Here is a 904256-nt window from a genome sequence, read left to right on the forward strand (position 1 = left end):
GGCGAACGGCATGCCCGCCTTCGGCCAGTACCGGCCGCGGGAGGACGGGCAGCCGGGCTGGACCCCGTGGGCGCTCCAGGTGCTGGAGGTGTCAGACGGGAAGATCACCGGGCTGAACGCCTTCCTGGACACCGCCCGGTGGTTCCCGCTCTTCGGGCTCCCCGAGCAGCTCGACGAGTCCTACGAGGTGCAGCAGGGCGCGTAGTGGGGGCGGGGCCCCGGTGACCCGGAAGGGGATGCCGAAGCGCCGGGCGGTCAGGGCTGCGCGAGCGAGGGCCTGGACGGTCGCGAGGGTGGGTGAGGCGACCGCGCCTGCGTCGCACACCACCCCGTCGGGCCCGTCCCGGCACAGTGTGCGCACGCACGCGCACAGCTCGGCGGCATCCGGCTCGGGCCCTTCCAGGGCCAAGGTTCTGATCTCCACATGAGGGCAGACCCCTGGCCTCGCCCGAACTCATCGGTAGGGCCGGAAGAAGCCCTTACGGCCGGGGCCAGGAGAAGGTGTCGAGGGTCAGGTTGATCGGCTCGGGCACATGGACGGCTTCGCCGAACTTGGCCGCCGACAGAACGCGGTACTTTCCGTCGCTGGGCTCGCCGTACAGGTGGATGGTGGGGATGCCGCTGGAGTGCGGGTCGATGAGGAGGTAAAGCGGGACACCTGCCGCCGCGTAACCCTTGAGTTTCGCGACGCGGTCGTTGGCCGCGTTCGACCTCGAGGTGATCTCGACGACGAGCTCTGCGACGGCTGCGGGGACGAAGTTCTCCCCCTTGGTAACCGCATCCCTCGGTACGACGGCAAGGTCCGGGATGTAGAGGCCGCTGCGGCTCGGAACCGCAAGGTTGAGGGTCTGGAAGACACCCCAGTCGGCTGGGATCACGGAGTACAGGCGGCTCTGCACCAGCTCCGCGATCAGGTTGTGATTGTTGACGGGCGGTGGTGCCACGGTGATGATCCCCTCGATGATCTCCACCTTGCAGCCCTCCGGTACGCCCATCTCCTCCCAGAGGTGGACGACCGAATCCCAGTCGTCACCGCTCGGAGGCTGGTGCTCGACTGCGAGTGCGCTCATGGTGTGCTCCTATCGCTTCGTCACCGATCCCAGCATGCAGAACGGGACCGGTGGTCGTCCACCGGTCCCGTTCAGCCGTACGAATGAGCGTGCAGGATTACGCGATGCGGTCCAGCACGATCGGCGTGGCCGAGAAGGCCGTGCCCGCCGCCGCGATGTCGAAGGTGCCCTCCAGGGACGCCAGCGCGTAGTCGAACTTCTCCGGGGTGTCCGTGTGCAGGGTCATCAGGGGCTGGCCCGCCGTGACCGTGTCGCCCGGCTTCGCGTGCATCTCGATGCCCGCGCCCGCCTGGACCGGGTCCTCCTTGCGCGCGCGGCCGGCGCCCAGGCGCCAGGCGCCCACGCCCACCCCGTACGCGTCCAGCCGCGTCAGCACGCCCGAGGACGGGGCCGTGACCACGTGCTGCTCGCGCGCGACGGGCAGCGCCGCGTCCGGGTCGCCGCCCTGGGCCGCGATCATCCGGCGCCACACGTCCATCGCGCGGCCGTCGGCCAGCGCCTTCGCCGGGTCGGCGTCCTTGATGCCCGCGGCGTCCAGCATTTCCCGGGCCAGGGCCAGGGTCAGCTCGACCACGTCCGAGGGGCCACCGCCCGCCAGGACCTCGACCGATTCGCGGATCTCCAGGGCATTGCCGGCGGTGAGGCCGAGCGGGGTGGACATGTCGGTGAGGAGAGCGACCGTCTTGACCCCGCTGTCCGTGCCCAGGCCGACCATCGTGCGGGCCAGCTCGCGCGCGTCCTCGATGTTCTTCATGAAGGCGCCGGTGCCGACCTTCACGTCGAGGACGAGGGAGCCGGTGCCCTCGGCGATCTTCTTGGACATGATCGAGGAGGCGATCAGCGGGATCGCCTCGACGGTGCCGGTCACGTCGCGCAGCGCGTAGAGCTTCTTGTCGGCCGGGGCCAGGCCGTCGCCGGCCGCGCAGATGACGGCGCCGGTGGTGTCCAGGACGTGCAGCATCTCCTCGTTGGAGAGCAGGGCGCGCCAGCCGGGGATGGACTCCAGCTTGTCCAGGGTGCCGCCGGTGTGGCCGAGGCCGCGGCCCGAGAGCTGCGGTACGGCCGCGCCGCAGGCGGCGACGAGCGGGGCCAGCGGCAGGGTGATCTTGTCGCCGACGCCGCCCGTGGAGTGCTTGTCCGCGGTCGGGCGGGAGAGGGAGTCGAAGTTCATCCGCTCGCCGCTGGCGATCATCGCGGCGGTCCAGCGGGCGATCTCGGTGCGGTTCATGCCGTTGAGCAGGATGGCCATCGCCAGCGCCGACATCTGCTCGTCGGCGACCACGCCGCGCGTGTACGCGTCGATGACCCAGTCGATCTGCTCGGGGCTCAGTTCACCGCGGTCGCGCTTGGTGCGGATGACGGAGATGACGTCCATGGAAGTGCTTCCTTCTACGCGCATAGAGAGAGGAGAGGGGATACCGGTCACCAAAGGATGGTGGAAGGACGGCGGCCCCCCGCCCGGCAGGGCGGAGGGCCGTCGCCGCGGCTATCTCAGGTGGTCCGGCCCGAAGGCCTGCGGCAGCATCGCGGAGAGCGGCAGGACCCCTTCCGGCGTCTCCACCTGGAGTTCGGCGCCGCCGAACTCGAAGAGGAGCTGGCGGCAGCGACCGCAGGGGACGAGGATCTCGCCCTTGCCGTCCACGCAGGTGAAGTGCGTCAGGCGGCCGCCGCCCGTGGCCTGGAGGGAGGAGACCAGCCCGCATTCGGCGCACAGGCCGAGCCCGTAGCTGGCGTTCTCCACGTTGCAGCCGACGACGGTGCGGCCGTCGTCGACCAGCGCCGCGACACCGACCGGGAAGCCGGAGTACGGGGCGTACGCCCGGGACATGGCGTCCCGGGCGGCCTCGCGCAGGGCCTCCCAGTCGGGAGCGGCCGTCACTTGCCCTGGCCCTTGCGGTACGGCATGCCGTCCGCCTTCGGCATGCGCAGGCGCTGCGCGGACAGCGCGAGCACCAGCAGCGTGGTCAGGTACGGGGCGGCGTCCACGAACTGGCTGGGCACCTGGTCGGTGAGTCCGTACCAGAGGAACAGCAGCACGGCGAAGACCGCCGAGATGCCGGCCGGGACGTAGCGCTTCTTGTAGAGCTGCCAGGCGACGACCAGGACGAGCAGGATCGCGATGAGCAGCAGCATCGCGTGGACGTTCTCGGCGCCGCCGCGCAGCTTGAGGCTGTCGGTGAAGCCGAACAGGCCGGCGCCCAGCGCCATGCCGCCCGGCATCCAGTTGCCGAAGATCATCGCGGCGAGGCCGATGTAGCCGCGGCCGCCGGTCTGGCCCTCCTGGTAGATCGGGCTGGCCACGATCGACAGGAACGCGCCGCCCAGGCCCGCGAGGGCGCCCGAGACGATCACGGCGATGTACTTGTACTTGTAGACGTTGACGCCGAGGGATTCGGCGGCGACGGGGTTCTCGCCGCAGGAGCGCAGCCGCAGGCCGAAGGTGGTGCGCCAGAGCACCCACCAGGTGCCGGGGATCAGCAGCAGCGCGACGACGGTCAGCAGCGACAGGCCGGTGACCAGACCGCCGACGACGCCCGCGACGTCGGAGACGAAGAACCAGTGCTTGCCCTGGAGGGTCGCCATCCAGTCCGACAACCCCGGCACGGTGATCTCGTAGATCGGCTCGACGCGCGGGGACTGCTTGGAGGAGCCGCCGGGCGCCTCGGCGAACGTGAAGTTCGACAGGTACTGGGTGAAGCCCAGGGCCAGGATGTTGATGGCCACACCGGAGACGATGTGGTTCACGTTGAAGGTGACCGTGATGATCGCGTGCAGCAGGCCGCCGATGGCGCCGCCGATCAGGCCGGCGATGACGCCGGTCCAGGGGCCCCACTGGTAGCCGGCCCAGGCACCGAACCAGGTGCCGAGGATCATCATGCCTTCGAGGCCGATGTTGACGACGCCCGCGCGCTCGGCCCACAGGCCGCCGAGGCCGGCGAGGCCGATCGGGACGGCGAGGGAGAGCGCTCCGGAGACCTGGCCGATGGAGGTCAGGTCGTCCGCGCCGCTGATCACGCGGACCAGCGAGACGAGCGCGAGGCCGCCCGCGATGATCAGCATGATCCACGGGAGGGTGAGCTTGGTGCGTCCGCTCGGCTTCTTGGGTGCGGCGCTGGTCGCGGAAACGGTGCTGGTGCTCACGCCGAGACCTCCTTCTCGGTCGTGATGGCGTGGCCTGCGGCCAGCTCCTCGCCGACCTTCTGCTGCTGGCGTCGGATCCCGTAACGGCGGACGAGCTCGTAGGAGACGACGACCGCGATCACGATCAGGCCCTTCATGATCGTGCCGATCTCCTTCGCGTATCCCTCCGTGTCGAGCGAGGCCGAGGCCTTGTCGATGAAGGCCATCAGGAACGCGGCGAAGAAGATGCCGACCGGGTGGTTGCGGCCGAGCAGCGCGATGGTGATGCCGGTGAAGCCGACACCGACCGGGAAGGACAGGCTGTACGTGTGGCTCTCGCCCAGCAGCACCGGCATGCCGGCGAGGCCGGCGACGGCGCCGGAGATGAGCATCGAGGTGATGATCATCTTCTTGGCGTCCACACCGGAGGCCTGCGCGGCGGACTCGCTGGCGCCGGTGGCGCGCAGGTCGAAGCCGAAGCGGGTGCGGCCCAGCACGAACCAGTAGACGATGCCCAGCGCGAAGGCGAGGAAGGTGAAGCCGTAGATCTCCAGGCCGTCACCGAGGGAGATCGCCGGGAACCAGCCCGACTTCGCGATCTCGCCGGTGGTGAGGTCGTTGGAGCCCGCGGGCTGGACGCCGAGGTTCTTCGGCAGGATCAGCCAGGCGATCAGGCTGGTGGCGATCGCGTTCAGCATGATCGTGGAGACGACCTCGCTGACTCCGCGCTTGGCCTTCAGGACGCCCGCGATGCCGGCCCAGAAGGCACCGACCAGCATGGCGACGATCACGATCAGCAGGATGTGCAGCGGGCCGGGCAGCGAGACCGCGGCGCCGACGACCGCCGACAGCATCGCCGCGAGACGGTACTGGCCGTCGACGCCGATGTTGAAGAGGTTCATCCGGAAGCCGACGGCCACGGCCAGGGCCGCCAGGTAGTACGTACCGGCCTGGTTGACGATGAGGACCTGGACGTCCTCGTAGCCCGCGTTCTCCACCATGAGCCGCAGCGGTTCGATCGGGTCCACACCCGTCGCCGCCAGCACGACCATGGTCAGCAGGAAGGCGGTGACCAGCGCGAGCGCGGGCCCGGCGAAGCCGAGGAGCAGCCGGTCCTTGTCGAGTTTCTTCATCGGGCCTCGTCCTCCGGGGAGTCGGTACGGGCATCCGTGCCGGCGTCGGAGCGGTTGTCGGTGGCTTCGGCGGCTTCTGCCGCCGCCTCTGCAGGTGCTTCGAGGTGCCCGGAAGCGGCGCCCGTCATGGCGGTGCCGAGCTCCTCCGGGGTCACGGTCGCGGGGTCGGCGTCCGCGACCAGGCGGCCGCGGTAGATGACGCGCAGGGTGTCGGACAGGCCGATGAGCTCGTCCAGGTCGGCGGAGATCAGCAGCACCGCCAGGCCTTCGCGGCGGGCCTCGCGGATCGCGTCCCAGATCTGCGCCTGCGCGCCGACGTCCACACCGCGGGTGGGGTGGGCGGCGATGAGGAACTTCGGGTTGTGGCTCATCTCGCGGCCGACGATCAGCTTCTGCTGGTTGCCGCCGGAGAGCGAGGCCGCGGTGACCTCGATGCCGGGCGTGCGGACGTCGTACTCGCGCACGATCCGCTCGGTGTCCTTGCGGGCGGCCTTCGGGTCGATGATGCCGCGCTTGGAGTTGGGGGCTTCGGTGACGTGGCCGAGGATGCGGTTCTCCCAGAGGGAGGACTCCAGCAGCAGACCGTGCCGGTGGCGGTCCTCGGGGATGTAGCCGATGCCGCCCTCGCGGCGCTTGCGCACCGGTGACTTGGTGATGTCCTTGCCGTCGAGGGTGATGACGCCCGCGTCGGGGGTCATCATGCCCATGAGGGCCTCGATCAGTTCGGTCTGGCCGTTGCCCTCGACGCCCGCGATGCCGAGGATCTCGCCCTTGTGGATCGTGAAGCTGATCCCGTCGAGCAGCAGGCGGCCGGCGACCGCGCTCTCGCGCAGGTTGGCGTCCGGCAGGCCCGGCGTGCGCGCGGTGTCCTCCGTGACGACGGGCACGCCGCCCTCGGCGACGGTCAGCCGCTCGACCTGGAGCATCGGGGTGGTGGTCACCGTGGACTCGCGGGTCTCCGGGGACGGCAGCTCGGAGCCGACCATCAGCTCGGCGAGCTGCTTGGTCGTGGTGGTCCGGGGGTCGGCGGTGCCGACCGTGGTGCCGCGCCGGATGACGGTGATGTCGTCGGCGACCTTCAGGACCTCGCCCAGCTTGTGCGAGATGAAGATGACGGTGAGGCCCTCGGCCTTGAGCTCGCGCAGGTTGTCGAAGAGCGCGTCGACCTCCTGCGGCACGAGCACGGCGGTCGGCTCGTCGAGGATGAGGATCTTCGCGCCGCGGTAGAGGACCTTGAGGATCTCCACGCGCTGGCGGTCGGCGACACCGAGGTCCTCGATCAGGACGTCGGGGCGCACGCCGAGGCCGTACGCGTCCGAGATCTCCTTGATCTTCTTGCGGGCCTTCGCGCCGATGCCGTAGAGCTTCTCGCCGCCGAGAACCACGTTCTCCAGGACGGTGAGGTTGTCGGCGAGCATGAAGTGCTGGTGCACCATGCCGATGCCGCGGGCGATGGCGTCGCCGGGGCTGCTGAAGGAGACCTGCTCCCCGTCGATGGCGATGGTGCCCTCGTCCGGCTTCTGCATGCCGTAGAGGATCTTCATCAGCGTCGACTTGCCGGCGCCGTTCTCGCCGACGAGGGCGTGGACCGTGCCCTTGCGGACGGTGATCGCGATGTCCTTGTTGGCGACGACGCCGGGGAAGCGCTTGGTGATGCCGTGCAGTTCTACGGCGGGGGGCGGGCTGGACGCGTTGATGACGCACTCTCCTTGGCGCGGAAGGAGCTGAAGACAGGGAGGGGACAGGGCGGGGGGAGAAAGTATCGCGTCCACGATGCTTCTACGCGCGTAGCACTGTCGAAAGTGAAAACTTGCGGCCAACCGGCCACAAGATCACATGAAACCACGGGACACGGGCCGGGGCCCGGGAGCGATGAGACCGCTTCCCGGACCCCGGGTATCACGTGTGCAGCGGGTCGGACCAGGCCTTACGGCGCGGTCTTGACCTCGATCTTCTTGGCGATGATGTCGGCCTTCGCCTTGTCGACCGCGGCGACGAGGTCGGTCATCTCCTTGTACTTCGGGTTGGAGTCGGCCAGGCCGACGCCGTCCTTGTCCAGGCCGTAGCGGACCTCACCGGACTGCGGCTTGCCGTCCTGGACCGACTTGATCAGGTTGTAGACCGAGTCGGAGACGTCCTTGGTGACCGAGGTCAGGATGAAGTCCTTGTACTTCGCCAGACCGGCCTGGTTGTACTGGTCCGAGTCGACGCCGATGGACCACTTGCCCTTGGCGGAGGCGGCCTCGATGGCACCGGAGCCGGCCAGACCGGCGGCCGAGTAGATCACGTCGGCGCCCTTGTCGAGCTGGCCCTCGGCCGCGGCCTTGCCCAGGTCGGGCTTGGCGAAGCCGTCGAAGTTCGGCGGCTGGGTCAGGTACTGGGTGAGCACCTTGGCGTTCGGGTTGGTGTCCTTGACGCCCTGGGCGAAGCCCGCCTCGAACTTCTTGATCAGCGGAACCTCGACACCGCCGATGAAGCCGACCGTGCCGGTCTTGGACGCCTTGGCGGCGGCGACGCCGGCCAGGTAGGAGCCCTGCTCCTCGTTGAAGACGAGGTTGGCGATGTTCTTCGCCTGCACCGAGGTGTCGTCGATGATGCCGAACGTGGTGTCCGGGAACTTCTCGGCGACCTTCTTGATGGCCGGCGCGTAGGCGAAGCCGACGCCGATGACCGGGTTGTTGCCCTTGCGGGCCAGCTCGGTGAGGCGCTGGACCTTGTCGGCCTCGCCCTCGCCGTCGGTGGGCTCCGCCTGGGCGCCCTTGATCTTGAGGTCCGTCTCGGCCTTGTGCAGACCCTCGTAGGCGGCATCGTTGAACGACTGGTCGCCGCGGCCACCGATGTCGTACGCGATGGCGGCGGACTTCTCCGCGGAGGAGGAGGAATCGGACGACGTGTCCGAGGACTTCTTACCGCCACAGGCGGTGGCCGAGAGGGCCAGCGCAGCGGACGCGATGCCCACGGTGGCGATCCTGGTGATCCGGCGCAAGGGGAGGCTCCTTCAAAACCTGACCGAAGCGCCACGACCGGCGCTGGTTTCGCCGAGATCGTAACGCGCGTAGATGTCAGTTAAAGGCCCGTTCATGAGTCGTTATCGGATCGTCGTGAACCAGACAGTGACCGATCAGTAACTGCCGACGCGTCCGGCCCATGTGTACCAAGGGCTGGACGCGTCCGCCGGATCAATCGCCGATTGTGTAAGAACTTCTACCCGGCCGACCCCGTGAGCCTGGCGCGTCGCCCGTCGAGAGGCGTGCCGTCGAGCAGCGCCGCGGCCGTGAAGAACTCCACGCCGACCCCGATCGCGTCCTCGTCCACGTCGAAGTCACCCCGGTGCAGATCCCGCTTCGCGGTGTCCCCGGGAGTACGGACGCCCAGGCGCGCCATGGCTCCGGGGACGTGCTCCAGGTACCAGGAGAAGTCCTCGCCGCCCAGGCTCTGCTCGGTGTCCTCGACCGAGTCGGCCCCGCGCCGGGCGCTCATCGCCTCGCGCAGCAGCTCGGTGACCACCGGATCGTTGACGACCGGGGGCACTCCGCGCACGTAGGTGATCTCCGACTTGGCCCGGTGCATCGAGGCGATCTCGTCGATGATCGCGTGGATCTGGTCGGGGGCCTCGTGCCAGGAAGCCAGGTCCAGGCACCGAACGGTTCCGGACAGTTCCGCGTGCATCGGGATGACGTTGCAGGCGTGCCCGGCCTCGATCCGGCCCCAGGTGACCGACATGCCCGAGCGGGCGTCCATCCGCTTGGTCAGCAGGGCCGGCAGGTCGAGGGCGAGCCGGGCGGCCGCCGTCACCAGGTCGGTGGTCAGGTGCGGACGGGCGGTGTGCCCGCCGGGACCCTCCAGGGTGACCTCCAGCCGGTCGCAGGCCGAGGTGATGGGCCCGGTGCGCAGGCCGATGCGGCCGGCGTCGACCCGGGGGTCGCAGTGCAGGGCGATGATCTTGCCCACGCCGTCCAGCACCCCGGAGTCGATGGCCTCGGTGGCGCCGCCGGGCAGCACCTCCTCGGCGGGCTGGAAGAGCAGCCGCACCGGCCGGGGCAGCTCGCCCCGGCGGTCGAGCTCGGCGAGGACCAGGCCGGCGCCGAGCACCACGGCGGTGTGCACGTCGTGGCCGCAGGCGTGGGCGCGGTCCGGGACGGTGGAGCGGTACGAGACGTGCGTCTTGGCATCCGGGATGGGCAGGGCGTCGATGTCCGCGCGCAGGGCCAGCATGGGACGTACCCCGTCCCAAGTGCCGACGTCACAGATGAGCCCGGTGCCCGACTTCAGCACCCGCGGGCGCAGGCCCGCTTTCTCCAGCCGGGCCTTGATCGCCGCCGTGGTGCGGAACTCCTGGTGTCCTAGCTCGGGATGCATGTGCAAGTCCCGGCGGAAGGCGATCAGTTCGGCACGCAGGTGGTCCGGAAGCTTGCCGGGCAGCTCGGGCCGGTCGGGCGTGCCGGGCAGGGCGGTCTGGGACTCGCGGGACATCAACTGGTTCACCCGTTTAAGGGTAGGCCCACCCATGGGTCAACTGGCTGGAGATCACCAAAAGTTCATGCCGTTAGGGGAAAGAAACCCGGCCTCTGGACGCATGACCGGATGGGGGCGCGGGTAAACTCGCGCGCTCACTCATGCACTCATCCGGCCGCCGGAGCCGTCTGAGCAGGAAGTCTGTGCACATCACGGGCGGTGTCGGTGACCCCGGCGAGGAAACCGCGGGCCCGCTCCGAAGCCGACGGGGTCAGCCAGCTCGGATCGACATCGCATACGGCCACGGTCACGCCGGTGCCGATCAGCGCGAACGGCAGGGTGTGGACGACCGTGGAAGGAAAGCTGACGATCGTCCGGCCGACCGGGCCCCGCCGGGCGATCAGCTCCAGCGGCAGGTCCGGACGGACGATTTCCAGCCCCGTCGCCTCGCTCAGGAGGCGCAGCTTCTCCGGGGATTCCCGGCGGTGGGCGAAGTAGCGGGTGGCGCCGTGTTCCAGGGTCAGGGCGCGCACCGCCTCCAGATAGCGGTCCGGGTCGACCACGCCGGTCTCCACCAGCGAGGTCCCGACCAGGTCGGTGCCCTTGGTCAGGCGGGGCGGGCCGAAACGGGCCCGGGTCCAGGCGAAGTCGTTGAGCCGGACGGTCATCCCGCCGTGGGCGGTCACCGGCATCGAGCTGAACACCTCGACCCGGCGGCGGCCGTCCTGCCCCGGGGTGAACCGGCGCCGGGCCGTCGCCGAGACCGGCGCGTACGCCAGCTCGCGCAGCCGGCCCGGCAGGCCCCCGCCGCCGACCCGGTGCCAGCGCACGAGGCGCTCGCCGCGGGCCGTCTGGGCGACGAACTCCATGGTCGCGGTGCCGTCGTCGACCACGACGAGCTCCTCGGCCCGGACGAGCGTGAGCAGGAGCTGCACGTAGCGGGAGAACGGATCCCCTATCACCACCCGTTCGGCCGCCCGCACCTCCCGCGCGAGCGCGGCGAAGGCCTTGAGCGGGGCGAACCGGCCGCCGCGGGCCTCCTGCCAGCGCACCTCGTGCCCCTCGTCCCGGGCCAGCCCCGCCATCCGGCGCAGCTGCCCCCGGGACATGGGGTCGGTGGGCGGGAGCACCACGATCCGCAGGCCCCCGGCGGCGGAGGCGGGCGCGGGCCGCGCTCCGGTCCCCCGGGCGGGCTGGCTCGGGACGGCCTTGAGCAGCCCGCCGCGCTGCGCGTGCGCCCATTCCAGGACGTTGAGGAGCTGGACCGGGCTCTCTACGAAAGCCAGGGTGCGGTCAGGGTCGGAGGGGGTCACCATGTACTCCTCGTCGATTCAGCCCCGCCCGGGGGCACCTCCCCGCGGTAGCCGGGGGAGTTCGAGGCGCGGGGTCCGGGGCGGAGCCCCAGGGGTCCGGGGGCCGGGGGCCAGAGGCCGGGGGCCAGGGGCCGGTGGGCGCTTATACGGTGGCGAGCTCGCCCTGGACGCGGCGGAGCTTCTTCATCGGGCCGAGCTCCGACTCGTACACCCGCTTCACCCCGTCCCCCAGCGCGGTCTCGATCGTGCGGATGTCGCGGACCAGGCGGGTCAGGCCGCCCGGCTCGACGGAGGCGGCCTGGTCGGAGCCCCACATCGCGCGGTCGAGGGTGATGTGGCGCTCGACGAAGGTGGCGCCGAGGGCGACGGCGGCCAGGGTGGTCTGCAGGCCCGTCTCGTGGCCGGAGTAGCCGATCGGGACGTTCGGGTACTCCTCCTGGAGGGTGTTGATCACCCGCAGGTTGAGCTCCTCGGCCTTGGCCGGGTACGTCGAAGTGGCGTGGCAGAGCAGGATGTTGGCGCTGCCGAGCACCTCCACCGCGTGCCGGATCTGCTTCGGGGTGGACATGCCGGTGGAGAGGACCACGGTGCGGCCGGTGGCGCGCAGCGCGCGCAGCAGCTCGTCGTCGGTGAGGGAGGCGGAGGCGACCTTGTGGGCGGGGACGTCGAACTTCTCCAGGAAGGCGACGGCCTCGGTGTCCCACGGGGAGGCGAACCAATCGATGCCGCGCTTGGCGCAGTGCTCGTCGATGGCGCGGTACTCGTCCTCGCCGAACTCCACGCGGTGGCGGTAGTCGATGTAGGTCATCCGGCCCCAGGGGGTGTCGCGCTCGATGTCCCACTGGTCGCGGGGGGTGCAGATCTCGGGGGTGCGCTTCTGGAACTTCACGGCGTCGCAGCCGGCTTCGGCGGCGGCGTCGATGAGGGCGAGGGCGTTGCCGAGGTCGCCGTTGTGGTTGATGCCGATCTCGCCGACGACGTAGACGGGGTGGCCCGGGCCTGCGGTGCGGGAGCCGAAGGTACGGAGGCGGGGGGCGGGGGTGACCGTCATGGCAGGGCTGTCCTTCGGAGCGTGGGGTGTGCGGGTACGAGGAGGTGCGGGCACGAGCGCCGGCACGGGGGTGTGCACTGCTGGGGTGTGGACTGCGGGGGTGTGGACTGCGGGGGTGTGGACCGAGGTGAGGAGGTGTGTGGGGGCCGGTGCGGCCAGGGGGGCGAGTACGGGGACGAGGGCGCGGGCGCGGGCCAGGTCGTGGGGGTCGTCGATCTCCAGCACCCGTGCGGGATCGGTGGCGACCGGGACGGTCCGCCCGAAGAAGCGGTGGCGGGCGGTCCGGAAGCCGGCGGCGTCCATGGCGTAGGCGGCGCCGGTCTCCAGGAGGTCCTGGGGGCGGTCCTGGCGGCGGGGGCGGTACGAGGTGTCGTGGTTGACCCCGGTCCCGGAGCCGTCGGGGGCCGCCCGCCAGAGGAAGCCGTGGAAGGGGGCCGCGGTGAGCGCGGAGTCGGCGGCGCCGGACGCGACGGCGGCGGCGACGGACTCCACGTCGGAGGCGGTGACGAAGGGGCTGGTGCACTGGACGAGGAGGACCACGTCGACGGTGACGGAGTGCAGCTCCTCGAAGGCGTCGAGCGCGTGCAGCACGGCGGCTTCGCTGGTGGCGGTGTCCCCGGAGATCCCGGCGGGCCGCCGCAGCACCACGGCCCCGGCCCCGCGGGCGGCGTCGCCGATGGCCACGGAGTCGGTGGACACCAGGACGTCGGTGACGGTCGCGGCCCCCAGGCAGGCCCGGACGGCCCGGACCACGAGCGGCATCCCGCCGACGTCGGCCAGGTTCTTCCCGGGCACCCCCTTGGACCCCCCGCGCGCGGGGATCACGGCGAGCACCCTGGGCACGGCGCGGGCCTCGCGGAGGGACCCCGCGGGGGCCGGGACGGTGGCGGCGGCGGGCGTAGCCGCGGCGCGTGACGCGGCAGCGCGGGTGGCGGCGGCACGGGTGGCGGCGGCGCGGGTGGCGGCGGCGCGGGTGGCGGCGGCGCGCGCAACGGCGGCGCGCGTAACGGCTCCGGCCGGGCGGGGGCTCACAGCTCCCCCAGGCGGCGGATCACGGGCGCGACGCGCTGGACGCCGTGCCGGTAGGCGCCCCGGGCGGCTTCGCGCAGGTGGGCGCGGAGCCGGCGGCGCAGCCGGGACCCCTCGGCGCCGGTCCGGGCCGCACCGGGCAGCGGGTGCCCGTCGGGGCCGAGATGGTGCCGGGCCAGGATCCCGGGCAGGTATCCCGGTGCGGTGTCCGGCGTGTAGTAGGGCGCCACGGGCGGGAGCGGGCCGGCGCCCAGCAGCTTCGCGAGGTGGGCCCGCGCGGCGGCGTAGGGGTCGGTGGAGGGGGCCGCGGAGGGGCTGCCCACGCCCTGGGCCGCGAGCCACTCCGGATCGGCCTCGGGGAGCAGGCCCGCGTCGAGCTGGGTCCAGGAGGCCAGGCAGCCGGAGCCCAGGAAGTGGTGGTTGCCGAGAGTCTCGCGGACGCCGAGGTCGGTCAGGACGGCCGTCGGGATGCCCCGGTGGAGGGATTCCAGGGCCGCCGTGGAGGAGACGGTGACCAGCAGGTCCGTGGTGTCGAGGACCTCGCCCATGTTCCCGTACACCAGACGGCAGTTGGAGGGGAGGCCGCCGGGGAGCTGCTCCGCGAGGCGCTGGTACGGGAGCTCCTCCAGGTGCGTGGTGTGCTCCCCCGGGCGGCTGCGCAGTTTGATCAGCACCTCGCGCCCGGGGTGCAGCCGGGCGTGTTCCGCGGCGCGGCGCAGCAGGTAGGTGCGGTCGGCGCGGGCGTCCGGCACGGACGGCTGGACGGCGAAGACCACCCGGTGCACGGTGCTGCCCACCGGGTCGTACGCGTGCGCGTCGGCCGGTGCCAGGAAGGGCAGGGCGGTCTCCACGACGGCCCCGGCGTCGGCGCCGACCCCCTCGTAGACCGTGCGGAACCGTCCGGCGTCGTGGCGGGAGTTGGCGAGGACCAGGTCGGCCCCGTGGCGCAGCAGCAGGCCGTCGGCGAGCTTCTCGTAGACGACTCCGACGTACCCGGTGACGAACGCGGGCCGTGCGGCCGGCTCCGGCCACAGCGCGCGGGCCCCGTGCAGGACGGCCTGGACGGCGCCGCCGACCAGGGCGAGGACGATCACGTCGTACGGCTCCGCCTCCGGCGCCGACAGTTCGGCGAGGAACCCCGCGCAGGTGACTTCGGTGAGCCGGTCCGCCCGGACCCCGACCTCGCCGAGCTGGCGCGCGGTGGGCGTGGCCCGGCCGCGGAGCAGGTATCCGGTCAGGTGGACGGAGTCCGGCTCCGGGGAAAGGCGGCGCGCGGTGAGCGCTCCCCATTTCCAGCGGGTGTCGGAATCGGCGAGTACGGCCACACGGAGGTCGGCCCGATGGGCCGCGCGGTTGCTTGCTGGCACCCGGCAGAAGTTATTCCGGCTTTTCGGTGATCGGCCCAACGAACGTACAACAGCGGGTTAACAACCCGACTACTCAATGCGAAAGCGTGCGGGTTAACACTCCCGCCGTGCGTCGTTCACATGGAATCCGCGTCCGGGCCACAGTCAATGACGAACGGCGCTCTAATGTCTCGCGAGTGCTCAAGCTCTCTGTTGTCGTGCCGTTCTTCAACGTGCAGACGTATGCGCCGGATGCCCTGAAAAGCCTCGAAGTCAACGCTCGGGACGATTTCGAGTTCCTGCTCGTCGACGACCGCTCGACGGACGGGACGCCCGCGCTCCTGGAACGGGCGGCCCGCGAGCTGCCCGGCGCCGTGCACCTCAGACACGAGCGCAACGGCGGCCTGGCGACGGCCCGCAACACCGGTCTGGACGCGGCCCGCGGGGAGTACATCGCCTTCCTGGACGGGGACGACTGGCTGGCGCCGGGCCATCTGGCCCGTACCCTGGCCGCCATCGAGGCCCTGAACTGCGATTTCGTCCGCACCGACCACGTCCAGTGCACGGGCAGGGCGCGCAGTGTCCAGCGCGTGCCCTACGGGCCGGAGTCGGTGGTGGCCGATCCGCGCACCGCGATCCTGCCCGTCGCCCGCGCGACCTCGGTGGACTATCCGTACGCCTGGGCGGGGATGTACCACCGGCGGCTGCTGGACCGCGGGCTGCTGCACTTCACGGACGGTCTGCGGACGGCGGAGGACCGGCCGTGGATCTGGCGGCTGCACCGGGAGGCGGAGTCCTTCGCCCCGGTCGGTCTGCCCGGAATCTTCTACCGTCGCGGGGTTTCCACCTCGCTGACACAAATCGGCGACGAGCGTCAGCTCGATTTCATTCGGGCATTCGATCAAGTTCTGTCGGAAACGGCCGCCGATCGGGAATCCGATCTCCTCCTCCCGAAGGCCGTCCGCACATATTGTGCAATTATCGCGCACCATGTCGGGTCCATCGAAAGGTTCGAACCACCCGTGGCCAGAAAACTCCGCTCGATGAGCGCGGCCGCACTCGGCAGAATGCCGCAGCAGGTCCTTGACCAGACCCTGGACGCGATGGACGCCGACCGCGCGGCCCTGCTCCGCCGGCTCCGCCGGCGCTCCACGGCCGGATCCGCCCCCGCTACCCCTGCGGCTCCCACGACCCCCGCGGCTCCCACCGCGTCCGCCGGGGTGACGGCGTGAACGTCACCCAGATCTTCCTGGCCTCCACCCTCTACGGCACGGCCACCCTCGCCGCCGCCCTCGACGCGGACCTCTTCCCGCCCGCCGGCCGCCGCCTCCTGCTGACCAGCAACCACTCCGTCACCGCCGAGATCACCCCCGGCCTGGCCGACGCGCCCGGCTTCTCCGCCCTGAGCACCCGCTTCGACGCGGTCCTCGACTGGAACGCCGTCATCGCCCCGCAGCACCCCAGCACCTGGAGCCCGCGCGCCGAGGACGTCCCGCTGTGGGAACGCCAGTTGCGCTCCTCCTGGGGCCTGGGCGCCGACCGCGTCGAGCTGATCGTGGAATCGCTCCAGGTGCCGCCCGCCCAGAGCCTGTGCCGGCTCTTCCCCGGGGCGGCCATAGAGGTCTACGCCGACGGGCTGATGAGCTACGGCCCCACCCGCTTCCGCCTCGACCCCGCGCTCGGGATGCGCGTACGGCGGGTGCTGCACCTGGACCTCGTGCCGGGCCTGGAGCCGCTGCTGCTGACCGAGTTCGGCGTACGGGCCGAGGCGATCCCGGCCGCCGCCTTCCTCAAGGTCATCGGCGAGCTCGACGCGGCGGTGGAGACGCCGGCGGAGCTGCCTCCGGCGCCGGCCGACCCGGGCTCCGGTGCCCCCGCGCTCCTGCTGGGCCAGTACCTCTCCGCCCTCGACCTGGTGCCGGCCGCCGAGGAGGAGGAACTGCACGTGGAGATGGTCCGGGGCGCGCACGCGCTGGGCCACCGCGAGCTGGTCTTCAAACCGCACCCCAGCGCCCCCGCCGCCTACTCCCGCCGGGCCGAGGAGGAGGCCGGACGGCTCGGCGTCCGGCTCACCGTGCTGAGCACCCCGGTGCTCGCCGAGACCCTCTACGAGCGGCTGCGCCCGGCCCTGGTCGTCGGCTGCTTCTCCACGGGACTGCTGACCGCCGCCACCCTGTACGGGCTCCCGGTGGCCCGGACCGGCACGGGGGCCGTCCTCGCGCGGCTGTCCCCGTACCCGAACAGCAACCGGATCCCGCTCGTGCTGGCCGACGCCCTGCTGCCCGACCTCGCGGACCCCGCGGCCGTACGCTCCTGGACCCCGCCGGGACCCGAACGGGTCGCGGCCGACCTGACGGGCCTGCTCGCGGCGGTGGGCTACACCATGCAGCCCAAGATCCTCACGGAGCACCGCGCGGAGGCCGAGCGCTGGCTGACCGCGCACCTGGCCCCGGACACCTGGCGCTACTTCACCCGCCGCCGGCTGACCACCCTGGGCCTGCCGGGCGGCATCCCGGCGCAGTTGTCCTTCCTGCCCCGCAGCCGGACCGCCCGCCGGCTGGCCCGGCTGCTGCGCAGGGCGGTCGGCTAGCCGCCGCGCCCAGCCGCCGCACCGCCCCGGGCGGCGCGGGCTACGGGGTGACCACGACCTCGTCCACGCGGCTCGCCGCCTGGAAGTGGGTCGCGTCGGCGGGTGCGTACCGCGCCGTCCAGAAGCCCGTCCGCTCGGCAGTGAACACGTGGGAGAAGGCCCCGTCGGCGTCGGTCCGCGAGGAGCCCATGAGCGTCCAGGCCGCCGCACCGGCCGGCCGGAAGTAGTACTGGACGCTCTGGCCGGCGAAGGGTTCCCAGGCCGGGTCCTGGCGGGTCAGCTTCCCGGCGACCGCGATCGGCCCGCCCTTCTCGACCGGCTCGGGCGCGGCGTTGAAGACCGGGACGGCCGTCGGGGTCCGCACGGCCCGGACGGCGGGCGTCGCGGAGCCGTGGACGTCCGGGGTGCCCGCGTACCGCATCCGCACGAAGCCCGGACCGGGATAGTGCAGCGTCGTCTCCACCCGGGCCGGGGCGTTGTCCCCGGGCCCGGTGGCGACGTCCACGCTCTGGCGGGTGGTCCAGTCGGTCGCGCCGTCGGCCGAGTACTGCACGTCCACCGTCATCGAGGTGACGCCGGCCGGGATCTCGCCGCGGTCGAACCGAGCCTTGACCTTCACGTTCTTGGCGGCGTCCGCCTCGGCCGTGAAGTCGACGAAGGCGGTGCCGGCCGTGGTGTCCACGGTGACGTTCATGTTGGTGGTGCTCAGCCAGGGCGTGTTGTCCCGGGTCTTCCACGTGGTGTCCCCGCGCAGCGGCTGGATCACGGTGAAGCGCCCGGCGTCGTCCGTCAGCGCGGACGCCCCGCCCGCGCTGATGGCGGCTCCGGCGGGCACCGGCCTCCAGGTTCCGTCGGCGGCTTCCCAGGTGGCGGTGCCGCTGACCCGGGCCTCCGTTCCGTAGGGGCCGGTCAGCGTCGGGGAGTCCAGGGCGATGCGCGCGCTCACGGCCCCCACGGGGACGGGTACGGACCGCTCGCCCCTGGCTCCGTCCTCCTCTGCGGCCAGGTGCAGATACGTCTTGTAGAAGTCCTCCCCGTCGCCGTTCTCGGCACCGGAGACCGTGACCATCGACTCGAAGCGCCCCCGCGCGTCGGTGGTGAGCCGGGTGATGACGGAGCCGGTCCTGGCCGTGAACGCGCCCGTGAACGGCTTGGTCGAGCCGGTGCGGGGGTCGTGGACCGTGATGTAGCCGGAGACCACCGTGCCCGGGTGGGCGAGGGAGACCACGTTCGCGGCCTCCACGTGGTCGAAGGAGAGGAACGCCTTCTCGTTCTGCGTGGCCTGGGCGGCCGCGGGCACGGTGAGCACGGCCGTGGCGGCCGTCGCGGCCGTCACCGCCGTCGCCGCACAGAGCAGTGCGCGGATGCGCTTCTTCATTGATCCCCCGAGATCGATTCTTTGATCAATCAAGGGACCGGCCACAGCACCGGATGGTTGTACGGCGAATCGGTCGAAACGGGCCGGGTCAGCTCACGGCGAGCTTCGCCGCGAAGCCCAGGAACAGCACGCCCGCCGCCGAGCTGGCCCCGGCGGCGAGCCGCTTGCGGCGCCGGAAGGCGGCCGCCAGGCGGTTCCCGCCGAAGATCAGCGTGGTCAGGTAGAGGAAGCTGCCGATCTGCATCAGGGTGCCGAGCAGCAGGAACGACAGCGCCGGGTAGGCGTAGGCCGTGTCCACGAACTGCACGAAGAAGGACATCAGGAAGAGGATGGCCTTCGGGTTGAACACGCTGATCAGCAGCGCCCGCCGGTAGGGCCGTTCCGTCTCGCCGGCCTTCACCCCGGCGGCCACCGCGGACGGCTCCGGGGCGTCCTCGGCGGCCCCGGCGCGCTCGCGGCGGGCGCGCCACATGGTCCACGCGCCCCGCAGCATGCCGATGGCGAGCCAGGTGAGGTACCCGGCGCCGAGCAGTTTGACGACGCCGAACACGATCGGGCTGGTCTGCAGCAGCGCCCCGGCGCCGACCGCGGCCAGGGTCATGAGCAGGGCGTCTCCCGTGAACACGCCAGCGGCGGCCCGGTACCCCTGGCGGACCCCGCCGCGCGCGGCGACGGAGAGCACGTAGAGCGAGTTCGGCCCCGGCAGCAAAATGATCAGCACCAGGCCGGCGAGATACGTCGGAAGATCTGTGACACCCAGCATGTGCAGGAGTGTCCCATGAGGACACACCTGTCGCGCCAGTCGATTTCACGGACTGGGACCACATCGCAATCAGCCATGGTCACCAGCCGGAATCAGCCGGCACGTACGTCCCCCACACCTCCCGCAGCGCCCCGCACACCTCCCCCACCGTGGCCCTGGCCCGCAGCGCCTCCCGCATCGGGTAGAGCACGTTCTCCGTGCCCGCCGCCGCCTCCCGGAGCGCCGCCAGCGCCTCGTCCACGGCCGCCCCGTCGCGCCCCGCCCGCAGGGTGGCCAGGGAGGCCCGCTGCCGGTCCTCGATCGCCGGGTCCACGCGCAGCGGCTCGTACGGCTCCTCCTCGTCCAGCGCGAAGCGGTTGACCCCGACCACCACGCGCTCGCCGCTCTCGGTCTCCCGGGCGATCCGGTAGGCGTTCCGCTCGATCTCCTCCTTCTGGAAGCCCGCCTCGATCGCGGCCACCGCCCCGCCCATCGCCTCGACCCGTGCCATCAGGTCGAGCGCCGCCGTCTCCACCTCGTCCGTCATCCGCTCCACCGCGTAGGACCCCGCGAAGGGGTCGACGGTGTACGGCACGTCCGTCTCGTACGCCAGCACCTGCTGGGTCCGCAGCGCGAGGCGGGCCGACTTCTCGGTGGGCAGCGCGATGGCCTCGTCGAAGGAGTTGGTGTGCAGCGACTGGGTGCCGCCCAGTACGGCGGCCAGGCCCTGCACGGCGACGCGCACCAGGTTGAGCTCGGGCTGCTGCGCCGTCAGCTGCACCCCGGCGGTCTGGGTGTGGAAGCGCAGCATCAGCGACTTCGGGTCCCGGGCCCCGAACTCCTCGCGCATGACGCGGGCCCAGATCCGGCGGGCCGCGCGGAACTTCGCGACCTCCTCCAGGAGGGTGGTGCGGGCGACGAAGAAGAACGACAGCCGGGGCGCGAACGCGTCGACCTCCATCCCGGCGGCCAGCGCGGTGCGTACGTAGGCGATCGCGTCGGCCAGCGTGAAGGCGATCTCCTGCGCGGGCGAGGCCCCCGCCTCGGCCATGTGGTACCCGGAGATGGAGATGGTGTTCCACCTGGGGAGCTCGGCCCGGCAGTAGCGGAAGACGTCGGCCGTCAACCTCAGGGAGGGGCCGGGCGGAAAGATGTAGGTCCCCCGTGCGATGTACTCCTTCAGCACGTCGTTCTGGACCGTGCCGGTCAGCAGGCCGGGCTCGATCCCCTGTTCCTCGGCGACCAGTTGGTAGAGCAGGAGCAGCAGCGCGGCCGGCGCGTTGATCGTCATCGACGTGGACACACGGTCCAGCGGGATCCCGTCGAACAGCACCCGCATGTCCTCGACCGAGTCGATCGCGACGCCCACCTTGCCGACCTCGCCGTGCGCGAGCGGGGCGTCGGAGTCGTGGCCCATCTGGGTGGGCAGGTCGAAGGCCACGGACAGCCCGGCGGCGCCGCCCGCGATGAGCTGCCGGTAGCGGGCGTTGGACTCGGCGGCGGTACCGAACCCGGCGTACTGACGCATCGTCCAGGGCCGCCCGGTGTACATGGTCGGGTAGACGCCCCGGGTGTACGGGTACTCCCCCGGCTCCCCCAGCCGGGTTCCGGGGTCCCAGCCGGCGAGGTCGTCCGGGCGGTAGACGGGCGCGATCGGGACCCCGCTCTCGGTGTGCCGCTCCATGTGACGCGCTCCTTCGTGGCTCCGAGGTGCCCGGGGCTGATAAAACGTCCCCGCGGCGGCCGCGCGGCGACCGCTGGTCACAATGGCGCAACATCGCGGCCGTCCCTGCAACTGACCACGCCCACGTGGCATCACCTAGATACACACGTAGAAATCGGGGGACTGCTATGCACCGCAAGAAGGTAATAATCCGAGCACTGGGACTGGCCACCGCCGTCGCGCTCGCCGCGACCGCCTGCGGACCGCAGAAGACGGATGCCACCGGCTCCGGTTCTTCCGCTCCCGCATCGCCCACGGCGGTCGCCTCTCCCGACGCCTCGCCGTCCACGGACGGAAAGCCGGGCGACGCCTCGCCGTCGGCGTCCCCGTCCACGTCGCCGTCGCCTTCCGCCTCCGCGTCCGCCTCGCCCTCGCCGACCGTGAAGCAGGTCATGGCGAACGGCGACGACAGCGAGCAGGTCCGCGAACTGCAGGCCCGGCTGCGCCAGCTCAAGCTGATGTCGGTCGCCCCGACCGGCTTCTACGGCTCGAAGACGACCGCCGCGGTCAAGTCCTTCCAGTCGAAGAACGGCCTGTCCGCCACCGGCGGCGTCGACGAGGCCACCTGGAAGAAGATCCAGAACGCCACGAAGAAGCCGACCGCCGACGAGCTGCGCCCGCCGACCGTCAACGAGCCGGACGCGCCCGACGCGCGCTGCATGACGGGCCGGGTGATGTGCATCAGCAAGGAGAGCCGCACCCTCGCCTGGATGATCGACGGCAAGGTCGTCTCCACGATGGACGTCCGCTTCGGCTCGGAGAACACCCCGACCCGCGAGGGCGTGTTCGACGTGGGCTGGAAGGCCAAGGACTGGACGTCGACGATCTACCACACGCCCATGCCGTACGCGATGTTCTTCAGCGGGGGCCAGGCCGTGCACTACTCGGCGGACTTCGCCGCCCGTGGCTACGCCGGCGCCTCGCACGGCTGCGTGAACGTCCGGGACAAGGCCAAGCTGGCGACGCTGTTCGACGCGGTGAAGGTCGGCGACAAGGTCGTCGTCTACTGGTGATCCGCGGGCGGCCGGGCGGGGGAACGCCCCGGCCGGGCGCGGAAGGTCGGAAGGTGAGGGCGCGGGCGGGATCGGGGGAACGAATCCCGCCCGCGCCGGTTGCGCAGAGCCCAGGGGTACGGGGGGAACCCCGGCTCATGCGCGGCCGATGACCAGTCGGCTCGTTATGTACTGCGCCGCCGGTTCGAAAAGTGTTACAGGCGGGGCGCGAACCGTTTCAGGCCAGTGTCCGGTACCCGGTCCTCAGCGGCGCTGGCCCGCGTCCGGGGCCTTCGGCTGAGCCGTCCCGGCAGGGACCAGCCCCAGCGAGCGCGACGGGGATTGCGGGCCCGCGGGCGAGCCCGGCGGCTCCCCGGCCGAACCGCCGCCGGTGGCCACGTCGAGCACCACCTTGCAGTAGCCCGGGACCCGGAGCAGCCCCTTGGCCAGGCGTACGAGCTTCTCGCGGCCGGCATCGTCGAGCCGCCCCGACCGGTAGTCCCGGCACAGCTCCACCGCTCCGGTGCGGCCGTCCCGGTCCCGGTCCGAGTCGTCGGCCGGGTCCGTCGCCATGCCGTCCACGCCGCCCGTCCGGGACCGGTCACGGCCGCCGTCCTTGCCCGCGGCCGAGCCGCTCGCGGACGGCTCCGTGCCGATTCCGGCGCTCGTCCCGGCGGCGTCGCCGGGTCCCGTCGTCGTAGGTCCGTCAGTGCCGGGGGTGGTCCCCGGGCCCGGGGAGGCGCTCTTGCCCTCGCCGCCGGGCGGCGCGGTGGTGCGGGACGGCGCGAGGGGCGCCGCGTAGCGTCCGTCCGCGGAGACGGCCGGGGAGGATCCGACCGTCACCGAGGCGGCCGGCAGCCCGCCGGCGGTGTCCCGGGAGTCCCGGTCGAGCAGCCCGGTGCCCGCGGCGGCCGCCAGGCCGCCCACGGCGACGCTCGCCACGGCGGCGGCGAGGGCGAAGCGGACCGGCCGTCCGCGGCGGGGTCCCGGTCGGGCCGGGCCCGCGGGCGGGCCGAGCTCGACCACCGTGTCCGCGGAGCCGAACAGCGCGGTGTCCGGAGCCTTCGTCTGCGCTTCCGCCCGGAGTACGGAGCCGCGCGCGCGGAACGCGGCCACCGCGGCGGCCTCTCCGCGCAGTTCCCCGGGCAGCCCGCCGGAGGCCACGGGTGGCGGCTCGGCGAGTGCGTCGAGGGCGGCGCGCAGCCGCTCGGCCCGGACGCGGGCGTGGTGCTCGGCGCCAGGTGCGGCCGGTTCTCCGCGCAGCAGTCTGTCCGCCGCGGCTTTGTCCAGCCACCTGTCGCGCTCGTCGGCCATCACATGTCCTTCTGCGTCCGCCAACGTGAATCCGTCACACCGGTTTGTTCTACGAGGCCCGCGGCGCGGGCCCGCTGCGCCGGTACGGCGTCGAGGTCCCGCCCGCCCCCGGCGCCCCGTGCGCGACTCCCGTCATTATCGCCGAGGCGGTGCCCCCGCCCGGCCCCGACGCCGACGGCCGATCCGATGCCGGTGCCGATACCGGAATCGGGGTCGGAATCCGGGTCGTAGTCCCCGTCGACGGCCTCGCCGAGCAGCTCGGCCAGCTTCTTCAGACCCCGGTGCGCGGCGGTGCGCACGGCGCCGGGGCGCTTGCCGAGGGTCTCGGCCGCGCTCTTGGCGTCCAGCCCGACGACCACCCGCAGGACGACGGCCTCGGCCTGGTCCTGCGGGAGCTGGGCTATGAGTTCCATCGTGCGGCAGGTGGAGAGGGACTCCATGGCCTCGCCGGCGGTGTCGGACTCGGCGGCGTGGCCCGTCAGCTCGGTCTCGTCCCCGCCGACGGCGGGCCGGCGCCCGCGCATCCGGATGTGGTCGAGGGCCCGGTTGCGGGCGATGCGGGCGGCCCAGCCGCGGAAGCGGTCGGCGTCGCCGGTGAAGGAGTCGAGGTCGCGGGCGATCTGCAGCCAGGCCTCGGAGGTGACGTCTTCCGCGTCGCCGTCGCCGACGAGCGTGCGGACGTATCCGAGCAGGCGCGGGTGCACGGCGCGGTACACAGAACGGAACGCGAGCTCGTCGCCGTCTTGTGCCGCGAGCACCGCGGTGGTCAGCTCCGCGTCGTCCCCCAGCAAAATCCCCAACCCGTTCACAGTCCCGTTTGTGTGGCGCAAATCAGCACGTTACGGCCTTCAAGCACCTTCGTCCACGAGTTGTACAACGCGCAACCATCCCTGCGCGGAGCGAGGTGTGACACAAAACGCACCGAAGACGCTGACAGGGGTGCGGGCTTGTCGCACGAGTCCGCGACGGATGGCGGCCGGGGCCTCTCCTGTGGGGGGTGGCGGCCTCGGTCGCCCTCCCCTTCCCGGCCTTCCCCACGGCCATCATGCCCCGGCCCCCCGCGGGGGACCCGAGCGGCCCCGCACCTGGTCCGACATGCGCTCCCGTCATCCTTTCGGCTCACTTCCGAGTGAAAACCCGGAATGGGTACGACACACCCGGCTCCGCGTCGATAGCGTGGCGGGACACCCGCGCCACGCCACGAGGAGCCCCCCGCTGTCCAGCCACCTTCCGGCACAGGCCCGCGGAGGCTCCGACCCTTCCCACGGCTCCCCCTCCCTCCACGACGCCGGCCCGTTCGACGGCGCCGGTCCGTTCGACGGCGCCGGTCCGTTCGACGAGGTCGGCCCCTTCCACGACACCGGGCTCGCACGGTTCAACGCGCTGTCCCCCGAGGCCGCCCACTCCGCCCTGCTGCACTGCTGCGGCAGCCGGCGCTGGGCCCACCGGGTGGCCGCCCACCGCCCTTACCCCGACTTCGGCGCGCTACTCGCCGCCGCGGACGAGGCTTCGTACGACCTCTCCCAGCCGGACCTCTCCGAGGCACTGGCCTGCGAGTACCCGCCGGAGCTGGAGCACGGGGCCGCGTACGCCGCGGTGCTCGCGCTCGACGCGGCGCACGGGGAGTACGAGCGGACCTTCGGGCACGCCTTCGTGATCTGCCTCGACGGGACCACCCCGGAGGAGCAGGCGGACCAGCTGCTGGCCGCGATCCGGCGGCGGATGGAGCTGGACGTGGACGAGGAACGCGCGATCTCCGCGGACGAGCTCCGTCGCGTCGCGCAGGTCCGACTCGCCGACCTGACACACTGGCTGACCTCGGCAGATGGGGTATCTGCTGCCGAATTCGGGCTATTCGCCCCTGTGGGATAGTCCGTCCGTGCCTGTTTGATCACACCGATGGCCCCCGCGCGAGGGAACCGACAAAGCGTCGCTACGATGTCCGGGGCCGGAGGACCGTACCCGGCCGGGCCCGACCGACAAAGAAGCCGGCTGGCCCCCGCCCCGCTTCCGGAGGGTTTTCCGTGCCGGCTGGAACGTTGTACCGCGGCCGGGAAGGAATGTGGTCCTGGGTGGCTCATCGAGTCACCGGCGTCCTCATTTTCTTCTTCCTGTTCGTACACGTCCTCGACACCGCACTCGTCCGCGTCTCCCCTGAGGCGTACGACGATGTCGTGGCTACCTACAAGACTCCGATCGTCGCGCTGCTGGAGTACGGCCTCGTCGCCGCAATCCTGTTCCACGCGCTCAACGGTCTCCGTGTCATCGCCGTGGACTTCTGGTCCAAGGGCCCCCGCTACCAGAAGCAGATGCTCTGGACCGTGGTGGGCATCTGGGTCGTGCTGATGGTCGGGGCCCTGTACCCCGTCCTCGGACACGCTTACCTCGAACTCTTCGGGAAGTGACACGCATGTCTTCTGACACTTCTTTCGAAAAGGGCATCGGTGACGTGGAGGGCGTGTCCCTCTACGACGTCGACAACCCGGCGCCGTACATCGAGGCCCCGCGCAAGCGCACCAGCAAGACCCCCCGCTCGACCCGCGGCAACTTCGAGATGGTCGCGTGGCTCTTCATGCGCCTCTCGGGCATCGTGCTCGTCGTCCTGGTCCTCGGCCACCTGCTGATCCAGCTCGTCCTCGACGGCGGCGTCTCCAAGATCGGCTTCGCCTTCGTGGCCGGCCGCTGGGCCTCCCCGTTCTGGCAGGGCTGGGACCTGCTGATGCTGTGGCTCGCGATGCTGCACGGCGCGAACGGTCTGCGTACCGTCATCAACGACTACGCGGAGCGCGCCAACACGCGTCTGTGGCTCAAGGGCCTGCTCTACACCGCCACGGTGTTCACCATTCTTCTGGGCACGCTGGTGATCTTCACCTTCGACCCGAACATCCGCTAGGCAACGGGGCTGAGGCGAAACCAATGAAGATCCACAAGTACGACACCGTCATCGTCGGGGCGGGCGGCGCAGGCATGCGCGCCGCCATCGAATCGACGAAGCGCAGCCGCACCGCCGTGCTGACCAAGCTCTACCCCACCCGCTCCCACACGGGCGCGGCGCAGGGCGGCATGGCCGCCGCGCTCGCCAACGTGGAAGAGGACAACTGGGAGTGGCACACCTTCGACACGGTCAAGGGTGGTGACTACCTGGTCGACCAGGACGCCGCCGAGATCCTGGCGAAGGAGGCCATCGACGCGGTCCTCGACCTCGAGAAGATGGGCCTGCCGTTCAACCGCACCCCGGACGGCACCATCGACCAGCGCCGCTTCGGCGGGCACTCCCGCAACCACGGTGAGGCGCCGGTCCGCCGGTCCTGCTACGCCGCGGACCGCACCGGTCACATGATCCTCCAGACGCTCTACCAGAACTGCGTCAAGGAGGGCGTGGAGTTCTTCAACGAGTTCTACGTCCTGGACCAGCTCCTGGTCGAGGAGGACGGCGTCAAGAAGTCGGCCGGCGTGGTCGCGTACGAGCTCGCCACCGGCGAGATCCACGTGTTCCAGGCGAAGTCCGTCATCTACGCCTCCGGCGGCACCGGCAAGTTCTTCAAGGTGACCTCCAACGCGCACACCCTCACGGGTGACGGCCAGGCGGCCTGCTACCGCCGCGGCCTGCCGCTGGAGGACATGGAGTTCTTCCAGTTCCACCCGACCGGCATCTGGCGCATGGGCATCCTGCTGACGGAGGGCGCCCGCGGTGAGGGCGGCATCCTCCGCAACAAGGACGGCGAGCGCTTCATGGAGAAGTACGCGCCGGTCATGAAGGACCTCGCGTCCCGTGACGTCGTCTCGCGCTCCATCTACACCGAGATCCGTGAGGGCCGCGGCTGCGGTCCCGCCGGTGACCACGTGTACCTGGACCTGACGCACCTGCCGCCGGAGCAGCTCGACGCGAAGCTCCCGGACATCACCGAGTTCGCGCGCACCTACCTGGGCATCGAGCCGTACACGGACCCGATCCCGATCCAGCCCACCGCGCACTACGCCATGGGCGGCATCCCGACGAACGTCGAGGGTGAGGTCCTCATGGACAACACCACCGTCGTCCCGGGCCTGTACGCGGCCGGCGAGGTCGCCTGCGTCTCCGTGCACGGCGCGAACCGCCTGGGCACCAACTCGCTGCTGGACATCAACGTCTTCGGCAAGCGCTCGGGCATCGCGGCCGCCGCGTACGCCCACGCCCACGACTACGTCGAGCTGCCCGAGAACCCGGCGCAGCAGGTCATCGACCAGGTCGAGCGGCTGCGCAACTCCACGGGCAACGAGCGGGTCGCGGAGCTGCGCCTGGAGCTCCAGGAGACGATGGACGCCTGCGTGATGGTGTTCCGCACCGAGCAGACGATCAAGACCGCGGTCGAGAAGATCGCGGAGCTGCGCGAGCGCTACCTGAACGTGTCCGTCCAGGACAAGGGCAAGCGCTTCAACACGGACCTGCTGGAAGCCATCGAGCTGGGCAACCTGCTCGACCTGGCCGAGGTCATGGCCGTGTCCGCGCTGGCGCGCAAGGAGTCCCGCGGCGGCCACTACCGCGAGGACTACCCGAACCGCGACGACGTCAACTTCATGCGCCACACCATGGCGTACCGCGAGGTCGGCGACGACGGCAAGGACTCCGTCCGGCTGGACTACAAGCCCGTCGTCGTCACCCGCTACCAGCCGATGGAGCGTAAGTACTGATGGGCACCCCGACCCTGAGCAAGACGGACCAGATGGAGGCGGCGGCCGCCGCCTCGCCGTTCATCACGGTCACGTTCCGGATCCGCCGGTTCAACCCGGAGATCTCGGACGAGTCGGTCTGGCAGGACTTCCAGATCGAGATCGACCCGAAGGAGCGCGTGCTCGACGGTCTCCACAAGATCAAGTGGGACCTCGACGGCACGCTGACCTTCCGCCGCTCGTGCGCGCACGGCATCTGCGGCTCCGACGCGATGCGGATCAACGGCAAGAACAGGCTCGCCTGCAAGACGCTGATCAAGGACATCAACCCGGAGAAGCCGATCACGGTCGAGGCCATCAAGGGCCTGACGGTGATGAAGGACCTCGTCGTCGACATGGAGCCCTTCTTCCAGGCGTACCGGGACGTCATGCCGTTCCTGGTCACCAAGGGCAACGAGCCGACGCGCGAGCGCCTGCAGTCCGCCGAGGACCGCGAGCGCTTCGACGACACCACCAAGTGCATCCTGTGCGCCGCCTGCACGTCCTCGTGCCCGGTGTTCTGGAACGACGGCCAGTACTTCGGCCCGGCGGCGATCGTCAACGCGCACCGCTTCATCTTCGACTCGCGCGACGAGGCGGGCGAGCAGCGCCTGGAGATCCTGAACGACAAGGACGGCGTGTGGCGCTGCCGCACCACCTTCAACTGCACCGACGCGTGCCCGCGCGGCATCGAGGTCACGAAGGCGATCCAGGAAGTGAAGCGTGCGCTGATCACGCGCCGCTTCTGATTCCGTCGTAGTCAGTCGTACGAAGGCTCCGCGCCCGGTGTTCGCACCGGGCGCGGAGCCTTCGGCGTTTCCGCCTGTCAGCCCCTGCCGATCTGGCTGGTGATCGTCGGGTCCGTGATGGCGGTGTCCGCGGCCAGCAGCATCGCCTTGCTCAGGATCACCGCCAGGGTGCGGTCCCCCTCGAAGGGCAGGTACCCGGTCTCCGGGGAACCGCCGCCCTTCGGCACGATGCACAGGTACTGGTCGTTCGGCTCCATCAGGATGTTGCCGGAGCCGAGGTGGATCTTGTACGTGCGCAGCTCGCCCCGGACGTGCAGGAACCGGCCCTCGATGCGGCAGCGGTCCGCGATCGCCAGCCTCGGCACCAGCCGTTCCAGCAGCGTCCGCCGCGTCTCGGCGCTCTGGCCGAGCTCGCCGAAGCCGTACGAGGTCCAGTACTCGCGGAACCTCCCCCCGGGGCCGCCGTCGGACCAGGTGGGGTCGTTGCCCACGCTGGCGACCCCGACGAAGAGGTCCACGTCGCGCAGCACCTCGCTGAGCACCAGCTCGGGTATCTCGGTGAGCGGGAGCGGGTCGACGGGATCCCGGCCGTCGCGCAGGTACATGGTGTATCCGCCGCCGTAGGTGCTGGCCTGGTTCTGCGGGGCGTCGAGGGGATAGAAGCGCACCTGATCGGTGCGCAGCCGCAGGTAGCTGCCGGAGTCGGTGGTGGTGTCGGCCTCGTAGTTCCCGTTCCCCTCCCCCTCGATCCAGTACTCCGCGCGCAGCCCCCACTGCGGGAGCTCGCGGACGGCGGGCGGCGCGCTGTCGTCGACGCAGAGCCGGAGCTTGTTGCGCCAGCCGCGCACGGCGGCCAGCGAGTGGAACTGGTGCTGGCGCAGGACGTGGCCGGCGAAACGGTTGGAGTACGTGCCGGTGGCGCGCTCGGCGTCGGTGAGCGGATACACCTCGCGGTGGGCCTGCTTGAACGGCTGGGTGATCGCGAGCTCTTCGAGGCGCTCGCGCACGGCGGCGACCTCGGCGGGCTCCCGGCCGACCGGGTGCCAGAGCCGGACCTCGGCGTGGGCGGCGACGCACAGCGGGTCGCCCGCGACCGTCCGGATGTCGTGGCCGTCGTACACCGCCGGAACGCCCGCGACCGTCCAGACCAGGCGGCGGGCGAGGGTGCCGACCAAGGGGTGGTCGAGGTACCGCTCGCGCCAGGCCCCGTAGGTCCAGGTGCGGCGGGCGAGGAACTGCCGGTCGAGGCGCTCCGCCTGGGCGGCCAGCATCTTGTCGATGTCCTTGACGGCCGCCTTGAGCTCCGTGAGCTCCTCGGCGTGCCCCTGGCGGACGGCGGCCGGGACGGTCTTGACCGCCTTGCCGGCCGCGTTGCTCCAGGACAGCAGCACCTTCGGCCCGCGCACCTCGAGCAGGGCGACGGCCGGCCCGAAGGGCAGCTCGGCGCGCCCGACGTCCGTCAGGCCGGCCCCGCCCAATCCATACGTGGGCACGGCGAGCTCCTCGATCTCCTCCCGGCCCAGACCGAGTGCCTCGGCGCGCGCCTCCAGGGCCGCGTCGATGACCTTGAGGGTGCCCTTGAAGGTCACCCGGGCTGCCAGCCGGGCCAGTTCGGCCAGGGCCGCCTCGCCCTCGGTCCGGGACAGGGCGGTGACCCCCGCGTTGGCCACCTTGGGATTGCGCGGGCCGAGGCCCGGGACCTTCTTCAGGCAGGTCTCCACGAGCCGGCCCAGGGCGCGCGGTATCTCGGGGTGCGCGGGCAGCAGCGCGAGCAGCCAGGCCAGGCCGCGCAGGGCGTTGGCGTTGTGGGCGTCCAGCTGGCCCTCGTACCAGGTGTGTTCCAGGGTCAGCGTGCGCGGCCGGTCCACGAGCGCGAGCCAGCCGATGACGGCCTCGCGCAGCGCGTCGGGGCCGGATCCGGTGTCCTCGATGAGAACGCGGGCGGTCTTCTCCCACTTGGGGGTCGGCCGGGCGGCCGTGGCGGTGGCGGCGTGGGCGAGCAGGGGATCCCAGCGGCCGTCGGCCAGTGCCTCGTCGGCCCACTGCTCGCCGACGTTGAGGGCGGGGTCGGTCAGCAGCCCGAGGGTGTCCCGCACGCCGTACCCGCTGTAGGTCATCAGGGCGCTGCGCCGCAGGGTGGCCACGGCGGCGGGCGGGACCGCGCGGCCCGCGGCCAGCTCGTCCTGCACGCGCGTGGACCAGATCCCGTCGTAGGTGTAGTGGGCCCGCCCGAGTTCCTCGAAGGACCACCGGGTCTCCGTGCCGGGACCGGCCGCCATGTCAGCCACCCACCAGTGCGACGAGCTTGAGGAAGGTGACCTCGGTGCCCGGCAGGAGGTCGATCTCCTGGTCCAGGTCCGTGATCTGACGGTCCCCCACCAGAACCAGGAACCCGTTGCGCCCGAAGGCGGCGAGCGCCGCCTCCACCTGCGCCTGCGGATCCACCGGGCCGTCCTCCTTCGCCTGGCGCACCAGACGGCTGCCGGTCGCCTCGGACCCGGCCACTTCCCGGAATATCCGCCTCCTGATCAACTCGCGCAGTACGAGTCGCTCCTCGGCGATTTCCATCCCCCAGCCGTCACAGCGGCCCCCGGCAGTCGTCTCGTCGACGAACATCACGCTTCCCATGCCCGGAGACTAGGGGCGGGCAGTGACAATCGCTCCACTGAGCCGATGGCGCCTGTGGAATCATCGGGCACATGAGTGAGCAGCAGCCGAACCCTTACGCGAGCGACGGCCAGGGCGACGAGTACAAGTGGGGGCCGAGCAACCCGAGTTACGGCTACCCGCAGCCCTACCCCCAGCCCCCGGCCTACCAGCCGACCATCGCCGGAGCGGGCATCCCCGCCCAGATGCCGCCGATGGCGCCCATGGGGTACCCGGCCGCCGGACTCTCCCTGGGCGACATCACGATCGCCGGGGACCAGATCATCACCCCGTCGGGCAACATGCCGCTCAGGGGCGCGATCTGGAACGCCACGGACTTCTCCCGGACGGAGGAGAAGATCCCGGCGCACGCGATCGTGCTGGCCGTCATCTTCTTCCTTTTCTGCCTGCTCGGCCTGCTCTTCCTCCTGATGAAGGAGCGCCGCACCACGGGCTACATCCAGATCACCGTGAACAGCGCCGGCCGCCACCACTCCACGATGATCCCCGCGGTGGACCCGGGCACCTACATGTGGGTCATGAGCCAGCTCAACCAGGCGCGCGCGCTGAGCATGTGAGTCCGGCCGGGCGGCCGGGCGGGAATCCGGTGGCGGATCGGGGGCCGGTCCCCGAAGATCACCGGATGACCATTTCTCATGATGTGGACGGTCCCGCCGACGCCCCGGCCGTCGTCCTGCTGCACTCCTCCGTGTGCGACCGTCGGATGTGGGAGCCGCAGTGGCGGCCGCTGCTCGACGCCGGGTTCCGGGTGGTCCGGCCGGACTTCCGGACCTGCGGCGACTCCCCCGCCGCCGAAGCCCCGTACAGCGACCACGGGGACGTACGGGAGCTGCTGGACCACCTCGGCATCCGGCGGGCCGCCTTCGTCGGAAGTTCCTACGGCGGGCGGGTCGCGCTGACGCTGGCCGCGCTGCGCCCGGAGCTGGTGAGCGCGCTCGCCCTGCTCTGCCCCGCCCGGCCCGCGCAGCGGCGCGGCCCCGCACTGCTCGCCTTCAACGCCGCCGAGGCCGCCCTGCTGGACGCCGGGGACCTGGAGGGCGCGGCCGCGCTCAACGCCCGCCAGTGGCTCGGCCCGGACGCCGACGAGGCCGCGCACACGCTCGTACGGGCCATGCAGCTCGGGAACCTGCGGGGCGCCCTGACCGCCGACGAGGACCACGAACTCCCCGAGCCCGCCTTCGAGCCGGCCGCCGTCACCGCCCCCGTCCTCGCCGTCGGCGGCGCGCACGACATCCCCGACTTCCGCGACGTCCCCGCCGAGCTCCCCTCCCTCGTACCCGGCGCCGTCCACGTCGAGCTGCCCTGGGCCGGACACCTCCCCTCCCTGGAACGCCCGGAGGAGATCACCCGGTTGCTGCTGCCCTTCCTCTTCGGGGCGGCCCTCCCGGAACGCTGACAGAGGCGTCCGCACATTCGCTTGAACCTGTTCAAAAATGGGTCTACAGTCAGCACTGTCAGCAGTTGAACACGTTCAAGGGGGCTGAGGGCAATGGACCTCACCGTGGTCGCGTACGTCATCTACCTGCTCATCAGCATCGGACTCACCGTCTGGGTGGCCCGCACGCTCAGCCGCAACGGCCGCGTCTTCATCGGCGACGTCCTCCAGGGGAACGAGAAGCTCGCGGACGCCGTCAACCAGCTCCTGGTGGTCGGCTTCTACCTCGTCAACATCGGCTTCGTGACCCTGTACCTGCGGTCGGCCGACGAGATCGTCGCGGCCCGCGGGCTCTTCGAAGCACTGTCGGTCAAGCTCGGAGTCGTGCTCCTGGTCCTCGGCGTCATGCACCTCGGCAACGTCTGGGTGCTGAACAAGATGCGCCGCCGGGGCATCATGGAGCGCCAGCAGACCCCGCCGGTCGCCCCCCAGGGGTGGACCGCGCCCCAGGGGTGGACCGCGCCCACCGGGGCCTGATCCCCGTGGCCACCGCGGCGACCCGGCACCTGACGGTGCTCTACGACGCGAACTGCCCGCTCTGCGTGCACATCCGGCACTGGCTGCTCGGCCAGCGCTGGCTGGTACCGCTCCGGCTCATCCCCGCGGCCTCCGTCGAGGCGCAGCGGCGGTACCCGCAGCTCGACCACGCCTCGACGCTGAAGGAGATCACCGTCATCGGCGACTCCGGACAGGTGTGGAGGGGGACGGACGCCTTCATCGTGTGCCTGTGGGCGCTGGCCGAGCACCGGCCGAAGGCGAACTGGCTGGCCACCCCGGCCGGCCGGCCCTTCGCCAAGGCGGCCATGTACACCGCCTCCACCTGGCGCGAGGCGTTGCGGGACGGTTCCCCGGCGAACGACGGGGAACCGGCCTGTGACGACCAGTGTTCCGCGCCCCGATAGGCTCGGGACCGTGACTGATCAGAAGGCTCCCAAGAGCGAGCAGACCCGCACGCTCATTCTCGAAACCGCGCTCCGCCTCTTCCAGGAGCGCGGTTTCGACAAGACGACGATGCGCGGGATCGCCAAGGAGGCCGGAGTCTCGGTCGGCAACGCCTACTACTACTTCGAGTCCAAGGAACACCTGGTCCAGGGGTTCTACGACCGGATCGGCGCCGCCCACCTGGCGGCGGTCCGGCCGATCCTGGACCAGGAGACCGATCTGCAGAAGCGGCTCGCGGGCGTCCTGACCAGCTGGCTGGACATCGCGGCGCCGTACCACGAGTTCGCCTCGCAGTTCTTCAAGAACGCGGCGGACCCCGAAAGCCCGCTCAGCCCGTTCTCCCCGGAGTCGGAGGCGGCCCGCAAGCAGGCGATCGACATGCACCGCGAGGTGCTCGCCGGGGCCAAGACCAAGGTGCCCGACGAGCTGGCCGACGTACTGCCGGAGCTGATGTGGCTCTCGCAGATGGGCCTGGTCCTCTACTGGGTCTTCGACCGCTCCCCGGACAGCGAGAAGACCCGCAAGCTCGCACAGCGCGGCGCGCAGCTCACGACGCGGGGCATCATCCTGGCCCGGTTCCGGGTGCTGCGGCCGCTGGTGCGGGAAGTGCACGAGCTGTTCACGGACTTCCTGCCGGGCATGGCCCAGTCGGCCGTGTCCCGGCCGGGCCGCAAGCGGGCCTCGGACCCGGACGCGGGCCCGGAGGAAGGCCCGGAAGTGGGCCCTACAGCCAGCTGAGCTCCCACAGCCGCCACACGCCGGTGCCGTCCGAGAGGTACTGGGCGCCCGCGACGGCCTCGCGCGACATCACGTAGTCCTTCTTCTGCCAGATCGGCAGCATCGGGACCTGCTGCGCGACCAGCTTCTGCAGGTCGCGGAAGTCGTTGGCGGCGGCGCCGCGGTCCGAGAAGGACTGGGTGCGGGTGATGAGGTCGTCGACGGCCTTGTCGGAGTAGCCGCTGTTCATGGAGTTGTCGGCTCCGACGAGCGGGGCGAGGAAGTTGTCCGCGTCCGGGAAGTCGGCGATCCAGCCGATGGTGTAGGCGTCGAACTCGCCCGCCGCGTAGGCCTTCTGGAAGTCGCTCCACTTCTCGACCGGCTTGATGGTCAGGCGGAAGAGCCCGGTGGACTCCAGCTGAGCCTTCAGCTCCTCGGCCTCGGAGACGCTCGCGCCGCGCACGTTGACCCCGAGGGTGACCGCGACCGGGGTGGCGATCCCGGCGTCCTTGAGCAGCTTCTTCGCGGTGAGCCCGTTCGGCGAGGGCCAGGCGTCGAAGAACGGCGTGCTGTGGGCGGCGATGCCCGCCGGGACGAGCGAGTAGAGCGGGGTGACGGTGCCCTTGTAGACCTCGGTCGCGACCTTGGCCCGGTCCACGACCGCGGCGACGGCCTGGCGGACGGCGGGCGGGGCCACCGGGGAGCCCGGGCGGAGGTTGAAGACCATGCTGCGGATCTCCGTACCGCCCGAGGCCTGGTAGCGGGTGTCCTCCAGGCCCGGGTTCAGGCCGGCCAGGACCGCCGGGGGCATGTCGCGGTGGGCGACCTCGATCCCGTGGTCGGTCCAGGCCTGCTCCAGCTGCGCGGAGTCCTTGAAGTACTTCACGGTGACCGCGCTCTTGGAGACCTTGCCCTGCCCCTTGTACGAGGTGTTGGGCTTGAGCTCGGCGCTCGCGCCGGCCGTGTAGCCGTCGAGGGTGAAGGGGCCGGAGCCGTCGACCTTCTCCCCCTCGCGCAGGGCCTTGGCCGGGTACTTGTCCTTGTCCACGATCGAGGCGGCGCCCGTCGCGATCTTGAACGGGAAGGTGGCGTCCCCGGCGGAGAGGCCGAAGGTGACGGTGCGGCCCTCGGCCTTGACCGACTCCAGGGTGTTGAACAGCGGCGCCGGGCCCTGGTCGGAGTTGATCGCCTTGATCCGGTCGAAGGAGAACTTGACGTCCTCGGCGGTGATCGCGCGGCCGGAGGAGAACTTCACGTCCGGGCGCAGCTCGCACTGGTACGTGGTGAGCTTGTCGCCGACGAAGTTGCAGGAGGAGGCCGCGTCGGGCACCGGGGTGTCCGCACCGGGCTTGATGGTCAGCAGCGACTGGTAGACGTTGCTGAACAGGGCCCAGGAGCCCGCGTCGTACGCCCCGGCGGGGTCGAGGGAGGAGACCACGTCGCTCGTGCCGACGCGGATCGGCTCCCCGCCACCGACGGCGGGCAGGAACTGCCAGGTGGCGACGCCCGCCACGCCGAGGACCAGCCCGGCCGCGATGACTTTCGAGCGGACAGACCGCAGCATCCTTGACTCCACCCCACGTGGGCGCACACCGAAGTCCGCGACCAGTTATCCGATTATCGGTCACATCCCATCATGGAATTTCGGCCTCGGGAAGGCCGATATGGCGCGTGGCGTCGGGGGTTCGGGCGGTTCAGGCCTGATATGAGCCGAGTTCGACGACTGTGATGTCCGACGGTGCGCCGACCCGGACCGGCGGCCCCCAGGCGCCCGCGCCGCGCGAGACGTACAGCTGGGTGTCCCCGTAGCGCTCCAGCCCGGCGACGGTGGGGTTGGCGAGCTCGGCGACGTACTCGCCCGGCCAGAGCTGCCCTCCGTGGGTGTGGCCGGAGAGCTGGAGGTCCGCCCCGTACCGGACGGCCTCGTCGATGACGATGGGCTGGTGGGCGAGGAGTACGGCGCTGCGGGCGCGGTCCCGGTCGCCCAGGGCCGCCTGGAAGTCCGGGCCGTGGCCCTCGCTCTCGCCCGCGATGTCGTTGACCCCGGCGAGGTCGAAGTACGGGAGCTCGCGGCGGGCGTTCTCCAGCGGGGTGAGGCCGAGTTCGCGGACGTGGTCGACCCACTGCTGGGCGCCGGAGAAGTACTCGTGGTTGCCGGTGACGAAGTACGAGCCGTGGCGCGAGCGGAGGCCGCGGAGCGGTTCGGCGGCGGGGCCGAGGTCTTCGACGCTGCCGTCGACCATGTCGCCCACGATGGCGATGAGGTCGGGCTGCGTGCGGTTGATGGTGTCGACGATGCGGGTGGTGTGGGCGTGGCCCAGGATCGGGCCGAGGTGGATGTCGCTGACGACGGCGATGCGGAAGCCGTGGGCCGCGCGGGGGAGCTTCGCCAGGGGGACCTGGACCCGCTTGACGCGGGGGCCGCGGAGGACGCCGTACGTGCCGTAGCCGACGGTGCCGGCCGTGGCGGCGGCTGCCGTGCCGGCGACGATCCGCGCGAAGCGGCGGCGGCTGACGCCGGACGGGGTGGGCTGCGCCGGCTGTACGGAGTCCGCCTCCGCGGGGCCGGTCGCCGCGGGGGCGGCCTCCGCCGGGTCGGCCGCCGTGGCGTGTTGCCCGGCCGGGGCCGTGGGGTCCTCGGTGGCTTCGAGGGTGGCCTGCGGCGCAGTTCCCCTCCCCGCCCCTTCCCGCTGCACCGGATTATGCGGCTCCGCCGCGCGGTGGGGCTCCGCCCCAGACCCCGTTGCGTCCGCGCCTGCGGCGGCGGGGCGGGGCTGCACCCCGGAGCCCGCCGGGTTCGCGCCTGCGGCGCCGCTTCGGGGCCCTGCCCCGGGCCCCGTTGCGGCCGCGGCTTCGGCGGCCGGGGCGCTGTGGGGCTGCGCCCCGGGGCCCGCCTGGGCGGTGGCCCCGTTCGACCGGCGGAGCCACACCGCTCGGACCGGCTCGGCGACGAGCATCGCCAGGGAGAGGTAGAGGAGGACGGCCAGCCAGAGGTAGCCCGGCCAGGCGACCGTGCGCTCCAGCCAGAAGGGGGCTCCCGCGCGGCCCGCGACGAGGGCGGCCACGGACAGGAGGGGGAGCGCGAAGGCCAGGGCGGTGCCCGTGCGGCGGACCGCGCCGCCGGGGGCGGTGGTGTCGCGGACCAGGCGGATCCAGAGCCAGCGGTGCACCAGGACCAGGAGGGTCAGGACCAGCAGGGCCACGGCCGCGATGATGACGATCTTCACGCGCCCGCCTCCGTACGTGATTCACGCCGCAGAGCCCGCACCCCGCGCAACCCGATCACTCCGACGGCCGTCCCCAGGAGAAAGGACGCCACCGCCAGGAGAAGGTGGACCCAGAAGTACCCGGTCGGGTCCCCCGCGTCGTCGAAGGCCAGACCGCTGCCGTCCTTCCACAGGTTCCGGACGAAAGACACCCAGATGAACCAGCTCCACACTCCGAAGGCGAGCAGGAACCAGGAAGCGGCGCGGCTGAGTCTCATGAACTCAGTATCGGTTTCGTCCCCAGGACGGACGCGCCGGGGTGGGCTGTCCCGGCGGTGGTTGCGGCGGGTTGGCCGGTCCGTGACGCTAAGCACAGGATCGGGATGTACTTTCACCTGCGTGTCTGCCAAGAAGACCGCGTTGACGGTCCTTTCCGCCGCGCTACCCGCCCTGCTGGTCCCGGCGCTGCTGGCCCCGCCCGCGTACGCCGCGCCGACGCCGACGCCGCCGGTGGACGGGAAGGGGCAGCCGCCCAAGGCGCCCGCGCCGCCCGCCTCGATGTCCACGGTCGGCGGCTCGGCGCTCGGGCAGCCCGGGACGCAGGTCAACCTGCTGCCCGGCGCGCCCGCGCTGCCCGCGAACCTGACGGGCCGTTCGTGGATCGTGGCCGACGCCGAGACGGGCGAGATCCTCGCCGCGCACAACGCGCACTGGCGGCTCCCCCCGGCCTCGACCATGAAGATGCTCTTCGCGGACACCGTGCTGCCGGGTCTGCCCAAGGACCAGGTCCACAAGGTCACCGACCAGGAGCTGGACGGGGTCGGTTCAGGCTCCAGCCTGGTGGGCATCAAGGAGGACGCCGAGTACAGCGTCCACGACCTGTGGCTCGGGGTGTTCCTGCGCTCCGGGAACGACGCCGTGCATGTACTTTCGGCCATGAACGGCGGCGTCGAGAAGACCGTCAAGGACATGCAGGCGCACGCCGAGGAGCTCCAGGCCCTGGACACGCACGTGGTGTCCCCCGACGGCTACGACGCTCCGGGCCAGGTCTCCAGCGCCTACGACCTCACCCTCATCGCCCGCTCCGGTCTGCAGAAGCAGGACTTCCGGGAGTACTGCGGCACGGCCAGCGCGAAGTTCCCCGGCCGGCAGGAGCCGGGCAAGCCGCGCGAGACCTTCGAGATCCAGAACACCAACCGGCTGATGACCGGAGCCGGCGGCCTCTCCCCCTACAAGGGGATCGCCGGGGTGAAGAACGGCAACACCACGATGGCCGGCTCCACCTTCACCGGCGCCGCCCAGCGCGGCGACAAGAAGCTGCTGGTCACGGTGATGAACCCGGGCACCGGGGGCGCCAACTCCGTGTACGAGGAGACCGCCGACCTGCTCGACTGGGGGTTCGCGGCGAGCGGGAAGGTCAAGCCGGTGGGCGAGCTGGTGCCGCCGAAGAGCGCGGACACCACCTCCCACGGCTCCCCGGCCCAGTCCCACGAGAACAACCCCTCGGCGTCCGGCGCGGGCTCCGGCGGCGGGGTCGGTACCGCCTTCGGCGTGGCGGGCGGGGTGCTGGCCGTGGTGGCCGGCGGGGCCTACGTGGTCAACCGGCGCTGGCCGCGGGGGCGCGGCCGCCGGGCTCGCGGCCAGGTGTAGCGGAGCCGGCGGGCCGCGGAGCGGTGTCCGGCTCCCGGGCGGGCTCGCGGGCCGGCTCCGGGTCCTCCGCGCCGTCCCCGTCGGCATCGTCGCGGCTCGCGGTCCACGCCGCGCAGAACAGCAGCAGCTTGGCCGTGAGGTTGATCCAGATCAGCAGCGCCACCGGCACGCCGAAGGCCCCGTACATGCTCTTCGTGGCGACCTCCCGCATGTAGCCGCTGAGCAGCAGCTTGAGCAGCTCGAAGCCGGCCGCGCCGAGGAGGGCCGCCTCGATCAGGCGGCGGCGGGGCGGTTCGACGCCCGGGAGCAGGGTCAGGACGTAGAGCAGGAGCAGGAAGGCGGCCACCACTCCGACGAGGAAGCCCCCGCCGCGCAGCAGCGTGCCGCCCGCGCCGTCGCGCGGTACGCCCAGCCAGTCCCCGGCCTTGCCGACCGCGCTGGAGCCGAAGATCGACGCGGCGGCCGAGCACAGGCCGACGCCGCCGAGGCCGATGAGGACGAGCGCGTCCTTGCCCTTGCGGACGAAGGGGTTGCCCTCGTCCTCGTCGTCCTTCTCCCACACCGCGCGCAGGCAGTCCCTCATGGAGGTGACCCAGCCGATGCCGGTGAAGAGCAGCACGGCCGCGGCGACCAGGCCGACCGTGCCGGCGTTGGCGACGAGGGCGTTGATGTCGAGCTGGTCGGAGATGCCGGGGACCTGCTCGGCGAGGTTCTTCTGGAGCCGGTCGAGCTGGTCCTGGGTGAGCAGTCCGGCGCCGATCGCGGCGGCCACGGTGATCAGCGGGAAGAGGGCCAGGAAGCTGATGAAGGTGATGGCCGCGGCGAGCCTGCTCCAGTGCACGCGGTCGAGCCGCTGGTACGAACGCCACAGGTGGGTCCGCATCAGGGCGGACGCCAGGGGCCCGATCAGCGGGAGTTTCGTCAGCCAGTCCATACGGTCACCGTAAATGAGCTGTCGTAAATAGCCGGGATTGCCGCTTTTGGGGACTACGGTCGTCGATTGTGACTTTTCGCCCGACGGCTCGGCCGTTCCATGCCCTGGTCCTGCGAAGGATCGGTTTCCGGTTCCGGTTCCTGCGTCAGGAACGGCGTACGGTCGCCTCGCCCGTGGCGGCCGCCGCACTGCTGTCCGTCGCCGAGCCGAGCTGCGCCGGTACGGCGCTCGCCCCACCGCTTGCCCCGTTGCCGAACGGATACTCCCGCAGCTTGCGCCAGACCCCGTCCGAGCCCTGCTCGTAGAGCGCGAACCCGGAGCAGACCCACTCCGCCGCGTAGTCGGCGAGGGTGTCGAACGCCAGGTCCATCGCCTCCTCGGAGATCCCGTGGGCGACCGTGACGTGCGGGTGGTACGGGAACGAGAGCTCCCGGCTGAGCGGCCCGTCCGGGTCGCGGACCTGGCCCTGGAGCCGGGTGCAGCCGGAGCCGCCCTCGACGACCTGGACGAAGACGACCGGCGAGAGGGGACGGAAGGTGCCCGTGCCGGCCAGCCGCATCACGAAGGGGCGGCCGGCGGCCGCGACCTCGGCCAGGTGGGCGCGGATCTCGGCGAGCCGGTCCGCGGCCACCTCCGTCGGCGGTACGAGGGTGACGTGCGTGGGAATGCCGTGCGCGGCGGCGTCCCCGAAGCCGGCTCGCAGCTCCTGAAGGCTGCTGCCATACGGCTCCGGGACCGCGATCGAAACGCCGAGCGTTACGGTCCCCACGTAGCTCTCCTCCGCCTGTAGTCCTGTGCGTGGTCTGTGCTCCGCGTGTGCGTCGCACGAGTGCTGCCGCCCCAGTGTGGCGGCAGCACCCCCCAGATCGCCAGGGCCCACTTTCTCCTGCGTGCCCGTCAGTGCTTCGCGGGCAGGAAACCGAGGTGGTCGTAGGCCTGCGCCAGGGTCTCGGCGGCGACCGCCCTGGCCTTCTCCGCGCCCTTGGCCAGCAGGGAATCCAGGGTCTCCGGGTCGTCCAGGTACTCCTGGGTGCGCTGCTTGAACGGTGTGACGAAATCGACCATCACGCCGGCCAGATCGGTCTTGAGCGCACCGTAGCCCTTGCCCTCGTACGCGGCCTCCAGCGCGGGGATCGACTCCCCCGTGAGAGTGGAGTAGATCGTGAGCAGGTTGCTGACGCCGGGCTTGTTCTCGGCGTCGAACCGGACCACGGCCTCGGTGTCGGTGACCGCGCTCTTGATCTTCTTCTCGGTGGCCTTGGGCTCGTCGAGGAGGTTGATCAGGCCCTTGGGCGAGGACGCCGACTTCGACATCTTGATCGCCGGGTCCTGGAGGTCGTAGATCTTCGCGACCTCCTTGACGATGTGCGCGGCGGGGAGGGTGAAGGTCTGCCCGAAGCGCTGGTTGAAGCGCTCGGCCAGGTCCCGGGTCAGCTCGATGTGCTGACGCTGGTCCTCGCCGACGGGGACGGCGTTCGCCTGGTAGAGCAGGATGTCGGCGACCTGGAGGATCGGGTACGTGAACAGGCCGACGGTGGCGTTGTTGGCGCCGTTCTTCGCGGACTTGTCCTTGAACTGGGTCATCCGGCTGGCCTCGCCGAAACCGGTGATGCAGTTCATGACCCAGCCGAGCTGCGCGTGCTCGGGCACGTGGCTCTGGATGAAGAGCGTGCAGCGCTCGGGGTCGAGACCGGCGGCGAGGAGCTGCGCGGCGGAGAGCCTGGTGTTCGCGCGGAGATCCTTCGGATCCTGCGGCATGGTGATCGCGTGCAGGTCGACGACCATGTAGAAGGCGTCGTGCGTCTCCTGCAGGGCGACGTACTGCCGGATGGCTCCGAGGTAGTTCCCGAGGTGGAACGAACCGGAGGTGGGCTGGATGCCGGAGAGCGCGCGAGGACGATCAGAAGCCATGGCCCCATTCTCTCAGGTGTGACACGGGGCTCGGCCCCGCCGCTGGCCGGAACCCGGCGGGTCGCGCCCCCGTTGCCCGGACCCGGCCCGGGTACCGACCGGTAGCGCCCCGTCCGGATCTTGCCTCGGCCGAGCGACCGCTTTCCGTCGCTCCCGCTGCGGGGGGCTTCGTGGGCGCCGCCCACACCCGCGCCTCAAACGCCGGCGGGGCGGATCCAGCCTCGCCGGCGTTTGAGGCGCGGGGTCTGGGGCGGAGCCCCAGGGGGGTCCGGGCGCAGCCCGGGGAACGGTGGAAGGGCGGGTAGGGGACTTCGCCCCGCAGGGAGCAGCCCCCCACCCGGGGGGGTCAGGCGACCGGGAGGCCCGGGGCCGGGAAGGCGGCCATCAGGTCGGCCACCGCGGAGCGGATCTTGCCGAGGGCCGCCTCGTCCCCGACGGCAGCCGCGGAGACCGCCTCCGAGATCCAGTCGGCGACCACCGGCATGTGCTCCACCGAGAGACCTCGGGAGGTCAGCGACGGCGTGCCGATCCGGATCCCCGACGGGTCGAACGGCTTGCGCGGATCGAACGGCACCGTGTTGTAGTTCACGACGATCCCGGCCCGGTCCAGCGCCTTCGCCGCGATCTTCCCGGACACCGACTTCCCCGTGAGGTCGATCAGGATCAGGTGGTTGTCCGTACCGCCCGAGACCAGGTCGAAGCCCCGCTCCAGCAGAGCCGCGGCCAGCGCCTTCGCGTTGGCCACGACCGCGTGCGCGTACGACACGAACGAGGGCTGCGCCGCCTCGTGGAGCGCCACCGCGATACCGGCCGTCGTCTGGTTGTGCGGGCCGCCCTGGAGGCCCGGGAAGACCGCCTTGTCGATGGCCTTCGCGTGCTCCTCGCGGCACATCAGCATCGCGCCGCGCGGACCGCGCAGGGTCTTGTGGGTGGTCGTCGAGATCACGTCCACGTGACCCGCCGGGGACGGATGGGCCCCGCCCGCGATCAGGCCGGCGATGTGCGCCACGTCGGCGACGAGCACCGAGCCCGCCTCCTTCGCGATCGACGCGAACGCCTCGAAGTCGATCGTGCGCGGGAGCGCCGTACCGCCGCAGAAGATCAGCTTGGGCCGTTCCGCCAGCGCGAGGTCCCGTACGGCGTCGTAGTCGATGAGACCATTCGTTTCAGGATCCGCAGTCGCCCGGACCCCGTACTGCACGCCGCGGAACCAGGAGCCCGTCGCCGAGACCCCCCAGCCGTGGGTCAGGTGTCCGCCCATCGGCAGCGCCATGCCCATGACCGTGTCGCCGGGCTTGGCGAAGGCGAGGTAGACCGCGAGGTTGGCGGGCGAGCCGGAGTACGGCTGCACGTTGGCGTGGTCGACTCCGAAGAGGCCCTTCGCCCGCTCCACGGCCAGCGCCTCGATGCGGTCGATGTTCTGCTGGCCCTCGTAGTACCGGCGGCCCGGGTAGCCCTCGCTGTACTTGTTCTGCAGCACCGTGCCGGAGGCCTCCAGCACGGCCGAGGACACGTAGTTCTCGCTCGGGATGAGGCGGAGGGTCTCCGCCTGGAGGGTTTCCTCGGCGGCGACGAAGGACGCCAGCTCGGGGTCGGTGGCGAGCAGGGCGGGGTGACGGTACGGGTGGTGGTTCGCGCTCATGGCGGCTCCTCCGGGGTCGATGTCAGATCTCGTCCCCGCGAGGCCCAGGCGAGCGGCCCTGTATGCGGTCGTGCGCGCACGGCTCCCCCGGAGTTGGTTCTCCGTGCGCCAGTCGCCGTGCGTGTCCGACACCTTAGCGGGCGCGCCACGAGAAAGGTTTCTCCGTCCGGTATTCGAGCGAGGATGTGGACAGTGACGCCACCCTCGTCACCGGCTTGACGGACGATCGGAGACCCCGTGTCGACAACTGCTGATGCCATCCGCTCCGCCGACGCGCACAGCGCGCACAACTACCACCCCCTGCCCGTCGTCGTCGCCACGGCGGAGGGCGCGTGGATGACCGACGTGGAGGGCCGCCGCTACCTCGACATGCTCGCGGGCTACTCCGCCCTGAACTTCGGCCACGGCAACCGCCGCCTCCTCGACGCCGCCCGCGCCCAGCTGGAGCGGGTCACCCTGACCTCCCGCGCCTTCCACCACGACCGCTTCGCGGACTTCTGTACCGAGCTCGCGGCGCTGTGCGGCAAGGAAGCCGTCCTGCCCATGAACACGGGAGCGGAGGCCGTGGAGACCGCGGTGAAGACCGCCCGCAAGTGGGGGTACGAGGTCAAGGGCGTACCGGACGGCCACGCCAAGATCGTGGTGGCGGCCGACAACTTCCACGGCCGCACCACGACCATCGTGTCGTTCTCCACCGACCACGACGCCCGCGACCACTTCGGCCCGTACACCCCCGGCTTCGAGATCGTCCCGTACGGGGACCTCACCGCGCTCGCCGCCGCCGTCACCTCCAACACCGTCGCCGTGCTCCTGGAGCCGATCCAGGGCGAGGCCGGCGTGCTCGTACCGCCCGCCGGATACCTGCGGGGCGTACGGGAACTGACGCGCGAGCGGAACGTGCTGTTCATGGCCGACGAGATCCAGTCGGGCCTGGGCCGCACCGGGAAGACCTTCGCGTGCGAGCACGAGGACGTCGTCCCCGACGTGTACATCCTCGGCAAGGCGCTGGGCGGCGGGGTCGTGCCCGTATCGGCGGTGGTGGCCGACCTCGACGTGCTCGGCGTGTTCAAGCCGGGCGAGCACGGCTCCACCTTCGGCGGCAACCCGCTGGCCTGCGCCGTCGCCCTGGAGGTCATCGCGATGCTGCGCACCGGCGAGTACCAGCAGCGTGCCACCGAGCTCGGCGACCACCTGCACCGGGAGCTGAACCTGATGGTCGGCGGCGGCGCGGTGACCGCCGTACGGGGCCGCGGGCTGTGGGCGGGCGTGGACATCGACCCGGCGCGCGGCACCGGCCGGGAGATCTCCGAGAAGCTGATGGGGCTCGGCGTCCTGGTCAAGGACACCCACGGGTCGACGATCCGGATCGCGCCGCCGCTGGTGATCTCCAAGGAGGACCTGGACTGGGGGCTGGACCAGCTCAGGTCGGTCCTCGGCGCCTGACGGCCCCAACCCGACGGCCGCTAGAGGATGACGTGGGGCAGGAAGCGGGCGTACTCGTCCGTGACCGGCCCCGCCGATTCCCGGATGCCGAGGCCCGCCGCCTCGTCCTCGACGACCCACGCGCCGAGCACCACCCGGTTGCCGTCGAAGTCGGGCAGCGGGGCGAGGCCCTGGAAGACGTACGTCTCGTCCTCCTGCGGTGCGAACGGCTCGCCGCCGACCGGGTGCAGGGTGACGCCCGCGCCCTCGCGGCCGAGCAGCGGCTTCGCCGCGTAGCCGGTGGTCGTGGCGAGTTCGCGCGGGCCGTCCAGGTAGGCGGGCAGCAGGTTCGGGTGCTCCGGGAAGAGCTCCCACAGGACCGCCAGCAGCGCCTTGTTGGAGAGCAGCATCTTCCACAGAGGCTCGATCCAGGCGGTGGTGCCGGAGCCGCCGCCGTGGTCGTACGTGCCGAGGACCTGCGGGGCGAACTCGTCGGTGGCCAGCCACTCCCAGGGGTAAAGCTTGAAGATCGCGCGGATGAAGCCGAGCTTCTCGTCCACGAACCGGCCGGACAGGGAGTCCCAGCCGATCCGCTCCACCGACAGCTCCCGCGTGTCGATGCCGGCCTGCTCGGCGGTCTCCTGGAGGTAGGCGACCGTCATGAGGTCCTCGCCGAGCTCGTCGGTCTCGGAGTGCGCGAAGTGCACCGGGCCGGCCGGCAGCAGCTCCGCCTGGCGGCGCCAGGCGTCGACGAGCCGCTCGTGGAGGGAGTTCCACTGGTCGGCGCCGGGGAAGCGCTCCTCCATCCAGAACCACTGCGGGCTGGCCGCCTCCACGAGGGAGGTGGGGGTGTCGGCGTTGTACTCCAGCATCTTGGCGGGGCTGCCGGTGCCGTCGTAGCGCAGGTCGAAGCGGCCGTAGAGCGAGGGCTGTTCGGCGCGGCGCCGCCAGGACTCGGCGATCAGCGCGGCGAGCTTCGGGTCGGTGATGCCGAGGTCGGCGAAGCGGTCGTGGTCGACTATGTGCTGGGCCGCCGCCAGGCACATGGCGTGCAGCTCCTCGACGACGTTCTCCAGCGCCTCGACCTCGGGAAGGGTGAAGGAGTAGTACGCGCTCTCGTCCCAGTAGGGGCGCAGCGAGTCGTCGGGGTAGCGGGTGAGGGGATAGATCAGCCCCTGCTCCTCGACGGTCTTCTGCCAGTCGGGGCGGGGCTCGATGGTGTGGCGCTTCACGCTGGATCAGCCGCCCGAGGAGCTCTTGTGGCTGCCGCCGATGCCGCCGCGGGTGACGGCCGACTTGTCGAAGCTGCCGCCGCTCACCTTGTTCTTCGCGACGGTGCCGCCGTAGTAGTACGCACCGCGGCCGCCGCTCTTGCACTCCTTGGAATTCAGCTTCTCCAGGGTGGCGCGATCCGCGCAGCGCTTGTCGGGCTCGTTGCTGCTGCCGCAGGCCACCAGGGCCGCGGCGAGCAGGCCCATGCCGCCGAGGGCGACGGTTCCGGAGCGCATGCGGCGCTTGGTGCGCGTGGTGTCGGTGCTGCTGCTGTCCATGGACTGTTCGCTCCCCCTGGGTGGCCGGCTGCGCACAGACTAGAACGGCCGCCCCGGCCGACGGAATCCGGCCGACGCGGGATCCGTGACCTAGAGTCGGTTCGTGCTCATTGGGATGATTTGCGCGCTCGGTGCGGCGGTCTGCTTCGGCACGGCGTCGGTCCTGCAGGCCGTGGCGACGCGGGCGACGGTGCCGGGGACGGGCTCCGGGGTCGACACCGCGCTCTTCCTGCGGGCGCTGCGCCAGTGGCGCTATCTCGCCGGACTCTGCCTGGACGGGATCGGCTTCGTCCTCCAGATCATCGCCCTGCGGCACATCCCGATCTACGCGGTGGGCGCGGCCCTCGCGGCCAGCCTCGCGGTGACCGCGGTGGTCGCGGCGCGGCTGCTGAAGGTGCGGCTGAGCGGGACGGAGTGGGGCGCGGTCGCGGTGGTGTGCGCGGGGCTGGTGATGCTCGGGCTGGCCTCCGGGGAAGAGGGCTCGGGGAAGGGCACGCTCGCGCTGAAGCTGGGGCTGCTGGCGGTGGCCGGGCTGGTGCTGGTGGTCGGGGCCGTGGCGGGCGGGCTGCCGGACCGCAGCCGGGCGCTGACGCTGGGTCTGGCCGCCGGGACGGGCTTCGGGGTGGTGGAGGTGGCGGTCCGGCTCATCGACGACATCTCGCTCTCCGCCCTGTCGAACCCGGCGTTCTACGCGCTGCTGCTCGGCGGCGGCTCCGCGTTCCTGCTGCTCACCTCGGCGCTCCAGCGCGGCTCGGTGACGGCGGCGACGGCCGGGCTGGTGCTGGGCGAGACGATCGGGCCGGCGGTGGTGGGCGTGGCCTGGCTGGGCGACCGCACCCGCGAGGGCCTGACCTGGCTGGCGGTCGCGGGCTTCGTGGTCGCCGTGGCCGGAGCCCTGGCCCTGGCCCGCTTCGGCGAACCCCCGGCGCAGCCGCTCCAGCCGCCCGCCGTTTGAGGACGGGGTCCGGGCCTATTCAGCCGTCCGGCGTTTGAGGACCGGGGTCCGGGGCGGAGCCCCAGGGGGTCCGGGCGCAGCCCGGTACCCCTCCCCAGCCCGTCCGGCGCTTGAGGACCGGGTCCGGGCGGAGCCCGGGGGCATCCCCCAGCCTCGCCGGCGTTTGAGGCGCGGGCCCGGGCAGAGCCCGGGGAACGGTGGAAGGGCGGGTAGGGGACAGCCCCCGCAGGGCCCCCTCACGGCAGGGCCGCGACCAGCGCCGCCAGGGTAGGGGCCCACGCACTCTGGGACGGAGTCCCGAAGCCGACGACCAGCGCCTCGCGCACCGGCATCGCCGCCCCCGGATGCCGGAAGAAGGACAGCGGCAGCAGCCCCAGGTCCTGCCAGGCGGCCGCCCGCAGGGCCGCCCGTTCGCCGCCCGGCGGCAGGTCCAGGACCGCGTGCAGGCCCGCGGCGATCCCGGAGACCGCCGCCCGGTCCCCCACCGCCGCCACCAGCTCGTCGCGCCGCCGCCGGTAGCGCAGCCGCATCTCCCGCACGTGCCGGTCGTACGCCCCCGACCGGATGAACTCCGCGAGCGTCAGCTGGTCCAGCGCGCTGGAGCTCCAGCCGGTCCGGTCCTTCAACGCCAGCACCTCCTCCATCAGCGGCCCCGGCACCACCATCCAGCCCATGCGCAGCCCCGGCGCCAGGGACTTGCTCGCCGTGCCGAGGTACACCACCCGGTCCGGGTCCAGTCCCTGGAGCGCGCCGACCGGCTGACGGTCGTAGCGGAACTCCCCGTCGTAGTCGTCCTCCAGGATCAGCCCGCCCGTGGACCGGGCCCAGTCCACCGCCGCCGCCCGCCGCCCGGGCGTCAGCGCGGCGCCCGTCGGGAACTGGTGCGCCGGCGTCAGCAGCACCGCCCCCGCGCCCGAACCGGCCAGCTCGGTGGTGCGCGCCCCCGCCCCGTCCACCGCCAGCGGCCGCGTCCGCAGCCCGGCGCCGGTCAGCAGCTCCCGGTGCACGTCCAGCCCGTACCCCTCCACCGCCATCTCCCGGATCCGGCGCGCCCGCAGCATCCTCGCGAGCAGCAGCAGGCCCTGGCCGAAGCCCGCGCACAGCACGATGCGTTCGGGGTCCGCGTACACCCCGCGGGCCCGCGCCAGGTACCCGGCGAGGGCCTCGCGCAGCTCCACCCGGCCGCGCGGGTCCGCGTACCCGAAGGCCTCGTTCGGGGCCTCGGTCAGCGCCCGCCGGGCCGCCGCCAGCCAGGCGGCGCGCGGGAAGCCGCCCAGGTCCGGGGAACCGGGCTTCAGGCTGTACGAGGTCTGCGCGCGCACGGGGCGCCGTACGGGCACGGCCGCCGCGGGGCGCCGGACCCCGGCGCCGGACCCGACCCGGGCCCGCTCCGCGACCCGGGTCCCGGAGCCGCGGCGCGCGGTCAGCCAGCCTTCGGCGACGAGCTCGGCGTAGGCCTCGGCGACGGTGTTGCGGGCGATCCCGAGGTCCGCCGCGAGCGACCGCGAGGACGGCAGCCTGGTCCCCGGGGCCAGCCGCCCGCTGCGCGCGGCCTCGCGCAGCGCCTCGGTCAGTCCGGCCCGGACACCGCGCCCGGGGACCGGTTCCAGATGCAGGTCGGCGCCGAAAGTGGCCCAGGATTCCGTCATGGATATGGACCATATAGGCGGGCCGCCTGGCTCCTAGGGTGATGCCATGACCCACACGGAGAAGGCACCCGAACACACCCCCCGCATGCAGCTCGCGAAGCTCGCTCCGGAGTTCTACAAGGCCGCCGTGGCCCTGGACGCGGCCGCGGCCAAGGGCCTGGACCCGGCCCTGGTCGAGCTCGTCAAGCTGCGCGCCTCCCAGATCAACCACTGCGCGTTCTGCATCGACATGCACTCCAAGGACGCCCTCGCGGCGGGCGAGGACGTGGAGCGGCTGCTGCTGCTCGGAGCCTGGGAGGAGTCGCGGCACTTCTACACGGAGAAGGAGCTCGCCGCGATCGAGCTGACGGAGGCCGTGACCGTCCTGACCGACGGTTTCGTTCCCGACGAGGTCTACGAGCGGGCCGCGCGGCACTTCGAGGAGAAGGAACTGGCGCAGGTGATCGCCCTGATCGCCGCGATCAACGTCTGGAACCGCATCGGTGTCACCACCCGCCTGACCCCGGGGCACTACACCCCGGGGATGTACAAGTAAGCCCTCCCGCAACCCCGTCCCGCGCGCGGTGTCAGCCGCCCGTGGGGCGGAAGGCGGTCAGGGCGGCCTTGTGGTGGGACTGGGTGAGCGTCCATTCGGGCGCCGGGCCGGCCGTCAGGACGGCCCACTTCTTGCCGTCCTCGGCGACGAAGACCCGTTCCACGCCGCGGCGCCGGCCGTGTGACTCCGCGCTGTCGTACTCGTACACCAGCTCCCCACCCTCGGGGGCGCCCGGGGCCGGGCCCACGCGGATCTCCTGGTAGCCGGTGGTCTGGGCGCGCAGGTAGGTGGAGGCGCCCTGGACGGCCGCGAGCGGGGTCAGTTCGGGCTCGCTGACCTGGAAGATCTGGACCAGGGCGGTGCGGTCGGGAGAGCGATAGAAGACCCCCGAGGCGGCCTCCTCCCGGAGCCACCCGGCGGGGACGGCGACGGTGAACCCCTTCGCGTCGCGCACGGTCTCGTGAGCGGGGTCGCTGCCGCTCGGGCTGGGCGTGGGGCTGGGGCTTCCGCTGCCCGTCGGCGACGGGGAGCGGGTGGCCGTCGCCGAGGGGGCCGACGAACCCTCCCCGCTCGGCGGGGCGCTGGACACCGCCGGCCCCGCCTGCGGGGGCTGCTCGCCGGTGTTCCGCGCCACGAACCACACGGTGGCCGCGCCGATGGCCAGCGCGGCCACCGCGACGGCCGCCGTGGTCGGCGTCAGCCACCGGCCACCGGTGCGCGGGGGCGGGGGCGGGACGGGGTACGCCGGCTGCACGGGCTGCTGAGGCGCATACGCGGGGTACGGGTACGGGTCCTGCGGCGCCGCCGCCCCCGGACCGTACCCACCCGGCCCCGAGGCCGGGGGGTAGCCGGGAGCGGGGACCGGAGCCGGGGTCGGAGCCGGGCCCGAGGCCGGGGCCTGACCCGGACCCGAGGCCGGGGTCGGGCCCGAGGCCGGGGCCGGGGGCGGAGCCGGATCGTGGCCGGGAGCGGGGGCCGGAGCCGGGCCGTGGCCCGGAGCCGGGCCCGCGGCAGGGTCGTGGCCCGGAGCGGGGGCCGGGGGCGGCCCCGGGACGGGGTCGTAGCCCGGAGCGGGCGTCGGCGGCGTCCCCGGGGCCGGGTCGTGGGCCGGGGGCGGCCCCGGGGCCGGGTCGTGGCCCGGGGGCGGGGGCGGCTGTTGGTCGGGGCCCTGGGCCGGGTGGGGGTCCGTGACCCAGCGTTGGGTCGCGGGGTCCCAGCGGGGGGTGTCCTGCGGGGGCACGGGTCAGCCTCCCAGGGTGGTCAGGAGGCCGGCCAGGGCGGTCGCGGCGCTGACCGAGTCGACGAGGGGAGCCCAGCGTTCCAGGGCTCCGCGGAGCCGGGGGACCAGGCCGGGCCGGATCTCCTCGGCCCCTTCCAGTCCCTCCGCGACCCCGTCCAGTTCGGCGTCGAGCGCCGCCCGGTCCGCACCCCGCGGCAGCCGTACGAGGGCCGCGCGCAGCTCCAGTACGGCGTCGAGGAGGACCTGCGGCCCGACGGTGTCCGCCCCCGCTCCGCCGTGGTGCACGGTGTTGGTGTTGTTGCTGCCACCGATGCTGAACGCGCTGCCGGTGACCCCGCCGATGCGGACCGCGGGCTCCTGCCCGGCCGCGGCCGCGCCCGTACCCGTCACGCCGTCCTCAGTTGCCACCGGTGCTCCTCTTGACCTTGGTGCTGTTGGTGTTGTTGCTGCCGCCGACGCTGAAGGCGCTGTGGTTCACCGACTGGATGAACACCCCGCCCTCGGCGACGTTGACCGCGCGCCGTGCGAACTCCTCGGTGTGCCAGCCCGCTTCGTGCAGCGCGAGGACGACGCCCCCGACGACCCGGTCCTGGATCGTCTTCAGGAACCGGTCGAGGTCCATCAGGTGGAACATCGAGCCGTTGTCCTCGGAGGCCAGCTCGCGCACCGACACCCGCGGCCCCTCCGGCCGGGCCCCGCCGTGGCCGCCGGTGACGATCCGCCACCAGCTCGCCAGGCCGCGGCCCAGCGTGACCGCGGAGCCCGCGAGGGAGCCGGGGGTGTGGCGCAGGGCCCAGACGGCCTTGCCGAAGCCGCTGTTGTTGCGGTAGCGCTGGGCGTCCGCGTCCGCGTTGTGGAAGCCGGTCCGGACGGGCAGCAGCACGTGCGGGGCCACCTCCAGCATCATCATCCCGCCCTGCGTGTGGACCCGTACGAAGACGGTGACGACGAGGTTCTCGTCCCAGCCGCCCACCCGCACGCGCAGGAAGTGCCGGCGGCGCTCGCCGCCCTCCTCGATGGCGGCGGCCCGCTGCTCGCCGAACTGCCCGTGCACGACCTGCGCGGTGTCCCGGTGCGGCAGCCCGCCCGCGGGCAGGAACACGCACTCGTCCAGGACCAGTTCGCGCATCCGGTCACCCACGGCGGCGGCCTGCTCCGGGGATCCGTGCGGGGAGGGCACCCGCAGGCGTTCCAGCAGCGGCACGATCCGCGCCAGGATGTGGGCGTTGGTGACCGCGACCGGCTTGCGGTCGGGGCCGAGGTCCTCGCGCGGGCGCAGTTCCACGGACAGCTGCCAGGGCCGGAAGGGATCACCCGCCCCGCAGAACGGGTCGTTGACGTCGTACATGATCATCGGCGTGTGCTGCTCGGCCCGGATGCGCTGGCGCACCCGCTGGAAGCGGGCCCCCTCGGCGGCTTCGGCCGGGTCGTTCGCGTGGTCGGCGTAGCGGCGCTCGGCGAGCTCGGTGGCGATGGTGCGGTAGACGTGTCCGCGCTGGAGCCCCACGACGGTGACCACCCCGGCGAAGACCACCGGCAGCCACCACAGGACGGCGGTGGCCGCGAAGTCCCCGCCCGTCGGGGCGAACGGCAGGCCGCTCCCTCCCACCTCGTCCAGGAGGCTGAACAGCGCGAACCCGCCGATGCCGAGGGCGAACAGGACGAAGAGCAGGAGCCACCAGGCGTAGATCCGCAGGACCACGGAGAGCACGCGCAGTGCCGGGACGTTCCGGGCGCGCAGCCAGTCGGCGAGGCTCAGCAGCAGGAAGGGCACGATCAGCGCGGCGAGGGCGCCGCCCGTGAGCAGGGCGCCGACGAACCAGGCTCCGAGGACTCCGGCGGCCCAGCCGAGTTCGGCGCGGCGGGCGCGCAGTGCGTGGGCGAGGACCCGGGAGGCGTCGTAGCCGTAGGAGGGGGCGACGATCCGTTCCTCGTGGACGTACAGCTCGTCGATGACCCGGTCGCGGTACCCGGCGTCGAGGTACGTCCCCGCACACAGGAAGCGGCCGGCCTCGCTCAGCGAGGGGTGCACCGGGGGGCGGCCGGCGGAGGGACCGGCCCAACTGCCGCCGGGCTGCTGGGGAATCGCGTTCTCGGTCACCGACCGACCCTAGGGTTCCCCTCCCTACGACGACAGAACGATTCACGCCAAACGCCCCGGCCAGGTTTGGCCGGGGCGTTTCGGTGTTCGTACCGCTCGTACGGGGGCCTGCGCGGCCGGGCCGTACGGAAACGATCAGATCAGGCCGAGCTCGCGCACCGCGTCGCGCTCCTCGACGAGCTCCGCCACGGACGCGTCGATGCGCGCACGGGAGAACTCGTTGATGTCCAGGCCCTGGACGATCTCGTAGCGGCCGTCCTTCGTGGTGACCGGGAAGGAGGAGATGATGCCCTCCGGGACGCCGTAGGAGCCGTCCGACGGGATGCCCATGGAGGTCCAGTCGCCCGCCGCGGTGCCGTTGACCCACGTGTGCACGTGGTCGATGGCGGCGTTGGCGGCCGAGGCGGCCGAGGACGCGCCGCGGGCCTCGATGATCGCCGCGCCGCGCTTGGCGACGGTCGGGATGAAGTCGTCCGACAGCCAGGCCTGGTCGTTGACCAGCTCTGCGGCGTTCTTGCCGCCGATCTCCGCGTGGAAGATGTCCGGGTACTGGGTCGCCGAGTGGTTGCCCCAGATGGTCAGGCGCTTGATGTCGGAGACGGCGGCGCCGGTCTTGGCTGCCAGCTGCGAGATCGCGCGGTTGTGGTCCAGGCGGGTCATCGCGGTGAAGCGCTCGGCCGGTACGTCCGGGGCGGCGGCCTGCGCGATGAGCGCGTTGGTGTTGGCCGGGTTGCCCACGACCAGGACCTTGATGTCGTCCGCGGCGTTCGCGTTGATCGCGGCGCCCTGCGGCTTGAAGATGCCGCCGTTGGCGGAGAGCAGGTCACCGCGCTCCATGCCCTTGGTGCGCGGGCGGGCGCCGACCAGCAGCGCGACGTTGGCACCCTCGAAGCCCTTGTTCGGGTCGTCGAAGATGTCGATGCCGGCGAGCAGCGGGAAGGCGCAGTCGTCGAGCTCCATGGCGGTGCCCTCGGCGGCCTTCATGCCCTGAGGGATCTCCAGAAGACGGAGCTTGACCGGCACGTCCGCGCCGAGCAGGTGGCCGGAGGCGATGCGGAAGAGCAGCGCGTAGCCGATCTGGCCGGCGGCGCCGGTGACGGTGACATTCACGGGAGTGCGGGTCATGGCCTTCTCCGTTAGACAGCTGGCGGTGGGGCGTCCCTGCCCCATGTGCTGGGAGGACGCCGCTCCGTGGCCCAGTAAATCTTGACGTGAAGAGACATCCGCCGTCAGGCTATCCGACCCTGGAGCACCCCAATCCCCCGCCCCGTGTGGCGCGGGGCACACGGGGCCCTCCCCGGGGACTCCCGAAGGCCTAACGGACCGTGAAACGGACCGCGGTCTCCAGGAAGGGAACGTCCAGCCACGGCTTGGGTTCCATCACCAGTGCGAGCAGCGTGATCGCCACGCCCAGCAGGCCGTACGTGACCATGTCCGTGAAGCGGGAACGCACCGCGAGCATGCCCACGGAGGGCAGCAGCCGGCGCATCACCGATCCCGCGATCATCGCGATCCCGATCAGCAGGCAGCCGCCACGCGGATGGCCCACCGCCGTGAGCAGCAGTCCGGCCGCCGTCGCGGCGAGGACGGCCAGCATCGGCCACTGCCGGGCCGGAGCCGGCGCGTCACCGGGCGCGGCCCGGCCGCCGCCCTCGGGACGCGCGGTGTCCAGGGTGACGGAGGGGAAGCGGCGCGACCTGGCCCCGTCCGCCTCCTCGGTGTCCTCGGGCCCGGGCACCGGGGTCCGCCCGGCGTCCGCGTCGCCCTTCCTGGCCCAGCTCGGAACCGGGCGCGGGGCCGCGGAGGCGGCTGAGGCGGCGGCCCTGGCGGGAGCCGGGGACGGGGCGGGTTCGGGGACGGCGCCGGGCTCCGGCTCACGCTCAGCCGGCACGGGGAACCGCCCGCTCGGCGGCCTCGACCACGTTGACGAGCAGCTGCGCCCGGGTCATCGGGCCGACGCCGCCCGGGTTCGGGGAGATCCAGCCGGCCACGTCCGCGACCCCGGGGTGCACGTCCCCGACGATCTTGCCGTTCTCGTCGCGGCTGACGCCGACGTCGAGCACGGCCGCGCCCGGCTTCACGTCCTCCGGCTTGACCAGGTGCGGCACGCCGGCCGCCGCGACGACGATGTCCGCCTGGCGCAGCAGTCCGGACAGGTCGCGGGTACCGGTGTGGCACAGGGTCACGGTCGCGTTCTCGGACTTGCGGGTGAGCAGCAGGCCGATGGACCGGCCGACGGTGATCCCGCGGCCGAGGACGACCACGTGCGCGCCGTTGATCTCGACGCCGTGGTGGCGCAGCAGCTGGACGATCCCGTACGGGGTGCACGGCAGCGGGCCCGGCTCGTTCAGGACCAGCCTGCCGAGTGACATCGGGTGCAGGCCGTCGGCGTCCTTCGCCGGGTCCATGAGCTCCAGGACGCGGTTCGTGTCGATGCCCTTGGGGAGCGGGAGTTGCACGATGTAGCCGGTGCACTCCGGGTTGGCGTTCAGCTCCCGAACGACCTCCTCGATGTCCTCCTGGGAGGCCGTCGCGGGCAGTTCGCGCTGGAGGGAGGCGATGCCGACCTCGGCGCAGTCCTTGTGCTTGCCGTTGACGTACCAGCGGCTGCCCGGGTCGTCGCCGACCAGCAGGGTGCCGAGGCCCGGGGTGATGCCCCGGGCCTTGAGCGCCGCCACGCGGGCGGTCAGTTCGGACTTGATCGCGGCTGCGGTGGCCTTGCCGTCGAGAATCTGGGCAGTCATGGACCCATCCTCCCGGATGGAGCGGCCGCGGATCCAGTCGCGTCCCGGCTTCGTGCCGTCTTCGTCCCGCCTTCGTTGCACTTGCACAACAAGTGCCGGGCGGACGGCGCCCCGGCTGGACAAGCCCGGTCCGGCCGGACGACGATGCGGGGAACGTAGTGCCGCGGGCAGTGCCGGGGGGCGGGCCGCACGAATTGCAGTGACTCCTCCGCGCGTGCCGTGCGTCCCCGCACTTCCACGGAGGAACACCCCAGATGAGCTTCGGCGACCCGAACAACCCGTACGGGCAGCAGCCGCAGGGCGGCCAGCCCGCCTACGGCTACCCCCCGCAGGCCCCCCAGGGCATCCCGGCCCAGGGCGGCTACGCCTACCCGCAGCAGGCCTACCCGGGCGTCCCCGGCTATCCGGGCTCGCAGATGCCGATGCCGGGCGGGGTCAAGGGGGCGCGGGTCATCCTCTGGATCCTCGGGATCCTCCAGGCCCTCGGCGGCGTGGCCGTCGCGATCATCGGTGCCGTGTTCGCCTCCGAGTTCACCGACTCCAGCTACTCGTCGAGCGACGCGGGCGCCGCCCTGAGCATCTTCTTCGTCATCATCGGCATCGTCCTCGTCGGCATCTCGCTGTGGCCGATCCTGACCGCCGCGAAGCTCGGCAAGGGCCGCGGCGGCGTGCGCGTCTCCGGCATTATCTTCGGGTCGCTCCAGACCTTCTTCGCCGTGGCCAGCCTGATCATCAACATCGTGACGCTCAGCGGCCTGCACGAGTCCGGCGGCGCCCCGCTGCTGCTCTCGATGATCCCCGCCCTGGTCTCGCTCGGCCTGGGCCTGTGGATCCTCATCGGCCTGGCCAACTCGGCCGCGGGCGAATACTTCCGCCGCCCCCAGTACTAATACGCAGTACTGATAGGCAGCACTAAGACGCAGGACACGGCGAAGGCCGCCCACCGCACTGCTGCGGTGGGCGGCCTTCGCCGTGTGCGGGTGAGTGCCGGACTCGGCGACTCGGTGACTCGGTGGCTCAGTGGAAGAAGTGCCGGGTCCCCGTGAGGTACATGGTCACGCCCGCCGCCTTCGCGGCCTCGATGACCAGCTCGTCGCGCATCGAACCGCCCGGCTGGACCACGGCCTTGATGCCGGCGGCCGTCAGGATCTCCAGGCCGTCCGCGAAGGGGAAGAAGGCGTCGGAGGCGGCGTACGAGCCCTGCGCGCGCTCGGCGCCCGCCCGCTCGACGGCCAGCTTCGCGGAGTCGACGCGGTTGACCTGGCCCATGCCGACGCCGACCGAGGCGCCGTCCTTGGCGAGCAGGATCGCGTTGGACTTCACGGCGCGGCAGGCCTTCCACGCGAAGGCGAGGTCGGCGAGCTCGTCGGCGGAGAGGGCCTCGCCGGTGGCGAGCGTCCAGTTGGCCGGGTCGTCGCCCTCGGCCTGGACGAGGTCGCTCTGCTGGAGCAGCACGCCGCCGGAGATCGGCTTCAGCTCGGCCGGCTGGTGCGGGGTGCCCGCCACCTTCAGCACGCGGATGTTCTTCTTCTTCGCCAGGACCTCGACGGCGCCCGGCTCGAAGTCGGGGGCGACGATGACCTCGGTGAAGATCTCCGCGACCTGCTCGGCGAGCTCGACGCTCACCGGGCGGTTGACGGCGATGACCCCGCCGAAGGCGGAGGCCGTGTCGCAGGCGTGCGCCTTGCGGTGGGCCTCGGCGACGTCCTTGCCCACGGCGATGCCGCACGGGTTGGCGTGCTTGATGATCGCGACGCAGGGCTCTTCGTGGTCGTAGGCGGCGCGGCGGGCCGCGTCGGTGTCCACGTAGTTGTTGTAGGACATCTCCTTGCCGTGCAGCTGCTCGGCGTTGGCGAGCCCGCCCGGCTGCCCGTCCGTGTACAGCGCGGCCGCCTGGTGCGGGTTCTCGCCGTAGCGGAGGGTGGACTTGCGCTCCCAGGCACCGGCCAGGAACTCGGGCAGCACGGCCTCCGGCTCGGGGGCGTACGCGTTCGTGAACCAGGAGGCCACGGCCACGTCGTACGCGGCGGTGTGCTGGAAGGCCTCGGCCGCGAGCCGCTTGCGGGCGGTGAGGTCGAAACCGCCGCCCTGGGCGGCGGCGATCACGGCGTCGTAGCGCGCCGGGCTGGTGACCACGGCCACCGAGGGGTGGTTCTTGGCGGCGGCGCGGACCATCGAGGGGCCGCCGATGTCGATCTGCTCCACGCACTCGTCCTCGGTCGCGCCCGACCGGACCGTCGCGAGGAAGGGGTAGAGGTTGACGATCACCAGGTCGAAGGGCTCGACGCCCAGCTCGGCGAGCTGGTTGCGGTGGTCCTCCAGGCGCAGGTCGGCGAGGATGCCGGCGTGCACGCGCGGGTGCAGGGTCTTGACCCGGCCGTCCAGGCACTCGGGGAAGCCGGTCAGCTCCTCGACCTTGGTGACGGGCACCCCGGCGGCGGCGATCTTCGAGGCGGTGGAACCGGTCGAGACGAGCGCGACACCCGCCTCGTGCAGACCGCGGGCCAGCTCTTCCAGTCCCGTCTTGTCGTACACGCTGATGAGCGCGCGCCGGATCGGGCGCTTCGACGCGGCGAGGTCCTCGCCCTCTGCGGTCACGGTCTCTACGGTCCCTGCGGCCTCTGCGGCGGTCACTGGATTGTTACCTTTCGTCCCTCGATGCGGTAGCCGTGCCGGGCCAGGCGCCCCACGACGTCGACGAGCAGCTCGCGCTCGACTTCCTTGATCCGCTCATGGAGAGCGGCTTCGTCCTCTTCGTCCCGGATCTCGACAACACCCTGGGCGATGATCGGACCGGTGTCCACGCCCGCGTCCACGAAGTGGACGGTGCAGCCGGTGACCTTCGCGCCGTAGGCGAGGGCGTCCCGTACGCCGTGGGCGCCCGGGAAGGCCGGGAGGAGGGCGGGGTGGGTGTTGACGAACCGGCCGCCGAAGCGGCCGATGAACTCCGGCCCGACGATCTTCATGAACCCGGCCGAGACCACGAGGTCCGGCGCGTGCGCGTCGGTGGCCTCCGTCAGGGCGGCGTCCCACTCCGCACGGCTCGCGTACGCCTTGACCGGGCACACGAAGGTGGGGATCCCGGCCTTCTCGGCGCGCTCCAGGCCGGCGATGTTCTCGCGGTCGGCTCCCACGGCGACGACTTCGGCGCCGAAGCCCTCGGGTCCGCCGGGGTGGGCGTCGATGGCGTCGAGCAGGGCCTGGAGGTTGGTGCCGGATCCGGAGACCAGCACGACCAGGCGGGAGGCGGCCATGGGAGGCCCTTTCTCGTCGAGCGGGGGCGCCTCCCGGCGTGAACCGGGGGCGCGTCGTTCGTCTTGTGCGATCGCATGAAACTTGGGGTCCCCGAGATACGGGGGACCATACGAAGCCACCGACCGCCTGCAACGATACCGGCACACCGGACGGCCCCCGAGGGACGGGGGGACGGGTGGGCGGTAGCGTCTGGCGTACACGCCGTAAACAGGCCTCGGACGTCCCAGCGGCGTCCACGACACAGGGGATGAAACACACCCGATGCCGGACCGCCCCCAGCCCGACCGCTCGACCGACGACAACCCCTTCGCGGCGCCCCCGGAAGGCCGGCCCGACCAGCTCTGGGAGCCGCGCGCCGGCGGTGACGGCGGCGACCCGCAGAAGCCCGGGTCGGGACCTGGCGCGGACCCCGGATCGGGACCGGCTCGCTGGGACCCCACGGACCCGATCCAGCGGCGGGCGCGGTACGCGCTGCTGGCCGGCATGTGGGGCTTCTTCTTCGGGGTCTTCGGCATCCCGTCGATGGGGCTGCTGCTGGGCGCGCTCGCCCTGTACTGGGGGATCAGCGCGCTGCGCGGGGTCCCGGCGAAGCCGTCCGGGGACGGGGCGCAGGACGCGCCGCGCACCACGGGCGCCTCGGCGGCGGACGTGGGTACGGGGACGGGCCGCGGTGCGGTCACCGACGCGCAGGCCGGTGCGGCTGCCGGCACGGCCCGGGGTGGACTGGCGGCGCTGGGCGCCGCCGCCCGGCCCCAGCGGACGGCGGCGGCGAGCGGGCTGGTGACCGCCTCGCTGGCGATCCTGCTCGCGCTGTCCTCGTACGCGGTGCAGCTCACGTACAAGGACTTCCACGTCTGCAAGCAGGACGCCCTCACCAAGCCGGCCGAGCTGCAGTGCAACGACCTGCTGCCGGACAACTTCATCGGCAAGATGCTCGAGGTCCAGCGGTAGCCGAGCGGTAGGAGCCGGCTAGTCGATCCGGGCGGCCTCCGGTTCGGTCCGTTCGGCCTCTTCGGCCTGGCCGGGGCCCGTTTCCGGTGCCGCTGCCGGTGCCGCTGCCGTTTCGACCGCCGGTCGCGTTTCGGGTCCCGCTTCCGTTTCCGGCTTCCGGCGGGTCAGTACGCGGACTCCGGTCACCGGCGGGGCGAGCGGGGTCGGGCTCGGGGGCTCCGGCAGCGGCGATCCGCCCGCCACGAGGGCCCCCGGCCCGGGTGCGGGCGTGAGCGTCCTCGCCGGTGGCGGCTCCGCGGGCAGCGCGGGGAGCGGGATCGGGGTCAGGTCCAGCTTGAGGCCCGGCATGACCAGCACGGGACGCTTCGGCGGTACGGACGCCGGCCGGGCCCCTTCCTCCGCGACCCGGGCCGGGGGCGGCCCGTCGCCCTCCTCCGGGGTGCCGGAGAAGTCGGGGATCAGGGTGCCCGCCGCACGGCGCAGGGCCGCCCAGCGGACCTCGCGCACGCCGCTGTCGTGCCAGCCGTCCTCGGAGCCCTCGCCGGCCAGGCCCTTCGCGGGCCTGTTCCGCCAGGCGTGCACGGTGACGGCCAGCGGGACCGCGAGCACCAGGGTCCAGCCCAGGGCCGCCCCGCCCGCCTGCCACCACGCGGGGCCGAAGGCGGCCAGCTCCCGGGATCCGAGCGGCCCCGCCGAAGCCGCGGCGAGAGCGGCCGTCGCCAGGGCGCACACCAGGGCGCCCAGCGCCGCCGTGAGCGCGGTCTCCCCGTACGAGACGTCGCGCGCCCGGCGTACCGCGAACCAGCCCACCGCCAGCCCGGCCACCACCGGCACCGCGCCGACGGCCCAGGTCAGCGGCGTGCCGGGGCCCTCCGCGGGAAGCCCCGCGAGCAGCGGGAAGCCCGGCAGCGCGGGCGAGCCGTCGAAGCCGAGCGGGCTCGCGGCGGCTCCGGTGCCCAGCGCGAAGCCGGGACCGAGGGCGTAGGAGGCGCCCCAGACGACGGCGTTCGGGATCAGCGCGAGGGCCAGCAGCAGCACCGCGAAGCGGCCCGACCAGACCCCGGTCAGCGCCGCGAAGGAGCCCTGCACCTCCGGCCCGTGCCAGGCCAGCGAGGCGCCGACCAGCAGGGCTCCGCCGCCGAGGAGCACCAGCACCCCGGCTGCGCCGGCCCGCAGCGCGAGGGCGTAGCGGGGCCGGGCGAACCGGCCGGGCAGCTGCCCGAGCGGTCTTCCCCGGGACTCCCAGACCCCGCCCGCGGCGGCGAGGGCGGCGACGGCCGGGAGGTGCCGGGCCGCGCTGAGCGGGTCGGCGGGCATCGGCCCGGCGGCGGCGTAGACGACGGCCAGGGCGCCGACCCCGAGGTAGCCGCAGAGCACGGCGGAGAACACCACGCCCGCGGGCAGCGGCTCCGCGCCCCGGTCCTCCTGCGCGGCGCTGCCCAGCCGGGCGGCCCGCCGGATGAGCAGCGCGGGCAGGGCCACCAGCAGCAACGGGGTCAGGCCGACGGGGGCGGGCACCCCGGAGAGGGTCTCGTAGCGGACGAGTTCGGTGCCGTGGGCGAGCAGCCAGAGGCCCGCGGCGAGGTGCAGGGCGCCGCCGGGGCCGCTGTCGGGGTAGGGGGAGCTGATCCACAGCACGATGACGAGCACGGCGAGGAAGCCGAGCCCCAGTACTGCGGCGACGGCGCCACCCACGACACACGCGGCGGCCGCCGGTGAACGGCGCCGTACGGGGGCCCTTGGGGGCGTGGGCAACGAGGTCCCGCGTTCGGTCACTTGGGTCACCCCGCCATGGTGCCAACGACACGCGCTATGGGCGGGTAACAGGCGAATGACCGTGGTGTCGCTCAATATACGTTTATGTACTTTTTCGGTCAGGGCGTCCGGGTCGCGGGGAGTCTGGCATGACACAAAGCGTCACGGAGCTGGGCCTCCCCACCCCGAAGGAACGCCGACGCCTGCGCGAAGCGGCCGATCTGACGCACGAAGAGGTCGCGGCGGCAGTGGGCGTCACCTCGAACACGGTCCGCTCCTGGGAGACCGGCCGCACCCACCCCCGGGGCCGCAAACTGGAGGCCTACTCCAAGCTCCTGACCCGGCTCTCGGCGGACGAATCCCCCGGCTCCGCCCCCTCGGGCCCCACGGCCCGGGCCGACGGCTCGGCCTCCCCGGACGGCCCGGGCCGGGGTTCCGGCGCCGTAGCCGCCGCAGCCCCCGCAGCGGGTCCGGACCGCGGCAAGGGCACGGCCGCGGGTTCCGCCGCGGCAGCCCCCGCGGGCGGCCCGGACCGCGCCGGCCGTCCGGACGGCACCGGCACGGCAGCGGTCGCCGACGGCACGCCCGCCCCGCCCATGCGGCCCGCCTGGGCCAACGGCACCGCCGCACGACAGGCCGGGGCGCCCGTCGCCGGCGCGTCGGCCCTCGGCGCGTCACCCCTCGGCGCCTCCCCCGCAACCGGCCCCGCCGGGGCGGACGCGGACGCCGCGTCAGCCCCGGGCACCGCACCCGGCAGCCGGGTCGACGGGGCCGCGCAGGACGCGGCGGAGGCCACTGGCGCAGCAACCGGCGCCACGCCCACGGACGCGGACGCGGCGTCAGCCGCCGACGCCCCCGAGGGCCGGTTCGGGCTGCGCATGATGCGCGGACTCGCCCGGCCCGTCGGCGCGCAGACCCGGCCCAAGGCCGCCGTCAAGCGCGCCGCGAAGCCCCCCGTCGGGATGCCCCGGCACGAGGCCAAGCCCACCGTCAAGGCCGGGGCCGCCGTGGGCGGCGGCCACGGCGGAGGCGGCCGCGCAGCCCTCCGGCCCGGCAGCCCCCTCCCCGCGGGCGCCGGTACGGACACGGGTACGGACACGGGTACGGACACCGGTACGGGCGCCGGGGCGCACTCCGCGTCACGCTCCGCAGGCAAGGCCGCCGCGCCGGGCACCACGCCGGGCACCGCGAACCCCGCCGGAGCGGGCGCCGAAGCCGCCACCCGGACGAGCACCACCGGGCCGGGCACCGGGCCGGGTGCCGGCTCGGACCCCGCGTCAGCAGCGGTGAAGGCCACCGGCCTTGACGCCGCGTCGGACGCGGCGCCGCAGGCCGCGCCGGACTCCGCACCGGCCGGCAAGGCCACCGGACCGGCCGACGCCGAGGCAGACCCCGGCGAGCCGGGCGGCCCGGCGGCGGAGGCCCGTACCGCCCCCGAGGACGCCTCCGGCGAGGACACCGCGCCGACGGCGTCGGCGATCTCCGCCTTCGACGCCCTCTACGACCGCACCGCCCCCGCCCTGGCCCGCCAGGCCTACCTCCTCACCGGCCGCCGGGCCCTCTCCTGCGAGGCCGTGGAACGCGCCTTCCAGCAGGCCTGGGACCGCTGGCCCGAGGTGGCCACCGACCCCGATCCGGTCGGGTGGGTGCGCGCGGCGGCGTACGAGTACGCGCTCTCCCCGTGGCACCGGTTCCGGCGGGCCCACCGGCACCCCGACGAGCCCCCGGCCGACCCCGCGGACCGCGTCCTCCTGGACGCGATGCTCGCGCTGCCTCCGGCCCACCGCCGCACCGTGCTGCTCTACGACGGCGTCGGGCTGGACCTCCCCGACACCGCCGCCGAGACCGAGGCGTCCACGCCGACCGCCGGCCGCCGGCTCGTCAACGCGCACGCCGACCTCGCCGACGAGCTCCCCGAACTGGACGGCGTGGCGCCCGCGAGGCAGTCCGCGGTGCTGCGCGAGCGGCTCGGCGCGCTGCGGCCCTCCGTCCTGCTGGAGCCGCGCGCGGCAGCCGCCGTACGGGTGGCCGGCGAGCACCGCAACCGGCTGTGGACGCGTGCCGTGGTCGGGGTGACGGCCGTCATCGCCGCGGCGACGGCCTACACCTGGGTGACCGCCCCGACCGAGTACGAGCCTCCGCGCGCCCCCGGCGCGAGCGTGTCGGGCGTCCCCCCGCACAGCGGCCCGCAGCAGCTCACGGACGAGGGCCGGCAGCTCCACGACAAGCTGCTGTCCGATCCGTCGGCCGGCCCCTCCCGAATCGCGCCGAGCCTCGAATAGCCGTACGGCGGGCGCCCGAGCGGACGAAAACGGGCGTGGCCCGCACCCCTCCCAGGGTGCGGGCCACGCCCGTCTGCACGCACAGCCGAAGCCGGCTGCTTACTACCTACTGCCTACTACTTACTGCTTACTGCGCGGCGTTCAGGATCTCGCGCGCCAGCTTCGCGGTCTCGGTCGGCGTCTTGCCGACCTTCACGCCCGCGGCCTCCAGGGCTTCCTTCTTGGCCTGTGCGGTGCCAGAAGAACCGGAGACGATCGCACCGGCGTGACCCATGGTCTTGCCCTCGGGGGCGGTGAAGCCCGCGACGTAGCCGACGACCGGCTTGGTGACGTTCTTCGCGATGAAGTCCGCCGCACGCTCCTCGGCGTCGCCGCCGATCTCGCCGATCATGACGATCAGGTCGGTGTCGGGGTCCGCCTCGAACGCCTCGAGGGCGTCGATGTGCGTGGTGCCGATGACCGGGTCGCCACCGATGCCGACGGCGGAGGAGAAGCCGATGTCACGGAGCTCGTACATCATCTGGTAGGTCAGCGTGCCCGACTTGGACACGAGACCGATGCGGCCGGGCTTGGTGATGTCGCCCGGGATGATGCCGGCGTTGGACTGGCCGGGGGTGATCAGACCCGGGCAGTTCGGGCCGATGATCCGCGTCTTGTTGCCCTTGCTGGACGCGTACGACCAGAAGGCGGCGGAGTCGTGCACCGCGATGCCCTCGGTGATGACGACGGCCAGCGGGATCTCGGCGTCGATCGCCTCGACCACGGCGGACTTGGCGAACGCCGGCGGGACGAAGAGGACGGAGACGTTGGCGCCCGTCTTCTCCATCGCCTCGGCGACGGAGCCGAAGACCGGGACCTCGGTGCCGTCGAAGTCGACGGTGGTGCCGGCCTTGCGCGGGTTCACGCCGCCGACGATGTTGGTGCCGTCAGCCAGCATCAGCTTGGTGTGCTTCATGCCCGTGGCACCGGTCATGCCCTGGACGATGACCTTGCTGTCCTTGTTGAGGAAGATAGCCATGTGAGTCTGTGACCTCTGCCCTTACTTCGCAGCCGCGAGCTCGGCGGCCTTGTCGGCCGCGCCGTCCATGGTGTCCACGCGCTGAACCAGCGGGTGGTTGGCGTCCGAGAGGATCTTGCGACCCAGCTCGGCGTTGTTGCCGTCGAGGCGGACGACCAGCGGCTTGGTGACCGCCTCGCCCTTGTCCTCGAGCAGCTGCAGCGCCTGGACGATGCCGTTGGCGACCTCGTCGCACGCGGTGATGCCACCGAAGACGTTGACGAAGACGGACTTGACGTCCGGGTCGCCGAGGATGATCTCGAGACCGTTGGCCATGACGGCGGCGGAGGCGCCACCGCCGATGTCCAGGAAGTTGGCGGGCTTGACCCCACCGTGGTTCTCGCCGGCGTACGCGACGACGTCGAGGGTGCTCATGACGAGACCCGCGCCGTTGCCGATGATGCCGACCTCGCCGTCGAGCTTCACGTAGTTGAGGTTCTTCGCCTTGGCGGCGGCCTCGAGCGGGTTCGCGGCAGCGTGGTCCACGAACTCCTCGTGGCCCGGCTGGCGGAACTCGGCGTTCTCGTCGAGCGAGACCTTGCCGTCGAGCGCGATGACGTCGCCGTTGGCGACCTTCGCGAGCGGGTTGACCTCGACGAGGAGCGCGTCCTCGGCGATGAAGGTCGCCCACAGGGTCACGAGGACCTCGGCGACCTTCTCGGCAACCTCGGCCGGGAACTGCGCCAGCGCGACGATCTCGCGGGCCTTCTCGATGGTCACGCCCTCGTTGGCGTTCACCGGGACCTTGGCGAGCTTCTCCGGGGTCTCCTCGGCGACCTGCTCGATGTCCATGCCGCCCGCGACCGAGGCCATGGCCAGGAAGGTGCGGTTGGTGCGGTCGAGGAGGTACGAAACGTAGTACTCCTCGAGAATCTCGGGAGCCGTCTCGGCGATCATCACCTTGTGGACCGTGTGGCCCTTGATGTCCATCCCGAGGATGTCCGTCGCCCGGGCGACTGCCTCGTCCGGGGTGGCGGCGAGCTTCACGCCGCCGGCCTTGCCGCGGCCGCCGACCTTCACCTGCGCCTTGACGACCGACTTGCCACCCATGCGCTCGGTGGCCTCGCGGGCTGCCTCAGGCGTGTCGATGACTTCACCGGCCAGCACCGGTACACCGTGCTTGGCGAAGAGGTCCCTCGCCTGGTACTCGAACAGGTCCACGCGCGTCCGTCCCTTGTCTTCAAAGATTCGCAGTGATTCGCGGTTGTCTGCTATCTGCGTGGGCGTGCCGCGGAGGGCAACGTGACGGCGCTGTCACAAGGAAGGCGCACACGGTGACCGTGGACGCGGCATGTCCGTCCCGCAGGTTATCCCCGTGGGACGTAGGTCCCTAAATCGCAGATCACACCTGAGCGGTGATACCTGTCACAGATCGCCTCACGGTTGAACTGCATCTTCGTGCGATCCGCCGATGTACCACCGCCGCGAAGGCTCTCCTACGGGGCTCCGCTCGGGCGGCGCGACGACGGTCCCCCGCGCTGCCCGCCGGGTCACGGGACGGGCAGGGGCCGCTTCTCCAGCGCCGCGGCCATCACCTCCGGGAACAGGTCGGGAGTGCAGGCGAAGGCCGGGGCGCCGAGTGCGGCGAGGGCGGCGGCGTGCTCCCGGTCGTAGGCGGGCGCACCCTCGTCGGACAGCGCGAGCAGCGCCACGAACTCCACCCCCGCCGCCTTCATGGCCGCGACCCGCTTCAGCATCTCGTCGCGTATGCCGCCCTCATAGAGATCACTGATGAGGACGACGACGGTGTCGGCGGGGCGGGCGATCTTCGACTGGCAGTAGGCGAGCGCACGGTTGATGTCGGTGCCGCCGCCGAGCTGGGTGCCGAAGAGCACGTCGACGGGATCGTCGAGCAGGTCCGTCAGATCGACCACCGCGGTGTCGAACACGACCAGCCGGGTCGCGAGGGACCGCATCGAGGCCAGCACCGCCCCGAAGACGGAGGCGTAGACGACGGAGGCCGCCATCGAACCCGACTGGTCGATGCACAGCACGACCTCCTTCTTCACCGCCCGCGCGGCGCGGCCGTACCCGACCAGCCGCTCGGGAACGACGGTCCGGTACTCGGGCAGATAGTTCTTCAGGTTCGCCCGGATGGTCCGGTCCCAGTCGATGTCCGCGTGCCGCGGCCGGCTGACCCGGGCGGACCGGTCGAGCGCGCCCGTCAGCGTGGCCCGCGTCCGGCTCGCGAGCCGCTTCTCCACCTGCTCGACCACCTTGCGCACGACGGCGCGGGCGGTCTCCCTCGTCGTCTCGGGCATGGCCTTGTTGAGGGAGAGCAGGGTGCCGACGAGGTGCACGTCCGGCTCCACCGCCTCCAGCATCTCGGGCTCCAGCAGCAACGCGGACAGGCCGAGGCGCTGGATCGCGTCCCGCTGCATGACCTGCACCACGGAGGTGGGGAAGTACGTCCGGATGTCCCCGAGCCAGCGCGCCACCTGGGGCGCGGACCCGCCGAGCCCGGCCGACCGCTCCCCGGCCCGCTTGGGTCTGCCCCCCTCGGCCCCGTAGAGCGCCCCGAGCGCGGCATCCATCCCGGCGTCCACCCCACTCAACGCCACCCCGGTCCCCTCCCCCTCTCCCCCACCCAGCACCATCCGCCACCGCCGCAACCGCTCGGCACCGCCGTCCCCCACCTCTGCCCCAACCATCTGCCAACCTCCCGCTCTCGACCCACTACCGCCCGCCCCCACCCACCGCTACCACCGCACGGGGCAACCTCCCCGCAGCACCCTTGCCGCTGCACGGGGCAGCCCGCCCGCGCCGGGCCCGGGACCCCGCCAGGGCCCCTCATCCAGGCGCCCCCGCCAGCAACAGGTGGACCAGGTCCACCACCGCATCCGCCCGCTCCACGTCCAGCTCCGCCCCGAAGCCGGCCACCACCACCCCGGCCCCCACCCCGGCCGGCCCCCGACCCGGCCCCCGCCGCACCAGCTCCCCCAGACTCCGCCGCACCCCCGCCTCGAACCCACCGAAGGTCCTCCGCAGGAGCGGCAGCACATCGACGAACGCCCGCTCCGGCACCGACACCAGCCAGCCGTCGATCAGCCCCAGCAGCCGCTCGTCGTGCACCAGCAGCGTCCCCCCGCCCGAGGCCCCGCCCGCGAACCCCTCGATCCAGCCCGCCGCGTCGGCCGGCGCGCACGCCGGGGACAGCGAGAGCCCCATCAGCCGCGCGGTCTCCTCGGGGGACAGCCGCCCGTCGTCGAGCAGCAGCCGTGCCGCCCGCCCGCGGATCAGCCCGGGGACGGTGTCCCGCCCGGCCAGGGTCCGCAGCACCGCCGCCCAGCGCTCCCGCAGCCCGTCGGAGTCCAGCCCCTCCAGCAGCCCGACGGCGCCGTGCACGCCGTCCACGTGCCCCCGCAGCTCCTCCGCCGCGTCGGCGTCCAGCCCCGCCGCGCAGGCGGGCGGCAGCGCCACGCATATCCGCTCCGCGAGCCCGGCCGCCACCGTCGCCAGCGCGGCCGCGTCGGTGCCCCGTACGTCCCCGTACCGCAGCGAACGGGCCAGCGCGGGCAGCGCCTTGGCCAGGCCCGCCACATCGGTGTCCAGCGCCGCCCGGTCGGCGAGGGCCCGCAGTACGGCGGGCAGCGCCCCGGAGAGCCCGGCGAGCAGGCACCGCTCCGCCAGGGCGGTGACCTCGCCCAGTTCCCCGGTGCCCGCCGCGTCGGCCTCGGCGCGGGCGGTGGCCGCCCCGAGGACGGTGGTCCCCCAGATGCCGGCTTCGGCCACCCGTACCGCGAGCTCCGGCTCCCAGCGGAGCCGCCAGGTCTCGCGGAAGGTGCCCGTGCTTCCCCGGGAGACCGTCGGGACGCCCCAGTCGATGCCGAGCAGCCGCAGCCGGTGCAGCAGTAGGGACTTGGCCGCGTCGGTGTCCTTGCGCAGGTCGAGCTCCAGCTCCCGGTCCTGCGCCTCGGGCTTGAGCCGCAGCGTGCGCTGCTGCCGGGTCAGGTCCCGCTGGAGCGGTACGACGGGCGCCGCGTCGGGGACTTCGCCGAGCACGTCCCCGACGACGAGCCGGTCCTCGATCAGCGCGAGCGGTATGTCGGAGCCGTCGCACATCACGGCCCGGACCGCTTCCAGGGTCTCCGTCAGTCCCGGCACGGGCCGGCCCCGCATCGCGGCCAGGGTGTCGGCGAGCCGGACCGCTTCGATGACGTGGGCCGGGGACACCTGCCGGTCCTCCTCGCGGAGCAGGCCCGCGACCTTGGTCAGCCAGCGCTCGACGGGGCGGTCCCGGGCCTCGAAGAGGTGTGCGTACCAGCCGGGCGAGGTGATGCCCGCGCCGTACCCTCCGGCCCGGGCGAGGCGCCGGTGGGTCCAGGGCACCCAGGTGGTCTCCACCTTGACCTTGGGGAGCCCGGTGAGGAGCGCCCTGTCCGCGGCCGCGGTGGTCTTCGCCCGCAGCGCCGGGACGTGCCAGGCCCCGCAGACCACGGCGTAGGCGTCGCCGAACTCCCGGCGTGCGGCCCGCATCCGCTGCCGCATGTACGCCTCGCGCACCAGGTCCCGGTGGTGGCCGCCCGCTCCGTACGCCTCGCGCAGGGCGCCCATGGCCTCCCCCAGCGCCTCGAACGCGGCCAGCGGGTCGGCGGCCGGTCCGGACCCGCCGCGGTGCTCGACCACGTCCTCCCACCACCGCTCGGGGTCCTCGTACCCGGCGGTCTCGGCCAGCACGGCCAGCGGGTCCAGCCGTACGGACCCGGGCGCCGCCTCCCCCGCGTCCTCATCGCCCTGGGCCTCCGCCGCGGCCAGCGAGTGCGCGGCCGGGAGGTCGATGAACCGCACCGGCACGTCCCGCTCCTGCGCCCACCGGATGGCGGACCATTCCGGGGAGAAGCCGGCCAGCGGCCAGAACGCGGCCCGGCCGGGGTCGTCGGCCGCGTGGGCGAGCAGGGCGACGGGGGGCCGCATCCCCGGGTCCGCGGCCAGCGTGAGCAGGGCGTCCCCCTCCGGCGGCCCCTCGATCAGCACCGCCGCGGGCCGGGCCGCGTCCAGGGCGGCCCGCACCGCACGGGCCGAGCCGGGCCCGTGGTGCCGTACGCCCAGCATCAGGGGTCCCGTGGCGTCCTTGCCGGCCGTCCCCGGGCTCATGCCGTCACCTCCCGGCAGGCCCGGTAGAAGTCCTTCCAGCCGTCGCGCTCGCGGACCACGGCCTCCAGGTACTCCTGCCAGACGACCTGGTCGGCGGCCGGGTCCCGGACGACGGCTCCGAGGATCCCCGCCGCCACGTCGGAGGGGCGCAGCACGCCGTCCCCGAAGTGGGCGGCCAGGGCGAGGCCGCCGGTGACCACGGAGATGGCCTCGGCCGTGGACAGGGTGCCGCTGGGCGACTTGACCTTCGTGCGCCCGTCGTCGGTGACTCCGGCGCGCAGCTCGCGGAAGACGGTGACCACCCGGCGGATCTCCTCCAGGCCCTCCGGGGCGGCGGGCAGGTCCAGGGCGCGGCCCATCTGGTCGACGCGGCGGGCGACGATGTCGACCTCGGCGTCGGCGGTGGCGGGCAGCGGCAGGACGACGGTGTTGAAGCGTCGGCGCAGCGCGCTGGAGAGTTCGTTGACCCCGCGGTCGCGGTCGTTGGCGGTGGCGATGAGGTTGAAGCCGCGCACGGCCTGCACCTCCTGGCCGAGTTCCGGTATCGGGAGCGTCTTCTCGGACAGGACGGTGATGAGGGTGTCCTGGACGTCGGCGGGGATCCGGGTGAGCTCCTCGACGCGGGCGGTCATGCCCTCGGCCATGGCCCGCATGACCGGGCTCGGTACGAGCGCTTCGCGGCTCGGGCCGTGGGCGAGGAGGCGGGCGTAGTTCCAGCCGTAGCGGATGGCCTCCTCCGGGGTGCCGGCGGTGCCCTGGACGAGGAGGGTGGAGTCTCCGCTGACGGCGGCGGCGAGGTGCTCGGACACCCAGGTCTTGGCGGTGCCGGGCACGCCGAGGAGCAGCAGCGCGCGGTCGGTGGCGAGGGTGGTGACGGCGACTTCGACGATCCGGCGCGGGCCGACGTACTTGGGTGTGATGACGGTGCCGTCCGCGAGCGTGCCGCCCTGCAGGTAGGTGGCCACGGCCCACGGAGAGAGTTTCCAGCGGGCCGGGCGGGGCCGGTCGTCGGCGGCCGCCAGGGCTTTCAGTTCGTGCGCGAAGGCGTCTTCGGCGTGCGGTCGCAGCGCCTCTGCGGTGGTCTCGTTCCCGGTCGTGGCCATGGTCCCCCTCCAATGCTCCGCAGCCGCTTGACGACTGCTGGAACCACGATGCACCCGACCACTGACAACGCCCCACAGGAGCTGCGTTGTTGCAGGTCAGAGCGATTGTCAGTGGGGGTCTCTACGGTGGAACACATGACTGAGCAGGGGGTCCGCTGGACAGCGGAACAGGTACTGGCTCTGGCTCCTGACGACGCCTCACGCAAGGCGGGGGCCAAGCTCGGCGCGGCGGGGCCGTGGTCACAAACCGGAGGTTCCGCTTCCGGTGCGGTGTGGGGGTTGTGCAAGGGCAGCGGCAGCACGCCGTACCGGACGGTCGTCGACCTGTCCGGGCCGGCGTACAAGTGCTCCTGCCCGAGCCGGAAGTTCCCGTGCAAGCACGCGCTGGGCCTGCTGCTGCTCTGGGCCGCGGAGGGGCTCGCCACCCCGGCCGGGGCTCCGGACTGGGCGGACGAGTGGCTCGCGGAGCGGGCGGCGAAGGCCGCGCGGCCCGCAGCCGACGGCTCCGGCCGGACCGGACCGGCCGACGCGGACGGAGCCCGCAAGCGGGCCGAGCGGCGGGCGGCCCGGATCGGCGCGGGCGTCACCGAGCTGGAACAGCGGCTCGCGGACCTGGTCCGCGGCGGCCTCGCCGGTCAGGAGCGGGCGGGATACGCGGCCTGGGAGGAGACCGCCGCCCGGATGGTCGACGCCCAGGCACCCGGACTGGCCACGCGGGTGCGGGAGTTGGGGACGATACCCAGTTGCGGCGCCGGCTGGCCCGCCCGGATGCTTGAGGAGGCCGCGCTGCTGCACCTGCTGGACCGGGCCTGGCTGGGCGTTTCCGGACTGCCGGAGCCGCTGGCCGCGACGGTCCGCAGCCGTCTGGGACTGCAGCCCCGGACGGAAGGCGAGGCCGTACGGGACCACTGGCTCGTGCTGGCCCAGTACGACACGGCGTCACCGGACGGCCGTCTCACCACCCGCCGGATATGGCTGCGCGGGCTGGCGAGCGGGCGGCCGGCCCTGGTCCTGGACTTCGGCCCGCCCGGGCGACCGCCGGGGCTGGCGCTGCCCGTCGGATTGGTGCTGGAGGCGGAAGCCCGCTTCCGGCCCGGCTCCGCGGGGCTGCGGGCGGACCTCGGGGAGAGGTTCGCACCGGCCGAGCCGTGCCGGACCGCGCCGACCGGCGTGAGCACGGGCGCGGCACTGGAGGCGTACGGCGCGGCCCTGCGCGAGGACCCCTGGCTGGAGTCCTGGCCGGTGGTGCTCGGCCCGGTGGTGCCGATACCGGGAGGACGACAAGGACGACACGGGGGACGACAGGAAGGAGCGCAGGGGGAAGGGCATGGCGACCAACAGGGCTCGACGGCCTGGCAATTGGCGGACGCAGAGGGGATGTCCGCCCTGCCCGTGCCCCTGACCGGGGGCGGGAGCCGGCCCGGGACCGGGTTGTGGCAGCTGGCCGCACTCTCGGGCGGCGGGCCGTTGACGGTGTTCGGCGAGTGCGGACACCGCGGATTCACCCCGCTGACGGCCTGGCAGCCGGGCTCCTCGGAGCCGGTGGTGCTGGACTGAGCGGGCGAGCAGGGGAAGGCGGCGGCGCGGGGGCGCCGACGTATTCGAGACGAGTGAGCCGGGGGGCTTTCGTGGACGACAACCACGCCAGTTGAGGCCGTAGGTGCGGCCGTGTGTGCCACAGGGAAATCGAGCTGCTCCGGTCCCGCGGAGGGGGCGGGACCGGAGCAGGCCACCTGCACACGGCACGACACGCGAAGGAAAGAGGGAGGGGAGCCGGTGAACACAACCGCGGACACGACCGCGAGCACGAGCACGAGCGGAACGACGGACACGACCACAGGCACGACGCCGGGCGGAACGCCCGGCGGAACGATCGACCCGGCCTACGGGGACGCGACCTGGCACGAGCTGGTGGGTGCCGCCCTACTGGGCACCGAGCGGCGCCGGGGCAGTCCCGAGGCCCTGCTCGGGGCCGCGGCCGTGCAGACCGTACGGCGCCGGGCCGGGCTGAGACCCGCCGAGGCGGGCCCCCTGCCCGAGCCCGCTCCGCGCGACCCGCGTCCGGAGCCTCCGGAGCCGGCCCGGCGGCGGCTCGCGCAGCTGCTGGCGGGCCGCGCCGGTGCGGGCAGCGGCAGCGGGCGGCGGGGGGCCGCCCCGGATCTGACGGAGCTGCTGCCGCAGTGGCTGGCCGCCGCCGGACACCACGGGTACCGGGCACCGGCTTCGCTCGTGCCCGCACTGCTGGACGTCGCCCGGGCCCGGAGCGACCTCAGGCCGCAGGCCCTGGCCCTGGCCGGGACGCGCGGGCTGTGGCTGGCCCGGCTCAATCCGGACTGGCGGTTCGCGCTGCGCGGGGGATCCGGGGGCGCCGGCGAACTGCCCGACCCGGCGGACCCGGTGGGGGTGGAGCGACTGTGGCAGGAGGGGTTGTTCGCGGAGCGGGTCGCACTGCTCGGCCTCGTACGGGCCCACGAGGCGGCTGCCGGGCCGCGGCTGCTGGAGACCACGTGGAGCACAGAGCGGGCCGAGGACCGGCTGATGTTCCTCGACTCCTTGCGGGTGGGGCTGTCGGCGGGCGACGAACCCTTCCTGGAAGCCGCGCTGGGCGACCGCAGCCGCAATGTCCGGGCGACCGCCGCCGAGCTGTTGTCCGCGCTGCCGACCTCGGCCCTGGCCGGGCGGATGGCGGAGCGGGCGCTGGCCTGCGTCGGCCCGGAGGGGGTGACGCCGCCGGCCGCATGCGATGCGGGGATGCTGCGCGACGGCGTGGTCAAGCGGCCGCCGGCCGGGCGCGGGGAGCGGGCCTGGTGGCTGGGGCAGTTGGTGGAGTCGGCACCGCTGTCGTGCTGGCGGGACCGGTTCGGGGGGCTCGGCCCGGCGGAGATCGTGGCGCTGCCGGTGGCCGAGGGCTGGGCGGAGGAACTGCACGCGGCCTGGTGCCGGGCCGCGGTGCGGCAGGGCGACCCGGCGTGGTCGCAGGCCCTGCTCGGCTCGGCGTCCGCGCCGCCCGCGGCGGGCCCGGCGACGGCGTCGCTGGCGGAGCGGGCGAAGCTCCTGTCGACCCTCGGGGATGAGGAACGGGCGGCGTGGGTCGCGGAGTTCATACGTGCGCACGGGCTGTCGGAGGCGTTCCAGCTGCTCGGGGTGTGCGTGGTGCCGTGGGCGGGGGCACTGGGGAGGGCGGTGATCGAGGCGCTGGACTCCGCGCGGGAGGCGGGCGGCTACCCGTGGAGCTTCAGCGGGGTGATGGGGCTGGCGGAGCGATGCCTTGATCCTGCGGAGGCGGGGCGGCTCGATGCGCTGGCGGCGGAGCCGGTGGAGGAGGGGGGTGCGGCGGCCTACTGGTCGGAGGCCTTCCAGCGGCTGGTCGCCACCCTGCGGCTGCGGGCCGCGCTCCACGCGGAACTGGCCCCGCCCCCCTGACCGCTGACGCGCCCCGACAGTGCCACCTGCCACCGCCGACGGCACGGGGGCAACCCTGCGGGGCAAAGTCCCCTACCCACCCTTCGCCCGTTCCCCGGAACTCCGCCCCGGACCCCGCGCCTCAAACGCCGGACGGCTGAGAGGGCCCCGAGCCGAAAGGGCGGCAGGCCAGTCCGAATAGTCGTACGGGCCGGCGCGGGCCAAAGTTCAGCCCACCGGACTGCACGTGCAGGCTGACGCCGGGCCAATCCAGCCCCTCCGGCGTTTGAGGAGCGAGGGGCCGGACCCCTGAGCGGCGCCGCTCCGGGGCTAGGCCGGCTGGCGGACGTGGGCGCGGACCCAGTCGACGATGGCGGTGGTGGTCGCGCCCGGGGTGAAGATCTCGGCCACGCCCTTCTCCTTTAGCGGAGCGATGTCCGCCTCCGGGATGATGCCGCCACCGAACACCTTGATGTCCGCCGCATCGCGCTCCGCGAGGAGTTCCAGCACGCGCGCGAACAGCGTGTTGTGCGCGCCCGACAGGATCGACAGACCGATCGCGTCGGCGTCCTCCTGGATCGCGGTGTCGACGATCTGTTCGGGGGTCTGGTGGAGGCCTGTGTAGATGACCTCCATGCCCGCGTCCCGAAGGGCCCGCGCGATCACCTTGGCGCCTCGGTCGTGGCCGTCGAGGCCCGGCTTGGCCACCACCACACGGATCGGACCGGTCACACCCATCGCACTGCCTCCCGAGTGAACGAACGTTAAGTACAGCATTGCGCACACCCCCGTTTCGCGGTCAACCACGAGGGGGAAATCACACGTGGGATGGCGTACCACCGCTCCGCGCCGACAGCCGCACGGCACGGGGCGGTCGGACGCCCCGGTCCCGAGTCGCCAGGACCTACGGGGGGGGCCGTCCATGGGGCTGACCATGTCCGGGGCCGCGCTGCGGGCCGGCGTACTGGAAGCGATCGTGCTCGGCGGGCACATCCTGCTGTATCCCACCGGAGTACTGCCGGAGCGACCCGCCGCCGCCACCCACGAGCGCCCGCCGGTGCTGCTGCTCCACGGGTTCACCGACAACCGCTCCGTCTTCGTCCTGCTGCGCCGCGCCCTCGGGGCCGGCGGCCGGCGGCAGGTGGAGGCGTACAACTACTCCCCCTTCACCCGCGACCTGCGCGTCACCGCCCGGCACCTGGCCCGCCGCGTCGAGGAGCTGTGCGAGCGCACGGGGCAGGACCGCGTGGACCTGGTGGGGCACAGCCTCGGCGGGCTGGTCGGGCGGTACTACGTCCAGCGCCTCGGCGGCGACGCGCGCGTCCGCACGCTCGTCACGCTCGGGACCCCGCATTCCGGCACCCGCGTGGCGCGCTTCATGGACGCGCACCCCCTGGTCCGGCAGATGCGCCCGGATTCCGAGGTGCTCGCCGAACTGCGCGCGCCCGCGCCCGGCTGCCGGACCCGATGCGTGGCGTTCTGGAGCGAGTTCGACGAGCTGATGGACCCGACCGAGACGGCCCGCATCGAGCACCCGGACCTGCTCGCGGAAAACGTGCAGGTCACCGGCATCGGACATCTGGCCCTGCCCGCGCACCCCACCGTCATCGCGGCGGTCCGGCGCGCGCTCGACGGCCCCAGGCCGATCGCCGTCCCGCACCCCGGGGCCGCTTCCGTCGCCTGACGGAGCGCGACCGGGCCCGACCAGCTCCGACCGGGCCCGGCCAGGCCCGGCCCCGAATCGGCTCACCGGCCGCCCCCCGTTTCGGCCTCGACCGCGGGAGCGAAAAGCGACTTCCACTCGAACGCTTTTCGAACTCAAGGCCAAGGGTGGGTCTTCAGCCGACCGAAAGGCGGCCGAATGCCCGGTTCCGCCGAGCACAAAAGCCTCCGAAGATTGTCGTTGCGTGTAACCGCCGGGTACAGTCACGCCACTGCTCTCCTCCGAGGACCCCACACTCCTCGGCCACCCAGGCCCCCCGCTGCCGAGGCGAAAGAGAAGTTGGTGAACGACCGCCCCCCGTCGGGCCAGTACCCCGATTTTGGGTACGACGGCCTTTCCACCACCACTTTCGCTGGCGATTCAGCGTTTACGTCCTATGAAACGCAGGGCCAGGGCTACAACTACGGCGCCGCCTACGGTTCCTACGACACCGGCTCGTACGACACCACGGCGTGGACCGCCCCCCAGAACGGCTACGCGCAGCCCTCCGCCGACGGATACGCCGGCTACGACGGCTACCTCTCGACCGTCCCCACCCAGGGCGGCGTCTCGATGGACTACCAGTCCACCGGCTTCGGCTACGAGACCTCCGCCGAGCAGACCGGCCACTGGTCGGTCCCCGGCTACGGGACCGAGACCGGCGCCTACGACGCCACCGCCTGGAACACGGCCTCCGAGCAGACCTACGGGTACACCGGTTACGAGCAGCCGCAGCAGCAGCCGCAGTCGCAGCACGTCCCGGAGCCGGCGCAGGCGCAGGCCCACGAGCAGCAGTACGCCTACGACTACGGGTACGAGGCCTACGCCGCGCCCGCGCCCTCGCCCGAGGGCGAGACGGCCTACACCGAGACCGCCGTCTTCACGTTCCTCCCCGCGGATGCGGAAGCCGATGACGCGTACGCCGACGCGGACGGGGACCTGGACGCCCGGGTGCACGATCTGCCCACCCAGGCCATGCCCGTCACCCCGGCCGCGCCCGCCGAGCCGCGCCCCTCGCGCCGCGCCGGCTCCAAGCCCGGCTCGAAGCCCGTCGCCAAGGCGAGTGCCGCCAAGGCCGGTGCCAGCAACCGCCGTCGTACCCCGGCCAAGCGTTCCGCGCTGCTGACCGTGGCCGTTCCCTCGGCCTGCGTGATGGGCGTCGCGGGTGTCGCCGCCGCCTCCGTGGGCGGGCTCACCGGTACGGAGAAGCCGTCCGAGGAGACCACCACCCTGGCCGCGCCCGACCCGGCCTCCATCAAGCCGGTCGCCGCGAACAGCAAGCTCGACACGCAGCTCACCGCCCTCAGCGCCGACGCCGGCGATTTCGCGGACCGTGCGAGCCGCACCCAGGAACGCATCGACCTGCGCCTGCGCCAGGACGAGGAGAAGAAGAAGAAGGCGGAGGAGGAGGCGGCCAAGGAAGCGGCCCGCCCCAAGTTCGCGCTCCCCGTCGCCCGGCACGGCCTCAGCGCCGGCTTCGGCCAGGCGGGCGTCAACTGGATGTCCGTGCACACCGGCATCGACTTCCCGGTGGGCTACGGGACTTCGGTCATGGCCGCCACCGACGGCACCGTGCGCAGCCAGTTCAACAGCGCCTACGGCAACATGGTGATACTCACCGCGCCCGACGGCACCGAGACCTGGTACTGCCACCTCAGCAGCGCCAAGATCCGCTCCGGCAAGGTCAAGGCCGGCGACGTGATCGCGTACTCCGGCGACACCGGCAACTCGACCGGTCCGCACCTCCACTTCGAGGTGAGGCCGGGCGGCGGCTCCCCGGTCGACCCCCAGGCATGGCTGCGCGCCAAGGGCCTGAACCCGAACTAGGACGCGGCACGCAACGCATGCGGAAGGGCCCGCCCCCCAAGGGGGGGCGGGCCCTTCCGCGTTGTCCCGTCCCGCGTCCCGCCGCTAGAGCTTCTGCACCGGCGCGTACCGCAGCAGGAGCCGCTTCGGCTTCTCGTCCCCGAAGTCGATGGTGGCCTGCGCGTCCGCGCCGGCTCCCCTGACCTCCATGACCGTGCCCAGTCCGAACTGGTCGTGCGTGACCCGGTCCCCGACCACCAGCGCGACGACCGGCTTGTCGGCGGCCCGCCGCGTCGCGAACCCCGACGGGCCCGACTTCGTGCGCGACGAGGACAGGAAGGACTCCGGCGAGGTGCCGAACGAGGCCTTCGACCCGCCCGAGCCCGAGGATCCGTACCCCGAGCTCCGCATCGGGCCCGCCGGCTTCTGCGTCGCGCCTGTCCGCTTCCACTGGAGGTACTCGGCCGGGATCTCTTCGAGGAACCGCGACGGCGGGTTGTAGGAGGGGGTGCCCCAGGCGCTGCGCATGCTCGACCGCGTCAGGTACAGCCGCTCGCGCGCCCGCGTGATGCCGACGTAGGCGAGGCGGCGCTCCTCCTCCAGTTCCTTGGTCTGGCCGAGCGCGCGCATGTGCGGGAAGACCCCGTCCTCCATGCCGGTCAGGAAGACCACCGGGAACTCGAGGCCCTTGGCGGTGTGCAGGGTCATGAGGGTGATGACGCCGTTGCCGTCGGTGTCCTCGTCCGGGATCTGGTCGGAGTCGGCGACCAGCGCGACCTGCTCCAGGAACTCCGAGAGCGTGCCGGGGCCCACCGGCGGGGCGCCGTTCTCGGCGGCCTCGGCCGCCGCCGCTTCCCGGGCCTGCTCGAATTCGAGTGCCACGGCGGCGAGTTCCTGAAGGTTCTCGATGCGCGTCTCGTCCTGCGGGTCGGTCGAGGCCTGGAGCTCGGCGAGGTAGCCCGTACGCTCCAGGACCGCTTCCAGGACCACCGCGGGGCCGGCGCCCGAGTCGACGATGGTGCGGAGCTCCTCCATCAGCACGTTGAAGCGCTTGACGGCATTGGTCGAGCGGGCGGCCATGCCGAAGGCCTCGTCGACCCGGCGCAGCGCCTGCGGGAAGGTGATCTTCTCGCGCATCGCGAGCGCGTCGATCATCGCCTCGGCGCGCTCGCCGATGCCGCGCTTGGGGACGTTCAGGATCCGGCGGAGCGGGACGTTGTCCTCGGGATTCGACAGGACGCGCAGGTACGCGAGGACGTCGCGGACCTCCTTGCGCTCGTAGAACCGGACGCCGCCGACGACCTTGTAGGGCAGTCCGACGCGGATGAAGATCTCCTCGAACACGCGGGACTGCGCATTGGTCCGGTAGAAGATCGCGACGTCGCCGGCCTTCGCGTCGCCCGCGTCCGTCAGCCGGTCGATCTCGTCGGCGATGAACTGCGCCTCGTCGTGCTCGGTGTCCGCGACGTAGCCGGTGATGACGGCGCCGCTGCCGGCCTCGGTCCACAGGTTCTTCGCGCGGCGGTTCTCGTTGCGCTCGATGACCGCGTTGGCGGCGGACAGGATCGTCTGGGTGGAGCGGTAGTTCTGCTCCAGCAGGATCGTGGTCGCGTCCGCGTAGTCCTCTTCGAACTGGAGGATGTTGCGGATGGTCGCGCCGCGGAAGGCGTAGATCGACTGGTCGGCGTCACCCACCACGCACAGCTCGGCGGGCGGCAGGTCCGGGTACCCGGTGCCGACCAGCTCGCGCACGAGCGTGTACTGGGCGTGGTTGGTGTCCTGGTACTCGTCGACCAGCACGTGCCGGAAGCGGCGCCGGTAGTGCTCCGCGACCTCCGGGAAGGCCTGGAGCAGGTGGACCGTGGTCATGATGATGTCGTCGAAGTCGAGGGCGTTGGCCTCGCGCAGCCGCCCCTGGTACATCGCGTACGCCTGGGCGAGGGTCTTCTCGAAACCGTCGGCGGCCTGTCCGGCGAAGGCGTCCTCGTCGATGAGCTCGTTCTTCAGGTTCGAGATCTTGGCGCTGAAGGCCTTCGGCGGGAACTTCTTCGGGTCCAGGTCCAGGTCGCGGCAGACGAGCGCCATCAGGCGCTTCGAGTCGGACGCGTCGTAGATCGAGAAGGAGGAGGTGAAACCGAGCCGCTTGGACTCGCGGCGCAGGATGCGCACGCACGCACTGTGGAAGGTGGAGACCCACATGGCGTTCGCGCGCGGGCCGACCAGGCCCTCGACGCGCTCCTTCATCTCACCGGCGGCCTTGTTGGTGAAGGTGATCGCCAGGATCTGGCCGGGGTGGACCCCGCGCGCGCCCAGCAGGTGGCCGATGCGGTGCGTCAGCACGCGCGTCTTGCCGGATCCGGCGCCGGCCACGATGAGCAGCGGGGAGCCCGCGTGCACCACGGCGGCGCGCTGCTCCGCGTTCAGCCCCTCCAGGAGCGCCGCGGGGTCGATGACGGGCCTGGGGGCGCCGTCGCGGTAGTACGCGTCCCCGCTGATGGGCGCGTCGAACCGGCCCCCGAAGAGATCGTCCGCGCCCGGCTCCGGGGCGGCGTGGTCTTCGGGCGGCGGCGGGACCTCGTCGGAGGGGGAGAGGTCGGTCAGGAAGCTGTCGTCAAAGAGGCTGCTCATCGCCTTCCGAGTTTAGGGGGCGGGACCGACAGCCGGTCCCGCCCCCGGGAAATCCGGTCGCACCCCCCGGGAAATCCGGTCGCACCCCCCTGGAAATCCGGTCCCGCACCCGGAAAATTCGGCGGCATATGCCCTGCGGGCCCCTCCCGCCCCCTTCCGGGTCGCCCCCTGCGGCGCTAGCGTGCTCCGCCAACCGGAAGGAGGTGCCGGCCCGTGTACACGTACGGATTCCCCTCGTCCCACCCCTCCCCCCACCACCGCAAGCCGCGCACCCGAAGACATCCGAACGCCCCCACCGCGGTCGTCACGACCGCGGCCCTGTCCTCCTTAGGCCTGCTCCTCCCCCACCAGGCCGCGGCGGCGCCGGCGCCCCGCCCCTCGGTGGAGGAGGTACGGACCCGCGTGGACGACCTGCACCGGCAGGCGGGCACGGCCACCCAGGCCTACGACGCGGCGGCCGGGCGGACCGAGGAGCAGCGGGCCCTGCTGTCGGCACTCATGGACCAGGTGGCCGGCACCACCCAGAAGCTGAACGAGGCCCGGCGGCTGCTCGGCAGCTACGCCGCCGACCGGTACCGCGGCGCCGGCGGCCTGGGCGGGACCGCGACCCTGCTGCTCAGCGACGATCCGCAGGCCTTCTTCGCGCAGACGCACCTGCTCAACCGGCTCGGCGGCCGCGAGGACGCCCTGCTCACCCAGTACACCCGGGCCAGGGCGGAGACGGCCGGCAAGCGCCGGGAGGCGGCCGTGGTGGTCACGGAGCTGGAGCGCGCGCAGGAGGACCTGCGCGGGCGCAAGCAGGAGGTGCAGGCCCGGCTCGCGGAGGCGAACACCCTGCTCGCGCAGCTCACCGCGCCGGAGCGGGCGCGGGCCCTGGCCCCCCGGGCCCCGGCGGCTCCGGGGCCGCTGCCCGCGGACGGCGCCGCGTCGGCGGCCGGCGCCAGGGCGGTGGCCTTCGCCCGGGCCCAGCTGGGAAAACCGTACGTCTGGGGCGCGACCGGCCCGCGCTCGTACGACTGCTCCGGCCTGACCCAGGCCGCCTGGCGGGCGGCGGGGGTCACGCTGCCGCGCACCACCTGGGACCAGGTGAAGGCGGCTCCGCGGATCGCGACGAAGCAGCTGCGCCCGGGGGACCTGGTCTTCTTCTACGCGGACATCAGCCACGTCGGGATCTACATCGGCGGCGGCCGCATGATCCACGCCCCGCGCCCTGGGGCGTCCGTCCGCGAGGACTCGGTGTACTACCAGCCCATCTACGGGAGCGTCCGGCCCGGGTGAACTCGGCAGCGCGGGCCTTTCCGTTGGCCGCCCCGTCGGCGTGTCCGTCGGCGTGTCCGTCGGCGTGTCCGTCGGCGTGTCCGTCACTCAGCGCCACCGTGCGCCGGGCCCTCCGGCGTGGCGCTCACCGTCCGTATCAGAGGAGTTGGCGGGGCGCCCGCCAACTCACTCTCTCCGTTGGTCCGTTCGTGCCGTTCGATTCGCAGGTTCCGCCAACCGGACCTAGCGTCGAGCACATCGAGGAGCATTTCCTGCCTTTTGCGGACAAATAGTTCGCGGCTGCGCCTCGGGGACCCGGAGGATTCACCATGCGTTCCATACGTGTCGCGTCCGTAGCCCTGCTGTCCACCGGCGCCTTCGCGCTGGCCGCGCCGATGGCGTCGGCCACTGACGGCGGGACCACGCCCAACGTCACGTCCTTCGGTTTCACCGTTTCCCCCACCACCGTCGCCGCGGGCGGCACCGTCACGCTGAACGCCACCGGTTGCCAGGAGCCGCTGGTCAAGGCCTCCTCCGGCATCTTCGACGCGGTCGAGCTCAACGAGGGCAAGCCCGCCACCGCCACGGTGGACGCGGACGCCAAGCCGGGTGCCCAGTACGAGGTCACCTTCGAGTGCAAAGGCGAGAAGGGCACGACCACCCTCACGGTCGCGGGCCACTCGACCGGCACCGGCACGCCCACGCCCTCCACGCCCGCCACTCCCTCCAAGGGCGTCAAGGCCGGTCTCGGCGGCGGCGCCGGAGGCCTGAACGGCACCGAGATCGCGGCCGGTTCCGCGCTGCTGGCCGGTGCGCTCGGCGGCGGCGTGTTCCTGATGCGCCGCCGGTCGGGCGACCACGCATGACGGCCGGCCCCCTGACCGCTGGTCTCCCGATCGGTGGTCCGACCGCTGCTCCCTGACAGCAGCCCCCTGACAGCCGGGCCCGTCCGACCCGCCCCTGGCGACCGGACGGGCCCGGTCCAGTACCCGCCCGGAACCCCCCGGCAGCACGGAAGGAGCGCGCATCATGCCCCGCCCCCAGGAGCGTACGAAGCCTCGCGGCGGCTGGGGCGTCGTTGCCGTGGTCGCCCTCAGCGGCACGTTCCTCCTCACCAACGGGCTCGAACTGAACGGCGGTCCGCCGCAGCCCGCGCAGGCCGCCTCCCTGGTCAGCGACCCCGCGCACGACGAGGCCGCCCGCCGCCTGCCGCCGTCCCCGCAGCCGCTGAAGCCCTCCCCGCCGACCCGGATCCGGATTCCCGCCGTACAGGTCGACGCCCCGGTCACCCGGGTCGGACTCGACTCCGAGGGCTGGGTGGACGCCCCGCCGCCGCAGGACCGGAACCTGGCCGGCTGGTACGAGGGCTCCCCCGCCCCGGGCACCCGGGGCACCACGGTGATCGACGGCCACGTGGACAACAACCAGGGTCCGGCCGTCTTCTACACGCTCGGCTCGCTCCAGCGGGGCCAGCACATCGAGGTGGACCGACAGGACGGCCGTACCGCCGTGTTCACGGTGTACGGCATCGAGGTCGTCGGCAAGAACGACTTTCCGGCGGCGCGGGTCTACGGCCCCAAGGGCGCTCCGGAGCTCCGCGTGATCACCTGCGGCGGCGGCTTCTCGAAGAAGGGGGGCTACGACGGCAACGTGGTCGTCTTCGCCCGCCTGACGGACATCCGTGGATAGCGGACGGCCATCGACGGGCACCCGACCCGCCAGGTCCGGTGACGTACCGCCACTTTCGATCATCTCGTCATCTGCCCGTTACCTTCGGGTCTAGCGTCCTCCCCCAAGCACCGATGGAGGAAGGACGTGAGGCCCTCGTGGCCAGTCATCGAAAGCCCAGGCAGCGCCCGCTCACCGGCGGCACGGCACGGAGCACCGTACGCACCACCGCCGCCACCCTCGCCCTCGCGGGCGCTGCCACCGCCACCGCCTTCGAAGGCACCTCCCACGCCGATCCGCAGCCGACGCCCTCGCAGGTCAAGGCGGAGATGGACCGGCTCTACGAGGAGGCCGAGGCCGCGACGGACCAGTACAACGGGGCGAAGGAGAAGGCCGAAGAGGCGCAGCGCGCGCTCGACGGGCTGCGGGACGAGACCGCCCGCAAGACCGACCAGCTCAACACGGCCCGCAGCACGCTCGGTTCGCTGGCCGCGACGCAGTACCGCAGCGGCACGCTGGGCGCCGCCGTGCAGCTGGCGATGGCCGACGATCCGCAGGAGTACCTGGACCGGGCCGCCCTCATCACCCGCGCCGGGAACCGCAACGCGGCCGGGATCTCGGCCGTGCGGAGGGGGCTCGACGAGGTCGGGAAGCTCAAGGACCAGGCCACCGGGCGCCTCGCCGAGCTGCGCGACCGGCAGCGCGAACTCGCGGGCCACAAGGCCGAGATCGAGGAGAAGCTGACCGCCGCGCAGCGGCTGCTGGCCAAGCTGACGGCCGAGGAGCGGGCGGCCTACGAGGCCCGCTCGGCCGGCCCCGCCCCGGCCGGTCCCGCCGCCCAGGCTCCGCCGCCCTCCGACGGCTCCCGCGCGGCCCGCGCGGTGGCGTTCGCGTACGGGGCGATCGGCAAGCCGTACGTGTGGGGCGCGACGGGCCCGGGCTCGTACGACTGCTCCGGCCTGACCCAGGCCGCCTGGCGCGCGGCCGGTGTCGCGCTGCCACGCACCACCTACACCCAGATCAACGCGGGCCGGCGGGTCTCCCGCGATGCGCTGGCCCCCGGTGACCTGGTGTTCTTCTACTCCGGCGTCACGCACGTCGGCATGTACATCGGCAACGGCCAGATGATCCACGCCCCGCGCCCCGGCTCCACGGTCCGCCTCGCCCCGGTGGACTCGATGCCCTGGGCCGGAGCTTCGCGCCCCGCCTGAGCTCTGGGAGGGACCGCCCCGGGCTCAGATCAGCCGGCGGGCCGTCGCCCAGCGGGTCAGCTCGTGGCGGTTGGAGAGCTGGAGCTTGCGCAGGACCGCCGAGACGTGGGATTCCACCGTCTTGACCGAGATGAACAGCTGCTTGGCGATCTCCTTGTACGCGTACCCGCGCGCGATCAGCCGCAGTACCTCGCGCTCGCGCTGGGTGAGGCGGTCCAGGTCCTCGTCGACCGGCGGGGCGTCCGTCGAGGCGAAGGCGTCGAGCACGAAGCCCGCGAGGCGCGGCGAGAACACCGCGTCCCCGTCCTGGACGCGGAAGACCGAGTCCACCAGGTCGGTGCCGGTGATCGTCTTGGTGACGTAGCCGCGGGCGCCGCCCCGGATGACGCCGATGACGTCCTCGGCGGCGTCCGACACCGACAGGGCCAGGAACCGCACCGGGTCCTCGACGGCGCCCATCAGCGGGGCGCAGCGGCGCAGCACCTCGACGCCGCCGCCACCGGGCAGGTGCACGTCGAGGAGCACCACCTCGGGGCGGGTGGCGGTGATGACGGTGACGGCCTGGTCCACGTCGGCGGCCTCGCCGACGACCTCGACCCCGGTCCGCTCGGTCTCGCCGATCTCGGCCTGCACCCCGGTGCGGAACATCCGGTGGTCGTCGACGAGCACCACCCGGACCCTCCTGGTCACGCCGCCGGTGCTCGCGCTGTCCTCGGTCATGCTGCCTTCGCCGCCCTCTCCATCTCCAGCTCGACTTCCGTGCCGCCGTCGGGCGCGGACCGCAGTCGCGCGGTCCCGCCGTTGCGCTGCATCCGGCCGATGATCGATTCTCGTACGCCCATGCGGTCGTCCGGTACCGCGTCGATGTCGAAGCCGGGTCCGCGGTCCCGTACGGACACGAACACCGTCTGGCCCTCCACTTCGGCGTACACCTGGACGGGGCCGCCGTCGCCACCGTACTTGGCGGCGTTGACCATCGCCTCGCGCGCGGCCTGCATCTGTGCGGCCAGCTTCTCGTCGAGGGGGCAGTCGCCGACGACGACCACCTCGATCTGCACCCCGTGGTGGTCCTCCACCTCGGCGGCGGTCTTCTTCACGGCCTCGGCCAGCGTCGTCGGCTCCTCGCCCTCGTCCTTGCCGGTGCCCTCGGGCTTGTACAGCCAGTTGCGCAGCTCCCGCTCCTGGGCCCGGGCGAGGCGGCGGACCTCCCCGACGTCCTCGGCGTTGCGCTGGATCAGGGTGAGGGTGTGCAGCACGGAGTCGTGGACGTGGGCGGCCACTTCGGCGCGCTCCTGGGCGCGGATGCGCATCAGGCGCTCCTCGGAGAGGTCCTGGGTCATCCGGATCAGCCAGGGTCCCGCCAGGAGGGCGACGCCGACGAGGACGGCGAGGGTGGCGGTCAGTACGTTGCCGAGCTGGGCGGCGGAGCCGCGGACCACGATGAAGACGGTCAGGCCCACGCCGACCAGGGCGACGCCGGCGAGTGCGCGGGCGGCCTGCAGCAGCCGGGCGTGCCGGCCGGCGGCGGCGTTCCAGTGGGCGCGGCGGGCGTTGTCGGCCTGGCGCCAGACGAGGACCACACCGGCTCCGACGAGCAGGGTCGGCCACACGTACCGTCCGGAGCTGCCGCCGACCTGGACCTGGGAGATGAACATGCCCGCGCCGACGCACAGCGCGATCAGCGCGAGGATCTGGCCCCGCTCGGGCTTGCGCAGCCGCCGGGTGCCGTCGGGGAGGGTGTCGAAGTAGGAGCGGTGGCCGCTGCGGCCGCCGACGCCGAGCGGTACGAAGACCCAGAACGCGGCATAGAGCAGCACGCCGAGGCCATCGCCCCACATGAACAGGCCGAGGAAGGTGAGCCGGACCCAGACGACGGGCAGGCCCAGGTGCCCGGCGAGGCCGCGCGCGACGCCGCCGAGCATCCGGCCGTCGGCGCTGCGGTACAGCTTGCGCTGCGGCGTCTCGTCGGAGTCCGGTGCGTACGGCGTGCGGGGGGCGGCTGCTACGGGCATGTCACCGATGGTCACACGCTCGCGGTGCCCGCGGCATCAGGGCAGCCCCCCAGTTCTCTCGGGGGGATATCAGGGTTGCGCCAGGGTAGATCCGGATGCCCGCGGCGTCGGCGGACCGTCACCATGTACGCATGACCGAAGTACACGATTCCCCGCCGCCGGACGCAGGAGCCGGCTCGGGCGCGACCGGCCCGGGCGCCGGCTCCGCTTCGCCGCTCGTCGAGCGTCCTGCGCTGCGCCGCGGCAAGCGCGACAAGGTGCTCGCGGGCGTGTGCGGCGGCCTGGGCCGGTACTTCGATCTCGACCCGGTGATATTCCGGATCGTGCTGGGCGTGCTCGCCGTCACCGGCGGCGTCGGTCTGATCTTCTACGGCTTCGCGTGGCTGCTGCTGCCCCAGGAGGGCGAGGAGGACAGCGAGGCGAAGAAGCTGCTGACCGGCCGGGTCGAGGGCTCGACGCTGGCGGCGGTCTTCGCCGCACTGGTGGGCTGCGCCCTGTTCCTGTCGATGCTGGACAACGGCGGGCTGGCGGTCTTCTCCGTCCTGGCCGTGCTGGCGCTGGGCGGAGCGGCGTACTGGTCGCAGCGCCGGCGGAGCGGGCCCGGCGCGGCTCCCGAGGAGAAGGCCGCCGCGGGCGTGGAGTTCGTGTACCCGGCGGCGACCCGCACCGGGCACCGCACCGCGCACAGTCCGGCGCCGCCCGAGACCCAGGCGCCGCCCGTGCCCGGCGGCCCGTCCTGGTGGCGGGATCCGCTGGTCAAGGACGGCACCACGGGGCCGGTCGGCTCGACGGGATACCTGTGGGGCCCCGAGGACTCGGCCGAGGTCATCACCGGCGGCGGCCCGGCGGCGGCTCCGCCGTCCGGGGAGCGCGTCCCCAGGGAGTCCCGTGACGGCATCGGGGGCCGGGTGTTCGTCCTGGCCGCGCTGGCCGGGAGCACCGCCACCGCCGCGGTCTGGGAGGGCAGCACCCTGAGCCACGCCCTTCAGGTCGGCTTCGCCGCCTGCCTCGCCGTCTTCGGCCTCGGGCTCGTGGTGAGTTCGTTCAAGGGCCGCACCGGCTTCGGCACCGTGCTGCTCTCGATGATCACGGCCGTCCTGCTGGCCGGGTCGGTCGCGCTGCCCAAGGACATCAGTACCGACTGGCGCGTCGTGGACTGGCATCCGACCGCGGTGGCCGAGGTGGCGCCGGTGTACGAGGCGGATACCGGGCTCGCCACCCTGGACCTCAGCCACGTGGACGTGCCCAAGGGCACCACCGTGCCCGTCCGCGCCTCCATCGACGCGGGCCGGCTGCGGGTGATCCTCCCGAGAGAGGTCACCGCGAAGACGGTGGCGACGATCAGGCTGGGCGACATCCAGATGCCGGGCGACACCGGCGAGGACGTGCGCATACAGAGCCGGGACGAGACCCGGAGGGCGACCCTGCCCCCCGAATCCGGCACCAAGGCCGGCGGCACGATCGAGCTGCACCTCAGCGCGGGTGTGGGACAGGTGGAGGTGACCCGTGCGGCGTCATGAGTTCCAGCCGGGACGGCTGATCGCGGGACTGGTCCTGATGGCGGCCGGGGTGCTCTATCTCCTCGGCGCGGCGGGCGAGGCCGATCCGCCCTGGTTCTTCGTCCTCATGATGACCGCGGGCGGTCTCGCCTTCGCCGCCGTCGCCGGGCTGGTGACCTACGCCGTGCGCCGCGACCGGCGCGACCGGATCGGGGAGACCCGCGAGTCCGGCGGGAGGTGATGTCACGCCCATCATGACAGGTCAGAGGGTGTTTTCGTAGGACGAAGGGCACAGCGGAACAGCCTTGTCCGGCTCCCTGCGCCGCGCCCAGACTCTCCGTCATGGATCACTCGCGGAAAGCCGATCAGGACGACATCGTGCGGGCACGCAATGTGCTGCTCTCGTCGGGGCACCTCTACCCGCGGGACAAGGTGGATGCCTACCGGGTACTCGCCCAGGTCAGCCCCGCCGCCTACCTGCCCCTCCTGGCCAGGGCCTTGCAGCAGCTGAGTTGCGAGGGCGGCAGAACGCATCCGGCCGCCCTCGCACTGTGCGAGGAGGCGGTGGCCGCGGCGCGGGCCATCGATCCGGCCGAACCCGCCCGTGCGGATGTCCTGTACGAGGCCCTCAACTCGTGCCAGCGCGAGCTGTACGGCGCGGGCCGGCGCGTCGAAGGACTCGCCATGCGCGCCGAAATGCTCGCCATCGGCCGTGCGCAGGACGAACTGGCCGGGGAACCCTGGGGCACGGGGCTGAGAACGTGGGCGGCCGGTCTTTCCGAGGAAGGCCGGTACACCGAGGCGGCCGATGCCATGACCGAGCTGGTCACGGTGGACCTGCCCGGCGGGCCCCGCAGCGGGGGTCTCGCCTGGTCGCTCCTGGAGTGGATCGCCGTTCTCCATGAAGCCGGCCGGTCCGGCGAAGCCCTCGACGCGTTCGAGACCCTCATCGGCGTGCAGGCCCCCGAGGCGGGAAACAACCGCGACCGGATGATCTGCCATCTCCACACGCTCATCGGGTACGCACGGATGCTCGACGTCCACGGACGAGGGGACCGGGCGGGCCTGGTCAGGCAAGAGGCACTCGCCTTGCTCACGGAGCTGGTCGGCGCCGGTGAGCGGTACTCCGCGGGCAGCTACGAGGTGGCGTTCTGGGCGGTGCTGCTGTCCTTCCCCGGCACCGGGGACGACCGGCCCGCGCCCGGTGAACCGCGTCCCCCTTCGGGCGCGGATCCCATGTACTGGTCGCGTGACACCAAGCAGCGCTACTTCGACAGCCGTCACGCCCTGCGCGACGAGGTGGACGCCCTCGCCGCTCGGGCCGCCGAGGACCCGGACCGGCACCTGGCCGACCTGGTCCGGCTGCACCGGGTCCTCACCGTCCGCTCCACCGTCTACTGGCGGTACGAGACCCATCTGTTCGCGGAGCGGGTGCGCGCCCTCTTCGACGAGGGAGTGGACCTGGCCCGCCGGCTGTCCCGGCACGACCCGGCGGCCGGAACGCGAACCCTGGCCGGCAACCTGATCGACCGGTCGAGCTTCCACATCGCCGTCGGCGAGCTGGGGCCCGCCCTCGACGACTTCCGCCAAGCACTCCGGCACCTGGGAGCGGCGCACTGATCGGACCGATCCCCCAGCTCGGACCGGTCCCCCAGCTCGGGCCGGTCCCCCAGCTCGGGCCGATCCCTCAGCCGGCCGCCCGCCGCCTGCGCCCGATCAGGGCGTCCAGCGACCACAGAGGTGCCCCGGCGAGGACCAGCGGGGTCCAGGCCATCAGGTAGATCAGGTCACTGGCGTACCGCTGTCATAGGGTGGCCTGCCATGAAGCCTGTGCGTGTACTGATCGCCCTCAGGATCAGCAACGAGACCGACGCGTCCACTTCGCTGGAGCGCCAGCTCCAGGACTGCATGGCCTACGTAGCCGAGAGGCAGCACCTCGGATGGCAGGTTGTGGGGGTAGCCAAGGACGCCCACATCTCCGCCACCAAGTCTCATCCATTCGAGAGACCAGAACTCGGTGAATGGCTCAACAATCGGGCACCTGAATTCGACCTACTGCTCTTCTGGAGGATGGACAGGTTCGTCCGCAAAGTCGTCGACATGCAAGACATGATCAAATGGGCGAACACTCACGGCGGCAAATTCTTGGTATCAGCCAAGGAACCAGCACTCGACATGGTCGGCCCCTTTCGGCACGTCATTATCGACCTGTTCGCGGCCATTGCCGAGACTGAAGCACAGAACATCTCGATGCGAGTCAAGTCCTTCCAGAGCTACGCCAAATCCAAGAACGTCTGGGCCAAGGGGAAGCCGCCCTACGGCTACGAATCCTTCCGCGACACCGACGGAGCCATGAGGCTCCGAGTTCGAGAGAATCAGAAGGAAGTCATTCGGGAGATGTACAGGCGGGTCGTCGAGGACGGAGAACCCTACTCGGCCGTCTGTGACGACTTCAACACCAGAGGGATTCCGTCTCCCGGAGGCGAGAGGATGTCCAATCGCCGGAAGAACAATGGTGATCCGCTGCCGATCTGGCGGAGCCGCACCGTCACAACCATTCTGAGGTCCGAATCCATCCTCGGCTGGAAGTGCGAGGAGGTGAAGGTTCCCGGAAAGAAGTACGGGACATCCCAACCGATCCTGACTTCTGAGGGGAAGATTCGGATGGCAGACCCGATTCTCACAGACGAAGAATGGACAAAGCTCCAGGATGAAATGAATGGGCGTCCCAGCGCCGGCCGTCGCTCCACAAAGAACACGACTGCTTATCGCGGCGTCGTCCTATGCGGCGGCTGCGGCGGGAACCTGTACCTCTTCAACCCGGAGAGGCAGCAGGGTAAGCCCGTCTACCGCTGCAACAAGTCAGCCAACCGGGAGTCCTGCGGCAAGGGCTACGCCTTCCGAGCCGAGAAGGTGAGGGAGATCGTAGAGAGCATGGTGCTGGGAGTCATCGGAGACTTCCCCATGCACGAACGTCACTACGTCAAGGGCTCAAATAACTCGCAGAGGCTCCAGGAAATCAAGGAGTACGTAACAGAACTCCAGAGGTCCATCCGCCCCGGAGGCAAGAACTCGTCCGGCTTCGCCAAGAAGTCCACCGAGGAGGAGGTTGCAGCCCTCTACGAGGAACATGACTCCCTGGCGGCCGAGGGGGACAAGCCGGATAGGTACGAGTACCGGGACACTGGGGAGACCTTCCGCTACATGTGGGAGCGGAACGAAGGCAACGACACCGAGAGGACACGTCACCTGCTCAAGGCGGGAATCAGCGTCCGGCTGAACCCACTCGTCAATGGAGTCTCCAATACCATCGACTTCGGCGCAGAGGTGGACCTAGGCAACCTGAGCCAGCCATTCACTATCCACTGACAACAGCTGGGCCCCGAAGGGGGCCCACTACTAGTAGATATAGAGAACCCCTCAAAATAGATGTACGTGTCCTGTGAGCGATTCCGGACGGAACTCAGGGGAACTGAGATCGGGATCACACCGCCAAGGCTTCACGTGGTTCATGAAGTAATCAGCACCAAGGCGCAAAGGCCAAGGCGGCCCAGGAAACCTGTACAGGATGAATGGAAGGCGCCCCGGCGGTCCGCAGGAAGGCATTCACCAAGTGTTACCCCGGGCAGATCGCAGCCAGAGGGGCCCGCCTGGCGGCCGTAGGGGCGGCGACTCGCTCTGCGTGTGGAAGCTGGACCGCTTTGCGCGGTCCCTCATCGACCTGGTGGCAATGGTGGACGGGCTCGCAGAACGAGGCATCGGCTTCAAGGTGCTGACTGGCGCACTGGCCAACATCGACCCGAACACTCCGGATGGCCGTCTGATGCTCCAAGTGATCGGAGCCATGGCGGAGTTCGAGCGTTCTCTCATCCGGGAGCGCACCAAGGCCGGGCTGGAAGCGGCCAAGGCCCAGGGACGAACTGGCGGACGCCCCACAGTCATCACTGACGACATGCTCACAGTGGCCAAGGCACGGAAGGGCAAAGGGGAAAGCGTCAGCGCCATCGCCAAGGCCCTTGGAGTCTCAAGGGCCACCCTGTACCGGTACCTCGGTGAGAGCACCTGAGGCAGGCTCGCAGGCGTCAACCCGCTCGACCGCCCTGGGAGGGGCCAGCCACTCACGGCCCCCATGCTCAGGCGCCAGAAAGGCCACAGACCGTTTGCGGCGCTCCTGCGGAGGTTCCGATGGGTCCTCATAGTCAGGGATGACGTCACGCAGGATTCCGATCCGTCCGGCCGCATCCTTCACTCTGGAGCCGATATCTCGCGCCGTGATCACGTCGAGCACTTCTCGTAGTGGCGATAGACCACGATGGGGGCGCCTGGCTGACGCTCCAAGCGGCCACGACGTACCCGCTCAAGGGGCTTGATCTGCTTCAAGCAAGCTGGGCATGTCTCGCCCCTGGGCGCATAGGTCACGTACTCCCACTGGCTTGCGTCTGTATCTGCTGCTACATGGATCACCACGTCCGGCCCTCTGCTCTCCCTCACTGAGAGGCTTCATGGTCCGGCCGGCAGCCAGGACGGGGGAACCTCGCACATTCCCCACTCTGGGACGTCCTGATGGGGGTAGAACGTCCCTATGGCTGGCAATGAGCGCCTGCGGGCAACGATGACTTCCAGGGGTTGGACACACTCGACTCTTGCTGAAGCCTCTGGAGTTGACCCCAAGAGTGTTGAGCGATGGGTGAACCTCGGGAGGGTGCCCCGGAGGGCAACCGCTATGAAGGCTGCCGAGGTCCTGGGAGAGGACATACACGCGCTGTGGCCCGCGTTGAGGCAGGCTCGGTCGGCACGGGCCGTGAGTCCCGAACTGGTGGCCCTCTACGAGCAGCGGGCAGACCTCCCCGTATCGGTGTTCGTCGACCTTCTGTCGTCAGCTCAAGAGCGGGTCGATGTCCTGGTCTATGCGGCCGTCTTCCTGCATGAGGCGTATCCCCGGCTCAATGACCTCCTCAGGGAGAGGGCGGAGGCCGGATGCCGAGTGCGCATCTGCCTGGGTGACGCCGACTCGCAAAACGTTCAGCTCCGGGGCCAGGAGGAGAGGTTCGGGCACGGCATTGAATCGCGGTGCCGGCTGGCGCTCCTTCACTACCGGTCGCTTGTCGACGTCTCCGGCGTGGAGATCAGGACCCATGGAACGACGCTCTACAACTCGATCTACAGGGCCGACGACCAAGCCCTGGTCAATGCCCATGTGTGGGGCGTGAACGCATACGGTGCGCCGGTGTGGCACCTGCGACGCACTGAGGGCGGGACCATGTTCGACACCTACGCCGAGAGCTTTGAGTCCGTGTGGTCGACGGCCCAGGAGGTCAGCTAGTGGCACGCACTGAGTATTTTGATGATCCGGACGCCCCAAAGCCGAACAGCATGGTTGTAGCGGCATCTGCCGTGGTGACCGACGACAAGGGCCGCATCCTGCTTCAGAGGCGCTCAGACAGCGGTCTGTGGGCTTTGCCTGGCGGAGGCATGGAGATGACCGACAGTCTGCCCGGAACGGCCGTCCGAGAGGTCAAGGAAGAGACCGGCCTGGACGTAGAGATCACTGGGCTCGTCGGGACGTACACCGACCCCCGGCACGTCATCGCGTACACCGACGGAGAAGTACGCCGACAGTTCAACGTGTGCTTCCGGTCCCGCATGGTGGGCGGGACCCTGGCCGTCTCGGATGAGTCTCTGGAGCTCCGCTGGGTGGACCCTGGAGCTCTCGGTTCCCTGGACATGCACCACACACAACGGCTGAGGCTGGCTCACTTCCTGGAGGACCGGGAGAGCCCCTACCTCGGGTAGCGCAGCCTTCAGCTGGTCGCCCTCCGCCTGCGCCTGATCAGGGCATCCAGTGACCAGTAGGGCGCCCCGGCCAGCACGAGCGGAACCCAGCAAAACATGTACGGGAGGTCGTTGCCGTAGTAGTAGGGGGTCACCGCCCAGGACACGGTGAGCCACAGGCTGAGCGAGATCAGGGCCCCGCCGACGGCCGCGATCCGGGTCAGCAGTCCGGCCAGGACCCCCAGGCCGACCAGGAGTTCCCCGATGGCCAGGGCCACGGCGAAGCCGACGGGAGCCTTCAGGGCGAGGTCCACCATGGCCGGGATCGCCGAGGTGTCGCGCACCCCGTGCATCAGCTCGCCGATGGAGCCGCTGCCGGTGGCGGAGAGGAAGGCGGAGTCGGTCAGCTTGTCCAGGCCGGCGTAGACGAAGGTCACGCCGAGGAAGATCCGCAGGGGCAGGAGCGCGTGGCGGGCGGCGAGCTCGCGCAGGCCGCGCAGGCCGCTCGCTCCGGTGGGAGCGTCAGGGGCGCCGGAGGGGACGTCAGTTCGGGTCACGCGCTATGTGTACCCGCTTCACTCCGCCACGTCGATGGTGCACCGGTTGGATTCCACCCCCGCGGCGGTGACGACCTGGATCTCGATCCGCCCCGGCTCCACTTCCGCCGGGACCGGCACGGTCAGCACGGCGTCGGACGGGTTGGTGAAGCCGCCCGCCACCGGGACCAGCGGTACGTGCACATGGACCGCACCCACCCGGACCACCAGCCGGGCCAGCATCTCCGGCGTCTGCGCCCCCGGCGGGACGAAGCCCACTCCGCGGATCTCGATGTCGTCCCCGGGGCGGATCGCCGCGTCCAGATCCCCGGGCTCGCGTCTGCGCACCACCGACAGGACCAGCGGGCGGCTGCCCTCGGCGTACTTCGCCGCCAGGTACACGGCCGCCGACAGCGCCACCAGCAGCGCCAGCGCCCACGGCAGCGCCGGCAGCCGGTCCGGGAACCGGGCCAGCGAGACCCCCGCGAAGCCCAGCACCACGGTGGAGACGAGTACGTACTGGGCGTCCGGGAAGGAGCCCCGGCCCGCGTCGTCCGTCAGCAGGTCCGCCCCGGACGGCCGGTCCGCCGGCAGCTTCTGCAACCGCTGCCCCATGATCCGTACGGAGACCACCCGGCGCACCAGCACCGCGACCCCCGAGGTCAGCCCGAGCACCGCCAGCAGCGGCAGCGCCCGGTCGAGCGCGAACCCCTCGTACAGCGCCTGACGCTCGGGTCCCGGCGAGGAGGCGGCCAGCCGCAGCGCGGGCAGCAGCGTGGCGAAGGCGGTGAGCACCAGCCAGGCGCTCGGCACCGCCTTCGAAGTGGACAGCCGGTTGTCCTCGCCGACCAGCGGGGCCAGCAGCCCGCCCCGGAGCGTCTGCGCGCGGGCCGCCACCGTCAGCAGGGCGGCCAGCACGAGCGCGGCCAGCAGCCCGGCGGTGCGCGCCGTGGACCAGCCGGTGCCGAGCGCGGTGCCGACCTGGACCAGGAGCAGCACCCCGGCGGCGATCCACACGGCGAGGACGGCCCGCCGGGAGAACAGGTAGAGCCAGGAGCTGCCCGCCTCCCGGCCCCGGTCGGCGACCGTCCGGGCCGACAGGGTCAGCTCGTCGGAGACCCACTGGCGGGAAGCTCCGAGGGAGTGGGCCACGGCGGCCGGTACCCCCTGCCCGGAGGCGAACTCGTCGCGCTTCGCCAGGAACGCTGCGACCGCGCGGCGGTGCCCCTCTCGTGTGCAGTCCTCGCAGGCGCAGGCCGCGGTATGGGTGCTTCTGGACATCTCTTGGACAGCCACGAACGTGCCGCCTCTCTGAACTTCGGTGCAATGCCAGCGAATTGTGCACCACTGCGGCAGTGTTCCGGATTGCGCACGATGTCAGAGCAGGTGATTAACCGTTCATGATGTTGACGGACCCGCTCCGGGGGTCTCCAGCAGCGGCTGGCAGTTCGCCCAGGCCGCCAGGTCCGACCCGAACCGCTCCCGGGTCGCGAGCGCACCGTGGTGGCTGATGAGCACCGCTTTCCCGGCCGCCCGCGCGATCAGCTGCACCTGCGCGGCCCGCTCCGCCGCGATGAACCACCACGCGGCGGCCTCCACCGAGTCGCCGACGGTCAGCAGCCCGAGGTTGCGCAGCACCAGCGCCTTGTAGGGGCCGAGCGCGGCTGCGATCCGCTCGGCGTCCGCGTCCCCACCGCCGGCGGCCCCGCCGCCCGAAAACTCGTCGAGCAGCGCGTGGTCCTCGTAGAAGGCGCAGGCCTCCTGGGTGACGGGGGCGAGGAGTTCGCCGAGCGCGGCGAGCGCCCTGCCGTACGGGGCCTGCGTGCGCACGACGGCCACCACGGCGGGCCGGGCCCGGTGGACGGCCGCGTGCACGGCGAAGGCCAGCTGGTTGACCCTGCGCTCCCCCTGGCGGACCCGGCCCCCGCCGTCGACCAGCAGCAGGTCGTCGGGGCCGATCCCGGCGAAGGCCCGGCCGAAGGGGTTCACCCAGTAGCAGTCCTCGAACTCCGGGTCCCGGGCGCTGACGTGCCCGCCCACCCCGTCCTCGTACCCGAGCCGCCCCAGCAGCCGCAGCACCCCGGCGAGCCGCTCCTTGCGGTGCGCGCGCTCCTGCCCGACGGTGGCGAACACCGGCGGCATCTCGAAGCCCAGCCGCTCGACGGGCACGGGTGCGGGTGCGAGTGCGGGTGCGGGTCGCTCGGTCATGGGCCCTCCTTCAAGGTCGCGGCGCAAAGTACCGGCGACCGGCCGAAGAGGCCATACACGCGGCGAGGCCGCCGCTCCCTGCGCGGGAGCGGCGGCCTCTTCACGCTTTTCCAGAGCCGCGACCGGCGGGGCGAGTGGGGTCCTACTCCCACTCGATGGTGCCCGGGGGCTTGCTCGTGCAGTCCAGGACCACGCGGTTCACGTCCGGCACCTCGTTGGTGATGCGGGTGGAGATCCGCGCGAGCACCTCGTACGGCATGCGCGTCCAGTCCGCGGTCATCGCGTCCTCGGAGGAGACGGGGCGCAGCACGATCGGGTGGCCGTACGTACGGCCGTCACCCTGGACGCCGACGCTGCGGACATCGGCCAGCAGGACGACCGGGCACTGCCAGATCTCGCGGTCCAGGCCGGCCGCCGTGAGCTCGTGGCGGGCGATGGCGTCGGCCTCGCGGAGCAGGTCCAGGCGCTCCTTGGTGACCTCGCCGACGATGCGGATGCCGAGGCCGGGGCCGGGGAACGGCTGGCGCTGGACGATCTCGGCGGGCAGGCCGAGCTCCTGACCGACCATCCGGACCTCGTCCTTGAACAGCTGGCGCAGCGGCTCGACGAGCTCGAACTCGATGTCCTCGGGGAGTCCGCCCACGTTGTGGTGGGACTTGATGTTGGCCGTGCCGGTGCCGCCGCCGGACTCGACGACGTCCGGGTACAGGGTGCCCTGGACCAGGAAGGCCACCGCCGGGCCGTCCTCCTGGAGGATCTCCAGCTGGGCCTGCTCGAAGACGCGGATGAACTCGCGGCCGATGATCTTGCGCTTGGTCTCCGGGTCGGAGACGCCGGCCAGCGCGTTCAGGAAGCGCTCCTGCGCGTCGACGACCTTCAGCTGCACACCGGTGGCGGCGACGAAGTCCTTCTCGACCTGCTCGGTCTCGCCCTTGCGCATCAGACCGTGGTCCACGTACACGCAGGTGAGCTGCGAGCCGATGGCCTTCTGCACGAGGGCCGCGGCGACCGCGGAGTCCACGCCGCCGGACAGGCCGCAGATGGCGCGCTTGTCGCCGACCTGCTCGCGGATGAGGGCGACCTGCTCCTCGACGATGTTGCCGGGGGTCCAGGTGGGCTGCAGGCCCGCACCGCGGTAGAGGAAGTGCTCCAGGATCTGCTGGCCGTGCGTGGAGTGCATCACCTCGGGGTGGTACTGCACGCCGTAGAGCTTCTTCTCGTCGTTCTCGAAGGCCGCGACCGGCACGACGTCGGTCGACGCGGTGACGGTGAAGCCCTCGGGAGCGGCGGAGCAGGCGTCGCCGTGGGACATCCACACCGACTGGTTCTCGGGGGTGCCCTCGAAGAGGGTGGATCCGGCCTTGGAGACGGCCAGCGGGGTGCGGCCGTACTCGCGCGAACCGGTGTTGTCGACGGTGCCGCCGAGGGTGACCGCCATGAGCTGGAAGCCGTAGCACATGCCGAAGACGGGGACGCCGGCCTCGAAGATCGCGCCGTCGAGCTGGGGGGCGCCCTCCTCGTACACGGAGGACGGGCCGCCGGACAGGATGATCGCCTTCGGGTTCTTGGCGAGCATCTCGGCCACGGGCATCGTGCTGGGCACGACCTCGGAGTAGACCCGTGCCTCGCGGACGCGGCGGGCGATCAGCTGCGCGTACTGGGCGCCGAAGTCGACGACGAGAACCGTGTCCGGGGCGCTGTCGTGGGTGGCGAAGGTGGCTTCTGGCACGGGGCAGGCCTTCCGGCGGAAAGAGGGGGTTGTTTTGTCGATTCTAACGGGGGACGGATGCCCCTCTTCGTCTCACCGTCCGAACCGGCTTGGCACGGAGCGGGACAGAGGGTCATAATCCCTCCATGCGCAAGCAGCTGAGCTTCCTCTTTACCTATGGCACCGGCCGGTCCGGTCGCCATGGGTCATCGTGATGCTCGCTTGAGCCACTGACTTCCCAGAGCGCCCCGGTCCGACAGGACCGGGGCGCTCCGCGTTTCCCGCTCCGGTCGGACCCTCCCTCCCCACCCACCCACACCACAGGAGACCGACCATGACCACGATGACCACGACCACCGCCACCGCCACCGCCACCGCCACCGCCACCGCCGACCAGCTGATCGCCGGTTCCCGCGAGCGGATCGACGCCATCGACGACCGGATCATCGGCCTGATCCAGGAACGGATGGCCGTCTCGACCGTCATCCAGGAGGCCCGGATCGGCTCGGGCGGGCGCCGGGTGCACCTGTCGCGGGAGATGGAGGTCCTGAACCACTGGAGCGACGCCCTCGGCAAGCCCGGTACCGCGCTCGCGATGACCTTGCTGGAGCTGTGCCGCGGCCGGGTCTGAGGCCCGCGGCGGCGGCCGTGACGCCTGTTCGTCACCCGTCCGGACCGTGACCGCCCCCACGGCCCTTCGTTGATGCGGATGACCGTGCCAGCCAGGTGCGGGACCGCAGCACCACGCGTGGCTCCGCTGGAGCGATGAGACGCACCCCCTGCGGGGGCGTGCGTCGTGGGACCTCGCTCCTTCATGTGACCGGACGGCAGGGGACAGCAGCCCGGTCACCACACAAAGGACGGCCGGCCCGGGGGACGCCCCGGACCGGCCGTTCTTCTGTTTCCCCCGTCGGTCCCCCGCCTACGCCGTTACGCGCGGCCCGTGGCCCGACGGCGGAAGGCCAGGAACACCGCGCCGCCGGCGGCCACGAGCGCCGCACCGGCGATCAGGAGCGGCCCGGTGGCGGCGCCGGTCTCGGCGAGGCCGCCGTTCGGCGTCTTGCCGTTGCCCGTACCGGCACCCGGGCTCGGAGCGGTGCTCGTACCCGGCGTGGCCGCCGGGGACGTGGGAGCCGTCGGCGTCGGGCCGGCGGTGGTCGGGGGCGCGGTCGGCGTGGGAGTGGTGTCCTTGCCGTTGATCACGAAGGCGGCCTTGTTGTTGGCGTGGTTCGGGTCCCAGGACTGCGGGGTGGTGCCCTCGTCGGACCACTGCCCGACCGAGACGGAACCGGTGGCGGACGCCACGACCTTCTCGATCTTCAGCTCGAACGGGAAGCCGAACTCCTGCTTCTCACCGATGACGTGCGAGGTCGTGCAGAAGTAGCGCGGGGCGCCCAGCTTCTCCTCGCGGTGATCGCCCTGCGCCGTGGCGGCACTGCAGTGCTCCGGCACCTTGGTGACCTTGGCCCCGGCCGGGATCACGATGTCCGTCAGGGCGACGTCCTCACCCGAGCGGAAGTGGGCGATCCACGCCGGACCCTCGTTGCGGAAGCCGAGCCGGGCCTTGACCGTCTCGCCCGCCTTGCCCTTCAGCGAGGTGTCGGTGGCCACCAGGTCGGCGGTGTTCTTCACCGAGAAGTCGAACTCGTGCCGGTTGTTCCACGGGTCCAGGTCCGCGGCGCGCGGCGCGGCCTTGGCCGCGCGCGTCTTGAGGCCCAGCTTCTTGCCCGTGCGGGGGGTGCTGAACTTCTGCGTGGACTTCGGCTGGGAGCCGGCCTCGTGCACCCCGTAGATCAGTCCTTCGATGAAGGCGTGCGGAGCGGCCTCCAGGGTCAGCGCGCCGGCGATCTCCCAAACCTCGCCCGGCTTGATCTCGTTGTCGAACGTGCACACCGTCGTGGACCAGCCCTTGTTCCAGGGCTTCCCGGTGGTGTCGTTCTCGCTGGTGGCGCAGTTGTCGTACTGCTCGACCAGCCCCATGCCGTGCGTCGTGTTGAGCTCCAGCGCCACGCCCTTGACCGACTCGGTCCCCGTGTTGCCGAAGACGATCGGGAGCGGCTGGGTCTCGCCCGGAGTCAGCGCCGCCTTGAGGGCGGCCTCCTCCATCACCAGGTCGGGACCGCCGATCCTGACCTTCGTGGTGGTGGGCTCGAAGGTCGCGCCCTCCGCCGCGCCGGTCATCGTCAGGTCGACGACCGTGCCGGGCTTGCTGCCCTTGGCGGCCGTGAGGTCCAGGGCCCCCACCCAGTCCTCGCCGGTCGAGATGCCCCAGGGGTCGTCACAGGTGACCGTCGTCACGGTGAGGGTGCAGCGGCTGGACTGGCCCTCGGCGAGCGCGACGTCCGCGACGCCCTTGAGCGGGGCGAGGTCGACCGTGAAGGTGCTCCGGCGCCGGAACTCGCTCCCGGTCGGGTTCTCGACCCGGAAGTCGACCGTGGCCTTCTGCGGCTCGCCGCCGTCCCCGGCGTGCGGGCGCAGGCCGATCTCCGCAGGGCTGGTGAGCGTGAACACCGGGTCCGCGGCGTTCGCGGGGGCGGCGGCCAGACCGACGGCCACCAGGCCGGCTGCCGCCAGCAGGGAGATGCGCTTTCTCATGCCGGTCCTGACCCTTGAGGGCCCTTCCTGGTTGTGCTCTTCACCGTGTGACGGACGCCACACCTCCATCGCCGGATTCCCCTACAACCATCCGGGCCGGGCGGATGTCTTGCATGTAGTTCGGCGGGTACCGCGCTCGGAGGGGGAGTGCGGTGCCCGCCGAAGTCATTCGGCGGGCACGCGGTGCCGCTGACTCCCCGGTCGCCGTACGGCGGCTGTTCGGCGGCTATTCGACGGGGGACGCCGAGCGCGGCGGGACCTGCGGTACCGCCAGGAACGGCAGGCGCAGCGCCCCGAAGGCCTCCTTCGGCACCGCCGGGCGGACCGGTTCCACGGCCGTCAGGCGGGTGTAGGCCGCCCCCTGCTCCGGGCGCGGATCGCGCTCGCCGTTGTTCGGCCAGTAGGACATCGCCCGTTCCGCCTGCGCGGTGATCGTCAGCGACGGGTTGACCCCGAGGTTCGCGGAGACCGCCGAGCCGTCCACCACCGAGATGCCCGGGTGCCCGTAGAGCCGGTGGTACGGGTCGACCACGCCCTCCTCGGGCGAGGCGCCGATCGGGCAGCCGCCGAGGAAGTGCGCCGTCAGCGGGGTGCCCATCAGCTCGCCGATGTTGCTGCCCGGGAATCCGTTGATCTCCTCGGCCAGCAGCGTCGCCGCCCGCGTGGCCTCGGCGATCTGTACGGGGTTGGGCGCTCCGTGGCCCTGCCGGGCGGTGAGCAGCCCTTTCCCTATGCCGCCGGGCTTGCGGTAGGTGGTCAGGGAGTTGTCCAGGGACTGCATGACCAGGCCGATGATGGTCCGCTCCGACCAGCGCCGGTTGGACAGCGAGCGCAGCAGTTGCACGGGGTGCCGGGCGGTGCGCCCGAACCAGGCGCGGACCCGGTGGCCGGAGTAGGGCACCTGGAGGATGGTCATGAACCCCATCGCGTTGGAGCCCTTGCCGTAGCGCACCGGCTCGATGTGCGTGTCGGCGTTGGGGTGCACCGAGGAGGTGATGGCCACGCCCCGCGTGAAGTCGGCCCGCTTGTCCTTGCCGTGCCGCTTGCGGTACCGGCGGTCATCCGTCTGAGCCCCTACGAGGCCTTCGGAGTTGGTCCGGGTCAGATCGCCGAGCCGGTCCGAGAGGCGGGGCAGCTCGCCGAGGTCCTTCATCGTGTGCAGGAGGGTCTGGGTGCCGTACGTGCCCGCCGCGACGACCACGTAGCGGGCGCGCAGCACCGTGGGCTCGGCGCTGCGGCGGCCCTCGGTGGGGACGGTGCGGACCCGGTAGCCGCCGTCGGGGTGGTCGGAGAGGGCGGTGACCGTGGTCATGGGGTGGATGACGGCGCCGGCCCGCTCCGCGAGGTGCAGGTAGTTCTCGTTCAGGGTGTTCTTCGCGCCGTGCCGGCAGCCGGTCATGCACTCCCCGCACTCGGTGCAGGCCTTGCGGGCGGGGCCGGCGCCGCCGAAGTACGGGTCGGCGACCTCGTCGCCGGGGCGGACCTTGCCCTGGCCCTCGGCATCGTCGCCGTCCCCGAAGAAGACGCCGACCGGGGCCATGTGGAAGGAGTCCGCGACGCCCATCTTGGCGGCGGCCGCCTTGAGGTGGACGTCGGAGGGGGTCGTCGTCGGGTTGAGCCGGACCCCCAGCATCCGCTTGGCCTGGTCGTAGTAGGGGGCGAGCTCGTCCTGCCAGTCCGTGATGGACGCCCACTGCCGGTCCTCGAAGAAGGCGGTGGGGGGCACGTAGAGGGTGTTGGCGTAGTTGAGGGAGCCGCCGCCGACCCCGGCGCCCGCGAGGACCATCACGTTGCCGAGGAGGTGGATGCGCTGGATCCCGTACAGGCCGAGGGCCGGGGCCCACAGGTAATTGCGCAGGTCCCAGCTGTTCTTCGGCAGGCTCTCGCGGGTGAACCGGCGCCCTGCCTCCAGGACGCCGACCCGGTACCCCTTCTCGGAGAGCCGCAGCGCCGAGACCGACCCTCCGAAACCCGATCCGATGACGATGACGTCGTAGTCGTACGACACTGCGGTGCCTCCCGAACGGAACGGACTGACGGAACGGACTGGGCCGTCTAGCGGAGCCGGAACGCCTTCATGACCTGGAGGCTGCGGGTCATGAACGCCGCGTACTTCTCGTCGTCCATCCCGAACGAGGGCCCCATCGGCAGCAGCCGCTGGTGGGCGACGGTCTGCGCCTCGGTGTACTTGAGGATGCCCTCGGAGCCGTGGCGGCGGCCGAGGCCGGATTCCTTCATGCCGCCCATGGGCGCCTGGGCGCTGCCGTAGGCCGGGGCGTACCCCTCGTTGATGTTGACGGTGCCGGTGCGCAGGCGGGCCGAGACGGCGTGGCCGCGGCGGGCGTCCTTCGTCCACACGCTGGAGTTCAGGCCGTAGGGGGTGCCGTTGGCCTCCTCGATGACCGCGTCCTCGTCGGTGAAGCGGTAGATGGAGACGACCGGGCCGAAGGTCTCCTCCCCGCACACCGCCATCGCGGTCTCGACGCCGTCGAGGATGGTCGGCTCGTAGAAGAGCGGGCCGATGTCGGGGCGGGCCACGCCGCCGGTGACGAGGGTGGCGCCCTTGGCGACGGCGTCGTCCACGTGCCGCTGTACGGCGGACAGCTGGCGTTCGCCGGCCAGGGAGCCCATGTCCGCGCCGTAGGCGAGGGAGGAGCCGAGGCGCATGGCCTTGGTCCGGGCGGCGAACCGGGCGACGAACTCGTCGGCGATCGAGGCGTGCACGTACAGCCGCTCGATGGAGATGCAGAGCTGGCCCGCGGAGGAGAAGCAGGCGCGGACGGCGCCGGCGGCGGCCTTCTCCACGTCGGCGTCGCGCAGGACGAGCATGGCGTTCTTGCCGCCGAGTTCGAGGGAGGCGCCGACCAGACGGGCGGCCGCGCCCTGGGCGACCTCGCGGCCGGTACGCGTGGAGCCGGTGAACGAAACGTAGTCGGCGTACCGGACCACCTCGGGGCCGACGACCGGGCCCTCGCCTATGACGATCTGGAACACCTCGGCCGGCAGGCCCGCCTCGATCATCAGGTCGCGGGCCCACAGGGCGGTGAGCGCGGTCTCGGTGTCGGGCTTCATCACGACGGCGTTGCCCGCGACGAAGGCGGGCAGGGCGTCGCCGATGGACAGTTCGAGGGGGTAGTTCCAGGGGGCGATCTGGCCGATGACCCCGCGCGGCTGGCGCAGCTCGGTGACCTTGGTGAGGGTGGGCATGGCGCCCGTGTGGCCCTTGGGGCGCAGGTACGAAGGCGCCTTGCGGCCGTAGTGCCGGGCCGCGATGGAGACGGCCTGGACCTCCTCGTGGGCGTGCAGGCGGGCCTTGCCGGTCTCCAGCTGGATCAGGTCGAGCACCTCGGCCTGCCGGGAGAGGACCAGGTCGTGGAAGCGCAGCAGCACGGCGGCCCGCGCGCGGACGGGCACGGCGGCCCAGGCGGGCTGCGCGGCGCGGGCGGCGGCGAAGGCCGCCTCCACGTCCTCGGGGGTGGACTCGGGGAGCTCCGCGAGGCGGTCCCCGGTGAAGGGGCTGTGGTTGGCGGTGCGGCCGGAGCCGGCCACGCCGCGGGTCAGCCGGGCGACCAGTTCGGGGGTCACCACGTCGGCGGCGCTCCGGGCGCCGGCCGGGGCGGGGGCGACCGGGTTGGTGGGCTGCGGGGCGCTGCGGAGGGGGGCCGGGGCCTGCGTGTCCGTCATGGCCGTGAGCGTATTCCGCCCGGGGGTGCTTTGGGTACCCGCCGGTAACCGGATTTTGCCATTTCTGCCAGTGATCACTGGCGGGATGGCGGAATCCGGGCCCCGCGGCGCGGTCTCAGCCGGGCCGGGTCGGGCGCCGGCGGGGCGGGGACTCGGCGGGGGCGGGGACTCGGCGGGGCGGGGACTCGGCGGGGCGGGGCCTCAGCGGGGCGGGGCCGGCGCCCAGCCGCTGAGCACCACGTCGAACTGCTCCCGGGTCGTGTCCCAGTCCGAGACCGGACCCGACATGTACACCGCGTACTCGGTGCCGTCCGGCGCGTAGTACATCTGCTCGATGGCCTGCCGGGGACCGGGGAACGCCCCGGTCTTCTCCGTCCAGACGAACTCCCACAGGGCGGACTTGACCTGCCCCCGGAAGGTGTTCGGGCGCAGGATCCGGCGCACGTAGTCGGAGCGCTTCTGGACCTGCTTCTCCAGGTCCAGCAGGTGTGCGTACGGGTCCTTGAACGTCGGCTCGCGGTCCACCGCGATCCGGATGAAGTGCTTGCCGCCGTCCTTGGTGTAGTCGATCTGCGAGCCGTCCTCCCTGCGCTTCCAGCCCTCCGGAACGAAGAGGGTGAAGCCCTCCTTGTCGACCACCTTCGTCCAGCCCGCCGGCGGAGCCTTCTCCGTCTGCCCCTTGGAGTCCACGCCGCCGGAGGCGGCACCGGCCGACGGGTCCGGCGAACCGGCCGTCCGGCCCGGGATCCCGCCGGCCGTTTCCGCGTCGCCGGTGTACTTCAGGATCCCGAACACCCCGCCGCCACCGAGCAGCGCCGCCACCACGGCGACGACCGCGGCGCGCCTGAACCGGCCGGGGGCCCCGGTGTCCCGCGGGCCCGGCCCGGCCGGCGCGCCCGGCCCGGCCGGCGCGCCCGGTCCGGCCTCGGACCGGGCGACGAGCACCGGCTCCTGCCTCGTCTCCGGGGCCCGGCCCTGCTCCTGCCCCTGCTCCTGCTCCGGCCCCTGGCTCTGGCTCTGGCCCCGACCCTGGCCCGGCTCTCCGTCGCCGGGCAGCGCGGTCGTGTCCCCCGCCTCGTTGCGGGCTGCGACCAGCTCCTCGGAGCCCATCGCGCGCGTGGGTACGTACGCCTGCGCCGCCCTCGGCTCGCGGCCCTCCATCGCCTGCAGCAGCATCTGCTCGGCCTCGTCGGCCGACGGCCGCTTCGCCGGGTCCTTGCGCAGCAGCGCCGTGATGACCGGGGCCAGCGCGCCCGCGTGGGTCGGGGCGGGCGGCTCCTCGTTCACCACGGCCTGGAGGCTGGAGATGGGCGAGGTGCGGCGGAAGGGCGAGCGGGCCTCGACGGCCGTGTACAGCGTCGCGCCGAGCGACCACAGGTCGGAGGCCGGGTCGGGGGACCCGCCGGTGACCCGTTCGGGGGCCAGGTAGTCGATGGAGCCGACGAGTTCGCCGGTGCGGGTGATGGAGGAGTCGCCCTCGATCGCGGCGATGCCGAAGTCGGCGAGCATCACCCGCCCGTCCTTGGCGAGCATCACGTTGCCCGGTTTCACGTCCCGGTGCAGGACGCCGACCGCGTGGGCGGCGCGCAGCGCACCGAGGACGTGCAGCCCGATCCGGGCCGCCTCACGGGGTTCGATCCGGCCGGCGGACTTCGCCGCGTCCGCGAGGGAGGGGCCGTCGATGTACTCCATGACGATCCAGGGCCGGTCGTCGTGTTCCAGTACGTCGTGGACCGTGACGACCGCCGGATGCTGGATCCGGGCCGCGGCCCGGGCCTCCTTCTGCGTCCGGGCGTGCAGGACGTCCCGGTCGGCCTGGGCGACGTACAGGCCCGCCGTCAGTTCCTTGACGGCGACCGTCCTGTGCAGCAGCTCATCGTGCGCGCGCCACACCTTGCCCATGCCGCCCCTGCCGATGGGCTCCACGAGCCGGTACCGGCCCGCGAGCACCGCACCCGCACCTGTCTGCTGTTCCACGAAACCCCGCCGCCGCTCTGTGCACTTCCGGTCAGACTACGGAGATCCCCGGCGGCGACGGAACCACTCGGCGGCGGTTGGGCCGCACTGTGACGCAATCGCCGTACTGATACCGCGTCAGCCGCCGCTCTTGTAGCTGGCCGTCGCCTGCTCGAAGGTTTCGGTGACCTTGCCCTCCTGGTCCTGGGGGCCGGTGACCATGACCACGTGGTAGGAACCTCCGAGCGCGACGACGAAGTTGCGGGCCACGACGGAGCGGCCGTTGCCGTCGATCCACGTGTACCGGCCGGTGACGCGGAGCTGGTTGCCGACCTTGGTGGACTTGATGTCGCTGACGCTGGACCAGGTGGAGGAGCGGTACGGAGCCAGCTCGGGCTCCTTGTCCTTCTGGTAGGTGGCCGGGTCGGGGTTGCCCTCGACCTTGTCCCGGCCGGGGACGACGGTCAGGACGAAGGCCCCGTCCGTGTAGCGGACCTGACCGGACTCGTTCATTCCGCGGCGTTCCCAGCCGTTCGGAACGTTGATCGAGAAGTGCTCGGCGTCCTGCTGGGCCGTGTACCCGGACGGAGCGGGGGCGTTGGTCTGCGGAGCCGGCTTGGACTCGGGCGGGTTCGCGGAGGGGCTCGGAGCCGGTGCGGACCCGCTCTGCTTCGGGCTGGGGCTGCGCCCCGGGCTCTGCGACTGGGTCGCGGCGGGCTGCTTCATGCCGGCGGCCTTCTGCCCGCCTTGCGGATCGGCGGAGCGGGGCATGAAGAACAGGGCGTAGGCCACGGCTCCCGAGAGCAGGACGAGGATCCCGAGTAACAGGGAACGCCCCAGCGAGCGCGGCTTGCGGGGGTGTTCGGCGCTGCGGTGCCGGCCGTGCAGGTCGGCGCGTCGCCGTACGACGGGCAGCCTGGCCGGATCCTCCACCACCGGGGGCAGCATCGCGAAGCCGCCGTCGGGCTCCGGAGCGGACCGCACGAGGGAGCGCAGCCAGCCGCGGAGCTCCTCGAAGTCGGGGCGCTCGGTCGGGTCCTGGCGCAGCAGGGATTCCACGATCGGGCGCAGCGGGCCGCACTCCTCGGCGAAGGCGGGGGGCTCGGCGCAGACCATCTCCACGAGCTCGGCGACGCTGTCCTCGGGGTACGGGGCATGGCCCTGTACGGCCCGGTACAGGAGCGCGCCGAGCCCCCAGAGGTCGGTGGCCGGCCCGACCGGCGCGGCCAACTGCCACGGCCCGTGCACGGCCTGCGCCTGCTCGGGAGCCCACCGCTCGGTGACGGCCCCGACCACGGCCATCCGCGTCTGCCGGGCCCGCTCGGCATCGAGCCCGCTCCGCGGCCCACTCCCCCACCCGCCAACCCCACCACCGGCCCGCCCACCACCCCCGGCCGGGTTCCGGACACCGCCCTGCGGACCGGTCTGGCCGGGGCCGCGGGGCGCGGAAGCCGCGTACCCGGTGCCGCCCTGCGGACCGCCCTGCCCGTGCTCCCGGGTCGCGGGAACCGCCGTGTACCCGGCACCGTTCTGTGGACCGGCCTGCCCGTACCCAGCAGCCCCGGCCGCCGCCCCGTATCCGGTGTCGCTCTGCGTACCGCCCGGCCCGAGCTGGGGCTGCCCGCCGTACCCGGCGGCGTCCCGCGCAACCGGCTGACCGAAGCCCGCCTGATCCTGATCCGGGCGGCCTGGACGCGGCGAAGGCTGCCCGTGGCCGGGGCCGGGCACCGCCCGGCCGCCCTCCGCCTGCCCGGGTGCCTGGCCGTCGCCGGGGGTGTCCGCCTGCTGGTAGCCCTGGGGGAGGGCGAGTTGCGCCGGCAGCACGGCGCGGGCCGGCGGCTCCGCCCCGGCCGGGGGCAGGGCCTGGCGGCGCGGGGTGGCACCGTGCCAGGTCGCGCCGCTGTCCGGACCGCCGTACGGGTACGAGTACCCCTGCGGCAGCTTCGACCCCTCCGGCCTCGGCTCCGCTTCCGACTCCGGCGCGGGCTCCGAACCGGCCTTGCGCTGCTCGGTGATCCGCGCGGCGGCCTGGGCCCCGGCCCGGTACGCGGCGATGGCCCCGGCCCGCGCGGCAGCCTTCAGATCGGGCCGATCCCCGGCGACACCCGGAGTCCCGGGGCCACCCTGAGTCCCTGGAGTCCCGAGGGCGCCCTGGTTCCCGGGAGTCCCCGGGGTACCGGAAGGGCCAAGAGTGCCGGATGCACCGTGAACGCCAGGCGCACCGGCAACGCCGGAGGCGCCAGAAGTCCCGGGCGCACCGGAACCGTCAGAAGCGCTGGCAACGCCGTGACCGCCGGGCGTACCGGCAACGCCGGAGGCACCGGGAGCACTCGCAGCGCCGGGGGTGCGGGAGGTGCCGGAGCCACCATGAACGCCGGGGGTACCAGGGGTACCGGAGGCACCGTGAACGCCGTGGGCACCGGGCCCGCTCGGAGCGCCTGGGCCGGCGTAACCGCCGGGAGCACTCGCAGCGCCGGGGGCGCCGGAAGTACCGGATACATCGGGACCGTTCGCGGTCCCGGGGCTTATGTGGTCCCGGTAGCGCGGCCCGGTGTCGTACCCCGGAGCCACGAGCGGCGCGTACTCCGCCGCGTTCCCGCCCCTCTGAGCGGCCGTACCCGTACCCGCCCCGCCGTCCCGCGCGGACCGCTCCGCGTCCCCGCCCCCGTACAGGTCGTCGTACCGATCGCCGGGCTCCCCGCCCCGCTGCCCGCCAACCGCACCGGGCCCGACCCCCTGTCCGTACCCGGCATCCACCGCCGTCCCGCCCCAAGCCCCGCCCGGGGAACCACCGCCGTACCCCGCGCCGCCACCCGGCCCAGCCGGGGCTGCGCCGCCATACCCCGCGCCCGCCACCGGCCCGGCCGAAGCGTCGCGGCCGTACCCGTCCACCTGCCCGCCGCCGTACCCGCCACCGCTCTCGGGCCGGCCCGCCCCGAACCCGGCGCCGGCAACCGGTTCCCCGCCCGGCCAAACCGCCGCCACCGCCGAGTGGCCCGTGCCGTCCTGCGGGGGAACCGGGTCGTACCCGCACAGGGCGTCTTCCGCCGCTCCCGCCGCCAGGCCCGTCAGGACGACCCGCCCGTCCTCGCAGATCAGCACCGTCCGCATGGTGATGTTCCGGTGCGTCCAGCCGTGCGCGTGCAGCACCCGCAGAGCGGTCAGCACGTCCGCCGCCACCTCCGCCGCCCGGTACGGGCTCAGCGGTTCGTCGGCGATCAGCGCCGCCAGCGGTCGGGCCGGGACGAGTTCGCTCACTATCCAGAGCGACCCGCCCTCCGCGAACACGTCGAAGACCTGATCCAGCCGTGGATGGTCCGGCACGGACGCCGCTGCCTGCGCCGCCTCGATCGCCCTGCGCACGGCGGGCAGTTCGGCGTGCGGGAGCCGCCGGCCGCCGGCGGCGGGCGGGCCGCCCCGCGTGCCGTCCAGCAGCTCCGCGTCGACGACCTCCGGCAACGGCACCTGCCGTACGAGGACTTCCTGACCGCTGCGCGTGTCGAAGGCCCGGGTCTCGATCAGTTCGTACGCATCGGACGGCGGCAACGGCAGACGGTAGCGCTCGGCCAGGATCCGGCCCGCGTAGTCCTCCACATCGCCTCCCCCGAGAGCTGCGGGCCCGTCCCCCAGGCCCCGCTGACACGATACGACGCCCGGGGCGCCCGCGTCCCGGCCCTGGCGAGGCTGACACGAGCTCGCCCGGAACCCGCGTCAGCCCAGCGGCTGGAAGGTGTCGAACGCCGTGGTGCGCAGCTGCCTACACTCCTCCGCGTCCCACTGGTCGGCGCGGCAGGTGATCATGATGGCGTAGCCGTGCTTCGCGTCCATCCTGAACCCGCGGTCGAGCACCCGGACCCGCTCGCCCCGCTGGTCCCGCTCGAACTCCCAGTCCGCGACGGTCGGGTACCCGCGGTACTCGACCTTCTCGAGGCGCAGCAGCTTGTAGTTGCTACTGCTGCCCGCCACGCTCGGAGCCAGTTCCAGCCAGGCGGCGCGGGCGTCGTCCTTCGGCGAACTGTTGAAGTCGATCTGCACGCGCGGGAAACCGCCGTCGCTGCTGTAGATGACGCCGTCGTTCTTCCCTATCACGCCGGTCTGCTTGAAGCTCGCGGGCAGACCCATCGCGAAGTGGAACCCGGGGTCGTTGACCTGCGCGTACCCGGGCGGGAGCCCGGGCAGGGCGCCACCGGGCGTGGCCCCCTGACCCTGGCCGGGGTTGGTGCCCGAACCGGGCGACTGGCCCGGGTCCGGGGACGCGGCCCCGCCGGAGCCCTCGCCGGTCTTCGGCGAGGGGGAGGGCGAAGGCGAGGGCGCGGGCGCCGACGGGGCCGACGAACCGGGCGCGGGGCTCGACGCGGCGGTCTTGCCGCCGCCCTTGCCGTCCTTCGGGGTACCGCCGTTCTCGTCGTCGCCGCTCACGGCGTACGCGACGATCGAGCCGATGACGGCGAGCGCCATGACCACGCCGGCTATCGCGAGCGCGATGGTGCGGCGCGGCACGACGTCGGTGAGCGGGGCGGCCACGGGCGCCGGGCGCGGCTTCGGGGACTCGGCCGCGGTCGCGGCCGTGGCGGCGGCCGCGGCGGCAGCGCTGGCGGCCGCCTCCTTGCGGGCCGACTTCAGCGCCGCGCGGGCGCGCTCGCGCTGCTCGCGCTCACGGCGCTCGCGTTCCTTCTTCTCCGCCTTCTCGGCGGCCTTGGCCGCCTTGTCGGCCGCCGCCTTCTCGGCGGCGTCCCGGGCCTCGGCGAGCGATATCTGCCGGGTCTCCTCGACGTCCGGGGCCGGTACGGGGGCCGGCGGCTCGGGTGCTTCGATCACGGCGGTGAGCAGCACCCGTGCGCGCTCGTCGTCGAGCCGGTGGGCGGGGTCCTTGACGAGGAGGCCGTAGATGACCTCGGTCAGCGGGCCCGCGTTCTTGGGCGGTTCGACGGGCTCGGTCATCACCGCGGTGAGCGTCGCGAGGGCCGACCCCTTGTCGTACGGGGGAACCCCCTCGACCGCGGCGTACAGCAGGCCGCCGAGCGACCACATGTCCGCCGGCGGGCCGGGGCGCTGGCCGCGGGCCCGCTCGGGCGAGATGTACGAGGGCGCGCCGACGAGCATGCCGGTGGAGGTGACGGAGGGGTCGCCCTCGACCTGGGCGATGCCGAAGTCGGTGAGGACCACGCGGCCGTTGCCGCGGTCCGCGAGGAGCACGTTGGAGGGCTTCACGTCCCGGTGCAGGATGCCCTGGCGGTGGGCGGCCCGGAGTACGTCGAGCACGGCGAGGCCGACTTCCGCGGCCCGGCGGGGGGTCAGCGGGCCGCTCTCGCGGATGAACTCCGCGAGCGAGGGGCCCTCGATGAGCTCCATGACGATCCACGGCCGGCCGTCTTCGTCGACGACGTCGTAGACGGTCACCGCGCCACCGCTGCGGATCCGGGCGATGGCCTTCGCCTCGCGGAGGGTGCGGGTGATCAGGCGGCGCTTCTCGTCCTCGTCGACGCCGCTGCCGAAACGGAGTTCCTTGACGGCGACGGTGCGGCCGAGGGTCTCGTCCTCGGCGCGCCAGACGGTACCCATGCCGCCCTTGCCGAGGACGTCCCCGAGCCGGTACCGGCCCGCGAGCAGCCGGCCCTCGTCGTGAGCGCCCTCTCCCGCCTTGGCCGCGGCGGCCTTGACGGCGGCGGCCACCTCGTCGGCCTTGCTCACCGCGACGGGCTTCGCGGCCTCGTCCCCACCGTCCGCGCGCACGACGGCAGCCTTGCGCAGCTCCGCCTTCACGCCGACGGGCTTCGCGTCTTCAGACCCGGCAGCCTTCACACCCTCGGACGCACCCGTCCCACGGACGGGCTCCGCCCCCTTGGCCTCGCCCTTCCCCTGAACAGGCTTCGCATCCTCGGGCTCGGCCTGCCCCTGGACAGGCTTCGCATCCTCAGGCTCGACACCCGCACCCGCAGCCTCGCCCGGCTTCGCATCCACAGGCTCGGCCTTCGCACCGGCAGGCTTCGCGTCCTCGGGCTCGGCCCCACGGGCAGCCTTCGCCGCAGCCGCCTTCCGCGGCGCAGCCTTCCGCGGCTCCGGCTCCGCCGCGGAAGCGCCCGGCTTCGCGGCGGCAGCCCGCTTCGCGGCTCCCGCCGCAGGCGGCTTCGCCGGAGACTTCGGTTCCGTCGGGGGTGACGCCGGAGGCACCGGCGATCCCGTCCCGACAGACGGCTCCGGCGACTCGGTGTGCTCCGGCTTCGACATGCGTCCCCTCTGCGTTCGTGCCGCCTGCTCCGGTTGCCCTGGCAGCGGCCGGGGTGCCCGGTAACCCGCCCCGGCAGAACCCTCATTGTCCCTTACTCCGCAACGGACGGGAGCCCCGGGTCCGCGGTTCCGCCCGCGAAGTGACGGAGTTACAACGGGACGATGTCCGGCGCCCCCAGCCTCGCCGCGTCCGCCGTCTGATCGTCCGGCTGACGCTGCGACTCCCGCTCCGCCTGCACCCTCTTCTCGTAGTGTTCCACTTCCTTCTCGATCTGCTGCTCGTCCCAGCCCAGGACCGGAGCCATCAACTCCGCACACTCGCGCGCCGATCGCGTCCCGCGGTCGAAGGTCTCGATCGAGATCCGCGTCCGCCGGGTCAGCACGTCGTCCAGGTGCCGCGCCCCCTCGTGCGAGGCCGCGTAGACCACCTCGGCGCGGAGGTAGTCGTCGGCGCCCGTCAGCGGCTCCCCGAGCGAGGGGTCTTCGGCGATCAGCGCCAGCAGTTCCTCCGTCAGCGAGCCGTACCGGTTCAAGAGGTGCTCCACCCGCACCACATGGAGCCCGGTCCGCGCGGCGATCCGCGCCCGGGCGTTCCACAGGGCCCGGTACCCCTCGGCCCCGACCAGCGGCACGTCCTCCGTCACGCACGGCGCGACCCGCTGGTCGAGGCCGTGCACCGCCTCGTCCACCGCGTCCTTGGCCATCACCCGGTACGTCGTGTACTTGCCGCCGGCGACCACCACCAGCCCCGGCACCGGGTGCGCCACCGTGTGCTCGCGCGAGAGCTTGCTCGTCGCGTCCGACTCCCCGGCCAGCAGCGGCCGCAGGCCGGCGTAGACCCCCTGGACGTCGTCCCGGGTGAGCGGGACCGCCAGCACCGAGTTCACGTGCTCCAGCAGGTAGTCGATGTCCGCGCTCGACGCCGCCGGGTGCGCCTTGTCCAGGTCCCAGTCGGTGTCCGTGGTGCCCACGATCCAGTGCCGGCCCCACGGGATGACGAAGAGCACCGACTTCTCGGTCCGCAGGATCAGCCCGGTCGAGGAGTGGATCCGGTCCTTGGGAACGACGAGGTGGATGCCCTTCGAGGCCCGTACGTGGAACTGGCCGCGCTCCCCGATCAGCGCCTGGGTGTCGTCCGTCCACACCCCCGTGGCGTTGACGATCTGCTTCGCCCGGATCTCGTACTCCCCGGCACTTCCCCGCCCCCCTTCCACATCCCGCACCCGCGCGCCGACGACCCGCTCGCCCTCCCGCAGGAAGCCGACGACCCTCGCCCGGTTGGCGCACTGCGCCCCGTACGCGGCGGCCGTCCGGACCAGGGTCGCCACGTAGCGCGCGTCGTCCATCTGGGCGTCGTAGTACTGCAGGGCGCCCACCAGGGCGTCCTTGCGCAGCGCCGGTGCGATCCGCAGGGCGCGCTTGCGCGAGAGGTGGCGGTGCGTCGGCAGCCCGCGCCCGTGGCCGCTGGAGAGCGACATGGCGTCGTACAGCGCGACGCCCGAACCGGCGTAGAACCGCTCCCACCCCTTGTGCTGCAACGGATAGAGGAACGGCACCGGCTTCACCAGGTGCGGGGCGAGCCGCCCCAGCAGCAGGCCGCGCTCCTTGAGCGCCTCCCGCACCAGGGCGAAGTCGAGCATCTCCAGATATCTGAGCCCGCCGTGGATGAGCTTGCTGGAGCGGCTGGAGGTGCCCGAAGCCCAGTCCCTCGCCTCCACCAGCCCGGTCGCCAGGCCCCTGGTCACGGCGTCGAGGGCGGTACCGGCTCCCACCACGCCGGCCCCGACCACCAGCACGTCCAGCTCCCGCTCGGCCATCCCGGCGAGCGCCTCGGCCCGCTGCACGGGCCCCAGCGAGGCCTGCCCGCCACCACCCCCCATCCCCGCACCCATCCCCATGCCCGTCGCCGCCCCCGACCCCTTACCTGCCGCTGCGCCCGTCCCTGCCCCTGTCCCAGTCCTCACGGCTGCCTGCCTCCCGTTGACGCGGGTCGCCCCGTCCGCCCTGTGCGGTCATCCCACCCGTTGTGGGTGATCCCGCTCACATCGCCCGTTCATGATTCTCACCGGCCGCACCCACATCAGCCACCGGCTGTGGATAACACGGCGGCGGCCAAGACCTCCGAATACGACATATCTGTCATATATACGCCTAGTCTGACATTGCGCCAGATTTCCTCCGCCACAGGACTTGCGCGCTCCGCCCCCTCATGCATGTCAGGGAAGGGAAGGGACGGCACCCCCATGCCCGCAGATCTCGCCGTCATCGGACTCGGCCATCTCGGCCTCCCGCTCGCCCAGGCAGCCGTGGCCGCCGGGATCGAGACGGTCGGCTACGACAGCGGTCCGGCTACGGACTCCACCCTCACCGCCGCAGAGATCCGCCGCATGTCGGCGGCCGGCTTCCGGGTCACCACCAACCCCGTCGAACTCGGCCGGGTCCGCACGGCCGTCATCTGCGCCCCCACCCAGCTCGGCGCCGACCGCGCACTCGACCTGTCCGCGGTCGGCGAGGCGGGCCGCACGCTCGCCGCCCGACTGCGCCCCCACACCACCGTCATCCTCGAATCGGCGGCCCACCCCGGCGTCACCGAGGACTACCTGCGCCCGATCCTCGAATCGGGATCCCGCCTGCGCGCCGGCCGGGACTTCCACCTGGCCTACTCCCCCAGCCGCCTGGACCCCGGCAACCGCACGCACGGCATCTCCAACACCCCCAAGGTCATCGGCGGCCTGACCCCCGCCTGCACGGAGTCCGCGCACGCCTTCTACGCCCGCCTCACCGAGAAGGTGGTCCGCGCCCGCGGCCTGCGCGAGGCCGAGACGGTCCAGCTCCTGGAAACCAACTACCGACACGTCAACATCGCCCTCATGAACGAGATGGCCGTGCTCTGCCACGACCTCGGCGTGGACCTGTGGGACGTCATCCGGTGCGCCGAGACCAAGCCGTACGGGTTCCAGGCCTTCCGCCCCGGCCCCGGAGTCGGCGGCCACGGAGTCCCCCTCGACCCCAACTACCTCCCCCACACCACCCGCACCCCGGGCCACCCGCTGCGCATGGTCGGTCTGGCGCAGGAGATCAACGACCGGATGCCGCAGTACGTCATCCAGCGCAGCGCCACCCTGCTCAACGAGCACGGCAAGTCCGCGCGCGGCGCCCGCGTCCTCCTCCTGGGCGTCACCTACAAGCCGGACCTCGCCGACCAGGAGGGCTCCCCGGCGCGCGAGATCGCCAGCCGCCTCCTCGACCTCGGCGCCCTGATCAGCTACCACGACCCGTACATCGCCGGGTGGCGCGTCAGGGACCAGCCCGTCCCCCGTGCCGAATCTTTGTACGAGGCCGCCGCCAACGCCGATCTGACGATCCTGCTCCAGCACCACCGCACCTACGACCTGCAAGGCCTGGCGGTCAAGGCCCAGTTGCTCCTGGACACCCGCGGCGCCAGCCCGGCGGGCGCCGCACACCGTCTCTAGCCCGTGCCCCGCAGGCACGGACCGCCCGCCCGAAACCCCTCCACGGATGTCACAGGCTGCTGCTAGCCTGCGGCGTCTTATCTCGTGCATACACCCCCACGTCAGCCGTGCGGGCCCCGTGTGCCCAAATCCCTGGGGGGGATTTCTCCATGAGCCAGCAGTTCCCGTCGCCCACGCCCGACTCCACCACTCCCGCGCCCGACGCCGCAGCGGCCGACTACCGCTACCCGGGCCCGTCCGGCGCCGACTTCCTCCAGGCCCAGGCTCCGGCCCCGGCGCGCCCCGCCAACGTGGGCCTCGGGATCGCCGCGGCCGTGGGCGCCGCCCTGGTCACCGCCGCCCTGTACGGAACGATCATCGGCCTGAGCGGATACCAGATCAGCTACGCGGCCGTCGGCGTCGGCGCCGCGGTCGGCTTCGCCGCCGGCAAGTTCGGTGGGGCCAACCCCCTCCTGCCGGTGTTCAGCGCCCTGCTGTCCCTGGCCGCCATCTTCGCGGGCCAGATCCTCGGCATCGCCATGTACAACGCGGACGACCTCGGTGTGAGCACCCTCGACGTGCTCAACCTCGGCACTTCCCTGCTCGTCGACGCCTGGAAGGAAGACTCGGGCCCGATGACGTACCTGTTCCTCGCCTTCGGCGGCTACACCGCCTTCCAGTCGGCCCGCAAGGCCGCCTGACCCCTCGGTTCCACACGGCCCGGCCCCGGACTCCGCCCAGGACTCCGGGGCCGTCCGCGTACCCGACCCCCGCGGCTCCGCGACTCCACGGCTCCGAGCAGGCAGGCCCTTGATCACGCGCGGCCGGAAACCTGTCTTCCGCACGCCCCCCGGCCCTATGATCCGCGCGTGTCCCCGAACCTCCCGAACACCCAGAACACCCAGAACACCCCGAGCCGCCCGAACACCTCGCGCCCCCCGCACCCCGCGCGCTCCGAACCCGCCGCCTGGTTCACCGTCCTGCTGTGGGTGCTCGGCCTCCCCGGGATGCTCGCCCTCGCGTGGGTGGTCCTGGCCGGCACGTTCATGGGCGACCGGCACGGCCAGCTCGCCCGGGACGACGCGTACTCCCTGGTGCCCTGGCTGCTCCTCGCGGCGGCTTTCCTCGTCCCGTGGGCCATCTGCGTGAACCGCCGGACCAAGGGCAAGAACTGACCGGCGCCCCGGCCGCACCCCCGGTACGCCTGAGGCCCGGCTCCCCAGAGGGGAAGCCGGGCCTCAGGCAGTGCGGGACGGGCCTCAGCGGCTGTGCTGCGAGTCCGCGATGGTGACCTCGACCCGCTGGAACTCCTTGAGCTCGCTGTAGCCGGTGGTGGCCATCGAGCGGCGCAGGGCGCCGAAGATGTTCATCGAGCCGTCCGGGGAGTGCGACGGGCCGGTGAGGATCTCCTCGGTGGTGCCGACCGTACCGAGGTCGACCTTCTTGCCGCGCGGCACGTCCTCGTGGACGGCCTCCATGCCCCAGTGGTTGCCCTTGCCGGGCGCGTCGGTGGCACGGGCCAGCGGGGAGCCCATCATCACGGCGTCGGCGCCGCAGGCGACGGCCTTCGGGATGTCGCCGGACCAGCCCACGCCGCCGTCGGCGATGACGTGCACGTAGCGGCCGCCGGACTCGTCCATGTAGTCGCGGCGGGCCGCGGCCACGTCGGCGACGGCGGTGGCCATCGGGACCTGGATGCCCAGCACGTTGCGCGTGGTGTGCGCGGCGCCGCCGCCGAAGCCGACCAGGACACCGGCGGCGCCGGTGCGCATCAGGTGCAGGGCCGCGGTGTAGGTGGCGCAGCCGCCCACGATGACCGGGACGTCGAGCTCGTAGATGAACTGCTTGAGGTTCAGCGGCTCGGCGGCGCCGGAGACGTGCTCCGCCGACACGGTGGTGCCGCGGATCACGAAGATGTCCACGCCCGCGTCGACGACGGCCTTGGAGAACTCGGCCGTGCGCTGCGGGGAGAGGGCCGCGGCGGTGACGACACCGGAGTCGCGCACCTCCTTGATCCGCTGCCGGATCAGGTCCGCCTGGATCGGAGCGGAGTAGATCTCCTGGAGACGGCGGGTGGCGGTCTCCTCGTCCAGCTCCGCGATCTCGTCGAGCAGCGGCTGCGGGTCCTCGTACCGGGTCCACAGGCCTTCGAGGTTCAGCACGCCGAGGCCGCCGAGCTCGCCGATGCGGATGGCGGTCTGCGGGGAGACGACCGAGTCCATGGGGGCGGCCAGGAACGGGAGCTCGAAGCGGTAGGCGTCGATCTGCCAGGCGATCGAGACCTCCTTCGGGTCCCGGGTACGGCGGCTGGGGACGATGGCGATGTCATCGAACGCGTACGCCCGGCGGCCGCGCTTGCCGCGCCCGATCTCGATCTCAGTCACGTGTGGTGGCCTTTCCTGTGGGTCTGCCCGTCCAGTATCCCCGAACCCCGGCGCGCCGCGTTCCGGTGACCGCTGTACGGACGCACGCACCGGGCACGCGGGAGGGGCGGGCCCGTCCGGGCCCGCCCCTCCTGAGATGGTCCGATCAGCCCTTGCGGCTGTAGTTCGGCGCCTCGACCGTCATCTGGATGTCGTGCGGGTGGCTCTCCTTGAGCCCCGCCGAGGTGATCCGGACGAACCGGCCGCGGTCCTGGAGCTCCGGCACCGTGCGGCCGCCGACGTAGAACATCGACTGGCGCAGGCCGCCGACGAGCTGGTGCACGACCGCGGAGAGCGGGCCGCGGTACGGGACCTGGCCCTCGATGCCCTCGGGGATGAGCTTGTCGTCGCCGCCCACGCCCTCCTGGAAGTAGCGGTCCTTGGAGAAGGACTTGCGGTCGCCGCGGGACTGCATCGCGCCGAGCGAGCCCATGCCGCGGTACGACTTGAACTGCTTGCCGTTGATGAACAGCAGCTCGCCCGGGGACTCCTCGCAGCCCGCGAGCAGCGAGCCGAGCATCACCGTGTCGGCTCCGGCGACGAGTGCCTTCGCGATGTCGCCGGAGTACTGCAGGCCGCCGTCGCCGATGACCGGCACGCCGGCCGCCTTGGCGGCGAGCGAGGCCTCGTAGATCGCGGTGACCTGCGGGACGCCGATGCCGGCGACGACGCGGGTGGTGCAGATGGAGCCGGGGCCGACGCCGACCTTGATGCCGTCGCAGCCGGCGTCGATGAGGGCCTGGGCGCCGTCGCGGGTGGCGATGTTGCCGCCGATGACGTCGACCGTCGAGTTCGACTTGATCTTGGAGACCATGTCGCCGACGAGGCGGGAGTGGCCGTGGGCGGTGTCGACGACGATGAAGTCGGCGCCCGCCTCGATCAGCGCCTGGGCCCGCTCGTACGCGTCGCCGGCGACACCGACGGCCGCGCCGACGAGCAGCCGGCCGTCCTTGTCCTTGGCGGCGTTCGGGTACTTCTCGGCCTTGACGAAGTCCTTGACCGTGATGAGGCCCTTGAGGAGGCCGGCCTCGTCGACGAGCGGCAGCTTCTCGATCTTGTGGCGGCGCAGCAGCTCCATGGCGTCCACGCCGGTGATGCCCACCTTGCCCGTGACCAGCGGCATCGGGGTCATGACCTCGCGCACCTGGCGGCTGCGGTCCGACTCGAAGGCCATGTCGCGGTTGGTGACGATGCCGAGCAGCTTGCCCGCCGGGTCGGTGACCGGGACGCCGGAGATGCGGAACTTGGCGCAGAGTTCGTCGGCCTCGCGCAGGGTCGCGTCGGGGTGCACCGTGATCGGGTCGGTGACCATGCCGGACTCGGAGCGCTTGACCAGGTCTACCTGGTTGGCCTGGTCGGCGATGGAGAGGTTGCGGTGCAGAACGCCGACGCCGCCCTGGCGGGCCATCGCGATGGCCATCCGGGCCTCGGTGACCTTGTCCATGGCGGCGGAGAGCAGCGGGACGTTCACACGGACGTTGCGGGAGATGAGCGAGGACGTGTCGATGGCGTCCGGGGACATGTCCGACGACCCGGGAAGCAGGAGCACGTCGTCATAAGTGAGGCCGAGCGTGGCGAATTTGTCGGGCACTCCGTCGGCGTTCACAGTCATGACACCTTCCAAGATGGTCTTGCTCAGCGCGGATGTCCATGCTAACGGGATCCCGACGCGTCTCATTCCACGACCAAGATCAAGGCCAAGGTTCGTAGCTTCCTACGGGAAAAACCCCGTACGGCCTACTGCTCGGCGAGCGCACGGAGCCGGCTCAGCGCCCGGTGCTGGGCGACGCGCACCGCCCCGGGAGACATTCCGAGCATCTGCCCGGTCTCTTCGGCGGTCAGCCCGACGGCCACGCGCAGCACGAGGAGCTCGCGCTGGTTCTCCGGAAGGTTGGCGAGCAGCTTCTTGGCCCAGGCGGCGTCGCTGCTGAGCAGTGCGCGCTCCTCCGGACCCAGGGAGTCGTCGGGCCGTTCCGGCATCTCGTCGGAGGGCACGGCCGTACTGCCCGGATGGCGCATCGCGGCCCGCTGGAGATCGGCGACCTTGTGCGCGGCGATGGCGAAGACGAAGGCCTCGAAGGGGCGCCCGGTGTCGCGGTAGCGCGGCAGGGCCATCAGGACGGCGACGCAGACCTCCTGCGCCAGGTCCTCCACGAAGTGACGAGCGTCACCCGGAAGTCGCGACAGGCGGGAGCGGCAGTAGCGGATGGCGAGGGGGTGCACGAAGGCGAGCAGATCGTGCGTGGCCTGCTCGTCGCCGTCCACCGCACGGCGTACGAGCGCGCTGACGGTACTGTCGCCGCTGTTTCGGGAGGCGCCGCTGCCGCCTGTGGTCGCGGGTGACCCCGGGGCCTCGTCGTCGCGCATCAATCCATGGTGCCTTGGCGCCGGAGTATTCGCGGCACCGCGGCCCGTGTTGTGCGTCGAAGCGTTATGCGTCGACGGGTTGTGCGGGGTGGGTGCACCGGAACTCATGCTCTGGCCCCTCCCCTCCCGCTCGGCCGAATCGTCCCCGCGGCGACATCTCCAGGATGCGCCACACCCTCAAGCATGCGGCATCGCGCCCGAAGCGACACGTCCCCCGGATTGTGCACCGTCAATCCCCGGTGCGCACCAGGGTGCGGCGGATCGGACCGCGGGAGATTCGGAGGGGTGCCCGGGACCACGGGAAACCCGGGCGGGCCGGCCCGCCCGCGGCACCGCCGGCCGGTGAGGGCCGGCGGTCGCACGGTCAGCGGACCAGGCCCCAGCGGAACCCGAGCGCCACGGCGTGCGCCCGGTCGGACGCACCGAGCTTCTTGAACAGCCGGCGGGCGTGCGTCTTGACCGTGTCCTCGGAGAGGAAGAGCTCGCGCCCGATCTCCGCATTGGACCGGCCGTGGCTCATGCCCTCCAGCACCTGGATCTCGCGCGCGGTGAGCGTGGGCGCGGCGCCCATCTCGGCCGAGCGGAGCCGGCGCGGGGCCAGCCTCCAGGTCGGGTCGGCGAGGGCCTGGGTGACCGTGGCCCGCAGTTCGGCGCGCGAGGCGTCCTTGTGCAGATAGCCCCGGGCGCCGGCGGCGACCGCGAGGGCCACGCCGTCCAGGTCCTCGGCGACCGTCAGCATGATGATGCGGGCGCCGGGGTCGGCCGAGAGCAGCCGGCGAACCGTCTCCACACCGCCGAGCCCGGGCATCCGGACATCCATCAGAATCAGGTCGGAACGGTCGGCACCCCAGCGGCGGAGGACTTCCTCGCCGTTGGCAGCCGTCGTCACTCGCTCGACGCCGGGCACGGTGGCAACCGCGCGACGGAGCGCCTCTCGGGCAAGCGGGGAGTCGTCGCAGACGAGGACGGATGTCATGACCGCCCTCCGCAGCTGCTGATGCGCGTCACCTTGAGCCTCCAGGCTGGTACGTATCGTCACCTGTGCGGTCGATGCTCCCGGACACATGTCCGAGAACTTCTTGGTTCAACCGCCTTCGCACTCTCAACGATGGTCACTCGAAAGAGTTACGGGTCGGACGGACACCTTCGGCACTCTACGTGAGGAAGCGAACACGAGGCAGGAGCCGCTCGCCGCGTGTCCTCCAGATGACGGTATGCCCTATTTGGCGGCTTTCCTTCCGTTTGGCGCATGTCTGAGGCTAGATTCCCAATGAGTCATATTTACATCTACTACGACAGTAGGTGTGGAGACATGGACCGTATCCGCCTCAGTACCGGCACCAAGAGGACTACCAATGGCAGATTTCTCCCGCCTCCCCGGACCGAACGCCGACCTCTGGGACTGGCAGCTGCTGGCCGCCTGCCGCGGGGTCGACAGCTCCCTCTTCTTCCACCCGGAAGGCGAGCGGGGCGCGGCCAGGAGCGCGCGCGAGACCTCGGCTAAAGAGGTCTGCATGCGATGCCCGGTGCGTTCTGAATGCGCCGCGCACGCACTCGCCGTCCGCGAGCCCTACGGGGTGTGGGGCGGCCTCACCGAGGACGAACGCGAAGAACTGATGGGCCGCGCCCGCCATCGCCTGATCCCGGCGACGAGCACGATCGGGCCGAGCGCACCGATCGCTCCGCACTGAGCGGGCTCCACACGAAACGACCGAAGGAACGTTTCCTCCAGCTCATTCGCCACACACAGCACCGGCACGCACGCACGGGCGTGCCGCGTACCGGACCGGGCTGCCACCCGACCGGCCGTACCGCCGTACGGTCCTTCGCGTGGCGCCCCGTCCGGCGCGGACGATCAGCGCCGGGCGGCCCGCTCCAGCTGGGTCAGGGTCGCGGCCACCGCCGGGACCCGCGCCAGGTCGGGCAGGGTCAGCGCGACGACCTCCCGCTCGACGGCCGGTTCCACGGCGAGGGTGCTCACGCCCTTGGCCCGTACGGACTCCACCGCGAGCTCCGGCAGCACCGCGACCCCGAGCCCGGCCCCGACCAGGCCGACCACGGCCGGGTAGTCGTCGGTGGCGAAGTCGATGCGCGGGGTGAAGCCGGCGGCCTCGCACACCTCCACCAGATGGCGGCGGCAGCGCGGACAGCCCGCGATCCAGGGCTCGTCGGCCAGCTCCGCCATGCCCACCCGCTCCGCTCCCGCCAGCCGGTGCCCCTCGGGGACCAGGCCGACGAGCCGGTCGGTCAGCAGCGGCCGGACCACGAGGTCCTCCCACTCGGCCGCCGATCCGGAGGCGCCTCCGTAGCGGAAGGCCAGCGCGAGATCACAGTCCCCCTCGCGCAGCATCTCCACCGAGCGCGGCGGCTCCGCCTCGACGAGCGAGATCCGGGTCCCGGGGTGCTCGGCGCGCATCGCCGCGAGCGCGGTCGGCACCAGCGTGGAACTGCCGCTGGGGAAGGAGACCAGCCGGACCCGGCCGGCGCGCAGCCCGGCGATCGCCGCGACCTCCTCCTCGGCCGCCGTCAGCCCGGCGAGGATCCCGGCGGCATGCCGGACCAGCGCCTCACCGGCCTGGGTGAGGCGCATTTCGCGCCCGGTGCGGATCAGCAGCGGGGTGCCGGCGGACTGTTCCAGCGCCTTCATCTGCTGGGAGACGGCCGGCTGGGTGCAGCCGAGCTCGCGGGCGGCGGCGGAGAAGGACCCGGTTCCGGCGACAGCGCGCAGAACTCGGAGATGACGTGCCTCGATCACCCTTCGAGCATAAGGGGCGCTTTGACCTCGGCGCGAATAATCCCCGGCTGCCTTTGAGGTGATTCGGCTAGCGTTGAGCCATGCATCTGATCTCCGTGAACCTGGGCCGCGCGACGGCCGTCGACTACACCGACGCCCCGGACGGGCTGACCGGTCACGGCAAGATTCCCGCGCCGGGCCCCGTACGGGTCTTCGCGCCGGGCCCCAAGGGCGTCGGCGCGAGCGGCGTCGAGGGGGACGACGTCTGCCACCTGCGCCATCACGGCGGGGACCACCAGGCCGTGTACGCGTACGCCCGCGAGGACCTGGACTGGTGGGAGGGCGAGCTCGGCCGCGAACTGCCCGGCGGGCTCTTCGGCGAGAACTTCACCACCTCCGGCCTCGACGTGAACGGCGCACTGCTCGGCGAGCGCTGGCGGGTCGGCCCGGACCTGCTCCTGGAAGTGGCCTCGGCCCGCATCCCGTGCCGGACCTTCCAGGGGATGCTCGGCGAGAAGGCGTGGGTCAAGCGGTTCACCCAGGAGGCCCGGCCGGGCGCCTACCTGCGGGTCCTGCGGGAGGGTTCGGTCTCACCCGGCGACACCATCGAGGTCGTGCACCGCCCGGACCACGAGGTGACGGTGGAGTTCTGGTTCCGCGCCTTCACCACCGAGCGGGAGCTGCTGCCGCGCACGCTGGTGGCGGGCGACGCCCTGGAGCCGGAGGCTCGGGACAAGGCGCTGGCCCATGTGGAGAAGTACGGGAAGCAGGGCGACTAGGTTGCGCCTATGACGACTGCGTTGATTACGGGATCCACGGCGGGCATCGGCGCCGCCTTCGCCCGGCGGCTCGCCGCCCAGGGCCACAACCTCGTCCTGGTGGCCCGGGACACCAAGCGGCTCGGCGAGCAGGCCACCGAGCTGCACGACCGGCACGGGATCGAGGCCGAGGTGCTGGCCGCCGACCTCTCCACCGAGGAGGGCATCACGGCGGTCGAGGAGCGCCTCGCCGACCCCAAGCACCCGGTGGACCTGCTGGTGAACAACGCGGGCTTCGGCAACAAGGGCCGCTACCTCGAGGTCTCCATGGCCGACGAGCTGACCATGCTGAAGGTCCACATCGAGGCCGTGCTGCGGCTGACCTCGGCGGCCGTGGACCCGATGCGCTCGCGCGGGCGCGGCGGCGTGATCAACGTGGCCTCGGTGGCCGCCTTCCTGCCGCGCGGCACCTACGGGGCGAGCAAGGCCTGGGTCGTGCAGTTCACCCAGGGCGCGGCCAAGGACCTGGCCGGCTCGGGCGTACGGATGATGGCGCTGTGCCCGGGCTTCGTGCGCACCGAGTTCCACGAGCGGGCCGGCATGGGCACGGACAACATCCCCGGCTGGATGTGGCTCGACGCCGACAAGCTGGTGGCGGCGGCCCTGGCCGATCTGGCGCGGGGCAGGACGGTGTCGATCCCGGATCCTCGGTACAAGGCGCTGATGGGCCTGGTGAAGGTGGCCCCGCGGGGGCTGCTGGGCGGGGTGTCCTCGCGTACGGGGCGCAAGTACGGCCCTCAGTAACCGGCGACCCACTCCGTGGTGACCTGTGAGTAAACGCGGCATATGGGTGAAATCTCCCTAGACTGGACGTGTCCCATCCAGCGCGGGAGGCGACGCGATGACATTCGTACAAGTGATCGACTACGAGACCAAGCGCTTCGACGAGATGAACAGTCTCATCGACCGCTATGCCGAGCAGACCGCCGGCAAGCGCACGGTCACCCACACACTCATCGGCAGGGACCGCGACTCCAAGACCCACTACATGGACCTCGTCGAATTCCCCTCGTACGAAGAGGCCATGAAGAACTCTCAGCTCCCGGAAACCGACCGGATGTTCCAGGAGATGGTGGCGCTCTGCGAAGGCATGCCGAAGTTCATGAACCTCGACGTGGTCCGCGACGAGTACCTCAACAAGCTCGTCGTGAACCGCTTCCTCGGGGAGGTCGTGGGCAAGGGCGACTTCGACGTCATCGAAGAGTGCATCGCGGCCGGCTACGTCACCCACGACATCATGGAGAGCACCGGCGAGGGCAACGGCCGCGAGGGCATCCGCAAGACCGTCGGCATGTGGCGGGGCGCCTTCGACATGACCTTCGACATGACGCGCCAGGTCGCCGAAGGCGACTGCGTCACGACCCTCTGGGACTGGAAGGGCACCCACAAGGGCGAGTTCATGGGGGTCGCGCCGACCGGCAAGGAATTCACGATGTCGGGCTGTACGACCTGCCGGATCGAGAACGGCCAGATCGCCGAGGACTGGTGGTACTACGACGCCCCGGGCCTGATGCGGCAGATGGGCATGATGCCCGGCTGACGCTCCACCCAGGGTCGGCGGCACACGGCAAAGCCCCGGTCACCACCGCTTGGCAGCGGTGACCGGGGCCTTGCCGTACTTACTTGCCGTGCTTACTTGCCGTACTTACCCGGCGTGCTTGCCGACGAGGTCAGTGGCTGTGGCCGTGGCCACCGTGGCCGTGACCGGCGTCGCCCTCGTCGTCGGCCGGCTTCTCGACGACCAGGGTCTCGGTCGTGAGCAGCAGGGACGCGATGGAAGCGGCGTTCTCCAGCGCGGAGCGGGTGACCTTGACCGGGTCGATGACGCCGGCCTTGACCAGGTCGCCGTACTCGCCGGTGGCGGCGTTGAAGCCCTGGCCCTTCTCGAGCTCGGCGACCTTCGCGGTGATGACGTAGCCCTCGAGGCCGGCGTTCTCCGCGATCCAGCGCAGCGGCTCGACGGCGGCGCGGCGCACGACCGCGACACCGGTGGCCTCGTCGCCCGACAGGCCGAGGTTGCCCTCGAGCACCTTCACGGCGTGGACGAGAGCGGAGCCACCGCCGGAGACGATGCCCTCCTCGACCGCGGCGCGGGTCGCCGAGATGGCGTCCTCGAGACGGTGCTTCTTCTCCTTGAGCTCCACCTCGGTGGCGGCGCCGACCTTGATGACGCAGACGCCGCCGGCGAGCTTCGCCAGGCGCTCCTGCAGCTTCTCGCGGTCCCAGTCCGAGTCGGTCGACTCGATCTCGGCCTTGATCTGGTTGACGCGGCCGAGGACCTCGTCGGAGGAGCCGCCACCGTCGACGATGGTGGTGCTGTCCTTGGAGATCGTGACGCGGCGGGCGGAGCCCAGTACGTCCAGACCGGCCTGGTCGAGCTTGAGGCCGACCTCCTCGGCGATGACGGTGGCACCGGTGAGGGTGGCCATGTCCTGAAGCATCGCCTTGCGGCGGTCACCGAAGCCGGGCGCCTTGACGGCGACGGCGTTGAAGGTGCCACGGATCTTGTTGACGACGAGGGTGGAGAGCGCCTCGCCCTCGACGTCCTCGGCGATGATCAGGAGCGGCTTGGAGGCGCCGGCCTGGATGACCTTCTCGAGCAGCGGCAGGAGGTCCTGGATGGAGGAGATCTTGCCCTGGTTGATCAGGATGTACGGGTCATCGAGGATGGCCTCCATACGCTCCTGGTCGGAGACCATGTACGGGGACAGGTAGCCCTTGTCGAAGGCCATGCCCTCGGTGAACTCGAGCTCCAGGCCGAAGGCGTTGGACTCCTCGACGGTGATGACACCGTCCTTGCCGACCTTGTCCATCGCCTCGGCGATGAGGTCACCGACCTGCTGGTCCTGCGCGGAGAGCGCGGCCACGGCGGCGATGTCGGACTTGTCCTCGATCGGACGGGCGGTCGCGAGGAGCTCGTCGGAGACGGCCTTGACCGCGGCGTCGATGCCCTTCTTCAGGGCGGCCGGGGAAGCACCCGCGGCGACGTTGCGCAGACCCTCGCGGACCAGCGCCTGCGCCAGGACGGTGGCGGTGGTGGTGCCGTCACCCGCGACGTCGTTGGTCTTGGTCGCGACCTCCTTGACGAGCTGCGCGCCAAGGTTCTCGTACGGGTCGTCGAGCTCGACCTCACGCGCGATGGTGACACCGTCGTTCGTGATGGTGGGAGCGCCGAACTTCTTGTCGATGACGACGTTGCGGCCCTTGGGACCGATCGTCACCTTCACGGTGTCGGCAAGCTTGTTGACGCCACGCTCAAGGGCGCGACGGGCGTCCTCGTCAAACTTGAGAATCTTCGGCATGGGAGCGGTTCAGCCCTCTCGTTGCTATCCCCGGCCGCTCACCGCGACCGCCTGTCAGACACGAACTACGCCCCTCGCCGCCCGGCATCAGCAGGGGTGACCAGGGGCGTAGCTCAAAGCAAAACTGGAGAAGTGATTACTTCTCGACGATCGCGAGCACGTCGCGGGCCGAGAGGACGAGGTACTCCTCGCCGTTGTACTTCACTTCGGTGCCGCCGTACTTCGAGTACAGGACGACGTCGCCGACGGTGACGTCCAGCGGGAGACGCTGGCCGTCCTCGAAGCGACCCGGACCCACGGCGAGGACGACGCCCTCCTGGGGCTTCTCCTTCGCGGTGTCCGGGATGACCAGGCCAGAGGCCGTGGTCTGCTCGGCGTCGAGCGGCTGGACCACAATGCGGTCCTCGAGCGGCTTGATGGCAACCTTGGAGCTGGTGGTCGTCACGATCTGACCTTCCGCTTCGGAGATCCGGGGTTAATTGTCTGAGGTGGCGACCAGGTCGATCCGTCGTCGCGGGTGCCGGATCCGCCTGTCGCCGTGTTGGCACTCACCAGGGGCGAGTGCCAGACGCGAGACTATTCCGGGGATTAGCACTCGGTCAAGCGGAGTGCCAATACGCGCCGCTGGTTTCGCGGCCGGGGCCGCCTGTGCGGGCCCCGGACCCCGCTCCCTCGGGGCACCCCCGAACCCCCGTTCCCCGCGCGCCGCCGCTGCCGGGGACCAGTCCCCGGACCCCTGCTCCCCAAACGCCGGAGGGGCTGAAATTGCCCTACGGGCAATCCAGCCCGCCAGGCTGCGCTGCGCGCACATCCGGGCCTACATCGGCCACACCCAGCCCCGCCGGCGTTTGAGGCGCGGGTCCGGGCAGCGCCCGGGGAACGGTGGAAGGGCGGGTAGGGGACTTCGCCCCGCCGGGCCGAGCCACCCGCACCCGCCCACCCGACCCCTCGCCGGGACGGCGGTGGCGGCAGCCCCGACCGGCCACCGCCGGACGGAGTCCGGCGCAGCGGCGCGAGCTCCGCGTCAGGAAGGTCTGCCCGGTATGTGAGGCTTGGGGCATGCGGATCCTGGTCGTCGAAGACGAAGTCAGCCTCGCCGACTCACTGCGGCGCGGCCTCTCCGCCGACGGCCACTGGGTCGATCTCGCCCACGACGGCCACCGCGGACTGGACCTGGCCCTCACCGGAGGCCCGTACGACGTGGTCCTCCTCGACCTGATGCTCCCGGGCCTCTCCGGCTACGAGATCTGCACCCGCATGCGGTCCCACGGCGTCGCCACCCCCGTGCTGATGCTGACCGCCAAGGACGGCGAGTACGACGAGGCCGAGGGCCTGGACTCGGGCGCGGACGACTACCTGACGAAACCGTTCTCCTTCGTCGTCCTCGCCGCCCGCCTCCGCGCGCTCACCCGCCGCACCGCCACCGCGGGCGCCGCCCGGCCCAGCGTGCTCCAGGCCGGCGACCTCGTGCTCGACGCCCAGGGCCGCCGCTGCCGCCGGGGCACGCACGAGATCGAGCTGACCGCCCGCGAGCTCGGCGTCCTGGGCTGCCTGATGGAGCAGCCCGGCCGGGCCGTCGCCAAACAGGACATCCTCGACGAGGTCTGGGACAGCCCGCACGGCATCGACCCGAACATCGTCGAGGTCTACGTCTCCTCGCTCCGCCGGAAGATCGACGCCCCCTTCGGCCGCCGCTCGATCCTCACGGTGCACGGCACCGGCTACCGGATGGCCCCGGACGGTGGCTGACCCCGGACCCCGGCCCGGACCGGGACCGGGACCGGGACCGGGACCGGCGCCCACCCCCCGCAGGCCCCGCCGCCTCGGCAGCCTCCGCGCACGCGCCGCCGCGGCCGCCGCCCTCGCGATGGCCGCCGTCCTGGCCGCCGGCGGGCTGTGGCTCTACACCCTGCTGCGCGCCAACCTCATCGAGAACACCACCGGCCGCACCGAGCTCGCCGCGCGCAAGGTGGCCGCCCAGTACGACACCGGGAGCCTCCCGGCCGGCGGCCGGCTGCCCGCGCCCGAGGGCGGGGTCGACCTGGTCCTCGTACGGAACGCGGCCGGCACGGTCGTGGCCACCAGCGGGGACCTGAAGGACACCCCGGAGCTCACCGAGCTGAGCCCCGCGCCCGGCCGGGACATGCGGTCGGCCGTCCTGCCGCCCGCGCGCCCCGGCGCACAGCGGCGCGTGGTGGTCGCCGTGGACGCGCCGGGTCCGCCGGGGGCGCACGACCCGCACACCGTCTACGCCGCGACCGTGCTCGGCGACGTGGACGACGCCAACCGGGCCGTCGCGCTCGGCCTGCTGGCCGGTGCGCCCCCGCTGATCGCCTTCTCGGCGCTGCTGGCCTGGTGGGTGACGGGCCACGCACTGCGCCCGGTCACCGCGATCCGCACCGGGCTGGCGGCGGTCACCGGGAGCGAGCTGGACCGGCGGGTCCCGGACCCGGGCGGCGCCGACGAGATCGCGCAGCTGGCCCGGACGGTCAACGAGACGCTCGACCGGCTGGAGCGCAGCGACGCCCGCCAGCGGCAGTTCACCGCCGACGCCTCGCACGAGCTGCGCAACCCCCTCGCGGCCGTCCGGTCCCGGCTGGAGGTGGCGCTGCGGGACCCCGACCGGGAGTCGGTGGCCGCCGCGCTGGCCGATACCGAGCGGCTGCAGGGCATCGCGGCCGATCTGCTCCTGCTGGCCCGCCTCGACGGCGGGCCCGCGCCGCGCACCGAGCCGGTGGACCTCGCTCTGCTGGCCGCCGAGGACGCGGCGCGGCGCCCGGAGCCCCGGGTTCCGCTACGGCTGGACGCGCGGGCTCCCGTACCGGCCGCCGGGGATCCGGCGCGGCTGGAGCGGGCGCTGGCCAACCTGGTGGACAACGCCCTGCGGTACGCCCGTACCGGGGTCGTGGTCCGGGCCTCGGCCGAGGACGGCTGGGCGCTGCTGGAGGTCACGGACGACGGGCCGGGCATCCCGGAGGCCGACCGGGACCGCGTCTTCGAGCGGTTCGTGCGCCTGGACGCGGACCGCAGCCGGGCCGGCGGCGGCACCGGGCTGGGGCTGGCCATCGCCCGGGAGATCGCCCGGGCGCACGGCGGTGAGGTCCACGCGCTCCCCGCGCCCGCCGGCGGCGCCCGGCTGATGCTGCGCGTGCCGGGGCGCCCGGGCTCCTGAGGGGCGTGGCCCGGCCACCCCTGAAGGCGCCTTCAGGACCCTCAGGATTCCTTCAGCACCGCTCCCCCAGCATCGACAGGCATGAGCGCCCACCGCAGGAAGACCCGGGAACAGAAGCCGCCGATGCCCGCGTCCCGCCGCCGCAGGCTCACCCGCACCCTGCTGGCGTCCGGCTGCGCCCTGGTGGTGCTCGCGGGGGCGACCGCTTGGTACCTGTACGACGACCTCGCCTCCAGCATCGGCAGCTCCAAGGCCCTGGAGGGCGCCGAGAAGTCGAAGCACGGCGACGTGAACATCCTGCTGATGGGCCTGGACAGCCGCCGGGACCAGAACGGCGAGGACCTCCCGCCGACGATCCTCGAAAAACTGCACGCCGGTGCGAGCTCCGACGTCGGCGGCTACAACACCAACACCCTGATCCTGCTGCACGTCCCCGCCGACGGGAGCAAGGCGAAGGCCTTCTCGGTGCCGCGCGACGACTTCGTCGAGCTGCACGGCGTGCCCGGGTTCACCGGCAAGGCCAAGATCAAGGAGGCGTACGGGCGGGCGAAGGCCAAGGTCGAGGACCAGCTCACGGCGAAGGGGGTCAAGGACCGGCGGCAGCTGGAGCGCGAGGGGCGCGAGGCGGGCCGCAAGGCCGAGCTCGAGACGGTGCGCAGCTTCCTGGGCGTGCCGATCGACCACTTCGCCGAGCTGAACCTGGCCGGTTTCTACCACCTCGCGGACGCGCTGGGCGGCGTACCGGTGTGTCTGAAGAAGCCGGCGAAGGACGGCTACTCGGGGGCCGACTTCCCGGCGGGCCGCCAGACGCTCGACGGGCAGCAGTCGCTGGCCTTCGTACGGCAGCGGCACGGCCTGACCATGGGCGACCTGGACCGGACGAAGCGGCAGCAGGCCTTCCTGGCGGGGGCCACGTACAAGCTGAACCAGGCCGGGACCTTCACCGATCCGCTGAAGCTGATGAAGCTGATCGACTCGGCGAAGCAGGACGTCGTCACCGATCAGGGATGGGACCTGCTGTCGTTCGTGAAGCAGGCGAAGAACCTGTCCGGGGGCAACGTGGAGTTTGTGACCCTTCCCATCGAGGGCTTCGACCGGAACCACGGCGCCGAGATAAACGTCGTAGATGATATGAAGATAAAGCGGTTCATAGCCGAGCGGATCGGGCCCGGGGCCTCTGCGAGCCCGAGCGCGCCTGGCGCCGCCCCCTCCTCACCGGGCACGCCCGCCCCGCAGGGCTCCGCCCCCGGCTCCACCCCGGGCACCGGCCGGGGCTCCGCGCCGGCCCCCGCGCCCGCACCGTCCCAGAGCAGCAGCGGAACCCCCGCCATCGACGGCGGCGGCGTCCCGTGCGTGGACTGAAACCCCTGACCTCGGCGGGCGCGCGCCGCCGCACGGAAGCACTGCTCCTCGTCCTCGTCCTCGCCGTGACCATTTCCGGCCACATCGCCGCGGGCCTCGCGATGAACGACGAGCTACCGGCCGGCCTCACCGGCTTCGTGGTCAGCATGACCCTGCTCGCGCTGGTGGGGCACCTGGCCGTGCGCCGGTTCGCGGCGTACGCGGATCCGCTGATCTTCCCGCTGGCCCTGCTGCTGACCGGGCTGGGGCTGGTGCTGCTGCACCGCCTCGACCAGGGCTACCTCGACCGGTACAACTCTCCGGCGGTGGCGCCCGGCCAGCTCATGTGGACGGTGATCGGCGTGGCGGCCTGCATCGCGGTGCTGGCACTCCTGCGCGACCACCGGCTCCTCCAGCGGTTCATCTACATCACGATGGTCGTGGCACTGGTGGCGCTGATCGCGCCCGCCTTCTTCGGCGCGGACACCTACGGGGCGAAGCGCTGGATCAAGTTCGGCGGGCTCTCGGTCCAGCCCGGCGAGTTCGTGAAGATCATGATCGCGGTCTTCTTCGCGGGCTACCTGGTGATCCACCGCGACGCGCTGGCCCTGTCGGGCCGCAAGTTCCTGGGCATGCGGCTGCCGCCGATGCGCCAGCTCGGCCCCCTCATCACGGTGTGGATCATCTCGCTGCTCGTGCTGGTCTTCGAGCGCGACCTCGGCACCTCGCTGCTCTTCTTCGGCGTCTTCGTGGTCATGCTCTACGTGGCCACCGAGCGCACCAGCTGGATCGTCTGCGGCCTGGTCCTCGCCTCGGCGGGCGCCTTCGTCGTGGGCACGACGGAGCCGCACGTCAAGGCCCGCGTGGCCGCCTGGCTGAACCCGCTGTCGTACTACTGGAAGGACCGGCCGCCGGGCGTCGTCTCGGACCAGTCGGCGCAGGCGCTGTTCAGCTTCGGCACGGGCGGCATCTCCGGTACGGGCCTCGGCATGGGCCACCCCGAGCTGATCAAGTTCGCGGGCCGCAGCGACTTCATCCTGACGACGGTCGGCGAGGAGCTCGGCCTGGCCGGGGTCATGGCCGTCCTGATCCTCTACGCGCTCCTCGTGCAGCGCGGGCTGCGGATGGCGCTGGGCGCCCGCGACCCGTTCGGCAAGCTGCTGGCGGTGGGCCTGTCGTCCGCCCTGGCCCTCCAGGTCTTCATCGTGGCGGGCGGCGTCACGGGGCTGATCCCGCTGACGGGCAAGGCCCTGCCCTTCCTGGCCGCGGGCGGCTCGTCCCTCCTGGCCAACTGGATCATGATCGCCCTGCTGCTGCGCATCTCCGACAGCACCGAACGACAACGCGAGGCGGACGCCCGGGGCCCGGCCGAAACGACGATCACGCCGGCGATGGCGGCAGCGGGCCCCTAGGCCGTCCGGGCATCCCCTAGAGGTAGTCCTCCAGCCGCCCTATCCGGTACCCCTGCTCCTGTATCCGCTGGAGCATCCGGGTCGTCATCTGGATCTCCGACGCGCCCTTGAGCTCCGCCGGACCGCGGAAGTGGGCCAGGATGATGTCACCCGGCTTGAGGGCGGAACCCTCGGCGTACTGGAAATTGTTGATCTGCATCGACACGCGCCACAGGAGGAGCTGGGATATCCCGCATTCGTGCGCGGCCCTGAGGGTGTCGTCGTTGTGATTGCCGTACGGCGGGCGGAAGAGCGTCGGCCGTTTGCCGAAGCGCTTCTCCAGGCGTTCCTGCTGCCCGCATATCTCCTTCTTCTGTCCCTCGAAGGACAGGGTCCGGAGATTCGGGTGCGTCAGGGTGTGGTTGTTTATCGTGCTCTCGGAGCCGTTGTCGCGGAGCTTTTCGAAGTGGCCGTAGTCCGACGAGGCGATGTTGTCCGTCAGGAACATGCCGATCGGCAGCTTCAGATCGGCGGCCATCTTCAGAAACTCGGGGTTCTTCTCCGCGCCGTCGTCGAACGTCAGGAAGACGACCTTGTCGTCCGCCGGGACGGGTATTCGGTCGATGACCTGGACCCGGCCCGCCGCGGCCGGCGGGATCTGGGGTTTCACGGCCGGCTTGGGCGCGTACTGGAGGGGGCCGCTGAGGCCCCACTTCTTGTACGCCTCGTCCGCCGCGGCCACCGATCCCTTGCCCGCGGCGGAGGGGGAGGCCGCCCCCGAGGGCGACGGAGTCGCCCTGGCCTCCGTCGTCTTGCGCCCCAGGCGTTCGATGGGGTCCACGCTGGCCCCGCACCCCGTCAGGGACAGCGCGAGCGCGCCGGCCGTCAGCGTTCCGGCTACGAACCGGCGCGCGTGCCTCACTTGTTTCCTCCCGGGACGCCCTGGCCTCCAGGCCGGGGAGGGACGGGTTCTTGGGGCGTGGAGCGCCGGAGGTCGGTTCGCATCTGGTCGGGCCCGCTCTTTCGATTGTTGTCAGTGGCCGGGGTGAGGTTGTCGGGATGGTGACGACAGCGTTGGCGGGGGATACCGGGCATGCCCGGTGGGCCTTCCGCGTGCGCGTGTCGTCCACCGCGCTCGCCGCCCTGATGGGTGAGTGGGACCGGTGCCGGTGGATCTGGAACGAGTGCTGCGCGAAGTCGAAGCAGACGCACCTGTGGAACACGAACCGGCCCGAGGGGACGGACAAGCGGACCTGCGGCCCTGCGCAGCTCGACAAGATGCTGACCGAAGCCCGAACCCGGAACGCCTGACTGCGGGAGGGGTCCTCGGTTGTGCAACAGCAGATGATCCGGGATTTCGGGAAGTCCCGCGCCAAGCCGCAGAAGGACATCAACGACCGGCTGCCGGTGCGGCGGCGGGCCGGCATGCCGAAGTGGAAGAGGAAGCGGGAAGCGCTGCCGTCCCTCAACTACACCAAGCGCGGTTTCCGCTTGAAGGATGATCGCCTGTACCTGGCGGGCGGGATCGCTCTGACGGTGGTGTGGTCGCGGAACCTTCCGGCCGATCCGTCCAGCGTGCGCGTGTACCAGGAGGCGGCGAAGAAGCAAGTCGCGAAGCTGCGCAAGAAGGTGGCCCGGCAACGCCAGGACACCGGCCGCAAGTGGGCCGAAGCTGTCGTCCGCGACCACGACGCCCTGGCCGTGGAGGACTTCCGCCCGACGTTCCTCGCCAAGTCCACCATGGCCCGCAAGGCTGCCGACGCGGCGATCGCCGCGACCAAGACGGCCCTTGTCCAGATGGGCCGCAAGCACGGCCGTGCCGTGTTCCTGGTACACCCCGCGCACACCACGATGGACTGCGCGCAGTGCGGAGCGAGAACCAAGCACGCACTACCTCTCTCGGAACGAACCTACGCCTGCACCGCGTGCGGAGCCGTGTCCCCCAGGGACAAGAACTCCGCCCGCGTGATGCTGGTCCGGGCTGGTCTCAACCCGGCCGGTGCTGAGGGCGCAAGACCACCTGAGGCGCTGCCTCAAGTGGCCGCCTGAGCCGGAAATCCCCGATCAGCCCTGGAGAGCGAGGGATCCCTCCCTCTCCAGGGAGGGGAGGATTCAAAAATAGTCCTCCAGGCGAGCCACGGCATAACCCTTGTCCGTGACGGTCTTCATGACGTGACGGATCATGTCAGTCATGCTGCCCTTCCAGTCTTCCTTGCCCCGGAAGTGGGTGAGGATGATGTCGCCGGGGTGCAGGTCCTTGTCCCACTCCCGCCAGTCCATCCGGTTCGGGAAGGCCTCTTCGTTCCACAGCGGAACGGCCTTGATCCCGCAGGACTTGGCCGCGCGCAGCGTGTCCTCGTTGTAGTTCCCGTACGGCGGCCGGAAGAGCGTCGGACGCTTGCCGAACGTCTTCTCGATCGTGTCCTGCTGTCCGCAGATCTCCTGGCGCTGCTTCTCGTACGAGAGCGCAGGCATGTAGCGGTGGTTGAGCGTGTGGTTGTTCAGGGTGACGCCCGCCGCCTGCATCTCCTTGAAGTACGGGTAGTTGTCCCGGACCAGGTAGTCGCTGAGGAAGGCGGTGTACGGGAGCTTCAGCTCCTGCATCATCTTCAGGAACTCGGGGTCCTTCTCGGCCCCGTCGTCGATCGTCAGGAAGACGACCTTCTCCTCCGTGGGGACGGTGGTGAAGACCGGGGGCAGCTCGTCCTGGCCCTCGACCTCGAAGCCGTCGCGGGTGGTGATCTCCGGCTTCTCCTTGGGCGCTTGCGGAGCGACGAGCGGCGGCTTGGCCAGCCCCCACTTCTTCGCGGCGACGATCCTCGCCTGCTGGAGGGCCTTGAGCTTCTCGGCGTAGGTGCCGAGCGCGCCGGCCGCTCCGGCCTGCTCGCCCGCGGCGCCCGCGGCGGCCTTCGCCTTCGCTGCCTTGTCCGGCGTCTCGGACCCACCGGCTCCGCACCCCGTGCCGAGTGCGGCGACGAGCAGTGCGGCCATCGCGGCCGTACCCAACCGGCCGCGCGCGACTGCCGCGATCCGGTGACCGTGTAGCGTCTTATGTTCCTTTTGTCGTACTAGCTGCATAGTTGGGGATCTTTACACCCTTCACGCACGCGCCGCGGGCGACACCGCGAGGGGAATCCGACCTTCCTCCGAGTGGCCCACCGTGGCCGACAATGGACCCGTGACCCCCGAAGACTTCGCCGCGCTCCTCGCCCCCGAGGGCCACGCCCTCCTCGACTCGCTCCGCGACTACGACCCCGCCCAGGAGCTCGCCGTCGCCACCCGGCTGCGCCGCGAGCACCCCGCCGCGCTGGTCTCCGCGGCCCTCGGACAGGCCCGGCTGCGCCAGCGCGCGGTCGCCAAGTTCGGGGCCGAGGACGCCCACCGGATGTACTTCACCCCCGGCGGCGGGGAGATGGCCACCCGCGCCTCGGTGGCCTCGTACCGCGCCGAGCGGCTCGCCGCCCTGGGCGTACGGAGCCTCGCGGACCTCTGCTGCGGGATCGGCGGCGACGCGCTGGCCCTGGCCCGGCTCGGCATCCGCGTCCTGGCGGTGGACCACGACCCGCTGACCGTCGCGGTCGCGCGGGCGAACGCCGAGGCGCTGGGGCTGGCGGACCTGATCGAGGTCCGGGAGGCCGATGTGACGGGGGTCGACACCGCGGGCTACGACGCCGTCTTCATCGACCCGGCCCGCAGGGGCGGGCGGGGCAGGATCTTCGACCCGGAGTCCTACTCGCCGCCGCTGTCCTGGGCGATCGCCACCGCCCGGGCCGCGAAGGTGGCCGCCATCAAGATCGCCCCCGGGATCCCGCACGAGGCGGTGCCCGCCGAGGCCCAGGCCGAGTGGATCTCCGACCAGGGGGACGTGAAGGAGGCCGTGCTGTGGTTCGGGACGGCCCCGGGCGAGATCCGCGCCACCCTGCTGCCCGGCCCGCGCGCGCTGGCGACCGCCGCTCCGCTGCCCGACCCCGAGGCCGGCCCCGTCGGCCGCTACCTCTACGAGCCCGACGGGGCCGTGATCCGCGCCCACCTCGTCGCCGAGGTCGCCGAGCAGCTGGGCGGCCGGCTGATCGACCCGACCATCGCGTACATCACCGCCGACGAGCTGCGCGAGACCCCGTACGCGACCTCGTACGAGATCACCGACGTGCTGCCGTTCGGACTGAAGAAGCTCAAGGCGCTGCTGCGCGAGCGCGGGGTCGGCATCCTCACGGTGAAGAAGCGGGGCTCCGCGATCGAGCCCGAGGAGCTGCGCAAGAAGGTCAAGCCGCAGGGGCCGAACTCCGCCACGGTGTTCCTGACCCGGGTCGCCGGGGCCCCCTCGATGCTGATCGGCTCACCGACCGCCAGGCCCTGACGGTCCGCCGGACCCGGGAACCTCGGCCCGGACCCCGCTCCGGACCCCGCCCGCGCCACCGCCCGCGCCTCCGAAGACCCGCAGCGCCCACCGGTAGTGCGCGCCCGCCTTGCCGAGGCCCAGCAGGGCGGTGATCCACAGGATCATGCCGAGGCCCATGGTGTAGGCGACCTCCCCGTAGGTGTCGGCTCCGGGCCGGGCCGAGGCCGCCGACCCGAAGGTCACCCAGAGTCCGAGCCCGCCCAGGGCGAAGGAGGCCAGCAGCCAGATCAGGCTGCGCCCGGGGGCGCGTACGGCGGAGTCCACGGACGGGTCCCGGTCCAGCTCCGCCCAGGCGCACAGCAGCCGGCGGACCTGCCGGTCCCGCTTGGCGCCCCAGGCGAACCAGAACCCGGCCGGTATCAGCACGCCCACGCCGAGCAGCGCGAAGATCAGGCCGAAGACGTACGCGAACGGATCGTGCGTCTCGATGGCCATCAGGGCCATCCCGACGAAGGACCAGCCCAGGGCGAAGACCGCCGAGACCGCCCAGAGGAGCATGAGCCGGCCGAAGCCCAGACTGCGCCGCCCGAGCTCCCCCAGGAACCGGGCGCGGTCGGCCCGTACGGCATGCGCGTCGAGCCAGGCGCGCAGGTGCTCGGGAGGGGGCGGCGGCGGCAGGTCACGGCGGGGCATGCGCATGACCATATCCGCACGCCACGGCACCCGCCGGGCCGCCGGGCGGGGCTCAGCCTCCGCCCGGCTCCCCGACCCCCACCGATTCGAAGCGCCAGCGGTGGACCGCCCGAGTGATCAAATCGTCTGCGGGCTCCGGCAGTTCGGGCAGGTCCGCGCCGATCCCCTCGGAGGTCTCCCACCAGGTGATGACGAGGACCCGGTCCTGCGGGGCGCTGAACACCTCGCGCCGCACCGGGTCTTGGGCCAGGATCCGCGAACGGGCCCATTCCAGCAGCTCGTTGGCCCGCCCGGGCACGGCCCGGGCCTCCCACATCAGCGCGATGGTGCTCACGAGTACAGGTTGTCCTTGCTCAGCTCGTGCACGTGGTCGTGGTCGTGCGCATGACCGTGTCCGTGGGCGTGTCCGTGGCCGTCGCCGTCCCCGCCGCCCTCCCCGTGGGAATGGCCGGGAACATGCGGGTCGGTCACCGGCAGCGAGGAGTCCGCCGACAGGTCCCAGTCCGAAGGGGCCCTGTTCCGCTTGACCATCTCCGCGCCCAGCGCCGCCACCATCGCGCCGTTGTCCGTGCACAGCCCCGGCCGCGGCACCCGCAGGATGATCCCCGCGGCGTCGCAGCGCTCCTGGGCGAGGATGCGCAGCCGGGAGTTGGCCGCGACCCCGCCGCCGATCATCAGGTGGTCGACGCCCTCGTCCTTGCACGCACGGATCGCCTTGCGCGTCAGCACGTCCACCACGGCCTCCTGGAAGGAGGCCGCCACGTCGCGCACCGGCACGTCCTCGCCCGCCTTGCGCTTCGCCTCGATCCAGCGGGCGACCGAGGTCTTGAGCCCGGAGAAGGAGAAGTCGTACGGGGCGTCGCGCGGCCCCGTCAGCCCGCGCGGGAAGGCGATCGCCTTCGGGTCGCCCTCGCGTGCGAGCCGGTCGATGACCGGACCGCCGGGGAAGCCCAGCTGCAGGACGCGCGCGATCTTGTCGAAGGCCTCGCCCGCGGCGTCGTCGATCGTCGCGCCGAGCGGCCGTACGTCGGAGGTGATGTCGGGGGCGAGCAGCAGCGAGGAGTGCCCGCCGGAGACCAGCAGCGCCATCGTCGGCTCGGGCAGCGGCCCGTGCTCCAGCTGGTCGACGCAGATGTGCGAGGCCAGGTGGTTCACCCCGTACAGCGGCTTGCCCAGCGCGTACGCGTAGGCCTTCGCGGCGGAGACGCCCACCAGCAGGGCCCCCGCGAGGCCGGGGCCGGCGGTGACGGCGATGCCGTCGAGGTCGCGGGCGCTGACCCCGGCCTCCTTCAGGGCGCGCTCGATGGTGGGGACCATCGCCTCCAGGTGCGCGCGGGAGGCCACCTCGGGCACGACTCCGCCGAAGCGGGCGTGCTCGTCGACGCTCGACGCGATGGCGTCCGCGAGCAGCGTGGTGCCGCGGACGACGCCGACGCCGGTCTCGTCGCAGGAGGTCTCGATGCCGAGGACGAGCGGTTCGTCAGCCATGGGTCGTCTCACCTTGCAGGGGTACGGAGTGTGCGGAGTCGGGGAGTGCGGGATCGGGGTCCGCGGGGGCCTCGTGATCGGCCGGGTCGGACATGCGGCGCATCACGAGGGCGTCCACGTTGCCGGGCTGGTAGTAGCCGCGTCTGAAGCCGATCGGCTCGAAGCCGAAGCGCGCGTAGAGCTTCTGGGCCCGGACGTTGTCGACCCGCACCTCCAGCAGCACCTCGGCGCACTCGAACGCGGTGGCGGCGCGCAGCAGCTCGGTCAGCAGCCGGGCGCCGAGCCCGGTGCCCCACTGGTCGCGGGCCGCGGCGATGGTCTGTACGTCGGCCAGGTCCCCGGCGGCGGCCAGCCCGGCGTAGCCGACCAGCCGGCCCGCTTCCTCCGCCACGAGGTACCGGCGCGTGGCGCCGGGGCCGCGGGCGTGGGCGAGCTCGGACCAGAACATCCCCGCGGACCAGGCGTCCTCGGGGAACAGCTCGTGCTCCAGCTCCAGCACCGGCTCGATGTCCCACCAGCGCATCTCGCGCAGGACGACTGCTGAGGTGGCCGTCACTGCGGGGTGACCACCTTGTAGTTCTTGGGCACCTCGGCGTCGGGCCGGCGCAGGTAGAGCGGGGTCGGCGGCCGGCCGTCGGCGTTCTCGAAGGCCTCCCCCGCCGCCAGCCGCCGTGCGGCCAGGGCGGCCAGCGCGGCCGCGCTCTGGTGCTCGGGGGCCCGGGCGTCGGTGAACACCTCCGGGTACAGCTGCGCTCCCTGTCCGACGGCGGGCAGTCCGGCGACGCGCTCGGCGATGTCGGCCGGCCGGTCCACCGCGGGCTCGCCGGCCCGGGTGCGGGGGTCCTCGTAGCGGGCCCAGTAGACCTCCTTGCGCCGGGCGTCGGTGGCCACGACGAAGGGGCCCTCGATCCCGGCCTCGCCGGCCGCGTAGGCCAGGCCGTCGAGGGTGCACAGCCCGTGGACGGGCACGCCGAGGACGGAGGCGAAGGTGGACGCGGTCACGAGCCCGACGCGCAGTCCCGTGTAGGGGCCGGGGCCGACCCCGACGACGATGCCGGTGACGGCTTCGAGCTTCACCCCCGCCTCGGCGAGGACCTTGTCCACGGAGGGCAGCAGGAGCTCCCCGTGGCGGCGGGCGTCGACCTGGTTCGACTCGGCGAGGACGGACTCGCCGTCGTGCAGGGCGACGGTGACGGCGGGCGTGGCGGTATCTACAGCGAGCAAGAGCACGCGAACAGCCTACGACTCCGGGGCCCCCGGCCCTTGCGGCCGGTCTGCGGGCACCCCTGCTGCTACCTTCGGACCAGGTGTCGGGTGGTGATCGTCCGCCTGGCATCCGACTGGCATCGACTGACCATGCGGAGAGGTGGAGCAAGGTGGCACGCAGCAGCTCGGGAATCGTGGCCGGGCTCACCGTCGCGGCGCTCGCCGTCGTCGGTTTCCTCGGCTACCAGGCCTCCGCCTCCGCTCCCGCGCTCCCGCCGAAGGCCGCCGCACAGACCCCGGCGCCCGCTCCGAGCGACTCCGGCCCCGCCAAGACGGACCCGGCGAAGCCGGTGGCCCTGCCGGCCGGATCCGGCACCGGCGTCCGTGTCGTGTACTCGCTGAGCGCCAAGCGCGTGTGGCTGGTGGGACCCTCCGGGGAGCCCAAGTCCTTCGCGGTCGTGCCGAGCACGGTGCACCCGGCGCCCGGCAGTTACACGGTGGGCGGCCGCACCGGCTCGGTGACCGGCTCGGACGGGGTGCCGATCGAGCACGTCGTCCGGTTCGCGAGTCCGCAGGGGGTCACGGTCGGCTTCAGCGCCCGCGTGGACAACACCCTGCCGGCGCCCGACCCGGCCAAGAAGACCGGCGGTGTCCGCATGCTGCGCGCGGACGGGGACGCGATGTGGGCCTTCGCGACGATCGGCTCGAAGGTCGTCGTCGTTCCCTGACCCGACCGGCCGAGAGGCCCGGCCGCGACACGCCACATTCACTCGTACGGGGACTCCGCCGTCAGGCCGGTCCCTCACTTCAGGCCTCCGCAGGCCGCTTCAGGCCGCTTCGGACTCCGGGGCGGCCTGTTCGCCGTCCTCCGCCGTCCGCGCCCCGTCCTCTGCGGGATCGGGCTCCGGGGCGTGCTCCCGCGCGGGCGGGGTGGACACGGCGCTGGCGGCGACGCCCGCGGCGAGCAGCGCCCCCATGGACACGGCGGACGGGCGGGGGAACCCGCCCGCTGCTCCTGTTGCCGACATGGCTGCCTCCTGGCCGGGGCCAGCCCGTACTTAGGTACGCCTAACCAGCCCTCTGTACCATGTGACCACGCGCCCTGCCGCCCGCGCAATATCTTCCCGACGACTTGTCGGAACGTTTCCCGCCGCGCCGCGCCACGCCTACTCCGGCGACAGCACGCCCGCGAGGCTCTCCAGACCCGCCCCGGCCGACCAGCGGGTACCGATCCCGCGGACCATGACCTCGCGCACGTCGTCCAGGACCTCCTCGTGGCCCACCGCCCGGCGGATCACCACATGGAGCCGGTCGTCGGACAGCTCCTCGACCTTGCCGTCGCCCCATTCCACGACGACGACGGACTCGGGCAGCGAGACGTCGAGGTCCAGGTCCTCCATCTCGTCCAGGCCGCCGCCCAGCCGGTACGCGTCCACGTGCACCAGCGCCGGACCGCCGGACAGCGAGGGGTGGACCCGGGCGATCACGAAGGTCGGCGAGGTCACGGCCCCGCGCACGCCCAGGCCCTCGCCGAGGCCGCGGGTCAGGGTGGTCTTCCCGGCGCCGAGCTCCCCGGTCAGCAGGACGAGGTCGCCGGGGCGCAGCAGTCCGGCGATCCGGCGCCCGAGGTCCTGCATGGCGTCGGGCGAGCCGACGGTGACGTGCGTTTCCGTGTCAGGTACTTCTTCCATGCCCGCCAACGTTAGCCGCTGCGGGCACCGCCCCGGTGCGCGCGAGGAGCTCGGCGAGCAGCCGGGTCACCGTGTCCGGGTGCTCCAGCATCATCAGGTGCCCGGCGCCTTCCAGGACGACCAGCTCCGCGGAGGGGACCGCCTCCTTGATGGCCCTGCTGTGATCGGGCGGGGTGACCATGTCGCCGTCCCCGGCGATGACGGTGACGGGGATGTCCGCGAACCGCTGGAGGGCGGCCGTCTTGTCGTGCGCCTGGAAGGCCGGGTAGAACTCGGCGACCACGTCGATGGGCGTGGCCTCGATGAGCCGCTCGGCGAAGCGGGCGACGGCCGGATCTACGTCGCGCGAGGCGAAGGAGTACATCTTCACCATGCCGGCGAACAGGTCGGCGGTGGCCCGCCGGCCCTTCTCCACCAGCTCCACCTGGGAGCCGAGCGCCTTGAGGACGCCGGGCAGCAGGCGTCGTACCGTCGAGAAGCCCAGGGCGGGCAGCCCGTACGTGACCTCGTCCAGGCGGCCGCTGGAGGTGCCGACCAGCGCCACCCCGGCCACCCGGTCCCGGATGAGGCCGGGGAACTCCTGGGCCAGTCCCATGATGGTCATCCCGCCCATCGAGTGACCGACCAGGACCAGCGGGCCCTCGGGGGCGGCGGCGTCGATGACGGCCTTCAGGTCGCGGCCGAGCTGTTCGAAGGTGACGGGCTCGCCGTCGGCCTGGGACAGGCCGCGCGCGCTGCGGCCGTGGCTGCGCTGGTCCCAGTAGACGGCACGGACCAGGCCGCGCAGGGCGGCACGCTGGAAGTGCCAGGAGTCCTGGGACAGGCAGTAGCCGTGGCAGAACACCACGGTCGGGCGGAGCGGAGCCTTGCGGCGCAGCCGGCGCCGCTTGCCCTCCTCGGGCAGCTCGTCGACCTCGTAGTACAGCGCGGTGCCGTCCTCGGCCCGTGCGGTGCCGGGGGCACCGCGCAGGGATCCGAAGTCGGCGGTCGCGTCGAGCGCGAGGCGCGCCTTCATGCGCATGCCCCGGCCGACGGTGATCCGTTCGACCGCCACCCCGGCCGCCGCTCCGGCGGCTATCACGCCGATGGCGGCGCCGGCCCAGCCCGCCTTGCGCCAGTTCTCACTCACGCCGCCGCCCCTCGCTCACTCAGACATTGAGGTACACGCGGGGGACCCGGCCCCCGATACGAGTGACGATCTCATAGGCGATCGTGTGCGCCGCTCGAGCCCAGTCCTCGGCGGTGGGTTCACCGCGCTCGGCGTCCCCGAAGAGGACGGCCTCGTCGCCGACGCGGACCTCGTCCCCGTCCCCGTCCAGGTCGACCACGAACTGGTCCATGGCGACGCGCCCGGCGACGGTGCGGACGCGGCCGCCGACGAGCACCGGGCCGAGCCCGGACGCGTGGCGCGGGACGCCGTCGGCGTAGCCCGCCGGGATCAGCGCGAGGCTGGTCTCCCGGTCGGTGACGTAGTGGTGCCCGTAGCTGACCCCGTGCCCGGCCGGCACCGTCTTGACCAGGGCCACGGAGGCCTTGAGCGCCATCGCGGGCCGCAGGCCGAGCTGGGCGGGGGTGCCGAGTTCGGGCGCGGGCGAGACCCCGTAGAGGGCCAGGCCGCAGCGCACCAGGTCGAAGTGGGATTCGGGGAGGGTGAGCGTGGCCGGCGAGTTGGCGATGTGCCGGACCTCGGGCTCGACGCCCTCCTTCTCCGCGTACGCGAGCATGTCGCGGAAGGCGGTCAGCTGGAGCTGGATGGACGGGTGTCCCGGTTCGTCGGCGCAGGCGAAGTGCGACCAGACGCCGGTGACGCGGACGGTCCCCTCGGACTGCGCGGCGACGGCCGCGGTCACCAGGGCCTCCCAGTCGGCGGGCTGGCAGCCGTTGCGGCCCAGGCCCGTGTCGGCCTTGAGCTGGATCCTGGCCGTCAGTCCGGTGGCGCGGGCGGCCTCCCGGACCTCGTCGAGGGCCCACAGGGCGCTGACGGCGACGTCGATACCGGCCTCGACGGCCTCCCGCCAGGGCCCGCCGGGGGTCCACAGCCAGCACAGGACGGGTCCTTCGATCCCGGCGGCGCGCAGCGCGAGGGCCTCCTCGGGCGTCGCGGTCCCGAGCCAGCTCGCGCCGGCCTCCTGCGCGGCCTTGGCGCAGGCCACGGCCCCGTGCCCGTAGGCGTTCGCCTTGACGACGGCCATCAGTGCGGAACGGGGCGCCCGCTCGCGCAGGGCCCGTACGTTCGCCCGGACGGCGTCAAGATCGATCTCGGCGTACACGCGCGCGGCTGTCTCGTTCATCGCCCCCAGTCTCTCAGAGCCCCACCCGACGGGCCGAACAGGCGGGGCCCGGTCACGCTGCCCGCGAGCGCGCTACCGGCACGTGCAGGCTCAAGCCGGCCAAAATCCTGCACGCTGTCCGCAAGCGCGCTACGGGCACACGCAGGCTCACACCGGCCGAAATCCAGCCCCGCCGGCGTTTGAGGCGCGGGGGCTCCGGGGGCGGCGCCCCCGGCAACGGCGCCGCACACCTGACCCGGGCGGAACCACCGGAGCCGGGCGGAACTAGCGGCGAGCGACCTCGCGCCAGGCCCGGGGCAGGGCTTCGGCCACCTGGTGGGCCAGGAGGGGGCCGCCGGTGAGGCGGGCCGCCAGGCCGTGGAGGTACGCCGCCACCGACCCGGCGTCCACGGCCGGCAGTCCGGCCGCCAGCAGGGACCCGGCCAGCCCGGACAGCACGTCCCCGCTCCCGGCGGTGGCCAGCCACGGGGTCCCGGTCGGGTTCACCCGCACGGGGCCGGGCCCGGCCGGGGCGATCAGGGTCGTGGACCCCTTGAGCAGGGTCACCGCCCCGTACCGCTCCGCGAGCCCCCGTACGGCCTCCAGCCGCCCCGCCTCGACCGTCTCCCGGGCGACCCCCAGCAGCGCCGCCGCCTCCCCCGCGTGCGGGGTGAGCAGGGTCGGGGCCGCCCGGGCCCGCAGCTCGCCGGGGTCCAGCCCGCGCAGCCCGTCCGCGTCCACCAGCACCGGTACCGGCTGCGCCAGCGCCTCCCGCACCTCCGCGCCGCCCTCGTCGCCCAGCCCGGGCCCGACCACCCAGGCCTGGACCCGGCCGGTCCCGATCAGCGTCTCCGGGTAGCGGGCCAGTACGGCGTCCGCCACGGCGGGCGGCCCCACGTAGCGCACCGCGCCCGCGCCGCCCCGCAGGGCCCCCGCCACGGCGAGCACCGCCGCGCCCGGGTAGCGCGCGGACCCGGCGACGATGCCGAGCACGCCGCGCCGGTACTTGTCGCTCGACGCCGTCGGCTCCGGCAGCAGCCCCGCCACGTCGGCGTGCTGGAGGGCCTCCACTTCGGGGGGCCCGAAGGACAGCCCGATGTCCACCAGGTGCAGCGCGCCCGTCCGCGAGGCCCCCGGGTCGATCAGCAGCCCCGGCTTGTACGCCCCGAAGGTCACCGTCACGTCCGCCGTCACGGCCGCTCCGGCCACCTCCCCGGTGTCGGCGTCCACCCCGCTCGGCAGGTCCACCGCGACCACCACCGCGCCCGCCGGGATCCGTTCCACCAGCGCGGCCGCGGCCGGCCGCAGGGCGCCCCGGCCGCCGATGCCGACCAGCCCGTCGAGCACCAGGTCGGCCCGCTCCGGCACGGCCCCGGCGAGGCGCCCGCCGGCGGCCCGCAGCGCGGCCAGGCCGCCCGCGTGCACCCGCTCCGGGTCCATCGCGACGGCCGTCACCCCGGCCCCGCGCCGGGCCAGCTTCGCGCCCGCGTAGAGGGTGTCGCCGCCGTTGTCCCCCGGGCCGACCAGCAGCAGCACGCGGGACCCGTACACGCGGGGCAGCAACCGCACGCAGACGGCGGCCAGTCCGGCCGCCGCCCGCCCCATCAGGGTGCCTTCGGGCAGCCGGGCCATCAGCTCGTGCTCGGCGGCCCGTACGGTCTCCACGCTGTAAGCAGTACGCATGACACCAGCCTGCCCGAAGGAGGCGCCGAGACGGCCTATCCCTCGGCGATCACCACGGCGGAGGCGATGCCCGCGTCGTGGCTGAGGGAGATGTGCCAGGACTTCACGCCCAGTGCCAGCGCCCGCGCCTCGACCGTCCCGGACACCCGCAGCCGCGGCTGCCCGCTGGCCTCCACGTACACCTCGGCGTCGGTCCACAGCAGTCCGGCGGGCGCGCCGAGCGCCTTGGCGAGCGCCTCCTTGGCGGCGAACCGGGCGGCGAGCGAGGCGGTCCCGCGCCGCTCGCCGCCCGGCAGGGTCAGCTCCGCGTCGAGGAACAACCGCCCGGCCAGGCCCGGCGTGCGCTCCAGCGCGGCACCGAACCGCTCGATCTCCGCCACATCGATCCCGACGCCGATAATCACAACAACAGCTCCAGCTAAGCCAACTACTCCACAGTCACCGACTTGGCGAGGTTACGCGGCTGGTCCACCTCGTTGCCGCGCGCCGTCGCCAGCTCGCACGCGAACACCTGCAGCGGCACGGTCGCCACGAGCGGCTGGAGCAGCGTCGGGGTGGCCGGGATGCGGATGAGGTGGTCGGCGTACGGGACCACCGCCTCGTCCCCCTCCTCGGCGATCACGATGGTCCGCGCCCCGCGCGCCCGGATCTCCTGGATGTTGGACACGATCTTGTCGTGCAGCACCGAGCGCCCGCGCGGCGACGGTACGACGATCACGACCGGCAGGTCCTTCTCGATGAGCGCGATCGGCCCGTGCTTGAGCTCGCCCGCCGCGAAGCCCTCGGCGTGCATGTACGCCAGCTCCTTGAGCTTGAGCGCGCCCTCCAGCGCCACCGGGTAGCCGACGTGCCGCCCCAGGAACAGCACGGTGTTCTTGTCGGCGAGCGACCGCGCCAGCTCCCGTACCGGTTCCATGGTCTCCAGTACGGTGTCCACCGCCGCGGCGATGTCCGACAGCTCCCGGATCACGGACCGGATCTCGTCGCCCCACTTCGTGCCCCGGACCTGCCCGAGGTAGAGGGCGACCAGGTAGCAGGCCACGAGCTGCGTCAGGAACGCCTTCGTCGAGGCGACGGCCACCTCGGGTCCGGCGTGCGTGTACAGCACGGCGTCCGACTCGCGCGGGATCGTCGAGCCGTTCGTATTGCAGACGGCCAGCACCTTGGCGCCCTGCTCGCGGGCGTGGCGCAGCGCCATCAGGGTGTCCATCGTCTCGCCGGACTGCGAGATCGCGATCACCAGCGTCCGCTGGTCCAGGATCGGGTCGCGGTAGCGGAACTCGCTGGCCAGCTCCGTCTCGCAGGGGATGCGCGTCCAGTGCTCGATGGCCAGCTTCGCGATCATGGCCGCGTGGTACGCCGTACCGCACGCCACGATCACGACCTTGTCGACCTCGCGCAGCACCGAGTCGGGGATGCGCACCTCGTCGAGGGTGAGCAGGCCGTTCGCGTCGATCCTGCCGAGGAGGGTGTCGGCGACGGCCTTGGGCTGCTCGGCGATCTCCTTGAGCATGAAGTAGTCGTAGCCCCCCTTCTCGGCCGCCGAGGCGTCCCAGTCCACGTGGTACGCCCGCACGTTCGCGGCCGTGCCGTCGAAGGTGGTCACCGTGACCCCGTCGCGGCGGAGCTCGACGACCTGGTCCTGCCCCAACTCGATCGCGGAGCGGGTGTGGGCGATGAAGGCGGCCACGTCGGAGGCGAGGAAGTTCTCGCCCTCTCCGACACCCACCACGAGCGGCGAGTTGCGGCGCGCGCCGACCACCACCTCGGGCTGGTCGGCGTGCACGGCGACCAGCGTGAAGGCCCCGTCGAGCCGGCGGCACACCTGCCGCATCGCCTCCGCCAGGTCCCCGCCCGCGCCCTCGAACCGCTCGGCCAGCAGGTGCGCCACGACCTCGGTGTCCGTCTCGGACTCCAGCCGGTGGCCGCGCTCGGCGAGCTCGGCCCGCAGCGCGGCGAAGTTCTCGATGATCCCGTTGTGCACGACGGCCACGCGCCCCGAATTGTCGAGGTGCGGGTGGGCGTTGACGTCGGTGGGCCCCCCATGGGTGGCCCACCGGGTGTGTCCGAGCCCCGTGGATCCGGCCGGCAGCGGGTGCCCGACCAGCTCCTTCTCCAGGTTGACCAGCTTGCCGGCCTTCTTGACGGCGGCGAGTTCCCCGTCGGCGAGCACGGCGACACCCGCCGAGTCGTAGCCGCGGTACTCCAGCCGCTTGAGTCCGGCAATGACCACATCGAGCGCCGACTGCGCTCCCACGTAACCCACGATTCCGCACATAAGCCGCAGGGTACGCCGTAGTTGGCTCCCTGCCCGGTACCTGAACCGGACGAAAAAACCGCCCCGGCGAATGTGCCGGGGCGGGGGTGACGCGTGTTCGAACGGGTCCGTCAGCCGAGCTTCTTGACCTGGGCCGCGACGGCGGACCTCGGCTGCTCGGCGGTGCCGGCGAGGCTCAGTGAGTAGAAGCTGGCCAGGGAGTTGCCCTTGCGGACCACCACGAGTTCCGTCAGGACGGTCTCGCCCTCCCCCTCCAGCTTGACGGTGTAAGCAACCGCTTCGTCCCCCGCGGCCATGGGGGAGCTGGGATCCACCTTGGTGACCTTGGCCGGCTCCTCGCCCTGCGTGGCGATCTCGTACCCACTCGCGCAGATCGCGGCCGCCTTCTTGAAGGTGGCGAAGGCTTCCTCGGCGCCCGCGCCGTCGTACGAAGCCAGGGCGACGGAGGTGACCGTCCCGCCGAGGGCGTCCATTGCGGCCTTCGCCTTCTCCTCGGCAGTCGCGTTCGGCCCCGCTTCCTTCCCCTTGGCGATGAACTTGACCCGCGCGACTCCGGCAGGTGCGCCGATCTCGGCCATGGACTGCGCTTGGGCCACCGGGAGGCAGGCGGGCTTGTCGGTCGTGACCTTGGCGCCCTCCTTGACCTCCTCCGGGGTGACGGGCTTGACGACGTGGTCCGGCAGGTCGGCCTGGGTCAGGATCAGGCCGGCGAGCTCCGTCTCCGACTTCCCCTTCGCAGCCGGAGCCGACGCTGAAGCGGAAGCCGACGGCTTGGCGTCCGCCTTCGCGTCCGCCTTGTCGGACGCCCCGCAGGCCGTCGCGAGCAGCGCCAGCGACACGGCCGAGGCGGACAGGACGGTACGGCGGACGAGTGCGGTGCGCATGGTGGTGTTCCCCCCACAGGAAAGGTCTACGGCAAGGCAGCACGCCCGACCGCCCCGACCTGGGGGCGGCGTCACGAGCTGCGGTGATCCACACCGTACGGGGCCCCACTGACGCTGCTCCGGAGTTGCCTGCACCCGGCACGCATCGCGACCCTGCTGGTGTCCCAGGGGCTCCCGATCGAGACCGCCGCCCGCACAACCCACCCACCCCGGGCCATAAGACCCCGCCCCACGTGACCGACCACACCACCCACGGCGGCCCGTGACCCGTGACAATGGCCGTGTGATCTCTTCGCCGCCACGAAGCACGCCGGACCGCGCAACGGAGCGCCCCGACGCATCGGAGCACCCTGCGCAGGCCCAGCAGCCGCCGCACCCCGAGCACGCCGCGCACCCCACGCGCCGCCGGGGCCACGAGGCCTCCCCCTACGTCGACCTCACCCGTGCCGAGTGGAGCGCCCTGCGCGAGCGCACCCCGCTCCCGCTGACGGCCGACGAGGTCGAGCGGCTGCGCGGACTGGGCGACGTCATCGACCTCGACGAGGTCCGCGACGTCTACCTGCCGCTCTCCCGCCTGCTGAACCTGTACGTCGGCGCGACCAGCAATCTGCGCGGCACCCTCAACACCTTCCTCGGCGACGCCGGCAACGGCCACGGCGCCCAGCAGGGCACCCCCTTCGTCATAGGGGTCGCCGGCTCCGTGGCCGTGGGCAAGTCCACCGTGGCCCGTCTCCTCCAGGCCCTGCTGGCCCGCTGGCCGGAGCACCCGCGCGTGGAGCTGGTCACCACCGACGGGTTCCTCTACCCGATGAAGGAGCTCGAGCGGCGCGGTCTGACCGCCCGCAAGGGCTTCCCCGAGTCCTACGACCGCCGCGCGCTGACCCGCTTCGTCGCCGACATCAAGGCGGGCAAGGACGAGGTCACGGCCCCGGTCTACTCCCACCTGATCTACGACATCGTCCCCGACGAGCGGCTCGTCGTCCGCCGCCCCGACATCCTGATCGTCGAGGGGCTCAACGTCCTGCAGCCCGCCATGCCGGGCAAGGACGGCCGCACCCGGGTCGGTCTCGCCGACTACTTCGACTTCAGCGTGTACGTGGACGCCCGCCCCGAGGACATCGAGCGCTGGTACCTCAACCGCTTCCGCAAGCTGCGCGAGACGGCGTTCCAGAACCCCTTCTCCTACTTCCGGAAGTACACGCAGGTCTCGGAGGAGGAGGCGCTGGAGTACGCGCAGACGATGTGGCGGACCATCAACAAGCCCAACCTGCTGGAGAACGTGGCCCCGACCCGCGGCCGCGCCACCCTCGTCGTCCGCAAGGGCCCGGACCACAAGGTGCAGAAGCTGAGTCTGCGCAAGCTCTGAGCGCCCCCTGAAACCAGGGGCAGCCGGAAGCTAGGGTTCGACCATGCTGCATCTACGGATGATCATTCCGTCGGACCGGACGGACGCCGTGGTCCGGATCGTCGAAGGGACGGTCGGCACCACCCATCTGGCCGTGCTGCCCGGCGCCGCCCGCATCCCACAGGGCGACATCGTGCTGTGCGACGTCGCGCGGGAGGCGGGCGACGAGCTCCTGAACGAGCTCCGGGAGCTCGGCATCGACAAGGACGGGTCGATCGCGGTCGAGAACATCGACCTCTCCCTCTCCGACCGCGCCGACCGGGCCGAGGAGGAGGCTCCGGGCGAGGCGGCCGACGCCGTCCTGTGGGAGCAGCTGAGCGAGGCGACCCACGAGGAGTCCACCCTCACCATCACCTACAGCGCCTTCATGATCGTCGCGACGATGATCGCGGCCTGCGGCGTGGTCCTCGACAACGCCATCCTCATCGTGGGCGCGATGGCGGTCGGCCCGGAGTTCGGCCCGCTGGCCGGCGTCTGCACCGCCGTGGTGCAGCGCGCACCCAAGCTCGCCGCCCGCTCGCTGATCGCCCTGCTGGTGGGCTTCGCCGCCGCGATGGTCGCGACCACCGTCTTCACCCTGGTCATGGACGCGCTCGGCCTGTTCCACTCGGGAATGCTGGACAAGCCCCGCCCCAACACCAGCTTCATCTGGCAGCCGGACCTGTTCTCGTTCGTCGTGGCCCTGCTCGCCGGCGTCGCCGGGGTGCTGTCCCTGACCTCGGCGAAGTCCGGCGCGCTGGTCGGCGTCGCGATCTCGGTGACCACGGTCCCGGCGGCCGCCAACGCGGCCGTGGCCCTCGGCTACGGGGAGTTCGGCCAGATGTGGGGCTCCATCCAGCAGCTCCTGCTGAACCTCTTCGGCATCATGCTGGCCGGCGTCCTGACCCTGCTCGCCCAGAAGCTCCTTTGGCACACCCAGCGCAACCACTGGCGGCGTACGCCGTCCAAGGCCTGAACCCCGGCAACCCCGGCAACCCCGGCAACCCCGGCAACGACAGCGGCCCCGCGCTACGAAGCTTCGTAGCGCGGGGCCGCTGTCACGACGGTCGGGCGGGCTCTAGCCGAGCGCCGACTTCACCACGTCCGCGAGGCGCCCCGCGACCGAGCGGGCCTGCTCGATGTCGGCGGCCTCCACCATCACGCGCACGAGGGGCTCCGTGCCCGACGAACGCAGCAGCACGCGCCCGGTCGTACCGAGCTCCCGCTCCGCCTCGGCGACGGCCGCGGCCAGCTCGCCCGAGGTGGTGACCCGCGACTTGTCCACGTCGGGGACGTTGACCAGCACCTGCGGCAGCCGCGTCATGACCCCGGTCAGCTCGGCCATGGACCGGCCGGTGGCCGCGATCCGGGCCGCCAGCATCAGGCCGGTCAGGGTGCCGTCGCCGGTGGTGGCGTGGTCGAGGATGATCACGTGGCCGGACTGCTCGCCGCCCAGCGCGTACCCGTGCTCCTTCATCGACTCCAGCACGTACCGGTCGCCGACGCCCGTCTGCACGACGTTGATGCCCTCGGACTCCATGGCCAGCTTGAAGCCCAGGTTCGACATCACGGTGGCGACGACGGTGTCCTCGCGCAGGTGCCCGGCCTCGCGCATCGCCAGCGCGAGCACCGCGAGGATCTGGTCCCCGTCGACCTCTTCGCCGTTCGCGTCCACGGCGAGGCAGCGGTCGGCGTCCCCGTCGTGCGCGATGCCGAGGTCGGCCCCGTGCTCGACGACGGCCTGCTTCAGCAGACCGAGGTGGGTGGAGCCGCAGCCGTCGTTGATGTTCAGGCCGTCGGGCTCGGCACCGATGGTGACGATCTCCGCGCCGGCCCGGGTGAAGGCCTCGGGCGAGACGTAGGCGGCCGCGCCGTGCGCCTCGTCCAGGACGACCTTGAGGCCGTCCAGACGGTTGGGCAGCACGCCCATGAGGTGGGCGACGTACTTGTCGAAGCCCTCGGTGTAGTCGGAGACGCGGCCGACACCGGCGCCCGTCGGGCGGTCCCACGGGGCGCCCGTGCGGTGGTCCTCGTAGACCGACTCGATCCGGTCCTCCAGCTCGTCGGCGAGCTTGTGGCCGCCGCGCGCGAAGAACTTGATGCCGTTGTCGGGCATGGCGTTGTGGCTGGCCGAGAGCATGACGCCGAGGTCGGCGCCCAGCGCACCGGTGAGATACGCCACCGCCGGGGTGGGCAGCACACCGACGCGCAGGACGTCCACGCCCGCGCTCGCGAGGCCGGCGACGACTGCGGCCTCCAGGAACTCGCCCGAGGCGCGGGGGTCCCGGCCGACCACCGCGGTGGCCCGATGCCCGGCGAAGGTGCCCGCCTCGGCCAGTACGTGCGCGGCCGCCACGGAGAGGCCGAGCGCGAGCTCGGCCGTCAGATCCGCGTTGGCGACGCCTCGTACACCGTCCGTCCCGAAGAGTCGTCCCACTGTTGTCCTCCCGAGTTCACACTTCACTATGAGCAGTTGTGCCAATTATTTGCCGCTTTTGGCGGTAAACGAACCGCCCCGGCAGCACACAGAGTGCTGCCGGGGCGGATTCGTGCTGAACAGCAGGCGAGATTAACGCTTGCTGTACTGCGGAGCCTTACGGGCCTTCTTGAGACCGGCCTTCTTGCGCTCGACCGCACGGTCGTCGCGGGAGAGGAAGCCGGCCTTCTTCAGCGCCGGGCGGTTGTTGTCCACGTCCGCCTCGTTCAGCGCACGGGCCACACCGAGGCGCAGGGCGCCGGCCTGGCCGGACACGCCGCCACCCGAGATGCGGGCGATGACGTCGTAGCGGTTGTCCAGCTCGAGCAGCTTGAACGGCTCGTTGACTTCCTGCTGGTGCACCTTGTTGGGGAAGTAGTCCTCAAGGGTGCGACCGTTGATCTTCCACTTGCCGGTGCCCGGAACGATCCGGACGCGGGCGATGGCGTTCTTGCGACGGCCCAGGCCGGCGGCCGGCTGGGGGTCGCCGAAGCGGCCGGCAAGGGACTCGGAGGTGTAGTCGCCCTCGACGACAACCTCGGACTCGCTGGTGTACTCCTCGACGTTGCCCTCGAACTCTTCGACGGGGGTCGTCTCGGCGGTGGTCTCGGCCACGATGCTCCTCAGAAGTTTCTTGTCTTAGGGGGTGTGGTGGCCGGAACTACTGCGCGACCTGGGTGATCTCGAACGGCACCGGCTGCTGAGCAGCGTGGGGGTGCACATCGCCCGAGTAGACCTTCAGCTTCGAGAGCATCTGACGGCCCAGGGTGTTCTTGGGGATCATGCCCTTGATGGCCTTCTCGACGGCCTTCTCCGGGTTGTTCGCCAGGAGGTCGTCGTAGCGGACCGAGCGGAGGCCACCCGGGAAACCGGAGTGGCGGTACGCCATCTTCTGGGTCGCCTTGTTGCCGGACAGGTGAACCTTGTCGGCGTTGATGATGATGACGAAGTCGCCCATGTCCATGTGGGGGGCGTAAGTCGGCTTGTGCTTACCCCGCAGGAGGGTAGCGGCCTGGGTCGCCAGACGGCCGAGGACAACGTCCTGGGCGTCGATGACGTGCCACTGGCGCGAGATGTCGCCGGGCTTGGGGCTGAACGTACGCACGCGTATGCCTTCGCTTCTTCAGTGGTGGGTCATCCCCGGGGGGTGAGCCCGAGGGACGGGTCCTGACATGGGTCACCACGGACGATCACGACAGCCCTGGTTCACATCGGAGACGCAACCCGTGTGTACCGCTGGTCATCGGCCCGGTGGACCGGCGCAAGGCAAATTCACGTGAGAATGAGAAAGCCAATACGCATAACGAACCAGCAGGGTACCCCTGAAGACCTGGAAGGGTCAAAACGCGGTCCGCGAACCCGTTTCGACGGGGGTCGCGGCGCACTCCGGTTCGGTCCTGGGTGGGGACCCCGTAGTTGTTACGGGTTCCAGAGTAACCCGGATCGGACGCAGTGCTCGACGCGCCAGCAGTCCGGCGAGCGAGCACAGGGTCACCATGTCCCTGAATGCCCGTCTCTTGGCCTCGAACTCCGAGGGCCACGGGATGCCCGCGGTCTGGGGCACCAGGGCCACCCAGAACCAGGGCGAGCGCGGCATCGAGCCCGCCCGCACCCCCGAGGCCAGCAGCAGCGGGAGCACCACGATCAGGTAGTGGTCGAAGGAGGGCCGCGACACCAGGAACGCGGCGAGCATCACCATGCAGGCCGTCTCCACCAGCCTCAGCTCGCCCGCGTCGCCGTCCGCCTCGACCGGCCGCCGCCACCGCCGCCAGGTCGCCCACAGCCCGCACGCGGCCCCCGCGAAGGCCAGCGCCACCGCCAGCGGGGCGGGCACCCCCAGCCGGGGCAGCGCGGCGATCGGCGAGGCGTCCCAGGGCAGTGCGTAGGAATCCTGCCCCTGGAGCAGGAACGGCAGGGTCTTGGTGAAGAACAGCATCGGGTGCGGCATCATCAGCGCCCCCGCCAGCGAGAGCCCCACCGGCACGCCCACCGCCAGGGCCAGTCCCCGCCACTGCCGCGCCAGGAGGAAGAGCAGCCCGATCGGCACCAGCATCGGCTTGCACGCGATGGCGAGGCCCACCACCAGCCCGGCCGCGGCCCAGTGCTTGCGGTGCGCCAGCAGCAGCGCCACCGGCAGGGCGGCGGCGGAGATGGCCGTCCAGTTCGCGATGAGCACGAGGTTGATGTACGGCTTGTAGGCCAGCGCGAACAGTGCGAAACCGCCGACGGCGAGCCGTGAGCGCACCGGTACCGAGAACAGCCGCAGCGAGGCCCACCAGCCGAGGCCGACGAGTCCGGTCATCCCCAGCGGCAGCACGACGCGCAGCAGCGCCGGCGGCAGCAGCGCCTCCGGGATCGCCATGATCACGGCACTGGGCAGGTAGAGGAACCGCTTGTCCTCGTACGGGGAGACCCCGGCGAGCAGGGCGTCCGCCGCCTTGACCACGAAGGCGTTGTCCGAGCCCCAGTTCACCCGCAGGCTCGCCGAGACCGACACGGACAGCAGGATCACCAGGCCCACGAACCGCCAGGACCGGGGGGCCGGCCGCAGCAGCCAGGCCACCCCCCGGTCCCAGGAGGACGGGCTGTCCCACTTCATGACCCAGACACTCGGCCGCAGCCCCACAACGAAGTCCCCTCGACCCAAGCCGGGGGCGGTCTCCCCCTAGCGCTTCCGCTCGACCCTACGTTCGTCCCAGACGGGCTCCGTAGTCTCCCGTACAACACCGTCTGAACCGAAGACCAGGTAACGGTCAAATGTCCGGGCGAACCACCGGTCGTGCGTGACGCACAGCACAGTGCCGTCGTACGCCTCCAGCCCGTCCTGCAGCGCTTCCGCCGATTCCAGGTCCAGGTTGTCCGTCGGCTCGTCCAGGAGCAGCGCCGTCGTACCCGCCAGCTCCAGCAGCAGGATCTGGAAACGCGCCTGCTGGCCGCCCGAGAGCCGCTCGAAGGGCTGCTCGCCCTGGCGCTCCAGCTCGTAGCGGCGCAGGGCGCCCATCGCCTGGCCGAGCGGCTTCGCCGCCTCCGTCCACAGGATGTCGACGAGCGTACGGCCGAACAGCTCGGGGTGGGCGTGGGTCTGCGCGAAGTGGCCGGGAACCACGCGGGCGCCGAGCTTCCACGTACCCGTGTGCTTGACGTCCTCCCCCGCCATCAGGCGCAGGAAGTGGGACTTCCCGGAGCCGTTCGAGCCCAGGACCGCGACCCGCTCCCCGTAGAAGACCTCCAGGGAGAAGGGCTTCATCAGCCCGGTGAGCTCCAGGTTCTCCACCGTGAGCGCGCGCACGCCCGTACGGCCGCCCTTGAGCCGCATCTTGATGTCCTGCTCGCGCGGCGGCTCGGGCGGCGGACCGGCCTCCTCGAACTTCTTGAAGCGGGTCTGCATCGCGTGGTACCGCGAGGCCATGTCCGGGCTGATCGCGGCCTGGCCGCGCAGACGCAGCACCAGGGCCTTCAGCCGGGCGTGCTCCTCGTCCCAGCGCCGCTTGAGCTCCTCGAAGCGCGCGAAGCGCTCCTTGCGGGCGTCGTGGAAGGTGGCGAAGCCCGCGCCGTGCACCCAGACGTCGGAGCCGTTCGGGCTCGCCTCCAGGCTGATGATCTTCTCGGCGGACTGGGTCAGCAGCTCCCGGTCGTGGCTGACGAAGAGCACCGTCTTGCGGGTGGCCTTGAGCTGCTCCTCCAGCCACCGCTTGCCCGGGACGTCGAGGTAGTTGTCCGGCTCGTCGAGCAGCAGCACCTCGTCCGGCCCGCGCAGCAGCGCCTCCAGGACCAGCCGCTTCTGCTCACCGCCCGAGAGCGTGCGCACCTCGCGGAACTGCGCCGAGTCGTACGGGATCGCCAGCGCGGCCATCGTGCAGACGTCCCACAGCGTCTCCGCCTCGTACCCCTGCACGTCGGCCCAGTCGCTCAGCGCCTGCGCGTAGGCCATCTGGGCGGGCTCGTCGTCCACCGTGAGGATCAGCTGCTCGGCACGGTCCACGGCCTTGGCGGCCTCCCGGATCCGCGGCTGGGCCACCGAGACCAGCAGGTCCCGTACGGTCGTCTCGTCGCGGACCGAGCCCACGAACTGCGACATCACGCCCAGCCCGCCGCTGACGGTCACGCCGCCGCCGTGCGGCTGGAGCTCCCCGGAGATCATCTTCAGCAGCGTGGTCTTGCCGGCCCCGTTCGCCCCGACCAGGGCGACGACCGACCCCTCCCCCACCCGGAAGGAGACGTCGGGGAGCAGAACCCGCCCGTCGGGAAGGTAGTACTCCAGGTGGCTGGCTTCGAGATGTCCCATGCGGGGCATTGTCCAGGTCCGGCCCCGATCCGCCCAAACGGATTAGGCCCGTCCTAGCAGCAGCCGGCCCCGGGCAGCGTCCGCAGGTTCCGTGCTTCCTTGCTGCGGGCGGCCAGCAGCTCGTCGGCCGGGTAGCCGACCTCCTCCAGGGTCAGCCCGTGCGGCTTGACCACGTGCACCGAGGAGTCCCGTACGGCCGCGGCCAGCACCTTGCCGGGCCAGTCGGTCGTCCGGTGGCCGTCGCCGACGTGCAGCAGGGCGCCGACCAGCGAGCGGACCATGTTGTGGCAGAAGGCGTCGGCGCGGACGGTCGCGGTGATGATCCCCTCCGCGTCCCGCTCCCAGCTGAGCTGCTGGAGGGTGCGGATGGTCGTGGCCCCCTCCCGCTTCTTGCAGTACGCGGCGAAGTCGTGCTCCCCGACCAGCGCGGCGGCGGCCTCGTTCATGGCGTCCACGTCGAGCGGCCACTGGTACCAGAGCACGTGCCCGCGGCGCAGCGGGTCCACGCCGGCCTGGTGGTCACCCACGCGGTAGGCGTAGCGGCGCCAGATCGCGGAGAACCGCGCGTTGAACCCGGCGGGGGCCTCGGAGGCCTTCCACACCCGTACGTCGTGCGGCAGCCGTCCGGCGAGGCGGCGCAGGAGCTTGTCCTGGTGCTCGGCCCACACCTCGTCCCGTACGTCGAACTGCGCGACCTGGCCGCGCGCGTGCACGCCCGCGTCGGTCCGGCCGGCCACGGTCAGCTCCACCGGGTCGGGCAGCCGCATCACGGTCTGCAGGGCCGACTCCAGCTCCCCCTGGACGGTCCGCAGCACGCGCTGCTTCGCCCAGCCGGAGAAGTCCTTGCCGTCGTAGCTCAGGTCCAGCCTGACCCGGGTGTGCCCGGGCTCCACCTCGTCACTCACGTGACAGATCCTCTCTCAGCCGCATCTCGTGCACCAAAGCAGAACGGGCCCGCCCCGGTAAGGGGGCGGGCCCGTTCAGAGCCGATCAAGCGAGCTCCGATCCCGAAGGATCAGGCCTCCTTGGTCTCCTCGGCGGGGGTCTCGACAGCCTCCGCCTCCTTGACCGCGCGCTTGGTGGCGGCCTCGGCCTCACCAGTGGCCTGCTGGGCGACCGTAAGGGCCTCGACCAGCTCGATCACGGCCATCGGGGCGTTGTCGCCACGACGGTTGCCGATCTTGGTGATGCGCGTGTAACCACCGGGGCGGTTCTCGTAGCGCGGGGCGATCTCGGTGAACAGCGTGTGCACGATGCTCTTGTCCGTGATCGTCTGCAGCACCAGGCGACGGTTGTGGATGTCGCCCTTCTTGGCCTTGGTCACCAGACGCTCGGCGTAGGGACGCAGGCGACGGGCCTTGGCCTCGGTGGTGGTGATGCGGCCGTGCTCGAAGAGCGCCTTCGCGAGGTTCGCGAGGAGGTGCTTCTCGTGCGCGGCGCTGCCGCCCAGACGGGCACCCTTTGCGGGACGCGGCATGGTCTTACTCCTTCATATCTGCACCGGCCGTGTCAGGTACCGGTGTCAGTTCCCCCGAGGCGGATGCCGCGGGAAAGTTCAGGTGGTGCTTAGTACTGCTCGGTCTCGACGAAACCGGCGTCCGCGTCGTCGTCGGCGCCGAAGGCGTCGGCCGCGGCGGTCGGGTCGAATCCGGGCGGGCTGTCCTTGAGGGCCAGGCCCATGCCGGCCAGCTTCGCCTTGACCTCGTCGATCGACTTCGCACCGAAGTTGCGGATGTCGAGCAGGTCGGCCTCGGAGCGGGCGACGAGCTCACCCACGGAGTGGATGCCCTCGCGCTTGAGGCAGTTGTACGACCGAACGGTGAGCTCGAGCTCCTCGATCGGCAGGGCGAGATCAGCGGCCAGGGCCGCGTCCGTCGGCGAGGGGCCCATGTCGATGCCCTCGGCGTCGATGTTGAGCTCGCGGGCCAGACCGAACAGCTCGACCAGGGTCTTGCCGGCGGACGCCATGGCGTCGCGCGGGCGCATGGCCTGCTTGGTCTCGACGTCGACGATGAGCTTGTCGAAGTCGGTGCGCTGCTCGACTCGGGTCGCCTCGACCTTGTAGGTGACCTTGAGGACCGGGCTGTAGATGGAGTCGATCGGGATGCGACCGATCTCCTGGCCCAGCTGCTTGTTCTGGACGGCGGAGACGTAGCCGCGACCGCGCTCGACGGTCAGCTCCATCTCCAGCTTGCCCTTGCCGTTGAGCGTGGCGAGGACCAGGTCCGGGTTGTGCACCTCGACACCGGCCGGGGGCGCGATGTCGGCAGCGGTGACCAGGCCGGGACCCTGCTTGCGCAGGTACATCACGACCGGCTCGTCGTGCTCCGAGGAGACGACCAGCTGCTTGATGTTGAGGATGATGTCGGTGACGTCTTCCTTGACACCGGGCACGGTGGTGAACTCGTGCAGGACGCCGTCCACGCGGATGCTGGTGACAGCGGCACCCGGGATCGAGGACAGGAGCGTGCGGCGGAGCGAGTTGCCGAGGGTGTAGCCGAAGCCCGGCTCGAGCGGCTCGATCACGAACCGCGAGCGGTACTCGTCTACGACCTCTTCGGTCAGCGAGGGGCGCTGAGCGATAAGCATGTGGATTCCTTCATTCGTGGACGCCCACTATTTGACGCCCGACGGATCGCGGCCCCGGAGGGCCACGGACTACAAGGGTACGGGCGGTACGTCCCCCGCGAGGGGTTCGTACCGCCCGAACACTCAAAGACGCACAGGTGCGAAGCCTGAGCGCGCCTCGTTTGCGCGGCGGCGCGGATCGCGCCGCCCCGGATCAGACGCGGCGACGCTTGGGCGGACGGCAGCCGTTGTGCGGGGTGGGGGTGACGTCCTGGATCGAGCCGACCTCGAGGCCGGTGGCCTGGAGGGAGCGGATCGCGGTCTCACGGCCGGAGCCGGGACCCTTGACGAAGACGTCGACCTTGCGCATGCCGTGCTCCTGCGCGCGACGGGCGGCCGACTCGGCGGCCATCTGTGCGGCGAAGGGGGTGGACTTGCGCGAGCCCTTGAAGCCGACGTGGCCGGCGGAGGCCCAAGAGATCACGTTGCCCGCGGGGTCCGTGATCGAAACGATGGTGTTGTTGAACGTGCTCTTGATGTGGGCGTGCCCATGAGCGACGTTCTTCTTTTCCTTGCGGCGCACCTTCTTGGCAGCGCCCTGACGACCCTTGGGGGGCATCTAAATCTCCTACGGGAGGTGGTCGGTCCTACAGCGCAAGACCGCTGAACAGGACTACTTCTTGCCCGGCTTCTTCTTACCGGCGATCGCGCGACGCGGACCCTTGCGGGTACGGGCGTTCGTGCTGGTGCGCTGACCGTGCACGGGCAGGCCACGACGGTGGCGAACACCCTGGTAGCACTGGATCTCGACCTTGCGGCGGATGTCGGCCTGGATCTCGCGGCGGAGGTCACCCTCGGTGCGGAGGTTGGCGTCCACGTACTCGCGGATCTTGACCAGGTCCTCTTCGGCCAGGTCACGAACGCGGGTGTCGGGGTTCACACCGGTGGCCGCAAGGATTTCCTTGGACCGGGTGCGACCGACACCGAAGACGTAGGTAAGTGCGATCTCCACACGCTTTTCGCGCGGGATGTCAACACCGGAAACGCGTGCCATTCAATGGCTCCTGTGTGTTCGGGGGTCTTCCGCAGAACCGAACCCCGACCGCCGACCACTCCTGATGGGTGGTGGTACGCCCGGGTCCCCGGCCCCCGCCGGAGGTGCCGCCGGCCCTGGTCAGGGCTGGGCGGGTTCTGCGTATGTACGTTTTCTTACGTCGCGCGAAGAACTGCGTAGTGCAGGTCGGTCGGCGTGCGTCAGCCCTGGCGCTGCTTGTGGCGCAGGTTGTCGCAGATGACCATGACCCGACCGTGACGGCGGATCACCTTGCACTTGTCGCAGATCTTCTTGACGCTCGGCTTGACCTTCATGTTGGTGAGGTTCTCCGGGTCAGTGCCACCACCCGCGTCGGGACAGGACGTCCGGACGGGAGTGAAGACAAGATCTACTTGTATCGGTAGACGATCCGGCCACGCGTCAGGTCGTACGGAGAGAGCTCCACGACGACCCGGTCATCAGGGAGGATGCGGATGTAGTGCATGCGCATCTTGCCGCTGATGTGCGCGAGGACCTTGTGACCGTTCTGGAGTTCCACCTTGAACATCGCGTTCGGGAGGGACTCGATCACGGTGCCCTCGATTTCGATGGCACCTTGCTTCTTGGCCACGCTTCGCCTTTCGAATCGGCTACCTTGATCAGCTCCCCGCCTTCGCATGAGGACATGCGGGTGCAAAGGAGCCGACGAGTCAGTCTACGTCAGGGCCCACTGAAAGACGAATCCGGAAAGTGTGCCCTACAGGATAGATCATCAATCCTGGTCATACCGGTTGGCCCAGCTGGGCCGACCCTGCTCAGCCCAGCGGGTCGGGCGCCGTCGTGACCCCGTACTCCGCCAGCTTCGCCTTGCCGCAGTCCGGGGAGGTGAGGACGATCGGCCCCTCCTCGGTCAGGGCGATGGAGTGCTCCCAGTGCGAGGACCAGGTGCCGTCCGTGGTGATGACCGTCCAGTCGTCCGCCAGGACCTCCGTCTGGGCGGTGCCCAGCGAGACCATCGGCTCGATCGCCAGGCACAGGCCGGGGACGAGCTTGATGCCCTTGCCCCGCTTGCGCGAGACGTAGTTCAGCAGGTGCGGGTCCATGTGCATCTCGGAACCGATGCCGTGGCCGCCGTAGTCCTCGATGATCCCGAACTTGCCGAGGCTGTGCTCACCCGTGGTCGGGCGCGGCTGCCGCTTGATGTAGGTCTCGATCGCCTTCGAGATGTCCACGAGGCGGTTACCGAGCTTCATGGCGGCGATACCGGCCCACATGGACTCCTCGGTCACCCGGGAGAGCTCCACGAGCTCAGGGGCGTGCCCAGAGCCCACGAAGGCGGTGTACGCGGCGTCGCCGTGCCAGCCGTCGACGATCGCGCCGGCGTCGATCGAGATGATGTCGCCGTCCTTGAGGACCGTCTTGTCGTCGGGGATGCCGTGGACCACGACCTCGTTGACCGAGGTGCAGATGGTCGCGGGGAACCCGCCGTAGCCGAGGAAGTTCGACGTGGCGCCGGCGTCCGCGATGACCTTGCGGGCCACCATGTCCAGATCCCGCGTCGTGGCGCCCGGCACGGCCGCCTCACGGGTCGCCGCGTGGATCGCAGCGACGACCAGCCCCGCCTCACGCATCTTCGCGATCTGCTCGGGGGTCTTGATCTGGACCATGACGTACCTGCCACCTTCGGAATCGGGTCTTTCAACAGTACGGCCGCGGCGTCCTGGGGACACCGCGGCCGGGGCTGCACTACAGGTGAACTGCTTCTGGCTACTTCTTCAGGGCGTCCAGCGCGCGCTGCGTGACGTCCTTGACCTCACCCAGGGCCGGGATCGTCGACACGAGGCCCTGGGCCTTGTAGTAGTCGATGATCGGCTCGGTCTGCGTGTGGTAGACCTCCAGCCGGTTGCGCACGGCTTCCTCGGTCTGGTCCTCACGCACGTACAGCTCGCCGCCGTCGATGTCGCAGACGCCGTCGACCTTCGCCGGGCGGTAGTCCACGTGGTAGATGTGCGAGCTGTCCTTGCGGCAGGTGCGCCGGCCGGCGAGGCGCTTGACGACCTCGTCCTCCTCGACCTCCAGGTCGAGGACGGCGTCGAGGTTCATGGCCCCGGCCTTCAGCATCACGTCGAGGGCTTCAGCCTGGGAGACGTTGCGCGGGAAACCGTCGAGCAGGAAACCGCCGGAGGCGTCCTCCTGCTCCATGCGGTCCTTGGCCATGCCGATGGTGATCTCGTCCGGGACGAGGTCACCCGCGTCCATGAACGCCTTCGCACGCCGGCCGAGCTCGGTGCCCTGGCTGATGTTGGCCCGGAACAGGTCGCCCGTGGAGATGTGCGGGATCGACAAGGTCTCGGCAAGGACAGTCGCCTGCGTTCCCTTGCCCGCACCCGGCGGGCCGACGAGGACGATTCGCATCAGCGGAGGAACCCTTCGTAATTACGCTGCTGGAGCTGGCTCTCGATCTGCTTCACGGTTTCCAGACCCACACCCACGATGATCAGGATGCTCGTCCCGCCGAACGGGAAGTTCTGGTTCGCTCCGAAGCCGGCCAACGCCATCGTCGGCACAAGAGCGATCAGACCCAGGTACAGCGACCCCGGCCAGGTGATCCGGTTGAGTACGTAGCTGAGGTACTCGGCGGTAGGCCGACCGGCGCGGATGCCCGGAATGAACCCACCATACTTCTTCATGTTGTCTGCAACTTCCTCGGGGTTGAACGAGATCGCCACGTAGAAGAACGCGAAGAAGACGATCAGGAGGAAGTAGACCGCAATGTAGTACGGGTGATCGCCCTTGACGAAGTGCTTCTGGATCCAGGTGGCCCAGCCGGCGGTGGAACCGCTGAACTGCACGACCAGTGCCGGGATGTAGAGCAGCGACGAGGCGAAGATGACGGGGATGATGCCCGCCTGGTTCACCTTGAGCGGGATGTACGTCGAGGTACCACCGTAGGCGCGCCGGCCGATCATGCGCTTCGCGTACTGGACCGGGATCCGCCGCTGCGCCTGTTCGACGAAGACCACCAGACCCACCATCGCGAGGCCGACCAGCATGACCACGCCGAACTCGACCCAGCCGTCCGCGATCTTGCCCTGCTCCTTGATGGCCCACAGGGATCCGACGAAGCCCGCGGCGATCGAGATGAACATCAGGATCGACATGCCGTTGCCGATGCCCCGGTCGGTGATGAGCTCACCGAGCCACATGACGAGGCAGGTACCGGCGGTCATGGTGATCACCATGACGACGGTGGTGAAGATCGACCGGTCCGGGACGATCTGGTCTTTGACCTGGCAGCCCTGGAAGAGGGCGCCGCTGCGGGCGGTGGCGACGAGGCCGGTGCCCTGCAGGATCGCGAGCGCGACCGTCAGATAGCGCGTGTACTGAGTGATCTTCGACGTGCCGGACTGGCCCTCTTTTTTGAGGGTCTCCAGCTTCGGGATGACCACGGTCAGCAGCTGCAGGATGATGCTCGCCGTGATGTACGGCATGATGCCGAGCGCGAAGATCGTGATCTGCAGCAGCGCACCGCCACTGAACATGTTGACGAGACCGAAGAGGCTGTTGTTGCCTGCCCCCATCTGGTCCACACAGATCTGAACGTTCTTGTAGCTCACGCCGGGTACCGGGATGTGGGATCCGAGTCGGTACAGCACGATCATGGCGAGCGTGAAAAGCAGCTTCTTGCGCAGGTCGGGCGTCTTGAACGCCCGGGCGAACGCGGTGAGCACGGTGCCTCCTGCGACCCCCGCGCTACTGCGTCAGAGGTGACGGTCTGAGGGATCGACGAATGTGTACAAGCAAAGGTGCAGGCCACCTTACCGGCGTCTGCACCTCCCATGGAACGACCAACCGGGGATGCCCCATATGTGAGGCACCCCCGGTCGGGTTTCTAGCTATTTGTCACTGAGTTCGTCTTAGACGAGCTCGGTCACAGAGCCACCAGCGGCGGCAATCTTCTCCTTGGCGGAGCCGGAAACGGCGTCAACCGAAACCTGCAGCGCCACGGAGATCTCGCCCTGGCCCAGGACCTTGACGAGGCTGTTCTTGCGAACCGCGCCCTTGGCGACCAGGTCGGCCACCGTGACCTCTCCACCCTCGGGGTAGAGAGCGCCGAGCTTGTCCAGGTTCACGACCTGGAACTCGGTGCGGAACGGGTTCTTGAAGCCCTTGAGCTTCGGCAGACGCATGTGGAGGGGCATCTGCCCACCCTCGAAGCGCTGCGGGATCTGGTAGCGGGCCTTCTGGCCCTTCGTACCACGACCGGCCGTCTTACCCTTCGACGCCTCACCACGACCGACACGGGTCTTCGCGGTCTTGGCGCCGGGGGCGGGACGGAGGTTGTGGGCCTTCAGCGGGCTGCTCTCAGCCATGTTAGTCAACCTCCTCAACCGTCACGAGGTGGCGGACGGTGTGAACCATTCCGCGGAACTCGGGGCGGTCCTCCTTGACGACGACGTCGTTCAGGCGCTTGAGCCCGAGCGAACGCAGCGTGTCGCGGTGGTTCTGCTTGCTGCCGATGTACGACTTGATCTGCGTGACCTTGAGGCGAGCCATTACGCACCCGCCCCAGCACGTGCACGGAGCAGAGCCGCGGGAGCGACGTCCTCGAGGGGCAGACCACGGCGAGCCGCGATCTCCTCGGGACGCTGCAGGCCCTTGAGGGCCGCCACGGTCGCGTGCACGATGTTGATCGCGTTGGAAGAACCGAGCGACTTCGACAGGATGTCGTGAACGCCGGCGCACTCCAGAACGGCGCGCACCGGGCCACCGGCGATAACACCGGTACCAGGGGCGGCCGGCTTCAGCAGCACGACGCCCGCGGCGCGCTCGCCCGTGATCGGGTGAGGAATGGTGCCCTGGATGCGCGGAACCTTGAAGAAGGACTTCTTGGCTTCCTCGACACCCTTGGCGATGGCCGCGGGAACTTCCTTGGCCTTGCCGTAACCGACACCTACAGTGCCGTCACCGTCGCCCACCACGACCAGCGCGGTGAAGCTGAAGCGGCGACCACCCTTGACAACCTTGGCGACGCGGTTGATCGCGACAACGCGCTCAACGTAAGCGGTCTTCTCGGCGGCAGGGCCACCGTCGCGACCCTTCCGGTCTCGCCGCTCGCCGCCACCGGCACCGCTTCCGCGGCGCTGGGGTCCAGCCATTGGATTACCTCTCTCTGTTACGTCCGTGAGTCCCGGAAAACGGGGCTTAGAACTTCAGCCCGGCTTCGCGGGCGGCGTCAGCCAGAGCGGCAATGCGCCCGGCGTATCGGTTGCCACCGCGGTCGAACACGACGGTCTCGACACCCGCGGCCTTGGCACGCTCGGCGACGAGTGCGCCGACGGCCTGGGCCTGCGAGCTCTTGTCGCCTTCGCCACCACGGATCGAAGCGTCCAGGGTCGACGCGGACGCCAGGGTGTGACCCTGGAGGTCGTCGATGACCTGAGCAACGATGTTGCGGTTGGAACGCGTCACGACGAGGCGCGGACGCTCCGCCGTACCCGAGACGTTCTTGCGGATGCGGATGTGACGGCGGGCCTTGGCGGCACGCTTGTACGCGTCGCCCTTGGCGATCTTTACACCGTAAGCCATGGCTACTTACCAGCCTTTCCGACCTTGCGGCGGATGACTTCGCCGGCGTACTTGACACCCTTGGCCTTGTACGGGTCGGGCTTCCGCAGCTTGCGGATGTTGGCGGCGACCTCGCCGACCTTCTGCTTGTCGATGCCCTCGACCGAGAACTTGGTGGGCGACTCGACCTTGAAGGAGATGCCCTCGGGCGCCTCGATCAGGATCGGGTGGCTGTAGCCAAGCTGGAACTCCAGGTTGGAGCCCTTCGCGGCGACGCGGTAACCGACACCGCTGATCTCAAGAGCCTTGACGTAACCCGTGGTCACGCCGGTGATCATGTTCGCCACCAGCGTGCGGGACAGGCCGTGCAGGGCCTTGTTCTGACGCTCGTCGTTGGGGCGGGTGACGTTCAGAACGCCGTCCTCACCCTTGACGATCTCGATCGGCGCCTTGACCGTGAGCGCGAGGGAACCCTTGGGGCCCTTCACAGCCACGGCCTGGCCGTCGATGGTGACGTCCACACCGGCGGGAACCTGGATGGGGAGCTTGCCGATTCGCGACATTGCTTTTCCTCCGTTCCCGACTACCAGACGTAGGCGAGGACTTCCCCACCTACGCCCTTCTTGCCTGCCTGCTGGCCGGTGAGCAGACCGTGGGACGTGGAGATGATCGCCACGCCCAGGCCGCCGAGCACCTTCGGCAGGTTGGTGGACTTTGCGTACACACGCAGACCGGGCTTCGAGATCCGCTTGATGCCCGCAATGGAGCGCTCGCGGTTCGGGCCGAACTTCAGCTCGAGGACGAGGTTCTTGCCGACCTCGGCGTCCTCGACCTTCCAGCCGGTGATGAAACCCTCCTGCTTGAGGATTTCTGCGATGTGCGACTTGATCTTGCTGTGCGGCATCACGACAGAGTCGTGGTACGCCGAGTTAGCGTTACGCAGACGCGTGAGCATGTCTGCGATCGGGTCAGTCATGGTCATGAAGTGGCCTTCGGCCTCTCTCGCCGGGGTTTCCTGTATGCGCCATCCCTCTCCCCACTCAGTGGCGGGACGGGTGCGGTGCGGGGACCTACGGCGTAGTAAGTCGTTATGGGCGGCGGACGCCCAACCACACAAGCCTAAGGCATGCGCGGCCGGGCATCCGCCGACCAGATGCTTACCGAGAGTGCCTGGTACTCCTCAAGTCCTTGCGGACGAGAGGGAATTACCAGGAGCTCTTGGTCACGCCCGGCAGCTCGCCACGGTGAGCCATCTCACGAAGGCAGACGCGGCACAGGCCGAACTTGCGGTACACGGAGTGGGGGCGACCGCAGCGCTGGCAGCGGGTGTACGCACGCACACCGAACTTGGGCTTGCGGGCAGCCTTCGCGATGAGAGCCTTCTTCGCCATCTCGCTTACGCCTCCTTGAAGGGGAAGCCGAGGTGACGAAGGAGCGCGCGGCCCTCAGCGTCGTTGGTCGCCGTGGTGACCACGGTGATGTCCATACCCCGGGTACGGTCGATCTTGTCCTGGTCGATCTCGTGGAACATGACCTGCTCCGTGAGACCGAAGGTGTAGTTGCCACGGCCGTCGAACTGCTTCGGCGACAGACCACGGAAGTCACGGATACGCGGCAGCGCGAGCGACAGCGTACGGTCCAGGAACTCCCACATGCGGTCACCACGGAGGGTGACGTGGCAGCCGATCGGCTGACCCTCGCGCAGCTTGAACTGCGCGATGGACTTGCGGGCCTTCGTGACGGCCGGCTTCTGACCGGTGATCGTCGTCAGGTCCTTGATGGCGCCGTCGATCAGCTTGGAGTCGCGGGCGGCGTCGCCCACACCCATGTTGACCACGATCTTCACGAGGCCGGGGATCTGCATGACGTTCTCGTAGGAGAACTCTTCACGCAGCTTGCCCGCGATGTCCTCGCGGTACTTCGTCTTGAGACGCGGAGTGGTAGCCATCAGATGTCCTCACCCGTCCGCTTGGCAACGCGGATCTTGTTGCCCTCGTCATCGAAGCGGAAACCGACGCGGGTAACGACCTTCTGGCCGTCCTTCTCCACAACCAGCTGAACGTTGCTGACGTGGATCGGCGCCTCGGTGATCACGATGCCACCGGTCTGCGAGCCACCAGCGGTCTGGCCGGCCTTGGTGTGCTTCTTGACCCGGTTGACACCCTCGACCAGGACGCGGTTCTCAGTAGGGATGGCCAGAATGACCTTGCCCTGCTTGCCCTTGTCCTTACCGGTGATGACCTGAACCAGGTCGCCCTTCTTGATCTTCATGCTTACAGCACCTCCGGCGCGAGCGAGATGATCTTCATGAACTTCTTCTCGCGCAGCTCACGGCCCACCGGGCCGAAGATACGGGTGCCGCGAGGGTCGCCGTCGTTCTTCAGAATGACGGCGGCGTTCTCGTCGAAGCGGATGTACGAGCCGTCCTGGCGGCGGCGTTCCTTCACGGTGCGAACGATGACCGCCTTGACGACGTCACCCTTCTTCACGTTGCCACCGGGGATCGCGTCCTTGACGGTGGCAACGATGACGTCACCGATGCCCGCGTAGCGGCGACCGGAACCACCGAGAACACGGATGCAAAGGATCTCCTTGGCACCAGTGTTGTCGGCGACACGCAGTCGCGACTCCTGCTGGATCACGTCTATCTCCTGTTTGTCTGCCGGTTCCCGGCGGGGGCATCACTCCGAAGAGCTACCGCCCCCACCGAGCCTGGCGGAACGAACCTGAGGGGCCCCTGGGCTTGCTGCCCAGGGCCTCAGATAATTACTTGGCCTTCTCGAGGATCTCGACGATGCGCCAGCGCTTGCTCGCCGACAGCGGACGCGTCTCCATGATGAGGACGCGGTCGCCGACGCCGGCAGCGTTCTGCTCGTCGTGCGCCTTGAGCTTGTTGGTACGGCGGATGACCTTGCCGTAGAGCGCGTGCTTCACGCGGTCCTCGACAGCGACGACGACGGTCTTGTCCATCTTGTCGCTGACGACAAGACCCTCACGGGTCTTGCGGAAGCCGCGGTCAGTCGTCTCAGTCACGTTCTTCTCGCTCATCAGGCGCTCTCCACCGTCTCGATACCGAGCTCACGCTCGTGCATCAGGGTGTAGATGCGAGCGATGTCCTTACGGACGGACTTGAGCCGGCCGTTGTTCTCCAGCTGACCCGTGGCCGCCTGGAAGCGCAGCTTGAACAGCTCTTCCTTGGCCTCGCGCAGCTTGCCAACGAGCTCCTCGTTACCGAGCTCACGCAGCTCGGACGCCTTGGTTCCCGTCGCCATCACGACTCACCTGCCTCGCGCCGAACAATCCGGCACTTCATCGGAAGCTTGTGAGCAGCGCGGGTGAGCGCCTCACGAGCAATCTTCTCGTTCGGGTAGGACAGCTCGAACATGACCCGGCCCGGGTGCACGTTCGCGATCCACCACTCGGGAGAACCCTTACCGGAACCCATGCGGGTCTCGGCAGGCTTCTTCGTCAGGGGACGGTCCGGGTAGATGTTGATCCAGACCTTGCCGCCACGCTTGATGTGGCGGGTCATCGCGATACGAGCCGCCTCGATCTGGCGGTTCGTCACGTAGGCGGGGGTAAGCGCCTGGATGCCGTACTCGCCGAACGAGACCTCAGTACCGCCCTTGGCCATACCGCGGCGCTTCGGGTGGTGCTGCTTGCGGTGCTTGACCCTACGAGGGATCAGCATGTCGGTCAGGCCTCCGTTCCGGTGCTCTCAGCCGGAGCGGCGGCGGGAGCGTCGGCCTTGGGGGCCTCGGCACCAACAGCCTGCTGCGGCTTGCGGCCACCACGGCCGCCGCGCTCGCCACCACGGCCACCACGGCCGGCGGGACGGTCGCCAGCGCCGGCGGCACCACGGGCCGGGCGGTTACCCGCACGGGCCGCAGCGTTCTCGGCGCGAACCTCGGCGATGTTCTTGACGTCGCCCTTGTAGATCCAGACCTTCACACCGATACGGCCGAAGGTGGTCTTGGCCTCGAAGAAGCCGTAGTCCACGTTCGCGCGGAGGGTGTGCAGCGGCACACGGCCTTCGCGGTAGAACTCGGAGCGGGACATCTCGGCGCCGCCGAGGCGACCGCCACACTGGATCTTGATGCCCTTGGCGCCGGCCTTCATCGTGCCCTGCATGCTCTTACGCATGGCGCGACGGAAGGAGACGCGGGAAGAGAGCTGCTCGGCAACGGCCTGCGCGACCAGCTGAGCGTCGACCTCGGGGTTCTTGACCTCGAGGATGTTCAGCTGGACCTGCTTGCCCGTGAGCTTCTCGAGGTCACCGCGGATGCGGTCGGCCTCGGCGCCACGACGGCCGATGACGATGCCCGGACGAGCGGTGTGGATGTCCACACGCACGCGGTCACGGGTGCGCTCGATCTCAACCTTCGAGATGCCGGCGCGCTCCATGCCGGACGTCATCATCCTGCGGATGGCGACGTCTTCCTTGACGTAGTCCTTGTACAGCTTGTCGGCGTACCAACGCGACTTGAAGTCGGTGGTGATGCCGAGCCGGAACCCGTGCGGGTTTACCTTCTGGCCCATTACCGGGAACCTTCCTTGCTGCTGACGACCACGGTGATGTGGCTGGTCCGCTTGCGGATCCGGTAGGCACGGCCCTGGGCACGCGGACGGAACCGCTTCAGGGTCGGGCCCTCGTCCACGTACGCCTCGCTGATGACCAGCGTGGAGGCGTCCGGGTGGTTGTAGTTGTGTGCGGCGTTGGCAATGGCGCTGTCGAGCACCTTGCCAACCGGCACGCTCGCGGCCTGCGGGGCGAAACGCAGGACCGCCTGAGCCTCCGTGGCATCCATGCCACGGATAAGGTCCACCACTCGGCGGGCCTTCATGGGCGTGACGCGGATGTACCGCGCCTGGGCCCTGGCTTCCATGGTTGTCCCTTCGGTGTAAGTCATAGTCGTAACCACCCCGCCTTTAGCGGCGCTTCGACTTCCGGTCGTCCTTGACGTGGCCGCGGAAGGTGCGAGTCGGCGAGAACTCGCCGAGCTTGTGGCCGACCATCGACTCGGTGACGAACACCGGGACGTGGATCTTGCCGTTGTGCACCGCGATGGTGTGACCCAGCATGGCCGGGATGATCATCGAGCGACGGGACCAGGTCTTGATGACGTTCTTGGTACCGGCTTCGTTCTGTACGTCCACCTTCTTGATGAGGTGTCCGTCGACGAAGGGTCCCTTCTTGAGACTGCGCGGCATCTAAACCCGCTCCTAGCGCTTCTTGTTCGTCTTGCGGCGGCGGACGATGTACTTGCTCGAAGCCTTCTTCGGCGAGCGAGTACGACCCTCCTTCTGACCCCACGGGGAGACCGGGTGACGACCACCGGAGGTCTTACCCTCACCACCACCGTGCGGGTGGTCGACCGGGTTCATCGCGACACCGCGGACGGAGGGGCGAACGCCCTTCCAGCGCATACGGCCGGCCTTGCCCCAGTTGATGTTCGACTGCTCGGCGTTGCCGACCTCACCGACGGTGGCGCGGCAGCGCGCGTCGACGAGACGGATCTCGCCGGACGGCATGCGGAGGTGGGCCATGACGCCCTCCTTCGCCAGCAGCTGCACGGAGGCACCAGCGGAGCGGGCGAACTTGGCGCCGCCACCGGGACGGAGCTCGATCGCGTGGATCGTGGTACCGACCGGGATGTTGCGGAGCGCCAGGTTGTTACCGGGCTTGATGTCGGCCGTGGGGCCGTTCTCAATCCGGTCGCCCTGCTTCAGGTTCTTCGGCGCAATGATGTAGCGCTTCTCACCGTCGGCGTAGTGCAGGAGCGCGATGCGCGCAGTGCGGTTGGGGTCGTACTCGATGTGCGCGACCTTGGCCGGCACGCCGTCCTTGTCGTGACGACGGAAGTCGATCACACGGTAGGCGCGCTTGTGGCCGCCACCCTGGTGTCGAACCGTGATCCGACCGGTGTTGTTACGGCCGCCCTTGCTGTGCAGGGGGCGGACCAGCGACTTCTCCGGCGTGGACCGCGTGATCTCGACAAAGTCGGCGACGCTGGAGCCACGACGGCCCGGGGTCGTCGGCTTGTACTTGCGGATACCCATTTCTCAGTCCTCGTCCGATTCCGGACGACTAGACCTCCGTTAGGAGGCCTGGCCGCCGAAGATGTCGATTCGGTCGCCCTCAGCGAGGGTCACGATGGCGCGCTTGGTGTCAGCGCGCTTGCCGAAACCGGTCTTGGTGCGCTTGCGCTTACCCTGACGGTTGATCGTGTTGACCCCGGTGACCTTGACCCCGAAGACCGCCTCGACGGCCTGCTTGATCTGGGTCTTGTTGGAGCCGGGCGCGACGATGAACGTGTACTTGTTCTCGTCCAGCAGCGCGTAGCTCTTCTCCGAGACAACCGGCTTGATCAGCAGGTCGCGCGGGTCAGTGAAGGTCTTGCTGGTAACGGTCGCCTCAGACATCAGGCGTCGCTCCCTTCGGTCTCATCGGCCTTGGGGCCAGACACGAAGGACTCGAAAGCGGCCTGAGTGAAGACCACGTCGTCAGAGACGATCACGTCGTACGTGTTCAGCTGGCCCGGCTCCAGGATGTGCACCTGGGGCAGGTTGCGGGCGGACAGCCACGCAGCCTCGTCGGCGCGCTCGACGACCAGGAGCAGGTTCTTGCGCTCCGAGATCTTGCCGAACAGCGTCTTGGCGGCCTTCGTGGAGGCGGCACCCTCGACCACGCCGGTGACGACGTGGATGCGGGAGTGACGCGCACGGTCCGAGAGGGCACCGCGGAGGGCGGCGGCCTTCATCTTCTTCGGGGTCCGCTGCGAGTAGTCACGCGGCTGCGGGCCGTGTACGACGCCACCTCCGACGAACTGCGGAGCGCGGGTGGAACCCTGGCGAGCGCGGCCGGTGCCCTTCTGGCGGTACGGCTTGCGGCCACCACCACGGACTTCGCCACGACGCTTGGTCTTGTGCGTGCCCTGACGGGCAGCAGCCAGCTGAGCGACGACGACCTGGTGGATCAGCGGAACGCTGGTCTTCGCGTCGAAGATCTCCGCGGGGAGCTCGACGGTACCGGCCTTGTCGCCTGCCGGCGAAAGGATGTCAATGGTGCTCATTAACTCAAGCCCCCTTAACCGCGGTACGGACCAGGACGAGGCCGCCGTTCGGACCGGGGACCGCACCCTTGATGAGGAGCAGACCCTTCTCCGCGTCAACCGCGTGGATGGTCAGGTTCTGGGTGGTGACGCGCTCGTTGCCCATGCGACCGGCCATGCGCATGCCCTTGAAGACACGCCCAGGGGTGGCACAGCCACCGATCGAACCGGGGGAGCGGTGCTTGCGCTGGACGCCGTGGCCGGCGCCGAGGCCCTTGAAGTTGTGACGCTTCATGACACCGGCGAAGCCCTTGCCCTTGCTGTTGCCCGTGACGTCAACCTTGACGCCGGACTCGAACACGGCAGCCGTGATCTCCTGGCCGAGCGTGTACTCGCTGGCGTCGGAGGTACGGAGCTCCACCAGGTGGCGGCGGGGGGTGACGTCAGCCTTGGCGAAGTGACCCTTGAGGGGCTTGTTCACCTTGCGAGGGTCGATCTCGCCGAAGGCGATCTGGACCGACTCGTAGCCGTCGACGTCGTTCGTACGGACCTGGGTAACAACGCAGGGCCCGGCCTTGACCACGGTCACCGGGACGACACGGTTGTTCTCGTCCCAGACCTGGGTCATGCCGAGCTTCTCGCCCAGGACGCCCTTGATCTGCTTTGCCATCTTCTCCGTGCCTCTCAGAGCTTGATCTCGATGTCAACGCCGGCCGGAAGGTCCAGGCGCATCAGCGAGTCAACGGTCTTGGGCGTCGGGTCGAGGATGTCGATCAGGCGCTTGTGAGTGCGCATCTCGAAGTGCTCGCGCGAGTCCTTGTACTTGTGCGGCGACTTGATGACGCAGTACACGTTCTTCTCAGTGGGCAGCGGCACCGGGCCCGCGACCGACGCACCAGTGCGCGTCACCGTCTCGACGATCTTCTTCGCCGACGAATCGATGACCTCGTGGTCGTAGGCCTTGAGCCGGATGCGGATCTTCTGTCCCGCCATGGCTACTCCGTAGTCCTGTCTGTTGTGGAAACGCTCTGGTTCTCGGTCGGCTGCGGATCGCTCCGCCGCTCTCCTCCGACCCACGCGGTCGGGCGTGTCGCGCTCCCTCTACAGAAAATTCCCATACGGAAATTCCCTCGTCCAAGGGGGCGCGGTCCCAAGACCGCAGATCGGGGGCAAACACCCACCGAGTACCTGGCAGGCACCGTGCTGACGCTTCCCAGAAGATTCCCGTACGTCCGCCCCATTGCTGCCCCGAGAGGCAGGTAAGGCGACGAGTACTGTGGGACTCGCTTCCGGTCCTCCCGGCGGGAGGCGCGCAGCATCGGCACACGGCCGAGCAACTTGAGTAGTCTGCCATACGAGACACGTACGGCGCCAATCGGGCGGAAGAGAATACCCCGCCACGCTGAGTGGTCAAACTGCACCACGCGGCGGGGGTCCCCGTCCCTGCTCCGGCGGCCGCTCAGGAGCGCGCGAGCGCGCCGCATCCCGCCTGCGGTCCGGCTTCCGGGCTCTTGCTGCGGTCGTACGGGTCGACCGGAGTGCCGGAGGGCGTCGGCCCGGTGGGGGCGTCCTCGTCGAAGGCGGGGTGCAGGAATCCGTCGTGGACGTCACACGCGCTGTTGGCCAGGTTCACGTCGACGTCGTCGAGCCAGAGCTTGCCTTCGGTGGCCCGCCACTTCCGCGGGTCCGCGATGGAGAAGGTGATCGTGCGCCGCACGATGGAGCGCTCGACCTGGTCCGCGCCCGGCTTCGCCTTCACGAACGGGTACACGAACGTGTAGTCGATCAGCACCTTGGCCTTGCCGGCCTTCTCGGCGGGCTCCACCCACATCCGGCCGCGGACCTTGACCACGTCGCCCACGGGCTTCAGCTCCTCCGGGCGGGTCCGGGTGAAGAAGTTCAGCGGGTCGTTCTCCTTGCTCGGGGCGGCCAGGTACCGCTCCAGGTCGAGCGCGCCCGCCGGCAGCGTGGAGAGCTTGGGGTCGAGCAGGTCCAGCGCCGCCCCGGGGCGCTCCCCGCGCAGGGTCGCCGGGTCCAGGTTGGCCGTGACCAGGAACTGCTTGACCTTCGTCAGCGCGTCGGCCACCTGCTCCTTGCTCATGCCGCCGACGGCCTGGGCCTCCGGGACCTCGATGCCGGCCGCCCCGTCGGCCCACTGGAGGGCCGGGGAGCCCCGGAAGGGCTCGGCGAGGGTCGGCCGGTCCGGGTCCACCGGGGTGGGCGCGGCGGTCGGGCGGGCCGTCTCGGCCGGCAGTTGCTGCCGGGCCTTCGCGTCCTGCGCGGCCTCGCCGGTGAACTTGTCGATGACCAGCTCCGGCCGGATGGCGATCAGCGCGAGCGCGGCGACGAAGACGATGGCCAGCGCCGCCTTGAGCCGGCGCCCGCCCCTCCCCCGCTCCCGCCGGGTGACGCCGGCCCGCCAGGCCGGCGGTTCGGCGGAGCCGCGCCGGGCGTCCTCCTCACGCAGCCGCGCGGCCACCATGCGCGCCCGCGCGGACGGCTCCTTGGGGGCCTCCCCCGCGCCCGCCCCGGCCTGTTCCAGGAACCGCGCCCACTCCTCGTCGGAGACGGCGGGTATGCCGTCGTCGTTCTTCCCCATGTCCCCCACCCCCGCCTGCGGAACCCCGTATCACTCGGCGAAGTAGCCGGTGACGTCCGCGATCAGATCGACCGTACCGTCGTTGTTGTAGAAACTGATCTTCCCGTCGACCACGGGGACGACCACCAGGTTCGGGATCGTCCGGCCGGCGGTGAAGTTCAGGTTCGAGGCGCTGGAGCGCACCGTCCCGCTCGGATACACCGACACGTAGCTCGCGGCCGTCGGGTTCGTCGCGGTGACGTTCAGGACCACCGCGGTGACGCCCTCCACCGGGATCCCGGCCGTGCCCGCCACCGGCAGCGTCACCACGCCCTGCGCGCCCACCTTCGCCTTCGGCACGCCCAGGCCCGCACGCGTGTCCATCAGCCGCTTCGGACCGGTGTTGACGTGCGCCGATCCCCCGTCCGCCTTGGCGAAGTAGCCGGTGACGTCCGCGATCAGGTCGATGCTGCCGTCGTTGTTGTAGAAGCTGACCTTGCCGTCCACCACCGGAACGACCACCAGGTTCGGGATCGTCTGCCCCGGCGTCACGTTCAGGTTGGAAGCGCTGGAGCGCACCGTCCCGCTCGGATACACCGACACGTAGCTCGCGGCCGTCGGGTTCGTCGCGGTGACGTTCAGAACGACCGCGGTGACGCCCTCCACCGGGATCCCCGCCGTGCCCGCCACCGGCAGCGTCACCACGCCCTGCGCGCCCACCTTCGCCTTCGGCACGCCCAGGCCCGCACGCGTGTCCATCAGCCGCTTCGGACCGGTGTTGACGTGCGCCGATCCCCCGTCCGCCTTGGCGAAGTAGCCGGTGACGTCCGCGATCAGGTCGATGCTGCCGTCGTTGTTGTAGAAGCTGACCTTGCCGTCCACCACCGGAACGACCACCAGGTTCGGGATCGTCTGCCCCGGCGTCACGTTCAGGTTCGAGGCGCTGGAGCGCACCGTCCCGCTCGGATACACCGACACGTAGCTCGCGGCCGTCGGGTTCGTCGCGGTGACGTTCAGGACCACCGCGGTGACGCCCTCCACCGGGATCCCGGCCGTGCCCGCCACCGGCAGCGTCACCACGCCCTGCGCGCCCACCTTCGCCTTCGGCACGCCCAGGCCCGCACGGGTGTCCATCAGCCGCTTCGGGGGGACCGGAACGAACGTGGCGGACTTCGGCACGGGGACGTCCGCGACGACGGTGACCGGCAGGCTCGTGGAGACCTTGCCGTTCAGCGCGGTGGCCTTGACCTGGACCGTGTGGGTGCCGCTGGTCAGCACCGCGTTCGCCGTACGGGCCGGGCCCGCGGTGGTCGCGGCCGGTGCGCCGTCCACCAGGAGCTCGAAGGAGCCCAGCAGGCCGCCCGCCGTGCTGGTGGTCCAGTCGACCTTCAGGGGGCCGGTGGACTTGAGGGTCGTGCCCGGCGCGGGGACCGTGCCGTTCACCGCGGAGATCTTCAGCCGCGCCGCCGGACCGCTGGTCCGGATCGCGCCGAGCTGGTCGTAGAGCCCGCCGCCCGGGCAGATGGTGTTGAAGCCGTCCCGGTGGCCCGACAGGGTCTTGAACGGGTACGACTGGCCCCCGGTGAACGAGGTGCCGAGGTAGTTCTTCTGGCTGCTGCCGGCCACCAGCGTGGTCGTACCGTTCAGGTCGCCGTCGTACTGGCCGAGCTTGTAGGCCGCGACCCGGGAGATCGAGTCCAGGGCGGCGGCCGGGGCTCCTGCGGTCTGGTGGTCGCCGAGGACGGCGATGCCCATCGACTCGGCGTTCCAGCCGAGGGTGTGCGCGCCCTGGACCGGCTGGTCGATGCCGCCCTTACGGCCCTCGAAGACCGTGCCGCACTTGTCGACCAGGAAGTTGTAGCCGAGGTCGCGCCACAGCTCGACCTTCACGTGGTACTCGTGGATGCCCCGCACGATGGCCGCGGACTGCGAGCAGTCGTACGGTTGCGCGCTCGCGGTGTGGTGGACGAAGGCGGCCTTGACGACGCCGCCGGGGAGGTAGCCGGGGGCCTCGTCGTTCAGGCTCTCGTCCGCCTGCCACTCGACCCGGGTGACCACGGCGGGCCGCGGGGCGGTGGACGGCGGTCCGGGCGGCAGCGCCTCCGTGGCGAAGGCGGACGGTTCGGCGGGCAGCTCGCCCTTCTTCGCGGCGGCGCCGGCGACGGCGGGGTCCACCAGGTTCAGGGTCAGGCCCGCCGGAAGGGCCGCGCCGCCCTTCACGCGCACCTCGGCGCCGTTCGACGGGCCGACCCACACCGGTTCGGTGGCGCCGGGTGCGCCGGGGCGCTTGCCGTCGAGCCCGGGCTGCACCGGGTCCAGGGTGATCCACCGGGACCACTTCCCGGTCTCCGAGCTGCGGGAACGGGCCTCGATGGCACCGTTCACCCTGGCCTCGGGGTCCGTCCAGGACACGCCGAGGAGGCCGAAGAGGTCCGTGTCCTGCTGGGCGAGCACGGCCTCGCCGGAGCCCTTGGGCTTCAGGGCGAGCCGGTCGACCCCGGTCTTCGCCCGGCCCGGCTGACCGGCGGCGGCGCTGTAGGTCTTCGCCTTGCCCGGCGCCTCACCCGACGCCTCACCCGGTGCCTTCGCCTCGGAGGCGCCCGGGCCGGATCCGCCCGCCACCCCCTGGAACCCGAGCACCGCGGCCACACCGAAGGCGGCGGCCAGCGCCGTACCGCGCACACGACCCAGTCTCAACTTGTCCCCGACCCCTGTTCCGAACGCCTCAGGTGACCCACCTGATCGCCCGGATGCTACTGGCAGGCGTGCTGGACGAGGCGGGCGGGGGCCGATCCGGTGAAGCACGGACCCCGGCCGCCACGAGGGGCGGACCGGGGTCGGGGTGTAGTGCCGCGGGCGGGCTGGGGCCTCAGCGGTGGCGCCAGAGCACCCATTCGTGCAGCGTGTTCACCTTGGCCACGTACCAGCCCCGGGGAGCGTTCGGCCAGGAGTCCTCCGGCTTGGCGTCCTTCGAGGTCAGCCGCAGTACGGCCGCGTCCGCCGCGGCCGGCGGCTGCTCGCCGTGCTCCAGCTTCCGCGTCCAGACCCGGCCGTCGTACACCTCGTACGCCTGGGCCATCCGCAGGCCCCAGTCGACGTCCTCGTCCATCACCAGGTTCTCGCCCGGCTTGAGGTCCGCGGACTGGGTGAAGCCCGTGGCCAGGTACTTGCGGGTCTTGCGGTGCGGCTCGGCCACGTTCGAGGTGACCGTGGTCGTCGCGTACGTGGCGAACAGGGCCAGCGACACCGCGACGGCCCACATCACCCGGCGTCCGCCGGCCAGCCGGAACATCACGCAGGCGGCGAGCACCAGCAGGGCTCCGGCGATGGTCCGCCACATGTGCAGCTTGTTCCACTCCGAGGCCAGGAACAGGGCGTCCGGCATGGCCCACGGGATGATCCAGCGCGCGTAGAGGCCCTTGCCGACCACCATGATCACGAACTCGGCGGTGACCACGGTGAACACCACCGCGCTCAGCACCAGCCGCAGCAGGGCTCCGGTCCGTGCCCGCCACAGCGCGGCGACGCCGACCACGAAGAACGCCGGCACGAGCACGGCCAGGTACCGGGCGTAGATCCAGTTGTCGATCCGCTTGTCCCCGGGCAGTCCGGCCGCCGCCGCGAGAGCGATCCCGCACAGCAGGGCGACCATGGCGAAGGAGACCACCCGCGAGGCCCGGGTGAAGCGGGAGCTGAACACCGCGAACACGCACAGGGCGAGGGCGATCGCTCCGAAGCCCCAGGAGGAGACCGAGAAGTACCAGAGCTGGCCGATCGTCCGGGTCACCGTGCGGCGCAGCAGCTCGGGCTCCACGAGGTTGTCCATCACCTGCGTGCCCACCGAGCTCGGCGGGGTGTCCTTGAACTGCGCCTCCAGCCAGCCCGCGAGGAGCTTGGCGCCCAGTACGGAGACGGCGAGGCCGCCCCAGGCGGCGAGCGTGGAGCGCAGCGGCGCCCACCTGAAGACCAGGGCGCCCAGGAACACCGCCGCCGTGATGGCCACGACCACGCCGCCGCGGTCGTGCACCGCCATGGAGTAGCCGGCCAGCAGTCCGGCCCCCGCTCCGTACCAGGTGCGGCGGCGCGGGTCGCCCTCGCTCAGCCAGCCGTGCAGGGTGATCAGCCAGCCGAGGAGGACCACCGGGAGCACGGTGTCGGACATCGCGAACTCGGAGTAGAAGACCACGGGCGGCATCAGCGCGGCCGCCGTGGCGATCAGGAACGAGAGCCCCCTGGGCAGGTCGAGCCTGCGCAGGGCCGCGTAGGCCAGGAGGAAGACCAGCGCGTTGAGCAGCGTGTTGATGCCCATGACCAGCTGGTACGCGGTGACCGGGTCGTCCGCGATCCGCAGGGCCGGGGAGAGCAGCAGCGGGTAGCCGCCGGGGATGACCGAGCCGACCGGCATCTCGGTCGTCGGCCGCCCCGCGAGCACCCGGGCGAGGACCAGGTACGAGGGCTCGTCCGCGTGGACCGAGGGGTAGCTGTTGCCCCACACCAGGGAGAGCCGGAACAGCACCTGCGTCAGGTACCCGGCGACCAGGGCCGCGGGCCAGAACCACCGCCGGCGCAGGGCCGAGTCCCGCAGGGCGAGCAGCCGCTCGGTCCCGGCGGGCTCGCCGCTGCGTTCAGGGGCGGACGCGTCCCTCGCTCCGGCCGCGTCCATCGTTTCGGTTCCCGACTGCACCCCTGTGCACTTCCTGTTCTGGTTGGACTGCTGGGCAGGCTCAGCTCTGCCCGGAGGTGAAGGCGTGCCGGGCCAGGTTCTTGGCACCCTCACGGTTCCCGCGGGCCAGCGCCCCGGGGAGCATCGTGATCGCGTGGAAGCGGGAGGCACTGTGGATGCGGGCGGCGCGGGCGGCCTTGGGCCAGCCGCGGGCCTCCATCCGCTCGGCGACCGCCTCGAAGTAGCGCGCCTGCTCGGTGAAGCGGGTGCCGGTGAAGGCCTGGACCGAGGACTCGCTGACGGCGTGCCGGCGGTACTGGAAGACGGTGGTCGAGGCGTCGATCACCATCGCCTCGCCGATTTCGAGCAGGTCGACCACGAGCGCGAGGTCCTGGACCACCGAGTACTCGGACTGGAAGTTCACCTTGCGCAGGGCTTCACCGCGCCAGGCGATGGACGGGAAGTACAGCCAGTTCCCGCGCAGCACGCTGACGGCCAGCTCCTCGCCCGCCATCGTGCGGTTGCCCTTGACCTGCGGGGCGTAGAGCCGGCGCTTGACGTTGTCGGCGAGACCGGCGGTGACCCGGCCCTCGCCGTCGATGACCTCGACGCCGGGCTGGATCATGCCGATGCCCGGCTGGGCCTCGGCCAGGCCCCGTACGGTCTTCAGGTAGTGCGGGTGGAGCACGTCGTCACAGCCCATGATGACGACGTAGTCGGCCTCGGAGAGGTGCACGCACTTCTTGAAGTTCTCGTTGATGCCGAGGTTCTGCTCGTTGCGGGTGTAGTGGACCCGCTCGTCGCCGAGCTCCGCGAACCAGCCGGGTACGTCCGGCTCCTTGCCGTCGTCGATCACGACGAGCCGGAAGTCCGGGTCGCTCTGCACCAGGATGCTGCGGACCGCGTCCTGCATCAGCTTGACGTCCCCGTAGTAGGGGAGCATGAAGTCGAAGGTCACCACGGTGATTCCTCAGGCCTTGACGGAGTCTGCGGGCTCGGCGGCCGGCGCCGCGGGCTCGGCCGGGGCGGCGGGTGCCGCGGGCTCGGCCGGGGCGGGCTGACGGACGGCGTCCGGGCCGAGGCGCTCGTCGTTGTGGCGCGCGCCCTCGCTGAGCGCCACCGTCCGGGCCAGGTCGGTGATCTTCTTCTCGAGCGAGCGGAAGCGCAGGAAGGTGTTGAGCGTGAGGAAGCCCATGGCCAGGACCATCACGTACAGCACCAGGTCGGTGCCGCGGCCGACGCCGAGCTGGTGGGCCAGCCAGGTCACGTCGGTGGGCCGCAGGACGGCGTACACGTTGACGAGGACGAACACCGAGAAGGCGATGCGCTTCCAGGCACGGGTCTTCGCCTGGTCCCAGTTGCGTATGAACATGAGGGCCAGCGACACGGAGCCCAGGATGAGCACCAGCTGGATCCAGAAGTACTTCATCGGCGGCCACGCTCCCGCAGGGTGATGTCGAAGAGGATGTTGACGCCGTTGATCAGGGACTGACCCTTGGCGCGCGAGTACTCGGTGTAGAGGATGTCCACGGGGACCTCGACGACGCGCAGTCCGGAGCCGGCCAGGTAGCCGACGATCTCGGAGGCGTGGGCCATGCCGTTGTGCGTGATCTGCAGCTTCTCCGCCGCCGCCCGGCCCAGCACCCGCAGGCCGTTGTGCGCGTCGGTGAGGTTGAGCTTGCGGGCGGTCGGGCTGACGGCCGCGGCCGTGCGCAGCACGACCCGCTTGATCCACGGCACCTGGCCGTTCTGCTCGATGAAGCGGGAGCCGAGCACCACGTCGGCCTCGCCGGAGCGCAGTACGGCGACCATCTTCTCGACGTCGTGGGTCTGGTGCTGGCCGTCCGCGTCGAAGGTGGCGAAGTAGCGGGCTCCCGGCTGGGAGAGGGCGTACTTCAGACCGGTCTGCAGGGCTGCGCCCTGGCCGAGGTTGACCGGGTGCTGCACCAGGTGGGCACCGGTGGAGGCGATGTGCTGCGCGGAGTCGTCCGAGCTGCCGTCGTCGACGACGACTATGTTCGGAAAGGTCTTGCGCGCTCCCTCGACGACATCGGCGATCACCTGGCCCTCGTTATAGGCCGGTATGACCAGCCAGACATCGTCGTATTGGGACACGGTAGCTCCAGCGGAATGTGGCACAAACGAGTGCTCGGGGATCTGTGGGACTTCGGAGGCGGGCACGGTCACTTCCCGGCTGCGCCGGCGCCCAGCGGGCTCGCGACGTCCGTAGGCCCGGGAGCGTCGCCGGCTCCCGGAACGGCTTCCGGGAACTTCAGTCTCAGCGCTGTCAGCATAGCGACGACGGTGGCGACGGAGCCGAGAGCATAGGCCAGGATCACACGCAGGGCCACGTCACCGGGGGCGAAGGTGACGCCCACCAGGACGGCGGTACCGATGGCCCAGCAGAGCAGCTGCAGGTTGTGTCGCTTGAATACCATCAGCGCCTGACCGAGCACCATCGCGAACATGTACGCCACGGTTCCGGCGGACAACAGGAAGAAGTCGAAGCAGCCCAGGGCCGGCTTGGCGCCGAAGAGGACGCCGATCAGCCAGGGGCCGAGCACGGTGGCGGGGATGCCGCCGAGCAGGCCGAGCGCTCCGACGACCATGCCGATCCGGCGCAGCATCGCCGAGAAGGCGGCCCGGTCGCCGGCCTGGAAGGCGGCGCTGAGCCCGTTGAGCAGCGAGGCCTGGAGCGAACCGAAGACGAAGAGCGGGACCCGGGCCAGGACCAGGGCGTTGAGCAGGGCCGCGATCAGCACGCTGTCCGTGGGCGCGAGCAGCTTGGTGCTCATCACGGAGGCGTTGACCACGACCTGGGACAGCAGGGTCGAGCAGATCAGCAGGCCCAGCCCGGAGGTCAGCTCGCGCCAGGCGATCTCCTCGCCGGGTTCCACGACGCGCAGCAGCGCGGGCAGCGTGACCAGGGCGGCGATGACGGGCGCCAGCGCCAGTACGAGGCTGAAGGCGAGCGCGGAGTCGGGCAGGGCCACGGCGCAGCCGAAGGCGAGCACGATCCGCAGCCCGCCGTCGATGGCGAGCTGGGTGCCGTACGCGCCGAACCGGCCGAGGCCCGCCAGGACCCCGCGGGTGAGGTAGCAGACGGCCATGCCGGTGAAGGCACCGCCGAGGGCCGCCACCAGGGCCCGGTCCCCGTGGAAGAGCAGGTCCGCGATGGGCCCGGCGGCTGCGGCGAGCACGAGCAGGGTCGTGCCGAGGATCGCCGCGGTGAGCAGGGTGGCCCGGCGCAGGACGGGGGCCGCTCCGTGCCCGTCGACCGCGCGGGCGGCGACGATCCGGGTGAGCTCCTGCTCGATGGGGAAGAAGATGCCGAGCCCGATCGCCATCACGATCGTCCACAGCACCGAGACGTTCGCCATGGCTTCCGTGGACAGGCTGTGCCCGGCCACGCCGAGGTGGACGTACGAGGCCGCCCCGAGCACGACGGTGCCGCCGGCCACCGCGACGGTGCCCGGCGGCAGGGCCGCGCTGATCTTGCTCAGCAGGTTCTTCATCCCGAGCTGACGTTCCTGTCCGCGCCCTCGGGCGCCGCGAAGGCGGGCAGGGCCAGGGCCGCCGCCAGCTGCTCGCGCCAGTCGGCGAGCGCGGGCAGGCCGGCCTCGGCCCAGCGGTCGTGCGCTAGCACGCTGAACGCCGGCCGGACGGCCGGGCGTACGAACGCGGAGGAGTCGGTGGGCCGGATCCGCTCGGGGTCCAGGCCGCTCAGCCGGTAGGTCTCGCGGGCCAGCCCGAACCAGGTGGTCCGGCCGCTCGCGGTGCCGTGGTAGACCCCGCCGGGGGCGCGGCCCGCCAGGGCGGCCTGCCCGAGCTCGACGAGGCGGCCGGCCAGCGCGTAGGACCACGTGGGCTGGCCGTGCTGGTCGTCGACCACGTCGAGGGTGTCCCGCTGGGCGGCGAGCTTGAGCATGGTGGCGACGAAGTTCGGGCCGTGCTCGCCGTACAGCCAGGCGGTGCGGACCACGTAGCCGTGCTGCGGCAGCAGTTCGGCCACGGCCTGCTCGCCGGCCAGCTTGGAGCGGCCGTACGCGTTGACCGGGCCGGTCGCGGAGTCCTCGGCGTACGGCTGCTCGGCGTCGCCGGGCAGCACGTAGTCGGTGGAGACGTGCAGGAGGCGGGCTCCGGCCGCGGCGCATGCCTCGGCCAGGACGCGTACGCCGGTGCCGTTGACGGCGGTGGCGGCCTCTTCGGCGCTTTCCGCGCCGTCGACGTCGGTCCAGGCGGCGCAGTTCACGACCACGGCGGCGCCCTCGACGGCGGCCCGGACGGCGGCCGGGTCGGTGATGTCGAGGTCGGTGCGGCGCAGGCCCGTGGCCGCGATTCCGGCGTCCTTGAGGACGGCCAGGACGTCCTGGCCGAGCATGCCGGCGGCGCCGGTGACGAGCCAGCGGGCGTCGGCGCTCTCGGCTGCGGTGGCGGTCTGACTCTGGCTCACGTCCGCGGCGGTCACTTCTGCAGCGCTGCCTTGGCCTTCAGGGGCTCCCACCAGGCGCGGTTCTCGCGGTACCAGGCGATGGTCGACGCGATGCCTTCCTCGAAGGTGACCTGCGGGGCGTAGCCGAGCTCCGAGCCGATCTTGCTGATGTCGATGGAGTAGCGCAGGTCGTGGCCCTTGCGGTCCTCGACGCGCTCGACCATCTCCCAGCCCAGGCCGGCGGCCTCCAGCAGGACGCCGGTGAGCTCCTTGTTGGTGAGCTCGACGCCGCCGCCGATGTTGTAGACCTCGCCGCCGCGGCCCTTGCGCATGGCCAGGTCGATGCCGCGGCAGTGGTCGGAGACGTGCAGCCAGTCGCGCACGTTGCCGCCGTTGCCGTACAGCGGGACCTTCTTGCCGTCCATCAGGTTGGAGACGAACAGCGGGATGACCTTCTCCGGGAACTGGTAGTGCCCGTAGTTGTTGGAGCAGCGCGTGACCACGACGTCCATGCCGTGGGTGCGGGCGTAGGCCAGCGCGAGCAGGTCGGAGGAGGCCTTCGAGGCGGAGTACGGGGAGTTGGGCACCAGCGGCCACTCCTCGGTCCAGGAGCCCTCGCTGATCGAGCCGTAGACCTCGTCGGTGGAGATGTGGACGAAGCGGCCGACGCCGTGCTTGCGGGCGGCGTCCAGGAGGACCTGGGTGCCCACCACGTTGGTCATCACGAAGGGGCCCGCGCCGGCGATCGAGCGGTCCACGTGGGACTCGGCTGCGAAGTGCACGACGACGTCGTGGCCGGGCATCACCTGGTCGACGGCCTCGGCGTCGCAGATGTCACCCTTGACGAACGAGTAGCCGGAGTGACCGGCGACCGGGGCGAGGTTGGCTTCGACGCCGGAATACGTCAGCTTGTCGAAGACGGTGATCTGGGCCGTGGGGTCCGAACCGAGCTGCTGGCGGACGAATTCTGAACCGATGAAGCCGGCGCCGCCGGTCACAAGGATGCGCATAATACAAACAGTCTAGCCGCTCGCCTACTCCTCCACGGCCGCCCGCCCGCTCCACCCCGGGCCCGGACGGCGCGCCTCCACCGGTCTCGCATAGGGTTGTGCCTATGCGTGGAATTCTCTTGGCCGGCGGCACCGGATCCCGACTCTGGCCGCTGACGCGGGCAGTGTCGAAGCAGCTGCTGCCCGTCTTCGACAAGCCGATGATCTACTACCCGCTCTCGACGCTGGTCATGGCCGGGATCAGCGAGATCCTCGTCATCACCACCCCGGAGGACCGCGACCAGTTCGAGCGCCTGCTCGGCGACGGGTCGCAGTTCGGCATCCGGCTGGAGTACGCCGTCCAGGAGCGCCCCGAGGGCATCGCCCAGGCCTTCGTGCTCGGCGCCGACTTCATCGGTGACGACTCCGTCGCCCTGATCCTCGGCGACAACATCTTCCACGGCAGCGGCCTCGGCACCCGCCTGGCGGAGCACACCGACTCCAAGGGCGGCCGGGTCTTCGCGTACCCGGTGGCGGACCCGACGGCGTACGGCGTGGTCGAGTTCGACGAGAACGGCCAGGCCATCTCCATCGAGGAGAAGCCGGCCCAGCCCAAGTCCCGGTACGCCGTGCCCGGCCTGTACTTCTACGACAACCAGGTCGTGGAGATCGCCCGCGGCCTGAAGCCCAGCGCCCGCGGCGAGCTGGAGATCACCGCCGTCAACGACGCGTACCTCCAGGCCGGTGAGCTGAATGTCACCATCCTCGACCGCGGTACCGCCTGGCTGGACACCGGCACCTTCGTCTCGATGGTGCAGGCCTCGGAGTTCGTGCGCGTGATCGAGGAGCGTCAGGGCTTCAAGATCGGCTGCATCGAGGAGGCCGCCTGGCGGGCGGGTCTGATCGACTCCGCGCAGCTGCGCGCCCTGGCCGAACCGCTGGTCAAGAGCGGTTACGGCGACTACCTGATCGGTCTGCTCGAAGAGGAGGCCGCACGATGAAGTTCCGCGAACTCTCCATCGAGGGCGTTTTCGAGATATCGCCCCAGCAGCACGGTGACCCGCGCGGCATGTTCATGGAGTGGTACCGCTTCGACCACCTCGCCGAGGTCGTCGGGCACCCGCTGAACCTGGCGCAGGCCAACCTCTCGGTCTCCCAGCGCGGTGTGGTCCGCGGCATCCACTTCGCCGACGTCCCGCGCGGCCAGGCCAAGTACGTCACCTGCGTGCGCGGCGCCGTGCTGGACGTCATCGTGGACATCCGGGTCGGCTCCCCGACCTTCGGCCGCTGGGAGGGCGTGCGGCTGGACGACGTGGACCGCCGCGCCGTCTACCTCCCCGAGGGCATGGGTCACGGCTTCTGCGCGCTGACCGATGACGCCACCCTGTCCTACCTCTGCTCGGAGACGTACAACCCGACGGGCGAGCACTCGGTCCACCCGCTCGACCCCGACCTGGGCATCGACTGGCCGGCCGACGTCCCGCTGCTGTCCGCCCGTGACGACGCGGCCCCTTCGCTGGCCGACGCCGTCGCGTCCGGCCTGCTGCCGGACTACGCCGCCTGCATGGAGTTCACGGAGTCCCTGCGGGTGAAGTAGCACCGCGCACGGAGCGACGTACGCGAAGAGGGCCGTACCCCCCGGGGTGCGGCCCTCTTCGCATGCCCGCCGGCGGCACGCGGGCGCGCATGCGACACGCGGGCCCCCACGACGAAGGGCCCCTCCCCCGTCGCGTGAACGACGGGGCAGGGGCCCTCCTGTCAAACATGGTGCCCGCGTCAGCGAGCTACCAGGTCAGAACACGAATTACTTCGTGATCTTGATGACCTGGCCGGCGCCCACGGTACGACCACCCTCACGGATGGCGAACTTGAGGCCCTCCTCCATGGCGACCGGCTGGATCAGCGCGACCGTCATCTCGGTGTTGTCGCCCGGCATGACCATCTCCGTGCCGGCCGGCAGGGTGACAACACCCGTGACGTCCGTGGTACGGAAGTAGAACTGCGGACGGTAGTTGTTGAAGAAGGGGGTGTGACGGCCACCCTCGTCCTTCGACAGGATGTAGGCCTGGGCCTCGAACTCGGTGTGCGGGGTGACCGAACCGGGCTTGATGATGACCTGGCCGCGCTCGACGTCCTCGCGCTTGATGCCACGGAGGAGCAGACCGACGTTCTCGCCCGCCTGGCCCTCGTCGAGCAGCTTGCGGAACATCTCGATACCGGTGACCGTGGTGGTGGTCTTGGTCTCCTTGATGCCGATGATGTCGACAGTCTCGTTGACCTTCAGGATGCCACGCTCGATACGGCCGGTGACGACGGTACCGCGACCGGTGATCGTGAAGACGTCCTCGACGGGCATGAGGAACGGCAGCTCGGTGTCACGCGGGGGGGTCGGGATGAAGTCGTCGACGGCGGACATGAGGCCGAGAAGCTTCTCGCCCCACTCCTTGTCGCCCTCGAGCGCCTTCAGCGCGGAGACGCGGACGACCGGCAGGTCGTCGCCCGGGAAGTCGTAGTCGGAGAGGAGCTCACGAACCTCGAGCTCGACGAGCTCCAGGATCTCCTCGTCGTCCACCATGTCGGCCTTGTTCAGGGCGACGACGATGGAGGGGACGCCGACCTGGCGGGCCAGGAGCACGTGCTCCTTGGTCTGCGGCATCGGGCCGTCGGTGGCGGCGACCACGAGGATCGCGCCGTCCATCTGCGCGGCACCGGTGATCATGTTCTTGATGTAGTCCGCGTGACCCGGGCAGTCGACGTGGGCGTAGTGACGCGCCTCGGTCTGGTACTCGACGTGCGCGATGGAGATGGTGATACCGCGCTGGCGCTCTTCGGGAGCCTTGTCGATCTGGTCGAAGGCCGAGGCCTCGTTCAGGTCCGGGTACGCGTCGTGCAGCACCTTGGTAATGGCGGCCGTGAGGGTCGTCTTACCGTGGTCAATGTGACCGATGGTGCCGATGTTGACGTGCGGCTTAGTCCGCTCGAACTTCGCCTTCGCCACGGGGTCCTCCTGGAGAGTGGTTCTGTACGCCTTGCTCATCGGCGCCAGGTGATCTTTGCTGGATAGCCGGTTCCCCCGGGGCAACGGAGGGTTACTCCTGTTGCCCCAGAGGCTCCGGTGACAAGCCTAAAGCGTGTACTCGGAAGAGTTACTCGCCCTTGGCCTTCGCGATGATCTCCTCAGCGACGTTCCGGGGAACCTCGGCGTAGGAGTCGAACTGCATCGAGTAGCTGGCGCGACCCGAGGTCTTGCTGCGGAGGTCTCCGACGTAGCCGAACATCTCCGAGAGGGGCACGAGGCCCTTCACGAGGCGAGCGCCGTGACGCTCCTCCATGGCCTGGATCTGGCCACGGCGGGAGTTGATGTCACCGATGACGTCACCCATGGACTCCTCCGGCGTGGTGACCTCGACGGCCATCATCGGCTCGAGGAGCACGGGAGAAGCCTTGCGCGCGGCCTCCTTGAAGGCCTGCGAACCGGCGATCTTGAAGGCGAGCTCGGAGGAGTCGACCTCGTGGTAGCCACCGTCGAGAAGGATGACGCGGACGCCAGTCATCTCGTAGCCGGCGAGGATGCCGAACTTCATGGCTTCCTGCGCACCCGCGTCGACCGAGGGGATGTACTCCCTCGGGATGCGGCCACCGGTGACCTTGTTCACGAACTCGTACGCCGGACCGTCGGCCTCGAGGATCGGCTCGATCGCGATCTGCACCTTGGCGAACTGACCGGTACCACCGGTCTGCTTCTTGTGGGTGTAGTCGTGACGCTCCACCGTCTGGCGGATCGTCTCGCGGTAAGCGACCTGCGGCTTGCCGACGTTGGCCTCGACCTTGAACTCGCGCTTCATACGGTCGACCAGCACCTCGAGGTGCAGCTCGCCCATACCGCCGAGGATGGTCTGGCCGGTCTCTTCGTCCGAGTGAACGTGGAAGGAGGGGTCCTCCTCCGCGAGAGACTGGATGGCGACACCCAGCTTCTCCTGGTCACCCTTGGACTTGGGCTCGATGGCGACCTGAATGACCGGGGCCGGGAAGTCCATGGACTCCAGGATGACCGGGTTCTTGTCGTCACACAGCGTCTCACCGGTGGTGGTCTGCTTCAGGCCCATGACGGCGACGATGTCACCGGCGCCCACCGCTTCGATCTCTTCACGCTTGTTCGCGTGCATGCGGTAGATCTTGCCGATGCGCTCCTTCTTGCCCTTGACGGAGTTCAGCACCGCAGTGCCGGCCTCCAGGCGGCCCGAGTAAACCCGGACGAAGGTGAGCTTGCCGAGGTGCGGGTCGCGCATGATCTTGAACGCGAGCGCCGCGAGGGGCTCCTCGTCAGACGGCTTGCGCTTCACGACGACCTCGGCGTCCCGGACGTCGTGGCCTTCGATGGCCTCGATGTCCAGGGGCGACGGGAGGTAGCGGACGACGGCGTCGAGCAGGGGCTGAACGCCCTTGTTCTTGAACGCCGTGCCACAGAACACCGCGGTGACGGTGGCACCCTTGTCGCCCTTGGAGCCGATGATGATGCGACGCACAGCGGCGTGCAGCTGCTCGACGGTGGGCTCGACGCCCTCGAGGAACAGCTCCATGATCTGGTCGTCGTTCTCGGCGACCGTCTCGACCAGCTTGGCGTGCCACTCTTCAGCGGCTTCCTTGTGGGTGTCCGGGATGTCGACGATGTCGTACATCTCGCCCTTGGTCGCCTCGGCGGACCAGACGAACGCCTTCATGGTGACCAGGTCGACAACGCCCTGGAAGTCCATCTCGGCACCGATGGGGAGCTGCATCACGATCGGAACCGCACCGAGGCGGTCCTTGATCATGTCGACGCAGCGGTGGAACTCGGCGCCGGTGCGGTCCAGCTTGTTGACGAAGCAGATGCGCGGGACGCCGTAGCGGTCCGCCTGACGCCAAACGGTCTCGGACTGCGGCTCCACACCGGCGACACCGTCGAACACGGTGACGGCACCGTCGAGGACGCGGAGCGAACGCTCCACCTCGACCGTGAAGTCAACGTGACCCGGGGTGTCGATGATGTTGATGGTGTGGTCGACGTCTTCGAGCGGCCAGTGGCAGGTCGTCGCGGCAGACGTGATCGTGATGCCGCGCTCCTGCTCCTGCTCCATCCAGTCCATCGTGGCAGCGCCGTCGTGGACTTCACCGATCTTGTACGACACACCGGTGTAGAACAGGATGCGCTCGGTGGTGGTCGTCTTGCCCGCGTCGATGTGAGCCATGATGCCGATGTTGCGCACCTTGGCCAGGTCAAGCGAAGTGGTAGCCATATCGGCTCAGTCTTCTCTCGGTCTCGATGTGGGTTGGGACTACCAGCGGTAGTGCGCGAAGGCCTTGTTGGACTCGGCCATCTTGTGCGTGTCCTCGCGCTTCTTGACGGCAGCGCCAAGACCGTTGGAGGCGTCGAGCAGCTCGTTCATGAGGCGCTCGGTCATCGTCTTCTCGCGGCGGGCGCGGGAGTAACCCACGAGCCAGCGCAGCGCGAGGGTCGACTGACGGCCCGGCTTGACCTCGATCGGCACCTGGTAGGTGGCGCCACCGACACGGCGGGACTTGACCTCGAGCGACGGCTTGACGTTCTCCAGCGCGCGCTTCAGCGTGATGACCGGGTCGTTGCCGGTCTTCTCGCGGAGGCCTTCCATGGCGCCGTAAACGATGCGCTCGGCGGTGGAGCGCTTGCCGTTCAGGAGGATCTTGTTGATGAGCGACGTCACCAGAGGAGATGCGTAGACCGGGTCGATGATGACCGGGCGCTTCGGGGCGGGGCCCTTACGAGGCATTTTTTACTTCTCCTTCTTGGCGCCGTAGCGGCTGCGGGCCTGCTTGCGGTTCTTGACAGCCTGGGTGTCAAGCGCACCGCGGATGATCTTGTAACGAACACCCGGCAGGTCCTTCACACGGCCACCACGCACGAGCACGATCGAGTGCTCCTGCAGGTTGTGTCCCTCACCCGGAATGTAAGCGGTGACCTCGATGCCAGAGGTCAGACGCACACGCGCGACCTTACGCAGCGCCGAGTTCGGCTTCTTCGGGGTGGTCGTGAACACTCGCGTGCAGACGCCGCGACGCTGGGGCGAAGCCTCGAGCGCGGGGGTCTTTGTCTTCTCGACCTTGTCCTGCCGGCCCTTACGGACCAGCTGCTGGATCGTAGGCACTACTTCTCCGGTTTCTGTGTGCCGTGTAGTGAAGCTAACCTGGAACATTTGCCGACCCACGCGGTCGGGTGTGTCGGATCCGGCGGACCTCCACGCAAGCGTGGAAACGCATGAATCGCGGTGGCTTGTACGGCTCCAGTGCGGTTGATGGACACGCACAGGAGCCCAGGCACACCCCAGGCACAAGGTCTGAGCGTACCCACCGCATCCACTCCGGTCAAAACAAAAGCCCCTGCCCCGGGAGCCCGAAGGGCCCTGTGGCCAGTCGCCACAAGGCCGAGGCCGGGATGCAGTCCCTCCGACGTGCGGCCGTGGTGCGCATGTGCTAAGCGGAAGCCGCCGCACCTCCTGGGGCGCGGCGGCTTCCGGTCGTGCGCGGGGTCGTTCCGCGGCGGCTCCCGGTCCTGTTCGGGGTCATTCCGCGGCGATTCCCGAGGTCATTCCCGCGCGGTGCGGCGGCCCTCGGCGGGCTGCTCGGGGGCGGTGGGCCCGGCCGGGGCCGCCGCCTCGCCCTCGGCGGGCTCCAGGAACTGGCTCACCACCTTGACGAAGACCGCGCGGCGCTCCTCCGGGACTCCGAGCCACCGCGCGAAGTCCTCGATCGCGGGCCGCTGCCCGTCGGCCGGCAGCGGGAGCGGCGCCAGTGGCAGCTCCTCCGGGCTGACCCGGCCGGAGCGGATCAGCATGTCCCGCACGGAGACCCCGAGGAACGGGGCCATGCGCCGCATCGTTTCGAGGTCGGGCATGCTCTGCCGCTGCAGCAGCCGGGTCACCGCCGCGCGGTGCACGCCCGCCTCGTCGGCGATCCGGGACTTGCCTCCGCCACGGGGGCTGTCGATGTCGTAGCCGCGCTGCCGCATCAGGTCTTCCACCCAGGCCGCGAACGCGTCCAATTCGCGAGTACTCATGTGTCGCTCCTCAGTCCACCCCATGGGGAACTCACCCTAGCGTGCTTGCGCGCACAGAATCAGACCTTACACAGGGCATACGGGATCCCCTCACAGGATTCTTAATTGCGCGCTCGCGCGCAACGTGTCAGAGTGGCGGCCACGCCCCACCCGCCACACCGATCACGCTTTCCCCGCGGTCACGGCAGCACCGAGCACCCGCACCCGTCACCGCCCAGCTCCTCAGTCATGGAGTCGCCATGCCCTTCCGCTCCCCGCCGCCCCGCCCCCACGCAGTCCCGTGGCAGTCCGCCGCCGCCTGCGCCGCCCTCCCCCCGGCCGTGGTCTTCGCCCGCCGGGCCAAAGACGCCGCGCCCGCCCTGCGCGCCTGCGCCGTCTGTACGGTCCACGCCGAGTGCGAGGAGGCCGTCGCCCCGGCCGAGAGCCGGTTCGACGGGGTCTGCGGCGGCCGGCTGTGGCGGGGCGGCATCCCCTCCGCCGTCCCCCAGCCCTCCGGGAGCCCCTCGTGACCGACCGCGCCGCCGATGACAGCGCCCTCTGGATCGCCGCACTGATCCGCCAGTTCCCGGAGCTCGCGCGGGAGCTGGCGCCCGGCCGCTCCGGCCCCCTCGCCCCGCACGCCTCGTACGGCGGGCGGCCCCCGGCGCCGCCCCGCCCGGCGGCCGAGGCGCGGATGCGCGAGGAGAAGCGGGAAGCCCTCCTGCTCCAGCAGCGCCACGGGCTGGCCGCGCCCGGGTACGGCGCCGCCCCCATCCGCCTGCACGTCTCCGACACGATCCGGGACATCACCGACGGCGTGGTCGAACTGGAGGAGGCGGCGTGCGCCCGGCTGGGGGTCCCCCGCCCGCGCGCCGCCGACGTGCCGGTACGGCTGCGCCGCATCGCCGCGCTGCTGGGGGAGATCGGGGCGCACCCCGTGCTGGCCCGGCACGTACGGGACGAGCTGCGCCGGATGGCCCGCCGCTGCGCCCGCGCCCTCGGGGACACCGAGCAGGTGGTCCGGGTGGCCGGCCGGTGCCCGTGGTGCGACTCCGTGTCCCTGCGCGCCTTCCCCGACCGGCGGGCGGTGCTCTGTGTGAACCCGGCCTGCCGCTGCACCGACGAGGAGTGCGGCTGTCGCGACGACCCCGCCTACCGCCACCTGTGGCCCGAGGGCGAATGGGCCCCGCTGGCCGCCGCCGCGGGCTGCCGTACGGACGAACTCGACGCCGCGATGGAAGGTACCGCCCCGTGACCCCAGCACCCACCGCCCCCGCACCCTCCGCCTCCGCCCCCTCCTCCCGGGTCCCCCTGCTCCCCGCGCTGGTCCCGGGGCCGCTGGCCGCCCGGGAGGCGGGGGTCGCCCCCGCCACGATCCGCAAGTGGGTCCAGCTCGGGCGGCTCGTGGCGGCGGGGCGGGCCGGGCGGGCACAGCTGTTCCGGCTGGAGGACGTGTTCGCCGCCGAACGGGCCGCCAGCCGCCGGCCCGCCTGACCCCGCCCGACCCGTGTGACCCTGCCCGACCTGTCCGCCCGCGCCGGTGCCCGGCCTCCTTCACGGAGGCCGGGCACCGGCGTTTCCGCGTGCGCGCGCCCGCTCCCCCGCCGGACGGCCGCTCGCTCAGCCCTTCCGCTGGTCGCCGCCAGCCGGTCCACCGTCGAGGTGTGCAGGCCCGCCGCCTGCTTCGCGAGCACCGCCCAGAGATTTCCCGAGTTAGTTGCGCGCGCGCACGCACCGTGTCACAGTTGGCGCAGCGGCAGAGCTGCGCCCGGCGGGAACGCCGGGAGGGCAGCCGCCGCTCCGCGTCGGGCGGTGTCCGCCCCCGCCCCCCGTCCGGGCACCGCCCGACAGCCCCCTTCCACCCATCAGCCCGAGGTGAATCGTCGTGACCACTCCCCCGAGTGCCTTCCCCGACGTCGAGGCCCTGGTCGTCGACGTCCTCCAAGCTGATCCCGCCCTGTCCACCGCCGTCGTCGCCGTCAGCCCGCCCGCCGGATTCGACGGCACCCAGCGGGCCGTCATGGTCAACCGGCGCGGCGGCGCCTGGACCGGCGACCTGCACGTGGACATGCCGCTGATCGAGTTCGAGGTGTACGGGCCCACCAAGGCCGCCGCGCACACGCTGGCCAACGCCGCCCGGCGGGCCCTGCTCGCCGCGCTCGGCAAGACGTACGGCTCGAACACCTTCACCGACGTCGTCGAGCACGACGGACCGCGCTGGCTCCCGGACTACCTCTACCGGGGCGCCAACCGCTACGTCTGCGTCATCGAGGTCTCCCTCAGCGTCTTCTGACGCACCGGCCGGCGGGCGCGCTCCCGCGCCCCGGCCCCCCATACGAAGGCCCTGCCGTCCGGCGGGGCCTTTGCCGTACCCGGACCCGGAGAGATCCGGGGTCCGGACCGGCAGACCCCTATATAAGGAGAAGCATCACCATGGCAGGAAACTCGTCCGAGATCCGCGTAGCCGGCAACGGTCGCCTCTTCGTCGCCGCTGCCGGCACCGCGCTGCCGACGGCCTTCACCGGCAAGCCGGACATCGACTGGGGCGCCAGCTGGAAGGACCTCGGCTTCACCACCGCCGACGGCGTCACCTTCTCCAAGAAGGACAAGCTGGAGCCGGTCGACTCGTGGCAGGCCGTCAGCCCGGTCCACTTCACCTACTCCGACCGGGACCTGAGCATCAAGTTCTCGATGCTCCAGTTCAACGAGCTGACGCTGCCGTTCTTCATGGGCGGCGGCGCGGTGGCCGACGAGGCGACCCCGTCCAACGGCATCTACCGCTACGACATCGCGGACTCCCCGAAGTCGGACGCCCGCGCCCTCGGCCTGGAGTTCACCGACACCAAGGCCTCCGACGGCTCGGTCGTGACCTACCGCTTCTACATCCCGCGCGGCCAGGTCACCGCCTCCGACGACATCAAGCTGGCCCGCAAGTCGGCTTCCACGCTGGGCATCACCTTCACCGCCCTGACCACGGGTGACGACAAGCCGCTGGCGAGCTTCGTCATGAAGGACAGCGCGTACTCGCTCGTCTGACCGGCCGACAGGCCCTGACGGGGGCGGGGCGGCCGTCAGGCCTCCCCGCCCCCACCCCCTCACGACTTCCCTTCACCCAGAGGAGAACCCATCACCATGGCAGGCTTCGACGTCAACGCGGCCCGCGCCCAGCGCCAGGAGGCCCTCGGCCGCACCTGGTCCTTCCAGCTGGACGAGGAGACGTACACCCTTCCCACCGAGCTCAGCCGGGCCGCGGCCAAGGGGCTGCGCAAGCTCGACGACAACGACGTGGACGGTCTGCTCCGGCTCCTCCTGGGCGACCAGCAGTTCACCCGCTTCGAGCAGCACGACATCACCATGCAGGACATCGCCGCGATCCTCGAGGCCTACGGCAAGGAGACGGGGCTCGGCCTGGGGGAAGGCTGAGCCTCGTCGAGTTCGTCGACGAACACGCCGAGGCCCTCGAAGCGGACCTGCTCCGCTACTACGGCAAGGACCTCCTGGACTGGCACCGGGGAGAACTCTCCTCCCGCCGGCTCCAGGTCCTGCTCAAGCACCTGCCGCGGGACAGCTCCGTCAACCGGGAGCTGTTCGGCGAGGCCGCCGACTGGTCGGTGACCGACCACCTGCTGGCGGCCACCGTGGACCACCTGGCGGCCGCCAACTGGATGTTCGCCTGCGTCAACGCGGCGGAGGACGGGGACGCCCCCGATGCTCCGGAGCCGGTGCCGCGGCCGGACGGCAAGCCGTACGCCGGCCCGGACGAGCCGCCGGATCCGGCGGACGGCCCCGGCGGGCCCGGCGGACCGGGGGAACCCGGTCAGGCCGGGGCCCCCGCGCCCGGGAGCATCGGGCTCAGCCCGGAGCGGCTCGTCGGCTTCTTCGGCTGACCGCGCCCCGCGGCCGGTACCCCGCGTCCTACTCCGGGTGCTCCGGGGACGGACCGCCCGTGCGGCGGACGTCCCCGGCGGGCTCGGGGCGGCCGACGCCGCCCCGCGTCTCCAGCTCCTGCGCCAGGGCCCGCGCCTTCTGCGCGAGGCTCCGGCGCCCGTCCGCCTCCGCCCGCTCCGGCCCGTCCGCCGGGGAATCGGCGGACGGCGCCTGCGCGCGGGGCTGTACGGGAATGGTCCTCAGCGGCGGCACGATGGGCCGGCCCCGGCGGCGTACGACCTTCCGGCCGGCCGGGACCGCACGCTTCTCCCGCACCTCCTGTGCGGAGGGCGGCGCGCCGGCTCCCGGCTGCTCGTGCGCGCGGGGTTCCTCGGCGGCGGGTTCCTCGGCGGCGGCCTGCTCGTGGTCCGCGTCGGGCTGCCGGTCACCGGCCCCCTGATCACCGGATCCTTGATCACCGGACTCCTGACCGCCGGACTCCTGATCACCGGACTGCCGGCCGACGGGCGGCCGCGACCTGCGGATGCGCTCCTCGGCCTCGGTGACCAGCGCGGGCGGGTCGAGGAGGAGGGCGAAGGGCAGGCGGATCACCTCGGCCCCTCCTGCGTGGCGCCCGGCCCCGTCCGTACCGGCGCTCGCACCGGTGCCCGTGTTCGCACCCCGCCGGGCGGTCGGGCCGCCGCGTCCCGCGTCTCCGCCCGCGGCGTAGGCATCGACGACGCGCTTCTCGTACTCGCGCCGGATCCGGGGCAGGTCCTCGGCCATCGCCTCGGCCCAGCCGGCCGTGAACGCGGCCGTCTCGCGGCGGTCGAGCTCGGACCGGGGTATCACCACGAGGTCGTCCGGCGCGTGGCCCTGCGCGTGAACGAGTTCGGAGAGCCGGGCGAACAGATGGGGCAGGTCGGGGGCCACTTCGAGCCAGTCAATGTCCTGCTCCCGACCTCGGCCGATCGCGTCCCTATGCATCTGTAAGCAACTGCCTTCCCGCCCCCGGGGTCCCCCCATGCCCCCGCCCGCACCACTTCTGGGGGCCCGGGGAACCAGTCTTCCAGCGTACCGGGTGTCCAAAACGGTCATGATCGGATGCGAATCAGCCCTGGGCGGACAGGCGCGATCCGGACTACGGCCTTACCAGCTCGACAAACATCGAACGCATGTTCCAAACTCTTGTTCGTACACTCGTTCGAGAACCGTTTCATCTCGTGATGCCCCTGCCCTGACTCGCGGCGCCATCACACGCAAGGGCCAGCAACCGGAAGGCAGGCGTCCATGACCCAGCAGGCCGAGGGATCACGACCGCAGATCACGCTCCACGACCGCCTCTGCCAGCTCCTGGACGGACCCGCCCCCTTCGACAAGAAGGCACTGCTCGCCACACTGCACGCCGAGATCACCCGTCGCGAGACGCGCGCTTACACGGACGGCTGGAACGACGCCCTCACCGAGCTGCGGCGTCCGGCGCAGCGGCCCGGCGGCCCCGTGGACCTGTAGCCCTTCGTACGACCCAGCCCCTGCCGGCACCACGCCGCGCGGGGGCTTTCGGCGTTCAGACGCCGCACCAGGCCAGAAGCGGAGGAAACCCCATGGCCGATCACACCAACGCGGAAATCCACACGCTGATCACCGAGCTGAAGAACAGCCTCGTCGCGCCGCTCAAGACGTACGTCATGCACAACCCGGCATCGAACCTCGTCACCGAGAGTTTCCTGCTCACCCAGCTGGCCCCGATCATCGCGGACATCAAGGAGATCAAGCAGGAGGTCGTGAACCCCCTCGCCGTCGAGCTGCTGCAGCAGGCCCGTCTCGACACCCTGGCCGCCGCCGTCAAGAAGGCCATCGAGGGCAACCCCCTGACCTGGGCGTACTTCGCCGCGGCTGCGGGCGGAATCCTCCTCACCATCGTCGCCGGCGGCATGCTGCTGCGCTTCGGCGCCTGGTTGACCAGCAAGCTCCCGGTCTTCCTCACCGGCGGCCCGCCCGGCGCCACCGCAGGGATGACCCCCGACGAGCTGGCGACGCTCCGCGGGGCGATCGCCCAGACGACCCCGGTCGTCAGGGCGTTCAACAAGGAGGCGCACAAGCTCCCGCGTTCCAGGGAGATGGCGGCCATGGCCAACGCCGTGGACAAGCTCCGCCTCGCTTTGGGACGGCTGGACAACACCGTGGTCGAAGCGGCCGCCGCTGCGATCAAGAGCCTCAAGACCGCCCTGCGGAACTTCGACTCCTCGAAGATCCCGAAGGATCACGCGGCGATGAGGAAGACCGCCGACGCCATCGGCAAGCTCGTCCTGGCCCTCGGCCGGGTGAACACCCAGACGGTGAAGGACGCGGCCGCGGCCATCCGGAACCTCAAGGGTGCGCTGAAGAACTTCTCGGCGGCCGACATCCCCAAGTCGGGCCCGATGAACCAGACCGCCCGGGCCGCGCGCGGACTCGACACCGCGACCCGCGGCCTCGCCACCCGACTGGGTGAACTCGGCACGGCCGCCACCCGGGCCGCCGGCGCCCTCGGCGGCTGACCACAGCCCCCCACCGCACAAGGAGGTGTGAACCATGAGTCTCGCCAGCGCAACCAAGCGCGCCTCGGACTCCCTGCGCAACCTCAAGACGCAGGCGTCCGGCGCCGCCGCCCCCGTGAAGCGCGTCGGTGACGCCGGAAACAAGGCGTCCGGGCAGCTCAAGACGCTCCGGACATCCGCCCAGGGCTCCACCGGCCAGCTCAAGAACCTCAAGACCGCCGCCGACCAGGCCGAACGCTCCCTGTCCAAGGCCGGCCAGACCGGCCAGCGCAGCGGAACGCAGCTGGGGAAGTTCAAGACCGGCGCCGACCGCGCCGCCTCGGGCCAGGACAAGCTCAACACGTCCATGAAGGGCAACTTCCTCGCCCGCCTGCTCGACCTGTTCATGCCGCTCATCGAGAAGATCGTCGAAATGGCGATGCGCTCGAAGACCATGCAGACGGTCCTGCGCACGGCGTTCACCGCCATCCGCACTGTGATCTCCGCGGTGATGAAGGCCATCGGCCCGATCATCAAGAGCGCCGGCACCCTGATCAAGTCGGTGTGGAACAGCGTCAAGAACGCCGTCATGCCGATCCTGAAGGCCATCGGCAGCGCCGTGAAGTCCGCCTTCAACGGCATCAAGTCGGCCATCAGCACCGTGATGAGCGCCGTCCGCTCGGTCATCAGCAGCGTGTGGAACGGCATCAAGGCCGTCATCATGCCGGTGGTCAACTGGATCAAGTCGGCCGTCCCGAACGCCTTCAACGCCGTCAAGGACCGGATGTCCAGCGCGTGGAACGGCCTCAAGGGCATCGCGTCCGGCGCGTTCGGCGCCATCGTCGGCGCGGTCAAATCCCCGATCAACTCCGTCATCGGCCTGATCAACTCGATGATCGGCCGGATCAACCGGATCCGGGTCAGCGTCCCCGGCTGGGTCCCCTTCGTCGGCGGCAAGAGCTTCGGCGTCAGCCTGCCCACGATCCCGATGCTCGCCGCCGGCGGCGTCGTCATGCCGCGCAGCGGCGGTGTCCCGGCGATCATCGCCGAGGCCGGTGAGGCCGAAGCCGTCCTGCCGCTGTCCAAGCTCGACCGCCTGCTGGCCCGTACGGCCGCCCGCGCCCGGATGACGGCCACCGGCGCCGGCAACGGCTCCGCGCTCCACATCGAGAACTACTACGCCCACCAGTCGAGCGACCCGCAGCGCACCGCCGACGCGCTGATGTACCTGGCCAAGGCGCGCGGATGAGCGGGGCCGCCGCACTGAACCCCCTCGGCGGCCTCACCAAGTCGCTCGGCGGCCTCGGCGGCCACGCACGGCGCGCCGGGCAGACGGCACGCCAGGTCAACTCCTCGCTCACACAGGTCACCTCCGCCGCCCGCAAGGCCGCGACCGACACGGCCCGGCTCGGGCCGGCGGCCGACCAGGCGGCCAAGGTGCTGTCCGGGCTGAAGACCCAGGCGGGCACGGCGGCCCGGTCCGCGGCCAACATCAGCCGGTCCGCCACCGGGGCGTCCACCGGCGTCAAGCGCACCGGAAGCGCGGCCAACGGGCCCCGCTCCGCTCTGCTCAAGGTCGGCAAGGGCTCCGGCCCCGTCACGGCGCTGCTCGGCCGCCTGCTCGATCTGAGCGGGATCGTCGGCACGCTGATGAGCGCCTTCGGCATCGCCATGACCGTCGGCGCCGTCGTCATGACCGCGACCAACGTGGCCATGCGCGCCAACCCGATCGGCTTCCTCATCGGGATCCTGGTCCCGGTGGCGGCCTGGCTGATCGAGCTCGCGCTGAACTCCGAGACCGGACAGCGGATCACGGAGCAGCTCTTCACGTACGTGGGGAAGGTGTTCGAGGAGCAGCTGAAGTTCCTCCTCCCGGTGCTGAAGATCATCGGAGAGGTGGTCGCCACCTACTTCACGGGGTACCTCGCGGTCGTCACCGGCGTCCTCGGCCTGCTGCGCGGCGATGTGAGCGGCCTCTCCCGCGTCGGCAGCTCGGTCGGCTCCGCCACCCGCGCCCTGCGTTCCATCGCCTCCGGCGCCTTCAACGCGATCATGGCCCCGATCCGGCCCGTGATCACCTTCCTGACCAGCGGCCTCCCCAGCGCCTTCGGCCGCGTGAGCGGCTCGCTGTCGGGCTCGCTCGGCGGCATCGGCCGCATGGTGACCACCGGTCTCCAGGCCGTACTGACCGTGGTCACCGGCCCCTTCAACGGCATGATCGCCTTCGCCAACTGGATCATCGACGGCCTCGAGGACCTCAGCTTCTCGATCCTCGGCAAGAAGTTCGGGGTCGATCTCGACAAGATCCCGATGCTCGCGGAGGGCGGCGTCGTCTGGCCGACGTCCATGGGCCAGGCCCCGCGCATCAACCCCGTGTCGGACCTCGACCACCGCCGCGTCCCGCCCGCCGGCCCGCGCACCCCGGGCCGGGCGCCGTACCGCGTCGAGGAGTTCCGGGAGGAGGCGGGCGCCGGCCCCCGGGCCGTCGCCGAGGACCTGCTGTTCCTCGCCGGCGCCCACGCATGACCGGTACGGAGCCCGTCCCCGCGCACGCCCCGTAGCGAGGCCGTCCCCGCGCACGCCCCGTAGCGAGGCCGTCCCCGCGCACGCCCCCGTACGGAGCCCGCCCCGCGCGCGCCCCGTACGGAGCCTCCGCACGCCCCCGTACGGCCCCTCCGCCCCCACCCGAGATGAGGTGACGGCCCCTCATGGCCGAGACCACGCACCCGTACACCGCCGATCTCGCACCCGGCTCGCTCATCACCCAGGACGGGCAGATGCAGTGGGCCGGGATGCTCTTCGGCCCCGGCACCCCCTACACCATCGAGAAGTCGGGGCTCAGCGGCTGGGAGGACCTGCCCGAGTTCGACAGCTCCGACGCCGAACGCCCCACCGGCCACGGCTCCTGGCCCGGCGCCCGCTACACCAAGTCCCGCAAGGTCGGCGGCACGCTGTGGATGGTCCCCGAGCAGGGCGCCTCCCTGGCCACCGTCCGGGCCCTGCGCCAGGCGCTGACCCTCGGCGACCAGGAGCGCTGGCTCGCGGTCCGGCTGCACGGCGAGGTCCTGGCCGTACGGGCCCGCGTCGCCCAGCGGGTCGTCCCGGCCGACCGGACGTACGCCACCCAGGGCGCGGCCAAGGCATCCGTCCAGTGGCTGGCCACCGACCCGCGCCGGTACCTCGTCGACGAGCAGTCGGCGCTCGTGTTCGCTCCGGAACCGGAGAGCGGCCTGACCTGGCCGCTGGGCTGGCCCCTGAAGTGGGGCACCGCCTCCAGGACGGGCGACGCCAGCGCCGACAACGACGGCTCCGCGCCCTGCCACCCGGTCATCACCTTCCGCGGCCCCTGCGGCACCCCCTCCGTCACGGAGCGGATCAGCCGCCGCCGGCTGCGGTACGCGATCGACCTGGCCGCCGGCGACGAGCTGGTCGTGGACACCGGCGCCGGCACGGTCACGCTCAACGGCAACGCCTCGCGGCGCCACACGGCCACCGCGGACAGCAGCCCGGAGGAGCTCTTCACCTTCGAACCGGGCCGCGCCGAGCTGTCCTTCCGCCCGGACACCGCCGCCCCCGGCGCCCTGATGTCCGTGCGCTGGCGCAGCGCGGAGTGGTAGCGGGAGCCCCCGCCCGCTGCCCTTCTTCTCCTCGCCTCCTTCCTCTCTGATTCCTCTCTGAACGGAGTTCCCCATGCCGCTCATCACCAGCTGGCTCTCCCCGACCGGCCAGACCCGCGAGAACACCCGGGTCAGCCAGATCGGCGCCACCACCCCGATCAACCCGCAGCAGGCCCGTTCGGGCATCCTGCCGGGCTCGTACGGCGGCGAGCACCGGGTCGCCGGGTTCTGGACGGACGGCACGTCCGCGATGACCGTCAACGTCAGCAACGGCCGGGCCGTCATCCAGGGCCTGCACTCCCAGGGCTACTACCAGGTGACCCTCGACGGCGGCGTCGCGCTCACCGTCGCCGACGGCGACGCCCAGTTCGGCCGCGTCGACCTGATCGTCCTGCGCGTCTACGACGCCTCGTACGACACCTCCGGCAAGTCCGAGGCCGCCGTCGAGATCATCCGCGGCACCCCCTCCGCCACCCCGGTCGCCCCGTCCGCCCCGGCCCTCTCCCTGCCCCTGTACGAGATCGCCGTCCCGGCCGGCGCCAGCGCGGGCAAGGGCGGCATCGTCTGGAACGGGGCCCTGAAGGACCTGCGCACCACGATCGTCGCGATCGGCGGCATCGTGCCCGCCTACGGCGAGACCGGCGCGGGCGCCTACCCGGGCCAGTACCAGGACGGGTACACCGCCCTGCAGCGCTGGGACGGCACCGCGTGGGTCCCGTACCCGGCGGCGATCGGCGGCATCGCCCCCAAGGGCGCCCTGTCCACGGCGAGCTACGTCGGCCAGTTCCGCGACACCCCGCAGCGGGTGCTCCAGCGGTGGAGCGGCAGCGCCTGGCTGCCGGCCGTCCCCCAGCCGAGCTTCGTACAGAGCTGGGACGCCGGCAACACGACCTCCCTCACGTACACCGCCGCCCTGGCGGGCACGAGCATCACCGCGCTGAGCACCACCTTCAACGCATCGCCCTCGGGCCAGGTCGCGCTGACCTTCGGCGCCCGGACCACGAACATCGGCAACAACAACGCCTACGGGTTCACCAGCGTGCGCGTGACCCAGGGCGCCACCGTCATCTGGGAACCGGACGACGAGCGCTCCGCCGTGCACCACGGCGACCGCGCCTCCTCGGTGTCGACCATGATCCGGCTGCCCTCCCTCACCCTCGACGCCCCGTACACGGTGACCGTGATGCACCGCACGAGCATGGCGGGCGTGACGAGCTACTTCGACAGCATCTTCCTCCGCGTCGACCACCTCGCCTGAGCCCGGTACCGAAGCACCGCTCCGAAGGAGAAAGTCCGTGAACGTGCGATCCGCCTGGCTCCCGGTCGTCGGCCAGACCCGGTCCGACACCCGTGTCACCTCGCTCGGCGCCCTCACCCCCACCTCCCCGGTCGCCGGCCGGTCCGGCATCCTGCCGGGGTCGAGCGACGGCAAGACCCGGCTCTCCGGCTTCTCCGTCGCCGGTACGACCGCCATGGGCGCGACCGTCTACCCGGGCCGGGGAGCCATCCAGGGCACCGACAACCAGGGCGCCTACCCCGTCGCCCTCACCCAGCCCGTGAACCTGGCCTTCGTCGACGGCCACGCCCAGTACGGCCGGATCGACCTCGTCGTGGTGCGCGTCCGGGACGACGAGTACGACGCCTCCGGCCTCACCGAGGCCACCGTCGAGATCGTCCGCGGCGTGCCGGCGGCGAGCCCGGCCGCCCCGGCGACCCCGCCGCTCTCCCTCCCCCTCTACACCGTCGCCGTGCCCGCCGGGACCAGCGCCGGCAACGGCGGCATCGCCTGGGCCACCGCCCTGGTCAGCCTGCGCACGGCCACCGTCGCCGTCGGCGGCATCCTCCCGGTCACCACCGACACCTCCCTCGGGGCCTACCCGGGCCAGTACCGCGACCTCGGCAACGGCCTCCAGCGCTGGGACGGCACCGCCTGGCTGCCGTACCCGCCCCAGCCCGCCTGGCAGGACTGGACCCCGGTGTGGACCACCGCCACCGGCGCCGCGCCGCCCGCCTTCGGGGACGCCCAGGTCAGCGGCCGGTGGATCCAGCAGGGCCCCACCGTCCACCTCAACTTCACCATCGCCTTCGGCGCCGGCACCACCTTCGGGGCCGCTGCCACCAGCGCCGACAACTGGCGCTTCACCCTGCCGGTGAAATCCGCGGCCCTGCCCCGCTGCATCGGCTTCGCCGAGCTGCAGGCCACCACCCGGGAGCGCGCCGTCGCCCGGATGCGGCTGACCTCCACCGCCTTCTTCGAGCTGGAACTGTCCAGCGGCATGCCCAGCGGGGACTCCGTCCTCGTCTCGGGCATCGCCGATTCCGTCACCCCGTGGACCTGGGCCGCCGGGCACACCATCGCGGGCGCAGCCACCTACGAGGCCAAATGAGCACCGACACCCCGTACCGCGCGATCTTCTGCGACGTACGGACCGACAGCACCATCGACATCCTCCCGCTGCGCGACGTCTCCATCGACGACTTCATCGGCAAGCCGGGCGCCCTCTCGGGCACCATCCCGGTCCCCGACTCCGCCCTCGCCGCCCGGGTCAGCCGCATCGAGGAGGGCCGTACGGCCGTCTACCTGGAGCGCGGCGGCGACCTGTGGTGGGGCGGGATCGTCTGGACGAGCACCCTGCAGAGCAGCGGGCGGGGCGTGGTCAGCCTCAGCATCCAGGCGGCCACCTTCGACTCCTACGCGGGTCGCCGCCGCATCCGCCAGACCTTCGCCGCCGCCACCCCCACCGACCAGCTCGAACTGGTCCGCGAGCTGTGGCGCCGGATGCAGTCCGGCGTGGGCGGCGACATCGGCGTCTCCTTCGGGACGGAAACCTCCGGCGTCCTGCGTACGGGGAGCTGGCGCGACGGGGACGAGACCCTGTACTCCGAGGCCATCGAAACCCTGGCCACCTCGGAGAACGGGTTCGAGCACCAGATCTCCGTGTTCCGCGACCCGGTCTCCGATGCCCGCACCCGGCTGCTGCGCCTGGGCAGCCCGCGCATCCACACCGGCTCCACCGACCTGGTGCTGGACCGGCCCGGCGCGATCCTCTCGTACTCCTTCCCGCGCGACGCGACCCGCGGCGGCACCACCGCCCGGGCCCGCGGCGCCTCGGCCAACAGCAACCAGGCCGAGGAATCGCGGCCGGTGTACTCGGACGAGCTGGTCGCCGGCGACCTGATCGCCGGCGGCTGGCCCCGCATCGACCTGTCCTCCGACCACAACACCGTCAGCGACAAGGCCGTCCTCACGGGGCTGGCGGCCGGCGAACTCGCCCGGGCCCGCGGGGCGGTCGTCATCCCGGAGATCACGGTCCGCCTCGGCAGCGAGATACCGCCGGCCCTGCTGGGCCGCAGCGTCCGCATCCGGATCACCGACGAATGGCATCCGCAGGGCCTGGACGCCCGCTTCCGCATCATCGGCGTCAAGGTCAGCCCGCCGGAGCGGGGCCGCCCGGACACCGCCGAGCTGTACCTAGAGGAGGCCTGATGCCCCAACTTCCCGAGGACATCATCGACCGGCTGACCGCCATGGAACGCCGGATCCAGCAGCTGTCCACCGCCGTCAACACCCGCCCCGCGCTCGACACCGTCACCGGCGGCGCGCTGACGATCAAGGACGGCGGCTCGCTGTCCGTGGAGGAGCCGAACGGCACCCGGATCCTGGGCGTCGGCTTCTGGTCCGCCACCGAGTACGGCCTGGAGATCAAGCGGCAGAGCGGCAAGACCGCCCTGAGCATCCGCAACGCCGTCACCGGCACCTACGACCAGGCCGTCCGCGTGTTCGACGCGTACGGCCACGAGATCCTCTCGGACGACGTGGTCACCGGCGGCCTGGCCCGCCCCTGGCTCGCCATGCTGCCCCCGCAGGACCTCGCGACCGCCCGCTGGCCGCAGACCAACGCCACCGCCTGGACCACCGTCGCCCGCTCCTTCAACCCGCTGTGGCAGCCCCGCCTGCGGCTGTACTGCAGCACCGCCGCGGCGGCCGGCGTCACCGGGCAGGTACGGATCCTCGTGGACGGCGTCCCGTGGGGCGACCCGGTCACCACCGGCACGGTCTTCGACCGCACCGCCGCGGTCACCGACGACTTCAACGCCCGCTTCGGCAGCCTGGTCAAGGTGGAGATCCAGGCGATGGTCACCAGCGGCACCGGGCTCGTCTACGCCCAGCCGCTCATGATGTACGGCACCCAGAGCTGAGGAGACCCTCCCCGTGAACATCGACCCGACCCAGCCCTGGGGCATCGCCCTCGACTACGCGGGCCGCGCCACCGTCACCGAGGCCGGCCACACCCTCCAGATCCGCGTCCACGACGCCGGCCTGGGCGACACCCTGGAACCGGACCCGGTCAGCGGCTACCCGGCGGTGTACGTCACCGCCCAGCTCACCGAGACGGGCGAGTCCGGCGCCCAGCTCCGCGGCACCGGCCAGACCGTCCTGAACCCCCCGCCGGAAGGCCCGGTCCTCCCGGACCCGTCGGCGATCCCCACCGCGGTGGCGGCGGCCCTGACGGACTTCGCCTCCCGCGTCACGGCCTACGCGGCCCTGTGCACCACCTGGCTCCCCACCGCCAGCGGCTGAGCCTGAACCTGAGCCGACCCTCCCGCCCCACCCCATCCCGCCCCGCCGCCGCTTGAGGCACGCGGCCCGGCGCCCGGGGCGGAGCCCCGGCACCACACCACCACCCACGCCCCGAGCCACCCCCGGCCCGGGGCTTTCGCATGTCCGAAGGAGCCCGACATGGCCACCCCCCTCACCGCCGACACCCTCCTCGCGGCCCTCCGCGCCGAAGGGGTGAACGTCATCGAGCACCCCGGCTGGCGCACGCACAACCGCAACCACAAGGGCGCCTGGGGCCCGGTCAACGGCATCGTGATCCACCACACCGTCAGCGCCGGCACCGCCTCCAGCGTCGCCCTCTGCCGCGACGGCTACGCCGGACTCCCCGGCCCCCTCTGCCACGGCGTGATCGACAAGGACGGTGGCGTCCACCTGATCGGCCACGGCCGCACCAACCACGCGGGCCTCGGCGACGGCGGTGTCCTGGACGCCGTCGCCGCCGAGACCACCCTCCCCGCCCCCCGCCGCAACGACACCGACGGCAACGCCCACTTCTACGGCTTCGAGTGCGTCAACCTCGGCGACGGCCGCGACCCGTGGCCCGCCGCCCAGCTCGATGCCATCGAGCGCGCCTCGGCCGCCCTGTGCCGGGCCCACGGCTGGAGCGCCCCGTCGGTCATCGGCCACAAGGAGTGGACGAACACCAAGGTCGACCCGCGCGGGTTCACCATGCAGGACCTGCGCGCCCGCATCGCGGCCCGCCTCGCCTCCGCCCCGGGCGGCCAGGGCGGCCGCCCCACCCCGCCGGCCGGCGGCACCGGTGGCCACCAGCCCTTCCCCGGCGCCGCCTTCTTCACCGCCGCCCCCCGCTCCCCGATCGTCACCGCCATGGGCAAGCGCCTGGTCGCCGAGGGCTGCTCCGCCTACGCGCAGGGCCCGGGCCCCCAGTGGACGGAGGCCGACCGCCTCTCGTACGCGAAGTGGCAGCGCAAGCTCGGCTTCACCGGCGCCGACGCCGACGGGTGGCCGGGCCGCACCTCCTGGAACGCCCTCAAGGTCCCGCACTCCGGCTGACGACCGGTCCCCCACCCCCGCGTCCCCCACCCCCGCCCCACCGAAAGAAGGCACCGCCCATGTCCGAAGCCGGCAAGCGCACCCTGCGCACCCTCGTCCAGACCGCCCTGGCGATAGCCGTCCTGCTGCCCGCCCTGGTGGACGCGTCCGGCATCCCCGCCGCACTGCCCTGGGTGGCCGCCGCCCTCACCGCCGCCGGCGCGCTGACCCGGGTGATGGCGCTGCCCGGCGTACAGGCCGTACTGCCCGGCTGGCTCCGTACCGAGTGGCCGTACGACCCCGACCGCACCCTGCTCGCCCTCATCGCCCGCGATGCCCACGACGCGCTCGGCGCCCACGACGCGCGCGACACCGACGGCCGCACCGCCTCCGACGCCGCCGCCCGGACCCCGCAGCCGGAGGACGAGCGCGCATGACCGAACCCCACATGCCGGACCCGCTCTCCGTCGCCGTCGAACTGGAACGCCTGCGCGGCACCATGGAGGCCGGGTTCGCACGGGTCGACGGATCGCTGGCCCTCCTGGTCCAGCGCAGCGACCAGACCGACCGCCAGCTCGCCGATCACGAATCCCGCTTGGACGCCCTGGAGCGGGCACGCTGGCCGCTCGCCAGCGTCACCGCCATGGCGGCGGTCTCCGCGATCGCCATGACCGCCTGGCAGATCACCGCCCGCTGACCGCGGACCGCGGGCGGCCCCCCGAAACCCCGGTGTCCGGAATCCCCCGAATCCCCGGAGCGCCGGCGGGCCCCCGCGGTCGACCTAGACTGGCACCCGACCAGCAGGGGAGCAGAACATTGGGGACCGTGGCCGTGGAGCCCACCGAGCACAGCAGTCCACCGCCCGGACCGGACCGGCCGGCGCCACGCCGCGCCTCCCGGTTCTACGGCCCGCTCCTCGCCTTCCTCATCGCCTCGGGCGCCTTCTGCGCGTCCTGGGCGGCCCGGGGCACCTTCCCCTTCGGCACCACCGGCCGGGCCGTCAACGACCAGGCCAACCAGTACGTCCCGTTCCACCGCGCCCTGTGGGACCTGGTCCACGGCCAGGCCGCCGGCGACCTCCTCTTCACCTGGCGCGGCGGCTTCGGCCAGCAGTTCCTGTCCGACTACTACACGTACCTCGGCAACCCCTTCTCCTGGCTGGCCGTCCTCGTCCCCCGTGCGCACGTGGACCTCGCGGTCTTCGCGATCACCCCGCTCACGATGGGCACCGCCGCCGCCCTGATGGCCGTCTACCTCGGCAAACTGCACCCCGGCCCGTGGTGGCAGCGGGGCGTGCTCGGAGCCGTCTACGGACTGTGCGGCTGGGCGCTCAGCGACGCCTCGTACATCCCCATGTGGATGTGGGGCCTGGTCGCGCTCCCGCTCCTGGGCATCGCCGTCGAGTGGTGCCTGGAGGAACGCCGCTGGCCGGGGGTGGCGCTGCTGGTCGCGCTCGCCTGGTTCGGGAACTTCTACACCGCGATGATGGCGACGATGGCCGCCTGCGTGCTGCTCGCCGTCCGCCTGATCGTCCTCGACCTGACCGGAGCCCAGCGGCTGCGCGCCGTGTGGCGGGCCGGGACGGCCGCCGCGACGGGCATCCTGCTCACGCTGCCCCTCCTGCTGCCCTCGTTCCTCTCCAGCGGAGCCGCCCAGCCCACCCGGGCGGCCGCCTTCGATCCCGTCCGGATCGAGGTGTTCCTGACCGGGATCCTCCCCGGCACCTACCTGTGGGGCGGCCGGCCGCGGCTGTACGTGGCCTCGCTCGGCCTGATCCTGGCGGGGTCCTTCCTCTTCAACACGGCCGTCGCCCGCAGGACCCGCCTGGTGTGGGCGGCGGCGACCCTGCTCGTCGTCCTCTCCTTCCAGTTCCCGCCCACCCAGTACGTGTGGCACGGACTGGCGGTGCCGAACGGCAACCCCTACCGCGAGGCCTTCGTCTTCAGCGGCATGGTGGTGGTCCTCGCCTGGCTCGCGCTGGCCAACCGGCCGCGCCCGCTGCACCTGGCGCTGAGCGCCGCCCTGCTGGTCACCGCGACCTTCGTGCTGCGCCACACCAACGACTTCGGCGGCACCACCTGGCCGGCCGTCCTGGGCGGCGGCGCGGTGTCGCTCCTCGCGCTGGTCCTGCTGGCGCTGGGCGAGAAGCGCCGGGTACTGATCCCCGTGGCCGCCGTCCTCATGGTCGGCGTGGTCTTCGCCGAATCCACCGCCGCCGCGGTCAACGCGGACTCCCGCCGCGCCCGCGAACGCTGGGCGAAGCCGATCGCCACCTCCAGCCAGTCGATCACGAACCACTTCGACGCCGTCCGCTCGGTCGACGGCTGGCCCGCGTACCGAACCGACTCGGGCGCCCCGCAGACCTCGTACAACGACGCGCTGTCGCTCCGGGCCGAGGGCCCGCAGTACTACAGCAGCTACCTCCCCGAGAGCACGTACCAGGCCCTCGAACCCCTCGGCTACGGCTACAAGAACGACGGCCGGACCTTCTTCGGCGCCGACAACCCCGTCCTGGACGCGATCTTCTCGATCGGCGCCCGCGCCGAACCGGGTCCGGAGAAGAACAGCTGGACGGCCCGAAAGTTCCCCGCCCCGCCCCTGGTCACCGTCCGCAGCACCGCGTACTCCTCCCCCAATCCGCCGGCCGGCGTCTACGCCCACCAGGAGCAGGTCCTCGGCGCCACCGTCTACCGGGTCCCGCCCGTCACCCGCGGCGGCAGCGCCACGCGGCAGACGTACGCCGCCCGCTGCGAGCCCGGCTCCGAGGCCTTCTGGTACTCCCCCCAGCTGTACGGAACCCTCACCTCCGGCGGCACCGCACGGCCCCTGGAAGACCGGATGACCGGGGTCATGCGCCTCGGCGAGGTCCCCGCGTCCGGCGCGGTCGACGTCACCGTGGACACCCGTACCCAGAACGCCACCGCCGGCGAGCACCCCATCGGCTGCCTGGACCGGCCCGCGCTCGCCAAGGCGGTCGACCACCTCACCGCCACGGGCGCCACCCAGGTCCGCACGGGCGGCCACACCATCGAGGCCACCCTCCCGAAGGGAGCCACCGGCACCGCCGTCATCGCCATGACCGACGTCCCCGGCTGGCAGTGCTCGGCCCCGGTGAAGAGCCACCACGGCCTGGTCTCCCTGGCCATCCCGCCGGGCACGACCAAGATCTCCTGCACCTTCACCCCCAAGGGCCTCACCCCCGGCCTCGCCGGCGCCACCCTCGCCCTCCTGGCCCTGACCTCGGTCACCGTGACAAGCCTGCGCCGCCGCCGCCGGGCCTGACCCACACGGGGCCCCACCGGGTCTGATCCACACCGGGCCCGACGCAGGACGCGAAGAAGCCCCCCGCCTCTCCTCTCGGAGCGGCGGGGGGCTTCTTCGTACTACCTACTGCGAACGAACTCAGCCGTTGTACGGGCCGTAGTCGTAGTCCTCCAGCGGGACGGCCTGGCCGGAGCCGGTGCCGAAGGGCGAGTAGTCGATGTCGTCGTAGCCGACGGCCGAGTACATCGCGGCCTTGGCTTCCTCGGTCGGCTCGACCCGGATGTTGCGGTAGCGGGCGAGGCCCGTACCGGCCGGGATGAGCTTACCGATGATGACGTTCTCCTTGAGGCCGATCAGGGAGTCGGACTTGGCGTTGATCGCCGCGTCCGTCAGAACCCTGGTCGTCTCCTGGAACGACGCCGCCGACAGCCAGGACTCGGTCGCGAGCGAGGCCTTGGTGATACCCATCAGCTGCGGACGGCCGGAGGCGGGGTGACCGCCCTCGGTGACCACACGACGGTTCTCGGTCTCGAACTTCGACCGCTCGACCAGCTCGCCCGGCAGGAGCTCCGCGTCGCCGGACTCGATGATCGTCACGCGGCGCAGCATCTGCCGGATGATGATCTCGATGTGCTTGTCGTGGATCGACACGCCCTGCGAGTTGTAGACCTTCTGGACTTCGCCGACCAGGTGGACCTGGACCGCACGCTGGCCGAGGATGCGCAGCACGTCGTGCGGGTTGGTGGCACCCATCGTCAGCTTCTGGCCGACCTCGACGTGGTCGCCCTCGCCGACGATGACCTTGGCGCGCTTGGAGATCGGGAAGGCCGTCTCCTCGCTGCCGTCGTCCGGAGTGATGACGATCTTCTTCGTCTTCTCCGTCTCCTCGATCCGCACGCGGCCGGCGGCCTCGGAGATCGGGGCGACACCCTTCGGGGTACGGGCCTCGAAGAGCTCGACGACACGCGGCAGACCCTGCGTGATGTCGTCACCGGCCACACCACCGGTGTGGAAGGTACGCATCGTCAGCTGGGTACCGGGCTCACCGATGGACTGGGCGGCGATGATGCCGACCGCCTCACCGATGTCGACCAGCTTGCCGGTGGCGAGCGAGCGTCCGTAGCAGAAGGCACAGGTGCCGACCGCGGACTCACAGGTCAGGACCGAGCGGGTCTTGACCTCCTCGACGCCGTTGGCGACCAGGGCGTCGATGAGGACGTCACCGAGGTCGACGTTGGCCGGCGCGATGACCTTGCCGTCGATGACGACGTCTTCGGCCAGCATGCGGGCGTAGATCGAGGTCTCGACGTCGTCGGCCTTGCGCAGCACGCCGTCCTCGCCGCGAACGGCGATCTTCAGCTTCAGGCCGCGCTCGGTGCCGCAGTCCTCCTCGCGGATGATGACGTCCTGCGAGACGTCCACCAGACGACGGGTGAGGTAACCCGAGTCGGCGGTACGCAGGGCGGTGTCCGCCAGACCCTTACGGGCACCGTGCGTGGAGATGAAGTACTCCAGAACGGTGAGGCCCTCACGGAAGGACGCCTTGATCGGACGCGGGATGGTCTCGTTCTTCGCGTTCGACACCAGACCACGCATACCGGCGATCTGTCGCATCTGCATCATGTTTCCTCGGGCACCCGAGTCAACCATCATGAAGATGGGGTTCGTCTTGGGGAAGTTCGCGTTCATCGCCTCGGCAACCTCGTTGGTCGCCTTGGTCCAGATCGCGATGAGCTCCTGCGTGCGCTCGTCCTTGGTGATCAGACCGCGCTCGTACTGCTTCTGGACCTTCTCGTCCAGCTCCTCGTAGCCCTTGACGATGGCCTTCTTGGCCTCGGGCACGACGACGTCGGAGATGGCCACGGTGACGCCCGAACGGGTCGCCCAGTGGAAGCCGGCCGCCTTCAGGTTGTCGAGCGTCGCCGCCACGATCACCTTGGGGTAGCGCTCCGCCAGGTCGTTGACGATCTCGGAGAGCTGCTTCTTGCCCACCGAGTAGTCGACGAACGGGTAGTCCTCGGGAAGCAGCTCGTTGAAGAGCGCGCGACCCAGGGTCGTCTTCAGACGGAAGCTGTCGCCCGGCTGGAACTCCTGCTCGCCCTCTTCGGCGATCGGCGCGACCCAGCCGCGCGGCGGGATGGTGCCCACCGGGAAGCGGATGTCGACGGCCGACTGGAGAGCCAGCTCACCGTTGTCGAACGCCATGGTCGCCTCGGCGGTCGAGCCGAACGCACGGCCCTCGCCCTTGACGTCACGGAGCTCGCCGTCGGTGGTGAGGAAGAACAGACCCAGCACCATGTCCTGGGTCGGCATGGTGACGGGACGACCGTCTGCCGGCTTCAGGATGTTGTTCGAGGACAGCATCAGGATGCGGGCCTCGGCCTGCGCCTCTGCCGAAAGCGGCAGGTGCACGGCCATCTGGTCACCGTCGAAGTCCGCGTTGAACGCGGTGCAGACGAGCGGGTGGATCTGGATGGCCTTGCCTTCGACCAGCTGGGGCTCGAAGGCCTGGATGCCGAGGCGGTGCAGCGTGGGCGCACGGTTCAGCAGAACCGGGTGCTCGGCGATGACCTCTTCGAGCACGTCGTAGACGACCGTGCGGCCGCGCTCGACCATGCGCTTCGCCGACTTGATGTTCTGCGCGTGGTTCAGGTCGACCAGGCGCTTCATCACGAACGGCTTGAAGAGCTCCAGCGCCATGGCCTTGGGCAGACCACACTGGTGCAGCTTCAGCTGGGGACCGACGACGATCACGGAACGCGCGGAGTAGTCCACGCGCTTGCCGAGGAGGTTCTGACGGAATCGACCCTGCTTGCCCTTCAGCATGTCGCTGAGGGACTTCAGGGGACGGTTACCGGGACCGGTGACCGGACGACCACGACGACCGTTGTCGAAGAGCGCGTCGACGGCCTCCTGAAGCATGCGCTTCTCGTTGTTCACGATGATCTCGGGGGCACCGAGGTCGAGGAGGCGCTTCAGGCGGTTGTTGCGGTTGATCACGCGGCGGTACAGGTCGTTCAGGTCGGAGGTCGCGAAGCGGCCACCGTCCAGCTGCACCATCGGACGCAGGTCCGGCGGGATCACCGGCACGCAGTCCAGAACCATGCCCTTGGGCTTGTTGCTGGTCTGCAGGAACGCGGAGACGACCTTGAGGCGCTTGAGCGCACGGGTCTTCTTCTGGCCCTTGCCGGTACGGATGATCTCGCGGAGGCGCTCGGCCTCTTCGTCGAGGTCGAAGGACTCCAGACGCTTCTGGAGCGCCGCGGCGCCCATGCAGCCGTCGAAGTACGTACCGAAGCGGTCGCGCAGCTCGCGGTAGAGCAGCTCGTCGCCCTCGAGGTCCTGGACCTTGAGGTTCTTGAAGCGGGCCCACACCTCGTCGAGGCGGTCGATCTCGCGCTGGGCGCGGTCACGGAGCTGCTTCATCTCGCGCTCGGCACCTTCGCGCACCTTGCGGCGTACGTCGGCCTTCGCGCCCTCGGCCTCGAGCTCGGCCAGGTCGGTCTCGAGCTTCTTGGCACGGCCTTCGAGGTCCGAGTCGCGTCGGTTCTCGATCTGCTGGCGCTCGACGGAGACGTGCGCCTCCAGGGACGGGAGGTCGCGGGTGCGGCGCTCGTCGTCCACGAACGTGATCATGTACGCGGCGAAGTAGATGACCTTTTCGAGGTCCTTCGGCGCGAGGTCCAGCAGGTAGCCAAGACGCGACGGAACGCCCTTGAAGTACCAGATGTGGGTGACGGGAGCGGCAAGCTCGATGTGGCCCATCCGCTCGCGACGCACCTTGGCGCGCGTGACTTCGACGCCACAACGCTCACAGATGATGCCCTTGAAGCGGACACGCTTGTACTTACCGCAGTAGCACTCCCAGTCCCGGGTCGGACCGAAGATCTTCTCGCAGAAGAGTCCGTCCTTCTCGGGCTTGAGGGTGCGGTAGTTGATGGTCTCCGGCTTCTTGACCTCGCCGTGGGACCAGGTTCGGATGTCGTCCGCGGTGGCAAGGCCGATCCGCAGCTCGTCGAAGAAGTTGACGTCGAGCACTGTGCGTCAATCCCTCTTTCGGGGTCGAGTCTCAATCATGGTCTGAACGGTCCCGGGGATGACGGGGGGCTCTTGAGCGAGCCCCCCGTCAGGCCCGTCAGACCTCTTCGACGCTGCTCGGCTCACGCCGGGACAGGTCGATACCGAGCTCCTCCGCCGCGCGGAAGACGTCCTCGTCGGTGTCGCGCATCTCGATGGACATGCCGTCCGAGGACAGCACCTCCACGTTGAGGCAGAGCGACTGCATTTCCTTGATGAGCACCTTGAAGGACTCGGGAATGCCCGGCTCGGGGATGTTCTCGCCCTTGACGATGGCCTCGTAGACCTTCACGCGGCCGGTCACGTCATCGGACTTGATGGTCAGGAGCTCCTGGAGGGCGTAAGCGGCGCCATAAGCCTCAAGCGCCCACACCTCCATCTCACCGAAGCGCTGGCCACCGAACTGCGCCTTACCACCCAGCGGCTGCTGCGTGATCATCGAGTACGGACCGGTCGACCGAGCGTGGAGCTTGTCGTCGACCAGGTGGTGGAGCTTCAGGATGTACATGTAGCCGACCGAGACCGGCTCCGGGAACGGCTCGCCGGAGCGGCCGTCGAACAGACGCGCCTTGCCGGACGGGAGGACCAGGCGGTCACCGTCGCGGTTCGGGATGGTGTGCTCGAAGAGGCCGGAGATCTCGTCCTCGCGGGCACCGTCGAACACCGGGGTGGCGACGTTGGTGCCGGGCTCGACGCGGTCGGCGCCGATGACCTTCAGCCGCTCGGCCCACTCCTCCGCGAGGCCGGAGACGTCCCAGCCGCGGCTGGCGAGCCAGCCGAGGTGGATCTCCAGGACCTGTCCCGGGTTCATTCGGGACGGGACACCCAGCGGGTTCAGGATGATGTCGACCGGCGTGCCGTCCTCAAGGAAGGGCATGTCCTCGATCGGAAGGATCTTGGAGATGACACCCTTGTTGCCGTGGCGGCCGGCGAGCTTGTCACCGTCGGTGATCTTGCGCTTCTGGGCGACGTAGACGCGGACCAGCTGGTTCACGCCCGGGGGAAGCTCGTCGCCCTCCTCGCGGTCGAAGACGCGGACACCGATGACCTTGCCGATCTCACCGTGAGGGACCTTGAGCGAGGTGTCACGCACCTCGCGGGCCTTCTCACCGAAGATCGCGCGGAGCAGGCGCTCTTCCGGGGTCAGCTCGGTCTCGCCCTTGGGCGTGACCTTGCCGACCAGGATGTCGCCGGCGACGACGTCCGCACCGATGCGGATGATGCCGCGCTCGTCGAGGTCCGCGAGGACCTCCTCGGAGACGTTCGGGATGTCCCGGGTGATCTCCTCGGGGCCCAGCTTGGTGTCACGGGCGTCGACCTCGTGCTCCTCGATGTGAATCGAGGAGAGGACGTCGTCCTGTACGAGGCGCTGCGACAGGATGATCGCGTCCTCGTAGTTGTGACCTTCCCAGGGCATGAACGCGACGAGCAGGTTCTTGCCGAGGGCCATTTCGCCCTCTTCGGTCGCAGGACCGTCGGCGAGGACCTGGGACTCGATGATCCGGTCACCCTCGTTGACGATGACCTTCTGGTTGACCGAGGTGCCCTGGTTCGAGCGGGAGAACTTGGCGACGCGGTACGTGGTGTACGTGCCGTCGTCGTTGGCGACGGTGATGTAGTCGGCCGAGACCTCCTGGACGACACCGTCCTTCTCCGCACGGATCGAGTCACCGGCGTCGACCGCACAGCGGTACTCCATGCCGGTGCCGACGAGCGGCGCCTCCGCCTTGATGAGCGGAACGGCCTGGCGCATCATGTTCGCGCCCATGAGGGCACGGTTGGCGTCGTCGTGCTCCAGGAAGGGGATCATCGCGGTCGCGACGGACACCATCTGGCGCGGGGAGACGTCCATGTAGTCGACGTCGTCGCCGGCGATGTAGTCGATCTCGCCGCCACGACGGCGAACCAGTACGCGGTTCTCCGTGAAGCGCATGTCGTCGGACAGGCCGGCGTTGGCCTGGGCGATGACGAAGCGGTCTTCCTCGTCGGCCGTCAGGTAGTCGACCTCGTCGGTGACGACACCCTCGATGACCTTGCGGTACGGGGTCTCGACGAAACCGAACGCGTTGACGCGGCCGTAGGACGCGAGCGAGCCGATCAGACCGATGTTCGGGCCTTCAGGGGTCTCGATCGGGCACATGCGGCCGTAGTGCGACGGGTGGACGTCTCGGACCTCGAAGCCGGCCCGCTCACGGGACAGACCACCCGGGCCAAGCGCCGACAGACGGCGCTTGTGGGTGAGACCCGACAGCGGGTTGTTCTGGTCCATGAACTGCGACAGCTGGCTGGTGCCGAAGAACTCCTTGATGGAGGCGACGACCGGCCGGATGTTGATCAGGGTCTGCGGCGTGATCGCCTCGACGTCCTGGGTCGTCATCCGCTCGCGGACGACGCGCTCCATACGAGCCAGACCCGTACGGACCTGGTTCTGGATGAGCTCGCCGACGTTGCGCAGACGACGGTTGCCGAAGTGGTCGATGTCGTCGGTCTCGACGACGATCGAACGACCCGACTCACCGACGGTCTCGGTCTCACCGGCGTGCAGCTTGACCAGGTACTTGATGGTCGCGATGACGTCGTCGGTGGTGAGCACGCCGGCGTCCAGCGGCTCATCGGCGCCGAGCTTCTTGTTCACCTTGTAGCGGCCGACCTTCGCGAGGTCGTAGCGCTTCGGGTTGAAGTAGAGGTTCTCGAGCAGCGTCTGAGCGGCTTCGCGGGTCGGCGGTTCGCCGGGACGCAGCTTGCGGTAGATGTCGAGCAGCGCGTCGTCCTGGCCCTGGGTGTGGTCCTTCTCCAGGGTGGCGCGCATGGACTCGTACTCGCCGAACTCCTCGAGGATCTGCTCGGTGGTCCAGCCGAGAGCCTTCAGGAGGACGGTGACGGACTGCTTGCGCTTGCGGTCGATGCGAACACCGACCATGTCGCGCTTGTCGATCTCCATCTCGAGCCAGGCACCCCGGGAAGGGATGATCTTGGCGGCGAAGATGTCCTTGTCGGACGTCTTGTCGATGGAGGAGTCGAAGTAGACACCGGGGGAACGGACGAGCTGCGACACGACGACACGCTCGGTGCCGTTGATGACGAAGGTGCCCTTGTTGGTCATGAGCGGGAAATCGCCCATGAAGACCGTCTGAGACTTGATCTCTCCGGTCTCGTTGTTCGTGAACTCGGCAGTGACGAAAAGCGGCGCCGCGTACGTGAAGTCGCGGTCCTTGCACTCGTCGACCGAGTTCTTCGCCGGCTCGAAACGGTGGTCGCGGAACGTCAGCGACATCGACCCGGAGAAGTCCTCGATCGGCGAGATCTCCTCGAAGATCTCTTCCAGACCGGACTTGGTGGGAACGTCCTGTCCGCTCTCAAGCGCCGACTCGACGCGAGACTTCCAGGCGGCGTTGCCGAGCAGCCAGTCAAAGCTCTCGGTCTGCAGCGCCAGGAGGTTCGGAACCTCGAGGGGCTCCTTGATCTTTGCAAAGGAGATGCGCAGCGGGGCGGTGCTGGCACCGTTGTTCGTATTGGTCGAGGCGTTGCGCGAGGCGGCCAAGAGGGGGTCCTTCCGAGGGCTCGGACTCACTACGCGCGTACCGGTCCCAGCTGACACAGAAGACAAGCGCCCCCCATCTGGTCAAAAGGACCAGCTCAGGGCCGTTCAATCAAGTGTGCTCATGCGTGGGCATGCCCCTGGCGACGGGCAGGGGGCAGCTAACAGGCAGCGCAAAGGGTCAGTGTAGCCACTAGGCTCACTGATGTCCAGACCAGGTTTCCGGAAACCGGCAACAGGCCTTCCCCATGTCGTTTCAACTGCGTCCAACGGTTCGGCTCTCGCATACAGAGCGCGTAACAGTACTGCCCTCTTCGTAGTCGATCCATGCCCGATACGGGCGCGATCCATGCCTCGGATCTCGGATCGAGTCTGCCGATCTCGCGACGGATCTGAGAATTGCGCGCCGCGTCCCGTTCGTCAAGGCCCCCTGCTCCGAGCGGATCATCGAAGGACCCTGCCGCAGAGCAACGAAGATCACCCTACTCCCCAACGAGACGGGGGCAAATCAGGCACTCCGGGTACGCCAAAGGGCGACCACCCTTACGGGTGATCGCCCTTGGTTGAGGCCTCAGAGAGGCCTCAGAGGTGTTACTTGACCTCGACGGACGCGCCGGCGGCCTTGAGGGTCTCGGCGGCCTTGTCAGCGGCCTCCTTGGCGACCTTCTCGAGGACGGGCTTCGGAGCGCCGTCGACGAGGTCCTTGGCCTCCTTCAGGCCGAGGGAGGTCAGCTCGCGGACGACCTTGATGACCTGGATCTTCTTGTCACCGGCGGCGGTGAGGATGACGTCGAACTCGTCCTGCTCCTCGACGGCCTCAACAGCGGCGCCGCCACCGGCGGGGCCGGCAACCGCGACGGCCGCAGCGGCGGTGACGTCGAACTTCTCCTCGAACGCCTTCACGAACTCGGAGAGCTCGATGAGGGTGAGCTCCTCGAACTGAGCGAGCAGGTCTTCCTGAGAGAGCTTCGCCATGATGGGCGATCCTTCCACTAAATCGGCAGGTGCCGGATGTATATAGAGGCGGGCGTAACGGCCCGCTTTGACCCGCGCACTAGGCGGCGCGGATCAGTGCGCGAGCCGAATTACTCGGCACCGCCCTGCTCGGCGAGCTTGACGCGAAGCGCTTCCGCAGTGCGGACGAACTTCGACGGCAGCGCCTGGAAGAGCGAGGCAGCCTGAGACTGCTTGCCCTTGAACGCGCCGGCCAGCTTGCTGAGCAGAACCTCGCGGGACTCGAGGTCCGCAAGCTTCTTGATCTCATCGGCGGTGAGCGCCTTACCATCAAGGACACCCGCCTTGATGATGAGGTTCGGGTTTTCCTTGGCGAAGTCACGCAGGCTCTTCGCCGACTCCACCGGGTCACCGGTGATGAAGGCGACCGCGGTGGGACCAGCGAAGTGCTCGTCCAGCGCGGTGATCCCGGCCTGGTTGGCCGCAATCTTGGTCAGCGTGTTCTTCACCACGGCGTACTGGGCGTTCTCACCGAGAGAGCGACGCAGCGTCTTGAGCTGCGCGACGGTGAGACCCCGGTACTCGGTCAGCACGGCGGCGTTCGAGTCGCGGAACTGGTCCGTGAGCTCGGCTACCGCGGCAGCCTTGTTGGGCGTCGGCATAGTGCGTCGGCCTCCTTCCGGGTGATGAGGACCGCTCAGAAGGGGCATAAACACGAAACGCCCCGGCGCAGGCGCCAGGGCGTAGCTCAACCGGAACGAGTCCGGGAACTTTCCTTGAACACCTGCGCAGGACGTCCGCAGTTAGCGGATCCTTCGGCCACCGCCCCCTTGCGGGCACGGCAACGACCAGCGGTCTTTGGCTTCTCCGGAAGAGTACGTGAACGTTCGCCGGTCAGGCAAATCGGTCAGCCCGGGGCCGACGACGGCCCGCCGGGGTCAGGCACCCGCGCCCGCCCCGCCCATCTCCTTGAGCATCCCGAAGAGGTCGAAGCTCTCGCTGTCGGCCGGGGTCTGCACGGTGGCCGCCGAGCCGTAGTCCGAGTAGTAGGCGTCCATGTCGATCTTTCCGCCGGTCATCTCCATGGAGACGCTCATGCGGACCGGGTAGCCCTCCTTGTTGACCCACAGGCTCGTGTCGTAGCCCTTGAGGCCGGCCTTCTTGACGTTCTCGACCAGCGCCGCGCGGTCGGCCTCGGAGAGCAGCTTGGAGGACTCGTTGGCGGCGAGCATCTCCTCGAAGCTCAGCGTGCCCTGGTAGCGCTCCGCGGCCACGCCCTCGACCTGCTCGGTACCGACGTGCTTGAGGTTCTTCGAGTCGAGCAGCAGCGCGATCTGCTGTGCCGGGTCCTGGTTCATGTTGCCCAGGCCGCCGAGACCGGCGGGGCCCGCTCCCCCGGCCTCCGCGGCGGCGTTCAGGTCCAGCTTCATCCAGCGCTTGCCGTCCAGCTGGGCGGCGTTCGCGGTGCCCATGTCCATGTACATGACGTTGTTCACGACCACCATGCGGATGGCGTCGGGGATCTCCCCGCCCCCGGCGCCGGCGAGCTCCTTGAACATCGAGCCCTTCATGGTGATGTCCATGACGGCCGGGTCCCACCCCTGGACCCCGGAAAGCTCCACCGTGCCGCCACCGGCCTTGCTGTCCGCCGGCAGCGACATCGTCATGCGGACCTTGGCCGACTTCGCCGCCGCCGTCTTCTTGTAGGCGGCCTGGATGGCCTCCGCGGGGCTCTGCTTCACCGCGGCCGGAGACTGGGCCGCGGGCTCGTCCGCGGCCTTCGTGGCGCCGTCCTGACATCCCGCGACGCCGGCCATCACCGTGACCGCTGCCAGCGAGACACCGGCACGCGTCCATACGGACTTCTTCTTCATTTCCCCACCCCTTGGTTACCGCTCTGCGGAACGATCGCAAACTGCCTGCACATCGCAGGCAGTTCACTGTGAACCACGTGTGGATCGCCTGTCGAGCAGGTTAGGGCGCGCGCCGGGGACGTCCACGGACAAAAAAATCCGGGCCCCCCGCCCCTTGGAGGGGGCGAAGGGCCCGGATTCGACCGTTCAGCGAGCCGTGAGGCTCAGAGCCCGAGGGCTCGGGGCTGATCAGACCGCGGCCGGGTCTTCCTCGACGAGGAGGTTCCGGGTGCGGTTGGAGTCCAGCAGGATGCCGGGACCCATCGTGGTGCTGAGGGCGGCCTTCTTGATGTAGCGGCCCTTCGCGGCGGACGGCTTCAGACGAAGGATCTCGTCGAGGGCCGCACCGTAGTTCTCGACCAGCTGCTCATCGGAGAAGGAGACCTTGCCGATGATGAAGTGCAGGTTCGAGTGCTTGTCGACGCGGAACTCGATCTTGCCACCCTTGATCTCGGTGACAGCCTTCGCGACGTCCATCGTGACGGTGCCGGTCTTCGGGTTCGGCATCAGGCCACGGGGACCGAGCACGCGGCCGAGGCGGCCGACCTTGCCCATGAGGTCCGGCGTGGCGACAACGGCGTCGAACTCGTTGAGGCGGTTGCCCTTGGCGATCTCGTTGATGAGCTCGTCGTCGCCGACAATGTCGGCGCCGGCGGCTTCCGCGGCCGCAGCACGGTCACCGGTCGCGAAGACCAGGACCCGGGCAGTCTTGCCGGTGCCGTGCGGGAGGTTCACGGTGCCGCGGACCATCTGGTCGGCCTTGCGCGGGTCTACACCCAGGCGGAAGGCGACCTCGACGGTGCTGTCGAACTTGGTCGCGGAGGTCTCCTTGGCGACACGGACGGCCTCGAGCGGGGCGTAGAGCTTCTCCCGGTCGACCTTGGCGTCCGCAGCGCGGAGAGTCTTGCTGCGCTTCACTTCTGCTCCTGTGTTGTGATCAGGCATGGAGTCGTGGTGCGGACCAGCGCTTGGCCCTACCACTGTGGTGCTGGGGGGTGGCTGAATCAGCCTTCGACCGTGACGCCCATCGAACGCGCGGTGCCGGCGATGATCTTCATCGCGGCGTCGACGTCGTTGGCGTTCAGGTCGGGCATCTTCAGCTCGGCGATCTCGCGGACCTGGGCGCCGGAAAGCTTGGCGACCTTGGTCTTGTGCGGCTCGCCGGAGCCCTTCTCGATGCCTGCGGCCTTCAGGATGAGGCGCGCGGCCGGCGGCGTCTTGGTGATGAAGGTGAAGGAGCGGTCGTCGTAGACCGTGATCTCCACCGGCACGACCATGCCGCGCTGCGACTCGGTCGCGGCGTTGTAGGCCTTGCAGAACTCCATGATGTTGACGCCGTGCTGACCGAGCGCGGGGCCGACCGGCGGAGCCGGGTTGGCCGCACCGGCCTTGATCTGGAGCTTGATAAGCCCCGTGATCTTCTTCTTCTTGGGAGGCATTGCTCTCTCCGGGTCCTAGTGAGAGTTTTCGCCGCCAATCCGGTCATCCGGATGGAGGCATACCGCACCACGATAACGGGTATCGGTGCGAGGCTGAAAACCGAGCAGGTCAGACCGCCCGCAAGGGGGCAATCTGACCTGTCCGGAAGCGTGTGCCAGAAGGCTGTGGATCAGTTCTTCTGGATCTGGTCGAAGCTGAGCTCGACCGGGGTCTCGCGGCCGAAGATCTCGACGAGACCCTTGACCTTCTTCGAGTCCGGGTTGATCTCGTTGATGGTCGCCTGCAGCGTCGCGAACGGGCCGTCGGTGACGGTGACCGAGTCGCCGACCTCGAAGTCCAGGACCTCGATGGCGCGCTTGACGGCGGGCGCCGGCAGACCGGCCTCTTCCGCTGCCAGCTTGGCGGCCTTCTCCTGCAGCTCCGGAGCGAGCATCTTGACGATCTCGTCCAGGGTCAGCGGGTACGGGTCGTACGCGTTGCCCACGAAGCCGGTGACGCCCGGGGTGTTGCGGACGACGCCCCAGGACTCGTTCGTCAGATCCATGCGGACGAGAACGTAACCGGGCAGCTTGTTCTGCCGGACGTTCTTGCGCTCGCCGTTCTTGATCTGGACGATCTCTTCCTCGGGCACCTCGGCCTGGTAGATGAAGTCCTCGACGTTGAGCGAGACGGCGCGCTGCTCCAGGTTGGCCTTCACGCGCTTCTCGTAGCCGGCGTAGGTGTGGATGACGTACCACTCGCCGGGCAGGAGGCGCAGCTCTTCGCGCAGGGCCTGGATGGGGTCGACGGGCTCGGCGGGCTCGGCGTCGGCGGCCTCTACGGCCTCCGCGTCGTCCTCAGCCTCGTCTTCCTCGGAGGACTCGTCTTCGTCGGAGGCCTCGTCGGAGACCTCTTCGTCGGCGTCGTCCTCGTCATCGGACTCGTCGTCGGCCTCTTCGGCCTCCGCGTCGTCCTCGGCTTCGGCGTCGACCTCACCCTCGACGTGCAGCGCGGCCTCTTCGGCGGCGACACCCGCCTCGGCGTCGGCGAGCTCGGCCTCGTCGGGGTCCACAGCGTCTGCAGCCTCGACGATGTCGAGCTCGTCCTCGACGGACTCGACGGAGTCGGGGCTCACGTTCAGGTTCGGGTCAGACACGGTGGCTGCTTCTTCCTGGATACAAAAGGTGGTCGAACATGCGAAAACGGGCGGCACCCATCAAGGCGCCGCCCTCCGCGGGGATCAGCCGAAGACGAACTTGATGGCTTCCTGGAACCCATAGTCAATCACGGTCACCAGACCGATCATGATGACGACGAAGACAATCACCACAGTGGTGTACGTCGTCAGCTGGTTGCGAGTGGGCCATACAACCTTGCGGAGTTCCGCGACGATCTGGCGGTAGAACAGCGCGAGACGACCCAGAGGGCCCTTCTTACCGCGCTTGCCGCCCTTGCGGGCCTTCTTCTCGCGAGTGTCATCCTCGGCGTCAGGCATGTCGATGGAGCCCAGGGCGTCCGTCACGTCTCTCACCTGAATCCGGGTCGTGGCCGTAGCCGCGCCCGGTTGCGCCGCACGGCACTGCATCTAAGTACGTACCTGCGCACACACGTCCGAGAAGGAGTGTGGAGCAGGGCCGGAGGGACTCGAACCCCCAACCGCTGGTTTTGGAGACCAGTGCTCTACCAATTGAGCTACGACCCTTTGCGTGCCCCAACCTACCGCATCCAGACGAGTGCACGGTGTGCTCACGCTCTGCAGCGGTTGACTTGGGCCAACGACGGTTGAGTGTACGTGGTCCGGGCCCTGACGTCGAACAGCACCGTCCGGAGAGCGGCCGTCCGGTAACTGAAACGGAGTGCGGCGCTCGTTTCCCGTCTGGGACGATTGGCCGCATGACCTCTGAAACGCCTTCCGCCGAGCGCCGCGTATCCGCCCGTATCGGTGCCATCTCCGAATCCGCCACCCTCGCCGTCGACGCCAAGGCCAAGGCCCTCAAGGCCGCCGGGCGTCCGGTGATCGGTTTCGGAGCGGGCGAGCCCGACTTCCCCACCCCGGACTACATCGTCGACGCCGCGGTCGAGGCCTGCCGCAACCCCAAGTACCACCGCTACACGCCGGCCGGCGGTCTGCCCGAGCTGAAGGCCGCCATCGCCGCGAAGACGCTGCGCGACTCCGGCTACGAGGTCGACGCGTCGCAGGTGCTGGTGACCAACGGCGGCAAGCAGGCGATCTACGAGGCGTTCGCGGCCATCCTGGACCCGGGTGACGAGGTCATCGTCCCGGCGCCGTACTGGACCACGTACCCGGAGTCGATCCGTCTCGCCGGCGGTGTCCCGGTCGAGGTCGTCGCCGACGAGACCACCGGTTACCGGGTCTCCGTCGAGCAGCTCGAAGCGGCCCGCACCGAGCGCACGAAGGTCGTCCTCTTCGTCTCCCCGTCGAACCCGACCGGCGCCGTCTACACCGAGGCCGACGCCGAGGCGATCGGCCGCTGGGCCGTCGAGAAGGGCCTGTGGGTCCTGACCGACGAGATCTACGAGCACCTGGTCTACGGCGACGCGAAGTTCGTCTCCCTCCCGGCGATCGTTCCCGAGCTGGCCGACAAGTGCATCATCGTCAACGGCGTCGCCAAGACGTACGCCATGACGGGCTGGCGCGTGGGCTGGGTCATCGGCCCGAAGGACGTGGTCAAGGCCGCGACCAACCTCCAGTCGCACGCCACCTCCAACGTCTCCAACGTGGCCCAGGTCGCGGCGCTGGCCGCCGTCTCCGGCAACCTGGACGCCGTCCACGAGATGCGCACCGCTTTCGACCGCCGCCGCCAGACGATGGTGCGGATGCTGAACGAGATCGACGGCGTCTTCTGCCCGACCCCCGAGGGCGCCTTCTACGTCTACCCGGCGGTCAAGGACGTCCTCGGCAAGGAGATCCGCGGCAAGCGCCCGCAGACCTCCGTCGAGCTCGCGGCCCTGATCCTGGACGAGGCCGAGGTCGCGGTCGTCCCGGGCGAGGCCTTCGGCACCCCCGGCTACCTCCGCCTCTCCTACGCCCTGGGCGACGAGGACCTGGTCGAGGGCGTCTCCCGCATCCAGAAGCTCCTCGCGGAGGCCAAGGCCTGAGCCTCCGGCGGCTCCGTAGCCACGCCTGAGCGGCGGTTCCCCTCCGGGGGAGCCGCCGCTCAGGCGTTCACCGGCCGGCTCCAGCCGTATCCAGCCCCTCCGGCGTTTGAGGAGCGGGGTCCGGGGTGGAGCCCCGGAGAACGGGCGAAGGGCGGGTAGGGGACAGCCCGCGCAGCGGCACCCCGGCGCCCCCGACCCCAGGATTTACGTTCGGGCAAGCCCCCGTTCAGGGAATCGGGCTGCAGGCCGAGGTGAATGTGCGGCAGGATCACCGGATGGAGCACGTACGCGATCTCACGCTTCTGCCGAAAGCCCACCTCCACCTGCACTTCACCGGCTCGATGCGCCCGTCGACCCTGCTGGAGCTCGCCGACAAGTACGGCGTCCGCCTCCCGGACGCCCTCACCTCCGGCGAGCCGCCGAAGCTCCGCGCCACGGACGAACGCGGCTGGTTCCGCTTCCAGCGGCTCTACGACGCCGCCCGCTCCTGCCTGCGCGAGCCCGACGACATCCGCCGCCTGGTCCGCGAGGCCGCGGAGGAGGACGTGCGCGACGGCAGCGGCTGGCTGGAGATCCAGGTGGATCCCACCTCCTACGCCCCCCTCCTCGGCGGGATGATCCCGGCCGTCGAGATCATCCTCGACGCCGTGGACGCCGCCTCCCGCGAGACCGGACTCGGCATGCGGGTCGTCATCGCGGCCAACCGCATGAAGCACCCCCTCGACGCCCGCACCCTGGCCCGGCTCGCCGTCCGCTACGCCGACCGCGGCATCGTCGGTTTCGGCCTCTCCAACGACGAGCGCCGCGGCATGGCCCGCGACTTCGACCGGGCCTTCGCCATCGCCCGTGAGGGCGGACTCCTCGCGGCCCCGCACGGCGGCGAGCTCACCGGCCCGTCCTCCGTCCGCGACTGCCTCGACGATCTGCACGCCGCCCGCATCGGGCACGGCGTACGGGCCGCCGAGGACCCCCGCCTGCTCAAACGGCTCGCCGACCGCCAGATCACCTGCGAGGTCTGCCCCGCGTCCAACGTTGCGCTCGGGGTCTACGAACGCCACGAGGACGTCCCGCTGCGCACCCTCTTCGAGGCCGGGGTCCCGATGGCCCTCGGCGCCGACGATCCGCTGCTCTTCGGGTCCCGGCTCGCGGCCCAGTACGAGATCGCCCGCCGGCACCACGCCTTCACGGACGCGGAGCTCGCCGAGCTGGCCCGCCAGTCGGTGCGCGGCAGCGCCGCGCCCTCCGACGTACAGGACAAGCTGCTGGCCGGGATCGACCACTGGATCACGACGTAAGGCCCCGGCGGTGCCTCAGCGCGTGAGCCGCAGGTCGCCCTCGTGGCAGTCGGCCCGCACCCGCGCGCCGTCCGGGAAGCCGATCTCCAGGTGGGTGCGCCCCTGCGCGGGCAGGGCGAACTCCGCGACCGATTCCACGGTGTCGCCGAGGTGGCGCAGGAAGGGGTGGTCTCCGAGGTCCTCGCCGACCTCGATGCGACCCCACTCCCCCATGTCGTAGGGCTCGTGCGGCGACTCGGACTCCACGATGAGGCAGGCGTCGGACCCGGTGGTGATCCGGGTGGACTCCCCGTCGCTGTCGAGGAGCCAGACGTCGAGGGGCGCCTCGGAGCGTTCGCCGTCGCTGATGTGCCAGGACGCGACGACCCTTCTGATCGTGCGTCCCACCAGCCGGGTGGGGTCCGTACCGGCCCCGTGCAGGGGACAGAGCATGGGCGGGCCGGGACTCCTCAGATGCTGACGCCGACCGTCACCGGCTCGTTGACCAGGGTGACGCCGAAGGCCGCGTGGACGCCCGCGACCACCTCGCGGGCCAGGGCGAGGAGGTCTTCGGTGGTGGCCTCGCCCCGGTTGGTGAGGGCGAGGGTGTGCTTGGTGGAGATGCGGGCGGGGCCGTCCCCGTAGCCCTTGGTGAAGCCGGCCTTGTCGATCAGCCAGGCCGCGCTGGTCTTCGTACGGCCCTCGCCGGCCGGGTACGCGGGCGGGGCCGTCTCGGGGCCGAGGCGCTCCTGGGCGCGGGCGAGGAAGGCGGCGTACGCCTCGTCGCCGAGGATCGGGTTGTGGAAGAAGGAGCCGGCCGACCAGGTGTCGTGGTCGGCGGGGTCGAGGACCATGCCCTTGCCGGCGCGCAGCCGCAGGACGGTCTCCCGGGCCTGCGCCGCGGGCACCCGGTCCCCGGCCTGCACGCCGAGGGCGCGGGCCGTCTCGGGGTACTTGACCGGCGCGGACAGGCCGCCCGCGTCCTCCAGGGCGAACCGGACGCGCAGGACGACGTACCGGTCGGGCCGGTGCTTGAAGAGGCTGTCGCGGTACGCGAACGCGCAGTCGGCGGCCGACAGCGTGACCGTTTCCCCGCGGGTGCGGTCGTAGGCGACGACCTCGGTGATCGTGTCGCAGACCTCCTGGCCGTACGCCCCGACGTTCTGGATCGGGGTGGCGCCGGCCGAGCCGGGGATCCCGGCGAGGCATTCGATGCCCGCGAGCCCGGCGTCGACCACGCGGGCGACGGCCTCGCTCCAGTTCTCGCCGGCCGCGAGCTCCAGCCGGGTCCCGTCGAGCGCGAACCCGGTGGTCGCGATCCGCAGGGCGGTGCCGTCGAAGCCCCGGTCGCCGATGACCAGGTTGCTGCCGCCGCCGATGACCAGGAGCGGGGTGCCGCTCTCGTCCGCGGCGCGCACGGTGGCGACGACCTCGGCGTCGGTGGTCGCGGTGACCAGCCGGGCGGCGGGGCCGCCGAGCCGGAAGGTGGTCAGCGGGGCGAGGGGGGCGTCGTGGAGTTCCTGCACGTGGACAAGAGTACGGTCCGCGTCCCCCCGAGCAGGCGGGGCCACGGACCGTACGCGTACCGCAGGGCCGTACGGGGCCGGAACGGCCCGCCTCACCCGCGCTCCGGCCCGCGCTCCTCCTCCTGTTTCCCCGCCTGCTCGGCGAGGCGGCGCTCCGCCTCGCCCCAGCTGACGGGGAGCTCGCTCGCCGGGACCGTCCAGACAGGGTCAGGAAGGTGCGGCGCAGGACCCGGGCCCGGGCATGACGGGCCTTTCCTCGCTGGTGACGTGTCGTACGGGACTGCGTGCGGCGCGGCGGCTGCGGTTCCCCCGCCGGCCGCCGCGCAGGCACCGGCCGGCGAGCGGGACCCGCTCAGACGGCCACCTTCTCGGGGACGCGCCCGCCGGCCGGGGCCGCGCCGTGGCCGTCCGCCGACGGGTCCTCCGATGCCCGCTCCGCCGTCGGCAGGGACGCCGCGGCCCGGGCCTTCTCCGCGGCCCGGCCGGGGAGCAGCAGGGCCAGGACGGCCGCCAGGGCGACGGCGGCGCCGCCGATCCACAGGGCGGGGACGGTGCCGTCGGTGAAGGACTGCCCGGACTGGTAGCCGCCCTGGGCGGAGAAGACGGAGGCGAGGACGGCGACGCCGAGGGCTCCGCCGACTTCGCGCAGGGCGCTGTTGGCGCCGGCGGCCTTGCCCTGGTCGGCGGGGGCGACGGTGGACATGAGGGCGTTGGAGGCGGGAGCGAAGAACAGGCCCATCCCGATGCCACTGATGATCATCGCGGGGAGCTGGGCGGCGTAGGAGACTTCGGTGCCCAGGATCACGGCGAACCAGCCGAGGCCGATGGCCTGGAGCGCCAGCCCGGCGACCACGACGGGGCGGCTGCCGATCCGGTCGGAGAGGATCCCGGAGATCGGGGCGGCGATCATGGGCATCGCGGTCCAGGGGAGCATGCGCAGCCCGGCTTCGGTGGGCGAGTAGCCGAGGACGCCCTGGAGGAACTGGCTCAGCAGGAAGATCGAGCCGAACATCCCGACGAACATCAGCAGGCTCGCCATGTTGATGCCGAAGAAGCCCCGGTCGCGGAAGAGCCGCATGGGCAGCACCGGGTTGGCGTTGCGGAAGCCGTGGTGGATGAACCCGCCCACGAGCGCGGCCCCCACCAGCAGCGCGCTGAGTACGGGAAGGCTGGTCCAGCCGTGCGCGTTGGCGTTGACCAGCCCGTAGACGATGCCGAAGAGCCCGCCGCTGATGAGCAGGGTGCCCGGGATGTCGAGCTTCGCCTGCGGGGCGGTGGACTCGCCGAGCCGCATCCGGGAGAGCGGCATGAGGGCCAGCCCGATCGGGACGTTCAGCCAGAAGATCCACTGCCAGGAGATGTGCTCGGTGAGGGTGCCGCCGATGAGCGGCCCACTGGCTACGGCGAGGCCGGTGAGGGCTCCGTAGATGCCGAGGGCCATGCCGCGCCGGGCGGCGGGGACGGCGACGGTCAGCAGCGTGAGCGAGAGGGGCATCATGATCGCCGCGCCGACTCCCTGGACGGCTCGGGCGGCGATGAGCTCGTCGATGCCGGGCGAGAGGGCCGCGGCGGCGGAGGCGACGGTGAAGACGGCCGTACCGGCGATGAAGAGCCGGCGGCGGCCGAACCGGTCACCGAGGGCCGCGCCGAACATGAGCAGGACGGCGAAGGTGAGCGTGTACGCGTTCACCGTCCACTCCAGGTCCTCCAGCTTCCCGCCGAGGTCCTCGCGGATGGACGGGAGCGCGGTGGTGACGACGAGGTTGTCGAGCGCGGCCATGAAGCTGGCGGCCCCGGTGATGACGAGGGCCCAGACGGCAGGCCCGCGAAGCTTGGTGTCTTGCACGATTCCCCCAAAACTAGTTATTGATCACTAACTTCAACGGACATGACCGAGCCCCGTACCGGCGGACCGGCAGGACACGACGGGAGGCGCGGGACGCGACGGCGAACGGACGGGCGGCAGGGCGGACGGACGGCAGGGGGCGGCGGGTATGAACACAGGGCCGTACTCGCCACCCGGGCCGCACTCGCTACTCGGGCCGCACTCGCTACTCGGGCCGGACGCCCGGATAGCAGCCGTCCCAGACCCGGTGCCCCGGAGGGAACCCCATGGCCGACAGGACGTTGATCAGCATTCCGTAGGCGAGGAAGCTGGCCGTCTCCTGCACGTCCGCCCCGAGCGGCACGTGCAGGGTGTCCCACAGCTCCATCCAGGCGGCCCGCACCATCTCACCGAACTCCGGCTCCCCGGCAGCCTCGGCCGCGGCGACGGTCACGTACGTCTGGAGCTGCATCTGCAGCTTCTCGGGCTGCTCGGCGATCAGCTGCATGTAGGCCGCGCTCATCGCCTGGACCGCATCCTCGCCCTGGAGACCCTCGCCGGCCCCCTCGAGGACGCGCCGGATGTCCTCCATGCAGCGGGCGGCGGCGGCCAGGAAGATGGCCTGCTTGTTCGGAAAGAGCCGGAAGAGGTACGGCTGCGATACCCCGACCCGCTTGGCGATCGCCTCGGTGGAGGTCCCGTAGTACCCACCCCGCGCGAACTCGCCCATCGCCGCCAGGATGACGCTCTCGCGCCGCTCTTCCGCACTCATCCTTGCCATGTTTCAAAGTTAGTACTCAATCACTAACTTGGCAAGACCGATCCCCGGGCACCCACCAAAAAGGCCCTGACCTGCGAGTTTCCTCGCCGGCCAGGGCCTTGTCGGTCATACAGGAACCACAGGAGCCCCAAGCGACTCCGGGGAGAGCCAGGGGGACGGGGATCCCTACGCGAGAGCAACCACCGCGCGCGACATCCCCAGCACCTTCTGCCCGGCGCTCGTGGCCGTCAGGTCGACCCGCACCCGGTTGTCGTCCAGCTTCGCCCCGACCTTGGCCGTGACCTCGATCAGCGCACCCTGCCCGTCGTTCGGGACGACGACCGGCTTCGTGAACCGCACGCCGTACTCGACGACCGCACCCGGGTCACCGACCCAGTCGGTCACCACGCGGATCGCCTCGGCCATGGTGAACATGCCGTGGGCGATCACGTCGGGCAGTCCGACCTCGGTGGCGAACTTCTCGTTCCAGTGGATCGGGTTGAAGTCACCCGACGCACCCGCGTACCGCACCAGCGTCGCCCGCGTGACGGGGAAGGACGCCGCCGGCAGCTCGGTGCCGACCTCGACTTCGTCGTACTGGATCTGGGCAGCCATCTCAGGCCTCCTCGGGGGCGGAACCGGCGGCGGGAGCGGCGGCGGGCTCGGGCGCCCGGGAGACGAGCTTCGTCCAGGCGGTCACCACGTGCTCGCCGGACTCGTCGTGGACCTCGCCGCGGATGTCGATGACGTCGTTGCCCGCGAGCGACTTGATGGCCTCGATGGTCGAGGTCACCGTCAGCCGGTCCCCGGCCCGCACGGGACGGGTGTACGCGAACTTCTGGTCGCCGTGCACGACGCGGCTGTAGTCCAGCCCCAGCTGCGGGTCGTCGACGACCTGGCCGGCCGCCACGAATGTGATGGCAAACACAAAGGTCGGCGGGGCGATCACGTCTTGGTGACCGAACGCCTTGGCTGCTTCGGGATCCGTGTACACCGGATTGGCGTCACCCACCGCGACCGCGAATTCGCGGATCTTCTCCCGGCCGACCTCGTACGGATCGGTGGGCGGGTAGCTCCGCCCCACGAAGGACTGGTCGAGCGCCATGACTCCCTACCTCCCTGTTGAAACGATCTGTCGAAACGACACAAGGCCGCCCCCCAATGAAGGGGACGACCTCATGACGGTATGACTGTGCCTGTTGTACGAGACTTCGCCAGTTGTTAGCGGGTCTCGCGGTGCGCGGTGTGCGAGTTGCAACGCGGGCAGTGCTTCTTCATCTCAAGACGGTCCGGGTTGTTACGCCGGTTCTTCTTGGTGATGTAGTTCCGCTCCTTGCACTCCACGCAGGCCAGCGTGATCTTCGGGCGGACGTCGGTGGCAGCCACGTGAGTGCTCCTTGACGGACAATTGGACGGATGAACGCATAAAAGAGTAGCCGATCGGGAGACCGACCCCGCAATCGGCTACTGTGTGTAGCGGCGACCGGACTTGAACCGGTGACACAGCGATTATGAGCCGCTTGCTCTACCGACTGAGCTACGCCGCTTTGATGAGATCCGCTCCCCACCCGAGGGTGGGGAACCTCTCTCACCAGAGCCCCAATGCGGAATCGAACCGCAGACCTTCTCCTTACCATGGAGACGCTCTACCGACTGAGCTATTGGGGCGAGCGAGGAAGACATTACACGGTCGCCCGCCGATCGCCCAAATCCTTTGCGGGGCCTGGCCTCCGAGCACCACCGCCGCCTTTCTTGATCCCCGAGAAACCCGCCTCCGGCCCCTCTCCGAGCACCTTTCCCCCCGAAAGGTGTCAGGCATCACACCCAAGATCCCCCGCCCCCACTCTGAGTCACCCCGAGCCCCACCCCCACCCCCGCTCCGCAGCCCCTCCGGGTCAGTCCCGGGGCGAACACACCCCCGGGACCGTGGGACAACCACGGGGCCGGGGGGCCGGGGCCAGGCACGGGTCCACGGCCGAGCACAGACCGGGCGGGACGCGGGCGAGCCCGGGCGGGACACGGAGACGGGACCAAGGCCGAGCCCGAACCGGCGGGGGCCAGACCCGGACCGGGCGCGGAGGTGGGGCCGGGCCCGGACCGGGCGGGACACGGGCCGAGCCCGGGCGGGACACGGAGACGGGACCAAGGCCGAGCCCGAACCGGCGGGGGCCAGACCCGGACCGGGCGCGGAGGTGGGGCCGGGCACCAGACGGGCGGGGGCGGGGGCGGGGCCGGCTCGAAGCCGCCCGGTGCGAAGGACGGGGTACGGGGTACGGGGTACGGGGTACGCAGGCACGGGCACGGACCCTGACGGGCTCGGACGCGGGGCTAATCACAGCGGCGGGCGGGGCCAGGCACGGGTCCACGGCACGCATGCGGCGAGGCCACAGCCGGCCCCAGGACGGCTACGGACCCGGGAGCGACTCCCCCACCACCACCGGAGCAGACCGTGGAGTCCGCGCCTGCCGGGGCCTCTGGCCAGGCCCCAGCAGGCCCCGGGCGCGCTGAGCCGGCCGCGGAGCCCTCAGCGGAGGCCAGAGCGGGCGCAGGCTCGCGCAGGCGGGCCAGTCGCAAGGCAGCAGCAACCCCCGCATGGCCGAGGCCACTGCAGGCCGGGCGGTGCCCACTCAGACCGGCACCGGAGCCGACCGCAGAGTCCCCACCGGAGGCGAGGCCCAGGGGCCCGGGGTCAGGGGCCCGGGGTCAGGGGTCAGGGGTCAGGGGTCAGGGGTCAGGGGTCAGGGACCCGGAGCCAGGGGCCCGGGGTCAGGGGTCAGGGACCCGGAGCCAGGGACCCGGAGCCAGGGGCAGGGGCCGAGGCCGAGGCCAGGGCCGGGGCCGAGGGCCGGGGCCGAGGGCCGAGGGCCGGGGGCCGAGGGCCGGGGGCCGGGGGCCAGGGGCCAGGGGCCAGGGGCCAGGGGCCAGGGGCCAGGGGCCAGGGGCCAGGGGCCAGGGGCCAGGGGCCAGGGGCCGGGGGCCAGGGGCCGGGGGCCGGGGGCCGGGGGCCGGGGCAGTACCCAGAGCCGGGACCTGAGGTCGGCACCCGGGGGGCGGCACCCTGGGGCGAGACGCAGAGCGGGACCCGGAGGCGACACCCGGAGGCGCGACGCAAAGCGGGGCCCTGGGGCGGCACCCGGGGCGTGCCCGCGAGGGGCGCCTAGGCGGGCGATCCACCCAGACGCACCGGTACGACTATTGCCCTCTTCCGCGAAGCGGGCACCCCTGCCCCCTAGGCTCTGAGCACGCTGCGTGATCTTGGGCCGCGGGCCGCGGCCACGGCCCCAGGAACCGCCCGAGCCACCGCAGGAGCGCGATGTCCGACAGCCCGCCGCAGCAGCCGTCCCACTCCCCGCGCAACCGCCCCGGCAGCGGCCAGGGGCAGGGGCAAGGACAGGGGCAGGGCCGCGGCCCCGAGGGCACTCAGGGAGACCCTGCCCCGGCGGCCCCCGAGTCCACCACCCTGCTGCTCACCGGCGCCCGCCTCACCGACGGCCGCACCGTCGACGTCCGCCTCGACGTCCGCCTCGGCGGCGGCCGGATCCAGGCCGTCGGCACGGCCGGCAGCCTGCCCGCCGCCGCGGGCGCCCGCGTCGACCTCACCGGCTACCTGCTGCTCCCCGCGCCCGCCGAGCCCCACTCCCACGGGGACACCGCCCTGACCGCGGACAGCGAAGGGCCCGTCTCGTACTCCCCCGACGAGGTGCAGCGCCGTGCCACCGAGGCGGCCCTGCTCCAGCTCGGGCACGGCGCCACGGCCGTCCGGTCCCACGTGCGCATCGGCGACGTACACGGCCTCGGCCCCCTGGAGGCCGTGCTGCAGGCCCGCCGCTCCCTGCGCGGGCTCACCGATCTCACCACCGTCGCCGTTCCCCGCCTGCTGACCGGGGTGGCCGGGGCCGACGGGCTCGCCATGCTGCGGGACGCCGTGAAGATGGGCGCCTCCGTCATCGGCGGCTGCCCCGACCTCGACCCCGACCCCACCGGCTTCCTCGAAGCCGTACTGGAACTCGCCTCCGAGCACGGCTGCCCCGTCGACCTGCACACCGACGGCGACGACCCCGCCCGCCTGTCCCGGCTCGCGGCGATGGCCGGCGGGCTGCGGCCCGGGGTCTCCATCGGGCCCTGCGGCGGTCTGTCCCGGCTCCCGCTGGACGTGGCGACCCGCGCCGCCGACCAGCTGGCGGCCGCCGGCGTACGGGTGACCTGCCTCCCCCAGGGCGACTGCGCGGCCCTGGAACGGCGGGGCCTGCGCACCGCCCCCGTACGGCTGCTGCGCGCCGCCGGGGTGCGTGTCGCGGCGGGCAGCGGGGCCTTGCGGGACGCGGGCAACCCGGTCGGACGCGGGGACCCGCTCGAAGCCGCGTACCTCCTGGCCTCCCAGGGCGGGCTCCGCGCCACCGAGGCCTACCACTCGGTCGCCGGCGCCGCCCGCGAGGCGATGGGCCTGCCGGAGGTGCGGGTGGAGGCCGGGTTCCCGGCGGAGCTGCTCGCCGTGCGCGGGGACCGGATCGCGAGCGTGCTGTCCCTCGCGTACAGCCGGATCGTGATCCACCGCGGGCGGGTGGTAGCCCGGACGAGTGCCGTACGGGAGTACTGCGACTCCGCCGTCGCGGTGGCCCTGGACCTGCCCCGGCAGGGCCGTATGGAGCCCGGCCCCTGAGCGTTCACCGCATGTTCCCGGGCGCGGTCGCCCGGCTCGTCGTACGGTCGTGGCATGCGCATCGTCATCGCGGGTGGACACGGTCAGATCGCGCTGCGGCTGGAGCGCCTGCTCGCCGCGCGCGGGTACGAGGTCGCGGGCATCATCCGCGATCCGGCGCAGGGCGACGACCTCAGGGAGGCGGGCGCCGAACCGGTGCTGTGCGACCTGGAATCGGCGTCGGTCGAGCACGTGGCGGGCATCCTGCAGGGCGCGGACGCCGCGGTGTTCGCCGCCGGCGCGGGTCCCGGCAGCGGGGCCGGGCGCAAGGACACCGTGGACCGGGGCGCGGCCGTGCTGTTCGCGGACGCCGCCGAACGGGCCCGGGTACGCCGCTTCCTGATGGTCTCCTCGATGGGCGCGGACACCCGCCGCGAGGGCGACGAGATCTTCGACGCCTACCTCCGCGCCAAGGGCGAGGCCGACGAGCACGTCCGCACCCGTCTGGGTCTGGAGTGGACGATCCTGCGCCCTGGCTCGCTGATCGACGACGCGGGTACGGGTCTGGTCCAGCTGGAGGCGCAGACGGGCCGCGGGCCGGTCACCCGCGACGACGTGGCGGCGGTCCTCGCCGAGCTGATCGAGACGCCCGCGACCGCGGGCCTCACCCTGGAACTGATCGCGGGCTCGACCCCGGTCCCGGTGGCGGTCAAGGACGTCGCGGGCAACTAGCCGCCGCCCCGCGGCCGGGAACGCGAACGGCCCCCCGGCCGGGCACGGACCCGACCGGTCAGCGGTCGGCCGCCGGACGTCAGAATTCGGCGGATCAGAAATCGGCGGTCAGGCGGTCGTCGGAGCGGCCGACCGAATCCTGCTGGAACCGCTGCTCGTACGCCTTCCGGATCCGCTCGATGCGCGTGCCGCGCTCGTCGGCCTCCTTCTCCGGGTACAGCAGCACCACCTCGTACGAGATCTCGTGGATGATCTTCCCGTCCCGCAGCCACTGGCCGCGGCCGTCCTGGAGGGTCAGCCCCTCGGGGAAGGCGGGGGTGATCTCCCGTTCGAGGAACCCCATGAACTCCCGCTCCCCGACCGGTGGACGGCCGTCCGGCCGCTCGGTGCCGAAGTAGAGCCGGGTCTCCTGGTAGGGATCCCCCACATGGCCGTTCAGCGCCGCTCCGACCAGAGCCGGGATCCCCGCTCCGAGCAGGGCGAGGAGCACCCCGCCGCCGACCTTTCCGCGCGTGTCAGAAGTCCATTTCACGCCGGATGAACGACCGGAGCCCCACATCGGTACGCCCGATCCGCCCGTTGGGCTCACCCCGCACCCCCGGCGGGGCGTACGGATCGTTGAGCGTCCGGGTATACGAGAAAACCCCCGCCCATCGCATTTCTGCAATGGGCGAGGGTTTCACTCGCGTGGCGGCGCCAGGGTTCGAACCTGGGTAGGCTGAGCCGGCAGATTTACAGTCTGCTCCCTTTGGCCACTCGGGCACACCGCCATGATCGCTGCCATCTTTCCGCCTTGCGGCGGCGCTCCGTGGCAACGACGTAAACGATACCCGATGACCGGGGGTGCTTCGCCACCGGATTGATCAGCACCGCACGTGGGCGCGGTGGCTAGGCTTTGCGGAGCGGTCCGGGGATGTCCGGCCGCGCCCTTCGGGGCCGTCACTACCGACTTCAAGGAGCCACAGCACATGGCCGACTCCAGTTTCGACATCGTCTCGAAGGTCGAGCGGCAGGAGGTCGACAACGCCCTCAACCAGTCCGCCAAGGAGCTCTCGCAGCGCTACGACTTCAAGGGCACCGGCGCCACGATCGCCTGGTCCGGCGAGAAGATCCTGATGGAGGCGAACTCCGAGGAGCGCGTCAAGGCCGTCCTGGACGTCTTCGAGACCAAGCTGGTCAAGCGCGGGATCTCCCTCAAGGCGCTCGACGCCGGTGAGCCGCAGCTGTCCGGCAAGGAGTACAAGATCTTCGCCACGATCGAGGAAGGCATCTCCCAGGAGAACGCCAAGAAGGTCGCGAAGATCATCCGGGACGAGGGCCCCAAGGGCGTCAAGGCCCAGGTCCAGGGCGAGGAGCTGCGCGTCAGCTCCAAGAGCCGCGACGACCTCCAGGAAGTCCAGGCCCTCCTCAAGGGCAAGGACCTGGACTTCGCGATCCAGTTCGTGAACTACCGCTGATCACCGGCTTCGGCCTCGGTTCAGCCCGCACGCCGGCCCGGCGGTCCTTCGAGGACCGCCGGGCCGCGGTCGTCGCGGCGGGCGCGGCAGCGCGCGGGCAGCGGGTTCGGGTGGCGGGCGCGGGCAGCGGGCGCGGGCCGTGGGCGCGGGCAGCAGGCGCGGGCCGTGGGCGCGGGCAGCAGGCGCGACAGCGCGCGAGCAGCGCGCGGGTGGCGGGCGCGGGCAGCGGGGTGGTTGTGGTCCGGCGTTGTGGCGGGGCGTCGTGGGCGGCGTCGCCGGACCGGCGCTCGGTGGGTGTGTGCCCGGCGTGAACGGCGTACGCGCCCGTGCCGTCCTCCGTGTGCACTTGGGCGGGCGGTAGTGCGCCCACCAGGGTGAGGGGTGTCCGTCACCGCCTCGACAGGGGGTTCCCGCATGCCTGGGGCCGGCACGTTACGTGAAGACTTCGGGGCGTCCGTGGTGGTCGCCCTGGTCGCGCTACCGCTCTGCGTCGGAGTGGCCGTCGCCTCCGGGGTGCCGGCCGAACTCGGGATCCTCACCGGGGTGGTGGGCGGGCTGGTCACCGGCTGGTTCCGGGGCAGTTCCCTCCAGGTGAGCGGCCCGGCCGCCGGGCTCACCGTGCTCGTCTACGAGGCCGTGCGCACGTACGGGCTGCCCGCGCTCGGTGCACTCGTCCTAGCCGCCGGCCTGGTGCAGCTGGGCATGGGCGTGCTGCGGCTCGGGCGGTGGTTCCGGGCGATCTCCGTGGCCGTCGTGCACGGGATGCTGGCCGGTATCGGGCTCGTGCTGATCGCCGGTCAGCTGTACGCCGTGGCCGGTGCGCAGGCCCCGGCCCGGACCCTGGAGAAGCTGGCCGGGGCGCTGGAGCTGGGCGGGCGCGCCGACTGGACGGCCGTGGCGCTCGGGGCCGGGACGGTCGCTGTCCTGGTGGCCTGGCGGCGGATGCCCGACCGGCTGCGGCTCGTGCCGGGTGCGCTCGTCGGGGTCGCGGCCGCGACCGCCGCGGCCGTGCTGTTGCGGCTGCCGGTGGAACGGGTCCGGGTCACCGGCGTCCTGTCGGCCGTGACCCCGCCCGGCTGGGACGACTTCGGGGTGCTCGCCTCCGTGGGGGCCGTCGGGACCGTGGTGGCGCTCGCTCTGATCGCCTCCGCCGAGACGCTGTTCAGTGCGGCGGCCGTGGACCGCATGCACGACGGCGACCGGACCGATTACGACCGCGAACTGGTCGCCCAAGGTGTCGGGAACACCCTCTGCGGGCTGCTCGGGGCCCTGCCGATGACCGCCGTCATCGTCCGCAGCGCCGCCAACGTCGAGGCCGGCGCCCGCACTCGGGCCTCCCGGATCCTGCACGGCGGCTGGCTGCTGCTGTTCGCCGTGGCCGTCCCCGGCCTCCTGGAGTCCGTCCCGCTCGCCGCGCTGGCCGGGGTGCTGCTGCACGCGGGCTGGAAGCTGCTCCCGGTGCGGGCGGTGGCCGCCCTGTGGAGGTCGCACCGGGGCGAGGCGGTCGTCCTGGTGGCGACGGCGGCGGCGATCGTGACCACGAACCTCTTCGAGGGGGTGCTCGCCGGGCTGGGGCTCGCCGTCGCCAAGGCGGCCTGGGAGACCTCCCACGTGCACCTCGAGGCGGTGTGGGAGGGCGACGAACTGCGCGTGCGGATCCTGGGGAACGCCAGCTTCCTGCGGCTGCCCAAACTGCTCGACGAGCTGGAAGCGCTCCCCCGCGGCGGTGTCGTCCGCCTCGACCTGAGCGGGCTGCGCCACCTCGACCACGCCTGCCTGACCGCGCTGGACGGCTGGGAGCGGAGCCGCACGCCGGTCCCCGGCCGGGAGGGCGTCACCTAGTCGCGTCATCCGGCCCGGATACCCTCCGCCCGTGAACGCCTTGAACAACGAGATGAAGCGCACCCTGGGCGTCTTCGACGCGGTCATCGTCGGGCTCGGCGCGATGATCGGCGCCGGGATCTTCGCCGCGCTGGCCCCGGCGGCACGCGCGGCCGGCGGGGCGCTCCTCGCCGCGCTCGCGCTCGCGGCCCTGGTGGCGTACTGCAACGCGCACTCCTCGGCGCGGCTGGCCGCCCGCTACCCCGCCTCGGGCGGCACCTACGTGTACGGGCGCGAACGGCTCGGTCCCTTCTGGGGATACCTGGCCGGCTGGGGCTTCGTCGTCGGCAAGACGGCCTCCTGCGCGGCGATGGCCCTCACGGTCGGGGCCTACGCGTGGCCCGGGCAGCAGCACGCGGTGGCCGTGGCGGCGGTGGTGGCACTGACCGCCGCGAGCTACGGGGGCGTGCAGAAGTCCGCCCGGATCGCCCGGGTGATCGTGGCGGTGGTCCTGGCCGTCCTGGCCGGGGTCGTCGTGGCGTGCCTGTCCTCCGACGCGGCCGACGCCGGCCGTCTCGGCGGCTCGGACTGGGCCGCCGCCGGGCTGCTCCAGGGCGCCGGGCTGCTGTTCTTCGCGTTCGCGGGCTATGCCCGGATCACCACCCTGGGCGAGGAGGTGCGCGACCCGGAGCGCACGATCCCGCGGGCGGTTCCCCTCGCCCTGGGGATCGCCCTGTTCGTCTACGCCGCGGTCTCGGTGGCGGCGCTGTCGGTGCTCGGAGCCGACGGTCTGGGGCGGTCGGCGGCCCCGCTGGCCGACGCCGTGCGCGCGGCCGGGTGGCCCGGACTGACTCCCGTCGTCCGGGTGGGCGCCGCCCTGGCGGCGCTGGGCTCGCTGCTGGCGCTCGTACTCGGGGTGTCGCGGACCACCCTGGCGATGGCGCGGGACGGCCATCTGCCGCGCGCGCTGGCCGCCGTACATCCGCGGCATCAGGTGCCGCACCACGCCGAGCTGGCGGTGGGCGCGGTGGTGGCCGTGCTCGCGGCCACCACCGATCTGCGGGGTGCGATCGGCTTTTCCTCCTTCGGCGTGCTCGCCTATTACGCGATCGCGAACGCCTCCGCGTGGACTCTCGATTCAGGTGTCAAGGACCGGGCCGTGGCAGCGGTGGGGCTGTCCGGCTGCGTGGTGCTGGCCTGCGCGCTGCCCGCCGCCTCGACGGTCGCGGGGGCATCCGTGCTGGCTCTGGGCGCGCTGGCCTACGGTGTGCGGCGGCGGCTCACACCCGGGCTCTGAAGCCCGCCCAGGGGGTCAGCTCCAGGTCCCAGTCCTCCCCCGCGCCCGATTCCTCGCTGAACCAGGCGCTGCCGTCGAGCCAGCCGCGCAGCCAGTCGGCGAGCGTGGGCGATTCGAGGAACCAGGCGAGGTCGGGCTCGCCCGAGTTCGGTTCGAACAGCAGGACTTGGGCGGTTTCCGAGCGGCAGTCCACGCAGGCGCGCAGGGCGCAGCCGAAGTCGGCTATGGGCAGGACGCCCTCGGGCCAGCGCCAGGCCGAGGCACGCATCGCGGCGTATTCGGCGACGGCGCGCTCCAGCGGCAGCAGCCCGTACTCGGGGCCGAAGCCGCCGTCCGCCACGCGGGTGTGGAGGGCCGCCAGGAGGGGCGGCAGGGCGAAGCCCAGGGCGGCCTCGGCCCGGCGCAGTTCCGCGGCGGACAGGGGCGCCGGAAGGGGCGCGGCGGGGGTGCCGGTGGCCGCGTACCGCCCCTGGTGGGAGCCGTGTGCGCGGCCGGCGACTTGCTTCAGCAACTGCTCGGTGTCATCCATGCACACAGAGTGACACCCCCCACTGACAATCACCCTGACCTGCGATTTCAGCCGCCGCGAGGGGGGCGGCGTCAGTCCGCTCGGCGCTCCGTGTTCCGCGCCGGGGCGTGCGAGTCGTACCCGACGAAGAAGGTGGGCCGGCGCTGCACCGCCGTGTAGATGCGGCCGATGTACTCGCCGAGCAGGCCGACGCAGATCAGCTGCACGCCGCCGAGGAACAGCATCACGATGAACAGCGAGGTCCAGCCGGGGACGGTCATGCCCTTCAGGTAGATCACCAGGGTGGCGCCCACCATCAGCAGGCAGCCGAAGAAGCTGGCCACGCCCAGCCAGGTCGCCAGGCGCAGCGGGGCGGCGGAGAAGTTGATGACGCTGTCGACGCCGAGCCGGAGCATCTTGCTCAGCGGGTACTTGGTCTCCCCCGCGACCCGCTCCTCGCGCTGGTAGGTGACCTGGCCGCTGGGGAAGCCGAGCCACGGGACGAGCAGGCGGTACACCTGGTGCTGGTCGGGCATGGCCTTGACCGCGTCGACCGCCGCGCGGCTCAGCAGCCGGAAGTCGCCCGCCTGCGCGGGCACCTGCTTGCCGACCAGGCGGCGCACCAGCCAGTAGTACGCGCCGGCCGTGTGCCGCTTGAACCCGGTGTCCGTGCTCCGGTCGGCCCGGACCCCGTAGACGATGTCGAGGCCGTCCGCGCGGGCCAGGTCGAGCATCTCCGGGATCTTCTCCGGCGGGTCCTGGAGGTCCGCGTCGATGCTGGCCACGTACGCGCCCGAGGCGCTGTGCAGGCCCGCGGTGAGGGCGGCCTGGTGGCCGGAGTTCCCGCGCAGCCGCACGATCCGCAGCTCGGGCCACTTGGTCTGGAACTCGGTGAGCAGCTCCGCGGTGCGGTCCTTGCTGCCGTCGTCGACGGCGACGACCTCGTAGCGGACGGCCATGGCGTCGAGTGCCGGGCGCAGTCTGCCGACCAGGGCCGGCAGCGCGTCCTCCTCGTTGTACATCGGCACGACCACCGAGAGGGTGGTGGAGGGCTCGGAGTGCTCGGAGAACTCGGAAGGCTCAGAGGGCTCAGAGGGCTCAGAGGGCTCAGTCGACATCGGTTCTTCCCTGCCCGTTGTGCGTGCCGCTCGTCCGCGTCACTCGTCCGCAACCCGGAACTTTAATACGAGTGGATGAACCGGATCCGGGCTCGGCGCGGCTCAGCGCGAGGCGAACGGAGCGTCCGTGGGGACGATCTCACGGCCCAGCGGGAGCAGGGAGAGCGGGACCATCTTGAAGTTGGCGATGCCGAACGGGATGCCGATGATCGTGATGCACAGCGCGATGCCGGTGACGATGTGGCCGAGGGCCAGCCACCAGCCGGCCAGGATCAGCCACAGCACGTTCCCGACGCAGGACGCGGCGCCCGCGTCACGCCGCTCGACGGCCGTGTACCCGAAGGGCCACAGGGCGTACACGGCGATGCGGAACGAGGCTATGCCGAAGGGGATTCCGATGATGGTGATGCAGAGGATCACACCCGCCAAGCAGTAGCCCAGGAAGAGCCAGACTCCGCTGAGGACGAGCCAAATGAGGTTCAGGATGGTCTTCACTGACTGCGGCCTGCCATCTGTTCGAGCCGGGCGATGCGCTCGGCCATCGGAGGGTGCGTGGAAAACATTTTGGACAATCCTTCGCCGGGACGGAAGGGATTGGCGATCATCATGTGGCTCGCGGTCTCCAGTCGCGGCTCGGCCGGCAGCGGGAGCTGCTTGGTGCCGGCGTCCAGCTTGCGCAGGGCACTGGCCAGGGCGAGGGGGTCCCCGGTGAGCTGGGCCCCGGAGGCGTCGGCCTCGTACTCGCGCGAGCGGCTGATGGCCAGCTGGATCACGGAGGCCGCCAGCGGGCCCAGGATCATGATCAGCAGCATGCCGAAGAGGCCCGGTCCCTCGTCGTCGTTGGAGCGGCCGATGGGGATCAGCCAGGCGAAGTTGACCAGGAACATGATCACGGAGGCGAGGGCGCCCGCGACGGACGAGATGAGGATGTCGCGGTTGTAGACGTGGCTGAGCTCGTGGCCGATGACCCCGCGCAGCTCGCGCTCGTCGAGTATGCGCAGGATGCCCTCGGTGCAGCAGACCGCGGCGTTGCGCGGGTTGCGGCCGGTGGCGAAGGCGTTGGGGGCCTCGGTCGGGGAGATGTAGAGCCGGGGCATGGGCTGGCGCGCGGACGTGGAGAGCTCGCGCACCATGCGGTAGAGCTCGGGTGCCTCGAACTCGCTGACGGGGCGGGCCCGCATCGCGCGCAGGGCCAGCTTGTCGCTGTTCCAGTACGCGTACGCGTTGGTGCCGAGGGCCACGAAGACGGCGACGATCAGGCCGCCCCGGCCGAAGAAGCTTCCGATGAGGATGATGAGGGCCGACAGACCACCGAGGAGTACGGCGGTCTTCAGCCCGTTGTGCCGGCGGTGCACGGTGCGCCCTCCAAGTGGTGCGGCAGGGGGACCCGTCCAGGATCTGGGGATCGGAGGGCCTACGGTCCAGTGGACCCTCCCTTCCTGGTCAACGCGAGGTGAGGGCGGCAGGTTCCCCGGGCGCACCCGTCCCCGCCGCCCCGGTGGACCGGGGGCGGGGCTGTGGTGGGGCCGCGGCGGGCGCCACGGGGATTAGGCCGTACGGGTTACGGGCGCGGGTCCGGGGCCGCTCCGGCCGGGCTCCGGCACGGTTCCGGCCTGGCTCCGGCAGCGCCCCCGCGCGGCCCTACAGCGGGAAGAGGCTGCCGGTGGCGAAGCGCAGGACGAGCTGCGGGGCACCCGAGAGGACCAGCGCGGTGGCGGCGGTGAGCACGATGGCCGCCGTGACCGGCCAGGGAGTCCCCGTACGGGGCTTCGCGCCCCCCTGTGCGCCCTCCTTTGCGCCTTCCTGCACGCCCTCCTGCTCCGTGTACCCGTCGGGTGTGCGGAAGAGCAGGGCGGTCCAGCGCAGGTAGTAGTACAGGGCGACGACGACGTTGACGGCCATGACCACGGCGAGCCAGCCCAGTCCCGCGTCGACCGCCGAGCGGAAGACGGTGACCTTCGCGAAGAGCCCGATGATGCCCGGCGGCAGACCGGCCAGGCAGAGCAGGAAGAAGGCCATCGCGAGGGCGGCGAGCGGGCTCTCGGCGTACAGGCCCCGGTAGTCGGCGAGCCGGTGCAGGGGCTTCGTACGGGCCACCAGGGCGGCCACGGAGAAGGCGCCGAGGTTCACGGCGGCGTACATGAGGGCGTAGGCGACGGTGGAGCCGATCTGGTCGCGGCCGGCGTAGGCGGCGGCCGCGATCGGGACCAGCAGGTAGCCGGCCTGGCCCACGGAGGACCAGGCGAGCAGCCGTACGGCGCCGCCCGGCCGGTCGGCGGACTGGCGCAGGGCCGCCGCGTTGCCGAGGGTCATGGTGAGCGCGGCGAGGACGGCGAGGGCCGGGCCCCAGACGTCGGAGTACGCGGGGAAGGCGATCACGGTGACGAGGATGAGGCCGGTGAAGCCGACGGCCTTGCCGATGACCGACAGGTATCCGGCGACGGGCAGCGGGGCGCCGACGTAGGTGTCCGGCACCCAGAAGTGGAAGGGGACGGCGGCCGTCTTGAAGGCGAAGCCGACCAGGGTGAGCGCGACGCCGGCCATGGCGAGGGTGTCGAGCTGTCCGGGGACGCTCCCGAGCCGGTCGGCGACCTGGGTGAGGTGCAGGGAGCCGGTGGCGGCGTAGACGAAGCTGACGCCCATCAGGGACACGGCGGTGGCGGTGACCGAGGACAGGAAGAACTTGAGGGCGGCCTCGGAGGAGAGCCGGTCGCCGCGGCGCATGCCGACGAGGGCGAAGGCGGGCAGCGAGGCGACTTCGAGGGCGACGATCAGGGTGGCGAGGTCGCGGGAGGCGGGCAGCAGGGCCGCGCCGGCGGCGGAGGAGAGCAGCAGGAACCAGTACTCGCCGGCCGGCATGCGCGCCTCGCGGACGGCGGTGACCGACAGCAGGGCGGTGACCAGGGCGCCGCCCAGGACGAGGAACTGCACGACGAGCGCGAAGTGGTCGGCGGCGTAGCTGCACGCGGCGGGGTCCGCCGTGCCGGGTCCGGTGAGGCAGAAGGTGCTGCGGTCGCCGGCGCGCAGCGGCAGCAGGGTGGCGGTCGCGGCGGCCAGTCCGGCGACGGAGATCCAGCCGAGCAGCGGCTTGCGGTGCTCCGGTACGAAGAGGTCGAGGACCAGGACGAGGAGGCCGACGGCGGCGGTGATGACGACCGGCGCGATGGCGAGCCAGTCGACGGACTGGACCAGGCTGGGGGCGTCGGCGTCGGCCGCGGCGATGACGAGCGGCTGGACGAACGGCTGGCCGAACGAGTGGCCGAGGGGCTGAAGGACCGTCATGAGTTCCCTCCCGCGAGGAGCTTCTGGACGGCCGGGTCGGTGAGGCCGAGGAGGACCGCGGGCCACAGGCCGGCGAGGAGGGTGAGGGCGACGAGCGGGGTCCAGGCGGCGTACTCGTAGCGCTGGATGTCCGCGAGGACCACCGGGGCGGCGGCCTCTTCGCGCGCGGCCTTCGGGTCGCCCATGCACACCCGCCGTACGACGATCAGAAGATAGGCGGCGGTGAGCAGGGTGCCGAACGCGCCGACGGCCATGTACGTGAGGAACGCCGGCCTCGACAGGCCCTCGGCGGGGTCGAACGCGCCGAAGAGGGCCAGCATCTCGCCCCAGAAACCGGCCAGGCCGGGGAGGCCGAGCGAGGCGATGGCGGCGAAGGCGAGGAGGGCTCCGAAGCGGGGGGCGCGGCCGTAGAGGGCCGCTCCGGTGGCTCCGGCGAGGGTGTCGAGATCGGCCGTGTTGTAACGGTCTTTGAGCGCGCCGACAAGAAAGAAGAGAAGGCCGGTGATCAGACCGTGCGCGACGTTGGCGAACAGCGCGCCGTTCACGCCGGTGGGGGTCATGGACGCGATGCCGAGGAGGACGAAGCCCATGTGGCCGACGGAGGAGTACGCGATGAGGCGCTTGAGGTCGCCCTTGTTGCCCTTGCGGGCGAGGGCGAGGCAGGCCAGGGACCCGTAGACGATGCCGACCGCGGCGAAGGCGCCCAGGTACGGGGCGAAGGTGGCCATGCCGTCGGGGGTGGCGGGCAGCAGGATCCGGACGAACCCGTAGGTGCCCATCTTCAGCAGGACGCCCGCGAGGAGGACGGAACCGACGGTGGGGGCGGCCGTGTGGGCGTCCGGCAGCCAGCTGTGCAGCGGCCACATCGGGGTCTTCACGGCGAGGCCGATCCCGATGGCGAGAACGGCCAGGACCTGGGTGGTGTGGGACAGTTCGCGGCCGTTGTCGGAGGCGAGTGCCACCATGTCGAAGGTGCCGCTGTTCAGGCCGATCAGTAGCAGGCCGAGCAGCATGACCACGGAGCCGAGGAGGGTGTACAGGATGAACTTCCAGGCGGCTGCCTGCCGCTGAGCACCGCCCCAGCGGGCGATGAGGAAGTACATCGGGATGAGGACCATCTCGAAGGCGAGGAAGAACAGCATCAGGTCGAGGACGGCGAAGGTGGCGAGGGTGCCGGACTCCAGGACCAGGAGCAGGGCGACGAAGGCCTTCGCGGAGGGGCCCGCGGGGAGCTTGAAGTAGCTGTAGAGCGCGCAGAGGAAGAACAGCAGCGCGGTCATCAGGAGGAGGGGGAGCGAGATGCCGTCGATGCCGAGGTGGATCCGGACGTTCAGGGCCTGGATCCAACTGATGTCCGTCGTCGCCTGGAAGCGGGACGGGGCGTCGTGGTCGAAGCCCACGGCGAGGACGATCGCCGCGGCGAGGATGGCGCCGGTCACGGTCACGCCGTGGCGCAGCACGGCCTGTTCGGGGCTCTTGCCCTTCAGTCCGGGCGGGGCCGGCAGGAGGGCGGCGACGGCGCCGACGAGCGGGCCGGCCACGACGAACGCCAGAAGGAACTGCATCACGGACGGGCTGATATCAATCACGGCTGACTCACGGCTCACGATCCGGCGTTGACGTTGGCGAGGACGGCGGTGGCGATCGCCAGGACCACGGCGCCGGCGAGCAGGGCACTCAGGTAGCTCTGCACGTTGCCGGTCTGGGTGCGGCGTACGAGGCCGCCGAGCAGCCGGGGGCCGAGGCCCGCGCCACGGACGTACGAGTCCACGACCTCGCGGTCGAGGAAGCGTACGAGGGCTGCGGCGGCTCGGACGGGGCGGACGAACAGGCGGTCGTAGACGGCGTCGAGGTGGAAGCCGACGGCGGCGTGCCGGTGCAGCGGGCCGAGGAGCGCGCGGCCGGGGTCGGCGGCGGGGGCCGTGGACACGACCGGGTGGTCGTGGGTGACCTCGGCGACTTCGGGGCTCTCGGCGGCGGACTCGGCGGCGACGACGGCCGCGGACACCGCGGTGGTGGCGGGCACCGCGGCAGTGGCACCGGCGGTGGCGGGCGATCCGGCGGCGGCTCCGGACGGGGCTGCCGGGGCCAGGGCCCGGGCGGCCTGGGCCTGGGCGCGCTGCCACAGGGCGTAGGTGAGCACCGCGCCGACGGCGGCGGCGCCCGTGCCGAGGACCGAGGTCGTCAGCGACGGGGTGAGCTCGCGGCCGTCGAAGAAGTCGGAGAGGGGCCCGGCCAGCAGGCCGAAGCCCACGGACGGGACGGCCAGCAGCCACAGCACGCCGGTCATGGCGAGGGGCTCCTTGCCGTGGTCGGGGGCGGCCGCGCCCCGGCCGCGGAAGGCCATCAGCCACAGCCGGGTGGCGTAGGCGGCGGTGAGCAGGGCGGTCAGCACGCCGGCGACGAGGACCACCCAGCCGGCCGCGCTCGGGGCGAGCTCCGAGTGGCCGCCGGCGGTGTGCTCGGCGGCGACGAGGACGGCTTCCTTGGAGAAGAAGCCGGCGAAGGGCGGGAAGGCGGCGAGCGCGAGCAGCGCGATCGTCATCGTCCAGAAGGCGTCGGGGATGCGCTTGGCCAGGCCGTCCATGCGGGACATGGCGGCGAGGGAGTTCGTCCCCGCGGCGTGGATGATCACGCCGGCGCCGAGGAACAGGAGCGCCTTGAAGGCGCCGTGGGACAGGAGGTGGAAGACGGCGGCCGCGCGGTCGCCGACGGCCAGGGCCCCGGTCATGTAGCCGAGCTGGCCGATCGTGGAGTAGGCGAGCACCCGCTTGATGTCGTCCTGGGCCAGGGCGGCGAGGGCGGATCCGACCATCGTGACGGCCGCCATGACGGCCAGGACCACCAGTGCGGCCCGGGACGCCGCGAAGACGGGGAGCAGGCGGGCGACGAAGTAGACGCCGGCGGCGACCATCGTGGCCGCGTGGATCAGTGCGGAGACCGGGGTGGGGCCCGCCATGGCGTCCGGAAGCCAGGTGTGCAGCGGGAACTGCGCGGACTTGCCCGCGACTCCGGCCAGCAGGAGGAGCGCGATGAGCGTCGGGTGGTCGAGCCCGCCTGCGGCGACGGTGCCCAGGATCTTGGTGATCCGGAAGGACCCGGCGTCGGTGGCGAGCGCGAACAGGCCGATGAGGAAGGGGACGTCGCCCAGCTTGGTGACGAGGAAGGCCTTCAGGGAGGCGGAGCGGGCCGCCTCGGTCTCCCAGTAGTGGCCGACCAGGAAGTACGAGCAGATGCCCATGATCTCCCAGCCGACCAGCAGCACCATCAGGTCGCCGGAGTAGACGACGAGCAGCATGGCGGAGGTGAACAGTGAGACCAGCGCGGCGTAGGAGGGGTAGCGCGGGTCCTCGCGCAGGTACGCCGTCGAGTAGATCTGCACGCAGGTGGCGACGAGGCCGACGAGGACGGCCACCATGACGGCGAAGCCGTCGAGGTGGAGCGAGAGCTCGATGGGCACCGAGCCGGTCGGGGTCAGCTCGGTCGCCGTGTCGATCGCCTTGCCGCCGCCCTGGCGGAAGGCGACCAGGACCGCGAGGACGGCGGCCGCCAGCGTCGGCAGGACGGCGAGCGGCTTGACGAAGCCGGGGGCGGTGCGGCCGAGCAGCAGTCCCGCCAGCGCGCCCAGGAAGGGCAGCAGGGGGACCAGTACGGCGAGGGTCGGGGTGCTCACGCGGCGGCTCCGGTCGCAGGGTTCGCGCTGTCCGGGTTCGCACCGGCCGGGTTCCAGCCGTCCGGCTCGTGGCCCTCGGTGGTGTCGCGCAGTCGGTCCACGTCCGCGGTGCCCCGGTTGCGGTAGACCATCAGCACGATCGCGAGGCCGATGCCGATCTCGGCGGCGGCGATGGCGATGGTGAAGAGGGTGAGGGCCTGGCCGGCGTGCAGGCTGTCGCGCAGCCAGACGTCGAAGGCCACCAGGTTGAGGTTGACGGCGTTGAGCATCAGCTCGACGGACATCAGGACCAGGATGGCGTTGCGGCGGGCGAGCACTCCGTACAGGCCCGTGCAGAAGAGGAGCGCCGCCAGCACGGCGGGGTAGGCGAGGTGCATCAGCGCTGCCCCTTCTTGTCGGTGCCGGGCGCGGTGTCGGGGGTGTCCTTGCGGGACAGCACGATGGCGCCGATCAGGGCCGCGAGGAGGAGGACGGAGAGCGCCTCGAACGGCAGCACCCAGTGCCGGAAGAGGATCTCTCCGGAGACCTTGGTGGAGCCCTGGGCGGGGCCGTCGAGGTCGATCCAGGTGGTGCGGAAGGCGTCGACGACCACCCAGACGAGCGCGGCGGCCGCGACGAGCGCGACGCCGAGCGCGACCGGGCGGTTGCCCGAGTCGGCGTCCGGCGAGCGGCCGATGGGGGCCTTGGTGAGCATCAGCCCGAAGAGGAGGAGGACGACCACGGAACCGAGGTAGATCAGTACCTGGACCCAGGCGATGAACTCGGCGGTCAGCAGGAGGTACTCGACGGCGATCCCGCCGAGGGCGACGACCAGCCACAGGGCGGCGTGCACGAGCTGCTTGGTGGTGACCGTGACGGCGGCCGCGCCGAGGGTGGCGAGGCCGACGAGGACGAAGGCGATCTCGACGCCGGTCGGGGAGAGGAAGCCGTTGCCTTGGGCGGCTGCGGTGATCACGCGTCTCCTTCCGGGGCCGGGTCCGGGTCCGGGGCCTGGCCCTGGGCCGTGGTGTCGGGGTTCGCCTCGGCCGCTGCTGCGGCGGCGGCCGCCGCGGCTGCGGTCTCCGCCTTCTCCACGGCCTTGCGGGCTGCCGCGATTTCCTTGGGCTCCTCGGCGGCCGGGTCCAGGGCGGGCGGGGCCGGGACGGTCCACATCCACTCGCGCAGCTTGTCGCGCTCGTGGGTCAGCTCGTGGATGTCGGTCTCGGCGTACTCGAACTCCGGCGACCAGAACAGTGCGTCGAAGGGGCACACCTCGATGCAGATGCCGCAGTACATGCAGAGGGAGAAGTCGATGGCGAAGCGGTCGAGGACGTTGCGGCTGCGCTCACGGCCACCGGGGACGGCGGCCGGCACCGTCTCCTTGTGGGAGTCGATGTAGATGCACCAGTCGGGGCACTCGCGCGCGCACAGCATGCAGACCGTGCAGTTCTCCTCGAACAGGCCGATGACCCCGCGCGAGCGCGGCGGGAGTTCGGGCTGTACCTCGGGGTACTGGGCGGTGTGCGAGCGCTTCGTCATCGTGCGCAGCGTGACGGCCAGGCCCTTGGCGAGGCCGGAGCCGGGGATGGGAGGCATTTACTGGATCGCCACCTTCACGATGCCGGTGAGCGCGATCTGGGCGAGCGCGAGCGGGATGAGTACGGTCCAGGCGAGCTTCTGCAGCTGGTCCTCGCGCAGCCGGGGGTAGCTCACGCGGAGCCAGATCACCACGAAGGAGAGCGCGGCGATCTTGAGCAGGGTCCAGGCCCAGCCGAAGTCGTCGCCGCCGAAGGGGCCGTGCCAGCCACCCAGGAAGAGGACGGTGGTCAGGGCGCACAGGACGACGATGCCGGCGTACTCGGCGAGCAGGAACAGCGCGAAGCGCAGGCCGGTGTACTCGGTGTACGCGCCGAAGATGATCTCGGAGTCGGCGACGGGCATGTCGAAGGGGGGCCGCTGGAGTTCGGCGAGGCCGGCGGTGAAGAAGACGAGCCCTCCGACGATCTGCCAGGGCAGCCACCACCACTCGAAGGCGCCGACGATGCCGGGGAGCGACACCGTGCCGGCGGCCATGGCGACCGAGGCCGCCGCGAGCAGCATGGGGAGCTCGTAGGCGAGCAGCTGGGCGGCGGTGCGGAGGCCTCCGAGGAGGGAGAACTTGTTCGCGGAGGCCCAGCCGGCCATGAGGGAGCCGAGCACTCCGATGCCCATGACGGCGAGCGCGAAGAAGAGCCCCGCGTCGATGACCTGGCCGACGGCGCCCTCGCCGGGGCCGATCGGGATGGCGAGGAGGACCAGGAGGTACGGGAGGAGCGCGACGGCGGGGGCGATCTGGAAGACACGGCGGTCGGCGTTGGCCGGGACGATGTCTTCCTTCTGCGCGAACTTGACTCCGTCGGCGACGAGCTGGGCCCAGCCGTGGAAGCCGCCGGCGTACATGGGGCCGAGGCGGCCCTGCATGTGGGCCATCACCTTGTGCTCGGCCTGCCCGACGACGAGCGGGAGCACGAGGAAGACGGCGAAGACGACGATCAGCCGCAGGGCGACGTCGAGGACGTCGTTCACGCGGCGCCTCCGGTGGGGTCGTTGGGGGTGGGGTCCGTCTCGGAGGGGTCCGGCTTGGGGGCGGACTCGGACCCGGACTCCTGCTCGGACTCGGGCTCGGCGGAGCCCGCCGGGTCGTCGACCGGAGCGGCCTGGTCCGCCGGAGCGGGCGGGGTCGTCGCCGGAGCGGCCGGTTCAGCCGGTTCAGCCGGTTCGGTCGTGGCCGGAGCGGCCGGTTCAGCCGTGGCCGGAGCCGCCGCAGGGGCCGGGGTCGCCGGAGTAGCCGGTTCGGCCGGAGGGGTGTCGAAGGCGGGCTTCGGGTTGTGCCAGGGGGCGTCCGCGCTGCCTCGTACCGGGCGCGTGGGGGCCTGGCGTTCCGCCGCGGGCGCGCCCTCGGCTTCGGCCGGAGTCGCGGCGGCCTGGCTCGCGGAGCCGTCCGCGACCGAGCGCGTACGGCGCACCGGGCGGACCGGGGCCTCCGAGGCTTCAGCCGGAGCCGGAGCCGGGGCCTCCGCCGGGGCCGGGGTGGCCGCAGGGGCCGGGATGGCTGCCGCCTGGCTTGCGGAGCCGTCCGTCACCGAGCGCGAGCGGCGGACCGGGCGGGCCGGGTCGGCTTCGGCCGGAGTGGCTGCCTCCGGAGTGGCCAAGGGTTCCGCCTGGCTTGCGGAGCCGTCCGTCACCGAGCGGGTGCGGCGGACCGGGCGGGGCGGGGCTGCTTCGGTTTCGGTTGCCGGGGCTTGCGCGCCGGGCTCGGTGGCTTCGCCGGCTGCCGCGCGGGGCGTGCGCGTGGGGCGGTCGCCGGGGGTTGCGGCCGCCGCGCGCGGGGTGCGGGCCGGGCGGTCGCCCGGGGCTGCGGCCGCAGCGCGCGGGGTGCGGGCGGGGCGGGTGGGGGCCGGGGGGAGCTGGCCCTTCATCGGGCCCCAGTCGTTGGGGTCCGGTACGCCCGGCGGGAGCATCTGGCGGCGCTTCGGGGCGTCCGGGTCGTGTGCCTCGCCCGGCTCCTTCGCGCCGGGCCAGGCCTTGGCGACGCGCGCCGCGAGGACGAAGTCCTTGCGCAGCGGGTGGCCCTCGAAGTTCTCGGGGAGGAGCAGCGGGACGAGGTTCGGGTGGTCCGTGAAGACGACCCCGAACATCTCGAAGGTCTCGCGCTCGTGCCATTCGGCGCCGGCGTAGACGGCGACGGCCGAGGGCAGGGAGGGCGCCGAGTGCGGGACGGTGGTCCGCAGCAGGAGGCGGCGTACGCGGTGGTTCTCCAGGGAGACGACGTGCGCGCAGATGCGGAAGCCCGTGCCCGGCTCGTCGACCGCGCTCAGCCAGTCGAAGTAGGTGCAGCCCAGCTTGTCGCGGGCGATCTCCAGTGCGGGGATCCAGCTCGCGGTGGGGACGTCGACCGTGAGGACGGAGTACGCGAAGGAGCCGACGGCTTCCTCGCCGAAGACCGTTCCCGCCGCGTCGGGGAGGGAGTCGTAGAGGTTCACGCGTCCGTCCCGGGAGCAGGAGGAGGGGACACCAGGCCGCTCGTGAGCTGCGCCGGGGACGGCGCGGGCGTGTTCGCGTAGCGCTCCGCCAGCGATTCGCGGGCGATCTTCTCCTGGAGCTTGAGGATGCCCTGGAGGAGGGCCTCGGGGCGGGGCGGGCAGCCGGGGACGTAGACGTCGACCGGGATGATCTGGTCGACGCCCTTGGTCACCGAGTACGAGTCCCAGTACGGGCCGCCGCAGTTGGAGCAGGCGCCGAAGGAGATGACGTACTTGGGCTCGGGCATCTGCTCGTACAGCCGCTTGACGGCCGGGGCCATCTTGTCCGTCACCGTGCCGGAGACGATCATGAGGTCCGCCTGGCGCGGGCCGGGCGCGAAGGGGATGACGCCGAGCCGGATGAAGTCGTGGCGGGCCATCGAGGCCGCGATGAACTCGATCGCGCAGCAGGCGAGGCCGAAGTTGAAGACCCACAGGCTGTAGCGGCGGCCCCAGTTGAGGACCACCTTCATGGGCTCGGGCGCGAGGCGGGACAGGACGCCCAGCCGCTTCGGCTCCGGGAGCAGCTGCGGCTCCGACGGCACGGCCGGGGTACCGGCCGGGGTCACAGCCATTCGAGGACGCCCTTCTTGTACGCATAGAGCAGGCCGACGGCCAGGAAGCCGAGGAAGATGAACATCTCCACCAGCGTCGTGGCGCCGTAACCGGCGGCGGCGAACACCGTCGCCCAGGGGAACAGGAAGATCGAGTCGACGGCGAAGACGACGTAGAGGAAGGCGTAGACGTAGTAGCGGACCTGGGTGTGCGCCCAGCCCTCGCCCACCGGATCCACGCCGCACTCGTAGGTCAGCAGCTTCTCGCGGGTCGGGACGGACGGGCTCAGCAGGCGGTTGGCGCCGAACGCCACCGCCACGAAGAGCACGCCGAGCGCGGCCAGGAGACCGACGACCGAATACGTTCGGAAGTAGTCCGCGGCGAGCACGGATACGGTCGATACCGTTGGTTCGGGCACGTCCGTTCCTCGTTCCTCGGCCACTGTCGACGATCAGGTTGATCTGGTACGGACGGGAGTCTAGGGCCTGGGCTCCACGGGGTGGGGTTATCCCCCGTTTACCTCGGCCCGGCTACCCCATGGCATCGGGCCCGAGCGCTTGACAGGGTGGGCGCATGACCGCGAGCAAGCACACCCCCGACGACGGCGTTCCTCCTCCCGTCCGCGCACCCTTCGATGCCGTGACGTGGAAGGAAATCGCTTACCTGTTGAGCAATTTGCCCGCCGCCCTCATCGGGTTCGTCTTCACGGTGGTGATGGTCGCGACCGCGGGCGGTCTGTCGGTGACCGCGATCGGTCTGCCGCTGTTCGCATGTGGTCTCTTCGTGTCTCGCCAATTGGGACGGCTGGAACGTGCGCGGGCGCGCGACCTCTTGGGCGTACGGGTCGACGAGCCGACGCCGATGCCGGGGCCGGGCCGGTCGGGCGGGTTCTTCCCCTGGCTGTGGGCGAGCCTCAAGGACCCGGTGGCGTGGCGGACCGTGCTGTTCGAGCTGATCCGGCTGCCGTGGGCGGTGGCCACCTTCACCGTGGCGCTGACCGGGCTGTTCGTGCTGTGGCCGGTGCTGCCGTGGGTGGTCCGCGGGCTCTCGAACGTGGACCGGGCGATGGTACGGGGCCTGCTGTCGCCCTCCGACGAGCTGGAGCGGCGCATCGCCGAGCTGGAATCCGATCGCGGTGTCGTGGTCGACACGGCGGCGGCGGACCTGCGGCGCATCGAACGGGACCTGCACGACGGGGCGCAGGCCCGGCTGGTGGCGCTGGCGATGGGGCTGGGCCTGGCGAAGGAGAAGCTGCTGGAGGACCCCGAGGGGGCGGCGGCGATGGTCGACGAGGCGCACGGAGAGGTGAAGATCGCCCTTCAGGAGCTGCGGGACCTGGCCCGTGGGATCCACCCGGCGGTGCTGACCGACCGGGGGCTGGACGCGGCGCTGTCCTCGGTGGCCTCCCGGTGCCTGGTTCCCGTGAAGGTGGCGGTGGACCTGCCGGCGCGGCCGGCGGAGGCGATCGAGGGGATCGCGTACTTCGTGGTCTCGGAGCTGCTGCAGAACGTGAGCAAGCACGCCGGGCCGGGGGCGCGGTGCGCGGAGGTCGAGGTGTGGCGCACGGGTGGCTCCGCCGACGGGCGGCTGCTGATCCGGGTGTCGGACGACGGACGGGGCGGGGCGAACGCCCTGGCCGGGTCGGGGCTGGCGGGGCTGGGCGAGCGGCTCGACGCGGTCGACGGCGTGCTGGTGGTGGAGTCCCCCGAGGGGGAGGGGACCGTGGTCACGGCGGAGCTGCCGTGGCGGGAGCGGGCCTCGCGGTAACGCGGGGCCGCCTTCGGTGGCGGCGGGTGTGGTGGGTGCGTGGTGCTGCGCGCCGTGGGTGGGTGCGGCGCCGCTCCCGGGGACCAGCCCCCGGACCCCCGCGCCTCAAACGCCGGCGGGGCTGGATTTTGGCCGGCGCAGCTGGATTCGCCTGGCTGGGTTGGAGGTGCCCGGCGGGGCCGGATTTGCCCGGTCGGGCCGGATTTACCCGGCACAGCTGGATTTCGGCCGGCGTCAGCCGGATGTGCGGGGCTGGATCGCCGTCAAGGCGATCCGGCCCCGTTGGCGTTCGGGGCGCGGGTCCGGGCGGAGCCCGGGGGGCGGGCGGAGCCCGGGGGGCGGGCGGAGGGCGGGGGGGCGGGCGGAGGGCGGGTAGGGGGCTCCGCCTCCGCGCAGCGTCCGACGGGTGCCGGGTACGGAGCCCGGGGTGGGGTTAACCCCCCGGGGGAGAGGCCGACCTGCCGGATGGTTGGGGGGTGGGGGTGCGCGGGAGGGTGGGGGGACACAGTGGAGGAAGGGCGGGGCGGCGACATGGGTAGCGGCGGCAGCGGTATCGGCAGTGTGGTGCGGGCTCCCTTCGAGGGGCGGACCTGGCGGGAGTTCGGGTACCTGATGCTCGGGCTGCCGCTCAGCACCCTGTACTTCTCGCTCGCCATCACCGGCGTCAGCCTCGGCGCGGGGCTGCTCGTCACCTTCCTCGGAGTCCCGGTGCTGGCCGGGGTGCTGGCCATGTGCCGCGGGTTCGGGCGCGTCGAGCGGGCCCGGGTGCGCGGCATGCTCCGCCACGACATCGCGGAGCCGGCGCCGATCCGCGCGAAGAAGGGCGGGGCGATCGCCCGGATGGGGGCACTGCTCAAGAGCGGGAGCGCCTGGCGGCACGTGCTGTACTCGGTCGTCCACTTCCCGTGGGCGGTGTTCGCCTTCTGCGTGGCCCTGACGTTCTGGGCCTACGGGTGGGCCATGCTGCTCTACCCGCTCTGGTTCTGGGTGTTCCCGGCCTTCACCGATCAGCCGGGGCTGCAGGTCTTCCAGAACGACGACTACTCCTTCTATCTGGACTCCCCGCTCGCGATCGCCGCGACCTGCGCGACCGGGCTCGCCCTCACCCTCGCCACCCCGTGGGTGGTCCGCGCCCTGACCACCGTCGACCGGGTCCTCGTCTGCGGGCTGCTCGGGCCCTCGCGGCTCGACGAGCGGGTCAGCGAACTGGAGTCCGACCGGGGTGTCGTGGTCGACACCGCCGCGGCGGACCTGCGGCGCATCGAGCGCGATCTGCACGACGGGGCGCAGGCCCGGCTGGTGGCGCTGGCCATGGACCTGGGCCTGGCGAAGGAGAAGCTGACGGAGGACCCGCGGGCCGCCGCCCGGATGGTGGACGAGGCGCACGGGGAAGTGAAGATCGCCCTTCAGGAGCTGCGGGACCTGGCCCGGGGGATCCACCCGGCGGTGCTGACCGACCGGGGGCTGGACGCGGCCCTGTCCTCGGTGGCCTCCCGGTGCGCGGTGCCGGTACGGGTGGCGGTGGATCTTCCCTCGCGGCCGGCGGCGGCGATCGAGGGGATCGCGTACTTCACGGTGTCGGAGCTGCTGCAGAACGTGAGCAAGCACGCGGAGGCCCGTACGGCCGGGGTCGACGTGTGGAAGTCCGGCGAGCGGCTGCTGATCCAGGTCGCCGACGACGGCGTGGGCGGGGCCGGCGCCCTGGCCGGTTCGGGTCTGGCGGGGCTGGCCGAGCGGCTCGACGCGGTGGACGGACTGCTGGTCGTGGACTCCCCCGCCGGGGGCGGTACGACCGTCACCGCGGAGCTCCCCTGGCGGGCCGTCTGAGGGACCGCTTCCCCTCCCCCGCCCCCTCCGCGAAGTCGATGTCAGCCACCGCACGGATACCCCGCACGGGTGTCCGTGCGGTGGCTGCCGTACGTCGCCCCTCGCCCTCGGCCATGCCTTACCGGGTGGCGTTCGGCCCGCCGGGTGCGGGGCCCAAAGCCCTGACTTTCGGGGGTGGGTGGCCCGGAGGGGCGTCCGGGGCCGAAAACAGCCGTTCCAGGGGTGCGCGTTGATCGCGCTCAGGCTTTATCCGGGCTCAAGGCTGGGATGCTTGGCTGAGTCAGGGAACACGGGGCTTGAGCAAACGCGGGAGCAGCGGAGTCGTGGAAGACAGGGTGCGGGTGGTCATCGCCGAGGATTCAGTGCTGCTGCGTGAGGGCCTGACCCGGTTGCTGACCGACCGGGGGCATGACGTCGTCGCAGGCGTCGGGGACGCGGAAGCCCTGATCAAGACGGTGGCGGAGCTGGCGGCCGAGAACGCGCTGCCGGACGTGGTGGTGGCCGATGTGCGGATGCCGCCGACGCACACCGACGAGGGCGTACGGGCGGCCGTACGGCTGCGGCGCGATCACCCCGGCATAGGTGTGCTCGTGCTGTCCCAGTACGTGGAGGAGCAGTACGCCACCGAGCTGCTGGCCGGCTCCAGTACCGGGGTGGGGTACCTGCTGAAGGACCGGGTGGCCGATGTGCGCGAGTTCCTCGACGCCGTCGTCCGCGTGGCGCGGGGCGGTACCGCCCTGGACCCGGAGGTCGTGGCGCAGCTGCTCGGCCGCAGCCGCAAGCAGGACGTGCTGGCGGGGCTGACCCCGCGCGAGCGCGAGGTGCTCGGGCTGATGGCCGAGGGGCGGACCAATTCCGCGGTGGCCAAGCAGCTGGTGGTGAGCGACGGCGCGGTGGAGAAGCACGTCAGCAACATCTTCATGAAGCTGGGCCTCTCCCCCAGTGACGGGGATCACCGGCGCGTGCTGGCCGTTCTCACCTACCTAAGATCTTGATCAACTGACACTCTGTCAGGTAAGGCCGGATTCGGACAGACCGCCGAAGGGGCGGTCCAGAAAATGAGCACCCCGGGAAGGAATCCCTGCGGACGTAGGGTTGACCTTGGGCAGTGCTCACGCCTCGAAGGAGGTCCAGTTCAGTGACCAGCCAGGTCAGTAGCCCAGCCGAACAGTCCGACGGGGCCGAAGGCGCAGTCGTCGGCGAGCAGCGCACACCCCCGGGCCCGGACGGCGAACCCGCCGACCACACGGTTCATGCGACTCACTCGGGCCCCGGCGGCCGCGGTGCGGACGCCGGGGGCGCGGGGACGAAGGAAGTACGCCGACTCGATCGGGTGATCATCCGCTTCGCGGGTGACTCCGGTGACGGCATGCAGCTCACCGGTGACCGTTTCACCTCGGAGACCGCCTCCTTCGGCAACGACCTCTCGACGCTGCCGAACTTCCCGGCCGAGATCAGGGCGCCCGCCGGCACCCTCCCCGGCGTGTCGTCCTTCCAGCTGCACTTCGCCGACCACGACATCCTGACGCCGGGCGACGCCCCGAACGTCCTGGTGGCGATGAACCCGGCGGCACTGAAGGCGAACATCGCGGACGTGCCGCGCGGCGCGGAGATCATCGTCAACACCGACGAGTTCACCAAGCGCCCGATGGCCAAGGTCGGCTACGAGACCTCCCCGCTGGAAGACGGCTCGCTGGACGCCTACAACGTCCACCCGGTGCCGCTGACCACCCTCACCGTCGAGGCGCTCAAGGACTTCGGGCTCTCCCGCAAGGAGGCCGAGCGCAGCAAGAACATGTTCGCGCTCGGGCTGCTGTCCTGGATGTACCACCGGCCCACCGAGGGTACCGAGACCTTCCTGCGGCAGAAGTTCGCGAAGAAGCCCCAGATCGCCGAGGCGAACGTCACCGCCTTCCGGGCCGGCTGGAACTTCGGCGAGACCACCGAGGACTTCGCCGTCTCCTACGAGGTGGCCCCGGCCACCCGCGCCTTCCCGACGGGCACCTACCGCAACATCTCCGGGAACCTGGCCCTGTCCTACGGCCTGATCGCAGCCGGGCAGCAGGCCGATCTGCCGCTCTACCTGGGCTCGTACCCGATCACCCCGGCCTCGGACATCCTGCACGAGCTGTCGAAGCACAAGAACTTCGGCGTGCGCACCTTCCAGGCCGAGGACGAGATCGCCGGCATCGGCGCGGCCCTGGGCGCGGCCTTCGGCGGCGCGCTCGCCGTGACCACCACCTCCGGCCCGGGCGTGGCCCTGAAGTCCGAGACGATCGGCCTCGCGGTCTCCCTGGAGCTGCCGCTGCTGATCGTGGACATCCAGCGCGGCGGCCCCTCCACCGGTCTGCCGACCAAGACGGAGCAGGCCGACCTGCTCCAAGCCATGTACGGGCGCAACGGCGAGGCCCCGGTGCCGATCGTGGCCCCGCGCACCCCGGCCGACTGCTTCGACGCCGCGCTCGACGCGGCCCGGATCGCGCTGACCTACCGGACCCCGGTGTTCCTGCTCTCCGACGGGTACCTCGCCAACGGCTCCGAGCCCTGGCGGATCCCGGACGTGGCGGACCTGCCGGACCTCAAGGTCCAGTTCGCCGCCGGACCGAACCACGAGCTCGCGGACGGCACCGAGGTCTTCTGGCCGTACAAGCGCGATCCGCAGACCCTGGCCCGCCCGTGGGCGGTCCCCGGCACGCCGGGGCTGGAGCACCGGATCGGCGGCATCGAGAAGCAGGACGGCACGGGCAACATCTCGTACGACCCGGCCAACCACGAGTTCATGGTCCGCACCCGCCAGGCCAAGATCGACGGCATCCGGGTCCCCGACCTGGAGGTCGACGACCCGGACGGCGCGCGGACCCTGGTGATCGGCTGGGGTTCGACGTACGGGCCGATCACGGCCGCCGTACGCCGGCTGCGGATCGCCGGACTCCCCATCGCGCAGGCCCACCTGCGCCACCTCAACCCCTTCCCGAGGAATCTGGGTGAGGTCCTGGAGCGTTACGACAAGGTAGTGGTGCCGGAGATGAACCTCGGGCAGCTCGCGACCCTCCTGAGGGCGAAGTACCTGGTCGACGCACAGTCGTACAACCAGGTGAACGGCATGCCGTTCAAGGCCGAGCAGCTCGCCAACCATCTCAAGGAGGCCATCAATGACTGAGGTGACCGACAGCCCCACCCTGCTCTCGCTGGTGCCCAAGGCGGCCGCCAAGCAGTCGATGAAGGACTTCAAGTCGGACCAGGAGGTCCGCTGGTGCCCCGGCTGCGGCGACTACGCGGTGCTCGCCGCCGTCCAGGGCTTCATGCCGGAGCTGGGGCTGGCGAAGGAGAACATCGTCTTCGTCTCGGGCATCGGCTGCTCCTCGCGCTTCCCGTACTACATGGACACATACGGGATGCACTCGATCCACGGCCGCGCCCCGGCCATCGCCACCGGGCTCGCGACCTCGCGCCGCGACCTGTCGGTCTGGGTGGTCACCGGTGACGGGGACGCGCTCTCCATCGGCGGAAACCACCTGATCCACGCCCTGCGGCGGAACGTCAACCTCAAGATCCTGCTGTTCAACAACCGGATCTACGGGCTGACCAAGGGGCAGTACTCCCCCACCTCCGAGGTCGGCAAGATCACCAAGTCGACCCCGATGGGCTCGCTCGACGCGCCCTTCAACCCGGTCTCGCTCGCGATCGGCGCGGAGGCCTCCTTCGTGGCCCGTACGGTCGACTCCGACCGCAAGCACCTCACCGAGGTGCTGCGCGCGGCCGCCGCCCACGAGGGCACGGCCCTGGTGGAGATCTACCAGAACTGCAACATCTTCAACGACGGCGCCTTCGAGGTCCTCAAGGACCACGAGCAGGCCCAGGAGGCCGTCATCCGCCTCGAACAGGGGCAGCCGATCCGCTTCGGCGTGGAGGGCGCCAAGGGCGTCGTGCGCAACGTGGCCACCGGCGATTTGGAGGTCGTGACCGTGACCCCCGAGAACGAGTCCCGGATCCTGGTCCACGACGCCTCCTCGGCCTCCCCGACCAACGCGTTCGCGCTGTCCCGGCTGGCCGACCCGGACACGCTGCACCAGACGCCCATCGGGGTGTTCCGCAACGTGCGCCGGCCCGTCTACGACACGCTCATGGCCGAACAGCTGGAGACGGCCGTGGACCGCAGCGGCAAGGGCGACCTGGGCGCGCTGCTGAGCGGGAACGACACCTGGACGGTCGTCGGCTGAGGCATCCGGCTGAGGCACCCGCCGAAGGCATTCGCCACAGCCCTTCGAAGCCCGGACCCGCAGGCAGGGTCCGGGCTTCGTCGCGTCCCGGCCGCCGGGCCGCCATCCAAGTGTCATGAGCATCTCGCCAGACGCTAATGACTTTCGGCGCGTGCGGCGCTACCGTCGTCAGGTTGGCTTGAAGTAGCTCTGGAGGTCCCGTGAAGGCACAGAACGACCAGCGCACGGGGTTGCTCTACGGATTCGCCTCGTACGGGATGTGGGGGATCGTCCCCCTCTTCTGGCCGCTCCTCCAGCCCGCCGGAGCGATCGAGATCCTCGCCCACCGCATGGTGTGGTCCCTGGCCGTGGTCGGCGTGGCGCTGCTGGCCCTGCGGCGCTGGGGATGGGTCTCGGAGCTGCTGCGCCAGCCGCGCAAGCTCGCCCTCACGGCGGTGGCCGCCGCCCTGGTCACCGTGAACTGGGGCGTGTACATCTGGGCGGTCAACAACGGCGCGGTCGTCGAGGCGAGCCTCGGCTACTTCATCAACCCCCTGGTCACCATCGCGCTCGGCGTCCTGGTCCTGGGCGAGCGGCTGCGCCGCACGCAGTGGGCGGCCGTCGGGATCGCCGTAGCCGCCGTGCTGGTCCTCGCCGTCGGGTACGGGCGGCCGCCGTGGATCTCGCTGATCCTGGCGTTCTCCTTCGCCCTGTACGGGCTGATCAAGAAGCAGCTCGGCATGGGCGGCCTGGAGTCGCTGACCGCCGAGACCGTGATCATGTTCCTGCCCGCCCTCGGCTACCTGCTGTGGCTCGGCTCGCAGGGCGAGTCCACCTTCACCGCGCAGGGCCCGGGGCACGCCGTCCTGCTGGCCTCGGCCGGGCTGGTCACCGCGATCCCGCTGATCTGCTTCGGCGCCGCCGCGATCCGGGTCCCGCTGTCCACCCTCGGACTGCTCCAGTACATGGCCCCGGTCTTCCAGTTCGGCCTCGGCGTCCTCTACTTCCACGAGGCCATGCCGCCCGCCCGCTGGGCCGGCTTCTCCCTGGTCTGGGTCGCCCTCTCGATCCTCACCTGGGACGCCCTGCGCACCGCTCGCCGCTCCCGGGCCCTGCGCCTGGAGGCCCTGTCGGCGCCCCTCCCGAGCACCCTGCCGAGCCCCATGCCGAGCAGCCTCCCGACCCCGGCGCGCGAGACCGCGTAACACCGCTCGGAGCGTCGACGGGCGCGTCTTCGGGCGCGCCCGTCCGCATGCCCGCCCGTCCGCATGCCCGCCCGTCCGCATGCCCGCCCGTCCGCATGCCCGCCCGGGCCTACCCCTCCATCGGCAGCCCCGTCGTGGCGAGCCGGAGGTCGTGCGGTGCGTGCGCGGCCACCAGGGCCACGGCCTCCCCGGCCGTGGCGACCTCGCCCACCTCCCCGGAGGGATCGCGCCGCACGACGCGGAACCGCCCGTCGGGCAGCGGGATCACGAAGGGGACCGCCACCTCGTAGGGGAAGCGGGTCGTGCTGCTGAAGTGCACGTGGCAATGGCTCGTGTACGGATACAGCTGCCGCAGGAGCGGGTGCGCGTGGGCCGCCTCCAGCACCGCGATGGTGCCGAGTCGCCAGACCTTGGGCCCGAGGCGCTCCAGGCCGTCCTCCCACGTCCGCCGCCGGTCGATCCACTGCGCCTCGACGACCGCCGCACGGATCTCTTCGTTCACGTTCATCCGCCTAGTGTGCTCTCGCAGCGGCCCCGCGGGCGGCTCCGTCCCCCACCCGCCCGCGAGCCGCCGGCGCGCCCGCACCGGTCCGCGCACCGGGGGCGCGGGATTCGACCAGCCTCCCCGTCGGGCGGAATCCAGGTTTCCCCTTATTTCTCGGCCGCCCCGCCTCCTCGGCCGCATCCCGCGGGCCGAGTTCCGAGACCGGTGATCGCCGCAGGTCGTTACGGCGTGGCCGATATTCCGCTTCCAGCCCGGGCCGGACCGGCTCCCCGCCCAGGCCGGACGGAATTGCACAGCAGCGACATAGGCATTTTTAGCCTCGTTGACAAGCCCGAGTTCCCGACGGTTATATGAAGTCATCGAAGGGGGGGATGGCGAATGAAGACCAACCCGAAAGCCCAATTCCGCAAGCGAATTGCATTAATCCGCCGCCATCTCCAATTGAGGAGATGAAATGAGCATACTCAAGCACACGCTTCCGCTCACCGCCGCCGCCATTGTGCTGACGGTCGCGAGCATCGCGGGGCCCGGTTTCATCCAGGCCAAGTCGGCGGCAGCGAGCACGTCCGCCGTCGCCGAGACTCCGGCGGCCTCGGAGGCTCCGGCAGCCCCCGAGGCTCCGGCGGCCACCGAGGCCCCGGCCGCACCCGAGGCCCAGACGGGCATCTTCAACCCGCGGCCGGTCGCGAGGACCCCCGAGCAGCTGCTCCAGCTCCTGGGCGAACGGATCAAGGCCAAGGACATCGACGGCATCATCGCCCTGCACGAGACCGAAGCGGCGATCGTCGACTGGGACCTCTCGGTCATCAGGGGCCACGCCGCCATCAGGGCCTTCTACGTCGGGTGGTTCGACCTGAACCCGGTGCTCACCGTCAACGCGCGCCAGACCGTGGCGACGGGCGGATGGCGCGGGTGGGACGGCGTGGTGCGCCAGCGCACGGCGTCCATCATGGGCGACTACAGCCTGGAGCAGGCAGGGCCCGACGGCACCCGCGTGAGCTTCACCGGCAACTTCTGCGACACCGTGGAAGAGCAGCTGGACGGTACGTGGCTGTACGTCCTGGACAACCCGTACCCGCCCCACGGCGGGGGCACGCCGGCGGCGGCTTCCCACCACTGATCCGGGCATCTCAGCGGTCTCGGCCTTTTCTGCTCAGCTCGTCGGCCGGTGAATTCTTCACGCGCATCGCGGGCTTTATTCACCGCGCCGAAAAGCAGCCGGGGCGAGGAAAATCCACCCACCCATGGGATCCGCTCGTCCCCATGGGTGGCCGGCCATCACTCAATCAACCCGAGGGGGAACCGTGCCGGGCATAGCCCCGATCTCGTCATACCCACTGCCGACGGCGGCCGAACTGCCCGCCAGCAAGGCCCCGTGGAAACCCGACCCCGACCGAGCGGCCCTGCTCGTGCACGATATGCAGCGCTACTTCCTCGCCCCGTTCCCCGCGGAGATCCGCGATCCGCTGGTACGCCACTGCGCGCTCCTGCGGGAGCGCTGCGCCGCCCTCGGGGTCCCGGTGTTCTACACCGCGCAGCCCGGTGGCATGACCGACGGGGAACGCGGACTGCTCAAGGACTTCTGGGGCCCGGGCATGAGGGTGGATCCGGTCGATCGCCAGATCGTCACGGAACTCGCGCCCCGGCCCGCGGACCAGGTGCTCACCAAGTGGCGCTACAGCGCGTTCTTCCGCTCGGACCTGCTGGCCCGGATGCGCGCCCAGGGCCGCGATCAGCTGATCGTCTGCGGGGTGTACGCACACGTCGGTGTGCTGGCGACCGTCCTGGAGGCGTTCACCAACGACATCCAGCCGTTCCTGGTCGCCGACGCCGTCGGTGACTTCTCCGCCGAGTACCACCAGCTGGCCCTCGACTACGCGGCCGCCCGCTGCTCGGTGGTCACCACCACCGAGGAGGTCTTCCGATGAACGCGACGCGGCTGCTCGAACAGGTGCTGGGCGCCGATCCGGGTGCCTTCGCCCTACTGCACCGCCCCGAGTCGCTGGGCGCGGACCGCGTGGAGATCCTGCTGGGCCAGGTCAGTACCCCGGCCCGGCTGGCCGACATCCCGCTCGCCGAGCCGAGCGGGCGGCCCGGCGGAGCCCGGCACGAGACGCTGGTCCTGGTACCCCACCAGCAGATCACCGAGCGCGGCTTCACCGCCGCCGCGGACGGCTCGCCGCTGATCGCGATGTCGGTGACCGACCAGGGGCAGATCGCCACCTCGGAGGCGCTGAGATCCCTGCCGGACGAGCCCATCACCCTGGACGGCGGGCACTTCGACACCGAGGACGAGGACTACGCCGACACGGTCCGCGCGGTCCTCGACAACGAGATAGGCACCGGCGAGGGCTCGAACTTCGTCATCAAGCGCTCGTTCGTCACCACCATCACCGGGTACTCGACGCGCAGCGCGCTCAGTCTGTTCCGCCGGCTGCTCACCCGGGAGAGCGGCGCCTACTGGACCTTCATCGTGCACACCGGCACCCGGACCTTCGTGGGCGCCACTCCGGAGCGCCACGTCAGCCTGCGGGACGGCGTCGCGGCGATGACCCCGATCAGCGGCACCTACCGCTACCCGCCCACCGGACCGGTCCGGTCGGAGGTCATGGAGTTCCTGACCGACGGCAAGGAGACCGACGAGCTGTACATGGTCCTGGACGAGGAACTCAAGATGATGGCCCGGGTCTGCCGGGGCGGCGGCCGGGTGAGGGGACCGTTCCTGCGGGAGATGTCCCGGCTCGCGCACACCGAGTACGTCATCGAGGGGTGCAGCGACCTCGACCCCCGGGACATCCTGCGGGAAACGATGTTCGCCCCGACGGTGACCGGCAGCCCGCTCGAGAACGCCTGCCGGGTGATAGCCCGCTACGAGCCGCGCGGCCGCGGGTACTACGGCGGCATCGCCGCCCTCATCGGCCGCGACGCCGACGGCGCGCAGACCCTGGACTCGGCCATCCTCATCCGCACCGCCGACATCCGTTCCTCGGACGTCGACGGCAGCGGCCACGTGGAGGTCGGGGTGGGCGCGACCCTGGTCCGGCACTCCGACGCCGACGCCGAGGTCGCGGAGACCCGTACCAAGGCCGCGGGCGTGCTCGCGGCACTGGGCGCCGCGCACCGGCTCGTCGAGGACCCGCTGATCCAGAAGGCCCTGGGGAGCCGCAACGAGACGATCGCGCGCTTCTGGCTCAGCGACGCCGCGTCGCGGGCACGGCCCCATCCGATGCTCGACGGCCGCCGGGTCCTGATCGTCGATGCCGAGGACACCTTCAGCTCGATGCTGGCCCACCAGCTGACCGCCATCGGGCTGACCGTCGAGATCGCCGGCTTCGACGCGGTCCACCGCTTCGACGACCACGACCTCGTCGTCATGGGTCCGGGACCCGGCGACCCGCGGGAGGCCGGCCACCGCAGGATGGCCCATCTCACCTCGGCGATCGAGGAGTTGCTCTCCCGGCGCATCCCCTTCCTGGCCGTGTGCCTGAGCCATCAGCTGCTGTCCCGGCACCTCGGGCTCGAACTGCGGCGCCGGGACGTCCCGAACCAGGGCACCCAGCGGGAGATCGACCTGTTCGGCTCGCGGGAGCGGGTCGGCTTCTACAACTCCTACGAGGCACGGTCGCGGGCCGAGCAGCTGGAGTGCCCCGGCGTCGGCGAGGTGAAGGTGAGCCTCGACCCCCGCACGGGAGAGGTGCACGCCCTGCGCGGGGCGCACTTCGGGTCCGTGCAGTTCCACCTCGAATCCGTGCTCACCCAGGACAGCGAGCGCGTCCTGACCGAGCTGCTCGTCCCCCTGATGGAAGCCGCGGAGGTAGTGAAGGTATGAAAGCCGCCATCTCCTGGTGGGACCTCGCCGGGTCCGATCAGACCATCGACTCCCTGCGCGTCTACCTGCGTGACGAGGGAGTGGATCCGTGGACCGGGATCCGCGGACTGCGACTGAAGTTCTGGATCTCCGATCGGGTCACCAACCGCTGGGGCGCGGTGATGCTGTGGGACTCCCACGCCGACCTGACGGCGCCGATGCCGCCGAACCGGGCCACCGAGCTCATCGGGTACCCGCCGACCGAGCGGATGATGACCGACGTCGAGGCGATCGTCGAAGGCCTCCATTCCGGCGAACCGGCCGAGCGCGGACTGGCCTTCGACACCGTGGGGAAGGCGTCGTGAGCGCGGCGCCCCGGCCCCTGGTCGCCGATGTCGCCGATGTCGCCGATGTCGCCGATGAGTTCACCGCCCCGCCCGCCGAGCCGATGGACCTGCTCCGGACCTGGTTCGACAGCGCCGTCGCGACCTCCGTACGCGAGCCGGGCGCGCTGGCCCTGGCCTCCGCCGATGCCCGCGGCCGCGCCTCCAACCGGATCGTGCAGGTGCTCGCGGTGCGCGGTACGGGGCTGGTGTTCGCCAGTCACTCCGACAGCCGCAAGGCCCGCGACCTGGGCGAGACGGGCTGGGCGTCGGGCGTCTTCTACTGGCGCGAGGCCGGCCGGCAGGTGAGCGTGAGCGGCCCGGCCCGCCCGCTGCCCGACGAGGAGTCCGACGCCCTGTGGGCCGCCCGGCCCGCCGCCGCGCACCCGATGTCGGTGGCCTCGTACCAGAGCGCACCGCTGCCGGACGAGGACGCGCTGCGCGAACGGGCCCGGGAACTGGCCCGGGGCGGCGCCGTGCTGACCCGCCCGGACCGCTGGCTCGGCTACCTGCTGGAGCCGGCGTCGGTCGAGTTCTGGCAGGCCGACCAGGAGGACCGGCTGCACCGGAGGCTGCGCTACGAGCGCGAGGGCTCCGGCTGGCGTACGGGCCGGCTCCAACCCTGACCGTGCCCCGAACCCCCTAGACCAAGTGAAAGAAAGGCAAGCCGATGTGTGGAATTACGGGCTGGATCTCGTTCGACCGCGATCTGGAGCAGCAGCGCACCCAACTGGACGCGATGACGCAGACCATGGCCTGCCGGGGACCGGACGCCGGTGGCGCCTGGATCGAGCGGCACGCGGCCTTCGGGCACCGGCGGCTGTCGGTCATCGACCTCGAGGGCGGCGCCCAGCCCATGGTCGTGCCCAGCGACGACGGACCGGTGTCGATCACCTACAGCGGTGAGGTCTACAACTTCAAGGAGCTGCGGGGCGAGTTGCTGCGCCGCGGCCACCGCTTCCGGACCGACAGCGACACCGAGGTGGTGCTCAACGGCTACATGGAGTGGGGCGAGGCCCTCGCCGACCGGCTCAACGGCATCTACGCCTTCGCCGTCTGGGACTCCCGCGTCGAGAAGCTCGTGCTGATCCGCGACCGGATGGGCGTCAAGCCCCTCTACTTCTACGAGACCGGCGACGGGGTGATGTTCGGCTCCGAGCCGAAGGCGATCCTCGCCAACCCGCTGGCGGACCGCGCGGTCGACCTCGCCGGGCTGCGCGAGCTGGTCAGCTTCACCCAGACGCCGGGGAGCTCGGTGTGGTGCGGGATGCGCGAGGTGGTCCCGGGCGGCATCGTCATCGTGGACCGCTCCGGGCTGCGCGAGCGCCGCTACTGGACGCTGCCCACCAAGCAGCACACCGATGACCTGAAGACCACCATCGGCAACGTGCGGGACCTGCTCGAGGACATCGTGGGCCGGCAGGTGGTCTCCGACGTACCCCGGTGCACCCTGCTCTCCGGCGGTCTGGACTCCAGTGTGATCACCGCACTGGCCGCCGCCAAGCTCGGCAAGTCCGGCGAGAAGGTGCGCAGCTTCGACGTGGACTTCGTCGGACGGGCGGACGACTTCGTCGCCGACGAGCTGCGCGGCACGACGGACGCCCCCTACGCCCGGGAGGTGGCCGCCCGCGTCGGAACGCAGCACCAGTCGATCGTGCTCGACCACGCCTCGATCGCCGACCCCGATGTGCGACGGGCCGTCATCACCGCGCGGGACAGCCCGCTCAGCCTCGGCGACATGGACACCTCGCTCTACCTGCTGTTCCAGGCCATCCGCAAGCACTCCACGGTCGCCCTGTCCGGGGAGTCCGCGGACGAGGTCTTCGGCGGGTACCGGTGGTTCCACCAGCCGGAGGTCCAGGCCGCGAAGACCTTCCCCTGGATGGCGGTCTTCGTCAGCGGCGCCAAGGCCCAGGTGTCCGACCGGTTCAACCCGGGCATCACCGCCGCCCTCGACCTGCCGACGTACATCGCCGACCGGTACTCCGAGGCGGTCGGAGAGGTCGAGCGGGCGGAGGGCGAGAGCGACCACGAGATGACGATGCGGGTGATGAGTCACCTGCACCTGACCCGCTTCGTCCGGATGCTCCTGGAGCGCAAGGACCGGATCAGCATGGCGGTGGGGCTGGAGGTCCGGGTCCCGTTCTGCGACCACCGGCTCGTGGAGTACGTCTACAACGCCCCGTGGTCGATGAAGACCTTCGACGGCCGGGAGAAGAGCCTGCTGCGCGCCGCGACCGCGGACCTGCTGCCCAAGTCGGTGCTGGAGCGGACGAAGGCCCCCTACCCGGCGACGCTGGACCCGCAGTACACGGGCGCGCTGCTGCAGCAGTCCAAGGAACTGCTCACGAGCGACGACCCGGTGTTCGACCTGGTCGACCGCAGCTGGCTGCAGGACATCGTCCAGCAGGACTCGGCCTCCATGCCGCTCGACGTCCGCAACGGCATGGAGCGCGTGCTCGACCTGAGCACCTGGCTGGACGTCTACCGCCCCGAACTGCGCCTCTGACGCGGGAATTGAGGAAATCGAGATGGGAACGAACCACGCTCAGCCCGAGGGGCTCGAAGCCGACGCCGACCTGCGTGCCCGGCACCGTGCCGTCGTAGCCGACTACATGAGCCGCAAGGGCGAGACCCGGAAGACGCGCTACCAGCTCTTCGCCGAGGACGGCAGCGCAGGCCTGTGGACCAGCGACACCGGCCGGCCGATCACCTCCCAGGGGCACGAGAAGCTCAAGGCGCACGGCGAGTGGTCGCTGCGCATGTTCCCCGACTGGGAATGGACGAACGTCGAGATCTTCGAGACGCAGGACCCGAACCGGTTCTGGGTCGAGTGCGACGGGGAGGGCCAGATCCTCTACCCGGAGTATCCGCCCGGGCACTACCGGAACCACTTCATCCACTCGTTCGAGCTCGAAGACGGAAAGATCAAGCAGAACCGCGAGTTCATGAACCCGCTCCAGCAGCTGCGCGCGCTGGGCATCGAGGTGCCGAAGGTCAACCGCGGCGGGATCCCCACCTAGGAAGCACCGCCTTCGGCTCCCTCGCCAGGTTCGGGCCGTCCACACTCACGACAAGGAGAATCCGGTGGGATCTCAGCTCAACCCCTACATCGCCTTCGACGGGAACGCCCGGCAGGCGCTGGAGTTCTACCACGAAGTCCTCGGCGGAAAGCTGGAGCTGGGCACGTTCGGCGACTTCGGCAACCCGGAGTCACCCGACGCCGACAAGATCATGCACGCCACGCTCAGCACCGCGGACGGTTTCACGGTGATGGCGTGGGACGTCCCGGAGCGCGTTCCCTTCAAGCCGGGCACCAACGTCGCGCTCTACCTCGGCGGCGACGACGCCCACCTGCGCGACTACTTCGAGAAGCTCTCCGCCGGCGGCACCGTGGCGATGCCCCTCAAGCAGCAGATCTGGGGCGACGAGGCGGGCACCCTCGTCGACAAGTTCGGGATCACCTGGATGTTCAACATCACCCAGGGCCGGTCCTGACCGGACCGCCGGGGTGCGGGGCGGGGCCGCCCGACGGCTCCGCCCCGCACCGGGAGCACACAGCGTTACGTCCTGCCGCGGAAGGCCGCGGCGCAGCGGTCCGGCCGGCAGCGGCCGGGAGCGGGGAAGGTGAGGGATCCATGACAGTCGACGTGCAGGCCACCCGGAACGTGGTCGACGTACAGGCCACCCGGAACGTGGTCGACCTGATCACCGGCGGATGGAGGGCGCAGGCGCTCTACACCGCGGTCAAACTCGAACTGCCCGACCACATAGCGGCCGGCCGTGACTCCGGCGCCGAGCTCGCGAAGGCGACCGGGGCGAACGAGCAGGGCATCCACCGCCTGATGCGCCTCCTGGTGGCCATGGGCGTGTTCGAGGGCAGCGAGTCCACCGGCTACCGCGGTACCCCGGTGAGCGCGGCCCTGCTCCACGGCCCGCAGTCCCTGCGCGACATGTGCCTGCTGTACGGCGAGGAGTTCTACTCCGCGTGGGGCCACGCCCACCACGCCATCAGCACGGAGAGCTCGGGATTCGAGGTCGCCTACGGCCGGCCGCTCTACGAGTACCTCGGTGAGGACGCGGCCACCGCCCGGCGGTTCCAGCACACCATGAACGCCGCGAGCATGTTCTTCCACCAGGTGCCCGAGGTCTTCGACTTCGGGGGCAAGACGGTCGTGGACGTGGGCGGCGGCGGCGGGCACCTGCTCGCCACGATCCTCGGCGCCGTACCGGACGCCCGGGGCGTGCTCTTCGACCGCGAGCACATGATGCCGAAGGCGCGCGAGCACCTGGCCGCCACCGTCGGCCCGGACCGCGCCGAGCTGGTCGGCGGCGACATGTTCGAGGACGTCCCGGCGGGCGGGGACGTCTACGTCCTGTGCCGCGTGCTGGCCGGCCACGACGACGAAGCCGTCGTCGGCCTCTTCGAGAGCATCCGCCGCGCCATGGCCGACTCCTCGTCGCGGCTGCTGATCCTCGACCGCTTCGTCGAGGACGAGGACTCCACCGTGCTGCCCGCCCTGTGGGACCTGCACCTCCTGGTGACGACGGGCGGCGAACACCGCACCCTCGACAGGATCACGCGGCTGCTGAACCGGGCCGGCCTGGAGATCGCCGGTACCGCCGAGCTGCCCAGTGAGACGACCGCCCTGATCATCGCGCCGCGCACCCCCTCGCACTCCTAGGGAAGGAGATCTCCGGTGCTCACCCTGGCAACGATCGGCGTCTACGGCTTCGACGCCGATTCCTACCTGCAACGACTCCAACAGGCCGGTGTGCGCCTGGTGCTCGACGTGCGCCAGCGCCGCGGCGTCCGCGGCCCGGACTACGCCTGGGCGAACTCACTGCGGCTGCAGGCGGCCCTCGCCGAGGCCGGGATCGCCTACGAGCACCACCGCGAGCTCGCTCCGACCACCGAGCTGCGCCACCTCCAGTACGCCGAGGACGACCGCCGGGGCGTCGGCAAGCGCTCCCGCCAGGAGCTCGCAGCCGAGTACACCCGTCGCTACACCAGCGAGATCCTCGACCCCGTCGACCTCGACCCGATCGTGTCGCGGTTGCCGGGCGACGGGACCGCGGCGCTGTTCTGCGTCGAGCGCGACGCGCAGGCCTGCCACCGGTCGCTGGTGGCACAGCGCCTGGCCGAGGAACACCACGTGACGATCGAACACCTGGGGCCGCTGTGATGGACGAGATGCTTCCGCGCGGCGCGCGGCGACCGCGGATCGCGGTGTTCGCCGGACCGACGGCGACGATCCTGAACACACCGGACCTGGTCACCTCGAACAAGGCACGGGTGCGCCACGGGCTGCCGCTGCTCCCCTCCCGGTTCGACCTGCTGCGTTCCCAGCGGCTCGCGGCGCCCGTGACCTTGTACGTCGAGGCGTTCAGCGCGCACCCGCTCGAACGGGAGTCGGCCGACCTGTACGCCCCGCCGGACGGCTGGCTCGACAAGGAGGGAACGTTCCACCAGGAGCAGCCGTTCGACGACGCCACCCCGGTGTACGTCGTCGAACTCGATCCGGCCGACGGTCTCTACCCCCTCCCCTACATGGCCAGGCAGGCGGACGGGTCCGCCTGGGAGGAGACCGCGGCGGCGCCCTTCGCGCCGGCGGCGGCCGCCCGGCAGACGTTCTACCCCGATGCCCGGCGCCTGTACGAGGAGATCGAGCGCTTCGGGCTCGCCGACCTCGGAACCACCGCCGAGCTCGGTTCGCTCGCCGACTTCGACTTCTTCCGCGCCGCTCCGTCGGGCGGGTACACCACGGGCCCCGATGCCGAACGCCTCGGGCAGGACTTCTTCGTCTACTACCCGTACCACCTCCAGAGCGAGCCGGGCCTGGCGCACCTGGCCGAGGCCACCAACCAGGTCCAGGCCGTCCTCGACACGGGAGGGTTCACCGGTCTCCAGTGGCTCGAGGGGAGCCCGACCGTCGACGAGACCCTGTACTGGCTCGGCCTGCTGGTCGACACGACGGTGCCGCTCGTCGGGCATGCGGCCCAGCGCCGCCACCAGTCCCTGAGCGCCGACGGCGACCGCAACGTGGTCGACGGCGTGAAGTTCATCGCTTCGGGCGTCGCCCTGGACGAAACGGGCGCGGACCGCCTCGGTGCCTGCGTGATCGTCGACGAACTCGTGTACTCGGCCCGCGACGTGACCAAGGTCGACGCCCGGCCCGGGGGGTACGAGGTCACCGGCGGGCACGGAGGAGTGGTCGCCGACATGGGCGGCTACGGTCCCCCGCAGCTCACCTACCTCCCGGCGCGCCGGCACACCCACCGCTCGGAGCTGCGCCTGACCGCGCTCCCCGACCGGGTGTCCGGCGTCACCGGGTCCCTGGACACCGGCGTGTCCCTGGTCGACGTGGAGACGAAGGACGCCGGCGGCGGGCTCGTGCCCGCCGCGATGCCGCACGTCTCGATCACCAAGTACAGCCGGTACGCGGCCACGGGCGCGGGCGCCGACCATCCGTCCCTCTCCGACGACGAGGTCGAGATCCTCGCCCGGATCGACGCCGGCCTCGCGGGCGCCCCGCTGACCGGATTCGTCTGTGAGGGCATGTCACCGTTCGGGATGGCCGACCCGGCGAAGAACGCGGCGCTGGGCGTCGCCGTCTTCGCCGGCATGCCGGTGGTCCGTACGGGGCGCGGCAACACCGGGGGCATGGCGTACCGGATGGATCCGGCGTTCATCTCGGGCAACAACCTCACGGCCACCAAGGCGCGCATGCTCCTGATGGCCGCGCTGCTCAAGCTCGGGGCCCTGCCCCCGGCTGCGGATCCGTCCCACCCGACTCCCGCCGAGTACGCGGCCACGGTGCGGGCGGTCGCCCGGTACCAGGCCCTGTTCGACACCCACTGACACCACTTCTGGGACGGAACGCATGGATACGTACGAGTACGTGGTGGCCGACGTCTTCACCAAGGTCCCGCTGGAAGGAAATCCGACCGCGGTCTTCCTGGACTCCTCCGGCCTGTCCGCCGAGCGCATGCAGCAGATCGCACAGGAGATGCACCTGTCCGAGACGGTCTTCGTCCTCCCCGCGGAGGACGACGGCGATGTGCGGGTCCGCATCTTCACCCCCGTCAACGAGCTGCCGTTCGCCGGGCATCCGACCCTGGGCACGGCCATCGTGCTCGGCGAGTCGCACGCCTCGAAGGAGCTCCTGATGGAGACCGCCATGGGCACCGTCGCGTTCGAACTCGAACGGGACGACGAAGGCCGGGCCGGCGCGGCCGGCATGTGGCAGCCCGTCCCGACGTGGGAGGAGTACGACCGCGCGGACGAACTGCTCGCCGCCCTCGACCTGACGGCCGCCGGCAGCACCCTGCCGGTCGAGGTCTACCACAACGGGCCGCGGCACGTGTTCGTCGGCCTGGACGGCGTGGCCGCGCTCTCCGCCCTGAAGCCCGACCACCGGAGCCTGGCGGGGCTGCCCGACATGGCCGCCAACTGCTTCGCCGGCTCGGGCACCCAGTGGAGACTGCGGATGTTCTCGCCCGCCTACGGCGTGGTGGAGGACGCGGCCACGGGCTCGGCCGCCGGGTCGCTCGCCGTACACTTGGCCCGGCACGGCCTGATCCCCTTCGGGGAGTGGATCAGCATCCGCCAGGGGGTCGAGATGGGCCGCCCGTCGACGATGCACGCCCGGGCCATGGGGACGCCGGAGCGGATCGATTCGGTCCATGTGGCGGGATCCGCCGTGGTCATCGCACGGGGAACGCTGTACGCGTAGCCGCCGGTCGGCTGCCGGTCGCCGCCGGCGCGAACGACGAGTGACCGATCCACAGAGGAAGGCCGCCGCACGTGTCCGATGGTGACGGGTTGTTCGAGTTACCGATGTCCGATGCCGCCCCGCCGCCCATCGAGACCACGGGGGCCGTGGGGGCCACCGCCCCGCTCGCGGCGCGGATGCGGCCGCGGACGCTCGCCGAGGTCGTCGGCCAGGCGCACCTGCTGGGTCCCGGCGCCCCGCTGCGGCGGCTGGCGGAGGGCGGCGAGGCCTCGTCCGTGCTGCTCTACGGTCCCCCCGGCACCGGGAAGACCACGCTCGCGCGGCTGCTCGCCGCCGTCGACACCCGCCATTTCGTGGCCTTGTCGGCGCTCTCCAGCGGGGTCAGGGAACTGCGCGAGGTGATGACCGAGGCGCGTCTTCGCCGGGACCGCCAGAACCGGCGGACCGTGCTGTTCATCGACGAGGTGCACCGCTTCTCCAAGACCCAGCAGGACGCCCTGCTCGGAGCCGTCGAGGACCGGCTCGTCCTGCTGGTCGCCGCCACCACGGAGAACCCGTCGTTCTCGGTGGTGACGCCGCTGCTCTCGCGGATGCTGGTGCTCCAGCTCCAGTCCCTGGACGAGGACGACCTGCGCGCGCTGGTGCGGCGGGCGGTGAAGGACGAGCGCGGTCTCGACGGTTCGGTCTCGCTGTCCCCCGAGGCCGAGGACGCCCTGGTGCGCCTCGCTGCGGGCGACGCCCGCAGCGCGCTGACCGCCCTGGAGGCGAGCGCCGACGGGGTGACCGACACCGGCGGCACGGTGATCGACGTGGATGCCGTGGAGCGTGCCATCGCCGGGACCACGGTGCGCTACGACCGGCAGGGCGATCAGCACTACGACGTCATCAGCGCGTTCATCAAGTCGATCCGCGGCTCGGACCCCGACGCCGCGCTGCACTACCTGGCCCGCATGCTCGTGGCCGGGGAGGATCCGCGGTTCATCGCGCGACGGCTGCTGGTGCACGCCAGTGAGGACGTCGGGCTGGCCGATCCCACCGCGCTGCAGGCGGCCGTCGCGGCGGCGCAGACGGTCCAGCTGATCGGAATGCCCGAAGCCCGCCTCGCCCTGGCGCAGGCCACCGTGCACCTGGCCACGGCGCCGAAGTCGAACGCGCTGATCACCGGGATCGACGAGGCCATGGCCGACGTCCGGGCGGGCGCCGTCGGCGAGATCCCCGCCCACCTGCGGTACGGCCGCTACGCGGGCGCCCGGGAGCTGGGCAACGCGATCGGCTACCGGTACCCGCACAAGGCCACGGACGGGGTCCAGGAGCAGCAGTACCCGCCGGACGAGCTCGTGGGGAAGGACTACTACCGCCCCACGCGGCACGGCGGGGAGCACATCCTGCACGAGCGCCTCGCCAAGCTCCGCCGTGTGGTCCGGGGGGACCGGGGGTAGCCCGTCCCGCCGCCCGTGCCGGTTCGACGGGCACGGGCGGCGGGACGGGTGAGCACCGGGACGGGCGCGGTCCCGTTACGCGACGGCGGTGCCCTCGAGCTCGACCAGCTGGCCGGGGATCGCCAGACGCGAGACCCCGAGCATCGTGGTGGTGGGCGCGACCTGGGCGGCGCCCAGCTTCCCCGCCAGCACGCCGTAGTGCTGGAAGAGCAGGTCGACGTCGGTCGTGTAGACGTTGAGCCGGACGAGGTTCGCGAGCGTCATGCCGGCCTCGGCGAGCACCGCTTCGATGTTGGCGATGCTCAGCGCCAGCTGCGCCGCCATGTCACCGTCGTGCTCGGGCTTGCCCTCGCTGCTCATCGCGGTCTGTCCCGAGATGTACAGGGTGCGCGAGTGTCCGGAGACGACCTCGCCCTGGTTGAAGCCCATCTCTACCGACCACGACACCGGGTTGACCGCAGTTCGTTCCATGTCGCACTAGCTCCATTCGATTCACGTGAATGTACGGACGCCCATCAGCTCGGCAGCCGCCCAGCTCTGACGTCGTGTGATCGAGCGTTGCAACTAAACACGACACCCTCGGTCATGTATTTCCGTTAAAATTTCTATGTGCGCGCCGACCGATTAGTCTCCTTAGTGCTACTTCTGCGCCAGCGCGGCCGGATGACGGCGGACGCCCTGGCCCGTGAGCTACGGGTGTCCACCCGTACGGTGCTGCGCGATGTGGAGGCACTGTCCGCGGCCGGCCTGCCGGTCTACGCCGAACGCGGTCGGCACGGCGGTTTCGCCTTGCTGCCCGATTTCCAGACGGCGCTCACCGGACTGAGTCACGACGAGGCGCTCGCCCTCGTGGTCGCCGGATCGCGGCGCGGATCCCAGCTGTTCGGCCTCGGCTCGGCGCTCGCCTCGGCCATGCTCAAACTGGTCGACGCGCTGCCCGAAGGCCTCCGGGACTCCGCGGCCGGCGCGGCGCAGCGGCTGCTCATCGACCCGGAGACCGACCTCCTCTCGCGCCGGGTGGACGCGGACGAGGTGTCCGACACGGTCGTGGCGGAGATCCGCCACGCGGTGTTCGCCGGACGCAAGCTGAACCTCAGTTACGCCACGGTGGACCAGATCCCCAAGTGGCGCACGGTGGACCCGATCGGCCTGGTCACCGTACGCGGGCAGGGCTATCTGATGGCCACGAGGTACGGCGCGGACCGCACGTACCGGCTGTCCCGGGTGCTGGCCGCCAAGGCGCTCGACGAACCCGCGCAGCGGCCGGACACCGTCGACCTGGACCGGGCCTGGCAGGAACGCAGCGTGCACCTGCGGACCGGGGGCGACCAGCTCACCGTGCTGGTCCGGGTGGACCCGGCGCGGCGGGACCACCTGGTGGACACCGCGCTGGCCGTCCTCGACGAAGAGGCGCACGCGGACGGCTGGCTGAGGATGAGCGTGGTGTTCCAGGACGCGCGGCACGCCGAATGGGCCCTGTGGCAGCACTCCACGTACGCGGAGGTCCTGGCCCCGCAGGGGCTGCGCACCTCCCTGCACCACCGCGCCGCCACGATCGCCATCCGTTACGGGGGCGGGCATTCCGCCGCCCCCCAGTAGCGCCTGTCCGGTTTTCGAACAGGGTTGACCGGATTACGTTCTTGACGGACAGTCACACTCTCGCCCAACATCAGGCTCGCACTGACGCACGACGCACTGCCGTACCCACGCAGTAGCGCCGATGCCCAGGCACGCTCACCCGCGCCACCCGCACGTTCCGCACACATCCCCAGTACGGAATCCCGGAGCCCCCACATGAGCCTGTCCGTCTCCCGGCGCCTGGCCGCCGTGACCGCCCTCGCGGTCGCCGGTCTGTTCGCCGCCACCGCCCCCGCCGCGCTCGCCTCGCCGACCTCGGTCGCCGCCGCGCCCACGCCGCCCGACATCCCGCTCGCCAACGTCAAGGCGCACCTGACGCAGCTGCAGTCGATAGCCACGGCCAACGGCGGCAACCGCGCCCACGGCCGGGCCGGCTACAAGGCCTCGATCGACTACGTGAAGGCCAAGCTGGACGCGGCCGGCTTCACGACCAGCCTGCAGACCTTCACCTCCGGCGGCGCCACCGGCTACAACCTGATCGCCGACTGGCCGGGCGGCGACCCCAACTCGGTCCTGATGTCCGGCGCGCACCTCGACTCGGTGACCTCTGGCGCGGGCATCAACGACAACGGCTCCGGCAGCGCGGCCGTCCTGGAGACCGCGCTCGCCGTCTCCCGGGCCGGCCTCACGCCCACGAAGCACCTGCGCTTCGGCTGGTGGGGCGCGGAGGAGCTGGGCCTGGTCGGGTCGAAGGCCTACGTCAACAGCCTGCCGACCGCGGAGCGCGCGAAGTTCGCCGGCTACCTGAACTTCGACATGATCGGCTCGCCGAACCCGGGCTACTTCGTCTACGACGACGACCCGACGATCGAGCAGACCTTCAAGAACTATTACGCGGGCCTCGGCGTCCCCACCGAGATCGAGACCGAGGGCGACGGCCGCTCGGACCACGCATCCTTCAAGAACGTCGGCATCCCCGTCGGCGGCCTGTTCACCGGCGCCAGCAACACCAAGACGGCGGCGCAGGCGACGAAGTGGGGCGGCACCTCCGGTCAGGCCTTCGACCGCTGCTACCACTCCTCCTGCGACAACACGTCGAACATCAACGACACCGCCCTGGACCGCAACTCCGACGCCATCGCCTACGCGATCTGGAACCTCGGGTTCGCCGTCCCGGTCCCGCCGGGCCCGTCCTTCGAGAACACCGCGGACGTCACGATCCCGGACTCCCCCGCCGCCGCGGTGAACTCGCCGATCACGGTCTCGGGCGTCACGGGCAACGCGCCGGCCACCACCAAGGTCGACGTGAACATCGTCCACACCTACATCGGTGACCTGGTGGTCGACCTGGTGGCCCCCGACGGCACTCTGTACAACCTGCACAACCGCACCGGCGGCAGCGCGGACAACATCGTCAAGTCCGTCACGGTCAACGCCTCCTCGGAGGTCGCCAACGGCGTGTGGAAGCTCCAGGTCAAGGACGTGGCCGCACAGGACGTCGGCTACATCAACAGTTGGAAGATCACCTTCTAGGCGCCAATCCGCAAATGGTCTAGTCCAATGAGGCTCCGGTGTGATCTGATCGGATCATGCCGGAGCTTCTTGCCGCCCTGTTCACCCTGCTCGCCCAGGCCGTCGCGGCCCTCAACCCCGCGCTGCTCGTGCGCAGACGCCGGCGGCTGGCGCGGCTGGCGGACCACGCACAGGGCCGCCCCGTCCTCGTTCCCTGCGATCTGCGCGACCGCGAGCTGACCGGGGGCGCCTGGTCCGAGGGCCTGTTGGAGCTGCCGCCCGGCGGGCCGGGCGGTCCGGTCCGCTGGCTCGCGAAGGGACGTGCGGCCACGGCCGCCGCGGACTTCCCGCCCCTGGAGGCCGTCTCCGCCGACGAGATCAGCGTCGCGTTCCGCTCGGCCGACGGGGCCACCGAGCTGCGGCTGCACCCGGACGAGGCCCCGATGGTGCTACGAGTCCTGCGCGCGGCCCCGTAGCGAGGCCGACAGCGGCTCCTGGATCCGGGCCCGCAGTTCCTCCGCGACCGCCTCGACATCGGCGTGCCCGAGCTTCGCGGCCTCCACCAGATCGCCGAGCTCCTCCGGCGACGGCAGCTGCTTGGCCCCGGCGACCCGCAGGTACGAGCGGGTGGCGGCGGCGGCGTAGAACTCGTTCATCGGGGATTCCAGCGCCGGGCACACCGCGAGCGTGTGCAGAAACGCCGCGGCCCGCCACGCGGTGTCCGGGGCGGGCTGTTCGGGGACCATGACGAGGTCGTTCTGGTGCCGGGCCACGGCGGCGGCCACTCCGGAGGGATCCCACACGGCGGGATCGGACGGGAGGTGGTGGGCCAGGGCTGTCCAGGCCCACTCCATGGTGATCTTCAATGCCCGAACCGCTCCTGGAAGTAGCCCCAGTGGTCGGCGAACTCCTCGATCCCGGACAGGAAGTTCTTCCGGTCCTCGTCGAGCTCGCGTTCCGTGACTTCGGTGATCAGCGCGGTGACCGTCGTGCCCAGGGCCGCCGCTCGCGCCTTCAGGCGTTCGTGGAACTCTTCTTCCAGGCGGATGGTGACGTGTCTCGACATGCTTTTCACGGTACAGCGGGGCTGCTGTACACAGGGCCGGAACGGCCCAAGGGTGGGCAGGGACACAGTCCCCGCCCACCCTCGGGTGCCGGTATCGCCTACTTGTTGGCGTCGGCCGCCTTCACCAGCTCGGCCTTGGTGACCGCGCCGACGTAGACCTTGCCGTCGTCCGTGATCAGCGCGTTGACCACGCGGGTCTTCAGGACGCGGCCCTCGCCGAACTTCCCGGAGACCTTCTCCCCGAGCGAGTCGAGGAACTGCGCGGCCCCCTTGGGCGCGTTCTTGTCCTTGGCCGCGTCGTCCATGCCCTTGAGGGTGTTGGTCGCGCCGGTCTCGATGCGGGCGATCGAGGTCCAGCCCTCGCCGAGGACCTTCGGCTCGCCCTGGGCGCCCTCGGCGCCGCCGGTCAGGCCGCCCAGGCCCGGGATGGACTCCAGCGCGCCCAGGCCCTTGTCCTTGGAGTCCTTGGAGTCCTTGCCGTGCTCGCCGGCCGCGCCCTCGGTCACCTTGGCGTCCTTGGGCGGGGTGAAGGCGAAGGTGTCGGCGGCGGGCTTGGAGAAGTCCACCTTGGTGAAGCCGGCGTCCACGATCGGCTTGCCGCCGTCGGTGGAGAGCACCTGCACGCGCAGCGGCACGCCGTTCTTCGCGTCCACCGCGATCTTCACCGAGGCGACCGTCGAACCGGTCCCCTTCGGCTTCAGGACCAGCTGGTAGGCGTCGCGGCCGGCCACCTGGGCCGTGTCGCCGACGCTGACGTCGGTGGTCGTGCCGGCGGCCTTCAGGACTTCCTGGGCGATCTCCTGCGGGGAGGCCGGGAGGCCGTCGGCCTTGCGGTCGGAGCCCTTGTCACCCTTGCCGGCGTCCGTCCTGTCGGTGGGCGCCTTCTCGTGGAAGACCTCCTTCGACTTGGAGTCGTATCCCCAGACGTCGTCGCCGTTGTGGACGAGGCTGTACTCGTCCTTGCCGTCCACGAAGGTGAGCTTCTGGCGGTCCGGGCCGTCGGCGGCCACGCGGAAGGTGTGGGTGCCGCTCACCAGCTGGGAGAGCTTGTCCTGCGGGTCCGCGGAGCCGCCGGTCACGCCGCCACCGCCGCCCAGCAGGCCGGCCGGGAGGCTCGGCAGGCCCAGGTCCGTGCTGATCTTGGCGCTGCCGGACAGCTGCTGCACGTCCGAGGCCGCGATCTTCTCGATGAGCTGCTGCGCCGTCACCTTCGGAAGATCCGGTCCGCCGGAGTTCGCGAAGGCCGGAACCATCGCGATCGTGCCGGCGACCACACCGAACACCGCGACCGGTACGGCGTACCGAGCGGCCTTGCGGGTCTTTGCGTTCGTTGCCATGTCTGTCTGCCCTACCTCTGTGTGTACGGCGGCGACTGCCCGTCTTGCATGTAGCCGACAGTGCGACCACGTCCACCCCTCGCCGCCACTCTCACCCGATCTGGTGGGGATGTGCCTCTATCTGACCAAAGAAGAGGGGGTCGGGGCGTCAGCCCCCGGAGCCAACTGTGCGTACGCCCCAGGGATGACATGACGAGGGCCCGGCCTCCCCCACCCGTAGGGGTTGCCGGGCCCTCGCCCGTGCCTTCGGTCCGTGTGCCCCGCGGTCAGCCCGCGCGGTGGACCACGGCGTCGCAGAGCTCCACCAGCGCCGACTTCGCGAAGCACTCGGGCAGCGGGGCCAGCGTGGCCCGCGCCTCCTCCGCGTACCGCACGGTGTCCTTGCGGGCCTGCTCCAGGGCCGGGTGGACCCGCAGCCGGGCGAGCACCTCGGCGTGCCGTGCGTCGTCCGTCAGGTCGCCGTCCAGGAGCCGTACGAGCTCCACGTCCTCGGGGTCGCCGCCCTGCGCCGCCATCTCCCGCAGCCGCAGGACCGGCAGCGTCGGGATGCCCTCGCGCAGGTCGGTGCCGGGGGTCTTGCCGGACTCGTGCGAGTCGGAGGCGATGTCGAGGACGTCGTCGGCGAGCTGGAAGGCGGTGCCGAGCCGCTCGCCGTACTGGGTCAGGATGTCGACGACCGACTCGTCGGCGCCGGACATCATCGCGCCGAAGCGGCCGGAGACCGCGATCAGCGAGCCGGTCTTGCCGGCGATGACGTCGAGGTAGTGCTCGACCGGGTCGCGGCCGTCGCGCGGGCCGGCCGTTTCCAGGATCTGGCCCGTCACCAGCCGCTCGAAGGCCTCGGCCTGGACCCGTACGGCCTCGGGGCCGAGGTCCGCCAGGATGTGCGAGGCGCGGGCGAACAAGAAGTCACCCGTCAGGACGGCCACGGAGTTGCCCCAGCGGGCGTTGGAGCTCTCCACGCCGCGGCGCACGTCCGCCTCGTCCATGACGTCGTCGTGGTAGAGCGTCGCCAGGTGGGTGAGCTCCACGACCACGGCCGAGGGGACGATCCCGGGCGCGTAGGGATCGCCGAACCGGGAGGCGAGCATCACCAGCAGCGGCCGGAACCGCTTGCCGCCGGCGCGGACCAGGTGCTGTGCGGCCTCGGTGATGAAGGGGACTTCGCTCTTGGTGGCTTCCAGCAGACCCGCCTCGACGGCGGCCAGTCCGGCCTGGACATCGGTCTCAAGAGCCTGGTCCCGCACGCTCAGTCCGAACGGCCCGACGACGGTCACGAGGGGTACTCCTGTCTGCTGACGATCACCTTGACGATCACACGGATTGTCGATGTGTCGCTGCCATCACTCAAGCCAGCGTATCCGGTCTGTTTTCGATCACCCAGGGCGCCCGTCCGGCCACGGGCACCCTACCGGCCGGGCGGTGCCCCATGCGCCCCGGTATGTTCTAGAGCAGCCGAAACAACCGGAGAATGCGTTTTGTCCAGAACTGCTACCGATGTAGACGACTCGTCCGACCCGGAGGCCGACCAGCCGCCGCCCGGCGACGACCACGCCTTCCTCGGGCACCCCCGGGGCCTGGCCACGCTCTCCGGGCTGGAGGTCTGGGAGCGCTTCTCGTTCCTGGGCATGCAGGCCATCCTCGTCCTCTACTTCGCGGACGCGGTGGCCAACGGCGGCCTGGGGATGGACCCGGGCACCGCGGCCTCCGTCTCGGCCGCCTACGGGACCATGGTCTACCTCGTCTCCGTCGCCGGCGGATGGCTCGCCGACCGGATCCTCGGTTCGTACCGCGCCGTGCTCTGGGGCGGCATCCTGATCGCCTGCGGCCACTACGCCATGGCCGTGCCGACCGCCGCCATGACCTGGGTGGGCCTCGGCCTGATCAGCGCGGGCACCGGCCTGCTGAAGCCGAACGTGGCCAGCATGGTGGGCAAGCTGTACAAGACGGACGACGACCGGCGCGACGCCGGCTTCGCCCTCTACTACATGGGCATCAACATCGGCGCCTTCGCCGGCCCCCTGATCACCGCCTGGCTCGGCGAGCACAAGGGCTGGCACTGGGGGTTCTCGGCCGCCGCCGTCGGCATGACCGCGGGCCTGATCCAGTACGTGGCCGGCCGCCGCCACCTGGCGGGCCGCAAGCACTCCGCCGAGTTCGCGCTGGCGCCCGACGCGATGCGCTCGGCCGTGGTGAAGATCATCGCCGGAATCCTCGCCTTCGCCGCGCTCGCCACCCTTCTGGCGGTACTGGGCTGGCTGACGATGGGCCGGTTCGTCGACCTGCTCACCCTGGTCTCGGTGATCGCACCGATCGTCTACTTCGCGATCATGTTCCGCAGCGACCGGGTGACGCCCGCCGAACGGGGCCGCCTGCGCCCGTACGTCGTCCTCTTCCTCGCCTCGGTGGCCTTCAACTTCATCCTCTTCCAGGCGTACTCGACGATGATGCTGCTCGCGTCGACGAACGCCCGGACCGAGATCCTCGGCTTCACCTTCCCGGCCGGCTGGTACGCCTCCGCGCTCGGCGCGTTCGAGGTGCTCCTGGCCCCGGTCGTGGCCGCGCTCTGGGTCCGGATGGGCCACAAGCAGCCGCACGCCTCCAACAAGATCGCCATCGGCGTGATCCTGGGCGGCCTGTCCTTCCTCCTGATGGTCATCCCGACCTCGGGACACAGCGGCGACACGTACAAGATGGCCGCCTGGTGGATCATCGGCTCCTACCTGCTGCTCGGACTCGGCGACATCCTCCTCGAAACCTCCGGCATGTCGGCCACCACGAAGCTCGCCCCCAAGGCCTTCGCCAGCCAGACCATGGCCCTGTGGTTCCTCTCCCTGGCCCTGGCCAACGGCATCCAGGCCCAAGTCGTCAAGCTCTACGGCCAGGTCTCCAACCCCGCCTACTTCGGCGTCAACGGCGCCATCGCGGTGGCGGTGGGACTCGCGGTGATCGCGGCCGCCCCGTGGCTCAAGCGCACGATGCACCCGGTCCACTGACCCCGGTTGTCCCCTGACCGTCCGTTGTCCGCTGACCCTCCGAGGAGATGGGCGAGAGGCCTTCGATGATCATCCGTACCGATTTCCCCTACGGGACCACCCACGAGGACGTCCGCATCCCCCTCCCGGACGGCACCCGCCTCTACGCCCGCATCTGGCGGCCGGTCACCGACGAGCCCGTCCCGGCGCTGCTGGAGTACCTCCCGTACCGCCTCACCGACTGGACCGCCCCGCGCGACTGGCAGCGCCACCCCTGGTACGCGGGCCACGGCTACGCCTCCGTACGGGTCGACGTGCGCGGCCACGGCAACAGCGGCGGCGATCCGGGCGACGAGTACGACGCCCGGGAACTCGCCGACGGGGTCGCGGTCGTCGAATGGCTGGCGGCCCAGCCCTGGTGCACGGGCTCGGTCGGCATGTTCGGCATCTCCTGGGGCGGCTTCAACAGCCTCCAGATCGCCGCCCTCGCCCCGGAGGCGTTGAAAGCCGTGGTCACCGTCTGCTCCACGGACGACCGCTTCGACAACGACGTGCACTACATGGGCGGCTCCCTGCTCGCCGTGGACATGCACGCGTGGGCGGCGACCATGCTCGCCTTCGCCTCCCGCCCGCCGGACCCGCTCTACGCGGGCGAGGGCTGGCGCGACCAGTGGCTGTCGCGCCTCGGCGCGGTGGAACCCCTCGTCCACACCTGGCTCTCCCACCAGACCCGCGACGCGTACTGGCGCCACGGCTCCGTCTGCGAGGACTACGCCGCGATCGGCGCGGCCGTCCTGGCCGTCGGCGGCTGGCACGACCCGTACCGCGACACCGTGCTCCGCCTGGTCTCGGCCCTGCCCGCCGACCGGGTCCGCGGCCTGATCGGCCCCTGGTCGCACCAGTACCCCGACCGGGGACTGCCCCCCGGCCCCGCGATCGGCTTCCTCCAGGAGACCCTGCGCTGGTGGGACCACTGGCTCAAGGGCAAGGACACGGGTGTCATGTCCGAACCCCTGCTCCGCTCCTGGATCTCCGAGTCCCACCCGCCGGCCACCACCTACCCGACCCTGCCGGGCCGCTGGGTGGGCGACCCGTCCTGGCCCTCCCCCAACGTCGACCCCGTCACCTACGCCTTCCAGGGCGCGCCGGTCGTCGTGGCCTCCCCGCAGCACACCGGCCTGGACGCGGGCCGCTTCTTCCCCTTCGGCAACGACGCCGACCTGCCTCCGGACCAGCGCGAGGAGGACGCGAAGTCGGCCTGCTTCGAGTTCCCCGTCGGCGACGGCTCCGGCCCGGTGGAGATCCTCGGCCGCCCGGTGGTCAGACTCCGGCTCCGCATGGACGTCCCGTACGGCCAGGTCGTGGCCCGCCTGTGCGACGTGGCCCCGGACGGCTCCTCGACGCTGGTCACGAGGGGCGCGCTGAACCTGTCCTCCCGACAGGGCCGGGACAAGGCGATCCCGTGGCCGGTGGGCTCGTACGAAGACGTGCACTTCGAGCTGAACGGCATCGGCCACTCCTTCCCACCGGGACACCGCATCCGCGTCGCCCTCTCCTCGGCCTACTGGCCGTGGATCTGGCCGCGGGCCGGCTCGGAGGCGGGCTGGACCCTGGACCCGGCGGGCAGCGCGGTGGAACTCCCGATCCGCGATGCCTCCGCCGAGGTGGACACGATCCTCTTCGAGGCCCCGGAACAGTCGGAGCCCCTGGGCGTCTCCTACCCGGCGACCCTGGACGCCCCCCGGCCGGAACGCCTGGTCGTACGGGACGTCGCGCGCGGCGTATGGCGCCTGGAGGTCGACCCCCGCTACGGCGGCACCCGCGTCTACCCCGACGGCCTGGAGTTCAGCGAGGACGCGCTGGAGATCTACGAGATCCAGGAGTCGGACCCCTTGTCGGCCCGCACCCACTCCACCTGGACGGTCCGCCTGCACCGCCCGGAGCTGGGCTGGGACGTGTCGGTGGTGACCCGCTCGGAAATCACCTGCGACGAGGGCGGCTTCCTGACCTCGAACGAGGTCGTCTGCCGAGAGGGCGACGAGGTCCTCTTCCACCGCACGTGGGAACGCCGCTTGCCGCGAGCGGCGGTCTAGCCGGCCCCGGGCCCCGGGCGACTGCCCGGGGCCCGGCGGCTGTCAGACGGCCTTGACGCCGTCGACGAAGGCCGCGAAGGCGGCGGCGGAAACGTCCAGCACCGGGCTGTCGGCCCACTTTGAGTCCCGGACGGGGACGACACCGCGCGAGGCGACGAGATTGGTGGCGACCTCGACGCACTGACCGCCGTTTTCGCTGTACGAGGACGTGAACCAGCGGGGGGATTCGGTTGTCACTGGATGCCCTTTCTCGAAGTCAGACGGCCTTGACGCCGCCGACGAAGGCCGCGAAGGCGGCGGCGGAGACGTCGAGCACGGGGCTGTCCGAGAGCTTGGAGTCCCTCACCGGGACGACACCGCACGAGGCGACGAGGTTCGTGGCGACCTCGACGCACTGACCGCCGTTGTCGCTGTAGGAGGAGGTGAACCAGCGGGGAGATTCGGTCGTCACGGGGAGCCCCTTCGTAGCTGATCGATCAAGGCCACAGATGCCGCCTGAGTGCATGCCTCGGCCTGGAGCTGATGGTAGGCCGTCAGCATGGGCACCACCGAGTTGATATCCCGCTCCAAATGGCCCCGTTGGGCGGATTCCGCGTAGGACATGATCGAGCGGTCCGGCAGCGTCAGCACGGTGACGGGCAGGTTGAACGGCCGTAGCTCCCCCATCTCAAACGGTGCGATCTGGAGCACGGTGTTCGGCAGTTCGGCGAATTCGAGCAGGCGCGTGAACTGGTCCCGCATGACGCCCGGTCCGCCGAGGGGTCGCCGGATGCAGCTCTCGTCGAGCACCGCGAGGATCAGCGGCGGAGGGGTCCGCACCAGCACGGCCTGCCGGTCCGCGACGATCGTGACGCGCTCGGCCGCCTGCTCGGGGGTGCTCGCGCCCCGCTTGACCCCGCTCTCGGCGAGGACCGTCGCGTACTCCGGGGTCTGGAGCAGTCCAGGTATGACGCCCACCTCGTAGAGCCGGATCTCCACGGCCCGGCTCTCGTAGCCGAGGAACTCGGGGAATCCCTCCAGCAGGACCCCGTGCCGGATCTCGCGCCACTGCCGCTCGAACGTGTCCTCGGTTCCCGCGATCCCGAACACCACGTCCGCACTGCGCGCGAAGCGCAGAGTCGAAATCTTGCGCCCGGTTTCCACCGCCGAGATGTGTGTGGCGGAGAAGCCCATCCGCTCCCCAAGACCTTCCTGCGTCCAGCCGCGCTCCTCCCGCGAGCTGCGCAGACGCGCCCCGAAGGCCGCTTCGGGACCTGCCTCGGGGTTCAACTCCTTGCGATTCACAGCCTCGTGACCAACTTTCCGTTCCGTACTGGCAAGTTGAACTGTCCCCACGGCCACGCCACGCTGAACTCACCGAGTAGTGAATCCACTACGGAGAGGAACGGCCATGTGTGGAATGCCCATTCCCCCTACTCCCGCCCCCGGAACCCTGGTGGTGGACACGAGCCGCGACGACCTGGTCGGGGAGTTCCGGGGGCTCGCCGGCCCGTACTGGGCACTGCGCCCCGTGCGCGGCGGGCCGGAGTGGGAGGCGGAGCCTCGAAACGTCCGCCCCGCGGACCCGATGGAACGGCTCCGCGCGGAAACGGCCCGGCGCAACGCCCGCAGCACCGAAGGTCTGCTGTGAGCGAGAGCCCGCTCGCGGAGCTGCGACGCATCGAGTCGGACCCCGTCTACCGGGCCCATTTCCGCGAGCTGCTGGACGCGGCGCTGGCACGGCGGGCCGCCGCGGACGCCGTACGGGCCCTGCGGGGGCTGCTGGCCTCCCGTACGGCCGACGAGGCCTCGGCCCTGGCCGTGACCCTCGGGGCGGTCGCCTGGACCGGCTGCCTGGCCTTCGCCGCGGCCCGGGGCGGCATCACGTGACCGGCGCGTGCGATGCCTCCGGCGTACTGTCCGCCGCACACCTGGACGCGCTGGCAGCGCACCCCCACACCCTCCGGGAGGTGCTCGACGCCGGACCGGAACTGCGGTGCTCCTTAGGTCAGCACACCGGTCCCCACATGGACGTCCTCCACGAGGGCCCCACCCCGGGGCACGCGATATGGGCCCGCTGGCCCGGGGACGCGACCCTCACCCTCCCCGACTGCCCGGCAACCGCCGCCGACGAGGGCTGCGGCCAGTACCTGTCCCACCCGGGCGGCCACACCTGGGAGCTCACGGACCCGGCGTGACCCCCGGAGCGGTGACGCCGGGTGGGACGTCACCGCGTGCGTACGGTCGACCGGCGAAGCCGATCACCCGGGTGTGGGGCCCATCGTGGAGCCGTCATCCGAACCGCGTCCAGTACCGGGCAGGACCCGCGCCGCGGCCTCACCGAGTGCGGCGAGGCGCGACGCCAGGGCGGGAACGAGCGGCTCGTCGAGGAGGAACAACCAGGCGTACGCGGTGCCGAGTACGGCGGCGTGCACCAGGGCGGGGTCTGCCGGCGCCGCCAGTTCGCCCCGCCGGTGGGCGCGTTCCAGCACCTCGGCGATCAGGACGCGCTCTTCGGCGATGAAGGTCTCCTGGAACCGTGCGGCGACGTCGGGCTGCTGCCGCAGGTCGGCGAGCAGCCCGGGGGTGGCTGCCGCGGTCACCGGATCGGAGAAGACCCCCAGGATCAGGCCGGCGAGCGCGGTGAGGTCGCCGGTGAGCGTTCCGGTGTCGGGGAGGGGTTGCGTTCTTCTCCCGCGGACGAGGACGGAGAAGACGAGTTCGCCGCGTGAGCGGTGGCGGCGGTAGATGGCCGCTTTGCCGATGCCCGCCTTGGCGGCGATGGCGTCCATGGTCAGACCGGTGTACCCCACGCGTGGCACCAACTCGCGTACCGCGTCGCGGATCGCGGCGTCCACGCGACTCTCGCGCGGTCGGCCGGTGGGTTGCTTCGGAGGCTGCATTGACCCACCATACGGAACTATGAGTATCGGAACTGATCGTATCGAAAGCTCTTCCGCAGGTGCCGGCACTCGCGCCCGCACCCTGACACTCTGGGCCGGCCGCAGTGCCGTGGCCATCGGCGTCCTCCACACCGCGCTCCTCGCCGTCGTGTCCCGCTCGCAATGGAGTGGCTGGCTGTCGGGCGAGTTGCGTGGCGCGGACCCCGCCACCCACGCCGAGTCGGCGAGCCTGTTCTGGGCGCTGCCGGGCGGCTTCGCGGTGCCGCTGATCCTGCTGGGCCTGCTGCTGTCGCGGATGGCCCGCACCGGCCAAGAGGTCCCGCGCTACGTGGGATGGGCCCTGGCGGGCTGGGTGGTACTGGCCGGGTGGATCTTGGGGCCGTCCGGGTTCCCGCTGGGCCTGATACCGGCCGTGCTGCTGATCGTCGCGTCCTGGCCGCGGCGGTCGTGAGCGCCGTCCCTGTGCCGTTCCCGTGCGTCCGGCCTGTCAGTGGAGTGCGCTTTCCTGTCCGCATGGGCGTACGGAGACCAGTGGATCGGCGCCGGGACTGGGTCGAGCGGCTCAAGGCCCCGACGTGCCGCCTCGGCGCGCTTACGCGGGGAAGATCCGCTCCAGGACCACCGCGATGCCGTCCTCCTCGTTCGAGAGCGTGACCTCGTCGGCGACGGCCAGCAGCTCCCGGTGAGCCCCCGCCATCGCGACCCCGTGCGCCGCCCACGCGAACATCGGGATGTCGTTCGGCATGTCGCCGAAGGCGATCGTCGACGACCCGGTGACGTCCAGCAGTGCCGCCGCCACCGCCAGACCGCTCGCCTTGTCGATGCCCGGGGGCTGGAGCTCGACCGTGTGCTCACCCGCCATCGTGACGTTGACCAGGTCCCCGACCACGCCCCGGGCGATCTCCGTCAGCTCGTCGTCCGACAGCCGCGGATGCTGGAGGAGCACCTTGTTGATCGGCGAGGCCCACAGGTCGGACCGCCGGGCCACCGCCACCGTCGGGAGGTGCGGGTGCCACATCCGGTAGCCCGGCCCTATCAGCATCTCCGCGTCGACGCCCTCCTGATTGACCGCGGCCCAGACCTCGCCGACCTCCGCCTCGATCTTCCCGAGGGCGACTTCCGCCAGCTCCCGGTCCAGGGACACGGAGTGCAGCATCCGCCCCGCCGCCGCGTCGTAGACCTGCGCTCCCTGCCCGCACACCGCGAGTCCCGTGTAGCCGAGGCCGTCCAGGACGTGGCGGACCTGCGGGACGGGGCGGCCTGTCACGATGATGTGCCGGGCGCCGGCCGCGCGGGCGGCGGCGAGAGCGGCGTAGGAGCGGGCCGAGACGGTGTCTCCGGCGCGCAGCAGAGTCCCGTCCAGGTCGGTGGCCACGAGTGCATAGGGGAGGGCGGAAGTCACGTGTCAAGGATACGGACCCCCTCGGACAAGTCCTACAAATAGTGCCCGAATCCGGCCTCCCACACGCCCCACCAGCCCCTTAACCTGTCAACCAGCCCCCGGGACACCCCCGGGCCGCGTCGAAAGCGAGGCAGCACCCCATGCCCCAGCAGAGCCCCCTCGACCTCCCCGAGGGCGACCCGTTCGGGCCGCACAACCTCCCCTACGGCGTGTTCTCCACCGCCGGGGACGAGCGGCGCCGGATCGGTGTCCGCATCGGCGGGTACGTGCTCGACGCCGGAGCGGCCGCGGCCGCACTCGGTTCCCCGTACGCCGGACTGCTCGGGCAGCCCTCCCTCAACCCGCTGCTCGCCGCGGGCCGCACCGCTTGGAAGGACGTGCGCCGCGCGCTGACCGCCTGGGTCACCGACCCCGGTCACCGGCCCTCCGTGGAACCGCACCTCCTGCCGCTCGAAGACGTCGCGCTGCACCTCCCGTACGAGGTCGCCGACTACGTCGACTTCTACGCGAGCGAGCACCACGCGACGAACGTCGGCAAGATCTTCCGGCCGGACGGGGACGCGCTGACCCCCAACTGGAAGCACCTGCCCATCGGTTACCACGGCCGGGCCGGAACCATCGTGGTCTCCGGCACCGACGTCGTGCGCCCCGGAGGCCAGCGCAAGGCGCCCGCCGACCCGGCGCCCGTCTTCGGGCCGTCCGTGAAGCTCGACATCGAGGCCGAGGTCGGCTTCGTCGTCGGCACCCCCTCGGAGCAGGGCCGCCCCGTGGCCCTCGGCGACTTCGAGGAGCACGTCTTCGGGCTGTTCCTGCTCAACGACTGGTCGGCGCGCGACATCCAGGCCTGGGAGTACGTGCCGCTGGGCCCCTTCCTCGGCAAGTCCTTCGCCACTTCCGTCTCCGCCTGGGTCACCCCGCTGGAGGCCCTGGACGCGGCCCGGGTCGCCCCGCCCGCCCGGGACTTCCCGCTCCTGCCCTACCTCGACGACTCCGCCGCCGACCGGCCCGGCGGCTTCGACCTGCGCATCACCGTCTCCATCAACGGGCAGGAGGTGGCGCAGCCGCCGTTCGCGTCGATGTACTGGACCGCCGCCCAGCAGCTCGCCCACATGACCGTCAACGGCGCCTCCCTGCGCACCGGCGACGTGTACGGCTCGGGCACCGTCAGCGGCCCCGAGACCGGCCAGCGCGGCTCGCTGCTGGAGCTCACCTGGAACGGCCGCGACGCCATCGAGCTCGCCGACGGCAAGCGCACCTTCCTGGAGGACGGGGACACCGTCACCCTCACCGCGTGGGCACCGGGCGCCGACGGCACCCGCGTGGGCCTCGGCGAGGTCTCCGGCCGCATCGTGGGCGCCCTCTAGTCCACATCGCGGGACGAGCACCGACGGCGGGGTGGCGGATCCTTCCGCCACCCCGCCGTCTGCTCAGGTCACGGCGGTGAGCTGCCGCCCGGGAACCACCCGTCCGGCCCCGGCCCCGCCCTCCGGGCCCCCCGTTCGGAGCCCTGCCGCGTGCAGCCCCGCCACCGCGCCGGGATGGTGGACGAAAGCCCCCGAACGGCAGGAGTCGTCCCCATGCCCCTCCGCCCCCGCAAGGCCTTCCTGACCTGCGCGGCCGCGATATCCCTCGGTTTGGCCGCCACCGCCACCGCCATACCGGCCCACGGTGTGGAGGGGCCCGCGCCCGATCCGAGGAACGCGCAGGCGATGCGCGACATGGCCACGGCGATCCGGGTGACGGCCAAGTACGTGGACGAGCGCGAGGCGCTCAAGGACGGCTACGTCCCGCACGGCACGGAGTGCATGACCAACCCGTTCGGGGTCGGCACCATGGGCTACCACTACGTGAAGCAGGCCAACTGGGGTTCGACGGACCCGAGCAAGCCGGCCGCCCTGCTCTACAGCACCGAGAAGGACGAGAACGGCCGCCGCAAGCTCCAGACGGTGGAGTGGATGTCCACCGACCGGGACCAGGACCTGAAGACCACCGATGACCGGCCGAGCATGTTCGGCCTGCCCTTCGACGGGCCGATGCCGGGCCACTGGACGGGCATGCCCAAGCACTACGACCTGCACATGTGGGCGTACGAGGACAACCCGGCGGGCCGCTTCCACAACTGGAACCCCGCCCTGACCTGCCCGAAGACCAGCACCCCCGCACCGCACCCGCACTGACTCCGGTACCGCGCACAGCGAAGGGCCCGGCCCCCCGAGAAGGGAAGCCGGGCCCCAGGCCGTACGGTCAGCGCACGAACGTGCTCGCGCTGCCCGCCAGGTCCAGGAAGTACTGCGGGGCCACGCCCAGCACCACCGTGACGGCGACGCCCACCGCGATCGTCGTCATCGTCAGCGGGGACGGGACGGCGACCGTGGGGCCGTCCGCCTTCGGCTCGCTGAAGAACATCAGGACGATCACCCGGATGTAGAAGAACGCGGCGATCGCGGACGAGATGACACCGACCACGACCAGCGCTCCCGCGCCGCCCTCCGCCGCCGCCTTGAACACGGCGAACTTGCCGGAGAAGCCGGAGGTCAGCGGGATGCCCGCGAAGGCGAGCAGGAAGACCGCGAAGACCGCCGCCGTGAGGGGCGAACGACGGCCCAGGCCCGCCCACTTGGACAGGTGCGTGGCCTCGCCGCCCGCGTCGCGCACCAGCGTGACCACCGCGAAGGCGCCGATCGTCACGAAGGAGTACGCGCCCAGGTAGAAGAGGACGGACTGGACGCCCTCCGCCGAGGTGGCGATCACACCGGCCAGGATGAAGCCGGCGTGCGCGATCGAGGAGTAGGCGAGGAGCCGCTTGACGTCGGTCTGGGTGACCGCGATGACGGCTCCCGCCAGCATCGTGACGATCGCGACGCCCCACATGACCGGCCGCCAGTCCCACCGCAGGCCGGGCAGCACCACGTACAGCAGGCGCAGGAGCGCGCCGAACGCCGCCACCTTCGTCGCCGCCGCCATGAAGCCGGTGACCGGGGTGGGGGCGCCCTGGTAGACGTCCGGGGTCCACATGTGGAAGGGGACCGCTCCGACCTTGAAGAGCAGGCCCATCAGGATCAGCGCGCCGCCGATCAGCAGCAGCGCGTCGTTGCCCATGGTGTCGGCGAGCGCCGGGTCGATGTTCGCCACGGTGCCGTCGACGACCTCGGCGATCGCCGCGTAGGAGACCGAGCCGGCGTACCCGTAGACGAGCGCGATGCCGAAGAGGAGGAAGGCGGAGGAGAAGGCGCCGAGCAGGAAGTACTTGACGGCCGCCTCCTGCGACATCAGCCGCTGGCGGCGGGCGAGGGCGCAGAGCAGGTACAGCGGGAGGGAGAAGACCTCCAGGGCCACGAACAGCGTCAGCAGGTCGTTGGCCGCGGGGAAGATCAGCATTCCGGCGACCGCGAACAGCGCGAGCGGGAAGACCTCGGTGGTGGTGAAGCCCGCCTTGACGGCTTCCTTCTCGCTCTCGCTGCCGGGTACGGACGCCGCCTGCGCGGCGAAGGAGTCCACCCGGTTGCCGTGGGCGGCCGGGTCCAGGCGCCGCTCGGCGAAGGTGAAGATCGCCACGACCGAGGCCAGGATGATGGTGCCCTGCAGGAAGAGCGCCGGTCCGTCGACGGCGATGGCGCCCATGGCCGCGATGTGCGCCTTGGAGCTGCCGTACCCGCCGGCGGCGAGTCCGACGACCGCCGCGAAGGCCGAGGCCAGCGCGGCGACGGCGAGGAACACCTGCGTGTAGTAACGGGCCTTGCGCGGTACGAAGGCCTCGACGAGGACTCCGATGATCGCCGCGCCCAGCACGATGAGCGTGGGCGACAGCTGGGCGTACTCGATCTGCGGGGCCGGGATCTTGTCGATCGGCGCCGCGGCCGCCAGGTTCGGCAGCAGGTTCTGGGCTGCGGCAGTCAGCGTGCTCACTTCGCCCCCTCGCTCTCGTTGGCGGGCTTCGCCTCGACAGCCACCTCGGGCTTCGGGTCCGTCTGCTTCACGTCCGACATGGTGTGCTTCACCGCCGGGTTGACGATGTCGGTCAGGACCTTCGGGTAGACGCCCAGTCCGATCAGCAGCGCGATCAGCGGGGCGACCACCAGGACCTCCCGCAGGCGCAGGTCCGGCATGGTGCGGACCTCCTCCTTGACCGGGCCGGTCATGGTGCGCTGGTAGAGGACCAGCGTGTAGAGCGCCGCCAGCACGATGCCGAAGGTGGCGATGATGCCGACGACCGGGTACCGGGCGAACGTGCCGACCAGGACCAGGAACTCGCTGACGAACGGGGCGAGGCCCGGCAGCGACAGGGTGGCGAGGCCACCGATGAGGAAGGTGCCGGCCAGGACCGGGGCCACCTTCTGCACGCCGCCGTAGTCGGCGATGAGCCGGGAGCCGCGCCGCGAGATCAGGAAGCCGGCGACCAGCATGAGCGCCGCCGTCGAGAGCCCGTGGTTGACCATGTACAGCGTCGCGCCCGACTGGCCCTGGGAGGTCATCGCGAAGATGCCCAGGATGATGAAGCCGAAGTGCGAGATGGAGGCGTACGCCACCAGCCGCTTGATGTCCCGCTGCCCGCAGGCGACCAGCGCGCCGTAGACGATGCTGATCAGGGCCAGGACCAGGATCACCGGCGTGGCCCACTTGCTGGCCTCGGGGAAGAGCCCGAGGCAGAAGCGCAGCATCGCGAAGGTGCCGACCTTGTCGACGACGGCGGTGATCAGGACGGCGACCGGGGCCGTGGCCTCGCCCATCGCGTTGGGCAGCCAGGTGTGCAGCGGCCACAGCGGGGCCTTCACCGCGAAGGCGAAGAAGAAGCCGAGGAACAGCATCCGCTCGGTGTTGGTCGCCATGTCGAGCGTGCCCGCGGCGCGGGCGGCGGTGATCTCCTGGAGCGAGAAGTTCCCGGCGACCACGTAGAGCCCGATGACGGCGGCCAGCATGATGAGGCCGCCGACCAGGTTGTAGAGGAGGAACTTGACCGCCGCGTACGAGCGCTGCGCGGCCGCGTTCTCGTCGGACCCGGAGTGTGCCCGGTCCCCGAAGCCGCCGATGAGGAAGTACATCGGGATGAGCATGGCTTCGAAGAAGATGTAGAAGAGGAAGACGTCGGTGGCCTCGAAGGAGATGATCACCATCGCCTCGACCAGCAGGATCAGGGCGAAGAAGCCCTGGGTCGGCCGCCAGCGCGAAGAGTTGGTCTCCAGAGGGTCGGCGTCGTGCCAGCCGGCCGCGATCACGAAGGGGATGAGCAGCGCGGTGAGTGCGATGAGCACCACCCCGATGCCGTCGACGCCCAGTTCGTAGCGGACGCCGAAGTCGGCGATCCAGGAGCGTGATTCGGTGAGCTGGTAGCGGTCGCCACCGGGCTCGAAGCGGACCGCGACGAGCACGGCCAGCGCCAGGGTCGCCAGCGAGAAGAGCAGGGCGAGCCATTTGGCGGCGGTCCGGCGGGCGGCCGGGACGGCCGCCGTCAGGATCGCACCGACCGCGGGGACCGCGGCCGTCACCGTCAGAAGCGGGAAACTCATCTCACACCGCCCTCATCAGCAGGGTCGCGGCGATCAGGATCGCCGTGCCCCCGAACATCGAGACCGCGTAGCTGCGGGCGTAGCCGTTCTGCAGCTTGCGCAGCCGGCCCGACAGCCCGCCGACTCCGGCGGCCGTGCCGTTGACCACGCCGTCGACCAGGCTGTGGTCGACGTAGACGAGGGAGCGGGTCAGGTGCTCCCCGCCGCGGACCAGGACCACGTGGTTGAAGTCGTCCTGGTAGAGGTCCCGTCGGGCCGCCCGGGTGAGGAGCGAGCCGAGCGGGGCGACGACCGGGACGGGCTTCCTGCCGTACATCACCCAGGCGATGGCCACGCCGATGACGAGGACCACCATGGTGGCCAGCGTGACCGTCAGCGCGCTGATCGGCGGGTGTCCGTGCTGGTGTCCGGTGACGGGCTCCAGCCAGTGCAGGAAGCGGTCGCCGATCCCGAAGAACCCGCCCGCGAAGACCGAGCCGAAGGCCAGGATGATCATCGGGATGGTCATGGACTTCGGGGACTCGTGCGGGTGCGGCGCGTGACCCTCTGCGTCGGGCTGCCAGCGCTTCTCGCCGAAGAAGGTGAGGAGCATGACGCGGGTCATGTAGAAGGCGGTGATCGCCGCGCCGAGCAGGGTGACCCCTCCGAGGATCCAGCCCTGGGTGCCGCCCTTGGCGAAGGCGGCCTCGATGATCATGTCCTTCGAGAAGAAGCCCGACAGGCCGGGGAAGCCGATGATGGCAAGGTAGCCGAGCCCGAAGGTCACGAAGGTGACCGGCATGTACTTCCGCAGGCCGCCGTACTTGCGCATGTCGACCTCGTCGTTCATCCCGTGCATCACGGAACCGGCGCCGAGGAAGAGGCCCGCCTTGAAGAACCCGTGCGTGACCAGGTGCATGATCGCGAACACGTACCCGATGGGGCCGAGGCCGGCCGCCAGGATCATGTAGCCGATCTGCGACATCGTCGAGCCGGCGAGGGCCTTCTTGATGTCGTCCTTCGCGCAACCGACGATCGCACCGAAGAGGAGCGTGACGGCGCCGACCACGACGACCGCGGTCTGCGCGTCCGGGGCCCCGTTGAAGATGGCGCCCGAGCGGACGATCAGGTAGACGCCGGCGGTGACCATGGTCGCGGCGTGGATGAGGGCCGAGACCGGGGTCGGGCCCTCCATCGCGTCGCCGAGCCAGGACTGCAGCGGCACCTGGGCCGACTTGCCGCACGCGGCGAGCAGCAGCATCAGGGCGATCGCCGTCAGCTTGCCCTCGCCGGCCTCGGACACCGAGCCGAGGACCGGGCCGAAGGCGAAGGTGCCGAAGGTGGTGAACATCAGCATGATGGCGATCGAAAGGCCCATGTCGCCGACCCGGTTGACCAGGAAGGCCTTCTTCGCGGCGGTGGCCGCGCTGGGCTTGTGCTGCCAGAAGCCGATGAGGAGGTACGAGGCGAGGCCCACGCCCTCCCAGCCGACGTACAGCAGGAGGTAGTTGTCGGCGATGACCAGGAGCAGCATCGCGGCGACGAAGAGGTTGAGGTAGCCGAAGAAGCGGCGGCGGCGCTCGTCGTGCTCCATGTATCCGATGGAGTACACGTGGATGAGCGTGCCCACCCCGGAGATCAGCAGGACGAAGGTCATCGACAGCTGGTCGAGCTGGAAGCCGATGTCGGCCTGGAATCCCTCCACCGGGATCCAGCTGAACAGCCGCTGGTGGAAGGTGCGGTCCTCGGCGCCCTTGCCGAGCATGTCGGCGAAGAGGGCGAGGCCGATGCCGAAGGAGACGGCGGCGAACAGCGTGCCGATCCAGTGGCCGGTCTTGTCGAGACGGCGGCCGCCGCAGAGCAGCACCACCGCTCCGAGCAGGGGCGCTGCTACCAGCAGCGCGATCATGTTCTCCACAGCGACCCCTTACAGCTTCATCAGGCTGGCGTCGTCGACCGAGGCCGAGTGGCGGGTACGGAACAGCGACACGATGATCGCGAGGCCCACCACGACCTCGGCGGCGGCGACGACCATCGTGAAGAACGCGATGATCTGGCCGTCGAGGTTGCCGTGCATCCGGGAGAAGGTGACGAAGGCGAGGTTGCAGGCGTTGAGCATGAGCTCCACGCACATGAACAGCACGATCGCGTTCTTCCGGATCAGGACGCCCGCCGCACCGATGGTGAACAGCAGCGCGGACAGGTACAGGTAGTTGACCGGGTTCACTTCGAGGCCTCCTCACGGCCGAGCCGCTCGGACGACCGCTGCTCCAGGGCCTTCAGGTCGTCCAGGGCCTGCCCGGAGACGTCCCTGATCTGGCCGCGGGCGCGCAGCGTCTGGTTGACGGTGAGCTCGGAGGGGGTGCCGTCCGGCAGCAGGCCCGCGACGTCCACGGCGTTGTGCCGGGCGTAGACGCCGGGTGCGGGCAGCGGCGGGAGCTGTACGCCCTCGCGTACGCGGCGCTCGGCGAGTTCGCGCTGGGTGGCGGCCCGCTCGGTGCGCTCGCGGTGGGTGAGCACCATCGCGCCGACGGCCGCCGTGATCAGCAGGGCGCCGGTGATCTCGAAGGCGAACACGTACTTGGTGAAGATCAGCGTGGCCAGGCCCTCGACGTGCCCGCCGGAGTTGATCCGGCCGAGTCCGTTGAAGTGGGTGAGCTTGGCGTTGCCGATGCCCGCGATGAGCAGGATGCCGAAGCCGAGTCCGCACAGGGCGGCCAGCCAGCGCTGCCCCTTGATGGTCTCGGTGAGCGAGTCCGCGGCGGTGACGCCGACGAGCATGACGACGAAGAGGAAGAGCATCATGATCGCGCCGGTGTAGACGACGACCTGGACGATTCCGAGGAAGTACGCCCCGTTGGCGAGGTAGAAGACCGCCAGGATGATCATCGTCCCGGCCAGGCTCAGCGCGCTGTGCACGGCCTTCTTCATCAGGATCGTGGCCAGTGCGCCGATGACGGCGACCGTGCCGAGGACCCAGAACTGCACCGCCTCACCGGAGGAGGTGAGGGTGGCGGCTGCGGCGAGGGTGCTCATGCCCCCACCCCCTCGGAAGCGTCTTCGGAGGCCGCGGTCTCGCCCTTGGAGACGGCCACCTGCCGGACCGTGCCGGGAGCCGCCCCGGTCACCAGCCCGCGGTAGTAGTCCGTGTCGTCGGTGCCGGGGAAGATCGAGTGCGGAGCCTCGACCATGCCCTCGGTGAGCCCGGAGAGCAGCTGCTCCTTGGTGTAGATGAGCGCTTCGCGGCTGGAGTCGGCCAGTTCGAACTCGTTCGTCATGGTCAGCGCCCTGGTCGGGCACGCCTCGACGCACAACCCGCACAGGATGCAGCGGGCGTAGTTGATCTGGTAGACCCGGCCGTACCGCTCACCCGGGGAGTAGCGCTCCTCCTCGGTGTTGTCCGCGCCCTCGACGTAGATCGCGTCGGCGGGACAGGCCCAGGCGCACAGCTCGCACCCGATGCACTTCTCCAGACCGTCCGGGTGGCGGTTGAGCTGGTGCCGCCCGTGGAAGCGGGGTGCCGTGGTCTTTTCCTGCTCCGGGTACTGCTCGGTGAGGCGCTTCTTGAACATGGCCTTGAAGGTCACGCCGAAGCCGGCCACCGGGTTCTGCCACTTCTCGCCCTGCTCGGCGTCAGACTTGTCAGACATTTTCAGCACCCTCCTCTCGGTCACTGTCAGTATTCGCCGCGCCACTGACAATGAGCTCCCGCTCACTGCGGGGCCGCCTGCGCGGTACGGGTGCCAGGTGCTGGCCGGGCTTGGGCGGTACGGGGAATCCGCCCGCCAGGGGGTCGAAGGGTTCGGCGGCGGCCGCCAGTTCGGCGTCCGCGAGGGCCGTCTTCTCCTTCTTGTCGCGGAACAGGTCCGCGACGAAGGACAGCAGCAGGAGCGCGATGACCCCGCCGCCGACGTAGAGCACGATCTCCTGGAAGTCGTAGTTCTCGTTGCGCAGCGCCCGGACGGTGGCGACCAGCATCAGCCACACCACGGAGACCGGGATGAGCACCTTCCAGCCGAGCTTCATCAGCTGGTCGTAGCGCACGCGCGGGAGCGTGCCGCGCAGCCAGATGAAGAAGAACAGCAGCAGCTGGACCTTGAGGACGAACCAGAGCATCGGCCACCAGCCGTGGTTCGCGCCCTCCCAGTACGTGGAGATCGGCGCCGGGGCCCGCCAGCCGCCCAGGAACAGGGTGACGGAGACCGCGGAGACGGTGACCATGTTGACGTACTCGGCGAGCATGAACAGCGCGAACTTGATCGAGGAGTACTCGGTGTTGAAGCCGCCGACCAGGTCGCCCTCGGACTCCGGCATGTCGAAGGGGGCGCGGTTCGTCTCGCCGACCATCGTGATGACGTAGATGATGAAGGAGACCGGCAGCAGGATGATGTACCAGCGGTCCGCCTGGGCTTCGACGATCGCCGAGGTCGACATCGACCCGGAGTAGAGGAAGACCGAGGCGAAGGCCGCGCCCATCGCGATCTCGTAGGAGATCATCTGCGCGCAGGAGCGCAGGCCGCCGAGGAGCGGGTACGTGGAGCCGGAGGACCAGCCGGCCAGCACGATGCCGTAGATGCCGACCGAGGCCACCGCGAGGATGTAGAGCATCGCGATGGGCAGGTCGGTCAGCTGCATCGTGGTGCGCTGGCCGAAGATGGAGACCTCGTTGCCCGAGGGGCCGAAGGGGATCACCGCGATGGCCATGAAGGCCGGGATCGCCGCGATGATCGGGGCCAGGACGTACACGACCTTGTCGGCCCGCTTGACGATCAGGTCTTCCTTGAGCATCAGCTTCACGCCGTCGGCGAGCGACTGGAGCATGCCCCAGGGGCCGTGCCGGTTGGGGCCGATGCGCAGCTGCATCCAGGCGACGACCTTGCGCTCCCACACGATGGAGAAGAGCACGGTCACCATCAGGAAGGCGAAGCAGAACACCGCCTTGACGACGACGAGCCACCAGACGTCCCTGCCGAACAGGGAGAGGTCTTCGGCGGCGATCTGAACGGTGTTCACGCGCCCACCTCCGCAGGGGAGTCGCTGGTGTCGGCGGGGGTGGCCGGGCCGATGCGGACCAGGGCCCCCGGGCGGGCTCCGGTGTCGGCGAGGACCCCGGAGCCGGTGGAGTTCATCGGGAGCCAGACCACCCGGTCGGGCATCTCGGTGATGCGCAGCGGCAGCTCCACGGAGCCGGCGGGGCCGGTCACCGCGAGGACGTCGCCGTTCTTGACGCCGGTCTCGGCGGCCGTGGCGGCCGACAGGCGGGCGCTAGCCTCGTGCCGGGTGCCGGCCAGGGCCTCGTCGCCGTCCTGGAGGAGCCCCTGGTCGAGGAGGAGCCGGTGGCCGGCGAGGACGGCTTCGCCCGCGCCGGGCCGGGGCAGCAGCTCCCGGTCTCCGGGCTGTCCGGCGGCGCGCTCCCCGGCCCACGGGCCGAGCCCGTCGAGCTCCCGGCGTACGGCGTGCACGTCGGGCAGCGCGATCGGCCGGTCGGCCGCGTCGGCCAGCATGTGCAGCACGCGGGAGTCGGCGGGGGCGAGCCGGCGGGTCATCTGCTCGGGCTTGAGCGCGGCCTCGAACGGCCGTACCCTGCCCTCCCAGTTGATGAACGCGCCCGGCTTCTCGGCGACGGCCGCGACCGGGAAGACCACGTCCGCGAGGTCGGTGACCGCTCCGGGCCGCAGTTCCAGGGAGACCACGAAGGCTTCCCGGAGCGCGGCCTCGGCGCGGGCCGGGTCCGGCAGGTCGTCGAGCTCGACGCCGGCGACCAGCAGGGCGGACAGCTCCCGGGTGGCGGCGGCCTCGATGATCTGGCCGGTGTCGCGGCCGTAGCGGTGCGGCAGCTCGTCCAGGCCCCAGGCGGCGGCGACCTCGTCGCGGGCCCGCGGGTCGGTGGCCGGGCGGGCGCCCGGCAGCAGGGACGGCAGCGCGCCCGCCTCGACGGCGGCCCGCTCTCCGGCCCGGCGCGGGATCCACACCAGGGTGGCGCCGGTCACGGCGGCGGCCCGGACGGCCGCGGTCAGCGCGCCGGGCACGCCCGCGAGGCGCTCCCCCACGACGATGACCGCTCCGGGCAGGCGCAGCGCGTCGGCGGCGGCGAGGTCGCCGTCCTCCAGTCCGGCGCCGGAGGCCAGGGCGTTCAGCCACTCGGGCTCGGTGCCGGGGGCGGCGGCCAGCAGGGTGCCGCCCGCCTTCTCCAGGCCGCGCGTGGCGAACGGGGCGAGGGCGAAGGTCCGCTGCTTGTGCTTGCGGTGGGCCTTGCGCAGCCGCAGGAAGACCCCGGGGGCCTCCTCCTCGGCCTCGATGCCGACGAGGAGCACGGCCGGGGCCGCCTCCAGCGAGGCGTTGGTGACCCCGCTGCCGTCGAGGTCCTTGCCGGTGCCGGCCACGGTGGAGGCCAGGAACTCGGTCTCCTCCGCGCTGTGCACCCGGGCCCGGAAGTCGATGTCGTTGGTGTCGAGGACGACCCGGGCGAACTTGGCGTACGCGTAGGCGTCCTCGACGGTGAGGCGTCCGCCGGTCAGCACTCCGGCCCGGCCGCGCGCGCCGGCCAGCCCGTTGGCCGCGGCCTCCAGGGCCTCGGGCCAGCTGGCCGGGGCCAGGACCCCGTCGCTGCCGCGCACCAGCGGGGTGGTGAGCCGGTCGGGGCGCTGCGCGTAGCGGAACCCGAAGCGGCCCTTGTCGCAGATCCACTCCTCGTTGACCTCGGGGTCCTCCGCGGCCAGCCGGCGCAGCACCTTGCCGCGGCGGTGGTCGGTGCGCGTCGCGCAGCCGCCCGCGCAGTGCTCGCACACGCTCGGGGAGGAGACCAGGTCGAAGGGGCGGGAGCGGAACCGGTAGGCGGCCGAGGTGAGGGCGCCGACCGGGCAGATCTGGATGGTGTTGCCGGAGAAGTACGACTCGAAGGGGTCGTCCTCGCCGGTGCCGACCTGCTGGAGCGCGCCGCGCTCCAGGAGTTCGATCATCGGGTCGCCGGCGATCTCGTTGGAGAAGCGGGTGCAGCGGGCGCAGAGCACGCACCGCTCGCGGTCGAGCAGCACCTGCGTGGAGATCGGTACCGGCTTCTCGTACGTCCGCTTCTTGCCCTCGAAACGCGATTCGGCGTTTCCGTGGGACATCGCCTGGTTCTGCAGCGGGCACTCGCCGCCCTTGTCGCAGACCGGGCAGTCCAGCGGGTGGTTGATGAGGAGGAGCTCCATCACCCCGCGCTGGGCCTTGTCGGCGACCGGGGAGGTCAGCTGGGTCTTGACGACCATGCCGTCGGTGCAGGTGATGGTGCAGGAGGCCATCGGCTTGCGCTGGCCCTCGACCTCGACGATGCACTGGCGGCAGGCGCCGGCCGGGGAGAGGAGGGGGTGGTCGCAGAACCGGGGGATCTCGATGCCGAGCTGTTCGGCGGCCCGGATGACCAGGGTTCCCTTGGGCACCGACAGTTCGATGCCGTCGATGGTCAGGGAGATCTGGTCCACGGGCGGGACCGCCGCTTCCCCGCCGCCGGAGGCTGCCGTAGTGGTCACGGTCATGCGGTCACCTCCGTGTCGGCCCAGAGGGTCGACTTCTTGGGGTCGAAGGGGCAGCCCTTGCCCGTGATGTGCTGCTCGTACTCCGCGCGGAAGTACTTGAGCGAGGAGAAGATGGGGCTCGCGGCGCCGTCGCCGAGCGCGCAGAACGACTTGCCGTTGATGTTGTCGGCGATGTCGTTCAGCTTCTCGAGGTCGGACATGACCCCCTTGCCCGCTTCGATGTCGCGGAGCAACTGGACCAGCCAGTACGTGCCTTCGCGGCAGGGCGTGCACTTGCCGCAGGACTCGTGGGCGTAGAACTCGGTCCAGCGGGTCACCGCCCGCACCACGCAGGTCGTCTCGTCGAAGCACTGCAGGGCCTTGGTGCCGAGCATGGAGCCGGCCGCGCCGACGCCCTCGTAGTCGAGGGGGACGTCGAGGTGCTCCTCGGTGAACATCGGGGTGGAGGAGCCGCCCGGGGTCCAGAACTTCAGCCGGTGCCCGGGGCGCATGCCGCCGCTCATGTCGAGGAGCTGGCGCAGCGTGATCCCGAGCGGGGCCTCGTACTGGCCGGGTCCGACGACGTGTCCGGAGAGCGAGTACAGGGTGAAACCGGGGGACTTCTCGGTCCCCATCGACTTGAACCAGTCCTTGCCCTTGTTCAGGATCGCGGGAACCGAGGCGATGGACTCCACGTTGTTCACGACGGTGGGGCAGGCGTAGAGGCCCTCGACCGCGGGGAAGGGCGGACGCAGCCGGGGCTGGCCGCGCCGTCCTTCGAGGGAGTCCAGGAGGGCCGTTTCCTCGCCGCAGATGTACGCGCCCGCGCCCGCGTGCACGGTGATGTCGAGCTTCAGCCCGCTCCCGAGGATGTTCTCCCCGAGGTAGCCGGCCTCGTACGCCTCGCGCACCGCCTCGTGCAGCCGCCGCAGCACCGGCACGGTCTCGCCGCGCACGTAGATGAAGGCGTGCTCCGAGCGGATCGCGTAGCAGGCGATGATCATTCCCTCGATGAGGGAGTGCGGGTTGGCGAAGAGGAGCGGGATGTCCTTGCAGGTTCCCGGCTCCGACTCGTCCGCGTTCACGACGAGGTAGTGCGGCTTGCCGTCGCCCTGCGGGATGAACTGCCACTTCATGCCGGTGGGGAAGCCCGCGCCGCCGCGACCGCGCAGGCCCGAGTCCTTCACGTAGGCGATGAGGTCGTCCGGGGTCATGGCGAGCGCCTTGCGCAGGCCCTCGTACCCCTCGTGCCGCCGGTAGGTCTCCAGCGTCCACGACCGCGGCTCGTCCCAGAACGCCGACAGGACGGGCGCGAGGAGCTTCTCCGGACTCGTGCCGTTCTTACTCAGTTCGGTCGACACGGTCATCACTCCCCTCCCTCGATGGTGGCCTCGCCGCGCGGGTGCACGATCGGGGTGTGCGGGGCTTCGCCGCGCGCGATGCGCAGGCCGATCAGGGACGCGTGACCCGCGCCGCCACTGGCCTCGACCGCGCCCTCGCGCTCGTCGGGGAAGCCCGCGAGGATCCGCGCGGTCTCCTTGTACGTGCACAGCGGCGCGCCCCGGGTCGGCTCGACGGGCCGGCCGGCCAGCAGGTCGTCGACCATGGCCTTGGCGGACTCGGGGGTCTGGTTGTCGAAGAACTCCCAGTTGACCATCACCACGGGGGCGTAGTCGCAGGCCGCGTTGCACTCGATGTGTTCGAGGGTGACCTTGCCGTCGGGGGTGGTCTCGTTGTTGCCGACCCCGAGGTGGTCCTTGAGCTCCTCGAAGATGGTGTCGCCGCCCATGACCGCGCACAGGGTGTTCGTGCACACGCCGACCTGGTAGTCCCCGGAGGGCTTGCGCCGGTACATCGTGTAGAAGGTGGCCACGGCCGTGACCTCGGCGGTCGTCAGGCCCAGCACCTCGGCGCAGAACCGGATGCCGGTGCGCGAGACGTAGCCCTCCTCCGACTGGATGAGGTGGAGCAGCGGCAGCAGCGCGGAGCGGCTGTCGGGGTAGCGGGCGATGACCTCCTTCGCATCCGCTTCCAGCCGGGCGCGCACGTCGGCCGGGAAGTCGGGTGCCGGAAGCTGGGGCATGCCCAGGCTCACCCCTGATACGGGCTGATTGGCTGTCATCGGTCGACGCCTCCCATCACGGGGTCGATGGAGGCGACGGCCACGATGACGTCGGCGATCTGGCCGCCCTCGCACATCGCCGCCATGGCCTGCAGGTTGGTGAAGGACGGGTCGCGGAAGTGGACCCGGTAGGGGCGGGTGCCGCCGTCGGAGACGACGTGCACGCCGAGCTCGCCCTTGGGCGACTCCACGGCCGCGTAGGCCTGGCCGGCCGGTACCCGGAAGCCCTCGGTCACCAGCTTGAAGTGGTGGATGAGGGACTCCATCGAAGTGCCCATGATCTGCTTGATGTGGTCGAGCGAGTTGCCGAGGCCGTCGGGGCCCATGGCGAGCTGCGCCGGCCAGGCGATCTTCTTGTCGGCGACCATGACCGGTCCCGGCTCCAGCCGGTCCAGGCACTGCTCGACGATCCGCAGGGACTGGCGCATCTCCTCCAGGCGGATCAGGAACCGCCCGTAGGAGTCGCAGGACTCGGTGGTCGGCACGTCGAACTCGTAGTTCTCGTAGCCGCAGTACGGGTCCGTCTTGCGCAGGTCGTGCGGGAGGCCGGCGGAGCGCAGGACCGGGCCGGTGGCGCCGAGCGCCATGCAGCCGGTGAGGTCGAGGTAGCCGACGTCCTGCATGCGGGCCTTGAAGATGGGGTTGCCGGTGGCGAGCTTGTCGTACTCCGGCAGGTTCTTCTTCATGGTCTTCACGAACTCGCGGACCTGGTCCACGGCGCCCGGGGGCAGGTCCTGCGCGAGGCCGCCGGGGCGGACGAACGCGTGGTTCATGCGCAGTCCGGTGATCAGCTCGAACACGTCGAGGATCAGCTCGCGGTCGCGGAACCCGTAGATCATGATCGTGGTCGCGCCCAGCTCCATGCCGCCGGTGGCGATGCACACCAGGTGGGAGGAGAGCCGGTTGAGCTCCATCAGCAGGACGCGGATGACGGAGGCGCGGTCCGGGATCTGGTCGGTGATGCCGAGCAGCTTCTCGACGCCCAGGCAGTACGCCGTCTCGTTGAAGAACGGCGTCAGGTAGTCCATGCGCGTGACGAAGGTGGTGCCCTGCGTCCAGTTCCGGTATTCGAGGTTCTTCTCGATGCCGGTGTGGAGGTAGCCGATGCCGCAGCGGGCCTCGGTGACCGTCTCGCCGTCGATCTCCAGGATCAGGCGGAGCACCCCGTGGGTGGAGGGGTGCTGGGGGCCCATGTTGACGACGATCCGCTCGTCGTCCGCGCGGGCCGCCGACTGGACGATCTCGTCCCAGTCCCCGCCGGTGACGGTGTAGACGGTGCCCTCGGTCGTCTCGCGCGCCGAGGCGTGGTCGGCGGAGGCGTGGTTCGAAGTGGACATCAGCTGTACGACCTCCGCTGGTCGGGAGCCGGGATCTGGGCGCCCTTGTACTCGATGGCGATGCCGCCGAGCGGGTAGTCCTTGCGCTGCGGGAAGCCCTGCCAGTCGTCCGGCATCATGATCCGGGTGAGGGCCGGGTGCCCGTCGAAGATCAGGCCGAAGAAGTCGTACGTCTCGCGCTCGTGCCAGTCGTTCGTCGGGTAGACGGAGACGATCGAGGGGACGTGCGGGTCGGCGTCCGGAGCGGTGACCTCCAGCCGCACGATCCGGCCGTGGGTGAGCGAGCGCAGGTGGTAGACGGCGTGCAGCTCGCGGCCCTTGTCATCCGGGAAGTGCACCCCGCTGACACCGGTGCAGAGCTCGAAGCGCAGGGCCGGGTCGTCGCGCAGGGTCTTCGCGACGAGGAGGAGGTGCTCGCGCGCGATGTGGAGGGTGAGCTCCGCCCGGTCGACGACGACCTTCTCGATCGCGTTCTCCGGGACGAGGTCCTGCTCCTCCAGCGCCCCTTCGAGCTCGTCGACGACCTCGTCGAAGTACGAGCCGTACGGGCGCGCGCTCGCGCCGGGCAGGGCCACGGTGCGCACGAGGCCGCCGTAGCCGCTGGTGTCGCCGCCGCCCGAGGCGCCGAACATGCCCTTGCGGACGCCGATCACCTCGGGGCCGGTGGCACCTCGGGGCGCGGGCACGTTGTCGCCGTTGCCGGCGTGGGGGCCGTTCTGCACGGCCGGGTCCTCGCTCACCGCAGGAGCCCCTTCATCTCAATGGTGGGGAGCGCCTTGAGGGCCGCCTCCTCCGCCTCTCGGGCCGCCTCTTCCCGGTTCACGCCGAGCTTGCCGCCCTGGATCTTCTGGTGGAGCTTGAGGATCGCGTCCAGCAGCATCTCGGGGCGGGGCGGGCAGCCGGGCAGGTAGATGTCCACGGGGACGATGTGGTCGACGCCCTGGACGATCGCGTAGTTGTTGAACATTCCGCCCGAAGACGCACAAACACCCATAGAGATGACCCACTTGGGAGCGGGCATCTGGTCGTACACCTGCCGCAGCACCGGCGCCATCTTCTGGCTGACCCGGCCGGCCACGATCATCAGGTCGGCCTGGCGCGGGGATCCGCGGAAGACCTCCATGCCGAAGCGGGCCAGGTCGTACCGGCCCGCTCCGGTGGTCATCATCTCGATGGCGCAGCAGGCCAGGCCGAAGGTGGCCGGGAAGACGGACGCCTTGCGCACCCATCCCGCGGCCTGTTCGACGGTGGTCAGCAGAAAGCCGCTCGGCAGCTTCTCTTCCAGTCCCATGGAAAATTCAGCCCCTCAGTCCCATTCCAGGCCGCCGCGGCGCCATACGTAGGCGTAGGCGACGAAGACGGTGAGCACGAAGAGGAGCATCTCGACGAGCCCGAAGATCCCCAGCGAGTCGAAGGTGACCGCCCAGGGGTAGAGGAAGACAACCTCGATGTCGAAGACGATGAAGAGCATCGCCGTCAGGTAGTACTTGATGGGGAAGCGACCGCCGCCGGCCGGCATGGGAGTGGGCTCGATGCCGCACTCGTACGCTTCAAGTTTTGCCCGGTTGTACCGTTTTGGACCGATCAGCGTGGCCATGACCACGGAGAAGATCGCAAACCCTGCGCCGAGGGCGCCGAGCACGAGGATGGGCGCGTACGCATTCACGCTCCTCGCTCCTTCCAGTCGTCCTTGACCGTTGGACCGCTGCCGGCGCCGCGCGCCCCGCCTCGCATGTGAGGCAGTTCACAAGCCGGACTGGTGCGCATCTTATGCCCGCCCATCTGTGATCTGCGACACGGGTTACAACAACGAGTTTGTGATCTCCACCACCTGACGAACGATCATGAAGCCCAATGAGTAGTGATCTTCATACGTGAAGCATCCACATGATCACCAAAGGTGACATCCGCACCTGTCGTTGCAGGTGGAAGGGGTGTTGCACTATCAAACCGTGGCCCTTGCACGCAAATTGGCGAGGTGGTGCGCGTGATGATAAAGGGATCGGCATCCCCCGGTCGGGGGACCTCGCGCGTACGGGAGTGGACGCGTGCATGCGTTCACGAAGTCGGGGCGGCAGCGCTCCCGAGGCCACGCCGCGGGCGACCTCGGGGTGAAGCCCGGAGCGATCTCGGAGCGAGCCCGGAGCGAGCCCGGAGCGAGCCGGCGGTCTCCTCGCGGTCGGCCGCGAGGTCACCCCGACCCGGTCGCGACCCGCTCCCGGCCCCCTCCCGACCCGGCCCCGACCCCCCGCCGACCCGGCGGCGCGTTCACGGTTCGGTCACAGGAGGGCCACAGCGTCCGCATCGCGTGACGCTTCTGTGACCTGCGCCACTCGGAATTCTCGGTACCGAAAGGGGGCTTGGCCATCTGTACAGGTGGATGGTAGGCCCGGGATCAATTCGGACTTATTGCGGAAACCCCATGATCACAGCCTTGTGAGCGGCTGTCCGATTCGCCCGTTACGGCGTCAATAAGAGCTCCGACGCGCCCGGTTAGCCCGCTTCGCGCACAACTGTGGCGCAGACCACGTTTCTTGAACGGAACCGCGAGGCCCTGATAGCGGTTGACCCATGTCCCTCACCGCTCACATACCCAGCCACCGGAAGCCCCGCCGCAGCGCCTCGAAGCTCGCGGTCCGCGCCGGAGTTGCCGGTGGCGTCCTCAGCACCCTGGCCATGGCCGGCACGGCGAGCGCCACCCCCTCCGCCGAGCCCGCGCACGAGACCACGCTCGAAATGCCGGTCCTCAACCTGGACCTGAGCGCCGAGGTGTCCTCGTCCGTGGCCAAGGCCGCGGAGAACACCCGCGCCGCCGCCGTCGACGGCGAGCTCAACGCCCTGGAGGAGACGGCCCGCACGGGCGCCGCCGCCGAGGCCAAGCAGCTGAAGGCCGACGCCCAGCAGAAGGCCGACGCCGAGACGAAGGCGAAGGCGGAGGCGGACCGCAAGGCCGAGGCCGAGCGCGCCAGCCGCAGCGCGGCCCGCGCCCCGATCCAGAGCAACTCCGGGTCCTCTTCGAACGGCTCCTCCGCGGGGTCCTCCTCGCAGGGCAAGGGCACCGTCACGGCCCCCGTGACCGGCTCCGCCGCCGCGATCGTCAGCTTCGCCCGCGCGCAGGTCGGCAAGGCGTACGTCATGGGCGGCACCGGTCCGTCCTCGTTCGACTGCTCGGGCCTCGTCCAGGCCGCGTACCGCCAGGCGAACATCAGCCTGCCGCGCATGTCGCAGGCGCAGTCCTCGGCCGGCACCTCGGTCTCCCTGAACGCCCTTCAGCCGGGCGACATCCTCTACTGGGGCTCCAAGGGCAGCGCGTACCACGTCGCCATCTACGTCGGCGGCGGCAAGTTCGTCGGCGCGCAGAACCCCAGCACCGGCATCGTCGAGCGCTCCCTGAGCTACGACAAGCCGACGGGCGCCGTCCGCGTCCTCTGACATCTCCCCGCAGTCCCGGGCCGCTCCCGGTGACGCACGAAAGGCCGGTACTCCCCCGCTCGGGGGTGGAGTACCGGCCTTTCGGCCGTCCTGGGGCTCCCGGCGTTCCCTGGGCCCCTGAGGTTCCCGGACGCTCCCGGAGCCTCTGGGGGGCGCCTGCGCGCCGTCCGGGCGCCACGGGGCAGCCGCGGAGGCGGCCCCGCGCCATGCCGTGCCGCGTCGCGCCGTGGCGGGTCGTGGCGGGTCGTGCCGCGCCGTGGCGGGTCGTGCCGCGCAGTGCCGGGTCGTGCCGCGCCGGGTCGTGTCGTTCCGTCAGTCGAGGAACGTGGCCGAGGTGATCTTGTTCTTGAAGTTGACGCTGGCGTTGCCCACGTAGCCCGGGGGGAGCGCGCCGACCAGACCGGCGAGGTTCGGGTCGGTGCCCACCTTCCACGTGTACGTGTCCCGGTTCCGGTAGGAAGCGGTGTCGTCGTTCGTCACCCGGTTCCGGCCGGCGCAGCCCTCCGGCCCGATGAAGAGGTCGTTGTAGAAGTTCCAGTCCGAGGCCATCAGGTCGAAGACACAACCACCTTGGTAGGAGTTGTAGTAAAGGCCGAACTCGCTGGTTTCCAGATAGCCGTCCTTCGGGGTGTTGGCGGCCGCCGGTCCGGCCGCCGCCAGGAGAACGGCGCCCACGGATACCGCGGCGGCGCAGCCGGCGGCGATTCTGTTAAGGGCCTTGCTCATGAGCCTTTTCTCCATCTTCAGGGAATTCATTCCGGCCGGGATTAAACCCTCCGGACTTCTCCGAGGCAAGGGTCTTCTCGGCTGATCAGGCCACAACCACCATGGCGCGTACCGGACTTGTCGGGACACTCGGCACCCGATTACGCTCTCCCGCGGCCTTCCGCCCCTCCCCCCACACGGACGCGCCCCTCCACTCCGCCGACCGCAAGGGAAACAACCTCGTGCGCGTACGCGAAATATCCTCGTCACTCCTTTTGTGCCTCGCACTGACCGGATGCGGAGGCGGAGCAGTTCCGGGGAAGAACTCCGGAGCGGGAACGCCCGGACTTACGCCCGGACCCACCGCCACGCCCTCGCTCGCGGCGGGTGACATCCCGTTCTACCGGTGCATGGAACAGCACGGAATGACCATCTCCTACGGGGAGAACGGGGCACCGCACTTCGTGGAGAAGGAGAGTCCGCAGTACCCCGAGGCACAGAAGGCCTGCCTGTCCCTGCTCCCCTCGCCCGCCGCCCCCGTCCAGGTGAGTCCGCAGGAACTCGCCGCCGCGCGCAAGGGCTCCGAGTGCATGCGGGAACAGGGCATCTCCTGGTATCCGGACCCGGATCCGGTCACCGGCGAGGCGGGCCAGAAGGAGGGTGGCACCTCCGAGCAGTGGCAGTCCCTCAAGAGGGACCGCCTCGACGCGTTCCGGACCTGCCTGCCCCGGCCCTCCTGAAAGGCCCGCGCCCGGCTCAGAGGAGCCCGGCCGCCAGCTTGTAACGGGCCTCGCGCTGCTTCTTGTAGAGCGCGAGGGTCTCGGCCTGTTCCTCCACCAGCCGCTTCTGGTACGCCGCCTCCACGGCCACCCAGATGCCCACGAGGTTCACCTCGCGCTTGCAGGCGACGTCGGCCTTGGCGGCCGTAACGGCTTTGGGGCCGCCCGGATCGGCCTCCAGGCCGAGCTTCTGGGCGACTTCGTAGGGGTCCTTCAGTCCGGTGTACCCCGATTTGCCCATGCACGCCGACCAGTTCTTCAGCACCTCGACCACCCGCGAGTCGCTCTTGGAGCGTTCGTGCGCCTCCGAGGCCAGCCCGAACGGGAACAGCAGGTCCACGCTGTCCTTCGTCGGCGCGTACAGCTTGCGGTAGGCCTCCCGGACGCATCCGCCGGGCGGCACCTTCTGCCCGCCGACGTCGATGCCGCTGTCCACCTGGGCGGCCTCCTCCTCGGTCGCGGCGTCCGGGGGCTGTGCGGCGCCCTGTTCCCCGCCCGGCCGTTCGCCGTGCATGACCAGCGCGGCGCTCTCGCTCAGCGGGGTGGCCGGGGGCTTGACCGGCCGCCCCTTGCCCGCGGTCGTGTCGTAGCCGTGGGCCGCCGCGAACACCGGATCGGCCGCCCCGAAGAGCGTCCGGTGCCGGCCCTCGGAGCCCTGGGCCCCGGCCGGATCGGACGGCCTGACCTCCTCGTACGGGAACCCGTACCGGGCCATGCAGCGGGAGAGCAGCCGCTGCTGCACCTGCCCCATGCGGACCGTCTCGGCATCGGTGTCCGTGTACGCGTCCAGGGGCAGCGAGAGCGAGGCGGTGGCCGGGGCGACGGCGACCTCTCCGAGTTCCGGCTCCCCGTGCGCGCCGGCGCCGTCCGGGTCCGACGAACAGCCGGCCAGGACGAGCACCAGCAGGACGGCGGCCGGGAGGGCGGGGTGGCGGAGCGGACGGGAGCGCGTCGCGGAAGACCTGTTCACTCTCGGGAATTGAACAGCCCGGGGTTACCCGGGACAAGGCCTTCTCACCTGCTGGTCAGCCAATCTTCTTGCCTGGAAACCAACTTGCCGCCCGTCCCGCCTGGCGGGCACCTCGTGCCGAACGGGCCGGGCCCTGAGAAGATGGGCCCGGGCGAGCGCGCCCGAGTCGCCCCAGGAAGTAGTGATCCGTGACGACCAGCCCGTCCGACGAAGTCCCCGACGCGGGCACCGGTGCCGTCCCGGCCGCCGCCGGGCTCGGCCTGCTCTCCCTCGGCGGCTGGCTGCTGACCACCACCCGCCCCTGGCAGAAGCCCGGATCCCCGCTCACGCTCACCCTGGACTGGACGGCCTCGGGCACCCTGATGGTCTGCGGCCTGGTCCTGCTGACCCGCTGCATCCGCCTGGTCCACGGCGCGTCCGAGCCCGGCCGGGAGGCGCCGTACGAGGCCCCGCCCGCGATCGCCTGCGAGCCCCCGCGCGAAGGCCCGTAGGAGCCCCCGCGCACGGCGCGCCCGGTCAGGGTCGGGGTCAGGCCTTGGGAGCGACCTTGGTTCCACTGAGGTAACCATCGGACGAGAAAATTCCTACCGGCGGTGTTACTTTTTGGGTATGAGCAGTCACGTAACACCCCAGGCCGTCGAGCGGGCCGGCAAGAGATCCGTGTCGCTCGCCCAGTCGTTGATCAAGGAGGTCGAGGAGCGCGCCGGCAAGAGCGGGTTCTCCTCCGTTGTGGCCGAAGCTCTGGAGGAATGGCTCGCCGCGCAGAAGCTCCGCGAGGTCGTGACCGCCGACCGCAAGGCGTTCGGCCCCGTCTCCGCCGAAGCGCGGCGGCAGGCGGAACAGGAGTGGTGAGCAAGCGCCTCAAGATCAAGGCCAAGAGCGAGGGCACGCTCGTCCTGGACGCCCAAGGGCTTTCACTGCACGTCGACGGTGACGAGGGGATGCGCGCGCGCATCGAGGTCGCTCAGCAGAGCGGCCGACGCGTGGCGCTGTCCGCACTGACGCCCTTGGAGGTGCGCCGAACAGGAGAAGCCGCCAAGCGACTCCAGTTCCTACTGTCCCGGTTCGACGTGAAACCGGTCAACGACGCGGTAACGGACGCCGCAGCGAAGCTGCTGGACGCCTCGGGCCTTGACGGGCACGAATGCCTCGTGGACGCACTCGTGGTGGCCACGGCCGCACTCTGCGCTCCCCCGGTGCTGCTCGTCACTTCTGACAAGTCGCACATCCCAGCACTTTGTAAGGCCGCCGAGGAACTTCCGGGCTCACCCAAGGTGAAGATCGTCAACGTCTGAAGGTCGAACGCGGAGAACCTGGCCGCGCAGCTCTCCACCGAGCGGCCAGGTCTTGAACGATCAGGCCTTGGGGGCGACCTTCGAAAGGCCGTTGATGACGCGGTCCATCGCGTCGCCGCCCGTCGGGTCGGTCAGGTTGGCCAGCATCTTCAGGGTGAACTTCATCAGCACCGGGTGGCTCAGCCCGCGCTGGGCGGCGATCTTCATGATCTTCGGGTTGCCGATGAGCTTCACGAAGGCGCGGCCCAGGGTGTAGTAGCCGCCGTAGGTCTCCTTCAGGACCTTCGGGTAGCTGTGCAGGGTCAGTTCGCGCAGGGCGGGGGTGGCGCGGGAGTGCGCCTGGACGATGACGTCGGCGGCGATCTGGCCCGACTCCATCGCATAGGCGATGCCCTCGCCGTTGAACGGGTTGACGAGCCCGCCCGCGTCACCGACGAGCAGCAGCCCCTTGGTGTAGTGCGGCTGCCGGTTGAAGGCCATCGGCAGGGCCGCGCCGCGGATGGGCTGCGTCATGTTCTCGGGGGTGTAGCCCCAGTCCTCCGGCATCGAGGCGCACCAGGCCTTGAGGACCTCGCGCCAGTCCAGCTCCTTGAAGGCGGAGGAGGAGTTGAGGATGCCGAGGCCGACGTTGGAGGTGCCGTCGCCCATGCCGAAGATCCAGCCGTAGCCGGGCAGCAGCCGGTCCTCGGCCCCGCGCCGGTCCCAGAGCTCCAGCCAGGACTCCAGGTAGTCGTCGTCGTGGCGCGGCGAGGTGAAGTACGTCCGCACGGCCACGCCCATCGGGCGGTCCTCGCGGCGGTGCAGGCCCATCGCCAGCGAGAGCCGGGAGGAGTTGCCGTCGGCCGCGACCACCAGCGGGGCGCTGAAGGTGACCGGGGTCTTCTCCTCGCCGAGCTTCGCCGTCACGCCGGTGATGTGGCCGGTACGGGGATCGCGTACGGGCTCGCCCACGTTGCAGCGCTCGTACAGCCGGGCGCCGGCCTTCTGCGCCTGGCGGGCCAGGGTCTCGTCGAAGTCGTCGCGCTTGCGGACGAGTCCGTAGTCGGGGAAGGAGGCCAGCTCGGGCCAGTCCAGCTGGAGCCGCTGGCCGCCGCCGATGATCCGCAGGCCCTTGTTGCGCAGCCAGCCGGCCTCTTCGGAGATGTCGATGCCCATCGACACCAGCTGCTTCGTGGCGCGCGGCGTCAGGCCGTCGCCGCAGACCTTCTCGCGCGGGAACGCGGTCTTCTCCAGGAGCAGGACGTCAAGTCCGGCCTTGGCCAGGTAATAAGCAGTGGTCGAGCCGGCGGGCCCGGCCCCGACGACGATCACGTCCGCGGAGTGCTCGGAGAGGGGCTCGGTCACGGCGGGTCTCCCGAAGGCTCGATAAAGGGTGCCCAACGGCACAAGACATGTGCAGTCTATGCAGCGAGAGAGATCGCGATCCGAAGGGCTGCCCCCTGTGACCACCTCGCCGACCCGGCCGCTCCCCGTCGTCCAGCTCCGTGTGCCCACGGACGAGGACGCGCACGCCTGGCACCGGGTCTTCCACGACCCCGATGTCATGGAGTTCCTCGGCGGCCCCGCCGAGCTCTCCTTCTACGAGGAAATCACCGCCCGACAGCGGATGCACGACGCCCGGCTCGGCTTCTGCCTGTGGACGCTGCTCGACGCGGACGGCGAGGTCCTCGGCTTCACCGGGGCGCAGCCGTGGCCCGAGTCGAAGGGGTGGGGGCCGGTCGGGGAGATCGAGATCGGCTGGCGGCTCGGTCGCTCCGCGTGGGGGCAGGGGTACGCGTATGCCGCTGCGCTGGCGACGCTGGAGCGGGTGCGGGGGGCTGGGGTGCCGGATGTGGTGGCGATGATCGACGACGCGAACGTCCGCTCGATCGCGGTGGCGGAGCGCCTGGGCATGACCCTGGCGGACCGCCTCCCCATCCCGGGCCGCCCCCGCCAAGCCCGCCGCTACACCCTCACCCTTCCCTGACCCCCGCTCCGCGGAGCCCCTACCCGCTCGGCGGGGCGTGCCGCTGCGCGGGGCGGAGTTCCCCTACCCGCCCTTCCACCGTTCCCCGGGCGCTGCCCGGACCCCGGTCCTCAAGCGCCGGAAGGGCTGGGGAGGGGTGCGACGCGTCGAGGAGGGGTGCGGCGCGTTAAAAGACGGAAAGGCCCGTCAGGGTCGTGAAGCGGTCCAGTGCGGCCACCGCGGCGACGGAGTTGCCCTGGGTGTCCAGGCCGGGACTCCACGCGGCCAGCGTGCACGCGCCGGGCACGACCGCGACGATGCCGCCGCCGACGCCGCTCTTGCCGGGCAGGCCCACCCGGTAGGCGAACTCCCCCGCCGCGTCGTACGTCCCACAGGTCAGCATCACCGCGTTGACCTGCTTCGCCTCGCTGCGGGTGAGGAGACGGGAGCCGTCCGCGCGCAGTCCGTGCCGGGCCAGGAAGCGGCCCGCCCGGGCCAGGTCGGCGCAGCTCATCTCGATGGAGCACTGCCAGAAGTAGTGCTCCAGCAGCGTCGGCACGGGGTTGTCGATGTTCCCGTAGGCGGCCATGAAGTGGGCCAGGGCCGCGTTGCGGTCGCCGTGTTCCTGTTCGGAGGCGGCGACCTCCGCGTCGAAGGCGACGTCCGGGTTCTGGCTCTCCTCCCGGAGGAAGCGCAGCAGTTCGCTGCTCGCGTCGCCCGTCAGCGTCTGGAGCCGGTCGGTGACGACGAGCGCGCCCGCGTTGATGAAGGGGTTGCGCGGGATGCCGTTCTCGTACTCCAGCTGCACGAGGGAGTTGAAGGGGTTGCCGGAGGGTTCCCGGCCCACCCGCTCCCACAGGCTGTCGCCGCCCTCGGCGAGCGCGAGGGCCAGCGCGAAGACCTTGGTGATGGATTGGGTGGAGAAGGGGGTCTCCCAGTCCCCCACCCCGAAGACGTTGCCGTCGAGGTCGGCGATGGCCATCCCGAACTGCCGCGGGTCCACCGACGCCAGCGCCGGGATGTACTCGGCGGTGGTGCCGCTGCCGATCAGCGGGGCGATGTCGGTGGCGACCTGCTCCAGCAGTGCCTGGTAGTCCATCGGAGGCGGCCCGGGTCCCGTGGCTACGCGTGCTTGGTGCCGCGGTGCAGGGCCACGATGCCGCCGCTGAGGTTGCGCCAGGCCACCTTGGACCAGCCGGCCTTCTGCAGCAGCGCGGCCAGCGCCGGCTGGTCGGGCCAGGCGCGGATGGAGTCGGCGAGGTAGACGTACGCGTCGGGGTTGGAGGAGACCGCGCGGGCCACCGGCGGCATCGCGCGCATCAGGTACTCGGTGTACACGGTCCGGAAGGGGGTCCAGGTGGGCTGCGAGAACTCGCAGATCACGACCTGGCCGCCGGGCTTCGTGACCCGGTACAGCTCGCGCAGGGCGGCGTCGGTGTCCTGGACGTTGCGCAGGCCGAAGGAGATGGTGACGGTGTCGAAGGCGTCGTCCTTGAAGGGGAGCTTCGTCGCGTCGCCGGCCGTCAGCGGGAGCCAGGGGTTGCGCTTCTTGCCCTCGCGGAGCATGCCGAGGGAGAAGTCGCAGGGCACGACGTAGGCGCCGGCGGCGGCGAAGGGCAGCGAGGACGTGGCCGTGCCGGCGGCCAGGTCGAGGACCAGCTGCCCGGGACGCGCGCCAACCGCCTTGGCGACCTCCTTGCGCCACAGACGGGCCTGCCCGAGGGAGAGGACGTCGTTGGTGAGGTCGTAGTTCGCCGCCACGCCGTCGAACATGGAGGCGACTTCGTGCGGCTGCTTGTCCAGGGAAGCGGATGTCACTGGCGTGGGCCCCTCGGGTGCGGTGCGAATGGTGCGGCGAACGGTTCGGCAGGGTCCTGGCCAACGGTTCGGCAGGGTCCTGCGGACCGCCCCGCCATTCTCGCAGGCCCCCCGCTTCCCGCACCGGCGGCCCGTACGGGTCCGCGCGGGGCGGCGGGCTCAGCGCCGGCGGTGGAGCAGCCTGCCGCCGATGACCGTGGCCACACAGGTGGTCGGGCCCTCCACCAGCAGCTCCGCCGGGCCGGGGACCGCGAAGACCGCGAACCGCGCCGGAGCTCCCGGCTCCAGGACTCCGTGGAAGGCCTCCTCGGCCGCGGTCCGGCCGGCGAGCGGGTCCAGGGAGGCCGGGCCCTCGTAGGGGGCGGGCGGGACGACGGTGAGCCCGGAGCGGACCACGGCCGTCCGGACGGCCGGGCTGGTGAAGCGGCCGGCCACCGCGACCACCCCGCGGGCGAGCAGCTTCTGCGTGCCGCGCCGCGCGCTGTTGCCCCAGCGCGGCTCGGTCATCTTCAGGTCCGCCAACGCCTCGGCGCCGCTGATCGGTTCGGCCCCGAGCTCGGTGATCTCGTACGGGTCGTCCGGGTAGTACGTGCGCTCCAGCAGCTCGTCACCGCCGCGCACCAGCAGCCCCGGGGTCAGCACCCCGGGCCAGCTGCGGGCGCGCGCGTGCGGGTAGGCCGCGGCGAGCTCCTCGTACGGGCCCACCCGGGCGATGCGGTCGCCCTCGACCAGGACCGCGCCGCCGGGCAGCGGCGCGGAACCGGTACCGGCGCCGGAACCGGTCGGTCCGGTGACGAGGAGTTCGGCGGTGTGGATCGTCAGCACGGGCGCGTCAGTTCGAGGAGATGAGCTTCAGCTCGGGGTGGGCCGTACCGCCCTCGATGGCGGTCGAGGAGATGTGCGAGACCACGCGGTCGTCGACCGGGTCGTTCGCCGGGTCCTCGTGCACGAGGAGGTGCTCGTACGTCGTGGCGCGCTGCGCGGGGACGCGGCCCGCCTTGCGGATGAGGTCGATGATCTCCATGCGGTTGGAGCGGTGCTTGGCACCGGCCGAGGAGACCACGTTCTCCTCCAGCATGATCGAACCGAGGTCGTCGGCGCCGTAGTGCAGGGAGAGCTGGCCCGCCTCCTTGCCCACGGTCAGCCAGGAGCCCTGGATGTGGGCGATGTTGTCGAGGAAGAGCCGCGCGATGGCGATCATGCGCAGGTACTCGAAGACGGTCGCCTGGGTCCGGCCCTTGAGGTGGTTGTTCTCGGGCTGGTAGGTGTACGGGATGAAGGCGCGGAAGCCGCCCGTACGGTCCTGCGTGTCGCGGATCATCGCGATGTGCTCGATGCGCTCGGCGTTGGTCTCGCCGGTGCCCATGAGCATGGTGGAGGTGGACTCCACGCCCAGCTTGTGGGCGATCTCCATGATCTCCAGCCAGCGCTCGCCGGACTCCTTGAGCGGGGCGATCGCCTTGCGCGGCCGCTCCGGGAGCAGCTCGGCGCCGGCGCCCGCGAAGGAGTCGAGGCCGGCGGCGTGGATGCGCTGGATGGCCTCCTCCGCCGACACCTTGGAGATCCGGGCCATGTGCTCGACCTCGGACGCGCCGAGGGAGTGGATGACCAGCTGCGGGAAGGCCTGCTTGATGGCGGAGAAGTGGTGCTCGTAGTACTCGACGCCGTAGTCCGGGTGGTGGCCGCCCTGGAACATGATCTGCGTGCCGCCCAGCTCGACGGTCTCCGCGCAGCGGCGCAGGATGTCGTCGAGGTCCCGGGACCAGCCCTTCTTCGCGTCCTTGGGGGCCGCGTAGAAGGCGCAGAACTTGCACGCCGTCACACACACGTTGGTGTAGTTGATGTTGCGCTCGATGATGTACGTCGCGATGTGCTCGGTACCGGCGTAGCGCAGCCGGCGGGCGGCGTCGGCGGCCTGGCCGAGGGCGTGCAGGGGCGCGTGGCGGTAGAGGTCGAGCGCCTCTTCCTGGGTGATCCGGCCCCCAGCGGCGGCTCGGTCGAGGACTGACTGGAGAGCGGCCTGGTCGGTCACCGGTGCGTCACCTTTCGGCTGTGTCGTTCGGCTGGCGCCCGGCTGCGGTCGAGATTCCCGGACCGATCCAGCCTACGCCAGCCCCTCCCGCTCCCGGCCTGGCCCCCTGCGGGATGTCCCGAAGGGCCCGGATCGCGGAACCGGCCTACGGGACCGGTCCGGCGCCCAGGACGGGGCCCGACCCCAGGTCGAGTCCCAGCCCCAGGCCCAGGCCCGCGTAGAGCACGCCCGCGAGGGCGCCGCCGGCCATGAACGGCCCGAAGGCGATCGAGGTCCCGGGCTCCACCCGGCGCAGGGCGGTCCGGGCGTACCCGTGCACGGCGGCCGCGGCGAACGCGGCGAAGCTGCCCGCGAACAGCACGAACCACCCGTACCAGCCCAGGACCTGCCCCACGGTCAGTGCCAGGGTGACGTCGCCGAAGCCCATGCCGGGCGGGTGGATCAGATGGAGGACGAGGTACACGGACCCGAGGGTGAGCCCCCCGAGCAGCGCGCGCGTCCAGGAGCCGCCGGTACCCGCGAACAGGGCGGCCACGCCGAGCGCGGCCGCGGTGGTGGCCGCCAGCGGGAGGGTCAGTACGTCGGGCAGCCGGTGCACGGCCTGGTCGACGAAGCAGAGCAGGACGGTGAACGGCGCCAGCAGCAGCCAGGCGCCCAGCTCGGGCCGCGCCCCGACCCCGGCGCCGAGCGTGAGGCACACCAGGACGGAGGCGAGCACGGCCCCGGCGACGGGCGCGTAGCCGCGGCCTCGCCACGGGGACCGGGCGGTTGTGGCGGGCGCGCACCGGGGGCAGACCGCCGGGCCCAGCCAGCCTCCGGCCGGGCCGGTCAGCGGATGCCCGGCCGGGCAGTCGGAGCGCCAGGGCAGGCCCACCTCGACGGAGAGGCGGTAGGCGGCCCGGGGCAGCAGAAGGCCCGCCAGCGCGCCCCAGAGCGTGACCCCGGCCACGAATCCCGCGATGCCCATGCCAGCTCTCGCCCCCGCCCCCGCCGCCCCGCCCGCGTCTTGGCGATGGACGGTAGCAGGGGCTGCGGGAGCCGGGGAGGTTGTCCCCAACCCGCCCTTCGCCCATCCCCGGACCCGGTCCGCACACGCCGGACGGGCCGAAGGATCCGCCGGGCCCGTCAGGCCGCCGCGCCGGCCGGTGCGAAGCCGGCCAGCATCTGTTCCAGGGCCTGCTGGTCCGGGCCCACGAAGGGGTCGAGCCCCGGGGCGAGGGCCACCGTGTCGATCATCCGGGCGATGAGCCCGACTCCGGCGGCCGGCGGCAGGTGGGTGGAGAGGACGAGCTCGGGGTCCATGTCCCTGAGCGGCCGGACCGTGGCGAGGAACTTCTCCCGGTCGGCGACGGACGCCCAGGGGCTGTCCACCGAAGCCCAGAACAGCTGGCCGGCCCGCAGCTCCTCGGGCCCGACCGCCCCGGCGTCGCCGCCGGCCGCGAGGTCGCCGTCCGGGACGGGGGAGCCGAAGCAGTCGGAGCTGAAGCAGGCCCGCGACCGGTCGTCGTAGAAGCCCACGGTGGCGGGGTTGTCGTAGAGGGGCGGCCGGAAGGCGGTGAGGGAGCGGTCTCCCACGTCGAGCCGCTGCCCGGGGTTGAGGAAGTGGACCCGGTCCATCGGCAGCGGCCGCTCCGTGGTCATCTCGCCCGCGCCGAGGAACGTGGTCACCACGCGGGCCCCGGGGGCCGCCTCCAGCAGGGCGAAGATCCCGCCGGTGTGGTCCTTGTCGGGGTGCGTCAGCCAGATCCACCGCACGTCGGCGGGGTCGATGGCCTCGGACAGGGTCTTCAGGAAGTCCCGGTCGGGCAGGCTGAGGCCGGTGTCGACGACCACGGGCTCCCGGGCGTGCAGGACGAAGGCGTTGACGGGCATGAAACCGATGCCGGGCACTTCGAGGGCGTCTCCGAGGACCGTGATGTCCCGGCCGACTGAGCGTGTGGTCATGGCAGAGCTCCGATGGCCCCCTGTGTGAGCACGCTCGCGACCGCCCCGGGCTTCCCCCTTCCCTTCCTCTCATCGTGTCCCCGGGCAGCCCCGGCCGCACGCCCGCGGGGGTGACGACAAGGGGCGGGGAAAGAGAGGAGGCATTCCCGGTAAACGGCGGGCATTCGCCTTCCGCCCCATTCCGCTCTGCGGAAAGGCGAATACCCTCATAAGCCGCGCTAATGCCCGGGCACGCCCACCGGCAGGAGCTCCACGTTCACATCGGGCGCATAGCCCGTCGTGAGTCCCGTCCGCCGCGCGAATTCACGTACGCCGGCCAGCTGGTCGGGGCCGAAGCGGAAGTCGAGCGTCGTGAAGTAGCGCTCCAGGAGTTCCGCGTCGAAGGCCTCCCAGCGGGCCGCCTGCTCGGCGACCTTGCCGACCTCCTCCAGGGACACGTCCCGGGAGGCGAGGAAGGCCTCGTGGACCTTGCGCACGACCTCCGGCTCGCGCTCCAGGTAGTCCTTGCGGGCGGCCCAGACGGCGAAGACGAACGGCAGTCCCGTCCACTCCTTCCACATCGCCCCCAGGTCGTGGACGGTGAGCCCGAGCCGGGGCGCGTCGTGCAGCGAGGCCCGCAGCGCGGCGTCGCCGATCAGCACCGCGGCGTCCGCCTCCTGCATCATCAGCCCCAGGTCGGGCGGGCAGGTGTAGTAGTCGGGCCGCACCTCGTACTTCTCCGCGAGCAGCAGCTGGGCCAGGCGTACGGACGTTCGCGAGGTGGATCCCAGAGCGACGCGGGCGCCGTCCAGCTGGTCCAGGGGGACCTGCGAAACGATCACGCAGGACATGACGGGACCGTCGCAGCCGACCGCCAGGTCGGGGAAGGCGACGAGCTCGTCCGCGTTGCGGAGGAACTCCACGAGGGTGATGGGACCGATGTCCAGGCCGCCCTGGACGAGGCTCGCGCTGAGCTTCTCCGGGGTGTCCTTGGTCAGCTCCAGGTCCAGCAGCGTGCCGGTTCTGGCCAGCCCCCAGTAGAGGGGCAGGCAGTTCAGGAACTGAATGTGGCCGACACGGGGCCGGCTGCGATAGACGTCCACATCGCGAGACTAGCCCCCGTGTCCCCGTCAGCCGTCTGGCGGGTCTCAAACGTCCGAGTGACGTGATCTTTCCCTCTGGTCTCGGCCGGGAGGTGCGTGCTAGGCTCGACGCAAGTTGCAGTTTGGTTTCCCTTGCAGTACGAGGCCTGCGGAGAATGTGACCCGCAGGCTTTTGTAGTTTTCAGACTTCTTAGCAGGTTCTGGAGCAGGGCGACCCTTTGGCCCATAGGAGGGCTCATGGCTACCGGAACCGTCAAGTGGTTCAACGCTGAAAAGGGCTTCGGCTTCATCGCCCAGGACGGCGGCGGCCCGGATGTCTTCGTCCACTACTCCGCGATCAACGCCGCCGGCTTCCGCTCCCTTGAGGAGAACCAGCTGGTGAACTTCGACGTCACCCAGGGTCCGAAGGGCCCGCAGGCGGAGAACGTCACCCCGGCCTAGTCGCCTGGGCCAACCAATCGCGGTTGGATATGCAGTACCCAAGGAGCCCTGTCTTCTCTGCGCGAGCAGAGTCGACGGGGCTCCTGCCTTTTGCGGCGCACCGGGCTTCTTGTGGTGCACCGGGCTTCTCGCGGCCGCGGATCCGCTCGGCCGGGTCAGGACTTCGGGTCAGGACTTCCGGGTCAGGACTTCCGGGTCAGATCTTCAGACCGGCCAGCAGTTCGGCGAAAGCTCCCGGGCGCAGGGCCATCCCCACCAGCTGCAGGACCATGACCAGGGAGAACGCGATGGTCATCGGCACGCCCAGTCGGCGCTGCCCCCGCCGGGAAAACGGCAGGGCGAGCCCCAGCCCGAGGGCCATGAGCGCGTAGCCCGGGATGCTGCTGGGCATCATCTGGGCGAGGTAGAAGCACACGAGAGACCCGAGCAGCCGCAGCCACCGCCGGGGCCTGCCCCCGGACGGGACCGCCCGCCCTGCCGGCGCCGGCGTCACGGGAGCTGGCGCGGGAGCGGGCGTCCGCACCGAAGCCGCCACAGGCACGGGCGCCGCCAACGGAACCGGAACCGGCGTGGCCGGCGGCGGCCCGGCCGGCCGCCTCGGGACGTTCAGGGCGGTCGGCGTCGGTGTGCTCGCCGGGGCCCGAAGGGCCGCCCTCATGGCGTGGGCGTCGGGATACCGCTCCCCCGCCTCCTTGGCCAGGGCGCGCGCGAGCACGGCCTCCAGCTGCGGCCGGCCGAAGACCCCGTACGAGGCCAGGGTGGGCGGCGGCTCCGTGACGTGGCGGTAGCCGATCACGTAGCCGTCGTCCCCGTCGAAGGGCACCCGGCCGGTCAGCATCTCGAAGAGCAGCACGCCCACCGCGTACAGGTCCGAGCGGCCGTCCACCGGCAGCCCGCGCACCTGCTCGGGCGACATGTACTGCGGGGTCCCGACCATCATCCGGGTCCCGGTCAGCGGTACGTCGTCACCCGCCATGGCCCGCACGATCCCGAAGTCCGCGACCTTCACGGTGCCCTCGGAGCCGGACAGCAGCACGTTGGCGGGTTTGATGTCCCGGTGCACCATGCCCCGCTCGTGGCTGACGGCCAGCGCCGCCAGCACCTGGTCCGCGATCCCGGCGGCTTCTGCCACCGGGAAGGCGCCCGTGGTGCGCAGCCGGTCGGCCAGCGAGCGCCCGGCGACCAGCTCCATGACGAAGTACGGCACCGGCGGCCCGTCGGGGCGCGGTTCCTCGCCGGTGTCGTGCACGGTGACCACGTTCGGGTGCGCGAGGGCGGCCATGGCCTGCGCCTCCCGCCGGAACCTCAGCGAGTACCCCGCGTCGAGTCCGAGCTCGGGCCGCATCGTCTTGACCGCGACGGCCCGGGACAGGCTCGTGTCCCACCCGTGGTAGACCAGGGCCATCCCGCCGCTGCCGAGCGTCCCGTCGATCCGGTACCGACCGCCCGCCAGGGTGTCGCCCGGTAAGAAGATCTCCCCCATGCGCGCAGGATAAGTGCCGCGCGGGACGGGGCGCAGGCGAATGCAGGCCAACCTGAGGACCTGTCAGGGCCTAGGCCGTCTCTTTCGGATCCTGCCTGGCCTGACCGGCAAGATCCGAAAGAGACGGCCTAGTCGCCCGTCGTGCCGTCGAGCATCTCGCGCAGGATGTCCAGGTGGCCGTTGTGGCGGGCCGTCTCCTCGGTGAGGTGGAGGAGGATCCAGCGCAGGTCGACACGGAGGCCGTCGCGGACGGTTCGCCGCGCCTGCTCGTCCAGGCCGTTCCCGGCGACCAGTTCGCGGTACCGGGCGCTCTGCTCGGCGTACTCGTCGAGCAGCTGCGGGAGCGGGAAGTCGACGGCGATGCGCATCTCGCGGTCGGGGTCCTCGTCGGTCCAGGGCCCCTGGTCCTCCTCGCCGAGGAAGACCACCTGGAACCAGTAGTACTCGACCCAGCGGAGATGGTTGATCAGCCCGCTCAGGGTCATCAGCGGTGAGCCCGGCAGGAGCGCCTTGCGGGCGTTCTCCGCCGAGGCGCCCTCGCACTTGGCGCGGGCGGTCTCACGGGCGTAGTCGAGAAACGTGGTGAGCTGGGTGCGCTCGTCCCACGCGGGCGGTGTGTCGTCGATTCTTGTCATCGCGCGAAGCGTCCCCGATCACCGCGCCCGATGTCGAGGCGTTTTCCTTGCTCAGGCCTGCTCCCCGGTGGTGAAGAAGCCGGTCAGGACGGGGGCGAGGAGCTCGGGGGCGATGGTGTGCTCTTCGCCGGGGAAGACGTGCAGGGCGAAGTTGCCGGCCAGTGCGGCGAGCTCGCGCGCACCGCGCAGCATGTGTGCCGGGCCCGCGTCCCCGCTGCCGACGAGGACGGGTACGGTCACGGACCGCCAGCGGTCGGCGGGCAGCGGCCGGCCGGACATGGTGTCGCCCATGACCCGTCCGTCGTAGGGCAGGGTGCGGGCGGTGGCCTCCATGCCGGCCCAGAAGGGAGCCTGTCGCATCCCGGCGACGGCCTCGGCGGGCATGCCGACGGCCGCGGTCATGAAGTAGGACACGGCATCGCCGTACGCCCCCTGCGCCACGAGCTCCGTCAGGTGGGCGACGTAGTCGGCGGGCAGCGGCGGGCGGCTGTCGTCGGTGATGAAGGGCGGCTCGTACACGGCCAGCCGGGAGACGGCGCTGCCCCGGTCCACGGCCTCCAGGGCCAGTACGGCACCGGAGGACATGCCGAAGACCATGGCCTCACCGCCCGCCTGCCCGATCAGCGCGTCCAGGTCCTCGACCTCGCGCTGCACCTCGTACGCCGCGCCGTCCCCGCTGTCGCCACGGCCCCGGCGGTCGTAGGTGATCACGGTGAAGCGATCGGCCAGCAGGGCGGCGAGGCCGGCGGAATCGCCGCGCGTCATGAAGGCACCGCCTACGAGCACCACGACGGGCCCCGCGCCCTGCTGCTCGTAGGCGATGGCCGTGCCGTCTGCGGAGAACACCTTGTCCATGGGAAGCCACTCCAAATGTCTGCGCGGTACGCGGTACGCGGGGCCGGAAGGCCCGCGCTTCGGAACTAGACCGTACAGTACCCACACGAGTACTGGTCAGTCCAGTACTCTTCTGCGAAGAAGGCGAGACGGATGGAGAGGGTGTCGGCGATGGACAGCCGTTCAGTACGCAAGCACGAGGCGATCCTGGAGGCCGCGACCAGCGTTTTCCTGGACAAGGGGTACTCGGGGACGAGCATGGACGACATCGCGAAGCTGGCCGCGGTGTCCAAGCAGACCGTCTACAAGCACTTCGCGGACAAGGAGAAGCTGTTCGCCGAGATCGTGCTGGCCACCACCGACCGGCTCGACACCACGATCGACCTGCTGGCCGACATCCCGACCGGCGCCGCCGACCTGGAGGAGAGCCTGACCCGGCTCGCCCGCCAGTTCCTGACCACCCTCACCCACCCCCAGGTCATCCAGCTGCGGCGGCTGATCATCGCCAACGCCGACGTCTTCCCCGACCTGGGCACCGAGTGGTACGAGCGGGGCTTCGAACGAGGGCTCGCCACGCTGGCGGCGACCTTCCAGCGCCTGGCGGACGAGGGGCTGCTCCGCATCGACGACGCCCTCCTGGCCGCCAACCACTTCTCCGGGCTGCTGCTGTGGATCCCGGTGAACAAGGCCATGTTCACCGGCCGGTCCCAGTACACCGAGGCCGACCTCGACCGCCACGCCGCCGCCGGCACCCGCGTCTTCCTCGCCGCCTACCGGTGACGCGCCCCGCAGGATCCCCGGGCCCCGGTCCCGGCCCCCGGCCCCGACCTGTCAAGAACTAGGGTCCCTAGCCTTGTGCCTAGTGATCCAAGTTGTAGCCTAAGGCCCCTAGGGACCACGGGGAGGATGTCATGGTGGGCGTACGGGTGGGGCTGACGGCGGAGAAGGTCACCGTCGTGGGGGCCGAGGTCGCGGATGACGTGGGGCTGCACCGGGTGACCATGGCGCAGGTCGCGCGGCGGCTCGGGGTGCAGGACGCGAGTCTCTACGCGCACGTCCGCAGCCTGGAAGACCTCCGCGGGCGGATCGCGCTGCTGGCGGCGGACGAGAAGACGCTGCTCATCGCGGAGGCGACCGCGGGGCTCGCGGGACGGGACGCGCTCGTCGCGTACGCCAACGCCTGGCGGGAGTACGCCCACAAGTTCCCCGGCCGCTACGCAGCGACGCAGGCCCCGATCAAGATCGACCCCGAGCTGGCCGCGAAGGCCCGCGGACCGCGCCGCGCGGTCGCGCTCACCTACGGCATGCTGCGCGGCTACGGGCTGGCCGAGCCCGATCTGACCGACGCGGCCCGGCTGCTGCGCAGCACGTTCCACGGGTTCGTCGCCCTGGAGGCCTCGGGCGGTTTCGCCCACGCGCGCACACCGCAGGCCTCCTGGGTCCGGTCCCTCGACGCCCTGCACGTCCTGCTGACGCACTGGCCGGCGCCCCGCGACGGAGGCTCCGCATGAGCACCCGGACCCCGGGCACCCCGGCCACCGGCACCCTGCGCGTGCCCGGCGCGACCCTGCACTACGAGGTGCGCGGCCGGGGCCCGCTCCTGCTGCTGATCCCCGGCGGGACCGGAGGCGCGGCCGCCTTCGACGGCGTCGCCGACGCCCTGGCGGCCGAGTACACCGTCGCGTCCTACGATCCGCGCGGCCTGTCCCGCAGCCCGCTGGACGAACCGGAGGCCGGCCAGAGCGTGGCCGAGCACGCCGAGGACGCGCTGCGGCTGCTGGATCTGCTGTCGCCCGCCGAGCCGGCCCGGGTCTTCGGCTCCAGCTCGGGCGCGATCGCGGCCCTGCACCTGCTGGCCGCCCGGCCCGAACGCCTCGTACGCCTCGTGGCGCACGAGCCCCCGGTGGTGGAGGTGCTGCCGGACGCCCCCGCGCACCGCGCGTTCCTCGCGCGCGTGCGGGACACCCTGGACGCGGAGGGGCTCATGCCGGCGATGGGCGTGTTCGCGGCGGGGCTGCAGAAGGAGAACGGGGCCGGTGGCGATGGGGGCGACGGCCGCGGCGACCGGGCCGTCGAGCCGCCCGCCCCTGCCGGGCTTCCGGCCGCCGCGGCCGCCCGGGTCGAGCGGACGATGGCCGATCTGCCCTACTTCCTCGGGCGCATCGTGCCGAGCTTCATGGCCTACTCCCCGGACCTGCGGCGGCTGGAGGCGGTCGCGGACCGGCTCGTGCTCGCCGGCGGCCGGGACTCCCGGGGCGAGCTGCCCTACCGTCCGGCCGCGTACCTCGCGGAGCGGTTCGGCAGGGAGCTGCTGCACTTCCCCGGCGGGCACACCGGCCTGAGCACGCACCCCGCCGAGTTCGGCGGGGTGCTGCGACAGGCGTTCCGGGACCCGGTCTCCGGGTACGGGGCCCTGCGGTCGTCCTAGGCCTTGCGGGCCGGCTGGTCGGTCACCGGGGGCTCCGTCGCGGGCGGCTCGGTGGCCGGGGGCTCGGTGGCGGGCGGCGCGGTGACGGTGATCTCCAGGAAGAGGACCACCTGGTCCGAGATCCGCACGCGGAGCGTGTACGCGCCCGCGGCGACGCCCGTGGTGGACAGTTCCGGCAGGGCGATCTTGCCGTCCGCCGCGGTCGCCGGCAGCGCCAGCTCCGTCAGCTTCTTGCCGTCCTTGTCCAGGAAGTACGGGGTCTCCCCCGCCTTGGCCGGGTCCGCCGGGACCCACACGCCGTCCTTGTCCTTGGTCCCGAGCCCGGCCGTGGCCTTGGCCCCGGCGACCGCCTTGCCCTTCGCCGTCGCCAGGAACTGCACGCCCTTGATTCCGGTCCCGGCCTCCGCCGTGAGCGGCGTGCCGGCGTTCGCGTCGCTGCGGACCAGCTGGTCCGCCTCCGGGACGGGAACCGGCTTGGCCGGGGTGACCTTGCCGCCGATCCGCAGGGAGACCTCGACCGAAACGGCGTAGCCCGTGGCGCGCAGGCTGAAGGAGCCGGCCTTGCCGCCCGCCTTCAGCTTCGGAACCCGGACCAGGCCCTTGGCGTTGGTGCGCACGACCGCGAAGTCCTTGCCGTCGGCCGCGAAGACGGTGCGGCCGGTGGTGTCGTCATCGACCGAGATCACGATCGCCTGGTCGACGGCCGGCATGCCGTCGCTCAGCACCGCCTTGATGAGCGGGGTGCGCGCGAACTCGGTCCCGGCCTCGGCCGTGAGCTCGGCGGTGCCGACCCGGATCAGCTTGTCCAGGGTCGGGGCCGGCGTCGGGGGGACCGGCGGCTTCGGGGTCGGCGTCGGCGGGGGAGTCGGCGTCGGCGTGGGGACCGGCGCGGGGGCCGGCGGGACCGGCGGCGTCGGCAGGTACGGCGGGTTCGGCGTCGGGTAGTTGCCGGAGGGCGGGTTCGGAACCGCGGTGGCGCCCTGGCCGGCCTGGTACTGCCGCATGTAGCCGAGCACCGTGTTCACGTACTCGCGCGACCTGTTGTAGCTGAGGACCGCCTTGTCGAGGTCGCCCGCGTCGGTCAGGTTGCGCTGGCCCGCGCAGAGGTAGAGGCCGGCGCCCAGCGCGGCGTCGTAGATGTTGTTCGGGTCGCGCTTGCCGTCGGCGTTGCCGTCGGCGCCCCAGGTGGACCAGGTGGAGGGGATGAACTGCATCGGGCCGACCGCGCGGTCGTAATCCGGGTCCGCGTCCCACTCGCCCTTGTCGGTGTCCCTGATCTCGGCGAAGCCGTTGCCGTCCAGGCGCGGCCCGCGGATCGGCTTCTCGGTGTACCCGTCCGCCTTGAGCCCGTAGCCGGAGGCGTGCACGGACTCCACCCGGCCTATGCCCGCGAGCAGTTGCCAGGGCAGGTGGCAGCCGGGGAGCGCGGCGCCCACCGAGATCTCGGCGCGCTTGTAGGCGTCGAGGGCGGTCGCGGGTATGCCCGCGGTGGCTCCGCCGGGGCTGGCGGCGCCGGGGGGCGCCGGCGGCGGGTCGGCGACCAGGTCGGGAAGGTCCAGCCGGGCGTCACCACGGTCGGTCGCCTGGGGACTGTCGGGGGTCGGTTCGGCTTCCCCCGCGCCCGCGATCGGTGTGTTGGTCACGACCGCGGCAGTGGTCAGGCTGGCCGCGAGGGCGGCCGTGCACATGACTTTGCGCGAGGTGTTGACGAGGTGACGGTGAAGTGGCTTCACAGTGCGGCGATCCCCCCAGAGCGGCGGCCGTCCCGGCCCCCGTAAAACGTAAAAAAGTCATATATCGCTCCGCGCGCCCCGACATCTTCGCGCGGACGGCCGATGGGGCCGTTGAGGTTAACTGTCTATCAGTTCTTCGCGCGCGACTCACCGCCGCCCCAGGAGATGTGCCCCACCATTCGCCTCATCTTCACGGACCCCTCGCCCGGATGCCGATCGGGGACTTAAGTCCCTGCCCGATTCGCACCAATGGCACCTACTTGAGCGCTCTACGATCTTTATCCTTGGGGAATGGCAACCAGCAAGAAGGACCAGCGGCGCGAGGCCCGCGAGCGCATGCGCGAGGAGCGCGAGGCCCGGGCCCGGCGCGAGAAGCTGCGCGGGCGCGTGCTGATCGGCGGCGCGCTGGTCGCCGTACTGGCCCTCGCGGTCGGCATCGGCCTGTACGCGGCGAACTCCTCGGACTCCGGTGACGAGGCCGCCGGCAAGCCCTTCGTCCAGCCGGCCAACACCACCGGCACGGACGGGATCGTGATCCCGTACGGCAAGGCCGACGCGAAGAACGTCCTCTCCGTCTGGCTCGACCCGCGCTGCCCCTACTGCGCGGGCGTCGAGATCGGCCTCGGGAAGACCATCAAGGAGCAGGCGGACGCGGGCACGTACCGCGTCGAGTACCACTTCGCCACGTTCCTGGACAAGGCGCTGGGCGGTGGCAAGGGCTCCAAGCGGGCGGTCAACGCCCTGGGCGCGGCGGCGAACGAGAGCCCCGAGAAGTTCATGGAGTACCTCCAGGTGCTCTACCAGAACCACCCGGAGAAGGAATCGGACGACAAGTTCGGCTCCACGGCCACCCTGCTGGACCTCGCGAACCAGGTCCCGGGGCTGCGCACGCCCGCCTTCAACCAGGCGGTCAAGGAACTCACCTACATGCCGTGGGTCGAGAAGGTCGGCCAGGCCTTCTACGACCAGAACATGCAGGGCACCCCGGACGTCTCCATCAACGGCAAGAAGCTCACGGTGAACTCGGGCAAGGGGATCGACTCGATCACCCCGGACGAGTTCAAGAAGCTGATCGGCGAGAACCTGAAGTAGCGGGGCGGGCGGCGCGGGCGGGTCAGGCCGGCTCGTCTGCCGCCTTGGCCGCCGCCTTCTCCTCCGCCTCCGCCTTCTCGTCGAGCTGGTCCCCGTACCCGCCGGCCGTCCAGACATGGTGGCGGAACCGCCGGATCTGGTCCTTGCCCCGCCGCACGTCGGCGACCGGGGCCTTGTCCCCGGTCCCGCAGCCGGGGCACGCCGCCGGACTGCCTTTCCCTTCCCCGTTGTTCGTCACGGGCTCCATGACGACGGGCCCCCGGGCATCTGCCTCAACGGCTACGACTTGGGCGAAGGGACCGTGCACACTGATCCGCGGAAGTACGTTCGGATGCGGCTCGTCAGGGGCCGCGTACGAAGGATCCGGGAACACGGGGGTGGGCGCGAAGTGCTGGCCGAGTCATTGGAAGCGTTGGCCGCGGCGGGGGGCGCCGCAGTGGTGCAGGCCGCGACGACGGACGCGTGGTCGGAAGTCCGCGACCGGGTCGCGCGGTGGTTCGGTCGGGGCGACGGCGAGCTGGAGCGGGTGCAGCTGGAGCGCCTGGACCGGAGCGCGGCCGAACTCGTGGCCGGGGGCGGGTCGCAGGAGACGCTCCAGGCGGCGGTGTGGCGGACTCGCATCGAGGACCTCCTCGAAGGTCTGGACGACGCGGAGCGCGAGCAGGCGGCCACCGAGCTGCGCGCCCTGCTGGAGGACACCGGGGAGGCTCGCGGGGTTTCGGCCGCGGCCGGCGGAGTGGCCGCCGGGCGGGACGTCAGCGTGAAGGCCGAGGGCGGCTCCATCGCGGCGGCCGTTCTCCACGGAGGCGCGCGCATCGGCCCCCCTCCGGTGCCGGATCCGTCCCAGGGCTGACCGGACCGGCGTTTCCAAGCCTCCCCACACCACCGGTCGGCGGTGTGCAGATCCACGCTGCGCAGGGCAGCCTGGCGGCGAACCACATCGGCCAGGTCTCGTACCAGGCCGCCGCGCGGCATGCCGTCTCCTGGCCGCACCAGGTCGGGGTGATCCCCCGCCGGGCCGGTTCGTTCCAGGACCGGGCCGAGGCGGAGGAGCTGCGCTCCGCCGTGGAGGGCGGGGGCACTGCGGTGCTCTGCCAGGTCCTGGCCGGGATGGGCGGCGTGGGCAAGACCCAGCTCGCGGCCGACCACGCCCGGCGTGCCTGGGCCGAGCGGCAGGTCGACCTCCTGGTCTGGGTCACCGCCGCCACCCGCCAGGCCGTCATCGACGCCTACGCCCAGGCCGCCGCCGACATCCTGCACACGGACCCCGCCGCCCCGGAGCGGGCCGCGCAGGCGTTCCTGGCCTGGCTCGAACCCGCGCCCGGCCGTCCCCGCTGGCTGATCGTCCTGGACGACGTCGCCGACCCGGGCGACCTGCGCGACCTGTGGCCGCCCGTCCATGACCGGGGACGGACCCTGATCACCACCCGGCGCCGCGAGGCCGCCCTCGCCTCCCACGGCCGCCTGGTCACGGTGGGCCTGTTCACCCCGGCCGAGGCCACGGCACACCTCCGACAGGCCTTGGCCGCCCACGGTCGATGCGAACCCGAAGCGGACCTCGCCGCCCTGACCGAGAACCTCGGTCACCTGCCGCTCGCCCTCTCCCAGGCCGCCGCCTACCTCATCGACACCCACCTGACGGCCGCCGAGTACCGCACCCGCCTCGCTGACCGCGCACGCCAACTGGCCGACCTGCTACCCGAGCCCGGCGCCCTGCCCGACGACCAGCCGACCCCTGCGGCGGCCGCCTGGGCCCTGTCCGTGGACCGCGCGGACGAGCTCCGCCCGGCGGGTCTGGCCCGTCCCATGCTCCAGCTCGCGGCGATGCTCGACCCGAACGGCATCCCCGACGAGGTCCTGACCGGGCACGCGACCCGGAGCTACCTCACGGCCCACCGAACTCTTCAGCACGGTGACAGCCCCGCCCCAGCACCCCCCGCGGTCACCGAGGAGGAGGTGACCGGCGCGCTGCGAGCTCTGCACCGCCTGAGCCTGATCGACCACTCCCCCACCGAAACCCACCAGGCCGTACGCATCCACCAGATCATCCAGCGGACCATCCGCGACCCTCTCGACCCTGAATACCGGGACCTGCTGGCGCTCGTTGCGGCCGACGCCCTGACCGGCGCCTGGCCCGACACCGAACGCGACGCCGGCCTGGCCAGTGCCCTGCGCGCGAACACCACCGCCCTGATCGCATGCGCCGAAGACGCCCTGTACGAGCCTGCCATCCACAGGGTGCTGTATCGCCTTGGTGAAAGCCTCGGACGGGCCGGCCAGTTGGCTGCCGCCATCGACCACGCCCAGCAGCTCACGAACACCGCCACCCGCCGCTTGGGGCCGGACCACCCCAGCACGCTCACCTGTCGGTCCGACCTCGCGGTCTGGCGCGGGGAGGCAGGGGACACCGCCGGCGCCGTGGAGGCAACCGTCCACCTGCTGGAGGAGGCCCTGCGGGTGCTGGGCCCTGACCACCACAACACCCTCACTGCCCGGTCCAACCTTGCCGGCTTGCAGGCCAGGGCGGGGGATCCGACCGGTGCCGCCGCCGCGTTCGGTGCCCTGCTCGAGGACCAATTGCGGCTCTTGGGCCCGGACCATGCGGGCACCCTCGCCACCCGGAACAACCTCGCCCTGTGGCTCGGAGAGGCTGGGGATACGGCCGGCGCTGCTGCCGCATTCGCCAACCTGTTGGAGGACTACGTGCGGGTCCTGGGCCCGGACCACCCCAACACACTCGCCACCCGGAGCAACTTGGCGACCTGGCGCGGGAACACCGGCGATCCGGCTGGGGCTGCTGCCGCGTTCGCCCACCTGTTGGAGGACTACCTGCGGGTCCTGGGCCCGGACCACCCCCACACCCTCACCACCCGGAACAACCTCGCCCACATGCGAGGCGAGGCCGGGGATCCGGCCGGATCCGCAGCCGCGTTCGCCACCCTGGTGGAGGACCACCTGCGCGTACTGGGCCCGGACCACCCCAACACACTCGCCACCCGGAACAACCTCGCCCACATGCGAGGCGAGGCAGGGGATCCGGCCGGAGCCGCAGCCGAAACCGCCACCCTGCTGAAGGACCAGCTGCGCGTGCTGGGTCCGGACCACCCCACCACACTCATCAGCCGGTCCAACCTCGCCGTCTGGCTCGGAAAGGCCGGGAACCCGAACGAGGCCGCTGCCTCACTCACCGCGACGCTGGAGGATCACCTGCGGGTCCTGGGCGCGGACCACCCCGACACCCTCGCCATCCGGTCCTGTCTCGCCCACTGGCGACGAGAGGCCGGGGAGCGATAGCCGCCTCCCGCACGAGGCGTAGATCAGCCCGACCGTGCGCACGCCTCGGCCACGACTCCGCTCCCCCAGTCACACGCACGCCCACACCGTCTTCCCCGGACCGCCCCGCTCCCTCGGGGGGGGGCACGGAAGCGTAGGAAAAGAAGGGGGCCACTGCCCGTGGCCCCCGCCTTCCGCTTCCCGGTCGGCCCGGCATCGCCTTGACCCCCTGTACTGATCGCCGGCCATCATCGACCGCCTCCCCTGGTGTCTCCCGAACCGCCGCGCCGGGCCTGCCCGGTGGCCCCGGCTCCGTACACCTTGAACTGGTCGCCCATCACCGCTTCCTTGATGCCACCGCGATGGCGCCGAGAACGATGCGGAGTGCCGTCCGGCCTAGGAATCCGCGCCAGGCCGCTCCTTTGTCCACCTAGTCGTGATCCATTCGGGATTCCGCTTGACACTCCGCACGTGGAATGCGGCCTTCCTCCTCTGCCTGACTCTGGCCGTGCGGCCCTTTCCGGCCCATCCTGTCCCCACGCGGACGAGGGAGGCGGGGATGGCCAGAGCACAGCGGTCCCGGTGGCGGTCCCGGTGGTGGGTCCTGGTGGTCGGCATCGCTCTGTTCGCGCTCTCGGTGGGCCTGGACGGGGCCACGCCGCCTCCTGAGTTTCGCCGGATCGAACTGACCGTCCTCAGCGAGCAGCCGGACGGACGCTGCGAGGTGCGCTGGCGCGACCCCTACACCGCGAGGGACCGCGAGGGCGCCTACCGGTGCCACACCGACCGGGGCGCCCTCCTCAAAGCCCCGGACTACGACCCGGCGACCGGCTTCGGCTGGGACCTCGGCTGGGTGCTCGCCGAGGGTGACCGCAAGGGGGACCTGTACTCGCCGGACGAGTACGAGGACATCGGGGGCGACATAGGCGACTACGTTTTCGGGGTGTCGGTGTTCGTGACGTACCTGGGGCTGATCGCCGCGGGCGTGCGGGTGCGGGTGCCGTCGCGGTGGCGGCGGCGGCGGTCGGGTGGCGGGGCGCCGGCCGAGGGGTGAAGTCGCCCCCGGGCCGGCGGTTCCCGGGGCTATGCGTAGGACGGCCAGTAGCCGGTCACGTGCTTCTCCAGGGCCTCCGTCCAGGTCTGCCGGTCCAGCTCCGCGTAGACGAAGGTGGCCGGCGGATACCCGCCCGGGTGGGCGTCGAGGGAGTCCTCGCGGGCGACGAAGACCGTCTCCAGCTCCTGCCGCCCCCGCTTCCAGGACTCCGGGTAGAAGAAGTCGATCTCCTGCCAGCACTTCTCCGTCTGCCGGGACTGCATGCGCGGTGCCAGCTTCGGGAGGAACCCGATCTTCACCTCGGCCTCGTGCAGTTCGAATCCCAGGTCCGTGTAGGCCTGGAGGATCGCGTCCTGGGCCGGGAGGGCGTGCACCTCGATCTCGTCGAAGTCCCCCTGGTCCACCGACTTGTCGACGGCCAGCTCGGTACGGACCGCGACCCGGCCGCCGGGGATGGGCGCGCCCATCCCGTGCGTGAGCGGGGTCTCCCACGGCAGCACGACCTCGCCGCGGACCGTCACCGTCTCACCGGCGGGCAGCCGGAAACCGTCGAGATCGACCGTCACCACGGTGTACGGGTGCTTCCAGGCGGTCTTGTCGCCGTTCAGTTCGAGGTCCTCGGCCCGGACGACCACCTCCAGCCGTACCCGCTCGATGTCCACGTCGGCGCCGCCGCCCACGGCGGTGACCACGCAGCGCAGGGTCCCGCCCGGGTGGACCTTCGGGTTCTCGACGACCGTCTCCACGCTGGGCGCGTTGACGCCGAGGGCGCTCAGAAACTTGCGGAATGCCATGACTCTCCCCCATTCACGGACCGGCTCCCCCGCCGGTCGATGTGATCATGGTAAACAGCCTTGCCCAGCACGGGTGTTGGGGCCGAACGGCCGGTCAGCCGACCGAGTCGGCCGGACCGGTCCCGCTCATGCGGATGATGTCCGGGTCGTTCGCCGGCGCTCCCGCGGCGGCCGCCGAGGTGTCGATGTCCGTGCGCACGGCCTCCTTCGCCAGCGGCCCGGTGCCCTCGGGGCGGGGCCGGGGGCCGTTCACCCCCGTGATCGAGGGGAGTCTGGCACGGGGGTGACGTCGAGGCGGCCCACGCGGTCCCATAAGTGCAGGTCGCCGCCTGGTTCACCGGGGCCAACCGCCGTGACAGTCCGGTGACATGGAACAGACACTTCACCTACACGCGCTCCGTAATTTTCTTCTTGCAGCCCCGCCCCGGCCTCGACAGTTCCGACTGGCAGAGAAGGCGCCCTGCGACCCCTCCGCCTTCCGCCACTGCCCTGCCACGGAGTTCCCCATGTCGATCCGCACCCGTTCCCGCCGCCAGACCTTCCTGCGCTCCGCCGTCGTCACCGCCGCCCTCGGGACGTCTACAACGAGGGCAGCAGCCAGCTCGGCCGGCTCAGCGTCGGCGGTCCGGGCGAGCAGGCGGAGGACGGCGGCCAGATCGCCGGCATGTGGGTCACCCTGAACGGCAAGGGCCAGGTCCAGTCGTGGAAGAACCCGGAGTCCGGGGCTTCGCGCAGGGCGGCAGCCGGACGCGGCAGGGCTGCACGGTGACGACCCGCTGACGCCGCAGCTCCAGGTGCGCGTCGCCGACGGCGTGATCCCGTGGCTGGGCGTCAGCTTCCCGGCCCCGCTCAAGGACTGCGGCGTCAAGCCCTCCACCCCGGCCAAGCCCTCCGCGACCCCGAAGCCCGCGATCTCCGCCCACGGCGGCGCGCAGACCGTCGTGGTCCCCAAGGGCGGCGTGGCGGCCGGCGCGGAGGTGGCCGACTCCACCAACAGCGCGTCCGCGTGGATCGCGGCCGGCGCGGGCTCCGCGGTCCTCGGAGCCGCCGGCTTCGTCCTGCTCCGCCGCCGCTCGGCCCAGCAGCACTGAGCCTCCCGCCCGGCGCGGCAGTGCCGGGCTCACCTACCGCCCCCGTAAGGCCCCCCGGCCTTACGGGGGCTTCCGGGGTGCTCCGGGGGCTTCCGGCGGCCTCGGCCGTCCGGAGGCCGGCTGGGAGGGATGCCACGGGGGTGCGACCCTCGCAGCCACCGGCCGAACCGGCCGGCCGGCGGTCCCCGGAGCGCCTCGTCCACCCCGCGCACCCCAAGCCCCCCCGCCCCGTCCTGCTCCTACCCGTACAGCTCCTCGATCTCGCGCGCGTACCGCTCCGCCACCGCCCTGCGGCGCAGCTTCAGCGTCGGGGTGAGGGTGCCCGCCTCCACCGTGAACTCCCCGGGCAGGACCCGGAAGGCGCGGACGCGGGCCGGGCGGGAGACCGTGGCGTTGGCCGCCTCGACCGCTTCCGCGACGAGGGCCCGTACGGCAGGGTGCTCGCCGGGGGCGGCGGGGTCCAGGGTCACCGACTCGCGGGTGGCCCAGGCGGCGATCTCCTCCGCGTCCAGGGTGATCAGGGCCACCGGGTGGGGGCGGCGGTCGCCGATCATGACGGCGCGGGAGACGTAGCGGGAGCGCTGGACGGCGAACTCCAGCTCGGTGGGGGTGATGTTCTTGCCGGCCGAGGTGATGATCAGCTCCTTCTTGCGGCCGGTGATGGAGAGGTAGCCGTCCGGGTCGACCTCGCCCAGGTCGCCGGTGTGCAGCCAGCCTTCCCCGTCCAGCGCCTCCGCCGTCGCCGTGTCGTTGGCGTGGTACCCGGGGAAGATCATCGGGCCCCGGGCCAGGACCTCCCCGTCCTCGGCGATGCGGACCTCGCACCCCGCGATCGGGCGGCCCACCGACCCGTAGCGGATCCCGTCCGGGTGGTTGAGGCTGATGACCCCGCCCGACTCCGTCATGCCGTAGCCCTCGAAGACGGCGATCCCGCAGGCCCGCAGGAAGTCCAGGGTGGCCGGGGCGATCGGGGCGCCGCCCGTCAGCGCCCATTTCAGGCGGCCCCCGAAGGCGCCCCTGACCAGGGAGTACAGGGATTTGTCGGCAGCCTCGTACGCTGCGCGGTCCACATCGGGGAGGCGCCCCTCGGAGGCCAGCACCCCGAGCCGGACCGCCTCCGCGAAGCGGTCCGTGCCGCCCTCCTGGGACTCCGCGAGGGAGAGGACCACGGAGTGCAGCTTCTCGAACAGGCGCGGCACGGACGGCAGATGGGTCGGCCGGGCCTCGGCGAGCTCGCCGATGACGTCCTCGATGCGGCCGCCGAAGTAGCAGAGCTCCCCGCCTTCCAGGAGGGTGGTGAACTGGATCAGCTGGGCCAGCAGGTGGGCAAGGGGGAGGTAGAGGTACGTGGAGTCCCCCGGGCCACCCTTGACCAGCGGGAGGGTGGCGTCCTGGATCGCGCCGAGGTTCGCGTGCGTGAGGCGGCATCCCTTGGGCAGGCCGGTGGTGCCCGAGGTGTAGACGATGGAGGCGTCGGCCGCGGGGTCCACCGCCGCGGCGCGGGCGAGGAGTTCGGCCTCCGGCGCCGGGTCGGGGAGGGCGCGCAGCCCGTCCATCTCCACCACCGCGCGCAGCGCCGGGAGCTTCGGGCGCAGCGCCTCCACCCGCGCCGCCTGCGCGGCGTCGTCGCAGACGACGACCACGGCCGCGGAGTCCGACAGCACCCAGGCGAGCTCCTCCTCCCCGGCCGTCGGGTACACCGGCACGAGGACGGCCCCCGCGGCCAGCACCCCGAAGTGGGTGTACGTCCACTCCGGGCGGGTCTCCGCGAGGACCGCGACGCGCTCGCCGGGGGCGACCCCGAGGCCGAGCAGGGCGCGGCCGGACTCCCTTACGCGGGCGCGCAGTTGGCCGTAGGTGACGGTGTCCCAGCCGCCGCCCCCTCCCTTCTTGTGGCGCAGGGCGGTCTCGGCCGCGTACCGCTCGCCCGTCCACTCCGTGAACACGGCCAGCGTGCGCGGCCGCGCGGCTCCCCCGGTCCGGCTCCCACTCACCGGGCTCATCGGGTCCATCGGATCCATCGGGCTCATCGGGTCCATCGGGCTCGCCTCCCCCTCGGGTCGTACCGATGACGCTAGGCACCGGGGAGGCGTCCGCGGCATGACCGGAAGCGTCACCCCCGCTGACCTCAGCGCTCATTGCGGCTACCGTCGGACCCATGGGGAGGCGGACGGTCACCGTGCACCACGTGCGTGCCGTGCTCGCGGGGGCGCGCGGCAGCGGGCTCGACACCGTGCCGCTGCTCCAGGAGGCGCAGATTCCGCCGCTGCTGCTGGGCGACGACCGGGCGCGGGTCACGCCCGCGCAGTTCGCGCGGCTGTTCCGGGCGCTGTACCGGGCCACGCAGGACGAGTTCCTGGGCCTGTCCACCGTGCCGAGCCGGCCCGGGACCTTCGCGATGATGTGCAGGGCCTCCCTGGGCTGCCCCGATCTCGGTGCGGCGGTGGAGCGCTCCGCGACCTTCTACGGGCTGTTCCCGGGCGGGCCGGAGCTGGCGCTCGAAGTCGAGGGCGGGCAGGCGTGGTTCATGGTGCGCAACGAGTTCGCGCGGGACGAGGAGCGTTTCCTCACCGAGTGCGTGCTCGCGATCTGGCACCGGCTGAGCAGCTGGCTGATCGGGCGGCGCATCCCCCTGGCCTACGCCTCCTTCGCGTATCCGGCGCCGCCGCACGAGGAGGAGTACGAGCTCCTCTTCGACTGTCCGGTGCGCTTCGGCGAGGCGCGCACGGGCGCGGCCGTGGCCTTCGACGCGCACTGGCTGACGGCTCCGCTCGTACGGGACGAGGCCGCGCTCGACGCGATGCTCCGGCGGGCCCCCTTCGACCTGCTGTCCCGGCCGGCGTACGGGACCACGGTCGCGGAGCAGGTCCGCCGGACCCTGACCCAGGCCCTGCGCGGCTCGCCGCGGCTGCCGGAGCTGGGCGAGGTGGCGGCGCGCCTGGCGGTCTCCCCGGCGACGCTGCGGCGGCGGCTCCAGCAGGAGGGCACGTCCTTCCAGCAGCTGAAGGACCACGTGCGGCGCGATGCGGCGATAGCCGGCCTGGCGGAGAGCCGCGAACCCATCGCGGAGCTGGCGGCCCGGCTGGGCTTCTCGGAGGACACGGCGTTCCACCGCGCCTTCCGCCGCTGGACGGGCACCACCCCGGGCGCGTACCGCATCGCGTCGGGCGGCTGAGGCGCGCGCCCGCTGCCAGCGGGTCGCGCCCGGTTGCTCTGCGGGCCGCGCCCGCCGCTAGCGGGTCGCCGCGCCGGGGACCCGGAGGGTGAACAGGCCGCAGTCGCAGCCTCCGTTGCCGGTGGCGCAGGAGCCCTTCGGGGTCGCGGCGGCGGCCGGGGCGGAGCAGCCCGTGGGGGCGGCTTCGGCGCAGGTGTTGCCCGCGCAGGAGCGGCAGGCGTTCATCTCGCAGCTGCGGCAGGCGGAGGCGGGGGCGTTGCAGCCGCGACAGGCGCCGACCGCACAGGTGGCGCAGGCCGCGCCGGCGACGTCGCAGGAGGTGCAGGCGTTCATCTCGCACGCGGTGCAGGCGGAGGCGGGGGCGGCCCCGGTGGATGACCCGACGCTTGGCCGTCTGTCGCACTGCCGCGTTCAGATCCATACCCCTGGCCGGACGCGGAGGGCGGCGCCCGTCAAGGCCGCCGGCGCCCCGGCACCGCCGCCGCCAGGGCGGCGAAGAGCACGACGGCCAGACCGAGCGCGGCCAGGCCCAGCGCCGCCAGGTGGACGATGGTGATCCACAGCGCCGGCTCGCCGTACGCCCGGTCGCCCAGGGCGCGGGCCTCGCCCTTGTACGCCAGCTTGCCCGAGCCGTCGCGGGCGATCTCGTCGGCGTACGAGTAGAGCGTGCCGGTACGGGCCTTCCCGTCGGCCGTCCACCCGGTGCCCTCGCACTTTCCGGTGCTCCGGCCCGAGCTGCCGCCGCGGCTCACGACGGTCTCCACCCCGCAGCTGCGCGGGAGTTGGACCGTGACCGGATCGGCGAAGGCGTAGGCCGCACCCCAGCCGGCGGGTTGCTGCGAGGCCATGCCGACGAAGAAGAACGCGGCGAGGCCGATCCCCGTGAGGACCAGGCCCAAGGTCGCCCGGTTCTTGAACTTCTGCGCGCGCGTCAGGACCGCCACAACTCCCCCAAATGATGTGTTCATGCCAAGCCCAATGGTCCGCAAGGCTGAATTCCGCCCTGCGTGTCGCGCGTTTGTACCGCACCCGCGGCCACCCCGACAAGGTGGGCGGACCGACCGAACGAACGGCGGACCGGCCGGATGGGCGGGCAGGGCGTGCGGCACGGCAGGGGTGCGGCCCCGGGTCAGGAAAGCTGAGCTGTGCGGTCAGCGACGTTCCTACCGGTCGGTCACTACCTTCTCCTCACCTACCACCCCCACCGGACCCTTGGGAGAGCCGCCCCATGCGCATCCGAAGCTCAGCACTCGCCGCAGTGGCCGCCCTGGCCCTCTCGGCCGCGATCCCCACCGCCTCCACCGCCAGCGCCGCCACCGCCCGGGCGGAGGAGGCCGCCGCCGCCCGCCCCGGCGACATCGTCAGCAGCGCCCCGTCCGCGTTCCACCCGCTCCCCGGCCAGCCCACCAACACCAAGGCCTGGAAGATCCACTACAACTCCACGACCGCCGACGGAGCCCCGAACGTCGTCTCCGGCACCGTCATCGTCCCCCAGGACGGCCGCACCTCCCCGCGCCCGCTGATCACCTACGCCGTCGGCACCGTCGGCATGGGCGACTCCTGCGCGCCGAGCAACAACCTCCCGTACGGCACCGCCATGGAGGCCAACCTCATCCAGCAGCTCACCCTGCGCGGCTGGGCCGTCGTCGTCACCGACTACGAGGGCCTCGGCACCCCCGGCGTGCACACCTACACCGTCGGCCCCTCCGCCGGCCACGCCGTCCTCGACGCCGCCCGCGCGGCCACCCGCCTCCCCGAGGCCGGGCTGTCGGCCACGACGCCCGTCGGCATCATGGGGTACTCCCAGGGCGGCCAGGCCAGCAGCTGGGCCGCCGAGCTGCAGGGCTCGTACGCACCGGAGTTGCAGGTCAAGGGCACCGCGACGGGCGGCGTCCCGGCCGACCTGCTGAAGGTGGCCGACTTCAACAACGGCTCCTACGGCTCCGGCCTCATCTTCATGGCCGCCGCCGGCCAGGACGCGGCCTTCCCGGAACTGAAGCTCGACTCCTACCTCAACCCGGCCGGAAAGCTCCTGGTCGGCGCCATGAAGGACAACTGCGTCGCGATCGACGCCATCGCCGGCTCCTTCAAGCGGATCTCCGACCTGACCACCCGCAACCCGCTCGCGCAGCCGGACTGGCAGGCCCGGTTGAACCAGAGCAAGCTCGGGCGCACCGCCCCGGCCGCGCCCGTGTTCCAGTACCACGCGCTCGCCGACGAGCTCATCCCGTACGCCGTCGGCAGCCGGCTGCGCTCCGACTGGTGCGCGCGGGGCGCGAACCTCGAATTCGACACCATCTGGATCGGCGAGCACGTCAGCGGCGTCATCACCCAGTCCCTGGCGGCGGGCAACTGGCTCGCGGACCGTTTCGCGGGCCGCTCGGCGCGCCCCAACTGCTGATCGGACACCTGCCGTTGCCGCTGCCCCGTCCGGGAGGGAGCCGCTTTCCGCGGTCTCACTCCCCGGCGGGGCAGGAACGCGTCCCGGAGGGCAGCCGGCCGTCGATCAGGAAGTGGTCCACGTACCCCTGCACGCAGCGCGAGGCGACGTACCCGGTGTGCCCGTCGCCCTTGTAGTCCACGACCACGGTGTTGCCGAGCCGCTTCGCCGTCTCCTCCGTCCACTCGTACGGGGTGGCCGGATCCCCGCGGGTCCCGACGAGCAGGATCCGCGGGATCCCGGCGGGGCGGTCGATCCTGCGGAGGAAATCGGTGCCGGCCGGGCGCCCGTAGCAGGCCAGCACCGTCATCAGCTGGCGCGGCCCGAAGATCGGCGAGGCGGCGAGGAAGACCGGCTGGAGCGCCTCCAGCTCCTGCGCGACGGCCGCCGGGGAGGCCTTGGCGTCGCCGCGGTCCGGGTCGTCGGCGCAGTTCACGGCGACGAGCGCGGCGGCCGCGTTGTCGGCGGGCACGGCGACGGCGCCGGCCGCCTCCTCCCGGGGCGGCGGCGGTTCCTCCGGACCGCCGAGCTGCATCAGCCCCACGGGGTCGCCGCCCCGCTCCACCAGGGCGAGCGCCTCCGCGAGGCCGGGCCACGACTTCTGCGAGTACAGGGCGGTCCCGATGGCGTCGGCCACGTCCTGCCCGGTGAACCGCAGTCCGCCCTCGCCGGTCAGCGGCGTTGCGTCCAAGCGGGTGACGAGGTCCTGGACCTTCTCCTTGGCGGTACGGGTGTTCGTGCCGTAGACGCAGTCCGTCTGGTGCGCGCACCAGACGAGGAAGTTGTCCAGCGCCCGCTGCTGGCCGACCGCCGACAGCAGGGCCTGCTCGCCGAGCGGCTCGGAGAGGGTGTCGACCCCGTCGAGGGCCATCCGGCCGGTGCGGCGCGGGAACAGCGCGGCGTACACCGCGCCGAGGCGCGTGCCGTAGGAGAACCCGAGGAAGTCGAGCTTGTCCTCCCCGAGGGCCTCGCGCAGCAGGTCCATGTCGCGGGCCACGCTGACGGTACCGACGTACGGGAGCACCGGGCCGGAGTCGAGCGCGCAGCGCTTGGCGACGGCCCGGAGGGCGGCGAGCTCGGCGGCGGGCCCCTCGGGGGCCGCCCCTCCCCCCTGGGTGCCTCCCCCGCAGGTGATGGGGGCGCTGCGGCCGACGCCGCGGGGGTCGAAGGCGACGAGGTCGTAGCGCTTGTTGAGCTCCGCGAAGGCGTTGGGGTCGGCGGCGAGGGTGGAGATGCCGGGGGCGCCGGGGCCGCCGAAGTTCAGCACGAGGGAGCCGAGCCGCTTGCCGCCGGGCGCGGTGGCGGGGAGCCGGGCGAGGGCGATCCGGACCGTCCCGCCGGCCTTGGCTTCGTAGTCGAGCGGCACGGTGAGGGTGCCGCAGCGCATGCCGGCGGGCACGGGCTTCTCGGGGCACGTGCCCCACTGGATCGCCGTACGGGCGGGTGTGCGCGGGGGTGCCGTGCCGGGCACGGCGGCGAGCAGGGCGCCGGCCAGGGCGGTGCCGACGACTCCGGCGCCTATCCGGGTACGCGCCCGCGGGGCCGAGCGGCAGCCGAGGCGGGAGCCGGAGCCGGAGCCCGACCGGGAACGGGAACGGGAACGGGAACGGGAACGGGAACGGTGCACTGCACCCTCCTGGAGCGGCCCCCCGGACCAGTGAGCCCACCATAAGCGCGCCCCCCGCACCCCGCTCCGCAAGCCCCTCACCCATCCGGCCGCTTGACGCACACAATCGGATCCGGGCGGGTACGGAGCACGGGCCGAGGAGCCGAGGGGGCGCGCGCATGCGGGAGCGGGACGTACTGGTCGAGCGGTACGAGCTGACCGGGTTACTGGGCCGGGGCGGCTTCGGCGAGGTGTGGCGGGCCTTCGACACCCGGGTGCGCCGGACGGTCGCGGTCAAGATCGGACATCCGCGGTCGGCGGAGGACCGGGAGCGGTTCGCCTCCGAAGCGCACCTCGCGGGCACCCTCGCGCACCCCTGCATCGCGGCCCTGTACGACTACGGCGAGGCGCAGTACGAGGGGCAGCCGCTCGTCTACCTGGTCATGGAACTCGTCGAGGGGGAGACCCTCGCCGCCATCGTGCGCCGCGGGGTGCCGCCCACGGCGTCCGCCCTCGTCTGGGCCCGGGACGTGTGCGAGGCGCTCGGGGCCGCACACGAGCGGAACGTGGTGCACCGGGACATCAAGGCCCTGAACGTGATGATCACCGGGCACGGCGGCGGGCCGGGCACGGGCCGCGCAAAGGTGCTCGACTTCGGCATCGCCAAGTACCTGCACCAGCCCGGCCTCACGGCCACGGGCTACGTCATCGGCTCCTTCGAGTACATGGCGCCGGAGCGCCTGCTCGGCGCCGCGTCCGTCGACGGGCGGGCCGACCTCTACGCCCTGGGCTGCCTCCTGATGCAGCTGCTGACGGGGCAGCTCCCCTTCCCCGCGCAAGAAGTCGGGGCGTTGTCGTACGCGCACGCCCACGCGGAGCCGCCGCTGCCCAGCTCGCTGCGGCCCGGGCTTCCGCCCGGGGCCGACCGGCTGGTGCTGGACCTGCTCGCCAAGGACCCGGCACACCGTCCGGCCGGAGCCGCCGAGGTGATCGACCGGCTGAACGCCCTGATCCGCGGGGACGAGGAACCGTCCGCCGCCCGTGACGCCGCCACCCGTGACGCCGTCGGCCGGACACCCGGCCGGACCTCCGGCCGGACGCCCACGGACCCTCGCAGGCCCCTCGACCGCACCCGCACCGACACGCGCCCGGCTGCTGGGCGTCCTGGGGCCCGAGGACCGCCGGACCATCGACGTGCAGGCGGTACTGGCCGGCTCGGCCGCCGCACGGGGGCAGGTCGACGGCCGGCCGTGGCTCTCCGTGCTCGGTGAGGTCATCGAACGCTCCACCCGTCTGCTGGGCGCCGACGACGAGATCACTCTGATCGCCCGGCTGGACCTCGCGGAGGCCCTGGACCGCGAATACGACGGGCACGCCCGGCCGTTGGCCGCCCCGCGGGAGCGCACCCCGGAGCAGGCCGCCCGCCGCCGGGACCTGCTCGCGCCGCTGCTGCCCGACCTGGTCCGGGGCCTGGGCCCCGACGACCCGCGGGTCCGCGACGTCACGCTGCGCCTGGCCCTGGACACCTACGGGCTCGGGGAACACGGCGCGGCCCTGCCGTACTACGAGCAGCTGCTGCCGAGCAGTCCCGCGGCCCTGGGAAGGACCCCCGTCGGCCTGCGGATCCAGCACGCCCACTGCGTCGCCGCGTCCGGGGACCCTCGGCGTGCGGTGGCCCTGCTCGACGCCGTGCTCCGGTTGCTGTACAGCAGGGGGGACGCCCAGTCCGTCCAGTGGGAGAAGCGGGCGCGCGCCCTGCGGTCGGACGCGAAGAAGAAGCAGCGGCGACAGGGGCCGGGCGGCGGCCTGCGGGGCCGGATCCGCGACTGACCCGTCGGCCGCCCGACCCGTACATTGCCCTCGCCGGCCCGGGCATTGCCCACGCAGGCCCGGGCCCTGCCCACGCAGGCCCATCCCGGCCCGTGCCGCCGCACCCCGACCGGCCCGTCAGGGCCGCCGGTACAGCGCCTCGATCTCCCGCGCGAAGTCCCGTGCGACCGCGCCCCTCTTCAGCTTCAGCGAGGGCGTCAAGTGCCCCCGCTCCTCCGTGAAGTCCCCCTCCAGCACCGCGAACCGCCGGATCGACTCCGCCCGCGACACCAGCCGGTTCGCCTCGTCGACCGCCCGCTGGATGTCGGCCCGCAGTTCCTCGTCGCCCACCAGCTCCCTGATCGGCACGCCCACCTTCTTGCGCATCTGCCGCCAGTGCTGGAGCCCTTCCGGTTCCAGGGTGATCAGCGCGGTGACGTAGGGCCGGTTGTCGCCGACCACCATGCACTGGCCCACCAGCGGGTGGGCCCGTAGCCAGTCCTCCAGGGGCGCCGGGGCCACGTTCTTGCCGCCGGAGGTGATGATCAGGTCCTTCTTCCGCCCGGTGATCGTCAGGTAGCCGTCCTCGTCGAGCTCCCCGATGTCCCCCGTGGACAGCCACTGTTCGCCGCCCACCGCCACGCCGCTGTTCCAGTACCCCGCGAACACGTGCGGCCCCCGCAACAGCACCTCCCCGTCGTCGGCGATCCGTACCGCCGTCCCGGGCAGCGGCCATCCCACCGTGCCCAGCCGGGGCCGCAGCGGCGGGGTGACGGTCGCGGCCGCGGTCGTCTCCGTGAGCCCGTAGCCCTCGAAGACCTCGATGCCCGCGCCCGTGTAGAAGGCGGCGAGGCGCCGGCCGAGCGGGGAGCCGCCGCTCAGGATGTACCGCACGCGCCCGCCCAGCGCCGCCCGGATCCGCCGGTACACGAGCGGTTCGTACAGCGCCCGGCCCAGCCGCAGCGCCAGCCCGGGCCGCTTGCCCTCGACCAGCTCGCCGAAGCTGCGCGCGATCCGCGCGGCCCGGTCGAAGGAGGAGGCCCGGCCCATCTTCTCGGCCGTCGCCCGGCCGGTGTTGTAGACCTTCTCCAGGACGTACGGGATCGCCAGCAGGAACGTCGGCCGGAAGCCGGCCAGGTCGGCCAGGAGGTCCTCGCTGCGGATGCTCGGCGCGTGGCCCAGCTTCACCCGCGCCCGCATGCAGCCGACGGCCACCATCCGTCCGAAGACGTGCGACAGGGGCAGGAAGAGCAGGGTGGAGGCCGGGTCCTTGCTGACCGACTTGAAGACGGGGTGCAGCAGCTCCACCGCGTTGTCGACCTCGGCGAAGAAGTTGGCGTGCGTCAGCACGCACCCCTTGGGCTGCCCGGTCGTCCCGGAGGTGTAGATCAGCGTCGCGACGGACTCCGGCGCGCACCCGGCCCGCCGGGCCGCCACGACCTCGTCGGGCACGTGCTCCCCGGCCTTGACCAGCCGGGCCACGGCGCCCGTGTCGAACTCCCAGAGGTGGCGCAGCCAGGGCAGGTTGGCCCGCTCCGAGCTGATGATCCGCGCCTGTGCGGTGTCTTCGACCGCGCAGGCGACGGCGCCCGAGTCCTGGATGATCCAGCGCGCCTGGATCGCGGAGGAGGTCGGGTACACCGGTACGGTGATCAGCCCGGCCGCCCAGCCCGCGAAGTCCAGCAGGGTCCACTCGTAGGTGGTCCTCGCCATGATGGCCAGCCGGTCGCCCGGCCGCAGCCCCTCGGCGATCAGCCCCTTCGCGACGGCGAGCACCTCGCCGGCGAACTCGGCGGCCGTGACGTCCCGCCAGGTCCCGTCCCGCTCCTTGCGGGCGAGTACGGCTTCCCCCGGCGCCTCCCGGGCATTGTCGAAGGGGATGTCCCCGAGGGACCCGCGGACCGGCACCGGTGCCAGCGGGGGCACCCACACCTGGCGGACCCGCCCCTCGATGACGGTCTTGACGGGTTCGACGGGCTTCGGGGAACTGACGACCCTCACCAGGCTCGATTCGGCGGTCACGGCGTGCCTCTCTGGCCGGACGGAGTGTTACCGCCGGTAATTTACTTAGCGGTAACCACCCCTGAACACCCCTGTGCCCGCCTTTTCACCGTTGCTCCACGCCGCGCCGCCCGCACCGCCACCTCGCCCACACCCCCGCCTCCCGCACGCATGCCGCGTAAAGCCGCACAAAGCCGATGACGGAAGATCATCCGCCCGGAAGACTGTCCCCATGACCTCCCCCGACCCGAAGAACCCCAAGGCCGAGCTCCTCTTCTACCTCCGGTCGGCCCGCGAGGCCCTCCTCTGGAAGCTCGACGGCCTCTCGGAGTACGACGCCCGCCGCCCGCTCACCCCCACCGGCACCAACCTCCTGGGCCTGGTGAAGCACGCGGCCACCACGGAGCTGGGCTACCTCGGCGACACCTTCGGCCGCCCCTCCGGCGAACCGCTGCCCTGGGTCGCGCGGGACGCCGAACCCAACGCGGACATGTGGGCCACCCCGGACCAGTCGCGCGCGGACGTCATCGGCCTCTACCACCGCGCGTGGGCGCACGCGGACGCGACGCTCGACGCACTCCCCCTGGACACGATCGGCACGGTCCCGTGGTGGCCGAGCCACGACAACGAGGTCTCCCTGCACCACGCCGTGGTCCGCGTCGTCTCCGACACCCACCGGCACGCCGGCCACGCCGACATCCTCCGCGAACTGCTCGACGGCGCGGTGGGCATGCAGCCGGCCAACCCCGGCGTCCCGCCGGGCGACACCACCTGGTGGAAGGCCCACCACGACCGCCTGGAGCGAGCGGCGCGGGACGCCGAGACGACCGGCCGGGGCGCACATCCCGCCTAGGGCCTGTCGCCGACCGCGGGAAGGCGCCCGCCAGTCGGCCGTCAGGCACCCGTCAGGCTGCCTTCCCGGCCTTCTTGATCAGGTCGACCTGAAGCTCGGCCATCTGCTTCGTACCGTCGTCGGCGTACAGACTCGCCTGGACGTACGCCACGACATTGCCGACGCGCAGGACGACCCGGGTCGCCTTCCCGCCCTTGCCGAACGCCTCGGTTTCATCCGCGCCGGCTTCGAGCCGCATCGGCTCCGGCGCGGACTCGCGGCTGCGTATCTTCGCCGCCAGGCCCTTCACCGCGGCGCTCGCGGCCTGTTGCGAGCCGAACGAGAAGAGGGTGAACTCGACCTCGTCGTCGTCCGCGTTCCCCCGCACCGCAGCCTCCTTGTGGCCCGCGGCCACCAGGCCGTCGCACGGCGTACCGGTCTCCTTGGTGCAAGGCTGTAGCGCCCGCTCCCCCTCGAGCACCGCCATGTCATCGCCGACCCAGACGTCACCCAGGGCCTCGTTGGTCGGGAGCGCCGACCAGACCTGCGGCACGGACAGCGTGCCGGAGGCCTTCTTGCCCTTCCCTTCACCACTCCCGATTCCGGGAGCACCCACGGCCGCGGCCGCATCCGCGTCCGCGCCACCCCCACAACCGGTCAGCGCCGCCACCAGCGCCACCGCACACACGGTCCCCCGCACAACGGACTTCACTCTGAACTCCCAGCATTCCTTGATCCCTTGAACCTCCCCACTTAACCACCCACCCCCCATCCCCCCTGCTCCGGGAGGGCGCGGGAGGGCGCGGACGCACGCGGACGGACCCATCGCGGCCGGCCCGGGCCGGGCGTACGTACGAGGCCACCGGGGCCTACACCTCCGGTATCAAGAGCCGGCGTTCAGCCCTCGCGGTACCTGCGCAGCCGAGGAGCACGTACGGCGGGCAGCCCGACCAGCGTGTCCTCGAAGGCGTGTTGGTGGGGTGTCAGCGGGTACCACGGGCCCGCAGGCGCGGGGTAGTCGTCGCGCAGGACGCCTTCCGGGAGCACCCCGGTCGCGGGCATCGGCGAGGTCTCGCCCGGGTGGGCGAGGTACGCCCAGACCCCGCTGTCCAGCGGTACCACGGCCCCGTCGTCTCCGGCCGGGCGCCAGGGCGTGCCCGTGAGGGGGTGGCGGGGGACCAGGAGGATGTCGGGACGGGGTCGGGGCATACGGATCCCCGGACCGGCCAGCCCCGCGGAACGGGCACCGGCACCGGACTCGGCGGGGAGGTACCGGCCGACGGCGTGGCCGAGCAGCTCGGCCACGGGGCCGGCGGGGAGGGTCACCGGGCGGCCCTCGGCGACCACCACGAGATGGGCCAGCGCGACTCCGACCGCCGCCTCCCAGCGGCGGCTCCACACCCCGTCGAGCTCGACGGGTGGGACCCGGTGCTCGGCGCGCTCCAGATCGTCCCAGTCGGGAGGTGGACCGGTGGGGAGCCCCGAGGAGCGAAGTGCGACCGCGTCGGGCTCCAGCCAGACCGTCTGCCACGATCCGCAGTCGTCCACGCGGGTCGCCACGGCCCGCCCGCACCCCTCGCACGCCAGATTGGGACCGGCCCTGCCGTCCACGCCCCGGCAGTAGCCCTCGCACTTCTCTGGCATCAGGGCCATGGACCTCGAGTCGCCGGGAGCGATGACGATCCGGTTCCGCGCGCCGAACGAGACGGAGTACACCGGCGCGTACACGCCCTGCCGGGCAGCCGCCTCCTCCCCGACTTCCTCCCACAACCGCCACGGCGGCCCGGTGGGCAGCGGGTCGACGGCGTACGTCGCGGGCTCCATGAGGGGAGGATGGAGCTCCTCCCACCCCCCGTGGTGGGTGTGGACGGGGAGAGCGACCCGGGACACCGGCGCCGTCAGCTCCGTACCGCATCCTGCGCACGCGAACACGTCCAAACCAGCTCCCCCTCGCCCCGATCACCCGCGGATTGTGTCCCGCCCGCGGCAGTGGATCCACCGGATTTCGCCACGGAGCTTCACACCCGGTCCATGTGGATCGCCCACGAGCCGGCCGGCACGTTCCCCACCCTGCGCACGAACGCCGATCGAATCTCCGGCGCAGCAACTACGCACCGGACGAGCGGGCGTGCAGCCGACCCAGGTGGTTCAGCCACCCGTCGCACGTGCCAAACCTCTGCGTACACCATCACTCAGACCAACTCCGACCTGCGCGAAGGCTTCAACGCCGCACTTCAGGGCCGCTGATCCGCGCCGGTGGCCCCGTATCGCCTTGCCCGGGAGGTGTGGGCCTCGCATGATCTCCGCATGGACGACATACCGAACCAACTCCCCGGCACGCTGCCCGCGTTGCGCGCCAGAGCGGCCGACGCGGGCTTCGCCCTCTCCTGCGAGGACCGTACGGGCAGCCTCCTGGCGGCGCTGGCCGCCGGCCGGCCCGCGGGCCGGATTCTGGAGCTCGGCACCGGTGCGGGCGAGGGGGCCGCCTGGCTCCTCAGCGGCATGGACCCCGCCGCCCACCTGACCACCGTCGAACTCGACGACTCCGTCCAGGCCATCGCCCGGGAAGAACTGGGTGCGGACCCGCGGGTGACCTTCGTGTCCGGGGACGGCGGTACGTGGCTGGAGGACTTCGACGGCGCCCCCTTCGACCTCGTCTTCGCGGACACCTGGCCGGGCAAGTTCACCCACCTCGACCGGGCCCTGGACCTCGTGGCTCCCGGCGGGACCTACCTGATCGACGACCTCCTCCCCCAGCCCGGCTGGCCGGACGGCCACAAGGCCTCCGTCGCACGCCTGCTGGCCGAGCTGGACGAACGCAAGGACTTCCGGTGCGTCCGCCTGACCTGGGCGAGCGGCCTGCTGATGGCGGTACGCACGGCCTGCCCGCGCCCTCAGGGCCGCCTCGATGTCCGGACCAAGCACTGACAGGCCACGCCGTAACCGCATCATCGGTATGTACGTTGAACAGTGCGCAGACGGTTCGTCCTGAACCCGGGGTGGGACATGGCCAAACCGAAGCGCGTGGGGATCTACGTCGGGATCAGCAAGGACCGGAAGGGTCTGGGGCTGGGCCTCAAGCGGCAGGAGACAGCTTGCCGCGAGCTGTGCGAGCAGCGGGGGTGGTCCGTACACAAGATCTACCCGGAAAACGACACGTCGGCATCGACAACGAGCCGGAAACAGCGGCCGCAGTACGCCGAGATGATGCGGGATGCCAAGGCTGGAGTCATCGACGCCATCGTCGTGTACTCGATCGACCGCCTCACGCGTCGTATCGCCGAGCTCACGACGATGGCGAGACCGAGCCGGCCTCTCAGGGCTCCGGCAAGCGGAAGCACCAAATCTGCCAGACGAGATCAAGAGACTGGAGGAGCGCGTCCGTCTCCTCAGGCTTCGTTGGAAAGAAGGCCACATGGCCGATGAGGACTACTTCGACTCGCTGACGCATCTCCGCCTAGGGCTCCAGCAGCTTCGAGCACGTGAGATCGCCGCTGTCGCTTCAGGAGCCCACGCCGAGACGGATGCGCTGGCGGTGTGGCGCGATGGGACCGAGGAGACCTTGGAGCTCCATCGGGCGCTCGTGGCAAGCGTGATCAAAGAGGTCGAGGTCTTCAGCCTGGGACGCGGGCGCAGGAAGCCTCCCGAGGCCGACTCCATCAGCATCACGCGCGCCGGTGCGGATTCGGGTGCTCCGCTGACAGAGACCACCTCCTCCGATCGGGTGTGAGACGCCGGAGCGCCCCGGATCAGTGGGATCCGAGGCGCTCCTTTCGCCGAACCGGGCCGACCTGCCTTACACGGGAACCGGCACGGCCACCGGGCGCTCGTCCAGGGCCTCCAGCGCCTCCGACTCGCCCTCGTGGGCATCGTCGTCCCCATCGATCGCCAACGACGTCACCGTGTTGTAGGCATCGCGGTCGAGAATGCCTTCGCGTGCGGCCACGATCAACGGCGCTACGACCTGGCCGGCCACGTTGGTGGCGGTGCGCATCATGTCCAGGATCGGGTCGATCGCCATCAGCAGGCCCACGCCCTCCAGCGGGAGGCCCAGCGTGGAGAGGGTCAGGGTCAGCATGACCGTGGCGCCCGTCAGGCCGGCCGTCGCGGCGGAGCCGATGACCGAGACGAAGGCGATGAGGAGGTAGTCGGTGATGCCGAGCTGCACACCGAAGATCTCCGCGATGAAGATCGCGGCGAGCGCCGGGTAGATCGCGGCGCAGCCGTCCATCTTGGTGGTCGCGCCGAACGGGACGGCGAAGGAGGCGTACTCCTTCGGGACGCCGAGGCGCTCGGTGACCTTCTGGGTGACCGGCATGGTGCCGACCGAGGAGCGGGAGACGAAGGCCAGCTGGATGGCCGGCCAGGCGCCCTTGAAGAACTGGAGCGGGTTGACCTTGGCGACGCTCCACAGGAGCAGCGGGTAGACGCCGAACATCACGAGCGCGGAGCCGACGTACACGTCCACCGTGAAGGTGGCGTACTTGCCGAGCAGGTCCCAGCCGTACGTGGCGATCGCGGTGCCGATCAGGCCGACGGTGCCGATCGGGGCGAGGCGGATGACCCACCACAGGGCCTTCTGGAGCAGCTCCAGCACGGACTCGGCGAGGTTCAGCACCGGCTGGGCCTTGCTGCCGAGCTGGAGGGCGGCGATACCGGCGACGGCGGCGAGGAAGACGATCTGCAGGACGTTCAGTTCGGTGAACGGCGTGATGATGTCGGTCGGCACGATGCCGGTCAGGAAGTCCAGCCAGGAACCTTCGCGCTTCGGCAGCTTGCCGTCCTGCGGGGTGAGGCCGGTGCCGGAGCCCGGGTTGGTGAGCAGTCCGATGGCGAGGCCGATGGCCACCGCGATCAGCGACGTGATCATGAACCAGAGCAGCGTGCGCGAGGCGAGCCGCGCGGCGTTGTTCACCTTCCGGAGGTTGGTGATCGACACCAGGATGGCGAAGAAGACGAGCGGGGCGACGGCCAGCTTCAGGAGCTGGACGAATATGTCGCCTATCTGCTCCAGGGTCGTACCGAGCCAGCTGATCTCCTGGCTGCGGGTGACCCAGCCGAGCAGAACGCCGAGCACGAGGCCGGTGACGATCTGGGCCCAGAAGGGGAACTTGAACGAGGACGGCTTCTTCGCCGGGGCGGGGGCCTCGGCGGCAGGGGTCTGCGGTGACGCGGACACGGACACTCTCCGGGTGGTTCTGCGGTTTCTGCGGTGGGGTGGTGGTGCGGTGCGGCAGCACCCGGAAACGCGAGGAGCCGGGCGGGCGGGACCGCTGCTGTGCCAGAGCTGGTCGCGGGACTCAGCGACAACAGCAACAGGCCGCGGACGCGCGGCGGCAGAGGTCGACGTGCAGGCGCGCCACGAGCGGAACGCTCGGGGTCATCTGGTGCGCGGCTGTCGTCAACATGTTGAACACGCTAACACTTCACCTTTGGGAATCTCAAAGTCTCCCTTTGGGTCAACTGGGCCGCCGCAGGCCGGAAACCCCGGCGAACCCCTGCGAAAACGCCGAATGCCCCGGCCTCACGGGTGGTGAACCCGGGCCGGGGCATTTCGGTGTGTGATGAAGCTAACTGCTCCGTACTAGCTGGCGCGCGCGGCCTCGTCGACCGCGTCGTCCTCCTGGCTGCGGTTCGCGGCGAGCTTGTCCTTCGCACCCGCGACGCGTCCGGAAATGGCCACGGACATCTCGTCGCGCTGCTTGCGCAGCAGCACGAAGGAGAGCGGAGCGGAGAGCACGAGGGCGAGCAGCACGACCCAGGCGGGGTTGGCGTCACCGAGACCGGAGGGCACCCAGCCCAGCCGGACCAGACCGGCGACGAGGACGAGGCACCCGACGAAGATCCCCAGGCGCATCGCGGTGTAACGGATCGTCGCGCTCGGCTTGAGGGACACGGTGACCCCTTCTCTCTTCGTCGTGGTCGTACGTCGGCGCGCAGGTCGGCTCGTACGTCGGCTCGTGCCCGTCCAGTGAAGCACGACGCGGTCATCCGCAGGGCTGGAGGGGGGCATCGACGGGCACGAGCCGCAGCGCGGACAGCGGAACCTTGAGCGCGGCCTTCTCGCGCGGGTCCCACAGAACGGCAGTTCCGCCCGCGTCGCCGAGCGAGAGGTAGGGACGTACGGGATCCAGCGTTCCGCCGTCCACGGGCACTTGGGCCACGTCCTTGACGGGGCGTACGCAGACCCACTCGGGCCTGATCCCGTAGTAGCGGCCCGGGGTCCGCCCCTCGGCGGCCGCGGCGACCGCCTCCTGCCCGGCGGTCGACGCGGACACGAACGCCAGGCCGAGCACCCCGGCCATCAGTGCGTAGACGCTCACGAACGCGACGGCGGTGTACCCGAACCAGCGGCTGGTGATCATGCGGTGGGTATGGCGCATGTATCCGAGGACGGCGGGGGCGATGAGCAGGACCAGCACCGCGGCCAGCAGTCTGAACGTCGCCAGCAGACGCATCGCCGCCGGGACTTCGACGTCCTCCATGTCGAGGTCGAAGGCGTCCAGGTAGAGGGTCGGCAGGGCCAGCCCGAGGCCGGGGAACAGGCCGGGCAGGAAAGCCAGGAACGCGGGCAGCAGCCAGGGCAGGGTCAGCGCCCACCGCGACTGCCGCACCCAGAGCCACACCCCGGTGAGCACCAGGTAGCCGAAGCCGATCCCGATCACCACGACCCCGAAGCCCAGCTGCCGGTCGGGGGCCGTCGCCACGGCCAAGCCGCCGAAGGCGGCCGCCAGCAGGGGTGCACTGCACCCGAGCGCCAGGAGCTTCGCACCGGAGAGCTCGGGGAACACCCAGCGGGCGATCATGAGCGCGGCCGCCATGGCGCCGAGGAGGAACGGCAGCGTGGGCACCACGGACCAGAGCGGCCCCGCGCCCCACAGCCCCGCCGTCCAGGCACCGCAGACGAGCCCGACCAGCGCCGGGAACCTCATCATGGCCATCCGCCGCGAGGGCGCGCGCCGCAGGGGCCAGACTGACGGCGGTGGCGGCGGCGTCACGTCCATGGAGCGCCGTACGGCCACATCGGCCTGCGGCACGGGCACCCCGGGCAGCGCACGCGACGCGAGGACCAGGGCCTCCTCCTCGCCGCCGGCCCGCACCTGACGGCCCGTGTCCCGGCTGCCCAGGGTGCGGGCGGCCCAGGCCGCCGCGCCCGCCCGCCACCGGCCCGCCCGGGTTGCCGCCGGCTGCTCCCCGGCCGGCAGGGAGCGGAAGACGTACCAGACGGGCAGGTCCACCGGATCCCGCTCGACGCACTGCACCGCCTCCACGACGAGGTCGAGCACCAGGCGGTCGGATATGACTTCGAGGTGCTCCCGGGCCGCGGTCGACGCCCGGATCGCCGATCCGGGGAACCTGACCTCGACCGTGTACTGGCAGTCGGCCTCCCCCCGGAGCCCGGAGACCTGTTCCTCGCGCCGGTTCAGCACCGGCCAGCCCCGCGCCTGCAGTTCGGCCTCGAACAGCGCGCAGTCCGTCGCCGTCCCCTTCAGCCGCGCCAGCGCCACGGCCCGCTGGTCCCAGCGATGCCCCGATCCCGTCACTCCCACTGCTGCCTCCCCCGCTCCCCCTCGGACCGGCGAAGCGTACTGGTCAGCCCAGCGGCAGAAGCATCGTGATGTCGTCCCGGTCGTCCCCCGGGGCCACCCGGATCGCACCGGGGACGCGGCCGACCTCCTTGTAGCCGCAGGCGGCGTAGAAGTGCTCCAGGCCCAGCCCGCCCCGGCAGCCGAGGCGGACCGCCTCGATGCCCTCCATCGTGCGGGCGGCGTCCGCGACGGCGTCCATCAGCGCGCGGCCGACGCCGCGGCCCTGGAGGGCGGGGTCGACCATGACCGTGTAGACCCAGACCCAGTGCTTCTGCAGCCGGTGCTGGTTGGGGGCGATGACGGCGGTGGCGCGCACCCGGCCGGTGGTGTCGTACCCGACGAGCAGGCGGCTGCGGCCCTCGGCTGCCGCGGCGAGGTGCTTGTCGACCTCGGGGCGGACGTCCTCGATGGCGACGGGCGGTACGAAGCCCACCGCGCCGCCGGCGTTGGACACGTCGGTCCACAGCGCGGCGAAGTCTTCGGCCAGGACGGAGCCGGAGCCGGGAGCGAGGTCCGGGGCGGGGTCGGGGCCGGGGTCGACGACCGGATCGAGGATGAAAGTAAGGGTCATATAGCTAGTTTAGCTATTACCGCATGGCGTGCACAAAGGGCCCCGGCCTCCCCACCGGGAGGCCGGGGCCCGAGCGTCAGGCAGCGGGGCCGGGCGTCAGACCCGCATCGCCTGCGGCGTCTCGCGGAGCTCCGCGTCCGGGCCGGGGTACTCGCGGATGATCTCGTAGCGCGTGTTGCGCTCGACCGGGCGGAAGCCCGCCTCGCGGATCAGTTCCAGCAGGTCTTCGCGGCCCAGCTTGTTCGGGGTGCCGTAGTTGTCCGCGTCGTGCGTGATCTTGTACTCGACGACCGAGCCGTCCATGTCGTCCGCACCGTGCTGGAGGGCGAGCTGCGCCGTCTGCACGCCGTGCATCACCCAGAAGACCTTCACGTGCGGGACGTTGTCGAAGAGCAGGCGGGAGACCGCGAAGGTCTTCAGCGCCTCGGCGCCCGTCGCCATCGTCGTGCGCGCCTGGAGCTTGTTGCGCACCTTGCCGTCCTTCATGTCCACGAAGTCGTGCTGGTAGCGCAGCGGGATGAAGACCTGGAAACCGCCGGTCTCGTCCTGCAGTTCGCGCAGCCGGAGCACGTGGTCCACGCGGTGGCGCGGCTCCTCGATGTGCCCGTAGAGCATCGTCGCCGGGGTCTTGAGGCCCTTGGAGTGCGCGAGGCGGTGGATGCGCGACCAGTCTTCCCAGTGGGTGTTGTGGTCGACGATGTGCTGGCGGACCTCCCAGTCGAAGATCTCCGCGCCGCCGCCGGTGAGGGACTCCAGGCCGGCCTCGATCAGCTCGTCCAGGATGTCGGAGGCCGACATGCCGGAGATCGTCTCGAAGTGGTGGATCTCGGTCGCCGTGAACGCCTTCAGCGAGACGTTCGGCAGCGCCTCCTTCAGCGCGGAGAGCGAGCGCGGGTAGTACCGCCACGGCAGGCTGGGGTGCAGGCCGTTGACGATGTGCAGCTCGGTGAGGTTCTCGCCCTCCATGGTCTTGGCCAGGCGGACGGCTTCCTCGATGCGCATCGTGTACGCGTCCTTCTCGCCCGGCTTGCGCTGGAACGAGCAGTACGCGCACGAGGCCGTGCACACGTTCGTCATGTTGAGGTGGCGGTTGACGTTGAAGTGGACGACGTCGCCGTTCTTGCGCATGCGCACCTCGTGGGCGAGACCACCGAGCCAGGCCAGGTCGTCCGACTCGTAGAGGGCGATGCCGTCCTCACGGGTCAGCCGCTCGCCGGAGCGAACCTTGTCCTCCAGCTCACGCTTGAACCCAGCGTCCATGCCGGTCCTCTCCTCTGTCCTCGTCCCCGTGCCCGCCCTGCGCGGTCCGCGGCGCGGTACGTGTGCCCCACAACCGCGCCCCAACCGTACTCTCAGCGCCCTCAGGCTTCCTCCGGCAGGCCCCCGACCCGGTTCTCCCACTTGGTGGAGAGCACGATCGTCGTGCGCGTGCGCGAGACGCCCTTGGTGCTGGAGAGCTTGCGGATGATCCGCTCCAGCCCGTCCACGTCGCCGGCCCGGACCTTGAGCATGTACGAGTCGTCGCCGGCGATGAACCAGCAGTCCTCGATCTCCGAGAGGTCGCGCAGCCGGCGGGCCACGTCCTCGTGGTCCGCGGCGTCGGAGAGCGAGATCCCGATCAGCGCCGTGACGCCGAGGCCGAGCGAGGCCGCGTCCACGGTCGCGCGGTACCCGGTGATGACTCCGGCCGTCTCCAGCCGGTTGATCCGGTCGGTGACGCTGGGGCCGGAGAGGCCCACGAGCCGGCCCAGCTCGGCGTACGAGGCGCGTCCGTTCTCACGAAGTGCCTGGATGAGCTGCTTGTCCACCGCGTCCATGTACCTGGAACCTTCCATTATTCGGCATTCCCTCAAGTTTACGTATAGAATCAAAGGCGCACAGGGTCGACACCCTGTGAATCTTTCAACAGATCAACGACGATCTGACAATTTTCAGGAGTGGTTCACCGTGTACACGATCGAGATGGCCTACGCGCACATGCGACAGCTCCAGGAGCTGGCCAACCGATCCCGCACCGACCAGCCCGTCGCCGCACACCGCGTCGACAAGATGCGCAAGCCGGGGCGCGCCAAGAAGCGCTAAAGCGCTAAGCGCCACCGCTTGCCTCCCGGTCCTGCCCGGGAGCGGGCAGGCGGGAGCCTCCGAGCTCCCCTTCCCACCGGCGGTACAACCCGTGCGGCACCCCTGCCGCGTCGAGCACCCGCCCCGCGACGAAGTCCACCAGATCCTGGATGTGCGTCGCACCCGCGTAGAACGCCGGAGAGGCGGGCAGCACCACTGCGCCCGCCTCGTCCAGGCTCACCAGATGCTTCAGCGTCTGCCCGCTCAGCGGGGTCTCCCGTACCGTCACCACCAGCCGGCGCCGCTCCTTGAGCGTCACGCTCGCGACCCGCTGGAGCAGGTCCTTCGACAGCCCGAGCGCCACCCCGGCCACGCAGGCCGTGGACGCGGGCACGATCAGCATCCCCTTGACGGGGTACGAGCCGCTGCTCGGTCCGGCCGCCAGATCCCCGGCCGCCCAGTGACGTACGCCGTCCAGGTCCGGGCGCGCGAAGGTACCGGGCTTGCCGTCGGCCCCCCGCTCCAGCCACTCCCCCAGATCGCCTTGCCAGTGCGCGTCGCGGAACGCGATCCCGGTCTCGTCCAGCAGGGTCAGCCTGGACGCCCGGCTCACCACCAGGTCCACGCTCTCGCCCGCCGCCAGCAGCCCGCGGATCACGGCGGCCGCGTACGGCGTCCCGGACGCACCGGAAACCCCGACCACCCACGGGGTGCGCTTGCCCTCAGTCATACCTCCGAGACTATCCGGCCACCGCCGACGGGCACTGGCTAAGGTGTCCGCACGTTCAAGGGGTGGACACGGTGGGAGGGTCGTCATGAGCGGAAGCGGAAGCGGAAGCAGCACACACCCGGGTGGTACGGGATCCTTCGCCTGGAGCCGGACCGGCCGGGCCGTGGCCGCCGCGAAGCTGATGCTGGGCTGGGTGGCACTGCTCTGGCTGATCGAGGCCGTCGACTACGCCACCGGGCACGCGCTGGACTCCTACGGGATCACCGCGCGGGAGGCCGACGGCCTGAGCGGGATTCCCCTGGCGCCCTTCCTGCACTTCGGCTTCGACCACGTGGCCTCCAACAGCGTCCCGCTGCTGGTCCTCGGCTTCGTCACCGCACTGAGCGGCATCGGCCGCTTCCTGGCCGTCTGCGCGGCCATCGTCCTGGCGGACGGCTTCGCGGTCTGGCTGATCTCCCCGCCCCACAGCATCACGGCGGGCGCCTCGGGCCTGATCTTCGGCCTCTTCGGCTACCTGCTGGTCCGCGGCTTCGTGGAACGCAGCCCGCTCGGCGTGGCGGTCGCCGTCGTCATCGCCGCCGTCTGGGGCACGACCTTCCTGGCCGGAGCCCTCCCCACCGACTCGGTGGTCAGCTGGCAGGCCCACCTCTTCGGCCTCCTGGCCGGCGCGGCGGTGGCCGCGGTGGCGCGGCCCCGGCCGGAGGTGGCGGCGCTCTAGGCTCCCGGGTCCACCGGGAGGGCCGACGTGTCCAAGGAGACCTGGCCGATGCCGGTCGCCACAATGACCTTCTCGCCGTACGGGAACACGTCGCGTCCCCGGTAGCCGTCGGGCCCCGGATTCCAGAGCGTCGTGCACTGAGCCTTGTACGGGTCGAAGATCAGGTAGTGCGGAATCCCGCGCCGGGCGTAGGCCCGGTCCTTGACCTCGTAGTCGTTGCGCACGCTGCTCGGGGAGACGACCTCGATGACGAGTTCCACAAGGTCCGGCGGGTAAGCGCTGAGGTTCTTGTCCGCCTCCACGCCAGGGATGACGGCGAGGTCGGGACAGAACTCGTTGTCGCCGTCGAAGGGGACGGCGACGTCGCTGATGAACCCCCACTCCGGCGGAATCTGGTCTTCCAGCGTGTTCCACAGCAACCGGATGGTCTTGGCGTGGTGCGGCTTCAGCGGACTCATCACGATGGCGCCCTCGACAATCTCCATCCGGTACCCGGGGAACATGTCCTCGAACCGGCTGAGCTGTGAGTGCAGGCGCTCGCTCTCCGAGACGGTCACGTCGGCCTCCCTGTCCATGCACTCGATGGTATGCCGCACGCTAGCCACCGGGGCAGGTCGCGAACCGCCGGTTCCGGCAGGGCACACACGATCGAGCTACAGCGACAGCCCCCGCACCACCAGGTCCAGCAGCGCGCACACGAACAGGGCCATGCCGATGAAACCGTTCACCGTGAAGAAGGCGCGGTTCAGGCGGGACAGGTCGTGCGGGGTGACGATCGTGTGCTCGTAGACGAAGGCGGCCACGACGATCAGCAGGCCCAGCCAGAACAGCCAGCCCGCGTCCGTCGCCACCGCGTACCAGGCCAGCAGGCCCGTGGTCACCACGTGCGCGCCGCGCGCGCCCCACAGGGCGGCGGGGATGCCGAAGCGGGCCGGGACGGACTTGACGCCCTCCGCGCGGTCCGCGGCCACGTCCTGGCAGGCGAAGATCAGGTCGAAGCCGCCGATCCACACGCCCACCGCGAGGCCGAGGATCACCGCGTCCCAGGACCACTCGCCGGTGATCGCGATCCAGGCCCCGACCGGGCCCATCGCCTGGGCGATGCCGAGGATGGCGTGCGGGAAGTTCGTGAACCGCTTCCCGTACGGGTACACCACCATCGGCACGACGGCGATCGGCGCCAGCATCAGGCAGAGCGGGTTCAGCAGCGCCGCCGAGCCGAGGAAGACGGCCAGGGCGATGCCGGCGCCGGTCCAGGCGGAGCGGACCGAGACGGCGCCCGTCACCAGCTCGCGCCCGGCGGTCCGCGGGTTCCGCGCGTCGATCTCCCGGTCGATGATTCGGTTGGCGGCCATCGCGAAGGTCCGCAGCCCCACCATGCAGACGGTGACGAGCAGCAGCTCGGTCCAGTGCATCCGCTCGTCGAGCGTGTACATGGCGGTGAGTGCGGCGATGTAGGCGAAGGGCAGTGCGAAGACCGAGTGCTCGATCATCACGAGCCGCAGGAACGCCTTCACCTTGCCGGTGGCCTGCGGCGCGGGCCCGGATCCGAGGACGCCCTCAGCGGCGGAAGTCATACGAGGTCCCTTCGGAACTGTTCGAGGTCGGCCCGCAGCCCGTCCGGTGGGACCGGCCCGATCTCCATGTCGAGGTGATTGGTCGTGTCGTGCCCCAGCGGGGTGAGCCGGGCCACGAAGGCGATGTCACCGTTACCCACAGGCACCACGGCCAGCCGCAGCGGGTTCGCGCGGCTTTCGCTGACCTCGGTCCAGAAGGCCGCGGGTTCGCCGGCGCGAGTGCCGGCCAGCAGGCGCTCCGCGAAGGCTGCGACCTCCTCGGCCTCCACGTGCGCCTCGAAGTCCGCGGTGAACTCGCCGCCCCAGTCGGCGGTGACGCGCCACCCGTCGGCGGACCGCTCGGGGGCGGTCAGCGCGACCCAGACCTCGTCGCCCCCGATCCGGAGTCTCGGGGTCACTCCAGACTCCGGCGGAAGTCTTCGAGGTCGGCCAGCAGGTCCGCCGTGTGGAGCGGGCCGAGCTCCAGGGTCCACGGGCCCGCGTCATGGCCCTCGGGCGGGGTGACGTGGGCGGTCAGCCGCCAGGTGACGGCGGCGGACGGGGTCGCCTCCAGGCGCAGGAAGTTCCCGGCCTCGGCGGTGAACGGCTCGGCGGACGCCAGGGCCCGCTGGAGCTGCTCCGCGAAGTCGTCCGCTTCGATGTCCCGCGCGCCGGGCAGCTCGAAGCCGTCGCCCTCGCCGTCCTCGTCGAGCATCAGCGCCCAGACGTTGCCGGGCCCCGCGAACTCCTCGGGCGAGACGCCCGCCTGCTCGGCGGCCTCGCGGACGCCCGGGTCGGCCGGGTCGAGTTCCGGGCGGACCAGGGCCACGTAGACCGTGTCGGTCCCGATGAAGAGGGCGGGGCCACCCGTCTCGATGTCGCTCACAGTCCGTATTCCTTCCAGCGACTGTCGACCAGGGCCGCGGTCGCGGGGTCGGACTCGACCATGTCAGGCCAGCCGCCGTCGCGGGTGTAGCCCTCCGTCGGCAGTTTCTTCGTGGCGTCGATGCCCGCCTTGCCTCCCCAGAACTGCTGGTAGGAGGCGTGGTCCAGGTGGTCCACCGGGCCCTCCACGACGGTGAGGTCGCGGGAGTAGTCCGTATTGCCGAGCGCCCGCCAGGAGACCTCGTGGAGGTCGTGGACGTCGCAGTCCTTGTCCACCACGATGATCAGCTTGGTCAGCGACATCATGTGCGCGCCCCAGATGGCGTGCATGACCTTCTGCGCGTGCTTCGGGTACTTCTTGTCGATCGAGACGATCGCGCAGTTGTGGAAGCCGCCCGACTCGGGGAGGTGGTAGTCCACGATGTCCGGGACGATGATCTTGAGGAGCGGCAGGAAGAAGCGTTCCGTCGCACGGCCCAGCGGACCGTCCTCCGTCGGCGGCCGGCCCACCACGATCGACTGGATCAGCGGACGCTTGCGCATCGTCACGCAGTCGATCTTCAGTGCGGGGAAGGGCTCCTGCGGGGTGTAGAAGCCGGTGTGGTCGCCGAAGGGGCCTTCGGGGAGGGTCTCCCCGGGCTCCAGCCAGCCCTCGATGACCACCTCGGCATGGGCCGGGACCTGGAGCGGGACCGTCTTGCAGTCCACCATCTCGATCCGCTTGCCCGCCACGAACCCGGCGAAGAGGTACTCGTCGATGTCGCCCGGCAGCGGCGCGGTCGACGCGTACGTCACGGCCGGCGGGCAGCCGAAGGCGATCGCGACGGGCAGCCGCTCACCGCGCGCCGCGGCCACCGCGTAGTGGTTGCGGCTGTCCTTGTGGATCTGCCAGTGCATGCCGATGGTGCGCTTGTCGTGGCGCTGGAGGCGGTACAGGCCGAGGTTGCGCACGCCCGTCTCCGGGTGCTTCGTGTGCGTGAGCCCGAGGTTGAAGAAGGACCCGCCGTCCTTGGGCCAGGTGAAGAGGGCCGGCAGCTGGTCCAGGTCCACGTCGTCGCCGGTGAGGACGACCTCCTGGACGGGCGCGGACTCGCCCTTCACCTTCTTCGGCGGCACGTGCACCATCGAGCCGAGCTTGCCGAAGGCCTCGCGGACGCCGATGAAGCCCTGCGGCAGCTCCGGCTTGAGCAGGCCGCCGATCTTCTCGCTGATCTCGGCGTACGACTTCAGGCCGAGGGCCTTCAGCAGTCGCCGGTCGGTCCCGAAGACGTTCATGGCCAGCGGCATCGCCGAGCCCTTGACGTTCTCGAAGAGCAGCGCGGGTCCGCCCGCCTTGTTCACTCTGTCGACGATCTCCCCGACCTCTAGGTACGGGTCCACTTCGGCCTTGATGCGCTTGAGGTCGCCCTCCCGCTCCAGAGCCCGGAGCAGCGAGCGGAGATCGTCGTAAGCCATGCGGGCAATTGTGGCATCCCCGCTCAGAGCCCGAACCGCGGCGGGGCCTCTACCCTGGAAGAGTCCACGGCGGACCTGCCCGGTCCGCACCGTTCTTCTGGGGGTCGGTCCCACACCGTGCTGCGCTATCTGCCGTTCCTGCTGATCATCGCGCTGACCATCTACACCTTCATCGACTGCCTGAACACGCCGGAAGAAGAGGTCAAGCACCTTCCGAAGGTCGTCTGGGTCATGATCATCCTGCTCTTCTCGATCATCGGTCCGGTGGTGTGGCTCTTCGCGGGCAAGAAGCGGGTGCCCGGCGGCGCCGGCGGCGGCCGGTCGCGCCCGGGCCGCCGCACGTGGGTGGCCCCCGACGACAACCCGGAGTTCCTGAAGTCCCTGCGCGAGGAGCGGGACGAGAAGGAGCGGGACGACAAGGAGAAGGACAAGGAGTAGGGCAAGGAGTAGGGCTGGGCCGGGGCCCACGGGGCTCCGGTCCTACGGGGCTCCGGCTCTACGGGGCTCCGGCTCTACGGGGCTTCCGCGCCCGTCCGGGCCGCCGCCCGCTGCGCCGCCTGCGCGAAGGCCCGTACGGCGCCGGTGTCCTCGCCCGCGCGCCAGACCAGCCCGTACCCGACCGGCTCCGCGTCGGTCACCGGAACGTGGGTGACACCGGGGCGGGCGTGGTAGGCCGCCGCGTGGGCCGAGGTCAGCAGGGCGCCCCGGCCCGCCGCGACCAGCATCAGCGCCTCCTGCAGGTTCGTCACCTCCGGGCCGCGCCGGATCGGCCGCCCGCCCGGGGTGCACGCCGGGGCCTGGTGCTCGCGCAGGTACGCGGGCAGGTCCCCGGCCACGGCCAGCAGCGCGACCCCCGCCAGCTCCTCCAGCGTCACGGAGTCCCGCGCGGCCAGCGGATGCCCGGTGGCCACGGCCAGCGCCCGCGTCTCGGTGAACAGGGTCGGCCCCTCCCCCAGATCGGGTTCGCGGACGGGGAACTCGGCGAAGGCCACGTCGAAGGCCCCGCCGCGCAGTTGCCCGTACGGGTCGGAGAGCGGGACCTCGCACACCTCGACGCTGAGGCCGGGGTGCGTGGTGCGCAGCGCCTGTGCGGCGCTCAGGACGAGTTCGCCGGCGGGCGGGGTGGTGAAGCCGACGTGCAGCACCCCGTCCGCGGCGCGGGCCGTCGCCGCGGCCCGGTCCAGGGCGGCGCCGATGCCGCGGTGGTGGGGTTCCAGGTCGGCGCGGAGCTGGGCGCCGAGCGAGGTGAGGGCGACGCTGCGGCTGGTGCGCAGGAAGAGCCTGGCTCCGACGCGCCGTTCGAGGCGCTGCACGAGCTGGCTCACGCGGGCCCGGGAGAGCAGCATGCGCTCGGCGGTGCGGCCGAAGTGCAGCTCCTCGGCCAGGATCAGGAAGCAGTCCAGCTCGTCGCGATCGGTAAGCATGGCTGAACGAACGTTGAGATCTTCGCCGTTGTTCCCGTGCGGGCGGCGGGCGAGGGTGGTTGAGCCGGCAACTTTCCGCTCTTCCTTCCCTTCCCTCCCTCGATCCTGCGAGGTCTTTCCGTGGACTCCAACCCTGCCATCCGCGGGCGCCGGCTCGGCGTCCTGCTCGTCCTGTGCGGCGCCATCTTCCTCGAAGGCATCGACGTCGCGATGCTGAACGTGGCCCTGCCGTCCATCCGCGCCGACCTCGGCCTCGAAACCGGCGTGCTCCAGTGGGTGATGAGCGCCTACGTGCTCGGCTACGGCGGCTTCATGCTGCTCGGCGGCCGCGCCGCCGACCTCTTCGGCCGCCGCCGGATGTTCATCGGCTGGCTGACGGTGTTCCTGCTCTTCTCCGGGCTCGGCGGGCTCGCCACCGAGGGCTGGCAGCTGATCGCCGCCCGCTTCGTGACCGGGGTCGCCGCCGCCTTCATGACCCCGGCGGGCCTGTCCATCATCACCACCGGCTTCGACGAGGGGCCCCAGCGCGAGAAGGCACTGCTCGTGTACTCGGGCACGGCCGCCGCCGGGTTCTCCGTCGGACTGGTCACGGGCGGGCTGCTCGCCTCGGTGGGCTGGCGCTGGGTGTTCTTCGCTCCCGTGGCCCTGGCCGCGCTGATCCTGGCGGGCGCCCTGGCCTTCGTACCCAAGCCTCCGAAGGAGCTGCCGGCCGCGCGCCGGGAGCGGGGCCGGATCGACGTGTGGGGCGGGGTGCTCGTGACCGCGGGCGTCGTGCTGCTCGTCCTCGGCGTCGAGGAGCTGGCGGCGCCGCCCGCGGTGGCGGGGCTGGCGCTGCTCGGGGCGTTCGCCCTCGTCGAGCGGCGCACGGCCGAACCCCTGGTCCGGCTGGGCATCCTGCGCTCCCCCGGGCTGCTGCGGGCCAACGCGGCGGCGCTGCTGTTCTCGGCCGCGTTCTTCGGCTTCCAGTTCCTCGTGGTGCTCTACCTCCAGGAACTGCGCGGCTGGTCCACCCTGCAGACCAGCCTCGCGATGCTGGTGATCGGGATCGACGCGGTCCTCTCGCCGACCGTGGTGCCCAAGCTGGTGGCGCGGTACGGGAACGGCCGGCTGATCTTCGGCGGACTGCTGCTGGCGGCGCTGGCGTACGGGCTGTTCCTGCCGCTGGGCACCGACTGGTCCTACCTGCTGATGCTGCCGAGCCTGATCCTGCTCGGCCTGGCCTTCGCCCTGGTCTACGGGCCGCTGACCATCGTCGCAACCGAGGGGGTCGCGGAGCAGGAGCAGGGCCTGGCGGGCGGTCTGCTGTACACGGCGTTCCAGTTCGGCGCGGCGCTCGGGCTGGCCGGTGTCACGGGGGTGGCGGCCGGCGCCGCCGATCCCCTGGAGGGGTACCGGGCGGCGCTGCTCGTCCCCTTCGCGGCCGTCCTGGTGGCCGCGGCCGTCAGCCTGCCGGGGCTCCGGCGGGGCTCACACCGCCCAGGGCAGGGGGCGGGCGCCCTCGGTGCCGGGGACGGAGACGAGGCCGTCGGCGCGCATGGCGACGTACACCTCGGTGTCCGCCAGGGCGTGGACGTGGCGCAGGACGTCCGGGGGTAGCACCACGGCCTCACCCGCGGCGACCTTCTCGGTGCGGCCGCCGCAGGTGACGTCCAGGGCGCCGACGGTGACGGTCCAGACCTGCTCGCGGCTGACGGAGTGCTCGGGGCCGGTGATCCCGGCGGGGATGGCCGCGTGCCAGGTGCTCAGCTCGGCGCTGCCCCGGCTGGGGGAGGCGTAGCCGGTCATGGTCGCGTTCGGGGTGGTGATGACCTGGTCGGGGGACGGGGTGATGACGCGCACGGCGGGTTCCTTCACTTCCGGGGCATATGAGTCAAGCTGCTTTACTCACCCGAGTAAAGCAGCTTGACTCACCTGTGTCACCATGTTTCCGTGACCACCCACCAGAGCGACGACGGCAGCGGCAGCAGCGGCGACCACGACGGCACCGAGCTGGCCTTCCTCCTCGGCCTCGGCTTCCAGCTCCTGCTCGGCGAGTTCACCCGCCGCCTCGACGAGGCCGGGTACGCCGACGGCCTGCGCCCCCTGCACGGCATGGCCTTCCAGGCCCTGGGGCCCTCCGGCGCCACCGCGACCGAACTCGCCGAACGGCTCGGGGTGACCAAGCAGGCCGCCGGACAGCTCGTGGACGACCTGGAGCGGCGCGGCTACCTGCGCCGCGCCCCGCACCCCGAGGGCGGCCGCCGCAAGCTGGTGGTCCTCACGGAGGCCGCGACGGCCCACCTGGGGGCCGCCGGACGGGTCCTGCACGAGCTGGAGGCCGAGCTCGGCCGCGGCAGCGTCGACCTCGGCGCCCTGCGCACCGAACTGGGCCGCCTGGTCCGCACCCTGAACGGGGACGGCCCCCTCCCGCCGCTGCGCCCCAACTGGTGACGGAAACGCCGGAGGGGCCGGGCCGCCTTTCGGCTGCCCGGCCCCTCCTGTGTTCCGTCGTGTTCCGTCCGACGGGTGCTAGACGCCCGCGTACGAGTGCTTGCCGCTCAGCAGGATGTTCACGCCGTAGTAGTTCCAGATCCAGCAGGCGAACGCGAAGAGCGCGAGGTACGCGGCCTTGCGGCCCTTCCAGCCGGCGGTGGCGCGGGCGTGCAGGTAGCAGGCGTACGCCACCCAGGTCACGAAGGACCAGACCTCCTTGGGGTCCCAGCCCCAGTAGCGGCCCCACGCGTCGCCGGCCCAGATCGCGCCCGCGATGATCGTGAAGGTCCACAGCGGGAAGACGGCCGCGTTGATGCGGTACGAGAACTTGTCGAGCGAGGCCGCCGACGGGAACCGCTCCATGACCGAGGTGGCGAACTTGCCGGGCTGACCGCCCCGCACGAGCTTCGCCTCGTAGGAGTCGCGGAAGAGGTACAGGACCGCGCCGGCCGCGCCGATGTAGAAGACCGCACCGCAGATGATCGCGGTGGAGACGTGGATCAGCAGCCAGTACGACTTCAGGGCCGGAACCAGCTGGTCGCTGTCGGTGTAGAGCACCGTGGTGGCGATGCCCAGGTCGAGCAGGACCGTGGTGACCAGGAACAGGCCGAGCCAGCGGACGTTCTTCTTCAGCGCGAGGAGCAGCAGGTACGCGCCGACGGCCACCGTGGAGAAGGTGATCGAGAACTCGTACATGTTGCCCCAGGGGGCCCGCTCCACCGACAGCGCGCGGGCGCCGACCCCGGCCGCCGCGAGGAGGAAGCCGAGGGCGGTCAGCGAGACCGCGATGCGCCCGTACAGGTCGCCCTGGACGGTGCCGCCGGCCGCGCCGGGGCCGTCGGGGACGTCACGGCTGCCGGCGGCGCTGCGCGTGACCACCTTGGGCTTGTCGAGGACGGCGGTGCCCCCGGTTTCGCCGGCTCCACCGGAGCTGCGCACCCCCTTCTGCCGCACCTGGACGGCGGGCGCGGCGGACGCGGTCCCGGAGTGGGTGAGCGCGGCGGCCGTACGGGCCACCTTGCTGCGGCTGCCGAAGATCCACTCGGCGATGTGGGCGAAGAAGGCGAGGGTGTAGACCGCCATGGACGCGTAGATCAGGTTGTTGCTGAGGTGAGCCAGACTCTCGTTGGCTGCGGCCGCGAGCTGCATCACGCGCGCTCCCCTTCGACTTCTTCGGCTTCTTCGGCAGGCTGGGCAGACTGGGCAGGTTCGGGTTCGGTATCGACGGCAGGGGGCGCGGGCGCCGCGCTCGGTGCCTGCTCGTGGAGCACGCCGGCCAGGACGGCCAGCTCCTCCGGGAGCTTGGCGGACTCGCTGCGGCCGAGGCCCGCCATCTCGACGACGGTCACGCCGTCCTTGCCGCGGACCGCGCGCACCCAGATCCGGCGGCGCTGGATGAACAGGGAGCCGGCGAGTCCGGCGATGGCGGCGATGGCGCCCGCGAGCGCGAGACCGCTGCCGGGCTGGTGGGTGATCGAGAAGGTCGCCCAGCGCTCGATGCCCTCGAACTTCACGGTGCCCTGACCGCCGGGCAGTTCCATGCTCTCGCCGGGCAGCATCCGCTTGGCGAGCGGCTGGCCGTCCTCGGCCTTGAACTGCTGCATCTTGGAGGTGTCCAGCTGGTACACGTTCTGCGGCAGGCCCGAGTCCACGCCGAGGCTGCCGTGCCACGCGTTCAGCGCGAGCGCCGGGAAGTCCAGCTCCGGGAACTGCGAGAACATCGTGCCCTGGCCGGCGCCCGCGAAGGTCGGCACGAACATCGCGGCGAAGCCGAGCTGCGTCGTCTTCCCGTCCTTGTCCTTGTAGCCGTCGGTGACCTTGATGGCGCCGGTGGAGGTGAGGTTGCCGTCCTGCGGCAGCATCGGCACGGCGTCCTTGTAGATCACCTTGCCGGTGGAGTCGGTCACCGAGATGACCGGCGCGTAGCCGTGGCCGAGCAGGTAGACCTTGGAGCCGTCCACCTCCAGCGGCTTGTTGACCTGGATCTCGCGCTTCTCCGGCTTGCCGTGCGCGCCGTTGTTGAAGGTGACGTACGCCTTGAAGTCGCGCGGGGTGCCCTTCTGCGGGCCCGTGCGCTCGAAGGTCGCGTCGAACTTGTCCAGGGTGAAGGAGAAGGGCGGCAGGTCGTCGGGGTCGAAGAGGCCGCCGGCCTTGAAGTCGTCGTACTGGGTGAGCGTGTTCGAGAAGCCCTTGCCGCGCAGGACGAGCTTGCCGCCCTCGGACTTGAAGTACTGGCCCCAGGCGAAGGCGATCAGCATGACGATCAGCGCCACGTGGAAGATCAGGTTCCCGGCCTCGCGCAGATAGCCCTTCTCGGCCGAGACGGACCCCGTGCCCGCCTCCGTACGGAAGCGGCGGCGGCCGAGCAGGCCGCGCGCGGAGGCGAGCACCTCGTCCGGGGCGGTGTCCGTGCGCCACGTCGTGTACGCGGGCATCCGGTCGAGCCGCTTGGGCGGGGCCGGCGGCCGGCCGGTGAGCTGGCCGACGAACTGCCAGGAGCGCGGCAGGATGCAGCCGATCAGCGAAATGAACAGCAGCAGGTAGATCGCGGAGAACCACACCGAGCTGTAGACGTCGAAGAGCTGGAGCTTCTCGGCGACGCCCACCCAGGAGGCGTGCTCCTTCTTCCAGGCGGCGACCTTCATCAGGTCGACCTGGTTCTGCGGGACCAGCGAGCCTGGGATCGAGGCCAGGGACAGCATGAAGAGCAGGATCAGCGCCACCCGCATGGAGGTGAGCTGCCGCCAGAACCAGCGGGCCCAGCCGAGCACCCCGATGCCCACGGGGCCGCCGGGGGCGTCCTCCAGGGGGGCGGTGGACAGCTGCGCGCCGGCGGCCGCCTCGGCCGAGGCTTCGGCCGAAGCGGCTTCGGCGGAAGCGGAATCCTCGGACTCCGGGGCATCGTGCGGCGCCTCGGTGGACGCCTTGTCGGTCGTACTCATGTCCGTGTAGTCCTCAGATCCCCACCGTGAAGCCGCTGGTCCAGCTCTGCATGTCGCTGACGATGCTGCTCCAGATTCCTGTGACGAGCAGCAGACCGGTCAGGATCAGCATGCCGCCGCCGATCCGCATCACCCACGCATAGTGCTTCTTCACCCAGCCGAACGCGCCGAGCGCCTTGCGGAAGGCGAGCGCGGTCGCGATGAACGGCAGGCCCAGTCCCAGGCAGAAGACCACGGTCAGCAGCGCGCCGCGGCCCGCGGTCGCCTGGTCGATGGACAGGGTGCCGACGGCCGCGAGGGTCGGGCCCATGCAGGGGGTCCAGCCGAGGCCGAACAGCACGCCGAGCAGGGGTGCACCGAGCAGGCCGACGGTCGGCTTCTTGTGGAAGCGGAACTCCCGCATCGTCAGACCGGGGATGGCGCCCATGAAGAACAGCCCGAGCAGGATGACCAGCCCGCCGAGGACCCGGGAGATGACTTCCTTGTTCGCGTCGAGGGTCTGTCCGAAGTAGCCGAACAGCGCGCCGGTCGAGACGAACACCGCGGTGAAGCCGAGCACGAACAGGCTCGCGCCGCCGAGCATCCGACCGCGCCGGGCCTCGGCGAGGTCGGCTCCGCCGACACCGGTCACGTAGGAGAGGTAGCCGGGGACGAGCGGCAGCACGCAGGGTGAGAAGAAGGAGACCAGCCCGGCGAGCAGGGCGATCGGCAGGGCGAGCAGCAGGGCGCCGTTGAGGACGGTCGTGTTCACGCCGGTCGGTTCGGCGGCGAGCACGGCCCCTGAGAGCGTGGAAAGCGCGGTGACCACGAGGTCACTGCTCCGCGAGGAGCGGGTCGATCATCGAGCGCAGCTGCGCCTCGTTGACCGCGGCCAGGGTGCGGGCGGCGATCTTGCCGTCCTTGTCGAGGATGATCGTGGAGGGGATGGCCTGCATGTTGAGCGTGCCCTTGGGGAACCGGAGCATCAGCCTGCCGTCCGGGTCGAAGAGGCTCGGGTAGGTGATCCCGTAGGTCTCTTCGAAGGAGGCCGCGTTCTGCTTGGTGTTGTCGCGGGTGTTGATGCCGACGAAGGCGACGGGCTGCCCGGCCGCCTCCAGTTCCTTGGAGACCTTCGCGAAGTACGGGGCCTCGGCCCGGCACGGCGGGCACCAGGAGCCCCAGACGTTGAGGACGACGACCTTGCCCTTGAGGGTGGTGGTGTCCAGCGTCTTGTCGTCCACGGTCTCGCCGTCGAGCTTGGGGGCGTCCGTGCGCTTGCCCTTGGCGACCGTGGAGATGCCGTTGGAGCCCATCACGTAGTTGCCTCCGGCGGAACCGGAGGGCTTGCTGCCGCCGTCCGCATCGGTGCACGCCGTGAGGGTGAGGGCGCTCGCGAGGGTCACCGCGGTCAGCAGGATGGCGCGGCCGCTGGTCGAGCGGCTGCGGCGGGGGGCGCGGCTAAGGCTCATGTGAAAAGTTTCGCATGAGCGGTTTGCGGATCTTCCGCGCCCCCCGGGCGTCTGCTAAGCCGCTGGTCAGGTGCTGACCGGCGGCGGGTCAGGCCGCGGTGAGATACGTGCCCCAGCCACCGGTCGGGGCCTGGCCGGGGCCGAGCGTGCGCAGCTTGGCCAGCACCTTGGGGTCCTGGACGTCCAGCCAGTCGGCGAACTGCCGGAAGGATACGAGGCGTACGTCCTTTTTGTCCGCCATGCCCTTGAGGGATTCCTCGACGGCGTCCATGTAGATGCCGCCGTTCCACTGCTCGAAGTGGTTGCCGATGAACAGGGGTGCGCGGTTGGTCTCGTAGGCCCGCTTGAAACCGCCCAGGTAGGCGGCGGTGGCCTGGGTGCGCCAGGCCGGGTAGTTGGACGGGACGCCCTTGGTGGTGTTCTTGGACTGGTTCGCGAGGATGTTGTAGTCCATCGACAGCACCTCGAAGGAGTGCCCGGGGAACGGGAGCGACTGCAGCGGCAGGTCCCACAGTCCGCCGCGCTTGACCGGCCACTGCTGGAGACCGCCGGGCGAGCTGGAGTCGTAGCGCCAGCCCAGCTTCTGGGCGGTGGGCAGCAGGTTGTCCTGGCCGAGCAGGCAGGGGGTGCGGGCGCCGGTCAACTCCTTGCGGTAGTCGAAGGGCAGCGGCTCGACGTCGGTCCAGCCGGTGTTGGTGCGCCAGTTGGTGACGAAGGACACGGCCTGGTCGATCTCGCTCTGCCAGTCCTCCGGGGTCCACTTGCCGACCGAGCCGGAGCCGCCGCAGAAGTGCCCGTTGAAGTGGGTGCCTATCTCGTGGCCGTCGAGCCAGGCCTCGCGCACGTACTTGAGGGTGTTGCGGACGTTCTCGTCCTTGAGGTACCCGATGTCGGAGGCGCCGACCGGGTTCTTCGGCGGCCGGTAGAGGTCCTTCTTCGACTCGGGCAGGAGGTAGATGCCGGAGAGGAAGAAGGTCATCGCCGCGCCGTGGTCCTTGGCGAGCTTGAGGAAGCGGGGGAAGAGCCCGTTGCCGATCTCGCCCGCGCCGTCCCAGCTGAACACCACGAACTGGGGCGGCGTCTCGCCCGGCTGGAGGGGTACGGGGGCGGCCGGCTGGTGCGGCTGCGGCCCGGTGTCGGCGGTGGATCCGTCACCTATGGGCTTGACCGCCGCGGCGGCCGAACCGCTCGGGGCGGCGGGCTGCGGGGCGCCCGACGGGTTGACCGGTCCGGGGTTGCCCGCACCGGACGGCCCGCCGACGCTGCACCCGGCGACACCGGCCGCGGCGGCGGCCCCAAGTCCGAGTCCGAGTACTCCTCTTCGGCTGAAGCCGCGCATATCGCTCATGAAATTCATACAATCGGACATTTCGGCGATGTCGAGGGGTGACACGGCCTCATCCGGCAACTTGTATGAAATTAGGCAGAGTCTTGACCAAACGGGCATCGACCGAGGGGTTGCGCTCGGCTGCCGCGACTCATGGATCCGGGCCCGGCCCCCCGAGGGGGCCGGGCCCGGACGTCCGTACCACTGCGCCGGGACTACGCCCCGAACGCCTTGGACTTGCCCTTCACCGGCTTCGCCCCCGCGAGGAGGTGCGCCGGGACCAGGTCCCGGGCCGGCTCGCTGTAGCCCACCGACACCAGCGTGTCGCCCTGGTACGTGAACGAGGTCAGCGAGGCCAGCGTGCACTGGCGGCGGCGCGGGTCGTGCCACAGCCGCCGCTTCTCCGCGAAGCTCCGTACGATCCAGATCGGGAGCTGGTGGCTGACCGCCACCGCCTCGTGGCCGCGGGCCGCGTCACGGGCGGTCTCGATCGCGCTCATCATCCGCACGACCTGCTCGACGTACGGCTCGCCCCAGGACGGCTTGAACGGGTTCGTCAGGTGCTTCCAGTTCTCGGGCCTGCGCAGCGCGCCGTCGCCGACCCCGAAGGTCTTGCCCTCGAAGACGTTGCCGGCCTCCAGGAGCCGGGCGTCGGTCGCCAGGTCCAGCCCGTGCGACTTGGCGATCGGCGCCGCCGTCTCCTGGGCCCGCTCCAGCGGGGAGGCCACGACGTAGGTCACGTCCCGGTTCTCCAGGTGCTCCGCCACCCGGTCCGCCATCTTGCGGCCCAGCTCCGAGAGGTGGTACCCGGCGCGGCGCCCGTAGAGGACCCCGTCCGGGTTGTGCACCTCGCCGTGGCGCACCACGTGGACGACGGTGATCTCGGCACTGCCCCGGTCGCTCATGCGGTGGCCTCCGCGGCGGCCCGGGCGGCGGCCGGCAGGGCGGCCGCGATGCGCTCGATCGCCTTGTCGTCGTGGGAGGTGGACACGAACCACGACTCGAACGCCGACGGCGGCAGGTAGACGCCCTGCGCCAGCATCGAGTGGAAGAAGCCGTTGAAGCGGAAGGCCTCCTGCTTCTTCGCGTCGTCGTAGTTGCGGACCTCGTCCTCGGTGAAGAACACGGAGAACATGTTGGAGGCGGTCTGCAGCCGGTGCGCGACGCCCTCCTTGGTGAGCGCCTCGGTGACCAGCCCCTGGATCTGGAGCGACACCGCGTCGACCTTCTCGTACGCCGCCCCGTCCAGCAGCCGCAGCTGCGCCAGACCGGCGGCCGTCGCGATCGGGTTGCCGGAGAGCGTGCCCGCCTGGTAGACGGGACCCGCGGGCGCGAGGTGGCCCATGACGTCCGCCCGGCCGCCGAACGCCGCGGCCGGGAAGCCGCCGCCCATGACCTTGCCGAAGGTCATCAGGTCGGGCTTCACCCCGTCCACGCCGTACCAGCCGGCGCGCGAGGTACGGAAGCCCGTCATGACCTCGTCGGAGATGTACAGGGCGCCGTTCGCCCGGCACAGGTCGGCGAGCCCCTGGTTGAAGCCCTCCCCCGGGGTCACGACGCCCATGTTGCCGGGCGCGGCCTCGGTGATCACACAGGCGATCTCGCCGGGGTGCGCGGCGAAGGCCGCCCGGACCGCTTCGAGGTCGTTGTAGGGGAGCACGATCGTGTCCCCGGCCTGCGCGCCCGTCACCCCGGGGGTGTCCGGCAGCGCGAACGTCGCGAGCCCGGAGCCGGCGGCGGCCAGCAGCGAGTCCACGTGACCGTGGTAGCAGCCGGCGAACTTCACGATCTTGGCGCGGCCGGTGAACCCGCGGGCGAGGCGGATCGCGGACATGGTCGCCTCGGTGCCCGAGGACACCAGGCGGACCTGCTCCACGGGCTCGATCCGCGCGACGATCTCCTCGGCGAGCGCGACCTCCCCCTCACCGGGGGTGCCGAAGGAGGTGCCGCGGACGACGGCGGCCTGGATGGCCTCCACCACGGCCGGGTGGGCGTGGCCGAGGATCATCGGCCCCCACGAGCAGACGAGGTCGACGTACTCGCGCCCGTCGGCATCGGTCAGGTACGGACCGGTACCGGACACCATGAACCTGGGCGTTCCGCCCACGGCGCGGAAGGCGCGCACGGGAGAGTTCACGCCGCCAGGCGTCACGAGGGACGCGCGGTCAAAGAGAGTCTGCGAGACTTTGGCTTCATACGGGTACGGGTAGCTCACACCAGCCATGGTCTCAGAGGCCGCGACTGACTTGCGGACGGGCGTTTCACCGCGCCGCCCCGGGGGAGGTCACTGCCATGATGATCAGGCTGCGTGGCGGGGGTCACGGGGCCGGGGCAGGCAAGACCAGTCGGGTGGAGATATGCAACGCGGTGGTGGACCGGGCGAGGGCACGGACGGCCTGGACCCGCAGCGCGCCCGGGAACGTCGCCGCGGCAAGCACCGCCGACGTGCCACGGACGCGGCAGAACCCGTACCGGGCCCCACACAGGACCCCGACGGCCTCCCCAGGGGCCGCGGCATGGGCGTGACCTACAAGTACTTCGGCGCCCCCGACGGGGCCACGGCCGCGCGCGTCCCGGTCACGATGCGGCCGGAGGAGCTGGGCGGCGACGAGCTCGGCATGGGCGGCATGTTCACCAAGATCAAGCCGGAGACCGTCGCGGCGATGGTCCTGACCGGCATCGAGGGCATACCCCTGCACAAGGTGCCCCCGCTGGAGCTGGTCGTCCTCCACCCCGACTACGCCGTCGTGAAACTCCCGATGACGGTCGTCGACCCGCTGCGCGGCATCGGCGAGGAGTCGGTCGGCGCCGCCGCCTTCATCTGGTCCACGGTCCCCGACCGCGGCGGCCCCCGCGACGCCTTCAACGTCTACCAGCTGCTCCACGAGTGGCAGGATTTCAGCCATCGCCTCCACGAGGCGGGGCACCAGCCGTACTGCCTGGTCTGGCCGTAGGCCGGGGCGCCCTTCCGACCCCGCGGCGCCCGTCCGACCGTGGCCCGGACCGCAGGCCCGGGCCTACGAGGTGACGGCTCAGGCCGTCAGGACGATGCGGCCGCGCGTGCCCGGGTCCGCGAGCTGGGCGTGGGCCTTGGGGGCCTCCGCCAGGGGGAAGGTGCGCGCCACCCTGAGCGCCAGCTCCCCCGCGTCGACCAGCGTCACCAGGCGGGCCAGGTGCGCACCGTCGGCCGCGACCTCCTGTTCCACCACGCGGACGCCCCGCTCCGCCGCCGGGGCCGCGCCGGGGATCAGGCCGACGTAGGAGCCGCCGTCGCGGACGAAGGCCAGGGCCGGCCCGCCGAGGACCGCCGTGTCCACGACCCCGTCCACGGCCTCGGCCGGGACCCCGCCGCGCGGGACGAAGCGGGCCGCACCCAGGGACCGTACGAGTTCCTCGTCATCGGCTCCCGCCAGGGCCGTCACCACGTAGCCGGCCCGCGCCGCCAGCTGCACCGCCAGCCCGCCGACCGCCCCCGCCGCGCCCGTCACCAGGACCGAAGCCCCCGGGGCCAGTTCCAGCAGGTCCACCGCACGGGCTGCGGTCAGGCCGCTCAGCGGCAGCGCCGCCGCCGTCACCTCGTCCACGCCCGCGGGGGCCGGCGCCAGCGCCGACGCGTCGAGCACCACGTACTCGGCGTGCGTACCGAGCGGCTTGACCATCCCGTAGTGCAGGCCGACCACCCGGTCGGCGACCGCCCAGCCGCCCACCTCCGCACCGAGCTCCTCGATCTCGCCCGCCACGTCCCACCCGAAGCCCAGCCGCTGCCCCGCGCCGCCGAAGACACCGGCCCGAACCGCGCCGTCGACCGGGTTCAGACCGGCCGCCCGGACCCGTACGCGGACCTGCCCGGCGCCCGGCCGCGGGACCGGCACCCGTACGACCTCGACCTGCCCGGGTCCGCCGAAGCCCTCGGCCACCGCCGCCAGCATCGTCGTCGGGCCGGTCGTCCGCTTGGTCTCGCTCATCGCCATCGCCTCTTCCGCAGGCTCGCACTCTCGGTTCCGGTGTTCCCGGTGAGAACTAACCTAAGGAGAGTTACTCTCGAATCGTAAGTACGTACCTCGGAGTGCGTACCCGACCCGGAAGTGGGGCACCCATGGCCACCCGTACCGCCGAGGCCCGCCGCGAAGAGGCCCGCGCCTCCTACGACGCCTTCCTCAAGGAGTGCCCCACCAGCCAGCTCCTGGCCCGCATCAGCGACAAGTGGGTCGGCCTCATCGTCAGCGCACTCGGCCAGGCCGAGGACCGGACCATGCGCTACAGCGAGCTCGGCCGCAAGATCCCCGGCGTCAGCCAGAAGATGCTGACCCAGACCCTGCGCTCCCTGGAGCGCGACGGCCTCGTCGTCCGCACCGTCACGCCCACCGTCCCCGTCCGCGTCGACTACCGGCTCACCGAACTCGGCGCCAACCTCGGCTGTCTGCTCAGCTCCGTGAAGGAATGGGCCGAGAACCACTTCGACGAGGTCAACACCCACCGCGAACTGCACGACGCGGCGGCCGCGGACGGCGACGCGGACACGGACGCGAGCGTGGGCGCGGGCAGGGACGCGAGCGTGGGCGCGGCCGCGTAAATCCGGCGCCGCACCCCACCCCTCGATGGCATGCTGGGCCCCGTGAACGGACCCGGCATTCAGCTCACCCTCGCCCCCGAACTGCACGTGTTCGCCGCGCCCGCGCGCCGCGGCGCCCGCGTACCGACCACCACCGACGGCGCCTCCAGCCTCGGCCACGTCGTCGAATCGGCCGGCGTCCCACTCACCGAGGTCGGCCGGATCCTCGTCGACGGCGTCGAGACGCCGCTCGCCCACGTGCCGCAGGCCGGCGAATCCGTGGAGGTCTTCGGCGTCGACCGCCCCCAGCACCTCCCCGGCGTCCCCGGAACCACACCGCTGCGCTTCCTCCTCGACGTCCACCTCGGCACCCTCGCCCGCCGCCTGCGGCTGCTGGGCGTGGACACCGCGTACGAGAACGAGGACATCGGCGACCCGGCCCTGGCCACCCGCTCCGCCGCCGAGCGGCGCGTCCTGCTCTCCCGCGACCGCGGACTGCTGCGCCGCCGCGAGCTGTTCGCCGGCGCGTACGTCTACAGCGACAACCCCGACGAGCAGGTCCGCGACATCCTGGGCCGGTTCGCCCCGGCCCTCGCACCGTGGACCCGCTGCACCGCGTGCAACGGAACCCTGCGCGAGGCCGACAAGGACAGCGTCGGCGACCGGCTGGAGAGCGGCACGCAGCGCTCGTACGAGGTCTTCGCCCAGTGCGCCGACTGCGAGCGCGTCTACTGGCGCGGCGCCCATCACGCCCGGCTGGAGCGCATCGTCGACGAGGCCGTCGCCGAGTTCGGCGGCGTGGGCACGCCGTAACGGCGCACGCGCCGGACGACGGCCGGACCCGGCCACGCACGGGCCGGACCACGCACGGGCCGGACCACGGACGGGCCCGGCCACGCACGACTCACACCACTCAGAACGCGTACGTGTCCCCCGTGTCCAGGGCCAGCACCACGTGCTCGTTGTTGGTGTGGTTCCGGTCGGTCGCCCCGCCGTTCCACCACGTGTCGACCCGCACCACCACCTCCGCGACGGGCTCCTTCAGCCGCAGCACCAGCCCGATGTGCCGCCCCCGCCCGTGCAGCGGCAGCTCCCCGGTCTCGCACACCACCTCGCGCAGCCCGGCCCGCGCGCAGCCCTCCGCCAGTTCCTGCCGGTTCGCGAGGTCGGCCGACAGGCGCAGCCGTACGGTCGCGTTCGGCAGGGCGGACGGACCCTCGTTCTCCGGGACCAGCAGGATCCGCAGCCGGCCCCCGTCCAGGGCGACCCGCCCGTGATAGGCCACGTCGGCCTCCGGCCCGGCGGCACCGGCGCGGGCGTTCCCCACACCGCTCCCCAGCCCTCCGAGCAGCACCAGCAGCCCGGTCATCACCACACTCCGTACGGCACCTCGGCGCACCGCGACCACCTCCACGCGCGGACGCTAGCCCTCCCGTCCCTCCGATGGTCGGACCATCACACGAACGAGGGCGAGCCCTCCTCCCCCGCTCGCTCATTCGCTCCGCATAGGGTTCCGGCCATGCTCATCGCCCGCTCCGCCGCCCTCTTCACCCTCGCCGCACTCCTGGAGATCGGCGGCGCCTGGCTCGTCTGGCAAGGCGTCCGCGAGCACAAGGGGTGGGCCTGGATCGGCGCCGGAGTCATCGCGCTCGGCCTCTACGGGTTCGTCGCCACCCTCCAGCCCACGGGCGACTTCGCCCGCGTCCTCGCCGCCTACGGCGGGGTCTTCGTCGCCGGATCCCTCCTCTGGGGCGTACTGGCCGACGGCTACCGGCCCGACCGGTGGGACATCGCCGGCGCCGCGATCTGCCTCGCCGGCATGGCAGTGATCATGTACGCCCCGCGCGCCCGGTGACCTGCACGGCGACCCGCCTATGCTGGCTAGGGCCTGTCGTCAAACTGCCGTCTGCCGCGCTTCGGGCGACGACGGCAGTTTGACGACAGGCCCTAGTACTCACCCGTACGAACGCACGAGGAGCCAGCATGAGCACGGCCACCCGAACCGCCGTAGTCACCGGCGCGAGCAGCGGCATCGGCGCGGCCACCGCCCGGCAGCTCGCCGCGGCCGGCTACCACGTCGTCCTCACCGCCCGCCGCAAGGACCGCATCGAGGCCCTCGCCGCCGAGATCACGGCCGCCGGCCACTCCGCGGCCGCCCACGCCCTCGACGTCACCGACCGCACCGCCGTCGACGCCCTCGCCGCCTCGCTCGAACGCTGCGACGTGCTCGTCAACAACGCCGGCGGCGCCATCGGAGCCGACCCCGTCGCCACCGGCGACCCCGCCGACTGGCGCACGATGTACGAGGTCAACGTCATCGGCACGCTCCACGTCACCCAGGCCCTGCTCCCGGCCCTGACCGCCTCGGGCGACGGCACGGTGGTCGTCCTCTCCTCCACCGCCGGCCACGCCACCTACGAGGGCGGCGCCGGCTACGTCGCCGCCAAGAACGGCGCCCGCGTCCTCGCCGAGACCCTCCGCCTGGAGATCGTCGGCCAGCCCGTCCGCGTCATCGAGATCGCCCCGGGCCTGGTCAAGACCGAGGAGTTCGCGAAGACCCGGTTCCGCGGCGACGCGGAGCGGGCGGAGAAGGTCTACGCCGGCGTGGCCGAGCCCCTCTCCGCCGACGACGTGGCCGACACCATCACCTGGGCGGTGACCCGTCCCAGCCACGTCAACATCGACCTCCTGGTGGTCCGCCCCCGCGCCCAGGCCTCGAACACGAAGCTCCACCGCGAGCTGTAGTACGCGCTGCGGCTACTGCACCAGAGTTACTGCACCAACCCGGCACTCTTCAGGTGCGGCATCAAGGCCGCCGGCTTCAGCCCGGCGGCCTTCGCCGCGTCCAGGGCCCGCTTCAGGTCCGCGCCCAGCGTCGGCGTGAAGTGCAGCAGCACGATGTCGCCGGCGTTCAGCTGCGGCGTGGCCGGCGTCTCGCCCCACGTCGTGAAGTCGTGCGTCCAGGTGATCAGCGCCTTGACCCCGCACGCCTTGGCGGCCAGCCGCACGTCGTCGTTGACGGTCCCGTACGGCGGCCGCAGCAGCTTCGGCTCCCGCCCGAAGGCCGCGGCGACCTGCTCCCCGGCCCCGCACACCTCGGCGTCCTTGCCGGCGGCGTCGAGCGACGTCAGATCGGGGTGATTGACGGTGTGGTTCTCGACGTTCACCGACCGCCCCTGCGCGACCAGCCCGGTGAAGTACTGGGCGTCGTACGAGAACGCCCCCGGCAGCAGGAACAGCGAAGCGGGCACCCGCTGGTCCACAAGCGTCTGCGCGACAGCAGGATCGTGCGCCCACCCGTCGTCAATGGTGATGAACACGACCTTCTCCGAGGTCGGCACGTGCGACACGACGGGCGGCAGCCCAACGGCCCGCGCCCCCGCGACGGCGGCCGGAGCAGCGGCCTCGGATCCAACGGCACCGGCGGCCTGAGCCCCGCCAACGGTGAGCGACAACGACGCGAACGCGGCAAGCACCGCACGAGATCTCCACATGCGGCACACCTTGGTCTAGACCAACTCCCAGCGTCAAGCCCCCGGACGACGACTTCCCCAGCCGAATCCACCTACGACTTAACGGAGTTGACGACTCCGGCTCCTTCGCCACCGTCCGGCTCGCCTTCCGGCCCGCTCCGTGCGAGGCCGAGTTGAAGGACTTCCTAGCCGCGAGTTCCTTCCGCGGAAAGCAGCTGCGAAGCAAGGGAGTTGGAGGCCACGACATCGGCCGGACCCTGCGCCGGAACCTCGAACACCACGGTCACCGCGTAACGCAGCTTCACATCGACCCAGTGCCGGCCCCCGCCACCCAGCATGTCGTCAGTGGGGCTGCCCTTCTTGAACGTGAACCAGTTCGTCCCCGCCTTGTTCGCCAGATGGTCCGTCTGCACGTACGTGCACGTCACCAAGGACGTGCCGTCCGCCAGCTTCACCACGGGCAACTCCACACCCGCGGCCCCGTATGCGAAACGGTGTCGCACGCCCCCGTCCACTCGATCGTCACGCGTGTTGAGCTCGTCGACCGCCTCACTCGTCAGCGGACCCGGCACGAAGTGCTCGTTCTCCCGCTCACCGCGCGGAGCCGTGAAGGTCATGTACTCCGCGTACCGCCCGCACACCTTCCGATCCTCCCCGGCGGTCACCGACAGCACCCCGCCACCGGCCTCCGGCTCGGCCCTCGGCGCCGCGATCCCCTTCTCCCGGGCCTTGAGGCCCAGCCGCTCGAACGGACTGCGGTCCGGGGCGCCCGCCACGGCCGGATCACCGTTCACCCAGGTCACGGCGGCCGCCAGCCACGGCCCGCCGGCCTCGCCCTGAGTGAAGTAGTGCACGGCGGTGGCCCGATCACGGGGCGCGTCCTCCCGCTTGCTGAAGACGGCGAACGAGCGGGGGTACCCCGGCTGCTCCGCCTCCGTCGGAATGACGAAGACGGACCGGGTGAAGGTGTCGCCGTCATTGTTGTACTGGGCCTTCGCGGTCCAGCGCGCGTAGCGAGCCTTGCTCTCCTCCAGCAACGTGGCGGTCTCGAGGGGCGCGAGCCTGGCGGCGTCCGCCGCCTTCTCGGCGACCGAGTGGGAGAACTCGTACGCGTTGAACACCTTCTCGGCGTCTTCCTTGCCGATCACCCGCGACACCACGGGAACAGCCACGACGGACGGCGCCGCCTCCACCGCCTTCGCGTCACCGCCCACCTTCGCGGGCGAGCACCCGGCTACCCCCGCCACCAAGGCCACGACGACCCCCAGGCCGACACCCCGCCCCCACCGCCGACCGACGACGCCATGCACCACGACAGATCCCCCCCACCCCTCGCGCCGAATTTCCGCAGATCAGATCGCACCCGCGAACACTTCGGCCGACCACACCGTCCACGAACTGGCATGTGACACCCCACCATGCGTTCGAGTGAAGCCACCCCAAGAGCCCCCGGACAGGCCGAATCCATCCCTAGGTTCGGCCACAACAGAAACGGCCCCCGCCCGGGATGGCAGTCCCGGGCGAGGGCCTCACCGACAAGGAAGAGACGACTTCCCCATGGCTGACTCGGACCCTAGCGCGCCCGCGCGCTTCATGGACCTCGAAGACCCCCGCTACGCCTACATGTTCGGCTTCCTCCAGGCCGACGGGCACTTGGCGCAGGGCAGGGGACAGAAGGGCAAACTCACCGTCGAGATCAACGCGCGCGACATCCACATCCTCCGCGAGTTTCAGCAGCTCACGCCCTACTACAGCTCCATCACCGAGCGAGTCCGGAGCACCAGTTTCTCCGAACGCCACCACTCGGCGACCTGGGCCGTCTGCTCACTCGAAGTCCGCACCATCGTCAACGAGCTCGGCATCCCGTACGGCAAGAAATCTCTGACCATCAAGCCTCCCCGCACAGACTTCTCCCGCCCGGACTACCTCCGCGGAATCATCGACGCGGACGGGTCCCTCGGCTGGACCGCACAGGGCTTCCCGTTCCTTTCCCTGACCTCGGCCAGCACGGCTATCGCCGCCTACCTGTGCCACTACGGCAAGAAGGTCACAGGGACGGAGCGCAGCAGCTCGCCGCGCACTTGTACTACGAGGGCTGCCTCGCCCTCGCCCACAAGAAGGCGAACGCGGAATCGATCCAAGGCTGGGTCCGTCCCGCCGACATGAGGATCGCTCCGCCACGACGCCGCTGGACCGTGCAGGACGACCAGCAACTGGTCCGCCTCAACGACCCGGCCGCAGCGGCCGCTGCCCTGGACCGGACCGAACAGAGCTGCGCGATGCGCCTCTGGCGGATCCGCAGCGGTCGCGTCGTCGCCCCACCTCAGTAGACACGGCAACGCGAGAGGGGCACCGCACATGCGGTGCCCCTCTCGCGTTCAGCCCTTGATGCAGACGACCTGCCGGAGCTTGGCCACGACCTCTACGAGGTCCCGCTGCTGCTCCATGACCTGCTCGATCGGCTTGTACGCCGCCGGGATCTCGTCCACGACGCCCGAGTCCTTGCGGCACTCCACGCCCTTGGTCTGGTCCACCAGATCCTGTGCCGTGTACCGCTTCTTGGCTGCCGTCCGGCTCATCCGCCGGCCCGCTCCGTGCGATGCCGAGTTGAAGGCGGCCTTGTTGCCGAGGCCCTTCACGATGTACGTGCCGGTGGCCATCGAGCCCGGGATGATCCCGTACTCGCCGCTTCCGGCGCGGATCGCACCCTTCCGCGTGACCAGCAGGTCCACTCCGTCGTACCGCTCCTCTGCCACATAGTTGTGGTGGCAGCTGATCTCCTGCTCGAACGAGACCTTCGCCTTCCGGAACTGCCGGCGGACGACCTCCTTCATGAGGCTCATCATCACCGCACGGTTGTACTTGGCGTACTCCTGAGCCCAGTAGAGATCGTGCCGGTACGCGGCCATCTCCGGCGTCGCCGACAGGAAGACCGCAAGGTCCCGGTCGATCAGCCCCCGGTTGTGGGACAGCCCTCGCGCGATGCCGATGTGGTGGTTGGCAAGCTCGTTGCCAATACCTCGGGATCCGGAGTGCAGGGTCAGCCACACAACCCCTTCCTGATCGATATTGACTTCTGAATGGTGATTTCCGGCTCCAAGTGTCCCCATTTGTCGCAATGCCCGCTCCCGCCGGAACTTCACCGCGTCGGCGACATAGTCGAACCGCTCCCACAGATCCCCGAACCCCCGGTCCGAGAACCCGTACAGCCGCCCCGGATCCACCGCCTCGCGGTGCATCCCCGCGCCCACCGGGATCGCCTTCTCGATCTGTGAGCGCAGGCCCGACAGGTCGCCCGGGAGGTCGTTCGCGGTCAGGGAGGTCTTCACGGCGGACATGCCGCAGCCGATGTCCACGCCGACCGCCGCCGGGCAGACCGCGTCCTTCATGGCGATGACCGAGCCGACCGTGGCGCCCTTGCCGTAGTGGACGTCCGGCATGACGGCGAGGCCCTTGATCCAGGGGAGGCCGGCGGTGTTCTGGAGCTGGCGCATCGCGCTGTCCTCGACCGACGCCGGGTCGGTCCACATCCGGATGGGAACCTTCGCCCCGGGCACTTCTACATATGACATTTCACCCTCAACACCCCGTCAACACCACAAAAGCCTGGAAACGCAAAAGCCTCGCTCATGGCCCCAAATGCGACAGGAGACCGGCGCCGGCACCAGCGTGTGCGATAGACATTGTGTCCATCCGCGTCCCAGCCGCGGCAAAGCATTTTCCCGAAGGGAGCCGGTGGAACGTGCAGCGCAAGACGGTACGAGTACGTGGAGTCCTGCCAGCCATCGCGATGCTCACCGCCCTCGCGGCCGGCCTCACCGCCTGCACCGACGGCGGCGGATCCGGCACCACCATCGACGCGAAGGCCGGTGCGAACGCCGGTACGGGCGCCCAGCCCGGCAAGTACCGCAGCCTGCCCATGCCCTGCAAGGCCGCCGACGCCAAGAAGGTCAAGGCGATGCTCCCGGCCCCCGACGCCCTCGCCCCCGAGGCCCGCGAGGCGCTCTACGCCGGGGTCGCGGACGCCTCGTACGACGCCGACCGGCGCGTCGGCTGCCGCTGGACCGCGCAGACGCCGACCGAGACCCGGCTGCTGTCGGTGGGCTTCGAGCGCGTGGTCTCCTACGACCGGGCCACCACGAGCGACGACGACAAGGCGCGGCAGGTCTACGGCCGCCAGCTCACCGCCGCCAACCTGCCCGCCCCGGTGCCGTCGGCGAGCCCGACGCCGTCCGGGTCCGGGGCGCCGACCCCCGGGGCCCCGATCCCCGGAGCGCCGACGCCGAGCACCAGCGCGAGCGGCAGCCCGGGCGCGAGCGGAAGTCCCGCGCCCGAGCTCGGCTCCCGCGTGCTCGAAGGGCTCGGCAACGAGGCCTTCCTCGACGACAAGCTCGCCGCCGCCGGCGCCACCGCCGCCCAGGCGCGCACCGTCCGCATTGTGTTCCGTACCTCGAATGTCATCGTCACCGTCGAGTACAGCGTGCAGCCCGCGCTGCCCGGAACGATCCCGCCGAGCGGTGAAACCCAGGACAGGGCAAGGCAGTTGGCGCAAGCTCTGGTGGAGCGGTTCAACGAATAGCCGGTCCCGTCCCAGGGGGGCGTGCGGGGCCGTCGTGACGGCGCGCACAGCAGCCGGGCGCCGGGTCGGGCTACCGTTGCTCGGGTTCCGCGCCCGTAAAGGGGCCCGGACGAACCCGAACGAAGACCGCACGACGACCGACACGACGACCGCACGACGACCGCACGAAGACCCACAACGTCTGAAGGAATCATGCACCGATCAGCCTCGCGCCTCACCCGCGTCCTCGCCTGCGCAGCCGTCCCGGTGATCCTCACGGTCGCCGGCTGCTCGTCCGACTCGGGCAAGAAGTCGGGCACCGACAGCGGCAAGAAGTCCGAAGCGTCCTCGTCCGCCCAGCCGAGCTCCAAGCCCTCCAAGGAGGCGCTGGAGAAGGCCGTGTACTCCACGCTGCCGGAGCCGTGCAAGGCGGTCGCCGCGAAGACCATCGAGACGATCGTCCCCAAGGCGAAGGACACCAACGGCACCGCCGCCAAGTCCAACGACCTCACCAGCCGCGCCACCTGCACCTGGAACGGCCTGGACGAGGCCGGTCTGAAGGGCTCGCAGTACCGCTGGCTCTCGATCTCCCTGGTCCGCTACGACTCCCTCGCCTCGGTCGGCACCGGCTCCAAGCGCGCCGAGGACGAGTACGCCAAGCAGGTCGAGAAGGCGAAGGCCGTCGAGGGCGCGGAGAACGTGAAGCCGGAGGAAGCGGGCGGCATCGGCGACCAGGCCACCTCCGTCACCTTCACCACCAAGAAGGACGGCGACTTCTTCAACACCTCGGTCATCGCCCGCACGCACAACGTCGTCGTCACCCTCGACTACAACGGCACGGCCTACGAGGGCGCGGCCGCTCCCGACCAGGCCAAGCTGCTCCAGGACGCCATCGCGGCGGCGAAGGAGACCGTGGCCTCGGTCGCGGCCGCCAACGAGGCGAAGCAGCCGGAGCAGTCGGCGCAGCCCGAGCAGCAGCCCTCGCCTTCGAACTCCTAGGGCCCCGGGGCGCACTGCGCCGTCGGCGGTCGGTACCGGTGCCCGTGGCCCCGGTTGCGGACCGCCGACGTCCCTTTCCCCGTACGCGCGTACGCTGTGCCCTGCCGTAGCTCGACAAGGGGAGGGGATCGCGGGTGGCCGCGATGCAGCTGACTCGTACGCACCGGATATTGATCGGTGTGGTGGTCGCCGGAGCCGTCGTCATCGCGGGGATCGGATTCGCCGGTTCGTACTCCGCCGTGCGCGCCCTGGCCCTGAAGAAGGGCTTCGGCTCCTTCTCGCTGGTCTTCCCGATCGGCATCGACATGGGCATCTGCGTCCTGCTGGCGCTGGACCTGCTCCTGACGTGGATCCGGATCCCGTTCCCGCTGCTGCGCCAGACGGCGTGGCTGCTGACGGCGGCGACGATCGCCTTCAACGGCGCGGCCGCCTGGCCCGACCCCCTCGGGGTCGGCATGCACGCGGTGATCCCGATCCTGTTCGTGGTGACCGTGGAGGCCGCCCGGCACGCGGTGGGCCGGATCGCGGACATCACCGCCGACCGGCACATGGAAGGCGTCCGCCTCACCCGCTGGCTCCTCTCGCCGATCCCCACCTTCAAGCTGTGGCGGCGGATGAAGCTGTGGGAGCTGCGCTCCTACGAGCAGGCCGTCGGCATGGAGCAGGACCGGCTGATCTACCAGGCCCGCCTCCAGGCCCGCTACGGCCGCGCCTGGCGCCGCAAGGCGCCCGTCGGGGCCCTGATGCCGCTGCGGCTGGCCCGCATAGGCGTCCCGCTCTCCCAGACGGCCCCCGAAGGCCTGGCGGCGGCGGGCATCGACCCGCTGCTCATCCCCCCGCCCCCGGCCGCGGACCCGACGGCTCCGGCGCTCCCGGCGGGCGCCGAAGGCGCGCAGCTGCCGGCCGCGGCGCCGGCCCTGGCCGCCTCCGCGCCGGCCCCCGCTCCGGCCGAGGCCTCCGCCGAGGCCTCCGCCGACGCCTCCGCCGACGCCTCCGGTGACGCCGCGCAGCAGCACCAGCTCGCCGGGCCCGGGCCGCAGTACGCGGAGGGCCCGGGCGGGGCGCAGGCTCCGCAGGGCCACCCCGACGCGCCCGCGTTCGTGGTGGATCCGACGGCCATGCCGGCCGCGCACAACAGCGCGTGGTTCGCGGCGCCCCGCGCGCCGCAGGCGGCGTACGAGGGCGGCTACAACCCGCAGTACGTCGAGGGTCTGGAGCCGACCCCGGTGATGCCCCCGACCGGCCCGGACGAGCAGCAGGAGCTGCCGATACCGGGTCCCCGCCAGGAGGAGGCCTTCCCGGAGGGCGAGCCGCCGAGCGACGACGACGTGAAGTTCGCGGAGGCGGCGTACGAGGTGTTCCGTTCCCATCTGGAGGAGAACGGCGAGGTCCTGACCGCGGAGCAGCTCGACATACTGCTGGCCGACCGGTACGGCGTGGTGCATCCGCGCAGTGCCTCGCTGATCCGCAAGATCTTCCCGCAGCTCAAGCAGCGCTACCAGACCGAGCTGGAGAACGAGCACATCGCGTAGCTCCGGACATGGACGTGGACACGGACGTGGACGTGGACGCGGACATGAGTGAGGGCCCGCACCCCCTGGGGGTGCGGGCCCTCATTCGCTTCCTCAGACGGCGAGCAGCTTGCGCACCCGCTCCGCCCCCACGGCGAGGAGCAGCGTGGGCAGGCGCGGTCCGGTCTCCCGGGTCACGAGCAGCCGGTAGAGCAGGGCGAAGAACGTGCGCTGCGCGACCTTGAGCTCCGGCGTGGGCTTGGCGTCCGGTTCCAGGCCGGCCATCACCTTCGGCACGCCGTAGACGAGCGTGGTGAGGCCGTCGAGGGACCAGTGCGAGTCGAGCCCGTCGACGAGGCGGCGCAGGGACTCGCGTCCCTCCTCGTCCAGGGAGGACAGGAGCTCTACGTCGGGCTCCTCGCGCACCAGCGTCCGCTGGTCGGCCGGGACCTGGGTGGTGATCCAGTTCTCGGCGCGGTCCAGGCGCGGGCGCACCTCGTCGAGCGAGGTCAGCGGCCGGTCCGGCTCCAGGTCGCTGAGGATGCGCAGGGTCTGCTCGTCGTGGCCGGCGGTGATGTCCACGACCGAGGCGAGCGTCCGGTAGGCCATCGGGCGCGGGGTGCGCGGCAGCTCGTGCGAGGCGACGCGTACGGCGCGTGCGTGGGCGGCGGCGTCGGCGGGGAGCACGGAGCCGTCGGCGACCTTGGCCTCCAGCTTGTCCCACTCGTCGTAGAGCCGCTGGATCTCCTGGTCGAAGGCGATCTTGAAGGACTGGTTGGGCTTGCGGCGGGCGTAGAGCCAGCGCAGCAGCTGCGGCTCCATGATCTTCAGCGCGTCGGCCGGGGTGGGGACCCCGCCCTTGCTGGAGGACATCTTGGCCATGCCGCTGATGCCGACGAAGGCGTACATCGGTCCGATCGGCTGCTCGCCGCCGAAGATGCCGACGATCTGCCCGCCGACCTGGAAGGAGGAGCCGGGCGAGGAGTGGTCGACGCCGGAGGGCTCGAAGATCACGCCCTCGTAGGCCCAGCGCATGGGCCAGTCGACCTTCCAGACCAGCTTGCCGCGGTTGAACTCGCTGAGCTTGACCGTCTCGGTGTACTGGTCCTCGGTGCAGACGTAGGTCAGCTCGGTGGTCTCGTCGTCGTAGGACGTCACCTTGGTGAAGTCCTTGCCGCACTCGGCGCAGTACGGCTTGTACGGGAAGTACTCCGTGCCCTCCGCGCTGCCGTCGTCCTCGGCGGCCGCGCCGGAGCCCTCGGCGGCTTCGAGCTCGGCCTCGTCGACCTGCTTCTGCTGGGGCTTCTTGCCGCCCGGCTTCTGCTTGGTGCGGTACTGGTCGAGGATCGCGTCGATGTCGCCGCGGTGCTTCATCGCGAACAGCACCTGCTCGCGGTAGGTGCCGGCGGTGTACTGCTCGGTCTGGCTGATCGGGTCGTACTCGACGCCCAGCTCGGCCAGCGCCTCGACCATGGCGGCCTTGAAGTGCTCGGCCCAGTTCGGGTACGCGGAACCCTCGGGCGCGGGCACGGCGGTCAGCGGGCGGCCGATGTGCTGGGCGTGGGATTCCTCGGTGACGCCGGGGATGCCCTTGGGGACCTTGCGGTACCGGTCGTAGTCGTCCCAGGAGATGAGGTGACGGACCTCGTGGCCCCGGCGGCGGATCTCGTCCGCGACCAGGTGCGGGGTCATGACCTCGCGGAGGTTGCCCAGGTGGATCGGGCCGGAGGGGGAGAGGCCGGACGCGACGACAATCGTTTTGCCCGGGGCTCGGCGCTCCGCCTCGGCGATGACCTCGTCCGCGAAACGGGAGACCCAGTCGGTCTCGGTGCTGCTCGGGGCGCTCTGAGCCACGACACGTCCTTCGTTCTCGAATGCTGGCTTCTCGCCATTCTCCCAGACGGAACAGAGCGCTCTGATGTTTGTCGGCGGGTTATCGGTGCCGCCCGGTCGCCCGTATATCCCGGGATGTGGACAGCCCTCGCGTGGGATACTCGGTCCTTGTCTGAAACCCCAATCGACACCCCCAGTGCACGCTCAGGCACGACCTCACAGGAACGGCAGCTCATGGCCTCGGTCCCTTCCCTCGCTTCCTCCGTCAACCAGCGCGTCGCCGACGCACTCGCCTCCGCCCTGCCGGATGCCGGTGCGAGCGACCCGCTGCTGCGACGAAGCGACCGGGCCGACTTCCAGGCCAACGGCATCCTGGCGCTCGCGAAGAAGGCCAAGGCCAACCCGCGCGAGCTGGCGACGACCGTGGTCGAGGGCATCGACACTGCGGGTCTGATCCAGGAGATCGAGGTCTCGGGCCCCGGCTTCCTCAACATCACGATCACCGACAGGGCGATCGTGGAGACCCTGGCGGCCCGTGCCGCGGACGACCGGCTCGGTGTGCCGCTCGCCGCGCAGCCGGGTACGACGGTGATCGACTACGCGCAGCCGAACGTGGCCAAGGAGATGCACGTAGGCCATCTGCGTTCCGCGGTGATCGGCGCGGCGATGGTGGAGATCCTCGAATTCACCGGTGAGAAGGTGGTCCGCCGCCACCACATCGGCGACTGGGGCACCCAGTTCGGCATGCTCATCCAGTACCTGATGGAGCACCCGCACGAGCTGGACCACAAGGGCGCCGGGGACGGCGACGACGCAGCGGAGGTCTCCGGCGAGGAGGCCATGTCCAACCTGAACCGCCTCTACAAGGCCTCGCGCGCGCTCTTCGACTCCGACGAGGAGTTCAAGACGCGGGCCCGGGCCCGGGTGGTGGACCTCCAGGCGGGCGAGCCGGAGACCCTTGCCCTGTGGCAGCGGTTCGTGGACGAGTCGAAGATCTACTTCTACTCCGTCTTCAACAAGCTGGACATGGACATCCAGGACCCGGACGTCATCGGCGAGTCCGGCTACAACGACATGCTGGTGGAGACCTGCAAGCTGCTGGAGGACTCGGGCGTGGCCGTCCGTTCCAACGGCGCGCTCTGCGTGTTCTTCGACGACGTCAAGGGTCCGGACGGCAACCCGACCCCGCTGATCGTCCAGAAGTCCGACGGCGGCTTCGGCTACGCCGCGACCGACCTCTCGGCGATCCGCGACCGGGTCGGCGGGCTGGGTGCGACCACCCTCATCTACGTGGTGGACGCGCGGCAGTCCCTGCACTTCAAGATGGTCTTCGAGACGGCCCGCCGGGCGGGCTGGCTGAACGAGGACACCAAGGCCGTGCAGCTGGCCTTCGGCACCGTGCTGGGCAAGGACGGCAAGCCGTTCAAGACCCGTGAGGGCGAGACGGTACGGCTGGTGGACCTGCTGGACGAGGCCGTCGAGCGGGCGACCGCCGTGGTCCGCGAGAAGGCGGAGAAGATCGGCCTGAGCGAGGCGGAGATCGTCGAGAACGGCCAGTACGTGGGCATCGGCGCCGTGAAGTACGCGGACCTGTCCACCTCGGCCGCGCGCGACTACAAGTTCGACCTGGACCAGATGGTCTCGCTGACCGGTGACACGTCCGTGTACCTGCAGTACGCCTACGCCCGGATCAAGTCGATCCTGCGCAAGGCGGGCGAGGCGGGCGACCGCAAGCCGGTCGCGCACCCGGAGCTGGAGCTGGCGCCGGCCGAGCGCGCGCTGGGCCTGCACCTGGACCACTTCGGCGAGCTCATCGCCGAGGCGGCCGCGGAGTACGCCCCGCACAAGGTGGCGGCGTACCTCTACCAGCTGTCCTCGCTGTTCGCGACGTTCTACGAGCAGTGCCCGGTCGTGAAGCCCGAGCCCGAGCTCGTCGTCGGCGAGAACCGTCTGTTCCTCTGCGACCTGACGGCCCGCACCCTCAGCAAGGGCATGTCCCTCCTCGGCATCCGCACCCCCGAGAAGCTCTGACCCGCGCCGAAGGGGCCCCGGGGAACGCGCTGAGCGTGTTCCCCGGGGCCCCTTCGGCGTGTCCCCGCTAGCTGATCGCGCGGATCGCGTTCCAGCCGCCGGCGCCGACCGTGGTGCGGTTCCCGTCCACCGGGTCGCCCGCGCCGTTGGCCTCGCCGGCGTAGAACATCAGCGTGCCGGTGCCCTCGTTCGTGGTCGCCCACAGGTCCGCGACCCCGTTGCCGTCGGCGTCGCCCGCGCCGGCCAGCAGCGGCCGGTTGCCGGTCCCGTAGCCGTGGCCGTACTCGGTGCGCTCGCCGAAGGTGCCGTCGCCGTGGCCCCGGTAGAGCCACAGCTTCTCGTCGTTCGCGTCGCGCGCGAACAGGTCGGCCTTGCCGTCGTGGTCGGCGTCACCGGCCGCGCTCAGGCTCATCGGGGACCAGCCGCGCAGGCCGATCTGCACGCCGGACTTCACCCCGGGGTTGGCGGCCGGGTCGCCCGCGTACAGCCACAGGGCGTCGCCGATGGTGGCGATCACGTCCGGGTAGCCGTCGCCGGTGGCGTCGCCGACACCGACCACCTTGGAGTCGGTGGGGAAGCCGGTGCCGATGCGGACCGGGGAGGCCAGGGAGCCGTCGCCGCGGTTCGGGTAGACGCGCAGTTCGCTGCCGACGCGGGCCACGATGTCCTCGGTGCCGTTGCCGGTCCAGTCACCGCGGTGGGAGACCGAGGCGCCGCTCCAGCCGCCGCTGCCGATGACGGCCGGGCTGCCGGTGACGGAGCCGTTGCCCTGGCCCGCGTAGAGGCGGAGCTTGCCCGCGTCGTCGACGGCGACCAGGTCGGACGTGCCGTCGCCGTCCATGTCTCCGGTCCGGGGGGCGCCGCGCAGCACGGCGGAGACGGGGGCGTGGTCGGAGAAGCCGCTGGGAGCACCGCTGTCCGGCTCGTTCGGGGTGGTGTCCATGCGCGCCGAGTCGATGGCGCAGGAGGCGAAGCGGCTCGCGCCGGCCGCCTTCGTGGTGAAGAGGTGGTCGAGCTCGTTCCAGGAGTGCCCGGCCGTGCCGATCGTGTCCCAGCCGTGGTACGTGTACCCGTCGATGCAGTTGTCGTAGGCGCTGGTCAGCGGTGCCATCTCGGCGGCGCCCGCGTTGCGGTTGAAGTCGCCGCCCAGGACGGAGCCGCCGGGGGCGTGCGCGTCCACGAACGCCTTGACGTTCTTGATCTGCTGGGCGGCGCGGCTCGCCTGCCCCGGGATGATGTGGGTGGTGCAGGGCGTGGTGCTCCAGCCCTCCACCGCCACGCACAGCACCGGGAGGGTCTGCTGGTCGTCCGGGGAGTCGGGCAGCGTGTTCTGGGACCAGGAGCCGGTGACGGTCCCCTTCACGGCCAGCAGGATGCCGAGTTCGCCGGTCAGCGCCGGGGGGCGGCAATCCGTGCGGCCGTCCTTGGGGCGCGCGCCCTTGGCGTGCCGGATGGACCACTCGGCGCCGAGGCTCTGCTGGAGCAGCGCCATGTGGCTGCCCGGGGCGCCGACGGGAGAGCCACCGCAGACCTCTTGCAGCATGACCACGTTGGCCCGCCGCTCGTCCACGACCTTCTTGACCTCGTCCATCTTCGCGGCGGGCTCGTTCCGGTACGGGCAGAAGCCCGCATCCCCGCGGTCGCCGCCCGCCTCTCCGCAGATGTTCCAGGACACGACCCGGATCTCGTTCTGCGCCGGTGCCGCGGCCGGTGCCGCGGCCGCAGCCCATGCCGGTGCCACGGCCGCAGCCAATGCCGGTGCCACGGCCGGTGCCGCCTGGGCGGCGGGCCCCGCGACCAGCGCGGTGCCCAGCGTCGTGCCCAGTGCCGCGACGGTCGCCGCCACGGACACGAGCATCCGTACGGATCTCTTCAATTCCCCACCCCACATGTCTTTCCCGCGTCCGGCGGATCTCCCACCGGGCGCCCCATGATCACGGATCGTCGGCCCCCGGCCCGCGGGCGGGGGCCGGGAGTTCCGGACCCGCCCACCCCTCCATCTCCCCCACCCACGCGCACCCGTTTTCACCCGAACAGCACGCTTGAGCCGGTATGACCCGGGTAGGGGACGGGCCGTCCATCCCCTACCCACCCCGACGGAGGGCCCCGTGCCCGACATGAACGGCCCCTACAAGTCCGGCACCCCCTGCTGGATCGACCTGATGGTTCCCGACCAGCAGGCGGCCATCGACTTCTACGCCGACCTCTTCGGCTGGCAGGGCGAGATCGGCCCGCCCGAGACCGGCGGGTACTCCGTCTGCACCCTCAAGGGCAAGCCGGTCGCCGGGATCATGAAGGCGATGAACCCGGACGGTACGGTCCCCGACCCGATGCCCCCGACGGTGTGGACCACGTATCTGGCCACGGACTCCCTCGACGCCACCCTGAAGTCCGTCACCGACGCCGGCGGCACGGTCATGATGGGCGCGATGGACGTCATGGACCTCGGGCGGATGGCCGTCGTCGTCGACCCGACCGGCGCCGTCGTCGGCCTGTGGCAGGCGGGCACCTTCGACGGGGCGGGCATCGTCAACGAGCACGGCGCGCTCATCTGGAACGAGCTGAGCACCGGCGACGTCCCCGCCGCGATCGCGTTCTACACCGCCGTCCTGCCCGTCACCACCGCCGAGTCCGCGATGCCGGGCGCCGACGGGTACACGGAGTTCCAGGTCGGCGGCCGCGCGGTCGGCGGGATGATGAACATGGACAAGCTTCCGCCGGGGGTTCCGCCGCACTGGATGCCGTACTTCCACGTCGATGACGTCGATGAGGTCCAGGCGGCCGCCGTCCGCGCCGGGGGCACGGTCCTCGCTCCCGCCTTCGACATGGTGGCGGGCCGGATGGCCGTCCTCGCCGACCCGCAGGGCGGCGGCTTCTCGATCATCACGGCGACCGCCCCGGAGCAGCCCGCCTGACCGGGCCACCGCTGACGTCCTGATGTGACGGGGCCCACAGGGAACGTTTCCCCTGTGAGCCCCCTCCTCGGTGTGCCGGAACGTTGCCGGAGCGTTCCACCACCGAGGGGGCAGACGATGAAGGACTCGACGCGCAGGCGCACCGGGCGGGCGCTCGCCGCGCTGCTCGCCGCCGACGGGCTGGTCCACCTGTACTGGGCCACCGGCCTGACCTGGCCGGCCCCCGACGAGCGGACCCTGTCGCTGGCCGTGCTCGGCTCCGAGGTGTCCTTCGGCCCGCCCGTCGTCCTGCCGCTCGCCGCGCTCACCCTCACCGGCGCCGCCGCCGTGCTCGCGCACGCGCACGGCCGGGGCGGGCTCCCCGCCCGCCTGGTGACGGCCGCCGTCGCCGCCGGGCTGGCCGTACGGGGCCTCGCGGGCCTGGGCTGGGCCGCCGGTCTCCTCGACAGCCCGGCGGACGGCCCCTTCCGCGCCCTCAACCTCGCCCTGTACACCCCCGCCTGCCTCGGCTTCGGCTGGGCCGCGGCGCGTCTGGCACGGGCCCGGTGAGACCGGTGAGCCCAGTGCCCGGCCGCCTGCGGGGCGGGCCGCGGGGTGGCCCCCTCACCCCCGCCGCCCGCGACCGCGGAGTCGCCCTCGCGCGCGCGGCCCGGGGCGGAGACACCCTCGCGCTGCACGACCTCCTCGACCACCTGACCCCGTACATCGCCCGGATCTGCCACCCGATCGCCCTCGCGGACGGCCCGGACGCCGCGCAGGAGGCCCTGCTCGCGGTCTTCCGCTCCCTGCGGACCCTGCGTGACCCGGAGACGCTGTACGGCTGGGTCCGGTCCATCGCGGTCCGCGAGGCCGTGCGCACCGCCCGGCGCGCGGGCCGCGACCGCCCGGCGGAACTGGCCGACGTACCCGGCCGGGACGATCCGCAGCTGGCCGCCGACATCGAGGACGTCCTGGCCCGCCTCTCGCCCGCCCACCGGGCCGTCCTCGTACTCCGTGACGTCGAAGGCCTCGACGAGGAGTCCGCCGCCGCCCTGCTCGGCGTCCCGCCGGGCACCGCCAAGTCCCGGCTGCACCGGGCCCGTACGAGCTTCCGGAAGGCGTGGTCCGCATGACGACCCACCCGAACGCACTGCACCCGGCCGATCCGGTCAACCCCGTCGACCCGGTCGCCCGCCTGCGCATCATGGCGGCCGGCGTCCCGGGAGCCCGGGTCGTCGAAGCGACCCTCCCGGCCCCCCTGGAGGCGGTCTGGCCGGTGATGTCGGACCTGGAGGGCGAGTTCGGCCGCTTCCAGCCGGACATGCGCAGCGTGCGCGTGCTCCGGGTCGCGGGCGACCGCGTGGAGGCACTGGCCCGGAGCAAGTACGGCCTGCGGGCCCACTTCCACGGCGTCCTGCGCCCGGGCTGGTGCTGGCTCCAGAGCCGCTTCCTGATCATCGGCATGGCCGCCGCCCCGACCCCCGACGGCACCACCCGCGTGGCCCTGACGGGCGGCGTACGCGTCCCGGGCCGTGCGGCGATCGTCCCGGTCGGCGCGGAGCGCGAACTCCGACGGGCGATGGCCCGGCTGGCGGAACGGGTCGCCCATGAGCCCCACTTCGCGTTCACAAATCCCATTCGGCCCCCTTCGTAACCAAAGGAGAACTGATCCTGGGGCGCGGCAATTCTTGGCGAACCTGTGATCTCTTTGCGGACCGGAACTTCCCCATTCCGCCCCTAGCCTGAGCACGTTCAAAAGGGGAGGGAACCCAACCATGCAGTTCAAGCGCATAGCCGCCGTGGCCGCCGCAGCAGTCGTCGGCCCGACGGCCCTCATCAGCACACCCGCGATGGCGGACGAGCAGCAGCAACCGGCCGTGTCCGTGCCGGATTCCGTACCGCAGACCGACCCGGCCCCGGCGGCACCTCCGGTGACGCCCCCGGCTGCCCAGCCCGGCACTCAGCCCGGCACTCAGCCCGCCACCCCGGAGGCCAAGCCGGCCGCGCCGCAGCCCGCGCCCGTCACCCCGGCCCCGGAGGCCGCCAAGCCGAGCCCGCCCGCCGCGGCCAAGGAAACCCCGCCGGACTCGATCCTCATGGGCCCCGACATCACGATCTCGGGCCTCCCGAAGGACGGCTTCAAGCCGGGCGGCGGCTGGACCCCGCTGACCGTGACCCTCGACAACACGGGCCACATCGAGGTCGCGAACCTCACCCCCCGCATCAGCGTCGACCGGGCCGAAGGCAAGCTCAAGGCCGAGCACTTCACGCTCCAGTACCGCGCCGAGGACGGCTCCTGGAAGGCTGCCGAGTGGCTCAACGCCGACGAGCCCTCCAGCATGAACAACTTCTCGATCGGCGCACCCCGCACCCTGCCCCGGGGCGGGAGCTCCACCGTTCAGGTGCGCATCAGCTTCACCGCCGACGCCCCCGTCATCGTCTTCGACATGACGTCCGACGGCCTGAGCATCCGGCCCGACGGCGGACGGGCCTGGGCCCCCACCAACTGGTACAAGGCGAAGATCGCCGGCGCCACGAGCATCCCCGAGGAACACGTGGGCCCGGCGCTGCGCGTCGACGGAATCCCCGAGAACCTGCACGTGGGCGGCTGGCAGGACCTCTCCGTCCACGTCGACAACTCCGGGAAGAAGGCGATCGACCGCTTCGACCTCTACTTCGGTGTCGCCCGCCCCGACTGGAGCAGGACCAAGCCCTCGGACTTCCAGGTCCAGTACTACGGCAAGGACGGCTGGAAGACCGGCGAACTGCAACTCGATGACGGCGCCTTCGTCATCAAGCAGCTCGGCGGGATACCGGTCGGCGCAGGTCAGAGCCTCGACGTCAAGATCCGCGTCCGCTTCGCCGCCGACGTCCGGCTCGGGGACATGATCTTCTACGTCATCGGCGACGGCCGGAGCGGCCCGGACGGATCGGACTGGGTGGGCAGCCGTACGGGCAACCTCCTGACCCGACTCGTCGCCCCCGCCCCGGTGACGAAGCCTCCCGTGACGCCGCCTCCGGTGACCCCGCCCCCGGCGAACACCCCGGGCCCCAACGGTGGTTCGACCCCGATCACCCCCGGAACGGGCACCCCGCCCGGCGGTGAACTCGCCACCACCGGCTCCTCCCCGGCCACGACCTGGGCACTCGGCGGAGCCGGCGTGGCCCTGGCCATGGGCGCGGCCCTCGTCGCCGGCACCGGCCGGCACCGGCGCCGCGACACCGCCGTCTGAGTCAGCGGCAGCGGAACTCGCACCAGACGACCTTGCCCGGCGCCCGGGGCAGCACGCCCCAGGCGTCGGCGAGGGCGTCCACGAGCACGAGCCCCCGCCCGGCCGTCCGCTCCCGAATCCGCGACAGCCCGGGCCCGCTGTCGTGCACCTCGACGCGGACGGTCCCGTCGTACGTGAGCAGTCGCAGCAGGTATCCCCGCCCGCGCGGGACCCCGTACCGCAGCGCGTTGGTCGCCAGCTCGCTCACGCAGAGCAATGTGTCGTCCCGCCGGGAGTCCCTGCCCCACACCTCCAAGGTGTCACGTGTGAAGTGGCGTGCGGCGCTGATGGTTTGGGGTGAGCGCAGGTAGAGGCGCTCCTGAACCAGGGCGGGTTGAGTATGCAGATTCACGTGCCGATCGTCGCGTTACGTGACTAGCGTGGAGCAGTACGGCAACCCGTACTCAGTGATGAGTACGGGTTGGCACGGGGTAGTGCAGCCGCGAGGGTGGGGAGTTCATCGTCATGCCACCGAGGAAACGCGCACGGCCGAACGCGACGACCATGAAGATGGTCGGCAAGCAGGTGGCCGCGGCCCGCATCGCCAAGAACCTGACGCAGACACAGCTCGGCGAGCTGGTCCACCTGGACGCGGAGACCATCGCCTCCATCGAGCAGGGGCGGCGGGCGCTGATGCCGAACGTCGCGGAGCTGATGGACCAGCATCTGGGGTTGCCGGGGACTCTGACAGTGGCGGCCCAAGAGATGCCCGCCGTGGACGCGACGCCGCCCTGGGCCGAGGAGTACATGGACCTGGAGTACAGCGCGATCGCCCTCTCCTGGTTCGACAACCAGGTCGTACCGGGCCTGCTCCAGACCGAGAACTACGCCCGGGCCGTCTTCACATGCCGTGTCCCGGCGCACCCTGAGGCGGAGATCGCCTCGCTGACCACCTCGCGCATCGCGCGCCAGCAGATCCTGCACCGTGACAGTCCGCCGACGCTCAGCTTCGTCGTCTGGGAAGCCGTCCTACGGGACCAACTGGGCGGAGATGAGGTGTACGCGGAGCAGCTGCGACACCTGCGCGCCTGCGCCGATCTGCCGGACGTGAGCCTCCAGGTGATGCCACTGGGCCGGACCTCTCACGCGGGCCTCAACGGGCCGTTCACCCTTCTGGAAACAGCAGACCACCAGCACCTCGGCTACACCGAAAGCCAGCGCGGCAGCCACCTGATCTCCGACCCCAATGAGGTCAGCATCCTCGCGCGCAAGTATGCAATGCTGCGGACCCAGGCCCTCAACGCCGAGCACACGCGGGGCCTGTTGGACCGCCTGCTAGGAGAGACATGAGCGCCACCACCGCACTGAAGTGGTTCAAGTCCAGCTACAGCGGCGACGAAGGCGGCGCCTGCCTGGAGGTGGCCGTCGCCTGGCGCAAGTCCACGTACAGCGGCGACGAAGGCGGCCAATGCGTAGAGGTCGCCACCTGCCCGGACTCCGTCCACGTCCGGGACTCCAAGGTCCAGAACGGCCCCGTGCTGGACCTGACTCCGGCCGCCTGGGCCGCCCTCACGGAGTGGACCGCTCGCTGATCAGCGCGGCCAGGCCGTCCAGGATGCGGTCCAGGCCGAAGCGGAACTGGAAATCCGGCTCGTCCGCACCCGAGAACGCGTCGGACTCCAGCAGGCGCGTCACTGCCGGGTGCGTGTCCGGGCCGGTCATCAGCCGCAGGGTGCGTACGTACTGACCCAGTACCTGGTCCGGTGAGACGCCGGACTTCACGATGGCGGCGATCATGTCCGCGACCATCGTCGCCTCGTTGCGGACCAGGCCGCCGATGAGGATGATCGCCGAGACCTTCTCGCCCTCCCTCAGGGCGGTCCCGGCCATCGCCGCGAGCCCGCGTTCCATCCAGGCGAGCTGGTTCGGGCTGACCGGTGCCCCGGTGAGCGGGATGCGCACGATCCAGGAGTTGGCCATCAGGACGGCCCGCTGCGCGTACGCCCACTCCGACAGCAGCTCCCGCCAGCCCGACGCCCCGGAGGAAACCGGCGGGGTGCCGACGCCGGCATCGGCCATCAGGATGTAGAGCTCTTCCTTCGCCGTGACGTACCGGTAGAGGGACATCGTCGAGACGCCCAGCTCCTTGGCCACCCGGCCCATGGAGACGGCGTCCATCCCCTCCGCGGCGGCCAGCGCCACCGCCGCGTCCACGATCCGCTGGAGGGTGAGGGTGGGGCGCGGGCCCTTGCCGGGGCGTTCGCGCAGACCCCAGGCCATGGCAAGGCTCGCCGGGAGCCCTGTCCCGTCGTCTTCCGCTTCGTTCGCCATAGCGCTCCCTCGTTGACGCACATCCTAGTTCTGTGTATTACTTACGCAATGGCGCGTAACCCATACGCAGAACGCAGATCGGAGTCCGATGTGGACGACCTCGGCATCCACGCCACCGCCCTGACCAAGTCCTACGGCGATCTCCGCGTGCTCGACGGCATCGACCTCGCCGTCCCGCGCGGCAGCGTCCTCGCCCTCCTCGGCCCCAACGGCGCCGGGAAGACCACCACCGTCCGGATCCTCGCCACCCTCACCGAGCCCGACTCCGGCACCGCGCGGGTCGCGGGCCACGACACCGCGTCCGAGCGGGCCCTGGTACGCCGCTCCATCAGCTTCACCGGGCAGTCCGCCGCCGTGGACGAACTCCAGACCGGCGCCGAGTGCCTGCGCATGCTGGGCCGGCTCCGCGGGCTGCGACCGCGCGCCGCCCGGGCCCGCGCCGACGAGCTCCTCGCCCGCTTCGGGCTCACCGAAGCCGCCGGACGCACGGCGAAGACCTACTCGGGCGGCATGCGCCGCCGCCTCGACCTCGCCGCGAGCCTGGTCGCCCGGCCCGAGGTGATCTTCCTGGACGAGCCGACCGCCGGGCTCGACCCGCGCAGCCGCCAGGACCTGTGGGAACTCGTACGGGAACTGCGCGCCGACGGCACGAGCGTGCTGCTCACCACCCAGTACCTGGAGGAGGCCGACCGGCTCGCGGACCGCGTGGCCGTCCTGGCCGGCGGACGGATCGCCGCCGAAGGCACCCCGGCGGAGCTCAAGTCCCGCGTGGCGGGCCACCGCCTGGACCTGACCCTCGCCAGCCGGGACGCCTACGACGCCCTGGCCCCGCGAGCGGCCCGCCTCGCGGCGGGCGAGGGCGCCCCCGCCGCGGAGGACCTCACCCTCGCCCCGGAGGAGCTCGGCCTCAGCCTGCCCACCGACGGCAGCGCCGCCCACGTCCGGTCCCTGCTCGACGCGCTCGACCCCGACCGCACGGCCGTGGACCGCTTCTCGGTCCGCGGCGCCACCCTCGACGACGTGTTCCTCACCCTGACGGGAGCCGCTCCGTGACCACTTCCACGACCACTTCCCTGACCGCGCCCCTGACCGCGCCCATGGCCACTTCCGCGGCGGCCCGCCCCGGCGTCATCGCGGCGGCCCACGCCCTCGCCGGGCGCAGCCTGCGCATCAGCAGCCGCCAACCGGACGTCCTGATCACGGCGTTGATGCTGCCGGTCATGCTGATGCTGATCTTCGTCTACTTCTTCGGTGGAGCCATCGACACCGGGACGACCTACGTGACCTACGTGGTCCCGGGAGCGATGCTGCTCTGCGCGGGCTTCGGCGCGGCGAGCACCGCCGTCAGCGTCGCCACCGACATGAAGGAAGGCGTGATCGACCGCTTCCGGTCCCTGGACATCGGCGGCGTCCCGATCCTGGCCGGGCACGTCGCGGCCTCGGTCCTGCGCAACCTCGTGTCCACCGGCCTGGTCCTGGCCGTCGCCCTCGCCATCGGCTTCCGGCCCCAGGCCTCGCCGCGCGGCTACCTGGCCGCGGCCGCGCTCCTGGTCGCGTACATCACCGCGATCTCCTGGCTGGCCGCGACGCTCGGGCTGCTCGCGAGCAGCCCGGAGGCGGCGGGTGGCTTCACCTTCCTGATGATGTTCCTGCCGTACCCGTCCAGCGCGTTCGTCCCCATCGACACCATGCCCGGCTGGCTCCACGGCTTCGCCGACCACCAGCCGCTGACCCCGGTGATCGAGTCCCTCCGGGCCCTGCTCCTGGCCCAGCCGGCGGGCGACGCCCCCTGGGTGGCCCTGGCCTGGTGCGCGGCCATCGGCGTGGTGTCCGTGGCCCTGGCGGCCGTCTTCTTCGAACGGCGGACGCGGTAGGCGACGACGAGGCCGCGGGCGGCGCGGGCGGGCGCGGTGCACCGACACGGCGCACCGCGCCCTCATCTCGACGCACGCGTCAGTGCAGCGGGTACGAGTGCCGGCCCGTCGCCGCGTCGATCTCCGTGTGGGCCTTCTGCAGCATCTGGGACGCGATGTCCATCAGCGCGCGAGCGCCCGCGATCTCTTCCCCGACCCGCAGCTGCTCCGGATCGGAGGGGTGACGCATGGCGTAGCCGTGCGCCCGTATCTCGGAGCCGTCCCCGAGTCTGACCAGGGCCGCCGCACTGGTTCGGTGGCCCTCCTCGGTGAATTCGAGCTCCACATGCCACCCGACGAGCGTGGTCATGGCGCATCACCTCCGGGTTCGGTGCACCCTGCCTCCAGGGTGCACCTGCGCGGGAGGCGATGCGAGTCGGTGCGCTCCGGCCTCCGGCTGCGCCCTACCGCTCAGCGCGCAGCCACTGCGCGACCTCGGTGGCCCAGTACGTCAGGATCGTGTCCGCGCCCGCCCGCTTGATGCCGAGCAGGGTCTCCAGGATCGCCCGGTCGCGCTCGATCCAGCCCTTCTCCGCCGCCGCCTCGATCATCGCGAACTCGCCGCTGATCTGGTACGCCGCCACCGGGACGTCCACCGCCTGCGCGACCCGGTAGAGGATGTCGAGGTAGGGCCCGGCCGGCTTGACCATCACCATGTCGGCGCCCTCCTCCAGGTCGAGGGCGAGCTCGCGCAGCGACTCCCGGGCGTTCGCCGGGTCCTGCTGGTAGCTCTTGCGGTCGCCCTGGAGCGAGGACGCGACGGCCTCGCGGAAGGGACCGTAGAAGGCGGAGGAGTACTTGGCCGTGTACGCGAGGATCGAGACGTCCTCGTGGCCCGTCTCGTCCAGCGCGTCGCGGATGACGCCGACCTGGCCGTCCATCATCCCGCTCGGACCCACCACGTGGACGCCCGCGTCGGCCTGCACCTGCGCCATCTCGGCGTAGCGCTCCAGCGTCGCGTCGTTGTCCACGCGGCCGTGCTCGTCCAGGACCCCGCAGTGGCCGTGGTCGGTGTACTCGTCCAGGCACAGGTCGGACATGATCACCAGATCGTCGCCCACCTCCGCCTTCACGTCGCGGATCGCGACCTGGAGGATCCCGTCCGGCTCGGTGCCCGCCGTACCCCGCGCGTCCTTGTTCTCGTCGGCCGGTACGCCGAAGAGCATGATCCCCGAGACTCCGGCCTCGACGGCCTCCACGGCGGCCTTCCGCAGCGTGTCCCGGGTGTGCTGGACCACGCCCGGCATCGCCGAGATGGCGAGCGGCTCGCTGATGCCCTCACGGACGAACGCCGGGAGGATCAGGTCCGAGGGGTGCAGCCGGTACTCCGCGACCATCCGCCGCATCGCCGGGGTGGTGCGCAGCCGGCGGGGCCGCGAGCCGGGGAAGGATCCGTACGTGCTCATCTTCTAGTCGCCTCTTCGAGCTTCGACAGCAGTCGGGACAAGCCTAGAGCCCGGCCCGCCCCGGCCCCGCCCCGCCGTCCGGGCCCGTCGGCCCGGCGGGGCGGTTGCGCTCCTCCCAGTCCCAGAGGCCGTTGTTGCCCCGGTGGTCGGACGGGTGGAAGGGTCCGAGTTCCTCCGCCTTCGCGTACGCCCAAGGGGTGTCCGGGTGATCCCGCAGGGCCAGTCCGTACGCGCCGAGCATCCTGGTCAGCGTGTCGTCCGCGTCCAGGAGGGACAGGAGCAGGTCCGTGGCATCGGCCGTGCGGTCGCCGGACTCCCCCAGCCGCTCCGCCGCCGCTAGCCGCATCGGGCTCCGCGGGTCACGGACCAGGTCACGGATCACGCCGTGCATGGCGTCCACGTCCTGCTGCGCCCACAGCAGGCTCAGGGCGGCCTCGTACCGCACCTCGTCGTCGGGGTCGCCCGCCAGGAGCCGCAGGGCCTCGTGCTCCGCGGCCTGGGCCGGCCCCTCGGACCGGCCCAGGCAGTCCACCGCCCGCAAGCGCACCCCGGAATCCGGGTGGACGGCGTACCTCAGGCCGAGGGACTCCAGCCTCGGGTGTCCCACGTCGTGCTCGGTGAGGGCCCACAGGACCACCGCGAGGACCGCGGGGTCCGGCTCCACGTCTGCCCAGGCGGCGAGGAGCTCCCGGTCCTCCTCGTCGTACGGGTACGCGTCGGCCCGCAGGCCCCACTGCCGGCTCAGCAGCCAGTCGGCGGCGAAGCGGCGATGGACGGGGGACGGGTGGTACCGCAGAGCCGTAACCACCTCCCGGCTGCCCTCGGCGAGGCGATCCTCGAGCCGGAACCCGGCCGCGGACCAGTCCACGTGCGAGGAGTCGGTGTGCCGGACGGCGCGGTCCACCAGCTCCTCCAGAGGGACCGGAACACCGAACACCGACTCCAGGGTGGTCAGGACGGCGCCGTGTCCCGCGCGCACCGTCAGCCCGCCGAGCGTGATCTGCTCGACCTCGCGCCACTCCTCCTCCACCGACGAGGTCTCCGCCGGACCGACCGCCCCCGTCAGCCGCCGCAACTCCGCCTCCGCGCCCGCCCCGTACCACCGCCGGGCCGCGTCCAGCAGCCGTACCCGCTCCGCCTCCGGCAGCCGCGCCCCCGGCTCCGGCAGGTCCCGGGACCACAGCAGCGCCCTCACCACCGCCGGGGAGCCGCTCTCGACGGCCCGCAGCAGCGGGGTCGTACCGTCCGGCAGCACCCGGTCCGGATCCGCGCCGGCCTCCACGAGCTCCTCGGCCGCCTCATGTTCGTACGCCGCCACCGCCGCGCACAGCGGCGCCACCGCGTCATCGGCGTCATCGGGTTCCGTGATCACGGCCCGAACATGCCACAGGGCCCGGGTGCGCATCGCACCCGGGCCCTGCCCACTAACACCGCTAAGGCGGACATCAGGTCGTACGGCGCCTGCGCGCCCCCGGCCGCCGCTCGCTCGGCCGGTACACGCTCTCCCCGGCCTCCTTCGCGGCCTCGCGGCGCGCGGCCCCGTACTCCGCCAGGGCCTCCGCCAGCTTGCCCACGCTCGGCTCCGGCGACAGCACGTCGACCCGGAGCCCGTGCTCCTCGGCCGTCTTGGCCGTGGCCGGGCCGATGCAGGCGATGACGGTGACGTTGTGCGGCTTGCCGGCGATGCCGACGAGGTTGCGCACGGTGGAGGACGACGTGAAGAGCACGGCGTCGAAGCCGCCGCCCTTGATCGCCTCGCGGGTGTCCTGCGGCGGCGGCGAGGCGCGCACGGTCCGGTAGGCGGTGACGTCGTCGACCTCCCACCCGAGCTCGATCAGCCCGGCGACCAGGGTCTCGGTGGCGATGTCGGCGCGCGGCAGGAAGACGCGGTCGATCGGGTCGAAGACCGGGTCGTACGGCGGCCAGTCCTCCAGCAGACCGGCGGCGGACTGCTCGCCGCTGGGCACGAGGTCGGGCTTGACGCCGAACTCCACCAGCGCGGCGGCGGTCTGCTCGCCGACGGCGGCGACCTTGATGCCGGCGAAGGCACGGGCGTCGAGCCCGTACTCCTCGAACTTCTCGCGCACGGCCTTGACCGCGTTCACCGAGGTGAAGGCGATCCACTCGTAGCGGCCCGTCACCAGGCCCTTGACCGCCCGCTCCATCTGCTGCGGGGTGCGCGGCGGCTCCACGGCGATGGTCGGCACCTCGTGGGGCACCGCGCCGTACGAACGGAGCTGGTCGGAGAGCGAGGCGGCCTGCTCCTTGGTGCGCGGGACGAGCACGCGCCAGCCGAACAGCGGCTTCGACTCGAACCAGGACAGTTCCTCGCGGCGCGCGACGGCACCGTGCTCCCCGACCACGGCTATGACCGAGCGCGCACCCTCGGGCGAGGGGAGGATCTTGCCCTGCTTGAACACCTGGGCGATGGTGCCCAGGGTCGCGCTCCACGTCCGCTGGCGGGTCGTCGTACCGGCCACGGTCACGGTGAGGGGGGTGTCGGGCTTGCGCCCGGCGCCGATCAGCTCGGCCGCCGCCGCCGAAACGGTCTCCAGCGTCGCGGAGACGACGAGGATGCCGTCGCTGGCGCCCACCTCGCTCCAGCAGCGCGGGGAGGCGTTCCGCGCGTTCACGAACCGCACGTCCGCACCCTGCTTGCCGGCCAGCGGGACACCGGCGTACGCGGGCACGCCGACGGCGGTCGCGACGCCGGGGACGACCTCGAAGGGGATGCCGCCGGTGGCGCAGGCGAGCATCTCCTCGGCCGCGTTCCCGTCGAGTCCGGGGTCACCGGTGACGGCACGGACGACCCGCCTGCCGGAGCGTGCGGCCTCCATGACAAGATTGGCGGCATCTCGGATGACCGGGACCCCGGCGGCTGCTGACTTCTCGTCAGCAACCGTCAGCTGTGGCGTGTCCACCCCCGCGCGCGCATGCGTACGTACGACTTCGAGCACCTCGGGCTCCGCGATCAGTACGTCCGCGGCGGCCAGGGCCTCCACGGCGCGAAGCGTCAGCAGTCCCGGGTCGCCCGGGCCGGCACCGAGGAAGGTGACGTGCCCCTGGACGGCGACGGACGCAAACGCGGAGGTGGTTGGGCTTGTGGGGTTCAAAGCGACCGCTCCCCCATCAGACCGGCCGCGCCCTTGGCCAGCATCTCGTCCGCGAGTTCGCGGCCGAGCGCCATGGCCTCGTCGTACGACTGGGGCACGGGACCGGTGGTGGACAGCTGCACCAGCGTGGAACCGTCGAGGGTTCCCACGACTCCCCGCAGGCGCATCTCATTGACAATCTGCCCGTCGGCCAGCAGGTCGGCGAGCGCGCCCACGGGGGCGCTGCAGCCGGCCTCCAGGGCGCCGAGCAGGGCGCGTTCGGCGGTCACGGCGGCCCGGGTGTACGGGTCGTCGAGCTCGGCGAGCGCGGAGATCAGGTCCGTGTCGGACGCCAGACACTCCACGGCCAGGGCACCCTGGCCGGGCGCGGGCAGCATGTTGTCCACGGAGATCAGGTCGGTGGCCTCGTCGCCGCGGCCGATCCGGTTGAGCCCGGCGGCGGCCAGCACGACGGCGTCGAGCTCACCGTCCCGCACGTACCCGATCCGGGTGTCGACGTTCCCGCGGATGGCGACGGTCTCGATGACCTTCCCCAGCGACTTCGCATAAGCGTGCAGCTGCGACCTGCGCCGCGGCGAGCCGGTGCCGATGCGCGCACCGTCGGGCAGCTGCTCGAAGGTCAGGCCGTCGCGGGCGACGAGCGCGTCGCGCGGGTCCTCGCGCTGCGGCATGGCCGCGATGACGAGGTCGTCGGGCTGCGTGGTGGGCAGGTCCTTCAGCGAGTGCACGGCGAAGTCGACTTCACCGCGTACGAGGGCCTCGCGCAGGGCGGTGACGAAGACGCCGGTGCCGCCGATCTGGGAGAGGCTCTCGCGGGACACGTCACCGTAGGTCGTGATCTCCACGAGCTCGACGGGCCGGCCGGTGATCGCCCGTACCGCCTCGGCGACATGCCCGGACTGGGACATGGCCAGCTTGCTGCGCCGCGTGCCGAGCCTCAGCGGCTGGTCGAGACGTGGATTCATGATGCCCGTCCTGAGTCGTGGTTCTTGTCAGCCTCGTCGGCCCGGCTGACGGAGGCCACCGTCTGCGGGTCGAGATCGAAGAGTTCGCGCAGCGCCTCGGCGTACCCGGCGCCGCCGGGCTCGCTCGCGAGCTGCTTGACGCGCACGGTCGGCGCGTGGAGGAGCTTGTCGACGACGCGGCGCACGGTCTGAGTCACTTCAGCCCGCTGCCGCTCGTCGAGATCGGGTACCCGTCCGTCGAGGCGCGCCACTTCCATGGCGACGACCTCCGCGGCCATGGCGCGCAGGGCGACCACGGTGGGCGTGATGTGCGCGGCCCGCTGGGCGGCACCGAAGGCGGCCACTTCCGCGGCCACTATGGCGCGTACGGCGTCGACGTCGGCGGCCATGGGCGCATCGGCGGACGCCTCGGCGAGCGACTCGATGTCGACGAGCCTGACTCCCGGAATCCGGTGCACGGCGCCGTCGATGTCGCGCGGCATGGCCAAATCCAGCAGCGCGAGCCGTACGGGCTGCGCGTCCACCTGGTTCCGTACGCCCTTGCGCGGCTGCTGCCGCTGCGCGGCGGCCTCGCCCTGGTCGGCCCAGGTCCCGTGCAGCTCCAGCGACCCGGCGTCCACCCCGGCGAGCGCGGCCCGCCCATCAGCGGTCCGCCCCGGATCGGAGGCAAGCGCCTCAAGCCCGACGGGACACCCGTCCCGCTCCTCGACGACGACCTTGCTCCGCACGGCCCCGGCATCGGCGATCCGCCGCCCCTCACCCGCGAGCACGGCGAGCCGCGCAACGAGCGCAGCGTCGGCCTCAGCCAAGTCCAGCCCCGCCGGTGTTTGAGGCGCGGGGGTCCGGGGGCTGGCCCCCGGCAACGGCGCCGCACCCGGCAACGGGTCCGGGGCGAAGCCCCGGGGAACGGAGGAAGGGCGGGTAGGGGACAGCCCCGCAGGGCGCTCCTCCATGGCCACGGCCACGTCATCCCCGGTCAGCACCAGCCCAGTGGCCCCCGTACAGGACACCACCACGTCGACCCGAGAAAGCTCACCCGCGACAGCGGACATCGGCACGGCGGAAGCCGTAACCCCGGTGCCCGAGGCAACCAGAATCTCGGCCAACCGCTCCGCCCGCTCGGCGGTCCGGTTCGCCACCACGACCTCGGCCACACCCACCCGCGCCAACGTCGCCGCGGCCAGCGAAGACATCGACCCGGCCCCGATGACGAGTGCCCGCTTCCCCGCGGCCCACTCCTCCACCGGCACCCGCACGGCGAGCTGCTCCAGCCCGAAGGTCACCAGCGACTGCCCGGCCCGGTCGATCCCGGTCTCGGAGTGCGCCCGCTTGCCGACGCGCAGCGCCTGCTGGAAAAGATCGTTGATCAGCCGCCCAGCGGTGTGGAGCTCCTGCCCCAGCGCCAGCGCGTCCTTGATCTGCCCGAGGATCTGCCCCTCGCCGACCACCATCGAGTCCAGCCCGCACGCCACCGAGAACAAATGGTGGACGGCCCGGTCCTCGTAGTGCACGTACAGATAAGGAGTGAGCTCCTCCAGCGCGACACCACTGTGCTGCGCCAGCAGCGTCGACAGCTCGGCGACGCCGGCGTGGAACTTGTCCACGTCCGCGTACAGCTCGATCCGGTTGCAGGTGGCGAGCACCGCCGCCTCCGCCGCCGGTTCCGCGGCGAGCGTGTCGTGCAGCAGCTTGGCCTTGGCATCGGCGGCCAGCGAAGCACGCTCCAGCACGCTCACGGGCGCGCTGCGATGACTCAGCCCAACGACGAGCAGACTCATGCCGGCATCACCGCCGGAACGTCCCCGTCGGGGCCGCCCTTGCGTGCGACGGCGGCTGCGCGGCCGGCGGGCGGCACGACGGCGGCGGCCGGAGCCGCCCCAGTGCCGGTGCCCGCGGCGGGGCCGCCGGCAGCGGCCTGGGCCGCGGCTTCCTCGCCGGCCTTGCGCTGCTCGTGGAAGGCCAGGATCTGGAGCTCGATCGACAGGTCGACCTTGCGCACGTCGACGCCCTCGGGCACGGACAGCACGGTCGGCGCGAAGTTCAGGATGGAGGTCACACCGGCGGCGATGAGCCGCTCGCTCACCTGCTGCGCGGCCCCCGCCGGAGTCGCGATGACCCCGATCGAGACGCCGTTCTCCTCGATGATCTTCTCCAGCTCATCGGTGTGCTGCACGGGCATGCCCGCCACCGGCTTGCCGGCCATGGCCGGATCGGCGTCGATGAGCGCGGCCACGCGGAAGCCGCGCGACGCGAAACCGCCGTAGTTGGCCAGCGCGGCGCCGAGGTTACCGATGCCGACGATGACGACCGGCCAGTCCTGGGTCAGCCCGAGCTCGCGGGAGATCTGGTAGACGAGGTACTCCACGTCGTAGCCGACGCCGCGGGTCCCGTAGGAGCCGAGGTAGGAGAAGTCCTTGCGGAGCTTCGCGGAGTTGACTCCGGCGGCCGCGGCCAGCTCCTCGGAGGACACCGTGGGCACCGATCGCTCGGAGAGCGCGGTGAGGGCGCGCAAGTACAGCGGAAGCCGGGCGACAGTGGCCTCGGGAATACCTCGGCTGCGGGTCGCCGGTCGGTGAGTTCGGCCAGTTGCCACGATGCTCCTGCGGGATGAGCGGGGCTGCAGGTGGCCACTTGTCCCAGGACCACCCCGTCGAATGCAGGCTATGTCTTTGTGAACGCGTGCACAAAGATTGTGTCCGCTTTGTCCGAGCAAAGTGACCGGGGTCACGCGCCTTGGGCGTATGGGCCGGGAACCAGCGACACGCCGAACCCGTTCAATTCCCGAAGGGGGCAAAACGGTACACACTCCTCACCAATACGCCCCCGAGACCCCATAAATCGCCCATGATGGTAACCGCCCGAAGGCTCAAGCCTGCAATGCCCGTCGGAGCCGGTCAGGGTTCACCCTCCAGAAGGTGTGCTGTTCACCGTCCACCAGCACGACCGGAATCTGCTCCCAGTGCAGGCGGTACAGCTCCTCGTCCTGCGAAATGTCCTTCTTCTCCCACTGTGCGCCCGTCTCGGCGCAGACCTTCTCGACCACTTCCTGGGCGTCGTCACAGAGATGACACCCCGGCTTCCCGATGAGCGTGACCAACCGCTCCTCCGGACGCTTCTTCGGGGCACGGCGCAGCAAAGGACTCATGCACCCATTCTCCCGCGCCCGCACGCCGACGACCCCGGGCCGTGCGCACCGAAGAGTTCACACCACCGATTCCCATCGGTTCGGGAACTCCCGAACACAGTGGCTATGCTCGCGTCATGGCCGCTCTGGGATGGCTCACCCCCCGTAGGCGCTCCGCCACCGCGCGGAGCGTGCTGGCAGGCGAGGCCTCGGCCGAGGCCGCCCGCAAGACCGCACTGGCCGACGAGCCGCTCGACGGCACGGACTTCCCCGGAACCGCCGAAGCGGAACGCGCGGCGGAAGCGGAGCCGGAGGCCCCGCAGGAGCCCGACGAGTCCGCCGGGTCCGCCCGGCCCGAGCCGGAGTTCCCCGTCGCCGGCGACGACCTGGCCGCCGCCTTCTTCGACCTCGACAACACCGTCATGCAGGGCGCCGCGATCTTCCATTTCGGCCGCGGCCTCTACAAGCGGGAGTTCTTCCGCCGCCGCGAGCTCGCCCGCTTCGCCTGGCAGCAGGCCTGGTTCCGGCTCGCCGGGGTCGAGGACCCCGAGCACATGCAGGACGCCCGCGACAGCGCGCTGTCCATCGTCAAGGGACACAAGGTCTCCGAACTGATGTCCATCGGCGAGGAGATCTACGACGAGTACATGGCGGTGCGGATCTGGCCGGGCACCCGCGCCCTGGCCCAGGCCCACCTCGACGCCGGCCAGAAGGTCTGGCTCGTCACGGCCGCCCCCGTGGAAACCGCCACGATCATCGCCCGCCGGCTCGGCCTGACCGGAGCCCTCGGCACCGTCGCCGAGTCCGTGGACGGCGTCTACACCGGCCGGCTGGTCGGCGAGCCCCTGCACGGCCCCGCCAAGGCGGAGGCGGTCCGCGCCCTGGCCGCCGCCGAGGGACTGGACCTCGCGCGCTGCGCGGCGTACAGCGATTCGCACAACGACATTCCGATGCTGTCCCTGGTCGGACATCCGTACGCGATCAATCCCGACACAAAACTGCGCAAGCATGCCCGCTCCAACGACTGGCGCCTGCGCGACTATCGGACCGGCCGCAAGGCCGTGAAGATCGGCGTCCCGGCCGCCGCGGGCGTCGGCGCGATCGCGGGCGGCACGGCCGCCGCCATCGCCCTGCACCGCCGCCGCAAGTAGCGACTACGGGGCCCTGCCCGGCCTCCCGCCCCACCACGCCCGGCGCCTTCCCCCGCCCGGGACATTCGCTCACCTCTACCCGCGCCTCCGGCGCGGCACTCCGCCCTGCCCTACTCGGTCGTGAGCCACCGTGGAAGCAGGCATTCCGCGCACCCAACTGATCAAGAATCGATCACCATCCGTGCCTGAATATGCCCTCGACACGCAACAGAAGTGTCGTAACCGGTGATTTGAGCAACTGGGTGTAGCGCCGCCTGTACGAAGCGTTATTCTCCTCAAACGCATGCCACCGCCATCTGTCGCTACGACGGGTGAACGGTCCCGCACTGCACGTGATGGAAGCTCTGCCTCTGGGAGTCCCGTGTACCCACCTGTCGGGGTTGACGCCTCGGGCCTGGCTACGCTGCGCGCAACGGTCCTCGACCAGCTGCGCGGCTTCGTCCCCACCGCGTACACCGTCCCCGCATTCGCCACCGCGGTCCCCGCCGGACTCGGCCCGGCCGGTCCTTGCTATGCCCTGACCGACGGCGGGGCAACGGTGGGCAGACGCGGTCGCGCCGGCGGCTCGTCCGCCGGGGGCGCAGCCGCCGGGACCACCGCGCCCGCCGCCCGCCGTCCCACCGCGGACAGCGACCAGGCCCGCATGATGGACCTGGTCGAACGCGCCCAGGCCGGCGAGGCCGACGCCTTCGGCCGCCTGTACGACCAGTACAGCGACACCGTCTACCGCTATATCTACTACCGCGTCGGCGGCAAGGCGACCGCGGAGGATCTCACCAGCGAGACCTTCCTGCGCGCGCTGCGCCGCATCTCCACCTTCACCTGGCAGGGCCGCGACTTCGGCGCCTGGCTCGTGACCATCGCCCGCAACCTGGTCGCCGACCACTTCAAGTCGAGCCGCTTCCGCCTGGAAGTCACCACCGGCGAAATGCTCGACGCCAACGAGGTGGAACGGTCCCCCGAAGACTCCGTCCTGGAGTCCCTCTCCAACGCGGCCCTGCTGGAAGCCGTACGGAAACTCAATCCGCAGCAGCAGGAGTGCGTGACCTTGCGCTTCCTGCAGGGCCTCTCGGTCGCCGAGACGGCCAGGGTGATGGGAAAGAACGAGGGTGCCATCAAGACCCTCCAGTACCGGGCGGTCCGCACCCTGGCCCGCCTGCTCCCCGACGACGCCCGCTGACTCCGCCCTCCTCTCACATTTCGGTACCCCTCCCTGATGACCTTGATGACACCGACGACAGTGACGACACTGCCGAATCCAACAACGCTGTGGTCCGATCATCTTTCGTCCGTAACCCAAGTGCCGCGCCGCTCGTTGTGGGGAATGCAGGCTCCCTGTGGACAAGCCCTGCCCGAAGCCGCTCACTCGAAAGGGTGGATGTGCTCAAGGAAGGCAACCTTCCGGACACCTTGGGGAGTCGATCGTCATGACGAGAGGAGGTGCCGCCAGTGATCGCGAACGTGACTCCGCACCGGCGGGCGAACGCCTTCGCCCAGGCCCTGGAGGAGCGGACCCCGTCCGACCTTTCGGAACCGGACCCGGCGGCCGAGCAGTCCGAGGCACCTGCCGAACCTGCCGACCACGACCGGTTGTTGGCCCTGGCGAGCGTGCTCGGCGAAAGAATGCCGCGCCCGGTGCTGGACCCCGAGGTCAAAGTGGTGCAACGAGCCCAGCTCATTGCCGCCATGGAAGCCAAGGTGATGGAAGAGAGGGCCGGAGGCGGCGTGGCCGCCGACCCTCAAGTGCCCGAACAGCGGACCGGCCGCGGCGCCCACCGGGCGACCTCGCTCCGGAAATTGCGGCCCCGCTCCCGCTGGTCCAAGGGCATTGCGGCAGGCGGTCTCACCGTGGGTGTGGCCGCAGGGGCCTTCAGCGGAGTGGCCGCTGCCAGCACGGACGCCCTGCCGGGTGACCACCTGTACCCCGTGAAGCGGGGCATGGAGGACATCAGGCTCGGGATGGCCGACGACGATTCGGACCGGGGCGAGCTCTATCTCGACCAGGCTTCGAGCCGTCTGTCGGAGGCCCGCCGGCTCATGGAGCGCGGCCGTCTCGGCGCACTCGACCACGAGTCCCTCGGCGAGATCCGCCGAGCCCTCGCGGGCATGAAGCACGATGCCTCGGAGGGCCACCGGCTGCTCCAGGCCGCCTACGAACGGGACGGCTCGCTCGGCCCGATCCAGGCGCTGTCCTCGTTCTCCCGCTCGCACCGGGACGCGTGGACCAAGCTCCGGGGCAATCTCCCCGCGCAGCTCACGGACGTGGGCGGTGAGGTGGAGTCGGTCTTCCAGGCCATAGACCAAGACGTGGCGCCGCTCCAGAATCTGCTTCCGAAGCCTCCGGAACAGACCCGCGGCTCCGGACCCTCCACGAAGCCGAGCGCACCGGCGAACAAGCAGCGGGCGACGCCCTCCTCGGGCGCACCGTCCGCGGCCCCCGCGCCGTCCGCCTCGGGTTCCCCGAAGACCCCGCCCCCGGGCGGCGGTCTCCTGGGCGGCACGGGCAACCTCCTGAACCCGCCCGCGGGCCAGGGCCAGTCCACCCCGTCCGAGCCCGGCGGCACGCCCACGCCCGCCCACCCGGACATCACCCTCCCGCCCCTCCTCCCCGGCCTGCTCCCAGGCCTGGGCATCAATGCGGAGGACGCCGACTAGCAGCGACTAACACCGCTGGCACCACGCGCCGAAGCGCCGGCGGGTCTGGGAAATCCAGCCCCGCCGGCGCTTCGGCGCGTCAGAAACCCTGCCGGAATCCTGCCTGTCAGAAACCCCGCCGGTCAGAAGAAGACGGACCTCCGCTGCACCAGCAGCTTGTACAGCGTGTGCTGGATCTGCTCCCGCACCTGATCCGTCAGGTTGAACATCAGCATCGGATCCTCGGCGGCCTCCGCCGCGTACCCGTCCGTCGGAATCGGTTCCCCGAACTGGATCGTCCACTTCGTCGGCAGCGGCACCGCGCCGAGCGGCCCCAGCAGCGGAAACGTCGGCGTGATCGGGAAGTACGGGATCCCCAGCAGCCGGGCCAGCGTCTTCGAGTTGCCGATCATGGGGTAGATCTCCTCCGCCCCGACGATCGAGCAGGGCACGATCGGCGTCCCCGCGCGCAGCGCGGTCGACACGAACCCGCCCCGCCCGAACCGCTGGAGCTTGTACCGGTCCCCGAACGGCTTCCCTATCCCCTTGAAGCCCTCGGGCATCACGCCCACCAGCTCCCCGGCCTCCAGCAGCCGCTGCGCGTCCTCCGCGCACGCCAGGGTGTGCCCGGCCTTGCGCGCCAGCTCGTTCACCACGGGGAGCATGAACACCAGGTCGGCCGCCAGCAGCCGCAGGTGCCGCTGCGCCGGATGCTGGTCGTGCACGGCGACCTGGAGCATCAGGCCGTCCAGCGGCAGCGTCCCGGAGTGGTTCGCCACGATCAGCGCGCCGCCCTCCTTCGGGATGTTCTCGATGCCCTTGACCTCGACCCGGAAGTACTTGTCGTACAGCGGCCGCATCAGGGACATCAGGACCTGGTCCGTCAGCTCCTTGTCGTAGCCGAAGTCGTCGACCTCGTACTCCCCGGTGATCCGGCGCCGCAGGAACGCGAGCCCGCCGGCGATCCGCCGGTCCCAGGAGTCCGCCGCGGCCGGCTCCGGCACGGCCTCCACCACCGGCTCCGGACCGGCCGGCTCCGCGACGGGCGTGAGCGGCGCCTCCGGCGCGACCCGGACCCGCCGGGCGGGCGAGGACCGCCGTCGCGGCCGGTCCTCGTCGAACGGAATGACCTTGGCGTCCGCCACTATCGCTTCGCTCCATCCATGTCCACGTCCAGCACCCCGGCCACCCGGTCCACGGCCCGCCCCACCCGGTCCGGTGGCAGCAGCCCGCCGCCCCGGCTCCGCGTGAAGTCGGCGAAGGTCTCGGCGGTCGTATACATCGGCTCAAAACCCAGCGCCTCCCGCATCTGCGTGGTCTGCACGACCCGCCCGTGCGTGAGGAGCCTTATCTGCTCGGGCGAGAAGTCCGTCGCCCCGACCGCCCGCAGCGCCGCGCCCACCCAGGTCACCGCGGGCAGCAGCAGCGGCACGGTCGGCCGTCCCAGCCGCCGCGCGCACTGCGACAGCAGCAGCACCCCGTCGCCGGCGATGTTGAAGGTCCCGCTGAGCCCGCCGGGCCCGCTGGTCTGCGAGGCCAGGCGCAGCACGTCCAGGACGTCGTCCTCGTGCACGAACTGCAACCGCGGGTCGTAGCCCAGCACGGTCGGGATCAGCGGCATCGAGAAGTACTCGGCGAGCGCCGAGTCGGCGAAGGGCCCGAGGATGTTGGCGAACCGCAGCACGCACACCGCGACGTCGGGCCGCCTGCGCGCGAAGCCGCGTACGTATCCCTCGACCTCGGTGGCGTCCTTGGCGAAGCCGGCGGCGGGCAGCGACTTGGGCTGCGTGGTCTCGGTGAAGACGGCCGGATCCCGCGAGGTGCCCCCGTACACACTGGTACTGGACTTCACCACGAGACGCCGTACCGTCGGGGACTTCTGGCAGGCTCCCAGGAGCTGCATCGTCCCGATGACGTTCGTTTCCTTGACGGTGCTGTACGAGCCTGAGCCCGCGCCCGCCGCCGCTCCCCCGGTGACCGCGAGATGGACCACCGTGTCGACGGCGTTCTCGGCCAGCACCCGGGCGATGGCCGACTGCCTGATGTCCGCACGGACGAACTCGGCCGAGCCGAGCCTGTGCGGCGGGGTCACGGCGTCGACCGCGATCACCCGCTCGACCTCGGGGTCCCGCTGGATCCGCCGCACGAAGCGGCCCCCCAGCTGCCGGGCAGCCCCGGTGACCAGCACGACCTTCCCCACGAGCTCAGCGCCTCCCTCGAAGAAGTCCCCCGGCTGCACCGCAGCCCCTCCACCAGAATGGTGGAGGGGCTGCGGTAAACACGTACAGCTGCCGTTTACTTCTTGTTACGGCGCTGGACGCGGGTGCGCTTGAGCAGCTTGCGGTGCTTCTTCTTAGCCATCCGCTTGCGCCGCTTCTTGATAACAGAGCCCACGACTACCCTCGCTCACTTCTCTTCATTCGGTGCGGGGCGTCGGGGCCCACACGACCTACGTCGGCCTAGCCTACCCGCCCGAGCTCTGAGCTTGTAATCCGCGTGCCCCCGAGGGGTCACCGCGGGCTCCCGACCCTTGCCCTCAGGCCGATTCCACCCCCACGAAGGACTCGCGGAGGTACTCGTGCACCGCATTTTCGGGGACCCGGAAGGACCGGCCCACCCGGATTGCGGGCAGATGTCCGTTGTGCACCAAGCGGTACACGGTCATCTTCGACACTCGCATCACCGAGGCGACCTCCGCCACGGTCAGGAACTGAACCTCACTGAGAGGCCTCTCGCCAGCAGCCATGACACACCTTGACCTTCCGCGCATGACGGGCACCGGCTTCCCCTCCGGTTACGCCCCGTCGTCGCACGCTCACTCCCCAGAGTAGGGGCGTGTGATACGAGTGGGGAAGAGGAGCTACGTCCACTCCTGCCGACCCGACAGACTCGCCCGATTGAGTACATAGCGAGTGAGCGGTCTGTAGTAGTCCGCGCGCACCGCGTCATCAAGTGGAACCGCCACCGACACCTGCCCCTCGGCTTCCCCCACGAACAGCGCGGGATCATCCGTATCGGCCAGCCCGATCGCCTCCACACCGAGCTGACCTGCACCGCAGACCCACCCGTGATCCCCCACCACCAGCTCCGGCAACGGCCCGCCGGCCTCCGCCAGCGCCCCGAGGGCGATCCGAACCGGCAGCGGCGAATGGGAGTGCGCGCCGGTGTCACTCCCGTCCGGCCGCGCGCCCTCTTCCCGCACCAGTGCGACCCCTCGTACGTAATCGATGCGGTGCGTGCGTACGCCGAACCGGGTCTGCATGTCGACGGGTGCCCCCCGCGCCGGAGTGAGGACATCACATCCCGCCGCCGACAGCGCCCCCGCCAAGGTGGCGTAGAACCCCAGGAGCCGGTGCGGGTGACCGGTCCCGAACAGCACCGGGGCCCGGGCCGCCACGGCCGCCCGCAGCCGCTCCGCGAAGGCCTCCAGCCCCGCCACCGTCAGCTCCGGATCGATCACGTCCGGCCCGCTGACGTGCGCGGGGTCCGCCGAGACCCCGCACTTCTGCGCCATCAGCCGCAGCAGGTCACCCTCGCCCCACCCCCACGCGGGATCGAGCCCCAGCAGCACCCGCGGATCCCGCGCCGCGAACAGCCGGTAACTGCGCAGGCTTTCCTCCCGCGAGGTAGCCACGGGCCCGGCCAGGCGGGCGGCCAGCAGATGCGCACGCAACGCGCCGGTACTCAACACCCTCCCGATGCTCCCGCACGAACCCTGACGGCTCGCCAGTTCCAGCCAATCCCGCACCCGTTGGCCCAACCAATACAGCCTCGCCGGCGTTTGAGGCGCGGGGTCTGGGGCGGAGCCCCAGGGAACGGTGGAAGGGCGGGTAGGGGACAGCCCCGCAGGGCTCAGGCCAGCAGCCCGCGCAGCGGGAACACCGCCCGCCGCGTGGCGAGCACGGCCTGGTCGATCCGATCCGCAGGGTCGTACCCACCCTCCCAGTCCCGCCAGACGGGCACCCGCCCATCCGTCATCCGCCCCGGCGCCAACTCCCGCGTCCGCGCATACACCGCATCCCGCCAAGACCCCGGCACAGCCGTCTCCGGCGGGATCGGCCGATGCCCGGCGATCGCCACCAGATGCGTCCAAGACCGCGGCACCACATCCACCACGGCGTACCCACCCCCACCGAGGGCCAGCCAACGCCCACCCGCCCCACAGGAGTGCGCCAACTCGTGAAAGCTCTCCATCACCGCCCGCTGCGCGTCCAGCGACACCGCCAAATGGGCCAGCGGGTCCTCGAAGTGGGTATCGGCCCCGTGCTGCGTCACCAGCACCTGCGGCCGGAAGTCCTCCAACAGCTCCGGCACCACCGCGTGGAAGGCCCTCAGCCATCCCTCGTCCCCGGTCCCGGCGGGCAGCGCGATGTTCACCGCCGACCCCTCCGCCCCCGGCCCGCCCGTCTCCTCCGGCCAGCCCGTCTGCGGGAACAGCGTCCGCGGATGCTCGTGCATCGAGATCGTCAGCACCCGGGGGTCGTCCCAGAACGCCTCCTGGACCCCGTCCCCGTGGTGCACGTCCACATCCACATAGGCGACCCGCTCGGCCCCCAGCTCCAGCAGCCGCGCGATCGCCAGCGCCGCGTCGTTGTAGATGCAGAACCCCGCCGCCCCACCCGGCATCGCGTGGTGCAGCCCGCCGGCGAAGTTCACGGCGTGCTCGGCCTCCCCGCGCCAGATCGCCTCGGCCGCCGCGACCGACTGCCCGGCGATCAGCGCGGACGCCTCGTGGATCCCGTGGAACGCCGGATCGTCCGCCGTCCCCAGACCGTACGAACCGTCGGCGGCCCCGGGGTCGGCGGACACCTCGCGCACGGCCGCCACGTAGTCCTCGCGGTGCACCAGCCGCAGCGTCGAGTCCCCGGCCGGCCGGCCCGCCCGTACCTCCAGCTCCCGGTCGAGCCCGAAGGCCCGTACCAGACCCATGGTCAGCTCAAGGCGCACCGGGTCCATCGGATGGCCCGGCCCGAAGTCATACTTCGTTACCGCCTCGTCCCACATCAACAGCCCGGTCACCGGTTCGCCGCTCATGCCGGACACCGTATCGGGCGGGCTCCGTACCGAACGAGCGGGCATAGAAAAGAGTGACGAGGACCAGCACCATCGGCACGAGCATCGCCCCCCGGTAGCTCCAGGCGTCCCCGATCCCGCCCACGAGCGGCGCCCCGATCAGGAATCCGACGTAGTTGAAGATGTTGAGCCGCGCGATGGCGGTGTCGGAGGAGTCCGGGAACAGCCGGCCCGCGGCGGCGAAGGTCTGCGGCACGATCACGCACAGCCCGAACCCCAGCAGGGTGAAGCCGAGCATCCCCACCCACGCCCCGGGCGCCGCCGCGACCACGGCGAACCCGCCCGCCGCGACGACCGTCCCGATCCGTACGACGGCCACGGCCCCGAAGCGCCGCACCCCGAGATCTCCCACGGCCCGCCCGAGCAGGGTGGTCACCATGTAGACGTTGTACGGAACGGTGGCGAGCTGCTCGGAGCTGCCCAGCACGTCCTGGAGGTACTTGGCGCTCCAGTTCGAGACCGTCGAGTCCCCGATGTACGCGCACGCCATCACCAGGCACAGCGGCAGCAGCAGCTTGAACCCGCCCGGCCCGAGCCCCTTGGCGGCGCCCGAAGCGGCGGCCTTGGCGTCCTGGTCCACGTAGAACCGGCTGGCGAGGAGCGCGAGCGGCAGCAGGACCACCACGGCGGGCAGATAGGAACTGAACAGCGACAGGTGCCAGTGCGCCCCCGCCCACGCGGCGGAAGCCCCCAGGATCCCGCCGAGGCTGTACGAGGCGTGGAAGCCGAGCATGATGCTGCGCCCGTACGCACCCTGCAGGCTCACCCCGAGCATGTTCATGGAGGCGTCGAGCGCCCCCACGAACAGCCCGAACGCCCCGAGCGCCAGCGCCACGTGCCACATCTCGCTGCCGGCGCCGACCCCCAGCAGGGCGAGCAGCACGAGCGGCTGCGCCCACCGCAGTACGGTGCTGGGCGCGACCCGCTTCACCAGGTGCTCGGTGACCACGCTGGAGACACCGGCGAGGATCGGCACGGCCGCCAGGAAGACGGGCAGCAGTGCGTCGGATATCCCGTACCGGTCCTGAATGGCGGGGATCCGCGTCACGAGCAGTGCGAAAGCCACGCCCTGCACGAAGAAACTGAACCCCAACGCCCCGCGCCCGCGGCGCAGCCGCACGTCTGCCGTCATGGCGGCTCAGCGTAGGCGGCGGTGCTACCGGTGGGTAGAGCGATCACATATCGATTGGGTCAGTGCGAGAACCCACCGCTGTAGCCGGTGTATCCGGAGCCCGCGCCCTCGGCCAGGCCCAGCAACCCGGCGAGCTGGTTCATGTCGCCGAAGTATCCGGTGGCGCCGGGCAGCCGGTCGGCGGGCATCATCGCCGTGTACCCGAGCACGTCCATCCCCGCGGCCAGCGCGGCCTGGACGCCCAGCGGGCTGTCCTCGACGACCACGCACCGCGCCGGGGCCACGCCCATCTGATCCGCGGCGTGCAGGAACAGATCGGGGGCGGGCTTCCCCTTCCCCACATCCTCCGAACTGAAGATCCACTCCTCCTCGAACCATTCGTCGAGCCCGGCCGCCCGGTGCCCGACCCGGATCCGCTCGTGGCTCCCGGAGGACGCGAGACAGTACGCGGTCCCGCTCTCGACCAGAGCCGCCAGCACCCCCTCGACCCCGGGCACGGGCTTGAGCTCCCGCTCGAAGGCGGCGAAGGTACGGGCGTGCAGCGTGCTGTCGAAGTCGGCCGGCAGCGCCTGCCCGGTCCGCTCCCGCACCAGGTCGTGGACCCGGTGGACCGCGGCCCCCATGTAGTCGCGGAGCGACTCCTCGTACGAGGTCGGGTGGCCCAGCTCGGTCAGGTACCCGGCGAGGATGCTGTTGGCGAGCGGCTCACTGTCCACCAGCACGCCGTCGTTGTCGAAGATGACGAGGTCGTAGCCCATGCGACAACCCTACGAGCCGTCAGCCCCAATCCATCCGGACCCCATGCCGGGCATCCGCAGGACATCCAAAGATCCTGGCCGGCTCCCGCTCACCCTCAGCTAGGTTTTGGCCCGAAACGCAGAAAAGCCCCGTACCGGTTACCCGGTACGGGGCTTTCTACAATGATTGTTCGGCGGCGTCCTACTCTCCCACAGGGTCCCCCCTGCAGTACCATCGGCGCTGAAAGGCTTAGCTTCCGGGTTCGGAATGTAAACCGGGCGTTTCCCTAACGCTATGACCACCGAAACACTATGAAGTTAACCAACCGGATATGAACACAGTTCGTTACTTCAGAACTAACACAGTGGACGCGAGCAACTGAGGACAAGCCCTCGGCCTATTAGTACCAGTCAGCTCCACCCGTTACCGGGCTTCCACATCTGGCCTATCAACCCAGTCGTCTACTGGGAGCCTTACCCTCTCAAGGAGGTGGGAATACTCATCTTGAAGCAGGCTTCCCGCTTAGATGCTTTCAGCGGTTATCCCTCCCGAACGTAGCCAACCAGCCATGCCCTTGGCAGGACAACTGGCACACCAGAGGTTCGTCCGTCCCGGTCCTCTCGTACTAGGGACAGCCCTTCTCAATATTCCTACGCGCACAGCGGATAGGGACCGAACTGTCTCACGACGTTCTAAACCCAGCTCGCGTACCGCTTTAATGGGCGAACAGCCCAACCCTTGGGACCGACTCCAGCCCCAGGATGCGACGAGCCGACATCGAGGTGCCAAACCATCCCGTCGATATGGACTCTTGGGGAAGATCAGCCTGTTATCCCCGGGGTACCTTTTATCCGTTGAGCGACGGCGCTTCCACAAGCCACCGCCGGATCACTAGTCCCGACTTTCGTCCCTGCTCGACCCGTCGGTCTCACAGTCAAGCTCCCTTGTGCACTTACACTCAACACCTGATTGCCAACCAGGCTGAGGGAACCTTTGGGCGCCTCCGTTACTTTTTGGGAGGCAACCGCCCCAGTTAAACTACCCATCAGACACTGTCCCTGATCCGGATCACGGACCGAGGTTAGACATCCAGCACGACCAGAGTGGTATTTCAACGACGACTCCACAACCACTGGCGTGGCTGCTTCAAAGTCTCCCACCTATCCTACACAAGCCGAACCGAACACCAATATCAAACTATAGTAAAGGTCCCGGGGTCTTTCCGTCCTGCTGCGCGAAACGAGCATCTTTACTCGTAGTGCAATTTCACCGGGCCTATGGTTGAGACAGTCGAGAAGTCGTTACGCCATTCGTGCAGGTCGGAACTTACCCGACAAGGAATTTCGCTACCTTAGGATGGTTATAGTTACCACCGCCGTTTACTGGCGCTTAAGTTCTCAGCTTCGCCACACCGAAATGTGACTAACCGGTCCCCTTAACGTTCCAGCACCGGGCAGGCGTCAGTCCGTATACATCGCCTTACGGCTTCGCACGGACCTGTGTTTTTAGTAAACAGTCGCTTCTCGCTGGTCTCTGCGGCCACCCCCAGCTCACGGAGTAAATCCGATCACCAGTGATGGCCCCCCTTCTCCCGAAGTTACGGGGGCATTTTGCCGAGTTCCTTAACCATAGTTCACCCGAACGCCTCGGTATTCTCTACCTGACCACCTGAGTCGGTTTAGGGTACGGGCCGCCATGAAACTCGCTAGAGGCTTTTCTCGACAGCATAGGATCATCCACTTCACCACAATCGGCTCGGCATCAGGTCTCAGCCTTATATGAGGGACGGATTTGCCTACCCCTCGGCCTACACCCTTACCCCGGGACTACCACCGCCCGGGCTGGACTACCTTCCTGCGTCACCCCATCGCTTACCTACTACAAGTCTGGTTCGCCGGCTCCACCACTTTCCTTTCCCCGAAGGGTCCGGAACGGCTTCACGGGCTTAGCATCGCCTGATTCGATATTGGGCGTTTCAAAGCGGGTACCGGAATATCAACCGGTTGTCCATCGACTACGCCTGTCGGCCTCGCCTTAGGTCCCGACTTACCCTGGGCAGATCAGCTTGACCCAGGAACCCTTAGTCAATCGGCGCACACGTTTCTCACGTGTGTATCGCTACTCATGCCTGCATTCTCACTCGTGAACCGTCCACAACTAGCTTCCGCTGCTGCTTCACCCGGCACACGACGCTCCCCTACCCATCACAGCGGGCGTTGGCCCTATTGCTGCAATGACACGACTTCGGCGGTACGCTTGAGCCCCGCTACATTGTCGGCGCGGAATCACTTGACCAGTGAGCTATTACGCACTCTTTCAAGGGTGGCTGCTTCTAAGCCAACCTCCTGGTTGTCTCTGCGACTCCACATCCTTTCCCACTTAGCGTACGCTTAGGGGCCTTAGTCGATGCTCTGGGCTGTTTCCCTCTCGACCATGGAGCTTATCCCCCACAGTCTCACTGCCACGCTCTCACTTACCGGCATTCGGAGTTTGGCTAAGGTCAGTAACCCGGTAGGGCCCATCGCCTATCCAGTGCTCTACCTCCGGCAAGAAACACGTGACGCTGCACCTAAATGCATTTCGGGGAGAACCAGCTATCACGGAGTTTGATTGGCCTTTCACCCCTAACCACAGGTCATCCCCCAGGTTTTCAACCCTGGTGGGTTCGGTCCTCCACGAAGTCTTACCTCCGCTTCAACCTGCCCATGGCTAGATCACTCCGCTTCGGGTCTAGAGCGTGCAACTCAATCGCCCTATTCGGACTCGCTTTCGCTACGGCTTCCCCACACGGGTTAACCTCGCTACACACCGCTAACTCGCAGGCTCATTCTTCAAAAGGCACGCAGTCACGACTGTATGTGCAAGCACATACAGCGACGCTCCCACGGCTTGTAGGCACACGGTTTCAGGTACTATTTCACTCCGCTCCCGCGGTACTTTTCACCATTCCCTCACGGTACTATCCGCTATCGGTCACCAGGGAATATTTAGGCTTAGCGGGTGGTCCCGCCAGATTCACACGGGATTTCTCGGGCCCCGTGCTACTTGGGAGATTCTTAAGCAAGCCGCTGATGTTTCGTCTACGGGGGTCTTACCCTCTACGCCGGACCTTTCGCATGTCCTTCGACTACATCAACGGTTTTTGACTCGCCGACCGGCCGGCAGACCGATCAAAAGAATTCCCACAACCCCGCATGCGCAACCCCTGCCGGGTATCACACGCATACGGTTTGGCCTCATCCGGTTTCGCTCGCCACTACTCCCGGAATCACGGTTGTTTTCTCTTCCTGCGGGTACTGAGATGTTTCACTTCCCCGCGTTCCCTCCACACTGCCTATGTGTTCAGCAGTGGGTGACAGCCCATGACGACTGCCGGGTTTCCCCATTCGGACACCCCCGGATCAAAGCTCAGTTGGCAGCTCCCCGGGGCCTATCGCGGCCTCTCACGTCCTTCATCGGTTCCTGGTGCCAAGGCATCCACCGTGCGCCCTTAAAAACTTGGCCTACAGATGCTCGCGTCCACTGTGTAGTTCTCAAGCAACGACCAGTCACCCATCACCCTCATCCGAAGACGAAGTTCACTGGGGCCGGCATCGCGAAGATAAAGCCTTTCGGCCGTACCCTCAGATACCCAACAACGTGCCAAGCACGATCCCCGCCACTCTTACTGTTTTCCACGCCGAAGCAGTACTCACAGAAGGTTTTGGAAACCGTGCCAACTAATCAACGTTCCACCCTGAGCTGACCGTGCAGAACGTTTGTCTGCAATCGGTACTGTGCTCCTTAGAAAGGAGGTGATCCAGCCGCACCTTCCGGTACGGCTACCTTGTTACGACTTCGTCCCAATCGCCAGTCCCACCTTCGACAGCTCCCTCCCTTACGGGTTGGGCCACCGGCTTCGGGTGTTACCGACTTTCGTGACGTGACGGGCGGTGTGTACAAGGCCCGGGAACGTATTCACCGCAGCAATGCTGATCTGCGATTACTAGCAACTCCGACTTCATGGGGTCGAGTTGCAGACCCCAATCCGAACTGAGACCGGCTTTTTGAGATTCGCTCCACCTCACGGTATCGCAGCTCATTGTACCGGCCATTGTAGCACGTGTGCAGCCCAAGACATAAGGGGCATGATGACTTGACGTCGTCCCCACCTTCCTCCGAGTTGACCCCGGCGGTCTCCTGTGAGTCCCCATCACCCCGAAGGGCATGCTGGCAACACAGGACAAGGGTTGCGCTCGTTGCGGGACTTAACCCAACATCTCACGACACGAGCTGACGACAGCCATGCACCACCTGTATACCGACCACAAGGGGGGCACTATCTCTAATGCTTTCCGGTATATGTCAAGCCTTGGTAAGGTTCTTCGCGTTGCGTCGAATTAAGCCACATGCTCCGCTGCTTGTGCGGGCCCCCGTCAATTCCTTTGAGTTTTAGCCTTGCGGCCGTACTCCCCAGGCGGGGAACTTAATGCGTTAGCTGCGGCACCGACGACGTGGAATGTCGCCAACACCTAGTTCCCAACGTTTACGGCGTGGACTACCAGGGTATCTAATCCTGTTCGCTCCCCACGCTTTCGCTCCTCAGCGTCAGTAATGGCCCAGAGATCCGCCTTCGCCACCGGTGTTCCTCCTGATATCTGCGCATTTCACCGCTACACCAGGAATTCCGATCTCCCCTACCACACTCTAGCTAGCCCGTATCGAATGCAGACCCGAGGTTAAGCCTCGGGCTTTCACATCCGACGTGACAAGCCGCCTACGAGCTCTTTACGCCCAATAATTCCGGACAACGCTTGCGCCCTACGTATTACCGCGGCTGCTGGCACGTAGTTAGCCGGCGCTTCTTCTGCAGGTACCGTCACTTTCGCTTCTTCCCTGCTGAAAGAGGTTTACAACCCGAAGGCCGTCATCCCTCACGCGGCGTCGCTGCATCAGGCTTTCGCCCATTGTGCAATATTCCCCACTGCTGCCTCCCGTAGGAGTCTGGGCCGTGTCTCAGTCCCAGTGTGGCCGGTCGCCCTCTCAGGCCGGCTACCCGTCGTCGCCTTGGTGGGCCATTACCCCACCAACAAGCTGATAGGCCGCGGGCTCATCCTTCACCGCCGGAGCTTTTAACCCCCGCCCATGCAGGCAGGAGTGTTATCCGGTATTAGACCCCGTTTCCAGGGCTTGTCCCAGAGTGAAGGGCAGATTGCCCACGTGTTACTCACCCGTTCGCCACTAATCCACCCCGAAGGGCTTCATCGTTCGACTTGCATGTGTTAAGCACGCCGCCAGCGTTCGTCCTGAGCCAGGATCAAACTCTCCATGAATGTTTACCGGTTATCCGGTGCACACGCACTTAGAGCGGGACAGTCATGTCGGAATAAGACCGACCGTCCACTGCGTCCTCGCTGTGTAATTGCCTGCAAGCGTCAGGGCCGAAGCCGCGACCTCACAGGTCTTTTTCAAAGGAACCTCATCCACCGAAATGGACGGGGTATCAACTTTTTGGCGTTGATTTTTGGCACGCTGTTGAGTTCTCAAGGAACGGACGCTTCCTTTGTACTCACCCTCTCGGGCTTTCCTCCGGGCTTTCGTTCTGTTCTGTTCTTGCGTTTCAGACTCTATCAGAGTCTGTCTCGCTTGTTTTCCGCCTTCCAGTTCTTCGCTTTCGCGTTTCCCTTTCCGGCGAGTTCGACTCTATCAGATCCTTTCGGGCCTGACTCCCAGTCAACGGGGTTTGTCGTTCGGACTGTTGGGCCCTTGCGACGAGTGAGACAGTAGCGGATTCCTTGCCCCCGAACCTAATCGGCGACTGCGTCCGTGGACGCGGATTCCTCATTCGCAAATACGCATGAAAACGGGACGACAAAGTGAGTCGTTCGTTCGAATGTGTAGTGCGGGATGGCTGTCCGGGGACCGACCGGGGTCGGCGCTCACTTCGGACAACTCGAAGAACCTTACGGATCCGGCACACGTGTGTCAACTCCAGGCTGACCCGCCCCGCGGAGCGCACAAACCTGACGCCCTCCTCACCCCTCAGGGTCTAGCCTCTCCCCCATGACTACGCGTGCGCTCACGCTCGACCTTCGCTGGTGGGCCGCCTGACGGCGGCCGACCATCCACGCGAGCACGCACGCGCTCGACGGCCGCCGATCACGGCGGCCGTTTCTGTTTCTCCCCTCCCGGGAGTGGCTCGGTCGCCCGACGCGGTGGCGTCGACGCCCACACCGACACGAGCAGGGAGCAGGGACATGACGAGGATCTTCAGCGGGGTCAAGCCGACGGGGCATCTGACGCTGGGGAACTACCTGGGGGCCGTACGGCAGTGGGTCGCCGCCGAGCAGGAGCCCGACGAGGCGCTGTTCTGCGTGGTCGACCTGCACGCCCTGACCGTCGAGCACGATCCGGCCCGGGTGCGCCGGCTCAGTCGGCAGGCGGCGACGCTGTTGCTCGCCGCCGGGCTGACTCCCGAGAAGTGCACGCTGTTCGTGCAGAGCCACGTGGACGAGCACGCCCGGCTCTCGTACCTGCTGGAGTGCACGGCTTCGGACGGGGAGCTGCGGCGGATGGTGCAGTACAAGGAGAAGGCCGCGAAGGCGCAGGCCTCGGGGGAAGGGGTGCGGCTGTCGCTGCTCACCTATCCCGTGCTGATGGCCGCCGACATCCTGGCGTACCGGACCGGGGAGGTGCCCGTAGGGGAGGACCAGCGGCAGCACGTCGAGCTGACCCGGGATCTGGCGGCGCGGTTCAACCAGCGGTACGGGTACACCTTCACCGTGCCCAAGGCCACGCATCCGGTGGTGGCGGCGCGGGTCATGGACCTGCAGGACCCGCGGTCGAAGATGGGGAAGTCGGGGGACGCGGGGCCCGGGGTGGTGTTCATCCTCGACGAGCCCGAGGCGGTGCGGAAGAAGGTGATGCGCGCCGTCACCGACAGCGGAGAGGGTGGGGACGGCGGGGTCGTCTACGACCCCGCCTCGCGGCCCGGGGTCGCGAACCTGCTGGACATCCTCGCCGCCTGCACCGGGGGTGAGCCGGCCGCGCTCGCCGACGGGTACACCGGGTACGGGGCGCTCAAGCGGGACGTGGCCGACGCCGTCGTGGAGCTGCTGCGGCCGGTCCGCGTACGGCACGCGGAGCTGGCGGCCGATCCGGGGACGGTGGAGGCGGTGCTGCGCGCGGGGGCCGGGCGGGCGCGGGCGATCGCGCGGCCCGTCGTCGACTCGGCGTACCGGGCCATCGGGCTGCTGGAGCCCTGAAGGGGTGGGGCGGGTCGGTACGGGGCTGCGCGCGCGGCCCCGTACCGAACCCGCGGGTGTCAGCTGTTGCCGGAGGCGAGTTCGCGGCTGCGGTCGCGGGCCGCTTCGAGGGCGGCGATCAGGGCCGCCCGTACGCCGTGCTTCTCCAGCTCCACGATCGCGTTGATGGTGGTGCCGGCCGGGGAGGTGACGGCTTCGCGGAGCTTGACCGGGTGCTCGCCGCTGTCGCGGAGCATGACGGCGGCGCCGACGGCGGCCTGGACGATGAGGTCGTGGGCCTGGGCGCGGGGCAGTCCGAGGAGGATGCCGGCGTCGGTCATGGCCTCGACGAGGTAGTAGAAGTACGCGGGGCCGGAGCCGGAGAGGGCGGTGGCCGCGTCCTGCTGGGATTCCGGGACGCGCAGGGTCTTGCCGACGCCGCCGAAGATCTCCTCGGTGTGCGCGAGGTGCGCGGCGGTGGCGTGGCTGCCGGCCGAGATGACGGACATGGCCTCGTCGACGAGGGCGGGGGTGTTCGTCATGACGCGGACGACGGGGGTGCCCTGGGCGAGGCGCTCCTCGAAGAAGGAGGTCGGGATGCCGGCCGCGCCGCTGATGACCAGGCGGTCGGCGGGGACGTGCGGGGCGAGCTCTTCGAGGAGCTTGCCCATGTCCTGCGGCTTCACGGTGAGGATGAGCGTGTCGGCGCGCTTGGCGGCCTCGGCGTTGGTGACGGCCTCGACGCCGTAGCGGGTGCGGAGCTCCTCGGCGCGTTCCGGGCGGCGGGCGGTGACGAGGAGCTTGGAGGCGGGCCAGCCGCCGCGGATCATCCCGCTGAGCAGGGCCTCGCCGATCTTGCCGGTACCGAGGACTGCGACTGTCTGGGTCATGCCCGATTCACCTCGCCGAACTGTTCGTGCACGCATGCATGGTTTGCGTCCTCATCCTTGCACTCGTGCACGGAACGGCGACGGGCTGTCCGGACTGCGGTCAGGCCCGTTCTTCCGGTCAGGGGGTGCGGCGGCGGAGGGTCGCGGCGCCGAGGGTGAGGACCAGGAGGGCGCATCCGGCGACGATGCCGACGTCGCGGACGAAGTCGGCGGTCATGTCGGTGTGGGTGAGGACCTGGTCCATGCCGTCGACGGCATAGGACATGGGCAGCACGTTCGAGATCGCTTCGAGGGCGGGCTGCATGGTGTCGCGGGCTGCGAAGAGGCCGCACAGCAGGAGCTGGGGGAAGATCACCGCCGGCATGAACTGGACGGCCTGGAACTCGGACGCGGCGAAGGCGGAGACGAAGAGGCCGAGTGCGGTGCCGAGCAGGGCGTCGAGGAGGGCGACGAGCAGGAGCAGCCACGGGGAGCCGACGACGTCGAGGCCGAGGACCCAGAGGGCGACGCCGGTGGCGAGCAGGGACTGGACGACCGCCATGGCGCCGAAGGCGAGGGCGTAGCCGGCGATGAGGTCGCCCTTGCCGAGCGGCATGGCGAGGAGGCGTTCGAGGGTGCCGGAGGTGCGTTCGCGCAGGGTCGCGATGGAGGTGATCAGGAACATCGTGATGAGGGGGAAGATCCCGAGGAGGGATGCGCCGATGCTGTTGAACGTCCGCGGGCTGCCGTCGAAGACGTAGCGGAGCAGGATCAGCATCAGTACGGGGACCAGCAGCATCAGCGCGATGGAGCGCGGGTCGTGGCGGAGCTGGCGCAGGACGCGGGCGGCGGTGGCGACGGTGCGGGCGGTGCTCATCGGGTGCTCCCGTGGGGGGCCGGGGTGGCGGCGGCGGCGGCTTCGGCGTTCGCGGCGTCGACGAGGTGGAGGAAGCCCTCTTCGACGGTGTCGGTGTGGGTACGGGTGCGCAGTGCCTCGGGGGTGTCCTGCGCGAGGATGCGGCCCTCGCGCATGAGGAGGAGGTCGTGGCAGCGCTCGGCTTCGTCCATGACGTGGGAGGAGACGAGGAGGGTGGCGCCGCGGGTGGCGGCGAGGTCGTGGAAGAGGTTCCACAGGTCGCGGCGCAGGACCGGGTCGAGCCCGACGGTCGGCTCGTCGAGGACGAGGAGCTCGGGGCTGCCGAGGAGGGCGACCGCGAGGGAGACCCTGCTGCGCTGGCCGCCGGAGAGGTTTCCGGCGAGGGCGGTGGTGTGGGTGGTGAGGTCTACGTCGGCGATGGCCCGGGTGACGGTCTCGCGGCGGCGCCCGGCGGCGGCGCGGCCGGGGTCGAGGATCGCGGCGAAGTAGTCGAGGTTCTGCCGGACGGTGAGGTCGTCGTAGACGGAGGGCGCCTGGGTGACGTAGCCGATGCGGGAGCGGAGTCCGGGGTGCCCGGCGGGGTGGCCGAGGACGTCGAGGGTGCCGGTGACGTGGGCCTGGGTGCCGACGACGGCGCGCATGAGGGTGGACTTTCCGCAGCCGGAGGGGCCGAGGAGGCCGGTGATGCGGCCGCGCGGGACGTCGAAGGAGAGGCCGTCGAGGACGGTGCGGGGGCTGCGGCCGGTGCCGCGGCGGACGGTGAGGCCGTCGGCATGGACGGCAGCGGCCGCTCGGTTATTCATCATGTGATGAATAATGCTCCCGGCGGTGCCCCGGCGCAAGGCTGGGGGCGGTGCCGGTCCGGCGCTACTTCTTGCGCTTGGTGCGGCGGGCGGCCGGGTTGCCGGTACGGGAACTGCGCCGGCGGGTGAATTCGGCCGAGGCGTGCTCGTACTCGGTGCGGCGCAGCTTCTCGCCGGGGGCCTCGACGAAGCAGCGCAGGAAGTACGCGATGAGGCTGCCGATGAAACCGATCGCCTTCAGGCCCTTGAGGGCGGTCTCGTCGGAGGACGGGGGCTGCCGGCGGCTGAAGGACTCCCAGGTCTTGGCAAAGGCGATGGAGCTGGCGATCGCGAAGAGGATGACGACCGAGATGCTGAGGAAGGCGCCGACGTTACCGATCTCCAGGCCCTCGTAGGAGAACCGGAGCAGGAAGGCGCTGACGACGGCGAGGACCAGCGCACCGGCGGCCGCGCCGACGCGGCGCGCACCGTAGCCGCCGTCGTGGTTCACCCAGGTGGTGCCGAAGAACCGGATCGGCTCGGGCTCGGGGCCGGTGGGCACGGCGGGCTGCGCCGGGGCCTCGGCGGCCGGCTCGGCGGGGGTCTGGTCTCGCTGGTCGTCGCTCACACCAGCGATTATCCCCCGCCGGGCGGGCGGGACCCGGGCTGTCTCACGGGTCGGGCCGGGTGGCGGACCCGCGGATGGGCCGGATGGACCTCAGCCGCAGCGGGTGGCGACGTAGCCGTCGCTGCCCGTCTTCACGTAGGCGTCGGAGACGAAGCGGCTGTTCCCGATGCAGTCCCAGATGGACGTCGTGCCGTACGGGCCGGTGATGGTCGTCCCCTCGCACTGGCAGCGGATCGACACGGAGGCGCCGGTCGGCAGGGTGTCGACGATCGAAAAGTTGGTGCCGGGACCGCTGCGGACGTTCACCCGGTAGCCGGGCGCGACGGGGAACGTCGGGAATCCCGACCCCGAGGTCAGGCTCTGGACTTGGCTTGAATCGCTCTCAACGGACATGCGAAATGACCCCCCTAGGGTGTGTTGCCCTGCGCAACTCGCGCAGGGTAGCAGGACCTTGGAGATTCGCACGGACCATCGACTAGGCTCCGGCGGGGGTGGTGAGCGGTGCGTTCAGCGCGGACGGACTACGCGGGATTTCCGGAGTACGCCGGGCAGTACCGGCTCGAGTCCGTGCTCGGTTCCGGCGGCATGGGCGTCGTCCACCTGGCCACCTCCGAGTCGGGGCTGAAACTCGCCGTCAAGATCGTGCATCCGCAGCACGCCGTGGACCCGGAGTTCCGGGCCCGGTTCCGGCAGGAGGTCGCGGCCGCCCGGCGGGTGAGCGGAGCGTTCACCGCGCCCGTCGTCGACGCCGATCCCGATGCCGAACGGCCGTGGATGGCCACGCTGTTCATCGATGCCCCGACCCTCTCCGAGCGGGTACGGGACCAGGTGCTGGAGGCCCGGGAACTGGCGCGGCTCGCCGCCGGACTGGCGGAGGCCCTACGGGACATCCACCGGGCGGGGGTCGTGCACCGGGACCTGAAGCCCAGCAACGTACTGATGGCCCCGGACGGGGTGCGGGTCATCGACTTCGGGATCTCGCGGCCGGCGGACAGCGATCTGCGCACCGAGACGGGCAAGCTGATCGGGACCCCGCCGTTCATGGCGCCGGAGCAGTTCCAGCGGCCGCGGGAGGTCGGGACCGCGGCCGATGTCTTCGCCCTGGGCGCGGTTCTCGTGTACGCGGCGACCGGGCGGGGGCCCTTCGACTCCGACAGCCATTACCTCGTGGCGTACCAGGTGGTGCACAGCGAGCCCGACCTGACCGGTCTGCCGGAGCGGCTCGCGCCGCTGGTGGCCCAGTGCCTGGCCAAGGATCCGGCGGAGCGGCCGAGCGCGGACGCGCTGATCGTGGCGCTGCGGGCGGTGGCGTACCCGACGGATCTCGATACGCAGGCCTTCATCCCGCGGCCGAGGCAGCCGGTGGTCGACGAGGAGGTCACGCACCGGCGGGAGCAGGCCCCCGCCCCCCGTCGCGACCGTGGCCGACGGGTCAAGCCCGCGGTGCTGGCGGCGGGGCTCGGGCTGCTGCTCGCCGTCGGGGCGGCCGGCGGGTACCTGGAGTTCGGGTCGGCCGGGGCGCCTGCCGAGCGGCTCGCCGCGAAGCAGACGGGGTCGCCGCCACCGGTGCCGAAGGCCGCCGACCCGTGGTCGGTGGCCCTGGGAGCGCGCTCGGCGTCCTGCTCCTGGGAATCCGCCGCCCTGTACTGCTCGGGGTCCGGTCTGACGGCCGCCCGGCTCTCCCCGGCGGACGGTTCCGTGCTGTGGACGGTCCGCCCTCCCGCGCAGGGCACGAAGACCGCGGTCGGCGGGCCCGTCCTCCATGCGGCGGGTTTGGTTCTCGCGGTGGCGCCGGGCAGCGAACTGCTCCAGGCGCTGGACGCCCGGACCGGCACGGAGCAGTGGAGGCGGAAGCTGCCGGGCGGCACGCAAGTAGTGGCCGCGGGCGGGCAGGTGCTGCTGGTCGAGGCGGCGGGGGGAAGCGTCACCGGTGTGGACACGGCCAGCGGCACCCCACGCTGGACGAAGCGGATCGGCGGGCCCGGATCCGTATGGTGGCACGGCTCGGAAGGGGCCGACCAGGCCGTGCTGTACGTGGCGACGCCCGACAGTGCTGCGGCCTCGACGGAGGTCTCGGCCGTGGACCCGGCGAACGGAACAGTGCGCTGGCAGGTCCGCACCACGGGACGGCTGCAGCCCGTCGGCACGGCGCGAGGCGGCCTGTACCTGCTGAACGACGACGAGCCGGCCAGGACGGCCGGAGTCGTACGGGTGGACCTGGCGACGCGCACCGTACGGCGCGTGCGGCTCACGTCGCCGCTCTACGACGCGCAGGCGACCGTCGGACCCGACGGGGGCGTGTACGTCTTCGGGGCCACCGGCGCGCTCGTCGCCCTGGGTGCCACGAAGGAGGAGTGGCGGCTGGAGACGGGGATCGCCCTGGCCTCCCGCCCCGTGTTCGCCGACGGCCGGGTCTACCTGAGCGCCTCCGACGGCCGGCTGCTCGCCGTCGACGCGCGTGTGGGAAAGCTGCTGGGGCAGACCAAGCCCCGGATGGGCTCCGGGAAGGACACCTTCGCGGCGAGTCTGCCCGCGCCCGTCGTCGGGGACGGGCGGGTGTACGCGTCGGCTCCGGACGGGAGCGTGTTCGCGGTGGCGGCGGGGGATCCCGCGGGGTGGTGACACCGGGGCGGCCGCGCCCGTAGGCGTGGAACGCGGACGGCCCCGCCCGAGGGTGTCGGACGGGGCCGGGGCCGGCGGGTGCGGGGTCAGCGCTCCAGGAGGCTGACGTCGCGGACCGCGCCCTTGTCGGCGCTGGTGGCCATCGCCGCGTAGGCGCGCAGGGCCGCGGAGACCTTGCGCTCGCGGTTCTTCGGGGCGTAGACCCCGCCCAGGGCCGCGTGGCGGGCGGCCAGCGTGGTCTCGTCGACGAGGAGCTCGATGGAGCGGTTCGGGATGTCGATGCGGATGCGGTCGCCGTCCTCCACGACCGCGATGGAGCCGCCCGAGGCCGCTTCCGGGGAGGCGTGGCCGATGGAGAGGCCCGAGGTGCCGCCGGAGAAGCGGCCGTCCGTGACCAGGGCGCAGACCTTGCCGAGGCCGCGGCCCTTGAGGAAGGACGTCGGGTAGAGCATCTCCTGCATGCCGGGACCGCCGCGCGGGCCCTCGTAGCGGATGACGACCACGTCGCCGGCCTTGATCTCCTTGCGGAGGATCTTGTCGACGGCCTCGTCCTGCGATTCGCAGACCACGGCCGGGCCCTCGAAGGTCCAGATCGACTCGTCGACGCCGGCGGTCTTCACGACGCAGCCGTCGAGCGCGATGTTGCCGCGCAGGACGGCGAGGCCGCCGTCCTTGGAGTACGCGTGCTGGACGGAGCGGATGCAGCCGCCCTCGGCGTCGAGGTCGAGGGTGTCCCAGCGCTCGGACTGGGAGAAGGCGGAGGCGGAACGCTGGCAGCCGGGGCCGGCGTGCCACAGCTCCATGACCTCGTCGGGGGCCGTGCCGGAGCGGGCGTCCCACTTCGCGAGCCAGTCCTCCAGGTTGGCGGAGTGGACCGTGGTGACGTCCTTGTTCAGCAGGCCGCCGCGGTGGAGCTCGCCGAGCAGGGCGGGGATGCCGCCGGCCCGGTGGATGTCCTCCATGTAGTACGTGCCGCCGGGCGCCACGTTCGGCGCGACCTTGGCGAGGCACGGGACCCGGCGGGAGATCTCGTCGATGTCCGTGAGGTCGTACTTCAGACCGGCTTCCTGCGCGGCGGCGAGGAGGTGCAGGATCGTGTTGGTGGAGCCGCCCATGGCGATGTCGAGGGCCATGGCGTTCTCGAAGGCCTGGCGGGTCGCGATGTTGCGGGGCAGGACCGACTCGTCGTCCTGCTCGTAGTAGCGCTTGGTGATCTCGACGATCGTGCGGCCGGCGTCCTCGTACAGGGCGCGGCGGGCGGTGTGCGTCGCGAGGACCGAACCGTTGCCGGGGAGGGCCAGGCCGATGGCCTCGGCGAGGCAGTTCATCGAGTTGGCGGTGAACATGCCGGAACAGCTGCCGCAGGTGGGACAGGCGTTCTCCTCGATGCGCAGCACGTCTTCGTCGGACACGCTGTCGTTGGAGGCGTCCACCATCGCGTCGATCAGGTCGAGCTTGCGGACGGTGCCGTCGACGAGGGTGGCCTGTCCGGCCTCCATCGGGCCGCCGGAGACGAAGACGACCGGGATGTTGAGGCGCATGGCGGCCATCAGCATGCCGGGGGTGATCTTGTCGCAGTTGGAGATGCAGATCAGCGCGTCGGCGCAGTGCGCCTCGACCATGTACTCGACCGAGTCCGCGATCAGGTCGCGGGAGGGCAGGGAGTACAGCATCCCGCCGTGGCCCATGGCGATGCCGTCGTCGACCGCGATGGTGTTGAACTCGCGGGGGACGGCGCCGGCGGCCAGGATCGCGTCGGAGACGATGCGGCCGACCGGGGCCAGGTGGGTGTGGCCGGGGACGAACTCGGTGAACGAGTTGGCGACCGCGATGATCGGCTTCCCGATGTCCGCGCTCGCTACGCCCGAGGCGCGCATCAGGGCACGTGCGCCTGCCATGTTGCGGCCGTGGGTGACGGTGCGGGACCTCAGCTCGGGCATCGGATCTCTCCCCATGTGTGCGGTGACGCGCGCGCCTGCCGCGACTGTGGATATGGCTCGGTTACGAGGCTACGCCCCCTGCCCGGGATCCGGACGCGCTGTCCGGATCCCGGGACGGGCGGCTCAGTAATTGGGCACGGTGCGGAGCCTACGGGGCTGCGCGCGCGGGCGCCGTCATTCCTCGGTGAGGTAGCGCTGGAGGGTGGGGGCGACCAGGCCGATGATGGTCTCCGGGTCCGCCGAGGCGAGGGGCTCGACCTGGACGACGTAGCGCAGGATCGCGATGCCGACCATGTGGGAGGCGGCGAGCTCGGCGCGGAAGGTCGGGTCGGGGACGTTGAGGTCGGCCGCGATCCGCTCCAGCAGGCGGTGCAGGATCAGCCGGCGGAGCACCTTCGCGGCGGCCTCGTGGGTGAGGGCCGAGCGGATCACCGCGAGCAGCGGGGTCCGGGTGACCGGGTTCTCCCAGACGCCGAGGAAGTAGCGGGCCAGGCGCTCGCCGATGCCGTCGGGACCCGGGCCGAGGATCGCGGGCAGCACGAGGGCGGGCTCCATGCTGAGCTCGATCGCGGTGGCGAAGAGCTCGTCCTTGCTGCCGAAGTAGTGGTGGACCAGGGCCGGGTCCACGCCGGCGGCCTTGGCGATCCCGCGCACGGAGGTCTTGTCGTAGCCGCGCGCGGCGAACTCGGCGCGGGCCGCGAGGCGGATGCGCTCCTGGGCGCCGGGGCCGTCGTCGGCCTCGTCCTGGCGGGGGCGGCCGGGGCCGCGGCGGGGCTTCGCCGGCGGGGTCGCCGGCTGGGGCTCGGTCACGGGTGCGGGGTCCTGGGTGCCGGGCCGGGGGCGGTCGCGAGGTGCAGGCGGGTGAAGGCCAGGGCCTCGGCGAGGTCGGCCTCGCGCTCGGCGGATGACATCGCGCGGCGGGTGTTGACCTCGATGACGACGTGCCCGTCGAAGGCGGTGGCGGCGAGCCGCTCCAGCAGTTCGGCGCAGGGCTGGCTGCCGCGGCCGGGGACGAGGTGCTCGTCCTTCGCGGAACCGTTTCCGTCGGCGAGGTGGATGTGGGCGAGGCGGTCGCCCATCCGGTCGATCATCGCGGTGGCGTCGGTGCGGGCGGTCGCGGTGTGCGAGAGGTCGACGGTGAAGTGGCGGTAGTCGTCCTTGGTGACGTCCCACTCGGGCGCGTAGGCGAGCATCTCGCGGTCGCGGTAGCGCCAGGGGTACATGTTCTCGACGGCGAAGCGGACGTCGGTCTCGCCCGCCATCCGCCAGATGCCGGTCACGAAGTCGCGGGAGTACTGGCGCTGCCAGCGGAACGGCGGATGCACCACGACCGTGCTCGCGCCGAGCTTCTCGGCTGCCGCCTGGGCGCGCTGGAGCTTGGTCCAGGGGTCGGTGGACCAGACGCGCTGCGTGATGAGGAGGCAGGGGGCGTGGATGGCCAGGATCGGGACCCGGTGGTGGTCGGAGAGACGGCGCAGGGCGTCGATGTCCTGGCTGACGGGGTCCGTCCAGACCATGACCTCGACGCCGTCGTAGCCGAGGCGCGCGGCGATCTCGAAGGCGGTCGCCGTTGACTCCGGGTACACGGAGGCGGTGGAGAGGGCGACTTTCGCGGTCGGGATCCGGACTGGTTCTGCCACGGGGACAGGGTATCGGGGTCACCGAGGCGCCGTCGGCGGCCACCCACGCAGCCCTGTCCTGGCGGAACGGGCCCCGGGGGACGGCCCTGCGGGGCTGTCCCCTACCCGCCCTTCCACCGTTCCCAGGGCTCTGCCCTGACCCGCGCCTCAAACGCCGGCGGGGCTGGGTGTGTCCCCGGGCTCGGCCCGGACCCGGTCCTCAAGCGCCGGACGGCTGAAAAGCCAAACCCCGGCCGGGGCCGGAGGTGGAGGGGTCGGGCCCGGCGGGGCGGGGTCGGGGACGGGGTGGGGTGTTGGCCTGGACGTAGAGCGTGATGTGTGGCGCGAGAACACCCCGCGCCCTGTCGGAGTCGAGCACAGGGCGCCTAAATCATGCAGTCCAGGCCAACACCCCACCCCGGCCCCGGCACCGACCCCCCGCAGCCCACCCCACCCACAGACGGACCCCGACCACAACACAGCCCCGCCGGCGTTTGAGGCGCAGGGGTCCGGGGGCCGGCCCCCGTGCAGCGGCGCCGCACCGTTCAGGCGCCGACCGGCGTGGACCTTCCGAGGTGGTCCAAGCGCCGCAGGATGACGCCTTCCCGGAGTGCCCAGGGGCAGATCTCCAAGGATTCGACCCCGAGAAGATCCATCGCGCCCTCCGCGACCAGCGCCCCCGCGAGGAGCTGGTTGGAGCGGCCCTCGGAGACGCCCGGCAGGGCCGAGCGCTGGGCGGTGGTCATCGCCGCCAGTCGCGGGACCCACTCCTCCAGGGACTTCCGGGTCAGGTCCCGCTGGATGTAGAGGCCGTCCGCGGAGCGGGCCGCGCCCGCGATCCGGGCCAGCTGCTTGAAGGTCTTCGAGGTGGCCACCACCCGGTCCGGCGCCCCGAAGCGGCTGAACTCGCCGACCGTGCGGGCGATCTGGGCCCGGACGTGCCGGCGCAGGGCCCGGATGTCCGCCTGGTCCGGCGGGTCGCCCGGGAGCCAGCCCGCCGTCAGGCGACCCGCGCCCAGCGGGAGCGAGACGGCCGCGTCGGGGTCCTCGTCGATGCCGTAGGCGATCTCCAGCGAGCCCCCGCCAATGTCGAGGAGCAGGAGCTTGCCCGCCGACCAGCCGAACCAGCGGCGCGCCGCGAGGAACGTCAGGCGGGCCTCGTCGTCGCCGCTGAGGACGGGGAGGTCCACGCCCGTCTCGGCCTTGACCCGGGCCAGGACCTCGTCGGCGTTCGTGGCTTCCCGTACCGCGCTCGTCGCGAAGGGGAGTACGTCCTCGCACCCCTTGTCCTCGGCGGCCTGCACCGCGTCCCCGATGACGGAAACCAGCCGCTCGACGCCGTCCGGCGTCACCGCGCCGTGTTCGTCGAGCAGCTCCGCCAGCCGCAGCTCCACCTTGTGCGAGTGCGCGGGCAGCGGGCGCGCACCGGGATGCGCATCCACCACCAGCAGATGGATCGTGTTCGAACCCACATCAAGGACACCGAGTCTCATGAGGGGAAACGCTACTGGTCCAAAGGCGTAGGGGTGGAGTAAGGGGCGCTTAGGCTGGGGTTTGTGCCAAATACGAAGAAGGCCAACAAGTCCAAGAACAAGGTCGGCAAGGCCGCCAAGGGTGCCAAGTCCGCCGGGGCGGACGAGAAGGGGCTCGACTTTCCGCGGGCCTGGGTGGAGTTCCCCGACCCCGCCGACGAGGAGCAGGTCTTCCGCTGTGACCTGACCTGGCTCACTTCCCGCTGGACCTGCATCTTCGGCAGTGGCTGCCAGGGCATTCAGGCCGGCCGCGCGGACGACGGCTGCTGCACGCTCGGCGCGCACTTCTCCGACGAGGACGACGAGAAGCGGGTGGCCGAGAACGTGGCGCGGCTGACGCCGGAGCTGTGGCAGTTCCACGACGTCGGCAGCGAGACCGGGTGGACGCAGCACGACGACGACGGCGAGAAGCAGACCCGCCGCTGGGACGGTGCCTGCATCTTCCTGAACCGGCCCGGTTTCCCCGCGGGGGCCGGCTGTTCCCTGCACATCCTGGCGGTGCGCGGCGGCCAGGAGCCGTTGGAGACCAAGCCGGACGTGTGCTGGCAGCTGCCCATCCGGCGGACCTACGAGTGGATCGACCGGCCCGACGACACCCGTGTCCTCCAGGTGTCGATCGGCGAGTACGACCGGCGCGGCTGGGGTCCGGGCGGCCACGACCTGCACTGGTGGTGCACCTCGGCCACCTCCGCGCACGGCGCCGGCAAGCCGGTGTACGTGTCGTACCGCGCCGAGCTGACGGAGCTGATGGGCAAGGAGGGGTACGAGGAGCTCGTACGGCTCTGCGAGGCCCGGCTCTCCTCGCTGCTGCCGATGGCCCCGCACCCGGCCGACCCCGACCCCCTGGCGTAAGCCCTACCGGGCTACCGGGCTACCGGGCTACCGGGCTACGGGGCCGGTGTCGGAGCCGGTCCTGACGTGGCTCCGTCCGAGGGGCTCGGGGTCGGCGTCGGGGTCGGCGTCGGGGTGGGCGTGGGCTCCGGGGTGGGAGTCGGCGTCGGCGTCGGCTCGGGAGGGCTGGGTGTGGGCGTCGGGGTCGGCGTCGGCGTGGGCTCCGGGTCGGGCGGAGTGGGTGCCGGGCGACCCCGGCCCCTAATGGAGATCACCGCGCCGCCCGGGTCCACCCCGACCCGCGCGCTCCAGGCCCCTACGGGCTGGGCCGCGGAGTCCACGGTGATCCGTAGGGTGACCGATTCTCCTGGCGCCAGCCGGCCCGAGGTCGTACTGGCGCGCAGCCACGGGGCGTCGGACCACAGCCGCCAGTCGACCGGGGCGCCGCCCGAGGCGGTGAGGGTGAGCAGGGTGGTCGCTCCGTGGGTGGAGGCGGCCGCGGTCAGCCGGCCCGGGGCCCCGGGTGCGGAGCTCGGCGGTGCGCCGCTGCTGATGACCTCGACGGAGACGTCGGGGGCCGCCTCGGGCGGGGCGAAGCCGGGTCCGTCGGTGGTGACGGCGGCGTTGCCGGCGTTCTCGTAGGCCGTCAGCGGGCGGCCGTCGGTCCGGGCCTGCGGGAGCTCCGCGTCGCTCGCCGAGATGCGCGTGGAGCCGTTGCCCACGGGTTCCCCGGTGCTCGGGGCGCCCCGGTACGCGGCCCACAGCGCCAGCACCGGGGCCGCGACGACGGTGGCGACGACCGTGGTGGTCACGGCGCGGGCACGCAGCCGGTCGCGGCGGGCGGCGCGGTCCTTGGGGTCCATCGGGAAGCCGGTGCGGTCGAAGCGCGGGCCGGTGCCGGCGCCGCGGCGGCCGCCGGAGCGGAGCATCGCGGCGTGCACGGCGGTGCGCGGGGCCGGGACCAGCGGGAGGGCGGCGGTGTTGATGCCGCCCGAGCCGGGCCAGGGGCCGCCGGCGCCCACGCGTTCGGCGACGCGGCGGCAGCGCGGGCAGTCGTCGACGTGGCGGACGAGCTCGGCGCGCAGGGAGGAGGAGAGGAGGAGGTTCCCGTCTCCCCCGCCCTCCCCGTCGTCGCCGGTGAGCCGGGACACGGTCGGGCAGTTGCCCGTCTCCACGACGGCGAGGGCGGCCCGGGTGCGCTCCACCTCGCAGGCGGCGCCGGAGAGCAGCTCGCGGGCGCTGGCGGGGGGCGTACCGAGGACGGCGGCGAGTTCGGGGACGCCGAGGCGGTGGCGGACGGCGAGTTCGAGTGCCTCGCGCTGCTCGGGGGTGGTCCCGGCTGCCTCCGGCCAGGCGAGGCGGGCGAGCTCGGTGCGGCGGTAGGCGTAGACGTCAAGACCACCGGGGTTGCCGTGGCCGGTGGGGCTGCCGTGGCCGACCGAGGACGGGTTCGCCGCCCCGCTCCCCGACACGTTCGCCGCCGCGTTCGCGTCGGCGCTCGCCGTCGCGGGATCCGGCGCACGGCCGACGTCCGTGTGCTCCGGTGCACGCCGGGCGGAATGCGCTCCCCCGTACCCGTAGTGGCGCGTGCGCCGTCGCTCGGCGAGCCTACGCAGGCAGGCCCAGCGCGCGAGGGCGTACAGCCAGGCCCGCCGGTCCCCCTCGTCGGGGCAGCGGCCGGGATGCCGGTCGGCGACGGCGAGGACGTCGCCGAGCACGTCGGTGGCGGTGTCGTGGTCGCACAGGACCGAGAGGCAGTACGTGAACAGTCCGTCCAGGTAGGGCTCGTACCGGAACGGTGGCGGCTGCTCCACCCTGGTCCCCTCGGGGGGCGTGCGCCCGTGCGCCCGGTGTGCGCCGGTGCGCGGTGCGGGGTGTCCCTGGTTGCTGCTGGTCACTCGGTGACCGTAGGCGGCGCGCCGGTGGCGCTCCGGAAGCCTTCACCAGTTTTAGCCCTTACGGGTGAATAGATCGGCGTTGCGCTGACGGGACCCCTGACGGTGCACGCCACGGCGTGCGCCCGGGGACGGCATCCGGACCGGCGCGGGACCGGCACAGGACCGCCGCGCGACCCCCGCGGGACCGCCCGGGCGGCCGTTCGGAGAGGGCTGTCGGTGGCGGCGGCTACCGTGGGCCGCATGGCAGCCCGTACATCTCGTTCATCCGCCAAGGACCGGCCGTCCTACCGCTGTACCGAGTGCGGGTACTCCACCGCCAAATGGCTCGGCCGGTGCCCCGAGTGCCAGGCCTGGGGCACGGTCGAGGAGCTCGGCGGCGCCCCCGCCGTGCGCACCACCGCGGCCGGCCGGGTCACGACGGCCGCCGTGCCGATCGGGCAGGTCGACGTCCGGACCGCGACCGCGCGCAGCACCGGCGTGGACGAGCTGGACCGGGTGCTGGGCGGCGGGCTGATCCCCGGGGCCGTCGTCCTGCTCGCGGGCGAGCCGGGCGTGGGCAAGTCGACGCTGCTGCTCGACGTCGCGGCGAAGGCGGCCTCCGACGAGCACCGCACCCTCTACGTCACCGGGGAGGAGTCGGCGAGCCAGGTGCGGCTGCGGGCCGAGCGGATCAACGCGCTCAGCGACCACCTCTACCTCGCCGCCGAGACCGACCTGTCGGCCGTGCTCGGGCACCTGGACGCGGTGAAGCCCTCGCTGCTGATCATGGACTCCGTGCAGACGGTCGCCTCCCCCGAGATCGACGGCGCGCCCGGCGGCATGGCGCAGGTCCGGGAGGTGGCCGGGGCGCTGATCCGGGCCTCCAAGGAGCGCGGGATGTCCACGCTCCTTGTCGGCCACGTCACCAAGGACGGGGCGATCGCCGGTCCCCGGCTGCTGGAACACCTCGTCGACGTGGTCCTGAGCTTCGAGGGCGACCGGCACGCGCGGCTGCGCCTCGTGCGCGGGGTGAAGAACCGGTACGGCGCCACGGACGAGGTCGGCTGCTTCGAACTGCACGACGAGGGCATCACCGGCCTCGCCGACCCGAGCGGGCTGTTCCTGACCCGCCGCACCGAGGCCGTCCCCGGCACCTGCCTGACGGTGACCCTGGAGGGCAAGCGGCCGCTGGTCGCGGAGGTGCAGGCGCTGACGGTGGACTCGCAGATCCCCTCGCCTCGCCGCACCACCTCCGGGCTGGAGACCTCGCGCGTCTCGATGATGCTGGCGGTGCTGGAGCAGCGCGGGCGGATCACGGCGCTCGGCAAGCGGGACATCTACACCGCGACCGTGGGCGGGGTGAAGCTGACCGAGCCGGCCGCCGACCTGGCCGTCGCGCTGGCGCTGGCCTCGGCGGCCAGCGACGTACCGCTCCCGAAGAACCTGGTCGCCATCGGTGAGGTCGGCCTCGCGGGCGAGGTCCGGCGCGTGACGGGCGTGCAGCGGCGGCTCGCGGAGGCGTTCCGGCTGGGCTTCACGCACGCGCTGGTGCCGGTGGACCCGGGGAAGGTGCCGCCGGGCATGAAGGTGACCGAGGTCGCCGACATGGGCGACGCCCTACGGGTCCTGCCGCGCGGGCGGTCGCGTACGCCGGCGAAGGAGCAGGACGCGAAGTAGGCGCGAAGCGGACGCGCAGGAGAGGGCCCGGGCGGCGGCCCCACGGGTCGCTCACGGGACGCTCACGGGACGCTCACGGGCCGCTCACGGCGCCGAACCGCAGGTCAGCGGGCCCGGACGGGGTGCTCCGCGGCCCGGCCGGGCCAAGGCACGGCGGGCGCCGGGGCCGCGCCGGTAGACTTCGGGATGGTCCGCCCGGCCGTACGCAGGCGGTACATCCCGCGACCGGAGGAGTGCAGTGGCAGCCAAGGACGGGGCAGCAGCATCCGGAAAGTCGGGCGCGAGCTCCAAGCAGGAGGCCATGATGCGCGCCTCGCTGAGCGCGGTCGCACCTGGTCAGCCCCTGCGTGACGGGCTCGAACGGATCGTTCGCGGCAACACCGGAGGGCTCATCGTCCTCGGCATGGACAAGTCCGTCGAGGCCATGTGCACGGGCGGTTTCGTCCTGGACGTGGAGTTCACCGCGACCCGGCTGCGCGAGCTGTGCAAGCTCGACGGCGCGCTGATCCTGGACAAGGACATCACCAAGATCCTGCGGGCGGGCGTCCAGCTGGTGCCCGACGCCTCGATCCACACCGAGGAGACGGGTACCCGGCACCGGACCGCGGACCGGGTCTCGAAGCAGTGCGGTTTCCCGGTGGTGTCGGTCTCGCAGTCGATGCGGCTGATCGCGCTGTACGTGGACGGCGAACGGCGCGTGCTGGAGGAGTCCGGGGCGATCCTGTCCCGGGCGAACCAGGCGCTGGCCACGCTGGAGCGGTACAAGCTCCGCCTGGACGAGGTCGCCGGGACGCTGTCCGCGCTGGAGATCGAGGACCTGGTGACGGTCCGCGACGTCACGGCGGTGGCGCAGCGGCTGGAGATGGTGCGGCGCATCGCGACGGAGATCGCGGAGTACGTGGTGGAGCTCGGCACGGACGGCCGGCTGCTCTCCCTCCAGCTCGACGAGCTGACGGTCGGGATCGAGCAGGAGCGGGAGCTCGTCATCCGGGACTACGTGCCCGAGCCGACGGCGAAGCGTTCCCGCACGGTGGAGGAGGCGCTGCCCGCGCTGGACGCGCTGACGCATCCGGAGCTGCTGGAGCTGGCGATCGTGGCGAAGGCCCTGGGGTACACGGGCTCGCCCGAGACCCTGGACTCGGCGGTGTCCCCGCGCGGGTACCGGCTGCTGGCGAAGGTGCCGCGGCTGCCGGGCGCCATCATCGAGCGGCTGGTGGAGCACTTCGGCGGGCTGCAGAAACTGCTCGCGGCGTCGGTGGACGACCTGCAGACGGTCGACGGGGTCGGCGAGGCGCGTGCGCGGAGCGTCCGCGAGGGCCTGTCCCGGCTGGCGGAGTCCTCCATCCTGGAGCGGTACGTCTAGTCATCGAACGACGGAGGGGCCGGACCGCCCGTAGGACGGTCCGGCCCCTCCTGCGTTCCTACTCCGGCTTCAGGACGAACGAGGTCCGTGCCACCGGCATGCCGGGGGACTTGACCTCGACCACGTAGGTGTCAGCCGCCGCCACCCCCGCCGGAGGCGACTGGCACTGGGTCGCCTCGCTGAAGTGGCGGTCCCACTCCAGGGCTTGCTTGGTCTCGCCCTGCGAGGGCACCCGGTAGAACACGTTGCCCGCGCCCGCCGGGCAGTCCGCCGAGGACCAGACCGGCTTGGCGTTGCTCGCCTGAGTGATCGTCAGCACCGCCTGCTTCGGGCCGAGATCGACCTTGCAGGTCGTGCCCGAGACATTGCGCGCGAGGAGTTCGAGGCGCGGCTTCTCGCTCGCCTCGTACTCGTTCTTCACGCTCTTGACCTCCCACTGCAGCGCACCGGGCGCGCACGTGGGCACCGGGGAGTCCGCCGGGACGACCTGGCCCGCGCCGGAGCCGCCGGAGCCGTCCGCCCCGCCCTGGCCGGCGGTGCCGGGCTCGGCACCCGGTTCGCCGTTCTTGCCCGTACCGGGGCTCGCGCCGGAGCCGGAGCCCGTGCCCGCTCCGCCGGAGCCGCCCGAGCCCGACTCGCCACGCCCGCCCGGGGCCTGACTGATCGCCGGACCGGAGCCCGAGGGTCCGGGGGTGATTTGGGTGACGGGACCGGAGCCGCCCTGGCCCTTGCCGTTGGTACTCGACTTGCCCGCACCGGAACTGACGGTCCATACGGCGAGCATCGCGAGGAGCGCGGCAACGGACGCCAGCACGGCCCTCCGTCGCCAGTAGATGGAGGAGGGGAGCGGCCCGACCGGATTGCGCAGAGATCCCACGGACGGAACCTTACGAGAGTTCGGGGCGCGATCAGTGCCCACATGCCGCGCGGGCGGCTTGTTTTGCCGATGATCATCCTGCGGGGTGATCCGGGGTGCGCGAAATCGGCCGGGAGACTGATGAGGACGTTATTCCGATTTAGGTACCTTCAGTCACCATGGACAGCTCCGGCCTCTACCTCGACGTCACCGATTTCGCCCACTCGACCCCCGCCTGGGTGCAATCGGCGTTCGAGTTCTGGACCGAGTACGGGCTGCTCGTCTTCGGCGCCCTCTTCATAGCCGTGTGGTGGCGTTCGCGCGGCGCCCGCGACCCCCGCGTGGTGGCGCTCGCGGTGCTCGCCCCCTTCGTCACCGCCCTGGCCTACGTCGCCTCCGAGCTGGTGAAGTCCAGCGTCGACGAGGAGCGCCCCTGCCGGGCCGTGGCCGGGGCGGCGGCCTCGCTGATCACGTGCCCGGCCACCGGCGACTGGTCCTTCCCCAGCAACCACTCCACCATCGCGGGAGCCGCGGCCGTGGCGCTGGTGATCGCCCTCCGCAAGCTCGCGCTGCTGACCCTTCCGCTGGCCCTGCTGATGGCCTTCTCCCGCGTGTTCGTCGGTGTCCACTACCCGCACGACGTGGCCATGGGCCTGCTGCTCGGCGCGAGCCTGGCCGCGCTCGCCGTCCTCGCGCTCGCCGGCCCCGCCACCAGGGTCGTCGCCGCCGTGCGGGCGAGCGGCGGCCGCACGGCCGTCCTGATCACCGGCCCGGACCCCGCCCCCTGAGACCCGCACCGGTCGCGGCGCCGGGGACCGGCACCACATCCCCGGGCCCGAAACGTGCCAGGATGCCGTCTGCCATGACTGCAACCATTCCCACCACCGCGCTGCACTCCCCCGTCATCGCGTGGTTCGAAGCACACGCCCGCGACCTGCCCTGGCGCCGCCCCGAGGCCGGCCCCTGGGGGGTGATGGTCAGCGAGTTCATGCTCCAGCAGACCCCCGTCAACCGGGTCCTGCCGGTCTACGAGCAGTGGCTCGCCCGCTGGCCCCGGCCCGCCGACCTCGCCGCCGACGCCCCGGGCGAGGCCGTCCGCGCCTGGGGCCGCCTCGGTTATCCGCGCCGGGCCCTGCGCCTGCACGGCGCGGCCGTCGCCATAACGGAGCGCCACGGGGGCGACGTACCCCGCGAGCACGCCCAGTTGCTGGCCCTGCCCGGGATCGGCGAGTACACGGCGGCCGCCGTGGCCTCCTTCGCGTACGGGCAGCGGCACGCGGTGCTCGACACGAACGTGCGCCGGGTCTTCGCGCGCACCACGACCGGGGTCGAGTACCCGCCGAACGCCACGACCGCCGCCGAGCGGCGCCTGGCGCGGGCCCTGCTGCCCGAGGACGAGGACACCGCGGCCCGCTGGGCGGCGGCCTCCATGGAGCTCGGGGCGCTGGTGTGCACGGCCAAGAGCCCGGACTGCGGGAGCTGTCCGGTGGCCGGGCTGTGCGCGTGGCGGCTGGCCGGGAAGCCCGCCCACGAGGGACCGCCGCGGCGCGGGCAGACGTACGCCGGGACGGACCGGCAGGTGCGCGGCCGGCTCCTCGCGGTGCTGCGCGAGGCGGTCGGCGCCGTGCCGCAGTCCCTCCTGGACACCGTCTGGGAGGAGCCCGTACAGCGGGCCCGCGCGCTCGACGGGCTGGTCTCGGACGGGCTCGTGGAGCCGCTGCCCGGGCTCATGTACCGCCTTCCGGCCGGGCCGGCGAAGGACGGCCCCGACACCACCTGAGACTGACTCAGGGATTCCGCTTGTCCGGGGAAACCGCAGCTCACGGGCGCTGTTACACAACCTATGGGTGTCCGTGCGTCCACCGAAGGCTGACCCGCACAGGGCCGTGACAACGCCTCCGTACCGTCGAATCCGTAAGGCAGCGGATGAGCGGTTGGTCGGAACGGAGGCGGTCTGAGATGGCGCACGGCGAGGTACTCGAATTCGAAGAGTACGTACGCACCCGGCAGGACGCGCTGCTGCGCAGTGCCCGTCGCCTGGTTCCGGACCCGACCGACGCACAGGACCTCCTGCAGACCGCGCTCGTCCGCACCTACGGCCGCTGGGACGGCATCGCCGACAAGTCCCTTGCCGACGCCTACCTGCGCCGTGTCATGATCAACACCCGCACCGAGTGGTGGCGGGCCCGCAAGCTCGAAGAGGTTCCCACCGAGCAGCTCCCCGACGCCTCCGTCGAGGACGGTTCGGACCAGCGTGCCGACCGCGCCCTGCTCATGGACATCCTCAAGGTGCTCGCGCCCAAGCAGCGCAGTGTGGTGGTGCTGCGACACTGGGAGCAGATGAGCACCGAGGAGACGGCCGCGGCGCTCGGCATGTCGGCGGGAACCGTGAAGAGCACTCTGCACCGCGCACTGGCCCGCCTCCGGCAGGAACTGGAGAGCCGGGACCTGGACATGCGTGCGCTGGAGCGCGGTGACCACACCATCCGGTACGAGGGGCGTGAGCGGTGCGCGGCCTGATTGGCCCAAGACTGAGCGGCAGGAGCTCGGTGGTACTGATGTCGGCGGGGACGATCGTCCTCGTCGGCACCGTGCTGTTCGCGGTCGGCTGCTCGACGGGGGGCACGGGGCTGCGGGACGGCGGCCCGGCCCGTACCGAGTCCGTGGCCAAGACCGGAGCCCCCTCCTCGGCGCCCTCCGAACACGACGCGGGCACCGCTGACCCCGTCGCCCCCCAGGCCTCCGGCAAGGCGGCCCCCAAGGTCGACCCGATCGCCCTGATCAAGGCGGACCCCAAGATCAGCGCCGACATCAAGCGGGACCTGAAGCCCTGCTCGGGCAAGGAGTACCCGGTCGACGTCAGCTACGGGAAGGTCACCGGCGGCCCGGAGGTCGACATCGTGGTCAACGTCCTGTCCTGCGCCGACGCGCTGGGCCGCGGTTCGTTCGTGTACCGCGCGGACGGGACCTCGTACGAGAATGTCTTCTCGGACGAGCAGCCGCCCGTCTACGCCGAGATCGACCGGGGCGACCTGATCGTCACCAAGCCGGTCTACGGGAAGAGCGACGCGCTCTCCTACCCCTCGGGCGAGGACCTGATCACGTACCGCTGGAACGGCGAACGGTTCACCGAGCAGGACCGGGTCCACACCGACTACAGCAACGTGGTCGACGGCGGGACGCTCCCCGCCCCGGCCGTCAGCCCGAAGAGCTGAGCAACCGAGCGACCTGGCGGCCTGGCAACCGCAGAAGCACCGCGGAAACACCGAAGCACCGAAACACCGAAGCACCGAGTACCGAGGCGAGGCGAGGCTCCCGATGGCCGAGACCCATGTGCTGTTCGTGGAGGACGACGACGTCATCCGTGAGGCCACGACCCTGGCGCTGGAACGCGACGGGTTCGTGGTCACGGCCATGCCCGACGGGCTGTCCGGCCTGGAGTCCTTCCGGGCGGACCGGCCCGACATCGCGCTGCTCGACGTGATGGTGCCCGGGATGGACGGCGTGAGCCTGTGCCGCCGCATCCGCGACGAGTCCACCGTCCCCGTCATCATGCTGTCGGCGCGCGCCGACTCCATCGACGTGGTCCTGGGCCTGGAGGCGGGTGCCGACGACTACGTCACCAAGCCCTTCGACGGCTCCGTCCTCGTCGCCCGCATCCGCGCGGTGCTCCGCCGCTTCGGCCACGCCGGCGGTCCGCAGGGCGGCGGGTCCGAGGAGGACGACTCCGGCGAGCGCGGGGTGCTGCTCTTCGGCGACCTGGAGGTCGACACGGAGGGCATGGAGGTGCGCAAGGCGGGCGTCTCGGTGGCGCTGACCCCCACCGAGATGCGGCTGCTGCTGGAGTTCTCCACCTCTCCGGGCACCGTGCTCTCGCGCGACCGGCTGCTGGAGCGGGTCTGGGACTACGACTGGGGCGGCGACACCCGCGTCGTGGACGTCCACGTCCAGCGGCTGCGCACCAAGATCGGGCAGGACCGGATCGAAACGGTCCGGGGATTCGGATACAAGCTCAAGGCCTGATGCCTTGAGAGGGACGAGCACGGGGGACGAGCGCGGGAATGAAACGACGAACGCAAGAATGAAAGCTGAATGAAGCGGTTCACCCTGCGGACCGGGATCCGCTGGAAGATCACGCTCGCCATCGCGTCCGTGGGCGCGCTGACCGCCATCGCCCTGAGCCTGGTGGTGCACAGCGCTGCCCGCGTCTCGATGCTGGAAAGCGCGCGCGAGGTGCAGCTCGACCGGGTGCAGTTCATCTCCCGCAACGCCGAGGCCGGCCGCAAGCCCCCCATGGGCGCCAAGCTCAACGACCCGGACCTGCCCGGTGAGCTGCGCGAGAAGGCCCGGTCCGGGCGGCGCGGCACCTACATCCAGGACAACCCGCACGGGCTCCCCGAGGTGTGGGCGGCCGTACCGCTCGGCAACGGGCAGGTGCTGTCGCTGCACACGCAGTTCCGGGAGAGCGCCAACATGGTGCGCGACCTGGACCGGGCCCTGGTCGTCGGCTCCCTGGCCGTGGTGGTCGGCGGGTCGGCGCTCGGCGTGCTGATCGGCGGCCAGATCTCGCGCCGGCTGCGCAAGGCCGCGGCCGCCGCGCAGCGGGTGGCGCACGGGGATCCCGAGGTACGGGTGCGGGACGCGGTCGGGGGCGTCGTACGCGACGAGACCGACGACCTCGCGCGGGCGGTCGACGCGATGGCGGACGCGCTCCAGCAGCGGCTGGAGGCGGAGCGGCGGGTGACCGCCGATATCGCGCACGAACTACGCACCCCGGTGACGGGCCTGCTCACGGCGGCGGAACTGCTGCCTCCGGGCCGGCCGACCGAGCTCGTACGGGACCGCGCTCAGGCACTGCGGGCGCTGGTCGAGGACGTGCTGGAGGTGGCCCGGCTGGACAGCGCGTCCGAGCGGGCGGAGCTCCAGGAGGTGGCGCTGGGCGAGTTCGTGAGCCGCCGGGTCACCTCGCTGATGCCCGAGGCGAGCGTACGGATCGTCGCGGACGAGATCGTCAGCACCGATCCGCGCCGCCTGGAGCGGATCCTCGGCAACCTCCTCGCGAATGCCGCGCGGTACGGGAAGGCGCCGGTCCAGGTCGATGTCGAAGGCCGGGTCGTACGGGTCCGGGACCACGGGCCGGGCTTCCCCGAGGCCCTGCTCCGCGAGGGCCCGAGCCGCTTCCGGACCGGGTCCACGGACCGGGCCGGGGTCGGGCACGGGCTGGGGCTGACCATCGCCGAGGGGCAGGCGCGGGTGCTGGGCGCCCGGCTGACGTTCCGCAACGTGGCGGCCCCCGGCGGCTTCGTCCAGGGCGGCGCGGCGGCGGGGGCGGTGGCGGTGCTGTGGCTGCCGGAGCACGCGCCGACGGCGACGGGGAGCTTCCCGATCCTCCGGCGGGAGGACTGAGCTTCAGTCGGGGGACCGGGCGGGCGGGATCGGTGTCGTATCGCGACCATCGGCTGTTCGCATGCAGACGCCGATGTTTTAGCATCCGAACCATGACTGACGGTACGGATCGCCCGCACAGCCCCCAGCCCGAGCCCGCCCCGGAGAGCGGCGGCTACGGGTTCCCGCCGGGCATACCCGCGCCGGGCGGTTACGGGTTCCCGCCCGGCCGGCCCGGACAGCACGAGCCGTACGAACAGTACGACCAGCAGGCGCAGTACGAGCAGCACGCGCAGCACGCGCCCGAAGGCGGCTACGGATACCCGCAGGGCCGGCCCGACCACACCGCGCCGGGCGAGGGCCACGGCTACGGATACCCGCAGGGCGGTGGCTACGGCTACCCGCCGGGCCCGCCCGCGGCCGGCACCTTCGGCCCCCCGATGCCCTTCCCCGAGGACTCCGGCCCGACCGGACCGGCCGGCCCTCCCGGACCCGGCCAGGGCCCGGCGGCCCCGTCCTTCGGCGAGCAGCCCGACTGGGAGGCGATGGCCGACCGGTCCGCGCGCGAGCGGCGCAAGAAGCGGCTGTGGATGGTGGGCGGAGCGGTGACCGTGCTCCTGCTGCTCGCCGGCGGCGGAACGTTCGTCCTGCTGAAGACCAACGAGCCGGGCGGGGGCGGCAAGAAGGACGTCGCCGACAACGCGCCCTCCGCGTCGCCCTCCGCCTCCGGATCCCCCGACCCCGGCGCGTCCCCGTCGAAGTCCTACTCCCCCACCGTGGCGAGCGACCCCGCCCTGTTGCGCGACAGCGTCGGCAAGATCAACCTCCGCATGGGCCCCGAGGCCACGGTGCCCAAGGTGGGCACGCACTACGAGCTCACCCTCAAGGGCAACGCGAACTCCTACGCCCAGGCCACCGAGGCGGCCGTGGACACGAGCAAGAGCTTCTCCCTCTCGGCGCGCGTCAGGAACACGTCGGCGGCGAAGGGTGCGCACATCATCATGAGCCAGGGCTCGGGCGAGACGTTCTCGTTCGAGCTGGGCTCCGACACGGTGAACAACAAGCAGGCCTGGGTGTTCCGCGTACGGACCAACGAGCAGGGCGCCGCCGCCACGATGGTGACCGTGGCCGCCGAGGGGCACAAGACGGTCAAGGCCTGGACCGTGCTGACGGCCGTCCACGACGCCGAGAAGAAGATGATCGTCCTCTACGTGGAGGGCAAGAAGATCGGCGAAGCGGCGGTCCCGGGGATCTGGCAGGGTTCGGGCCCCTTGCAGCTGGGCCGGGCCCGCCACCAGAACACGTGGGCCGGTGCCTGGACGGGCTCCATGAACTACATCCGGTTCTACGGAACGCCCTTCACCCCCGAGCAGGCCGCGGCCTACCGCAAGGGCGAACTGGACGCGGGCGCGCGCGGCAGCGGGACCCATTCCTGGGTGACCGGCTGACCGGCTGACCGGCTGACCGGACCGCAACCGAAAGCCGCCGCCCGACCGGGCGGCGGCTGATCAGACGGCGGCCGCGGCCTGGCGGACGGCGGCAGACCGGACTGCGGCGGATCAGATGGTGACGCCGACCGTCCGCAGGAAGGCCACCGGGTTCACGGCCGAGCCGTAGTTCGGGGTGGTCCGGATCTCGAAGTGGAGGTGCGGGCCGCTCGAGTTGCCGGTGTTGCCGGAGAGGGCGATCTGCTCGCCCTTGGAGACCTTCTCGCCGACGTTGACCTGGATCTTCGAGAGGTGCGCGTACTGGGAGTACGTGTTGTTCGCGTGCTTGATCACGATGGCGTTGCCGTAGGCCGGGCCGTCGCCGCCGCCGTTGGGGCCGGCCTTGACCACGGTGCCCGCGGAAACGGCGTCGACCGGGGTGCCGACCGGGACGGCGAAGTCCTGGCCGGAGTGCTTGTGCGACCACATGGTGCCGCCCTTGCCGAAGGTCGCGGAGAGCGTGTACTTCGACACCGGCTTCTCCCACAGGGGGGCGGCGGCCGGCTTCGCGGCGACGGCCGCGGCCTGGGCGGCGGCCTGCTCGGTGATCAGCTGGACCGTGCCGGTCAGCTCGGCCTGGGGCACCTCGTCGGCGAAGGCGGCGGTCGTCCCGGCCCCGAGTGCCAGGGCCGCGCCCAGGGCGGTGGCGCCGACGGCGATACGGGTACGACGGGTGCTGACGCGCTTCGCGGACATGAAGGAAACCTCCGGGGCCGGGGACGGGGAGAGTGCTGCGGCTCTGCGGGGCTGCGGGCCCCTGCGGAGTGCTGCGGAGTGCTGCGGGCAAGAAAGGACCCGGCACGCTGAGCAGGTGCCGGGCTTGCTTGCTCATCCTTGGTAACCCGGGCACCCCGGCTTCCCCAAACCTCCGCGTTACTACCCGGCCTCGTAGATGCGGAGGGGGCTGTCAGCCCTGTTGACCGCCCCACCACTGGGGCAACGGTGGGGCAAATCGGACGTGGATCTCTACGAATGCTCCTAGTAGGTCCGATTTGCCCTGTGCGGCTTGTCACCGGTTCGGGACCTCTGCCGATCCCCGCCGGGACCAAAGCCCTGCGACCCACGTCACGCCGGAGCTACGCTCCGGCTCGTGGACGCATCCGTGGTGGGGATCCGGCTGGCCTCGGGGGTCGTGACCCCCCTCGTGAAGAAGCTCTTCCGCGGAGAGGGCGCGGGCGCCGGCCTCGTGGACCGGCCCGTGCGGATCTCCTCGTACGTCTCCGTGCGCGAGCAGCGCGTGCTCTCCCGGGACGACCTGCGCCGGCTGGCCGACAAGCTCGTCGCGGAGGCCTTACGCGCCCCCGGTGAGCGGCCCCTGCCGCCCGGCGAAGAGGCGGGCGTCGCGGCCGCGCTGGCCGCCACCCTGCACTCCCTCGGGGACCTGGCCCTGGTGGACGCCCAGGCGGTCGAGATGGGCGCGCGCGCCTTCGCCGCCGAACTGCGCAGGGCGGCCCCGGCCACGGGCCTGGGCCGGGACGCCGAGCTGTTCCACGACCGGCTGCTGGACACCACCTGCCTGCACATCCTGCACTTCTTCACGACCCGCTCCACCTACATCCCGGCGGCCTTGGTCGAGCAGGCCCGCCGCCAGGCCGAGACGATCGCCAAGATCGACGCCCTGCTGGCCCGGATCCCCCGCCAGGACGGCCGGGACACGGAGTTCGAGGCCAGGTACCTGGAGTACCTCGCCCAACGGCACGGCACGCTGACGATCTTCGGGATCGACCTGCCGCCCGGCTCGGCGCGCTGGCCGCTGGACTCCGCGTACGTACGCCTGGAGATGGTCTCCCCGGCCCCGGGCGCCATGGCCCTCCGCCTGCCCGCGACCCCGCAGTGGTTGTACGCCCGCTCCCGCTTCTCGGACCCGAGGCAGCCCGACGGCTACCGCGTCCTCCTGCGCGGCGAGGCCGGGTCCGGCAAGACCACCCTGATCCAGCAGCTCGCCGTCTCCGCCGGCCGGAACGAAGCCGCGGCCGGCCTCGTCCCGTACGTCCTGCCCCTGCGGACCCTGACCCGGAACGGGAAGCCGCTGCCCGCCGCCAAGGACTTCCTGGCCGCCACCGCGCTCAAGGGACAGTCCCCGGAGGGCTGGGAGGACCGGGTCCTGCGCGCGGGGCGCGGGCTGGTCCTGATCGACGGCATCGACGAGATCCCGGAGGCCGAGCGGCCGCGCGCCCGCGACTGGCTCGTCGATCTCTTCGCCGCCTACCCCGACAACCGATGGCTGGTCACCTCCCGGCCCTCGGCGATCCGGCAGGACTGGCTCGCCGGCGAGGAGTTCACCGAGCTGGTCCTCGTCCCCATGAACCGGACCGCGGTATCGGCCTTCGTCACCCGCTGGCACGCGGCGGCCGAGGCGGGCGAGCACCTCCGCGACCAGCTGCTGGAGTCCCTGGCCACCAAGCCGGAGCTGGCCCGGCTCGCCACCAACCCGCTGCTGTGCGGACTGATCTGCGCCCTGCACCGCGAGCGCCGGGGCTTCCTGCCCTCGGGCCGCAAGGAGCTCTACGCGGCCGCCCTGGCGATGCTGCTGCACCGCCGCGACCGCGAGCGGGACCTGCGCCTGCCGGAACTCGCCGAGGAGCCACAGCTCCAGCTCCTCCAGCGGCTCGCGTACTGGCTCATCCGCAACGGCCGCACCGAGATCGGCCGGGACCGGGCCACGGCCCTGATCGCCGCCGCGCTGCCCGCCGTACCGGCCGCGCAGGCACTGGGCGACGCCCGGGCCGTCCTACGGCACCTCCTGGACCGGACCGGCCTCCTGCGGGCCCCCACGGAGGACACCCTGGAGTTCGCCCACCGCACCTTCCAGGACTTCCTCGGGGCCCGGGCGGCCCTGGACGAGGGCAGCCTCGGCGAACTGACCCGGCACGCCGAGGACGACCAGTGGGAGGACGTCATCCGCATGGCCGTCGCCCAGGGCCGCCCCCTGGAACGCGCGGCGATCATCGGAGACCTGCTGGTCCGGAACACCGACCGGGCGGTCCTGCTGGCCCTCGCCTCGCTGGAGTACGCGGCCGAGCTGGAACCGGAGCTCCGCGAGGACGTCCGGACGGCCGCCCGCCGTCTCGTTCCGCCCGCGGACAAGAACGCCGCCGAAGCGCTCGGCCGGGTCGGGCCGCTCATCCTGGACCTGCTGCCCCGCGGCGGGGACGCCCGGGGCGAGGACGCCCACCTTTCGGTGCGGGCGGCCATGGCGGCGGGATCCGAGGACGCCATCGGCTACCTGGCCGGATACTGCCGGCACCCCGACGAAAAAGTCCGGGAGCTGCTCGTCCGGGCATGGAACGCCTTCGACACCCGCCGGTACGCCGCCCAGGTGCTCGCGCACATGGAACCGCCGCCCACCACCGTCGTCGTCGACTCGGACGACAAGCTGGCGGCGCTGACCTCCTTCACCGGCCCGCCCGACCTGTACATCGACAGCGGGGTCAGCCGGAAGGCCCTGACCGCCTTCCTGGCCCGCCAGCCGGTGTCCGGGCTGACCTTCTGGTACTTCGGGGGCGGGACGGACCTGGAGTTCCTGCGCGGCCACACCTCACTGCGGCGCCTCGTCGTCAACGGCTGGTCCGAGCTGCGGGACCTGGGTCCGCTGCACGGACTGCCCCTGGAGGACGTGTCCCTCTACATCGGCACCGACCTCCCCCTCCGCCGGGCCATCGCGTCCTGGCCCCGGCTGCGCACGCTCACCCTGCACGCCGGGCCCGATGCGTGGTCCTTCACCGACGTCTCCCCCGAAGCCCCGCTGGAAGCGATCGAGCTGGACGGGGTGGACCCGGACCTGGCCGGCCTGGGCCGGCTCACGGGCCTGCGGCGGCTGGAGCTCGGCCGCACCTGGCGCCCCGGCGGGACGGCGGCGTGGGCGGAGCTCTCGGGCCTGAAGAACCTGCGGGAGATCGCCGTGTCCTGCGCCGTACTGGCCGGCCTCGCCGAGCACGCGGAGCTGCCCTCGCTGCGGACCGTGCTGTTCTACGACGACGACGAGCCGTGGGAGCAGGGGATCGAGGAGCGGCTGCTGCGCCGCTTCCCGCACGCGCGGCTGGAGATGGTGCCGCAGGTGTACGAGCAGTGACGCAGTGACCCCGGCCGCCCACGGCAAAGGGGCGGCCCCGGAACCTTTCGGTCCCGGGGCCGCCCCTTCGTACCGCTGTGAGCGGCTAGCGCTTACGCACCCTTGGTGAGGTCCGGGCCGGAGCCCGACGCCTCGATGGGGGGAAGGTCCGAGATCGGAGTCTTCTCCTCACCGCGGAAGGTGAACTTGGCTTCGTCGCCCTCACCCTCCTTGCCGACGACCACGATGTGACCGGGGCGCAGCTCGCCGAAGAGGATCTTCTCCGACAGGATGTCCTCGATCTCGCGCTGGATCGTGCGGCGCAGCGGGCGGGCACCCATGATCGGGTCGTAGCCGCGCTTGGCCAGCAGTGCCTTCGCTTCCGTGCTGAGCTCGATGCCCATGTCACGGTCCTTCAGGCGGTCATCGACCTTGGCGATCATCAGGTCGACGATCTGGACGATGTCTTCCTCGGTGAGCTGGTGGAAGACGACCGTGTCGTCGACACGGTTGAGGAACTCGGGCCGGAAGTGCTGCTTGAGCTCTTCGTTGACCTTCGCCTTCATCCGGTCGTATCCGGTCTTGGTGTCTCCCTGGGCCGCGAAGCCGAGGTTGAAGCCCTTCGAGATGTCCCGCGTACCCAGGTTGGTCGTCATGATGATGACCGTGTTCTTGAAGTCCACGACCCGGCCCTGGGAGTCGGTCAGGCGACCGTCTTCCAGGATCTGGAGAAGGGAATTGAAGATATCCGGGTGCGCCTTCTCGACCTCGTCGAAGAGGACGACGGAGAACGGCTTCCGGCGGACCTTCTCGGTCAGCTGGCCGCCCTCTTCGTAGCCCACGTAGCCGGGGGGCGAACCGAAGAGACGGGAAACCGTGTGCTTCTCGCTGAACTCCGACATGTCGAGGGAGATCAGCGCGTCCTCGTCACCGAAGAGGAATTCGGCGAGCGTCTTGGAGAGCTCCGTCTTACCGACACCGGACGGGCCGGCGAAGATGAACGAGCCACCGGGACGCTTCGGGTCCTTCAGACCCGCACGGGTACGGCGGATCGCCTGGGAGAGCGCCTTGATGGCGTCCTTCTGGCCGATGACGCGACGGTGGAGCTCGTCCTCCATGCGCAGGAGTCGCGAGGACTCCTCCTCGGTCAGCTTGAACACCGGAATGCCGGTCGCGGTCGCCAGGACTTCGGCGATGAGCTCGCCGTCGACCTCGGCGACGACGTCCATGTCGCCGGCCTTCCATTCCTTCTCGCGCTTGGCCTTCGCCGCCAGCAGCTGCTTCTCCGAATCACGGAGGGAAGCCGCCTTCTCGAAGTCCTGGGAGTCGATGGCCGACTCCTTGTCGCGACGCACGTTCGCGATCTTCTCGTCGAACTCGCGGAGGTCCGGCGGCGCGGTCATCCGGCGGATGCGCATCCGGGAGCCGGCCTCGTCGATCAGGTCGATCGCCTTGTCCGGGAGGAAGCGGTCCGAGATGTACCGGTCGGCCAGGGTGGCCGCCTGCACGAGGGCCTCGTCCGTGATGGAGACGCGGTGGTGGGCCTCGTAGCGGTCGCGCAGGCCCTTGAGGATCTCGATGGTGTGCTGGAGGGAAGGCTCCGCCACCTGGATCGGCTGGAAGCGTCGCTCGAGAGCGGCGTCCTTCTCAAGGTGCTTGCGGTACTCGTCCAGCGTCGTGGCACCGATGGTCTGGAGCTCACCACGGGCCAGCATGGGCTTCAGGATGCTGGCGGCGTCGATCGCGCCCTCGGCGGCGCCCGCACCCACGAGGGTGTGGAGCTCGTCGATGAACAGGATGATGTCGCCGCGGGTGCGGATCTCCTTGAGCACCTTCTTGAGGCGCTCTTCGAAGTCACCGCGGTAGCGGGAACCGGCGACCAGGGCACCCAGGTCAAGCGTGTAGAGGTGCTTGTCCTTGAGGGTCTCGGGGACCTCGCCCTTGACGATCGCCTGGGCCAGGCCCTCGACGACGGCGGTCTTGCCGACGCCGGGCTCGCCGATGAGGACCGGGTTGTTCTTGGTCCGGCGGGACAGCACCTGCATGACCCGCTCGATCTCCTTCTCGCGCCCGATGACCGGGTCGAGCTTGGATTCGCGAGCGGCCTGCGTGAGGTTGCGGCCGAACTGGTCCAGGACGAGCGAGGTCGAGGGCGTGCCCTCGGCCGGGCCGCCGGCCGTGGCCGACTCCTTGCCTCCGCCGGAGTAGCCGGAGAGCAGCTGGATGACCTGCTGCCGGACTCGGTTGAGATCGGCGCCCAGCTTCACCAGGACCTGGGCGGCGACGCCCTCGCCCTCGCGAATGAGGCCGAGCAGGATGTGCTCGGTGCCGATGTAGTTGTGGCCGAGCTGGAGGGCCTCTCGGAGCGAAAGCTCCAGGACCTTCTTCGCCCGCGGGGTGAAGGGGATGTGGCCGGAAGGGGCCTGCTGCCCCTGTCCGATGATCTCCTCAACCTGCTGGCGAACAGCCTCGAGCGAAATCCCGAGGCTCTCCAAGGCCTTAGCGGCGACACCCTCACCCTCGTGGATCAAGCCCAGGAGGATGTGCTCGGTGCCGATGTAGTTGTGGTTGAGCATCCGGGCTTCTTCCTGAGCCAGGACGACAACCCGCCGCGCGCGGTCGGTGAACCTCTCGAACATCGTTTATCGCTCCTCAGAGCGGTCGGGCAGTTCGGGGTCGGTCCCCGCCCTGTCCTTCCGCATGCTAGTCCCGCGGGGCGGGACAGCTCATTCCAACTGCCGACATCCGTCCGCGGCTCACCCTCACGTCCGTGGGAAAACCCGGCTGTAAGTGCCGACAACTGCTCCAACCCGATGGTGCGAGACGATGTTCCCGCAGGCCAGGCAGATACCCGTCACACGTGTACGCCGATGGCGAACGGAAGCCGGTCTCGAACCCTGCAAAACAGCGTGTCGCCCCGATCCACTAGGAATGTCTTACCCGTAAGAGCGGACAGTTCACGCTGGTGGACGACTGTTCCCTCCGCTACGGGCGAACACGCATCCGTCCCGAATGTGAGACTCCGGCTCCCCGGACGTTTACGTTCCGCATTGATGCGAGTGCCCTGCGTCACATCGGGCGTCCCCTCCCGCGTAACTCCGAAGCGTTTCCGCAGTTGCTCCGGACATGGCCCTCACCGCGCCGCCCGCCGCAGAAGCCGCCGAAGCCGCCGCGCTGGCGTCCTGGTACGAACACCTGCTCGGCTGGCCCGTGGCCGGCGGTCCGCCCGCGCAGCTGGTGACCGGGGTGCGGTTCGACGTACTGGAGCTGCCGGCCGATGCCGGCGCCGCCGTGCTGCGGAGGCCCGTGGTCACCGGTCCCGTGGCCCTGATGGGGCGCAGGATGCGATTCCTGGTGGCCCCGGGGAGCGCCGACGAGCTGGAAGGGCTGCTCGACTGGCTGGAGTGGGGCGGGGTGGCCCTGGATCTCGCCGCCCTGGGTACGGGTGGCCGGATCACCGCTCCGGTGCCGCCGGGACACCTGGTGGGGCCCGGGGAAAGCCCTCAGGGGGCCGCCGTGTGGCTGCGGCCCCCCGAGCAGGGGTGTGAGGCACTGCTGCCCGCCCTGCCCGTCGTGGGGCAGGGCTCCGGGCCCGGTCGTGGTGCGGACACCGCCGGGCCCGGTCTCGTACGCCTGGTCGCGGCGGCGGCGACGGAATGCCACCGGGCGCGGCTGCGACGGCGTACGGCCGCTGCGCATCGCATCGGCACCGTGGATCCGACCGGAGGTCAGCCGCGGTTCTCGTAAGCCTCGCGGATCTCCTGCGGAACGCGTCCGCGATCGTTGACGCTCATGCCCTGGGCCTTGGCCCAGGCGCGGATCTCGGCCGTGTCCGGGTTGCCGGACGTCGCGGCGGCGCGGCCGCCCTTGGTACGACCCGCCGCGGCACGGCCACCGGTGCGGCGACCGCCCTTGGTGAACGGGTCGAGGAGGCCGCGGAGCTTTTCAGCGTTGGCGGTGGTGAGGTCGATCTCGTAGGTCTTGCCATCCAGAGCGAACGTCACCGTCTCGTCCGCCTCGCCGCCGTCGAGGTCGTCGACAAGAAGGACCTGAACCTTCTGTGCCACCGGGATTTCCTTTCATCGAAAAGCAGTACGCGGAAAGGAAACCGCTTTTGCCTGGAAAACACAAACCCCCCGTCACGGGTTCGGGTCCGCAACGGGTCGGGAAACATGCGCGATTCGGACATAGGCCACGGACCCGTGGGCTCCCGTGAAATCCCCGTCGTGATCGGTCAGAGGTGCAGAAGCATCCGGCTGTTGCCCAAGGTGTTCGGCTTCACTCGTTCGAGACCGAGGAACTCGGCGACACCCTCGTCATAGGAACGCAGCAGCTCCATGTACACATCGGTCTCGACCGGGGTCTCGCCGATCTCGACGAAGCCGTGCTTCGCGAAGAAGTCCACTTCGAAGGTCAGGCAGAAAACCCGGCTGACACCTACCCTCCGGGCGGTCTCCAGCAACTTGGCGAGCACCAGATGTCCGACTCCCACGCCCTTCAAGTCGCGGTCGACGGCAAGAGTGCGGACTTCGGCCAGGTCTTCCCACATCACGTGGAGCGCACCGCAGCCGACCACCTGGCCATCGGAGTCGCGTTCCGCGACCCAGAACTCCTGGATGTCCTCATAAAGGACGACCGGCGCTTTGTCCAGCAGGATCCGCTGCTGTACGTACTGGTCGAGCAGGCGGCGCAGCGCGGGAACATCACCGGTGCGCGCTCGGCGGATCGTCACTGTTTTTGCATGTGCAGCGGAAAACTCACCCATGCCCGGACGTTATCGCCCCGGCTCGGTGCCCGGTGCCGCGGAGTCGCCTTCGGCATCGGGCGGCGGCGGCGGGGAGTCGGCGGACTCCGGGGAGCCTTCCGGTTCAGCCGGCTGCACGATGCGCACGGCGTCCCTGAGTGCCTCGCGCTGTTCCGCCGACATCATGCCGAAGAAGGCCACGAGGGCGGCTGCGGGGTTGTCGCTCGTCGACCAGGCTTCGTTCATCAGTGCGGCCGAGTAAGCGGCCCGGGTGGAGACCGCCGTATATCGATAGGCGCGGCCTTCCGCCTCGCGGCGGACCCAGCCCTTCTGATGAAGATTGTCCATAACGGTCATGACCGTGGTGTACGCGATGGACCGTTCCTGCTGCAGGTCTTCCAGGACCTCGCGAACGGTGACCGGGCGGTTCCACTGCCACACCCGCGTCATGACTGCGTCTTCGAGTTCTCCCAAGGGGCGAGGCACAGCAGCACGATAGTGCGGGTTGTGGTGAATTGCGCGGCTATCCGGGCGGCAAGGCGCAACAAAATCGGGCGCACGGCTGGAAGCCGTACGCCCGTCCCCGTGGAGGGGGGCCTACTTCTGGGGCTGGGACTGCTGAGCGGCCTCGGCGCGGGCGAGCACGGCGTCGACGGCCGCGTCCTCCTTGGCCTTGTTGGCACCGCCCTGGCTCTTCACGATCGTCACGACGAGCGCGATGAAGAACACGGCCATCACGAAGGGGGGCACGAGCGCGGAAACGTAGTCCATGCCCCCCAGCCTAGCTACCCCACCGCGCGCCCGGCCTCCGGGGGCGCGGTGGGCTTGCGGCGGGGCGGGAAGACCTCGCCCGGGGTCGGGATGGGGCGGCCCGGGCGGTCGTCGGGGCGCGGTTCGGGCTTCGGGCGAGCGGGGTCGCCCTCCTTGTCGGTGCCCTTGCCGGCGCCCTTGTCCGCGCCGCGCGCGTCCGTGCCGCCCGCGAGGGTCAGCAGCCGGGTGCGCGGCGCGGGCGCCGTGGACAGCCTGCGGCGCACGGAGCGCTCCGCGATGGTCTGGGCCCGCTCCAGCAGCGCGCCGGCGACCGGGTTGGCGCGCAGCGCCCGTAGGGCCGCGAGGTCGTCCGGCACCGGTTCGTAGCCGGCGGCCAGGGCGTCCTGCAGCAGCTCCAGGTAGCCGGAGAGGCTGCCGGGCAGCGCGGCTCTGTACCGCGCCAGGTCGGCGAGCAGGAACGCTCTGAGCCTCCCCGCCTCCTGGACCGCGTCGTCCACCGACGCCGCGAGGCGCAGGCAGTCCTGGACCTCGACGGCCGTCAGAGGGGCCGTCGAGGACTGAAGGGCGTGAGCGAGCGAGCGCCTGAGCACGTGAAGCTCATCGGCACCGAACGCCATGCCGCCGCGGGATCCGTAGGGCGTGGGCATGGGCCGAAGATACGCGCTAATCGGACAAAATCCCTTGAGTGGACACGTACAGGTCGCGTGTCGGAAAGGCGTCTAGTCCGACTGCTTGACCACGCGCAGGAAATCGGACCAGGCGGCCTGGGTGGTGGCGAGGACCAGATGGGCCGGGTCGGCGCGGTCCGCCACGCGGACCAGTGTGCCGGGGGCGGCACTGACGTACACGCAGTTGTCCCCCTCGCCGCAGAACGAGGACTTCTGCCAGGCGGGCCGAGCGGTCATGACGTCTCCTCCGGTCACAGGCGCTGTGGCGCCGGGGACGGGCTCCCGGAACATCTCGTGGGGCACGTTATCCCCGCGCTGGCCGTGCTCCGGCCATTTCCCGGGAAATTGTCATGGCGGGCGTCAGGACGCGGTAAGGACGCCGGAAGAGCGGGGAAGAGCGGGGAGAAGAGCCGGGAAGAGCGGAAAGGCACGGAAACGGCCCCCGGCCTCCTGAAGGAGGGCGGGGGCCGTCGGGGTGCTCCGGCGGCGGGACCGGGGTGGTCAGCCGAAGGTGGGGGCGTTGCGTTCGTAGACCAGGCGCAGGCCGATCAGGGTGAGCCAGGGCTCGTGGTCGTCGATGGCCTCGGCCTCGCCGAGGACGATCGGGGCCAGGCCGCCGGTGGCGATGACGCGGACGTCGTCGGGGACGCCGTTCGGGCCGGCCAGCTCCTTGGCCATGCGGCCCACGATCCCGTCGACCTGGCCGGCGAACCCGTAAACCACGCCCGACTGCATCGCCTCGACCGTGGACTTGCCGATGACGTTGCGCGGGCGGGCCAGCTCGATCTTGCGGAGCTGGGCGCCGCGTACGCCGAGGGCCTCCATGGAGATCTCGATGCCCGGGGAGATGACGCCGCCGACGTACTCGCCCTTGGCGGAGACCGCGTCGAAGGTGGTGGCCGTGCCGAAGTCGACGACGATCGCGGGGCCGCCGTAGAGCTCGGCGGCGGCGACCGCGTTGACGATGCGGTCCGCGCCGACCTCCTTCGGGTTGTCCATCAGGATCGGTACGCCCGTCTTGGTGCCGGGCTCCACGATCACCGCCGGAACGTCCCCGTAGTAGCGGCGGGTCACCTCGCGGAGCTCGTGCAGCACCGCCGGCACCGTCGAGCAGATCGCGATGCCGTGGATGCCGTCGCCCAGTTCGTTGCCGAGCATCGGGTGCATGCCCATCAGGCCCTGCATCAGCACGGCCATCTCGTCGGCCGTGCGGCGCGGGTCGGTCGAGACGCGCCAGTGCTCGACGATCTCGTCACCGTCGAACAGGCCAAGGACCGTATGGGAGTTGCCCACGTCGATGGTGAGGAGCATCGGTTACACCGCCTCGCGCAGATCGAGGCCGATGTCCAGGATCGGGGAGGAGTGGGTCAGCGCGCCGACCGCGAGGAAGTCGACGCCGGTCTCGGCGTAGGCGCGGGCGGTGTCCAGGGTCAGGCGGCCCGAGGACTCCAGAGTGGCGCGGCCGGCGACCAGGGCGACGGCCTCCGCGGTCTGCTCCACGGTGAAGTTGTCGAGCAGGATCAGGTCGGCCCCGGCCTCCAGGACCTCGCCGACCTGCTTCAGGGTGTCGACCTCGACCTCGATCGGGACCTCCGGGAAGGCCTCCCGCACGGCGGTGAAGGCCTGGACGACCCCGCCGGCCGCGACCACGTGGTTGTCCTTGACCAGCGCCGCGTCCGACAGCGACATGCGGTGGTTGACCCCGCCGCCGCAGCGCACCGCGTACTTCTCCAGGGAGCGCAGGCCCGGGGTGGTCTTGCGGGTGTCGCGGACCTTGGCGCCGGTGCCCTCCAGGACCTCGGCCCAGCGGCGGGTGGCCGTCGCGACGCCCGACAGGCGGCACACGATGTTGAGGGCGCTGCGCTCGGCGGTCAGCAGGTCCCGGGTGCGCGAGCGCACCGACAGGAGCACGTCGCCGGCCTTGACGCTGTCGCCGTCCTCCGCGTGCCGCTCGACCTCGAAGGACTCGGTGCACACGACCGAGAACACGGCCTCGGCGATGCGCAGGCCGGCCACGACGCCGTCCTCGCGGGCGACGAAGTCGGCGATGGCCTCGGCCTCTTCGGGGACCGTGGCGACGGTGGTGACGTCGACCCCGCCGTCCAGGTCCTCGGAGAGCGCCATGTGCGCGATGTCCTCGACCTCGATGGGGTCCAGGCCGGCTTCCTCGAGCAGTTCGGCGAGGGCCGGGTCGAGGCCGGACTCCTCGCCTTCGCCGCAGGCGCAGTCGTCGCCGCAGCCGCCGCCTTCGCTCTGGCCCACGAGGGGGAGCTCGGCGTGCTCGTGGTTGTGGTCGTGCTCGTGCGTGCTCACGGTTACGGCTCCAGGCTTTCGTTGCTGTGGGTGCCGGCCGTGGTGTCGGTGCCGGCTGTGGTGGCTGTGCTCAGGGGGATCCGTACGGACGGGAAGTCCGCCGAGTCCGTGGGGGTGACGACCAGGGCCCGCCGCTCGGTCTCCGACAGGCGGACGACCAGGTGGCGCCGCCAGTCGGTGTCGTCCCGGTCGGGGTGGTCCTCGCGCCAGTGGCAGCCGCGGGTCTCCGCGCGCCGCTGGGCGGCGGCGACCAGCACCCGGGCCACGCACAGGAGGTTGGTGGCCTCCCAGGTCTCGGTGCCGGGGACGGCCGTCTTGCCCCGGGTCTCCAGCTCCGTCAGCGCCGTCGCGTACAGGGCTTCGAGCGCGGCGGCGGCCCGGCGCAGCGACTCGGCGGAGCGGAGCACGCCCGCGCCGTCGGTCATGATGCGCTGGATCTCGTAGCGCGCCTCGGCGGGCTGGAGGGGGCCGGTGGCCGGGACGGGGATGCCGGGGCCGTTGCCCACGGGCGGGTTCCCGATGATGTCGTCGGCGATGCGCTCGGCGAAGACCAGGCCTTCGAGGAGGGAGTTGGAGGCCAGGCGGTTCGCGCCGTGCACCCCGGTGCAGGCGACCTCGCCGCAGGCGTACAGCCCGGGGACGGTGGTGCGGCCGTGCAGGTCGGTCCGTACGCCGCCGGAGGCGTAGTGCGCGGCCGGGGCGACCGGGATGGGCTCGGTGACCGGGTCGATGCCGTGCGAGCGGCAGGCGGCGAGGATGGTGGGGAAGCGCTGCTCCCACATCTCGGCGCCGAAGTGCCGGGCGTCCAGGTACATGTGCTGCGTGCCCTGCTCCTGCATGCGGCGCATGATGCCCTTGGCGACGATGTCGCGGGGGGCGAGCTCGGCGAGCTCGTGCTGGCCGGTCATGAAGCGGACCCCGCCGGCGTCGACGAGGTACGCGCCCTCGCCGCGGACGGCCTCCGACACCAGGGGCTGCTGGCCCTCGGCGTCGGCGCCGAGGAAGAGCACGGTGGGGTGGAACTGGACGAATTCGAGGTCGGAGACCTCGGCGCCGGCGCGCAGCGCGAGGGCCACGCCGTCGCCGGTGGAGACCGACGGGTTGGTGGTCGCGGAGAAGACCTGGCCCATGCCGCCGGTCGCCAGGATCACGGCGGGCGCGTGGACGGCGCCGACCCCGTCGTGCTGGCCCTCGCCCATGACGTGCAGGGTGACGCCCGCGGTACGGCCCTGCGCGTCCAGGAGCAGGTCCAGGACCAGGGCGTTCTCGACGGTCTCGATCCCGGCGGCCTGGACGGCCTCGACGAGCGCGCGGGAGATCTCGGCGCCGGTGGCGTCCCCGCCGGCGTGCGCGATGCGGCGGCGGTGGTGGCCGCCCTCGCGGGTCAGCTCGATCTCGCCGGTCTCGGCGGAGGTGTCGAAGACGGCGCCGGTCGCGATGAGGCGGCGTACGGCGTCGGGGCCCTCGGTGACCAGGAGCCGGACGGCGGCCTCGTCGCACAGGCCGGCGCCCGCGACGAGGGTGTCGTCGAGGTGCTGCTCGGGGGTGTCCCCGTCGCCGAGGGCGGCGGCGATGCCGCCCTGGGCCCAGCGGGTGGAACCGTCGTCGAGGCGGGCCTTGGTGACCACGACGGTACGGCGGCCCGCGGCCGCGCAGCGCAGTGCGGCGGTCAGTCCGGCGACTCCGGACCCGACGACCACGACATCGGCGTCTACGGACCAGCCGGGCGCCGGGGCGTGGAGCCGTATGCCGGTGCTGGTGCCCGCGGTTGCGGGGCCTCTGCCTGGGGTGCTCACGGTTGTGCTCCGAACTCCAATGGGATGTTGTCGATCAGCCGGGTCGCGCCCACCTTCGCGGCGACGGCCAGCACGGCCTGACCGGTGAAGCCGTGGCCGGCCTCGGTGAAGTCCTGGGGGTCCACCAGCGCCAGGTAGTCCAGGACGAGCGGCGGATCGTGGCGGCCCGCCTCCTCCAGGACGTGCCGCGCGGCGGCCCGTACGGCCTCCGGCAGCCCGGCGCCCGCCGCGGCGACGGCGTGCGCGTCGGCGGAGGCGCGGATCTCGCCGAGCCGGGCCAGGCCGGTGGCCCGCTCGTCTCCGGCCGGGGGCCCCTGCGCCTCGGCGCGGGCGCGCAGCGCGGCCTGCGCGGCGAGGCGGTCGCGGCCGGCGAACAGGGCGCGGGAGAGGGCCAGGGCCGTGCCGCGCTCCTTGGCGGAGAGGTAGCGGTTGCGGGAGGACAGCGCGAGCCCGTCCGGCTCGCGGACGGTCGGTACGCCGACCACCTCCACGGGGAAGTTCAGGTCGGTCACCATCCGCCGGATCAGCGCCAGTTGCTGCGCGTCCTTCTGGCCGAAGAAGGCCAGGTCGGGGCGGGTGAGGTGGAGCAGCTTGGCGACGACGGTCAGCATGCCGTCGAAGTGGCCGGGGCGGGTGGCGCCTTCGAGGCGGCCGCCCATCGGGCCGGCGGTGATCCGGACCTGGGGGTCGCCGCCGGGGTAGACCTCGTCGGCGGCCGGGGCGAACACGGCGTCGGCTCCGGCCTCTTCGGCGATGAGCAGGTCGGCGTCGAGGGTGCGGGGGTAGCGGTCGAGGTCCTCGTTCGCCCCGAACTGGAGGGGGTTGACGAAGACTGTGACCACGACCTGGCCGGTGGGGCCGACCTGTTCGCGGGCGGTGCGGACCAGGGTGGCGTGGCCCTCGTGGAGGGCGCCCATGGTCATGACGACGGCGCGGCGGCCGGCGGGGGCGGCGGCATCGGCATCGGCGTTGGCGGTAGTGGCGCGGGGCAGGCGGTGCAGTGCGTCCGCGGTGTCGAGGAGGATCACTGGTCGCCGCCGCCTTCGATTCCCTCGGGGCCGGAGATGGGACCGGGGCCTGGGCGGCCGGGGTCGATGCCGTTCGCGCCGTCGGCGAGTACGCCGAGGAGGTCCGCGGCGAGCTCGGGCTTGAGCAGACCGTGCGCGAGGGCGCGGTCCGCGGTCGTACGGGCCATCGCGAGGTATCCGGCGACGGTGCCCGGGGCGTGCTTGCGCAGCTCCGATACGTGCGCGGCGACGGTACCGGCGTCACCGCGGGCCACCGGGCCGGTCAGGGCCGCGTCACCGGAGCGCAGGGCGTTGTCGAGGGCCGCGCCGAGGAGCGGGCCGAGCATCCGGTTCGGGTGCTCGACGCCCGCCTTGGCCAGCAGCTCCATCGACTGGGCGACCAGGGTGACCAGGTGGTTCGCGCCGAGCGCGAGGGCCGCGTGGTAGAGCGGGCGGTTCACCTCGGCGATCCACTCCGGTTCCCCGCCCATCTCGATGACCAGGGCCTCGGCGGCGAGCCGCAGCTCGTCGGGGGCGGTCACCCCGAAGGAACAGCCCGCGAGGCGCTGCACGTCGACCTCGGTGCCGGTGAAGGTCATCGCGGGGTGCAGGGCCAGCGGGAGCGCGCCCGCGCGGCGCGCGGGGTCGAGCACGGAGACCCCGTACCGCCCGGAGGTGTGGACGAGGAGCTGTCCGGGGCGGACCGCGCCGGTCTCGGCGAGGCCCTCCACCAGGGACGGCAGGGCGTCGTCGGGGACGGTCAGGAGCACGAGGTCGGAGGCCTGGAGCACCTGTGCGGGAGAGACGACGGGCACACCGGGCAGCATCCGCTCGGCCCGGCGCCGGGAGGCGTCGGAGACGCCCGACACGGCGACGGGACGGTGCCCCGTCTGCTGCAGGGCGCAAGCCAGCGCGGGACCGACCCGGCCGGCTCCGACGACACCGACGGCAAGCCGGGCGGGGCGCTCCGCCTGGGGGGCTGTGTTCACGCGGGGGAGGCCTTCCGCTCCGTTCCGGTCCGCGGGGGGTACCGGACGATACGTCGCCATGCTAGCTGCTGGCGTGTGGGCCGGTCGGCGATGATCGGGGGATGAACCAGGACACGGAGCGGACGGTCACCACGGGTCCCGCGGCGGCCGCAGGGGCGGCGGAACGGGTCACGGGGGCGGAGCCGGGCCCGGGGGCGCCCCTGGGCGCGGAGCGGGGCGCGGGTGCGGAGCCGGAGCCGGGGCCGGAGCCGGGCTCGGAACCGAGCGCAGGATCGGAGCCGGGGGCCAGCGCGGGCCCAGGGTCCGACTCCGGCCGGGGGGATGGGCCGGGGCCGGGCAGGAACACGGGTGTGCAGCGGATCGCGGAACCGGACGCGGCAGCCGAACGGGCCGCAGGCGCGAAGCCGAGCCCGGAGCGGATCCCGGACGTGGCCGGGGAACGACCGGCCGGGCGGGTGACAGACCTCGAGGGGGAACCAACGGCCGGGCGGGTGACGAGCACGCAAGCGGAGCGGTGCTCGGAACCCGACGCGGACAAAATCGCGGCGCAGGGACCGGAATACGACGCCGAATACGACGCCGACGGCGTGGCCGCGCGGATGGTGGTTGCCGGGCGGGCGGCCCGGCGGAAGCTTTCGGACAGTTTGCGGGAGGCCACGGTCGGCGAACTGCTGGCGGAGTTGGGCGGGCTGGCCCCGGACTCCGACGAGCCGGGGGACATCTACGGCAGCGGCGTCGTGGAGCGGCTGGAGCGGCGGGTCGCGGAGCTGCTCGGCACCGAGGACGCGGCGTTCTTCCCGACCGGGACCATGGCCCAGCAGATCGCCCTGCGCTGCTGGGCCGGCCGGACCGGGAACCCGGTGGTCGCCCTGCACCCGATGAGCCATCCGGAGCGGTGGGAGGGAGGCGCGCTGTCGGTCCTCTCGGGGCTGCGGACCGTCCACCCGACGGGCGAACCGCGCCAGCCGACCGCGTCGGAGGTCGCCGAGCTGCCGGAGCCGTTCGGGACGCTGATGCTGGAGCTTCCGCTGCGGGACGCGGGCTTCCTGCTCCCGACCTGGGAGGAGCTGTCGGCCCTGGTGGACAGCGCCCGGGAACGGGACGCGGTGGTCCACTTCGACGGGGCCCGGCTGTGGGAGTCGACGGTCCACTTCGGCCGGTCGCTGCCGGAGATCGCGGCGCTGGCCGACTCCGTGTACGTCTCCTTCTACAAGTCCCTCGGGGGCCTCAGCGGGGCCGCCCTCGCCGGATCGGCGTCGCTCGTGGCGGAGTCGAAGGTCTGGCGGCACCGGTACGGGGGCCAGATCTTCCGCCAGTTCCCGGCCGCACTGTCCGCGCTGGCGGGGCTGGAACGGGAGCTGCCGGAGCTGCCCTCCTACGTGGCCAAGGCGCGGACGGTGGCGTCCGCCCTGTCCTCGGCGCTCGGCGCGGCTCCGGAGGTGCCGTGGTTCCGGGTCCACCCGGAGGTGCCGCACACGCATCAGTTCCAGGTGTGGCTCCCGTACGACGCGGACCGCCTCACGGAGGCGGGCGTCCGCCTGGCGGAGGAGACGGGCACGGTCCTGTTCCGCCGCTGGTCCCCCGACGGGCCGCCGGGCCTGTCCGTGACGGAGATCGAGGTCACCCGCCCGGGCCTGACCTGGACGGAAGCCGACGTCACCAAGGCGGTGGCGGACTTCGTGTCCCGCCTGTAGCCCGGGCGGGCGGGGCGCTGGGGCCACCCGCAGCCCGGACCAGCAGGGGGCTGGGCCACCGGTATCCCGGTCCGGCACAGCCGGGGCCACCTACAGCCCGGGACGGCCGGAACGGGGCCGCTCGCCGGGGCCCGATAGGGCAGGGGCTGCTTGCGTGGGGGGCTCGAAGGTCGGGCCGAGGTGCGAATGGTGGTCAGGTCAGGGGCCTGCGGGTCAGTAGGCGGCGGACGGACGCGCGCCAGGGGTGGTGGCCGGGGGCGCCGTCCAGGACGGCCCGGAACTGTTCGTAGGTGCGGGCCGCGCGCAGGACGGCCACGTCATCGCGGCCCGGCGGCGGGGGCATCGGGGTGCCCTGCTGCGAGGCCCGGTAGGTGTCGACGAGGTACTGCTCGATCGCGGTCATGTATCCACCCTGAACCTGCCTGGGGGCGCTGCGCGCGCTGGTTGACCAACGCCGTCAATCCGCCCCGCGGGGTCGGCTTCGCCGACTGGATCCCCGGGCCTGCGCCCTGGCCGGGCGGAGCCCGGGCCCCTGGGGCTCCGCCCCAGACCCCGGTCCTCAAACGCCGGACGGCTGCTTTGGCTGCGCGGCTGGAGTTGGCCGGGGAGGGTGGGGGCGGCCGGGGCGGGGTCGGGGACGGGGTGGGGTGTCGGCCTGGACGTAGAGCGTGATGTGTGGCGCAGGGAGCGGCTTGACTGTCGGAGTAGGGCACAGGGCGCCTAAATCATGCAGTCCAGGCCAACACCCCACCCCGGCCCCGGCACCGACCCCCCGCAGCCACCCGACACGACCCGCCACGTACAGGCCGATGCCGGCCACAACACAGCCCCGCCGGCGTTTGAGGCGCAGGGGTCCGGGGACTGGTCCCCGGGGCCGGGGATCCGCCGGGTGGGCGAAGGGGGCGTGGCCTGGCGCCCGGGCGGGCCTCGCGGCGGCAGAATGATCCGATGAGCGTCACCATCGACATCACCGGGCTCCCCGCGGAGCGGATCGGCTTCGCGCCGTCCCCGCTCGCAGAGCTCTGCATGGCGTTGCACGCGCTCTCCCAGCCCGGGCACCACCCCGGGCTCGCCTCCTGGACCTCCACCACCGCCGCCGCGCTCGATCCGGATCTCGCGGACCGGCTGCTGGAGGGCGATTTCATGTGGCGCAGCTCCTTCGCCGACCTGTTCATGGCCTTCGCCGGGATTCCCGGCGGGTCCGGGCTGCCCGCCGCAACCCTGGCCGCCGAGCTCGACGTGCTCGACCGGCTGGACGACGAGCGGTTCGTGACGGCCGCCCTGGAGCACTGCCGGCTGGCCCTCTACGGCGACGCCGCCGGGCCGTCCCCGCTCACGGATCCGCTCGCCCGGGCCAAGGCCCTGGAGACGGCCTCCGCGCGCGGGCCGCAGCAGTTGGCCTTCGCCGTGCGGGTGCTCGACGACACCGCCGGTGTCCGGGTCTGGCTGCGCCGGCTGATGGAGGACTGCGACGAGGCCTTCTTCGCGGAGACCTGGCGCCGGGTCGGGCCCCGCCAGAGCGCGGACGCCCGGCACAAGACGGAGGTGCTGCGGCGCAAGGGGCTGCCGGCCGTGCTGAAGGAGGTCTCCTCGGCGCTGAGCGTCGACGAGGGGCTGACCACGGTCACGGTGGACAAGATGGTCCACGGGTCCGCGACCGCGACCGATCCGCGAATAGGCGACGGCCTGCTGTTCGTGCCCACGAACTTCGGCTGGCCCCACCTGCTGGTGCTGCACGCCCCTGGCTGGCGTCCGGTGATCCACTACCCGCTCGGCTCTCCCGAACTGGCCTCCTCCCCGGGGTCGGTGGAGCTGTTGCAGCGGCGCATGGAGGCCCTGGCCCATCCGATGCGGATGATGCTGTGCCGCAATCTGGCGCGCGCCCCGTACACGACCGGCGAGTTGGCGGCCGCGCACGGGATCACCGCCCCGGAGGTGTCCCGCCACCTGTCGGTGATGAAGAAGGCCGGGCTGATCCAGACCCGCCGCCAAGGCCGGTACGTCCAGCACCAGCTGGATCTGGCGGCGGTCGCACGGATCGGATCCGACTTCATCGAGGGCATCCTGCGCTAGCTCTGCCCCGCCCCACCCTGCGGCAGCTTTGCGGCAGGACGGCGGCAGCTCGACGGGCCGGCCAGGCACGGAGAGCGGGCACTGGCCTGAATTCGACGGCTCAGATGCTCCGATATACGGATTTCACAAACCGGAATCAGTGAAAAGTCTGGCCATGGCCGCCACTTGGTGTCTAACGTGCGTCCACCGCTCCCCCCACCCGGCGCAACGCACCTGACCTGCGTCTGCATCCGCGTCCGCATCCGCATCCCCACACCCCGTACGCCGCACCCCCGCAGGCCGCACCCCCGCAGGCCGCACTCCCGCACCCCCGTACGCCTCACCGCGTACGCCCCATGCCATACGCCGAAACGCCTTACGCATGCGCTCGCGCATCTGCCGTGGAAGGACTTTCATGCCCTCACGTCGTATAGCCGCAGCCACCGCCGCCCTGGCGGCCGCGGCCCTCGTCTCCCCGCTGCTCCTCGCCGGACCGGCCGGAGCCACGGGCAGCCCGCAGAGCGACGCCGCCCGGGGTGACGCACTGGCCCGAAAGCTGGTCAAGGACTCCACCGGCAAGGGTGCCAACAACCACCTGAAGGTCTTCCAGGCCATCGCCGACTACAACAAGGGCACCCGCGTGGCGGGTTCCAAGGGCCACGTCCAGTCGGCCCAGTACGTCGAGCTCGTCATGCGCGCGGCCGGATACAAGGTCACCAAGAACGAGTTCGAGTTCGTGTACGTCGAGACGGTCGCCGAGACCCTGAAGGTCAACGGCCCGGCCGGCCGCGACGTCCCGATCAAGCTGATGACGTACACCGCCAGCGGCCCGGCGAACGGCGTGACGGCGCAGATCGCCGTCGCCCCGGTCGACGCCGACGGCACCAACGGCTGCGAGCCCGCCGACTTCGCCGCGGGCGCCTTCACGGGCAAGGTCGCGCTGATCAAGCGCGGCGGCTGCGCCTTCGCGGTCAAGCAGCAGAACGCGGCGACGGCCGGTGCGGTCGGAGCGGTGATCTACAACAACGCCGAGGGCGCCCTGAACGGCACCATAGGCTCCGCCGACGCGGGCAAGATCCCGACCGGTGGCGTCACGCTGGCCGAGGGCCAGCGGCTCGCCGCCGACGCGGCCGCGGGTCCGGTGGAGGTCACCCTCGACATCCGCGAGTTCCGGGAGAACCGCAAGACGTACAACGTCGTCGCGGAGACGCGGGGCGGCGACGAGAACAACACCGTCTTCCTCGGTGCGCACCTCGACTCCGTCGCGGCGGGCCCGGGCATCAACGACAACGGCTCCGGCTCGGCCGGCATCCTCCAGGTCGCGCAGAAGCTCGCGCACAGCCAGGGCAAGATCAAGAACAAGGTCAAGTTCGCCTGGTGGTCGGCGGAGGAGTTCGGCCTGCTCGGCTCCGAGGCGTACGTCGACGGGCTGACGGAGGAGCAGAAGAAGCAGATCAAGCTCTACTTGAACTTCGACATGATCGCCTCGCCGAACGCCGCGTACTTCGTCTACGACGGCGACGACTCGGACAAGGTCGGCTCGGGCCCCGGCCCCGAGGGCTCGGCGCAGCTGGAGAAGGGGATCAACGACTTCCTCGACTCCAAGAGCATCCCGCGCGAGGGCACCGACTTCTCGGGCCGCTCGGACTACGGCCCGTTCATCGCGGTCGGCATCCCCTCGGGCGGTACGTTCACGGGCGCCGAGGGCATCAAGACGCCGGAGCAGGCGGCGAAGTTCGGCGGGCAGGCCGGGGTCGCGTACGACGTGAACTACCACGGCAAGGGCGACACCCTGGCGAACATCGACCAGAAGGCGCTCGACATCAACGTCGACGTCATCGCGGACGCGGTGGGTCACTACGCGTACGACCTGGCGCCGCTGGGCCGGCCGGTCGTCTCCGAGCCGAGCAACGGCTCCGGCAGCGGGGGTGGCCTCCACGAGGGCCACGACCACGACTCGGAGTAGACGGTAAGGGGGGCGGGTAGGGAGCGTGCCTCTGCGCGGCGCAGAGTCCCCTACCCGCCCTTCGCCCGTTCCCCGGGCTCCGCCCCGGATCCGTTGCCGGGTGCGGCGCCGTTCCCGGGGACCAGTCCCCGGACCCCTGCACCTCAAACGCCGGAGGGGCCGGGTTTCCACGGCGCCACCCCGACCGGCTGGACCAGCCAGCCGAAGTCGCCGAGGCCACCCCGCGCGGTGAGTTCCGCGGCCTCGCCCGCCGCCGACAGGGCGCGGACGTACGCCGCCGGGTCGGTGGAGGCCAGGGCGAGCGGGGGCCGGGCCCCCGAGACGCCGAGGGCCGCCAGCGCGTCCCGTTGGGTCAGCAGCACCGCCCCCGGCCCCGCGCACGCGTCGAGCGCCACGTGCGCGGTGACGTCGCAGCTCCCGTCCGGCACGGGGGCGGTCTCCCGCCCGGCGCGGAATCCGGTCAGCGTCCCGAAGGGCGGCCGGGCCTCCCGGGTGTGGGCGTAGTCGACGGCGACCGCGAGGCCCCGCTCCACCGTCGCGACGGCTCCCGCCCAGGCCTCGTCGCGCGGCCGGCCGATCTCCGCCCGGCCCCCGCCCGACTCCGCCCGGCCCCCGTCGGTCTCCGCCCGGCCCCCGCCCGGCTGCGCCTGCGGCCACCACCGCTCCAGCCAGGCCCGGTCCGGGCCGTCCAGGGGGCCGCCCGGGTGCTCCGTACCGTCCCGCTCGACCTCCACGTAGCGCCCGTCCTCGGCGAGGTCCAGCGGTACGTTGTCGAGCCACTCATTGGCGAAGAGCAGCCCCCGGGTGCCCCGGGGCGCCTCGCCCACCCAGCGGATCCGCCCGTCGAGCCCGGCGGGCCGCTCCGCGCGCTCCACCCCGTACGGCCGCACCCGCGCGGCCGTCTCCGGCGGCAGCGCCGCCAGCACTCCGGCCAGCAGTTCCCCGCGCCCGGCCCCTACGTCGACCAGGTCCAGCTCCTCCGGGCGGCCGAGCTCCCCGTCCACCCACAGGAGCAGCCGGGCCACGGCCCGCGCGTAGAGCGGCGAGGCGTGCACGGAGGTGCGGAAATGCCCTGCGGGGCCGGGCCCGCCGGGGCGTACGTAGAAGCCGTCGGGGCCGTACAGGGCCCGCTCCATCGCCGTCCGCCAGCGGACCGGACCCGCCTGTGCCGTGGCTTCACCCTGAGTGCTCATCGCTGAAAGGTTATGGTCGCCTCCACCTCGGGTAGTACTCGCGCGTCGCACGGATCGCCCCTCTGGTTGACTCCAGCACCTATCGGCTGTCCCTACTCTGGGTTACGTGCAGCGCCTCTACGATTTCCTCCGCAGACACCCGACGGGCGTCGACAGCTTCTGGGCTGTCCTCTTCTTCGGGTTCTCGATGGCCGTCGTCGCCTCGATGCACCAGGGCACCGGCTCCGCGCTGCTCGCCACCCCTTGTGTGGTGGCGCTGAGCAGCGCCGTCGCGCTGCGCCGCAAGTGGACCGTCCCGGTCTTCTGGCTCACCGTCGCCACCGGCCTCTACCAGCTGGCCATCGGCGCGGAGGCGAACTTCTACGACTTCGCGATGCTCGTCGTGCTGTTCACGGTCGCCGCCTCCGACGTGCCGCGCTGGGTCTCGCGCACCGCCCTCGGCTGGGGGCTGCTCGCCTCCCCGCTGTACTTCCTGCGCGTCGGCGTGGACAAGAACGCCTCCACGACCGACAGCGTGCTCTTCGTCGTGTTCATGATGATCCCGTTCGCCCTCGCCTGGGTGATGGGCGACTCCCTGCGCACCCGCCGGGCCTATTACGCCCAGCTCGTCGAACGCAACCAGCGCCTGGAGCAGGAGCGCGCGGCCCAGGCCAAGGTGGCCGTCGCCGCCGAGCGGGCCCGGATCGCCCGCGAGCTGCACGACGTCGTCGCGCACAACGTGTCGGTGATGGTGGTCCAGGCCGACGGCGCCGCCTACGTGATGGACGCGGCCCCCGAGCAGGCCAAGGAGGCCCTGCAGACCATCTCCGGCACCGGGCGCCTGGCCCTCGCCGAGATGCGCCGGCTGCTGGGCGTGCTGCGCACCGGCGAGCCGCAGGAGTCCGAGGACTACGTGCCGCAGCCCGACGTGGAGCAGATCGAGGTGCTGGTCGAGCAGGTGCGGACGGCCGGGCTCGCGGTGGACTTCGAGGTCGAGGGCGCCCCGCGCAAGCTGCCCAGCGGCGTGGAGCTGACGGCGTACCGGATCGTCCAGGAAGCACTCACGAACACCCGCAAGCACGGCGGCCCCGACGCGAAGGCCAGCGTCCGGCTCGTCTACTTCGACGACGGGCTCGGTCTGCTCGTCGAGGACGACGGCCGGGGCGCGGCCCGCGAGCTGTACACGGACGGCGGCGCGGACGGCGCCGGACACGGGCTGATCGGCATGCGCGAACGCATCGGTATGGTCGGAGGCACCCTCGACGCGGGCCCCCGGCCCGGTGGCGGCTTCCGGATCAGCGCACTGCTCCCCCTGAAGAAAAGGTGACCATGTCCTTCCCCACCGGCCCCTCCATCCGCGTGATGCTGGTCGACGACCAAGTACTGCTGCGCACCGGTTTCCGGATGGTGCTCGCGGCGCAGCCCGACATGGAGGTCGTCGCCGAGGCCGGCGACGGCCTGGAGGCGCTGGAGGTGCTGCGGGCCACGAAGGTGGACGTGGTGCTGATGGACGTCCGCATGCCCCGCCTCGACGGGGTCGAGGCGACGCGCCGCATCTGCGAGCCCGAGGAACACCCCAAGGTCATCATCCTGACCACCTTCGACCTCGACGAGTACGCCTTCTCGGGCCTGAAGGCGGGCGCGAGCGGGTTCATGCTCAAGGACGTCCCGCCGGGCGAGCTGCTGGCCGCGATCCGCTCGGTGCACAGCGGCGACGCGGTGGTCGCCCCGTCCACGACGCGCCGGCTGCTGGACCGGTTCGCACCGATGCTTCCGTCGACCTCGGCGGAACCGCGGAACAAGGACGTCGAGCGGCTGACGGAGCGCGAGCGCGAGGTCATGCTGCTGGTCGCCCAGGGCCTGTCGAACGGCGAGATCGCCGCCCGCCTGGTCCTGTCGGAGGCCACGGTCAAGACCCACGTGGGCCGCATCCTGACCAAGCTGGACCTGCGCGACCGGGTGCAGGTCGTGGTCCTGGCGTACGAGACCGGGCTGGTCCGCGCGGGCGGCGGCGGGGCGGCGTAGTCCCGCCCCCGGCGGCGGAGCCGGCTCGCCCCACCGCCGCCCGGCTGGTCGGTCCGGAAGCGGCGCGGTCCAGAAGCGCTGCACGAACTCGCAGGTACCCGGGACGACGGCGTCGAGGGTGGCCGAGTCGGCCGGCAGCATGCCGAAGTCGCCGGTGTTCTCGCCGCAGTCGATCCGGTCGAATCCGCCGTTGCGCATCACGAACGCGGGGTCCGCCGACGCGGGGCCGGCGAAGGCCAGCGTCAGGGTGAGGGCGGCCAGGGCGGGGGCTGCGATGCGTGCGGTGCGGAGGATGTCCACGGGTCCTGCCGACCACACGCACGCACGCCCGGCGTCAGGTCATCCAGCGGTCCGGGCGGGCCGCCGCCCGGGAGGTGCGGGAGCGGGCCGCCTGGGCGTGGAGCAGTTCGGCGGCCTCCGCCGCGCCGCGCAGGCGGGCCGTGACCGTGCCGTTCGCCCCGGTGTCCACGTGGACGTCGGCCACCCCGCGGGCACGCTCCCAGGGGCCCTGGGACAGCCGCACGCTCTGCACCTTGGCGTGCGGGACGATCTCCGTTCGCCGGCACAGGCGGCCGTGGCGGGCCGCGAACACGTCCGCGGAGACGGCCAGGCCGTACCCCTTCCACCACACCGGCACCACCCAGCGCGATCCGCTGCGGGGCGAGGGCTCGAAGACGAGGCCCCCCAGGTCGACGCCGGGCAGCACCCGCGCGACGACGGCGTGGGCGGCGGCCCGGGTGGCCACCGGGACCAGGACGTCGTTCTTCGAGCCGGCCACCGCCAGCTCCACCCGGACCCAGCCGCGCCGGCGCCACAGCAGCGGCTCGACGATCCGTACGGTCTGCACGCGCCCCGGCGGCACCGTCTCGTGGGCGCGGTCGAGCATGCCGTGGTCGAGCCGGAGCCCGTCGGGGGACTCGGCGACCCGCCAGTCGTACTCGGTGAGGAAGCGGCCGGCGCTCCCCGCCCACATCGCGCCCAGCACCGGGAGCAGGGTGGCGATGGCCACCCACGGGCTGGAACTGAGCCACCACACGAGCGAGGGGCCGACGATCCCGCCGACGAGGATGGCCCAGGTGGTCAGGGTGAGCAGCAGCGATACCGCCAGATCGCGCGGCCCCACGCGCAGCAGCTCCCGCTCGGGGGCCTCGCCCAGGAGCGGGGCCTCGGCCGGGGTGAAACCGGCCGCGCGGGCCAGCAGCTCGGCGCGGAGCGAGACGGCGTCCTTCTCCGCGAGGAAGGCCAGCTCGTCCTTGGCCTCGGTGCCGATGACGTCGAGCCGCAGCTTGGCGACGCCCGCGAGGCGGGCCAGCAGGGGGCGGGTGACGTCGACGGCCTGGATCCGGTCGAGGCGGATGTGCGCGGTGCGGCGGAAGAGGAGCCCGCTGCGGATGCGCAGTTCGGTGGCGGTGACGGCGTAGTGCGTGAACCACCAGCTGAGGAAGCCGTACGCACCGAAGACGAGGACCAGCGCGAACAGCGCGAGGACCCGCAGGGCGGTGGAGACGTCCGTCACCCACTCGGCGAGGTTCTGGCCCTGCTGGGCGGCGATGCCGATGGTCGCGGCGATCGGCACCCAGGCCCGGCGCAGCGGCGTGAGGAAATGCAGCCGCCGCTCCTGCCCGGACGCCTCCCCCGCCTCCGCCGGCGGCGTCACAGCCCCGCCGACCTTGCCTCGCCGAGCTCCGTGAGGCGGTCGCGCAGCCGTTCCGCCTCCTCGGGCGCGAGGCCGGGGATCTTCGCGTCGGTGGCCGCGGCGGCCGTGTGGAGCTGTACGGAGGCCAGGCCGAAGCGGCGCTCCAGCGGGCCCGAGGTGACCTCCACCAGCTGCATCCGCCCGTACGGGACCACGGTCTGCTCCCGCCACATCACGCCCCGGCTGATCAGCAGGTCGTCCGCGCGCTCCGCGTACCGCCAGGACCGCCAGTTCCGTCCGAGCATCACCCAGCCCCAGGCCAGGACCGCGAGCCACAGCCCGCCGAGCGCCGCCCACCCCGGCCCGGCGGTCAGCCCCAGTACGACGGCCGTCACCACCGTGAAGAGGGACATCCACAGCGTCAGCAGCAGCCTGCGCAGCGTCAGCAGCCCGCCCGGCAGCCCCACCCACTCGGGCGGACCCGCCTCTCCCTCTGTCCCCGTGTCCATCCCCCCACCCTAGGGTGTGTCCCGCCTCCCGGACCGGGCGTGCGGAGCCCGTCGGCCACCGCTCCCCGATCCGCGATCCGGACCGAGCTACGAGCCGCCCCCGCAGGCTGAGACAATGCCGCCATGACGGAGACCACGGTCGGCATCGGCGGCGCGGCGGAGAGCACCGACATGGTGCTCAACATCGGCCCCCAGCACCCTTCCACGCACGGCGTGCTGCGCCTGCGCCTCGTCCTGGACGGCGAGCGCATCGTCAGTGCCGAGCCGGTGGTCGGCTACATGCACCGCGGCGCCGAGAAGCTCTTCGAGGCCCGCGACTACCGCCAGATCGTGATGCTCGCGAACCGCCACGACTGGCTGTCCGCGTTCTCCAACGAGCTGGGCGTGGTCATGGCCGTCGAGCGGATGCTCGGCATGGAGGTGCCCGAGCGGGCCGTGTGGATGCGGACCCTGCTCGCCGAGCTGAACCGGGTCCTGAACCACCTGATGTTCCTCGGCTCGTACCCCCTGGAGCTGGGCGGGATCACCCCGATCTTCCACGCGTTTCGCGAGCGCGAGGAGCTCCAGGCCGTCATGGAGGAGATCTCCGGCGGCCGCATGCACTACATGTTCAACCGCGTCGGCGGCCTCAAGGAGGACCTGCCCGCCGGCTGGCTGGGCCGGGCCCGCGCCGCCATCGCCGACGTGAACACGCGCATGCACGTCTACGACGACCTGGTCCGCGGCAACGAGATCTTCCGCGCCCGCACCCGCGGCGTCGGCGTCCTGTCCGCCGAGGCCGTGCACGCGTACGGGGTCTCCGGCCCGATCGCCCGCGCCTCCGGCGTCGACTTCGACCTGCGCCGCGACGAGCCGTACCTCGCCTACGGCGAGCTCCAGGACGTCCTGAAGGTCGTCACCCGCACCGAGGGCGACTGCCTGGCCCGCTTCGAGGTCCTGCTGGAGCAGACCCACAACGCGCTGGACATCGCGGTCGCCTGCCTGGACCGGATGGAACAGCTGGCGCCCGGACCGATCAACCAGCGGCTGCCGAAGGTCCTGAAGGCCCCCGAGGGCGAGACGTACGCGTGGACCGAGAACCCCCTCGGCATCAACGGCTACTACCTGGTCTCCAAGGGCGAGAAGACCCCGTACCGGCTCAAGCTGCGCTCGGCTTCGTACAACAACATCCAGGCGCTGGCGGTGCTGCTTCCCGGGCAGCTGGTCGCGGACATGGTCTCGATCCTCGGCTCACTGTTCTTCGTCGTCGGCGACATCGACAAGTAACCGGGCCCGCGCCGCTGTCCCCGCCACGTCTTAGGCTGCCCGCATGACCTCCGGCACAGCGGCAGACCCGCACGCGCACCCCGGCATATACGCCGCCTACCTGCGGCGGCTCGGCATCGAGGAGCCCGGCGCGCCGTCCGTGGCGGGGCTGTTCGCCCTCCAGCGGGCGCACCTGGAGCGCGTGCCGTACGAGAACGTCGACATCCAGCTCGGCCGGGCCCCCGGCATCGACCCCGAGCTGTCGGCACGCCGCTTCGCCGCCGGACGCGGCGGCTACTGCTTCCACCTCAACGGGGCCTTCGCCGCGCTCCTCGGCCACCTCGGCTACGAGGTCACCCGCCACGTGGGCGGCGTGTACAAGGAATCCCAGTCCGAAGACGCCCTGCGGGGCGTGAGCGGGGACCACCTGGCGCTCACCGTCCGCGTGCCGGGGGCGGCGGCCGACGGGGCCGGCACCTACTACGTGGACGCCGGACTCGGAGACGGCCCGCACGAGCCGCTGCCGCTGCGCGAAGGCCCGTACCGCCAGGGGGCCTTCGCCTACTCCCTGGAGCGGCTGCCCGGATCGGGCTGGCTCTACCGCCACCCGGGCAGCTCCGCCCCGCTCGTGAACTTCCGCGCGGAGCCCGCCGGGCCGGATGCGGCGGCCGGCTTCGAGGCCGAGCACGTCCGGCTGTCGACCTCCGCGGACTCCGGTTTCGTACGGACCTTCGCGGCCCTGCGGCGCGACGCGGACGGCATCGACGCCCTGCGGGGACGGGTGCTGAGCCGGATCGACCCGGTACGGGGGAACACGGAACGGGTGCTCGACGGCCCGGAGGAGTTCTACGCCGCGCTGGAGGGCGTCTTCGGCCGCGCGCTCGACGACCTCACCCCGACGGACCGCACGGCCCTGTGGACCCGGGTGGACCGGGCCCACGCGAGCTGGGCGGCCACCCGCGAGGGCTGACCCCGGGCGGCCGGGCGGGCCGATGTCGCAGCGGCAGGGCAGACTTGGGGGATGTCCCTCTCACCCCGCCGGGCCTGCCCCTCCTGCGGCCGCGACTGCGCCGTCACCGCCGGGCGGATCGCCCGCCACGACCCGCCCGCCGGGCGGGGCCGCGGGGACCTCGTCTCCTGCCCCGGCTCCCGCGCCCGCGTGACCCTCGGCGCCTCCGCCCCCACCCTGGACGGCTTCACCCTGTCCCCGCTCCCGGGCCAACTCCCGCTGTTCTAGCCGCCGGCGGGCCCCGTCACCGGTGGCGCGCCCGGGCACGCATCCGCTCCGCGGCGAGGATCAGCCCGTCCGGCGACCCGTCCAGGGTGTCCACCAGCAACTCCTCGATCAGCCGCTCCCCGTGGTGGACGAGGACCACGTCCTGGCCGGCCGTCAGGCGCAGGGAGCCCCACGGGTGGTTCCAGAGCTGCTCGGCCCGGTCCCAGAACTGGAGCCCCCGGGTGGTCACCCGCAGCTCGAAGCGTTCGGTGTCGAAGTACCCCGTGGGGCGGCCCTCCCACAGGAGCGGACGGACGGCGAAGGCGCTCAGCACGATCTCCCGCGGCTCCAGCGCCACTTCCCGGACCCCGTCCACCCGCCCCAGCCGGGTACCGGCCCACGCCCCGCCCGCCCCGAACACGACGGCGAGCAGCACGGTGACCTCCCAGGAGAACGCGGCGGCGAACGCCGCGACCGAGATCTTCGCGGCGAACAGCCCTCCCGTGGCGCAGGCCCCCACGATCACGGAACGGCGGATGCGCCGCCCCCGTACGACCGCCGCGTCCGCGGCCCCGGCGGGCTCGATGCCCGCGTGCTCGGCTTCCTCCATGGCGTATCCCCCCGGATCGTCGGCTGCCCGGCCTGCGCCCTCCATTCGACCACCCCGAAGATCCGGGGGAAAGGGACTTCGCCCGCGCGGCCCGGGACGGGGCCAGGCCGGGGGGTAGCACCACCAACCAAGGCGGGACAGCCGGATGTTGGGTGCGTGCCCGGATCCGTAGCTTCGGGGTATGACGATCCAGCAGAAGCAGAGCAACCGCCTCCGGCTCCGGCGCGGCGCCGCCGCCGCGGTCCTCGCGGCCGTCCTCGGCGGGGTCGCCGCGCCCGTGGCGCTCGCCGCCCCGGCGGGGAGTCCCGCGTCCGCCACGGCCGCACAGGGCGGCCGCGGGCACCTCATCTCCCTCACCCCGCTGGAGCGCCTCGCCCCCGCGGACGTCACCGCCCGCCTCGCCCCGCTCGGCTTCGACGCGTCCACCGTCCGGTACGGCGTCGCCGCCTACCGGCTCACCTACGCCACCGTCGACCCCCGGGGCCGCCCGACCACCGCGACCGGCCTGCTCGTGCTTCCCCGAGGGGGACCGCACCGGCTCGACCTGGTCTCCGACACCCACGGCACGGTCGCCACCCGCGACGACGCCCCGTCCGGGGACCCGGGCGACAACCGGCTCACCCCTTATCTGCACGCCTCCGCCGGCCGCGCCGTCGCCGCCCCGGACTACCTGGGCCTGGGCGGCGGGCCCGGCGCCCATCCGTACATGGACACCCGGTCCTCGGTCACCGCCTCCGTGGACATGCTGGGGGCCGCCCGGACCGCGGCCGAACGGCTCGGGCGCACGGTCACCCGGGACGTGTACGCCACCGGCTTCTCCCAGGGCGCCCAGGTGGCGATGGCCCTGGGCCGCGAACTGTCCCGCCCCGGCTCCGGCTTCCGGCTGCGCGCGCTGGCCCCGATCGCGGGGCCGTACGACCTGGACGGCTCCGAGCTGCCCGGCATCACCGACGGCCGGGTCGCACCGCGCACCGCCGTCTTCTACCTCACCTACTTCCTCACCGCCCAGAACCGGCTGCACCCGCTCTACGCGGACCCCGCCGAGGTGTTCCGCGCGCCTTATGCACAGGCTGTGGAAAGCCTGTTCGACGGGAACCACCGGGTGGAGGACATCGCGGCAGGGCTCCCCGCATCACCGGAGGAGCTGCTCACCCCGGAGTGGTACGAGAACATCCGCGCCCCGCGCGGGGCGCTGCGCACGGCCCTGAAGGTCAACGACGACGCCTGCGACTGGAAGCCCGCCGCGCCGGTCCGCCTCTACGGGGGCTCGGCCGATACCGACGTCCCCTTCGACAACACCCGTGCCTGCGCGGCCGATCTGGCCCGCCACGGGGTCCGGGCGAAGGTCGTCGACCAGGGGCCGGACGCCGATCACACCGTGTCGGCGATCCGCTCGGCCCCGCAGGCCGTCCGCTGGTTCGACTCGTTGAGCCGGGAGACCGGGCCGCGCTAGGAGATCGCGGTGCGCAGCTGGACGACGTCGATCGGTTCGGTCTCGTCGTGGGCGGTCAGGTCGATGACCTGGCCCGCGGCGCGGGTCTCGGCGGTGGCCGGCTTGGCGGCGGGGACGAGGGCCGCCGGCTGCGCAGCCCCGCCCCGGGCGGACTCCGCCTTGTGGAGGGCGAGGGCCTCCTCGCCGACGACATCGGCGAGGTCCTCGTTCTGCACGGACTCGATGACCGCGCGGGCCTGCGCCGCGGTCTTCGTACCGAAGAAGTCGAAGCCGCCCTCGACGCGCGAGGCGGGCCGGCGCTGGGCGGCGTACGGGGCCACCGCTGCCGCGAGCCGGCGCGCGGGGACGGCCGCCGCCGGGCCCGCGGGCACCGGGCCGGTGAGCGCGGGGCGGGCGTGCGCCTCCAGATCGGCGGGCTTCGCCGGGGCGGCGGGCTGCGCCGGAGCCGTGGACGCCGTCGGAGCCGTGGACGCCGTCGGGGCCGCGGGCAGGGCGGGAGCGGCGGGGGCCGCGGAGAGAGCCGGCGGGCCGGCCGGGGTCTGCGGGGCGGACGCGGCGGCCTTCGCCTGCTCGGCCACCTTGTCGGCCAGCGCCGCCAGCGCGGCGTGGGCGCGGGCGAAGCCCACCGAGGTGGCCGCACCGGCGCTGGTGCGCTCCTCGGACACCGCGGGAAGTTCCTTCGGAACCGGGGCGGCGGAGGCGGCCGGGGCCGCGGCCTCGATGGCCAGCAGCCGGCGGCCCTCCAGGGCGCTCGCCCGCTCGGTCTCGGCGGTGGCGTACCGGCGCAGCAGCGCGGCGTGCTCCCCGCGCAGGCCCGCGAGTTCGACCCGCTTGGCGCGCAGTTTGGCGTCGAGCTTGCCGCGCAGCACCCGGGCCTCTTCGAGGTCGGATTCGAGCTCGGCTATCCGCTCGTCGGTGCGCCATTCGTCCTTGACCCGCTCGCGCCCGAGCTCGGTGACCCGGCGGCCGGCCGCCAGGTCCCACGAGCGCATGACGACGGCGCCGGCCAGCCCTGCGGCCGCGGTGAGCGCCACGAGCAGGCGCAGCGCCATCGGTTCCGCGAGCAGCCAGGCGGCGCCGGCGCCGGCAACGGACACACCGGCGACGGCCGTCGGCGTGAGCAGCCGGTGAAGAGGTTCGGGATTGCGGTGGCGTCCACGGGGCATGGCCTGAAATTTACAGGGCGTGGACAGGGTGTGGGGTAGCCGCCCGGGAATCTGTTTCCGAGCAGTTACCGCACGTCCCGCACGAAAGGCGCAACTCCTACTTCTTCAGAAGGCCCTTGGACTCCAGATAGGCCTTCGCGACATCCGCCGGCTTGGCGCGCTCGGCGTCGACCTTGCGGTTCAGCTCGACCAGATCGGCCGTGGTGAGCGCCTTTGTGATCTTGTCGAGGGCGGCCGCGATCTCGGGGGCGCCGGCGTCCTTGGCGTTGACCACCGGGAGCACGTTGTCGGCGTTCTGGAGCTTCTTGTCGTCCTCCAGCAGGACCAGGCCGAAGCTGTCGAGGGTGGCGTCCGTGGTGGTGGTGAGGACGAGCTGGTCCGCGCCGTCCTTGACCGCCTGCTTGGCCTGCGGGGTTCCGACGCCCTTGGGGTCGATACCGGAAACGTCGATTCCGTATGTGGTCTTCAATCCGGGTGCGCAGAAGGGCCGCACCGCGCATTCGTCACCGGCCGCGATCTTCACCTTCAGACCGGACGTGCCCAGATCGGAAAGGGTCTTGAGATTGTTCTTCGTGGCGAATTCCTTGCTCACCGCGAAGGCGTTCTGGTCGACCGCCGAGCCCGCGGGCAGCGCCTTCAGACCCAGCGGGCCCGCCAGCTTCTCCAGGGCCGCCACCGTGGCCGTCACGTCGCTCGACGCGACCGGCTTCTCGGTCGGCGCCTTGGAACCGTTCACCTTGGCGTTGAGGAACTCCGCGAGGGTCGCCGCGTACTCCGGGACGACGTCGATCTCGCCCTTCTCCAGCGAGGGTTCGTACAGCTCGCGGTTGTTGACCGTGGTGATCGAGGTGTCGTAGCCCGCGTCCGCCAGGACCTGCGCGTACAGCTCGGCCAGCACGTTGGACTCGGTGAAGCCGGCGGCTCCGATCACCAGCTTGCCGCCCTTGCCGCCCTCGGACGACCCGGAGGCGGCGGCGGAGGAGCCCCCGTCCTTGGCCTTCTCCAGGCTGTCGCCGCCGCACGCGGCGAGCGATGCGGTCAGGGCGACGGCGCCCAGGGCCGCGCCGAGGGCGCGCGTGGACTTGCTCATCTCAATCTCCTTCGAGGGGTGGGCCAACAAGGGGTGGGCCGACGTGTCGGGGCCCGCTCAGCGGGTGGCCGCGCCCGGCAGCAGCCGGTCGGCCGCCACCAGCGCGCCCTCCACGAGCAGGGCCAGCGCGGCGACCAGCAGGGCGCCCGCGACGACCTGTGGGGTGTTGTACGTGTTGAAGCCGGCGGTGATGATCCGGCCGAGGCCGCCCTGGCCGACCATGGCGGCGATGGTGGCCGTGGCGATGACCTGGACGGCTCCCGAGCGCAGTCCCGTCATCACCAGTCCGCGCGCGAGCGGCAGTTCCACCCGCCAGAACAGCTGGCGGCCGGACATGCCCATGCCCCGGGCGGCCTCGACCACCGAGCGGTCGACCTCGCGCATGCCGACGTAGGCGTTGGTGAGCAGCGGCGGGACGGCGAAGAGCACCAGCGCGGCGATGGTGGGCACGTACCCGGCATTGCGCAGCGGGGAGACCATGAACAGCGCCAGCACCGCGAAGACCGGGACGGCCCGCCCGATGTTGGAGACGTTGACGGCGAGGCCGCCGCCCTTGCCGAGGTGGCCCAGCCACAGTCCGGCCGGGAGGGCGAGGGCGCAGGCCAGGGCCAGGGCGACGCCGCTGACGTACACGTGCTCGCCGAGCCGGTGCCAGACCCCGCTCTCCCCGGACCAGTTGGCCCCGTCGGCCAGCCAGTCCCAGGCCTGTCCCAGCACTCCCATCAGACGGCTCCCGCGCTGACGTCGGCGGCGCGAACGGCGCGCGTCCTACGGGGGGCCCGGGTCGCGCGGGTCCACGGCGTCAGCAGCCGCTGGAGGCCGAGCAGGGCCAGGTCGGCGACGAGCGCGAGGAGCACGCACAGCACCGAGGCGGTGAGCACCTGGGCCTTGAAGGAGCTGTTCACGGCGGGTGCGATGAGGTTGCCGAGGCCGCCCTTGCCCACGATGGAGCCCACGGTGGTCAGCGCGACCGTGGAGACGGTCGCGATCCGTACGCCGGCCAGCAGGGCGGGCAGCGCCAGCGGCAGCTCGACCTGCCACAGCAGCCGGCCCGGGCCGTACCCCATCCCGCGCGCGGCTTCCCGTACGTCCTCGGGCACGGCTTCGAGACCGGCCAGCACGTTGCGCACGAGGATGGTCAGCGAATACAGCACCAGCCCGGTCACCACGAGCGCCGCCGAGAGTCCGAAGACCGGCAGCAGCAGGGAGAACATGGCGAGCGAGGGGACCGTGTAGAGCAGGGTGGTGAGGCCCAGGACGGGTGCCGCCCAGTGCCGGCCGCGGCGGGCCAGCAGGGCGAGCGGGACGGACACGGCGATGCCGATCAGCACCGACACGCCCGTGATCCACACGTGTTCGAGGGTGGCGTCGGTGAGCTCCTGGGAGCGGGACGTGACGTACTCCCAGCAGATCCAGTCGTTCGCCACCAGGCAGCTCTGCCCGGCCATCGCTCCTCACCCCCCGTCACCGATCGTACGTAGGAGCGACCATAACCCCCGGCACGGACAATGGCCGGAATCCTTCGCACGGGGGCAACACGCCCTTCACAAACGGACCCCGGGGGTAGGGAAAGATGGCCGGGTGATCCGATTCGAGCAAGTGACCAAGCGCTACCCCGACGGGACCACGGCCACCCGGGACCTGTCCTTCGAGGTCGCCGAGGGCGAACTGGTCACCCTGGTGGGCCCGTCCGGCTGCGGCAAGACGACCACCATGAAGATGGTCAACCGGCTCATCGATCCGACCTCCGGCCGGATCCTGCTGAACGGCGAGGACATCGCCGCCGCCGACCCGGTCGAACTGCGGCGGCGCATCGGCTACGTCATCCAGCAGGTCGGGCTGTTCCCCCACAAGACGGTGCTGGAGAACACGGCCACCGTGCCCCAGCTCATCGGCACCCCGAAGGCCAAGGCCCGCGCACGGGCCGCGGAACTCCTCGACCTGGTCGGGCTGGACCCGTCCGTCTACGGCGGCCGCTACCCGGAGCAGCTCTCCGGCGGGCAGCGCCAGCGCGTCGGCGTGGCCCGGGCGCTGGCCGCGGACCCGCCGGTGCTGCTGATGGACGAGCCGTTCGGCGCGGTGGACCCGGTGGTCCGCGAGCGGCTGCAGAACGAGTTCCTGGCGCTCCAGCGGACCGTGCGCAAGACGATCCTGCTGGTCACGCACGATCTGGAGGAGGCCGTCCGGCTCGGGGACCGCATCGCGGTCTACGGGTCGGGCACCATCGAGCAGTTCGCCCGCCCGGCGCAGGTGCTGGGCGCCCCGGCGACCGAGTACGTGGCCGGCTTCGTCGGCGCCGACCGCGGGCTGAAGCGGCTCGCGGTCACCCCCGTCGCGGAGGCCGACCTCGCCGACCTCGCCGACCCCGCCGGCCCCGCCTCCGCCGACGGAAAGGCCCCCACCGCCGGAGTGGCGCTGGGGGCCAGTCTGCGCGAGGCGCTCGCGCTGCTGCTCCAGGAGGACTCGGGCCGGATCGGGGTCACGGACCCCGAATCCGGCGCGCTGATCGGCGTACTCACCCCGGAAGGGGTGCACCGGGCGCTGCGCCGGGCCCGGCTGCAGGAGGCCTGAGCCCGCCGCTCGGCGCTGGTTACGCCTGGATCCTGCCGCTCATCCACACCAGCATCGGCGGGATCTCGCGGCGCCAGGTGTTGAAGTTGTGGCCGCCGCTGTCGAGGATGATCGAGGAGACCCGGTCCGGGCCCTTGACCAGCTTGATGAACTTCTTCGTGCCGGCGAGGTTCGGCTCGCCCTTCTCGCTGCTGGTGACCAGGAACGACGTACCGGTCGGCTGCTTCGCCTTGATGGCCTCCAGCACGTTCGCACGCGCCTTCAGCTTGTCGTCCCCGTGGAAGAGGTCACCGGTCGTCGGGTCGTCCGCGGCCTCGTAGTACGCGGACAGCCCCGCGGCGGCGCCGAAGGTCTGCGGGTAGTGCGCGCCGATCTTCAGGGCGCAGTAACCGCCCGTGGAGTTGCCGATGAAGCCCATGTTCTCGGGCTTCTTGCCGACCCGGAAGGTGCTCTGGATGGCCTGCGGGAGGTCCTGGCCGTAGAAGGTCTCGGTCTGCGGGCCACCGGGTATGTCCACGCACTCGGTGTCGCGCGAACCCGGGGTCGGACGGAGCATGACCAGGATCATCGGCTTCATCTTGCCCGTCTTGGCCTGCCGGAAGGCCGTCATCGGGTAGTCCAGCCCCTTGATCAGGTTCTCCGCCATGCCCGGGTAACCCGTCAGGACGATGGAGGCCGGGAAGTTCTTGTCCTTGTGCTGCGGCTGGAAGTACTCCGGCGGCAGCCACACGAAGCCGGTCGTCGTTATCTTCGACTTCTGGCCCGTTATCGACACCTTCAGGATCTGCCCGCCGACGGGCGGCTTGGCTCCGCCGGGCACGTCGAGGTGCTGCTTGTCGACCACCTTGATGTCGTCGCTGCTCATCGAGTGGTCGACGACCTTGCCGATCGACGTCTCCTGGCCGAAGAGGTCGGCCCAGGAGCCGTAGAAGAGGAAGGACTTGTTCGCGGCGAGACCGATCGCCGCGAACAGCGCCACCTGCGTCGCCAGGAGGAGGCCGATCCGGCCGAGGACCGAGCGCCAGGAGCGGCCCGAGAGCTTCGGCCAGAACCACACCGTGGCCGCGAACAGCAGCACACCGGCAAGGATGGCCAGCGCCAGAACCGTATTACTGGTGAGACCCATGAGCAGTCAGTCGACTTTCTATGGCAGGACTAGTTTTTTTATCGGCGGAAGAGTGAACCCGCTCCCCCTCGATGTCGTCCTAGTGGACGCACCACCCAGCGAAGGGCCCCAGCGGCCTTCGGCCACATGATCTCTCGCGGAGCAACGGGAAGCGATGTCTAGCAGGATAGATGGCGATAAGTCGGGACAGGTTCCGAAGCCTGTCAGCCGAATCCTCCGAGGACCCCGACCGGAGTCCGTCCCCGGAGTCGTGGGCACCGCCGTCACGGTCGTCGGCCTGCTGGACATCGCCGCGGGAGTCTTCCCGCGCTTCCGGCACAGCCGCATCCACGCGGTCACCGAGGTGCTGCCCGGCTCCTTCGGCCCCTTCGCCGCCGCCCTGGCCCTCAGCGCCGGCGTCCTGCTCCTGCTGCTCGCCCACGGGCTCAAGCGCCGCAAGCGCCGCGCCTGGCGGGCCGCGGTGGTGCTGCTGCCGGCCGGCGCCGTCGCGCAGTTCACGTACCGCCACTCGGTCCTCGGCGTGGTCATCGCGGCGGTGCTCCTGGCACTCCTGCTGCGCCATCAGGGTGAATTCAAGGCGCTGCCCGACCCGCGCAGCCGCTGGAAGGCGCTCGCCAACTTCGTCCTGATGAGCGCGGGCTCCATCGGCCTCGGACTGGTCATCGTCAACTCGCACCCCGGCCGCGTTGTAGGCAATCCGGGTGTTTATGAACAGATCAGCCACGTCGTCTACGGGCTCTTCGGCTTCGAGGGCCCCGTCGACTACGCCGGCCGGGTGTCCTGGACCGTCGGCTACTCGCTGGGCGCCCTCGGCATGCTGACCGCCGTCACCACCATCTACCTGGCCTTCCGCCCCGAGCACCCGGCCGCCCGGCTCACCGCCGACGACGAGGTCAAGCTCCGCGAGCTGCTCGCCAAGCACGGCGGCCGCGACTCGCTGGGCCACTTCGCGCTCCGCCGCGACAAGGCCGTCGTCTTCTCCCCCAGCGGCAAGGCCGCCGTCACCTACCGCGTCGTCTCCGGCGTGATGCTCGCCTCCGGCGACCCGGTCGGCGACGTCGAGGCCTGGCCCGGCGCCATCGAACGGTTCATGGAGGAGGCCAAGACCCACTCCTGGACCCCCGCCGTCATGGGCTGCAGCGAGACCGGCGGCGAGGTCTGGACCCGCGAGACCGGCCTCGACGCCCTGGAGCTCGGGGACGAGGCGATCGTCGACGTCAAAGACTTCTCCCTCTCCGGCCGGGCGATGCGCAACGTCCGGCAGATGGTGAAGCGCATCGAGCGCAACGGCTACACCACCAAGGTCCGCCGGGTCAGCGAGCTGACCGAAGCCGAGCTGGAACGGGTGCGCGGCGCCGCCGAGGCCTGGCGCGGCACCGACACCGAACGCGGCTTCTCCATGGCGCTGGGCCGCGTCGGCGACCCGGGCGACGGCGACTGCTACATCGCCACGGCACACCGCGTAGAGGAGGGCGACACCTCCCCCTTCGGCGACCTCAAGGCCGTCCTGCACTTCGTCCCCTGGGGCAAGGACGGCATGTCGCTGGAGCTGATGCGCCGCGACCGCGCCGCCGACCCCGGCATGAACGAGCTGCTGATCGTCGCCTCCCTGGAGGCCGCCCCGGCGCTCGGCATCGAGAAGGTCTCCCTGAACTTCGCGATGTTCCGCTCGGCCCTGGCCCGCGGCGAGAAGATCGGCGCCGGCCCGGTCCTGCGGATGTGGCGCAGCCTGCTCGTGTTCCTCTCGCGCTGGTTCCAGATCGAGTCGCTGTACAAGTTCAACGCGAAGTTCCGCCCCCGCTGGGAGCCCCGCTTCGTGGTCTTCCGCACCACCCGGGACCTGCCCCGCATCGGCTTCGCCGCGATGCAGGCAGAGGGCTTCGTCACGCTCGCCCTGCCCCGGCTGTTCGCCGGCCGCCGGCGTCCCAAGCCGGTCCGCACCTGCGCCCACCACCATGTGCAGAGCGTCCCCGCCCAGGCGGAGCGCGAGGTCCGGGCCGCCTGAGCCATGGTCGTCCCGGGCGGGGCCCAACACGCGGGCCCTACCCTGGGAACCATGAACACGAACAGCGGTCCCGCCCCCCGGGGCCTGGTGACAGGCCTCCCCGACTGGGACCGCTGCGCGGTCATGGGCGTCGTCAACGTCACCCCCGACTCCTTCTCCGACGGGGGCCGCTGGTTCGACACCACCGCGGCCGTCAAGCGCGGGCTCGACCTCGTCGCCCAGGGCGCCGACCTCGTGGACGTCGGCGGCGAGTCCACCCGCCCCGGCGCCTCCCGCGTCGACGAGGAGGAGGAGCTGCGCCGGGTCGTCCCCGTCGTCCGCGGCCTCGCCTCCGAAGGCGTCGTCGTCTCCGTCGACACCATGCGCGCCTCCGTCGCCGCCCGGGCCGTCGCCGCCGGCGCCACCCTGGTCAACGACGTCAGCGGCGGCCTCGCCGACCCCGGCATGATCCCGGCCGTCGCCGCCGCCGAGGTGCCCTTCGTCGTCATGCACTGGCGCGGCTTCAGCGACGGCATGAACAGCCTCGCCGTCTACGAGGACGTCCTCGCCGAGGTCACCGCGGAACTGCGCACCCGCATCGACGCCGTCGTCACCGGCGGCATCGCCCCGGAACGGATCCTGGTCGACCCGGGCCTCGGCTTCGCCAAGAACGCCGAGCACGACCTCGCCCTGGTCGCCCACCTCCCCGAGCTGCGCGCGCTGGGCTTCCCGCTGCTCGTGGCCGCCTCGCGGAAGCGTTTCCTCGGCCGGGTGCTGGCCGGCGCCGACGGCGCCTCCCCGCCGCCCGCCCGCGAACGCGACGCCGCCACCGCCGCCGTCACCGCCATCGCCGCCGCCCGGGGCGCCTGGGCCGTACGGGTCCACGAGGTACGGGCGAGCGCCGACGCGGTTCGGGTGGCCCGCGCCGTGGAAGGGGCACTGGGTACGACCCGTAGCAACGAGGAAGGGGCACGGTGAGCCGTACCGACATCGAATCCGTCGAAGAGGTCAACACGGCCTTCTACGAGGCCATGGAGCGGGGGGACTTCGACGCACTGTCGGCGCTCTGGCTCGAAGACGAGATCTCCTGCGTGCACCCGGGCTGGCCGGTGCTGTCCGGACGCGGCGAAGTGCTGCGCTCCTACGCGCTGATCATGTCGCACACCGAGTACATCCAGTTCTTCCTGACCGACACCAAGGTCACCGTCATAGGCGACACCGCCCTGGTGACCTGCACCGAGAACATCCTCAGCGGCGGACCCGCCGAGGACGGCGGGGAACTGGGCCCGCTCGTCGGCCAGCTCGTCGTCGCGACGAATGTGTTCCGACGCACACCGGAGGGCTGGCGCCTCTGGTCGCACCACGGTTCTCCCGTCCTGACGGACTCCGACGAGGACGACGAGGAGGAGTCCTCCTAGCCCCTCGGTCAGGGTGCTGTCGGGGTCCGAGGTATTTCGCAGGTAAATTCGAAGATGGACGACGCCGACCGCACTCGGTTCCGGCCATGGATCCGGGGAGTCCCGGACCGGAAGCACCTACGAAAAGCAGGAGTGATTCGCGTGGATCGTGTCGCGCTGCGCGGCCTCAAGGCTCGCGGGCACCATGGCGTCTTCCCCCGGGAACGCGAAGAAGGCCAGACCTTCATCGTCGACCTGGTGCTCCACCTCGACACCCGCCCCGCGGCGGCGGGCGACGACCTGGCTAAGACGGTGCACTACGGGGTAGTCGCGGAAGAAGTCGTCGACGTGGTCCAGGGCGAGCCCGTGGACCTGATCGAGACCCTCGCCGAACGGATCGCCCAGCAGTGCCTCAAGCACGAGGCGGTCGCCCAGGTGGAGGTCGTCGTCCACAAGCCGGACGCGCCGATCACCGTCCCCTTCGACGACGTGACCATCACGATCACCCGGAGCCGCGCGTGAACAACGGAATGAACGCCCAGAGCGACCCCACCGTCCAGCCGGTACCCGCCTCCGTGGTCGAAGCCGTCGATGCGGCGGACGTGACCCTGTCCAACCCCAAGTGGGCCGTCGTCGCGCTCGGCGCGAACCTGGGCAACCGCCTGGAGACCCTCCAGGGCGCCATCGACGCCCTCGGCGACACCCCGGGCCTGCGGGTCAAGGCCGTCTCCCCCGTCTACGAGACGGAGCCGTGGGGCGTGGACGCGGGCTCGCAGCCCTCGTACCTGAACGCCGTCATCTCGGTGAAGACCACCCTGCCCCCCAGCTCCCTGCTGGAGCGCGGCCACGCCATCGAGGAAGCCTTCGACCGCGTCCGCGAGGAGCGCTGGGGGCCCCGCACGATCGACGTCGACATCATCGCCTACGCCGACGTGGTCTCCGCCGACCCCGTGCTCACCCTCCCGCACCCGCGCGCCCACCAGCGCGCCTTCGTGCTGGCCCCGTGGAACGACATCGACCCCGAGGCGCAGATCCCGGGCCACGGCCCCGTCGCCGCGCTCCTGGCGACTGTCGGCCTCTCCGGGCTCACCCGGCGCGAGGACCTGGAACTGCGCCTCCCCGAGTGAGCCGCGCCCGCGGGGCCGGGCCGTCGCACCCTTAGGATCACCGGATACGCACGCACGGACAGCGGGCGCTGCGGGAATGGCGGGAGAGGCGCACGTGAAGCAACTGAGGCCGGCGGTCCTGGCGGGCATTTTCGCGATCGCCGCGGTGCTGTCCTGGGCCGGAGCCCGGCTGTGGAACGCGTACGGCACGCTCCCCGGCGTCCCGGTGGCCGCGCCCATCGTGCTCGGTGCCATCGCCGTGGTCCTGCTGGCGACGGCCCTGTCGCTGCGCTCCCGCCTGAAGGCCCAGCGCGACCGGGTACCCGGAGCCAAGGGCGTGGAGCCCCTGATGGCGGCCCGCGCGGTCGTCTTCGGCCAGGCCAGCGCCCTGGTGGCGGCCCTGGTCGCGGGCGCCTACGGCGGCGTGGGCGTCTTCCTCCTGACCACCGCCATGGACGTCCCCGCCCGCCGCGACCAGACCTGGTACGCCGGCTTCTCGGTCCTGGCGGGCGCGGCGGTCGTGGCGGCGGCCCTCTTCCTGGAACACGTCCTGAAGCTCCCGGACGACGAGAACCCCACCCCCGAGGCCCCGGCCCGGGCCTGACCGGTCACCCGGGCGCCCGGACCAGGTGGCCGCTCACCAGGAAGCCGGGGTGGGGGGCGAGGTCCCACGCCCCAGGTTCTCGCCTGGGCCTGCCCGTCCACCCCGTTCACCATCTGCTTGCTCGGCAGCCCGCCCGTACCGCCCCCGATCAAGTGAAATCACCTGATCGACGACGTCATCGGGCGGGTCCGACAATCCGGCTAGCGGGCGATGATCAGGCTCATCGCCTCGTTGCGGGTCGCGGGGTCACGGAGCTGGCCGCGCACGGCCGAGGTGATGGTCTTCGCGCCGGGCTTGCGGACCCCGCGCATCGTCATGCACATGTGCTCGCACTCGACGACGACGATGACCCCGCGCGGCTCCAGGATCTCCATCAGGGAGTCCGCGATCTGCGTGGTCAGGCGCTCCTGGACCTGCGGGCGGCGGGCGAAGACGTCCACCAGCCGGGCCAGCTTCGACAGGCCGGTGATCTTGCCGTCAACGGACGGAATGTACCCAACATGGGCAACTCCGACGAATGGCACCAAATGATGCTCACACGAGCTCATGACCTCGATGTCCTTCACCAAGACCATCTCGTCGTGGCCAAGGTCGAACGTCGTGGTCAGCACCTCTTCGGGCTTCTGCCACAGACCCCCGAATATCTCCCGGTACGCCCGCGCCACCCGCGCCGGCGTCTCCAGGAGACCCTCGCGGTCCGGGTCCTCGCCGACCGCGATCAGGAGCTCTCGGACGGCCGCCTCGGCGCGCTTCTCGTCGAACTCGCCGATCGTGCCCTCGCCACCGGTCAGGGTCACTGGGTCGGTCATCTCTTCCTCGTTCCTGTCTGCGCATCGCGGGCATGTGAAAGTGCCGCGCCCCCCAGGCTAGAACCTGGGGGGCGCGGCATCCATTCCGGGAGGGTCAGGCCTCCGGCTGCGCCTCCGGGGAGGGCTCCGGGGTCTTCTCCACCGACACGGCGGCCGAGGCCGCCGACGTGCCGTTCGCCGCGTTCGTCAGCTGGAGCTCCTTGGGAGAGAGCACCGGCGGACGGGTGGACGGCGTGCGGTGCGAGGAGCCGGTCCACGCCGGGCGGGCCGGGCGCTTCACGATCGTCGAGAAGACCTCGGCGATCTGCTCCTTGTTGAGCGTCTCCTTCTCGAGGAGCGCGAGGACCAGGTTGTCGAGGACGTCGCGGTTCTCGACCAGGATCTCCCAGGCCTCGTTGTGCGCGGTCTCGATGAGCTTCTTGACCTCTTCGTCGACCAGCGCGGCAACCTCCTCCGAGTAGTCCCTCGGGTGCGACATCTCGCGGCCCAGGAACGGCTCGGTGTTGTCGCCGCCGAACTTGATCGCGCCGAGACGCTCGGTCATGCCGTACTGGGTGACCATCGCGCGGGCCGTTGCCGTGGCCTTCTCGATGTCGTTCGCGGCGCCCGTGGTCGGGTCGTGGAAGACCAGTTCCTCGGCCGCGCGCCCGCCCAGCATGTACGCGAGCTGGTCGAGCATCTCGTTGCGCGTGGTCGAGTACTTGTCCTCGTCGGGCAGGACCATGGTGTAACCCAGGGCCCGGCCGCGGGACAGGATCGTGATCTTGTGGACCGGGTCGGAGTTCGGGGAAGCCGCCGCGACCAGGGCGTGTCCGCCCTCGTGGTACGCGGTGATCTTCTTTTCCCGGTCCGACATGATCCGGGTCCGCTTCTGCGGGCCCGCCACGACGCGGTCGATCGCCTCGTCCAGCGCGTGGTTGTCGATCAGCTTCTGGTCCGAGCGGGCCGTGAGCAGCGCGGCCTCGTTCAGGACGTTGGCGAGATCGGCACCCGTGAAGCCGGGGGTGCGGCGGGCGACGGCGCCCAGGTCGACGTCCGGGGCGACCGGCTTGCCCTTCTGGTGGACCTTGAGGATCTCCAGACGGCCCTGCATGTCCGGACGGTCGACCGCGATCTGGCGGTCGAAGCGGCCGGGGCGCAGGAGGGCCGGGTCGAGGATGTCGGGACGGTTCGTGGCGGCGATCAGGATGACCCCGCCCTTCACGTCGAAGCCGTCCATCTCGACGAGCAGCTGGTTGAGGGTCTGCTCGCGCTCGTCGTGACCGCCGCCGAGGCCCGCACCGCGGTGCCGGCCGACGGCGTCGATCTCGTCGACGAAGACGATCGCCGGGGCGTTGGCCTTGGCCTGTTCGAACAGGTCGCGGACACGCGAGGCACCGACACCGACGAACATCTCGACGAAGTCGGATCCGGAGATCGAGTAGAAGGGGACACCGGCCTCGCCCGCGACGGCACGCGCGAGCAGGGTCTTTCCGGTGCCGGGCGGGCCGTAGAGCAGCACGCCCTTGGGGATCTTGGCGCCGACGGCCTGGAACTTCGCCGGCTCCTGGAGGAACTCCTTGATCTCGTGGAGTTCTTCGACGGCCTCGTCGGAGCCCGCGACATCGGCGAACGTCGTCTTCGGGGTGTCCTTGGTGATGAGCTTGGCCTTGGACTTCCCGAACTGCATGACCCGGGAACCACCGCCCTGCATCTGGTTCATCAGGAACAGGAAGACGACGACGATGAGGACGAACGGCAGCAGCGAGAGCAGCACGCTCAGGAACGGGCTGGTCTTGTCCGGCGTGACGGAGTATCCGTCAGGGATCTGACCGGCTTCGTACTTGGTCTGGAGGTTCTGGGCGAGCTGTACGCCCTGGTCCCCGATGTAGTTGGCCTGGAACTTGGTGCCGTCGTTGTCGCCGAGCTTCTGGTCCTTCTTCAGCTCGATCTTGATCATCTGGCTGTCACCGGTGGTGAGCTTGGCGCTGTCCACCTGGCCACTGTTGATCGCCTTGATGACCTCGCTGGTCTCCACCGACTTGTAGCCGCCGCCGGAGCCGACGACGTTCATCAACACGACCACGGCGAGGACGGCCAGCACGATCCACATAACCGGCCCACGGAAGTATCGCTTCACGTCCATCCATACGGGGCGCTAGGCACCCCGTCCCTCCTGCCCGTAGGTAAATGCTGCTGTGAGTAAAGACTGTTCTTCGGAATGTACCCCTGCATTGTCACCCGCGGCCTCATGGGACGGCTGACAGACCCGCCTTTCCATGCTCCAACGGCGGGAAACGCTCCAGGGTTCCCCTGTCGGGCGCTCGATCAGCCGCCGTAGACGTGGGGAGCGAGGGTGCCGACGAACGGCAGGTTGCGGTACTTCTCGGCGTAGTCGAGGCCGTAGCCGACGACGAACTCGTTCGGGATGTCGAAGCCGACCCACTTCACGTCGATCGCGACCTTGGCGGCGTCGGGCTTGCGCAGCAGCGTGACGACCTCCAGGGAGGCCGGCTGGCGGGAGCCGAGGTTCGACAGCAGCCACGACAGGGTCAGGCCCGAGTCGATGATGTCCTCGACGATCAGGACGTGCTTGTCCTTGATGTCGGTGTCCAGGTCCTTGAGGATCCGCACCACGCCCGAGGACTGGGTCCCGGCGCCGTACGAGGACACCGCCATCCAGTCCATGGTGAGCGGGGTGGACAAGGCGCGCGCCAGGTCCGCCATCACCATCACCGCGCCCTTGAGGACGCCGACGATGAGCAGGTCCTTGCCCGCGTACTCCGCGTCGATCTTCGCGGCCAGCTCGGCCAGCTTCGCGTCGATCTCTTCCTTGGTGATGAGCACCGACTGGAGGTCGTTGCCCATGTCCTTCTCGTCCACCCGCATCACTTTCGTTGTCGGCTGGGGCTCCGGGGGGTGACCCCGGAGGTCTCAGCCGTGTTTCAGCACCAATCAGCCCTGCCGGATGACCAGTCTGCCACCCTGCCGCTGGGCCTCCACCCGGCCGGGCAGGTTGATGGCTCCCTGACCGCGCCATCCGGTGATGAGCCGGTCGACTTCCTCGATGTGGCGGGCGAAGAGGGAGCCGGCGGGGGAACCGGCGGCGACGACCGCCCGGCGCAGTACGCGGCGGCGGACCGCGGGGGGCAGCGCGTACAGCTTGGCGCACTCCAGGCGGCCGTCTTCGTCGCGTACGCCGCTCTCGGCCTCGGCGGCCCAGGCGTCCAGGGCGTCGGCGTCGTCGCGGGAGAGCTGGGCGGTGCGGGCGAGCGCCTCCACGACCCCCTTGCCGAGCGCCTTCTCCAGGGCGGGCAGTCCCTCGTGGCGCAGCCGGGAGCGGGTGTAGGCGGGGTCGATGTTGTGCGGGTCGTCCCAGACGGCGAGGGACTGGACCATGCAGGCCTTGCGGGCGGTCTGCCGGTCGACCTGGAGGAAGGGCCGGCGGTAGCGGTGGCCGCGGGCCCGGGAGCCGGGGTCTCCGGGGCCTCCGGAGACTTCCGCCATGCCGGAGAGCGAGCGGGTGCCGGAGCCGCGGGCGAGGCCCAGCAGGACGGTTTCGGCTTGGTCGTCGCGGGTGTGGCCGAGCAGCACGGCGACGGCGCCCAGCCGGTCGGCGGCCTCGTCCAGGGCCGCGTAGCGGGCGTCGCGGGCGGCGGCTTCGGGGCCTCCCTCGCGGCCGACGCGCACGGCGACGGACAGGGCGGGGTCCAGGCGCAGCGCGGTCATGCGGGAGACGACCTCGGCGGCGCGCTGGGCGGAGCCGTCCTGGAGGCCGTGGTCGACGGTGATGCCGCCGGCCCTGATGCCGAGTTTGGGGGCCTCGAAGGCGAGGGCGGAGGCGAGCGCCATGGAGTCCGCGCCGCCGGAGCAGGCGACGAGGACGAGCGGAGCGGTGTCGGGGAGGGGGTCGTGGGGGGCGGCACCGGCCGAGGATCCGACGGTGCGGCCGGGGCGGCCGACCCGGGGTGCGGGGGCGGGAGCGGGCCGGCTGTGGTGATCGGTGAGGTCGGTGAGGACGTCGTGGAGTGCGCGGCGGACCGCCAGGCGTATCGCCGCGACCGCAGGATGGGGACCCATGTCCGGTGCCCTTCGGTGGAGTTCGGATGCCTCGGAGGCGCTGGGGAGGCGTTGGGGGTGGTGTGCCGGTGTGCTGCCCGGCTCCCCCCGCGGGCGGGGGGCTGTCACTCAGAGTGCGTCGATGGTGACAGAACCGAGCCGTTCCCCGAGCATCGCACGCCCTTCCACGCCCCACGGTCCCTCGGACGGGTGACGCTGCTTCCCCCAGAGGGACATCTTCACGCCTCCTGTGTCACACCTCTTCGCTCGCCTCGCTCTGCTCGCTCCCCTTGCGGTGGACGCGGGCCACCCAGTCCGCGGGCCGGGCGATCTCGGACTTGGTCGGCAGTGTGTTCGGGGAGGTCCAGACCCGGTTGAAGCCGTCCATGCCGACCTGGCCGACGACGGCGCGCACGAAACGTTCCCCGTCGCGGTACTGGCGCAGCTTGGCGTCGAGGCCGAGGAGTTTGCGCAGGGCGGCGTCGAGCCGGCCGGCGCCGCTGGCCCTGCGCTGCTGGAACTTCTCGCGGATCTCGGCGACCGAGGGCACGACCTCGGGGCCGACCCCGTCCATGACGAAGTCGGCGTGGCCCTCCAGGAGGGACATGACGGCGGTGAGCCGGGCCAGTACCTCGCGCTGCTCGGGGGTCTGGACGAGCTCGACGAGGGAGCGGCCCTCGTCTCCGCGTTCCGCGTCGGGGCGGGCTCCGGCGAAGGACTGGGCGGCCTCGCGCAGGCGCTCCAGCACGGTCATGGGGTCCACTTCGGTGGCTCCGAGGAACGTCTGGATTTCGCCCTCCAGGTGTTCGCGGAGCCACGGGACGGCCGTGAACTGGGTACGGTGCGTCTCCTCGTGCAGGCAGACCCAGAGCCGGAAGTCGTGCGGGTCCACCTCCAGCTCCCGCTCGACGTGGACGATGTTCGGTGCGACGAGCAGCAGCCGGCCGCCCGTGGCGGAGCCCGGGAGGTCGAGGCCCGCGGGCGCGAAGGTCTCGTACTGGCCGAGCACGCGGGAGGCCAGGAAGCTGAGCAGCATGCCGAGCTCGACGCCGGTGACCTTGCCGCCGACCGCGCCGAGGACGGCGCCGCCGGGGGTGCCGGCGCGGCGGTCCTGCATCTTGCCGAGGAGGGGGGACAGGAGCTCGCGGAAGCCCGCCACGTTGGCCTTGACCCAGCCGGCCCGGTCCACGACGAGGACGGGCGTGTCGGCGGGGGTCATGCCTTCGGGCATCATCCGCGTGAACTCGCGCACGTGCCGTTCGGAGGTCTTGGCGTGCCTGCGCAGTTCCGCCACGACGGCCCGCGCCTCGTCCCGGCTCACCTCCGGGCCGGGCCGCACGAGCCTGGTCGCGGTCGCCACCGCGAGGTTCCAGTCGACCATCTCCGCACCACCGAAGCTCGTCATGCGTCAACCGTACGTGGACCTGCGCGCGGGCGGGATCCCCAGGGACTGTCGTGACACTCCCGTCGTCGCCCGAAGGGCGGCCTCGCGGCGTCTGGTGCGTGCTCTCGGCGTGCCGGGCGGAAGCCCGCGTACTGGACGTACTTGGCTTTCGCCCGGTGCGGCGAGAGCGCGTGCCAGACGTCGCGAGGCAGACGGGAGTGTCACGACAGGCCCTAGCCCTAGGAAGCGTTGGCCACGGCCGCGGCGAGCTTGTCGAGGCCCTTCTCGGCGGGGCCGGGGTCCGGGGTGTTCGCGGTCAGGAACGCGAAGGCGAGCAGTCGGCCGGTGGGGTCGACGACGGTGCCGGCGAGGGAGTTCACGCCGCTCAGGGTGCCCGTCTTGGCCCGCAGCAGGCCGGCCGCCGGGGAGCCGCCGGAGTTGCGGCTGCGCAGGGTGCCGGTGAATCCGGCGACGGGCAGGCCGGTGAGGACGGGCCGCAGTTCGGGCCGCTGCGGATCGGCGGCCTTGGCGAGGAGGGCGGTGAGCAGCCCGGCGCTGACCTTGTCGGCGCGGTTGAGGCCGCTGCCGTCGGCGAAGCGGGAGCCGGCGGTGTCGACGCCGAGGGCGGCGAGCCGGGCGCCGGTGGCCTGGGCGACGCCGTCGAAGCTCGCGGGTGCTCCGGAGGCGAGGGCGGTCTGGCGGGCGAGGGCTTCGGCGATGTCGTTGTCGCTGTGGGTCAGCATCCGCTCGACGAGCCCGGCGAGCGGCGGCGAGAAGGTGGTGGCGAGCGGGACGGCCCCGGTGGCGGCCTTGGCCCGGGCGGGCGCGCCGGTGACCTTGACCCCGCGTTCCCCCAGCAGGGCGGCGAAGGCGCGGGCGGTGTCGCGGGAGGGGTCGAGGCTGCGCTTGACGGGGCCTGAGAAGGATTCGTCGGGGCGGCCTTCGTCGGCGGTCAGGGCCGTGACGGGCGCGAGGTTGGGGTTCTCGCCGATCGGGTGGACGGCGGGGCCGGTGTAGAGCGAGTCGTCGTAGCCGAGGGCCACGGAGTCGGTGCCGGCGGCCTTGAGGGTCTGGGCTGTGTCCGCGGCGAGGGCGACGAGGCTGCCGCCGGAGCCGGCGGGGGCCTTCTTCTTGGCGGTGAGCGAGGGGTCGCCGCCGCCGACCAGGATGATCTGGCCGGGGCCGGCGCCGGGGGTCACGGTGGTGCGGATCCGGTGGTCGGGACCGAGGGCCGCGAGGGAGGCCGCCGCGGTGGCGATCTTGACGGTGGAGGCGGGGGTCATGGCGTCCCGGGCCCCGGCTTCGAAGAGGACCTTCCCGGTGGCGGTGTCGATCACGGAGGCGCCGCGGGCGGTTCCGAGGGCGGGGTCGGCGAGCAGCGGCCGCAGGGCGGCGGCGAGGGACCCGGAGTCCGCGGCTCCGGCCTGGTCGCCGGAGCCGGAGCCGGAGCCGGAGCCGGCGGGGCGGACGCCGGCGAGCACGCCGGGGGCGCTGGGGGCTGCCTGCGGGAGCGCCGCGTCGGCGCCGGCACCGTGATCTGCGCCACCCGTACGGCCCCAGGAGGCGGCCTTGTCCCGCTCGGCCTTACGCTGGCCGGAGTCCCAGGGACCCGCGGCGGCCACCGTCGCGGCCGACAGGGCGAGGCCGGCAACGGCCGACACCGCGATGAGCTGCCAGGTCTTGACCAATGGCACCTCGGACCAGCCCCTTTCGCGATCACACATATGCGTGAGGGACACTTAACCATTGCGTCTTGCCGCGAGCATGGCACCCCACCCGGCAGGGCTGGGTCGGCCGCGCACGCAGGTGAATGCGCATCCCGAAGCAATGAAGCTGATCATGGAGGAGCAGGACGTGGAGTTCGACGTCACCATCGAGATCCCCAAGGGTTCGCGGAACAAGTACGAGGTGGACCACGAGACCGGCCGGATCCGCCTGGACCGTCGCCTCTTCACCTCGACCAGCTACCCGGCCGACTACGGCTTCGTCGAGAACACCCTCGGCGAGGACGGCGACCCGCTGGACGCGCTGGTCATCCTTGACGAGCCGACCTTCCCGGGCTGCCTGATCAAGTGCCGCGCGATCGGCATGTTCAACATGACGGACGAGGCGGGCGGCGACGCCAAGCTGCTGTGCGTGCCGGCGTCCGACCCGCGTGTGGAGCACCTGCGCGACATCCACCACGTGTCCGAGTTCGACCGCCTGGAGATCCAGCACTTCTTCGAGGTCTACAAGGACCTGGAGCCGGGCAAGTCGGTCGAGGGCGCGAACTGGGTCGGCCGCACCGAGGCCGAGGCCGAGATCGAGGCCTCGTACAAGCGCCTCGAGGCCCAGGGCGGCCAGCACTGAGCTCCGCTCGGTGACGGAGCGGGCCTGATGCCGCTCCAGCCCCTGTGACACCGCGGGCGGTACCCCTTGAACGGGGTGCCGCCCGTCGTCGTGTCCGGGGGCGGGTCCAGCGGTTCCGCGGGGGCTGCCGCTTTCGCCGTGGATCAATGCGTTCCGCATACTGATACGGGCCGGGCCGGGCCAGGGACTGGAGGACGCGTGGCGGAGGGCGAGGGATCCGGGTCAGAGGACCGGAAGCCGAAGTCGGACGAGGCGCGCAGCGCGTTCGCCGTGCCGCACGGGGTGGGGGTGGAGCCCGAGGTGGTCGAGGAGGACCAGCCGACTTCGGAGTTCGCCGTCCCCGACGGCCTCGCCTCGGTGCCCGTGGAACCGGAAGGGTCCGCGTTCGCCACGCCGCACACCTACAGCGCCGCGCACTCCCCGCCGGCCTACACCGGCCCTCCGGGCTTCCCCGTCACCCGGTTGAAGGAGTCCCCCTGGCAGGACCGCATGCGCACGGTGCTGCGCATGCCGGTCGACGTCCGGCCGGTGCCGGAGCCCTCGCAGCGGCTGGCCGCGGAGACCGGGCCCGCCGTGGGGCGCGTGCTCGACCTGACGCTGCGCATCGGCGAGCTGCTGCTCTCGGGCGGCGAGGGCGCCGAGGACGTGGAGGCCGCGATGTTCGCCGTGGCCCGCAGCTACGGCCTGGACCGCTGCGAGCCGACCGTCACCTTCACCCTGCTGTCGATCACCCACCAGCCCTCGCTGGTGGACGACCCCGTGTCGGCGAACCGCACCGTCCGCCGCCGCGGCACGGACTACACCCGGCTCTCGGCCGTGTTCGGCCTCGTCAACGACATCACCGCGCACGAGGTCGACATCTCGCTGGAGGACGCCTACCGCCGGCTCGCCGAGATCCGCCGCAACCGGCACCCGTACCCCGGCTGGGTGCTCACCGGCGCCGCCGGCCTGCTCGCCGGCGCGGCCTCCACGCTGGTCGGCGGTGGCGTGCTGGTGTTCTTCGCAGCCGCACTCGGGGCGGTGCTCGGCGACCGGCTGGCCTGGCTGTGTGCCGGGCGCGGGCTGCCGGAGTTCTACCAGTTCGTGGTCGCGGCGATGCCCCCGGCCGCGATGGGCGTGGCCCTGAAGATGACCGACATCGACCTGCGCTCCTCGGCCGTGATCACCGGCGGGCTGTTCGCCCTGCTGCCGGGGCGGGCCCTGGTCGCGGCCGTGCAGGACGGTCTGACCGGCTACTACATCACGGCCTCCGCCCGGCTGCTGGAGGTCATGTACCTCTTCATCGGCATCATCATGGGCGTGCTGGTGGTGCTCTCAGTCGGCGTCCAGTTCGGCTCCAATCCGCAGCCGGAGGACGTCCTCCAGATCGAGCAGCGGCCGCTGCTGCAGATCGTCGCCTCGATGGTTCTGGTGTTCACGTTCGCGATCCTGCTCCAGCAGGAACGTTCCACCGTGTGGTTCGTGACGCTGAACGGCGGGATCGCCTGGGTGATCTACGGGGCCCTGCACTACGCCGCCAAGATGCCGGCGGTGCCGTCCACCGCGATCGCCGCCGGGCTGGTCGGCCTCTTCGGGCAGCTCCTCGCCCGGCACCGGTTCTCCTCGGCCCTCCCCTTCGTCACGGCCGCCATCGGCCCGCTGCTGCCCGGCTCGGCCACGTACTACGGGCTCCTGCTGATCGCCGAGAACCGGCTGAACGAGGGGCTGGCCTCACTGACCAACGCCGCGGCCATCGCGCTGGCCATCGCGATCGGCGTCAACCTCGGCTCCGAGACCTCCCGCCTGTTCATGCGCATCCCCGGCGCGGCCAGTGCGGCCAAGCGCAGCGCGGCGAAGCGCACCCGCGGGTTCTAGGGGTGTCGTGCCGTGGAACGCCGATGCCCCGCCGACCGGGAATCCCGGTCGGCGGGGCATCGTACGAGGCTTCGAGCGGGCCCTAGCGCTTCGCGTGGCGGCCGCTGCGCTGCTGGCCCGGGGCCTGCGGGTCCTCACCGGCGGCGGACTCCGTGCCGCCGGCCTCCGCCGCCGCCTTCTTCTGCTTGCGGGACTTCAGCACCTCGAAGATCACCGGGATGACCGAGATCAGGACGATGCCGATGAAGATCGGCTCGACGTTGTTCTTGATGACCTCGAACTGGCCGAGCTGGTAGCCCAGGATCGTGACGCCCGCGCCCCACAGGACGCCGCCGATGATGTTGAACGTCAGGAAGGTGCGGTACTTCATCGCGGTGGCGCCCGCGACCATCGGCGCGAAGGTGCGGATGATCGGCACGAAGCGCGCGAGCACGATGGCCTTGGGGCCGTGCTTCTCCATGAACTCGTGCGCCGCGTCGAGGTTCTCGCGCTTGAAGAGCTTGGAGTTCGGCTTGTTGAAGAGCTTCGGGCCGAAGACCTTGCCGATCATGTATCCGACCTGGTCACCGAGGATCGCGGCGATCACGATCAGGGTGCACACCAGCCACAGCGGCTGGCTGACGGCGCCGCTCGCGACGAACAGGCCCATCGTGAAGAGCAAGGAGTCGCCGGGCAGGAAGGCGAAGAGCCCCGATTCGGCGAACACGATGATCAGGGTGCCGACCAGGCCGAATTGCCCGATCAGGTACTCCGGGGAGATCCACTCAGGACCGAGCGCAAGCGTGTTCACGGGTTCCGGGCTCTCCTGGATCAGGTGGTCGGGCGGGGTGGTGTCCGTCCAATTATGAACGCACACCACCCCCGCCTGGTTCCAGGGAGCGGCGGCTAGACCTTGCGGACGGCGTTGGCCAGGATCGCGTCGCGCACGAACACCGCCAGTCCGGGCCGGACGGCCTCGTAGTACGCCGTGAACCGCTCGTCCGCCACGTACATCTCACCGAGGCCGGTGTGGATCTCGTACGTGCAGAAGTAGTGGCTTCCGTTGATCCAGCCGCGGTGCTCCTCGGCCAGGTCCATGGCCTCCTCGGACTCCGCGGGCGTCCCGGCGTCCAGCAGGGCCGCGAACCGCCGGTTGATGTCCTCGGCCAGGGACTGGATCCGCAGCCAGTCCTCCTTGGTGTACGAGGCGGTCCGGCGGGCGGACTCCCGGTACGTGTCGCCCCAGCGGCGCTCGGCCTCCTCGGCGTGCTCCTCGGGATCGAAATCCCCGAAGACCTCGAACTTCTCCTCGGGGGTGAGGTTGATGCCCATCTTCTTCGCCTCCATGGCGTGCTCGACGGCCGCGGCCATCCGCTGGAGCCGGGCGATCCGGTCGGACAGGAGGGCGTGCTGCCGGCGCAGGTGCTCCTCCGGGTCCGATTCCGGGTCGTCCAGCAGGACCGCGACCTCGTCGAGCGGAAAGCCGAGCTCCCGGTAGAACAGGATCCGCTGCAGCCGGTCGAGATCGGCGTCGTCGTACCGCCGGTGTCCCGCCCCGCTGCGGCCGCTCGGGGAGAGCAGCCCGATCTCGTCGTAGTGGTGCAGCGTGCGCACCGTCACTCCGGCGAGTCCGGCGACCTGGCCCACGGAGTAGCCCATCGCTTTCCGCTCCTCTTCTCGGGTACGCGTCCCAGCCTGGTCCCTCACGCCGCGTGAGGTGCAAGCCCACGGGCTCCGCGGTTCAAGAGGACGGGGCGAGGACCCCGGCGAAGGCGTCGCCCGGGTCGTCGGCGAAGGAGTACGCGCCGCCCTCGATCCGGGCGACCAGGCCCCGGGTCCAGTCCGCCTCGGCGTCCGCCGAGTGGATCCAGCGGTGCATGATCTCGCCGATGTGGCCCAGCGGCTCGGGGCCCTCCGCGGGGACGTAGTGATCCGTGACGGTGGAGCGCCAGGCGGCCAGCCGGCCCAGCCGCTCGCGGAGCAGGGCCAGGGCCTCGGCGCGGGGCAGGTCGACCATGAAGCCGAGGGCCGAGGCCAGGACGTCGGCCTTCTGGTCGGCGGAGGACAGCGCCTCGCGGAGCAGCTTGAAGTACTCCGCGCGGCCCGCCTCCGTCAGCTCGTACTCGGTCCGCGGCGGGCCGCCCGCCGCGGACGGGGCCACCTCGTGGGCCAGCAGGACGCCCTGCCTCGCCATCTGCTTGAGCGCGTGGTAGATCGACCCGGGCTTGGTGTTCGACCACTCGTGGGCGCCCCAGAACTCCAGATCGGCCCGGACCTGGTAGCCGTGGGCCCGCCCGTGCCGGCGTACGGCGCCGAGGACGAGGAGGCGGATCGCTGACATGGGGCCAGGCTACTGACCCGGCCACGGCCTAGCCCATGGCGCGGGTGCCGTCGATGGTTTCGCGGATGATGTCCGCGTGGCCCGCGTGCCGGGCGAACTCCTCCACCAGGTGCAGGAGCATCCAGCGCATCGAGACCTTGGCGTCCTCGGGGAACCACGGGGCCGGGGGCAGCGGGAAGCTGTCGTCGAGGCTGGGTACGGCGGCGATGAAGGCCTCCGTCTCCTGCTTGATCCCGTCCCAGTAGGCCAGCACCGAAGGCATGGACTCGTCCCCGACCAGCCGGAAGCCGTCGGCCCAGTCGCCGCCCGGGTACTCGGTCACGCCCTGTGCCATCCGCAGCCAGCCGAGCTCGCAGTTGGCCGCGTGCTTGAGCAGTCCGGACACGGAGAGCTCGCTGACGCTGGGCCGGCTCGCCGCCTGCTCCTCGGTCAGCCCCTGCGCCGCCTCGCGCAGCGCCGTGCGCTGGGCCTCGACGAAGGCGAGGAGCGTGCCGCGCTCGTCACCGGGGACCTCCATGGAAATCTGAGCCATGACCTGACCGCCTTCTGTTCCGTGTCGTCCCGCGGGTGTCCCGCGCGGGTGTCCTGCGGGTCTCCCCTGCTGACAAGAACCACACTACGAAGGCTTGCGGTCAGATCCTGTCCGCAATCAGGACAATCCCCGGAATCACTGATCTTCCTGGCGGGCCGGCGGGAGTTCGGTCTGCGGCTTGGGGAGCAGGGCCTTCTTCAGGTCCTGGGCGCCCTTCTCGTCGAGGCCGTACATCGCCTCGTAGATCTTGCGGACGGCCGGTCCCGAGGCTCCGGAGCCGGTGCCGCCCTGGGAGATCGTCATCACGATCGCGTAGTCCTCGGTGTAGGACGCGAACCACGAGGTGGTCTGCTTGCCCTGGACCTCGGCCGTACCGGTCTTCGCGTGCATCGGGATCTGCTTCTGCGGCCAGCCGCCGAACCGCCAGGCCGCGCTGCCGGTGGTGGCCACGTCGGCGAGGGCCCCGTCGATGTCGTTGCGGAGCTTGGCGTTCATCGGGAGCTTGCCCTGCTCCTTCGGGGCGATCTCCTTGACCGAGGCGCCGTCGGCGCTGACCACGGCCTTGCCGATGCTGGGCTGGTGCAGGGTGCCGCCGTTGGCGATGGCCGCGTAGACGGAGGCCATCTGGATCGGGGTGACGAGGGTGTCGCCCTGGCCGATGGAGTAGTTGATCGCGTCGCCCTCGCGGAGCTGGTTGCCCTGGCGGCAGTTCTCGTAGGCGATCTTCTCGGCGTACGAGCCGTCCTTCTTGCCGTCGCGGCACCAGGCGGCCTTGTTCGCCTCGAAGAAGTCCTTCTTCCACTGGCGGTCGGGGACCCGGCCCGGGACCTCGCTGGGCAGGTCGATGCCGGTGCGCTTGCCGAGGCCGAATTCGTGGGCGGTCTTGAAGAACCAGTCGCCGGGCTGCGCCTTGGGCTTGATGCCGCCGTCCTTCTTCCACTCCTTGTCGGCGATGGCGTAGTAGACGGTGTCGCAGGAGACTTCGAGGGCCTTGCCGATGGTGATGTCGCCGTAGCCCTGGGATTCGAAGTTGGTGAAGACCTGGCTGCCGACCGAGTACGAGCTCGGGCAGCCGTAGAGCTTGTTGAACGGGTAGCCGGCGTTGACCGCGGCCGTCGAGGAGACCACCTTGAAGATCGAGCCGGGGGCGGCCTGGCCCTGGATGGCGCGGTTCAGCAGCGGGTAGTTCGATCCCTTGTCGGTGAGGGAGGCGTAGTCCTTCGCGGAGATCCCGCCGACCCAGGCGTTCGGGTCGTAGGTCGGGTTGGAGGCCATTGCGACGACCCGGCCGGTCTTGGCCTCCATGACCACGACGGCGCCCGAGTCGGCCTCGTAGTGGCGGCCCGTGTTGTTCTTGTCGATGCCCTTGCGGGCCTCGATCATCGCGTTGTTCAGCTCGCGCTCGGCCACGGCCTGCACGCGCGAGTCGATCGAGGTCACGATGTTCGCGCCGGCCTGCGGCTTGTCGCTCACGCCCTCGCCGATGATCCGGCCGAGGTTGTCCACCTCGTAGCGGGTGATGCCCGCCTTGCCGCGGAGCTCCTTGTCGTAGGTGCGCTCCAGGCCGCTGCGGCCCACCTGGTCGGAGCGCAGGTACGGGGAGTCGGAGCCCTTCGCCTTGGTGATCTCCTCGTCGGTGACCGGGGAGAGGTAGCCGAGCACCTGGGAGGTGTTGGCGCCGTCGGGGCCGGCGTAGCGGCGCAGGGCGGTGGGCTCGGCGGTGATGCCGGGGAACTGCTCGGCGTGCTCCCGTATCTCCAGGACCTGGTCGGTCGTCGCCTCGTCGGTGATGGGGATCGGCTGGTACGGGGAGCCGTTCCAGCAGGGCTTGGGGGTCTTGGCGTCGCACAGCCGGACGCCGTTGACCACGTCGTCGGGGTTCAGGCCCAGGACACCGGCGAGGTGGGTCAGGACGCCCTTGCCGCGGTCCTTCATCTTGGAGAGGTCGGTGCGGCTGGCGGAGACCACCATGCGGGTCTCGTTGTCGGCGAGCGGGATCCCGCGGGAATCGAGGATCGAGCCGCGCACGGCGGGCTGGACCACCTGCTGGGTGTTGTTGTTCTTCGCCTCGTCCGTGTACTCCTGGCCGTTGCGTATCTGGAGGTACCACAGACGCCCGCCGAGGGTCAGCAGCAGCGAGAACACCACGATCTGGATCATGACGAGCCGGTTCTGGACCCGGGGTGTGCGCCCGGTCTCCGGTATGTTGCTCAACTCGGCTCTCCCCCGGACTGGTCCTCGCCTGACCCGCCCGAGTCTAGATCCCCCACGCGGATAAGCCTTGATCCGTGATGCGAGTGTGTTCGATCTTGAGATCGAACACACCGGCGACGCGGACCAGGAGCCCGATGCCCACCTGTTGGGGCCGCAGCCATCCGGGACGGCCATCTGAGCCATTACGCCACATGCCGGACATCTGCGCATCTAGGCTGAACGGCGGGAGGTGACGGCGATGCAGGCTGCCGAGACGCGAAGGTTCCGAGGGAAGAACAAGGCCCCGAAGTGGACCAAGCCCGACGCTGGGACCGTGTCGGTGATGGTGCTGCCGCTGGCCGTCACCGAGCCTGCCGACCTGGCTCGGCTGGACAGCCTGTACGGGGCGATGTGGTCGCTCAAGCGCGCCGTCCAGCACGACGCCCGCGCCAAGGTGGACGCCTACTGGGCCGCGTGCCACGAACGGGAGCAGCAGGGGCGAAGGCCGTACGGCAGCGCCTCGGCCTGTCCCGCGAGGGCCTGGAACGCTGCGCGTACAAGCACCTGGAGGACTCCGGGCATCTCAAGCACCACGCCGGCAAAGCCCTGGCCATGCACATGGCCGATGAGGTGTGGCCCGGGGTGCAGCGACACCTCTAATTCGTTAGTAATTAGAGGTTCTGGATCTCTGAGGGGCCCGGGGCGGTTGTCCAGCCCGGGGCAGGACGTGTGTGGTCCGGTCGGTGCCGTGGTGACCCCTACGACACCTCCGACCGTGCGAGGTCTTTGCAAAGACTGGTGGCGCTGGGCGCCGGCCGGTCCTCGCACGTTCTGCCCCCGCGGGCCCGTCGGGTTCGGGATCCTCGAAGGATGAGCTGCCGCACGGTGACGCGTTTTCTCCTCACGAGCTCCGAGCTCTGGACACGGCGCGCGCCCGTGCGGCTTGCGGTGCCGCGCACGGCTGATGAGGTGGCGGGCCTTGGAGCCCTGGAATTAGTGCGCCGTGCGGCCCCGCGTGCTCGCCTTCGAGAACAGCACCGGAGAAGGGGCGGGATCCATGGACGTGTTCTGCGGGATCGACTGGGCGGAGGGCCACCACGACGTCGCGCTCGTCGACGACACCGGCAAGCTGCTGGCCAAGTGCCGGATCAACGACGACCTGGACGGCTACCGGCTGCTGCTCGACCTCCTGGCCGAGCACGGCGACACCGCCGAGACGCCGATCCCGGTGGCCATCGAGACCAGCCGCGGCCTACTGGTCGCCACACTGCGGCAGGGCCCCCGCAAGATTTACGTCGGACCCGGGTGACGCCCTGGTCCTGGCGAACATCATCCGCGCCGATGCGCCGATGCACCGCACTCTGCCTGCCGACACCGACCTGGCCCAGGCCGTCGCGGTCTTGGCCCGCGCGCAGCAGGACGCGGTCTGGAACCGGCAGCAGGTAGCCAATCAGCTGCGGTCCCTGCTCAGGGAGTACTTCCCGGCGATGATCGAGGCGTTCAGGGACAAGCCGGGAACCCTGACCCGCCCTGACGCCCGCCGCATCCTCGCCGTCGCACCCACGCCTGCCCTGGCCGCGAAGCTGCCGATGTGGAAGCTGACCGCCATGCTCCGGCGAGCCGGCCGACGCAGGGGCATTGAGACGGACGCTGAACGAATCCAGCAGCTCTTCCGGCGGGAGGCCCCGCAGCAGCTGCCCCTCGTCGAGGATGCCATGGGCACACAGGCACGGGCCCTCCTCCTGCAGCTCGATGCCGCCTGCGAGGCGGTCGATGACCTGGCGCGGGCCACCGAGGAGGCCTTTCGGACGCACCCGGACGCGGGGATCATGCTGAGCTTCCCCGGGATCGGTCCCCAGGTCGGTGCCCGCATTCTGGGCGAGATCGGCGATGACAGGAGCCGGTTCGCCTCCGCCGCAGGGTTGAAGGCGTACGCCGGATCGGCCCCGATCACGCGGGCTTCGGGCAAACGCCGCTACGTCGGACGCCGGTTCGTCAAGAACAACCGGCTCAACCACGTCGGCCATCTGTGGGCCTTCGCGTCCCTCGGCGGTTCAAGCGGTGCGGACTCCCACTACAGGCGCCGCCGGGCCGGAGGAGACTGGCACATGCAGGCTCTGCGGCACCTGTTCAACCGGATGCTCGGCCAGCTTCACCACTGCCTGCAGACCCGCACTCCCTTCGACGAGGCGGTGGCCTTTCCTCTCGGGGCAGTGCCGCTGCCCACCCAGGCGGTGGCGGACATCTGATCGACTACGCTGCTGGCGGTGACCAGTGAGTACCCGTACGCAGACCGCTTTCTCGGCGAGTTCAGGGAACTGAAGCATGGGAGTCCCCAAGGCCCCTCCCTGATTGCTGCCGTGCGCAGTGAAGGCGAGCCGCATGAGGAGGACCTTGTGCGATACCTGCGTGCCGGGAGCGTCATCGCCGCGACTGGGTCAGCCGTTTACGACTTCCTCAGTCCGACCAACGAGCTCATCGATCGTCTGCACCTCCTGACCGACGGTGAATGGTTCTGGCACACCGACCTTGCTCACTACGTCGAGCGGTACCACGTTCCCGTCGATGACCGATTCGTCGCTCACGCACGCCAGCGTGGATGGGTGCCTCCGCAGTTGAGTGACGACCAGCTCGTGCAGATCGCGGACACCTTCTTCCCTGAAGACGATGGATGACATGCCATCCGACGCCATCACGGCAGAGCCGAACTTGACGGCTTAGGTGCATGAGGTGTCTTCCCCGATGCCACCGGCCAACGCTCCGGCCGTCCGAAAGTCGGCAAGTGGCACGACTTCACCCGGATCCCCGGACGCGCCCGCTCCCACACGACCGAGAGCAAGTGGGAGACCTTCCGCCTGGTTGGCACCCTCCAGGGGCACTCCGCGTCCTACACCCCAGTCGGCCAGTACGCGCTGACGCAGCCTCGCCGGATACCCAAGCCCACCGTGACCAAAGTCCGTGTCGCCACCGGGAAGCTGACCACCGCGGGCAAGCCCGGCACCCGGAAGGCGACGTGGTGGGACCACTCCGGCCCCCTCGCCGTCGTCTTCACCGGAGGACCCGACAGCAGGCGCGGCGACCTCGTGCTCCCCGTACGCGTTCCGCAGCAGCCCGGTCAGTGGGCGCGGGTGCAGCACTTCCTCTCCCACCCCGGCCGCCGGCACAAGGTGGACCTGGTCCGCCGTCGCAAGGCAGGCGCGCCGGGCGGCTGGGTTCATGAAGCGCACCTGATGGTCCTCGGTCCCGGCCACAACGCCCCGGCGGTGCGGGCCATGCGTGACCAAGCGGCCCAGCTCGACCGTATCGGCGGGGTGGACGGCAACGTATCCAACCTCTCTATCGTCTCCTTCCCCGCCGGCCTCACCGGCGGCGTGCCGGAGTCCACCGAGATCACACTCACCGAAGCCGAGCAGCGGCTGTTGGAGAAGCAGGCGCAGAAGCGGCGAGGCCGGGCGCGGGCACTGGAACGCTCCCGCAGGGCCATGAACGCCGCGCAGTACGGGGTGTCGAAGCGGCAGGACAAACGAGCCGCCAGGCGTGACCGGAAGGGCCTACGGCCCAAGGCCGTGACCATTCCGGGCGGTGCCCGCGCCACACGGTCCGACGGGGTACCGCAGCAGGCTTTCCGCCGCGACCGGCTCTCGGCCGCCTACCGCGAGCAACGCGCTCGCCAGGCCGAACACGCCGCCGGAATCGCCGAACACCGGCGTCAGCGCGCCCGCCTGTTGGCCCGCGAGATCATCGCCGCCCACGGCCCCGTACTCGTCGTCGAGGACTGCGACATCCGGACGTGGTTCCGGCTGTGGGGCAAGCGGCTCTCGCAGACCACGCCCGGCGTACTGATCTCCGCGCTCAAGGCGGAGTGCGAGGCGACCGGCGGCCGGCTGGTCCGGGCCTCGACCTGGTCAACGGCCCTGTCGCAGCACTGCCTGTGCGGTGAACGTGTCTCCAAGACGCTGCGGGACCGTGAGCACAAGTGCACCGCGTGCGGCCTCACCGGCAGGCGGGACCTGGTCTCCGCCGCGCTGGCGACGTTCGTCCGCTTCAGCGACATGAACGACCCCAGGACCGCTTACCTGGACACCACCATGTCCCGGCACGCAACGCCGCGAGACCTCTGCTCCCCGAACCGCCGGACAGCGGCACCGAGCAACCCCGGATGAGTCACGCTCGCGTGGCCACGCCGGAAAGCCCGGTCCCCGCCCCGGCTGCAATGCGCAACTCGCCCTTGGGTGACGCACGGATCAAGTCTTAGAACGGGAACTGCGTCCGGCCGTGCTGGACCGAGATCCATTTCTGGGTGGTGAAGGCCTCGACGGTGGCCTCGCCGTTGAGGCGGCCCATGCCGGAGGCCTTCTCCCCGCCGAACGCCGCGAGCGGCTCGTCGCCGATGGTGGAGTCGTTGACGTGGATCATGCCGGTCTCGATGCGCCGGGCGAAGCGGACCCCGCGCTCCACGTCCCGCGTGTGGACGGCGCCGCTGAGTCCGTACGGGGTCGCGTTGGTGAGGCGGACCGCCTCGTCCTCGCCGTCGAAGACGACGAGGAGGGCGACGGGGCCGAAGATCTCCTGGCCGAGCAGCGGGGAGTCCTCGGGGAGCCCGGCGAGCACGGTGGGCTCGACCAGGTTGCCGCGCGTAGAGCCGCGTACGAGCGCCTGCGCGCCGGATTCGACGGCGCGGTCGACGAGCGCGGTGAGGGCGTCGGCCTGGAAGGAGTTGATCAGCGGGCCGATGTGGGTGTCGGCCTCGTGCGGGTCGCCGGTCTTCAGGGCGCGCACGCGGGCGGTGAACTTCGCGGTGAACTCCTCGGCGACCGAGGCGTCGACCAGGATCCGGTTGGCGGCCATGCAGACCTGGCCCTGGTAGACGAAGCGGCTGAAGACGGCCGCGTCCACCGCGTAGTCGAGGTCTGCGTCGTCGAGGACGACGAGCGCGCTGTTGCCGCTGAGCTCCAGGACGGTCCGCTTGAAGTGGCGGGCGGCGACCGCGCCGACGTGCCGGCCGACCCGGTCGGAGCCGGCGAAGGAGATGACCTTGGGGACGGGGTGGGTCAGGAGCGCGTCGCCTATCTCGGCGATGTCGGTGACCAGGACGTTGAGCAGGCCGGCCGGCAGGCCCGCCTCCTCGAAGATCTTGGCGATGACCCCGCCGCCGACGACGGGCGCGTTCTGGTTGGGCTTGATGACGACGGCGTTGCCGAGGGCCAGGGCCGGGGCGACCGACTTCAGGGTCACCAGGAAGGGGAAGTTGAAGGGGCTGATCACGGCGACGACCCCGACGGGCAGGCGCTGGACCCGGTTCTCCTTGCCCTCGACCGGCGAGGGCAGGATGCGGCCCTCGGGGCGGACGGCCAGCTGCATGGCCTCGCGGATGAACTCCTTCGCGAGGTGGACCTCGTACTCGGCCTTGGGACGGGTCCCGCCGAGTTCGTCGATCATCGCCTCGACGATCTCCTTCTCGCGCTCCTCGGTGATCCGCAGGGCGCGTTCCAGGACGGCTCGTCTGGTGTAGGGGCTGGTGGCGGCCCATTCCTTCTGGGCCCGCTCGGCGGCCCGGTAGGCCCGGTCGACCTGCTCGACGGTGGCCACGGTGATGGCCGCGAGCTTCTCCCCGTTGTACGGGTTCACGTCGATGATGTCCCACGACCCGGTCCCGGCCAGCCATTCGCCGTCGATGTACTGGTGAGCCAGGTCCTCGAATATGGACATGCCATCCCTTACGTCGAACGCGCGTCCTTGCGCTGCACCGGGTCCCCAGTTGCGATCTGGGTCATCTGGGTCATCGTCATGCCCTGATCAGGCGTCATAGTACGTGTGAATCAAGACAGTTGGAGCAGACCGCGCAAGAGATCGCGGGTCTGGCCGGGGTCGGGGCAATCGCTCTGGAGGCGCAGCATCGCCCGCTCGTACTGACCCACTTCCTCGTCTTTGTCGAGGTAGAGGGCGCTGGTGAGCTGTTCCAGATAGACGACGTCCTGGAGGTCGGACTCGGGGAAGCGCAGCAGGGTGAAGGCGCCGCTCTCGCCGGCGTGGCCGCCGAAGGAGAAGGGCATGACCTGGAGGTGCACGTTCGGCCGCTGGGAGATCTCGATGAGGTGCTCCAGCTGACCGCGCATCACGTCCCGGTCGCCGTACGGACGGCGCAGCGCGGCCTCGTCGAGGACGGCGTGGAAGACGGGGGCGTTCTCGGAGACCAGTACCTTCTGGCGCTCCAGGCGCAGGGCGACCCGGCGGTCGATCTCGGCGCGGCCGGCGCCGGGCATGCCGCGGCTGACGACGGCCTGGGCGTAGGCCTCGGTCTGCAACAGGCCGTGCACGAACTGCACTTCGTAGATGCGGATGAGGGAGGCGGCGCCTTCCAGGCCCACGTACGTCTGGAACCAGCCCGGCAGGACGTCGCCGTAGCTGTGCCACCAGCCGGCCACGTTGGCCTCGCGGACCAGCCCCAGGAGGGACTCCCGCTCCGCGCCGTCCGTGACTCCGTAGAGCGTGAGGAGGTCCTCGACGTCTCTGGCCTTGAAGCTCACCCTTCCCAACTCCAAGCGGCTGATCTTCGATTCGGATGCGCGGATCGAGTAACCGGCCGCCTCACGGGTGATGCCGCGGGATTCTCGGAGTCGCCTGAGCTGGGAGCCCAGGAGGATGCGGCGCACCACAGAACCACTGGCTTCTGCGGTCACGAGTCCTGCCCCTCCCCATGCGGTGGATGGATACGTACGGATACGCGTGTACGGCTGCGTCGCAGGGGCCCCCGTGCCCCTCAAGGCCCGCAGTCTGCCACCAAAACGCATCTGCCCGTACTCGTTCTGTAACGGATTTGGCCGCGCTGTAAAAGAAGTCCGTAAGTATGCGTAGGAAGAAATGAGCAAGAACCGTCACGGGACCGGACAGGTCCGGCGCGTGCACGTGCATCTGCCCTTGCATCCGGCTCCGGCATTCGGAACCATGGTCCCGCGCACCTGCGTGCCCCGCAGTTCTTTCGAATCCCGGGAGTGCCTCGCATGGGGACGAATGGATCGACCATGCTCGAGCCGTTACGGCAGGGGCTTCCCCCGGTCGACCCCACGGCTGTCTCCGGGTCCGCGTCCTGCGCCCTCCCCGCCCGCCTCGAAGCGGTGCGCGGTGCACGCACCTTCACTCGTTCCACCCTCGGCCAGTGGGGCCTCGACGACCGGTTCGACGACGTGTCACTGGTCGTCTCGGAACTCGTCACCAACGCGCTGCGCCATGCCCTCCCGGACGACTCCCGGCCGGCCGCGGGCGAGAGCGAGCCGCCGGTGCGCCTCCACCTGATGCGGTGGAGCACCCGGCTGGTGTGCGCGGTGCGGGACCCCAGCGAGGACCGGCCCGGCGGGTGCTTCGCGCCGGAGGCGACGGAGCGCAACAGCGACCTGGAGTCGGGACGCGGGCTCTTCCTCGTCGATGCCTACAGCGACAGCTGGGGCTGGCACCCGCTCGCGGGGCGGCTGACCGGCAAGGTGGTCTGGGCGCTGTTCACGCTCCAGGACTGAATCACCGCACGGCCACCGCGCGATCACCGCATATGCGACAAGCGGCCGGGATTGATCATGGCGATCAATCCCGGCCGCTGCACGTGCATGGCTGATCTTCGGCTGGTCTGCAGCCGGCCTTCAGCTGATCAGGTGGTCGAACTCGCCGTCCTTGACACCCAGCAGCAGCGCTTCTATCTCGGCCGGCGTGTACACGAGTGCCGGTCCGTCCGGAAACCGCGAGTTGCGCATGGCAACGTCGCCTCCGGGCAGTTTCGCGAACTCCACACAGGAACCTTGCGAGTTGCTGTGTCTGCTCTTCTGCCAGGTCACCCCGTCAAGCTCTGCAGCTGCCATCCCGTTGTACGCGTGGTCCACAGGAAGCCCCCGATAGTGCAGATGTCAACTGCACCGGATCATAGCTGTGTTCATGAACGCCTGCATGGGCAGATGCACGTGCACGAGCGGAGGGCAAGCCACCACTAAGGGTGACGACCGTCCCCGGCACCTTCCCCGGACCTGGGCCGGGGCGGGGTCCGCAGTGCCTCGGAGACCTCCTCCAGGGAGTCCAGCAGCTGCCGCGCCGCCCCGCGCAGCACGCCCGGGTCGGGGGTGCCACCGTCGGCCAGCGCCGCGCGGACCCCCTCCCAGTCGGGCACCCGCCGCTCCCGTACCGCCTTCGCGCCCGCCTCCGTCGCCTCGCGCAGCGCGCGGGCCAGCTCGGCCGCGCCCGGCACCGGGGGCCGGGAGCGGTCCGGGAAGTGCGCCTCCAGCAGCATCGCGTGGCGGCCCAGCGCGGCCAGCGCCCGGCCCGCGTCCTCGGCGGCCGCCCGGGAGATCCCGCGGTGGCGCACCGGCTCCCCGGCGGCCCGGTCCACCGCCTCCTGCCAGGCGACCCGGGCGTCGCGCACCGCCAGCAGGGCGACCCGCACCTCCTCGCGGCGTGCTCCGGCCGGGTCCGCGTACTGCCCGAGCACGGCCGCCGCGTACCGGCCGTTGGCCTCCACCCAGTCCGCCAGCCGGGTCCGCAGTCGCGGGGTCTCCCAGGCCGGGTAGACGGCGTAGGAGATCATCGCGAGGACCCCGCCGACCAGGGTGAGCATGACGCGGTCCGGCACGGTCTGGTCCCAGCGCAGGCCGCCCATGCCGAGCAGGAAGACGACGTAGGCGGAGACGAAGACCATCGAGACGGCGTACCCCGTCCGCATGAAGGTGTACATCAGGCCCGCGCTGACGACCGCGAGCAGCCCGGACACGTACATCCCCGGGTGCGCGAGCTGGACGACGGCCGTCGCGAGGGCGACCCCGACCAGGGTGCCGCCGAAGCGGGCGACGGCGCGGGTGTAGGTCTGCGTGAAATCGGGCCGCATGACCATGACGGAGGCCATCGGGGCCCAGTAGGCGTGGCCGAACGGCAGCGCGTGGCCGATGCCGTAGCCCGCGCAGGCGACGGCGGTGACCCGCACGGCGTGCCGCAGGATCGGCGACCCGGGACGCAGCTCCGCCCGTACGGCGGCCAGCACCATCGGCGCGAGCGCCGGCAGGGTGGGCCGCAGCATCGACTCCCCGGGATCGGCGGTGCGCCCGGAGCCCGGCTCGGCGGTGTCGAGTACGTCGGCCAACAGGGCGGCGAGCCGGCGCGCGGCGCGCAGCGCGGGGCCCTGGAACAGGTCGGCGGTGTCGGGGGCCTTGAGCACCGCGAGGGCCGGCGCGGGCAGCCGTACCGCTTCCCCGTGCCGGATCGCGGACGCGGCGGCGTCCAGCACCGACCCGGCCGCGGCGAGCAGTTCCCGGACCCGGTCCCGCGCCGGGCCCTCGGCCGGGGCCCCGACCGCCGGGTCGGCCAGCAGGGCCAGCACCGGCCGGATCCGCTCCGCGAGCCCCCGCGCACCGTGCAGCTCGGCGGGGCGGCGGCGGGCCTGGCGCACCGTCACGGTCGCGGCGTCGCGCGCCCTCATCAGCGGCTGCGGGTCGAAGGAGGCCACCGGGTCCTGGCGCAGACGGCGCGCGTAGTCGGCCTCGGCGGCGAGGGCGTCCGCCAGGGCGTCGCGCTGGGCGCCCCACCGGCGGATGGGGAAGAGCACGATCAGCAGGGCCTGCACCACCCCGCCGGCGGCGATCATCGCGGCGTGCCCGGCTGCCTGGGGCACGGAGGTCGGCAGGGTGACGGTGACCAGCATGATGGCGACGTTGCCGGAGGCGATGATGCCCGCGGTGGGGCCGGCCGCCCACATCAGGCCCGCCGCGAAGCTCCACACGGCGAGCAGCAGCATGAAGGCCAGGGTGTGCGAGGACCCGACGAGGTAGCCGATGAAGGTGGACACGGCCAGCGTCAGCCCGGAGGCGAGGGCGAGGACGGGCCGGGGACGCCAGCTCTTCTGGAAGCTGGCGACGGCCGCCATGTAGGCGCCGAAGGCGGAACTGGCGGCCGAGCCGGGCCCGAGGAAGGCGAGGCCCGCGCCGATCACGATGGCCAGGCCGACGGCGGCGCGGAGCGCGATGAGGGGTTGGAGCCGGGTCCGCTCGACCCTCAGCCCGGATCGGGCGGTGTCCTTCAGCGCCCGGACCCAGCTCATGGCCCCGAGCGTAGCCCCGGCCGGGCCGGAACCCGGGAGCCCGAGCGGGCGCGATCCCGCGCGTCGGGGGGGGCGACCCGGGGGGGCGTGCCGGCCGCTCCGCGGGGCGGAGTCCCCGCAGCGCCCTTGCCGCTGCGCGGGGCGAAGTTCCGCCAGCACCCTTTGCCGCTCCGCGGGGCGGAGTTCCCCTACCCGCCCTTCGCCCGTTCCCCGGGACTGTGCCCCGGACCCCCCTGGGGCTCCGCCCCAGACCCCGCGCCTCGAACGCCGGCGAGGCTGGATGCGGCCGACGTTTGAGGACCGGGTCCGGGCGGAGCCCGGGGAACGGACGAAGGGTGCGTAGGGGACGGCCCCGCAGGGCAGCCGGGGCGCGCGGCCCCGGCTTCAGGTGTTCTTCAGGCTTGGTGTGATCTATGGCGCCACCCCGCCGCCAGCGCCGATCATCGCCCGGACGGGCCGATTCCGGCACCGTCCCGGCAGGCTGCCGGCACCCACCGGAAGGCGGACACACGCATGCTCAGGAACGCCCTGGAACCCTGGCACGTCGCCATCATCGTGCTCGTCTGCCTGATGGTGTTCGGCTCGAAGAAGCTGCCCGAGATGGCCCGCGGGCTGGGCAGGTCCGCCCGCATCCTGAAGGCGGAGGCCCGTGCGCTGCGCGAGGAGGACCCGGCCGCCCCGGCCGCCCCGGCTCCCACCGACCGCTGATCCGGGCTCCAGGGCCTCCGGGGATCCGGGCCTGCGGGGATCCGGCCCCCGGGCCTGCGGGTCTCCGCGTCTCCGCGCCTGCGGACCTCCGGGCTCAGCCCCGCAGGGATCGGCGGGTGCCGTTTGCCATGTGGGCGCGGTCGGCCGCCGCCGTGCCGTCCTCCCAGCCCGCGAGGTCGGTCGCCCCGCGCAGCCGGGTCGTCGTGGTCCGGGGGAACATCTCCTCGGCCCGCGAGGTGACCGCCACGTCCCGGGCGACCAGGGCCGGCAGGTTGTCGGGGGCCTCTGCCACGGTGTCGGCCACCGTGTGCTCGGCCGTCTCGGCGAGGCGCTGGCCGAGCCGGCTCGCGTAGGCCAGGAGGAAGGACTGCCGGAAGGTCTTGGTGCGCTTGCGCCCGCCCGCCCGCTGCCCGGCCTCCGCTCGGGTCATCGCGGCGGTGCCCTGGACGAGCAGGGAGGTGTACAGCAGCTCCACCGCCTCCAGGTCGCTCGCGAAGCCGACGACGGTGGAGAACTCGTAGGCGCTGTTCCACACGGACCGGCACCGGTTCGCGCTCGCCACCGCGTCGAGGAGTACCGCCTTGGCCTCCTCGTACGGGGCCTCGACGCCGATCCGGCAGGCCCCGGGTATCTGCGTCGTGCCGGACTTCACCGCGAGCAGGGCCGCGTCCACGGTGTGGCGGGCCATGAGCTCCTGCGCCTTGGCGCTGAGCGCCTCCGCCTCCTCCGGGAAGGTGGTCGCCTCGGCCTTCGCGAGCAGCGCCCGGATCCGCCCGAGCATGCGGGGCTCGATGTGCGCGTGTTCGAGTACGTCGGCCGGGTCTCCCGGCAGTGGCCCGACCGGCTCGATGGACGGCAGCCGGATCAGCAGCCGGAACACCTCCAGGACGGTCCCGGCCAGGCTGAAGCGGTCGGTGCGCTCCCGCTCGACCAGCCGCTCCCCGTACCGGGTGTCGTCCCCCCACCACACCTCGGCGTCGGTCCACCGCTCGGGCAGCCGCGCGTAGCGCCGGGCCTCGGCGGCGATCAGGTCCTCGGCGATCCGCAGGTGCGGCTGCTCCAGGTCCCGGCGTACGAGCCGCAGCACGTCGGCCGGCCGCCATCCGCGCTCCCAGGCCTGGCGCAGGTACTCCTCCCCGCGCGCGAGCAACGCCTGCCCGACCCCGCCCCACCGGTCCCCCTCGGCGACGAGCACCGACGCCCCGGCGTCCAGCCCGGCGTCGTCCTGGTTGTACAGCGCGGCCTCGCAGGCCCGGTCGACGATGTCTCTCACCCGTTCAGCTTGGCACGCCCGCCTCCCGACTCCGTCCCGGGCCCATCCAGCCGTCCGGCGTTCGAGGACCGGGATCCGGGCACTCCAGCCTTCCGGCGTTCGAAGACCGGGGTCTGGGGCGGACCCCCAGGGGGCCCGGGCGCAGCCCGGTAATCCCTCCCCAGCCCGTCCGGCGCTTGAGGACCGGGGCAGGGCAGAGCCCTGGGAACGGAGGAAGGGCGAGTGGGGGAATTCTGCCCCGCGCAGCGGCAAAGGGTGCTGCGGGGACAGCCCCGCAGGGCCGCGCACCACCCGCACACCCGTACGAGCGCGCCGCGCACCGGCACTGTCGGACCCCGGTGGGACACTCGCACTCATGAGCGAGCACATCCCCCGGTGGGCCCTCGCCGAGGACGGCGACGGCCGGTGGCACGCCATGCCCCTGCCCGGCCCCGACGCGCCCGGCGGCCCCGGCGGCCCCACGGGCGGAGCCCGTGTCACCACCACCGACCCCGCCGAGGCGATCCGCGCGGCCCCGGCCGGCACCCGCTGGGTCTGGCGGTCCACCGCCGCCGTGTACCCCCGCCTGCTCGCCGCCGGCGCCCGCGTCGAGCGCTGCCACGACATCGAGGACGCCGAGCTGCTCCTGCTCGCCCACGAGGGCCGCCTCGGCGAACCCCGCTCGGCGGCCGCCGCCTGGGCCCGCCTGACGAACGCGCCCGTACCGCCCGATCCCCCGCAGCGCGCGGCGGAGCCCGGCAGCCAGCACTCGCTCTTCGACCCCCAGCCCGCCCCCGTCCCGCTCGACGCCCTCGTCGCCGTCCACGCCGACCAGGTGAAACGGCAGGGCGCCACCGCCCACCCCGAGCGGATGCGGCTGCTCGTGGCCTCCGAGTCGGCGGCCTTCCTCGTGGCGGCCGAGATGAACCGCGCGGGCCTGCCCTGGCGGGCCGACGTCCACCGGGCCCTGCTCACCGAGCTGCTCGGCGAGCGGTACGCGGGGCGCGGCCAGCCCCGCCGGCTCGCGGAGCTGGCCGACGAGGTCTCGGCGGCGTTCGGGCGGCGCGTACGGCCCGAGCTTGCCGCCGACGTCATCAAGGCCTTCGCGGAGGCCGGGATCAAGCTGAAGTCCACCCGGCGCTGGGAGATCCAGGACCTGGAACACCCGGCCGTGGAGCCCCTGCTCGCGTACAAGAAGCTGTACCGGATCTACACCGCCCACGGCTGGTCCTGGCTCGGGGACTGGGTGCACGACGGCCGTTTCCGCCCCGAGTTCATCCCCGGCGGCACGTACACCGGCCGCTGGGTCACCAACGGCGGCGGGGCCCTGCAGATCCCCAAGGTGATCCGCCGGGCCGTCGTCGCCGACCCGGGCTGGCGGCTCGTCGTGGCCGACGCCGACCAGATGGAGCCGCGGGTGCTCGCCGCGATCTCCCGCGACCCCGCCTTCATGGAGGTGGCCGGCCGCCCCGAGGACCTGTACACCTCCATCTCCCGCCAGGGCTTCTCCGGCGACCGCGACATGGCGAAGATCGCCGTGCTCGGCGCGGTGTACGGGCAGACCTCCGGGGACGGCCTGAAGAACCTGGCCGCGCTGCGCCGCCGCTTCCCCCGGGCCGTGGCCTACGTGGACGACGCGGCGAAGGCGGGCGAGGAGGGTCGGCTCGTACGGACCTGGCTGGGCCGGACCTGCCCGCCGGCGGCCGATCCGGAGGAGGGGGAGGAGGCCCCCGACGGCTGGGTGCCGAGCTACGCCTCGACCGATGCCCGGGCGCGCGGCCGCTTCACCCGCAACTTCGTCGTGCAGGGCAGCGCCGCGGACTGGGCGCTGCTCCTGCTCGCGGCCCTGCGCCGGTCCCTCGCGGAGGCGGGGATGCGGGCCGAGCTGGTCTTCTTCCAGCACGACGAGGTCATCGTCCACTGCCCCGAGGAGGAGGCGCCGGCCGTGGTCGAGGCGATCCGCGCGGCGGGCGACCTGGCCGGCCGCATCACCTTCGGCGAGACCCCGGTCCGCTTCCCGTTCACCACGGCCGTCGTGGAGTGCTACGCGGACGCGAAGTGACGCAGGAAGCGATGGAGGAAGGTTCGGAGGAAGGTACGGAGGAAGGTACGGAGAGGATGGTACGGAGGGGAGCGGTCGGCCTCCCGCTCCCTTCTACTGCCCGTACTCCGAGGCCCACTTCGGGCTGGTCACGAGCTCCTTCATCCGCTCCACGGTCAGCACCGGCTCCTTGCGGGTCACCGCCGACCCCTCGGTCTCGGCGTTGAACGAGGACAGGATCACCCGGGTCCCGTTCGGCCGCAGCGCCTGGGCGCTCCACCAGAGCATGCCCGGGACGCCCTTGTCCCCGTCCCCCTTCCGGGTCACGACCTTCGTTCCGTCCGGCAGCGTCTCGGCGCCCGTGAACTGGTCCGCCCATGTTCCGGGGGTCTTCGGGTCGTCCACCTGGATCTGGAGGCTGACCATCGACTTGCCCTTGCCCTCGTCGAGGACCAGGTAGCCCAGATCGGCCCCTTCCTGGTCCCGGCGCACGATCGGGATCCCGTCCGTGCGCAGCAGCTGCTCCAGGATGTCCACGGCCTTCGGCCCCCCGCGGCCGGCCGGACGCTCCTCCTCCTGGCCGGCGGCCGGCAGGTCGTTCAGGGCCGGATGCCACAGCGGGGACGTCACGAGCGCCTGGAGCTGCGCGAGCGTGAGCGGCGGCGTCGGCCGGCTGACGGGCGCCCCCTTCTCCTCCGCCGCGTTCTCCTCGTGGGCGTCCACCATGAACCCCTGGGGGGTCACCACGATGGCGCGCCAGGACTTCACGTCGGCCCGGTGGTCGGGGTACACGTAGCCCTTGAAGAGGTGCAGCCGCGAACCGTCCGCGAGCGTCTCCGAGGTGCAACTGTCGTACTTCGTCGTGGCCTTGGAGGGGCACTTGAGCATGTCCTCGGCCATCTCGCCCTTCGGGTCGATCCGGTAGAGGCCGAAGCCGAGGCTGCTCTTTCCTTCGCCGTCGTCGAAGACCGCGCTCACCATCGGGCCCAGTTCGTGGTCCGTGCCCCGTGCCACGACGGCGCTGAGCGTGCCCTGCGGCAGGAGCTGCTTGAGCACCCCGGTCAGCTGCTCGGCGGAGACGGCGCCGGTTCCGACGCGGCTGTTGCGCTGCTGCCCCTGTCGCACCAACGGCCCCAGCGCGGGCGGCTCCTTCGAGGACGCCACGTTCGCCCGGCCCCCGCCACCGCCGGACCCGAGCAGCCCGGTCGTGTAGGCCCCGGTGATGCCGATCAGTGCCAGCGCGAGCGCCGAGCCGCCGGCCATGGCGGCGCGGCGGCGGGCCACCATCCGCCGTCCGCGGCGCTCCCCGGCGTCCACGAGGCCGCGGCCTTCGGAGGTGAAGCCGTCACCCGTACGCCGGAGGGCCTCGCCGAGCTCATCTTCAAAGGGCATGCGGAATCAGACCTTCCGTCCAGAGGGATCATGGGATGAGAGAAGCGGAAACGGCGTGCACACCTACGGACGCGGAGCTCAGCGCCCCGCCAACTCAGCGAGTGAGCCGCCCAATTGCTCCCGCAGCCGGGTCAGCGCACGCGAGCTGCGGGTCCGTACGGCCGCCGAGCTGACGTTCATCGCGTCGGCGGTCTCCTCGACGCTGCGGTCCTCCCAGTACCGCAGCACCAGGACCGCCCGGTCCTTCGGCGCCAGCCGCCCCAACGCCTCCAGCAGCGTCAGCCGCAGCGCGGGATCACCGCCGGCCGGGGCGCCCGCGTCGGGGAACTCCCCGACCGGACGCTCCCCCGCCGACCGGCGGCGCTGGTGCGTCAGGAAGGCGCGCACCAGCACGGTTTGCGCGTACGCCGCCGGATTGTCGATCCGGGCGACGCGTGCCCAGAGCAGGTACATCCGCCCGAGGGTCTCCTGTACGAGATCCTCCGCGAGGTGGGTGTCGCCGCTCGTCAGCAGACAGGCCGACCGGTACAAGTGCGCCGATCTGCCCGTCGCGAACTCACGGAACCCATCTCTGCGCCCGTACCTCATCCGCTCCCCCTCGCGTCCGTCTCACCCCAATGACGCGACGGGGACCAGGAATGTTTCAGCCGAACTCAAACTGTTTCGGAAGCGGTCTGCGCGAGGTCGTGGAAGTACATGTGGAACTCCTCGCGGACGAACCCCTCCGCCTCGTACAGCCCCTGCGCGACGAGGTTGTCGTACGCCGTCTCCAGCTGCACGCCCGAGACCCCGGCCTCCCGCGCCCGGCGCAGCACCTCGCGCAGCAGCGCGCGGCCCGCGCCCGTACGGCGGCCGGCCGGGGCCACGTACAGGTCGCCCAGCAGCCACGCGGGCTTCATGGCCAGCGAGGAGAACATCGGGTAGACCTGCGTGAAGCCGACCGTGCCCGCACCCGGGACCTCGGCGAGCAGGATGAAGGAGTCCCCGCCCGCCAGCCGCTCCGCCAGGAAGGCGCGCGGGCGCTGCGGGTCCTCGACCTCCACCTCGTAGAACTCCAGGTAGCCGCGGAAGAGCTCGGCGGCGGTGTCCAGATCCGCCTCGCCCGCCTGCCGCAGGACCACCTTGGCCGGGGCCGCCGCCACCTGGGCTTCGTCCACCGTCTTCCGACCGTTCATATCGCTCTCCCTCGTCCACTCCCGCGCGCCGAATCCATTGTGCGCGGGGGGTCCCAATCCAGCGCCGTCGCCCTACGCTACGGCCGGGCCGGCAGGGAACCGGCCCCGCAACGGGGGCCACACATGACACCGCTCGGCATTCTCGTCATCGTCTGTGTCTTGACTGTCCTGATCGTCCTGCCGGTGCCGGTCTGGCTGACCGTCACCTACAACGGACTCGTCCGGCGCCGCAACCAGGTCGACAACGCCTGGGCCCAGGTCGACGTCCAGCTCAAGCGCCGCTACGACCTGATCCCCAACCTCGTCGAGACCGTCAAGGCCTACGCCGCCCACGAGCGCGGCACCTTCGAGGCCGTCGTCCGGGCCCGCGACGCGGCCGTCGCCGCGAGCGGCCCCGCCGACAAGGAGCGGGCCGAGGCCGTCCTGCGCACCGGCCTGACCGGGCTGCTCGCCCTCGCCGAGGCCTATCCGGCGCTGCGCGCGAACGGCAACTTCGACTCCCTCCAGCGGGAACTGGCGACCACCGAGGACCGCGCGGCGTACGCCCGGCAGTACTACAACGACGCCGTCCTGGCCTACAACACCTCCGTGGCCTCCGTCCCGACCCTGCTGGTCGCCGGGCCGCTGGGCTTCCGGGCCCGCGAGTTCTTCCGCGCGGCGGAGGGCGAAACCGGCCCGGTCCAGGTCCGGTTCTAGATGACCTGGACCTGGCTCGTCGGGGCGGCCGCCCTGGTGAGCGCCCTGCTGTGGCTGTCCGCCGTCGGCTGGGCGGTGGTCGCCCACCGGCCCGCGCCCGTGGCCGCCGACGGGCCGACGATGGAGCTGCGGCCCGAGCCGCCCGCGCTGGTGGAGTTCCTGACCGGCGGCTGGGAGGCCGGCCGCGGTGCCCCGCGCGCCACGCTCCTGGACCTGGCCGCGCGCGGGCTCCTCGCCCTGGAGCAGACCGGCCCCGATCCGCGCCACACCCTCGTCCGCGTCCGCCCGCCGGGGAAGGAGCCCTCCGGGGAGCTGCTCCCCTACGAGGCCCTGGTGCTGGCCCGGGTCACGGCCCTGGCCTCCGGCGGGGTGCTGCCCGTCGGCGCCCTGGCCCGCGGCACCGAGGACGAGGACCGGGGCTGGTGGCGGGCCTTCGGCCGGGCCGTGGCCGCCGACGCCCGGGCCCGCGGACTGGCCCGGGACCGGTATCCGGTGCGGCTGAAGGCCGGGCTGACGCTGGCCGCGGTCCTGCCGGCGGCCCTGGCGGCCCTCCTGTTCCTGTCGCTGGCCGGGGCGGGCGGCTGGTTCATGTCCCTGGGCGTCGGGCTGGTCGTCTGGTTCTTCGGGTCCCTGCTGGTCGCCCGCCTCACCGGGGAGCGCGAGACGCCCGCCGGTGTCGAGGCCTGCGCGCACTGGCTCGGCGTACGGGAATGGCTGGCCCGCGACGAGTCCTTCCCCGGGCTGCCCCCGGCGGCCGTGACCCTCTGGGACCGCTACCTCGCCTACGGCGCCGCCACCGGTGTGGCCCGCTCCGCGCTCGCCGTGCTCCCGCTCGGCCCGCGCGACGAGCGCCGCGCCTGGTCCACGTACGGCGGCGGCTGGCACGAGGTCCGGCTCCGCTACGCCCCCGCCCCGGCACGCACCCTGCGCCCGCCGCGGGAGAGCGTGCGGCTGGCCCTGCGGCGGATCGGGTCGGCCTCGATCGTGCTGCTGCTGGTGGCCTGGTGGCACACGCGTCCGCCGACCGTGATCCGGCTCCCGGTGCCGAGCACCGGGCTGCTGGCCGCGGAGGTGGTCCTGCTGATCGGCGTGCTCATGGGGTCCCGCTGGCTGTGGACCGGCCGGCGGCCCGTGATCCCGCTCGCGGCGTACGTGTACGGCGGCCTCTTCGCCTTCGTCGGCGCCACCTGGGGGCGCCAGTTCTCCGGGCAGTGGTCGGTGCCGCCGCAGGCGGTGTGGGCGCAGCTGCCTCCGGTGCTGATCGCCGCCCCGGCGCTGCTCGGCTACCTGTTCCTCCTGGCCACCGCCCTGCTGGACCTGTCCCGGCGGGCCTGGAGCGAGGGCGAGGTGGTCCGGCTGCGCACCGGGAAGCAGGTCCACCACCTGGCGCTCGACCCGGGCGGCCGGACCGCGGTCACGGCCTGGCCCGTGCGGCCCGGGCTGTACGGGGCCCTGCGCGAGGGGGCGGTCGTACGGGTGCTGCGGGGACCGGTGCTCGGGCACGTCTACGAGGTCGTGCTGGTGACCCCTTCGCCGCAGGGCGAGCTGTTCCCCGCGGGGTCCTCGCAGGACGAGTACGCAGACGCAGACGCCTACGCGGACGGGGACGGGGACGGGGACGCGGAGACGGTCGACGCAGCGCCCGAGGCCCCGTGGGCCGGGGTGGCCGCACTGTTCGCGCGGGGCGACCCGAAGGAGTTCCTCCCGCTCGCCGAGGCCGCCCGGATCCTCCGCACGGAGCTGCGCGAGTCGGACTACTCCCCCCAGCTCGGGATCCGGACCTACGACACCCCGGACGGGGAAGGGTTCCTGCTCATGCAGACGGCTTCGAAGGCCCTGGGCCGCCGGCTCCTCGCCACGCACAAGCGCCGGGCGACCCCGGTCGGCGCGGGAGCGGCCGACGAGGCGTACCTGCGGGGCCGGCGCATGGTGCTGCGCCGCGGGGAGCACGTCCTGATGCTGCAACTCCCGGCCGACGCCGACCATGCGGCGCTCCCGGCACTGGCGGAGGCGGCGGCCGGCCGGATGGTCAGTGGCTCTCGTCCCCGGTGACGGGCTGGGCCGGGAGGGTGTAGACGTGCTGCGGGGTCACGATCTTGGTGATCGCCTCGCCGAACAGCGTGCTCGGCTCCTCGCCCTCGGCGGAGATGTCGGTGTTGAGCAGCACGACCAGGGTGGCCTTGGACTGCGCGTCGTAGACGGCCAGGGTCTGGTAGCCCGGGATGGAGCCGTTGTGCCCGATCCACCCCTGGACGTTGAAGATCCCGAGCCCGTAGCCGGTGCCCGGCAGGGCCGGTACGACATCGAGGCGCTCGGCCTGGGTGGCGGGGGTGAGCAGCTCACCGGTGGCCAGCACCTTGGCCCACCGCCGCAGGTCCGGGAGGTCGGAGATCATCGCTCCGGCGGCCCAGCCCCAGGAGGGGTCCCAGTCGGCCGCGTCCTCGACCTTCCCCGTGGCCGTCTGGTCCGTGTAGCCCTGGGCGTGCGGGGCCGGGAACTCGGCGCCGGTCGGGAAGAGGGTGTTCTTCAGCCCGGCGGGCTCGATGACCTCCTCGGTGATGTAGTCGGCGAGCGACTGCCCGCTGATCTTCTCCACGACGAGCCCGATCAGGATCAGGTTGGTGTTGCAGTAGGAGAACTTCGCGTTCGGCTCGAAGAGCACCGGGTGCTTGAAGGAGTAGTCGAGCAGCTCCTGCGGGGTGAAGGGCCGATAGGGATCGCTGGTCAGCGCCTTGAAGAAGTCCTCGTCGGCCGAGTAGTTGAACAGTCCGCTGCGCATGCCCGCCAGCTCGCGCAGCGTGATGCGGTCGCCGTTGGGCACGCCCTCGATGTACTTGCCGATGGGGTCGTCCAGCCCGATCTTGCCCTCGTCGACCAGCTTGAGCATCGCGGTCACGGTGAAGGTCTTGGTCTCGCTGCCGATCCGCATGTTGAGGCCGTCGGTCATGGGCGCACCGGTGGCCTTGTCGGCCACCCCGAAGGCCCGTACGTACGCCCCCTTGCCCGGCGCCGACAGGGCCACTTGGACCCCGGGCACCTTGGCCTCGTCCATCACCTTCCGGATGGCGTCGTCCAACTGCCGCGCCACGGCGGGGGTGAGCTGCGGAAACTCGTCGGATGCGGCCGGACTGCTCGCCGCCGGTGGTGTCGGCACGTCCACGGCGTACCCGACACCGGCCCCCACGGGCACCATCAGGAGCCCCACTGCGGCCGCTCCCACAGCCGCCCTGCGCAACCGTGTCGTGCTCACCCGTCCAACGTAGCCCCGGCCCGGGGGCCGGGCGACCGGAAGGGGCCGGGGTACCCCAGTACGGTGTGCGGGCTCAACTGACCCGGTAGGCCCGGAGGAAGGCGGCTACGCCGCCTGCGATGAGGTGGTCGGTGCGGTCCTTGGGGAGGGGCAGGACTCCGTAGTGCGAGAGCTGCACGATGGAGTGCGAGGTCAGGGCCATGAAGTGGGCGCCCGCCAGCATCGCGTCGCCGCGTACGTCGATCAGCCCGGCGGCGTCGAGGCCCGCCATCGCGTCCGCGAGCGCGCGGGACACCGGGCCGGGGCCGGCGTTCGCCCAGGCCTCCATGACCTCCGGCGGCACGTGGTCGGCTTCGGCGTGGATGTGGCGGACCAGCGCGAAGTGGTCGGCGTAGTCGGTCATGAGCCCGATGACCCGGTGGGCGAAGGCGACCAGGTCCCGCTCCAGGTCCTCGGGGCGGGGCGGGCGTTCGGGGTTCAGGACGGCTTCGATCTGGGCGATCTGGGCGTCGCGCACCTGCCCCGAGGTCCAGGTGACGACGGTGGCGAAGAGCATCGCCTTGCCGCCCGGGAAGTGGTTGTAGAGCGTGCGGGTCGAGACGCCGGCCGCGGCGGCGAGTGCGTCGACCGAGGCGCGGGCGTAGCCCTCGCGGCCGAAGACCCCGCAGGACGCGCTCGCGATGGCGATCTGCTTCTCCAGCTTCTTGCCACTGACTCCGGTGCTCACTTCGCCTCCACACAAGAAGTACAACGACCGTTGCACTTTTTACAACGGTCGTTGTAGTTTACCGGAGGGGCAGCCGCACCGAGCGGCCGCCCCGCCGACGAGGGGAACCCGCCATGTCCGCCGCCCACACTTCCGCTCCCGCTCCCGCTGCCACCCCCCACGACGACGCGACGCCGCTGCGCGTCGCCGTCATCCTCGGCAGCGTCCGCGAGGGCCGTCAGGGTCCCGCCGTCGCCGACTGGTTCCTCGGCGCCGCGGGCGCCGTCGGCGGCCTGGACCTCGACCTCATCGACCTCGCCGACGTCGACCTCCCGCTGGCCATGCCCGGCTGGGGCGGTTCCCCCGGCCCGCAGGCGGCCGCCGCCCTCGCGGAGGTCAGCCCGCGGCTGGCCGCCGCCGAGGCCTTCGTCGTCGTCACCCCCGAGTACAACCACAGCTTCCCGGCCGTGCTGAAGAACCTCATCGACTGGCACCGCGAGGAGTGGCAGGCCAAGCCGGCCGGCTTCGTCTCCTACGGCGGCATCGGCGGCGGACTGCGCGCCGTCGAGCAGCTCCGGCTGGTCTTCGCCGAGCTGCACGCCGTGACCGTGCGCGACTCCGTCAGCCTGCACGGGCCGTGGTCCGGGCTCGGCCCGGACGGCGTTCCGCGCGACGCCGCCGTGGCCGAGGGTGCGGTCAAGGGCATGCTCGGCCAGCTGGCCTGGTGGGGACGCGCGCTGCGCGCCGCCCGCGCGAACCACCCGTACCAGGGCTGAGGGGCGGCACGAGGATGCGTACCGGCATGCGTACGGCACAGGAACCCGGCGGGTCCGGGCAGGCGGCGGCGCCCGCGGACCACGTGATCACCGCGGACCACGCCACCGGCTCCCCCGCCCCGGCATCCGCGGCGCTGCTCCGGCGCACCGCGGGCGTCGTCATCGTCGGCTCGGTCATGTCGGTGCTCGACATGACGATCGTCAACGTCGCCCTGCACCGCCTCTCCGAGGCCTTCCACGCCCCCCTGGCGACGATCCAGTGGGCCGCCAGCGCGTACACGCTCGCGCTCGCCGCCGTCATCCCGGCCTCGGCCTGGGCGATGGGCCGCTTCGGCGCCAAGCGCACCTACCTGGGCGCCCTCACCCTGTTCTCGCTCGGATCGCTGCTCGCCGCGTGCGCCTGGAGCGCCGGGAGCCTGATCGCCTTCCGCGCGGTACAGGGCCTCGGCGGCGGGCTGCTCATGCCCGTCGGCATGGCCATGGTGATGCGCACGGCGGACCCGGCCCGGCTCGGGCGGGTGATGGCCCTGCTCGGGCTGCCCATCATCGTCGGGCCGGTGGCCGGTCCGGTGCTGGGCGGCTGGCTGGTCGACTCGGCGTCCTGGCAGTGGATCTTCCTGGTCAACCTGCCCGTCGGGGCGGTGGCCCTGCTCCTCGCCGCGAAGCTGCTGCGCTCCGACGCGCCGGACGATCCGTCCGCCGCGCCCCGGCTGGACGTACCCGGCCTGCTGATGCTGTCCCCGGGCCTCGCCCTGCTCCTCTACGGCCTGGCCCGCGGCGGGGAGGGCGGCACCTTCACCGCACCCGACGCCCTGCTCCCCACCCTGGCCGGCGCCGCGCTCGTGGCCGCCTTCGCCCGAAGGGCCCTGACGGCCCGTGAGCCGCTCCTCGACCTGAAACTCCTCGGCGACCGCACCTTCCGGGCGGGCATCGTCACGCTCGCCCTCTTCACCTGCGGCTACTTCGGATCCATGCTGCTCGGACCGATGTACTGGCAACAGGGCCGCGGCATGACCGCGACGGCGGCCGGGCTGCTGGGCGCGCCGGCCGGACTCACCGTCGGGCTGGTCATGCAGATCGCCTCGCGCCGCGTGGACAAGGTCTCCCCGCGCCGGCTGATCCGGGCCGGGATCGCGGTGGGCGCCCTGGGCATGGCCCTGACCGCGCTCCAGGCCGGGTCCGCACAGGCGGCGCCCTGGCGGTTCGTCGCCGCTTCGATCGTCATGGGCATCGGCGCCGGGATGGTGCTGATGCCGACGATGACCACCGCGAGCCGGAACCTCCCGAGGGCCCGGATGACCGCGGCGAGCACCCTGCTGAGCATCAACTCCCAGATCGGCGCCTCGGTGGGCACGGCCCTCCTCTCCGTCACCCTGAGCGGAGCGGGCACGACCCCGACGGGCTTCCGCACCACGTACGCGATCGCGGCACTGCTCCTCGCGCTGGCCCTCGTACCGGCCTCCCGGCTCCCCGCCCCGCGCCCCTGACGGGCACCGGGCGGGAGGCCTCCCGGATGCGGGGTGCTCAGCTCTCGGCGGGCTCCGCCGTCAGAGCCGTGCCGTCGCCCGCACGGGCCGCGACGATCTCGGCCAGCTCGGCGGATCCGGCCGCGCCGACCGCCGTGCCCGGTGCCACGAAGGCGACGTGGGGCATGGCCAGGGCGCCGGCCAGCGCCTCGTCCCCCGGGGACAGCATCCGTACGGAAACCCCGTCCGGCAGCTCGACCGGAGCCGGCTCGCCGGCCTCGTCCGCGAGCACCATCAGCGGGTACTCGTGCACTTCCAGCCCGGACTCCTCGACCGCGGCCCGCAGTTCGGGCGCCGTCTCGGCGACCCACTCGAAGCTTTCCGGGATCCCGGGCTCGCGCTGCCCGGCCCGGACGGCGTCCACGTCCGGGAAGACCAGGTGAAGCCGTCGAGGCCGCGCACCGCGCTCTCCCCGTACGCCGCCGCGGACCGCCGCACGGGCTGCGGCCTGCGGCCAGTGGTTCAGGGCATGAAAAAGCCCCAGGTCACGGCGAGTGAGTCCTGGGGCTAATCCGAGCCGCCTTCGGGATTCGAACCCGAGACCTACGCATTACGAGTGCGTTGCTCTGGCCAGCTGAGCTAAGGCGGCACCGCTGGGAAGACAAGAATTTCCCTGGTGGGAGGCTCTCATCAGCAGCGGCGCCAAGTCTACAGGGTTAAACGGGGTGCCTCGGACCGGGGCTTCGGACGGCCCCGTCGGCCGGTGTCAGCACTTCTTTCCGTCCTTCGGAGCGGTGCCCTCCAGGAGGTACTGGTTGATCGCCGAGTCGATGCAGTCGCTGCCCCGGCCGTACGCCGTGTGGCCGTCGCCGTCGTAGGTCAGCAGGACGCCCGAGTCGAGCTGGCCCGCCAGGGCCTTGGCCCACTTGTACGGAGTCGCCGGGTCCCGGGTGGTGCCGACCACCACGATCGGCGCGGCGCCCTTCGCGTGCAGTGCCCCGGCCGTGCCGGTGGCCTTCGTCGGCCAGTACGTGCAGTTCAGCGAGGCCCAGGCCAGGCCCGCGCCGAAGACCGGGGAGGCCTTCTCGAAGGAGGGCAGCGCCTTCTCGACCGCGTCGGGCCCGGCGAAGGCCGGGGGCTGGTCGAGGCAGTTGACGGCGGCGTTCGCCGACATGAGGTTGGCGTACTTGCCGTCCTGCTCGCGCTCGTAGTAGCTGTCGGCGAGCGCCAGCAGCCCGTTGCCGTCGTCGCTGTTGATCGCGGCCCCGAGCGCCTCGCGCAGCTGCGGCCAGGCGTTCTCGTCGTACAGGGCGGCGATCACCCCGGTCGTCGCCAGCGACTCGCCGAGCGCGCTGCGCGCCCGGTCGGTCGTGGGGACCGGCTGGGCGTCGACCTTGCGGAAGAACTCCTTCAGGCGTTCCGCGATCTGCTCCGGGCTGCCCTGGCCGAGCGGGCAGTCGGTCTGCTTCGCGCAGTCCGCCGCGAAGGCCCGGAAGGCGGTCTCGAAGCCCTCCGTCTGGTCCCGGTTCAGATCGACCGCGGGCCGGGAGGGGTCCATCGCCCCGTCCAGCACCAGCCGGCCGGCCCGGCCCGGGAAGAGGTCGGCGTACGTCGCCCCGAGGAAGGTGCCGTACGAGGCTCCGACGTAGTTCAGCTTCTCGTCGCCCAGCACCGCGCGCAGGACGTCCATGTCGCGGGCGGCGTCGGCCGTGGACACGTGCGGCAGGACCCGCTGCGAGTGCGTCTGGCAGGCGGCCGCGAACTCCTTGAAGGCGGCCACCAGCAGGGCCTGCTCCGCGGGCGTGTCCGGCGTCTGGTCCACCTGGGTGTACTTGTCCATGGCCGGGCCGTTCAGGCACTCCACGGGGCTGCTGCGGTCCACGCCGCGCGGGTCGAAGGAGACCATGTCGTACGCGGCACGCACCGGGGCCGGGTATCCGATGCCCGCGTACGCCTGGAGGTAGCCGATGCCGGATCCGCCCGGGCCGCCCGGGTTCACCACCAGCGAGCCGAGCCGCTTGGAGGGGTCCGTGGCCTTGCGGCGGGACACCGCGATGTCGATGTCCCCGGCCCCGGGGTTCTCGTAGTCCAGCGGAGCCTTCATGGTGCTGCATTCGAAGCCGGGCACACCGCACTCGCGCCAGGTCAGCTTCTGGTCGTAGTACGGGCGCAGCGCGGCCGGGACGGCGGCCGGATCGGCCGCCGGCGCCTCGGAGGCCCCGCCGGACGACGCGGCGGCACGGGGTGTTCCCGAACCGCCCGAGGTGCACCCGGAGAGCAGTAGCCCCGCAGCGGCGATCACGGTCCCGGTGGTGCGCAGCAGGCGACTGGTGTCCATTCCCGGAGCCTACGGCCTGCGGGCACGCCCGGGGCGGTGGCGCCCGCGCCGGGCGGCGGGCGGCCGCCCGGGCGCGGGGCGCCGCCCCGCACGGACCGGGGGCGTCTGCGCCCCGCCACGCGGACCCCTCGAACGGGTGAGTCCGTCAACCGGAGTCGCAGCCCAAAACCGGCAGCCCGCAGCCCGCAGCAGAACCGCGTCAGCCCGCGCGCAGTGACATCGTCATCGCCTCGACGGCGAGCAGCGGGGCCACGTTGCGGTCCAGCGCCTGCCGGCACGCGATGATCGCCTCGATCCGCCGCAAGGTGCGCTCCGGACCGGACTCCCGGGCGATCCGGTCCAGGTCCTGCCGTATCTCCTCGTTCGCGATGGCCAGCGCGGAGCCGAGCTGGAGGGCCAGCACGTCCCGGTAGAAGCCGGTGAGGTCGGTCAGGGCCAGGTCCAGGCTGTCGCGCTGCGTACGCGTGCGCCGGCGCTTCTGCCGGTCCTCCAGCTCCTTCATCACGCCCGCCGTGCCGCGCGGCATCCGCCCGCCCGTGCCCGCTCCGGCGCCGAGCGCGGCCCGCAGCTCCTCGGTCTCCTTGGTGTCGACCTCTTCCGCGACCTGCTTGGCGTCCTCCCCGGCGGCGTCCACCAGCTCCTGCGCCGCCTTCAGGCAGTCGCCGACGTCGGCCACGCGCATCGGCAGCCGCAGCACGGTGGCGCGCCGCGAGCGGGCCGCCTCGTCGGTCGCGAGCCGGCGGGCCCGGCCGATGTGTCCCTGGGTCGCGCGGGCGGCGGCCTGCGCCACGGCCGGCTCGATGCCGTCGCGCCGCACGAGCACCTCGGCGACGGCGGCCACCGGCGGGGTGCGCAGCGAAAGGTGCCGGCAGCGCGAGCGGATGGTGGGCAGCACGTCCTCCAGCGAGGGGGCGCACAGCAGCCACACGGTCCGCGGAGCGGGCTCCTCCACGGCCTTGAGCAGGACGTTGCCCGCGCCTTCCGTCAGCCGGTCGGCGTCCTCCAGGACGATGACCTGCCAGCGTCCGACGGCCGGGGAGAGCTGCGCGCGGCGCACCAGGGCCCGGGTGTCCTTCACGCCGATGGAGAGCTGATCGGTGCGGACGATCTCCACATCGGCGTGCGTACCGATCACGGTGGTGTGGCAGCCGTCGCAGAACCCGCAGCCCGGCTCGCCGCCGAGGGCACGGTCCGGACTGGTGCACTGGAGCGCGGCCGCGAAGGCGCGGGCGGCGGTGGAGCGCCCCGAGCCGGGCGGCCCGGTGAACAGCCAGGCGTGCGTCATCTTGGAGGCGGCCGGCGGCGCGGTCCCCGATTCGATGGCGGTGACCAGGGCGTCGGCGTCGACCGCGGCGGCGGCCAGCTGGGTCTGGACCCGCTCCTGTCCCACCAGGTCGTCCCATACGGGCATCCCGCCCACCGCCTTCCCTCGCGTACCGTCCGTGCCGTCTGCTCACCCAGTGTGGCGGCTCCCACTGACAATCCCCGTCAGCCGGTCTCGACGACCACGGCCGCCGACGCCGCCCCTCGCCGTCACCGCCCCCATCAGCGGCGGCGCGGCCCCCGGCCCTGATCGTCCTCGTCGTCCCGGCGCGGTCCCAGCAGCTCGTCCGCCAGCGTCGGCAGATCGTCCAGCGGAGTCTCCTCCGCCCAGTCCGAGCGGGGCCTGCGCGGCCGGCCGTCCTCGGTGAGCTGCGGCAGTTCACGGGTCGCGTCGTTGCCCGAGTCGCGGAAGATGCCCGGCGGGACCCGGTCGGCCGGGTTCTCCTCGGGGCGCTGCGCCGTCGGCCGGGACGCGGAGTACGAGGCCCTGGGCGCCGCCGGCCGGGTGGCCGGAGCCTCGCCCGCGCCCGAGGGGCGTACGGGCGGCAGGACCGCGGTCTCGTCCGCCGGACCGGTCGCGCGTACGGGCGGCAGCACCGCCGTCTCGTCCGCCGGACCCGCCGCGGGGCGAGCCGCCGGGTCGGCCTGCGGGACCGGGACCGTCTGGGTGACGTCGTCCGGCTGCACGACCCGCTTCACGACCGGAGTCTCGATCGTGACGGCCTCGTCGTGGTGCGGTTCCCTGCGCAGATCGGCCTTGGGCGCGGAAGCGGGAGCGGGAGCAGCAGGTGCAGCCGGGGGAGCCGCAGGAGCCACGGGAGCCGCCGGCACGGACGCCGAAGCAGCCGCCACCGAGGCGGCGGCCGCCGCGGCCGCAGCGGACTTCGCCGCCGCCTCCGCCGCCGAGGCCTCGGCCAGCCGCCGCGCCTCCTCGGCCTTCAGCAGGGCCTCCTCGGCCCGCCGCTGCTTCTCCAGCCGGCGTTCCTCGGCCTCGGCGTGCAGCCGGGCCTCCTCCTCCGCCTGCCTGCGCAGCCGCTCCTGCTCCACCGCGCGGGCCTTCTCCTCGGCCTCCAGCCGCAGCCGCTCGGCCTCGGCCCGCTCGCGGGCCTCCTCCTCGGCGCGCAGCCGCTCCTCGCGTTCCTTGCGGGCGGCCTCGGCCTCGGCCGCGATCCGGGCCTCCTCGGCCTCGCGGGCCTTGCGGGCCTCCTCCTCGGCCAGCAGCCGGGCTTCCTCCGCCTTGCGGGCGGCCTCTTCCTCGGCCTTGCGCTCGGCCTCCTCGGCGACGAGCCTGCGGGCCTCCGCCTGGGCGGCCACCTCGGCCTCCGACAGCGGGAGCATCCGGTCCAGGCGGTGGCGCACCACGGTGCTGACCGACTCCGGGTCCTGGCCGGCGTCGACCACCAGGTAGCGCCCGGGGTCGGCCGCGGCCAGGGTCAGGAATCCGGCCCGCACCCGCTGGTGGAACTCCGCCGGCTCCGATTCCAGCCGGTCGGGCGCCTCCGTGAACCGCTCGCGGGCCGTCTCCGGCGACACGTCGAGCAGCACGGTCAGATTCGGTACGAGTCCGTCGGTGGCCCAGCGCGAGATACGGGCGATCTCGGTCGGGGAGAGGTCCCGGCCGGCTCCCTGGTAGGCCACCGAGGAGTCGACGTAGCGGTCGGTGATGACCACCGCGCCGCGCTCCAGGGCGGGCCGCACGACGGTGTCCACGTGCTCGGCGCGGTCGGCCGCGTACAGCAGGGCCTCGGCGCGGTTCGACAGGCCGGCGGAGGACACGTCGAGCAGGATCGACCGCAGCCGCTTGCCGACCGGGGTGGCCCCGGGCTCGCGCGTGACGACGACCTCGTGGCCCTTCGCCCGTATCCAGTCGGCCATCGCCTGCACCTGCGTGGACTTGCCGGCCCCGTCGCCGCCCTCCAGGGCGATGAAGAACCCGGCGTCGGACGCGGCCTGCACCGGCTCCCCGCCGCGCAGCGCCTCGCGCAGGTCGCGGCGCAGCGGTACGCCGCTGCGGTCGTCGGCCTTGGCCAGGACGATGACGGCGACCGGCAGCAGCAGGGCGCCGACCAGCATCAGCGTGAAGGCCGCGCCACCGTGGGCGAAGACGACCTCGCCCGCGGCCAGCCGGTGCGGTCCGATCAGGGCGGCCAGCAGCGGGGCGGCCACGGCACCGACGGCCACGGCGACCCGGACGACGGCCTGCAGGTGCTCGGTGACCCGGGCCCGGCGGAACTCCTCGGTCTCCTGGTCGAGCAGCGTGTGCCCGGTGTTCGCGGCGACGCCCGCGGCGGTGCCGGCGAGCAGCGAGAGGAACACCACCGTCGAGGTGTCCGGAACCAGCCCGGTCAGCAGCAGCGCCAGCCCGGCCACGCCGACGGCCAGTGCCAGCAGGCGGCGCCGCGACAGGGAGGGGAGGACCTTGCCGGCCTGGGTGGCGCGGATGCCGAGGGCGGTGCCGCCGAGCAGGGCCAGTACGAGCAGCGAGAACGCGGCCGCTCCGCCCCCCAGGTCGGTGGCGTGCAGGACGGCCACGGCGGCGGCTGCGGCGACGGCCCCGGCGACGGCGGCGCAGACGAGGACGAGCAGCGGGATGGCCCCGGTGCGCCCCTTCTCCGGCCGGTCCCCGGCCTTGGGGGCGCGCAGGCCCTCCAGCGGGGAGCGCGGACGCGGGGTCTTCGTCGCGGGCAGCAGCAGCGGGAGCAGCAGCGATACGGAGGCCGCGAAGAGACCGGATGCCACGTACGAGCCGAGGGCGGCCTGGTTCTCGGTGAACCAGCCGATGCCGAGGCCGAGGGCCTTGCCGATCAGCGTCGAGGCGAGCAGGGCCGCCGCGGCGATCGGCAGCGCGGCGAAGGCGGTGCGCAGGTTCAGCCGGCGCAGTGCGTCGAGGTGGTCGGGCAGCGGCCGTACGGTCGCCCCCTCCGGCGGCGGCGCCGGCAGCAGCCCGGGCGCGGCGCTGTCCTTGGCGAGCCCCCACATCCGCTCGGCGGCGCCGGAGACGAAGACGGTGGCGAGCAGGGCGATCGTTGCGTTCGGGCCGATCCAGTCGAGCCACAGCGGGGCCACGACGAAGAGGCCGAGCCGGAGCCCGTCGGCGCCGATCATCGTCCAGCGGCGGTCCAGCTTGCCGCCGGGGGCGGTGAGCTTGGCCAGGGGTCCGAGGAGGACCGCGCCGAAGAGGACGGTGGACACCACGCGGACGCCGAAGACGGCGGCCACGGCGAGGGCCCAGCCGGCGTAACCACCCCCGAAGGACTCCTGGTCCACGGCCGCCTGGAAGACCAGCAGCACCAGGACCAGCAGGGCGAGGGCATCGCCGATGCCGCTCACCAACTGCGCGCTCCACAGACGGCGCAGCCCGGGAGTGCGCAGCAAGGCGCGCACCGCGCGCTCGCGGGAGTCCGCGGCGAGGGCTTCGTCGTAGGTCGGGGCGGTGTCGGTGGTGGCGGTCACGACCGTTGGCTGCTCGGCTCGCGTCATCCGCCCAGCCTATCCGCTGTGCCTGGCGGGCGCGGAGCCCTGTGGACAAGGTCCGGTGTGACCCCGGACCCACCTGAAAAACAGGGCCCGTGCGCATCGCACGGGCCCTGTCTTCGACTACGCGGCGCCCACTCGGCGCCTACTGCTCAGCCACTGCTCGGCCACTGCTCGGCCACTGCTCAGCGCCTACTCGTCCGCCGCAGCGGCCGCCGCCTTCTTCGCGACCGTCTTCTTGGCCGTGGTCGCCTTCTTCGCGGTCGTCGTCTTCTTCGCCGCCGTCGTCTTCTTCGCGGCAGCGGTCTTCGTCGCCGTCGCCTTCTTCGCCGGGGCCTTCTTCGCGGGAGCCTTCTTGGCCGTCTTCTTCACCGGACCCTTGGCACGCTTCTCCGCGAGCAGCTCGTAGCCCCGCTCCGGCGTGATCGTCTCGACGTCGTCGTCCCGACGCAGCGTCGCGTTCGTCTCGCCGTCCGTCACGTACGGGCCGAACCGGCCGTCCTTGACGACCACCGGCTTCTCGCTGACCGGGTCCGTCCCCAGCTCCTTCAGCGGCGGCTTCGCGGCCGCGCGCCCCCGCTGCTTCGGCTGCGCGTAGATCGCGAGCGCCTGCTCCAGGGTGATGGCGAACAGCTGGTCCTCGGTCTCCAGCGACCGCGAGTCCGTGCCCTTCTTCAGGTACGGGCCGTAGCGGCCGTTCTGCGCGGTGATCTCCGCGCCCTCCGCGTCCACGCCGACGACCCGGGGAAGGGACATCAGACGCAGCGCGTCCTCGAGGGTGACCGTGTCCAGGCTCATCGACTGGAACAGCGAGGCCGTCCGCGGCTTGACCGCGTTCTTGCCCGTCTTCGGCGTGCCCTCGGGCAGGATCTCCGTCACGTACGGCCCGTAGCGACCGTCCTTCGCGACGATTTCGTTCCCGCTGATCGGGTCCTTGCCCAGCTCGAACTCGCCGCTCGGCTTCGCGAAGAGCTCCTCCGCGTACTCGACCGTCAGCTCGTCGGGGGCCAGCTCCTCCGGGACGTCCGCCCGCTGGTGGCCCTCGGCGTCCTTCTCACCGCGCTCCACGTACGGCCCGTAGCGGCCGACCCGCAGCACGATGCCTTCGCCGACGGGGAAGGAGGAGATCTCCCGGGCGTCGATCGCGCCCAGGTCGGTCACCAGCTCCTTCAGACCGCCGAGCGCGTCGCCGTCGGCCGGCACGACCTCGGTCGCGTCCTCCGCGCCGAAGTAGAAGCGCTTGAGCCACGGCACGGACTGGGCCTCGCCCCGCGCGATGCGGTCGAGGTCGTCCTCCATCTTGGCGGTGAAGTCGTAGTCGACGAGCCGCCCGAAGTGCGTTTCGAGCAGGTTGACCACGGCGAACGACAGGAAGGACGGCACGAGCGCCGTGCCCTTCTTGAAGACGTACCCGCGGTCCAGGATCGTGCCGATGATCGACGCGTACGTCGACGGGCGGCCGATCTCGCGCTCTTCCAGCTCCTTGACCAGCGAGGCCTCGGTGTAGCGGGCCGGCGGCTTGGTCGAGTGGCCGTCGACCGTGATCTCCTCGGCCGACAGCGCGTCGCCCTCGGCGACCTGCGGGAGACGCTTCTCACGGTCGTCGAGCTCGGCGTTCGGGTCGTCCGCGCCCTCGACGTAGGCCTTCATGAAGCCGTGGAAGGTGATCGTCTTGCCGGAGGCCGAGAACTCGGCGTCCCGGCCGTCGGCCGACCGGCCGCCGATCTTCACGGTCACCGAGTTGCCGACCGCGTCCTTCATCTGGGAGGCGACGGTCCGCTTCCAGATGAGCTCGTACAGGCGGAACTGGTCGCCGGTCAGACCGGTCTCGGCCGGGGTGCGGAAACGATCACCCGAAGGACGGATCGCCTCGTGCGCCTCCTGCGCGTTCTTGACCTTGCCGGCGTAGACGCGCGGCTTCTCCGGCAGGTACTCGGCGCCGTAGAGCTGCGTGACCTGCGCACGGGCCGCCGACACCGCGGTGTCGGAGAGCGTCGTGGAGTCGGTACGCATATAGGTGATGAAGCCGTTCTCGTACAGCTTCTGCGCCACCTGCATCGTCGCCTTCGCACCGAAGCCGAGCTTGCGCGAGGCCTCCTGCTGGAGCGTCGTCGTGCGGAACGGGGCGTACGGGGAGCGGCGGTACGGCTTGGACTCGACCGACCTGACGGCGAACGAGGTCTCCGCCAGCGCGGCGGCCAGCGCCCGTGCGTTCGCCTCGTCGAGGTGCAGCACCTCGCTCTTGAGCTGCCCGGTCGAACCGAAGTCGCGGCCCTGCGCCACGCGCTTGCCGTCCACCGTGTTCAGGCGGGCGACCAGCGTGGAGGGGTCGGAGGCGTCACCGGCGCGGCCGGTGGCGAAGGTGCCGGTCAGGTCCCAGTACTCGGCCGAGCGGAAGGCGATGCGCTCGCGCTCCTTCTCGACCACCATGCGGGTGGCCACCGACTGGACGCGGCCCGCCGACAGCTTCGGCATGACCTTCTTCCACAGGACCGGCGAGACCTCGTAGCCGTAGAGGCGGTCGAGGATGCGGCGGGTCTCCTGGGCGTCGACCATGCGCTGGTTGAGCTCGCGCGGATTGGCGACGGCGTCGCGGATCGCGTCCTTGGTGATCTCGTGGAAGACCATCCGGTGGACGGGGACCTTGGGCTTGAGGACTTCCTGCAGGTGCCACGCGATGGCTTCGCCCTCGCGGTCCTCATCGGTGGCGAGGAAGAGTTCGTCGGACTCGGCCAGCAGCTCCTTGAGCTTCCTGACCTGGGCCTTCTTATCGGCGTTGACGACGTAGATCGGCGCGAAGTCGTGCTCGACGTCCACACCGAGACGGCGGACCTCACCGGTGTACTTGTCGGGAACCTCGGCCGCGCCACTCGGGAGGTCGCGGATGTGCCCGACGCTCGCCTCGACGACGTATCCGGGGCCGAGATAGCCCTTGATCGTCTTCGCCTTGGCAGGGGACTCGACGATGACGAGTCGGCGGCCGCCCTTTGCGGTCTCGCTAGTCGGGGACAACTTGGCTCTTCTCTCCGGTCGGCACTCGGTCGCAGTACGGCGACGCTGCGGAGTGTGACGGTACAACCCGCCCCCGTGTCAAACGGCAGAAGCCCGCAACGGCCACTCGAACGGTAACCCGACAAGTGCCATTTCTGCCGCCCGGATGCCGCGCCGGGCCCTGCGCACTCACCGGGCAGAGTGGCCGAAGGGCCGTCTGGCCCCGCCTCCGGACCCCTCTTCACGTCGCTCTTTGCCCGTGAGTACGGTCCTGCGCGCATTCCGGACGACCGGGCGAAACCCGGCGCGCCGCCGGAGCCCGGGCGACATCCGGCCGATCCGCCGGGGCCACGAACCGGGAGCCGCGCCGCGGCCGGCCCGAAGCGGCCGCCAAGCCCGGGGCGACACCACCGGAGCGATACCGCCGGGGCATCACCGCCCCGGCGTCACACCCGTCCGAGGCACCAGACCCCGAGGGCCAGCGAAACCCCGCCGGCGAGCAGCACCAGTGGTACGGCCACGACGGGGCGCACACCCTCGGCCACCGGCGCACCGCGCGGGGCGCGCGCCCCCGTCCAAGCCAGCAGAGCGGCCCCGAACAGCAGGAACACGGCCGCCGCGAAGATCGCCGGACCGTGCTCCATGCCGTTCCCCTCATCCCCCGGGCCGCTCTCGGGATCCCCCCGGAACCCGCTGACGGGAGGATTTCAGCCGCGGGGAGACTGCAGGCGAACCTGGGGTTACATCCTGGCTCCGACTGCCGGCGGCCCGGCTGCGCGGCTGTCCGCCGACCCGGCAGCCCGGCAGCCCGGCAGCCCGGCTGTCCACAGGCCGGCTCCCCGGCTCGGCCCGGCTGCGCGGCCGCGCTACTCCCCGGCGGCTTCCGCGCCCGCGCCCGCTTCCGTTTGCGCCCCGGTCACCGGCTCCAGGAACCCCTGCTCCACCAGCATCCGGATCGCCTCAGGCGTCCGGTCCCGCAGGACCACCGGGTCCTCCTCCACCAGCTGGGCGATGGCGTCCAGAATCCGCCCCGCGCTCAGTGATCCGTCACACACCCCGGCGAAGCCGGCCCCGACGGTGTCGACCTTGGTGGCGCGCCGCATGCCCCGGTTCTGCCGGAGCACGACGTGTTCCGGATCTTCCGCGCCGGGCGCGCCGACCTGCTCCTGCACGACCTCCTCGGTCAGCCGGAAATAGCCCGCGAGCAGGGCCGCGTCATCGTGGTCGCGCAGGTAGTCCTGGCGCGCGAAGTGGGCCAGGACGGCTTCCCCGAGCGGCTGTTCCACCGAGTGCGGCCACTCCTCGACCACGATCGACGGCTCGGCCGCGTCGCTGCGCCGCAGCGTGATCCAGCCGAAGCCGACCGACTTGGTCTTGCGGGCTTCGAACTCGTCCAGCCAGTCCTCGTACCGCTGTTCGTACTCGGCGGGGTCGGTGCGGTGGTCGCCCGCGTCGCGCAGCCACAGCTCCGCGTACTGCGTCACGTCCTGCTCGTCGCGCTGCACGATCCAGGCGTCGCAGCCGCGCGGCACCCAGGCCCGTACCCGGTCGTGCCAGTCCTCGCCCTCCACGTGCTGCCAGTTGCCCAGGAACTGCGCGAATCCGCCCGGGTTGAGCCGGGCTCCGGCCTCCTGGACCAGGGTCCGGCACAGGTCGTCGCCGCCCATCCCGCCGTCCCGGTACGTCAGCCGGGCTCCCGGGGAGATCACGAACGGCGGATTCGACACGATCAGGTCGTACGTGGCCTCGCCGACCGGCTCGAACAGCGACCCGGCGAGCAGTTCCGCCTCGGGTGCCCCCGACAGCGCCAGCGTCAACCGGGTGAATTCCAGGGCCCGCGGGTTGACGTCGGTCGCCGTGACCCGGGTCGCGTGCTGGGCGGCGTGCAGCGCCTGGATGCCGGATCCGGTGCCGACGTCGAGGGCCGAGCCGACCGGCGTGCGGATGGTGATCCCGGCCAGCGTCGTGGAGGCGCCGCCGACACCGAGCACCACGCCCTCCTCGCGGCTGCCGATGCCGCCGGCCCCGCCGACGGCGCAGCCGAGGTCGGAGACGATGAACCAGTCCTCGCCGTCCGGACCGCCGTACGGGCGCACGTCCACGGTGGCGTGCACCGTGTCCTCGCCCGCGGCGGACCCCTCGCGCCGCAGCCAGCCGTCGGCCAGCGCCGCATCGACGGGCAGCGCCACCGCGGCGTGCACGTACGGCACCGGCTCGCGCAGCAGGAACAGCCGGGTCAGGCTCGCGAGCGGCCCGTCGCCGCGGCTCCGCGTGGCGCGCCGGGCGGGGACCGTCTCGCTGCGGGCCAGCGCGGCGTACGCCGGGGCGCCGAGCAGGTCGAGCAGCCCGTCGGCGGTGAAGCCCGCGGCGAGCAACGCGGCGCGCAGCTCGGCCGCGCGGGCCGACGAGGGGAGGCGGGCGGGCAGACCGGGGGGAAGGCTGGTGGTACTCACCCGCCCATTGTGGCCGCTGCCGCCGCCATTGCCCGCGCACACCACCATCGGCGCGGGCGGCCGTCGGCCCCGCGAGCTCCCGCCCGGGGGTCGCACCCCGGGACGGGCCCCGACCGGGCGCAGTCCCGTACGGCTGGACCCGTCCCCGGACATGCGCCGGGGCGGCCGGGGTCCCGAAGGATCCCGGCCGCCCCGGTGTGTGCGGGGGCCGCCGTCAAGGCGGCGGCTCCCGCGGGTACTTCTGGTGCTTCTAGGCCTTCTGGGCCGCCTAAGACTTCTAGGCCTTCGAGGCCTTCAGGACTTCGAGGCCGTTTAGGACTTCGCCGGCGACGGAGTCGTCACCTGGCAGCCCTTCTGACTGTTCATCGCCTTGTCGAGCCCGCCCGCCTTGAGCTGGTCGAGGGCTTCCTTGCCGCCCTTGGTCGCTTCCTCCAGGCCGCCCGCCACCTCCTTGAGGCCCTCGGCGAACTTGCCCTGGTCCTTGGCGTCGAGGGCGTCCATCTTCGTCTTCAGGGCGGTGTAACCCGCCGACGTCGACTCGAAGCCCATGACCGCGGCGGCCTGGGTCTTCTCACCGTCCTTGACGGGCGGAACTCCCGCGCCCGTAAGGGCCGTACCCATCGCCTTGTACGCCTCGGACATGGTCCCGAAGGCCGCCGAGTCGGTCGACTGGACCTCCTCGGGCTTACTGCTCTCGGTCGCCACCCGCTTGATGTCGGCGTTCGCCTGCTCGATCTTCGTGAGCTCGGGCTGCCAGCTGTCGCAGACCTTCTTGGCCCAGGCGTCGGTCTTCTTGTCGCCGTCGTCCCCGCCGCAGCCGGACAGGACGAGCATCAGCACCGCAGCGCCCGATACCGCGGCCGCAAGCTTCTTGTTCACCGGATTGGTCCCTTCGAAGGCTCTCGGCCCGGAAGATACACGTCCACCATCCGGGAAACGCAAAGGCGGACGGACGGCGCGTCAGTCCGCGCCCCCCGTCCGCCGTTCGGGCGTACGGTCGAGTCGGGCCGGGTCAGGCCCGCGAGAGCCGTTTCAGGCCCGCGAAGGCCCTCTCAGGAGGAGACCGCCGCGGCCGGGTCGCCCTGCTGGCCCACCCGCTCCGCGGTCGCGCCCTCGCCCGCCCCGTCGTCGCCCACCGCGATGCCGCGGCGCTTGGAGACGTACACCGCGCCGACGATGACGCCGATCGCGAGGATCGCGACGATCGCCCGTACGGTCGGGCTGGCGTCCGCGCCGTAGCTGAACTGCACGATCGCGGGGGCGATCAGCAGTGCCACCAGGTTCATGACCTTGAGCAGCGGGTTGATGGCGGGACCGGCGGTGTCCTTGAACGGGTCGCCGACGGTGTCGCCGATGACGACCGCCTCGTGGGCCGCACTGCCCTTGCCGCCGTGGTGCCCGTCCTCGACGAGCTTCTTCGCGTTGTCCCACGCGCCACCGGAGTTGGCGAGGAAGACCGCCATCAGGGTGCCGGTGCCGATCGCGCCGGCGAGGAAGGAACCGAGCGCCCCGACGCCGAGCGTGAACCCGACGGCGATCGGGGTGAGGACGGCGAGCAGCCCGGGCGTGGCGAGTTCGCGCAGGGCGTCCTTGGTGCAGATGTCCACGACGCGCCCGTACTCGGGCTTCTCGGTGTAGTCCATGATCCCGGGGTGCTCCCGGAACTGGCGGCGCACCTCGTAGACCACCGCGCCCGCCGAGCGGGACACGGCGTTGATGGCGAGGCCGGAGAACAGGAACACGACGGCCGCGCCCAGGATCAGCCCGACCAGGTTGTTGGGCTGCGCGATGTCCAGGCTGAGGTTCATCTCCCCGGCCGTCTTGGCGCCGACCTCCTTGACCGCGTTCGCGATGGCGTCGTTGTACGAGCCGAAGAGCGCGGCCGCGGCGAGCACGGCGGTGGCGATCGCGATGCCCTTGGTGATGGCCTTGGTGGTGTTGCCCACCGCGTCCAGGTCGGTCAGCACCTGCGCTCCGGCGCCCTCGACGTCGCCGGACATCTCCGCGATGCCCTGGGCGTTGTCGGAGACCGGGCCGAAGGTGTCCATGGCGACGATGACGCCGACGGTGGTGAGCAGACCGGTGCCGGCCAGTGCCACGGCGAAGAGCGCCAGCATGATCGAGGTGCCGCCGAGCAGGAACGCCCCGTACACGCCGAGGCCGATGAGCAGCGCCGTGTAGACGGCGGACTCCAGGCCGACCGAGATGCCGGCGAGCACGACCGTGGCGGCGCCCGTCAGGGAGGACTTGCCGATGTCCCGGACGGGACGGCGGTTGGTCTCGGTGAAGTAGCCGGTGAGCTGCTGGATCAGGGCCGCGAGCACGATGCCGATGGCGACGGCGACCAGCGCCAGGATCCGCGGGTCGCCGGAGTGCCCGGAGATCGCGGCGTCGTCGACGCCGACGAGCTCCTTGTAGGTGCCCGGCAGGTACGCGTAGACGGCGATCGCGACGAGGACCAGCGAGATGGCCGCGGAGATGAAGAAGCCGCGGTTGATGGCGGTCATTCCGCTGCGGTCGGTACGCCGCGGGGAGACCGCGAAGATGCCGATCATCGCGGTGACGACCCCGATGGCGGGGACGATCAGCGGGAAGGCCAGGCCCAGGTCGCCGAAGGCGGCCTTGCCGAGGATGAGGGCCGCCACGAGGGTGACGGCGTACGACTCGAAGAGGTCGGCGGCCATTCCCGCGCAGTCTCCGACGTTGTCGCCCACATTGTCGGCGATGGTCGCGGCATTGCGCGGGTCGTCCTCCGGAATGCCCTGCTCGACCTTGCCGACCAGGTCGGCGCCGACGTCGGCGGCCTTGGTGAAGATGCCGCCTCCGACACGCATGAACATCGCGATGAGCGCGGCGCCGAGGCCGAAGCCCTCCAGGACCTTGGGCGCGTCGGCGGCGTAGACGAGCACGACGCAGGACGCGCCGAGCAGGCCGAGGCCGACGGTGAACATGCCCACCACGCCGCCGGTGCGGAACGCGATCCGCATGGCCTTGTGGGAGACCTCAGTCAGGTCCTTGGCGGGCTCGCCCTCGGCGGGGGTGGCCTCGCGCGCGGCGGCGGCGACGCGGACGTTGGCACGGACCGCGAGGCGCATGCCGATGTAGCCGGTGGCGGCCGAGAAGATGGCGCCGACGAGGAAGAAGGCGGAACGTCCCGCCCGCTGCGTCCAGTCGTCCGCGGGGAGCAGGAACAGCAGGAAGAACACGACGACGGCGAAGACGCCGAGCGTGCGGAGCTGCCGGCCGAGGTAGGCGTTGGCGCCTTCCTGGACGGCGGCGGCGATCTCCTTCATGGAGTCGGTTCCCTCGTCGGCGGCGAGGACCTGGCGGACCAGGATCTGCGCGACGACGAGCGCGGCGATGGCCACGGCCGCAATGATGATCACGATGAGCCGATTGTCATCAGTGAGTACTGCGGATGCCAGGTCTGTGGTGCGACCCGGCGCGATAGGGGTGAAGAGCCCCGTCATTCGTCCTCCTTGACGTGATGAGCTCAAGATGTGGACGGATTGTAGGGAGCGGGACCCGATCAAAACAGTACGCAGGAAACGGAATTGGCCCGCACTTGCTCCTCACCAATAGATCTGGTCACTCCATTACCCTCGAAAGTGGTAACGGGGCAAAAGCATTGACGCTTGATCACCGATCCGGAAATCCACCGGAGAACGGCCGGAGAACGATCACGTAATTGATCTACGGGCTCACAAAAGGCCCTGCTCGGCAGGCCATTGAATAAGATCGGAAGATACGTCGGCACGCGCGGCGGAACATCATCGGTGCCCGCACCCGGCCGCCTCCGACGCCTTGCCGGCACCCGCCCGGTCCCCCGTCGCCAGGCGACCGGACTCCGAGAACGCCCCGCGGCGAAGCCGGACCGGGGCACGAAACAGACGGGGAAGCACCAAACCCACGGGACGGGACGAGAACCCGCCGGGCACCACGAGAACCCGCCAGCCCCACACGCCCCTGCCGGGCGGCACGAGCTCGGTCAGGGCCCGAAGGCACCCCCGGGCGGCACGCAGGCCATCCGCAGGGCAGCACGCAGGGCAGCACGAAAACCCGCCGGGCGGCACAGGGCCACCCGGCGGGCACGGAACGGTGGGGCAGCGAGCCGCCGGCTACGGAAGTTCGGAGGTCCCCGAGACGGGCCAGCTCATCCGGATGGTCCCGCCGGTCTCCCCGCTGATGACGTCGACGTCGTCGACCAGGCCGCTGATCACGGCCAGGCCCATCTCGTCCTCGCCGTCGATGTCGGGGTCCAGGACGGCGTCTATCCCGGGCACGGCGGCGGCCGGACCGCCGGCCGGTCCGGGTACTTCGTCGCTGACCTCGATGGAGAACACCTTCTCCTCGTCGGTCAGCACCACCCGGACGGGCGCGGTCAGCCCGTTGGTGCGATGCAGTCCGACGGCACGCGAACAGGCCTCGCCCACGGCGAGGCGGACCTCGTCGAGGACGGCTTCCTCCACACCGGCCCGCCGCGCCACGGCGGCCGCGACCAGGCGGGCCGTCCGGACGTGTTCGGGCTGGGCGCTGAAGCGCAGTTCAACGGTGGCCATGCGCGTCCCCCTCGGACTACGGGCGTGCCTTACAGGGGCCCGGACCGCTTGTGGCCCGGTACCCCCCGCTCCATCATCGGCCGTTTCGCCGCCGAGCGCCGTCAGTCGGTGGCGTTGACGGCGTCTTCCACCGAGTTGTGGATCGGAAACACCTTGGTCAGACCGGTGATTCGGAAGATCTTCAGGATGCGCTCCTGGTTGCACACCAGACGCAGCGAGCCCTCGTGCGCGCGGACGCGCTTGAGGCCTCCCACGAGCACACCAAGTCCGGTGGAGTCGAGGAAGTCCACTCGCTCCATGTCGACAACCAGGTGGTAGCTGCCGTCGTTCACCAACTCGACCAACTGCTCGCGCAGCTTGGGCGCGGTATACACATCAATCTCGCCACCGACCTCCACGACCGTACGGTCGCCGACAGTGCGAGTCGACAGGGACAGGTCCACGGATCCTCCAGCACCTTGCTATCGAGCGGCGCCCCCCAGGGGCCTCCCCACCCGGAGGTGGGAGAGGGATTGGCTGCCGCGATGGCATTCAATCACTTACCGGCAGGCGCGCACGACGCCTTCGGACCATTGTCCCGCACGCCGGTGACACACTCGGTTCCAATGGCCAACACTCACCGTCCCGGTCCGCCCACGGCACCCGAGGACGTCAGACCCACCCCCGGCACGGTCCTGGACCGGCTGTCACGGGGGCCTTCCCGGGCTGCGCGCATCACCCATACGGAGCACTTGCCCCCTCGGGAGGGTCGTCATGCGGTCTGGCCCGATCGCATCCGAACTGATGTCGTAGCCGCAATTCAGGCCGCCGGGATCGACCATCCGTGGGAACACCAGGCCGCGGCCGCCGAGCACGCCCTCGACGGGGAGTCCGTGGTCGTCGCCACGGGCACTGCCTCGGGCAAATCCCTGGCCTACCTCGCGCCCGTGCTCTCCGCCCTCGCCGACGGGGCCGAGGCGCCCAACGGGCGGGGCGCGACCGCCCTGTACCTGGCGCCGACCAAGGCCCTGGCCGCCGACCAGCGCCGTGCCGTACGGGAACTGGCCGGCCCCCTCGGCAACGCCGTCCGGCCCGCGGTCTACGACGGGGACACCCCCTTCGAGGAGCGCGAGTGGGTGCGCCAGTACGCCAATTACGTCCTCACCAACCCCGACATGCTGCACAGCGGGATCCTCCCGGCCCACCCTCGCTGGGCCTCCTTCCTGCGGGCCCTGCGCTACGTGGTCATCGACGAGTGCCACACCTACCGGGGCGTCTTCGGCTCCCATGTCGCCCAGGTCCTGCGACGGCTGCGCCGGCTGTGCGCCCGCTACGGCTCGGATCCCGTGTTCCTGCTGGCCTCCGCCACCGCGAGCGACCCGGCGACCGCCGCGTCCCGGCTGACGGGCCTGCCGGTGGTGGAGGTGTCCGACGACGCCTCCCCGCGCGGCGAGGTCGTCTTCGCCCTGTGGGAGCCGCCCCTGACCGACCTCAAGGGCGAGCGGGGCGCCCCCGTACGCCGTACGGCCACCGCGGAGACCGCCGATCTGCTCACCGACCTGGTCGTCCAGGGCGTCCGTACGGTCGCCTTCGTCCGCTCCCGGCGCGGCGCCGAGCTGATCGCGCTGATCGCCCAGGAGCGGCTCGCCGCCGTGGACCGCTCGCTGCCCCGGCGGGTCGCGGCCTACCGCGGCGGCTACCTGCCCGAGGAGCGCCGGGCCCTGGAGCGGGCCCTGCACTCCGGCGACCTCCTCGGCCTGGCCGCGACGACCGCCCTGGAGCTGGGCGTGGACGTCTCCGGCCTGGACGCCGTCCTGATCACCGGCTACCCGGGCACCCGCGCCTCCCTGTGGCAGCAGGCGGGGCGGGCCGGGCGCTCGGGCCAGGGCGCACTGGCCGTCCTGGTCGCCCGCGACGACCCGCTGGACACCTACCTGGTCCACCACCCCGAGGCCCTGTTCCGGCAGCCGGTGGAGGCCACGGTCCTGGACCCCGACAACCCGTACGTCCTGGCCCCGCACCTGTGCGCGGCCGCGGCCGAGCTCCCCCTCACCGAGCCCGACCTCGACCTCTTCGGCCCGGCGGCCCGCGACCTCCTCCCCCAGCTCGAAGCGGCGAAACTGCTGCGCCGCCGGGCCACGGCCTGGCACTGGACCCGCCGGGAACGGGCCTCGGACCTCACCGACATCCGGGGCGGAGGCGGACGCCCGGTCCAGATCGTCGAGGCCGCCACGGGCCGCCTGCTGGGCACGGTCGACGAAGAGGCCTCCCACGCCGCCGTCCACGACGGGGCGGTCCACCTCCACCAGGGCCGCACGTACCTGGTGAAGCACCTGGACCTGGAGGATTCGGTCGCGCTGGTCGAGCAAGCCGACCCGCCGTTCTCCACCACGGCCCGCGACACCACCGCCATCTCCATCCTGGAGACCGAAACGGAGATCGCCTGGGGCCGGGCCCGGCTGTGCTTCGGCTCCGTCGAGGTCACCCACCAGGTCGTCTCCTACCTGCGCCGCAAACTGATCACCGGCGAGGTGCTCGGCGAGGCCAAGCTGGACCTGCCGCCCCGCACCCTGCGCACCCGGGCCGTGTGGTGGACGGTCACCGAGGACCAGCTCGACGAGGCCCGGATCAACCCGGAGATCCTCGGCGGCGCCCTGCACGCCGCCGAGCACGCCTCCATCGGCCTGCTCCCGCTCTTCGCCACCTGCGACCGCTGGGACATCGGCGGGGTCTCCGTCCCGCTGCATCCCGACACCCTCCTCCCGACGGTCTTCGTCTACGACGGCCACCCGGGCGGAGCCGGCTTCGCCGAGCGCGCCTTCCACACGGCCCGCGCCTGGCTGACGGCAACCCGTGACGCGATCGCCGCCTGCGAATGCGAGGCCGGCTGCCCGTCCTGCATCCAGTCCCCCAAGTGCGGCAACGGCAACGACCCCCTCCACAAACGCGGAGCCATCCGCCTCCTCACCCACCTCCTCACAGAACCCCCACCCCCCAACCACTAACCCCCTGCCCCCTCCGAACCCCCGGGGTGCGAGGCCGGAGCCGAGGCCAGGGCCGGGGCCAGAGCTGGAGCCGAGGTTGGGGCTGGAGCCGAGGTTGGGGCTGGGGCGGGGCGGGGGCCGGGACCGAGGCTGGGGCTGGGGCTGGGGCTGGGGCTGGAGTCGAGGCCAAGGCCGGGGCCGCGGTTGGGGCCAAGGCCGGAGCCGGAGCCGGAGCCGAGGTTGGAGCCGGTGCCGGAGCCGGAGTCGAGGTTGGGGCCAAGGCCGGTGCCGGAACCGGAGCCGAGGCCGGAGCCGAGGCCGGAGCCGAGGCCGGAGCGGGAGCCGAGGTTGGAGCTGGGGTTGGGGTTGGAGCCGAGGTTGGGACTGGGGCCGGGGCCGAGGCCAGGGCCGGGGCCGAGGCCGAGGCCGAGGCCAGGGCCGGGGCCGGGGCCGAGGCCGGGGCCGGGGCCGAGGCCGAGGCCAGGGCTGGAGCCAGCCGAGGCCGGAGCCGGGGCCTGGTCGACGGGCCGACGGGCCGACGGGCGAACCGAGCCTTCACGGGTTCGCCGGCGATTGGCTGGATATCGCCCCTGCCGCCACCCAAACCGGGACAGCCGACCCGGAACCATGCCCGTACCTCCAGCCCCTCTCAGACGGCCCTCCCGGGCACCCTCAGCCCCTCCCAGACTTAGGCGGGCACATCCGCCCCTCCAAGACGGGAGTGGGCGTCCTCGCCCCTCCCAGACCCGGCTGATCACCCTCGCCCCTCCCAGACGCGGGCCGAGCATCGTCGGGCTTCCCCGACGGGGCCGAGCGCCATCGGGCCTTCCCCGACTGGGGCGGGCCCCTCAGCCCCTCCAGGGAGAGGGCAAGCAGTGTCGGCGCCTCCAGGACGGTGTCCGAGCACGTCGGCCCCTCCGGACACCGGACCGGGCACCACCAGCACCTCCGGACGGGCGGACCGGGCACCTTCGGACACCGAACCGAGCACCGTCAGCCCCTCCGGGCGGGCGGACCGGGCACCATCGGACACCGAACCGAGCACCGTCAGCCCCTCCGGGCGGGCGGACCGGGCACCATCAGCACCTCCGGACGGGCGGGCCGGACACCGTCCGTGCCTTCGGACACCCAACCGAGCACCATCAGCCCCTCTGGGCGGGCGGGCGGGCCGGGCACCGTCGGCACCTCTGGAGACCGGACCGGGCACTCTCAGCCCCTCCGGACGGCGCACCGAGCAGCGTCAGCACCTCCGGACACCGTCAGCGCCTCCCTAGTGGGCCGCCCGGGCGCCGTGGGTCCGCGCGGCTGCGGGTTTCGCACGGGCGCGGGTCCGGGGGCCGGGACCCGGGCCCGTGGAGGGGCCCTCATCGGGGCTCCTCGGGGAGGGGCGGGCCCGCGCGGGAGCGTAGCTCCGGTTCGAAGGGGCCCGTCGGGGCTCGGGCGGTGACCTCCGCGACCTCGCCCGTCACCACGCACTCGGTGACCCGCGCGCCCTGCGCCACCGCCACCCGTACCGCCGTGGCGCAGGCGGCCTCCGGGCCGTGGGCCCAGCTCGCGGCCGCGGCGAGGGCTGCCAGGTCGGCGGCGGCCGCGGCGCGGTGCCGGGAGACCACCGCCTGCCCGAGCAGGAGCACCCCGCCGAACACCGCCATCAGTACGGTCACCACCACGACCCCCCACACCGTGGCCGACCCCCGGTCCCGGTCCCGCAGGCGGCCCCACCACCCAGGACGGCCCGCGCTGTGCCTCACGGCGGCGGCCCCACGGTGTCCTCGGCCAGGGCTGCGGCCTGGGCGGTGAGGCGGACCGGCAGTGCGGCCGGGCCCGGGGCCGGAGCCGAGACGCGGACCCGCCACAGGTCACCCGTCCGCGAGAGCTCGACCCGGGCCCCGGGCGGGGCCGCCGCCTCGGCCGCGGCCACCGCCGTGCCCGCCGGCTCCGACCGGGCCGCCGCCCGGGCACCGGCCCGAGCGGCGTCCACACACCGGATCTGCGCGGCGGCCGCCATCAGCGCCCACACCAGCAGCCCTGCGAACAGCACCAGCGCCGGAATCACCAGGGCCGCCTCCGCCGTCACGAATCCGCTGTCAGAACGGCGCATCGAGTGCCTTCCCGATGGTCGACTGAAGTGCCGTCGAAACCAGTTCACTCGTCACCACCTTGTACAGAACGGCCGCGAACGCACACGCCGCGATCGTGCCCATGGCGTATTCGGATGTGGACATCCCCGCGTCGCCCCCACGGCCCTTCAGCCTCGCGAGTCCCACCAGTCCCGCCATTGCCGTCCGCACGCGAATCCAGATGATCGACATGACAACCTCCCGTTGATTCAGCTTTTTGACGTGATCTCAGATCTCAGATCTCGGATGTCAGATCCCGGATGTCAGATGGTCATTTCAGGTGGCCCTTTCAGTCGGCCATTCGGACGGATCTTCAGACGCCCTCTCAAGCAGTCCTCCACGCGGCCCTTCTCGTGGCCCTTCTCGCAGCCCTTCGCGCGGCCATTCACGGATCACAGAGCCCCCATGGCCCTTCAAGCGGCCTTCAGCTGCCGGAGAGGAGCCCGGAGGCCATTCCGATCACCACCGGTGCCACTCCCAGCGCGAGGAAGGCGGGGAGGAAGCACAGACCCACCGGGGCGGTGACGAGGACCGCCGCCCGCTGCGCCCGGGCCCCCGCCCGGCGCGCGCGGTCCGCCCGGAGGGTCGAGGCGAGCCGGGAGACCGGTTCCGCGGCGGGCGCACCCGTACGCGCGGAGCGCTCCAGGCATTCGGCCAGGGCGCGGGCTCCCGGTATCTCCGCCAACCTCCCCCACGCGGCGCCCGGTTCGCCGCCGAGCCGCAGCTCCGCCCCGGCCATCGCCAGCCGTTCGCCCACCGGGCCGCCCAGCGACTCCCCCACCGCCTCGGCGGCGTCCACCGGCCCGGCTCCGGCCGCGAGGCAGGCGGCCAACAGGTCGGCGGCGAAGGGAAGCTGGCGCTCGGCCTCCGCGAGGTCCACCCCCGCGGCCGGCCGTCGCCGCGCGAGCCACCTGCGGACCGCGAAGCCCGCCGCGCAACCGGCCGCCGCGCCCGCGATCCCGCCGATCAGCAGCCAGGCCGCCGCCAGCGCTCCGGCCGGCCCGGCCCAGGCCGTCAGCGCCGCCCGCAGCCGGGGCCCGGGCAGCGGTCGCCGGCGCGCGGCCTCCACCGCGAGCAGACGGGTGAGCCGGCGCCTGGCCGCCCGCGCCCTGATGCGCGCCGCCACCACCGACGCCGCGCACAGCGCCGCCGCCGCGAGGCACAGGGCCGTCCCCAGCCTGTGGATGGCGAAGCCGTCCATCACCGCTCCCCCACCCGGACGATCCGCCGGCACCACAGCAGCCCCAGCGCCTCCAGCACCGCGCCCGCCAGCAGGCAGCCCCATCCCACCGGCGTGTGCAGGAGCACGCGCAGCGGATCGGCCCCCAGCCCGGTGCCGATCAGCAGACCGACCGCCGGGAGCAGGGCCAGTACCGCCGTCGTGGATCTCGCTCCCGCGAGCTGGGCGCGCAGTGATTCCTCCCGGTCCCGCTCGGCCCGCAGGGCTCCTTCCAGCCGGTCCAGTCCGGCGGCCAGCCCGGCGCCGCCGTCCACCGAGACCCGCCAGCAGGCCGCCATCGCCGCCAGCCCCTCCGCGCCGGGCTCCCGTGCCGCCTGCCGCAGTGCCGCGGCGACGTCCCCGCCGAAGGCCGCGGCCGCCAGGACCCCGGCCTCCGCGGCTCCCGGCCCGCCGGGGCCCGACACCGTGCGGCGCATCGCCTCGGTCAGGGCCCGGCCCGGCTGCGCACCGGCGCGCAGTTCGCCCACCACCGCGCCGCACAGGGCCACCACTTCGGCGGCCCGAGCCGTCCGCGCCCGGGCCCGCTGCCGGGCCCGCAGCCACCGGCGCACCAGCGGTACCGCCGCCGCCCCCGCGAGCAGCGGGATCACCGACCCGCCCAGCAGCGCGAGCATCAGCCCGGCCCCGAGGCAGGCCCACTCCCGGCCGTGCGCGGCCCGGACCCGGAGTCCGGCCGCCAGCCGCTCCCACGGCGCCGGCCCCGCCGGTACCGGCCGCCCCGGCCCGGCCAGCACCGCCCTGGCCCGGCGGGACACCCCGTCGGCCCCGGCCACGGCCCAGGCCGCCGCCGCGGCGCACAGCACTCCGGCGAGGACCGGCAGCGGCGCCACCTCCCCGGCACTCACCGGGCACCTGCGAGCAGCGGGCGCAGCCGCTCCCAGCCCCGGTCCCGTACGAACCCGCGGGCGCCCCAGCGCAGCGCCGGCACGGTGACCACGAGCCCGGCGGGGTCCCGCTCCAGGACGTGCACCTCGGCGACCCGGCGCTGCCCGGCCCGGTCCCGTACGAGGTGGACCACCAGGGTGAGGGCCGCCGCCAACTGGCTGTGCAGGGCGGCCCGGTCGAGCCCGGCGGCCGTCCCGAGGGCCTCCAGCCGGGCCGGCACGTGGGCGGCCGCATTCGCGTGGACCGTTCCGCAACCGCCTTCGTGTCCCGTGTTGAGGGCGGCCAGCAGGTCCGCGACCTCGGCGCCCCGGACTTCGCCGACGACGAGCCGGTCCGGCCTCATCCGCAGCGCCTGGCGGACCAGGTCGGCGAGGGTGACCTGCCCGGCGCCCTCCTGGTTGGCGGGCCGGGTCTCCAGCCGGACCACGTGCGGATGGTCGGGCCGCAGCTCGGCCGAGTCCTCGGCGAGCACGATCCGCTCCCCGGGTCCGACCAGCCCGAGCAGGGCGCTGAGCAGCGTGGTCTTGCCGGTGCCGGTGCCTCCCGAGACCAGGAAGGACAGCCGGGCCCGCACCATGTCCCGCAGCAGCCGCTGCCCGCCGGGCGGCAGCGTCCCCGCCGTGACCAGCTCCTCCAGCGTGAAGGCGCGCGGCCGCACCACCCGCAGGGACAGGCACGCCGATCCGACGGCCACCGGGGGCAGTACGGCGTGCAAGCGGGTGCCGTCGGGCATCCGGGCGTCCACCCAGGGCCGGGCGTCGTCGAGGCGGCGCCCGGCGACGGCGGCGAGCCGCTGGGCGAGCCTGCGCACGGCGGCGGCGTCGGTGAAGGTGACCCCGGTCAGCTCCAGTCCGCCGCCGCGGTCCACCCACACCCGGTCGGGGGCCGCCACCAGGACGTCGGTGACCTCGGGGTCGGCGAGCAGTGCCTCCAGCGGGCCCGCACCGACCAGTTCGGACCTGAGCTCGGCGGCGACGCCGAGCACCTCCGCGTCGCCCAGCAGCCGGCCCTGGGCCCGCAGGGCCGCGGCCACCCGCGCCGGGGTGGGCTCCGCCCCGCTCTCGGCGAGCCGCTGGCGCACCGCGTCGAGGAGTACGGCGCTCATGCCGTCACCCCCTGGGCGGAGCCGAGCGCGCGCTGCCAGAAGCCGTCGCAGAAGCGGGCGAGGGCGCCCCGCCCGTGCGATCCCGGGGGCTCGCCCTCGGCCACCCGGCCCGGTAGCCCCACCTCGACCGGTACTTCGCCGGCCAGGGGCACCCCCAGCAGGCCGGCGACGGCTTCCGCGTCGAGTCCGCCGGGCGCGGGGCCCCGTACGACCACGCGGACGTCACGGGCCACCATCCGGACTCCGGCGGCGACCCGGCCGGCCGCGGCCACCGCGCGCAGCTCGCCCCGCACCACCAGGAGCACCAGGTCCAGCTGCGCGAGCACCTCGGCCACGGCTTCGTCGACCCGGCGCGGGAGGTCGACCACGACGACCCCGCCCCGGCGCCGCGCGGCCGCCACCACCGAGCGCATCGCGGCGGGCGGCACCACCACGCGGTCCCCGCGGTCCCAGCTGAGCACCCGCAGGGCGTGCAGTTCGGGCAGGGATTCCGCCAGGGCTCCGGCGCCGACGCGGCCGCGCGAGGCGGCGAAGTCGGGCCAGCGCAGTCCTTCGGCGGCCTCGCCCCCGAGGAGGACGTCCATGCCGCCGCCGAGGGGGTCGCCGTCGATGAGGATGGTCCGCTCTCCGGCCCGGGCCGCCCGCAGGGCCAGCGCACAGGCGAGGGTGGAGGCTCCGGCTCCGCCGCTGCCCCCGACCACCCCGACCGTGAGGGCGGGCCGTCCGGCCCCCTCCACGACATCGGCGATCCGGTCGACGAGCCGGCTCTCGGCGTCGGGGAGGGTCAGCACCTCCTCGGCGCCGATCTCCACCGCCCGCTGCCACACGTGGGGGTCGTCCAGGTCCCGGCCGACGAGGAAGACCCCGTCCCGCCGGGGTGCGCCGCGAACCCGCCGCGCGGCATCGTCGCCGACCAGGACGAGCGGTGCCGATTCCCAGCCGACCCCGGCGACCCCTCCGACCCCGGCGACCCCTGCGACGCCCGCGCCCCCGACGGCCCCCGTGCCGCCCCCGCCGCTCCCGTCGCCGCCCTCACGATCGGTTCCGCTTTGCTCGGGCACCGCATGGTGCACATGCGGCTCGGCCCCCGCGGCGGCGCACAGCCGCAGCAGGTCGTCGAGCAGCAGGGGGTCCTCGGTGATGATCAGCGGCCGTCCACCGGCGGCCACGGGCCCGCCGGCCCCGGGATTCGGCCTGTTCCCGCCCGCCATCGCGAGATCCCGGACTTCACACGACTTCGATCCAGCCACGATCTCCGCCTCCTTCTCCCAGCAAATCCAGCGCCGCGGACTTCGCGGCCGGAATCACCGTGACGGGATCGGGGAAAAGAAGTGGATCTTGCTCGAAAACCGTGGACAGCCCTCCCATTGTGAATAACTCACTCACCCCAACAGGTGAGTTCCGGAGCGCGCCGGAACGACTACACAGCGTGACGAGTTCGAGGGGGTGAGGGCCTTCGCCGCGCAGGCCCCTCGAAGACGAGGAAGCCTGAGGAGTGATCACTTGGGGTCGAAAGCAGGGACGCGAACCGCGTCCGGACATGCGACGACCCCCGCCGGGGGGGAGAGCGGGGGTCGTCCCCACGGTCCGACTCGGGGGGGGAGGAGCCAGACCGGGTTAGCACGGTCGCGAACGATCCGTGACTTCCATGGTGTACCCGAGAGGCTTCTCAGGCAAACCCACGCGCCGCACTTTACGCCGAATGGTGGGCGCATATGCTCGGGTCGTGGAAAATCAGCCCTTGCCGCACTCCTTGCCTCGCACCGCAGCCTTCTTCGACCTGGACAAGACGGTCATTGCGAAGTCGAGCACTCTGACGTTCAGCAAGTCCTTCTACCAGGGCGGCCTGATCAACCGAAGGGCCGTGCTGCGCACCGCCTACACCCAGTTCATCTATCTGGCCGGCGGCGCCGACCACGACCAGATGGAGCGGATGCGGGAGTACCTGTCCGCCCTCTGCAAGGGGTGGAACGTGCAGCAGGTCCGGGAGATCGTCGCCGAGACCCTGCACGACCTCATCGATCCGCTGATCTACGACGAGGCCGCCTCCCTCATCGAGGCCCACCACACCGCGGGCCGCGACGTGGTGATCGTGTCCACCTCCGGAGCCGAGGTCGTCGAGCCCATCGGCGAGATGCTGGGCGCCGACCGGGTCGTCGCGACCCGGATGGTCGTGGGCGAGGACGGCTGCTTCACCGGCGAGATCGAGTACTACGCCTACGGTCCGACCAAGGCGGAGGCCGTACGCGAACTCGCGGAGTCCGAGGGGTACGACCTCGCGCGCTGCTACGCGTACAGCGACTCGGCCACCGACATCCCGATGCTCGAGGCGGTCGGACACCCGCACGCGGTCAACCCCGACCGGGCCCTGCGCCGGGAGGCGGTGGCGCGCGAGTGGCCGGTACTGGTGTTCAACCGGCCGGTACGGCTGAAGCAGCGGCTGCCGGGACTCTCGATGCCCGCACGGCCGGCGCTGGTCGCCGCCGCCGCGGTGGGCGCGGCCGCGGCCACCGCGGGACTGGTCTGGTACGCGAGCCGGCGACGCGCCCTGGCCGCCGCAGCGCCCCGCTGACCTGCGAGAACACCGGATGTCCGATACATCCCGAATCGCACCGGAAAGCAAAGAAATACGGCTAGGGCTTTCGCTCCACTCCGAAGCGGAGTACAAATGAAGCAACGGCCCGCGAGACCAAAGAACATCCGAGAGGATCATCTTTAAAACGCAGTAAGGCCCACGGACCGAAGCATGAACGCCGAGCACCCACGCGACGTCGACCCGTCGATTACGGGCCAGCCGCACCAGGTGACGGGCAAAGCTCCCGACCTGATGGGCAATCATCGAGGACGCTTGGTAACTGGGCGTAAGTGCCAGCGGCGACACCAGAGCAGTACGGTGTCGCCGCAACCCATGTCCGGGCTCGATCAGGCCGCGCCGCGCTGCAGCGCCTCGCAGACCGCCGTCGACTCGCGCACCCCGAGCTCGATCGCGCGGCCGCAGTGCGCGATCCAGGCCGACATCCCCTCCGCGGTCCCGGAGACGTAGCCCTTGAAGGCCTCCACGTAAGCCTCCCGGCCCTGTTCCGCGTGGCCGACCTCCGCCGGACAGATCGCCTTCGGATCCAGGCCGCTGTTGATCAGTACGATCCGCTCCGCCGTCCGCGCCACCAGGCCGTTGTACGAACCGAACGGACGCAGCGCGAGCAGCTCGCCGTGCACCACGGCCGCCGTGATCAGCGCCGGCGCGGAGCCGCCCGCGATGATCAGGCGGGAGAGCCCGTCCAGCCGGCCCGCCACCTCCTGCGCGTCGGGCAGGGGCAGGTCGATCAGCGGCTCGTCCACCGGCTCACCGGCCAGACGGGGCCGGCCGACCACGTCGCCGTCGGCCGTGGAGCCCGAGGCCACCAGGTGGAGCCGGGCCAGGACCCGTAGCGGCGACTGGCGCCAGATGCTCAGCAGCTGGCCCGCCTCCGCCGTCAGGCGCAGGGCGGCACCCACCGTGCGCGCCTCGGGCTCCGAGCCGAAATCGCTCCGGCGGCGGACCTCCTCCAGCGCCCAGTCGGCCCCGGACAGCGCCGCGCTGCCGCGGGCCCCGCGCAGCGCGGCCTCGGAGGTGATCTCCCCGGCCCGGCGGCGCATGACGCGGTGGCCGTAGACCCGGTCCACGGCCTTGCGTACGGAATCCACGGACTCGGCGACGCCCGGCAGAGCGGCCAGCGGGGCGAGCGGATCGGCGGCGGCTCCGGAGGAGGCCGAAGGGGCGGCGGAAGCAGAGGCGCTACTCATAAGTAAGGAGCCTACGCACTGCTCCCCCATAGCACCGACCCCTCCTTGGAGTGGTCTTCTTCACTCAGGCATGCAACACAAAGCCACCGACCCGCTACCCTTCGTGAACATGAAGATCGCTTTCGTGGGGAAGGGCGGCAGCGGCAAGACCACGCTGTCCTCCCTTTTCATCCGCCACCTCGCCTCCAATGAAGCCCGTGTCGTCGCGGTGGACGCCGACATCAACCAGCACCTGGGCACCGCGCTCGGACTCAGCGAGGACGACGCGGCCTCGCTGCCCGCGCTGGGCGCGCACCTGCCCCTCATCAAGGACTACCTGCGGGGCTCCAACCCGCGCATCGCGTCCGCCGACACGATGATCAAGACCACTCCGCCCGGCACCGGCTCCCGGCTGCTGCGGGTCGACGAGGACAACCCCGTCTACGACGCCTGCGCGCGCACCCTGACGCTGGACGGCGAGCCCGTACGGCTGATGGCGACGGGGCCGTTCACCGAGTCCGACCTGGGCGTGGCCTGCTACCACTCCAAGGTCGGCGCCGTCGAGCTCTGCCTCAACCACCTCGCCGACGGCCCGGACGAGTACGTCGTCGTCGACATGACGGCCGGTTCGGACTCCTTCGCCTCCGGCATGTTCACCCGCTTCGACGTGACCTTCCTGGTCGCCGAACCGACCCGCAAGGGCGTCTCCGTCTACCGCCAGTACAAGGAGTACGCGCGGGACTTCGGGATCACGCTCAAGGTCGTCGGCAACAAGGTGCAGGGACCGGAGGACATCGAGTTCCTCCAGGACGAGGCCGGCGAGGACCTGCTGGTCACCGTCGGGCAATCGGACTGGGTACGGGCGATGGAGAAGGGCCGCCCGGCCGCCTTCGAGCTGCTGGAGGCCACCAACCGGCTGGCCCTGCAGGCGCTCCAGGACGCGGCGGACGACTCCTACGCGCACCGCGACTGGGAGCGGTACACGGAACAGATGGTCCACTTCCACCTGCGCAACGCGGAGAGCTGGGGCAACGCGAAGACCGGGATCGACCTGGCGGGCCAGGTCGATCCCGGTTTCGTCCTACGGGAGCTGCTCACTCCTCGTTCTGACTCGCTTCAGCCGGCTCCGCAGCCGGCTTGACCCCGGCGGGGGCGGCCGGCTTGGCCGGCGGCCCCGCCGTCAGGAAGGTGTTCCAGCCGGCCTTGGGCGCCTCGCCGACGTCGAGGGTGCGCATCCACTCCAGGGCCTTCGGGTCCTGGGCGTCCAGCCAGTCCACCAGCTCGCGGAACGGCACGCAGCGGACCTCCTTCTGGGTGCACATGGTCTTGATGGAGTCCTCGACGGCACGCATGTAGGTGCCGCCGTTCCAGGACTCGAAGTGGTTTCCGATGATCAGCGGCGCGCGGTTGCCCTGGTAGGTCCGCTCGAAGGCCTTGGCCAGGCCGTCGCGCATCTGCTCGCCCCAGTACGCGTGCTGGGAGGGATCGCCCTGCGTGGTCGTACCGGACTGGTTGACCAGGTAGTTGTAGTCCATGCTGAGCGTTTCGAAGGCGCGGCCCGGCATGGGGACCAGCTGGAGCGGGATGTCCCAGAGACCGTCCGTCTTCTTGGGCCAGATCTGCTTGCTGATGCCGCTGGAGTCGTAGCGGAAGCCGCCCATCTCCTTCGCCGCCAGCATGAAGTTCTTCTGGCCTTCGAGGCAGGGGGTCCGGGCCCCGATCATCTCCTTGTCGTAGTCGAACGGGAGCGCCTCCATGCCCTTGAGGGCAGGGGAGTTCGTCTTCCAGTTCTTGACGAACGACTTCGCCTGGTTGATCTCGCTCTTCCACTCCTCCACCGACCAGGTGCCGACGCCGCCCTCGGGTCCGCAGAAGTGGCCGTTGAAGTGGGTGCCGATCTCGTTGCCCTCCAGCCAGGCCCCGCGCACCTGCTCGGCGGTGTCCTTGATGCCCTGGGGATCGCCGAAGCCGATGTCGGAGCGGCCCGCGGAGTGCTGGGGCGCGGTGTAGAGGGAACGCTTCTCCTCGGGGAGCATGTACACGCCGCTGAGGAAGTACGTCATACGGGCGTTGTACTTCTTGCCCACCTCACGGAAATGCGAGAAGAGCTTCTGGCTGTCCTCGCCCGCCCCGTCCCACGAATAGACGACGAACTGCGGCGGCTTTTCGCCGGGCTTCAGCTTCTCCGCCTTCTGTACGTTCGGCTGCAGCCCCGTGTACGAGGTCGAGCCGTCCCCGATGAGCCGCTTGACGCTGCCCGGAGCCGGGCCTTCCGGCGCGGGCGCGCCCTTCTTGGCCGCCTGGCCTCCCGGGGCCGGACGGCCGGCGGGCTCCGAGGTGCTGCACCCGGCCACTCCCAGGACCAGCGCCGTGGCGACGAGACCGCCGGCGATCCTCTTCTTGGCGGCCTTCTTCGTGGCGGGCCTCTTCGTGGTGGCAGTCATCCGCCGCACCTCTTCCCTCGCAGTTCCGTCGCAGGACTTCCGCGCCGCAACGTCCCATGCGGTCCGTTTTTAGGAAGGTGTGACAAGCCGGACTAAATGCCTAATCACTCGTGAGCGCTAATTCCTAGGCCATTTGCCCGTATTACCTACCACTGGCCTTTACTCTCCATTACCGTTCGTTTACCGAGTGTTGAGAATCCCGCCGCTTCACCCCTCCCCCGAGGAGACGGGACCTATGACAAGCACCCCCACCACCACCCCCCCTCCGCCCGTCGGGAGAGCTTCCTCCTCCGACCTCTCCGCCGACCTCTCCGCCTCCATCGCCGTCTTCCTCATCGCCCTGCCGCTCTCCCTCGGCATCGCCCTGGCCACCGGAGCCCCGCTCCAGGCGGGGCTCGTCGCGGCGGCGGTCGGCGGGATCGTGGCCGGACGCCTCGGCGGAGCGCCCCTCCAGGTGAGCGGCCCCGCGGCCGGACTCACCGTCGTCACCGCCGAGTTGATCCAGCACTACGGCTGGCGCACCACCTGCGCGATCACGGTCCTTGCGGGCTGCTGCCAGCTCGGCCTCGCCGCACTGCGGACCGCCCGGTCCGCGCTGATGGTCAGCCCGGCCATCGTCCACGGCATGCTCGCGGGCATCGGCGTGACGATCGCCTTGGCGCAACTGCACATCGTGCTCGGCGGCACCCCACAGAGCTCCGCCGTGGCCAATGTCCAGGGGCTGCCCGCCCAGTTGGCCGACCTGCACCCCGTCGCGCTCGGGATCAGCGTGCTCACACTGGTCGTGCTGCTCGGCTGGCCCCGGCTTCCCGGCCGGGTCGGACGGGCCCTGCGCAAGGTGCCGGCCGCACTGGCCGCCGTAGCCACCGCGACGGCCTTCGCCGCCCTCGCCGGGCTCTCCCTGCCCCGCGTGGACCTGCCGTCCTGGCGCAGTCACGCACTGCCCGAGCTGCCCGAGGGTCCGGTGCTCGGCATCATCGCCGCGGTACTGACCATCACCCTGGTCGGCAGTGTGGAGTCACTGCTCTCTGCGGTGGCCACCGACAAACTGATCGCCGCCGAGCGGACGACGGGCAAGCGCCCCGCCCGGGCCGACCTCAACCGCGAACTGCGCGGCCAGGGTGCGGCGAACATCGTCTCGGGCGCCCTGGGCGGACTGCCCATCACGGGCGTCGCGGTCCGCAGCGTGGCCAACGTCAAGTCCGGCGCGGTGAGCCGCAGATCGTCCATGCTGCACGGCTTCTGGGTCCTGCTCGCCGCCGGACTGCTCGTGCCGGTCCTCGATCTGATCCCGCTCGCCGCTCTCGCCGCGCTCGTGATGGCGGTCGGCGTGCAGATGGTGAGCGCCACGCACCTGCGCACCGTCACCCGGCACCGCGAGTTCCTCGTCTACGCCACGACCATCGTGGCCGTGGTGCTCGGCGGGGTGCTGGAGGGCGTCGCCATCGGTATCGCGATGGCCGTCGCCCTGGCTCTGCACCGTCTCGCCCGGACCCGGATCACCGTCGAGCAGCTCGACAGCGGAGTCCACCGGGTGTGGGCACGGGGGCAGTTGACCTTCCTCGCCGTACCGCGGCTGAGTCGGGTGCTCAACCAGATCCCGGGCAACGGGCACGCCGTCATCGAACTGGACGGCTCGTTCATGGACCACGCCGCCTACGAGACCCTCCAGGACTGGCGGGACTCCCACCTGGCGCACGGGGGCTCACTGGAGGTCACCGGCCGGTCCGCGGCCAGGATCTCCGGGTCCGACCAGCCGGAACAGCCGGACCGGCCGGCGCGGGCCGAGTGGGCCCAGCTCGCGGAGCGGGCCCAGCGAGGTGCGCAGCGCGGGGACCACCAGTGCTGCCGGCCCTGGACCCCGTGGCAGAACCACTGCGACCACCGCGCCACGGGCTCCCGTACCGAACCGGAGGACGCCGCGAATACGGCCGCGCTCTCCTTGCCCCTCGAGCCCGCCGCACCGGTGGCGGCCCGCGGGCGCGGCGCCGGTCAACTGGCCAACGGGATCAGCGCCTTCCAGCGGGACACGGCTCCGCACGTGCGCGAGGAGCTGGCCCGGCTGGCCCGGGAGGGGCAGCGGCCCTCTCAGCTCTTCCTCACCTGTGCGGACTCCCGCCTGGTGACGAGCATGATCACGGCGAGCGGTCCCGGGGACCTGTTCACGGTCCGCAACGTCGGCAACCTCGTCCCGCTCCCGGGCGCCGAGTCCACGGACGATTCGGTCGCGGCGGCCATCGAGTACGCGGTGGACGTCCTCCAGGTGGACAGCATCACGGTGTGCGGGCATTCGGGGTGCGGGGCCATGCAGGCGCTGCTCAACTCCGCGCCCGGGGTGCCCATGACCCCGCTGCGGCGCTGGCTGCGGCACGGGCTGCCGAGCCTGGAGCGGATGGCCAGCCGCCATCACGCCTGGGCGCGGATCTCCGGGAGGCTGCCGGCGGACGCCGTGGAGCAGCTGTGCCTGACCAATGTGGTGCAGCAGCTGGAGCACCTGAAGGCCCACGAATCGGTGGCCCGGCGGCTCGCCGAGGGCACGCTGGAGCTGCACGGGATGTACTTCCACGTCGGCGAGGCGCAGGCCTACCTGCTGTCGGAGGGGAAGGACTTCTTCGACTGCCGGGTCTTCGACACCGTCGGAGCGGGCGCGGTGCGCGGCTGAACGGGTAGCAGCCGTCCGCGGGACCTTCCTCGGGATCTTCCGCGGGACCTTTGAACCGATACCCTCCCGTATCCGTGCCACTCAGTGGCCCCCTTCCGCACCCTGCAGCGGGAGGGGGCCACTCGTACGTGGGCCCGGCCGGGTAATAGGTCTACACCAATTCACGGCAACCTCTTGTCACCCGGGCCATTGACTGATGAGCTATGCCCGGGGACACAACCGGGGACACAACGGACACCCTGGGAAAGGGAGATGCGTCGTGAGCAATGAAAGCCTGGCCAATCTGCTCAAGGAGGAGCGGCGGTTCGCACCGCCCGCCGATCTGGCCGCCGCCGCCAATGTGACTGAGGCTGCGTACGCACAGGCCGACGCGGACCGGCTGGGCTTCTGGGCCGAGCAGGCGCGCCGCCTGAGCTGGGACACCGAGCCGACGGAGACGCTCGACTGGAGCAACCCGCCCTTCGCGAAGTGGTTCGCGGACGGCAAGCTGAACGTCGCGTACAACTGCGTGGACCGTCACGTCGAGGCCGGCAACGGCGACCGCGTGGCCATCCACTTCGAGGGCGAGCCCGGCGACAGCCGCTCGATCACCTACGCCGAGCTCAAGGACGAGGTCTCCAAGGCCGCGAACGCCCTGACCGAGCTGGGCGTACGGACCGGCGACCGGGTCGCCGTCTACCTGCCGATGATCCCCGAGGCGGTCGTCGCGATGCTCGCGTGCGCCCGCATCGGCGCCGCGCACTCCGTGGTCTTCGGCGGTTTCTCCGCCGACGCCGTCGCCTCCCGCATCCAGGACGCCGACGCGAAGCTGGTCATCACCTCCGACGGCGGCTACCGCCGCGGCAAGCCCTCCGCCCTGAAGCCCGCCATCGACGAGGCCGTCGCAAAGTGCCCGCAGGTCGAGCACGTCCTCGTGGTGCGCCGCACCGGCCAGGACACCGCCTTCACCGAGGGCCGGGACGTCTGGTGGCACGAGATCGTCGAGCGGCAGAGCACCGAGCACGCGCCGCAGGCCTTCGACGCCGAGCACCCGCTCTTCATCCTCTACACCTCGGGGACCACGGGTAAGCCCAAGGGCATCCTGCACACCTCCGGCGGCTACCTCACGCAGGCCTCGTACACCCACCACGCGGTGTTCGACCTGAAGCCGGAGAGCGACGTCTACTGGTGCACCGCCGACATCGGCTGGGTGACCGGACACTCGTACATCGTCTACGGGCCGCTCGCGAACGGCGCCACCCAGGTGATGTACGAGGGCACGCCGGACACCCCGCACCAGGGCCGGTTCTGGGAAGTCGTGCAGAAGTACGGCGTCACCATCCTCTACACCGCGCCGACCGCGATCCGTACGTTCATGAAGTGGGGCGACGACATCCCCGCGAAGTTCGACCTGTCGAGCCTGCGCGTCCTGGGCTCGGTCGGCGAGCCGATCAACCCCGAGGCCTGGATCTGGTACCGCAAGCACATCGGCGGCGACCGCTGCCCGATCGTGGACACGTGGTGGCAGACCGAGACCGGCGCGATGATGATCTCCCCGCTGCCCGGTGTCACCGAGACCAAGCCCGGTTCGGCGCAGCGCGCGCTGCCCGGCATCGCCGCCACCGTCGTGGACGACGAGGCGAACGAGGTCCCGAACGGTGGAGGCGGCTACCTCGTCCTCACCGAGCCGTGGCCCTCGATGCTGCGCACCATCTGGGGCGACGACCAGCGGTACATCGACACGTACTGGTCCCGCTTCGAGGGCAAGTACTTCGCGGGCGACGGCGCCAAGAAGGACGAGGACGGCGACATCTGGCTGCTCGGCCGGGTGGACGACGTGATGCTGGTCTCCGGCCACAACATCTCGACCACCGAGGTGGAGTCGGCGCTCGTCTCGCACCCCTCGGTCGCCGAGGCGGCGGTCGTCGGCGCGAACGACGAGACCACCGGCCAGGCCATCGTGGCCTTCGTCATCCTGCGCGGCAGCGCCTCCGAGACCGACACGCTGGTCGCGGAGCTGCGCAACCACGTCGGCGCCACGCTCGGCCCGATCGCCAAGCCCAAGCGGATCCTGCCGGTGCAGGAGCTGCCGAAGACCCGCTCGGGCAAGATCATGCGTCGCCTGCTGCGCGACGTGGCCGAGAACCGCGCGGTCGGTGACGTCACCACGCTCGCGGACTCCTCGGTCATGGACCTGATCCAGAGCAAGCTGCCGGCCGCCGGCAGCGAGGACTGACGGCCCCCGGCCCAGCCGTACGACACGGCGAAAGGGGCATCCGGCGCGCCGCGCCGGATGCCCCTTTCGCACATAAAGTGACGATCACCGGATACGCCCACGCGTACACCCTGTAAAGTATTAGACGGTTAAAGAATTACTCCACAGGGTGCGCCGGGAAGTCTGGTCGGCAACATGCTTCGCCATGCCGTCCAACCCACCCCGGAGGTGCCCCCCGTGGCCGCGCCCAGCCCCACCGACAACCAGAGCCGCAAGCTCCTCGGCCGCCTCTCGCTGCCCGAGCGCCGCTTCGTGGCCGACGCCCTGCGCGCCGAGACGGTCGGCGGCGTCCTCCTCCTCGTGGCCGCGATCGCCGCCCTCATCTGGGCGAACGTGCCCGCCATCTCGGCGAGCTACGACAGCGTCCGGTCCTTCCACATCGGCCCCGCCTCCCTCGGCCTGGACCTTTCGCTCCAGCACTGGGCGGCCGACGGCCTGCTCGCCATCTTCTTCTTCGTCGCCGGCATCGAGCTCAAGCGCGAGCTCGTCGCGGGCGACCTGCGCGACGCCAAGGCGGCCGCGCTCCCGGTGATCGCCGCGATCTGCGGCATGGCCGTGCCCGCGCTGGTCTACGTACTGACCAACGTGCTCGGCAACGGCTCGACGGACGGCTGGGCGGTCCCGACCGCCACCGACATCGCCTTCGCCCTGGCCGTCCTCGCGGTCATCGGCACCTCGCTGCCGTCCGCCCTGCGCGCGTTCCTGCTGACCCTGGCCGTCGTCGACGACCTGTTCGCCATCATGATCATCGCGGTGTTCTTCACCAGCGAGATCAACTTCCTGGCGCTCGGCGGGGCGGTCGCGGGCCTGGTCCTCTTCTGGTTCCTGCTCCGGGTGAACGTGCGCGGCTGGTACGTCTACGTCCCGCTCGCCCTGGTCATCTGGGGCCTGATGTACAACAGCGGCGTCCACGCCACCATCGCCGGTGTCGCCATGGGCCTGATGCTGCGCTGCCACCGCAAGGAGGGCGAGCAGCACTCCCCCGGCGAGCACATCGAGCACATGGTCCGGCCCCTCTCCGCCGGTCTGGCCGTCCCGCTCTTCGCCCTGTTCTCGGCCGGCGTCTCCCTCTCCGACGAGTCCATCGGGCAGGTCTTCACCCGGCCGGAGCCCCTCGGCGTGGTGCTCGGCCTCGTCGTCGGCAAGACGCTCGGCATCTTCGGCGGCACCTGGCTCGCCGCCCGCTTCACCAAGGCGGAGCTCAACGACGACCTCGCCTGGCCGGACGTGTTCGCCGTCGCCTCGCTCGCCGGCATCGGCTTCACCGTCTCGCTCCTGATCGGCGAGCTCGCCTTCACGGACGACCCCCTCCTCACCGACGAGATCAAGGCCGCCGTCCTGATCGGCTCGCTCATTGCCGCGGTGGTCGCCTGCGTCCTGCTGAAGCTGCGCAACCGCAAGTACAAGGCGCTCATCGAGGACGAGGAGCGCGACGACGACCTCGACGGCATCCCCGACATCTACGAGCAGGACAAGCCGGACTACCACCTGCGGATGGCGAAGATCTACGAGGCCAAGGCCGCGGAGCACCTGCGCAGGGCCGACGAGGTCGCGGCCGGTGCGCGGGAAGCAGCGGGCGAAGCCGCGGGCGGGTCCAGCGCCGACGGCGGCCGTCCGGCATGATCTGACCTGACGACAGGACAGCCGTCGCAGTCGGACGACAGAGGGAGAGAGCGATGAGCGCAGTGGACCAAGGGGCCCCAGGAGCCGAGCGCACACTCGGCCAGCTGGTCGCCTCGGCCACCGCCGAGATGTCCGCCCTGGTGCACGACGAGATCGCCCTCGCCAAGGTGGAGATCAAGCAGGACGTCAAGCGCGCGGGCATCGGCAGCGGCGCGGCGATCGTCGCGGGCGTGCTCCTCCTCTTCTCGCTTCCGGTGCTGAGCTTCGCGGCGGCGTACGGGATCCACAACCTCGGGCTCGGGCTGGCCTGGTCCTTCCTGATCGTCGGCGTGGCGTTCTGGCTGCTCGCGGGTGTGATCGGGCTGATCGCCATGGCGAAGTTCAAGAAGATCAAGCCGCCGGTGAAGACCATCGCCTCGGTCAAGGAGACGGCGGCCCTCGTCGGCACCGTCAAGCCCCACGCCCGGTCGGTCAGTGACAACGCCGTGGGTGTGGCACGCTCGTCTTCATGACCTCCCCCTCGTCGGATTCCGGCACGTCCGGTACGCCCCCCACGGCCGCCACGGCGGTCCGGATCGCCATCCCCGGCGGGCGAGAAGCAACACACCGGGACGTCGCGGCCAACGGGGCGCGGTTCCACGTCGCCGAGCTGGGTGACGGACCGCTGGTGCTGCTCCTGCACGGCTTCCCGCAGTTCTGGTGGACGTGGCGGCACCAGATGACCGCGCTGGCCGACGCGGGCTACCGGGCGGTCGCGATGGACCTGCGCGGGGTGGGCGGCAGCGACCGCACCCCGCGCGGCTACGACCCGGCCAACCTGGCGCTCGACATCACCGGGGTCGTACGGTCCCTCGGCGAGCCCGACGCCGCCCTCGTCGGGCACGACCTGGGCGGTTACCTCGCCTGGACGGCGGCGGTGATGCGGCCGAAGCTGGTGCGCCGGCTGGTGGTGTCCTCGATGCCGCACCCGCGCCGCTGGCGGTCCGCGATGCTGTCCGACTTCGGGCAGACCCGCGCCAGCTCGCACATCTGGGGCTTCCAGCGGCCGTTCGTGCCCGAGCGTCAGCTCGTCGCCGACGACGGGGCGCTCGTCGGAGAACTGATCCGGGACTGGTCGGGCCCGCGGCTCCCCGAGGAGGACGACATCGCGGTGTACCAGCGCGCGATGTGCATCCCCTCCACGGCGCACTGCTCGGTCGAGCCGTACCGCTGGATGATGCGGTCCATGGCCCGGCCCGACGGCCTGCAGTTCAACCGCCGCATGAAGCGGCCGGTGCGGGTGCCGACGCTGCACCTGCACGGCTCGCTCGATCCGGTGATGCGGACGCGGAGCGCGGCCGGGTCCGGGCAGTACGTCGAAGCCCCGTACCGCTGGCGGCTGTTCGACGGGCTCGGGCACTTCCCGCACGAGGAGGACCCGGCGGCGTTCTCGGCCGAGCTGGTCAACTGGCTGAAGGATCCCGAGCCCGACCGCTGAGCGGACTGCCGCTTATATGACAAGCATTCAATTGCCTGGCGCATAGGCCAATTGGCCGCCCCCAACGCGATTACCGACCTTGGGCCCCGGGCACAGCTCGGAGTATGGGCTGGACGCACGACTACGGTGACACCGCACACGAACGCCGCTCGACGGTCACGCCGGGCACGCACAGGGGGCAGGGCCGCGCAGGCCACGACGACCCCCGACTCGGAATTCCGCGCATCCTGCGCCGGCGGGCCCGCTGGGTCTCCGCCCGGCTCAGGCACCAGCGTACGTAGACAGGGGCCCGGCAGCGCTACGGGAGCCCCTCAAGGCTCCCGTAGGGCTCAGAGGGCGCAACCCTGACTGTCGACCCGCCGGTCCGCGGTCGCCCCGATGCGGATGTCCTCGCGGATCTCGTCCGTGGTCAGGGCGTAACCGGTGTTGGGGTCGTCGAGGGACTTCGCGAAGACGACCCCGTACACCTTGCCCTCGGGCGTCAGCAGCGGGCCGCCGGAGTTGCCCTGGCGGACCGTCGCGTACAGGGAGTAGACGTCCCGTCGCACGGTTCCGCGGTGGTAGATGTCCGGGCCGTTGGCGTTGATCCGGCCGCGGACGCGCGCCGAGCGGACGTCGTACGCGCCGTTCTCCGGGAAGCCGGCCACGATGGCGTCGCTGCCGCTCGCCGCGTCCTTGTCGGTGAACTCCAGCGCGGGCGCCTTCAGCTTGGGCACGTCCAGGACGGCGATGTCGCGCTCCCAGTCGTAGAGCACGACCTTGCCGTCGTAGAGCTTGCCCTCGCCGCCGACCTGCACGGTCGGCTCGCCGACCCCGCCGACGACGTGCGCGTTGGTCATCACCTTGCCCGGCGCGAAGACGAAGCCGGTGCCCTCCAGCACCTTGCTGCACGCGGGCGCCGTGCCGACGACCTTCACGATCGACTGCTTGGCGTACTCGGCCACGGGGCTGCGCGCGAGCAGCGGATCAGGCGGCTGGACCTCGGTGATCGGCTCGTTGGAGAACGGGCTGAAGACCTGCGGGAAGCCGTTGCGGGCCAGGGTGGAGCTGAAGTCCGAGAACCAGGTGTCCGCCTGCGACGGGAGCACCCGGGAGACACCGAGGAGCACCTTGGAGTTGCGGACTTCCTTGCCCAGCGTGGGAAGTGACGTACCGGCGAGCGCGGACCCGATCAACCACGCCACCAGCAGCATCGCGACCACGTTCACCAGGGCGCCGCCCGTCGCGTCGAGCGCGCGGGCCGGGGACCATGTGATGTGGCGCCGGAGCTTGTTGCCCAAGTGGGTGGTCAGCGCCTGGCCGATCGAGGCACAGATGATGATCACGACCACGGCGATGACGACGACCGTCGTGGACACCTGGGTGCCGTTGTCGGTGACCCGGTCCCAGATCAGGGGCAGCAGGGACACGGCGATGAGACCACCGCCGAGGAAGCCGATCACCGACAGGATGCCGACGACGAACCCCTGGCGGTAGCCGACGATCGCGAACCATACGGCGGCGAGCAGCAACAGGATGTCCAGCACGTTCACAGGGCTCACCGTCTCATGCGCGCCAGTCGAGCGGGACTTCCCGGGACCGGTCCCAGGGGCGCTCCCAGCCGGCGAAGTGCAGGATCCGGTCGATCACCCCGGCGGTGAAACCCCAGACCAGAGCCGATTCCACGGTGAAGGCCGGGCCCTGGAAGCCGCCGGGGTGGACGACGGTGACACGGTGCTCGGGGTCCGTGAGATCGGCCACGGGCACCGTGAAGACGCGGGCGGTCTCGGCCGGATCGACCACGCCGACCGGGCTGGGGGCGCGCCACCAGCCGAGCACCGGGGTCACGACGAACTCGCTGACCGGGATGTACAGCGGGGGCAGCACCCCGAAGAGCTGGACCCCGGCCGGATCCAGACCGGTCTCCTCCTCGGCCTCGCGCAGGGCGGCGCGCAGCGGGCCGGTGGTGCGCGGGTCGCCGTCCTCGGGGTCGAGGGCGCCGCCGGGGAAGGAGGGCTGGCCGGGGTGCGAGCGCAGGGTGCCGGCGCGTTCCATCAGCAGCAGCTCGGGGCCGCGGGGGCCCTCGCCGAAGAGGATCAGTACGGCGGACTGACGGCCGCGGCCGTCCTCCGGCGGCAGGAACCGGCTGAGCTGGGTGGGCCGGACCGTCCGGGCCGCCTCGACGACGGGGTCCAGCCAGTCGGGCAGGCCGTGGGGGCGGAGCTCGATGCTTCCGCGCCGGCCGCTCTGGGTTTCGTACGCGCCGCCGTACGGAGCTTCGTGCGCGGCGGTGCCCGCCTGGCGCTTCTGCGTGGCCTCTGTCATAGGCACCCCTGTCCGTGCTTCTGCGTTTCCCCACACCGCCAAACGCGGTTCGGGTAGCGATTCGTTCCTTGCAGGTGCGGGTTCGTTGCCGGGGGCCAGCCCCCGGACCCCCGCTCCTCAAACGCCGGAGGGGCTGGCTTCAGCCGGGGCGGGACAGGATGCGGCTGGGCTCGCTCACGGGGCGGAGGAGCCGCCCAGCGGGAGCGCCGGGAGGCCCGGGTAGTCCGGGGGCGGGCTCAGGCGCTGGCCGGGCTGGCCGCCCTTCTCGTACTTCAGGAGCTTCGCCGCCTTCTCCGGGTCGGTCTCGCCCTCCCCGTAGGCCGGGCAGAGCGGTGCGATCGGGCAGGCCCCGCAGGCGGGCTTGCGGGAGTGGCAGATCCGGCGGCCGTGGAAGACGACGCGGTGCGAGAGCATCGTCCACTCGCTCTTCGGGAAGATCGCGCAGATCTCCGCCTCGACCTTCTCCGGGTCCTCCTGCTCGGTCCACTTCCAGCGCCGCACCAGGCGCCCGAAGTGCGTGTCGACCGTGATCCCGGGGACGCCGAAGGCATTGCCGAGGACCACGTTGGCCGTCTTGCGGCCCACCCCGGGGAGCGTCACCAGGTCCTCGATCCGGCCCGGGACCTCACCGCCGAAGTTGTCGCGCAGCGCCTGCGAGAGGCCGAGCAGGGACTTGGCCTTGGCCCGGAAGAAGCCGGTCGGCCGGATGATCTCCTCCAGCGCCTCCGGATCGGCCCCGGCCATGTCCTCGGGGGTCGGGTACGCGGCGAAGAGCGCCGGGGTCGTCTGGTTCACGCGCAGGTCCGTGGTCTGCGCGGACAGGACGGTGGCGACCAGCAGCTCGAAGGGGTTGCGGAAGTCGAGCTCCGGGTGCGCGTACGGGTAGACCTCCGCCAGTTCACGGTTGATCCTGCGCGCCCGCCGCACCATCGCCAGATGGCTTTCCGGCTTCGCCCCGGCCTTCTTGACCTTGCTCTCTGCCATCCCCGAAGGCTACGCCGCAGAGCCCTCCGCCCGTGGCCGGACGTCATCTCCGCCCGGCCGGGGTTTCTTGGCCCAAGTTTTGCCCTGAAACGGGGGTGACTGCTCCGGGAGGGCTCCCACCGGGCCTTGTTCGCCCACGGCTGAATTCGGTAGGTGAGTCACTCCCCCGGACCCCTTGGCCTGTGCTCTCACCGGCCTGTTGGACACCCGGCACGTCCGGGACACGGCGGCGACGACACCCCCGGACCTCAGGTAACACCACCCCGATCGGCCTCTCGCCGCACAGCACACCCGTACGTCCGGCATCCTTGTGATGAACGTGATTGATCGCACTGTTTGAGCCGTCCGGCAAAATGGGGGAGCGATCCCCCGGCTGGTCGACATAGGAGAGAGACTCGTGGACGACGTACTGCGGCGTGCCCCGCTCTTCGCGGCGCTCGATGACGAGCAGGCCGCGGAGCTCCGCGCCTCCATGGGCGAGGTGACCCTCGCACGTGGTGACGCCCTGTTCCACGAGGGCGACCCCGGTGACCGGCTCTATGTCGTCACCGAGGGCAAGGTGAAGCTGCACCGCACCTCCCCGGACGGCCGCGAGAACATGCTGGCCGTCCTCGGCCCCGGAGAGCTGATCGGCGAGCTGTCGCTGTTCGACCCGGGCCCGCGCACCGCCACCGCCACCGCGCTGACCGAGGTCAAGCTGCTGGGTCTGGGTCACGGAGACCTCCAGCCCTGGCTGAACGCCCGGCCCGAGGTGGCGACCGCGCTGCTGCGCGCCGTCGCGCGGCGCCTGCGCAAGACCAACGACCAGATGTCCGACCTGGTCTTCTCCGACGTTCCGGGCCGCGTGGCCCGTGCGCTCCTCGACCTGTCGCGCCGCTTCGGCGTGCAGTCGGAGGAGGGCATCCACGTCGTGCACGACCTCACGCAGGAGGAGCTGGCCCAGCTCGTCGGCGCGTCGCGCGAGACCGTGAACAAGGCCCTGGCCGACTTCGCGGGACGCGGATGGCTCCGCCTTGAGGCTCGCGCGGTGATCCTGCTGGACGTGGAGCGGCTCGCGAAGCGCTCGCGCTGACGCTGGTCTTAGCTGGTTGAGGGGTCCTGCCCGGTCGGGCGGGGCCCCTTTTCGTGTACCTGCGGCGCCGTTCCGGGGGCTCTGCCCCCGTGCCCCCGCGCCTCAAACGCCGGCGAGGCTGATTTTGGCTGCGCAGGAGGCACAGTGGACCCATGGAGCACAGAGGCCTCGACGCGTACGGGTACTTCGAGCGCGAAGGGTCGCTCGGGCAGGTGCAGGACGGGTTCCGGGGGCTCGTCGCCGCCGCGCGGGAGCGGATCGGGGAGGCGTACGGGCGACGGCTGCACAGCGCCTACCTGTACGGGTCCGTGCCGCGCGGGACGGCCCGGCCCGGGCGGTCCGACCTCGACCTGCTGATCGCCCTGCACCACGCGCCCGGCGAGGAGGACCGCGACACCACCGAGGCACTGGCGCGCGGCCTCGACGAGGAGTTCGCGCAGATCGACGGGGTCGGGGTCCTGCTGTACGGCAAGGACCGGCTGCTGAGCGAGCAGGAACGTTACGACCTGGGCTGGTTCCTCGCCTGCCTGTGCACCCCGCTGCTCGGCGCGGACCTGGCCGAGCACCTCCCCCGCTACCGGCCGGACAGCCTGCTCGCCCGCGAGACCAACGGCGACCTGGCCGAGCTGCTGCCCCGGGTGCGCGAGCGGATCCGGGACGCGGCCTCCCCGGAGGAGTACCGCGCGCTGTGCCGGGGCGTCTCTCGGCACCTCGTGCGGACCGGGTTCACCCTCGTCATGCCGCGGTGGGGCGGCTGGACCAGCGACCTCACCGAGTCGGCGGAGGTGTTCGCGCAGTACTACCCCGAGCGCGCCGACCAGATGCGCGCCGCGGCCGCCGCCGCACTGGACCCGGTCGCCGACCCGGCCGTGCTGCGCGCCTACGTCGAGGACCTCGGGCCGTGGCTCGCGGACGAGTACACGGCCCGGCACGGGACGAAGACGGCCCGTCCGGCGGGCTAGGCCTGCCTGCTCACTCCGGGGCCCCGGGGATCAGCCCGTGCTCCTTCAGGTACTCCAGCTGCGCGCGTACGGACCATTCCGCGGCCGGCCACAGGGACCGGTCCACATCCGCGTAGACGTGGGCGACGACCGCCTCGGGGGTGGTCAGGCCGTTCTCCACCGCCGTCTCGATCTGCGCGAGCCGGTGCGCCCGGTGGGCGAGGTAGAACTCCACCGCGCCCTGTGCGTCGTCCAGGACCGGCCCGTGTCCCGGGAGCACCGTGTGGACCCCGTCGTCGACCGTCAGCGAGCGCAGCCGGCGCAGGGAGTCCAGGTAGTCGCCGAGCCGCCCGTCGGGGTGCGCGACCACGGTGGTGCCGCGCCCCAGGATCGTGTCACCGGTCAGCACCGCCCGGTCGGCCGGCAGGTGGAAGCAGAGCGAGTCCGCGGTGTGGCCGGGCGTCGGCACCACGCGCAGTTCCAGACCGCCCGTGCGGATGACGTCCCCGGCGGCCAGGCCCTCGTCGCCCAGGCGCAGGGCCGGGTCCAGGGCGCGGACCTTCGTCCGGGTCAGCTCGGCGAAGCGGGCCGCGCCCTCCGCGTGGTCGGGGTGTCCGTGGGTGAGGAGGGTGAGCGCGACCCGCTTGCCCTCCTTCTCGGCGGCGTCGATCACCGCGCGCAGGTGTACGTCGTCCAGCGGGCCGGGGTCGATCACCACGGCCAGGTCGGAGCCGGGCTCGGAGACCAGCCAGGTGTTGGTGCCGTCGAGGGTCATCGGGGAGGCGTTCGGGGCCAGGACGTTCACCGCGCGGGCGGTGGCGGGTCCGGAGGCGACCATCCCGCGGGGCTGGCCGGGCAGGGCGGCGGCATCGGTCATGCGGGGGCTCCTCCCGGGGTCGCGGGGCCCGGGGTCGCGGGGCCCGCGGTCGCGGGGCCCGCGGTCGCCGGGCCGGGCTCCGCGGGGCCGGGGCCCGTGATGCGGACCCGCTTGGTGAACTCGTCGTGGCCCGGCCAGCTGAGCACGAGCTCCCCGTCCTCCAGGGCGGCCCGGGCGAGGACCGGGGTCAGGTCCTGGGCCCCGGCCGCCGCGAGGGCCTCGACGGGGCTCCCGTACGGCTCCAGGGAGCGCAGGGTGGTGATGGTGGGCGGCATCATCAGCAGCTCGCCCTTGTCGTAGCCGGCGGCGGCGTCGGCGGGGCGGATCCAGACCGTGCGGTCGGCCTCGGTGGAGGCGTTGCGGGTGCGCTGCCCTTCGGGGAGGGCCGCGACGAAGAACCAGGTGTCGTACCGGCGCGGCTCGAACTCCGGGGTGATCCAGCGGGCCCACGCGCCGAGCAGGTCGGAGCGCAGGACGAGGCCCCGGCGGTCGAGGAACTCGGCGAAGGACAGCTCACGGGCGACCAGGGCCGCGCGGGCGGCCTCCCAGTCCTCGCCGGTGGTGTCGCCGACGACGGTGTCCGCGGACTCGCCCGCGAGCAGGACCCCGGCCTCCTCGAAGGTCTCGCGGACGGCTCCGCAGACGATCGCCTGGGCGGTGGCGGGGTCGGTGCCCATCCGCTCGGCCCACTCGGCACGGCTCGGGCCGGCCCAGCCGATGCGGTGGTCCTCGTCCCGGGGGTCCACGCCGCCGCCGGGGTACGCGTAGGCGCCTCCGGCGAAGGCCATCTCGACCCGGCGGCGCAGCATGTGCACGGCGGGGCCCTCGGGGGTGTCGCGCAGCAGCATCACGGTGGCGGCGCGCCTGGGTTCCGTCGGGATGAGGGCGCCGTCCGCGAGCGCGCGGATCCGGTCGGGCCACTCCGGCGGGTACCACTGACCTCCGGCGGAGGTCTCTTGCTGACCGTACTGACCATTCGGCATGGCGGGATGCTACGGCCATCCGGGCCGATGTTCGAGGGGTGTCCTCGCAGGCCCCGCCGCACGGGGGACGCTGCGCGGCTGCGGAGGTGCCGCTGCGCGGCTGCGGAGGTGCCGCTGCGCGGCTGCGGAGGTGCCGCTGCGCGGCTGCGGAGGTGCCGCTGCGCGGCTGCGGAGGTGCCGCTGCGCGGCTGCGGAGGTGCCGCTGCGCGGCTGCGGAGGTGCCGCTGCGACCCTTGCCGCTGCGCGGGGAGAAGTTCCCCTACCCGCCCTTCCACCGTTCCCCGGGCCGCGCCCGGACCCCTGGGGCTCCGCCCCGGACCCCGGTCCTCGAACGCCGGACGGCTGGAGAGACGCCGGAGGGGCTGGATCTGCCCTGCGGGCAAGATCCAGCCCCTCCGGGGCGAACGTGTCAGCCCCTCATGGGGCAGACGGCAGGGTCAGGCTCCCGGGACCAGTTCGACCTGGATCTCGATCTCGACCGGGGCGTCCAGCGGGAGGACCGCCACGCCGACCGCGCTGCGGGCGTGGACGCCCTTGTCGCCGAGGACGGCGCCCAGCAGCTCGCTCGCGCCGTTCAACACGCCCGGCTGGGCGGTGAAGTCGGGGGCGGAGGCGATGAAGCCCACCACCTTCACGACGCGCGCGATCTTGTCGAGGTCTCCGACGACGGACTTCACCGCGGCGAGCGCGTTCAGCGCGCAGGTCGCGGCCAGTTCCTTGGCCTGCTCCGCCGAGACCTCGGCGCCGACCTTGCCGGTGACCGGCAGGTTGCCCTTGACCATCGGGAGCTGGCCCGCGGTGTACACGTAGGCACCCGACCGCACGGCCGGCTGGTACGTGGCCAGCGGCGGGACGACCTCGGGCAGGGTCAGGCCGAGTTCGGCCAGCCTCGCCTCGACGACTCCGCTCATGCCGCCTTCTCCCGCTTCAGGTAGGCCACGAGCTGCTCGGGGTTGTTCGGGCCGGGGACGACCTGGACGAGCTCCCAGCCGTCCTCGCCCCAGGTGTCCAGGATCTGCTTGGTGGCGTGGACCAGCAGCGGGACGGTCGCGTATTCGAACTTCTTGGTCATGGGAGCGAGCGTAGTGCCTGCCGTGCGGGGCCCCGCCACCACCGCCGCCGCCCGGGAGGAATTAGGCTCGGGCCCTGTGAGCAGGCTCCAGGTGGTCAGCGGCAAGGGCGGCACCGGCAAGACCACGGTCGCCGCGGCACTCGCGCTCGCCCTCGCACGCGAGGGCAGGCGGACTCTTCTGGTGGAGGTCGAGGGCAGGCAGGGCCTCGCCCAGGTCTTCGGGGCGGAGGCGCTCCCCTACGAGGACCGGAAGATCGCCGTCGCCTCGGGCGGCGGGGAGGTCTACGCGCTCGCCATCGACGCGGAGCGGGCGCTCCTGGACTACCTCCAGATGTTCTACAAGCTCGGCTCGGCGGGCCGCGCCCTCAAGAAGCTCGGCGCCATCGACTTCGCGACGACCATCGCGCCGGGCCTGCGGGACGTGCTCCTGACGGGCAAGGCCTGCGAGGCGGTCCGGCGCAAGGACAAGGCCGGCCGGTTCGTCTACGACCACGTGATCATGGACGCTCCGCCGACCGGGCGGATCACCCGCTTCCTGAACGTCAACGACGAGGTGGCGGGCCTGGCCCGGTTCGGGCCCATCCACAACCAGGCGCAGGCCGTCATGAAGGTGCTCAAGTCCCCCGAGACGGCCGTGCACCTGGTCACCCTGCTGGAGGAGATGCCCGTCCAGGAGACCGCCGACGGGATCGCCGAACTCCGGCAGGCGGGCCTGCCGGTGGGGCGGGTCATCGTGAACATGGTCCGGCCGCACCACCTCGACGAGGACGCCCTGCGCGCCGCCGCCGGCGAGCGCCGCTCCGAGGTCTCCCGGGCGCTGTCCCGGGCCGGCCTCGGCAGCGCCCGGCGCGGCGGGCCGGCCGAACGGCTGGTGGAGCCGCTCCTCGCACAGGCCACGGAGCACGCGAGCCGGGTGGAGCTGGAAAGGGCCCAGCGCACCGCACTGGCGGGGCTGGACGTGCCGACGTACGAACTCCCCCTGCTCGGCGCGGGGATGGACCTGGCCGGGCTCTACGGGCTCGCCGCGGAGCTGCGGAAGCAGGTGGGCGAGGAATGAGCGAGGCCCCGACGACGGAGGCAACGATGGAGACGACGATGGACGCTCCCCTGCGGCTGGACGTCGACCGGCTGCTGGACGACCGGCAGACCCGGATCATCGTGTGCTGCGGGGCGGGCGGGGTCGGCAAGACCACCACCGCCGCGGCGCTCGGGGTACGGGCGGCCGAGCGCGGGCGCAAGGTGGTCGTCCTGACCATCGACCCGGCCCGCAGGCTGGCCCAGTCGATGGGGATCGACTCGCTCGACAACACCCCGCGCGAGGTGAAGGGCGTCCAGGGCCCCGGGGGCGGCGAACTGCACGCCATGATGCTCGACATGAAGCGGACCTTCGACGAGATCGTCGAGGGCCACTCCGACCCCGAGCGCGCGCAGGCCATCCTCGCCAATCCCTTCTACCAGTCCCTGTCGGCCGGCTTCGCGGGCACGCAGGAGTACATGGCGATGGAGAAGCTGGGGCAGCTGCGGGCCCGGGACGACTGGGACCTGATCGTGGTGGACACCCCGCCGAGCCGCTCCGCGCTGGACTTCCTGGACGCGCCGGGACGCCTGGGGTCCTTCCTGGACGGGAAGTTCATCCGGGTGCTGATGGCTCCGGCGAAGGTGGGCGGCCGGGCGGGGATGAAGTTCCTCAATGTCGGCATGTCGATGATGACGGGCACGCTGAGCAAGCTGATGGGCGCCTCGCTGCTGAAGGACGTACAGACCTTCGTGGCCGCCATGGACACGATGTTCGGCGGTTTCCGCACCCGCGCGGACGCGACCTTCCAGCTCCTCCAGGCGCCCGGTACGGCGTTCCTCGTGGTCTCCGCGCCCGAACCGGACGCGCTGCGCGAGGCCGCGTACTTCGTGGAGCGGCTGGCCGCCGAGCGGATGCCGCTGGCCGGGCTCGTACTGAACCGGGTGCACGGCAGTGACGCCGAACAGCTCTCCGCGGAGCGGGCGTTGGCCGCCGCGGAGAATCTTGAAGAAGGCGGCATTGTGGATCAGGAGTCCGGGAAAGCTGGACTTCGTGACTCCACGGAGACCGATACGGAGAACGGCACTGAGGACGGCCCGGAGGCCGACACCGACACCGTCGCCCGCACCGAGCGAGAGACCGGCGCCGACACCGTAGACGCCGGCGCGGACGCCGACGTGGACGTGATCACGGCAGGACTGCTGCGCCTGCACGCGGAGCGCATGCAGGTCATCGCGCGCGAACAGCGCACGCGTGACCGCTTCACCTCGCTGCACCCCGAGGTGGCGGTGGCCGAAGTGGCCGCCCTGCCCGGCGACGTACACGACCTCGCCGGGCTGCGGGCCATCGGAGAGCGACTCGCGGCCGGGGTTCCGGCCGGAGCGTAGGCGTTCCTACGACGTGGTGCCCGGGTGGTCTACCCGGCTGCCAGGTACGCCTCGTACGGAACGTCGATCTCCTCGTCGGCATCCATGGTGAGGATGCCCGTACTGCGCTCGTACTCCGTGCGGGCGGTTTCGAGCAAGCGCCGCCACGAGGTGACGGTGGGACGCCGGCGCAGCAGCGCACGTCGTTCCCGCTCGGTCATTCCGCCCCACACTCCGAACTCGACACGGTTGTCGAGCGCGTCGGCCAGGCACTCGGTCCGCACCGGACATCCGGTGCACACCGCCTTGGCCCTGTTCTGTGCCGCTCCTTGAACGAACAGTTCATCCGGATCGGTAGTGCGGCAGGCTGCCTGCGCACTCCAGTCGGTAACCCAGCCCATCCCGGCGCCGTCCTCTCCCGAATCGAGGCTCCCCCACGGCGGTAGCGGCATATTCACCGCTGCCAGTTGAGGACGTTACGGAAGGCGGGCACAGTGCAACACCCCCGACGGGCCCAATCTTGAATGGTCCGAACGGACTATGGGTAAGCGGCAGATCACCCGACGGAGTGATCCTGCGACATGCCCGACCATTCCGGCGATTTGGGTGAAATCGACGGGGCATGCTGATCACAGGAGGCGAGATTCGGACATGCGTCCACCCCATTCGGGAAGGGTGAAAAACAAGCCGAGGGGTTGATGTCCCACCGCACTGCTGTGACAGTTGAGGACAGCTTAGGCCAAGGCATTCGCGCGTGTCCGGCGAATGAGAACGTAGGCTGCCCTCTATGGGAAAGAAGCGCTCGGGCGGCGGGCTCACGGGGCCACAGCAGGCCGCCAAGTTCCTCGGTGTGTCCGTTCTCTCCGGAGTTGTACTCGCGGGCATCGCGATCCCGGGGGCCGGCGCCCTGGGGCTCGCGGCCAAGGGGACGGTCGAGGGGTTCGATGAGATCCCGGCCAATCTCAAGACTCCTCCGCTGAGCCAGCGCACCACGATTCTGGACTCAGAGGGTGGCCTGATCGCCACGGTCTATTCGCGTGACCGGCAGGTGGTCCCCATCACGGCCATCTCCCCGTACATGCAGAAGGCCATCGTCGCGATCGAGGACTCCCGTTTCTACGAGCACGGAGCGATCGACCTCAAGGGCATCCTGCGTGCGGTCAACCGCAACGCCCAGGAGGGCGGCGCGGCGCAGGGCGCGTCGACGCTGACGCAGCAGTACGTGAAGAACGTCTTCGTCGAAGAGGCCGGCGACGACGAGACGAAGGTGCGCGAGGCGCAGGAGAAGAGCCTCGGGCGCAAGATCCGCGAGCTGAAGTACTCGATCCAGGTCGAGGAGGAGCTCGGGAAGAAGAAGATCCTCGAGAACTACCTCAACATCACGTACTTCGGGCAGCAGGCGTACGGAATCGAATCCGCCGCCCAGCGCTACTTCAGCAAGCCCGCCAAGGACCTGACCCTGGACGAGTCGGCGATGCTGGCGGGCGTGGTGCAGTCGCCGAGCCGGTACGACCCGGTGAACGACTCGCAGGAGGCGACGAAGCGCCGCAACATCGTCCTCCAGCGCATGGCGGACATAAAGGATATTTCGCAGGCCGAGGCGGACGCGGCGAAGGCGAAGCCGCTCCAGCTGAAGGTGACCAAGCCGAAGAACGGCTGCATCACCGCCGTCAAGGGCGCCGGCTTCTTCTGTGACTTCGTGCGCAACACCTTCCTCGACGACACCGCCTTCGGAAAGACCCGCGAGGAGCGGGCGAAGGTCTGGAACCAGGGCGGCCTGACGGTCCGCACGACCCTGGACCCGCAGTCGCAGGACTCCGTCAACGAGTCCATCAAGGACCACGTGGACCAGGACGACAAGGTCGCGACGGCCGTCACCCTCGTCCAGCCCGGCACCGGGCGGGTCCTGGCCATGGGGCAGTCCAAGCCGTACGGCTTCGGCAAGAACGAGACCCAGATCAACTTCTCGGTGGACAAGAAGATGGGCGGCTCGAACTTCGGCTTCCCGACCGGCTCCACCTTCAAGGCGTTCGTCGCGGCCGCCGCCCTCGAAGGCGGACTGCCGCCGACGAAGATGTACCAGTCCCCGTACGACATGGACTACCCGAGCCCGGTGCGGACCTGCGGCGACAAGCCCTGGGTCAACACCGACGGCGCGAAGGTGGAGAACGAGACCGAGTCCGAGGTCGGCCCGTACGGGATGAAGGAGGCGATGGCCAAGTCGGTCAACACCTACTTCGTGGAGATGATCTCCGAGGTCGGCCTGTGCCCCGTCACCGAGATGACCACCAAGCTCGGCGTGATCCCGGCCAACGGCGCCAAGCTCCCCGAGGTCCCCGCCATCGCCCTCGGCAGTGAGGGCATGTCCCCGCTGACGATGGCCAACGCCTACGCCACCTTCGCCAACCGCGGCGTGTACTGCACCCCGGTCTCCATCGAGTCGATCACCGACGCGCACGGCAAGGCCCTGACGGTCCCGAAGTCCAAGTGCGGCCGCGCGATGACCGAGCGGACCGCCGACACCATCAACACGCTGCTGCTCGGCGTGGTCGACTCCGGTACGGGCCAGCAGTCGGGTCTGACCGACCGGCAGAGCGCGGGCAAGACGGGTACCACCGACAGCCGTTACAACGCCTGGTTCGTCGGCTACACCCCGAACATGTCCGGCGCGACCTGGGTCGGCTCCGGTGGCGCCAAGCAGGTGTCGATGGAGAACATCACCATCGGCGGCCAGTACTACGACAAGGTCTTCGGCGGCGGTCTGCCCGGCCCGATCTGGAAGCAGGCGGTCTCGGGCGCGCTCTCCGGCCGCGAGGCCCCGAGCTTCACCACGGTGAACATCCCCGACACCCCGAGCCCGGCCCCCGGCGGCAAGCCCAGCGGCAAGCCCACCAAGCCCGGCAAGCCGGGCCGCGACGGCAAGCCCGGTGACTCGCGGCCCGGCGGGAACACCGCCGCCGGCCCCACCGGCGGGAACACGGGCGGCACGGGCGGCACCGGCGGGGACGACCCGCTCGGCGGGATCACGATCCCGCCGGGGATCATCGGCGGCCGCGACTAGGCGCCGTAGGCCCCGTAAGCCCCGTAAGCCCCGCAGTGAAGAACGAGGGAGGGCCCCCACCAGATCCGCATCCGGATCGGTGGGGGCCCTCCCTGTCTCCCTGACGGGCCCGTGTACGCAAGCACGCGCGTACGTACATACATACGCGCGTACGTACATACGTCCTAGGACAGGTGCTTCTTGACGGCGGCGGCGACGCGCCCGCCCTCCGCCAGACCCGCGACCTTCGGGTTCACGATCTTCATCACGGCGCCCATGGCCCGCGGCCCCTCGGCGCCCGCCGCCTTGGCCTCCTCGACGGCCTGCGCCACGATCGCGTCGAGCTCGGCCTCGCCGAGCTGCTTGGGGAGGTAGGTGTCGAGGAACTCGCCCTCGGCGGTCTCCCGCGCGGCCTGCTCGGCACGGCCACCCTGCGCGAAGGCATCCGCGGCCTCGCGGCGCTTCTTCGCCTCCTTGGCGATCACCTTGAGGACTTCCTCGTCGGAGAGCACCCGGGCTTCCTTGCCCGCGACTTCCTGGTTGGTGATGGCGGAGAGGGTCAGGCGCAGCGTGGACGAGGCGAGCTCGTTGCGCGCGCGGATGGCGGAGGTGAGGTCTTCCTGGAGCTTGGCCTTGAGCGTGGTCATGCCCCGAGTCTGCCAGGTACGGGGGCTCCGGCGCCCGCCGGTTTCCCGGCGCGCTTGCCGGGTCTGCGAACATGAGGGCATGCGTGCGCGTTACGGAGTACCCCTGAAGGTCACCGCCGGTATCGCCGCGGCCGGGGCCGCCGGTCTGGCCTATGCCGCCGGTTTCGAAGCGCGGTCCTTCCGCCTGCGCCGGGTCACGGTCCCCGTGCTCCCGCATGGAATGCGCCCGTTGCGCGTCCTGCAGGTCTCGGACATCCACATGGTCGGCGGGCAGCGCAAGAAGCGCGCCTGGCTGCAGTCGCTCGCCGGGCTGCGCCCCGACTTCGTGGTGAACACGGGCGACAACCTCTCCGACACGGAGGGCGTGCCGGAAGTGCTCGACGCGCTCGGCCCCTTGATGGACTTCCCCGGCGTGTACGTCTTCGGGTCGAACGACTACTACGGCCCCCGGCTGCGCAATCCCGGCCGCTACCTGCTGGAGAAGACGCAGGGCAGGCACGGACTCAACGGCAACGCACCGGTCGTCGGGGCCGTCCACAACCCGTGGGAGGGGATGCGGGACGCCTTCGACGCGGCCGGCTGGGTCAACCTCACCAACACGCGCGGCCGGCTCAAGCTCGACGGGCTGGAGCTGGCCTTCACCGGCCTGGACGACCCGCACATCAAGCGCGACCGGTACGCGAAGGTCGCCGGCGGGCCGGAGGCGGACGCGGACTTCTCGATGGCGGTCGTCCACGCCCCGTACCTGCGCGTCCTCGAAGCCTTCACCGCCGACCGGTACCCGCTGATCCTGGCCGGCCACACGCACGGCGGGCAGCTGTGCATCCCCTTCTACGGGGCGCTCGTCACCAACTGCGACCTGGACACCAAGCGGGTGAAGGGCCTCTCGACGCACGAGACGCAGGGGCAGCGCGCGTACCTCCACGTATCGGCGGGCTGCGGGACCAACCGCTTCACCCCCGTGCGCTTCGCGTGCCCGCCCGAGGCGACACTGCTGACACTGACCCCGAAGGCCTAGCGCGGGCGGTGGCGCCGGGTACGTTGACAGGATGATCACACCCGGCGCACTCCGCCTCACGACCGTCGCCTTCCGCGCGCTGATCGCGGCCGCGGCCGTCACCGGCCTGGTCATCGAGTGCGTGTACGGCAGCGTGCCCGTCGTCCTGAGCTTCTTCACGATCTGGACGAACATCCTCGTCGCGGTGACCTTCGGGCTCTCGGCCTACCGCCTCCACCGCCGCGAGCCGGACGTGGCCCCCTTCTGGCGGGGCGGAGTCCTCCTCTTCATCCTGATCACCGGGCTGGTCTTCCACCTGGTCCTGGCCAACCCGTCGAGCCCTTTCAACGTGCTCGAGTCCCTGGACAAGCTGTCCGGCGCGAAATCCGTCGCCAACCAGCTCCTCCACACGGTCACCCCCATCGGCGCCGTCCTGGACTTCCTCCTCCTGACCGCCCCCCGCACCCTGCGCCCGCGCTACGCCGCGCAGTGGCTGGCGTACCCGCTGCTCTACGTGGTCTTCGCGCTGATCCGCGGCGCCCTGCTCTCCCCCGGCGTCCCGAGCCGGTACACGTACCCCTTCATCGACGCCGCCCAGTACGGCTACGCCAGGGTCGCGCTGAACGCGGTGGTCCTGGGCCTCGCCTTCTACGCCATCGGCCTGGCCCTGGTCGCGGCGGACCGCTACCGCCCGCCGCGCGAAAACCGGATTTCGTCTCCGGCCGAGGGTCCGCTAAAGTAATCGATGTCGCCAGGGCAGCAAGCGCTGCAAGGGTGGACATCGGGGTGTAGCGCAGCTTGGCAGCGCGCTTCGTTCGGGACGAAGAGGTCGTGGGTTCAAATCCCGCCACCCCGACGCTGAAGTACCAGGTGAGAGCCGGTGCAGAGAAATCTGCACCGGCTCTCCTTGTTTCTCCCCACCCTCTGGGGAGAATCCTGGGAGAAAGCTCCGCCGAAAGGGCTCTCCGCTCGCTCCTACGGGCGGCCCCTCAGCAGCGCGTCGAGGACGGCCACGGGCGACCCCGAAGCCATCTGCCGACGCGCGTCGAGCGCCTCCTCCCACATGCCGGTCAGGCCGGCCAGAAGTTCGCGGCGCATCTCCGCGGTGATGTGGGAGTAGCGGGCCTGGACCGAACCGTCCTCGTGCCCCATCCGCTCGTCCTTCAGCTTCGGCGGCGTCCGGAGCTCGTCCATCATCGTCTTGTGGCTATGCCGCAGCCCGTGCGGCGTGAGCCCACGCGCGATCGGAACCCAGGAGGCTTCCGCGCGGCCGGCGGCGCCCCGGCCGCGGGCGGGAACTCCCGGCCAGGGCTCCGCCCGCAGCGGCACCGGCCGGGCCTCCTGCGGCGCCTTCTTCGGGTACCAGCCGGTCGCCGCCGGGTGGAACAGCCACGTGGCGAAGCCGTTGCGCCGCCAGTGGGCAGCGTTCTCCCCCGACGACCAAAAGCGGACGAAGCCGAGATCGACCATGGCCTTCTCGACTCCGGCCCGTGTCGCGTCGGTGACCGCGCCGGGCCGGTTCAGCACGTTCGAGACCGTGCCGGTGGAGACTCCGGCGACGCGCGCCACGTCGACCAGCTTGGCGCCGGGCCGGCGGGCCGCTCCGTTGGCGGCGGAGTGCCCGCTGAACAGGTAGCGCAGTCCGTGGCAGCCGCACTGCTTCTCCCCCGCCCGCGCGACCTGGCCGGCAAGGAGCCGCGAGAGCCAGTCCGGCGTATCGATCGTCCGGTACGAGTCGTCCTTGGGCGGGCACAGGTGCATCTCCCCGGAGTCGAGCTCGTAGAGCTGGGACTCGACCCGTACGGATGCCGGCCGGACGAACTTCGTCTCCAGCCCGACGATCTCGCCCCACCGCATCCCGGTGTAGCCCTTGAGCACGACGGCGACGAACTCGTCGTCCCGGCCGGAGAGCAGAGCGGCCCGCTCGGCGATCAGCAGCACGCCGAGCGCGGACGTCACCACCTTCTCCGGTCCCCGGTTGCGGGACCGGCCGGCACGCTTGCCGCGGCCCCGGCGGCGGGTCGCGGGGTTGGAGTCGCGGAGTTCCTCGTCAACCGCGTCCGCGAGGATCAGGTGCAGGGTGCCGCGCCACGTCTTGATGCTGCTGGCCGCGTAGCCGCGGGCGCGCTCGCCGCGCTCCCAGGCGTCGATCTCCCCCTTGGTGATCTCGTCAACGACGGCGTCCTCGAACTCGGGGAGCAGGTGCTCCTCGATGTGCCGCCGGTAGTTCTGCATGGTGGACGCTGCCAGGTCCTGGGCCTCGTACCACCTGCTCGCGTACTCGCCGAAGGTGATGCGCTCCGCCTCCGACACCGGGGCCGCCTGGCTGGCGGCGAGCGCCTTCTCCTCCTCAACTGCCGCCGCCTTCTCGGCGGCCCGCTTCGTCCGGAAGCGGATCGTCTTGCCGTTGTCGTCCGTGACGGCGGGGTACTTGCCGGGAGCGGCCTTGTACCGGCCCCGCCAGTAGTCGCCGCGGTTCTCTGCGAATCCCAAGGTTCTCTCTCTGAAGGTCAAAGCCCCGCCCGGACTAGCCGGGCGGGGCTGGGCAGTTGCTACGCAGCGCTCTGCTGCTGGTCCGGCATAGCGATCCGGCGCGGGGGCCGGGCGCGCAGCCTCTGGGGAGCCGTGTTCTGTCGGACGGGCTTGGGCAGGACGGCCCCCTGTACGACGGGGGTACGGGCCCTCGTCGGCTGTACCCCCGCGTTGGTCGATGGCCGGGCTTCGAAGAGGCGGAGGATCTCCGCGAACTGCTCCCCCGTGAAGCGGTAGGCCCGGCCCGGCTGCGTGAACGGGATACACCGCTTCCGAGCCTGCTCCTTCACCCACCACTCGGACATGCCGAGCGCTTTGGCGATGTCCGACGGGGAATAGAGACGCGGCAGAGCGTCCGGCTTTGCGGTCACGTTCAGTCCTCTCGGTTGCCGCTGCGATGACTTGGTACCGCTGACCGCCACGTCTGCCGCTGGCCCTTCCTCGGGCCCTGGGGATCCGCAACATCCGCCACGCCGCAACGTTGCTGGTCAGCGGCTTGCGTTTGTGGCGGATCGGGATTCTGTGGCGGATAGGTGCCGCCACACGCGGGGTGTGGCGGCACCGGGTGGTCGCGGGAGCTAGCCGGCGACGGAGAAGAGCGGCGTGGCGGTTTCCGTGTGCGTGTGGCGGATGGCTGTGGCGGTATCCGCCACAGATTCACCCCCGCTGACCTGCGGTGTGGCGGCTGTGGCGGCTGTTGCGGACTTCTGGGGGTGCGGGGGGCAGTAGCGGGCCCAGGCGTCGGCCAGGTCTTCGGCGTAGTAGCCCTTGGGCGTCGCGGAGCCGACTCGGATCCCGCGGGGCTTGATGGGCTTGTTGGCCGAGGTGACGTACTGGCCGAGCATCTGGGACAGGACGCGGGAGGTGAGGGGCTTGCCGTCCATGTCGGCCCAGGGGGCGTCGTCCATGCGGAGGAGGCACTCGAGGATCGCTGCGGTCGGCATCCGTTCCTGGCCGTGGAAGACGTGGTCGCGTAGGTCGATCAGCAGGCGGATGCCGAGGGAGGAGGCGTCGTTCTCCTTGGCGGCGGAGACCAGTTCGAGGCAGGCGTCGCGGGCTCGGCTCGGCCAGTCGCCTCCCGCGGCTTCGGCGACGGAGAGGAGGGGTTCCCACACGTCCGCCGGCCGGTCGGAGACTCCGTCAGGCATGGTGGGCCAGGACCCGGTGACCTGCTCGCGGATGGATTCGGTCCAGGCGGCGAGCCGGTCGCGCAGGGCGTTCCCCTGCTTCTTGTGGATGCGTTCCCGCCAGGGCTCGCACTTCTCGTTGGGGGCCTTCTTACGCATCCGGATGATGACGGAGCGGGTGAAGACGGTGTCGGGTAGGGAGCCGAGTCCCGCGAGGGCGACGGCGCAATAGGCGGGGAAGCCCTCCACGGTCTGGTTGGTGCCCTCCCCGACGCACCGGTACATCTTCCGGCCCCGGGTGTGACCGGCGTTGAGGAACTTGCGCAGGTTCTCATCGCCCGCGGCCTTGGGGCCGAAGATGGTGTCGATCTCGTCGAAGAGGATCGTGGGCCGTTCCCCTTCGACTCCGGCGACGGACCGGAACAGCGCGGACTGCGAGGCGTCCACCGCTGCCATGGAGTTGGGCACGAGGGTCTCGATCACGTCCAGGGCGCGGCTCTTGCCGGAACCGGGCTCCGGGGAGAGGAACGCGATCCGCGGGGTGGCGTCGAAGGCGTCGAGCAGGTGCGCGTGCGCGTCCCACAGCGTCACGGCGACGTACGCGGCCTCGCGCGGGAAGATGTTGAACCGGCGGTGGAAGGCTTCCACCTCGTCGAGCAGGGCCGCCCCGTCGATGGGCGCGACCGTGGGCTTGTGGTCGCTCATCAGGCGGCCTTCCCTTCCTGGGATACGAGCTGGGGGCAGGCGGTGCGGTGGCGCACGTGGTCGTCGATCAGGGCGAGCGCGCGGGTCTGGCCGGCGGCGAACAGGTCCCGTCCGCACGAGCACCACGAGCGGGCGGAGGGGGTGACGCCTCGTCCGGGTGCGGTGATGTGGAGCCAGGCGACGGGGCGGCGCCCGTCGTCATGGCGCGGGTCAGGGAGAACAGATGAAGGGACGCCTTCGGCGACGACCTTCGGCGCGCCACTGCCGTCCGTGGTCCGGGCCGGTTCGGCGGAGCGGGGGCCGGTGGGCGCGAGGGTGGGGCCTTCCAAGGGGGGATGATGGCGGGCGCTCATGCCGCATCCCGGGCCCGGACCGTTCGGGCGGAGCTGTCCAGGGCGCTGCGGATCGTGGAGCGGCACTCGGCAGCGGTGAGTCCCCGCTCCTCCCCCGCCCCTTGGAAGGCCACCTCCACCTCATCTCGGGCCAGGTCGCCCCACGCGACAAAGCGCCCCACCTTGAAGGCGCTCCGGTTGAGCGTGTTGTTCGCCTGCCCTGCGGGGGCGGCGCGGACCACGTTGCACTCGGCGTCCAGCGCCGCGCGGGCCGCGCTGGTGCCACTGACGGCCGGAGCCAGCAGCCGCCGGGCCTGGACCGGGGCGGGCACCTCGAGTAGGGACAGCAGCCAGCCGGGGAGCTGCGCGACCGGCGCGGGGTCGGTCACCTCGTACATCCCCGCCGCGGTACTGCTGCCGGGCGCGACGACGTAGCCACCGTGGGCGCGGGTGTCGATGCGCGGGCCGAGCCTGCCCGCCGTGTTCCCCAGCCGGATCCCGGCCGGGGCGGTGAAGTACAGGTGCGCCCCACCGGAGGGGGTCCGGGTGCGGTAGGTAGTGGGGACGGCCTGCCCGGCGCGCTCGCAGAGCGCCAGGAAGGTCTCCGCGCCGCCAGGCGCATCCGGACTGCTGTTGGTCTTGGGCGTATCCAGGTCGATGACGATCAGTCCGGCGGGGCCGGTGGCCAGGCCGATGTTGTACGGCTTGTGCGTCCAGCAGCGGACGATCGTGTTCCCGTCAGTGGTCGCGCGCTGCTCCCACTTCAGGTGCCCGTCGGCGCAGCCGCCGGTGCGCGGGCAGCGGTCCTCTTTGTGGAGGGCGGGCTTCTTCGATCCGGGGTGGAGCGGGAAGACGGGCCAGCCTCGGGCGGCGAGGCTGAGGGCTTCGGCGAGCAGTCGTACTCGGCGGTCTCGCCGGATGGGGGCAGGTTGGGTCATGCTTGGGGTCTCCAGTTCTGAGGTTCTGGAAGAGGGCGGCCCCGCTTCATTGGCGTGAGAGGGGGCCGCCTTCGTCGTGTCAGTGGCAGGTGTGGTCGGTGGCGAAGTCGATCAGGCGCTTGGCCTCGTCGGTGGTGATCTGGCGGTACCGGATGTGGATACGGCAGCCGGGGTGGGGGCAGCGGATGGTGCGCTTGCCGTTGAGGAGGGCGAGCGCGTCAGAGACGCGCTCGGAGAGCGGCTGAGGGTCCTGCTGCATGGGGTGGCCTTTCAGCGCTGGTTGAGGGTTCCGGTGGCGCGGCCGAACATCCCGGACGCGGTGATGTTCTGGGTGACGTGCTGCACGGGCGCTGCACCCCCGCCCGACCTGCGTCCGGCGCGGAGGAGCATTGGTGCGATGACGCCGGCGGCAATGAGGGCGATGGCGGCCCAGAGGGCTTCGGTCATGGCGATCAGTCCCGGGGCGGCGTAGGAGATCCCGAACCCGGCCGCGGCGACCCCGCCGCCGACGGTCGGAGCGAGCAGGGCGGTGGTCTTGGCCCACGCCGGTACCGGCTGCGCGGGCGGTGCGGGCGTGTGGGGTTGGGGGTGGGTGTAGGCGAGGGTCCGGTAGCCGCCGGGGAGGGTGACCATCTCGACTCCGGGCGGGAGTTCGGCGAGCGGCATCGTGGGCTGCTGGATGGTGGTGGGGTAGTAGATCGGGTCGCCGTAGCGGGCGGGCGGGGTGGTGCTCGTGCGGGTCGGCTCATGCACAGCAGGCTCCTTGGCACGGGAGTGGTCAGGTTCCGGATATGGCCGTGAGGGCGGCGCTGATGAAGTCGTTGATGGGGGCGGCGGCGCCGGTCGCGGCGAGGAAGAACCCGAAACCGACGGCAACGAGCGCGCTGCCCGCGCCGAGGGTGCGGGTGCGGAGCAGGACGGCGAGGATCACGCCGAGCAGGACGACGAGGGAGATGGTCACGGGCATGCGGGAAGGTCCCCGTTCGGGGCGGGCAGGCGGCACCGCAGCGGGTGCCGCCCGCGGGCGGCAGGGTGGCTGTATGGGTGCGGGGTTACTGCCTACTGCCTACTGCCCAGTGGCTACTGCCTACTGCCCAATCCGCTGATGAGAGCGGGTTTCAGGGGGCGAGAGTGGACAGTAGGGGCCTGTTCTACTGCCCACGGGGCGGACGGTGGGCAGTAGGCAGTAGCGGGTTGGGTAGGGGTGTTCAGGCGTGGTCGGGGTGGACGTAGACCGAGTGCGGGCCCCGGTCGCGGTAGACGAGCTCACCGCGTTCGGCAGCGCCCTTGAGGGCCTTGCGGACCGACTCCCGGCCACGGCTGACCGCGTCGGCGATGGCGGCCGGCTTCATCCCGTCGGGTCCGGCGGCGTAGAGAGCGGCGATCGCTTCGGGCAGCCAGTCCGGGCCGGATTCCCCGTCGCGCAGCGCCGACAGGTTCAGCCCGGGGCGCTCCTTGCGGGATTCCGGTTCCTGCTCCGGCTGGGGGGTGTTGAACTCGACGGACATGAGCCGCTCGAACTCGGCATCCACCCCCGCCCCCTCCGAGACCGCCGGAGCCTGAACCTGCTCGCGGTGAGCGGACAGGTTCAGACCCCCACTTGCCCGCCCCGTCGCAACGGTGCCCGGGGGGCTGCCGTCGGGCTCCGGGACGCTGTGCTCGTGCTCGGTGATCCATGCGGTGCGGCCGTGGTCCCACCGGCGGGCGTAGTCCGCGCCAGCCGCCTTCGCCGAGACGGAGTCCAGTCGCGGGTGGCGGTCGCTCGTGGCGTGGACGATGTCGCGGATCTGGTTGGGCAGGATCCGCCACGTCCCGAACAGACCGGCCGGGGATTCGGGGGTACCCATGAAGCCGGTGCCCTTGTCCGGGGCCTGCTCGATCCGCAGCCCGTTCCCTCCGGGGAACAGCTTCGAGAGGTCCATGCCCTCGGTCGCCCCGCCGGTCAGCGCCACCCGCGTCTTGGCTTCCCGCCGGATCATGACGTTGCCCAGCACGGACCCGGTCGCGCCCAGGGCGGTGAGGACGGTGCGGATGCCCATGGCGCGGAGCATCCGGATCACTTCGAGGATCTTCTTCGCGAGTTTCCGGGTCTCCTGATCGTTGCTGGTGAGGATCTCGGCGCCCTCGTCGATGACCAGCATGATCTGCGGGATGTCGTGGCTGACCGGGAGGAGGTCGGTGTTGGCCTTGGCCATGAGGTCCTGGTAGGCGCGCTTGCGGTACAGGCCGATCCGCAGCGCGGCATCGAGCATGAGGAGTGCTTCTTCGTGGGAGGCGGCGAGCCAGTCGATCCCGGGCCGGACGGGCTGGCCGTTCCCGCTGCCGTCCATGGCGGGGCGGATCCACGGCAGGCCGGCCGATCCGGCGTTCAGGTCGATGACCCAGGTCAGGACATCGGTGGCGCGGGCGAACCCGGCCAGGATGACGTGAACCATGTTCGTCTTGCCCGACCCCGTCGGGCCGACGACCAGCGCGCACTGCTCGCGGAGGTAGGTGAGGATCGCCTCCGCGTTGGTGCGGTACCCCCACGGGATGCCGGTGTGGATCGAGAGGGCGCTGTAGTCGGAGGGGTAGGTGATCTCGGCGGCGAGGACGTTGGCGGTGGTGACGTCGATGAGGACGCGTCCCTGGTCGATGCCCGGGGAGGCGGCGGCGGTGCAGCCGTGCGGGAGGCGGGCATCGGCGGAGAGGCGGGCGTTCTCGCGGGCGATGCGGTCGTAGGTGGTGCCGCCGGCGGGGAGTTCGGCGTCGATGGTGAAGCCGGTGTTCGTCGGCCACATCTCCACCGCGACGATCCGCAGGGTGATCCCGCAGACCCGCTGGACCCGGTCGACCCACTCGGCGGCGATGGCCCGCCGGTCGGCGGACAGTTCGCGGGCGACCTGCCGCTCGGCGAGGGCGATGGCTTCGAGTTCGCGGGCCTCCTCGTAGAAGCCGACGGAGCGGGCTGCGGCCCCCATCCCGACACCGATCACCGCGAGGGAGCCGAGGGCGGTCCAGTTCAGTGGGCCGGTGGCGAGCGCCCATGTCGTCCAGCCGGAGCCGAGGAGCCAGGAGGCGGCGCGGGCGACGATGGTGCGGGCGGCGAGCCTCTGCCGCAGCCCCGACGAGGTGTGCCCGATCGCCCCGACGGTACCGACGGCCAGCGCCCAGCTCGGGGGCATGTGAGCGAGGGTCCCGACGGTGGCGACGGCGTAGGCACCGGTGGTGGCGGAGAGGGCGCCGGTGATGGGGCCGTGGCCGGCAGCCCAGTCCAGGGCAAGGCCCTCGTGCTTGATGGCGGAAGTGGTGGTCATCAGACGTTCCAGCCCTTCTCGGCCTCGGGCCCGTTGCGGGGGTCTTCGTGGCGGGCGATGTCGGCCTCGTGGGCCTTGCGGAAGGCCGGTCCGAGGTCTTCGGCGACGGCGGTCGCGGAGTTGAGGGCGCCGTAGATGTCGGCGAAGCCGTCCGCGACTTCCTTCTCCAGCGGGAACTCGGTGTCCGAGCGCTCCGCGAGGATCTGCATGACGTTCGCGATCGACGCCAGGGCCTCGGGCAGGCCCTCGATCATCGCGAGGATCTCCATCGCGCTCTCCGGCTCGTAGGCCTGCGCGGCCTGCTCCATTTCGGCGGCGAGCTCTTCGAACCTGAACCCGGATGCGTTGCTCACAGCTACTCCTTGGCTGGCGGGAGGTGCGGGAACGTGCGTGGTGGGACGAGCAGCCGTATCGCCGAGCAGGTCACCCTCGGCGTCCTGCTCGCGCTCGGCCTGCGCTTCCTGCTCGGCGGCGGCTTCGTCGTCTTCGAGCTGGGCGCGGATCTCCTCGTCGCGGGCTTCGCGCTCGGTGCGGGCCCGGCCGACGAGGAACTGGTAGAGGCGCCGGCCCGGGAACATCAACCAGTTCCAACGGAGCCTTCGGCCGATCGGGGTGGTCACCATGCCAAGGACACCGAGCGCGGCGCCGAGCACAGCCGCGGCGGCCCGGCGGGCCTGGAAGCGGGCTGCGGACCGGCGCAAGGCCCGTCGTGCGGCCCTCTGCGCGGGAGCCTGCAGCGCGGCAACCCGCCTGCGGTGCGCCGCCTCCTGCACGCCGGCCCGACCGGCAGCGACCGTCCGGCCCGCACTGCGGTCCCGTATCGAGCGGGCGGCGCCGACGGCTCGGTCGCGGACTCCGGCGGCCCTGCCCCTGGCCGTGGCGAGCGTGCGGGCCGCCGGGCCACGGCCGGTAGTACGTGCTCCTGCTGCACGCTCGTTGGCCCGTACGGCCCGCCGGGTGTCCGCGACCTGACGGCGGGCCTGCACCGCAGCCGTGCGGGCGGCGGACCGGGTCGGGGCCTGCGTCCTGGCCTGCGACCGCAGAGCCTGAACCTGTCCGGCCCGGCCACCGGCCAGACGGCCAGCCGCCTGCACGGCACGCTGCCGGGCCGACGGCTTACCCGCCTTACCGAAGGCGCCACCGGAGCGGCCACCGGACGGATTGCCCGCACGGTGCCGCGCCTTCCCAGCCCTACTGCGGGATCCGGCGCCGCCGCCACTGCTACCGGGTCGAGGGCTGGTGCGGGGCTGCGTCGGGATCCGCCCCAAACCACCACCGCCCGCCCGCCCGGCGGAGGCTCGAGTGCTGGCCGTGGTCGAGGTTGGCCTCGTCGCGGGCTTCTTCTTCCCGGCCTTGCTGCGCTGGTGGGCGGCGGCGGTGCCGAGGACGGCGGCGCCGGTCATGGCGATCGCGACGGCGAGCGGCCCGCTGGCCAGCGCGGCCGTGGCCAGGAGTCCGGCGGCGGTGTTCGCCCCGGACACGGACAGCGGCACCACGGGGTAGCCCCCGGCGGTGTGCTCCACATCCTTCGCGGGGGTGGACGTGCTGATCTCGGCCGGGGCAGGGGCGGTGGTGGCTTCTTGGGGAGGGGCCTGCGGTTCGACGGTCGTTTCGGTCATGCTGAACGTGCTCCTTCAGGGGAGAAGAGGGCCCGGCCGACGCTGTAGGAGGCTGGCGGCCGGGCCCTTGCTGAGTGGTTCAGGCGACGCACTGTTCGTCATCGGGGTAGGCGCACGGGACGCACATGCCGAGGGAGGCCGGGATCACGTATCCGGCATCGGTGCGGCAGGTGGGGCAGGTGCGGCGGGCGGTGTTCGCCTTCGCCAGAGCCGCGGCCTTGGCCGGGGTCATGGGGCGGACCGGGCGGGCTAGCTCTATCCGGTAGAGGAAGGCGACCAGCGGACCCCGCCGGTAGCGGGGCCGCTCGACCTGAGCCGCGACGTCCTGCCCGCCGGGGCGGAGGCCGGCGGCGCGGAGTTGGCGGCGGGTGGCCAGGCCGTCGGGGGCCAGGCGCCAGGTGTAGACGGGCAGGGTCGCTTCCGCGCTGAGCGGGGTCGGGCTCACGACGTGGCCCCTTCAAGGGCCTGGACGGTGGAGGTGTTGGCGTCGCGGAGTTCCTGGTAGCGGGCGGAGGCCCAGCCGACGGACCAGCCAGTCAGCTCAGCAGCCACCCGCACGGCCAGTCCCGCGTCGAACGCGGCCCGGACCGTGGCGCGGGCCTGGTCCTCCGCCAGCTTCTCGGCCGGCGGCCCGGCGGCAAGGAGAGCAGCGCGTTCACGCTCGATCCGCTCCTGTTCACGCTCGCGTTCACGGCGTTCACGCTCCGCCTGCTCGGCACGCGCCTGACGCTCACGCTCGGCCCTTTGCCGGGCCTCCAGCTCGCGCTGCTGCGCGGCCCGAAGCTCGGCCTGTTCACGCTCGGCCTGCGCCTGTTCACGCTCGCGTTCACGGCGTTCACGGGCCTCACGTTCAGCGGTCGCGGCGGCATAGGCACGTGCCTGCTCTTCGCGCCGGATCCGGTCCTGCCGCTCGGCTTCCTCGCGGACGAGTCGGGCTTCGTGTTCACGCTGTTCACGAGCGAGGGCCGCCTCATGGTCACGGCGTTCAAGCACCCGCACCTGGCGGGCTTCCTCCCGGTCCTCGACCGCCTTCCTACGGGCCTGCGCTTCGGCCCGCTGCTCGGCTTGCAGGGCCCGGACGGCGGTGGTGATGGCCCGCCGGTAGGCGAGACCAGCCTCCGCGGTGACGATGAGGAGGAGGGGCGCGACGGAGTGGATCGCGACGCCAACCAGGTCCCCGGCCAGCGCGGATGCCCCGACGTTCAGGGCCAGGGTCATGGCGCCGGTCATCCATCGCAGGGCGACGGGCCAGGGGCCGCCGTGGCCGCCGAGGCGGGCCAGGACGGAGTCGAGGCGGACCACGATGACCACCGCCGCATCGACCACGAGCGGCAGGATCGGTGCCGTCCACCGCCACTCAGGAGCGGTGTGCGCGGCCATCAGCGGGGTGACGGTGAGGACGGAGTAAAGCATCGCCCCGCCCACGATCAGCCACGTGCCAACGGCCAGCGCGCGTTCCGCTGAACCGACGTGAACGTCGTTCATGGCGCCCCGCCTTCCAGCGCCCGGACCTTCACCGAACCCAGCAGGAGGACCCACGACGGGTGGGCGTGGTAGGCGGGGCTGGTGATCTCCACCCACTCCCACTCGGCGCCCTCGGCGAGCGTGAACCCGAGGTACGCCAGCGCCGCCTTGCGCGCTTCGACGTTCGGGATCGCGGTGGACGTGGGCCAGGTGAAGGTGGGCCACTCGCTGACCAGACCGGTCATGGCCACGTAGAGCTGCCAGCACGGGCCGGCCGTCCGTTCCGGGGCGGTGGTGCCGCAGCAGCGCAGGGACAGCTGCGCGGCGAAGGTCTTCTTGCTCATGCCGCGTCCCCCGGCATGCTCGTGCCGGCGGTGCGGTTGGTCGCGTCCCGCCGGGCCGCCAGGACCCGGTTGCGGGCCCTGCGGATCCGGCGCGCGTTGAACTCGGACGCCGGCCGGTCCAGCTGGGAGATCAGCGCGTCGAGCAGGTCGACCTCCGCCAGGATCAGCGGCATCTCGACCTCGATCGCGTCCAGCTCCGAGTCCGACGGCTCCAAGCCGTCCGACCACGGGGTAACAACGTTGTGAAGTGCAGCGATGGACCTCATGGGTCTTGCTCCTTCTGTGGAGGAACGGGGCCCGAACAGCGGCCCCGGCGTTCCAGCGCCGGGGCCGCACATCGTTGGGTCGGCTACTCGAATCCACGAACAGCCACGGCCGCCGACACCCGGCGTGCGGGATCGGGTGTCGGCGACTGTGGGTATTGGTGCGGGTCGGACTGGGCTTCGCACGGCGCCGCTCGATCCGGGGGCGGTCCGAGTCCCCGGAGGTCGTGGCAGCCAAATATCTGGCCGTGCGGATCTTTAGAGCCGATGGCGTGCCACCCCTTCGGGGCGTAGGGACCGGTTGTGACGCGGGCCCGTTCTCAGTCGGCTGGTCTCCACTCGCCTCGGCCGGTGCGGTCACGGCCGTACTGCTGCGGTGGATCACGCTGTTGAGTTGTCGGCAGTGCATTGGTGCAGCTCAGAGCAGCCCAAAGAAGGCCCCTCATGAGTCGGTGATCAGCGACCGAACCGCCGTTTCCGGGGGCCCCGTTGCTTGCGACAAGCCTGTCCGCGCAGTGCTCAGGAATCGAATGACGGCTTGTCATATGAGGTCTGCCGCATGCTCGCTGCCCTCTGAACAACATGGTGCACCTAGTGCACCATGTTGGCAAGTGGCTTGGCCTTCGTCTCGGGAATGGATGCGGGGAGACTGGTGTACTAGGTACGACATCTGCGAGTGGAGGAACACCCCGATGACCGAGTTTCGAGGGCAGCCGGCATACCTTCAGCTGGCCGATGACCTGCGGGAACGCATTCGCAGCGGCGAGCTTCCCGATGGTGCCGCACTGCCTTCAGCGCAGGAGCTGATCAACAGCTCCGGCGCTTCCAGCACCGTGGTGAAGAACGCCGTGTCGCTGCTGCGAGCAGAGGGATACGTGGTCGGCCACCAGGGCAAGGGGGTCTTCGCTCAGTTTCCGCCGCGACTCGCGGACCACTCGCAGGGTGCGGCGGATTGGGCACTGCCGCTTCTGCTGGCAGGCCTGGAGGTCGAGGCAGCGCTACGCGAGTCACTGGGCGAGGACGGCACCGGCTCGACAAACAGCGAAGCGGCCCTTGAGCACTGGCGGAAGGCGTTCGACAACCTGCCGGAGAGCGTCAAGGGCCGCTTGGCCAAGCCTTAGTGACCGCTGGTGGAAACCACCGACCATGCGTCAGCGACCAGCTGTTCAAGGCCGGACCGTTCAGGCTTCCACCCCAGGTCAGTGGTGATCCTGGAGATGTCGGCGACCAGCCGCGGCGGCTCGGGCTGCGGGGGGCGGTGGACTACGGGCACCGCCCGTCCCGTCACCCGCTCAACCGTGGCCACGATCTCCCGCATGCTCGCCGCCGTGGCGCCGACGTTGTAGACCCGGTACGGGGCTGAGGTGCTGGCCTCCAGAGCCAGCACGTACGCGCGCGCCAAGTCATCGACGTGCACGAAGTCCCGGATCGCGTCGCCATCGCCGTTCATCTCAAGCTGTGGGTACCGGCCGGCCGCTACTGCCACCGCCTTCGGGATGATCCGGCTCTCGTCCGCATCCCCTACCCCCGACACCGCCCCCGAGATGTTGAAGCAGCGCAGGCTCACGGCCTCAACCGCACCCGCCTCTGCTCGAGCCCTGAGCACATCGTCTGCAGCAAGCTTCGAGACGCCGTAGGGATTGCTCGGCGCGGGCACGGTGTCCTCGCCGATGGGCTGTCGCTCGGGTGCCCCGTAGACCGCCGCCGTGGAGCCCAAGATGACCCTCGGGGCCCGCCCCGGGGAGACTGCAGCCAGCGCGTCGAGCAGTGCCTCCGTGCCTCCAGCGTTCACCGCTTGGTACTCCTCCGGCCGGTCGAAGGACTCGCGGACGCGCGTCAGAGCTGCGAGGTGGCACACGCCCTCGACACCGTCGAGGGCTCCTTCAAGAGCCTTCCCGTCCCGGATGTCACCGCGGAAGACCCGGGAGACCGGCAGCTCCGGGAGGGGAGCGTCTGCTGGCCGGTGCGTGAGCGCCACGACCTCGTGGCCTGCCTCGGCGAGCCGTCGTACGACCGCGTTTCCTACGAACCCGTAGGCCCCGGTCACAAGTACGCGCACTGATCTACCTCTCAGCCCAGGATGAGCCCGCGGTGCTGCCACGCCAGGTCGAGGCACGCGGCTGCAGCGGACGCCAGAGGTTCATTGTCCAGCAGGCGCCGGATGTTGGGCTCGGTGAACTCAATCCCGGCGCCGCCGCCACCGGCCCGGCCGGCCACGACGGTGCCCTCCGAGTTCCGCGACACCATGCCGGAGAAGACGGAGTCGTAGACCTCCGCGTCGATGACCACCACGCTCAGGATCTCGCCCGCCAACGTGAGCGGGTCCAGACCGATCCCGAAGCAGAACGGACGCACCTTGCCCTCCCGGCGTGCCTGGTTGAGCGTCCGGAACGGCTCCGTGCTGTCGTAGTCGATCGGCTCACCGCTGCTGCCGTCGGCTTCAGGATCGCCGAGGAACTCTTCCGCGTACTCGCGAAGGACGTTGCGCCAGAGGTTGAAGTCGTTGGACTGGTCCCAGGGCATCACCGAGGACGGCTGGAAAACCCCTGCTGGCATGACGTGGTAGTTCCCGCCGGCCAGCGCGACGTTGCTCGCCGACCGGTGGTGGAGCGGGAACGAAGCACCTTCCGGGCCCAGCCGAATGGTCAAGGTGTCGATCGACGGGAGCAGCGGCCGGTGAGCCAGGTCGAATGGGTCGCCGACGAGCGTCCGGAAGGGAAGCTCCGCCCAACTTGGATCACCGATCCACGCAGGGTCGCTTCCGGTCTTCAGCCAGGCACTCGCCAGCTCGTGCGCCACGCCCTCGCAGACGTCGGCCATATCGAAGTAGGTCGTGTACCCGAACGACAACTTCGGCCGGCCTTCCGTCCGGGAGACGTCGAGCAGGCGGAAACTCGGCCGGTTCACGAACAGGGAGGGGCGGTCGATCATCCGGATCGCCTGGGTGTAGCGATCGAACTTGGCCCCGTTCGCGGCGAGCGGCCGCACCTTCTCCGACGCCTTCTCCCGCCCGCTCACCTCAGGCGGGAGCGTCTGGGTGAGCCAGGACAGCTCGATGTCCGCGAAGTCGACCGGCTCGGGCCACATCCAGGACTCGCGTGTGAGGACCGGGCTGTTCCCTGCGCGGGACACCTCCGGATACAGCGCGGCGGCGGCCTTCGTGAGGTCGGCCCGGTGTCGGTTGAGTTCGCGGCGTGTCATGCGCCAGCGGCGCTGGTCGTCGATGGCGGCGAGCGGGTTCCGCCCGCCCGGGTCGCCGGCGGGCGCTCCGACCGTGACCGCGGCTTCGGCCGGCGGGAGTAGGCCGAGCTCATCCTCGGGTAGAGCCAACGCGTGAGCGAGCCTGCGCAGCTCGACCATGTCGCGGATGGTCCGCTTGCCGCGTTCGAGTAACGACACGTACGACTGGTCGTAGCCGAGCAGGTCAGCGAGGTCCTGCTGCTTGAGCTTGTGGAGTGCCCGATACGCCTTGAGCACGTCGGCCAGGTTCGATCCGTCGGGAGGGGTACTCCGCTCCGTGTCCGCGGCGAGCCAGTGCGGCGAGGTAGCAGCCGGAACCGCACGTGCCGGGCCACCAGAGGCGCCAGGGCCAGCAGTGCGGCGGCAGGGACTGCAGACAATGTCGGTGTTGCTCCGGCTCAGCTTCGTGCCGCACCTGGTGCAGAGGGACGACGGGAAGGGGGTAACGGCCATGGACTTCTGGTCCCTTCAACGGATGAGCGTAACTCCAACAAAAACGGCAAGCGAAACTCCACAATGGGAAAAGCCCACCAAAACTCAACCCAGCAACTCCACCCTTCCCCTTTCTAGGCGCGGTTAGACGTCAGACAATAGACCTCCCGGCTACCCTTCGCGCCGAGACCTAACCTGCCTCTGAATGAGGTCCTCAATCACGATGAGCCTATTCAAAGCCTCCTGCAAATAACCACCCGATATCACCTTGCGCCCATGGACGATATCATTCCGAATCAGCCGCAAGTTATGGAGTTCCGCCTTGGTCCCATCATCTACATTCGGTGCATAATCGAGCATGGCCATCAGAGGCATCCTCGAACTCTGCCCCCCGGGCGGAACAAAAGACCTGAGAGCCTCTTCCAACCTAACCCACGTCTCCAGGAATTCCACGATTCGCTCACTCCTCCCGGAATCCGCTCCACGCCCATTCATGCCGACTGGTTCTCGTGATTCAGAATTGAGCGAGTTGAAAACTTCATATCGAGTGGAGTCTTCGAGGAGCATCGCATCGATCACCTGTTCCGCGAGTGGACGCTTCTCCAGATTGCCGTGAAGCGATTCCAGATAGGGATCCAACTGCGCTGGTGTTGCAAGCTTCAGCCGCGTCAAGAGGTCAAACAGCAGGTCAACGCGACCAAGCCCCGAGCCCTCTACTGGACCTCCCAAGAAGTCGCTGGCGCGACCTAGCAGGTGAGCAGCCAGCTCATAGTGATTCAAGAACGAACGGCCCGTGCCAGCAACCCTGACCTCTCCTGCCTTTTGGAGCATTTGAAGGGCCATCTCTCCAGCAATAACCAGACCATTGAGCTGATCAAGGATAGAGATCTCCTGATCGGACAGGTCACCCTCCAGCGGCTTATAGATCAGATCATGCTCAACTTCCGACCAGGCATGCATTAGCACCGACGCAACTTGAATTTCCACACGGGCCGACGCGTATCGCCTATCCGATTCACTCAGATTCCCGCCATTCAAGCGGACTCTATAGTGCGCAGCAGAGTAGCCTGAGAAGCGCCTACCACTCCCACCTTGAGAGCTAGCCGGAAAATCCTTCCTTGGTTCGGTTAGCCGGAATAGCCGGTTGATTACCTTGTCTACCTGCTCTTGCTCTCCAGGGAAATATAGTGCGACGCGCACACCAGCTAGGTCCACAACATCCTGATAGATGTCATCGATGGATCCGTACCCCTTCTGTGATTCACGCTGGCGACATTTCTCCGCAAGGCGAGAAACATCTTTTGCTCGGTGGGTCACAATGCAGCGAATCCCTGAAGTACGCAGATCCCTTTCAAGCATCTGAGCGGTTAGGCGTGCAACCTGACTATAGAAGTCATACTCTCGGATGTAGCGCGATATGAAATCCTCAATCAGGCTCAAGGTTTCCCCTACCTTCGACTCGGTGCTTGCGAGCGGTAGCGACCAGGATGCCGCAGGGGCCAGCCCGTGACTCGCGAATCGATGAGGAACGGGAAGCCCGGATAGCGAGGCCGCCGACACGCCGGCCAGCAGCGGGCTCGGGCGCCTAGCAAGGGGCGTCTAGGCGGACAGTCGCCAACCCGGACATGGCGTCGAGAGATGAGGAAGGCCCTGGGAGAAGCCTGGGAGAAAATCCTGAGCAGGTATCCTCTTGGTACCCCTTCAAGCCAACGCTTACCAACGCTCTGACCTGCGGCTACTCCGGTTTCAGCAGGTCGAGTCTCGTCCCGTACCTCATTCGGGACGAAGAGGTCGTGGGTTCAAATCCCGCCACCCCGACTTCGTAAGACCAGGTCAAGGGCTTGATCCACTTAGTGGGTCAGGCCCTTCCTGTGTTTCTGGAGACTGTTCTCCGCGCACCCGCCCGTCGGTTCGGGTGTTCTCGCCGAACCTGAGGTCCGTGTCCGTGTCTTCCTCTCGTGCTCCCCTGTCCGTGTGGCCCGCGTGGGTGTCGCCCAAGGTGTTGCGGACCGAGGTGCTGGGTGGTCTGGTCGTTGCGCTGGCGCTGATCCCCGAGGCGATCTCCTTCTCGGTCATCGCCGGGGTGGATCCGGCGATCGGGCTGTTCTCCTCGTTCACGATGGCCGTGGTCATCGCGTGCGTCGGGGGGCGTCCGGCGATGATCTCCGCCGCTACGGGTGCCGTGGCGCTCGTGATCGCGCCGCTCAACCGTGAGCACGGGCTGGGGTACCTGGTCGCGGCGGTGATCCTCGGTGGTGTCTTCCAGATCGTGCTCGGGGCGCTCGGGGTGGCGAAGCTGATCCGGTTCGTGCCGCGTTCGGTGATGGTCGGCTTCGTCAACTCCCTCGCCATTCTGGTGTTCATGGCCCAGGTGCCCGAGATGCGGAACGTGCCGTGGGCGGTCTACCCGCTGCTCGCCGGCGGGCTCGGGCTGATGGTGTTCTTCCCGAAGGTCACCAAGGTGGTCCCGGCGCCGCTCGTGTCCATCGTCATCCTCACCGCCGTCACCGTGGCCGCGGGGATCGCGGTGCCGACCGTCGGGGACAAGGGCGCCCTGCCGTCCTCGCTGCCCGTGCCCGGTCTGCCGAACGTGCCGTTCACCCTGGACACGCTGACGCTCATCGCCCCGTACGCGCTGGCCATGGCGGTGGTCGGGCTGATGGAGTCGCTGATGACGGCGAAGCTGGTCGACGAGATCACCGACACCCGGTCGAGCAAGACGCGCGAGTCCGTGGGCCAGGGCGTCGCGAACATCGTCACCGGGTTCTTCGGCGGCATGGGCGGCTGCGCCATGATCGGCCAGACGATGATCAACGTGAAGGTGTCGGGGGCCCGGACGCGGCTGTCGACCTTCCTCGCCGGCGTGTTCCTGATGGTGCTGTGCATCGCCTTCGGGCCGGTGGTCTCCGAGATTCCGATGGCGGCGCTCGTCGCCGTCATGGTGATGGTCTGCTTCGCCACCTTCGACTGGCACTCCATCGCCCCGAAGACGCTGAAGCGGATGCCGGCCGGCGAGATCGCCGTCATGGTGATCACCGTGGCCTGCGTGGTCGCCACGCACAACCTCGCCGTCGGGGTCGTCGCCGGGTCGGTCAGCGCGATGGTCATCTTCGCCAAGCGGGTCGCGCACCTGGCGAACGTCACCTCCGTGACCGACCCCGACGGGGGCATGGTGGTGTACTCGGTCACCGGCGAACTCTTCTTCGCCTCGTCCAACGATCTGGTCGGGCAGTTCGACTATGCGGGCGACCCCGACAAGGTCGTCATCGACCTCTCCGGCGCGCACATCTGGGACGCGTCCTCCGTCGCTGCCCTCGACGCCATCGAGGAGAGGTACCGCCGGCGCGGCAAGAGCGTCGAGATCACGGGGCTGAACGAGCACAGCGCCCGGATGCACGGCAACCTCAGCGGCGAGCTGTCACCCGGGCACTGAGGAGGCCACGGGCGGTCAGACCACGGGCTGCCGCGTCCATGCGTCCGGGCCTGGGTCGCCGCCTTCGGCGTGGAGGGTCAGGCGGTCGATGTAGTGCTGCCAGGACTCCGCGTGGGCCTCGCAGGTCTCCGAGGTGGGCAGGCCGCTGTGGGTCAGGTGGAGCAGGGTGCCCGCGGGGGCGGGTTCCAGGGTGATCTCCACCCGGGTGGAGCCGGCCGCCACGGGCGTGCCGCCCTGCTCCCAGCCCCAGGTGAGGACGAGCCGCTCGGGCGGGTCGACCGTCAGGAAGCGGCCGGAGGCCACGTCTTCCCCGGTGATCCGGATGCGGTACGAGCCGCCGGGCTCGAAGGTGAACGTGCCGTCGGAGCCCATCCAGGACAGCCACTTCTCCCGGTCGGTGAAGAAGCCGAAGACGGTTTCCGGGCGGGCTGAGATGCGGCGCTCCAGCGTGACGGTGTCCATCGGGGTCGCGGGGGTCGTCATGAGGGCATTCTCCCGCTACGGGGCGGTGGGCGCCCGGCCGCGGCAGCGCCGGCGGGGCCTGCTGCTCGGCAGCGGGCCCCGCGATCAGAGTGCGGGTGCGGCTAGCCGGTGATCTCGATCTTGCCGTTGAGGGCGGGGGGCTCCGGGGCGGTGGTCGTCTTCGGGGCGGTGAGGCCCTTCAGGAGCTGGCCCAGGTCCACGCCGGTGGTGGAGCTCAGGAGCTCCATGCCCTGCGCGACGTTGTCGGTGACCGTACGGGAGAGCTTGCTCGCGCCGTCGGTGGAGATGACGGTCATCTTGTCGATGGCGGAGAGGGGTTCGGCGGCCTTGGCGACCACCTGCGGCAGGGCCTCGACCATCATCTGGATCATCGCCGCGTCGCCGTACGTCTCGAAGGCCTCCGCCTTCTTCCGCATCGCCTCCGCCTCGGCCGAACCCCTGGCCAGGATGGCCGCGGCTTCCGCGTCGCCCTCCAGGCGCACGGCCTCCGCGATCGCCGCACGGCGGGCCCGCTCGGCCTCGCCGCGCTTGACGCCCTCGATGGCCTCGGCCTCGGCCAGGGCGGAGCGGCGCTGCTTCTCGCCCTCACCCGTGAGCCGGGCACGCTCCGCCTCGCCCTGGGCGGCGGCGATGGCCGCGAGGCGCTCGGCCTCGGCCTGCTTGACGCGGGCCACCCGCTTGGCCTCCGCCTCCTGCTCGGCCTCGTAGCGGCGGGCGTCGGCGGGCTTGCGGACCTGGGTGTCGAGCTGGCGGTCGGTCAGAGCGGCCTGACGCTCGGCCACCTTCTCCTGCTCGCCGAGGATCTGCTGCTGGCGGTCGGCCTCGGCCAGCGGGCCGGCCGCGTTGGCCTGGGCGGCCGCCGCGTCGGTCTCGGCCTTGATCTCCGCCTGGCGCAGGTAGAGGGTGCGCTCGGCGACCGCGATCTCCTCCTCCGCCTTCAGGCGGGCCTGCTCGGCCGCCCGGCGGGAGTTGGCCTCGGCGATGTCCGCCTCCTGCTTGGCGCGGGCGGCTTCGGGGCGGCCGAGGTCTTCGAGGTAGGAGCCCTCGGTGGTGATGTCCTGGATCTGGAAGGCGTCCAGGACCAGGCCCTGGCCGGAGAGGCTGGCCTCGGCCTCCTCCGCGACCTGACCGGCGAAGGCGGCGCGGTCGCGGATGATGTCCTCCACCGACATGCGGCCCACTATGGCGCGCAGCGCGCCGGACAGGACCTCCTGGGTGAAGCCGACGATGCCGTCCTGCTGTTGGAGGAAACGCTGGGCCGCGGCCCGGATGGCGTCCTCGTTGCCGCCGACCTTGACGATCGCGACGCCTTCGAGGTTCGCCTTGATGCCGCGCAGGGTGACCGCGCCGCGCACGGCGATCGGGATGTGCCGGCTGGACAGGTCGAGGGTGTAGCGCTGCTGCACGAAGGGGACGACGAAGACCCCGCCGCCGACCACGACCTTCTGGCCGGTGGTGTCGGTGGATATCCGGCCGGTCTCCGGGTCGGTGGACCTCTTGCCGCGCCGGCCGGTGATGATGAACGCCTCGCTGGGCCCGGCGACCTTGTAGCGCGTGACGACGACCAGGGCGAGCAGGACGAGGAGTACGACGACTCCCACGACCGCGGTGACGACTGGACTCATGGCGGATCCCCCCTGCCTCCCCCGTGGGAGCAGATCGGTGATGGTGATGGTGATGGATGGTGGTCAGTGCTCGACGGGGCGGACGGTGACGGAGCTGGACGACGGAGTCGCCGTCACCCACACCTCCGCGCCGCGGGCCAGCGGGCCCTCGGCGGTCGCCGCGTACTTCACGGGCTGGCCGGCCAGGCGCAGGAGCACCTCGCCGTAGCCGGAGAGCGGGATCGCGGTGACCACGGTCCCGGTCGAGCCGACGAGGGAGTCGTGGCGCGGGGCGGCTCCGCTGCGGTCCCGCATCAGGGTGCGGCTCAGGCGGTACGTGGCCCAGCCCGCTCCGGCTCCCGCGAGGGCGCCCGCGGCGGTCGCCGGACCCGGCCCGAAGCCCGTGGTCCCGAGCACGATCGCTCCCGTGAACCCGAGCATCGACACGAAGCCCGCGAGCACCGGTAGGGACAGCCAGCCGTCGAACAGTCCGTCGAGCGCCCCGTCGAAAAGGCCTTCCAGCACGCCGTCGAGGGCCAGGGAGAGGGCCAGCAGCGCGATCCCCGTCATGCCGAGACCTAGAAACAAACCCATGAGACACCTCCCCGCCCGAGTGGCGTTCTTCGCCGGACACCGGCATCGTGTCACCGGAGGCGTGCTGCGCACATTGCCTGCCTTCGGCAATCTTTACGCCTCTTTAACGCACGGCTCCAGTGCCCGGTCCGGGTCAGGCGTCGCCGCCCGGCCAGCCCAGCAGGCGGGCGCCGATCACCGCGGTCTGCAGCGTGTAGCGGTTCAGCGGGTCGGCCGGGTCGGCGCGGGTGAGGGTGTGGATGCGCTCCAGCCGGTACGTCAGCGCGCGCACGCTGAGCGAGAGCCGCCGGGCCGCCTCGGTGGAGACGCAGCCGCTGTCGAAGTACGCGGTGAGCGTGTCGAGGAGCGGCTGCGCGCCGCCGCGGGACGCGCGCAGGGGGCCGAGGGTGCTCTCGACCAGGTCGGCCATGGCCTGCCGGTCCCGGGTCAGGACGGGGAAGACGAGCAGGTCGACCGCATGGAGCACCGGCCCGTCCAGGTCCATCCGCCGGGCCAGGTCGAGGGCGTTGAGGGCCTCCTCGTAGGAGTGGACGACCCCGCCCGGGCCCGGGTGCGAGCGGCCGATCCCGACCCGGCCGCCGTCGGTGGCCGCGTGCGCCCGCTTCGCGAAGTAGGCCAGGACCTCGGGCTGTTCCCCGGGGGCCACGCAGATCAGCCGCCCGTCCTTCGTGGTCAGCAGGACCTGCCGGCCCGGGAACCGGGCGAGGACCGCCGACTCGATCCCGCGCGCCACCGGGTAGCCGTCACCGTACGGTTCGGGGCCGGTGGCCACGGCGACGCCGTGCGACTGCGAGAGGCGCAGCCCGAAGCGCTCGGCGCGTTCCGCCAGCCGGCCCAGGTCGCTGCCGCCGTAGAGGAGGTCGTCGATGAACTCCCTGCGGGCCGCCTCCTCCTGACGGACGGCCTGCTGCTGGGCGCGTTCGTAGCCCTCGACGAAGGCGTCCACCGCCTGCTCGACGGCCGCCAGGAGCAGGCCGGATGCGGGGAGGGGCCGAACGAGCTGCGCCGCGGCCAGGTGGTCCCGGATCAGGGCGCGGAGCGGCTGCCCTGCTTCCGCCGCCCGCTCCCCCTCCGCACGGCGCGAGTCCAGCTCCGCGCGGGTCATGAGGCGTCCCGTGGCGCAGGCGTCCAGGAGCAGGTCGGCGTACCCCGAGAGGTGGTCCTCCGGTGCTTGCGGTCCCGCCACGCTCTTCCCCCGCCCTTCCCGCTCCTGCCGCGCCCGTCGCGCGTACTCGGTACGGGGACAAGGGTCACACGGCCGTGAGGGCCGCCGCGCCGAAGGAAACGTCGAAGCGGTCGCACCAGATGGTGATGCTGCCGTAGTCGGAGGGGTTCACGTCGGCGGGGACCGCGTAGTTCTGGTCGCCCTTGTTGCCCTTGAGCTTGCCCAGGCTGACGTACTTGCCGTCGTCGAAGACCCGCCAGCCCGCCGTGCCCTCCTTCACCGGAGCGTCCGTCAGCCAGACCCGCAGGTCCGGGCCGTTGCTGGTGTCGAGGTTCTCCAGGCGCAGGGTGAGGGAGCCGTCCGGGAGCCGGATGAGCTTCGCGGTGCCCGTGGTGGCGTGCTCGTGGCTGATCAGCGAGCCCTGGGCGAGGGTCTGCGGGGCGGCCGGGGCGGCCAGGGTGGCCGCGGTGCTCGGGGTGTTCGCGGTGCTCGGGGTGTTCGCGGTGCTCGGGGTGTTCGCAGCGGTGGGCGCGGGTGCGGCCGCGGAGGGGGCCGCCGCCGGGAGGGACTCGTGGACCGTCGCGTCCTGCCAGAGCTTCCACGGCTGGAACCAGTACAGGCCGAGGCCCAGCAGGAGGGCCGCCGGGAGGGCGAGGACGGCCAGGAGCCTGCGTACGCCCCGCTTCCTCGCCGGGTGCTGCGACCGGTCCTGCGCCTGGTCCTGTGCCGGGTCCTGCGGCTCGTCTCGCGCCGGGTTCTGCGTCACTCGTCGGGCCCTTCCTCTCGTCCGGCCGTTCGGCCGTCCGGCCGTTTCGGCCGTCATGGGCATTCAACGCGCGGGCGCGGGGTGGGACCAGGCCCGGCCGGATGACGAAAGGCTTACGTCATCCGGCCGGACGGGACTCAGAGGGTGCGGAGCTTGGTGGTGAAGACCTGGTTCGCGACCTTCTCGCCCAGGGCGAGGCCGTCCGTGGCGTCCCACGGGTAGTGGACGCCGAGCCAGATGCGGCTGTCGGCGTCCTCCTTGCCGGCCGCGCTGAAGCTGGTGAAGTGGCGGGTCTTGACCGGAGCCTGCGGTTCGTCGGTGGTGAGGTCGAAGGAGATGTTGTCGCTGCCGAAGTAGCGCTTCATGACCCCGGCCCAGGCGCCGCCGAAGGAGGCGTGGCCGGAGACGTACGCGGGGAAGCAGGGGCTGACGTTGACGCCCGTCGGGCTCTTCAGCAGCGGCTTCCACTGGGGGTCGAGGCCGCCCTCGCGGACCGCCGAGACGGGCCGCCACAGGTCGATGGGGGTGGAGAACTTGGCGTCGCGGACCGCGATCCCGGTGTCGGCCATGGCGAGGGAGACGAGGGCGAAGAGGCGGGCGTTGGCGTAGACCCCGAGGCCACGGGCCTTGGCGACCTCACGGGTGGCCTGGAGCATGTGGCCCGGCGGCTTGTAGGTGCCGTTGTTGTCGTTGGCCCAGAACCAGGCGGCCGCGAGCTGGTCGGGGGTCCGGTTGACCACCGGGGTGGCCGCCGTGGGCTTGTCGGCGCCGGCCGTACGGACCGCGTCGACCTGCCGCTTGTACTCCTCGCTCGCCACCAGGGCCTCGTACGAGCCGTACTGGGTCAGGGTGGTGGGGCGGAACTGCGAGCCGGAGGTCAGCGAGAACGGCTTGACCTGGCCGTAGAACGGGCTGACCGCGTCGCTGTCCTCGTCGCAGGAGGAGTCGGGCATGTCCGGGTAGCTCGTCGGCCGCCAGGCGCCCGGCCTGTTGTCCCCGACGTAGACCTGGGGGTTGTCGGAGCCGTCGCCGGTGCGGGCGTCGGTCATCTGCTTGACCATCGCGCCGACCACGGAGAGGTCGAGGAAGTCACCGGCGGTGGGCTCGGTGCCGAATCGCTCGCGGAAGCGGGCGTCGAGGTACTGCGTCTGGTCCGCGTAGCGGCTCTGCTTGTTGCCGTAGAGGCCGAGGAGGATGTTGTAGGCCGTCCGGCCGATGACGCGCTCCTCCTCGTCCGGGCCCTCGACCCAGCCCAGGTAGTTCTCCGCCTTGATGTACGGCTCCGAGGTGATCTTGCCCTTCCACTTCAGCTGGTACGAGGACTCCGCGTCGTAGATCGCGGCGTTCATCATCGCGGCGGAGCGGGCCATCGGGACGGGCCCGCCGCCGACCCGGCGGAAGACGTTCTGCAGCACGTCGTTCCAGTAGTGCACGGGGTCGGCTATCGACTGCGCGGGCAGCGCGGCCTGTGCGGGCTGCGGGGCGGCGGCGAGGACGGTTCCGGTCGCGGCCAGGACGACGGCGGCCGCCAGGGCGCGGCGGCCGAGGGGGCTGCGGCCGGTGGCGCTGCGCAGGGTGCGGCGAGGGGTGCGGCGAGGGGTGCGGACGTTCTCGGGCATGGCGCGACTCCCTTTGATCACATGCGTGTTGATCACCACGGGAGGTGGCGGCGCGATCCTGGCCCGGGCCGGTCCGGGACGCTTGTAGAAATCGGAACGCCCGTACGGAATGGCCGGTCCCGCCCGGCTGGACGGCGCGAACCCGCCACGACACGCCCCTCCTGCCGGCCCGCCACCGGCAGATCGCCGATCGCCGGAACTGCGGGCCCCTTCCGGCCGACCAACTCCACGCGGAGGGACGGCCGGTGACAGCGGAGGGGCGTGGGATGGGCGGGCTGGACGTGCGGATGGAGGGGGTGGGCTGCCGGCACGGGCGGGTCGAGGCCGTGGCCGGCGTCGACCTGGAGATCGCCGCCGGCGAGCGCGTCGCGCTGACCGGCACCAACGGATCGGGCAAGACCACCCTGCTGCGCGCCGTACTCGGACTGCACCCGCAGGTCAGCGGGAAGATCCTGGTCGGCGGCCGTACGGGCGACCCGGCCTGGCGGCGGCGGGCGTGCGCGTGGATCCCGCAGAAGCCCGCCGCCGGACGCTTCCCACTGCTGGGCGGCGAACTCCTCGCCAGCAGCGGGGAGCCCCGCGCGGCCGCCGAGGCCGCCGACCGGCTGGGGGTGGGGCCGCTGACCGGAAGGCCGCTGCACACCCTGTCCGGCGGGCAGTTGCAGCGCATGTACCTGGCCCGGGCGATCGGCTGCGTGGCCGCGGGGGCCGGCATCCTGCTCGCCGACGAGCCGACCGCCGCCCTGGACTTCGCCGGGCAGGACGAGGCCGCCGACGTACTGGCCGCGCTGCCCGTGACGCTCGTCGTCGTCACGCACGACCGGGCGCTCGCGGAACGCTGCGACCGGGTCCTGGAGATGGCCGCCGGACGACTGCGGGAGGTCCGGTGAGCGCCACCCTCGCGGCCGCCGACCTCGGCACCCTGCTGCAACTGGCCCCCGTACAGCGGGCGGGCTTCGCCCTGCTGCTGGCCGCCGTCGGGCTGCCCGTGATCGGTGTGGTCATCGTCGGGCTGGACATCATGCCGGTGCGTTTCGCGATGATGCACGTCGCCCTGCTGGGCATCGCCGTCGGACTGCTCACCGGACTGGATCCCATGCTGTGCGCGCTGGTGGCCTGCGCGCTGGCCGGAGCCGGGGTCGCGCCGCTGGCCCGGACCCCGGACGGGCTGTCCGGGGCGATGGGGCTGCTGATGAGCCTGGCGATCGCCGCCGCGCTGCTGCTCCTCGCGGTCTCCGGGGTGAACGCCTCGGGCGCGTTCGCGCTGCTGTGGGGCTCGATCCTGTCCGTCGGCGGCGCCGATCTCGTGGTGCTGGGCGTGCTGGCCGTCCTCGTGCCCGGCCTGTTCTGGTGGCGGCGGCGCGAGGTGGCGCTGCTGCTGTACGACCGTGAGCTCGCGCAGTGTTCCGGCGTGCCGGTGCGGGCGCTCACCACCGTCCTGCTCGTGCTCGTCGCCGTCGCGGTCGCCGGGGCCATCAAGCTCACCGGCGCCCTGCTGGTCGACGCGCTGACCCTGCTGCCCGCCCTGGCCGCGCGCCGGCTGGGCACCTCGCTGAAATCGATCACCGGGTGGGCGGTGGGCATCGGCGTCTTCGTGAACCTGACCGGTTTCCTCATCGCCCTCCGGCTGGACTGGCCCCCCGGGCCCGTCCTCGTCCTGACCGCGGGGGCGCTCGTCCTCGCGGTGCACCTCGTACCCGAACGGAGAATCCGCTCATGGCGCCCGGAACCCGCGTCCGCACCAGCTCGGCCCGCATCACCTTCCTCCTCGCACTGAGTTCGGCCCTGGCCCTGGTGGCCGGCTGCGGCACCGAGGACGGGAGCGGTGGCGGCGGCGCCTCCGCCTCCGCCGGGGGCGGCGCGCCGTCCCGGGTGAACGTCGTCGTGACGACCACCTGGGAGGGCGCCTTCGCCAAGGCGGCGGGCGCGCAGGACGTGAAGGTGATCGTGCCGCAGTCCGTGCACCACGCCCCGGACTACGACCCCAAGCCCTCCGACCTCGCCGCCGTCGCCGGGGCCGACTTCGTGCTCTACGCGCCGTTCGAACCGTACGCCGCGAAGATCAAGGAGGCCGCCGGGTCGAAGGCGAAGCTGGTGGAGGTGGACCTCGACAACGACGCCGACAAGGTCAAGGCCGAAGTCACCAGGCTGGGCGCGCTGTTCGGCACGCAGGCCGCCGCCGCGAAGTGGACGGCCGACTTCGACGCCGAGTACGGGCGGGTGGCGACGGAGGTCCGGGCCGCCTGGCCCGGTGGCACGAGCCCGTCGGTCGTGAGCCAGGTGTTCACCGGCTGGTCCGCGAAGCTGGCGGGCGCCACCACGGTGGGCACCTACGGCCCCGAGGCGGTGACCCCGGCGCAGCTGGCCGAGCTGTCGGCGAAGAAGCCGGCGCTGGTCCTGGACAACGCGCACATGTCGACCGGCACCGTCCTGCCCGACTCCGGCGCGCGCCAGGTGGAGATCGTCAACTACCCGGGGAACGACCTGGACCTGCTGCCGGTCTACCGCAACGCGGGGGCCGAGCTGAAGAAGGCCATGGCCAAAACGGCGTAGCCGCGGAGCAGGTCGGAGCAGGGCGGGGCGGTCCGCACAGGGCCGCCCCGCCCTCGTCTACGCGCCCACCCCGGCGGGCGTCCCGGCGGTGAGAGCGGCGGTCGCGGCGGCTCCGCGGGCCCGGGCGCGCAGCGCCGCACGGTCGGGTTTGCCGGCCGGGGTGAGCGGGAGCTCCGCCATCAGCAGCAGGTGCTCGGGGTGCTTGCGGCGCTCCAGGCCGCGCAGGGTGAGGTGTCCGGCCAGGGAGTCGAGGGTGGGGAGCTGCGCGCCGCGGGGGACGACGCAGGCGGCGAGGCGTTCGCCCATCACCTCGTCGGGGACTCCGACGCAGACGACGTCGCGGACGAGGGGGTCGCAGGAGAGCTCCCGTTCCACCTCGGCGGGGCTGATGTTGGCGCCGCCGCGGATGACGATGTCCTTGAGGCGGCCGACGACGTGCAGGACCCCGTCCTCGTCGATGAAGCCGAGGTCGCCGGTGCGGACCCAGCCCTCGGGCGTGCGGTACAGGGCGTCCAGGTCCGGGGAGGCGACGTAGCACATGGGGGTCATGGGGCCGCAGGCGATGATCTCCCCGATGGCGCCGTCGGGGAGCCGTTCGTGCGTCTCGGTGTCGGTGATCCGGATCTCGGCGACCCGGGGGTCGGGGCGGCCGGCGGCGATGCCCGTGCCCTCGGATTCCGGGGCCGATGCGCCCAGTCCGGTGTGGCAGTTGACCCCGTCGGCCGAGCCGTAGAGGTTGACGACCGGGCAGCCGAAGGCGCGGCTCGCGCTCTCGGCCGTGGTCTCGTCGAGGGGGGCGCCGCCGAGGATCAGCGCGGTGGGTGCCGGAAGCGGGACGGCTTCGCCCCCGGCCGCCTCGGCCCCTGCCGCCTCGGCCTCCAGGCGGTCGAGCATCATGCGGATCATCGTGGGCACCCCGAGGACGTGCGTGGGCCGGTGCTCGCGCACCGCCGCGAGGGCCGCCTCCGGGGTGAAGTGGTCGAGGACGATCAGGGTGCCGCCGTGCCGGGCGAGGGTGACCGCGGTGCCGCTGGAGCCGAAGGCGGACGCGAGCGGTACGAGGAACAGGCAGCGCGGCGGGGTCCCGTCGGGCATCAGCGAGGCGAGGAAGTTGCCGCGGCCGCCGGCGAGGGCGTTGTGGGAGTACGCGATCATCTTCGGCTCCGCTTCGGAACCGGAGGACACCAGGATGCGGGTGGCGCTGTCGGGGTCGGGCCGGGCGGGAACGAAGGCGGCGGGGTCGGAGCGCAGCAGCGCCGCGAGCCGAATCGTTCCTTCAGGCTCCGTGCCCGCCGCTCCGCCGGCCGCGATGACATGGCGCAGCGCGGGCAGTTCGGGGGCCAGGTCCCGCAGTTCGGCGGCGTGGTGGTGACCCCGGTGCTCCACGGCGGCGATCACCGCGACGGCCTCGGCACGGCGCAGCAGGGAGCGGGCCTCCTGGCCGCCCCGGCCCACGGGGAAGGGCAGGGCCACCGCTCCGAGGGCGGCCAGCGCCAGGTCCGCGATGACCGCGTTGCGGCCGTTGGGGAGCTGGACGCCGACCACGTCGCCGGGCCGTACGCCGAGCTCCGCGAGGCCGGTGGCCAGACATCGCACCTTGCGGTCGAGCGCGGTGTAGCAGAGCGTGCCCTTGGCATCGATGACCGCGGTGTGGTGCAGGTCGGCGATCTGGCGGGCCCGGAAGAGGCTGTAGAGGTCGAGGTCGGGGCAGGTTCCGTCGACCGCCCACGAGCGGCGCAGGCCCACGGGCAGCAGATCGTGCAGTGCGACGGTCATACGAAGCTCCAGGGGTCGGGAACGGCGGGGGCACCGTGCGCGTCCCGGCTGATCGAGCCGGCGAAGCGCGGGTCGTGGTGCAGGTGGGCAAGGTCGGTGGTGACGACGGTCGCGCCGAGTCCGCGCGCCCGCAGCGCGGTCAGGGCGTCCTCGGTGGACAGCTCCGCGAGCCCCTGACCGGCCGCCGCGCGGGCGTCCGCATCGGCCGGGGCGATCCAGCCGTCGGCGGTGCGCAGGGGCGTACGGAAACCCGCCGGCCGGCGGCCGCGCTCCCCGCGCCGGGCGCGGAGCAGGGCCGGGCCGGTGAGCAGGTCGGCGGCGCCGAGCAGCGAGGAGTCCACGCGGACCCCGCGTCCGGTGCGCTCGCGCAGCAGCAGCCCCGCGAGGACGGCCTCGGCGCCGAGCAGCCCGCCCAGCACGTCGAGCAGGGTCATCAGGGAGGGCGCGGGCACCTCGCCCTCGGGACGGGCGGCCTCGCCGACGCCGGTGCGGGCCTGGACCATGAAGTCCGTGCCCATCGGCGGATCGGCGATCCGGCCCGTGCCCCAGCCGCCGGTGTACGCGTACACGAGCACCGGGTTCGCCCGCGCCAGGTCGGCGGAGTCCAGGCCCAGCTCGGCGGCCTTCCCCGGGGCCCAGTTGTGCAGGAACACATCGGCTCCGGCAGCCAGCTCGGCCAGCCGGAGCCGGTCGCCGGGCGACTTGATGTCGATCTCCACGGCACGCTTGCCCCGGTTCAGGGCCAGCCAGCGGGCGGAGATCCCCGAACAGGCGGGCGGCATGCCGCGCAGCGGGTCGCCGCCCGGCGGCTCGATCCGGACGACCTCGGCGCCGAGCAGCCCCAGCAGATGGGCCGCGAGCGGCGCCTGGACGCGACGCCCGGCCTCCAGGACGGTCATCCCGGCGAGCGGACCCGGCGCGGAAGGCGCCGCCTTCCGGGCACCGCCACCGGGGCCGTACGGGGCCAGGGACCAGGGGGCGGCTCCGTCGTCCTCGGCGGCCCGCTCCTCCAGGCTCCGCAGCCGGCAGACCTCGGCCCCCGAAGCGGCCGCCGCCTCGCGGATCCGCTGCCAGCCGTGGGCCCGGGCGGTGGCGTGCAGTGCTTCGGGGAAGGGCGCGCACGCGGTGGCGTACCGGAACTGGAAGGGCCGCCAGCCGGCCCGTACCGCGTCGTCGGGGGCGTCCAGGGCCCGCCAGAACCCCGCCCAGGCACCCGGATCCAGGGTCTCCAGCTCGAAGAGCGTGCCGTCGGCCGCGGCGAAGGGCGGCCCCCCGGGAGCCAGTTCGGCGGCTTCGCCCTCGTCGGCGCCGCTCGCGGCGAGGTACTGGGACACGACCAGCAGCCCGGCCCGGTCCACGTACGTGTGCGGCTGCGCGGCGGCGCCCTCGCACCCCCTGGCCCGGGCCAGCAGGGCGGCGAGCAGCCCCTGCGTGGTGAGGACGGCCGTCGCAGCGGTGGCGTAGTCGACGGCGAGCCCCCGCGGCAGGCCGTCGCGGCGCCCGTGCACCGCCATGATCCCGGTCGCGGCCTGCGCGGTCGCCTCGTCGGTGACGCCCCCCAGGGCCGCTTCCGGCGAAGCCCAGGCGACGCTGGCGGCCGCGCGGAGGCCGGAGCCGGCGTCCGCCAGGGTGACGCGGGCCGCCCCGGGGTCGCCCCCCGCGTCGGGCCCGGCATCCCCGGCGACCGCTCCGAGCAGGCTCAGGTGCCCGGCCACGGGTCCGGCGAGCGCGGGCGGTCCCGAGGCGGTGAAACGCAGCCAGTCGAGCGGCCGAGCGGTCTGGGTGACGGCGGGTGACGCCATGCCTCTCCTCTTCTCCCGGCCCGGCGATCGGCCGGCGCCGCAGGTGATCCCGTACGCGGGAACCAAGGGGCGGGTCCGCCCGACCAGTTCCACGGGAAGGCAGTCGGACTGCCGTTCCCACGGGTTCCCGACGTGCCGGAGGAAAGTGATGGAGAACCAAGTGCCGCAGCACGAAGGAAGGGCGCCACACGCACCCCCCGAACCACCCCCCACCGACCAGAAGTTGAAGAAACAGATCACCGACTTCGTCCGGACGCAGGTCATGCCCCGCGAACCCGTCCTCGACGCGGGCGGCCCCGCCGCGGCGGCGGCCCTGCGGGAACTCCGGACCAGGGCCAAGGAAGAAGGCCTCTGGGCCCTCCCCCTCCCCAGGGAACTGGGCGGCCAGGGACTCGACTTGACCCGCTACGCGCTCCTCGCCGAAGCCGAAGGCGCGAGCGACCACGGCCCGGCCGCACTGGGGTCCGCGCCCCTGCTGGACGCGACGATGCTGTGGCGGCACGGCAGCGACCGGATACGCACCCTGTACCCGCACCGCCTCACGGCCGGCGACCTGCGCGCCTGCTACGCCATGACCGACCCGGAGACCCCGGGCACCGACCCGTACCTCACCGCCACGCGCGCGGTGGAACAGCCGGACGGCAGCTGGACCGTCAGCGGCCGCAAGTGGTTCACCTCGCACGCCGCCGAAGCCGACCTCGTCACCGTCCTGGCCCGCACCGACGGACAGCCGGGAGACCGCACGGGACTCTCCCTCCTCGTCGTGCCCACCTCATCGCCAGGATTCCGGGTGGTACGGGAACTGCCCGTACTGGGCGCGGCCGGCCAGTGGGAGATCGAGTTCGACCGGGTCCACGTGGACGCCGACCACCTCCTCGGCGAACGCGGCCAGGCCCTCGCCCTCGCCGCGGAACGCCTCCAACTGGGCCGCACCCTGCGCTGCCTGCGCTGGCTCGGCCAGGCACAGCGCGCCTTCGACCTCATGTGCGCACGCGTGAACTCCCGTACCGGATCGCGCGGTCCGCTCGGAAGCCACCAACTCGTACAGAGCCACGTCTTCGAATCGCTCCTGGCGCTGCGCACCACCCGGCCGCTCGTCCACGAGGCGGTGGCCCGGATCAGCGCCGGAGGGGACGCGCACGTGGAGGTGGGCCTGGCCAAGGTGGCCGCCGCCCGCATGCTCCAGCAGGTGACCGACGCGGCCATCCAGATCCACGGCGCGGCCGGCCTGGGCCCCGACACGCCCCTCCCCGCCCTCTACCGCTCGGGCCGCACGGCCCGGATCCTGGACGGCCCGGACGAACTGCACATCACGGGGGTGGCCCGCAGGGTGCTCAGCGCATACAAGACGTAGACGTGTCACATGAAGGGGGCGGCCACCATGAACACCCCCATGGCGAGGAACCCGAACGAGGAGAGCGAGCCGAAGAAGTACATCAACACCACCTCGGGGAGAGGCCGCCTGGAGACGTTGTCCGTGGGCCGCCGCGGATCGTAGACGACCTCCACGGCTTCCGCCGAGCGTCCGACCATGGGCTGGTGGAAGTACTCCGCCCCTCGACATCGGTGAACGCGTAGGAGCCGGCGACGAAGCCGATGCAGCCGGCCACGAAAACCAGGATCGGCCTTGATCACCGAGGGCTCCGCCCCCGTGGGAACCGCCCGCCGGGTTCCGCACCTCGGGCAGGGCTTCGTTGAGAGCGGCACAGAACGCTTCGGTGGCCGTCGCGTTGCCGCCGTCGAGCCGATGCACGGCTCCATCGGTGAGAACCACTCGGAGAACCGTGCCGCCGCCCGCACGGGCTTCCTGCACGGGCTTCCAGGGGAATCTCGCTACGCCGCTGACCCTGCTTGATGATCAGGCAGTCGGAGCCGAGGAGCGCGGAGGAGCTCCCCTTGCTGAGTACTTGGGAAGAGGCCATGCCCTGATCGACTTGCACCCCCGGCGGAGAGGTTGCACACAAGAGAATCACGAATACATCTCCATAATTCGTCACACAGCACGAAGGTCGACCAGCCCAACCACCCCACCCAACCCCAGCGCCAAGAAGAAGTCCCCCCACACCAGTTGATGCCTCGGAGCGATCCCCTTCTCCGCGTCATAACAACCGTCCAGCAGCCGTCCCCGAACAACGTGCCGCTCGACCAGGTGCTCCAGGATCTCGGCCGCACGCTGCGCGTACACCCCGCCCCGGGGCCCGGGAAGCAGGGACAACTTCAGCAGCGCGACGGCCATGACCGCCGCAGCCGACGTGTCCAACGGCCCGTCCACCCGCCCCGCACCCGGTACGAGGGGTGCCCCCGGCCCCGCCCACGCCTCCGCCAGCCCCTCCGCCAGCCCTCGCGGGTCCCCCGGCAAGCACGCGGCAACATCAGGCCGGTGCAGTGCGTCGGCCAGCGCGAGCAACAGCCAGGCCGCTCCCCGGCTCCACCCCCGCGCCGGCTCCGCACACGCCACCCAGCCCGCCTCCCCCTCGTAGGACCAGGCCGGTACGAGGTCACGGCCCGGGCAGACCTCCGCCCCGAGAAGGCACAGGTCCAGATGCCGCTGAAGATGCGAGGCCGCCGCCGCAGGACCGACGTCACCGAGCAGCGCGACCGTCCCCGGCAACCCGTCCACCCGGGCCACAAGCCGACTCCCCCCGAACGCCGCCCCCCAGGGCAACAGCCCCAGTTCCCCGTCCACCGCCGCGGAACAAGCCCCGGCCGCCCGCCCCCGCAACGCCTCCGCCCCGGCATCCTCGAAGGCCAGCGCGGTCCCGTACCAAAAGATCAGCCCGCGCGTCGAGGTGTCGGCATCCGCCCAGCCGCCCAGCCGCGCGGTACACGCGGAGGCAGCGGCCCAGTCACCATCGCCACCCGTATACCGGGCCCTCAACCACAACAACCCGGCCCAGAACCCACCGGCCCAGGACCCCCGCCCGGTCGTAGTCCACTCCCCGGTATCCGGATCCGCATAGAGCGGGAACCGCCCGCCCACATCGGCCCCCGTAACGCCCACCTGCTCAAGAACCTCCCCCAACGCCCGCTCCGCCCACCCACCCACCCGCGCACCACCAACTCCCCTGCCAACCAACGGATTTCCTCCCCCCAACCAGTCGCTCCCTCCCAGCCACGGACGGCCGGTAGCCGCCGAGCCAAGCGAGAGCACGTAGCGATCCGACGCGCCCACCCACACCGAGGCCCTCCCCCACAGCCCCGCCCCTCCCAGACCCTCCCCCCGGCCGTTCCCCGGGGGGATCCCGGAAGTCTTGTGGCGTTTCGGTGTGGGTCGGTCGGTCAAGGGTGGCCGAAGGCCATCGCGAAGCGACGCGACGCAGGAGCGCCCTTGAGGGACCGGCCCACACCGAAAGGACACTGGACTGCCGGGACGCCCCCCGGAACCGTCAACGCCCCTGCTTACTCCCGACTCCGCTCCCGCTCCACCACCCGCACCCGACCTACCACCCGCACCCGACCCACCACCCGACTCCGATCCGCCACCCGCTCCCGAACCACCCACACCACCCCCACCCCACAAGCCACCCCGAACTCGCCCGCCACCAGCAGCCAGCCCGTCCCGTAGCGGCCGGCGTTCGCGAGGGGGCCGAAGAGCAGGGGGCCGACGGCGAATCCGGTGAAGAAGCCGGCGGCCACGAGGGCCGAGTCCTGACCGGCCCGGCCGGGGGCGGAGCGCTGCATCACCAGGACCATCGAGACGGCGTTGGCCGATACCGCGAACACCCCGACGGCCACCGCGGCCACCCACACCAGCGGCACCGCGCCCGGCGCCGCGACCAGCAGGACGGCCGCCCCCACCGCGCCGGCCGCGAGGGCACCCGGCAGCCACTCGGCCCGCCCCGGCCGGGCCGCCTTGGACCAGCCGACCCGCCCGGCGATGCCCGCGGCGCCGAGCACCGCGACCAGCGCGCCGGCCGCGGTGGGACCCATGCCGAGCCGCTGCGCACCGAAGAGGGCCACGTACGTGTTGACCGAGGCGATCCCGCAGCCCAGGAACAGGGAGAACACCGCCAGCCAGGCGATGGCACCCCGCGGGACGAGCGAGGCGCGGGGCCCGGCCGGCCCCGACCGCGGGTCCGCTGGCAGGGCGCGCAGCGCCCACAACGCCGCCAGCGCGGCAGTGGCGGCGGCCGTCCACACCGCCCCGCGCCAGCCGAGCCCGCCGGCCAGTGCCGTGAGCGGCAGCCCGGCGGCGAAGGCGCCCAACTGGACACCGGACTGCTTCATGCCGGTCACCGGCCCCCGGCGGCCGGGCGGCACCGCAGCGAGGATCGCCTTGTTGGTGGCCGGATTGGCCAGGGCCTGGGGCAGTCCGCCCAGCGCGACGGCAGCGAGCAGGAACCCGGAGCCGGGCGCGGCACCGATCAGCGCGAGCGCCGCCGCGGACACCGACAGCAGGAGTACGAGGGAGCGGCGCGGCCCGATCCGGTCCACCAGCCTCCCGCCGAGCGGCGACAGCACGGCCGCCGTCCCGAACCCGACCGTGGTGGTCCAGCCGAGCACCGCGGGCGACACCCCCAACTCCCCCACCAGCCGCGGACCGAGCGCACCGAGCAGGAAGAGCTGGAGCATCGAGAAGGCCATGGCACCGGTGAGCAGCGCCGTGAGCCCACCCGTCGGCCCCTCGGCCACCGCTGCGACTCCGGGGACTCCGGGGACTCCGGGGACTCCGGGCACTCCGGGCGCCTTCGCCGACCCGCTCCGATCCACCACTGCTCGGCCACCCCGCACTCACTGCTCGCTTCTCGCCCTCGATCCGGGACAGGAGTCGGACCAGTGAACGCCCGGGTTCCCAGGGCTTGTTGTGGCGTGTGCCACACCCCACCAGTGCGCGATTTCCGGACGATGAGAAAACCTGATGCCCTCTGTCGCCCCCCGCCCGGCCGGTGCAACGATGGCTCGACCATGACACCCGGTCGATGTTGCCGAGCCGTACGGGCCGCGCTGTTCGCGGCCACCTGCGTGCTGCTCTCGTCCCTCGGGCACATCCTCATGTCGGGTACCTCCGTCACCTGGTGGGGGATGACCGCGGCGTTCGCCGGAACCTCGGCGACCGGCTGGATCCTCGCCGGGCGGGAGCGCGGCCTCGTGGCCGTGATCTCCGCGACCGTCGGCGTCCAGGCGGCCCTGCACGGCGGCTTCTCCCTAGCCCAGGCCGTGGCAGCACAGCCGCAGCAACCCGGCACCTCCTTAGCCTCCCTGGGCCGCCGCTGGACGCAGTACCTGCTCTGCGAGGCCCCATCCCCGCTCGGTCCGCAGGTCATGCGGAGCGACGCACACGGGATCTCCGCAACCCACGGGATGCACGGGATGCACGGCATGCACGGCATGGCCGACGCCTCCGCACCCACCGCGACGACCCTTTCCCTTCCGACCGCACACGCCATGGGTTCCATGTCCCCGACGGGCATGCTCGCGGGCCACCTCCTGGCCGCCCTGGTCTGCGGCCTCTGGCTCGCGCACGGCGAACGCGGCGCCTTCCGCGTCCTGCGCGCCGTCGCCGCCCGGTTCCTCGTACCGCTGCGCCTGCTCTTCCGGCTCCCCGCGCCCACACACCGGCCCCGCGTCCGCCGCGCCCGGAACCACCGGGTCCGGACGCCCCGCAGGCTGCTGCTCGCCGACGCCCTCACCTCACGGGGTCCACCTCACGGGATCGCTGTCGTCTGACAGCCGGCTCCCCGACGCGCCACGGGCGGATCACCCGTACCCGTACCGCGCCTCGGGCATCGGTCATGCCGTCCGGCAGGCCGTACCACCCGTTCCCCGGCCTCGCGATGCCGCGCTCCGGCTTTTCCGACGCAGACACGGTGCTGCAGTGCTGCAGTGCTGCCCACGGCCCGCGCTGCGGCATCGAATCCGGCCGGATTCCCAGAAGGACACCAGGCGATGACCACTGCCCTGCTCACCCGCCCGAGCACCTCCCCCACCGCCCCCACCGCCCCCACCACTCTCCCCACGCCCACTGCCCTCCCCACGCCCACCACGCTCCCCTCCCCCACCACGCTCCCCACCCCCACCCGCCGCACCGCCGGCCCCGACGAGGCCGTCACCCTCCTCGCGCTGGCCGCCCGCGACGGCGACCCCGTCGCGGTGGACCAGTTCGTACGCGCCCTGCACCGCGACGTACGCCGCTACGTCGCCTACCTCAGCGCCGACCCGCAGTCCGCCGAGGACCTGACCCAGGAGACCTTCCTGCGCGCCCTAGGCAGCCTGCACCGCTTCGAGGGCCGCTCCTCCGCCCGCACCTGGCTGCTCTCCATCGCGCGCCGCACGGTGGTGGACAGCCTGCGCCACAAGGCGGCCCGCCCCAAGATCGCCGACAGAGACGACTGGCAGACCGCGGCCGAGCAGAGCCAGCCCCGCGGCGTGCCCGGCTTCGAGGACGGTGTCGCGCTCGCGGAGCTGCTGGCGGCGATCCCCGCCGAACGCCGCGAGGTCTTCGTCCTCACCCAGCTCATGGGCCTCCCGTACGCCGAGGCCGCGCTCATGCTCGGCTGCCCGATAGGCACCGTCCGCTCCCGCGTGGCCCGGGCCCGCTCATCCCTGATCGACCTGCTGTCGGACACGGACCCGTCCACGGCCTGACCACCGCGGGCCCGCCCGCGCCCCGCCCCGCCCCGCCCCGGAACGCCGGAACGGGAGCCTGACCGCAAGATCGCGGCCGGGCTCCCGTTCACGTTCACGTTCACCGTTCGGCGGGCAGTGTGGACGGCCCTCAGGCCAGGAGCTTCTCCTTGGCCTTGTCGAACTCCTCCTGGGTCAGGTGGCCCTTCTCCTTGAGGGAGGAAAGCTTCGCGAGTTCCTCCGCCGGACTGCTGCGGGGGCCCGCGGCCTTCTGGACGTAGTCCTGGAAGGCCTTCTCGCTCGCCTGGGCCTGCTTCACGTCGCGCTGGCTCATGCTCCTGCCGCGAACGATCAGGTAGATGAGCACCCCGATGTAGGGCAGCAGGAGCACGAGGATCAGCCAGCCGGCCTTGCCCCAGCCGTGCAGCTCGTGGTCCCTGAAGATGTCAGTGATCACCTTGAACAGCAGGAAGAACCACATGACCCACAGGAAGAGCCACAGCATGGTCCAGAACAGGTTGAGCAGTGGATAGTCGTCCACGCGTCACTCCGATCACATAAGGGACAGATCAATTCATACCGTCTGATTACGGAATTCGCACGCGGAGTAGCGGCTCCGCCCCCACCGCGGGACCATCAGCCCATGGAGGAGCGCCCCCTCACCGGGATCAGCCCCCCTGGCCGGATCGCCGCCCCCGGGGAGGGCATCGGCCAGGACGAGCTGGCGCTCGCCGCACGCAACCACGGGCTCCCCCTGGAGGCCATGCGGTACGAGGTCACCCCGGCCGGCCTGCACTACGTACTCGTCCACTACGACATCCCGGACACGGGCGCGGGCACGGGCGCGGGCACGGACACCGGCGCAGACCCCGCCGCCACCCCCTGGCACCTCACCCTCCACGGCCACCTCCGAACCCCCCTCGACCTGACCCTCGACGACCTCCGAGCCCTCCCCTCCGTGACCCACCGGGTCACCATGGAGTGCGCAGGGAACGGGCGGGCCCGGCTGTCCCCTCGACCGGTCAGCCAGCCCTGGCTGGTGGAGGCGGTGGGGACGGCCGAGTGGACGGGGGTGCCGCTGCGCGCGGTGCTCGCGGAGGCCGGGGTGGCGCCGGACGCCGTGGAGGCGGTGTTCACGGGCGCCGACCACGGGGTGGAGCGGGGCGTCGAGCAGGACTACCGGCGCAGCCTGCCGCTGCCCGCCGGCGAGGACGTACTGCTCGCCCACACGATGAACGGCGGACCCCTGCCGCCGCAGCACGGGCATCCGCTGCGGCTGGTCGTCCCGGGCTGGTACGGCATGGCCCACGTGAAGTGGCTGCGCGACATCGAACTCGTCGACACGGCCTTCGGCGGGTACCAGCAGGCCACGGCCTACCGGTACAAGCAGAGCCCCGAGGAGCCCGGCGAGCCCGTCACCCGGATCGCCCCGCGCGCCCTGCTGATCCCGCCCGGATTCCCCGATTTCATGTCCCGCACCCGGGTCGTGGACCCCGGCCCGGTGCGGCTCGCCGGGCGCGCCTGGTCGGGCTACGGGCCGGTCGTGCGCGTGGAGTTGAGCACCGACGGGGGCGTCGGCTGGACCGACGCCGAGGTGCTGCCGCAGGGCCGCCACCCGTACGCCTGGCAGGGCTGGCACGCCGACTGGACGGCCGTGCCGGGCAGCCACACCCTCCTGGTCCGCGCCACCGACGCCTCGGGGCGCACGCAGCCGCTCCAACCGCCATGGAACCGCGGGGGCTTCGGCAACAACCAGACCCAGGCGGTCTCCGTCATGTGCACTCAGGGCACAGCCCGCTGAAGCCCGCCGTCCGCCAACCCCTTGCCACGACCCTCCCCTTCCCCCGAAACTGACACATCGTCAGATCATCGTGAGGGAACGAGGGAAGGAACCGGGGATGCAGACCATCTGGCTCGGCGGGCCCGAATGGGTCGCCGTTCTGCGGATCGGGCTCGGGCTGTGGTGGCTGGAGAGCTGGCGGCACAAGGACAAGAAGGACTGGTTCGGCGGAGGCGGCATCCGCTGGGCGGCCGGCGTGGCCGAGAAGCACCGCTGGGGGTTCGTCACGCGCGGCTTCGATGTCGTCGTGAAGCCCTACCCGCGCTTCATGGCCTACCTCGTCGCCTACGCCGAACTGGCCCTGGGCCTCGGCCTCATCGTCGGATTCCTGACCCCGATAGCCCTGCTCGCCGGGCTGCTGCTCAACCTGGTCTACCTGATCCTGATGATCCACGACTGGGGCGAGCAGGGGCAGAACCTCATGATGGCCCTGATCTCCGGAGTCGCCTTCTTCGCGATGGGCTGGCAGGCCTGGTCCCTGGACAACACCCTCGGGCTCTTCTAAGCCCCTGGCCCCTAGCCCCGCCGGTCCAGCGGGTTCGCCGCGATGCGCTCCTTCGCGCCGCTCGCCACATAGGCCGCCGCCGCGCACTGCGGCTTGCGCGCGGCCTGGTCGCTGACCAGCGCGAAGAAGGCGTCGCCGAAGCCGAGGCGCGGGTACTCCGTGAGCAGCGCGGCCGTGAAGACGGGGTCGGCGTCGCCGACGCCGACCCCGGAGACGTCCGCGGTCGTGCCGATCTGGAGCAGGTGGCTCTCCACGTCCTCGGTGGCCGTGACGTCCTCGCGCATGTGCCGCACGATGATCTCCTCGGCCCGCGCCCGCCGCCCCGCGGGCCAGCCCAGCCCCGCCGTGAGCACGCGCGCGACGTGGCCGCCCGCCTCCTCGAAGGGCAGGGTGTGGCTGTCGAAGGGCGCGGTCAGCCCGAGGTCGTGCACCAGGGCGCTGACGTAGAAGAGTTCGCGGTCGTACGAGAGCCCGTGCCGGTCCGCGTACTCGGCCCCGAAGGCGTACGACCGGACGGAGTGGTTCAGCAGCGCCCCGTCCGTGTACTCGGTGGCGATCTCCAGCGCGGCCCGGCCCGACGGAGTGTCAAGAGTCCATGTCACAAAGGTCATGGCAGGTCAGCGTAGGCGGGGACGGAAGTCCACCTCCGACGGCCCCTCCTCTCCCGGCCAGGCCAGCAGCCGGGGCGGAGCCGCCGGGGTCTCGGCGAGGACGGTGCCGCGCGAGACGACGTAGCGGGGGCGGACCTGGCGGCGGACGGCCTCGGTGGGCGATTCGGCCGGCAGCAGCACGAAGGAGGCCGGGTTGCCCTGGCGGACCCCGTACTCCGAGGGCGAGAGGCCGAGGACCCGCGCCGCGCGCTCCGTCACCATCTCGAAGGCCACCGGGATCTCGTCGGCTCCCGTGAGCTGGGCGGCGTAGATCCCGACGAGGGCGGTCTGCAGCGGGTTGCCGGTGCCGAGCGCGTTCCAGGGGTCCATCACGTCGTCGTGGCCGAAGGCCACGTTCACCCCCGCCGCCAGCATCTCCTTGACCTGGGTGAGGCCGCGGCGCTTCGGGTAGGCGTCGAAGCGGCCCTGGAGGTTCAGATTGGCGAAGGGGTTCGAGACCAGGTTGATCCCGGAGCGGGAGAGCAGCCGCTGGAGTTTGAAGCTGTACGCGCCGCCGTAGGAGCCCATCGCTGTCGTGTGCGAGGCCGTCACGTGCCCGCGCAGCCCCGAGCGCAGGGCGTGGGCGGCCAGTACCTCCACGAAACGGGACTGCTCGTCGTCGATCTCGTCGCAGTGGGCGTCCACCCGCAGCCCCTGCTCCTCGGCGAGCCGGAAGGCGACGGCCAGCGAGGCCACCCCGTCCTCCCGGGTGTCCTCGAAGTGCGGGATCGCTCCGACCACGTCGGCCCCGCGCCGGACGGCCTCGCGCAGCAGCTTCTCGCCTCCGGGGAAGGAGACGATGCCCTCCTGCGGGAAGGCGACGATCTGCAGGGTCATGACGTCCCGGACCCGGTCGCGCACCTCCAGCAGCGCGTCGAGCGCGATCAGCGCCGGGTCGGTGACGTCGCAGTGGGTGCGCACGTGCAGGACGCCCTGCGCCGCCTGCCAGCGGAGCACCTCGGTGGCCCGCGCGATCACGTCCTCGCGGGTCAGGGTCTTCTTGCGCTCGCTCCAGCAGGCGATGCCCTCCCAGAGGGTCCCGGAGACGTTGGGGCGCGGATCTCCGGCCGTCAGGGCCGTGTCGAGATGGATGTGCGGCTCGACGAAGGGCGCGCTGAGCAGGCCGCCGTGCGCCTCGATCAGCACCCCCGTCGCCGGCGGCTCCTTCTGGTCGTCGTACGGGAGCACGCGCGCGATCCGCCCGTCCTCCGCGACCTCGACGTCGTGCAGGCCTTCGCTGTGCAGCAGCCGGGCGCCCCGGACGATCATCCGCATCGCGTCAGCCTACGGCTCTCAACCCCGCTTGGCCTGGGCCTTCTGCTGCATGCCCCGGGTCTTCGCGGCGATCGAGTGCACATCGCGGACGGCGGCCTTCGCGCGCGCCTCGGCCGCGGTGTTCTTCGCCATCGCACGCTCTGAATCCTGGTGGGCCGGCTTGCCGGTACGCGCCTTCTTCGCCATGACCGCCATTCCTCTCCGCAGGTTCGCAGGGCTCTGCGCAGCCTCTTCACCCGGCTCTGCACAGCCTCGTACGCGGGACCGCGTACGCACACCACCCTGCGCCCGTTCGGCCCCGTCGGCATCTCGGGGGACGGGCCGCGGCCGATCCGGTTACATGGGGTGCATGACTGACGCCACCCCCGACACCGCCGCCACCCACGCCACCCCCGCCACCAACGAAGCCGCCACGAACGGCGCCGCCGTGCCCGACTGGGAGAAGCGCTTCCGGGCCCCGCGCGTGGGACTGCCCGAATGGGCCGAGGACGCGCCCGACCGCTCGCTCTTCGTCTCCAACGCCACCGGGACCTACGAGCTCTACGCCTGGGACCGTGCCACCGGCGCCCAGCGGCAGGCCACCGACCGGCCCAACGGGACCACCGACGGCACCCTCTCTCCCGACGGCGAGTGGGTCTGGTGGTTCTCCGACACCGACGGCGACGAGTTCGGCACCTGGGTCCGCCAGCCCTTCGCGGGCGGCCCCGACGAGCCGGCCACCCCCGGACTGGAGGCCTCGTACCCCGCCGGGCTGGCCATCGGGCGGGACGGGACGGCCGTCGTGGGGCGCTCCACCGACGAGGACGGGACCACGATCCACGTGGTCCGGCCCGACGGGACGGAGCCGGCCGTGGTCTACCGGCACCGCGAGTCGGCCGGCGTCGGCGACCTGTCCCGGGACGGGACCCTGCTCGCCGTCGAGCACACCGAGCACGGCGACGCGATGCACTCGTCCCTGCGCGTGATCACCCTGGACGGCGCCACCGTCGCCGAGCTGGACGACTCCAAGGGCGGCACCGAGGAGCTGGGCCTCACGGTGCTCGGCTTCGCACCCGTCGAGGGGGACACCCGGCTGCTGGTCGGCCACCAGCGGCGCGGCCGGTGGGAGCCGATGGTGTGGGACGTGGCCGCGGGCACCGAGGAGGGGCTGGCCGTCGACCTGCCGGGCGACGTCGGCGCCGAGTGGTACCCCGACGGGTCCGCGCTGCTGATCGAGCACGGCTACGAGGCACGCAGCGAGCTGTTCCGCTACGACCTGGCCGCGCGGGAACTGCTGCGGTTGGACACGCCGCCGGGCACCGTGTCGGGTGCGACGGCGCGGCCCGACGGGTCGGTGGAGTACCAGTGGTCCTCCGCTGCCGAGCCCTCCGTCATCCGGTCGACCGCGGGCGGGGTCGTGCTCGACCCGCCCGGTTTCCGGCCGCCGGGCTCCGTACCGGTCGAGGACGTGTGGGTCGAGGGCCCCGGCGGGCGGATCCACGCCCTCGCCCAGCGGCCCGTCGGCCACGGCGAGGGCCCCTTCCCCACCATCTTCGAGATCCACGGCGGGCCCACCTGGCACGACAGCGACGCCTTCGCCGCGACCCCGGCGGCCTGGCTCGACCACGGTTTCGCGGTCGTCCGCGTCAACTACCGCGGCTCGACCGGCTACGGACGCGAGTGGACCGACGCCCTCAAGCACCGGGTCGGCCTGATCGAGCTGGAGGACGTCGAAGCCGTACGGGAATGGGCGGTGGGCTCCGGCCTCGCGGACCCGGCGCGCCTGGTGCTGTCCGGCGGCTCCTGGGGCGGCTACCTGACACTGCTGGGCCTCGGCACCCACCCGGACGCCTGGGCGGTGGGGCTGGCGGCCGTACCGGTCGCCGACTACGTGACGGCGTACCACGACGAGATGGAGGCGCTGAAGTCCCTGGACCGCACCCTCTTCGGCGGTACCCCGGAGGAGGTCCCGGAGCGCTTCGAGGCCTCCTCGCCGCTGACGTACGTGGACGCGGTGAAGACGCCCGTGCACATCGCGGCGGGGCTCAACGACCCGCGCTGCCCCATCCAGCAGATCGAGAACTACGTGGACCGGCTGGCGGCCCGCGGGGCGGAGCACGAGGTGTACCGCTACGACGCCGGGCACGGCTCGCTCGTCGTGGAGGAGCGGATCAAGCAGGTCCGGATGGAGATCGACTTCGCGCTGAAGCACCTGCCGCGCTAGGCCGCCGGATCACCGGTGCCGGGCCCCGGCACCGGCCCCGGCACCGGTGGTCCGGTGCACCCCCCGTACGGTGGTGGGGTGCACCGGTTTCTCCTGACCCCGCGCTGGTGGGGGATCAACGTCTTCGTCGCGCTCGGCGTCCCCTTCTGCCTGTTCATGGGGACCTGGCAGCTCGGCCGGTTCGAGGACCGCGTCGACACCCACAAGGAGGCGACCAGCGCACGCCCCGCCGAACAGGGGGCCGCGCCGCTGGACTCGCTGCTCCCGGTGGACAAGCGGACCTCCGGACGGCTCGCCTCGGTCTCCGGGGAGTACGCCGACCAGCTGCTCGTACCCGAGCGGCGGCTCGACGGGAAGTCCGGCTTCTACGTCCTGACCCTGCTCAGGACCGACACCGGCAAGGCCGTACCCGTGGTCCGTGGCTGGCTCCCCGGAGCCGCCGACGCGGGCCGGGCCCCGGCCCCGCCGACCGGGCGGGTCGAGGTGACGGGGGCGCTCCAGGCCTCGGAGAACTCCACCAGCAAGGGCGTCTACTCCGCGGGCGGGCTGCCGGCCGGGCAGCTCGGCGTCATCGGAGCCGCCTCGCTCGTCAACATCGTGCCGTACGGCCTGTACGACGCCTGGCTGACCGTGCAGACGCCCGCCGACGGGATGACTCCGGTACCGGCGCGGGCTCCGGCCAACACCGGGCTGGATCTGAAGGCCTTCCAGAACCTCGGCTACACCGGCGAGTGGTTCGTCTTCGCCGCGTTCGTGCTCTTCATGTGGTTCCGGCTGTACCGGCGCGAGGTGGAGACCCTGCGCGACGCGGAGGCGGGCCTCCTCACCGAGACCCCGGCGGAGCGGGACCCGGCAGCGCCGGCCCCGGCCGGGGCCGGCTCCGCGTAACGTCCGGGACCACGTGACGTCCGGAACCACGTGACGTCCGGAACTACTTGAGCGGGATGACGCCCGTCCGGTAGACCGTTCCGCCGCACGCCTCCGCGATGGTCAGCTGCGTCGTCGGGCCGTCGGGACCGTCCGGATTGGGCGTGTGGGCCACCAGGGCACCGAGCGGCGGAACCGCCGACTGGCCCGCGTCGGTGCCCGTGCCGGCGTCCGCGCTGCCGGAGCCCGCCTCCGGCGGGTTGTCCCCACCGGAACCGTTCGCCGTGGGACAGCCGCCCTCCGGCGGCACCCACGCGAAGCGGACCTCGTACTGCGCGCTCGGCTGGAGCACCAGGCGCAGGGTCTCCACCGACGGGTCGGGCAGCAGCCCGGTCGCCGCGTCGCCCGTGACGTGGTTGACGACCGCCACCGGGGCACCGCCCTGGAACGCCGGGCCCGCCGCCAGCGACTCGGGGCCGCGGACCGTACAGCTGCTCGCCGACACGTTGGTGACCTTGAAGCTGCCGGAGACCTTGCCACCGGCCGACGGGGCCCGGGTACTGCCCGCCACCGAGATCTGGCTCTGGGCGCAGTTGGGCACGACCACGGAGGCCGGCGGGAGACCGCCGCCCACGGAGCCGGTGGTGCCGGGGATGGGCGAGGAGACGGGGGGCGGGGTGATGTTCGGCCCGCCGATGCTCGGGTAGCCACCGCCCGGCAGGGGCGGCAAGGTGCTGGCGTCGCCGTCCTGCGAGCCGTCCTTGTCGTCCTTGCCCTTGTCCTTGTCGGAGGTCTTCTTGGGCTTCGGACGGGAGCCGGAGCCGTTCTGGTGCAGGCCGGACCCGTCCTTCGAGTCCCCGCCCTTCTGGCCGTGACCCGCCATGGTGGAACGGTCGGAGCTCCCGCCCGTCGCGGAGGCCAGAAGCAGGCCCGTGGGGATCCCGCCGGCCAGCACCACCACGGCCGCCGCGGCGGCGACGAGGATCCGGTGGTTGCGGACCCGGCGCGCGGGGACCGCGTACCGCAGCCGCTCCAGCGCGTCGCCGGAGGGTTCGATCCCGCCGACGACCCCGCGCAGCAGATCGCGCAGCACGTCCTCCTCGGCCACCGGCTCCGAGACGGCGGGCTTGACGACGGAGAGCTTGGCGACGGCCGGCTCGGCAGCGGACTCGGTGCCGCCCTGCTCGGACCCGGCGGACTCCGCCGTATCCGGCGTGCTCGGCTCGTCCGTGCTCGGCGCTGCCGGCGTGCTCGCCGTGCCGAACACGAGCGCCCGCAGGGCCTCCGGGCCCCCGGATGCGGAGGCGCCGGACAGGCCGGGCAGCTCCCGGTCCTGGCCCTCGTTCTTCTTCCGGTCCTCACTCATGACTGCGCAGCCTCCATCGCCACCCGCAGCGCGGCAATGCCCCGCGATCCGTACGCCTTGACCGAACCGAGCGATATGCCGAGGGTCTCGGCGACCTGGCTTTCCGTCATGTCAGAGAAGTAGCGCAACGACAGCACCTCGCGCTGGCGTCGCTGGAGCCCGCGCATCGCCTTGATGAGATCGTCCCGTTCCAGCAGGTCGTACGCGCCTTCCTCGGCGCTCGCCATGTCCGGCATCGGCTTCGACAGAAGCTTCAGGCCGAGGATGCGGCGGCGCAGGGCGGAGCGCGAAAGGTTGACGACGGTCTGGCGCAGGTAGGCCAGGGTCTTTTCCCGGTCCCGGACCCTCTTGCGGGCCGAGTGGACGCGGATGAAGGCCTCCTGGACGACGTCCTCGCAGGAGGCGGTGTCGTCGAGGAGCAGCGCGGCGAGGCCCAGGAGCGAGCGGTAGTGGGCCTGGTAGGTCTCCGTCAGGTAGTCGACGGTGGTCCCCGCGACCACCTCGACGACCTCAGCCACCTCGAAGACCTCGACGACCTCGGCCGTCGCGGCCGCCTGTGTGCCTCCGGTGTCCTCCGTGCTGTCGCGCGGGCCGGGCACACGGCCGTCCTTGGCCGGTCCGGACGAGCGGACGCCGGGCGCGGCGGGCACCCCGGGCAGCAGGGGGGCTCCGGACGCCTTCGCGGCGGGCGGAACGGGAACGATCACCGGGAACCCACCGGGCGTGCGGGGTCGCAGGCGCAGCGGAAAGACCGGGGTCGTCCCGGTGCGCGCCGATATGACGGGGAGTTCGAGCAATGCTTCTGCCACGCCAGTTGGACTCGCGTCCCCCCGTGAGGGTTGTACGCGCACGGCAGATTCATCGGCGGGATTCTCATCGTCTTCTTGCGTAGCCGCTCACCCGGACGCGCGCCGTCGTACGACGACAGCCGTCGGGCCATCCACTCGATCAAGGGATTAACGATGATCCTACAAAGTGAAAGACCCAAAATCAGCCGCGATGAGCTCCGCAGTTTGTGTGGCATTGAGCGCAGCACCCTGGCGGAGGTTGTCCGCGCAGACGAAGAACTCCAGCGACCGCGGGTCGTCGAGCGAGCGCCGCACCCGTCCCACCCAGGCCGGATCCGTTCCCGCGGCGTCCGAAGGGGTCGGGAACTCCCCCGCGGCCGGGTCGTCCACGAGGACCACCCCGGGCGCCGATTCCAGGATCTCCCGGGCGTGCACCGCCTCGACGGCGCCCTCGAACCGGGCCCGTACGGTCAGCGAGTGCCCGGTCAGTACGGGTACCTGTACGCAGGTCACCGACACCGGCAGCTCCGCCAGGTCCAGGATCCGGCGTACTTGCGCCCGTACGGCCAGCTCGTGCGAGGACCAGCCGTCCTCGCACAGCTCACCGGACCACGGCACCACGTTGAGCGCGAGCGGACCCGCGAAGGGCCCGGTGTCCTCGCCCACGGCCCGGCGCACGTCCCCGGGATGCTCCCCCAGGGAGCTGCCGGCGACGAGCGACAGCTGGCGGCGCAGCGCCTCCGAGCCGGCCCGGCCGGCCGCGCTCGCGGCCTGGTAGGTGGAGACGGCCAGCTCGGCCAGCGCGTACTCGGCGTGCAGCGCGCCCAGCGCCGCGCTCATCGCGGCGGTCACGCAGTCGGGTCCGGCGACGATCCCGCGCGGCCGGATCCGGGCCGCGTGGCCGTTCACCTCGGGCACCACCAGCGGTACCTCGGGGTCCTTGCGGAAGGCCGCGGACTGGTCCACCACGACGGCCCCGCGGGCCGTGACGACGGGAGCCCACCGGGCGGAGACCTCGGCCGGGGTCAGGAAGATCACGATGTCGCCCGCACCGAGGCCGTCGAAGGCGTCTTCGGTGAGGGCGAGCACTTCCGCCTCCGTGCCACGGACGGTCAGCCTGCGGCCGGCCGAGCGCGAGGAGGCGATCAGGCGTACGTCGCCCCAGACGTCGGCCCGCTGGGACAGCATCTGGAGCAGGACGGAGCCGACGGCTCCGGTCGCCCCGACCACGGCGAGTGCCGGGGCGGGGGCGGACCGGGCCGCGGACGGGATCAACGTCCCGTGCCTCCGTAGACGACGGCTTCGTCGCCGCTGTCGTTGTCGAGTCCGAAGGCCGTGTGCACGGCGCGGACGGCCTCGTTGACGTCGTCCTGGCGGGTCACGACCGAGATGCGGATCTCCGAGGTGGAGATCAGCTCGATGTTGACGCCCGCGTCGGACAGCGCCTGGAAGAACGAGGCGGTGACCCCCGGGTTGGTCTTCATGCCCGCGCCGACCAGGGAGATCTTGCCGATCTGGTCGTCGTAGCGCAGGGACTCGAAGCCGATGGTGCCCTTCGCCTTCTCCAGGGCGTCGATGGCCTTGTGGCCCTCGGCCTTCGGGAGGGTGAAGGAGATGTCCGTCAGGCCCGTGGAGGCGGCGGACACGTTCTGCACGATCATGTCGATGTTGATCTCGGCGTCCGCGATGGCGCGGAAGATGGCCGCGGCCTCACCCGGCTTGTCCGGGACGCCGACGACCGTGATCTTGGCTTCGGAGACGTCGTGAGCGACTCCGGAGATGATGGCGTGCTCCACCGGCTCGTCCCCTTGCGGATTCTCGTTGCTGACCCAGGTGCCCGGCAGTCCCGAGAAGGACGAGCGGACGTGGATCGGGATGTTGTAGCGGCGCGCGTACTCGACGCAGCGGTGCAGCAGCACCTTGGAGCCGGAGGCCGCGAGCTCCAGCATGTCCTCGGAGTTGATCCAGTCGATCTTCTTGGCCTTCTTCACGACGCGGGGGTCCGCGGTGAAGACGCCGTCGACATCGGTGTAGATCTCGCAGACCTCGGCGTCCAGCGCCGCGGCGAGCGCGACGGCGGTCGTGTCCGAGCCGCCCCGGCCGAGGGTGGTGATGTCCTTGCTGTCCGCCGACACACCCTGGAAGCCGGCGACGATGGCGATGTTGCCCTCGTCCAGCGCGGTGCGGATTCGGCCCGGCGTGACATCGATGATGCGCGCTTTGTTGTGGACCGAGTCGGTGATGACGCCTGCCTGGCTACCGGTGAACGACTGGGCCTCGTGGCCCAGGTTTTTGATCGCCATGGCCAGCAGGGCCATGGAGATCCGCTCTCCGGCGGTCAGCAGCATGTCGAATTCGCGCCCGGCAGGCATCGGGGACACCTGCTCGGCGAGATCGATCAGCTCGTCCGTCGTGTCGCCCATCGCGGAAACCACGACGACCACTTGGTGGCCGTTCTTCTTGGCATCCACGATCCGCTTGGCAACACGCTTGATGCCTTCGGCATCGGCTACGGAGGAGCCTCCGTACTTCTGCACGACAAGGCCCACGTGCGCTCCTCGCTCAGTCCGTCTCATTGCTGGTGCAGTCTAACGAGCGGCCGGGATACGACCGCCTCGTACCACATCATGAGACGAAAAGATCAGAAGACGGGTTCCCCCGCCGATGGGATTTCGGTGATGTCGGGGTTCGGGCATGTCCGGGTTCGGGCATGTCGGGGTTCTCGGGGGACGTCACCGCCGGCCGAGCTGGCCGAGCTCCTCGGCCATGACCTGTCCGGCCTGCTCCGCGAGCTCGTCCTCGGCGAGGTCCTCGTCCGTGTCCAGCCCGTCTAGCGCGGCCAGCGGCTGGTCGAGGCGGACGTGCGCGATCAGCGACTGGAGGGCGCGCAACGTGGCCGAGGCCGTGGGGCCCCAGTTGGTGAAGTAGGAGAACTGCCACCACCACAGCGCCTCGGTGATCCGGCCCGCCTGGTGGTGGATGAGCCCGTGCCGCAGGTCGGCGACCACGTCGGCCAGGTCGTCGGAGATCCGGTGCGGGACCGGGGCCTTGCGCGGCTCGTAGGGGTCGAAGACCTCCGAGTAGACGTCGACCGGCTCCAGCATCACGGCGAACCGCTCGCGCAGGTCGTCCACGTCCGGCTCCGGGCCCAGGTCGGGCTCGTAGCGCTCGTCCGGCAGGACGTCCTGGTACGCGCCCAGCCGGCCGCCCGCCAGCAGCAGCTGGGACACCTCCAGGAGGAGGAAGGGCACGGCGCTGTCCGGGTCCTCGCCCTTGGCCACCTCGGTGACCGCGACGATGAAGGACTCGATCTGGTCCGCGATCGAAGCCGCGAAGTCGTCCGGATCCAGTCCCAGGGCGTGCAGCGTTGCGTCAGACATCGAGAAGTCGCCTTCCTTCAAAGGCCCGCCCGAGCGTGACCTCGTCCGCGTACTCCAGATCTCCCCCGACGGGGAGCCCGCTGGCCAGGCGGGTGACCTTCAGGCCCATGGGCTTCATCATGCGGGCGAGGTAGGTGGCGGTCGCCTCGCCTTCCAGATTCGGGTCGGTCGCGATGATCAGCTCGGTGACCGAGCCGTCCGCGAGCCGCGCCAGCAGCTCCCGGATGCGCAGATCGTCCGGGCCGACGCCCTCGATCGGGCTGATCGCGCCGCCGAGGACGTGGTACCGGCCCCGGAACTCGCGCGTCCGCTCGATCGCGACGACGTCCTTCGACTCCTCGACCACGCAGATGACCGTCAGATCGCGGCGCGGATCGCGGCAGATGTTGCACCGCTCCTCCTGCGCCACGTTCCCGCACACCGCACAGAACCGGACCTTGTCCTTGACCTCCAGCAGCGCGTGAGCGAGGCGGCGGACGTCGGTGGGCTCGGCCTGCAGGATGTGGAAGGCGATCCGCTGCGCGCTCTTGGGCCCGACGCCGGGCAGCCTGCCCAGTTCGTCGATCAGGTCCTGGACCACGCCTTCGTACAACGGACTGCCTTCTTTCGGTACGGGAGGAACGGGCGGTACGGGAGGGATACCGAGCCGGGGAGGCTCGGGGAGGTACTAGAACGGAAGGCCGGGGATGCCGCTGCCGCCGCCCAGTCCCTGCGCCAGCGGGCCCAGCTTCTGCTGCTGGAGCGCCTGCGCATTCTCGTTGGCCGCCTGGACCGCCGCGACCACCAGGTCCGCGAGCGTCTCGGTGTCCTCGGGGTCCACGGCCTTCGGGTCGATCACCAGCGCGCGCAGTTCACCGGAACCGGTGACGGTCGCCTTCACCAGGCCGCCGCCGGCCTGGCCCTCGACCTCGGTGCGCGCCAGCTCGTCCTGCGCCACGGCGAGGTCCTGCTGCATCTTCTGGGCCTGCTGGAGCAGCTGCTGCATGTCGGGCATGCCACCACCGGGAATCACAGGTCACTCACTCCGTAGCGTCGGGCCAAGCGCCGACGGCTTGGTCAATCCGAGCCTACGTGCTCCCCGGGCGCCGCGCCCTACGCCGTGAGGACCAACTCTTTCGAGTGAGAGACGGGGCGTGCGCGTACCTGATGACGCCCCCCTTGCGGGCGGAAATCCCGGGAATCGTTGCCCATCGCGTCTCATTCGAAGGTAGGAAGAGCATGCGCACCATTGCGCACACGCGCACCACCACACGTTCAGCGCAGGCAGAGGGAGTGCCCGGGTGAGTCAGCCGGAGATGCAGCCCGAGGGGCCACCCCGGGATCCCGCTGAGGACGGCGACCTTACCGGCCGGCCGTTCCCTCTCGGGGACTGGGGCGAGCCCGCGGAGCGGCTCGACGAGCTCTACCGACGGGTCGAGGCCGACGCGCTGCGCACCGCCGAGTGGTACCTGTCGGACCGGGCGTGGAAGCGCCGCGGGGCCCGGATCCTGCGGATCGGTGCCGCCGTCGGCGCGGTCACGGGCGCCTCGATGCCGCTGCTGGAGCTGACCGGCTCGGTCCCCGGAGCGGCCTCGTACGGCTATCTCGCGCTGCTTCTGGGCGCGGCCTGCCTGGCCTGCGACCGGTTCTTCGGCCTGACCTCGGGCTGGATGCGGGACGTGGCGACGGCGCAGGCCGTGCAGCGGCGACTGCAGACCCTGCAGTTCGACTGGGCCACGGAGAACGTGCGCGAGATCCTGGGCCCGACCGAGGGCACCGCCAGCGAGGCCGCGGAGCGATGTCTGACCGTGCTGCGCCGCTTCTCGGAGGACGTGACCGAGCTCGTGCGGTCCGAGACCGCGGAGTGGATGGTCGAGTTCAGCTCCGGCCCCGCCCCGCTGGTCATGCAGTCCCTGGGCGCGGGCGGATCCCGCTCGGAGGCGTACGTCCCGCCGGCCCGCTTCCCGCTCCCCCCGGGCACCCGCCCGAACATGCCCCGCCAGCGCCCGCCGGAGCAGCCGCGCTGAACGGGGCGGGACCGGCTCCGCCGCGCGGAACCGGCCCCGTCCGTCGGTACGCGCGTACCGACCGCGTCAGCTGAAGATGATCATCGAGCCCTGGCCGAGGCTCCGGGTCGCCGCCGCGTGCAGGCCCAGCCACACGTGCCGCTCCCGCGCGAAGGGGTTGTTGTCGTACGGGATCGGCCCGGCCGGCTCCTCCAGCGACGTCGGCCGCCCCGGTGGCGCCGGGGCCAGCGGCGGGTTCCGGGGGTCTATCCCGATCGCGGGAGCCACCAGGCCCAGCTCGCGCAGCAGGCCCTGCGCGGACCCCAGCGGCCCGCCCCCGGCCAGCAGCTCCTCGTTGGCCAGCGGGTACGCGAAGTCCACGGGGACGTAGGCCCCCGCGTGGTCGTAGTGCCACACCAGGTGCGACTGCTGCGCCGTCGGCTCGAACATCTCCAGCAGTTGCTCGTAGTCCCCGCCCAGCTCGTCCACCGGAGTCACCGGCAGCCCGCAGATCTGGAGCAGGTACGCCCGCCGCAGGAAGTGCAGGGCGTCGTAGTCGAAACCGGCCACCGGGGCGACGTCCCCGGAAAGCCCCGGCATGTACGCGAACACCGGCACGGACGGCAGTCCGGCCTCGTTCAGCGCCTTGTCGTACGAGGCGATCTCTTCCGCGAAGGGGTTGTCGGGGCTGTGGCACAGCACGTCGACAAGGGGGACCAGCCACAGGTCACAGGCCACTCGGCCTCCGATCAGTCGTTGTCGCCGATCGGGCCAGCGTAGTGCGCCGGACACGCTCAGCGAAGGGGTGAGCAGAACCTTGCGGGTACGGATCCGCGCCCGATCCGCGCGGATCCACGCCGGATCCGCACCCGATCACCGCCCGATCCGCGCTCACGGCTCCCCCGGGCCCACCCTCCAGACCCACACGTCGCGCACCTGCTCCGGATCCCGGCCCAGCAGCCCGGTGATCAGGTCCCGCAGCTCGGTGTCCCGGTCCTGGAAGGGCAGCACGACCGCGCCGGCCTTCCAGTACTCCAGGTCCTGGCGGGCCTGCAGCCGCCAGGAGGCGGTGACCTCGGGCGGCTGCGCGCCGTAGCGGACGTCGCGCAGGAGGTTCGAGAGGTGCCGCGGGGTGGCCCCGTAGATGCCGATCCGGTCGGGGCCCCACGGGCCGTTGAAGTAGCCGCCGGCCAGCCGGAAGCCGAAGTCCGCCTCCACCTGCCAGTGCAGCGCGTCCGCCTGGCCCGGGTCCGGCAGCGGTACCGGAACGAGTGCCTCCCCGTCCTTGACGTAGCCCTTCCAGTCCCCGGAGGTGATGAACGCGGGCACCGGCGCCCGGTCCCGTACGGTCAGCGGCAGCGGCAGGACCGGGATCAGCGCGGCCGCCGCGCCCAGCAGGCCCAGCGTGCGCAGCTCGCCCGCGGGCAGCCGCAGGATCCGGTCGAGCGCGAGGGCGAGCAGGATGCCCAGGACGGGGGCGCAGACCATCGCCACGCGCCCCTCGATCACCGACTCGAAGAGCGGCAGCTTGATCATCAGACGCCAGGGTCCCGGCAGCACGATCTCCGTGCGGGGTACGGGCACCCACGGCCCGAGGGACAGCAGGAGGGCGGCGAAGCCGGTGAGCGCCAGGGCCCGTACGGCCTTGCTCCGCCACAGCCACACGCACACGGCGACGCCGAAGGCGAGCAGGGGCCAGCCGTAGAAGGCGTTCTGCTCGGTGGTGTTCAGGGAGAGCTTGCCGGCCGTCTCGGGGTCGCCGAAGAGGGAGCGGGAGGCGAACTCGATCAGGGCGCGCGGGCTGTTCCCGGCGTTGTCCCCGTGCAGGACCGAGTGGTAGCTCTGCGGGCCGAAGAACTGCCAGTACAGCGGTACGGCCACCAGCGGCAGGCACACGCCGAGCGCGACGACCAGACCGGAGCCCAGCGGCCGCGCGGCCGCGAGGGCCCGGCGGCGGTCGACCAGGAGGTAGGCCAGGCAGAAGACCAGCATGCCGAGCGCGGCGATGAGCAGCGGCTCCTCGCCGATGAAGATCTGGTACGTCGCGAAGAGCCCGAGCAGGACCCCGTCACGCGTCACGCCGCGGCCTTCGCGGTGGCTCTCGCACAGGCGCAGGGTCCGGTCGACGATCAGCGGGATCATGAAGAGGACGACGAAGTTCGGGTGGCCGTTGGCGTGCGAGACCATCGGCGGCGCGAAGGCCGCGAGCGCCCCGCCCGCGGCGGCCGCCCAGCGGCTGCGCACGAACCGGCGGCGGATCAGCCAGTACCAGGTCCAGGCGCTGGCGGCCATGCCGAGCGTGAGGACCAGCGCGAAGGTGACGGTCTCGCCGAAGAGCAGCGTGACCGGGATCAGCGGGACGTTCAGGCCGAGCATCGTGGCGTTGGCCATCAGGTTCACGCCGTCGGGCATGCCCTGGGAGAAGGTGAAGAGCGGGTTGCGGAGGTGGGTGACGTTGTCGGTGGTGACGCCGACGAACCACTCCCACTGGTTCTGGTCCTGGAGCGCGTCCGCGAGGTAGGCGCCGTCGAGGTCCGTCCACAGGCCCTGGAAGACGTAGAAGGAGAGCGCCAGGAAGGCGACGGCCACGGCGAGGCCGCCGGCGTTGAGGCGGAACAGGTCGCCGAGGGCCCGGCGGCGGTCGGGGCGCGGGGCGCTCGCGCCGGCCGTCCCGGTGTGGCCGCGGTGCACGGGGAGCTCGACCTCCGCCACGGGCCAGCCCTGGCGGCGGACCCAGCGCAGGACCTCGGCGTCGATGGCCGGTCCGTCGAGGGTGGAGGCGCCGAAGGCGGCGCGGGCGCGGTCGCCGTCGAAGAGGGCGAAGGCACAGGTGTCCGCGCGGAATCCCGGTATGCCCGGGATGCCGAGGGTGCGGACCAGACGGTTGCGGGAGCGGCCGAGGACCACGGCGGGGGGTGCGTCGTCCGTGCCTTGGCGCGCGTCCCGGTCCAGGACTTCTTCGAGGCGGGCCAGCTCGTCGAGCGGGGTGCTGAGGGCGGCGTCCGTGAGCAGCACCCGGTCGCCCGTGGAGGCGAGCACTCCGGCGCGGAGGGCCGCGCCCTTGCCGTGGGTGCCGTGCTCTCCTTTGCCGTGGGTGCCGCTGTCCTCGGCAACGGCACCGCCGCCGGGACGGATCAGCCGGATCCGGGGTTCCGCGGCGGCCGCCGCCGGGGCGGCGGCGTCGTCGGTGACCACGATGAGTTCCCAGGCGCCGGGACCCGCGCCGCAGTGGGCGTCGAGGTGGTCGCGCAGGGCGGTGAGGGTCGGCTCCGGGACGGGCTCGGGGATGACCACGGACAGGCCGACGGCGCCGAGCCAGCGCGTACCGGGCTGGGTCTGGGCCTCGGGCTGGCTCTGGGCCTGGGCCTGGGCCTGGGCCTGGGCCTGGGTCTCCTGGTCCCCGCTCACGCGCCGGCCGCCTTCAAGCCGTCGGCCCAGTCGAGTCCGTGCTGGTTGTACGCGTGCACGAGGCGTCGTACCTCCTCGGCGTCCGCGCGGGTCACCGCGTCCATCAGTTCGTTGTGGCCGGCCCACAGGTCGGAGCGCAGATGCGGCTCCGCCTTCAGGTAGGGCACGGAAAACACCCAGCACTGCACCCGGATCCGGTGCAGGAACTCAGAGATGTAGATGTTGCCGACCAGCCCGCTCAGCTCCCTCCAGAAGCGCAGGTCGTAGCCGATCAGCACTTCGAGCGAGCCGTTCAGCGCCGCCCGCCGCGCCTCTTCCGCCCGGCGGCGCACCGAGACCAGCCGTTCCCCGGAGCCGGGGGCGGTGCCGCGTTCCACGAGCCTGCGGAAGATGCCTTCCACGATCAACGTACGAGCCTCGATCATGCCCCGGAAATCGTCCACGGAGAAGACTCGGACGCGGAAGCCGCGGTGCTGGATCGAGTCGAGCAGGCCCTGCGCGGAGAGATCGACGAGGGCCTCGCGGACGGGGGTCGCGGAGACTTCGTACTGCTCGGCGATCTGCTTGACGGTGAACTCGCTCCCGGCCGCCAGGCGCCCCGCGAGCACCTCGTCACGCAGCGCGTCCGCGATCTGCTGGCGAAGTGTGTTGCGGGTGACAGCGCCGCTGCCTGGCATAGGGGTCCGTCTCCATCTGTGGGCTTCGGACACCTTAGGCCAGGCAGCGCGGCCGAAACCGATCGGTCGGTGGCCGCTATGTGGATTTAGCGCCCGTTATACGGACGGCCCGTGACGCTCCTCTTGATCGTTCGACCCTGCGCGGGGCCCGGGCGGGGCACCCGCACAGGGTCGTCCTTGCTGCTCGGAGCCCGTTCGCGGCCCGTCCGGGGCTCACCCCCGGCCCTCGGCGCCGGGGGTGCCTCGCGGGCTCGGTGGAGCCCGGTCAGAGACCTACGCGACCTCCGTCAGGCCGAAACGTGCCGGTCGGCGACGGTCAGCGCGTCGTCCAGCAGGGCCAGGCCCTCCTTCGCGTCCGCTTCCGTGATGTTGCACGGAGGGACGACGTGGGTGCGGTTCATATTGACGAACGGCCACAGCCCGGACGCCTTGCAGGCCGCGGCGAACTCGGCCATCGGCGCGTTGTCGGCACCGGCCGCGTTGTAGGGAACGAGCGGCTCGCGCGTCTCCTTGTCCCGTACGAGCTCCAGGGCCCAGAAGGTGCCCAGACCGCGCACCTCGCCGACCGAGGGGTGGCGCTCCGCGAGCTCGGCGAGGGCCGGGCCGATCACGTTCTCGCCGAGGTGGGCGGAGTGCTCGACGATGCCCTCCTCCTCCATGGCGTTCATCGTCGCGACGGCGGCGGCGCAGGCGAGGGGGTGACCGGAGTAGGTCAGGCCGCCCGGGTAGGGGCGCGTGGCGAAGGTCTCGGCGATCGCGCCGGAGATCGCGACGCCGCCGAGCGGGACGTAGCCGCTGTTGACGCCCTTGGCGAAGGTGATCAGGTCGGGGGTGACGTCGAAGTGCTCGGCGGCGAACCACTTGCCGGTCCGGCCGAATCCCGACATGACCTCGTCCAGGATGAAGACGATGCCGTAGCGGTCGCAGAGCTCGCGCACGCCGGCCAGGTAGCCGGGGGGCGGGGTCATGATCCCGGCCGTGCCGGGGACCGACTCCAGGATGATCGCGGCGATCGTCGCCGGACCCTCGAAGGCGATGGTGTCGGCGAGGTGGGTGAGGGCGCGCGCGCACTCCTCGGCCTCGGTGGTCGCGTGGAAGGGCGAGCGGTAGAGGAACGGTCCCCAGAAGTGCACGACGCCGGCGGCGGCCGTGTCCGAGGGCCAGCGGCGCGGGTCGCCGGTCAGGTTGATCGCGGCGGAAGTGGCGCCGTGGTACGAGCGGTAGGTGGACATCACCTTCTGCCGGCCGGTGTGCAGCCGGGCCATGCGGACGGCGTTCTCCACGGCCTCGGCGCCGCCGTTGGTGAAGAAGATCTTGTCGAGGTCGCCGGGGGTCCGCTGCGCGATGAGGCGTGCGGCCTCGGAGCGGACGTCCACGGCGAAACCGGGGGCCAGGGTGCAGAGCCTGGCGGCCTGCTCCTGGATGGCGGCGACGACCTTGGGGTGCTGGTGACCGATGTTGGTGTTGACCAGCTGGGAGGCGAAGTCGAGGTAGCGCTTGCCGTCGTAGTCCCAGAAGTGCGACCCCTCGGCTTTGGCCACGGCCATCGGGTCGATCAGGGCCTGGGCGGACCAGGAGTGGAAGACGTGGGCGCGGTCGGCGGCCTTGACGGTGGCGCCCGAGGTGACGTGAGGGGTCATGGCCGCAACCGTAGAAGTGCGCAGGTGGGAAGGGATATCGGCGGTCTGTATGCGGGTGGGGTGCGGGTCTCGGCAGTCTGTCTGGGGAATGATTGACAGCACGCTGTCATCATGTCAGCATGCTGTCATAGAAGGTCAGCGGTGACGGCGACACTGGAGGCGAGCACGGTGAGCGAGACCCAGACGAAGACGCAGGCGGAAGTACGGGCAGAGGCGCAGGCAGAGGTACGGGCAGAGGCGCAGGCCCGGACCGGCGCGGAGGCGCAGCCCGCGGGCGCCGCGGTGCGCACGGTCCACGTGGCGGTGTACGACACCTACGCCGACTGGGAGACCGGCCACACCACCGCGCACCTGACCCAGCACGGCTACGAGGTCCGCACGGTCGGCGTCACCGCCGGGCGGCCCGTCACCACGATGGGCGGCCTCCGCATCCAGCCCGACCTGGCCCTGGCGGACCTGCGCCCCGAGGAGTCCGCGCTCCTCGTCCTGACCGGCGCCGGGCTGTGGGACGCGGGCGACGAGCTGGCTCCCTTCGCGGCGAAGGCCGAGGAGTTCCTCACGGCCGGCGTCCCGGTCGCAGCGATCTGCGGAGCCACGGCCGGCCTGGCCCGCGCCGGAGTCCTGGACGGACGTGCGCACACCAGCGCGGCCCCCTTCTACCTCGGCGGCCAGCCGGGCTACGCGGGCGCCGAGCGCTACGTCGAGGCCGACGCGGTCACCGACGGGGACCTGATCACGGCCGGCCCCACGGAACCGGTGGCGTTCGCCCGCGAGGTCTTCGCCCGCCTCGGGGTGTACGAGCCGCACGTGCTCGACGCCTGGTACCGCCTGTTCCACGACTCCGACGAGAGCGCGTACCCGGTCCTGATGGCGGCGTCGGGGATGGAGCAGGAGATGGAGCAAGGGCAGGAGCGGGAGCGGGAGCGGGAGCGGGAGCAGCAGCAGGAGCTGAAGCCGGAGCAGGGGCGGGAACCGAGCGATGCGTAACCAGCCCCCGCCGCGGCCCACCGCGCAGCCCTCCCCGGCGGCCCCGCCGCCGCCCGGAGCCGCTGCCTCCGCACCCCCTGCCGACCCGGTGTCCACCCGGAGCCCCGGACCCGGCGACACCACGGCACCGCAGGCGCCGCCTTCTGCCTCGGCGGCGCAGGGCTGGGCCGGGGCCGGGGCCGCCGCAGGCGGGGCCGGAGCCGGAGCCGCTGCTGCCGGGGCCACCGCGGACGGACCCGGTCGGCCGGTTCCGGCCGACGGCTCGGTAGCCCGCGCCGGGAGGTCCCGTACGCCGGGCTCCCCCGCAAGCGGGCACGCCGATGCGGGCGACGCTCCGGCCGGGGATGCGGTCCGGAACGCGGCGTCCCCGGGCGCCGCAGCCCGTACGCCCTCCGGCGCGGGCGGATCCGCGGACCCGGTCCCGTCCCGGGGCGGGGAGCTCCCCGAGGCCGTCGGCGCAGCTCCCGCGGCGCGCGGCAGGGGCCCGCGGGACCGCTCCCTGCGCACCCGGCAGGACCTCCTGAGCCGCACGGCCCTCGGGGTGTTCCGGCTCAACGGCCAGTTCCTCTCCGTCTCGGAGGAGCTGGCCCGCCCGGCGGGGCTGACCGCAGCCTCGTGGCAGGTGATCGGGGCCGTACTCCGCGAGCCGCTGCCCGTCGCCGGCATCGCCCGGGCCATGGGCATCACCCGTCAGAGCGTGCAGCGCATCGCGGACCTGCTCGCCGCCAAGGGCCTCGCCGAGTACGTCCCGAACCCGGCCCACCGCCGAGCGAAGCTGCTGCGCCCCACGGAGGCCGGCCGCGCCGCCGTCGCCAGGATCGGCCCGGGCCACGCGGCCCTGGCCACCCGGCTCGCGGAGGCCCTCGGCGAGGACGCCTTCGCCGAAACGGTCCGCGTCCTGGAACGCCTGTCGGCCGCCCTGGACACCCTCCCGGCCCCGCCCGACGCCCCGGCCCCGTAGGGCGAGCAGGACGGCCGGGCCTCCTCGTCCCCTCCTGTACGCCGGGGGCACGGGACCGGCCGGGACCGCGGGCGCCCGGCCCGGACTACGGGGCCGGGGCGTCGTGCGGGGGCCGCGGCCCGGCCCGCCTCTCGGTTCCCGCCAGGGCCTGCGGCAGCCCGGCTCGTTGCCGGGGCGGGCGGGCACGTCCGGTAGGCCGCCGGGGCGACAGCCGCCGCGCAGCCCCGTACCGGCGCCGGGTCCCAACACGCCCCGCCCGTACGCCTGGTGGGATCCGCGCCTCCGGTACGTCCCGGCTCCCGGCCGCCCCGCCCCGGCGCCAGGCCCGTACCAAGCCCACCCCCACAACCCGCAGCCCGCCCGGCCGCACTATTGTCGGGCTCCGGCGCGTCCCAGGGGGAGGACCACCTTTCATGGAACAACTGCACCCGCGCGATGCGGAGCACATCGGCCCGTACCGCCTGCTCGCCCGCCTCGGAACCGGCGGCATGGGCCAGGTCTATCTCGGCCGCGCCGAGGACCACGACCCCGCCGCGGCCAGTGCCAATGCCAGTGCCACGGGCACCGGAACCGGAGCCCCCACCGGTACCCGGACCCGTACGGGCACCCGCACCGCCGCCGTGAAGCTGATCCACCCCCACCTCGCCGCCCACCCCGACTTCCGCACCCGCTTCCGCCGCGAGGCCGACGCCGCCCGCCTCGTCGGCGGGGACTGGACCGTCGCCGTCCTCGACGCCGACCCCGACGCGGAGATCCCCTGGCTGGCCACCGCCTACATCGCCGGGCCGAGCCTGCGCCAGGCCGTCGGCCGCGACTTCGGCCCGCTGCCGGCCCGCTCCGTACGGATCCTGGGCGAGGGGCTCGCGTACGCCCTCCAGGACATCCACCGTGCCGGCCTGGTCCACCGGGACCTGAAGCCCGGCAACATCCTGCTCACCGCCGACGGGCCCCGCGTCATCGACTTCGGCATCGCCCGGGCCCTGGGCGCCACCGCCGACCCCGCCCTCACGCAGACCGGCGAACTCCTCGGCTCCCCCGGCTTCCTCGCCCCCGAGCAGATCAACGGCACTCCCGTGACCCCGGCCTGCGACGTGTTCGGCCTCGGCGCCGTGCTCGCCTACGCCGCCACCGGCCTGCTGCCCTTCGGCGACCCGGACCAGCCCGGAGGCATCGCCGCGCTCCTGCTGCGCGTCACCGAAGCGGAACCCGACCTGGCCGGCGTACCGGCCGGGCTGCGGGACGTCGTACGCGATTGCCTGCACAAGGACCCGGCCGCCCGGCCCACCCCCGCCGAGCTCCTCGAACGGCTCGCCGCCGACCGGGAGGACACCCCGGAGCCCTGGCTGCCCGCGCCCCTCGTCGCGCGGCTCGGGCAGCACGCCATAGCCCTGCTGGACCGGGTGGACGCCGGCCCGGACCGGCCCGAGCCCGTGACCGTGCCCGCCCAGCGCACGGCGGAGCAGTCGGTCGCGGCCCTGCCCGCGCCCGCTCCCGCGCCCGCTCCTGCGCCGACCCCTGCGCCCACGCTCGCCCCTGTGCCGGAGACCGGGTCCGGCTCCGGCTCCGGGTCCGGCTCGGGCGACGGCTCCGCTGCCGGCCCCTGGTCCGACTCCCGGCGCGGCACCCGCTCCCGGTCCGTCTCCACGGCCCTGCTCGTCGCCGTCGCCGCGGTCGTCGCCGTGGCGGCGGGCGGCACGGTGTACACCGTCATGAGCGGAACCGGCGACGGTTCGCCCCGCGCCGGCTCCGGCCCCTCCCCGTCCGGCTCCCCCTCCGGCGCGCAGACCACCGGGGACACGACCGCGTCCGTCGCCGTCGCCACTCCCTCCCCTTCCGCCCCTCCGGCCACGCTCCCCGAGGCCTACGCCGGCACCTGGCGCACCGTCTACGGCGGGCAGAGCTGGCAGCTCACCCTCAGCCCCGGCACGGCCGGTGCCAACGTCATGTCCCTGACCCTCCAGGCCCCCGGACTCAGCTGCGCCTGGACCGCGCCGCTGCGCTCCGCCACCGCCGAAAGCGTCGGGCTCGACCCCTCCACGGTGATCTCCGGTACGCCGCCCTCGTGTTCGCCGGGCGGCCGGAGCACGCTGCGGCTGCTCCCCAACGGGAACCTGGTGCGGGAGCTCGACGGCAGCACCGCCGCGCCGCTCACGTATCGCCGTCGCTGATTATTTCGAAGTCAATAAGCCTGCAAGCAAAGCTTGTTGCAATCACCGGTCCGCCCGCACACTGCGGCACATGGAGCCGTTGAAGGTAGTGGCACAACTGTGGGAGCGGATCGAGGCACGCGACTGGGACGCAGTGGCCCTGCTGATCGCCGAGGACGCGGTGATCGAGTGGCCCGTGAGCAGCGAACGCATCGTCGGTCGCGACAATTTCATCGCCGTCATCAGCGATGACGACTACGCGGACGAGAGATCCGTCGAGGTGCTCCGGATCCTCGCGGACGGCGATCTCGTCGTGACCGAGGTGGAGATACCCCAGGACCACGTGGTCTACCGCGCCGTCTCCCTGTGGACCGTACGGGACGGGCTGATCGCCGGGGCGCGGGAGTACTGGACCAGTCCGGGCCAGGACCCTGCCCCGCGCTGGCGCGCCGGTTTCGTCGAACCGCTCGCGGAGCCGCTCGCCGGATCCGTGGCGGCCGACTGAGCGGGTCCGGGCGCGCGGGTCCGGGCGCGCGGGTCCGGCGTGGGTCAACTCGCCTGGTCTGACCCCTGAGTAGCCCCTGTCATACCTGAGAGCTACTTGGGAAGTGGGCTCTCCAGTGGGACGCCGACGAGGGCTCCCGATTCCTAACTTCGTGACCAGAGAACAACGCAGCACCGCCCCTCTGGCACGAACGAAGGAACGGACCCATGAGCCGCCGACCCACCGCACGTCCCGACGGCCGCAGCAGCGGCCGTCTGCGCCGCACGCTGCTGGCCGGACTCGTCGCCGCGGCCGTGGTGCTGCCCGTTTCCGCCGCCGCTTCCCCGAACGTCCCCGCGCCCGCTCCGGCCGTCCTCGGCGAGAGCGCCGCCCTCCCCGACCGGTTCGCCGCCAATCTCGCCAACCTCTCCGAGGCGGCCCGTACGGCGGAGAACGCCGGCCGCACCGGTCGCGCGGCGAAGCTCCGGGCGATGGAGGCGGGCGGCGATGCCCGGTTCCTCGTCTTCGACGGGCGCGGCAAGGGCCGGGCGATAGAGGTGTTCGGCGATCTGGAGAGCGCCGACCGGGTCGCGGTCCTGGTCCCCGGGTCGGACACGACGCTCGACACCTACCAGAGGTTCCGCGCCGGAGCCGTCGCCCTCGAGCAGCGCCTCCGGGCCGAACACCCTCGCTCCGCCGTGGTCGCCTGGCTCGGGTACGACACCCCCGGCACGGTCAGCCCCTCCGTCCTGACCACGGGCCGCGCCGACGGGGCCGCCGCCGAACTGGGCTCCTTCCTTCCCCGGTTGGCCCGGCTGGCCGCCCCGCAGGCCCGACTGTCGCTGCTCTGCCACTCCTACGGGTCCGTCGTCTGCGCCCGGACCGGGACCGGCTCCGAGGTCACCGACATGGCGCTGTTCGGCAGTCCGGGCACGGGGGCCGGTTCCGCCGCGCACCTGCCGACCCGCGCCCGGGTCTGGGCCGGCCGGGGCGGCGCCGACTGGATCTCCGGCGTCCCGCACGTCCGTGTCGGCGGGATCGGGTTCGCCGCCGATCCCGTGGACCCCGCCTTCGGAGCCCTGCCCTTCGCGGCCGGCTCCGGCGGCCACAGCGACTACCTCAAGCCGGGCACCGAGTCCCTGAACAGCCTGGCCGGGATCGTGCTCGGCACCTCCCCGGAGGCGCGGACCGGCTCGGGTCCCGCTCCCGCTCCCGCCTCCACCGCTCCCGCTCCCGGCTCGGGCTCCGCCGTCACCGCATTTCTCGCCCCGTCCGCCCCCGCTGCCCCGGAGGTCTCCCGTGCGCGTGCGTGAACCGCTTGCCCGCTGGTCCGTTCTCGCGGACCGCATCGACGCCGGAACCCCCGCCCAGCGGGACCGGGCCGTGGACGCGCTCCGTGCCTTCGCCATCCTCGGTGTGGTGCTGGGCCACTGGCTGGTCACCGCCCTCACCAGTGCCGACGGCGGCCTCAGCACCACCAGTCCGCTGGCCCACATGAGCGGACTGGCCCCGGTCTCCTGGGTGTTCCAGACCCTGGCCGTCTTCTTCCTGGTCGGCGGCCACGTCGCCGCCCAGGGGTACGAGTCGGCGCGCGGCCGCGGAGTCCCGTACGGGCGGTGGGTCGGGCAGCGGCTCGGCAGGCTGTTCCGGCCGGTCGCCGCCGTGCTGGTCCTGTGGAGCGTGGCGTCCGTCGCCATGCTGCTCGGCGGCGTCGGGACGGACACGGTCCACACCCTGCTCAAGCTCGTCCTCTCTCCGCTGTGGTTCCTCCTCGTCTTCGCCGCGCTCACCGCCGCGACCCCGCTCGTCGCCCGGCTGAGCCCGTTGTGGCCTCTGGCCGTGGTGGCCTCCGTCGATGTCTGGCGCTTCGGGTTCGACGGGCCCGCGTGGATCGGCTGGGTCAATGTGGCCGCCGGCTGGCTGGTGCCGTACACCCTGGGCGCCGCCTGGTCCCGGGGCGCCTTCGCCCGGCGCACCCCGGCCGCCCTGTTGCTGGGCGGCGGGATCGCCGCCACGGCCGCGCTGATCCTCTGGGGCGGATACCCCGCTTCGATGGTGGGCGTCCCCGGAGCCGTGATCTCGAATCTGAACCCGCCGACGCTGGCCGCCGTCGCCTTCGGCCTGGCCCAGTGCGGGCTGGCGCTGCTGCTGCGGGAGCCGCTGTCCCGGGCGATGAGCCGGCCGCGGGCCTGGGCGAAGGTGGCCCTGGTGAACCTGTCCGCCATGACGATCTTCCTGTGGCACCAGACCGCGATGATGGCCGTCACCGCCGTGGGACTGCTGGTCTCCACCGATCTGCCCGGCCTGCACACCGTGCCCGCTTCCGCGGAGTGGATAGCCGTCCGACTGCTCTGGCTGCCCGTGTTCGCGGCCGCGCTGGCGGTCTGCTGGGCCGCCTTCCACACCTACGAGCAGGCCGGCGGGCGCCCCCGGGGCCGGTCCCGGCGCGGATCCTCCGGGACGCCCGCCACCCCCTCTCGGATCGTCGCCTCGTCCGCCCTGACCCGGGGGAACACCTCCTCCGTTGCCCGTACGGCCCCAACTCCGGTCGGCGAACGCGCAGTCACCGGCCCGGCGGCCCGCGTCAAGGAGACCCTCCGTGCCTAGGCTGGACGACGTGAACGAGCAGAGCGGGCCCCCGAGCCCGGCCCCGGCCCCCGTCCCGGCCCCGGCCCAGCACGCGGACGTGGCTGCGACCGCGGCTGCGGCCGGCGGGCGGCCGGATGGTTCTCCGGGCCGGGCTTCGGCTGTGGTGCGGAGCGTGGCCCTGGGGCTCCTGGACCTGAAGGCCGATCCGCTCCCCAGGATGTCGAAGCCGCGCTGGCTGGCCTGGCTGCCCCACATCGTGCTCCTCTACCTGGCGGTGGCCTTCTTCGCCGTGACCACGGAGCAGCTCGGCAACCACTACGGGGTCCACGGCTCCGTCCGGCAGTTGCTGGCGATCCTGGTCGGCGGGTCCATCCTGATCGCCATGCGGTGGCCGATGGCCGGGTACTGGCTCGGCCTGATCGGGGCGGTACTGATCGCCGCGCAGATCCACGGCCACGTGGGCCAGGGCCAGAGCTGGCCGTGGATGCCCGCGGGGATATTCGTCTTCGCCCCGGTGCTGCTGCTGGTGGCCCTGCGGGTGCCGCCCCGGGTGACCGTCGGGGCGGTGACCGTCGTCGTCGCCTGCACCGGCCTGGCCGAGGGCTTCTTCAAGCCCGAGCACAGCGGTACCAGCGCCCCCGGCGCCATCCTCCTGTTCGCCTTCACCGGCCTCCTCGGCTACGCCCTGCGTGCGACCCGGCTGGCCCGGACGCAGCTCGTCGAGCAGGAGACCCTCACCGAGGAGGAGCGCGCCCGGCGCACCCTGCTGGAGGAGCGCAGCCGGATCGCCCGCGAACTGCACGACGTCGTCGCGCACCACATGTCGGTGATCTCCATCCAGGCGCAGGTGGCCCCTTACCTCGTGGAGAACCCGTCGGAGGAGCTCAAGGAGAATCTGGCCGGGATCCGCGCGAATGCGGTGGAGGCCCTGACGGAGCTGCGCCGCGTCCTGGGGGTGCTGCGTTCCGAGCACCCGGGCGAGGATGCCGATCTGCACCATCCGCAGCCCACCCTGGCCGAGTTGGGCGGCCTCGTGGACAACGTGCGGGCGGCCGGGCTGGAGGTCACCACCGAGATCGCGGGCATCCGCCGGCCGCTGTCCCCGGGGGTGGAGCTCACGGCATACCGGATCGTGCAGGAGGCGCTGAGCAACTGCCTGCGGCACGCGCCCGGCTCCCGCGTGGAGGTCGGCATCGCCTACGGGCCCCGCGACGTGCACCTGTGCGTCGCCAACACGGCGCCCACCCGGCCGGCCCCGCCGACCATGGGAGCGGGGCACGGGCTGCTGGGGATGCGGGAGCGAGCGGGCATGCTGGGGGGCGAGCTGGCGGCCGGCCCCCGCCCCGAAGGGGGGTACGAGGTGAGCGCCGTGCTCCCGATGGATCCCGTGTCCCCGAGCGGCGTGACCTCTGCCGGCCCCGAGACGAAGAAGAAGGACTCATGACTGCTGCCCCGATCAGGGTGATGATCGCCGACGACCAGATGATGGTCCGCCAGGGCTTCACCGTGCTCCTCGACGCCCAGCCCGACATCGAGGTCGTCGGTCAGGCCGTGGACGGCGCCGAGGCCGTGGCCAAGGTCGCCGAACTGTCCCCGGACGTGGTGCTGATGGACATCCGGATGCCCGGGATGGGCGGCATCGAGGCCACCTCCCTCATCACCGGCGCCCCGGGCTCCGCGGTGAAGGTGCTGGTGCTGACCACCTTCGACCTGGACGAGTACGTGTACGAGGCGCTGCGCGCCGGCGCCTCGGGCTTCCTCCTCAAGGACGCCTCCGCCGATCAGCTGGCGGAGGCGGTCCGCGTGATCGCGGCCGGGGAGGCGCTCCTCGCTCCGAACATCACGAAGCGGCTGATCACCGAGTTCTCCCGGCTGGGGGCTCCGCGGGCGCCTTCGAGGGCACGCCTCGACGAGCTGACGGAGCGGGAGACGGAGGTGCTGTCGCTGATCGCCCAGGGCATGTCGAACGCGGAGATCGCCGGGCACCTGATCCTGGCCGAGCAGACGGTCAAGACGCACGTGGGCCGGATCCTGATGAAGCTGGGCCTGCGGGACCGCACACAGGCGGCGGTGTTCGCGTACGAGACGGGTCTGATCCGTCCGACGGGCTAGTCAACTTGACCCGGCCCTTAAAGGACCGTGGCTCGTGTACGCCGGATCGACGTACACCAGCGGCACCCCGGCCCGCTTCGCCTTGTAGGCGATGAACTGGCCGAGCTGGTGAAAGCTCCACGCATGCAGTGGTGCCCGCTGGTCCTTGCGGAGCCGTACCCGGTCGCGGATGCCCGTGAGGTCTTCCAGGGCGATCCCGCGTCCGGTGCGTTCAGCGGTGGTGACGATCTTCTTCGCGATGATGTGGTTGATGTTCGCCGCGCGCCGCGCCTCTTTGCGGCCGCGCTGCTTCAGACGCCGTTTGGTGGACCGGGTGCCCTTGGCCTGCAACTTGCGGCGAGTTCCGACTGCCGCTTGCGGTGCCTGTTCATACCCCGCCCGGCGGCCCGGTAGCCGGTGGACGTGGTGGCGATGTTGACGATGCCGAGGTCCACACCGATAAACCCGGACGGGTTCTCGTTGACCGGGGCCTCGGGGATCTCACAGACCGCGATCAGGTAGAACACGCCGTCGCGTTCGATCAGGTCCGACTCGCCCTTGCGGTACTGGCGGAGCAGCGTGAGCACGTTCGCGGAGCAGGCGAAGCGGACGCTCTTGAGCCGCCCCGCAGTGGTCCAGATCGCCTTCAGCGTGGTGTAGGCATCACGGGTCTTCTTGATCACATGCTGGGCTGCCTGCGCCCCGAGACCGGAGGCCTTCAGTTCGGCGTAGGTGTGCTTGCGCAGTTCGTACTCACGCGGCACACCATGCTCGAACGCCACGGCTGACACCCAGTTCGCCGCGTCGTTGACCATGCGCAGGCTCGCTGACAGCGCGGATGCCTGCACGGCATCCGGCATCAACTTCACCTGCGCAACAATCTTCACGCAGAACACGCTAAAAGGACCGGCCGAAGCGGAGCAACCTGAGGCCAGCACAGTTACACAGAGCACTCCGGCGCTCCACGCCTCTGGGTCAGGAATGCGACTCCTCCCGGGCGCAAACACCCGGGGCTCCTCCCGAGAGCCCGCTGAACCAGCCCCGGTAGTACTTGAGGGGGACCCCGCGAATCCCCTTCAGCGGCGACGCGGACCAGGCCGGGGCCCACCTACCGTGGAGAGCATGACCGAGACGATCCCCGGGGCGACCCCCCGGACCCCAGAGATCCGGCTGGCTTCGGGCTTCATCCAGAGCCTGCGCCAGGCTCTGATCACCGACGCCTTCGCCTACCGGCCGCTGCCTCCGATGCGCACGGACGGGCCGCTGATCCGGCGGCTCCCGCAGCGGATACGGGTGGAGGCCGCACACCTGCCGCACGCGGCCGTGTGCCTGGTGGCGTTCTTCGTGGTGGTCTTCACCTCGATCACCACCGGCCTCCCGCAGGCCGCGTCCCTGGTGATGGGGCTGCTGGCGGCCACCCCGATCGCCATGACCCTGGTGCGTCCGCTGGGGGCGTTCTGGGTCGCCGTGGCGGTCACCCTGGTCTTCTCGGTCGTCAGCGGCTCCGATCCCAACTGGCCCTGGATCCCGGCCACCTTCTTCTCGTACCTCGCGACGGTGACCCTGGTCGCGATGCGGACCACTCCCCGGACGGCCGGCTGGATGTGGGTGATCACGCTGGCGATCGGCATCGGTACCTCCATCGTGCTCGGCCACGGCCAGACCATCAACGTCGGCCCGATGGCCTTCGCCTCGGCGATCACCTTGCTGGCGGTGAGCATCCGCACCATCCGCAAGCAGGCGGAGCAGGAGGTCACCGCTCAACAGGAGGTCACCGCCGTCGAACGGGACCGGCGCACCCTGCTGGAGGAGCGCACCACGATCGCCCGGGAGCTCCACGACGTGGTCGCCCACCACATGTCGGTGGTGGCCATCCAGGCCGAGGCGGCGCCCTACCGGGTGAAGAACCCGCCGCCGGAGCTGGAGGCCGCCTTCGTCACCATCCGGGAGAACGCGGTGGCGGCCCTGACCGAGCTGCGCCGGGTGCTGGGAGTCGTCCGCTCCGCGGACTACGAGGCCCCGGACGCCCCACAGCCGACGCTGGCCTCGCTGGACGGGCTGCTGGCCAATGTGCGGGAGGCCGGGCTGAGCGTGGACAAGACCGTGACGGGCGCGGTGCGCGAACTGCCGCCGGGCGTGGAGCTGTCGGCCTACCGGATCATCCAGGAGGCCCTGAGCAACACCCTGCGGCACGCGCCGGGCGCCGGCGCCGCGGTCGAGGTCTCGTACGTGCTGGGCGGGCTGGGCCTGCGCATCGTCAACGAGCCCGGCACCGGGGACGTGCGGCCCTCGCCGGGGGCGGGGCAGGGGGTGACCGGGATGCGCGAGCGGGTGGCCATGCTGGAAGGGGAGATGACGGCCGGGGAGCTGGCCACCGGAGGGTTCGAGGTGGCGGTGTTCATACCCGTGGCCGGCATCCGTCCGGATCCCGTGAAGGATCCGGCATGACGATCAGAGTGCTCATCGTCGACGACCAGATGATGGTCCGTGAGGGGTTCTCCGTCCTGCTGAACGCGATGGACGGCATCGAAGTGGCCGGGGAGGCGGTGAACGGGCGGGAGGCCATCGCCCAGGTGGCGGCGCTGAAGCCGGATGTGGTGCTGATGGACATCCGGATGCCGGAGATGAACGGCCTGGAGGCGACACGGGAGATCGTGGCCGCCGACACGGACGCGAAGGTGCTGGTCCTGACGACCTTCGACCTCGACGAGTACGTGTACCAGGCGCTGCGGGCCGGTGCGTCCGGCTTCCTCCTCAAGGACGCCTCTGCCCGCCAACTGGCCGATGGGGTGCGGGTGGTGGCCGCAGGCGAGGCGCTGCTGGCGCCTTCCGTGACCAAGCGGCTGATCACGGAGTTCTCGAAGTTGTCGGAGACCCGGTCGCAAGTGGGCTCGGCGGCGGTCACGGAGCTGACGGAGCGGGAGACCGAGGTACTGGTGCTGATCGCGCAGGGGCTGTCCAACGCGGAGATAGCGGACCGGCTGATCATCGCCGAGTCCACCATCAAGACGCACGTGAGCCGGATCCTGGTCAAGCTGGGATTGCGGGACCGCACCCAGGCGGCGGTGTTCGCGTACGAGACCCGGCTGGTGACCCCCGCTTAGGCCGCCCCGAAAAGTTGTCCACAGCTGTGGACAACTTTTCGGACGGGCGCGGATCGAGGAGGGGCGGGGCTCAGGCCGCCAGGTCCCGGCGGCGCAGGGCGGTCAGGGCAGCGGCCAGGAGAGCCGCCGCCAATGCGGTCAGTATCAGCAGGGGAGCCCAGGTCAGGGCCTCGGAGCCGGGGATCCGGGGCAGGTGGGCGAAGGGGGACCCTCGGCCGGGCCCGGGCGGACCGCCAGGAAGCTCATGCCGAGGTCGCGGCGGCCGGCGAACAGGTAGGCCGCGGCCGTCTGGACGGCGAAGGCCGCCGCGAACAGGGGGAGCACCCACCAGCGTTCGGCCGCGAAGGCCCGTACGTGCTCCAGCCAGCCCAGCGGTGAGATCCAGGTCAGCACCGACGAACCGTCCGCGGAGCCCGCGTCGCCCGCGGCGCGCAGGACGAAGGCCGCGCCGAGCAGCGCCCCGGCGAGGCCCTTGGCGAGCCGCGCGCTCTCGGTGAGCTGCGCCGTGACGGCGGCCGCCGACGCGAAGAGCATCCCGGTGGCGCCGATCCCAAGTCCGAGGGCGAGTGCTCCGCCCGCGCCCCGCCCGGCGAGTCCGGCCGCGACGAGGAGGGCGACCAGCGCATTGGCGGACAGGGCCGCCAGCAGGGCTGCCGTCAGCGGGGCCCGGCGCCCCACCATCGCCGCCGACAACAGCTCCTGACGGCCCGTCTCCTCCTCCTCGCGGGTGTGCCGGATCACGATGATCAGGCTCATGCCCCCGGCGAGCAGCCCGGCGAAGACCCCGCCCCGCCAGGCGGTCAGCGCGCCGATCGAATCGCCGAAGGCGGGGCCGTAGAGGGCGCGGAGCGAACCGTTCGCGCTCATGGTGGAGAGCAGGCGGGCCCGTTCGGCCGGCGTCCCGTAGACCGATTCGAGGGAGGCGGGCAGGCTGAGCACCAGGCCGGTCACGGCCAGGATCCAGACCGGCACCATGACGCGGTCACGGCGCAGGGCGAGGCGCAGCAGGGCCGTGGTCCCGGCCAGTTGACGGTGCTTCATCGCAGCTCCTCCGCCCCCTCGGCGGACCGGGCGTAGTGCCGCAGGAAGAGCTCTTCGAGGGTCGGCGGGGTCGCGGTCAGGGACCGCACCCCCGAGGCGGCCAGCGACCGCAGTACGGCATCCAGCTTGTCCGTGTCGGCCTGGAGCCGGATCTTCCGCCCCCGCACCTGCACGTCGTGGACGCCCGGCAGGTGCGCGAGCCCGTTGGGCGGTGCGGCGAGCTCGGCGCTGATCGACGTACGGGTCAGGTGGCGCAGTTCGGCGAGGCTGCCGGTCTCGACCGTGCGGCCCTTGCGGATGATGCTGACCCGGTCGCAGAGGGTCTCGACCTCGCTGAGGACGTGCGAGCTGAGCAGGATGGTGCGGCCGGCGGCCCGGGCCTCGGCGACGCAGCCGCGGAAGACCTCCTCCATCAGCGGGTCGAGTCCGGAGGTGGGCTCGTCGAGGATGAGCAGTTCCACGTCGGCGGCGAAGGCGGCGACGAGGGCGACCTTCTGCCGGTTGCCCTTGGAGTAGGTACGCCCCTTCTTGGTCGGGTCGAGTTCGAACCGCTCGATCAGCTCGGCGCGGCGCGCCCGGTCGAGGCCGCGGCCGCCGCGCAGGCGCCCGTAGAGGTCGATGACCTCGCCGCCCGAGAGGTTGCGCCAGAGGGTGACATCGCCGGGCACGTAGGCGATGTGGCGGTGCAGTTCGACGGCGTCGGTCCACGGATCGCCGCCGAGCAGTTCGACGGCGCCGGAGTCGGCGCGCAGCAGACCGAGGCGGGGATGCAGCGGATGGCCGCGCGCGTCTTCGCCCGGCTGCTCGCGAGCGACGGCGGCGCGATGACCTCGGCCGAGTTGGGCGAGGCCCTGCGGATCAGCCCGGCGGCGGTATCGGGAGCCGTCTCCTACCTCTCCCAGGTCAACATGGTCAGCCGGGAGCGCGAGCCGGGTTCGCGGCGCGATCGCTACGTGCTGCACAACGAGCTCTGGTACGAGACCTTCACCCGCCGGGACCAGATCCTGACCCTCTGGGAGAAGACCCTCCGCGACGGCGCGGCCAGTCTCGGACCCGACTCCCCCGCGGGCGCCCGGATCGCCGAGACGGCGGCGTTCTTCGAGTTCATGCAGGCCGAACTCCTGGGCCTGATGGACCGCTGGCGCACCCACCGCGCCACCCTGAACCTGCCGTAGCCCGGGGCCCCGCCCACGGTTGCCGACGAGGTCCGGCGTCGGCGGTGGCGCCGTGGCGGCCCGCAGGCCACCCGCCTAGCGTGGGCCGGGGGGCCTCCAATCCGACCCGGCCCGACACGTCCCGACACGGGTCAAGGGAGTCGGGACCCGGGACACCGACACCGGACTCAGGAGCAGAACCTCATGGCCGACAGCCCCGTCCGCACCCCCGCGATCGTCCTCGTCCACGGCTTCTGGGGCGGCGCCGCCCACTGGGCCAAGGTCATCGGCGAGCTCCACCGCCGTGGATACACCGACCTGCACGCGGTCGAGAACCCGCTGACCTCCCTCGCCGACGACGCCGAGCGGACCCGCAAGATGGTCCGGCAGATCGACGGGCCGGTGCTGCTCGTCGGCCACTCGTACGGCGGAGCCGTCATCACCGAGGCCGGCGACCTGCCCAACGTCACCGGACTGGTCTACGTCGCCGCCTTCGCGCCCGACGCCGGGGAGAGCCCCGGCGGGATCAGCCAGGAGAATCCGCCCGCGGCGTTCGAGAACATCGCGCCCGACTCCGACGGCTATCTGTGGGTCAGGCAGGACAAGTTCCACGAGAGCTTCGCCCAGGACCTCACCCCCGAGGAAGCCCTGGTCATGGCCGTGACCCAGAAGGCCCCCCTCGCCTCCGCCTTCGGCGACGCCGTCACCGCGCCCGCCTGGCGTGCGAAGCCGTCCTGGTACCAGGTCTCCACCGCCGACCGCATGATCCACCCCGACAACGAGCGCCGCATGGCCGCCCGCATGAACCCCCGCAAGACGGTCGAGCTCGACGCGAGCCACGCCTCCCTCGCCTCCCTCCCCGGCCCCGTCTGCGACCTCATCGAGGCGGCCGCCTCCGACTGAGCGCGCCCCGCCGCCACAGCCTGCGCGCCCGGCCCAGCTCCCGGGCGCGCGGCGCCCACACGACGGCCCCCGGCCCCGGGTCCCCGGCCAGCCACACGAACCGCTCCAGCGGCGGATCCCCGGCCTCCGACTCCGACGGCGACGGAGGCAGGGCCGACTGCGGGAGGCCCGACTGCGGCAGGCCCGGATCCGTACGGGGCCACGCCCGCGGCGGCAGCACCCGCCGCCCCAGCGGCCCCAGGGTCAGCACCCACGGCCCGCGGCGGCCGCGGCCCCCGGAGCCGCCGCTCAGGACCAGCAGCGGCGGCAGCCCGCGCCCGCGCAGCACCCGGACGTCGTACGGGACCCAGCGCAGCTCCGGGTCCCGCAGGGTCCGGCGCACGCTCCACGTGACGTAGAGCTCCCGGAGGGCCACGAGCACGGGCACACACAGCAGCCCCAGCAGGACCGCCTCCAAGGCCGCGGGCCGGCTGACCAGCGCCCCGATCAGCGCGGGCCAGCACAGCACCGGCAGCAGGCCGATCAGCAGCGCGTCCTGCCGCCAGTCTGCGAGCGCGTCCCGCACGGCGGCTCCACCCGGCGGCCCGGGCACGGGCTCACCCGCCGGGTCAGCCCGCTCCCCGGCGTCCCCGGCATCCGCGGTATCCGCCGCGTCCCCGGCATCCGCCGCGCCCTCGGCATCCACGGTCACCGCACGAAGTTCCGGTAGATGCCGAAGACGACGCCACAGGCCACCACGACCACACCGAGGGCGCCGAGCGGGCCCGTCCAGCGCGCGCCCGGGCCGGATGCGCCGACCTCGTAGAGGCGGCCCCGCCAGGGCCGGTACGTCGCCACTTTCGCCTCCTCCGCCGAGCAGCGGAAACCGGCGGTCCGCTCCTTCTCCCCGAAGGCGCGGTCCCGCCAGGCCACCACGCAGGTCCGTTCGTCCGCGCTCCGGCCGACCACCCGCAAGGACACGGTCGGGTCGTCGTAGGCCGCACCGATCCCCGCCTGCACGGCGAGCCCGCACACGGCCGCCCCGGCGAGGGTCACCCACCGGAACACCCCGAGCCACCAGGGAACGTCCGCGATCCCGGTCCGGGCCATCGGCCCCCGCCCTCCCCACCCGCGTCGGCGTCAGCGTTGCAGCGGCAGTGTCAGCCCCCAGGCGCCCGGGTGCAAGGTCCACGTGCGGCGCCGGACCGGACCGGTGATCCCGACGTCCGACCGGTAGCGGAAATCCTCGCCGGACACGGTCACGGCCGACGCCCGCACCCGCACCACCCGGCCGGAGCCGGAGCCGGATCCGGGGCCATGGCCGGAGCCGGAAGCCGCTCCCGATCCGGACCCCGCTCCCGCTCCGGACCCCGCCCCGGAGCCCGGTACCGCGACCGCCCCCGCCATCCGGACCAGCACGTCCGCCAGCCCGTCGCCCTCCCGGGCCGACACGGCGACGTCCTCGACCATCCCGTCCACGTCCGCCAGGACCACCCCGTCGGCCTCCACGCGCAGCCGGTGTCCGCCGCCGGATCCGGTGGCGGAGCAGGCCCCGGCCGGCGGACGGCCGAACGTACGGACCAGCGAGCGGTACGCGTTCCACACCGACGGCCCGGCCGGCCGCGGCACGCCCCCGGCCCCGGACCGGGACCCCGGCCGGGACCCGGATCCGGCCCCCACGGGGGGCGGCGGGATGCCGATCCCGCCCAGCACCACCCCGTCGCTGTCGTCGACCAGCAGGTCCCGCATGCCGACGGCCCCGTCCAGGACCGCCCGCGCGGCCGACACGGCCGACAGCGGCACGCCGAGCTGCAGCGCCAGTACGAGCGACCCCGCCGGCCCCACCGGAATCAGCGAAACGGCCCCCTCGGACAGGGCCCGCTCACGGTGCAGCAGCCCGACGGCCCGGACCAGTGCGCGATCGTCGCCCACGATCACCGGCCGCCGATGACCCCGGCGGGCAAGGGCCCGCGCAAACTCCTCCTGTGAGTCCGGGAGGCAAATTTTCGCCGCCGCTCCCGCTGACAACACATCTTTCGCGATTCGCACGGACTCGCCGTCAAGACGGCGGGCGACCGGGTCGACGAGCACGAGCAGGCCGCCTACCGGCGCGCCCGCATGGCTCATGGTGGGCTCTGGAGCCGACACCTCGGTCCTTCCTCGGGTAGCATCTTTGTGCAAGAGGCCCTTGCGCTATTGCGCCAGGGCCTTCGTCTATTCCGGGGTACCGGTCCGACGGCTCAGCCTGCGGTGTACATCGTCGTACGCCCCCTGACCTTGGACATGCCCCATCCGGAAGAGGTGTACGCCTGTGCCCGCTCTTGTGCTGCTCGGAGCTCAGTGGGGTGACGAGGGCAAGGGAAAGGCCACCGACCTGCTCGGTGGATCCGTTGACTATGTAGTGCGTTACCAGGGCGGCAACAACGCCGGCCACACGGTCGTCGTAGGCGACCAGAAGTACGCACTGCACCTTCTCCCTTCCGGCATCCTCTCCCCCGGATGCACCCCGGTCATCGGCAACGGTGTCGTCATCGACCCGGCCGTCCTGCTCTCCGAGCTGCGCGGCCTGAACGAGCGCGGCATCGACACCTCCAAGCTGCTGGTCAGCGGCAACGCGCACGTGATCACGCCGTACAACGTCACCCTCGACAAGGTCGGCGAGCGCTTCCTCGGCAAGCGCAAGATCGGTACGACCGGCCGCGGCATCGGACCGACCTACGCGGACAAGATCAACCGCGTCGGCATCCGGATCCAGGACCTCTACGACGAGTCGATCCTCACCCAGAAGGTCGAAGCGGCGCTGGAGGGCAAGAACCAGCTCCTCACGAAGCTGTACAACCGCCGCGCGATCGAGTCGGCGCAGATCGTCGAAGAGCTGCTCGGCTACGCGGAGCAGATCAAGCAGTACGTCGCCGACACCACCCTGATCATCAACAAGGCGCTCGACCAGGACAAGGTCGTGCTCTTCGAGGGCGGCCAGGGCACCCTGCTCGACGTCGACCACGGCACGTACCCCTTCGTCACCTCCTCGAACCCGACCGCCGGTGGCGCCTGCACCGGTGCGGGCGTCGGCCCGACGAAGATCAGCCGCGTCATCGGCATCCTGAAGGCGTACACGACCCGCGTCGGCGCCGGCCCGTTCCCGACCGAGCTGTTCGACGCGGACGGCGAGGCCCTGCGCCGCATCGGCGGCGAGCGCGGTGTCACCACCGGCCGTGACCGCCGCTGCGGCTGGTTCGACGCCCCGATCGCCCGCTACGCGACCCGCGTCAACGGCCTGACGGACTTCTTCCTCACCAAGCTGGACGTGCTGACCGGCTGGGAAGAGATCCCGGTCTGCGTCGCGTACGAGATCGACGGCAAGCGCGTCGAGGAGCTCCCGTACTCGCAGACGGACTTCCACCACGCGAAGCCGATCTACGAAAACTTCCCCGGCTGGTCCGAGGACATCACCAAGGCCAAGACCTTCGCGGACCTCCCGAAGAACGCCCAGGCGTACGTCAAGGCCCTGGAAGAGATGTCGGGCGCCCCGATCTCCGCGATCGGCGTCGGCCCCGGCCGCACCGAGACGATCGAGATCAACTCGTTCCTCTAGCGACGCACGCGAGGGGCGGGGTGCCGGTACGGCGCCCCGCCCCTCGCGGTGTGTCAGGCTCCGGGAGTCTCGTAGAAGCCGGTCAGGTCGACGACCAGGTCGACGGACGACCAGCCCTGGTTCCAGAAGTCCACGATGCCGCCCTTGCCGCCGGGCGTCTGCACCAGATTCGGCACGGTCGCGCCCGCCGTCCAGTTCAGGGCCGAGGACACCGGCCGCTGCGGCTTCACGTTCTTGCCGCGCACGTAGTCGGACCAGAGGTTCGGGTCCGGGGCCACCGACAGGAATCCGTCACCGCGGGTGTTGGTGACCGTGGTGTTCAGGGCCCACGCGTCGACCTCGGCGGCCGGCGTGTCGCCTTCGAGGCCCAGCCACTCGTAGCTGCGGGGCGCCAGCGGGAACGCCGGGCGGTCGTTCCAGCTGCCGTTCTCGCGCGTGTCCAGGATCCGGAAGGGCACCGGGGGAACCACGAGGGCGGACCTGCTCTGCGGGGAGTAGTAGCCGACGACGTCCACGACCACGTCGGCGGGGTTCCAGCCGCCGTTGCGGACGGTGATCTTCCCGTCGGCGCCGACCGGCACGATCACCGCGTTGGCGACGGTCTGGCCCGCCGCGAAGTTCACGTTCGACGTGGTCGGCGCCGTCTTCCCCGCGGGGTAGGCCGTCAGGTGTCCGGCCGACCGCGGGTTGGTGACGGTCAGGTTCAGCGCGACCGCGGTGGCGCCGGCCGGCACGCCCGAGCGCCCGGCGATCCCGATGTCGAAGGACCCGTACCCGGGCACCTGGCCCTTCGCCGTGCCCTGGCCCTCCCGGGTGTCCACGATCCGGGTCGGGGCCAGCGCCCCGTAGCCGGCAGCCTTCGACGCGGTGAAGTAGCCGGTGACGTCGGCCAGCAGATCGACCGGCGCCCAGCCCGCGTTGAACAGGTGCACGTACCCGTCCTCGCCGACCGGCACGATCACCAGGTTCGGCACGGACTGGCCCGCGACGTAGTTCAGGACCGAGGTCTGGGCATTCTCCGCCAGCCCCTTTTCCTGGGCCGCCGAGACGTGGCCCGGCGCCGTGGTGTTGGTGACGGTGAGGTTGAGAACCACGGAGCGGACCCCGGCGGGCACCTTCCCGGCTCCCGCCACCTTCAGCGCGACCGAACTGCGCGCGCCGACCTTGGCCCGCGCGGCGCCGATGCCCTCACGGGTGTCCAGCAGCCGCTTCGGCTCGTGTGCGGTGAACTCGGTGCCCTCGGTGGCGACGGTCAGGCTGTTCTCCGCCTCACCACCCGTCGCGGAGTCCTTCACCGTGACCTTGATCTCGTACGAGCCGATCGCGGCGTACTGGTGCGTGGCGCGGTGCAGATGGAAGTCGCGCGGCATGACACTGGCGTTGTACGTATCCGTGGTGCCGTCGCCCCAGGCGATGACGACGTCGACGAGGGCGTACTCCTGGCTGGAGACGATGCTCTCCAGGTTGAACGAGTCCACGCCCTCGGCGAACGCGTTCACAGCGACCCTGAGCCGCTGGTCGGCCGCGGTGGCCGCGTCCGGCGCCTGCTGCACCCGGGCGCTCCCCTTGGCGGCGGCGCCCGAAGGTGCCGTCGTGACCGTGCGTTCGGCCGGGCTGCTGAAGGTCCTCCCCTTGGCCTTCCGCACCGCGTCCCGGTCGACCCCGGACGCCTTCGCACCGGACGTGGTGGCTCCGGACACGGACACCGCCGAGGCGGTCCCCGGTACGAGCCCCACGGCAGCCGCCACGATGGCGGCCGAAACTACGAGTCGGCGATTGCGCACCGGCCCCCCACTTCTGTTTGAACATGATCAGATTTGATCTCGCGAGCAGCGTACATAACCGCTTCTCAGCCGGGTCCGGCAAGGGGATATGCTCCGCCTGCCCGCGAATCCCGTGCTGATCACGGAAGCGGGCCTGCTTGAACTGGGGGGTTCATGAGTTTGCTGCCGCTTGGCAGAGGTATGTCCGCGACCAGGGGGAGAAGCCGTACGGCCCTCGCCTCCGGCGCCCTGCTGCTCGCCGTGCTGACGGCGTTCACCGGCCGGAGCGGGGTCGCCCTCGCGGCCCCGTCGCCCGGCACCACCACCACCGATCCGGCCACCGCAACTGCCGTCGCACCGCGGGCCGCAGGCCCGCGGGCCGCGCCGAAGCCGGACCCGAAGGCGGACCGCGAGGCCGCCGTCCGCTCGCTCGCAGAGGCCGACCCGTCGGGCCCCTGCCCGGCGGCGCTGAAGCCGCACGAGATCGTCGACTGCGCCGTCCCGTCGTCCACGACGGCCCGGATCGCGCTGACCCTGCCGCAGCAGAAGGACCTGGTCCTGATCCAGGCCGTCGCCGCCCAGGGGTCGCTCTATCCCCGGCTCCTCGCACCCGACGGTTCGGCCGTCGCCTGCGAGCCCGTACGCCCGTCCTCCGAAGGCGCCCTGCGCTGCCCCACCACCACCGCCGGCGCGTACACGCTGACGCTGATGAACAACAGCGGCAACGACACCGGCGCCTCCGTCGCGTACACCCCGCTGCTCTCCACCACCGCCTGCATCCCGGTCGGAGCCGCCGACTCCAAGCTCGGCGCCCCGACCGTGTTCCAGCGTTCGCTGCCCGCCGGCTCCGCCGGTGACTGCTACACGCTGGGGCTGGCCGCGAACGACCTCGTGCGCAGCCACGCCACCTCGTACCGGGTGCTGGAGAGCGTCTACGACGCCGCGGGCAAGGAAATCTGCTCCTCCCTGAACCGCGAGGGCGACGCGCTCGACTGCACGCTCACCGGCACCGCCCCGTACCGGGTGTCGGTGCTGCAGTCCTACGGCGCGGCCGAGCCCTACGCCTTCACCGCCGCCCGGTTCTCCAAGCCCGAGGGCTGCCCGGTCGTCGAGCCCCAGGCCTACGGAGCCTCCCCGGACCTGACCTCCACGGTGCGCTGCCGCGTGCTGCGCGTCCCGTCGGCGGGCCCGTACACCTACGCCCCGGTCTCCGCCGGCACCGCGCCCTACGGCCTGCTGTACACGGCCGCGGGCACCCAGGTCGCCGACTGCGCGACGGGCTGCACCCTGCCCGCCGGGGACTACACCTGGGCCGTCGACCCCCGCACCACCGACGCCGGCGCCTTCGGGATGGCCTTCCACTCCGCGAAGGAGGCCCGGGGCTGCACCGCGACCCGGGACGACGGCCTGGTGTCCGGCCCGGCCACCGGCACCTTCGGCGGACCCGGGCAGCAGCTCTGCCTGACCCTGTCGACCGCCACCGGCAAGGGCGTCTACCTCCTCAACCGGCCCCCGGCCGACGGGGACCACGCCGACACGGCCGTCTACGACGCCTCCGGCGCCCAGCAGTGCGAAGGCTCCCCGGAGGCCGTCTGCAAGCTGACCGGCACCGCCCCGTTCCGCGTGGTGCTGACCGGCGAGGCCTCCACGGCGTACGGCCTGGTGGTCCACCGCACCGGTGAGGCCGCCGGCTGCACGCCGTGGCCGCAGACCACCTTCGGCGCCTCCACCGGCGCCCGGGTCGGCCTGCCCGCCGACGTCCGCCAGGCGTGCCTGAGCCTGCCCGCCGACAAGCACGCGTCCGCCGAGCTGCTCGACTACACCAACAGCCAGAACAAGCTGAACGCCACGGTCCGGGTCGTCGACCCGCAGGGCAACGTGGCCTGCGAGACGAACTACTACAGCACCACCACCAGTTGCCCCCTGACTCCCGGCACCGCCTACACGGCCCTGCTGGCCGGCTGGGGCGGAGCCGACACGTACACGCTGGTGCGCCGCGACGTGTCGCCGACGGCGAACTGCGCCGCGCCCGCCTCGACGAAGGTGGGCGGTCCCTCCACCCCCTTCGACCTGACCTCGGCCCTGGACGCACGCTGCCTGCGCGTTCCCGCCGCCGCCGCGGACAAGATGTGGCTCAGCGCGCGGACGCTCGGGGGACGGTACGACCCCACCACCACGACGGCGGTCCTCGACCCCGCCGGCAAGATCCTCTGCTGGCAGCAGGGCGTCTCCTGCCAGGTGACCGGCTCGACCTCGTACGTGGTGGTGCTGATCGCCACCGGTTACGAGGACAAGCCGATCCACACCAACGTGGACACCTGGCGGGTGGGCACCGCCGCCGGATGGGCTGCGGAGTGCACGGCGAACCGGGTCTCCCCCGAGGGCTTCCCGGCCCGCAGCGGGGTGCTCACGGAATCCTCCACCGGCTACTGCGCCGTACTCGACATCAAGCCCGGTCAGGCCTTCAACGTCGTCGGCACCAGCAGTTCCACCAACGGCGACCACCCCTGGGTGGATCTGGACACCGCCGCCGACTGGAACGCCTCGTACAGCAAGTACGGCTGCATCGGCGCGATGGGCCGGTTCGGTGTGCGCTGCTCCAGCACCACCGACGCCCCTGCCGCTCAGGCGGTCCTGCTGGTGAGCGCCCGAAAGGCGCCCACGCCCGTCGAGTTCACGATGGAGGGCGTCTGCGACAACGGCTGCACTCCCCCGTCGGCCCAGCTCCCGACCGGCATCAGCCCCGCCGCCAGCCCCACCGGTACCCGTTCCCGGGCCGTCGTCAGCGGTACGGGCCTCACCCTGGGCACGAAGCTCAAGCTGGTGGGCGGCGGCCAGGAGCGGCCGCTCGTCCAGGTCTCCGTGAACGCCGCGGGCACCGCCCTCAACGTCCAGGTCGACACCACCGACCTGCCCCCGGGCACCTACGACCTGCTCCGCGAGGGCGTCGGCTACACCGGCGGCGTGCCCTCCCCGGGCTACCTCCCGAAGGCGTACACGGTCACGACCGCCTCGACTCCGGGCAAGTCCCGGTACGTGCCGCTCACCCCGTCCCGGTTCCTCGACACCCGCGACGGCACCGGCGCGAAGAAGCAGCGCGTCGGCGCGGGCGGTGTGGTCACCCTCCAGGTCGCGGGCGTCAAGGGCGTCCCGGCCACCGGAGTCACCGCCGTGGTCATGAACGTCACCGCCGTCCAGCCCACCCAGCCGGGCCACGTCACCGTCTACCCCAACAGCCGCCCGCTGCCCGGGGTATCGAACATCAACTACGCGGCCGGGCAGATCGTGCCCAACCTCGTGACGGTGCCGGTCGTCAACGGGAAGGTGGACCTGCGCAACAGCGCCGGCACCGTCGACCTGATCGCCGACGTCACCGGCTACTACACCGACAAGGCCGGGACCGGCTCCTCCTTCACCCCGATCACCCCGTCCCGGTTCCTCGACACCCGCGACGGCACCGGCGCGAAGAAGCAGCGCGTCGGTACGGGCGGTGTGGTCACCCTCCAGGTCGCGGGCGTCAAGGGCGTACCGGCCACCGGAGTCACCGCCGTGGTCATGAACGTCACCGCCGTCCAGCCCACCGAGGCGGGCCACGTCACGGTCTACCCGAACGGTCAGCCCGTGCCCGGGGTCTCGAACCTCAACTTCACGCCGGGGCAGATCGTGCCCAACCTCGTGGTCGTCCCGGTGGTCAACGGAAAGGTGGACCTGCGCAACAACTCCGGCTCGGTCGACCTGATCGCCGACGTCACCGGCTACTACGCGGCGACCGGCTCGACCTTCTCCTCGGGTGCGCCGGTCCGCCTCCTGGACACCCGCGACGGCACCGGCGCCCGCCCCGGGCCCGTGGGCTCCGGCGGACTGGTCAGCCTGCAGGTGTCCGGGGTGGAGGGCGTACCGGCGCAGGGGGTGACCGCGGTCGTCCTCAACGTCACGGTCACCAACCCCACGTCCGACAGCCACCTCATCGTCCACCCGCACGGGGCGGCCCGCCCCAACGTGTCGAACCTCAACTTCACGGCCGGCAAGACCGTCTCCAACCTGGTGGTGGTCCCGGTGGTGGACGGCCGGGTGACGTTCTTCAACAACTCCGGCTCGGTGGACGTGATCGCCGACCTGAACGGGTACTTCATGTAGTCCACACCCAACGCGAAGGACCCGTCCGCCGCCCCCTGGACCACCCGGGCCGCAGTGTCCGAGCCGGACGGGACGGTCATCGGCGACGCCGGGTTCCACGGCCCGCCGAGCGAGGACGGCGTGGTCGAGGTCGGCTACAGCGTGGTGTCCGCCTACCGCCGCCAGGGCTATGCCCGCGCCATGCTGACCGCCCTCCTGGCCCGGGCCGCCGAAGAGCCCGATGTCAGGACCGTCCGGGCCACGATCCGATCCGACAACACCGCTTCCCTGGCGACCATCGCGGGCTTCGGCTTCGCCCGCGTCGCCGAACGAGGAAACGAGACCGACGGAATCGAGCTCGTCTTCGAACTCCCGGCCACCCCTCCCCACGCCCCCGCAGGGGCCGAGGACTGATCGTCCGCCCCTCCGGGCCCAGGGGCGGCACGCCGTCGCGTGCCGCCCCTGGGGTGCTACTTGGTCTGGTAGACGCCGAAGACGTCGACGATCAGGTCGGCGTCCTTCCAGCCCTGGTTCCAGAAGTGGATGACGCCGTGCTCGCCGTCACTGGCCTGCACCAGGTTCGGGACGGTCTTGCCGGCCGTCCAGTTCAGGTTCGAGGAGACCGGGCGCGGCGGTACGGGCGCACCGGGCTGGTCGTTGATCAGCCACGGGAACGGGCCCGGGGCGACCGACAGGAATCCGGTGTCCGTGGTGTTGGTGACGGTCGTGTTCAGGACGTACGCCTCGATGCCCTCCGGGTCGTCGACCACCGAGAAGCCCTGGGCGATGTAGCCGCGGGCGGGGAACTTCCCGCCCCCGTACCAGCTGTCGGGCTTCCGGGTGTCGAGGAGGCGCAACCCCCCGCCCGCCACGTAGGCGGCCTTGCTGTCCTTGCTGTAGTAGCCGACCACGTCGATCACCACGTCGGTCGGGGCCCAGCCGCCGTTGAAGACGTTGACCATGCCGTCGGGACCGACCGGCACGATCACCGAGTTCGCCACCGTCTCGCCGGCCGCGAAGTTCAGGCTGGACGCGGTGGGGACCATGGCCCCGCTCGGGTACAGGGAGAGGTGGCCGGCGTCCTTCGGGTTGGTCGCCGTCACGTTCAGCGCCACCGCGGTGATGCCGCCGGGCACGGGGTTGACGCCGCCGACCCGGGTCTGGAACGAGGTCCGCGGGGGCACCTGGCCCTTGGCCGCGCCGAGGCCCTCACGGGTGTCCGCGAAGCGGGTCGGCTTCAGCGCCGTGTAGCCGCTGGCCGCCTTGTACGTGAAGTAGCCCGTGATGTCGACGACCAGGTCGACGGAGCTCCAGCCGCCGTTGAAGAGGTCGACGTAGCCGTCGCTGCCGACCTGCGCGATGACCGTGTTCGAGACGGACTGGCCGGACGCGTAGTTCAGGTTCGACGTCTCGGGGATCCCCGTGCCCTCGCCCTCCCACACCGTCACGTGCCCGGGGGCCACCGTGTTGGTGACCGTGACGTTGAGGGCCACCGCGTCGACGCCGTTCGCCGCGCCGGAGCCGGCCGCCGGAATGCCGCCGATGCCGGTCACCTTCACGCGGGTCTGGCCGCGCCCGGCGACCTTGCCCGCCTTCACGCCCGTGCCGTTGCGGGTGTCCAGCAGCCGGGTCGGGGCGTAGGGGTTGAACTCGGTGCCCGGGGTGAGGTGCGTGAGGCCGTTCTCGGCGCGGACACCGTTGGTGGCGTCGACGACCGTCACCTTCACCTGGTACTCGCCGACCTCGGTGTACGTGTGCGGGTGCCGCTGCTCGCCGGTCCCCTTCGTGGTGAACTCGGTCGTCTTGCCGTCGCCCCAGTCGATGGTGACGTCGAGTGCCACGTCCTCGCTCGTGATCTCGGTCTTGATCCCCAGCCCGAGCGCGGTGCTGCCGTAACCGCCCACACCGACGCGGAGGTCCTTGTTCCCGCCGGCCGCGGTCGTGCGACCGACCGTGGGCAGCGCCGTGCGGACCGTGCGGTCGGCAGGGCTGTGGTACGTCTTCTGCGCGACGGGCGCGACGGGCGCGACGGGCGCGACGGGCCCCGCAGGCGCGGCCGTGGCCGAGGCCATGCCCGGGATGAGCCCGAGTCCCGCGGCCATCAGGGCAGCGGACATTACGAGTCGGCGATTGCGCACCGGCCCCCCCATTTTTGCTGTTTCACACACTGACAGAGTCAAACCTGATCAGCGTATCCAGCGGAACTACCAGGCCAGTTGTGAGATTTCTTCGGCGACCACAGCACAACCATCCGCCGCCGGGTCGATCAGCGGGAAATGTCCGACTCCGTCCAGCAGGGTCAGTCCGACCATCTCCCCCGCCAGCGCGGCCGCCGCGACGTACGCCTCCGACACCGACTCCGGGACCACGATGTCGCCGCGCCCCTGGACCACCGCCGTCGCGATGCCGGTCGGGAGCAGCGCCGCCGGGTCCGCGTACGGGCGCCGCGCGGCGAAGGCCGCCGCTCCGCCCAGGAGTTGCGCCGAGGCACCCCCGCACACCCCGAGCTCCTCCGCGACGGTGAAGTCCGCGATCGGGGCCAGCGCCACCACTCCGCGCAGCAGCGGCGGCGAGGGCAGTCTCCAGCCGGCCGGGGCGTCCTGCGGGAGCACGTGCCGGGCCGCGGCCCACAGCGCGAGGTGGCCTCCGGCCGAGTGGCCGGTCAGCACCATGCGGCGGGGGTCGGCCTCCGGCAGGCAGCCGGCGGCGAGCTCCGGGAGGGCGTCCAGTGCGGCGGCCACGTCGTCGAAGGTGTCGGGCCAGCGGCCGGCCACCGGGCCCTCGGCGTCCTGGTGGGGCAGGGGCAGCGATGCCCGGGACTGCCCGCGCCGGTACTCGATGTTGGCGACGGCGAATCCCTGCCGGGCCAGGAAGTCCGCGAAGGGGGTGATGTGCTGCCGGTCGTACGGGGCGCGCCAGGCCCCGCCGTGCAGGACGACGACCAGCGGCGCGGAGCGCGGGACGCCCGGCTGCGCCCGTTCACCGCGGGGGGCGTGGAAGTCGACGATCTGGTCGGGGTGTTCTCCGTAGGCGGCCGTCGCGTCGGGGGCTACGGGCGGATGGGAGAAGGCCGAGGCGGCCTCGGCGGCGTCCCGTTCGACTGCGGGGTCCGTCATCGGCTCAACCTCCGGTAACGCGTGGGACGAGGGGGACTGGTGTTCCGGTGTTCCGGCAGAGCGGGACCGTATCAGGCCGGAACGGTCCCCTCCGTGGCGGACCGGGGAGATACCGGCGCGGGCGGGGCCGTAGCCCCGCCCGCGCGGTGATGTGACGTTTCGCTACCGGTTCACCCGAAAATGTGACCCAGTGCGCGCGCCGCACGCTCCGCGTCCGCGAAGCCGACGTACAGCGGAGTGAATCCGAACCGCAGGACGTCGGGGGCTCGGAAGTCCCCGATCACCCCCCGGGAGATGAGCTCGCGCATGACCCCGTCCGCGTTCTCCGTGCGCAGCGACACCTGGCTGGCGCGCTGGTCGTGCCCGGTCGGGGTGACCAGCTCGACCTTGCCCGCAGGGACGTACGCCGCCACGCAGTCGAGGAAGAAGTCGGTCAGCGCGAGGGACTTCGCACGGACGTCCTCGACCGCGACCCCGTCCCAGGCGTCCAGGGCGGCCTCCAGCGCGAGCATGGACAGGATGTCCGGGGTGCCGACGCGGGCCCGCGCCACGCCCTGCGCGGCCTCGTAGGAGGGGGTCATCGCGAACGGGTCCGCGTGGCCGTTCCAGCCCGGCAGCGGGGAATCGAAGGCGGACTGGTGGCGGGCGGCGACGTACAGGTACGCGGGGGCACCGGGGCCGCCGTTGAGGTACTTGTACGTGCAGCCGACCGCGAGGTCCACGGCGTGCGCGTCGAGGCCCACCGGCAGCGCCCCGGCGGTGTGGCACAGGTCCCAGACGACGAGCGCCCCGGCGGCGTGCGCGGCCGCGGTGAGGGCGGGGAGGTCGTGCAGGCGGCCGGTGCGGTAGTCGGCGTGGTTGAGGAGCACCACGGCGGTGTCCGGACCCATCGCCCCCGCGGCGGCGGCCGGGTCGACCGGGACGACGCGCAGGCCCGTCATCCGGGCCGCCGACTCGGCGATGTAGCCGTCGGTGGGGAAGGTGGCGGCGTCCACGAGCAGCTCGGTCCGGCCGGGCGCGGCCAGCCGGGCGGCGCCGACCAGGGCCTTGAAGAGGTTGACGCTGGTGGAGTCGCCGACGACCACCTGGCCGGCGGCGGCGCCGACCAGCGGGGCTATCCGGTCGCCGATGCGCTCGGGGGCGTTCCACCAGTTGGCTTCGCCCTCGGTCCAGGAGCGGATCAGGCGGGTGCCCCACTGCTCCGTGACGACCTCGGCGAGCCGGGCGGCCACCCCTGTGGGCAGGGCGCCGAGGCTGTTGCCGTCGAGGTAGACCACGCCCTCGGGGAGGGTGAAGCGGTCGCGGAGCTTGCCGAGGGGGTCGGCCGCGTCCAGGGCTTCGGCGCGGGCCGCCAGGTCCGGTCCCGCGGTCGGCTCAGACATGGCTGCGCGCCGTCCACAGCTCCGGGAAGACGTTCTTCTGGGCGCGCTTCTCCAGCCAGGTCACGCCGGCCGAACCGCCGGTTCCCGTCTTCGCGCCCATCGCGCGCCGGGTGGCGACCAGGTGGTCGTTGCGCCAGCGCCAGACCAGCTCGGCGACGTCGGTGAGGACCTCGCCGAGGCGGTGCAGGTCCAGGTGGGCGTCCGGGGTCGCGTACAGGGCCGTCCAGACGGCTTCGACCTCGGGCGAGGGCTCGTAGCGCTGCGAGAGGTCGCGGTCGAGGACGGACGGCGGGACCGGGAGGCCGCGGCGGGCGAGGAGGCGCAGCACCTCGTCGTAGAGGCTGGGCTCCTGGAGGGCCTTCTCCAGCTCCGCGTGGACGCGCGGGGCGCCGCGGTGCGGGACCAGCATGGAGGCGGCCTTGTCGCCGAGCAGGAACTCCATCCGGCGGTACATCGCCGACTGGAAGCCGGAGCCCTCGCCGAGGGCGGCGCGGTAGGCGTTGAACTGGCCCGGGGTCAGCTGGGCGAGGGGGCGCCAGGAGGCGTTGAGGGCCTCCAGCTCGCGGAGGGATCGTTTCAGCGCGTCCATCGCGACGGGCAGCTGGTCCTCGCGGAGCGCCTTCGCGGCGGTCTCCCACTCGTGGACGATGACCGTGAACCACAGCTCCATGACCTGGGTGGTGACCAGGAAGACCATCTCGCCCGGGTCGTCCGAGCGCAGGTGCTGGAGGTGGGTGAGGACGTCCGCCTGGACGTAGTCCTCGTAGGGGGTCGTGCCGGCGAAGTCGAGGTTCGGGGTGTCCGAACCGCCGTCTCCGGAGGCATCAAGGGCGTGCGACATCGCTGTCTCCTCGATACGTGCTTCCGGGTAGCGGTCCGCTCCTTCCGGTGAGGTGAGTGGAGCTCCGGTCCCCTGTCCGCATCATAAGACCGTCGTGCCGCAGGGCTTCAATAGTCAGTGGCGCACGTCACTTCCCGCGACCGGGCGGGCCCCCGGAGGGAACCCGCCCGGTTCCGGGCGTGCAAGGCCCTCGGGCCTCAGACCGCGAGGACGTCCGCGGCCGTCTCGGAGGAGTCGCGCAGGAAGGTCGAGCAGCGCGCGTACTCCTCCTTCTCGTCGATCGCGCCGGCCGCGCGGGCCAGGGCGTTCAGGGCGCGCAGGAAGCCGCGGTTGGGCTCGTGCTCCCACGGCACCGGGCCGTGGCCCTTCCAGCCCGCGCGGCGCAGCGCGTCCAGGCCGCGGTGGTAGCCCGTACGGGCGTAGGCGTACGACTCGACCGTGCGGCCGGCCGCGAAGGCCTCGTCGGCGAGGAGGGCCCAGGCGAGGGAGGAGGTCGGGTGCGCGGCGGCCACCTCGACGGCGGGGGTGCCCGCGGCGATGGCCGCGATGCCCGGCTCGTCGGGGAGGTGGGTGGGGGCGGGGCCCCCGAGGAGGTTCTGGTGAAGAGACATGGCCCCAGTCTGGGGGATGCGGGATGCGGACACGCGGGAAGGGCCCGGCCCCGCCGTCCCGAGACGGTGGAGCCGGGCCCTTCCGGGAAGCCGCTGCTACGCGAGCTGCCGCGTGAGCGCCGCGTGAGCCGCTGCTACTTGAGCTTCGTGCCCGTGGAACGCAGGTTCGCGCAGGCCTCGGTGACGCGCGCGGCCATGCCGGCCTCGGCGGCCTTGCCCCACGTGCGGGGGTCGTACTTCGACTTGGTGCCGACCTCGCCGTCGACCTTCAGGACCGCGTCGTAGTTGCGGAACATGTGGTCCACGACCGGACGGGTGAAGGCGTACTGGGTGTCGGTGTCGAGGTTCATCTTCACGACGCCGTTCTCCAGCGCGGTGGCGATCTCCTCGGCCGTGGAGCCCGAGCCGCCGTGGAAGACGAAGTCGAACGGGGAGGACTTGCCGTACTTCTCGCCGACGCCGGCCTGGAGGTCCTTGAGGAGCTCGGGGCGCAGGACGACGTTGCCCGGCTTGTAGACGCCGTGCACGTTGCCGAAGGAGGCGGCCAGCAGGTAGCGGCCCTTCTCGCCCAAGCCCAGGGCCTCGGCGGTGCGCAGCGCGTCGTCGACGGTGGTGTACAGCTCGTCGTTGATCTCGTGGCTGACGCCGTCTTCCTCGCCACCGGTCGGGGTGATCTCGACCTCAAGGATGATCTTCGCGGCGGCGGCCTTGGCGAGCAGCTCCTGGCCGATGGCCAGGTTGTCGGCCAGGGTCTCGGCGGAGCCGTCCCACATGTGCGACTGGAAGAGCGGGTTGAGGCCGCGGGCCACGCGCTCGGCCGAGATCTCGAGCAGCGGGCGGACGTAGCCGTCCAGCTTGTCCTTGGGGCAGTGGTCCGTGTGCAGCGCGACGGTGATGTCGTACTTCGCGGCCACGATGTGCGCGAACTCGGCCAGGGCGGCGGCGCCGGTGACCATGTCCTTGTTGTACTGGCCACCCAGGAACTCCGCACCACCGGTGGAGATCTGGATGATGCCGTCGCTCTCGGCCTCCGCGAAGCCGCGCAGTGCAGCGTGCAGGGTCTGGGTCGAGGTCACGTTGATCGCCGGGTAGGCAAACTTGCCTGCCTTCGCCCGGTCGAGCATCTCGTTGTAGACCTCGGGGGTTGCGATGGGCATCTGTCCGCTCCTTGGATGTGCGGGGAGTGTGCTTATTGCGGGCCCTGACCTGGGGGCGACGTTGCCGTCGTCCCCATCTTTCCAGACTCGCGCCCCACTCCACCTCCGCGACGGCGCCGCGCGGCCCGAACCGGGTGGAGTGTTTCACGTGAAACACTCCACCCGGCCGAAAAGACGCAGGTCAGGGCCTGCTTCCGGACTTTCGGGGACCTAAGTCACCAGTTGTGCGGAAGCACGACCCACCGTCCAAGGGTTAGGACAAACCGAGGTCGTCCAGCTGGTACCCCGTGAGATAAGGCAGCCCGGCGGCCGCGATGGCGTCGGCCGCGCCGCGGTCGACGATCGTCGCGACGGCGACGACCTCGCCGCCGGCCTCGCGGACCGCCTCGACGGCGGTCAGCGGGGAACCGCCGGTGGTCGAGGTGTCCTCGACCACCAGGCAGCGCTTGCCCTTCACGTCGGTGCCCTCGATGCGGCGCTGCATGCCGTGCGCCTTCTGCGCCTTGCGGACGACGAAGGCGTCCAGGCGCGCGCCGCGCGCGGCGGAGGCGTGCAGCATCGAGGTGGCGACCGGGTCGGCGCCCAGCGTCAGGCCGCCGACGCAGTCGAACTCCAGGTCGGCGGTGAGGTCGAGCATGACCTGGCCGACCAGCGGGGCGGCTTCGCCGTCCAGCGTGATGCGGCGGAGGTCGATGTAGTAGTCGGCCTCGCGGCCGGAGGAGAGGATCACCTTGCCGTGCACGACGGCCTTGTCCTTGATCTGCTGCAGAAGCGCATCGCGTACGTCACTCATGGCCCCGAGCTTAATTGGGCACTACCCGAGCCGCCGCCACGTCCACGTCGTGGAGATCTCCAGCGGGTCCACCGGGGTGACCAGCTGCGGGAGGCTGTTCAGGCCGTTCGGCGGGCCCGACTGCGGTTCCACGCAGACGGCCTCGGGCTCCTCGTCGTAGACGACCACCCATTCGGAGCGGCTGGTGACCTTCAGCTCCAGGGCGTCGGGCCAGGTGAGGGTGACGTCGACCCCGTACGGCATGCCGAAGCAGTCGTCCCAGGGGCCGGGCTTGGGGTCGATGCGGTTGCCGGTCGGCAGGTGGTCGGCTCCGCGCTCCTCCTGCCAGGCGGCCTCGAAGGCGATGGACACGTCGGACCCGTCCCCGCCGGCGCCGAGGTTGCGGCGGAACCAGGGGTGCCAGCCGGCCTGCGCGGGGAAGGAGTCCTGGTAGGTCTCGATGCCCATCGTCAGGGTCAGCGCGTTCTCGCCGAGCTCGAAGATCTGGGTGACCACGCCCTCGTAGGGCCACGGATCGGCGAGCGGGTACGTGAAGGCGGCCTCCGTACCGGTGGCGCGGGCGCGGCGCCAGGCGGCGTCGCGGCCGAAGCCGTGGATGGCGTGCGGCGGGTGGTTGAGCGGAAGCTGGTGCAGGGTCGCCCCGTCCTGGAACTGACCGTCCCTGGTCCGGCCGCACCACGGGACCATGGGGAAGGACCCGTAGTGGTCCCCCTGCCGCAGCAGCTCCGTCCCGTCGATGCGCAGACTGCTGATCCGGCAGCCGTTCTCCTGGTCGATGGTCACCTCGGCGCCGCCGGCGCGCAGTTGCGTACTCATGCCATGACCTTAGTCAGCCCGGCGGGGTGATCAGGTCCGCACGCGGAAGCGGGCGGGTTCCCGGGTCAGCGGCGGCGGCGCAGGGCGCGGCCCAGGAGGACCGCCGAGGCCACGGCCACGGCGGCGGCCGGGGCGATCCAGCGGAGGCCGGCGCCGGCCGAGGCGGAGGTGGGGGCCGGGACCGGGGCGTAGCGGCCGCGCGGGGGCGCGTGGTCGACCTCCTCGGCGCTGCGGCCGATCATCGTGCGGCGGGCGTGCGCTGCCTCGGCCGGCGGGCGCGGGGGTCCACCGAGGTCGCCGAGGTCGGCCATGCCCTCGAAGGTGCCCTCCAGGAACGGGTCCAGGGACGGGGGCGGGACCTCGGTGTCGAACACGGAGGCGGTGACCTCGGTGAACCCCGGGCCGGGGTCCTCCTCCTGGTCCGAGTCCGAGTCCGAGGCCCCGTCCACGTCCACGTCCACGTCCACGTCCACGTCCGCATCCGTGGCGGCATCCGCAGCCGCCTCGGCCGGCCCGGCGGGGCCGTCGACCGCGAGGGCCGCGAGGTGCCCGGCGGCCCGGTCCAGGAGGCGGTGCGCGGCCGTGGCGGCCGCGTCGGGGGCGAAGGCGGCGGCGCGGCCGTCGGCGGCGGACTCGGCGGTGAACTCCAGCAGGGTGCCGCCGTCCGCCCCGGTCAGGCGCACCGCGAGGGAGAGCTTCACGGTCCCGCTGCCCCGCACCTCGGCGCCCTCGCCGGCGAGGGTGAAGCGGTCCGGGTCCTGCTCGGTGACGGAGAGGGTGCCGCGGTAGGTGACGGTGTGTCCGCCGACCCGCACCTTCAGCCGGCCGGACAGCGGCCCGGCCTGCGTATCGGCGTCCTGCTGGAGCCCCGGCACGCATCGCGCCAGCCGGGCGGGGTCGCGCAGCACGGCGCGGACGTCGTCGGAGGGGACCGGTACGAACACCTGATGCTCCATGCGGACGAGCCTACCGACGCGGGCCCCCGGCCACGAGTACCTCGACTGCCACCGGGCCACGAGTACCCCGGCTACGAGTACCTCGGGTGCGGCAGCGTCGACGGCGGGAGGCCCGCCACCCGGGTGCGCTCCGTGTCCCGGGCCGCGTCGGCCAGGGACTGCGTGGACAGGGAGCGCAGGGCGGGCGTCTCCCGGTCCACCCGCAGCAGGGGTGCGCCCTCGCGGGCCGCCAGGACGAAGCCCCAGTCGTGCGGGAGCTTCGCGGCGGGGGCGGAAGCCGCGCCGAGCGCCCGGTCGGGGCCGGCGGCGAAGCCCGAGAGGCGGCCGCCCGCGCTGTAGGGGGCGGTGCGCAGGCCGGCCGCGCGCAGGGTGGCCTCGACGGTCCAGTAGGTACGGGGCCTGGTGCCGGGCGGCCCCGCGTGGACGGCGAGCCGCCCGCCGGGGCGCAGGGCCCGCGCGGCCAGCCCGTAGAACTCCTGCGAGTACAGCTTCGTGCTGGGGGTGATCCCGGGGTCGGGCAGGTCGGAGACGATGACGTCGAAGCGGGCCCGGGCGGCGGGTGCGCGCAGCCAGCGGAAGGCGTCCGCGGTGACGACGCCGAGGCGCGGGTCCTCGTACGCCCGCCCGTTCAGCTCGGAGAGCATCGGGTCGGTCCGGGCGAGCCGCACGACTCCGGGGTCGAGCTCGACGACGGTGACGGAGGCGACGTCGCGGTAGCGCAGCACCTCGCGGGCGGCGAGGCCGTCGCCGCCGCCGAGGACCAGGACGCGGGTGTGCGGGCCGGTCATCGCGGGGTGCACGAGGGCCTCGTGGTAGCGGTACTCGTCGTAGCCGCTGACCCTCAGGCGGCCGTCGAGGAAAAGATCGAGGGAGCGCGGTGAGCCGTTCGGGGGGCCGGTGAGGACGAGTTCCTGCACGCCGGTCTGGACGGCGACGCGCACCTCCCCGCCGTAGACGGCGCGGCGGGCGACGCGCTCGAAGTCGTCGGCGAGGACGGTGGCGCAGCCCAGGACGGTCAGGACGGTGACGTTGACGGCGACGAGCAGCCAGCGGGCGCGGCGGCTGAGGTCCCGGCGGAACAGCCACAGGACGAGGCCGCCGCCGGCGACGACGTTGACGGTGCCGGTGAGCATGGCGCCGGTGAGCTGGCCGAGGACGGGCAGCAGCAGGAAGGGGAAGGCGAGGCCGCCGACGAGGGCGCCCACGTAGTCGGCGGCGAACAGGTCGGCGACGGCGCCGCCCGCGTCCTGTCTGCGGATGCGCTGGATGAGGACCATCAGGAGCGGGATCTCGGCGCCGATGAGGACGCCGATGGTGAAGGCGAAGGCGACGAGCGCGGTCCGGGACTCCCCCAGCCAGGCGAAGCTGGCGTAGAGCGCTATGGCGGAGAGCCCGCCGAGCAGGGCGAGGCCCGCTTCCACGAGGGCGAACCCGAAGGCGGGCCGGGCGCGCAGGGCCTTGGCCAGCAGGGATCCGACGCCCATGGCGAAGACCATGACGGACAGCACGACCGACGCCTGGGTGACGGAGTCGCCGATGAGGTACGAGCCGAGGGCGAGCAGTTCCAGTTCGTATACGAGCCCGCAGGCGGCGCAGACGAACACGGTGGCCAGGACCAGGAGTCGGCCGGTCCTGGGCCGTACGGGCAGGGCGGCCGGGGCGCGGGCCACACCGCGCGACTCCGGAGCCGGGGGGCGGCGCCACCGGGTGCGAAGCACCCCGCGCGGGGTGGAACGGTCGATCATGAAGCGAACCGTACGTCACCGCCCGCTCGCATCCGGTCACCCACATGGGTGTAAGTGGCGCACTGGTTCGGACAGTTGGCGTAACCATCCGGCAACTCCGCGACCCCTGCGACCCCGGGGCTCCCGGATGCTCCCGGGCACCCCCGGGCGCCCCTAGATCAGCACCGGCGCCTCTGCGGCCGCCTGGGCGGCGCCCTGCGCGCCCGCGCCGGTTCCCGCGCCCGCCGCGGACGTCCGTACACCCACCCGGGTGCGCGTCGCCACCAACTGCCCTTCCTGCGGGTACGCGTGCCAGGTCCGCCACCGGACCTGGCCCTCGTAGCGCTGCGCGAGCATGGCGGTGAAGGCGTGCGGGCTGCCGGGGAAGGTGCCGGCGAGCCCGTTCGGATGGTCCGCGACCAGCGCGAGCAGTTCCTGCGCCCGCCCGGCGAAGGAGCCGCGCGAGAGGTTCTCGACCCGCGCGGCGAACTCGTACTCCCAGTCGCCGACGCGCTTGGCCACGCCGAGCGGAAGCGGGGTGCTGCTGCCGGGCATACAGGCGACGGTCTCGGAGCAGAGCACGTCGCCCTCCTCCAGGAGTACCTGGTGGGAGGCCCCGAGCAGGCGCAACTCCACTTTCGCGCCACCCAGTTCGAGGTTCAGTACGGCCAGGGCGGGCAGCCGCTCCCGACCCAGGGCCCAGGCGAGATCGGCGGCACGCGTGTCGGTATAGGTGGTCTGGAGGGTCGTGAGCATGAGTCGGCTCCGCAAACGCGCGAGGGAGATGGGCCGGGGCCCGCCAGCGGTAGTCAACGGGTGGGGGGACACCGGCACGGGTCCACAGGAAGTCCAGGGAGGTCCGAGGACTGGTCTACTCAACCGAGGGAATCATGAAAGGCACGGCACTCACAGCGTTTTTACCCAAGTTGCAGGGGTTTACATCCCCTCGGGGGCTACACAGTTCACGTGTTCAACGACATGCCGCCCGTACGCCGTAATGCGCGGCCGTGAAGTCCGAACAAGAAGACGCCCGACGGAAGTTGTGCCCGGCGGGCGTCTCACATATGCGGGACGCGGTACGAAGGTGGTCCGGCGACGAAGGCCATGGATCCATGCTGCCCCGTGTCAGCTGGAACCGCATCCTCCGCCGCCGCCGCAGGACGAGGAGGAGGAACAGCTGGACGAGGACGAACCACAGCTGGACGACGAGGAACCACACGAGGAGGAGTGGCCCGAGGAGCCGCTCCCGGCCCACCAGCCCGCACCGCCACCGGCGGCACTGCCGCCCCCGCGACCGCCCCCGCGGCCACCCCCGCCGGCCTTGACCGCCACCACGACGATCACCACGACCACCGCCACGAAGATCACTATTCCGAGGATCATCCCCCGACCCCTCTCTGCTCCCCCGGTTCCCCGGGGTGCGGGATCCCCTTCGTCCCGCGTGCTGGGGGGATGCCCGCGCCCTACGCGGCCCAAAGCACACTTGAGCAAGTCCAGAGCTTCCCCGCAGGATTGCGCCCATGAGCGATCCCGAGCAGCCCGTCCGCCCCGCCCGCCCCTTCCTCAACCGCAAGCTGGCGGCCTTCGGCACCACGATCTTCGCGGAGATGTCCGCCCTGGCCACCGCCACGGGAGCGATCAACCTCGGCCAGGGCTTCCCCGACACCGACGGCCCCGCCGAGATCGCCGAGGCGGCGGCGCGCGCGATCCGCGACGGCCGGGGCAACCAGTACCCGCCCGGCCCCGGTGTTCCGGAGCTGCGTACGGCGATCGCCGCCCACCAGCAGCGCTTCTACGGCCTGGACTACGACCCGGACACCGAGGTGCTCGTCACCGCCGGGGCCACCGAGGCCATCGCGGCCTCGCTCCTGGCCCTGCTGGAGCCGGGCGACGAGGTCATCGCCCTGGAGCCGTTCTACGACTCCTACGCCGCCTGCATCGCGATGGCCGGAGCCGTCCGGGTGCCCCTGACCCTGCGCGCCCCCGACTTCCGCCTCGACGTGGACGCACTGCGCGCGGCGGTCACCCCCCGCACCCGCCTCCTGCTCCTGAACACCCCGCACAATCCGACGGGCACCGTCCTGACCCCCGCCGAGCTGGCCGCGGTCGCGGAGCTGGCCGTCTCCCGCGACCTGCTGGTCATCACGGACGAGGTGTACGAGCACCTGGTCTTCGAGGGCGCCCACACCCCGCTGGCGAGCCTGCCGGGCATGCGCGAGCGCACCGTCACCATCTCCTCCGCCGGCAAGAGCTTCTCCTTCACGGGCTGGAAGGTCGGCTGGGTGACCGGGACCCAAGAACTCGTGACCGCCGTCCGGACGGCCAAGCAATACCTGACCTACGTGAGCGCGGGCCCGTTCCAGTACGCGATCGCCGAGGCGCTCCGCCTGCCGGACTCGTACTTCGACAGCTTCCGCTCCGACCTGCGGCGCAAGCGCGACCTGCTCGGCGACGGCCTGCGGGCGGCCGGGTTCAAGGTCTACCAGCCCCAGGGCACGTACTTCGTCACCACCGACATCAGCCCCTTCGGCGAGAAGGACGCCTACGCCTTCTGCCGCGCCCTCCCGGAACGCTGCGGTGTCGCCGCCATCCCCAACTCCGTTTTCTACGACGACCCCGACGTCGGCCGCAGCCAGGTCCGCTTCACCTTCTGCAAGGGGGACGACGTCCTCGCCGAGGCCGTCAGCCGCCTTCGACGCCTCACGTCCTGAACTCACCCCCGGCACCCCCGGCGCCGGGGGTGCCGCCCCTGGTCAGCGGCGCCGCTTGCGGCCGCTCTTGCCGGCAGGACGCCCATGGGCGCGGCCGACACGGGCGGCGGGTGCGCGCAGCGCCCGGGCCGCCAGCTGCCTGAGCTCTTCCAGACCGGCCCGGTCGGGATGGGAGGAGTCCGAGGCGGCGGCAATCGCGTCCCTGGCGTGAGGACCCTGGGCGCGCAGCGCTTCCTCGGCATGGTCCGAGCCGCCCGCCAGCTCCACGAGCTGGAGCAGATTCTCGGCGAGCACCAGCAGATGCTCGGCGTCGGTCATGTCCTCTGGAGACAGCAGCTCACGCTGCGCCAGCGCGTTCAACGCCAGCGGCGCCAGCTGGGTGTCGCTACGCAGGGTGTGCAGCAGCTGCTCGCCCTCACCGCCCGGCAGCGCCGTCGACAGCACGTCGAGCATTGCCTGCGCTCTCGTGCGGAAAGCCGCGGTCCGTACGGCGTCGGTCAGTTCCCGCGGTGCGTCCGCCCTCTCGCCGCGGGCCGTGATCCAGCCGGCCAGCTCCGCCTGGGCGGCCTCCGGGGGGTATTCCTCAGCCAGCACGCCCAGCAGGCCGGCAGCCGACGCCTGGGCCAGTTCACCGATCAGTGGCGCATCCCTGCCGACCGCCAGCAGCCGCTGCCGTACGGCCCGGGTACCGAGCTCGGTGAGACGGATGAGTTCGACCGGCCCGGCGGTCAGCTCCTCCCGCCGGGCATCGGCCCGCTCCCGCGCCGCCGGGTCCGGCGTTCCCCCCGCGACGCCCAGCAGCTCCGCGAGCTCCGGCGGCATGTCCGCGAGCAGCTCGGGTCCGGCATCGGAGAAGTCGACATCGAGGAACACTGGATCGGCCATCCCACGGTGGCGCTCGATTGCGCCCAGGTCGTCGAGCATGTCGAGCACCGTGCGCAGGTCCCGGTCGGCATGCTCGAACCACACCTGACGCTGGAGGTCCGACCGGTCGTCGAGCTGGAAGGAGGTCCGACAGGCCAGGCGCACCGTGTCACGCAGTCGCGGCCAGGGCATCGGGTACGGCAGGCTGTAGAGCGTGTTCAGCACATCCTGAAGGACGTCCTCGTAGACATCGAAGAGCATCGACTCGACGTGCCAGCCGCTGCGCGCTCCGATCAGGGCCTGCCGTACCTCGAAGCACGCGTCGAAAGCACTCAGCCACAGCCGCAGCGGGTCTGCCAGCACCGGGCGGGCCTTCGCCACAGCGCACAACCGCCCCTTGACCAGCCGGACCAGCCGCGCCTTCTTCGCCCACTCCACCAGCAGTCCCAGCCGAGGCAGGTCGGCCGAAGAGCGCACACCGTCGGTCTTGTCTCCGGTGCCGAGCAGGTCCGCCAACTCGCGGGCGTCTGACATCCGCAGCCGTCCCGTCGCCGTCATGGTGCGCCCGTCCTGCCCCACCCACTCGGTCAGTCCGCGCAACTGCGCCGCCGCCCTCGACGCCTCGGCCGGCTGGCACAGATCGCCATCCTGGGGCAGTGCGACGGGCAGTTGCGGCTCGGCGCGGGCCGAGCCGGACAGCGCGCGGCCGGTCAGCCGCCGTTCCATGATCGCGTCGAGGGCCTGCCCGTCGTAGGCGGCTTCTCCTCGACGCGCCCGGTCCGCGAAGTGCTGCAACGCCGCCCCGTCCAGGACGTCCACGCCCTGCTCGGCGGCCGTCATCGCCCAGAACTTCGCCAAACCCCAGCGAGTGCGGTCCGTCATCGCCGCCGGATATCGCTCCGCGACCCTGTCGACCGCGGCGAGGGAATCCTGGAGTGAGGGGCCGCGCGGGTCCGCCAACTGTGCGGCGTGCAGATAGCGCAGCAGCGTGCGCAGTGTGCCCGGGGCGTCGGAGCGTTCCTCTCCGGGAAGCTCTGTGACGTTCTGGGGCAGCCAGGAGAGCAGGAGCTCCTCCACGTGGCGCGACTCCCACAGCCCCAGTCGGCCGTCGGCCGTCGCCCGGTGCCGGTAGTCCAGCACCGCCTCGGCCGTGAACCCGTCCACCGGCACCCCCTGCTCCCCGGCCCACTGGACCAGGCGGTCGACGAGCAGTCCACGCGCCGCTTCGAACTCTTCCTCGGCCTCGGGTTCGAACCTCATCCGCATGTAACTCGTCCCACCTGTTCGCAGCAGTCCTTGCGGTGGCACGCTACCGCTGGTTCGCGGCCAGAACTCGACCGAGAATCAGCCGGCGTTCGCCTCGGGCTCAGGACGCGGGAGTTCGTCGAGGTCGAGGGTGAAAGTGCGGCCGTCGGCCAGGGGGATGGGGAGCTTGCCCGTTCCGTACTTGTGGGTGTGCGCCGCGATGTATCCGGTGTCGGTCGGCTGGGTGTGGAGGACGACCTCCTGGGCGTAGGGGTCCACCACCAGATAGATCGGGATGCCGTAGCGGCCGTACTTCGCGGTGCAGTCGTCGTAGTCCTTGCGTGCGGAGGAGGTCGAGACGACCTCGGAGATCAGCAGGACGTCTTCGAAGCTGTAGCGCTTGCCCTCCCGGCGGGCGTCCTCGCGAAGGATCGCCAGATCGGGGGCGGAGTTCTCGTCGGCGGGGAAGTCGATGTAGACGTCGGAGGTGACCTTCGCGTGACGACCGAGGGCGAGAGCGGAGTCGATCTGCATCGATCGGATGGTGCTGGAGTGCTCTTCGCTCTGCGGGGTCATGATCACCTTTCCGTCGGCCCCGAACAGGACCGTGTACCCCTTGGGGAACTCGGTGTGCACGATCGCGTCGACGCTCATGGACGGCTCCTTCCCGTGTGTGGTCAGCATACGACGGACAGTGCCGCGCCACGGAGCCCTGCGCTACGCCTGTGAGCTCGGTCCGGGCAGGTTCTGCGGCCGCCCCGGCTCGGGCTTGCCGCGCGGCACGCGAATAGGTGCACGAACGAGGAGTCGGCTGGGTGACGGGGACGCCCGAGCTGGTCACGGCGGTCCGCTCGGCGAAGCAGTTCCTGACGTACGTGTCCTCGGGCCCCTTCCAGTACGCGATCGCCGAGGCCCTCGCGCTGCCCGACGCGTACTACGACTCCTTCCGCGCGGACCTGGCCGCCAAGCGCGACCTCCTCTCCGACGGCCTCGCGGCGGCCGGCTTCGAGGTCTTCCGCCCGCAGGGCACCTACTTCGTCACCACCGACATCACCTCCCTCGGCGAGCGCGACGGCCTCGCCTTCTGCCGGGCCCTGCCGGAACGCTGCGGGGTGGTGGCCATCCCGAACCAGGTGTTCTACGACGACAAGGCCGCCGGGGCCAGCCACGTCCGCTGGGCCTTCTGCAAGCGAACGGATGTTTTGGAGGAGGCGGTGGACCGCCTCGGTCGACTGGCTCGCTGAGCAGCGAGCCAGATGGACGTGCGTGCATAGGGCCCGGCCTTTCAGCCGGAGCCCGTGCCGCACGGGAACTACGCGTTACTCGGTGTCCTTGGGGTGCCTCGTGGACGCATAGACCAGGATTACGGTCGATGTCTCGGGGCTGACCAGATAGCGCACGCGGCCGCCGCTCGTGACTTCGAACTCCCACTGCTCCAGCGCGGATCCCTTCCACTCCTTGGTGGCGAGCCTCCCGCGCAGCTGATGCTGACGGATCCAGTTGTCACGCGACAGCGGTTCGGTGCGCAGCGCCTCAAGGCAGCGGTGGGCACTGGTCAGCGCCGCGCGGCAGAGCTCCTCCCACCCCGTCACCGCCTCCGTCGTCCCGAAGACCACGTTCCACCCGCTCAGGGGTGGGACGCTGACACGATCGCCCTTCTTCGGGCTCACCCGCCCACCTCGACGGGACCCAGGTCGTCCCCGTCGAGCGGACGCAATGCCGCCTTGAGCTGCTCCGGATCGGCGTTGATACGTGCCGTCGCCCTCCAGGAGACGAGCGCGCGGTGTACGGCCTCCCGCGCACCCAGCTCCGCCGCATCGGAAAACGCTTCCAGGAGTTCCACGGTGAACGCGCGCATCTCTTCGTCGTCCAGGTGCCGCACCCACGGGAAGACTTCGGGCAGCGCCAGCAGGAGCGACCGTGCTCCATCATCGTGCTTCATGAGCGCGAGGAAGAGCCGGGACGCCGTCGTGAGGTTCTCCTCGGTGCGCTCCGCATGCACGGCAGTCGTCAGCACCATGTCGGGTGCGTCCCGATGAGTGACGCGCAGAGCGCCGAGGGCGGCAGCCCGGGCGGCTACGGCCTTCGGGTTTCTCGACAGATCCGTGAACGAAACCGACTCGGGCTCGGCTCCCAGGTAAGCAAGGCCCATGCTCTGACTGTACTCAGATCGTGTTCTGAGTGCCAGGGGTGCATGGGCGCTACATGCTCATGTCCTGCCCTTCTGCAAGCGCACCGACGTCCTGGAGGAGGCGGTGGAGCGACTGCGGCGGCTCTGAGCCGGGTGCGGGAGCCGGGCCGGGCGGCGGCGACGAGGCAGGCCCGGCTACGGCTGCTACGGCTACGGCTACGGCTACGGCTACGGCTACGGCAGGTCGTAGTCGAACCAGATGTGGTGGGTGCCGTCCTCCGTGATGCGCATGCCGCCGGAGCCGGTGATCCCCGCCAGGGCGGCCGTGCCGCTGCCGGGGACGATCGCGAAGTGTTCGGCGGCGCGGTCGGGGCCGCCGTCGGTGGCGGCCGAGTGGACGAAGTTGAAGGCGCCCTCCCGGCCGGCCAGCGCGCCCTCGAAGGACTCCATCGCCACGTAGCTGCCGATGCCCGCCTCCTGGTCGAAGGCGGCCGTGAAGAGGGTGGCCGAGCGGCCCGTGAGGGTCTCGCCCTCGTAGTGTTTCTCCATCGTGGCGACTCCGACCGGGAGGCCCGTTCGCACCGGGGGCTCCGGGGTGAGCGCCGTGGGGGTGAAGCTGAAGACCTTGAAGGTGCCGGAAGCTCTCATCATCGGATGAGCGTACGCACGCGAGACCAGGAAAGTCGGGATACATGGCGACGGAGCCGGAGACGGTGACGGACGGCAGCCGGACCGGCTCCCGCACCGATCCGCGCAGCAGCCCGCGCACCCGCCGCCCCGGCCGGGTCCCGGGCGCCGTCCTGGCGCTCGGGGTGTACGCGGCCGTGCGCGGGGCCGGGGTGCTGGCGGTCGCCGTGGCGGCCTGGTGGACCGGGCGCAGCCCCCTGCGGGTGCTCGGGGAGTCCTGGGACTCCGTCTGGTACCTGCGGATCGCCGAGCACGGCTACGGGCGGACCCAGATCTATCCCGGCATCGGATCCGTGCAGAGCGACTCCGCGTTCTTCCCGCTCTACCCGGTCCTGATCCGCTGCGCCTCCGCCGTGCTGCCCGGCCCGCTGACCGTCGCCGCGCTGGCCGTCGCCTGGATCGCGGCGGGCGCGGCCGCCGTGGGGGTGTACCGGGTCGGGGAGCACCTGCTCGGGGCCCGCGCCGGGATGCTGCTCGTCGCGCTGTGGGCCGCACTGCCGCACGCCCTCATGCTGACCCTGGCCTACACCGAGCCCCTGCTGGCCGCCTTCGCCGCCTGGGCCCTGTACGCCCTGCTGCGCGGTCGCTGGGGGTGGGCGGCGGGGCTGGCCGTGCTCGCGGGGCTGACCCGGCCCACCGGGATCGCGGTCGCCGCGGCCGTGACGGCGGCCGCAGCGTACGAGATCTGCCGGCGGCGGGGCCGCGCGCCCGCGGCGGTGTGGGCGGCCGGGCTGGCCGCTCCCGCGGGCTGGGCCTCGTACGTCCTGCTCGTCGGCGTGCGCCGGGGGGATCCGCTCGGCGGCTACTTCGCCGTCCAGAGCGGCTGGGGCTCGCGCTTCGACTTCGGCGCGGGGGCGCTGCGCTCCGCGCGGCACGCGCTGGGCTCGCCGGGGAGCGTGGAGCTCGCCACGATCGTGACGGTGGTCCTGCTGACGGCCGCGCTGGTGCTCGCCGGGCTGCTGGCGGCCGACCGCCGGATCCCGCCGGCGCTGCTCGTGTACACGGGCGTGCTGCTGGTGATGACCTACGGCGGTGCGGGCTTCTTCGAATCGAAGCCGCGCTTCCTGCTGCCCGCGTTCCCGCTGCTGCTGCCGGCGGCGGCCCTCATGGCGAAAGCCCGGCCGCGCACCGCGGTCGTGGTGACCGGGGTGCTGGCCGGGCTCTCGTACGCGTACGGGCCGTACCTGCTGCTCGCGTCCGGGGTGGCGCCGTGAGGCGGGCGCCGTGAGGGGCGAGACGGCGAGGCTCCTGACCGCGAAGACCTAGTTGGTCTCGCTGTCGCCGCCCTCTTCGTCGTCCTTCTTGTCGGCGGAGTCGACTTCCTTCTCCAGGCCGAACTGCTCGACGAGCCACTTGTCGAACTCGATCGACGCGCGGACCCAGCTGACCGTGGAGGACACGAAGTGCTCCAGGTTCACGCCGGTGCCGATCAGCATCTGCGCCTCGCCGATCAGACGGACGGAGCCGTCGTCGTGCGTGTGGCTGTAGACCTTGGGCCACAGCGTGCGCCGGTTCCAGTCGTCGATGGACTCGAGGAGCTGAGCCTTCTCTTCGATCTTGTGCGGGCGGTCGTAGAACGTCCGCACGGAGAAGACCTGCTGCTCGTCCTCGCCGCGGAACATGAAGTACGTGCGGAAGTCCTCCCACGGCGCCGCGAGGTCACCCTCGTCGTCGACGACGTACTTGAGCTCCATCTGCTCCAGGAGCTGCTTGACCAGATCCTGGTCGGGGACGACGGGGCCCGCCGGTCCAGTGGCCTGCGGGTCGGGCTGCTGCCCTCCGAAGTTCGGAATCGAGGCCGGGTCGATGCTCACCGTGTGACTTCCCTTCGTGCGGATGCGGCCATCCTCCCCCATCGCGCCCACCCCGTGTCCACCCCGGAAGGTCCTGATCCGCGCAGGGCGGACAGGAGTAGGGCCCGGGTAAGCCGGGCCCCGGGGATTCCGGGGCCCGGCTGAGGCGGTATTGCGCCGGATTGCAGCGCCTTGTTACTGCCGGGTTGCTACAGGGCCTTGCCGACCAGCAGGTCGTCGCCCGCCACGGAGACGCGGACGGTGTCGCCGTCGCGGACCTCGCCCGCGAGGATCTCCTTGGCCAGGCGGTCGCCGATGGCCGTCTGGATCAGGCGGCGCAGGGGGCGGGCGCCGTACGCCGGGTCGTTGCCCTTGTCCGCCAGCCAGGCCAGGGCTTCCGGCGTGACGTCCAGGATCAGGCGGCGTTCGGCGAGCCGCTTGGCCAGGCGGCCGATCTGGAGCTCGGCGATGTGGGCCAGCTCGGCGCCGCTCAGGGCGGAGAAGACCACCAGGTCGTCGAGGCGGTTGAGGAACTCCGGCTTGAAGGTGGCCCGCACCACGTCCAGGACCCGGGCCTTCTTCTCGTCCACAGCTGTGGACGGATCCATCAGGAACTGGCTGCCCAGGTTCGAGGTCAGGATCAGGATGGTGTTGCGGAAGTCCACGGTGCGGCCCTGGCCGTCCGTGAGGCGGCCGTCGTCGAGGACCTGGAGCAGGACGTCGAAGACCTCGGGGTGGGCCTTCTCCACCTCGTCCAGGAGCACGACGCTGTACGGGCGGCGCCGGACGGCCTCCGTCAGCTGGCCGCCCTCCTCGTAGCCCACGTAGCCGGGCGGGGCGCCGACGAGGCGGGCCACGCTGTGCTTCTCGCCGTACTCCGACATGTCGATGCGGATCATGGCCCGCTCGTCGTCGAAGAGGAAGTCCGCGAGGGCCTTGGCCAGCTCCGTCTTGCCCACGCCCGTCGGGCCGAGGAAGAGGAAGGAGCCCGTCGGGCGGTCCGGGTCCGCGATGCCCGCGCGGGTGCGGCGCACGGCGTCGGAGACGGCGCGCACGGCCTCGCCCTGGCCGATCAGGCGGCGGCCCAGTTCTTCCTCCATGCGGAGCAGCTTCTGGGTCTCGCCCTCCAGGAGGCGGCCGGCCGGGATGCCCGTCCAGGCGCCGACCACGTCCGCGATGTCGTCCGGGCCGACCTCGTCCTTGACCATCGTGTCCTTCGACACCTCGGCCTCGGCCTCGGTGGCCTCCGCGAGCTCGTGTTCCAGGGCCGGGATCTCTCCGTAGAGCAGCTTGGAGGCGGTGTCGAAGTCCCCGTCGCGCTGGGCGCGCTCTGCCTGGCCGCGCAGGTCGTCCAGGCGCTCCTTGAGCTCGCCGACCCGGTTGAGGGACTGCTTCTCCTTCTCCCAGCGGGCGGTGAGGCCCCGCAGGTCCTCCTCCTTGTCCGCGAGGTCCTTGCGGATCTTGTCGAGGCGCTCGCGTGAGGCCGGGTCGGACTCGTTGTTCAGGGCCAGCTCCTCCATGCGCAGCCGGTCGACCGAGCGCTGGAGCTCGTCGATCTCCAGCGGGGAGGAGTCGATCTCCATGCGGAGCCGGGACATGGACTCGTCGACGAGGTCGATGGCCTTGTCGGGCAGGAACCGGGAGGTGATGTAGCGGTCGGAGAGGGTGGCCGCGGCGACGAGCGCGCTGTCGTTGATGACGACCTTGTGGTGGGCCTCGTAGCGGCCCTTGAGCCCGCGCAGGATCGCGATGGTGTCCTCGACGCTCGGCTCCGCCACCAGCACCTGCTGGAAGCGCCGCTCCAGCGCCGGGTCCTTCTCGATCCGCTCGCGGTACTCGTCGAGGGTGGTCGCGCCGACCATGCGCAGCTCGCCGCGGGCCAGCATGGGCTTGAGCATGTTGCCCGCGTCCATGGAGGAATCCCCGCCGGCGCCCGCGCCGACGACGGTGTGCAGCTCGTCGATGAAGGTGATGATCTGGCCGTCGCTGGACTTGATCTCCGCGAGGACCGTCTTGAGGCGCTCCTCGAACTCGCCGCGGTACTTGGCACCGGCCACCATCGCGCCGAGGTCCAGGGAGACCAGCCGCTTGTTCTTCAGGGACTCGGGGACGTCACCCTTGATGATGCGCTGGGCCAGGCCCTCGACGACGGCGGTCTTGCCGACGCCGGGCTCGCCGATGAGCACCGGGTTGTTCTTCGTCCGGCGCGAGAGCACCTGGACGACGCGGCGGATCTCGTGGTCCCGGCCGATGACCGGGTCGAGCTTGCCCTCGCGGGCGGCGGCCGTGAAATCGGTGCCGAACTTCTCCAGGGCCTTGTACTGGCCCTCGGGGTCGGGGGTGGTCACCCGCCGCCCTCCTCTTGCTTTTTCGAAGGCCTCGCGCAGCTTCTTGGCGGTCGCGCCCTGTGCGGAAAGGAGCTCACCGGCCGCGCCACCCTTGGCGGCGACGGCGATGAGCAGGTGTTCGGTGGAGAGGTACTCGTCGCCGAGCTTCCCGGCCTGCGCGTCGGCCTCGGCCAGTACGGCGAGCAGCTCGCGGGAGGGCTGCGGGGGCGCGACCGTGGAGCCCGTGACGCTGGGCAGGGCGGCGAGCAGCCGGTCCGCTCCGGCGCGTACGGCGGCCTGGTCGGCGTCGGTCGCGGCGAGCAGGTCGGTGACGTTCTCGTTGTCCTCGCCGGCGAGGAGCGCCAGCAGCAGGTGTGCGGGCGTCAGGTCGGCGTGCCCGTCCTTGACGGCCCTGGTCGTGGCCGCGTTCAGCGCGTCCCGGCTCCTGTTGGTCAGCTCGGCATCCACGTGCGCCTTCTCCCTTCCTCTCCTGTGTGTGCTTTACATGAGTAACCTGCACAAAGTTGAGTCTATTCCACTCAAGGTGGCGCGACGTACCCTTCGCGCATGTCGACTCCCAGCCCGGCCGGCACGGCCCGACCGCCCCAAGACGTACTCAACCCGACGCCGGAGTACCTCGCCTTCTGGCGGGAGCGGCACATCTGCACGCTGACCACCCACCGCCCCGACGGCAGCCCGCACGTGGTCCCGGTGGGCGTGACCTATGACCCGGAGGCCGGACTGGCACGGGTGATCAGCAACAAGAACAGCAAGAAGGTCCGCAACGTGCTGGCGTCGCAGGGCGGCCCGCAGGGCGGGGCCCGGGTGGCGGTGTGCCAGCTGGAGGGGCGGCGCTGGGCGACCCTGGAGGGCCGCGCGGTGGTCCGTACGGACGAGGCCGCGGTCGCGGAGGCGGTCCGGCGCTACGCGGAGCGGTACGGGCGGATGCCCTCGCCGAACCCGGACCGGGTGGTCGTGGAGATCAGCCTGGACCGGGCCATGGGGCGCGCGTAGCCAGGCGGTGTCCGGTTCGGCCTCGTGCGGTTGTCTCGTTCAACCACTGGACACGGACATCACAGCGACGCCATCGTGGTCAGGTCCACGATGGCGTCGCTGTGTGGGGGTAGTGCCTGAGCGATCTGCGACGACAGGGGAATCGCTTCAGGCACTGCGGGGGGTGGCGGCGGATTCGGGCTCGAAAAGTTGGTGATCACGCTGGTCCAGATTGACGAAGACCATGCCGTACCGGATCTCGCAGCGGACGGGCTGCGGTGCGCCTCGGGGGCGGCGCAGACAGCGGTAGGCGCGGACGTCCTCGTCCTCTTCCCGCACCACGATGATCGGCTGGCCGAACAAGGTGACCTTCAACGAGTCACCGACGTAAGGAATGGCGCTGGTGAGATCGATGAACTGCCAGCCGGAGCGGTATGCCGATGCCATTTCACGGCGGAAGCCGTGATCGTCGGGCGTCATCAGTCCCAGCCGAGGTCGTCGGTCGACGCGGTGGTCGAGTCCCAGCCCAAGTCGTTGGGTGTCGAGTCCCAGCCCAGGTCGGTCTTGCCTATCGACACGGCGGGCGCGTCGGTGCCCCCCACGTCCCCACCGAAGGCGTTGACTGCCCCAATGACCGCAGCGGCGGAGAACCCAATGGCAAGTACCGAGCGAAGCATTCTCTTGTACATGGTCGGCTTCGTCCTCACTTGATGGAAATCTTCTCCCCCGCGTGTCAGACGATGGCTCATTCGGGCACGTCGCTGCCACAGGGACGATGCATCATGTTCTTGCATGTTCAGGACCCTGGGGGGTGGAGATTTGCCCAGAAACAACACAAAGCCGACACATCCCCACCCCGTCACGTCCATGTGCGCCGAGGGGACGCGTCTCTACACGGCGGCGCTGAGCACCGGCCGGGTGACCCGCAGCGAGGTCGAGAACGCCCCCTGCCTGCTCGAATTCGCTCTACTGCGGCCCGACCCCGATGACGCGAACCAGCTCCGCGCGGTTCCCCCGTCCGTCGCGCTCGCCCAACGGCTCCATCCACTGGAACGGGAGATTCAGGACCGGCGCCGGGACACCATAGATCTCACCGACGCATTCGAGCCGTTTCTGACCATCAGCGCCCAGAGCCCCTCGAACACCCACGCCATCACCGTGCTGGAGGGCTTCGACCAGATCCACACCGCCCTCGACCAGGCCACCGCGGAGTGCCGGACCGAAGTGCTGACCGTACAGCCGGGCGGCGCGCGGTCCACATCGGTCCTCACGGAGGCGCTGGAGCGCGCCGCACCCCTCGTCAACCGCGGGGTGCGCATACGGACGCTCTACCAGCACACCGTGCGGCACAGTCAGGGCACGCTCGCCTACGTGGACCGGATCTCCGCGGGGAAGGTCGAGATCCGCACGCTCGAAGAGCTCATGGAGCGTCTCATGATCTTCGACCGCACGGTGGCCTTCATCCCCACGAGCGACGACCGCAGGACGGCCCTGGAACTGCGCCACCCCGGGCTGGTCGACTACCTCATCAAGGTCTTCGAGCAGCTGTGGCACCGCGCGGTGCCGCTGTCGGCGGAGGTGACGTACCAGCACACCCCCGGCGGCATCTCCGGCGTGCAGCGCTCCATCGCCCAGCTCCTCATCGAGGGACACGTGGACGAGGCCATCGCGCGCCGGCTGGGGATGAACGTACGGACCTGCCGCGCCCACATCGCCAAGCTGGCGGCCTCCCTCGGCAGCGGCAGCCGGGCGCAGCTCGGATTCCTCATCGCCCGCTCGGGGATCCTGGAGGACCCGGAGCCCCGGCTCTGACGGCCGCCCAGAGGCCCTCAGGGGCCCTCAGCGGCTCTCAGGGCCGCCGGTGACGGACGGAGAAGGCCCCGCCCGGCAAACCCCGGGCGGGGCCTTCTCCACGCGTCCGTACGGGCGCGCTCAGTCCATCGGGCGCTTGGGCGCCGGCCGCCAGACGACCAGGGCACTGCCCGGCTTCGGAGGCTGGTACGGGACCAGGTCGCGCCGGTACGAGGCGTGCACCTGGGCCTCGCGCTGCTGGAGCACGGCGGCGGCACCGTCGACCGCGCTGGAGAGCTCGGCCACGCGCTGCTGGAGCGCGGCGACCTGGTTCTCCAGCTCGATGATCCGCTTGATGCCGGCCAGGTTGATGCCCTCTTCCTGGGACAGCGCCTGGACCGTGCGGAGCAGTTCGATGTCACGGGCCGAGTAGCGCCGGCCGCGCCCGGCCGTACGGCCCGGGGAGACCAGGCCGAGACGGTCGTACTGGCGCAGGGTCTGCGGATGCAGGCCCGAGAGCTGGGCGGCCACCGAGATCACGTAGACCGGGGTCTCATCGGTGAGCTGGTAGTGGCTCCTACGGCGGCCGTCCATGTCATGCTCCCTTCGCGGACTCGAACAGCGCGGAGCGCGGGTCCTCGGACTCCGTCGCCTCGCGGTACAGCTCCATGGCCTCGCGGGCCTTGTCGTTCAGCTCGGTCGGGACGGCTACCTCCACCGTCACGAGCAGGTCTCCGCGGGTACCGTCCTTGCGGATGGCCCCCTTGCCGCGAGCCCGCATCGTGCGGCCGCCCGGGGTGCCCGGGGGCAGCTTCAGCGTCACCGAGGGGCCGTTCAAGGTCGGGACCTTGATGTCGGCTCCGAGCGCCGCCTCCGCGAAGGTCACCGGAACGGTCACCGTGAGGTTGTCGTCCTTGCGGCCGAAGACCGGGTGCGCGTCCACGTGCACGACCACGTACAGGTCACCGGCCGGGCCGCCGCGCTCGCCCGGAGCTCCCTTGCCGCGCAGCCGGATCCGCTGGGAGTCGGAGACCCCCGCCGGGATCCGGACCTGCATGGTCCGGGAACTGCGGGCCCGACCGCTGCCCTTGCAGATGTCGCAGGGGGTCTCGGCGATGAGGCCGCGGCCCTTGCAGTCCGCGCAGGGGTCGGTCAGCGAGAAGCCGCCGCCGCTGCCGCGGGAGACCTGGCCGGTGCCGACGCAGGTCGGGCACACGCGGGGCGTGCCGTTCTTGTCACCGGTGCCCGAACAGGCCTTGCAGGGCGCCTGCGAGGACATCCGGAGCGGGACCGTGGCCCCGTCCACCGCCTCCGTGAAGGAGAGGGTGACCTCCGACTCGATGTCCTGGCCGCGGCGCGGCTGGGTACGGGTTCCCGCACCCGGGCCGGCGCCGCCGCGGTTGAACAGGCCGCCGAAGACGTCGCCCAGTCCGCCGCCGCCGAAGCCGCCGCCCGCGCCGCCCTGCTGCTGGCCTCCGAAGAGGTCACCGAGGTCGAAGTTGAACGAGCCGCCGCCCCCGCCGGGACCGGGGCGGCCCCCCTGATTGAACAACGTACCGCTCCCGAACAGGGCGCGGGCCTCGTCGTACTCCTTGCGCTTCTTCGGGTCGCCGAGGATGTCGTTCGCCTCGGAGATCTCCTTGAAGCGCTCCTCGGCCGAGGCGTCGCCCTTGTTGGCGTCCGGGTGGAACTCGCGGGCGAGCTTCCGGTACGCCTTCTTGATCTCGGCCTCGGTGGCGTCCTTCGGGACACCGAGGACCTTGTAGTAGTCCTTCTCGACGAAGTCCTTCGTGCTCATCCCCGGTGTCCCTCCTCTCGCGCTACTTCTTGTCCTGCGTGTCGTGCAAAGGGCGCCGCGACGTCAGCCCTTGTCGGGGGCATCCGCGTCCTTGCCCGATGCGTCCGACGATTCCGACGCGGAATCGGCCTCCGCCGCCTCGGACTTCGGCGCCGTGCCCGGCTGGGGCTCGGCCACCGCGACCCGCGCGGGACGGATCGTACGCTCGCCGATCCGGTAGCCCGGCTGCAGGATCGCCACGCAGGTGTCCTCGGTGACGTCCGGCGCGTACGAGTGCATCAGGGCCTCGTGGATCGTCGGGTCGAAGGGCTCGCCCTCCTTGCCGAACTGCTGCAGGCCCATCTTGGCCGCGGCGGTCTCCAGCGATTCGGCCACCGACTTGAAGCCGCCGACCAGCTCGCCATGTTCCCGCGCCCGGCCGATGTCGTCCAGGGTCGGGAGCAGCTCCGTCAGGAGGGACGCGACCGCGATCTCCTTGACGGCGATCCGGTCCCGCTCCACCCGGCGGCGGTAGTTCTGGTACTCCGCCTGGAGGCGCTGGAGGTCCGCGGTGCGCTCGCCGAGCGCGGTACGGGCCTGGTCCAGCTGGGCCAGGAGGGCTGTTTCCTGGCCGCTCTGTGCTGCTGCGGAGTCCCCGGCCGGGGCCGCGGCCTCCTCCTTGGAGGAAGCTGCGGCCTTCGGCTCGGCGGCGTCGTCAGGCGTGCCGTCGGCGGGGACTTCGGGCTTCTCGTCGAAGCCCGGGGTCTCCTCCGACATCAGGCAGCGCCACCCTTCGGCTTCTCGTCGTCGACGATCTCGGCGTCGACGACGTCGTCGTTGGCGTCGGCCTGGCCGGCGTCACCGGTCGGCGCGCCACCGGCGGCCTGGGCACCGGCGTCGGCGTAGATCGCCTGGCCGAGCTTCTGGCTGACGGCGCCGAGCTTCTCGGTCGCGGTGCGGATCTCGGCAGCGTCCTCGCCCTTGAGCTTTTCCTTCAGCTCGGCGATGGAGGCCTCGACCTCTTCCTTGACGTCGGCCGGGACCTTGTCCTCGTTGTCCTTGACGAACTTCTCCGTCTGGTAGACGAGGCTCTCGCCCTGGTTGCGGGACTCCGCGGCTTCCTTGCGGCGCAGGTCCTCGTCCGCGTACTGCTCCGCCTCCTGGCGCATGCGGTCGACCTCGTCCTTGCCGAGCGAAGAGCCGCCGGTGACGGTCATCTTCTGCTCCTTGCCCGTGCCGAGGTCCTTGGCCGTGACGTGCATGATGCCGTTCGCGTCGATGTCGAAGGAGACCTCGATCTGCGGGACGCCACGCGGAGCCGGCGGCAGGCCGGTCAGCTCGAACATGCCGAGCTTCTTGTTGTACGCCGCGATCTCGCGCTCGCCCTGGTAGACCTGGATCTGCACGGACGGCTGGTTGTCCTCGGCCGTCGTGAAGATCTCGGACCGCTTGGTCGGGATCGTGGTGTTGCGCTCGATGAGCTTGGTCATGATGCCGCCCTTGGTTTCGATACCCAGGGACAGCGGGGTCACGTCGAGGAGCAGGACGTCCTTGACCTCACCCTTGAGCACGCCCGCCTGGAGGGTCGCGCCGATGGCGACGACCTCGTCCGGGTTGACGCCCTTGTTGGCGTCCTGACCGCCGGTGAGCTCCTTGACGAGCTCCGCGACGGCCGGCATGCGGGTGGAGCCGCCGACCAGGACCACGTGGTCGATCTCGGACAGGTTGATGCCCGCGTCCTTGATGACGTTGTGGAACGGGGTCTTGCAGCGGTCGAGCAGGTCCGCGGTCAGCTGCTGGAACTGGGAGCGCGTGAGCTTCTCGTCCAGGTGCAGCGGGCCCTCGGCGGAAGCCGTGATGTAGGGCAGGTTGATCGAGGTCTCCGTGGAGGAGGACAGCTCGATCTTCGCCTTCTCGGCGGCCTCGCGCAGGCGCTGGAGCGCCATCTTGTCCTTGGCCAGGTCGACGCCGTGGCCGTTCTGGAACTGCTTCACCAGGTAGTCGACGACGCGCTGGTCCCAGTCGTCGCCACCGAGGTGGTTGTCACCGTTGGTGGCCTTCACCTCGACGACGCCGTCGCCGATCTCGAGGAGCGACACGTCGAAGGTGCCGCCACCGAGGTCGAAGACGAGAATGGTCTGGTCGTCCTTGTCGAGGCCGTAGGCCAGGGCGGCGGCCGTCGGCTCGTTGACAATACGCAGGACGTTCAGGCCCGCGATCTCGCCGGCCTCCTTCGTCGCCTGGCGCTCGGAGTCGTTGAAGTAGGCCGGGACGGTGATGACCGCGTCCGTGACCTTCTCGCCCAGGTACGCCTCGGCGTCGCGCTTCAGCTTCTGCAGGATGAAGGCGCTCATCTGCTGCGGGTTGAAGTCCTTGCCATCCAGGTTGATCTTCCAGTCAGTGCCCATGTGGCGCTTGACGGAGCGGATGGTCCGGTCCACGTTCGTGACCGCCTGGCGCTTGGCCACCTCGCCGACGAGGACCTCGCCGTTCTTGGCGAAGGCGACGACGGACGGCGTGGTCCTGGCGCCCTCGGCGTTGGTGATGACGGTGGGCTCGCCGCCTTCCAGAACGCTGACGACGGAGTTAGTGGTGCCCAGGTCGATGCCGACCGCACGTGCCATTTTGATTCCTCCAGCTGACTTGAGTGGAACAGACTCAAGAGTGCCCCACCGCTCCAAGTGTGTCAACAGAGGTGAGTCGAGGGGACTCAACCTTTAGGCCACCCTTACGCTCAGGAGCGCCATTCGGGGCACCACGGCCGCGCGGCGCCCGCACACCGTCACGGGCGTGCGGCACCGTGCTGGCATGCAGAAGCTGCTCTCGCTCCCCTCCTGGCCGACGGCTCTGCCGGAGCTCCCGGCCGGGCCGTCTGCCAAGCGGGTGCTCGACCTCGCCGGAGCGGTGCTCCTGCTCGGGGTGCTCCTCGTCCCCCTCCTCCTGGCCGCCGGGCTGCTGTACGCGACCCAGGGCGCGGGTGTCCTCGTACGGGAGCCGGCGGCGGGCCTGGCCGGGCGGCCCTACCGGGCGTGGCGGTTCCGCGTGGGCAAGGGCCGGGCCGGGGCGGCGCTGGAGCGGTGCGCGCTGGACGGGCTGCCGCAGCTGCTCAACGTGGTGCGGGGCGAGATGTCGCTGGTCGGGCCGCACCCCGGGAACGGCCTGTCGGACCGGCCCGAGCGGCTCCTCGTACGGCCCGGGATGACCGGGCTGTGGCAGGTGAGCGCACGTTCGGACCTGCCGTGGGAGGAGATGGACCTGCTGGACCGGCACTATGTGGAGAACCACTGGCTGGGGATGGACCTGGCGATCCTCGCGCAGACCCCGCGGGCGGCCTGGCGGCACGGGCGGCCCTGAGCCGGAGCCCGGGCGGGGCGAGGCGGGGCGAGGCGGGGGCGCGGCCCGTCGCGGCGGGGGCGAGCGACGCAGATCACCGCGCGCTCGGCTACATTGCGGCGTCGGGACTGGGTAACCTCAAGCCTTGACTGGATAAGTTACCGCTTAGTAAGTGCCGCCCGAGGAGCCCTCCCATGCAACTCGCCGCGATCATCGTGTCGCTGGTCCTGACCGTGGTCGGCGTCGCGCTGCTCGCCCGAGCCGTGGCGCAGATCTACCGCTTCGTGAAGCTCGGACAGCCCGTACCGGCCGGCAGCCGTACGGACGACCCGAAATCCCGAACGCTCACCCTTGCCCGGGAGTTCCTCGGTCACAGCCGGATGAACCGCTGGGGCCTCGTCGGCTTCGCGCACTGGTTCGTCGCGATCGGCTTCCTGACGCTGCCGCCCACGCTGGTGCAGGCGTACGGGCAGCTCTTCCAGGCCGACTGGGTGCTGCCGATCATCGGCGGCTTCCTGCCGTTCGAGCTCTACATCGAGTTCATCGGCCTGATGACGGTGGCCGGCATCCTCGTCCTGATGGGGATCCGCCTCGCGTCGCTGCCCTCGCGGGCCGGCCGCAAGTCGCGCTTCGCCGGCTCGAAGGCCTGGCAGGCGTACTTCGTCGAGTACATCATCCTGACCATCGGCCTCGCGATCCTGTGCCTGCGCGGCCTCGAAGGCGCGATCCACCACGTGGACTCGTACGAGCCGGCGTACTTCGTCTCGTACCCGCTGGTGCTGGCCTTCAAGGGCATGTCGCTCGGCGCGCTGCAGAACGCCATCTACTTCACCGCGATGATCAAGATCGGCACCTCGCTGATCTGGATGATCGTGGTCTCGCTCAACACCAACATGGGTGTCGCCTGGCACCGCTTCCTCGGCTTCCCGAACATCTGGTTCAAGCGGAACGCGGACGGTGCGGTCGCACTGGGCGCGCTCCAGCCCATGACCAGCGGCGGCAAGGTCATCGACTTCGAAGACCCGGGCGAGGACGACGTCTTCGGCGTCTCGCAGGTCGAGCAGTTCTCGTGGAAGGGCATCCTCGACTTCTCCACGTGCACCGAGTGCGGTCGCTGCCAGTCGCAGTGCCCGGCCTGGAACACGGGCAAGCCCCTCTCCCCCAAGCTCCTGATCATGTCGCTGCGCGACCACGCGCACGCCAAGGCCCCGTACCTGCTGGCCGGCGGCGGCAAGGACATGGAGGGCAACGAGAAGGCGACGCCGGAACAGCTCGCCAACGTCCCGGCCGCGGCCCTCGCCGAGGCCGAGCGCCCGCTGATCGGCACCGCCGAGGAGAACGGGGTCATCGACCCCGACGTCCTGTGGTCCTGCACCAGCTGCGGTGCGTGCGTCGAGCAGTGCCCGGTGGACATCGAGCACATCGACCACATCGTCGACATGCGGCGCTACCAGGTGATGATCGAGAGCGCGTTCCCGTCGGAGGCGGGCACGATGCTCAAGAACCTGGAGAAGAAGGGCAACCCCTGGGGCCTCGCGAAGAAGCAGCGCGTCGAGTGGACCAAGGAGGTGGACTTCGAGGTCCCGATCATCGGCAAGGACGCGGAGGACCTCTCCGAGTTCGACTACCTGTACTGGGTCGGCTGCGCGGGCGCCCTCGAGGACCGGGCGAAGAAGACCACGAAGGCCTTCGCCGAGCTGCTGAACATCGCGGGCGTCAAGTTCGCGATCATGGGCGGCGACGAGAAGTGCACGGGTGACTCCCCGCGCCGCCTGGGCAACGAGCCGCTCTTCCAGCAGCTCGCGCAGGAGAACGTCGCGATGCTGAACATGGCGTTCGGCGAGGACGACGAGGACCCGGAGACGAAGAAGCCGAAGTCGGCGAAGCGGATCGTCTCCACCTGCCCGCACTGCTTCAACACCATCGCGAACGAGTACCCGCAGCTCGGCGGCGAGTACGAGGTCATCCACCACACGCAGCTGCTCCAGCACCTGATCGACGAGGGCCGCCTCACGCCGGTGACCCCGGTCGACGGGCTGATCACGTACCACGACCCGTGCTACCTGGGCCGCCACAACAAGGTCTACACGCCGCCGCGCGAGATCATGTCGGCCGTGCCGGGCCTGCGCCAGCAGGAGATGCACCGCCACAAGGAGCGGGGCTTCTGCTGTGGCGCCGGTGGCGCGCGGATGTGGATGGAGGAGCGGATCGGCAAGCGCATCAACAACGAGCGCGTCGACGAAGCCCTGTCCCTGAACCCGGACATCGTCTCCACCGCCTGCCCCTTCTGCCTCGTCATGCTCACCGACTCGGTGAACGGCAAGAAGAACGACGGCCAGGCGAAGGAACACGTCACGGTGGTCGACGTGGCGCAGCTGCTGCTGGACTCGGTGAGGACGCCGGAGCCGGTGGCCGAGCCGGAGCCGGAGCCCGTTGTGGAGCCGGAGCCCGTCGTGGAGGCGAAGGCCGTCGTGGAGGCGAAGGCGGAAGCCCCGGCGAAGGCGGCGGCCGAGGCGCCTGCGAAGGCGGAGGCGGAGGCGAAGGCGGAGGCCCCGGCGAAGGCGGAGGCCGAGGCGCCTGCGGAGGCGAAGGCGGAGGCCAAGGCCGAGGCGGCCGAGCCGAAGGCGGCGGAAGCCCCGGCGGAGCCGGAGACCGACGCCGAGGCGAAGTAGCCCGCGCGCGCAGCACCGAACACCGGAACGGCCCGCCCCCTGTGGGGGCGGGCCGTTCCGGTGTTCGGTGTCCGGGTCCGGGTCCGGAGCCGGGGGTCAGGCCCGGTCGGACCGGCTGCGGCGCAGCATCGCGAAGCCGAGGCCCGCGGCGCCGACCGCCGCCATGCCCCCGCCGGCGGCGAGCAGCAGCGTGCCGTCGCCTTCGGCGGACACCGGCGCGACACCCTCCGCACCGGCCTTCACGCCGCCCTTCGGCACGATCCGCTCGACGGCCTTCTTCTCGACCGGCTTGGCGACGGGCTTGGCGTCCTTCGTACCGCCCTTGTCGCCCTTCTCCACCTCGTACTTCTCGATCAGCTTGCCGCTGGTGAAGTCGTAGACCCAGCTGTTCCCGCCGTTCTTGCCGTCGATGACGACGAACTTCACGCGCTTCCCGTCCTGGACGAGCTTGTACGTCCAGCCGTCGTTCGTCGTGGTCGGGTGCTTCAGGTCGATCGTCCCGAGGAGGTTCCCGTTCGGCATGGAGATCTCGACGCGCTTGCCGTTCGGGCCGTCGATCAGCCGCGCGTTGCGCCCGTCGGGCATGGCGACCTGAACGACGTTCTCCTTCTTCTCCACCGGCTTCGGCTTCTCGACCGGCTTCGGCTTCTCGACCGGCTTGGTCGCGCCCTCGATCCAGGAGGTGATGGTGCCGTTCGGCTGGAGGACGACGTGCAGCCCGTTGTTCTGGCCGGCGGCGGGCTTGCCGTCCTTGCTGACCAGGGTGTCGATCTTGACGCCACCGGCGAAGACGTCGGCCTCGAAGTGGCCCTCACCGATCTTGTAGACCTTGGCGACCGATCCGTCGGCCAGCTTCACGGTCGTGACGTAGGCCCGGACCGAAGGCTTCACGGGCGGGGTGGTCGGGGGCGTGGTCGGCGGCGTCGTGGGCGGGGTGGTCGGCGGCGTGGTGGGCGGGACGGTCGGGTCCACCTGCGGCTGCTGCGGGTCGACGGACGGCTGCTCGACGCCGGGCAGGACCTGGGCGTCCGGCACGGCGGGGGAATCCGCGAAGGCGGACCCCACCGGAAGGGCGAGGACGGCGGCCGCACCGGCCACGACGGCGGCGGTACGGAGGGTGGTACGACGGTGCGGACTGCGCATGACGGGGCTCTTCTCGTGCTCGTTCGTGCTTCGCGGCGGTGGCTACGTCTACGAAGCTACGGAGCCGGTATGTCCGTATTCCGTCGGAGATGTAACGGACATCGGCAGACTGCCGCGCAGCCACGTAACCCACCCCGCACCCACCCCGAGAAAGCCCCCCAGGTACCCCACAGGTACCCCCTAGGGGATGTCACAGCTCAGCCGCAAAGGGGGCTTCTTCCCCCGGCCCGGCCACTGGACCGCCCGGGAGCGGGTACTTTCGATCACGTGGCTGGATTCAGGATCGGACGCGGCCGGGACAACAACCGCACCCCGCAACAACCCCCGCGGCAGCAGCCGTACGGTTCGCAGCAGGCGCCCCAGGCGCCCGCACCGTACGGCCAGCAGCCCTACGCACCCCAGCAGTGGCCGCAGCAGGCCGCTCCCGGGGGCCACGGCGAGCCCGAATACTTCGACCCGCACGGCGGTCACGCCGGCCAGGGCCAAGGTCAGGGCCAGGGCCAGGGCCAGGGATACGGCTACGGCCATCCCCCCGCCCAGGGAGCCGGCGGCCCGAGCGACTCACCCGGGTACACCCAGGCCTTCGCCATCGGCGAGGACCCGTACCCGTACAGCCAGGGCGGGACCTACCAGGCGGGCGCGGCGCAGGCCGCCGCCCCCACCGGTCCGCGGCTGCCGTGGAAGGACCTGATCCGGGGCATCGTGACCCGCCCGGGCCCGACCTTCCTGCAGATGCGCGACTACGCCGTCTGGGGGCCGGCGCTGATCGTGACCTTCCTCTACGGGCTGCTCGCGGTCTTCGGCCTCGACGACACCCGCAACGACGTCATCAACGCCACCCTCTCCAAGGCCGTCCCGATCGTGCTCTCGGCGGGCGTGGCCTTCGTGATCTGCGGCCTGGTCCTCGGCGCCGTCACCCACACGCTGGCCCGCCAGCTGGGGGGCGACGGGTCCTGGCAGCCCACGGTGGGCCTGTCGATGCTGGTCATGAGCCTGACGGACGTCCCCCGCCTGCTGTTCGCCATGTTCCTGGGCGGCGACAACATGCTCGTCCAGATCCTCGGCTGGGCCACATGGGTGGCGGCCGGCGCGCTCTTCGCCTCCCTGATCAGCAAATCGCACGACCTGCCGTGGCCGAAGGCCCTGGGCGCGTCGGCGATCCAGCTGATCGCCCTGCTGTCGATCATCAAGCTGGGCACGATCTAGCGCACGCAGGCACATACGGAGAGGGGCCCCGCACGATGTTCGTGCGGGGCCCCTCTCCGTATGTGCCTGCACGCCTGTCAGGCGTCGAGGACCTGCCCCTCGCGCTTCACGACGGGCGGTTCGACCGACCAGGGGAAGTTGACCCACTCGTCGGTCTTCTTCCACACGTACTCGCACTTCACGAGCGAGTGGGACTTCTCGTAGATCACGGCGGACCGCACCTCGGCGACGTGCCCGAGGCAGAAGTCGTGCACGAGCTTGAGCGTCTTCCCCGTGTCCGCGACGTCGTCGGCGATCAGCACCTTCTTGTCGGTGAAGTCGATCGCCTCGGGCACGGGCGCCAGCATGACCGGCATCTCCAAGGTGGTGCCCACGCCGGTGTAGAACTCCACGTTCACCAGGTGGATGTTCTTGCAGTCGAGGGCGTACGCGAGGCCACCGGCGACGAAGACGCCGCCGCGGGCGATGCTCAGGATGATGTCCGGCTCGTAGCCGTCGTCGGCGATGGTCTGCGCCAGCTCGCGCACGGCCCGGCCGAAGCCCTCGTAGTCGAGGTTCTCGCGCACTCCGCCACTCACTCCGTCACTCATGCCTCGTGCCTCACCTGGGTCCGGTGGAAGTTCTGGAAGGACCGCGAGGCCGTCGGGCCGCGCTGGCCCTGGTACCGCGATCCGTACCGCTCGCTCCCGTACGGGAACTCCGCGGGCGAGCTGAGCCGGAACAGACACAGCTGTCCGATCTTCATACCCGGCCAGAGCTTGATCGGCAGCGTGGCGAGGTTCGACAGCTCCAGCGTCACGTGGCCCGAGAACCCGGGGTCGATGAAACCGGCGGTCGAATGCGTCACCAGCCCGAGCCGGCCAAGACTGGACTTCCCCTCCAGTCTGGAGGCGATGTCGTCCGGCAGCGAGATGACCTCGTAGGTCGAGGCGAGCACGAACTCACCCGGGTGAAGGATGAACGCCTCGTCACCGTCCGGCTCGACCATCCGGGTCAGATCGCTCTGCTCGGTGGCGGGGTCGATGTGGGCGTAGCGGTGATTCTCGAAGACCCGGAAGAACCGGTCGAGACGTACATCGATGCTGGAGGGCTGCACCATCGACTCGTCGAAGGGGTCGATGCGAACCCGTCCGCTGTCGATCTCGGCCCGGATGTCTTTATCAGAGAGAAGCACGTCCCGAGGATACGCAGAGCGCGCGGGCCGCCCCAATCGAGGCGGATGCCCGCGCGCCGGTGTCTACCGCTTCGGCGCCGCTCCCACGGGCACGGCATGCCGCAGCCGCGCACAGCGCGGACACCGAAGCAGCCGCCCCGGCCCGATCCGGCCGGCACCGAGGTGCTGCAGCGGGAACGAAGCGGTGCTGAACACGTGCCCTTCGGCACAACGGACGACGGTGTGCTCCATCGAGTCCCTTTCCCCAACCAGCCGTACTGCGATGAATCGCCACATTAGGGGATGAACAAGACCCACTCCAGCCGCCGCTCCGCACACACAAGGTACGCCCCAACTCCCGCCCCCACGACCCTCCATACACCCCGCACGCGACACCACTCCCGGGGCGAATTCACCAGGGGTCGATCATGGGGTAGGGTGAGAAACGATGGCGCTCCAGGCAACTGGACCACTGCGCGGATGTAGTTTAATGGTAGAACATGAGCTTCCCAAGCTTATAGCGCGGGTTCGATTCCCGTCATCCGCTCCACAGCAAAGCCCCAGGTCAGCGACCTGGGGCTTCGTCATTGTCTAGACCTATTCAGGAGTCCCGCACCACTTGCGCACCACCTTGGCGGCGACGAGGTCGCGGGCCTTCGGCTGTTCTCACGTCGTCGCAGGCGGAGACAAGAACCCGTACATGGCCCGGCCGTCCGCCCGGGCGCCCTCGTCGGCCAGTTGGCGCCAAGCTGCATGCTGCGGATCGCTCAAGGCCTTCGCGAACGCGAGCTTCTTACGGTCGCCCTTGTCGAGTTGGTCTCTGAGTTGCAGCGGATTGGCGGGCAACGAGAGCAAGAACGCCAGATCGCGATAGTGGCGCTCCGGCGAAGCAGTCTTGATGCTCACCGCTGCAGCCTTCGCCACGATCGCCCCCAACAGGCTGGGGCGTCGGATCCGGCCCGTCCTCGACCCCAGTCGCACTCTCACAGCCTCGGTTCTCTGCGCAGCCTGCCGTCCGCCCGGCACCTCCAGCGTGCGTCCGGGCGGCGTCGTGGTGAGGTCTGCACGGGGGCCGAGGTTGTCAGGCGCCAGCAGATCCACCACCAACCGCTGCGGCCCCACACCGCGCTGATAGCGGTGCAACAAGTTGCCCTGCGGCGACATGCCGGCTGGGGAGAATCCGAGCCGTTCCAGCGCCGCGACCAAACGACGCAAGCTCTGCTGGTCCGACTGCACGTCAGCCAGGACATCCAGGTCGGCGCTCGCCGCCGGTGGAGTCCGACCGTGCTCCAGGCCGTGCAGGAGCACCATCTGCCCACCGATCAGCGACCAGGCATCCGGCACCTGCTCCGAAAGATCGAACAGCACGCCCCACAACTCCACCAGCGGGCCGGTGAACAGGTCCGACTCCAGTCGTACATCGGACAGATCAGCCGCCATGATCACACCTTCCGAGGCTGCGCGTAGCGAATCAGCAGAGACTCGAGCAACCCAGTTGCGGCAGCGTCGGCTCGGCTCTCATGGAGGTCCAGCAAGTCGGCCGCCACCACTGAGGCGGGGACGTCATGGCCCTGCCCTGGGGCTTCAGACCTTGAGGTCAAGAACGGCCACATCTCCGACGGGGGGATTCGGACCGAGACATTGCCCCGCCCTTCATCACGGACCATGCCGAACGCGGCTTCCAGCTTTTCGACCCGGTCGGGGTGTACGTAGATCTCCGCAGGGCCGAGGGAGATGTAGTCCGCCCCTGTCTGCGCCGCAGCACTCGCTCCTCCCCGCACCACATCCTGAGCGGCGAGCAGAACTGGCAGTACGCCTGAATGAACGCGGTACGAACGAACCTCGGCACGGGCGGCAAGGAGTTCCTGGACCAGAGCTGGAGACAGTTGCCCGTGGGCAAGGAGGTTCCGCAACCGCGTCCTCACCCGGGACTTCTCTGCATCGGACAGGCCCACCGGCTGATGGCCGTCCAGCACCGCCAGAACGCCCCATGCGTTGCGGGCCGACAGAGGTCTCCGCGAACGGCGGCCCCGGTCCTTGCGATCCCGGACGCTGCCCCCGGCAACCAGCCAACGGCCACCGACCCGCTGCCCCTGCAGCTTTCCGTCATGCAGCAACTGACGGACGCGGGAATCATCCACCCCGAGCAGGGCCGCAGCCTCTTTCACCGACAGCAGTTCCATGACCATCTCCTTGCGCCTCCCCTCACGAAACCATGAGAGAACACGCAAGCAGTCTCCTACCCAGCTCCCCTTGCGTCAAGCCTCACGCAATCAGGAGCCAAGGCGCAACCGCCGAGGCAGGGGCGTGCCGCACGACCCAGGCCAACGGACACGTGCCCCATCCGTGCCCTTCCGAGCGGCAAACAGCGGTCAATACGGGTACGGGCGGACCCTCGAGGTAGCCCTTCCAGAAGGCTGTTTACGCAGGTCAGATGCCATATGAACACCCCAGGCAACATAGATTCCCAAGCCTATAGCGCGGGTTCGATTCCCGTCATCCGCTCCATAACAAAGCCCCAGGTCAATGACCTGGGGCTTGTTTGTTGCCTAGGCCTTTCGGGGCCCGCGTGCCCTTCGCGTGCCATAACCACCCCAGATGTACGTCAGGTTGGGCTGAGGGGTGTTCACGGCAGGTCCAGGAAGACGGTGGCTGCGGGGCGAACGGGAACCACCGCCACGCCTGGTTCCTCGTCCACGACTCCCACCTCCGGTCGACATACCGCCCCCCACTAGGGTGAACACCCGTACGTAGAGACAGGCGTACGAACGGTGCGACGGGCGGGGGCTCAGGATGCAGAACGCCGATCTGGGCGTCTCGGAGGACGGCCTCACCGGGCTGGCGAACGACCTCGACGAGATGCAGCGCTATCTGGAACAGCAGATCCGCAGCATGGACGGGGTCGTCGACAAGATCGCCGCAGGCTGGCAGGGGCCCACTGCCACCGCGTACCGCTCCCTTCACCGCGGCGTCGCAGAGGATGCCGTGCGCATCCGCAAGGTGGTGGTCCTCCTCGAAGCGGCCATGCGCGCCTCGCGCGACGGCTTCACCGAGCAGGAGCTCGAGGTCCTGGCCTCGTTCCGGCGGTCACAGCAGGGCGAGGACGTGTCCACCGCGGCCCGCGCGCTCACCGTGCCCGACCCGGCGCCCGCGCCGGACGCCGGCCGGCCGACGAGTCGCCTTCTGGACATCTGAACCACGGAGGGGGATCACCACCATGCCGGACGAAGACCGGATCACCGTCGACTTCGCCACCCTGCAACGCCTTTCGGGAGACCTGGAGGAGATCCTCCGCGTCCTCAACGACAAGCTCGACACGCTGTACGGGCGGGCCACCAAAGCCGTTCTGGGTTGGGACGGCGAGGCCCGGGAGACCTTCATCGACGAACTGGACAAGTGGAGCCGCTCCGCCGACGACCTCAAGGCCGCCCAGGCCTGGCTCCATGAAGTCGTGGTCAAGGGGCATCTCAACTACGCCGCGGCCAACAGGTCCGTGCTCGAAGGCTGGGGAGGCGGCGCCTGATGGCCGGCCCCTCGCCCTCCCCCACGCCGTCGCCGGGCGGAAGCGGCACCATCGACGTCAAGCCGAGCGACCTCTGGTCGGTCTCCGGACGGGTCGCCTCGCAGCAGGACCTCCTGGTGCGCGGTGCCAACAAGCTGCTGGACGAGCTGGGCCGGTACCCCGACGCCGGAGGCGCCGGCACCGAGGCCCAGAGGTTCGCCCAGGCGTACAAGAAGATCGGCGACCGCTGGCTGGAGGTCTGGGGCCGTTCCGTGCTCAGCGTCGGCGGCGTCGCCGTCGGCTTCACCGAGACGGCCAACGCCTACACCAAGGCGGACGCGGCGGCCCATCCGAAGCCGGGCATGACGGCCGAGCAGCGCCCGCGGCCCGCGGTCATCGACAGGGCTCCGAACTTCGACCCGCTGCCCGACATCAAATGGGGTGACGACGACGGCGGCGACGACATCCTGCGCGGCCTGATGGAAGCCGTCCCCGAAGTCGTCCGGGACCTCCTCCAGCCGCTGTGCAAGCACGTGTTCCGCGCCGGCAGGGTGGCGGACGTCCACCCCTTCCCGCAGCAGCACTACCTCAACGCGCTCTGCCACAGCTGGATGGACGTCTCCGTCACGGCGACGGTGGTGGCGGACCAGCTCACCCAATCCGTCGGCACCATCACCAACCACCAGCAGGCCGACTGGGAAGCCGCCATGCGGACCTTCTGCAGCGCCCTGTGGGGCGGCACGAACTGGGGCCGGTCGCGGTACGGCTACCAGTGGGCGCACACCACCGACTCCGGCCCCCGCACGCCCCGCTTCCCCACGAACAGCCAGCCCGTGCTGTCCGTGCTGAAGGACACCGCCGACAGCATGGCCACCATCCTGCGCGAGTACGCGGAAGCCGCCGTCGACCTGAACCGCGACGTCAATGACGAACTCGAACGCGCCATGCTGAAGGCCGCCAAGGAGATCGTCGAAGACCTGTCCAAGCCCAAGAACCCCAAGGACCTCCTCGGCACCGTCACCTCCGCCCTCGGCAAGGGGGTGGGCTTGATCCTCTCGTTCGACGTCAAGACCGTGCTGAACATCGACACGGCCAAGCTGAACCGGATCGTCGACACGTACACCGGCATCCTCGGGGGCCTGACCACCCGCATGGAGGCACTGAAGGTTCCGCTGGACGAGGCGTACCTGAGCGCCCCCAAGTTCGAGGCCGGCGTGGCCCGTGCGCACGGTTTCGGCATGCGGTCCCTGGAGGAGTTCAAGGACTCGCAGATCTGGCTGAAGATCGATTCGAACGGAAACTACGACCTGAACCTCGGCGCCAACGAGTACTCGTCGGGCGGCCACTCACTGGACAGGCACGTCGGCAAGACGGACGAGCAGCTGGCGCAGCGCCTGCGCGACCAGCAGGACCCGAACGCCGGCGCAGGACCGAGCTGGCCGCACGGCAGGCCGGGGATCGGCAGTTCTTCCGCTTTCCCGGACCACCGGCGGGCGGAGGATCTGACCGAGTACAACCTCAACCAGAACAAGGCTCGCATCGAGGCGTGGATCAAGGGCCCGCCACCGCCGGCCGACGGCGACGTCAAGCCGTTCTACGCAACGGCGCCCAGCGGTGAATCCAGCGGACGCAGTGTGAGCAAGCAGCCCGTGGATCCGAACGATCCGCTGTCCGGGTACAAGCAGGGCGGCCTGAACGCCCACGGAGTCGACGTGAACGGTATCGACACCCGCATCCGGTACGACAGCAGTCGCACCCCGCCGTTCACCGTCATGACGTCGATGCCCTACAAGCCGTAGCACTCCACAGGGAAAGGCCGCCACCACATGCCCGTCGACCAGCGATCCTGGGAAGTCGCGGTCCGCCGTCTCTTCGAAGACGCGAACCCCTACGACGCCACGGGCCCACGCCGCCACGAGGACTGGGTCCTCGATGTCGTCGCGCTGATGGACGGGGTCCCCGATCCGCGGGGCTGGGCCGCTCTCGACGATGCGGCGCAAGGCCGCTACGAGCGGTCCCCCTCGTCCCACTTCCCAGCGCACCCCCCGGAGTTCATCGCACCGCGTCTCCGGGAGATCGACCGGGCCAGTGCCGAGAACCTGCTCCTGGCCCTCACGGACGACGGCTGCACCCTGTCCAGCCTCAAGCGCTTCACGGAGAGCGAAGAAGAACTGCGGGCCATGGCACGCACGATCCTCGCGCGGTACGGGGACACGGCGACGTATCACACCAACGTCGACAGGCCCGGACGCGTCCCCGGCACCCTCGACTTCACGACGCCGAGCTGGGGCTACAGCCCGTTGAGCGTCTATTCCGAGGACTACGGCCTGATCGTCGTCACGGACACCGAAGTGGGCATGTTCTGGAACTTCGCCGACTACTGATCCGCCTGCCGATCCCTACGCGCGCAGCTCCTGACCAGGCGATTTGAGAGGATGCCCCCGTGCTCACCCGTTCCGCCTCCTATCCCGACCGCGAGACCGCCCAATGGGCCACCCAGCACGTGGTGACCGCCAACGAGCAGGTCATCCACCGTTGGCTCGCCCAGAACACCCGGGCCCGCCTCACCGTCGAGGCCGCCTGGCCCTCCCGCGAGGAGCCCGTGGGCAGGGTCCAGCTGGAAGCCGATCTGTTGGCCGGGCACGGGCCCGTCGACGTCCGCGCGGCGCGCGTCGTGCTGCGCCGCGAACCGTCGAGCCCGCACGGCTTCGTCGTCCGCACGACCGTCCCGTTCTACCTGTAGGGGCCGCACGCACATGTCCATGAAGCCCCTCGAACACGACCGCCGGTACGGCGAGCTGGACCGGGTGATGCGCGCCTACCTGGGCCAGCCCGCCGACGACACCCCGGAGCGGCGCAGCCGTGCGCTGGAGGCGTACCTCCGGCACACCTGGCACACCCGTCCCTCGGCCGTCGCGGAGGCGGAGCGCCAGCTGCGCGAGTACAGCCGCAACCCTCCGGGCCGGATCCGGCAGGGCCTGGGCGAGTTCTACGCGATCCCGGACACCGGGATGCCCCAGTCGGAGATCGGCGACTGGCTGATGGTGCTGGCCGACCACCTGAAGCAGAGCATCGAGGAAGGCGACGTACCGGAACCGTCGTCCCCGCAGACGCACTGGGAGTGGCACGCGCGCTTTCCGGAGACCGCGCAACTGCTCGGGGGCTGGTTCTCGCAGGACATCGTCGACGAGTTCCCCGATCACGACGCCGCCGTCGCCGACTACGCCGACACCACCCACCCCCAAGTGGTCGCGCGGCTCGTGGGTGAACTCCACGAGCTGCTCGCCCTCCCCTTGGACGAGGGGGACTACGCACTGGCAGCGGCCGAACTCGGCATGGAGGTGGGCCCGCCCGAGCCGTTCTCCCACGGCGCCTGGTTCCAGTCACTGGCGACAACGCTGTCCGGTACCTGATCCAACCCTGGCGGCCGGCCCCGCGGACTCGGCCCGCAGGACGCCGGCGTCGCACACGGGCTGCGCTTGTCCCGGTGCACGACCGCACCTAGCTCGCGAGCGCCGTGAACAGGCCGCGGATCTCTTCCGCGTCCGCGATCACCGGCAGGGTGTCGAAGGAGAGCTCCCACTCGCCCTTCGGGCCGATGCGCTCGACGATCCCGAAGGGGATGTCGGTGCCCTTGGGGTCGGTGCCGTCGGGGTCGGTCATCGTGCCGTGCCACTCGATGTAGGTGGTGGTGCGGCCGAAGGCGACCTGGCCCGCCTTGAACTCGACGTCGGCGTTCTCGAACAGCCGCCGCAGGTAGGCGGTCTTGCCCTCCTGGGTGGTCAGCGGCCGGTCCAGGCCGGGCCCGGCCAGCTTGGCGTTGCCGGTACGGGCGGCCAGCGCGGCAGCGTCCCCGCTGTTCCAGGCCGCGAGGCGGGCGGGGATTTCCTGGGCGTGGAACCGGTCGGGGCCCGCTCCGCGCGGGCCGGGGCCGGCCGGGTCGGCGATGCCGGCGAAGAGGGGGGCGGGCCGCTGAGACTCGGGCAGGACCCGGAACAGCTCGTAGCGGTCGTAGTAGCGGCGGGCCTGGATGGTCTTGCCGTCGTCGCCGAGGACGTTGCGGGCGATCTGCGGGTAGCTGACCTTGTGGCCCTTGAGGGTGACCGTGTTCTGCTGGCCGAACATCATCACGGCGCCGTCGGCGACCACGTTCGTGCCGCGGTAGCGGAGGTCCGGCACAAGGCGGAGTGAGTTGCTGATCGAGGCGCCGATCACCTCGTGGCCGCGCTGGGGCTTGCCGCCGGCCTCCCAGAGACTGGCCTCCTCGTCGAAGATGTCGAGGTAGGTCTGGAGGCTGGGGGCCTCGCCGAAGGCGATCTGCCGCTTCATGAAGGCGCAGGCGTTCGGGGTGATCCGCCCTTCGAGCCGGTCCACCTTCTCGCGGACCTCGGCGCACTCGCCGCCCTCGGCGGTGGCGGTGGCCGGCGCGGCACCGATGGTGAGGCCTGCGAGGAGAGTGGCCACCGCGAACACTCCGGTGCGCGTGTACCGCCGCATGTTCATGTCGTTCCCCGTTCGTGATCACTTGATCGCTTCGATGGATCAAGCTTCTTCGAGGGCGCCGGAGAAGACGATTACCTCAGGGGTAACGACGGGCAGTTGACAGCGCGGATGACAACCGACCACGGATGACAGGCACTGGCACGGAGCTCGGTCGTGGCGGCGAGACCCCCACCCGTCTTGGTAGGGGTCTCGTCCCGTAGCGGCGCGGGCGGAGGTGCCGCCCTTCGCGGGCTCAACTGCTCTTGTACATCGGGACCGTGAAGCTGACCTTCTTACCGTTGTGGTAGTCGGTGCTGTCCCACACCGAGATGTGAGACCTGTCCTGCATCCGCAGGTGCAGCACCTCATCGGCGTTGTTCCAGTTGTATCCGACGAACTGGAAGTTCGGCTCGGGACTGTCTCCCATTCTCCTGTTTCCCCAGCTGCAGATACGCGACGCGTCGTTCTTGCAGATGGACCAGGCCCTGGCGTACAGGTGGCAGTCCTCTCCCTGCCATACGTCGATACGCTTCAGCCTCGCGTCGGACGAGCGCCACGTTCCGTTGAACCGGTTGGCGGAGCACGAGGCGGCTGCTTCTTTCGTCGAGGTGACGGTGAGTACCACTGCGAGGGAGAGCGTCAGGGCGGCCGTCAAGAGCACAGCCATGATCTGGCGTAGTGGAATGCGGGCAGAAGAGACCTGTGTCATCGTGAACCTCCGATAGCGGGCCGCAGCGCGGGGCATCCCGTCGCCACACACGCGTCGTCCCCTACTCGCCTGAACGCCACCCGTTCGGGCCCAGATCCGGCCCTTTACCCCCTGCCTATTCCAGAGCAGCACTCCGCAATCCTGATCGCAAGTCGGCAGGGTTTTACATTTCGCGCACGATTCAATGATGAATGCGCTTCACAGTGGATCGGTCAACCGAGTGACAACCGGGGCGTACATCAGCGCAGTGCCATGGACGCCGCCCCACAGTCCGAGCACGAGCACGGGGATGAAGGGGCTCGTCGGGGTCACCCCGCGACGCAGGGTGGGCACGCCACGGTCCCGAACTTCAGCTCGGCCGAGTACCCGCGCTTTCGGAAAACACTGCACTCGGAGTGAATCAATATCTATCCCCGCCACCTGAGGGTTTAACGCGCACCGCAAGGAGAGTTATTACCGCAGCATGGGGGGTGTGTACATTCGACCCGTGCGGCCCGCTGTGGCGTGCTACTGTCCATCTCGGTTGCAGTTTTGGTACCCAAAAACTTAAAGCACCTCCAGTCGGCCTCCGCGCCGCATGGCAGTGCTTCATATTTCCGGTCAATTTCCGGGCGGGGCATCATCGCGGCGACACGGTCTCCGCACGGTGCGGAGGCTGGTGTACTGCCCCCCAAGGAGATCTGACATGGCTGCCGGCACCGTGAAGTGGTTCAACGCGGCAAAGGGTTTCGGCTTCATCGAGCAGGACGGTGGCGGCGACGACGTCTTCGCCCACTTCTCGAACATCGCCGCCCAGGGCTTCCGCGAGCTGACCGAAGGCCAGAAGGTCACCTTCGACATCGTGTCGGGCCAGAAGGGCCCGACGGCGGAGAACATCGTTCCCGCCTGACGCTGACTCGCGTTTCGCAGCTGGGGCCCGCATCCCTCGGGGTGCGGGCCCCAGCTGCACACAGCTCCCGCGGTGCGTCCACCCGCGGGAGCGAGCACGGGATGCCGCCCCGCCTCCTCCCGGCCGCGCCCGAGATCGTTTCTCCGGCTTCCGCGTCCTCATGACGCCACCCCCGTCGCAGCGCACGAACCCGCGCACATTTCTCGCGGCCGGGTCGCTTCCGTATTTCACTCGGCACATTCCGGCAATTCCTCGCGCCGCTCTTCCGCTGCGGGAATTCCTTGATGCGTGCCGTATCAAGGATGGTTTCGCATGAACCCCACACGTAAGAACGAGCGCTCGTCCCGTACCCGCAGCCGCACCGGTGGCCCCGCTTTCGGCTCGGGCTCCGGTGCAGAGCGAGGCAGCCGATTCGCCGCCCCGGCTCGGAGCCGTTCCGCAGGTCCGAGCCGCTCCGGCGGCTCCGGCCGCCGACCCGTCGCGGTCCAGGGCGAGTTCGCGCCGCCGAAGACGATCACGCCCGCGCTGCCCGCCGTGGAGGCCTTCGCCGATCTCGACATGCCGGCCGAGCTGCTGGCCGCCCTCGGCGCGCAGGGCGTGAGCGTGCCCTTCCCGATCCAGGGCGCCACCCTGCCCAACACCCTCGCGGGTCGTGACGTGCTGGGACGCGGCCGTACCGGCTCCGGCAAGACCCTGGCGTTCGGCCTCGCCCTGCTGGCCCGCACCGCCGGGCAGCGCGCCGAGCCCCACCAACCGCTCGCGCTGATCCTCGTACCCACCCGCGAACTGGCCCAGCAGGTGACCGACGCCCTCACCCCGTACGCCCGCGCGGTCAGGCTCCGCCTGGCCACGGTCGTCGGCGGCATGCCCATCGGCCGCCAGGCGGGCGCGCTGCGCGGCGGCGCCGAAGTGGTGGTGGCCACCCCGGGACGGCTGAAGGACCTCATCGACCGCGGCGACTGCCGGCTGAACCAGGTCGCGATCACCGTCCTGGACGAAGCCGACCAGATGGCGGACATGGGCTTCATGCCCCAGGTCACCGCGCTCCTGGACCAGGTTCGCCCCGAGGGCCAGCGGATGCTGTTCTCCGCGACCCTGGACCGCAACGTCGACTTGCTGGTGCGCCGCTACCTGACGGACCCGGTCGTGCACTCCGTCGATCCCTCGCAGGGCGCGGTGACCACGATGGAGCACCACGTCCTGCACGTCCACGGCGCCGACAAGCAGCGGACGACGACGGAGATCGCCGCCCGAGACGGCCGCGTGATCATGTTCCTCGACACCAAGCACGCAGTGGACCGCCTCACCCAGGAGCTCCTCGACAGCGGGGTCCGCGCCGCGGCCCTGCACGGCGGGAAGTCCCAGCCGCAGCGGACCCGGACCCTGGCCCAGTTCAAGACCGGACACGTCACCGTCCTGATCGCCACGAACGTGGCCGCCCGCGGCATCCACGTCGACAACCTCGACCTCGTCGTCAACGTGGACCCGCCGACCGACCCCAAGGACTACCTGCACCGCGGCGGCCGCACCGCCCGCGCCGGCGAGTCCGGCAGCGTCGTCACCCTGGTCACCCCCAACCAGCGCCGCGACATGACCCGCCTCATGCAGGCCGCCGGGATCGTCCCGCAGACCACCCAGGTCCGTTCCGGCGACGAGGCCCTCCACCGGATCACCGGTGCCCAGGCCCCCTCCGGCATCCCCGTCACCATCACCGCGCCGGTGTCCGAGCGGCCCAAGCGCAGCGGCTCCTCCCGCGGGCGGCGCGGGCCCACGTCAGCTGCCCGGCGCGCGAGCGCGCGGCAGTCCTCCTTCGACGCGGCGGCCTGACGATCCCGTGATCAGAAGACTGACCCATCTCTGCAGGAGGCACGTGGTGACACTGGTCCGGATGCAGCCCCGCTCCGCCAGAGCCAACCCGGCGTCCTCGCCGTCGCGCGCTGACCCGCCTCACCACGACAGAACCGTCCCCCTCTCCTTCTTCCTGTGAGGCACCATGCGCTGTGTCATCGCCCGCTTCCCGTTCGACCTGACCAAGAGCGGCGTCCTGGAATCGATGAAGGGCATCAAGCCCGAGGAGGTCCTCGGCGACTCCGTGATCATCGGCCGTCGCATCTACCCCGTGAAGCAGGTCGGCCAGGTCATCACCCGCCAGGACAGGCGTGACTTCAGCGTCGGCGAAGTCCTGCGGGCCATGACCCAGCTCGGCTTCACCTGCCGCGGACTCCCCCGGGCCGCCGCGCCCGCGGTCGCCCTCAGTCCGCTCCATCAGGCATCCGCGATGCTCGGCGTCCCGGTGGCGGTCTGACCGACACGACCGGCGCGAGCCGGCACCGGAACAGCGAGGAGGGCCCGACCGGCACGCCGGTCGGGCCCTCCCGCGTACGCACGGTTCCCTTACGTGGCCGCCCGGTCAGTGGTACCGATTACCTCCTTCTCGGCCGCATGAAAATCTATCGCGGCTGGAGTAGACATTGGATGGTGACGTGGCTATGGTTTCTCTCGTAGCCCAGAGAGACAGAAGGCCTGGCAGAGACGAACTGCCGGGCAGAGGTACCCGTAGTACGAGCAGTCGCAGTTCAGCAGGGCGGTGCGGTCGTGGAGTGTCGAAGCCATAGCGGTTGCATGACGGCGACGGGACTGACGACCGGACCGGGCGGCCCGCAGTGATCAGGGGCCGCCGAGAGCAGTACCGCAGTTACCGCAGTGGCAGTACCCGTGAATGCAGTGCGTAGTACCCAGCAGTGAGTCAGTGAGAGCAGCACCTCGGTGAAGGCGTCGGCTGCGGGCGCGCGCACCGGGAAGTTCGGCAGTGGGGTTCCAAGCCAGAGCAGACGCACGACGGGCAACGGGGCTGGCTGCCGGAGAGTGGCGCTTCCACAGGCCACCACGCAGTACGCGTCACCAGCAGTGCGCTTCACCAGCAGTACGCATCACCAGCAGTACGCAGTACCCAGAAGGCAAGCAGTTGATCACCGAGGGAAGAACGGAGGAGCCGAGCGCCATCAGGATCGCCCGGGGAGAAGTCTGGGCCCGGGTACCGCAGGACATCGATAGTGAGGTGGTCTCCGGTCAAGCAACCAGGATCCCCGCACTCCCGGCAGCATCCAGGCCGGGTCGGCGGAAACACAGGGTCGGCGCAGTATCAGGGCCGACAGATGGTGTAGTAGTTCCTTCGGGGCCCTGGTGCCATAGGCACCAGGGCCCCTCCACGCGTTCCACGAGAGAGGTGCAATGACAGCAGACGACTCGTTCGGCCGTCTCGACGACGACGACTACCCCGCCTACACCATGGGCCGGGCCGCCGAGATGCTCGGCACCACGCAGGGATTCCTCCGGGCACTCGGCGAAGCCCGTCTCATCACCCCGCTGCGCTCCGCCGGCGGACACCGCCGCTACTCCCGCTACCAGCTGCGCATCGCTGCCCGCGCCCGCGAACTCGTCGACCAGGGCACACCCATCGAGTCGGCCTGCCGCATCATCATCCTCGAAGACCAGCTCGAAGAGGCCCAGCGCATCAATGCCGAATATCGCCGCGCCACAGAATCGTCCACACCGTCGGACTCGGCCTGAGGCGAATGTGTCCGTCCGGGACGGTGGTCCCGCGACCGGAACACCCCGAGCCGGAACTCCGCCTCAGTGGCGCGTCCACCCGCACCGCTGAGGCGGTGGCGCTCAGCCCCGCAGCGGCCCGGGGCTTCGCCGTTGTCCGGGCCCCGCCGCTACGACTGCGGCTTCCAGAGCGTCACTTCGGTGAGGTAGGTCGGGATGTCGTACTGCTTGCTGGTCGAGGGCTCGATGCCGACGATCTTCACCATCGCGAGGTTGCCCTTGGACGTGACCGTGCAGAGCAGATCGCCCCGAACGATGGTGCTGTCCGCTCCGGTCAGGGCATCGCTGTTCAGCTTGTCGGGAATCGGGTTCGTGGCGGCTCCGGTCGCGCACTGCTCCGGGGCGGGGCCCAGGCTCTTGCCGAACGTCGTTCTGCTTTCGAGGGCTTCGTATCCCATCTGCAGCTCCCGGTTGCCGCTGGAGATCTCTCCGAACGGCGCCACCTTCGGGAAGTCGAGGTCCACGTCGTTGAACTTGCCGAATTCCCTGGGAGCCAGGAGCTTCAACGACTTGTCCTTGAACACCACCGTGTAAGCGGGAGCGGCGGGAGTCTGCGCTTGCGCGGACATCGATGCCTGGGGCTGCGACTCGGACGAAGCGGGCATCGGCTGGTCCGCCGCCTTGTCCCCGCCCTTGGCCTCGGTCCCGCCCTTGTCGTCGGCGCGCGTGAGGTACCAGGTGCCGCCCGCGGCCAGGACGACGGCCAGGACCCCCGCGCCGACGATCAGGGGCACCCGGCCGCGGCCACGGTTCGGGGGCGCGGGGTAGGGAGCGGGAGGAGCGTGGGGAGACGGGACGGGTACGGGAGCCGTGGCGGTGGCGGCGCCGTGTAGCGCGGCATGGGGGCCTGGTGTCCCCTGCATCGGATGGCCCTGCTGGATCGGACCGCCCGGCCCGGACGCCGCCTGCGTCGGCACGTAGGTTGGGTTGTACGAGGGCGGCGGCGGGGTCTGTGAGGGCGTCTGCGAGGGCATCTGCGGGGGCGACTGCGACAGCTGCTCCCGTCGTGCGATCTCCGCCGCGAGCCCGGCGGGCAGCCAGTCCTGGAGGTCGCGCAGGGGGCGGCCCGCCGCCCGCTGACACCACTCGGCCAGCTCCGCCGGCCCCGGCCGCTGGGCGGCATCGGCCGCCAGGCAGCGCTCCAGCAGCGGCCGTAGCCGATCCGGGTAGCCGCTCAGGTCCGGTGCCTGCTGCGGAGTGTTGGCGATCGAGGCGGCGATCGAGATTCCGGCGCCGTCGCCGTACGGGTGGCGCCCCGTGGCCGCGACCGCGGCGATCAGTCCCAGCGCGAAGATGTCGGTTGCCGGGGTGACCTGGCGGCCCAGCGCATGCTCGGGCGACATGTACTGCGGGGTACCTATGAACCCACCGCTGCGGGTGAGCTGGGTATCGCCCCCCCTCGGCACCGAGGGGACGGCCCGCCTTCCGGCGCCGCCGGATCGAGGACGGGCGTCACCCGTAGGTCACACCTCATGGTCGATATGATGCAGATTGTCACTATGCATGTCAGCGTGATTCGCGAGGAATCCCCATCCCACGGATCAAGAGGAGTCGCCGCCATGGGCGATACACAGGACAGGCACCAGGAACCGGGCAAGGGCCGCGAGGCGCAGGATCACCATCGCGCCGGGGACCCCGCACGGCCCCAGCCGGGCAAGGCTTCCCGCGAGCAAGGGCAGAAGCAGAAGCAGGAGCAGGAGCAAGGGCAGGAGCAGGGGCAGAAGGAGACCTCGCGCCGCCTCGAGGACGACCTGTTGCGCGAGGAAGACCTGCACGACGAGACGTTCTGACCGGAGCACCACTCACCCACACAACCGGAGCCCGGCCGCGGGAGCGTCAGGGATGGGATGGCCTGGTCGCGGGTTTCGACCAGGCCATCGATATCGATATCGATGGCCTGGTCGCGGGTTTCGACCAGGCCATCGATATCGATATCGATATCGAGGACCAGGTTGTCGCCCGGGTGCAGATCGAACATGGTGGCGCCCGCTCCATCGACCGCCGAAAAATGCCTGGTCACGCCGGTCAGAGTCCGCCGAACGGGCGTACAGTGGAAGGACTGGGAGTACTTCGCGCACCTGCTTTCACGCGGGTGTCATTCCTGGCGATCGCCTAAAATCCGGGCCGCCGACGGGCGGTCCGGGGGCAGGCCAGCATCATGATCACCACCCTCGACCGGACCTCGCCCCGCGATCCCGCCGCAGAGCTCCCGGCCCTCCCGGCCCGCTTGTCCCTCACCCCGAAGACCATGCTCGCCGGCCAGCTGGACGGGGCCTGGTGGCCCCGCTCCCGCGACCTCGCGATCGAGCTCCCCGCGCTGGCCGCCGCCCTGGAGGAACCCTAGGGCCGCATCACCCGCGTCACCGTGAACCCCACCCGCTGGCTCGCCGTACCGCACACGGTGCCCGCGGACGGGCGCACGCTGCACGTGGGCTGGTTCACCGAACAGGACCCCGACAAACTGATCCTGCTCTCCTACACCGTCGGCCGCTGGGACCTCCTCGTCATCCCGCCCGAGACCGAGCCCGCCGCCGCGGCCCGCCTGATGGCCGCCGCCGCCATCCCCGGCAGCGTCCTCACCGCGAGCGTCCTGATGGCCAACGAAGCCACCATCGGGCGCGGCATCCGCGACGCCCAGCGCCAGGAATCCGGCTGGGAGAGCGAAGGCGGAGCCTGCACGTCCCCCTTCGGAAACCCCGCGGATCGACGCATCCTGCCACTGCCCGGCAACGGCTGGAGGTGAGCTCCGTGGAGACACCAGTCGTCGAGCGGAGCCCCCACCCGCCCGCTCCTCGCCCACCACGAAGGGAACGCGCCCACGTGAAGTACATCGAGACCCAGACACTGCCGTCGCTCGGACACGCCGAGGTACGGATCATCGCGCACACGCCCGAAGCCGCCCGCGCGGTCGCAGAAGCACTGCGCGGCTGCTTCGCCGGCGCGGAACAGCGCAGCTATCCCGCCCTCGACGGCAACACCCGCCTCCACCTCACCGTGGACACGGCGACACCCGCCGGCCCCGCCCGCTCCTGGCTGGCCGCCAGCCGGACCCCCGTCGGCGCCGGCACCCACTCCGACGAGACCTGAAGGACGCGGTCATGGCCACACTGCGCGAACGCAGGACCTACCGCGATGAGGTACTCCGGGTCCTGTACGAAGCCGTCGAAGGCAACCGCCTCCTCGGCATCACCGGAGCACAGCTACGGCGCGACCTCCACGTACCGGAACAGGACTTGGCCGCCGCCTGCACCTACCTGGCGGGCGAAGCCCTGATCACCGTCGACTGGGAGCCGGGCAACACCCCCGCGATGGTCACCCTCACCCACGAAGGAATCCGGCGCATGGAGTCCGAGGAGGAAGAGCACGGATCCGGTGTCGAGATCGATTCAGCCCGTCCTCGACCGCAGTCTGCATGACGGCTCTCAGCAGCCGATAGGGCTTCGCCCCCTCGCGCCGGCCAACCGGCCGAGGCCAGAAGAACACGCACCATCCCAATCGGCAGCGCCGGTTCGCCGTCATCCCGGTGCGCGCCAAGACCTCGGCTGAGAGAGCCCTCGGACTTCCTCATCTGTGTACCGAGGCTGCCTTGTTGGAAGATGGTGCGGATCAGGGACCCGCGGGCTAGTTCCGCGCGCGGAGGCGGAGCACGGGAAGCAGGGGGCGGCTCGGATGGGCATAGCGATCTTCGATGCGATGGGGCTCGAGAAGAAGAACGGCAAGCGGCGCAAGGAGCTGATCCGGCGCCAAGAGCGGCTCACCGAGGGCCTCGTGGCCGAGGCGGAGGCGCAGGAGCGGGCCCGGCGCAGGGCCTACCGCAAGGCGCTGGTGCCGTTCGCCGAGGTGTTCTCCCGGCTGAAGAACGTGGACCTGCCCGAGCTGGCGGCCCTCGCCGAGCCGGCGGAGACCGAACTGCCGGATGTGGAAGTGCGGCGCATCCAGCTGGACGCGGTGAACGCGGTCCTCACCCTGGCGGGCGGTGTCGCCGTCGGGGCCGGTGCGGCCGCGGGGACGTTCGCCGCGGTGGGGGCCTTCGCCGCCGCGTCCACGGGAACGGCCATCTCCGCCCTGTCCGGGGCGGCCGCGACGAGCGCCACGCTCGCCTGGCTGGGCGGCGGATCGCTGGCGGCGGGCGGCGGCGGGGTGGCGGCGGGTACGGCGGTGCTCACGGGCATCGTGGCCCTGCCCGCGCTGCTGGCGGTGGGGGGCTTCATCGAGTGGAAGGGCCGCAAGGACCTGCGCGCGCAGCGTGCCGTCGCCGCCGAACTCAAGAAGCTCGCTGCCGAACTCCGCGCCGCGGAAGCCCGCGGCGCGGCCGCGGGCAAGCGCAGCCGCCAGGTGCGGCAGCTGCTGAACCGGCTCCGCAAGGAGATCAGGCGCCGGCTGCCCGCTTTCCGGGCCCTGGTGGACGGCCAGGAGGACTACGGCTCCTACGGGCCCGCGCAGCGGGCGGAGGTGGCCGTCCTCGTCGGTCTGGCCGGGGCTCTGGCCGCCGTCATGGGGACTCCGATCACCGACGAGGAGGGTCAGGTCACCGACCTGTCCGACCGCGTGGTGAAGGACAGCCGGGCCCGGCTCGGAGCCCTCGTGACCGCCCGGTGAGCGGGCGGGAAACGGGCGGGAAGCGGCCGGGCAATGAGCGGGAGGTGAGCGGGAGGTGAGTGACACCGAGACGGACCTGGAGACGGACGCGGGGATCCGGCCGGTGCCCGGTCGGGCGCTGCCCGGTGCCGTCGATGCCGCCGCCTGGGCGCTGGCGGACCGTGCGACCCGGCGGCTGGCCCTCGCCACCCTGGAGACGCTGCGGACCAGGAAGACGGCGCAGGCCCTGGCCACCCGCTACGTGAACATCGGCAACGAGCAGCGCGCGGGGCACCTCTTCGAGGTGATGCACGCGCTGTCCTTCAACCTGTCCGCCCTGGACCAGGGCGCTTCGGTGCGCGCCGTCGTCACCGAATGGGCTCCGGGCGGTTCGCGGACCGACCCGGCCGATCTGAACCTGCTCGATGCGGGCCGCCTCGTGGGGCGGGCTCAGGCGAAGCTCTACCAGCAACCGTCCACCACCGCCGAGCAGTTGGCCCGTCCGCACTACGACGGCATGCAGCGCCTGGTGGCCTCCGACCGGCTGGCGGCCGTGGAGAACCTCCTGGACAAGCGGCTCACCATGCCCGCGGAGGGGCTCCGGTACGAGAACTACCAGGATGCCCGCGCCCAGGTGACCGACCACCTCGAACACGGTGGCGTGCGCAGCGAGGGCATCACGCTCGACGAAGCGCACCGGGCGGCGCGCGACCCGCGCGGGTGGGCGGACCGGCAGTCCGCGCGCGCCGGGGCGCGGCAGATGGCGGGTGCCGCCGGGTCGGCGGCCGTGCTGGGCGGGATCACCGCCGGGGTGGGTGCGGCGGTGCGCGAGACGGCCCGGGTGCGGGCCGGCGAGACCTCGGCGTCCGTCGCCGCCTTCACCGCGGTCGGGTCCGCCGTGGGCGGGGCCGCCCGCTCCGGGTCCCTGGCCGTGCTCGGCGAAGCCGTGCGGATCTCCGCCGCCGCCGGTGTCCTGCCGGCCGCGCTGGGCGGCGGCTCGCTCCCCGGGGCCACCGCACAGGCCGCGTTCGCCGTGGCGGAGGCCGGGCTGGACCTCGCGCGGGGAAGGATCAACCCCGGGCAGTTCGCCGCGAGCGCGTCGACCGCGGTCGTGTCCACCGGCCTCGCCTGGGGCTGCGGTGTCGTCGGCCAGACGCTCCTGCCCGTTCCCGTCGTGGGCGCGCTGGTGGGCGGGGTGGTGGGTCAGGTGGCCGCCACCGTCCTCGTCCAGGGGCTCCAGATCGCCGTCGTCGCGGCCCGCGCGGACGCCGCGGCGGAGGCCCGGGTCCGGCTCCTGGAACAGGAGGCCGCCACGGCCGTCCTGCTGGCGGACGCCTTGCGTCGTGCGACGGAGCGGCTGGCCGGGGAGCGCAACGCCTACGTGGCCCGGGAGGTGCTGCCCCGGTTCGGCCGCGTGCAGTCGGCGCTGGCCGGCGACCGTCCCGCGCTGGCCCTCGCGGAACTCGCCGAGCTCACACGGCAGTTCGGCGGGCAGCCGGTCTACGGGACGCAGGAGGAGTTCGACGCGTGGATGCTCGACGGGTCGGCCTCGCTCCTCCTGAATCCCAACGGGTGACTCCCCCGGCGCGCGTCACCACTCGGTGATGAGCGACGTGTCCGTCCCGTGCTCCCGCCAGGCTCCGCTGAGGCGGGCAAGGCGGTTGGGGGCGGCGATGCCCCGCACGGTTGCGATCCTGTCGTCGACGAGGTCGAACGTCACGGAGCCCACGACCTGTTCGGCGAGCACGAAGAGCAGGGCGGGGGCGCCGTTGAGGACGGCGTAGTGGATGGCGGGCGTGCCGCCGATCAACCGCCGCTTCGCGGGGGTGGGCTTGAATCCGGCCCTTGCCATGGCGGCGATGCGCTCCGGGGTGTCGTACCGGATGAGCGTCTTGGCCAGGCCGGCGGCGTTGGAGTCGGAGATCGCGATGGCATTGTCGGTGAGCAGCGCCACCAGCCGTTCGGTGCGGCCCGAGGTGGCCGCCGCGAGGAACTCCTCGACGATCTTGCGGGCGGATGCCGGGTCGACTTCGCTGCCGCCGCGGCGCCGCTCGGCGGTGATGTGGCCCCGGGCGCGGTGCAGGTGCTGCTGGCTCGCCGTGCCCGCGAAGATCTCGGTGAGCTTCCGGGTCTCGATCTTCTGACCGGCCGCGAGCTGGTGCAGCCGCAGCCGCTCGACGAAGTCCGGCTCGGCGTTGATCACGGTGATCTCGGTGTCCGCCGGGGACAGCCGACGGGCCAGGTTCCCGGCCACGTAGGCCCCGGCGTAGCCGGCACCGAGGACGAGGATGCGGTGCTTCATGTGGTGCTCCTGTCGGTTCGCTGGGCTCTCGGTGACTGAGCGGGGCAGCGCGCCGATTCCTGACAGGAACCTCATGTGACGTGGGTCACGGGCGGGCGGGGGCCGCGGGGATCCGGGCCGCCAGGCCGTCCAGCAGCCTGCCAGGTCATGAGTGGCGCCGCCGGCAGCAAGTGCGGCACCACTCACGCCCTAGCAGTGGTGCCATTGATGTGCCATCATGGCACCACTGCGGCACGCCGTGCGGTTCACCATCGGAGGGGTTGGATCATGGAGACAGTGCAGAGCCGGAAGCAGACGGCATCCGGCGCCTTCACCGCCTTCTCCCGCTTCGTGCTCTGCGGCGGAGGGGTGGGCGTGGCCTCCAGCTTCGCCGTCGCGGCCCTCGCCTCCTGGATTCCCTGGATCCTGGCCAACGCCCTGATCACCGCGGGCTCCACGCTCCTGGCCACCGAACTGCACGCCCGCTTCACCTTCGGCGCGGGCGGGCGGGCAACCTGGCGCCAGCACGTGCAGTCGGCCGGATCCGCGGCGGCCGCGTACGCGGTGACCTGCGCGGCGATGCTCGTCCTGCGGCAGGTCGAGGCTTCGCCCGGCGCCGTGCGCGAACAGGTCGTCTACCTGTCCGCCTCCGCGCTCGCCGGTGTCGCGCGGTTCGCGGTGCTGCGCCTCGTCGTCTTCGCGCAGCACCGCTCGGGGACCGCGGCCGTGGCCGCCGTCGGTATCGCCCGCACCGCGGCCCCGGCCGGGGCCGCGGACCTCTGCCGCGCGGCCTGACGGCGCGACGGCCTCGGGGTCCGACGGCCCGACGGCCCGACGGCCTCAGGGCCTCAGGGCCTCAGGGCCTCAGGGCCTCAGGGCGTGACGATCGGGAACGCCGGGTCGGGCTTCGTCACGTAGGAGAACAGGCGGCTGAGGAGGGCCGGGGATCCCGAGGTGGAGATGGTGTCCGGGGCCTGGCCCGCGAGGACGGCCAGCAGCTGGGGCTTGGTCAGGGTGAGGGTCAGACCGGCCTCGGTGCGGGGATCGGTGACGGTGCGGTGGGTGAGGGCGCCGTTGTGGAGGGTGAGGCGGTGACGGGTGCCCTCGTCGGTGAGGACCAGGTCGATGGTGAGGTCCTCGTCCCAGGCCCGGGGGCCGTCGATCCGGACGGCGATCGAGTCGAGGAGCATGTCGGTGGTCAGGGCCATCGCCATCTCCGGGTTGGCGGTGTCGAGCAGGGCCGCGTTCTCGCCGTGGCGCAGTTCCATCGCGGAGGTGAGGTAGAAGTTGCGCCAGGGGCCGTTCTCCGCGCCGTGGCCGAGCTGGTCGTAGACGCCCGCGAGGGCCTCCTTGGCGTCCGTACGGCCGGGCTCGGCGAAGACCAGGTGGTTGAGGAGGGTGGCCGCGAAGCGCAGGTCCCCGGAGTCGGCGTAGGCGCGGGCCTTCGTCAGGGTCTGCTCGGGGCCGCCCATCGAGTCGACGTAGCGGCGGGCGAGTTCGACCGGCGGGTGCTCCCAGAGGGTCGCGACGTTGCCGTTGAACCAGCCGAGGTAACGCTGGTAGATCGCCTTCACGTTGTGGGAGAGGGAGCCGTAATAGCCGCGCACGTGCCAGGAGTTCTCCAGGGCGGGCGGCAGTCGCAGTTCCTCGGCTATCTCCGGTCCCGTGAGGCCCGCGTTGAGCAGGCGCAGCGTCTGGTCGTGCATGTACGCGTACAGGTCGCGCTGGGTGGAGAGGAACGCGACGACGTTCTCCCGGCCCCAGGTGGGCCAGTGGTGGCTGGCGAAGGCCACGTCGTAGTCGTCGCCGAAGTACTCGATCGCCTCGTCGAGGTAGCGCGACCAGATGCGGGAGTCGCGGACGACGGCGCCCCGCAGGGTCAGGATGTTGTGCATGTTGTGCGTGGCGTTCTCCGCCAGGCACAGCGCCCGCTTGTCCGGGAAGAGGAAGTTCATCTCGGCCGGCGCCTCGGTGCCGGGGGTGAGCTGGAAGACGATCCGTACGCCGTCGACCGTCTCCTCCTGCCCCGTGGAGGTGATGTCCACGGTGGGCGGGATGAGGGTGATGGTGCCGGTGGAGGTGGTCATGCCCAGACCGGCGCCGATCTGGCCGTCGGGGGCCTTGGGCAGCCGGTCCCCGTACATGAAGACGGCGCGGCGGGTCATGGCGTTGCCGGCGTAGACGTTCTCGCTGACCGCGTGCTCCAGGAAGCCCTCGGGGGCGAGGATCGGTACGCCCTCCTCGGCTCCGCGCGGGAGCACGCCGCGGGCGCCGCCGAAGTGGTCGCCGTGCGAGTGCGTGTAGATCATGCCGGTGACCGGGCGGTCCCCCCGGTGCTCGCGGTACAGCGCCAGTGCGGCGGCGGCGGTCTCGGCGGATATGAGCGGGTCGATGACGACGACCCCGCGGTCGCCCTCGACGAGGGTCATGTTCGACAGGTCGAGGCCCCGGACCTGGTAGATGCCGTCGGTGACCTCGTAGAGGCCCTGTTTGGAGGCCAGCTGCGCCTGCCTCCACAGGCTGGGGTTCGCGGTGTCGGGGCAGTCGGCCTCCAGGAAGGCGTAGGCGTCGTTGTCCCATACGGTGCGGCCTTCGGCGCCCTTGACCACGGCGGGCACGAGGGCGCCGACGAATCCGCGGTCGGCGTTCTCGAAGTCGGTCACGTCTTCAAAGGGGAGGGCCTCGAAGGGGAGGTTGGCCATCTCTCGCTCCATTCAGCGGGGGTCGACGCCGGACATCGCCTCATCTCAACATCAGACCCGGCCGGGTGCACTTTGGGATGGTTCATGGGGAAAAGCGGTTTACGGGGGCGGCGCGTCAGCCGGGCTGCGAGAACTGTTCGGTGCCGACGACGCGCAGCAGGTTCAGCCGGTCGGCCGTGTCCGTGCCGGGCGGGGGCGTCAGGAGCAGGAGGCGCTGGTCGCCCTCCGGGGCGAGGAGCACCTGGCAGTCGAGGTCCACGGGGCCGATGACCGGGTGGATCACCCGCATGCGACTGTGCCGGCGGACGGCGACCTCGTGCAGCTCCCAGAGGGCGGTGAACTCCTCGCTGGCCTCCCGCAGGCGCTCCACCAAGCGGGTGGCGGCCGGGTCCGAGGAGCGCCGGGCGACGGCCGCCCGCAGGTCCGCGACGTGGAGCCGGCTGTACTGCTCGTGTTCCCCGGCCGGGTACGCGTCGCGCGCGGCCGGGTCGGCGAACCAGCGCCAGACGACGTTGCGGCCGTGCTCGGACACCGTGCACACGCCGCCCAGGAGGGCGCGGGCCATCTCGTTCTGGGCCAGTACGTCGCCCAGGTCGCTGAGGACCTGCGCCGGAGTGCCGGGCAGCTGGTCCAGCAGGTGCAGCAGGCCCGCACCGACCCGGTCGCCGGCGACCCGCGCCGCGGGCGGGCGGTGCCCGGCGAGCAGGTGGAGGTGGTCGCGCTCGTCGTCGCCGAGCCGCAGGGCGCGGGCGAGGGCGGACAGCATCTGCGGTGAGGGCTGCGGGCCGCGGGCCTGCTCCAGCCGGATGTAGTAGTCGGCCGACATGCCCGCGAGCTGGGCCACTTCCTCGCGCCGCAACCCGGGTGTACGCCGCCGGGGCCCGGCGGTGAGGCCCACGTCCTGCGGGCGCAGGCGCTCGCGCGAACGGCGGAGGAAATCGGCGAGTTCGGGGCGGTCGATCGTCATACGAATCATCCTGCCGGACCGTCCGGCACGGCGTACCCCGACCCCGCGGTGTACCGGCGGTGTACCCCCGCATCCCGTCCCGCCGCCCATCCAGGGATCGGCGGTCCCAGGTTCGAGGGGTCTCTCCCGCCGCCGGCCGCGCGGCGGCAGTGTGGGCGGAGCCGGAGGGGAAGCGCCCCGGCGCCCCACGCACCAGGAGGAGCAGCCATGTCCACGACGCTGAGCACCGAGACCCCCGTGAACGCCACCGTGAGCGTCGCCGACGCCGAGGTCTCCTACGACCGCACCGGCACGGGCCCCGTGCTCGTCCTCGTCCACGGCACCGGCTCGGGCGGCTCCGCCGTGAACTGGGGGCAGACCCTGCCCCGTTTCACCGGCGACCACACGGTGATCACCCCCGACCTCTCCGGCAGCGACCGCACCACGGACGACGGGGGCCCGCTGACCGTGGAGGGGCTGGCCGCGCAGGTCATCGCCGTCATCGAGGACGCGGGCACCGGGCCGGTGGACCTGCTCGGCTTCTCCATGGGCGCACCGGTCTCCGCCGCCGTCGCCGCGCTCCGCCCCGACCTCGTGCGCCGGCTGATCCTGGTCGCCGGCTGGGCCCACACCGAGGGGGACGAGTACCTGCGCAACCTCTTCACCCTGTGGCAGCAGCTCGGCGCCTCCGACCCGGCCGCTTTCGGCCGCTCCGTGGCCATGACCGGCTTCAGCCGGGGCTTCCTCAACGCGATCGGGCGCGAGCAGGTGGAGCTCCTGATCCCGAACATGCCGCCCACCCCCGGCACCCTGCGCCACGTGGACCTCGACACCCGCATCGACATCCGCGGCCTGCTGCCGCTCATCGAGGCCGAGACGCTCGTCATCGGGGCCACCCTGGACATCACCATCCCGGTGGAGAACAGCCGCGAACTGCACGCCGCGATCGCGCACAGCGCGTACGCCGAGATCGAGGCCGGGCACGTCGCGTTCTTCGAGAAGGAGGACGAGTTCGTCGAGCTGGTCGACGGGTTCACCCTCGGCGGCCGGGCGTAGGACCGCGGTCAGCGGGCGGTGGTCAGCGGTCGGCGGTCAGCCGTCAGCCGTCAGCGGTCAGCCGTCAGCGCAGGTCGAGCCGCATCAGGACCCGGGGATGGCCGGCCAGCACCGAGGTGGTGTCGGCGGCGTGGGTGAACCCGGCGCGTTCGAAGTTCTTCCGGATCCCGGCGTACGCCATCGTCAGGTCGACCTTGGCGCCGCCGTTGTCGAGCGGGTACGCCTCGATCGCCGGTGCGCCGTGGGACCGGGCGAACTCGACCGCACCGGCGATGAGGGCGTGCGAGACGCCCTTCTTGCGGTGGCCGGGGCGCACCCGGATGCACCACAGCGACCAGACCGGCAGGTCGTCGACGTACGGGATCTTGCGGCTGCGGGCGAAGGAGGTGTCCGAGCGCGGCGCGACGGCGGCCCAGCCGACCGGCTCGCCGGCGTCGTAGGCGAGCACGCCCGGAGGCGTCCCGGCCCGGCACAGTCCGGCGACGTACTCACCGCGGGCCGGTCCGCGGAGCTCGTTGTTGAGCGTGGACGGGATCCGGTAGCTCAGGCACCAGCAGACGTTGGCCCCGGGCGACTTCGGGCCGATCAGGGTGCGGACGTCCTCGAAGACCGAAGCCGGGCGGATGTCGATGACCATGGGACCACGATGTCACGCCGGGGCGGCTCCCGTGAGGGTGTCGACCAGCGCCTGGGCGAGGACGGTCGCGGCGCCGATCCGCGTGTCCTCCCGCTCGTCGCCGGTGACCTTCCCGATCACCGCGTCGCGGACCGACTGCGAGGTGTCCAGGTCCCCGTACAGCTCGGGGAAGGACAGCGCCATCAGGCAGACGCCCACGTTCGCCGAGAGGATCGACCGGCCGGCCAGCGCCGGGGTCGTCCGCAGCCGGCCGGCGTCGCGGCAGCGGCCCACGGCCGTCAGGAGCAGGGCCTGCGCCTCCGCGATGGCCTGCGGCTTGGCCGCTCCGGCCGGTGTGAACATCAGCCGGTACAGGTGGGGGTTGCCGAGGGCGAAGGCGACGTGGCTGTCCCAGGCCGTGCGCAGGTCAGCCACCGGGTCGTCGGTCTGCGGATTGCGCCTCTTGTTGGCGAGGAACCGCTCGAAGCCGAGATCGGCCACCGCGGTGAGCAGCCCCTCCTTGTCGCCGAACTGGCGGTAGATCTCGGGCATGCCGACCTTGGCCCGGTCGCAGATGGCCCGGGTGGAGATCGCCGCGGCGTCCTTGGTGGCGAGCAGCTCCGCGGTGGCTTCCAGGATGCGCTCTCGGGCCGTTGACATGGCATCGATGGTAGCAGCGCTAACAGCTCCCACCTGGGGAGACGGGGTTCCATTCCCCTCCAGGTACAGGGCATCGCGAAGTTTCGTAATCATCGCTTACGACTCGCGTTAGCGTTGTACACATCTACTCGTGAGCGCCGGCTGGGAAGCACCCTCGGAGACGTCATGGAGAACCGTGGACACCGGATGGACCTCGATTCCGCGGAGTGCGCGCCCCTGGGGCCCGTCGCGCGCCTGATCGTGATCGTGCTCTTCGAGGGCGTCGACCTGCTGGACGTCACCGGGCCGCCGGAGGTGTTCTCCCTGGTCCCGCGGGAGACGCCGGACGCGGCCGGCTACCGGGTGGTCCTGGCCGCGCGGACGCTCGATCCCGTCACCACCTCGGCCGGGGTGCGCATCCTGCCCGACCTGACCTTCGGCGAGGCCGCCGCGCGGAGCATCCACACGCTCCTGGTGCCCGGCGCGGTCGAGCTGGACGCCGAGCGCCGGGTCCGTGCCCTCACCGACCCGGAGGTCGTCGACTGGGTCCGGACGCTCGCCGCGCACGCCCGCCGGGTCGCGTCCGTCTGCGTGGGGGCCCACCTCCTGGCCGCGGCCGGGCTGCTCGACGGCAAGCGGGCCACCACCCACTGGTCCACCGCGGACCAGCTCGCCGCCGACCACCCGGCGGTCGAGGTGGACGCCGACCCGATCTTCATCCGGGAGGGCGGGGTGTGGACCGGCGCCGGGATCAGCGCCTGCCTGGACCTCTCGCTCGCGCTGGTGGCCGAGGACTTCGGCGAGGGCGTGGCCCTGCGCGTGGCCCGGCAGCTCGTGATGTACCTGAAGCGGCCGAGCGGGCAGAGCCAGTTCAGCGTCCCGCTGGAGCCCGTCTCCGCGACCCGGCGCGGCGAGGACCTGCGCCATTTCATCGGGCGGCACCTCGGCGACCGGCTCAGCCTGGCCGACATCGCCGCGTACGCGCACGTCAGCGAGCGGCAGTTGGCCCGGATCTTCAAGTCCGAGCTGGGCATGACCCCGGCCGCCTACGTCGAGTCGGCCCGGGTGGAGCTGGCACGGGGCCGGCTCGAAACCACCGACGCCACGCTCGAACGGATCGCCTCCACCTGCGGGTTCGGCACCGCCGACACCCTCGTACGGGCGTTCCGCCGCACGCTCGGCATCACGCCGACGGAGTACCGGCTCCGCTTCCGGCCGGGCTGAGCGGCGCCGAGCCCCGAACCCCGACCCTGCTACGCGGCCTTGTGCGCGGCCGGGTCGAGGGAGTCCACGTCCTCCATGAAGCTGAGCATCCGGGCGTTGACCAGCTCGGGGTGGTCGATCTGCGGGCCGTGCCCGGTCGCGGAGACGATCTCGGCGCGGGCCCCCGGGATCACCCGCGGCACCCGCTCCAGCTGGCGCTTCGGGTGCACGAGCAGGCTCCGCTTGCCCATGATCAGGTAGAACGGCGTGCGGATCGTGCCCAGTTCCGCGTCCGACAGCGGCAGCGGCGCGGGGCGGCGGATCCGGAAGGCCCGGACGCCCGCCTGGATCCACGTCCGCAGTTCGGGGACGACCAGGACCGGCTGCTCCAGCCATTTCGCCAGGCGGGGGCGCAGCGCCTTGGGGGCGAAGGTCGCGAAGAGGCTGGCGAAGATCCACACGAAGAAGCGCAGGCCCACCTTCTCCAGGCCGCCGGGGTCCAGGGCGGTGACCGAGGCGAGCCGGCCGGGGCGCAGGTGCACCTGGTTGATGACCAGCCAGCCGCCGTAGGAGGAGCCGACCAGGTGGACCCGGTCCAGGCCCAGCGCGTCGAGGGCCTCGTCCATCCACTGGGCCGCACGCTCGGGCTGCCACATCGGCTCGCGCTGGACGCTGCGGCCCGGATCGCCGGGAGTGTCGAGCGCGTAGACGGGCCGGTCGGCGCTGAGGGCGGCGGTGTTGGGGTACCACTGGGCCGAGCAGCCGCCCGAGCCGTGGATCAGGACGACGGGCGTACGGGACTCCGCCGCCGGGTTCGTGGGGCCGTACCGGTAGACGTGCGTGGTCCCGAAGCTCGTCTCCACGTCCGTCTCGTAGCGGGCGGGCGCTCCCATCGCGTAGATCGCGTCGCAGGCGGCGAAGTAGCGGTCGCGCAGCTCGTCGCTCACGTAGCGGCCGATGTCGCGGCGCACACGGGGCTTGTTGTCGGGCACGGGGGCACCTCCTGGAGGACCGGGGATCCGTTCTTCGTGATACGACCGTACCATGATGTTGATACGGCGGTACCATGAAAACGAGCCGCGGGCTCATCACCCACGGACACCGACGGGCGGAGACACCAGACATGCCGAAACGCGTGGACCACGAGGAACGGCGCACCCAGATCGCCGAGGCACTCATCCGCGTCGCCGGACGGCGCGGGCTGCACGCGGTCGGCATGCGCGACGTGGCCGCCGAGGCCGGGGTCTCCCTGCGCCTGGTCCAGTACTACTTCCAGACCAAGGAGAAGCTGCTCTTCTACGGACTCCAGCACCTGACCGACCTCTTCACCGCGCGGGTGGGCTCCCGCCTCACCGCCGCCGGCCCCGCCCCCGGCCCGCGCGCGACGATCGACGCACTGCTGCTGGCCTCCCTGCCGACCGACGAGGAGAGCCGCACCTTCCACCTCCTCTACAGCTCCTACTCGATCCTGTCCGTGACCGACGAGGCCCTCGCCGCCCAGCCCTTCATCGACAACCCCGACGCCGCCGAGAACGCGGTGGCCGGGCTGATCGGCCAGGCCCAGGAGTCCGGCCTGGCCGACCCGGACGTCGACGCGCGCACGGAGGCGATCAGCCTGCTCGCCATGGCGGCGGCCATGGGCACCAGCATCCTGGTCGGCCAGCGGGGCCCCGAATCGGCCGTCGCGGTGCTGCGCCACCACCTGGACCGGATCTTCAGGACGCGCACACCGCGTCCCGCGCGGGACGCTTCCCCGTCGTGAGGTACGCGGTGACCGTGCGGTCGGAGCAGGCGTTGCCGTTGCCGAGGTAGACCCCGTGGCCGCCGTGGTCGACGGTGAGCAGCCGGGCGCGCGGGCCGAGGGCCTCGCGCATCTTCAGGGAGGCGGCGTACGGGGTCGCCGGGTCGCGGAGGTTCTGGACCATCAGGATGTTCGAGGGGCCCCGGCCGTCGATGCGGGTGGGGCGTTCGGCGGGGGCGTCCTTCCAGAACGCGCACGGGGTGATGTTCGCCGGCATCCCGGCCGTCAGGGGGTGTGCGGCCCGGTCCGCGGCCACCGCCCGCTCGTACCCGGCGAGGTCCTTCGGCCAGGCCACGTCGTTGCAGATGACCCCCACCATCAGCGCCGCGTCGGAGTCGGGCAGCACCGCGGCGAGCTCCCTGGGCAGCTCCGGTACCGCCTCGGGGTCCTGGGCCTGGCGGACGAGACGGGCGAAGGCGGGGAACTGGGCGTCGCCGTAGAGGGCGGTCTGCAGGGCCTGGCGCAGCATCGTGCCCGTCAGCGGCAGGCCGGGTACGGTCGAGGGCTTCGGGGAACGGTCCAGTTCCGCGGCGAGGGCCAGGAACAACGGGCGTACGCCCTCCGGGTGTTCGGCGAGCCGCAGCCCCTCCCCCGCCCGCGCCGGGTCCGCCGCCCAGGCGGCGAAGTCGGGGAAGCGGTCGTCGGCGCCCTGCGCCATGTTCGCGAGCCAGCCGCGGGCGACCCGCTCCGGGTCGGGGTCCCCGCTGCTGTCCAGCACCAGGCGGTCGGTGCGCCGCGGGAACTTCCGCGCGTACACCGCCGTCACGTAGGTCCCGTAGGAGACGGCCCAGACCGAGAGCTTGCGCTCGCCGAGGGCCTCCCGGAAGCGGTCCATGTCGCGCGCCTGATTGGCGGTGGTGAAACTGCGCAGCTCCGCGCCGCCGTTCGCGGCGCAGGCCTCGGCCACCCGGCGGGAGCGGTCGGCGTTCTCCGCGATCCCTCCGTCGGCGCCGGGCCAGGACCGCAGGGTCGTCAGCCGCCGGTCGGCGGCGTCCAGGCCGCACGCGGCGGTGACGCTGCCGCCGACGCCGCGCGGGTCGAGGGCGACGATGTCGTACGCGCCGGCCAGCTGCCCCGCCAGCGCGGCCCCCTTCTGCGAGAGCCGCTGCACGCCCGATCCGCCCGGCCCGCCGGGGACCACGGCCAGCGTTCCGCGCCGGGCGGCGGGACGGGTGCTGGGCAGCCGGGACACGGCGAGGTCGACCTGGGGGCCGGCCGGGTCGGCGTAGTCGAGGGGGACGGACAGCTTCGCGCACTGCTGACCGTCGAGGCGGCCCTCGTGGGTGCACGCCGCCCAGGCCAGGGTGGGCGCGGCCGCGCGGGTGGCAGCCGTGGCCGTGGCCCCGGCGGTGGCGGTCAGCGTGGCCGCCACGGCCGTGGCACAGAGGGCGACGAGTGCGGTCTTGCCGCGGTAAGTGGTCATGGAACGAGGATGGTTGAGCATCCTCGGCCGCCACATCCGGTAGCCGGGAAGGTCGTTCGGGGGGCTAGCCCCCCGGCCGGCCCCTCGTCAGACCACCACGAGCGTCACCGTCGCCGCGCCCATCAGCACGGCGGCGGAGTGGATGGCCGCATGACCGTAGTCGCCCGACCAGAGGTGGCGGGCCAGGCCGCCGATGGCGGTCAGGCCCGCGATGATGCCGACCTGCGCGAGCAGGGTGACGGCGGTGAAGGGCGTCAGCAGCAGGATCACCGCGTTCAGCCAGAACGGGGCGGCGCCCGTCCAGCCCCGCCACTCCCGCACGTCCCGCCACTGCTGCCGGTTCGGCAGCTGGGGCAGGTGCGGGCGGCGCGGCCCCTCCCGGCGGTCTTTGGGTCTTCGGTGGTCCCGCGTCTCCCGGATCGCCGTCGTCACCGCGCCGTCACCAGCCTTTCAGTTACTTGCACGCAAGACGTCAACTCGCAGGCTGTACAGCCTCCTTGGGAGTTCCGGCGGGGACAAGGGCCCGTTCGGCAAGAAATCCGAAAGCCAGGCCGAAAGTGCCCCACATCGCAGCCTGGATGGCGAGCGAGGCGAGCCGGAACTGCCAGACGAGCGCCGCCGGGAAGTCCGCCGGCACCTCGTTGACGCCGGGCAGGAACGCGTAGGCGATGCCGACGGCCACCACGAAGGCGAGCGAGGCGGCGACCGAGGCGTTCCAGTTGCCCAGGCTCGGCGCGAGGCGCCGGCCCAGGATCAGCGCGGCCGCCGCGAGCAGCAGGCCGAGCGCGAGCATCAGGACGTAGAGGGTGGTCCGCTGGACCGTGGTCTCGGGGTCTCCGACGGCCGGCGGGTTGGCGGGGTACTTGAAGAACGGCACCAGGCTGACGGTGACGAACAGGCCGCCGGAGACCAGCAGCGCCGTGGCCCGGGGGCCGAAGCGGCCGATCCGGCCCAGGGCGTAGCAGTAGACGAGCGCGGCGATGCCGCCGAGCGCGATCCCGTAGAGCAGGGTTCCGGTGCCCAGCCCGGCCGTGGCCTGGAGGGCCCGGCTGACCGGGGCCGCCTCGCCGTGGTGTTCGTGGGCTCCGGCTTCCTCGATGGCGATCGCCGCGTCGACCTGGGATTCACCGAGGAAGTACGCGACGAGGAAGGCGGCGACTCCGGCCAGCAGGCCGGCGAGCATGCCCCGGACGAGGAGCACGCGGGGGGAAATGGGGTTCATGAAGTTTTCGGTCCCTTGCGGATCGGTGGATCAGTGGCAGGGGAAGCCGAGGAGGTGGCGGCCGTCGTGCATCCACTCGTGCACGGTGTCGCCTTCGAAGATCGCGGTGGCGCCCTGCTCGGCGCCGACGAGGTAGAGCAGGACCAGCATCAGGACGCCGACGAACAGCGCCCACGGGGCCAGAGCGGTGAGGGAGATGGGTGCGACGGCCAGGGGGGTGGCAGTCGTGGGCACGGCGGAGTTGGCCATGGCAGGAGCCTCCAGAGGGAACACGCGTCCCGGTCAGTGGTGCTTTCGACGACGGTGGCGGGTCTGACTTCCCTCCCCCTCCGGGAGGATTCACAGTGGCGCGACCGTGCCGGATTCTCAACCGGACTTCCGTCATACCGTCGTCTTGTCGTCCGCTACGGTACCGCTCTTTATCGCGGCCTTACAGCGTCCTTGCAGGAGGGCTCCGTCTCACCCGTCGTCCCGCCACCGGCCGATGACATCAGCCGATGGCGTCGACCACCTCGCCGAGGTCGACGAACTTGAAGCCGGTCGCCTCGCGGTCGCCGTCGCCGGGGGTTTCCCGGCCGTCCTGGACGACGAGCAGGCCGCGGGGATAGCGCGTGCCGAGGGGGGCGTTGAGGGCGGCGGCGCCGTCGCAGACCTCGGAGCCGTCGAGGGTGGCGGAGGCCGCGGTGATGCGGAAGGCGCCCTCGAACTCGTTGCGGTCCTCGCGCTCGCGGTCATAGGCGACGAAGGTGTCGTCGCCCTGGCTGGAGGCGAGCAGGTAGCCGTCGCCGTCGGCTTCGGTGACCAGGGTCAGGCCCTCGACGTCGGCCTTCAGGCGCTTGCCGCCGTAGCCGGGATCGGCGCCGGGCGCGCACTCCTCGGTCTCCTCGTCGTAGGTGCCGGGGACGCCGTACTCGCGCACCTTGTCGATCAGCTTCGGCGTGCCGGTGAGGCCCGCGTCGATGCGCCAGATGCCGACGTCCTCCTGCCCCGCGTACAGGGTGCCGTCCGCGGGGTCGACGACCATGCCCTCGATCTGCGGCAGTTCGCCCGGTTCGGCGCAGGGCGTCCAGGCGGCGCCGTTCGGCAGGCGGAAGGAGGACGGCAGGTCGAGCGTGCGCACCTGGCGGTAGTCGACGGTGCCCGCGGGGGTGGCGACCAGCTCCAGCAGGGCGATCCGGGTGCGGTTGCGCTGGCTGACCGCCGCGTAGGACCGGCCGGTCTTCCGGTCCGTCCACGTGGCCAGGCCGTACGCGGTCTTCTGCTCGTTGATCTCGGCCTGGTCGGCGGAGAAGACCGGGCGCGCGGCCGGGTCGGTGACGTCGGTGAGCGGGCCGCCGGGCCTGTTCCGGTCGATCCGGTAGATCCGCAGGCGGTCGTTGCCCCGGTCGCTGACCACCGCGACATCGGCGCGCCGGCCGCCCAGCCGCAGGCCGTTGACCAGGTCGACGTTGTTGAAGCGGCCGGGAGCGTCGTCGGCGCCCGGTCCGGCCGGGGCGGGCAGTGACTGCACCTGCCGGGCCTCCAGGTCGTAGACCCGCAGACCGCCCTGCTTGGCGGTCGCGATCACCAGGCTGCGGCCCGGGTCGGCGGCGTTGCGCCAGATCGACGGGTCGTCCGCGTTGGCGTCGCCGCCGGCCTCGTCGTCGTACAGCGGCGCGGTCTCGGCCTTGGGCCGGACGGTGCCGATCGAGGAGGCTTCCGCCGGGAGCGCGACGGAGACGGCGAGGGCCGTGCAGAGCAGGAGGGCGGAGGCGCGGGCGGAGGCGCGGGCGGCCGAACGTGTGGTCAATGTTCTTCCTTCATAAGGGTTTTGCCCTGAGGGGAAGACGCTCGCCGGGGTGGTTGTCATGTCCGCGCTGGACAGGTGGCCGGCGGTTGAACGCGACGCGAAACCCCGGGAGAATCGGACGGTGCACCCCACCCTCGTACGCGTCCGGCTCGTGAGCCCCCCCTTGGACGAGGCGGGGCGGCTGCACCGCTTCCCGTACGGGGATCCGTGCCCGGGACACGAAGGACTGCGCGGCCAGGACCACGGGGCCTGGGCCGGGCGGAGCATGGACGACGTGGCCGGCGAGGATCCCGGCGGGCTGCGCCGGTGGATGACCGACACCTCGTACGCGCCCCCGGGCGGCGGGGAGTCGGTGGAGGCGCTGATCGCGCGGGTCGGCGTCCACCTGGGCGCGCTGGAGCCGGGGACGCACCGGGCGGTGGCCGGGCAGGGCGTCGTACGGGCGGCCGTGGTGTGGGCCCTGGAGCTGCCCGCGGCGGCCTTCTGGCGGCTCGACGTACGGCCGGGGTCGGTGACGACGCTGACGGGGCGCTCCGGGCGCTGGAACCTGCTCGTGGGGCAGCCGCAGGAGCGGGCCGAGGAACCCTAGGACGCGCAGCGGCCCGGACCCCGCGACGCGGTCCGGGCCGAACTGCCGTGGGTGCGGAGCGGGCGTTACGCCACGATCCAGTCGCTCGTCGCGATCACCGGCTGCACGCCGTCGCGGTGCACGGTGCCCTCGATGAGGCCGTACATGCGGTCGGCCGCGAAGTAGACCTCGTTGTCGTTCTTGAGGCCGAAGGGCTCCAGGTCGACGAGGAAGTGGTGCTTGTTGGGGAGGTTGAGGCGCACCTCGTTGACCTTGGGGCAGTTGTCGAGCACGCGCTCGGCCATCTGGTTCAGGGTCTGCTGCAGGGAGTACGAGTAGGTCTCCGCGAAGGCTTCCAGCATGTTCTTGCGGACCTTCTTGTACGACTGGTCCCAGTCGTACTCGGCGTCGTCGGCGGCGAGCGCCGAGTGCGCCCAGCGCGCGGTGACCTTGGTCGCCAGGATGCGGTCGTACGCCTCCTGCAGCGTCGTGTACTTGTCCTTGATGAAGCCGTGGAACTCGGAGTTGGTCGAGTTCATCACGGTCAGGTCCTTCAGACCCGAGATCACCTGGAGACCGGTGGTCTCGCTGTACGTGATCTGCGCGGTGCGCACCTCGGTGCCCTTGAGGGCGAACGAGTGCTGCTCCTTGCGCGTCGGGACCGGGATCCGCTCCCAGGCGTACTCCTCGACGCGGATCTGCGCCTCGCGGATCGGGGCCTGGGAGGAGACGAAGTGCTTGGCGAGCAGGATGCCGAAGGCCTCGGGGGAGGCGACGCCGTGCTCCTTGGAGAAGGCGTACACCGTGTTCTTGGTGGTGTCGGTGGGCAGGCAGTTGGCGTTGTCACCGGTGAGGTGGACATCGCGGAACTCACCGCGAAGCGCGACGGAGACGTTGAGGTCGCGGATCTCGTGCCAGGAACCGTCGCTGCCCTTGCGGGTGACCTTGACGATGCGGTTCTCGGCCTTGCCGTACTGGTTCTGGGCGAGGATGTGCTTGCTCATGCGCTGTCTTCCTTCGGGTACTCGGGAACACGGAGTCCGGTCGTCTGGATCCCGTACGCCCGGCGTCCGGCGGACGCGCAGCGCCGCCCCCCGCCGTTCGGTCACGCCGATTCCTCGCGTGGACCGCCCCGGGACTGACGTGCATCCCGGTCCGTAGGTGCCTGTTGATTCCAGCACGTTCACATGTCGTTCGTAAGGGAGCGAATCCTCCGAGAACAGGCACCCACGGCTTGGGTATCCGCACGATCTGCCCAGGTCAGACCGTGTGCGCGTCGGCCACCGTCAGGGCCTCGTCGATGATCCGCAGCCCCTTCTCCACATCCTCGGCGGACACGTTGCAGGGCGGCGCGACGTGGATGCGGTTCCCGGCGAGCAGCGGCCACAGGCCGGCCTTCTTCAGGGCCGCCCCGAACTCGGCCATCGGCGCGTTGTCGGCCCCGGCGGCGTTGTACGGGACCAGCGGCTCGCGCGTCTCCTTGTTCCGTACGAGTTCCAGGGCCCAGAAGGTGCCGAGACCCCGCACCTCCCCGACGGACGGGTGGCGCTCCGCGAGGGCGGCGAGGCCCGGTCCGAGCAGCTCCGCGCCGGTGCGGGCGGACTGCTCGACGATGCCCTCCTCCTCCATGACGTTGATCGTCGCGACGGCGGCGGCGCAGGCCAGCACGTGCCCGGAGTACGTCAGCCCGCCCGGGTAGGGCCGGCGGGCGAAGGTCTCGGCGATGGCGGCCGAGATGGCGACCCCGCCGAGGGGGATGTATCCGCTGGTCACGCCCTTGGCGAAGCAGATGAGGTCGGGGGTGACGTCCCAGTGCTCGGAGGCGAACCACTTACCCGTACGGCCGAAGCCGACCATGATCTCGTCGAGGATGAAGACGATGCCGAAGCGGTCGCAGAGCGCGCGGACCCCGGCCAGGTAGCCGTCGGGGTGCACGAGCACGCCGGGAGCGCCGCCGACGGTCTCCAGGATGATCGCGGCGATGGACTGCGGGCCCTCGAAGACGATGGTGTCTTCCAGGTGGCGCAGCGCGCGCTCGCACTCCTCGGCGGGGGTGGCCGCGTAGAAGGGCGAGCGGTAGGCGAAGGGGCCCCAGAAGTGCACGACGCCCGCGGTGGCGGTGTCGTTGCCGAAGCGGCGCGCGTCCCCGGTGAGGTTGATCGCGGTGGAGGTGGCGCCGTGGTACGAGCGGTACGCGGACAGCACCTTGGGGCGGCCGGTGTGCACGCGGGCCATGCGGACGGCGTTCTCGACGGCCTCGGCGCCCGCGTTGGTGAAGAAGATCTTGTCGAGGTCGCCCGGGGTGCGCTCGGCGATCAGCCGGGCGGCCTCGGAGCGCACGTCGACGGCGAAGCCGGGCGCGACGGTGCAGAGCTTGCCGGCCTGCTCGGCGATGGCCGCGGCCACCTTCGGGTGCTGGTAGCCGATGTTCGTGTAGACGAGGGCGCTGGAGAAGTCGAGGAAGCGGTTGCCGTCGTAGTCCCAGAAGTAGGAACCCTCGGCGCCGGCCACGGCGAGCGGGTCGATGAGCTCTTGGGCCGACCAGGAGTGGAAGACGTGACTGCGGTCGTTGTCCTTCACCGTGGCCTTGGCGGAGGTGGCCAGTGCGGCGGCGTCGCGTGCGTCGGCTTCTGCGTTCATATTCCGAGGGTAGTTGTCCACGATGTGGAATCCGGTGGGGATGGCGCGGGTGCGGTGCCGGGGCGGGGCCGGGGCGGCCTCAGACGACGTGCCGGCCGCCGTCGACGGTGAGCACGTCGCCGGTCGTGTAGGCGGCGTCGACCAGGTAGAGCGCGGCCTCGGCCACGTCCTCGGGGGTGCCCACGCGGCGCAGCGGGGTGTTCTGCGTGATCCACTCCCGCGAGCCCTCCCACACCTGGTCCTCGCCCTCGTACCAGGGGGTGTCGATCAGGCCGGGCGCGATCGCGTTCACCCGGACGGCGGGTCCGAGCTGGGAGGCCAGCAGCCGGGTCATGTGGTTGACCGCCGACTTGCTGACGGCGTAGGGGATGGAGCTGCCCAGCGCGCGGGTCGCGGAGACCGAGGAGATGTTGATGATCGCGCCCGCGCCGGAGCCCCGGAGGTGGGGGGTGGCGGCGGCGATCATCTGCCAGGTGCCGATGACGTTGACCTCGAAGATCTCGCGCCAGGCGTCGGCGTCGGCCGCTTCCAGGTCGTCCAGGGGGATGAACCGGGTGATGCCCGCGTTGTTGACCAGGATGTCGAGCCGTCCGTACGCGTCGATCGCCGCCTTGACGATCCGCCGTGCGTCGTCGGCGTCCGCGACGTCGCCCCGCACGTAGACCGCGTTGGGCAGTTCGGCGGCGAGCGCCTTGCCCGCGCTCTCGCTGCGCGCCGAATTCAGGACCACGCGGATGCCGGCCGCGGCCAGCCTGCGGGCGATGCCGGCGCCGATGCCGGAGGAGGACCCGGTGATCAGGGCGACACGACTCTCGGGCATGGCATTTCCTCCTGGCAGGGCCGGCTTTCCGCGTGCGGACGCCCGGAGCATAACGCGAATACCGCATCCCGGAAAAGAATTTCCAATATACGGAATGCAGCCACCCACCCCTAGCGGCGATATCGCCACACACCAGGCATATCAACACACATCCACTTACTCTGGGCGAACGTCACGTCCACCCGCGTTAGGGACCCGTCAAGGCCGCGCCAGCGGGCGTATGGGCCCCGTCAAGGAAGCCTGTGAGGACCCGAAAAGGCGTTCCACTCAGAGGTGTCCGAAAAACGCCCGCCCTCGAACCCTCCGGGAGCTCACGATGGCCGATCTGGCCTTCGTCGTCACCACGATCGCGGTCTTCGCGCTGGTGGTCCTCGTCGCCAAGGGGGTGGCCAAGCTGTGAACGCCGAAAACGTTGTCGGCCTGCTGGTCGCCGTCGCGCTGTTGGGTTACCTCGTCTTCCCGGAGAGGTTCTAGCGCCGATGAGTCCCGTCCTCGCCGGGGTGCTCCAGCTGCTCGCGCTCGTCGCGGCCCTGGCCCTCGCCTATCGCCCCCTGGGCGATTACATGGCCCGCGTCTACTCCTCGAAGAAGCACTACGCCCCCGAGAAGTGGATCTACAAGGCGGTCGGCGCCAATCCGAACGCCGAGATGCGCTGGCCGGCGTACCTGCGCTCGGTCCTCGCCTTCTCCGCGGTGAGCGTCCTCTTCCTCTACCTGCTCCAGCGCCTGCAGGGCCACCTGCCCGGCTCGCTCGGCTTCGTCTCCATCAAGCCGGACCAGGCCTTCAACACCGCCGCCTCCTTCGTGTCGAACACGAACTGGCAGTCGTACGCCGGTGAGCAGGCCATGGGCCCGCTCGTGCAGACCGGCGGCCTCGCGGTGCAGAACTTCCTCTCCGCCGCCGTGGGCATGGCCGTGGCGGTGGCCCTCGTACGGGGCTTCGCGCGCTCCCGCACCGGCGAACTCGGCAACTTCTGGTCCGACCTGGTGCGCGGCACCGTCCGCATCCTGCTCCCGCTGGCGGCGATCGCCGCGGTCGTGCTGGTGGCCTGCGGGGTCATCCAGAACTTCTCCGGCATCCACGAGGTCGGGCAGTTCATGGGCGGTTCGCAGCAGTGGAACGGCGGGGCGGTCGCCTCGCAGGAGGCCATCAAGGAACTCGGAACGAACGGCGGCGGCTACTTCAACGCCAACTCCGCCCACCCCTTCGAGAACCCGACCCCCTTCTCGAACCTCTTCGAGATCTTCCTGATCCTCCTCATCCCCTTCTCCCTCACCCGCACCTTCGGGCGCATGATCGGCTCGGTCCGCCAGGGCTACGCGATCCTCGCCACGATGGTCACCATCTGGCTCGGCTTCACCGCCCTGATGATGTGGACGGAGTTCGGCCACCACGGCCCGGCGCTCCAGGCCGCGGGCGGTGCGATGGAGGGCAAGGAGGCCCGCTTCGGGATCGGCGCCTCCGCGATCTTCTCGGTCGCGACCACGCTCACCTCGACCGGCTCCGTCAACTCCTTCCACTCCTCCTACACCGGCCTCGGCGGCGGCATCCAGCTGCTGGGCATGCAGCTCGGCGAGATCGCGCCCGGCGGCGTCGGCTCCGGGCTCTACGGCATGCTGATCATGGCGATCATCGCGGTGTTCATCGCCGGCCTGATGGTCGGCCGCACCCCCGAGTACCTGGGCAAGAAGATCGGCACCCGCCAGATCAAGTTCGCGGCCTGCTACATCCTCATCACCCCGGCCGTGGTGCTCGGCTTCACCGCCCTGGCGATGGCCCTGCCCACCCCCGGACACTCGATGTCCAACGGCGGCGCGCACGGCTTCTCCGAAGTCCTCTACGCCTACACCTCGGCCGGCAACAACAACGGCTCGGCCTTCGCGGGCCTGAACGCCAACACCCAGTGGTTCAACACGACCACCGGTCTGGCCATGCTGCTCGGCCGCTTCCTGCCGATGGTCTTCGTCCTGGCCCTGGCCGGCTCGCTCGCCGAACAGCAGCCGGTCCCGGCCACCGCGGGCACCCTGCGCACCGAGAAGCCGCTGTTCACCTTCCTGCTCGTCGGCACGATCATCATCGTCACGGGCCTCACCTACTTCCCGGCCCTGGCGCTGGGCCCGCTCGCCGAAGGGCTCGCCTCATGAGCACCGTCACCCCCACCCGCGCCCCGCACGGGGACCTGCCCAGCGGTCACAAGCCCGAGAAGGCCAAGATCGGCGGCGGCATCTTCGACCCGAAGCAGCTGCTGAAGTCCTTCCCGGACGCGGTGAAGAAGCTCGACCCCCGGGTGATGGTCAAGTCGCCGGTCATGTTCGTGGTGCTGATCGGCTCCGTACTGACCACCGCGCTGGCGATCTCCGACCCGGGCAACCTCTTCGGCTGGGCGATCACCGTCTGGCTGTGGCTGACCACGATCTTCGCCAACCTCGCCGAAGCGGTGGCCGAGGGCCGCGGGAAGGCCCAGGCCGACACCCTGCGCAAGGCCAAGACCGACACCGTCGCGCGCCGCCTGAACGGCGCCGTCGAGGAGCAGGTGCCGGGCACGGACCTGCGCATCGGCGACCTCGTGGTCTGCGAGGCCGGCGACATCATCCCCGGCGACGGTGACGTCGTCGAAGGCGTGGCCTCGGTCGACGAGTCCGCCATCACCGGCGAATCGGCCCCGGTCATCCGGGAGTCCGGCGGCGACCGCTCCGCCGTGACCGGCGGCACCAAGGTGCTCTCCGACCGGATCGTCATCAAGATCACGACGAAGCCCGGCGAGACCTTCATCGACCGCATGATCAACCTGGTCGAGGGCGCGGCCCGGCAGAAGACGCCCAACGAGATCGCGCTCAACATCCTGCTCGCCTCGCTCACCATCGTCTTCCTGCTCGCCGTCGTCACCCTCCAGCCCTTCGCGATGTACGCGCACGCCAAGCAGTCGATGATCGTGCTGACCGCACTGCTGGTCTGCCTCATCCCGACCACCATCGGCGCCCTGCTCTCCGCCATCGGCATCGCGGGCATGGACCGCCTGGTCCAGCGCAACGTCCTGGCCATGTCGGGGCGCGCGGTCGAGGCCGCCGGCGACGTCTCCACCCTGCTGCTCGACAAGACCGGCACCATCACCCTCGGCAACCGCCAGGCCTCCGAGTTCGTCCCCGTCACCGGCGCCATCGCCGCCGAACTGGCCGACGCCGCACAGCTCTCCTCGCTGGCCGACGAGACCCCCGAGGGCCGCTCGATCGTGGTCCTCGCGAAGGAGAAGTACGGCCTGCGCGAACGCCACCAGGGCGAACTGGTGGGCGCCGAATGGATCCCCTTCACCGCGCAGACCCGCATGTCGGGCGTCGACGTGGACGGCCGCAAGGTCCGCAAGGGCGCGGCCGGTTCGATCATCGCCTGGGTCGGCGAACAGGGCGGTACGGTCGCCCCGGACGCGCGGGCCAAGGTGGACGAGATCTCCGGCGCCGGCGGCACCCCGCTGCTCGTCGCGCTGGAGGACGAGAAGGGCGCCCGGGTCCTCGGTGTCATCCACCTCAAGGACGTGGTCAAGGAGGGCATGCGCGAACGCTTCGACGAGCTGCGGCGCATGGGCATCAAGACCATCATGATCACCGGCGACAACCCGCTGACCGCCAAGGCCATCGCCGAGGAGGCGGGCGTCGACGACTTCCTCGCCGAGGCCACCCCCGAGGACAAGATGGCCCTCATCAAGCGGGAACAGGCCGGCGGAAAGCTCGTCGCCATGACCGGCGACGGCACCAACGACGCCCCGGCCCTCGCCCAGGCCGACGTCGGCGTCGCGATGAACACCGGAACCTCGGCCGCCAAAGAGGCCGGGAACATGGTGGACCTCGACTCCAACCCCACCAAGCTCATCGAAATCGTGGAGATCGGCAAGCAGTTGCTGATCACCCGCGGCGCCCTGACCACCTTCTCCATCGCCAACGACGTCGCCAAGTACTTCGCGATCATCCCCGCCATGTTCGCGGCGGTCTACCCGGGCCTGGACAAGCTCAACATCATGGGCCTGCACTCCCCCGACTCCGCGATCCTGTCCGCCGTCATCTTCAACGCGCTGGTCATCATCGCCCTGGTCCCGCTCGCCCTGAAGGGCGTCCAGTACCGGCCCACCAGCGCCGACAAGATGCTCCGCCGCAACCTCACCCTCTACGGACTCGGCGGCCTGGTCGCCCCGTTCATCGGCATCAAGCTCATCGACATGGTCGTCTCCCTCATCCCCGGCCTGCGCTGAACCGGCTCTGCTGACTTAGGGCTCCGCTCACTTAGGAACGTAGTGACCTCATGAACAACTCCGTAGGCAACACCGCCCGCCTGCTCGGCGCCGGGCTGCGCGCCCTCCTCGTCCTCACCGTGCTGTGCGGGGTCCTCTACCCGCTCGCGATCACCGGCATCGCCCAGGCCGCCTTCGGCCGCAAGGCCAACGGCTCCGAGATCGAGGACGCGAGCGGCAAGGTCGTCGGCTCCTCCCTGATCGGCCAGTCGTACGGGGACGACCTGCGCTGGTTCCAGGGCCGCCCGGCGGCCGGACTCGCCAAGAACACCGTCAACACCCAGTACGACCTGCTGGTCTCCGGCGCCACCAACAAGGCGGCGGACAGCCCGGAGCTGCTGAAGTCGGTGCAGGAGGCCAAGGCCAAGGTCCTGCTCGACAACACCGTCCCGGGCTACGCCCCGCGCCTGGCCCAGATCCCGGCGGACGCGGTGACCTCCTCGGGCTCCGGCCTGGACCCGGACATCTCCCCGGCCTACGCGGAGATCCAGACGGCCCGTGTCGCGCAGCGCAACGGCCTCCCGGTCGAGGAGGTGGCGAAGCTGGTGAAGGCCCACACCGAGGGCCGCACCCTCGGCTTCATGGGCGAGCCGCGCGTCAACGTCCTGGAGCTGAACACGGCCCTGCGGGACCTCAAGCGGTGACGGTGACCGGCCGGCCGTAGGCATCGAGGGTGCCCGTGGTGGAGGTGACCAGGACGAGGTAGCGGCCCGGGGCGAGGTCGGGGACCGTCACGGTGACGCCGGTGTGGTGGGTCGCGATGCCGGTCGCGAGGACGGCTTCCGTGCGGGACCGGGCGCCGTCCATCGTGACCAGCTCGACGTCCACCACGTCGCCGGCCGGGCCCACCACGTACCAGGCGACGGCCTGCCTGCTGCCCCGGGGCCAGACCACACCGGGGCCGGGGGTGTGCACGAGGAGGTTCTCCGACTCCAGGAGCACCGCGACCGCGGGGCGGTTCAGGCCGCGCACGACGCGCCGGGCGAGGGACTTCAGGGCGGGGAGGGCGGCGGACATGGTGCTCCTTCGCGGGGTGCGGGGCGGGTGCGGGGTGCGGGGTGCGTCCGGTTCGGGGTGCGTCCGGTTCGGGGTCTTTAGGCCCCCTTGAAGAATGACCGGCAGGACCCTGGTCCCGCCTCGTCCTTTCGGCCGGTCCGCGCTCGCTCCGGACGGCCCTGAAATCCCGGTGCTGGGTGCCGACACGTGCTGGCACACTCCCCCGCATGGACGCCACCACCGCGGGTGACACCCGCCTTCGCGTACGCGAGATGACCGAGCCCGACATCGACGCCGTCGCCGCCGTGCGCACCAGCGCGTGGCGCTACGCCTACGCCGGGCTGATGCCGCAGTCCTACCTGGACGGGATGAGCGTCACCGCGCAGGCCGAGCAGCGGCGCGCGGCCTTCGCCGATCCGGCGAGCGTCGTGACCAACCTCGTGGCCGAGGGCCCCGACGGGCAGGTCCTCGGGTGGGCCGCCTACGGCCCCGCCACGACCACGGATCCCGAGGGCACCGCGCCGGACGAGGGCGAGCTGTACGCCCTGTACGCGCGGCCCGACGTCATCGGCACCGGCGTCGGCCGCGCCCTGCTGACCGAGGTGCTGCGCCGGGCGCCCTACCCCGCGGTGCGGCTGTGGGTGGTCGAAGGCAACGACCGGGCACGCCGGTTCTACGAGCGCGCCGGCTTCGGCCCCGACGGCGGCGAACTCGTCGAGTACGCGGACGGCTCCCCGGTTCCCGAACTCCGCTACCGCCGGGCCGCCGCCGCGGCGAGTTGAGCGGCTGCCGCGGGGAACGGGCTGCCGCCGGGCGGCCGCCGCGGCGAGCTGAGCGGCTGCCGCGGGGAACGGGCGGCCGCGGGGAACGGGCGGCGTCGGGGAGCGTGTGCCGTCGGGGAGCGAGCGCCGCCGGGGAACGGGCCGCGGCGGGGAACGGCTTGCTGCCGCCCGGTGTCCCGCCGCCGGTGAGCCGGCCGCCGTGGTCACGGCAGGCGTTCCGCCAGGGCCCGGGCCATCGCGACGGTCGGGACCGCCTCCCGCATCCGCCGGTACGGGGTCAGGTCGCGCAGCAGCCGGCCGAGTGCCTCCCGTACCGCACGCGACTGCACCGCCGGGGCGGCCGTGAGGAACGCCCGCCAGTGCTCGCACGCCCGGGTGAGGTGTCCGAGGCGCAGCAGCGTTTCGGCGAGCGCGGCGTGCGTGAGCGCGGTGGCCCGGTGCTGGCCGGCCGCGCGGCCGCGCAGGGAGCGTTCCAGTGCGTCGGCCGCGGCCGGGAACTCCCCGAGGGCGAGGTGGGTGCGGGCCCGGGCGAAATCGAGGTCGGCCCGGCCGTACGAGTCGAAGGGCCCGTCGGGCGGCTTCAGCGCGTGCCGCCCGTGCAACCGGTCGGCGGCGGCCAGGTCCGCGGTGGCGGCCGCCCGTTGCCCGGCGTGGGCGTGCGCGGCCGCACGCTGGACCAGGAGGAACGCCAGCGTGCCGGGCTCCCCGTCGGCGGGCGCGGTGTCCACCGCCGTCCGGGCGAGCCGTACCGCGTGCGCGGGCTGCCCGAGCCGGCCGGCGTGCGCGCTCATCGCGCGCAGGGTGATGGCGTACATCCGCCGGTCCCCGGCCTGCCGGGCCAGCCCGAGGGCGATGGCGTGGTACTCCTGCGCGAGCCCGTGGTATCCGGCGTCGGCCGTCATCTCCCCGAGCAGGTGCGCGAGTTGGGCGTACCCCCGCCACACGTCCGCCGCCCCGCACCCCGGTCCGGACACCGCCCGGCCGCGTGCGGCGGGCCCCGGGCCGTCCGTGTGGCGGGCGGCGAAGGCGCCCGCGTCCTGGGCCAGCCAGGCCGCCAGGGCCGCGCGGGTGTGGACGCCGCCGTGGGTGAGGTAGAGGCCCGAGAAGCTCACCGCGAGGGCCCGCAACTGCTCGGCGTGCGCCGCGAGATGCCGCCGGGCGGCGAGCTCCGGGAGGCCGGCGCCCGTACCGGCGCTGGTACGCGGGCCCGCGCCGCCCTCCGCCGGAGCCGGAGCCGGAGCCCGATCCGGGTCCGGGTCCCACTCCGCGGCGGGCACCGGCACCGGCTGGTACGGGCTGCGCAGCAGCGGCGGCCTGCTCTGCGGGTCCACGTCCGCCCGGGCCTGGAGCGCGAGCCGGAGCAGCCCCTCGCCCCCGGCCCCGGCCGGCGCCGGGCCCCCGCCCGCGTCCGCGCCGGGCCGTACGCCGGGTCCCGCCGAGCCCGCGCCGAGCCCCGACTCCGCGACGGTGACCAGCCGCCCGCACCGCTCCGTCAGCGCCGCCGCTATCAGCTCGGGCACGGGCCGGCGGGGCCGGGTGCCCGACAGCCAGTGCGCGACGGCGGTCCGGTCGTAGCGCAGGGCCAGCCCGTGCAGGGTCCCGAGGGCGTTGACGGCCCGCGCCAGCTCCGCCCCGCTCCAGCCGGCCTCGGCCAGCAGGTCCCCGAGCCGGGCGTTGGCCACCCGACGCCCGCTCACCACGCCCGCCCCGGGAGGGACCGGGATCCCGTATTCAACGCTTTCACCACTGCACCCTCCGCATTCCCTTCTCCCCGTCCGCCCGCTGGTGTTCGCTGGAGCCGTCCCCATCGGATTCCACGGACCGGAGAAGCATGTCTGCCTCGGAAACGGCCAGTCCCCCCGCCCCCGCCGCGTACGCGTACCCGTTCCCCTATCGGATTTCCGGTGTCGGTGCCCAGATCGGCGAGGTCATCTCCGTCGAGGAATGGGCCCGGCTCGCGCACATCCCGCACCGCAAGCGGGCCGGAAAGGAAATCAGCGGCGCCGATGTCGAGCGCATACTCGGGGTCACCTCCAAGAGCTGGGACCGGGAGCGCTTCGCCTCGCTCGACACCGTCGTCGACGTCGCCCGCGCCGCGCTGCGGTCCGCCCTCGCCGAGCCCGGGGACATCGACGCCGTCTTCGTCGCCACGTGCACCCCGTACGAGATCATGCTCGACCAGGACGCCTTCAACCTGCTGCGGCGCCTGCGCATCCCGGACAGCGTGCCCCCCTTCCAGCTCGGCGCCGGCTGCGGCGGGCTCTCCCGCGTCGCCGCGCACCTGGCCCGGACGGGGGCCCGGCGCGCGCTGGTGATCTCGTACAACGCCGCGAGCCCCATCGGAATCGACGAGAACGGCATCATTTCCCAGTACAGCGGTGCAGACGGGGAGCATCCCTTCGCGCACACCCTGTGGTGTTCCGGGGCGCTGTTCTCCGATGCCGCGACCGCCCTGGTATTCGAGCGGGACGAAAGCTTCGAGGCCGGGCTCGGCTTCTATTCGCGCGATTCCCTCGATTTCGGGGGCGAGCCCGGATTCAGCGATCCCCTCATCCATTACCCCGGCGGCGGCGCCGCCCACCCGCCGGGCTTTCCCGGCTCCGCCGAGCTGTCCGCATTCGGGCTCAACGGACCGGAGCTTGCCCGCTATTACTCCCGCGGCATGATGATGAACCAGGAGACCATGGACGCCCACCGCCCCGGTTTCGTGGACGAGGTCCGGCGGATCTACACGCACCAGGCCGGCCCGGCCCTGGTCGAGAACTACCACCAGCTCGCCGGCCTGGACGCCCGCAAGGCCCCCGCGCACGCCCGTGAGCTCGGCAATCTCGTCACCTCGGCGACCCCGGTGCTCTTCTACACCGACGTGGTGAACGGCCTGGTCGGGACGGGCGACTCCGTCTGCTTCTCCGTCATCGGCGCCGGTCCCGAACGCGGGGCCTTCCTCGTCCGGGTGGGGATCCCCGGCGAGGTCACCGTCACCGCACCCCTGCCGCCCGCCCCGGTCGCCGCCGAGGCCGCCTCGGCACCCGTAGCCCCCCGGAACACCGCCACCGCGTAGCCGCACGCGCCCCACCTCCTTCGAAACGAGTCCGCCGTGCACATCGCCCTCGCCGGGGCGGCCAGCCCCACCGGCATCCGGCTCGCCGCCGAGCTGCTCGGCCGCGGCCACCACCTGACCCTGCTCACCTCCACCGACGTACGGCAGAGCAGGCTCCTGCTGGCCCGTCAGCTCGCGCTGATCGGGCTGTATCCCGAGTACGTGGACCTCCTCGCGGCACGGCTCGACGCGCGCCGGGGCGCCGAGGTCCTGGCCGGTGCCGCACCCGTCCCGCCGGCTTCCACAGACCCGTCCGCCCCGTCCGCCCGGTCCGCCCCGTCCGCCCGGTCCGCCCGGGCCACCGCACCCGGAGGCCGCTTCGACGCCGTCTGGTGCGTGGAGCAGCCCGCCGCCACCGCGGCCGCGCTGCTGCCCCTCGCCTCCGGAGGGGGGAGGCGTACGGCATTCCACCTGGTCACCGTCGGAGACGCGGGTCCGGCCGGGCGTACGGTCGCCGCCGCGGCCGTACGGGACGGGTTCCCCGCCGGGGTGCACTGCCTGGCCCCGACCGTCAGCGACCTGGCCGACCACGCGGAGCTGCCCCGGCCGGCCTTCACCCGGCTCGCGGTCGCCGAGTCCGTCCGGCCCGCTCCGGCTCCCGCCCCGGCTCCGGTGGAGGCCCCGGAGCCGGGGACTCCCGCGACGGTCAGGCTGCTGCCCCTGGCCCCCGCCGCCCGGGCCCTGGCGGAGGCCGCCGAGGAGCCGGGCTGGTCGGGGCTGCGCCACATCGGCTGGGTGCACGCGCACCCCACCGAGGCCTCGGCACTGGTCCGCGCGGTCGGCCCGGAGCTGGCCCCCGGACTGCTGCGGCGGCTGTCGGGGCTCCAGCCCGCGGCCGCCACGACCGAGCTGGACGGCCCGCCGCTCGGCGCCGGGTACCTCACCCGGGCTGCGGCGCCCGTCCTGCCTCCCGTCCGGCGCCCCGCCCGGATCCCGGAGCGGGTGTGAGCGCGGCGGAGCGCCCCTGGCGGGAGCGGAGCGTGGTGAACGGCCTGGCGGAGGCACTGCGAGAGGCGGCCTCTGAACGCTTCCCGGGCAACGGCCGGACACCGGCGAAGGCGGCATCCGCGCCCGCGGGGGAATCCGGGACGGGCCGGGCCGGGAAGGTCGGGAGGGCCGGAGAGTAATGGGGCCCCATCACGAGGGCATATGCGTATGGATCATTCATGATCCAAGGACAAGCCGCCCGACCTCACCCCGCAACTCCAGCCGACGGCCCGTCACATCATCCGGCTTGACAGGTTTTCGCATGTGGCAGAACGTGCCGCCGATCCGACACGCCCAAGGTTCGCCCTTGACGTTCTCACCCGTTCGGGCGCACGCCCCCCGCACCCGGTCCGGCCCCGGCCCACCGGTCGCCAGCTGCGAAGACGTGCCCGCGGGAAGGCGCCGTGGCGATGACGTGACGTCAGTTCGCCGTGTTACGCGCACCGCCGGGGGGCAGGGAGGGGTCCACTGCTCTCGGGACCGGCCGCCCGAGCCGGACCAGGAGGGATTCCCATGCCCCGCGCCAAGTGGGTGGTCGGCGTACTGACGGTGGCTCTGCTGTGCACCGGCCTAGGGGTGTTGCGCACCACCGAAGGCGGCCGGCCGGCCGCCCCGACCGCGGGCGACGCCCTGCCCTCGCGGGTCCTGGGGCTGTCCGGCCCGCGCCGGCTGGCCCGGCAGCTGGAGCACTCCGGCGGACACACCACCGGCAAGGGCGCCCGGCGGCCCGGACGGTCGGGGGCCACGGCCCTGCAGGCCTCGCTGCCGCTGCGCCTGGTCATCCCGGCCCTCGGAACGGACGTACCGCTGACGGTCGGTACCCCGCCCGGCGGGACGGACGCGGGGCCCGGCGGGCCGTACGCCGAGGACCTCGAAGCCGGCGCCGCCGACGCCAAGCCCCACGTCCAGGAGAGCGCCGTGTGGGACTCCGCCGGCCCGGCCCCGGGCGCGGCCGGCACCGCCGTGGTCTCCGGAGACCTGCCGCGGCTCGGCGAACTGCGGCGCGGGCAGTCGATCGAGGTGGCGCGCGCCGACCGGCGTACGGCCGTGTTCACCGTGACCCGGGTCTCCCCCGGGATCGCCGGCTGGGGCGGGCCGTCCGGCCGGGCCCAACTCCGGCTGATCAGCGGCGAAACGGCCGTCCTGGCCCGCCTCACCGGCCACCGCCGCACCCTGCGTTGACCGGCGGCGGCCCCCGAAAGACGGACACCCCCTGCGGCCACCTGACGGCCGTGGGGGGTGTCTTCGTCCCCCGGTCGGGGGATGCTGCGGTCCCGGTGGAGAGTTCGCCCGCGTGTCGGGGCACACCCACCGCATGAGCGGGACGCGGCATGCACGAAAGGCACCGGACAGGGCCCTGATGACGGCCCTGACGGTGCTCTGCGTCGTGCTGCTGTGTCTGTTCGGCGTCGGCGGAGCCGGTCCGTCCACCGCGACGGCCGAAGGTTCCCGCTCCGCCCCCACCGCCCCGGCCGAACCCGCCGAGGCACCGGCCGATCCGGCCGGCGATCCCGAAGTGCGGGTGGCCGTACGGGTGCCCGCGCGCGGCGTCCCCGGCGTACGGGGCCTGCAGCGGCCCGTGTTTCACGTGAAACCTCCCCGGTCCGGCCCCCCGAAGGCGGTCCCGCACCCGGCGGGCGCCGGCGCACCGGCGGCTTCGCTGCGGGCGGTACGGAGTGTGGTCCTGCGCTGCTGACGGCGCCGAGCGTCCGAGCAGCAGCACCGCGCACCCGGCACCGGGCACCCCCGGCAGCTCACCCTGCTCCCCAAGCCCATGGGCGCGCGTCCCCCCACACCCCCGAAACACCGTGAGGTTCCGCCATGCCCTTCGACCCGTACCTCGCCCTGAACGCCATGCTCCGCGCCGAGGCCGCCCGCTTCTCCCCGCCCGCCCCGCCCGCACGCCAGCCCGAACCCGAGTCCGCCAAGACCGCCCAGGCCACCGCCGAGACCCCGGCCGGAGACGACACGGCCGCGTAGAACTCGCGTAGAGGCATCAGGACATGAGGAGGCACCGGTTCCCGCGCCCTCGGCAACGGAGAGTGGTCACGTGAGGTTCGACCACGGAGCACGGGAACCGGCGCCTCATTCAGTCTGAACCACCGGCCCACCCCATCACCTCGGCCTTTTGTCCGGATATGCCCGGCCGAAAGTACCGATCCCCGGGGGCACGCGGACTTCGTACAACCTTCCGACGGCATGAGCGGTCCCAGCAGTGACCGCTACACGCATCTCGTCGAAGGAAGTCACCCCGTTGCGCCCTAGCCGTGCGATGGTCCTGCTCACCGCGGGCCTGGTCACCCTCATCGGCATGCCGGCCGCCACCGCCGCCGATCTCCCGACCGACCTGTACGTGGAAAACACCATGCCCTGCGAGGACAGCGGGAGCGGGACAAAGGCCACCCCGTTCTGCACGTTCGCCGCGGGGGTCAAGGCGGCGAAGCCCGGGCAGACGGTGCACGTCAACATCCTTCCTTACCTGCAGGAGCCGGACCTCACGATCGACCGCTCGGGCGCGCCGGGCAAGCCGATCACCTACGCCTTCACGTACAGGGATCTGAACCCCGAAAGCCAGGCCGAGGTGCTGACCATCAGCGGAGCCTCTCACCTCGTGGTCAAGGGGCCGCTGGTGGGCAAGCGTGTGAGCGTCACCAGCTCCCACGACGTGACGCTGGAGGGCCTTGAGAAAACGAAGTGGGGCGGCGCTTCCCTCAACATCGGCGGGGGAAGCACGGACGTGCGCGTCAACCGCAGCTCGTTCGACAGGGCCGTGATCGGAGGCGGCGCCCAGCGCACCGTCCTCAGTCGCAACGTCCTGCGGAGCTCGGGGCCGATCTCCGTGGTGGACGCGCCCGGCACCGTCATCACCAACAACCACATCGACAACTTCACCGACGAGGACCAGGGCGTAGGGAGCTGCGATGAGACCGTCGCGATCCGTGGCGCCTCGACCGGCGCCTCGGTGTTCAACAACGTCCTCACGGCCTCTGGCAACACCACCTGCACCACCCCCCAGCTCTCCGTGGCGCAGAGCGCGACGTCCGGCACCCGCGCCGGCTACAACCTGATCGCAGGCGCAGAGGGTTACGCCACGGTCGCCTACCAGTGGGCCGGCACCACGTATCCCACCGCGGCGGCGTTCCTGGCCGCCAGCGGGCAGGGCGCGCGCGACATCCTGGTCCCCACGACCGCAAGCCTCTCCGGGGCCGACTCGCCGGCCATCGACTCCGCCGACGCGACGGCGCCGGGCGTCCTGCCCGTCGACAAGAACGGGATCGCCACCACGGACGACCCACGCGTGCCGAACACCGGCAAGGACGGCGGCCACCTGGACCGCGGCGCCACCGAGACCAACGACGGGTTCACCTCGGTCTGGACTTCGATCTACAACGATTGGGCGCCGACCGGCACCCCGGTGACGGTCAAGGCCGCTACTGACAGCAGGTGGCCCGCCACCATGACCTATGCGGTGGACTTCGGTGACGGGACGGCACCCGGCATCATCCGCCCGGGCGAGGCGGCCGAGGTCACGCACGTCTACGGCTCACCGTGCGCGTGCGTGGTCAAGACGACGGCGACCAACGGCGCCGGCAAGAAGGCCTCCGACGAAGAGACGATCCGGGTGACCACGCCCGGTGAACTGGCCACCGCCTTCACCGCCACGCCGGTCCTGCCGGGTCCGGGCCACGACGGATACCGGGTCATCCGACCGCTGACCCTCCGGGTCGACACCAGCACGACCGTCGCCCCGTGGCGGGTCGAGCGGGTGGACGTGGACTTCGGTGACGGCACCAACGAGGTCCGTTACGGCCTCCAGAGCGCCAGGCACACCTACAAGCAGCCCGGCACGTACGAGGTGAAGGTCACCGCGCACGACGTCAAGGGTGCGAAGTCCACGGCCACCCGGACCGTCCAGGTCGGCTATGCCCCGTCCGGGTACGCGAGCACCATCCCGTTCCGGCTGTTGGACACCCGTACCACCGGTCCCTCCATCAAGGCGGGGTCCCCCCGTTCCGTGCCGGTGCTGACGGACGCCTTCGTGTCGGGGCGGTTCCCGGCCGGGGGCGTGGCATCCGTCGTCCTGAACGTGACCGTCACCGGTGCCACCCAGGACACCCACCTCACCGTCTGGCCCTCGGGCCAGACACGGCCGGAGACCTCGAACGTGAACGTCCGCGCGGGCGGCACCTCGTCCAACACGGTCACCGTGCCGATCGGCCCCGACGGCGCGATCCAGGCGCAGCTGAACGCGGGCGAGGCCTCGCTCGTCGTGGACTTCGTCGGCTACTACCAGCCCAGCGCCGGCAACCGCTTCTCCCCCCTCGCCCCGACCCGCGTCCTGGACACCCGGACGACCGGCGGCGCGCTGGGCGGCGGCAAGCGCCGCACAGTCAAGGTCGCCGGCGTCAACGGCATCCCGGCGGACGCCGGCGCGGTCGCGCTGAACCTGACCGGTACGGGTGCGACGCAGGAGGCGTTCGTCAGCGTGTTCCAGGACCCGGCGAGGCGTCCGCACACGTCGAACCTGAACGTGGAGCCGGGCAAGGACAAGTCCAACCAGGCCATCGTCCCGGTCGGCCCCGACGGCACGATCACCCTCTACACCAACAGCGGCTCCACGCACCTCGTGCTGGACGTGGTGGGCCACTACGGCAAGGACGGCAAGGCGCTCTTCACCCCGGCCGTGCCCAAGCGCCTCGCCGACACCCGCACCACCGGCAAGGTCGCCCCGGGCGCCACCACCACCGTCTCCGGCCTCCCGGCGGGCGCCATCGGCGCGGTCCTGAACGTCACCGCGACCGACACCACCGGCCCCGGCTTCCTCACCGCGTACGCCTTCGGCGGCAAGCTCCCGGGCGCCAGCAGCCTCAACACCCTGCCGGGCCTCACGGTCCCGAACCACGTCACCACTCCGGTTGGCCCCGGCGGCAGGGTCAGCATCTTCAACAGCTACGGCGGCTCCAACCACGTGATCACCGACCTCCTCGGCTACTTCACGGCGAACTGACGCCCTCGCGGCACGTACGCCGAAGCCCCGGCCCCCGCGATGCGCGGGAGCCGGGGCTTCGGTCTTCTTCCTGCCCGCCTAGGTCGCGCTACGGCTGTGGTAACGGTAGAAGGCCGCCGCGCCGACGGCCGCGCCGACGAGCAGGCCGAGGCCCGAGCTCTTCAGGATGGACTCGCCGGCCAGGCTGTACAGGTAGCCGAAGGAGATGCCCGCGAAGATCCCGTACGCCGCCGCGTGCGGCTCCTGCGCCAGCCGCGGGCCGATCCGGGCCAGGGCCACCAGGCAGGCGGCGAAGATCGCGCCGCACAGGATCCCGTAGAAGACGTTGCCCGCGTCGACGGGCCCCATCTGACGCTTCATGAAGGCGGCGTAGACGCCGTAGACCAGGCCCATGAGCAGCGGTCGCGCGAGGGCCGCCCTGCTCGTGTGGGCCGCCGTACCGGACGCCTGCTGCCGGTGCCCCCGGGGGGCGGTGGGTGCCGCATGTGCCATGACGGGCTCCTCTCTCCCATCATCCAGGGCACACCCGCAACCCGTGACCGGCAACCGGAGCAGTCGGTGGCTAGGTGCCCCGGGGCGCCCGTACCGCCACCGCGTCGATCTCGAAGAGCATGTCCGGCAGGGCGAGCGCGGCCACGCCGATCAGCGTCTGGGCGGGCAGTTCGGTGCCCCAGGCGGCGTGCAGGTGCTTCAGCAGCACCTCCAGCTTCTCCTGGTCGTGCCCGACGACGTACGTCCCGATGCGGACCACGTCGCCGAGGCCCAGGCCCACGGCCTCCAGCGCGGTGCGGAGGTTGGCGAAGGCCTGCCCGACCTGGGCGTCGAAGGCGTCGGAGACCACGTGGCCGGTCGGGTCGGAGCCGTACTGGCCGGCTATGAAGACCTGCTCTCCGGGCGCGGAGACGACGTGGCTGTAGCCGTGGCCGGTGGGGTCGTGGAGTTCTGCCGGGTTGGTGATGCTGCGCGTCATTCCAAGCTCCTGGGCCTTTGTCCTAGCGGGCGGCGGCGAGCCAGGCGCGGAGCCGCTCGGGGGCCTCGGGGGCCTGCCGTTCGGCCTGCTGCCGGATCTCGTCGAGGGTCTGGGCGGCCAGCGCACGGCGCCAGGCCAGCTCGGCCCGGCCCATGGCGTGCGCGAAGGCGCAGTCGGCCGCGGGCGGCTCCTCGCCGCCGCCGGGGCCCTGCTGCCGGATCTCCGCGCACCGGAAGGCCTCGTCCGGGCCTTCGACGGCGGCGACCACGTCCATGAGCGAGATGGAGTCGAGCGGGCGGGCCAGGCGGAAGCCGCCCCGCGGGCCGGGGGTGGAGCTGACGATGCCCGCCCGCGCCAGGGCCTGGAGCTGCTTGTTGAGGTAGGCGGGAGGCAGCTCGTGCCAGGCCGCCAGCCGGGCCGCCGAGACCGCCCGGCCGTCACCGCTCCAGGCCAGGTTGAGGCAGCTGTGCAGGGCCCATTCGACACCCTCGCTCATTTTCATAACCTGGATATTAGATATCCAGGTTAGCCCTCCGCAAGCGGAACACGCCCGAGCCGCCCGGCCCGCACCACCCGCCCGCAGCAACCCGGCTCGCGCCGCGCGCCCGGCCCCCTTTCCCTGGTGACGTGCGGACCTTCCTCTCGGCGGTACTCATCACGCTCGTGGCCCTGCTGGTGCCCGCGAGCGCCGTCGCGTACTGGGCCGACCACGAGCTCGGCAGCGCCGACCGCTACACCGCGGCGATGTCCCCGCTCGCCTCGGATCCCGCCGTGCAGAACCTCGTCGTCACCCAGGCCGGCCGGGCCCTCTCCGGACAGATCGACGCCGGCCCCTTCCAGGGCGGGGTCGACGCCCTGCTCGGCGAGGCCCTGCGCTCCTTCGTCGGCACCCCGGCCTACCGAACCGCCTGGGACGCGGCGAACCGCGCCGCCCACGGGGCCTTCATCCACGCACTCACCACCGGCGACGGCAACGCCGTGACCATCGACCTCGCGCCCGTGATCGCCCGGGTCAAGGGCGACCTCGTCGAGAACGGGGTGCCCTTCGCCGACCGCATCCCCGAAACCCGCCTCTCGGTGAAGGTCATGGAGTACGACAACCTCGGCGCGCTCCGGAAGGGCTTCCGCATGCTGGAGATCGCCGGGGTCTGGCTCCCCGTGCTCACCGTGGTGCTGGCCGCGGTCGCCATCGCCGTCGCCGTCCGGCGCCGCCGGGCCGTGCTGGCCACCGGGCTGGGGCTGGCCGTCGGGGCCCTCCTGCTGTGGGCGGCCGTGGCGCTGTGCCGCCGCCTCACCCTGAACGACCTGCCGGCCGACATCGACCGGGCGGCCGCCGCAGCGGTGTACGACGCGCTCACCGCGTTCCTGCGCACCACCGTCTGGGTGGTGCTGGCCGTCGGACTGGCCGCCGCGCTGGCCGCCTGGCTGACGGGCCGACTGCGCCGCACCCCATAAGCTCGGAACGGGCGGATTGGCACGCAAATCCGTAGAAGAATCCTTAGAGCAGCGCAGAAGAACCGATTCACGAGCGGCGGCACGGAAGCGGGAATGAGCACCGAACGCACCGAAGACATACCGCCCGGACGGGCCGGACGGGCCGGACGGGCCGGACGGGCCGGACGGGCCGGAGCAACGGCAGCCGGACGGTTCGGGCCGCTGGCCCCGCCCGCCTGGCTGCTGAAGGGGCTGCGGCCGAGTTCCGCGCCGATCCCCTGGGCCGCCGCGCTGCGCGCGGCCGTCGCCCTGGCCCTGCCGCTGGCCGTCGGCTTCGCCGTCGACGAGCCCGAGTACGGCGCGCTCGTCTCGATGGGCGCCCTGTCCGGGGTCATCGGCGACACCGCGGACGCCTACCGGATGCGGATCCTGAACATCGCCGTGCCCCAGCTCTTCGGGGCCGTGGGCGTCGCCCTGGGCACCCTGGTCTTCGGGCACGGCTGGGTCGCGGTCGGCGTCCTCACCCTGATCGCCCTGGTCTCCGGGATGATCTCCTCCATCGGCACGGTCGCCTCCGTCTCCGGGCTGCTGCTCCTGCTCAACGCCGTGGTCGGCGCCGGCCTGCCGATGCCCAGTCCCTGGTGGACGGCCCCGCTGCTGTTGAGCGCCGGCGGACTGTTGGTCCTGCTGCTGACCCTGCTGGGCTGGCCCCTGCGCGGCCGGCAGCCGGAGCGGGCCGCCGTCGCCGCCGCCTACCGGGCCCTGGCCGACACCCTGGAGGCCGCGGGCGGACCGGGCCCCGCGTACGAGGCGCGCCGCCAGCAGGTCACGCAGTCCCTGAACCACGCCTACGACCTGGTGCTGGGCCGCCGGACCCGGGTGCACGGCCACAGTCCCTCGCTCGTGCGGATGCTGGCCCAGCTGAACGTGCTGATCCCGCTCGTCGAGGCCGCGCCCGCCGCGCACCTGCGCCGCAGACCCCTCTCCCCCGCGATCCCGGCGGCCGTACGGGACCTGGCGACGGCCGTCGAGGAGGGCCGCACGGACACCCCCGTACTGGACCTGCCCGCGCCCGACGGCCAGTCCGAGCGGGCCATCGACGCGGCCCTGCGGCACGCCGCGACCATCGTGCCGCTGGCCGAGCCGGACATGCACAACGTCGACGACCGGCTCGGCCGGCCCGCCGCGCTGCGGGTCCGGGCCCGCCGGGCGGTGCGCGACATGATGTTCTCCGAGGCCTCCTGGCGGTACGGGCTGCGGCTCGCGCTGTGCATCGGGCTGGCGCAGTCCCTCGTCTCGGTGGTGGAGATCGAGCGCTCCTACTGGGTCGCCCTCACGGTCACCTTCGTCCTCAAGCCCGACTTCGGCTCGGTGTTCTCCCGGGCCGTGCTGCGCGCGCTGGGCACCGCGGGCGGGCTCGTCGTGGCGGCCGCCGTGCTCTCGGAGGTGCCGCGGGGGTGGTGGGACGTACCGGTGATGGTGGTCCTGGCGGCCCTCATCCCCGTCTTCTCGGTCAAGGGCTACGCCTTCCAGACCGCGGCGATCACCCCGGTCATCCTGCTCCTGTCCGACCTGCTCAACCACCAAGGCTTCGACCTGGTCCGGCCCCGGCTGCTCGACAGCCTGATCGGCTGCGCCATCACCCTGATCGCCGGCTACCTGCTCTGGCCCGAGAGCTGGCACACCCGGCTCGGCGACCGGCTCGCCGACACGGTGGACGACGCCGCCCGGTACGTGGAACGCGCCTTCGGCTCCACCCCCGACACCGACGCGGGCCAACGGGCGGCCCGCACCGCCCGGCTCCAGGCCCGCCGCCGCATCTACCGGGAGCTGTCGGGCGTCCGCAGCGAGTTCCAGCGGGCGCTGACCGAACCGCCGCCGACCGGGGAACGGGCCGCCGCGTGGTGGCCGCTGGTGGTCGCCGTCGAGCGGATCGTCGATGCGACCACGGCCGCACGGGTCCGGGTCAACCACGGCGCGCAGCCCCCGGGCGCCCACGAGGTCGAGGCGATCGCCGCGGACCTCCGCGCCCTGGCCCTCGGCGTCCGCCGGGTCCAGACCCCCACCGAACTCCGCCCCGCCCCGGCCCCCGAGGTCGACGAAGCCTCCGTCCTCTCCCCGGTCCGCCAGGAACTCGCAGCAGCCCGAGCCATCGCGGACCCCACCCGCGACTAGGAATCCAGCCCCGCCGGCGCTTGAGGCGCGGGGGGCCGGGGGCGGAGCCCCTGGCAGCGGCGCCGCGCCGTCCCTCCAATGGCCCCGCCCCCGGGCCACCCCGCCCGAGGCGGGAGAGCATCAGCACATGAGGCCCTTCCTCCGGCGCAGCCGGGTCCTCCTCCTGGCGGCCACCCTGGCGGCGGCGACGGGCTGCGCAGACGTGGAGGGCCTCCAGAACGACGGCGACCTCGGCACGGCCCACGCCCCCCGCACCCTGTGGAAGGACATCCGTCCCGACCCCCCGGCCCCCGGCCAGCAGTCCGGTACGGCCACCGCCGTCCCCGGTCTCGCCAAGGTCCCCGACCTGTCCATGCGGGGCGTGAACGCCGTGGACGTCGTACGGGCCGACATCACCGCCGCCAACACCGCGGACGCCGGCACCGGCCGGCTCGTCGACCCCCGGGCGATCCAGCGCATCGCGCTCTGCACACAGGCTGTGGACGGCGGTCCCGACTGCCCGGTCCGGCCCGCGGTGCTGGCCGATGTGACGGGCAACGGCAGGGCGGAGCTGATCACCGCTCTGGACATCGACGGCCGGCTCAGCGAACTGCGCGTCTACACCGTCCGGGACGACGGGACGATCGCCCGCATCCTGTCCCGCCGCGGGGTCCTGGAGGGCGTGGAGGTGGCCGCCGAGCACCTGGCGGTGCGCGAGCCGACCTCGAACCCGAAGAAGGTCTCCATCTCCGACTACGTGTGGGACCCGGAGGCCGGGATCATGAACCTCGACCAGCTCACCCTCGACGAGTGCCCGACCCAGGGCGACGCCTCCCCCTGCCCGGCCGTGGGCACGAGCGCCGGCAGCGGCTGAGGAGGCCGGGTCCCCGATGCGTCGGACGAGCAGCCTGCGCTGGAAGATCGCCATGACCACCACGGCGGTCTGCTGCGCCGTCGCGGCCGCGCTCGGGATCCTCGTGCACAACGTGGTCGCCCACCAGCTCGTCGGCGAGGTCCGCAAGGACGTCGACCGGGAGCTGGACTGGGCCCTGAGCCAGTACGAGTACGGCACCGCGCACGGCGACGGGAACAGCGCCCTCGACCCGCCCGGACTCCCGGCCCCGCTGCGCGCGCTGGTCGCGCGCGGACTGACCGGCAGCATGACCGGCACCCACGACGGCAAACCCGTCATGTGGGCCGCCGGACCCGCCGACGGCAAGCCCCTCGCCGTCTGGGTCCCCTACGACAGCACCCGCACCCGGCTCCGGGAGATCGACACCGCCATCCTGGTCTCCGCCGTCCTCGCCGCCGGGGTGGTCGCCCTGGCCGGCATCTTCCTCGCGGGCCGCATCAGCCGCCGGCTCGCCACCACGGCCGCCGTGGCCCGCCGGATCAGCGCCGGGGACCTCGACGCACGCGTCGGCTTCCCGGCCGACGGGGAGGGACCGCGCCCGCGCTCCCGTGACGAGGTACGGGACGTGGCCCAGGCCCTCGACTCGATGGCGGCCTCGCTCCAGGCCCGGCTGGAGGCGGAGAAGCGGTTCACGGCGGACGTCGCGCACGAGCTGCGCACCCCGCTCACGGGTTCCCTGGCCGCGGCCGCGCTGCTGCCCGAGGGCCGGCCCAAGGAGATGATCAACGACCGGCTGGGGGCCCTGCACCTGCTCACCGAGGACCTGCTGGAGATCTCCCGGCTGGACTCGGGCGTCGAACGGGCCGACCTGGCCCGGGTGGAGCTCGGCCGCGCGGTGGAGCGGGCGGCGGCGAGCACCCGGCTGCCCGTCACGGTACGGATCGAGCGGGACGCGGTGGTGCTCACCGACCGGCGCCGGCTGGACCGGATCCTGGCCAACCTGCTGGTCAACGCCCACAAGCACGGGCGGCCGCCGGTCGAAGTGACCGTCACCGGCCCGCTGGTGACCGTACGCGACCACGGACCCGGCTATCCGGCCGAGCTGATCGAGCAGGGGCCGCGGCGCTTCCGCACCGGGGATCCGGGACGCGGACGGGGCCACGGACTCGGCCTGACCATCGCTGCCGGGCAGGCGGAGGTACTGGAGATCGAGCTGCGCTTCTCCAACGCCCCCGACGGGGGCGCGGTGACCACGCTCCTGCTGCCGGTCGGACGCCTGCCGGAAGGAAGTTGAGCGGGGGCGGTGGATGTTTCACGTGAAACACCCACCGCCCCCGCACGGGTCAACTCACCTCGGCTCAGACGTCAGACGTCAGACCCCGATGTTCTTGCCGTCCTTGCGCCAGACCGACACGACCGACGGGCGGACGATCTTGCCGGGACCGTCGGGCCACACCGACTGCGGCTTCTCGACGGAGGCGCCGTCGATCTCGCCCGGGTGCTGCACGGCGACCAGGACGCGCTTGTCCTGGATGATCGGACCACAGGTCTCGGCACCGCGCGGAACGGTCAGGAACTGCTTCAGCTCACCGCGGCGCTCACCGGCGGTCGCGACGCCGAACAGGCCGTCGTGCGAGCCGAGCTGGTTGCCGTCCGTGGAGATCCACAGGTTGCCGTGCGGGTCGAACGCGACGTTGTCCGGGCAGGAGATCGGGCTGACCTTGTCCTTCGGGAAGCCCGCGAAGTAGGTCGCCGGGTCGTTCGGGTCACCCGCGACCAGGAAGAGGCGCCAGGCGAACCCGTCGCCGGCCGCGTCGTCGAAGTTCTCGGCGAGCTCCAGGATCTGGCCGTGCTTGTTCAGGTTGCGCGGGTTGGCCTCGGTGGCGCCTTCCTTGCCGGGCTTGCCGCGGTCCGTGTTGTTCGTCAGCGCGATGTAGACGCGGCCGGTGCGCGGGGAGGGCTCGACGTCCTCGGGACGGTCCATCTTGGTCGCGCCGACCTTGTCACCGGCGAGGCGCGTGAAGACGGACACCTCTTCGGCGGTCATGCCCTCGACGTGCGAGACGTTCCCGTTGGGGGAAGAGGTGAGGATCTTGATCCAGACGCCCGAACCGTCGAACTCGCCGTCGGAGGGGAGCTTGCCGGTGCCGTCGATCTCCGCGGCCGGGGTGTCACCGGTGAGCTTGGCGACGTAGAGGGTGCCCTCGTCGAGCAGCGTGAGGTTGTGCTCCTTCGCCGCGCGCGAGTCGCCCTTCTTCATCTGCTTCGACGAGACGAACTTGTAGAAGTAGTCGAAGCGCTCGTCGTCGCCCATGTAGACGACCGGGCGGCCGTCCTCGGTCAGGCGGGGCTGCGCGGCCTCGTGCTTGAAGCGGCCGAGCGCGGTGCGCTTGCGCGGGACGGAGTTCACGTCGTACGGGTCCAGCTCGACGACCCAGCCGTGGCGGTGGGACTCGTTGGGCTCCTGCGCGACGTCGAAGCGCTTGTCGAACCGCTCCCACTTGCGCTCGGTGGCGCCGGCCGTCACGCCGTAGCGCTTCAGGCGGGCCGCCTGGGTGGGGTCGGTGACCAGGCCGGCGTTGCCGAAGTACTGGTTGAAGTTCTCCTCGCCGTGGAGGGTGGTGCCCCACGGGGTGGTGCCGCCGGCGCAGTTGTTGAGGGTGCCGAGCACCTTGGTGCCGGCGGTGTCGACCGAGGTCTTCACCAGCTCGGAGCCGGCGGCCGGACCGGTCAGCTTGAACTCGCTGGTGGCGGTCAGACGGCGGTTGAGGCGGTGGCGGCTGATCGCGGTCAGCTTGCCGCTGCGGTGGTCCTCCTGGACCGCGACCACGGACAGGCCGTGCGCGGCCCAGGCGATCTCGACCTGCTCGCGGGTCGGGTTGGCCGCGTCGTACGCCTTGAACATGAGCTGCTCGTCCGTGTACTCGTGGTTGGCCACGAGCAGCTGCTGGCGCTCGTAGTCGCCGCCGAGCGGGAGCAGGCTCAGGAAGTCGTTGTTGTAGCCGAACTGACCGGCCTGGGCGGCGGCGGTCTGCTTGTCCGGGTTGAAGCCCGGCGCGCCCTTGACGATCGGGTCGCCCCAGCGGATGACCACGTTCTGCTCGTGGCCCTCGGGGACCGTGACCTGGTCGGCGGTGTTCGGCGCGACGGGCTTGAAGCGCAGGCCGCGGGCACCCTCGGCGTTGACCCCGGCGGCGCCGGCGCGCTGCGCCTCGACCGTCGGGTCCGCGGAGGCGGAGGAGCCGTTGCCGCTCAGCGTGAGGGCGGTACCGGCGGCCGAGGCGACCGTGACGACCGCGGCGGAGCGGAGCATCGCGCGGCGCGAGTAGGCGCGGGCTATGACGTCGCCGGCGTACTCGTTGTCGCTGGTGTTCGGCACCTCGTGGAAGCAGGCGTCGCCGCAGCGGTAGCGGCAGGTGAGAGCGGAACGGCCGCCCCCGTGAGATGAGCCGATGAGCGGCAGGAGCTTGCGCACGAGTGTCCTCCGTTGATGCACGGTCCCCGACAACGTGTCGGAACAATCCGTCGGTGACGCTATGGGCGGGTTGCGCCGAAGCGGCGGCCGCTGGGTGAACGCCCGGTGAATCCGGCACGTCGGGGCGGCAGTTCGGGGGCGGATCGGGTGTGTTTGGGCCGTGGGCGCCACGAAAGGTGCCCCTCCCGAAGTTCCAGCCAAGGGGCCGATAACCTTACGTGTCCACTCTGGGCAGGGATCTACCGCGCAGCACGGACAAATGACGCACACACTCATGCGAAAGGCCTGGCCCATGGGTATTCGGAGCTTGTTGCGCAAGGTGTTCGGACGGACCTCTGAATCGGTTCCGGAGACGACCGGCACCACTTCGGCGGCCCTCCCGAGCCAGACCGAACGCACCCCCCTGGACGCCGCGGCCGAACTGGTCGCCGCCTCCTTCGACAACCCCACCGTTCCCCCGCAGTCCACCCCCCGGGACCTCGAACCGGGCACGGTCCTCACCGCCCCGGCCCCGGCGCCCAACCCGGACCCCACGGTCCCGGAGGCGCGCCGCTCCTCCACCGGGGGCTCGCCGGCCACCCCTGCGGCGCCGTCCACCCCGGCGGTCCCGGCCGCCGCCGAAGCGGAGCCCGTCGCCGCTGAAGCGGAACCGGTCGCCGAGGAGGAGGCCCCGGTCGCCGAGACCGTGGCCGAGACCGTGGCCGAAGAGGCCACCGAGGCAGCCCCGGAGCCCGCCACCGAGCCGGAGCCGCTCGCGGCCGAGGCGGACGTGCCGGCACCCGAGGCCGCAGCCGAGGCCGACGCGGCCACCCCCGAGGCGGAAGCCGAGCCGGTCGCCGCCGAAGCGGACACCGAGCCGCAGGCCGACGTAGCGGCCCCGGAAGCGGACACCGAGCCGGAGGCGGAGCCCGCCGCGGCCGAGCCCGTGGCGGCCGAGGCGGAGGTCATCACCGAGCCGGAGCCCGTCGCGGCCGAGGCGGAGCCGCAGCCCGAGCCGGAGCCCGCCCCGGCCGAGGCCGAGGTCACCGAGCCGGTGGCGGCCGAGCCCGAGCCCGTCGCGGCCGAGGCCGACGCAGAGGCCGCCCCGGCCCCGGCCGAGGCCGAGGCCGAGGAGGAGCTCCTCACCGCCGATGCCGCCGCAGGCGGCCCCGCGCACGCCCTCGCCGCGGTCAAGCGGCAGGCGCCCCCGCTGGCGGCCGCGTACAAGGCCGCCGGACAGGCCCTGCGCACCAAGGGCAAGGCCGGCGCCCGCGCCACCGTGTTCCTCGTGCTCGACCGGTCGGGCTCGATGCGCCCGTTCTACAAGGACGGCAGCGTCCAGCACCTCGCCGACCACGCCCTCGCCCTCGCCGCCCACCTCGACGAAGAGGCCACCGTCCGTACGGTGTTCTTCTCCACCGAACTGGACGGCGCGGCCGACCTGTCCCTCGACGCGTACGACGAGGGCTGGGTCGAGGCCCGCCACGCGGAGCTCGGCCGGATGGGCCGCACCAGCTACCACGTCGCCGTCGAGGCCGTCGTGGAGCGCTACCAGAAGGACGGCGGCGAGGGCCCGGCCCTGGTCGTGTTCCAGACGGACGGTGCGCCCGACAGCGTCCGCCCCGCCCGCGAGGCGATCGCCGAGGCGGCCACCACCGCCCCCGGCATCCACTGGCAGTTCGTCGCCTTCGGCGAGCACGAGGCCAAGGCCTTCGACTTCCTGCGCAAGCTGTCCGCCAAGAACGCCGAGAATGCCGACAACGCGGGCTTCTTCCACGCCGGCCCCGCGCCGGCCGAACTGACCTCGGCCGCCCTGCTCAAGGGCCTGGTCCAGGGACTCTGAAGGCCCGCCGCCCGCAGGCGGCCACGGCCGGAACGCCACCGCCCCCGACCGGATTCCCGGTCGGGGGCGGTGGCGCGTCACGGGCGGGGTACGGAGGCGGTGGCCCGCCGGCGGAGGATCAGAAGAGCAGTCCGCCGGCCGGGTAGCCGCTGCCCACCTTGGCCGGCGCCCCGAAGCCGTCACCCGTGCTGTTGCCCTTCAGCAGGAAGAGTCCGCCGGCGGTGTCCCGGGCCAGCAGGTCGGCCTTCCCGTCGGCGGTGATGTCGCCCGGCGAGAGCATCGCGTCGTAACCGGCCGTGCCCGAGCCGATCTTCAGCCGGGACGCGTACCCGCCCGCACCGTCGCCCTTGTACAGGTACAGGTCACCGGCGGGCTCGCGCCCGATCAGGTCGGCCCGGCCGTCACCGGAGAAGTCGCCGGGCGAGAACAGGTCGGCGTAGATGCTCCAGTTCGTGCCGATCTTCACCGGCGCCGCGTAGGCGGCGGCCGCCGTGCCCTTGTGGAGCCACAGTCCGCCGTCCGCGGCCCGGGTGATCAGGTCGGCCCGGCCGTCGCCGGAGAAGTCGCCGGGCGAGACCAGCTTGTCCCAGGCTCCCCAGCCGGTCCCCGCGGAGACCCGCGTCGATCCCGAGTAGGCACCGGTCGCATCGGCCGGGTAGTGCCACAGGGCGCCCGCGGCATCGACGGCCGCGAGGGTCGACGTACCGTTCAGGCGGACCACCCGCGCCATGTTCTGCCATCCGCTGCCGGTCTTGCAGGCGGCGGCCAGGCTGCTGCTCCCGCGGCCGGAGTAGCGGTACAGCGCGCCGGACTCGTCCCGGCTGAAGAGCGCACCGGCGGCCGGGGTGAAGGGCCCGCAGTCGGCCCAGGTGGCCGCACCCCGGACCATCTGGTGGTCCGAGACGGCGGGGTCGAGCGCAAGCACGTCGCCCTTCGGCGACTTGAAGTGCTTCGAGCTGAAGAAGACGTAGTCGAGCTTCTTGCCCTCACGGGTCGGTTCGCCGGAGCGGCAGCGCTGCTCCTGGCCCACCGTGCAGGCGGCCGGGTCGAAGAAATCGCCGTCGGTCTCGTCCGCCTCGATGAAGGTGCCGCGGGCGTTGTCGTTGATGCCCGTGTCGTAGAACGGGGTGAGCGAGGAGGTGCGGGGCGAGTGGTTGAAGTCGCCGCCCAGCACCACCGGTATGCCCTGGTCCTGCCAGGTCTTGGCCTGGGCCGCCAGCCGCTCCGCCTCCGGTGCGGCGAGCGTCCCGTTGTCCCAGTAAAGGTGCACCGAACAGGCCCAGTTGACCCGGTTCTGCACATGGTTCTTCACGCACGGCACCTTGATCGGCTCGCTCTCCCCGCCGACCGTCAGGTCCAGTTCCACCGACTCGGAGACCGGCCCCCTGACGAGTACCGCGTTGCCGTAGTCGTGACCGCCGCAGACCGAAGGGGTCCCGGTCCGGGTGGCGCTGTACGAGCCGCGGAACCCCTGGGGCGCCAGGCGCTTCAGGACCTCGTCGTACTGCGGGCGGCACACCTCCTGGAGGAAGATCTGGTCCGCGTTCCAGGTGGTGACGGCCGCCTGGGCGACGATGCTGTCGATCCGCTTCTGCTGGTCGTACGAGGCGCCGGAGCACATGTTGCCGCAGATGTTGTAGCTGACGAAGCGCAGGGGCGGGGCGGTGGAGGCGCTGACCGTGTCGGCCTGGGCCGGGACGGCGCCGACCGCGAGGGCGGCGAGAGCGAGGACCGCCGAGCCGGCGGCGGCCCAGAGGGCGGTGGGACGACGGGACATGCTGGGCTCCAGGAAGAGGTCGGGGAGGCGCGGGCGGGGAGCGCCGCGGGCCGGCGGCACCGCGTCGGCGGCGTGGCTCAGCCCGGGTGGCGGGCCGGTGCGGCGGGCCGGCGGGGCCGGGCCCGCGCACCGGCCCGCCGCGCACGCGGGTTTCCCGCGCGCCGCCGCGCTGCTACCAGTTGGTGCCGATCTGGGTGCGGGTACCGCCGGCGAAGGTCGGGCCGGTGTACCGGTAGAGGTTGCCGTTGGCCTTCTCGACGGCCACCAGATCGCCCTTGCCGTCGCCGGTCACGTCGCCGACACCGGCGAGCGAGCGCATCGTGTCCCAGTTGGAGCCGACCTTGACCATGGAAGAGCCGGCGTACGAGGGGCCGGAGTAGCGGTTCAGGTCGCCGGTCGTGGCGTCGACCGCCACGATGTCCGCCTTGCCGTCACCCGTCACGTCGCCGATTCCGGTGATCGAGGAGTAGATGTTCCAGCCCGTGCCGATCTTGACCGCGGAGCCGCCCGTGTAGGACGGGCCCGAGTAGCGGTACAGGTCTCCGGTGCTCTTCTCGACCGCGATGACGTCGCCCTTGCCGTCACCGGTCACGTCACCGACCGAGGTGATGTTCTGCATCGTGTCCCAGTTGGTGCCGACCTTGACCCGGGTGGAGCCGCCGAAGGTGGGACCCGCGTAGCGGTACAGGTCCCCGGTGGTCTTCTCCACGGCGAGGAGGTCGCCCTTGCCGTCACCCGTCACATCGCCGATGCCGACGATCTGACTCATGCTGTTCCAGCCGAAGCCGAGCTTGACCCGGGCGCCGGAGGCACCGCTGAAGTTCGGGCCCGCATACCGGTAGAGGTCTCCGCTGGCCGCCTCGACGGCGACCATGTCGCCCTTCCCGTCGCCGGTCAGGTCACCGACGCCGGTCAGGTGGGTCATCTGGCTCTGCGGGCCCTCGGGTTCGGACGGGTAGGGGTCGGCGTGGTCGGCGCCGAGGTTGGCGGCCGGGCCGCAGTGCGGCCAGGCGCCCTCCCCCTGCGTGGCGAGGACCTTCTCGGCTATGCGGATCTGCTCTTCCTTGGTGGCCTGGTGGGCGTACGCCGCGTACTTGGTGCCGCCGAAGGCCTCCCAGGTGGACTTGGAGAACTGGAGCCCTCCGTAGTAGCCGTTGCCGGTGTTGATGGCCCAGTTCCCGGTGCTCTCGCACTGAGCGACCTTGTCCCAGGTGGCGACGGACGCGGCCGCGGCCGGAGCGGCGGCCAGCAGGGGGAGGGTGAGGGCGGCGACGGGGCCGGCGACCAGGGCCAGCAGGACGGACTTCTTCTGGAAGAGCGGACGCATGACAGGCAGACCTCGGGGTTCTCGCGGGAGGGCGGGGCAGGGCGGCGGGGCCGGGCGGGGCGGCGGACGGCCGCCTGGCGGGGGGCACGGCGGGGCCGGGGCCGAGGTGGCCGGGGGCGGCCCCGCCGTGCGGGGAGGGTGGTCTTCAGGACCGGATCAGACCGGGCGGGCTACCACTTGGTGCCGATCTTCACCGCCGCGCCGCCGTTGAAGTCGGGGCCGGAGTAGCGGAAGAGGTACCCGGTGGACGCGTTGACCGCGAGGAGGTCCGGGACGCCGTCCTTGTTCAGGTCACCGGGACCGGTCAGGTTGACCATCTGGTTCCAGTTGGTGCCGATCTTGACCCGGCTGCCGCCGTTGAACGAGGGGCCGGAGTAGCGGTACAGATCGCCGGTCGCCGTCTCGACCGCGACGATGTCGCTCTTGCCGTCACCCGTGAGGTCGCCGACGCCGACGAGGGTGTCGTAGACGTTCCAGCCGGTGCCGATCTTGACGGCGGAGCCGCCCGTGAAGTTCGGGCCGGAGTAGCGGTACAGATCGCCGGTCCGCGACTCGACCGCGATGATGTCCCCCTTGCCGTCACCCGTGAGGTCGCCGACCGAGGCCATGCCGTGCATGGAGTCCCAGTTCGACCCGATCTTGGTCCGCGAGCCACCGGCGAACGAGGGGCCGTTGTAGCGGTAGAGGTCACCGGTCGAGGCCTCGGTGGCGATGATGTCGCCCACGCCGTCGCCGTTCTGGTCGCCCACACCCACCAGGTCGCCCATGGTGTCCCAGTTGGTGCCGATCTTGACCCGGGCGGTGCCGCCGGTGAAGTTGGGGCCGGAGTAGCGGAAGAGCTCGCCGGTCGTGGCGTCCACGGCGATCACGTCGCCGACGCCGTCCCCGGTGATGTCCCCGACCGACGTCACATCGGTCATGCCCTTGTCGGGAACCGCTACGGGGGACTCGACCACCTTGTTGTAGCGGTAGCCCTTCATGTTCTGACCGGCGATGTAGCTCTTGGTGTACTTGATGTGGCGGGCGTTGGTGCCCGGCCTGGCGTGCTCGTAGACCCACATTTCGGTCCGCGAGGAGTCGGTCCACTTGTCGAACAGCACGACGTGGGCATCGATGTTGTTGAGGGCGTCGCCGGGCTGGAGGTCGTCCAGGCTGGCGATCTTGGTGGAGTAGTTGGGCAGGGTCCAGGTGGTGGCGCCGATACCGGCGTTGAGGTGCCAGGCCATGGAGACCAGGCCCGAGCAGTCGGTGCGGTAGTTCCTGCCCTGCGGGTCCGGGTAGGTGGCCCCCTGGTTGTACGGGACCCCTGCGTCGACCCAGGTCTGGGCCCGCTGGAGCATCTCGGTCTGGGTGATCTGACCGCCCAGGGTCGAGGTGGCCAGCGTGACGGCGGAAGCCGCCGGGGCCGTGGCGGCCTGGGAGGGGAGCGTGCCACCGAGCGCCACCGCGGCGAGGGAGGTGGCCACCAGGGCGGTGCGAGTGGCGGTACGAACGGCGTTCTTGGACATGCGCATGACAGGAACTCCTGTGTGTGAAGACGTGGACGAGCTCAATGGGGTGCTGCGAAGGCTCTGGAGGCGCGCGACCGGGTCACGACGGCCGGAGGCGGTCGGTCGGGCGGCACGTGGATGCGACAGCGGGAAGGACACCGCGGAGGACCGCGGGCGCCGCGACGGGCAACCTCGTGACGGGCCGGGCCGGGCCGGGCGGGGTGGGGCGGGGTGGGAAACGATCAGGTGCGGCAGGGAACGTTCGGGTGCGTCGGGGAACGTTCGGGTGCGTCAAGGGCCGGTCAGGTGCGTCAGGGAACGTTCGAGTGCGTCAAGGGCCGGTCAGGTGCCGGTCAGGTGCGGCAGAGGGCGATCAAGTGCGTCAGGGGACGATCGGGCGGGGAGTCGCCGCGCGGCTGCGGAGTCCCCGGCGGCGGTCGCCGTCAGGCGAGCGGGGGCGCGGCCACCGCGTAGCCCTGGGCCGCCAGGGCGTCGCCGGCCCGGTCCAGGAGGGACCGTGCGCCGAGCAGGGCGCGGGTTTCGGATGCCCCACCCATCAGGGCGACTGCTTCCAAGCCGTCGCGGGCCGGGCGTACCCGGATGTGTTCGAGGTCCAGGTCGGGATCGGCGTGCGCCCACAGCAGGTCCTCCACCAGAGCCGTGCGCCCCGGTCTCTCGGAACCGTCGCCGACCAACAGGATGACGATCATGTGCATCCCTAGTCCCAGCCCATCCCGTTGGTGGCGGCGGCCGGGGAGGCGGCCGTGGTGGGGGCCGGGGCGTCCCAGCCCATCCCGTTCGTGCCGGCGGCCGGGGCGGCGACCGTGGTGGGGGCCGGGGCGTCCCAGCCCATCCCGCCGCCGATGCCGGATCCCGTCACGGTGAAGAGGACCGTGAGGGCGGCGGGGGCGAGGACGGCGGCGACGAGGCGGGCGGACCTGGACATCGAAAACTCCCTGAAGGATCGAGTGGACTCTGACGCGGTTCCCGGCAGCGGGTCCGGGGCCTTTCCCGCGGCCCCGCTCCCTTCCGGTGAACACCATCCTGTCCGCCCCCGAACGCCCCCGGAAGGGCTGTCGACTGGCACCAAGGTGCAGGCACCTTGGTGCCACCCCAGCTCATTTGATCTTGCAGATCCCCTTCCCCGGAAAGGACAATCGGTGCGGGGAGGAATCCCACCGCGCGGCATCGGAAGGATGGTGTCCCGCGGTGGCTTGTTTGGGGGGAATCGACATGTTGGAAACACTGGGTCTGGGTCGGTCCGTGGAAGCGGTCTACCGAGGGTTGCTGGAGGAACCGACCGCAGGAGTGGCCGAGTTGTGCCTCTTGCTGGGGCTCCCGGAGGCGGACGTACGCGCCGGCCTGGACCGGTTGATCGATCTGGAGCTGCTCCAGCCCTCCCGGGACGTACCGGGAGCGTTGCGTGCGGTCAGCCCGGACGTCGGCCTGGAGATGATCCTGCGCCGGCAGGAAGCCGAGGTGCTGCGCCGGCAGGAGGAACTGGTGCGCAGCAAGGAGGCCGTGGCGCGGCTGGTGGCCGGGCTCGAAGCGGCCCGGCCGGAGCGGGAGGTGGACGCTTTCGAGCGGCTCGTCGGACTGGACTCCGTCCAGGACCGGCTGCGCCAGCTGACCCGCGATCTCCGCGAGGAATGCCTGTCCATCATGCCGGGCGGTGCGCAGTCGCAGGCGGGCCTCGACGCGTCACGCCCGCTGGACGAGGCCCTGCTGGCCCGGGGGGTGGTGATGAGGACGCTCTACCAGGACAGTGCGCGCAACGATTCCGCCACCCACGCCTACGCGCGCTGGATGACGGATCTGGGCGGCGAGGTGCGCACCAGCCCGATCGTGCCGCCCCGGCTGCTCGTCGTCGACCGGACCACCGCTCTGGTCCCCGTGGACCCCGACAACAGCCGGGCGGGCGCCCTGTGCACCACCTCGCCCGGCATCGTGAGCTCGCTGGTCTCCTTGTTCGAGCGGGCCTGGCAGGCGGCCGTGCCGCTGGGAGCGGACACCCGGAGCCGCACCGACGACGAGGAACTCAACGCGACCGAGCGGGAACTGCTCAAACTGCTCGCCGGCGGGCTCACCGACGAGGCGGCCGGCAAGCGGCTGGGCCTCTCCCTGCGTACCGTCCGCCGGCAGATGGCGGGGCTGATGGAACGGCTGGGGGCGAGCAGCCGTTTCGAGGCCGGGCTGGAGGCGGGCCGGCGCGGCTGGCTCTGACCCGGCCCGGTCGGCTCCGACCGCCGGGACGGGTCTGACCCGGCCCGGTCGGCTCCGACCCCGCCCGGCCAGGGGCCTGTACACGCGAAGGGGCCCGGGATCCGTACGGATCCCGGGCCCCTTCGCGTTCAACGGCCTACTGGTGGGGCTTGACGGCCTTCTCGACCGGCTCCGAGCTCTTCGTCTCCACCGGCTTGCGCAGCGCGATGTTCAGCTCGCGCAGGCGGGACTCCTCCAGGATGGTGGGCGCGCCCATCATCAGGTCCTGCGCGTTGCCGTTGAGCGGGAAGGCGATGGTCTCGCGGATGTTCGGCTCGTCGGCGAGCAGCATCACGATGCGGTCCACGCCCGGGGCGATGCCGCCGTGCGGCGGGGCGCCGAGGCGGAAGGCGCGCAGCATGCCCGCGAACTCGCGCTCGACGGTCTCGGCCTCGTAACCGGCGATCTCGAAGGCCTTCAGCATGACCTCGGGCTCGTGGTTGCGGATGGCGCCGGAGGACAGCTCGATGCCGTTGCAGACGATGTCGTACTGCCACGCCAGGATGTCGAGCGGGTCCTTCTCCTCCAGGTCCTTCATGCCGCCCTGGGGCATGGAGAACGGGTTGTGGGAGAAGTCGATCTTGCCGGTCTCCTCGTCCGCCTCGAACATCGGGAAGTCGACGATCCAGCAGAAGCGGAAGACGTCCTCCTCGAACTGTCCGGCGCGCTTGGAGGCCTCGACGCGGACGCCCGCCATGATCTTGGAGACCTCGTCGAACTCGCCCGCGCCGAAGAACACGGCGTGCCCGGCGGCAAGGCCGAGGCGCTCGGTGAGGACCTTGACGTTCTCCTCGGTGAGGAACTTGGCGATCGGGCCGGTCAGGCCGCCGTCCTCGCCGACGCGGACCCAGGCCAGGCCCTTGGCGCCGAGCGAGATCGCGTACTCGCCGAGGCCGTCGAAGAACTTGCGCGGCTGGGCAGCGGTGTCCGGGACGGCCAGGGCGCGCACGTGCTTGCCGGCGAACGCCTTGAACTCCGAGCCCTCGAACACGTCGGTGATGTCGACGAGCTCCAGCTTGGAACGCAGGTCGGGCTTGTCGTTGCCGTACTTCATCATCGACTCGCGGAAGGGGATCCGCGGGAACGGCGAGGTGACCGGGCGGCCCTTGCCGAACTCGGTGAAGATCTCCGTCATCAGCCGCTCGATGGGCTGGAAGACGTCCTCCTGCTCGACGAAGGACATCTCGACGTCGAGCTGGTAGAACTCGCCCGGCGAACGGTCGGCTCGGGCGTCCTCGTCGCGGAAGCAGGGCGCGATCTGGAAGTACCGGTCGAAGCCGGAGATCATCAGCAGCTGCTTGAACTGCTGCGGCGCCTGCGGGAGCGCGTAGAACTTGCCCGGGTTCAGGCGGGACGGGACCACGAAGTCACGGGCGCCCTCGGGGGAGGTCGCGGTGAGGATCGGGGTCGCCATCTCGTTGAAGCCGAGGGCCACCATCTTGGAGCGGATGGAGGCGATGACGGCCGAGCGCAGCATGATGTTGCGGTGCATGCGCTCGCGGCGCAGGTCGAGGAAGCGGTACTCCAGACGGCGCTCCTCGTTCACCCCGTCGTCGGTGTTGATGGTGAAGGGCAGCGGGGCGGCGGCGCCGAGCACCTCGACCGCGGTGACCTCGACCTCGATGTCGCCGGTGGCGAGCTCGGGGTTGACGTTGTCCGCGCCGCGGGAGACGACCTTGCCGTCGATGCGGACGACGGTCTCCTTGGTGACGCTGCTCAGCGCCTCGTTCGCGGCGGTGCCGGGACGGGCGACGAGCTGCGTGATGCCGTAGTGGTCACGCAGATCGATGAAGAGGATGCCGCCCAGGTCTCGACGATTGTGCAGCCAGCCGCTCAGCCGGACGTCGGAGGCGACGTCGGAGGCACGAAGCTCGCCGCACGTGTGGGACCTGTACCGATGCATCAGTCATCCAGTTCTACGTGATACCAGGGTGGATTCAACCGTCCCAAGGTTACCGTCCGGGGCGGGAGCCCGTGCGGGGCCGCTCGCCGGGGGTCTCACCGGGGGTCTCACCGGGGGTCTCACCGGGGTGGTGAACAGGCACGTCAGGCGGATGACCTGTAAAGATGACCGGGTGCGCACAGAGGACGTCCTGGCCGCCATCGCGACCGGTTTGTGGCGATGGGACAACGCCTCCGGGACGGTCACCCTCGACAGCGAGGCCGCCCGGCTGCTCGGGCTGCCCGCCGAGCCCGTCGCGCTGCCCGAGGTCGCCGTGCGCTCGCGCTTCCACCCGGTGGACTGGAACGAGATCAACGGCATCGTGAACCTCGCGGTCGCCGAGGGCACCCTCGCCGAGGCCCGGCTGCGGATCATGGACGAGGACGGGCGCGTGCTGCGCACCGTACGGAGCCGCTCGAAGCCGCTGGAGAACCGGGGCGCGGACGGCCGCGTCGACTACGAGCTGATCGGCACCATCCAGGAGATAGCCGAGGCCCAGCCCGGCACCACGGCCGTGCACACCCCCATCACCGGCGACTGGCGCCGCTCCCGCGAGGCGTTCCTGCTGGACGCCGGGCGGGCGCTGGCCGAGGCCCGCTCCACCTCCGAGGTGCTGCGGGTGGCGGCCTCGCTCTCCATGCCCGGCTTCATCCCCGACGGACTGGCCGTCTTCGGGGTGTCCGGCGACCGGCTGTCGATCATCGGGCACCACGGGCACGATCCCGGGGACGAGGGCCCCTTCGCGGACATGCCGCTGCAGACCGACTACCCGGCCGCGGAGGTCGTCCGCACCGGGCGGGCGATCTACCTCCCGAGCCCGGACGACTACAAGCGCCGCTTTCCGGCCACCTGGCCGCTCGCCCAGCGCTTCGGGCGGATCTCCTGGGCCTTCCTGCCGCTGATCGTCGCGGGCCGCACCATGGGCGCCTGGATGGCCGCGTTCAAGCACCCGGTGTCCTTCTCCCCCGACGAGCGCTCCGTCCTGACGACGGTGGCCCGGATGCTCGCGCAGGCGCTCCAGCGCGCCGGAGTGGCCGAATCCGAGCGGGAGCTCACCACGGGCCTCCAGCGCTCGATGATGCCGCAGCTCGGCCCCGAGATCCCCGGGATGACCTTCGCCGCACGCTACGTACCGACCGGCGGCGGGCTCCAGGTCGGCGGCGACTGGTACGACATGATCCCGCTGCCGTCGGGACGGTTCGCACTGGTCATCGGCGACGTCCAGGGCCACGACGTCCGGGCGGCCGGCCTCATGGGCCAGCTCCGGATCGCGGTGCGCGCGTACGCCTCCGAGGGCCACCGGCCCGACGCGGTGCTCTCGCGCGCCTCCCGGTTCCTGGCGGGCCTGTGCTCGGAGCAGGAGCAGGACACCGCGTCGGACACGGGCCGCCCCGGCACGGGCGGGGGCGGCCGGGGCACGGGCGGCGGGGACTCCGATTTCCAGAGCCCGCGCTTCGCGACCTGCCTGTACGTGGAGTGCGATCCGCAGACCGGCCTGCTGGAGGTGGCCCGCGCCGGGCACCCCGACCCGGCGGTGCGGATGGCCGACGGCACGGTCCTGATGCGGCCCACGGCGGGCGGGCTGCCGCTCGGCATCGTGCCGGACACCGACTACCCGACGACCCGGTTCACCCTGGAACCCGGCGAGACGATGATGCTCTGCACCGACGGGCTGATCGAGACGGGCGGGCACGACCTCGACACGGGCTGGGCCCGGCTGCGCGCCATCCTCGAATCGCAGACCCCCTACGCCGCGCAGGACGCGGACCCGGAGCCGCGCCACCTGGAACGGCTGGCCGACCTGCTGGTCCAGGCGGTGCACGGCCCGTCCTCGCACCACACCACCGGCCCGCTGGCCGACCGGCGCGAGGACGACATCGCCGTCGTCCTGCTCTGCCGCGAGGGCGAGGGCTGCGGCTGCGAGACCCCGCTGCTGCACCCGTCGCGGCCGGCCCGGCGCACGATGACGACCGTCGCCCAGGCGGAGCCGGAGCGGGTCGCGGGGGTCCGCCAGCAGATCCGCGAGCTGCTGCACGACTGGGCGGACCCGGAGCAGGTCGACGCGGCGGTGCTGATGGTCTCCGAGATGCTGACGAACGTCCTGGTCCACACGGACGGGGACGCCCTGCTGATCGCCGAGGCGGTGGGCGAACTCGGCTCGCGCCGGCTGCGGGTGGAGGTGGCGGACGCCTCCGACGAGCTGCCGCACAAGCGCCACCCGGGAGAGATGGCGTCGAGCGGGCGGGGCGTCCTGCTGCTGGAGATGCTGGCGGACGACTGGGGCGTCGACCCGCGCGGCGAGGGCAAGTCCACGTGGTTCGTACTGAACGAACGTTCCAAACCCGAACCCGACCCGCTGGACTGACCGCCGGACGGCGGGCCCCGGCCGTGTTTGTATGAGCCGTGCCGACAACTCCCCTGCTGCCCGAGCCCGTACGCCGACTCGCCGCCTGGTGCGTCGTCGTTCTCCTCCTCACCGCCGTCCTCGCGCTCGTCGTGTGGCTGTGCACCGTCTTCCGGACGGTGGTGACGCCCGTTCTGCTCGCCGTGCTCGGCACGGCCCTGCTCGGGCCGATGCACCGGCGGCTGGTCGGCATGAAGGTCAACCGCTCGCTCGCGGCGGCCCTCACCTGCCTCACCGTGGCCGCGGTCGTCGGCGGGGCCGGCTACATCGTGGTCCTCGCGCTCATCGAGACCGGCGACCAGATCATCGACTCCCTGCGGAAGGCCGGCACGGACCTCGCGAAGCACTTCGGGGCGCTCGGCACCTCCCTGGAGGACGTGGCCAAGAACTCCAAGGACCTGCTCACCAAGTTCGGCGGAACGGCCGCCTCGGGCGTGGTCACCGGGCTCAGCGTGGTCGCGACGATGCTCGCGACGGCCCTGCTGGCCATGGTGCTGATCTTCTTCTTCCTCCGCGACTCCGACCGGGCCGTGGGCACCCTGCGCTCGATGGTGCCGACCCGCTCGGGCGACCTGATGGAGGCGATGGGGCGGCGCGCGTACGAGGCCGTCGAGGGCTTCATGCGCGGGACCACCTTCGTGGCCCTCGTCGACGCCGTGCTGATCGGCGCGGGTCTGCTGATCCTGCAGGTCCCGGGCGCCGTGGGGCTGGCCGCGCTGGTGTTCGTGACCGCCTACATCCCCTACCTCGGCGCCTTCCTCTCCGGCGCCGTGGCCGTCCTCGTCGCCCTCGCCGACCGCGGCTGGGTGATCGGCCTGTGGGCGCTGGGCGTGGTCCTCGCGGTCCAGATGATCGAGGGGTACATCCTCCAGCCCATGGTGCAGAGCCGCACCGTGCAGATGCACCCGGCGGTGGTGATGCTCTCGATCACGGCCGGGGCGAGCGTCGCCGGCATCCTCGGGATGCTGCTGGCCGTACCGCTGACCGCGGCCTTCTTCGGGGTGGTCTCGGAGCTGCGCTCCCGGTACGCGGCCGAGGTCTGAGCCTCAGTCCCCCGACCGCTCCCCCGCGGCCCGGGCCATCGCCGCTTCCGCCCGGGCCAGCTCCGCCCACCAGCCCGGCAGGGCCTCCCGGTGCCGCGGGTCGGTGCGCAGCCGCTCCAGCTCGGCCCGTACGCCGGCCAGCTCGTGGTGGATCCTGCGGCGCAGGGCGTGCGGGGCCTCGGCGCCCCCGTCCGCCTCGTACTCGGCGACGGCCTCCCGCAGCCCCGCCAGCCGGTGCGGAATCCGGGCGCGGGTGTCCTCGGGCCAGAGCAGGTGGCCCAGGACGAAGGCGAGCGCGCAGCCGATCAGCGTGTCCAGCAGCCGGGCCGCGGGCACCGCTGCGCCCGCCTGCCCGAGGGGGTCGGCGAGCAGCAGCATCACCGGGGTCAGGAGCAGGGTCTGCACGGCGTACGTGCGGCGGCCGTAGGCCTGGAGCAGGCCGGTCAGGACCACCAGGGCGGCGATCCGCCACCAGCCCGGGGGCAGCAGGGCCTGCGCTGCGAGCCCGATCAGGACCCCGGCGGTCGTACCGAGGGCGCGCGGCACGAGCCGGCCCGGCACGGTCCCCAGCCCGGGCCGCACCACCAGCGCGACGGTCAGCACCAGCCAGCCGGAACGCGGCAGACCACTGACCGAGGCGACCGCCTGGGCGGCGGCCATGCACCCCGCCAGCCGCAGGGCGCAGCGCCGGGCCGCCGGGTCGCGCAGCAGCCGGGCCGGCGCCCCGCCGACCCGGCGCCCGACGGGCGCGGGCACCGGAACCCGCCGGAGCCCGCCGTCGGCCGCCTCGGTGTACGGGGCGGCCAGATCGCCGACGGCGGCGTGCAGCGCCCGGGCGGCCGGAGCCGCCGGGACCGGGGACAGCGGGACCGGCGGCGGCTCCGCGCCCGCATCCGCGCCCGCCTCGACGGCGTCGGCGACCCGGCGCACGGCTGCGGCGTACTCCGCGGCCCGGGCGGCGGAAGGGGCGGAAGGCCCCCCGTCTCCGGGCCCGTCCCCGTCCCCGGGCGGTGGCACCGCGCCCGGACCCGGGGCCGCCGCGATGACGCCGACCAGCCGGTCCAGGCAGCTGGCCAGTCGGGCCGGGGCGCTGCCCGGGCGCGGGGCGGAGAGCCGCCGGGCCAGTACCGCGTCGTGGGCGGCGTCCATGGCCGAGGTCACCGCCCGGCGGCGCTCCGTCCACGTCCCGTCCGTGGCTTCGAGGAGGTCCGCGACGGCCCGCACGGCGGTGGCGACGGCCCGCCGTTCCGCGCGCCCGGGCCGGAACAACTCGCCGCCGACCGACAGGAGCATCAGCGGCAGCCCGCCGAGCAGGAACAGCAGCGGCACCTGCCACCAGGGCGGCCCGGCCGGCAGGCCGAGGCCCATGGCGGTGGCCAGGAGCAGCACCAGGGCGGCCATGTCGCTGACGCGGCCGATGCCCGACAGCAGTCCGGAGACCAGTGCGACGACGGCCACCAGCAGGATCTGCGCCCAGGCCTGCCCCTCCGTCGCCCGGCCCAGCGCGAGCCCGACCGCACCGCCGAGCTGGGGCAGGAGCAGGGTCAGGGCGCGGGTGCGCCAGGGTGCGGAGCTGTCGTCGACGGCCGCCCCGTACGCGCCGAGCCCCGCCGCGGCCCCGAGGTCGGGGCGGCCGGCCAGCATGCCCGCCGCCAGCGGGACGAACATGCCCAGGGCGCCCCGTACGACCAGGGGACGGTCCACCGGCACCGCCCGGACCCGGACGGTGTGCCGCAGCCAGTCCGGCACGCGCGGACCCCGGCTGCGCTCCATCAGGCCACGGTCCTCATCAGGAGAAGGTCCTCATCAGTAGAGGGTCCCCATCGCGGCGCGGACCTCGGCCAGGGTGGTCTCGGCGACCGCGTTCGCGCGCTCGTTGCCGCGCCGCAGCACGTCCCGTACGTGTCCGCGGTCGGCCGCGAGCTCCGTACGGCGGGCCCGCAGCGGGGCGAAGTGTTCGTTGACGGCCTCGGTGACGACCTTCTTCAGCTGGGCCGCGCCGCCGTCGCCGATCTCCTCCGCGATCGTCTGCGGGTCGCGGCCCTGGCACAGCGCGGCCAGCAGCACGAGGCTGGAGACCTCGGGGCGGTCGGCCGGGTCGTAGGTGATGCGGCGGACCGCATCGGTCTTGGCGCCCTTGAGGAGGCGGGCGGTCTCGTCGGCGGTCGCCGAAAGAGTGATCGCGTTGCCCCGGGACTTGCTCATCTTGGTGCCGTCCGTGCCGAGCAGCAGCGGCGCGGCGGACAGCAGGGCGTCGGGCTCGGGGAAGACCGGCCCGTTCGCCCCGTAGCGCTCGTTGAAGCGGCGGGCGATGGTGCGGGTGACCTCCAGGTGCGGGAGCTGGTCCTGGCCCACGGGCACCACGCCGGCCTTGCAGAAGAGGATGTCGGCGGCCTGGTGCACCGGATAGGTGAACATCAGCCCGCTCACCGAGGCCTGCCGGGAGTGGGCGATCTCGTCCTTGACGGTCGGGTTGCGGCGCAGTTCCGCGACCGACACCAGGGACAGGAACGGCAGCAGGAGCTGGTTGAGGGCGGGCAGCGCGCTGTGCGCGAAGACCGTGGAGCGTGCGGGGTCGATCCCGGCGGCCAGGTAGTCGAGGACGAGCTCCTCGACGTGCTCGCCGAGGCGTTCGGCCACGTCCCGGTCGGTGAGCACCTGGTAGTCGGCCACGATCACGAAGGTGTCCACGCCCAGGTCCTGGAGCCGTACCCGGCCCTGCAGCGTCCCGAAGTAGTGCCCGAGGTGCAGCCGCCCGGTCGGCCGGTCCCCCGTCAGCACCCTGAACCGCGCCGGATCGGCGCCGATCCGCTCCTCCAGCTCGGCGCTGCGCCGACGCGCCGCCGACAGGTCGTACGTACTCACGGGCTGCTCCTGCTCTCTTTGGGGGGTGGCTAGTGCGCTGCGTCTTCCTCGTCCCGTTCGCGGCCGGGGGTCTGGAGGTCGAACGTGGTGATGACGAAGCGGAAAACCGTGTAGTAGACGGCGGCGAAGCACGCGCCGATCGGGAGGATCAGCCACGGTTTGACCGCGAGCTTCCAGTTCAGGAGGTAGTCGATCAGGCCCGCGGAGAAGCCGAATCCGTCGTGCACTCCGAGGCCCCAGGTCACGGCCATCGAAACACCGGTGAGGACCGCGTGCACGGCGTAGAGCGCGGGGGCCAGGAAGAGGAACGTGAACTCGATCGGCTCCGTGACACCGGTGATGAACGAGGTGAGCGCGAGCGAGATCATCATGCCCATGACGGCCTTGCGGCGGTGCGGCTTGGCGCAGTGGGCGATGGCGATCGCGGCGGCGGGCAGGCCGAACATCATGATCGGGAAGAAGCCGGACATGAACTGGCCCGCGGTGGGGTCGCCCGCGAAGAAGCGGGGGATCTCGCCGTGCACGACCGAGCCGTCGAGCTTCGTGAAGGAGCCGACCTGCTGCTGGAAGAACGTGTTGAGGAACTGGTGCATGCCGACGGGTATCAGGCCCCGGTTGAACACCCCGTAGACCCCGGACCCCACCGCGCCGAGGCCGATCAGCCACTCGCTGAAGGAGCCCAGGGCCTTGCCGACCGGGCCCCAGGCCAGGCCGAAGAGCACGCCGAAGCAGGTGCCGGCGAAGGCCATGAGGATCGGGACGAGGCGGCGGCCGTTGAAGAAGCCGAGCCAGTCGACCAGCTTGGTCCGGTGGAAGCGCTGCCAGACGATCGCGCTGACCAGGCCGACGAGGATGCCGCCGAGGACCCCGGGGTCCTGCGGCGTGCCCTTGGGCAGCAGCTCGGTGACCGAGCCGTCGACGGGGAACGCGGTCAGCACGTTCTTGTAGACGAGGAAGCCGACCAGGGCCGCGAGCGCGGTCGAGCCGTCGGCCTTCTTCGCGTAGCCGATGGCGACGCCCACGCAGAAGAGCAGCGGGAGGTTGGCGAAGACGCCGTTCCCGGCGGTGGCGAAGACGTCGGCGAGCTTGCCCCAGTGCAGCCCGTCCTTGCCGAAGACGTCGTCCTGGCCGAGCCGCAGCAGGATCGCGGCAGCGGGCAGCACGGCGACCGGCAGCTGCAGGCTGCGCCCGACCTTCTGCATGCCCTGCATCAGGCCGGCGCCTCGCTTCTTCGCGGGCGGGGCAGCCGTGGTCGTACTCATCGCCGGTTCCTCCTGAAACACACGGGTGGGCTGCCTACACCAGATGCAGACCAGATGATTCAGGTATAGCGGACAAAAAAGGGCAGTTGCTTACACAACCGCCATAAAGGGAAGGTCGGCGGACGGATTGCCGACCAAAGACCCGGCCGCGCACAGGGGCGAACGCCAGGGCCGGGGGTCCCGCGCCCCGTCCCACGGGCTCCGGGTCCCGACCCCCCTCAGCCGAGGGTGAGCCGCACCTCGTAGCGGTCGGCCCGGTACGTCTCCCGGCTGTCGGCACACGGCAGGCCGGCGGAGTCGAGCGACAGCCGCCGCGTGTTCAGCACGGGCGAGGGGCCGGTCAGGTCGAGCAGCCGCTTCTGCCCGGCGTCGGCGAGGGCCGCGCGGGCCGTGTACCGGGCGCCGACGGGTACGTGACCCGCGGCGGCCAGCAGTCCGAAGAGGGACGCGGTGGTGAAGTCCGCCCCGGCGACGGCCGGGGCCACGGCGAGCGGGACGAGGTCGTGCGAGACGCACACCGGCAGGCCGTCCAGGAACCGCACCCGGCGCAGCTCGAACAGCTCGGTCCTGGTGGCGATCTGGAACCGCTCGGCCTCCTCGGAGGCGGCCGGGCGGGTACGGGCGCTGAGGACCCGGGCGGTGACGGCCCGCCCCAGGCTCCGGTTCAGGTCGGCAAAACCGACCAGGGCGGCCGTGTCCGGGGAGTGGCTGAAGCCCACCCGCTTCACCCGCCAGCCGCGCCGCTCGGAGGATTCGACCAGCCCCTCCTCGCCGAGCTCCTTCAGGGTCCGGCGCAGGGTGGAGCGGCTGATGCCGAGCCGCTCGCACAGGTACCGCTCGGAGGGCAGCCGCTGCTCCGGGGCGAGGGCGCCGGCCGCGATGGCGTGCGCCAGCGCCTGCTTGGCCAGGACGTACGGCGGCTGGGCGCCGTCGGGCGCCACGGGGCGGAACTCGGGCTCTACGGGCATGACTGCCTCCCACTCTGCCGGGACGCGCGGGGCCCGGGGCGGCACCACGCCGGGGGGTGGCACCGCGCCGGGGGGTGGGTTGGCACCGCGCCGGGGGGTGGCACCGCGCCGGGGGGTGGCACCATGCCGGGGCCGGCACCGCGCCGGGGCGCGCCTACGCCCTGGGGCGGCGGAACCAGGCCGCGCTCTCCTTCTTCAGGCAGCAGGACAGGACGACGGCGGTGAAGGCCAAGCTCGGCCCGGACGACCCGTCTCCGGAGACCAGCCCGAACAGGGCGTTCGCACCGATGAGTGCCGCGATCACGATGGCGGCGACACGGACGCCGTTCCCGCCCTTGCGGAACTTGAGGCCGATCACCAGGCAGGCGACGGCCGTGAGCAGGGTGACCAGACCGACGACCAGGAGGGCCCCGGCGGTGAGCCCCGCCTCGCCGGTCTCGTCCGCGATCGTCCCGGCAAAGGTGAGCACGAGGACGGAGAGCCCGATCACGATGTTCAGACCCGCCCCGGCGAACAGAGCGATCCGCGCGGCCTTCACCGCCTTCGGCATCTCCTGCGGGGCGTACGCGCCGCCGGCCCCCACGGGGTACGGGGCGGGGGCGGGGGCGGGGTGCGTCGCGGGGTGGGGCGGCGGCGGTTCGGTGTTCAACTCGGGCTCTTTCGCTGGTCTGATCGGTTGTGCGCGTATGCCACGGATAAGACAACAGGCTCCGGCCGCCGCCCTCGCCCGCCGAAGGTCCTGATGATCAGTCCGATCGCCCCTGCGCGGTTTCGGAGGCGTACGAGGAGACCAGGCGCGCGAGGTGCCGGCCCGCCAGGAGGAGCGGGGCCCGGTCCCGGGTGACCTGGGAGGTCATCTCGGCACCCTCCAGGGTGTTGATCACGGTGACCGCCAGCTCGCGCGCCTCCGCTTCCGGGTGGCCGCAGGCCAGGAGCTTCGCGGCGACGAGCTCCTGCCAGTTCGCGAAGGCCTGGGCGCAGGCCGCCTGGAGCTCCGGGAGGCGGCCGACCGACTCCAGGGCCGTGGTCGTCACGGGGCAGCCGTCGCGCCAGTCGGATGCTTCGAGCGCCTCGGCGAGCAGCTCCGTGACGACCTCCATGGCGCGCGCCGGGTCCGCGTGGACGGACAGCCCGGAGCGGAGCATCTCGGCGAACTCCTCGTCGCCGAAGTGGATCGCGGCGACCGCGAGCTCCTGCTTGCCTCCGGGGAAGAAGTGGTACAGCGAGCCGAGGGTGGCTTCCGCCTCGCGGACGAGCTGCTTGACCGGCGTGTTCTCGTACCCGCCGTGCTGGAGCAGGCGCGAGGCCGTGCGGACCAGCCGCTCCCGCGTCCCGAGCCCGTCCGCCGCCACTGCCGCCGTCTTCACCTCTGCTGCTGCCATGAACGGAACCCTACCCTCGGATCTAGATAGAGCGTTCGTTCTAGTGCGTGTTACGTTCATTCCGAGCGCTGGATAGAGCGTTCGTTCTAGAGAACCGCAGGCATCGACCCGAGGAGAGCTCTGCCATGAACCAGCTCACGAACCAGGCCCCCCAGCAGGTCACCGTCATCGGACTCGGCCCCATGGGCCGCGCCATGGCCGCCGCCTACCTGGACGCCGGGTACGAGGTCACCGTCTGGAACCGCAGCCCCGGCAAGGACACCGAGCTCGTGGCCCGCGGTGCGCGGCGGGCCGGCAGCGCCGCCGAGGCGGTCGCGGCGAGCGGGCTGACCGTGCTCAGCCTCATCGACGTGGACGCCATGTACACGGCCCTCGGCGACGCCGACCTGGGCGGCCGGGTCCTGGCCAACCTGTCCTCCGACGTACCCGACAAGGCCCGGGCGGCCGCCCGCTGGGCGCAGGGGCGCGGGGCCTCGTACCTCACGGGCGGGGTGAACGTACCGCCCACCGGCATCGGCCAGGAGGGGTCGTCGATGTTCGTCAGCGGACCCGAGGACGTCTACGCCGCCCACCGCGCGGCGCTCGACGTGCTCGCCGCCACCGACTACCGGGGCGCCGACGCCGGGTACGCGCAGCTCTACTACCAGCTCAACATGATCATGTTCTGGACCGCGTACACCGGCTGGTACCAGGCCCTCGCCGTGGCGCGGGCCAACGGGCTGACGGCCGCGGACATCGTGCCGTACGCCGGCTACACCGCCGACACCATGCGCGGCTTCTACGAGGGCGGCGCGCCTCTGATCGACGCGGACGCGCACGAGGGCACGTACGAGCGCCTCGCCATGTGCGCGGCGAGCGTGGAGCACATCCTCCACACCGCCGCCGACTCCGGCGTCGACACCGGGATCCTGACGGCGCACGCCGACCTGTACCGCCGCGGAGTCGCCGCGGGCTTCGGCGCCGACAGCAGCTCCCGGCTGATCCAGGTCCTGGGCGCCGGCGCCTGAGGGGCGGGCGGCTGAGGGGCCGGCGGCTGAGGGACTGCCGCCCGCCGTCCTAGCCTGCGGCTACCTGGAACTCGATGGTCTTGGTTCCCGTCTGACCCCATTCGGTGGTGATGTCGGCCTGCAACGTGTAGGTGCCGACTTCCCGGAGGCTGTCGTCGAAGTTGAAGAGGGTCACGCTCGGCGGCCGGCAACGGCCGCTGGTGTGGAGCTGGACCACCTCGCCACCGCGTTTGAGCGTCCACTGCACGTAGCAGTTGGTGTCCAGGCGACCCGTGGTGTCGTAGACCTCGGTGTTGGCGCCGGGCGTGGACCGGGTCCGCCAGACGTTCGGCCCGATCTTGCCGCTCGTCCCCATCACGATGCGTACGGTCAAGGGGCCGGTGTGCTGCGGGGAGGGACGCGGGGGAGGCGCGGAGGGCGAGTTCACCGGCTGCGAGTTCTTGGACCCGGACCCGGGCCGCCGCTCCGGCGCGGTGGTCTCGTCGGGCCCGGACGGTTCCGTCTCCCGCGCGGGAGGCGGCACGCGGGTGGCGCTGCCGGCGTCGGGCGACGCCGGGTCGCTCGGGCGCGACGAGGGCTGCGCCGGGGGCTGTGCGGAGGCCGGGGGCGGCGGGGTGTCCGGGGCCGTCAGCTCCTTGACGGCGACCAGTACGCCGAGAAGGGTGCCGATGAGGGCGACGATGACGACCAAGGGGTGATCAGCCAGACTCTTCTGTCCACCGCTCAACGAGATTCCCTCCCCTGACCCCGCTCCGTACCGCCGGGGTGACCTCGTGGGCTGCCGACCCTAGCGGCTCCCGGACCACCCCTGCGGGCGAATGCCGACGCTGCGCCGTGCCGGCTCAGGCGTCGGCGCGGCCCGGCGCGCTACGCCTCGCTTGCGGCAACAGCCATACCACAGTGAGGGGGTGCGAGTATCCCTTTGGGTAAAGCCAATTGGGGGGCTAATAGACCCTCCTACAGTCGCCCCATGAAAAGGCCGGGAGTGGTGACCGGCATGGACGTCCATGCCGGGGTCTACGGGCGTCAGTCCGCAGGGCGGGCCAACAAGTCCGAGGTCAGTACGGTCACGCAGCGCGCGGCGGGCGTCGCCGAGGCGAAGCGTCGCGGCGCCGTCAGCATCACCGAGTACGAGGACCTCGGCATATCCGCGTTCACGGGCGACGAGCGCCCGGGCTACAACCAGTTGATCAAAGACTGCCATGAGGGCCGGATAAATCTGATCACCGTCTACTACATCAGCCGTCTGTCACGGATGGATCCCCTGGACGCCATCCCCGTCGTCACAGAGCTGCTCAACCTCGGCGTAACGATCGTGAGTTTCACCGAGGGCGAGTTCCGCAAGGGCAATCTGATGGACCTGATCCATCTGATCCTGCGGCTCGACGCAGCCCACAGTGAGAGCAAGAACAAGAGCGACGCCGTACGGGCCGCCAAAAAGGCAGCAGCCGAACTCGGCGGCTACCTGGGCGGCAAACCACCGTACGGCTTCCGCATGGTCCCGGTCACACGCCTGACCTCCGAACGCAGGCCCATCGTCATTCAGGTGCTGGAGCACGATCCCGACGAGGTGCCGGTGATCCAGGACATGTGGGCGCGGATCAAGAAGCACAGGGACACGCCGTACATGCCGGGAGCCGGGCGTCGGCACCCGGGATCGCTGACGGGCATCTGCGCCCAGATGACCGCCGACGGGGTACCGACCAAGGGGCAGAAGGTCGGCAAGAAGACGAGGGAAAGCGTCTGGGACCCGAAGACGGCCATGCGCATCCTGCGCGACCCGCGCATCGCGGGCTACGCCGCGACCCCGGTCTACAAGCGGCACGAAGACGGCAGGCTGACGAGCACGATCGAGCGCTACCGCATCGAGCGTGACCCCGAGAGCATGGAGCCAGTCGCTGCTTACCCGCCGATCGTCCCGCCCCACGAGTGGCACGAACTCCAGGAGTGGCTCGGCAGCCGGGGCCAGGGCAAGGGCCTGTCACGCGGGCACGCCGTCCTCTCGGCCATGGACGTCCTGTTCTGCGACTGCGATTCCGCCATGACATCGCACCGAGCGACCGCCCCGGCCAAGGCCTCGTACCGGTGCCGCCGCAGGAAGGCCCTTCCGGGTCAGCACGAAGGCGAGTGCACCATCAGCATGAAGGCCCTGGACCTCTACGTGGCCCGCCGGATCTTTCATCTCCTCCAGAGTGCCGAGGACGACCCTGAGTCCGCGATCATCCTCGCCGAGGCCGCACGCCGGTACGCGTCACAGACGGAGCGGCCCGAGGTTCTGGGCGAACGCCGCAGCCTTGTCTCCGAGCGCGCCGAGGCCAAGCACGCGCTGGAGGAGCTGTACGACCGCGATGAGGCCGGTGACTACGACGACACGGTCGGCCGGCGGCGGTTCCGCGAGCACCGCGATCGGCTCCTGGGCCGCATGGAGCGGGCGGAGACGCGTCTCACCGAGCTGGGGGCGACGGCGACGCCCACGCTCCCGATCCATCTGTGGCTTCCGGCCGGTACGGAAGACGTGCACCCGGTAGGCGAAGGGTCGTGGTGGGAGGCCGCGACGACCCAGGAGCGCCGGAACTTCGTAAAGCTGTTCGTCCGCCGGATCACGGTCACCAAGGCTCTCGGCGCGGGAAGGTCCACTCCGGTCGAGCAGCGCGCGACGGTCGAGTTCGTACGCCTGCAGCAGACCGAGGAGGAAGCAATCGAAGTGATCGGTCGAACCCGATGACTGCGAACGCCTCATGCAGTTAGCACGTCACAAAGCACCACCCAACTCCCCTACCAGTCAAGGAAATCTGCGACCTCTGTCAGTGCCATGCGTCAGGATCTCTCCATGAACATCGACTGGGATCATGCAGCCGCCATTCAGCGGTCGGTGATCGGCGGTGCACTCCTGGCCGCGATTGTGGTGTCGATCTACCGAATCCTCGCGTGGATCGCCCGCCGGATCCGGCCGCTGCAGGTGCGGTGGGCGGCCTGGAACTCCAAAGTTGCGGAGAACGACCTGGCGTCGACAGTCGCGGCTCTCCAGCATCTTGGCCTGGGGAACCTACCGATTCAGTCGTTCCGTGAGACAGGTCAAAAGACCGCAGGAAGCGTCAAACTTCGCTACTGGCTACTGACTTTCCTGGTCGGTGTCGGTATCGGAGACCTCCTCATGGCAGTGATCAAGACGATTGAGACGCGGCAGGTGCAGCCGAGCCTGCAGCCCTCAGCACTCATACTCGCTGCCGTGACCCTGCCCTTGCTGATGTGGGCAGCCCGGCGCAACAAGGTCATCGCGGGATACAGGTTGATGCTCTCGATCATGGCTGCCATAGAGGCCTGTGACGCTGCGGCACGCTCGGACACGAGTGGCAGGCCCCAAGCCCTCCGGCATCTGGACGACACGTGCTCCACGGTGCGACGCTCGCTTCTGCGCGTCCACCAGATCACGAGCAGTGTCGGCCGCGGGTCCCCCCGACAGCGGAACGCGAAGAACCACGCCTCCCTCGTCGTAGCCAAACTACAGCTGGCCGAGGCACAAGTGGACGCGAAGGGCGACGGTGGGCTCAGCAGCCTGGCTGCACTTCTGGCGAAGATCGGAAACAGCTTCGCAGAGGGGAGAGTCACCACCCTCCTCCCTGAGCAGGACCTGCGCGACACCACCCCGGTGGCAAATCGGGAAGGGCTTCGGCTAGCAACTGTGGTCGTCGCTGCTGCGGGGGCATTGTGCGCTGGGGTGCTCTTGGGGCTTCCAGCGGGTGTCGATGTCGTCCTGGCCGGCACTGCCGCCGTGCTGGCCGCGATGCTGGCGTACGGGCCCCGGGCTGCCGTGGCCAAGGCAAGCGAAATCATGGGCATCCTGCGGCAGTAGCGACCCCCCTCACCTCGGCAGGCCAGCCGGCAGCGGAGCAACCGCCCCACCACCCGCGATCCCCTAACGCCAGGCCGTGGCCCCACAGCAAGCGGCACGAACCCTGGCCCGATCCGGGCAGGGCTCGTCCGCACGCATCTTCTGCGACTTCTACAGTCCGCCCTCGGACATCCCGTGCACGGCCGGGATCGTACCGAGCCGTCCCTTCTGGAAGTCCTCGAACGCCTGCTGAAGCTCTTCCTTGGTGTTCATGACGAACGGGCCGTAATGAGCCATCGGCTCACGGATCGGCTGCCCGCCGAGGAGGACGACCTCGAAGTCCGGCGTGTGGGAATCCTGCTTCTCGTCCGCGCGGACGGTAAGTGAACCTCCGGCACCGAAAACCGCGGTCTGCCCCAGCTGGATCGGACGGCGCTCTGCACCGACCGAGCCCTTGCCCGCCAGCACGTACGCCAGCCCGTTGAAGTCCTCCCGCCACGGCAGTGTGACCTCCGCACCCGCCGCCACCGTCGCGTGGATCATCGTGATCGGCGTATGGGTGACGCCGGGACCGGCGTGCCCGTCCAGTTCACCGGCGATCACGCGCAGCAGCGCGCCTCCGTCGGGCGTGGTCAGCAGTTGGACGTTGCCGCCGCGGATGTCCTGGTAACGCGGCGCCATCATCTTGTCCTTCGCCGGCAGGTTCACCCACAGCTGGAGACCGTGGAAGAGACCGCCGGACACGACGAGATGCTCCGGCGGCGCCTCGATGTGGAGAAGGCCCGAGCCGGCGGTCATCCACTGGGTGTCCCCGTTGGTGATGGTCCCGCCACCGCCATTGGAGTCCTGGTGGTCGAAGATCCCGTCGATGATGTATGTGACGGTCTCGAAGCCGCGGTGCGGGTGCCACGGGGTCCCTTTCGGCTCCCCCGGCTGATACTCCACCTCGCCCATCTGGTCCATCATGATGAACGGGTCGAGGTACTGGTAGTTGATCCCGGCGAACGCACGGCGCACCGGGAACCCCTCGCCCTCGAAGCCGCCCGGGGCGGTCGTGACGGCCAGCACCTTGCGGGCGGTCGTCTCCTGGGCCGGCTCCCCGACGCGCGGGAGCGTCAACGGGTTCTCCACAGTCACTGCAGGCATGGTCGGAACCTCCTTCTGGCGTCGAGTTTAGTTGAAACCCGAACTTTCTGCCACCCGACAGAACAGAGAAGACCCCGGGGGAATTCCCCCGGGGTCTCAGGCTCCCTCGACTACGCGCTCGGCGCGCGGCCCGTCAGTCGCAGGAGGGGTGGAACCGGCACCAGTGGGCCGGCGCCGCCTCGGCCGGCGCCGCGGCGAGGACGCCCACGCCCATGGTCAGGGCCACGGTCGCCATGACGGCGGCCGCCTTCGCACGAAGTCCGGCACGCGTGGCCGAAGTCTTACGGGTACGCATCATGACTGGCTCCTCAGGTCGAAGTCCGGATCGGGATCGGGATCGGGATTGAGATCGAGCGGGGTCGTGGGGGACCCCCCGTGCGTCCCCCACAGCACCGGTGTTCGGGAGTCGCGGCCGCCGGCCGCGATCCTTTCGAGCAGGGCCGAGGGCCGAGGGCCTACGGCTCGATCGAGACCGAGTTGTACGGGGTCATGTTCAGCACGACCCCCGGCCCCGGCCACACGCCGTCGCAGTCGGTGCCGTTGGTGTTGTGGCACAGCCAGATCTTCCAGTCGCGGGTCTGACTGTTCACGATCAGGTGGCGGCCCTCGTAGCCGTAGATCTTGTAGACGCCCTTGACCTTCCACATCTGGCGGATACCGGTGGACTCGGTCTCGCCCCAGTAGATGCAGGCGTAGTAGGTCGGGCAGCTGCTCGCCGCCTGCGCCGGCGATGCCGCCAGGACCCCCGTACCCAGCGCCATCACCCCCGTGGCCGCCACTGCCGCGAGCTTCGTGCGTAAGGACGTACGTGCCATCACAGTCCCCCTGTCGGTCGGTGCGGGTTTCCCCCCCGCAGCACTGATATTCGGGACTCGCGGCCGCCGCCGCGATCCTTTCGGGTACCGCCGAAACCTGGGGAGATTGGTCATGCCCGGGACAACCAGAGGCCCCGGACGGGCGTCTTCATGATCGACATCAACGATGCGTACGGACCGACGCACGCCGCACGCCGCACGCCGCACGACAGGAGCCCGATCAGTGACCACCCCGACGAACGAGGCCGACGGCGCGCAGGCCGGCGCGGTGGCGGGCACCGCGCCCGGGAACCCGCGGGCCGTGCTCACCGCACTGGGCTGGTCCGCCGCCGTCACGGCCACGGTCGTGGCCCTCGGGTACGCCTCCTACCGCTGGGCGGCCACCGTCAGCCCGCTGGAACCGCTCCCCGGCTCTCCGTGGCCCTACCTCGCCACCTGGGGCGTCCTCTGCCTGGCCTGCTGCCTGCTGCTGCGCTGGTCGACGGGGTTCGAGGGTGGACGGCGCCGCCCAGGCGGTCGGCGCCGTGGCCTTCGCGGGCATCCGCACCTCCCTGGCCCACCGCCCCGACCCCGCCCTCCTGTGGGCGTACGGCGCCCTTGCCGTCGCGCTGATCGCGGCGGCCGCGGTCTTCTGGCGGCTGCGCCACCGCTCCTGAAAGCTCAGCCGCCGCTGTGCAGGAGGTCCACGCCCAGCGCCGTCGCCGAGTGCAGGACCGCCTTGCCGTCGCGCGCCGTGGTGATCAGGCCGGCCGCGCGCAGGGTGCGGGTGTGCTCCGAGACCGACGGGAGGCTGATGTCGAGGTCGCGGGCCAGCTCGGAGGTGGTCCGCTGCTCGATCAGCAGCTGGAGGACGGCGGCCCGGGTCCGCCCCAGCAGCGCGTCCAGCGCGCCTTCCGCCCGGTCCGGGGACACCAGCGGCAGGGGGGTCAGCGCCGGGTAGAGGAGTACGTACGTCCCGTCGGGGTGGTCGTCCAGCAGCGGGCGGCCCGTCCAGAACGGCGAGGGCATCAGTACGAGTCCGCGCCCGCCGAGCCGGACCTCGTAGTCCGGCGGCCGGTCCACCTCGAAGACCAGGCCCGACCAGTCGGCCGCGGCGTGCGTGCTGGCCAGGCAGGCCTTGATCCCGTGCGCGGCCAGCAGCCGGGTCCGCCAGGCCACGTCCGCCTGGAAGGACTGCCGGATGCGCGGCCACTGCGGGGCGATGAGCACGTCGTACGAGGACCGGATCGCGGAGTCGAGCTGGTCCCAGGCCTCCCGGTCCTGCCCCCACAGGGCACGCAGCCAGGACGGGGACCCGGGCGCACGGGTGGCGGCGCGTGCCAGCCCCTCCGGCGTGAGGAAGGGGACCCGGTCCCGGATGACGCTGAGGCCCTCCTCCAGGCTCCGCGCGTACGGCTCCACGAAGTGGGGATTGTCGCCGTCGGGCCGGAGCAGGTCGAAAAGCGGCCGCACCCGCCCCGGCAGCTCCCGCGCGGCAAGGCTCCGCCAACGGCCGAAAACCGCCTGCTGATCCGTACGCTGCGCGGCGACGAGCGCGAGCGCCAGCTCCACCAGGGGCAGGGGCTCGCTCGCGAAGGTGACGTTGAGCAGGTCCTCGGCCTCGAAGTGCACGCGCAGCATGTGAACCCCCGGGCCTCGTGTGCCTAGCCGTACATGCGGCGCATGGCGAAGTCGACCATCTGCTCGACCGCCTTCGCGTCGAAGACCATCCGGTGGTCGCCCTCCATGTCGAGGACGAAGCCGTAGCCGGTGGGCAGCAGGTCGATCACCTCGGCGCCGGTGATCACGAAGTACTTGGACTCCTTGCCGGCGTACCGGCGCAGCTCCTTGAGCGTGGTGAACATGGGAATGACCGGCTGCTGCGTGTTGTGCAGCGCGAGGAAACCCGGGGTGTCGCCGCGCGGGCAGTAGACCTTCGAGGAGGCGAAGATCTGCTGGAAGTCCTCGGCGGACAGCGACCCGGTCGTGAAGGCGCGTACCGCGTCCGCGAGGGAGGGCGGCGAGGGCTCGGGGTACAGCGGCGGCTGTTGCTGCTGCGCGTAGCCCTGCTGGGGCTGGGCGTAGCCGCCCTGCTGCCCCGCGCTCACGTTCTGGTCGTAGCCGTACATGGCCCGAAGCCTACCGAGGCGGTGGCCCGCGGGTGCGTCTAGTTCCGGTCAGTGGGACTTCAGCCCGGTAACGAAGCCCGCCCACGCGGTGGCCCCGATCATGACCACGGGCCCGGAGCGCCACTTGGTGTCCCGAACGGGGACGAGCCCGATCACGCCGTCCGCGACCTCGACGCAGTCGCCCCCGTCACCGTTGGAATAGGTACTCGTCCTCCAGACGGCGTTACTCAAGTCAGTCCCGCTGTGTGCCATTTCGGAGGTCCTCGGCTGTCGATTCGATCAGGTCGAGGGACGCCTCGGACGGCAGTGCGGCGGCCCTGAGCCGATCGTATGCCTTCCGATATCGCTTCACGATGGCCGGATCATCGATGACTTGCCCGGAGTACGGGCCTTCGGTGTACATGATCGGCGGCTCGTCGTCGAACTCCATGAGCTTGATCGACTGCGCCATGAACGGGCTCACGGGTGCGTTCCACGGAAGGATCTGTGGAACGACCCGGCGGCGCCGGGCCAGTGCCGCCACGTGGTCCAACTGTTCGGCCATCTCCCGGGGCGGAAGCAACGGGCTACGGAGCAACGGCTCGTGCAGGATCACCCAGTACTCCGGCCGCTGAGGATCCTCGAAGAGCCGCCCCCGACTCAGTCGGTTCCGGACCCTCCTGTCCACCTCCTCCGGCAGGTCCAGCGGGTGCGTGGTGTTCGCGATCGCGCGGGTGTAGGGCCCTGTGTGCAGCAGTCCGGGGAGGATCGCATTGGCCCAGTCCTCGATGGACCGCGCCCGTTTCTCGGCTTCGGCGACCGGCGCGAAGTACTCGGCATGCCCATCCAGGCGGGCCTTGCGGACGTCCTCGCAGCTCCGCGAGAAGAAGCCGTCGGTCTTCAGGAACTGGTCCACGTGCCGTGCCAGGTCCTCCGGCATGCGCCGCTGCCCCCGCTCGATCTCGCTCAGGTAGCTGACGCCGTAGAACGACCCCTCAACCACCTGCTGGAGCGTGTACCCCGCCGCCTCCCGCTTCCAGCGCAGCTCCTTGCCATAAAAGGCCGGCACGCTCGCCGACCCGTCAATGTCCTTACGTGCGGCCACGACCCCCGCTTTCCACACATCGCGCTGTGGACTCGAAACGCTTCCCAAGCTACGCCGGACCGCGCCAGCCTGTGAGCAGTTCGTCACTCCCCGCTGCGAAAGGCCGGCTCCGTCATGAGCGACCACCCCCACGACCACGAGGCGACCCAGGCCCTGGACAACCTCCGCTCCGCGCTCTCCGCGCACGGGATCGTGCTCCCCTCCCTCGATCTCCACCTCCTCTCCTACGCCGGGCGGTACACGAGCCCACCCCTCATCGCCCTCGGCAACTGCAACCCCGCCACCGCCCAGCGCCTCGCCGACGCCCTGGCCACCCCATGAACAGCGACCTCACGCTGCGCCTCCTGGTCACCCCCGGTGCGATCCCCCTGGCCCGCCACGCCGTCCGGGAGCACCTGGGGGGCCACCCGGACGCCGAGCTCTGCGTCAGCGAGCTGCTCACCAACACCCTCGCCCACCTGGGCACCGGCACGGCCGTCACGCTGCGGGTCATCGGAAGGGCAGCCCGTACGCGGGTCGAGCTCACCGACCCCGACCCGCGCGCATGGCCCGTACGGCGGGAAGCAACGGGAGACGACGAATCCGGGCGGGGTCTAGCCCTGCTCGACGCGCTCGCGCTGCAATGGGGGGTCATCCAGGGGCCCGGGAGCAAGACCGTCTGGTGCGAGCTCGAACTTGACCCTGGTCACAGTCGCCACGGAAGGGTTGCTCTTATTACCGGTGGGTAGCATCATTACGTTACCGATTGGTATGCACGAGGAACCACTCTCACCGAGCCTTAACGGAGCCGTCGCCATGGGGCACTACAAGTCGAATCTCCGCGACATCGAGTTCAACCTCTTCGAGGTACTCGGCCGCGACAACGTGTACGGCACTGGCCCGTTCGGTGAGATGGACACCGAGACCGCCAAGACGATCCTCAGCGAGATCGCCAAGCTCTCGGAGAACGAGCTGGCCGCCTCCTTCGAGGACGCCGACCGCAACCCGCCGGTCTTCGACCCGGCGACGAACACCGCGCCCGTCCCGGCGTCCTTCAAGAAGAGCTACAAGGCCTTCATGGACTCCGAGTACTGGCGCCTGGGCCTGCCCGAGGAGATCGGCGGCACCACCTCGCCCCGCTCCCTGATCTGGGCCTTCGCCGAGACGATCCTGGGCGCGAACCCGGCCGTGTGGATGTACTCCTCCGGCCCGGCGTTCGCCGGCGTCCTCTTCGAAGAGGGCAACGAGGTCCAGAAGAAGATCGCCGCGCTCGCGGTCGAGAAGCGCTGGGGCTCCACCATGGTCCTCACCGAGCCGGACGCCGGCTCGGACGTCGGCGCGGGCCGCACCAAGGCGGTCCAGCAGGACGACGGCTCCTGGCACATCGAGGGCGTGAAGCGCTTCATCACCTCGGGCGAGCACGACATGGAGGAGAACATCCTCCACTACGTCCTCGCGCGCCCCGAGGGCCACGGCGCGGGCACGAAGGGGCTGTCCCTCTTCCTCGTCCCGAAGTTCCACTTCGACTGGGAGACCGGCGAGCTGGGCGAGCGCAACGGCGTCTACGCGACGAACGTCGAGCACAAGATGGGCCTCAAGGCCTCCAACACGTGCGAGATGACCTTCGGCGACCAGCACCCCGCCAAGGGCTGGCTGATCGGTGACAAGCACGACGGCATCCGCCAGATGTTCATGATCATCGAGTTCGCCCGGATGATGGTCGGCACGAAGGCCATCGCGACCCTGTCGACCGGCTACCTGAACGCCCTGGAGTACGCCAAGGAGCGCGTGCAGGGTCCGGACCTGGCCAACTTCATGGACAAGACGGCCCCCAAGGTCACCATCACGCACCACCCCGACGTGCGCCGCTCGCTCATGACGCAGAAGGCGTACGCCGAGGGCATGCGCGCGCTGGTGCTCTACACGGCCTCCGTGCAGGACGAGATCCAGGTCAAGCAGGCCGCCGGCGAGGACACCGCGTCCCTGGTCGGGCTGAACGACCTGCTGCTGCCGATCGTGAAGGGCTACGGCTCCGAGAAGTCCTACGAGCAGCTCGCGCAGTCGCTCCAGACCTTCGGCGGCTCGGGCTACCTGCAGGAATACCCGATCGAGCAGTACATCCGCGACGCCAAGATCGACACCCTCTACGAGGGCACCACGGCGATCCAGGGCCAGGACTTCTTCTTCCGGAAGATCGTCCGCGACCAGGGTGCCGCGCTGAACGTCCTCACCGAGACGATCAAGAAGTTCCTGGCCGAGGGCGACGGCGGCGAGGACCTGGCCCCGGCCCGCGACGCGCTCGCCAAGGCGGCCGTCGACCTGGAGGCCATCGTCGGCCAGATGGTCGTCGACCTCACCGCCACCGGCGAGGACGTCAAGAACATCTACAAGGTCGGCCAGAACACCACCCGCCTGCTGATGGCCTCCGGTGACGTGGTCGTCGGCTACCTGCTCCTCAAGGGCGCGGCCGTGGCCGCCGAGAAGCTGCCGGCCGCCTCCGCCAAGGACGTGCCGTTCTACACCGGCAAGATCGCGGCGGCGAAGTTCTTCGCCGGCGAGGTCCTCCCGGGCGTCGCGGTGGCCCGCGCGCTCGCCGAGGCCGTCGACAACACCCTGATGGAGCTCGACGAGGCCGCCTTCTAGGCCCGTAGCCCTCCCTCCCCAGCTGTACGCGGTGTACGTACGCGCAGTCGGCCGGGTCCTCCGCACGGGGGCCCGGCCGTCGGCGTGCGCGCGGAGGCGGCCTTCCCGCACGGCCCCCTCCAGAACCCCGCACCGCCTGTGGGCTGCGGGGTTCCCGGGATGTCGGTGGTTCGTGGGACGCTCGTGGGTATGAGTCCACAGGAGCAGCAGCGCGGCAGCAGGGGGTACTCGGTCCCGACCGGGCGCCCCTATGCCCTCAAGGAGCTGCAGTCCGCCGTGGGCAGCCTCGGAGACCACCTCAAGGAGCTCTACGAGGGCGCCCACCCCACCGAGTACGAATCGGTGGCCGACGCCCTCTACACCGCCTTCCAGACGGCCGCCGGGCTCGCCCCGGCCAAGAGCTACACCGGCTGTGCGGAGCACCCCAACGGCGCGCTGGACCCCGAGGCGCCCGACGGCTGGGGGCGCTGCCTGATCTGCAACGACCGGCGCCGCCTCGGACTGCGCGCGCAGGGCGCCCGGGCCGCGTCCGCCGCCACCCCGCCCGTCGGCGAGCAGCGGCGGCTCGGCTATCCCGTGCCCGACCCCCCGTACACGCTCCAGGCGCTGCAGACCCGCCTGCGCACGGTCGAGGAGCGGCGCTTCCACCTGAGCCTGTCCTCGCCCCCCGACGACTTCGTCGCGATGGCCGACGACCTGCACCGGGCCTTCATCGTGGCCCGCGAGCTGTCCCGGCCGCGCAACGCCTCCGGCTGCTCCGAGCACCCCGGCGCACCCATCGATCCCGACGCCCCTCCCGGTGAGGCCTGTATCTTCTGCGCCGGACGCAAGAGGCGCGCGCAGCGCTCCGCGCAGACCCCGGAGATGCTCCCGCGCATCCGCCGGGGCGAGCGCAGACAGCTGCAGCGCCGCTTCGACCGTCCGCCGGGCTGACAAGCCCGGGGGCCCGGGCCACACCCCCTCGGCCCCTTCTCCGGCTATCCGCCGCAGTCCGGCCATGACGAACACGACCGTCGTTAAGGTGACCCACATGAGCTCTCCCGCCGCCGCCCGCTTCGACCGCGGCCACACCGACGACCTGATGACCTTCCTGGCGGCGAGTCCGTCGCAGTACCACGCCGTGGCCAACGCGGCCGAGCGGCTGGAGAAGGCCGGATTCAGGCAGTTGGCCGAGACCGACGCGTGGGACGCGAGCACGGGCGGCAAGTTCGTACTCCGCGGGGGCGCGATCATCGCCTGGTACGTGCCCGAGGGCGCGGCCGCGCACACCCCCTTCCGGATCATCGGCGCGCACACCGACTCCCCCAACCTCCGGGTCAAGCCGCTGCCCGACACCGGCGCCCAGGGCTGGCGGCAGATCGCCGTGGAGATCTACGGCGGCACCCTGCTCAACACCTGGCTCGACCGCGACCTGGGCCTGGCCGGACGGTTGACCCTCCTCGACGGCACCGAACGGCTCGTCAACATCGACCGTGCGCTGATGCGCGTACCCCAACTCGCCGTGCACCTGGACCGGTCGGTGAACACCGACGGGCTCAAGCTGGACAAGCAGCGGCACATGCAGCCGATCTGGGGTCTCGGCGACGTCCACGAGGGCGACCTGATCGCGTTCCTGGAGGACGAGGAAGAACTGGAGCGCGGCTCCGTCGCCGGATGGGACCTGATGGTCCATTCGATCGAGCCCCCGGCCTACCTGGGCCGCGACCGCGAGCTCCTCGCGGGCCCGCGCATGGACAACCTGCTCTCCGTCCACGCGGGCGTCGCCGCCCTGGCGGCGGCCTCCACCGCCGCCAACCTCGACCACATCCCCGTCCTGGCCGCCTTCGACCACGAGGAGAACGGCTCGCAGTCGGACACCGGCGCGGACGGGCCCCTGCTGGGCAACGTGCTGGAACGTTCAGTCTTCTCGCGCGGCGGCTCCTACGAGGACCGCGCGCGGGCCTTCGCCGGCGCGATCTGCCTCTCCTCGGACACCGGCCACGCCGTGCACCCCAACTACGCGGAGCGGCACGACCCCTCGCACCACCCGCGCGCCAACGGCGGCCCGATCCTGAAGGTCAACGTCAACCAGCGCTACGCGACCGACGGCAGCGGCCGCGCGGTCTTCGTGAACGCCTGCGAACGCGCCGACGTCCCGTGGCAGACCTTCGTCTCCAACAACTCGATGCCCTGCGGCACCACGATCGGCCCGATCACCGCGGCCCGGCACGGCATCCAGACCGTCGACATCGGCGTGGCCATCCTGTCGATGCACAGCGCCCGCGAACTGTGCGGCGCGGACGACCCGTACCTCCTGGCCAACGTCATGCTGGCGTTCCTGGAGAACTGACGCTCCGACGGCAGGCAGTCGCGACCGTGCCCGCCGGGGGATCTCCCCCGGCGGGCACGGTCGCGTTTCCCCTACGGCTCAGTCGTCCATCCCCGCCAGCACCAGGGGCAGTCGGGTCGCGCCGCCCGCGGTGATGCTCAGCGGTACGCCCCAGTCCTGCTGGTGGACGTGGCAGGCCGGGTACTCGTTCTCGGGGTCGTCGTCGCAGGACGCGGCCATCGCGGAGACGTGCAGGACGCCCTCGGTCAGCTCCGGGTTCAGCGCGAGCTCCCGGAAGAGGTCCGTGCCGGCGCCGTCGCCCGCCGTCAGGAGCTCGGGCGGGGTCGAGGAGACCAGCAGCCGGGTCGAGGGGCCGTAGCGGGTGTCGAGCTTCTGGCCGCTCGGCGCCTGGAAGACGATGTCGAGCCGGAGCGTGCCGGGGGCCACCTCGGTGGCGGCCCGCCGGGTGCGGTGGGCAACCGCGTCGACCCGTACGGCCTCCTCCGGAAGCCGCAGCCGGGTCAGCCGGTGCCGGGCCGACTCCACCACCACGATGTCGTCACCGGCGAGCACCGCGTCGCTGGGCTCGCGCAGGTCGGTCGCCAGCGTGGTGACCTGCCCGGTGGACGGGTCGTAGCGGCGCAGGGCGTGGTTGTACGTGTCGCACACCGCGACCGACCCGTCGGGCAGCGCGGTGACGCCGAGCGGGTGCTGGAGCAGCGCCTGGGCGGCGTCGCCGTCCCGGTGGCCGAAGTCGAAGAGGCCGCTGCCGACGGCGGTACGGATGGCGTAGCCGCCCTCCCCGTCGGGCTCGACGTACCGCAGGGCGCTGGTCTCGGAGTCGGCGATCCACAGCCGGTCCTCCGTGGCCGCGAGCCCGGACGGCTGCGCGAACCAGGCCTCGGCGGCCGGGCCGTCGTGCAGCCCCTCGTTGGTCGTGCCGGCGGCGACCTCCACGGTGTCGCTCTCCGGGTCCCAGGTCCACAGCTGGTGGACGCCCGCCATCGCGATCCACACCCGGCCCTGCCACCAGGCCACGTCCCACGGCGAGGACAGGTCGACCTCCAGGGCCGGCCCGGAGGTCGGGGACCCCTGCCACCACTGCCGCCCGGTCCCGGCGACGGTCTCCACGGCCCCGGTCGCGGGGTCGAAGCGGCGCAGCGCGTGATTGACGGTGTCGGCGACGATGACGGACCCGTCGGGGAGGAGGGCCAGCCCCTGCGGCTCGCTGAAGGCGTCCGGCCCGAAGCCGCGCTCCCCGCCGCCGATGCGCCGTACGACGCCCTCCCCGTCGGGCTCCAGCTCCACCAGCTGGTGCCGGGTCGTGTCGGAGACGAGCAGGTTCCCGGACGGCAGCACGAGCGCCTTCCCGGGGAACCGCAGGTCACCCGCCACCGGCTCGGGCGCCACGTACGGCCCGTCCCCGCGCCGCAGCGTCCCCTTGGCCTCGTGCTCGGCCTCCAGCTCCTCCACGAGCTTGGCGATGGCGTGCGCGTGCCCCTCCCCGGCGTGCTGCGCGACGACGTACCCCTCGGGGTCGATCACCACGAGCGTGGGCCAGGCGCGGACGGCGTACTGCTTCCAGGTCGCGAGCTCGGGATCGTCGAGCACGGGGTGGTGCACCCCGTACCGCTCGACGGCGTCGACGACGGCGGAGTGCTCGGCCTCGTGCACGAACTTCGGCGAGTGCACCCCGACGATCACGACGGTGTCGCGGTGCTTCTCCTCCAGCTCGCGCAACTCGTCGAGCACGTGGAGGCAGTTCACACAGCAGAAGGTCCAAAAATCGAGGATCGTGACACGTCCTCGCAGGTCGGCGAGGGTGAGGTCCTTCCCGCCGGTGTTGAGCCAGCCTCCCTTGCCGATCAGCTCGGGGGCACGGACACGGGCACGTCGGCGGGGCGCGGGCGCGGGGGTGAGCGCCGGGGCGGCATCGTTCATGCTTCAAGCTTGCCATCCTGCGGAGACCGGGCTTCAGGGTGTGCTTCAGCGTGTGGGCGACGTCAGGGCTTCGTCAGGGCTTCGTCAGGGCGTCGTCAGGGCTTCGGTCGCGGTCTTCGCGGCTCGCTCTATGAGGGCGGTGCCGGTTTCGCGCGTGGGCTGGCCTTCGGTGAGGACGGCGATCAGCAGGCTGTGGCCTTCGTGCTCGACGAGGCCGATGCTGTTCACGGCCCATCGCGCGGGCGTGCCGACCGGGAGCCAGCCGTTCTTGAGCACGGGCCGGTCGCCGGGGGCTCCCGCTGCGCCGACGCCCCAGTTCTGGCCGGCTGCGATGTCGCCCATGAGGGTGCGGACGTACGCCCGGGATGCGGCGGTCAGCGGGGAGTTCTCGGTGAACACGGCCTTCAGGAGCGTGATTTGGTCGCCGACCGTGGTGCGGGTCAGTCCCCAGGGGACCCGCTGGCCCGCGTGGGCCGGGGTGAGGCCGAGGCGTGCGTTGGCCGCGTCCAGGCCCTGGCGCCGGCCGATGGCGGTCCAGAGCTCCTGGGCCGCGTCGTTGTCGCTGACGCGGATCATGTCGGAGGCCAGCCGTCGCTGGGCGGGGGTGAGGCTGCCGCCGCGGTCCTGGGTCCGGAGCAGCAGGGCGGCCAGGATGTCGACCTTGATGATGCTCGCGGAGACGAAGGCCTCGGTGGACGGGCCGTAGGCGGCCGCGCGGCCCGAGGTGAGGTCCTCGACGGCGAGCGCGTACCGGCCCTGGTGCGCTCCGAGCCCGTCGAGCGCGCGGCGCACGGCCTGCTCCGGGGTCGCCGTGCCCGTGGGGGCGGGGCCCGGCGGGGGCGGCGGCGTGCCGGGGGTGGGCGTGGCCGCCGGGGCCGTCGGGGCTACCGCCGTGGGCAGGGGGCGGGGCGGCGCGGCTTCGGCGAGACCCGGGGTCGGGATCAGGAGGTGGGCACCCAGGGCGGCGCCCATGAGGAGGGGGAGGAGCAAGGCGGTCCGGTGCTTCATTCGGGCACTCGCTTTCGGATGTCCGGGCACGCGGACATCGCCCCGCGGCGCGTCAGGGCGATCAGGGCATGCCGGAGCGAGCCGTGGCGTGTCGGGGTGTGCGGGGTGCGGCGGGGCCGGTCAGGGGCTCCGGACGCGCCGCCGTGCGGGCGCGGTCCGGTGTCGTCCCCTGCCGGCGGCCGCTACCGCCGGTGCGGCCGGCTCAGCGGCCGCCGGTCGTGCGGCTCATCCGCCGCAGGATCGGGCGATCTTCTCGTTCTCGTCGATCTCGATCGGGAAGCCGGAGGCGCCGCCGAGCTGCACGGTCCATCCGTGGGTGACGGTTCCGGACGAGGGGTTGTCGGCGAGCCAGAAGGGGGGTGTGGTGAAGGAGCAGGTGGCGGCGGACGGGCCCTGGCTGGATCGAAGGTGCGCGGTCACGAACTGCGTCCCGAGCGTCTCCAGCGCCGTGGAGTCACCGGACTTGGTCGCCGTCACCAGTCCGCCGTAGAAACCGGACACCGTCGGGTCGCCGCCCTTGCCGCCTCCGGTGTTCGTCGTGCAGGTCACGTCGACCACTTTCCCCGTGGTCGCGTCGAAGGTGAGGGAAGGGCTCCGGTCGAGCGGTTCGGTCCCCTGGTACAGCAGGGCCTGACCCGCCACCAGCACGCCGTCGACCGCGGCACCGCAGGTCACACCGAGCGAGTCGGTACCCCAAATGCGGTGGTACGTGGGCTCGTTGGCGAACAGTGCCGCCACCTCGGCCGGATCCACCTGGGAGCGGGTGGCCGGGTTTTGGTAGCGCAGCGCGGAGAGGAACAGGGTGTTCGTCGCCCGGGCCGGGTCGACCCGGGGCGGTTTGGCGGGCAGGGAGGGGGAGGGAGGCATCTCGGCCGTCGGCGCGGTCGCCGCCGGGGCGGGCCCCGAGGTGCGGTCCTGCCCCTCTTGGACGACGAAGCCGGCGCCGAGGGCCACCATCACCGCGGCCGCCGCCGCACCCGTCTGAAGGCGCCGCCGACTGCGCTTGCGCACCGACCCGATGAGGCCGTCCACGTCGTAGCTGCGCGGCGGTTCCTGTCCTGCCCGGTCGAGCATGGCCGCGGCCAGCTCCTCCTCCAGGTCGAAGTCCTTCATGCCGCCCCTTCCGAACCCGCGCGCAGCGCCTGTGTACCGACGGTCGACCGGAGCTTCGACAGCCCCCGGGCCACCTGGGACCGGACCGAGCCGGCCGAGATGTTCATCAAGCGGCCGATCTCCGCGTCGTCGAGGTCTTCGAAGTACCGCAGCACCAGCACGGTGCGCATGCCGACCGGCAGGGACTGCAGTTCGCGCATCAGCTCGTCGCGGACCACGAGCCCTTTGTACGGATCGACGTGCCCGCCCCCGATGCCGTCGTCCAGGGAGACCTCCGCACGGCCGCGCAGCTTGCGCCAGCGGTCGTTCGCGAGGTTCACCAGGATCCGGCGCGCGTAGGCCTCCGGTGCGTCGGCGGAGCGGACCTTGCGCCAGTGCCGGCACACCTGCTCCAGCGTGGACTGCACGAGGTCGTCGGCCACGTGCCGTTCTCCGGTGATCAGCAGGGCGGTCCTGAACAGTGCCGAGGACCGTGCCTGCACGAAGGCCGTGAAGGCAGGAACGTCAGCGGTTCGCATGGCCACCCGGCCCGTGCCTCTTGCGCATCTCCACCCCTCCCGAAGCCCCGTTGGGCTCCCCCGACCTACCTGACGGAGCCCGCCCCCCGACTGCTGCACGCGGCCCCCGACCGTGACCCAAGCGTTATCCGACGGGCCCCGCCAGTGCCGTGCGCACGCCCCGGCGCCCTCCGCCTGCACGGCTCTGACCAGGTACGCAGTGCGGCACAGGATGAGTAGGCGTACTCAGGTGGCGGGACCCGGCAGCTTCGAGACTGGCAACAGAGCGAACGAAGCGGAACGCAGAGCGCAGAACGGGAAACGGTGAACGTCATGGTGCGGCGCTGGTCGAAGGCTGAGATGTGGGTGCCCGGCACGTACCTGGCGCTGGTGGTCGCGATGCTGGTCTTCATTGCGGTCGGCAGCCGCACCGGGGACATCGGTTTCTTCGGGGTCTGGCCGATCATGGCCACGGCGCCGGTCAGCCTCATCCTGCTGATGTCCTTCGGACCCGGCGCGGACGCCCTGGAGGAGTCCGCCCCGGTCGTGGGGCCCACGTACAGCGGCTCGGAGCCGCCGCCCGAGCCGCTGCCCACGGAGCTCGTACCGGACGCCCCGCGCCCCTCCGACTGGGTGGCACCGGACACGTCCGTCGACCCCAAGCTCGACATCTGGCCCGAACTCGGCTTCTACGGCCTGATCCTCTTCAGCGCCCTCGTCAACGCCGCGGCGATCTGGGCCCTGCTCCGCTACGTGGCACGGCAGCGCACCGCCAGGGGTGCGCGGGGATAGGGCCTGACTTCAGGCTCCGAAGCTGTGGAGGGAGCGGACCAGGGCGGTGAGGAAGGTGTTCTGGACCTCGGGCGGGAGGAGGTCCAGGGAGAGGTACGGGTTGAGGTCCTCCAGCTCCACCAGGAGGAGCTCGCCCGAGGGGGCGCGGCAGGCGTCCACGCGCTGGATGCCGTGGGTGAGGGTGTTCCAGTCGATGAAGGTGCGGGCGAAGGACAGGTCCGCGGGGGTCGGGTCGTAGGGGACCAGCTCCCAGCGGCGGGCCGGGTCGGGGGCGTAGAGGGCGTACTGGAAGGCGTCGTCGACGAAGTAGAAGGACACCTCGTACGCGAAGTCGATGCGCGGCTGGATCAGGAACTCCCCCGGGGCGCGGTCCGGGTGCGGGGTGAAGGTCAGGCCTATCGAGTCCGCTCCTTGTTTCGGCTTCACCGCGTAGGTGGCGGACGCGGGGAGGAGAGACAGGTGCGCCGGGTCGTCGATCGTGGGGATGACCGGGTGACCGGAGGCCGTGAGGTCGACGAGGTACTGCTTGCCCGCCATGTCGCCGCGGCCCGTCAGGGGGTTGTAGACCCGGGTGCCGGCGGCGAGGGCGGCCGCGCGGAAGGAGTCGTAGGCCTCCTGGTGGTGGAGGACCGGGCCGCTGTTGCGGACGACCACGGTGTCGAAGGCCGGGAGGAGGGCCTCCGCGTCCAGGGGGTGGCACAGGGCGAGGGGGAAGTGCTCGCGCAGGCGTGCGGTGAGGAAGACGTCCTCGTCGCCGTAGCGGCGGCCGCGCGCCGGGTAGGCCAGGTCGGTCACGTAGAGGAGTGGCATGACCGGAACCTATCGCGGGCAGCGATGAGGGCGTGAAATACCTGGTACGGGACAAAATGCTGGCCATCGGGGACGACTACTGGATCGAGGACGAGGACGGCCGGCACGCCTTCCTCGTGGACGGGAAGGCCCTGCGGTTCCGGGACACCCTGGAGCTGAAGGATCCCGACGGGCGGATCCTCATCACGCTGCGGGAGAAGCTCTTCGCCCTGCGCGACGCGATGACGCTGGAGCGGGACGAGCGGCGGCTCGCGGTGATCCGGAAGAAGCGGCTCTCGCTGCTGCGCAACCACTATCTGGTCACGCTCAACGAGGGCACCGAGCTCGATGTCAGCGGGCGGATCCTGGACCGGGAGTTCAAGGTCGAGTACGACGGGGAGCTGCTCGCGCTGATCTCCCGGCAGTGGTACCGGGTCCGCGAGACGTACGCCGTGGACGTGATCCGCGAGGACGCCGACGCCTCGCTGCTGATCGCCGTCGCGGTGTGCGTGATCCGGATGGCGGAGAAGGAGCGGGAGGGCCCGGGCGAGGAGTCGTAGGCCCGCTCAGTCGCAGCCCCGCTCAGTCGCAGCCGAGCCGGCCGCAGGTCTTGACCGGGCCGGCGCCGGGGAGGCCGGAGAGGTACTCGCGCAGGGCGGCCCGTTCGGCCTCGCTGAGGTTCTCGTCGTACGTGACCTTCAAGGTCCTGGTCCTGGTCCTGGAGCCGGATTCGGCTTCGTACGACCCGATGCGGGTGACTCCGTACGGCCGGAGCTCCGGCATCCAATCACCGTCGACCTCGTCCGGAACGTCCACGGAGTAGCTGTGCGCGGGCTTGAAGAGGTCCTGGACCACCGGGATCGCCGCGTACGCCACGTACGCCACCCCGGCGATGGCGGCGCTGGTGATGGCGCCCGCGATGCCGGCGTGGACGCGGGCACGCACCGGGAGGCGGCGCGGGTCCGCGGACGCGGCCAGCAGGAGGATCACCGCGGAAGGGATCACCACGAACATGCCGAAGCAGGTCAGGAGGACGCCGAGCCCGGTCAGGACGGTGCCGACGCCCTTGCACGTGGCACGGAACGCCGCCCGGTCCCGGAGGAAGAGGGGCCAGGCGACGGCGATGAACGGGAAGAGGAGGAGCAGCCCCACCGGATTCACCAGGGCAAAGGCCACGGGGACGGCGGCGAGGAAGGCGGCGGCCCCGGCCATCGACCGCTGGAGCCAGTGGACGGGGTCCGGTTCTACTTCTACCGGTTCGACTGACCCGGCTGCTATGTTCCCGTTCTCCATGACCCGCGCTCACCCTTTACTTTATGCAGACTTCGCACAAGTAAACCCCATCAACCTCATCCGGTCAGCGACCGAGGCGGCGGTCCTTCAGGGCCGGGAACTGTTCGCGGGTCTCGGCGACCTTCTTCGGGTCGAGGTCCACGGTCAGGACCTCCTCCCCCGGGCCCGCCTCCGCGAGGACCTCGCCCCACGGGTCCACGACCAGGCTGTGGCCGGCCTGTTCCACGCCCCCGTTGGTGCCGGCCGTCCCGCACGCGAGGACGTACGACTGGTCTTCGACGGCGCGGGCCCGGTTCAGCAGCGTCCAGTGGCCCCGGCGGCGGGCCGGCCAGCCCGCGGAGACGACCAGCGTCGTCGCCCCGGCATCGACCAGGCCGCGGAACAGCTCCGGAAAGCGCAGGTCGTAGCAGGTGGCGAGGCCGAGGGTCTGCTCCGGCAGGGCGACCGTGGTCAGGGACTCGCCCGCGGACATCAGGACGGCCTCGCCCTGGTCGAAGCCGAAGCGGTGGATCTTGCGGTACGTGGCGGCGAGCTCGCCCGTCGGGGAGAGGACGAGCGCCGTGTTGTAGAGCGAGCCGTCGCCCGCACGTTCCACGAAGGACCCGGCGTGCAGCCAGACCCCGGCGTCGCGGGCGGCCGCGGCCATGGCCCCGTAGGTCGGGCCGTCCAGCGGCTCGGCCTCTGTCTCGAACTGCTCGTAGGCGAAGGCGCCCACGGTCCACAGCTCGGGCAGGACGACGAGGTCCGAGCCGGACTGTTCGCGCACGAGCTCAGCGGCACGGGAGCGGCGGGAAACCACCGACTCCCCCTCATTCACCGCGATTTGGATCAGGGAAGCGCGCACAGTACCACCGTCCTGGCTTTCAAGCCGTCAACTCGGGCCTACGATCGTCACACGAAAGCACTGCCGGGGTGCTCACCGGCAGCGTAGTTTTGAAGCCATTGCACAAGCTTCCAGAACGCGCCAATGCGCCAAACGCGCCAACAGGCCAATGATCAGCACGCGAGGGGTCCCGTTGACCGTCCATCCGCATCCCAGCCTTCAGCCCTATGCCGACGCGTGGACCCACTCCATCGAGGCGATATCCGAGCTGGTCCTTCCGCTGACGGAAGGCGAGTGGAGCCGGGCGACGCCCTGCCCCAACTGGTCCGTGCGCGATGTCGTGTCCCACGTCATCGGCATCGAGTGCGAGCAGTTGGGCGACCCGCGGCCGATCCATACCCTGCCGCGGGACCTGCGGCACGTGGTCGACGAGTTCTCCCGGTACATGGAAGTGCAGGTCGACGTGCGGCGCCACCACACCGCGCCCGAGATGACCTCCGAGCTGGAGTACACGATCATCCGCCGCTCCCGGCAGCTGCGGAACGAGAAGCGGGAACCGGACACGATGATCCGCGGCCCGCTGGGCGAGCCGGCCACCCTGGAGCACTCGCTCCGGCTGCGCGCGTTCGACGTGTGGATCCACGAGCAGGACCTGCGGGCGGCCCTGGGGCAGCCGGGGAACTGGGACTCGCCCGGGGCCTACGTGGCCAGGGACGTCCTGCTCTCCGGGCTGCCGAAGGTGGTCGCGAAGAAGGCGGGCGCGCCCGCGAACTCGGCCGTCGTCATCGACGTGCACGGCGCGCTGGAGTTCATGCGGACCGTACGGGTCGACGCGGAGGGCCGCGGCACCATCGACAAGGCCCCCTCGCTGGGGCCCGCGGTGACGCTGACCCTGGACTGGGAGACGTACGTACGCCTCGCGGCCGGCCGGGTGCGTCCGCACACCGTGGCCGACCGGGTGAAGGTGGAGGGTGACCCGGCGCTGGCCGAGGCCATCCTGGCCAACTTCTCCGTGACTCCCTGACTCCGTAGGTCGGAGAAGCCTTGGTGTGGTCGGTGATTTCGTCCGCTGCCGTACCGGCAGCGGACCGGTTCGACTGGTTCGCCGACGTGGTGGCGCAGCAGCTGGTGTCCACGTCGATCAGGAGTGAGCACGCGGGGGACTTCCAGGCGGAGGCCGCCGTGCTGGACCTGGGCTGCGTACAGGTCTCGCAGTTCGGCTACGCCCCGCTGCGCGCCCGGCGCACGGCGGCGCACGTCCGCAGCAGCGACCCCGAGCAGTACCAGTTGGGGCTGGTGACCGGCGGGTCCATGTGGATCGCGCAGAACCGGCACGAATCGGGGCCGTTCTCGGGGGACCTGGTGCTGTGGGACACCTCGCGGCCCTTCGAGTCGGCCGTCCCGGGCACGGAGCCGGTCCGGGCCGTGATCCTCTCGCTCCCCCGCGCCTCGATCCCGCTGCGGTCGGACCGGGTGGACCGGGTGCTCGCCGAGCGGATCCCCGCCGACCGGGGGATGGGGGCGATCCTCGCGCAGTACATGCGCTCCCTGGCCGCGCACGGGGAGGAGTGCGCGCCCGCCGAGCTGGAGCAGCTCGGATCCGTCGCCCTCGACCTGGCCGGTGCCTGCCTCGCCGGGCGGATCGGCGCCGAGGACGAGCTGTCCGAGGAGAGCCGGACCCGGGCGCTGCTGGCGCGGATCGACACCTTCATCGGGCACAACCTCGGCGATCCCGAGCTGAGCCCGTCCGTGGTCGCCGCGCGGCACAGCATGTCGCTGCGCCGGCTCCAGCAGCTCTTCCGGGAGCGCGGGGAGAGCGTGGCGGCCGCGATCCGCCGGCGCCGGCTGGAGCGCTGCCGCGAGGACCTCGCCGATCGCGGGCAGCTCGCCGTCCCCGTCCACACGGTGGCCCTGCGCTGGGGATTCACCAACGCCTCCGTGTTCAGCCGCCTGTTCCGCGAGACGTACGGGGCCAGCCCCAGCGAATTCCGCCGCACGGCGGTGGCGGAGGCGGAGGCGGAAGCCTAGGCCGCTCCCGCGCCCGTTGCGCGGATTGTCAACGGTCCCTGCGCGCAGTGCACACGCGGTCGCTCGGAGCCCTCATAGGCTCGGCACGCGTTGGCCGGAACCCGACTCCGCGGAGTCGACGGGCGGACAGGTGGGAAAGGACGGGGGTCTGTCCCACCCCGGCCCGTCCTCCTCGGTGCGGGGGCCTCCGCACAAGCCGGGCCGGCACCGGACGTCACCGGGCCGGCCGCGGGTCGGCAGGGGTGCCGACGGGGGTGCCGGCCCCGGCGGCCGCCACGGCGGTGGCGGCCGGAACCGGGGCCGGCGGCAGCGGCACGGACTACGAGGGAAGTGCCACCGGGGCCACCTGAGTGACCGGGGCGACCGGGGCGACCACTCCCGCGCCCACCCGCTCGCGTTCGCGTTCGCGGGCCAGGGCGCGGCCGCGCAGGCGCAGGATCTGGGCGATCCCGACGAGTTCCAGGACGAAGACCGACGAGAACGCGATGCGGTAGTTGTCTCCGGTGGCGTCGAGCAACAGGCCCACCACCAGCAGGGTCGTCATCGAGGCGATGAAACCGCCCATGTTGGTGATTCCGGAGGCGGTGCCCTGACGGTCCGCCGGGTTGGCGGGGCGGGCGAAGTCGAAGCCGATCATCGACGCCGGCCCGCACGTGCCCAGCACCAGGCAGAGCGCGATCAGCAGCCACATCGGCGCGTGGTCCCCCGGGTAGGCCAGGACCGAGCCCCACAGCAGCGCGGTCAGGGCGACCGTGCCCAGGGCGAGCGGGATCCGCGAGGACTGCCGGCGGCCGACGACCTGGCCGTAGACCAGGCCGAGCGCCATGTTCGAGGCGACCACCAGCGTGAGCAGCCCGCCCGCGGTGGTCCGCGAGAGCCCCTGGGCCTCGACGAGGAAGGGCATCCCCCACAGCAGCAGGAACACCATCGCCGGGAACTGCGTCGTGAAGTGCACCCACAGGCCGAGCTTGGTGCCCGGCTCCCGCCAGGAGTCGGCGATCTGGCGCCGTACGAAGCCCCCCGCGCCGGTGGCCGTGCGCGGCGCGGGCTCGTGGGCCGCGGCGTCGTCGGGGCTGTCGCGCAGGAACAGCACGAGCGGGACCAGGACGACCAGCCCCGCCACCGCGCTGCCCGCGAACGCCGGCACCCAGCCGACCCCGTGCAGCACGGGAGCCAGCACCAGCGTGGAGATCAGGTTGCCGGCCATCCCGACCAGGCCGGCCAGCTGCGCCATCAGCGGGCCCCGGCGGGCCGGGAACCAGCGGGTGCCGAGCCGCAGCACGGAGATGAAGGTCATGGCGTCCCCGCAGCCCAGCAGGGCGCGGGCGGCCAGGGCCATCCCGTAGGAGGGGGAGAGCGCGAAGCCGATCTGGCCGGCGGTGAAGAGCACGGCGCCGAGGGTGAGCACCTTCTTGGTGCCGAGCCGGTCCACCATCAGGCCGACGGGTATCTGCATGCCCGCGTAGACCAGGAGCTGGAGCAGGGAGAAGGTGGACAGCGCCGAGGCGTTCACGTGGAAGCGGTCGGCGGCCTCCAGCCCGGCCACGCCGAGGCTGGTGCGGAAGATGACCGCCACGAAGTAGACGGCGACGCCGATCGACCAGACGAGCACCGCCTTGCGGCCGCCCGGCGGGTCCTTGAAGACAGCCGCGGGAACGGGCGAGGCGGCGGGCGCGGAGCTCATCGGCCGGACCCCCGCACCAGTTCGCCGATCCGGCTCACGTGGGCCCGTACCGCCGCGGCGGCCGTGTCGGCGTCGCCCGCGCGCAGGGCGTCGAGGATCTCCCGGTGCTCGGCCAGCGTGCGCTCCACCCGCTCGGGGTGTGCGTGCAGCAGGGCCACGCCCATGCGGAGCTGGCGGTCGCGCAGTTGGTCGTAGAGGCGGCACAGGATCTGGTTGCCGGCGCTGCGCACGATCTCCGCGTGGAAGGCCCGGTCGACGGCCATCATCGCCCCGAGCTCGCCCGCGTCACCGAGCCGGCGCTGCTCCTCGACCAGTTCCGCGAGCCGTTCCAGCAGCCCGGCCGGGGCGGGCACGGCCCGGCGGATCGTGTACTCCTCCACCAGCAGCCGGGTTTCGATCACGTCGGCGATCTCCTGGGCGGAGACGGCGAGGACGAGGGCGCCCTTCTTCGGGTACAGCTTCAGCAGTCCCTCGGTCTCCAGCCGCAGCAGCGCCTCGCGGACCGGGGTGCGCGAGACGCCGACGGCGACCGCGAGCTCGCCTTCGGTCAGCAGCACCCCTCCCTCGTAACGGCGGTCGAGCACGGCCTGCTTGACGTGTTGGTAGACGCGTTCGGCAGCGGTCACGGTGGATCCGGTGGTACGGGCTGGCGGCATGCGCACAGCATAGATACAACAGAGGTGCAACCTGGACGGCGTCCGCGATGTGGACCGGCGGCGGGATCACGATGTGGACCGGCGGCGGATCACGATGTGGACCCTCAGCGCACCGTGACGTCCAGTACGAACTCGTCGTACGCGGCCTCGTCCGGATACGGCGGCCGGACCTGCGCGAAGCGGATCCTCGCCCGGCCCGCCACCAGCGCCCGTACGAGGTACAGCCGCTCCACCGTCGCCCCGGGCAGCGGCGGCTCCTGCGGCTCCTGCCGCTCCGCGGCGACGGGCGGCGGTCCCGACGGACCCTCGGCCACCGAGACGGCGTCCGCGTCGCCCGTCACCCGCCAGGTCCAGACGTAGCCGCGCGCACCGCGCCCGGTGAGCCGCAGCTCGTACGCCCCACCGGGCGCGAGCACCACCTCACGCACCTCCACGCGGACTCCTCTCTTGTGGTGACGGCCTACGCCGGGCCGATCACCGCCCCCTCGTGCCAGCCCGCGCCGTCGCGCCAGTAGTGCTGGAGCAGGCGGTCGGTGCGCAGGACGATCACCTCCAGGTTGAACCCGAAACTGCCCTGGAGCATCCCGGTGACCGTCAGCACGTCGTGGCCGAACACGGCGGAACGCTGCCAGGCGGCGCCGCCCGCGTTGCCGCGCCACCAGTGCTCGACGCGGCCGCCCCCGCCCGTCACGCACAGCTCGTAGTTCCCGGCGGTGTCCTCGTCGGCCGCCCCGTACTGCGCCTCGATCAGGCAGGGTGCGGAGGTGATGCCGGAGCCGAAGATCTCGCCGGGGCGCCACACGAACCCGTTCGGGTCGTCGCGCCACCACAGCTGCATCCGGCCGTCGGTGCGGGTGGCGACCAGGTCGAGGTGGCGGGAGCGGGTCTGGACCAGGGCCGGGCCGAAGTGGGCGATGCCGGAGGCGAAGCGGCCGCCGTCGTTCCAGGTCCAGGGGGCGCCGTTGATCCGCCACCAGTGGTTGAGGCGGCCGTCGGCGGTGCGGACGACCACCTCGAAGTTGCCGGGCGCCCCGTAGTCGCTCTGGATGAAGGCCGGGGTCGAGCCGACCGCCGCGTCCCCGGGACCGAAGGCCCCGCCGTCGCGCCAGGCGCCGCCGAAGTGCTCGTAGTACCAGTGGCGCAGCCGGCCGCCGGTGGTGACGTGCAGCGACTCCATGTTCCGGTTGTACGTGGTCCCCGTGAAGGCGGGCTGGCCCGAGGCGTCGGAGGCGAAGCTCCGGGCGCGGTTCCAGGCGAAGGGCGCGTCGCCCTCGCGCCACCAGTGGCTCAGGGAGCTTTTGCCGGCTCCGCCGAGGGCGGCCATCTCGAAGTTGCGGTGCGCGCGGCCGTTGCCGCTCTCGTAGACGTTGCCGGTGTGCAGGCGGCGCTTGCTCCACGGGTCGATGTTCGTGTCCTGGAGCCCGCACTTCGCCCAGTCGTCGATCCGCGCCTCGCCGTACGCGATCCGGCCGTAGCCGCCCACGTGGTAGCCGGTCCCCCAGGAGTTCTTGAACAGCCAGCAGCCGGCCGCGTCGTCGTAGCCGGTGATCAGGACGCAGTGACCGCCCGCCAGCCGGTCGCTGGTGCGGTGGTAGACGCCGGAGCCCAGGCCGAAGAAGTCCTCGTACACGTCGAAGCACGCGGTCAGCGGGCCCACCGTGTCCAGCCAGACCTTCTGCTGCTCCACGTCGCCGAGCCGGACGTACCCGGTGATGCGGACGGTCCGCCCGGAACGGTCCCAGCTCGGGGTGTACTCGGCCCGCCAGGCCTCCCGGCGGTCGACCGGGGTACCGGGCGGCGGCGGCGAGTACGGCCAGCAGCCAGGGTCCGCGAGTCCGCCGTTGGTCCGGATCCAGTCCAGGGCGGCCTCGGGGCTGCCCGTCTGTCCGCAGCGGGCCTTCAGCCCGTCGTGCACGTCCCCCTCGGACCGCTCGGCCCATACGTGGTGCTCTATGCGGGCCATCGACTCCACCAGGCCGGCCGCACCGAACGCCCAGCAGGAGCCGCACGGGTCCTGGTCCTTCACCTTGGTGAGCCAGGGCCGCCCCCACCGGCTGCGCCAGTCCACGGCGGACGGCCGAGCGGGGGCCGCGCTTCCCGCGGCCGTGAACCCGGCTGGGGCTCTGCCCGGGCCCGGGCCTCTGCCCGGGCCCGGGTCCGTGCCTCTGCCCGCGCTCTCGCCCTCGCCCGCGCCCTCGCCCGGGAGCAGTCCGTGCGCCCTCCTGCGCCGGGTGAGGTGCGGATTACCGCTGACCCGGCCCACGAGGCTCCGCAGGTCCACCGGCGGCGCGGCCTCGGCGGGAGTCAGGTCCAGGGCCGCAGCCGTGCTCGCACCCAGGCCCAGGGCGGGCCGCGGTACGGGATCCCCATCGGCAAGGTGCTCGCTCACCGACCACCGCGCCCCGCGCGCCGCGAGCAGGGCCCGCAGCTCCCCCGCCGTCTGGACACGCCCCTCCGACTGCTCCGGCATTCCGGCCCCCCAACGCACCGTACGGATCCGAGCCCCGGGAGCGTCCACCTGCACGGAGGGCACGTCAAGGGGGTCCGTACGGTCGCGCGGCGGCACGCCGGTCGCACGGGGACGCCGTCGCCGGGCGACCGGGGTCGCGGGTGCCCTGTCTCGTATTGCGAAGATCGACGCCATGACGATCCCGCTCTCCGTCGACCGGATCCTCGGCGACCGTTCCTTCGCCGAGATCGGCGACCCCGCACTGGCCGCCACCGACGAGCGCCGCGGGCTGCTGGCCGTAGCGGGCAGGGACGAGTTCGGCGGCAACGCGCCCGTCGGTGTCTACGGCACGGGTGACCTGGCCTGCCACGCCCTCGTCCGCTCGCGCTACCCGGTGTACGCGATGGCTTTCCATCCCACGCTTCCGCTGCTCGCGGTCGGCACCGGCCGCTACGACGGCGGCTTTCTCTTCGAAGGCGAGCTGCTCCTGCTGGACCTGGATGCGGGCACGGCCGTATCGCTCATCGAACACCGGCTGGGCCGCCAGGTCCTGGAGTTGGAATGGCTCGACGAACAGGCACTGCGGGTGGTGATGGCACCGCCCGACGACTGGCAGGACGACACCGCACGCGTCGAAGGACACGTCGCGGTCGTGCGCAGGCCGGACTGGGCCACTGTGCCCGCCAAGTCCCTCACCGAGGACGATCTGACCGGCCCGCGGGTGCCGGCACCGCGTCGCGACGGCAGCGCGGTCGCCCGCCGAATGCTCTCGGAGCTGAGCACGGACTGGGAACCGCGCCGCAACGTCCGCGCGGTCGAGGTCCTTTCGGACGGCCGGACACTGGTCACGCTCGACGGGGTGCAGCTGGAATCCTGGCTGCCCTCGGGGGAGCGCGCCTGGACGGTTCCGGACGAGGAGGGCGGGCGGGAGATCGTCGTCGCCACGGATGAAGGGTCCGCGTGGGTCGGACTCATACGCCGCCCCGGTGCCCGCCACTCCGTTCCGCAATCGGTCGTCCGGCTCTCACTCGCCGACGGGAATCAACTCGACGGCATCGTCCCGTCGGCGCCCGTCTCGCTGGTGCGCTGCGGCGACGGCCGGCCCGCCCTGTCACCGGACGGATGCAATGGTGACCGCAGCCGGCTTCCCGTCCGGGGCGGACACCGCATCTACTTCCAGTCCGTCCTGCGGCCCCCGGGCCAGCCGAACTCCTACAGGGGTGAGAGCTGGGTCGCGGCCATGGACCTGCAAGGGCCCCCGACCGACAGGCCCGACGTACCCCTCGCTCGGTCGGCCCGGCGGATGTTCCGGTACTCCTGGGAGCCCGGCGAGACGCACTTCGGCGGTCCGGGCATCGAGGCCGAGGACGGCACCCTGGTCCACGCCGGAACCGTCTACCACGGCCACGGGCTCCAGCCCGGCGGCTCGTTCGTCGTCCGGCGCGAGACGAACGACGGGCGCCCGCGCTGGGTGTTCCGGACCGACCGGAAGACCACCGCACTGGACGCCGACGCGGCCACCGTCTTCATCGGGTACGACGACGGAGAGGTCGTCGCGCTCGACCTGGGCGACGGCACGGTGCGTTGGCGGCAGCACCTCACCGTCGGCGCGGTCTCCGTCGTACCGACCGCTCTGACCGTCACGGCCACCGGCCGGCTCGTCATCGGCACCGGCGACGGCCGCATCCTCGCGTGCTCGGTCGCGTAGGTACCCGGATCCGTCAGGGCCGGGACCGAGCCGCTACCGCGACCGTCCGGCGGGGCGCTGCCGCTTCTGGGCGGGCAGCGCCGAGCCGGAAACCGGGTTTCGCTACTGGACGGGGAGCGGGACCGGGAGGGGCGGGGCCGGGATCGGGAGCGGGGGGAGGCCCGGGAGGCCGAGGCCGGTGAGCAGGGCGACCAGGGCGGCGACCAGGTCGGTCACCACGTCCGTGGCCTTGGCCTTGGCGTCCGTGGAGCAGCCGCAGGGGCCGGCGGCCTTGGTGAGGCCGTCGACGGAGCCCTTGAGCTTGTCGATCGCACCCGTGGCCAGGTCGAGCGGACCGGCGGCGGGCTTGGCCGCCTTGTGGGCGGCGACGGGGAGTGCCACGGGGAGCGCGGGCGCCGCCACCGGGAGCTTCGGCGCCTCGACGGGCAGCGCCGGGGCTCCCACGGGCAGCTTCGGGGCCTCGACGGGAAGCTTCGGGGCCTCCACCGGCAGCTTCGGGGCCTCCACCGGGAGCTTCGGCGGGTCCACCGGGAGGGCAGGTGCGTCCACCGGTGGGACCGGTACCGGCAGGGCCGGGGCGGCGGGCAGGCTCTTCTTCAGGTCCTCGATCGCGGCGGCGATCTTCTCCTTGAGCGCGGCCAGATCCGCCTCCGGGATCTTGCCGTCGGGGGACTTCAGGACGGCCGCCAGCAGATCGGTGATGGGTTTCAGCAGCCCGCCGACCCCGCCCAGCGACTGCACCTGGGCGAGCAGTGCCTCGGTGCCCGGGATGGCCTTCCCGGCCGGCGCGGCGGCGAAGACCGCGGCGGCCTGCGGCTTCGCGGGCGACTCCGCCGCCGCCGACGCCAGACCGGGGGACGCGGTCAGGAGGGTCAAGCAGAGGGCGGCGGGGACGGTGTAACGCGTGATGCGGCGCAACGGATCTCTCCTGTCGAGGAGCCCCGACATGGGACGTGCCGGGGCGGGCCGTGAAGTGGTCGGGGCATGGGACGTGCCCCAGCCCACTCACCGACACCCCGTCAGCCCCCGCAACCCGAGCCCCCGCACCGCCCGTGCGGACACGCCGCGCAACCGGCCTACGTACGCCCTTGACCTGCGTCTACGCCGTCACCCTCGGGCGATGACCCGTCAGGCGGGTCCCTCCCAGCGGATCTCGCCGTCCTCGACCCGGTCCGTGGCGGTGAGTCCCACCCGCGTGGCGACGGCCGCGGATGCCGTGTGGTCGGGGTGGACGTGCGCGATGAGCCGGTGCACCCCCGCCTGCGTCCCGAGCCACTCGGCCATCGCCCGGGTCGCCTCGGTCGCGATGCCGCGGCCCTGCCAGGGCGTGCCGACGACCCAGGCGATCTCGGCGGCCTCCCCGGACACGGTCGCCTGGACCGTGCCGGTCAGGCGGTCCTCGGCGTCGAGCCGGACCACCCAGTTGCACCAGGTGACGGCGGGGTCCGGCGAACCGGCGACCAGGCGTTCGTAGCGCGTGCGCAGCTCCGTCGCGGTGAGGGGGGCTCCGCCGATGAACCCGTGCAGCTCCGGGTCACCCAGCACCCCGGCCATCTCCTCGGCGTGCGCGACCTCCAGCGGCAGCAGGGTCAGCCGCCCGGTCCGGATGATCACCCCGCCTGCGTCGCGGAGAAGTCGGCCCACGCGGTGGCGGTGACCCGGATGACGGGCCCGTCGCCCTGCTTGCTGTCCCGGACGGCGACGGTTCCGACCACGTTGGTCGCCACCTCGACACATTCCGAATCGGCCTGGCCCTCGCTGTAACTGGACTTCTTGAACTCGAAGTTGTTCACGTGTCTATGTACCTTTGCTGATCGCTTCGATCAGGTCGATGGAAGCCTGCGGAGCGAGGCTCATGCGCGTCAGGCGCTCAAACGTCCGGGTGTACTTCTCGCTGGCTTCCGCCCCCTCTGCCCACACAGTAGACGCGATGCCCTCGGCATAGCCCACGTCCAGCGCCCCGGCTTCCGCGAACGAAAGGACGTTGAACGCGCCACCGGCAGCATGGTGCGCCCCTGCGCGGAAGGGCAGTACCTGAACGTGGACGTGGGGCAGTCTTGCCATCTCCACGAGGTGGTCGAGTTGTGCTCGCATGACGTCGGGGCCACCGATCTGCTGACGCAGAGCAGCCTCCCAGAGCACCGCGTGGAACCCCGCCGGCTTCTCACCCCAGAGCCGTCCTTGCCGCTTGAGCCTCGACTGCACCAGCACCTCGATCTCGTCGGGGTTCGTCCAGTCGGACGTGACGCCGAGAGCCCGCACATAGTCCGCGGTCTGTAGGAGCCCGGGCACCACCGCCAGCTGCCACGTGCGGATGTAGGTCGCCACCTCTTCCATCGCCACGTACTCGCCGAGACCGCCCACCTGGGGGACGTGGTGCCACCAGCCCTTGACCTTCCGGCGTTCACGGTCCAACCGGGCCAAGTCCAGCAGTCCGCTCACGAACTCCGCGTCCGTCACTCCGTAGAACTCGCACAGCACGCGGATGTCCGGGTCCCGCATGGGCACCCAGCCGCTCTCCATCTTCTGGACCTTCGTCGGCGTCGCGGTGATCTCCCCGGCCGCCTGGGCCTGGGTTCTGCCCGCCGCTGCGCGCAGCTTGGACAGTTCGCCGCCCAACCTGCGGCCCAACACCGTTGACACCCGGTTGCCCTCGGGTTCTCGCATTCCACGGTTCACCGCGCCAGTCTCGCGCCATCCTCCAGCGGAAGTCGACACCGTCACCCATTCAGGGAACATAATCCCCGAATGGCTTGCACCCCAGAGGTGTCATCCCTACCTTCGGTGGCGAAGGAACTACTCAGCGCACAACGTCAGTTGGCGGAAGCGCACCGGGCTGCCCACAAGGCGGCACCGGCATGCCACCGCCCGTACCGGAGGTGCACGGCCATGAACGGACTCACGCGTCACGACGTACGGAACTACCCGCCCCGCCAGGACTCCGTACCCGCCGCCCGCCGGCACTCCGCGTGGCTCGCCGTGGTCTGGGGGCGGCCCGAGCTGGCGGCGGACGCGGCGCTGCTGACCAGCGAGCTGACCACCAACGCGCTGCTGCACGGCTCCGTCTGGGACCGGTACTTCCGGGTCGAGGTCAGCCTCACCGGAGCAGTGCTCCGCATCGAGGTCACCGATCCGAAAGGAGAGCGCCGCCCCGAACCGCGAGCGGCCGTCGCCGACCACGACCAGTTCGGGCGGGGGCTGCACATCGTCAAAGCCCTCGCGAACCAGTGGGGGTGCACCGACCGGATCGTCGGCAAGACCGTGTGGGCGGAGCTGGCCACCACCCACGGGTGAGGGCACACGGCCCCCCGTTAGGGTGATCCACATGGATGGGTGGACGGCGCCGAGTTCCATCGAGCGCGAGCTGTACGGGGCCAAGGCGCGCGGGGACTGGGCGGGATACCTCGACGTCCTCGCCCGGAGCGAGCTGTTCCTCGCGCAGTCCCGGGCCCAGGTCGACGCCGAGCCCACACAGGCCCGTTTCCACCCCACCCCCGACCGGCGCTGCCTCGTCGTCCACACCCGGGGGATGCTGCCCGTCCCCGACCCGCACACCGTGTACCTGCCCCGGTCACTCGCCTGGTTCGCGAACGCCTTGGCCCCCGCGAGCCCAGCGGACCCGCCGCACCTCGCCGTGAACCCCGGCTCCCCCGCCGAGGCCTACCTCACCACCACCCCCGCCGACCTCGCCCGCTGGCGCGCCCACTGGGACGCCGCCGCCCCGGTCTGGGGGCTCCCCCGCGGAGCGGTGCACTCCCTGCACGTCGGCGGACCGCTGCACGGGCCCGTCGCGCACGGGCTCGCCGTCGGAGCCCATCTCTGCGTGACCAACGGGGAGTTCTGGAACGCCCTCGCCTATCACGGCAACGGCTACACCCGGGAGCGCGAACGCCTGCTCCAGAGCTGGGGCATCACCGACTCCGCGAGCTGGCACGAGGTCCTGCGCGGACTGCTGGGCGCCGGGATGGTCAGCCCCGTCTGGGAGTTCGCGCTGCGCGTGCGCCGCCTGCTCGCCTCCGACTTCGCCGGACCCGTCGACCTGGAGCACTGGCGCCACGCCGCGGCCACCGCCCTGCGGCGCAGCGCCGAGCGGGCCGCCGAACCGCAGCTCACCCCCGAGGGGGTCACCGTCGCCGCGCCCCGGCCCAGCGCCGAGGTGGAGGGCGAAGTGACCGGCGTGCAGCGGCTGATCGGCCGGATCGCCCGCTACGAGCAGCGCTTCCGCGCCGACGGACTACTCCCCGAGGACGGCTGGGTCCGCTCCGTCGAGGGCTGGGACCACGGCCGGGCCTCCCAGATGGCCCGCTGGGGGCTCGGCGCCCGCTACGGCACGCTCGACGAGGCCGAACGCGGCGTCCTGGCGGCCGGGGCCGCGGCCCGCGCGGTGTACCGCTCGTGGGAGGAGTTCTCCGCCGGGTACGTGCTGGCGCGGTGCCTGCACTTCGACGAGGAGGAGTTCGGCGAGTGGTACGCGAGCGCCCTGGCCGCCCACCTCACCCTGACCACCGACCGGGCGAGCCCCTGGCGCAACATCCCCTGGCGGTCACCGGAAGGGACCGCATGACGCAGCGAGGACCTTGGGTGACGGAGCCCCTGGACGGACCGGCCGCCGCGCGGGCCTCGGACGCGTTCAGGCTCGTCTACGCCGAGGCGTTCGCGGAGCCTCCGTACGACGAGACCGGGGAGGACGTCGACGCCGTCTTCAGCGGCTTCCCCGGCCATACGCGCCGGCCGGGCTTCCGCGCGGCCCTGGCCCGTACCCCCGGGGGCGAGCCGGTCGGCATGGCGTACGGCTGGACGCTCGCGCCCGACGCGGTGTGGTGGGACGAGCTCACCGAGCCCGTACCCGCCGCCCTGCGGCGCGAGGACGGGCGGCGCACCTTCGGGGTCGTCGAACTCGCCGTGCGCGGGCCGTGGCGCGGACGGGGTGTCGCGCGGCGCCTGCACCGGACGCTGCTCGACGGCACCGGAGCCGAGCGGGCGCTGCTGAACGTCCACCCGGCGAGCCGGGTGGCGGCGGCCGCGTACCGGTCGTGGGGCTACCTCAAGATCGGCGAGGCGCGCCCCGGGGGCGGCGCGGACGCGGACCTCCACGACGTCATGCTGCTCGATCTGCGCTGACGGGCACGCCGCCGCGGCCGCGCGGGATCCGGGCGAGGGTGACCGCGCGGAGCAGCCATTCCACCGGGCCGTACCGGTACCGGGCCATCAGGTGCCTGCTGAGGGCGAGTTGGGAGCCGTACAGGACGAGCGCGCCGAGTACGACGACGGCCGCGCCCAGGCGGTCGTACAGGGCGAGGCCGTACGCGGTGAAGACGAGGGCCATGACGAGGGACTGGCTCAGGTAGTTCGTCAGGGCCATCCGGCCGGCGGGGGCGAGGAGCACCGCGGCGCGCGCGCCCCGGGCCGTCCTCATGAAGAGGAGCAGCCCGCAGACGTACGCGGCGGTGAGCGCGGGGGCGGTGACCATGCCCACGACCGAGCCGGCGAGGATCCACCGGGGACCGAGCGCACCGGCGGCGGTCACGGCCATGAAGAGGCTGCCGGGCAGGCCCACCACGACGCCGAGCACGCAGATGCGGCGCATCCGGGCCGTGTGCCGTCCCGTGTCGGCGAGGAGGCGGCGCTTGCCGCAGTACTGGCCGGCCAGGAAGGCCGCCAGGACGAGGCCGCCCATCAGCGGTATGGCGAGGAGCGCGTCGGGCAGCTGGTCGAGGTTGGCCCGCACGACGGTCGCCGGGTCGCCGCGGTAGTCGGTGACCAGGGCGGCCGCCTCCGGGGGGAGCTCGCTCAGTGCGGCCGTCTCGGCGTCCGACATGAAGAGGGAGGCCAGCACCAGGAGCAGCAGGAGGCCGCTGGTGCAGGCGTACACGATCCGGGCCGCGCGCAGGGCCGCGCGGGGCGAGCGGTTCCGTGCGGCGATCAGGACCAGACCGAGCAGTGCGTAGGTCATGAGGATGTCGCCGGTGTACAGCAGTACGGCGTGCAGGAAGCCCAGGACGAGCAGGCCGAGCGAGCGGCGGAGCATCCGGGGGACGGGCCGCGCGCCGTCGCGTGCGGCGGAGTCCTGCTGGAGGGTGAAGCTGTAGCCGAAGAGGAACGAGAACATCAGGTAGAACTTGCCGACCACGAGGGCCTGTACGGCTCCCTCGACGGCCCGGTCGAGGGTGGAGGCGTCCGGGTCGAGCGCAGTGCCGTCGGGGCCGTACGGGCCGGCCATCATCAGCGCGTTGACCAGCAGGATGCCCAGGAGCGCGAAGCCGCGCAGGGCGTCGACCTCCGGTATCCGCGCCGGCCGGTCCGTATCCACGTGCGCAGCCGTTGTGGGCACGGCTTCCCCCCTGGTGGTCGTGGGCGTACGGGTCCCCTGCCCTCCTTGCCCCCGGACGGCGGCCGGGGCGGTCGGTCCGGGCATCCGGCCGGGGGGGAGGGCGGAGCACCCTTCTTCTGCGAAGACGGTAGCCCGGCGGATCAGGGGCGCGGCGGTGCGGGGGCGGGGGCCGGGGCCGGGGCGGGGGCGGGAGCAACGGCCGGGGCGGCAGCGGCCCGGCCCGGGGTGGCCCGGAGTCCGTACAGGGCCAGGGCGATCGCCGGCAGGAAGACCGCGCCGGCCGCCTCGAAGCCGAAGGCGTAGCCGCCCGCCACGGCCGCCGGGTCGCCCGCGGCCAGCAGCGAGGCCGTGCGGGCGTCGGCCGCCGAGGTGATCAGGGCGAGGCTGACGGTCGGCCCGGCCAGGATGGCCGTGTTCACCACGGCTCCGGCGAGCGCGGACCGCTCCTCCGGGACTCCGGCGACGGCGCCCACGACCGCGGCGGACATGAGGGTGCCGATGCCCGCCGACAGGACGACCAGGCCGAGCAGCACCGTGGGCGTCGACCCCGTGCGCACCCCCGCGCTCCCGATGAGGAAGAGGCCGGATCCGGTGCCGGCCAGGCCCGCCGCCGCCACGGTCCGGACGCCGTGGCGGGCGACGACCCGGCCGGCGAAGAAGGCGACACCGAGCAGCGTCGCGCTGTAGGGGACGAAGGCCAGCGCGTTCTGCAGCGCCGAGTATCCGCGCACCTGCTGGAAGTACAGGGCCAGCAGGAAGGCGGTGCTCGCGCCGATGGCCGGGCCCAGCATCGCGCAGAGCAGCGCGGTCACGCGGTACCGCGAGGCGAGGAAGGACAGCGGCAGCAGGGGTGCCCGGACGCGCTGCTGGGCGAGGACGAAGCCGGCGAGGAGTACGGCGCCCAGGGCCAGTGGCACCAGGACCTGCGCCGAGGCCCAGCCCTGCGGCCCGACCATCACGAGGCCGTAGCCGAACGCGGAGAGGCCGAGGGTGCCGAGTACCGCGCCGAGCAGGTCCACGGGTACCCGTACGGGCGCGGGACCGGTCGGCAGCACCCGCGGGGTGAGCGCGAGCACGGCCACGGCCGCCGCCGCGAACACCCCGAAGGCCCACCGCCACGACAGCCAGGTCACGAGCGCCCCGCTGAGGATGATGCCGATCGCGGCGCCCAGGCTGGACAGCAGCCCCCAGACGGCCAGCGCCGTGGCCCGGGCCCTGCCCTCGGGGAAGACGCCGCGCAGCAGGGCCATCGCGGGCGGCGCGGCGAGCGCGGCCCCGCAGCCCTGGAGGAAGCGGGCGGCGAGCAGGATCCAGGAGGCGGGGGCCAGCGCGGCGGCGAGGGACGCGGCGCCGAACAGGGCGGTGCCCAGGGTGAACAGGCGGCGCCGGCCGATCCGGTCGGTGAGCCGTCCGCCGAGCAGGAGCAGCCCGCTGAAGGCCAGGCCGTAGAAGGCGCTGACGAGGATGAGTTCGCCACGGCTCAGGGCGAGTTCGCGCTGCACGGCCGGTCCGGAGGCGAAGGCGACCGAGACCGAGGCGTTGAGCAGGAGCTGCACCGCGGCGAGCGTCGCGAAGGGCACCCGGGTGCCGGGCATGGCAGGCGTGCCGGGCGTGGCGGGCGGACCCCGATGCAAGTCGTCCATGCCGCGAAGTCTGGCAGCGGCTCGTGCGCCCGCCGTGGGGCCGGGCGGCAGTCCGTCAGGTCCCGGACCGGCCGCGGCTCCGCCCGGCCCGGACCTGTGGCGGGCAGTCCAACAGGCTGTGGAACTAGAGGACTTGACCGGCCGGCGCCTTCGGGAGGAGCACCACGCGGCTGCCGTGCAGTTCTCCGTCCTCGATGCGCCGGTGGGTCCGGGCGCCGTCCGCCAGGGAGGCCCGCTCGACGGAGCGGACGCGCAGCCGGCCGCTCGCCAGCAGGCGGTTGATCGACCCGGCGGCTTCGGCGAGTTCCGCGGTGGTGGCGTGGGAGATGACGAAGCCGACGATCGAGCCGTCCTTCATGTAGAGGGACCCGGCGGGCAGGACCGGCTGCGAGCGGGCGCCGGCGAGGAGCACGATGCGGCCCCGGTGGGCGAGCACGGCGACGGCGCCGGTCAGGTCGTTCGTGCCGGAGGTGTCCACGTGGACGTCGACCCCGTGCGGGCTGACCTCGCGGATGCGGTCGGTCAGGTCGGGGTCCCGGTAGTCGAGGACCGCGATCGCGCCGAGCGACCGGCAGTGGTCGGCGTCGCGCGCGGAGGCGGTGGCGATGACCCGGGCGCCCGCCTCGACGGCCATGACGACGAGGGCGCTGCCCACGTTCCCGGCGGCCCCGGCGATCAGCACGGTCTCGCCGGCCCGGAGCCGGCCGTGCGTGAACAGGGCGAGGTAGGCGGTGCCGGCGGGGTGCACCAGCGCGACGGCTTCCGTCGGGTCCACGCCGGCGGGCAGGTGGTAGAGGCGGTCGGCCGGAACCGCGGCCCGTTCGGCGGCGGCGCCCTGGCGGCCCCCGTGGCCGAGGCTGTTGGACCAGACCCGGTCGCCGACGGCGAAGCCCGGGGCTCCGGGACCGGCCGATACGACCGTGCCGACGAGGTCGCGGCCGATGACGAAGGGGAACTCGACCGGGGTGCGGAAGAGGCCCGACCGCACGAAGGTGTCGACCGGGTTGACGGATACCGCTTCTACGTCGACCAGAACATCCGTCGGGCCCGGGGCCGGAGGGGCGATCTCGCCGTAGCGGATGTTCTCGGCGGGACCGAGTTCTTCGATGAAGGCTGCACGCATGACCCGATCCTCCCAACCCGCCCCGCCCCGCGCGCAGGGCCCGGAGGAGGCTTCGTCAACTCCCCGCGACTCCCCCGCCGGGAGGGTCCGCACGGAAAGACCGAAGGGCCGCACGGGGGAGTGGAGTGCGGCCCTTCGAGTACGGGGGGGGTGGATCAGACGGCCGCGGCGGCCGCGCGGGTCTCGTGGATCTTCACGGCGAGCGCGTCGAGCAGCTGGCGGAGCAGGTCGATGGTGGTCTCGTCGGTCAGGTTGCCGGACTCGTCGAAGCGCTCGTGGGCCCGGAAGATCTGGAGCTCCGGCTTGCCGACGACCTTGGAGTCCGTCCACAGGAACGACTGGCGCAGCGCGAGCTGGGCGCGGACGGTACCGAAGTTGGTCGGCGCGGCGCCCGCGATCGCGATCGGCTTGGCGGCCAGCGAAGAGGTCGGCGAGGAGGCCGTCGGGCGGCTCGCCCAGTCCAGCGCGTTCTTCAGGACGCCGGGGATACCGTAGTTGTACTCCGGGGTGGCGATGAACAGGCCGTCCGCCTCGGTGATGCGGTGGCGCAGGTCGGTCGCCGCGGCCGGCGGGGTGTCGTTGTCGAGGTCCGTGTCGTACGGGGGGATGTCGCGCAGGCCCTCGTAGATCTCGATGGACAGGCCACTGGGGGCGAACTTCTGCGCGGCGCGCACCAGGGCGCTGTTGAGCGAGGCGGCACGCAGGCTGCCGGAGATGGCCAGAATCTTGAGATCGGGCATGAACTTCTCTTCCGTGAAGGTGACATGTGCGGTGAACGCCGTGCCCGGCAGGCCCGTGCGAAGAGGATCCGGGGGGATGAGCGGGAGTCTGGCCGCACGTGCGGGGCGCCTTCAACCGTGCGCGGGCGGATCTGTCAGCTGTCCGCCGTTCGCTGTCCGAGGTGGGTGCGGGACGGCCTTGCGAGATAACTGAACTGAACTGTATAGTTCACTAAAGTCGGGGGGACGGCAGAACGACGTCCGACCACCAAGAGAGAAGGCATCATGACCACGCTGGGTTCCGCAACCGACACCGCCACCGCGAGCCGTTCGGTGGTCGACGTGCTTCAGCCGGTCCGCGCCCTGGAGGGCGACGGGTATCCGGTGCGCCGCCCCTTCCCCACCCCCGGCATCCCGCAGCTGGACCCCTTCCTGACGGTCGACCACGTCGGACCGGTGGACCTCGGACCGGGCGAGCCCAGGGGCGCCTCCGAGCACCCGCACCGCGGGTTCGAGTCCCTCACGTACGTCCTGGACGGGGACGTCGAGTACGCGGACTCGACCGGCGGCAGCGGCCGCGTCCGCCCCGGCGGCGCGCGGTGGCTCACGGCCGGTGCGGGCGTGCTGCACTCGGCGCAGCCCATCGCGGACTTCCGCGCGGCCGGCGGCCTCCAGCACCACCTGCACATCTGGGTCAACCTGCCCGCCTCCCTCAAGGGACTGCGCCCGCGCTCCCAGGATCTCGGCGCCGCGGAGATCCCGGTGGTCCGCCGGCTCGACGGCTCCTGGTTCAAGGTCCTCGCGGGCACGGCGCTCGGCGTGACCGGCCCCTTCCGGACCGGGGTGCCGGTGACCGTCGTCCACGCGTCGGTGGCCCCGGGCGGCAGCGCCGCGTTCCCCGCGCCGCCGGGCCGGAACGCCGCCGTGTACGTCATGTCCGGCAGCGGGAAGGCCGCCTCGCACGAACTCGCCGACGGGGACCTGGCCGTCTTCTCGGACGACGGCGACGGCGTCCGGGTCGAGGGCGGGCCGATCGGCGCCGACCTGCTCTTCCTGTCCGGGGAGCCGATCGGCGAACCCGTGGTCCGCAGCGGCCCGTTCGTCATGAACACCCCGCAGGAGATCGACGAGGCCTTCGACGACTACGCGTACGACCGCCTCGGCCGGTACGAGGACTGACCGGCGACCGGCCCGGCCGCGGGTCCTACGCGTCGACCCCGTACTGGTTCAGGAACATCTCCACACCGCCCTGCACGAGACGCTCCGCCAGGTCCTCGTCCAGGGCGGTTCCGTATGCCCCGTAGACCAGGTGCGGGGACAGCACCAGGCCCGAGAGCTGGAGCACCGCCAGCTCCATGTCCGGGATCCGGAGCAGTCCGCGCTCGTCGAGGCGGCTGAGGGCCGTGGCCAGCGTCGCGTGCTGGCGACCCGGACCCTCCTCCTGCCAGGCGCTCCCCAGCTCGGGGAAGCGGTGGCGCTCCCCCGCGAGCACGTTGCGCAGCGCCAGCACCTCGGGGGAGGTCAGGCCCGCGACCCAGGTGCGGCAGGCCTCCACCAGGTCCGTGCGGATGTCGTCGGACTCGGCGAGCTTGGCCTGGATCACCGACTGGGCCACCTCTAGCGCCTCTTCGAGCGTCTGCCCGATCACGGCGTTGAAGAGGTTCTCCTTGCTGCCGAAGTGGTTGTAGACGGTCACCTTGGAGACTCCCGCCTCCGCTGCCAACAGGTCTATGCCGGCTCCGAAGCCGTCGCGCAGGAACACCGTCCGCGCCGCCTCCAGGATGGCCTGACGCTTGCGCGCGGCGCGGGGGCCGGAGGGGACGGCGGGCTGCTCCGCCGTGGTGCGCGCCTTCATGTCGTTCCCCTACTCCTGGGTGGTGGGAACCCCAGTCTAGGTCCAACTGAACTGAACCGTTGCGTTCAACTGAACTGAACTGTATGGTTCAGGAAGTGGCGAGGCCGGAACGGGCCCCAGCCGCAGCAGCCGAAGCATTCGAGCGGACTTTCCAGGAGGCCACTTCCATGAGCGAGACCCAGGCACCCCTCTTCGGGTCGCGAGCCCAGATCCACGTCCAGGCCTCCCCGGCCCAGGCGTACGCGGTCGTCAGCGACCTGGCCCGCAGCGGCGAGTGGAGCCCCGAGTGCCTCGGCGGCGAGTGGGCCTCCGGCGCCCCCGGCGCGGTCGGCTCGGTCTTCCGCGGCGAGAACGAGCGCAGCGAGGACGTCGTCTCCTGGGCCCCCGTGGTGCGCGGCAAGTGGACCACCTACGCCGAGGTCGTCGAGGCCGAGGCCGGCCGCACCTTCCAGTGGGCCATGCACAACAGCTCCGGCGTGAAGCAGGACAGCATCTGGGGCTTCTCCATCGAGGCCGACGGCGCGGGCAGCCTCCTCACCCACCACTTCCGGATGGGCGCCGCCACCGAGGGGATCGTCGGCATCACCGCCGAGATGGACGCCGACGCCAAGCAGAAGTTCTTCGCCGAATGGGGCGAGAAGGTGGCCGGCGACCTCGCCGAGACCCTGCAGCGCGTCAAGCCCGTCATCGAAAAGACCGCCTGACCCGGTCAGAGACCATCCCGGACCACCCCGCGACACCAACTGACCTTGTCTACACCTGACTTGAGAACGGCGAGACGATGATTCTGCAGCGCATCGGCAACAAAGGCATCCGGCTCGGGACGCTCTTCGAGCGGGCCGCCAAGAAGCACCCGACGAACGTGGTGATCCTGGACCACGACCTGGACATCGCCCCGGCACTGGGGCGCCGGGCGACCGTGGCCGAAGTGGCCGACCTGATCGACGACTTCGCGTCCCGGCTCTGGGCCGCCAAGGTCCGCCCCGGCCGGCGCGTGGTCGTCTACAAGTCCGACGGCTTCGACATCACCCTGCTGGCCTGCGCCGTGGCCCGCATCGGCGCCGTGCCGGTGCTGCTGTCGCCGAAGCTCGACGGCGAGACCGTCGCCGAACTCGTGCGCCGCACCGAACAGCCGTACCTCCTCACCGACCAGAACAAGCTGGAGACCGAGCTGCCCGACTCGGTGTTCACGGAGGCCGAGCAGGTGCTGCTCACCTCCGGCAGCTACCAGCAGGCGACCGAACTGGCCTCCCTCGCCGGGGTCGAGCGCGTCCCCGCCGTGACCATGCCGCCGGACTACCCGACCCTGATCACCCACACCTCGGGCACCACGGGCACCCCGAAGCTGGCCGTCCACACCGGTCACACCCTGCAGGCGCGCTACCTGCCGCAGGCGATGATCACCAAGCCGCTCATCCGGGGCCGCGAGACCATCGCGATGCACGTCTCCTTCGTCCACTCGCGGCTCATCACCGCGCTGGCCATCTCCCTCTTCCGCGGCTTCCCCATCGTCGTGCTCGCCGACGGCGACCCCAAGCGGGCCGCCGACCTCTTCGCCCAGCTCCGCCCCGGCATCCTGGAGGCACACCCCAACTCCTTCATGGAGTGGGAAGAGCTCGCCGACGACCCGCGCGGCCCCCTGGCGAACGTGAAGCTCTTCAGCAGCACCTTCGACGCCATCCACCCGCGGACCGTCCAGCGGCTCCTGGCGGCCACCCGCCGCAAGGCCCCGGTCTTCGGCCAGCTGTACGGGCAGAGCGAGATCGGCCCCGCCGTCGCCCGCTCCTTCTCCAAGCGCCGCGGCCTCGACGCGGACGGCCGCTGCGTGGGCATGCCGTTCCCGGGGATGACCGACGTCCGCGTCGTCAGCCGCAACGGCCTGCCCCCGTCGGAGACCAACCCCGGCTTCATCGAGGTCAAGAGCGACGGCCGGATCGTCACCTACCTCGGCGAGCAGGAGCGCTACGACAAGCAGGTCAACGACGGCTGGTGGCGCATGGGCGACGTCGGCTACCGCACGAAGTGGGGCTGCGTGCACCTGCTCGACCGCGAGGTCGACCTGATCGAGGGCTTCGGCTCCACCCTCGCCGCCGAGGACACCCTCTTCACCCGGCTCGACGAGCTCGCCGAGGTCATCATCATCCCCGACGAGAACGGCAGCGCCGTCCCCGTCGTGTGCACCAAGGACGACAAGCCGCTGGACATGGCCGCCTGGAAGTCGGCCGTGGCGGGACTCCCGCAGATGGGCGAGCCCGTCCAGTGGCGCCAGTCCGACCTGCCGCAGACGGCCACCACCAAGATCAAGCGCCTGGAACTCGCCCGGCTGCTCACCTCCGGCGCCCCCGCCGCCCGATCCCTTCAGGAGCAGGTCTGATGTCGAAGCTGATCATCGTCGGTGGCGGAATCGGCGGGCTGGCCACGGCCCTCGCCGTCACCCGGCAGGGACACACCGCACTGGTCCTGGAACGCGCCCCCGAGTTCGCCGAGATCGGAGCGGGCATCCAGCTCGCCCCCAACGGCATCCACGCCCTGGACCGCCTCGACCTCGGCGAGGCCGTCCGCTCCACCGCCGTCCTCATGGACGAGCTGCGCTTCATGGACGGCGTCACCGGCGAACACGTCGTGAGCATGGACCTGACCGACACCTACCGGGAGCGGTTCGGAAACCCGTACGCGGTCGTCCACCGGGCCGAACTGCACACCAAGCTGCTGGACGCCTGCCGGGCATCGGAGGGGATCGAGCTGCGCAGCGGCGCACCGGCCGCCGGGTACGAGCAGGACGCGAACGGCGCCTCGGTCGTCCTGGAGAACGGTGAGCGCGTCACCGGCGACGCCGTCATCGGCGCCGACGGCATCCACTCCGCGATCCGCGGCCAGCTCGTCGGCGACGGCGCGCCCCGCAACTCCGGGATCACCGTCTACCGGGCGATCATCCCGATGGAGCAGATCCCCGAGGACCTGCGCCACCTCACCTCCGTGACCTGGTGGACCGGCCCCGGCTGCCACTTCGTGCACTACCCGATCGCCGGCGGCAAGTACCTCAACCTCGCGGCGAGCAGCGACAACAGGGCCACCGAGACGGTCGCCGGAGTGCCCGCCTCGGCCGGCGACATCCGCCGCGAGTTCGGCTCGCTGGGCGCCGACGCGCAGCGGCTGCTCGCCCTCGGCGAAGGCTGGAAGTCCTGGGTCCTCGTCGACCGGGACCCGGTCGAGAACTGGACCGACGGACGGGTCGTCCTGCTCGGCGACGCCGCCCACCCGATGCTCCACTACGTGGCGCAGGGCGCCTGCCAGGGCCTGGAGGACGCCGTGATCCTGGGCGACCTGCTCGACTGCGACACCTCCGAACTCCCGCAGCGGTTCGAGAAGTTCAACGCCGACCGGCGCGAGCGCACCGGGAGGATCCAGCTCCTGGCCCGGGAGAGCATCAAGCTCTGGCACACCCACGGCGCCGCCGCTTCGGCCCGCAACGCCCAGCTCTCCTCCTACTCCGCCGACCAGCTCCACGACTACGTGGCCTGGATGCACGGAGCCCGCACCACCGACGCCACCACCCCCTCCCCCGCCACCACCAGCCGGACGGCCCCGCAGGCCGCCCCCCAGAACGGAGACCAGCGATGAGCGCCAACGGACACAGCCAGATCGCGATCATCGGCGCCGGCCCCCGCGGGCTCTCCGTACTGGAGCGGCTGGCCGCCAACGAGCGCCACAGCCCCTCGCACGCCGCGGTCACCGTCCACGTCGTCGACCCCTCGGCGCCCGGAGCCGGCCAGGTGTGGCGCCCGGACCAGTCGCAGCACCTGCTGATGAACACGGTGGCCTCGCAGATCACCATCTACACCGACGACAGCGTGCGGACCGAGGGTCCGATCGAGCCGGGCCCCACGCTCTTCGAGTGGGCGCGGAGCGTCGCCGAGGGCGGCGCGGCGGCCGCCGGCCTCCCGGACTCCACCGTCGCCGAGGCCCGCCGGCTGGGCCCGAACACCTACCCCACCCGCGCCTTCTACGGCAGCTACCTGCGCGCCACCTTCGAGCGCGTCGTGGCGAACGCCCCCGCCCACGTCACCATCGAGGTGCACGCCTCCCGCGCCGTGGCCATGGCCGACACGCACGGCGTGCCGGGCGGCCCGCAGGGCGTACGGCTGGAGAACGGCGTCCGCCTCAACAACCTCGACGCCATCGTGATGGCGCAGGGCCACGTACCGGCCCGGCTCACCCCCCGCGAGGCGAAGACCGCCAGCCTCGCCCGGATCCACCACCTCACCTACGTGACGCCGGCCAACCCCGCGGACCTGAACCTGCACGTCGTCAAGCCCGGTGAGAACGTGCTGATGCGCGGCCTGGGCCTGAACTTCTTCGACCACATGGCGCTCTTCACCGCCGGCCGCGGCGGCAGCTACGTCCGCGGCGAGGACGGCCGGCTGACCTACCTCCCCTCGGGGAACGAGCCCAAGCTCTACGCCTTCTCCCGGCGCGGCATCCCGTACCACGCCCGCGGCGAGAACGAGAAGGGCGCCTACGGCCGCTACCTGCCGCGCCTGCTCACCCCCGAGGTGATCGCCGACATGCGCCGCCGCTCCGCGGACGGCGACGGCATCAGCTTCTCCGAGGACCTGTGGCCGCTCATCTCCCGCGAGACGGAGAGCGTCTACTACGGCGCCCTGCTGAAGAACAAGGGCCGCGGCGGCGAACGTGAAGGGTTCACCGCGCGGTTCCTGTCACTGGAGCAGGAGCAGGACCGCGAAGCGCTGCTGGACGCCTACGGCATCGAGGCGGCGGAGCGCTGGAGCTGGGACCGGCTCTCCCGCCCCTACGGCGACCGGGAGTTCACCAGCCGCGGCGACTTCAGGGCCTGGCTCGTCGAGTACCTGGCGCAGGACGTCAAGGAGGCCAAGGCCGGCAACCTCAGTGGCCCGCTCAAGGCCGCCCTGGACACCATGCGGGACCTGCGCAACGAGATCCGCCTCGCCGTCGACCACGGCGGCCTGACCGCCGACTCGCACCGCGACGACCTGGAGGGCTGGTACACCCCGCTCAACGCCTTCCTCTCCATCGGCCCGCCGGCCTCCCGCATCGAGGAGATGATCGCCCTCATCGACGCCGGAGTGCTCGAACTGACCGGTCCCGGTACGGAGATCCGCGTCGACACCGCCGCCGGCGACCAGGCGACCTTCATCCTCCAGTCCCGGCTGGTGCCCGGCCCCGCGGTCCGCTCCACCGTCCTCATCGAGGCCCGGCTGCCCGAGCCCGACCTGCGGCGCACGGACGACCCGCTGCTGCGCCACCTCCTCGACACCGAGCAGTGCACGACGTACCGCATCTCCGGCGGCGACGGTTCGGGGTACGAGTCCGGCGGCCTGGCCGTCACCGAGCGCCCCTACCGGCTGCTCGACGCCCGTGGCCGGGCCCACCCGCGCCGGTTCGCGTACGGGGTTCCCACCGAGTCCGTGCACTGGGTGACGGCAGCCGGCATCCGCCCGGGCGTCGACTCGGTCACCCTCGGCGACTCCGACGCGATCGCCCGCTCCGTGCTCGCCCTGACGACCTCCGCGCCGGTCCCGACGGGTGTCGCGCCGATGCCGGCCGAGACCGACCTGACCGGAGTCCTGGTATGAGCACCGCGGACGCCCTGGACACCGCACACACCGCGGACGCCCCGGCCACCGCGGCCGGCCGGCAGGACGCGCTCACCGACGCGGGGCTGCTGTCGCCGGTACGCGCCGGGACCCCGGCCGAGGAAGCCGTCGGCGACCTGGCCTGGCTGCAGGCCATGCTCGACGCGGAGGCCGCCCTGGCCCGCGCCCAAGCCGGACTCGGCACCCTCCCCCAGGCCGCCGCCGACACCATCACCGCGGCCGCACGGGCCGAGAACCTCGACCTGCGGGCCCTCGCCCTCGCCGCCCGGGAGACCGCCAACCCCGTGGTCGGCATGGTGCAGGCGCTGACCCGGGTGGTCGCCGCCGAGGACGCCGAGGCCGCCGAGTACGTCCACCGGGGCTCGACCAGCCAGGACATCCTCGACACCGGCGCCATGCTGGTGGCCTTCCGGACCCTGACCCTGATCCGGGCCGACCTGGCCCGAACCGCCGCCGCCCTGGCCGTACTCGCCGGGGAGCACCGGGACACCGCGATGGCCGGGCGCACCCTGGCCCTGCAAGCCGTACCCACGACCTTCGGGCTGAAGGCGGCCGGCTGGCGCCAACTGGTCCTGGACGCGGAGGAGCGCCTGGGCCGGGTCCAGGACGGCGGGCTGCCGGTGTCGCTCGGCGGAGCCGCCGGAACGCTGGCCGGATACCTCGAGTACGCCCGGATCGACGGTGCGGGCACGTGGCCCGAGCCGGGCCGGTACCTGGACCTGCTGATCGACGCCTACGCCGCGCAGACCGGCCTCGCCCGGCCCGTACTGCCCTGGCACTCGCTGCGCACCCCGATCGCGGACCTCGCCGCCGCGCTGGCCTTCGCCTCGGGCGCCCTCGGCAAGATGGCCGTCGACGTGCAGACCCTGGCCAGGACCGAGATCGCCGAGGTCGCCGAGCCCGCCGTGGCCGGCCGCGGCAGCTCCTCGGCCATGCCCCACAAGCGCAATCCGGTCCTGAGCACGCTGCTGCGCAGCGCCGCCCTCCAGGTCCCGGCCCTCTCGGGCGCGCTGGTGCAGTGCCTGGTGTCGGAGGACGAGCGCTCGGGCGGTGCCTGGCACGCCGAGTGGCAGCTGCTGCGCGAATGCCTGCGCCTGGTCGGCGGCGCGGCCCACACGGCCGCCGAACTCGCCGAGGGCCTCACCCCCAGGCCGGACCGGATGCGGGCCAACCTGCGGCTCACCGGCAGCCAGGTGGTGTCCGAGCGGATCGCGGCCGTACTGGCTCCGCTGCTGGGCAAGGCGGCGGCGAAGGCCCTGCTGACCCGGATCTCGGCCGCGGCCGAGGAGAGCGGCCGGCCCGTGCACGAACTGCTCGCCGAGGAGCCCGTGCTGCACGGCCGCTGGAGTGCCGACGAACGCGTGCGGCTGTGTGATCCCGGTACGTACACCGGGGGCGCGGGTCCGCTCGTGGACCGGGCGCTGGCGCAGCGGACCTGAACCGGCCCGGCGGCCCCGGCTCCTGGATTCTCCCTTGAACTTAACTGAACTGAACTGTATGGTTCAGTCAGTGGGGAAGCCCCCGCCCAGGACGGACAACGCCCCGAGCAGGAAGCCGAGGAGCCATGAAGCCCGCACGGACCGAGACCGGACGCTGGATCGAGGACTGGGACCCCGAGAACGAGGAGTTCTGGCAGCGGTCCGGCCGCAAGACCGCCCGCCGCAACCTGATCCTCTCGGTCCTCTCCGAACACATCGGCTTCTCCGTGTGGAGCATGTGGTCGGTCCTGGTGCTCTTCATGTCACCCGAGATCGGCCTGGGCTTCACCCCGTCCGAGAAGTTCCTGCTCGTCATCGTCCCCACCCTGGTGGGCGCCCTGCTCCGGCTCCCCTACAGCTACGCGGTGACCCGCTTCGGCGGCCGCAACTGGACCGTGTTCGCCACCGCCGTCCTGCTCGTCCCGACGCTCGCCGCCCTCTGGTTCGTCCAGCAACCGGGCACCCCGCTCTGGGTGTTCCTGCTGATCGGCGCGGCCGGCGGAGTGGGCGGAGGCAACTTCGCCTCCTCCATGACGAACATCGCCGTCCTCTTCCCGCGACACCTCCAGGGCTGGGCCCTCGGCGTCAACGCGGGCGGCGGGAACCTCGGCGTCGCGGCGATCCAGCTGATCGGGCTGCTGGTCATCGCCACGGCCGGCAGCTCCCATCCCGCCTACGTCATCTCCGCGTACCTCCCCCTGATCGTGCTGGCCTCGCTCCTCGCCGCGCTGAAGATGGACAACTTCACCGCCGTGCGCGGCGCACCCGGCGCCCAGCTCGACGCCCTCCGCGACCCGCACACCTGGTGGATCTCCCTCCTCTACGTCGGCACCTTCGGCTCCTTCATCGGCTACGGCTTCGCCTTCGGGCTGGTGCTCCAGAGCCAGTTCGGAGCCACCCCGCTGGAGTCGGCCTCGTACACCTTCCTCGGACCGCTGCTCGGCTCGCTGGCCCGGCCGCTGGGCGGGCTGCTGTCCGACCGGTGGGGCGGCGCCCTGATCACCCTCTGCACCTTCTGCGCGATGGCCGCGGGCACCGGGGTCCTGCTGCTCGCCTCCGCGCAGGGGTCCTACGCGCTCTTCATCTGCGGATTCACCGCACTGTTCGTACTGACCGGCATCGGCAACGGCTCGACGTACAAGATGATCCCGGCGGTGTTCGCCAAGAGGGCCGAGGACGCCGTCACCTCCGGCCACGACGCGACGGAGGCCTTCGCCCGGGCCCGCACCCTCTCGGGTGCGCTGATCGGCATCGCCGGCGCGGTCGGCGCCCTCGGCGGGGTCGGGGTCAACCTGGTCTTCCGCAGCGCGTACGGCGGCTCCGGGAAGTCCGGTGAGCCCGCGTTCCTCGCCTTCCTCGCCTACTACCTGGTGTGCGTGCTGGTGACCTGTGCGGTCTACCTCCGCAAGCGCCCCGCCCCCGAGCCCGCCCCCCGGCGCGTCCTCGCGGGAGCCGGCCGTGGCTGAGGTCAGGACCCACTGCCCGTACTGCGCGCTCCAGTGCGGCACCGTGCTGGGCGGCGAAGCCGGCCGTACGACCGTCAGGCCCGACGAGGAATTCCCGGTGAACCAGGGCGGGTTGTGCCAGAAGGGCTGGACCGCCCCCGCCCTGCTGGGCACGCCCGACCGGCTGACCCGCCCGCTGGTGCGCGGGGCCGACGGCCGGCTCGCCCCCGCCACCTGGGAGGCCGCCCTCGACACGATCGCCGCACGGCTGCGGGACATCCGCGAGGAGCACGGCCCCGACGCGGTGGGCGTGTTCGGCGGAGGCGGCCTCACCAACGAGAAGGCCTACCAGCTGGGCAAGTTCGCCCGCGTCGCGCTCGGCACCAGCCAGATCGACTACAACGGCCGGTTCTGCATGTCCTCGGCAGCCGCAGCGGGCACCGCCGCCTTCGGGCTCGACCGCGGCCTGCCGTTCCCCGTCACCGACCTCGGCGGCGCCGAGGTGATCCTGCTCGCCGGCGCCAACCCGGCCGAGACCATGCCGCCGCTGATGCGCCACCTGAACAAGGCCCGGCTGATCGTCATCGACCCCCGGCGCACCCCCACCGCCGAGGCCGCCGCACTGCACCTCCAGCCGGCGCCCGGCACCGACCTCGCACTGGCCCTGGGGCTGCTGCACCTCGCGGTCGTCGAAGGCCACGCCGACCAGCCCTTCCTGGACAAGCGCACCACCGGCTTCGACGCCGCCTGGCGGCGGGCCGCCGCCTGGTGGCCCGAGCGCGTGGAGCGGGTCACCGGGGTCCCGGTCGCCGAACAGCGCGAGGCCGTGCGCATGCTGGCCGCCGCGGAACGGGCGTACGTCCTGACCGGACGCGGCGCGGAACAGCACAGCAAGGGCACCGACACGGTCTCGGCCTTCATCAACCTCGCCCTCACCCTCGGCCTGCCCGGCCGCGAGGGCAGCGGCTACGGCTGCCTGACCGGCCAGGGCAACGGCCAGGGCGGGCGCGAGCACGGCCAGAAGGCCGACCAGCTGCCCGGCTACCGCATGCTGACCGACCCCGCCGCCCGCGCCCACGTCGCCGCGGTGTGGGGGGTGGATCCCGAGGCCCTGCCGGGTCCCGGCCGCAGCGCCTACGAACTCCTCGACGCGCTCGGTACGGACGGCGGCCCGCGCGCCCTGCTCGTCTTCGGCTCGAACCCGGCGGTGTCCGCGCCGCACGCGGCCCGGATCGGCGAACGGCTCGCCTCGCTCGACCTGCTGGTCGTGGCCGACTTCGTGCCCTCCGAGACCGCGCTCCTCGCCGACGTCGTCCTCCCCGTGACCCAGTGGGCCGAGGAGGAGGGCACGATGACCAACCTGGAGGGGCGGGTCCTGCGCCGCCGCCGGCTGCTGACCCCGCCCGGCGAGGCCCGCAGCGACCTGGACGTGCTGCACGGCCTCGCGGTCCGGCTCGGCCGGCCCGCCGCGCAGTTCCCCACCGAGCCGCGGGAGGTCTTCGAGGAGTTGCGCCGCGCCTCGCACGGCGGGCGCGCCGACTACTCCGGCATCAGCTACGAACGCCTCGACGCGGGCGAGGCCCTGTACTGGCCCTGCCCGCAGGTACCGGCGGGCCCGGGCGGGGACGGCCCGGCCGGGGAAGCCCCCGCCGGGGAGGCCCGCGCCGGGGAGGCCCGCGCGCCGCACCCCGGTACCCCGCGCCTGTTCCTCGACGCCTTCGCGCACCCGGACGGGCTGGCCCGGTTCGCCGAGGTCGAGCACCGCGACAGCGCCGAGAGCCCCGACGCGGACTTCCCGCTGTACGCCACGACGGGGCGGGTGCTCGCCCAGTACCAGTCGGGCGCGCAGACCCGCCGGATCCCCGAACTGAGCGCGGCCGCACCGGAGATGTTCGTCGAGGTGCACCCCGATACCGCCGGGCGGCACGGGCTGCGCGAGGGCGCCGCGGCCCGGGTGAGCTCGGCGCGCGGCAGCACCGTGGCACGGGTCCGGCTGGTCGGGAGCCTGCGTACGGACACGGTCTTCCTGCCGTTCCACTTCGCCGGGGCGGGCCGGGCCAACCTGATCACCAGCCCCGCACTCGACCCGCGCAGCAAGATGCCCGAGTTCAAGGTGTGCGCGGTGCGCATCGAGCCCGTCGCCGGGGCCCGGCCGTGAGCGCGGGCGAGGTGCTGGTCGTGGGCAACGGGCCCGCCGCGAACCGCTTCGTGGAGCGGCTGCACCACCACGGCCACCGGGGCGGCGTCACCGTGCTCGGCGCCGAGCCGGGGCCCGCGTACCACCGGGTCCTGCTGGGCTCCGTCCTGGACGGCACCTTGCCCCCCGACGCGCTCGCACTGCCCGCGCCGCCTCCCGGCACCCGGCTGCACACCGGTGTCACCGTGACCCGGATCGACCGCGAAAGCCGCCTCGTGCACACGCGGGACGGGGCCGCGCACCGCTACGACACCCTGGTCCTGGCGACCGGGGCCCGGACCGTCCTCCCGGAGATCCAGGGGCTCCCGGCAGGCACCTCCCCCGAGCACGGCGTCCTGGCGCTCCGCACCCTCGCCGACGCCGAACGGCTCGGCCGGACACCACCGCGGAGCGCGGTCGTCGTGGGCGCCGGACTGCTCGGGGTCGAGGCGGCCGCCGCCCTGCGCCGGGCGGGGCACGACGTGGCCCTCGTCCACCGCGGGCCGCATCCGCTGGACCGGCGGCTGGACTCCGTCGCGGGCACCCTCCTCACCCGGCGGCTCGAAGGCATGGGCGTGGAGGTCCACACCGGCCGGCGGGCGGCCGAGCACCACCACGGGAAACTGGTCCTCGACGACGGCAGCGTGCTGGCGGCCGACATCGTGCTGCTGTGCACCGGAGCCGCACCGGAGACCGGGCTCGCCCGCCGGGCCGGGCTCACGGTCCGCTCGGGGGTCGTGGTCGACGACCTGCTGCGCACCGATGACCCGCGCATCCACGCCATCGGCGACTGCGCGGAGCACCCGGACGACGCCGCGGGGCACCTCGAACCCGCCTGGGAACAGGCCGAGACCCTCGCCGCACACCTCGCCGGGGCCCCCGTACGCCGCCGCGGCAGCCGCCGGGTCACCCGGCTGCGGGTGCCCGGCCTCGACCTCGTCCAGCTGGGCCGGGGCGCACCGGCCGCCGACGGCGACGACCCCGGCGAGCTCGTCACCTTCACCGACCCGGCGCGCGGCCGGTACGCGCGGCTGAGGCTGCACGGCGGGCGGATCACCGAGGCGGTCCTGCTGGGGCTGCCCCGGGCCATCGCCGCGGTGACCCGCCTCCACGAGCTCGATCTGCCGGCGCCCTCGGGGCGTCTGGAACTCCTGCTCGGTGTGGCGCCCGCCGCGGCGGGCGAGGAGGAACTGCCCGACGACGCGGTGGTCTGCCGCTGCAACAACGTCACGAAGCACACGCTCGCCGAGGCTTGCCGGGCCGGAGCCCACGACCTGCCCGCGATCGCCGCGGCGACCCGGGCCACCACCGGCTGCGGCGGCTGCACGGACGCGGTACGCGCGCTGTGCGGCCCATTGCGTCCTTCGGAAGGAACCGACACCCCATGAACCGCACGCTCATCGTCGCCGGGTACGGCATGGCCGGGCACCGCCTCATCGAAGAGGTGCGCTCCCTCGACACGGCCGGCCTCTGGCGGATCGTGGTCCTGGCCGAGGAGCCGCACCCCGCCTACGACCGGGTCGCCCTCTCCTCGTACCTGGACGGCCGCAGCGCGGCGGACCTCGCCCTGGCCGCACCCGGCTTCCTCGACGACCCGCTGCTGGAGCTGCGCCTGAGCACCGGCGCGGACCGCGTGGACCGTGCCGCGCGGACCGTGACCACCACCACCGGCGAGGTGATCCGCTACGACGCCCTGGTGCTGGCCACCGGATCCCGGCCGTTCATCCCGCCCGTACCGGGCCACGACCTTCCGGGCTGCTTCGGCTACCGCTCGCTCGGCGACCTCGACGCGATCCGCGCCGCGGCCGTACCGGGCCGCCCCGGAGTGGTGATCGGCGGCGGCCTGCTCGGCCTGGAGGCGGCGAACGCGCTGCGGCTGCTCGGCATGGAGCCGCACGTGGTGGAGCTCGCCCCGCGGCTGATGCCCCTCCAGGTGGACCCGGACGGCGGCGAGGTCCTCGCGCGGCACGTCCGGGACCGGGGGCTGCGGATCCACTGCGGTGTCGCGACGGCGGCGATCGAGGCCGGTCCCGACGGCCGGGCGAGCCGGGTGGCCCTGGCGGACGGCTCCACCCTCGAAGCGGCCCTCGTGGTGTTCTCGGCGGGTGTGCGCCCGCGGGACGAGCTCGCCGGACCGGCCGGTCTGGCCACCGGCGAACGCGGCGGCATCCTGGTCGACGAGCACTGCCGTACCGAGGACCCGCACGTCTGGGCGATCGGCGAGTGCGCGGCGGTGGCCGGGCGCTGCTACGGGCTGGCGGCACCCGGCTACCGGATGGCCGCGTCCGTGGCCCGCCGGCTGCTGGGCCTGGAAGCCGAGCCGTTCGGGCAGGCCGACATGTCCACCCGGCTGAAGCTGCTCGGGGTGGAGGTGGCGAGCTTCGGCGACGCCCACGGGAGCACCGCGGGCGCGCTGGAGCTCAGCCGGCGGGACGCGGCGGCCGGGACGTACGCCAAGCTCGTCCTGGACGCGGACGGCCGGACCCTGCTCGGCGGCGTCCTGGTCGGCGACGCCGGCGCGTACGGCGATCTGCAGCCCTTCCTCGGCCGGGGGGTGCCGGCCGCGGGGCACCGGCTGCTGGCCGGCGCGCACTGAGCGCGTCCGGGGGGGAACGCAGAACACCCCTCCCGGCCGTGGGGGGCCGAGAGGGGTCGCCGGGAACCGGAGCGGGACCGGATCAGTCGCGGATGACGGTCTTGGTCCGCATCAGGAACTCGCCGAGGTAGGCGTCGTGGGGAACGCCCGGCCGGATCCAGTACGTCGGGTGGTCGCCGAGGTAGACGTTGCTGATCGTGGGCTCCGCGAGCAGCTCGTCGATCAGCGCCTCGTCGTCGGTGAACGCGGTCAGCACCAGGGAGTTGCGCAGCGGCCCGACACCGTCCGCGGGCGACCACGGGGCCACCCACACGCAGGGGAAGGGCAGTTCGATGGCGGCCTGCTCCGCGTCCGGGCGGGCCAGCTGGTGCACGGCCGGGCGCAGGACCGCGCTCCCGTCGCCGAGTTCCTCCACGATGCCGTCACCGCCGAGGTGCGCCGTGGTACCGGCCGCCTTGGCGAGCAGGAACTTCTCGATCGCCCGGGCCCCCTCCACCGGCTGCACCGCCAGGACGGCCTTGTCGTCCTCCGGGGGCAGGCTCGGGATCAGCGCGAGGCGCTCGGCGATGGCCTGCGCGAGCGGCGCCGGGTCCCCGTCGATGAGCACGGTGGTGGCGTTGATGCAGGCCACCCCGCCCTGGTGGCTGATGGAGTCCACGATGGTGTCGAGGTGGTCGCGCCAGTCGACGCCGGCCGGGACCAGCATCTTCGAGCGGCCCGGACCCTGTGGCAGCACCCGGGTGCCCTCGTACTTGCGGACGACGTCGTCGCCGCCGTAGACGAGGCCGTAGTCGGCGCTGCGCAGGATCTCGTCCGCCGCCTCGTAGTCCGTGGGCAGCAGCACGACCTGGTCGTCGCCGAAGCCCGCGGCCCGCAGGGCCGAGATCAGCCGGTGCGGGGTGAACGGCTCGCGGCGCGAGGGCCGCACGGCGACCCGGTAGCCGAGGGCCAGGGCCTCCACCCACAGCGAGTGCGGGCCGGGGTGGTTGCCCGCCGCGTGCACCGCGAACACGTCGCCGCGCCGCGTCCACACGGCGCTGCCGTTGCGGGTCTCCTCGGCACGCCAGTCGTCCACGGCGCCGACCGGCCGCGCCTGGAAGGCGGCGTACCGGGACTGCTCGGTGGCCTCGATGATGGCGGCCGTCGCGGCCCGGACGACACCGATCGGCACGCCGGAGACGCGGGCGACCGTGTGCTCGTACTCCAGGAAGGACAGCCCGTCGATGGTCTCCTCGGCGAAGATCCGCCCGGCCCGCTCCAGTGCCTCCGTACGCGCGGCGAGGGGCAGCGAGGACGCCTTGCGCAGTGCGGTCATCGCCCGCGTCACGAACAGCTTGGGGACCAGGCTGAGTTCGGCGACCGGCGCACCCGTCACGTCCGTGACGGTCGTCCGCTTGCGTGCGCGGAAGGGGCCGGCGGGCCCGAGTGCGTCCAGCGTGATCAGGCCGGAACTCATTTTAATAGACCCCTTCGATGACGGTCTCGTTGTCGAACTCCTGGACCGGAGCGATGTCCGCCACGGAGTCGCCGAGCTGCCAGACGCCCTCGGGGCCGGGCACGCGCGTCGCGTAGTCGCGTTCCAGGTTGTTGGGCATGAACAGGCTCTTGCTGACGTGGTGCATGACCACCTGGCCGCGCTCGCCGTACCCGACGGTCTCCCGCGTCTTCGGGTCGACCACGTCGAAGACCATGTGCGGGGAGAACGGGTCGTAGATGCACGGGTCGTCGTCCGAGAGGCCGGGGCGCTCGGAGGCGTTGCCGAGGATCATCGTGGAGCCGTAGCCGCTGTAGAGATGGGCCTTGGGGAAGACCTCGGTGCGGTACAGGTAGCGGGTGTCGGCGTCCATCTGGGTGCCGACCCAGTTGATCGCCTTGACCTTCTCGTCGATGAGCTTGGCGAGGTCGTCGCGGCGGGCGAGGCGCTCCAGGATCGGCGGCGTGCACATCAGGACGCCGATGTCCTGGGTCTGGAGCAGGAACGCCACCTGGTCGACGATGTGCTCGGCGTAGGCGCCCGCGTCCGCGGCCCTGCCCTCGGAGATGAGCTTCTTCACCCAGCGCGGGTCGAGGTCGACGGTGAAGGCGAGGCCTCCCCGGAAGGCGGTCTGCCGCTTGATGACGTCGCCCACCATGTGGGGGCCCGTCGGGGCGACGACCAGCCAGTTCACGTTCTGCGGAACACCGTGCCGGTCCAGCTGGGCGCTGCTCCAGGTGAGCAGCCGGTCCAGCCATTCCTGGAGCAGGACGATGCGCTTGGGGGCGCCGGTGGTGCCGCCGCTCTCGTAGACGCCGACGACCTCGGGGTTCGGGCCGTAGCCGCGGGGGATGAGGTCCTCGGCGCGCACGTCGCGCAGTTCGTTGGCGAGGTTGGGGAAGCGGGACAGGTCCGCGAAACCGTGAATGTCGGTCAGCGGATCGAAGCCGAGGGTATCCGCGCGTTCGAGCCAGAACGGCGTGCCCGTTTCCGGGGAGAAATGCCACCGCAGAGCGGCACGCAGGAATACGTCGGGGTCCGGCTGGGTGTCGAGTGGAAATTCCAGCAGGGGATCAACGGTTGACACGATGCTCCTTCCGGCGGGCTGAGTGACGCCGTACCTTCCGCATGGTGGGCCGTGCTCCGCGGACGGGTCCACGCCGTGGCGGCGAGTCCGTCAACTGCCCGAAACCTGACACATTTCGACGCCGTCCCTTGCCGGATTCCCGTGCGCTCACCAACATCCGATGGTCCAGGGTCATCCGGCACGAATCACGCCCCGAAACCACTCGATCTCGCCAGGAGATGCATTAGGCATGGTCAATATCGCCGTCGTCTATTACTCGTCCACCGGAAACGTCCACAAGCTCGCCGAAGCGGCCGCATCGGCCGCCGGGAAGGCCGGAGCGGAGGTACGGCTCCTGCGCATCCCGCGGTTGAACGCCGAGACCGTCGTTCCCGGCACCGAGGACGCCGTGGCCGCGCACGGGCGGTCCGACGGCGAGATCCCCGAGGTCGGGCTCGACGACCTGCTCTGGGCCGACGGCATCCTCATCGGCACCCCCGTCCGGTTCGGGCTGCCCGCCGCCCCGGTCGGCGCCTTCATCGACTCCACCGCGCCCGTGTCGATCCCGGGCAAGCTCGCCAACAAGGTGGTGTCCGCCTTCACCTCGGGCTCGGCGCCGCACGGCGGCCACGAGACCACCCTGCTCGCGGTGCACAACGCCGTCTGCCACTGGGGCTCCCTCATCGTCTCCAACGGTTCCACCGGCGAGGTCCTCTTCCGCCCGGAGAACGGCAACCCCTACGGCAGCTCCAGCGTCACGCGAAACCGCCCCGGAAACGTCCACGAGGACAATCTCGCCGCCATCGAATTCCAGGCGCGCCGGGTCACCGAAGTCGCGGGAATCGTCGTGCGCGGGCTCGCCGCCGCCCAGTAGGAACGCTTCGCCGCACATCGCCCGCACATCGCCCGTACACCGCCCGCAATTCGCCCGCACTTCTCACGCATGTCCAATCACCTGACAGAAACCGGGACATGACATGGCGCCGCGCACGAGGCCGCGAAACCATGGGCGCCCGAGCACACCGAGGGGACGACAATTGATCACCACCGGCCGCCGTTTCGAGCAGGGCACGGCAGTGCCCGCCGTCGGAATTCTGGGAACCGGCTCCTGTCTGCCGTCCTACGTCGTCACCAATGACGAGGTCGGCGCCCCTGCGGGAGTCGACGGCGAATGGATCCACAGCAAGACCGGGATACGGAACCGCCGCTGGGCCAAGCCGGACGAGGCCACGTCCGACCTGGCCATCGCCGCGGGCCGGGCCGCTCTCGAACAGGCCGGCATCCGCGGCTCCGAGCTCTCTCTCGTCATCGCGGCCACCTCCACCCCGGACTCGCCGCAGCCGCCGACCGCCGCCCTGGTGGCCGCCGGGCTCGGCGCCGGCAGCGGCACCACCGCCTTCGACCTCAATGCGGTGTGCAGCGGCTTCACCTTCGCGCTGACCACCGCGGAGCGGATCATCCGGGGAACGGGAGGCTACGCGCTCGTCGTCGGCGCGGACGTCTACTCCCGCATCCTCGACCCGAAGGACCGCCGCACCACCGTCCTCTTCGGCGACGGCGCCGGAGCCGTCGTGCTCGGCCCGTCCGAGGGCCGCACCCTCCTCAGCGCCCGCCTGGCCGGCTTCAGCTCCGAGCACGAGCTGATCGGCGTCCCGGCCGGCGGCAGCCGCCTCCCGGCCACCGAGGACACCCTCCGCGACGGCCTGCACTACTTCACGATGAACGGCCGCGAGGTCCGCTCCTTCGTCGCCGAGAAGGTGGCCCCGGCCATCTCCGCGTTCCTGGCCGACAACGGCGTGGCTCCCGGGGACATCGCGCACTTCGTCCCGCACCAGGCCAACGGCCGCATGATCGACGACCTCGCCGACCGGCTCGGGATCCCGCGGGAACGCACCCGCTCCACCTACGAGGAGTACGGCAACACCGGCTCCGCCTCCGTGCCCGTCACGCTCGACGACGCCGTGCGCACGGGTCGGATGAAGGACGGGGACCTCGTCCTGCTCGCCGCGTTCGGCGGCGGGATGGCCATGGGTCTCGTCCTGCTCCGTTGGTGATCGCCCCCGGGTAACGGCCCCCTCCCCCAGGCTCGCCTGGCTCCCGCCCTCCCACCCTGCCCAAGGAGACAGACATGCTGAATGATGCCCAGGTCGACGCGTATCTGGACCGCATCGGTGCGACCCGCCCCGAGCGGGCCGACCTCGCCGCGCTGCGCCGGCTGCAGGAGCGGCACTGCCTGACCGTGCCGTTCGAGAACCTCGACTACCACTTCGCCGGCACCGCCGTCCACATGGACGAGCAGGTCCTGGAGAAGCTGGTCGACCGCCGTCGCGGCGGCGGCTGCTACGAGGTCAACCCCGCCTTCGGGTACCTGCTGAGCGCCCTCGGCTACGAGGTGGAGATCCTGCCCGGCCAGGTCTACCGCCCCGACGGCCCGGGCCCGTTCATGGGCCATCTCGCGCTCCGCGTCCTGCTGGACGGCGAGGCCTGGCTGGTCGACGTCGGCTTCGGCCGCAACAGCCGTACGCCGCTGCGGTTCGCCACCGCCGAGCCGCAGCAGGACGCGCACGGCAGCTACCGGGTCGTGCCCGGCGAGGGCGAGGGCGCCTGGGGCTTCGACGTCCTCCTCAACGACCGCCCGCTCTACCGGATCGACGACCGCCCGGTGCGGGTCGCCGACTTCGTGCCGACCCTGTGGTGGTGGCGGACCGCACCCGAGTCGCCGTTCCTGGCCGACGTGTTCTGCTCGCTGCCGACCGAGGACGGTGGGCGCGTCACCCTCAAGGGCAACCGCCTGACCCAGATCACGGCATCGGAGCGCATCGTCGAGGACCTGGCGGACGACGAGGCCGTGCTCGCGGCCTACCGCAAGTACTTCGGCTTCGACCTGGACGCGCTCCCGGCCACCCCCGAGCCGGGTCGCGCCGGCATCCAGACCGGCTGAGGACGGCATGGCCGACGTACTCGACGCGCTCCTGCCCCCCACCGACCCCGCCGAGCTTCCCGGAGTCTTCGAGCAAGCCTTCAACTCCGGTGAACTCGCCGCGGTGGACCGCCTCTTCGCACCCGGCGCCGTCTTCGTGACCCGTCCCGGCGAAGGCGTCACGGAGGATGCCCGGCGCGCGGCCAACGCCCGGTTCCTGGAACTCGGCGTCCCGATCGCGCTGACCCTGCGGCACACCTACGTCTGCGACGACATCGCCCTGCTCATCGGAGACTTCGTGCTCTCGGGCACCGGCCCGGACGGAACCCCCCTGCACCAGGAGGGCTCCGCCACCGACGTGGCCCGCCGCGGCCCCGACGGCCGCTGGCGCTACGTGATCGACAACCCGTCCGGCACCGACCGCGGATAGCCCCGTCCGCGCGGGCCCCTCCCTCCCGGAGGTCCCGATGCGGACCGGGACGGTCATCCGGGACGACCCTCACGTCCGACGCGTCCCCGATCCCGTCCGTCCCCGACCCCGTGCCTCCGGCGCGGGGTCGGGGCGTTTCCCGACCACCGACCCGACCCCCGACCCCCGACCCCCCACAGAAGGTTGCCTTCCGTGTCCATCCGGCTCAACCACACCATCCTCACCGCCCGGGACCGCGACGTCACCGCGGAGTTCCTGATCGACGTCCTGGGGCTCGGACCGAGCCGCACCTACGGGCCGTTCCGGGTGCTCCAGCTCTCGAACGACATCACCCTCGACGTCCTCGGCAGCGAACACGCCATCAAGGGCGCCGGCCTCGGCGCCGACGGCACGGTCACCCCGCAGCACTACGCCTTCCTCGTCGACGACCACGAGTTCGACACGATCTTCGCCCGGATCCGGGACCGCGGGCTGCCCTTCTGGGGCGACCCCTTCCACCGTCACGCCGGCGTCACCAACGCCTGGTACGGAGGCCGCGGCGTCTACTTCGACGACCCGAACGGCCACAGCATCGAAGTCATGACCGCCCCCTACGAAATGGACTGACCGTGCTCACCCAGGAAGTACAGGAAATACAGGAAGCACTGACCGCACCGGCCGCACTGACCGCACCGGTCCTCGGCCCCGGGGACGCGGGCTACGACGAGGAACGGCTCGGCTACAACCTGGCCCTCGACCACCGGCCCGCCCTCATCGTCCTGGCCCGCGACACCGCCGACGTCCGGGAAGCGGTCCGGTACGCGGCCGCGGCAGGCCTGGGCGTCGCCGTGCAGGCCACCGGCCACGGCGTCTCCCGCTCGGCCGAAGGCCAGCTGATGATCAGCACCCGGCGGATGACGGGGGTGACGGTCGACCCGGTGCGTCGCACCGCGACCGTTGCGGCCGGGACCGTGTGGCAGGACGTCCTCAGCGCGAGCGCCCCGCACGGGCTGGCGCCCCTGAACGGCTCCAACCCCGGTGTCGGCGCGGTCGGTTACACCGTCGGCGGCGGCATGGGACTGCTCGGCCGCCGCTACGGATACGCCGCCGACCACGTCCGCAGCATGGACGTCGTCACCGCGGACGGCCGGCTCCGCACCGCGACCCCCGACCGGGAGCCGGACCTGTTCTGGGCCCTGCGGGGCGGCAAGGGCAACTTCGGCGTGGTCGTCTCCATGGAGATCGACCTGTTCCCGGTCGCCGAGCTCTACGGCGGCGGACTCTACTTCGGGCCGGACACGGCGGCCGAGGCCCTGCGCGCCTACGCCGGGTGGACCGCGACGGTCCCCGAGGAGATGTCCTCCTCCATCCAGCTGATCCGCTACCCCGACCTGCCGGTCCTGCCCGAGGCGATGCGCGGCCGGTACGTCGCCCACATCCGGATCGCCTGGTCCGGCGACCACGCCGAGGGCGAGCGCCTGGTGCGGCCGCTGCGCGACGTCGGCCCGGTCCTCCAGGACACCGTCACCACGATGCCCTACCTCGAAGTCGGCTCCATCCACCACGAACCGCCGTTCCCGGTGGCGGCGTACGACCGCAACACGGCTCTGCGCGAGCTGCCCCCGGTCGCCGTCGAGGCCCTGCTCGACCTGGCCGGTCCGCAGGCGGACGCCCCGTACTTCGTGGAGATCCGCCACCACGGAGGCGCCTACGCCCGCCCGCCCCGCACCGACAGCGCGGTCGCGGGCCGGAACGCCGGGTTCATGCTGTTCTCCACCTCGATCATGGAGCCCGGCCGGCTGTCCGCCCTCCGTACGGCCCACGACCTGCTCCACCGCACGATGGAGCCGTGGAGCACCGGCGGGGCGTTCGTGAACTTCTTCGGCATCGACGACATCGGCGCCGACCGGGTCCGCAGCGCCTACACGGAGTCCGGCCACGCCCGGCTGGCGAGCCTCAAGGCGGCGTACGACCCGGCGAACCTGTTCCGGGTGACCTACAACATCGAGCCGGCCGCGAGCTGAACGCGCCGAAAGCACGGAGGGGGACGGACCATCCGGTCCGTCCCCCTCCGTCCGTGCCCGGGCTCACCTCAGCCGGTGAACTCCCGCGCGTGGTCGGCCGCCCACTCGGCGAACGTCCGCGCCGGCCGGCCGGTGATCTTCTCCACGTTGTCCGACAGGTGGGTCGGCACGCCGTCGGAGGCGGACCAGTAGCCGAACACCGCACCGGCGACCCAGGCCGGCACGATCGCGCCGAGGTCCTCGCGCGCCTGCTCGTCGGTGCGCTCCTCGAACTCCAGCTCCTTGCCGACGACCTCGGCGATGATCTCCAGCTGGCGGCGCTGCGTCACCGACTCGGGACCGCTGAGGAAGTAGCTCTGCCCCTCGTGTCCCGGCTCGGTCAGGGCCTTCACGGCGACCGCCGCGATGTCCTTCTCGTGGATGGCGTCGCTGTGCGACTCCGGGTAGGGGAAGCGCACCTTCTGCTCCGCCCGGATGCTCTCGGGCCAGCCCCACATCAGGATGTTGCTGGCGAAGTTGTGCGGGCGCAGGAAGGTGTACGCGATGCCGGACTCGACGATCGCCGCCTCCACCGAGCGGTGCATCTCGGTGATCGGCTCCTGGCCGGGGAAGCTCTCGGTCACCGTCTGGGAGGACAGCAGGACGATGTGCTTCACCCCGGCCTGCTGCGCGGCCGCGAGGAACTCGGAGACCCCCTGCGGAACGGCGTACAGGAAGACCTTCTCCACGCCCGCGAGCGCGGCGGGCAGCGTCTCGGGCCGGCCGAGGTCGGCCTCGACCACCTCGACGGTCTCCGGGGCGGCCAGCCGCGAGGGGGTGCGGGCGCCGGCCCGGACCGGGACGCCGGCCCCGATCAGCTGGGAGAGGACCTCACGGCCCACCTGACCGGTGGCGCCGATGACCAGGATCTGCGTGCTGGACATGTTGCTCCTTGGAGTCGGAAGGTGCTCAGGCACCGGTGGAAACGCGGTCTGCCGTCCGGCCCGCACGCCGCGACTTGGCGAAACGGCGGGTCAACGGCCGCTCCACTCCGGCGTAGAGGGCCCAGGAGAGGACGACGGTGATGCCCGCGGCGGCGGCGAGCAGCAGGGACGTGGTGAGCGCCGAGTAGGTCTCGGTGCCGAGCAGCTTGCGTCCGTAGGCGAGCACCACGAAGTGCAGCAGGTAGAAGGCGAAGGAGATCTCGCCGAGCCAGAGCATGGTGCGGTTCTTGAAGAGGGTGAACCGGTTCTCCACGTCCGCGGTGGCCGCGGCGGCGATCAGCAGGATCACCGGGACGATGCAGGCGGCACGCTGTCCGTACAGGTAGGGGACGTACGCGGTCAGGATGTAGCCGCCCACGAGCAGGAGCCCCGACCAGATCATGCCGATGTTCTTCCAGCGGCCGCGCTGCACGGCGTGCGCGACGAGCATGCCGAGCGCGAAGTCGACCATGCGGACGGGCGGCAGCACGTAGGTGACCCAGTACTGGATCACGGAGCTGGCCTCGCCGCCGGGGATCCCGGGGGCGTCCGGCAGCAGCGCGTAGGCGAGCATCGGGGTGGCGACGACCAGTGCGACGGTGCCGGCGATCCAGTACTTGAGGTGGCTGTCGCGGATCCGGCGGAAGAAGTTGTTCAGCATGGGGAACGCGGCGTAGAAGACCGCCTCCGCACCCAGCGACCAGCTCGGCGGGGTGACGCTGAAGTAGGTGTTGAAGTCGGGCGACCACACCTGGACCATCAGCAGGTTGGCGATCGACGTGCCGACCGGGGTGTACGCGGAGGCGAAGAGCACCATGCCCAGCACCCAGGCGACCACGTAGTTCGGGTAGATCTTCACGAACCGGCGGCGCCAGAACGCCCGTGCGGTGTCCTTCTGCCGGGCGGACCAGCTCAGGACGAAGCCGCTGAGCACGAAGAAGAAGGTGACGCCGAGGCCGCCCATCTGCCCGGCGGACTTGTAGAAGCCCATGACGTCCGCGTCTTCCCCGAGCAGCCGCAGGGCGGGGATCGGCAGGGCCGCGTGGTAGAGGAACACCAGCAGCGCGGCGGGGAATCGGAGTCCGGTCAGTGAGGGAAGCCGGCTCTGTCCACGCTCCGGGGTCGCACCCCGGACGGAGCTCGTGCCCCGGTCGGTCTGCGCGGTGGGAGCCTCGACGGTGCCGGCCGCCGGTCCTTCCGCGATCATCTGGCCGTGAGCCATGAAATTAACCATCCTTGGAAAGGGAGTTTTCGCGGTTTCCTTTATCGATCAGTCGCTGATTAGACTGCTTCCACCGGATCTCCGGCACGGCCGGTGACGTAATCTGTCAGCTGCGGCCGCGGTGCGGCTTCCCGCGAGGTCCCGACCGGTTACGACCGGCGCCGACCTGACAGATTGCCGGGGCCGAACTCCCGAACCCCCCGTTCCCCCCTTAGGTTTCCGAAGGCGTTGCCCATCTCTTGGCGATGGCGGAACGCATCGTGATATCGGCAATGACGCAATCAAGGGGAGAAACATGCCCATCGTGTCCGCAGGTGACGCCCGCGTGGACTACCAGGTCCGCGGGTCCGGCACCGGTCTGCTCTTCGTCCACGGCACCGGCTTCGGCGCCCAGGGAACCTGGGGCCACCTCGCCGACGAGTTCGCCGGGAGCCGCACCGTGCTCCTGCCGGACCTTTCCGGCTGCGGTGCCACCGAGGACGACGGCACCGAGCTGACCGTGGAGCAGCTCGCCGCCCAGGTGATCGGTGTGATCGAGGAGGCCGGCAACGGCCCGGTCGACCTGGTCGGCTTCTCGCTCGGCGCGGTCATCTCCGCGACGGTCGCCGCCACCCGCCCGGACCTGGTCCGGCGCCTGGTCCTCACGGCCGGCTGGGCCGCCCCCGAGGACGAGTACCTGCGCAACCTGATGAGCGTGTGGCGTGCGCTGGAGGACAAGCCGGACGCGTTCGGCCGCTTCGGCACCCTGACCGCGTTCAGCCGCTCCTTCCTCAACGGCATCGGCCGGGAGCAGCTCGAGGGCATCATCGCCGGCAACCAGCCGAGCGAGGGCGCACTGCGCCACATCGACCTGAACCTGCGCGTGGACATCCGGGACCTGCTGCCGAAGATCGAGGCGCAGACGCTGGTCATCGGCTGCTCCCTGGACGCCACGGTCCCCGTGGAGCACTCCCGGGAACTGCACGCCGCCATCAAGAACAGCTCGTACGCCGAGCTGGAGAGCGGCCACGTCGTGGTGTACGAGAAGCCCGTCGAATTCGTCAAGCTCGTTCAGGACTTCATCCACGCGTCCTGAATTACCCCTCCCTGAACCCATGATTCCCACTCGACCAAAGGGCGGGGCCGGTCACGACCGACCCCGCCCTTTTCGTGGCCCCAAGAGCCCGTTCGGTCGAGGGAACCGAAAGGACCCCCCATGTCATCGGGCACAGATTCCAGAACACCGACATCTCGTCGTCCCGCCCTCGTCCTGGCGCTTCTCGCGCTGGCTCAGCTCATCACCTCGCTCGACTACAACATCGTCTATGTCGCGCTGCCCGAAATAGGCGAGAACCTCTCCTTCTCCGCCCAGACGCTGCAGTGGGTCGTCAGTGCCTACGCCGTGATCTACGGCGGTTTCCTGCTGCTCGGCGGCCGCGCCTCCGACCTCCTCGGCCGCCGCCGCATGTTCGTCTTCGGCCTCTCCCTCTACGCTGCGGGCTCGCTCCTCGGCGGCCTCGCCACCACCTCGGAATTCCTGGTCGCCGCACGTGCGGTGCAGGGTCTGGGCGGCGCGTTCCTCTTCCCCGCCACCCTCTCCCTGGTCATCACCTCGTTCAGCGAGGGGCGCGAGCGCAACCGGGCCCTGGCGGTCTGGGCGGGCGCCGGCGCCAGCGGCATGGTCCTCGGCTCGCTGCTCGGCGGCGTACTGACCCAGGCCTTCGGCTGGGAGTCGGTCTTCTACGTCAACGTCCCGCTGGCGGTCGTCGCCATCGCCTCGGCCTACGTGCTGATCGCCCCGGACGGCAAGCGCGCCGCCGGCCGCTCCTTCGACGTGCCGGGCGCGCTGACCGGCACCGCCGGTGCCACCCTCGTGGTGTTCGCCCTGGTCCAGGGACCGGAGTCCGGCTGGGCCTCGGCCCCCGTGCTCGGTGCGGGCGCGGCCGCCCTGGTGCTGCTCGCCGTCTTCCTGGTGGTCGAGTCGCGCAGCGCCGAACCGCTGCTGCCGCTGCGGCTGTTCCGCAACCGCAACCTCTCCGCGGGCGTGGCCATCACCTTCATGTTCATGGCCACCTTCGGCTCGCTGCTGTACTTCCAGACCATCTACTTCCAGGGCGTGCACGGCTACAGCGCGCTCCAGACCGGTCTGGCCTTCCTGGTCCCGATGGTCGCGGGACTGGTCGGCTCCACCCTCGGCGGCCGGCTCGCCACCCGCTTCGGCACCCGCAACACGATCCTGGGCGCCTTGGTCGTGGGTGCGGTGGGCACCCTGATGCTCGCGCTCGCGATGGACCCGTCGGCGTCGTACGTAGCCCTGGTGCCCGGCCTGATCGTGCTCAGCCTCGGCCAGGGCGCGCTCTACACGAGCATGTTCGCCGCGTCCTCCTCCGGCGTGGACCCGATGGAGCAGGGCATCGCCTCCGGCATCGTCTCCACCGGCCAGCAGGTCGGCGGCGCCGTGGGCCTGGCGCTCCTGGTCGCCGTCGCCAACTCGATCACCGGCGAGGAGGCCACCCGGGCGGCGACGACCGACGGTCTGCGCACCGCCGTCCTGATCGCGGCCGGCGCCATGGTCGTGTCGATCCTCATCGCGCTCAACTTCCGCCGTGCCGGGGCGGATGCGACGGGCGCGCCGGCCGGGGACCCGTCCCCGCAGGACGTGCGGTCCGCCGAGGACGAGCGCCCCGTGCAGTCGGTCTCCGTCTGACCTCCGGACGCTCCGTCCGACCCCACCGACTTGGCCGGTCCTCCCCCGGGAGGCACCGGCCACTGTCGTGTGCGGGAGGGGTGCGGATGAGCCGTGTGCGGGAGGGGTCGTGTGCGGGAGGGGTCGTGTGCGGGAGGGGTCGTGTGCGGGAGGGGTCGTGTGCGGGCCCGAACGGGAACGGGCGGTGGGGGCACGGATTTCCGTGCCCCCACCGCCCGTTGTTCCGGCCCGTGGCCGTCCCGGTTCAGCCGATCCGGAGGTTGTCGAGGTAGGAGCGGACGTTGCGGCGGGTCTCGGGGACCGAGTCGCCGCCGAACTTCTCCACGACGGCATCGGCCAGCACCAGAGCCACCATCGCTTCCGCGACGATGCCCGCGGCGGGCACGGCACAGACGTCGGAACGCTGGTGGTGCGCGACGGTGGCCTCGCCGGTGGCGACGTCCACCGTGGCGAGGGCCTTCGGCACGGTCGCGATCGGCTTCATCGCGGCGCGCACGCGCAGCAGTTCACCCGTGGTCAGACCGCCCTCGGTGCCGCCCGCCCGCCCGGAGGTACGCCGGATGCCCTCCGGCGTCGACACGATCTCGTCGTGCGCCCGCGAGCCCGGCACGCGGGCCAGGTCGAAGCCGTCGCCGACCTCCACGCCCTTGATCGCCTGGATGCCCATCAGGGCAGCCGCGAGGCGCGCGTCCAGGCGGCGGTCCCAGTGCACGTGCGAGCCCAGACCCACGGGCACCCCGTAAGCCAGTACCTCGACGACGCCGCCCAGCGTGTCGCCGTCCTTGTGGGCCTGGTCGATCTCCGCGACCATCGCCTTCGATGCGTCCGCGTCCAGGCAGCGCACCGGATCCGCGTCGAGCTTCTCCACGTCGGCGGGGGTCGGGTAGACGCCGTACGGGGCCTTGGCGGCGGCCAGCTCCACCACGTGGGAGACGATCTCGATGCCCGCGACCTCCTTGATGAAGGACCGCGCGATCGCGCCGAGGGCCACCCGGGCGGCGGTCTCCCGCGCGCTGGCGCGCTCCAGGATCGGACGCGCCTCCGAGAAGCCGTACTTCTGCATGCCCGCGAGATCCGCGTGGCCGGGCCGGGGCCGGGTCAGCGCCGCGTTGCGGCCGGTCTCCTTGAGCAGCGAGGGGTCGACCGGGTCGGCCGACATCACCGTCTGCCACTTCGGCCACTCGGTGTTGCCGATCATGACGGCGACCGGGGAACCCTGCGACAGGCCGTGGCGGACACCGCCGAGGAAGGTGATCTCGTCCTGCTCGAACTTCATCCGGGCCCCGCGGCCGTAGCCGAGCCGGCGCCGGGCCAGGTGTTCGGCCACCAGCTCCGTGGTGACCGGGACGCCGGCGGGAAGACCCTCCAGCGTCGCCACCAGCGCCGGGCCGTGCGATTCCCCGGCCGTAAGCCAACGCAACCTGCTCAATTTCCGTCTCCCCAAGCGAAGTCGTAGGCGCCGTGCAACCAGGCGGCCTTGTCGTACATGTCCTCGTCGGACAGCGCGGCCAGCATCGCGTTGCGCTCCACCCGCGCCTCCCCGGCCGCGTGGTAGAGCCTGCGCCCCATCTCCCGGGCCACCAGCTGCACCCGGGCCGTACGCTCGCGGCGCGCCGCGTTGTACTTCTCCAGGCGCTGGACGAAATCGGCCTCGCTGCCGTCCAGCAGAACGGACAGCAGGACCGCGTCCTCGATGGCCTGGCACGCACCCTGCGCCGCGTACTGGAGCATCGGGTGCGCGGCGTCACCGAGGAGTGCGACCCGGCCCTCGGTCCAGCGGTCCACCGGGTCCCGGTCGCACAGCACCCAGGACTTCCAGTCCCGCCCCAGTTCCAGCACCCGGCGGGCCGGGCCCGACAGTCCGGGGAAGGAGCTCAGCACGTGGGCGTGCTCGGCCGGCACGCCGGCCACGGCCTCCGTGGCGCCGTCGTCCCGGGTCACGGCCAGATTGAAGTGGCTGCCACCCGTGACCGGGTAGTACACGAGGTGCCACTTCGGGCCCGCCCACAGGACCACGGAGTTCTCCCGCAGCTCCTCGGGCACCTCCTCCACGGGGATCACCGAGCGGTAGATGGTGTGGCCGGAGACGCGCGGGGGCCCGTCGCCGACCAGCTGCCGGCGGACCGCGGAGTGCAGCCCGTCGGCGCCGATGAGCGCGTCGCCGGTGAGCCGCCTGCCATCGGCGAGAACGGCCGTCACCCCGCCCGCCCACTGCTCGTACGCGACGACGTGGCACCCGCCGAGCAGTTCGATGCCGGGGGAACGGCGGGCGGCCTCCAGGAGCGGCAGGTAGAGGTCCACCCGGTGCACCACCGCGTAGGGGTTGCCGAACCGGGCCCGGTACTTCTCCGTCACCGCGAGGGCCGCGACCTTTTCGCCGGTGGTGCCGTCCATGAAGCGCAGTTCGTCGATGATGACGGCGCGTTCGCGGACCTCACGGCCCACTCCGAGCAGGTCGAGCGCGTGGAAGGCGTTCGGGCCCAGCTGGATGCCGGCGCCCACCTCCGTGAAGATGTCCCGGCGCTCCAGGACGGTGACCTGGTGGCCGCGTTGCGCGAGCCCGAGTGCCGCAGCGAGTCCACCGATGCCACCACCGGCGATGAGTACGTCGGCCATGGGTGTCTCACCTTTCCTTTCCAGAATCAGTGACTGCCGGTGCTCGATCGCCGCGCACCGCTCGTAGGGGCCGGGAAGAGCCGCTCCAGCTCGGCGTGGAAGCCGGGGAAGGTCTTGCCGACGCACGACGGATCGTCCAGCGTGATGCCGGGGACGCGCAGGCCGAGCACCGAGAACGCCATCGCGATCCGGTGGTCGCGGCGGCAGGCGATCCGGGCGGCCGCGGGGCGGCCCGGATGGACGGTGAGCCGGTCCGGACCGGACTCGGTACGGATCCCGCAGGCCCGCAGGTTCTCCTCGACCGCGGCGATCCGGTCGGACTCCTTGAGCCGCGCGTGCCCGATGCCGCGCACCGTGATGGGCGCGTCGGCGAGCGGGGCCACCGCCGCCAGTGTCATGAAGGTGTCGGAGATGTCGCCCATGTCGATGTCGAAGCCGCCGCGGAGCTGTCCGGTACCGGTGACGGTCGTCGCCCGGTCGGTGATCTCCACGCGGGCGCCGGCCCGGGCCAGTACCCGGACGAAGCCGAGATCGCCCTGGACGCTGCCCGTACCGAGACCCGGCACGGTGATGCTGCGGCCCGTGACGGCGGCCGCGGCGAAGACGTACGAAGCGGTGGAGGCGTCCGGCTCGATGTCCAGGGCGGCGGCCCGGTAGCCGCCGGGCAGCACCTGGATCGTCCCGTCCTCGAACGCGTCGACGTACGCCCCGAAGTGCCGCATCAGTTCCTGGGTCATGGTGATGTACGGCTTGCTGACCAGGCCCGCGCCCCGTACGACCAGCGGTTGCCGCATCAGCGGACCGGCCATCAGCAGACCGGTGAGGTACTGGCTGCTGAGCGAGGCGTCCACGGTCAGCGCGCCGCCGTCCAGGCCCCGGGCCGAAACCGTCAGCGGCAGTCCGCCGGCCGGCTCGGTCACCCGGGCGTCCGCGCCGAGCCCGGCCAGCGCGTCGGCCAGCGGCCGCAGCGGCCGGGCCCGCAGCTGCTCGGTCCCGTCGAAGGCGAACTCGCCCTGGCCGGCCGCCGCGAAGGGCGGCAGGAAGCGGGCCGCGGTGCCCGCGTCCTCGCACCAGACGGCGCCGCCGCCGCGCGGGGCGCCGCCCGTTCCGGTCACCTTCCAGGCGCCGTCGTCGGCCGTCTCGATGTGCACTCCGAGCCCGGCCAGGGCCGCGCGGAAGGCCAGCGTGTCCTCGCTGACCAGCGGATCGCGCAGCAGCGAGACGCCCTCGGCCGCGGCGGCCAGGAGCAGCGCCCGGTTGGTGATGCTCTTGGAGCCCGGGATCCGGGCGATCAGCACCGGCTCGCTCACCGCGTACCCCGCTGGGCCGCGACGCGGGCCAGGCTGGCCCGGGCGGTGGCGGCCACGTTGCCGGCGGTGAAGCCGTGGCGCTCGTACAGCGCGGTGTACGGGGCGCTGGCCCCGAACTGGTCGAGCCCCACCGGGATTCCGGCGTCGCCGAGGAGCTGGTACCAGCCGAGTGCGGATCCGGCCTCGACCGAGACCCGGGCCCGTACGGCGCTCGGCAGGACCTGCTCGCGGTACTCGGGGGTCTGCTCCTGGAACCACTCCAGGCACGGCATCGACACGACGCGGGTGGCGATGCCCTCGCGTTCGAGGACGGCGCGGGCGTCCAGCGCGATGTGCACTTCGCTGCCCGTGGCGATCAGCACCACCTGGGGGGCGCCGCCGCCGGCCTCGGCCAGGACGTAGCCGCCGCGTGCGGTGCCCTCGGCCGGGTTCACGCCGGAGGCGGCGGAGCGGTCGAGGACCGGCAGGTTCTGCCGGGACAGGCACAGGCCCGCCGGGCGGTCGTCGTTCTCCAGGACGGTGCGCCAGGCGACGACGGTCTCGTTCGCGTCGGCCGGGCGTACGACGTCGAGGCCCGGGATGCCGCGCAGCCCCCACAGGTGCTCGATGGGCTGGTGGGTGGGGCCGTCCTCGCCGAGCCCGATGGAGTCGTGGGTCCAGACGTAGGTGACGGGCAGCTTCATCATGGCGGCGAGGCGTACGGCGGGGCGCATGTAGTCGGAGAAGACCAGGAAGGTGCCGCCGTAGGGGCGGGTTCCGCCGTGCAGGGCGATGCCGTTGAGGATCGCGCCCATCGCGTGCTCGCGGATGCCGAAGTGCAGGGTCCGCCCGTACGCGTGGCCGGGGAAGGCCTCGGTCGCCCGGTCGGCGGGGACGAAGGAGGGCTCGCCCTTCATGGTGGTGAGGTTGGACTCGGCGAGGTCGGCGGAGCCGCCCCACAGCTCGGGCAGCGTCGCGGCGAGCGCGCTCAGCACCTCCCCGGACGCCTTGCGGGTGGCGATCTGGCCGCCCGCCTCGAAGGCGGGCAGCGCGTCCGTCCACCCCGCGGGCAGGTCGCGCACGCTGATCCGGTCGAACTCGGCCGCCCGCTCGGGTGCGCCGGCGCGCCAGTCCGCGTACCGCTTCACCCAGAGCGCCACGTCGGCGCGGGCCCGCTCGCCGACCTGCCGGGCGTGCGCGAGGACCTCGTCCGGTACCTCGAAGGCGCGCTCGGGGTCCAGGCCCATGGCCTCCTTGGTGGCCGCGGCCTCGGCCGCGCCGAGGGCCGAGCCGTGGATCTTTCCGCTGTTCTGCTTGCCCGGCGAGGGCCAGCCGATGATGGTGCGCAGCGCGACGAGCGAGGGCCGTCCGGTCTCCTCGCGGGCGGCCGACAGGGCGTCGTGCAGGGCCGCCATGTCCTCGACGTAGGAGCCGGTCACGGTCCAGTCGACCTGCTGGACGTGCCAGCCGTAGCTGCGGTAGCGCGCGGGCACGTCCTCGGAGACCGCGATCTGCGTGTCGTCCTCGATGGAGATGCGGTTGTCGTCCCAGAGCACGACCAGGTTGCCCAGCCGCTGGTGGCCCGCGAGGGAACCGGCCTCGTGGCTGATGCCCTCCTCCAGGTCGCCGTCGGAGACGAAGGCCCAGACGGTGTGGTCGAAGGCGCTCTCGCCCGGGGCGGCGTCCGGGTCGAACAGACCGCGTTCGCGGCGTGCCGCCATCGCCATCCCGACCGCGTTGCCCAGGCCCTGGCCGAGCGGACCGGTCGTGGTCTCGACGCCGGGGGTGTGGCCGTACTCGGGGTGCGCCGGGGTCAGGCTGCCCTCGGTGCGCAGGGCCTTGAGGTCGTCGAGCTCCAGGCCGTAGCCGGAGAGGTAGAGCTGGGTGTACAGGGTCAGGCTGGAGTGCCCGCAGGACAGGACGAAGCGGTCGCGGCCGGCCCACTGGGGATCGGCCGGGTTGTGCCGCAGCAGCCGCTGGAACAGCAGGTAGGCGGCGGGCGCCAGGCTCATCGCGGTGCCCGGGTGGCCGTGGCCCGCGGCCTCGACCGCATCGATCGCCAGCGCGCGGGCGGTGTCGACGGCGCGCCGGTCCAGGTCGGTCCACTCGAAGGTGCGGAGGGATCTCTTCTCGGTGCTGCTCGTCACTGTGCTCAGGGCTCCTCTGCTCGGCCGGCCCGCGGGGCTCGACCGGGTACTGGTCACACGCTGGTCTTGCGGTCGAGTACGAGGTCGTGCCCGACGATGTACGCGGCCGCGTCCGAGGCGAGCCAGACGACGGTGTCGGCGATCTCCTCGGCGCTGCCGCCCCGGCCGAGCGGGCAGGGGCTGATGGCGTTGATGCGGATGGCCTTGCCGAAGTACTCCTTGGCCGCGGTCCGCGTGAGGGCGCTGACGGCCGCCGTGGACGCGGCGTACGCGCCCAGGCCCGGGAGCATGCCCTGGGATCCGATGTTGCTCGCCGTATTGACGATGACCCCGCCGCCGGCCCGCTCCATGTGGGCGATCTCGTGCTTCATGGAGAGCCAGACGCCGGTCAGGTTGGCCGTGAGGCTCTGGGCCCAGGCGGTCTCGCTGATGTCGGCGACGCTCTGGTGCGGGCCCAGCTCCGTGGTGTTGTTGAAGGCCACGTGCAGTGCTCCGTGGCGGCGCACGGTTTCGGAGACGATGTGGGCGGCGCCGACGTCGGCGCCTTCCGTGGGATCCGAGACCTCGGCGACCACGCTGTCGGCCTGCCCGCCTTCGTCGCGGATCAGCTTGACCGTCGCATCGAGCGTCTCCGGGTGGCGGCCGGCGACCACCACCAGGGCTCCGAGCCGGGCGAAGGCCACCGCCGCTGCCCGGCCGATGCCTTCGCCACCTCCGGTCACGAGGACGACCCGGCCGTCGAACCGTTCAGACATCAGTGTTCTCCTGATTCTCCGCAGGGGACTCCGAGAAAGCGCGCCGACTCGCGCCGCACGCATTCGACCAGCGGCCACCTTGCAAGGAACGGGGCCCCGCTGGGCAGTGCGCTTCGGGCACTTCGTCAGGTCCTTCAGGCAGCTGACGGACTGCGCCGACCCCCTTTGACACCGCCGTCCGGCCAACGGAAGCTGCACGCCGGTAAGCGGACGAAAGGGAGATCAATGCTGACGCTTTCGTGGACCCGTCCGGTCGTCGACACAGCTCAGGAGGGTCGTGGCGGTCCCACCCGGGAGAACCTGTGGCAGGCCCTGCTGCACAAGGCGGAGCATCCGACGGACTACGTGCCCGCCATCGCGGAATGCCGGATCCACGACCGGTACGCGGACGGCCTCCTCCGGGAGATCCGGCGCGGGCAGGACACCTTCCTCCAGCGGGTCACCGCCCAGGAGAGCGCCGGGCGCATCGTCTACCGGCACCTGGACCACACCGACATCGCGGAGATACGCAACGAGATCGGCGAAGACGAAGAGGGGCGGCTCACCCTCACGCTGAGCATCACCCTGACCGAGGGCAGGACGGCCGCGGTCCTGGGGCAGAACCCGTATCTGCGGGACCTGGACAGCGACTTCCACGGCACGCTGGACGCCATGACGGCCGTCCTGCGCCAGGTCTCCACGGAGCCCGGAACGACGCCGACGCACACGGCCCCTCCCGACCCGGACGGGTCGTGAGGGGCCGCTGCGCCCTGCCGTGGGTCCGGTGCCCGGTCCCGGGCCACACCCCGGACCGGGCACCGGACCACACCTCAGATCAGGCCGGGGCCCGGCAGCCCGGGCAGCGTGTGAACCCCCTCGACCGTCGCCTCGACGTCGAACACCGCGTACTGCACCGGCGCCCGCCCGATGAGCTCGGCGGCCCGCGGGGCGATCGGCCGGGCCGCCGCCTCCGCGGACTCCCACAGCAGCACCGCTCCCCACCGCTCGGTCTGCGGATCGGCGATCCAGAACTTCAGCCGCAGGCCCTCGACCGAGGCGAACCGGTCGACCGCCTCGTCGCGCAGGTACGAGCGCAGCGACTCGATGGTGTGCCCCGAGCCGGCGAGATCCCACCAGGCCACCGTCGCCTTCATACGAGCTGCTCCTGCAGCAGTCCGGCCAGCGCCTCGCCGACGATGCGGACGCCGTCCTCCGTGAGCACCGACTCGGCGTGGAACTGCATCGACCGGAAGCCGGGCCCGCGCAGCGCGTGCACCTCGCCGGTCTCCGCCTCCCGGCACACCTGCACCGTGCCGAGGCCGGGAACCTCCACCGTGTCCGCCGCGCTCTGCGCCGCGAAGGTGTTGTAGAAGCCGACGCGTTCGCGCCGCCCGAACAGGTCGATCTCCCGCTGCACCCCCTGGTTGGGCTGCTCCCTGCGCCGCAGGCCGAAGCCGAGCTTGGTGCTGAGCACCTGGTGGCTGAGGCACACGGCGAGGAACGGCCGCCGCTCCGTGAGCAGGGTGTCGACCGCGGCCCGCAGGTGCGCGATCTTCGGGTGGTCCACCTCGCGCGGGTCACCCGGTCCCGGGCCCATGACGACGAGGTCGTACGGGGCGAAGTCGTAGGGCTCGTCGAAGCGGGTGACGGTGACCTGCGCGTCCATGGCGCGCAGTTGGTGCGCGATCATCGCCGTGAAGGTGTCCTCCGCGTCGACCACCAGCACCTTGCGGCCCCCGAGCGGCGGGACCGGCCGGGCGCGGCCGGCTTCGCCGTCCAGCCAGAAACCGGCGATCGTGTCGTTGCGCCGGCTGAGTGCCGCCCGCACCTCCGGGTGGTCGCCGAAGCGGCTCTGTACGGGCTCCTCGAACACGGCCAGCAGGCCGGCGGCCTTGGCGCGGGTCTCGGCGACCTCGGACAGCGGGTCGGAGTGGCGGACCAGGGTGGCGCCGACGCCGATCCGCATCCGCCCCCCGGCGTCGATGTCGGCGGTCCGGATGAGGATCGCCGAGTCCAGCGTGCGCTCGCTGTTCTCGTCCTGGCCGATGAGGGCCAGCACGCCGCTGTAGTAGCCGCGGCCCTGGGGCTCGTACTTCTTGATGACCCGGCCCGCGCTCTCCAGCGGGGAGCCGGTGACCGTGGGCGCGAACAGCGTCTCGTGGAGGATCTCGCGCGGGTCGCGGGAAGTGCGGCCCTCGATGAAGTACTCGGTGTGCGCGAGCCGGGCCATCTCCTTCAGATAGGGCCCGACGACCCGGCCGCCCGAATCGCAGATCCGGGCCATCATCTTGAGTTCCTCGTCGACGACCATGTACAGCTCGTCGGCCTCCTTGCGGTCGGCCAGGAAGTCCATGACGCCGCGCAGTTCGGGTCCCGAGGCGGGGAAGCGGTAGGTGCCGCTGATGGGGTTCATCACGGCCCGGCCGCCCGCCACGCTCATGTGGCGCTCGGGAGAGGCACCGACGAGCGTGCGGTCGCCGGTGTGCACGACGAACGTCCAGTACGCGCCGGTCTCCCCCTCCAGCAGCCTGCGGAAGACCCGCAGCGCCGTGGCGACGGAGTAGTCACTGATGTCGGCCACGAACGAGCGCTTCAGCACGAAGTTGGCGCCCTCGCCGGTGCCGATCTCGTCCGTGATGACGCGGCGGACCGTCTCGGCGTAGGTGTCGTCGTCGATGTCGAAGTCGCCGCCGGGCACCAGGTGGACGGACCCGCCGGGGATCTGCCGCAGCACGGAGTCGAGCGGCACCCGCAGCTGCTCCTCGATCACCATGGCGAGCAGCGGGGTGCCGTCGTCCGGTGCCTCGAAGCCGCGCTCGGCGAGCTGCCGGTACGGGATCAGGGTGAGTACGTCCTGGCGCGCGCCGGCACCCGGCACGACGTCACCGAGGGGTACGTCGGCCAGGGTCGCGGCCTCGGTGAACGAACCGAGGAACAGGTCGAGCCGGCCGTCGGGAGCGGTCTCCGGACGGTGGATCAGCGCGAAGGCCGGCGGCCGGTCGGTCAGGATCCGGCCCAGCTGGTCCGCGGTCATGCCGACACCCTTTCCGCGTACGCGCCCGTCCGGGCCGGGAGAGCCGTGAGGAGCTCCTTCGTGGTGGTCAGGGCGGCGCACCGGCCGGCCGCGTACTCCAGCGCCATCCGGTGCTCCTTCCAGCTGAAGTCGGCGATGGCATCGGCGACCAGGAAGGGCTGGATGTCGTTGGTGAAGGCCTCCACCGCCGTCATCAGGACGCCCACGTGGGCGTACACGCCGCAGATGATCAGCTGGTCGCGGCCCTGTGCGCGCATCCGCTCCAGCAGATCGGTCTTGAAGAAGGCGCTGTAGCGCCACTTGGTGAGCATCCAGTCCCCGGCGGCCGGCGCCACCGGGTCCACGACCTGGCGGTGTTCGGGGCTCGGCCGCATGCCCGGACCCCAGAAGTCGGCGAGCAGGCCGCGCTCTTGGGGCGTCATGCCGCCGGGCTGCGCCGTGTAGGCGACCGGAATGCCGAGCGCCGCCGCGCGGACGCGCAGCGCTCCGGCGTTGCGGGAGAGGTCCACGACGGGCTGCTCGCCGGCGGGGAAGGCGGTCAGGAAGTACTTCTGGAGGTCGTGCACCAGCAGCACGGCGCGGTCCGGGTCGACTTCCCAGTCCACGGAGTTGGCGGGCAGGTCGGCTGCGGAGGGCATCGGATAAGGGCTGATAGCAGGTATGCCTGCCATGCGTTTCTCCCTCTCGTTCACGGTCTCGTTGACGGTCTCGTTGACGGTTGGCTGACGGGTCGCACCGGTCTCAGGCACCGAGTGCCGCACCGCCGTCCACCGTGAGGTCGTGCATCGTGATGTGCGCGGCCTTGTCGGAGAGCAGGAAGACGACCGCCTCGGCGACGTCCTCGGGACGGGCGATCTTGCCCAGCGGGATGCCGACGCGGTAGGAGCCCGGCACCCCTTCGATGGAGGCCTTCGAACTGCTCTCGTCCTGCCACATCGAGGTGAGCATCGGAGTGTCCGTGGATCCCGGCGCCACGATGTTCGCGCGGATGCCGAACTTGGCGACCTCCAGGCCCAGACACTTGGTGAACATGGTCGCGGCCGCCTTCGAGGCGGCGTACGCGGCCATCTCCGTACGCGCGGTGCCCGCGGAGTTGGAGGCGATCGTGACGATCGCCCCGCGTCCGCGCGGCACCATGCGGTTGACGACGGCGCGCGAGACGAGGAACACGCCCGTGGTGTTGACCGCGAACGTCGTGCTCCACTCCTGGTCGGTGAGGGCACGGGCCTCGGCGAGCCGCAGCACTCCGGCGGCGTTGACGAGGAAGTCGAGCGGCCCCAGGAGCACCTCCACGTCGTCCACCAGCGCCTCGACCTCCGCGCTGGAGGTGACGTCGACGGGGAACGCGTCGACGCGGCCACCCTCCTCGACGACCGATTTGGCCAGGTCGCGCAACCGGGTCGCGTCCATGTCGACCGCGGCCACCCGGACACCCAGTGCGGCCAGCGCACGGACGATGGCCGCGCCTATGCCGCCGGCCGCTCCGGTGACGAGTGCGATTTTTCCTTCCATGGCGGGAACACCCCTCTATCTTTCAGCCTCAGCCGCGCCAGGCGGATACGACTTCGACCGCCTGATCGGAATTGAGGCGCGGGTCGCAGAATGAGGTGTACTTCTCACCCAGCTGGCTGACGTGGAATTCGTCGCGGACGCATTCGTACACGGCGTCCGGAGTGGTCTCCAGGTGAAGTCCGGCCGCGACTCCGCCGTTTTCGTTGACGGCCTCCTGGAATTCCTCGACCTCACGCACGACCGACGTGATGTAGCGGGTCTTGTAGCCGCCGGGCGCACTGACGGTGTTTCCGTGCATGGGGTCGCACATCCAGAGGACGGGGTGCCCGGCCGCGCGGACCGCGCGGACCAGTTCCGGCAGCTTTTCGGCAGCCGTGCCCTCCCCCATCCGGGAAATCAGCGTCAGCCGGCCCGGCTCGCGCCACGGGTCGAGGCGGCCGCACAGCTCGACCAGTTCGGCCGGGGTCATCTTCGGGCCGACCTTGGTGGCGACCGGGTTGGAGATGGACGCGAACAGCTCGATGTGGGCGCCCTCCAGCTCCCGCGTGCGCTCGCCCATCCAGGGCCAGTGCGTCGAGGTGAGCAGCACCGAGCCGTCGGGCTGGGTGCGCAGCATCGGGACCTCGTAGTCCATCAGCAGGGCCTCGTGGCTGGTCCACACCGGGGCCTCGGCCGCGGAGCGTCGCTGCTCTCCGTGCCAGCCCAGGGACCGCATGGCGGCCGCGGCCGCGCGGTAGCCGGCGACCAGCCGCTGCGGGTCGGGCCGGCGGCTCTCGGCGTCGGGCTCCGGGCTGTTGACCATGTGGCCGCGGTACACCGGGAGTTCGATGCCCTGGATGATCTCGGTGTTGTTGGAACGGGGCTTTCCGAACTGTCCCGCGAGGCGGCCCACTCGGATGACGGGCTTGAGCGAACGTGCCTTCATGACTCCGGCGAGCACGTCGAGGAGCGCCGCCTTGCGCGCCACGTATCCGGGGGTGCACTCGGCGGGGTCCTCCGCGCAGTCCCCGCCCTGCACGATCTGCACCTCGCCCCGCGAGGCCGCGGCCAGCAGTACCCGGAGGGCCTCGACGTCCTCCGCGCGTACAAGAGCGGCCGAGCCCTCGATTTCGGCCCGCGCATTCAGCAGAGCGTCTTCGTCGGGCCAAACGGGCTGCTGGCCCGCCGGCGATGATTTCAAGCGCGCGACACCGTACATGTGGCACCTCCCGGTACTGAACCTGCCGTGACATCGGATGCAGCGAGAAGCCTGCAAAGAAAAGGTGGGGGCAACCACCGAGGGTTCACCGATTCGTCAGGTGGCGACACTTTCGGTCACGTCGGCAACCGGTGGTCCGCTCCCACCTGACACAGAGACAGTCCTCCACCGACGGCGCGGGTTCGCGTCGACCTAAGGTCGGGACCGTGGTGAGTCAAGAAGCACGAGACCTGCTGAAACAACTGGTGTCCGAAGGCGTCTCGCCATGGCTGGGTGCGCGCGGCCCCGAAGAGTTCGCGAAGAGCGTCCGGCATCCGGTCCTGGGCACCCACTTCCACAATGCCCTGGCGCCCGCGGGCAGCGCCCTCACGCTGCTCCGGCGGAGCTGCGACCTGCTGCGGCCCGTGTTCGAGGCGACGGACGGCGCCGTCGGCCACGTCTCCGTACCGGTGTCCCCCCTGCACGCCCACGACGCACGGGCGTTCCGGTCGGCGGCCCGCGCGCTGCACCGGCACGTGGCGCGCCCCAACGCGCTCGTACGGATTCCCGCGACCCCGGCGGGAGTCGAGGCGCTGGCCGACTGCCTGGCCGAGGGCATCGGGGTGCACGCCTCGCTGGTCTTCTCGGCCGAGCGGTACGCCGAGGTGCTCGACGCCTACGTCGACGGGCTGGAGCGTTCGCTCGCGTCCGGCCGGTCGCTGGGCGAGGTCTCGATGGTGGTCTCGTTCCCGGTGGGACTGTTCGACGCGGAGATCGAGTCCCGGCTGGACGGGCTCGGGGTCGCCCCGGGCGACGAGGTCCGTGGCGCGGCGGGGCTGGCCGTCGCCCGCACGATGTACCGGCTCCGCGAGCAGCGGCTGTCCGGGGACTGGTGGCGGGTGCTGCGGGCCAACGGCGCACTGCAGCCACGGCTGTTGTGGACCACGGGGGGAACCGACGTGGGCGCGCTCATCGGCTGGAACACGGCGCTCGCGCTGTCGGTGGACATGCTGGAGGAGGCCGCCCGCCGGCCGGCCCTGGGCGGGGACACCCTGCTCACGAGGGAGGGGGAGGCGAAGGGCGCACTGGCCGCCCTCGAACGGCTCGGCGTCCCCTCGTCCGAGGTCGCGGCCGTGCTGGAGACGGAGGTGCTCACCCGCCTCCAGCACGACTGGGAGGTCATGACGAGATCGTCTGCCGCTGCCTCTCCGGGAAGCGGGCATTCGTCAGTGCCAGGAACGGGGCAGCCTTGACCGCCGTCTCCTCGTACTCCGCGTCCGGGTCCGACAGGGCCACCACGGCGCCTCCGACGCCGTACCGGACCCGGTCCGGCGTCACCGTCGCGGTACGGATCACGATGCTCAGATCCGCGGCGCCGGAGAGCGAGAAGTAGCCGATGGCCCCGGAGTACACCCCGCGCGGGCCCGCCTCGAGACGGTCGATGATCTGCATCGTGCGGATCTTGGGAGCGCCGGTCATCGAACCGCCCGGGAACGCGGCGCGGACGCAGTCCACGGCGGTCAGCTCCGGCCGCATCCGCGCCCGTACGGTGCTCACCAGCTGATGGACCGTGGCGTAGTGCTCGACCCGGAAGAGGTCGTCGGCCTCGACCGAGCCCGGTACCGCGCAGCGGCCGAGGTCGTTGCGGACCAGGTCGACGATCATGAGGTTCTCCGAGCGGTCCTTCTCGTCGCTCAGCAAGTCCGCCACCAGGGCCGCGTCCTGCGCGGGGGTGGCGCCGCGCGGGCGGGTGCCCTTGATGGGCGAGGACTCCATCAGCCCGTCGCCGGAGACCCGCAGGAACCGCTCGGGCGAGCTGCTGAGCACGGACAGCTCGCCGAACTGGAGCAGGGCGGCGAACGGGGCGGGGCTGGTGCGCCGCATCGCGCGGTACGCCGCCCAGGGGTCGACGGTGGTGTCGGACTCCGCCATGTTGGTCAGGCAGACCTCGTAGCTCTCGCCCGCCGTGATCTCCTCCAGGCAGGAGTCGATGAGCCCCAGGTAGGCGCGGCGGTCGTGGCGCAGCCGTATCTCACCGCCCGAGCCGATGGCGTGGGGAACCGGCAGCCGCAGGCCCGTGAGCCGCGTGAGGCGCTCCGCCGTCTCGGTCAGCCAGCGCTGCGCCTCGGCGTCGTCCCCCTCGGCGAGCGCGAGGAGATGGGTGGTGTGCGTGACGTGGTCGAACACGAGGGCCCGGTCGGCGAAGACCATGGTGGCGTCGGCCACGGGCGAGCGGTGCACGAGGTCGCCGCCGCATTCGGCCTTCAGCTCGTAGCCGAGGTACCCGACCCAGCCGAGGGCGAAGTCGAAGGGCAGCGCGTCGTCTCCGGTGGGGAGCTCGGTGCGGATCGACCTCAGGTCGCGGTCGATCCACTCCATGAAGGGGCCCGCGACGAGCCCGCCGTCGCCGCGCCGCGACTCCACGGTGACGACCCTGCTCCACACGTCGGCCGTGGCCACCCGGGCGAGCGGGCCGGTGGCGTCGCCCATCACGGAGAAGCGGCCGCGGTCGGCTCCGGGCAGGCTGCTGTCCAGCCAGTAGGCGTGGTCGTTGCCGCGGAAGAACCGGTCGTACACGGCCTCGGCGTCCCAGTCCGTGGCCATGCGGCCGGCGAGCAGCTTCAGCTCACGGACCGGTGCGGGCCCGGACTCCGGAGCCGGCTCGGAAACGGCTGCGGCTGCGGGTTCGGGTTCGGGTGCGGACGCGGGTTCAGGTGCGGACGCGGCTGCGGGCTCCGAGGCGATTAAGGGCGCGGGTACGCGTACGCGCGCGGCCGCGTGCTCCCTGCTCAGCCGGGCGAAGTTCGCCAGCAGCTCCGTGCCGTATTCGCTGCAGATCGACTCGGGGTGGAACTGCACGCCCCACATCGGGCGCGTACGGTGCCGCAGCCCCATCAGTATTCCGTCCGGAGTCCACGCGGTGGCCTCCAGCTCGTCGGGCAGGTCCGTCACGGCGAGCGAGTGGTACCGGACCACCTCCATCGGCGAGGGCAGCCCGGCGAACAGGTCCGTGCCCTCGTGCAGGACGGGCGAGGTGCGCCCGTGCCGCGGCTGCGGCGCGCGGTCCACGGTGGCGCCGTGCATCAGGCCGATCCCCTGGTGTCCGAGGCAGATGCCCAGCAGCGGCAGGTCAGTCCGCTGGATGGTCTCTGCGCAGATACCGAAGTCGGCGGTCCGGCCGGGGGTGCCCGGCCCCGGCGAGACGACGATGTTGTCGAAGGCGGCGAGGTGGCCGGTCCTCCAGTGCGGATCGTCGTTGCGGACGACTTCCGGCTCCCTGCCGTTCACCTCGGTCAGAAGGTGGAACAGGTTGTACGTAAAAGAGTCGTAGTTGTCGATAAGTAGCGTGCGCACGATGAAACTCCCCCGGTGTTGATTCAGACTCCGAACGGCAGGATCTCGAGCAGCATGTGCTCGACCATGTCTTCGCCGTACTCGCCCTCGCGGACCCGCTGGCCCGCCACAAGGCGCAGTTCGCGACCGCAGTCGGCGGCGATCTCGTGCAGCGCGGCCAGGTCACCGCGGTCGCTGAAGTGCAGCAGTACGGAACCGCCCGGCGTGGTCCAGTGCACGGCCTGCTCCAGGTACCGGCGGTGCGTCTGGTAGCCGGTGTCCACGTACGCCCGCTCGTGGACCGACTTGTACTCGTAGCTCTCCGGGCCCATCACGTAGTTGGAGCTCCAGAAGATGATGTCGAAGCGCTCGTCCTCGGCCAGCCCCGAGAACAGGTCGCTGTGCACGGCCCTGACACGGTCGGTCACCCGGTGCCGGTCCGCGTTGACGTGCGCGTTCTCCACGGCGGAGGGGCTGATGTCGGCCGCCACCACCCGGTCGTAACCCGCCAGTGCGCTCATCACGGCGACGACCCCGGTGCCGCAGCCGATCTCCAGGAACGCACCCGACCGCGGGGTCTCCTGCGGGTGGCCGAGTCCGAGGAGCTCCAGGGCGATCCCGGTGGAGGGGGAGTAGACGGGGGCGAACACCTCGTCGAACAGGTCCCAGTTCCGGCCGGCCAGCGTGAACTCCCGGGGACGGTCCTCCCTGGTCAAGGACAGGTGGCTGCGCAGCAGGGACCGCTCAAAGCTCTTGAGGCGGGCCTCATCGTGGATCTCGGACACCTGAGACATGGGACTTCTCCAACATCGACAGTCGTGGTCACGCTGGTGACGTCACCAGAGCGCTCGGTGATCACAGTGCCGTCGGGGCGGCACCTGCCAGAAGGTGTCCAGGTGACAGCATCGATCATGGGGAGTGGTGGCCCGATCACCCTCCGCGTCTCTGACCTCGACCAACGCCCTCCAGATTCTTGACCAGATCTTGCCTCAAGAGCTACGTTCATGCAGGCCAGAGAGCGATTGGACCCCCAAAGGTCCGGTTGTGAACGGCTTGTGAACCGGGGGGCGGTATAGACGTGGTCGACCATGCCTACGAGATGCTGGAACTGCTGAACAGAGAGGCGCCGGCATCCGCGTTCGAGGACGCCGTGCGAAAGGCGCGCGAATCCGGCATGTCCGGTGCCGCGCTCGCCCAGTTGACCAGGGCGAGGGACCAAAGCCTCGGAGTCCGGGCACTTTTCGTCCGCCGCCAGCAGCGCGAAGCCGGCCTGGCCGCTCTCGTGGACACCGCGCGCGACCTGACGCTTCCGTACGACGTGGACGGCCTGCTCAAGGTCATCACGCGGCGGGCCCGCCTGCTGCTCGGGCTGGACATGGCATGGGTCGCCCTCGACGACCCCGAGAGCGGATGCTCCCTCGTCCGCTCGGCGGACGGCCACGCCTCGGCGCTGACCATCGGGTTCGCCGTCCCGATGGACGGCGGTGTCGGCAAGCGGGCCGTCGACGGAGCCTCGCCGTTCTGGTCGGCCGACTACATGAACGACCAGAGCTTCCGGCACAGCAAGGTCATCGACGAGGTGGTGCAGGCCGAGGGCCTGCACGCCGTCATGGCCATCCCGCTCAGGCACCAGGGCACCACCTGGGGCGCCCTGTACGTGGCGGACCGCAACATCCGGCACTTCACGCCCGACGAGACCTCCCTCATGAGCTCCCTCGCCGACCTCGCGACGGTCGCGATCGAGAAGGCCCGCCTGCTGGAGCAGACCCGGTACGAAGTCGTCGAGCTGGAACAGGGCACCTCCCGCGCCCTGGACTCCTCCACCACCGCCCGCCAGCTCCGGGAGGCGCACGGCCGCCTGCTCGACCTCGTGCTGCGCGGCGGCGGCCTCGGCATCCTGGCCTCCGAGGCGGCCAAGGACCTCGGCGGCACCCTCCTCGTGCAGGACGCGGCCGGCCGGACCCTCGCCTGCCCGGGCGGCGGTCTCCCGGAACTGGACGAGGCCAAGATCCGTACCGCCCTGCTGGACGCGCACACCGACCGGCAGCCCCAGAAGGCGGACGACGGGGTGTGGGTCGCCTCGGTCGCCGCGGGCGACGAGATGCTGGGCACGCTCGTCCTGGCCACCGACGCGCCGATGACCGAACACCGTCTGCAACTGCTGGCCCTCACCGCCCAGGTGACCGCCGTCGTGCTGCTGATGAACCAGCGCATGGCCGCCGCCGAAGGACACGTGCGCGACGAGTTCTTCCACGACCTGCTGCGCGGCCCGTCGCTGTCGCCGACGCTCATCGCGGAGCAGAGCCGCCGCCTCGGGCTCAACCTGGACGAACCCCACGTCGTCGTCATCGCGCGTCCCGAGGGCGGGATCCAGGGCCGCGTGGCCGCCTGGGCCACCTCGTACGCCAACCGCCACCACGGCCTCAAGAGCGTGGACGGCGACCTCGTCGTGCTGCTGCTCCCCGGCACCGCGGCGGGCGAGATCGCCAGGACGGCGTCCAAGGAGCTTTCCGAGGTGCTCGGCAAGCCGGTGACCGCCGGTTCGGCCGGGCCGACCGACAGCCCGGCGGGGATCGTCCACCTGTACCAGGAGGCCCGGCGCTGCCTGGACGCGGTGGCCGCACTGACCGGCCCCGGCAGCAGCGCCTCCCCCGAAGAGCTCGGTTTCCTCGGCGTCCTGCTCTCCGAGAAGCCGGACATCGCCGGGTTCATCAACGACACCATCGGTCCGGTGCTCGACTACGACGACCAGCAGTACACCGAGCTGATCCGCACCATGGAGGCGTACTTCGCCTCGGCCAACAGCCCCTCCCGCGCGGCGGAGTCGCTGCACGTCCACCCCAACACCGTCTCCCGCAGGCTGGAGCGGATCACCGAGATCCTCGGTGAGGACTGGCAGAAGCCGACCCAGGCGCTCCAGGTGCAGCTCGCCCTCCAGCTCCAGCGCACCCGGCGGGCCCTCAACCAGGAGCGGCGGCGGCAGAACCGGCACGTCGTCGGCTGATCCCGGCACGGGCGGCGCTAATGGTCCCCGGCCCGCTGGGTGAGGACCCGGACCGCGTGCGCGGCGGAGGACAGGGTGGTGTGCCGGTGCCAGCCCTCGAAAGAGCGCCCGCCGAAGTCGGTCAGCCCCACCTTCCGGGAGACGTCGGCGAAGTCGGCATCGACCTGCCCCGCCTGCTTCGCCAGCCGCAGCAGCGCGCTCGGCGGCGCCTGCGTCATGTCGGTGACCCAGCACTGGTCGGGCCAGCCGCGCGGATCGCTCCACTCGCCGAACAGCAGCTGCGGCCTGGGAGCCTGCGGCAGCTCCACGCGCACGGCGACCACCAGGCTGACGCGGGGACGCCCGGTCGACGGGTCCCGCCACGTCACGGGCCGGCGCAGGGTGCGCGCCATCAGCAGCAGCTGGTGCGCGGCGAGTTCGCGGTTGGCCGCGCCCGGCAGGACCGCGTCCACGCACCGCACCCGCATGGAGCCGCGGGCCGTGGCCACGAAGTGCGTTCCGCCCGGCTCGAAGCGCCGCGCGACCGCCGCGGGATCGAGGTCGGGAACGTCGAGCACCACGGGCCGGCGGGGCTGCCCCACCCACCCCCGCAGCTCCTCCACCGCTCCGGCGATCAACTCCAGCGGGGTGGAGCCCAGTTCCGACACCTCGGCGTTCGACGACTGCGGTCCGAGGCTGTCGCGCCACTTCTGGGAAAGGGTCAGGCGCCAGTTCACCGGGCTGCTCTGCCGCTCGCCGACGGCCCAGACTCCGTAGGCCGCGAGGCTGTTGACCACCTGGCCCAGCTCGGGGACGAACCGCCGGTCGACGCCCACCGACTCCGTGCCGGCCTTGGATATCACCATCGGCTGCACCACCCAGGCCTGCGGCCGCAGCGACCGCTCCAGGTAGCAGGCCAGCGCGGCCCGCACCCGGCCCCAGTCCCACGTGGAGGAGACGATGAAGTGGTGCAGGCTCTGCTCGGCCGCCCGGTCTCCGACGTACGCGGCGATGTTGCGGATCGACTTGCGCCCCTCGGCCTGCAGCAGGCCGCGCAGGTACAGCTCCCCCTTGCGGCGCTGGTCGATCCGCGGCAGCGAGGCGAACAGCTCGGCACACACTTCGCCCACGACCAGGTCCGGTACGAACCGGCTGCTCAGGGAGTCCAGGCGTTCAAGACTCGTGACGGTCATTACGGATCCATCCCTTCCCCCGTGTTCTCTCAAGCTCCTCAACCCTGCGGCTGGGAGCGGTCCGAGAACCAGGTGGACCCGTCACACACATTCGGCCCCGCGTGCAGGGCGGACCATCAGACCGGCGTGTCCCGCGGCATCCGGCCGATCGCCCGGGGGAGGCCGTGGCACGGGCTCCGGCCGCTATGGAGCGGGTCCGGAGCGCCGGGGCCCGCCGGGACCGCCCGGCGGCGCTCCCCTGTGGTGACCGGGCCACCACCCGCAGCGCCCCGGAGGCCGCGGCGAGGTGGCCGGGCCACCACGCACCGCGCCGGCCTGCGGCTCCCGCACCGCTCGGCCCGCACCGCTGGGCCGCACCCTTGGGCCCGCACCGGCCGACCTTCCCTAGTCGGCCCGGGTCCGTGCGAAACCCACTAGAGGGGTGCGGGCACCCCCACTACCGTTCCGCACATGACTCCCGTACTGAACGAGACCGTACGCAAGCTCCTCGACGCCCCCCACCCGGCGGTGCTCGCCACCCTCAACCCCGATGGCAGTCCGCAGAGTTCGGTGGTGTGGGTGACCCGGGACGGGGACGAGATCCTGATCTCCACCGAGCGTGGCCGCCGCAAGGAGCGCAACATCGTGCGGGACGCCCGGATCGGCCTCACCGTCTTCGACCTGGCCAACCCCTTCCTCTACGCCGAGATCCGCGGCACCGCCACCGTCACCGAGGACACCGGCCGGGCCGTCGCCGTCCGCATCGCCGAGGAGTACGAGGGCCCGGGCGCGGGCGCGGACTATGCGAACGCCCCGGCCGAGCAGGTCCGGGTCGTCGTACGCCTCACCCCGGCCAAGGTGCTCGGCAACGCGGCCCGCTGACCCCCTGGCCCAAACCCCTGCCCGAGCCGCTACGGAAGCCCCGGGCGCACCGCCGTCCAGGCGTCCACGGCCACCGCCAGCGGGTCGGTCGGCGCGAGGTACGGCCGGGCCGGTTCCGTGCAGCGGATCAGGTTCTTGATGCGGCGCAGCCGCAGGATGTCGGGGCGCGGCAGGTCCCGCCAGACCCGGGCCTGCGCCGCCGCCTGCGCCGGGGTCAGCTCGAAGCGGGCCAGCACGTCCCGGCACAGGGCGGCGGGGTCCCGGTCGGGATCCCCGTCCTCGCCCGGTCCGAAGCACCGGAGCAAGTAGCTGCGTACGTACGGCCGTTCCTCCGAGCGGTCCGACCGCTCGATGGCGGCCAGCGCGACCCGGCCCCAGCGCAGCCGCACCCGGTCGGGCAGTTCCTCCCCCTGCATCCGGCTCGTCGCCAGGGACCGCAGCTGCTCCGGATGCGGCTCCTCCAGCAGCGGGGGCCCGGTGGCCAGCCACTCCTCCAGGTCGGCCAGCGCGTGCCCGTCCGGCGGTATGTACGTCAGCACCTGCCCGCGCGCGAGCAGTGCGACGACGGGCCCCGTGAGGTGCACCTTCGCCACGTGCCCCGCGTCGAAGGACCCGACCGTGCGCCCGTACCGCTCGATCCCCCGCAGCCTGGTCCGCAGCTCGCCGGCCGCGTACGCCTGCCCGGCCCGCGCCACTCCCCCGATGCACCGCACCACGCACACCCCGCCCGTGACGTCGGCCGCCTCGACGGCACACACCTGCAACTCCGCGATGGACACCCCGTCCCACCCCTCTCCCGGCGGGGAGGGTACCCCCGGGAAACGCCGAACGCGGCCACTTCCGGCTTCGGCGGTCTGCCGAATGCCGGAAGTGACCGCGGCCGTGCGTACGGCGGTCGCCCGCGGGCGGCTACCAGCCGGTGCCGATCTGGGTGCGGTTGCCGAGACCGCCCGCGCCGTTGCCGGGGTAGAAGTACAGCGCGCCGGCCACGTCGTCGGGGGCCTGGACGGCGTCCAGGTCGCCCTTGCCGTCGCCGTTGAAGTCGGCGCCCACCAGCTGGCGCATGCTGTTCCAGTTCGTACCGAGCTGGGCGCGGGAGCCGAGGGTGCTCATCCCGTTCAGGGTGCCCGTGGAGGGGTACTTCCACAGCACGCCGGCCGAGTCGACGGTCACGAGGTCGGACTTGCCGTCCGCGTCGAGGTCACCGGGGACCGTCAGCTTGCTCATCGCCGACCAGCCCGAACCGATCTGGGTGCGCGCGCCCAGCGTGCTGGTGCCGTTCAGCGAACCGGTGCCCGGGTAGACCCACAGCGCACCGGCCCCGTCGAGGGCGACCAGGTCCGTCTTGCCGTTCTTGTTCGCGTCCAGCGCGGTCAGCTCCCGCATCGAGCCCCATCCGGAGCCGATCTGGGTGCGGGCGCCCAGCGTGCCCATGCCGGCCGCGCTCCCCGAGCCCGGGTACAGGTACAGGACTCCCGAGGCGTCCACCGTCAGCAGGTCCGGCTTCCCGTCCCCCGTGTAGTCCGCGGCCGTGAGCTCGTTCATCGCGCCCCAGCCCGCGCCGATCTGGATCCGGTCACCGAGGCCGCCGGCGCCGTTGCCGGGGTACAGCCAGAGCATGCCCGTGGCGCTCTCCACACCGGTGAGGTCCTGCTTCCCGTCACCGGTGAAGTCCGCCGCGACCAGGCGGGTCATCCCCGCCGGGGGCTTGGGCCAGGGAATGCTGACGACGGTGCGGTCGCCGGGGGCTTCGTTGACCAGCCAGAGCTGATCGGTCCCCGGCCAGTAGGAGAAGTTCTCCGGATTCACCTGGGTCCGCGTGACGAGCCGTACGGGGTCGCCCGGGGCCGTCTCGTAGAGGCAGCCGGCGTACTGGCGGATGTTGTTCTGGTCCGGCTGGTTCGCCGCGGGGACGAACTCCGGGCAGGCGCCCGCGAGGACGATCCGGCCGTTGTTCATGGCGACGCCCTGGGTGCCGCCCATCGGCGACGCGAAGGCCGCCGCGGCCTGCACGCGGCCCGCCGTGTCGGCCTTGAGCACTCCGGTGGCGGGGTCGATGGGCCAGCGGACGACGGGGGCGGACGCCTTCCCGAAGTTGGCCTCGACCGCGGCGGGATCGCCCTCGGCGGTGACCAGGGCGGGCTGGGCGCCGGAGAGGTCCAGCGAGGCGGCGGTGATGCAGGGGCGCTGGGGGACGCCGGCGTAGCTTCCGCAGCCGGTGCCCTGACCGGTGTACGCGTAGCTGCCCTGGCGCGGCAGTACGTAGGCGTGCCCCCCGCCCCGGGACTTGCCGTCGGCGTCGAGGCCGAAGGCCGTGCCGCTGGTGACGTCCATCTTCCAGATGTCGTTGAGGTCGAAGACGTCGAAGCCGCTGCCGATGGAAGCGACGTAGAGCTTGCTGCCGGCCCAGACGACCCCGTTGGCGTGGCCCCCGAGGATGGGGCCGTAGTTGTCGCCGGCGCTGTTGAGGGCGGCGAGCTGGACGTGCCGGTAGGTGACGTGGGCGGGGTCCGTGACGTCGGCCAGGGTGATGCGTTCGCTGCCGGAAGCTCCGTACCAGCCGGTGATGAGCACCTTGCGGCCCCCCACGAGGGCCGCCGACTGCGCGGATTCGCCGGAGCCGGCGAGGCCCTGCGGGATCCAGGAGCCGGTGGCGTCGTCGGTGGTGTTCCAGCAGAAGCCCTGGGCGCCGGCGATGTTGGTCGGGTGGCACAGGCCGCGGCCGGTGCTGAGGCCCGAGGTGTCGGCGAGCACGTCGGCCGCCTTGGCCCGCTTGAGCGCCGGGTGCGCCGCCTCGAAGGCCGCGATCCGGTCCGCCTCGCGGCCGTTGTCCGACTGGAGCCCCATGCCGGTGGTGCTGAGGGGGACGACCTTGTTGGGGGTGGCGATCGCCCCGTCGGGGACGGTGGCGGCGTTCGCGGAGGTGACGTTCAGGCAGGCGAGCGCCAGGGCGGCCGCGACCACGGCGCCGAGTGCGGAGGTGCGGGTTCGGGGTCGGAGGGCCATGGTGGCGCTCGTCCTTTCGGGAGGTGCGGACGGTCTGACGGGTGGGGCGAAGGGATCCGGGCCGCCACCGCACGCGGGGTGCGGTGGCGGCCCGGAGACCCGAGGGGCCGTGCTGCGGGGGTGGGGCGGTTTACCAGCCGGAGCCGATCTGGACGCGGGCGCCGAGGGTGTTCAGGCCGTTGAGCGCACCGGTGCCGGGGTAGCTGTAGAACTTGCCGGTGGAGCCGTCGTTGGCCTCGACGGCGTCCACGTCGCCGATGCCGTCGTTGTTGAAGTCACCGGTGACCAGGTTGGTCATGGCGTTCCAGCCGGAGCCGATCTGGACGCGGCCGCCGAGGGTGCTCATGCCGTTGATCGCACCGGTGCCCGGGTAGGCGTAGAGGTTGCCGGTCGCGACCTCTCGGGCCACGATGTCGTCCTTGCCGTCCTTGTTGAGGTCGCCGGGGCTGACGATCTCGTCCATGGCGTTCCAGCCGGAGCCGATCTGGACGCGGTCGTTGAAGCCACCGTTGCCGTTGCTCGGGTAGGCGAACAGCTTGCCGTCGGAGGCCACCGCGAGCAGGTCGGTCTTGCCGTCCTTGTTCACGTCGGCGCCCGCCAGGTCGTGCATGGAGTCCCAGCCGGAGCCGGCCTGGACCCGGTTGCCGAAGGTGCCGTCGCCGTTGCCGGGGTAGATCCACAGCTTGCCGTCGGCGTCGACCGCCGCGATGTCCCGGTGGGAGTCGGAGGTGAACTTGCCGGAGGACAGCTCGCTCATCGAGCCCCAGCCGGTGCCGATCTGGACCCGGGCACCGAGCTGCCCGCCGCTGGTGCCGGGGTAGTAGAAGAGCTTGCCGCTGGCGGACTCGACGGCGATGACGTCGGCGACGGCGCTGCCGCCGAAGTTGCCGCCGGTCAGGTCGGTCATGCCGGCGTCGGGGGCCGTCGGAGTGCCTTCGGCGATCTTGTTGTAGCGGTAGCCCTTGAAGTTGGCGCTGTTGATGTAGCTACGGGTGTAGGTGTTCTTCCGGGCGGTGAGGCCCGGCTTGGGCTGCTCGATGATGTTGGCCACGGTGTGGCTCGAGTCGGTCCAGCCGGTGAAGAGCACGACGTGGGCGTCGATGTTGTTGAGTGCGTCACCGGGCTGGAGGTCGTCCAGGTCGGCGAGCTTGGTGGAGACCTGCGGGAGCGTCCAGGTGGTGAGGCTGGTGCCGAGGTGCCAGGCCAGGGAGACCAGGCCCGAGCAGTCGGTGCGGTAGGTCTTGCCGAGCGAGTCCGGCGCCCAGGCGGTCTGGCTGTACGGGACCTGCTGGTCCACCCAGTACTGGGCCCGGGACAGGACCTCGGAGCGCGTGATGCTGCCGTTGACGGTGGAGGCGGTGGCGGCCACCGGTGCGGCGGACAGCGAGCTGGGGGCCGGGGCGCCGGGGGAGACGTTGACCGCGGTGACGGCCGCTGCGGCGACGAGCGTGGCGATGGCGGAGGTCTTCAGGGCGCGGCGGATCATGGACATGAGGTCTCCTCGGGGTGGCGGTGCGGGGCACCGCGGCAAAAGTTCGGGTGTGGGTGGTGCGGGTGATGCGGATGATGCGGGTGATGCGAAGTTCTGTGGGCGGTGCGGCGGGCCGTGGGGCCGTGGCGCCGTGGCGCCGCTACCAGCCGGACCCGATGTCGACGCGGTTGCCGAAGCCGCCGCTGCCGTTGCCGGGGTAGAAGAAGAAGTCGCCGGTCTCACCGCTCGGGGCCTCGACCGCATCGAGGTCGCCCTTGCCGTCGGCGTTGAAGTCCGCACCGACCAGCTGGCGCATGCTGTCCCAGTTGGAGCCGACCTGGGTCCGGGCACCGAGCGTGTTCATGCCCGCCAGGGAGCCGGTGGTGGGGTACTTCCAGAGGGCGCCGGCCGAGTCGACGGCGAGGAGGTCGGCCTTGCCGTCCGAGTTCAGGTCGCCGGGCACGGCCAGTTCGGTCATGCCGCCCCAGCCGGAGCCGATCTGGGTACGGGCGCCCAGGGTGCTCATGCCGGCCAGGGAGCCGGTGCCCTGGTAGGACCACAGGGCACCGTTGCCGTCGATGGCCAGCAGGTCGGGCTTGGAGTCCTTGTTGACGTCGACGGCCGTGAGGTCGCGCATCGAGCCCCAGCCGCTGCCGATCTGGGTGCGGGCACCGAGGGTGCTCGTCCCGCTGGCGGCGCCGGTGCCGGGATACACGTAGAAGGCTCCGGTGGAGTTCTCCACGGCGAGCAGGTCCGCCTTGCCGTCACCGGTGAAGTCGGCGGCCGACAGCTTGCTCATGGCGCCCCAGCCCGAGCCGATCTGGATGCGGGTGCCGAGGCCGCCCGCGCCGTTGCCCGGGTACAGCCACAGCTTTCCGGTGGCGGATTCGACACCGACCAGGTCCGGCTTGCCGTTGCCGGTGAAGTCGGCGGCGGTGAGGTGGACCATGCCCACGGGGCCGGGCGGGGTGGTCGGGTAGGGATCGGCGTGGTCGGTCGCCAGACCGGCGTTGCAGTTGGGCCAGGCGCCCGGGCCCTGACCGGCGAGGATCTTCTCGCCTATCAGGATCTGCTGCTGCTTGGTGGCCTGGTGCGGATAGGAGGCGTACTGCTTGCCGCCGTAGCCGTTCCACGTGGACAGCTGGATCTGCAGGCCGCCGTAGAAGCCGTTGCCGGTGTTGATGGACCAGTTGCCGCCGGCCTCGCACTGCGCGACCTTGTCCCAGGTGGCCACCGAGGCGGCTTGCGCGGGGCCGCCGGCGAGCAGCGGCGAGAGGACCAGGGACAGGGACGCGGTGGCTACGGCGGCCTTCAGGGTGCGGTTGCGCACGGAGAACTCTCCTGTGGGTATGAAGTGCGGGAGGGGCCCGTCCCGGATGGGGGAGGGCGGACCGGCCCGGCGGGCGCGCTGTCCCGGGTGGACGGGATGCGCAGTCGACCGCCGGGCGGTCGGGGTCAGTTGTCGAAGTTCCAGCCGCCGCCGTTGTCGATGCGGGTGCCCAGCTGGCCGCCGCCGGTGCCCGGGTAGACGTAGAGCTTTCCGTCGTTGTGGCGGGCCACGATGTCGTCCTTGCCGTCGCCCGTGTAGTCGCCGGCTCCGGTGACGCTGGACATCACGCCCCAGCCGGTGCCCGCCTCGATGCGGGATCCGAGGCTCCCGTTGCCCAGGCCCGGGTAGACGAAGAGCTTGCCGGTGGCTTCCTCGACGGCGATCACGTCGTTCTTGCCGTCGCCGGTCAGGTCCCCCGCTCCGGCGGCCACGCTCATCGAGTCCCAGTTGGTGCCGGTCTGGATGCGGGTGCCGAAGTGCCCGTTGGACTGGCCCGGGTAGAGGAACATCTTGCCGGTCTCGACCTCGATCGCCAGCAGGTCGCCCTTGCCGTCGCCGTTCAGGTCCTCCGTACCGGCGATCCGCATGTCGTTCCAGCCGGCCCCGTTGTCGACACGGGCACCCAGGTGGCCGTTGGTCTGCCCCGGGTAGACGAAGAGCTTGCCGGTGGACTTCTCCACGGCCAGGACGTCCGCCCGGGAGTCCCCGGTCATGTCGCCCACGCCGGAGATCTGGTTGATGGAGCCCCAGCCGCCGTTGTCGATCCGGGTGCCGAACCTTCCGTTGCCCTGGCCCGGATACAGCCACAGGTTCTGCGAGCCGGTGCTCGCACGGGCCAGCAGGTCGGGCTTGCCGTCACCGGTCAGGTCACCCACCGTGGTGATGGGGGCGGGTGAAGCCGGTTCGGGCGAACCGCAGTTGGCGCTGGTTATGTTCTTCGTGGTGTACCCGTAGGCCGATCCGTTGAAGACCGCGGGCTGCCCGACACCGTTCAGGGTCTGTTCGAAGTGCAGGTGCGCACCGCTGGAGTTGCCGGTGTTGCCGACCCTGCCGATCATCGCGCCGGCGGCGACCGTGGTGCCGGCGCTCACCGACGTGCTCTGCAGGTGGGCGTAGTGGGTGGTCCAGCCCCCGCCGTGGTCGATCTTGACGTGGTTGCCCGCCCAGCCTCCGGAGGCACCGGCGATGCTCACGGTGCCGGCGGCGCTGGCCACGACCGGGCGGCCCGTGTCCTCGGGGTAGTAGTTCAGGTCCACCGAGTAGGAGGGCGAGTGCCCCGAGTAGGTGGTGGCCGTCCAGTTCTCGCCGCAGGCGGCGGGCAGCTGGAAGTCCGGCTTTCCGGCAGCCTGTGCGGTCGGCAGGCAGATCATCGTGGCGACGACGGCGGCAGCCGCCGCGGTGACGGTGAGGGCGCGCTTGGACATGGCGGGGCTCCTTGGGGTGCTGCGAAGTAGGTGGTCAGGTGTGCCGGGGCCGTCCGCCGCTACGTGTGCGGCGGGGCGTGCGCCGGGCCGGCTCGGCTCCGGACAGCTGTCCTGCAGGAACAGCGGTCTCACGGGGCTGATCGGTGGGCCCGTCTGGGCGCGGCGGCGATGGGGCGCGGCGGTGGTGCTGTGCTCGTGCCCGGTCGGCGGTGCGGTGCTGTGGTGTGCTCGTGCCGGCTGGTGGCTCGGTGTTCACACCGGCCGGCGGCTGTGTGCTCACGTCGGCTGGTGGTGCTGTGCTGTTACTGGCTGGTGGTGCTGTGCTCTTACTGGCTGGTGGTGCTGTGCTCTTACCGGCTGGTGGTGCTGTGCTCTTACCGGCTGGTGGGCGGTCCGGTCAGGACCAGCCCATCGTGTCCTTGCCGGCGGCGGGAGCGGTCCCGAAGGAAGCTGCCTGGGCGGCCGACACCGTGGTCTGCGGGGCGTGTGCGGCGGAGGCCTGGATGGCGTCGAGGAGGAGGAAGGAGGAGGCGAGGGCGGTGACCGCGGCGGCCTGGGCGAGACGGGTGCGAATCATGGTTCTGGTCCTTTTCTGACGTGAGGTCGAGTGTCCTGAACCGTCCTGCGTCCCGCGGTGACGCTTTCCGGTTTCTGGCCTGCCGGGCGGTGTTCCCTGCTGACAAGAACTACTCTCGCCGCTGGTCAGACGGGGTGGAAGAGGATCCGCCTGGACGCAAATGGCCTTGGCCCTTTCCGTCCAGCGACCCCGGCCGAAGGCCGGAACGGGACAGCAGGGACTCGTAGAACGGCGCGACCATGGGTGCCTGCGCGAGCAGCAGCGACCACCCGGCGAACTCCTCGCGTTCCAGGACCCGACGGCAGAGCCCGGCCGCGTTCGACTCGGCCTGCGCGAGGCTCCCGGCCCGGAGGTAGAGGCCGACGACCGGGTACGGAAGTGCTCCGGGATGTGCCACCACGTGCTCGATGCCTTCGTCCTCACAGGCGTACGCGCGCACGAGGGACGTGGCCTGCGGGGGAAGGGAGACACCGGGGGGACCTTGGAATCGAGCGTGCACGAGATACATGCACGCGACGATTCCAAAGGGCGAACTCCCGGTCCACAGACCGGAGGTGGACAGTTGGGGCCTTGGACGCAAGCGTCCACGGACCGGACAGAACGGAAAGGCCTTACCCCGTCGGCGAGGGCCGTGGCATGATCACATGCACCCCAGGGGGTGGGGCGCACGTTTCAAGGGGGCTACATCGTGCTGACCGCACTAGGACTCGATTCGGTCGCGGAATCCGTGTACCGCGCCATGCTCGCCGACCCGCGGGGCGGCGTCGCCGACCTCGTCGAGCGGGTGGGTGCGCCCCGGCAGGAGGTGCTCGGCGCCCTCGACCTGCTCAGCGAGCTGGCCCTGGTGCGGCCCTCGGCCGAGCAGGAGGGCAGGCTGCGGGCGGTCTCCCCCGACATCGGCATGGAAATCCTGATGGCCCGCCAGCAGCAGGAGCTCATGGCGCAGCAGCAGCGCCTGGAGGCCTCGCGCGCGGTCGCCGCCCAGCTCATCGCCGAGTACGCGGACCTGCGCCCGGCCGCCTCCAGCCCCGGGGTCGAACAGCTCATCGGCATCGACGAGATCCGCGACTGCCTCACCCGCCTGACCCGGGACGTCACCACCGAGGTCATGTCGTTCGCGCCGGGCGGCGCACAGCCCGCGGCACAGATGGACGCCTCGCGGCCACTGGACGAGCAGCTGCTGGACCGCGGGGTGCGGATGCGGACCGTCTACCTGAACAGCGTCCGCAACGACCCGGCCACCGTCGAGTACGCGAACTGGATGGCCGGCCTGGGCGGAGAGATCCGCACCGTACCGGTCCTGCCCACCCGGATGATCATCACCGACCGCGCCACCGCGGTCATCCCCGTCAGCAGCGACGACACCGCCGCCGGGGCGGTCCTCCTCACCGGACAGGGCACCCTGACCGCACTGTGCGCCCTCTTCGAGAGCGTCTGGGCCGGTGCGCAGCCTCTCGGTGAGGCCGCCCCGACGAGCAGCGGCGGACTGAGCCCCCAGGAATCCACCACCATCGCGCTCCTGGCCCAGGGCCACACCGACGAGTCCATCGCCAAGCGCCTGGGCGTCTCCCAGCGCACGGCACGCCGCATCGCTACCGACCTGATGGAACGCCTCGGTGCACGCAGCCGCTTCGAGGCGGGTGTGCGGTGCGTGCAGCGCGGCTGGATAACGGAGTAGCCCCGGGTCGCGCTCAGGCCCCCTGAGCCGCTCCCTGGGCCGTCTCCAGGACCAGGCGGATCTCGGTGACCTCGTAGCCCGCGCGGCTGAAGGCGGCGGCCATCGGGGCGTTCACGGCGTCCGTGGTGGCGGTGATGCGCTCGGCCCCCTCGGAGGCGTGGAAGCGGGTGATCTCGGCGAGGATCTCGTCGATCAGGCCCTGTCCGCGCTGCTCCGGGACCACGCCGAGGTAGCCGACGTTGCGGTGGTACGGGGTCGCGGACGGGATCGCCAGGCCGGCGAGGGTGCCGTCGGGCAGGTGGGCCAGGCGCCACCAGGAGCGCTCGCCCGGGCAGTCGGTGTAGAACTCGATGTCGTCGCGCGCCAGTTCCTCGGCGTCGATCGTGCGGAGCTCGTTCTGCGTGTGCAGGTCCAGGCTGCCCTGCGAGAGGCGGACGAAGGCGTCCAGGAACTCCTCGTCGGTGCCTTCGCGGAAGACGAGGCGGCCCGTGGGCTCGGCGGTGCCGGCGGCCGGGGTCCACTCGAAGCGGAGCCGCTCGATCTCGCGGACCAGGCCGGAGGAGGCGGCGGCCTTCTGCCGCCAGGCGACCGCGTCGGCCATGCCGTCGGGAGAGGTGCGCCAGTCGCGCGGCAGCGAGATGTTGTAGTCGGGGACCTTGCCGAAGGCCTCGTGCCCGGCGGCGAGCAGTGCGGCGGCGACGGCGGCCGGGTCGGCGACGGAGCCGCGCACCTGGAGGCAGTCGAGCGCGAGCGGGCGCTCGCTGTCGGCGCGGCCCCACCACAGGGCGCGGGCCAGGACCTCTCCGTTCTCGTCCTCGGCGATCCAGGTCCACTCGGGGCGCATCCGGCCCGCGGCGAGCTCTTCGCGGATCTTCTCGGGGGTGAGGGCGGGGACGGGGCCGTCGGCCGGGTAGGCGAGGGCGCGGTCCAGGTCGGTGGGGTCTGCGGTGGCAGCGCGGAAATGCATGGGCCGATGATCACACCGGACGGATGCGTTCTCCAACGACTTTCCGCACGTCAGAGGCAGTTGGGTACGGATTCCGGCCTCCGGGTGCACTACCCGGAGGCCGGTCCGCCGGGCCGTCAGGACCAGGTGATCAGACGGCGCGGGTGCTCCAGGACGGCGGCGATGTCCGCGAGGAAGCGGGAGCCGAGTTCGCCGTCGATGAGGCGGTGGTCGAAGGACAGCGCCAGGGTGGTGACGTGGCGGGCCTTGACCTTGCCCTTGTGGACCCACGGCTGGAGCTTGATCGCGCCGACCGCGAGGATCGCGGACTCGCCGGGGTTCAGGATGGGCGTACCGGTGTCGACGCCGAAGACGCCGACGTTGGTGATGGTGATGGTGCCGTTCTGCATGTCGGCCGGGGAGGTCTTGCCCTCGCGGGCCGTGGCGACCAGCCCGGACAGGGCCTGCGACAGCTCGCCGAGCGTCTTGGCGTGGGCGTCCTTGATGTTCGGGACGATCAGCCCGCGGGGGGTGGCCGCCGCGATGCCCAGGTTGACGTAGTGCTTGAGCACGATCTCCTGGGCCGCCTCGTCCCACGAGGCGTTGACCTCGGGATTGCGGCGGATCGCCACGAGGACGGCCTTGGCGATCAGGAGCAGCGGGTTGATCCGCAGACCGGCGAGGTCCGGGTCGTCCTTGAGCTCCTGGACCAGCTTCATCGTGCGGGTCACGTCGAAGGTGATGAACTCGGTGACGTGCGGCGCGGTGAAGGCGGAGCCGACCATGGCCTGGGCGGTGACCTTGCGGACGCCCTTGACCGGGATGCGGGTCTCGCGGACCGATCCGGACACCTCGGCCGGGGCCTGTACGGGGGCCGCCTGGGCCGCCGCCGGAACCGCCGGGGCCACCGGGACCGCCGGGACCGCCGGAGCCACGGTCTGCGGGGTGATGGCCGCCGCTGCCGCCGCGTGCACGTCCTCGCGGGTCACGACCCCGCCGTCGCCGGTGGGGACCACCGCGGCCAGGTCGATGCCGAGGTCCTTGGCGAGCTTGCGTACCGGCGGCTTCGCCAGTGCCTTGCCCGCGCCGCCCTGGGCGGGGACCACCACGGGGGCGGCCGGGGCGGCCGGGGCGGCAGGAGCGGCCGGAGCCGCCGCGGCGTGGGCCACGCCCGTGCCGTTCTGCGCGGCGACCGCCGGCTGCGGCGCCTTGCGCGGGCGGCGCTTCGTAGAGGCGGTGGAGACTCCGTAACCGACCAGGACGGGCTGGCGGGCCGCGGGGGCCTCGGGCTCCGCGGCGGCGGGGGCCGGTGCGGCAGCGGCGGGGGCCGCGGCCACGGCCTCGGCCGGAGCCTCGTCCGCCGGACCCGTCCGTACGGAGATGATGACCTGGCCGACGTCGACCGTGACGCCCTCCTCGAAGAGGAGCGCGTGCACGACCCCGTCGAAGGGGATCGGCAGCTCGACGGCCGCCTTCGCCGTCTCCACCTCGCAGACGACCTGGCCGTCGGTGACGGTGTCACCCGGCTGGACGTACCACTTGAGGATCTCGGCCTCGGTGAGGCCCTCGCCCACATCGGGCATCTTGAATTCGCTGATCGTCATCGCAGGGCTCTCCTCAGTACGCCAGCGAGCGGTCGACTGCGTCGAGCACCCTGTCCAGGCCCGGCAGGTACTCGTCCTCCAGGCGGGCCGGCGGGTACGGGGCGTGGTAGCCGCCCACGCGCAGCACGGGCGCCTCCAGGTGGTAGAAGCACCGCTCCGTGATGCGAGCGGCGATCTCCGAACCCACACCGAGGAACACCGGCGCCTCGTGGACCACCACGAGCCGGCGGGTCTTCTCCACCGACGCCTGGATCCCGTCGAAGTCGACCGGGGACATCGAGCGCAGGTCGACGACCTCCACCGACTTGCCCTCCTCGGCGGCGGCCGCCGCGGCCTCCAGGCAGACCTTCACCATGGGCCCGTAGGCCGCCAGGGTGATGTCGGTGCCCGTGCGGGCCACCCGCGAGCCGTGCAGCGCGTCGGGGATGGCCTCGGTGTCGACCTCGCCCTTGTCCCAGTAGCGGCGCTTCGGCTCGAAGAAGATCACCGGGTCGTCGCTGAGGATGGACTGCTGGAGCATCCAGTAGGCGTCGCTCGCGTTGGACGGCGAGACCACCTTCAGGCCCGGGACGTGCGCGAACAGCGTCTCCGGGGACTCCGAGTGGTGCTCGACCGCGCCGATGCCGCCCGCGTACGGGATGCGGATGACGACCGGCATCTTGATGGTGCCGAGCGAGCGCGCGTGCATCTTGGCGAGCTGCGTGACGATCTGGTCGTACGCGGGGAAGACGAACCCGTCGAACTGGATCTCCACGACCGGCCGGTACCCGCGCAGGGCCAGGCCGATCGCGGTGCCGACGATGCCCGACTCGGCGAGCGGGGTGTCGATGACCCGCTCCTCGCCGAAGTCCTTCTGCAGTCCGTCGGTGATGCGGAAGACGCCGCCGAGCTTGCCGACGTCCTCACCCATGATCAGGACCTTGGGGTCCTCTTCGAGGGCCTTGCGCAGGGAGTCGTTGAGCGCCTTGGCGATGGTGAGCTTCTGTACGGCCATGACGGTCACTCCCCGCCTTCGAAGGACGCGAGGTAGGCGGCGAACTGCGCGCGCTCCTCGTCGACGAGCGCGTGCCCGTCCGCGTAGACGTTCTCGAAGATCGCCATCGTGTCGGGGTCGGGCATCGAGCGCACGACCTCGCGCACCCGCTTGCCGAGCGCCTCGCTCTCCACCTCCAGCTGCTCGAAGTACGCCTCGTCGGCGCCTCCGGTGGCCAGCAGGTGGGCCTTCAGGCGCAGGATCGGGTCCTTGGCCTCCCAGGCCGCCGTCTCCTCGTCGCGCCGGTACTTCGTCGGGTCGTCGGAGGTGGTGTGCGCACCCATCCGGTACGTGAAGGCCTCCACCAGGGTGGGCCCCTCTCCCCGGCGGGCCCGCTCCAGTGCCCAGCGGGTCACCGCGAGGCAGGCCAGCACGTCGTTGCCGTCCACCCGGACGCCCGGGAAGCCGAAGCCCTGCGCGCGCTGGTAGAGCGGCACGCGCATCTGGCGCTCGGTGGGCTCGGAGATGGCCCACTGGTTGTTCTGGCAGAAGAAGACCACCGGCGAGTTGTAGACCGCCGAGAAGGTGAAGGCCTCCGCCACGTCGCCCTGGCTGGACGCGCCGTCGCCGAAGTAGGCGATGACGGCCGAGTCGGCGCCGTCCTTGGCCACGCCCATGGCGTACCCGGTCGCGTGCAGCGTCTGGGAGCCGATGACGATCGTGTACAGGTGGAAGTTGTTGGTGGTCGGGTCCCAGCCACCGTGGTTCACACCGCGGAACATGCCGAGGAGATTGGTCGGGTCGACCCCCCGGCACCAGGCGACACCGTGCTCGCGGTACGTCGGGAAGACGTAGTCGTCGTCGCGCAGGGCCCGGCCGGAGCCGATC

The 904256-nt window shown here is 71.6% G+C and carries 836 protein-coding genes, 7 tRNA genes, 3 rRNA genes, 14 pseudogenes and 1 riboswitch (2 of these 861 cut by a window edge); of the genes and pseudogenes, 339 read left to right on the forward strand and 521 right to left on the reverse strand.

Annotated elements, in window-relative coordinates; translation table 11 throughout:
• Nucleotides 1-205: the 3' end of a sigma-70 family RNA polymerase sigma factor gene (locus tag AC3IX6_RS13535; RefSeq protein WP_489370367.1), read on the forward strand. The gene continues 806 nt to the left of window position 1, outside the view; only the last 205 of its 1011 coding nucleotides appear in the window; its start codon lies beyond the left edge, outside the window; the stop codon is at nucleotides 203-205.
• Between the two features lie 274 nt (nucleotides 206-479).
• Here the strand turns inward: AC3IX6_RS13535 and AC3IX6_RS13540 are convergent, their stop codons facing one another.
• The 12 genes and pseudogenes from AC3IX6_RS13540 to AC3IX6_RS13595 form a co-directional block, all read right to left on the reverse strand.
• A complete protein-coding gene (locus tag AC3IX6_RS13540; RefSeq protein WP_489370368.1) occupies nucleotides 480-1070 on the reverse strand; it encodes a Uma2 family endonuclease in 591 nt (196 codons plus the stop codon).
• A 97-nt stretch (nucleotides 1071-1167) separates the two neighbouring features.
• A complete protein-coding gene (locus tag AC3IX6_RS13545; RefSeq protein WP_489370370.1) occupies nucleotides 1168-2445 on the reverse strand; it encodes a thymidine phosphorylase in 1278 nt (425 codons plus the stop codon).
• Between the two features lie 111 nt (nucleotides 2446-2556).
• A complete protein-coding gene (locus tag AC3IX6_RS13550) occupies nucleotides 2557-2949 on the reverse strand; it encodes a cytidine deaminase (protein ID WP_351379031.1) in 393 nt (130 codons plus the stop codon).
• A complete protein-coding gene (locus AC3IX6_RS13555) occupies nucleotides 2946-4211 on the reverse strand; it encodes an ABC transporter permease (RefSeq protein ID WP_489370372.1) in 1266 nt (421 codons plus the stop codon). The genes AC3IX6_RS13550 and AC3IX6_RS13555 overlap by 4 nt, the downstream gene beginning before the upstream one ends.
• Entirely contained in the window at nucleotides 4208-5323 is a 1116-nt protein-coding gene (locus AC3IX6_RS13560; protein ID WP_489370374.1) for an ABC transporter permease, read from the reverse strand. Before AC3IX6_RS13560 ends, AC3IX6_RS13555 begins: the two co-directional genes overlap by 4 nt.
• Complete coding sequence (locus AC3IX6_RS13565; protein ID WP_489371439.1) at nucleotides 5320-7020, reverse strand: ABC transporter ATP-binding protein; 1701 nt, start codon at nucleotides 7018-7020, stop codon at nucleotides 5320-5322. Before AC3IX6_RS13565 ends, AC3IX6_RS13560 begins: the two co-directional genes overlap by 4 nt.
• A gap of 230 nt (nucleotides 7021-7250) precedes the next feature.
• Nucleotides 7251-8309, reverse strand: a complete 1059-nt coding sequence (locus AC3IX6_RS13570) for a BMP family lipoprotein (protein WP_489370375.1) — start codon at nucleotides 8307-8309, stop codon at nucleotides 7251-7253.
• Nucleotides 8310-8527: 218 nt separating this feature from the next.
• Complete coding sequence (locus tag AC3IX6_RS13575; protein WP_489371440.1) at nucleotides 8528-9796, reverse strand: amidohydrolase; 1269 nt, start codon at nucleotides 9794-9796, stop codon at nucleotides 8528-8530.
• A 149-nt stretch (nucleotides 9797-9945) separates the two neighbouring features.
• Entirely contained in the window at nucleotides 9946-11094 is a 1149-nt protein-coding gene (locus tag AC3IX6_RS13580) for a hypothetical protein (RefSeq protein ID WP_489370376.1), read from the reverse strand.
• Nucleotides 11095-11233: 139 nt separating this feature from the next.
• Nucleotides 11234-12142 (reverse strand): N-acetylneuraminate synthase family protein, encoded by a 909-nt coding sequence (locus AC3IX6_RS13585; RefSeq protein ID WP_489371441.1) that lies wholly within the window; start codon nucleotides 12140-12142, stop codon nucleotides 11234-11236.
• Between the two features lie 471 nt (nucleotides 12143-12613).
• Nucleotides 12614-13174: pseudogene (locus tag AC3IX6_RS13590) on the reverse strand (acylneuraminate cytidylyltransferase family protein); the annotation flags it as partial.
• Complete coding sequence (locus tag AC3IX6_RS13595) at nucleotides 13171-14538, reverse strand: DUF6716 putative glycosyltransferase (RefSeq protein WP_489370377.1); 1368 nt, start codon at nucleotides 14536-14538, stop codon at nucleotides 13171-13173. The pseudogene AC3IX6_RS13590 and the gene AC3IX6_RS13595, both read right to left, overlap by 4 nt.
• Before the next feature lie 176 nt (nucleotides 14539-14714).
• Between AC3IX6_RS13595 and AC3IX6_RS13600 the strand changes: the two genes are divergently transcribed.
• Together AC3IX6_RS13600 and AC3IX6_RS13605 are read left to right on the forward strand one after the other, a co-directional pair.
• Entirely contained in the window at nucleotides 14715-15749 is a 1035-nt protein-coding gene (locus AC3IX6_RS13600; protein ID WP_489370379.1) for a glycosyltransferase family 2 protein, read from the forward strand.
• A complete protein-coding gene (locus AC3IX6_RS13605) occupies nucleotides 15746-17107 on the forward strand; it encodes a polysialyltransferase family glycosyltransferase (protein WP_489370381.1) in 1362 nt (453 codons plus the stop codon). Before AC3IX6_RS13600 ends, AC3IX6_RS13605 begins: the two co-directional genes overlap by 4 nt.
• Before the next feature lie 40 nt (nucleotides 17108-17147).
• Here the strand turns inward: AC3IX6_RS13605 and AC3IX6_RS13610 are convergent, their stop codons facing one another.
• The 3 genes from AC3IX6_RS13610 to AC3IX6_RS13620 all read right to left on the reverse strand — a co-directional run bounded on the left by AC3IX6_RS13610 (nucleotide 17148) and on the right by AC3IX6_RS13620 (nucleotide 20911).
• Complete coding sequence (locus tag AC3IX6_RS13610; protein ID WP_489370382.1) at nucleotides 17148-18485, reverse strand: hypothetical protein; 1338 nt, start codon at nucleotides 18483-18485, stop codon at nucleotides 17148-17150.
• 88 nt (nucleotides 18486-18573) lie between these two features.
• A complete protein-coding gene (gene leuE, locus AC3IX6_RS13615; RefSeq protein WP_489370384.1) occupies nucleotides 18574-19248 on the reverse strand; it encodes a leucine efflux protein LeuE in 675 nt (224 codons plus the stop codon).
• A 79-nt stretch (nucleotides 19249-19327) separates the two neighbouring features.
• The gene (locus AC3IX6_RS13620; RefSeq protein WP_489370385.1) at nucleotides 19328-20911 is read right to left on the reverse strand and encodes an acyl-CoA mutase large subunit family protein; all 1584 of its coding nucleotides are present in this window, start codon (nucleotides 20909-20911) and stop codon (nucleotides 19328-19330) included.
• Nucleotides 20912-21078: 167 nt separating this feature from the next.
• Here AC3IX6_RS13620 and AC3IX6_RS13625 point away from each other — a divergent pair, with 167 nt between their 5' ends.
• Nucleotides 21079-21963 carry a L,D-transpeptidase family protein gene (locus AC3IX6_RS13625; protein ID WP_489370386.1) on the forward strand — a complete coding sequence of 295 codons (885 nt, stop codon included), beginning with the start codon at nucleotides 21079-21081 and terminating at the stop codon, nucleotides 21961-21963.
• Between the two features lie 243 nt (nucleotides 21964-22206).
• Here the strand turns inward: AC3IX6_RS13625 and AC3IX6_RS13630 are convergent, their stop codons facing one another.
• Nucleotides 22207-23256, reverse strand: a complete 1050-nt coding sequence (locus AC3IX6_RS13630) for a hypothetical protein (RefSeq protein WP_489370387.1) — start codon at nucleotides 23254-23256, stop codon at nucleotides 22207-22209.
• Entirely contained in the window at nucleotides 23256-24047 is a 792-nt protein-coding gene (locus tag AC3IX6_RS13635; RefSeq protein WP_489371442.1) for an RNA polymerase sigma factor, read from the reverse strand. The genes AC3IX6_RS13630 and AC3IX6_RS13635 overlap by 1 nt, the downstream gene beginning before the upstream one ends.
• A gap of 385 nt (nucleotides 24048-24432) precedes the next feature.
• On the opposite strand from AC3IX6_RS13635, the gene AC3IX6_RS13640 reads away from it, so the two are divergent.
• The 5 genes from AC3IX6_RS13640 (at nucleotide 24433) to AC3IX6_RS13660 (ending at nucleotide 28694) form a co-directional block, all read left to right on the forward strand.
• On the forward strand, nucleotides 24433-25128 hold the full coding sequence (locus tag AC3IX6_RS13640; protein WP_489370388.1) for a 2-oxo-4-hydroxy-4-carboxy-5-ureidoimidazoline decarboxylase: 696 nt from the start codon (nucleotides 24433-24435) through the stop codon (nucleotides 25126-25128).
• Between the two features lie 152 nt (nucleotides 25129-25280).
• Nucleotides 25281-25661, forward strand: a complete 381-nt coding sequence (sdhC, locus tag AC3IX6_RS13645) for a succinate dehydrogenase, cytochrome b556 subunit (protein ID WP_266880720.1) — start codon at nucleotides 25281-25283, stop codon at nucleotides 25659-25661.
• 5 nt (nucleotides 25662-25666) lie between these two features.
• A complete protein-coding gene (locus AC3IX6_RS13650) occupies nucleotides 25667-26149 on the forward strand; it encodes a succinate dehydrogenase hydrophobic membrane anchor subunit (protein ID WP_250744034.1) in 483 nt (160 codons plus the stop codon).
• A gap of 23 nt (nucleotides 26150-26172) precedes the next feature.
• Complete coding sequence (gene sdhA, locus AC3IX6_RS13655; RefSeq protein WP_489370389.1) at nucleotides 26173-27927, forward strand: succinate dehydrogenase flavoprotein subunit; 1755 nt, start codon at nucleotides 26173-26175, stop codon at nucleotides 27925-27927.
• Nucleotides 27927-28694, forward strand: a complete 768-nt coding sequence (locus AC3IX6_RS13660; protein ID WP_389692690.1) for a succinate dehydrogenase iron-sulfur subunit — start codon at nucleotides 27927-27929, stop codon at nucleotides 28692-28694. The genes sdhA and AC3IX6_RS13660 overlap by 1 nt, the downstream gene beginning before the upstream one ends.
• 77 nt (nucleotides 28695-28771) lie before the next feature.
• Here AC3IX6_RS13660 and AC3IX6_RS13665 read toward each other — a convergent pair whose 3' ends face one another.
• Together AC3IX6_RS13665 and AC3IX6_RS13670 are read right to left on the reverse strand one after the other, a co-directional pair.
• Nucleotides 28772-30973 (reverse strand): DUF4132 domain-containing protein, encoded by a 2202-nt coding sequence (locus AC3IX6_RS13665; RefSeq protein ID WP_489370390.1) that lies wholly within the window; start codon nucleotides 30971-30973, stop codon nucleotides 28772-28774.
• Between the two features lies 1 nt (nucleotide 30974).
• Nucleotides 30975-31322: a hypothetical protein gene (locus AC3IX6_RS13670; protein ID WP_489370391.1), complete on the reverse strand. Its 348-nt coding sequence runs from the start codon at nucleotides 31320-31322 to the stop codon at nucleotides 30975-30977.
• A 71-nt stretch (nucleotides 31323-31393) separates the two neighbouring features.
• On the opposite strand from AC3IX6_RS13670, the gene AC3IX6_RS13675 reads away from it, so the two are divergent.
• From AC3IX6_RS13675 to AC3IX6_RS13695, 5 genes are all read left to right on the forward strand, one after another.
• Nucleotides 31394-31918, forward strand: a complete 525-nt coding sequence (locus tag AC3IX6_RS13675; RefSeq protein WP_489370392.1) for a hypothetical protein — start codon at nucleotides 31394-31396, stop codon at nucleotides 31916-31918.
• A gap of 65 nt (nucleotides 31919-31983) precedes the next feature.
• Nucleotides 31984-32757 (forward strand): alpha/beta fold hydrolase, encoded by a 774-nt coding sequence (locus tag AC3IX6_RS13680; protein ID WP_489370393.1) that lies wholly within the window; start codon nucleotides 31984-31986, stop codon nucleotides 32755-32757.
• A 93-nt stretch (nucleotides 32758-32850) separates the two neighbouring features.
• Nucleotides 32851-33273, forward strand: coding sequence for a hypothetical protein (locus tag AC3IX6_RS13685; protein WP_489370394.1), 423 nt, complete (start codon nucleotides 32851-32853; stop codon nucleotides 33271-33273).
• The gene (locus tag AC3IX6_RS13690) at nucleotides 33249-33698 is read left to right on the forward strand and encodes a thiol-disulfide oxidoreductase DCC family protein (protein WP_489370395.1); all 450 of its coding nucleotides are present in this window, start codon (nucleotides 33249-33251) and stop codon (nucleotides 33696-33698) included. The genes AC3IX6_RS13685 and AC3IX6_RS13690 overlap by 25 nt, the downstream gene beginning before the upstream one ends.
• Before the next feature lie 10 nt (nucleotides 33699-33708).
• Nucleotides 33709-34476: a TetR family transcriptional regulator gene (locus tag AC3IX6_RS13695; protein ID WP_489370396.1), complete on the forward strand. Its 768-nt coding sequence runs from the start codon at nucleotides 33709-33711 to the stop codon at nucleotides 34474-34476.
• Here the strand turns inward: AC3IX6_RS13695 and AC3IX6_RS13700 are convergent.
• From AC3IX6_RS13700 to AC3IX6_RS13710, 3 genes are all read right to left on the reverse strand, one after another.
• Nucleotides 34463-36016 carry an ABC transporter substrate-binding protein gene (locus AC3IX6_RS13700; RefSeq protein ID WP_489371443.1) on the reverse strand — a complete coding sequence of 518 codons (1554 nt, stop codon included), beginning with the start codon at nucleotides 36014-36016 and terminating at the stop codon, nucleotides 34463-34465. The two genes, AC3IX6_RS13695 and AC3IX6_RS13700, sit on opposite strands and share 14 nt — an antisense overlap.
• 133 nt (nucleotides 36017-36149) lie before the next feature.
• Nucleotides 36150-37682, reverse strand: a complete 1533-nt coding sequence (locus tag AC3IX6_RS13705; RefSeq protein ID WP_489370397.1) for a metallophosphoesterase — start codon at nucleotides 37680-37682, stop codon at nucleotides 36150-36152.
• Nucleotides 37679-37939 carry an SCO4848 family membrane protein gene (locus AC3IX6_RS13710; RefSeq protein ID WP_266880710.1) on the reverse strand — a complete coding sequence of 87 codons (261 nt, stop codon included), beginning with the start codon at nucleotides 37937-37939 and terminating at the stop codon, nucleotides 37679-37681. Before AC3IX6_RS13710 ends, AC3IX6_RS13705 begins: the two co-directional genes overlap by 4 nt.
• Nucleotides 37940-38060: 121 nt before the next feature.
• On the opposite strand from AC3IX6_RS13710, the gene AC3IX6_RS13715 reads away from it, so the two are divergent.
• Nucleotides 38061-39311, forward strand: coding sequence for a D-alanyl-D-alanine carboxypeptidase family protein (locus AC3IX6_RS13715; protein ID WP_489370398.1), 1251 nt, complete (start codon nucleotides 38061-38063; stop codon nucleotides 39309-39311).
• On the opposite strand, the gene AC3IX6_RS13720 is transcribed toward AC3IX6_RS13715, so the two are convergent.
• From AC3IX6_RS13720 to glyA, 4 genes are all read right to left on the reverse strand, one after another.
• Nucleotides 39259-40245, reverse strand: coding sequence for a YihY/virulence factor BrkB family protein (locus AC3IX6_RS13720; protein WP_489370399.1), 987 nt, complete (start codon nucleotides 40243-40245; stop codon nucleotides 39259-39261). The genes AC3IX6_RS13715 and AC3IX6_RS13720 overlap by 53 nt on opposite strands.
• Before the next feature lie 145 nt (nucleotides 40246-40390).
• Nucleotides 40391-41014 (reverse strand): 2'-5' RNA ligase family protein, encoded by a 624-nt coding sequence (locus AC3IX6_RS13725; RefSeq protein ID WP_489370400.1) that lies wholly within the window; start codon nucleotides 41012-41014, stop codon nucleotides 40391-40393.
• 128 nt (nucleotides 41015-41142) lie between these two features.
• Nucleotides 41143-42156: a tryptophan--tRNA ligase gene (gene trpS, locus AC3IX6_RS13730; RefSeq protein ID WP_489370401.1), complete on the reverse strand. Its 1014-nt coding sequence runs from the start codon at nucleotides 42154-42156 to the stop codon at nucleotides 41143-41145.
• A 346-nt stretch (nucleotides 42157-42502) separates the two neighbouring features.
• Nucleotides 42503-43798 carry a serine hydroxymethyltransferase gene (glyA, locus tag AC3IX6_RS13735; RefSeq protein WP_489370402.1) on the reverse strand — a complete coding sequence of 432 codons (1296 nt, stop codon included), beginning with the start codon at nucleotides 43796-43798 and terminating at the stop codon, nucleotides 42503-42505.
• 35 nt (nucleotides 43799-43833) lie between these two features.
• A riboswitch (ZMP/ZTP riboswitch) is annotated at nucleotides 43834-43924 on the reverse strand.
• Between the two features lie 111 nt (nucleotides 43925-44035).
• Between glyA and rocD the strand changes: the two genes are divergently transcribed.
• Nucleotides 44036-45241: an ornithine--oxo-acid transaminase gene (gene rocD / locus AC3IX6_RS13740; RefSeq protein WP_489370403.1), complete on the forward strand. Its 1206-nt coding sequence runs from the start codon at nucleotides 44036-44038 to the stop codon at nucleotides 45239-45241.
• Between the two features lie 20 nt (nucleotides 45242-45261).
• On the opposite strand, the gene AC3IX6_RS13745 is transcribed toward rocD, so the two are convergent.
• Together AC3IX6_RS13745 and AC3IX6_RS13750 are read right to left on the reverse strand one after the other, a co-directional pair.
• A complete protein-coding gene (locus AC3IX6_RS13745; RefSeq protein WP_489370404.1) occupies nucleotides 45262-46452 on the reverse strand; it encodes a glutathionylspermidine synthase family protein in 1191 nt (396 codons plus the stop codon).
• Nucleotides 46453-46458: 6 nt separating this feature from the next.
• Nucleotides 46459-46770, reverse strand: coding sequence for a hypothetical protein (locus AC3IX6_RS13750; protein ID WP_356512452.1), 312 nt, complete (start codon nucleotides 46768-46770; stop codon nucleotides 46459-46461).
• A 115-nt stretch (nucleotides 46771-46885) separates the two neighbouring features.
• Here AC3IX6_RS13750 and AC3IX6_RS13755 point away from each other — a divergent pair, with 115 nt between their 5' ends.
• Nucleotides 46886-47725, forward strand: coding sequence for a DMT family protein (locus AC3IX6_RS13755; protein ID WP_489371444.1), 840 nt, complete (start codon nucleotides 46886-46888; stop codon nucleotides 47723-47725).
• A 236-nt stretch (nucleotides 47726-47961) separates the two neighbouring features.
• Here AC3IX6_RS13755 and pdxR read toward each other — a convergent pair whose 3' ends face one another.
• On the reverse strand, nucleotides 47962-49374 hold the full coding sequence (pdxR, locus tag AC3IX6_RS13760) for a MocR-like pyridoxine biosynthesis transcription factor PdxR (RefSeq protein WP_489370405.1): 1413 nt from the start codon (nucleotides 49372-49374) through the stop codon (nucleotides 47962-47964).
• Between the two features lie 46 nt (nucleotides 49375-49420).
• Between pdxR and AC3IX6_RS13765 the strand changes: the two genes are divergently transcribed.
• On the forward strand, nucleotides 49421-49909 hold the full coding sequence (locus AC3IX6_RS13765; RefSeq protein WP_489370406.1) for a carboxymuconolactone decarboxylase family protein: 489 nt from the start codon (nucleotides 49421-49423) through the stop codon (nucleotides 49907-49909).
• Between the two features lie 31 nt (nucleotides 49910-49940).
• On the opposite strand, the gene AC3IX6_RS13770 is transcribed toward AC3IX6_RS13765, so the two are convergent.
• The 6 genes from AC3IX6_RS13770 to AC3IX6_RS13795 form a co-directional block, all read right to left on the reverse strand.
• The gene (locus tag AC3IX6_RS13770; RefSeq protein ID WP_489370407.1) at nucleotides 49941-51149 is read right to left on the reverse strand and encodes a hypothetical protein; all 1209 of its coding nucleotides are present in this window, start codon (nucleotides 51147-51149) and stop codon (nucleotides 49941-49943) included.
• Between the two features lie 3 nt (nucleotides 51150-51152).
• Nucleotides 51153-51557 carry a hypothetical protein gene (locus tag AC3IX6_RS13775; RefSeq protein WP_489370408.1) on the reverse strand — a complete coding sequence of 135 codons (405 nt, stop codon included), beginning with the start codon at nucleotides 51555-51557 and terminating at the stop codon, nucleotides 51153-51155.
• Complete coding sequence (locus AC3IX6_RS13780) at nucleotides 51547-53250, reverse strand: hypothetical protein (RefSeq protein WP_489370409.1); 1704 nt, start codon at nucleotides 53248-53250, stop codon at nucleotides 51547-51549. Before AC3IX6_RS13780 ends, AC3IX6_RS13775 begins: the two co-directional genes overlap by 11 nt.
• A gap of 135 nt (nucleotides 53251-53385) precedes the next feature.
• On the reverse strand, nucleotides 53386-54375 hold the full coding sequence (locus AC3IX6_RS13785; protein ID WP_489370411.1) for a malate dehydrogenase: 990 nt from the start codon (nucleotides 54373-54375) through the stop codon (nucleotides 53386-53388).
• A 190-nt stretch (nucleotides 54376-54565) separates the two neighbouring features.
• Complete coding sequence (locus AC3IX6_RS13790; RefSeq protein WP_489370412.1) at nucleotides 54566-55141, reverse strand: DUF3017 domain-containing protein; 576 nt, start codon at nucleotides 55139-55141, stop codon at nucleotides 54566-54568.
• Entirely contained in the window at nucleotides 55131-55994 is an 864-nt protein-coding gene (locus tag AC3IX6_RS13795) for a bifunctional methylenetetrahydrofolate dehydrogenase/methenyltetrahydrofolate cyclohydrolase (RefSeq protein WP_254382492.1), read from the reverse strand. Before AC3IX6_RS13795 ends, AC3IX6_RS13790 begins: the two co-directional genes overlap by 11 nt.
• A 254-nt stretch (nucleotides 55995-56248) precedes the next feature.
• On the opposite strand from AC3IX6_RS13795, the gene AC3IX6_RS13800 reads away from it, so the two are divergent.
• Entirely contained in the window at nucleotides 56249-56884 is a 636-nt protein-coding gene (locus tag AC3IX6_RS13800; RefSeq protein WP_489370413.1) for an Asp23/Gls24 family envelope stress response protein, read from the forward strand.
• Between the two features lie 127 nt (nucleotides 56885-57011).
• Here AC3IX6_RS13800 and purH read toward each other — a convergent pair whose 3' ends face one another.
• On the reverse strand, nucleotides 57012-58592 hold the full coding sequence (purH, locus tag AC3IX6_RS13805; RefSeq protein WP_489370414.1) for a bifunctional phosphoribosylaminoimidazolecarboxamide formyltransferase/IMP cyclohydrolase: 1581 nt from the start codon (nucleotides 58590-58592) through the stop codon (nucleotides 57012-57014).
• Between the two features lie 32 nt (nucleotides 58593-58624).
• Entirely contained in the window at nucleotides 58625-59248 is a 624-nt protein-coding gene (gene purN, locus AC3IX6_RS13810; protein WP_266880691.1) for a phosphoribosylglycinamide formyltransferase, read from the reverse strand.
• Between the two features lie 262 nt (nucleotides 59249-59510).
• On the opposite strand from purN, the gene AC3IX6_RS13815 reads away from it, so the two are divergent.
• Nucleotides 59511-60200 carry a hypothetical protein gene (locus tag AC3IX6_RS13815; protein ID WP_489370416.1) on the forward strand — a complete coding sequence of 230 codons (690 nt, stop codon included), beginning with the start codon at nucleotides 59511-59513 and terminating at the stop codon, nucleotides 60198-60200.
• Nucleotides 60201-60218: 18 nt separating this feature from the next.
• On the opposite strand, the gene AC3IX6_RS13820 is transcribed toward AC3IX6_RS13815, so the two are convergent.
• Complete coding sequence (locus AC3IX6_RS13820; protein WP_489370417.1) at nucleotides 60219-61985, reverse strand: cell division protein PerM; 1767 nt, start codon at nucleotides 61983-61985, stop codon at nucleotides 60219-60221.
• A gap of 119 nt (nucleotides 61986-62104) precedes the next feature.
• On the opposite strand from AC3IX6_RS13820, the gene AC3IX6_RS13825 reads away from it, so the two are divergent.
• Complete coding sequence (locus AC3IX6_RS13825; protein WP_489370418.1) at nucleotides 62105-64237, forward strand: helix-turn-helix domain-containing protein; 2133 nt, start codon at nucleotides 62105-62107, stop codon at nucleotides 64235-64237.
• 127 nt (nucleotides 64238-64364) lie between these two features.
• On the opposite strand, the gene sucD is transcribed toward AC3IX6_RS13825, so the two are convergent.
• The 5 genes from sucD to AC3IX6_RS13850 form a co-directional block, all read right to left on the reverse strand.
• Nucleotides 64365-65255 carry a succinate--CoA ligase subunit alpha gene (sucD, locus tag AC3IX6_RS13830; RefSeq protein ID WP_250744076.1) on the reverse strand — a complete coding sequence of 297 codons (891 nt, stop codon included), beginning with the start codon at nucleotides 65253-65255 and terminating at the stop codon, nucleotides 64365-64367.
• Between the two features lie 21 nt (nucleotides 65256-65276).
• On the reverse strand, nucleotides 65277-66455 hold the full coding sequence (sucC, locus tag AC3IX6_RS13835) for an ADP-forming succinate--CoA ligase subunit beta (RefSeq protein WP_371617503.1): 1179 nt from the start codon (nucleotides 66453-66455) through the stop codon (nucleotides 65277-65279).
• Nucleotides 66456-66784: 329 nt separating this feature from the next.
• Nucleotides 66785-67945 (reverse strand): VWA domain-containing protein, encoded by a 1161-nt coding sequence (locus tag AC3IX6_RS13840; RefSeq protein ID WP_489370419.1) that lies wholly within the window; start codon nucleotides 67943-67945, stop codon nucleotides 66785-66787.
• A gap of 139 nt (nucleotides 67946-68084) precedes the next feature.
• The gene (locus tag AC3IX6_RS13845) at nucleotides 68085-70388 is read right to left on the reverse strand and encodes a DUF5682 family protein (protein WP_489370420.1); all 2304 of its coding nucleotides are present in this window, start codon (nucleotides 70386-70388) and stop codon (nucleotides 68085-68087) included.
• On the reverse strand, nucleotides 70385-71491 hold the full coding sequence (locus AC3IX6_RS13850) for an ATP-binding protein (RefSeq protein WP_489370421.1): 1107 nt from the start codon (nucleotides 71489-71491) through the stop codon (nucleotides 70385-70387). Before AC3IX6_RS13850 ends, AC3IX6_RS13845 begins: the two co-directional genes overlap by 4 nt.
• Nucleotides 71492-71626: 135 nt before the next feature.
• Between AC3IX6_RS13850 and AC3IX6_RS13855 the strand changes: the two genes are divergently transcribed.
• Complete coding sequence (locus AC3IX6_RS13855) at nucleotides 71627-73048, forward strand: SWIM zinc finger family protein (RefSeq protein WP_489370422.1); 1422 nt, start codon at nucleotides 71627-71629, stop codon at nucleotides 73046-73048.
• Between the two features lie 219 nt (nucleotides 73049-73267).
• Nucleotides 73268-74914, forward strand: a complete 1647-nt coding sequence (locus tag AC3IX6_RS13860; protein ID WP_489370423.1) for a DUF5691 domain-containing protein — start codon at nucleotides 73268-73270, stop codon at nucleotides 74912-74914.
• Between the two features lie 309 nt (nucleotides 74915-75223).
• On the opposite strand, the gene icmB is transcribed toward AC3IX6_RS13860, so the two are convergent.
• Nucleotides 75224-75631: a coenzyme B12-dependent isobutyryl CoA mutase small subunit gene (gene icmB / locus AC3IX6_RS13865; protein ID WP_356516175.1), complete on the reverse strand. Its 408-nt coding sequence runs from the start codon at nucleotides 75629-75631 to the stop codon at nucleotides 75224-75226.
• A 184-nt stretch (nucleotides 75632-75815) separates the two neighbouring features.
• Here icmB and AC3IX6_RS13870 point away from each other — a divergent pair, with 184 nt between their 5' ends.
• Entirely contained in the window at nucleotides 75816-76577 is a 762-nt protein-coding gene (locus AC3IX6_RS13870; protein ID WP_489370424.1) for an esterase/lipase family protein, read from the forward strand.
• Nucleotides 76578-76898: 321 nt separating this feature from the next.
• Entirely contained in the window at nucleotides 76899-78422 is a 1524-nt protein-coding gene (locus tag AC3IX6_RS13875) for a M23 family metallopeptidase (RefSeq protein ID WP_489370425.1), read from the forward strand.
• Between the two features lie 84 nt (nucleotides 78423-78506).
• Here AC3IX6_RS13875 and pcrA read toward each other — a convergent pair whose 3' ends face one another.
• Nucleotides 78507-81029 (reverse strand): DNA helicase PcrA, encoded by a 2523-nt coding sequence (gene pcrA, locus AC3IX6_RS13880; RefSeq protein ID WP_489370426.1) that lies wholly within the window; start codon nucleotides 81027-81029, stop codon nucleotides 78507-78509.
• Between the two features lie 213 nt (nucleotides 81030-81242).
• On the opposite strand from pcrA, the gene AC3IX6_RS13885 reads away from it, so the two are divergent.
• The 4 genes from AC3IX6_RS13885 to AC3IX6_RS13900 all read left to right on the forward strand — a co-directional run bounded on the left by AC3IX6_RS13885 (nucleotide 81243) and on the right by AC3IX6_RS13900 (nucleotide 85165).
• The gene (locus tag AC3IX6_RS13885) at nucleotides 81243-82307 is read left to right on the forward strand and encodes a C40 family peptidase (RefSeq protein WP_489370427.1); all 1065 of its coding nucleotides are present in this window, start codon (nucleotides 81243-81245) and stop codon (nucleotides 82305-82307) included.
• A 308-nt stretch (nucleotides 82308-82615) separates the two neighbouring features.
• Nucleotides 82616-83152 (forward strand): hypothetical protein, encoded by a 537-nt coding sequence (locus tag AC3IX6_RS13890; protein ID WP_489370428.1) that lies wholly within the window; start codon nucleotides 82616-82618, stop codon nucleotides 83150-83152.
• Nucleotides 83153-83315: 163 nt separating this feature from the next.
• On the forward strand, nucleotides 83316-83975 hold the full coding sequence (locus tag AC3IX6_RS13895) for a class F sortase (RefSeq protein WP_489370429.1): 660 nt from the start codon (nucleotides 83316-83318) through the stop codon (nucleotides 83973-83975).
• 137 nt (nucleotides 83976-84112) lie between these two features.
• Entirely contained in the window at nucleotides 84113-85165 is a 1053-nt protein-coding gene (locus AC3IX6_RS13900; RefSeq protein WP_489370430.1) for a C40 family peptidase, read from the forward strand.
• 24 nt (nucleotides 85166-85189) lie between these two features.
• On the opposite strand, the gene AC3IX6_RS13905 is transcribed toward AC3IX6_RS13900, so the two are convergent.
• On the reverse strand, nucleotides 85190-85885 hold the full coding sequence (locus tag AC3IX6_RS13905; protein ID WP_243333471.1) for a LuxR C-terminal-related transcriptional regulator: 696 nt from the start codon (nucleotides 85883-85885) through the stop codon (nucleotides 85190-85192).
• The gene (locus AC3IX6_RS13910) at nucleotides 85882-87177 is read right to left on the reverse strand and encodes an ATP-binding protein (protein WP_489370431.1); all 1296 of its coding nucleotides are present in this window, start codon (nucleotides 87175-87177) and stop codon (nucleotides 85882-85884) included. Before AC3IX6_RS13910 ends, AC3IX6_RS13905 begins: the two co-directional genes overlap by 4 nt.
• A gap of 131 nt (nucleotides 87178-87308) precedes the next feature.
• Here AC3IX6_RS13910 and AC3IX6_RS13915 point away from each other — a divergent pair, with 131 nt between their 5' ends.
• From AC3IX6_RS13915 to AC3IX6_RS13945, 7 genes are all read left to right on the forward strand, one after another.
• Complete coding sequence (locus AC3IX6_RS13915) at nucleotides 87309-88697, forward strand: PspC domain-containing protein (RefSeq protein ID WP_489370432.1); 1389 nt, start codon at nucleotides 87309-87311, stop codon at nucleotides 88695-88697.
• Nucleotides 88684-88917 carry a hypothetical protein gene (locus AC3IX6_RS13920; protein ID WP_489370434.1) on the forward strand — a complete coding sequence of 78 codons (234 nt, stop codon included), beginning with the start codon at nucleotides 88684-88686 and terminating at the stop codon, nucleotides 88915-88917. The genes AC3IX6_RS13915 and AC3IX6_RS13920 overlap by 14 nt, the downstream gene beginning before the upstream one ends.
• A gap of 101 nt (nucleotides 88918-89018) precedes the next feature.
• The gene (locus AC3IX6_RS13925; RefSeq protein ID WP_489370435.1) at nucleotides 89019-90296 is read left to right on the forward strand and encodes a hypothetical protein; all 1278 of its coding nucleotides are present in this window, start codon (nucleotides 89019-89021) and stop codon (nucleotides 90294-90296) included.
• 201 nt (nucleotides 90297-90497) lie between these two features.
• Nucleotides 90498-92045, forward strand: coding sequence for a recombinase family protein (locus AC3IX6_RS13930; protein ID WP_489370436.1), 1548 nt, complete (start codon nucleotides 90498-90500; stop codon nucleotides 92043-92045).
• Between the two features lie 199 nt (nucleotides 92046-92244).
• Nucleotides 92245-92742 carry a recombinase family protein gene (locus AC3IX6_RS13935; RefSeq protein WP_489370437.1) on the forward strand — a complete coding sequence of 166 codons (498 nt, stop codon included), beginning with the start codon at nucleotides 92245-92247 and terminating at the stop codon, nucleotides 92740-92742.
• Between the two features lie 546 nt (nucleotides 92743-93288).
• The gene (locus AC3IX6_RS13940; RefSeq protein ID WP_489371445.1) at nucleotides 93289-93999 is read left to right on the forward strand and encodes a DUF5919 domain-containing protein; all 711 of its coding nucleotides are present in this window, start codon (nucleotides 93289-93291) and stop codon (nucleotides 93997-93999) included.
• Entirely contained in the window at nucleotides 93999-94469 is a 471-nt protein-coding gene (locus AC3IX6_RS13945) for an NUDIX domain-containing protein (protein WP_489370438.1), read from the forward strand. Before AC3IX6_RS13940 ends, AC3IX6_RS13945 begins: the two co-directional genes overlap by 1 nt.
• Nucleotides 94470-94477: 8 nt before the next feature.
• Here AC3IX6_RS13945 and AC3IX6_RS13950 read toward each other — a convergent pair whose 3' ends face one another.
• The 4 genes from AC3IX6_RS13950 to guaA all read right to left on the reverse strand — a co-directional run bounded on the left by AC3IX6_RS13950 (nucleotide 94478) and on the right by guaA (nucleotide 98921).
• Nucleotides 94478-95005 carry a DoxX family protein gene (locus AC3IX6_RS13950; protein WP_489370439.1) on the reverse strand — a complete coding sequence of 176 codons (528 nt, stop codon included), beginning with the start codon at nucleotides 95003-95005 and terminating at the stop codon, nucleotides 94478-94480.
• Nucleotides 95006-95023: 18 nt separating this feature from the next.
• Nucleotides 95024-96280: a hypothetical protein gene (locus AC3IX6_RS13955; RefSeq protein ID WP_274549130.1), complete on the reverse strand. Its 1257-nt coding sequence runs from the start codon at nucleotides 96278-96280 to the stop codon at nucleotides 95024-95026.
• Between the two features lie 102 nt (nucleotides 96281-96382).
• Nucleotides 96383-97192, reverse strand: coding sequence for a class II aldolase/adducin family protein (locus AC3IX6_RS13960; RefSeq protein ID WP_489370440.1), 810 nt, complete (start codon nucleotides 97190-97192; stop codon nucleotides 96383-96385).
• Between the two features lie 142 nt (nucleotides 97193-97334).
• Nucleotides 97335-98921 (reverse strand): glutamine-hydrolyzing GMP synthase, encoded by a 1587-nt coding sequence (gene guaA / locus AC3IX6_RS13965; RefSeq protein ID WP_250744099.1) that lies wholly within the window; start codon nucleotides 98919-98921, stop codon nucleotides 97335-97337.
• A 313-nt stretch (nucleotides 98922-99234) separates the two neighbouring features.
• On the opposite strand from guaA, the gene AC3IX6_RS13970 reads away from it, so the two are divergent.
• Complete coding sequence (locus AC3IX6_RS13970; protein ID WP_489370441.1) at nucleotides 99235-99531, forward strand: chorismate mutase; 297 nt, start codon at nucleotides 99235-99237, stop codon at nucleotides 99529-99531.
• Between the two features lie 299 nt (nucleotides 99532-99830).
• Here the strand turns inward: AC3IX6_RS13970 and AC3IX6_RS13975 are convergent, their stop codons facing one another.
• The 7 genes from AC3IX6_RS13975 to AC3IX6_RS14005 all read right to left on the reverse strand — a co-directional run bounded on the left by AC3IX6_RS13975 (nucleotide 99831) and on the right by AC3IX6_RS14005 (nucleotide 115243).
• Nucleotides 99831-101495 carry an LPXTG cell wall anchor domain-containing protein gene (locus tag AC3IX6_RS13975; protein WP_489370442.1) on the reverse strand — a complete coding sequence of 555 codons (1665 nt, stop codon included), beginning with the start codon at nucleotides 101493-101495 and terminating at the stop codon, nucleotides 99831-99833.
• A 226-nt stretch (nucleotides 101496-101721) separates the two neighbouring features.
• Complete coding sequence (locus AC3IX6_RS13980) at nucleotides 101722-103503, reverse strand: GMC oxidoreductase (RefSeq protein WP_489370443.1); 1782 nt, start codon at nucleotides 103501-103503, stop codon at nucleotides 101722-101724.
• A gap of 47 nt (nucleotides 103504-103550) precedes the next feature.
• Nucleotides 103551-105179 carry a succinic semialdehyde dehydrogenase gene (locus tag AC3IX6_RS13985; protein ID WP_489370444.1) on the reverse strand — a complete coding sequence of 543 codons (1629 nt, stop codon included), beginning with the start codon at nucleotides 105177-105179 and terminating at the stop codon, nucleotides 103551-103553.
• 201 nt (nucleotides 105180-105380) lie between these two features.
• On the reverse strand, nucleotides 105381-107156 hold the full coding sequence (locus AC3IX6_RS13990; RefSeq protein ID WP_489370445.1) for a serine/threonine-protein kinase: 1776 nt from the start codon (nucleotides 107154-107156) through the stop codon (nucleotides 105381-105383).
• Between the two features lie 117 nt (nucleotides 107157-107273).
• Entirely contained in the window at nucleotides 107274-110729 is a 3456-nt protein-coding gene (locus AC3IX6_RS13995) for a protein kinase (protein ID WP_489370446.1), read from the reverse strand.
• Nucleotides 110730-110846: 117 nt separating this feature from the next.
• Complete coding sequence (locus tag AC3IX6_RS14000) at nucleotides 110847-113363, reverse strand: serine/threonine-protein kinase (protein WP_489370447.1); 2517 nt, start codon at nucleotides 113361-113363, stop codon at nucleotides 110847-110849.
• 149 nt (nucleotides 113364-113512) lie between these two features.
• Nucleotides 113513-115243 (reverse strand): glycerol-3-phosphate dehydrogenase/oxidase, encoded by a 1731-nt coding sequence (locus AC3IX6_RS14005; protein ID WP_489370449.1) that lies wholly within the window; start codon nucleotides 115241-115243, stop codon nucleotides 113513-113515.
• Between the two features lie 363 nt (nucleotides 115244-115606).
• Between AC3IX6_RS14005 and AC3IX6_RS14010 the strand changes: the two genes are divergently transcribed.
• The 3 genes from AC3IX6_RS14010 (at nucleotide 115607) to AC3IX6_RS14020 (ending at nucleotide 117990) form a co-directional block, all read left to right on the forward strand.
• Nucleotides 115607-116836, forward strand: a complete 1230-nt coding sequence (locus AC3IX6_RS14010) for a nucleotide sugar dehydrogenase (protein WP_250744114.1) — start codon at nucleotides 115607-115609, stop codon at nucleotides 116834-116836.
• A 149-nt stretch (nucleotides 116837-116985) separates the two neighbouring features.
• Entirely contained in the window at nucleotides 116986-117516 is a 531-nt protein-coding gene (locus AC3IX6_RS14015) for a hypothetical protein (protein WP_489370450.1), read from the forward strand.
• A 168-nt stretch (nucleotides 117517-117684) separates the two neighbouring features.
• Complete coding sequence (locus AC3IX6_RS14020) at nucleotides 117685-117990, forward strand: hypothetical protein (protein WP_489370451.1); 306 nt, start codon at nucleotides 117685-117687, stop codon at nucleotides 117988-117990.
• Nucleotides 117991-118074: 84 nt separating this feature from the next.
• On the opposite strand, the gene AC3IX6_RS14025 is transcribed toward AC3IX6_RS14020, so the two are convergent.
• The 4 genes from AC3IX6_RS14025 to AC3IX6_RS14040 form a co-directional block, all read right to left on the reverse strand.
• Nucleotides 118075-119199: a GuaB3 family IMP dehydrogenase-related protein gene (locus AC3IX6_RS14025; RefSeq protein WP_327305053.1), complete on the reverse strand. Its 1125-nt coding sequence runs from the start codon at nucleotides 119197-119199 to the stop codon at nucleotides 118075-118077.
• 145 nt (nucleotides 119200-119344) lie between these two features.
• Nucleotides 119345-120850 carry an IMP dehydrogenase gene (gene guaB, locus AC3IX6_RS14030; protein WP_489370452.1) on the reverse strand — a complete coding sequence of 502 codons (1506 nt, stop codon included), beginning with the start codon at nucleotides 120848-120850 and terminating at the stop codon, nucleotides 119345-119347.
• A 125-nt stretch (nucleotides 120851-120975) separates the two neighbouring features.
• Entirely contained in the window at nucleotides 120976-121605 is a 630-nt protein-coding gene (locus AC3IX6_RS14035) for a sigma-70 family RNA polymerase sigma factor (protein ID WP_489370453.1), read from the reverse strand.
• A 364-nt stretch (nucleotides 121606-121969) separates the two neighbouring features.
• Nucleotides 121970-122581, reverse strand: a complete 612-nt coding sequence (locus AC3IX6_RS14040) for a response regulator transcription factor (protein WP_003948568.1) — start codon at nucleotides 122579-122581, stop codon at nucleotides 121970-121972.
• A 379-nt stretch (nucleotides 122582-122960) separates the two neighbouring features.
• Between AC3IX6_RS14040 and AC3IX6_RS14045 the strand changes: the two genes are divergently transcribed.
• Complete coding sequence (locus tag AC3IX6_RS14045; RefSeq protein WP_489370454.1) at nucleotides 122961-123296, forward strand: WhiB family transcriptional regulator; 336 nt, start codon at nucleotides 122961-122963, stop codon at nucleotides 123294-123296.
• Between the two features lie 164 nt (nucleotides 123297-123460).
• Here AC3IX6_RS14045 and AC3IX6_RS14050 read toward each other — a convergent pair whose 3' ends face one another.
• A complete protein-coding gene (locus tag AC3IX6_RS14050) occupies nucleotides 123461-124360 on the reverse strand; it encodes a LysR family transcriptional regulator (RefSeq protein ID WP_250744120.1) in 900 nt (299 codons plus the stop codon).
• 80 nt (nucleotides 124361-124440) lie between these two features.
• Here AC3IX6_RS14050 and AC3IX6_RS14055 point away from each other — a divergent pair, with 80 nt between their 5' ends.
• The 3 genes from AC3IX6_RS14055 to AC3IX6_RS14065 all read left to right on the forward strand — a co-directional run bounded on the left by AC3IX6_RS14055 (nucleotide 124441) and on the right by AC3IX6_RS14065 (nucleotide 126697).
• The gene (locus AC3IX6_RS14055; protein WP_489370455.1) at nucleotides 124441-125118 is read left to right on the forward strand and encodes an MOSC domain-containing protein; all 678 of its coding nucleotides are present in this window, start codon (nucleotides 124441-124443) and stop codon (nucleotides 125116-125118) included.
• 9 nt (nucleotides 125119-125127) lie between these two features.
• Nucleotides 125128-125901, forward strand: a complete 774-nt coding sequence (locus AC3IX6_RS14060; protein ID WP_489370456.1) for an SDR family NAD(P)-dependent oxidoreductase — start codon at nucleotides 125128-125130, stop codon at nucleotides 125899-125901.
• Between the two features lie 97 nt (nucleotides 125902-125998).
• Nucleotides 125999-126697 (forward strand): ester cyclase, encoded by a 699-nt coding sequence (locus AC3IX6_RS14065; RefSeq protein ID WP_489370457.1) that lies wholly within the window; start codon nucleotides 125999-126001, stop codon nucleotides 126695-126697.
• A gap of 130 nt (nucleotides 126698-126827) precedes the next feature.
• On the opposite strand, the gene groL is transcribed toward AC3IX6_RS14065, so the two are convergent.
• On the reverse strand, nucleotides 126828-128459 hold the full coding sequence (groL, locus tag AC3IX6_RS14070) for a chaperonin GroEL (protein WP_388503322.1): 1632 nt from the start codon (nucleotides 128457-128459) through the stop codon (nucleotides 126828-126830).
• 136 nt (nucleotides 128460-128595) lie between these two features.
• A complete protein-coding gene (gene groES, locus AC3IX6_RS14075) occupies nucleotides 128596-128904 on the reverse strand; it encodes a co-chaperone GroES (RefSeq protein ID WP_008739621.1) in 309 nt (102 codons plus the stop codon).
• A gap of 614 nt (nucleotides 128905-129518) precedes the next feature.
• Between groES and AC3IX6_RS14080 the strand changes: the two genes are divergently transcribed.
• The 4 genes from AC3IX6_RS14080 to AC3IX6_RS14095 all read left to right on the forward strand — a co-directional run bounded on the left by AC3IX6_RS14080 (nucleotide 129519) and on the right by AC3IX6_RS14095 (nucleotide 134384).
• Nucleotides 129519-130208 (forward strand): response regulator transcription factor, encoded by a 690-nt coding sequence (locus AC3IX6_RS14080; RefSeq protein WP_489370458.1) that lies wholly within the window; start codon nucleotides 129519-129521, stop codon nucleotides 130206-130208.
• A complete protein-coding gene (locus AC3IX6_RS14085) occupies nucleotides 130201-131631 on the forward strand; it encodes a sensor histidine kinase (RefSeq protein WP_489370459.1) in 1431 nt (476 codons plus the stop codon). The genes AC3IX6_RS14080 and AC3IX6_RS14085 overlap by 8 nt, the downstream gene beginning before the upstream one ends.
• 81 nt (nucleotides 131632-131712) lie before the next feature.
• Nucleotides 131713-132993: an LCP family protein gene (locus AC3IX6_RS14090; protein WP_489370460.1), complete on the forward strand. Its 1281-nt coding sequence runs from the start codon at nucleotides 131713-131715 to the stop codon at nucleotides 132991-132993.
• Nucleotides 132981-134384 (forward strand): FtsW/RodA/SpoVE family cell cycle protein, encoded by a 1404-nt coding sequence (locus tag AC3IX6_RS14095; RefSeq protein ID WP_489370461.1) that lies wholly within the window; start codon nucleotides 132981-132983, stop codon nucleotides 134382-134384. Before AC3IX6_RS14090 ends, AC3IX6_RS14095 begins: the two co-directional genes overlap by 13 nt.
• Before the next feature lie 16 nt (nucleotides 134385-134400).
• Here the strand turns inward: AC3IX6_RS14095 and AC3IX6_RS14100 are convergent, their stop codons facing one another.
• Nucleotides 134401-135285: a polysaccharide deacetylase family protein gene (locus AC3IX6_RS14100; protein ID WP_489370462.1), complete on the reverse strand. Its 885-nt coding sequence runs from the start codon at nucleotides 135283-135285 to the stop codon at nucleotides 134401-134403.
• A gap of 137 nt (nucleotides 135286-135422) precedes the next feature.
• Here AC3IX6_RS14100 and AC3IX6_RS14105 point away from each other — a divergent pair.
• Nucleotides 135423-136412, forward strand: a pseudogene (locus tag AC3IX6_RS14105) (RNA-guided endonuclease InsQ/TnpB family protein).
• 63 nt (nucleotides 136413-136475) lie between these two features.
• Here AC3IX6_RS14105 and AC3IX6_RS14110 read toward each other — a convergent pair.
• On the reverse strand, nucleotides 136476-137441 hold the full coding sequence (locus AC3IX6_RS14110; protein ID WP_489370463.1) for a polysaccharide deacetylase family protein: 966 nt from the start codon (nucleotides 137439-137441) through the stop codon (nucleotides 136476-136478).
• A 100-nt stretch (nucleotides 137442-137541) separates the two neighbouring features.
• Here AC3IX6_RS14110 and AC3IX6_RS14115 point away from each other — a divergent pair, with 100 nt between their 5' ends.
• The gene (locus AC3IX6_RS14115; RefSeq protein WP_489370465.1) at nucleotides 137542-138720 is read left to right on the forward strand and encodes a class I SAM-dependent methyltransferase; all 1179 of its coding nucleotides are present in this window, start codon (nucleotides 137542-137544) and stop codon (nucleotides 138718-138720) included.
• Here the strand turns inward: AC3IX6_RS14115 and AC3IX6_RS14120 are convergent.
• The 5 genes from AC3IX6_RS14120 to tsaB are packed head-to-tail and all read right to left on the reverse strand — an operon-like array spanning nucleotide 138700 to nucleotide 142113.
• Entirely contained in the window at nucleotides 138700-139395 is a 696-nt protein-coding gene (locus tag AC3IX6_RS14120) for a hypothetical protein (RefSeq protein ID WP_489370466.1), read from the reverse strand. The two genes, AC3IX6_RS14115 and AC3IX6_RS14120, sit on opposite strands and share 21 nt — an antisense overlap.
• Nucleotides 139396-139447: 52 nt before the next feature.
• Nucleotides 139448-139729, reverse strand: coding sequence for a hypothetical protein (locus tag AC3IX6_RS14125; RefSeq protein WP_489370467.1), 282 nt, complete (start codon nucleotides 139727-139729; stop codon nucleotides 139448-139450).
• Nucleotides 139726-140883, reverse strand: a complete 1158-nt coding sequence (tsaD, locus tag AC3IX6_RS14130) for a tRNA (adenosine(37)-N6)-threonylcarbamoyltransferase complex transferase subunit TsaD (RefSeq protein ID WP_489370468.1) — start codon at nucleotides 140881-140883, stop codon at nucleotides 139726-139728. The genes AC3IX6_RS14125 and tsaD overlap by 4 nt, the downstream gene beginning before the upstream one ends.
• Nucleotides 140876-141406 carry a ribosomal protein S18-alanine N-acetyltransferase gene (gene rimI, locus AC3IX6_RS14135; protein WP_489371446.1) on the reverse strand — a complete coding sequence of 177 codons (531 nt, stop codon included), beginning with the start codon at nucleotides 141404-141406 and terminating at the stop codon, nucleotides 140876-140878. Before rimI ends, tsaD begins: the two co-directional genes overlap by 8 nt.
• Nucleotides 141407-141435: 29 nt before the next feature.
• The gene (tsaB, locus tag AC3IX6_RS14140; RefSeq protein ID WP_489370469.1) at nucleotides 141436-142113 is read right to left on the reverse strand and encodes a tRNA (adenosine(37)-N6)-threonylcarbamoyltransferase complex dimerization subunit type 1 TsaB; all 678 of its coding nucleotides are present in this window, start codon (nucleotides 142111-142113) and stop codon (nucleotides 141436-141438) included.
• A gap of 146 nt (nucleotides 142114-142259) precedes the next feature.
• Here tsaB and AC3IX6_RS14145 point away from each other — a divergent pair, with 146 nt between their 5' ends.
• The gene (locus AC3IX6_RS14145) at nucleotides 142260-142817 is read left to right on the forward strand and encodes a hypothetical protein (protein ID WP_389694503.1); all 558 of its coding nucleotides are present in this window, start codon (nucleotides 142260-142262) and stop codon (nucleotides 142815-142817) included.
• Between the two features lie 99 nt (nucleotides 142818-142916).
• Here the strand turns inward: AC3IX6_RS14145 and AC3IX6_RS14150 are convergent, their stop codons facing one another.
• From AC3IX6_RS14150 to AC3IX6_RS14185, 8 genes are all read right to left on the reverse strand, one after another.
• Nucleotides 142917-143117 (reverse strand): hypothetical protein, encoded by a 201-nt coding sequence (locus AC3IX6_RS14150; RefSeq protein WP_489370470.1) that lies wholly within the window; start codon nucleotides 143115-143117, stop codon nucleotides 142917-142919.
• A gap of 138 nt (nucleotides 143118-143255) precedes the next feature.
• Complete coding sequence (tsaE, locus tag AC3IX6_RS14155; protein WP_489370471.1) at nucleotides 143256-143780, reverse strand: tRNA (adenosine(37)-N6)-threonylcarbamoyltransferase complex ATPase subunit type 1 TsaE; 525 nt, start codon at nucleotides 143778-143780, stop codon at nucleotides 143256-143258.
• Nucleotides 143764-144909, reverse strand: a complete 1146-nt coding sequence (locus AC3IX6_RS14160; protein WP_489370472.1) for an alpha/beta fold hydrolase — start codon at nucleotides 144907-144909, stop codon at nucleotides 143764-143766. Before AC3IX6_RS14160 ends, tsaE begins: the two co-directional genes overlap by 17 nt.
• A gap of 19 nt (nucleotides 144910-144928) precedes the next feature.
• Entirely contained in the window at nucleotides 144929-146071 is a 1143-nt protein-coding gene (alr, locus tag AC3IX6_RS14165) for an alanine racemase (RefSeq protein WP_489370473.1), read from the reverse strand.
• A 264-nt stretch (nucleotides 146072-146335) separates the two neighbouring features.
• On the reverse strand, nucleotides 146336-147733 hold the full coding sequence (locus AC3IX6_RS14170) for an NAD(P)H-hydrate dehydratase (protein WP_489370474.1): 1398 nt from the start codon (nucleotides 147731-147733) through the stop codon (nucleotides 146336-146338).
• 35 nt (nucleotides 147734-147768) lie between these two features.
• Complete coding sequence (locus tag AC3IX6_RS14175; protein WP_250751491.1) at nucleotides 147769-148137, reverse strand: holo-ACP synthase; 369 nt, start codon at nucleotides 148135-148137, stop codon at nucleotides 147769-147771.
• A gap of 23 nt (nucleotides 148138-148160) precedes the next feature.
• Nucleotides 148161-150011 carry a glutamine--fructose-6-phosphate transaminase (isomerizing) gene (glmS, locus tag AC3IX6_RS14180; protein ID WP_489370476.1) on the reverse strand — a complete coding sequence of 617 codons (1851 nt, stop codon included), beginning with the start codon at nucleotides 150009-150011 and terminating at the stop codon, nucleotides 148161-148163.
• A gap of 110 nt (nucleotides 150012-150121) precedes the next feature.
• A complete protein-coding gene (locus tag AC3IX6_RS14185) occupies nucleotides 150122-150895 on the reverse strand; it encodes a hypothetical protein (RefSeq protein ID WP_489370477.1) in 774 nt (257 codons plus the stop codon).
• A gap of 283 nt (nucleotides 150896-151178) precedes the next feature.
• On the opposite strand from AC3IX6_RS14185, the gene coaA reads away from it, so the two are divergent.
• Both coaA and AC3IX6_RS14195 read left to right on the forward strand, forming a co-directional pair.
• Nucleotides 151179-152261 (forward strand): type I pantothenate kinase, encoded by a 1083-nt coding sequence (coaA, locus tag AC3IX6_RS14190; RefSeq protein WP_489370478.1) that lies wholly within the window; start codon nucleotides 151179-151181, stop codon nucleotides 152259-152261.
• A 43-nt stretch (nucleotides 152262-152304) separates the two neighbouring features.
• Nucleotides 152305-153255, forward strand: coding sequence for a DUF389 domain-containing protein (locus AC3IX6_RS14195; RefSeq protein ID WP_489370479.1), 951 nt, complete (start codon nucleotides 152305-152307; stop codon nucleotides 153253-153255).
• A 102-nt stretch (nucleotides 153256-153357) separates the two neighbouring features.
• On the opposite strand, the gene glmM is transcribed toward AC3IX6_RS14195, so the two are convergent.
• The 45 genes from glmM to rfbB form a co-directional block, all read right to left on the reverse strand.
• A complete protein-coding gene (glmM, locus tag AC3IX6_RS14200) occupies nucleotides 153358-154716 on the reverse strand; it encodes a phosphoglucosamine mutase (RefSeq protein WP_489370480.1) in 1359 nt (452 codons plus the stop codon).
• A 132-nt stretch (nucleotides 154717-154848) separates the two neighbouring features.
• Nucleotides 154849-155370 (reverse strand): 30S ribosomal protein S9, encoded by a 522-nt coding sequence (gene rpsI / locus AC3IX6_RS14205; RefSeq protein ID WP_053682604.1) that lies wholly within the window; start codon nucleotides 155368-155370, stop codon nucleotides 154849-154851.
• Between the two features lie 46 nt (nucleotides 155371-155416).
• Nucleotides 155417-155860, reverse strand: coding sequence for a 50S ribosomal protein L13 (gene rplM / locus AC3IX6_RS14210; protein WP_112447734.1), 444 nt, complete (start codon nucleotides 155858-155860; stop codon nucleotides 155417-155419).
• A 234-nt stretch (nucleotides 155861-156094) separates the two neighbouring features.
• Nucleotides 156095-157354: a glycosyltransferase family 87 protein gene (locus AC3IX6_RS14215; RefSeq protein ID WP_489370482.1), complete on the reverse strand. Its 1260-nt coding sequence runs from the start codon at nucleotides 157352-157354 to the stop codon at nucleotides 156095-156097.
• A 66-nt stretch (nucleotides 157355-157420) separates the two neighbouring features.
• A complete protein-coding gene (locus AC3IX6_RS14220) occupies nucleotides 157421-159040 on the reverse strand; it encodes an ABC-F family ATP-binding cassette domain-containing protein (RefSeq protein WP_403710227.1) in 1620 nt (539 codons plus the stop codon).
• 53 nt (nucleotides 159041-159093) lie between these two features.
• Complete coding sequence (gene truA / locus AC3IX6_RS14225; RefSeq protein WP_489370483.1) at nucleotides 159094-159945, reverse strand: tRNA pseudouridine(38-40) synthase TruA; 852 nt, start codon at nucleotides 159943-159945, stop codon at nucleotides 159094-159096.
• A 110-nt stretch (nucleotides 159946-160055) separates the two neighbouring features.
• Nucleotides 160056-160517, reverse strand: coding sequence for a 50S ribosomal protein L17 (gene rplQ / locus AC3IX6_RS14230; protein ID WP_030154710.1), 462 nt, complete (start codon nucleotides 160515-160517; stop codon nucleotides 160056-160058).
• 89 nt (nucleotides 160518-160606) lie between these two features.
• A complete protein-coding gene (locus tag AC3IX6_RS14235) occupies nucleotides 160607-161629 on the reverse strand; it encodes a DNA-directed RNA polymerase subunit alpha (RefSeq protein WP_008739666.1) in 1023 nt (340 codons plus the stop codon).
• A 193-nt stretch (nucleotides 161630-161822) separates the two neighbouring features.
• Nucleotides 161823-162227, reverse strand: coding sequence for a 30S ribosomal protein S11 (gene rpsK, locus AC3IX6_RS14240; RefSeq protein WP_006376016.1), 405 nt, complete (start codon nucleotides 162225-162227; stop codon nucleotides 161823-161825).
• Between the two features lie 54 nt (nucleotides 162228-162281).
• Nucleotides 162282-162662: a 30S ribosomal protein S13 gene (gene rpsM, locus AC3IX6_RS14245; RefSeq protein WP_053682609.1), complete on the reverse strand. Its 381-nt coding sequence runs from the start codon at nucleotides 162660-162662 to the stop codon at nucleotides 162282-162284.
• 200 nt (nucleotides 162663-162862) lie between these two features.
• Complete coding sequence (gene rpmJ, locus AC3IX6_RS14250) at nucleotides 162863-162976, reverse strand: 50S ribosomal protein L36 (RefSeq protein WP_003956441.1); 114 nt, start codon at nucleotides 162974-162976, stop codon at nucleotides 162863-162865.
• Between the two features lie 74 nt (nucleotides 162977-163050).
• On the reverse strand, nucleotides 163051-163272 hold the full coding sequence (gene infA / locus AC3IX6_RS14255) for a translation initiation factor IF-1 (RefSeq protein WP_003956442.1): 222 nt from the start codon (nucleotides 163270-163272) through the stop codon (nucleotides 163051-163053).
• A gap of 184 nt (nucleotides 163273-163456) precedes the next feature.
• Entirely contained in the window at nucleotides 163457-164308 is an 852-nt protein-coding gene (gene map, locus AC3IX6_RS14260; RefSeq protein WP_489370484.1) for a type I methionyl aminopeptidase, read from the reverse strand.
• Nucleotides 164309-164408: 100 nt separating this feature from the next.
• Nucleotides 164409-165056, reverse strand: a complete 648-nt coding sequence (locus tag AC3IX6_RS14265; RefSeq protein WP_489370485.1) for an adenylate kinase — start codon at nucleotides 165054-165056, stop codon at nucleotides 164409-164411.
• Nucleotides 165056-166372: a preprotein translocase subunit SecY gene (gene secY, locus AC3IX6_RS14270; RefSeq protein ID WP_489370486.1), complete on the reverse strand. Its 1317-nt coding sequence runs from the start codon at nucleotides 166370-166372 to the stop codon at nucleotides 165056-165058. The genes AC3IX6_RS14265 and secY overlap by 1 nt, the downstream gene beginning before the upstream one ends.
• A gap of 186 nt (nucleotides 166373-166558) precedes the next feature.
• Nucleotides 166559-167014, reverse strand: a complete 456-nt coding sequence (gene rplO / locus AC3IX6_RS14275; RefSeq protein ID WP_243333371.1) for a 50S ribosomal protein L15 — start codon at nucleotides 167012-167014, stop codon at nucleotides 166559-166561.
• A 1-nt stretch (nucleotide 167015) separates the two neighbouring features.
• On the reverse strand, nucleotides 167016-167198 hold the full coding sequence (gene rpmD, locus AC3IX6_RS14280) for a 50S ribosomal protein L30 (protein ID WP_112447741.1): 183 nt from the start codon (nucleotides 167196-167198) through the stop codon (nucleotides 167016-167018).
• Entirely contained in the window at nucleotides 167198-167800 is a 603-nt protein-coding gene (gene rpsE, locus AC3IX6_RS14285) for a 30S ribosomal protein S5 (RefSeq protein ID WP_008739695.1), read from the reverse strand. The genes rpmD and rpsE overlap by 1 nt, the downstream gene beginning before the upstream one ends.
• A gap of 46 nt (nucleotides 167801-167846) precedes the next feature.
• Nucleotides 167847-168230, reverse strand: a complete 384-nt coding sequence (rplR, locus tag AC3IX6_RS14290) for a 50S ribosomal protein L18 (protein WP_030008471.1) — start codon at nucleotides 168228-168230, stop codon at nucleotides 167847-167849.
• Between the two features lie 2 nt (nucleotides 168231-168232).
• Complete coding sequence (gene rplF / locus AC3IX6_RS14295; RefSeq protein WP_243333369.1) at nucleotides 168233-168772, reverse strand: 50S ribosomal protein L6; 540 nt, start codon at nucleotides 168770-168772, stop codon at nucleotides 168233-168235.
• 20 nt (nucleotides 168773-168792) lie between these two features.
• Nucleotides 168793-169191, reverse strand: coding sequence for a 30S ribosomal protein S8 (gene rpsH, locus AC3IX6_RS14300; RefSeq protein WP_008739698.1), 399 nt, complete (start codon nucleotides 169189-169191; stop codon nucleotides 168793-168795).
• Between the two features lie 223 nt (nucleotides 169192-169414).
• Nucleotides 169415-169600 (reverse strand): type Z 30S ribosomal protein S14, encoded by a 186-nt coding sequence (locus AC3IX6_RS14305; RefSeq protein ID WP_003956452.1) that lies wholly within the window; start codon nucleotides 169598-169600, stop codon nucleotides 169415-169417.
• A gap of 5 nt (nucleotides 169601-169605) precedes the next feature.
• Nucleotides 169606-170157: a 50S ribosomal protein L5 gene (gene rplE / locus AC3IX6_RS14310; RefSeq protein WP_030008469.1), complete on the reverse strand. Its 552-nt coding sequence runs from the start codon at nucleotides 170155-170157 to the stop codon at nucleotides 169606-169608.
• Nucleotides 170157-170480: a 50S ribosomal protein L24 gene (gene rplX, locus AC3IX6_RS14315; RefSeq protein ID WP_215023444.1), complete on the reverse strand. Its 324-nt coding sequence runs from the start codon at nucleotides 170478-170480 to the stop codon at nucleotides 170157-170159. Before rplX ends, rplE begins: the two co-directional genes overlap by 1 nt.
• Nucleotides 170481-170482: 2 nt before the next feature.
• Nucleotides 170483-170851 carry a 50S ribosomal protein L14 gene (rplN, locus tag AC3IX6_RS14320; protein WP_003956455.1) on the reverse strand — a complete coding sequence of 123 codons (369 nt, stop codon included), beginning with the start codon at nucleotides 170849-170851 and terminating at the stop codon, nucleotides 170483-170485.
• A 124-nt stretch (nucleotides 170852-170975) separates the two neighbouring features.
• Nucleotides 170976-171257, reverse strand: coding sequence for a 30S ribosomal protein S17 (gene rpsQ, locus AC3IX6_RS14325; protein WP_243333368.1), 282 nt, complete (start codon nucleotides 171255-171257; stop codon nucleotides 170976-170978).
• Complete coding sequence (gene rpmC, locus AC3IX6_RS14330; RefSeq protein WP_008739703.1) at nucleotides 171257-171481, reverse strand: 50S ribosomal protein L29; 225 nt, start codon at nucleotides 171479-171481, stop codon at nucleotides 171257-171259. Before rpmC ends, rpsQ begins: the two co-directional genes overlap by 1 nt.
• A complete protein-coding gene (gene rplP / locus AC3IX6_RS14335) occupies nucleotides 171481-171900 on the reverse strand; it encodes a 50S ribosomal protein L16 (RefSeq protein WP_030026326.1) in 420 nt (139 codons plus the stop codon). The genes rpmC and rplP overlap by 1 nt, the downstream gene beginning before the upstream one ends.
• 5 nt (nucleotides 171901-171905) lie before the next feature.
• Nucleotides 171906-172748: a 30S ribosomal protein S3 gene (rpsC, locus tag AC3IX6_RS14340; RefSeq protein ID WP_266955875.1), complete on the reverse strand. Its 843-nt coding sequence runs from the start codon at nucleotides 172746-172748 to the stop codon at nucleotides 171906-171908.
• Nucleotides 172748-173095: a 50S ribosomal protein L22 gene (rplV, locus tag AC3IX6_RS14345; protein ID WP_007265904.1), complete on the reverse strand. Its 348-nt coding sequence runs from the start codon at nucleotides 173093-173095 to the stop codon at nucleotides 172748-172750. The genes rpsC and rplV overlap by 1 nt, the downstream gene beginning before the upstream one ends.
• A gap of 43 nt (nucleotides 173096-173138) precedes the next feature.
• Entirely contained in the window at nucleotides 173139-173420 is a 282-nt protein-coding gene (rpsS, locus tag AC3IX6_RS14350) for a 30S ribosomal protein S19 (RefSeq protein ID WP_023539342.1), read from the reverse strand.
• 12 nt (nucleotides 173421-173432) lie between these two features.
• Nucleotides 173433-174269: a 50S ribosomal protein L2 gene (rplB, locus tag AC3IX6_RS14355; RefSeq protein WP_254387362.1), complete on the reverse strand. Its 837-nt coding sequence runs from the start codon at nucleotides 174267-174269 to the stop codon at nucleotides 173433-173435.
• Between the two features lie 39 nt (nucleotides 174270-174308).
• Nucleotides 174309-174632 carry a 50S ribosomal protein L23 gene (gene rplW / locus AC3IX6_RS14360; protein WP_030154694.1) on the reverse strand — a complete coding sequence of 108 codons (324 nt, stop codon included), beginning with the start codon at nucleotides 174630-174632 and terminating at the stop codon, nucleotides 174309-174311.
• Complete coding sequence (rplD, locus tag AC3IX6_RS14365) at nucleotides 174632-175282, reverse strand: 50S ribosomal protein L4 (RefSeq protein ID WP_030008466.1); 651 nt, start codon at nucleotides 175280-175282, stop codon at nucleotides 174632-174634. Before rplD ends, rplW begins: the two co-directional genes overlap by 1 nt.
• Before the next feature lie 4 nt (nucleotides 175283-175286).
• Nucleotides 175287-175931, reverse strand: coding sequence for a 50S ribosomal protein L3 (gene rplC, locus AC3IX6_RS14370; RefSeq protein WP_266880616.1), 645 nt, complete (start codon nucleotides 175929-175931; stop codon nucleotides 175287-175289).
• A 14-nt stretch (nucleotides 175932-175945) separates the two neighbouring features.
• Nucleotides 175946-176254: a 30S ribosomal protein S10 gene (gene rpsJ, locus AC3IX6_RS14375; protein ID WP_003948644.1), complete on the reverse strand. Its 309-nt coding sequence runs from the start codon at nucleotides 176252-176254 to the stop codon at nucleotides 175946-175948.
• A gap of 466 nt (nucleotides 176255-176720) precedes the next feature.
• Nucleotides 176721-177860: a serine/threonine-protein kinase gene (locus AC3IX6_RS14380; protein WP_489370488.1), complete on the reverse strand. Its 1140-nt coding sequence runs from the start codon at nucleotides 177858-177860 to the stop codon at nucleotides 176721-176723.
• Nucleotides 177861-177890: 30 nt separating this feature from the next.
• Nucleotides 177891-180521 carry a peptidoglycan recognition protein family protein gene (locus AC3IX6_RS14385; RefSeq protein WP_489370489.1) on the reverse strand — a complete coding sequence of 877 codons (2631 nt, stop codon included), beginning with the start codon at nucleotides 180519-180521 and terminating at the stop codon, nucleotides 177891-177893.
• A 187-nt stretch (nucleotides 180522-180708) separates the two neighbouring features.
• On the reverse strand, nucleotides 180709-182523 hold the full coding sequence (locus AC3IX6_RS14390) for a M15 family metallopeptidase domain-containing protein (protein WP_489370491.1): 1815 nt from the start codon (nucleotides 182521-182523) through the stop codon (nucleotides 180709-180711).
• A 40-nt stretch (nucleotides 182524-182563) separates the two neighbouring features.
• A complete protein-coding gene (locus tag AC3IX6_RS14395; protein WP_489370492.1) occupies nucleotides 182564-183463 on the reverse strand; it encodes a glycosyltransferase family 2 protein in 900 nt (299 codons plus the stop codon).
• Between the two features lie 9 nt (nucleotides 183464-183472).
• Entirely contained in the window at nucleotides 183473-183931 is a 459-nt protein-coding gene (locus AC3IX6_RS14400; RefSeq protein WP_489370493.1) for a DUF2304 domain-containing protein, read from the reverse strand.
• The gene (locus AC3IX6_RS14405; RefSeq protein WP_478687864.1) at nucleotides 183928-184617 is read right to left on the reverse strand and encodes a glycosyltransferase family 2 protein; all 690 of its coding nucleotides are present in this window, start codon (nucleotides 184615-184617) and stop codon (nucleotides 183928-183930) included. The genes AC3IX6_RS14400 and AC3IX6_RS14405 overlap by 4 nt, the downstream gene beginning before the upstream one ends.
• A gap of 68 nt (nucleotides 184618-184685) precedes the next feature.
• Nucleotides 184686-186017, reverse strand: a complete 1332-nt coding sequence (locus tag AC3IX6_RS14410; protein WP_489370494.1) for a lipopolysaccharide biosynthesis protein — start codon at nucleotides 186015-186017, stop codon at nucleotides 184686-184688.
• On the reverse strand, nucleotides 186014-186883 hold the full coding sequence (gene rfbD, locus AC3IX6_RS14415; protein ID WP_489371447.1) for a dTDP-4-dehydrorhamnose reductase: 870 nt from the start codon (nucleotides 186881-186883) through the stop codon (nucleotides 186014-186016). Before rfbD ends, AC3IX6_RS14410 begins: the two co-directional genes overlap by 4 nt.
• 83 nt (nucleotides 186884-186966) lie before the next feature.
• Nucleotides 186967-187944 (reverse strand): dTDP-glucose 4,6-dehydratase, encoded by a 978-nt coding sequence (gene rfbB / locus AC3IX6_RS14420; protein ID WP_489370496.1) that lies wholly within the window; start codon nucleotides 187942-187944, stop codon nucleotides 186967-186969.
• Nucleotides 187945-188048: 104 nt separating this feature from the next.
• Between rfbB and rfbA the strand changes: the two genes are divergently transcribed.
• Together rfbA and rfbC are read left to right on the forward strand one after the other, a co-directional pair.
• Nucleotides 188049-188924, forward strand: a complete 876-nt coding sequence (rfbA, locus tag AC3IX6_RS14425) for a glucose-1-phosphate thymidylyltransferase RfbA (protein ID WP_489370497.1) — start codon at nucleotides 188049-188051, stop codon at nucleotides 188922-188924.
• Nucleotides 188921-189520, forward strand: a complete 600-nt coding sequence (gene rfbC, locus AC3IX6_RS14430; RefSeq protein WP_489370498.1) for a dTDP-4-dehydrorhamnose 3,5-epimerase — start codon at nucleotides 188921-188923, stop codon at nucleotides 189518-189520. The genes rfbA and rfbC overlap by 4 nt, the downstream gene beginning before the upstream one ends.
• 207 nt (nucleotides 189521-189727) lie before the next feature.
• Here rfbC and tuf read toward each other — a convergent pair whose 3' ends face one another.
• The 5 genes from tuf to AC3IX6_RS14455 form a co-directional block, all read right to left on the reverse strand.
• Nucleotides 189728-190921: an elongation factor Tu gene (gene tuf, locus AC3IX6_RS14435; RefSeq protein ID WP_327309305.1), complete on the reverse strand. Its 1194-nt coding sequence runs from the start codon at nucleotides 190919-190921 to the stop codon at nucleotides 189728-189730.
• Nucleotides 190922-191069: 148 nt separating this feature from the next.
• Nucleotides 191070-193199, reverse strand: coding sequence for an elongation factor G (fusA, locus tag AC3IX6_RS14440; protein WP_243333348.1), 2130 nt, complete (start codon nucleotides 193197-193199; stop codon nucleotides 191070-191072).
• Nucleotides 193200-193238: 39 nt separating this feature from the next.
• Nucleotides 193239-193709 carry a 30S ribosomal protein S7 gene (rpsG, locus tag AC3IX6_RS14445; protein ID WP_215023410.1) on the reverse strand — a complete coding sequence of 157 codons (471 nt, stop codon included), beginning with the start codon at nucleotides 193707-193709 and terminating at the stop codon, nucleotides 193239-193241.
• 3 nt (nucleotides 193710-193712) lie between these two features.
• Nucleotides 193713-194084, reverse strand: coding sequence for a 30S ribosomal protein S12 (gene rpsL, locus AC3IX6_RS14450; protein ID WP_007265893.1), 372 nt, complete (start codon nucleotides 194082-194084; stop codon nucleotides 193713-193715).
• 437 nt (nucleotides 194085-194521) lie between these two features.
• A complete protein-coding gene (locus tag AC3IX6_RS14455; protein WP_489370499.1) occupies nucleotides 194522-194992 on the reverse strand; it encodes a helix-turn-helix domain-containing protein in 471 nt (156 codons plus the stop codon).
• A gap of 239 nt (nucleotides 194993-195231) precedes the next feature.
• On the opposite strand from AC3IX6_RS14455, the gene AC3IX6_RS14460 reads away from it, so the two are divergent.
• The 7 genes from AC3IX6_RS14460 to AC3IX6_RS14490 all read left to right on the forward strand — a co-directional run bounded on the left by AC3IX6_RS14460 (nucleotide 195232) and on the right by AC3IX6_RS14490 (nucleotide 198858).
• Entirely contained in the window at nucleotides 195232-195501 is a 270-nt protein-coding gene (locus tag AC3IX6_RS14460; protein ID WP_489370500.1) for a WhiB family transcriptional regulator, read from the forward strand.
• A complete protein-coding gene (locus AC3IX6_RS14465) occupies nucleotides 195498-196226 on the forward strand; it encodes a hypothetical protein (RefSeq protein WP_489370501.1) in 729 nt (242 codons plus the stop codon). Before AC3IX6_RS14460 ends, AC3IX6_RS14465 begins: the two co-directional genes overlap by 4 nt.
• 56 nt (nucleotides 196227-196282) lie before the next feature.
• Entirely contained in the window at nucleotides 196283-196465 is a 183-nt protein-coding gene (locus AC3IX6_RS14470) for a MerR family transcriptional regulator (RefSeq protein ID WP_489371448.1), read from the forward strand.
• A 391-nt stretch (nucleotides 196466-196856) separates the two neighbouring features.
• Complete coding sequence (locus AC3IX6_RS14475; protein ID WP_266955902.1) at nucleotides 196857-197264, forward strand: phage tail termination protein; 408 nt, start codon at nucleotides 196857-196859, stop codon at nucleotides 197262-197264.
• Nucleotides 197265-197404: 140 nt separating this feature from the next.
• Complete coding sequence (locus AC3IX6_RS14480; RefSeq protein WP_250754696.1) at nucleotides 197405-198007, forward strand: phage tail tube protein; 603 nt, start codon at nucleotides 197405-197407, stop codon at nucleotides 198005-198007.
• 96 nt (nucleotides 198008-198103) lie between these two features.
• A complete protein-coding gene (locus tag AC3IX6_RS14485) occupies nucleotides 198104-198394 on the forward strand; it encodes a hypothetical protein (RefSeq protein WP_383948013.1) in 291 nt (96 codons plus the stop codon).
• A 188-nt stretch (nucleotides 198395-198582) separates the two neighbouring features.
• Complete coding sequence (locus AC3IX6_RS14490) at nucleotides 198583-198858, forward strand: hypothetical protein (RefSeq protein ID WP_489370502.1); 276 nt, start codon at nucleotides 198583-198585, stop codon at nucleotides 198856-198858.
• Nucleotides 198859-198886: 28 nt separating this feature from the next.
• On the opposite strand, the gene AC3IX6_RS14495 is transcribed toward AC3IX6_RS14490, so the two are convergent.
• Nucleotides 198887-199825, reverse strand: coding sequence for a hypothetical protein (locus AC3IX6_RS14495; protein WP_489370503.1), 939 nt, complete (start codon nucleotides 199823-199825; stop codon nucleotides 198887-198889).
• 303 nt (nucleotides 199826-200128) lie between these two features.
• On the opposite strand from AC3IX6_RS14495, the gene AC3IX6_RS14500 reads away from it, so the two are divergent.
• The 14 genes and pseudogenes from AC3IX6_RS14500 to AC3IX6_RS14565 all read left to right on the forward strand — a co-directional run bounded on the left by AC3IX6_RS14500 (nucleotide 200129) and on the right by AC3IX6_RS14565 (nucleotide 213870).
• The gene (locus AC3IX6_RS14500; RefSeq protein WP_489370504.1) at nucleotides 200129-200350 is read left to right on the forward strand and encodes a hypothetical protein; all 222 of its coding nucleotides are present in this window, start codon (nucleotides 200129-200131) and stop codon (nucleotides 200348-200350) included.
• 92 nt (nucleotides 200351-200442) lie between these two features.
• The gene (locus AC3IX6_RS14505; RefSeq protein ID WP_489370505.1) at nucleotides 200443-201378 is read left to right on the forward strand and encodes a hypothetical protein; all 936 of its coding nucleotides are present in this window, start codon (nucleotides 200443-200445) and stop codon (nucleotides 201376-201378) included.
• A gap of 34 nt (nucleotides 201379-201412) precedes the next feature.
• Entirely contained in the window at nucleotides 201413-202606 is a 1194-nt protein-coding gene (locus AC3IX6_RS14510; protein WP_489370506.1) for a phage tail protein, read from the forward strand.
• The gene (locus tag AC3IX6_RS14515; protein WP_489370507.1) at nucleotides 202603-203883 is read left to right on the forward strand and encodes a tape-measure protein; all 1281 of its coding nucleotides are present in this window, start codon (nucleotides 202603-202605) and stop codon (nucleotides 203881-203883) included. Before AC3IX6_RS14510 ends, AC3IX6_RS14515 begins: the two co-directional genes overlap by 4 nt.
• 182 nt (nucleotides 203884-204065) lie before the next feature.
• Nucleotides 204066-204974 (forward strand): phage distal tail protein, encoded by a 909-nt coding sequence (locus tag AC3IX6_RS14520; protein ID WP_489370508.1) that lies wholly within the window; start codon nucleotides 204066-204068, stop codon nucleotides 204972-204974.
• 73 nt (nucleotides 204975-205047) lie between these two features.
• The gene (locus AC3IX6_RS14525; protein WP_489370509.1) at nucleotides 205048-206232 is read left to right on the forward strand and encodes a hypothetical protein; all 1185 of its coding nucleotides are present in this window, start codon (nucleotides 205048-205050) and stop codon (nucleotides 206230-206232) included.
• A gap of 37 nt (nucleotides 206233-206269) precedes the next feature.
• A complete protein-coding gene (locus AC3IX6_RS14530) occupies nucleotides 206270-207361 on the forward strand; it encodes a hypothetical protein (protein ID WP_489370510.1) in 1092 nt (363 codons plus the stop codon).
• Nucleotides 207358-208461 (forward strand): hypothetical protein, encoded by a 1104-nt coding sequence (locus AC3IX6_RS14535; RefSeq protein ID WP_489370511.1) that lies wholly within the window; start codon nucleotides 207358-207360, stop codon nucleotides 208459-208461. Before AC3IX6_RS14530 ends, AC3IX6_RS14535 begins: the two co-directional genes overlap by 4 nt.
• Nucleotides 208461-209174 carry a hypothetical protein gene (locus tag AC3IX6_RS14540; RefSeq protein ID WP_489370512.1) on the forward strand — a complete coding sequence of 238 codons (714 nt, stop codon included), beginning with the start codon at nucleotides 208461-208463 and terminating at the stop codon, nucleotides 209172-209174. Before AC3IX6_RS14535 ends, AC3IX6_RS14540 begins: the two co-directional genes overlap by 1 nt.
• Nucleotides 209175-209187: 13 nt before the next feature.
• On the forward strand, nucleotides 209188-209556 hold the full coding sequence (locus tag AC3IX6_RS14545) for an ATP-binding protein (protein ID WP_489370513.1): 369 nt from the start codon (nucleotides 209188-209190) through the stop codon (nucleotides 209554-209556).
• Nucleotides 209557-209715: 159 nt separating this feature from the next.
• Complete coding sequence (locus AC3IX6_RS14550; RefSeq protein WP_489370514.1) at nucleotides 209716-210609, forward strand: peptidoglycan-binding protein; 894 nt, start codon at nucleotides 209716-209718, stop codon at nucleotides 210607-210609.
• Nucleotides 210610-210668: 59 nt separating this feature from the next.
• Nucleotides 210669-210881, forward strand: a pseudogene (locus AC3IX6_RS14555) (hypothetical protein); the annotation flags it as partial.
• A 140-nt stretch (nucleotides 210882-211021) separates the two neighbouring features.
• A complete protein-coding gene (locus AC3IX6_RS14560; protein ID WP_383948051.1) occupies nucleotides 211022-211285 on the forward strand; it encodes a hypothetical protein in 264 nt (87 codons plus the stop codon).
• Between the two features lie 128 nt (nucleotides 211286-211413).
• Nucleotides 211414-213870, forward strand: a complete 2457-nt coding sequence (locus AC3IX6_RS14565; protein WP_489370515.1) for a YfhO family protein — start codon at nucleotides 211414-211416, stop codon at nucleotides 213868-213870.
• Nucleotides 213871-213990: 120 nt separating this feature from the next.
• Here AC3IX6_RS14565 and AC3IX6_RS14570 read toward each other — a convergent pair whose 3' ends face one another.
• From AC3IX6_RS14570 to AC3IX6_RS14615, 10 genes are all read right to left on the reverse strand, one after another.
• Nucleotides 213991-217890 carry a DNA-directed RNA polymerase subunit beta' gene (locus AC3IX6_RS14570; RefSeq protein WP_243333344.1) on the reverse strand — a complete coding sequence of 1300 codons (3900 nt, stop codon included), beginning with the start codon at nucleotides 217888-217890 and terminating at the stop codon, nucleotides 213991-213993.
• A 97-nt stretch (nucleotides 217891-217987) separates the two neighbouring features.
• The gene (gene rpoB / locus AC3IX6_RS14575) at nucleotides 217988-221470 is read right to left on the reverse strand and encodes a DNA-directed RNA polymerase subunit beta (RefSeq protein ID WP_243333342.1); all 3483 of its coding nucleotides are present in this window, start codon (nucleotides 221468-221470) and stop codon (nucleotides 217988-217990) included.
• A gap of 588 nt (nucleotides 221471-222058) precedes the next feature.
• Nucleotides 222059-222442: a 50S ribosomal protein L7/L12 gene (rplL, locus tag AC3IX6_RS14580; RefSeq protein WP_489370516.1), complete on the reverse strand. Its 384-nt coding sequence runs from the start codon at nucleotides 222440-222442 to the stop codon at nucleotides 222059-222061.
• A 110-nt stretch (nucleotides 222443-222552) separates the two neighbouring features.
• Nucleotides 222553-223083 (reverse strand): 50S ribosomal protein L10, encoded by a 531-nt coding sequence (gene rplJ, locus AC3IX6_RS14585; protein ID WP_215023401.1) that lies wholly within the window; start codon nucleotides 223081-223083, stop codon nucleotides 222553-222555.
• Between the two features lie 276 nt (nucleotides 223084-223359).
• Complete coding sequence (locus AC3IX6_RS14590) at nucleotides 223360-224295, reverse strand: SCO4651 family lipoprotein (RefSeq protein ID WP_489370517.1); 936 nt, start codon at nucleotides 224293-224295, stop codon at nucleotides 223360-223362.
• 228 nt (nucleotides 224296-224523) lie between these two features.
• A complete protein-coding gene (gene rplA, locus AC3IX6_RS14595; protein ID WP_327254470.1) occupies nucleotides 224524-225252 on the reverse strand; it encodes a 50S ribosomal protein L1 in 729 nt (242 codons plus the stop codon).
• Nucleotides 225253-225338: 86 nt separating this feature from the next.
• Nucleotides 225339-225773 (reverse strand): 50S ribosomal protein L11, encoded by a 435-nt coding sequence (gene rplK, locus AC3IX6_RS14600; protein WP_266905484.1) that lies wholly within the window; start codon nucleotides 225771-225773, stop codon nucleotides 225339-225341.
• A 170-nt stretch (nucleotides 225774-225943) separates the two neighbouring features.
• Nucleotides 225944-226909 carry a transcription termination/antitermination protein NusG gene (gene nusG, locus AC3IX6_RS14605; RefSeq protein ID WP_489370518.1) on the reverse strand — a complete coding sequence of 322 codons (966 nt, stop codon included), beginning with the start codon at nucleotides 226907-226909 and terminating at the stop codon, nucleotides 225944-225946.
• 84 nt (nucleotides 226910-226993) lie between these two features.
• Nucleotides 226994-227275: a preprotein translocase subunit SecE gene (gene secE, locus AC3IX6_RS14610; RefSeq protein ID WP_030298162.1), complete on the reverse strand. Its 282-nt coding sequence runs from the start codon at nucleotides 227273-227275 to the stop codon at nucleotides 226994-226996.
• A gap of 107 nt (nucleotides 227276-227382) precedes the next feature.
• Nucleotides 227383-227455, reverse strand: a tRNA-Trp gene (locus AC3IX6_RS14615).
• A 191-nt stretch (nucleotides 227456-227646) separates the two neighbouring features.
• On the opposite strand from AC3IX6_RS14615, the gene AC3IX6_RS14620 reads away from it, so the two are divergent.
• Together AC3IX6_RS14620 and AC3IX6_RS14625 are read left to right on the forward strand one after the other, a co-directional pair.
• Nucleotides 227647-228873, forward strand: a complete 1227-nt coding sequence (locus tag AC3IX6_RS14620) for a pyridoxal phosphate-dependent aminotransferase (protein ID WP_266905489.1) — start codon at nucleotides 227647-227649, stop codon at nucleotides 228871-228873.
• A gap of 275 nt (nucleotides 228874-229148) precedes the next feature.
• Nucleotides 229149-230168 (forward strand): adenosine deaminase, encoded by a 1020-nt coding sequence (locus tag AC3IX6_RS14625; RefSeq protein ID WP_489370519.1) that lies wholly within the window; start codon nucleotides 229149-229151, stop codon nucleotides 230166-230168.
• A 15-nt stretch (nucleotides 230169-230183) separates the two neighbouring features.
• Here the strand turns inward: AC3IX6_RS14625 and AC3IX6_RS14630 are convergent, their stop codons facing one another.
• From AC3IX6_RS14630 to AC3IX6_RS14670, 9 genes are all read right to left on the reverse strand, one after another.
• A complete protein-coding gene (locus tag AC3IX6_RS14630; RefSeq protein ID WP_489370520.1) occupies nucleotides 230184-230600 on the reverse strand; it encodes a hypothetical protein in 417 nt (138 codons plus the stop codon).
• A 17-nt stretch (nucleotides 230601-230617) separates the two neighbouring features.
• The gene (locus AC3IX6_RS14635) at nucleotides 230618-231673 is read right to left on the reverse strand and encodes a UDP-N-acetylmuramate dehydrogenase (RefSeq protein WP_489370521.1); all 1056 of its coding nucleotides are present in this window, start codon (nucleotides 231671-231673) and stop codon (nucleotides 230618-230620) included.
• A 352-nt stretch (nucleotides 231674-232025) separates the two neighbouring features.
• A complete protein-coding gene (locus AC3IX6_RS14640; protein WP_489371449.1) occupies nucleotides 232026-233453 on the reverse strand; it encodes a DHA2 family efflux MFS transporter permease subunit in 1428 nt (475 codons plus the stop codon).
• Between the two features lie 271 nt (nucleotides 233454-233724).
• Nucleotides 233725-234279 (reverse strand): TetR/AcrR family transcriptional regulator, encoded by a 555-nt coding sequence (locus AC3IX6_RS14645; RefSeq protein WP_489370522.1) that lies wholly within the window; start codon nucleotides 234277-234279, stop codon nucleotides 233725-233727.
• 165 nt (nucleotides 234280-234444) lie between these two features.
• Nucleotides 234445-234873 (reverse strand): MaoC family dehydratase, encoded by a 429-nt coding sequence (locus tag AC3IX6_RS14650; protein WP_489370523.1) that lies wholly within the window; start codon nucleotides 234871-234873, stop codon nucleotides 234445-234447.
• A 1-nt stretch (nucleotide 234874) separates the two neighbouring features.
• Entirely contained in the window at nucleotides 234875-235363 is a 489-nt protein-coding gene (locus tag AC3IX6_RS14655) for an FAS1-like dehydratase domain-containing protein (protein WP_489370524.1), read from the reverse strand.
• 116 nt (nucleotides 235364-235479) lie between these two features.
• Entirely contained in the window at nucleotides 235480-235644 is a 165-nt protein-coding gene (gene rpmG / locus AC3IX6_RS14660; protein WP_003956487.1) for a 50S ribosomal protein L33, read from the reverse strand.
• An 88-nt stretch (nucleotides 235645-235732) separates the two neighbouring features.
• Nucleotides 235733-235805 (reverse strand) — tRNA-Met (locus AC3IX6_RS14665).
• A 48-nt stretch (nucleotides 235806-235853) separates the two neighbouring features.
• Nucleotides 235854-235926, reverse strand: a tRNA-Thr gene (locus AC3IX6_RS14670).
• Nucleotides 235927-237571: 1645 nt separating this feature from the next.
• On the opposite strand from AC3IX6_RS14670, the gene AC3IX6_RS14675 reads away from it, so the two are divergent.
• Complete coding sequence (locus AC3IX6_RS14675; RefSeq protein WP_489370525.1) at nucleotides 237572-238918, forward strand: amidohydrolase family protein; 1347 nt, start codon at nucleotides 237572-237574, stop codon at nucleotides 238916-238918.
• 54 nt (nucleotides 238919-238972) lie between these two features.
• On the forward strand, nucleotides 238973-239629 hold the full coding sequence (locus AC3IX6_RS14680) for an SDR family oxidoreductase (RefSeq protein WP_489370526.1): 657 nt from the start codon (nucleotides 238973-238975) through the stop codon (nucleotides 239627-239629).
• A gap of 94 nt (nucleotides 239630-239723) precedes the next feature.
• Here AC3IX6_RS14680 and AC3IX6_RS14685 read toward each other — a convergent pair whose 3' ends face one another.
• Complete coding sequence (locus tag AC3IX6_RS14685; RefSeq protein ID WP_489370527.1) at nucleotides 239724-240161, reverse strand: DUF3574 domain-containing protein; 438 nt, start codon at nucleotides 240159-240161, stop codon at nucleotides 239724-239726.
• 156 nt (nucleotides 240162-240317) lie between these two features.
• Nucleotides 240318-240399, reverse strand: a tRNA-Tyr gene (locus AC3IX6_RS14690).
• 198 nt (nucleotides 240400-240597) lie between these two features.
• Between AC3IX6_RS14690 and AC3IX6_RS14695 the strand changes: the two genes are divergently transcribed.
• The 3 genes from AC3IX6_RS14695 (at nucleotide 240598) to AC3IX6_RS14705 (ending at nucleotide 244204) form a co-directional block, all read left to right on the forward strand.
• Nucleotides 240598-241086, forward strand: coding sequence for a YajQ family cyclic di-GMP-binding protein (locus tag AC3IX6_RS14695; RefSeq protein ID WP_243333311.1), 489 nt, complete (start codon nucleotides 240598-240600; stop codon nucleotides 241084-241086).
• 414 nt (nucleotides 241087-241500) lie between these two features.
• Nucleotides 241501-242928, forward strand: coding sequence for a SulP family inorganic anion transporter (locus AC3IX6_RS14700; protein WP_489370528.1), 1428 nt, complete (start codon nucleotides 241501-241503; stop codon nucleotides 242926-242928).
• A gap of 52 nt (nucleotides 242929-242980) precedes the next feature.
• Nucleotides 242981-244204, forward strand: coding sequence for an APC family permease (locus AC3IX6_RS14705; protein WP_489371450.1), 1224 nt, complete (start codon nucleotides 242981-242983; stop codon nucleotides 244202-244204).
• Here the strand turns inward: AC3IX6_RS14705 and AC3IX6_RS14710 are convergent.
• From AC3IX6_RS14710 to AC3IX6_RS14775, 14 genes are all read right to left on the reverse strand, one after another.
• Nucleotides 244188-244733, reverse strand: a complete 546-nt coding sequence (locus AC3IX6_RS14710) for an SMI1/KNR4 family protein (RefSeq protein WP_489370529.1) — start codon at nucleotides 244731-244733, stop codon at nucleotides 244188-244190. The two genes, AC3IX6_RS14705 and AC3IX6_RS14710, sit on opposite strands and share 17 nt — an antisense overlap.
• Nucleotides 244734-244804: 71 nt before the next feature.
• Nucleotides 244805-245830, reverse strand: coding sequence for a glycosyltransferase family 2 protein (locus tag AC3IX6_RS14715; RefSeq protein ID WP_489370530.1), 1026 nt, complete (start codon nucleotides 245828-245830; stop codon nucleotides 244805-244807).
• A 102-nt stretch (nucleotides 245831-245932) separates the two neighbouring features.
• On the reverse strand, nucleotides 245933-246325 hold the full coding sequence (locus AC3IX6_RS14720) for a YccF domain-containing protein (RefSeq protein WP_489370531.1): 393 nt from the start codon (nucleotides 246323-246325) through the stop codon (nucleotides 245933-245935).
• Nucleotides 246322-247185, reverse strand: a complete 864-nt coding sequence (gene htpX, locus AC3IX6_RS14725; RefSeq protein WP_422462505.1) for a zinc metalloprotease HtpX — start codon at nucleotides 247183-247185, stop codon at nucleotides 246322-246324. Before htpX ends, AC3IX6_RS14720 begins: the two co-directional genes overlap by 4 nt.
• Nucleotides 247186-247471: 286 nt before the next feature.
• Nucleotides 247472-249112, reverse strand: coding sequence for an NADH-quinone oxidoreductase subunit N (locus AC3IX6_RS14730; protein WP_489370532.1), 1641 nt, complete (start codon nucleotides 249110-249112; stop codon nucleotides 247472-247474).
• On the reverse strand, nucleotides 249109-250677 hold the full coding sequence (locus tag AC3IX6_RS14735; RefSeq protein ID WP_489371451.1) for a complex I subunit 4 family protein: 1569 nt from the start codon (nucleotides 250675-250677) through the stop codon (nucleotides 249109-249111). The genes AC3IX6_RS14730 and AC3IX6_RS14735 overlap by 4 nt, the downstream gene beginning before the upstream one ends.
• A gap of 38 nt (nucleotides 250678-250715) precedes the next feature.
• Nucleotides 250716-252785: an NADH-quinone oxidoreductase subunit 5 family protein gene (locus tag AC3IX6_RS14740; protein ID WP_489370533.1), complete on the reverse strand. Its 2070-nt coding sequence runs from the start codon at nucleotides 252783-252785 to the stop codon at nucleotides 250716-250718.
• Nucleotides 252782-253162 (reverse strand): NADH-quinone oxidoreductase subunit NuoK, encoded by a 381-nt coding sequence (gene nuoK / locus AC3IX6_RS14745; RefSeq protein ID WP_489370534.1) that lies wholly within the window; start codon nucleotides 253160-253162, stop codon nucleotides 252782-252784. Before nuoK (AC3IX6_RS14745) ends, AC3IX6_RS14740 begins: the two co-directional genes overlap by 4 nt.
• The gene (locus AC3IX6_RS14750) at nucleotides 253162-253740 is read right to left on the reverse strand and encodes an NADH-quinone oxidoreductase subunit J family protein (protein ID WP_489370535.1); all 579 of its coding nucleotides are present in this window, start codon (nucleotides 253738-253740) and stop codon (nucleotides 253162-253164) included. Before AC3IX6_RS14750 ends, nuoK (AC3IX6_RS14745) begins: the two co-directional genes overlap by 1 nt.
• On the reverse strand, nucleotides 253737-254360 hold the full coding sequence (locus AC3IX6_RS14755; protein ID WP_489370536.1) for a NuoI/complex I 23 kDa subunit family protein: 624 nt from the start codon (nucleotides 254358-254360) through the stop codon (nucleotides 253737-253739). The genes AC3IX6_RS14750 and AC3IX6_RS14755 overlap by 4 nt, the downstream gene beginning before the upstream one ends.
• Nucleotides 254361-255329 (reverse strand): complex I subunit 1/NuoH family protein, encoded by a 969-nt coding sequence (locus AC3IX6_RS14760; protein ID WP_489370537.1) that lies wholly within the window; start codon nucleotides 255327-255329, stop codon nucleotides 254361-254363.
• Nucleotides 255326-256786 carry an NADH-quinone oxidoreductase subunit C gene (locus AC3IX6_RS14765; RefSeq protein ID WP_489370538.1) on the reverse strand — a complete coding sequence of 487 codons (1461 nt, stop codon included), beginning with the start codon at nucleotides 256784-256786 and terminating at the stop codon, nucleotides 255326-255328. The genes AC3IX6_RS14760 and AC3IX6_RS14765 overlap by 4 nt, the downstream gene beginning before the upstream one ends.
• The gene (locus AC3IX6_RS14770) at nucleotides 256783-257400 is read right to left on the reverse strand and encodes an NADH-quinone oxidoreductase subunit B (protein WP_385380590.1); all 618 of its coding nucleotides are present in this window, start codon (nucleotides 257398-257400) and stop codon (nucleotides 256783-256785) included. Before AC3IX6_RS14770 ends, AC3IX6_RS14765 begins: the two co-directional genes overlap by 4 nt.
• The gene (locus AC3IX6_RS14775; protein WP_489370539.1) at nucleotides 257391-257798 is read right to left on the reverse strand and encodes an NADH-quinone oxidoreductase subunit A; all 408 of its coding nucleotides are present in this window, start codon (nucleotides 257796-257798) and stop codon (nucleotides 257391-257393) included. The genes AC3IX6_RS14770 and AC3IX6_RS14775 overlap by 10 nt, the downstream gene beginning before the upstream one ends.
• 155 nt (nucleotides 257799-257953) lie before the next feature.
• Here AC3IX6_RS14775 and AC3IX6_RS14780 point away from each other — a divergent pair, with 155 nt between their 5' ends.
• The 6 genes from AC3IX6_RS14780 (at nucleotide 257954) to rarD (ending at nucleotide 266378) form a co-directional block, all read left to right on the forward strand.
• Nucleotides 257954-259147, forward strand: coding sequence for a sensor histidine kinase (locus AC3IX6_RS14780; RefSeq protein WP_489370540.1), 1194 nt, complete (start codon nucleotides 257954-257956; stop codon nucleotides 259145-259147).
• 531 nt (nucleotides 259148-259678) lie between these two features.
• Nucleotides 259679-260974: a sensor histidine kinase gene (locus tag AC3IX6_RS14785; RefSeq protein WP_489370541.1), complete on the forward strand. Its 1296-nt coding sequence runs from the start codon at nucleotides 259679-259681 to the stop codon at nucleotides 260972-260974.
• 335 nt (nucleotides 260975-261309) lie between these two features.
• Nucleotides 261310-261969 carry a response regulator transcription factor gene (locus AC3IX6_RS14790; protein WP_308313410.1) on the forward strand — a complete coding sequence of 220 codons (660 nt, stop codon included), beginning with the start codon at nucleotides 261310-261312 and terminating at the stop codon, nucleotides 261967-261969.
• A 143-nt stretch (nucleotides 261970-262112) separates the two neighbouring features.
• Nucleotides 262113-264134 (forward strand): 2-oxoacid:acceptor oxidoreductase subunit alpha, encoded by a 2022-nt coding sequence (locus AC3IX6_RS14795; RefSeq protein ID WP_489370542.1) that lies wholly within the window; start codon nucleotides 262113-262115, stop codon nucleotides 264132-264134.
• Nucleotides 264127-265194: a 2-oxoacid:ferredoxin oxidoreductase subunit beta gene (locus tag AC3IX6_RS14800; RefSeq protein WP_489370543.1), complete on the forward strand. Its 1068-nt coding sequence runs from the start codon at nucleotides 264127-264129 to the stop codon at nucleotides 265192-265194. The genes AC3IX6_RS14795 and AC3IX6_RS14800 overlap by 8 nt, the downstream gene beginning before the upstream one ends.
• Before the next feature lie 200 nt (nucleotides 265195-265394).
• Nucleotides 265395-266378, forward strand: coding sequence for an EamA family transporter RarD (gene rarD, locus AC3IX6_RS14805; protein ID WP_489370544.1), 984 nt, complete (start codon nucleotides 265395-265397; stop codon nucleotides 266376-266378).
• Between the two features lie 109 nt (nucleotides 266379-266487).
• Here rarD and AC3IX6_RS14810 read toward each other — a convergent pair whose 3' ends face one another.
• Nucleotides 266488-266886, reverse strand: a complete 399-nt coding sequence (locus AC3IX6_RS14810) for a DUF6193 family natural product biosynthesis protein (RefSeq protein WP_489370545.1) — start codon at nucleotides 266884-266886, stop codon at nucleotides 266488-266490.
• A 451-nt stretch (nucleotides 266887-267337) separates the two neighbouring features.
• On the opposite strand from AC3IX6_RS14810, the gene AC3IX6_RS14815 reads away from it, so the two are divergent.
• The 13 genes from AC3IX6_RS14815 to AC3IX6_RS14875 all read left to right on the forward strand — a co-directional run bounded on the left by AC3IX6_RS14815 (nucleotide 267338) and on the right by AC3IX6_RS14875 (nucleotide 280249).
• The gene (locus tag AC3IX6_RS14815) at nucleotides 267338-268003 is read left to right on the forward strand and encodes a YybH family protein (protein WP_489370546.1); all 666 of its coding nucleotides are present in this window, start codon (nucleotides 267338-267340) and stop codon (nucleotides 268001-268003) included.
• 184 nt (nucleotides 268004-268187) lie between these two features.
• Nucleotides 268188-268811 (forward strand): isochorismatase family protein, encoded by a 624-nt coding sequence (locus tag AC3IX6_RS14820; protein ID WP_489370547.1) that lies wholly within the window; start codon nucleotides 268188-268190, stop codon nucleotides 268809-268811.
• Entirely contained in the window at nucleotides 268808-270712 is a 1905-nt protein-coding gene (locus AC3IX6_RS14825; protein WP_489370548.1) for an anthranilate synthase family protein, read from the forward strand. The genes AC3IX6_RS14820 and AC3IX6_RS14825 overlap by 4 nt, the downstream gene beginning before the upstream one ends.
• The gene (locus tag AC3IX6_RS14830; protein ID WP_489370549.1) at nucleotides 270709-271056 is read left to right on the forward strand and encodes a hypothetical protein; all 348 of its coding nucleotides are present in this window, start codon (nucleotides 270709-270711) and stop codon (nucleotides 271054-271056) included. Before AC3IX6_RS14825 ends, AC3IX6_RS14830 begins: the two co-directional genes overlap by 4 nt.
• A complete protein-coding gene (gene phzG, locus AC3IX6_RS14835) occupies nucleotides 271053-271700 on the forward strand; it encodes a phenazine biosynthesis FMN-dependent oxidase PhzG (RefSeq protein WP_489370550.1) in 648 nt (215 codons plus the stop codon). The genes AC3IX6_RS14830 and phzG overlap by 4 nt, the downstream gene beginning before the upstream one ends.
• Before the next feature lie 44 nt (nucleotides 271701-271744).
• Nucleotides 271745-273583: an asparagine synthase (glutamine-hydrolyzing) gene (asnB, locus tag AC3IX6_RS14840; RefSeq protein ID WP_489370551.1), complete on the forward strand. Its 1839-nt coding sequence runs from the start codon at nucleotides 271745-271747 to the stop codon at nucleotides 273581-273583.
• Nucleotides 273584-273605: 22 nt separating this feature from the next.
• The gene (locus AC3IX6_RS14845) at nucleotides 273606-274097 is read left to right on the forward strand and encodes a PhzA/PhzB family protein (RefSeq protein ID WP_489370552.1); all 492 of its coding nucleotides are present in this window, start codon (nucleotides 273606-273608) and stop codon (nucleotides 274095-274097) included.
• 64 nt (nucleotides 274098-274161) lie between these two features.
• Nucleotides 274162-274572, forward strand: coding sequence for a VOC family protein (locus AC3IX6_RS14850; RefSeq protein WP_489370553.1), 411 nt, complete (start codon nucleotides 274162-274164; stop codon nucleotides 274570-274572).
• A 140-nt stretch (nucleotides 274573-274712) separates the two neighbouring features.
• Nucleotides 274713-275759: a methyltransferase gene (locus tag AC3IX6_RS14855; protein WP_489370554.1), complete on the forward strand. Its 1047-nt coding sequence runs from the start codon at nucleotides 274713-274715 to the stop codon at nucleotides 275757-275759.
• Between the two features lie 15 nt (nucleotides 275760-275774).
• Complete coding sequence (locus tag AC3IX6_RS14860; protein ID WP_489370555.1) at nucleotides 275775-276260, forward strand: DUF488 family protein, N3 subclade; 486 nt, start codon at nucleotides 275775-275777, stop codon at nucleotides 276258-276260.
• Entirely contained in the window at nucleotides 276260-277936 is a 1677-nt protein-coding gene (locus tag AC3IX6_RS14865; protein ID WP_489370556.1) for an asparaginase domain-containing protein, read from the forward strand. Before AC3IX6_RS14860 ends, AC3IX6_RS14865 begins: the two co-directional genes overlap by 1 nt.
• A 22-nt stretch (nucleotides 277937-277958) precedes the next feature.
• Nucleotides 277959-278810, forward strand: coding sequence for a PhzF family phenazine biosynthesis protein (locus tag AC3IX6_RS14870; protein WP_489370557.1), 852 nt, complete (start codon nucleotides 277959-277961; stop codon nucleotides 278808-278810).
• 104 nt (nucleotides 278811-278914) lie between these two features.
• Nucleotides 278915-280249, forward strand: coding sequence for a replication-associated recombination protein A (locus AC3IX6_RS14875; protein ID WP_489370558.1), 1335 nt, complete (start codon nucleotides 278915-278917; stop codon nucleotides 280247-280249).
• Between the two features lie 75 nt (nucleotides 280250-280324).
• On the opposite strand, the gene AC3IX6_RS14880 is transcribed toward AC3IX6_RS14875, so the two are convergent.
• Complete coding sequence (locus tag AC3IX6_RS14880) at nucleotides 280325-280720, reverse strand: RidA family protein (protein WP_266905580.1); 396 nt, start codon at nucleotides 280718-280720, stop codon at nucleotides 280325-280327.
• 138 nt (nucleotides 280721-280858) lie between these two features.
• Between AC3IX6_RS14880 and AC3IX6_RS14885 the strand changes: the two genes are divergently transcribed.
• The 3 genes from AC3IX6_RS14885 to AC3IX6_RS14895 all read left to right on the forward strand — a co-directional run bounded on the left by AC3IX6_RS14885 (nucleotide 280859) and on the right by AC3IX6_RS14895 (nucleotide 283815).
• Nucleotides 280859-281848 carry a helix-turn-helix transcriptional regulator gene (locus AC3IX6_RS14885; protein ID WP_489370559.1) on the forward strand — a complete coding sequence of 330 codons (990 nt, stop codon included), beginning with the start codon at nucleotides 280859-280861 and terminating at the stop codon, nucleotides 281846-281848.
• A 195-nt stretch (nucleotides 281849-282043) separates the two neighbouring features.
• Nucleotides 282044-283360: a M28 family metallopeptidase gene (locus AC3IX6_RS14890; protein WP_489370560.1), complete on the forward strand. Its 1317-nt coding sequence runs from the start codon at nucleotides 282044-282046 to the stop codon at nucleotides 283358-283360.
• 56 nt (nucleotides 283361-283416) lie between these two features.
• Nucleotides 283417-283815, forward strand: a complete 399-nt coding sequence (locus AC3IX6_RS14895) for a hypothetical protein (RefSeq protein WP_489370561.1) — start codon at nucleotides 283417-283419, stop codon at nucleotides 283813-283815.
• Here AC3IX6_RS14895 and AC3IX6_RS14900 read toward each other — a convergent pair.
• The 4 genes from AC3IX6_RS14900 to AC3IX6_RS14915 form a co-directional block, all read right to left on the reverse strand.
• Entirely contained in the window at nucleotides 283789-284205 is a 417-nt protein-coding gene (locus AC3IX6_RS14900) for a hypothetical protein (RefSeq protein WP_489370562.1), read from the reverse strand. The genes AC3IX6_RS14895 and AC3IX6_RS14900 overlap by 27 nt on opposite strands.
• Nucleotides 284202-284405: a ribbon-helix-helix domain-containing protein gene (locus AC3IX6_RS14905; RefSeq protein ID WP_239516343.1), complete on the reverse strand. Its 204-nt coding sequence runs from the start codon at nucleotides 284403-284405 to the stop codon at nucleotides 284202-284204. The genes AC3IX6_RS14900 and AC3IX6_RS14905 overlap by 4 nt, the downstream gene beginning before the upstream one ends.
• A gap of 98 nt (nucleotides 284406-284503) precedes the next feature.
• Complete coding sequence (locus AC3IX6_RS14910; protein WP_489370563.1) at nucleotides 284504-285742, reverse strand: LolA family protein; 1239 nt, start codon at nucleotides 285740-285742, stop codon at nucleotides 284504-284506.
• Nucleotides 285743-286008: 266 nt separating this feature from the next.
• Complete coding sequence (locus tag AC3IX6_RS14915) at nucleotides 286009-287019, reverse strand: polyprenyl synthetase family protein (protein ID WP_389690014.1); 1011 nt, start codon at nucleotides 287017-287019, stop codon at nucleotides 286009-286011.
• A gap of 201 nt (nucleotides 287020-287220) precedes the next feature.
• On the opposite strand from AC3IX6_RS14915, the gene AC3IX6_RS14920 reads away from it, so the two are divergent.
• Nucleotides 287221-288738 (forward strand): peptide MFS transporter, encoded by a 1518-nt coding sequence (locus tag AC3IX6_RS14920; protein ID WP_489370564.1) that lies wholly within the window; start codon nucleotides 287221-287223, stop codon nucleotides 288736-288738.
• 65 nt (nucleotides 288739-288803) lie between these two features.
• Nucleotides 288804-290810 carry a CocE/NonD family hydrolase gene (locus AC3IX6_RS14925; RefSeq protein ID WP_489371452.1) on the forward strand — a complete coding sequence of 669 codons (2007 nt, stop codon included), beginning with the start codon at nucleotides 288804-288806 and terminating at the stop codon, nucleotides 290808-290810.
• Nucleotides 290811-290852: 42 nt separating this feature from the next.
• Here AC3IX6_RS14925 and AC3IX6_RS14930 read toward each other — a convergent pair whose 3' ends face one another.
• Genes AC3IX6_RS14930 through AC3IX6_RS14940 form a run of 3 tightly spaced genes read right to left on the reverse strand, consistent with a single transcriptional unit; the run spans nucleotide 290853 to nucleotide 292094 of the window.
• Nucleotides 290853-291047, reverse strand: coding sequence for a DUF397 domain-containing protein (locus AC3IX6_RS14930; protein ID WP_489370565.1), 195 nt, complete (start codon nucleotides 291045-291047; stop codon nucleotides 290853-290855).
• Nucleotides 291048-291066: 19 nt separating this feature from the next.
• Nucleotides 291067-291261 carry a DUF397 domain-containing protein gene (locus tag AC3IX6_RS14935; RefSeq protein WP_489370566.1) on the reverse strand — a complete coding sequence of 65 codons (195 nt, stop codon included), beginning with the start codon at nucleotides 291259-291261 and terminating at the stop codon, nucleotides 291067-291069.
• Nucleotides 291258-292094, reverse strand: coding sequence for a helix-turn-helix domain-containing protein (locus AC3IX6_RS14940; protein WP_489370567.1), 837 nt, complete (start codon nucleotides 292092-292094; stop codon nucleotides 291258-291260). The genes AC3IX6_RS14935 and AC3IX6_RS14940 overlap by 4 nt, the downstream gene beginning before the upstream one ends.
• A gap of 115 nt (nucleotides 292095-292209) precedes the next feature.
• On the opposite strand from AC3IX6_RS14940, the gene AC3IX6_RS14945 reads away from it, so the two are divergent.
• From AC3IX6_RS14945 to AC3IX6_RS14955, 3 genes are all read left to right on the forward strand, one after another.
• Entirely contained in the window at nucleotides 292210-292440 is a 231-nt protein-coding gene (locus tag AC3IX6_RS14945) for a hypothetical protein (protein ID WP_489370568.1), read from the forward strand.
• Nucleotides 292437-292679, forward strand: a complete 243-nt coding sequence (locus AC3IX6_RS14950; RefSeq protein WP_489370569.1) for a hypothetical protein — start codon at nucleotides 292437-292439, stop codon at nucleotides 292677-292679. Before AC3IX6_RS14945 ends, AC3IX6_RS14950 begins: the two co-directional genes overlap by 4 nt.
• 137 nt (nucleotides 292680-292816) lie before the next feature.
• A complete protein-coding gene (locus AC3IX6_RS14955; protein ID WP_489370570.1) occupies nucleotides 292817-292987 on the forward strand; it encodes a hypothetical protein in 171 nt (56 codons plus the stop codon).
• A gap of 63 nt (nucleotides 292988-293050) precedes the next feature.
• On the opposite strand, the gene AC3IX6_RS14960 is transcribed toward AC3IX6_RS14955, so the two are convergent.
• Entirely contained in the window at nucleotides 293051-293692 is a 642-nt protein-coding gene (locus tag AC3IX6_RS14960) for a TetR-like C-terminal domain-containing protein (protein ID WP_489370571.1), read from the reverse strand.
• Nucleotides 293693-293711: 19 nt separating this feature from the next.
• On the opposite strand from AC3IX6_RS14960, the gene AC3IX6_RS14965 reads away from it, so the two are divergent.
• On the forward strand, nucleotides 293712-294143 hold the full coding sequence (locus AC3IX6_RS14965) for a DUF6463 family protein (protein ID WP_489370572.1): 432 nt from the start codon (nucleotides 293712-293714) through the stop codon (nucleotides 294141-294143).
• A 141-nt stretch (nucleotides 294144-294284) separates the two neighbouring features.
• Here the strand turns inward: AC3IX6_RS14965 and AC3IX6_RS14970 are convergent, their stop codons facing one another.
• Nucleotides 294285-295094, reverse strand: coding sequence for an HAD family hydrolase (locus tag AC3IX6_RS14970; protein WP_489370573.1), 810 nt, complete (start codon nucleotides 295092-295094; stop codon nucleotides 294285-294287).
• Nucleotides 295095-295234: 140 nt separating this feature from the next.
• Between AC3IX6_RS14970 and fahA the strand changes: the two genes are divergently transcribed.
• Both fahA and AC3IX6_RS14980 read left to right on the forward strand, forming a co-directional pair.
• Nucleotides 295235-296458, forward strand: coding sequence for a fumarylacetoacetase (gene fahA, locus AC3IX6_RS14975; protein WP_489370574.1), 1224 nt, complete (start codon nucleotides 295235-295237; stop codon nucleotides 296456-296458).
• A 213-nt stretch (nucleotides 296459-296671) separates the two neighbouring features.
• The gene (locus AC3IX6_RS14980; RefSeq protein ID WP_489370575.1) at nucleotides 296672-297271 is read left to right on the forward strand and encodes a hypothetical protein; all 600 of its coding nucleotides are present in this window, start codon (nucleotides 296672-296674) and stop codon (nucleotides 297269-297271) included.
• A gap of 67 nt (nucleotides 297272-297338) precedes the next feature.
• On the opposite strand, the gene nuoN is transcribed toward AC3IX6_RS14980, so the two are convergent.
• Genes nuoN through AC3IX6_RS15050 form a run of 14 tightly spaced genes read right to left on the reverse strand, consistent with a single transcriptional unit; the run spans nucleotide 297339 to nucleotide 313198 of the window.
• Entirely contained in the window at nucleotides 297339-298958 is a 1620-nt protein-coding gene (gene nuoN / locus AC3IX6_RS14985; RefSeq protein ID WP_489371453.1) for an NADH-quinone oxidoreductase subunit NuoN, read from the reverse strand.
• Nucleotides 298959-298996: 38 nt separating this feature from the next.
• On the reverse strand, nucleotides 298997-300598 hold the full coding sequence (locus AC3IX6_RS14990) for an NADH-quinone oxidoreductase subunit M (protein WP_489370576.1): 1602 nt from the start codon (nucleotides 300596-300598) through the stop codon (nucleotides 298997-298999).
• A gap of 1 nt (nucleotide 300599) precedes the next feature.
• Complete coding sequence (gene nuoL, locus AC3IX6_RS14995) at nucleotides 300600-302495, reverse strand: NADH-quinone oxidoreductase subunit L (RefSeq protein WP_489370577.1); 1896 nt, start codon at nucleotides 302493-302495, stop codon at nucleotides 300600-300602.
• A 9-nt stretch (nucleotides 302496-302504) separates the two neighbouring features.
• A complete protein-coding gene (nuoK, locus tag AC3IX6_RS15000; protein WP_112449176.1) occupies nucleotides 302505-302804 on the reverse strand; it encodes an NADH-quinone oxidoreductase subunit NuoK in 300 nt (99 codons plus the stop codon).
• Nucleotides 302801-303613, reverse strand: a complete 813-nt coding sequence (locus tag AC3IX6_RS15005) for an NADH-quinone oxidoreductase subunit J (RefSeq protein WP_489370578.1) — start codon at nucleotides 303611-303613, stop codon at nucleotides 302801-302803. Before AC3IX6_RS15005 ends, nuoK (AC3IX6_RS15000) begins: the two co-directional genes overlap by 4 nt.
• Nucleotides 303610-304227, reverse strand: coding sequence for an NADH-quinone oxidoreductase subunit NuoI (nuoI, locus tag AC3IX6_RS15010; protein WP_327305153.1), 618 nt, complete (start codon nucleotides 304225-304227; stop codon nucleotides 303610-303612). Before nuoI ends, AC3IX6_RS15005 begins: the two co-directional genes overlap by 4 nt.
• Nucleotides 304220-305590, reverse strand: coding sequence for an NADH-quinone oxidoreductase subunit NuoH (gene nuoH / locus AC3IX6_RS15015; RefSeq protein WP_266905640.1), 1371 nt, complete (start codon nucleotides 305588-305590; stop codon nucleotides 304220-304222). Before nuoH ends, nuoI begins: the two co-directional genes overlap by 8 nt.
• The gene (locus tag AC3IX6_RS15020; protein ID WP_489370579.1) at nucleotides 305587-308094 is read right to left on the reverse strand and encodes an NADH-quinone oxidoreductase subunit G; all 2508 of its coding nucleotides are present in this window, start codon (nucleotides 308092-308094) and stop codon (nucleotides 305587-305589) included. Before AC3IX6_RS15020 ends, nuoH begins: the two co-directional genes overlap by 4 nt.
• Complete coding sequence (nuoF, locus tag AC3IX6_RS15025) at nucleotides 308091-309440, reverse strand: NADH-quinone oxidoreductase subunit NuoF (RefSeq protein ID WP_489370580.1); 1350 nt, start codon at nucleotides 309438-309440, stop codon at nucleotides 308091-308093. The genes AC3IX6_RS15020 and nuoF overlap by 4 nt, the downstream gene beginning before the upstream one ends.
• Nucleotides 309440-310195 (reverse strand): NADH-quinone oxidoreductase subunit NuoE, encoded by a 756-nt coding sequence (nuoE, locus tag AC3IX6_RS15030; RefSeq protein WP_489370581.1) that lies wholly within the window; start codon nucleotides 310193-310195, stop codon nucleotides 309440-309442. The genes nuoF and nuoE overlap by 1 nt, the downstream gene beginning before the upstream one ends.
• A complete protein-coding gene (locus AC3IX6_RS15035; RefSeq protein WP_489370582.1) occupies nucleotides 310192-311532 on the reverse strand; it encodes an NADH-quinone oxidoreductase subunit D in 1341 nt (446 codons plus the stop codon). Before AC3IX6_RS15035 ends, nuoE begins: the two co-directional genes overlap by 4 nt.
• Nucleotides 311532-312272 carry an NADH-quinone oxidoreductase subunit C gene (locus AC3IX6_RS15040; RefSeq protein ID WP_489370583.1) on the reverse strand — a complete coding sequence of 247 codons (741 nt, stop codon included), beginning with the start codon at nucleotides 312270-312272 and terminating at the stop codon, nucleotides 311532-311534. Before AC3IX6_RS15040 ends, AC3IX6_RS15035 begins: the two co-directional genes overlap by 1 nt.
• The gene (locus AC3IX6_RS15045; protein WP_243339941.1) at nucleotides 312269-312823 is read right to left on the reverse strand and encodes a NuoB/complex I 20 kDa subunit family protein; all 555 of its coding nucleotides are present in this window, start codon (nucleotides 312821-312823) and stop codon (nucleotides 312269-312271) included. The genes AC3IX6_RS15040 and AC3IX6_RS15045 overlap by 4 nt, the downstream gene beginning before the upstream one ends.
• Nucleotides 312824-312838: 15 nt before the next feature.
• Nucleotides 312839-313198 (reverse strand): NADH-quinone oxidoreductase subunit A, encoded by a 360-nt coding sequence (locus tag AC3IX6_RS15050; protein ID WP_030010013.1) that lies wholly within the window; start codon nucleotides 313196-313198, stop codon nucleotides 312839-312841.
• A 905-nt stretch (nucleotides 313199-314103) separates the two neighbouring features.
• Here AC3IX6_RS15050 and AC3IX6_RS15055 point away from each other — a divergent pair.
• Nucleotides 314104-314964 carry a C40 family peptidase gene (locus AC3IX6_RS15055; protein ID WP_489370584.1) on the forward strand — a complete coding sequence of 287 codons (861 nt, stop codon included), beginning with the start codon at nucleotides 314104-314106 and terminating at the stop codon, nucleotides 314962-314964.
• Between the two features lie 312 nt (nucleotides 314965-315276).
• On the opposite strand, the gene AC3IX6_RS15060 is transcribed toward AC3IX6_RS15055, so the two are convergent.
• Nucleotides 315277-315690, reverse strand: a complete 414-nt coding sequence (locus tag AC3IX6_RS15060; RefSeq protein ID WP_489370585.1) for a hypothetical protein — start codon at nucleotides 315688-315690, stop codon at nucleotides 315277-315279.
• 389 nt (nucleotides 315691-316079) lie between these two features.
• Here AC3IX6_RS15060 and AC3IX6_RS15065 point away from each other — a divergent pair, with 389 nt between their 5' ends.
• Nucleotides 316080-316409: a hypothetical protein gene (locus tag AC3IX6_RS15065; protein WP_489370586.1), complete on the forward strand. Its 330-nt coding sequence runs from the start codon at nucleotides 316080-316082 to the stop codon at nucleotides 316407-316409.
• 16 nt (nucleotides 316410-316425) lie between these two features.
• Here AC3IX6_RS15065 and AC3IX6_RS15070 read toward each other — a convergent pair whose 3' ends face one another.
• On the reverse strand, nucleotides 316426-317418 hold the full coding sequence (locus AC3IX6_RS15070; protein ID WP_489370587.1) for a hypothetical protein: 993 nt from the start codon (nucleotides 317416-317418) through the stop codon (nucleotides 316426-316428).
• Nucleotides 317419-317606: 188 nt separating this feature from the next.
• Here AC3IX6_RS15070 and AC3IX6_RS15075 point away from each other — a divergent pair, with 188 nt between their 5' ends.
• The 3 genes from AC3IX6_RS15075 (at nucleotide 317607) to AC3IX6_RS15085 (ending at nucleotide 318713) form a co-directional block, all read left to right on the forward strand.
• On the forward strand, nucleotides 317607-317909 hold the full coding sequence (locus AC3IX6_RS15075) for a hypothetical protein (protein ID WP_489370588.1): 303 nt from the start codon (nucleotides 317607-317609) through the stop codon (nucleotides 317907-317909).
• A gap of 118 nt (nucleotides 317910-318027) precedes the next feature.
• Nucleotides 318028-318270, forward strand: coding sequence for a hypothetical protein (locus AC3IX6_RS15080; RefSeq protein ID WP_384709878.1), 243 nt, complete (start codon nucleotides 318028-318030; stop codon nucleotides 318268-318270).
• On the forward strand, nucleotides 318267-318713 hold the full coding sequence (locus AC3IX6_RS15085) for a PIN domain-containing protein (protein ID WP_489370589.1): 447 nt from the start codon (nucleotides 318267-318269) through the stop codon (nucleotides 318711-318713). The genes AC3IX6_RS15080 and AC3IX6_RS15085 overlap by 4 nt, the downstream gene beginning before the upstream one ends.
• 60 nt (nucleotides 318714-318773) lie before the next feature.
• On the opposite strand, the gene AC3IX6_RS15090 is transcribed toward AC3IX6_RS15085, so the two are convergent.
• Nucleotides 318774-320057: a geranylgeranyl reductase family protein gene (locus AC3IX6_RS15090; protein ID WP_243339952.1), complete on the reverse strand. Its 1284-nt coding sequence runs from the start codon at nucleotides 320055-320057 to the stop codon at nucleotides 318774-318776.
• Nucleotides 320058-320154: 97 nt separating this feature from the next.
• Between AC3IX6_RS15090 and AC3IX6_RS15095 the strand changes: the two genes are divergently transcribed.
• Complete coding sequence (locus AC3IX6_RS15095) at nucleotides 320155-320679, forward strand: GNAT family N-acetyltransferase (RefSeq protein ID WP_489370590.1); 525 nt, start codon at nucleotides 320155-320157, stop codon at nucleotides 320677-320679.
• Nucleotides 320680-320845: 166 nt separating this feature from the next.
• On the opposite strand, the gene AC3IX6_RS15100 is transcribed toward AC3IX6_RS15095, so the two are convergent.
• The 7 genes from AC3IX6_RS15100 to AC3IX6_RS15130 form a co-directional block, all read right to left on the reverse strand.
• Nucleotides 320846-321757, reverse strand: coding sequence for a glutaminase (locus tag AC3IX6_RS15100; RefSeq protein ID WP_489370591.1), 912 nt, complete (start codon nucleotides 321755-321757; stop codon nucleotides 320846-320848).
• Nucleotides 321758-321780: 23 nt separating this feature from the next.
• Nucleotides 321781-322476 (reverse strand): demethylmenaquinone methyltransferase, encoded by a 696-nt coding sequence (locus AC3IX6_RS15105; protein ID WP_489370592.1) that lies wholly within the window; start codon nucleotides 322474-322476, stop codon nucleotides 321781-321783.
• 159 nt (nucleotides 322477-322635) lie between these two features.
• Nucleotides 322636-323301: an imidazolonepropionase-like domain-containing protein gene (locus AC3IX6_RS15110; protein WP_489370593.1), complete on the reverse strand. Its 666-nt coding sequence runs from the start codon at nucleotides 323299-323301 to the stop codon at nucleotides 322636-322638.
• Nucleotides 323302-323308: 7 nt separating this feature from the next.
• On the reverse strand, nucleotides 323309-324508 hold the full coding sequence (gene mqnC / locus AC3IX6_RS15115) for a cyclic dehypoxanthinyl futalosine synthase (protein WP_489370594.1): 1200 nt from the start codon (nucleotides 324506-324508) through the stop codon (nucleotides 323309-323311).
• Nucleotides 324509-324653: 145 nt separating this feature from the next.
• Complete coding sequence (locus tag AC3IX6_RS15120; protein WP_489370595.1) at nucleotides 324654-325475, reverse strand: prepilin peptidase; 822 nt, start codon at nucleotides 325473-325475, stop codon at nucleotides 324654-324656.
• A 158-nt stretch (nucleotides 325476-325633) separates the two neighbouring features.
• On the reverse strand, nucleotides 325634-326452 hold the full coding sequence (locus AC3IX6_RS15125; RefSeq protein ID WP_489370596.1) for an MBL fold metallo-hydrolase: 819 nt from the start codon (nucleotides 326450-326452) through the stop codon (nucleotides 325634-325636).
• Between the two features lie 218 nt (nucleotides 326453-326670).
• A complete protein-coding gene (locus AC3IX6_RS15130) occupies nucleotides 326671-327534 on the reverse strand; it encodes a menaquinone biosynthetic enzyme MqnA/MqnD family protein (protein WP_489370597.1) in 864 nt (287 codons plus the stop codon).
• 237 nt (nucleotides 327535-327771) lie between these two features.
• On the opposite strand from AC3IX6_RS15130, the gene AC3IX6_RS15135 reads away from it, so the two are divergent.
• Nucleotides 327772-327975, forward strand: coding sequence for a cold-shock protein (locus AC3IX6_RS15135; protein WP_112451444.1), 204 nt, complete (start codon nucleotides 327772-327774; stop codon nucleotides 327973-327975).
• 196 nt (nucleotides 327976-328171) lie between these two features.
• Here the strand turns inward: AC3IX6_RS15135 and AC3IX6_RS15140 are convergent, their stop codons facing one another.
• The 3 genes from AC3IX6_RS15140 to AC3IX6_RS15150 form a co-directional block, all read right to left on the reverse strand.
• Entirely contained in the window at nucleotides 328172-329458 is a 1287-nt protein-coding gene (locus tag AC3IX6_RS15140) for a protein kinase domain-containing protein (RefSeq protein WP_489370598.1), read from the reverse strand.
• 128 nt (nucleotides 329459-329586) lie between these two features.
• The gene (locus AC3IX6_RS15145) at nucleotides 329587-330093 is read right to left on the reverse strand and encodes a DinB family protein (protein ID WP_489370599.1); all 507 of its coding nucleotides are present in this window, start codon (nucleotides 330091-330093) and stop codon (nucleotides 329587-329589) included.
• 51 nt (nucleotides 330094-330144) lie between these two features.
• A complete protein-coding gene (locus AC3IX6_RS15150) occupies nucleotides 330145-330948 on the reverse strand; it encodes an alpha/beta fold hydrolase (protein ID WP_489370600.1) in 804 nt (267 codons plus the stop codon).
• Between the two features lie 150 nt (nucleotides 330949-331098).
• Between AC3IX6_RS15150 and AC3IX6_RS15155 the strand changes: the two genes are divergently transcribed.
• From AC3IX6_RS15155 to AC3IX6_RS15165, 3 genes are all read left to right on the forward strand, one after another.
• A complete protein-coding gene (locus AC3IX6_RS15155; RefSeq protein ID WP_489370601.1) occupies nucleotides 331099-331707 on the forward strand; it encodes a TetR/AcrR family transcriptional regulator in 609 nt (202 codons plus the stop codon).
• A gap of 131 nt (nucleotides 331708-331838) precedes the next feature.
• Nucleotides 331839-332438, forward strand: a complete 600-nt coding sequence (locus AC3IX6_RS15160; RefSeq protein ID WP_489370602.1) for a TetR/AcrR family transcriptional regulator — start codon at nucleotides 331839-331841, stop codon at nucleotides 332436-332438.
• Nucleotides 332435-333355 (forward strand): alpha/beta fold hydrolase, encoded by a 921-nt coding sequence (locus tag AC3IX6_RS15165; protein WP_489370603.1) that lies wholly within the window; start codon nucleotides 332435-332437, stop codon nucleotides 333353-333355. Before AC3IX6_RS15160 ends, AC3IX6_RS15165 begins: the two co-directional genes overlap by 4 nt.
• Here the strand turns inward: AC3IX6_RS15165 and AC3IX6_RS15170 are convergent.
• On the reverse strand, nucleotides 333352-335088 hold the full coding sequence (locus AC3IX6_RS15170) for a lytic transglycosylase domain-containing protein (RefSeq protein ID WP_489370604.1): 1737 nt from the start codon (nucleotides 335086-335088) through the stop codon (nucleotides 333352-333354). The genes AC3IX6_RS15165 and AC3IX6_RS15170 overlap by 4 nt on opposite strands.
• Nucleotides 335089-335379: 291 nt before the next feature.
• On the opposite strand from AC3IX6_RS15170, the gene AC3IX6_RS15175 reads away from it, so the two are divergent.
• Complete coding sequence (locus AC3IX6_RS15175; RefSeq protein ID WP_489370605.1) at nucleotides 335380-336180, forward strand: thioredoxin domain-containing protein; 801 nt, start codon at nucleotides 335380-335382, stop codon at nucleotides 336178-336180.
• A gap of 22 nt (nucleotides 336181-336202) precedes the next feature.
• Here the strand turns inward: AC3IX6_RS15175 and AC3IX6_RS15180 are convergent, their stop codons facing one another.
• Nucleotides 336203-336418, reverse strand: a complete 216-nt coding sequence (locus AC3IX6_RS15180) for a hypothetical protein (protein WP_489370606.1) — start codon at nucleotides 336416-336418, stop codon at nucleotides 336203-336205.
• Nucleotides 336419-336616: 198 nt separating this feature from the next.
• On the opposite strand from AC3IX6_RS15180, the gene AC3IX6_RS15185 reads away from it, so the two are divergent.
• From AC3IX6_RS15185 to AC3IX6_RS15195, 3 genes are all read left to right on the forward strand, one after another.
• The gene (locus AC3IX6_RS15185) at nucleotides 336617-337033 is read left to right on the forward strand and encodes a hypothetical protein (protein WP_489370607.1); all 417 of its coding nucleotides are present in this window, start codon (nucleotides 336617-336619) and stop codon (nucleotides 337031-337033) included.
• A gap of 44 nt (nucleotides 337034-337077) precedes the next feature.
• On the forward strand, nucleotides 337078-339474 hold the full coding sequence (fxsT, locus tag AC3IX6_RS15190) for an FxSxx-COOH system tetratricopeptide repeat protein (protein WP_489370608.1): 2397 nt from the start codon (nucleotides 337078-337080) through the stop codon (nucleotides 339472-339474).
• A 538-nt stretch (nucleotides 339475-340012) separates the two neighbouring features.
• A complete protein-coding gene (locus tag AC3IX6_RS15195) occupies nucleotides 340013-340507 on the forward strand; it encodes a hypothetical protein (protein WP_489370609.1) in 495 nt (164 codons plus the stop codon).
• A gap of 29 nt (nucleotides 340508-340536) precedes the next feature.
• Here AC3IX6_RS15195 and AC3IX6_RS15200 read toward each other — a convergent pair whose 3' ends face one another.
• On the reverse strand, nucleotides 340537-341301 hold the full coding sequence (locus tag AC3IX6_RS15200) for a sporulation protein (protein ID WP_489370610.1): 765 nt from the start codon (nucleotides 341299-341301) through the stop codon (nucleotides 340537-340539).
• Between the two features lie 94 nt (nucleotides 341302-341395).
• Nucleotides 341396-341554, reverse strand: a complete 159-nt coding sequence (locus AC3IX6_RS15205; protein WP_489370611.1) for a hypothetical protein — start codon at nucleotides 341552-341554, stop codon at nucleotides 341396-341398.
• A gap of 541 nt (nucleotides 341555-342095) precedes the next feature.
• On the opposite strand from AC3IX6_RS15205, the gene AC3IX6_RS15210 reads away from it, so the two are divergent.
• Nucleotides 342096-342392: a GVDTG sorting domain-containing protein gene (locus tag AC3IX6_RS15210; protein ID WP_489370612.1), complete on the forward strand. Its 297-nt coding sequence runs from the start codon at nucleotides 342096-342098 to the stop codon at nucleotides 342390-342392.
• A 239-nt stretch (nucleotides 342393-342631) separates the two neighbouring features.
• Here AC3IX6_RS15210 and AC3IX6_RS15215 read toward each other — a convergent pair whose 3' ends face one another.
• On the reverse strand, nucleotides 342632-344431 hold the full coding sequence (locus AC3IX6_RS15215) for an AMP-dependent synthetase/ligase (protein ID WP_489370613.1): 1800 nt from the start codon (nucleotides 344429-344431) through the stop codon (nucleotides 342632-342634).
• A 119-nt stretch (nucleotides 344432-344550) separates the two neighbouring features.
• On the opposite strand from AC3IX6_RS15215, the gene AC3IX6_RS15220 reads away from it, so the two are divergent.
• Nucleotides 344551-345567, forward strand: a complete 1017-nt coding sequence (locus tag AC3IX6_RS15220; RefSeq protein WP_489370614.1) for an AraC family transcriptional regulator — start codon at nucleotides 344551-344553, stop codon at nucleotides 345565-345567.
• Between the two features lie 57 nt (nucleotides 345568-345624).
• Here the strand turns inward: AC3IX6_RS15220 and AC3IX6_RS15225 are convergent, their stop codons facing one another.
• Together AC3IX6_RS15225 and AC3IX6_RS15230 are read right to left on the reverse strand one after the other, a co-directional pair.
• Nucleotides 345625-345900 (reverse strand): hypothetical protein, encoded by a 276-nt coding sequence (locus AC3IX6_RS15225; RefSeq protein ID WP_489370615.1) that lies wholly within the window; start codon nucleotides 345898-345900, stop codon nucleotides 345625-345627.
• Between the two features lie 119 nt (nucleotides 345901-346019).
• Complete coding sequence (locus AC3IX6_RS15230; protein ID WP_489370616.1) at nucleotides 346020-346511, reverse strand: hypothetical protein; 492 nt, start codon at nucleotides 346509-346511, stop codon at nucleotides 346020-346022.
• A gap of 284 nt (nucleotides 346512-346795) precedes the next feature.
• Between AC3IX6_RS15230 and AC3IX6_RS15235 the strand changes: the two genes are divergently transcribed.
• On the forward strand, nucleotides 346796-347968 hold the full coding sequence (locus AC3IX6_RS15235; RefSeq protein ID WP_489370617.1) for a lipase family protein: 1173 nt from the start codon (nucleotides 346796-346798) through the stop codon (nucleotides 347966-347968).
• A gap of 55 nt (nucleotides 347969-348023) precedes the next feature.
• Here the strand turns inward: AC3IX6_RS15235 and AC3IX6_RS15240 are convergent, their stop codons facing one another.
• Nucleotides 348024-349634 (reverse strand): alpha/beta hydrolase, encoded by a 1611-nt coding sequence (locus AC3IX6_RS15240; protein WP_489370618.1) that lies wholly within the window; start codon nucleotides 349632-349634, stop codon nucleotides 348024-348026.
• Nucleotides 349635-349792: 158 nt separating this feature from the next.
• Between AC3IX6_RS15240 and AC3IX6_RS15245 the strand changes: the two genes are divergently transcribed.
• Together AC3IX6_RS15245 and AC3IX6_RS15250 are read left to right on the forward strand one after the other, a co-directional pair.
• Nucleotides 349793-350884 (forward strand): serine/threonine-protein kinase, encoded by a 1092-nt coding sequence (locus AC3IX6_RS15245; RefSeq protein WP_489370619.1) that lies wholly within the window; start codon nucleotides 349793-349795, stop codon nucleotides 350882-350884.
• Nucleotides 350808-351443, forward strand: coding sequence for a hypothetical protein (locus AC3IX6_RS15250; protein ID WP_489370620.1), 636 nt, complete (start codon nucleotides 350808-350810; stop codon nucleotides 351441-351443). Before AC3IX6_RS15245 ends, AC3IX6_RS15250 begins: the two co-directional genes overlap by 77 nt.
• Nucleotides 351444-351560: 117 nt before the next feature.
• Here AC3IX6_RS15250 and AC3IX6_RS15255 read toward each other — a convergent pair whose 3' ends face one another.
• Nucleotides 351561-353423, reverse strand: coding sequence for an AMP-dependent synthetase/ligase (locus AC3IX6_RS15255; RefSeq protein ID WP_489371454.1), 1863 nt, complete (start codon nucleotides 353421-353423; stop codon nucleotides 351561-351563).
• Nucleotides 353424-353655: 232 nt separating this feature from the next.
• Between AC3IX6_RS15255 and AC3IX6_RS15260 the strand changes: the two genes are divergently transcribed.
• Nucleotides 353656-354276, forward strand: coding sequence for a DinB family protein (locus AC3IX6_RS15260; RefSeq protein WP_489370621.1), 621 nt, complete (start codon nucleotides 353656-353658; stop codon nucleotides 354274-354276).
• A 52-nt stretch (nucleotides 354277-354328) separates the two neighbouring features.
• Here the strand turns inward: AC3IX6_RS15260 and AC3IX6_RS15265 are convergent, their stop codons facing one another.
• Together AC3IX6_RS15265 and AC3IX6_RS15270 are read right to left on the reverse strand one after the other, a co-directional pair.
• The gene (locus tag AC3IX6_RS15265) at nucleotides 354329-354967 is read right to left on the reverse strand and encodes a hypothetical protein (RefSeq protein ID WP_489370622.1); all 639 of its coding nucleotides are present in this window, start codon (nucleotides 354965-354967) and stop codon (nucleotides 354329-354331) included.
• Between the two features lie 185 nt (nucleotides 354968-355152).
• The gene (locus AC3IX6_RS15270) at nucleotides 355153-356079 is read right to left on the reverse strand and encodes a hypothetical protein (RefSeq protein WP_489370623.1); all 927 of its coding nucleotides are present in this window, start codon (nucleotides 356077-356079) and stop codon (nucleotides 355153-355155) included.
• 483 nt (nucleotides 356080-356562) lie between these two features.
• Here AC3IX6_RS15270 and AC3IX6_RS15275 point away from each other — a divergent pair, with 483 nt between their 5' ends.
• The 3 genes from AC3IX6_RS15275 (at nucleotide 356563) to AC3IX6_RS15285 (ending at nucleotide 357985) form a co-directional block, all read left to right on the forward strand.
• Complete coding sequence (locus AC3IX6_RS15275) at nucleotides 356563-357183, forward strand: O-methyltransferase (RefSeq protein ID WP_489370624.1); 621 nt, start codon at nucleotides 356563-356565, stop codon at nucleotides 357181-357183.
• Nucleotides 357184-357261: 78 nt separating this feature from the next.
• Entirely contained in the window at nucleotides 357262-357681 is a 420-nt protein-coding gene (locus AC3IX6_RS15280) for a recombinase family protein (protein ID WP_489370626.1), read from the forward strand.
• On the forward strand, nucleotides 357671-357985 hold the full coding sequence (locus tag AC3IX6_RS15285) for a hypothetical protein (protein ID WP_489370627.1): 315 nt from the start codon (nucleotides 357671-357673) through the stop codon (nucleotides 357983-357985). Before AC3IX6_RS15280 ends, AC3IX6_RS15285 begins: the two co-directional genes overlap by 11 nt.
• 66 nt (nucleotides 357986-358051) lie before the next feature.
• Here AC3IX6_RS15285 and AC3IX6_RS15290 read toward each other — a convergent pair whose 3' ends face one another.
• The 7 genes from AC3IX6_RS15290 to AC3IX6_RS15320 all read right to left on the reverse strand — a co-directional run bounded on the left by AC3IX6_RS15290 (nucleotide 358052) and on the right by AC3IX6_RS15320 (nucleotide 364232).
• Nucleotides 358052-359440 (reverse strand): dicarboxylate/amino acid:cation symporter, encoded by a 1389-nt coding sequence (locus tag AC3IX6_RS15290; RefSeq protein ID WP_489370629.1) that lies wholly within the window; start codon nucleotides 359438-359440, stop codon nucleotides 358052-358054.
• 115 nt (nucleotides 359441-359555) lie between these two features.
• Nucleotides 359556-359663: a putative leader peptide gene (locus tag AC3IX6_RS15295; protein WP_323182336.1), complete on the reverse strand. Its 108-nt coding sequence runs from the start codon at nucleotides 359661-359663 to the stop codon at nucleotides 359556-359558.
• 176 nt (nucleotides 359664-359839) lie between these two features.
• Nucleotides 359840-360151, reverse strand: coding sequence for a DUF4229 domain-containing protein (locus AC3IX6_RS15300; protein ID WP_489370630.1), 312 nt, complete (start codon nucleotides 360149-360151; stop codon nucleotides 359840-359842).
• 91 nt (nucleotides 360152-360242) lie between these two features.
• A complete protein-coding gene (locus AC3IX6_RS15305; protein WP_489370631.1) occupies nucleotides 360243-361805 on the reverse strand; it encodes a hypothetical protein in 1563 nt (520 codons plus the stop codon).
• Between the two features lie 43 nt (nucleotides 361806-361848).
• Entirely contained in the window at nucleotides 361849-362415 is a 567-nt protein-coding gene (locus AC3IX6_RS15310) for a GNAT family N-acetyltransferase (protein WP_489370632.1), read from the reverse strand.
• Between the two features lie 96 nt (nucleotides 362416-362511).
• Nucleotides 362512-363675 carry an aminofutalosine synthase MqnE gene (gene mqnE, locus AC3IX6_RS15315; protein ID WP_489370633.1) on the reverse strand — a complete coding sequence of 388 codons (1164 nt, stop codon included), beginning with the start codon at nucleotides 363673-363675 and terminating at the stop codon, nucleotides 362512-362514.
• Between the two features lie 101 nt (nucleotides 363676-363776).
• Nucleotides 363777-364232, reverse strand: a complete 456-nt coding sequence (locus tag AC3IX6_RS15320; RefSeq protein WP_243340137.1) for an Lrp/AsnC family transcriptional regulator — start codon at nucleotides 364230-364232, stop codon at nucleotides 363777-363779.
• A gap of 130 nt (nucleotides 364233-364362) precedes the next feature.
• On the opposite strand from AC3IX6_RS15320, the gene AC3IX6_RS15325 reads away from it, so the two are divergent.
• The gene (locus AC3IX6_RS15325; RefSeq protein WP_266905748.1) at nucleotides 364363-364497 is read left to right on the forward strand and encodes a hypothetical protein; all 135 of its coding nucleotides are present in this window, start codon (nucleotides 364363-364365) and stop codon (nucleotides 364495-364497) included.
• A gap of 4 nt (nucleotides 364498-364501) precedes the next feature.
• Here AC3IX6_RS15325 and AC3IX6_RS15330 read toward each other — a convergent pair whose 3' ends face one another.
• Nucleotides 364502-365206: a UbiX family flavin prenyltransferase gene (locus AC3IX6_RS15330; protein WP_489370634.1), complete on the reverse strand. Its 705-nt coding sequence runs from the start codon at nucleotides 365204-365206 to the stop codon at nucleotides 364502-364504.
• A gap of 85 nt (nucleotides 365207-365291) precedes the next feature.
• On the opposite strand from AC3IX6_RS15330, the gene AC3IX6_RS15335 reads away from it, so the two are divergent.
• A complete protein-coding gene (locus AC3IX6_RS15335; RefSeq protein ID WP_489370635.1) occupies nucleotides 365292-365924 on the forward strand; it encodes a rhomboid family intramembrane serine protease in 633 nt (210 codons plus the stop codon).
• Here AC3IX6_RS15335 and AC3IX6_RS15340 read toward each other — a convergent pair.
• From AC3IX6_RS15340 to AC3IX6_RS15360, 5 genes are all read right to left on the reverse strand, one after another.
• Nucleotides 365921-366499: a Uma2 family endonuclease gene (locus AC3IX6_RS15340; RefSeq protein WP_489370636.1), complete on the reverse strand. Its 579-nt coding sequence runs from the start codon at nucleotides 366497-366499 to the stop codon at nucleotides 365921-365923. The genes AC3IX6_RS15335 and AC3IX6_RS15340 overlap by 4 nt on opposite strands.
• Nucleotides 366500-366577: 78 nt before the next feature.
• On the reverse strand, nucleotides 366578-367501 hold the full coding sequence (gene mqnP / locus AC3IX6_RS15345; protein WP_489370637.1) for a menaquinone biosynthesis prenyltransferase MqnP: 924 nt from the start codon (nucleotides 367499-367501) through the stop codon (nucleotides 366578-366580).
• Nucleotides 367498-367899, reverse strand: coding sequence for a hypothetical protein (locus AC3IX6_RS15350; RefSeq protein ID WP_489370638.1), 402 nt, complete (start codon nucleotides 367897-367899; stop codon nucleotides 367498-367500). Before AC3IX6_RS15350 ends, mqnP begins: the two co-directional genes overlap by 4 nt.
• Nucleotides 367896-368366, reverse strand: a complete 471-nt coding sequence (locus tag AC3IX6_RS15355; protein ID WP_489370639.1) for a hypothetical protein — start codon at nucleotides 368364-368366, stop codon at nucleotides 367896-367898. Before AC3IX6_RS15355 ends, AC3IX6_RS15350 begins: the two co-directional genes overlap by 4 nt.
• Complete coding sequence (locus tag AC3IX6_RS15360) at nucleotides 368363-369820, reverse strand: menaquinone biosynthesis decarboxylase (protein WP_327305209.1); 1458 nt, start codon at nucleotides 369818-369820, stop codon at nucleotides 368363-368365. The genes AC3IX6_RS15355 and AC3IX6_RS15360 overlap by 4 nt, the downstream gene beginning before the upstream one ends.
• Before the next feature lie 117 nt (nucleotides 369821-369937).
• Between AC3IX6_RS15360 and AC3IX6_RS15365 the strand changes: the two genes are divergently transcribed.
• Entirely contained in the window at nucleotides 369938-370258 is a 321-nt protein-coding gene (locus tag AC3IX6_RS15365) for a PLD nuclease N-terminal domain-containing protein (RefSeq protein WP_489370641.1), read from the forward strand.
• 74 nt (nucleotides 370259-370332) lie between these two features.
• Here AC3IX6_RS15365 and AC3IX6_RS15370 read toward each other — a convergent pair whose 3' ends face one another.
• Nucleotides 370333-371244: a LysR family transcriptional regulator gene (locus AC3IX6_RS15370; RefSeq protein ID WP_489370642.1), complete on the reverse strand. Its 912-nt coding sequence runs from the start codon at nucleotides 371242-371244 to the stop codon at nucleotides 370333-370335.
• A gap of 138 nt (nucleotides 371245-371382) precedes the next feature.
• On the opposite strand from AC3IX6_RS15370, the gene AC3IX6_RS15375 reads away from it, so the two are divergent.
• Nucleotides 371383-372840 (forward strand): MFS transporter, encoded by a 1458-nt coding sequence (locus AC3IX6_RS15375; protein WP_489371455.1) that lies wholly within the window; start codon nucleotides 371383-371385, stop codon nucleotides 372838-372840.
• Nucleotides 372841-372849: 9 nt separating this feature from the next.
• On the opposite strand, the pseudogene AC3IX6_RS15380 reads toward AC3IX6_RS15375, so the two are convergent.
• Nucleotides 372850-373029 (reverse strand): annotated as a pseudogene (locus tag AC3IX6_RS15380) (cupin domain-containing protein); the annotation flags it as partial.
• Nucleotides 373030-373173: 144 nt separating this feature from the next.
• Between AC3IX6_RS15380 and AC3IX6_RS15385 the strand changes: the two are divergent.
• A complete protein-coding gene (locus tag AC3IX6_RS15385; protein ID WP_489370643.1) occupies nucleotides 373174-373674 on the forward strand; it encodes a MarR family winged helix-turn-helix transcriptional regulator in 501 nt (166 codons plus the stop codon).
• A 78-nt stretch (nucleotides 373675-373752) separates the two neighbouring features.
• On the opposite strand, the gene ccsB is transcribed toward AC3IX6_RS15385, so the two are convergent.
• From ccsB to hemL, 7 genes are all read right to left on the reverse strand, one after another.
• On the reverse strand, nucleotides 373753-374865 hold the full coding sequence (ccsB, locus tag AC3IX6_RS15390) for a c-type cytochrome biogenesis protein CcsB (protein ID WP_489371456.1): 1113 nt from the start codon (nucleotides 374863-374865) through the stop codon (nucleotides 373753-373755).
• Nucleotides 374865-376658, reverse strand: a complete 1794-nt coding sequence (resB, locus tag AC3IX6_RS15395) for a cytochrome c biogenesis protein ResB (RefSeq protein WP_489370644.1) — start codon at nucleotides 376656-376658, stop codon at nucleotides 374865-374867. Before resB ends, ccsB begins: the two co-directional genes overlap by 1 nt.
• A 13-nt stretch (nucleotides 376659-376671) precedes the next feature.
• Nucleotides 376672-377466, reverse strand: a complete 795-nt coding sequence (locus AC3IX6_RS15400; protein ID WP_489370645.1) for a cytochrome c biogenesis CcdA family protein — start codon at nucleotides 377464-377466, stop codon at nucleotides 376672-376674.
• A gap of 4 nt (nucleotides 377467-377470) precedes the next feature.
• A complete protein-coding gene (locus AC3IX6_RS15405; RefSeq protein ID WP_489370646.1) occupies nucleotides 377471-378106 on the reverse strand; it encodes a TlpA family protein disulfide reductase in 636 nt (211 codons plus the stop codon).
• Between the two features lie 88 nt (nucleotides 378107-378194).
• The gene (locus tag AC3IX6_RS15410; RefSeq protein ID WP_489371457.1) at nucleotides 378195-379445 is read right to left on the reverse strand and encodes a polysaccharide deacetylase family protein; all 1251 of its coding nucleotides are present in this window, start codon (nucleotides 379443-379445) and stop codon (nucleotides 378195-378197) included.
• Nucleotides 379446-379648: 203 nt separating this feature from the next.
• The gene (locus AC3IX6_RS15415; protein WP_489370647.1) at nucleotides 379649-380338 is read right to left on the reverse strand and encodes a histidine phosphatase family protein; all 690 of its coding nucleotides are present in this window, start codon (nucleotides 380336-380338) and stop codon (nucleotides 379649-379651) included.
• Nucleotides 380335-381657, reverse strand: coding sequence for a glutamate-1-semialdehyde 2,1-aminomutase (hemL, locus tag AC3IX6_RS15420; RefSeq protein ID WP_489370648.1), 1323 nt, complete (start codon nucleotides 381655-381657; stop codon nucleotides 380335-380337). The genes AC3IX6_RS15415 and hemL overlap by 4 nt, the downstream gene beginning before the upstream one ends.
• A gap of 292 nt (nucleotides 381658-381949) precedes the next feature.
• On the opposite strand from hemL, the gene AC3IX6_RS15425 reads away from it, so the two are divergent.
• Complete coding sequence (locus tag AC3IX6_RS15425) at nucleotides 381950-382387, forward strand: hypothetical protein (protein ID WP_008738524.1); 438 nt, start codon at nucleotides 381950-381952, stop codon at nucleotides 382385-382387.
• Nucleotides 382388-382465: 78 nt separating this feature from the next.
• On the opposite strand, the gene AC3IX6_RS15430 is transcribed toward AC3IX6_RS15425, so the two are convergent.
• Complete coding sequence (locus AC3IX6_RS15430; protein WP_489371458.1) at nucleotides 382466-383362, reverse strand: NADP-dependent oxidoreductase; 897 nt, start codon at nucleotides 383360-383362, stop codon at nucleotides 382466-382468.
• Between the two features lie 167 nt (nucleotides 383363-383529).
• Here AC3IX6_RS15430 and AC3IX6_RS15435 point away from each other — a divergent pair, with 167 nt between their 5' ends.
• Together AC3IX6_RS15435 and AC3IX6_RS15440 are read left to right on the forward strand one after the other, a co-directional pair.
• On the forward strand, nucleotides 383530-384006 hold the full coding sequence (locus AC3IX6_RS15435; RefSeq protein WP_489370649.1) for a winged helix-turn-helix transcriptional regulator: 477 nt from the start codon (nucleotides 383530-383532) through the stop codon (nucleotides 384004-384006).
• Nucleotides 384007-384048: 42 nt separating this feature from the next.
• Nucleotides 384049-384798: a Mut7-C RNAse domain-containing protein gene (locus AC3IX6_RS15440; RefSeq protein ID WP_489370650.1), complete on the forward strand. Its 750-nt coding sequence runs from the start codon at nucleotides 384049-384051 to the stop codon at nucleotides 384796-384798.
• A gap of 100 nt (nucleotides 384799-384898) precedes the next feature.
• On the opposite strand, the gene AC3IX6_RS15445 is transcribed toward AC3IX6_RS15440, so the two are convergent.
• Entirely contained in the window at nucleotides 384899-385399 is a 501-nt protein-coding gene (locus tag AC3IX6_RS15445) for a hypothetical protein (protein ID WP_489370652.1), read from the reverse strand.
• Nucleotides 385400-385504: 105 nt separating this feature from the next.
• Here AC3IX6_RS15445 and AC3IX6_RS15450 point away from each other — a divergent pair, with 105 nt between their 5' ends.
• A complete protein-coding gene (locus AC3IX6_RS15450) occupies nucleotides 385505-385840 on the forward strand; it encodes a YnfA family protein (protein WP_489370653.1) in 336 nt (111 codons plus the stop codon).
• A 128-nt stretch (nucleotides 385841-385968) separates the two neighbouring features.
• Nucleotides 385969-386730: an SDR family NAD(P)-dependent oxidoreductase gene (locus AC3IX6_RS15455; protein ID WP_489370654.1), complete on the forward strand. Its 762-nt coding sequence runs from the start codon at nucleotides 385969-385971 to the stop codon at nucleotides 386728-386730.
• 26 nt (nucleotides 386731-386756) lie between these two features.
• Here the strand turns inward: AC3IX6_RS15455 and AC3IX6_RS15460 are convergent, their stop codons facing one another.
• The gene (locus AC3IX6_RS15460; RefSeq protein WP_489370655.1) at nucleotides 386757-387461 is read right to left on the reverse strand and encodes a polysaccharide deacetylase family protein; all 705 of its coding nucleotides are present in this window, start codon (nucleotides 387459-387461) and stop codon (nucleotides 386757-386759) included.
• A gap of 182 nt (nucleotides 387462-387643) precedes the next feature.
• Nucleotides 387644-388771 carry a DUF8094 domain-containing protein gene (locus tag AC3IX6_RS15465; RefSeq protein WP_489370656.1) on the reverse strand — a complete coding sequence of 376 codons (1128 nt, stop codon included), beginning with the start codon at nucleotides 388769-388771 and terminating at the stop codon, nucleotides 387644-387646.
• A gap of 244 nt (nucleotides 388772-389015) precedes the next feature.
• On the opposite strand from AC3IX6_RS15465, the gene AC3IX6_RS15470 reads away from it, so the two are divergent.
• Complete coding sequence (locus AC3IX6_RS15470) at nucleotides 389016-389624, forward strand: hypothetical protein (protein WP_489370657.1); 609 nt, start codon at nucleotides 389016-389018, stop codon at nucleotides 389622-389624.
• Complete coding sequence (locus AC3IX6_RS15475) at nucleotides 389621-389788, forward strand: hypothetical protein (protein ID WP_489370658.1); 168 nt, start codon at nucleotides 389621-389623, stop codon at nucleotides 389786-389788. Before AC3IX6_RS15470 ends, AC3IX6_RS15475 begins: the two co-directional genes overlap by 4 nt.
• Before the next feature lie 48 nt (nucleotides 389789-389836).
• Here AC3IX6_RS15475 and AC3IX6_RS15480 read toward each other — a convergent pair whose 3' ends face one another.
• Nucleotides 389837-391030 carry an RtcB family protein gene (locus tag AC3IX6_RS15480; protein WP_489370659.1) on the reverse strand — a complete coding sequence of 398 codons (1194 nt, stop codon included), beginning with the start codon at nucleotides 391028-391030 and terminating at the stop codon, nucleotides 389837-389839.
• A gap of 170 nt (nucleotides 391031-391200) precedes the next feature.
• Between AC3IX6_RS15480 and AC3IX6_RS15485 the strand changes: the two genes are divergently transcribed.
• The 3 genes from AC3IX6_RS15485 (at nucleotide 391201) to AC3IX6_RS15495 (ending at nucleotide 394547) form a co-directional block, all read left to right on the forward strand.
• Nucleotides 391201-392037 carry a DUF3558 domain-containing protein gene (locus AC3IX6_RS15485; RefSeq protein WP_489370660.1) on the forward strand — a complete coding sequence of 279 codons (837 nt, stop codon included), beginning with the start codon at nucleotides 391201-391203 and terminating at the stop codon, nucleotides 392035-392037.
• A gap of 192 nt (nucleotides 392038-392229) precedes the next feature.
• On the forward strand, nucleotides 392230-393015 hold the full coding sequence (locus tag AC3IX6_RS15490; protein WP_489370661.1) for a DUF3558 family protein: 786 nt from the start codon (nucleotides 392230-392232) through the stop codon (nucleotides 393013-393015).
• A 143-nt stretch (nucleotides 393016-393158) separates the two neighbouring features.
• On the forward strand, nucleotides 393159-394547 hold the full coding sequence (locus AC3IX6_RS15495; RefSeq protein ID WP_489370662.1) for a DUF2637 domain-containing protein: 1389 nt from the start codon (nucleotides 393159-393161) through the stop codon (nucleotides 394545-394547).
• A 93-nt stretch (nucleotides 394548-394640) separates the two neighbouring features.
• Here the strand turns inward: AC3IX6_RS15495 and lysS are convergent, their stop codons facing one another.
• Nucleotides 394641-396380 carry a lysine--tRNA ligase gene (lysS, locus tag AC3IX6_RS15500; protein ID WP_489370663.1) on the reverse strand — a complete coding sequence of 580 codons (1740 nt, stop codon included), beginning with the start codon at nucleotides 396378-396380 and terminating at the stop codon, nucleotides 394641-394643.
• Nucleotides 396381-396593: 213 nt separating this feature from the next.
• Here lysS and argS point away from each other — a divergent pair, with 213 nt between their 5' ends.
• Nucleotides 396594-398390, forward strand: coding sequence for an arginine--tRNA ligase (gene argS / locus AC3IX6_RS15505; RefSeq protein ID WP_489370664.1), 1797 nt, complete (start codon nucleotides 396594-396596; stop codon nucleotides 398388-398390).
• 67 nt (nucleotides 398391-398457) lie between these two features.
• Here argS and AC3IX6_RS15510 read toward each other — a convergent pair whose 3' ends face one another.
• On the reverse strand, nucleotides 398458-400266 hold the full coding sequence (locus tag AC3IX6_RS15510; protein WP_489370665.1) for an FG-GAP-like repeat-containing protein: 1809 nt from the start codon (nucleotides 400264-400266) through the stop codon (nucleotides 398458-398460).
• Between the two features lie 241 nt (nucleotides 400267-400507).
• Here AC3IX6_RS15510 and AC3IX6_RS15515 point away from each other — a divergent pair, with 241 nt between their 5' ends.
• From AC3IX6_RS15515 to AC3IX6_RS15535, 5 genes are all read left to right on the forward strand, one after another.
• The gene (locus AC3IX6_RS15515) at nucleotides 400508-401305 is read left to right on the forward strand and encodes a VOC family protein (protein ID WP_489371459.1); all 798 of its coding nucleotides are present in this window, start codon (nucleotides 400508-400510) and stop codon (nucleotides 401303-401305) included.
• A gap of 117 nt (nucleotides 401306-401422) precedes the next feature.
• The gene (locus AC3IX6_RS15520; RefSeq protein WP_489370666.1) at nucleotides 401423-401854 is read left to right on the forward strand and encodes a DUF3995 domain-containing protein; all 432 of its coding nucleotides are present in this window, start codon (nucleotides 401423-401425) and stop codon (nucleotides 401852-401854) included.
• 5 nt (nucleotides 401855-401859) lie between these two features.
• On the forward strand, nucleotides 401860-402417 hold the full coding sequence (locus AC3IX6_RS15525; RefSeq protein ID WP_489370667.1) for an RNA polymerase sigma factor: 558 nt from the start codon (nucleotides 401860-401862) through the stop codon (nucleotides 402415-402417).
• Nucleotides 402414-402938 (forward strand): hypothetical protein, encoded by a 525-nt coding sequence (locus AC3IX6_RS15530; RefSeq protein ID WP_489370668.1) that lies wholly within the window; start codon nucleotides 402414-402416, stop codon nucleotides 402936-402938. Before AC3IX6_RS15525 ends, AC3IX6_RS15530 begins: the two co-directional genes overlap by 4 nt.
• Nucleotides 402939-403059: 121 nt before the next feature.
• Nucleotides 403060-404517: a hypothetical protein gene (locus tag AC3IX6_RS15535; protein WP_489370669.1), complete on the forward strand. Its 1458-nt coding sequence runs from the start codon at nucleotides 403060-403062 to the stop codon at nucleotides 404515-404517.
• 1 nt (nucleotide 404518) lies between these two features.
• Here AC3IX6_RS15535 and AC3IX6_RS15540 read toward each other — a convergent pair whose 3' ends face one another.
• Nucleotides 404519-404908, reverse strand: a complete 390-nt coding sequence (locus AC3IX6_RS15540) for an ATP-binding protein (protein ID WP_489370670.1) — start codon at nucleotides 404906-404908, stop codon at nucleotides 404519-404521.
• 113 nt (nucleotides 404909-405021) lie between these two features.
• On the opposite strand from AC3IX6_RS15540, the gene AC3IX6_RS15545 reads away from it, so the two are divergent.
• Nucleotides 405022-405846: a helix-turn-helix domain-containing protein gene (locus AC3IX6_RS15545; RefSeq protein ID WP_489370671.1), complete on the forward strand. Its 825-nt coding sequence runs from the start codon at nucleotides 405022-405024 to the stop codon at nucleotides 405844-405846.
• Nucleotides 405843-406088, forward strand: a complete 246-nt coding sequence (locus tag AC3IX6_RS15550; protein WP_489370672.1) for a DUF397 domain-containing protein — start codon at nucleotides 405843-405845, stop codon at nucleotides 406086-406088. Before AC3IX6_RS15545 ends, AC3IX6_RS15550 begins: the two co-directional genes overlap by 4 nt.
• On the opposite strand, the gene AC3IX6_RS15555 is transcribed toward AC3IX6_RS15550, so the two are convergent.
• Nucleotides 406066-406827, reverse strand: coding sequence for a TetR/AcrR family transcriptional regulator (locus AC3IX6_RS15555; RefSeq protein ID WP_489370673.1), 762 nt, complete (start codon nucleotides 406825-406827; stop codon nucleotides 406066-406068). The two genes, AC3IX6_RS15550 and AC3IX6_RS15555, sit on opposite strands and share 23 nt — an antisense overlap.
• A gap of 48 nt (nucleotides 406828-406875) precedes the next feature.
• Here AC3IX6_RS15555 and AC3IX6_RS15560 point away from each other — a divergent pair, with 48 nt between their 5' ends.
• Nucleotides 406876-407880 (forward strand): ABC transporter ATP-binding protein, encoded by a 1005-nt coding sequence (locus AC3IX6_RS15560; protein WP_489370674.1) that lies wholly within the window; start codon nucleotides 406876-406878, stop codon nucleotides 407878-407880.
• A 44-nt stretch (nucleotides 407881-407924) separates the two neighbouring features.
• Nucleotides 407925-408701 (forward strand): ABC transporter permease, encoded by a 777-nt coding sequence (locus tag AC3IX6_RS15565; RefSeq protein ID WP_489371460.1) that lies wholly within the window; start codon nucleotides 407925-407927, stop codon nucleotides 408699-408701.
• Nucleotides 408702-408780: 79 nt separating this feature from the next.
• On the opposite strand, the gene AC3IX6_RS15570 is transcribed toward AC3IX6_RS15565, so the two are convergent.
• From AC3IX6_RS15570 to AC3IX6_RS15605, 8 genes are all read right to left on the reverse strand, one after another.
• Nucleotides 408781-409050, reverse strand: coding sequence for a DUF1876 domain-containing protein (locus tag AC3IX6_RS15570; RefSeq protein WP_489370675.1), 270 nt, complete (start codon nucleotides 409048-409050; stop codon nucleotides 408781-408783).
• A 94-nt stretch (nucleotides 409051-409144) separates the two neighbouring features.
• The gene (hemB, locus tag AC3IX6_RS15575; protein WP_274548939.1) at nucleotides 409145-410146 is read right to left on the reverse strand and encodes a porphobilinogen synthase; all 1002 of its coding nucleotides are present in this window, start codon (nucleotides 410144-410146) and stop codon (nucleotides 409145-409147) included.
• Between the two features lie 43 nt (nucleotides 410147-410189).
• Nucleotides 410190-411518, reverse strand: a complete 1329-nt coding sequence (locus AC3IX6_RS15580; protein ID WP_489370676.1) for a HEAT repeat domain-containing protein — start codon at nucleotides 411516-411518, stop codon at nucleotides 410190-410192.
• A gap of 73 nt (nucleotides 411519-411591) precedes the next feature.
• On the reverse strand, nucleotides 411592-413259 hold the full coding sequence (locus AC3IX6_RS15585; RefSeq protein WP_489370677.1) for a bifunctional uroporphyrinogen-III C-methyltransferase/uroporphyrinogen-III synthase: 1668 nt from the start codon (nucleotides 413257-413259) through the stop codon (nucleotides 411592-411594).
• The gene (hemC, locus tag AC3IX6_RS15590; protein ID WP_489370678.1) at nucleotides 413256-414224 is read right to left on the reverse strand and encodes a hydroxymethylbilane synthase; all 969 of its coding nucleotides are present in this window, start codon (nucleotides 414222-414224) and stop codon (nucleotides 413256-413258) included. Before hemC ends, AC3IX6_RS15585 begins: the two co-directional genes overlap by 4 nt.
• Nucleotides 414221-416002 carry a glutamyl-tRNA reductase gene (locus tag AC3IX6_RS15595; RefSeq protein WP_489370679.1) on the reverse strand — a complete coding sequence of 594 codons (1782 nt, stop codon included), beginning with the start codon at nucleotides 416000-416002 and terminating at the stop codon, nucleotides 414221-414223. The genes hemC and AC3IX6_RS15595 overlap by 4 nt, the downstream gene beginning before the upstream one ends.
• Nucleotides 415999-416817 carry a redox-sensing transcriptional repressor Rex gene (locus AC3IX6_RS15600; protein ID WP_385373795.1) on the reverse strand — a complete coding sequence of 273 codons (819 nt, stop codon included), beginning with the start codon at nucleotides 416815-416817 and terminating at the stop codon, nucleotides 415999-416001. Before AC3IX6_RS15600 ends, AC3IX6_RS15595 begins: the two co-directional genes overlap by 4 nt.
• A 273-nt stretch (nucleotides 416818-417090) precedes the next feature.
• Complete coding sequence (locus AC3IX6_RS15605; protein ID WP_489370680.1) at nucleotides 417091-417369, reverse strand: glutaredoxin family protein; 279 nt, start codon at nucleotides 417367-417369, stop codon at nucleotides 417091-417093.
• Between the two features lie 116 nt (nucleotides 417370-417485).
• On the opposite strand from AC3IX6_RS15605, the gene AC3IX6_RS15610 reads away from it, so the two are divergent.
• The 3 genes from AC3IX6_RS15610 to AC3IX6_RS15620 all read left to right on the forward strand — a co-directional run bounded on the left by AC3IX6_RS15610 (nucleotide 417486) and on the right by AC3IX6_RS15620 (nucleotide 421154).
• Nucleotides 417486-418499 carry an HAD family hydrolase gene (locus AC3IX6_RS15610; protein WP_489370682.1) on the forward strand — a complete coding sequence of 338 codons (1014 nt, stop codon included), beginning with the start codon at nucleotides 417486-417488 and terminating at the stop codon, nucleotides 418497-418499.
• A gap of 361 nt (nucleotides 418500-418860) precedes the next feature.
• Nucleotides 418861-419679 (forward strand): ECF subfamily RNA polymerase sigma factor, BldN family, encoded by an 819-nt coding sequence (locus AC3IX6_RS15615; protein WP_243340126.1) that lies wholly within the window; start codon nucleotides 418861-418863, stop codon nucleotides 419677-419679.
• A gap of 269 nt (nucleotides 419680-419948) precedes the next feature.
• Nucleotides 419949-421154, forward strand: a complete 1206-nt coding sequence (locus tag AC3IX6_RS15620; protein ID WP_489370683.1) for a DUF5667 domain-containing protein — start codon at nucleotides 419949-419951, stop codon at nucleotides 421152-421154.
• Between the two features lie 122 nt (nucleotides 421155-421276).
• Here AC3IX6_RS15620 and AC3IX6_RS15625 read toward each other — a convergent pair whose 3' ends face one another.
• The 11 genes from AC3IX6_RS15625 to AC3IX6_RS15675 all read right to left on the reverse strand — a co-directional run bounded on the left by AC3IX6_RS15625 (nucleotide 421277) and on the right by AC3IX6_RS15675 (nucleotide 433388).
• Entirely contained in the window at nucleotides 421277-422278 is a 1002-nt protein-coding gene (locus AC3IX6_RS15625) for a lysophospholipid acyltransferase family protein (protein ID WP_489370684.1), read from the reverse strand.
• Complete coding sequence (locus AC3IX6_RS15630) at nucleotides 422278-423333, reverse strand: NAD-dependent epimerase/dehydratase family protein (protein ID WP_489370685.1); 1056 nt, start codon at nucleotides 423331-423333, stop codon at nucleotides 422278-422280. Before AC3IX6_RS15630 ends, AC3IX6_RS15625 begins: the two co-directional genes overlap by 1 nt.
• 95 nt (nucleotides 423334-423428) lie before the next feature.
• Nucleotides 423429-423527 (reverse strand): 30S ribosomal protein bS22, encoded by a 99-nt coding sequence (locus AC3IX6_RS15635; RefSeq protein WP_003948845.1) that lies wholly within the window; start codon nucleotides 423525-423527, stop codon nucleotides 423429-423431.
• A gap of 142 nt (nucleotides 423528-423669) precedes the next feature.
• Complete coding sequence (locus AC3IX6_RS15640) at nucleotides 423670-423879, reverse strand: helix-turn-helix domain-containing protein (RefSeq protein ID WP_162688852.1); 210 nt, start codon at nucleotides 423877-423879, stop codon at nucleotides 423670-423672.
• A 114-nt stretch (nucleotides 423880-423993) separates the two neighbouring features.
• Nucleotides 423994-424824: a phosphatase gene (locus AC3IX6_RS15645; protein WP_489370686.1), complete on the reverse strand. Its 831-nt coding sequence runs from the start codon at nucleotides 424822-424824 to the stop codon at nucleotides 423994-423996.
• A gap of 161 nt (nucleotides 424825-424985) precedes the next feature.
• Nucleotides 424986-426137: an acetoin utilization protein AcuC gene (locus AC3IX6_RS15650; RefSeq protein ID WP_489371461.1), complete on the reverse strand. Its 1152-nt coding sequence runs from the start codon at nucleotides 426135-426137 to the stop codon at nucleotides 424986-424988.
• Complete coding sequence (locus AC3IX6_RS15655) at nucleotides 426109-427338, reverse strand: MFS transporter (RefSeq protein ID WP_489370687.1); 1230 nt, start codon at nucleotides 427336-427338, stop codon at nucleotides 426109-426111. The genes AC3IX6_RS15650 and AC3IX6_RS15655 overlap by 29 nt, the downstream gene beginning before the upstream one ends.
• Nucleotides 427339-427397: 59 nt before the next feature.
• The gene (locus AC3IX6_RS15660; protein WP_489370688.1) at nucleotides 427398-428096 is read right to left on the reverse strand and encodes an HAD family hydrolase; all 699 of its coding nucleotides are present in this window, start codon (nucleotides 428094-428096) and stop codon (nucleotides 427398-427400) included.
• Nucleotides 428097-428264: 168 nt separating this feature from the next.
• Nucleotides 428265-428382 (reverse strand): 5S ribosomal RNA (rrf, locus tag AC3IX6_RS15665).
• 74 nt (nucleotides 428383-428456) lie between these two features.
• A 23S ribosomal RNA gene (locus AC3IX6_RS15670) occupies nucleotides 428457-431580 on the reverse strand.
• Between the two features lie 283 nt (nucleotides 431581-431863).
• Nucleotides 431864-433388, reverse strand: a 16S ribosomal RNA gene (locus AC3IX6_RS15675).
• Together the 16S, 23S and 5S rRNA genes form the textbook arrangement of a ribosomal RNA operon.
• A 924-nt stretch (nucleotides 433389-434312) precedes the next feature.
• Here AC3IX6_RS15675 and trpS (AC3IX6_RS15680) point away from each other — a divergent pair.
• The gene (trpS, locus tag AC3IX6_RS15680; RefSeq protein ID WP_489370690.1) at nucleotides 434313-435320 is read left to right on the forward strand and encodes a tryptophan--tRNA ligase; all 1008 of its coding nucleotides are present in this window, start codon (nucleotides 434313-434315) and stop codon (nucleotides 435318-435320) included.
• 59 nt (nucleotides 435321-435379) lie between these two features.
• Here trpS (AC3IX6_RS15680) and proC read toward each other — a convergent pair whose 3' ends face one another.
• The 5 genes from proC to AC3IX6_RS15705 form a co-directional block, all read right to left on the reverse strand.
• Complete coding sequence (proC, locus tag AC3IX6_RS15685; protein ID WP_266956141.1) at nucleotides 435380-436189, reverse strand: pyrroline-5-carboxylate reductase; 810 nt, start codon at nucleotides 436187-436189, stop codon at nucleotides 435380-435382.
• A 118-nt stretch (nucleotides 436190-436307) separates the two neighbouring features.
• Nucleotides 436308-437045: an ABC transporter permease gene (locus AC3IX6_RS15690; RefSeq protein WP_489370691.1), complete on the reverse strand. Its 738-nt coding sequence runs from the start codon at nucleotides 437043-437045 to the stop codon at nucleotides 436308-436310.
• Nucleotides 437042-437851, reverse strand: coding sequence for an ABC transporter ATP-binding protein (locus AC3IX6_RS15695; protein ID WP_489370692.1), 810 nt, complete (start codon nucleotides 437849-437851; stop codon nucleotides 437042-437044). The genes AC3IX6_RS15690 and AC3IX6_RS15695 overlap by 4 nt, the downstream gene beginning before the upstream one ends.
• Nucleotides 437852-437912: 61 nt before the next feature.
• Nucleotides 437913-438455: a hypothetical protein gene (locus tag AC3IX6_RS15700; protein WP_489370693.1), complete on the reverse strand. Its 543-nt coding sequence runs from the start codon at nucleotides 438453-438455 to the stop codon at nucleotides 437913-437915.
• A gap of 90 nt (nucleotides 438456-438545) precedes the next feature.
• On the reverse strand, nucleotides 438546-438848 hold the full coding sequence (locus AC3IX6_RS15705) for a peptidase (protein ID WP_489370694.1): 303 nt from the start codon (nucleotides 438846-438848) through the stop codon (nucleotides 438546-438548).
• Nucleotides 438849-438956: 108 nt separating this feature from the next.
• Here AC3IX6_RS15705 and AC3IX6_RS15710 point away from each other — a divergent pair, with 108 nt between their 5' ends.
• Nucleotides 438957-441077: a serine/threonine-protein kinase gene (locus tag AC3IX6_RS15710; protein ID WP_489370695.1), complete on the forward strand. Its 2121-nt coding sequence runs from the start codon at nucleotides 438957-438959 to the stop codon at nucleotides 441075-441077.
• Nucleotides 441078-441163: 86 nt separating this feature from the next.
• On the opposite strand, the gene ilvD is transcribed toward AC3IX6_RS15710, so the two are convergent.
• From ilvD to AC3IX6_RS15730, 4 genes are all read right to left on the reverse strand, one after another.
• Nucleotides 441164-443017: a dihydroxy-acid dehydratase gene (gene ilvD / locus AC3IX6_RS15715; protein WP_489370696.1), complete on the reverse strand. Its 1854-nt coding sequence runs from the start codon at nucleotides 443015-443017 to the stop codon at nucleotides 441164-441166.
• Between the two features lie 174 nt (nucleotides 443018-443191).
• Nucleotides 443192-443827: a TetR/AcrR family transcriptional regulator gene (locus AC3IX6_RS15720; RefSeq protein ID WP_489370697.1), complete on the reverse strand. Its 636-nt coding sequence runs from the start codon at nucleotides 443825-443827 to the stop codon at nucleotides 443192-443194.
• Nucleotides 443824-444657: a sugar phosphate isomerase/epimerase family protein gene (locus tag AC3IX6_RS15725; protein WP_489370698.1), complete on the reverse strand. Its 834-nt coding sequence runs from the start codon at nucleotides 444655-444657 to the stop codon at nucleotides 443824-443826. Before AC3IX6_RS15725 ends, AC3IX6_RS15720 begins: the two co-directional genes overlap by 4 nt.
• Before the next feature lie 524 nt (nucleotides 444658-445181).
• The gene (locus tag AC3IX6_RS15730) at nucleotides 445182-446129 is read right to left on the reverse strand and encodes a Ppx/GppA family phosphatase (RefSeq protein ID WP_489370699.1); all 948 of its coding nucleotides are present in this window, start codon (nucleotides 446127-446129) and stop codon (nucleotides 445182-445184) included.
• A gap of 63 nt (nucleotides 446130-446192) precedes the next feature.
• Between AC3IX6_RS15730 and AC3IX6_RS15735 the strand changes: the two genes are divergently transcribed.
• Entirely contained in the window at nucleotides 446193-447020 is an 828-nt protein-coding gene (locus tag AC3IX6_RS15735) for a DUF3109 family protein (protein ID WP_489370700.1), read from the forward strand.
• 35 nt (nucleotides 447021-447055) lie between these two features.
• Here the strand turns inward: AC3IX6_RS15735 and AC3IX6_RS15740 are convergent, their stop codons facing one another.
• Nucleotides 447056-448897 (reverse strand): RNA polymerase sigma factor, encoded by a 1842-nt coding sequence (locus tag AC3IX6_RS15740; RefSeq protein ID WP_489370701.1) that lies wholly within the window; start codon nucleotides 448895-448897, stop codon nucleotides 447056-447058.
• Between the two features lie 240 nt (nucleotides 448898-449137).
• Here AC3IX6_RS15740 and radA point away from each other — a divergent pair, with 240 nt between their 5' ends.
• Nucleotides 449138-450553, forward strand: a complete 1416-nt coding sequence (radA, locus tag AC3IX6_RS15745; protein ID WP_489370703.1) for a DNA repair protein RadA — start codon at nucleotides 449138-449140, stop codon at nucleotides 450551-450553.
• 238 nt (nucleotides 450554-450791) lie between these two features.
• Nucleotides 450792-451916 (forward strand): DNA integrity scanning diadenylate cyclase DisA, encoded by a 1125-nt coding sequence (disA, locus tag AC3IX6_RS15750; RefSeq protein ID WP_274548915.1) that lies wholly within the window; start codon nucleotides 450792-450794, stop codon nucleotides 451914-451916.
• 58 nt (nucleotides 451917-451974) lie between these two features.
• On the opposite strand, the gene AC3IX6_RS15755 is transcribed toward disA, so the two are convergent.
• The gene (locus AC3IX6_RS15755; protein ID WP_489370704.1) at nucleotides 451975-452793 is read right to left on the reverse strand and encodes a hypothetical protein; all 819 of its coding nucleotides are present in this window, start codon (nucleotides 452791-452793) and stop codon (nucleotides 451975-451977) included.
• Between the two features lie 158 nt (nucleotides 452794-452951).
• Between AC3IX6_RS15755 and AC3IX6_RS15760 the strand changes: the two genes are divergently transcribed.
• The 7 genes from AC3IX6_RS15760 to AC3IX6_RS15790 all read left to right on the forward strand — a co-directional run bounded on the left by AC3IX6_RS15760 (nucleotide 452952) and on the right by AC3IX6_RS15790 (nucleotide 459605).
• Nucleotides 452952-453560, forward strand: coding sequence for a phosphatase PAP2 family protein (locus tag AC3IX6_RS15760; RefSeq protein WP_489370705.1), 609 nt, complete (start codon nucleotides 452952-452954; stop codon nucleotides 453558-453560).
• 62 nt (nucleotides 453561-453622) lie between these two features.
• On the forward strand, nucleotides 453623-454552 hold the full coding sequence (locus AC3IX6_RS15765; RefSeq protein WP_489370706.1) for an HhH-GPD family protein: 930 nt from the start codon (nucleotides 453623-453625) through the stop codon (nucleotides 454550-454552).
• A gap of 179 nt (nucleotides 454553-454731) precedes the next feature.
• Nucleotides 454732-455292: a SigE family RNA polymerase sigma factor gene (locus tag AC3IX6_RS15770; protein WP_069920779.1), complete on the forward strand. Its 561-nt coding sequence runs from the start codon at nucleotides 454732-454734 to the stop codon at nucleotides 455290-455292.
• Nucleotides 455293-455330: 38 nt separating this feature from the next.
• Complete coding sequence (locus AC3IX6_RS15775) at nucleotides 455331-455987, forward strand: hypothetical protein (RefSeq protein WP_489370707.1); 657 nt, start codon at nucleotides 455331-455333, stop codon at nucleotides 455985-455987.
• A gap of 103 nt (nucleotides 455988-456090) precedes the next feature.
• Nucleotides 456091-456795: a two-component system response regulator CseB gene (gene cseB, locus AC3IX6_RS15780; protein WP_383954643.1), complete on the forward strand. Its 705-nt coding sequence runs from the start codon at nucleotides 456091-456093 to the stop codon at nucleotides 456793-456795.
• A 69-nt stretch (nucleotides 456796-456864) separates the two neighbouring features.
• Entirely contained in the window at nucleotides 456865-458178 is a 1314-nt protein-coding gene (cseC, locus tag AC3IX6_RS15785) for a two-component system sensor histidine kinase CseC (protein ID WP_489370708.1), read from the forward strand.
• Nucleotides 458179-458270: 92 nt separating this feature from the next.
• Nucleotides 458271-459605: a LamG-like jellyroll fold domain-containing protein gene (locus tag AC3IX6_RS15790; RefSeq protein ID WP_489370709.1), complete on the forward strand. Its 1335-nt coding sequence runs from the start codon at nucleotides 458271-458273 to the stop codon at nucleotides 459603-459605.
• Between the two features lie 111 nt (nucleotides 459606-459716).
• Here AC3IX6_RS15790 and AC3IX6_RS15795 read toward each other — a convergent pair whose 3' ends face one another.
• On the reverse strand, nucleotides 459717-460340 hold the full coding sequence (locus tag AC3IX6_RS15795) for a M23 family metallopeptidase (RefSeq protein WP_489370710.1): 624 nt from the start codon (nucleotides 460338-460340) through the stop codon (nucleotides 459717-459719).
• A gap of 394 nt (nucleotides 460341-460734) precedes the next feature.
• On the opposite strand from AC3IX6_RS15795, the gene AC3IX6_RS15800 reads away from it, so the two are divergent.
• Complete coding sequence (locus AC3IX6_RS15800; RefSeq protein ID WP_489370711.1) at nucleotides 460735-463716, forward strand: NACHT domain-containing protein; 2982 nt, start codon at nucleotides 460735-460737, stop codon at nucleotides 463714-463716.
• A 92-nt stretch (nucleotides 463717-463808) separates the two neighbouring features.
• On the opposite strand, the gene AC3IX6_RS15805 is transcribed toward AC3IX6_RS15800, so the two are convergent.
• The gene (locus AC3IX6_RS15805; RefSeq protein ID WP_266905902.1) at nucleotides 463809-466334 is read right to left on the reverse strand and encodes an ATP-dependent Clp protease ATP-binding subunit; all 2526 of its coding nucleotides are present in this window, start codon (nucleotides 466332-466334) and stop codon (nucleotides 463809-463811) included.
• A 487-nt stretch (nucleotides 466335-466821) separates the two neighbouring features.
• Here AC3IX6_RS15805 and AC3IX6_RS15810 point away from each other — a divergent pair, with 487 nt between their 5' ends.
• Complete coding sequence (locus tag AC3IX6_RS15810) at nucleotides 466822-467442, forward strand: SCO3374 family protein (protein WP_489370712.1); 621 nt, start codon at nucleotides 466822-466824, stop codon at nucleotides 467440-467442.
• Here AC3IX6_RS15810 and AC3IX6_RS15815 read toward each other — a convergent pair.
• The 11 genes from AC3IX6_RS15815 to AC3IX6_RS15865 form a co-directional block, all read right to left on the reverse strand.
• Nucleotides 467424-467762: a histone-like nucleoid-structuring protein Lsr2 gene (locus tag AC3IX6_RS15815; protein ID WP_250752815.1), complete on the reverse strand. Its 339-nt coding sequence runs from the start codon at nucleotides 467760-467762 to the stop codon at nucleotides 467424-467426. The genes AC3IX6_RS15810 and AC3IX6_RS15815 overlap by 19 nt on opposite strands.
• A gap of 167 nt (nucleotides 467763-467929) precedes the next feature.
• Nucleotides 467930-468460, reverse strand: a complete 531-nt coding sequence (locus AC3IX6_RS15820; RefSeq protein WP_489370713.1) for an amino-acid N-acetyltransferase — start codon at nucleotides 468458-468460, stop codon at nucleotides 467930-467932.
• A 9-nt stretch (nucleotides 468461-468469) separates the two neighbouring features.
• Nucleotides 468470-468925 (reverse strand): BlaI/MecI/CopY family transcriptional regulator, encoded by a 456-nt coding sequence (locus AC3IX6_RS15825; RefSeq protein WP_489370715.1) that lies wholly within the window; start codon nucleotides 468923-468925, stop codon nucleotides 468470-468472.
• A 111-nt stretch (nucleotides 468926-469036) separates the two neighbouring features.
• On the reverse strand, nucleotides 469037-469210 hold the full coding sequence (locus AC3IX6_RS15830) for a hypothetical protein (protein WP_250752807.1): 174 nt from the start codon (nucleotides 469208-469210) through the stop codon (nucleotides 469037-469039).
• 14 nt (nucleotides 469211-469224) lie between these two features.
• Complete coding sequence (locus tag AC3IX6_RS15835; RefSeq protein WP_489370716.1) at nucleotides 469225-469857, reverse strand: hypothetical protein; 633 nt, start codon at nucleotides 469855-469857, stop codon at nucleotides 469225-469227.
• Between the two features lie 72 nt (nucleotides 469858-469929).
• Nucleotides 469930-470115, reverse strand: a complete 186-nt coding sequence (locus AC3IX6_RS15840) for a DUF397 domain-containing protein (RefSeq protein ID WP_489370717.1) — start codon at nucleotides 470113-470115, stop codon at nucleotides 469930-469932.
• A 264-nt stretch (nucleotides 470116-470379) separates the two neighbouring features.
• Nucleotides 470380-471189 carry a type III pantothenate kinase gene (locus tag AC3IX6_RS15845; protein ID WP_489370718.1) on the reverse strand — a complete coding sequence of 270 codons (810 nt, stop codon included), beginning with the start codon at nucleotides 471187-471189 and terminating at the stop codon, nucleotides 470380-470382.
• A gap of 3 nt (nucleotides 471190-471192) precedes the next feature.
• Nucleotides 471193-472191: a carboxylating nicotinate-nucleotide diphosphorylase gene (gene nadC, locus AC3IX6_RS15850; protein WP_489370719.1), complete on the reverse strand. Its 999-nt coding sequence runs from the start codon at nucleotides 472189-472191 to the stop codon at nucleotides 471193-471195.
• Nucleotides 472192-472193: 2 nt separating this feature from the next.
• Nucleotides 472194-473987: an L-aspartate oxidase gene (locus AC3IX6_RS15855; protein ID WP_489370720.1), complete on the reverse strand. Its 1794-nt coding sequence runs from the start codon at nucleotides 473985-473987 to the stop codon at nucleotides 472194-472196.
• Complete coding sequence (gene panC / locus AC3IX6_RS15860; protein ID WP_489370721.1) at nucleotides 473984-475015, reverse strand: pantoate--beta-alanine ligase; 1032 nt, start codon at nucleotides 475013-475015, stop codon at nucleotides 473984-473986. Before panC ends, AC3IX6_RS15855 begins: the two co-directional genes overlap by 4 nt.
• Entirely contained in the window at nucleotides 475012-476043 is a 1032-nt protein-coding gene (locus AC3IX6_RS15865; protein ID WP_489370722.1) for a Rossmann-like and DUF2520 domain-containing protein, read from the reverse strand. The genes panC and AC3IX6_RS15865 overlap by 4 nt, the downstream gene beginning before the upstream one ends.
• Nucleotides 476044-476582: 539 nt before the next feature.
• Between AC3IX6_RS15865 and AC3IX6_RS15870 the strand changes: the two genes are divergently transcribed.
• Nucleotides 476583-477677 (forward strand): threonine aldolase family protein, encoded by a 1095-nt coding sequence (locus AC3IX6_RS15870; RefSeq protein WP_489371462.1) that lies wholly within the window; start codon nucleotides 476583-476585, stop codon nucleotides 477675-477677.
• Between the two features lie 193 nt (nucleotides 477678-477870).
• On the opposite strand, the gene AC3IX6_RS15875 is transcribed toward AC3IX6_RS15870, so the two are convergent.
• On the reverse strand, nucleotides 477871-478080 hold the full coding sequence (locus AC3IX6_RS15875) for a hypothetical protein (protein ID WP_489370723.1): 210 nt from the start codon (nucleotides 478078-478080) through the stop codon (nucleotides 477871-477873).
• A 545-nt stretch (nucleotides 478081-478625) separates the two neighbouring features.
• Between AC3IX6_RS15875 and AC3IX6_RS15880 the strand changes: the two genes are divergently transcribed.
• Both AC3IX6_RS15880 and AC3IX6_RS15885 read left to right on the forward strand, forming a co-directional pair.
• Nucleotides 478626-479750, forward strand: coding sequence for a DUF5937 family protein (locus AC3IX6_RS15880; RefSeq protein WP_489370724.1), 1125 nt, complete (start codon nucleotides 478626-478628; stop codon nucleotides 479748-479750).
• Between the two features lie 394 nt (nucleotides 479751-480144).
• The gene (locus AC3IX6_RS15885) at nucleotides 480145-481695 is read left to right on the forward strand and encodes a M28 family metallopeptidase (RefSeq protein ID WP_489370725.1); all 1551 of its coding nucleotides are present in this window, start codon (nucleotides 480145-480147) and stop codon (nucleotides 481693-481695) included.
• A gap of 143 nt (nucleotides 481696-481838) precedes the next feature.
• Here AC3IX6_RS15885 and AC3IX6_RS15890 read toward each other — a convergent pair whose 3' ends face one another.
• The gene (locus AC3IX6_RS15890; RefSeq protein WP_489370726.1) at nucleotides 481839-482888 is read right to left on the reverse strand and encodes an SAM-dependent methyltransferase; all 1050 of its coding nucleotides are present in this window, start codon (nucleotides 482886-482888) and stop codon (nucleotides 481839-481841) included.
• Between the two features lie 106 nt (nucleotides 482889-482994).
• Between AC3IX6_RS15890 and AC3IX6_RS15895 the strand changes: the two genes are divergently transcribed.
• A complete protein-coding gene (locus AC3IX6_RS15895; RefSeq protein WP_489370727.1) occupies nucleotides 482995-484194 on the forward strand; it encodes a sensor histidine kinase in 1200 nt (399 codons plus the stop codon).
• A gap of 2 nt (nucleotides 484195-484196) precedes the next feature.
• Nucleotides 484197-484892: a response regulator gene (locus AC3IX6_RS15900; protein ID WP_266880250.1), complete on the forward strand. Its 696-nt coding sequence runs from the start codon at nucleotides 484197-484199 to the stop codon at nucleotides 484890-484892.
• A 334-nt stretch (nucleotides 484893-485226) separates the two neighbouring features.
• Here the strand turns inward: AC3IX6_RS15900 and AC3IX6_RS15905 are convergent, their stop codons facing one another.
• Both AC3IX6_RS15905 and AC3IX6_RS15910 read right to left on the reverse strand, forming a co-directional pair.
• On the reverse strand, nucleotides 485227-486549 hold the full coding sequence (locus AC3IX6_RS15905; protein ID WP_489370728.1) for a PH domain-containing protein: 1323 nt from the start codon (nucleotides 486547-486549) through the stop codon (nucleotides 485227-485229).
• Nucleotides 486546-487037 carry a PH domain-containing protein gene (locus tag AC3IX6_RS15910; protein ID WP_489370729.1) on the reverse strand — a complete coding sequence of 164 codons (492 nt, stop codon included), beginning with the start codon at nucleotides 487035-487037 and terminating at the stop codon, nucleotides 486546-486548. Before AC3IX6_RS15910 ends, AC3IX6_RS15905 begins: the two co-directional genes overlap by 4 nt.
• A 123-nt stretch (nucleotides 487038-487160) precedes the next feature.
• On the opposite strand from AC3IX6_RS15910, the gene AC3IX6_RS15915 reads away from it, so the two are divergent.
• From AC3IX6_RS15915 to AC3IX6_RS15925, 3 genes are read left to right on the forward strand one after another with little or no spacing between them, the layout of a single operon-like run.
• Complete coding sequence (locus tag AC3IX6_RS15915; protein ID WP_489370731.1) at nucleotides 487161-488303, forward strand: NADH-quinone oxidoreductase subunit D; 1143 nt, start codon at nucleotides 487161-487163, stop codon at nucleotides 488301-488303.
• A gap of 43 nt (nucleotides 488304-488346) precedes the next feature.
• Nucleotides 488347-489252, forward strand: a complete 906-nt coding sequence (locus AC3IX6_RS15920; protein WP_489370732.1) for an arylamine N-acetyltransferase family protein — start codon at nucleotides 488347-488349, stop codon at nucleotides 489250-489252.
• A gap of 51 nt (nucleotides 489253-489303) precedes the next feature.
• Nucleotides 489304-489519 carry a hypothetical protein gene (locus tag AC3IX6_RS15925; RefSeq protein ID WP_266956188.1) on the forward strand — a complete coding sequence of 72 codons (216 nt, stop codon included), beginning with the start codon at nucleotides 489304-489306 and terminating at the stop codon, nucleotides 489517-489519.
• 16 nt (nucleotides 489520-489535) lie between these two features.
• On the opposite strand, the gene AC3IX6_RS15930 is transcribed toward AC3IX6_RS15925, so the two are convergent.
• Nucleotides 489536-490108: a hypothetical protein gene (locus AC3IX6_RS15930; RefSeq protein WP_489370733.1), complete on the reverse strand. Its 573-nt coding sequence runs from the start codon at nucleotides 490106-490108 to the stop codon at nucleotides 489536-489538.
• A gap of 181 nt (nucleotides 490109-490289) precedes the next feature.
• On the opposite strand from AC3IX6_RS15930, the gene AC3IX6_RS15935 reads away from it, so the two are divergent.
• A complete protein-coding gene (locus AC3IX6_RS15935; RefSeq protein WP_489370734.1) occupies nucleotides 490290-491561 on the forward strand; it encodes an alpha/beta hydrolase in 1272 nt (423 codons plus the stop codon).
• Here AC3IX6_RS15935 and AC3IX6_RS15940 read toward each other — a convergent pair.
• The 4 genes from AC3IX6_RS15940 to AC3IX6_RS15955 form a co-directional block, all read right to left on the reverse strand.
• Entirely contained in the window at nucleotides 491558-492727 is a 1170-nt protein-coding gene (locus AC3IX6_RS15940; RefSeq protein WP_489370735.1) for a hypothetical protein, read from the reverse strand. The genes AC3IX6_RS15935 and AC3IX6_RS15940 overlap by 4 nt on opposite strands.
• 97 nt (nucleotides 492728-492824) lie before the next feature.
• The gene (locus tag AC3IX6_RS15945; protein WP_489370737.1) at nucleotides 492825-493817 is read right to left on the reverse strand and encodes an ABC transporter substrate-binding protein; all 993 of its coding nucleotides are present in this window, start codon (nucleotides 493815-493817) and stop codon (nucleotides 492825-492827) included.
• Nucleotides 493818-493874: 57 nt separating this feature from the next.
• Nucleotides 493875-494540, reverse strand: coding sequence for an ABC transporter permease (locus AC3IX6_RS15950; protein WP_489370738.1), 666 nt, complete (start codon nucleotides 494538-494540; stop codon nucleotides 493875-493877).
• Nucleotides 494540-495265, reverse strand: a complete 726-nt coding sequence (locus AC3IX6_RS15955; RefSeq protein ID WP_489370739.1) for an ABC transporter permease — start codon at nucleotides 495263-495265, stop codon at nucleotides 494540-494542. Before AC3IX6_RS15955 ends, AC3IX6_RS15950 begins: the two co-directional genes overlap by 1 nt.
• Nucleotides 495266-495398: 133 nt before the next feature.
• On the opposite strand from AC3IX6_RS15955, the gene AC3IX6_RS15960 reads away from it, so the two are divergent.
• Nucleotides 495399-496388, forward strand: a complete 990-nt coding sequence (locus AC3IX6_RS15960) for an ABC transporter ATP-binding protein (protein WP_489370740.1) — start codon at nucleotides 495399-495401, stop codon at nucleotides 496386-496388.
• Between the two features lie 19 nt (nucleotides 496389-496407).
• Here AC3IX6_RS15960 and AC3IX6_RS15965 read toward each other — a convergent pair whose 3' ends face one another.
• Nucleotides 496408-497514, reverse strand: a complete 1107-nt coding sequence (locus tag AC3IX6_RS15965; RefSeq protein WP_489370741.1) for an alpha/beta hydrolase — start codon at nucleotides 497512-497514, stop codon at nucleotides 496408-496410.
• 154 nt (nucleotides 497515-497668) lie between these two features.
• Here AC3IX6_RS15965 and AC3IX6_RS15970 point away from each other — a divergent pair, with 154 nt between their 5' ends.
• The 6 genes from AC3IX6_RS15970 to AC3IX6_RS15995 all read left to right on the forward strand — a co-directional run bounded on the left by AC3IX6_RS15970 (nucleotide 497669) and on the right by AC3IX6_RS15995 (nucleotide 502605).
• A complete protein-coding gene (locus tag AC3IX6_RS15970) occupies nucleotides 497669-499519 on the forward strand; it encodes a phosphatidylglycerol lysyltransferase domain-containing protein (RefSeq protein ID WP_489370742.1) in 1851 nt (616 codons plus the stop codon).
• Nucleotides 499520-499570: 51 nt separating this feature from the next.
• Nucleotides 499571-500476, forward strand: a complete 906-nt coding sequence (gene folP, locus AC3IX6_RS15975; protein ID WP_489370743.1) for a dihydropteroate synthase — start codon at nucleotides 499571-499573, stop codon at nucleotides 500474-500476.
• Nucleotides 500473-500916: a nuclear transport factor 2 family protein gene (locus AC3IX6_RS15980; protein ID WP_351383571.1), complete on the forward strand. Its 444-nt coding sequence runs from the start codon at nucleotides 500473-500475 to the stop codon at nucleotides 500914-500916. Before folP ends, AC3IX6_RS15980 begins: the two co-directional genes overlap by 4 nt.
• A gap of 141 nt (nucleotides 500917-501057) precedes the next feature.
• Complete coding sequence (gene folB, locus AC3IX6_RS15985; RefSeq protein WP_030010912.1) at nucleotides 501058-501417, forward strand: dihydroneopterin aldolase; 360 nt, start codon at nucleotides 501058-501060, stop codon at nucleotides 501415-501417.
• 8 nt (nucleotides 501418-501425) lie between these two features.
• Nucleotides 501426-502022, forward strand: coding sequence for a 2-amino-4-hydroxy-6-hydroxymethyldihydropteridine diphosphokinase (gene folK / locus AC3IX6_RS15990; RefSeq protein WP_489371463.1), 597 nt, complete (start codon nucleotides 501426-501428; stop codon nucleotides 502020-502022).
• 94 nt (nucleotides 502023-502116) lie between these two features.
• On the forward strand, nucleotides 502117-502605 hold the full coding sequence (locus AC3IX6_RS15995; RefSeq protein ID WP_489370745.1) for a DUF3180 domain-containing protein: 489 nt from the start codon (nucleotides 502117-502119) through the stop codon (nucleotides 502603-502605).
• A gap of 200 nt (nucleotides 502606-502805) precedes the next feature.
• Here the strand turns inward: AC3IX6_RS15995 and folE are convergent, their stop codons facing one another.
• The 6 genes from folE to dacB form a co-directional block, all read right to left on the reverse strand.
• Nucleotides 502806-503414: a GTP cyclohydrolase I FolE gene (gene folE, locus AC3IX6_RS16000; protein WP_266956204.1), complete on the reverse strand. Its 609-nt coding sequence runs from the start codon at nucleotides 503412-503414 to the stop codon at nucleotides 502806-502808.
• Between the two features lie 94 nt (nucleotides 503415-503508).
• On the reverse strand, nucleotides 503509-505539 hold the full coding sequence (gene ftsH / locus AC3IX6_RS16005) for an ATP-dependent zinc metalloprotease FtsH (RefSeq protein ID WP_489370746.1): 2031 nt from the start codon (nucleotides 505537-505539) through the stop codon (nucleotides 503509-503511).
• 182 nt (nucleotides 505540-505721) lie between these two features.
• Complete coding sequence (gene hpt / locus AC3IX6_RS16010) at nucleotides 505722-506282, reverse strand: hypoxanthine phosphoribosyltransferase (protein WP_243339812.1); 561 nt, start codon at nucleotides 506280-506282, stop codon at nucleotides 505722-505724.
• 66 nt (nucleotides 506283-506348) lie between these two features.
• The gene (gene tilS, locus AC3IX6_RS16015) at nucleotides 506349-507473 is read right to left on the reverse strand and encodes a tRNA lysidine(34) synthetase TilS (RefSeq protein ID WP_489370747.1); all 1125 of its coding nucleotides are present in this window, start codon (nucleotides 507471-507473) and stop codon (nucleotides 506349-506351) included.
• A 232-nt stretch (nucleotides 507474-507705) separates the two neighbouring features.
• Nucleotides 507706-508857 (reverse strand): zinc-dependent metalloprotease, encoded by a 1152-nt coding sequence (locus tag AC3IX6_RS16020; RefSeq protein WP_489370748.1) that lies wholly within the window; start codon nucleotides 508855-508857, stop codon nucleotides 507706-507708.
• 218 nt (nucleotides 508858-509075) lie between these two features.
• On the reverse strand, nucleotides 509076-510530 hold the full coding sequence (gene dacB, locus AC3IX6_RS16025) for a D-alanyl-D-alanine carboxypeptidase/D-alanyl-D-alanine endopeptidase (RefSeq protein ID WP_489370749.1): 1455 nt from the start codon (nucleotides 510528-510530) through the stop codon (nucleotides 509076-509078).
• Nucleotides 510531-510690: 160 nt separating this feature from the next.
• On the opposite strand from dacB, the gene AC3IX6_RS16030 reads away from it, so the two are divergent.
• Together AC3IX6_RS16030 and AC3IX6_RS16035 are read left to right on the forward strand one after the other, a co-directional pair.
• Nucleotides 510691-511185 (forward strand): inorganic diphosphatase, encoded by a 495-nt coding sequence (locus tag AC3IX6_RS16030; protein ID WP_266960167.1) that lies wholly within the window; start codon nucleotides 510691-510693, stop codon nucleotides 511183-511185.
• A gap of 198 nt (nucleotides 511186-511383) precedes the next feature.
• A complete protein-coding gene (locus AC3IX6_RS16035) occupies nucleotides 511384-513039 on the forward strand; it encodes a threonine/serine exporter family protein (RefSeq protein ID WP_489370751.1) in 1656 nt (551 codons plus the stop codon).
• Between the two features lie 118 nt (nucleotides 513040-513157).
• Here AC3IX6_RS16035 and AC3IX6_RS16040 read toward each other — a convergent pair.
• The 5 genes and pseudogenes from AC3IX6_RS16040 to mrdA form a co-directional block, all read right to left on the reverse strand.
• A pseudogene (locus tag AC3IX6_RS16040) lies at nucleotides 513158-513829 on the reverse strand (DedA family protein); the annotation flags it as partial.
• A 95-nt stretch (nucleotides 513830-513924) separates the two neighbouring features.
• Nucleotides 513925-514677 (reverse strand): MerR family transcriptional regulator, encoded by a 753-nt coding sequence (locus tag AC3IX6_RS16045; RefSeq protein ID WP_489370752.1) that lies wholly within the window; start codon nucleotides 514675-514677, stop codon nucleotides 513925-513927.
• Between the two features lie 82 nt (nucleotides 514678-514759).
• Complete coding sequence (locus tag AC3IX6_RS16050) at nucleotides 514760-515359, reverse strand: PadR family transcriptional regulator (protein ID WP_489370753.1); 600 nt, start codon at nucleotides 515357-515359, stop codon at nucleotides 514760-514762.
• 28 nt (nucleotides 515360-515387) lie between these two features.
• Nucleotides 515388-515891 carry a DinB family protein gene (locus AC3IX6_RS16055; protein WP_489370754.1) on the reverse strand — a complete coding sequence of 168 codons (504 nt, stop codon included), beginning with the start codon at nucleotides 515889-515891 and terminating at the stop codon, nucleotides 515388-515390.
• Between the two features lie 159 nt (nucleotides 515892-516050).
• A pseudogene (gene mrdA, locus AC3IX6_RS16060) lies at nucleotides 516051-518105 on the reverse strand (penicillin-binding protein 2); the annotation flags it as partial.
• 453 nt (nucleotides 518106-518558) lie between these two features.
• Here mrdA and AC3IX6_RS16065 point away from each other — a divergent pair.
• The 4 genes and pseudogenes from AC3IX6_RS16065 to AC3IX6_RS16080 all read left to right on the forward strand — a co-directional run bounded on the left by AC3IX6_RS16065 (nucleotide 518559) and on the right by AC3IX6_RS16080 (nucleotide 522247).
• The gene (locus tag AC3IX6_RS16065; protein WP_489370755.1) at nucleotides 518559-518744 is read left to right on the forward strand and encodes a hypothetical protein; all 186 of its coding nucleotides are present in this window, start codon (nucleotides 518559-518561) and stop codon (nucleotides 518742-518744) included.
• Nucleotides 518745-519141: 397 nt separating this feature from the next.
• A pseudogene (locus AC3IX6_RS16070) lies at nucleotides 519142-520333 on the forward strand (IS110 family transposase).
• Between the two features lie 18 nt (nucleotides 520334-520351).
• Entirely contained in the window at nucleotides 520352-520759 is a 408-nt protein-coding gene (locus AC3IX6_RS16075; protein ID WP_489370756.1) for a hypothetical protein, read from the forward strand.
• A 270-nt stretch (nucleotides 520760-521029) separates the two neighbouring features.
• Nucleotides 521030-522247: a zinc ribbon domain-containing protein gene (locus tag AC3IX6_RS16080; protein ID WP_489370757.1), complete on the forward strand. Its 1218-nt coding sequence runs from the start codon at nucleotides 521030-521032 to the stop codon at nucleotides 522245-522247.
• 88 nt (nucleotides 522248-522335) lie between these two features.
• Here AC3IX6_RS16080 and AC3IX6_RS16085 read toward each other — a convergent pair whose 3' ends face one another.
• Together AC3IX6_RS16085 and AC3IX6_RS16090 are read right to left on the reverse strand one after the other, a co-directional pair.
• Nucleotides 522336-523793: an aldehyde dehydrogenase family protein gene (locus AC3IX6_RS16085; protein ID WP_489370758.1), complete on the reverse strand. Its 1458-nt coding sequence runs from the start codon at nucleotides 523791-523793 to the stop codon at nucleotides 522336-522338.
• A gap of 110 nt (nucleotides 523794-523903) precedes the next feature.
• A complete protein-coding gene (locus AC3IX6_RS16090) occupies nucleotides 523904-524740 on the reverse strand; it encodes a helix-turn-helix domain-containing protein (RefSeq protein ID WP_489371464.1) in 837 nt (278 codons plus the stop codon).
• A gap of 345 nt (nucleotides 524741-525085) precedes the next feature.
• Between AC3IX6_RS16090 and AC3IX6_RS16095 the strand changes: the two genes are divergently transcribed.
• On the forward strand, nucleotides 525086-525595 hold the full coding sequence (locus AC3IX6_RS16095; RefSeq protein WP_489370759.1) for an ATP-binding protein: 510 nt from the start codon (nucleotides 525086-525088) through the stop codon (nucleotides 525593-525595).
• A gap of 120 nt (nucleotides 525596-525715) precedes the next feature.
• Here AC3IX6_RS16095 and AC3IX6_RS16100 read toward each other — a convergent pair whose 3' ends face one another.
• Nucleotides 525716-525952: a DUF397 domain-containing protein gene (locus tag AC3IX6_RS16100; protein WP_112450436.1), complete on the reverse strand. Its 237-nt coding sequence runs from the start codon at nucleotides 525950-525952 to the stop codon at nucleotides 525716-525718.
• Nucleotides 525953-526056: 104 nt separating this feature from the next.
• Nucleotides 526057-528150, reverse strand: coding sequence for an FUSC family protein (locus AC3IX6_RS16105; protein WP_489370760.1), 2094 nt, complete (start codon nucleotides 528148-528150; stop codon nucleotides 526057-526059).
• Nucleotides 528151-528663: 513 nt separating this feature from the next.
• On the opposite strand from AC3IX6_RS16105, the gene tatA reads away from it, so the two are divergent.
• A complete protein-coding gene (gene tatA, locus AC3IX6_RS16110) occupies nucleotides 528664-528858 on the forward strand; it encodes a Sec-independent protein translocase subunit TatA (protein ID WP_489370761.1) in 195 nt (64 codons plus the stop codon).
• A 94-nt stretch (nucleotides 528859-528952) separates the two neighbouring features.
• Here tatA and AC3IX6_RS16115 read toward each other — a convergent pair whose 3' ends face one another.
• Nucleotides 528953-530131: a DUF2786 domain-containing protein gene (locus AC3IX6_RS16115; protein WP_489370763.1), complete on the reverse strand. Its 1179-nt coding sequence runs from the start codon at nucleotides 530129-530131 to the stop codon at nucleotides 528953-528955.
• Nucleotides 530132-530486: 355 nt separating this feature from the next.
• Between AC3IX6_RS16115 and AC3IX6_RS16120 the strand changes: the two genes are divergently transcribed.
• Entirely contained in the window at nucleotides 530487-532172 is a 1686-nt protein-coding gene (locus AC3IX6_RS16120) for a bifunctional 3'-5' exonuclease/DNA polymerase (RefSeq protein WP_489370764.1), read from the forward strand.
• Between the two features lie 93 nt (nucleotides 532173-532265).
• Here the strand turns inward: AC3IX6_RS16120 and AC3IX6_RS16125 are convergent, their stop codons facing one another.
• The 3 genes from AC3IX6_RS16125 to AC3IX6_RS16135 form a co-directional block, all read right to left on the reverse strand.
• Nucleotides 532266-533543: a hypothetical protein gene (locus tag AC3IX6_RS16125; RefSeq protein WP_489370765.1), complete on the reverse strand. Its 1278-nt coding sequence runs from the start codon at nucleotides 533541-533543 to the stop codon at nucleotides 532266-532268.
• A gap of 78 nt (nucleotides 533544-533621) precedes the next feature.
• Nucleotides 533622-534131 carry a SigE family RNA polymerase sigma factor gene (locus AC3IX6_RS16130; RefSeq protein ID WP_489370766.1) on the reverse strand — a complete coding sequence of 170 codons (510 nt, stop codon included), beginning with the start codon at nucleotides 534129-534131 and terminating at the stop codon, nucleotides 533622-533624.
• Nucleotides 534132-534196: 65 nt separating this feature from the next.
• Complete coding sequence (locus AC3IX6_RS16135; RefSeq protein WP_489370768.1) at nucleotides 534197-534718, reverse strand: GNAT family N-acetyltransferase; 522 nt, start codon at nucleotides 534716-534718, stop codon at nucleotides 534197-534199.
• A 159-nt stretch (nucleotides 534719-534877) separates the two neighbouring features.
• Here AC3IX6_RS16135 and AC3IX6_RS16140 point away from each other — a divergent pair, with 159 nt between their 5' ends.
• On the forward strand, nucleotides 534878-535414 hold the full coding sequence (locus tag AC3IX6_RS16140; RefSeq protein WP_489370769.1) for a LemA family protein: 537 nt from the start codon (nucleotides 534878-534880) through the stop codon (nucleotides 535412-535414).
• Entirely contained in the window at nucleotides 535415-537466 is a 2052-nt protein-coding gene (locus tag AC3IX6_RS16145) for a DUF2207 family protein (RefSeq protein ID WP_489370770.1), read from the forward strand.
• Here AC3IX6_RS16145 and AC3IX6_RS16150 read toward each other — a convergent pair.
• Nucleotides 537444-538607, reverse strand: a complete 1164-nt coding sequence (locus tag AC3IX6_RS16150) for a serine hydrolase domain-containing protein (RefSeq protein WP_489371465.1) — start codon at nucleotides 538605-538607, stop codon at nucleotides 537444-537446. The genes AC3IX6_RS16145 and AC3IX6_RS16150 overlap by 23 nt on opposite strands.
• A 130-nt stretch (nucleotides 538608-538737) precedes the next feature.
• Complete coding sequence (locus AC3IX6_RS16155; protein ID WP_489370771.1) at nucleotides 538738-539391, reverse strand: TetR/AcrR family transcriptional regulator; 654 nt, start codon at nucleotides 539389-539391, stop codon at nucleotides 538738-538740.
• Nucleotides 539392-539504: 113 nt separating this feature from the next.
• Between AC3IX6_RS16155 and AC3IX6_RS16160 the strand changes: the two genes are divergently transcribed.
• On the forward strand, nucleotides 539505-540146 hold the full coding sequence (locus tag AC3IX6_RS16160) for an NADPH-dependent FMN reductase (RefSeq protein WP_489370772.1): 642 nt from the start codon (nucleotides 539505-539507) through the stop codon (nucleotides 540144-540146).
• A 26-nt stretch (nucleotides 540147-540172) separates the two neighbouring features.
• On the forward strand, nucleotides 540173-541633 hold the full coding sequence (locus AC3IX6_RS16165) for a DHA2 family efflux MFS transporter permease subunit (protein WP_489370773.1): 1461 nt from the start codon (nucleotides 540173-540175) through the stop codon (nucleotides 541631-541633).
• 37 nt (nucleotides 541634-541670) lie between these two features.
• Here the strand turns inward: AC3IX6_RS16165 and AC3IX6_RS16170 are convergent, their stop codons facing one another.
• The 12 genes from AC3IX6_RS16170 to bldG form a co-directional block, all read right to left on the reverse strand.
• Entirely contained in the window at nucleotides 541671-542036 is a 366-nt protein-coding gene (locus AC3IX6_RS16170; RefSeq protein WP_489370775.1) for a hypothetical protein, read from the reverse strand.
• Nucleotides 542037-542187: 151 nt separating this feature from the next.
• A tRNA-Thr gene (locus tag AC3IX6_RS16175) sits at nucleotides 542188-542261 on the reverse strand.
• 117 nt (nucleotides 542262-542378) lie between these two features.
• Entirely contained in the window at nucleotides 542379-543950 is a 1572-nt protein-coding gene (locus tag AC3IX6_RS16180; protein WP_489370776.1) for an alpha/beta hydrolase, read from the reverse strand.
• A 199-nt stretch (nucleotides 543951-544149) separates the two neighbouring features.
• On the reverse strand, nucleotides 544150-545361 hold the full coding sequence (locus AC3IX6_RS16185) for a DNA polymerase III subunit delta' (protein WP_489370777.1): 1212 nt from the start codon (nucleotides 545359-545361) through the stop codon (nucleotides 544150-544152).
• A 134-nt stretch (nucleotides 545362-545495) separates the two neighbouring features.
• The gene (gene tmk, locus AC3IX6_RS16190; RefSeq protein ID WP_489370778.1) at nucleotides 545496-548753 is read right to left on the reverse strand and encodes a dTMP kinase; all 3258 of its coding nucleotides are present in this window, start codon (nucleotides 548751-548753) and stop codon (nucleotides 545496-545498) included.
• Nucleotides 548754-548939: 186 nt separating this feature from the next.
• Nucleotides 548940-551759, reverse strand: coding sequence for a type I DNA topoisomerase (gene topA / locus AC3IX6_RS16195; protein WP_489370779.1), 2820 nt, complete (start codon nucleotides 551757-551759; stop codon nucleotides 548940-548942).
• Between the two features lie 425 nt (nucleotides 551760-552184).
• Entirely contained in the window at nucleotides 552185-552382 is a 198-nt protein-coding gene (locus tag AC3IX6_RS16200) for a hypothetical protein (protein ID WP_489370780.1), read from the reverse strand.
• A gap of 222 nt (nucleotides 552383-552604) precedes the next feature.
• On the reverse strand, nucleotides 552605-554191 hold the full coding sequence (locus tag AC3IX6_RS16205) for a DUF7059 domain-containing protein (protein ID WP_489370781.1): 1587 nt from the start codon (nucleotides 554189-554191) through the stop codon (nucleotides 552605-552607).
• Nucleotides 554192-554503: 312 nt separating this feature from the next.
• Nucleotides 554504-555070 carry a small secreted protein gene (locus tag AC3IX6_RS16210; protein ID WP_489370782.1) on the reverse strand — a complete coding sequence of 189 codons (567 nt, stop codon included), beginning with the start codon at nucleotides 555068-555070 and terminating at the stop codon, nucleotides 554504-554506.
• Between the two features lie 173 nt (nucleotides 555071-555243).
• On the reverse strand, nucleotides 555244-557661 hold the full coding sequence (locus AC3IX6_RS16215) for a sodium-translocating pyrophosphatase (RefSeq protein WP_489370783.1): 2418 nt from the start codon (nucleotides 557659-557661) through the stop codon (nucleotides 555244-555246).
• Between the two features lie 648 nt (nucleotides 557662-558309).
• Nucleotides 558310-558750 carry an ATP-binding protein gene (locus tag AC3IX6_RS16220; protein WP_489370784.1) on the reverse strand — a complete coding sequence of 147 codons (441 nt, stop codon included), beginning with the start codon at nucleotides 558748-558750 and terminating at the stop codon, nucleotides 558310-558312.
• A 101-nt stretch (nucleotides 558751-558851) separates the two neighbouring features.
• Entirely contained in the window at nucleotides 558852-559193 is a 342-nt protein-coding gene (bldG, locus tag AC3IX6_RS16225; RefSeq protein ID WP_243339893.1) for an anti-sigma factor antagonist BldG, read from the reverse strand.
• A gap of 81 nt (nucleotides 559194-559274) precedes the next feature.
• On the opposite strand from bldG, the gene AC3IX6_RS16230 reads away from it, so the two are divergent.
• Nucleotides 559275-561734: a DEAD/DEAH box helicase gene (locus AC3IX6_RS16230; protein ID WP_489370786.1), complete on the forward strand. Its 2460-nt coding sequence runs from the start codon at nucleotides 559275-559277 to the stop codon at nucleotides 561732-561734.
• Between the two features lie 1343 nt (nucleotides 561735-563077).
• On the opposite strand, the gene AC3IX6_RS16235 is transcribed toward AC3IX6_RS16230, so the two are convergent.
• From AC3IX6_RS16235 to ssd, 7 genes are all read right to left on the reverse strand, one after another.
• Nucleotides 563078-563377 carry an Rv3654c family TadE-like protein gene (locus tag AC3IX6_RS16235; protein ID WP_489370787.1) on the reverse strand — a complete coding sequence of 100 codons (300 nt, stop codon included), beginning with the start codon at nucleotides 563375-563377 and terminating at the stop codon, nucleotides 563078-563080.
• Nucleotides 563378-563460: 83 nt separating this feature from the next.
• Nucleotides 563461-563814, reverse strand: a complete 354-nt coding sequence (locus AC3IX6_RS16240) for a TadE family type IV pilus minor pilin (protein ID WP_489370788.1) — start codon at nucleotides 563812-563814, stop codon at nucleotides 563461-563463.
• On the reverse strand, nucleotides 563801-563992 hold the full coding sequence (locus AC3IX6_RS16245; RefSeq protein ID WP_489371466.1) for a DUF4244 domain-containing protein: 192 nt from the start codon (nucleotides 563990-563992) through the stop codon (nucleotides 563801-563803). The genes AC3IX6_RS16240 and AC3IX6_RS16245 overlap by 14 nt, the downstream gene beginning before the upstream one ends.
• 265 nt (nucleotides 563993-564257) lie before the next feature.
• A complete protein-coding gene (locus tag AC3IX6_RS16250) occupies nucleotides 564258-565034 on the reverse strand; it encodes a type II secretion system F family protein (protein WP_489370790.1) in 777 nt (258 codons plus the stop codon).
• Entirely contained in the window at nucleotides 565034-565918 is an 885-nt protein-coding gene (locus tag AC3IX6_RS16255) for a type II secretion system F family protein (RefSeq protein WP_489370791.1), read from the reverse strand. The genes AC3IX6_RS16250 and AC3IX6_RS16255 overlap by 1 nt, the downstream gene beginning before the upstream one ends.
• Nucleotides 565915-567063, reverse strand: a complete 1149-nt coding sequence (locus AC3IX6_RS16260; RefSeq protein WP_489370792.1) for a TadA family conjugal transfer-associated ATPase — start codon at nucleotides 567061-567063, stop codon at nucleotides 565915-565917. The genes AC3IX6_RS16255 and AC3IX6_RS16260 overlap by 4 nt, the downstream gene beginning before the upstream one ends.
• On the reverse strand, nucleotides 567060-568274 hold the full coding sequence (ssd, locus tag AC3IX6_RS16265; protein ID WP_489371467.1) for a septum site-determining protein Ssd: 1215 nt from the start codon (nucleotides 568272-568274) through the stop codon (nucleotides 567060-567062). Before ssd ends, AC3IX6_RS16260 begins: the two co-directional genes overlap by 4 nt.
• A 491-nt stretch (nucleotides 568275-568765) precedes the next feature.
• Here ssd and AC3IX6_RS16270 point away from each other — a divergent pair, with 491 nt between their 5' ends.
• Nucleotides 568766-569635 carry an HAD family hydrolase gene (locus AC3IX6_RS16270; RefSeq protein WP_266880001.1) on the forward strand — a complete coding sequence of 290 codons (870 nt, stop codon included), beginning with the start codon at nucleotides 568766-568768 and terminating at the stop codon, nucleotides 569633-569635.
• A 350-nt stretch (nucleotides 569636-569985) separates the two neighbouring features.
• Here the strand turns inward: AC3IX6_RS16270 and AC3IX6_RS16275 are convergent, their stop codons facing one another.
• Entirely contained in the window at nucleotides 569986-570846 is an 861-nt protein-coding gene (locus tag AC3IX6_RS16275; RefSeq protein WP_489370793.1) for a Fic family protein, read from the reverse strand.
• 109 nt (nucleotides 570847-570955) lie between these two features.
• Between AC3IX6_RS16275 and AC3IX6_RS16280 the strand changes: the two genes are divergently transcribed.
• Complete coding sequence (locus AC3IX6_RS16280; protein ID WP_489370794.1) at nucleotides 570956-571966, forward strand: ATP-binding protein; 1011 nt, start codon at nucleotides 570956-570958, stop codon at nucleotides 571964-571966.
• Here AC3IX6_RS16280 and AC3IX6_RS16285 read toward each other — a convergent pair.
• Nucleotides 571920-573269, reverse strand: coding sequence for a polysaccharide deacetylase family protein (locus tag AC3IX6_RS16285; RefSeq protein ID WP_489370795.1), 1350 nt, complete (start codon nucleotides 573267-573269; stop codon nucleotides 571920-571922). The two genes, AC3IX6_RS16280 and AC3IX6_RS16285, sit on opposite strands and share 47 nt — an antisense overlap.
• 235 nt (nucleotides 573270-573504) lie before the next feature.
• On the opposite strand from AC3IX6_RS16285, the gene AC3IX6_RS16290 reads away from it, so the two are divergent.
• The 5 genes from AC3IX6_RS16290 (at nucleotide 573505) to AC3IX6_RS16310 (ending at nucleotide 581285) form a co-directional block, all read left to right on the forward strand.
• Nucleotides 573505-575931, forward strand: a complete 2427-nt coding sequence (locus AC3IX6_RS16290; protein ID WP_489370796.1) for a SulP family inorganic anion transporter — start codon at nucleotides 573505-573507, stop codon at nucleotides 575929-575931.
• A 259-nt stretch (nucleotides 575932-576190) separates the two neighbouring features.
• Nucleotides 576191-578146 carry an acetate--CoA ligase gene (gene acs, locus AC3IX6_RS16295; protein ID WP_489370797.1) on the forward strand — a complete coding sequence of 652 codons (1956 nt, stop codon included), beginning with the start codon at nucleotides 576191-576193 and terminating at the stop codon, nucleotides 578144-578146.
• Between the two features lie 174 nt (nucleotides 578147-578320).
• Complete coding sequence (nhaA, locus tag AC3IX6_RS16300) at nucleotides 578321-579808, forward strand: Na+/H+ antiporter NhaA (protein ID WP_489370798.1); 1488 nt, start codon at nucleotides 578321-578323, stop codon at nucleotides 579806-579808.
• A gap of 53 nt (nucleotides 579809-579861) precedes the next feature.
• Complete coding sequence (locus tag AC3IX6_RS16305; RefSeq protein WP_266906122.1) at nucleotides 579862-580320, forward strand: phage holin family protein; 459 nt, start codon at nucleotides 579862-579864, stop codon at nucleotides 580318-580320.
• A complete protein-coding gene (locus AC3IX6_RS16310; protein ID WP_489370799.1) occupies nucleotides 580317-581285 on the forward strand; it encodes an alpha/beta fold hydrolase in 969 nt (322 codons plus the stop codon). Before AC3IX6_RS16305 ends, AC3IX6_RS16310 begins: the two co-directional genes overlap by 4 nt.
• Nucleotides 581286-581614: 329 nt before the next feature.
• Here AC3IX6_RS16310 and AC3IX6_RS16315 read toward each other — a convergent pair whose 3' ends face one another.
• The 3 genes from AC3IX6_RS16315 to nth form a co-directional block, all read right to left on the reverse strand.
• Nucleotides 581615-582817, reverse strand: coding sequence for a MarP family serine protease (locus tag AC3IX6_RS16315; protein WP_489371468.1), 1203 nt, complete (start codon nucleotides 582815-582817; stop codon nucleotides 581615-581617).
• A 13-nt stretch (nucleotides 582818-582830) separates the two neighbouring features.
• A complete protein-coding gene (locus AC3IX6_RS16320; protein ID WP_489370800.1) occupies nucleotides 582831-583589 on the reverse strand; it encodes an NUDIX hydrolase in 759 nt (252 codons plus the stop codon).
• A gap of 174 nt (nucleotides 583590-583763) precedes the next feature.
• On the reverse strand, nucleotides 583764-584573 hold the full coding sequence (nth, locus tag AC3IX6_RS16325; protein WP_489370801.1) for an endonuclease III: 810 nt from the start codon (nucleotides 584571-584573) through the stop codon (nucleotides 583764-583766).
• Between the two features lie 397 nt (nucleotides 584574-584970).
• On the opposite strand from nth, the gene AC3IX6_RS16330 reads away from it, so the two are divergent.
• On the forward strand, nucleotides 584971-585645 hold the full coding sequence (locus AC3IX6_RS16330) for a Crp/Fnr family transcriptional regulator (protein WP_003981529.1): 675 nt from the start codon (nucleotides 584971-584973) through the stop codon (nucleotides 585643-585645).
• A gap of 152 nt (nucleotides 585646-585797) precedes the next feature.
• Nucleotides 585798-586607, forward strand: a complete 810-nt coding sequence (locus tag AC3IX6_RS16335; protein WP_489370802.1) for a nucleotidyltransferase domain-containing protein — start codon at nucleotides 585798-585800, stop codon at nucleotides 586605-586607.
• Between the two features lie 10 nt (nucleotides 586608-586617).
• Here the strand turns inward: AC3IX6_RS16335 and AC3IX6_RS16340 are convergent, their stop codons facing one another.
• From AC3IX6_RS16340 to sp36, 4 genes are all read right to left on the reverse strand, one after another.
• Complete coding sequence (locus tag AC3IX6_RS16340; RefSeq protein WP_489370804.1) at nucleotides 586618-587463, reverse strand: MBL fold metallo-hydrolase; 846 nt, start codon at nucleotides 587461-587463, stop codon at nucleotides 586618-586620.
• Nucleotides 587460-588446 carry an NUDIX hydrolase gene (locus AC3IX6_RS16345; RefSeq protein ID WP_489370805.1) on the reverse strand — a complete coding sequence of 329 codons (987 nt, stop codon included), beginning with the start codon at nucleotides 588444-588446 and terminating at the stop codon, nucleotides 587460-587462. The genes AC3IX6_RS16340 and AC3IX6_RS16345 overlap by 4 nt, the downstream gene beginning before the upstream one ends.
• Nucleotides 588447-588883: 437 nt before the next feature.
• A complete protein-coding gene (locus AC3IX6_RS16350; protein WP_250745361.1) occupies nucleotides 588884-589357 on the reverse strand; it encodes a RidA family protein in 474 nt (157 codons plus the stop codon).
• Complete coding sequence (gene sp36, locus AC3IX6_RS16355) at nucleotides 589354-589518, reverse strand: Sp36 family protein (protein ID WP_112447450.1); 165 nt, start codon at nucleotides 589516-589518, stop codon at nucleotides 589354-589356. The genes AC3IX6_RS16350 and sp36 overlap by 4 nt, the downstream gene beginning before the upstream one ends.
• A gap of 76 nt (nucleotides 589519-589594) precedes the next feature.
• Between sp36 and bagA the strand changes: the two genes are divergently transcribed.
• Nucleotides 589595-590575, forward strand: coding sequence for an ATPase BagA (bagA, locus tag AC3IX6_RS16360; protein WP_489370807.1), 981 nt, complete (start codon nucleotides 589595-589597; stop codon nucleotides 590573-590575).
• Nucleotides 590572-591921 carry an ATPase BagB gene (gene bagB / locus AC3IX6_RS16365; RefSeq protein ID WP_489370808.1) on the forward strand — a complete coding sequence of 450 codons (1350 nt, stop codon included), beginning with the start codon at nucleotides 590572-590574 and terminating at the stop codon, nucleotides 591919-591921. The genes bagA and bagB overlap by 4 nt, the downstream gene beginning before the upstream one ends.
• Before the next feature lie 29 nt (nucleotides 591922-591950).
• Here the strand turns inward: bagB and AC3IX6_RS16370 are convergent, their stop codons facing one another.
• Nucleotides 591951-592301 carry a WhiB family transcriptional regulator gene (locus tag AC3IX6_RS16370; RefSeq protein ID WP_327254199.1) on the reverse strand — a complete coding sequence of 117 codons (351 nt, stop codon included), beginning with the start codon at nucleotides 592299-592301 and terminating at the stop codon, nucleotides 591951-591953.
• 386 nt (nucleotides 592302-592687) lie between these two features.
• Here AC3IX6_RS16370 and AC3IX6_RS16375 point away from each other — a divergent pair, with 386 nt between their 5' ends.
• On the forward strand, nucleotides 592688-594961 hold the full coding sequence (locus AC3IX6_RS16375) for a transglycosylase domain-containing protein (protein ID WP_489370809.1): 2274 nt from the start codon (nucleotides 592688-592690) through the stop codon (nucleotides 594959-594961).
• 164 nt (nucleotides 594962-595125) lie between these two features.
• Here the strand turns inward: AC3IX6_RS16375 and AC3IX6_RS16380 are convergent, their stop codons facing one another.
• Nucleotides 595126-595587, reverse strand: coding sequence for a GatB/YqeY domain-containing protein (locus AC3IX6_RS16380; RefSeq protein WP_489370810.1), 462 nt, complete (start codon nucleotides 595585-595587; stop codon nucleotides 595126-595128).
• Between the two features lie 79 nt (nucleotides 595588-595666).
• Between AC3IX6_RS16380 and AC3IX6_RS16385 the strand changes: the two genes are divergently transcribed.
• The 3 genes from AC3IX6_RS16385 to AC3IX6_RS16395 all read left to right on the forward strand — a co-directional run bounded on the left by AC3IX6_RS16385 (nucleotide 595667) and on the right by AC3IX6_RS16395 (nucleotide 597440).
• On the forward strand, nucleotides 595667-596605 hold the full coding sequence (locus AC3IX6_RS16385) for a metallophosphoesterase (RefSeq protein ID WP_489370811.1): 939 nt from the start codon (nucleotides 595667-595669) through the stop codon (nucleotides 596603-596605).
• Between the two features lie 31 nt (nucleotides 596606-596636).
• Nucleotides 596637-597326 (forward strand): Pr6Pr family membrane protein, encoded by a 690-nt coding sequence (locus tag AC3IX6_RS16390; RefSeq protein ID WP_489370813.1) that lies wholly within the window; start codon nucleotides 596637-596639, stop codon nucleotides 597324-597326.
• A 40-nt stretch (nucleotides 597327-597366) separates the two neighbouring features.
• A tRNA-Pro gene (locus AC3IX6_RS16395) sits at nucleotides 597367-597440 on the forward strand.
• A 119-nt stretch (nucleotides 597441-597559) separates the two neighbouring features.
• On the opposite strand, the gene AC3IX6_RS16400 is transcribed toward AC3IX6_RS16395, so the two are convergent.
• The 14 genes from AC3IX6_RS16400 to AC3IX6_RS16465 form a co-directional block, all read right to left on the reverse strand.
• Complete coding sequence (locus tag AC3IX6_RS16400; protein ID WP_489370814.1) at nucleotides 597560-599077, reverse strand: tyrosine-type recombinase/integrase; 1518 nt, start codon at nucleotides 599075-599077, stop codon at nucleotides 597560-597562.
• A 59-nt stretch (nucleotides 599078-599136) separates the two neighbouring features.
• Nucleotides 599137-599487: a helix-turn-helix domain-containing protein gene (locus tag AC3IX6_RS16405; protein WP_489370815.1), complete on the reverse strand. Its 351-nt coding sequence runs from the start codon at nucleotides 599485-599487 to the stop codon at nucleotides 599137-599139.
• Between the two features lie 207 nt (nucleotides 599488-599694).
• A complete protein-coding gene (locus AC3IX6_RS16410; protein WP_489370816.1) occupies nucleotides 599695-600948 on the reverse strand; it encodes a DUF3631 domain-containing protein in 1254 nt (417 codons plus the stop codon).
• A complete protein-coding gene (locus AC3IX6_RS16415; RefSeq protein WP_489370817.1) occupies nucleotides 600948-601277 on the reverse strand; it encodes a hypothetical protein in 330 nt (109 codons plus the stop codon). Before AC3IX6_RS16415 ends, AC3IX6_RS16410 begins: the two co-directional genes overlap by 1 nt.
• A 20-nt stretch (nucleotides 601278-601297) precedes the next feature.
• A complete protein-coding gene (locus AC3IX6_RS16420; RefSeq protein ID WP_489370818.1) occupies nucleotides 601298-602218 on the reverse strand; it encodes a bifunctional DNA primase/polymerase in 921 nt (306 codons plus the stop codon).
• A gap of 79 nt (nucleotides 602219-602297) precedes the next feature.
• Nucleotides 602298-602477, reverse strand: a complete 180-nt coding sequence (locus AC3IX6_RS16425) for a hypothetical protein (protein ID WP_489370819.1) — start codon at nucleotides 602475-602477, stop codon at nucleotides 602298-602300.
• 11 nt (nucleotides 602478-602488) lie between these two features.
• Nucleotides 602489-602971: a hypothetical protein gene (locus AC3IX6_RS16430; protein WP_489370820.1), complete on the reverse strand. Its 483-nt coding sequence runs from the start codon at nucleotides 602969-602971 to the stop codon at nucleotides 602489-602491.
• A 25-nt stretch (nucleotides 602972-602996) separates the two neighbouring features.
• Complete coding sequence (locus AC3IX6_RS16435; RefSeq protein ID WP_489370822.1) at nucleotides 602997-603185, reverse strand: hypothetical protein; 189 nt, start codon at nucleotides 603183-603185, stop codon at nucleotides 602997-602999.
• 241 nt (nucleotides 603186-603426) lie between these two features.
• A complete protein-coding gene (locus AC3IX6_RS16440; RefSeq protein WP_489370824.1) occupies nucleotides 603427-605514 on the reverse strand; it encodes a hypothetical protein in 2088 nt (695 codons plus the stop codon).
• Complete coding sequence (locus tag AC3IX6_RS16445) at nucleotides 605514-607133, reverse strand: hypothetical protein (RefSeq protein ID WP_489370825.1); 1620 nt, start codon at nucleotides 607131-607133, stop codon at nucleotides 605514-605516. The genes AC3IX6_RS16440 and AC3IX6_RS16445 overlap by 1 nt, the downstream gene beginning before the upstream one ends.
• Nucleotides 607134-607212: 79 nt before the next feature.
• Nucleotides 607213-607578, reverse strand: coding sequence for an RRQRL motif-containing zinc-binding protein (locus tag AC3IX6_RS16450; protein ID WP_489370827.1), 366 nt, complete (start codon nucleotides 607576-607578; stop codon nucleotides 607213-607215).
• Nucleotides 607575-608618: a DUF2637 domain-containing protein gene (locus AC3IX6_RS16455; RefSeq protein WP_489370828.1), complete on the reverse strand. Its 1044-nt coding sequence runs from the start codon at nucleotides 608616-608618 to the stop codon at nucleotides 607575-607577. Before AC3IX6_RS16455 ends, AC3IX6_RS16450 begins: the two co-directional genes overlap by 4 nt.
• Nucleotides 608615-608941, reverse strand: a complete 327-nt coding sequence (locus AC3IX6_RS16460; protein WP_489370830.1) for a DUF6303 family protein — start codon at nucleotides 608939-608941, stop codon at nucleotides 608615-608617. Before AC3IX6_RS16460 ends, AC3IX6_RS16455 begins: the two co-directional genes overlap by 4 nt.
• On the reverse strand, nucleotides 608938-609207 hold the full coding sequence (locus tag AC3IX6_RS16465; protein WP_489370832.1) for a DUF6284 family protein: 270 nt from the start codon (nucleotides 609205-609207) through the stop codon (nucleotides 608938-608940). Before AC3IX6_RS16465 ends, AC3IX6_RS16460 begins: the two co-directional genes overlap by 4 nt.
• Nucleotides 609208-609896: 689 nt before the next feature.
• On the opposite strand from AC3IX6_RS16465, the gene AC3IX6_RS16470 reads away from it, so the two are divergent.
• The gene (locus AC3IX6_RS16470) at nucleotides 609897-610325 is read left to right on the forward strand and encodes a winged helix-turn-helix domain-containing protein (RefSeq protein WP_489370834.1); all 429 of its coding nucleotides are present in this window, start codon (nucleotides 609897-609899) and stop codon (nucleotides 610323-610325) included.
• On the opposite strand, the gene AC3IX6_RS16475 is transcribed toward AC3IX6_RS16470, so the two are convergent.
• The 3 genes from AC3IX6_RS16475 to AC3IX6_RS16485 form a co-directional block, all read right to left on the reverse strand.
• Nucleotides 610322-611263: an NAD-dependent epimerase/dehydratase family protein gene (locus tag AC3IX6_RS16475; protein ID WP_489370836.1), complete on the reverse strand. Its 942-nt coding sequence runs from the start codon at nucleotides 611261-611263 to the stop codon at nucleotides 610322-610324. The two genes, AC3IX6_RS16470 and AC3IX6_RS16475, sit on opposite strands and share 4 nt — an antisense overlap.
• Nucleotides 611264-611274: 11 nt before the next feature.
• Nucleotides 611275-612681, reverse strand: a complete 1407-nt coding sequence (locus AC3IX6_RS16480) for a helix-turn-helix transcriptional regulator (protein ID WP_489370837.1) — start codon at nucleotides 612679-612681, stop codon at nucleotides 611275-611277.
• A 366-nt stretch (nucleotides 612682-613047) separates the two neighbouring features.
• Nucleotides 613048-614316, reverse strand: coding sequence for a GTP pyrophosphokinase (locus tag AC3IX6_RS16485; protein ID WP_489370839.1), 1269 nt, complete (start codon nucleotides 614314-614316; stop codon nucleotides 613048-613050).
• 505 nt (nucleotides 614317-614821) lie between these two features.
• Between AC3IX6_RS16485 and AC3IX6_RS16490 the strand changes: the two genes are divergently transcribed.
• Entirely contained in the window at nucleotides 614822-616309 is a 1488-nt protein-coding gene (locus tag AC3IX6_RS16490) for a SulP family inorganic anion transporter (RefSeq protein ID WP_489370841.1), read from the forward strand.
• Between the two features lie 15 nt (nucleotides 616310-616324).
• Here AC3IX6_RS16490 and AC3IX6_RS16495 read toward each other — a convergent pair whose 3' ends face one another.
• From AC3IX6_RS16495 to AC3IX6_RS16520, 6 genes are all read right to left on the reverse strand, one after another.
• Nucleotides 616325-616792, reverse strand: a complete 468-nt coding sequence (locus tag AC3IX6_RS16495) for an SRPBCC family protein (protein WP_489370842.1) — start codon at nucleotides 616790-616792, stop codon at nucleotides 616325-616327.
• 101 nt (nucleotides 616793-616893) lie between these two features.
• Nucleotides 616894-618417 (reverse strand): flotillin family protein, encoded by a 1524-nt coding sequence (locus AC3IX6_RS16500; RefSeq protein ID WP_489370844.1) that lies wholly within the window; start codon nucleotides 618415-618417, stop codon nucleotides 616894-616896.
• 63 nt (nucleotides 618418-618480) lie between these two features.
• Entirely contained in the window at nucleotides 618481-618990 is a 510-nt protein-coding gene (locus tag AC3IX6_RS16505; protein ID WP_489370846.1) for a hypothetical protein, read from the reverse strand.
• A 133-nt stretch (nucleotides 618991-619123) separates the two neighbouring features.
• Nucleotides 619124-620176 (reverse strand): PucR family transcriptional regulator, encoded by a 1053-nt coding sequence (locus tag AC3IX6_RS16510; protein WP_489370847.1) that lies wholly within the window; start codon nucleotides 620174-620176, stop codon nucleotides 619124-619126.
• A gap of 64 nt (nucleotides 620177-620240) precedes the next feature.
• Nucleotides 620241-620819 (reverse strand): DM13 domain-containing protein, encoded by a 579-nt coding sequence (locus AC3IX6_RS16515; protein WP_489371469.1) that lies wholly within the window; start codon nucleotides 620817-620819, stop codon nucleotides 620241-620243.
• Between the two features lie 239 nt (nucleotides 620820-621058).
• Nucleotides 621059-622540: a vanadium-dependent haloperoxidase gene (locus AC3IX6_RS16520; RefSeq protein ID WP_489370849.1), complete on the reverse strand. Its 1482-nt coding sequence runs from the start codon at nucleotides 622538-622540 to the stop codon at nucleotides 621059-621061.
• A 266-nt stretch (nucleotides 622541-622806) separates the two neighbouring features.
• On the opposite strand from AC3IX6_RS16520, the gene AC3IX6_RS16525 reads away from it, so the two are divergent.
• The 3 genes from AC3IX6_RS16525 to AC3IX6_RS16535 are packed head-to-tail and all read left to right on the forward strand — an operon-like array spanning nucleotide 622807 to nucleotide 625093.
• Entirely contained in the window at nucleotides 622807-623430 is a 624-nt protein-coding gene (locus tag AC3IX6_RS16525) for a metal ABC transporter ATP-binding protein (RefSeq protein ID WP_489370851.1), read from the forward strand.
• Nucleotides 623427-624317 (forward strand): metal ABC transporter permease, encoded by an 891-nt coding sequence (locus AC3IX6_RS16530; RefSeq protein WP_489370853.1) that lies wholly within the window; start codon nucleotides 623427-623429, stop codon nucleotides 624315-624317. Before AC3IX6_RS16525 ends, AC3IX6_RS16530 begins: the two co-directional genes overlap by 4 nt.
• Nucleotides 624257-625093: a metal ABC transporter solute-binding protein, Zn/Mn family gene (locus tag AC3IX6_RS16535; RefSeq protein ID WP_489370855.1), complete on the forward strand. Its 837-nt coding sequence runs from the start codon at nucleotides 624257-624259 to the stop codon at nucleotides 625091-625093. Before AC3IX6_RS16530 ends, AC3IX6_RS16535 begins: the two co-directional genes overlap by 61 nt.
• A gap of 57 nt (nucleotides 625094-625150) precedes the next feature.
• On the opposite strand, the gene AC3IX6_RS16540 is transcribed toward AC3IX6_RS16535, so the two are convergent.
• Nucleotides 625151-626869 carry a class I adenylate-forming enzyme family protein gene (locus AC3IX6_RS16540; protein ID WP_489370857.1) on the reverse strand — a complete coding sequence of 573 codons (1719 nt, stop codon included), beginning with the start codon at nucleotides 626867-626869 and terminating at the stop codon, nucleotides 625151-625153.
• On the reverse strand, nucleotides 626866-628671 hold the full coding sequence (locus AC3IX6_RS16545; protein ID WP_489370858.1) for a CoA transferase: 1806 nt from the start codon (nucleotides 628669-628671) through the stop codon (nucleotides 626866-626868). The genes AC3IX6_RS16540 and AC3IX6_RS16545 overlap by 4 nt, the downstream gene beginning before the upstream one ends.
• 223 nt (nucleotides 628672-628894) lie before the next feature.
• Here AC3IX6_RS16545 and AC3IX6_RS16550 point away from each other — a divergent pair, with 223 nt between their 5' ends.
• Nucleotides 628895-630025 carry an acyl-CoA dehydrogenase family protein gene (locus AC3IX6_RS16550; RefSeq protein WP_489370860.1) on the forward strand — a complete coding sequence of 377 codons (1131 nt, stop codon included), beginning with the start codon at nucleotides 628895-628897 and terminating at the stop codon, nucleotides 630023-630025.
• A 5-nt stretch (nucleotides 630026-630030) separates the two neighbouring features.
• Here AC3IX6_RS16550 and AC3IX6_RS16555 read toward each other — a convergent pair whose 3' ends face one another.
• The 3 genes from AC3IX6_RS16555 to AC3IX6_RS16565 form a co-directional block, all read right to left on the reverse strand.
• Complete coding sequence (locus AC3IX6_RS16555) at nucleotides 630031-630204, reverse strand: hypothetical protein (protein ID WP_489370862.1); 174 nt, start codon at nucleotides 630202-630204, stop codon at nucleotides 630031-630033.
• A gap of 460 nt (nucleotides 630205-630664) precedes the next feature.
• A complete protein-coding gene (locus tag AC3IX6_RS16560; protein WP_489370863.1) occupies nucleotides 630665-631300 on the reverse strand; it encodes a hypothetical protein in 636 nt (211 codons plus the stop codon).
• 770 nt (nucleotides 631301-632070) lie between these two features.
• The gene (locus AC3IX6_RS16565) at nucleotides 632071-633255 is read right to left on the reverse strand and encodes an MFS transporter (RefSeq protein ID WP_489371470.1); all 1185 of its coding nucleotides are present in this window, start codon (nucleotides 633253-633255) and stop codon (nucleotides 632071-632073) included.
• Nucleotides 633256-633576: 321 nt separating this feature from the next.
• Between AC3IX6_RS16565 and AC3IX6_RS16570 the strand changes: the two genes are divergently transcribed.
• Nucleotides 633577-634338, forward strand: coding sequence for a hypothetical protein (locus AC3IX6_RS16570; protein ID WP_489370864.1), 762 nt, complete (start codon nucleotides 633577-633579; stop codon nucleotides 634336-634338).
• A gap of 219 nt (nucleotides 634339-634557) precedes the next feature.
• The gene (locus AC3IX6_RS16575; RefSeq protein ID WP_489370866.1) at nucleotides 634558-635256 is read left to right on the forward strand and encodes a sigma-70 family RNA polymerase sigma factor; all 699 of its coding nucleotides are present in this window, start codon (nucleotides 634558-634560) and stop codon (nucleotides 635254-635256) included.
• Nucleotides 635257-635386: 130 nt separating this feature from the next.
• Here AC3IX6_RS16575 and AC3IX6_RS16580 read toward each other — a convergent pair whose 3' ends face one another.
• Nucleotides 635387-635776, reverse strand: coding sequence for an SHOCT domain-containing protein (locus tag AC3IX6_RS16580; protein ID WP_489370868.1), 390 nt, complete (start codon nucleotides 635774-635776; stop codon nucleotides 635387-635389).
• 102 nt (nucleotides 635777-635878) lie between these two features.
• Between AC3IX6_RS16580 and AC3IX6_RS16585 the strand changes: the two genes are divergently transcribed.
• Both AC3IX6_RS16585 and AC3IX6_RS16590 read left to right on the forward strand, forming a co-directional pair.
• Nucleotides 635879-637036, forward strand: coding sequence for a sulfite oxidase (locus tag AC3IX6_RS16585; protein WP_489370869.1), 1158 nt, complete (start codon nucleotides 635879-635881; stop codon nucleotides 637034-637036).
• A 97-nt stretch (nucleotides 637037-637133) separates the two neighbouring features.
• Entirely contained in the window at nucleotides 637134-637580 is a 447-nt protein-coding gene (locus AC3IX6_RS16590) for a DoxX family membrane protein (protein ID WP_489370871.1), read from the forward strand.
• Between the two features lie 11 nt (nucleotides 637581-637591).
• Here the strand turns inward: AC3IX6_RS16590 and AC3IX6_RS16595 are convergent, their stop codons facing one another.
• The 3 genes from AC3IX6_RS16595 to AC3IX6_RS16605 are packed head-to-tail and all read right to left on the reverse strand — an operon-like array spanning nucleotide 637592 to nucleotide 639691.
• Complete coding sequence (locus AC3IX6_RS16595; RefSeq protein ID WP_489370872.1) at nucleotides 637592-638191, reverse strand: HD domain-containing protein; 600 nt, start codon at nucleotides 638189-638191, stop codon at nucleotides 637592-637594.
• Between the two features lie 6 nt (nucleotides 638192-638197).
• Nucleotides 638198-639505: a cytosine deaminase gene (gene codA / locus AC3IX6_RS16600; protein ID WP_489370873.1), complete on the reverse strand. Its 1308-nt coding sequence runs from the start codon at nucleotides 639503-639505 to the stop codon at nucleotides 638198-638200.
• Nucleotides 639506-639523: 18 nt separating this feature from the next.
• Nucleotides 639524-639691: a hypothetical protein gene (locus AC3IX6_RS16605; RefSeq protein ID WP_489370874.1), complete on the reverse strand. Its 168-nt coding sequence runs from the start codon at nucleotides 639689-639691 to the stop codon at nucleotides 639524-639526.
• A 163-nt stretch (nucleotides 639692-639854) separates the two neighbouring features.
• Between AC3IX6_RS16605 and AC3IX6_RS16610 the strand changes: the two genes are divergently transcribed.
• Complete coding sequence (locus AC3IX6_RS16610; RefSeq protein WP_489370875.1) at nucleotides 639855-641708, forward strand: S9 family peptidase; 1854 nt, start codon at nucleotides 639855-639857, stop codon at nucleotides 641706-641708.
• Nucleotides 641709-641786: 78 nt separating this feature from the next.
• Nucleotides 641787-642596 carry an SURF1 family protein gene (locus tag AC3IX6_RS16615; protein WP_489370877.1) on the forward strand — a complete coding sequence of 270 codons (810 nt, stop codon included), beginning with the start codon at nucleotides 641787-641789 and terminating at the stop codon, nucleotides 642594-642596.
• Nucleotides 642597-642639: 43 nt separating this feature from the next.
• Here AC3IX6_RS16615 and AC3IX6_RS16620 read toward each other — a convergent pair whose 3' ends face one another.
• From AC3IX6_RS16620 to AC3IX6_RS16650, 7 genes are all read right to left on the reverse strand, one after another.
• Nucleotides 642640-643941: a hypothetical protein gene (locus AC3IX6_RS16620; RefSeq protein WP_489370879.1), complete on the reverse strand. Its 1302-nt coding sequence runs from the start codon at nucleotides 643939-643941 to the stop codon at nucleotides 642640-642642.
• On the reverse strand, nucleotides 643938-644678 hold the full coding sequence (locus AC3IX6_RS16625) for a SigE family RNA polymerase sigma factor (protein WP_489371471.1): 741 nt from the start codon (nucleotides 644676-644678) through the stop codon (nucleotides 643938-643940). The genes AC3IX6_RS16620 and AC3IX6_RS16625 overlap by 4 nt, the downstream gene beginning before the upstream one ends.
• A 231-nt stretch (nucleotides 644679-644909) precedes the next feature.
• A complete protein-coding gene (locus tag AC3IX6_RS16630; protein ID WP_489370881.1) occupies nucleotides 644910-646004 on the reverse strand; it encodes an aspartate-semialdehyde dehydrogenase in 1095 nt (364 codons plus the stop codon).
• Nucleotides 646001-647278, reverse strand: a complete 1278-nt coding sequence (locus tag AC3IX6_RS16635) for an aspartate kinase (RefSeq protein ID WP_266906273.1) — start codon at nucleotides 647276-647278, stop codon at nucleotides 646001-646003. Before AC3IX6_RS16635 ends, AC3IX6_RS16630 begins: the two co-directional genes overlap by 4 nt.
• Nucleotides 647279-647461: 183 nt before the next feature.
• Nucleotides 647462-648109 (reverse strand): DUF5063 domain-containing protein, encoded by a 648-nt coding sequence (locus AC3IX6_RS16640; protein ID WP_489370882.1) that lies wholly within the window; start codon nucleotides 648107-648109, stop codon nucleotides 647462-647464.
• Nucleotides 648102-648701 (reverse strand): recombination mediator RecR, encoded by a 600-nt coding sequence (recR, locus tag AC3IX6_RS16645; RefSeq protein WP_243330636.1) that lies wholly within the window; start codon nucleotides 648699-648701, stop codon nucleotides 648102-648104. The genes AC3IX6_RS16640 and recR overlap by 8 nt, the downstream gene beginning before the upstream one ends.
• Nucleotides 648702-648776: 75 nt before the next feature.
• Nucleotides 648777-649121 (reverse strand): YbaB/EbfC family nucleoid-associated protein, encoded by a 345-nt coding sequence (locus AC3IX6_RS16650; RefSeq protein WP_250744897.1) that lies wholly within the window; start codon nucleotides 649119-649121, stop codon nucleotides 648777-648779.
• Nucleotides 649122-649389: 268 nt separating this feature from the next.
• On the opposite strand from AC3IX6_RS16650, the gene AC3IX6_RS16655 reads away from it, so the two are divergent.
• Nucleotides 649390-650115 carry an SLATT domain-containing protein gene (locus AC3IX6_RS16655; RefSeq protein ID WP_489370884.1) on the forward strand — a complete coding sequence of 242 codons (726 nt, stop codon included), beginning with the start codon at nucleotides 649390-649392 and terminating at the stop codon, nucleotides 650113-650115.
• Between the two features lie 66 nt (nucleotides 650116-650181).
• On the opposite strand, the gene AC3IX6_RS16660 is transcribed toward AC3IX6_RS16655, so the two are convergent.
• From AC3IX6_RS16660 to AC3IX6_RS16675, 4 genes are all read right to left on the reverse strand, one after another.
• Nucleotides 650182-650832, reverse strand: coding sequence for a hypothetical protein (locus AC3IX6_RS16660; protein WP_489370885.1), 651 nt, complete (start codon nucleotides 650830-650832; stop codon nucleotides 650182-650184).
• 153 nt (nucleotides 650833-650985) lie between these two features.
• Nucleotides 650986-653502, reverse strand: a complete 2517-nt coding sequence (locus tag AC3IX6_RS16665; RefSeq protein ID WP_489370886.1) for a glycosyltransferase 87 family protein — start codon at nucleotides 653500-653502, stop codon at nucleotides 650986-650988.
• Entirely contained in the window at nucleotides 653499-654179 is a 681-nt protein-coding gene (locus AC3IX6_RS16670) for a GntR family transcriptional regulator (RefSeq protein WP_489370887.1), read from the reverse strand. The genes AC3IX6_RS16665 and AC3IX6_RS16670 overlap by 4 nt, the downstream gene beginning before the upstream one ends.
• Before the next feature lie 287 nt (nucleotides 654180-654466).
• Nucleotides 654467-655819, reverse strand: a complete 1353-nt coding sequence (locus AC3IX6_RS16675) for an aspartate aminotransferase family protein (protein ID WP_489370888.1) — start codon at nucleotides 655817-655819, stop codon at nucleotides 654467-654469.
• Nucleotides 655820-656101: 282 nt separating this feature from the next.
• On the opposite strand from AC3IX6_RS16675, the pseudogene AC3IX6_RS16680 reads away from it, so the two are divergent.
• From AC3IX6_RS16680 to AC3IX6_RS16715, 8 genes and pseudogenes are all read left to right on the forward strand, one after another.
• Nucleotides 656102-656692 (forward strand): annotated as a pseudogene (locus AC3IX6_RS16680) (type 1 glutamine amidotransferase family protein); the annotation flags it as partial.
• Between the two features lie 613 nt (nucleotides 656693-657305).
• On the forward strand, nucleotides 657306-657767 hold the full coding sequence (locus AC3IX6_RS16685; protein ID WP_489371472.1) for a MarR family winged helix-turn-helix transcriptional regulator: 462 nt from the start codon (nucleotides 657306-657308) through the stop codon (nucleotides 657765-657767).
• Nucleotides 657768-658180: 413 nt separating this feature from the next.
• Nucleotides 658181-659935 carry a serine/threonine-protein kinase gene (locus AC3IX6_RS16690; RefSeq protein ID WP_489370889.1) on the forward strand — a complete coding sequence of 585 codons (1755 nt, stop codon included), beginning with the start codon at nucleotides 658181-658183 and terminating at the stop codon, nucleotides 659933-659935.
• A gap of 70 nt (nucleotides 659936-660005) precedes the next feature.
• Nucleotides 660006-660419 (forward strand): nuclear transport factor 2 family protein, encoded by a 414-nt coding sequence (locus tag AC3IX6_RS16695; protein WP_489370890.1) that lies wholly within the window; start codon nucleotides 660006-660008, stop codon nucleotides 660417-660419.
• A gap of 206 nt (nucleotides 660420-660625) precedes the next feature.
• Nucleotides 660626-661711 carry an alpha/beta hydrolase gene (locus AC3IX6_RS16700; RefSeq protein ID WP_489370891.1) on the forward strand — a complete coding sequence of 362 codons (1086 nt, stop codon included), beginning with the start codon at nucleotides 660626-660628 and terminating at the stop codon, nucleotides 661709-661711.
• On the forward strand, nucleotides 661704-663005 hold the full coding sequence (locus AC3IX6_RS16705; protein WP_489370892.1) for an acyltransferase family protein: 1302 nt from the start codon (nucleotides 661704-661706) through the stop codon (nucleotides 663003-663005). Before AC3IX6_RS16700 ends, AC3IX6_RS16705 begins: the two co-directional genes overlap by 8 nt.
• Entirely contained in the window at nucleotides 662998-664431 is a 1434-nt protein-coding gene (locus AC3IX6_RS16710) for a sensor histidine kinase (RefSeq protein WP_489370893.1), read from the forward strand. Before AC3IX6_RS16705 ends, AC3IX6_RS16710 begins: the two co-directional genes overlap by 8 nt.
• Nucleotides 664428-665099: a response regulator gene (locus AC3IX6_RS16715; RefSeq protein ID WP_489370894.1), complete on the forward strand. Its 672-nt coding sequence runs from the start codon at nucleotides 664428-664430 to the stop codon at nucleotides 665097-665099. The genes AC3IX6_RS16710 and AC3IX6_RS16715 overlap by 4 nt, the downstream gene beginning before the upstream one ends.
• 30 nt (nucleotides 665100-665129) lie before the next feature.
• Here AC3IX6_RS16715 and AC3IX6_RS16720 read toward each other — a convergent pair.
• Nucleotides 665130-665938: pseudogene (locus tag AC3IX6_RS16720) on the reverse strand (RNA-guided endonuclease InsQ/TnpB family protein); the annotation flags it as partial.
• A gap of 262 nt (nucleotides 665939-666200) precedes the next feature.
• Here AC3IX6_RS16720 and AC3IX6_RS16725 point away from each other — a divergent pair.
• Both AC3IX6_RS16725 and AC3IX6_RS16730 read left to right on the forward strand, forming a co-directional pair.
• Nucleotides 666201-667526: a sensor histidine kinase gene (locus AC3IX6_RS16725; protein WP_489370896.1), complete on the forward strand. Its 1326-nt coding sequence runs from the start codon at nucleotides 666201-666203 to the stop codon at nucleotides 667524-667526.
• Nucleotides 667523-668182, forward strand: coding sequence for a response regulator (locus tag AC3IX6_RS16730; protein ID WP_266956400.1), 660 nt, complete (start codon nucleotides 667523-667525; stop codon nucleotides 668180-668182). Before AC3IX6_RS16725 ends, AC3IX6_RS16730 begins: the two co-directional genes overlap by 4 nt.
• A gap of 70 nt (nucleotides 668183-668252) precedes the next feature.
• Here the strand turns inward: AC3IX6_RS16730 and AC3IX6_RS16735 are convergent, their stop codons facing one another.
• From AC3IX6_RS16735 to AC3IX6_RS16745, 3 genes and pseudogenes are all read right to left on the reverse strand, one after another.
• Nucleotides 668253-668375 (reverse strand): hypothetical protein, encoded by a 123-nt coding sequence (locus tag AC3IX6_RS16735; RefSeq protein WP_489371473.1) that lies wholly within the window; start codon nucleotides 668373-668375, stop codon nucleotides 668253-668255.
• Nucleotides 668376-668389: 14 nt separating this feature from the next.
• Nucleotides 668390-669223: pseudogene (locus AC3IX6_RS16740) on the reverse strand (ABC transporter permease); the annotation flags it as partial.
• A pseudogene (locus AC3IX6_RS16745) lies at nucleotides 669220-669984 on the reverse strand (ABC transporter ATP-binding protein); the annotation flags it as partial. The pseudogenes AC3IX6_RS16745 and AC3IX6_RS16740, both read right to left, overlap by 4 nt.
• On the opposite strand from AC3IX6_RS16745, the gene AC3IX6_RS16750 reads away from it, so the two are divergent.
• Both AC3IX6_RS16750 and AC3IX6_RS16755 read left to right on the forward strand, forming a co-directional pair.
• Nucleotides 669934-670398 (forward strand): GbsR/MarR family transcriptional regulator, encoded by a 465-nt coding sequence (locus AC3IX6_RS16750; protein ID WP_489371474.1) that lies wholly within the window; start codon nucleotides 669934-669936, stop codon nucleotides 670396-670398. The pseudogene AC3IX6_RS16745 and the gene AC3IX6_RS16750 sit on opposite strands and share 51 nt — an antisense overlap.
• 183 nt (nucleotides 670399-670581) lie before the next feature.
• A complete protein-coding gene (locus AC3IX6_RS16755; protein ID WP_489370897.1) occupies nucleotides 670582-671280 on the forward strand; it encodes an alpha/beta hydrolase in 699 nt (232 codons plus the stop codon).
• On the opposite strand, the gene AC3IX6_RS16760 is transcribed toward AC3IX6_RS16755, so the two are convergent.
• The 3 genes from AC3IX6_RS16760 to AC3IX6_RS16770 are packed head-to-tail and all read right to left on the reverse strand — an operon-like array spanning nucleotide 671255 to nucleotide 673386.
• Nucleotides 671255-671971: a hypothetical protein gene (locus AC3IX6_RS16760; RefSeq protein ID WP_489370898.1), complete on the reverse strand. Its 717-nt coding sequence runs from the start codon at nucleotides 671969-671971 to the stop codon at nucleotides 671255-671257. The genes AC3IX6_RS16755 and AC3IX6_RS16760 overlap by 26 nt on opposite strands.
• Nucleotides 671968-672369, reverse strand: a complete 402-nt coding sequence (locus AC3IX6_RS16765; RefSeq protein ID WP_489370900.1) for a hypothetical protein — start codon at nucleotides 672367-672369, stop codon at nucleotides 671968-671970. Before AC3IX6_RS16765 ends, AC3IX6_RS16760 begins: the two co-directional genes overlap by 4 nt.
• Nucleotides 672370-672399: 30 nt before the next feature.
• Nucleotides 672400-673386, reverse strand: coding sequence for a diacylglycerol kinase (locus AC3IX6_RS16770; RefSeq protein ID WP_489371475.1), 987 nt, complete (start codon nucleotides 673384-673386; stop codon nucleotides 672400-672402).
• A 184-nt stretch (nucleotides 673387-673570) separates the two neighbouring features.
• Between AC3IX6_RS16770 and AC3IX6_RS16775 the strand changes: the two genes are divergently transcribed.
• Nucleotides 673571-674854 carry an adenylosuccinate synthase gene (locus AC3IX6_RS16775; protein WP_327305424.1) on the forward strand — a complete coding sequence of 428 codons (1284 nt, stop codon included), beginning with the start codon at nucleotides 673571-673573 and terminating at the stop codon, nucleotides 674852-674854.
• Between the two features lie 53 nt (nucleotides 674855-674907).
• On the opposite strand, the gene AC3IX6_RS16780 is transcribed toward AC3IX6_RS16775, so the two are convergent.
• On the reverse strand, nucleotides 674908-676590 hold the full coding sequence (locus tag AC3IX6_RS16780) for a hypothetical protein (protein WP_489370901.1): 1683 nt from the start codon (nucleotides 676588-676590) through the stop codon (nucleotides 674908-674910).
• A 228-nt stretch (nucleotides 676591-676818) separates the two neighbouring features.
• On the opposite strand from AC3IX6_RS16780, the gene AC3IX6_RS16785 reads away from it, so the two are divergent.
• Both AC3IX6_RS16785 and AC3IX6_RS16790 read left to right on the forward strand, forming a co-directional pair.
• On the forward strand, nucleotides 676819-680754 hold the full coding sequence (locus tag AC3IX6_RS16785) for a hypothetical protein (RefSeq protein WP_489370902.1): 3936 nt from the start codon (nucleotides 676819-676821) through the stop codon (nucleotides 680752-680754).
• 54 nt (nucleotides 680755-680808) lie between these two features.
• The gene (locus tag AC3IX6_RS16790) at nucleotides 680809-681147 is read left to right on the forward strand and encodes a GNAT family N-acetyltransferase (protein WP_489370904.1); all 339 of its coding nucleotides are present in this window, start codon (nucleotides 680809-680811) and stop codon (nucleotides 681145-681147) included.
• Between the two features lie 56 nt (nucleotides 681148-681203).
• Here AC3IX6_RS16790 and AC3IX6_RS16795 read toward each other — a convergent pair whose 3' ends face one another.
• The 11 genes from AC3IX6_RS16795 to AC3IX6_RS16845 form a co-directional block, all read right to left on the reverse strand.
• Nucleotides 681204-682835 (reverse strand): hypothetical protein, encoded by a 1632-nt coding sequence (locus AC3IX6_RS16795; RefSeq protein WP_489370905.1) that lies wholly within the window; start codon nucleotides 682833-682835, stop codon nucleotides 681204-681206.
• Nucleotides 682836-682937: 102 nt separating this feature from the next.
• Entirely contained in the window at nucleotides 682938-683849 is a 912-nt protein-coding gene (locus AC3IX6_RS16800; RefSeq protein ID WP_489370906.1) for an alpha/beta hydrolase, read from the reverse strand.
• A gap of 170 nt (nucleotides 683850-684019) precedes the next feature.
• Nucleotides 684020-685231: a kynureninase gene (gene kynU, locus AC3IX6_RS16805; RefSeq protein ID WP_489370907.1), complete on the reverse strand. Its 1212-nt coding sequence runs from the start codon at nucleotides 685229-685231 to the stop codon at nucleotides 684020-684022.
• Nucleotides 685224-686072, reverse strand: coding sequence for a tryptophan 2,3-dioxygenase family protein (locus tag AC3IX6_RS16810; protein WP_489370909.1), 849 nt, complete (start codon nucleotides 686070-686072; stop codon nucleotides 685224-685226). The genes kynU and AC3IX6_RS16810 overlap by 8 nt, the downstream gene beginning before the upstream one ends.
• Before the next feature lie 197 nt (nucleotides 686073-686269).
• Nucleotides 686270-686683: a DUF3151 domain-containing protein gene (locus AC3IX6_RS16815; protein ID WP_489370910.1), complete on the reverse strand. Its 414-nt coding sequence runs from the start codon at nucleotides 686681-686683 to the stop codon at nucleotides 686270-686272.
• Between the two features lie 134 nt (nucleotides 686684-686817).
• A complete protein-coding gene (fbaA, locus tag AC3IX6_RS16820) occupies nucleotides 686818-687840 on the reverse strand; it encodes a class II fructose-bisphosphate aldolase (protein WP_243330679.1) in 1023 nt (340 codons plus the stop codon).
• A 253-nt stretch (nucleotides 687841-688093) separates the two neighbouring features.
• Entirely contained in the window at nucleotides 688094-688633 is a 540-nt protein-coding gene (gene pyrE, locus AC3IX6_RS16825) for an orotate phosphoribosyltransferase (RefSeq protein ID WP_250748753.1), read from the reverse strand.
• A gap of 21 nt (nucleotides 688634-688654) precedes the next feature.
• Nucleotides 688655-689449, reverse strand: a complete 795-nt coding sequence (locus tag AC3IX6_RS16830; RefSeq protein WP_489370912.1) for an aldose epimerase family protein — start codon at nucleotides 689447-689449, stop codon at nucleotides 688655-688657.
• A gap of 65 nt (nucleotides 689450-689514) precedes the next feature.
• The gene (locus tag AC3IX6_RS16835; RefSeq protein WP_489370913.1) at nucleotides 689515-690405 is read right to left on the reverse strand and encodes an SRPBCC family protein; all 891 of its coding nucleotides are present in this window, start codon (nucleotides 690403-690405) and stop codon (nucleotides 689515-689517) included.
• A gap of 71 nt (nucleotides 690406-690476) precedes the next feature.
• Nucleotides 690477-692150, reverse strand: a complete 1674-nt coding sequence (locus AC3IX6_RS16840; RefSeq protein ID WP_489370915.1) for a polyamine aminopropyltransferase — start codon at nucleotides 692148-692150, stop codon at nucleotides 690477-690479.
• A gap of 153 nt (nucleotides 692151-692303) precedes the next feature.
• Nucleotides 692304-692885: a DUF2617 family protein gene (locus tag AC3IX6_RS16845; RefSeq protein WP_489370916.1), complete on the reverse strand. Its 582-nt coding sequence runs from the start codon at nucleotides 692883-692885 to the stop codon at nucleotides 692304-692306.
• A gap of 764 nt (nucleotides 692886-693649) precedes the next feature.
• Between AC3IX6_RS16845 and AC3IX6_RS16850 the strand changes: the two genes are divergently transcribed.
• Nucleotides 693650-694840, forward strand: a complete 1191-nt coding sequence (locus AC3IX6_RS16850) for a pyridoxal phosphate-dependent aminotransferase (RefSeq protein WP_489370917.1) — start codon at nucleotides 693650-693652, stop codon at nucleotides 694838-694840.
• A 42-nt stretch (nucleotides 694841-694882) separates the two neighbouring features.
• Here the strand turns inward: AC3IX6_RS16850 and AC3IX6_RS16855 are convergent, their stop codons facing one another.
• Nucleotides 694883-696964: a hypothetical protein gene (locus AC3IX6_RS16855; protein WP_489370918.1), complete on the reverse strand. Its 2082-nt coding sequence runs from the start codon at nucleotides 696962-696964 to the stop codon at nucleotides 694883-694885.
• A gap of 84 nt (nucleotides 696965-697048) precedes the next feature.
• The gene (locus tag AC3IX6_RS16860; RefSeq protein WP_078094744.1) at nucleotides 697049-697603 is read right to left on the reverse strand and encodes a Uma2 family endonuclease; all 555 of its coding nucleotides are present in this window, start codon (nucleotides 697601-697603) and stop codon (nucleotides 697049-697051) included.
• Nucleotides 697604-697755: 152 nt separating this feature from the next.
• Between AC3IX6_RS16860 and AC3IX6_RS16865 the strand changes: the two are divergent.
• Nucleotides 697756-698193: pseudogene (locus AC3IX6_RS16865) on the forward strand (aminotransferase class I/II-fold pyridoxal phosphate-dependent enzyme); the annotation flags it as partial.
• Nucleotides 698194-698268: 75 nt separating this feature from the next.
• Here AC3IX6_RS16865 and AC3IX6_RS16870 read toward each other — a convergent pair.
• The 3 genes from AC3IX6_RS16870 to AC3IX6_RS16880 all read right to left on the reverse strand — a co-directional run bounded on the left by AC3IX6_RS16870 (nucleotide 698269) and on the right by AC3IX6_RS16880 (nucleotide 699728).
• On the reverse strand, nucleotides 698269-698619 hold the full coding sequence (locus AC3IX6_RS16870) for a hypothetical protein (protein ID WP_489370919.1): 351 nt from the start codon (nucleotides 698617-698619) through the stop codon (nucleotides 698269-698271).
• The gene (locus AC3IX6_RS16875; RefSeq protein ID WP_489370920.1) at nucleotides 698616-699101 is read right to left on the reverse strand and encodes a prevent-host-death family protein; all 486 of its coding nucleotides are present in this window, start codon (nucleotides 699099-699101) and stop codon (nucleotides 698616-698618) included. Before AC3IX6_RS16875 ends, AC3IX6_RS16870 begins: the two co-directional genes overlap by 4 nt.
• 213 nt (nucleotides 699102-699314) lie before the next feature.
• On the reverse strand, nucleotides 699315-699728 hold the full coding sequence (locus AC3IX6_RS16880) for a DUF3224 domain-containing protein (RefSeq protein WP_489371476.1): 414 nt from the start codon (nucleotides 699726-699728) through the stop codon (nucleotides 699315-699317).
• A gap of 44 nt (nucleotides 699729-699772) precedes the next feature.
• Here AC3IX6_RS16880 and AC3IX6_RS16885 point away from each other — a divergent pair, with 44 nt between their 5' ends.
• Nucleotides 699773-700981, forward strand: a complete 1209-nt coding sequence (locus tag AC3IX6_RS16885; RefSeq protein WP_489370921.1) for a mannosyltransferase family protein — start codon at nucleotides 699773-699775, stop codon at nucleotides 700979-700981.
• Between the two features lie 48 nt (nucleotides 700982-701029).
• Here the strand turns inward: AC3IX6_RS16885 and AC3IX6_RS16890 are convergent, their stop codons facing one another.
• Entirely contained in the window at nucleotides 701030-701581 is a 552-nt protein-coding gene (locus AC3IX6_RS16890) for a type III secretion system chaperone family protein (protein ID WP_407838025.1), read from the reverse strand.
• Between the two features lie 188 nt (nucleotides 701582-701769).
• The gene (gene clpB, locus AC3IX6_RS16895; protein ID WP_489370922.1) at nucleotides 701770-704355 is read right to left on the reverse strand and encodes an ATP-dependent chaperone ClpB; all 2586 of its coding nucleotides are present in this window, start codon (nucleotides 704353-704355) and stop codon (nucleotides 701770-701772) included.
• Between the two features lie 99 nt (nucleotides 704356-704454).
• On the opposite strand from clpB, the gene AC3IX6_RS16900 reads away from it, so the two are divergent.
• Entirely contained in the window at nucleotides 704455-704901 is a 447-nt protein-coding gene (locus AC3IX6_RS16900; protein WP_489370923.1) for a pyridoxamine 5'-phosphate oxidase family protein, read from the forward strand.
• A 147-nt stretch (nucleotides 704902-705048) separates the two neighbouring features.
• On the opposite strand, the gene AC3IX6_RS16905 is transcribed toward AC3IX6_RS16900, so the two are convergent.
• Complete coding sequence (locus AC3IX6_RS16905; RefSeq protein WP_250748726.1) at nucleotides 705049-705360, reverse strand: Rieske (2Fe-2S) protein; 312 nt, start codon at nucleotides 705358-705360, stop codon at nucleotides 705049-705051.
• Nucleotides 705360-705482, reverse strand: a complete 123-nt coding sequence (locus tag AC3IX6_RS16910) for a hypothetical protein (protein ID WP_489370925.1) — start codon at nucleotides 705480-705482, stop codon at nucleotides 705360-705362. The genes AC3IX6_RS16905 and AC3IX6_RS16910 overlap by 1 nt, the downstream gene beginning before the upstream one ends.
• 190 nt (nucleotides 705483-705672) lie before the next feature.
• Here AC3IX6_RS16910 and AC3IX6_RS16915 point away from each other — a divergent pair, with 190 nt between their 5' ends.
• Nucleotides 705673-706692, forward strand: coding sequence for a helix-turn-helix transcriptional regulator (locus AC3IX6_RS16915; RefSeq protein WP_489370926.1), 1020 nt, complete (start codon nucleotides 705673-705675; stop codon nucleotides 706690-706692).
• 120 nt (nucleotides 706693-706812) lie between these two features.
• Here the strand turns inward: AC3IX6_RS16915 and AC3IX6_RS16920 are convergent, their stop codons facing one another.
• The 4 genes from AC3IX6_RS16920 to dnaK form a co-directional block, all read right to left on the reverse strand.
• Nucleotides 706813-707265, reverse strand: coding sequence for a heat shock protein transcriptional repressor HspR (locus tag AC3IX6_RS16920; protein WP_489370927.1), 453 nt, complete (start codon nucleotides 707263-707265; stop codon nucleotides 706813-706815).
• Nucleotide 707266: 1 nt separating this feature from the next.
• On the reverse strand, nucleotides 707267-708469 hold the full coding sequence (gene dnaJ, locus AC3IX6_RS16925; RefSeq protein ID WP_489370928.1) for a molecular chaperone DnaJ: 1203 nt from the start codon (nucleotides 708467-708469) through the stop codon (nucleotides 707267-707269).
• Nucleotides 708470-708532: 63 nt separating this feature from the next.
• Nucleotides 708533-709225 carry a nucleotide exchange factor GrpE gene (gene grpE / locus AC3IX6_RS16930; RefSeq protein WP_489370929.1) on the reverse strand — a complete coding sequence of 231 codons (693 nt, stop codon included), beginning with the start codon at nucleotides 709223-709225 and terminating at the stop codon, nucleotides 708533-708535.
• The gene (dnaK, locus tag AC3IX6_RS16935) at nucleotides 709225-711072 is read right to left on the reverse strand and encodes a molecular chaperone DnaK (protein ID WP_383954351.1); all 1848 of its coding nucleotides are present in this window, start codon (nucleotides 711070-711072) and stop codon (nucleotides 709225-709227) included. Before dnaK ends, grpE begins: the two co-directional genes overlap by 1 nt.
• Nucleotides 711073-711256: 184 nt before the next feature.
• Here dnaK and AC3IX6_RS16940 point away from each other — a divergent pair, with 184 nt between their 5' ends.
• Nucleotides 711257-711802 (forward strand): sugar transferase, encoded by a 546-nt coding sequence (locus AC3IX6_RS16940; RefSeq protein WP_489370930.1) that lies wholly within the window; start codon nucleotides 711257-711259, stop codon nucleotides 711800-711802.
• Nucleotides 711803-711975: 173 nt separating this feature from the next.
• Nucleotides 711976-714453, forward strand: coding sequence for a (Fe-S)-binding protein (locus AC3IX6_RS16945; protein ID WP_489370931.1), 2478 nt, complete (start codon nucleotides 711976-711978; stop codon nucleotides 714451-714453).
• 96 nt (nucleotides 714454-714549) lie between these two features.
• Here AC3IX6_RS16945 and AC3IX6_RS16950 read toward each other — a convergent pair whose 3' ends face one another.
• Nucleotides 714550-715596, reverse strand: coding sequence for a hypothetical protein (locus AC3IX6_RS16950; RefSeq protein ID WP_489370932.1), 1047 nt, complete (start codon nucleotides 715594-715596; stop codon nucleotides 714550-714552).
• 267 nt (nucleotides 715597-715863) lie between these two features.
• On the opposite strand from AC3IX6_RS16950, the gene AC3IX6_RS16955 reads away from it, so the two are divergent.
• Nucleotides 715864-716802, forward strand: coding sequence for a Yip1 family protein (locus AC3IX6_RS16955; protein WP_489370933.1), 939 nt, complete (start codon nucleotides 715864-715866; stop codon nucleotides 716800-716802).
• Nucleotides 716803-716879: 77 nt separating this feature from the next.
• On the opposite strand, the gene AC3IX6_RS16960 is transcribed toward AC3IX6_RS16955, so the two are convergent.
• Nucleotides 716880-717392, reverse strand: a complete 513-nt coding sequence (locus tag AC3IX6_RS16960) for a phosphoribosyltransferase (RefSeq protein ID WP_489370935.1) — start codon at nucleotides 717390-717392, stop codon at nucleotides 716880-716882.
• Nucleotides 717389-717976, reverse strand: a complete 588-nt coding sequence (dcd, locus tag AC3IX6_RS16965) for a dCTP deaminase (RefSeq protein ID WP_053675430.1) — start codon at nucleotides 717974-717976, stop codon at nucleotides 717389-717391. Before dcd ends, AC3IX6_RS16960 begins: the two co-directional genes overlap by 4 nt.
• 455 nt (nucleotides 717977-718431) lie before the next feature.
• Between dcd and AC3IX6_RS16970 the strand changes: the two genes are divergently transcribed.
• Nucleotides 718432-718505, forward strand: a tRNA-Gly gene (locus tag AC3IX6_RS16970).
• Nucleotides 718506-718621: 116 nt separating this feature from the next.
• On the opposite strand, the gene AC3IX6_RS16975 is transcribed toward AC3IX6_RS16970, so the two are convergent.
• Together AC3IX6_RS16975 and AC3IX6_RS16980 are read right to left on the reverse strand one after the other, a co-directional pair.
• Nucleotides 718622-719395: a hypothetical protein gene (locus tag AC3IX6_RS16975; RefSeq protein WP_489370937.1), complete on the reverse strand. Its 774-nt coding sequence runs from the start codon at nucleotides 719393-719395 to the stop codon at nucleotides 718622-718624.
• A gap of 2 nt (nucleotides 719396-719397) precedes the next feature.
• A complete protein-coding gene (locus AC3IX6_RS16980) occupies nucleotides 719398-720138 on the reverse strand; it encodes a helix-turn-helix domain-containing protein (RefSeq protein WP_489370938.1) in 741 nt (246 codons plus the stop codon).
• Nucleotides 720139-720748: 610 nt separating this feature from the next.
• Between AC3IX6_RS16980 and AC3IX6_RS16985 the strand changes: the two genes are divergently transcribed.
• From AC3IX6_RS16985 to AC3IX6_RS17010, 6 genes are read left to right on the forward strand one after another with little or no spacing between them, the layout of a single operon-like run.
• Entirely contained in the window at nucleotides 720749-721150 is a 402-nt protein-coding gene (locus tag AC3IX6_RS16985) for a WXG100 family type VII secretion target (RefSeq protein WP_489370939.1), read from the forward strand.
• Nucleotides 721151-721172: 22 nt separating this feature from the next.
• Nucleotides 721173-721478 (forward strand): WXG100 family type VII secretion target, encoded by a 306-nt coding sequence (locus AC3IX6_RS16990; protein ID WP_489370940.1) that lies wholly within the window; start codon nucleotides 721173-721175, stop codon nucleotides 721476-721478.
• Nucleotides 721478-723256 carry an RNase A-like domain-containing protein gene (locus AC3IX6_RS16995; protein ID WP_489370941.1) on the forward strand — a complete coding sequence of 593 codons (1779 nt, stop codon included), beginning with the start codon at nucleotides 721478-721480 and terminating at the stop codon, nucleotides 723254-723256. The genes AC3IX6_RS16990 and AC3IX6_RS16995 overlap by 1 nt, the downstream gene beginning before the upstream one ends.
• A gap of 27 nt (nucleotides 723257-723283) precedes the next feature.
• Nucleotides 723284-723841 (forward strand): hypothetical protein, encoded by a 558-nt coding sequence (locus tag AC3IX6_RS17000; protein WP_489370942.1) that lies wholly within the window; start codon nucleotides 723284-723286, stop codon nucleotides 723839-723841.
• A gap of 59 nt (nucleotides 723842-723900) precedes the next feature.
• Nucleotides 723901-724200, forward strand: a complete 300-nt coding sequence (locus AC3IX6_RS17005; protein WP_489370943.1) for an RNase A-like domain-containing protein — start codon at nucleotides 723901-723903, stop codon at nucleotides 724198-724200.
• A gap of 13 nt (nucleotides 724201-724213) precedes the next feature.
• Nucleotides 724214-724870: a contact-dependent growth inhibition system immunity protein gene (locus tag AC3IX6_RS17010; RefSeq protein WP_489370944.1), complete on the forward strand. Its 657-nt coding sequence runs from the start codon at nucleotides 724214-724216 to the stop codon at nucleotides 724868-724870.
• Between the two features lie 88 nt (nucleotides 724871-724958).
• Here AC3IX6_RS17010 and AC3IX6_RS17015 read toward each other — a convergent pair whose 3' ends face one another.
• Entirely contained in the window at nucleotides 724959-725960 is a 1002-nt protein-coding gene (locus tag AC3IX6_RS17015; protein ID WP_489370945.1) for a hypothetical protein, read from the reverse strand.
• Nucleotides 725961-726192: 232 nt separating this feature from the next.
• Nucleotides 726193-726366: a hypothetical protein gene (locus AC3IX6_RS17020; RefSeq protein ID WP_489370946.1), complete on the reverse strand. Its 174-nt coding sequence runs from the start codon at nucleotides 726364-726366 to the stop codon at nucleotides 726193-726195.
• 967 nt (nucleotides 726367-727333) lie between these two features.
• Between AC3IX6_RS17020 and AC3IX6_RS17025 the strand changes: the two genes are divergently transcribed.
• The 4 genes from AC3IX6_RS17025 (at nucleotide 727334) to AC3IX6_RS17040 (ending at nucleotide 731107) form a co-directional block, all read left to right on the forward strand.
• Nucleotides 727334-727537: a cold-shock protein gene (locus AC3IX6_RS17025; RefSeq protein WP_489370947.1), complete on the forward strand. Its 204-nt coding sequence runs from the start codon at nucleotides 727334-727336 to the stop codon at nucleotides 727535-727537.
• A gap of 312 nt (nucleotides 727538-727849) precedes the next feature.
• Nucleotides 727850-729364: a DEAD/DEAH box helicase gene (locus AC3IX6_RS17030; RefSeq protein WP_489370948.1), complete on the forward strand. Its 1515-nt coding sequence runs from the start codon at nucleotides 727850-727852 to the stop codon at nucleotides 729362-729364.
• A gap of 166 nt (nucleotides 729365-729530) precedes the next feature.
• Nucleotides 729531-729842: an SCO5918 family protein gene (locus AC3IX6_RS17035; protein WP_489370949.1), complete on the forward strand. Its 312-nt coding sequence runs from the start codon at nucleotides 729531-729533 to the stop codon at nucleotides 729840-729842.
• Nucleotides 729843-730768: 926 nt separating this feature from the next.
• A complete protein-coding gene (locus tag AC3IX6_RS17040) occupies nucleotides 730769-731107 on the forward strand; it encodes a MerR family transcriptional regulator (RefSeq protein ID WP_489370950.1) in 339 nt (112 codons plus the stop codon).
• A gap of 149 nt (nucleotides 731108-731256) precedes the next feature.
• Here the strand turns inward: AC3IX6_RS17040 and AC3IX6_RS17045 are convergent, their stop codons facing one another.
• Nucleotides 731257-732552: a protein kinase domain-containing protein gene (locus AC3IX6_RS17045; protein ID WP_489370951.1), complete on the reverse strand. Its 1296-nt coding sequence runs from the start codon at nucleotides 732550-732552 to the stop codon at nucleotides 731257-731259.
• Nucleotides 732553-732705: 153 nt separating this feature from the next.
• Here AC3IX6_RS17045 and AC3IX6_RS17050 point away from each other — a divergent pair, with 153 nt between their 5' ends.
• The 6 genes and pseudogenes from AC3IX6_RS17050 to AC3IX6_RS17075 all read left to right on the forward strand — a co-directional run bounded on the left by AC3IX6_RS17050 (nucleotide 732706) and on the right by AC3IX6_RS17075 (nucleotide 737300).
• On the forward strand, nucleotides 732706-732936 hold the full coding sequence (locus tag AC3IX6_RS17050; RefSeq protein ID WP_489370952.1) for a hypothetical protein: 231 nt from the start codon (nucleotides 732706-732708) through the stop codon (nucleotides 732934-732936).
• A 368-nt stretch (nucleotides 732937-733304) separates the two neighbouring features.
• Nucleotides 733305-733889, forward strand: a pseudogene (locus AC3IX6_RS17055) (DUF5994 family protein).
• Nucleotides 733890-733966: 77 nt separating this feature from the next.
• On the forward strand, nucleotides 733967-734233 hold the full coding sequence (locus AC3IX6_RS17060; RefSeq protein ID WP_489370953.1) for a hypothetical protein: 267 nt from the start codon (nucleotides 733967-733969) through the stop codon (nucleotides 734231-734233).
• Nucleotides 734234-734244: 11 nt separating this feature from the next.
• A complete protein-coding gene (locus AC3IX6_RS17065; protein ID WP_489370955.1) occupies nucleotides 734245-734562 on the forward strand; it encodes a hypothetical protein in 318 nt (105 codons plus the stop codon).
• 253 nt (nucleotides 734563-734815) lie between these two features.
• Nucleotides 734816-735745 (forward strand): hypothetical protein, encoded by a 930-nt coding sequence (locus tag AC3IX6_RS17070; RefSeq protein WP_489370957.1) that lies wholly within the window; start codon nucleotides 734816-734818, stop codon nucleotides 735743-735745.
• A gap of 55 nt (nucleotides 735746-735800) precedes the next feature.
• Nucleotides 735801-737300: a hypothetical protein gene (locus AC3IX6_RS17075; protein ID WP_489370959.1), complete on the forward strand. Its 1500-nt coding sequence runs from the start codon at nucleotides 735801-735803 to the stop codon at nucleotides 737298-737300.
• Between the two features lie 15 nt (nucleotides 737301-737315).
• Here the strand turns inward: AC3IX6_RS17075 and AC3IX6_RS17080 are convergent.
• A pseudogene (locus tag AC3IX6_RS17080) lies at nucleotides 737316-737825 on the reverse strand (sigma-70 family RNA polymerase sigma factor family protein); the annotation flags it as partial.
• Between the two features lie 468 nt (nucleotides 737826-738293).
• Here AC3IX6_RS17080 and AC3IX6_RS17085 point away from each other — a divergent pair.
• Complete coding sequence (locus tag AC3IX6_RS17085) at nucleotides 738294-738800, forward strand: GtrA domain-containing protein (protein WP_489370960.1); 507 nt, start codon at nucleotides 738294-738296, stop codon at nucleotides 738798-738800.
• Between the two features lie 77 nt (nucleotides 738801-738877).
• On the opposite strand, the gene AC3IX6_RS17090 is transcribed toward AC3IX6_RS17085, so the two are convergent.
• Together AC3IX6_RS17090 and AC3IX6_RS17095 are read right to left on the reverse strand one after the other, a co-directional pair.
• Entirely contained in the window at nucleotides 738878-740707 is a 1830-nt protein-coding gene (locus AC3IX6_RS17090; RefSeq protein WP_489370962.1) for an alkyl/aryl-sulfatase, read from the reverse strand.
• Between the two features lie 115 nt (nucleotides 740708-740822).
• Complete coding sequence (locus tag AC3IX6_RS17095; protein WP_489370964.1) at nucleotides 740823-741683, reverse strand: helix-turn-helix transcriptional regulator; 861 nt, start codon at nucleotides 741681-741683, stop codon at nucleotides 740823-740825.
• 198 nt (nucleotides 741684-741881) lie between these two features.
• Here AC3IX6_RS17095 and AC3IX6_RS17100 point away from each other — a divergent pair, with 198 nt between their 5' ends.
• A complete protein-coding gene (locus tag AC3IX6_RS17100; protein WP_489370965.1) occupies nucleotides 741882-742709 on the forward strand; it encodes an alpha/beta fold hydrolase in 828 nt (275 codons plus the stop codon).
• 64 nt (nucleotides 742710-742773) lie between these two features.
• Here AC3IX6_RS17100 and AC3IX6_RS17105 read toward each other — a convergent pair whose 3' ends face one another.
• Nucleotides 742774-743346 carry a GNAT family N-acetyltransferase gene (locus tag AC3IX6_RS17105; protein WP_489370966.1) on the reverse strand — a complete coding sequence of 191 codons (573 nt, stop codon included), beginning with the start codon at nucleotides 743344-743346 and terminating at the stop codon, nucleotides 742774-742776.
• Nucleotides 743347-743358: 12 nt separating this feature from the next.
• Nucleotides 743359-743985 (reverse strand): TetR/AcrR family transcriptional regulator, encoded by a 627-nt coding sequence (locus AC3IX6_RS17110; protein WP_489370967.1) that lies wholly within the window; start codon nucleotides 743983-743985, stop codon nucleotides 743359-743361.
• 216 nt (nucleotides 743986-744201) lie between these two features.
• Here AC3IX6_RS17110 and AC3IX6_RS17115 point away from each other — a divergent pair, with 216 nt between their 5' ends.
• The gene (locus AC3IX6_RS17115; protein WP_489371477.1) at nucleotides 744202-745188 is read left to right on the forward strand and encodes a GlxA family transcriptional regulator; all 987 of its coding nucleotides are present in this window, start codon (nucleotides 744202-744204) and stop codon (nucleotides 745186-745188) included.
• A gap of 29 nt (nucleotides 745189-745217) precedes the next feature.
• Here AC3IX6_RS17115 and AC3IX6_RS17120 read toward each other — a convergent pair whose 3' ends face one another.
• A complete protein-coding gene (locus tag AC3IX6_RS17120; RefSeq protein ID WP_489370969.1) occupies nucleotides 745218-746159 on the reverse strand; it encodes an alpha/beta fold hydrolase in 942 nt (313 codons plus the stop codon).
• A 131-nt stretch (nucleotides 746160-746290) separates the two neighbouring features.
• Between AC3IX6_RS17120 and AC3IX6_RS17125 the strand changes: the two genes are divergently transcribed.
• Nucleotides 746291-746929 (forward strand): TetR/AcrR family transcriptional regulator, encoded by a 639-nt coding sequence (locus AC3IX6_RS17125; RefSeq protein WP_489370971.1) that lies wholly within the window; start codon nucleotides 746291-746293, stop codon nucleotides 746927-746929.
• On the opposite strand, the gene AC3IX6_RS17130 is transcribed toward AC3IX6_RS17125, so the two are convergent.
• The 5 genes from AC3IX6_RS17130 to AC3IX6_RS17150 all read right to left on the reverse strand — a co-directional run bounded on the left by AC3IX6_RS17130 (nucleotide 746883) and on the right by AC3IX6_RS17150 (nucleotide 751402).
• Entirely contained in the window at nucleotides 746883-748391 is a 1509-nt protein-coding gene (locus AC3IX6_RS17130; RefSeq protein WP_489370972.1) for an alpha/beta hydrolase, read from the reverse strand. The genes AC3IX6_RS17125 and AC3IX6_RS17130 overlap by 47 nt on opposite strands.
• Nucleotides 748392-748478: 87 nt before the next feature.
• The gene (locus tag AC3IX6_RS17135; protein ID WP_489370973.1) at nucleotides 748479-748823 is read right to left on the reverse strand and encodes a hypothetical protein; all 345 of its coding nucleotides are present in this window, start codon (nucleotides 748821-748823) and stop codon (nucleotides 748479-748481) included.
• 40 nt (nucleotides 748824-748863) lie between these two features.
• Complete coding sequence (locus AC3IX6_RS17140; RefSeq protein ID WP_489370975.1) at nucleotides 748864-749613, reverse strand: CbtA family protein; 750 nt, start codon at nucleotides 749611-749613, stop codon at nucleotides 748864-748866.
• Between the two features lie 30 nt (nucleotides 749614-749643).
• Nucleotides 749644-749862 (reverse strand): CbtB domain-containing protein, encoded by a 219-nt coding sequence (locus AC3IX6_RS17145; protein WP_399383405.1) that lies wholly within the window; start codon nucleotides 749860-749862, stop codon nucleotides 749644-749646.
• Between the two features lie 241 nt (nucleotides 749863-750103).
• Nucleotides 750104-751402 (reverse strand): phytase, encoded by a 1299-nt coding sequence (locus AC3IX6_RS17150; protein ID WP_489370976.1) that lies wholly within the window; start codon nucleotides 751400-751402, stop codon nucleotides 750104-750106.
• A gap of 121 nt (nucleotides 751403-751523) precedes the next feature.
• Here AC3IX6_RS17150 and AC3IX6_RS17155 point away from each other — a divergent pair, with 121 nt between their 5' ends.
• On the forward strand, nucleotides 751524-751991 hold the full coding sequence (locus AC3IX6_RS17155; protein ID WP_489370978.1) for a histidine phosphatase family protein: 468 nt from the start codon (nucleotides 751524-751526) through the stop codon (nucleotides 751989-751991).
• Nucleotides 751992-752056: 65 nt separating this feature from the next.
• On the opposite strand, the gene pucL is transcribed toward AC3IX6_RS17155, so the two are convergent.
• The 3 genes from pucL to AC3IX6_RS17170 form a co-directional block, all read right to left on the reverse strand.
• Nucleotides 752057-752974 carry a factor-independent urate hydroxylase gene (pucL, locus tag AC3IX6_RS17160; protein ID WP_243330865.1) on the reverse strand — a complete coding sequence of 306 codons (918 nt, stop codon included), beginning with the start codon at nucleotides 752972-752974 and terminating at the stop codon, nucleotides 752057-752059.
• A gap of 256 nt (nucleotides 752975-753230) precedes the next feature.
• Nucleotides 753231-754610, reverse strand: coding sequence for an aspartate aminotransferase family protein (locus tag AC3IX6_RS17165; RefSeq protein WP_489370979.1), 1380 nt, complete (start codon nucleotides 754608-754610; stop codon nucleotides 753231-753233).
• A gap of 79 nt (nucleotides 754611-754689) precedes the next feature.
• Entirely contained in the window at nucleotides 754690-755430 is a 741-nt protein-coding gene (locus AC3IX6_RS17170) for an SDR family NAD(P)-dependent oxidoreductase (RefSeq protein WP_489370980.1), read from the reverse strand.
• A 479-nt stretch (nucleotides 755431-755909) separates the two neighbouring features.
• On the opposite strand from AC3IX6_RS17170, the gene kdpA reads away from it, so the two are divergent.
• From kdpA to kdpC, 3 genes are read left to right on the forward strand one after another with little or no spacing between them, the layout of a single operon-like run.
• A complete protein-coding gene (gene kdpA, locus AC3IX6_RS17175) occupies nucleotides 755910-757574 on the forward strand; it encodes a potassium-transporting ATPase subunit KdpA (RefSeq protein ID WP_489370981.1) in 1665 nt (554 codons plus the stop codon).
• On the forward strand, nucleotides 757571-759670 hold the full coding sequence (gene kdpB / locus AC3IX6_RS17180; protein ID WP_489370982.1) for a potassium-transporting ATPase subunit KdpB: 2100 nt from the start codon (nucleotides 757571-757573) through the stop codon (nucleotides 759668-759670). Before kdpA ends, kdpB begins: the two co-directional genes overlap by 4 nt.
• Nucleotides 759671-759720: 50 nt before the next feature.
• The gene (kdpC, locus tag AC3IX6_RS17185; protein WP_489370983.1) at nucleotides 759721-760353 is read left to right on the forward strand and encodes a potassium-transporting ATPase subunit KdpC; all 633 of its coding nucleotides are present in this window, start codon (nucleotides 759721-759723) and stop codon (nucleotides 760351-760353) included.
• On the opposite strand, the gene AC3IX6_RS17190 is transcribed toward kdpC, so the two are convergent.
• On the reverse strand, nucleotides 760343-760726 hold the full coding sequence (locus AC3IX6_RS17190; protein ID WP_489370985.1) for a Ser-Thr-rich GPI-anchored membrane family protein: 384 nt from the start codon (nucleotides 760724-760726) through the stop codon (nucleotides 760343-760345). The genes kdpC and AC3IX6_RS17190 overlap by 11 nt on opposite strands.
• Before the next feature lie 206 nt (nucleotides 760727-760932).
• Between AC3IX6_RS17190 and AC3IX6_RS17195 the strand changes: the two genes are divergently transcribed.
• Nucleotides 760933-761487, forward strand: coding sequence for a GNAT family N-acetyltransferase (locus AC3IX6_RS17195; RefSeq protein WP_489370986.1), 555 nt, complete (start codon nucleotides 760933-760935; stop codon nucleotides 761485-761487).
• 203 nt (nucleotides 761488-761690) lie between these two features.
• On the opposite strand, the gene AC3IX6_RS17200 is transcribed toward AC3IX6_RS17195, so the two are convergent.
• On the reverse strand, nucleotides 761691-763184 hold the full coding sequence (locus tag AC3IX6_RS17200; RefSeq protein WP_489370988.1) for an NsdA family TPR-like regulatory protein: 1494 nt from the start codon (nucleotides 763182-763184) through the stop codon (nucleotides 761691-761693).
• Nucleotides 763185-763318: 134 nt separating this feature from the next.
• On the opposite strand from AC3IX6_RS17200, the gene AC3IX6_RS17205 reads away from it, so the two are divergent.
• The 6 genes from AC3IX6_RS17205 (at nucleotide 763319) to AC3IX6_RS17230 (ending at nucleotide 770582) form a co-directional block, all read left to right on the forward strand.
• A complete protein-coding gene (locus tag AC3IX6_RS17205) occupies nucleotides 763319-764548 on the forward strand; it encodes a 3-oxoacyl-[acyl-carrier-protein] synthase III C-terminal domain-containing protein (protein ID WP_489370989.1) in 1230 nt (409 codons plus the stop codon).
• A gap of 36 nt (nucleotides 764549-764584) precedes the next feature.
• Complete coding sequence (locus AC3IX6_RS17210; protein WP_489370991.1) at nucleotides 764585-765535, forward strand: hypothetical protein; 951 nt, start codon at nucleotides 764585-764587, stop codon at nucleotides 765533-765535.
• A 552-nt stretch (nucleotides 765536-766087) separates the two neighbouring features.
• Nucleotides 766088-766756: a class F sortase gene (locus AC3IX6_RS17215; RefSeq protein WP_489370992.1), complete on the forward strand. Its 669-nt coding sequence runs from the start codon at nucleotides 766088-766090 to the stop codon at nucleotides 766754-766756.
• Between the two features lie 178 nt (nucleotides 766757-766934).
• Nucleotides 766935-767270 (forward strand): hypothetical protein, encoded by a 336-nt coding sequence (locus AC3IX6_RS17220; RefSeq protein WP_489370994.1) that lies wholly within the window; start codon nucleotides 766935-766937, stop codon nucleotides 767268-767270.
• A gap of 125 nt (nucleotides 767271-767395) precedes the next feature.
• A complete protein-coding gene (locus AC3IX6_RS17225; protein ID WP_489370995.1) occupies nucleotides 767396-767554 on the forward strand; it encodes a hypothetical protein in 159 nt (52 codons plus the stop codon).
• A 274-nt stretch (nucleotides 767555-767828) separates the two neighbouring features.
• Entirely contained in the window at nucleotides 767829-770582 is a 2754-nt protein-coding gene (locus tag AC3IX6_RS17230; protein ID WP_489370996.1) for a PKD domain-containing protein, read from the forward strand.
• A gap of 78 nt (nucleotides 770583-770660) precedes the next feature.
• Here AC3IX6_RS17230 and AC3IX6_RS17235 read toward each other — a convergent pair whose 3' ends face one another.
• The 3 genes from AC3IX6_RS17235 to AC3IX6_RS17245 all read right to left on the reverse strand — a co-directional run bounded on the left by AC3IX6_RS17235 (nucleotide 770661) and on the right by AC3IX6_RS17245 (nucleotide 772048).
• On the reverse strand, nucleotides 770661-771074 hold the full coding sequence (locus AC3IX6_RS17235) for a hypothetical protein (RefSeq protein ID WP_489370997.1): 414 nt from the start codon (nucleotides 771072-771074) through the stop codon (nucleotides 770661-770663).
• 70 nt (nucleotides 771075-771144) lie between these two features.
• On the reverse strand, nucleotides 771145-771552 hold the full coding sequence (locus tag AC3IX6_RS17240; RefSeq protein WP_489370998.1) for a RidA family protein: 408 nt from the start codon (nucleotides 771550-771552) through the stop codon (nucleotides 771145-771147).
• A gap of 22 nt (nucleotides 771553-771574) precedes the next feature.
• Entirely contained in the window at nucleotides 771575-772048 is a 474-nt protein-coding gene (locus AC3IX6_RS17245; protein WP_489370999.1) for an RrF2 family transcriptional regulator, read from the reverse strand.
• A gap of 131 nt (nucleotides 772049-772179) precedes the next feature.
• On the opposite strand from AC3IX6_RS17245, the gene AC3IX6_RS17250 reads away from it, so the two are divergent.
• The 4 genes from AC3IX6_RS17250 to AC3IX6_RS17265 all read left to right on the forward strand — a co-directional run bounded on the left by AC3IX6_RS17250 (nucleotide 772180) and on the right by AC3IX6_RS17265 (nucleotide 777287).
• On the forward strand, nucleotides 772180-773007 hold the full coding sequence (locus AC3IX6_RS17250) for a hypothetical protein (RefSeq protein ID WP_489371000.1): 828 nt from the start codon (nucleotides 772180-772182) through the stop codon (nucleotides 773005-773007).
• A 93-nt stretch (nucleotides 773008-773100) separates the two neighbouring features.
• The gene (locus AC3IX6_RS17255; RefSeq protein WP_489371001.1) at nucleotides 773101-775161 is read left to right on the forward strand and encodes an FUSC family protein; all 2061 of its coding nucleotides are present in this window, start codon (nucleotides 773101-773103) and stop codon (nucleotides 775159-775161) included.
• A 127-nt stretch (nucleotides 775162-775288) separates the two neighbouring features.
• A complete protein-coding gene (locus AC3IX6_RS17260) occupies nucleotides 775289-776014 on the forward strand; it encodes a hypothetical protein (protein WP_489371002.1) in 726 nt (241 codons plus the stop codon).
• Nucleotides 776015-776030: 16 nt separating this feature from the next.
• On the forward strand, nucleotides 776031-777287 hold the full coding sequence (locus AC3IX6_RS17265) for a sensor histidine kinase (protein ID WP_489371003.1): 1257 nt from the start codon (nucleotides 776031-776033) through the stop codon (nucleotides 777285-777287).
• Nucleotides 777288-777365: 78 nt separating this feature from the next.
• Here AC3IX6_RS17265 and AC3IX6_RS17270 read toward each other — a convergent pair whose 3' ends face one another.
• Nucleotides 777366-779468, reverse strand: a complete 2103-nt coding sequence (locus tag AC3IX6_RS17270; protein ID WP_489371004.1) for a PhoX family protein — start codon at nucleotides 779466-779468, stop codon at nucleotides 777366-777368.
• A gap of 292 nt (nucleotides 779469-779760) precedes the next feature.
• Between AC3IX6_RS17270 and AC3IX6_RS17275 the strand changes: the two genes are divergently transcribed.
• On the forward strand, nucleotides 779761-781290 hold the full coding sequence (locus tag AC3IX6_RS17275) for a VWA domain-containing protein (protein WP_489371005.1): 1530 nt from the start codon (nucleotides 779761-779763) through the stop codon (nucleotides 781288-781290).
• 118 nt (nucleotides 781291-781408) lie between these two features.
• Here the strand turns inward: AC3IX6_RS17275 and AC3IX6_RS17280 are convergent, their stop codons facing one another.
• The 5 genes from AC3IX6_RS17280 to AC3IX6_RS17300 all read right to left on the reverse strand — a co-directional run bounded on the left by AC3IX6_RS17280 (nucleotide 781409) and on the right by AC3IX6_RS17300 (nucleotide 786830).
• Nucleotides 781409-783067 carry an endonuclease/exonuclease/phosphatase family protein gene (locus tag AC3IX6_RS17280; RefSeq protein ID WP_489371006.1) on the reverse strand — a complete coding sequence of 553 codons (1659 nt, stop codon included), beginning with the start codon at nucleotides 783065-783067 and terminating at the stop codon, nucleotides 781409-781411.
• A 172-nt stretch (nucleotides 783068-783239) separates the two neighbouring features.
• Complete coding sequence (locus AC3IX6_RS17285) at nucleotides 783240-784394, reverse strand: transglycosylase family protein (protein WP_489371007.1); 1155 nt, start codon at nucleotides 784392-784394, stop codon at nucleotides 783240-783242.
• 170 nt (nucleotides 784395-784564) lie between these two features.
• The gene (locus AC3IX6_RS17290) at nucleotides 784565-785908 is read right to left on the reverse strand and encodes a C40 family peptidase (RefSeq protein WP_489371008.1); all 1344 of its coding nucleotides are present in this window, start codon (nucleotides 785906-785908) and stop codon (nucleotides 784565-784567) included.
• Between the two features lie 419 nt (nucleotides 785909-786327).
• On the reverse strand, nucleotides 786328-786594 hold the full coding sequence (locus tag AC3IX6_RS17295; RefSeq protein WP_489371009.1) for a hypothetical protein: 267 nt from the start codon (nucleotides 786592-786594) through the stop codon (nucleotides 786328-786330).
• Nucleotides 786595-786602: 8 nt separating this feature from the next.
• Nucleotides 786603-786830, reverse strand: a complete 228-nt coding sequence (locus AC3IX6_RS17300; protein WP_489371010.1) for a hypothetical protein — start codon at nucleotides 786828-786830, stop codon at nucleotides 786603-786605.
• 287 nt (nucleotides 786831-787117) lie between these two features.
• Between AC3IX6_RS17300 and AC3IX6_RS17305 the strand changes: the two genes are divergently transcribed.
• A complete protein-coding gene (locus AC3IX6_RS17305) occupies nucleotides 787118-788107 on the forward strand; it encodes a LuxR C-terminal-related transcriptional regulator (RefSeq protein ID WP_489371011.1) in 990 nt (329 codons plus the stop codon).
• Nucleotides 788108-788243: 136 nt separating this feature from the next.
• On the opposite strand, the gene aspS is transcribed toward AC3IX6_RS17305, so the two are convergent.
• Nucleotides 788244-790049 carry an aspartate--tRNA ligase gene (gene aspS, locus AC3IX6_RS17310; RefSeq protein ID WP_274548656.1) on the reverse strand — a complete coding sequence of 602 codons (1806 nt, stop codon included), beginning with the start codon at nucleotides 790047-790049 and terminating at the stop codon, nucleotides 788244-788246.
• A gap of 172 nt (nucleotides 790050-790221) precedes the next feature.
• Here aspS and AC3IX6_RS17315 point away from each other — a divergent pair, with 172 nt between their 5' ends.
• A complete protein-coding gene (locus AC3IX6_RS17315) occupies nucleotides 790222-792453 on the forward strand; it encodes a SpoIIE family protein phosphatase (RefSeq protein WP_489371012.1) in 2232 nt (743 codons plus the stop codon).
• 38 nt (nucleotides 792454-792491) lie between these two features.
• A complete protein-coding gene (locus AC3IX6_RS17320; RefSeq protein WP_489371013.1) occupies nucleotides 792492-793535 on the forward strand; it encodes an AI-2E family transporter in 1044 nt (347 codons plus the stop codon).
• 3 nt (nucleotides 793536-793538) lie between these two features.
• Here the strand turns inward: AC3IX6_RS17320 and AC3IX6_RS17325 are convergent, their stop codons facing one another.
• The 6 genes from AC3IX6_RS17325 to AC3IX6_RS17350 all read right to left on the reverse strand — a co-directional run bounded on the left by AC3IX6_RS17325 (nucleotide 793539) and on the right by AC3IX6_RS17350 (nucleotide 800012).
• Nucleotides 793539-795308 (reverse strand): FUSC family protein, encoded by a 1770-nt coding sequence (locus AC3IX6_RS17325; protein WP_489371014.1) that lies wholly within the window; start codon nucleotides 795306-795308, stop codon nucleotides 793539-793541.
• A 33-nt stretch (nucleotides 795309-795341) separates the two neighbouring features.
• Nucleotides 795342-796400, reverse strand: coding sequence for a tryptophan--tRNA ligase (trpS, locus tag AC3IX6_RS17330; protein ID WP_489371015.1), 1059 nt, complete (start codon nucleotides 796398-796400; stop codon nucleotides 795342-795344).
• A 29-nt stretch (nucleotides 796401-796429) separates the two neighbouring features.
• Complete coding sequence (locus AC3IX6_RS17335) at nucleotides 796430-797662, reverse strand: PTS transporter subunit EIIC (RefSeq protein WP_489371016.1); 1233 nt, start codon at nucleotides 797660-797662, stop codon at nucleotides 796430-796432.
• Between the two features lie 218 nt (nucleotides 797663-797880).
• The gene (locus AC3IX6_RS17340; RefSeq protein ID WP_489371017.1) at nucleotides 797881-798630 is read right to left on the reverse strand and encodes a GntR family transcriptional regulator; all 750 of its coding nucleotides are present in this window, start codon (nucleotides 798628-798630) and stop codon (nucleotides 797881-797883) included.
• Between the two features lie 154 nt (nucleotides 798631-798784).
• Entirely contained in the window at nucleotides 798785-799279 is a 495-nt protein-coding gene (locus tag AC3IX6_RS17345; RefSeq protein ID WP_489371018.1) for a hypothetical protein, read from the reverse strand.
• Between the two features lie 97 nt (nucleotides 799280-799376).
• Complete coding sequence (locus AC3IX6_RS17350) at nucleotides 799377-800012, reverse strand: TetR/AcrR family transcriptional regulator (protein WP_489371019.1); 636 nt, start codon at nucleotides 800010-800012, stop codon at nucleotides 799377-799379.
• A 125-nt stretch (nucleotides 800013-800137) separates the two neighbouring features.
• Between AC3IX6_RS17350 and AC3IX6_RS17355 the strand changes: the two genes are divergently transcribed.
• A complete protein-coding gene (locus tag AC3IX6_RS17355) occupies nucleotides 800138-801019 on the forward strand; it encodes an NAD(P)-dependent oxidoreductase (RefSeq protein ID WP_489371020.1) in 882 nt (293 codons plus the stop codon).
• Nucleotides 801020-801068: 49 nt separating this feature from the next.
• On the opposite strand, the gene AC3IX6_RS17360 is transcribed toward AC3IX6_RS17355, so the two are convergent.
• Nucleotides 801069-801746: a hypothetical protein gene (locus AC3IX6_RS17360; RefSeq protein WP_489371021.1), complete on the reverse strand. Its 678-nt coding sequence runs from the start codon at nucleotides 801744-801746 to the stop codon at nucleotides 801069-801071.
• 243 nt (nucleotides 801747-801989) lie between these two features.
• Between AC3IX6_RS17360 and AC3IX6_RS17365 the strand changes: the two genes are divergently transcribed.
• Together AC3IX6_RS17365 and AC3IX6_RS17370 are read left to right on the forward strand one after the other, a co-directional pair.
• On the forward strand, nucleotides 801990-803744 hold the full coding sequence (locus AC3IX6_RS17365) for a recombinase family protein (RefSeq protein WP_489371022.1): 1755 nt from the start codon (nucleotides 801990-801992) through the stop codon (nucleotides 803742-803744).
• 105 nt (nucleotides 803745-803849) lie between these two features.
• Nucleotides 803850-804872 (forward strand): hypothetical protein, encoded by a 1023-nt coding sequence (locus AC3IX6_RS17370; RefSeq protein ID WP_489371023.1) that lies wholly within the window; start codon nucleotides 803850-803852, stop codon nucleotides 804870-804872.
• Between the two features lie 150 nt (nucleotides 804873-805022).
• On the opposite strand, the gene AC3IX6_RS17375 is transcribed toward AC3IX6_RS17370, so the two are convergent.
• The 3 genes from AC3IX6_RS17375 to AC3IX6_RS17385 all read right to left on the reverse strand — a co-directional run bounded on the left by AC3IX6_RS17375 (nucleotide 805023) and on the right by AC3IX6_RS17385 (nucleotide 806812).
• Complete coding sequence (locus tag AC3IX6_RS17375) at nucleotides 805023-805997, reverse strand: pirin family protein (protein ID WP_489371024.1); 975 nt, start codon at nucleotides 805995-805997, stop codon at nucleotides 805023-805025.
• Nucleotides 805998-806130: 133 nt separating this feature from the next.
• On the reverse strand, nucleotides 806131-806295 hold the full coding sequence (locus AC3IX6_RS17380; protein ID WP_489371025.1) for a hypothetical protein: 165 nt from the start codon (nucleotides 806293-806295) through the stop codon (nucleotides 806131-806133).
• Nucleotides 806296-806452: 157 nt separating this feature from the next.
• On the reverse strand, nucleotides 806453-806812 hold the full coding sequence (locus AC3IX6_RS17385; protein ID WP_489371026.1) for a hypothetical protein: 360 nt from the start codon (nucleotides 806810-806812) through the stop codon (nucleotides 806453-806455).
• A 494-nt stretch (nucleotides 806813-807306) separates the two neighbouring features.
• Here AC3IX6_RS17385 and AC3IX6_RS17390 point away from each other — a divergent pair, with 494 nt between their 5' ends.
• On the forward strand, nucleotides 807307-807468 hold the full coding sequence (locus AC3IX6_RS17390) for a hypothetical protein (RefSeq protein WP_489371027.1): 162 nt from the start codon (nucleotides 807307-807309) through the stop codon (nucleotides 807466-807468).
• 4 nt (nucleotides 807469-807472) lie between these two features.
• Here the strand turns inward: AC3IX6_RS17390 and AC3IX6_RS17395 are convergent, their stop codons facing one another.
• From AC3IX6_RS17395 to AC3IX6_RS17410, 4 genes are read right to left on the reverse strand one after another with little or no spacing between them, the layout of a single operon-like run.
• Nucleotides 807473-808432, reverse strand: coding sequence for an ArsR/SmtB family transcription factor (locus tag AC3IX6_RS17395; RefSeq protein WP_489371028.1), 960 nt, complete (start codon nucleotides 808430-808432; stop codon nucleotides 807473-807475).
• Nucleotides 808433-808455: 23 nt separating this feature from the next.
• Entirely contained in the window at nucleotides 808456-808920 is a 465-nt protein-coding gene (locus AC3IX6_RS17400) for an SseB family protein (RefSeq protein ID WP_327305567.1), read from the reverse strand.
• A gap of 48 nt (nucleotides 808921-808968) precedes the next feature.
• Entirely contained in the window at nucleotides 808969-809172 is a 204-nt protein-coding gene (locus AC3IX6_RS17405) for a DUF397 domain-containing protein (RefSeq protein ID WP_489371029.1), read from the reverse strand.
• Complete coding sequence (locus tag AC3IX6_RS17410) at nucleotides 809153-810004, reverse strand: helix-turn-helix domain-containing protein (protein WP_489371030.1); 852 nt, start codon at nucleotides 810002-810004, stop codon at nucleotides 809153-809155. Before AC3IX6_RS17410 ends, AC3IX6_RS17405 begins: the two co-directional genes overlap by 20 nt.
• A 114-nt stretch (nucleotides 810005-810118) precedes the next feature.
• Here AC3IX6_RS17410 and AC3IX6_RS17415 point away from each other — a divergent pair, with 114 nt between their 5' ends.
• The 5 genes from AC3IX6_RS17415 to AC3IX6_RS17435 all read left to right on the forward strand — a co-directional run bounded on the left by AC3IX6_RS17415 (nucleotide 810119) and on the right by AC3IX6_RS17435 (nucleotide 814955).
• Nucleotides 810119-810325, forward strand: coding sequence for a hypothetical protein (locus tag AC3IX6_RS17415; protein WP_489371031.1), 207 nt, complete (start codon nucleotides 810119-810121; stop codon nucleotides 810323-810325).
• Nucleotides 810322-810732, forward strand: a complete 411-nt coding sequence (locus tag AC3IX6_RS17420; RefSeq protein WP_489371032.1) for an ATP-binding protein — start codon at nucleotides 810322-810324, stop codon at nucleotides 810730-810732. The genes AC3IX6_RS17415 and AC3IX6_RS17420 overlap by 4 nt, the downstream gene beginning before the upstream one ends.
• A 67-nt stretch (nucleotides 810733-810799) precedes the next feature.
• Nucleotides 810800-812626, forward strand: a complete 1827-nt coding sequence (locus AC3IX6_RS17425) for an acyl-CoA dehydrogenase (protein ID WP_489371478.1) — start codon at nucleotides 810800-810802, stop codon at nucleotides 812624-812626.
• 189 nt (nucleotides 812627-812815) lie between these two features.
• Nucleotides 812816-813559: a hypothetical protein gene (locus tag AC3IX6_RS17430; protein ID WP_489371033.1), complete on the forward strand. Its 744-nt coding sequence runs from the start codon at nucleotides 812816-812818 to the stop codon at nucleotides 813557-813559.
• A 97-nt stretch (nucleotides 813560-813656) separates the two neighbouring features.
• On the forward strand, nucleotides 813657-814955 hold the full coding sequence (locus tag AC3IX6_RS17435) for a M18 family aminopeptidase (RefSeq protein ID WP_489371034.1): 1299 nt from the start codon (nucleotides 813657-813659) through the stop codon (nucleotides 814953-814955).
• A 78-nt stretch (nucleotides 814956-815033) separates the two neighbouring features.
• Here AC3IX6_RS17435 and AC3IX6_RS17440 read toward each other — a convergent pair whose 3' ends face one another.
• The 4 genes from AC3IX6_RS17440 to AC3IX6_RS17455 all read right to left on the reverse strand — a co-directional run bounded on the left by AC3IX6_RS17440 (nucleotide 815034) and on the right by AC3IX6_RS17455 (nucleotide 819514).
• Nucleotides 815034-816875 (reverse strand): NHL domain-containing thioredoxin family protein, encoded by a 1842-nt coding sequence (locus tag AC3IX6_RS17440; protein WP_489371035.1) that lies wholly within the window; start codon nucleotides 816873-816875, stop codon nucleotides 815034-815036.
• Between the two features lie 84 nt (nucleotides 816876-816959).
• Complete coding sequence (locus AC3IX6_RS17445) at nucleotides 816960-817883, reverse strand: serine hydrolase (protein WP_489371036.1); 924 nt, start codon at nucleotides 817881-817883, stop codon at nucleotides 816960-816962.
• 225 nt (nucleotides 817884-818108) lie between these two features.
• The gene (locus AC3IX6_RS17450) at nucleotides 818109-818996 is read right to left on the reverse strand and encodes a hypothetical protein (protein WP_489371037.1); all 888 of its coding nucleotides are present in this window, start codon (nucleotides 818994-818996) and stop codon (nucleotides 818109-818111) included.
• Nucleotides 818993-819514, reverse strand: coding sequence for a SigE family RNA polymerase sigma factor (locus tag AC3IX6_RS17455; protein WP_489371038.1), 522 nt, complete (start codon nucleotides 819512-819514; stop codon nucleotides 818993-818995). Before AC3IX6_RS17455 ends, AC3IX6_RS17450 begins: the two co-directional genes overlap by 4 nt.
• Before the next feature lie 312 nt (nucleotides 819515-819826).
• Between AC3IX6_RS17455 and AC3IX6_RS17460 the strand changes: the two genes are divergently transcribed.
• Nucleotides 819827-820285 carry an SCO4225 family membrane protein gene (locus AC3IX6_RS17460; protein WP_489371479.1) on the forward strand — a complete coding sequence of 153 codons (459 nt, stop codon included), beginning with the start codon at nucleotides 819827-819829 and terminating at the stop codon, nucleotides 820283-820285.
• Nucleotides 820286-820294: 9 nt separating this feature from the next.
• Here AC3IX6_RS17460 and AC3IX6_RS17465 read toward each other — a convergent pair whose 3' ends face one another.
• Nucleotides 820295-821095 carry a hypothetical protein gene (locus tag AC3IX6_RS17465; protein WP_489371039.1) on the reverse strand — a complete coding sequence of 267 codons (801 nt, stop codon included), beginning with the start codon at nucleotides 821093-821095 and terminating at the stop codon, nucleotides 820295-820297.
• Nucleotides 821096-821127: 32 nt separating this feature from the next.
• On the opposite strand from AC3IX6_RS17465, the gene AC3IX6_RS17470 reads away from it, so the two are divergent.
• Nucleotides 821128-821634: an LURP-one-related/scramblase family protein gene (locus AC3IX6_RS17470; RefSeq protein WP_489371040.1), complete on the forward strand. Its 507-nt coding sequence runs from the start codon at nucleotides 821128-821130 to the stop codon at nucleotides 821632-821634.
• 22 nt (nucleotides 821635-821656) lie between these two features.
• Here AC3IX6_RS17470 and AC3IX6_RS17475 read toward each other — a convergent pair whose 3' ends face one another.
• Nucleotides 821657-822367 carry a hypothetical protein gene (locus AC3IX6_RS17475; RefSeq protein WP_489371041.1) on the reverse strand — a complete coding sequence of 237 codons (711 nt, stop codon included), beginning with the start codon at nucleotides 822365-822367 and terminating at the stop codon, nucleotides 821657-821659.
• Between the two features lie 64 nt (nucleotides 822368-822431).
• The gene (locus tag AC3IX6_RS17480) at nucleotides 822432-823211 is read right to left on the reverse strand and encodes a carbon-nitrogen family hydrolase (RefSeq protein ID WP_489371042.1); all 780 of its coding nucleotides are present in this window, start codon (nucleotides 823209-823211) and stop codon (nucleotides 822432-822434) included.
• Between the two features lie 172 nt (nucleotides 823212-823383).
• Between AC3IX6_RS17480 and AC3IX6_RS17485 the strand changes: the two genes are divergently transcribed.
• Together AC3IX6_RS17485 and AC3IX6_RS17490 are read left to right on the forward strand one after the other, a co-directional pair.
• Nucleotides 823384-824214 (forward strand): maleylpyruvate isomerase family mycothiol-dependent enzyme, encoded by an 831-nt coding sequence (locus AC3IX6_RS17485; RefSeq protein ID WP_489371043.1) that lies wholly within the window; start codon nucleotides 823384-823386, stop codon nucleotides 824212-824214.
• Between the two features lie 32 nt (nucleotides 824215-824246).
• Nucleotides 824247-825218 carry an AraC-like ligand-binding domain-containing protein gene (locus tag AC3IX6_RS17490; RefSeq protein WP_489371044.1) on the forward strand — a complete coding sequence of 324 codons (972 nt, stop codon included), beginning with the start codon at nucleotides 824247-824249 and terminating at the stop codon, nucleotides 825216-825218.
• A gap of 319 nt (nucleotides 825219-825537) precedes the next feature.
• Here the strand turns inward: AC3IX6_RS17490 and AC3IX6_RS17495 are convergent, their stop codons facing one another.
• From AC3IX6_RS17495 to AC3IX6_RS17510, 4 genes are all read right to left on the reverse strand, one after another.
• On the reverse strand, nucleotides 825538-826902 hold the full coding sequence (locus AC3IX6_RS17495) for an MFS transporter (protein ID WP_489371045.1): 1365 nt from the start codon (nucleotides 826900-826902) through the stop codon (nucleotides 825538-825540).
• Nucleotides 826899-827558, reverse strand: coding sequence for a GntR family transcriptional regulator (locus AC3IX6_RS17500; RefSeq protein ID WP_489371046.1), 660 nt, complete (start codon nucleotides 827556-827558; stop codon nucleotides 826899-826901). Before AC3IX6_RS17500 ends, AC3IX6_RS17495 begins: the two co-directional genes overlap by 4 nt.
• Before the next feature lie 104 nt (nucleotides 827559-827662).
• Complete coding sequence (locus tag AC3IX6_RS17505) at nucleotides 827663-827992, reverse strand: protease inhibitor I42 family protein (protein WP_489371047.1); 330 nt, start codon at nucleotides 827990-827992, stop codon at nucleotides 827663-827665.
• Nucleotides 827993-828018: 26 nt separating this feature from the next.
• Nucleotides 828019-830028, reverse strand: a complete 2010-nt coding sequence (locus AC3IX6_RS17510) for a C1 family peptidase (protein WP_489371048.1) — start codon at nucleotides 830026-830028, stop codon at nucleotides 828019-828021.
• A gap of 172 nt (nucleotides 830029-830200) precedes the next feature.
• Here AC3IX6_RS17510 and AC3IX6_RS17515 point away from each other — a divergent pair, with 172 nt between their 5' ends.
• Nucleotides 830201-831715 carry an outer membrane protein assembly factor BamB family protein gene (locus tag AC3IX6_RS17515; protein WP_489371049.1) on the forward strand — a complete coding sequence of 505 codons (1515 nt, stop codon included), beginning with the start codon at nucleotides 830201-830203 and terminating at the stop codon, nucleotides 831713-831715.
• 102 nt (nucleotides 831716-831817) lie between these two features.
• Here the strand turns inward: AC3IX6_RS17515 and AC3IX6_RS17520 are convergent, their stop codons facing one another.
• The 4 genes from AC3IX6_RS17520 to AC3IX6_RS17535 all read right to left on the reverse strand — a co-directional run bounded on the left by AC3IX6_RS17520 (nucleotide 831818) and on the right by AC3IX6_RS17535 (nucleotide 834394).
• Nucleotides 831818-832633 (reverse strand): hypothetical protein, encoded by an 816-nt coding sequence (locus AC3IX6_RS17520; RefSeq protein ID WP_489371050.1) that lies wholly within the window; start codon nucleotides 832631-832633, stop codon nucleotides 831818-831820.
• A gap of 210 nt (nucleotides 832634-832843) precedes the next feature.
• Complete coding sequence (locus AC3IX6_RS17525) at nucleotides 832844-833329, reverse strand: GNAT family N-acetyltransferase (RefSeq protein WP_489371051.1); 486 nt, start codon at nucleotides 833327-833329, stop codon at nucleotides 832844-832846.
• Nucleotides 833326-833508 (reverse strand): DUF397 domain-containing protein, encoded by a 183-nt coding sequence (locus AC3IX6_RS17530; RefSeq protein WP_489371052.1) that lies wholly within the window; start codon nucleotides 833506-833508, stop codon nucleotides 833326-833328. The genes AC3IX6_RS17525 and AC3IX6_RS17530 overlap by 4 nt, the downstream gene beginning before the upstream one ends.
• Before the next feature lie 4 nt (nucleotides 833509-833512).
• Complete coding sequence (locus AC3IX6_RS17535; RefSeq protein WP_489371053.1) at nucleotides 833513-834394, reverse strand: helix-turn-helix domain-containing protein; 882 nt, start codon at nucleotides 834392-834394, stop codon at nucleotides 833513-833515.
• Between the two features lie 210 nt (nucleotides 834395-834604).
• Here AC3IX6_RS17535 and AC3IX6_RS17540 point away from each other — a divergent pair, with 210 nt between their 5' ends.
• The 3 genes from AC3IX6_RS17540 to AC3IX6_RS17550 are packed head-to-tail and all read left to right on the forward strand — an operon-like array spanning nucleotide 834605 to nucleotide 836836.
• Nucleotides 834605-835009, forward strand: coding sequence for an ATP-binding protein (locus AC3IX6_RS17540; RefSeq protein WP_489371054.1), 405 nt, complete (start codon nucleotides 834605-834607; stop codon nucleotides 835007-835009).
• A 31-nt stretch (nucleotides 835010-835040) separates the two neighbouring features.
• The gene (locus AC3IX6_RS17545) at nucleotides 835041-836279 is read left to right on the forward strand and encodes a DUF1266 domain-containing protein (RefSeq protein WP_489371055.1); all 1239 of its coding nucleotides are present in this window, start codon (nucleotides 835041-835043) and stop codon (nucleotides 836277-836279) included.
• Nucleotides 836276-836836: a GNAT family N-acetyltransferase gene (locus tag AC3IX6_RS17550; protein WP_489371056.1), complete on the forward strand. Its 561-nt coding sequence runs from the start codon at nucleotides 836276-836278 to the stop codon at nucleotides 836834-836836. Before AC3IX6_RS17545 ends, AC3IX6_RS17550 begins: the two co-directional genes overlap by 4 nt.
• On the opposite strand, the gene AC3IX6_RS17555 is transcribed toward AC3IX6_RS17550, so the two are convergent.
• From AC3IX6_RS17555 to AC3IX6_RS17570, 4 genes are all read right to left on the reverse strand, one after another.
• Nucleotides 836814-838046, reverse strand: a complete 1233-nt coding sequence (locus AC3IX6_RS17555) for a DUF418 domain-containing protein (RefSeq protein WP_489371057.1) — start codon at nucleotides 838044-838046, stop codon at nucleotides 836814-836816. The genes AC3IX6_RS17550 and AC3IX6_RS17555 overlap by 23 nt on opposite strands.
• Nucleotides 838047-838186: 140 nt before the next feature.
• Nucleotides 838187-839689: an MFS transporter gene (locus AC3IX6_RS17560; RefSeq protein ID WP_489371058.1), complete on the reverse strand. Its 1503-nt coding sequence runs from the start codon at nucleotides 839687-839689 to the stop codon at nucleotides 838187-838189.
• Between the two features lie 124 nt (nucleotides 839690-839813).
• Nucleotides 839814-840812 carry an NADPH:quinone reductase gene (locus AC3IX6_RS17565; protein WP_489371059.1) on the reverse strand — a complete coding sequence of 333 codons (999 nt, stop codon included), beginning with the start codon at nucleotides 840810-840812 and terminating at the stop codon, nucleotides 839814-839816.
• A gap of 155 nt (nucleotides 840813-840967) precedes the next feature.
• Nucleotides 840968-841552 (reverse strand): NADPH-dependent FMN reductase, encoded by a 585-nt coding sequence (locus AC3IX6_RS17570; RefSeq protein WP_489371060.1) that lies wholly within the window; start codon nucleotides 841550-841552, stop codon nucleotides 840968-840970.
• Nucleotides 841553-841816: 264 nt separating this feature from the next.
• On the opposite strand from AC3IX6_RS17570, the gene AC3IX6_RS17575 reads away from it, so the two are divergent.
• Nucleotides 841817-842710 (forward strand): pirin family protein, encoded by an 894-nt coding sequence (locus AC3IX6_RS17575; RefSeq protein WP_489371061.1) that lies wholly within the window; start codon nucleotides 841817-841819, stop codon nucleotides 842708-842710.
• 25 nt (nucleotides 842711-842735) lie between these two features.
• Here AC3IX6_RS17575 and AC3IX6_RS17580 read toward each other — a convergent pair whose 3' ends face one another.
• On the reverse strand, nucleotides 842736-843386 hold the full coding sequence (locus tag AC3IX6_RS17580; RefSeq protein WP_489371062.1) for a TetR/AcrR family transcriptional regulator: 651 nt from the start codon (nucleotides 843384-843386) through the stop codon (nucleotides 842736-842738).
• A gap of 167 nt (nucleotides 843387-843553) precedes the next feature.
• Between AC3IX6_RS17580 and AC3IX6_RS17585 the strand changes: the two genes are divergently transcribed.
• The 9 genes from AC3IX6_RS17585 to AC3IX6_RS17625 all read left to right on the forward strand — a co-directional run bounded on the left by AC3IX6_RS17585 (nucleotide 843554) and on the right by AC3IX6_RS17625 (nucleotide 856717).
• Complete coding sequence (locus tag AC3IX6_RS17585; protein WP_489371063.1) at nucleotides 843554-844090, forward strand: SRPBCC family protein; 537 nt, start codon at nucleotides 843554-843556, stop codon at nucleotides 844088-844090.
• A gap of 77 nt (nucleotides 844091-844167) precedes the next feature.
• On the forward strand, nucleotides 844168-845760 hold the full coding sequence (locus AC3IX6_RS17590) for a class I adenylate-forming enzyme family protein (protein ID WP_489371064.1): 1593 nt from the start codon (nucleotides 844168-844170) through the stop codon (nucleotides 845758-845760).
• Nucleotides 845760-847007 (forward strand): FAD-dependent monooxygenase, encoded by a 1248-nt coding sequence (locus AC3IX6_RS17595; protein WP_489371065.1) that lies wholly within the window; start codon nucleotides 845760-845762, stop codon nucleotides 847005-847007. Before AC3IX6_RS17590 ends, AC3IX6_RS17595 begins: the two co-directional genes overlap by 1 nt.
• Nucleotides 847004-849001 (forward strand): FAD/NAD(P)-binding protein, encoded by a 1998-nt coding sequence (locus tag AC3IX6_RS17600; protein ID WP_489371066.1) that lies wholly within the window; start codon nucleotides 847004-847006, stop codon nucleotides 848999-849001. The genes AC3IX6_RS17595 and AC3IX6_RS17600 overlap by 4 nt, the downstream gene beginning before the upstream one ends.
• On the forward strand, nucleotides 848998-850461 hold the full coding sequence (locus AC3IX6_RS17605; protein ID WP_489371067.1) for a nitrosuccinate lyase: 1464 nt from the start codon (nucleotides 848998-849000) through the stop codon (nucleotides 850459-850461). Before AC3IX6_RS17600 ends, AC3IX6_RS17605 begins: the two co-directional genes overlap by 4 nt.
• A 125-nt stretch (nucleotides 850462-850586) precedes the next feature.
• On the forward strand, nucleotides 850587-851966 hold the full coding sequence (locus tag AC3IX6_RS17610) for an MFS transporter (RefSeq protein WP_489371068.1): 1380 nt from the start codon (nucleotides 850587-850589) through the stop codon (nucleotides 851964-851966).
• Nucleotides 851959-854103 (forward strand): molybdopterin oxidoreductase family protein, encoded by a 2145-nt coding sequence (locus tag AC3IX6_RS17615; RefSeq protein ID WP_489371069.1) that lies wholly within the window; start codon nucleotides 851959-851961, stop codon nucleotides 854101-854103. Before AC3IX6_RS17610 ends, AC3IX6_RS17615 begins: the two co-directional genes overlap by 8 nt.
• Entirely contained in the window at nucleotides 854100-855509 is a 1410-nt protein-coding gene (locus AC3IX6_RS17620; RefSeq protein WP_489371070.1) for an FAD-dependent oxidoreductase, read from the forward strand. The genes AC3IX6_RS17615 and AC3IX6_RS17620 overlap by 4 nt, the downstream gene beginning before the upstream one ends.
• The gene (locus tag AC3IX6_RS17625; RefSeq protein ID WP_489371071.1) at nucleotides 855506-856717 is read left to right on the forward strand and encodes an NAD(P)/FAD-dependent oxidoreductase; all 1212 of its coding nucleotides are present in this window, start codon (nucleotides 855506-855508) and stop codon (nucleotides 856715-856717) included. Before AC3IX6_RS17620 ends, AC3IX6_RS17625 begins: the two co-directional genes overlap by 4 nt.
• Before the next feature lie 82 nt (nucleotides 856718-856799).
• On the opposite strand, the gene AC3IX6_RS17630 is transcribed toward AC3IX6_RS17625, so the two are convergent.
• Both AC3IX6_RS17630 and AC3IX6_RS17635 read right to left on the reverse strand, forming a co-directional pair.
• Nucleotides 856800-858173, reverse strand: a complete 1374-nt coding sequence (locus AC3IX6_RS17630; RefSeq protein WP_489371072.1) for an aldehyde dehydrogenase family protein — start codon at nucleotides 858171-858173, stop codon at nucleotides 856800-856802.
• A gap of 1 nt (nucleotide 858174) precedes the next feature.
• Entirely contained in the window at nucleotides 858175-859278 is a 1104-nt protein-coding gene (locus tag AC3IX6_RS17635; RefSeq protein ID WP_489371073.1) for a phenylacetate--CoA ligase family protein, read from the reverse strand.
• Nucleotides 859279-859507: 229 nt separating this feature from the next.
• On the opposite strand from AC3IX6_RS17635, the gene AC3IX6_RS17640 reads away from it, so the two are divergent.
• From AC3IX6_RS17640 to AC3IX6_RS17665, 6 genes are all read left to right on the forward strand, one after another.
• Nucleotides 859508-860131: a flavodoxin family protein gene (locus tag AC3IX6_RS17640; protein WP_489371074.1), complete on the forward strand. Its 624-nt coding sequence runs from the start codon at nucleotides 859508-859510 to the stop codon at nucleotides 860129-860131.
• A 163-nt stretch (nucleotides 860132-860294) separates the two neighbouring features.
• The gene (locus tag AC3IX6_RS17645) at nucleotides 860295-861311 is read left to right on the forward strand and encodes a 3-oxoacyl-ACP synthase III family protein (protein WP_489371075.1); all 1017 of its coding nucleotides are present in this window, start codon (nucleotides 860295-860297) and stop codon (nucleotides 861309-861311) included.
• A 74-nt stretch (nucleotides 861312-861385) separates the two neighbouring features.
• Nucleotides 861386-862198, forward strand: coding sequence for an arylamine N-acetyltransferase family protein (locus AC3IX6_RS17650; protein WP_489371076.1), 813 nt, complete (start codon nucleotides 861386-861388; stop codon nucleotides 862196-862198).
• A 7-nt stretch (nucleotides 862199-862205) separates the two neighbouring features.
• The gene (locus tag AC3IX6_RS17655; RefSeq protein WP_489371077.1) at nucleotides 862206-862607 is read left to right on the forward strand and encodes a YybH family protein; all 402 of its coding nucleotides are present in this window, start codon (nucleotides 862206-862208) and stop codon (nucleotides 862605-862607) included.
• A gap of 192 nt (nucleotides 862608-862799) precedes the next feature.
• The gene (locus tag AC3IX6_RS17660; protein ID WP_489371078.1) at nucleotides 862800-863213 is read left to right on the forward strand and encodes a VOC family protein; all 414 of its coding nucleotides are present in this window, start codon (nucleotides 862800-862802) and stop codon (nucleotides 863211-863213) included.
• A 2-nt stretch (nucleotides 863214-863215) separates the two neighbouring features.
• The gene (locus tag AC3IX6_RS17665; protein ID WP_489371079.1) at nucleotides 863216-864610 is read left to right on the forward strand and encodes an FAD-binding oxidoreductase; all 1395 of its coding nucleotides are present in this window, start codon (nucleotides 863216-863218) and stop codon (nucleotides 864608-864610) included.
• 68 nt (nucleotides 864611-864678) lie between these two features.
• On the opposite strand, the gene AC3IX6_RS17670 is transcribed toward AC3IX6_RS17665, so the two are convergent.
• The gene (locus AC3IX6_RS17670; protein WP_489371080.1) at nucleotides 864679-865533 is read right to left on the reverse strand and encodes an NAD(P)H-binding protein; all 855 of its coding nucleotides are present in this window, start codon (nucleotides 865531-865533) and stop codon (nucleotides 864679-864681) included.
• 25 nt (nucleotides 865534-865558) lie between these two features.
• Nucleotides 865559-866794: an acyltransferase family protein gene (locus tag AC3IX6_RS17675; protein WP_489371081.1), complete on the reverse strand. Its 1236-nt coding sequence runs from the start codon at nucleotides 866792-866794 to the stop codon at nucleotides 865559-865561.
• A gap of 295 nt (nucleotides 866795-867089) precedes the next feature.
• Between AC3IX6_RS17675 and AC3IX6_RS17680 the strand changes: the two genes are divergently transcribed.
• On the forward strand, nucleotides 867090-867869 hold the full coding sequence (locus AC3IX6_RS17680) for an alpha/beta fold hydrolase (protein ID WP_489371082.1): 780 nt from the start codon (nucleotides 867090-867092) through the stop codon (nucleotides 867867-867869).
• 120 nt (nucleotides 867870-867989) lie between these two features.
• The gene (locus AC3IX6_RS17685) at nucleotides 867990-869480 is read left to right on the forward strand and encodes an MFS transporter (RefSeq protein WP_489371083.1); all 1491 of its coding nucleotides are present in this window, start codon (nucleotides 867990-867992) and stop codon (nucleotides 869478-869480) included.
• Between the two features lie 244 nt (nucleotides 869481-869724).
• On the opposite strand, the gene aroC is transcribed toward AC3IX6_RS17685, so the two are convergent.
• From aroC to AC3IX6_RS17710, 5 genes are read right to left on the reverse strand one after another with little or no spacing between them, the layout of a single operon-like run.
• Nucleotides 869725-870909, reverse strand: coding sequence for a chorismate synthase (gene aroC / locus AC3IX6_RS17690; protein WP_489371084.1), 1185 nt, complete (start codon nucleotides 870907-870909; stop codon nucleotides 869725-869727).
• Nucleotides 870906-872096 (reverse strand): 3-hydroxybenzoate 6-monooxygenase, encoded by a 1191-nt coding sequence (locus AC3IX6_RS17695; protein WP_489371085.1) that lies wholly within the window; start codon nucleotides 872094-872096, stop codon nucleotides 870906-870908. The genes aroC and AC3IX6_RS17695 overlap by 4 nt, the downstream gene beginning before the upstream one ends.
• Before the next feature lie 26 nt (nucleotides 872097-872122).
• Entirely contained in the window at nucleotides 872123-873406 is a 1284-nt protein-coding gene (gene aroA, locus AC3IX6_RS17700) for a 3-phosphoshikimate 1-carboxyvinyltransferase (RefSeq protein ID WP_489371086.1), read from the reverse strand.
• Nucleotides 873403-875532, reverse strand: coding sequence for a transketolase (gene tkt / locus AC3IX6_RS17705; RefSeq protein ID WP_489371087.1), 2130 nt, complete (start codon nucleotides 875530-875532; stop codon nucleotides 873403-873405). The genes aroA and tkt overlap by 4 nt, the downstream gene beginning before the upstream one ends.
• Nucleotides 875533-875585: 53 nt before the next feature.
• Nucleotides 875586-876287 (reverse strand): SDR family NAD(P)-dependent oxidoreductase, encoded by a 702-nt coding sequence (locus tag AC3IX6_RS17710; protein WP_489371088.1) that lies wholly within the window; start codon nucleotides 876285-876287, stop codon nucleotides 875586-875588.
• 225 nt (nucleotides 876288-876512) lie between these two features.
• On the opposite strand from AC3IX6_RS17710, the gene AC3IX6_RS17715 reads away from it, so the two are divergent.
• Nucleotides 876513-877022 carry an AtaL-like protein gene (locus AC3IX6_RS17715; protein ID WP_489371089.1) on the forward strand — a complete coding sequence of 170 codons (510 nt, stop codon included), beginning with the start codon at nucleotides 876513-876515 and terminating at the stop codon, nucleotides 877020-877022.
• Nucleotides 877023-877096: 74 nt separating this feature from the next.
• Here the strand turns inward: AC3IX6_RS17715 and AC3IX6_RS17720 are convergent, their stop codons facing one another.
• From AC3IX6_RS17720 to AC3IX6_RS17740, 5 genes are all read right to left on the reverse strand, one after another.
• Nucleotides 877097-877420 carry a hypothetical protein gene (locus AC3IX6_RS17720; RefSeq protein WP_489371090.1) on the reverse strand — a complete coding sequence of 108 codons (324 nt, stop codon included), beginning with the start codon at nucleotides 877418-877420 and terminating at the stop codon, nucleotides 877097-877099.
• Complete coding sequence (locus AC3IX6_RS17725) at nucleotides 877417-879300, reverse strand: anthranilate synthase family protein (protein ID WP_489371091.1); 1884 nt, start codon at nucleotides 879298-879300, stop codon at nucleotides 877417-877419. The genes AC3IX6_RS17720 and AC3IX6_RS17725 overlap by 4 nt, the downstream gene beginning before the upstream one ends.
• Complete coding sequence (locus AC3IX6_RS17730; RefSeq protein ID WP_489371092.1) at nucleotides 879297-879971, reverse strand: isochorismatase family protein; 675 nt, start codon at nucleotides 879969-879971, stop codon at nucleotides 879297-879299. Before AC3IX6_RS17730 ends, AC3IX6_RS17725 begins: the two co-directional genes overlap by 4 nt.
• 70 nt (nucleotides 879972-880041) lie before the next feature.
• Complete coding sequence (locus AC3IX6_RS17735) at nucleotides 880042-880812, reverse strand: 2,3-dihydro-2,3-dihydroxybenzoate dehydrogenase (protein ID WP_489371093.1); 771 nt, start codon at nucleotides 880810-880812, stop codon at nucleotides 880042-880044.
• A 28-nt stretch (nucleotides 880813-880840) separates the two neighbouring features.
• Nucleotides 880841-882010 carry a 3-deoxy-7-phosphoheptulonate synthase gene (locus AC3IX6_RS17740; RefSeq protein ID WP_489371094.1) on the reverse strand — a complete coding sequence of 390 codons (1170 nt, stop codon included), beginning with the start codon at nucleotides 882008-882010 and terminating at the stop codon, nucleotides 880841-880843.
• 206 nt (nucleotides 882011-882216) lie between these two features.
• Here AC3IX6_RS17740 and AC3IX6_RS17745 point away from each other — a divergent pair, with 206 nt between their 5' ends.
• Complete coding sequence (locus AC3IX6_RS17745) at nucleotides 882217-883242, forward strand: transaldolase family protein (protein WP_489371095.1); 1026 nt, start codon at nucleotides 882217-882219, stop codon at nucleotides 883240-883242.
• Here the strand turns inward: AC3IX6_RS17745 and pabB are convergent.
• Nucleotides 883169-885343 (reverse strand): aminodeoxychorismate synthase component I, encoded by a 2175-nt coding sequence (gene pabB, locus AC3IX6_RS17750; RefSeq protein WP_489371096.1) that lies wholly within the window; start codon nucleotides 885341-885343, stop codon nucleotides 883169-883171. The two genes, AC3IX6_RS17745 and pabB, sit on opposite strands and share 74 nt — an antisense overlap.
• A gap of 23 nt (nucleotides 885344-885366) precedes the next feature.
• The gene (locus AC3IX6_RS17755; RefSeq protein ID WP_489371097.1) at nucleotides 885367-886116 is read right to left on the reverse strand and encodes a methyltransferase domain-containing protein; all 750 of its coding nucleotides are present in this window, start codon (nucleotides 886114-886116) and stop codon (nucleotides 885367-885369) included.
• 284 nt (nucleotides 886117-886400) lie between these two features.
• Here AC3IX6_RS17755 and AC3IX6_RS17760 point away from each other — a divergent pair, with 284 nt between their 5' ends.
• Nucleotides 886401-888326, forward strand: coding sequence for a helix-turn-helix domain-containing protein (locus AC3IX6_RS17760; protein WP_489371098.1), 1926 nt, complete (start codon nucleotides 886401-886403; stop codon nucleotides 888324-888326).
• Between the two features lie 17 nt (nucleotides 888327-888343).
• Here the strand turns inward: AC3IX6_RS17760 and AC3IX6_RS17765 are convergent, their stop codons facing one another.
• Complete coding sequence (locus AC3IX6_RS17765) at nucleotides 888344-889498, reverse strand: IS701 family transposase (RefSeq protein ID WP_489371099.1); 1155 nt, start codon at nucleotides 889496-889498, stop codon at nucleotides 888344-888346.
• A 450-nt stretch (nucleotides 889499-889948) separates the two neighbouring features.
• Here AC3IX6_RS17765 and AC3IX6_RS17770 point away from each other — a divergent pair, with 450 nt between their 5' ends.
• A complete protein-coding gene (locus AC3IX6_RS17770) occupies nucleotides 889949-890359 on the forward strand; it encodes a PPOX class F420-dependent oxidoreductase (protein WP_489371100.1) in 411 nt (136 codons plus the stop codon).
• 29 nt (nucleotides 890360-890388) lie between these two features.
• Here the strand turns inward: AC3IX6_RS17770 and AC3IX6_RS17775 are convergent, their stop codons facing one another.
• From AC3IX6_RS17775 to AC3IX6_RS17805, 7 genes are all read right to left on the reverse strand, one after another.
• Nucleotides 890389-891138, reverse strand: coding sequence for a hypothetical protein (locus AC3IX6_RS17775; protein WP_489371101.1), 750 nt, complete (start codon nucleotides 891136-891138; stop codon nucleotides 890389-890391).
• A gap of 130 nt (nucleotides 891139-891268) precedes the next feature.
• Nucleotides 891269-893365, reverse strand: a complete 2097-nt coding sequence (locus AC3IX6_RS17780; RefSeq protein ID WP_489371102.1) for an FG-GAP repeat domain-containing protein — start codon at nucleotides 893363-893365, stop codon at nucleotides 891269-891271.
• A gap of 130 nt (nucleotides 893366-893495) precedes the next feature.
• The gene (locus AC3IX6_RS17785) at nucleotides 893496-894857 is read right to left on the reverse strand and encodes an FG-GAP repeat domain-containing protein (RefSeq protein ID WP_489371103.1); all 1362 of its coding nucleotides are present in this window, start codon (nucleotides 894855-894857) and stop codon (nucleotides 893496-893498) included.
• Nucleotides 894858-894996: 139 nt separating this feature from the next.
• Nucleotides 894997-896166 (reverse strand): transglycosylase family protein, encoded by a 1170-nt coding sequence (locus AC3IX6_RS17790; RefSeq protein ID WP_489371104.1) that lies wholly within the window; start codon nucleotides 896164-896166, stop codon nucleotides 894997-894999.
• A gap of 125 nt (nucleotides 896167-896291) precedes the next feature.
• Nucleotides 896292-897590, reverse strand: a complete 1299-nt coding sequence (locus AC3IX6_RS17795; protein ID WP_489371105.1) for an FG-GAP-like repeat-containing protein — start codon at nucleotides 897588-897590, stop codon at nucleotides 896292-896294.
• Nucleotides 897591-897987: 397 nt separating this feature from the next.
• Nucleotides 897988-898167 (reverse strand): hypothetical protein, encoded by a 180-nt coding sequence (locus tag AC3IX6_RS17800; RefSeq protein ID WP_489371106.1) that lies wholly within the window; start codon nucleotides 898165-898167, stop codon nucleotides 897988-897990.
• Nucleotides 898168-898276: 109 nt separating this feature from the next.
• Nucleotides 898277-898675 carry a hypothetical protein gene (locus tag AC3IX6_RS17805; RefSeq protein WP_489371107.1) on the reverse strand — a complete coding sequence of 133 codons (399 nt, stop codon included), beginning with the start codon at nucleotides 898673-898675 and terminating at the stop codon, nucleotides 898277-898279.
• Nucleotides 898676-898855: 180 nt separating this feature from the next.
• Between AC3IX6_RS17805 and AC3IX6_RS17810 the strand changes: the two genes are divergently transcribed.
• A complete protein-coding gene (locus tag AC3IX6_RS17810; protein ID WP_489371108.1) occupies nucleotides 898856-899845 on the forward strand; it encodes a LuxR C-terminal-related transcriptional regulator in 990 nt (329 codons plus the stop codon).
• A gap of 13 nt (nucleotides 899846-899858) precedes the next feature.
• Here AC3IX6_RS17810 and AC3IX6_RS17815 read toward each other — a convergent pair whose 3' ends face one another.
• From AC3IX6_RS17815 to pdhA, 4 genes are all read right to left on the reverse strand, one after another.
• Nucleotides 899859-900812 (reverse strand): GNAT family N-acetyltransferase, encoded by a 954-nt coding sequence (locus tag AC3IX6_RS17815; RefSeq protein ID WP_489371109.1) that lies wholly within the window; start codon nucleotides 900810-900812, stop codon nucleotides 899859-899861.
• Nucleotides 900813-900928: 116 nt separating this feature from the next.
• Nucleotides 900929-902395: a dihydrolipoamide acetyltransferase family protein gene (locus AC3IX6_RS17820; protein ID WP_489371110.1), complete on the reverse strand. Its 1467-nt coding sequence runs from the start codon at nucleotides 902393-902395 to the stop codon at nucleotides 900929-900931.
• A gap of 13 nt (nucleotides 902396-902408) precedes the next feature.
• Nucleotides 902409-903389 (reverse strand): alpha-ketoacid dehydrogenase subunit beta, encoded by a 981-nt coding sequence (locus tag AC3IX6_RS17825; RefSeq protein ID WP_489371111.1) that lies wholly within the window; start codon nucleotides 903387-903389, stop codon nucleotides 902409-902411.
• Between the two features lie 5 nt (nucleotides 903390-903394).
• Nucleotides 903395-904256, reverse strand: partial view of a pyruvate dehydrogenase (acetyl-transferring) E1 component subunit alpha gene (pdhA, locus tag AC3IX6_RS17830; RefSeq protein ID WP_385367010.1) — the 3' portion only. 344 nt of this gene lie beyond the right edge of the window; 862 of the gene's 1206 nt are visible here — the last part of the coding sequence; its start codon lies off the right edge, out of view; its stop codon occupies nucleotides 903395-903397.

It is taken from the genome of Streptomyces sp. GL_141, assembly GCF_057834385.1.

Bases quoted from the DNA above. Each gene is read 5' to 3' on its own strand.
- AC3IX6_RS16160 (WP_489370772.1), top strand. From the start codon at position 539,505: ATGTCCGCCGCCCACACTTCCGCTCCCGCTCCCGCTGCCACCCCCCAC.
- rfbB (WP_489370496.1), bottom strand. From the start codon at position 187,944: ATGCGCATCCTTGTGACCGGCGGCGCCGGCTTCATCGGTTCAGAATTC.
- AC3IX6_RS16590 (WP_489370871.1), top strand. From the start codon at position 637,134: ATGCAGACCATCTGGCTCGGCGGGCCCGAATGGGTCGCCGTTCTGCGG.
- folK (WP_489371463.1), top strand. From the start codon at position 501,426: ATGAACGCCCAGAGCGACCCCACCGTCCAGCCGGTACCCGCCTCCGTG.
- AC3IX6_RS16290 (WP_489370796.1), top strand. From the start codon at position 573,505: ATGACAAGCACCCCCACCACCACCCCCCCTCCGCCCGTCGGGAGAGCT.
- AC3IX6_RS14015 (WP_489370450.1), top strand. From the start codon at position 116,986: ATGAGCCAGCAGTTCCCGTCGCCCACGCCCGACTCCACCACTCCCGCG.
- AC3IX6_RS17215 (WP_489370992.1), top strand. From the start codon at position 766,088: ATGCCCCGCGCCAAGTGGGTGGTCGGCGTACTGACGGTGGCTCTGCTG.
- AC3IX6_RS13785 (WP_489370411.1), bottom strand. From the start codon at position 54,375: ATGACCCGCACTCCCGTGAATGTCACCGTCACCGGCGCCGCCGGCCAG.
- AC3IX6_RS16795 (WP_489370905.1), bottom strand. From the start codon at position 682,835: ATGGCCGCGGGACTCGGGCTCATCCCGGGCATGGCCTCGGCCACGGCC.
- pucL (WP_243330865.1), bottom strand. From the start codon at position 752,974: ATGAGCAAGCACATCCTCGCCCAGAACCAGTACGGCAAGGCCGAGAAC.
- AC3IX6_RS13960 (WP_489370440.1), bottom strand. From the start codon at position 97,192: ATGACCGAGCGACCCGCACCCGCACTCGCACCCGCACCCGTGCCCGTC.
- dnaK (WP_383954351.1), bottom strand. From the start codon at position 711,072: ATGGCACGTGCGGTCGGCATCGACCTGGGCACCACTAACTCCGTCGTC.
- AC3IX6_RS17575 (WP_489371061.1), top strand. From the start codon at position 841,817: ATGACCACGCTGGGTTCCGCAACCGACACCGCCACCGCGAGCCGTTCG.
- AC3IX6_RS14810 (WP_489370545.1), bottom strand. From the start codon at position 266,886: ATGAACGTGAACGAAGAGATCCGTGCGGCGGTCGTCGAGGCGCAGTGG.
- AC3IX6_RS15455 (WP_489370654.1), top strand. From the start codon at position 385,969: ATGAGCACGGCCACCCGAACCGCCGTAGTCACCGGCGCGAGCAGCGGC.
- AC3IX6_RS16145 (WP_489370770.1), top strand. From the start codon at position 535,415: ATGACCTGGACCTGGCTCGTCGGGGCGGCCGCCCTGGTGAGCGCCCTG.
- AC3IX6_RS16460 (WP_489370830.1), bottom strand. From the start codon at position 608,941: ATGAGCAAGAAGACCTTCGCCGCGCAGCTGTCCCTGCGCTGCTGCGGC.
- tsaE (WP_489370471.1), bottom strand. From the start codon at position 143,780: ATGGAAGAAGTACCTGACACGGAAACGCACGTCACCGTCGGCTCGCCC.
- rplJ (WP_215023401.1), bottom strand. From the start codon at position 223,083: ATGCCGACGCCCAACAAGGCTGCCGCGGTAGCCGAGCTCACGGACCAG.
- AC3IX6_RS15470 (WP_489370657.1), top strand. From the start codon at position 389,016: ATGGCTGACTCGGACCCTAGCGCGCCCGCGCGCTTCATGGACCTCGAA.
- AC3IX6_RS17350 (WP_489371019.1), bottom strand. From the start codon at position 800,012: ATGGCAGCAGCAGAGGTGAAGACGGCGGCAGTGGCGGCGGACGGGCTC.
- AC3IX6_RS13815 (WP_489370416.1), top strand. From the start codon at position 59,511: ATGCCGGACCGCCCCCAGCCCGACCGCTCGACCGACGACAACCCCTTC.
- AC3IX6_RS13610 (WP_489370382.1), bottom strand. From the start codon at position 18,485: ATGAAGAAGCGCATCCGCGCACTGCTCTGTGCGGCGACGGCGGTGACG.
- AC3IX6_RS14770 (WP_385380590.1), bottom strand. From the start codon at position 257,400: ATGGCTGTGACCCCGGCCGGTACCCCGGCCGTGCCGTCGGAGCCGCAG.
- AC3IX6_RS14380 (WP_489370488.1), bottom strand. From the start codon at position 177,860: ATGGGGAAGAACGACGACGGCATACCCGCCGTCTCCGACGAGGAGTGG.
- AC3IX6_RS16370 (WP_327254199.1), bottom strand. From the start codon at position 592,301: ATGGGCTGGGTTACCGACTGGAGTGCGCAGGCAGCCTGCCGCACTACC.
- rplV (WP_007265904.1), bottom strand. From the start codon at position 173,095: ATGGAAGCCAGGGCCCAGGCGCGGTACATCCGCGTCACGCCCATGAAG.
- AC3IX6_RS17765 (WP_489371099.1), bottom strand. From the start codon at position 889,498: ATGACCGTCACGAGTCTTGAACGCCTGGACTCCCTGAGCAGCCGGTTC.
- AC3IX6_RS14730 (WP_489370532.1), bottom strand. From the start codon at position 249,112: ATGACGGTCCTTCAGCCCCTCGGCCACTCGTTCGGCCAGCCGTTCGTC.
- AC3IX6_RS14865 (WP_489370556.1), top strand. From the start codon at position 276,260: ATGGACGAGATGCTTCCGCGCGGCGCGCGGCGACCGCGGATCGCGGTG.
- AC3IX6_RS14460 (WP_489370500.1), top strand. From the start codon at position 195,232: ATGCCCTTCCGCTCCCCGCCGCCCCGCCCCCACGCAGTCCCGTGGCAG.
- AC3IX6_RS15140 (WP_489370598.1), bottom strand. From the start codon at position 329,458: ATGGGGGAGATCTTCTTACCGGGCGACACCCTGGCGGGCGGTCGGTAC.
- AC3IX6_RS16545 (WP_489370858.1), bottom strand. From the start codon at position 628,671: ATGGCGTCACCCGCCGTCACCCAGACCGCTCGGCCGCTCGACTGGCTG.
- AC3IX6_RS17825 (WP_489371111.1), bottom strand. From the start codon at position 903,389: ATGGCCGTACAGAAGCTCACCATCGCCAAGGCGCTCAACGACTCCCTG.
- AC3IX6_RS16185 (WP_489370777.1), bottom strand. From the start codon at position 545,361: ATGCCCGTATGGGACGACCTGGTGGGACAGGAGCGGGTCCAGACCCAG.
- AC3IX6_RS15135 (WP_112451444.1), top strand. From the start codon at position 327,772: ATGGCTACCGGAACCGTCAAGTGGTTCAACGCTGAAAAGGGCTTCGGC.
- AC3IX6_RS14185 (WP_489370477.1), bottom strand. From the start codon at position 150,895: ATGCGCACCGCACTCGTCCGCCGTACCGTCCTGTCCGCCTCGGCCGTG.
- pdxR (WP_489370405.1), bottom strand. From the start codon at position 49,374: ATGACGGAATCCTGGGCCACTTTCGGCGCCGACCTGCATCTGGAACCG.
- rpsG (WP_215023410.1), bottom strand. From the start codon at position 193,709: ATGCCTCGTAAGGGCCCCGCCCCGAAGCGCCCGGTCATCATCGACCCG.
- rpsK (WP_006376016.1), bottom strand. From the start codon at position 162,227: ATGCCCCCCAAGGGTCGTCAGGGCGCTGCCAAGAAGGTGCGCCGCAAG.
- AC3IX6_RS15320 (WP_243340137.1), bottom strand. From the start codon at position 364,232: ATGGACGCGGTGGACAAGCAGCTCATCCAGGCACTTCGTGAGAACGGA.
- AC3IX6_RS13985 (WP_489370444.1), bottom strand. From the start codon at position 105,179: ATGACGGACACGCAGGCCCCGGCCCCCCTCCGCAGCGCCCCGCAGCCC.
- AC3IX6_RS17190 (WP_489370985.1), bottom strand. From the start codon at position 760,726: ATGTCCGCCGCCCTCCCCGCCCTGAAGTCCCTCGCCCGGCGCGTCGTG.
- AC3IX6_RS17285 (WP_489371007.1), bottom strand. From the start codon at position 784,394: ATGCGTCCGCTCTTCCAGAAGAAGTCCGTCCTGCTGGCCCTGGTCGCC.
- hemB (WP_274548939.1), bottom strand. From the start codon at position 410,146: ATGAGCACGTACGGATCCTTCCCCGGCTCGCGGCCCCGCCGGCTGCGC.
- kdpB (WP_489370982.1), top strand. From the start codon at position 757,571: ATGAGCACCGTCACCCCCACCCGCGCCCCGCACGGGGACCTGCCCAGC.
- AC3IX6_RS14040 (WP_003948568.1), bottom strand. From the start codon at position 122,581: ATGACATCCGTCCTCGTCTGCGACGACTCCCCGCTTGCCCGAGAGGCG.
- AC3IX6_RS16835 (WP_489370913.1), bottom strand. From the start codon at position 690,405: ATGGAGCATCAGGTGTTCGTACCGGTCCCCTCCGACGACGTCCGCGCC.
- rpmC (WP_008739703.1), bottom strand. From the start codon at position 171,481: ATGGCGACGGGAACCAAGGCGTCCGAGCTGCGTGAGCTCGGTAACGAG.
- codA (WP_489370873.1), bottom strand. From the start codon at position 639,505: ATGCGGATGATCGTCCGGGGCGCCCGGCTGCTGCACAGCGAAGGCCTG.
- AC3IX6_RS14845 (WP_489370552.1), top strand. From the start codon at position 273,606: ATGGGAACGAACCACGCTCAGCCCGAGGGGCTCGAAGCCGACGCCGAC.
- AC3IX6_RS14080 (WP_489370458.1), top strand. From the start codon at position 129,519: ATGCGGATCCTGGTCGTCGAAGACGAAGTCAGCCTCGCCGACTCACTG.
- AC3IX6_RS17500 (WP_489371046.1), bottom strand. From the start codon at position 827,558: ATGCCGCCAGCCCGTACCACCGGATCCACCGTGACCGCTGCCGAACGC.
- grpE (WP_489370929.1), bottom strand. From the start codon at position 709,225: ATGTCGGAGGAGACCCCGGGCTTCGACGAGAAGCCCGAAGTCCCCGCC.
- AC3IX6_RS13680 (WP_489370393.1), top strand. From the start codon at position 31,984: ATGACCATTTCTCATGATGTGGACGGTCCCGCCGACGCCCCGGCCGTC.
- rpsH (WP_008739698.1), bottom strand. From the start codon at position 169,191: ATGACCATGACTGACCCGATCGCAGACATGCTCACGCGTCTGCGTAAC.
- AC3IX6_RS15515 (WP_489371459.1), top strand. From the start codon at position 400,508: ATGAACGGCCCCTACAAGTCCGGCACCCCCTGCTGGATCGACCTGATG.
- AC3IX6_RS15650 (WP_489371461.1), bottom strand. From the start codon at position 426,137: ATGTGGGACGAGGCGGTAACGAAGTATGACTTCGGGCCGGGCCATCCG.
- AC3IX6_RS15200 (WP_489370610.1), bottom strand. From the start codon at position 341,301: ATGGCATTCCGCAAGTTTCTGAGCGCCCTCGGCGTCAACGCGCCCAGC.
- AC3IX6_RS17000 (WP_489370942.1), top strand. From the start codon at position 723,284: ATGCCCGTCGACCAGCGATCCTGGGAAGTCGCGGTCCGCCGTCTCTTC.
- icmB (WP_356516175.1), bottom strand. From the start codon at position 75,631: ATGGGTGTGACCGGTCCGATCCGTGTGGTGGTGGCCAAGCCGGGCCTC.
- AC3IX6_RS14060 (WP_489370456.1), top strand. From the start codon at position 125,128: ATGACGACTGCGTTGATTACGGGATCCACGGCGGGCATCGGCGCCGCC.
- AC3IX6_RS17125 (WP_489370971.1), top strand. From the start codon at position 746,291: ATGCCGAAACGCGTGGACCACGAGGAACGGCGCACCCAGATCGCCGAG.
- AC3IX6_RS13905 (WP_243333471.1), bottom strand. From the start codon at position 85,885: ATGACCGAGGACAGCGCGAGCACCGGCGGCGTGACCAGGAGGGTCCGG.
- AC3IX6_RS16470 (WP_489370834.1), top strand. From the start codon at position 609,897: ATGACCGAGTTTCGAGGGCAGCCGGCATACCTTCAGCTGGCCGATGAC.
- cseB (WP_383954643.1), top strand. From the start codon at position 456,091: ATGGCCGAGACCCATGTGCTGTTCGTGGAGGACGACGACGTCATCCGT.
- AC3IX6_RS15690 (WP_489370691.1), bottom strand. From the start codon at position 437,045: ATGAGCACCGCCCGCACCGTCGCCACCGCCGCCCGCGTCCTGCGCCAG.
- AC3IX6_RS17735 (WP_489371093.1), bottom strand. From the start codon at position 880,812: ATGGAAGGAAAAATCGCACTCGTCACCGGAGCGGCCGGCGGCATAGGC.
- AC3IX6_RS16945 (WP_489370931.1), top strand. From the start codon at position 711,976: ATGCAACTCGCCGCGATCATCGTGTCGCTGGTCCTGACCGTGGTCGGC.
- kdpA (WP_489370981.1), top strand. From the start codon at position 755,910: ATGAGTCCCGTCCTCGCCGGGGTGCTCCAGCTGCTCGCGCTCGTCGCG.
- AC3IX6_RS13940 (WP_489371445.1), top strand. From the start codon at position 93,289: ATGACTTCCAGGGGTTGGACACACTCGACTCTTGCTGAAGCCTCTGGA.
- AC3IX6_RS16575 (WP_489370866.1), top strand. From the start codon at position 634,558: ATGACCACTGCCCTGCTCACCCGCCCGAGCACCTCCCCCACCGCCCCC.
- AC3IX6_RS16765 (WP_489370900.1), bottom strand. From the start codon at position 672,369: ATGGCCCGGACCGGGATCGCGGACGTTCCCTGGTGGCTCGGGGTGTTC.
- AC3IX6_RS13975 (WP_489370442.1), bottom strand. From the start codon at position 101,495: ATGAGAAAGCGCATCTCCCTGCTGGCGGCAGCCGGCCTGGTGGCCGTC.
- AC3IX6_RS16440 (WP_489370824.1), bottom strand. From the start codon at position 605,514: ATGACCACCACTTCCGCCATCAAGCACGAGGGCCTTGCCCTGGACTGG.
- AC3IX6_RS17165 (WP_489370979.1), bottom strand. From the start codon at position 754,610: ATGAACGCAGAAGCCGACGCACGCGACGCCGCCGCACTGGCCACCTCC.
- AC3IX6_RS16385 (WP_489370811.1), top strand. From the start codon at position 595,667: ATGCGTGCGCGTTACGGAGTACCCCTGAAGGTCACCGCCGGTATCGCC.
- AC3IX6_RS15965 (WP_489370741.1), bottom strand. From the start codon at position 497,514: ATGGGTCTCACCAGTAATACGGTTCTGGCGCTGGCCATCCTTGCCGGT.
- AC3IX6_RS17715 (WP_489371089.1), top strand. From the start codon at position 876,513: ATGCTGACGCTTTCGTGGACCCGTCCGGTCGTCGACACAGCTCAGGAG.
- AC3IX6_RS16570 (WP_489370864.1), top strand. From the start codon at position 633,577: ATGACACCCGGTCGATGTTGCCGAGCCGTACGGGCCGCGCTGTTCGCG.
- AC3IX6_RS17240 (WP_489370998.1), bottom strand. From the start codon at position 771,552: ATGACGCGCAGCATCACCAACCCGGCAGAACTCCACGACCCCACCGGC.
- AC3IX6_RS17280 (WP_489371006.1), bottom strand. From the start codon at position 783,067: ATGTCCCGTCGTCCCACCGCCCTCTGGGCCGCCGCCGGCTCGGCGGTC.
- AC3IX6_RS14755 (WP_489370536.1), bottom strand. From the start codon at position 254,360: ATGCCTCCCATCCCCGGCTCCGGCCTCGCCAAGGGCCTGGCCGTCACG.
- hpt (WP_243339812.1), bottom strand. From the start codon at position 506,282: ATGCGGGTGGACGAGAAGGACATGGGCAACGACCTCCAGTCGGTGCTC.
- AC3IX6_RS14925 (WP_489371452.1), top strand. From the start codon at position 288,804: ATGATCATCCGTACCGATTTCCCCTACGGGACCACCCACGAGGACGTC.
- AC3IX6_RS16505 (WP_489370846.1), bottom strand. From the start codon at position 618,990: ATGGGTTTGTTTCTAGGTCTCGGCATGACGGGGATCGCGCTGCTGGCC.
- AC3IX6_RS14410 (WP_489370494.1), bottom strand. From the start codon at position 186,017: ATGAAGAACCTGCTGAGCAAGATCAGCGCGGCCCTGCCGCCGGGCACC.
- AC3IX6_RS15535 (WP_489370669.1), top strand. From the start codon at position 403,060: ATGCAGTTCAAGCGCATAGCCGCCGTGGCCGCCGCAGCAGTCGTCGGC.
- AC3IX6_RS15080 (WP_384709878.1), top strand. From the start codon at position 318,028: ATGAGCAGTCACGTAACACCCCAGGCCGTCGAGCGGGCCGGCAAGAGA.
- AC3IX6_RS17720 (WP_489371090.1), bottom strand. From the start codon at position 877,420: ATGAAGGCGACGGTGGCCTGGTGGGATCTCGCCGGCTCGGGGCACACC.
- AC3IX6_RS15835 (WP_489370716.1), bottom strand. From the start codon at position 469,857: ATGCCCACGCCCTACGGATCCCGCGGCGGCATGGCGTTCGGTGCCGAT.
- AC3IX6_RS14650 (WP_489370523.1), bottom strand. From the start codon at position 234,873: ATGGCTGCCCAGATCCAGTACGACGAAGTCGAGGTCGGCACCGAGCTG.
- AC3IX6_RS16670 (WP_489370887.1), bottom strand. From the start codon at position 654,179: ATGCCAGGCAGCGGCGCTGTCACCCGCAACACACTTCGCCAGCAGATC.
- rplP (WP_030026326.1), bottom strand. From the start codon at position 171,900: ATGCTGATCCCTCGTAGGGTCAAGCACCGCAAGCAGCACCACCCGAAG.
- ssd (WP_489371467.1), bottom strand. From the start codon at position 568,274: ATGGCGGGCGGGAACAGGCCGAATCCCGGGGCCGGCGGGCCCGTGGCC.
- AC3IX6_RS15830 (WP_250752807.1), bottom strand. From the start codon at position 469,210: ATGGACTACGTTTCCGCGCTCGTGCCCCCCTTCGTGATGGCCGTGTTC.
- AC3IX6_RS15945 (WP_489370737.1), bottom strand. From the start codon at position 493,817: ATGAGCAAGTCCACGCGCGCCCTCGGCGCGGCCCTGGGCGCCGTCGCC.
- AC3IX6_RS17740 (WP_489371094.1), bottom strand. From the start codon at position 882,010: ATGTACGGTGTCGCGCGCTTGAAATCATCGCCGGCGGGCCAGCAGCCC.
- AC3IX6_RS13675 (WP_489370392.1), top strand. From the start codon at position 31,394: ATGAGTGAGCAGCAGCCGAACCCTTACGCGAGCGACGGCCAGGGCGAC.
- AC3IX6_RS15060 (WP_489370585.1), bottom strand. From the start codon at position 315,690: ATGAGCAAGGCCCTTAACAGAATCGCCGCCGGCTGCGCCGCCGCGGTA.
- AC3IX6_RS15120 (WP_489370595.1), bottom strand. From the start codon at position 325,475: ATGGGCATCGCGGGATTCGTGGCCGGGGTCACGCTCTGGGGCGCGCTG.
- AC3IX6_RS17105 (WP_489370966.1), bottom strand. From the start codon at position 743,346: ATGGTCATCGACATCCGCCCGGCTTCGGTCTTCGAGGACGTCCGCACC.
- AC3IX6_RS15235 (WP_489370617.1), top strand. From the start codon at position 346,796: ATGCGCATCCGAAGCTCAGCACTCGCCGCAGTGGCCGCCCTGGCCCTC.
- AC3IX6_RS13575 (WP_489371440.1), bottom strand. From the start codon at position 9,796: ATGTCCCGCGAGTCCCAGACCGCCCTGCCCGGCACGCCCGACCGGCCC.
- AC3IX6_RS14495 (WP_489370503.1), bottom strand. From the start codon at position 199,825: ATGCATAGGGACGCGATCGGCCGAGGTCGGGAGCAGGACATTGACTGG.
- kdpC (WP_489370983.1), top strand. From the start codon at position 759,721: ATGAACAACTCCGTAGGCAACACCGCCCGCCTGCTCGGCGCCGGGCTG.
- AC3IX6_RS14120 (WP_489370466.1), bottom strand. From the start codon at position 139,395: ATGCCCCGCCGTGACCTGCCGCCGCCGCCCCCTCCCGAGCACCTGCGC.
- AC3IX6_RS16130 (WP_489370766.1), bottom strand. From the start codon at position 534,131: ATGAGGTACGGGCGCAGAGATGGGTTCCGTGAGTTCGCGACGGGCAGA.
- AC3IX6_RS14235 (WP_008739666.1), bottom strand. From the start codon at position 161,629: ATGCTTATCGCTCAGCGCCCCTCGCTGACCGAAGAGGTCGTAGACGAG.
- AC3IX6_RS15570 (WP_489370675.1), bottom strand. From the start codon at position 409,050: ATGACCACGCTCGTCGGGTGGCATGTGGAGCTCGAATTCACCGAGGAG.
- AC3IX6_RS14815 (WP_489370546.1), top strand. From the start codon at position 267,338: ATGAGCATACTCAAGCACACGCTTCCGCTCACCGCCGCCGCCATTGTG.
- AC3IX6_RS13545 (WP_489370370.1), bottom strand. From the start codon at position 2,445: ATGGACGTCATCTCCGTCATCCGCACCAAGCGCGACCGCGGTGAACTG.
- AC3IX6_RS17070 (WP_489370957.1), top strand. From the start codon at position 734,816: ATGGGCATAGCGATCTTCGATGCGATGGGGCTCGAGAAGAAGAACGGC.
- AC3IX6_RS15810 (WP_489370712.1), top strand. From the start codon at position 466,822: ATGGCCCTCACCGCGCCGCCCGCCGCAGAAGCCGCCGAAGCCGCCGCG.
- AC3IX6_RS17085 (WP_489370960.1), top strand. From the start codon at position 738,294: ATGGAGACAGTGCAGAGCCGGAAGCAGACGGCATCCGGCGCCTTCACC.
- AC3IX6_RS16535 (WP_489370855.1), top strand. From the start codon at position 624,257: ATGGCGCCCGGAACCCGCGTCCGCACCAGCTCGGCCCGCATCACCTTC.
- AC3IX6_RS15125 (WP_489370596.1), bottom strand. From the start codon at position 326,452: ATGACCACACGCTCAGTCGGCCGGGACATCACGGTCCTCGGAGACGCC.
- AC3IX6_RS16320 (WP_489370800.1), bottom strand. From the start codon at position 583,589: ATGACAGAGGCCACGCAGAAGCGCCAGGCGGGCACCGCCGCGCACGAA.
- AC3IX6_RS13670 (WP_489370391.1), bottom strand. From the start codon at position 31,322: ATGGGAAGCGTGATGTTCGTCGACGAGACGACTGCCGGGGGCCGCTGT.
- AC3IX6_RS16260 (WP_489370792.1), bottom strand. From the start codon at position 567,063: ATGAGCGCCGTACTCCTCGACGCGGTGCGCCAGCGGCTCGCCGAGAGC.
- AC3IX6_RS16845 (WP_489370916.1), bottom strand. From the start codon at position 692,885: ATGCTCACGACCCTCCAGACCACCTATACCGACACGCGTGCCGCCGAT.
- AC3IX6_RS15595 (WP_489370679.1), bottom strand. From the start codon at position 416,002: ATGAGTCTGCTCGTCGTTGGGCTGAGTCATCGCAGCGCGCCCGTGAGC.
- AC3IX6_RS16810 (WP_489370909.1), bottom strand. From the start codon at position 686,072: ATGTCGCACGCCCTTGATGCCTCCGGAGACGGCGGTTCGGACACCCCG.
- nuoK (WP_489370534.1), bottom strand. From the start codon at position 253,162: ATGCACCTCGCCTACCCCGCCGTGCTGGCGGCGCTCCTCTTCTGCACG.
- AC3IX6_RS16240 (WP_489370788.1), bottom strand. From the start codon at position 563,814: ATGCGCCGTTCTGACAGCGGATTCGTGACGGCGGAGGCGGCCCTGGTG.
- AC3IX6_RS14535 (WP_489370511.1), top strand. From the start codon at position 207,358: ATGAGCACCGACACCCCGTACCGCGCGATCTTCTGCGACGTACGGACC.
- AC3IX6_RS16725 (WP_489370896.1), top strand. From the start codon at position 666,201: ATGACCGAGACGATCCCCGGGGCGACCCCCCGGACCCCAGAGATCCGG.
- AC3IX6_RS15225 (WP_489370615.1), bottom strand. From the start codon at position 345,900: ATGAACGCCTGCACCTCCTGCGACGTCGCCGGCGCGGCCTGCGCCACC.
- AC3IX6_RS16875 (WP_489370920.1), bottom strand. From the start codon at position 699,101: ATGGGCCTTGCTTACCTGGGAGCCGAGCCCGAGTCGGTTTCGTTCACG.
- AC3IX6_RS13925 (WP_489370435.1), top strand. From the start codon at position 89,019: ATGGATCACTCGCGGAAAGCCGATCAGGACGACATCGTGCGGGCACGC.
- AC3IX6_RS14170 (WP_489370474.1), bottom strand. From the start codon at position 147,733: ATGCGTACTGCTTACAGCGTGGAGACCGTACGGGCCGCCGAGCACGAG.
- AC3IX6_RS17515 (WP_489371049.1), top strand. From the start codon at position 830,201: ATGACGATCCCGCTCTCCGTCGACCGGATCCTCGGCGACCGTTCCTTC.
- tilS (WP_489370747.1), bottom strand. From the start codon at position 507,473: ATGGGTCCCCATCCTGCGGTCGCGGCGATACGCCTGGCGGTCCGCCGC.
- AC3IX6_RS16150 (WP_489371465.1), bottom strand. From the start codon at position 538,607: ATGGTGCCCGTGGGGGCCGGTGTCGGGTACGCCGTGGACGTGCCGACA.
- AC3IX6_RS17550 (WP_489371056.1), top strand. From the start codon at position 836,276: ATGACGCAGCGAGGACCTTGGGTGACGGAGCCCCTGGACGGACCGGCC.
- AC3IX6_RS14560 (WP_383948051.1), top strand. From the start codon at position 211,022: ATGACCGAACCCCACATGCCGGACCCGCTCTCCGTCGCCGTCGAACTG.
- AC3IX6_RS15840 (WP_489370717.1), bottom strand. From the start codon at position 470,115: ATGACCGCTCGGCCCGCCTGGCAGAAGTCCTCGTTCTGCGGCGAGGGG.
- AC3IX6_RS14640 (WP_489371449.1), bottom strand. From the start codon at position 233,453: ATGGCCGCGCTCGACAACCTCGTCGTCACCACCGCGCTCCCGTCCATC.
- AC3IX6_RS17365 (WP_489371022.1), top strand. From the start codon at position 801,990: ATGAAAAGGCCGGGAGTGGTGACCGGCATGGACGTCCATGCCGGGGTC.
- AC3IX6_RS15790 (WP_489370709.1), top strand. From the start codon at position 458,271: ATGACTGACGGTACGGATCGCCCGCACAGCCCCCAGCCCGAGCCCGCC.
- cseC (WP_489370708.1), top strand. From the start codon at position 456,865: ATGAAGCGGTTCACCCTGCGGACCGGGATCCGCTGGAAGATCACGCTC.
- AC3IX6_RS14855 (WP_489370554.1), top strand. From the start codon at position 274,713: ATGACAGTCGACGTGCAGGCCACCCGGAACGTGGTCGACGTACAGGCC.
- AC3IX6_RS14990 (WP_489370576.1), bottom strand. From the start codon at position 300,598: ATGAGTTTCCCGCTTCTGACGGTGACGGCCGCGGTCCCCGCGGTCGGT.
- AC3IX6_RS14620 (WP_266905489.1), top strand. From the start codon at position 227,647: ATGACCTCTGAAACGCCTTCCGCCGAGCGCCGCGTATCCGCCCGTATC.
- AC3IX6_RS16215 (WP_489370783.1), bottom strand. From the start codon at position 557,661: ATGACGGGGCTCTTCACCCCTATCGCGCCGGGTCGCACCACAGACCTG.
- rplX (WP_215023444.1), bottom strand. From the start codon at position 170,480: ATGAAGATCAAGAAGGGCGACCTGGTTCAGGTCATCACCGGTAAGGAC.
- AC3IX6_RS15915 (WP_489370731.1), top strand. From the start codon at position 487,161: ATGACGGAGACCACGGTCGGCATCGGCGGCGCGGCGGAGAGCACCGAC.
- bagB (WP_489370808.1), top strand. From the start codon at position 590,572: ATGAGCGAGGCCCCGACGACGGAGGCAACGATGGAGACGACGATGGAC.
- AC3IX6_RS14710 (WP_489370529.1), bottom strand. From the start codon at position 244,733: ATGGATGACACCGAGCAGTTGCTGAAGCAAGTCGCCGGCCGCGCACAC.
- AC3IX6_RS17110 (WP_489370967.1), bottom strand. From the start codon at position 743,985: ATGTCAACGGCCCGAGAGCGCATCCTGGAAGCCACCGCGGAGCTGCTC.
- hemC (WP_489370678.1), bottom strand. From the start codon at position 414,224: ATGAATCCACGTCTCGACCAGCCGCTGAGGCTCGGCACGCGGCGCAGC.
- pyrE (WP_250748753.1), bottom strand. From the start codon at position 688,633: ATGAGTGACGTACGCGATGCGCTTCTGCAGCAGATCAAGGACAAGGCC.
- AC3IX6_RS16690 (WP_489370889.1), top strand. From the start codon at position 658,181: ATGGAACAACTGCACCCGCGCGATGCGGAGCACATCGGCCCGTACCGC.
- AC3IX6_RS16230 (WP_489370786.1), top strand. From the start codon at position 559,275: ATGGCATTCAATCACTTACCGGCAGGCGCGCACGACGCCTTCGGACCA.
- AC3IX6_RS17220 (WP_489370994.1), top strand. From the start codon at position 766,935: ATGACGGCCCTGACGGTGCTCTGCGTCGTGCTGCTGTGTCTGTTCGGC.
- AC3IX6_RS15560 (WP_489370674.1), top strand. From the start codon at position 406,876: ATGGCGCGTAACCCATACGCAGAACGCAGATCGGAGTCCGATGTGGAC.
- AC3IX6_RS16020 (WP_489370748.1), bottom strand. From the start codon at position 508,857: ATGACGAGCTTCGGTGGTGCGGAGATGGTCGACTGGAACCTCGCGGTG.
- AC3IX6_RS13665 (WP_489370390.1), bottom strand. From the start codon at position 30,973: ATGGCGGCCGGTCCCGGCACGGAGACCCGGTGGTCCTTCGAGGAACTC.
- AC3IX6_RS15150 (WP_489370600.1), bottom strand. From the start codon at position 330,948: ATGGACAAGGTGTTCTCCGCAGACGGCACGGCCATCGCCTACGAGCAG.
- AC3IX6_RS14890 (WP_489370560.1), top strand. From the start codon at position 282,044: ATGAGCCTGTCCGTCTCCCGGCGCCTGGCCGCCGTGACCGCCCTCGCG.
- AC3IX6_RS14035 (WP_489370453.1), bottom strand. From the start codon at position 121,605: ATGCGCGACGACGAGGCCCCGGGGTCACCCGCGACCACAGGCGGCAGC.
- AC3IX6_RS15795 (WP_489370710.1), bottom strand. From the start codon at position 460,340: ATGTCCGCGAAGCGCGTCAGCACCCGTCGTACCCGTATCGCCGTCGGC.
- AC3IX6_RS15195 (WP_489370609.1), top strand. From the start codon at position 340,013: ATGGCCAGAGCACAGCGGTCCCGGTGGCGGTCCCGGTGGTGGGTCCTG.
- nuoI (WP_327305153.1), bottom strand. From the start codon at position 304,227: ATGTCTGACAAGTCTGACGCCGAGCAGGGCGAGAAGTGGCAGAACCCG.
- AC3IX6_RS14780 (WP_489370540.1), top strand. From the start codon at position 257,954: ATGACCGCGAGCAAGCACACCCCCGACGACGGCGTTCCTCCTCCCGTC.
- AC3IX6_RS17465 (WP_489371039.1), bottom strand. From the start codon at position 821,095: ATGCCACTCCTCTACGTGACCGACCTGGCCTACCCGGCGCGCGGCCGC.
- AC3IX6_RS17290 (WP_489371008.1), bottom strand. From the start codon at position 785,908: ATGCGCATGTCCAAGAACGCCGTTCGTACCGCCACTCGCACCGCCCTG.
- AC3IX6_RS15450 (WP_489370653.1), top strand. From the start codon at position 385,505: ATGCTCATCGCCCGCTCCGCCGCCCTCTTCACCCTCGCCGCACTCCTG.
- AC3IX6_RS17100 (WP_489370965.1), top strand. From the start codon at position 741,882: ATGTCCACGACGCTGAGCACCGAGACCCCCGTGAACGCCACCGTGAGC.
- rplD (WP_030008466.1), bottom strand. From the start codon at position 175,282: ATGAGCACCATTGACATCCTTTCGCCGGCAGGCGACAAGGCCGGTACC.
- AC3IX6_RS13850 (WP_489370421.1), bottom strand. From the start codon at position 71,491: ATGGCCACGACCGGGAACGAGACCACCGCAGAGGCGCTGCGACCGCAC.
- AC3IX6_RS17380 (WP_489371025.1), bottom strand. From the start codon at position 806,295: ATGATGCGTACCCGTAAGACTTCGGCCACGCGTGCCGGACTTCGTGCG.
- AC3IX6_RS17695 (WP_489371085.1), bottom strand. From the start codon at position 872,096: ATGGCCGACGTACTCATCGCCGGTGGTGGCATCGGTGGACTCGCTGCG.
- AC3IX6_RS17025 (WP_489370947.1), top strand. From the start codon at position 727,334: ATGGCTGCCGGCACCGTGAAGTGGTTCAACGCGGCAAAGGGTTTCGGC.
- AC3IX6_RS17130 (WP_489370972.1), bottom strand. From the start codon at position 748,391: ATGACCACTTACCGCGGCAAGACCGCACTCGTCGCCCTCTGTGCCACG.
- AC3IX6_RS16310 (WP_489370799.1), top strand. From the start codon at position 580,317: ATGACCTCCCCCTCGTCGGATTCCGGCACGTCCGGTACGCCCCCCACG.
- AC3IX6_RS15405 (WP_489370646.1), bottom strand. From the start codon at position 378,106: ATGAGCCTTAGCCGCGCCCCCCGCCGCAGCCGCTCGACCAGCGGCCGC.
- AC3IX6_RS13750 (WP_356512452.1), bottom strand. From the start codon at position 46,770: ATGGACAGCAGCAGCACCGACACCACGCGCACCAAGCGCCGCATGCGC.
- AC3IX6_RS16435 (WP_489370822.1), bottom strand. From the start codon at position 603,185: ATGCCCGTGACCATCTCCCTCGTCGTCCTGCTCGGCGTGATCCTCGCC.
- ilvD (WP_489370696.1), bottom strand. From the start codon at position 443,017: ATGCCCGAGCTGAGGTCCCGCACCGTCACCCACGGCCGCAACATGGCA.
- AC3IX6_RS16770 (WP_489371475.1), bottom strand. From the start codon at position 673,386: ATGAGCCATGCGGGCGCGCCGGTAGGCGGCCTGCTCGTGCTCGTCGAC.
- AC3IX6_RS14875 (WP_489370558.1), top strand. From the start codon at position 278,915: ATGTCCGATGCCGCCCCGCCGCCCATCGAGACCACGGGGGCCGTGGGG.
- AC3IX6_RS13685 (WP_489370394.1), top strand. From the start codon at position 32,851: ATGGACCTCACCGTGGTCGCGTACGTCATCTACCTGCTCATCAGCATC.
- AC3IX6_RS15475 (WP_489370658.1), top strand. From the start codon at position 389,621: ATGAGGATCGCTCCGCCACGACGCCGCTGGACCGTGCAGGACGACCAG.
- mqnE (WP_489370633.1), bottom strand. From the start codon at position 363,675: ATGGACGCTGGGTTCAAGCGTGAGCTGGAGGACAAGGTTCGCTCCGGC.
- AC3IX6_RS16815 (WP_489370910.1), bottom strand. From the start codon at position 686,683: ATGTCTCTTCACCAGAACCTCCTCGGGGGCCCCGCCCCCACCCACCTC.
- AC3IX6_RS13915 (WP_489370432.1), top strand. From the start codon at position 87,309: ATGACCGAAGTACACGATTCCCCGCCGCCGGACGCAGGAGCCGGCTCG.
- AC3IX6_RS17560 (WP_489371058.1), bottom strand. From the start codon at position 839,689: ATGGACGACTTGCATCGGGGTCCGCCCGCCACGCCCGGCACGCCTGCC.
- AC3IX6_RS13710 (WP_266880710.1), bottom strand. From the start codon at position 37,939: ATGAGACTCAGCCGCGCCGCTTCCTGGTTCCTGCTCGCCTTCGGAGTG.
- AC3IX6_RS16445 (WP_489370825.1), bottom strand. From the start codon at position 607,133: ATGACCGAAACGACCGTCGAACCGCAGGCCCCTCCCCAAGAAGCCACC.
- AC3IX6_RS16045 (WP_489370752.1), bottom strand. From the start codon at position 514,677: ATGGGCTACTCCGTGGGCCAGGTCGCCGGACTCGCCGGAGTGACGGTG.
- rimI (WP_489371446.1), bottom strand. From the start codon at position 141,406: ATGCGCTGGTGGGACATCGAGCCGGTGCTGGAGCTGGAGCACGAGCTG.
- AC3IX6_RS15100 (WP_489370591.1), bottom strand. From the start codon at position 321,757: ATGGACTACCAGGCACTGCTGGAGCAGGTCGCCACCGACATCGCCCCG.
- AC3IX6_RS16380 (WP_489370810.1), bottom strand. From the start codon at position 595,587: ATGACCACGCTCAAGGCCAAGCTCCAGGAAGACCTCACCTCCGCCATC.
- AC3IX6_RS16755 (WP_489370897.1), top strand. From the start codon at position 670,582: ATGGCCGACAGCCCCGTCCGCACCCCCGCGATCGTCCTCGTCCACGGC.
- AC3IX6_RS17395 (WP_489371028.1), bottom strand. From the start codon at position 808,432: ATGCTGCGCGTGCACTTCGAGGCCGAGGACCTGCTCAACGTCACCTTC.
- AC3IX6_RS14695 (WP_243333311.1), top strand. From the start codon at position 240,598: ATGGCCGACTCCAGTTTCGACATCGTCTCGAAGGTCGAGCGGCAGGAG.
- AC3IX6_RS14000 (WP_489370447.1), bottom strand. From the start codon at position 113,363: ATGTCGAAGCCGGAGCACACCGAGTCGCCGGAGCCGTCTGTCGGGACG.
- rpsQ (WP_243333368.1), bottom strand. From the start codon at position 171,257: ATGAGCGAGAAGAACGTGACTGAGACGACTGACCGCGGCTTCCGCAAG.
- AC3IX6_RS14735 (WP_489371451.1), bottom strand. From the start codon at position 250,677: ATGCAGTTCCTTCTGGCGTTCGTCGTGGCCGGCCCGCTCGTCGGCGCC.
- AC3IX6_RS14625 (WP_489370519.1), top strand. From the start codon at position 229,149: ATGGAGCACGTACGCGATCTCACGCTTCTGCCGAAAGCCCACCTCCAC.
- AC3IX6_RS13935 (WP_489370437.1), top strand. From the start codon at position 92,245: ATGAATGGAAGGCGCCCCGGCGGTCCGCAGGAAGGCATTCACCAAGTG.
- AC3IX6_RS15490 (WP_489370661.1), top strand. From the start codon at position 392,230: ATGCACCGATCAGCCTCGCGCCTCACCCGCGTCCTCGCCTGCGCAGCC.
- AC3IX6_RS16885 (WP_489370921.1), top strand. From the start codon at position 699,773: ATGGCGACGGAGCCGGAGACGGTGACGGACGGCAGCCGGACCGGCTCC.
- AC3IX6_RS14195 (WP_489370479.1), top strand. From the start codon at position 152,305: ATGCTGCATCTACGGATGATCATTCCGTCGGACCGGACGGACGCCGTG.
- AC3IX6_RS15845 (WP_489370718.1), bottom strand. From the start codon at position 471,189: ATGCTCCTCACCATCGACGTGGGCAACTCCCATACGGTCCTTGGCCTG.
- AC3IX6_RS17445 (WP_489371036.1), bottom strand. From the start codon at position 817,883: ATGAAGCACCGGACCGCCTTGCTCCTCCCCCTCCTCATGGGCGCCGCC.
- AC3IX6_RS17675 (WP_489371081.1), bottom strand. From the start codon at position 866,794: ATGGCTCACGGCCAGATGATCGCGGAAGGACCGGCGGCCGGCACCGTC.
- tatA (WP_489370761.1), top strand. From the start codon at position 528,664: ATGCTCAGGAACGCCCTGGAACCCTGGCACGTCGCCATCATCGTGCTC.
- AC3IX6_RS16335 (WP_489370802.1), top strand. From the start codon at position 585,798: ATGGAGCACAGAGGCCTCGACGCGTACGGGTACTTCGAGCGCGAAGGG.
- folP (WP_489370743.1), top strand. From the start codon at position 499,571: ATGAACACGAACAGCGGTCCCGCCCCCCGGGGCCTGGTGACAGGCCTC.
- AC3IX6_RS16465 (WP_489370832.1), bottom strand. From the start codon at position 609,207: ATGAGGTCCATCGCTGCACTTCACAACGTTGTTACCCCGTGGTCGGAC.
- AC3IX6_RS15940 (WP_489370735.1), bottom strand. From the start codon at position 492,727: ATGCCCCGTGGACGCCACCGCAATCCCGAACCTCTTCACCGGCTGCTC.
- leuE (WP_489370384.1), bottom strand. From the start codon at position 19,248: ATGCTGGGTGTCACAGATCTTCCGACGTATCTCGCCGGCCTGGTGCTG.
- rfbD (WP_489371447.1), bottom strand. From the start codon at position 186,883: ATGCTCGGCCAGGACGTCCTGGCCGTCCTCAAGGACGCCGGAATCGCG.
- rplL (WP_489370516.1), bottom strand. From the start codon at position 222,442: ATGGCGAAGCTCTCTCAGGAAGACCTGCTCGCTCAGTTCGAGGAGCTC.
- AC3IX6_RS15020 (WP_489370579.1), bottom strand. From the start codon at position 308,094: ATGACCGTGACCACTACGGCAGCCTCCGGCGGCGGGGAAGCGGCGGTC.
- rplR (WP_030008471.1), bottom strand. From the start codon at position 168,230: ATGGCTTACGGTGTAAAGATCGCCAAGGGCGACGCGTACAAGCGTGCC.
- AC3IX6_RS14960 (WP_489370571.1), bottom strand. From the start codon at position 293,692: ATGCAGCCTCCGAAGCAACCCACCGGCCGACCGCGCGAGAGTCGCGTG.
- AC3IX6_RS13870 (WP_489370424.1), top strand. From the start codon at position 75,816: ATGGGGCTGACCATGTCCGGGGCCGCGCTGCGGGCCGGCGTACTGGAA.
- AC3IX6_RS17400 (WP_327305567.1), bottom strand. From the start codon at position 808,920: ATGTACGGCTACGACCAGAACGTGAGCGCGGGGCAGCAGGGCGGCTAC.
- AC3IX6_RS15495 (WP_489370662.1), top strand. From the start codon at position 393,159: ATGCAGCTGACTCGTACGCACCGGATATTGATCGGTGTGGTGGTCGCC.
- sdhA (WP_489370389.1), top strand. From the start codon at position 26,173: ATGAAGATCCACAAGTACGACACCGTCATCGTCGGGGCGGGCGGCGCA.
- AC3IX6_RS16990 (WP_489370940.1), top strand. From the start codon at position 721,173: ATGCCGGACGAAGACCGGATCACCGTCGACTTCGCCACCCTGCAACGC.
- AC3IX6_RS16830 (WP_489370912.1), bottom strand. From the start codon at position 689,449: ATGAGTACGCAACTGCGCGCCGGCGGCGCCGAGGTGACCATCGACCAG.
- AC3IX6_RS16095 (WP_489370759.1), top strand. From the start codon at position 525,086: ATGGGGACGAATGGATCGACCATGCTCGAGCCGTTACGGCAGGGGCTT.
- AC3IX6_RS14220 (WP_403710227.1), bottom strand. From the start codon at position 159,040: ATGGGACATCTCGAAGCCAGCCACCTGGAGTACTACCTTCCCGACGGG.
- AC3IX6_RS15270 (WP_489370623.1), bottom strand. From the start codon at position 356,079: ATGGAGCCCGCGACGTACGCCGTCGACCCGCTGCCCACCGGGCCGCCG.
- AC3IX6_RS16455 (WP_489370828.1), bottom strand. From the start codon at position 608,618: ATGAACGACGTTCACGTCGGTTCAGCGGAACGCGCGCTGGCCGTTGGC.
- AC3IX6_RS13755 (WP_489371444.1), top strand. From the start codon at position 46,886: ATGATTTGCGCGCTCGGTGCGGCGGTCTGCTTCGGCACGGCGTCGGTC.
- AC3IX6_RS14485 (WP_383948013.1), top strand. From the start codon at position 198,104: ATGGCAGGCTTCGACGTCAACGCGGCCCGCGCCCAGCGCCAGGAGGCC.
- rplC (WP_266880616.1), bottom strand. From the start codon at position 175,931: ATGGCAAAGCAGATCAAGGGCGTCCTGGGCGAGAAGCTCGGCATGACC.
- AC3IX6_RS13910 (WP_489370431.1), bottom strand. From the start codon at position 87,177: ATGCCCGTAGCAGCCGCCCCCCGCACGCCGTACGCACCGGACTCCGAC.
- AC3IX6_RS16165 (WP_489370773.1), top strand. From the start codon at position 540,173: ATGCGTACGGCACAGGAACCCGGCGGGTCCGGGCAGGCGGCGGCGCCC.
- glmS (WP_489370476.1), bottom strand. From the start codon at position 150,011: ATGTGCGGAATCGTGGGTTACGTGGGAGCGCAGTCGGCGCTCGATGTG.
- rplB (WP_254387362.1), bottom strand. From the start codon at position 174,269: ATGGGTATCCGCAAGTACAAGCCGACGACCCCGGGCCGTCGTGGCTCC.
- ftsH (WP_489370746.1), bottom strand. From the start codon at position 505,539: ATGGACGTGAAGCGATACTTCCGTGGGCCGGTTATGTGGATCGTGCTG.
- AC3IX6_RS14510 (WP_489370506.1), top strand. From the start codon at position 201,413: ATGAGTCTCGCCAGCGCAACCAAGCGCGCCTCGGACTCCCTGCGCAAC.
- AC3IX6_RS15410 (WP_489371457.1), bottom strand. From the start codon at position 379,445: ATGCGCGGCTTCAGCCGAAGAGGAGTACTCGGACTCGGACTTGGGGCC.
- AC3IX6_RS16880 (WP_489371476.1), bottom strand. From the start codon at position 699,728: ATGAGAGCTTCCGGCACCTTCAAGGTCTTCAGCTTCACCCCCACGGCG.
- AC3IX6_RS16375 (WP_489370809.1), top strand. From the start codon at position 592,688: ATGGGAAAGAAGCGCTCGGGCGGCGGGCTCACGGGGCCACAGCAGGCC.
- AC3IX6_RS17670 (WP_489371080.1), bottom strand. From the start codon at position 865,533: ATGTCCAGCACGCAGATCCTGGTCATCGGCGCCACCGGTCAGGTGGGC.
- AC3IX6_RS13585 (WP_489371441.1), bottom strand. From the start codon at position 12,142: ATGACGGTCACCCCCGCCCCCCGCCTCCGTACCTTCGGCTCCCGCACC.
- AC3IX6_RS14590 (WP_489370517.1), bottom strand. From the start codon at position 224,295: ATGAAGAAGAAGTCCGTATGGACGCGTGCCGGTGTCTCGCTGGCAGCG.
- AC3IX6_RS13890 (WP_489370428.1), top strand. From the start codon at position 82,616: ATGCGTTCCATACGTGTCGCGTCCGTAGCCCTGCTGTCCACCGGCGCC.
- AC3IX6_RS15705 (WP_489370694.1), bottom strand. From the start codon at position 438,848: ATGTCCGTTGAGAGCGATTCAAGCCAAGTCCAGAGCCTGACCTCGGGG.
- AC3IX6_RS14945 (WP_489370568.1), top strand. From the start codon at position 292,210: ATGCCCATTCCCCCTACTCCCGCCCCCGGAACCCTGGTGGTGGACACG.
- AC3IX6_RS14455 (WP_489370499.1), bottom strand. From the start codon at position 194,992: ATGAGTACTCGCGAATTGGACGCGTTCGCGGCCTGGGTGGAAGACCTG.
- AC3IX6_RS15530 (WP_489370668.1), top strand. From the start codon at position 402,414: ATGACGACCCACCCGAACGCACTGCACCCGGCCGATCCGGTCAACCCC.
- AC3IX6_RS16390 (WP_489370813.1), top strand. From the start codon at position 596,637: ATGATCACACCCGGCGCACTCCGCCTCACGACCGTCGCCTTCCGCGCG.
- guaB (WP_489370452.1), bottom strand. From the start codon at position 120,850: ATGACTGTGAACGCCGACGGAGTGCCCGACAAATTCGCCACGCTCGGC.
- AC3IX6_RS15340 (WP_489370636.1), bottom strand. From the start codon at position 366,499: ATGGACAGGGAGGCCGACGTGACCGTCTCGGAGAGCGAGCGCCTGCAC.
- AC3IX6_RS17235 (WP_489370997.1), bottom strand. From the start codon at position 771,074: ATGGCACATGCGGCACCCACCGCCCCCCGGGGGCACCGGCAGCAGGCG.
- AC3IX6_RS13845 (WP_489370420.1), bottom strand. From the start codon at position 70,388: ATGAGCCCGGGGACGGCCGGCAAGGACGCCACGGGACCCCTGATGCTG.
- AC3IX6_RS14800 (WP_489370543.1), top strand. From the start codon at position 264,127: ATGACTGAGGTGACCGACAGCCCCACCCTGCTCTCGCTGGTGCCCAAG.
- AC3IX6_RS14045 (WP_489370454.1), top strand. From the start codon at position 122,961: ATGGCAGATTTCTCCCGCCTCCCCGGACCGAACGCCGACCTCTGGGAC.
- AC3IX6_RS17015 (WP_489370945.1), bottom strand. From the start codon at position 725,960: ATGAACATGCGGCGGTACACGCGCACCGGAGTGTTCGCGGTGGCCACT.
- AC3IX6_RS17755 (WP_489371097.1), bottom strand. From the start codon at position 886,116: ATGTCTCAGGTGTCCGAGATCCACGATGAGGCCCGCCTCAAGAGCTTT.
- AC3IX6_RS15605 (WP_489370680.1), bottom strand. From the start codon at position 417,369: ATGAGTCCTTTGCTGCGCCGTGCCCCGAAGAAGCGTCCGGAGGAGCGG.
- AC3IX6_RS17265 (WP_489371003.1), top strand. From the start codon at position 776,031: ATGCGTCGGACGAGCAGCCTGCGCTGGAAGATCGCCATGACCACCACG.
- AC3IX6_RS16860 (WP_078094744.1), bottom strand. From the start codon at position 697,603: ATGAGCGTCGACGCGATCGTGCACACCGAGTTCCCCAAGGGGTACACG.
- AC3IX6_RS15360 (WP_327305209.1), bottom strand. From the start codon at position 369,820: ATGGCTTACGACGATCTCCGCTCGCTGCTCCGGGCTCTGGAGCGGGAG.
- AC3IX6_RS17295 (WP_489371009.1), bottom strand. From the start codon at position 786,594: ATGATCGTCATCCTGTTGGTCGGCGACGGTTCCGAGAGACCGGGGCGC.
- map (WP_489370484.1), bottom strand. From the start codon at position 164,308: ATGGTCCAGATCAAGACCCCCGAGCAGATCGCGAAGATGCGTGAGGCG.
- AC3IX6_RS17020 (WP_489370946.1), bottom strand. From the start codon at position 726,366: ATGGGAGACAGTCCCGAGCCGAACTTCCAGTTCGTCGGATACAACTGG.
- AC3IX6_RS15285 (WP_489370627.1), top strand. From the start codon at position 357,671: ATGGCCGATGAGGACTACTTCGACTCGCTGACGCATCTCCGCCTAGGG.
- AC3IX6_RS17335 (WP_489371016.1), bottom strand. From the start codon at position 797,662: ATGAGTACGACCACGGCTGCCCCGCCCGCGAAGAAGCGAGGCGCCGGC.
- AC3IX6_RS16135 (WP_489370768.1), bottom strand. From the start codon at position 534,718: ATGAACGGTCGGAAGACGGTGGACGAAGCCCAGGTGGCGGCGGCCCCG.
- AC3IX6_RS14150 (WP_489370470.1), bottom strand. From the start codon at position 143,117: ATGTCGGCAACAGGAGCAGCGGGCGGGTTCCCCCGCCCGTCCGCCGTG.
- AC3IX6_RS17730 (WP_489371092.1), bottom strand. From the start codon at position 879,971: ATGGCAGGCATACCTGCTATCAGCCCTTATCCGATGCCCTCCGCAGCC.
- AC3IX6_RS15415 (WP_489370647.1), bottom strand. From the start codon at position 380,338: ATGAGCGACCGGGGCAGTGCCGAGATCACCGTCGTCCACGTGGTGCGC.
- AC3IX6_RS16595 (WP_489370872.1), bottom strand. From the start codon at position 638,191: ATGACCTTTGTGACATGGACTCTTGACACTCCGTCGGGCCGGGCCGCG.
- AC3IX6_RS16495 (WP_489370842.1), bottom strand. From the start codon at position 616,792: ATGACGACCCCCGCGACCCCGATGGACACCGTCACGCTGGAGCGCCGC.
- AC3IX6_RS17430 (WP_489371033.1), top strand. From the start codon at position 812,816: ATGAGTCCACAGGAGCAGCAGCGCGGCAGCAGGGGGTACTCGGTCCCG.
- AC3IX6_RS15480 (WP_489370659.1), bottom strand. From the start codon at position 391,030: ATGTCATATGTAGAAGTGCCCGGGGCGAAGGTTCCCATCCGGATGTGG.
- fusA (WP_243333348.1), bottom strand. From the start codon at position 193,199: ATGGCTACCACTTCGCTTGACCTGGCCAAGGTGCGCAACATCGGCATC.
- AC3IX6_RS17475 (WP_489371041.1), bottom strand. From the start codon at position 822,367: ATGGAGAACGGGAACATAGCAGCCGGGTCAGTCGAACCGGTAGAAGTA.
- AC3IX6_RS17630 (WP_489371072.1), bottom strand. From the start codon at position 858,173: ATGAGTTCCGGCCTGATCACGCTGGACGCACTCGGGCCCGCCGGCCCC.
- AC3IX6_RS14525 (WP_489370509.1), top strand. From the start codon at position 205,048: ATGCCGCTCATCACCAGCTGGCTCTCCCCGACCGGCCAGACCCGCGAG.
- AC3IX6_RS16855 (WP_489370918.1), bottom strand. From the start codon at position 696,964: ATGAGGTTCGAACCCGAGGCCGAGGAAGAGTTCGAAGCGGCGCGTGGA.
- AC3IX6_RS15280 (WP_489370626.1), top strand. From the start codon at position 357,262: ATGGCCAAACCGAAGCGCGTGGGGATCTACGTCGGGATCAGCAAGGAC.
- AC3IX6_RS17800 (WP_489371106.1), bottom strand. From the start codon at position 898,167: ATGATTCGCACCCGTCTCGCCCAGGCCGCCGCGGTCACCGCCCTCGCC.
- AC3IX6_RS14515 (WP_489370507.1), top strand. From the start codon at position 202,603: ATGAGCGGGGCCGCCGCACTGAACCCCCTCGGCGGCCTCACCAAGTCG.
- AC3IX6_RS15310 (WP_489370632.1), bottom strand. From the start codon at position 362,415: ATGACCCTTACTTTCATCCTCGATCCGGTCGTCGACCCCGGCCCCGAC.
- fbaA (WP_243330679.1), bottom strand. From the start codon at position 687,840: ATGCCCATCGCAACCCCCGAGGTCTACAACGAGATGCTCGACCGGGCG.
- AC3IX6_RS17605 (WP_489371067.1), top strand. From the start codon at position 848,998: ATGAGCACCGCGGACGCCCTGGACACCGCACACACCGCGGACGCCCCG.
- AC3IX6_RS16105 (WP_489370760.1), bottom strand. From the start codon at position 528,150: ATGAGCTGGGTCCGGGCGCTGAAGGACACCGCCCGATCCGGGCTGAGG.
- AC3IX6_RS17610 (WP_489371068.1), top strand. From the start codon at position 850,587: ATGAAGCCCGCACGGACCGAGACCGGACGCTGGATCGAGGACTGGGAC.
- AC3IX6_RS13620 (WP_489370385.1), bottom strand. From the start codon at position 20,911: ATGGAGCGGCACACCGAGAGCGGGGTCCCGATCGCGCCCGTCTACCGC.
- AC3IX6_RS17640 (WP_489371074.1), top strand. From the start codon at position 859,508: ATGGTCAATATCGCCGTCGTCTATTACTCGTCCACCGGAAACGTCCAC.
- AC3IX6_RS14905 (WP_239516343.1), bottom strand. From the start codon at position 284,405: ATGTCGAGACACGTCACCATCCGCCTGGAAGAAGAGTTCCACGAACGC.
- AC3IX6_RS15565 (WP_489371460.1), top strand. From the start codon at position 407,925: ATGGCCACTTCCGCGGCGGCCCGCCCCGGCGTCATCGCGGCGGCCCAC.
- AC3IX6_RS14680 (WP_489370526.1), top strand. From the start codon at position 238,973: ATGCGCATCGTCATCGCGGGTGGACACGGTCAGATCGCGCTGCGGCTG.
- AC3IX6_RS17680 (WP_489371082.1), top strand. From the start codon at position 867,090: ATGCCCATCGTGTCCGCAGGTGACGCCCGCGTGGACTACCAGGTCCGC.
- AC3IX6_RS16410 (WP_489370816.1), bottom strand. From the start codon at position 600,948: ATGAGCGACCACAAGCCCACGGTCGCGCCCATCGACGGGGCGGCCCTG.
- AC3IX6_RS16050 (WP_489370753.1), bottom strand. From the start codon at position 515,359: ATGTCAGCGATCCGCCTCCTCGTCCTCGGCGCCGTACGCCGGCACGGG.
- argS (WP_489370664.1), top strand. From the start codon at position 396,594: ATGGCCTCGGTCCCTTCCCTCGCTTCCTCCGTCAACCAGCGCGTCGCC.
- AC3IX6_RS16995 (WP_489370941.1), top strand. From the start codon at position 721,478: ATGGCCGGCCCCTCGCCCTCCCCCACGCCGTCGCCGGGCGGAAGCGGC.
- AC3IX6_RS15610 (WP_489370682.1), top strand. From the start codon at position 417,486: ATGGCCGCTCTGGGATGGCTCACCCCCCGTAGGCGCTCCGCCACCGCG.
- AC3IX6_RS13970 (WP_489370441.1), top strand. From the start codon at position 99,235: ATGACCACGATGACCACGACCACCGCCACCGCCACCGCCACCGCCACC.
- nuoF (WP_489370580.1), bottom strand. From the start codon at position 309,440: ATGACCGTGTCGACCGAACTGAGTAAGAACGGCACGAGTCCGGAGAAG.
- AC3IX6_RS15805 (WP_266905902.1), bottom strand. From the start codon at position 466,334: ATGTTCGAGAGGTTCACCGACCGCGCGCGGCGGGTTGTCGTCCTGGCT.
- AC3IX6_RS16715 (WP_489370894.1), top strand. From the start codon at position 664,428: ATGACTGCTGCCCCGATCAGGGTGATGATCGCCGACGACCAGATGATG.
- nuoE (WP_489370581.1), bottom strand. From the start codon at position 310,195: ATGACAGCCAATCAGCCCGTATCAGGGGTGAGCCTGGGCATGCCCCAG.
- AC3IX6_RS17095 (WP_489370964.1), bottom strand. From the start codon at position 741,683: ATGATTCGTATGACGATCGACCGCCCCGAACTCGCCGATTTCCTCCGC.
- AC3IX6_RS16620 (WP_489370879.1), bottom strand. From the start codon at position 643,941: ATGAGTGAGGACCGGAAGAAGAACGAGGGCCAGGACCGGGAGCTGCCC.
- rfbC (WP_489370498.1), top strand. From the start codon at position 188,921: ATGAAGTTCCGCGAACTCTCCATCGAGGGCGTTTTCGAGATATCGCCC.
- sucD (WP_250744076.1), bottom strand. From the start codon at position 65,255: ATGGCTATCTTCCTCAACAAGGACAGCAAGGTCATCGTCCAGGGCATG.
- AC3IX6_RS16200 (WP_489370780.1), bottom strand. From the start codon at position 552,382: ATGGAGCACGGTCCGGCGATCTTCGCGGCGGCCGTGTTCCTGCTGTTC.
- AC3IX6_RS15035 (WP_489370582.1), bottom strand. From the start codon at position 311,532: ATGTCCACTTCGAACCACGCCTCCGCCGACCACGCCTCGGCGCGCGAG.
- aspS (WP_274548656.1), bottom strand. From the start codon at position 790,049: ATGCATCGGTACAGGTCCCACACGTGCGGCGAGCTTCGTGCCTCCGAC.
- folE (WP_266956204.1), bottom strand. From the start codon at position 503,414: ATGACCGACCCAGTGACCCTGACCGGTGGCGAGGGCACGATCGGCGAG.
- AC3IX6_RS15870 (WP_489371462.1), top strand. From the start codon at position 476,583: ATGGTGGTTGCCGGGCGGGCGGCCCGGCGGAAGCTTTCGGACAGTTTG.
- AC3IX6_RS14870 (WP_489370557.1), top strand. From the start codon at position 277,959: ATGGATACGTACGAGTACGTGGTGGCCGACGTCTTCACCAAGGTCCCG.
- AC3IX6_RS14880 (WP_266905580.1), bottom strand. From the start codon at position 280,720: ATGGAACGAACTGCGGTCAACCCGGTGTCGTGGTCGGTAGAGATGGGC.
- AC3IX6_RS14630 (WP_489370520.1), bottom strand. From the start codon at position 230,600: ATGCTCTGTCCCCTGCACGGGGCCGGTACGGACCCCACCCGGCTGGTG.
- AC3IX6_RS16980 (WP_489370938.1), bottom strand. From the start codon at position 720,138: ATGGAACTGCTGTCGGTGAAAGAGGCTGCGGCCCTGCTCGGGGTGGAT.
- AC3IX6_RS17415 (WP_489371031.1), top strand. From the start codon at position 810,119: ATGAGCGACCACCCCCACGACCACGAGGCGACCCAGGCCCTGGACAAC.
- AC3IX6_RS17355 (WP_489371020.1), top strand. From the start codon at position 800,138: ATGAACCAGCTCACGAACCAGGCCCCCCAGCAGGTCACCGTCATCGGA.
- AC3IX6_RS17440 (WP_489371035.1), bottom strand. From the start codon at position 816,875: ATGAACGATGCCGCCCCGGCGCTCACCCCCGCGCCCGCGCCCCGCCGA.
- rplQ (WP_030154710.1), bottom strand. From the start codon at position 160,517: ATGCCGCGTCCCGCAAAGGGTGCCCGTCTGGGCGGCAGCGCCGCGCAC.
- AC3IX6_RS14480 (WP_250754696.1), top strand. From the start codon at position 197,405: ATGGCAGGAAACTCGTCCGAGATCCGCGTAGCCGGCAACGGTCGCCTC.
- AC3IX6_RS16640 (WP_489370882.1), bottom strand. From the start codon at position 648,109: ATGTCTGACGCAACGCTGCACGCCCTGGGACTGGATCCGGACGACTTC.
- AC3IX6_RS13895 (WP_489370429.1), top strand. From the start codon at position 83,316: ATGCCCCGCCCCCAGGAGCGTACGAAGCCTCGCGGCGGCTGGGGCGTC.
- AC3IX6_RS14055 (WP_489370455.1), top strand. From the start codon at position 124,441: ATGCATCTGATCTCCGTGAACCTGGGCCGCGCGACGGCCGTCGACTAC.
- AC3IX6_RS17170 (WP_489370980.1), bottom strand. From the start codon at position 755,430: ATGCCCGAGAGTCGTGTCGCCCTGATCACCGGGTCCTCCTCCGGCATC.
- AC3IX6_RS15900 (WP_266880250.1), top strand. From the start codon at position 484,197: ATGTCCTTCCCCACCGGCCCCTCCATCCGCGTGATGCTGGTCGACGAC.
- tmk (WP_489370778.1), bottom strand. From the start codon at position 548,753: ATGACGCGAGCCGAGCAGCCAACGGTCGTGACCGCCACCACCGACACC.
- AC3IX6_RS17065 (WP_489370955.1), top strand. From the start codon at position 734,245: ATGGCCACACTGCGCGAACGCAGGACCTACCGCGATGAGGTACTCCGG.
- AC3IX6_RS13795 (WP_254382492.1), bottom strand. From the start codon at position 55,994: ATGACTGCCCAGATTCTCGACGGCAAGGCCACCGCAGCCGCGATCAAG.
- AC3IX6_RS17260 (WP_489371002.1), top strand. From the start codon at position 775,289: ATGAGGCCCTTCCTCCGGCGCAGCCGGGTCCTCCTCCTGGCGGCCACC.
- AC3IX6_RS16500 (WP_489370844.1), bottom strand. From the start codon at position 618,417: ATGAGTCCAGTCGTCACCGCGGTCGTGGGAGTCGTCGTACTCCTCGTC.
- AC3IX6_RS16085 (WP_489370758.1), bottom strand. From the start codon at position 523,793: ATGTCCATATTCGAGGACCTGGCTCACCAGTACATCGACGGCGAATGG.
- AC3IX6_RS17145 (WP_399383405.1), bottom strand. From the start codon at position 749,862: ATGGCCAACTCCGCCGTGCCCACGACTGCCACCCCCCTGGCCGTCGCA.
- rplE (WP_030008469.1), bottom strand. From the start codon at position 170,157: ATGGCTACCACTCCGCGTCTCAAGACGAAGTACCGCGAGGACATCGCG.
- AC3IX6_RS15260 (WP_489370621.1), top strand. From the start codon at position 353,656: ATGACCTCCCCCGACCCGAAGAACCCCAAGGCCGAGCTCCTCTTCTAC.
- AC3IX6_RS17600 (WP_489371066.1), top strand. From the start codon at position 847,004: ATGAGCGCCAACGGACACAGCCAGATCGCGATCATCGGCGCCGGCCCC.
- rpmD (WP_112447741.1), bottom strand. From the start codon at position 167,198: ATGGCTCGCCTCAAGGTCACGCAGATCAAGTCGTACATCGGCAGCAAG.
- AC3IX6_RS17090 (WP_489370962.1), bottom strand. From the start codon at position 740,707: ATGGCCAACCTCCCCTTCGAGGCCCTCCCCTTTGAAGACGTGACCGAC.
- AC3IX6_RS17305 (WP_489371011.1), top strand. From the start codon at position 787,118: ATGTTGGAAACACTGGGTCTGGGTCGGTCCGTGGAAGCGGTCTACCGA.
- AC3IX6_RS15165 (WP_489370603.1), top strand. From the start codon at position 332,435: ATGAGCACCCGGACCCCGGGCACCCCGGCCACCGGCACCCTGCGCGTG.
- AC3IX6_RS14700 (WP_489370528.1), top strand. From the start codon at position 241,501: ATGCCTGGGGCCGGCACGTTACGTGAAGACTTCGGGGCGTCCGTGGTG.
- AC3IX6_RS17815 (WP_489371109.1), bottom strand. From the start codon at position 900,812: ATGCATTTCCGCGCTGCCACCGCAGACCCCACCGACCTGGACCGCGCC.
- AC3IX6_RS17595 (WP_489371065.1), top strand. From the start codon at position 845,760: ATGTCGAAGCTGATCATCGTCGGTGGCGGAATCGGCGGGCTGGCCACG.
- AC3IX6_RS17040 (WP_489370950.1), top strand. From the start codon at position 730,769: ATGACAGCAGACGACTCGTTCGGCCGTCTCGACGACGACGACTACCCC.
- kynU (WP_489370907.1), bottom strand. From the start codon at position 685,231: ATGTCTGAGCCGACCGCGGGACCGGACCTGGCGGCCCGCGCCGAAGCC.
- AC3IX6_RS17545 (WP_489371055.1), top strand. From the start codon at position 835,041: ATGGATGGGTGGACGGCGCCGAGTTCCATCGAGCGCGAGCTGTACGGG.
- mqnP (WP_489370637.1), bottom strand. From the start codon at position 367,501: ATGACTTCCGCCGCTGAGGGCGTCCTCGGATCCGGGCCCGCGCCGCAG.
- AC3IX6_RS14980 (WP_489370575.1), top strand. From the start codon at position 296,672: ATGCCCCTCCGCCCCCGCAAGGCCTTCCTGACCTGCGCGGCCGCGATA.
- AC3IX6_RS14305 (WP_003956452.1), bottom strand. From the start codon at position 169,600: ATGGCGAAGAAGGCTCTCATCGCGAAGGCTGCCCGCAAGCCCAAGTTC.
- AC3IX6_RS17510 (WP_489371048.1), bottom strand. From the start codon at position 830,028: ATGCCGGAGCAGTCGGAGGGGCGTGTCCAGACGGCGGGGGAGCTGCGG.
- AC3IX6_RS15660 (WP_489370688.1), bottom strand. From the start codon at position 428,096: ATGGGCTACGACCTCGTCATCTTCGACAACGACGGCGTGCTGGTGGAC.
- AC3IX6_RS17030 (WP_489370948.1), top strand. From the start codon at position 727,850: ATGAACCCCACACGTAAGAACGAGCGCTCGTCCCGTACCCGCAGCCGC.
- AC3IX6_RS15275 (WP_489370624.1), top strand. From the start codon at position 356,563: ATGGACGACATACCGAACCAACTCCCCGGCACGCTGCCCGCGTTGCGC.
- AC3IX6_RS16695 (WP_489370890.1), top strand. From the start codon at position 660,006: ATGGAGCCGTTGAAGGTAGTGGCACAACTGTGGGAGCGGATCGAGGCA.
- radA (WP_489370703.1), top strand. From the start codon at position 449,138: ATGGCAGCCCGTACATCTCGTTCATCCGCCAAGGACCGGCCGTCCTAC.
- trpS (WP_489370690.1), top strand. From the start codon at position 434,313: ATGACGAGGATCTTCAGCGGGGTCAAGCCGACGGGGCATCTGACGCTG.
- AC3IX6_RS16055 (WP_489370754.1), bottom strand. From the start codon at position 515,891: ATGGCTCAGATTTCCATGGAGGTCCCCGGTGACGAGCGCGGCACGCTC.
- AC3IX6_RS17385 (WP_489371026.1), bottom strand. From the start codon at position 806,812: ATGGCACGTACGTCCTTACGCACGAAGCTCGCGGCAGTGGCGGCCACG.
- AC3IX6_RS14715 (WP_489370530.1), bottom strand. From the start codon at position 245,830: ATGTCGACTGAGCCCTCTGAGCCCTCTGAGCCCTCTGAGCCTTCCGAG.
- AC3IX6_RS15765 (WP_489370706.1), top strand. From the start codon at position 453,623: ATGCCGTCTGCCATGACTGCAACCATTCCCACCACCGCGCTGCACTCC.
- AC3IX6_RS14785 (WP_489370541.1), top strand. From the start codon at position 259,679: ATGGGTAGCGGCGGCAGCGGTATCGGCAGTGTGGTGCGGGCTCCCTTC.
- AC3IX6_RS17420 (WP_489371032.1), top strand. From the start codon at position 810,322: ATGAACAGCGACCTCACGCTGCGCCTCCTGGTCACCCCCGGTGCGATC.
- AC3IX6_RS15555 (WP_489370673.1), bottom strand. From the start codon at position 406,827: ATGGCGAACGAAGCGGAAGACGACGGGACAGGGCTCCCGGCGAGCCTT.
- AC3IX6_RS16125 (WP_489370765.1), bottom strand. From the start codon at position 533,543: ATGCCCTTTGAAGATGAGCTCGGCGAGGCCCTCCGGCGTACGGGTGAC.
- AC3IX6_RS16340 (WP_489370804.1), bottom strand. From the start codon at position 587,463: ATGACCGATGCCGCCGCCCTGCCCGGCCAGCCCCGCGGGATGGTCGCC.
- AC3IX6_RS16940 (WP_489370930.1), top strand. From the start codon at position 711,257: ATGCAGAAGCTGCTCTCGCTCCCCTCCTGGCCGACGGCTCTGCCGGAG.
- AC3IX6_RS17405 (WP_489371029.1), bottom strand. From the start codon at position 809,172: ATGGCACACAGCGGGACTGACTTGAGTAACGCCGTCTGGAGGACGAGT.
- AC3IX6_RS14110 (WP_489370463.1), bottom strand. From the start codon at position 137,441: ATGCAGCTAGTACGACAAAAGGAACATAAGACGCTACACGGTCACCGG.
- AC3IX6_RS13540 (WP_489370368.1), bottom strand. From the start codon at position 1,070: ATGAGCGCACTCGCAGTCGAGCACCAGCCTCCGAGCGGTGACGACTGG.
- AC3IX6_RS14655 (WP_489370524.1), bottom strand. From the start codon at position 235,363: ATGGCGCTCGACCAGTCCTTCGTGGGGCGGAGCTACCCGCCCACCGAT.
- AC3IX6_RS15640 (WP_162688852.1), bottom strand. From the start codon at position 423,879: ATGGCTGCTGGCGAGAGGCCTCTCAGTGAGGTTCAGTTCCTGACCGTG.
- AC3IX6_RS15865 (WP_489370722.1), bottom strand. From the start codon at position 476,043: ATGGCGACGTATCGTCCGGTACCCCCCGCGGACCGGAACGGAGCGGAA.
- AC3IX6_RS16220 (WP_489370784.1), bottom strand. From the start codon at position 558,750: ATGGCCACCGTTGAACTGCGCTTCAGCGCCCAGCCCGAACACGTCCGG.
- AC3IX6_RS17010 (WP_489370944.1), top strand. From the start codon at position 724,214: ATGTCCATGAAGCCCCTCGAACACGACCGCCGGTACGGCGAGCTGGAC.
- AC3IX6_RS15430 (WP_489371458.1), bottom strand. From the start codon at position 383,362: ATGCTGGCGGCGGTGGCCGAGGGCTTCGGCGGACCCGGGCAGGTCGAG.
- glyA (WP_489370402.1), bottom strand. From the start codon at position 43,798: ATGAGCGCGAACCACCACCCGTACCGTCACCCCGCCCTGCTCGCCACC.
- AC3IX6_RS16905 (WP_250748726.1), bottom strand. From the start codon at position 705,360: ATGACGCCCGACGATCACGGCTTCCGCCGTGAAATGGCATCGGCATAC.
- AC3IX6_RS13720 (WP_489370399.1), bottom strand. From the start codon at position 40,245: ATGGACTGGCTGACGAAACTCCCGCTGATCGGGCCCCTGGCGTCCGCC.
- alr (WP_489370473.1), bottom strand. From the start codon at position 146,071: ATGAACGAGACAGCCGCGCGCGTGTACGCCGAGATCGATCTTGACGCC.
- AC3IX6_RS17455 (WP_489371038.1), bottom strand. From the start codon at position 819,514: ATGCGAACCGCTGACGTTCCTGCCTTCACGGCCTTCGTGCAGGCACGG.
- tsaD (WP_489370468.1), bottom strand. From the start codon at position 140,883: ATGGCTGACGAACCGCTCGTCCTCGGCATCGAGACCTCCTGCGACGAG.
- AC3IX6_RS17685 (WP_489371083.1), top strand. From the start codon at position 867,990: ATGTCATCGGGCACAGATTCCAGAACACCGACATCTCGTCGTCCCGCC.
- AC3IX6_RS15220 (WP_489370614.1), top strand. From the start codon at position 344,551: ATGGGGAGGCGGACGGTCACCGTGCACCACGTGCGTGCCGTGCTCGCG.
- AC3IX6_RS17325 (WP_489371014.1), bottom strand. From the start codon at position 795,308: ATGGAGCGCAGCCGGGGTCCGCGCGTGCCGGACTGGCTGCGGCACACC.
- rpsC (WP_266955875.1), bottom strand. From the start codon at position 172,748: ATGGGCCAGAAGGTAAACCCGCACGGGTTCCGGCTCGGCATCACCACC.
- AC3IX6_RS16675 (WP_489370888.1), bottom strand. From the start codon at position 655,819: ATGACCCCTCACGTCACCTCGGGCGCCACCGTCAAGGCCGCCGACCGC.
- AC3IX6_RS17590 (WP_489371064.1), top strand. From the start codon at position 844,168: ATGATTCTGCAGCGCATCGGCAACAAAGGCATCCGGCTCGGGACGCTC.
- AC3IX6_RS16540 (WP_489370857.1), bottom strand. From the start codon at position 626,869: ATGACCGTCGCACTGCACGATCTGCTGCCCGTGGGCCTGCGCCGCTCG.
- trpS (WP_489370401.1), bottom strand. From the start codon at position 42,156: ATGGCTTCTGATCGTCCTCGCGCGCTCTCCGGCATCCAGCCCACCTCC.
- AC3IX6_RS17780 (WP_489371102.1), bottom strand. From the start codon at position 893,365: ATGGCCCTCCGACCCCGAACCCGCACCTCCGCACTCGGCGCCGTGGTC.
- AC3IX6_RS14910 (WP_489370563.1), bottom strand. From the start codon at position 285,742: ATGGCAACGAACGCAAAGACCCGCAAGGCCGCTCGGTACGCCGTACCG.
- AC3IX6_RS16605 (WP_489370874.1), bottom strand. From the start codon at position 639,691: ATGGCGAAGAAGGCGCGTACCGGCAAGCCGGCCCACCAGGATTCAGAG.
- AC3IX6_RS13560 (WP_489370374.1), bottom strand. From the start codon at position 5,323: ATGAAGAAACTCGACAAGGACCGGCTGCTCCTCGGCTTCGCCGGGCCC.
- AC3IX6_RS14005 (WP_489370449.1), bottom strand. From the start codon at position 115,243: ATGGGGGGTGGTGGCGGGCAGGCCTCGCTGGGGCCCGTGCAGCGGGCC.
- AC3IX6_RS17460 (WP_489371479.1), top strand. From the start codon at position 819,827: ATGGTGCGGCGCTGGTCGAAGGCTGAGATGTGGGTGCCCGGCACGTAC.
- asnB (WP_489370551.1), top strand. From the start codon at position 271,745: ATGTGTGGAATTACGGGCTGGATCTCGTTCGACCGCGATCTGGAGCAG.
- rfbA (WP_489370497.1), top strand. From the start codon at position 188,049: ATGCGTGGAATTCTCTTGGCCGGCGGCACCGGATCCCGACTCTGGCCG.
- AC3IX6_RS15920 (WP_489370732.1), top strand. From the start codon at position 488,347: ATGACCTCCGGCACAGCGGCAGACCCGCACGCGCACCCCGGCATATAC.
- AC3IX6_RS15820 (WP_489370713.1), bottom strand. From the start codon at position 468,460: ATGGGTGAGTTTTCCGCTGCACATGCAAAAACAGTGACGATCCGCCGA.
- AC3IX6_RS15330 (WP_489370634.1), bottom strand. From the start codon at position 365,206: ATGACTGAGGGCAAGCGCACCCCGTGGGTGGTCGGGGTTTCCGGTGCG.
- AC3IX6_RS16920 (WP_489370927.1), bottom strand. From the start codon at position 707,265: ATGGACGGCCGCCGTAGGAGCCACTACCAGCTCACCGATGAGACCCCG.
- AC3IX6_RS14505 (WP_489370505.1), top strand. From the start codon at position 200,443: ATGGCCGATCACACCAACGCGGAAATCCACACGCTGATCACCGAGCTG.
- AC3IX6_RS15730 (WP_489370699.1), bottom strand. From the start codon at position 446,129: ATGAGACTCGGTGTCCTTGATGTGGGTTCGAACACGATCCATCTGCTG.
- pcrA (WP_489370426.1), bottom strand. From the start codon at position 81,029: ATGAGCAGCCTCTTTGACGACAGCTTCCTGACCGACCTCTCCCCCTCC.
- AC3IX6_RS15055 (WP_489370584.1), top strand. From the start codon at position 314,104: ATGTCCCTCACCGCTCACATACCCAGCCACCGGAAGCCCCGCCGCAGC.
- AC3IX6_RS16985 (WP_489370939.1), top strand. From the start codon at position 720,749: ATGCAGAACGCCGATCTGGGCGTCTCGGAGGACGGCCTCACCGGGCTG.
- AC3IX6_RS15925 (WP_266956188.1), top strand. From the start codon at position 489,304: ATGTCCCTCTCACCCCGCCGGGCCTGCCCCTCCTGCGGCCGCGACTGC.
- hemL (WP_489370648.1), bottom strand. From the start codon at position 381,657: ATGGCTGGTGTGAGCTACCCGTACCCGTATGAAGCCAAAGTCTCGCAG.
- AC3IX6_RS17245 (WP_489370999.1), bottom strand. From the start codon at position 772,048: ATGAGCGAGGGTGTCGAATGGGCCCTGCACAGCTGCCTCAACCTGGCC.
- AC3IX6_RS15215 (WP_489370613.1), bottom strand. From the start codon at position 344,431: ATGGACCCGATGAGCCCGATGGATCCGATGGACCCGATGAGCCCGGTG.
- AC3IX6_RS14825 (WP_489370548.1), top strand. From the start codon at position 268,808: ATGAACGCGACGCGGCTGCTCGAACAGGTGCTGGGCGCCGATCCGGGT.
- AC3IX6_RS17580 (WP_489371062.1), bottom strand. From the start codon at position 843,386: ATGAAGGCGCGCACCACGGCGGAGCAGCCCGCCGTCCCCTCCGGCCCC.
- AC3IX6_RS17820 (WP_489371110.1), bottom strand. From the start codon at position 902,395: ATGACGATCAGCGAATTCAAGATGCCCGATGTGGGCGAGGGCCTCACC.
- AC3IX6_RS17205 (WP_489370989.1), top strand. From the start codon at position 763,319: ATGTCTGCCTCGGAAACGGCCAGTCCCCCCGCCCCCGCCGCGTACGCG.
- AC3IX6_RS16975 (WP_489370937.1), bottom strand. From the start codon at position 719,395: ATGGCGGCTGATCTGTCCGATGTACGACTGGAGTCGGACCTGTTCACC.
- ccsB (WP_489371456.1), bottom strand. From the start codon at position 374,865: ATGCAGCTCGCGGCCGCAGCCAACGAGAGTCTGGCTCACCTCAGCAAC.
- AC3IX6_RS15955 (WP_489370739.1), bottom strand. From the start codon at position 495,265: ATGGCCGGGCAGAGCTGCCTGGTGGCGAACGACTGGATCTGCTGGGAG.
- AC3IX6_RS15695 (WP_489370692.1), bottom strand. From the start codon at position 437,851: ATGATGAATAACCGAGCGGCCGCTGCCGTCCATGCCGACGGCCTCACC.
- AC3IX6_RS14830 (WP_489370549.1), top strand. From the start codon at position 270,709: ATGAAAGCCGCCATCTCCTGGTGGGACCTCGCCGGGTCCGATCAGACC.
- AC3IX6_RS17625 (WP_489371071.1), top strand. From the start codon at position 855,506: ATGAACCGCACGCTCATCGTCGCCGGGTACGGCATGGCCGGGCACCGC.
- AC3IX6_RS15550 (WP_489370672.1), top strand. From the start codon at position 405,843: ATGAGCGCCACCACCGCACTGAAGTGGTTCAAGTCCAGCTACAGCGGC.
- AC3IX6_RS17495 (WP_489371045.1), bottom strand. From the start codon at position 826,902: ATGAGCTCCGCGCCCGCCGCCTCGCCCGTTCCCGCGGCTGTCTTCAAG.
- AC3IX6_RS16305 (WP_266906122.1), top strand. From the start codon at position 579,862: ATGAGCGCAGTGGACCAAGGGGCCCCAGGAGCCGAGCGCACACTCGGC.
- AC3IX6_RS16950 (WP_489370932.1), bottom strand. From the start codon at position 715,596: ATGCGCAGTCCGCACCGTCGTACCACCCTCCGTACCGCCGCCGTCGTG.
- AC3IX6_RS15045 (WP_243339941.1), bottom strand. From the start codon at position 312,823: ATGGGACTGGAAGAGAAGCTGCCGAGCGGCTTTCTGCTGACCACCGTC.
- AC3IX6_RS15145 (WP_489370599.1), bottom strand. From the start codon at position 330,093: ATGACAAGAATCGACGACACACCGCCCGCGTGGGACGAGCGCACCCAG.
- AC3IX6_RS16700 (WP_489370891.1), top strand. From the start codon at position 660,626: ATGAGCCGCCGACCCACCGCACGTCCCGACGGCCGCAGCAGCGGCCGT.
- AC3IX6_RS15890 (WP_489370726.1), bottom strand. From the start codon at position 482,888: ATGAGCACTCAGGGTGAAGCCACGGCACAGGCGGGTCCGGTCCGCTGG.
- AC3IX6_RS16555 (WP_489370862.1), bottom strand. From the start codon at position 630,204: ATGGTCGGACGCTCGGCGGAAGCCGTGGAGGTCGTCTACGATCCGCGG.
- AC3IX6_RS17050 (WP_489370952.1), top strand. From the start codon at position 732,706: ATGGGCGATACACAGGACAGGCACCAGGAACCGGGCAAGGGCCGCGAG.
- rplK (WP_266905484.1), bottom strand. From the start codon at position 225,773: ATGCCTCCCAAGAAGAAGAAGATCACGGGGCTTATCAAGCTCCAGATC.
- AC3IX6_RS15065 (WP_489370586.1), top strand. From the start codon at position 316,080: ATGGAACAGCACGGAATGACCATCTCCTACGGGGAGAACGGGGCACCG.
- AC3IX6_RS13825 (WP_489370418.1), top strand. From the start codon at position 62,105: ATGACACAAAGCGTCACGGAGCTGGGCCTCCCCACCCCGAAGGAACGC.
- AC3IX6_RS15770 (WP_069920779.1), top strand. From the start codon at position 454,732: ATGGCGCACGGCGAGGTACTCGAATTCGAAGAGTACGTACGCACCCGG.
- AC3IX6_RS15775 (WP_489370707.1), top strand. From the start codon at position 455,331: ATGTCGGCGGGGACGATCGTCCTCGTCGGCACCGTGCTGTTCGCGGTC.
- AC3IX6_RS17300 (WP_489371010.1), bottom strand. From the start codon at position 786,830: ATGTCCAGGTCCGCCCGCCTCGTCGCCGCCGTCCTCGCCCCCGCCGCC.
- AC3IX6_RS15370 (WP_489370642.1), bottom strand. From the start codon at position 371,244: ATGCTTACCGATCGCGACGAGCTGGACTGCTTCCTGATCCTGGCCGAG.
- AC3IX6_RS14400 (WP_489370493.1), bottom strand. From the start codon at position 183,931: ATGAAGTACTTCTGGATCCAGCTGGTGCTCATCCTGGGCTCCGTGTCG.
- rplO (WP_243333371.1), bottom strand. From the start codon at position 167,014: ATGGCTGAGAGCAGCCCGCTGAAGGCCCACAACCTCCGTCCCGCCCCC.
- AC3IX6_RS16585 (WP_489370869.1), top strand. From the start codon at position 635,879: ATGGAGGAGCGCCCCCTCACCGGGATCAGCCCCCCTGGCCGGATCGCC.
- AC3IX6_RS17585 (WP_489371063.1), top strand. From the start codon at position 843,554: ATGAGCGAGACCCAGGCACCCCTCTTCGGGTCGCGAGCCCAGATCCAC.
- AC3IX6_RS17725 (WP_489371091.1), bottom strand. From the start codon at position 879,300: ATGACCGCGGACCAGCTGGGCCGGATCCTGACCGACCGGCCGCCGGCC.
- AC3IX6_RS15175 (WP_489370605.1), top strand. From the start codon at position 335,380: ATGGCAACCAGCAAGAAGGACCAGCGGCGCGAGGCCCGCGAGCGCATG.
- AC3IX6_RS14265 (WP_489370485.1), bottom strand. From the start codon at position 165,056: ATGCGAATCGTCCTCGTCGGCCCGCCGGGTGCGGGCAAGGGAACGCAG.
- AC3IX6_RS16915 (WP_489370926.1), top strand. From the start codon at position 705,673: ATGTTCAGGACCCTGGGGGGTGGAGATTTGCCCAGAAACAACACAAAG.
- AC3IX6_RS15935 (WP_489370734.1), top strand. From the start codon at position 490,290: ATGACGATCCAGCAGAAGCAGAGCAACCGCCTCCGGCTCCGGCGCGGC.
- AC3IX6_RS15245 (WP_489370619.1), top strand. From the start codon at position 349,793: ATGCGGGAGCGGGACGTACTGGTCGAGCGGTACGAGCTGACCGGGTTA.
- AC3IX6_RS15885 (WP_489370725.1), top strand. From the start codon at position 480,145: ATGCCCTCACGTCGTATAGCCGCAGCCACCGCCGCCCTGGCGGCCGCG.
- AC3IX6_RS16730 (WP_266956400.1), top strand. From the start codon at position 667,523: ATGACGATCAGAGTGCTCATCGTCGACGACCAGATGATGGTCCGTGAG.
- AC3IX6_RS15160 (WP_489370602.1), top strand. From the start codon at position 331,839: ATGGTGGGCGTACGGGTGGGGCTGACGGCGGAGAAGGTCACCGTCGTG.
- AC3IX6_RS14955 (WP_489370570.1), top strand. From the start codon at position 292,817: ATGGACGTCCTCCACGAGGGCCCCACCCCGGGGCACGCGATATGGGCC.
- AC3IX6_RS15880 (WP_489370724.1), top strand. From the start codon at position 478,626: ATGAGCGTCACCATCGACATCACCGGGCTCCCCGCGGAGCGGATCGGC.
- AC3IX6_RS14520 (WP_489370508.1), top strand. From the start codon at position 204,066: ATGGCCGAGACCACGCACCCGTACACCGCCGATCTCGCACCCGGCTCG.
- rplW (WP_030154694.1), bottom strand. From the start codon at position 174,632: ATGTCTGAGGCGACCGTTACCAGCAAGACCTTCACTGACCCGCGCGAC.
- rpsM (WP_053682609.1), bottom strand. From the start codon at position 162,662: ATGGCACGCGTTTCCGGTGTTGACATCCCGCGCGAAAAGCGTGTGGAG.
- AC3IX6_RS17540 (WP_489371054.1), top strand. From the start codon at position 834,605: ATGAACGGACTCACGCGTCACGACGTACGGAACTACCCGCCCCGCCAG.
- AC3IX6_RS15520 (WP_489370666.1), top strand. From the start codon at position 401,423: ATGAAGGACTCGACGCGCAGGCGCACCGGGCGGGCGCTCGCCGCGCTG.
- dnaJ (WP_489370928.1), bottom strand. From the start codon at position 708,469: ATGAGCACGAAGGACTTCGTCGAGAAGGACTACTACAAGGTCCTCGGT.
- AC3IX6_RS15335 (WP_489370635.1), top strand. From the start codon at position 365,292: ATGAGCGGAAGCGGAAGCGGAAGCAGCACACACCCGGGTGGTACGGGA.
- resB (WP_489370644.1), bottom strand. From the start codon at position 376,658: ATGAGTACGACCGACAAGGCGTCCACCGAGGCGCCGCACGATGCCCCG.
- nhaA (WP_489370798.1), top strand. From the start codon at position 578,321: ATGCTTCGCCATGCCGTCCAACCCACCCCGGAGGTGCCCCCCGTGGCC.
- AC3IX6_RS13800 (WP_489370413.1), top strand. From the start codon at position 56,249: ATGAGCTTCGGCGACCCGAACAACCCGTACGGGCAGCAGCCGCAGGGC.
- AC3IX6_RS16900 (WP_489370923.1), top strand. From the start codon at position 704,455: ATGTCGACTCCCAGCCCGGCCGGCACGGCCCGACCGCCCCAAGACGTA.
- AC3IX6_RS17340 (WP_489371017.1), bottom strand. From the start codon at position 798,630: ATGCCCGTAGAGCCCGAGTTCCGCCCCGTGGCGCCCGACGGCGCCCAG.
- AC3IX6_RS17425 (WP_489371478.1), top strand. From the start codon at position 810,800: ATGGGGCACTACAAGTCGAATCTCCGCGACATCGAGTTCAACCTCTTC.
- AC3IX6_RS14550 (WP_489370514.1), top strand. From the start codon at position 209,716: ATGGCCACCCCCCTCACCGCCGACACCCTCCTCGCGGCCCTCCGCGCC.
- AC3IX6_RS13840 (WP_489370419.1), bottom strand. From the start codon at position 67,945: ATGGTTGGGGCAGAGGTGGGGGACGGCGGTGCCGAGCGGTTGCGGCGG.
- AC3IX6_RS16180 (WP_489370776.1), bottom strand. From the start codon at position 543,950: ATGGACACCAGTCGCCTGCTGCGCACCACCGGGACCGTGATCGCCGCT.
- AC3IX6_RS14500 (WP_489370504.1), top strand. From the start codon at position 200,129: ATGACCCAGCAGGCCGAGGGATCACGACCGCAGATCACGCTCCACGAC.
- rpsJ (WP_003948644.1), bottom strand. From the start codon at position 176,254: ATGGCGGGACAGAAGATCCGCATCCGGCTCAAGGCCTACGACCACGAG.
- AC3IX6_RS17785 (WP_489371103.1), bottom strand. From the start codon at position 894,857: ATGTCCATGATCCGCCGCGCCCTGAAGACCTCCGCCATCGCCACGCTC.
- AC3IX6_RS14965 (WP_489370572.1), top strand. From the start codon at position 293,712: ATGAGTATCGGAACTGATCGTATCGAAAGCTCTTCCGCAGGTGCCGGC.
- AC3IX6_RS16275 (WP_489370793.1), bottom strand. From the start codon at position 570,846: ATGAGTAGCGCCTCTGCTTCCGCCGCCCCTTCGGCCTCCTCCGGAGCC.
- AC3IX6_RS14705 (WP_489371450.1), top strand. From the start codon at position 242,981: ATGAAGCGCACCCTGGGCGTCTTCGACGCGGTCATCGTCGGGCTCGGC.
- AC3IX6_RS15970 (WP_489370742.1), top strand. From the start codon at position 497,669: ATGTCTAGCAGGATAGATGGCGATAAGTCGGGACAGGTTCCGAAGCCT.
- AC3IX6_RS13625 (WP_489370386.1), top strand. From the start codon at position 21,079: ATGCACCGCAAGAAGGTAATAATCCGAGCACTGGGACTGGCCACCGCC.
- AC3IX6_RS17195 (WP_489370986.1), top strand. From the start codon at position 760,933: ATGGACGCCACCACCGCGGGTGACACCCGCCTTCGCGTACGCGAGATG.
- AC3IX6_RS17795 (WP_489371105.1), bottom strand. From the start codon at position 897,590: ATGTCCAAGCGCGCCCTCACCGTCACCGCGGCGGCTGCCGCCGTCGTC.
- AC3IX6_RS15760 (WP_489370705.1), top strand. From the start codon at position 452,952: ATGGACAGCTCCGGCCTCTACCTCGACGTCACCGATTTCGCCCACTCG.
- AC3IX6_RS17225 (WP_489370995.1), top strand. From the start codon at position 767,396: ATGCCCTTCGACCCGTACCTCGCCCTGAACGCCATGCTCCGCGCCGAG.
- AC3IX6_RS16520 (WP_489370849.1), bottom strand. From the start codon at position 622,540: ATGCCCGAGAACGTCCGCACCCCTCGCCGCACCCCTCGCCGCACCCTG.
- AC3IX6_RS16245 (WP_489371466.1), bottom strand. From the start codon at position 563,992: ATGGCGGGACTGGTGGGACTCGCGAGGCTGAAGGGCCGTGGGGGCGAC.
- AC3IX6_RS13765 (WP_489370406.1), top strand. From the start codon at position 49,421: ATGACCCACACGGAGAAGGCACCCGAACACACCCCCCGCATGCAGCTC.
- AC3IX6_RS16960 (WP_489370935.1), bottom strand. From the start codon at position 717,392: ATGAGTGACGGAGTGAGTGGCGGAGTGCGCGAGAACCTCGACTACGAG.
- rpsE (WP_008739695.1), bottom strand. From the start codon at position 167,800: ATGGCTGGACCCCAGCGCCGCGGAAGCGGTGCCGGTGGCGGCGAGCGG.
- AC3IX6_RS13855 (WP_489370422.1), top strand. From the start codon at position 71,627: ATGACTGAGCAGGGGGTCCGCTGGACAGCGGAACAGGTACTGGCTCTG.
- AC3IX6_RS16345 (WP_489370805.1), bottom strand. From the start codon at position 588,446: ATGCCGAATGGTCAGTACGGTCAGCAAGAGACCTCCGCCGGAGGTCAG.
- groL (WP_388503322.1), bottom strand. From the start codon at position 128,459: ATGCCGAAGATTCTCAAGTTTGACGAGGACGCCCGTCGCGCCCTTGAG.
- AC3IX6_RS16285 (WP_489370795.1), bottom strand. From the start codon at position 573,269: ATGACTGCCACCACGAAGAGGCCCGCCACGAAGAAGGCCGCCAAGAAG.
- AC3IX6_RS17375 (WP_489371024.1), bottom strand. From the start codon at position 805,997: ATGCCTGCAGTGACTGTGGAGAACCCGTTGACGCTCCCGCGCGTCGGG.
- AC3IX6_RS13580 (WP_489370376.1), bottom strand. From the start codon at position 11,094: ATGGTGACCCCCTCCGACCCTGACCGCACCCTGGCTTTCGTAGAGAGC.
- AC3IX6_RS16420 (WP_489370818.1), bottom strand. From the start codon at position 602,218: ATGACCCAACCTGCCCCCATCCGGCGAGACCGCCGAGTACGACTGCTC.
- AC3IX6_RS17570 (WP_489371060.1), bottom strand. From the start codon at position 841,552: ATGCCCGATCTCAAGATTCTGGCCATCTCCGGCAGCCTGCGTGCCGCC.
- AC3IX6_RS15875 (WP_489370723.1), bottom strand. From the start codon at position 478,080: ATGACCGCGATCGAGCAGTACCTCGTCGACACCTACCGGGCCTCGCAG.
- AC3IX6_RS17805 (WP_489371107.1), bottom strand. From the start codon at position 898,675: ATGTATCTCGTGCACGCTCGATTCCAAGGTCCCCCCGGTGTCTCCCTT.
- AC3IX6_RS16840 (WP_489370915.1), bottom strand. From the start codon at position 692,150: ATGATCGACCGTTCCACCCCGCGCGGGGTGCTTCGCACCCGGTGGCGC.
- AC3IX6_RS13650 (WP_250744034.1), top strand. From the start codon at position 25,667: ATGTCTTCTGACACTTCTTTCGAAAAGGGCATCGGTGACGTGGAGGGC.
- rpmJ (WP_003956441.1), bottom strand. From the start codon at position 162,976: ATGAAGGTCAAGCCGAGCGTCAAGAAGATCTGCGACAAGTGCAAGGTG.
- AC3IX6_RS14675 (WP_489370525.1), top strand. From the start codon at position 237,572: ATGTCCGACAGCCCGCCGCAGCAGCCGTCCCACTCCCCGCGCAACCGC.
- AC3IX6_RS14010 (WP_250744114.1), top strand. From the start codon at position 115,607: ATGCCCGCAGATCTCGCCGTCATCGGACTCGGCCATCTCGGCCTCCCG.
- AC3IX6_RS16280 (WP_489370794.1), top strand. From the start codon at position 570,956: ATGAAGATCGCTTTCGTGGGGAAGGGCGGCAGCGGCAAGACCACGCTG.
- AC3IX6_RS14065 (WP_489370457.1), top strand. From the start codon at position 125,999: ATGACATTCGTACAAGTGATCGACTACGAGACCAAGCGCTTCGACGAG.
- AC3IX6_RS15425 (WP_008738524.1), top strand. From the start codon at position 381,950: ATGGGCGTGACCTACAAGTACTTCGGCGCCCCCGACGGGGCCACGGCC.
- AC3IX6_RS14895 (WP_489370561.1), top strand. From the start codon at position 283,417: ATGCCGGAGCTTCTTGCCGCCCTGTTCACCCTGCTCGCCCAGGCCGTC.
- AC3IX6_RS17275 (WP_489371005.1), top strand. From the start codon at position 779,761: ATGGGTATTCGGAGCTTGTTGCGCAAGGTGTTCGGACGGACCTCTGAA.
- AC3IX6_RS17655 (WP_489371077.1), top strand. From the start codon at position 862,206: ATGGCCGACGTACTCGACGCGCTCCTGCCCCCCACCGACCCCGCCGAG.
- AC3IX6_RS16350 (WP_250745361.1), bottom strand. From the start codon at position 589,357: ATGAGCGGAGTCGTCGAGGCGAGGCTGGCCGAACTCGGCCTGACCCTG.
- AC3IX6_RS14645 (WP_489370522.1), bottom strand. From the start codon at position 234,279: ATGGCAAGGATGAGTGCGGAAGAGCGGCGCGAGAGCGTCATCCTGGCG.
- AC3IX6_RS13930 (WP_489370436.1), top strand. From the start codon at position 90,498: ATGAAGCCTGTGCGTGTACTGATCGCCCTCAGGATCAGCAACGAGACC.
- AC3IX6_RS17565 (WP_489371059.1), bottom strand. From the start codon at position 840,812: ATGCGTGCAGCCTTCATCGAAGAACTCGGTCCCGCCGAGAACATCCGC.
- fahA (WP_489370574.1), top strand. From the start codon at position 295,235: ATGCCCCAGCAGAGCCCCCTCGACCTCCCCGAGGGCGACCCGTTCGGG.
- purN (WP_266880691.1), bottom strand. From the start codon at position 59,248: ATGGCCGCCTCCCGCCTGGTCGTGCTGGTCTCCGGATCCGGCACCAAC.
- AC3IX6_RS15930 (WP_489370733.1), bottom strand. From the start codon at position 490,108: ATGGAGGAAGCCGAGCACGCGGGCATCGAGCCCGCCGGGGCCGCGGAC.
- AC3IX6_RS14215 (WP_489370482.1), bottom strand. From the start codon at position 157,354: ATGAAGTGGGACAGCCCGTCCTCCTGGGACCGGGGGGTGGCCTGGCTG.
- sp36 (WP_112447450.1), bottom strand. From the start codon at position 589,518: ATGACCAAGAAGTTCGAATACGCGACCGTCCCGCTGCTGGTCCACGCC.
- AC3IX6_RS16850 (WP_489370917.1), top strand. From the start codon at position 693,650: ATGAGCGATCCCGAGCAGCCCGTCCGCCCCGCCCGCCCCTTCCTCAAC.
- AC3IX6_RS16120 (WP_489370764.1), top strand. From the start codon at position 530,487: ATGAGCGAGCACATCCCCCGGTGGGCCCTCGCCGAGGACGGCGACGGC.
- AC3IX6_RS16565 (WP_489371470.1), bottom strand. From the start codon at position 633,255: ATGGCCTTCTCGATGCTCCAGCTCTTCCTGCTCGGTGCGCTCGGTCCG.
- AC3IX6_RS16785 (WP_489370902.1), top strand. From the start codon at position 676,819: ATGTCCGCGACCAGGGGGAGAAGCCGTACGGCCCTCGCCTCCGGCGCC.
- AC3IX6_RS16610 (WP_489370875.1), top strand. From the start codon at position 639,855: ATGACTGACGCCACCCCCGACACCGCCGCCACCCACGCCACCCCCGCC.
- AC3IX6_RS17650 (WP_489371076.1), top strand. From the start codon at position 861,386: ATGCTGAATGATGCCCAGGTCGACGCGTATCTGGACCGCATCGGTGCG.
- AC3IX6_RS16425 (WP_489370819.1), bottom strand. From the start codon at position 602,477: ATGCAGCAGGACCCTCAGCCGCTCTCCGAGCGCGTCTCTGACGCGCTC.
- AC3IX6_RS16525 (WP_489370851.1), top strand. From the start codon at position 622,807: ATGGGCGGGCTGGACGTGCGGATGGAGGGGGTGGGCTGCCGGCACGGG.
- AC3IX6_RS14090 (WP_489370460.1), top strand. From the start codon at position 131,713: ATGAGCGCCCACCGCAGGAAGACCCGGGAACAGAAGCCGCCGATGCCC.
- AC3IX6_RS15910 (WP_489370729.1), bottom strand. From the start codon at position 487,037: ATGGACACGGGGACAGAGGGAGAGGCGGGTCCGCCCGAGTGGGTGGGG.
- nth (WP_489370801.1), bottom strand. From the start codon at position 584,573: ATGGCAGAGAGCAAGGTCAAGAAGGCCGGGGCGAAGCCGGAAAGCCAT.
- proC (WP_266956141.1), bottom strand. From the start codon at position 436,189: ATGACCCAGACAGTCGCAGTCCTCGGTACCGGCAAGATCGGCGAGGCC.
- AC3IX6_RS13660 (WP_389692690.1), top strand. From the start codon at position 27,927: ATGGGCACCCCGACCCTGAGCAAGACGGACCAGATGGAGGCGGCGGCC.
- AC3IX6_RS15950 (WP_489370738.1), bottom strand. From the start codon at position 494,540: ATGGGAGTGCTGGGACAGGCCTGGGACTGGCTGGCCGACGGGGCCAAC.
- AC3IX6_RS15005 (WP_489370578.1), bottom strand. From the start codon at position 303,613: ATGAGCACCCTCGCCGCAGCCGCCACCCTCACCTCCTCCGGTGAGGCG.
- AC3IX6_RS15295 (WP_323182336.1), bottom strand. From the start codon at position 359,663: ATGTTGACGACAGCCGCGCACCAGATGACCCCGAGCGTTCCGCTCGTG.
- AC3IX6_RS17140 (WP_489370975.1), bottom strand. From the start codon at position 749,613: ATGAACCCCATTTCCCCCCGCGTGCTCCTCGTCCGGGGCATGCTCGCC.
- AC3IX6_RS15545 (WP_489370671.1), top strand. From the start codon at position 405,022: ATGCCACCGAGGAAACGCGCACGGCCGAACGCGACGACCATGAAGATG.
- AC3IX6_RS17770 (WP_489371100.1), top strand. From the start codon at position 889,949: ATGACTCCCGTACTGAACGAGACCGTACGCAAGCTCCTCGACGCCCCC.
- AC3IX6_RS16270 (WP_266880001.1), top strand. From the start codon at position 568,766: ATGGTGGGCGCATATGCTCGGGTCGTGGAAAATCAGCCCTTGCCGCAC.
- AC3IX6_RS16800 (WP_489370906.1), bottom strand. From the start codon at position 683,849: ATGACGGACCCCGCAGTCGAACGGGACGCCGCCGAGGCCGCCTCGGCC.
- rpsS (WP_023539342.1), bottom strand. From the start codon at position 173,420: ATGCCGCGCAGTCTCAAGAAGGGACCCTTCGTCGACGGACACCTCATC.
- AC3IX6_RS17450 (WP_489371037.1), bottom strand. From the start codon at position 818,996: ATGAAGGACTTCGACCTGGAGGAGGAGCTGGCCGCGGCCATGCTCGAC.
- AC3IX6_RS17035 (WP_489370949.1), top strand. From the start codon at position 729,531: ATGCGCTGTGTCATCGCCCGCTTCCCGTTCGACCTGACCAAGAGCGGC.
- AC3IX6_RS17710 (WP_489371088.1), bottom strand. From the start codon at position 876,287: ATGTCTGAACGGTTCGACGGCCGGGTCGTCCTCGTGACCGGAGGTGGC.
- AC3IX6_RS17435 (WP_489371034.1), top strand. From the start codon at position 813,657: ATGAGCTCTCCCGCCGCCGCCCGCTTCGACCGCGGCCACACCGACGAC.
- AC3IX6_RS17255 (WP_489371001.1), top strand. From the start codon at position 773,101: ATGAGCACCGAACGCACCGAAGACATACCGCCCGGACGGGCCGGACGG.
- AC3IX6_RS13630 (WP_489370387.1), bottom strand. From the start codon at position 23,256: ATGGCCGACGAGCGCGACAGGTGGCTGGACAAAGCCGCGGCGGACAGA.
- rplF (WP_243333369.1), bottom strand. From the start codon at position 168,772: ATGTCGCGAATCGGCAAGCTCCCCATCCAGGTTCCCGCCGGTGTGGAC.
- AC3IX6_RS15155 (WP_489370601.1), top strand. From the start codon at position 331,099: ATGGACAGCCGTTCAGTACGCAAGCACGAGGCGATCCTGGAGGCCGCG.
- AC3IX6_RS14540 (WP_489370512.1), top strand. From the start codon at position 208,461: ATGCCCCAACTTCCCGAGGACATCATCGACCGGCTGACCGCCATGGAA.
- AC3IX6_RS17370 (WP_489371023.1), top strand. From the start codon at position 803,850: ATGAACATCGACTGGGATCATGCAGCCGCCATTCAGCGGTCGGTGATC.
- AC3IX6_RS15435 (WP_489370649.1), top strand. From the start codon at position 383,530: ATGGCCACCCGTACCGCCGAGGCCCGCCGCGAAGAGGCCCGCGCCTCC.
- AC3IX6_RS16250 (WP_489370790.1), bottom strand. From the start codon at position 565,034: ATGGACGGCTTCGCCATCCACAGGCTGGGGACGGCCCTGTGCCTCGCG.
- AC3IX6_RS15655 (WP_489370687.1), bottom strand. From the start codon at position 427,338: ATGACGGCAGACGTGCGGCTGCGCCGCGGGCGCGGGGCGTTGGGGTTC.